Consider the following 907,753-nt stretch of genomic DNA (forward strand, 5'->3'; position numbering starts at 1 on the left):
ACGGATGCCACGACCCCCGGCCCTCTGCAGCGCCTCGGCGCCCAGGTGGTGCGGGCGGGTCGTGGCATCCGGTGGTACGTCACGACGCTCATGGGCGACCGGGCGTACGACGTCTACGTCGCGCACCTGCTCTCCCAGCACCCGGAAGCGACACCGCTGACCGAGCGGCAGTTCTGGCGGCAGCGAACCGCGGAGCAGGACCGCAATCCGGGTGCCCGCTGCTGCTGAGTAGGCTTCGACAATGCTCGATGCCCCGCTGCTCGCCGGTGCCGCGGGCGTCGGCGTGGGCGCGGCGCTGACCCTCGTCCTGGTCTTCGCCCGCCGCTTCGCGCTCGCCCCGCGCGACCTCGGCAGCGACGCCGAACGGGCGACCCACCGCACCCTGCATGTGGCGGCGGCTGCGGCGGCGGCCCTCCGCGGCGGACGTGACGAGCCGGATGCCGCGCGCGCGGCGAAGCACCTGCGCGTGCTCCTCGCCGCCGACGCGGTGGCGATCGTCGAATCGGCGGCCGATCGGGTCGCCATCGACGGACCCGACGTCCTCGCCGCTCCCGCCCGCCGCGTCGCCGCCCGCGTGTACGAGTCGGGGCGTCGGCAGGTGTTCACCGAGGCGGGCGAGGCCGCCGTGGGCGCGCCGATCGTCGTCGACGGGCGGGTCTGGGGCGCCGTCGTCGCCTTCGCCGCCGACGTCCGCGCGCCGCTCGTGCGGGCCACGGGCGACGTCGCCGACTGGTGCGCCGCCCAGATCGAGCTCGCCGGTCTCGACGCGTCGCGCGCGGCTCTCGCAGAAGCGGAGCTGAGGGCGCTGCGGGCGCAGATCAGCCCTCACTTCATCTACAACGCCCTCACGGCGATCGCATCCTTCATCTCGACCGACCCGCCCCGTGCGCGCGACCTCGTCCTGGAGTTCGCGGACTTCACGCGCTACTCGTTCCGGCGGCAGGGGGAGTTCACGACGCTGTCGGAGGAGCTGCGCAGCATCCACTCCTACCTCGAACTGGAGCGGGCCCGCTTCGGAGACCGTCTGACCGTGAGGCTGCGCATCGCTCCCGAGACGCTCGCCACCGTCATCCCGTTCCTGTCGGTGCAACCGCTCGTCGAGAACGCGGTGCGCCACGGGCTGGAGCGACGCGAGAACGGAGGCGTGTTGACGGTCACCTCGATCGACGACGGCACGCACACCGAGGTGATCGTCGACGACGACGGTGTGGGGATGGACCCCGACGAACTCGCGACGCTGCTCGATCTCGACGCTTCGTCGTCGCACGTCGGTCTGCGCAACGTCGACGCGCGTCTGCGGCAGCTGTATGGTCCGGCCGGGGGACTGGTCGTCGAGACGAACGTCGGGTCGGGCACCTCGGTGCGCCTGCGCGTGCCCAAGTCGCAGCCGCAGCACGAGACGGCCCGCCCGTGAGCGTCGCGGTGCTGGTGGCCGACGACGAGGCGCCCGCCCTGCACGAACTGGCGACGCTGCTCGCGGCCGACCCGCGGGTGTCGGTCGTTCATACCGCGAGCGGTGGGGCCGAGGCGCTGCGGGTGCTCGAGCGGGGCGAGGTGGCCGTCGCCTTCCTCGACATCCACATGCCGGGGCTGACGGGGTTCGACCTCGCGCGGGCCACCGCGAAGCTGCGGATACGCCCCGCGGTGGTGTTCGTCACGGCCGACGAGTCGGGCGCTGTGCGGGCCTTCGATCTCGAAGCCGTCGACTACGTGCTCAAGCCCGTGCGCGTGGAGCGGCTGTCGCGCGCCCTCGGGCGGGCGCTCGCGGCCGGTTCGGGCGCTGAGACGACCGACGACGAGACCATCCCCGTCACCGTGGGAGCCCACACCCGTCTCGTGCGCCGGGCGGACGTGCGGTGGGTGCAGGCGAACGGCGACTACTCGCGCCTGTACACCGCGGCATCCGATCACCTCGTGCGCGTTCCGCTGTCGGACCTCGCCGATCGGTGGGCCGACGCCGGCTTCGTGCGCGTGCACCGTTCGTACCTCGTCCACCGCGACGCCGTCACCGAGGTGCGCCTGGCGGGGTCCGCGCCGACGGTCGCGCTCGCCGAGATCGAACTGCCGGTGAGCCGACGCCTCGTGCCGGCCGTGCGCGACGCGCTCCTTCGTTGACGCCCTCCTCAGGTCGCTGACTTCGGGGAATGCGCGCGGGACGAGCGCTTCGCCGTATACACGGCCACGCCATCGGTCCGTGCGTCGTCCCGTCGACGCGGACGATCCCGGATGCCACGATGGGATGCCATGACCGACGATCCGCGCCCCCTTCCGCGCGTGCGGGTCACGGCATCCACCGCGGGCCGGGTGTCGCGGCCGGCGACGCGCGGCTTCGCGCTGCCCGGCCGCGTGGCCGACGAGGCGGACGACGTCTTCTCGCGCGGGCTGGTGCGCGCCCAGCTGCGTCTCGCCCTCGGGTGCGTCGCGGCGTTCGTCGTCGTCGCCGCAGCGCTCGCCGGGGTGATCGCGGCGCTGCCGACGCTCGGTGATCCCGCGGTGTGGTCGGTGCCCCTGTCGTGGCTGCTGCACGCCTACGGGTTCTATCCGCTGATCCTCGTCTTCGCCCTCATCTACGCCCGGGCCGCCGCCCGCAACGAGCGCCGGTACCGGCAACTCGCCGAACCCGAGGATCCCGCGTGAACCCGGTGTTCGACCTCGCCGCCGTGGGGCTGCTCGTGGTGACCACCGCGGTGCTCGGATTCGCCGGCATCCGCTCCTCTCGCACCCGTAGCGACTTCTTCGTCGCGTCCCGCAGCGTGGGGAGCGTGTGGAACGCCTCCGCGATCAGCGGGGAGTATCTCTCAGCGGGCACCTTCCTCGGCCTTGCGGGACTCGTGCTGCTGTCGGGGGCGGAGGGGTTCTGGTTCCCCATCGGGTACGCGGCCGGTTATCTGCTGGTGCTGCTGTTCGTGGCCGCTCCGCTCCGCCGGAGCGGGGCGTACACGATCCCCGACTTCGTCGAGGCTCGGCTGGAGTCGCGCGCGGTGCGCGGGGTGACCAGTGTCGTCGTGCTCGTGATCGGCTGGTTGTACATCGTGCCGCAGTTGCACGGGGCATCGCTCGCCCTCGGCGTCGTGGCCGACGTGCCGCGGTGGATGGGCGGTGTGCTCGTGGCGGTGCTGGTCGCCGGCATCGTCGCGGCGGGCGGCATGCGCGCGATCACCGCGGTGCAGGCGTTCCAGTACTGGCTGAAGCTCACCGCACTGCTCGTGCCGGCGGTGTTCCTGCTCGTGGCGCTGTCGGGCGGTGGCGTCGACATCGACCCCGCGCGCGTGTTCCCCGCCGAGAGCGGGCCGGGCGCGATCGACGCCTATGCCACCGTCTCGCTGCTGTTGGCCCTGCTGCTCGGCACGATCGGCCTGCCGCACGTGCTCGTGCGGTTCTACACGAGTCCGAACGGCGCGTCGGCCCGGCGGACCACCGTGGTCGTCATCGTGCTCATCGGCGCCTTCTACGCGGTGTCGTCGACGATGGGACTGATCGCGCGCGTCGTCGCCCCCGATTTCGCCGTCCCCGGCGTCGCCGACACCGTCGTGCTCGCCCTCCCGTCGCGGGTGTTCCCGGGCCTGGTGGGGGAGCTGCTCACGTCGCTGCTGGTGGCGGGAGCCTTCGCCGCGTTCCTCGCGACGTCGTCGGGGATCGTCGTCTCGCTCGCCGGGGTCGTGAGTCAAGACGTCTTCGGGGGCGGGGTGCGCTCCTTCCGGCTCTCGGCGGTGGTGTGCACGGCGGTGCCGCTCGCCGTCGCGCTCCTGACCGAACCCGCGGGGCTCGTCGCGAGCGTCGGCCTGGTGTTCGTGTTCGCGGCGTCGACGCTGTCGCCGGTGCTGCTGCTGGGCGTGTGGTGGCCGCGGCTCACCGCGCGCGGCGCGGTCGCGGGCATGGTGGTCGGAGCCGTGTCGTGCGGCGCCGCGCTCCTGGCCGGTGGCGCGCTGCGCGGCATGGGCGGGTGGGCCGTGATCGTCACTCAGCCGGCGGCGTGGACCATTCCGTTGACGACGATCGTCATCGTCGCGGTGTCGCTGCTCGACCGCGGCGGCGCACCCACGCGGGTCGAGCGGTATCTGGCGCGGTTGCATACGCCGGACGCGTGAGCGGCGGCTGATGGCGCGGCTCTGCGCGTCGATCGCCGGCGCGGGGCGCGGGGCGGCGCGTGCATTGCTGGCGCTGGGGGCGCGGGGGCTGGGGGCGCGGGGCCGCGCATGCATAAACGCGGTGCGTGGTGTGCGCACGCATGAACGCGGGCACGGGCGTGCAGGCATGAACCGCGGTGCGCGTATGCATAAACAGTGTGCGTGCGCATAAATGCGGTGTCGCCGTGTTTATGCGCACGAATCGCGTTTGCGCAGCGGGCTCGGGGAGTCGATGCCCGTCGCCTGCTGACGCCTCGACGACGCGTTTCTTCGCGCGGATGCCGTTTCTCGGCGCGCCGGGACGCCCGGCCCGTCGCGCCGGGGGCCCGGCCGGTCGCGTCAGCCGCGCGCCCGATGCCGGCGGACGGCGGCGCGGTTCGCGCACCGGACCGAGCAGTAGCGCTGCCGGCCATTGCGCGTGACGTCGACGACCACGTTCGTGCAGGGGTCGGCGGCGCAGCGGCCGAGGCGGTCCATGCCGCGAGTGACCAGGTGCAGCGACGTGCCGACCGAAATGACGGCCGCGAGCACGCGCGGAAGTTTCTCGTCGTTGTCGCGATAGTGCAGGTGCCACCCTTCGCCGTCGTGGTCGGTGAGGCGTGGGTAGGCCGTCACCGCGGCCATCTGCGCGTTGAGCAGGAGCGCGCGCTCGTCGGGGTCGGTGGCGTCCACGACTCGGAGCCACTCGTCGATGACGCGTCGGGTTTCGATGTGATCGTCGGATGCCACGGGGAACCGCATCGTCATCCCCTTCTCGATCGTGCGCGCCTCGATGCCCGCGCGGTCGTGCGGCCAGTCGTTGGCGAGGGATGCCGCGAGGAGGGCGGCGTACTCCCCGTAAGGGTTGAGATGCATAACGGCATTACATCACGCTGAGGTCATGACCGCCCCTCGACTGCTCCCGGCCGCTGCTCCCGCCCTCCTCCACGAACACGCCTGGCTCACCGAGTCCGTGCACGCGACGAGCGAGGGGCGAGTCCGCTATGTCCGCTGCGCCGAGTGCGTCGCGCGGCGGGTCGATCTCGATCCGGCCAGCGTGACGCCGGCGTCGGCGATTTCACGCGTGATCGGCTGATCCCCGTCCTCGCGCGGAGTCTGGAGCCCCTCCTCCCCAGCCGGGTGATCGCACCGATGGATGCCACGTCGAGGTCGGTGTCGGCGGCCGGGGTTACCGTGGAGGGGTGACTCATCCCGGCGCTGCACCCGAGCCGTACGCCGACGCGCCGTCCGAGGCGTACGACGTCCTCGACGACCCGTACGCCGGAGCCGACTGGGATCCCGATCAGTTCGCCCCGCCCGAAGACTTCGACGCCCCGCCGCCTCCGGTCGACCCGTCGTCGCCGTTCGCGCGAGCGGTGGTGGCGACCGGCACCGCGCGCGAACTCCCGGCGGTGCGCGACTTCACCGGGCGCGACCCCCGCGAAGTACTGCACGAGGTCTACGGCTACGACGTGTTCCGCGGCGATCAGGCCGACATCGTGCAGCACGTCGTCGACGGCGGCGACGCGGTCGTGCTCATGCCCACCGGCGGCGGCAAGAGCGTCACCTATCAGGTGCCCGCGCTCGTGCGGCCGGGCACCGGCCTGGTCGTGAGCCCGTTGATCGCGCTCATGCACGACCAGGTCGAGGCGCTCATCGCCAACGGCGTGCGAGCGGGCTACCTGAACTCCACGCAGTCGCCGGCCGAACGGCAGGCCGTCGAACAGGCCTACCTCGCGGGCGAACTCGACCTGCTCTACGTCGCCCCCGAGCGCCTGAACGGTGCCCAGACCCTCTCCTTCCTCGCGCGCGGCCGGCTCAGCGTCATCGCGATCGACGAGGCGCACTGCGTATCGCAGTGGGGTCACGACTTCCGCCCCGACTATCTCGCCCTCGGCGACCTCGCCGACCGTTTCCCCGGTGTTCCGCGCATGGCGCTCACCGCGACGGCGACCCCGGCGACCGCGCAAGAGATCGTGGAGCGTCTGCGCCTGCGCGACGCCCGCGGATTCGTCGCGAGCTTCGACCGCCCGAACATCCAGTACCGCATCGACGCGAAGGTCGACCCGCGGCGTCAGCTCGTGCAGTTCATCAAGAGCCAGCCCGAGGGCTCGGCGGGCATCGTCTACGCGCTCAGCCGCAAGAGCGTCGAGCAGATGGCGGCGTACCTCTGCACCCAGGGCCTCGACGCACTGCCGTACCACGCGGGCCTCGACGCATCCGTGCGCGCGGCGAACCAGTCGCGCTTCCTCCGCGACGACGGGGTGATCATGGTCGCCACGATCGCCTTCGGCATGGGCATCGACAAGCCCGACGTGCGCTTCGTCGCCCACATCGACCTGCCCAAGTCGGTCGAGGGGTACTACCAAGAGACCGGGCGTGCCGGCCGAGACGGCGACGCCTCGGTGGTGTGGATGGCGTACGGCCTCGGCGACGTCGTGCAGCAGCGCCGCATGATCGATCAGTCGCCCGGCGACCGCTCCTACAAGCTGCGTCTCGGTCAGCACCTCGACGCCATGCTCGCCCTGTGCGAGACGGTCGGATGCCGTCGGCAGAACCTCCTCGATTATTTCGGGCAGCGGTCCGAGCCGTGCGGCAACTGCGACACCTGCCTCACCCCGCCCGACACGTGGGACGGTCTCGTCGCCGCCCAGAAGCTCCTTTCGACGATCGTGCGGCTGCAGCGCGAGCGCGGGCAGGCCTTCGGTGCCGGACACCTCATCGACATCCTCCGCGGAGCGAAGACCGAGCGCATCGCGCAGCAGGGCCACGACCGTCTCAGCACGTACGGGCTCGGCGCCGACCTGTCCGATCAGGACTGGCGCAGCGTCATCCGTCAGCTGCTCGCCCGGGGCATCATCGTCGCCCAGGGCGACTATGGCACGCTCGCGCTCAGCGAGGCGTCGGCGCCGGTGCTCCGGGGCGAAGCCCCGGTACCCCTCCGGCGCGACGTGCTCGGGCGCGCGGGTTCCAGCGGTGGAGGGAGCCGTCAGCGCAAATCCAGCGCCGACGACGTGGCCCCCGCCGACCGCGACCTGTTCGAGGCCCTTCGCGCCTGGCGCGCCGAGAAGTCCCGCGAGCAGGGCGTGCCGGCCTACATCGTCTTCGGCGACGCCACCCTGCGTGCCATCGCCGCCGCCCGGCCCGCGTCGGTCGGCGACCTCGACGGCATCACCGGCATCGGTGCGAAGAAGCGCGAGGCGTACGGCGACGGCATCCTGACGGTGGTCGCCGCGAACTGACGGTGCTCGCCGCGAACTGACGGGGGAACTCGCGCCGCGACATGGTTGGGCGAGCATGGGTGCGTCGCGCTCCCGCCGGCGTGCCCGACGTTCCCACTGCGCGCGACCCCTCGTCATGACCCTCGCGCCGTACCCGTCGCGGCCCCCCATCGCGGCCGAGCCGCACGAAACCGGCGCCCGCCCGTCGCATCCCGTTCCGCACCGGCGATCACCCGCCCGTCCGGCGCGCTCCCGGGAATGTTGACCATCCACAACGACCCCACGGTCCGCCACCCGGCATGCTTGTCGCGCATCCACACAATGATTGCCGGGACGTTGTCGAACACCTACCGTTATTGGCATCCCTGAGCCCCGTCGAGAGGTGCCGAGAATGACCGACGCCGCCGTCCGTCCCACCACGCCCGCCACGAGCACGCGTACGCCCGTCGGAGGTGCGCCCACCGCGGCGCACACCGCCGCCGAGGCCGCGGAGGCCCGCATCGATACCGAACGGGTCACCGATCTGCTGCTCGGAACGTGGGCCGACACGCGCCGCGCGGCGCGCGAGATGATCAAGGACCCCGCGCTGTGGCGCGACGACAGCCTCGGCATGGACGCCCACCGCGAACGCACCCTGAGCCAACTGCACCTGCTCGTGCAGAACAAGGCCGTGCACCGTGCCTTCCCGAAGCGCTTCGGCGGCGAGGACGACAACGGTGCGAACATCGCCGGCTTCGAGGAGCTCGTCGCGGCCGACCCCAGCCTGCAGATCAAGTCCGGCGTCCAGTGGGGTCTCTTCGGGTCGGCGGTGCTGCAGCTGGGAACGGCCGAACACCACGAGAAGTGGCTGCCCGGCATCATGAGCCTCGAGATCCCCGGCGCGTTCGCCATGACCGAGACCGGACACGGCTCCGACGTCTCGGCCATCGGCACGACCGCCACGTACGACCCCGCCGCCGAGGAGTTCGTCATCCACACGCCTTTCCGCGGCGCGTGGAAGGACTACCTCGGCAACGCCGCCCTGCACGGCAAGGCCGCAACGGTGTTCGCCCAGCTGATCACCGACGGTGTCAATCACGGCGTGCACTGCTTCTACGTGCCGTTGCGCGACGAGAACGGCGACTTCCTGCCCGGCATCGGCGGAGAAGACGACGGCCTCAAAGGCGGGCTCAACGGCATCGACAACGGTCGTCTGCACTTCGATCACGTGCGCGTCCCGCGCACCAATCTGCTGAACCGCTACGGCGACGTCGCCGCCGACGGCACGTACTCCAGCGACATCCCCAGCCCGGGTCGCCGGTTCTTCACGATGCTCGGCACCCTCGTGCAGGGTCGTGTGTCACTCGACGGCGCGGCCGCGTGGGCCTCGGCCATCGGCCTGATCATCGCGATCACCTACGGCAACCAGCGCCGTCAGTTCGACTCCGGCAGCGGCACCCCCGAGGTCACCCTGCTCGACTACGGCAAGCACCAGCGTCGCCTGCTGCCGCGCCTGGCCACGACCTACGCCGAGATCTTCGCGCACGACGAGTTCCTGCAGAAGTTCGACGGCGTCTTCAGCGGCACCCTCGACACCGACGCCGATCGTGAAGACCTCGAGACCCTCGCCGCCGCCCTCAAGCCCCTGTCGACCTGGCACGCGCTCGACACGCTGCAGGAGTCGCGCGAGGCGTGCGGCGGGCAGGGCTTCCTGTTCGAGAACCGCCTCGTGGGGCTCCGCGCCGACCTCGACATCTTCGTCACCTTCGAAGGCGACAACAACGTCCTGCTCCAGCTCGTGGGCAAGCGCCTGCTCGCCGATTACGCCCGCCAGTTCAAGGGCAAGGATGCCAAGCAGCTCGCCGCCTTCGCCGTGGGCCAGACCGCCGGCAAGCTCTTCCACGGTGCCGGGATGCGTCAGCTCGGGCAGGCCGTCAGCGATTTCGGGTCCACCGCCCGCTCGGTCGAGAAGGGGCTCCGCGCCGAGCAGCAGCACGACCTGCTGGCGGGCCGCGTGCAGCAGATGGTGGCCGACATCGCGGGGCGCCTGCGTCCGGCATCCCGGCTCTCGCGTGACGACGCCGCGGCACTGTTCAACGAGAACCAGTCGGAGCTCATCGAAGCTGCCCGGGCTCACGGCGAGCTGCTCCAGTGGGAGGCGTTCACCGACGCCATCAATCGCATCGACGACCCCGACACCCTGCGGGTGCTGACCTGGTTGCGCGACCTCTTCGGCCTGCAGCTGATCGAGAAGCACCTCGCGTGGCACCTCATCAACGGGCGACTCTCGATGCAGCGCGGGTCCGCCGTCTCGAGCTACATCGACCGTCTCTGCGCGCGGCTGCGCCCGCACGCCCAGGATCTCGTGGATGCCTTCGGCTACGGCCCCGAGCACGTCCGGGCGTCCATCGCGACCGGCGTCGAGGACGACCGGCAGAACGAGGCCGCGGCCTACTACGCCGAGTTGGCGGCATCCGGGAACGCTCCCGTGCCGGAGAAGAAGCCCGCGCGCTGATCTGCCGTCGCACGAAGTCCGCCCTGCGTCCTCTCGACGCGGGGCGGTCTTCTCGGGCAGCCCTGCGAGAGCAGGAGATCGTTCGAGGACAGGCCCTCAGGGGATGAATCGGCCCTGGTCTCGCGGGATCGCCTGGGGGGAAGTGCTCTTCGCGGGGTGTCGGACGTCCGTCTTACTCTGAGGGCATGAGTGATCTGCTGACCGGGGCCGACGGAGTGATCCGCTGCGCCTGGGCGGGCGCCGACGCCGAGTATCAGCGCTACCACGACGAAGAGTGGGGCACGACGCTGCGCGGTGACCGTCTCCTCTTCGAGAAGCTCAGCCTCGAGGGCTTCCAGGCGGGCTTGGCCTGGATCACGATCTTGCGCAAGCGTCCGCGCTTCCGTCAGGTCTTCCACGGCTTCGAGCCGTCACTCGTGGCGGCTTTCGGTCCCGATGACATCGAGCGGTTGCTCCAGGATGCCGGAATCATCCGCCATCGCGGCAAGATCGAGGCCGTGATCGGCAACGCCGGAATCGTGGCCGACATGGCCGAGGGCGAGTTCGACGAGCTGATGTGGTCCTTCGCGCCCGTCCGGCATGCACCGCCGACGACGTTCGCTGAGGTGCCGGCGGTGACGCCCGAGTCGACCGCGATGAGCAAAGAGCTGCGTCGCCGAGGATTCCGTTTCGTCGGTCCGACCACGATGTACGCCCTCATGCAGTCCTCGGGCATGGTCGACGATCACGTCGCGGGGTGTTGGCGCGCAGTGGGCTGAGCGCGTAGCTCAGTCTTCAGCGCTCGCCTGATGCCGGGCTTCGAGTTCTTTCAGGCGGCGCATCTGCGCGAATGGGTAGAACGCGATCCAGGCGATGGAGGCGATGGATGCGCCCATGATCATCGATGCGATATCCATGATCTCGAGGCTACGAGGGGCGAGATGGCGGCGGATCCTTCGTGCGACGGAGATACGCCGCTCACCCGGTACACTGGTGTGCGGAGCTCTCGCTCCCAGCGTCGTCGAACGCACCGGCCCCCTCTTTTGGGGCCTTTGACCTTCACGGCGAACGGATGCGCCATTTGGCGCCTTCGCCCATTGCAGCCGCAGCATCGCGGCATCCCGAACCGCCGTGCGCGCGTGCGCCGCGGCAGGAGTATTCATGACGTCTCAGACTTTCGCCGACCTCGGCGTTCCCACCCCCCTCGTCGACGTTCTCGCCGCACAGGGCAAGAACGAGCCCTTCCCGATCCAGACCGACACCCTGCCCGACACCCTCGCCGGACGCGACGTGCTCGGCCGCGGAAAGACCGGCTCGGGCAAGACCCTCGCCTTCGCGATCCCGCTGGTCGCGCGGCTCGCCGCGAAGACCGACCGCCGTCGCGGGCGCAAGCCCCGCGCGCTCGTGCTCGCCCCCACCCGTGAGCTGGCGAACCAGATCGACGAGGTCATCAAGCCCCTCGCCGCGGCCTTCCAGCTCACCACGACCACCGTCTACGGCGGCATCAACCAGAAGCGCCAGGTCGACGCGCTCGCCACCGGCGTCGACATCCTCGTCGCCTGCCCGGGCCGCCTCGAAGACCTCATCAGCCAGGGGTTCGCCAACCTCGGCGATATCGAGATCACCGTGCTCGACGAGGCCGACCACATGGCCGACCTCGGCTTCCTCCCCGGCGTTACGCGCCTGCTCGCCCGTACGCCCGCCGACGGTCAGCGTCTGCTGTTCTCGGCCACGCTCGACAACGGTGTGGACAAGCTCGTCAAGCGGTTCCTGCGCAACGAGGTCCTGCACTCCGTCGACGAGGCTCACTCGCACGTCGCCGCGATGACCCACCACGTCTTCGCCCCCGCCGACGCCGACGCGAAGAAGGAGCTCGTGCAGACGCTCGCGTCGGGCACCGCGCGGCGCATCCTCTTCATGCGCACCAAGCACCAGGCCAAGAAGCTGGCGAAGGCGCTGACCGCCGCCGGCATCCCCTCGGTCGATCTGCACGGCAACCTGTCGCAGCCGCAGCGCGACCGCAACCTCGCCGCCTTCGGCGACGGCCGGGCGAAGGTGCTCGTCGCCACCGACGTCGCCGCGCGCGGTGTGCACGTCGACGGCGTCGAGCTCGTCGTGCACGTCGACCCGCCCGTCGAGCACAAGGCGTACCTGCACCGTTCGGGCCGCACCGCCCGCGCGGGCACGGCCGGTGACGTCGTGACGATCATGCTGCCCGAGCAGCGTCGCGACACCCTCGACATCCTGCGTAAAGCCAAGATCTCGGCCGCGCCGCAGCCGGTGACCCCCACCTCGCCCGAGGTCGTGGCTCTCGTCGGCGAGGTCGCGCCCTACGTCAAGCCCGAGCCGATCGTCGAGCAGCCCCAGGGCGGCGGACGCTCGCAGGGCGCCAACGCCCAGCGCAAGCGCGCCGAGCGTGCACAGGGACAGGATGCCGCGTCGGCCGGCGGCGGACGCCGTCGTCGCGGACGCGGTGGTAGCGGCCAGTCGGCCGAGGCTCCCGCCGCAGCCGGTCACGCGCCGCAGGGCGGCCGTGGTCAGGGCCAGCGCTCCGGCGCCGGTCGCGGCCAGGGCGCGGGCGGCACGCAGCGTGCCGGCGCGGGTGCGGGTCGGCCGCAGGGCGCGGGTCGCTCGGCATCCGGCGCTCCGACGACCGGCATGGTCGTGGGTTCACGCAGCCCCCGCACGAACCGTCGCGCTCAGGGCTGATCCCCTTCTCCGATGCCCCCGCGGATTCGTCTGCGGGGGCATCGTCGCGTTCGGCCGGTCCCCTCGCGTAGGCGCAGCGGGGTCCGCGGCCGTGCACGTCGGCGTGACGGCAACGGCCCACCGATACCCGCGCGCGTCGCGGATGTCGGTGGTGTCCGCCACACTGGGTGACGATCCCGAGGAGGCACCCGTGACCGATCCCGATGCCCATGACGTCATCCGCGTGCGCGGTGCTCGCGAGAACAACCTGAAGAACGTCGACCTCGATGTGCCCAAGCGTCGACTGACGGTCTTCACCGGCGTGAGCGGCTCGGGCAAGTCGTCCCTGGTGTTCGGCACGATCGCCGCCGAGTCGCAGCGGCTCATCAACGAGACCTATCCCACGTTCGTGCAGCAGTTCATGGGCGAGCTCTCACGTCCCGACGTCGACGCGCTCGAGAACCTCAGCGCCACCATCCGCGTCGACCAGGAGCGCATGGGCGCGAACGCCCGTTCCACCGTCGGCACGGCCACCGACGTGCACGCGATGCTCCGCGTGCTGTTCAGCCGTCTCGGTCAGCCGCACGTGGGCTCGTCGCAGGCGTTCTCGTTCAACGTCCCCTCGATCTCGGGTGCGGGCGCGGTGACCCTGGCGACGGGTGCGAAGAAGGGGCAGAAGCAGCGCCGTTCCTTCGAGATCACCGGCGGCATGTGTCCCGAGTGCGAGGGTCTCGGCCAGGTGAGCGACATCGACCTCGACCGGCTCGTCGACAAGTCGCTCTCGGTGAACGCCGGGGCGATCCTGGTGCCGGGCTACACCGCCGACGGATGGATGGTGCGCATCTACGGCGAGTCCGGTTTCCTCGACCCCGACAAGCCGGTGCAGGACTTCACCGAGCAGGAGCGCCAAGACTTCTTCTACAAAGAACAGACGAAGGTGCGCATCGCGAACACCAACATGACCTATGAGGGCCTCGTGCCCAAGGTCACCAAGAGCATGCTGCAGAAAGACCGCGACGCGTTGCAGCCGCACGTGCGCGCTTTCGTCGACCGGGCGGTCACATTCATCTCCTGCCCGGCCTGCGAGGGCACCCGACTCAACGAGGGAGCGCGGTCGTCGCGCATCGGCGATGTCAACATCGCGGATGCCGCGGCCATGCAGATCACCGACCTCGCCGCCTGGGTACGCACCGTCGACGACCCCACGGTCGCGCCGCTCATCCAGGGCTTGCGCGACACCCTCGACGCCTTCGTGCATATCGGACTCGGCTACCTCTCCCTCGACCGAGCCAGCGGCACGCTGTCCGGCGGTGAGGCGCAGCGCACGAAGATGATCCGCCACCTCGGCTCGAGCCTCAGCGACATCACCTACGTGTTCGACGAGCCCACCGCGGGTCTGCATCCCCACGACATCCAGCGCATGAACGAAACGCTCCTGCAGCTGCGCGACAAGGGCAACACGGTTCTCGTCGTCGAGCACAAACCCGAGGTGATCGAGATCGCCGACCACGTGGTCGACCTCGGCCCACGTGCCGGGCGCGACGGCGGCACCGTGCAGTACGAGGGCGACGTCCCCGGGCTCCGCAGCTCCGACACCCTGACCGGCCGCTTCCTCGATCACCGGGCCGAGCTGAAGACCGCCGTCCGCAGCGCGGCGGGGGCCATGCCGATCCGGGGCGCGTCGCAGCACAACCTCCGCGACGTCGACGTCGACGTTCCGCGCGGTGTGCTGACCGTGGTGACGGGGGTCGCCGGTTCCGGCAAGTCGTCGCTCATCCACGGCAACCTGCCCGCGTTCGACGACGTGGTGGTCGTCGACCAGACCGCCATCAAGGGGTCTCGGCGCAGCAGTCCCGCCACGTACACCGGCATCCTCGACGCGGTGCGCACCGCGTTCGGCAAGGCCAACGGAGTCAAGCCCGCGCTCTTCAGCGCGAACAGCGAGGGCGCCTGCCCCGCGTGCAAGGGCCTCGGGGTCATCGTCACCCAGCTGGGTTTCCAGTCCACCGTCGAGACGGTGTGCGAGCTCTGCGAGGGCACCGGCTTCTCCGACGACGTGCTCGAGTACACCCTCGACGGTAAGAACATCGCCGAGGTGCTGGCCATGTCGGTCACCGAGGCGGGGGAGTTCCTCGTCAAGGGACCGGCAGTGGCGGTGCTCGGCCGGTTGCGCGACGTCGGACTCGGCTACCTGACGCTCGGGCAATCCCTCAATACCCTCTCGGGCGGGGAGCGTCAGCGCCTCAAGCTCGCGATATCCATGGCCAAGTCGGGCGCGGTCTACGTGCTCGATGAACCGACGACGGGTCTGCATCTCGCCGATGTCGACACGCTGCTGCGTCTGCTCGACCAGCTGGTGGATGCCGGCAACACCGTCGTCGTCATCGAGCACCACCAGGCCGTGATGGCGCACGCCGACTGGATCATCGACCTCGGGCCCGGAGCCGGACGCGACGGCGGCGTCGTCGTGTTCGAGGGCACGCCCGCCGACCTCGTGGCCGCGCGCTCCACCCTCACCGCCGAGCACCTCGCCCGGTACGTCGGCGCCTGACCGTCCGCCTCGCCGACGTTCGAACGTCAGCCGTGTGTGCTGAACGTCGCGTCGTGGAGGTGCCGGTCGCCGTGCGGCAGCACTTTCACCATCACTCCGCGCCGACGCAGGTCGGCGATCGCGCGGGTCTCGTCCTCGCGCGTCGCACCGAGCGCGTGCACGCTCGCGACCACGAGCACGTCACCGCCGGTGAGGGTTCCGAAGAAGCGATCGAGGCGGTTCGCCCAGCCCTCCATCGTCTCGGGTGCGGGGTGACGGAAGCCCTCGATCGGTACCCCGAACCGGGTGAGGTCGTCGCGCTGCTGCACCACGGTCGGCATGTCCGGCCGTGAGACGACGAGGCCGACGAGCCGCGAACCGGCCGGACGCGCCCGCCACCAGTCGCGGTCGCTCTGCAGCTCGGTGAAGCACTTCGGGCACTCTGCCGCGGCGTGCGCGTGGGGCACGGTGCCGGTCCCGGCGGCATCCACGGATGACGGCATCGTCGGGATCGAATCGCTCATGGAGACCTCCGCCTCCATTGTGCCTCACGCCTCCGTGAACGGACCTCTGCGTTCGCCGCCGGTCACTTCCTCGCCCCCTCCGTCGACGGGCCCCGCCCCGGTGCGCATTCCGCGCCCCGTCAGGCTCGCGGCCGCGCCTGCGACCGCTGCCGTGATGGTCGAGCGCGGTGCCGGGGCGCTCTATGTGCACCGGGGCGGGCGCCGGACGCCCCGGTGCACATTCCGCGCCCCGGCACGCCCGCGGCCGCTGCCGCGATGGTCGAGCGCGGTACCGGTGCACATTCCGCGCCCCGGCACGCCCGCGCCAACGCCCGCCCCGCCCCGCCCCGCTCCGCCCCGCCGCGCGACGCTCCACCCGCTGGCGGCTCCGCGATCAGCGCCGGGCGTGCGCCCGCCTTACTCGTCCTCGCCGTCGTCGATGCGCAGTTCGAGGCTCAGCTGGTCGGCGTCGAGCTCGGCGAGGGCGTGACGCAGGGCGGCAGTGCTGTAGCGACCGTCGCGTCCCGCGTCGTGCAGGCGACGGCGCATCTCCTCGATCGAGGCGAGTCGCAGCTCGAGGAAGTCGCGCACGCGGGTCGAGGCATCCTCGTCGGGCGGCTGCACGATCCGAGCACCGGCGCGCTCCAGGAGCTCTGGGGGGAACGCCGCGCCGTCGCGTCGCCGGAGCGTTCCCCCACCGAGAGCGTCGCTGGCGGCTTCGCGCAGCTCTGCGTCGAGGGCGCGCTGCTCCTCCCGCGTCGGTCCTTCGCCGCCGGCACCGGCGAGACCGACCGACCGCACGACGGCCGGCAGCGTGAGCCCCTGCAGCACGAGGCTGAACAGGGCCACCAGGAAGGCGACGAAAATGAGCAGCGGACGCTGCGGGGTGTCCGCCGGCAGAGTCTGCGCGGCAGCGAGCGTGACGACCCCGCGCATGCCCGCCCACACGATGACGGTGCCGTGGCGCGCGCCGAGCGGGGTGTCGCGGTAGTAGTCGAGGTCGGCCATCGTGCGGGCGATGCGGGTGCGCATCCACCCGATCCGCCGCTCGGTGCGTACGGGATCCGCGCCGCGAGCAGTGAACTGCTCCGGCGTCTCGCGATAGGCCGCTTCGAATCTGTCGAGGCGGTCCTGCGCGCCCTCGATGCGGCCCTGCTCCCGCGCGTGGCGGTGGCTGCGACGCCCCTGCACCCAGATCAGCCCGGCCACCCACAGACCGCGCACGATGAGCACGATCCCGAGGGCGCTCAGCGCCAGCCACGTGCCGTGCCACAGCCCCTCGTGCTCGCGGAGGTTCGCACCCACGATGTCTTTCAATTCGAGACCGAAGACGAGGAACACGCCGCCCTCGAGCACGAGTTCGACCGTCCGCCAGTTGAGCCGGTCACTGATGCGTTGTTCGGGGGTGAAGCGCCGAGCGGCCCCCTGGCCGGTGACGATCCCCGCGACCACGGCGGCGACGAGACCGGATCCGCCGAGGTGCTCGGTGGGCAGGTAGGCGATGAAGGGGATCGTGAAGCTGAGCGCGGTATTGGCTGCGGGGTTCGCCAGTCGCTCGCGGACGCGCAGGTTCACCCAGCCGATGACGGCACCGAGGACGAGCGCGACGGCGACCGCCCACGCGAAGTCGGCCACCGCGTCACCGAACGCGAATCCGGATGCCACGGCGGCGACCGCCGTGCGAAGCAGCACCAGCGCGGTGGCGTCGTTGAGCAGGCTCTCGCCCTCCAGCATCGTCACCACGCGCGGCGAGATGCCCAGGCGTTTGGCGATGGAGGTGGCCACGGCATCCGTGGGGCTCAGGATCGCCCCGAGGGCGATTGCGAGAGCGAGGCCGAGACCGGGGATCACGGCCCAGAAGAACAGGCCCAGCAGCACGGAGCTGATGACGACCAGCACGACCGAGAGACCCGCGATCGGCGCGAAATCGCGACGGAACTCGATGGCCGGCAGTTGCACGGCAGCGGAGTACAGCAGGGGCGGCAGCACGCCGACCAGGATGATCTCGGGGTCGACCGCGAACGGCGGCACGAACGGGAGCAGGCTCACCCCCGCGCCCACAGCGAGCAGCACGAGGGGCCCCGCGACGTTGAAGCGCGGCCCGATGACCGTGGCGAGGGCGACCACCACGACGCCGGCGAGGACGACGAGGAGGGGATCGATCATGCTCCGAGGCTAGTCCGGCATGGCGGCCAGTCCGTTCCGGGCCGTGGGCGATCGGCGCCTCGTCGACGCGCGGGCCGCTTCAGCCCTCGGCGCGCACCGCGTCGGCGACGGCGCGGAGGCCCGTGAGGGTCTCGGCGAAGCTCGTCGACAGCGGCGACAGGCCGATGCGGAGGCCGTGCGGATCGCGATAGTCGGGGATGACGTCGCCCTGCCACAGGCGTGCGGTCACGGCCCGCATCGATGGGTGCGAGAGCGTCACGTGGCCGCCTCGTTCGGCGGCGTCGCGCGGCGAGGCGAGGCGCACGCCGAGCGGGCTCAGGATGCCATCGGCGACCCGCACCGCGAACTCGGTCAGCGCGACGGACTTGGCCCGAACCGCGTCGATCCCGGCCTCCTCCAGGAGGTCGAGGGTGTCCTGCATCGCGATCATCGCCAGCACCGGCGGGGTCCCGGAGAGGAAGCGGCGCATCCCGTCGGCAGGCCGGTAGACCGGCCCCATCGAGAACACGTCGGCTGCCCCCATCCAGCCCTGCACGGGCTGCGTCAGGGTGCGCTGGTGGCGCGCGGCGACATAGGCGAAAGCGGGCGAGCCCGGACCGCCGTTGAGGTATTTGTAGGTGCAGCCGACGGCAAGGTCGGCGCCCCACGCATCGAGCTCGATCGGCACGGATCCGGCCGAGTGGCAGAGGTCCCACAGCACGAGCGCCCCGGCATCGTGCGCGATCCGCGTGAGACCGGCACCGTCGGCAAGGTATCCCGAGCGGTACGACACGTGGCTGAGCAGTACCACCGCGGTGCGCTCGCCGACCGCGGCGCGGAGCAGCGCGGCATCCACTCCTCGGGAGGTGTCGACGTCGATCCACACGACGCGGGCGCCGCGCTCGGCCGCGATGCCTTCGACGAGGTAGCGGTCGGTGGGGAAGTCGTCGCGGCCCACGACGATCTCCACCCTCTGCGGGTCGAGGTTCATCTGCGCGTCGAGGGCCGCCCGCAGCAGCTTGTACAGCAGCACGGTGGTCGAGTCGCCGATGACGGTCTGACCGGATGCCGCGCCGAGCGCGAGCGCCGCGATCCGGTCGCCGATCGCGAAGGGGAGCTGCATCCACTGTTCGTCCCACCCGCGGATGAGGCGGCCGCCCCATTCGTCGGTGACGAAGCGTGCGAGGCGATCGGCCGTCGCTCGCGGCGGGCGCCCGAGCGAGTTGCCGTCGAAGTAGACCAGCGGTGTCTCGGCACCGACGAAAGCGGCGCGGTGGTGCGCCAGTGGGTCGTCGGCGTCGAGGGCCGACGCTTCGGCCGCGAGAGAGGCACGCGGCACCTGCAGCGCATCGACGGATCCGAAATCGGGGGTGGGGTCAGTCGACACGCGTCAGCTCCTCGGTGGCGACGACCGTGCCGCGGCTGAGCCAGGTGGGCAGGTCGTCGGGATCGGTGGGCGCCGGACCCGGCACGAAGGTGCAGACCGCGGTCGTCGGCTCGACGTGCGGCCACGCATCGGTCAGCGCGGCTACGAGCGCGTCGCCCCGCACGTCGGCATGGTGCAGGGCCAGAAGCTCGCGGCGGTTCAGCCCGACCGGCAGGGAGCCGTTGCCGAGGTCGGTTCCGTAAAGGACCCTGCCGCCGCGGGCGGCGAAGGCGCGGAGGTTCGTGATCGCCTGCTCGCGGGCGGCTCCCCGGTGGATGTCGAGCGTCGAGATCCATACCTGGCCCGCGTCGATCGCGCGCGAGAGGGTACGGCGGGAGAGGGGTGCGTCGAAGGGCGTGTGGGCAAGCGCGGCCACACCCGCTTCTATTGCGCGCTCGACCTGCCCCGCGCCCTGGGCGTGCGCGACGACCGGCACACCCCGGTCTGCGGCGGCCGCCACGACCGCTGAGAGCACGTCGTCGGACACCACGGGCCCGGCGTCGGCGTGCAGGGCCACCTTGATGACCGACGCCCCGGCATCCGCCTGCGCGTCGACGGCGGTTCGCGCCCCGTCCGTGACACCCGGATGCCGGGACGGATCCGTGACGAGGCGCACCGTGGCATCCGGAGCCCACGACCGCCCTTGCGGGTACCCGCCGGGTGCGGTCAGGAATGCCCCCGCGTACGAGACGCGGGGGAGTCCGCGCGCACGTCGGGCGAGGGCCACGGGGTCGCCACCCAGGTCGACGACCGCAGAGATGCCGCGAGCGGCCAACGTGGAGGCGTCGATCAGGTGCAGGTGAACGTGATGATCGACGAACGCCGGCAGGGCCGTGCCGTGCTCGGAGGTGAGTGCGCGCCGGACGGGCCAGGCGGCGGAGACGGTCATGCCGACCCGATCAGATCAGCGACAACTCGCGGAGCTTGGCCTCGACGTCGGCGTTCGAGGGCTCGACGTGGTGGCTGGAGTCGGGGTAGACGACAACGGGGATGCTGGTGCGACCCGAGATCTCTTTCGCGACGTCGGCCGCGGCGGGGTCGGCGACGAGGTCGACGTACTCGTAGTCGATACCCAGCTCGTCGAGCTGCTTCTTCGTGCGGATGCAATCGCGGCACCAGTCGGCGCCGAACATACGGATGGATGCGTCGGAGGACATGACTCCAGCGTACGCCGGTGCACCGACACCGGTCGCGGCCGGGCGATCGGTCCGTGGGAGCAGGCGCGATGTGCCACCGGTCACACGGACGGGAGCGCTCGCCGGCACGGCAGGCGACGTGGGTCGAGAGAGGGTCAGGCCCGATCCCTGCCGCACGGACGCGTCAGGCGGTGACTTCGTCTTCGAGGGGTTCGATGGCCCGCGCGACCTTGCCGATGCGGCTCTTCTTGGGCGCGTACACGACCAAGGCGTGGAAGACGAAACGCACGACGAAGGCGGCGATGAGGGTGAGCCCTGCGGCGACCACGCTCTGGAAGTGGGCCTGACTCACGAGCACCCAGATGACCGGGATGCGCACGATCGCCTCGACGCCGTTGAAGGTGAACGATTTGACGAAGCGGTGTCGCATGAGCCCGGACTCCGCGCGCATGTCGGCGAAGACCAGGTACTCGAGTGCGAGGAAGTTGGCGACGATGGTGACCACGCTCGCGATCACCGCGGCGATGATGTACTGCACGCCGACCATCTGCAGCGCCCACATGATGGCCAGGTTGGCGACGGCACCGAGGCCGCCCACCAGCGCGAAGGCCGACATGCGCCCGAAGCGCAGCATCGTCAGCTGCAGCAGGAACCGCATGCCCTGGCTGAACGAGGCCTTCGACTCGCCCGCGAAGCGGGGCGCGAACGAGAACGGCACCTCGGCGATGCGCATCTGCTTGCGCGCGAGGATCTCGAGCAGGATCTTGAAGCCCCGCGGCTGCAGCGTCTCGACCTCGAGGGCGCTGCGGTCGACGAGGAAGAACCCCGTCATCGGGTCGGAGCAGTTGTGCAGCTTCTTGGGGAACATCGACTTGGTGAGAAGGGTCGATGCGCGGGACACCGTGGTGCGCACCGCGTTGGCGAGGCCGTCGGAGGTGCCGCCGGCGACGTAGCGGGATGCCACCACCACATCTACGTCGCCCAGCTCGGCGCGCGCGAGCAGGTCGGCGATCACCTCGGGCGGGTGCTGCAGGTCGCCGTCCATGACGACACATCGATCGGACGCCGCCGCCTTGATGCCCTCGACCACGGCGCCACCGAGTCCGCCCACCGGATCGTCGCGGTGGATCAAGCGCACCGGAATGCGCGCGTCCGCCGCGACCGCCCGGATGATGTCGGGGGTGTCGTCGGTGGAGTCGTCGACGAAGATCACCTCGACCGCGCGATCCGCCAGGGCATCCGTCGTGCGGCGCACGAGTTCGGCGACGTTCGGACCCTCGTTGAAGGTCGGAACGATGACGGAAAGATCCATGGGTACTCGCGATTCGTGAAACGTCAGGGGGAGCACAGCGTAATGCGCACGACATGTGCCTCCACAGGATTGTGGCGGACGTACCTGTGAGCTAGCGGATGCTCGCCCGGCGTCGGCGCGCAACGGCGGCGCGGGTGCCGATGGGGCGGAATCAACCGATCTTGGCCTCGAGGTCTTCGACGGTCATGCCGTAGTCGATGCGGACGACGGGCAATGCGAGCTTATCGGTCCCGATGCGCACGTACCCGGGTTCGATGCCGCGACCGAGTTCGAAACCCGCGCGCCGCACGCCCTCCTTGGTCGTGTCATTGAAGTGGCCGAAGGGGTACGCCACGACCTCCTTGGCGCCGAGGATCTGGGCCGACGTCTCGAGGTCGGCGGCGATCGTGTCCGCGTCGTCGTTGACCATGCGGCCCTTGCCGTTGGCGCCGGCTCGATGCATGTCATGCGTGTGGGAGCGCTGCACCACGAAGCGGTTCGGGGTGGGTTCGGTGCGCGCGGAGGTGATGACGAACGAGGTGGTCAGCAGGTTCCGCCCGTCGACGATCGGCGCGGCCATCTCGAGCCAGGTGCTGTCGGCGTCGTCGTCGGTGATGACGACGGAGCGCTTCGGCAGGTAGAGCGCGCCGTCGATGAACGCGCTGACCTCGTCCCAGGTGGGCAGGTAGAACCTCTCGTCCTGGATGTGGGCCATCTGCGCGTCGAAGTCGCCGATGTAGGCGTAGTTGCCCCGGAGCCAGTTGTCCTCGCCCTCGGGGTTCCGCGTGAACTGGTGGTACATCAGGATCGGGAGTTCGGTGCCTTCGGCGCTGTTCGCCTCGGGCGTCGTCCAGGCGGCGTAGAGCGTGCGCTCGCGGTCCGTGCACGTGACGAGGTCGGCGCCGTTGACGCGCTCGGCGGTGTTCAGCGAGGTCGCGTCCGCGACCGTGGGGTACCACCCGGCGAACACGCGCCCGTCGGCACGGGGGAGGGGGAGCTTGTCGTAGCGGACGTCCTCCGCCTGCAGCTGCGGGTCGAAGGCGATGCCGTCGCCCGTGAACGACACGGCGCACGCCTTCGGATCGGTCGTGGTCGCCAGCAGTTCCTGAGCGGCGGTCAGCGGCGTGGGTGTGGGCGTCGGCGTCGGGCTCGGCGACGGCTCGCCCGACGGCACCGTCTCGGCGACGGGGGCGGTGGACGGCCCGCGCGTCAGGGCGAACACGGTGACGCCGCCGGCGATCAGGGCGACGGCGGCGGTGGCGACGAGGGTACGGCGCAGGCGCACGCGTCGTGAGGTGCGGCGACGGTGCTCGGCTCGGGTGACGGTCATGATGCCTCGGATCGGCGGGTGGGTCGCGGAGATCCTATCGGGACCGTTAACGCACTCCGGGGACGCGCCACGCCGAGCCGAGACGACAGGGCAGGATGAGGGGATGATCCGCATCGGCATCGTCGGCACCAGCTCCATCTCCGAGCGCTTCGCGGAAGCGGTCGCCATCGTCGAGGGCATCGGGGTGTCGCGCGTCGCCTCGCGCGACGCGGAGCGCGCCCGCTCGTTCGCCGATCGCGTGGGAGCCCCCGGGGTCGCCGTCGGGCTCGACGATCTGCTCGCCGCTCCCGACGTCGACGCCGTCTACCTCGCCAGCCCGAACGCGGTGCACGCCGCGCAGATCACGTCGGCGGTGGATGCCGGCATCCCGGTGCTGGTCGAGAAGCCGGCGGTGTTGACGACGGGGGAGTGGGAAGCCGCTGTCGCGCACGCCCGCCGTCGCGGTGTCGTGCTGCTCGAGGCCATGCGCACGGCCTACGACCCGGGTCTGTCCGCCGTCCGCGCGGCTCTCCCCGCACTCGGAACCGTCCGGCGCGTCTCGCTGCGGTACGAGAAGCGGTCGGCGCGCTACGACGAGGTGCTCGCCGGTCGACAGACGAACATCTTCGACCCCCGGCTCGGCGGGAGCGCGCTGCGCGACCTCGGCGTGTATCCGCTGCACGCCCTCGTGCGACTCTTCGGAGAGCCCCACGCCGTGCACGGCGTGCGAGTGGGGATCGGCTCGGGAACGGACGGGCTCGGCAGCGCCCTGGCCGTCTACGAGGGCTTCGTCGCCGACATCGCGTGGTCGAAGATCACCGACACGAGCCTGCCGAGCGAGATCCAGGGCGAGGACGCGTCGCTGCTCATCGACGCGATCGACGCGCCGCGACGGCTCGTCCTCACCCCGCGCGGCGGCGTTCCGAGCGTGATCACAGTGCCCGCCGACGACAACCCGATGGTCGGGGAGGTGCGGCGGTTCGTCGACGCCGTCGAAGGGGCCGACATCACGGACGATCAGGACTGCACGGCGACGACGCTGCGGCTCGTCGACGCCCTGCTGGACCGCCCCGTCGTCTGAGGGTTCACCCGGTGTTTCCCCCGCGGAGGGAGGATGCCTGGATGCACACAGCGGCCCGCGTGAGCGAGGTGTTCCTCGCGTTCCTTCGGCTCGGGCTGACCTCGTTCGGCGGGCCCGTCGCGCACCTGGGGTACTTCCGCGCCGACCTCGTCGTGCGGCGGAAGTGGATGGACGACCGCGCGTACGCCGACCTCGTCGCTCTGTGCCAGTTCCTGCCGGGACCGGCGTCGAGCCAGGTGGGCTTCGCGATGGGGCTCCAGCGGGCGGGGGTGCTCGGCGCGCTCGCCGCCTTCGCCGCCTTCACCCTGCCGTCCGCGGTCGTGCTCGTGGCGTTCGCGAGCGGTGCGGCCGCGATCGGCGGCCCGGTGGGCGAGGGGGTCCTGAACGGACTCGAGGTCGTCGCCGTCGCGATCGTCGCGCACGCCGTGTGGGGCATGGCGCAGACACTGACCCCCGATGCGCCGCGCGCGGGGATCGCGGTCGCGGCCCTCGGCCTCGCCCTTCTGCTCCCCGCGGCTCCGGGCCAGCTCGCCGCCCTCGCGGTCGGGGTGGTGGCCGGGCTCGTCCTCCTGCGGGGCAACGACGTCGCCACCGCGGCGACGCTGCCGTCGTTCGGCGTGCGCCGGGGTGTCGCGGTCGCCTGCCTCGTGCTGTTCGTGGGAGGACTGGTGGCCCTGCCGGTGCTCGCGACCCTCACGGGGTCGGGTGCCGTCTCTCTGGTCGACTCCTTCTACCGCGCGGGGGCGCTGGTGTTCGGCGGGGGACACGTCGCCCTTCCTCTGCTGCAGGCCGGTGTCGTGGAGACCGGGTGGGTCTCATCGGGGTCGTTCCTGGCGGGCTACGGAGCCGCGCAAGCGGTTCCCGGACCGCTCTTCACGTTCGCGGCCTACCTCGGCGCCGTCTCGACCGTCGGACCGGGCGGCATCCCGGGTGCGGCCCTCGCCCTCGGGGCGATCTTCCTCCCCGGCTTCCTCGTCCTCGTCGGGGTGCTGCCGTTCTGGGATGCCGTGCGCACGCGTCCGCGCGTGCGGTCGGCGATGCGCGGCGCGAACGCCGCCGTCGTCGGCATCCTGGCTGCGGCGCTGTACGCGCCCGTCTTCACCACGGCGATCACCGGACCTGGACCACTCGTGCTCGCGGCGGTGGGCTTCGTGCTGCTGACCGCGTTCAAGGTTCCGGCGTGGGGGGTCGTGCTCGTGGGCGCCGCGGGCGGGATCGTGCTGAGTCTGGTGTGATCGAGCCCGGTCGTGGAGCCGCGCGGCACCTCCCGGCATCCTGAGACTCGTCTCCACGGTGCGTGACACCGGGTACCGGCGGTGCCAGGATGAGCGCACGGCGACGACGCCGGTGTTTTCGAGGGAGAGAACCGTGTTCCACAGCCCCCACCCGCCCGTCGAGATCCCCGACCAGAGCATCTACGACTATCTGTTCGGCTCCCTCGACGCGAGCGATCTCGATCGGGTTGCCCTAGTGGATCCGGCCAGCGGCGCCGAGACCACCTACCGGGCCCTGCGCGCCCAGGTCGACGCCTTCGCGGGGGCGCTCGCCGCCCGCGGTGTCGGCACCGACACCGTCGTCGCGATGCTGTGCCCGAACGTGCCCGCGTTCGCGACCGTGTTCCACGGCATCCTGAGGCTCGGAGCGGCCATCACCACGATCAACTCCCTCTACACCGCGCACGAGATCGAGAACCAGCTCCGGGATGCCGAAGCCACCTGGCTCGTGACCGTGTCGCCGCTGCTTCCCCCGGCGTTGGAGGCCGCGCGAGCGGTCGGCATCCCCGATGACCGGGTCATCGTGCTCGACGGCGCCGAGGGCCACCCCGATCTGCGCGCGTTGCTGAGCGAGCAGCGGACGCCGCCCGAGGTCACCATCGACCCGGCCACGCACGTCGCCGTGCTGCCCTACTCGTCGGGCACCACGGGAGTGCCCAAGGGTGTGATGCTCTCGCACCGTAACCTCGTCGCGAATGTGCACCAGTGTCGTCCGGTGATCGAGATCGGCCCCGACGATCGTGTGCTCGCCGTGCTGCCGTTCTTCCACATCTACGGCATGACGGTGCTGCTCAACCTGGCACTCCGCCAGCGCGCGACCCTCGTCACGATGCCGCGGTTCGACCTGATGGAGTTCCTGCGCGTCATCCAGGATCACCGCTGTACGTTCCTCTTCATCGCCCCGCCGATCGCCGTCGCCCTCGCCAAACACCCCGCCGTCGAGCAGTTCGACCTCTCGAGCGTGCACAGCGTGTTCTCGGGCGCGGCCCCGCTCGACGGTGAGACGGCCGAGACCGCGGGCCGGCGCATCGGCGCCCGTTTCTTCCAGGGCTACGGCATGAGCGAGCTGAGTCCGGTGTCGCACGCCATCCCCGCCGAGGGAGGGATGCCGGTGAGCTCGGTCGGCGTGCTCATCCCGAACTGCGACGCCAAGCTCATCGACCCCGAGACAGGGGCGGAACTCGAGGAGCACGGCGACGACGGCCTGACCGCGGCGGGTGAGATCTGGGTGCGCGGACCGAACGTCATGCTCGGCTACCTCAACCGCCCCGACGCGACGGCCGAGACCCTCGACGCCGACGGCTTCCTGCACACCGGCGACATCGGCGTGCACCACGTCGACGGCTATTTCACGATCGTCGATCGGCTGAAGGAGCTCATCAAGTACCACGGCTATCAGATCGCCCCGGCCGAGCTCGAGGCCCTGCTGCTGTCGCACCCGAAGATCCAGGATGCCGCGGTCATCGGCATCCGCGGCGACGACGGCGAAGAGATCCCCAAGGCGTTCGTCGTGGCGGGCCCGGACGCGGGCCTGTCGGCGGAGGATGTGATGGCGTTCGTGGCCGGGAACGTCGCCCCGCACAAGAAGGTGCGTCGCGTGGAGTTCATCGACGTCATCCCGAAGTCCACCTCGGGGAAGATCCTGCGGAAGGACCTGCGGGCGCGCGAGACGGTCTGACATGCCGAGGGGCGGGGGCGCTCCGACGCCCCCGCCCCTCGTTCGTGTCACGGTGTTGGTGTCACCGCATCCGCGTCAGGGCGTGAGCAGAGCGCCCGTCTGGGCAGCGGCCTCTTCGGCTCGCTTCTCTTCGTCGTCCTTGCCGCGGCGCTCGTCGGCCGCTTCCTGCAGGGCCGACTTCGCCCGCAGCGGCGGGGTGCGGAAGAACAGCGACAGCACGAAGGCGAGGAGGACGACGCCCATCGCCACCCAGTAGACGCTCGTCGCGGAGGAGTTGAATCCGACGAGGAACGGCTTGGTCAGCCGCGCGTCAGCGCCCACGAGGAACGACGTGTCGTCGAGAGTCGACCCGCCGATGGAGGTGTCCTGGTCGCCCGAGCTGAACTGGTCCGTCAGGGTGGTGGCCACGTCGTCGATGAAGGCGGTGCGATCGGCGGCGTTCGAGAAGTCGAGGCTGACCGACCCGTCCGCGCCGATGCGCGCGACGGGCACCTGCTGCTGGATCTGCGCGGTCGCCGCCGAGATCGCCTGTGCGACGGCGGCCTGCGTGACCTGCGCTTGAGCGGCGGCGGGGATCTGCCCTGCGGCCACCTGCTGCGCCACGGCCTGGGTCGCGGCATCCGTCGCCTGCTGCACACCCTGCTGCACCTGCTGGGTCACGGCATCCGTCGTCTGCTGCACGATCGGGGTGTAGATCGACGACATGATCTTCTCGTTGGCGGGCGCCGACGCCGTCGCCGGGTCGAAGGCGGCGTCCAGCGCGTCGGTCAGGGTCGCGCGGTCACTGAACGAACCGATGATGTTCGAGGGCATGAGCGTGAACAGCAGCGACAGCAGCACCGCGGTGCCGAGGGTTCCACCGATCTGACGGAAGAAGGTCGAGCCGCTGGTGGCCACACCCATGTCGCGCACGCCCACGGAGTTCTGGCTGGCGATCGTGAGCGTCTGCATGAGCTGGCCGAGGCCGAGGCCGATGACGAGCATGGCGATGGCGACGTGCCAGTACGGGCTGTCGTACTTCAGGAACGTCAGCAGGAAGAAGCCGACCGACATCAACAGCGTGCCGAGGATCGGGAACATGCGGTAACGCCCGGTGCGCGCGATGAGCTGACCGCTCGCGATGGAGGCGATCATGAGCCCGAGGATCATCGGGAGCATCTCGAACCCGCTCTGCGTGGGGGACGAACCGAGGACGAGCTGCAGGTACAGCGGCAGGGTGAGCATCGCGCCGAACATGCCGAAGCCGACGAGCACACCGATGACCGTGGCCATCGAGAAGGTGGGGGAGCGGAAGAGCTTGAGCGGGATGAGCGCGTCATCCTTCATCTTCGTCTCGGCGATGACGAAGGCCAGGATGCCGAGGGCTCCCACCACGTAGCAGGCGAGGGAGATGGGCGATCCCCAGCCCCACTCGCGGCCCTGCTCGGCGACGAGGAGCAGCGGGACCAGCGCGACGATCACGGTCGTTGCGCCCCACCAGTCGATGCGCACCGAGTGACGCGGCTGCTTCGGGATGTGCAGGAACCGCCACACGATCGCCAGCGCCACGATGCCGATGGGGACGTTGATAAGGAAGACCCAGCGCCAGCCGGTGATGAACAGGATCTCGTTCGCGCCGGCGAACAGACCGCCCACGAGCGGGCCGATGACGCTGGAGATGCCGAACACGGCGAGGAAGTAGCCCTGGTACTTGGCGCGCTCGCGCGGGGCGAGGATGTCGCCCATGATCGCCAGCGGCATCGACATGAGGCCACCGGCGCCGAGGCCCTGGACGGCGCGGAAGGCGGCGAGCTCGACCATGGACGTCGAGAAGCTGGCCAGCACCGAACCGATGATGAAGATGAGGATCGCGATGAGGAACAACGGGCGCCGACCGAAGATGTCGGAGAGCTTGCCGTAGATGGGCGTCGAGATGGTCGACACGATCAGGTAGGCGGTGGTGACCCACGCCTGCAGGCTGAGGCCCTGCAGGTCGTCGCCGATCGTGCGGATCGAGGTGCCGACCACGGTCTGGTCGAGGGCGGACAGGAACATGCCGGCCATGAGGCCGAAGATCACGAACATGATCATGCGGTGCGTCATGACCGTGTCGGTGGTGCCGGTGCGCGCGCGCCGGTTCTGGGTGATGTCTGACATCGGGTCCTCTTCACGAGAAGGCCTGGCGGACGGCAGGAAGGGCTCGGTCGGGCGCCAGGTGTTTGCTAAAAGTCAAACAAATAGTAGCGCTGTCCGGCGGCGTCGGAAACCACCCCTGCGCCGGGGGTCTCTTGGCGCGTTGCTCGGGAGCAGGGGATCGTTCGAGAACAGGATGAACCCCGCCGTCATCGCCCTGTTCTCGCGCCTTGGCCTGTGCTCACGCGGCGGCCCCGGATTGCGGTCCGTGCGGAGCGCGACGGTCGGCGTCGCCCGGGGAAGTGGGGTCGAGGGCAAGGGGTGCCGCGCGGGCGGGGTGCGGGGTGCGGGGCGCGAGGGGATGCCGACGCAGAACGGCAGGGGTGTCGTGCGCGCGGGGGGCGAGGGGATGCCGACGCAGAACGGCAGGGGTGTCGTGCGCGCGGGGGCGAGGGGATGCCGACGCAGAGCGGCATTCGGAAACGAAAAAAGGCCCCTGTGGAGAGGAGCCTCGCGAATCGACCCTCACCAGGGCAAAGCAAAACCCCCGCGGATAGAAGCTCCGCGAGGGTTTCTGGGATGACGTAATGATCATCCGTGTGGCTCCGACGGGCGTCGATCCCGTGACCTCACGATTTTCAGTCGTGCGCTCTACCAACTGAGCTACAGAGCCGAGCGACATGTCTGCCGCTTCCTAGACGAAGGGCCTTCCCGAAAGAAGGCCCGTCGCTATGGAGCGACCCTGACGGGACTTGAACCCGCGACCTCCGCCGTGACAGGGCGGCACGCTAACCAACTGCGCTACAGGGCCATGCATATTAAGTTATCCACCGGAAAGTGACCCCAACGGGATTCGAACCCGTGCTGCCGCCGTGAAAGGGCGGTGTCCTAGGCCGCTAAACGATGGGGCCCGATGAGGCTGAATCCTTGCGTTTTCAACCTCGCTTGCCGACGACCGAGCCTACTTCACATCTTTCGAGATTGCCAATCGGGGGCGTGGCGCTGCGACGTCCGCGCGTGTCGCGGGCCAGAATCGGGAGTGGACCGGGGAACTCGCCCTGTTGTGCCTGTGACTCGTGTTGCTACTGTGGGCCGAGTTGCGACCGGTGAGATGAGGTATTCCCGTGACGCTCGAGCGCCCCGAACCCCCCGAAGACTGCGGCTGCGCGCCCACGGCGAGTGAGCAGCGGCGCCTGTGGCCCGCGTTCGACCGCCGTAGCGCCCTGAAGATCGGAGCCTTCGGCGCTGTCGCCCTCGGAGCGTTCGGGTCCGTGGCATCCGGATTCGGCTCACCCGCGATGGCCGCCGACTACCCCTCGTGGGCCGACGTCGAGGCCGCGCGCGCCAACGAGGCCGCGAAGGGTGCCGAGATCACCCGCATCCAGGGGCTCATTCAGTCACTGCAGTCCGAGGTCGAGCGCACCCAGGCCGAGGTGCGCGCACGCTCCGATGAGTACTTCGCCGCGCAGCAGGCCTATCAGGACGCCGACTACCGCGCGCAGTTGCTGCGCCAGCAGGCCGACGCCGAGGCGAACCGCGCGACCGACGCCGCCAACAAGGCCGGCAAGGTCGCCGCCCAGCTCTACCGCTCCGGCGGGGACGACACCTCGCTCGACCTCTTCTTCTCGGGCTCCGCCGCCTCGGCCGACGACCTGCTCGCCAAGCTCGGCACGATGGACAAGCTCCTCGAGCGCAACCGCTCGGTGTATGCCGCGGCGGTGGCCGCGCGCGACAACGCAAAGAACCTCAGCGCCCAGGCCGACGACGCCACGGCCGAGCGCGAACGCCTGCGGGTGATCGCCGAAGACAAGATGGCGGCGGCACAGCAGGCCGCCCAGGCGGCGCAGGAGGCCCTCGCCGCCCAGCAGGCCAACCAGTCCGTGCTCGAGGCGCAGCTCGCCGCCCTGCAGGACACCACGGCCAAGACGGTCGCCGACTACCAGGCCGGCGTCGAAGCCGAGCGCAAGGCCCGCGAGGAGCGCGAGCGCCGCGCTCGCGAAGAGGCCGCGGCCCGCGACGCCGAAGAGCGTGCGCGTCGCGAGCGGGAGGCCGCTGCACGCCAGAACAGCGGCGGCGGAAGCAGCAGCGGCGGGGGTGGCAGCAGCAGCGGCGGTGGAAGCAGCAGTGGCGGTGGCGGAGGTGGCGGCGGCGGGAACGTCAGCGGCGGAGGCTGGGCGCGACCCTCGTCGGCCTACACGTCATCGGGATACGGCCCTCGCTCGAGCCAGTGCAACGGCAGCTACTGCGCGAGCTCGTGGCACCTCGGTCTCGACTTCGGCGCGAGCTGCTGGTCGCCCATCTATGCCGCATCCGCTGGTCGCGTGACCTACGCCGGCTACAACGGCGGGTTCGGCAACTACATCCGCATCGCCCACGACGACGGCTCGGGCACCGGCTACGGCCACATCGTCGACGGCGGCATCTACGTCTCGTACGGCCAGCGCGTCGAGGCCGGTCAGCAGATCGCCGCGACCGGGCAGACGGGCAACTCGTTCGGCTGCCACCTGCACTTCGAGGTCTACCCGCCCTGGGGTGGGACCACGGACCCCGCGCCGTGGTTGCGCGACCGCGGCGTCAACGTCTGAGTCGGCGCACGAGAGAACCCCCGGTCGATCGACCGGGGGTTCTCGTCGTACGCACCGCGTCAGAGCGTGTTGGGCGCCTCGCCGGAACCCTGCGTCTTCGTCTGGGCGTCGTGCTCGTCGAAGCGCGTGAACGCCTCGCTCACGAGACGCTCGGCCTCGGCGACACCCGCCCAGTCGTCGACCTTGACCCACTTGTTGGGCTCGAGGTCCTTGTAGTGCTCGAAGAAGTGGGTGATCTCCTTCTTCGTCCACTCGTCGATGTCGCCGACGTCCTGGATGTGGTCCCAGCGCGGGTCCTTCGCGAGCACGGCCACGACCTTGTCGTCGCCGCCGGCCTCGTCGCTCATCTTCAGCACGCCGACGGGGCGCACCTTGGCGAGGATGCCGGGGTGCAGCTCACGGTCGAGCAGCACGAGCACGTCGAGCGGGTCGCCGTCTTCGCCGAGGGTGTTCTCGAAGAACCCGTAGTTGGCGGGGTAGCCGAACACGGTGTACAGGATGCGGTCGAGGTAGACACGGCCGGTGCCGTGGTCGACCTCGTACTTCACGCGGCTGCCGCGAGGGATCTCGATGACGGCGTCGTATGCGCCCATACTCGTGCTCCTTAGAGTCTGTGGATTTCCGCGCTCAGCCTATCCGGGAGCTCGCCGCGCCCAGGAACGGCGGCACCGGGGAGGACATCCGGGGGATGCCGACGGGGCGGCGCGGCGGTAGCGGGGCGCATACCGTGGAGGCATGGATCACCGCCCCGGACTCGACCCGTCCGTCGCCGAGGTACGCCGCGCCGTGCGGGCGGCGCTCGACACCATCGACGGGCCCGTCGTCGTCGCCCTCTCGGGCGGCGCTGATTCGCTCGCTCTCGCGGCGGCGACCGCCTTCGAGGCTGCGAGGCGCGGCATCCACGCCGAGGCGGTCGTCATCGACCACGCACTGCAGGAGGCATCGGATGCCGTCGCCGCGGACGCCGCGGCGAAGGCTGTCGCGTTCGGGCTCACCGCCCGGGTCGTGCGGGTCGAGGTCGGCGCCGCCGACGGACCCGAGGCGGCCGCGCGCGCGGCCCGCTACGACGGACTCGCGCGCGCGGCGGCCGACATCGGCGCCGACACGGTGCTGCTCGGGCACACCCTCGACGACCAGGCCGAGACGGTGCTCCTCGGCCTCGCCCGCGGATCGGGTGGGCTGAGCCTGGCCGGCATGCCCTCCGAGCGACGGGATGCCACCGGGCCGCGGTGGGCGCGCCCGCTGCTCGGCATCCGTCGACGCACGACCGTGTCGGCCTGCCGCGCGGAGGGGCTCGAGCCGTGGTCCGACCCCCACAACGTCGATCCCGCCTACGCCCGCGTGCGCGTGCGCGAGAGCGTGATGCCCGTGCTCGAAGCCGAACTCGGCCCGGGAGTCGCCGAAGCCCTGGCGCGGACGGCGGAGCAGCTGCGGGAGGACGCCGAGGCGTTCCAGGACATGATCGACGAGACGATCGAAGACATCGTCGAGCACGCCGAGGCCGGCATCTCGATCTCGGTCGCCGCCCTCGCGGCCAACCCGGCGGCGCTGCGCAACCGCGTCATCCGCTACGTCGTCGAGAGCGAGTTCGGCGTCTCGCTGACGCGGGGGCAGACCCTCGAGGTCGCCCGGCTCGCCGTCGACTGGCGGGGGCAGGGCCCGATCGACCTGCCCTCGTGCGCGGCCCGTCGGGTGGGCGCCCGCATCGAGATCGTGGCGCGCGCGATCGCCTGAATCCCGCGGCGCCTCCGCCGGCGGCGGGGCGGAGCGGTTCCCCGCCTGCCGCCTGCCGCGGGCCGCGACGCGGAGTGCTTCCCCCGCCTGCCGCGGGCCTTCAGGCGGGGCGCTTCTCCGGCCTGCCGCCGGCCGCTGGCGGAGCGCTTTCCTCCTCTCGGCCCCGTGGACCGCCCTCCGCCACGGGCGAGGGGCGGCTCCTTGACGTGTTCCCGCACCCCTCCTAGACTCCTCGGCATCGCAATATTCATGTATCGAATGAATATGCAAATGTCCGATTCAAAGTCGAAGGCAGGACACCATGGGCGCGTTCGCCGCCATCTCAGACCCCACCGATCTCGACGCCGTGCGTGCGGCGATCGCCCAGGCCGAGCGGCCCGACGACCTCGTGCCGCTGGGGCTGCGCACCCTCGTCATCGAGCCGGGGGCCGCGTCGCAAGCCCCCGCGCGCGTGCGCGAGCTGGTGGCACCCCGGGGCGACCGCGCGACCGTGGCGCTGCTCGTGGACCGCACCGTCATCCGCTCCGGCGCCGACGATCTCAAGGCCGACGTGCGCGCGCTCCTCGAGCGGGAGTTCGAGGTCGTCGAGACCGTCCTCGGCGAGCCCGGTCACCTGCACGTCGACGACGAGGCCCTGGATGCCGCGACCTCGGCGAGCACCGGCGTCGACGCCGTGGTGTCGGTGGGCTCGGGCACGGTCTCTGACATCGCGAAGGTCGCCTCGGCGCGTGCCGGCGGGGTGCCGCTGGTGATCGTGCAGACGGCGGCATCCGTCGACGGCTTCACCGACAACGTCTCGGTCGTCCTGCGCGCCGGGGCCAAGCGCACGATCGACTCCCGCTGGCCCGACGTCGTGCTCGCCGACACGACGGTGATCGCCACCGCGCCGGTCGAACTGAACGCGTCGGGCTTCGGCGAACTGCAGTCGCTGTTCACCGCCCCTGCCGACTGGTGGCTCGCGTCGCAGATCGGCACCGACGCCACCTTCCACACCACGCCCCGCGACCTGCTGCTCGAGTTCGCCGGCGACCCGTCGGAGTGGGGCGCGGGCCTCGGCCGCGGCGAGGCCCGCCCCGTCGAGCAGCTCACCCGCGTGCTCGCGATCCGCGGCATCGGCACCGGCATCTCGGGTTCCACGGCCTGTCTCTCGGGCGTCGAACACCTCGTGAGCCACATGCTCGACATGTACGCCGTCGCCCGCGGCCATGAGGTGGGTCTGCACGGTGCGCAGGTGGGCGTGGCATCCGTCGTCGCGGCCTCCGCGTGGGACCACCTCTTCGCGCAGGCCCGCAGCGGCCGGGCGATCGCACCGTCGAACGACGGCGATGAGGACCGGGTGCGCGAGGCCTTCGCGGCGTGCGACCCCTCGGGCGCGCTGGGCGGCGAGTGCTGGCGGGACTACTCCACCAAGCGCGGCGCCTGGGCCGCCGCCGGCGACCCCCTCGCCCTGCTCGCCGACCCCGACGCCCTCGAGGCGGGCCTGGGGGCGATGCGCCCCGACAGCGAGCGGATCGCCCGCGCGCTGGCCGTCGCCGGGTCCCCCCTCACGCGCGAGGATCTCGGCGCCTGGATCACCGCCGACATCTGGCGGTGGGCCGTGGCGAACTGCCTCTTCATGCGCAACCGGGTCACCGTGGTCGACCTGCTCCACGCCGCCGGGTGGTGGACGGATGCCGACGTCGACGCCGTCCTGCACCGCGCCGATACCGCGGTGCGCTCAGCGCGCGAGGCGGCGGGGGTGACCGCGTGAGCGGCTTGGTGCTCGGCATCGACTGCTCGACCACCGGCGCGAAATGCATCGCGTGGGACCTGCACGGTCGCGCGGTCGCGCAGGGCCGGAGCGACGTCGCCCTGTCGATCCCGCAACCCGGCTGGGGAGAACAGGATCCCGAGCACTGGTGGGCCGCGGTCGTGCACGCCGTGCGGGACTGCCTGCGCACCGTCGACCCGGCGAGCGTGAAGGCGCTGTCGGTCACGCACCAGCGCGAGAGCTTCGCCCTGCTCGACGCGCACGACGACCCGGTGCGCCCCGCGATGCTCTGGCTCGACGCGCGCGCTGGCGAACAGGTCGACCGCGTCGGCACGTCGCGCATCCACGAGCTCACCGGCAAACCGCCGAACCCGACACCGGCGCTGTACAAGCTGCACTGGCTCGCCGAGCACGAGCCGGAGTCGCTGGCCCTCACCGCCCACATCGTCGACGTGCACGCCTACCTCGTGCACCGCATGACGGGCGAGTGGGTCACCTCGATCGCCAGCGCCGATCCCCTCGGCATCCTGGATCTGACGGCATCCGACTATTCCGACGAGATCCTCGCCGGCATCGGGCTGGACCGCTCGGTGCTGCCGCGACTCGTCGAACCGGGAACGCCCATCGCCCCCCTGGCCGCCGCCGTCGCCGTGGAGCTGACGCTCCCCGCCGGCGTGCTCGTGGTCGCCGGGGCCGGCGACGGGCAGTCGGCCGGGCTGGGGGCCGGGGTGTGCGAGGAGGGCGACGCCTACCTCAACCTCGGCACCGGGCTCGTCTCGGGGTGCTTCGGGTCGAGCTTCCGGCCGCACCCGTCGTACCGGGCGATGTCGGGCGCGATCCCGGGGACCGTCAGCAACGAGCTGTTCGTGGGGGCGGGGACCTTCATGGTCACGTGGTTCCTGCAGGAGATCGCCGCGGGAGAACCCGCGGGCGTGGTGCGCGAGGACTGGTGGGAGCAGCAGGCGTCGACCGTGCCGGAGGGCGCCGAGGGTCTCTTCGTCGTGCCCTACTGGAACGGTCAGCTCACGCCCTTCTGGGACCACCGGGCGCGGGGCGCGATGGTCGGCTTCGGGGGTGTGCACACCCGCGCACACATCTATCGGGCTGTGCTGGAGGGCATCGCGTTCGAACTGCGCTGGTGCCTCGAGCAGGCCGAGGCGAACTTCCCCGCCCCGGTCACCGACTTCGTGGCGATGGGCGGAGGGGCGCGCAGCGACCTGTGGTGCCACATCTTCGCCGACGTGCTGCAGCGGCCCGTCGTGCTCGCCGGTCACGACGAGGCCACGGCTCTGGGGGTCGGCGTCCTCGCCGCCGTGGGCGCGGGACTGTACCCCGGCATCCCCGAGGCGGTCGCCGCGATGACCCGGCGCGGTCGGCGCTACGAGCCCGACCCGGCACGCGCGGCGCGCTATGACGAACTCTTCGGCGCCTACCGGGAGATCTACCCGGCGCTGCGCCCCGTCTATCCCGCCATCGCGGAGGTGGCCCATGTCTGACGCGTCCCCCGACACCTGGTTCGACGCCTACCTGTTCGACCTCGACGGCACCGTGTACCTCGGCGACGAGCTGCTGCCCGGCGCCCGCGAGATGCTCGCCGATCTGCGGGCGCGTGGCGCGCGCACGGTGTTCCTCTCGAACAACCCCACGCGCGACCCGGACATGTACGTCGCGAAGCTCGAACGCCTCGGCATCCCCGTCGATCGCAGCGAGATCGTCAACACGGTCGTGAGCACGGTGGCGTGGCTGACGACCGAGCATGCCGGAGCGACGGTATTCCCGATCGCGGAGCCGCCGCTCGTTCGAGCGCTGGAAGAGGCGGGCATCCGCATCAGCGACGATCCGGCCGAGATCGACATCGTGATCGCCAGCTACGACCGCGGCTTCGACTACCGCAAGCTGCAGATCGCTTTCGACGCCCTGTGGCAGCACGGGCGGGCGATGCTCGTCACCACCAACCCCGACCGGTACTGCCCTTTCCCGGGAGGGAGGGGGGAGCCGGATGCCGCGGGCATCGTCGCCGCTCTCGAGGCGACGACCGGGGTGCGGTGCTCCGCGAACATGGGCAAGCCCGACCGCATCATGATCGACGCCGTCATGTCGTTGCTCGGTCCCGATGTGCGCAGTGCCGTCATGGTGGGGGACCGCCTCGAAACCGACGTGCGCATGGCGGTGAACGCCGGGATCTCCTCAGCGCTCGTGCTCACCGGCGACGCCACGCGGGCCGACGTCATCCGGTGCGAACCGCACCTGCGTCCGGACTTCGTGCTCGAGGGCATCGGCGATCTTCGCCCGCGGTCGACCCTTGCGCCGCCGCTGACGGCTGTTTAGAATAGTCACGCACAAGCAGAATAGATATTCCCAACGGGACAGAGAGGTCATCGATGGACGAGGAAACCCTCCTGGAGATGCAGCGCCGCATGCTGCGCATCCGCGCCTTCGACGAGCGGGCGTCGAAGATGGTCAAGCGCGGCCACATCCCCGGAACCGTGCACACCTCGATCGGTCAAGAAGCCCAGGTGGTGGGCGCCACCATGGCGCTGCGCGACGGCGACTTCATGACCGGCAACCACCGCAGCCACGGCCACCCGATCGGCAAGGGCTCGCCGCTCGGGCCGCTCATGGCCGAACTGCAGGGCAAGGCCGGCGGCGTCTGCAAGGGCAAGGGCGGATCGCTCCACCTCGCCGACTTCGCCGTGGGCAGCCTCGGCGAATCCGGCATCGTCGGCTCCTCGATCCCGATCGCGATGGGCGCCGCCCTGTCGTCGCAGGTGCTCGGGCGCGACAGTGTCGCGCTGGCGTTCTTCGGCGACGGTGCGGCCAATCAGGGGGTGCTCTACGAATCGATGAACATGTCGGGCGTCTGGAACCTGCCCGTCATCTTCCTCTGCGAGAACAACCAGTACGCGCTGTCGACCCCGGCCCACACCGTCACGAGCGGCGTCATCGCCGAACGTGCCGCCGGGTTCGGCATCCCCGGCGTCCGCGTCGAGGAGGGGCAGGACGTGCTCGCCGTCTACGACGCGGTGAGCACCGCCGTCGCCCGTGCCCGCGCCGGCGAGGGGCCGACCCTCATCGAGGTCGTGACCTACCGCTACAACGAGCACTCCGAGGGTCTGCGTCTCGGCACCGACTACCGTCCCGTCGACGAACGCGAGGCCTGGCTGAAGAAGGACCCCCTCGTGCTCTTCCGCGAGCGCCTGATCGCCCAGCACGGTCTGACCGCCGAGCGCATGGACGCCCTCGAGCAGGAGATCGTCGACGAGGTCGACGCCGCCGTCGCCTTCGCCGAGAACAGCCCCTTCCCCGACCCCTCGGTCGCCTTCGACGACCTCTACACCGACTCGGAGTACGCAGCATGAGCGTCATGAGCTTCCTCGGCGCGATCGGCGCCGCCCAGCGCGAGGCGATGGACGCCGACGAGCGCGTCATCATCATCGGCGAAGACGTCGAGGCGAACGTCTACGGCACCACCGGAGGTGGGAAGACCCGCGCCCAGACCGGCGACTTCGTGCAGATGTACGGGCGTAACCGCATCCGCAACACCCCGATCTCGGAGGAGGGCATCGTGGGCGCCGCGGCCGGCGCCGCCATGACGGGACTGCGTCCGCTCGTGGACCTGTCGTACTCGAGCTTCCTGTACATGGCGATGGACCAGCTGGTGAACCAGGTGGCCAAGAATCGGTACATGTTCGGCGGTCAGGCCTCCATGCCCGTCGTCTTCCGTTCGGCCATGTTCTACGGGCTCAACACCGGCGCGCACCACTCCGACCGCCCGTACCCGATGTTCATGAACGTCCCCGGGCTGAAGATCATGGTGCCGTCCAGCCCCGCGGATGCCAAGGGCCTGCTGCGCACCGCGATCGACATGGACGACCCGGTGCTCACGTTCGAGGCCTGCCTGCTGTGGGGCTCGAAGGGCGAGGTCCCGGACGAGCCGTTCTGGGTGCCGTTCGGAGTGGCCCGCACCGTGCGCGAAGGCACGGACGTCACGATCGTCGCCGTCTCCAGCTCGGTTCCCGAGGCCGCGGCCGCCGCGGCCGAGCTCGAGGCCGAGGGTGTGTCGGTCGAGGTGATCGACCCGCGCACCCTGGTGCCCCTGGACCGCGACGCGATCTTCCGCTCCGTCGCCAAGACCGGCCGGCTCATCATCGCCGAGCCCGCGCACCGCACCTGCGGCGCGGCGGCGGAGATCAGTGCGCTCGTGAGCGAAGAGGTCTTCGACGCCCTCAAGGCCCCGATCGTGCGCCTCACCGCGCCCGACATGCAGATCCCCTTCAGCCCCTCGCTGGAGAAGCAGATGTACCCCAACAAGGACGGAATCGTCGCCGCCGTGCGACGCGTGACCGGATTGACCGCCCCGACGCTGGCGTCGGTCGGCGCCGAGTAATCGACCAGAGAAGGAGAACGACGTGGCACGTGTAGAGGTTCTGCTCCCGCAGTGGGGCATGGGAATGAGCGAGGGCTCGATCGTCCAGTGGCACAAGAAGGTCGGCGATCAGGTCGCCGAAGACGAGCCCCTGGCCGATGTCGAGGCCGAGAAGGTCGAGGAGACTCTCGAATCCCCCGCGACGGGCACGCTCGTCGAACTGCTCGTCGACGAGGGTGACGCCGTCGAGGTGCGCACCGTCGTCGCCATCATCGAGACGGACTAGCCGCCGCCGTACCCCCGTCCGGGCAAAGGGGCCCGGAAGAAAGAAAGGCACATCATGACCGGAGTCGACCCGCTGGGTCTCGTCACCGCCGCACGAGCGGGCGGCTATGCCGTCGGCGCGTTCAACATGCACAACCCCGAGACCACCCAGGCGCTCATCCAGGCCGCGCAGCGCGCCGATGCGCCCGTGTTCCTGCAGGTGGGGCGAGCGATCGTCCCGCACATGGGCCTGCGTGCCGCGTACGAGATGACGCGCCGCGAGCTCGACGCGTCGGGCCTGATCGCACCCATCCACCTCGACCACGGCACCTACGACGAGGTGTTCGAGGCAATCAAGCTCGGCTTCGACTCGATCATGTTCGACGGCGCGCACCTCGACTTCGAGGAGAACATCCGCGTGACCGCCGAGGTCGTGAGAGTCGCGCACGCCTTCGGCATCCCCGTCGAGGCGGAGCTCGGTCGGATCCCGGATGCCTCCGACGACATCCCGTGGGAGGAGTACTACACCAAGGTCGATGAAGCCGAACGCTTCGTCGCCGAGACGGGTGTGGATCTGCTCGCGATCTCGGCCGGTGTCATGCACGGCGTCACCGGCATCGAGCCGCAACCGCTGGACATCGAGCGCATCCGGCAGATCCGGGATGCCGTCGGCATCCCCCTCGTGCTGCACGGTGCGTCGGGGGTCCCCGCCGATCAGCTGCACGCGGCGATCGAGGCGGGGGTGCACAAGCTCAACGCCGACACCGACCTGCGCCACGCGTTCCGTCGGGGCATCGAAGACGTCTGGTCGCGGGGCGATCGGCAATTCGAGGAGGCGATGGCGGAAGGCCGCGAGCGCATGATCGAGGCGACCGTGCAGAAGATGCGCGAGTACGGCTGCGCGGGGCGTGCCGGACGAGCGGCCCCCGCGCCCGACGAGGCGGTCCTCGTATGACCACCCCGGTGCTCGAGGACGGCGTCGTCGAGCAGCTCACGGGGCTCCGACGCACCGCCGCGCGGCGGATGGTGCAGGCGTGGGCGGCACCCGTGTTCCATGTCACGGTCGAAGTCGACATGACGGCGGCGCTTCGGACGAAACAGATCGAGTCGACGGCGACCGTGACCGATGCCATCCTGCGCGCGAGCGCCCGCGCCCTCGTCGAGGTGCCGCAGGTGAACGTGCACGTGGGTGACGACAGCGTCACCCGCTTCGAGAAGGCCAACGTGGGCGTGGCGGTCGACAGCCCGAAGGGGCTCGTCGTGCCCGTCGTGCACGACATCGGCGCCGCCGACCTCGCCGAGATCTCGCGAATCCGTGCCGACGTCGTCGGGCGAGCCCGCGAGGGCGCGCTGACCCGCAACGACGTCACCGGCGGCACCTTCACCGTCTCCAACCTCGGGATGATGGGCGTGACGCGTTTCGACGCGATCCTCAACGTGCCCCAGGCAGCGATCCTCGCTGTCGGCGCGACGATTCAGCGGTTCGTGCACCGCGAGGATGCGGGGCTGTGGGCTCCCACCGCGGAGTTCACGCTGACGGCCGATCACCGCGCCCTCGACGGCGCCACCGCGGCGCGGTTCCTGGCCGTGCTGCGGCGCGAGCTCGAGAGCCCCTCCCCGTGAGCGACGGCGCCCGCACGGCCCGCTCGACGGCGGATCGTGCGGGCGCCGCGCCGCGGTCCGGCGTAGGGCCCGGCTCTTCCGCGTTCCCGGCGGCGGTGTCGGGCCCTTCCGCGGGCCCGGAGGCCTCGCCCGGTCCCTCCGCGTTCCCCTCGGCGGTGTCGGGCCCTTCCGTAGCCCGTGAGGCTCCGCCCGGCAGCAGGGTCCTCGTCGACGCGGTCCGCGCACCGGGTGGCGCCCGCACCCCCGCCGACGAGGTGCTGTCGAGCCTGGTGCTGCTGCAGCGCGTCGCTGCGGGCGAGGCGCCGGACACGGTGCGCGTCTTCTCCCCGGCCCCCACGGTGGCCTTCAGTCGCCGGGAGAGCCTGCATCCCCGCTTCTCGCGAGCCGCCGACGCGGCCCGGGCCGCGGGATACCTTCCCGTCGTGCGTCCTGCCGGCGGGCGCGCTGTCGTGCTCGACGAGGACTGGCTCGTCGTCGACCTCGTCTCCTCCGAAGCGGAGCGCCGCGACGACGGCGAGGTGTTCCGCGAGCGCGGACGCGACTTCGCGGATCTCGCCCGCGGGTGGGGTGTCGATGCGCGCCTCGGCGGCGTGGCGGGGGAGTACTGCCCCGGCGAATGGTCCGTGAACGCCCGCGGCGCGGTCAAGCTCGTCGGCACGGCGCAGCGCGTGGTCCGCGGTGCGCGACTGTTCACCGCGAGCATCCCGCTGCGCCTCAGCGAGCGCGCGCACCGGCTGCTCGTGGAGGTCAACGGCATCCTGGATCTGGCGTGGGATCCCTCGACCGTGGGATCGCTCGCCGAGGAGGCGACCATCGACGACGACGTCGTCCGCGGCGATGTGGCGGCGCATTTCGCCGGCGGGGACGCGCCACGTCGACACCTGCACGAGGTCGTCCCCGACCTCGACGCGGCACTGACGCGCCTCGTCGGCGACCGTGTCGTGACGGGGTCGGAATCCACCGTTGACACGGGGCCGACGCGGGCTTAGCGTATAGCCAATCGCACGGTGAATAGTTACCACTCCACCGGCACAGACCGAGAACGAGGAGGTTCACGGTGGCTCACGACCACGACGTCCGGCCCTTCCGGATCGAGATCCCGCAGGCCGATCTCGACGACATGATGGACCGCCTGAAGCGCACGCGCTTCGCCGAGGACTTCGCCAACGACGACTGGCGCTACGGCTACAACACCGCCTACCACCGCACACTCGTCGACTACTGGATCAACGAGTACGACTGGCGCGACGTCGAGCGTCGCATGAACGAGCTGCCGCACTACAAGGTCGACCTGATGGGCGTTCCGCTGCACTTCATCCACGTGAAGGGCAAGGGACCGAACCCCATGCCGCTGCTGCTGCACCATGGCTGGCCCTGGACCTTCTGGGACGTGCGCAAGGTCATCGAGCCGCTCACCGACCCCGCGAAGTTCGGCGGCGACCCCGCCGACAGCTTCGACGTCGTCCTCATCTCGCTCCCCGGCTACGGCTTCTCGTCGCCGCTGCGAGAGACCGGGTGGAACTTCTGGCGCACCGCCGATCTCGAGAACACCCTCATGAAGGACGTGCTCGGTTACGAGCGCTACGCCACCGCCGGCGGCGACTGGGGCGCACTCATCGCCCAGCAGCACGGCCACAAGTACGAGGACGACGTCATCGGCGTCTACACCCACTTCCCCGCGCAGCTGTCGCACTACCTACCCGAGCACCCCGACCAGCCCGCGCACATCGCGTACGACCCCGCTCTGGGGCTGCCCGCCGAGAGCGAGTACGGCGAGGGCGAGGAGGGATGGTTCGAACGCGGCAAGCTCTTCGTCGAGCGCGAGAGCGGCTACGGCGAGATCCAACTCACCAAGCCCCAGACCCTCGCCGCCCTCGTCGTGGACTCTCCCGCCGCCCAGCTGGCCTGGATCACCGAGAAGCGTTACTTCTGGGGCCTCGCCGAACGCGGCGAGGGCACCGAGGCCTTCGAGCGGGTATGGCCCAAGGAGGATCTCGTGACCACCGCCGCGGTGTATTTCCTCACCGGCACGGGCGGCACCTCGTCGCGCTACTACTGGGAATGCCGGGGCAACCCCTGGACCCCGTCCCACGACCGCACCCCGGTCGTGGGGGTCCCCACCGCCGTGTCCATCTTCCCGGGGGAGATCTACAAGCCCCCGCGCACCTGGACCGACGCCTACTTCAACCTTCAGCAGTACCGCGTCCACGACGACGGCGGTCACTTCGCGCCCCTCGAGGTCCCCGACGTGTACGTCGACGACGTGCGCACGTTCTTCCGGACGCTGCGTCCCGCGGGCTGATCCCCGCCAGACCCGGCCGGCCTCGCGGCATCCCTCTTCCCCGGGATGCCGCACCCCCTCTCCCCGATCGCTTCGGCGGTCCGTTCGACGAAGGAGTCGAGATGTCATCCACCCGTTCCCCGAAGCGCCTCGCGCGCGGTCTGGCGCTCGCCGCCGCCGCGGCGCTCGTCCTCTCCGGCTGCACCAGCACCGCCGGCGCGACCGGCGGCACCGCGCAGCCTGTCGCGAAGGAGGACCTCGTGCTGGTCGCCTCGGTGATCAACACGACCAACCCCTACATGGCCTCCAACATCGCCGGTGCCGAGGCGCTGTCGAAGAAGCTCGACATCCCGCTCGAGATCGTCGACTCCAACGGGTCGTCGCAGACGGAGATCTCCAAGATCCAGGCCATCCTCGCCAAGGGCAAGAAGGTGGTGCTGTTCGTCAACACCGTCGCCAGCTCCGACGCCCCCACGATCGTCAACGCGGTGAAGCAGGCCGGCGGCTTCGTCACCATCTGGTGGAACAAGCCCGACAACCTCGACCCCGCCCAGGTCGGCGACAACTTCGTCGCGTTCCAGAAGATCCCGGGCGTCGAATCCGGCAAGTGCAACGCCGACGCGCTCGGTGAGGCGCTGGACGGGACCGGCAACGTCGTGATGCTGCCGGGCGTGCAGGACAGCACGACCAGCCAGACGCGAGTGGCGGGCTTCAAGGCCGAGATGGCGGAGAAGTACCCCGGCATCACGATCCTCGAGGAGCGCCCCTCGAACTGGGACCCGCAGCTCGGATACAAGAACTCCCAGGACCTCATCGCGAAGTACGGCGACACGATCGACGGCGTGTGGAGCGCCGACGACGCGATGCAGACGGGGTCGATGAAGGCGTTCAAGGACGCCGGCCTGCTCGACACCACGAAGTTCGCCTCGGACGGCCTCTACCCCGACACGATCGCGTCGATGGAGTCCGGCGAGGGCAACAACGCCATCGTCGGCGAGACGTTCCACCGCGGCTACATGGCCTCGGCGGTCGGTCTCTACACGGCCTACCTGGCGGCGACCGGCGAGATCACCCCGTCGGAGCTTCCGCAGGAAAAGCGCGACAGCCTGTTCGAGCTCAGCTGCGTCACGCCCGACACGCTCGCGGACTTCAGCGGCTACGACGCGGAGGACGGACCCGAGAAGTTCGTCGACGCCCTCGTCGAGAACGGCCCGTGGGACACCGAGCCGATGAAGCTCGTCGGCGGCGGCCCCGAGGTGCTCCCCGGCAGCTGATCCCCTCCCCTCCCGGCCGCACGGCGGCCGGGAGGGGCCCTCCTTCCCTCCCCACGACGACGGAGTCGAACATGACCGACACCACCACACGGCCCCCCGCGGCCGACACCACCACGATCCGCACGAGAGAACACCAGATCGCGCGACGCACGCGCTTCGCCGGATGGGGCGAGCCCGTCGCCCTGGTGGCGGCGATGGTCGTACTGGTCGTCGTCTTCTCGCTGCTGAACCCGCGCTTCGCCACCTTCGGCAACCTGCAGAACATCCTCGATCAGGCCACCGTGCCCCTCATCGTCGGCGTCGGTGCGACGCTCGTCATCCTGCTCGGATCCATCGACCTCTCCGTCGAAGGCGTCATGGGCGCCTCGGGCATGGCGTGGATCCTGTTGTCGGCCAACTCCCGCGGCGGCCTCGACCTGGGCCCGTGGGCCTGGGTGGTCGCCCTCGCCGTGGGCGCGGCGCTCGGCTGGGTGAGCGGGGTCATCTTCACCCGCCTCAAGGTGCCGTCCTTCATCGTCACGCTCGGCATCTGGTACGTCGGGCTGGGCGTGGCGACCATCCTCTTCGGCACCTCCGCGATCCCGACCCTCACCGACGACTCCCTCTCCACCTGGTCGTCGCAGACGGCGCTGGGTCTGCCCAACGGATTCCTCCTCGCGGTGGGCGTCGTGGTGCTGGGCGTGCTGCTGCTGCGCTACACCCGCTTCGGCCGGCTGACCCTCGCGATCGGCGACAACGAGGCGATCGCCCGGTCGGCGGGCATGCCCGTCGCCCGCATCAAGACCGCGGTGTTCATCGTCGCGGGTGTGCTGAGCGGACTCGCCGGCATCATCGCCACGATGAAGCTCGGAGCGGGCTCGGCCACCGTCGGCACGGGGACCCTGTTCCTCGTCATCCCGGCGGTCGTGATCGGCGGAACCTCTCTCGGCGGCGGCCGCGGGGGCATCCTCCGCACCGTCCTCGGCGTGTTCCTGCTGACCGTGCTGAGCAACGGCCTCATCCTCTCGGGTGTCAGCCCGAGCTTCCAGTCCGCCGTGTCGGGGGCCATCCTCGTCGCGGCGATCGTCGCCGCTGCGTGGTCGCAGCGCAACCGCCTGAGGATCGCGAAATGACCGAGCAGACCCCCGTCATCGCCCTGAAGGACATCCGGATCTCGTTCGGCGCCGTCGCCGCGGTCAAGGGCGTGTCGCTCGAGATCGCCCCCGGCCAGGTCGTCGGTCTCATCGGCGAGAACGGCGCCGGCAAGTCCACACTGCTGAAGATCATCACCGGCATCCACCAGCCCGACGCGGGCACGATCGAGGTCAACGGCGCCCCGGTGCGCTTCCGCGGGCCCCGCGATGCGATCGCCGCCGGCGTGGGCGTGGTGCACCAGGAGCAGTCGCTGTTCACCAACCTCTCGGTCGCCGAGAACGTCGAGATGAACACCAAGCCCGGCAAAGGGGGAGTGGGTCGTGCGGGCTTCTACCGCTGGGGGCGTCTGAACAAGGATGCCGCCGAAACCCTGGCCAAGATCGGCTCGAAGCTCGACCCGCGCACCAAGGTGGGCGATCTGTCGTTCGTCGATCGGCAGATGGTGGAGATCGCCCGGGCAATCCGCGTGCAGACCCGCGGCGGGGGCCAGCCCCTCGTCATCCTCGACGAGCCCACCTCGGTGCTCGAGCGCACCGAGACGGCGATCCTCGAGCGCGAGATCGGCAAACTGCGCGACGTGGGCTCCGTGATCTTCGTCTCGCACCGCCTCGACGAGGTCATGCGCATCTGCGATCGCGTGCTCGTCATGCGTGACGGCGAGCTGATCGCGGATCGCCCCGTGAAGGACGTCACCGAGGCCGAGCTGTTCCGCCTCATGGTCGGCCGCGAGGCCCGCGCGGAGTCGCGCGAGCGTCACGCCCCCGCACCTGACGAGCGCCCCGTGCTCGAGGTGCGCGGTCTCAGCCGCCGCGGCGAGTACGACGACGTGTCGTTCCGGGTGTTCGCAGGGCGGCTGACGGCCGTGGTCGGCACGAGCGGTTCGGGGCGCGAGGCGCTGTCGCGGGCCCTGTTCGGGGCCGAGCCGTTCGACCGCGGGGAGATCCTCCTCGACGGCGAGGCCGTCAGCGACTGGTCGATTCCGAAGGCGGTGAAGGCGGGCGTCGGCTACGTGCCGGCCGAGCGTCGCGTCGAGGGGATGGTCGGCGGCCTCACCGCGGCCGAGAACCTCACGCTCACGCACCCGGGCTCGTCATCGACGGGCGGCGTTCTGCGCCCCGGTCGACGCGACAAGACGGCGCGGGAGTGGTTCGATGCGCTGCAGGTGCGGCCCAACGACATCTCGCTCGAGCTCGAGCGTTTCTCGGGCGGCAACCAGCAGAAGGTCGTGCTGGCCAAGTGGCTCACCTCCGACAACCTGCGCCTGCTGGTGCTCGACCACCCTCTGCGCGGACTCGACCCGGGCGCCTCGCAGATCGTCAACGCGCAGATCCGCCGCGCGTGCGAGGACGGCACCGCCGTGGTGCTGCTGGCGGACACCCTCGAAGAAGCGCTGGAGATGGGCGACGACATCGTCGTGATGCGCGACGGCGAGGCTGCGGCTCACTACGACCTCGTCGCCGAGAACCCCTCCACGCTCGACCTGCTGGAAAGGATGCTGTGACCGTGAACGCCGTCGCCGCGGTCGAGGACCGCACCCCCGTCGCCGACGACCCGAGCCGGGTCGCGAAGCGCTCCCGCCCCCGCGCCTCGCGCGTCTGGCAGACCGTCGGGCCGCCCGTCATCTTCGTGGTCATGCTGATCGTCGTCGCGGCGCTCACCCCCGCCTTCCTGGGCGGCGGTGGGCTGACGATCATCGCCGCCTCGGCCGCCCCCATCCTGCTCGTCGCGCTCGGCCAGGCCCTCGTGCTGCACATCGGCTCGATCGACCTGTCGAACGCGGCCATCGCGCTGCTCGGGGCGATCCTGTTGGCGATCACCCTGTCGTCGATCGGCCCGGTGGCACCCCTCGTGATCCTCGTGATCGTGACGGTGTGCGGGGCCCTCAATGGTCTGCTCGTCGCCTTCGCGCAGGTGCCGTCGTTCGCACTGACGCTGGGTACGCTCGGCATCTACTCCGCCGCGGCGCTCGTGGCCAGCGGCGCCACCACCGTCTACGTCGCCTCGGGGGGAGAAGCCGTCTCCGCCCTCTACGCGACGGGCATCGTCGGCATCCCTCTCACCTTCTGGTTGGGCGTCGTGGTCGCGGTCCTGCTGTGGGCCATGCTGCGCTTCACGCGCCTCGGCCTCGGCATGACCGCCGTCGGTCGCAACGAGTCGGGTGCGATCTTCTCCGCCGTGCGCACGCGGTGGGTCAAGGTGATCGCGTTCAGCCTGTCGGGCTTCACCGCGGGCCTGGCCGCCATCACGATCATCGCCCAGTCCGGCTCGGCCTCGCCGACCGGTCTCGGAAGCGACCTGCTGCTGCCGGGGATCGCCGCGGCGATCGTCGGCGGGACCTCGATCTCGGGCGGCGCCACCAACCCCGTCAACGTCGTGTTCGGCGCCCTGACCGTCGCCCTCGTGCCCATCGCGACCGCGGCCCTCGGCATCGATGCGCAGGCGCAGAGCCTCGTGTACGGCGTCGTCATCATCGCCGTCGTGGCCCTGACGATGACCCGCTCGCGCGGGTCTATCGTCAAGTGACCGCGCGGGTCGTCCCCGACATCCACCCGCTGTTCTCAGAGAGGAGAACCATGTCCGACCTTCTTTCCGCACCGTCCACCCCGGGCGTCCTCGACGACCTGCAGCCCCGCGAGGTGCTCCAGTGGTTCGAGGCCCTGGCCGGCATCCCGCGCGGCTCGGGCAACGAATCCGCCGTTGCCGACTGGGTCGTGGAGTTCGCCCGGTCGCGCGGCCTCGACGCCTCCAAGGACGAGGTCAGTTGTGTGCTCGTGCGCAAGCCCGGTCAGGGCGGACTCGAGGATGCCGCGCCCCTCATCCTGCACGGACACCTCGACATGGTGTGCGAGAAGGAGGAGGGCGTGGAGTTCGACTTCGCCACCGAACCGATCCGCCTCGTCGTGGACGGCGACTTCATCACCGCCGACGGCACCTCGCTCGGCGCCGACAACGGTATCGGGGTGTCGTACATCCTCGCCCTGCTCGCCGACGAGGAGCTCCCGCACCCGCCCCTTGAAGCCGTGCTCACAGCGATGGAGGAGAAGGGCAAGGTCGGCGCGGGCCAGTTCGACACGAGCCGGCTGAAGGGCCGGCGCATGATCGACTTCAACTGGATCACCGACCGCGAGATCCTCGCCGGCTGCAGCGGCGATGTCACCTTCACCGTCGACATCCCCGGCGAGTTCGAGGCCGTGCCCGAGACGCACTCGACCGCGCTGAAGCTGCAGGTGCGGGGCCTTCGCGGCGGGCACTGCGAGTTCGACATCCAACTCGAGCGCGCCAACGCGCTGCAGATCCTCGCCCGCGCTCTGCAGGTCGTCGCCGACGGGCGCGACGTGCGGGTGTCGTCGCCGTTCGGCGGTGCCCAGAACAACGCCATCCCGGCCGACGCCGAGGCGGTGCTGAGTCTGCGCCCCGACGACGTCGAGGCCGTCCGCGACGCCGTCGCCACCCTCCAGGCGGAGCTCTCGGTCGAGTACGACCTCGCCGACCCCGACGTGAGGGTCGAACTGGTGGATGCCGAGACCCCCGACCGTGCGCTGTCGAACGAGGCCGCGCAGCGTCTGGCGGCGGTCACCCTGCTGATCCCGCACGGGGTCGTGCGCTGGAACCTGCACGTGCCCGACCGCGTCGAGACCTCCAACAACCTCGGCACGATCCGCCCCACCGACGACGGCGTTCGGTTGATGTCGACCATCACCTCGGCGCTCACCTCACGCAAGCACGAGCTCTACGACCGCGTGGCGGCGCTCGTCGCGCTCGCCGGGGGAGGGGCGCGCATCGAGATGTACGGTCTCGACGCCCCCGAGTTCCCCTACCGCCCCGACTCGGAGCTGCTCGCGGTGGCCTCCGAGGCCTTCCGCGAACTGCGGGGGGAGGAGCCGAAGGTCGAGGTGTCGCAGTGCTCGCTCGAGCTGGGCATGTTCAGCAGCCGCGTGCCGGTCGCCGACATCATCTCCATCGGCACCGAGCTGCACGCCCTGCACTCGCCCGCCGAGAAGGTCAACCACCGGTCGGTCGAACGTACGTGGCCCCTGGTGAGAAGCGTCGTGTCGCGGCTCAGCTGACACGGCCCCAGAACGGATGCCGCGGCCTCTCGTAGGTCGCGGCATCCGTGCGTCGTAGCTCCTGGGCGCGACAGAGGGTGCCGAGCTCGCGGGTGCGACGGAGGAGGACGAGCTCGCGGGTGCGACGGAGGAAGACGAGCTCGCGGGCGCGACGGAGGACGACGAGCCGGCGCCCGTTCGGTGGCCGGACGGCGGGCGTCAGCGTGCGGCCGGGCCCTCGGCGAGAAGGTACTGCGCCGACTCCTCGTCGGTCACGAGCACGTTGATCCAGCCTCCGCGCACCGCCGCCAGCAGTGCCTCGTGCTTGTCGGCCCCGCCCGAGACCCCGATGCGCCGTTCCGCGCGACTGAGCTGCTCGAGGCTCACACCGATGACCAGGTCGTCGAGTTCGCTGGCAACGGGCCTGCCGTCGGCATCCATGAAGTTGAGGTTGATCTCACCCACGGCGCCCTTCGCGCGTACGGCGTCGAACTGCTCCTGGGTGAAGAAGTTCTCCCCGCCCACCAGGGGCGGGACGATCGTGGCGTTGCCGATGCCGACGAGGGCGATGTCGAGGTCGTCCATCGCGGCGAGGGCCCGCCGGGCGTGCGGGTCGTTCGAAAGGATGGCCTCGCGCACCTCGGGGGTCGAGACGACGCCGGGGACGCGCAGGAACAGCGGTTCGGCGTCGGTGAGTGACGCCAAGCGCTCGGTGGCGTTGGTCGCCTGGTGCTGGATGGCCGGCTGGCCGACGCCGCCGAGCAGCTCGATCACCGCCCGGGCCGACGAGTGCGGGAAGCTCGTGAGGTTCTCGACGAAGCGCCGCATCGACCGGCTCCACGAGGTGAAGCCGATGGCCTTGTCTCCGACCGGCAGCACCTGGAACACCCCCGCCAGAGCGATACCGAGCGTCTCGGTGCGCTGCTCACCGGTCTCGCCCGAGGCATCGACGACGTGCACCTCCCGCATGCCGAACATCTTCTCGACGCCTTCTTCGAGGTCGGCGTTCAACCCCACCGGCGGCACGACGATGGTGCGGACGATGTTGGCCTCCTCGGCCGCGGACAGGAGTCGCGAGACGCGGGCCTGCGAGATGCCGAGGGTGCGGGCGATCTCCGTCTGCACGATCCCCCGCGTGTGATAGAGGTGCGAGACCTTCGTCATCATGCGCAGGTGTTCGAGCTCTTTGGGGTCGCGCGCCATCGTCTGCCTCCCGTAGCCGGACGGTTCCTGGAGGTCTACTCTGCCAGGCCGCCGGTGCGGGGCGGACACGCGGGAGCGGGGCGGCGTGATCGCCGCCCCGCTCGTGATCGTCGTCATTGGGGCCCGATCAGCGTTCGCCCGATTGCGCTTTGCGCGCCTGACGGTCCGTGAGCACCGCGGCGACGATCACCGCGCCGAGCACGACGGGCTGCAGGTTGGGGGACACTCCGAGCAGCGAGAGGCCGTTGTTGAGCACGCCGATGATGAGCAGACCGACGAAGGTCCCGAGCAGCGACCCGGTGCCGCCGGCGAGACTGGCGCCGCCGATGACGACGACGGCGATGACGTTCAACAGGTCGGCTGCGCCGGCCGTGGGCTGCGCCGAGTCCAGGCGCGAGGTGACGAGCAGTCCACCGAGGGCGGCGAGCAGGCCCGCGAGCGTGTACACGACCAATTTGGTACGTCGTACCGGGATGCCGGAGAGGCGGGCGACCTCCTCGTTGCCGCCGATCGCGTAAAGTGCGCGTCCGCCGGGCCGCAGACGCAGCCAGAAGGCGGCGAGCAGGAAGACCGCGAGCAGGATCAGGCCCTGCACCGGGATGCCGGCGATGCTCAGGCGCGTGAGCGAGACGAACCACTCGGGGAAGCCGTTGACGGTGTTGCCGCCGGTGATGAACACCGCCAGTCCCGTCGCCGCAGACATCGTCGCCAGGGTCGCGATGAACGGCTGCAGCCTGCCGACGGTGACCAGGATGCCGTTGAGCAGGCCGATCAGAGCGCCCACGGCCAGGCCCAGCACGAGGGCGAGCTCGAACGGCATCCCGGAGTAGGAGAAGAGATACCCCATCACCATCGAGCTGAGGGCGAGGGTCGCGCCCACCGACAGGTCGATGCCGCCGATGATGATGACCATCAGTGCGCCGACCGACATGATCCCCACCGCGGAGATCTGCGTGACGATGTTCAACAGGTTGCGTGACGTCAAGAAGTACGGCGACAGGATCGACAGCAGCACGAAGATGACGACCAGCCCCACGAGCGGGCCGGGGACGCGCCCCGCCCACTTCTTCCAGGCGCCGGGCTCACGGGGGCCCACCGGTACGGTGCGCGCGGCAATGGTGGCGGGGCTGGCCGCGGTCGATCCCGCGGCGGTGGTGGACGGGTCGGAAACGGTCATCGTCTCTGCTCCTCGGGTCAGATGTGCGTGGCGTCCGCGTGCTGCGGAAGGGCGAGGCGCATGACGGCCTCGGGGGTGGCGTCGGTCCGGTCGAGGATGCCCTGGGGGCGCCCCTCGGCCATGACCAGGACGCGGTGGGAGAGTCCGAGCACCTCTTCGAGCTCGGAGGAGACGACGATGACGGCGACGCCGTCCTCGGCGAGCCGCCGGATGGCGGCGTAGATCGTCATCTTGGCGCCGACGTCGACGCCGCGCGTGGGCTCGTCGAGGATCAAGACCTTCGGCTTGTGCACGAGCCACTTGGCGAGCAGCACCTTCTGCTGGTTGCCGCCGGAGAGGTGGGCGACGGCCACGTCGGCCTGCCCGCGGATGTCGAGCTCCTCGCGGAAGCGGCGGTAGGTCGCCGCCAGCGCGGAGCGGGTGACGATGCCCCGGCGAGACAGGTGACGCTGCCAGGGCAGGGTCATGTTGTCCATGCTGTCGCGGCTCAAGAGGAGACCCTGCGACTTGCGGTCCTCGGGGACCATCGCGATCCCGGCGCGGATCGCGTCCTGCGGAGAACGGATGACGGTGTCCTCGCCGTCGACGACGATGCGCCCCTCGGTCGCGCGATCGGCGCCGGCGAGCGTGCGTACGACCTCGGTACGGCCGGCGCCCACGAGCCCCGCGACGCCGAAGATCTCGCCCGCGCGCACCGCGAAGTCGATGCCTTCGAAGGCGCCGCTGCGGCCGAGCCCCGACACCTCGATGACCGTGCGGTTGCCCGCCTCGGGCGGCGTGCCGTGTCCGTAGGTGAAGTCGCGGCCGACCATGGCGCGCACGATCGCCTCCCGCGAGACGTCGCCGGTGTCCCATCGGGCGGCGAGGTGTCCGTCGCGCAAGCACACGATGGCATCCGAGAGCCGGGTGATCTCCTCTATGCGGTGGGAGATGTAGACGATGCCGGCGCCGCCGGCCTTGAGTGCCTCGATCTGGTCGAACACGCGGGCCGTCTCGCTCTTGCCGAGCGAGGCGGAGGGCTCATCGAAGATGACGAATCGCGGCTTCCGGCTGAGCGCCCGGGCGATCTCGATCTCCTGCTGGGCGGCGATCGACAGCTCGTCGATGCGCTGGCGCGGATCCACGCGCGAGCCGAGGCGCCCGAGCACGTCGGCGGCCTCTTCGTTCATGCGGGCGCGGTCCACGCGTCCGCCGCGCATCGGCAGGCGTCCGATGAAGATGTTCTCGGCCACCGTGAGCTCGCGCACCATGCGGATCTCCTGGTGGATGAGCACCACGCCGGCCTTGAGCGCGTCGCCGGGCGAGCGCGGTTCGTACGGGTCGCCGTCGATCGTCATGGAGCCGCGGTCGGGCTGGACGAGACCGGCGATCATGCCCGACGTGGTGGACTTGCCGGCTCCGTTCTCGCCGACGAGGCCGACGACGCGACCCGGGACGAGGGCGATGTCGATGTCGTTGACGACGGTGACGCCGCCGTACTGCTTGGTGAGACCGGTGCAGACGAGGCCTGCGCCGGTGCGGGGTGATGCGGCCATGGTGTTCCCTCCGGTCGGGCGGTGCAGCCGCGGCCGCACCGCCCCTCGGCGTGGTCAGTTACGGGCGGCGTCGGGGCCGTAGAACTTGGTGGGGTCGTTCTCGGCGACGTTGTCGCCGGTGACGAGCACCGCGTCCTGGTACTGGTCCTGAGGCAGGTCGGCTCCACCCTCGAGCAGCTGGATGGCGTTCTCGACGGCGAGCTTGCCCATCATGTAGGGCTGCTGCGCCATCGTGGCCTGGGTCAGTCCGTCGGTGATCGCGGTGAACATCGTCGGGAAGCCGTCGATGCCCGCGAAGACCATGCCCGTGCGCCCGGCCTGCTGGGCGGCCTTCGCCGCGCCGAGGGCCATCGCGTCGCTCTCACCGAACACGGCCTTCAGCTCGGGGTGGGCGGTGAGGATGTTCTGCGTGGTGTCGAAGGCCTGGGTCTCGTCCCACCCGGCGCTCTCCCACTGCACGGCGTTGATGCCGGGGTTCTCGGCGAGCGCCTTCTTGCAGCCCTCGGTGCGCTGCAGCTCGGCGGTGGCGCCGAGGGGACCCTGGAGCACCGCGATGTCTCCCTCCCCACCCATCTGCTCGAACATCCAGGTGCACACGTCGTAGGCGGCCTTGACGCTGTCGGTGGCGATGAAGGTGGAGATCTCGACGTCGTCGGTCTCGGGCTTCTGGTCGAGGGCGACGACCGGGACGCCCGCGTCGTTCGCCAGGCGTACGCCGGCGCCGGCGGCCGTGGCGTCCTGCGGGGTGTAGATGAGCACGCCCACCTGCTGGGTCAGCAGGTTCTGCACCTGATTGACCTGACGGGTGGCGTCGTTGTCGGCCGACTCGAGGACGAGGGTGTACCCCGCTTCCTCGGCGGCGGCCTTCATGCCGTCGGCCGCGGCGATGTAGAACAGCGACTTCTGGTCGGCGATCGAGACGCCGATGGTCTTGGACCCGGTCGGAGCGCCGCCGGCGTCGGTGGTGCTGCAGCCGGCGAGTCCGAGGGTTGCGACGACCCCCGCGAGAAGGAGGACGGACGCGCGGCGGATGCGGGAGCTGTGCATGTGTTTCCCCTTTGAAACGAGTGCAAATCAATATTCCGGTACTGAATGGTGATGCAACCTGATGCTAAGAATGCCGCGGGTGGGTGTCAACCCCGTTCGGTCCGCGGGCGACCAGGTGCCGCGCGGTCGTGTCGTCTGTGATCAGGACGTCGATCCATCCTCCGCGCACGGCCGCGAGCACCGCCGCGTGTTTGCGGCGCCCACCTGCGACGGCGATGCGCCGCTTCGCGCGGCGCAGCTGCGACAGCTCCATTCCCAGCACGAGTTCCCCGAGCTCGACGGCCACGGGTTCGCCGGCGGCATCCAGGAACCGCAGGCCGATCTCGCCGACGGCTCCCTGGGCGCGGGCCGACGCGAATTGCGCGTCGGTGAAGAAGTTCTCGCCCGCGGTGAGCGGCTCCGACGCGCGCACCTCTCCGATGCCCACGAGGGCCAGGTCGAGGTCGTCCATCGCCCGCAGCGCGCGGCGTGCATGGGGGTCGCCTTCCAGCAGAGCGGCACGCATCTGACGCGTCGAGACGACGCCCGGCGCGCGGAGGAACACCGGGTCGCCTCCGGTGGCATGGGCGAACCGCTCGGTCGTCAGGGCGGCGCGGTGCTGGAGTGACGGTCGCCCCACATCGCCGAGCAACTCGACGATGTGCCCGGCGTTGGCGCGGGGCAGGTCGGGGAGCGCGTCGACGGCGGCTTGGAGCGCACGCGACCACGACGTCAGTCCGATGGTGCGGCCGTCGATGGGTGCCAATTGCAACACCGGCACGAGCGCGCGCGCGAGCGCAGGCACGAGGTCGTCGCCGGCGCTCGCCCCCGTCTCGACGATGTGCACCTCACGCAGACCGAACTTCTCCTCGACCTCCTGCTCGAGGTCGTTGTGGAAGCCCGACGGCGGGACGACCACCGTTCGGGCGATCCCCTGCTCGCTCGCCGCCGTCAGCAGGCGCGACACTCCCGCCTGCGACAGGCCCAGCTCCTCCGCGATCTCGGTCTGCACGAGGCCGCGCCGGTAGTAGAGATGCGCAACCTTCGTCATCGCGCGGATGGAGCCGGTGTCCTTGATCGTGGATGGCATGAGAGACCTCTCCCGTTCTGTCCGTCACTGCGCTCGCGCGGGCCGACGGGTCGTTCCCGTCCTGTCCGCGGTCTGTCAGAATCGGCGTTCTCGGGTCCCGAAGCCCGATACCCGCTTCCCGTGTCGACGGCTGCGCGCTACGATAATGGAATCACATTCAATGTGCGACTGAATATTCAGAGCACACCACGGTCAAGGGAGACACACGTGGAGAACGTCGACCAGCCCACCTTCGACATCGTCGTGATCGGCGCCGGCATCAACGGTCTCGGCATCGCCCGAGACGCCGCCGAGCGCGGACTCTCCGTCGCGCTCGTCGAGCAGGAGGACGTCTGCGCGGGGGTCTCCGCGTGGTCGGGACGACTCGTCCACGGCGGCCTGCGCTACCTCGAACGCGGCGACGTGCGCCTCGTGCGCGAATCGCTGCGCGAACGCGAACTGCTGTTCAAAGTGGCCCCGCATCTGGTCAAGCCCGTGCGCCTGATCATGCCGTTCTACGCCCGCAACACGCGCCCGTCATGGATGATCCGACTCGGAATGCTCGCCTACGACGTGCTCTCGGTCGACAAGTCGGTCTCGTGGCACCGCATCCTCTCGACCACGGCCGTCCGACGCCGCTTCACCGGTATGTCGCGCGAGGGCCTCAGCGGCGCCGCGCTGTTCACCGACGGACAGGTCGAGTACGCCGAGCGCCTGTGCGTCGAACTCGCCGTCGCGGCCGTCGACGCCGGTGCGCGGCTGTTCCTCCACACCCGCGCGGTCGGGGTGCTGGGCACCGGCAAAGAGGTCACCGGCGTGCGCGTGCGCCACGCCGACGGCACCATCCGCGACATCTCCGCCACACTCACGATCAACGCCGGAGGGCCCTGGGTGGATGCCGTCCTGCGCGGTGAGTCGGCGGCATCCACCCTTCCCTCCGTCCCCTCGCCGCGTCTCATCGGCGGCGCGAAGGGGAGCCACATCATCGTCGACGCGTTCCCCGGCGCACCCGATGACGTCGTCTACTACGAGTCGCAGACCGACGGTCGCCTCGTGCTGGTCATCCCGTGGATGGGGCGCTACCTCATCGGCTGCACCGACACGAAGTTCGAGCTCGACCCCGACGAGGCCCGCGCCGAGTCCGACGAGATCGACTACCTGCTCACCGAGACCAACGCCCTCGTGCCCGAGGCCGACCTCACCGTCGACGACGTCCTGTACACCTACAGCGGCGTGCGCCCCCTGCCCTACGCACCCGACATCCCCGAGTGGAAGGTGCCGCGCAGTCACATCGTGCGCGACCACGTCAAGGACGGCTACCCCGGTCTGCTCTCCATCGTCGGCGGAAAGCTCACCACGTACCGCCAGCTCGCCGAGGACGCCGTCGACAAGGCCGTCAAGATCCTCGGCGCGGGCCTGAAACACCCGGTGAGCAAGTTCCAGCCGTTCCCGGGCGCTCGGACGGCCGACATGGTGGATTTCGAGGCGAGCGTCCTGTCGACGACCCTGGTGCGCCGCGACACCGCCGAACGGCTGTGGGACCTCTACGGCACGCGCGCCGAGCGGGTGCTCGACCTCGTGCGCGAACGCCCCGAGCTCGCTGAGCGCTTCGACCCCGAGTCGCCCGCGATCGCGGCCGAGTTGGTGTTCGCGATGCGTCACGAGTTCGCCGAGACGATCACCGACGTGTTCGCCCGGCGGCTGCTGCTCGCGTTCGAACCGACCCACGGCATCCGTGGCGTCGAGCGCGCCGCCGACATCCTCGCCGGCCTCGGGGGCTGGGACGCCGACCGACGGGATGCCGAGATCGCCGGCTACCGACGCTGGCTCGACCACCTGCGGGTGCCGGCGCGCACCGCGCAGCCCGCGTGAGGAGCCGCAGCATGACGTCCTCCGGATACGTGCTGGCCCTCGACGAGGGCTCGAGCAGCGCCCGCGCCGTTCTCCTCGACTCCCAGGGCACGATCGTCGGGGAGGCGTCGGCGGGCATCGAGGCGTCCTTCCCGCACGAGGGGTGGGTCGAGCTCGACCCCCTCGACCTGTGGGAGGCGCCGCGCTCGGCGATCATCGCCGCCCTCGCCCGCGCCCGGATCGACGCCTCCGAGATCGTCGCGGTGGGGGTCACCTCGCACCGCGAGACGATCGTCATGTGGGACCGGCGGACCGGTCGTCCGGTCTACAACGCGATCATGTGGATGTCCAAACAGACCGACGGCATCGTGCAGGAGTGGTCGGCTCGCGGACTCGACGGCGAATTCCGCACTCGCACGGGCGTGCGCAACGACTCCTTCTTCTCCGCCGCCAAGGTCGCGTGGCTGTTGCGCAACGTCGACGGCGTGCGCGAACGGGCGGATCGCGGCGAGCTGGCGATCGGCACGCCCGAGACGTGGCTGCTGTGGAACCTCACGGGAGGCGCGGTTCACCGCACCGAGCCGGGCGCCGCGTCGCGCACGGGGCTCATGTCGCTGGAGCGCGCGGCCTGGGACGAGGAGTTCTGCGACATCCTCGACATCCCGACGAGCCTGCTGCCCGAGATCGTGCCGTCGGCAGGATGGTTCGGAGACGTCGCCCCGGGGGTCATCCCCGGCGCCGAGGGGCGCACGATCCCCATCCTCGCCGTTCTCGGCGATCAGCAGGCGGGGCTCTTCGGCGAAGCCTGCCTCGAGGCCGGCGGCGCCAAGAACACTTTCGGAACCGCGGGTGTGCTCACCGTCAACGTCGGCGGGGCGCCCCGGACGCTGCCGGGCATGTGCAGCAGCGTCGCGTGGCAGTTCGGCGACACCCTCACCTACGAGGCCGAGGGCGTCGTCTTCCACAGTGGCCAGACCATCCAATGGCTCCGCGACCGTCTCGGCATCCTCCCGGGCGCCGCGGCGAGCGAGCGCCTGGCCGAGAGCGTGCCCGACAGCGGTGGCGTCTACTTGGTCCCCGCCTTCGCGGGGCTGTTCGACCCGCACTGGGACCGTAACGCCCGCGGCGGGATCGTCGGCCTGACCCTGGAATCCACGGCGGCGCACGTCGTCCGCGCCGGTCTCGAGGCCATGGCATTCCAAACCCGCGACAACGTCGACAACCTGCGTCGCAACGGCGTGTCGATCCCGCTGCTCAAAGTCGACGGCGGGGCGACGCGCAACAACCTGCTGTGCCAGTTCCAGGCCGACATCCTCGGCATCCCGGTGGCACGTCCGAAGGGATTGGAGCGGACCGCGCTCGGGATCGGGCACCTGGCCGGCTCCGCCGCAGGTCTGTGGCGACGCGACGAAATCGTCGATCGATGGCACCTCGAGCGCGTCTTCGAGCCCCGGATGCCGCACGACGAACGCGAGGAGCGCTATCAGGGGTGGATGGATGCCGTCGCCTCGGTGCGCAGCCTCCCGCCCCGTCGGACGGGAGGGTACGTCTCGGCCTCGCCGCGGAGCGAAGCGGCGGCGACCCCTCCATCCGCGGTCACGACCGGTGTCGCGGCGCCTGCCGCCCCGCCCCGAACGCCGCCCGTCGCCGTTCCGGCCCCCGTCCCCGGCGAGGCCGCCTTCTCGGCTGCGTAGACTCGACGGATGCGCGCGGCCGACATCTCCGACGACATCAGCGAAGTCCTCCTCACCGAGGAGCAGATCCACGAGAAGCTCGCCGAACTGGCGACGCAGGTGGTGACCGATTACGAGGGCCGCGAGGTGGTGCTCGTGGGCGTCCTCAAGGGCGCCGTCATGGTCATGGCCGACTTCGCGCGGCACCTGCCCGTTCACATCACGATGGACTGGATGGCGGTGTCGTCGTACGGCGCGAGCACCCGTTCCAGCGGCGTGGTGCAGATCCGCAAAGACCTCGACACCGACATCACCGGCAAGCACGTGCTGATCGTCGAAGACATCATCGACTCGGGTCTCACCCTCAGCTGGCTGCTCGAGAACTTCGCCTCGCGCGGCGCCGAGTCGGTGGAGGTGCTCGCGCTGTTGCGCAAGCCGGATGCCATGAAGGTCGAGGTCGACTGCCGGTACGTGGGCTTCGACATCCCCAACGACTTCGTCATCGGCTACGGGCTCGATTACGCCGAGCGCTACCGCAACCTCCGCGACGTCGCGGTGCTCGCGCCCCACGTCTACTCCTGACGAGAGCGTCTCTCAGAGGCGGGGATGCCGCGGCATCCGTGCCCTGTACGCCTGAAACGAACGCACAGGCCCGGCATAGTCGGCGCACGTTACCCTGATGCGACCGCATTTCTGCGGAGGATCACGAAAGGGCTGGGCTCGCCCACCATGAATTTGAAGAAGATCACGCGCAATCCGATCATCTACGTTCTGTTGGTCGTTCTGCTTCTGATCATCGGTTTCTCCCTCATCTCCAACCTCACGGGCGCCCGTCAGGTGTCGACCAAAGAGGGTCTGGAGCTGCTCCAGGGCAACACCGTGACCAAAGTGGTGACGAACGATCCTGATCAGCGCGTCGATCTGACGCTGTCCGAGCCCTTCGAGGGTGCTGACAGCGTGCAGTTCTACTTCGGCCAGGCCCGCGCCGCCGAGGTGGCGAACGCCATCGACGCCGCCGCGCCCTCCGACGGCTTCAACGACGAAGTGCCCCGCCCCAGCTGGTTCGACGGCTTCCTCGGGCTGATGCTCCCGCTCGTGCTCCTCGGCCTGCTCTTCTGGTGGCTGCTCTCCAGCGCCCAGGGCGGCGGTAGCAAGGTCATGCAGTTCGGCAAGTCGCGGGCGAAGCTCGTGACCAAAGAGACGCCGACCGTCACCTTCCAAGACGTCGCGGGTTCCGATGAGGCCATCGAAGAGCTCGAAGAGATCAAAGAATTCCTCAAGGACCCCAAGAAGTTCGAAGAGGTCGGTGCCCGCATCCCGAAGGGCGTGCTGCTGTACGGCCCTCCCGGAACCGGAAAGACCCTGCTGGCCCGTGCGGTCGCCGGTGAGGCGGGCGTGCCCTTCTACTCCATTTCGGGTTCGGACTTCGTCGAGATGTTCGTCGGTGTCGGCGCGAGCCGCGTGCGCGACCTGTTCAACCAGGCCAAAGAGAGCTCCCCGGCCATCATCTTCATCGACGAGATCGATGCCGTCGGTCGCCACCGCGGCGCCGGCATGGGCGGCGGCCACGACGAGCGCGAGCAGACGCTGAACCAGATGCTCGTCGAGATGGACGGCTTCGACCCCAAGGTCAACGTCATCGTGATCGCGGCGACGAACCGCCCCGACATCCTCGACCCCGCCCTGCTGCGCCCGGGCCGCTTCGACCGCCAGATCGGCGTCGACGCCCCTGACCTGAAGGGCCGCCAGCGCATCCTCGAGGTGCACGGCCGCGGCAAGCCCCTGTCCGACTCCGTCGACCTCGAGGTCGTCGCTCGCAAGACCCCCGGCTTCACCGGTGCCGATCTCGCCAACGTCCTCAACGAGGCGGCGCTGTTGACCGCACGCTCGAACGCGCAGCTCATCGACAACCGCGCCCTCGACGAGGCCATCGACCGCGTCATCGCCGGGCCCCAGCGCCGCACCCGTGTGATGAGGGACAAAGAGAAGCTCATCACGGCGTACCACGAGGGCGGCCACGCGCTCGCGGCGGCCGCGATGAACCACACCGACCCCGTCACGAAGGTCACGATCCTTCCGCGCGGCAAGGCGCTGGGTTACACGATGGTGCTGCCGCTCGACGACAAGTACTCCATCACCCGCAACGAGCTGCAGGACCAGCTGACCTACGCCATGGGCGGCCGTGTCGCCGAAGAGATCGTGTTCCACGACCCCACCACCGGGGCCTCGAACGACATCGAGAAGGCCACGAGCATCGCGCGCAAGATGGTCACCGAGTACGGCATGACGAACGAGGTGGGTCCGGTGAAGCTCGGCTCCTCCTCGGGCGAGGTCTTCATGGGTCGCGACATGGGACACGGCCGTGACTTCTCGGAGCGCATCGCCGAGCGCGTCGACGCCCAGGTGCGCGCGCTGATCGAGCAGGCGCACAACGAGGCGTATCAGGTCATCAACGACAACCGCGAGGTGCTCGACCGGCTCGCTCTGGCGCTGCTCGAGAAAGAGACGCTCGATCACAACGAGCTCGCCGAGATCTTCACCGACGTCAAGCGCCTCACCCCGCGCCCGCAGTGGCTGTCGTCGGGCGATCGTCCGGTCTCGACCCAGCCGCCGGTGAACGTCCCCCGTCGCGAGACGGCCGGAATCGCCGCATCCACCGAGGCCGAGGCGCAGACGCAGACGCAGGCGCAGCCCCGTCCGAGCGGACAGACGCGCCCGGCCACCGCCTGAGGCGCCGTGGCCGTCGATCGAGAACGGGTGGCAGCGCTCGTCCGCGAGCTGCTGGAGGCGATCGGGGAGGATCCCGATCGCCCCGGCCTCCGGCAGACCCCGACCCGCGTCGCCGACTCCTGGGCCGAGTTCTTCGGGGGAGTGGGCCAGGATGCCGGCGCGCCGCTCGAGCACACCATCTCGGTGTCGCGCGGACCGGCGCCCGACACGCTGCCCTCCGGGGCCGTCATGGTGCGCGACATCGCGTTCCGCTCGATGTGCGAGCACCACCTGTTGCCCTTCCGCGGACGCGCGCACGTGGCCTACCTCCCCGGCGAGGAGGTCGTCGGGCTCGGTGCGCTGCCGCGCGTCATCGACGTCCTCGCCACCCGCCCGCAGGTGCAGGAGCGGCTCGGTGAGCAGGTCGCGGACGCGATCGATGCGGCCCTCGACGCCCGCGGGGTGCTCGTCGTGCTCGACGCCGTGCACGAGTGCGTCACCATGCGCGGCGGTCGCCAGCCGGATGCCTCCACGGTGACGATCGCGGCACGCGGCGTGTACACCGAGCCCGCCGCCCGTGCCGAGCTCATCGCGCTCATCGGGGCGCGCGCGTGACCCTCGTCATGGGGATCGTCAACGTCACCCCCGACTCCTTCAGCGACGGCGGCCGTTACCTTGACCCCGACGTCGCCATCGCCCACGCGCGCTTCCTCCGCGAGCAGGGCGCCGATCTGCTCGACGTCGGCGGCGAGTCCACACGGCCCGGAGCCGAGCGGGTGGCACCCCGCGTCGAGCAGCAGCGGGTGCTGCCGGTCGTCGAGGCCCTGGCATCCGAGGGGGTGTCCGTCAGCATCGACACGATGAACGCGACGACCGCCGTCGCCGCGGTGTACGCCGGTGCGCGGCTGGTGAACGACGTCTCGGGCGGTCTCGCCGACCCCGACATGCTCGCCGCCGTCGCCGAGACCGGCGCCGACATCGCCCTGGGCCACTGGCGTGGACCGTCGAGCGAGATGTACGCACGCGCCGAGTACGTCGACGTGGGGAGGGAGGTGGCGACCGAGCTCGAGGCTCGCGCGGCCGCCGCCGTCGCCGCGGGGATCGACCCCTCGCGCATCGTCGTCGACCCCGGCATCGGGTTCGGCAAGCGCGGGGAGCAGAATTGGAGGGCGCTGCGCGCACTGCCCGAACTCGGCGGGCTGGGGTATCGCGTGCTCGTGGGGACGAGCCGCAAGCGGTTCCTCGCCGACGCCCTGGGCGACGACGCCGATCTTGCTCGCCGCGACCTCGCCACCGCCGTCACCAGCGCCCTCGCCGCCCGCTCCGGCGCGTGGGCCGTGCGCGTGCACGATGTCGCGACCACCCGCGACGCCCTCGCCGTCGCCCGCGCCTGGGAGGCCTGATGCATGCCGACGACCACATCACCCTGACGGGGGTGCGCGCCTTCGGTCACCACGGTGTGTACGCCGACGAGAAGCGCGAGGGTCAGGAGTTCGTGGTCGATGCGGTGCTCGCCCTGTCGTTGCGGCGTGCGGCCGAGACCGACGACGTGGTCGAGACCGTGCACTACGGCGAGCTCGCCGAACGGCTCGTCGCCGTCGTCGCGGGCGAGCCCGTCGACCTGCTCGAGACCCTCGCCCAGCGCCTCGCCGACGACGTGTTGCGCGATGACCGCGTCGATCGGGTGACCATCACCGTGCACAAGCCGCAGGCGCCCATCCCCGTGCCGTTCGGCGACGTCGCCGTGACCATCACACGGGGTCGATCGTGAGCGTGCGGCTGGCCCACGGAATGGGCGAAGCGCCGCGTTCGACGCCGGTCACGGCGGTCGTCGCCCTGGGCGCCAACCTCGGCCGGCGAGCGGAGACGTTGGCGGACGCGGCTGACGAGTTGAGCCGTCTGACCCTGACGAGCGACGTGCGGGTGTCGGAGCCGATCGAGACCGTCGCGGTGACCCTCGACGGAGAGGACGAAGACGCGCCGCGTTACCTCAACGCCGTCGCCATCCTGCGGACGCGCCTCGCCCCTGCCGAACTGCTCGCGTCACTGCACCGCATCGAGGCGCGACATGGACGCGTGCGACGTGAACGTTGGGGGGATCGCACGCTCGATCTCGACCTCATCACGTACGGTGACGAGAGAATCATCCGCGACGACCTCGTCGTGCCGCACCCCCGGGCCCATGAGCGGGAGTTCGTGCTCGCGCCGTGGGCGCAGCTGGATCCGGATGCCGAGATCCCCGGGCGCGGACGCGTCACCGATTTGCTGGAAGGGCTCCGACGATGAGACGCACGGGTGTCGGCATCCTCGCCGTCGCCGTCGTCGTCGGCGCGGCGGCCGGCTTCATCCTCGACACGATGCTGACCGCGATGGGCCGCGCGACGTTCTCTCCGGCGGCGAGCCTGCCGACGATCCTCGCGCTGCTCGGTGCCGTGATCGTCGTCCTGGCGGTGCCGGTGTGGCGAGCGACCCGGAGTCGTGGCACTCGGCGCATCAATCCCTTCCAGGCTCTGCGCATCGCGATGCTGGCGAAGGCCTCGTCGTTGCTGGGGGCGGTGTCGTTCGGATTCTCGCTCGGTCTGATCGTGTTCCTGACGACCCGACCCGTGACGCCGTCGCTAGGCTCGATGGGAACGATCGTCGCGACGCTCGTGTGCGCCGTCGTCCTCGTCGTCGCGGGACTCGTTGCCGAGCAGCTGTGCACCATCCGGAAGGACGACGATGACGACACCCCCGGAAACACCCCGACCGGACCCGTCCAGGCCTGACGAGCCCGCGCGGCCTCCGCTCGACGAGGGCACGCGGCTGACTCCGCCGGAGCCCGTCGAGGGTGCGCGGCTCGTTCCGCCGGAGCCCGTCGAAGGCGCGCGGCTCTCTGCATCCGAGCCCGTCGATGGCGTTCGGCTCACCCCGTCGGAGCCGGTCGAGGACCTGCGAGCGGCCGAGGACGAGGGCGCGCCCGCACCCTCGGCGAGCGCAGGGTTGCGTCGTGATCGCGCGCCCCGTGGGGCGGAGGTGGACCAGCCCGCCTGGATCGGATCCGAGCTCGGGACGGAAGCGCCGGTCGACGCCGGCGCCCGCGACGGTGGGGCGATGGCCGACGGCGGCTCACCCGACGTCTCCGGCCTGCTCACCCCGCCTCGGGTGCACGACGGCGGACCGACGAGTGGGACGGGCGCTCACGACGACGGTGCCGTCCTGGGCGCACGCACGTACGACCGCGTCCTCGAGCCGCGCTCGCAGCGTCGTCTGCCCCTCGGCGACGGGACGTGGTACCAGCTCGCCCGCGCCTACGTGCGCGTCCAGCTCATCTCCCAGGGCGTCTTCTTCCTGCTGGTGGTCGCCGTCGCCGTCGCGGTGCAGGTGATCACCGGGGTGCTGTGGCAGTGGATCCCGGCGGGGATCGTCCTCGTCGTGACCCTCTTCGGGCTCGTCATCACCCCGCGGCAGGCCCGGTCGTTCGGTTACCAGCTGCGGCGCGACGACCTCGTGTTCCGCCGCGGCATCCTGTGGCAGCGGGTCGTGGCGGTCCCCTACGGGCGCATGCAGCTCGTCGACATCACCCACGGCCCCCTGGACCGCGGTTTCGGCATCGCCCAGCTCAAGCTCGTCACTGCGGCCGCATCGACAGGGGTCACGATCCCGGGGCTCACGCAAGAGGCAGCGGAGCACCTGCGCGACACACTCGTCGCGGTGGCCGAGACCCGGCGGACGGGTCTGTGAGCGACCCGGACGCGTCCGGCGGAGCGCGCGCGGCGAACCCGGCGGACGGTGCGTCTGAGCGCGAGAGTGCTCGGGTTCCCGAGGCGCCCCGCGCCGCGCCGACCGCCCGGCCGGCGGTGCGGTCGCCGTACAGCGACGGAGAATGGCACCGACTGCATCCGCTCACCCCCTTGCTGCGCGGGGGTCTGACGCTCCTCGTCATCATCGGAGTCATCGTCGCGAATCTCCGCGAGCGGCTGGTCGAGCTCCTGTTCCCGGTCTTCACCGACCTTCCACCGGGCGAGCTGCCGCCCGATCCGGTCGACTTCCTGTTCGCCAACAACCTCATCCTCATCGTCGGTGGTGCGACGCTGGCGCTGCTCATCGTGCTGCTGGTGCTGTTCCGGCTGTCATGGCGGTTCCACACCCTGCGGATCGGCGACGACGACGTCGAGGTGCGTTCGGGGGTGCTGTTCCGCACCCACCGCCGCGCACCCCTCGACCGCGTCCAGGGTGTCAACCTGACGCGCCCCATGATCGCCCGGCTCCTGGGGCTGGCGAAGCTGGAGGTCGTCGGGGCGGGCCTGGATGCCAACGTCAAGCTGGAGTACCTGTCGGGGAAGGATGCCGACGCCATCCGCGGCGACATCCTCCGCCTCGCCTCAGGGCGGCGCCGTCTCGCCGCCGGGCAGTCGCCCGAGAGCGGGCGGTCCTCGTTCGCGCGCCAGGCGGCGGCGGCGGTGGGTTCGGGCCTGCAGGGTCTGGTCGACGGCGAGGATCTCTCCGATGCCGAGCCCGAGAGCATCGTGCGCATCCCGGTCGGCCGGCTCGTGGCGTCCCGTGTGCTGAGTGGTTCGACGGTGTTCCTCATCGCGCTCGTGGTCGGCATCGTCGTGGCCGCGTCACTGTCGACGCTCTGGCTGCTGTTCACGGTCGTTCCCATGTTCCTCGCGTTCGGCGCCTACTACGTGCGATCGGTCGCGCGCGGGTTGCGGTACTCGATCGCCCCGACGCCCGACGGCGTCCGGGTGACGTTCGGGCTCTTCACCACCGTCTCCGAGATCGTGCCGCCCGGCCGGGTCCACGCCATCGAGGTGCGACAACCCCTGCTGTGGCGACCCTTCGGGTGGTGGACCGTGTCGGTCAACCGCCTGTCGGGTCGGTCGTCGACCGACTCGAGCACGGACCAGCTGGCTGCGGTGCTGCCCATCGGCACGCGCGACGATGTCGAGCGCGTGCTGGAGATCCTCGCCCCGGCCCTGACCGGCGGCGAGTGGACGAGCGTCTTCCGCGACGGCATCCTGGGTCCCGTGCAGGACGACCCCTACATGACGACCCCGGCGCGCGCCCGCTGGCTGCGGCCCCTGTCCTGGCGGCGCAACGGTGTGCTGCTGACCGATGCTGCCCTGCTCATGCGTCGGGGGTGGGTGTGGCGGTCGCTGAGCATCCTCCCTCTGGCGCGGCTGCAGTCGGTCGGACTGGAGCAGGGCCCGCTGGCGCGGGCGTTCGGCGCGGCGACGCTCACGGGCCACGTGATCGCCGGCACGGTGCAGACCTCGGTCGGCGCCCTCGATCGCGATGAGGCGGTGCGCATGTTCGAACGCACCGCATCCACGACCGTGGCGGCGGCCGCGACAGATCGCAGTCACCGGTGGGCCGGATGAGCGGCCGCGACGGACGCCTCGGCGTGGGGGTCATCGGCGCCGGGCGCGTGGGTCCCGTCCTCGCAGCCGCGCTCGCCGGCGCCGGGCATGCCCTCACCGGCATCACCTCCGGCTCCGATGACGACCGGGTCGAGGCGATCCTGCCCGGTCTTCCCGTCCTCACCGCGGACGAGGTCGTGCGACGCAGCGAGCTGGTCGTGATCGCCGTGCCGCACGACCAGCTGCCGGCGCTCGTCACGGGCCTCGCCGGGGTGGGTGCCTGGCAGCCTGGCCAGCTCGTGCTGCACACCGACGCCGCATTCGGCGCCCGCGTCCTCGACCCGGCCGCGCGGCTCGGTGCCATCCCGCTCGCGATCCACCCCGCCATCTCGTTCACCGGGACGTCGTCGATCGACCTGCGGCAGCTGGCGCAGGCGTACGCCGCGGTGACGGCTCCTGCGCCCGTCCTGCCCATCGCGCAGGCACTCGCCGTCGAACTCGGGTGCGAACCGGTGGTGGTCGCCGAAGACGATCGCGCGGCGTACGCGGAGGCGATCGCCACGGCGACGGAGTTCTCGCGATCGATCGTGCGCCAGTCCTCGGAGATGCTGTCGCGTGTCGGGGTCGACAACCCCGGCGGATACCTGTCAGCACTCGTGCGGTCGAGCGTCGACCAGGCGCTCGTCGAGGGCTCCGGACGTCGCACCCTCGACGACGACGCTACGATCGACGGATGATCCGCACCCTCGAGGATCTGCGCACCCGACTCGGCGAAGTCCGAGGCGCAGATCGGTCGTCCGGCGGCCCCCGTGTCGCACTTGTTTCGACCCTGGGAGCCCTGCACGACGGCCACGTCGACCTCATCCATGAAGCCCGCGAGCGCGCCGACGTCGTGGTGGTGTCGACCTTCGTCAACCCGCTGCGCTTCCGCACCGCCGACGAGACGGCCTCCTATCCGCGTTCGCCCGACGCCGATGAGCGCGTCCTCCGCGACCTGGGTGTCGACGTCGTCTTCGCGCCCTCGGCGGGGGAGTTCCTGCCCGCGGGCACCGCGACGACCCGCGTATCGGCGGGAGACGTCGGGCTGCGGTACGAGGGTCGGGTGCGCCCGTTCTATTTCGACGGCGTGCTGACCGTCGAGGCGAAGCTGTTCAACCTGGTCCGCCCCGACGTCGCCGTCTACGGCGAGCGCGACCTCCAGCGCGCGTTCCTGGTGCAGCGCATGGTGCGCGACCTCGACTTCGGCCTCGAGATCGCCACGGTGCCCACGGTCCGCACCGACGACGGGCTGCCGGTGTCCAGCCGCATCGCCCTTCTGGAGCCCGCGGATCGTCGCGCTGCGGCGAAGCTGCCCCGTGCGCTGGAGGCGGCGGCATCCAACTCCGACCTGGGGGTCGACGCGTGCATCGCGGCCGCTCAGTCGTCGCTCATGGGCGAGCAGCGCATCGCCCTCGAGTACCTCAGCGTGGTCGACCCCGCGACCTTCCTTCCCGTCGACGAGGGGCACCGCGGTCGCGCCCTGGCGCTCATCGCCGCGACGGTGGGTGGACACCGCTTCATCGACAATGCCGAGATCTCGCTGCGCTGACGGGGCCGTCCAGCGCATTCGTCTCTGAGGCGGTCGTTCGCGGGGAGCCGGCAGGGGACCGCTGTCACCGGGATCGGTCGGCCGCCGCATGCGGTGCTCTCCCCGAGAGCGGTGCACGCCGTCGATCTGAGGCTCTCGGTCGCGGCGAATAGACTGGAGACGACCCCGAGGAGCCTCCCGATGACCGACGCGCCCGCGAACGACGCCGCCGAACCCACCGAAGACGAGGTCTTCGAGCAGAAGGCGGTGCGCCTGGCAAAGCGCGAGCGCCTGCTCGCCGAGCGCGCCGACGCCGCGGGCGGGCCGTACCCGGTCGCCGTGCCCGTCACCACCACCATCCCGGCCCTGCGCGCCCGCTTCGGCGCTCTCGAGGCCGGCGCCGAGACCGGCGAGACCGCCGGTGTCGCGGGGCGTGTGGTGTTCAGCCGCAACACCGGCAAACTGTGCTTCGCATCTCTCCAGGCCGGCGACGGGAGCCGCATTCAGGCCATGGTCTCGCTCGCGAGTGTCGGCGACGATTCCCTGCAGGCGTGGAAGGAGCTCGTCGACCTGGGCGACCACGTCTTCGTCTCGGGTGAGGTGATTTCGAGCCGCCGCGGCGAGCTGTCGATCATGGTGGCCGAGTGGAGCATCGCGGCGAAGGCCGTGCTTCCCCTTCCCAACCTCCACGGCGAGTTGAGCGAAGAGAGCCGCGTCCGCAGCCGCTTCCTCGACCTCATCGTGCGCGACCGTGCCCGCGAGACCGTCCTGGCGCGGGCGAAGGTCAACCAGAGCCTGCGCCGCACGTTCACCGAGCGCGAGTTCGTCGAGGTCGAGACGCCCATGCTGCAGGTGCAGCACGGCGGCGCGAGCGCTCGCCCCTTCACCACCCACTCCAACGCGTTCGACACCGAGCTGTACCTGCGCATCGCGCCCGAGCTGTTCCTCAAGCGCGCGGTCGTGGGCGGCATCGACCGGGTGTACGAGATCAACCGCAACTTCCGAAACGAGGGCGCCGACTCCACGCACAGCCCCGAGTTCGCGATGCTCGAGGCCTACCAGGCTTACACCGACTACAACGGCATCGCCGATCTCACGCAGACCTTGATCCAGGATGCCGCGATCGCCGTCGCCGGCTCCACCACGGTCACGTGGGCCGACGGCACCGAGTACGACCTCGGCGGAGAGTGGGACCGCATCTCGATGTACGACTCGCTGTCGGCCGCGGCCGGCCGCGCGATCACGCCCGAGACGACGCTCGAGGCGCTGCGCTCGCTGGGCGCCGAGCACGAGGTGGACGCCCCGCCGCACGAGACCCACGGCAAATGGGTCGAGGAGCTGTGGGAGCACTTCGTCAAGCCGGGCCTGACCCGGCCCACCTTCGTCATGGACTTCCCCGTCGACACCAGTCCTCTCGTGCGCGAGCACCGTTCCATCGCCGGTGTCGTGGAGAAGTGGGACCTGTACGTGCGCGGGTTCGAGCTGGCTACCGGCTACTCGGAACTCGTCGACCCGGTGATCCAGCGTCACCGGTTCACCGAGCAGGCCAAGCTCGCCGCCCGCGGCGACGACGAGGCCATGCCCATCGACGAAGAGTTCCTGCGGGCCCTCGAGCACGGCATGCCCCCCACCGGTGGCATGGGGATGGGAATCGACCGACTGCTCATGGCCATCACCGGACTCGGGATCCGCGAGACGATCCTGTTCCCGCTGGTGAAGTAGACCGCTCGAACACCCACTCGGGCAGCCGGCCGGCGTCGAGCATGGTCCGCATGATCTCGCTGAGCCCGTGCGTCCCATCGATCGCGAGGGCTGCGTCCGCGTAGAACGCGGCGTGGGTGGATCGTCCCGACGCCCACGCGAGCCACGCGCAGGCCGCGAGCGCTCTGGGCCGGCGTTCGGGGGCGACCAGCGAGGCGACGCGCCGGCACAGCTGGAGCCCCGCGCGCAGCCGAGCCGGATCGGGCTTCGCGCCCTCGCCCCACATCGGGCGGGCGAGGTCTTCGGGCACCGGCTCGCCGCCCCGGAAGACGGTCTGCGCGCGGAACACCGCGTCGCCCGTCGCCAGATCACCGGTCCACTGCATCAGCGCGACGTCGCGCAAGGCGGGTCGCTCCAAGCAGAAGGCGAGGGCCGCGATCCGCGTCATGTCCACCTGGTCGGCGGGTCGTCCGATGGCGCGCTCGAACAGTTCGGGCGGATCGGCGATCTCCGCGGCCACGGCGTCGGCTGCTGTGCGCCGCGCGGGCGAGAGGCGGCGCCGGTCGCGCGAACGCCTCAACGCGTGCTCCACGTCGACCAGGAGCTGTTCGAGGAGCCGCGAGTCCACCGCGGACCCGGCGGGTAGGCGGGCGGCGGTGAGGTGGTCGCCGCTGATGTCGTGGTCGAGCCCCTCGAAGGCGGCATCCTGGATCTCGGTGAGTGGATGCGGCCCCGCCGCCGGCTCGAGATAGCTGGCCCAGCCGTCGGATCCCACGACGAGCGCGTCGACGACGCGCAGGCCGCAGATGTCGGCACGGGCGCGAACGGCATCCACGAGCCCGGTGTGCGGTGCGCCGGCCCCGCCGGTCACGGAGTCGTCGGTGTACACCGCGATCGCGACGGCGTCGGTGCGGGTCACCTTGCAGGCCATGCCGACGACGGTTGAGGCGACCCCCTCCTCGGTGGGCTGGTCGCCCTGCGGCGGCAGGTCGACACGCATCGCGCCGAGCGAACGCCCCTCACCGAAGGGGACGATCACGAGGCTGCGATGCGGGGTGCATTCGAGCAGGTGGGGGACGAGGGAGAGGAAAGCGGGAGACGAGGTTGCTCGCAGGACGGTGGTGGTCATGCGTCGAGGGTGGCCGTCGCGGGCGGTTACGTTCCCGGCCGATTCGCTCGATCGTGGACCATTCCGCTCATCGGCCGGGTGGGGAGGAGGCGCGAGCGGGCGTTCGCCCAGCCGCCGCGGGTATTCTCGAAGCATGGATGAGACCTGGACCGCTGTGCTGTGGGCGATCCTGCCGACGATCGTCGTGTCGTTCGTCTTCTTCTTCATCCTTCGCAACGTCATTCGCATGGATCGCACCGAGCGCAAGGTTTACGCGCGCATCGAGGCGCAGGAACGGGCCAAGCGCGGACTTCCGCCGGTGGCGTCCACGGGCGACGGCCCCGCGAACTGAGGTCCGCGAGACCGTTGTCGGCGGTCGTCGCTACGCTGGGTCCACAACCCGCCCAGGAGGACCTGTGATCAACGCCACGTTCGACGCGAGCTGGCTCGTCATCACGCTGTTCGTCGTCGACCTGGTCGTGCGTATCGCCGCGATCATCATCGTGCCCCGAAACCGCCGCCCCACCGCGGCGATGGCGTGGCTCCTGGCGATCTACTTCATCCCGTTCGTCGGGGTGTTCCTGTTCCTGCTCATCGGAAATCCGCGTCTGCCGCGCAAGCGTCGGCGCAAGCAGGCCGCGATCAACGAGTACATCCACGACACGAGTGCGTCGCTCGAGTTCGGAACGCTCCGCCCGAACGCGCCGCACTGGTTCCGCGCCCTCGTTCAGCTCAACCGCAATCTCGGCGCCATGCCCATCGCGGGCGACAACGCCGCCACCCTCATCGCCGATTACCAGCAGAGCCTGGATGCCATGGCCGACGCGATCCGCGGCGCCACGCGGTACGTGCACGTGGAGTTCTACATCCTGCAGTCCGACGACTCCACCGACAACTTCTTCCGCGCGCTCGAAGAGGTCGCGGAGCGGGGGGTCGTGGTGCGCGTACTGCTGGACCACTGGGCGAACCAAGGCAAACCGCGCTACAAGCAGACGGTGCGCCGCCTCGACGCGATGGGCGCCCACTGGCATCTGATGCTCCCCGTCCAGCCGCTGCGCGGCCGCTGGCAGCGCCCCGACCTGCGCAATCACCGAAAGCTCCTCGTCATCGACGGCGACGTCGCCTATATGGGTTCGCAGAACGTCACCGACTCCTCCTACAACCTGCGTAAGAACATCCGCCGGGGCCTCCACTGGGTCGACCTCATGGTGCGCGTCGAGGGCCCCGTCGTCGCCAGCATCAACGCGGTCTTCCTCTCCGACTGGTACAGCGAGACAGACGAGACGCTGGCCGACGAGATCGACCTGTTCAGTGTGACGACCGGCCCAGGAGACCTCGACTGTCAGATCGTTCCCTCGGGGCCGGGCTTCGACTTCCAAAACAACCTCAAGCTGTTCCTCGGTCTGCTCTTCGCCGCGCGCGAACGCATCATCATCGTGAGTCCGTACTTCGTCCCCGACGAGGCGCTGCTCCTCGCCATCACCACCGCGTGCCAGCGTGGCGTGCACGTGGAGCTGTTCGTGTCCGAAGAGGGCGACCAGGCCATGGTCTATCACGCCCAGCGCAGCTACTACGAGGCGCTCCTGCGTGCGGGAGTCGTCATCTGGATGTACCGCAAGCCCTTCATCCTGCACAGCAAGAGCGTCACCATCGACGACGAGGTCGCCGTCATCGGCTCGAGCAACATGGACATGCGCTCGTTCGGTCTGAATCTCGAGGTGTCGATGCTCGTGCGTGGTGAAGAGTTCGCGCGCGACATGCGCGCGGTCGAAGACCGCTATCGGCAGCTCAGCCGCCAGCTCACCATCGAGGAGTGGCGCCAGCAGCCCCTGCGCTCCACCATCCTCGACAACTTGGCCCGCCTCACCTCCGCGCTGCAGTGAGGCGGCGGGGCGTTCGCCGCAGGCATCCAGGAATCTCCGTCATCATGGGGTGAATCCACCCCCCGGAGGTTTTCATGTCCCGCTCACGTCTGACCCTCATCGGCCTGCTGGGAGCGGGCCTGCTCGCCGCCGGCGCCCTGGCCGGGTGCGCGTCGGGTGCCGCGTCATCACCCGAGTCGTCGTCGCCCGCGGATGCCGCGACCGCGTCGCCCGCTGGTGACGTCAGCGCCGCGTGGCTCGACGCGGGCCGTGCGATCGCGGTCGTTACCTCCGGCAGCTCGTCGTGCGTCCCGGCTGTCGGCGGGGAGCCGCAGATCGCCGACGGGGCGCTGACGGTGGACCTCGTCGAGCCGACGCAGGAGCCGTGTACGCGCGACATGGCGCCGCGCGCGACGCTGGTGACCCTTCCGGTGGGTACGGATCCCGGTGCCGCCCTCACCGTGAAGGTGACGGGGGCCGCGGAGGGTGAGACGACGCTCGCCGCGCTGGCCGACGTGCCCACGCCCCCCGACGATTTCGCGCCGAGCGCGGGTTGGGTGAGCCAGTCGCTGGTCGCGATCGTCACTTACGGCAGCTCCAGCTGCGTGCCGACCGTCGAATCGGTGAGCTCCGACGGCGGCCAGGTGGCGGTGCGGTTCGCCACGCCGCCCGCTGATCAGGTGTGCACCATGGACTACGCCCCGCGCGTGACCCTGGCCGACGTGGGCGCGGAGGCCGGCGACGGTCCGGTCTCGCTGGTGCTCTCGGGTGGCAACGTCCAGGCGCCCGATCCGATCCCGGTGCTCGGCGCGCGCTGACGCGGAGACGTCAGCGCTCGACCGATCCCGTCCCGTGGCCGGCAGCCGCCGACGGCGTCAGCGCTCGACCACGAGGAGGTCGCCGACCTCGCACTCCAGCACGCGGCAGATCGCCGCGAGCGTGGAGTAGCGGATCGCGCGGGCGCGGTCGTTCTTCAGTACCGATAGGTTCACCACCGAGACCCCGACCAGTTCGCTGAGACGGGTGAGCGTGAGGCCGCGCGCCTCGAGGAGCTCATCGAGACGGCAGTGGATGCCGCTCGGCCCGTCCTCCGCGGCCGCCGGGGTCATACGAGACCTTCCGTGTCGCGCTGGAGACGGTCGCCGACGGCGAAGACGGTGCTCGACAGGCCCGCGACGAATCCGATCGCGATGAGGACGGGCAGGTCGATCTGCTGCGTGAGTCCGCGGTCGTATGTGCGGTCAGACAGCCAGGCCAGCGCGCCGTTGGCGACCATGTTGTGGAAGAACGGCACGCCGAAGGCTCCGACCAACGCGATCACCCCGACGGACGTGACGAGGACGGTGTGCCGGCGGCTGAAGATGTGCCCGCGCAGGATGCCGACGCACAGCACGAGAAGCAGGACGACCACCGTGACGACCGTTGCGGCGAAGAGCCCCTCGCCCAGGAAGAGTGCCCAGAGCGAGGCGATCGGCAACGACGGGGCGGTGACCACGGCGCCGGTCAATTCGACGGGCACGGCGGCGCCGTCAGGACCGACGGGAGCCTGGGCGACGGTGTCGAGGAACTCGATCGGCACGCGCACGTCGCGGTTTCCGACGGCCGCGACGATGTTGCCGATGCTGCGGATGACCGCCCACGCGGCGATCGCGACTCCCGCGACGATGAAGAGCAGGAAGCTCCAGGTGTCACCACGGGAGAGGGTGCGAGAGGTGGATTGGGGGGATGCCATGATCGCTCCTTATCGATGATCGTTGTTATCGGTGGTCGATAATGTAACGACTATCGATGGGTCCCGCAAGACCGGCCGGGGTCGCGGTATGCCCACGGCGAACATGCGTCCCTGGCCTCCGGCCGCTGGTTACTCTCGATGTACGGCGCGCGGAGGCGTGCCTGTCAGCCCATTTCTGGAGGGACTGAGATGTTCGAGAGATTCACCGACCGTGCCCGTCGTGTGGTCGTCCTCGCCCAAGAAGAGGCGAAGATGCTCAACCACAACTACATCGGCACCGAGCACATCCTGCTGGGACTGATCCACGAGGGCGAAGGTGTCGCGGCCAAGGCGCTCGAGTCCCTCGGCATCTCCCTCGACGCCGTGCGCGAGCAGGTGCAGGACATCATCGGCCAGGGACAGCAGCAGCCGACGGGGCACATCCCCTTCACGCCGCGTGCAAAGAAGGTCCTGGAGCTGTCCCTGCGCGAAGCGCTGCAGCTCGGCCACAACTACATCGGCACCGAGCACATCCTGCTCGGCCTCATCCGTGAGGGCGAGGGTGTGGCGGCCCAGGTGCTCGTCAAGCTGGGCGCCGACCTGAACAAGGTGCGCCAGCAGGTCATCCAGTTGCTCTCGGGCTACCAGGGCAAAGAGCCCGCCGGAGTCGCCACCGGCGCCGGCGAGCAGCAGTCCTCCGCCGCTCAGGGCGGCTCGGCCGTGCTCGACCAGTTCGGCCGCAACCTCACCCAGGCTGCGCGCGACAACAAGCTCGACCCCGTCATCGGGCGCGAGAAAGAGATCGAGCGCGTCATGCAGATCCTGTCGCGCCGCTCCAAGAACAACCCCGTCCTCATCGGCGAGCCCGGTGTCGGAAAGACGGCGGTCGTCGAGGGCCTCGCACAGGCCATCGTCAAGGGCGACGTGCCCGAGACGCTCAAGGACAAGCAGGTCTACTCGCTCGACCTCGGTTCGCTCATCGCCGGTTCCCGCTACCGCGGTGACTTCGAGGAGCGCCTCAAGAAGGTAACGAAAGAGATCCGCACGCGCGGCGACATCATCGTCTTCATCGACGAGATCCACACCCTCGTGGGTGCCGGTGCCGCCGAGGGTGCGATCGACGCCGCGTCGATCCTGAAGCCGCTTCTCGCCCGTGGAGAGCTCCAGACCATCGGTGCCACCACGCTCGACGAGTACCGCAAGCACTTCGAGAAGGATGCCGCGCTCGAGCGCCGCTTCCAGCCGATCCAGGTCGCCGAGCCGAGCCTGCCCCACGCGATCAACATTCTGAAGGGCCTGCGCGACCGCTACGAGGCGCACCACAAGGTGCAGATCACCGACGGTGCGATCGTCGCCGCGGCGAACCTCGCCGACCGCTACATCAGCGACCGGTTCCTGCCCGACAAGGCCATCGACCTGATCGACGAGGCCGGCGCCCGCCTGCGCCTGTCGATCCTGTCGTCGCCGCCGGAGCTGCGCGAATTCGACGAGAAGATCGCCACGGTGCGCGAGCAGAAGGAGCAGGCCTCCGAGGAGCAGGACTTCGAGAAGGCCGCGTCGCTTCGCGATGAGGAGAAGTCGCTCCTCGCCGAGCGTCTGCGCCTCGAGAAGCAGTGGCGCTCGGGTGACGTCGCCTCCCACGCGGTGGTCGACGAGGGCCTGATCGCCGAGGTGCTCGCTCAGGCGACCGGCATCCCGGTGTTCAAGCTCACCGAGGAAGAGTCCAGCCGCCTCATGTTCATGGAGAAGGCGCTGCACCAGCGCGTCATCGGCCAGGAAGAGGCGATTGCGGCCCTCTCGCGCACGATCCGTCGCCAGCGCGCGGGCCTCAAGGACCCCAAGCGCCCCTCGGGCTCGTTCATCTTCGCCGGCCCCACGGGCGTCGGAAAGACCGAGCTCGCCAAGGCGCTCGCCGAGTTCCTCTTCGACGACGAGGGCGCGCTGATCTCCCTCGACATGTCGGAGTTCGGTGAGAAGCACACCGTCTCGCGTCTGTTCGGTGCCCCTCCCGGGTTCGTCGGATTCGAAGAGGGCGGCCAGCTCACCGAGAAGGTGCGCCGCAAGCCGTTCTCGGTCGTGCTCTTCGACGAGATCGAGAAGGCCCACCCCGACATCTTCAACTCGCTCCTGCAGATCCTCGAAGAGGGTCGCCTGACCGACGGTCAGGGTCGCGTCATCGACTTCAAGAACACGGTGATCATCATGACGACGAACCTCGGTTCGTCGGCGATCGCCGGGGGCCCGGTGGGCTTCCAGGTCGAGGGCAATGCCCAGACGTCCTACGAGCGGATGAAGGGCAAGGTCGACGAAGAGCTCAAGCGCCACTTCAAGCCCGAGTTCCTCAACCGCGTCGACGACGTCATCGTCTTCCCGCAGCTCAGCAAGCCGGAGCTCCGCCAGATCGTCGGTCTGTTCGTCAAGCGTCTGGCCGACCGTCTGCTCGACCGCGACATGACGGTGGAGTTGTCGGATGAGGCGAAGGACAAGCTCATCGAGATCGGATTCGACCCCACGCTCGGCGCTCGTCCGCTCCGCCGCGCCATGCAGCGCGAAATCGAGGACCGTCTCAGCGAGAGGATCCTCCACGGCGAGCTCGAGGCCGGCGACCACGTCAAGGTCAGCGTCGAGAACGGACAGTTCGCCTTCGAGACCAGCCCGCGGGGCGAGAAGGTCGCGCTGGGCGTCGGGACGGCGGGCGAAATCGCCGCCACCCCCGACACCCTCGCCGGCAGCTGACGCTGTAGCACGAAGGGGCCCGGATGCCATGGCATCCGGGCCCCTTCGTCGTCGCGGCGTACGCTGGGAGGATGACTTCCCCCGCGTCGTTCGTCGTCCGCTCCGCCGGCACCGCCGACGTCCGACGCATCCACGAACTGCTCGAGCCGTTCGTGCAGAAGCGCATCCTGCTCGGCAAGGACCTGGTCGTGCTCTATGGCTCGGTGCAGCAATTCGTCGTCGCAGAGGTCGACGGGATCGTGGTCGGCTGCGGCGCGTTGCACATCATGTGGGAAGACCTCGGCGAGATCCGCACTCTCATCGTGCACGACGACTGGTTGCACCTGGGAGTCGGACGCGCCCTCGTCGAGACGTTGGAGCAGCGCGCGCGTGAGCTGGGCGTGTCGCGACTGTTCTGCCTCACCTTCGAGGTCGATTTCTTCTCGCGACGCGGGTTCTCCGAGATCGGCGAACAGGTGGTGCCCCCCGACGTGTATTCGCAGCTCGTGCGCAGCCCCGACGAGGGTGTCGCCGAGTTCCTCGACCTCGCGCACGTGAAGCCCAACACGCTCGGCAACACGCGCATGTTGAAGAACCTCTGAGCGCCGTCGGCCTCCCGCGGGGCGGTGACGCACCGGTGATTCCGAGCGTGCCGTGGAGAGGGCTCACGGCCAGGACGCCTACCCTGGAACCATGACCGATGCCCCCCGTAGGCGGAGGCAGTCCCCGGCGGTCTATCGCCGACGTCGTCTCGCGGCAGGGCTTCTGGCCCTGATCGTGATCGGCCTCGTCGTGTGGCTCGTCGCGGCTCCGCCTTGGCGTGTCGCACCGACCGCCGCCCCCTCGTCCGACCCGTCCGCGAGCGCCGCCTCAGCGTCTCCTTCGGCGACCGCCGCCGCGCCCTCGGCCGTAGCCACCCCCACGGCAGGTCCCACGGCGACACCGACGCCGAGCGTGCCGGCGGGGCCCATCGAGTGCACCGCCGCGAACATCACGGTGGAGGCGCTGTCGGACAAGGCGGAGTACGCCCAGGGCGAGAACCCGCAGCTGTCCATCCGGCTGTCGAACGCCTCGGCCACTCCGTGCGTCTTGAACGTGGGCACGAGCGCGCAGTCGTTCACGGTGACGAGCGGCACCGACGTGTGGTGGCGCTCGACCGACTGCCAGTCGGAGCCGAGCGACATGGAGGTGACGCTCGCCGCGGGCCAGGTGGTCACCAGTTCTGCCCCGCTGACCTGGGACCGTACGCGCTCGTCCGTGAGCTCGTGCGACGGGGAACGCCCCTACGCACCGGGCGGAGGCGCGACGTATCACCTGAGCGTCTCGATCGGCGGCATCCCGTCGGCCGGGACGGCGTCGTTCGTGCTGCAGTGACCCGGGCCCGTTCGGGTGCGGCTCGGCTGACGCGGGCATCGGGGTGCGGGTGCCGGTCGGCGCAGCCGCGACCCCGCGCCGAGGCCGGGGAGGATGCGTGGTCAGCGGAGGACGCTTTCGCGTCGGCGGATCCTCCCTTCGTCGCATCTCCTCCGCTGGGCACCGGTCGGCGCGGGTTGCAGGGCGCGGGACGGCGCGGGTTTTGCGTGCCGGTCCCGGCGCAGCTGCGACCCCGCGCCGGGACCGAGGGAGGATGTGTGGTGAGCGGAGGACGTTTTCGCTTCGGCGGATCCTCCCTTCGTCGGATCTCCTCCGCTGAGCACGGGACCGCGCGGGATGCCAGGCCGCTGGGCACGGGACGGCGCGGGGCGCGGGCCGCGAGGCGCTCAGGACTACGCGGGCGGAGGGGAGCACCGGACATCGCGGGGCCGCGGCGCGCAATGGACTACGCGGGCTGCGGGCCCGCGGCGGACTACGCGGGCTGCGGGGCTGCGGGGCGCACCGGACGTCGCGGGGCCGCGGATAGGCTCGGAGGATGGCCGCAGGCAAGAAGCGCAAGGGGAAGAAGCTCGACGTGGACTTCACGAACACTGCACTCTCCGACGCGCTGCAGACCCAGGACATGGCCGCCATCGCCTTCGCGCTGCGTCACGGGCCCACCGTCGTTCCCCTCATGACTCCGGGTGACGCGGACAATCCCCTCAGCGTCGGCGAGGTGTGGACGTACCGCGATCCGAACAACGGCCAGGTCGCGCTGCTGCTGTTCAGCGACGCCGCGCACAAGCCCGAGACGCTGCCCCCGCACGTGGCTCTGCAGTCACCGCAGTGGCTTCGGGCGTTCCTCGGTGCGCACCAGGATGCCATCACCACGGTGTTCATCGATATCGCCGGGCCGCACCCGATCCAGGCGTCGCCCGCCGATCTGATCGCCGCTCTCGACGCCTGACCCGGCGAGGGGCCGGTTGAGGCGGCTTCGGGCGAGAGCTTGTCCGTCCGGCGTGGACGCACGATGGAGCGACGTCGTGTGCGGGATCGCCCGGCGCCTGCGGCCGGGCGGGGTGGCCGCTGCGCGCCGCCTGAGGGCGGGCGGGGAGGCCGCTGCGCATGGGCTCGCCGAGCGGCGCGGCGCTCGCGGGCTATGCCACGGGAGCGTGCGGGCATGCCGGCACTGCGGGCGAGGGGTTCGCTCGGGGTGGTGAAGAACCCGAGTCGCGCGGGTGAGACCGGCGTGCAAGACTCGGGGCCATGGAGTTCCTGATCGCCGGTGCCGTGTGCGCCGCCGGACTTGTCATCCCCGCCGTTCTGGGCATGACATCGCCGCATCGCCGTCGTCGGTCCGCTCCTCCCGGGCGCTGACCCGAGTCAGGTGGCCGTCGGTCCGCTCCTCCCGGGCGCTGACCCGAGCCAGGTGGCCGTCGGTCCGCTCCTCCCGGGCGCTGACCCGAGCCAGGTGGCCGTCGGTCCGCTCCTCCCGGGCGCTGGCCCGAGCTAGGCGGCCGCAGGTCGGAAGCGACGGACGCACCACCGACGCCCACGGCTTCCGCTCCGCGTGATCGACCGTCGCTTCGGGTCGTAGCCGCGGGTCGGCGCCGTCACCCGGCGGCGGTCAGAAACCGGGCTCGCTCTCGTCGCGCGGCATGCCGCGCACCTGCAGTTCGTTGAGCGCCTGAGCGAGCTTGCGCGATGACGAGTCGAGCACCGTGTGATACCCGAGCCGTTTGGCCTCAGATGCCCGCTGAGCAGCTTGCGTGACGTTGCGGATCTCGCCGGTCAGGGTGAGTTCCCCGATCGCGGCGAGTCGTTTCGACACCTTGCGGTTCTTCACGGCGTTGGCCACCGCGATGGCGATGGCGAGGTCGGCCGCGGGTTCGACGAGGCGTACGCCGCCGACGGTCGAGACATAGACGTCGCGGTCGGAGAGGGTGAGGCCCATGCGACTCTCGAGCACGGCGAGCACCATCGCCACGCGCGAGGAGTCGACGCCGTTCACGATGCGCCGCGGGTTGGGCGCGGTCTGCCGCACCGCGAGCGCCTGGATCTCGACGGGTAGGGCCCTGCGCCCCTCCATCGCGATGGTGACGCACGTGCCCGGCTCGGGTTCGCCGTGCCCGAGGAACAGCGCGCTCGGGTCGGCGACCTCGGCGATACCGGTGCCGGTCATGTCGAAGCAGCCGACCTCATCGGTGGGCCCGAAGCGGTTCTTGAGTGCGCGGACGAAGCGCAGCGACGTCTGCCGGTCGCCCTCGAAGTGACAGACCACGTCGACGAGGTGCTCGAGGATGCGGGGTCCGGCGATGGAGCCGTCTTTGGTGACGTGGCCGACGAGGATGATGGGCAGGCCGCGCTCTTTCGCGACGCGGATCAGCGCTGACGCGACCTCGCGCACCTGCGCCGGCTGGCCGGCGGCGCCGTCACTGTGCGCCGATGACACGGTCTGCACGGAGTCGACGATGAGCAGCCCCGGCTCGACCTGGTCGATGTGACCCAGGATCGTGGCGAGGTCGGTCTCGGCCGCGAGGAAGAGTTCGTCGTGCAGAGCCCCCGTGCGCTCGGCACGGAGGCGTACCTGAGCGGCGGACTCCTCACCGCTGGCATACAGCACGCGGCGCCCCGCGCGGGCGCTCTGCGCCGCGACTTCGAGCAAGAGCGTCGATTTGCCGACCCCGGGCTCGCCGCTCAGCAGGATGGCCGCGCCGGGCACGATGCCCCCGCCCAGAACGCGGTCGAACTCGCCGACGCCGCTGGTGCGGCGCGGGGCGTCTTGTGTGTCGATCTCGGTGATGCGGCGGGCGGCGCGCGCGGCTCCGGGTGCGACCGGCGCGATGGAGCGGACGATGCCCGTCTGCTCTGCGGCTTCGACGACGGTGCCCCACGATTGGCACTCACCGCAGCGTCCGACCCACTTCACCGTCGTCCACCCGCACTCGGTGCAGCGGTACGGAGCGGGTGCTGCAGCGGGACGTCGGGATGCCATGGGTTCAGGCTACGCGGGGCCTCCGACATCGCCCGTGCCGTGCCGTGCCGTGCCGTGCCGTGCCGCGCCGTGGCATCTGGCGCCCCGCGCCCGCTGTCGGCCCACGCATAAACGCGATCCGCGCGCAGAAACGCGCTGACTGCGTGTTCATACGCTGCAATAGCGTTTATGCGTCGGAGCCACGCGCGTGTGGGCTCGCCGGTCGTGGGCACCGGTCGGTCGCCCGTTCGGCGCGTGTCCGCGGCCCGACGCGCGTCGGCGGCATGACGCGCGTTCTGCCGGCGCGCCCTCAGCCGCGGAGGGAGTCCGCGACCTCGGTGAGGGCGTCGGCGGAGCGGCGCAGCAGCGCCAACTCATCGTCGGAGAACGGCGTGCCGGCGACGGGCACCGCTCCGGCCGCGCTGACGATCGACGGAACGGAGAGAGCCATGCCGTCGATGCCGTGGAAGCCCTCCAGCACGGTGCTGACGGGGAGGATGGCGTGCTCGTCGCGCAGGATCGCCTCGACGATGCGCGCGCTCGACAGACCGATCGCGTAATTCGTCGCGCCCTTGCCCTTGATCACCTTGTACGCGGCATCACGGACGTCGACGGCGACGGCATCCAATTCGTCCTCATCGAAACGGCCGCCGTCGGGAAGCTCGAACTGCGTGATCGGCACCGAGCCGATCGTGGCGGTGGACCAGAGCGGAAACTCGGTGTCGCCGTGCTCACCCACGATCCAGGCGTGCACGCTCGAGGTGGCCACTCCCGCGCGCTGCGCGATCTTCCACCGCAGCCGTGAGGTGTCGAGCACCGTGCCCGAGGCGAAGATGCGGCGGGTGGGCAGGCCCGTCGCCTCCTGCGCGAGCACCGTCAGCACGTCGCAGGGGTTCGTCACGATCACGTAGACCGCGTTTGGCGCGACCTCGAGCAGGTTCGGCATCATGTCGCGGATGATGCGCGCGTTGGTCGCGGCGAGCTCAATGCGGGTCTGCCCGGGGTTCTGCTTCGCTCCCGCGGTGATCACCACGACGTGGGAGCCTTCGGCGACCGATACGTCACTCCCCCCGGTGATGTCGCTGGAACCGGTGAACTGCGTGCCGTGCGCGAGGTCGAGCACCTCCGCCTCGACCTTCTCGGTCGCGATGTCGTAGAGCGCGACGTGCCGCGCCGAGCCGCGGATCAGGGCCGCGTATGCGACGCTCGCCCCCACGCTTCCCGCGCCCACGACCGTCAGCTTCGAGTTCTCGATCACGCTCATGGCTCGATCCTGGCAGCGGCCGTGAGCGGCTTCCAGCGTGGTGGTTCGACGGTGGACGAATGGATGCCGACACCTCGCTCGGGCACCGATTCGCGGCATCCGCGCATCTGTCGTAAGCTTTCCGGCGGTGACGTGTCCGAGCGGCCGAAGGTGCAACACTCGAAATGTTGTGTAGGTTCACCCCTACCGTGGGTTCAAATCCCACCGTCACCGCCACCACGAAGGCCCCGATCCTCACGGATGCGGGGCCTTCGTCATGTCGGGGCAGCAGCTCCCGCGACACGGGTCCGCGGACATCGACGCCCATCGAGACGCGACTCAGCCGCCCGGCCCCGACGGCTGAATGGGGGCGCCGTCGCCGTTCTCGGGAAGGTCGCCGCGTTCGACGGGTGCCGCCGGCTCGGTGGGCGCGTCGGAGAACAGCGCCTCCAACTCGGCGTCCGAGGGAACACGCACGGCCTCGGCGGCGTGGCGCAGGTCGTCGAGGGGGGTTTCGTTCGGGCCGATCACCCAGATTGTGGCGCCGTCCCGCGCGACGAAGAACTCGTGCGTGCCACCGCCCTCGCGGTGCCACGATCCGGACTCTTCGGTGCAGGTGACCGCCGCGTCGGGCAGGTCCCAGAGCGGCGTCGCCGCGCAGCCGGCGGCATCGGGTTCTCCCGGCGAGGTGCGGATGGTGATCATGGCCGCGGTCTGCTCGTCGACCCACGTCGCCGACAGGCCGTCGTCGTTCGCCGGCCCGACCGACTGCGACGCGAGGTCGTATCCCTCGACCTGAGTCGTGAAGACCAGTGCGGGGTCGATGTCGAGCAGTGCGGCCTTCTCGGCGATCGAGGCGCTGTCGGCCGGGGTCGGCGTTCCCCCGCAGGCGGTGAGGGTGAGGGAGACGACCGCGGCGAGGCCGACGAGGACCGGAGCACGGGAGGCGGGGCGCATGACAGCATCTTCGCTCAGCCGGCCCGTGCGGTCGACGGCTTGCCCACCGCGGCGGGGTCCAGGGGATGTCGAAGCCTCGGCATCCGTCGGCCGGATCGACGCCCGAGGAACCGTCGGCGGACCGGGTGTCGTCCGTCAGAGCCCGTCGATGAACTCCCGCACCGCCGCCGCGGCGCCGGCTGCGGCCGGGTACGTGTGCTCGCTCGCGGGGAAGACGCCCTCCCGCACCTCTCGGGCGTACGTCTCGACGCCCTCGACCATCGCGTCGCCGAGGGCGGCGTACCGCTTCACGAAGACGGGTGCGCGGCCCTCCGTGATCCCGAGCAGGTCGTGTTGCACGAGCACCTGCCCGTCCGCGGCCCCCGCGCCGATGCCGATGACGGGGATACGGAGTGCCCGGCGGATCTCGTCGACGACATCGGCGGGCACGGCCTCGATGACGAGTATGAAGGCTCCGGCCTCCTGCACGGCGAGCGCATCGCGCGCGACCCGGACCGCCTCATCGGACGTGCGTCCCTGGGCGCGGAGGCCGCCGAGCGCGGTCGCGGTCTGCGGTGTCAGTCCCACGTGCCCGACGACCGGGACTCCGGCTTCGACGATCGCCCGCAGGCGGGAGAGGCGTGCCGGGTTCGCGCCCTCGATCTTGACCGCTTCGGCGCCGGCCTCGTGCACGAAACGGATCGACGTCGCGACCGCCTGTTCGTCACTCAGCTCGGTCGACCCGAACGGCAGGTCGCACAGCAGCAGGGGAGTCTGAAGCGCCCTGCGAACGGCTTTCGACAGCGTCAGCATCTCGTCGAGCGTCACCGACGTGGTGTCGGGGTGTCCCAGCACCACCTGCGCCCCGGAGTCGCCGACCAGCACGATGTCGACCCCCGCGCGCTCGGCCACCCGGCCCGAGGCGTAGTCGTACGCCGTCACCATGACCAGCGGCGTGCCGGCCTCGGCGAGCTCACGGAGCCGGCGAAGCGTCACCTTGCGGCGTGTCATGTCAGGTTCCTCTCGAGGGTGATGCGGTCCTCGGTACCGGGATCGAGCACCACGTTGTCGATGAGTCGCACCTGCCCCACCCGTACGGCGAGCGCGAGCAGCGCCGGGCGCGCGATGTCGGTGAGCGGTTCGAGGCTGTCGGCGTCGACGATCTCCACGTACTCGTGATCCGATCCGACTTCGGTGAGTCCCTCGTGCACGAGGGCGATGAGGCGACTCGTGTTCCGGATGCCGGAGGCGAAGGCATCCTGAGCTGCGCGCAGCGACCGCGGGATGACCGCTGCCAGCTTGCGCTCCTCTGTCGACAACCGCGCGTTTCGGCTGGAGCGGGCCAGGCCGTCGGCGTCACGCGACGTCGGCCGGGTCACGATCTCGACGGGGATGCGGAGGTCGGTGACCATGCGCCGGACGACGACGACCTGCTGGGCGTCCTTCGCGCCGAAGTAGGCGCGGTCGGGTTGGACGGCGAGCAGCAGCTTGGCGACGACCGTGGCGACCCCGTCGAAGTGGGAGCGGCCGCGGACGGCGCCCTCGAGCGTTCCGGTGAGGGCGCCGCCGACCGAAACGGTGGTGGCGAAGCCCGCCGGATACATCTCGGCCGCCGACGGCGCGAAGACGACGTGGGTGCCGACGTTCTCGGCCAGGTCGATGTCGGCCTCCTCGGTGCGCGGATACGCGTCGAGGTCGGCGGCCTCGCCGAACTGGGTCGGGTTGACGAAGATCGACAGCACAACGGTGGCGTTGTCGGCCGCTGCGGCGCGCAGGAGCGAGAGGTGCCCCTCGTGGAGGGCGCCCATGGTCGGCACGAACCCGATCCCTCCGGACCGGCGCGGGGCGAGTACTGCGCGCAGTTCGTCGACGGTGCGCACGATGCGGATTGTCACGGGAGGGACTCGATTCCGGGTCGCTGAGCACTGGCGAGGTCGCGCGTCGCGTCGACGAGCGCGTCGAAGAGCGCCACGCGGTCGGGAAGACGCTCGACGACGGCGCGACGCTGCTGCGCCACCGTGGCGTCGTCGCCGCGCGAGACCGGGCCGGTGAGGGCTGCAGCCGCTCCGCGTTCCGCCCAGTTATCGACGGCGGCACGTACCAGGGGGACCAGGGCGTGTCTGCTGATCCCCGCGGTCGCGGCGAGCTCCTCGGCCATCCCCTCGAGCGTCACGAGGAAGTTCGCGGCCACGGACGCGGCCGCGTGGTAGGCCGCGCGGTCGCGGTCCCGCACCTCCACGCCCGTCATCCCGAGGGCCTCCGCGAGCGCCGAGGCGATGGCGGAAGCCGCGGGAGTCGTCGCGGCGAGGGCGGCCGTCACTCCGACGAACGAAGCTCCGGCCGTCGTGACCGTCATGAGCGGGTGGATGCTGAAGGCGTCATGAGGTCGGAGGACCGACAGGTCGAGTGCCCCCGAGAGGTGACCGACGGTGCGGCCGGGGGCGATCGTGCGCGCGGCGGTGGCGATCGCGGCATCCGGGACCGCGAGGAGCACGATCGCAGCGTCTTCGCCCGACTCGCCCCGACCCGCAGGTCCCACGACCGGCACCTCGGCGGCTGTCAATGCGGCCACGAGTGCGCGCCCCATGCGACCGTCGCCGACGACGAGCACGGGGCCCGGAAGCATCGGGGCGGAGGGGAGGGAAGGCGGTGTCATATGCGTGTGGCGCCGGCCCCTGGGGCGGCTTCGCCGCCTTCCACCGTACTCGCTCTCGCTCCCGGGGGAGCGGTACCCACCGCGCCGTGGAGCGAGGTGGTCCCGTCGGCGGCCACCACGTCGGATTCGGCAGCGGGGGTCCGTCGACGAGACGCGGTCGCCTGCGTGATGCAGGAGATGCTGCCGCTGCGTTCGGGGTCGAGCGGGCGGCGACTCCACCGCGTGACGCATGCCGGCGCTCACGGCAAGTGCTGGCCCGCGGCGCCCGCGCCTGGGACGATTCGCGGATGGATGCCACGACAGACGACACCGCCCTGTTCCCCGATCGGCCGCGCATCGACCCGCGCCGCCCGATCGCCCTGGTCGTCGGCGTGGTCGCGGCGGTGCTGTTCGTGGGCTTGCGTTTCGCCGTGGCCCTCAGCGGATCCGCCCCCCTGCCGATCGATCAGGCGTGGGATGACGCGATGGCGGCGCTGGCGGACCCCGTCGGCGTGATCGTGGCGTGGGTGCCGGCGATCGTGGGCGGAACGATCGGCATGATCATCATCGGGGTCGCGACGACCATCGTCTTCCTCATCGTCCGCCGCCCGTGGGATGCTCTGAACATCGCGGCATCCATCGCCCTCGTGGTGCTGATCGGTGCGCCGCTCGCGGCGGTCATCGCCCGCAGCCGTCCGGCCGACTCGCTCGCCGAGACGGTGGCGACCTCGTTCCCCTCGGGGCACACCGCCGTAGCGACCACCATCGCGCTCACGCTCGCGCTCATCCTGCGGCGCCGATGGGTCTGGATCGTCGGGGCGGTGTGGGTGGTGCTGATGATGTGGAGCCGCACGTACCTGCACGCGCACTGGTTGTCGGACGTCGTGGCCGGCTTTCTCGAGGGCGTCGCCGTGGCCACGCTCGTGTGGGCGATGGTCGAGGTGTGGCGTGTACGCCGCGCGCAACGCCTTCACGCGTCCGCGGAGTGAGCGCTAGGGTTCGCGGATGACCTCCGCAACCGCCGCCGCCGACAAGGCACAGGACTCCACCGCGTTCCGGGTGACCGCCCGCGTCGGCTATGTCGTCCTCGGCCTCCTGCATCTGCTGATCGGTGTCATCGCCGTCTCGATCGCCACCGGCTCCGCCGGCGACAGCGCCGACCAGAGTGGAGCGCTGCAGCAGGTGCGCGACGCACCGCTCGGCATCGCGCTGCTGTGGGTGATCGTGGTGGGACTCGCCGCCCTTGCGGTCTGGCAGATCGCCGAGGCGATCGTGGAGCGCGATCCGGATGCCAAGAAGCGGTGGGCGCACCGCGCGAAGTACGTGGGCACCGCGATCGCCTACGTGGCGATCGCCGCCACGGCCTTCACCCTCGCGACGGGCGGGAGCTCGGAGTCGTCGGAGTCGTCCAAGACCCTCAGCGCGCAGATCCTGGCGATGCCCGGCGGCGTGGCCCTGCTCGTCATCGTCGGCCTCGGCGTCGCCGTGATCGGCGTCGCATTCGTTGTGCGCGGCATCACGCGCGCCTTCGAGAAGAGCCTGTCGATCCCCGGAGGCACCGCGGGTCGGGGCATCCGGGTCTTCGGCACCGTCGGCTACGTCGCCAAGGGCATCGCGGTGGGGGTCGCCGGCATCCTCTTCATCGTCGCCGCGGTCACCCACGACCCGAACGCGGCCGGCGGGATCGATGCGGCGCTGCGATCGCTCGCGAGTCTGCCCTTCGGCCAGATCGTGCTGTGGGTCGTGGGTGCCGGGCTCGTCGTCTATGGCGTGTTCTGCTTCGCCCGCGCCCGCTACGCGCGCATGTGAGAACGCGGGCGAGCCGGAGACGACCGGCGGGGTGCGATCCCCAGAGCGCTCGCAGGTGCGACGGGTAGGACGGAACCACCACCGCAGTGCCGAGGAGGCCCCATGATCGACCTCGCATCCGTCGGCTCCGCCCGGCGCCGCCACGCTTCGTCCCCGCATCGACCCTCCGCCCGCTCGGCTTCCGCGATGGCGATCGTGTTCTCGCTGTTCGCGCTCGCCGGGTGCGCGGCGGAACGGGAGTCGGATGCCGTGCCGCCCGCCGCCGCACCGATCTCGACGCCGCCCGCGAGCGCCGCCGCGCCCACCCCCGGAAACGTCGCCCCGGTCGGGGTGCCCGAGGTCGTGGCATCCGGATTGACGACGCCGTGGTCGGTCGTCTTCGTCGATGACACCGCGCTCGTGAGTCAGCGCGACACGGGGGAGATCCTCGAGATCACGGGCGGGGACACGCGCGTCGTGGGGGAGGTGCCCGATCTCTCAGCGCGCGGAGAGGGCGGACTCCTGGGCATCGCGCACGCCGACGGCTACCTCTACACCTACGTGACGATCCCCGGAGGCAACCGGGTGATGCGGTTTCCGCTCGAGGGCACGCCGGGCTCGTTCTCGCTCGGGGCCGCGCAGACCGTGCTCGATGGCATCCCCTCGGCGAACATCCACAACGGCGGACGGATCGCCTTCGGTCCCGACGGCATGCTGTACGTCACCGCGGGAGACGCCGCCGACCCCGACGCGTCGCAGGACAGGGCGTCGCTGGGCGGCAAGATCCTGCGAGTGACCCCCGAGGGAGAGGTGCCCGCCGACAACCCCTTCCCGGAGTCGCCGGTGTGGAGTCTCGGTCACCGGAACCCGCAGGGCATCGGGTGGGATGCCGACGGCACCATGTACGCGTCGGAGTTCGGGCAGGACACCTGGGACGAGCTCAACGTCATCGAACCCGGTTCGAACTACGGCTGGCCCGAGGTGGAGGGCATCGGCGGACGGGCCGGGTTCGTCGACCCGGTTCAGCAGTGGGCGCCCGCGGATGCCAGTCCGAGCGGACTCGCGGTCGTCGAGGGCGCGGTGGTCATCGCGAACCTGCGGGGTGAGCGCCTCCGTATCGTCCCGACCGGCGACCTCGGCGTGTTCGACGATTATTTCGTAGGTGAATACGGGCGCCTTCGCGATGTCGCGGCGGCCCCGGATGGATCGCTGTGGGTGGTCACGAGCAACACCGATCGCGGTGGCGGCGACTCCGACGTGATCCTGCGGGTTCCCCTGTCTCCGGCGTGAGTCTCATGCCGACGCGGTGATGCGCAGCACGCTCTCGCGGGCGAGACCCGGCGGCACCGGTCTCAGATCCAGCGCCCGGTGGATGGTGAGACCCTCGACCACCGCGTCGAGGATGCGGGCGGTGACGGTGTCGAAGTGGCGTTCGAGGGCGGCGCGGCTGCGCGTCATCCAGTCGGTCGTGAGTATGCGGTAGCGCGCGTCGTGCGCGGCGAGCGTGTACAGCTCGTGTGTGAGCACGAGGTCGCGCTGGTCGCCCAGCAGATCCTGTTCGATGTGGGCGATCAGCGCGTCGAGAGCCTCGGCCCGGGTGCGGGTCGCAGCCATCCGCCGATCGATCTGATCGCTGATCGATGTCGCGAAGCGGGTGAATGCCTCGTGGACGAGCTCCTCCATCCCGGCGAAATGGTAGGTCATCGAGCCGAGGGGCACGTCGGCCGCCGCGGCGACCTTGCGGTGCGAGATGCCCGCGACGCCTTCGGCCACGATGACCGCGAGCGCAGCGTCGATGATGCGATCGCGGCGGTCGGGGTCGAGGCGACGGGCGCGGGCCGGCTCGGCGTTGTTCACGTTCCGATCTGACGCACGACGCGGGCGGGGTTGCCGACGGCGACCACCCCCGACGGGAGGTCTCGCGTAACGACGGCGCCGGCCCCGACGACGGTGTCGTCGCCGATGGTGACGCCGGGGCACACGATGACACCGCCGCCGAGCCACACGTTGTCGCCGATCGTGATCGGCTGTGCGGCCTCGAGCTTGTTTCGTCGGGGTTCGGGATCGACCGGATGCGTCGGCGTGAGCAGCTGCACGTTGGGCCCGATCTGGCAGTCCTCGCCGATGCGGATCTCGGCGACATCGAGCGCGGTGAGGTTGTAGTTCACGAATGACCGCGCCCCGATGTGGATGTTCTCGCCGTAGTCGACGAACAGCGGCGGCTTGACGTAGGCATCCTCGCCGAGGGTGCCCAGCAGTTCCTCGAGGTGCGCGCGGGCGGTGTCGGGTGCCGCGGCGGATTCCACCTGATAGGTGTGCGTCAACTCGAGCGCGCGCTGCGCGAGGCGCGCGCTCTCGGGGTCATCGGCGATGTAGAGCTCGCCCGCGAGCATGCGCTCGCGGTTGGTGCGCGGGTCGCCGGCGAAGTGATCCGTTGTCATGAGGCGACACTACGCGATGTGTACGATCGTACGCACAGCTCTCGCCGGCTGCACCGCTCCGGGGCGCGGGGCAGCTCTGATCGCCGTCTACGGCGTGAGCACCGTCACCCCCGCCTCCGCCAGCGCTGCCGCCAGGTCGGGGGACGGTGGGGCGTCGGTGACGAGGTAGTCGGCCTTCTCGAGCGGCGTCACCTGGGCGAACAGGCGGCGGTCCAGCTTGCTCGAGTCGGCCAGGATGACGGTGCGATCAGCGCGCTGGATCATCTCGCTCATCATCGTGGCGTCGCCGAGATTGCTCGTGGAGTATCCCGAGGCGTCGACCGCGCCCACAGCGATGATCGCGTAATCGCAGCGGATGTCGACCTCGGTGGTGTTCGAGGTCATCGCGAGGGTGACCGGGCCGGTCGTGGCCTGCGTGATGGTGCGAACGGCGCCGCCGAAGATGAAGAGGTCGCGGAAGACGCTGGGGGAGATCTCCGCGGGGATGCGCAGGTTGTTCGTCGCGATCGTCAGGTTGCGGTGGTTGCGCAGCGCCCGGGCGACGGCGAGCGTCGTCGTGCCCGCGTTGAGCATGAGGACGGAGCCGTCTTCGATGAGCTCGACGGCGAGCGCGGCGATGCGCTCCTTCTCCGATATCTGCATCTGCAGACGGACGTCGAGACCCCGGTCGCGGCCGGGCACCGACATCGCGCTCACCGCTCCGCCGTGGGTGCGCACGACGATACCCTCGCGGTCGAGCTGGTCGAGATCTCGGCGCACGGTGTCGATCGAGACTCCGAAGTGCGAGGCGAGATCGACGACGGTGACCTGGCCGGATTCGGCCACGTAGGCGGCGAGTTCCGCTTTGCGCCCTGCCGGCAGTCGGCGCTTCGTCGTGGCTGTGGCTGCATCCATGCCGTCATCTCTAGCACAGAGCAGCACGTGATCCGCGTGAATTTCCGGGAAAACAGCACGTAACAGCACGTAAGGAGCGGTTTCTGCCGCGTATGGCGCGTGGTCGTGCCGGAATAATCACGAATCTGCATCGGACGCTTGACCGCTCCGGCAGAAGAGCGCATACTCATGCTTAAAGCAGCAAGAACGCGCAGAAGAGCGCGAAACAGTGCAGATCTCAACGAGGAGAAACGATGGACAACAGCGGGCGCCGGCGTCGGAACGCCATCAAGCTCGTCGGTGTCGCGGCAGCGGCCACGACCCTCCTGGCGATGGCGGGGTGCTCGTCGAACAGCACCGGAACCGCCGACGGTGGAGGAGACGTCACGATCGAGTTCGCCCAGTGGTGGGAGCCCGAGCTCGGTGACGGCGAGTTCCGCGGTCTCATGGACCAGTTCGAGCAGGAGAACCCCGGCATCAAGGTCGATCTGGTCAGCGGCCCGTACGCCTCGACCAAGGAGCAGCTCTTCGCGGGCGCGGCCTCCGGCACCATGCCCGACGTCGTCGGTCTCGACGGCGCCTGGGTGAGCGACTTCGCGAAGCAGGGCGTGATCGCCGACCTGACGCAGCTCATGAGCGAGGCAGGGTACGACGACAGCCAGCTCGCCAGCCAGATCAAGGTCGACGACAGCACCTACATGATCCCGGTCGTCAACTTCGTCTACCCGATGTTCACCAACGACGGTCTGCTCGCGCAGGCGGGTGTCACTGCTCCGCCCTCGACCCGCAGCGAGTTCGCGGACGCCGCCAAGAAGATCACGGCTCTCGGCGGCGACGTGTCGGGATGGGTGCTCCCCCTCTCGCTCGAGGCGCCCAACGGCGTGCAGAACGACGTCATGTCGTGGGTCTGGGCCTCCGGCGGCTCCATGCTGAAGGACGGCCAGCCCGACCTGACGAACTCCGACGTCTCCGACGCGACCGACTACATCCAGCAGCTCTGGGCCGACGGGGTCATCGCTCCCGGATCCTTCACCATGAAGGAGCAGGACAAGGTCGAGGAGTTCACCAACGGCCGCGTCGGCATGATGATCGACTCGCTCGCGCACATCAACCTCATCCGCGAGTCCAACCCCGACCTCACCTTCTCCATCTCGGCGATCCCGGCCGAGGACGGCTTCTCGGGTGAACGCGGCATCCCCTACGCCTCGTGGGGCATCGGCGTCGCCGAGAACTCCGAGCACAAGGATGCCGCCTTCAAGCTGGTGCAGTTCCTCATGGGCACGGACGTCAACAGCGAGCTGTCGACGATGGCCAAGGCCTTCCCGGGCAACACCGAGAGTGTGCCGACCTTCGTCGAGGACGACGAGCTGTTCAAGACGGCGTTCGAGATCTACAAGGACGGATACCCCGCGAACGAGTTCACGGGTCTGCCCGTCGCCGAGGAGCTCATGCGCCAGTTCGGCACGCAGTTCCAGTCGGCGCTGGACGGTCAGCAGTCGATGAGCGACGCGCTCACCAAGACGCAGGACGAATGGACGTCGGAGTTCTGATCCGACGCTGATCCGGGATGCCGCATCGCCCCCCGCGGTGCGGCATCCCGCTCATCGAAAGCCGCACACCATGACCATGCGCACCCTCACACCCCCCGACACCGAGGTGATCGTCACCGGACGACCGCTCTCGCGCCGCACCCGCCAGCTCCGCAAGGCCGGCGAGGCCTACGCGTTCCTCTCCCCGACCCTGGTCCTTCTGCTCGTCCTCATGATCGTCCCGATCGTGATGGTGATGGGCTACTCGTTCCAGGACAACGTCATCCTGAACAAGAGCCCCGAGGTCGTGGGCGTCGCCAACTACGTCGCGATCCTCACCGACCCGGGCTTCTGGAAGGCCACCGGCAACACCCTCTTCTTCACTCTCACCAGCGTCGCCGCCCACCTCGTGCTGGGTTTGACGTTCGCCATGCTTCTGAACAGCCGACTGATCGGCGCGATCCCCCGAGCGATCTTCCGCGGCCTCTACGTGCTGCCGTGGCTGTTCACCGTCGCTGTGATCGCGGTGCTGTGGCGCATGCTGCTCGCCCCGAACGGCATCGTGAACTTCCTGCTCAATACCGACATCGAGTGGCTCGCCTCTCCGTCGCTCGCGCTCGGCACCGTGACATTCATCAACATCTGGGCCGGATACCCCTTCTTCATGGTGAGCCTGCTCGCGGGTCTCCAGGGCATCCCGAGCGACCTGTACGAGGCGGCGACCGTCGACGGCGCCAGCCCGGCGCAGCGCTTCTGGAACGTCACCATCCCGCAGCTCCGGCCGATCATCGTCAGCCTCGTGCTGCTCGACCTCATCTGGACGTCACAGCAGTTCGCCCTCATCTGGCTGACCACGGGCGGCGGTCCGATCGACGTCACCGAGATGCTCAGCACCTACACCTACAAGCTCGCATTCGCGAAGTACGACTTCTCGATGGCCTCCACCTCGGCGGTGCTGGTCCTGGCGTTGTCGATGATCATCGCGGTGCTCTACGTCCGCCAGCAGAAGGCGAGGGACTGACATGGCCCTGACCACCCCCGCGCGTCAGCGCGCCACCAGCCCCGCGCGTCAGCGCCCCACCCGCACCGCCACGCGACCCCGCACCGCCACGCGACGCCGCGTCGCCCAGACAGGCGTCTTCCTCGGCCTCGTCCTCGGCGCGGTCTTCGCCGCCGGCCCCGTGCTCTGGATGCTGTCGAGCTCGTTCAAGTCGAACACGCAGATCTTCGAGCTTCCCCCGCGGCTGGTCACCGAGACCTTCTCGTTCGACGCCTACATCTCGATCTTTACCAACCCCGAGACCGTGCGCTTCTTCATCAACAGCTACGTGGTGGCGGGAGCGGTCACGATCCTGACGCTGCTCGTCGCGATCCAGGCCGCGTACGCCTTCAGCCGCTTCGAGTTCCGCGGCAAGCGCATCGTCAACGTCATCATCGTGAGCGTCCAGGCCGTGCCGCCGATCACCCTGCTGATCCCGTACTTCGGCCTGATGGTCGGGCTCGGGCTTTACAACACCTACCCGGGCCTCATCTTCACCTACATGGTGTTCACGCTGCCCTACGCGATCATCATGATGACCGGGTACTTCAACACCCTGCCCAAGGAGCTCGACGAGGCCGTCCGCGTCGACGGCGCCGGCTCCTTCACCGCCCTCTGGCGTGTGCTCGTGCCGATCTCGATCCCCGGGATCGTTTCGGTGGGCATCTACACGTTCATGATCGCGTGGAACGAGTTCCTCTTCGCGCTGACCCTCACGCGCACCATCGACATGCGCACCGTGCCGATCGGCATCCAGTTGCTCATGGGACAGCACTCGTACGAGTGGAACCAGATCATGGCGATGAGCATCCTCGGCTCGATCCCCGTGCTGCTGCTCTTCCTGTTCTTCCAGCGCTTCTTCATCAGCGGCCTCACGGCCGGCTCGGTGAAGAGCTAAGCCACCCGACCCCACCCAACAAGGAGAATCTCCGTGCTCTACACCGGCAAGTCCATCCTCGACGTGGCGAACGCCCACAGCTTCGCCATCCCGGCCTTCAACATCAGCGACTGGTCGATGTTCACCGGGATCATGGACATCAGCGAAGAGAAGTCCGCTCCGGTCATCATTGCCATCCACCCCGACGAGGTCTCGCACATCACGACCGACCTGATCGCGGCGATGCGCTCCCGCGCGCACCGCTCGAGCGTGCCCGTCGCCATCCACTGGGACCACGGCGGAACCTACGAGCAGATGATCGTCGCGATCCAGTCGGGCTTCACCTCGGTGATGATCGACGCCTCGCTCGAGCCGTTCGAGCAGAACGTCGCCCTCACCCGCAAGGTCGTCGAGGCCGCGCACGCCGTGGGCGTGCAGGTCGAGGGTGAGCTCGGCACCATCGGCGCGAACGACAGCTACGGAGAATCCGGCGCTGCCGAGATCATCTACACCAACGTGGATGACGCGGTGCGCTTCGTCGAGCAGACCGGTGTCGACAGCCTCGCGATCGCGATCGGCACCTCGCACGGGCTGTACCCGGCCGAGAAGAGCCCCGAACTGCGTCACGACCTTCTCGAGGAGATCAAGGCCGCGGTCGGCATTCCCCTCGTGCTGCACGGCGGCTCGAGCAACCCGGATGCCGAGCTGCGCCGTGCGGTCGAGCTGGGCGTGAACAAGATCAACATCTCCAGCGACATCAAGGTGGCTTACCACGACCGCATGCGCGAGATCCTCGGCACCGACCGGCGTCTCCGCGAGCCCAATGCGATCCAGCCCGAGCCCATCGCCGCCATGAAGATCACCGCGGCGGAGAAGATCGACCTGTTCGGCGCCGCCGGCAAGGCCGACCTGTACTGAGAGATCGGAGACCGGCACCATGGTGGGAGACCTCGTCCTCGGACTCGGCGGCACCGTCGATTATGAGATCGGATGGGATGCCGATGTGCTCTCGGCACTCGCCCGGAGTCACCGCATCCGTCTCGACGAGCTGACCACCACGACGCCGATCATCGACGAGCGCGCGCTCGTCGTGACGGTGCTCGCCTTCCTCGCCACCGGCGGGGGAGGCGAGCGCTTCGTCCTCTCCAGCGACATCGTCGAACGCTTCGCCGCGCACTTCGACGTCGAGATCACCCTCGGCGGCACGGGCGTGCGCGCGGGTATCGCCCTCGACCGCATCGGCGTGCCCACGGTGCAGCACCTCGTGAGCATCGACGACAACGTGCGGCGCCTGCTCCCGGCCACGATGCGCATCGTGTCGTCGGCGACGCGGGACACCCTCGATCCGCACCTCATCGTGCAGTACCCCGAGGCCACGACAGTCGAGCTGATGGATGCCACGGTGACCGCCCCGGCATCCAACCGCCTCATCTTCGCCAACGACGCCCCCAACCGCGAGATGGCGATCGCCGCCGACCTGGGCGAGGCGCTGACGGGAGCAGAGGCCTTCCTCGTCTCCGGCTTCAACACGATGCAGGATGCCGCCCTGCTCGAGCGTCGTCTCGACGACCTCACCGCGGCGATGCGGCACCTCCCCGCCGACGCACTCGTGTACTACGAGGACGCCGGGTTCTATCGGCGTGAGCTGTCGTCGCTCGTGCGCGCACGCTTGCTCGACCGCATCGACGTCTACGGCATGAACGAGGACGAGTTGCAGGAGTACCTCGGTCGCCCGGTCGACCTGCTCTCACCCGACGACGTCGTCGCCGCCCTCGCCGAGGTGCACGAGGTGATCCCTGCGCGGGCGCTCGTGGTGCACACGAAGTACTGGGCGATCGCCGTCGGTCCCGACTCCGCCCGGCATCGCGTGGGTCTCGAGAGTGCGGTGCGCACGGCCGCCACCCGCTACCGACGGGGCGACGCCTGCACGGTGGACGACCTCGACGACACGGCGCGGCTGCCGCGGCACGCCGGGGGCGCGGCGGTCGTCGCGGCGGCGGAGAGCAGGCGGGGGGCGACCGGCGTTCCCGCTTTCGTGGTCGACACCGCGCATCCCACGACCATCGGACTCGGCGACACGTTCGTCGGCGGCTTCCTCGCCGCGGTTCCCGCCGCCGCTCGTCTCGCGACGGCGGTGGCCCTGGAACGCGCGCTCGACGCGACGTCGCCCGTGCGCTGATCTGGTGACCGGCGGAGGAGGGGGGAGCTGAGGAGGACCAACGTGCCCGCCGGGCGCTCCGCTCCTCCCTGCTCCTCCGCTCGTGACGGCGAGCGAGCCTCGCACGCCCGCGGCGTCAGTCGCGGGAGCCGGGCCGATAGGCGTTCCACAGCACGCGCGAATGCCGGGCCTTCGCCCGCTGCACGCCGTTCTCGTCCTTGCGCGCCGCGCTGATCCACTCCGCCAGTCGGCTCGCGATCGCCCCGAGCACCATACGGATGTCGGCGTGCGCGGCGGGCGGGACCGCGGCCTCGGCCGCCGGCATCCGCCCCTTCGGTGCGAGCTCGTCGCGCACGTGCTGCATCGTCAGCCGGGCGACGCCGACCGCGTGGCTGTTGACGACGCAGTGTGCGGCCCCCTCGATCTCCCACCGTCGGGCGGCGGCTGCACGAGCGACCAGACGCGAGTGGAGGCGCCGGGGAGAGGGGCGGTCGAACTCTCCGCGGACGAGCAGCACGGTGGCTCGGCCCGCACCGATGCGATCGGAGATCCGGTATCGCAGCATGTGCGGGAGCGTCTCGAAGAAGTAGAGGAATCCGCACAGCAGGTAGGCCGAGACCGCCAGGAGGGCGATGTGGATCGACTCCCGCACGGTGGACTGCGCGAAGCGCACGGCCTGCAGCAGCGCGTTCGACTCGGTCTCGTCGACCACCGGGCTCACCAGCACCGCGTGCGTCAGGTGACGGCGTCGAGCGAGGACCTCGGTGACGACCTGCGTGCCCATCGAGTGACCGATGAGCACGGGCGCGGTGAGACCGTAGTGATCGAGCACGCCCTCCACCTGATCGGCGAAGAACTGCGCGGTCGGCTGCTCACCGGATGCCGGGACACCGCCGAAGCCGGGCAGGTCGAGGGCGTACACCTCTCCCTCTTCGGCCAGCAGGGGCGCGAGGAACTCGAAGTACGACGAAGCGACCCCGATGCCGGCGACGAGCACGAACGACCGGCCCGTGTCCGTCCCCGTCGAGACGCGTGTCACCCGCGTGCGCGCGTCACCCCGGCGGTACGTGTCGACCTGCACGTCGGCGGGGCGGGAGTCATCAGCCATCAGACCAGGATGCCGTACACGCCTGAACGCCCTGTCAATCCCGGGTCCCGCGCCACGGAACGCGCCTAGCCTCGGCTCATGAGCGATTCCTCCCGTGAAGAAGAGACCCTGGGTGCCGTCCGCGAGGGTGAGAACCCGGCCGAGAAGGACCCGTCCGACTGGGTCACCGGCGACGAGCCGATGACTGCTCCCCAGCGCAGCTACCTCGACACGCTCGCGCGCGAGGCGGGCGAGGAGATCCCCGCCGATCTCAACAAAGCCGAGGCCTCCGAGCAGATCGAGCGCCTGCAGAACGAGACGGGCCGCGGCAACGCCTGATCGAACGCGCGAAGCGCCCCGACACCTGGGATTCAGGTTGTGCGGGGCGCTTCGTCGTTGGGGCACATCTCGCCCATGTCCTCGGTCTCGCTGCGGGCGATGTCATCGAGGAAGTCGGCGACGATGCGCCGTTCCTCCGGACCCAGTCGCGCGGCCGCGGCGACGGCGGACGCACGTCGGACGGCGAGGATGCGACGCGCGGGCGACGCGGCGTCGATGGTCTCGCGCACGACGATGGAGCGCCGGTCACCGGGATACGGCTCCCGCGTCACCCAGCCCGCGTCCGCGAGGCGGTCGATGAGCGCCGTCGTCGCCGCCGACGAGATGCCGAGCATCGCAGCGAGTATGCGGGGGGTGACGGGTTCGGCGTCGTCCGCGCGTTGCAGCAGGAACCGCAGGACTTTCGCATCGTTGGGACCGATGCCCAGGGATTGCAGCGCCGCACGCTCGGAGGCGATGCCCGAATCGGTGAGGTCGTTGAGTGCCTTCACCACGTCGTCCGCTGTCGCCGGGTCTCGCATCTCACCTCCTCGGATATCTCGATGAGTTAGTGTCTTCGGGACCGATCAAGTAGTCAGCCACTCTAATTGCATGGTACCCGCCCTCCACATGCCTGGGCAGGGGGCTGGACGAGCCGGGCTGTCATAAGATGCCCTGGTGGTAAACGGGTCGGAGTCGTCGCGCTACTGGTACGGCGCGAGCGAAGAGGATCGCCGCCGACGCGCCGTCGACGTGCTCCAGGCCTTCCGCGTGTACCGGGCCGCCGAGGTGGCGATGCGGCGACGCACCCGCGACTCGATGTCGATGGGCGAGAACGAGCTCCTCGTCCTGCGATACCTGCTGAGGGCAGCGGGTCAGGAGCGGCAGGTCTCGCCCAGCGAGTTGACGCGCTACCTGGGGGTGTCGACCGCATCCACCACGGCGATCGTCGACCGCCTCGAGAAGTCCGGCCACGTGGTGCGGGTGCCGCACCCCACCGACCGCCGCAGCATCTTCATCGTCGCCACGTCCGCGAGCGACGACGAGGTGCGCGCCACCCTCGGGTCCATGCACTCGCGCATGATGGCGGCCGTGGTCGACATGAGCCCGCAAGAGAGCGCGGCCGTCATCGCCTGCCTGGGCCGGCTGCAGGATGCCGTCGACCAGGTCGACCCGCACCCCGTCGACGCCGATCTCGCTCACTGACCCCGCCGCGCGACGATGAATCCGTGGCTGAGAAGGTCGCCTAGCTACTTTTCCGCGGAGTATTAGGCCCCGGCCGGGCGGCGTGAAACCATCTACGCATGGACGAACGCGCTGTCGAGAAGCGCCCGACCGCGCGCCCGGCTGAGATCGTCGCCGTCGTCGACGGGGTCCCGGTGGCGTCGTTCCACGACGTGGTCACGCGTCTGCGCGCGCAATACCCCGGTGAAGACCCCGCGCACATCGAGGGCGTCGTCCTCCGTGAGTGGGATGCCTTCTCGGCGGGTCGCCCGCTCGTCGTACCGACCGCAGTCGAAGAGGGCGCGCGCGAGATCCTCGATCAACCGCGCGTCTGATTCACGACCCGGGGTGCGGGGGCTCCTCGACGAGAAGCAGCCCGCCCGAGGAGTTGGCCGAGTTCGCGAGGGCTTCGATCCACGCGCGGCTGAGCAGGGCCGGCTCGGGCTCGTCGAACACGAAGCGCAGCGGGATCGACGGGTGCAACCACACCGTGCTGCGTCCCACCTCCTGATCGGGTCCGTGCGTCCACGACAGCGTGAAGCTCTCGCCCCGACGGAGCTTGGTGGCGATGACGACCTTGACGTGCGCCAACGCACGATCGTCTATCTCGATCGGCGTCGCGGCATCTCCGTAGTAAAGCGTTCCCACACGTGCACGTTAGTCTCGCCGCGCGACACCGGCCCGAGGGCTTGATTCGGGCGAGCCGGCATGGCATCCGAGAATGCGGAGGGCGCTCTGTTTTCCTCGACTAGGCTCGTGAACATGGGCAGATTCATCTACGACACCGTGGCCAATGCGGTCGACATCGATGACCGCACGCTGGCGCACCTGCGCATCGTCGTGATGAACAAACTGCGCCGGTCGGAGTCGTTCATGTTCGACGTCGAGGTCGGCGACGGCAGCGGGCGTCGCAGCTTCTGGATGCACCCCTCGGTGCCGATCCAGTTCCACTTCTACGGCAGCCGCCAGCCGCGCATCAACCGCGTCTGGGTCGAAGACCTGATGCTCGCCGCATCCGGCCCGAACGGCCTCGCGATCACACCCGAGCCCAGCGAAGACGCTCACGTCGAAGAAGGCTGATCCCGCGGTCTCCGCGAGCGCCCGCCGCGCTGCGAGGCGGGCTCAGGCCGTGCCGGAATGCGCGGCCGGACTCATGTCTTCCGGAACGAGCAGAATGCCGCCCGAGGAGTTGGCCGAGTCGGCGAGACGCTCGATCCATTCGCGGCTCAGGGTTGCGGGTTCGGCCTCGTCGAAGACGAAGCGCAGGGGGATCGCGGGGTGCAGCCACAGCGTGCTGCGTCCGCGTTCCTCGTCGTCACGGTGACGCCATGAGAGCGTGAAGCTCTCTCCGCGACGCAGCTTGGTCGAGATCACGACCTTGAGGTGGGCGAGAGCACGGTCCTCGATGTGGACGACCGTGCCGCTTCCGCCGTAGTGAATGGTCCCCATGCCGCCACGATACGCCAGAGCACGCGCGAAGTACGCGCCGGATATCACGGTGTCAAGACCACCCGGGGGTGCGCGGGCCACCTGACAAAGTGGTGGGACGCACGGAAGGAGAGCGCCGTGACACACCCCCCGATCCCTCGGCACTCCGAGCCCGCGGACGACCCCGACCTGCCGGAGGTCTTCCGCAGCCTGATCGGCATCGACGTCATCGATGGCGAGTTGGTCCCGCGAGCATCGGAGCCGCCGCCACGGTGAGGCTCCCAGCGGCCTCGTAGTCATCGTCGGTACCGTCGTGCCCATGTCGGATGCGCTGGACGATCAGCAGATCACCGTCTCCGGTGCAGCGCTCAGGGCACTGCGCGACGAGTTCCAACGCTTCCTGATGGAGTACCGGTTCGGGCTCGCCGAGGTCGAGACGAAGATCTCGATCCTGCGCGAAGAGTTCCAGGAGATGCACGCGTACAACCCGATCGAGCACGTCTCGAGCAGGGTGAAGTCGCCCGACAGCCTCGTCGACAAGGTGCGGCGCAAGGGCATCGAGGCCGACTTCGACTCGATCCGGTCCGCAATCACCGACATCGCCGGCATCCGCATCACGTGCAGTTTCGTCGACGACGCGTACCGCCTGTCCGACCTGCTCACTCGGCAGGACGACATCACCGTGCGCGATGTGAAGGACTACATCGCCCAGCCGAAGGCGAACGGCTACAAGAGCCTGCACGTCATCGTCGAGGTGCCCGTCTACCTGTCGACGGGGCGCGTCGACGTGCCCGTCGAGGTGCAGTTCCGCACCATCGCGATGGACTTCTGGGCCAGCCTGGAGCACAAGATCTACTACAAGTACGACCGCCTCGTGCCGGCCGAGCTGCTGGACGAGTTGAAGAACGCCGCCGACACCGCGTCGGAACTCGATGCGCGCATGGAGCGACTTCATCGCGAGATCCGCGGCCCGCGTCCGGGCATCGTCTCGCTCTGAGCGCGCGGCGAGCGGGTGGTCACGCCCCTCCCGGGTGGGGAGAATAGGAGGATGAGCGACGACGACGCACGCCTCGACGAGGTCGCCGTCGATCTGCTCGCCCTGCCGCCCGCGCGGTTCACCGCAGCCCGCAACGAACGCGCCGCCGAGATCGGCGGAGGTGTCGGCCGCCGGATCGCCAAGCTGCGCAAGCCCACCGTCGCCGCGTGGGCCGTGAACCTGCTCGTGCGCGACGGGCAGCTCGGCGAAGCGGTGGAGCTGTCGCGCGCGCTGCACGAGGCGCAGGACGACCGGGACGCCGCCGAGCTCGCGCGGCTCGGACGTCAACGACGGCAGCTGGTGTCGGCACTCGCCCGCCGCGCAGGTGAACTGGCCGCCGGGGCGGGCACACCGTTGAGCGCGGCGATGGCGGATGCCGTGGAGAAGAGCGTGAATGCCGCGATCGTCGACGAGACGGCCGCCGCCGCGATTCTGACGGGCCGTCTCGTGTCAGCGATCGACCTGGCCGCTCTCGAGGACGACGCCCTCGGCCAGGCGGTCGCCGGCTCGCTCCCCGACGCCCTGCCGACGCCTCCCCCGCGCGACGACCTCGCCGCCCGCCGCGCGCGCAAGGCCGCCGAGCGGGCGGTGCGCGAGGCGGAGCGGGCGCACACCGACGCCGAGCGCGAGCGGACCTCGGTCGAGAAGAAGCTCGCCGCGGCACGCGAGAAAGCCGACCGCGCGTACGAGCGTGTGGACGCTCTTCGCGTCGACCTTGCGCGCGCCGAGAAAGACGCTGCGGATGCCGATACTGCCGTGCAGCGGCGGGAGGGCGAGCACAAAGATGCCACCGACGCGGCGCGCACGGCCCGGCGTGCCGTCGACCGCGCCGAGGCCGAGCGAGACGCCGAGGCGCAGCGAGACGTGGGGGGCGGGGCATGATCGACGGGTCGGTGGACGAGATGCTCGCCGCCGCTCGCGCGCGCCTCGACGACGCGCCGCGCGAACGGCTGGGGGAGTTGCAGGAGGGGCGCCGCCTGCTCGGCATTCCTCGCGCGGCCCGCATCGCCTCGCGTGGGACGGCCTGGCACCTGGGGGTGCTGCTCCTCACCGACGACGGCCTGCTCGCCACCGGCGACATCGTGCGCTCGCGCGCTGAGGTGCGTCGCGGCTTCGCGGCCGAGTCGCAGCGGCGTCGGGCGGAGCTGTCGGCCGCGGCCGCTCGGGGCGGTGTTCCCGAAGGGGAGACCGTGCACATCGGGTGGCATCCGATCGACCTCGCCCACCTCGACGCAGCATCGAGCCCGCTGGCCGTGCGCGGGGGAGAGACGCTCGTGAGATGGAGCGCGGCCGGCGGCTACATGCCCCTCGCGCGCTACCTCGACGAGCGGATCGACCTTCTGCGCCATCCCCCGGAACGGGCATAGGCAGCCGCGCGCATAGTCGGGGCGGGGGGACCTGTCAACAGCGGTGACTGCGGTCCGAGCCCGAAACCGCGCTGGTCTATCGTGAGCGACGTGCAGCAGGTATGGCCAGGATCCAGTTATCCCCTCGGGGCCACTTACGACGGTAATGGGACGAACTTCGCCCTGTTCAGTGAAGGAGCGGAACGCGTAGAGCTCTGCCTCTTCGAAGAGGACGGAACGGAGACGCGCTTCGATCTCGTGGACGCCGATGCGTTCGTGTGGCATGGCTACCTTCCCAACATCCAGCCCGGGCAGCGGTACGGCTACCGCGTGCACGGGGAGTACGAGCCGAAGAGCGGTAAGCGCTACAACGCGAGCAAGCTGCTTCTCGACCCGTACGCCAAGGCCGTCGAGGGGCAGATCGACTGGGGTCAGCCGGTCTTCAGCTACGAGTTCGGCGACCCCGACTCGTTCAACGACGAGGACTCCGCCTCGCACATGATGAAGGGCGTGGTCGTGAACCCGTTCTTCGACTGGGCGGGCGACCGACAGCCGAAGATCCCCTACGCCGAGAGCTTCATCTACGAGGCCCACGTGAAGGGCCTCACCCAGCTGCACCCCGACGTGCCCGAGGAGCTGCGCGGCACCTACGCCGGCATCGCCCACCCCGCCGTCATCGACCACCTGCGCAAGCTCGGCATCACCGCCATCGAGCTCATGCCGGTGCACCAGTTCGTCAACGACTCCACTCTCGAGGAGAAGGGGTTGTCGAACTACTGGGGCTACAACACCATCGCGTTCCTCGCCCCGCAGAACACCTACTCCTCGACCGGTGACCACGGCCAGCAGGTGCAGGAGTTCAAGGCCATGGTGAAGGCGCTCCACGCTGCCGGCATCGAGGTCATCCTCGACGTGGTGTACAACCACACCGCCGAGGGCAACCACATGGGCCCCACGCTCTCCATGCGCGGCATCGACAACGAGGCGTATTACCGCCTCGAGGACGACGACAAGCGTTACTACACCGACTACACCGGTACCGGCAACAGCATGAACGTGGGCAATCCCCACACGCTGCAGCTCATCATGGACTCGCTGCGGTACTGGGTGCTCGAGATGCACGTCGACGGCTTCCGCTTCGACCTGGCATCGACCCTCGCCCGCGAGTTCTACGAGGTGGACAAGCTCGCCACCTTCTTCGAACTCGTGCAGCAGGACCCGATCGTGTCGCAGGTCAAGCTCATCGCGGAGCCGTGGGACGTCGGCCCCGGGGGCTACCAGGTCGGCAACTTCCCGCCCCAGTGGACCGAGTGGAACGGCAAGTACCGCGACACCGTCCGCGACTTCTGGCGCGGCGAGCCCCAGGCTCTGGGCGAGTTCGCCTCGCGCCTGACCGGTTCGGCCGACCTCTACGAGCACTCGGGCCGCTTCCCCGTGGCATCCATCAACTTCGTCACCGCGCACGACGGCTTCACGCTCCGCGACCTCGTGTCGTACAACGACAAGCACAACGACGCCAACGGTGAAGACAACAACGACGGCGAATCGCACAACCGCTCCAGCAATATGGGTGTCGAAGGTCCCACCGACGATGCCGAGGTGCTGAAGCGTCGTGCGCAGCAGCAGCGCAACTTCATCGCGACCCTGCTCCTCAGCCAGGGCGTGCCGATGCTGCTCCACGGCGACGAGCTGGGCCGCACGCAGGGCGGCAACAACAACGGCTACGCGCAGGACAACGAGATCACGTGGGTGGACTGGTCGAACATCGACACCCCGCTCATCGAGTTCACCGCCGCCCTGGCGCGTCTGCGCAAGCAGCACCCCACGTTCCGTCGCAGCCGGTTCTTCGACGGCCGTCCCGTGAAGATGGAGGAGGGCGCTCCCATCCCCGACGTGGTGTGGCTGCGCCCCGACGGCTCGCTCATGCAGCCCGAGGACTGGGACAACGGCTTCGGTCTCGCGGTGGGCGTCTTCCTCAATGGCCAGGGCATTCGCGAACGCGATCGCCGCGGCGAGTCGATCAGCGACGACCACTTCCTCGTGCTCTTCAACGCGGGTGACGACAAGGTCGACTTCCGCCTCCCCGACTTCGAATACGCCCCCAAGTGGGACGCGTACGTCGACACCGCGGGGGAGCGGGCCAACACCGAGCCGCTCGACCCCGGCGAGACGCTCCCGCTGGAGCCGAAGTCGCTGATGGTGCTGCGCGAGCACCACCTGCCCGAGCCGGAGATCGACCACTCGGTGGCGGCTTCGCTGACGGCGCAGATCCAGGTCGTCGGCACCGACGAGATGCCCGGGCAAGCCCCCAAGCCGGAGCTGTGACCGAGATGCGGCATCCGCTCTCGACCTACCGCCTGCAGATCCGCGAATCGTTCACCCTCGACCAGGCCGCCGAGGTCACGGACTACCTCCGTGACCTCGGGGTCTCGTGGGCGTACCTCTCGCCGATCCTCGAGGCCACTCCGGGCTCGGACCACGGCTACGACGTCGTCGACGTCACGCGGGTGGATCCGGCCCGTGGCGGCTCCGAAGGCCTCGATCGCTTCGCCGCCGCGGCGCGCGCCGAGGGACTCGGCATCCTGATCGACATCGTGCCCAATCACATGGGCGTCTCGGAACCGCGCACGAACGCGTGGTGGTGGGACGTGCTGCGTCGGGGTCGCGCCTCGGCGCACGCGACCGCGTTCGACATCGACTGGGAGTTCGGCGGCGGCAAGGTCCGCGTGCCGGTGCTCGGCGATCACCTCGACGCCGTCATCGACGACATCTCCTACGACCCGAAGCCGGCCGCAGACGCCCCCGACGGACTCATCCGCTACTTCGACCACGTCTTCCCGGTCGCGCCGGGAACGGGCTCCGCGGGCGATGACATCCGCGCACTGCTGGACGCGCAGAACTTCGAGCTCCGGTTCTGGCAGGACGAAGCGGCCGACCTGAACTACCGCCGATTCTTCGCCGTCACAACCCTCGCGGGCGTCCGCGTCGAACTGCCGGAGGTGTTCGAGGCCACGCACACCGAGATCCTGCGATGGGTGCGCGAGGGCCTCGCCGACGGCCTGCGGGTCGACCACCCCGACGGGCTCGTCGACCCGGGCGGTTACCTCGACCGACTCGCCGCGTCGCTGACCGAGGCGAGCGGGTCCGAGGTGGGCTACGTACTGGGGGAGAAGATCCTCGAACACGGCGAGGCTCTGCCCTCGTGGTGGAAGACCGCCGGCACCACCGGCTACGACGCGCTGGCCGAGATCGACCGCGTGCTCACCGATCCCGCAGGCGAAGCCGCACTCGACGCCCTCGACGCGCGGCTGCGCATGGACAGCGATCTGCCGGCCCTGACCGGCTGGCACGACCTCATCCACGACACCAAGCGCAAGATCGCCGACTCCATCCAGGTGTCGGAGATCCGCCGGATCGTTCGGGCCCTTCGACAGGCTCAGGGACCGGCCCGGGGGCTCGAGGAGTTCGAGGCCGAGGTGCTGCAGGACGCGCTCGCCGAGATCCTCGCGTGCTTCCCGGTCTACCGCTCCTACCTCCCCGCCGGCCGCGCGCACCTCGACGCCGCCGCGGGCGAGGCCGAGGTGCGCCGACCCGAGTTGGGCGACGTGATCGAGAAGCTCGTGCCGGCCCTTGCCGACACCGGCCTCGAGATCGCCTGGCGCTTCCAGCAGACGACGGGGCCCGTGATGGCGAAGGGCGTCGAAGACACGGCGTTCTACCGGTACACCCGACTCGGCTCGCTCACCGAGGTGGGCGGCGACCCGGGTCAGTTCGCGCTCGATGTCGCCGGCTTCCACGCCGCGCAGGCCGCCCGGCATGCGTCGTGGCCGCTCGCGATGACCACCCTGTCGACGCACGACACCAAGCGCGGTGAGGACACGCGCGCTCGCATCGCGGTGCTGGCCGAGATGCCCGAGCGGTGGGCGGCGCGCCTGGAGCAGTTCCAGAGCATCGCCTCGACCGGTCACGGCCCCTTCGACGCCCTGCTGTGGCAGGCGATCATCGGGGCGTGGCCCGCCTCGGCATCCACTCCCGAGGGGCTGAAGATATACCGCGAGCGTCTGCACGCGTACGCCGAGAAGGCCGCACGCGAGGCGAGCGAGGTCACGGGCTGGTGGGAGCAGGACGAGGCGTTCGAAGAGCGCATGCACGCGGTCGTCGACGCGGCGACCGGTCCCGCCGCCGAGCGCGTCCGTGCGTTCGTCGACGAGATCTCGGCCGCGGGCTGGTCGAACGGCCTCTCGGCGAAGCTTCTGCAGATCCTCGGCGCCGGTGTACCCGACGTCTACCAGGGCTCGGAGCTGTGGGAGCAGTCGCTCGTCGACCCCGACAACCGCCGAGCAGTCGACTTCGCCGAGCGGCGCCGTCTGCTCGCCGAGATCGACGCCCCGGGGGCGACCCCGCCGGTGGTGGATGCCACGGGCGCGGCCAAGCTGCTCGTGACCTCCCGGGCGCTGCGGGTGCGCCGCGATCACCCCCTCGACGTTTACCGGGCCCTCGAGGCGGCGGGAGTGGCATCCGATCACGTGGTCGCCTTCGACCGCGGCGGGGTGTCGGCTGTGTCGACGCGTCTGCCGTGGGGTCTGGCCGAGCGCGGCGGGTGGCGCGACACCGTGCTGCTGCTGCCCGAGACGCCGGTCACCGACGTCCTCACCGGTCGCACGTACCCCGGCGGTCCGACCGCAATGTCCGACCTGCTGGCGACCTACCCTGTGGCCCTGCTGGTCTCGTAACCCTGCGCGCGGCGGGGTGCCCGCCCCGCCGCGCGACGACAACCTCACGCGTGAAGGAAGAACCCACATGAGCATCGACGTCTGGGCGCCCAAGGCGAAGCGGGTGCGGCTGCGCCGACTCGACGACAGCGGTGACACGGTCATCGAGGACGTCGAGATGGCATCCGTGACCGACGGATGGTGGACGGCCCCCGTCGACCTCGCCGACGGGGAGCGCTACGGCTTCGTACTCGGCGACGGCGACGACCTGCGCCCCGACCCGCGCTCGCGGCGTCAGCCCGGTGGCGTGCACGAGGCGTCGGCGTGGTTCGACCCATCGGTGTACTCCTGGAACGACACGGCGTGGACGGGCAAGCAACTCGCGGGCGGGCTGATCTACGAGCTGCACCTCGGAACCTTCACCCCCGAGGGGACCCTGGATGCCGCGGTCGGCCGCCTCGACCACCTCGTCGACCTCGGCGTGACCCACGTCGAACTGCTGCCGGTCAACGGCTTCAACGGCACCTGGAACTGGGGCTACGACGGGGTGCTCTGGTACACCGTGCACGAGGCCTACGGTGGCCCCGAGGCGTACCAGCGGTTCGTCGACGCGGCGCACGCGGCGGGCCTCGCCGTCATCCAGGACGTCGTGTACAACCACCTCGGCCCCTCGGGAAACTACCTGCCGGAGTTCGGCGAGTACCTGCGCGAGGGCAGCCGCAACACCTGGGGCGACTCGGTCAACCTCGACGAGGACGCGGTGCGCGCCTACATCGTCGAGAACGCCCTGATGTGGATGAGCGACTACCACGTCGACGGACTGCGTCTGGATGCCGTGCACGCGCTGCTCGACCACCGTCCGGTGCACGTGCTGCAGGAGCTCGCCGAGCGCACCGATGCCCTGTCGGCCCACCGCGGAGTGCCGCTCACCACCATCGCCGAGAGCGACATGAACGACCCGAAGCTGATCCTCCCGCGCGAGGCCGGCGGGTACGGCCTCACCGCGCAGTGGTCGGATGACTGGCACCACACCGCGCACGTGGCGTTGACCGGCGAGACCATCGGCTACTACGAGGACTTCGCCGACATCGAGGCGTTCCGCAAGGTCAGCGAGGGCGGCTTCTTCCACGACGGGACGTATTCGACGTTCCGCGAGGAGAAGCACGGCAAACCCATTCCGGATGCCGTGCCGAACTGGCGCCTGGTGACCTTCGCGCAGGACCACGACCAGATCGGCAACCGCGCCGCCGGCGACCGGCTCTCGCAGTCGCTCGACTACGACCGTCTCGCCGCAGCCGCGGTCTTGACCCTCACGGCGCCGGGCACGCCGATGCTGTTCATGGGTGAGGAGTGGGGAGCGACCACCCCCTGGCAGTTCTTCACCTCGCACCCCGAGCCCGAGCTCGGAAAGGCCACGGCCGAGGGCCGAATCGCCGAGTTCGAGAAGATGGGCTGGGACGAATCGACCGTTCCCGACCCGCAGGATCCCTCGACGTTCGAGAATTCGAAGCTCGACTGGGACGAGGTGGGCGAGGGCGATCACGCGCAGCTGCTGGGGCTCTACCGCGAGCTCGCGAAGCTCCGCCGCGAGCGCCCCGAGCTCACCGACCCGTCCCGCGAGGGGCTGTCGGCCGAGGCGCGTGAGGCCCGGGGCGGACGCGTCTACGAGCTCCGCCGCCGCGACCTCCTCGTTGTGGTGAACCTGTCGGATGCCGAGGCGACGGCATCTGTCGTCTCCGGCGCCTGGGTGCTGCTGGCGACGGCGGAGGGCGTCGTGCTCGACGCCACATCGCTGACGGTGCCCGCGGGGGCGAGCGCGATCGTCGGTCCGACGCTCTGATACACCTGCGACGGCCCCGTCCCCTTTCGGGCGGGGCCGTCTGCCGTGCGGGCGCGGCGGGGCTGCGGGTTCTCAGACGGAGGATCAGCACGGCCCGGGCGAAGCGGCCCCGCCGATGACCTGCGCCCCCTTCTCCCGAATCGCTCCGTGAACACGTCCTCGTTCCGTGATAGGAATCACGCCATGTCGCACACCGCTGTCGTACCCGAGACCGCCCCGGCGGTGCACCTCCGCGCCGGCGGTACGAGCGTCGTCGTCGACCTCACCGCGCACCCGGCCCCGGCGATCATCCACTGGGGCCCCGACCTCGGCGCGCTCGGGGCCGATGTCCTGTCGTCGATGGTGGTCGCCGCGCGTCCGCAGCGCGTATCCGGGGGCATCGACCAGACCCCCCGACTCACGATCGTCCCGACCGCCGCGGCGGGGTGGCCCGGTGCTCCCGGCTTCGAGGGCGGACGCGGCGGTGTCGTGCAGGGGACGGTGTTCACCCTGGCATCCGTCGATGCCGACGCCGACACCCTCGTGCTGCACCTCGTCGATCGCGAACGTGCACTGCGCCTGCGCGCCGACCTGCGGGTCGCGGCGTCGGGGCTGTTCTCGCAGACGCTCACCGTCGTCAACGACGGCGACGACGACGTCGTGATCGCGGCGCTGCAGCCCACCTTCCCGCTGCCGGGGGAGGCGACCGAGATCCTCGACACGACCGGCCGACACCTGCGCGAGCGTTCCGCTCAGCGTCACGCGTTCACTTTCGGCACCCACCTGCGCGAGAGTCGGCGGGGTCGCCCCGGCGCCGATGCGACACTGCTGCTGGCCGCGGGTCGCCCCGGCTTCGGGTTCGAGGCGGGGCTGGTGCACGGCATCCACGTCGCCTGGAGCGGCAACCAGCGCGTGTTCGCCGAGCGGTTGCCACTGGGGGAGGCGCTGCTGGCGGGCGGTGAGCTCGCCGCGTGGGGCGAGATCGTGCTCGCTCCGGGCGAGGAGACGACGTCGCCGACGGTCTACGGCTCGTGGGGTGACGGCCTCGACGACCTCGCCGCGCGTTTCCACGACACCTGGCGCGCACGTCCGCAGCACCCCACCCGCCCGCGCCCGATCACGCTGAACACATGGGAGGCGGTCTACTTCGACCACCGCCTACCGAAGCTCACCGCGCTCGCCGACGTGGCCGCGGAGATCGGCGTCGAGCGGTTCGTGCTCGACGACGGCTGGTTCCGTCACCGCCGCGACGACACCGCGGGCCTGGGGGACTGGTACGTCGACGAGGACGTGTGGCCCGCAGGGCTGAGCCCGCTCGTCGACCACGTGACGGGTCTCGGCATGGAGTTCGGGCTGTGGTTCGAGCCCGAGATGGTCAACCCCGACAGCGATGTCGCCCGCGCCCACCCCGAGTGGATCCTGCGCGGACGCGAGGAGCTGCCGCCCTCGGCCCGCCAGCAGCAGGTGCTGAACCTCGCGCACCCCGACGCGTACGCGTTCATCCTCGAGCGAATGAGCGACGTGCTGCGGGCGTACCCGATCGCGTACGTGAAGTGGGACCACAATCGCGACCTCGTGGATGCCGCGACCGGGCCCGGCGGCGGCTCGGCCGTGCACGCCCACACGTTCGCGGTGTATCGACTCCTCGACGAGCTCAAGACCGCCTTCCCGGGGCTCGAGATCGAGAGCTGCGCCTCGGGCGGAGCGCGGGTCGACCTCGGCATCCTGGACCGCACCGACCGCATCTGGACGAGCGACTGCCTCGACCCCGTCGAGCGGCTCGAGAACCAGCGTCACACCGCGATGGTCGTGCCGCCCGAGATGATGGGCATGCACCTGACCACCCCGCACGTCCACTCCACCGGTCGCACGATCCCGCTCGCGTTCAGCGGCGCCGTGGCCCTGTTCGGGCATTTCGGCATCGAGTGGGATCTCACCACGCTCGACGAGCGCGACCGCGCCCTCGTGGGCGAGTGGGTCGCCCTCGCCCGCCGCGTGCGGCCCCTGGTGGCGACGGGACGCGTCGTCAACGCCGACGTGATCGACCCCGGTCTCGACGTGCGCGGCGTCGTCGCGGCCGGTCGCGAGCACGCCTTCTTCACCATCGCTCAGACCCAGACCCTCATCTCCTCGCCCGCCGGCCGCGTGCGCCTCCCGGGCCTCGACCCCGATCGCGAGTACCGGGTGCGCCTGATCACCCCGGGCGGGATGGTGCAGGAGCCCGCGCAGTCGCCGCTGGCGTGGGCGCACCAGGACACCGTGCTGACCGGGCGGCAGCTGGCCGTGACGGGCATCCGGCCGCCCGTGCAGAATCCGCAGCGCGCCGTGGTGGTGGAACTGACGACGGCGAGCTGACGCGATCGATCGATGAGGCGGAAATCGCGGAGAGTCCCGCGATGCCCCGCGCGTGCGCACCCGCAGGCGGCACGCCCGCTGCCACGGCATCCGGAGTCTTCACGCCCCGGACGCCGAAGGACGAAGGGCTCCGGCTCCTGCGCCGGGGTCGTCGGGCTGTCAGTCGACGCTGGGGCGGATGAGACGCAACAGGCTCACGATCGCCGGCGGGACCAGCACGACGACGGCGACGATGATCGCCGTGACGCCGATCGGGGTGTTCTGGGGTTCGCCGCCGAAGCGTTCGACGGCCAGCCAGCTCAGGCCCCACGCGAGGGCGAGGGCGGGCGTGACACGCCAGCCGCTCCGCCACGCGATAGCGAGCCCGATGAGTGCGACCACGATCAGCACGGCGATGCCGATAGCGCTCGCCGCGTCTTCCCAACTGGCGGGGACGACGGTGGTTAGGTAGGCCGCGGTGTTCGCCACGGTGGCCAGCGTGACCCACCCGAGGTGAAGGCCGGTGACGCCGTCGATGAGAACGGAGTCGACCACGCCGCCACGCGGCTCGCGGGTGGCCACGGCGACCTTGAAGGTCCAGCCCAGGGCGGCGAGAAGCAGCACGATCACCACGACCGTGAGGAAAAGGGTGCCGAAGCGGGCGGCGACGAGCCAGAGGCCGTTGAGCGTCATCGTGAGCGCGATGAGCCACCCGAGTGCGCGCTGGCGCGGATTCGTCCGCTGGCCGGGGAGCGCCTGCCAGACGCTGTACGCGATGAGGCCGAGGTAGATGACCGACCAGATCGAGAACGCGGGACCGGCGGGGGCGAGGTAGGAGCCGTCCGTGTCGAGGGCGCCACCTTGCTGGTCTTCGACGGCGGAGTTGCCGAAGGCCCCCGCTCCGATGACGGCCGCGATGAGCATGAACGACAGCGCGGACAGGACGACGATCTGGCGCGCGAGGTCGGAACCTCGCCAGGTGCGTGAAGCGTTCATACCGAGAACACTAGAAAAGCTAGGTAAATGTGCGCAGTGGGCTTGACATCCTGCTGCGCGCGAGGGTGACGTGCTCGGTGCGCGCGCCGTCCCGCGGGTTCGGGCGCGACACGCCCCCGCGGGCAGGGGTCGGGGCGGCGCGCCGCACGCGAAATCTGCGCGACGGCGCTCGCCGCGGGATCAGGCGGCGACGGCGCGAGCCGCGAACGAGCGCAGCAGACGGGTCGGCTGCTCGACCGACGCCGTGCGCACGTGCGCCGAGACCTCGTCGAAGGCGTCGGCGTCGAAGTACCCCGCATCGCGGTAGACCCGCATGCGGGCGACGAATGCGTCGGTGGTCGGCTCGGGATGGAACTGCGTGGCCCACAGCCCCGCGCCGGCACGGTAGGCCTGCACCGGGCACGCGTCGTTTTCAGCGAGAAGGGTCGCGCCGGGCGGCACGCTGTCAGTGCCCTCCTTGTGCGCGGTGAGCGCCTCGAAACGCGGACTCAGGATGCCGAACAGCTCATCGCCGCGCCCCGCTTCGGTCAGCACGATGTCGGCGGGGCCGGTGTCTTCGGGGTGCTGCAGCGTCACCGTTCCACCCAGCAGGCGGGTGACGACGCCGATACCGAAGCACGTGAAGAGGACGTTGGTCCGGCCCTCGATGGCCGTCGCCGCGAGGCGCTCGAGGTCGCGTTCGAGCCGGCGCTGCCCGTCGGTCTTGTCGGGGTCGGTGACGTTGAAGGGGCTTCCGCCCACCACGACGGCGGCGAAGCGCTCGAGGTCGGCGGGCAGGGGCTCGCGCACGAGGTCGTGGTGCACCAGGTCGGCGTCGCCAACCCCCAGCCCATCGCGGAATGAGGCCCATTCGGCCACGGCCGCAGCACGCTGCGGACGGGCGCAGACGTAGAGCAGGGAGGCGGTCACCAGGAGATTTTATGCGGCAAGGACCCCGCGCGGGGTGGGGGTGGAAACGCGGCGAAACGTTCGCGCGGCGGTGAGTGGGCAGCGCGGACGCTTACGTATAAACGCGATCCGTGCGCGGAAACACGTTGGGAGAGCGTTTATGCGCACGAATCGCGTTTATGCGTGAGCCGGCCGACGGGGTCTCGCCCTGCGCGGGGCGGCGGGCGGCCCGAGCGCTGAAGCGGCGGGCCGTCCGTCCGTGGAGGCCGCGGTCGGAGGAGCGCCTCAGCGCGACGAGCGGGCGGTGCGGCCGCGCACGATGCCGACGAAGGCCTCGACGTCGGGCGTGGTGCGATCGCGCAGCCAGGCGAGGGCGACGCGGGACACCGGCCCGTCGCGCAGCACGCGGTATTCGACGTCGCGGCGCCGATTGGCCCGCGCCAGAGACATCGGCACGATGACCACGCCCACTCCGGCGGCCACCGTCGCGATCGCCTCTGCGGTGTCGGCCGGCGCCGCGAACGCGGGCGAGACGGCATCCGGGACATTGATGCCCAGCACATCGTCGGCGGGGACGATCACGACCTCCCCGGCGAGGTCGGCGAGCTCGATCTCGTCGCCGGCGGTGAGATCGGCGTCGGCCGACATCACCACCACGGGCTGCTCGTCGTAGAGGGGGATGAGGTGAAGATCGTCGGGTGCATCGATGGGAAGCCGCACGAGGGCGGCGTCGACATCGTCGAACACCGTCCGTTGGTCGGCGACGTCGATTTCGCGGAGGACGAGCGTCACGTGCGGCATCCGCTCGCGCCACAGGCCGATCCACTTGCCGGGGGTCGCGCCCGGGACCGCGCCCAGCACGAAGTCGCGCGGTTCCTCGCGGGGAGGCGGCTCCGGCCTGTCGCGCTTCGGCGTCTTCGCGCGAGCGCGGGCGGGGGAAGGGGGCGTTCCGCCCCCGGTGCGACGGGGTCCCCCGGAGCGCCCTCGAGACCCGCCGCCGTTCGCCATGGTTCCAGGCTAGCCGCGGGGTAGCGTCGAGGCATGATCGGCACTCTCGCGCTCGTTTTCGCGGGGCTCGCGGCCCTGCTGCACGTCTACATCTTCGTGCTCGAGAGCGTGCGGTGGACGAAGCCTGCGACGTGGCGGGTGTTCGGCATCGCCGACCAGCAGACTGCCGACGCCACCAAGCCCATGGCTTACAACCAGGGGTTCTACAACCTGTTCCTCGCGATCGGCGCCGCGGTCGGCGTCGTGCTGTGGATCGTGCAGGGCACGGGCGACGTCACCGGGCGCACGCTGCTGATCTTCTCGCTCGGGTCCATGGTGGCCGCCGCCCTCGTGCTGATCACGTCGGGGCGTGAATACTTGCGGCCCGCGAGCATCCAAGGGACGTTTCCGCTCATCGCACTGGTGCTGACGATCGTCGCCTGACCGCCCCGGGTACGAACAAACCCGCACGCTCCGAAGAGTCGTGCGGGTCGTGATTCGTGTGTCCAGTGGCGTCAGGCTGCCAGGCGCAGCCCCCGCTGGTCGGTGGCGACCGCTTCGCCGTCGTTGATGATCTCGTCGTCGCCGATGAGCGAACCGACCGCGATGCGCGCGTTGTGGCCGACCTGGGTCCGGACGCCGATGTGGGCGCCCGCACCGATGACGGCGCCGGCGCAGATGTGCGCGTGCGGTTCGATGTGGGCCTCCGGTCCGATCACGGCGTCGGATTCGATCCAGGCGCCACGGCCGACCCGAACACCCGCGGCGATCTGCACGCCGGGCTCGACGTAGGCGCCGTTCTCGACCAGCGCCGACGGGTGGACTTTCGCGCCGTGCGCGACGAGACCGCGACCGTTGACGTGCTTGCGGTAACGCAGCGTCTCGCCATGGTCGTTCTCGATGTCGATGTAGTTCTTTCCCACGATCCCCTCCGGTCGGTCATCGGGTCTGCCGACATGTATGACAACTGGTCGGAAGTACCCTTCATTCCCTCGAATGGTTCTTCGTCGCCCCTACCGGTATCGGTTTTCTCGATGTCGAGAGACCTGCCGCTGTGGTGTCGTCCCCCTTGTTCTCGCATGTCGGGCGTGAAGGCGCGGGCGGGTTGACACGCGGGCCTGGAGGAGTCGACCGGGTCGATGCGGGGGCGTCGCGCCGGCGGAGCGGCCGGGCCGGGCGTCGATGCGGGGTGTCGGGCCGGCGGAGCGGCCGGGCTGGGCGTCGATGCCGGGGCGTCGCGCCGGGCGGGCGTGGCCGGGCGCGGCCGGCCGAGCGAAGGGATGCCGTCGCTCCGGCTTGGCGCACTCCCCCATCGGCGCGCCCATGACGTGCGCGTCGCGCCGCTCAACCGGGCTGGCAGGTGGGGCACCAGTAGACGTTGCGCTCGCTCGTCGCCGACGCCCCCAGGCTCGTCGCGCGGATCGGCGTGCCGCAGCGACGGCACGGTGCGCCTTCGCGGCCGTAGACCCAGAAGCGCCGCCCGGGGCGGGTGTCGCCGGTGAAGGTGCGTTCAGGCCGCGGGAGGTTGGCGCGGATCATGCGCTCGCCGAGGGCGATCGTCGCCCGCACATCGATCTCGGTTGCGGGCGTCGTGGGCGCGATCCCGCGCACGAACAGCAGCTCGTTCGCGTAGACGTTGCCGAAGCCCGCGACGTTGCGCTGGTCGAGGAGCGCCACGTGGGCGGCGCGTTCGTCGGCGGCCACGCGGCGGACGGCCTCGGCTTCATCCCAATCGTCGGCGAGGAGATCGGGGCCGAGGTGGCCGATCACCGTGTGCTCATCGACGGTGCGCAGCACCTCCACCATGGCGAGGTCGAACCCGACCGCGTCGGCGCCGGCGACGCCCACGATCGCGCGGGCCTTGAACGCTTGGCGTCGCCAGCGTTCGCCGGGGCGGTACACGTCCCAACGCCCCTCCATCTTCAGGTGCGAGTGCAGCGTGTAGCCGCCGATCCGGTGCAGCAGGTGCTTGCCGCGCGCCGCGACCTCGTGCACCGTCTCGCCGCGCAGGTCGGCGGTGGCGCTGCCGGGGACGCGTATGTCGAAGCGGGTGACGACCTTGCCCGCCAGAGCCGCGGTCAGCTTCGCCGCGGCCCGATAGACGGTGTCGCCCTCAGGCATGCGTGGCCTTCGGGCGCGGCGCGATCCGGAAGTCGGCGCGTCGGTGTGCCGGCCGCGGAGCGGCGACGACGTCGGCGCGTCCACCTCCCTGCCGCGGAGCGTCGGGGACCGGTGCCGTCGTCTCGCTGTTCCGGAACATCGCGTCACGCACGCGCGGCCTCCCGGAGGGTGTCGCCGGCGGTGAGTTTGCGCAGCGTCAGGCCCTTAGGCGATTCGACGAACCCGGCCTCGCGGAGCGCACGGCCGACCGCGGTGCCGTAGACGAACTCTCCGTTGACCTGCTCGACGGTGAGCGTCTCGAGGCGTCGCTTCTTCGCCGTCTCGGCGAGGTGGCGCGCGGCGGCGAGCAGGGGGGCGTCGGCGTCGGTGAAGGCGAGGGCGCTGCGGCCCCCGCGTTCCAGGTACAGCGTCAGCTCGCCGTCGACCAGCACCACCAGCCCGCCGGCCTTGCGGCCCGGACGGTGGGTGACGCCCTCGATGGCGGGCCACCCGAGGGCGGCACCGTACGGGTTCGCGGGATCGGTCGCGGCGAGGGTGACCGTTCGCAGGGGAGGGGGATCGGCCACGGCGGCGAACTCGCGGAGGCGGTCGACGGTGGCGGAGGCGGCGAACTGCGCCGCACCGAGCTTCTCGATGACGTAGCCGCGACGACAGTGCCCCGCCTCTTCGAACCCGGCGAGGATGCGGTACACCTGCGCGAAGCCTCCCGGCACGCCCTCGGATTGCACGGCGCCGCGGGTGACGACGCCGTATCGGTCGAGCAGCAGGCTCGCCGTTGCCGTCGCCCGGGCTGCGGCATCCGGTTCGCGCTCGGGGAGGAGCGACCACCGGCCGCCCAGGGTGGGTGGGCGGGGTGCCGACGTCGCGCGCGGCATGGTGGCGCCCCGATACATGCGGGCGCGGGGGGCGCGACGGGCTACGCGGTGCGATTGTCCACCGCCGCTGAGAAGCGTGCGCACGGGCGCGAACGTGTCGTTCGTGACCCGCCCCGCCCAGGTCAGCGCCCACAGGGCGTCGTTGACCGACTGCTCGTTGTCGGCGCCGGCCAGCTGCTTGAGCTGCGAGGCGAAGTACGCACCTCCCCCGGCCAGCGCGGTGAGCAACCGCGCTTCCACCGAGTCCGGTGCGGGGTCGTCGGCGTCGGAGGGGTCTTGCAGCGTGAAGGGCGCGGCTTCGGCCGGGTGCAGGGCGATCCACCCGTCACGGCCGGGCAGGGTGCCGTGACCCGACCAGACGACCTCGCCCGTCGCGGTTAATTCGTCGAGGAGGGCGGGGGAGTAGTCGGCGACGCGCGACGGCAGGATGAGCGATTCCCACGCGCTCGCCGGGATGGGCACGCCCGCGAGCTGCTCGACCACCGCGAGGACCCCGTCGATTCCCTCGAGCGGGCGGCCGAGATGCTGCCAGACGGGGAGGAAGCGCGCGTAGGCCGCCGGGGGCACCGGCTCGACGCTGCCGCGGATCGCCGCGAGCGAGCGCATGCGCAGGCGCCGGAGCACCTCGACGTCGCACCACTCGGTGTCGTCTCCGCGGCTGCCCCCCGACGCCTCCGGCAGGAAGAAGCCGCTCGCCAGACGCCCCTGCGACTCGAGGCGTTGCAGGGTGAGGCGGGCGACGGCGATGCCGACGCCCAGACGCTCGGCCACCGCGTCGGTCGTGAAGGGGGCATGGGTGCGGGCGAATCGCGCGACGAGATCGCCGAGGGGGTCGGCGAGGGGTTCGAGGAAGGCGTTCGGGATGCCGACCGGCAGGGCCGCGCCGAGGGCGTCGCGAAGGCGCCCGGCGTCTTCGATCCCGGCGACCCGCGGCACGCCGCCGAAGGTGACGCGGATGGCGCGACGGTCGTCGACGAGGGTGGCGAGGTGCTGCTCCGCCTCGCCGAGGGCGTCGGATTCGGCGTCGAGGCGCGCGGCGACCTCGGCGGCATCGAGCGGGCCGAGGATGCGCAGCAGGTCGGCCACACCCTCCACGCCTCGCGCGCGGCGGTCGGGGTCGAGGCGCTGTGCTTCGCGTTCGAACTGGGCGATGACCTCGGGGTCGAGGAGCTCCCGCATCTCGACCTTGCCGAGCAGTTCGCTGAGCAGCGCCGGATCGACCGAGAGGGCCGCGGCCCGGCGCTCGGCGAGGGGGGAGTCGCCCTCGTACATGAACGCGCCGACGTAGCCGAAGAGCAGGTCGCGGGCGTACGGCGAGGGCTGCGACGTCGTTATCTCGACGAGGCGGATGCGACGCTCACCGATCTGGCGCGTCACGCGCAGTAATGCGGGCAGGTCGTAGACGTCTTGCAGCACCTCGCGCAGCGTCTCGAGGATGATCGGGAAGGCGGGATGGCGCTTGGCGACCTCGAGCAGCTGAGCCGATCGTTGGCGCTGTTGCCAGAGGGGTGAGCGACGGTTGGGGTTCAGCCGCGGCAGCAGCAGCGCCCGCGCGGCGCACTCGCGGAACCGGGAGGCGAAAAGCGCCGAACCCCCGACCTCGTCGGTGACGATCTGCTCGAGCTCCTCGGGTTCGAACACGAAGAGGTCGGCCCCGGGCGGCTCGGCCGCGGCATCCGGAACCCGGGCGATGATGCCATCGTCGCTCGCGACGGCGGCGCCCTCGACGCCGAGCCGCTCGCGGATGCGCGCGTTGACCGCCAGTGCCCACGGCGCGTGCACCTGCATGCCGTAGGGCGAGTGCAGGATGATGCGCCAGTCGCCGACCTCGTCGCGGCTGCGTTCGACCGTGAGACTGCGGTCGGTCGGCAGCGTACCGGTGGCCTCGCGCTGCTCGGCGAGGTACGACAGCAGGTTGGTGATGGCGTAGTCGTCGAGACCGGACTCGCGCAGACGCTCCTCGGCCTTCGCCCGTTCGGCGCCGGCGACATCGCGTGAGAACTTGCCGAGGGCCTCGCCCAGTTCGGCGGGGCGCCCGATGCCGTCGCCGTGCCAGAAGGGCAGCTTGCCGGGTTGGCCGAAGGCGGGCAGCACGTTGACCCGATCGTGCGTGATCTCGACGATGCGCCAGCTGGTCGTGCCGAGCGTGAACACGTCGTTGACGCGCGACTCGTAGACCATCTCTTCGTCGAGCTCACCGACCCTCGCGTTCTGCGATTCTCCCGCCACGAACACTCCGAAGAGACCGCGGTCGGGGATGGTGCCACCGCTGGTGACGGCCACGCGCTGTGCGCCCGGGCGCCCGGTGAGCGTTCCCGCGTCACGGTCCCAGACCAGACGCGGTCGCAGCTCGGCGAACTCGTCGGAGGGATACCGCCCGGCGAGCAGGTCGAGGGTGGCCTCGTACGCCGAGCGGGGGAGCGAACGGAAGGGCGCGCTGCGCTTGACCGTCTCGAACCACTCCTCGACGTCGATGGAGCCCAGGGCCGACGCGGCTACCGTCTGCTGCGCGAGGATGTCGAGCGGGTTCTGCGGCACCGAGATGGCCTCGATGCGCCCCGCGAGCATGCGCTCGGTGACGACGGCGGTATGGAGCACGTCGCTGCGGTGCTTGGGGAAGAGGGCCGCACGGCTCACCTCTCCGACCTGGTGGCCGGCGCGGCCGACGCGCTGGAGCCCCGATGCCGCGCTCGGCGGCGCCTCGACCTGGATGACGAGATCGACCGAGCCCATGTCGATGCCGAGCTCGAGGCTGCTCGTCGCCACGACGCAGCGCAGGACCCCCGATTTCAGCTCGTCTTCGACCTGGGCGCGCTGCTCTTTCGACACCGACCCGTGATGGGCCTTGGCGAGGATCGCGGGAACGCCGGCCGAAGACCCTGCCTGTGCCATCTGCGCGGCAGGCACCGTCGGATCGGGCACGTCGATGCCCTGCCGCTCGGCGTAGATCTCGTTCAACCGCCCGGTGAGACGCTCGGCGAGACGGCGCGAGTTGGAGAACACGATCGTGGAGCGTCGCTGGAGGATCCGGTCGACGATCGCCTCTTCGACGTGCGGCCAGACGGAGCCGGCCATCTCGGTGCTTTCCGGACGTTCCGAGAACCATTCGCCATCGGCCGCTTCGTCGGGCGCGGGGGAGCCCGGCGGCGGGGGCGGGTTCAGCATGTCCTCGATCGGCACGACGACCGAGAGGTCGAAGGCCTTCGTCGCTTTGGGGGCCACGATGTCGACGGGCTGCGCGCCACCCAGGAAGCGCGCCACCTCGTCGATGGGTCGCACGGTCGCCGAGAGGCCGATGCGCTGCGCGGGCTTGTCGAGCAGGGCGTCGAGCCGCTCGAGGCTCACCGCCAGGTGGGCGCCCCGCTTGGTCGCGGCGACCGCGTGCACCTCGTCGATGATGACGGTGTGGACGCCGCGGAGGGTCTCGGCTGCCTGGCTGGTCAGCATGAGGTAGAGCGACTCGGGCGTCGTGATGAGGATGTCGGGCGGAGCGGTGACGAGCTTGCGCCGATCGCTCGAACTCGTGTCGCCGGAGCGCACGCCCACCGTCACCCCAGGTACCTCGATGCCGAGGCGCCGAGCCGATTGACCGATGCCGACCAGGGGGGAGCGGAGGTTGCGTTCGACGTCGACACCGAGCGCCTTCAGCGGCGAGATGTAGAGCACGCGCGTGTTCGTGGGAGTTGCTTTCGGTGCTTTCGGCGCCGAGCGCCTCGCACGCCGGACGGGCTCTGCGTCGACGACCTCGGGCGACTTCTCGCGGAAGATGCGGTCGATCGCGAAGAGGAACGCCGAGAGCGTCTTGCCCGAGCCGGTGGGCGCGACGACCAGAGCGTTGCGTCCTGACGACACGGACTCCCACGCGCCCTTCTGCGCATTGGTGGGAGCGGCGAAGGCGCCACGGAACCAGTCCTGCGTCGCAGGACCGAATCTCTCCAACACGTCGGCCATGCCGACATCCTCTCTCGGACCTCCGACATCGGGTCGGGGTTGACGTTCGCCGGTCGCGGAACGGCTCCCCCCGGCGGCGGAGCGCGGGTCCTCCGGTGGGCGGAGGGGGCGACGGGGGCTGCTGAGGTCACCGCCCGCTCTCCCGCAGTCGTCCCTCCTCGAGCTCGAGGCGGAGGTCGAGGTCGAGCCGCGCGAGGAACGCGTCGTCGTGGCTCACCACCACAACGGCTCCCCGGTATGCCCGCACCGCCGCGACGAGCTGGTCGACGGTGTCGAGGTCGAGGTTGTTCGTCGGTTCGTCGAGGACGAGCAGCTGCGGCGGCGGATCCGCCAACAGCACCCGCGCCAGCGCCACGCGGAATCGTTCCCCGCCCGAGAGGGTGCCCACGCGTCGGCTGACGGCGTCACCCCTCACGAGGAACCGCGCGAGCCTGTCGCGCAGCTGCGCCACCGGCACGGTCGGCGCCGCTGCAGCGACGTCGTCGAGCACGGATGCCCCGTCGTCGAGGCCGTCCAGACGCTGCGGCAGATAGCCGATGCGCTCCACGCTCGCCATCGCGCGGACGGATGCCGAGTCCTCACCACCGCCGTGCACGAGCCGCTCGAGCAGCGTCATCTTCCCGCTGCCGTTGCGCCCCTCCAATGCCACGCGCTCGCGTCCGGTCACGATCCACTCCCGGTCCGCATCCCCGATCGAGAAGATGCGGCGGCCGGGGGAGTTCTGCGGATCGGGGAGGTCGATGCGAACCACGTCGTCGTCGCGCACCCGCGCCGCGGCGATGGCGAGCGCCGCCCGAGCGGCATCCTCCTTCCCGCGCATCTCGGTGCGCAGGCGCCCGGCGCTCACCTGTGCCGCGCTCGCGCGGAGGCCCGCGGCGATGCCGGGCACTCGCTTCTCGGCCTGCGCCGTGCGGGCCGTGCGCGAACGGGTGGCGAGCTTGTCCTGCGCCTCGATGCGATCCCGGCGCTCGCGTCGGAGCGCCTGCGTCGCGTCGCGCTCGACGCGCAGCGCGGCATCCTGCTCCCCATCGCGGTGGGCGCGCCACGCGCTGTACGGGCCGCCGACCACGCTCAGGGTGTGGCCGTACAGCTCGGCCGTGGCATCCATCTGCTCGAGAAGCTGCACGTCATGGCTCACCACGACCACGGCGCCGGACCATCGACGCAGAAGGTCGGTGACGCGGGCGCGGGCGTCTCGATCGAGGTCGTTCGTCGGCTCGTCGAGCAGGGTGACCGCCGCTCCGGCTTCTCGGATGCCGAGAAGCGCCACGAGCACGGCCTCGCCTCCCGAGAGCTCGCCGACCGTACGGTCGAGGAACCCGGGAGGGAGGCCCGCCTCGGCGAGCAACGCGTGAGCGCGGGCTTCGACGCCCCAATCGTCGCCGACCGCGTCGAAGTGACGAGGGTCGACGTCGCCCGATTCGATGGCGCGCACGGCGCCGAGGGCCCTCTCGACGCCCAGGAGCGAGACGACGGGGCGGTACGGGTCAGCGGCGAGCCGCTGCGGCAGCATCGCGACCTGGCCGGACGCGGTGACCGTGCCCGAAGTGGGACGGAGGTACCCCGCCGCGACCCGCAGCAGCGTGGACTTTCCGGTGCCGTTACGGCCGACGAGACCGGTGCGACCGGGGCCGAAGGCGCCGGACACATCGTCGAGGGCGACGGTGCCGTCGGGCCACACGAGGCGGACACGGTCGAGGACGAGAGACGGGGAAAGGGATGACACGACGAACTCCGGGGACGCAGGATGCGCGGACACCGGACCCGTCCGCGTCAGCGGAGGGCGGCCGAGAAGACGGCGGGTCGACGGGTCAGCGCGCGGACAGGGGCGCGGAAGCGTCGACGTTCTTCACCGGAGGAGACCTCGTTCTCGGGGACAGGGCTGCCCACGATAATCGAACGGCGGACGTTTCGGTACCCCTCCGGCCCCGCCTCGTCGGTGCAGGGAGGCGCCCCGAGGCACGTCCATGGCCCGCTGGACGACGACTGCTCGTCCGTCCCGGCTCCGTCCCACCCCCGGCTGGATGCCGTCCTCAGCCCGCGGTCGATTCGTCGCTCTCGGCCAGCCGCGCATCGAGGAACGTCCGGACGTCGTCGAGCTCGTCTTGCGAGATCGAGTGCGTCAACCCGGGGTACACCCGCCCGCTCAGTTGGCTGTGCACCGGCAGCCACTGCGCTGTGAGGTCGACCAACGCCTGCGGGATGACGTCGTCGGCGGCTCCGCGCCCCCAGAACACCGGGGGGCGTCGCTCGGCGAGGACGGCGTCGCCCGGCAGCTCGCCGCCCGCGGCGTACCCGGCGAGGACGACCGCGAACGACACCGCGTCGGGTGCCGCGCGCAGGGTCTGCAGCGCCACCGCGCCGCCCTGCGAGAAGCCCAGCAGACCCACGGGCACGTCGCCCACGGCATCGCGGATCCAGGCGAGTACCGCGCGCGCAGCGACGGAAACGGCCGCGGGATCACGGCCGTCGAGTCCCTCGATCGGATACCACGAAGCCCCGGGCATGGGCCAGGGCGGTGCCAGCGGAGCGCGCACGCTCGCCATGACGAAGGTGTCGGGCAGGTACGGCACGAGGCCGAAGAGATCGTGCTCGTCGGAGCCGTAGCCGTGCAAGAGCACCAGCACGGGCCTGTCGCCGCGCTCGTCGACGGGCACCGACCAGCGCACGACGGCGGGATCGAGTGAGGGATGCGCGCTCATGCGGCCATTGTGGCAAAACCCTCCGACATCGCCGCCCGGCGCGGGTGGAGCCGCTCCGGGCGGACGGGAGGAGATTCCGGGAACGAGGATGTTTCGCCGGGTACTCCGCCCTCCGCTGCCCGAATCCCCTCCCGTCCACGGCGACAGCGAAGCCCGCGGGCGCCGAGACAGGCTTCGCTGAACGGGTCTTCGCGCGCGGGACACGCGGCATCCGGCACCGACGGTTGATATACAGGGGGTATGCCCGTGCGAACCCCCGACCCCGAACCCGGTGACAACGGCGACGAGCGCGAACCGCTCGGCGCCTCTTTCTCGGGCGCATCCGCAAGCCCCAACGCCAACCCGGGCTGGCTCAGCGAGGTCGAGTTGGCCGAGGCGCGGCGCCGCCTGCCGATGATCTACGTCGAGGCGCTGCCCGTGCGCACCGACGGGATGGGGGCGGTGACGCAGGTCGGCATCCTGCTGCGCGCGACGCCGCTGGGCGAGATGACCCGCACCCTCGTGTCAGGCCGCGTGCGCTATGGCGAGACCGTCCGCGACGCGCTCTTCCGCCACCTCGAGAACGATCTCGGACCCATGGCTTTCCCGCTCCTGCCGCCGTCTCCGACGCCGCTCACCGTCGCCGAATACTTCCCTCTCCCCGGGATGACCGCGTTCCACGACGATCGTCAGCACGCCGTCTCGCTCGTCTACGTGGTGCCGGTCACCGGCACCTGCGAGCCCCGCCAGGACGCACTCGAGGTCACCTGGCTGTCGCCGCAGGAAGCGGCATCCGACGCCCTCTCCGACGAGATGGAGGGCGGTCGCGGGACGCTCATCCGCCTCGCCCTCGCCTCGGTGGGTGCCCTGCGCTGAAACGGGGGCCATTGCCGGTGTCGGTGGCCCTGCCTAGGGTCGGAGGATGCCGGAATCCCCCCTCGCGCCCCTCACCCTGCCGAGCGACCTCCACGCGTGGCGTACCTTCGCCGACGAGCGTCCGCGTGAACGACTCGACCGGGTCGCCGCGATCGATGCGCGGCTCATCGCCGAGACCGACCTGACGCTCCGTGAGCGCCTCGCGTTGTGGAACGACGCCGACATCGCGCTCGCTGAGGCGGCCGCCCCCTCGCACCTGATCAGCGAGTCGCACCCCGACGCCGCTGTGCGCGACGCCGCCGAGAAGCAGGCGCAGGCCGTCGACGCGGCGCAGTCCCGCCGTCTGCTCGACCGCGACCTGTGGGGCGTCTTCGCCGATGCCGACGCCGACACCGCGGGCCTCGAGCCCGACGAGCAGCGTCTCCTGGACCACGTGCGCCGCGACTTCCGCCGCGGCGGCGTCGACCTCTCCGACGTCGATCGCGATCGAGTGCGCGAGCTCACCGAGCGCGACACGGAGCTGTCGCTGGCCTTCTCGCGCAACATCCGCGAGGGGCGCCGCCAGATCCGTGTGGCGGCCTCGTCGCTGAGCGGACTCCCAGCCGACTTCATCGACGAGCACCCCGTCGATGAGGAGGGCATGGTCACCCTCACCACCGAATACACCGATCTCATGCCCGTGCGCGAGTACGCGCACGATCGGGCGGTGCGCCACGCCCTCGTCGGCGCCTACAACGACCTCGCGTGGCCCGAGAACGAGCCCGTCCTGCGCGAACTGCTCGCGGGGCGGGCCGAGCGCGCGACGCTGCTGGGCTACGGCGACTGGGCCGACTACGAGACCGAGACGCGCATGATCGGCTCGAGCGCCGCGGTGGCGACGTTCCTCGAGCGTGTGGCAGAGGCCGCGGCCCCCGCCGCCGCGGCGGAGTACGAGCGGGTCCTCGAACGCCTCCGTCGTGACGCGCCCGACGCCGACGCGGTCACCATCGCCGACTTCTGGTACCTGCTGGGGGCGCTCAAGCGCGAGGAGTACGACGTCGACGCGCAGGTCGTGCGCTCCTACTTCCGATTCGACCGCGTCCTTGACGGCGTCCTCGCGACCACAGGGCGCCTGCTCGATGTCGAGTACGTGCCCGTCGACGCCCCCTCGTGGCACGGCGACGTGCGCACCTACGACGTCGTCCGGGCGGGGGAGCGACTGGGCCGCATCCACCTCGATCTGCACCCCCGCGAGGGCAAGTACAACCATGCCGCGTGCTTCGGTCTCGCCCCCGGCATCAGCGGGCGGACGCTGCCCGAGTCGGTCCTGCTCTGCAACTTCTCGCGCGGTCTGCTCGAGCACGACGAAGTGGTGACCTTCTTCCACGAGTTCGGGCACCTGGTGCACGACATCCTCGGCGGGCACCAGAAGTGGGGACGGTGGACGGGAGTCGCGACCGAATGGGACTTCGTCGAGGCGCCGAGTCAGTTGCTCGAAGAATGGGCATGGGATGCCGAGGCCCTGGCATCCTTCGCCGTGAACGACGAGGGGCAGCCCATCCCGGCCGATCTGGTCGACCGCATGCGGACGGCCGACGCTTTCGGTCGCGGCCTCGAGGTGACCCGCCAACTCGGCCACGCGACGACGTCATACCGCCTGCACGTCGATCGACCCGCGGATCTGCAGACCGCGGTCGACGGGTACTACCGGGCCGCGAGTCCCGTCACACCCCTCGACGGTTCGCACTCGTACGCCGGATTCGGCCACCTCACCGGCTACGGCGCGTGCTATTACACGTACCAGTGGAGCCTCGTGATCGCGCGCGATCTTCTCTCCACCTTCGGTGACGACCTGTTCGACGTCGAGACGGCGACGCGATACCGCCGGGAGATCCTCGAACCCGGCGGCACCCGCGATGCCCGTGACCTCGTGCGGGCGTTCCTGGGCCGCGACAGCACCTTCGACGCGTATCGCGACTGGCTCGCGGGCTCCTGACGCAGGGGGCCGCGGCATCCTGAATCGGATGCCACGGCTCCCCGGGTGCGCTCACGCGGTGGCGCCTCGTACGACGTCGATGTCGCACGGACGATGACGTGCCCTCGTGCGGGGTCGCCGCGACTACACCAGCTCCGGGTGCGCTCAGGCGGCGGTCTCGCGAGCGATCGCCGCGATGAAGGCGTCGATGTCGTCTTCGGTGGTGTCGAACGAGCACATCCACCGCACCTCGCGGCGCAGCTCGTCCCAATCGTAGAAGCGGAAGCTCTCGCGGAGGCGGTCGGCGACACCGGCCGGCAGGGTCGCGAAGACGCCGTTGGCCTGCGTCGGCTGGGTGAACTCCACGCCCTGGATCGAACCGTCGGCGAGTCCCGCTTCGACGCCGGCCCGCAGACGCTGCGCCATGGCGTTGGAGTGCCGCGCATTGTGCAGCCACAGGCCGTTTTCGAGAAGAGCGACCAACTGCGCCGAGACGAAGCGCATCTTGCTCGAGAGCTGCATGTCGAGCTTGCGCAGATAGGTCAGACCCGTGGACGCCTCGGGATCGAGCACGACGATGGCCTCGCCGATCATCGCGCCGTTCTTCGTTCCCCCGAAGCTCAGCACGTCGACGCCGGCGTCGCGGGTGAAGGCGCGCAGCGGAACGCCGAGCGCGGCGGCCGCGTTGGAGATGCGAGCGCCGTCCATGTGCAGGCGCATGCCGTGGCCGTGCGCGTGCGCGGCGAGCTCGCGGATCTCGTCGACCGTGTACAGGGTGCCGAGCTCGGTCGACTGCGTGATCGACACGACCAGGGGCTGTGCGCGGTGCTCGTCGCCCCAGCCCCAGGCTTCGCGGTCGACGAGCTCGGGGGTGAGCTTGCCGTCGTCGGTGGGGACGGTCAACAGCTTGATGCCGCCCACGCGCTCGGGCGCGCCGCCTTCGTCGACGTTGATGTGGGCGGTGGATGCCGAGATCACGGCGCCCCAGCGGGGGAGCATCGACTGCAGTCCGACCACGTTGGCGCCCGTGCCGTTGAAGACCGGGTAGGCCTCGACGCCGTCGCCGAGCAGGTCCGTGAAGAGCTCCTGCAAGCGCGCGGTGTAGACGTCTTCGCCGTACGCGACCTGGTGGCCCTCGTTCGCCGCGGCGATCGCGGCGAGGACGTCGGGGTGGATTCCGGAATAGTTGTCGGACGCGAAGCCGCGCACGGACGTGTCGTGGAGGGATGTCACCCCTCCAGCGTAACTTTTCCCGGCTCCTCCCCAGGGGGCATCTCTGCACCGTGCCGCCCGTGCGCACCGGGGTGTCGGTGACCCCGACGACAATGGGGGGATGCGGTTGGATCCCGAAGCGCTCAGCATCGCCGGCGAGATGTTCTCGTCGTCGGCGATGATGCGCGCCGACCGCCTCCTCGTCTACGGGTCGGTGGAGGTGGGCGACGCCCGATCCATCGGCGGAGTTCTGGTGGTGTCGGCGCAGTCTTTCGGTGCGGCGGGCTACGAGAACCTCGAGCTCCGGGTTCCCGGCGACTTCTCCCGGCTTTCAGGGTGGTGCTCGTGCGGGCGCGGCCCCGAGTGCGAGCATTCCTGCGCGGCCGCTCTCGTGCTCTTCGACCGCATGATCTCTGCCGGTCGTCCACCCCGCCCCGAGTGGCAGCGTTCGCTCGACGAGCTGTTCTCGGCGGCACCGGCCGTCGACGACGAACCGGCGTTCGACCTCTGCCTGTTCCTCGCGATCCGTCGCGGCGGAGGACACGGCCGCAGCACCGCCCTGACCCTCACCGCCCGCCCGGGGGTCCGCGGCACCCGCGGCACGTGGATCAAGGGCCGCGCCGGGTGGTCGGCTCTCGCGACACTGCCGGCCGACCCACGGGGGCGCGCCGCGCTCGACAGTCTCGGGCGGCTGGGGCGATCGGGCTCCGGAGCGTATCTCTCCGACGAATGGATGCCGCTATCGGCCGTCCCCCCGCACTCGCTGTGGTTGCAACTCGAGGCCGTCGTCGCTGCCGGGGTGCCCCTCGTGTCGGCGGCGGGCGCGCATCACCCGGTGCGCATCGTCGACGAGGTGGCGACGGTCGCCGTCGCCCTGGACCGCCGAGGCTCGACCCTCCAGGTGCGTGGGCTCGTTCAGGGCGTCGACGACGAGACCGCCGGCCTCCCCTCTTGGGTGGTGGGTGACCCGGCGGTCGCGGTGGCCTTCGTCGCCGACCGTGACGGAGAGGGCGAGCGCATCACCCTCGCGCGCCTGTCGACGCCCGCGACGGGGCCGGTGCGCGGGCTGCTCGCGCGGCCCGGTGCACTCACCATCGACCAGGGCGGTTCCGACACGTTCCTGCGCGAGTACCTCCCGCGACTGCAGCTCGACGCGCCGGTGGTGTCGCCCAAGGGCACGGTGGAGGTGCCGGTCGCGCCCCGCCCCGTGCTCGAGGTTCTCGTGGAGCATCGCGACGGGTCGACGAGGCTCGCCACGAGCTGGGATCGCTCGCCCACCCGCGGTCGCCGTCACGACGAACACGAGCGGGCCGTCTGGGCCGCCGTCGCTCGCGTCGCCGACGACCTGCGCATCGATATCCCGGGTCCGTTCGACACGGGAAGGGCGCCGGCGCGCGTTCTGACCCCCGCTGTCGCGGCGGTCTTCGCGGTCGAGGGGCTGCCCCGCCTTCGAGCGATCGCAGACGTCCGGGTGGAGCTGACCGGCGAGGAGTTGGCCTATCGGGCGGCGCCCGAGGCCCCGGTGGTGCAGCTGAGCACCGGCGCCGACGACGGTAGCGACTGGTTCGATCTGAACGCGCGGGTGAGCGTCGGCGACATCGAGGTCGACTTCACCGCCCTCTATACCGCTCTGTCACTCGGCGATCGGGTGCTGTTCCTCGGCGATGGGGAGTTCGTGCGCCTCGACACGGCGGAGTTCGACCGGCTGCGCGCCGTCATCGACGAGGCCCGGACCCTCGCCGATCGGCCCGGCAACCAGTTGAAGCTCAACCGCTACAACGTGGGTCTGTGGGACGACCTCTCCGAACTCGGCCTGCTCGCAGCGCACGAGGCGGAATGGTGGCTGCGCGTACGGGGCCTCACCGATGAGGCCTCCCTCGCGCCCGTCGCGCCGCCGGTGGGGCTTCGGGCGACCCTTCGCGACTATCAACGCACCGGTCTCGACTGGCTGCATTTCCTGCGCGTTCAGGGGCTCGGCGGCATCCTCGCCGACGACATGGGACTCGGCAAGACCGTGCAGACCATCGCCATGATGGAGGTCGCGCGCGACGCAGATCCCGACATGGCACCCTTCCTGATCGTCGCGCCGACGAGCGTCGTCGGCAACTGGGAGCGCGAGTGCGCCGCCTTCGCCCCGGATCTCGACGTCAGGGTGATCTCCGCCACGCGCGCGCGCCGGTCTACCAGCGTCGCCGAAGCCGCCGCCGGCGCGCACGTCGTGGTCACCAGCTACGCCCTCTTCCGTCTCGAGCAAGAGCAGTACGGCGACGTGGAGTGGTCGGGACTCGTGCTCGACGAGGCCCAGCAGATCAAGAACCCGTCCTCGCGGGGCTACCGAGCCGCCCGTGCCCTCGCGGTGCCGTTCACGCTCGTCATCACCGGCACGCCCATGGAGAACAACCTGCTCGAACTGTGGGCGCTGGTCTCACTCGTGGCTCCGGGCCTGCTCGGCACCCGCGAGTCGTTCACCACCCTTTACCGCACCCCGATTGAGAAGCATTCCGACGGGGCGAGGCTCGACCTCCTGCGGCGGCGCATCCGCCCGTTCCTGCTCCGGCGCACGAAAGACCTCGTGGCCTCCGAGCTGCCGCCGAAGCAGGAGACGATCGTCGAGGTCTCCCTGCATCCCGCGCACCGCAAGCTCTACGACCGCCGCTTCCATCGTGAGCGTCAGCGCCTGCTCGGCCTGCTCGATGACGATGCCGAGGGCAATCGCTTCGCGATCTTCCGCTCGCTCACGATGCTGCGTCAGCTCGCCCTCGACCCCGCGCTCGTCGACGAGGGGGAGGCGCCGTCGGCGAAGCTCGACGCGCTCGAGGAATTGCTGGTGGAAGCGGCGGCCGAGGGACACCGCGTACTCGTGCTCAGCCAATTCACGCGCTTCCTCCGCGCAGCCCGCCAGCGGTGCACCGATGCGGGTGTCCCTTCGGGCTACCTCGACGGCGCCACCACGCACCGTCAGGCCGAGATCGACCGGTTCCGCGACGGCGACGACCCCGCCTTCTTCGTCTCGCTCAAGGCGGGCGGCGTGGGCCTGAACCTCGTCGAGGCCGACTACGTCGTGCTGCTCGATCCCTGGTGGAACCCCGCGGTCGAAGATCAGGCGATCGACCGGGCGCACCGCATCGGCCAGACGCGCCCGGTGATCGTCTACCGACTCGTTTCCTCCGACACCGTGGAGCAGAAGGTCGTCGCGTTGCGCGAGGCCAAGGCCGACCTGTTCTCGCGCGTCCTCGACGGGGGCGTCGACGGCGGTGGCGAGACGTTCGCGGGCGGTCCGCGTCTCACCGCCGACGACATCCGCAGCCTGCTCGACTGACGCGAGTCGGGCGCAGCGGAGGGCGGGGTCTGGCCGATGTCGGAGGTCGGGTCTAGCGTGACTGCCATGTCCGATGCACAGCCCCCGCCCGTCACCGGGGCGTCCGCCGCGCCTGCGGAGGCAAATCGCACCTTTCTCGCGGTGCTCGTCAACACGGCCGCGGCGAACGTCACCACGAGCTTCCTATGGTTCGCCCTGACCTACTGGGTCTACCTCGAGACGCGCTCGGTGCTGGCGACCGGCATCGTCGGCGGCGCGTACATGCTGCTGCTCGCCGTCTTCGCGATGGTATTCGGCTCGATCGTCGACCGGCACCGCAAGCATCGCGTCATGGTGTTCTCCGGGCTCGTCACGCTGACGGCCTTCCTCGTGGCGGGGGCCCTGTGGCTGGCCTTCCCCGAGGCGGCGCTGCTCGATCTGGGCGGGCCGTGGTTCTGGCTGTTCTCCGGCGTCATCCTGGCCGGCGCCGTCGTCGAGAACATGCGCAACATCGCGCTGTCCACCACCGTCACCCTCCTCGTGCCGGTGGATCGCCACGCCAATGCGAACGGTCTCGTCGGCACGGTTCAGGGGCTCGCTTTCGTCGTCACGAGCGTGTTCAGCGGGTTGTCGGTGGGATTCCTCGGCATGGGGTGGACCCTCGCGATCGCCATCGGACTGACCGTCGTCGCGCTCATGCACCTGTTGACCATCCGCATCCCCGAAGAGCGACCGGCCGCAGGCGGCGAGCCCGGCCCGATGGTGGATCTCCGCGGAGCGGTACGGGCCGTCCGCGCCGCGCCCGGACTCTTCGCCCTCATCATCTTCTCGACGTTCAACAACCTCATCGGCGGCGTCTACATGGCCCTGATGGATCCCTACGGCCTCGAGCTCTTCAGCGTGCAGGTGTGGGGCGTGGTGCTGGGTGTCACGGCGACCGGCTTCATCATCGGTGGTGGTCTGGTCGCGAAGTTCGGTCTCGGCAAGAACCCCATCCGCACGATGCTCTGGATCGTGATGGGAATGGGCGTGCTCGGAGCCGTCTTCGTGCTCCGCGACTGGTGGTGGCTCTACGCCGCCGGTATCTGGGTCTACATGGCGCTCATTCCGCCGGTGGAGGCCGCCGAGCAGACGGTGATCCAGAAGGTCGTGCCCTTCGCCACACAGGGGCGGGTGTTCGGTTTCGCCGCCGCCTTCGAGTCGGCCGCGGCTCCCGTGACGTCGTTCCTCATCGCCCCGATCGCCGAGTTCGCGATCATCCCCTACATGGAGGGCTCGGAGGGGCGCGCGACGTGGGGCTGGCTGCTCGGTGACGGCCAGTCGCGCGGGATCGCGCTGGTCTTCGTGTTCGCGGGCCTGGTGATGGTCGTCGCCGCCTCGCTCGCCTTCCTCACCCGGTCGTATCGGATCCTTTCGCAGCAGTACCGGACGGCAGAGGTCAACGCCGACATCGCCGAGCACCCGACCGACCAGGTCGGCGACAGAGCGGACGACGCGTCGCCGGCCGCCGAGATGCCCGAGGCCGCCTCCCGGGGGATGCGCGGGTCGGCACCCGCTCCCGCGTCCGACGAGCCGCGCGCGTAGGCGCTGATCGCACCGGCGGCGAGCGATGCCCGCACGCCCGCATTCGCACGCACCGCGCGATACCGCCCCCGCCCCGGCGTCGGCAGGTCATCGCCACCGACGCCCGCCGCGCCCTGCCGCGCGTCACCACATCGACACCCGCCGCCGCTACCGCGCCCGGCGCGCGGCACCACGTCCACCCCCGCCGCGCGCTACCGCGCCTGCGCGTCATCCACGCCGCGCGCACCACCCCGCCGCCCGCGCCGCCCCGCGCGCACCACCCCGCCGCCCGCGCCGCCCCGCGCGCACCACCCCGCCGCCCGCGCCGCCCCGCGCGCGCCACCCCGCCGCCCGCGCCGCTGCGCTCGACGCTGCTCAAACGGGCGCGGCGATGTCGATCAAGACGTCGTTCCACGCCGCCGCGTCATCGTCCCAGAGCGCGACGAACGAGGCGGCCAGCGCGTCTTCGAGTCCGTCGAGACTCTTCACGCGGAAGACGACGGCCGCGGCCGCCGGATCGTGCCCCGCGTCGCGGGCGTGCTTGGCATACCCCTGCGCGACGGCGCGCACCCAGGCCTCGGATGCCGCCTTCACCGCCGCGTAGTTGGCTCCGCCGGCGAGCGGCCGGGCGACCGCGCTCGACGAGACGATCGCGAGGCGTCCGGCATCGGAGGTGCGGATGTCGTCGTCGAAGGCGCGGCTGACGTGTCGCAGCGCGATCAGCGACCGCAGCAGGAATGCGAAGTCGTCGTCGCTCTGGCCGGCGAGGCCGCCGCCGCCCCGCCACCCGCCGACGAGGTGCAGGATGCCGTCGACTCGGCCGTAGGCGGCGTGGACGCGGTCACGGAGCCCCTCGACGGCGTCCGCGTCGGTCAGATCGCAGCGCTCGACGGCGATCCCGGGGACCTCCGCCGAGACCGCGGCCAGCCGATCATCGTCGCTGCCGACGACAATCACGTGCGCTCCGGCCTCCGCGAGGGCGCGCGCGCACGCCCGCCCCGCCGCGCTCGTCCCGCCTGCGAGCAGCACCCGGCGCCCGTACACGCCTTCGTCCGCCGCTTCCGCATCCGTCATCGTCGGCCCCTTCTCCAGTGTGAGCCCCGGCGCCGCCCACGTCGAGCCCCCTCCGAGGGAGGGTTCATCGAGGGCCGCCGCGTGTCAGTCGGTACCGCGGATGCCCTCGGTCGACGCGATCACGGGCCGCATCTTCTTCTCGAGCGCCTCGAAGAACATCGACAGCGGGAACTCGTCGTCGAGGACCGCGTCGGTGTAGCCCTTCGGCAGTCCCGCGAGCACGTCATCCGAAAGACCGCGGGCCCACACCGATGCCGGGTGGGGCGTCACGACCGAGCGGACGAGGTCGTACGCGGCGAGCCAGTGAGCCGTCTTGGGTCGGTCGATCGAGCGCCAGTACAGCTCGTCGATCGCGTCGGCCAGGGCGACGACCGCCGCGGGCACCTCGTCCCAATCGAACGCGAGCGAGGTGTCGGTCCAGTGCAGTACCCGACGTTGATGCAGCCACGCGAAGAGCAGCTGCCCGCCGAGACCGTCGTAGTTGCGCACGCGCGAGCCGGTGATGGCGAAACGGAAGATGCGGTCGAAGATCACCGCGTACTGCACGAGCTCGGCGTGCTCGAGCATCGCCTGCTCGGCGGCATCCAGGTCGTCGCGGGCCGAGAGACGAGCCTGCAGCGAGACGCTCTCGCGGAAAGCGGTGAGGTCGCAGCGCAGTTCCTCGAGCGAGTACAGGAAGAACGGCATCCGCTGCTTGATCATGAAGGGATCGAAGGGCAGGTCGCCCCGCATGTGGGTGCGGTCGTGGATGAGGTCCCACATGACGAAGGTGCGTTCCGCGAGGTCCTGGTCATCGAGCAGGCGGGCGGCGGCGTCCGGCAGTTCGAGCTTGGTGATCTCGGATGCCGCGCGCGTGACACGGCGGTACCGGGCGGCCTCGCGGTCCTGGAAGATGGCGCCCCAGGTGAACGAGGGGACCTCTCGCATGGCGACCGTCTCGGGGAAGAGCACGGCCGAATTGGTGTCGTAGCCCGAGGTGAAGTCGATCAGGCGCAGTGAGACGAACAGTCTGTTGGTGTATTCCGTCTCGAGCCGCGCGATGAACTCCGGCCAGATCGCCTCGACGAGCACCGCCTCGACGTGCCTCTCACTCGAGCCGTTCTGCGTGTACATGGGGAACACGACGAGGTGACGGATGCCGTCGACCCGGTGCTCCTGCGGGTGGAACGCCACGAGCGAGTCGAGAAAGTCGGGCGCGCCGAGGCCCTCGGCGCGCCAACGGCGGAAGTCGGTGACCGAGGCGGTGAGGTAGTCGGCGTCGTGCGGAAAGAGGGGGGCGAGGGCGTCGAGGGAGGCGATGACGTCGTCGATGAGGGGCTCGGCCGCGGCGGTGTCGTCGATCGACCCGTCCTTCGCCTGCAGCGCCTGCAGCGCGGTCGCAGCGGTCCTCAGCTGCGCCCAGGCGGGGGTGTGCTCGACCGTGTCGACGCCGTGACCGGCGAGCAGATCGTCGGCGGCACGGGTGGGCGTGGTCGTGGTCATGGCATCCTCCGTCCGAAGCAGTAAATATTCCTGCTGAACGTGGATACTAACGGAAAACCTACGGTTCGCACCACTGCCGCCTGCGCAGCTCCTGCTACTGTCGACCCCATGACCGAGGCTCCCGCGCCCCGCGCCCCGCGTCTCGATGACGCCGTCGATGCCGCGATCGTGCGTGAGATTTCGCTCGACGCCCGCGCCACTCTCTCGCACCTGTCCGATCGCGTGGGCCTGTCGGTCTCCGCCGTGCAGTCGCGCCTCCGCCGGCTCGAAGCCCGAGGCATCGTGAAGGGGTATCGCCCCATCCTCGATGCCGAGGCACTTGGCCGGCCCCTGGCCGCCTTCGTCGAGATCACCCCGCTCGATCCGGCGCAGCCCGACAACGCCCCCGACCTTCTCGCCCACCTCGGGGCGATCGAGGCCTGCCACTCCATCGCCGGTGAGGCGGCCTACATGCTGTTCGTGCGCGTCCCCACCCCGCGCGAGCTCGAGTCCCTCATCCGCGACATCCGCTCCGCCGCCCAGGTGAACACGCGCACCACCGTGGTGCTGCAGACGTTCTTCGAGGCGCGTCCGGTCGAGCCGGCCGACTTCCCGGCCTGACCCGCGGCGGGGCGGGATACATCCTGAGACGGATGCCGGAGCATCCACCCCCGCGTAACGTGGCGACGGTGCTCTCCCCGCGCCCGCTTCAGCGATACCAGCTGATCACCGACCTCGGCCTCGCCGCGGTGTTCGGCCTGCTCGTCTTCGCCATCGAGCTCACCTCGACCCCGTGGCGGGTTGATGCGGGGGTGGCCGCGTCGGTCGTGGCCGACAACGTCGGGGCGGTCCTCACAGCCGCCGCGTTCACGGCGGCCGTGGCCGTGCGCCGCCTGCGTCCCGGTGTCGCCCTCTCGCTCGCCTGGGTCGGCGCCGTCCTGCAGATGGCCTTCTCGCGCTCTCCGTCGCCGAGCGATCTCGCCGTGTTCGCGGCGCTGTACACCACCGGCGCCTACGGGTCTCGGCGCGTGTTCTGGGCCGGCTTCGCGTCGGCGATCGCGGGTGCCGTGATCGTCCCGCTCTACCTCCTGCGCGGCGGGATGTCGGTGCCGCTCGGCGCGGAGCAGTGGTTCGCCGTCATCGCGGTCATGTTCGCGGCAGGCTTCGCCCTCCTGCTCTCGTGGGTGTCCGGCGCCCTCGTCCGCACGGCGCAGCGCGCGGCGGCGAACAGCCGGGCGCAGCGCGCGGCCGAAGCCGAGACGATCGCGGAACAGCAACGGGTGCAGATCGCGCGCGACATGCACGACGTCGTCGCGCACTCGCTGGCCGTCGTCATCGCGCAGGCCGACGGCGCGCGGTACGCGGCGGCGTCCGACCCCGGGGCGACCGTCGATGCCCTGACGACGATCTCCTCGACCGCGCGCTCCGCCCTCGGCGACGTGCGGCTGCTGCTGTCGCAGCTCCGCCACAGTCAGGGCGACGGGCCGCAACCGACCCTCGCCGACACCGAGGTCCTCTTCGAGCGGATGCGGGCGGCGGGCATCGATCTGCAGGTCGATGTCGACCCTGAGCCCACGGACCTCCCACCCGCCGCGGTCCAGCTCGCCGTCTACCGCATCCTGCAGGAGGCCCTCACCAACGCCCTGCGTCACGGCGTCGATCCGCGCGTGCGCGTGCACCTCGGGTGGTGGCCGGACCGCGTCGTCGTCTCCGTCCGCAACGCCCGTCCCACCTCGGCGGCCACCGGCACCCCACCCGCCGGTCACGGTCTCATCGGCATGCGCGAGCGCGCTCAGCTCGTGGGCGGCCACCTCACCGCCGGACCGGAGTACGGCGAGTTCGCCGTCCGCGCGACCCTGCCGATCGGGGCGACGGCGTGACCGCCTCTCCCTCGACCCCCGCGGAGACACCGCGAGACGCCGTGGGCGTCTCTCGCGGTCCTCGGCCACACATCGATCCGCTGCGCTCCCGCCCTCGAAAGGACCTGTCGTCATGACCGCCTCCGTCCGCATCGTCCTCGTCGACGATCAGGCGCTCTTCCGCGCCGGCATCAAGATGGTCCTGAACTCGCAGCCCGACCTCGAGGTGGTGGGTGAGGCCTCCGACGGGCGCGAGGGTGTCGAGGTCGTACGGGCGACCCGGCCCGACCTCGTCTTGATGGACGTGCGGATGCCGGTCATGGACGGCCTCGCCGCGACCGCGGAGATTCTGCGGGAACCTCACGCACCGCGCGTGGTCGTGCTCACCACGTTCGACCTCGACGAGGCCGCCGCGCGGGCGATCCAGGGCGGGGCGAGCGGTTTCCTGCTGAAGGACTCCGAGCCGGAGTTCCTCCTCTCCGCGGTACGGACGGTGCACGCGGGATCGGCGGTGATCGCGGCGTCCGCGACGCGAGAGCTGTTCGCGCACATCGCCGAGGGGGGCTCGGCAGAACCCGTTCCCTCGTCGTACGGCGGGCTGACAGACCGTGAGCGGGAGATCTTCGCGCACGCGGCGTCCGGTCTGAGCAACGCCGAGATCGCCGAGCGGGAGTTCCTGTCGGAAGCCACCGTGAAGACGCACATCAGTCGCATCCTCACGAAGCTCGCGCTACGCGACCGCGTGCAGCTGGTGGTGTTCGCGTACCGGCACGGACTCGTCTGACCGGCGTCGCAGGTTGCGCACCGGCCGACGTCCGGCCGCGGGGCGCGCCCGGCCGCCGGCCGCGTTCGGCGTCGCGGGCGCTGCACCCGGAACCTCGGCCGTCGTCCGGCCTCGCGCCTCCGCGGTCGTATGCGTCAGGCCGCGTCGTCGGAACCCGACTCGTCCTCGAGGTCGTACGCCCAGGTCGGAGCGAGCGCGCGGATGCGCGTCGCCCGCCACTGCCAGGTCGCCCACAGTGCCGGCCAGAGGGCGGGGGCGGCGGCACCGCCGATGGTCAGACGCTCCCTCCACAGCGTGCGGGTCGGATCTCCCGGCGCGGCGGAGACGGCCATCTGGTGGTCCCAGACGTCGAGGACCGACAAGGGTCCCGTCAGCGGCACGCCCCAGTCGCGGAACACGCGGACGCCCCCGTTCGCATCGGTCGTCTCGCGGTCGGCGACCGAGATGAGTTGACGGCCGACGGGCACGATCCCCGCGACGCTCATCTGCACCGGCACGTCGTCGCCCGAAGCGAACGAGGTCGGCATCGTCCCGAGGGCGTCGACCTCGAGGAGGGGACCGTAGAGCTCGGCCACGGCGCGGGGCGAGTGCAGAGCGCGCCAGGCGGCATCCGGATCGCAGTCGACGACGAACTTCAGCAGGATGCGCATGACACCGATCCTCCCCGATCCACGCCTCCGTCGTGCAGACCTTGACGTGATCCCGGCCGGGAGTGAAGCGGTCTTAGGCTCGAAGGATGCCGAACACCGCCGCCCACGCACAGTCCGATTACCAGGTTCGTCTGGAATGGGGTGCGGCGGGACTCGCCCGTCTCGCTCCCGCGGACGTCGTGGTGGTCGTGCAGACACTCGGACTGTCGGCCCGCGCCCTGAACGCATGCGAGGAAGGTGGCACGCTCGATCTCGGGATCGACGACGATGCTGCCGCATCCCTCGTCCGTGCCGCGGCGGCGGGCGGCGCCCACGTGGTCGTCGGGGGCCTCCGAAACGCCGCCGCCGTGGCCGCGCACGTGATGGAGGTGCAGCGCACGAGGCGCCTTCGCACGAGCATCTCGATCGTCGCGGCGGGCTACGCCGACGACGGCGACGCCGCGGGTGTGCGCTTCGCCGTGGACGATCTGCTGGGCGCGGGCGCTGTCGTCGCGGCACTCGGCGATCTCGGCATCGACCACGCCTCCCCCGATGCGGCGGTCGCCGGCGAGGGGTTCCGTGCACTCGGCGGAGCCGTTCGGCATCTGCTCAGCGCGAGCGGCACCGGTCGCGCGCTCGCCGCCGACGGCCGACGCGACGCGGTGCTCGCGGCTGCGTCGCGCGACGCGACGACGGTGGTCCCCGTGCTGCGCGCCGGTGTGGTGTCCGCAGGCTGAGCGCTGCGGCATCCCCGACGGTGCGAGGCGTTGCTCCGCGCTTCGCGCCGTGCGGCGACCGTGATCAGCACGTGTGCGGCCGCGGCCCCAGCGCCGGCATCCGGGGCCGATGCCGACCGCCTCGACGGCCCATCACCGTGGTGTCGCGGCTGCGAGGCGACGGCCTGTCACCGTGGCGTCGCGGCCGCGAGCCTCACGGACGGGCTGATGTCGCGGCGCACCCACGACAGCGCGAATCGCGGGTCGAAGGTGGGCGCGCATTTCGCGCACGACGTCGGGCGCGTGGCGCGACGGTGGCGGTAGGCCACGTGGCCTGCGGGGCAGGTGCCCACCCACGGGGCGAGCTCGTTCGCCGTCTCGCCGGCGTGGGTCGTACCCCCGACGTAGCCGAGGTCGCGCGCCGTGCGCTTCCACGTCGCTCCGTGACCGGCGGACGCCCCCGCGATCGCGTGCGCGACCTCGTGCAAGAGGGTCTGGTGGTTGGTGTCGTCGTCGTAGCGGGCGGCGAGGTAGCGCGAGACGCTGATGCGCTTGCGCCCGTAGTCGCACAGGCCGGCGCGCCGCTTGGCGTTGTCGAAGGCGAAGGACCACGACGCATCGAGGTGCAAGGCGATCAACGCCTCGGCCCAGGTGCGCACGCGCTGCAAGTCCGACATGAGGGGAAGACTAAACGGGGCCTACGACATTCAGCTCGCGACGACCTCGCGCGCACGCCGGCGTTCGGCGGCGTCGATGGCGAGCAGCGTCGACTCGAGTTGTGCGTCGGTGGCGCCGGCGTTCTGCCGCAGGAACAGCGCCTGCTTGAAGTCGCGACGCGCGGACTCGTAGTCGCCCTCGTCGTAGTGCACCTTGCCGCGGTGCTGGAGCGCGAAGGCGGCGATGCTCGCCCAGCCCTGTCCGTCGGCCTCTTCGGCGCACATCGTCAGTTCCTGCTCGGCGGCGGCGTAGGCCCCTCGGCACTGCATGATCGTGGCGTGCAGGATGCGGGCGCGCAGCAGGTCGCGACGGGTCCCGGCCATGCGGGCGATGCGCACCGACTGGTCGGAGATGTCCAACGCCTCATCGAAACGGTCGAGCACCTTCAGCAGCCACACCCGTTCGAGCAGGGCGTGCAGACTCCGCTGCGAACCGATCTCCTCGAGACGCTCCGCGCACTCGCGAGAGTCGGTGATCTCGCGCAACGTGTCGGGGTCGTACCCGTGGATATAGCTCACCGTCGCTCCTCTCGGTCGGGCAGGACTTCCAGTGTGCGTGGCGTGCGCGCCCAGAGCGACACCGCCACGCGGTCGGTCGGCGAACACGGGGGCGTCATCGCTCGAAAATGGATGCCGAGGGCTTCGGCGAGGGCGTCGCGTCGGCATCCGTCGCCGCGCGCGCCCCGCGCGTGAACTCGGTGATCTCGGCGCCCTGCGCGACTTTGGCGGGGTGGGGTCCGGCCGCCATGAGCCGCGGGAGCCACTCGACGGGCAGCGGCGCCGCGGAGGCGGCGACGACGAGGTTGCCGAAGCGACGTCCCTTGAGCACCTGCACCTCGGCGAGCACGATGACCTGCGGGAGCACCTCGCGGATGGTCGCGACCTGCCGACGGGCGAAGGCGAGGCCCGGCCCATCGGAGACGTTGACCAGCAGCACCCCATCGGGTGCGAGCAGCCGTGCGGCGTCGCGGTAGAACTCCACGGTCGTCAGGTGCGCGGGCGTCTGGGCGCCCGAGTAGACGTCGCTGATGAGCAGGTCGACCGCGCCGGTGAGCCCGGCGGGAAGGCGCGAGAGACCCGCCCGTGCGTCGCCGATCCGCACGCGCACCGAGGCACCGCGGGGGAGGGGGAGATTCTCGCGCACGAGGTCCCAGAGCGTCGGCTCCAACTCGATCACCTGCTGGCGCGAGCCGGGTCGGGTCGCCTCGACGTAGCGCGGGAGGGTGAGCGCCCCGGCGCCGAGGTGCACCGCGGTGAGGGGCTGCCCCGGCATCCGGAGTCGATCGATCACGGCGCCCATGCGCGCCACGTACTCGAAGTGCAGGTGCGTGGGATCGTCGAGATCGACGTGTGATTGAGGAGTGCCGTCGACGACGAGCTCGAAGCCCGACACGAACCCCGAGGGGGTGACGCGCGCGGTCGTGCCGTCCGACAGGCGCGCCGTCGGGGCGTCGTCGGGTTCGATGCGCATGCGGGCCATGTGTCAACGCTAGTCCGGCTCCCGCTCGGCCCACGCCCACGGGGTGACCGACGCCTCGTCCGCCTTGCGGGCAGGGTGCTGAGCCCACGTGTTGGAGGGCGGGCGGATTGCGTCGTCCGCACCCCGAGGAGCGATCAGGATGCCGGGATGCCGAAACACGATCGATACAAAGGTGCAATGGGCAGCGCGCCACCCGCCCTGTACGGTCGTCAGAACACAGCAAGTGGAGCGCGGCACGACGATGTGACAGCGCCGTCGTCCTCCTCCTTTTCCCCCCGGAAGGTGCATCGAACAATGCTCAGTACTCTTCGACGACGTCTGCTCGTCGGCGGCGCCGCCGTCGCCATCGGCGCCCTCGCTCTCTCGGGCTGCTCGAGTCAGCGCGATGACAACGACGGCGGCAGCGGCGACGCCGGCGGCGACGTCGACTCGACCTTCGTCTTCGGCGCGTCGGGTGACCCGTCGAGCCTCGACCCCGCCTTCGCCAGCGACGGCGAGTCGTTCCGCGTCTCGCGGCAGATCTTCGAGGGCCTCGTGGGCGTTCAGCCCGGTACGGCCGATCCCGCCCCGCTGCTCGCCGAGAGCTGGGAGCAGTCCGACGACGGCCTGACGTACACCTTCCAGCTCAAAGAGGGTGTCACCTTCCACGACGGCAGCGAGTTCAACGCCGAGGCCGTCTGCTTCAACTTCGACCGGCAGAACAACTTCACCGGTATCGCCCAGTCCGAGAGCCTGTCGTATTACTGGGGCAAGCTCATGCGCGGGTACGCCGACACCGGCACCTCCATCTACGGCGGGTGCGAGGCGGTCAGCCCCACCGAGGTGACGATCTCCCTCACCGAGCCGTTCGCGGGGTTCATTCCCGCGCTCTCGCTGCCGGCCTTCGCCATCCAGAGCCCCACCGCTCTGCAGGAGTACGGCGCCGACGACGTGGGAGGCACGTCCGAGGCCCCCACCCTCAGCGAGTACGCGCAGGCGCACCCCACGGGCACCGGCCCCTTCGCCTTCGAGTCCTCGGAACCCGGCGCGCAGACGACGGTCGCCGCGTACGACGGCTACTGGGGCGAGCAGGGTCAGGTGCAGCAGGTCATCTTCCGCGTGATCGGCGACACCACCGCCCGCCGCCAGGCGCTGGAGTCGGGCTCGATCGACGGGTACGACCTCGTCGCCCCGGCCGACCTCGGTGCCCTCGAGGGCGCGGGGTACACGCTCATCAACCGCGACCCGTTCAACATCCTCTACCTCGGTATGAACCAGGCCAACCCGGCGCTCGCCGACATCCGCGTGCGTCAGGCCATCGCCCAGGCCATCGACAAGGAGCAGCTGGTCACCCAGGTGCTGCCCGAGGGCACCACCGTGGCATCGCAGTTCATGCCCGACAGCGTCATCGGCTTCAACTCCGGCGTGACGACCTACGACTTCGATCAGGATGCCGCCCGGGCACTGCTCGCGGAAGCCGGTTTCTCCGAGGCGAACCCGCTGACGATCACGTTCAACTACCCCGTGAACATCTCGCGTCCGTACATGCCGAACCCCGAGCAGATCTTCACCAACCTGCAGTCGCAGCTGCAGGCCGTCGGCATCGTCGTCAACCCGGTGTCCAACGAGTGGGGCGAGTACCTCGACCTGATCCAGGGCGGTGCCGACCACGGCATCCACCTGCTGGGCTGGACCGGCGACTACAACGACCCCGACAACTTCGTGGGCACGTTCTTCGGCGGCACCTCGAACGAATGGGGCTTCGACAACGGTGAACTGTTCTCGGCGCTCACCTCCGCCCGAGGTCTGGCGACCGAGACCGAGCAGGACTCGGCGTACCAGGCGGTCAACGAGCAGATCGCGACGTTCCTGCCCGGTGTTCCGCTCGCGAACCCCGTGCCGACGCTCGCCTTCGCCTCGCGCGTGAAGTCGTACCCCGCCAGCCCCGTGCAGGACGAGGTCTACAACCAGATCGAACTCACCGAGTGATCCGGATGCCGCGGACTCCCCGCCGTCGAGGCGCCGGGGTCCGCGGCATCCTGGTGCCGGGGGTTCCGCTCCGCTCGCGCGGTGGCGGAACCCCCGGCATCCCGCGTCCCCCCGCTCCCGACTCCCTGTGAGAACCCGTGCTCCGCACCATCGGCAGGCGCCTGCTCCTGCTCATCCCGACCCTGTTCGGTCTCTCGATCCTGCTCTTCGCCTGGGTGCGCGCGCTGCCCGGGGGCCCCGCGGTCGCCCTCCTCGGTGAGCGCGCGACCCCCGAGGCCGTGGAGCGCATCAACGAGCTCTACGGCTTCAACGAGCCGTTGTACGTGCAGTACTTCACCTGGCTCGGGCGACTCGTCAGCGGCGACTTCGGTTCATCGATCCAGACCGGCCGGCCCGTGCTGGAAGAATTCGTCCGCCGCTTCCCGGCCACCCTCGAGCTGTCCATCGCCGCCCTCATCGTGGCCGTGGGCATCGGCATCCCGCTCGGCTACTGGGCCGCTCGCCGTCACGGCAAGATCTGGGACCACGGCGCCGTCGTGCTGAGCCTCATCGGCATTACGATCCCGGTGTTCTTCCTGGCGTTCATCCTCAAGTACGTCTTCGCCGTACAGCTGGGTTGGCTGCCGTCGGACGGTCGGCAGAACCCGCGCATCGACGCGACGCACTACACGAACCTGTACGTGTTCGACGGGCTCATCACGGGCGAGTTCGACGCGTCATGGGATGCCATCCTGCACCTGATCCTGCCGGCGATCGCACTGGGCACGATCCCGCTCGCGATCATCGTGCGCATCACCCGCGCCTCGGTCCTCGAGGTGCAGAACGCCGATTACGTGCGCACCGGGCGCGCGAAGGGCATCGGCACCGGGACGCTGCGCAACCGGTTCATCCTGCGCAACGCCATGCTCCCCGTCATCACCACGGTGGGACTTCAGGCCGGGCTCCTCATCTCGGGGGCGGTGCTCACCGAGACGGTGTTCGCCTTCCCGGGCATCGGGCAGTTCCTCGCACGGGCAATCTTCACGCGCGACTTCCCCGTGCTGCAAGGCTTCATCATCTTCATCGCGATCGCGTACGCGCTCATCAACCTGCTCGTCGACCTGTCGTACAGCGTCATCGACCCGAGAGTGAGAGTCCAGTGAGCTCCGGCATCCTTCCTCCCGCTCCCAGCGGCGGTCCCGTCGACGACAACGCGGTGGTCGATTCGCAGCTGCTCGCCGCGCAGACCCGCGGGGGCGGGTTCTGGCAGGACGTGTTCCAGCGACTGCGGCACAGTCCCGTCGCCTGGATCGGCGCGATCATCGTGCTGGCGTTCCTGCTCGTGGCGGCCCTCGCGCCGTTGCTCGCGCCGTACCCGGCCGAGTCCCTGCCCGGACAGCGCTTCATCACGCCGACCGACATCCCGGGGCCGGGCGAGATGGCCGAGTTCCCTCTCGGTCTCGACCGCTTCGGCGGCGACGTGCTGTCCAAGCTCATCTGGGGCGCGCAGGCGTCGCTGCAGATCGGCGTGATCTCGACCGCTCTCGGCCTCCTCGGCGGGATGGCCCTGGGCCTGCTCGCGGGTATGTTCGGCGGGTGGGTCGACGCGGTCGTCATGCGCTTCGTCGACATCCTGCTGTCCGTGCCGAACCTGCTGCTCGCCGTCTCGATCGCGGCCGTCCTCGGACAGAGTCAGCTCGCCATCATGATCGCCATCGGAGCGTCGCAGGTGCCCGTGTTCGCTCGCCTGCTGCGCGCCTCGATGCTGCAGCAGCGCGGCGCCGACTACGTGCTGTCCGCCCAGACGCTGGGCCTCAGCCGGCGCTCGATCACCATGACGCACGTTCTTCCCAACAGCGTCGGACCCGTCATCGTGCAGGGCACCCTGACGCTCGCCACCGCCGTCATCGACGCGGCGGCACTGTCGTTCCTGGGACTGGGCGGCGGCTTGCCGCAGACCGCCGAGTGGGGCCGCATGCTCACCTACGCGCAGGCCGAACTGGCGATCGCGCCGTGGCTGGCGTTCCTGCCGGGCATCTGCATCGCGGTGACCGCGCTGGGCTTCACGCTGCTGGGCGAGTCCCTCCGCGAGTCGATGGACCCCCGCACCCGCGCGCGGTAGCCCACCCCCTTCGGCGGCCCCGTTCCGCTGTCGCGCCCCTGTTCCGCTGTCGCGGGTCAGGGGCGCGGCGGTGGCGGCCGTGGCATCCGTGTCCCACTTATGGCTGCCTGGTGGCTGTTCAGGCGGCCGTTTCTGGGACACGTAGCGTCAGAAGTGGGACGAGGATGGCGGCATGGCTGGCTAGGGCGCCCTCGTCCCACTTGTGGCGGCTTGGTGGCTGTTCAGGCGGCCGTTTCTGGGACATGCGGTGTCAGAACTGGGACGAGGGGGAGCGGCGACGCGCGCGGCGCGCAACAAGACCGCGACTCAGCCGGCCAGACCCAGCTCATTCCCCGGGATCGACGACAGCAGGCGCCGCGTGTACGGGTCGCGGGGGTTGGTGAAGACCTCTTCGCTGGATGCCGCCTCGACGAGACGTCCGTCCTTCATCACGCAGACGTAATCGCTGATCAGGCGCACGACCGCGAGGTCGTGCGAGATGAAGAGGTAGCTCAGGCCGTACTCGCGCTGCAGGTCGCCCAGCAGGTCGAGGATCTGCGCCTGCACCAGCACGTCGAGGGCCGATACCGGCTCGTCGCACACGATGAGCTCGGGTGACAGCGCGAGGGCGCGGGCGATCGCAACGCGTTGGCGCTGGCCGCCCGACAGCTCCGACGGATATCGGCGCAGCATGGATGCCGGCAGAGCCACGTCATCCATCAGCTGGCGCACGCGCTTCGCGCGGTCGGCCTTCGAGCCCCGCTTGTAGACGTTGAGCGGTTCCTCGACGATGCGCTCCACGGTGAACATGGGGTTCAGGCTCGAGTAGGGGTCCTGGAAGATCGGCTGCACCTTCTGCCGGAACTGCCGCAGTGCATCGCCCGTCAGTGAGGAGACGTCCTGGCCGTCGAAGCGGATCGTGCCGCTGGTGGGCTCGACGACCTTCAGCAGCATGCGCGCCGTCGTCGTCTTGCCCGAGCCGGACTCGCCCACGATCGCCACCGTCCGGCCCCGCGGGATCGACAGCGACACATCGTCGACGGCGCGGAAATCGTCGCCGCGTCCGCGCACCGGGTAGACCTTGGTCAGGCCCTCGATCTGGACGATGTCGTCGCGGACCGCCGTCTCGGGCCGCTCGCTGCGGAAGTCCTCCGGGCGCAGACGCACCGCCGCCACCGACGGCGCCGCCGCGACGAGCGACTTCGTATAGCTGTGCTGCGGGTTTTCGAGGATCTGCTTCGCCGGGCCCTGCTCGACCACGCGCCCGCGGTGCATCACGACGACCCTCGAGGCACGCTCGGCCGCGAGGCCGAGATCATGCGTGATGAGCAGCACGGCGGCGCCCAACTCGTCCGTCTGCTTGTCGATCTGGTCGAGGATCGTCTGCTGCACGGTGACGTCGAGGGCGCTGGTCGGCTCGTCGGCGATGAGCAGGCGCGGCCGACACGCCAGTCCGATGGCGATGAGCGCGCGCTGACGCATACCGCCGGAGAACTCGTGGGGGTACTGCCTCGCCCGCTTCTCGGCATCCGGGAGTCCGGCGGCCTCGAGTGCCTCGACGACCTTGCCCTTCACGCTCGAGCGATCGGCGAGGCCGTGCGCGAGCAGCGTCTCGGCGACCTGCGTGCCGATCTTGGCGACGGGGTTCAGGTTCGACATCGGGTCCTGGGGAACCAGGCCGATCTGGCGTCCGCGCACCTGTCGCATCCGGGCCTCACCGAAGGTGGTCAGGTCTTCGCCGTCGAGCAGGATCTGCCCGCGCGCGACGCGTCCACCGGATGCCAGCAGGCCGATGATCGCCATGGCGGTCGTCGACTTGCCGGAGCCGGATTCGCCGACGATGGCGATGGTCTCGCCCGCGTGGATGTCGAGATTCACCCCATCGACGGCCCGTACGGGACCGTCCATGGTGGCGAAGTCGACCGCGAGGTCGCGGACCGAGAGAAGGGGATGGGGGGATGCCGGAGCGGGGGGACCGGCGACATCGGAGGTCATCCCTCCATCCTCGCCCGCCCCGGCGCTCCTGCCCAGCCCTCCCGTCCGATCGTCACACCCCTGTAACGCACTCGGCCGCCCGGTGCATCGGGGTGTGGGGAGCGTTCCGCCGTTCGGGGCGGAAGAATCCCGCCCCGCAGCGAGAACCCGCCCCGCATCGCTACCCGGCCGCCCCCGACACGGCACCCGGAGCGCACGCCCGTGCGGCGCTACCGTGGGGACCATGCGCGTGGACCTCAACGCCGACCTCGGCGAGACCGTCGACGGGATGCCGACCGCCGACGACGAGGCCATGTTCGCCGTCGTCTCCAGCGCCAACGTCGCCTGCGGCGGCCACGCCGGCGATGCCGCATCCATGCGGGAAGCGGTCGACCGCGCCGCACGTTTCGGTGTCGCCGTGGGAGCCCATCCCTCGTACGACGACCGCGAGCACTTCGGACGCATCCGGCGCGATCCTGCTCCGGTGGACCTCCGCGCGAGCGTCGCCGCGCAGTTGGACGCGCTCGCCGCCGCCGGGGCCGACATCCGGTACGTCAAACCCCACGGTGCGCTCTATCACGCCGTGATCGACGACGAAGGGCACGCCCGCGCCGTGGTCGCCGCCGTCGCCGACCTCTCGTCCCGCCTCGGACGCGCCCTCCCCGTCCTCGGCCTCCCCGGCGCGATCGCGGAGGCGGCGGTATCCGCGGGACTGCCGTTCGTGTACGAGGCGTTCCTCGATCGCGGATATACGGCGAAAGGCGCGCTCGTGCCGCGCGGCGAACCCGGCGCCCTCGTCGACGATCCCGCCGCGGTCGCCGCCCGTGCGCTGCGCTTCGTGCGCGATCGCGAGGTCGATACCGTCGACGGCTCGCGCATCGCGGTGGATGCGGCATCGCTGTGCCTTCACGGAGACACCCCGTCGGCGGTCGCGATGGCCCATGCCGTCCGCGCGGCGCTGGACGCCGCGGGCGTCGAGGTGCGCGCGCCGTGGTGACGAGGCCGCACGACGTCGACGAAGCCTGCGTGCGACTGCTCCCGATGGGGGAGCGGGCCGTGCTCGCCGAGGTCGCCGATCTCTCCGCCGTGCTGTCGCTGCACGCCGCGCTCGCCGAGAACCCGCTCGCCGGCGTCGACGACCTCGTTCCCGCAGCGCGTACGGTGCTCGTCGCCTTCGATCCGGCCCGGGTGTCGCGCGAGGTCGTGCGCGCGTGGATCCTCGACGCCGCCCGACGGACTCCGGATGCCGACGCCTCCGGCCCCCTCGTCGAGGTGCCGGTGCGCTACGACGGCGCCGACCTCGCCTCGACGGCCGATCTCCTCGGCATCCCGGTCGCCGAGCTCGTGTCACGACACGCGGGCGTGGAGTGGACGGTCGCCTTCACGGGCTTCGCGCCGGGGTTCGCGTATCTCGTCAGCGCGGGGTGGCCCTACGACGTGCCGCGCCTCGCCGAGCCGCGCACGCGCGTGCCGGCGGGGGCCGTGGGACTCGCGGGCGGCTTCAGTGGCGCCTATCCCCGCGAGACGCCCGGAGGTTGGCGGCTGATCGGCACGACCGACGAGATGCTGTTCGATCCGGATGCCGCCGCCCCCGTGCTGCTGCCCCCGCGCGCCCGCGTGCGCTTCGTGCCCGGGCGCGCTCGCATCGCCGCCGCGGCTGCCTCGGCGGCGAGCGGGGGGCATTCCGGGAAGGGAGGACCGGATGCTACGGACGAGTCCTCCCGTCCCCGAAACCCCTCCGCCCCCACCACCTCAACCCCCGCCAGGACCGCCGCCGCACCCGCCGCCCCCGCACTGCGCGTCATGACCCCCGGCGCCTTCACGACCGTGCAGGACCTCGGCCGCCCCGGCCGGGCCGCGCTCGGGGTCGCGAGGTCGGGGGCGCTCGACCGGGCGGCGTTGCGCATCGCGAACCGTCTGGTCGGCAATGACGAGGGCGCCGCCGGCCTCGAGATCGCGATGGGGGGCTTCGTCGCCCGCGCCGAGACCGCCACCTGGGTATGCGTGACCGGCGCCCTGGTCGACGTCGAGATCGACGGCCGGTCGGGGGACGCCTATGCGCCCGTGCTCGTGCCGGCCGGTGCCGAGCTGCGCATCGGCCTCGCCCGCGCGGGACTCCGCGCCTACCTGGCCGTGCGCGGCGGGGTCGTCGCACCCTCGGCGCTGGGCTCGCGCTCCCGCGACGTGCTGGCGGGTCTCGGACCCGTCCCGTTGGCCGCCGGAGACGCCCTCCGTGTCGGGGTCCCGGCATCCACGATCCCCGTGGTCGACACCTTCCCCTGGTCGGTTCCGCCGTCGCTCCTCGAGGTGCGCGTCACCGTGGGCCCTCGTGCGGACTGGTTCGCCCCCGGTGCCCTGCCGGCGTTGCGAGCCGCGACCTGGACGGTGTCGTCGCACGCCGACCGCGTCGGCATCCGCTTCGACGGTCCCGCTCTCGAGCGCACCCGGCCCGACGAGTTGCCGAGCGAGGGGATGCGCCCCGGGGCGATCCAGGTACCCCCGCACGGGCGTCCGGTGGTGTTGCTGGCAGACGGTCCCGTGACGGGCGGGTATCCCGTGATCGCCGTGGTGACGGATGCCGCACTCGACGCGCTCGCCCAGTCGCGGCCCGGTGATCGCGTGCGGTTCCGGAGCGGCTGATCCGCCCGCCACGCAGGAATGCCCGGCGGGCGCACGCGGTTATACCGCAGGTCCGTAGACGCGTCAAGAATTGGACTGGACACGGCGAGTCCTCCCGCGTATGCTTGGACTTTGCGCTCCTCGATTCCCCCTGCCCTCATATGGTGGTCGGCTGAGTCTGCCCCGTCCCCGCTTCCCAGCGGTGTGCGACGAGCAGATTTTCGGGGCAGGAACGCACTCCACCTGACGACAAGGAATCACGAGCCCCTCGCCCGGGCTTCTGGAGGTTATTCCCTTGGCTGCTGCGAGCAACGCATCCACCACCACCACCCCCAAGAGCGGACGCGGAGCATCCCGCCTCTCGTTCGCGAAGATCTCCGACAAGCTGACCGTTCCCGATCTGCTCGCGCTGCAGACCGAGTCGTTCGACTGGCTGGTCGGTAACGAAGCCTGGAAGGCGCGCGTCGCCGAAGCCCAGGAACAGGGTCGCACCGACGTTCCTGAGATCAGCGGTCTGGAGGAGATCTTCGAGGAGATCTCCCCGATCGAAGACCTCAGCGAGACGATGCAGCTCTCGTTCACGAACCCCTACCTCGAGCCCGAGAAGTACTCGATCGAAGAGTGCAAGGAGCGCGGCAAGACCTACGCCGCCCCTCTGTACGTCGAGGCCGAGTTCATGAACCACCAGACCGGTGAGATCAAGACGCAGACGGTCTTCATGGGCGACTTCCCGCTCCAGACCGACAAGGGCACGTTCATCATCAACGGCACCGAGCGTGTCGTGGTGTCGCAGCTCGTGCGCTCGCCCGGTGTCTACTTCGACAAGACGCCCGACAAGACCTCCGACAAAGACATCGTGTCGGCGCGCGTCATCCCCTCGCGCGGTGCGTGGCTCGAGTTCGAGATCGACAAGCGCGACCAGGTCGGCGTTCGCATCGACCGCAAGCGCAAGCAGTCGGTCACCGTGTTCCTCAAGGCCCTCGGCCTCACCAGCGAGGACATCCTCGCCGAGTTCGCCGGCTTCGACTCCATCGAAGAGACGCTGTCGAAAGACACGATCCTGACGAAGGAAGACGCGCTCCGCGACATCTACCGCAAGCTCCGTCCGGGCGAGCAGGTCGCCGCCGAGGCCGCCCGCGCGCTGCTCGACAACTTCTACTTCAACTCCAAGCGCTACGACCTGGCCAAGGTCGGTCGCTACAAGATCAACCAGAAGCTCGGCCTCGACAAGCCGCTGAGCGACTCGGTCCTCACCACCGACGACATCGTCGCCACGATCAAGTACCTCGTGCGCCTGCACCGCGGCGACGTCACGTTCGACGGTGTCCGCGGGGGCGGCAACGCCGAGATCCGTCTCGACACCGACGACATCGACAACTTCGGCAACCGTCGTATCCGCGCCGTCGGCGAGCTCATCCAGAACCAGGTCCGCACCGGTCTGTCGCGCATGGAGCGCGTCGTCCGCGAGCGCATGACCACGCAGGACATCGAGGCGATCACGCCGCAGACCCTGATCAACGTGCGCCCCGTCGTCGCCGCGATCAAGGAGTTCTTCGGAACGAGCCAGCTGTCGCAGTTCATGGACCAGAACAACCCCCTCGCGGGTCTGACCCACAAGCGCCGCCTGTCGGCGCTGGGCCCGGGTGGTCTGTCGCGCGAGCGTGCCGGCGTCGAGGTCCGCGACGTCCACCCCTCGCACTACGGTCGCATGTGCCCCATCGAGACCCCGGAAGGCCCGAACATCGGCCTGATCGGCTCGCTCGCCTCGTTCGCGCGCATCAACGCGTTCGGCTTCATCGAGACGCCGTACCGCCGTGTCGTCGACGGCCGGGTGACCGACCAGATCGACTACCTCACCGCCAGCGAAGAGAGCGACCACATCGTCGCTCAGGCCGGTGTGGCCCTCCAGGCCGACGGTCACTTCGTGGACGACCGCATTCTGGCCCGCCGCGGCCAGGGTGGCGAGGTCGACCTGTTCCCCGTCGACGAGATCGGCTACATGGACGTCTCGCCGCGCCAGATGGTGTCGGTGGCGACCTCGCTCATCCCGTTCCTCGAGCACGACGACGCGAACCGCGCCCTCATGGGTGCGAACATGCAGCGTCAGGCCGTGCCGCTCGTGCGTAGCGAGTCGCCCGTCGTCGGTACCGGTATGGAGGGCTTCGCGGCCATCGACGCCGGTGACGTGGTCACCGCCGACAAGGCCGGTGTGGTCATGGAGGTCTCGGCCGACGTCGTGACCGTCCAGCTCGACGAGGGTGGCACGCAGGACTACTTCCTGCGCAAGTTCGACCGCTCCAACCAGGGCACGTCGTACAACCAGCGGGTCGTCGTCTCGGCCGGTGAGCGCGTCGAGGCCGGCGAGGTCATCGCCGACGGTCCCGCCACCGAGAACGGCGAGCTCGCCCTCGGCAAGAACCTCCTCGTGGCGTTCATGACCTGGGAAGGCCACAACTTCGAGGACGCGATCATCCTCAGCCAGGACCTCGTGAAAGACGACACGCTGTCGTCGATCCACATCGAGGAGTACGAGGTCGACGCGCGCGACACCAAGCTCGGCAAGGAGGAGATCACCCGTGACCTCCCCAACGTCAGCCCCGACCTGCTGAAGGACCTCGACGACCGCGGCATCATCCGCATCGGTGCCGAGGTGCGTCCCGGCGACATCCTCGTCGGCAAGGTCACGCCCAAGGGTGAGACCGAGCTGTCGGCCGAGGAGCGTCTGCTCCGCGCGATCTTCAACGAGAAGAGCCGCGAAGTCCGTGACACCTCGCTGAAGGTGCCCCACGGCGAGCAGGGCACGATCATCGCCGTCAAGGAGTTCAACGCCGAAGACGGTGACGACGAGCTCGGCTCGGGCGTCAACCGCCGCGTCGTGGTCTACATCGCCCAGAAGCGCAAGATCACCGAGGGTGACAAGCTCGCCGGTCGCCACGGGAACAAGGGCGTCATCGCCAAGATCCTCCCGATCGAGGACATGCCCTTCCTCTCCGACGGCACGCCGGTCGACATCATCCTCAACCCGCTCGGCATCCCGGGTCGAATGAACTTCGGTCAGGTCCTCGAGCTCCACCTCGGCTGGATCGCCCAGCAGGGCTGGAAGGTCGAGGGCACGCCCGAGTGGGCGGCGAACCTGCCCGAGGCTGCTCGCGAAGCCGCCCCCGGCACGAAGGTCGCCACCCCGGTGTTCGACGGTGCGTTCGAGGCCGAGATCGCGGGTCTGCTCGACTCGACGATCAAGAACCGCGACGGCGACCGCCTGGTCGACTCCACGGGTAAGACGCTGCTGTTCGACGGCCGCTCCGGCGAGCCGTTCCCGGCGCCCATCTCGGTCGGCTACATGTACATCTTGAAGCTGCACCACCTCGTCGACGACAAGATCCACGCGCGTTCGACGGGCCCGTACTCGATGATCACCCAGCAGCCGCTCGGTGGTAAGGCGCAGTTCGGTGGTCAGCGCTTCGGTGAGATGGAGGTGTGGGCGCTCGAGGCATACGGTGCCGCGTACGCGCTGCAGGAGCTCCTCACGATCAAGTCCGACGACATCCTCGGCCGCGTCAAGGTGTACGAGGCCATCGTCAAGGGCGAGAACATCCAGGAGCCCGGCATCCCCGAGTCGTTCAAGGTGCTCATGAAGGAGATGCAGTCGCTCTGCCTGAACGTCGAGGTCCTCTCGGCCGACGGCACCGCGGTCAACCTCCGCGACACGGATGACGACGCCTTCCGCGCCGCGGAAGAGCTCGGCATCAACATCTCCAGCCGCTTCGAGTCCTCGTCGATCGACGAGATCTGAGCTCACAGCTCAGCGACCCGCTCAGATTTCAGAGAATTCCGACACAGGAGAACCAGTGCTCGAATCAACCACTTTCGATCAGATCCGTATCGGTCTGGCCACCGCCGACGACATCCGTCGTTGGTCCTTCGGTGAGGTCAAGAAGCCCGAGACGATCAACTACCGCACGCTGAAGCCCGAGAAGGACGGCCTCTTCGGCGAGCAGATCTTCGGGCCCTCCCGCGACTGGGAGTGCGCCTGCGGCAAGTACAAGCGCGTGCGCTTCAAGGGCATCGTCTGCGAGCGCTGCGGCGTCGAGGTCACCAAGAGCTCGGTGCGTCGCGAGCGCATGGGCCACATCGAACTCGCCGCGCCCGTCACGCACATCTGGTACTTCAAGGGCGTTCCCTCGCGCCTGGGCTACCTGCTCGACATGGCGCCGAAGGACCTCGAGAAGGTCATCTACTTCGCCGCCTACATGGTGATCTCGGTCGACGAGGATGCTCGTCACCGCGACCTCGCCACGCAGGAGAACAACATCCGTCTCGAGCTGAAGACGCTCGGCGACCGCCGCGATGCCCGCATCGCCGCCCGCCTGGCCAAGCTCGAGGAGGAGCTCGCCGCCCTCGAGGCGGAGGGCGCCAAGGCTGACCAGAAGAAGAAGGTCAAGGACGCCGCCGAGAAGGACATGACGTCGGCTCGCAAGAACGCCGACGAGCAGATCGCCAAGCTCGAGCGCGTGTGGGAGGACTTCCGCACGCTCGAGGTGGGTGCCCTGAAGCCCGAGGACGACGTCTTCCACGAGCTGCAGGACCGCTTCGGTCAGTACTTCGAGGCGCACATGGGTGCCGAGTCGATCAAGCGTCGCCTCGAGGCCTTCGATCTGGCCGCCGAGAGCGAGAACCTGCACCTGCAGATCTCCGAGGGCAAGGGTCAGCGCAAGATCCGTGCGATCAAGCGCCTGAAGGTCGTCAACTCGTTCCTGCAGACCGGCATGTCGCCGGCCTCGATGGTGCTCGACGTCGTTCCGGTCATCCCGCCGGAGCTTCGTCCGATGGTGCAGCTCGACGGTGGCCGTTTCGCCACCAGCGACCTGAACGACCTCTACCGTCGCGTGATCAACCGCAACAACCGCCTCCGTCGCCTGATCGACCTCGGTGCCCCCGAGATCATCGTCAACAACGAGAAGCGCATGCTGCAGGAGGCCGTCGACGCGCTGTTCGACAACGGCCGCCGTGGTCGCCCCGTCACCGGTACCGGCAACCGCGCCCTGAAGTCCCTGAGCGACATGCTCAAGGGAAAGCAGGGTCGCTTCCGCCAGAACCTGCTCGGAAAGCGCGTGGACTACTCGGGTCGTTCCGTCATCATCGTCGGACCCCAGCTCAAGCTCCACCAGTGCGGTCTGCCCAAGCAGATGGCCCTCGAGCTGTTCAAGCCATTCGTGATCAAGCGCCTGATCGATCTCGGTCATTCGCAGAACATCAAGGCCGCCAAGCGCGCCGTCGAGCGCTACCGTCCCGAGGTCTGGGACGTGCTGGAAGAGATCATCCGCGAGCGCCCCGTGCTGCTGAACCGTGCACCCACCCTGCACCGTCTCGGCATCCAGGCGTTCGAGCCCCAGCTCGTCGAGGGCAAGGCGATCCAGCTGCACCCGCTCGTGTGCGCGGCGTTCAACGCCGACTTCGACGGTGACCAGATGGCCGTGCACCTTCCGCTGTCGGTCGAGGCTCAGGCCGAGGCCCGCGTGCTGATGCTCGCCTCGAACAACATCCTGAAGCCGTCGGACGGCCGTCCGGTGACCCTGCCCTCGCAGGACATGATCATCGGTCTGCACCACCTGACCACCCTCAAGGAGGGGGCTGCGGGCGAAGGCCGTGCGTTCGGTTCGGTGGGCGAGGCGATCCTGGCCAAGGACGAGGGCACCCTCGACCTGCAGGCCAAGGCGCGCATCCGCATCCCCGGCCTCACGTTCCTCGAGGGCCAGGCGCCCGAGGGCTACGAGAAGCACGGTCTCGTCGACGCGTCGCTCGGTCAGGCGATCTTCAACGACACCCTCCCCAAGGGCTACCCGTTCGTGCGCGAACAGGCCGACAAGGGCAAGCTGTCGCAGATCGTCAACAAACTGGCCGAGGAGTACCCCAAGGTCGAGGTTGCGGCATCGCTCGACCGCATCAAGGACGCCGGTTTCTACTGGGCCACCCGTTCGGGTGTCACGGTGGCACTGAGCGACATCCTCACGCCGCCGAACAAGGCCGAGATCGTCGCGGGCTACGAGAAGCAGGCCGCGAAGGTCCAGGGCCAGTACGAGAAGGGCCTCACCACCGACGCCGAGCGTCGTCAGGAGCTCATCAAGATCTGGACCGAGGCCACCGACGAGGTCCAGAAGGCGATGCGGGACAACTTCCCCGCCGACAACACCATCAACCGCATGGTCTCGTCGGGCGCCCGTGGTAACTGGCTGCAGATCCGCAACATCGCGGGTATGCGAGGCCTGGTGAACAACCCCAAGGGTGAGATCATCCCGCGTCCGATCATCTCCTCGTACCGCGAGGGTCTGTCGGTCGCCGAGTACTTCATCGCGACGCACGGTGCCCGTAAGGGTCTGGCCGACACGGCCCTCCGTACGGCCGACTCGGGGTACCTCACCCGTCGTCTGGTCGACGTCTCGCAGGATGTCATCATCCGCGAAGAGGACTGCGGCACGTCGAAGGGCCTCGAGCTCCCGATCGCCGCGGCCGACTCGGCCGGTGCGCTGGTCAAGGACGCCAACGTCGAGAACTCGGTGTTCGCTCGCACGCTCGCCACGGCGGTCGTCGACGCGCAGGGCACCGTGCTGGCCGAGGCCGGCGACGACGTGGGCGACGTGCTCATCAACAAGCTGGTCGAGGGCGGTGTGGAGTCGATCAAGGTCCGCTCCGTGCTGACCTGCGACTCGGCCGTCGGTGTGTGCGCGAAGTGCTATGGCCGATCGCTGGCCACCGGCAAGATCGTCGACATCGGCGAGGCCGTCGGCATCATCGCGGCCCAGTCGATCGGTGAGCCCGGTACCCAGCTGACGATGCGTACCTTCCACACCGGTGGTTCCGCCTCGGCAGACGACATCACGCAGGGTCTCCCCCGCGTGCAGGAGCTGTTCGAGGCCCGTACCCCCAAGGGTGCGTCGCCGATCGCCGAGGCCGACGGCCGCATCACGATCGACGAGACCGACAAGGCCAAGAAGGTCATCCTCACGCCTGACAACGGCGACGAGCCGGTGGTCTACCCCGTCCTGAAGCGTGCGACGCTCCTGGTCGAGGACGGACAGCACGTCGTCGTCGGTCAGCCGATCCTCGTCGGAACGCTCGACCCCAAGGAGGTCATGCGCGTGCAGGGTGCCCGCGAGGTGCAGAAGTACCTCGTCAACGGCGTCCAGGGCGTGTACCGCTCGCAGGGTGTGCCGATCCACGACAAGCACATCGAGGTCATCGTCCGACAGATGCTCCGCAAGGTCACCGTCGTCGACCACGCCGACACCGACCTGCTGCCCGGTGAGCTGGTGGACTTCAAGCGCTACCAGGCCATCAACCGCGAGGCGGTCGGCGAGGGCAAGCGTCCCGCGTCGGGTCGTCCCGAGCTGATGGGTATCACGAAGGCGTCGCTCGCGACGGAGTCGTGGCTCTCGGCCGCGTCGTTCCAGGAGACCACCCGCGTCCTGACGCAGGCGGCCATGGAGGGCAAGAGCGACCCGCTCGTCGGCCTCAAGGAGAACGTCATCATCGGAAAGCTCATCCCCGCCGGAACCGGACTTGCGAAGTACCGCAACGTCACGGTCGAGGCGACGGAGGAAGCGAAGAGCGAGCGGTACCCCAACCGCATCTTCGCTTCGGACGGCGCGTACAGCGACGCCGACCTGAGCTACGTCGACTTCGACAGCTTCTCGACGGACGACTTCACGCCCGGCACGTACAACTGATCGAGGCGTGAGGGAGCGAGTTCGCTCGCTCCCTCACGCCGGACGGATGCCACGCCCCGGCGCGGCATCCTGATCCTCGAAGGCCCCCGGCTCGCGCCGGGGGCCTTCGTCGTGTCCGACGATCGGTGCCCGCCGGTGCTTGCGGCGTGTCGGGAAGCGGGTGCGGCGGGGGAGTGCGCCTACCGTTGAAGAGGAGGAACGCATGGCCCGCATCGGTGGACGCAGCCTGTGGCTGGCATGGCCGGCCGGGCTTTTCTGCATGGCGGCGGTCGTGGGGCTGGGTGTGCTCGCGGCCCCCGGGGTGCCGGGTACCGTCGCGTTCGTCGGGGATACCCTCCGCGCCGCCACCGGAACGCCCACCGCGGGAGAGGCCGAGCCCGTGGCTCCCGCCACCGACTGCCGCCATCTGTACGCGCAGCCGATGTGGTCAGCGCTGGTGTGGTCGCCGGAGGCGTTGCTGTCGCAGCGCCGCACGCCACCGTTGTCCACCGTCGAGGCGGTCGCCGCGGCGGGGCCCACGACGGTCGTCACGTGTCATTGGAGGGGTGTCGGCGGTCGCTTCCTCGAGACGACGGTGTCGACCGTGTCGGTGGAGGGCGCCTCCACCGTGGCCGCGACGCTGGCTGCGCAGGGGTTCGCGTGCGAGACGGCGGCCGACGCCACCCAGACTGACGTGACGCATTGCGAGCGCACCTCGGGGGACGTGAAAGAGGTGCACGATCTGAGGGGTGACCGGTGGGTGTCGTCGACCCTCAGCGGATGGGAGCCGGTCGGCTACGCCGCGACCGTGGCATCCCATGCCTTCTTCGGCGAGTGACGCCGCACCACGTCACCCGAAGATCGAGGCGATGATGCTCGCGGTGTACCCCGTGGGGGCGAGGTTGGAGTACTGCGTGTCGATGAGCACGTCGTCGCGCCAGTAGAGCGTGCGCCCGTCGTTGACCGGGTAGGTGGCGTTGATCCACGTCTTCTCGCAGCGGGTACCGCCGTCGGGGGTGTAGCAACTGAACCCCTGCGTGGCGACCAGATCGTTGAGCATGTCGAGCGCGGGCCCCCGGTTCATGCGGGAGATCGTGGTGGAGAGCCCCGTCGTGTCAGCGGCGGGATCGCGCCAGATGCACGTGATCGAGCCGTCGGGCTGCACCCCGGAGGGACCCAGCGCCGGGTCGTTCAGCGGGATGGTACCCAACTGGGCGAGGACGTCGGCCGAGAGCATCGCCTTGCAGTCGGCGGGGAGCCGGACTTCGGTGGGTGCCCGCGAGAAGGTCGGGATGTTCGATGGGGTGGGGGAGGACGAGACGGACGGCGAGGGGGCGGGAGCCGCCTGCTCGGCGGCGGGGGCGCACGCGGTCAGCGCGAGCACGGCAGCACCGACGAGCACCGCGGGAACGGCGGGGCGGAGCGGGCGACGAGACATGGGAACACCCTAAGCCGAGGTTCCGACACGGTCGAGACGCATTCCGTCGGCACGCCTACGCGACGGTCCGCCGCCCGCGGGATAGCCTGACGCCGCAATCACCGCGTGAGGAGACCCCATGAGCGACAACACGTCGGGCAGCGACCGCGTCGCTGGACGGACGGATTCGTACGGCGACCCCGTCGTCGAACCGAAAGACGACGCGCAAGACGTCGTCGGGCGGGCCCACGAGGGACTCGCCGACGCCGAGGCCGCCCGTCGCGACGCCGTCGACCCGCAGACGGCCGAGGCCGCCTGGCACGAGCGGGAACAGCACGAGCACGACGCCGCCGCCGCAGTCTCCGATCGCCGCGATCACACGGCGCCGGTCGTCCACGACGCCTCGCCCGTCGAGCCGCAGACGGCGCCGGCCGCTGTCCCCGCGTCGTCGTCGGTCGACCTCGACGACGAGGACGCGCGCTGGGCCGCCTACGCCGCCTCCGCTGAGCCGGAGCGCCAGGCCGCGCCGTACACGCGCCACGACGACGACGCGCGGACCACGGTCTCGCCGGTCGCCGAGACGGCCGTCACGGCAGGAGCCGGTGCTGCCGTGGCCGGTGCGGGTACCCCCGCGTCGACGCCCGCGTCAGAAGAGCCCACCCGCGCGTTCGGCACACCGCAGCCCATCTTCGTACAGGCCCCCGAGGCTCCCCGGCCGCGCGGCAACCGCGGCGCCGCCGGGGCGATCGGTCTGCTCGCGGCTCTCGCCTTCGCCGTGCTGTACCTCGCCGCGACTCTCGGCCTGCGACTGCTGACCGACGGGCTGCAGATCGCCGAACTCGGGTCGGCTGCCCTGTCGTCGCTCACCACGTGGGGCCTGTGGATGCCGACGGTGGCGTTCTTCTTCGGCTTCTGGTTCCTGGGCGCCCTGATCAATCGGGGCCGTTGGGGTCACTGGGTGGTGTGGGGCCTGGTCGTCGGCGTCGTCGCCTGGGTCGGGCACCTGCTCGGTGTGCTCATCGCCGCGCCGTTCTGGATGATCACCGGGCGCGAGTCGGCCGACCTGCTGCTCGACAACGTGCTCGCTCCGCTGGCGATCGTGGCCTTCGTGCTCGGCCGCGAGCTCACCATCTGGTTCGGGGCGTGGGTGGCCGCCCGCGGTCGCCGCGTGACCGAGCTCAACGCCGAGGCGCAGCGCGAGTACGAGCGCACCCTCGAGGCCGGCCCGCAGCTCTCGCAGCGCTGAAACGGATGCCATGACGAATGAGCCGCGACCGGCGGGGGTGACCCCGCCGGTCGCGGTCGTTTTCGCCTCCGTCGTCTTCATCGCGCTCTCGATCGCCTCGCTGGGGGTGGCGAGCCTCGTCCTCGACGCCGATGTCATTCCGGTGCGCGGGCTCGGTGCGGTGCCGGGCGTGATCGGACAGGTGGCCGCCCTCGGCTCCTTCGCAGGCGCGCTTCTCTGGGGCCTACGGGCCGTCCCGCCGAGCTTCCTCACCGCCGTTCCGTGCGCGATCGCGGCGTACGTGGGCGAGATCGTCGGTGTCGTGATCGGGGCCCTCGTCAGTGGCGCCGATCTCGCGCGCGGCGTCGCGGCCGCGGGCAGCGTCGCCGTGGGCTTCGCCGGTCCGGTCGTTGCGGCGGTGGGTCTTCTGGCGGCGCTGTTCGGGGTGCTCCTCGCACGTGCGCGCACGAGCGGACCGCGGTGGAAGTGGGAGGACGACGACGACGCGCCCTGAGGCACGGCATCCGGGTGTCACACGCCCTCCTGACGCGCGGGGACCGTGGCGTCCGAGAGTTCCCGGGCGTGTCGGGCTAGCGTAGGACCGTGGAGCGGTCGCTCGAGAGCCAGGTCGGTCAGGCGGTGGATGCCTGGCTGCGTTGGCTGCCCCGGTGGGAGCCGGCGAACCACCGTGGGCGCGTCGCTCCGTGTCGCCGTTGCTTCGGCTCGCCCGTGCTCTCGGCCGCCGGGTTGGGCTCGGATGTGCCTCACGGCGTCCAGCACGGGCTCTCCACCCGCGTGAAGGGCATCGTCGATCACGCCGTCGCCGACTACACCGCCCGCAACCTCCCCATGCTCCAGGCCGAGCTCGACCAGCAGTCCGAGCGCAACCGGCGCCGCTCCTACCGCCCCTCCGAGGGTCTCGAGCCCGAGTTCGAAGGCATGCCGCTCGACCCCGATCCCGAGCCCGGCTCGCCGTTCCTGTTCACCCTGACCGGCCTGGCCGCCGAAGAAGATGCCGAGCTCCCGGCTCTTCCCCCGCTCTCGGATGCCGCCAAGGCGGCGCTCCGCCAGGAGGTCGGGCTGGCCGACGATTACGCGAACATGATCGGTCGCGAGGTGTGCTCGATCCTGCTCCACCACCGCCTGCGCATCCAGTCGGCCGTCGCGGAGTACGTAGAGCCGCAGATCGCGGCGCTCCTCGACGACCTCACGCGTTCGCTGGACGCGCCGTTCGATCCCCGGGAGTCCGAGCCCCCCGCATCGTGAACCGCCTGTGTACAGACGGCGGGCGCGATCATGCTGTTTTGTTAGCATCGTCGGGTCGTTCGCCAGTGGTGTCGCGGACGCATCGTCCGGAGGGAGCTCGATGCCGCAGCGGCTCCCCTCGTCGCCGCCCATCCTGCCCGGGCTCGCGTACATCCGTCCCCTCGGCTCCGGTGGCTTCGCCGACGTCTTCCTCTACGGGCAGGATATGCCCCGCCGTGACGTGGCCGTGAAGGTCCTGCCCAGCGACGTGCGAGATGCCGATCTGCTGCGCATGTTCAACGCCGAGGCCGACGTGCTCGCTCATCTGTCGGCCCACCCGTCGATCGTCACCGTCTACCAGGCGGGGATCTCGGCCGACGGTCGGCCCTACATCGTCATGGAGTACTGCCCGGGCTCGCTTGCCCAGCGTTTCCGGGTGGAACGGATGCCGCTGGCAGAGGTGCTGTCCATCGGCGTGCGCATGTCGGGGGCGCTCGAGTCGGCGCATCACGCGGGCCTCATCCATCGCGACGTCAAGCCGAGCAACATCCTCGTCACCACCTTCGGCGCCCCCGTGCTCGCCGACTTCGGCATCTCCTCGTCGCTGGTGCGGCAGGGCGCCGACGAGATGCTGGCGATGTCGGTGCCGTGGAGCGCGCCCGAGGTCGTCGCCGAGCAGACCGCGGGAACCGTCGCGAGCGAGGTGTGGAGCCTCGGGGCGACCGTGTACTCGCTGCTGGCCGGACACAGCCCGTTCGAACGCCGCGAGAAGGGGCAGAACTCGCGGGAGCAGCTGCGCCGACGCATCGCACGGGGGTCGTACACCGACGTCGCCCGTGCCGACGTCCCGGCGGGCCTGCAACGGGTGCTCGCGCGGTCGATGTCGCGCAACCCCTCCGATCGACACGCCAGCGCGCGCGAGTTCGGCGAGGCGTTGCAGACGGTGCAGGCCGAGATGGGCCTGCCCGCGACGCCCCTCGAAGTCCCCGCCGCAGAGTGGGCGCCCGCCGCCCGTGCGGTCGACTTCGCCGACGGAACACTGCGAGGACCGGCCCGCTCGCATATCGAGCGCGAGGGCGCGCGCAAACACCGCGCCTCGTCGGGGGTCGCCGGCTACGCCCGCGACGAAGACACCGACATCGCCGCACCCGCGTCGAAGACGTTCCACCCGCTGCCCTGGGTGCTCGCGGCGGCCACGGCCGTGACGGCGGGCGCCGTCGTCGTGGCGGCCCTTCACGCCACGGGCGTGCTCCGATGAAGCGCAGCACCGTCGCCGGCCTGACCGCCGCCGTGGTGTCGGCGGCGCTGGTGGTGACGGCGAGTGTCGTCTGGCCCGGGCTCGACGCGCAGCAGACGCCCGAGGTCGACACCTCCGTCTGGGCGCTGCAGACGGGCGACGGCCAGCGCTACGCGCGCGTGAACACCGCCGTCGGCGAGCTCGACACCGTCCGCACGGCGGGCAACCCCAGCCAGGTGGCTCAGTCCGGCGACGGCGCGTACCTCTTCACCGACAGCTACAGCAAGCTCACGCGCATCGATGAGGCGTTGCCCGTCGATCTGCAGGAGGAGCAGCTGCAGGCCGCCCCCGACACACCGCCGGGGACCACCTCCGTCGTCACCGCCGGCGACTACGTCGTGTACCGCACCGATGCCGGGGCGCTTTTCGCCGGACGACTGAGCCGCGCCGATCAAGCGGCCGTCGAGCTCGGCCCCTTCGGTGCCGAGGGTGACGACGACGAGACCGCCTACGCGGCCGATGCCGTCACCCTTGATGACCGGGGGATGCTGTTCGCCTACTCATCGGCTGACTCATCGGTCCTGCGCTACGACATCGAGTCCGATGAGGTCCGGGGCCGCGACGACCTCGACGCCGACGTCACGTCGCCCGTCATCTCGGCGGCGGGCGATACCTGGGTGCTCGTCGACGCCGAAGCCGGGCGCGTGTGGGTCCGGGGTGGCGATCCCGTCGACATCGAGACCGGCGACCAGGTCGTGGTGGGTGATGCCGACCCCGACGCCCGTGCCGTCTACGTGGCCGACGATCAATCGTTGTGGACGATTCCCGCCGACGGCTCCGCGCCCCGGCGCGAAATGGGCGGCGGGGGCAATGTGCTGGGGCAACCCGCACGACCGGTCTGGCATCAGGGGATCGCCTACGCCGCGTGGCTGCTCCCGGGCGAAGCGCGCGGCACGCTGTGGCGATCCGACCAGGGCGAGACCGGTCTCGATTACGGCGGGGCGACGATGCCCGACCAGCGCCGACCGGTCTTCGTCGCGACCGCGCACGCGGTCATCCTGAACGAGACGCGCACGGGCTGGGTGTGGACGGTGCCCGACGGCTCGCTCGTCCCCTCGAGCCAGAACTGGTCGCTGGACGACCGGACCGAGCAGACCGCGGTGCAGAGCGAGGAGCAGCTCAGCGTCGTGCTCGACCCGAAGCCGCCCATCGCCGAACCGGATTCGTTCGGGGTGCGTCCGGGGCGCCTCGTCACGCTTCCCGTCCTGCTGAATGACCACGACCCCAACGAAGACGTGCTGAGCATCGTGGGCGAGAGCGTGACGGGCCTGGATCCCGGCTTCGGGTCCCTGTCTCTGACCGACTCCGGACAGCGGCTCGCGGTGCGGGTCTCGCCGACGGCCGTGGGCAGCGCGACCTTCACCTACGCGGTGACCGACGGCACCGCCGCAGAAGGGCTGACGTCCGCGCCCACCACGGTCACGCTCGCCGTGTCACCCGCCGACGGCAACGCGGCGCCGGTGTGGTGCGGTGTCACGGCCTGCCTGCAGCCCTGGCCCACCCCTGAGGTCGCCCGCGGAGGCACCGTCACCGTCCCCGTCCTCTCCGGCTGGGTCGACCCCGACGGCGACCCGCTCCTCCTGCTCTCCGTCGACAACCCGGGCGGCATCGGCACCGTCGCCGCCACGCCCGGCGGCGACATCGTCTACCAGCACGCCGACGACGGATCCGGCGGCGAGCAGAACGTCGAGCTCGACGTCACCGTCGCCGACACCCGTGGGGCGACGACCACGAAGCCCCTCCTCGTTCGCGTGGCGCCCGACCCGGCGCTCTCCGTGCAGTCCTTCGCCGTGGTCGACACCGTCGATTCCTCGATCTCGGTCGACGTCGGCCCCCACGTGACCGGCACCGCGGGTGACATCTCGCTGGCCTCCGTTCGCGTCGTCGACGGCGCGGCGGCGACCGCCACGGTCATCGGCGGCAGCACCGCCTTCGAGCTCACCGCGGCGCAACCTGGTGTCTACCGCGTCGACTTCACCGTCAACGGAGGAGGCCGCGACGCGAACGGGACGGCGCGCATCACCCTGCTGCCCGCCGATGCCCCGGCGCAGTTGTCCACCGCCCCGGTGGTGGCCTTCGTCCGGCCGCAAGAAGATGCGACCCTCGATGTCTTCCGCGCCGTGTCCAATCCGACGGGACGGGTGCTGCTGCTGAGCGAGGTGGACTCCGTCGCCGCAGAGGGCGCGTCGCTCACCGTCGACACGGTGGGCCAGAACGACCTCCGCGTCTCGGGGAGCACGGCCGACGGCGCGGCCGGCCTCCTCGGTACGGTGGGCTACACCGTCAGCGACGGCACCGATGACGAGGGTTCGCAGGTGACGGGGGAGGCGACGGTCTATCTGCTGCCGCCGGCGCCCGAGATCGCGCCCATCGCCGTCAACGACACCGTGACCGTCCGCGCCGGCGCGCAGATCGACATCCCCGTGCTCGACAACGACATCTCGCCCGCCGGCGGGCGTCCCACACTCGATCCCTCGAGCGTCCGGGCCACTCCTGCCGCCGACGGTCTCGCCTTCGCATCCGGCGGTCTGCTCCGTTACCTGGCGCCGACGACGCCGGGCGCCTACGAGGTCTCGTACCGCGTCTCGACGACCGGGACGCCGTCGCTGTGGGACGAAGCGACGGTGCGCATCACCGTCCTCGGCGACGAGGCGAACCGCGCGCCGCTCCCGGGCACGCTCGAGGGGCGTGTGCTCAGCGGCGGGACGACCACGATCGACTTCGACGCCTTCGCGGTCGACCCCGACGGCGACGCCGTGACGCTCGACCGCATCGTGACGCAGCCCGAGCGGGGGACGGCATCCGTGTCGCCCGACGGGGCATCGATCCTGTACTCCTCGCTCCCGGGAGACCGCGGCCAGGTGTCGCTGCGCTACCGCGTGTCCGATTCGGCGGGCGCCACCGGAGAGGGCACCGTCCGCATCGGCGTGCTGGATGCCGAGGCGAACCCGAGCCCCATCACCTTCACCGACTACGTGCAGGTGCAGGCGGGCGCCGACCGCACGGTGCGTGTCAGTCCTCTGGCGAACGACATCGATCCCACGCAGGGCCGTCTGACCCTCAGCGGCGTGCGCCCGGATCTCCCCGAGAGGCTCGTCGACGGCAGCGACAACCCGGAATACGAGCGCCTCGACGGCTTCATCGGCTCCGTATCCGACACCGCCGTCGTCCTCCGTGCGGGTGAGCAGCCGGGCACCCTGTCCTTCCTGTACGACGTCGCGTCGGATTCCGGCAACACCGGCCGCGGCCTGATCGTGGTGAAGGTCGTGCGCGAGAACGTGCCCGACTACCCGGTCGTCACCGACACGGTCTTGACGGTGGAGAATCGCGACGACTTCGCCGCCGGTGTCGACGTGATCTCCGGCAGGGCCACGTGGTCGGGTGGCGAGGTCAGCGACCTCGACGTGGCACTGTGGGGTGATCCGGTCGACGTCCGGCTGGAAGGCCGGCGCATCTCCGGCGCACTCCCGGCGACGCGCCGGGTCGTTCCGTTCGCTGTCACCGGTCGCGTGGGTGACGCCGATGTCACCACGTACGCCTTCCTCCGGGTGCCGGGCGACGACGATCTGAGCCTCTCGCTCCGACCGAACGCGGCACAGCGCGTCGACGAGGTCGCATCCGTTTCGTTCGATATGGCCTCTCTGGTCGCCCTCCCTCGCCGTGCGACGCTCGAGGTCGGCGCCGACGTCACCTCCACGGGCGTTCGAGCCGAGGGGCGATGCACGGTCGCGGGTTCCGTCGTCACGTACGACGCGGGCAGCGGCTCGCCATGGACCGACGCGTGCCGCGTCCCCGTCCGGGTGGCGGGCAGCGAGGAGTGGACGATGTTGTCGGTGCCGATCGGTGTCGTCGCCCGCAACCCTCAGCCCGAACTGCGGCCGGGCGCGCTCACGGTGGGTCCGGGGGAGACGGCCACCTTCGACCTGCGCAACATGACGTCCTGGCAGCTCGGCCGCGAAGACGCGGGGGGCGTGCGCTACGCGCTGGAGTCCTCGGGCTCGGCCTTCTCGGTGTCGCTCGACGGATCCGTCGTGACCGTGACGGGCGACGACCGCTCCCTGCCCGGGACCGAGAACGCCGCCGTCGTGTCGATCACGAGCCACGAGGCGGTGGCGCCGGCGCGTCTCGTGCTGCGCGTGGGCGCCGCGCCCTCGACCCTGCCCCAGGGAGGCACCACGTCGTCGCAGTGCTCCCAGGGCGCGGGAACGAGCTGCACCATCGAGGTCATCGGGATCCCGGGTGAGGTGAACCCCCTTCCGCGAACGCCGCTCGAGGTCGTGGCGGTCAGACCGACGGCCAGCTGCACGGGCGTGAGCTTCTCCGTCGCGTCGCCGACCAGCGTCGCAGCGTCGTGGAACGACGACACACCGGGTGCATCGTGCAGCGCCGGCGTGACCCTCCGCGATGCACAGGGACGAACGACCGCGTCCACCCGCGATGCCCGCGTCACCCTCGACCTGCTGGGCTACCCCCGCACCCCGGCGAGCGTGCGGCAGACCGCCTTCGCCGACGGGTCCCTGACGCTGCGCGTCGATCCGGGCGAGTCGGGACGCGCGTACCCGGGCCTCTCCGGCTTCACGGTGCGCACGGGCGGACAGACCGTGGGCCAGTGCGCGCCCGACGGATCGTGCCCGCCCATCTCGGCCCCGAACGGAGAGCAGCGGGAGTACGTCGTGACCGCGGTCAACGCCGTCGGCGAGTCCCGGGGAGCGGTGCGCACGACCGGGTGGGCTTACCGTCCGCCCGCCCAGCCGCGCGAACTGGCTTTCACCCCGGTGCAGACCGGTGGCGAGGGCAATGTCGCCGACCTGTTGATCAGCGGCGTCGACGGGTCGGAGACCGGCGCGCTCGAGATCTCCAGCCCGGTGGGACAGACCGTCCGCGTCGATGTCGGACGCAACCAAGACGAGGTGCAGGTGCGCCGGTTCGTCGTCGGGTCCAACACCGCCACCAGCATCACGATCCGCCCGATCTCGCGGTTCACCCTGCCGCCGGGACTCGGCGGAGCATCGAACGGGAGCGAGCTCGTCGGCACCGCGCACGGTGTGGGCGTCGCGCAGAACCTCGTTCTGAACCTCACGTCGCGTTCGACGGGCGACCAGCAGTCGACCGTCGTCGCCGAGGGCTCGGCCCAGCCCAACGGCACCGATGTCGAGCTGAAGTACGACATTTCGGAGGGGCGGTCCCGGTGCCAGCCGTCTTCGGATTCCGCGCGCGAGGAGTTCCCGAAACGCAACGACGGCGAGAGCTACGACTACACACTCTGCGTCGAGACGTTCTTCCGGGGCGAGTCCTACGGAGCGGTCGGCGTCAAGCAGAGTCTGAACGTCGCGCAGAACGACGCCGCCCCGGAGGGCTACACGTTCCGCGTCAACCCCGATGCAGAAGTCAAGGACAACACCGCGCGCTGGTTCTTCGATCGCAGGATCGAGGCGGGCACCCCGCCGCCGCGCAACAACAAGGTCGTGTACGACAACTGGGGTCCCGGATCCACCGTCTTCGGTCGCGACCCCAACATCCTCGTGTACTTCCAGCACGATAAGTGGGACACACGGTCTCAGCCCGGTCTGGTGAAGCCGGCCCAGGGCAGCGCTCCGTACCAGGTGCAAGCGTCGTGGAGCATCGCCAGTTGCGAGGGTGGCGGCAGACTCGTCGCAGAGGTCACGACGACCGACGGCGCGGGCATCGTTACCCCTATCTACGGCAACGTGGTGTACCGGGATGCGACTGGGACGCAGCTGCCGACGAACCCGGAAGACCCGACCCTCGTCCCGGTCGGCGCGACGACCGTCGACCGCGTCGGCGTCACGGTGGCCTGGTCCGATCCGGGGTGGAATCTGAACCCGAAGACCGTCGAGTTCGCCGGCACCTGCCGACCCGGCACGTCGAACCCCTGATTCCGAGCCGTCCCGGCATCCCTCCCCTCACAGCCAAGGAAGACGACATGACGATCACCCAGGAGCAGGCCACCTGGTTCTCCCAGACCTTCTCGCAGATCGCCGACAACGTCGAGCGCGCCGTGCTCGGTAAGCGTCACGTCGTCGAGCTCGTGCTGACGGCCATGCTCAGCGACGGTCATGTGCTGCTCGAAGACGTCCCCGGCACGGGCAAGACGTCGCTCGCGCGCGCCGTGGCGCAATCCGTGCAGGGCACGAACACGCGCATCCAGTTCACGCCCGATCTGCTGCCGGGCGACATCACCGGCATCACCGTCTACGACCAGAAGACCGGCTCGTTCGAGTTCCACACCGGCCCGATCTTCGCCAACATCGTGCTCGCCGATGAGATCAACCGCGCGAGTCCCAAGACCCAGTCGGCACTGTTGGAGGTCATGGAGGAGGGCAGCGTCACCATCGACGGTGTCTCGCGTCAGGTGGGGGTGCCGTTCCTCGTACTGGCGACGCAGAACCCCGTCGAGCAGGCCGGTACCTATCGTCTCCCCGAGGCGCAGCTCGATCGGTTCCTCCTGCGCACCTCGCTCGGGTACCCCGACCACGCCGCAACCGTCCGCATCCTCGACGGAGCGGCGGTCGCCACCGCCGAGCTGCGCGCCATCATCACCCCGCAGGCACTCGTCGGCATGGCCGACCTCGCGGCATCCGTGTACGTCGACGCGCTCGTGCTCGACTACATCGCCCGTCTCGTGGATGCGACCCGAACGGCCGACGAGGTGCGGCTCGGCGTCAGCATCCGCGGCGCTCTCGCCCTGACCCGGGCGACGCGTGCCCGAGCGGCCGCGAAGGGCCGCACATACGTGACTCCCGACGACGTCAAAGCCCTCGCCGTCGCGGTGCTCTCGCATCGCCTGATCCTCCACCCCGAGGCCGAATTCGACGGGGTGACCCAGGAGGCCGTGATCGGCCAGGTCCTGCTCGACACGCTTCCGCCCACGCAGCGCGAGAGCGCGTGACGATGGCCCGTACCCCGACGGCCCATCCGGCGACGGGAGGTGACGCGTGCCCGATGCCGATCTCACCGAATCGCGCCTGACACGAACGTCTGCCGGTACGCTGCGGACCGGCTCGCGCACGTCGGTCACCTCGACGTCGGTCCGCCGTCAGCGCCGGATGGTGCGCGCCGTGGTGCGGGCGACGGAGCTGTGGCGGGCCCTCACCGACGCCGTCGTGACGGCCGCGCGGTGGGCTGGTCGAACGGTGCGCCCGGCCGGCGCCGTCGTGGTCGCCGCGGCCACGATCGGGCTGATCCTCGGCGTCGTGTTCGGATGGGTCGAGTGGATGGTCGCGGGGGCCGCCGCGCTCCTGCTGCTGGCCATGAGCGTGCCGTTCCTCTTCGGCGCCCGCGCCTACGACGTCGACCTCACGCTGCAGCACGAGCGCGTGGTCGCCGGCCACGGCGTGACGGGCCAGGTCGTGGTGCGCAACGACGCTGCGCGCGCCGCCCTGCCCGGGCGACTCGACATCCCGGTGGGGCGCGGGCTGGTCGAGTTCGGCGTGCCCTTCCTGCGTCCGGGACACGCCACGACCGAGCCGCTGCAGATCCCTCCGCTGCCCCGCGGCGTCGTCCGGATCGGTCCTGTGACGACCGTGCGGAGCGACCCGGTGGGGTTACTGCGGCGCGAGCACGCTTTCGACGACGTGCACGACCTCTTCGTGCACCCGCGCACCGTCGCCCTCCCCTCGACCAGCGCCGGTCTGATCCGCGACCTCGAGGGGAGCGCGACGCGTCGCCTCGTGGATGCCGACATGTCGTTCCACGCAATCCGCGAGTACGTCCCCGGCGACGCGCGCCGCCAGGTGCATTGGAAATCCACCGCCAAGACCGGGCGTCTCATGGTCCGCCAGTACGAGGAGTCCCGCCGCTCCCGCATGGCGGTCGTGCTCGCCGCGGCGACACCGGAGTATGCGGATGCCGATGAGTACGAGCTCGCCGTCTCCGCGGCCGCCTCCCTGGGCCTCCGCGCCGTTCGCGATGCCCGCGACGTCGACGTCGTCACCGGTTCCGAGATCCCCCGCGTGGTGAAGGGGCGCCTCCGCGCGATCCGCCACCTTCCAGTGGTGTCGCCGCGGGCGATGCTCGACGGCTTCAGCGGCCTCGATCGTCACGACAACACCATGCCCGTAGAAGACGTCTGCCGACTGGCGTCCGAGGCCGGCGAACGTCTGTCGATCGCGTTCGTCGTCGTGGGTTCGGCCGTGCCCCTGGCGCGCCTGCGGCAAGCGGCCCTGGCCTTCCCCGTCGACACCGCCGTGGCGGCCGTGATCTGCGACGAACGCGCGCACCCGCGCATGCAGAGCGTGGCGGGCCTAACCGTGCTGACCATCGGTACGCTCGACGACCTGTCGGGGCTGCTGGTGCGGGGGGCGGCTTCGTGAGCGCGCGCCGTGGTGCGCGCGCAACGGCGGGCGGTCGCGAGCCGTCGGCAACGCCCCGCCTGGCCGCAGGCGCGATCTACACGGTGGTGTGCGTGGTCCTCGCCGCGGTCGCCGCGTGGCCGGTGTACGCGACGGGCGCGTTCCTCCTGCTCGTCGTGGTCTCCGCCGTCGTTGCGGCGGGGGTCGTCGCCCTCGTCTCCCGGCGAGCCGGGGGAGGGTGGGCGCTCACTGCCGCGCTCGCGGCGGCTTTCACCGTGCTCGCCGTCCCTGTGGGAGTGCCTTCGCGGATGACCTCGGTCCCCGAGGGGATCAGGGGCCTCGGCGAGGCCTTCGCCGGCGTGGTCGTCGCATGGAAAGACCTCGTCACCGTCGACCTGCCGGTCGGGGCCTACCGCAACCTGCTCGTCCCGGCGCTCGTCGTCTTCCTCGTGGGCACGGCGGTGACGCTCGCACTCTCGGTCCGCTCCGACCGTCGAGCACTCGCCGCCGTGATCCCGGGCTCGGCCATGACGGGGTTCGGGCTGTTCTTCGGACGCAGCGCGACGAGTGCTGCGCTGTCGCTCGGGCCGGTCGAGGTCGCGGCGCCGGTCGAGACGGCGGTCGGGCTCGGAGCGCTCCTCGCAGCGGTGCTGTGGCTGGTCTGGCGCGCCCGCGATGAGCGTGTTCGCGCGCTGTCGAGGGCGAGCGCCCGGTCGGCCGTGAATGTCGGGCGGGGACCGTCGCCGGCCGACCGCCGACGAGCAGTCCTGGGCGTCGCCATGCTGGCCGTCGCGGTGGTCGTGACCGTGGCCGTCGTCCCCTGGCTGGCGCGCGACGCCGACCGTCGGGTTCTCCGGTCGGTGGCCGGACCCGACCGGCAGATCGCCGAGGCGGTGAGTCCGCTCGCCGCTTACCGCGCCCTGTTCTCCGACGCCCGCTCCGACGACGTCCTGTTCCGCGTCACGAGTCCCGGGGGCGCCGGCGAGCTCCCCGAGCGCATCCGCATCGCAACCCTCGACACGTACGACGGCGAGATCTTCCGCGCGTCCGGCGATTCGGGGGGAGGCTTCGTCAGGCTGCCGTCGTCCCGCGACGCCGGCGAAGGCCGTGCGGTCGACGCCGACGTCGAGATCGTGGACCTCGGTGGATTGTGGATGCCGACGGCCGGGCGGTTGTCGGGGGCGACGTTCGAGGGCGACCGTCGGACGCTGCTCGCCGATCGGTTCTACTACAGCGCCGACGCACAGGCCGGCGTGCAGATCGCCGATGGCGGCTTGCGCCCGGGCGACCGATACCGCCTCGACGCCGTGGAGCCCGCGGGTGCCGACCTGGGGTCGCTCTCGCCCCCCGGTGACTCCGCCGGGACAGCCGGCGGCGACAACCTGCGCCGGTGGGTGGAGCAGAACGCCTCGGGGTCGGGCGGGGCGGCGCTGCAGGGGCTCGTGCAGCTGCTGCGTGAGCGCGGCTATCTCAGCCACAGCCTCGCCCTCGAGGGATCCGCCCCGCCGAATTGGACGGAGGACTTGCCGGGTTATCGACTCCAGCCGAGCGCCTCGGGCCACTCGATCGCCCGTATCGACCGCATGTTCGAGCGGCTTCTGGAGCGCGAAGACGATCCGCGCGCCGCCGCCTCCGACAACTTCGTCGCCGCGGTCGGCGATGACGAGCAGTTCTCGGTGGCGACGGCGCTCATCGCTCACGAACTGGGTTTCCCCGCCCGCGTCGTCGTGGGGGCGCGCGTGAGCTCCACCGACACCTCGCTCTCGACCTGCGACGCAGGGGAGTGCCGCGCGCGCGATGTGACCGCCTGGACCGAGGTGCAGGGCTCCGACGGTCGCTGGACGCCGGTCGACGTGACACCGCAGTGGGAGAAGTCGCCGAGCCTGGAGGTCACCCAGCAGCAGGACCCGGAGAACGTCACCGAGGTCCGGCCCGACACCGCCGAAGAGGTCGTCCCGCCCGAGCCGGTGCAGGAGGACGATGCGCTCGATGACGACGAGCGCGCCGACGACGGTGTCGATCTCGCCTGGCTGTGGGCGCTCGCGCGGATCGGCGGAATCGTGCTGCTCCTGCTCCTCATCGTGTTCGGCCCGTTCCTGACGGTCATCGTCGCCAAGCTGCTGCGCCGGCGCGGTCGTCGACTCGACCCCGACCCGCGCTCGGCCATCGCCGGCGGCTGGGACGAGTACGTCGACTCCGCCCTCGATTCCCGACGTACCCTGCCCCGCGCACCGACCCGTCGCGAAGTCGCCGATGTCCTGGCGACCCCCGGCGGAATCCGTCTGGCCGACGATGCGGATCGGGCGGTGTTCTCGCCGGGTGCGGTGACCGCTGACGAGGCCGCGGCCTTCTGGCGCATCGTCGATGAGGAACGGCGCGCCCTGCGCAGACGCCAGAGCATGTGGCAGCGGGTACGCTCCGCCGTATCGTTGAGATCGTTCCTGGGGTTCCTCGCCCCGGGCCGTCGGCGGCGAAGGCCGCCGCACCGCCACGAGAGGGGGAAGCGTTCCACCGTCCAGGTGGAGCGCGACACGACATGACCGATTCGACGATGGTGATTCTCGGGATGACGTCGCTCGCGCTCGTCGTCGTGCTGTACGTCTGGTTCGCACTCGCCCTGGCGGCGATGTTCCGCAAGATGGATGAGCCGGCGTGGAAGGCGTGGGTGCCGGTCCTGAATGTCGCGACCGTGCTCCAGCGGGGCGACTTCTCGCCATGGCTGGTGCTGTTGAACGTCGTGCCGCTCTTCGGAGCGATCGCCTTCTTCATCGTGTTCGTCGTCGCCGTTCACCGCATCACGACAGCCTTCGGCGGCGGTACCGGGCTCACGGTGGTGGGTGCGCTGTTCCCCGTCGTCTGGGCCAGCATCCTCGGGTGGGGCGCGGCGCGGTGGTCGGGCCACGAGGGCGCCGGTCGCGTCGAGGAGCGCTCCGGTCCGTTCCGGCGCGGTACCGACGACGCGCCCGCCTACGTTCCGCTCGTGGGCGGGTGGACCCCGGATGCCGAGGGCGCATCGGACGCGTCGGGCTCGGCGCTGAGCCGCTGGACTCCGGATGCCGACGGCGCGACGAAGGCGCCGAGCTCGGCACGGAGCCGCTGGACCCCGGATGCCGCGGGTGTCACGGAGGCGCCCGGGCCCGAGCGTGGAGGGGCGCCATTCGTCCCCGTGTCCGAACCGGTCGTGGTGCCCTTCGCCGCGCCGTCCGTCTCGCTGGCCGATGCGGTTCCCTCGCCCGCCGATTGGTCGCGACCCGCCGATCCGGCGCCCGCGCTCTTCGCCGATCGCGACCGCGGCGACGACGATGCCCGCCCCGGACGAGCGGACGCGGCGCCCGACACGTCGGTGTCGGAGGTGCTCGACGCGCTGCGTGACGACCCCCGTCGCGGCTCGGGCGGTCTCCGACGCGGGCTCGCCGTGGATGCGCTCCAGGGCATGTCGGACCCTCGAGGCGAGAAGACACCCCCCGTCGCGGAGGGGGCGCCGAGCACCGCCGCCGGCCCGATCGTCGGGGCCGCGGTCGAGGGCCATGAATCCCTCGCCTCCCCGAGGCGCGAGCAGCCTGACGACCACGAGGGGACGGGCGCGGATGCCGAGCCGCCCGTCGCCCCGTGGGTCAGTCCCTCCCGGCGATCGCAGCGATCCGGCGGCGAGTCCACGGTGCCGATCGCCGACGTCCCCCTCACGCGCCCCTCGCCCGAGCCGGTGGCGGCCCCGCGACCGTCGATCGTCTCGCCCGGGGAGGAATTCCCCGAGCTGTCCGAGGCGGTGTCGGCCGTCGCCGAGCTGCCGGAGGCGGGGTCCCCCCGGTCCGCCCGCACATCGGTCTCGACCCTCTTCACGCAGTCCGAGTTGCCGGCCATCGCCGACGACGACGATGTGGACGCGCTCGATCGCACCGTCGTAACGCGCCGCAAGCGCATCCCGTGGATGCTGGTGCCGCCTGCGGGTGCGCCGGTCGCCCTGACGTCGGGAGTCGTGATCCTCGGGCGACGGCCGGGGCCGGATGCCGAGCACCCGGACGCGCAGCTCATCGCGATCTCGGATGAGACGCGGACGGTCTCCAAGACCCACGCGCGCCTCCAGCTGCGCGGAGAGGTCTGGTACGTCACCGACCTCGATTCGACGAACGGCGTCCTGTTCGCCACGCTCATGGGCACCGAGGTCGAGGCGCCGCCGGGGGAGGAGATCGAGGCCGGAGAACGGTTCTTCCTCGGTGACGCGGAGGTGCGATTGACGCGGAGCGACGCGTGAACGATCCCGACGGACACGACGACGACCCCGACGGCGTCACCCTCTGGTCCGGACGCCTGCGCGCGTGGCCGGCCGCGCCCGAACCCGACGGTAACGAGGACGACACGCTCAGTGCGCGTCGGACGACCTCCGGCGGCGGCGCGCCGCCGTCGCGCGCCGCCGAGAACGATGAGAGGCCGCCGTCGCACGGCGACACCGCGTCGCGCGCGGCCCGGCGCGGTGATGCCCCGCTCCCGCCGCCCGCGCTCGCCGACCAACGGCCCCCGTCCGCGCTCGACGACGTCACGGCGCCGTCGGTGCTCGATTCCGACACGGCGCCGTCGCGCTCACGGACACCGCACGCGGGGGCGGGGTTGTCGCCGCCGGGTGACACGTCGACGATCCCCGCCGCGATCGACGGGAGTCTGCCCGCGTCCGTCGCCGACACCTCGACGGTCCCGCGCGCGGGTGTCGAGCCGCGTCTGTCCGCATCCATCGCCGACACCGAGGAAGACTCCGGCCCCCGCGGCATCCGGCCGGTCGTCCCGGTCGTCGACGGAGAACCGCCGGCGCAGCGCGAGGCCCGATCGCCGGTCGCGCTTCGTCGGGAGTCCTACGCGCCGCGCGTAGACGAGCCCGCACGGGTCGCGCGAGCCTCCACCGGCGGCGCGATCCGATCGAGCGACGCCGCGCTCGTTCACCCCCGGCGGTCGCCGGGCCGGGTACGTCTCGTGGTCCTCGCAGCCGCGGTCGTCGCCGTCGTCGCGCTCGCAGCGGTCGGCGTCGCACTCCTTCTCGGGTAGGGCGCGGGCATCCGGCAGCTCCCGGTGCGATCGCTCTCGCGAATGTTTGCCGCACCCCTGGAGAACGCGTATCATTGAGCGGGTGTGCGTTCACGCGCGCCGTGCGTCATGCCCTCGGGCGTGCCACGCGGATCAACGCTCGCACCATCTCAGGGATCGGCCTGCGAACAGGTCGCCCCCACGGCATATCCACCACGAATCGCGCCAGATCATTCTGTCGCGGGGTGGATCACACGTGAGCCCGACACGTCATGAATCGAAAGATGAGCGACATGTCGGGGGAGACACGACGCTGTCACCGTGCAGCACCCTGGGTGAGACCGAGAGGGACCGCCCAGCCAATCAAGGAGAGAACGTGCCAACCATTCAGCAGTTGGTTCGCAAGGGCCGCTCGCCGAAGGTCTCGAAGACCAAGGCTCCCGCGCTGAAGTCGAACCCCCAGCAGGCCGGCGTGTGCACCCGCGTGTACACGACGACCCCCAAGAAGCCGAACTCGGCGATGCGCAAGGTCGCTCGTGTGAAGCTGCGCAACGGCACCGAGGTCACCGCCTACATCCCCGGCGAGGGCCACAACCTGCAGGAGCACTCGCTCGTGCTCGTCCGCGGTGGTCGCGTCAAGGACCTCCCCGGTGTCCGTTACAAGATCGTCCGCGGTGCACTCGACACCCAGGCTGTCAAGAACCGTAAGCAGGCTCGTAGCCGCTACGGCGCGAAGAAGGGCTGACTCAGATGCCTCGTAAAGGTCCCGTCACCAAGCGCCCGGTCGTCAACGACCCGGTCTACGGTGCTCCGATCGTCAGCCAGCTGGTCAACAAGATCCTCGTCGACGGTAAGAAGTCGATCGCGGAGTCGATCGTCTACACCGCCCTCAAGGGTGTCGAGGCGAAGAACAGCCAGGACGCCGTCGCGACGCTGAAGAAGGCGCTCGACAATGTCCGTCCCACCCTCGAGGTCAAGAGCCGCCGCGTCGGTGGCTCGACCTACCAGGTGCCCGTCGAAGTCAAGCCGCACCGCGCGAACACCCTCGCGCTGCGCTGGCTCGTGAGCTACGCCAAGGGTCGTCGTGAGAAGACGATGACCGAGCGTCTGCAGAACGAGATCCTCGACGCCTCGAACGGCCTCGGTGCCGCGGTCAAGCGCCGCGAAGACACCCACAAGATGGCCGAGTCGAACCGCGCCTTCGCGCACTACCGCTGGTAACAGCTCCCACTTCGACGGGCTCGGGCGGCCGACCCGGCCCGCGAGCCCGTCGAAGTTCCCACGACATCCGCCACCACACGTAAGGACATCCCGTGGCACAAGACGTGCTCACCGACCTCACCAAGGTCCGCAACATCGGCATCATGGCGCACATCGATGCCGGCAAGACGACGACGACCGAGCGCATCCTGTACTACACGGGAACCAACCACAAGATCGGCGAGACGCACGACGGTGCCTCGACGACCGACTGGATGGAGCAGGAGCAGGAACGTGGCATCACGATCACCTCCGCTGCTGTCACGTGCTTCTGGGACAAGAACCAGATCAACATCATCGACACCCCCGGGCACGTCGACTTCACCGTCGAGGTGGAGCGCTCCCTCCGTGTGCTCGATGGCGCTGTGGCCGTCTTCGACGGCAAAGAGGGCGTCGAGCCCCAGTCCGAGACCGTCTGGCGTCAGGCCGACAAGTACAACGTTCCCCGCATCTGCTTCGTCAACAAGATGGACAAGCTCGGCGCGGACTTCTACTTCACGGTCGACACGATCATTAACAAGCTCAAGGCGAAGCCGCTCGTCATCCAGCTGCCCATCGGCGTCGAGAACGACTTCATCGGTGTCGTCGACCTCGTCGAGATGCGCGCGCTGGTCTGGGCGGGTGACGCCAAGGGTGATGTCACCATGGGTGCCAAGTACGACATCCAGGAGATCCCGGCCGACATGGCCGACGTCGTCGCGAAGTACCGCGAAGAGCTCCTCGAGACGGTCGCCGAGACCGATGAGGAGCTTCTCGAGAAGCACTTCGGTGGCGAAGAGCTGACCGTCGCCGAGATCAAGGCCGCCATCCGCAAGCTGACGGTCAACTCCGACATCTACCCCGTGCTCTGCGGCTCGGCGTTCAAGAACCGCGGTGTGCAGCCCATGCTGGACGCCGTCATCGACTACCTGCCGTCGCCCCTCGACGTGCCGGCCATCGAGGCGCATGACCCGAAGAACGAAGAGACGATCATCGAGCGGCACGCCGATCGTGAAGAGCCCTTCACCGCGCTGGCCTTCAAGATCGTCACGCACCCCTTCTTCGGTCGTCTGACCTACATCCGCGTGTACTCCGGTCACCTTGATTCGGGCGCGCAGATCGTCAACTCGACGAAGTCCAAGAAGGAGCGCATCGGGAAGATCTTCCAGATGTACGCCAACAAGGAGAACCCGGTTCCCTCGGTCACGGCCGGCCACATCTACGCGGTCATCGGTCTGAAGGACACCACGACCGGCGACACCCTCTGCGACGCGCAGAACCAGGTCGTCCTCGAGTCGATGACGTTCCCCGAGCCCGTCATCGAGGTCGCGATCGAGCCCAAGACCAAGGCCGACCAGGAGAAGCTGGGTCTGGCGATCCAGAAGCTGGCCGAGGAAGACCCGACGTTCCGCGTCGAGCAGAACAACGACACGGGCCAGACCGTCATCAAGGGCATGGGCGAGCTTCACCTCGACATCCTCGTGGACCGCATGAAGCGCGAGTTCAAGGTCGAGGCCAACGTCGGCAAGCCGCAGGTCGCGTACCGCGAGACGATCAAGAAGACCGTCGAGCGTCACGACTACACGCACAAGAAGCAGACCGGTGGTTCGGGTCAGTTCGCCAAGATTCAGTTCGCGCTCGAGCCCCTCGAGGTCACGGCCGACAAGATCTACGAGTTCGAGAACAAGGTCAGCGGTGGTCGTATCCCCCGCGAGTACATCTCGCCGACCGACCAGGGCTTCCAGGACGCCATGAACGTCGGCGTGCTCGCCGGCTACCCCATGGTGGGCGTCAAGGCGATCCTCCTCGACGGCGCATCGCACGACGTCGACTCCTCGGAGATGGCGTTCAAGATCGCCGGCTCCATGGGCTTCAAGGAAGCGATCCGCAAGGCGAACCCCGTCATCCTCGAGCCGCTCATGTCGGTCGAGGTGCGTACTCCCGAGGAGTACATGGGCGACGTCATCGGCGACCTGAACTCGCGTCGTGGGCAGATCCAGTCGATGGAAGACGCCCAGGGTGTCAAGGTCGTGCGGGCACTCGTCCCGCTGTCCGAGATGTTCGGCTACATCGGCGACCTGCGCTCGAAGACCTCGGGCCGTGCCGTCTACTCCATGGAGTTCGACAGCTACGCCGAGGTTCCTCGTGCCGTGGCCGACGAGATCGTCCAGAAGAACAAGGGCGAGTAACACCGCTCTCATGGATGCCGGGAACCTGGGTTCCCCCGGTTCCCGGCATCCACTCAAACTGAATACCGACTCTCTAGTAATCTGAGAACCATCCCCGCGAAGAACCGGTCGCAATCCAGTGCCCGAGACCTCGCAACCAACGTCCTGAGGAGGACCCAGTGGCTAAGGCCAAGTTCGAGCGGACCAAGCCGCACGTGAACATCGGAACGATCGGTCACGTCGACCACGGCAAGACCACGCTCACCGCTGCCATCTCGAAGGTGCTCGCCGACAAGTTCCCGTCGGCCACCAACGTTCAGCGTGACTTCGCGTCGATCGACTCGGCGCCCGAAGAGCGTCAGCGTGGTATCACGATCAACATCTCGCACGTCGAGTACGAGACCCCCAAGCGTCACTACGCTCACGTCGACGCGCCCGGCCACGCCGACTACATCAAGAACATGATCACCGGTGCCGCGCAGATGGACGGCGCGATCCTCGTGGTCGCCGCCACCGACGGCCCGATGGCTCAGACCCGTGAGCACGTTCTGCTCGCCAAGCAGGTCGGCGTGCCCTACCTGCTCGTCGCGCTGAACAAGAGCGACATGGTCGACGACGAGGAGATCCTGGAGCTCGTCGAGCTCGAGGTCCGCGAGCTGCTCTCGTCGCAGGACTTCGACGGCGACAACGCCCCCGTCGTTCGCGTCTCGGGCCTCAAGGCTCTCGAGGGCGACGAGCAGTGGGTCAACGCCATCGTCGAGCTCATGGAAGCCGTCGACGAGTCGATCCCCGACCCGGTGCGTGACAAGGACAAGCCGTTCCTCATGCCCATCGAGGACGTCTTCACCATCACCGGCCGTGGCACGGTCGTCACGGGCCGCGCCGAGCGCGGTACCCTCGGCATCAACTCCGAGGTCGAGATCGTCGGCATCCGCCCGACGCAGAAGACCACGGTCACCGGTATCGAGATGTTCCACAAGCAGCTCGACGAGGCCTGGGCCGGCGAGAACTGTGGTCTGCTCCTCCGTGGCACCAAGCGTGACGACGTCGAGCGCGGCCAGGTCGTCGTGAAGCCCGGTTCGGTCACCCCGCACACCAACTTCGAGGGCACGGCGTACATCCTGTCCAAGGAAGAGGGCGGCCGTCACAACCCGTTCTTCACGAACTACCGCCCGCAGTTCTACTTCCGCACCACCGACGTGACCGGCGTCATCACGCTGCCCGAGGGCACCGAGATGGTCATGCCCGGTGACACCACCGAAATGTCGGTCGAGCTCATTCAGCCGATCGCCATGGAAGAGGGCCTCGGCTACGCGATCCGTGAGGGTGGCCGCACCGTCGGCGCCGGCACGGTCACGAAGATCGTCAAGTAAGTCTCAGCGACTTCACTCGGCACAGGCCGGGCCTTCGGGCCCGGCCTTTGTCGTTCCCGGACGACGCCGGAGCCGCGGGGCTTCCGCTCGCGGTCGTGCGCACTCCACAATGAACGGGAGGTCGGCACGTTTGTCGATCCGGTCACGAGGGAGACGTAATGAGCGGCGTGGACGACATCATCGCGAAGGGCAAGAAGCTCCTCGACGACAACCGCGACAAGATCGAAGAAGCGCTCAAGAGCGAGAAGGCCGAAGAGGTCAGCGACAAGGTGCTCGATGGTGCGGCGGAGGCGATCAAGAAGATCGTGCCGGCCGAACAGCACGCCAAGGTCAACGAAGTTCGGGCCAACGTGGACAAGAACATCGGCAACGCCTGAGCCCGATGGACGACGGCGCCGTTCCCGAAGGGGAGCGGCGTCGTCGTCGTTCGCGGCCCGGGATTCTGGGGAAACGCCGCACGCGACACGCCCGGGTTTGCGACACGCCCGGCGGGTCCGTAGACTAGTCCAGTTCCACATTCCGGCGTGCGCTCGGCGCGCGCCAGGATCACTGTCTCGGCAGTGCACAGGCGGCGCGTGAGCGCAGGGTCCTGGGCCGCGGGCAGCAGAACACACACCGAACCCCCTCTTCCCAAGCGGGATTCGCACGCGTGCGTGCGAGGGGCGGGCCGGATGCCAAGGTTTCCGGTTTGACAGCTGAACAGCGGTGCAGCATCTCTCGCGTGAGCGAGGGGAAGTGCCAGGGTGCGTCAGCACCACCGTGCGTCCAATGCCCCAGGTCGGGTAAGACGCGAGAAAGAGAGAGAGCAGACAATGGCGGGACAGAAGATCCGCATTCGCCTGAAGTCGTACGACCACGCCGGGCTGGACTCGTCGGCGCGCAAGATCGTCGACACCGTGACCCGTGCCGGCGCCACCGTGGTGGGCCCGGTTCCCCTTCCGACCGAGAAGAACGTCGTGTGCGTCATCCGGTCGCCCCACAAGTACAAGGACAGCCGCGAGCACTTCGAGATGCGCACCCACAAGCGCCTCATCGACATCATCGACCCGACGCCCAAGGCCGTCGACTCGCTGATGCGCCTCGACCTCCCGGCCGATGTCAACATCGAGATCAAGCTCTGAGGTTCGACATGGCTGACATCAACTCCAAGATCTCCAAGGGCCTTCTCGGCACCAAGCTCGGCATGACCCAGGTGTGGGACGAGAACGGCAAGCTCGTTCCCGTCACCGTCATCGAGGTCGCACCGAACGTCGTGACCCAGTTGCGCTCGCTCGAGAAGGACGGCTACAACGCCGTTCAGATCGGCTACGGCCAGATCGACCCCCGCAAGGTGAACAAGCCCCTGACGGCTCACTTCGACGCCGCCGGTGTCACCCCGCGCCGCCACCTCACCGAGGTCCGCACCGCGGATGCCGCCGAGTACGCGCTGGGCCAGGAGCTCACCGTCGACGGCCTCTTCGAAGCCGGTCAGCTGGTCGACGTCGTCGGCACCAGCAAGGGCAAGGGAACCGCCGGTGTCATGAAGCGTCACAACTTCAAGGGTGTCTCCGCTTCGCACGGTTCGCACCGCAACCACCGCAAGCCCGGTTCGATCGGCGCATCGTCGACCCCGAGCCGAGTCTTCAAGGGCATGCGCATGGCCGGCCGTATGGGTGGCGAGCGCGTGACCGTCCTCAACCTCACGGTGCACGCCGTCGACGCCGAGAAGGGACTCATGCTCGTCAAGGGCGCCGTCCCCGGTGCTCGTGGCCGCATCGTCTACGTCCGCAACGCAGTGAAGGGTGCCTGAACATGGCTGACTCGACTCTCGCGCTCGACGTCGTGAAGGCCGACGGCAACAAGGCAGGCTCGGTCGAGCTGCCCGCCGCGCTCTTCGACGTCAAGACGAACATTCCCCTCATCCACCAGGTCGTCGTGGCGCAGCGCGCCGCGGCTCGCCAGGGCACGCACTCGACCAAGCGTCGTGGCGAGGTCTCGGGCGCCGGCCGCAAGCCCTTCAAGCAGAAGGGCACCGGTAACGCCCGTCAGGGCTCGATCCGCGCGCCGCACATGACCGGTGGTGGCATCGTCCACGGGCCCAAGCCCCGCGACTACAGCCAGCGCACCCCCAAGAAGATGATCGCCGCCGCGCTCCTGGGCGCACTGAGCGACCGTGCTCGTGGGCAGCGTCTGCACATCGTCGACAGCTTCGCCATCGAGGGTGCGCCTTCGACCAAGGCCGCTGCCGCCGCGCTCAAGGCTCTCGGTGCCGTCAAGAACGTTCTCGTGGTCATCGACCGCGACGACGAGCTGACGATCAAGAGCGTGCGCAACCTCGCGTACGTCCACGTGCTGACCGTCGGCCAGCTGAACACCTACGACGTGATCGTCTCGGACGACATCGTCTTCACCAAGGCCGCCTACGACACGTTCGTCGCGTCGAAGGCTGCGGCCACTGAGGAGGTCTCGGCATGACCACCGTCAACAAGGACCCGCGCGACATCATCCTGAAGCCGGTCGTCTCCGAGAAGAGCTACTCGCTCATCGACGAGGGCAAGTACACCTTCCTGGTGGACCCCCGCGCCTCGAAGACCGAGATCAAGCTCGCGATCGAGAAGATCTTCAGCGTCAAGGTGGCCTCGGTCAACACGATCAACCGCGTGGGCAAGGCCCGTCGCACCCGCTTCGGCATCGGCAAGCGCAAGGACACCAAGCGCGCCATCGTCTCGCTGAAGTCGGGCACCATCGACATCTTCACGTCTGTCGGCTGACGGTCGGGATAGAGGACAAGAACAATGGCTATTCGCAAGTACAAGCCCACGACCCCCGGTCGCCGCGGCTCGTCGGTGGCCGACTTCGCCGAGATCACCCGATCGACGCCCGAGAAGTCGCTGCTGCGCCCGCTGTCGAAGACCGGTGGCCGCAACAACCAGGGCCGCATCACCACGCGCCACATCGGTGGCGGTCACAAGCGTCAGTACCGTCTGATCGACTTCCGTCGTAACGATAAGGACGGCATCGACGCCAAGGTCGCTCACATCGAGTACGACCCCAACCGCACCGCGCGCATCGCGCTGCTGCACTACGCGGACGGCGAGAAGCGCTACATCCTCGCTCCCGCCAAGCTGTCGCAGGGCGACGTCGTCGAGTCGGGTGCCGGCGCCGACATCAAGCCCGGCAACAACCTGCCGCTGCGCAACATCCCCACCGGTACCGTCATCCACGCGATCGAGCTGCGTCCCGGTGGCGGCGCGAAGATGGCCCGTTCGGCCGGCGCATCCGTGCGTCTGGTCGCCAAGGACGGCCCTTACGCGCAGCTGCGTCTGCCCTCCGGCGAGATCCGCAACGTCGACGTGCGCTGCCGCGCCACGATCGGCGAGGTCGGCAACGCCGAGCAGTCGAACATCAACTGGGGCAAGGCCGGCCGCATGCGCTGGAAGGGCGTCCGCCCGACCGTGCGTGGTGTCGCCATGAACCCGGTCGACCACCCGCACGGTGGTGGTGAGGGTAAGACCTCCGGTGGTCGTCACCCTGTTTCGCCGTGGGGTAAGGCCGAAGGCCGCACCCGCCACGCGAACAAGGAGAGCGACAAGCTCATCGTCCGCCGTCGCACCGCCGGCAAGAAGCGCAAGTAGGAGTAGAGGAAGATGCCTCGCAGCCTTAAGAAGGGCCCCTTCGTCGACGAGCACCTGCTTCGCAAGGTCGTCTCGCAGAACGAAGCCGGTTCGAAGAACGTCATCAAGACCTGGTCGCGCCGTTCGATGATCATCCCCGCCATGCTGGGACACACCATCGCCGTGCACGACGGTCGCAAGCACATCCCCGTGTTCGTGACCGAGACCATGGTCGGCCACAAACTGGGCGAGTTCTCGCCCACCCGCACCTTCCGCGGCCACGTGAAGGACGACAAGAAGGGCCGTCGCCGTTAAGGCGACCGAGGAGGAGAGAGAAATGGTGGAGTCCATCGCACGTGTGCGACACATCCGCGTGACCCCTCAGAAGGCTCGTCGCGTCGTCGCGCTCATCAAGGGCAAGCAGGCCGAAGAGGCCCTCGCCATCCTGAAGTTCGCGCCGCAGGGCGCGAGCGAGCCGATCTACAAGCTCGTCGCCTCGGCCATCGCGAATGCTCGCGTCACCGCCGACAAGACGAACGAATACCTGGATGACGCCGACCTGTACGTGAAGAACGCGTACGTCGACGAGGGCACGACGCTCAAGCGTTTCCGCCCCCGCGCACAGGGTCGCGCCTTCCAGATCAAGAAGCGCACGAGCCACATCACGGTCGTGCTCGCGACGCCGGAGAACGCTGAGGCGACCCCGGCCCGCGCCAACAAGAAGGCGAGCAAGTAATGGGACAGAAGGTCAACCCGTACGGCTTCCGCCTCGGCATCACCACCGACCACGTGTCGCGGTGGTTCTCGGACTCGACGAAGCCCGGTCAGCGTTACGCCGACTACCTCGCCGAGGACATCAAGATCCGTCGCCTGCTGACCACCTCGCTCGACCGCGCCGGTGTCAGCAACATCGAGATCGAGCGCACGCGTGACCGCGTCCGCGTCGACATTCACACCGCCCGTCCGGGTATCGTGATCGGTCGCCGCGGCGCCGAGGCCGAGCGCATCCGCGCCGACCTCGAGAAGCTCAGCGGCAAGCAGATCCAGCTGAACATCCTCGAGGTCAAGAACCCCGAGGCTGATGCTCAGCTGGTCGCTCAGGGTGTCGCCGAGCAGCTCTCCGCACGCGTGGCGTTCCGTCGCGCGATGCGCAAGGGTCTGCAGGGCGCGCAGCGTGCCGGCGCCAAGGGCGTCCGCATCCAGGTGTCGGGTCGCCTCGGCGGCGCCGAGATGAGCCGCTCGGAGTTCTACCGCGAAGGCCGTGTGCCCCTGCACACCCTGCGCGCGAACATCGACTACGGCTTCTACGAGGCCAAGACCACCTTCGGCCGTATCGGCGTGAAGGTGTGGATCTACAAGGGCGACCTCACCAACAAGGAGCTCGCCCGCGAGCAGGCCAACGCGCCCAAGTCGCGCGGTCGTGACGACCGCGGTGGCGACCGTCGTCGTGGCCCGCGCAACGAGGCCCCCGTGGCAGAAGGAGCGTCGGCGTAATGCTCATCCCCCGCAAGGTCAAGTACCGCAAGCAGCACCACCCCGGCCGTTCCGGCCAGGCCACCGGTGGCACTCAGGTGTCGTTCGGGGAGTACGGGATCCAGGCGCTGACCCCCGCTTACGTGACCAACCGTCAGATCGAGTCCGCTCGTATCGCCATGACGCGTCACATCAAGCGTGGCGGAAAGGTGTGGATCAACATCTACCCCGACCGTCCCCTCACCAAGAAGCCGGCTGAAACCCGCATGGGTTCCGGTAAGGGTTCGCCCGAGTGGTGGGTCGCGAACGTCAAGCCGGGCCGTGTCCTCTTCGAGGTCGCGGGTGTCGACGAGCAGCTCGCTCGTGAAGCACTGACCCGAGCCATTCACAAGCTGCCCCTGAAGGCACGCATCATCAAGCGCGAGGAGGGCGACGCGTAATGGCGATCGGCACCAAGCAGCTCGCTCCGAGCGAGCTCGACACGTTCGAAGACCAGCGCCTCGTCGAGGAGCTGCGCAAGGCCAAGGAAGAGCTGTTCAACCTGCGCTTCCAGTCGGCTACCGGCCAGCTCGAGAGCCACGGTCGCATCCGTGCAGTCAAGCGCGACATCGCGCGTCTGTACACGGTGATCCGTGAGCGCGAGCTCGGCATCCGCGCCACCCCGGCCCCGGTCGAGGCGACGACGAAGGCGAAGAAGAGCAAGGCGAAGAAGACGGATGCCGTCGACGACGCCGCGAAGGAAGAGGCGGAGTAATGGCTACCGCGAAGAAGGCCGAGGCGCAGGTCGCCGGCCACGAGCACGCCGAGAACGATGTCCGTGACGAGGACGCCCGCGGTTACCGCAAGGCGCGTCGCGGCTACGTCGTCAGCGACAAGATGGACAAGACGATCGTCGTCGAGGTCGAGGACCGCGTGAAGCACCCGCTCTACGGCAAGGTCATCCGTCGTACCTCGAAGGTCAAGGCGCACGACGAGACCAACTCGGCGGGCATCGGCGACCTCGTCGTCATCAACGAGACCCGTCCGCTCAGCGCCACCAAGCGCTGGCGTCTGGTCGAGATCCTCGAGAAGGCCAAGTAAGCCTCGCGGCTTACTTGGAACCCAAGGAGTAAAAAGTGATTCAGAACGAATCCCGGCTGAAGGTCGCCGACAACACCGGCGCGAAAGAGCTGCTCACCATCCGAGTGCTCGGCGGCTCCAACCGTCGGTACGCGGGCCTGGGCGACGTCATCGTCGCCACGGTCAAGGACGCGATCCCGGGTGGAAACGTCAAGAAGGGCGACGTGGTCAAGGCCGTCGTCGTCCGCGTCGTCAAGCAGACCCGTCGTTCCGACGGCTCGTACATCAAGTTCGACGAGAATGCCGCCGTCATCCTGAAGAGCGACGGGGAGCCCCGCGGCACCCGCATCTTCGGACCGGTCGGCCGTGAGCTTCGCGACAAGAAGTTCATGAAGATCGTCTCGCTCGCCCCGGAGGTCATCTGATCATGGCGAAAATCAAAAAGGGCGACCTGGTTCAGGTCATCTCGGGTGCTAAGCCCGAGCGTGGCGGCGACCGCGGCAAGCAGGGTAAGGTCCTCGAGGTCCTCACCGAGCAGAACCGCGTGATCGTCGAGGGCGTGAACTACGTCACCAAGCACAACCGCGTGGGCCAGTCCCAGCGCGGAACCAAGACCGGTGGCATCGAGACGTTCGAGGCCCCGATCCACATTTCCAACGTCGCGATCGTCGACCCCTCTACCAAGAAGCCGACCCGTGTCGGCCGCCGGGTCGAGGAGCAGGTGAAGGACGGCGTCAAGCGCACCGTCCGCGTGCGCTTCGCGAAGAAGAGCGGCAAGGACCTCTGAGTATGAGCACCGACACTGCCGCGGTAACTGGCACTTCGTCCGAAGGGCAGCCCTCGAAGGGCGCCGGCCAGCCCCGCCTGAAGCAGAAGTACAACAACGAGATCAAGAAGGCCCTGCAGGAGGAGTTCGGTTACGCGAACGTCATGCAGACGCCCGGCCTGGTCAAGGTCGTCGTCAACACCGGCGTCGGCGAGGCTGCTCGTGACAGCAAGGTGATCGATGGTGCGGTCGACGACCTCACCAAGATCACCGGTCAGAAGCCGATCGTCACGAAGGCCCGCAAGTCCATCGCGCAGTTCAAGCTGCGCGAGGGCCAGGCCATCGGTGCGCACGTCACCCTCCGTGGTGATCGCGCATGGGAGTTCGTGGACCGCCTCGTCAACCTCGCCCTGCCCCGCATCCGCGACTTCCGCGGTCTGTCGGCCAAGCAGTTCGACGGCAACGGCAACTACACCTTCGGCCTCCAGGAGCAGTCCGTGTTCCACGAGATCGACCAGGACCGCATCGACCGCGTGCGTGGTTTCGACATCACCATCGTCACCACCGCCAAGACCGACGACGAGGGCCGTTCGCTGCTGCGCCAGCTCGGCTTCCCGTTCCAGTCGGCCGACGCTCAGGCCTGACCCCATGGGCCCCCGGACACCCGGGGGCCCCTCATCGAAGGTCGACTGTCGTGTAACGGCAGCCGAAACCTCATGAAAGAAAGAAGCAACACATGACGATGACAGACCCGGTCGCAGACATGCTGACCCGTCTGCGCAACGCGAACTCGGCGCACCACGACTCCGTGTCGATGCCGAGCTCGAAGCTCAAGACCAACATCGCCGCCATCCTCAAGCAGGAGGGTTACATCGCCGACTGGAACGTCGAAGACGCCCGTGTCGGCCACACCCTCAACATGACGCTGAAGTACGGCCCGAACCGCGAGCGGTCGATCGCCGGAATCAAGCGCGTCTCCAAGCCCGGCCTCCGCGTGTACGCGAAGTCGACCGAGGTCCCCACGGTCCTCGGCGGGCTCGGCGTGGCCATCCTGTCCACCTCCTCCGGTCTCCTCACGGACCGTCAGGCCGAGCAGAAGGGCGTCGGCGGGGAAGTCCTCGCCTACGTGTGGTGATCTGACATGTCGCGTATTGGACGTCTTCCCATCGACATCCCCGCCGGCGTCACCGTTTCGGTGAACGGCCGGGACGTCTCCGTCAAGGGCCCGAAGGGCGAGCTCGAGCTCACCATCGCACAGCCCCTCGAGGTGTCGGTCGAGGAGAACCAGGTTCTCGTCACCCGCCCCGACGACGAGCGCGAGTCGCGGTCGCTCCACGGCCTGACCCGCACGCTCATCAACAACAACATCATCGGTGTCACCCAGGGCTACACCAAGGGCCTCGAGGTCGTCGGCACGGGTTACCGCGTCGCCCAGAAGGGCAGCGCGATCGAGTTCGCCCTCGGCTTCTCGCACCCCGTCCTCATCGACCCGCCCGCGGGTATCACCCTCACGGTCGAAGGCAACAACAAGGTCACCGTGAGCGGCATCGACAAGCAGGCCGTCGGCGAGGCCGCAGCCAACATCCGCAAGATCCGCAAGCCCGAGCCCTACAAGGGCAAGGGTGTGCGGTACGCGGGCGAGGTCGTCCGCCGCAAGGCCGGAAAGAGTGGTAAGTGACCATGGCTGTCAAGACAAAGTCCGTCGCTCGTGCTCGTCGCCACGCGCGCCTTCGCAAGAAGGTCGTCGGCACCGAGCTGCGTCCCCGTCTCGTCGTGACGCGCTCCGCGCGCCACGTGTTCGTCCAGGTCGTGGACGACAGCAAGGGCCACACCGTGGCCTCCGCTTCCACCCTCGAGACCGACCTGCGCGGCTTCGACGGTGACAAGACCGCCAAGGCCCGCAAGGTCGGCGAACTCGTCGCCGAGCGTGCCAAGGCCGTGGGCGTGTCCGACGTCGTGTTCGACCGTGGCGGTAACCGCTACGCCGGCCGCGTCGCCGCGATCGCCGACGGAGCTCGCGAAGGAGGGCTGAACCTGTGAGTGACAACAAGGAGACCGAAGTGACCGAGCAGACTGCCCCGGCTGAGGGTGCGGCTGCCGCTCAGGCTCCCGCCGAGCGTGAGCGCGAGCCGCGTCGCGGTGGTCGTGAGCGCAACACCAACCAGCGTGACCGTGGTTCGCGCGACCGCAACGAGAGCCAGTTCCTCGAGCGCGTCGTGACCATCAACCGCGTCTCGAAGGTCGTCAAGGGTGGTCGTCGCTTCAGCTTCACCGCACTCGTCGTCGTCGGTGACGGTAACGGCGTGGTCGGTGTCGGCTACGGCAAGGCGCGCGAAGTGCCCCTCGCCATCTCGAAGGGTGTCGAAGAGGCCAAGCGCAACTTCTTCCGCGTTCCCCGTTCGGGCTCGACCATCCCGCACCCCGTGCAGGGTGAGGCCGCTGCCGGTGTGGTGCTCCTGCGCCCCGCCGCCGCCGGTACCGGTGTCATCGCCGGTGGTCCCGTCCGCGCCGTGCTCGAGTGCGCCGGCATCCACGACGTCCTGTCGAAGTCCCTCGGCTCGTCGAACACGATCAACATCGTGCACGCGACCGTCGAGGCGCTCAAGGCGCTCGAGGAGCCCCGCGCCGTGGCTGCCCGCCGTGGCCTGGAGTTCGACCAGGTCGCCCCGGCCCGCCTCGTGCGCGCCGAGGCAGCCGCTCAGAAGGTAGGTGCCTGATGGCCGAGCGTCTGAAGGTCACGCAGATCAAGTCCAAGGTGAGCGAGAAGCAGAACCAGCGTGACACGCTGCGTTCGCTGGGTCTGAAGCGGATCGGCGACTCGGTCGTCCGTCCCGACGACGCGCAGACGCGCGGCTACGTCAAGACCGTCGCCCACCTCGTCAAGGTTGAGGAGATCGACTAATGGCTGCCAAGAAGGACGAGACCGCAACGGTCGACGCCCCCAAGAAGGCATCGGCCGCCAAGGCCGGTAAGAAGGAAGCCCCCGCGGCGCGCCCCGGCGTGCTCAAGGTCCACCACCTGCGTCCCGTCCCGGGCGCCCGCACCGCCAAGACCCGTGTGGGTCGCGGTGAGGGCTCGAAGGGTAAGACGTCCGGTCGCGGTACCAAGGGAACCAAGGCCCGTTACCAGGTCAAGGTCGGCTTCGAGGGTGGGCAGATGCCGCTGCACATGCGCACCCCGAAGCTGCGCGGCTTCAAGAACCCGTTCCGCGTCGAGTACCAGGTCGTGAACCTGGACAAGCTCGGCGAGCTCTACCCGCAGGGTGGCGACGTGACCGTTGCCGGCCTCGTGGCCAAGGGTGCTGTGCGCAAGAACGAGAAGGTCAAGGTGCTCGGCACCGGCGACATCTCGGTCGCACTGACCGTCTCCGTCGACAAGGTCTCCGGCTCCGCCGAGCAGAAGATCGTCGCCGCCGGCGGTACCGTCAACTGACGACCCGACCCGGAAGGGGCCGGCGGCCTTACGGCCGTCGGCCCCTTCTGCATTAGTCTGATTGGGAGTGCGCACTGCCGCGCTCCGAGATCGTTCTGGAGGAATCTCCCTTGTTCAGCGCCATCGCGCGGGTTTTCCGCACGCCCGACCTGAGGCGGAAGATCGCCTTCACGCTGGGCATCATCGCCATTTACCGGCTGGGTGCCCACGTGCCGACGCCCTTCGTCGACTTCCCCAACGTTCAGCAGTGTCTGAACCAGTCGGGTGGCACCGAGGGTCTGCTGTCCCTGGTGAACCTCTTCTCGGGCGGCGCTCTGCTGCAGCTGTCGATCTTCGCTCTCGGGGTCATGCCGTACATCACGGCGACGATCATCGTGCAGCTGCTGCGCGTGGTCATTCCGCACTTCGAGACTCTCTACAAAGAGGGTCAGGCGGGTCAGGCGAAGCTCACGCAGTACACGCGGTACCTCACGATCGCGCTGGCGCTGCTGCAGTCGACCACGCTGGTCACCGTCGCGCGCTCGGGCCAGCTCTTCGGCTCGGCCGGGGTGCCCGAGTGCCAGCAGTTGCTGACCAACGACATCTGGTGGGCCCAGCTGCTCATGATCATCACGATGACCGCCGGTACCGGCCTGGTCATGTGGTTCGCCGAACTCGTCACCGAGCGCGGCGTGGGCAACGGTATGTCCATCCTCATCTTCACCTCGATCGCCGCGACCTTCCCCGGCGCCATGCTGTCGATCCTGAACGCCCGCGGCGTCGAGGTCTTCCTGCTCGTCTTGGCTGTCAGCATCGTCATCGTCGCCCTCGTGGTGTTCGTCGAACAATCGCAGCGGCGTATCCCGGTCCAGTACGCCAAGCGCATGGTCGGCCGTCGTACCTACGGCGGCACGAACACCTACATCCCGATCAAGGTCAACATGGCCGGCGTCGTGCCCGTCATCTTCGCCTCGTCGCTGCTGTACATCCCGGCCCTCATCGCGCAGTTCAACCAGCCGCAGCCGGGCCAGGAGCCGTCGCCGTGGGTGACGTGGATCTCGCAGTACCTCACGCGTGGCGATCACCCGCTGTACATGCTGATCTACTTCCTCCTCATCATCGGGTTCGCCTACTTCTACGTCGCCATCACGTTCAACCCGGTCGACGTCGCCGACAACATGAAGAAGTATGGCGGGTTCATCCCCGGCATCCGCGCGGGGCGTCCGACCGCCGAGTACCTCGACTACGTCCTGACGCGCATCACCCTGCCCGGTTCGATCTACCTCGGTCTCATCGCGTTGCTGCCGCTGGTGGCACTCGCGACGGTGGGGGCCAACCAGAACTTCCCGTTCGGCGGCGCTTCCATCTTGATCATCGTCGGTGTCGGTCTCGAGACCGTGAAACAGATCGATGCGCAGCTTCAGCAGCGTCACTACGAGGGGCTGCTTCGATGAGCGCGCGTCTTCTGATCGTGGGCCCGCAGGGGTCGGGCAAGGGAACGCAGGGCGTCCGCATCGCAGAGGCACTCGGGGTCCCGGTGGTCTCCACCGGCGACGTGTTCCGGGCCAACGTCGCCCAGGGGACCGAGCTGGGCCAGCAGGTCAAGGCGATCATCGACGGCGGGAGCCTCGTCCCCGACGAGCTGACCAGTGCGGTCGTGCGTGACCGACTGTCGCAGGCCGACGCGGCAGAGGGCTTCCTCCTCGACGGCTACCCGCGCAACCTCGCCCAGGTGATGCACCTCGACGAATTCCTCGAGGGTCGCGACGAACCGCTCGACGCGGTCATCGCCCTCGTCGTACCCCGCGAGGAGTCGCTGTCGCGGCTCACCGCCCGTGCGTCCGAGCAGGGGCGCGCCGACGACACCGAAGAGGCCATCGCGACGCGCCTGGGCATCTACGAGCGCGAGACGGCTCCCATCCTCGACGTGTACGGTACGCGCGGGGTGGTCGACGAGATCGACGGCGTCGGTAGTCTCGACGAGGTGACCGCCCGCATCTTCGCGGCCCTCGAAGCGCGTGGTCTCCATGCGTCACCGGCTGCGTGACGTGGGTCTTCGTTCCTCCGTCTACAAGAAGCCGGCCCAACTGCGCTCGATGATCGAGCCCGGCCTCATCACCGCCGACGCTTTGGACGCGGTTCGTGCGCTGGTGGCTCCGGGGGTCACCACGCTCGAGCTCGACGCCGCGGCGTCTGCGCTCATCACCTCGCGCGGCGCCGTGTCGAATTTTCAGATGGTGCGGGGCTATCGGCACACGATCTGCGCCTCGGTCAACGAGCAGGTGGTACACGGCATCCCGAACGATCGCCCTCTGCGGGCCGGCGACATCCTCTCGATCGACGCGGGCGCGGAGCTGCGCGGATGGAACGGCGACTCGGCGTTCACCGTGATCGTCCCGGGCGACGCTCCCGACGACATCGTGGCGCCACGTCGACGTCTCTCCGAGGTCACCGAGGGATCGTTGTGGGCGGGTATCGCCGCGCTGAGCCGCGCGTCGCACCTGGGCGAGGTCGGAGCCGCCATCGAGCAGTACATCCAGGCCCATGCCCCCGATGGGGGATACGGCATCCTGCGCGACTACGTCGGTCACGGCATCGGTCGCAAGATGCACGAGTCGCCGAGCATCTTCAACTACGCGGTGCCCGACCGCGGGGCGGAGGTGCGTCCGGGGCTGGCCGTGGCCATCGAGCCCATGGTCGTCATCGGCGAACAGGAGACCTTCGTCGAAGACGACGGCTGGACGGTGTCGACCCTCGACGGGACGGCCGGCTCTCACTGGGAACATAGCGTCGCCGTGCATGATGGGGGCATCTGGGTGCTGACCGCTCACGACGGGGGTGCCGAGAAGCTGGCGCCGTTCGGCGTGGTGCCGAAGGAGATCGATTCATGATGATGGCTGCTGTGCGAAAGTCCACCAATTGGTTCGCGATCGCGGTGACGGCGGCGGCGCTCGTCGTCGTCCTGATCGTGGCGGGTGTCGTGTGGTTCGCCAACAGCCAGGCGACCTCGCCCGGGACACTCCCGGAGTCGTCGGCGGTCAACACCGAGACGGGTGCGATCGCGGTCGGGTCCGGAGAGAAGACCGTCGACACGTACATCGACTTCATGTGCCCGGTCTGCAACCAGTTCGAGCAGGCCTACGGGCCCACGCTCGACGAGCTCGTGGCCAGCGACGAGATCACGTTGAACATCCACCCGATCTCGATCCTCGACCGCGCCTCCCAGGGCACCGAGTACTCCACGCGTTCCGCCTCCGCGGCCTACTGCGTCGCCGTTGATGACGCCGCCAACGTTCCCGCGTTCGTGAAGGCCCTCTACGCGCAGCAGCCGTCGGAGAACACGGCCGGCCTGGACGACGCCACCCTCGCGTCCGTCGCCACTTCGGTGGGCGCGTCGGACGCCGCCACGTCGTGCATCTCCGACGGGACGTACACGAGGTTCGTGACGGCGATGACCCAGAACACCCCCGTGCAACCCGGGAGCGGCGGTATCGCAACGCCGACGATCGCCGTGGACGGAACCGTCCTCGCGAACCAGACCGACCTGACGGGCGACCCGCAGAAGGACATCGTCGACCGCCTCAACGGTTGACGACACTCCCGGCGAGTTGCCGGAGTGGGCAATACCACGTATGCTTGATCTTTGGTGCGTTGCGCCTTTATTGGCGTGTCGAAGCACCGAATCCCCATCCACCGCAGACCGGCCGGTCTGCAATTGAGCGTGAGCGAGTTTATGGCGAAGAAAGACGGTGTCATCGAGATCGAGGGCACGGTGTCCGAGGCACTGCCCAACGCGATGTTCCGTGTCGAACTGACCAACGGTCACAAGGTGCTCGCCACCATTTCGGGCAAGATGCGGCAGAACTACATCCGCATCATCCCGGAAGACCGGGTCGTCGTCGAACTGAGCCCATACGACCTCACCCGCGGTCGTATCGTCTACCGCTACCGCTGAGCCCGGCCGAGAAGTAACGAGCCGCACCCCGCGCGTTCGAAGACAGCGAAACAGGAACATCATGAAGGTCAACCCCTCCGTCAAGCCCATCTGCGACCACTGCAAGGTGATCCGTCGTCATGGGCGCGTGATGGTGATCTGCAAGAGCAACCCGCGCCACAAGCAGCGCCAGGGCTGAGCTCTTCGCCGTTCGACCCCATTCCAACTGAATACACACCGGCAGGATCAGATCCGTCATCGTCCGGGCGCTTCGACAGGCTCAGCGATCGTATGACGGGGACACCTCGGGGCGGAGGCCCGAGCACCGATCCTGCTCCACACCTCCACGACACTCTGAGGAGAGCCGCATGGCACGTCTCGCCGGCGTCGACATCCCGCGCGACAAGCGCGTGGTGATCGCACTTACTTACATCTACGGCGTGGGTCGCACCCGCTCCGTCGAGATTCTCGCGGCAACGGATATCGATCACGACATCCGCGTGAAGGATCTCACCGACGACCAGTTGGTCGCCCTGCGCGACCACATCGAAGGCACCTACAAGGTGGAGGGTGACCTCCGTCGCGAGGTCGCCGCCGACATCCGCCGCAAGGTCGAGATCGGCTCCTACGAGGGCATCCGCCACCGTCGCGGCCTCCCGGTGCGCGGTCAGCGCACGAAGACGAACGCGCGTACCCGCAAGGGTCCCAAGCGCACCGTCGCCGGCAAGAAGAAGGCGCGCTAAGCCGCGGGCTGAGCGTCAGGATTCAGGAGAACGCACATGGCACAGGCCAAGTCCGCCGCGCGCAAGCCGCGCCGCAAAGAGAAGAAGAACATCGCCGTGGGCCAGGCCCACATCAAGTCGACGTTCAACAACACCATCGTTTCGATCACCGACCCCTCGGGTGCCGTCATCAGCTGGGCTTCGTCCGGCGGTGTCGGGTTCAAGGGCTCGCGCAAGTCGACGCCGTACGCCGCCGGCATGGCCGCCGAGTCGGCCGCTCGCCAGGCGCAGGAGCACGGTGTGAAGAAGGTCGACGTCTTCGTGAAGGGACCGGGTTCGGGTCGTGAGACCGCGATCCGCTCGCTCACGGCCGCCGGCCTCGAGGTCGGTTCCATCCAGGACGTGACGCCGCAGGCCCACAACGGCTGCCGTCCGCCCAAGCGCCGCCGCGTCTGACGCGATCGTTCCCGGGGAGTGTTCGTCGCTCCCCGGGAACGCCGCGCTTGCGCGCGAAACAGACTTCCGGATGCCACGGCTCGCCCTCGGCGCACCGCCCGCGTGACGCGGCATCCCGCGAGTACAACTCAACACCTCACCCCATTACACGTGTCATATAGCGGGCACGTGATCGAAAGGAACACATAGTGCTCATCGCACAGCGTCCCACTCTGACCGAGGAGAAGATCGGGGAGTTCCGCAGCCGTTTCGTCATCGAGCCGCTGGAGCCCGGCTTCGGTTACACGATCGGCAACGCGCTGCGTCGCAGCCTCCTGTCGTCGATCCCCGGCGCGGCCGTCACGAGCATCCGCATCGACGGCGTGCTGCACGAGTTCAGCACCATCCCGGGCGTGAAAGAAGACGTCACCGAGATCATCCTGAACATCAAGCAGCTGGTCGTCTCGAGCGAGCGCGACGAGCCCATCACGGCGTACCTGCGCAAGACCGGCTCCGGTGAGGTCACCGCCGCCGACATCTCCGCTCCCGCGGGTGTCGAGGTGCACAACCCCGAGTTGGTCATCGCGACGCTCAACGACACCGCGAAGTTCGAGCTCGAGCTCACCATCGAGCGTGGCCGTGGCTACGTCTCGGCGACGCAGAACCGCAACGAGTACGCCGAGGCCGGTCAGATCCCGATCGACTCGATCTACTCGCCTGTGCTCAAGGTCAGCTACCGCGTCGACGCCACGCGCGCCGGTGAGCGTACCGACTTCGACAAGCTCGTCCTCGACGTCGAGTCGAAGGCATCCATCGCCCCGCGCGACGCCGTCGCCTCGGCCGGACGCACCCTCACCGAGCTGTTCGGCCTCGCTCGCGAGCTGAACGTCGAGGCCGAGGGCATCGAGATCGGCCCCGCGCCGGTCGAGACCGTCCTCTCGAACGAGCTGTCGATGCCGATCGAAGACCTCGATCTCTCGGTCCGCTCGTACAACTGCCTCAAGCGCGAGGGCATCAACACCGTTTCGGAGTTGGTGGCCCTTTCCGAGACGCAGCTGATGAACATCCGCAACTTCGGTCAGAAGTCGGTCGACGAGGTGCGTGACAAGCTCACCTCCCTCGGCCTGTCGCTCAAGGACTCGGTGCCCGGCTTCGACGGCGCCCAGTTCTACAGCGGCTACGACGAAGAGACCGTCTGACCCCGGTCGGACCCGACCGAACCTCTCACTGGAGTAACACGACATGCCTAAGCCCACGAAGGGTCCCCGCCTCGGAGGCGGCCCGGCCCACGAGCGTCTGCTTCTCGCCAACCTGGCCGCAGCGCTGTACACGCACAAGTCCATCAAGACGACCGAGACCAAGGCGAAGCGCCTGCGTCCGCTCGCCGAGCGCCTCATCACCTTCGCCAAGCGCGGCGACCTGCACGCGCGTCGTCGCGTGCTCGGCGTGATCGGCGACAAGGACGTCGTGCACACGCTGTTCACGGAGATCGCGCCCCTGGTGGCCGAGCGTGACGGCGGATACACCCGCATCACCAAGGTCGGAAACCGCAAGGGCGACAACGCCCCCATGGCCGTGATCGAGCTCGTTCTCGAGCCCGTCGCGAAGAAGGCGTCGAACAAGCCCGCCGCGGCTCCCGCCGCCGCTGCCGCACCGGCCGCCGAGGAGCCCGTCGCCGACGAGGCTTCCGCCGCGGAGAACACCACCGACGAGGCAGCCGAGGCCGGCGCCGAGTCGCCCGAAGAGGGAGCGGCCGCGGAGGCCGCCGCCGCCGACGCCGTCGAAAGCGACGCCAAGGCCTGAGTCTCTCTCACCGCGTACGATGCCCTCACCCCGATTCGGGTGGGGGCATCGTCGTTCCCGGGCTCCGCGGCCACCGTCCGGTGCTCGTAGGCTGGTGGGGTGCGTATCCGCCTCGACATCGCCTACGACGGCACACACTTCCGCGGGTGGGCCCGGCAACCGGGGCTGCGCACGGTGCAGGGCGAACTCGAGTCGGCCTTCACGCGCATCGTCGGCGGCGCCCCGCGGCTGATCGTGGCGGGGCGCACCGATGCCGGCGTGCATGCGTCGGGGCAGGTCGCGCACCTGGATCTCGACGAGGACCAGATCGCGCGCTTGCCACGACGGCGTCGCGACCACGACGAGGCCGACGCCATCGCCGCCCTCCCGGGCCGTGTACGCGGCGTCTTGGGCCAGTATCCCGACGTCTCCGTCCTGCGCGCGTCGCGTGCCCCTGACGGGTTCGACGCGCGGTTCTCCGCCGTGTGGCGGCGGTACGCGTACCGACTGGCGGATGCGAACGCGGGCTACGACCCGCTCGATCGCCTGCGTACGACCACCCTGCGCAGCGCCCTCGACCTGGAGGCGATGGATGCCGCCGCCTCGCGTCTGATCGGCCTGCACGACTTCGCCGCGTACTGCAAGGCGCGCGAAGAGGCGACGACCATTCGCACTCTGCTGGAGTACGACTGGCGGCGCGGTGACGACGGTGTCCTGGTGGCGAACGTCCGGGCGGACGCGTTCTGTCACAGCATGGTGCGTGCCCTCGTGGGGGCGTGCGTCGCCGTGGGGGAGGGGCGTATCGAGGTCGACGATGTCGTGGCCATCCGCGACGCGCGCATGCGCATCCCCGAGACCAAAGTGCTGGCCGCGCGGGGGCTCGTCCTCGCAGAGGTCGGCTACCCGGCGGACGAGTTGCTGGCGGCGCGCGCCGAACAGACACGCAGGCGTCGGGATGCCGACGACCCGGCATCCTGATTCCCCTCCGGGCGCCGATGCAACCCCTCGGGAGGCGCCGTGCAGCCGGACGTATGCTGACATCGCCATGAAGGTCATTTCCTACAACCTCAACAAGCACCGTGCTGCCGGTGAGCTGACCGCGCTCCTCGAGACGCACGGGGTGGATGTGCTGTGCCTGCAGGAGTGCGACACGAACGACATTCCCGAACAGGTCGGAGGGTTGCGTCTCGCCGAGGCCACCCAACGCAACCGCCTCGGTCTCGCCGTGTACTACCGGGAGAACACGTTCCGCGCCGAAGAGGTGCGGGCCATCTCGTTGAAGAAGTCCCTGCACGACTATGTGCTGAAGCCCGCAGAAGAGCGGATGCTGGGGGTTCGGCTGCGTGACATCGACACGGGGCGCGACGTGATCGTCGCCTCCTTCCACGCCGCGCCCCTCACCGCCCTGAACTCGCTGAGACGACACCAGATCCGCACGGCGCTCACCGAACTCCAGAACCTCGGGCCCGGCCTTCCCGCGCTGATGGTGGGGGACTACAACTACCCGGTCTTCAAGGAGAATCTGGGACAGAAGGTCCGTGACCAGGGCTATGAGTTGACCCTGAGCGACGCGCGCACCTACACCCGCTACCGCTTCTTCCGCGGACACTACGACTTCGCGACCTCGGTCGGATTCGACATCGCCCACATCACGACGCTGCCGCAGGGTCTCAGCGACCATCTGCCGATCCTCATCACGGCCGAGGTCACGGCATCCCGCGGCGGAGGGCTGGGCTGATCCTCGACAGGTGAAAGACGAGGAGGGGGTCGTCCGAAGACGACCCCCTCCCGCGTTCGGGCGGTGGGTCAGGATTGCGCGCTGCGACGACGACGGACGACGGTACCGATCGCCACTGCGCCGCCCGCGAGGACGAGCGCCCCGCTTGCGATCCAGAGGCCGGCGGTGTTGCCGGCGTCGAAGCCGGTCACGGCCAGGCCGCCCTTCGCGGGGGACGTGATCGAGCCCGCCGGGGTGACGGTCACACTCGAGTGCAGCACGACACCGCTCGTGGCGCCGGTGAAGGTGAAGTAGTAGACGCCCTTGGCGTTGCTCGGGAAGCGCACCGGCGTCTTGAGGTAGCCGTTGACTGCGCGGGAACGCAGGGAGTCGTTGGTCTCGGTCGCGACCGAGGCGAGCGTGATGCTCTTCGCGGCGCCGCCGGTGACGGAGATGATGATCTCTTCATCGCCCTGGTAGGCCGCGCGGTCGGTGGTGAACGTGGCAACGCCGCCGGGGGCGGCCACCGACGGTGAGACGCTGATGACGGCGGGGTCGGTGTAGGCGTTGGCGGCCGTGGGGGCCATCAGCGCGGCCGCGGCGAGCGAGAGCGCAACGACGGCCCGGACGATCTTGGTCTTCATGGTGTGCCCCATCTGCTTGGCGAAGTCGAGCCGGCACGGGGATACGGGGCGAGGTCCGCCTGCCGCAGTCCGAGTGGCTTCTAGCGGAGAGTCTTGTGGAGGAGGAGTGTGCGACTCGCCCGGTACGAGCTGGTTTCACGCGGTGATGCCGTGGAGTTCACCCCATTGCGGGGCACGTCCGTATGCGGTCACCCGGGGAACCGGCACTCCCCGCCGCGGGGGAGCTCGGAGCTGTCACGGGTGGGTGTGGCCACGGCATCCAATTCGGGGGTGGCTGTCAGTCGCACGAGGAGGTCGAGCCGCGCGGACTCGCCGGGGGCCACGCGCACGGACCACTTCACCACCTCGCGGCCGTCGTGCACCCCGCCGGCGAACCCCGCCGCGTCGTCTTCGCCGGTCGTTCGACGCTCGAGGAGTTCCGCGCCGGGTGGGAGGTAGACGTAGACCCCGGTGAGGGCGTCGCCGACGGGCACGCCGTACTCGCCGCCCCCGGTCACGTATGCCGGGAGCGAGGCGGGGTCGGGGGCGTCGCTGCGCAGCTCGACGTGCACCGAAGCCACGTCGGCGCCGCACCACGCCGTCTCGACGAGGGGATGGAGGTAGTAGTCCATCTTGGAGCCCGTGCCGTCGTTCAGGTAGACGCCGAAAGTGCTGCGCGTACCGTCGGAGACGGGGAGGGCGCCCTGCAGGGTCGACCCCTGGAGCACGGCTTGCTCCGCGGCGTCCGCGTTCCAGACGAGCAACCGCCGCTCGCGTCCGGCCTGGCCGACGGCATCTACCAGGGCCCTGGGATCCACCCGACCTTCGGCGAGGGCCTGGAAGACCGCCGCCGCCGCGCCCTGGAAGAAGGCGTCCTGGTCGCGCGGGTCGGAGTAGCGGCGATAGGTCTCGTCGAGAAGGAGGCGGACGGCGTTGTCGGCGGTCAGGTCATCGCCGGATGCCAGACGCACGGGGCCCGTCGCGCGCAGCAGATACGACAGGGTCACGGGATCCAGGGCGACCACGGCGTCGACGGTCGTGCCGTGCACGCGGCGCCACATCTCCCGCGCGAGGGGTGCGCCGACGGGGAAGTCGGGCACCTGCGTGGTGTTCTGCAGGTATCGGGCGGGACGGGTGTCGTAGATGCTCTGCACATCGGCCGCGAGACCGGCCACCGGCGCCGCGCCCAGGTCGCCGAAGTCGGCGGAGGACGCCTGGGCTGCCAGCGTCATCCGGCCGTCGAGGGTGTCGAGCTGGGCGACCGCGCCGACGACACCGCCGAGCGAGCGCCACTCGGCGTTGTTCTGGAACAGCACGAGCGTCGATCGAGGGCCGTCGGCGCCGAGCATCACCGGCAGGAGACGGGCGGCGCGTTGGAGCGCGTCGGCCCCGTCGGCCGCCGTGTCGAGGAGCTCGCCCGCCTTCGAGACCCCCTCCGCCATACGCCCGATCAGCGGGCCCTGATCGATGGCGGACAGACGGTCGGCCGATTCCCTGAGCGTGGATGCGGCAGCGGTGGCCGCGGGGGCGATGGCGGCGATCCTCGCGACATCGACGGTGCCGTCGACGGGTCGGATCACCTCGACCGACAACTCGGCGGAGGCGTCGGCCAGCGGCTCGAGGGCGCTGACGGCGCTGTCGATCGCACTCGCGGTGTCGGAGACGGCCGACAGCTGCGGTCCGATCCACGGAAGCGCCTCGGCGAGTCTCCAGACGGGGTCGCCGGTCAGTTCGCGTGCCGCGGACGTGTCGTCACCGATGGACGCGAAGACGATCGTCGCGGCCGCGGGATCGTCGAGGGCGCTCGTCGCGTCCGACACCGCCGCCTGCGCCTGCAGCAGGTGCGTCTGCGCGAGAGCGGCTCGCACGCCGATCCACGCGGTGAGCGCGATTCCCGCGAGGGCGATGAGACAGACCGTGCCGGCGAAGGCGCGGCGCGCACGAGACGAGGATCGAGGGCGGGGTTCGGCGATCACGCGATCACCCTAGGCGGATCGTGGGGGGCGGCCGGCGGCACCTCTAGGCTGAAGGGATCTACTCGGGGGAGAAGCTATGGAGCTGACAGCGGGACGTGTCAGGGCGATCACAGCGGTGGCGCTCGCCGCGGCGTGCGTGACGACGATGACCGGGTGCGGCGCCCCGCCCTGGGCGCAGGGTGCGGGGGAACCTTCCGCCCCCTCGGCTGCGCCGACCGCCTCTGTCGCCCCGCAGCCCGTTCCCAACGATCTGTCGAGCGGTTCCACCCAGCGCACCTTGACCGCCGGTGCCGTGACGGCGCAGGTCGATTACTGGTCCACGTTGTCGATGGATCGCTGGACGTCGACGGAACTGAAGCCCGTGAACCTGTCGATGGTGACGACGGTGACGCCCGACGACGGCCAGAAGGTCTACCTCCAGCGCGCAACCATGACGGCCGTGCCCGGCAACTCCTCGGAGTCGCTGTCGCCCCTGACGCCGCAGGTCGACCAAGCAGACGCCCCCGGCTATCTGGTGCTCTCGCCCTACAGCTACTCGCAGACCTTCACCGTCGGCGAGGTTCCACCCGATGCAACCTTTGTCACCCTGCGCTTCACCTTCGAGTACCTCGTTCAGACCACGCCGACCTCGGACGAATTCGCGAAGCAGACCGCGAGCGACTCGCTCACCGTGGCGATCGCCGGCGGCGGGGCGGTGTCGGGCGGGTAGTCGTCGGGAGCGGCAGCCTCGCTCGGTGCGACCGCGTGTTCAGGAGGGGTGATCGTCTGAGAGCGCAGGCAGGATGACCGTCACGGTGGTGCCGACGCCGAGTTCGCTCTCGAGGAAGAGCGATCCGCCCTGATCCTCCACGATGGTGCGGATGATCCCCATGCCCAAGCCGGTACCCGGTGTGGCGCTCTCGCGCGCCGACCGCGCGCGGAAATACGGATCGAACACGCGCGGGAGGTCATCGGAACCGATGCCGATGCCGGAATCGGCGAAGCGCAGGATGACGTCGTCGGGGCTCACCTCGCCGGAGATGCGTATCGTGCCGCCGGATGGCGTGTACTTGATCGCGTTGCTCAGGATGTTGTCGAAGGCCTGGCGAAGGCGGAAACCATCGCACGCCACATCAGCGGTCGGGGGGAGTTCGTCGAGAACGCTGACGCCGCGCGAAGCGGCCGCGGGGCGGAACGACTCCAGCGAAGACGCGATGATCCGACTCGCGTCGGCGGAGGTGGGTGCCGCCATCTCGCGGAACACCCCGCGGGAGGACGCGAGGATCTCCGAGATGAGCTTCTGCATGCGCTCCCCTGCGCCGGCGATGACCTCGAGCTGCTCGCGCACCTTGGGCGCAAGGGTGGGGTCGTCGAGGGCGAGATCGGCGTGTCCGACGATGGCGGTGAGCGGGTTCCGCAGCTCGTGCGACACCGTGGCCGCCAGGCGCTCGCGTGCTCGTTCGGATTCGATGAGCGCGGTCACATCGTGGACGATGAGCAGCGTGCCCTCCGGCTCGTCGGACGAGACCAGCCGTCGCGTCGACACCGACAACGCGCGCCACTCGCCGCGGGTGTCGAACAGCCACACCCTCTCATCGTCGAGCTGCTCACCGCGCGCCGCCCGGGCGAAGGGACGCTCGTTGTCGGGCAGGGGCTCGCCGCGCAGCGTCGCGTACTCCACCGCACCACCGGGGCGTTGCGGTTCGTCGCGTTCGACACCGTAGAGGGAGACGTAGGTGTCGTTGAGGGCCAGGACCTCGCCGTGCGCGGAGAGCCGTGCGATTCCGGTATCGAGACCGTTGAGCATCTGCGATACGCGACGCTCCTGGCCGGAGACGCGCTGCAGCGTGCCCTGCAACCGGCTCGCTTGACGCCGGAGCAGCTGTTTGAACGCGCGGGTCTGTCGGGCGGACAGGTACGCGGTGATCGCGATGAATGTCAGCGACAGCAGGACGACGAGCAGCCGGAGCGCGGAGGACGGCCCTGCCGCGTTGAGCGTCACGTCGACGAGGATGACGACCGTGACCGCACCGAGCGCGGAGACGAGGGGGACGAGCGTGAAGTGCGTGGCGATCCACATGATGGGGAACACCCAGAAGAATCCGAAGCGGAGGTCAGTGCCGACGCTCATGAGTCCGATGGCGATGATGTCACCGAACGGGATGAGGGAGACGGCAGCGCGGGGGACCCGATGCCAGGGCACGACGATGGCTACGGCCGTCAGGGCGATCACGACGCCGACGCCGGCCGAGAACGGCCAGTAGGAGAACAGTGTCGGTTCGATCATCTGGACCAGCAGGACGGTGATCATGACGCTCGCACCGAGCAGGAGCTGCAGGAGCCACACGGACCGCGTGCGTCCGCCGGGACCGGCTGCGTCGTCATCGCCCGCGGCGTCCGGGAGTGCCGCAGACGGGAGGCTCCTCGGCGATGCCATGCCTGCGAGTTTATCGACGCCGAGGGGGGCTGCGGCGGTCGCTCGATCGGGTCCCGTCCCCCGTGAACGTGGGCTCATCGCTTCACCGGAGCGTGCCGGAGCGCGGACGCGGGATGCGGCGCTTCATGAGTGCGGACAGACCGTCGACCGTCGAGACCAGGGAGTACTGGAAGGAAAGGTCGGGAACGTCGTCGGAGCCGAGGAGGTCCATGCGCCGGGCCCACGCGCGACGAATGGCGTCTTCCGTCTCATCGGTGGCCGTCTTCACCGAGGAAACGGCGAACACGGTATCACGCACGGGAATGCCTGCCGCTCCGTCGGGTAGCGCGTCATCCACCGCATCAGCCGCTGCTCTCAGCATCTCGCGCCCGCGGTCGATGCTGTGTGCGGTCCGGATGAGGTCGAGCTCGGGCACGTGCACCACCGTGACCCGCAGGCGACCGTGCGCCGCGATCAGACGCCCGGCCTCGCGCCGGAGGGCTCCACGGTCGTGGGCGCGCGTGCCGGGTGACGGTCGGTCGTCGAGTTGGCGGCCGAGGCGAACCGCGCCCACGGTGACGAAGGCGATGGCGACCGCACTCACGATGGCGGTCGCCTCGGCGGAGAGGGGCCCCGGCTCCACCAGAGGGGCGGTGCCGACCGCCGCGACCACCGCGAGCCGTACGACGTTGTAGGCGGCGAAGACCCCGAGGGTCCACGTCAGCACCCGTGTTCCGCGCAGGTCGCCCAGCGGACGATGCGCGCACTCCACCGCGCCGAGCAGGGCGAAAACGGCGAGCCCGGCGGTTTTGAGCACGGTCGCGTCCTCGAGGGAGACGACGAAGGTCAGTCCCAGGAGGAAGATCCCGGTCGCGACGACACCGATCGCGCCGACGGTGCGGCGGAGATTGAGGCGACGCGCACCCGCCCACAGCAGACCGGCAGCCATCACGTTGGTGGCGTTTCCGCCCGCGGCGGCTGCGGTCCCGGCGCCCGCCGCCTCGAGGACGTTCATCGCCCCGCACAGCAGGGCGGCGAGCGCCGACATCCCGAAGTACCGCACCATCTCGGCGCGGGCCCCGCCGCGATCGTCGTCGCGCCGTCCGTGGGCGAGGAACAGGACGGTGAGGGCGAAGACGGCAGCCGCGATTGTCGACACGAGCGCAAGGACGATCATGCGACGCTCGCTCCTCGAAGACGGACCGGCGAATCTTGCGCGAATCTTGCGGAGGCCGGGCCCCGGCGCAGGCGGGGCGTTGCGGCGGGTGGCCCAGAGTCGGTACCGGCCAACAGGTCACCCGCTGAGAGGAAGGCCCCGTCATGACCGATGTGCGAGAGTTCACACCCCGCTCGCGCACGCTTCGCGTGCACGAGCTCGAGCAGACGCCGGTTCACGACGAGACTCTCGCTGACGAGTTCGCGTCGGTTCTCGAAGACACCAACGTGCACCGCTCGACGATCGGGTGCGTGATCCCCGCCTACAACGAGGAGGAGTCGATCGCGGGCGTCATCGAGGCGCTTCTCGCGCAGACCCGCGTGCCGGATGTCATCCACGTCGTCGTCAACAACACCTCGGATGCGACGGTCAAGATCGCCTCCGCCTACAGCGGTCCCCATGAGCTGCGCACCGATCTCGGAGAGCAGTTCACCGAGGTGTTCGTGCACGACATCGGAAAGAACCCCGACAAGAAGGTCGGGGCGCTCAACTACGGCTACGCCCTCGTCGAGGGATACGACTACCTGCTGGGCGTCGACGGCGACACCGTCGCCGACAGTCGGGCCGTGGAGTACCTCGAGAGCGAGGCCGTCTCGGATTCGCGCATCGGCGGCATCTCGGCGATCTACACGATCGACGACAAGCCCATCACCGGTGCGATGGCCCGCTTCCTCATCGCCGGACAGCGGACCCAGTTCGCCGCCTTCAACCTGCAGAACATGCTGCGCGGGCGCAACATGGCCGTGCTCGGGGGGCAGTTCTCGATCTTCTCCACGAGCGCCCTGCGCGAGGCCATGGCGCAGAACCATCAGTCGACTCCGTGGGTGAAGGACTCCGAGGTCGAGGACTCGCTGCTCTCGCTGCAGATCAAGAGCGCCGGGTACCTCACGAAGATCAGCCCGTTCGCTCGCGCCGACGTGGGCGGCATGACCACCCTCTCGGCGTACGACGCGCAGCAGGTCAAGTGGACCTATGGGGCGATCGAGCTCATGTGGCCCGGTCAGCGGGGCGACACGAAGGGTCAACCCTTCCACCCGAACCTGCGCCTGCGGTGGTTCGAGAACTTCGGCATGCTGACCAACCTCTTCGTCCGAGTGGCGTTTCTGACGCTGCTCGCCGGTTCGCTGTCGATCGATGCCTTCGCGTTCTCGCCGCTGTGGCTCATCCCGCCGGCGGTGGCCATGTTGTTGAACCTGCGTATCGCGCGCACCATGAAGAACGTCAACCGCACCGATATCTTTTTCGCCGTGCTGTTCCTGCCCGCTGAGATCTTCATGTGGGTGCGCATCAGTCACTTCGTGCGCTCGTGGTCTCGCTTCCTGTCGCGCAAGAAGGTGGACAACTGGGCGATGCAGGCGAAGGCGGAGCGCGGCGGGGGGCTGGGGCACTGGGTGCCGCTGCTCGTCCTCGTCGCCGCCGCCGTCGCACTGGCCGTCATCTGGATGCTGGTCGGGCCGACCGTCCAGTCGTCGATCCTGTGGATCGGGTGGCCGATCGTCGGGGTGGTCACCGTGCTGCAGACGCTGATGATGTTCTCCAAGCTCGTTCGTCGCCAGCACGGCTTCAAGGTCTGACGAACGATCGCCTCCGATCGCCCGAACGAGAGGAGGGGCGGATGCCGCGGCCCCGGGAGGGGGCGCGGCATCTGTTTCGTGCGGCGACATCAGGACGCGGAGTGCTCCGACGTCAGGCGATACCCGACGCCCCGGACGGTCTCGATGTAGCGCGGGTTGGCCGGGGTGTCGCCGAGTTTGCGGCGGAGGTTCGTCATGTGCGCCTCGATCGCCCGCTTGTCGGCGTCGCCGACGAAGTAGCTGGTGACGTAGGACTCGCCGCGGAGAACGAGTGTGAGGTCCGCTTTGCTGCGGACGCGTCGCTTGGACTCCATCAGCGTGGCGAGCAGATCGAACTCCGTGCGGGTGAGGTCGAGCTCGTCACCCGCGAGCCGCACGAGTCGACTGTCGGGATCGAGGTGCAGATCGCGATGAACGAGCCAGACGTCTCCGGGGGAGACGATCTCGCCGACGGATGGACGCACGACGACATCGGTCCCCGTGGTCGGGCCCGCCTCGTCGGCCTCCGATCGAGGAGCAGGAAACGACGGGCCGACGCTCTCCTGCCGCGGCGCGGGCGCGGGCGCACCCGCCTCACCGGCGCGCGGTCGGCGCAGCAGCGCCTCGATTCGCGCGCGGAGTTCGCGGGGCCGGAAGGGCTTCACCACGTACTCGTCGGCCCCGGCCCCGAGACCGAGCACGACATCGGCCTCCTCCTCGAGGCCCGTGAGCATGATGATGTACGTGTCACTCTGCTGACGGATACGACGGGCGGCTTCGAAACCGTCGATGCCGGGCATGTTCACGTCGAGCGTGGTGATGAGCGGCTGGTACGCGATGACCGCGCGGACGCCGTCGATGCCGTTCCCCACGGAGACCGTGGAGAACCCCGCCGACTCGAGGACGTCGGCGAGGAGATGCCGGATGTCGGGGTCGTCTTCGACGATGACCGCCGTTTTCGCCAGCGCTGTGGTGTCGCTCATTGCCCAACTCCTCCGCCTTCGCGCGTGACGCGCCCGCGTTCTCCCCCGAGACACGGTGTCGCATTGCGACGAGCGCAATCTTGGCACACTTCGTGTCGTGGACAGCGGCTGCGCCGGTCAGCGACTCTCCCTCGTCAGCTCGACCGCGGCATCCGGCCACCACGTGCCGGCGGCAGGACCGCCGTTGCACCACCCGTCGCTCTCGCCGGGAGGCTTGATCCAGAGGTTCGTGTCGACGACTTCGTCGCCGAACGAACCGCTCGGACTGCCGACGAGGCGGCCGCTCGGGTTGCACCATTGCGCTCCCGCGGGGCCCGCCCCGTTGCGCGAGGTGTCGATGACGGCGTGCGTGCCGCCCAGGCGATCCGACAGGGCGTGCGCGTAGGCGATCTCGGCGGTGGTGTCCTGGTAGTTCGAGACGTTGAGGGCGATTCCGCGCACCTCGGGCAGGAGCTCCGTCGCCTGGAGCAGCGCGGCCATCTCATCTACCGGATGCCAGGCGGAGTGTCCTGCATCGACGTAGATAGAGATGTCGTCGCCCCTGAGGTTGTCGACGGCGCGGCGCAAATGGGCCGTGCGCTCGGCGATCGAGCCGCACGACGAGGCGAGGGCGATGCTGTCGGGCTCGAGGATGACGATCTTGTCGACGCCGGCTACCGCGTGCAGCGCTCGACCGATGCGCGCGGTCCATTCGCCGTAGGCGTCGGGAGCGAGGCCTCCCGCCGACTGATTGCCGCAGTCCCTGTCGGGGAGACCGTACACGGCGAGGGACAGGGCGGCACCCTGGTCGCGTGCCTCGTCGAGGAGGCGGGCCACGCGCTCCTCCACGGCGTCCACGGGGTCGGACTCCGGAGTGAGCCACACGGTGGTCGGCTGCTGCGCCAACCATTCCGCCGCGGCGGTCTGCTCGAGGTCGGCGGCGGGGTCGGATGCGGCGCTCGCCGCCTTGGATGCGGCGGGCACGAGGATACGTGTGCCGACGTGCGGGGGCGTCGGCGACCCGGCGAACAGGGAGGCCACGGCGATACCTCCCGCGGCGATCACTGCCACCGCGCCCAGCGCGACGACGACGCGGCGAGCGACGTGCGGACGCGGTCGTCGTGACCTCGGAGTCAGACGCGGTGTCGGCACGCGAAGCACTCTATCCATCACGATGCGCGTATCCCTCAGATAGTTCATGAGCCGCAGCGATATAGACTCGTCCGGTGGGAAAACTGGTTTACAACACGCTCGGTCACACATTCGACATCGAGGACCGGACGCTCTCACACCTGCGCGTCGTCTTCATGAACAAGCTGCGCCGCAGCGAGCCGTTCATGTTCCACTTCCCGATGGGGGACGGAAGCGGCACGCGGTCCCTGTGGGTCTCGCCGTCGATCCCCCTCGTCTTCCACTTCTACGGCAGCAGGCCCCCGCAGCTGAACCGCCGGTGGATCGAGGACCTGATGAACGAAGCCAGCGCGCCCCAGGGACTCAGCGTCACCCCAGAGCCCGATGCCGACTCGCCGTCCAGCGCGTGATCGCGCTCAGGCGCATTCCGCGTCGACGACCTCTCGCACGCGGTCGAGGAACGCGGCCACGTGGTCTGCCGCGTCGTCGGGCAGCTCGGCGGCGAAGGCACGGATCTGCGCCGTGACCGGATCGATGGCGTCGGGATCGGTCCCGCGGTCGAACGGCACGACGAATTTGCTGCGCCTGTCGGTCGGATTCGCGACGAAGGCGATCAGACCACCGGCGTGCAGCCGGTCGAGCATGCCCGTCACCGATGCCGCGGAGATGCCGAGGTGCTGAGCGAGTTCAGAGGGAGTGACTGTGGCTCCCGCATCGGCACGCTCGAGGATGAAGCGCATCGCGGCGCGCGCGTTCTCGCTCGGTCCGCAATCGGACTGGCGGCGGCGGGCGAGCCGCGCCTCGGCGAGGCGTAGGCGCTCGACCGCCCGTGCAGCGGTGGTCGCGGCGTCGTCTTCGATCTCGATCGTCATACGTCTCCTCGAGGCTCAGCCACCCGTGCCGTCATTCTAGTTCGACAGCCGAGAATCACGGTGGTGGAACGAAATCGGACCACGCGCCCGCGAACCCTATCGACGGCCGGTGGCGTGGCGGTGGGCTATCGCGGACACCCACTGCATCCCCGGGCAGGGCGGGGCGCTGCGCCCGCGCATGCGTTCCCACGCCTCGAGGTAGATGCCCTCCAGCAGCGCGTCGGCTCGGGCGGCGACACCCGTCACCGACAACAGCACCGCGTACACGCGCGACGCCGTCGCATCGTAGAACGCCACGAAGGCCTCGCAGTCGCCCGTGGCGGCGCGCACGAGAAGGGCATCGAGATCGCCGTCGCGGGTCGCGGGGGACGCGGCGTCGGTCATGGTCACGGTGCACCTCCTTGTTCGTGATCCAGTCAACCGGGGCAGGCGGAAGGCGGCCCGGGGTTGCGGAATCCGGACGGGTGCCGTAGAGCCCGTCATGAGCGCCTCGTCAAGCCCGCAGAGCCCGCCCGCAGGGCGAACTAGCGTGTCTGGCATGAGACCTGTCGTGCGTTGGACGCTGGCTGCGGCCATGATGTTCGCCGGTACCGCCCACCTGACCTTCGCGCGTCGTGATTTCCAGGCGCAGGTGCCCGACGTCGTCGTCGAGCGCGGCCCGCTGGACCGGGATGCCGTGGTCGTGGCATCCGGAGTCGTCGAGGCCGCCTTCGGTCTGGCGCTCGTGGCTCTGCCGCGGGAACGGCGCCGGATCGGTGCCGCGCTGGCGGCGTTCTTCGTCGCCATCTTCCCCGGCAACATCGACCAGTGGCGCAAGGGCCGCTCGGCGTTCGGGCTCGACACCGACCGCAAGAGATTCGTCCGCCTGCTCTTCCAGCCGCTGCTGGTGGCAGCGGCGTGGTGGTCGACGCGCTGAGTACCGTGTCCTCCGTCGTCAGCTTGGAACTCGTGTTCGACGAGCCTTCGGATGCCGCGGTGCGCCGGGAGTGGGACGCGCTGCGCGCTGCCGATCTGCCGAGCCAGGCGCGCCACACCGGCGAGAGCAACCGTCCGCACATCACGCTGCTCGTGCGCCCCGAGCTCGCCGACGCCGATCTTTCGCCGCTCGCCGCGGAGCTGCCTCTGAAGCTCACACTGGGCGCGCCGCTGCTCTTCGGGGCCGGCCGGTCGCGAGTGATCGCGCGGTCGGTCATCCCCTCGGTCGAGCTGCTGGATCTCCATGCCCGCGTCCACGCACTGGCGGACCCCGGGGAGGACGCCATCCATACGCGGCCCGGCGCGTGGACGGCGCACGTCACCCTTGCGCGGCGTGTGCCGCTCGAACGCATCGGTGAGGCGTTGGCGGTGCTGGCCGAGACGGGGGAGACGGAGCTCGCCGTCACCGCAACCGGCGTGCGCCGGTGGGATTCCGCCACGCGGACGGTATCGGACCCGGTCGGACGTGGCACGCTGGAGACGTGCTGACCGACGACGCGCGCTCCTTCCTGAGCGAATATCACCTGGCCACCCTCTCGACCGTCGGACGTTCGGGGCGGGTGCACGCCGTCCCCGTCGGCTTCACCTACGAGGACGGCGTCGTGCGCGTCATCGGTTCCCGCGGTACGCAGAAGTTCGTCAACGCCGCACGGAGCGGGCGCGCCTCGATCTGCTCCGTCGACGGCGGGCGCTGGATCAGCTTCGAGGGCACGGCCCGGGTGAGCGACGACGCGGATGCCGTGGCCCACGCCGTCGATCTCTATGCAGCGCGTTACCGCCAACCGCGCGTCAACCCCGACCGCGTCGTGCTCGAGATCGCGGTGGAGCGCACGCTCGGCTCCGCGGCCCTGCGCGCCTGACCGGCGTATCGTAGGGGTATGGTCCCCTCTACCTCGTCGATGCCCTCCGGGCGTGAGGGGGTCGTCGGCGCGCGGAGCGCCGGCGGCAGAGGCGCTCTGCGCGCCGCCTTCCTCGCCGGGTGACCGGTGCCGACGTCCCGCCGTTCGTGCGGGCGTCGCCGACCCGTGGTCGTCTGACGACCGGGTCCCTTCGTTCGCACGCCCTGCGGACGCCCTGCCGCCTGCTGCCCGGGCGGCCCATCGACGGGAACACCATGCACGCCCTCTCCGCAACCGCCCTCCGCGCCTCGTTCGTCAACGTCTCCACCCGTGAGCGCGGCGCGATCGTCCTCCCCACCGACATCGAAACCACCGACTGGGACCGGCGCGACTACGTCGGTTGGCGCGACGCCAAGGCTCCGCTCCTCGGGTTCGTCGTGGCCGAGATCGACGGAGAAGCCGTCGGCCTGCAGCTGCGCCAGGCGGAGCAGCCCACGCGCTCACGGCCGCAGTGCTCGTGGTGCTCTGACATCACGCTGCCCAACGACGTCGTGTTCTTCTCGGCCCGCCGTACGGGCAAGGCCGGGCGCGCCGGGAACACGGTCGGCATCCTGGTGTGCGCGCAGTTCGAATGCTCGCGCAACGTCCGCCGGCTCGATCCACCCGCATACCTCGGGCACGACGCGCCAGCCGCGCGCGACCGCCGGATCGACGGCCTGCGACAGCACGTGGACACCTTCTTCCGCGATCTGCGCGACGGCGTGTAAGGAGGGGCGGTCGTCTCGTCGCCGTGTTCGTGACGGTCCCCGCGCCGATGGCGGCTCAAGGAACTGTGTGCGGACCGGGGGACTGCGGGCCGAGTCGAACAACCCGGCGAGTCCTCTGCGGGGCCCGGCGCCCGGGGACCTCTCCGCGGGACCCCGGGGACCACTGCGTGGTCTTTCCGGGCCCCGCGCGCGGAGGCACCCGGGCGGCAATCAGAGCGCGCGGAGCTTGTCCAGAAGAGGGGCGGCGATCTCGTCCACGAACTGCTGCTGCTTCTCGTCGCCGACCTGGACGATGGCGATGTCGGTGAAGCCGGCGTCGATGAAGGGACGCACGCTCTCGGCGAGCTTGTCGAGGTCAGGGCCGCACGCGATGGACTCCGCTACGTCTTCTGGACGTACGAACTGCGACGCGCCGGCGAACCCGGCCGGAGTCGGCAGATCGGCGTTGACGGCCCACCCTCCCGCGAACCAGCGGAACTGATCGTGTGCGCGCGCGATCGCGGCATCCCTGTCGGGATCCCAGCTGATCGGGATCTGCCCGATCTTGCGCGACTCGCCGTCGTGGTGCTCGTCCCAGCCCTTCACGATCTCGGCGTCGGGTTCCGTGGTGATCAGGTGGTCGCCGAGCGGGGCGAATCGCTTGATGGAATGCTCGCCCGAAACGGCCACGCCGATCGGGACGCCGCCGTCGGGCCCATCCCACACCCGCGCCGAGTCGACGCGGAAGTACTCCCCGTCGTAGGTGACGAGGTCGCCCGTGTGGAGGGCCCGGATGATCTCGATGGCCTCCACGAGCATGTCCTGGCGGGCGTGCACCGCCGGCCAGCCCTCGCCCACGACGTGCTCGTTCAGGTTCTCGCCCGAGCCCAGGCCGAGCGTGAAGCGCCCCTCAGACAGCAGCTGCAGGGTCGCCGCCTTCTGCGCGACCACCGCGGGGTGATACCTCACCGTCGGGCAGGTGACATAGGTCATCAGTTCGACGTCCGACGTCGCCTGCGCGACAGCGCCGAGCACGGTCCAGGCGTAGGGTGCGTGCCCCTGGCTCGTCAGCCAGGGGGAGTAGTGATCGCTGGAGACGAGGAAGTCGTAGCCGGCGCGCTCGGCGCCGACGGCATAGTCGACGAGCGCCCGAGGGCCGCTCTGCTCGGTCATGAGGGTGTAGCCGAATCGCGTCATGCCCGCCACGGTAGGCCGCGGAATCCGCCCGCTCGCCGGGGTTGCGCACCGATGCCGGATACGGCAACGGGCCCGCGGCGTGCGCCAACGGGGACGTGGCGTGCGCTGCGGGCCCGCTGCGGGGCTCGGTTGCCGGGACGTGGCGTGCACCGCGGGCCCGGGCGAGGGATCAGTCCTCGGGAGCGTGGATGACCTTCTCGCCGTCGAAGGTCTCGCGCTCCTTCGCCTGGCGGTCGTTGCGCGTCTTGCGCAGGCTCAGCCACGTCGCCACCGCCACGGTGGCCGCGATGAACAGCAACGAGAACCAGATCGGGATCTCCGGGGCCCACAGCATCGGCTCACCGCCGTTGATGAAGGGGAGCTCGTTGACGTGCATGGCGTGCAGCACCAGCTTCACACCGATGAAGGCGAGGATGACGGCCAGACCCTGTGCGAGGTAGACCAGGCGCTCGAGCAGACCGCCGATGAGGAAGTACAGCTGGCGCAGACCCATCAGGGCGAAGGCGTTGGCGGTGAAGACGATGTACGCCTCGTTCGTCAGGCCGTAGATGGCCGGGATCGAGTCGACCGCGAAAACGAGGTCGATGAAGCCGATCGCGATGATGACGAGAAGCATCGGGGTGACGAAGCGCTTGCCGCCCTTCTTCACGGTCAGCTTGTCGTCGTTGTACTGCTCGCTGACGGGCAGCACTCGGCGCACGAACTGCATGAACTTGCCGTTGGCCGGGTCGCTGTCGCCGTGGGCGAAGGCCTGGCGGTACGCAAGGAACAGCAGGAGGGCGCCGAAGATGTAGAAGATCCAGGAGAAGTTCTCGATGAGCGCCGCGCCCACGGCGATGAACGCGCCGCGCATGATGAGCGCGATCACGATGCCGACCATCAGAACCTTCTGCTGATAGATCTTCGGCACGGCGAACCCGGTCATGATGATCAGGAACACGAAGAGGTTGTCGATCGACAGGGCCTTTTCGGTCAGGTAGCCGGCGAAGTACTCGCCGCCGAAGGTCCATCCCGAGAAGACCCCGATGCCGACGCCGAACAGCAATGCCAGACCGATGTAGAACGCCGACCACCGGGCGGACTCGGCGACCGTGGGCTCGTGAGGCTTTCGCACGTGCGCGAAGAATTCGAAGACGAAGAACGCGATCGTGACCGCGATAGTGATGATCCAGACGAGGGGTGTGACGCCCAAGACGGCCTCCAAGGGAATTCAGGTGTACGACAGAACACCAAGGTCTCCTCCACCCGGCGAATGGGCCGACGTCCCGGGTTCACGATGGCGTGGACCGTACTGACGAGATCGTCGCGGTGGGAGTACTCCCCTTGCTCGCACCGATTCTACGGGATGCCGCCCTGTGAGCAGGCACTGGACCGCGAAGCCGCCGCTGTGCTACCCCGGGGACGCGCCGTGCGCGCCCCCGGGTGTCCCCTCTTCCCCCTACACCGGCACCGCGAACTCGCGGATCGTGATGCCGGAGAACAGGGCCGTGCCCCCGTCGGCGTACAGCGAGATGCCGGTGTCGCCGTCGAGGAAGTGCACCTGCTGAGACAGCACCGTGTGCCCGGCGTTGACGAAGACCTCGACGCTCTGCCGGTCGACGAAGATGCGCAGGTGCACCGACCGGGCGGCGGGGTCGATCGGCGCCGCCGCCCGCGTATAGGGCGAGAGAGCGTAGCCGCTGCGTTCGGAGGGCCCCCGGTCGACGTACAGATCGGCGCCGTACTTGCCGATGTTGGTGTGTCGCGAGCCGTCGCCGGAGCGACCGACCGAGACTCCCACGTTGTCGGCATCCGTCCACGAGATGTCGAGCTCCAGCTCGTAGGCGCGACCCGTCCAGGGCAGCACCGCGCCGCCGTTCACCGCGCGATCGGGAAGCGTGACCGTCGATGTGGCGCGGGAGGCCAGAGCGGCGATGGGGGCGCTCAGGAGGCTGTACCACCCGCCGGACTGCCGTGCCAACCGCAGCTCGCGCACGATCGAGTTCTGACCGTTGTACCCGTCGGTGACGTCGGTGGGCACGTCGCGGGCGGCGTATTTCCAATTGTTCATCCACCCGATGGCGAGGCGTTTCGTGTCGGGGGCCTCGATGCTCGGCCAGGTCACCGCGCCGTACCAGTCCCATCCCCAGTCGAGCCACTGGGGGGTGAGGTCGTCGGCGACGAAGTGGGTGCCGTTCCACGTGCCCATCCAGTACGCGTAGGTCATCGGAAGGCCCACCCCGTAGGCATCCATGCTGGCCCCCAGCACCCAGTGGCGGGTGCCGTCGTCGGCGGTCATCTCGAACAGGTCGGGGCACTCGATGCCGCCGAGCTGCGGGTTCGGGTAGTCGAAGTTGCTGCGCCAGGTCCACTGCCGCAGGTTCGGCGAGGTGTAGAAGCCGGCGTAGCGGGCGCGCCCGAGGGCCATGACCCACTCGCCGCGCACGGCGTCCCAGTGCACCTTGGGGTCGCGGCACCACTCGGCGTTGTCGATCTGGGCGGGGGTCTGGGCGGTGCGGCCGTCGGTGTTGACCAGCACGGGATCGGGCAGCATGGTGAAGCTGAACCCGCCGTCGGTCGACCAGTAGAGGTACTGCTCCTGATACTTGCGGATGCCGTCGGTGGGACGGGTCGCGAGCGCGATCACGGTTCCCGCGCCGAAGCCGGCGGTGTTCGCCGCATCGACGACGAGGCATCCCGACCACACCGGCACGCCGCCGGTGAGCGGCATGACCGCGCCGTGATGGGTGAAGCTCACGCCGTCGGTGGTGGCGTGATCCCACCCGCCCGCCCCGTTGTTGACGTCGGAGTGCAAGTAGTAGAGCTGGTACTGCCCGCCGGAGACGATCGGACGCTGCGGGTCGCACAGCCAACCGGTCGGGGGTGTCATGTGGAACAGTGCGCGCTGCGACGCGGCCGCGTAGGCGGACGGGGCGGAGGTGGAGGCCAGGGCGAGGCCGAAGGCCCCGGCCCCGGCGCCCTGCAGGAGGGCGCGTCGGGAGATCTCGAACGGCATGGTGCTACTCACTTCCTCGTGATCGGCGGGCGCGGCGGTGCGCCCGCCGGGTGGGCCGGCGGTTCAGGGGAGACGTCGGTCAGGCGGCCGCCGGAGCCGCGGGACCTTCCTGCGCGGCGTCGCCGGTCGCGCCGACGCGTACCTCTCCGACGCGCACGGTGGGGACGACGGAGGTCTCAGCGCTCGCCGAGACCGTGATGGGTCCGGCGCCGAGGGTGACCAGGTGCGAGAGCACCGTGAGACCGTCGTCGGTGAAGACCTCCAGCAGCGGACCGTCGATCACGAGCGTCAGGGCGCCCGAGGCGGGGTCTGCCAGCGGGGCGGTGCGGACGCCGGCGAAGTCGGGGTGCAGACCATCGGCTGCGCGTCCCGTGCGCGAGACGGAGAGCGTGCGGGCGGCGGGGTCGTGGACGACCTCCACCACGGCATCCCCTTCGCCCTCCAGCCGGAGGCGCACGCTGCCCGCGGCGGCAGGATCCCACCGCACGTCGAGCACGGCGTGCGGCTCGAATCGCAGCGAAGAGGCGTCGAGCTCGCCGGACGGAGGCAGCACGGGGTGCTGGACGAGGTGGAGCGCGTCGTCGATGCGGCGCAGCCCGAGCGTCCGCGGCGACGACATGGCCCCGCGCCACGGCGAGGACGGGACGACGTGGGCGTAGCGCCAGTTGCCCATCCACGCCAGCATCACCGCGGAGCCACCGGGGGCGCTGTCGAAGGTGACTCCGGCGTAGCAGTCGCGGCCGTGGTCGAGCGGACGCAGATCGCCGTCGAGGGAGTGGAAGACGCCGTCGACGAGGTCGCCGACGACGTAGTGCATCGCCGAGCCTGCGGGGTCGGCGTCGTCGCCCACCGGGTTGGTGCTGAGGAGCAGCACCCAGACGCGTTCCGTGGTTCCCTCCACCGGCAGCCGCACGAGGTCGGGGCATTCCCACACGACGCCCTCGGAGCCGAGCGGGCCGAACGATCCCGTCTCGCGCCAGGTGGACAGGTCGTCGGAGGCGTAGAACACCACACGGCGCTCCACCGCTTCGACTGCGAGCATCAGCCAGCCGCCGCCGGGCACGCGCACCACCTTGGGGTCGCGGAAGTCCGAGCTTCCTCGATCGAGCACCGGGTTCGCGGCATCCATCGTCCAGGTCGTGCCGCCGTCGACGCTGGTCGCGCGCGATTGGGCCTGGATGCCGCGGTCGTACGCGCTCGTGTAGAACGCGCTGAGCGTGCCGTCGTCTCCCGCCACGATCGAGCCCGAGTAGATCTGCTCGCCGGGTCGGTGGCGAAGCGCCACGGGATGCTCGTCCCAGTGCAGGAGGTCGGCGCTCGAGGCGTGGCCCCAGCTCATGTTGCCCCAGTCGTTGCCCTCGGGGTTGAACTGGAAGAAGGCGTGCCATCGGTCCCCGGTGAAGACGAGCCCGTTGGGATCGTTCATCCAATTGCGGGCGGGGGCGAGGTGGAATCGGGGGCGGGGAAGGCTCATACGGATTCCCGGGGGACGGAGGGGCACGCGATCAGCTGCCGCGCGCCGGTGGCGGGGGACTCGAGGCCGAGCAGTGTCCGCACCCCTGCGGCTCCGAGCTCGTAGTGGGGGAGCGCGACGGTCGACAGCGGCGGTCGGAGGTGCGCGGCGATGACGTCCTGGTTGTCGAAGCCGATCACGGCGACGTCGTCGGGGATGCGCAGGCCGCGCTCGCGCAGGCCGTCGTACAGTCCCATCGCAACGCGGTCGTTGTGGCAGAACACCGCCGTCGCGCCCGAGGCGACGACGGCGGCGGTCGCGTCGTAGCCGCCCTCCTGCTGGGGTGCGGCCTCCAAAACCAGCGCGTCGTCGCGGGCGATGCCCGCCGCCCCCAGCGCCGAGCGATACCCGGCCAGTCGGCCGCTGCGCGCCGGCGAGGGCGACGTGGTGTTCACGAACGCGATGCGGCGATGCCCCGCGGCCAGCAGGTGCTCGGTCGCGGTGCGTCCGCCCTGCTCTTCGTCGGGGACCACCGCGGCGAACGAGTCGTCGCCCGCGAAGCAGTTCACCAGCACCGTCTCGGTGTGCTGCAACGGCGGCGGCACCTCGATCTCGCGGTGATACCAGGTGGAGTACAGGATGCCGCGCACCTGGTGCTCCAGCATCATCGCGATCGCGTCGTTCTCGGCGGCGGCGTTGCCCTCGGTGTTGGCCACGAGCAGGACGAAGCCGTGACGCCAGGCCTCGTCCTGGGCGCCGTGGATGATCTGACCGGCGAAGGGCGTGGTGGCGATGGCATCCGCCACCAGCCCGATGAAGCGAGAGCTGCCCTCCGACAGCGTCTTGGCCAGGGCGTTCGGGCGGTATCCGAGCGCCACGATCGCCTCCTGCACGCGGCGTCGCGCATCTTCGCCGATGCGGGCGCCCGGCTTGTCGTTGACGACGTGCGACACGGTCGCGACTGAGACGCCGGCGGCCTTGGCGACATCGCGCATGGTCGTGGTCATGAGGGGGTCCTCGCGTTCATCCCTTGGTGGCTCCGCTCTCCAGGCCCGCGATCATCGCTTTGTTGAGCACGAGGAACACCAGCAGCAGTGGCGTCACCGTGACGCACACCGCCGCGAACGTCGCCGTCCAGTCGGTGTTGCCCATCGCTCCGATGTAGTTTTGCAGGCCCAGCGGGATGGTCTTGAGCCCGTCGGAGAGCACGAAGGTGTTCGCGAAGATGAAGTCGTTCCAGATGAAGATGCTGTTCACGAGCACGACGGTGATGATCGTGTTGACCGAGAGGGGCGCGGTGATCTGCAGGAAGATGCGGTACGGGCCCGCTCCGTCGAGCGAGGCGGCCTCGTAGAGCTCGCGCGGGATGTACTCGTAGAACGAGGAGAACAGGTACACGCCCATCGGCAACGAGAACGCGGCCAGTGGCAGGATCATCGACAGGTGGGTGTCGAGCAGCCCGACCTGCGAGTAGTCGATGAACAGCGGCACGAGCGCGATCTGCACCGGCACGATGATCCCGAGCAGGAACAGCGCCCGCACGAACCCGCTCAGGCGGAAACCGAGCACCTGCAGTGCGTAGGCCGCCATCATGCCGGCGACGACGATCAGCAGGCTCGCCCCGAGCGTCACGATGAGGGAGTTGCCGATGTTCAGCAGCAGGTTGCCGGTGCCGAAGGCGCGGGCGTAGTTGTCGAGCGTCCACTCCCGCGGCAGGGCGAACGGATCGCCGCCGGCGAAGTCCGCGGCGCTTCGGAAACTCGTGAGGAACAGCCACAGCAGGGGATACACCTGCACGATCACGATCAGCACGACGGTGACGGTCAGCAGGGTGCGCTGCACCCGCAGGCGCGGCGAGCGCTGGACCCGGCGGTTCTCGGGCTCGGGAGCCCGGGGGGCGGATGCCACGGGGGCGGGGGTGAGGGTGATGCTCATCACGCGTCCTTCCGACGCAACAGCAGGAAGATGAGGCCGACGGCGACCAGGCACTCCACGACGATGAAGACCGAGATGGCACTGGCGTAGCCGTAGTCGGTGTGGACGAAGGCCGTCTTGTACATGTAGGTGGTCAGGAGCTCCGACGCCTGTCCCGGGCCGCCGTTGGTCAGCAGGTACGGGATGTCGAAGCCGCGCAGGGCGAAGGTGGTGGCCATGACGGTGGTGGTGATCCACACGGGGCGGATATAGGGGAAGCGGATGCGCCAGAACGTCTGCCACCACGAGGCGCCGTCCAGGCGCGCGGCCTCTTCGAGCTCCTTGGGCACGGCGATGAGCGCTGCGTAGATGATGAGCATGTACAGGCCCGTGAAGCGCCATCCCTCGGGGATCGACACCGCCGCCAGCACGGTCTGCACATTCGACAGCCACGCCGTCTGCAGGCCCTCCAGGCCCACCCAGGCGAGCAGCTGGTTGACCAGGCCGACCGGCTCCAGCGAGTACACGCGCAGGAAGAGGAAGGCGATGGCGACGGTGGAGATGACCGCCGGCAGGAGGTAGAGCGTCTTGACGAGCTCGCGAGCCCGGGGGAGGGCCGTCAGCAGACCCGCCACAGCGAGTGCGCCACCGAGCTGCAGTACCAGGCAGATGGCGAGGTATCCGAGGGCGTTGCCGAACGCCGTCCAGAACACGTCGTCGCGGGTGAACATCTTGACGTAGTTGTCGAGCCCGACGAACTGCAGGTCGGTGATGCCGTCCCACTCGAACAGGCTCAGCACGAGCGACTGACCGATGGGCAGCAGCACGGCGGCGCTGTACAGCGCCAGGGGCGGGAGGAGGAAGACGGCGACCGCCCACCCCGATCGCCTCGGAAGCATCGAGGTTCGCATCGGCGCGCGGCGCGGGATGGGCCGGCCGGCCCCGGTCACCCGGGGCCGGCGAGGTGCGAGCGTGTCAGCCACCGACGTTCTCCGTCAGGGCGGCATCCATGGTGCTCACGAACTCATCGGGCGTGATGTCGCCCTGCACGAGAAGGGTCAGCTCCTGCTGCAGGCGGGTGTTGGTGGCGGGATCGAGCTGGGTGTCCCACGGCATGGCGATGTTCTCGCCGACCTCGCCCGCCTGGGCGATCGCCCGGCTGTAGAGCGGGGTGGCGGCCGCCGGGATCTCGGTCTCGACGCCGGTGGTCGGCGACAGGGCGCCGGAGGCGGCGACCTCGGCGGGGTAGCGCTCGAGGGCGAAGGCGAGGAAGTCGCGTACGAGCGGGTCGAAGGTGGCGGAGTTGACGGCCATGCCGATGCCCGACGGGGTCACGTACTCGTCGTCGGCGGTGACGGCGTCAGGGAGTGTGGGGAGGGTGAAGTAGTCGACGCTGTCGCGGACGCCCGCGTCGAGCTTGTCGGTGGCGAGGTTGCCGAGCTCCCACGTGCCGATGTTGTAGACGGCGGCCTTGCCCGAAGTGAATTGCGCCTGCGCGTCGGCGTAACCGGTGGAGGAGAACCCCTCCTGGAAGCAGCCGGCCCGGCCGAGGCCCGAGAGCCACTCGGCGGCGGCGCGCCCGGGGGCGTCGGAGAACTTCGCCTCCCCGGTCTTGAGCTTCTGCACGTACTCGGGGCCGGCCTGACGGAAGGGGTAGTACGCCATGTAACGCTCGAGGGGCCAGCCGTCGGCGCCGTCGAGGGCGATGGGGGTGATGCCCTGTGCGCGAAGCGCCTCGCACATCGGTGCGAAGTCGTCGAGCGTCGCGGGCACCTCGACGCCGGCCTGCGCCAGCAGGTCGCGGTTGTACCAGAAGAACTCCAGCTGGAACTCGAACGGCACCATGTACAGCGAGCCGTCGTCGAAGCGCTGGTAGTTCAGCGCCGCTTCGCGGTAGTCGTCGGCCATGCCCAGGTCCTCGAGCAGCAGGTCGACGTCGACCATGCGCCCCTGGCCCGCGAGCTTCTGCGCGAAGGGGGTGGCATCCGTGTCGAAGAGCTCGGGCAGCTTGTTCGCGGCGGCGAGTGTCTCGTACTTCTGGATGTAGCTCGGCCGATCGGGCGTGGTGATGAGGGTCAGCGCGAAGCCGGGGTGGCTGGCTGCGTACTCGTCGGCGATCTTCTGCATCGCGGTGATGACCCCGCCGTCGGCGGGGCGCGAGAGCAGCCAGGAGATCTCGCGGGGCTTCACCTCGCCCTCGGGGTCGATGTTCGTCGGGTCGCCGCCGCCACCGGTGCCGGCGCAGCCGGAGAGGACGAGGGCGGTGGCGGCGGCCAGGGCGACCCAGGAGGCCGTGCGTGCGTGGTGGACCATGTGAATCTCCGTTGATGTGTGGTTCGGGTGCGGGTGGAGTCAGGAAGAGGTGACGAGCAGGGTGTCGCGCCGGGCCGTGGGGACTCCGCCGTCGGTTTCGCGAGTGGTCACCTCGAGCGCGACAACGCTCACCGCGCCCTCGCCGACGAACGCGCGGATACCGCCGGTCGTGCGGTCGTAGAGGCGGGTGCTGAGGGTGACGGCCCCGTCGACGGTGGCGACGCACAGGTCGCCGTCGACGATCACCTCGAGCCGGTGCGGGCCGGCGTCGAGCGTGACGGCGCGTTCGAGCTCGACCGCGAAGGGCACGTCGCCCGAGATCTGCCACTGCTCACCGCCGGTGCGACGACGCGGCCAGCGGTCGAAGACCAATCGGTTGCGGCGCGGCTCCAGACGCAGGATGTAGCCCTCGTCGCCGTCGTCGCTCGCGCGCAGCACGAGGCCGCACTCGGTCGTGCCCCCGGCGATGTCGAACACCGCATCGATGCGGAAGGCCGCCGGGGCGGTTTCGGCGACGACGAGGTCGGCGTAGCCGTCGGGGGCGGAAAGAACGGCTCCGGATGCCACGGCGGCGACGCCCTGATCGAAGCTCTCGCCCAGTTCGACCGGGGGGTGGAACCGCAGTGTGCCGTCGGGGTCCTGCTCGGCCTCCAGCACCGAGAGGGTGCCCGCCCACTGCCAGGCGCCGTCGTCGACGCCGCCCTCGCGCGAGGCGATCCAGCCGAAGAAGAAGCGCCGGTCGCCCCGGGCGGCGGACTTCGCCGCATAGTAGGCGCGGCCGTCGAGGCTGTCGTCGGCGGGGACCGTCCAGGGGCCGTGGACGCTGCGCGAGACGCGGTAGCGGGTGGTGAAGGACTCGCTGAACTCGGAGTAGACCAGGTACCACCAGCCGTTCCACTCGAACACCTCGGGGCACTCGTGCGCGATGTAGCGCCGCGGGTCCCAGAACGGCTCGGCGGGTTCCCACGTGCGGAGGTCGCGCGAGACGCACTGCGCGATGACACCGCGGCGGCGCTCGGGTCCCTCGGCGTGCCGGGCGGTGACGAGCATGCGCCACAGGCCCGCGTCCTCGTCGCGGAAGACGAACGGATCGCGCCAGTCGGCCGTCTCGTAGCCCGTGGTCGCGCCGAACGTGTGCGCCGGGTGACGCTGCCAGGTGCGCATGCCGTCGGTGCTGGTCGCGTGCAGCACGAGCTGCAACGGCAGTCCGTCGGCGCCGCGGCGTTCGGGGTTCTGACCGGTGTAGAAGAGGTGATGGATGCCGTCGGCCACGGCGACACTGCCGGTGTAGACGTTGAAGTCGTCGGCATCCGGACCGCCGGAGGGCAACGCCGCGCCGGTTTCGGTGAAGGTGACGAGGTCGTCGGTGACGACGCGGTGCCACGGCATGCCGACCTTCGGCGTCCGGCGCGACTCGTGCAGGTAGAAGAGGTGGAAGCGGCCGTCCTCCTGCCACGGGATGACGTCGCCGACCCAGGCGTGGGGCGGGCGGAAGAACCCTCGTTCGTGCATTCGGATGACTCCTCGTCGAGACTCACTGCGCCGATGAAACCCGTGTGGTTAATCGGTTACGCAGAAGCTAGCAAGCTCTCCGAGTAATGGTCAAGCGGTTAATCAGATTTCGTTCGCGGAGGTCCGCCGGCGCAGCACGGGTGTGCCCGCGCTCACGTCGTCGGGTCCGTCGACGGCGCTGAACGCGCGTTCGTCGGCGTTCGTGACGATCGTGAGCACCACCGGATCCAACCCCGCCGCTGTAACGGCCGCGAGGTCGACGTGCACGAGCGCGTCACCGGGCGACACCCGGTCGCCGACGCGCACGAGCGGGCGGAACCCGCGGCCGCCCAGCCGTACCGTGTCGATACCCACGTGCACGAGCAGTTCCGTCCCGTCATCGGTGGTGACGCCGTAGGCGTGTGCAGCCGCAGCGATCGCGCTGATCGTTCCCTCCGCGGGAGAGGAGACGAGACCGGAGGCGGGGGCGATCGCGGAGGTCGGGCCCAGCGCACTCGCGGCGAAGGCCGGGTCGCCGAGGGTCGAGACCTCGACCCGGGTGCCCGAGACGGGGGAGCGCACCACGGAGTCGTCGCGCGGCTCGGCCGACCCGTCCTGATCGAGTGGACGCCCGCGTCGTCGCCGCCACCGCGCCCACACCAGCGTTCCGGTGAACGACAGCGCGATCGAGACGCCGAGGCACAGCAGGAACGGTCCCACCCGGCCGGGGGCGATCGAGAGGAAGCCGAAGACACCCGCCGCCCCCAGGGTCACGGCCTCCACGCGGAAGGCTGCGAGCAGGGTCGCGGAGACCGCCGTCGCCCCCACCGCGATGGCGAAGGGCGCCCGGAGGCGCAGAGTCACGCCGAACATCGCGGGCTCGGCGATACCGAGCGCGGCCGGAGCGGTCGCGGTCGCCGCCAGCGCCCGCAACCGGGAGCCCCGGCGCGCCGACACCCACACGGCGAGCGTCGCTGCGGCCTGGGCGACGTTGGCGGCGGCGGCGACGGGGAAGATGAACGAGCCGCCGGTCGAGAGCAGTCCCAGCTCGATGGCGATGAGACCCTGGTGCAGCCCGGTCACGACGAGGGGGGAGTACACCGCGCCCACGACGGTACCGCCGAGGAGTCCGGCGCTGCTGTACAACCACTCCATGCCGACCGCGGCGGCGTCCGCGGTGACACGCAACGCCGGTCCGAGGGCCAGGAAGGCGAGCAGGCCCGTCGTCAGCAGGGTCAGCAGGGGAACGAGCAGCAGGCGAGCCGAGCCGCGCAGCCGGCGGCCGAAGAAGCGCTCGAGACGGGCCAGCACGAAGCAGATCGCGATGATCGGCAGGACCGTTCCCCGGTAGTCGATGGCGAGCACGTCGACTCCCGCGATCACCCACCCCGTGTCCGGGGTGAGGTGGATCGCGGGAAGGGCGGAGTCCGTCGAGAGACCGGGGGCGGCGACGAGCGCTGCCCCCATGGCCGCCCCGAGATACGGGCTGCCGCCGAAGCGCCCCGCGGCGGAGAAACCCAGGAGTACGGGCAGAAGGGCGAAGACGGCCGCCCCCAGCAGACCCACCAGTGCTACCGGTCCACGCAGCCAGGTCACGGCATCCACCACCGCGAGGTCGCCGAAGGCCCCGGGGCCGGCGAGGACGTTGTGGAGCGCGGTGAGCAGTCCGCCCGCGACGAATGCGGGGAGCAACGGCGTGAAGACATCGACGAGCACGCTGATCGCCCGCGTCGGGAGGGGACGGACGGATGACGCGGCCGGCGGTGCGAGCCGACGATCCACCGCGTCTGCGACGTCGTCGACGCGCCCCGGGCCCACCACGATCTGCACCTGCGCGCCGACCACCTGCGCGGCCAACACGCCGGGAAGGGCGTCGAGGGCTGCTGTGTCCACCCGTGAGAGCTCGCGGGGATCGATCCGCAGGCGCGTGGCGCAGTGCGTCGCGGCCACCACGTTCTCCACGCCGCCGAGGGCACGGAGGATCGCGTCCGCCATCGACATGGCATCCATCGGCACCCGGACCCCTCACCACTCCTCCCCAGGGGTGGTGAAAGCCAGCGTACGCGTCCGGGCTCCTCGCGCCGTCGACGCCGGCACCCGTCTCGGAAAGGCGAAACGGGGCCCCGCCGCAGCGGAGCCCCGTTCCTGGGGTGGGGTATCCCGTCATTCGAGGTGGGGTGCCTCGCTCAACGGGGTGGGGATCCCCGTTCGCCGGGTGCAGCACCCGCTCACGGGCGGTGGGTCAGCCGATCGGCCGCGGGTCGGACGTGCCGGCGATCTCGTGCGCATAGCCCGAGGGGATGTCGGCCCACTCGCCGAGCCCATTCGTGCCGTACGAGCGATCAACCGTGACGGCCTCGCCCTCGATGTCGAGGCGCACCGTCGGGGCGAGGGTGCCGCCGCGGACGAAGTCGTCGCTCGTGCCGATCGTGTCGATGAACGACTGCACGAGGCCGTCGGGCATGACGTAGTGCGAGTAAGCCTGGAACTGCCCCGGGTGCTGATCGGGGTTCGGGGCGAAGGGGGTGCCCGCGGGGAAGTTCAGGTTGGCCGGGCTGCCGAGCGCGAGTCCCGAGCCGCGGTTCACGGGCTCGAAGTCGCTGCGGATGCCGTCGCCGACGAAGCCGTAGACGCCCTCGGGGCCGTCGATGCCGGCGGCGTACGTGCCGCGGTGGGTGATGGTGAACAGGTAGTACTTGCCGTCTTTGATGTAGATCTGGGGACGCTCGGTCTGATCGTTGACGCAGTTGGCGGACAGGATCGGCGGCAGGAAGCGCCACTCGGTGAGAGCGGCGTTCTCGGCGACCGCGAGACCGACGTTCGCCATCTGGAAGTGCGCACCCTTGTCCATCGCCTCATCGGCGGTCTCGGCGTGCGGATCGCCGGGGGCGTAGCCCATGTCTTCCTCCGTGCACGCGCGCTCGCCGCGGGCGAACGCCGAGTTGCCCTCGAACACCATGTAGGTCTTGCCGGGGTGGGCGGGGTCTTCGAAGGTGAACGGGTCGCGGAAGTTGAAGAACTCGTTCTGCTCGCCGGTCTGGTAGTACTCGCCGTCGGCCTGCAGCATGTCGTGCTGATCGCGGAAACCGGTCATCCAGACGCCGTTCTCATCGGCGAACAGGCGTCCCTCGCTCTGAACCAGGCGCGGATCGTACGGCTTGCGGTTGGAGCCGTCGTCATTGCGGTAGAAGGCCACCGCGGTGTAGAAGATGCGCAGCTTGTTGCCGTCGAAGATGCGCGTAGACCCCGACCACTCGGTCTGGTGGCTGAAGGACTGATCCTCGAAGATCGCGCCGGACGCGCCGTCGGGGAACACCAGTCCGCCGTAGGTCCAGCCGCCGTCCTCGGGGCGCTCGGCGACGTCGGCCTTGCGGAAGAAGTAGCCGAGCTTGGCGTAGGTGTGCCGGTCGTCGAAGCCGAGTTTGCGGTCGGCCACGAGCGAGAAGACGACCTCCCATCCCTTGAAGCTGGGCTGGGCGGAGGTGCCGTCGGTGAGGGTCCAGCTGTCCCAGACCCACACCTCCTCGTTACTCATGTCGGGGAAGTCCTGAGGCACCGTCGGCATCGTGTACTCCTCGGGCATCGAGTTCTCCCGCGATGCGGCAGCGGGATCACTCATGGCCTGGAGCTGGCGCGCGTCGGCCCGGGTCCACTTGGCGGTGAAGTCGGCCTCCGGGTCGTAGGCCTTCTGGGTGTGCTCCGTCGGTGCGGGAAAGCCCGCGACGGCCTGGGGGGCGGGCTGCGCCTGCGCGGGGGCGCCCGCCGCCAGGACCGCCGTGGTGGCGATCACCGCGGCGATCGCTGCGAGTCGAAGGCGCGTACGCCCCGCTCGATTCTGCAATGTGGTCACGTCGTTCTGCTTTCTGAATCGCAAGACGTGGATCCTTCTCCTCGCCCTCAGCGTACGAAATGCCGTCACGTATGTCAAACGATTGACATAATTTGCATTCACCCTGAATGTCTGGCACTCTCGACCCCGAGTCGCCGCATGGCGTGCTCCGTGGCATCCCTCCTCTCGCGGACATCTGAGCCCGCACCAGCCACCCTCTTCGCGACGACGTGAACCCGGTCGGAAAGACCCGCATTCGTCGCGCCCACCCGTCATCCACAGGAGTGTCATGATCCAGCTCGTCCCCACCGCCCGCAGGTCTCCTGCGCGGCGCGTCCCCTTCGCGGTGGCGGCCGCCGCCGCCTCGTCGGCGGCGATCGTCCTGCTGGCCGCCGCGCCCGCGCACGCCGCCGCCACCGTCGCCACACTCGAGGGACAGGATGCCGCGAACGCGGCGAATTCCCTGGTTGGCGACCATGTTTCGCTGGCGTCCGCATCGCTCGCGCTCGGCCGCGCCGTGCAGGCCGGAACCGTCGCCGGCCTGGACCTGGCCCTGCCGGCCGGTCCCTTCGCGGGCGTCGCGCTGAGCACCGGCTCGCTGCGTGCGGCCGACCCCGCCGCCTCCGCCGACGTCGACTTCACGTCATCGTCGCTGGTCGGCCCCAACGCGAAGCTCACGACCACGGGCGATTTGGGCGGGCCGGGCTCGGCCCTGCTCGAATCATCGTTCGCCACGACGACCTACGACGCGGCGGAGCTCCGTCTGAGTGTCGTGCCCGAGGGCGACAGTCTGACAATCGTTTATCACATCGGCAGCGAGGAATACGCCGGCTGGGCCGAGCGGGACTACACCGACGCGTTCGGCGTGTACGTCGACGGGCGCCTGTGCTCGACGGTCGGCGACGTGCCGGCGGGTGTAACGAGCATCAACGCCGACACACGCGCTCAGCTGTACGTCTCGAACCTGACGGCCGCCGGTGCGCCCGGTACGACCGACACCGAGATGAACGGCTACTCCGTCGCACTGACGTGCACGGCCGATGTCGCCCCCGGCCAGCCGGTCGAGGTGGTCGCCGCGGTCGCCGACACGGTCGACGGCCAGCTCGACTCGACGCTGCTGCTCGCCGCGAGCGGCATCACCTCGGTGCCCGGGCCCGCGCAGCCCTCGCCGTCGCCGTCGCCGTCGTCGACCGAGACGGTGCCCACGGCGGCTCCCGCTCCCGTCCCCGCGTCGGTGAACGGCCCGGTCGCCACGGGGACCACGAAGCCCGGCTCGCCTCTCGCGGTGACCGGCGTGGACTCGGCGGCGCTGGTCACCGGCGCAGGCCTGGCCGTGGCCGCGATCGGTGTCGGTGCCGCGGCCCTCGTCATCTCGCGTCGTCGCCGCACCGCCCGTGAGGTGAGCGAGCAGTGATCCGCGTCGGCTCCCGTCTCCTCGCCCGCTTGCTCGCCGTCACCGGCGGTGCGGTCCTCGGCGCGATCCTCTTCACCGCGCCCGCCCACGCCGCCACCGACGTGCCGCTCACGGCCGACGTCGCGGTGACGCGCGACGGCGCCGAAACGGTCTCGGACGTGCGGTGGGAACTGCCCGCCGACGCGATGCCGGGTGACGTGGTGACGTTGTCGCTGCCCGAGCACGCGGGGGCTGAGGCGGGAGCCGACTGGATCGCCTCGACCGGAGTCTCCGTCGGCGTCGTCCGCATCGACGGCGACGGGTTCGCGACGATCGAGCTGACCGCCGCCGCCGCCGACCCCGCCAACCGGCGCGGCGAGGTCGCGGTGCGTTCCCAGCTCGACACGTCGCCCCCGACGATCGACACCTCGGCGTCCACCGCCGACGCGACGCTTCACCCCGACCAGGAGCCCGGGCCGTTCTACGGCGCTCCCGACCGTTCGCGCGGCAACAAGTACGGCGCGTGGACCGATGAGTCCGAGACGCGCGCCCGCTGGGTGCTCGAGTCGCCGCGGGGGCCGTGGGACTCGCTCGACATCGTCGACCGCCCCGGCTCCGGCCAGCGCGTCGACTGCGCGGCGGGCGTCCGCGTCCGTGCGGCGGCCGAAACCGACCCCGTCACGGGCTATCTGCTGAACCCGGTCGACGTTGCCGCTGAACGCGTGAGCGTCGTATGCGGCGACGCCGAGGTGAGCGTCCGGGTCGAGCCCGTGGGTGCCGAGATCATCGAGATCACCCTGGAGACGATCCTCGACGTCGCGTCGACCGAGGTGTCGAACGCCGCGGACTTCACCGCGGAACGCTCGCTCCCCGGAGAGACGACCCGCACGATCTCGTTCGAGCCGCGCCTGACGGTCGCGCCGTCGCCGACCCCGGCCGTGCCCCCGGTGGTCGAGACGCCGGAGCCCGGTCCGGACCTCCCGGACCACCTGGCGGTGACCGGAACGGATGCCACCGTGCCCGTCGGTACCGGCGTGGCGCTTCTGCTGGCCGGTGCGGCACTGGCGGCCCACCGACGACTGACCCGGAGGCGCGCATGATGGAGATCGACCCCCACCCGGTCCGCCGCCGCCCGCGAGGTGGCCGCATCGGCATCCTGATCGCTTCGATCGTCGCGGTCGTCACCGCGGTCGTGCTCGTGATCGTGCTGTTGCCGCGGCCCGAGGAGTCGACGCCGCAGCCCACGCCCACGCCCACGCGGACCCTGACGCCGGATGCCTTCGCCACCCCCGAGGGGTGGGAGAGGTTCCGCCCGTCGTTTCACCTGACCCCGGAGCAGCACTGGATCAACGATCCCCAACGCCCCGTCTTCGTCGACGGCGAGTGGCGCCTCTACTACCTCTACAACGCCGATTACCCCGAGGGGAACGGTACCGAGTGGCACCTGGCCACCTCCACCGACATGGTGACGTGGAAGAACCGCGGTGTCGCGATCGAGAAGTATCGCAACGGTCTGGGGGACATCCTCACCGGCAGCGCCGTCATCGACGAGCGCAACACGGCCGGGTTCGGTGCGGGCGCGATCATCGCGCTCACCACCCAGCAGGACGACGGCGTGCAGCGCCAGTCGTTGTTCTCCTCGACCGACGGCGGCGTGACGTTCCAGAACTACGAGGGGAACCCGGTCATGGACAATCCCGGTACGACCGATTGGCGCGATCCGAAGATCGTGTGGGACGACGCACGCGAACAGTGGGTGATGGTGCTCGCCGAGGGGGAGCGCCTGGGGTTCTACACCTCGCCCAACCTCCGCGAATGGACGTACGTCTCCGACTTCGTGCGCACGGAGTACGGTCTGCTCGAGTGCCCCGACCTGTTCGAGATGGTCGACCCCGACTCGGGTCGGCGCACGTGGGTACTGGGCGCGAGCGCAGATGCCTCCCGCGAGGGCGGGACGACGGGCTTCGCGTACTGGACGGGCGCATGGGACGGGGAGCGCTTCACCGCTGACGCCGACGAGCCGCAGTGGCTCGACGGGGGTGCCGACTTCTACGCCGCCGTGACCTGGGACGACCCGCGCGACGGTGACGAGGGCCGTCTGGAGCGCCGGTTCGCACTCGGGTGGATCAACAACTGGGCCTACGCCCGCGACCTGCCCGGGGGCAGCTGGCAGGGCGGATCGCTCTCGACCACCCGCGAGATCGTCCTCCGCGAAATCGACGGGCGCCTCCGTCTGCTGTCGCAGCCCCTCGCCGCCCTGGACGCGCGGCAGGGCGAGTCCGTGACGGCGCCGGACCTCACGGTCGCCCCCGGCGAGATCGTCCATCTGCCCGCGCAACCGCGCACGGGCGCCTACCGCCTGCGAGCCCAGGTCGACGCGCCGGACGGAGGCGAGCTGCGCCTGCGATTCGGTTCCGCCGATGCGGAGGTGACCGTCGGTTACGACTCCGAGGCGGGGGTGATCTTCCTCGACCGACGACAGGACGCCGTGGCGGATGCCATGCCCGAGACATACCGCGAGATCCGCACCGCGCCGGTGGATGCCGACGGCTCGCTCGTCCTCGACATCCTCGTCGACGCCTCTTCCGTCGAGGTGTTCACCGGCGACGGGCGCGCCTCGCTGACCTCGGCGGCGTACGCCGATGCCCGCGCCGGCGTCACCGCGGAGGCGTCGGGCGGGGCGATCGGCATCCGGGACCTCTCGGTCGCCCCGCTCGCCGTCAACGATCCGAACGCCCCGTAGGCTCGCGGCCGCACCGCAACCCCCACCCGGTGCGGCCGCGACCACCCCTCAGCGTTGTGGGGGGACTCAGGACGTCCAGCCGTGGCGCAGCGCCACCGGGAGCGGTTCTTCCGCGGCGGCGCTCGCCGTGGCATCCGTCATCCGCTCCAGGAGCAGGTCGACCGCCCGTGTCGCCATCCGCTCGATGGGCTGTCGGATGGTGGTGAGGCCCGGTACGGCCAGCTGCAGCGCCGCCGCTCCGTCGTATCCGACGATCCGCAGGTCGTCGGGGACACGGCGCCCGGTCTTGCGCGCCCATTCCAGCGCCATCAGGGCGGTGAGGTCGTCGCTGGCGAAGACGCCGTCGCAGGCGTTCACCGTCAGCCAGGTCTCGATCGCGGCCCGACGCTCATCGAGTGAGGTGTCGTAGCCGTAGGCCATGACGCGCGGTTCGAGGTCGTGTGCGCGCATGCGTTCGCGGTATGCCGCTGCGCGCTGGTTGCCCGGGTGATCGGTGGCCGTGAGATGCACGGCGGTGCGCGATCCCCGGGCGATGAGGTGCTCGGTGGCGAGCACTCCGCCGGTGCGATTGTCGCTGTGGACGGTGGGGATGCCCTCGCCCAGGCGGCGGTCGATCGCCACGATGGGCAGGTCGGCACGCCCGTAGCCCGCGACATCGCGATTGTGCGTGGAACTGATGATCCCGTCGACCCGGTTGCCCTGCAGTAGATCGAGATACTTCTCCTCGCGCTCGGGGGTGTCATGGCAGTCGCACAGCAGCATCTTGTAGCCGCGCGTGGCGAGAGCCCCCTCGACGTGGGACGCCAGCTCGCCGAAGAACGGATCGGCGACCGTGGGCACGATCAGGCCCACGAGGGTCGAGCGCTGACCGATGAGCGATCGCGCGATCTCGTTCGGGCGGTAGCCGAGCTCGGACACCGCGTCGTCGACGCGACGTTTGATGTCGTCGCTGAGGTAGCCCCGGTTGTTGAGCACGCGCGAGACGGTGGTGACCGAGACGCCGGCGCGCGCGGCGACGTCCTGCAGCTTGGGTCGGCTCATCGGATGCTCATCGGGTCGAGGGATGGATGACGCTTCGACGCTATCCCACTGCGTGCGGCCGGCTGTCAGCGTGGGGGAGCGCCGTCGCCCACGATCGCGTCGACGAGCACGAGCATGTCGTCGGCGTCGAAGTCCTCGCGGCTGAGGGCGCGGAGGATGACGGCCCCCACCAGCGCGTCGGCGGCGGCGTCGAGCCGCGCGCCGCCGACACCGCCCATGGCCTGCGACAGTCGGTCGATGAGGGGCGCGGCGAGGATCTCGGTGCGAAGGCGCCGGCCGGTCTCGGCACTTCCGGCCGCCGCGGCGACCAGCGAGCGCAGCAGTCCCTCGCCGTCCGGACTCGCGCGCAGGGTGAACAGATCGGTCAGCCAGACGGCGAGATCGGTGCGGGCGTCGCCGGTGTCGGGGAGGTCGCGGCGCCCGCTGAGCAGGCGCCCCTCGAGGATCGCCTCGGCGATCACGTCGCCCTTGGTCGGCCACCACCGGTAGATGGTCTGCTTGCCCACGCCCGCTCGACGCGCGATGCCCTCCATCGTGAGGTGCTCGTATCCGCCCTCGGTGAACAGGGAGGCCGCCGCCTCCAGGATGGCCAGGCGCGCAGCCTCGCTGCGGATGGGACCACTGCGGGGAAGAGCCATGTCACACATTGTGCGCGATGTCGACCGGGATCAAGACGAGACGGTGCGTGTTATCTTTGCCCGGACTGGTCGGAGCCGACGGTGCTCCCTCGCGCGCACCGCACGAGAGGAACCCCGCATGGCCGAACTGCTGCACCGTCTCGGAACCCTCGCCGCTCGCCGTGCGTGGACCGTGATCGTCGCGTGGGTGGTGATCCTCGGCGTCGTAGGGGGCGGTTTCGCGATCGGTTTCACGGGCCTGAGCTCCAGTTTCGACATCCCGGGCACGGCATCCGGAGACGTCATCGCCGAACTGCAGGACGAACTCCCCGACTTCAGCGGTGCGTCCGGCGCGGTCGTCTTCCGCACCTCCGACGGCTCGGCCCTCACCGACGCACAGAAGAGCGACATCACCGCCCTCGTCGATTCGGCGGGAGACCTTCCCGACGTCGCGCGCGTGACCGATCCCTTCGAGGCGCAGACCCAGCTCGACACGCAGCGTCAGCAGGTCGTCGATGGTCGTCAGCAGCTCGCCGACGCCCGAGCACAGGCCGAATCGGGCCAGGCGCAGCTCGATGCCGGCGTCGCACAGCTCGACCAGGGTCAGCAGCAGCTCGACACCGGTCGCGCACAGCTCGACGCGGCGCCCCTGCCCGACGCCCAGAAGCAGGCTCAGCTCGACGAGCTCGACCAGCAGCAGGCCCAGCTCGATCAGCAGCGCGCCGCCCTCGCGCAGCAGCAGACGCAGCTCACCGACGGCCTCGCCGAGATCTCCGCGCAGGAGACGCAGCTCGCCGAGGGAGCCGAACTCCTCTCGTTCGCGGACGCCATCCGGCTCGTCTCCGACGACGGGTCGACCGCGATCGTCAACGTCTCGTTCGGCGAGCCGCGCCTGGAACTCTCGGAGACCTCGAAGGAGGCCGTGGTCGAGCACTTCACCGCCGACCCGGTCGACGGGGTCGACGTCGCCTTCAACACCGAGATCTCGCAGGGCGTGCCCGAGATCCTCGGCGTGGGGGAGGCGATCGGCGTCGCCGTCGCCGCGATCGTCCTGATCGTGGTGCTCGGATCGCTCCTGGCGGCCTCCTTCCCGATCATCACGGCGCTCGTCGGTGTCGCCATCGGGGCCATGGCCACGCTGTCGTTCTCGGGGCTCGTGCAGATGGCATCCGTCACCCCGATCCTCGGTGTGATGCTGGGCCTCGCGGTGGGTATCGACTACGCGCTGTTCATCCTCTACCGACACCGTCGACAGCTGCTGCAGGGCGCCGACGTGGTCGAGTCGATCGGCCTCGCCAACGGCACCGCGGGCAACGCCGTCGTCTTCGCCGGCATGACGGTCATCGTCGCCCTGCTCGCCCTGAACATCACCGGCATCCCGTTCCTCGGGCTGATGGGTACCGCGGGTGCGGTGAGCGTCTTCGTCGCCGTCCTCATCGCGGTGTCGCTGACACCGGCGCTGCTGGGGCTCGCGGGCTCTCGGATCCTCAGCCGCCGTGCCCGGTCGCGCATCGCCGCGGCGGGCGAGGCGACGCACCCGCGCCGCGCAGCGCGGGCGGGCGCCCCGGTCGCGGATGCTGCGCAGCATCCCCGCCGCGCCGCGCGCACGGGTGCCGTGGCCACCGTGCCGACGGCGAAGCCGATGTCCACACTGCGTGCCGTCGTGACCATGGTGGTGGCCATCGCTGCGCTGCTGATCGTGGCCATCCCCGCGCTGTCGATGCGTCTGGGGCTCCCCGACGGTGGGTCCGAGGCCGAGGACTCGACCGCCTACCAGGCGTTCACCAGGACCGAGGACGCGTTCGGCGCCGGTGCCAACGCGCCGCTGCTCATCACCGCGGCGCTCCCCGCCGGCACCGCCGATGCCGACGTGCAGGGACTGCAGCTTGAGGTCGCCCGGGAGCTGTTCGCGCTGGACGACGTGGCGGCGGTCGCCCCGGTCGCCGTCTCCGACGACCGCGCGCTCGCGGCCTTCCAGGTGATCCCGCAGGAGGGGCCGAACGCGGTGTCGACCGAGCAGCTCGTGCGGGACCTCCGGGCACTGCCTCCCGTTGACGGCGACATCGAGCTCGGCGTCGCGGGGGCCGCCGCCATCAACATCGACATCTCCGAGGGGTTGGCGGACGTCCTGCCGATCTACCTCGTCGTCGTCGTCGGGTTGTCGTTCCTCATCATGGTGATGGTGTTCCGCTCGCTCCTGGTGCCCCTCATCGCCACCGCCGGGTTCGTCCTCTCCCTCTTCGCCACCTACGGCGCGGTGACGGCGGTGTTCCAATGGGGCTGGCTGGGGGAGGTACTGGGTGTGCACAATCCCGGCCCCATCCTCAGCTTCCTGCCGGTGATCCTCGTCGGCATCCTGTTCGGCCTCGCGATGGACTACCAGCTGTTCCTCGCCACCGGGATGCGAGAGGCCTGGGCGCACGGAGCCTCACCGCGCCTGGCGGTGGCGCAGGGCTTCCGTGCCGGCCGCACGGTGGTCTCCGCGGCCGCGATCATCATGATCGCGGTGTTCTCAGGATTCATCGCCTCCGACTCCGTGATCATCAAGTCGATGGGTCTCGGTCTCGCGCTGGGCGTCCTGTTCGACGCCTTCGTCGTGCGCATGCTGCTCGTGCCCGCCGTCATGCACGTGCTCGGCGGGTCGGCCTGGTGGCTGCCGCGGTGGCTCGACCGCGTCGTCCCCAACGTCGATGTCGAGGGGTCGGCGCTCGAGCGGCGGCATCCCGCGCACCACTGATCGGCGATGGTGTTCAGCGGTGGATCGCTGTCCGCCCCGCCACCACTGCGCAACCCCTCCCTCGGTCACGAGCCGCTGCGCGAGGATTCCGATCACACCTGTTCCGAGGAGGACGATGATGACTGACCGTGAAGAGACCCAGGACGCCCCCGTCATGGACGGCGCCACCGACGCCGGCGTGGAGGAGAAGAAGGACGGTGCACGCGAGCAGCGTGCCGCCGACGCCGCGGTCGCCGACGAGGGTCTGCCCACCGAAGACCTGAAGGACGACCTCCGCAGCATCCGCGGCTACGGAGAAGATCGCTGAGGAAGCTCGTACGCCCGGAGGGCGGACGACGACCCTCGTCCGGAGCCAAGTGGCGGAAAGGCTCGACGGGCGAGGGCCATCGGGGACGCCAGGGGGGCGTCATCCGCGCCGACGATGGCGGCGGGGGTATTCGCAGAGTACGCCGCCGTCCCGCCATGCCGGCCGGATCTCAGCCAATCCGAAGGCGCGAGCGCATCGCCCCCGGGCGCACGGCGCGGCGCCCGGGGAGGGGACTCAATCGGCGTCGGTGGGCACCTCGCCGGCGGCGATCGCGTCGGCGTAGGTGCGGATGTCGGGGCCGGGCTCGTAGTCGATGAAGCGGTCCTTGATGCGCGCGTTGATCTGAGCGAAGGCCTCATCCGACGAGATGCCGTCGCTCTCGCGGGCGATCGCGACGACCGCTTCGCGCAGCACGTTGTCGGCGTCGTCGAGGATCTTCTGGCGGGCGGGTTCGTTCCAGCGGATGTCTGAGATGTCCATGGGCGACACGATAGGGCGGGCCCGTGGGCACCTTTCCGGGGTTGCGCCCGGGGCGTGCGTGTGCGGAGTCGGCGACGCAACCCGGCCTCACCGCGGCACCGCCGCGGTGAGGATGGACACATGTCGACGGATGCGGGGAGAGGCATGGGAACGGGGCTTCACACGGCGCTGCGCGACCTGCGGTGGTGGGTGCGCGACTACGCGTACGCGCTCCGCGGCCAGTGGCGAGCCCTCGTCGGCCGGGAGGGCGCCGATTCTCTGGAAGAGGGGACGGGTACTCCGATCGTGCTGCTCCCGGGTATCTACGAGACCTGGCGCTTCCTCGAACCCCTCGCGCGCGCACTGCACGAACGCGGTCATCCGGTGTACGTCGTCGATGAACTCGGCGACAACCGTCGTCCGATCGCCGAGCAGGCCTCTCGCGTCGCCGTTTTCCTCCTCGCTCGCGGACTGGACGACGTCGTGCTCGTCGCGCACAGCAAGGGCGGCCTGATCGGCAAACACGTCATGGCCCTCGACCCCGCCGGTGCGAGGGTGCGGGCCATGATCGCCGTCGCGACGCCCTTCGGCGGTTCGCGCTACAGCCGGCTGATGCCGACCCCCTCGCTGCGGGCCTTCGCGTCGGGTGACGCCACGATGCGCGCGCTCGCTGCGGCGGCCGACGCCAACGCGCGGATCGTGTCGGTCTACGGGGCCTTCGATCCGCACATCCCCGAGGGCAGCGAACTCGCCGGAGCACGCAATGTGCGTTTGGCCGAGGGTGGGCACTTCCGCATCCTCGCCGACCCCCGGGTCATCGCCGAGGTCGCACGGGTCGCGGAATAGGGCTCGTGACGCGGCCCCGCCGTCGATGCGGAGGTCAGGGCGGACCGCGCCCGTCAGGGCAACAGCACGGATCGGGCGTGGTCGTCGGCGACGACATCGCCCGCCGCGACGGCCGTGACCTCGACGGACTCCAGGGTGAGGGCTCCCGACAGGGTCGTCAGAAATGCCGTGTCGGCCGCATCCCTGCCGGTGGCGATGCGCACGAGGTGGTCGCGGGGCGCCAGCCGGGTGGCATCCACAACCTCCCACCGGCCGTCGACGAAAGCCTCCACCACCGCATGGAAGTCCATGGGGTCGAGCCCCGGCGCGAACGCGGAGACCAGACGAGCCGGCGTGCCACTTGCGCGAAGGAGGGCGACGGTCAGATGGGCGTAGTCGCGGCAGACGCCTTCCCGTGCCTGGAGGGTGTCGGCGGCGGTATCGGTCGGTCCGCTCGAGCCGGGGACGTAGGACAGGTGCTCCCATACCCACGCCGGCACCTGCGCCACCGTTTCGCGGGGGCTGAGATCGGAGAAGACGGATGCCGCATCGCCCAGCTCGTCGGAGGGGACGTACCGACTCGGCCGAAGGTAACGGACGGGGTCGACGTCGTCGGACTCGGCCGGCGCGGTGGGCGGCGAGACCTCGGCGCGGTACACGATCATCGCGGTCCCTGCGGGCAGAGTGGCGCGATGCAGACGAGTGCCGTGAGCGTCGTGCTGCTCCCGGTACGGCACCGCGCGGCCCTCGGCGGTGATCTGCAGATGCTCCTCGACGACCCAGCCGGCGGCGGGGGCGATCGACAGGACCACTTCTGCCTCGTCGTCGACACGGAGTACCACTCGGGCTGCGACCGACGCATTCATGCGGCCGCGTCCGGTACCGCATCGGTGTCGGGGAGGAGGGTGGGACGGACCATCGAACGCACCGCGCAGCATCCGTCGCCCGCGACGTCGCATCCGTCGGCGACCGCGCAGCGCATGCGGTGCAGGAAAGACGTCACGACGGCGGCCTCGCCCTCGCTCATGCCGCGGGTGGCCTGCATCATGCGTGCGTGCATGGAAGCAAGGGTGTCATGCATCTCGACGTCGGCGTGCCCGGTCGCGGAGACCAGCACCTTCCGTCGATCGGTGGGGTGTGGTCGCCGCTGAAGGTGGCCGGAGCGTTCCAGCCTGTCCAGGAGCGCGGTGACCGACGCGGTCGACACACCCAGGTGCCGGGCGAGGTCGATCGGGGTCACTTCGAGCGCGGACGCCGACGCACGCGTGAGCACGCGAAGGACGAGCAGTTCGTTCTCGCTCATCGACATCGATGCCTGCGTGCGGCGGCGCATGGCCATCTCAGCGGTGCGGTACGAGCGCATGGCCTCCATGATCCGCGCTCCGCGGTCGTCGTCCGCGCTTTCGCTATACCAGTACGACGGAGGTGATGGGGTGTCGTTCGTCATCATCTCTCCTAATATCTCGCTTGCCTATTCGCTAGTCTAACTAGTAAGTTGAAACGTAAGCAACGAGCAGAGGGGTACATCATGGCAAAGCTCTACTACGGCACGACCACCGAGCCGATCACCGTCGACGACCGCGTCCTGGCGCACGTCAAGGTGGTCGTGGCGACCAAGCTGCGCCGTGGCGAGAGCTTCACGCTCTCGTGGGTACACGGACCCGACGAGCCTGCGGGCCGCTCCACCATCTGGCTGCAGCCGTCCATCCCGCTGCGCTTCGTCTTCGAGTCTGAGCAGCCCGAGTCGCTCGACCAGAACCTTCTGAAGCGCATGGCGAACGACGCGAACTCCTCGCGAGGCCTCAGCCTCGACGTCGCGATCGACGAGCTCGCCGCGGCGCCGGCTCCCGCGGCCCCGGCTCGCACCAAGGCCTCGCGCACGCTCGCTCGCGCCGCGTGATGTCACGGCACGCACGCCTCGTCGGTGCGTGCCGCGTCGTCGGCTCGCCCGCGGGGACGGTGTAGGCCGCTCCGACCGAGCCGATCGCCACCGTCGGCGCCGACAGCCTCGACACCGCGAACCGCCGATTCCCGGGGGCGTCGCTGGCGCCTCATGCGCGGGGTTCGTCTCCCAGGGGCCCGTGCGTCTGATCGACCTCCGAAGCCGCGTGCGGGCGAGTTCCCTCTTCGCTGCGAACGCGCGTGACGCCGACCATGAAAACGACGGCGGCCACCGCGAGGAGAGCGACCTTCGGCGCGTTGGGCGAATCCGCCGGCAGTATCAGGGTGGGCACCGCGCAGATCACAGCGGATATCGCACTCAGGATGGCGCCCAGGGGTAGTCGCGTCAGCATCCTCATCCGGTTCTCCCTCCCGTGGCTGCGGCCAGCTTAGGGGAGTGCGCGAACCGCCTCTCATACCGTGCGGGTGCGCGCCCGTCCATGGTCGGGCGCGCAGGCTCGGGCGTCATTAGCGTTGCCCGGACCGACGAAGGGATTCCCGTGCGAATCAGAACATCTCCGCTGGCCGTTGCCGTCCTGCTCGCCGCCCTGTCGAGCGTCCCGTCGCCCGCCTCAGCGGCCGCCGCGCCCACCGTGGTAGCGGCACCGTCGTCTCTTTCCGTCGGTGAGGTGACGACGATCACCGCGTCGGGCCTCGGCGGTCTCGAATCGGCGACGTTCGGTATCGACGACGCGAGCGCCGGGGCGTTCTCGGGCGACGGCGCCGAGACCGGCACCACCACCGCCGCTGTGCCGGTCTCCGAGGGGTCCGCCGTCGTCGAGTTCACCGCCACGCGTTCCGGCGATGTCGCCATCGCGGTCGGCACCGGCGAGTCCGTTCTCGCCGAGGTCACGATCTCCGTCACGGCGGCGACGGCGGAACCCGCACCGTCCACCATCAGCCCGACGCCCGCGCCCCCTACGGCGACGTCGGCGGCGGACGATTCGGCTCAGGCCGAACCCGACTCGGAGGCCGAGGCCGGACGCTTCGCCTTCGTGCTGATCCCGCTGATCGCGGCTGCGATCATCGTCATCGGAGGCATCATCGTGATCAGCCGGGGACGCCGGAAGCGCCGCGGCGACTGAGACCGTACTCCCGCCGGTGGCGCGTCGTGCACCCGGTCAGGGGACGACGTAGCCCGCGGCCCGCACCAGCCCGTACCACTCCGCCCGCGTCAGCCGGAGGTCGGACCCCGCGGCCGCTTCGGTGACGCGGCCCGGGCTCGTCGTGCCGAGCACGACCTGCATGTCCGCCGGATGCCGGGTGATCCAGGCGACCGCGATGGCGAGAGGCGGGACGCCGTACTTCTCCGACAGTCGGTCGATGACGGCGTTCAACTCGGCGTATTCGGGGTGCCCGAGGAAGACGCCGCCGCCTCCGCGGGTTCCCTGCAGCGGCGACCACGCCTGAAGCGTGATGCCCTCGATCCGGCAGTACTCGACCAGCCCACCGCCGTCTCGCACAGACGACTGGGGGGCGCTCTCCATGTTCGCGGCGAGTCCCTGCACCACGACGGGCGCGTGAGCGATCGAAAGCTGCACCTGGTTGGCCACGAGCGGCTGACGCACGGCCGTCCGCAGCAGATCGATCTGGCGGGGCGTGTGATTCGACACACCGAATGCGCGCACCATGCCCGAGTTCTCGAGGTAATCGAAAGCGCGCGCCACCTCGTCCGGCTCGACGAGCGCGTCGGGGCGGTGCAGCAGCAGGACGTCGACGTAGTCGGTCCGCAGGGCGCGCAGTGACGCCTCCACGGAAGATACGAGGTGGTCGTAGGAGAAGTCGAAGTAGGGCCCCTCCCGCACGATGCCGGCCTTGGTCTGCAGGCGGATCTCACCGCGCTCGGCGGGGCTCAATCGCAGTGCCCCGGCGAATCGTTCCTCGGCGGAGTGCAGGGAGCGCGCGTAGATATCGGCGTGATCGAAGAAATCGATACCGGCGTCACGCGCGGCGCGGTAGAGCTCACGCACGTCGCTGTCGCTCTTGTCGTCGATGCGCATCATGCCGGCGATGACGTTGGGGACGGTCAGGCCGGAGGTACCGAGGGGAACGTTTCGCATCACCCCACGCTAATGCGCGGCATGACGCACCGGCTCACTCCTCCCGATCGGTGGCCGGCGCGTCAGCTTCTATCGCCGGGGTGTCGCTCGTGCCGGCATCCGATGCCTCTTCGTGCACCGGATCGACGGGGATGCGCGAGCCCCGAGGTGCGGCGCGTAGCAACTCGTTCATGTCGGCAAGGAAACTGCCGAGTTGCTGCTGCTGCCAGCGCAGGTCGCGCGCGCGGTCCTCGGCGTCGCGCAGCACGCTGACGCTGTACGAACTGATCGTGTCGGCGATCCGCTGCGCCTTCTCGCCGGCGTCGTCGAGGATCTCGCGGGCTCGCAGTTGCGCATCGGCTCCGACTTGCTGGGCCTGGGCGCGCGCCAGCCGTTCGAAGTCGTCGGCACGCGCGCTGATACGCCGCGCGTGTTCGAGGGCGGCGGACACTTGCTCATTGGCATCTTCGGTGATGCGCTCGGCGTGCGCCACGGCCTGATTGTGCAGGACCAGGAACTCCTGCTGCGCTTCGTCCTGGCGGCGGCTGAGCGACTCTTCGAACTCGAGCACGCGCGCGGTCATCTCGCGCACGTCGCGTTCCGCCGCGGATCGCAGCTCGCTCGTCTCGCGCGACACCATCGACCGCAGCGCCGCGGCACCCCTCTCCGATTCGGTGCGCACGGCGACGGCCTCGCGCTCGGCCTGAGCAACGCGTTCGGTCGCGTGCGCGCTCTCGCGGTCGAGGCGTGCCGCGTGTGCCGTCGCCTCCGTCTCGATCCGCAGGCGCACCTGATCCGCGTCGTGGTGCGCCTCGGCGCGCAGGCGCGTCTGCTCGGCGACGGCCTCTTCGCGGAGGGATGCGGCTTCATCGCGCGCGCTCGCGAGAAGTCGCTCGGCCTGGCCGACGGCGTTCTGGACCAGGACGGATGCCTGTTCCTCGGCCACGCGCAGGATCGCATCGAACTGCTGGCGTTCCTGCTGCGGGTCGGAGTGCTCGTCGCGGCCGGAGGCGAACCCGGCCGACAACGCCGCCACCCGCATCTCGGCTTCCGCTGCGCGTGCCGAGGCTTCGCGCGCCTGTTCGTGCAGGGCGGCGGTCTCTTCTTCGCGGAGACGCGCGGCTTCTTCGAGTTCCCGATCGTGCTCGGCCCGCTGCTGGGCGAAGACCGTCTCCGCGTGCAGCCTCGCCTCGCGTGCCTCCGCGGTGGCCCGTCGCACCCGCTCATCGAGCTCGCGGACGGCATCGTCGACGGCTTCACGGTCGTATCCGCGGAAGCCGACGGGGAACGCCGGTGCCGACCGGTCATGCGACCCGGTCGGATCGAGCAGCGCGTGCAGCGATGTGACGTCCTCGTCGGCGACGACCGGAGCGGACGCGCGGTCACGCCGCCTGCCGTCGGATTCGGCGCTCTCGGTCACGTGTCCTCCTGGGTTCGTGCGTCTGTCACGAACGGCGTCCACGCCACGCGGACGAGGCGGGTCGGTGCGGCGGTCGGTTCGTGAGGAATGCGCGGTCCCGGGCTCGGGTGCCGGAGCCGCGGGACCGCGCATCGGGGAGAGCGATCGCTTTCGCAGAGGCGGGTCTTGGGGGAGAACCACGTGACGACCGCTCGGTGTCGAGGTTGGCACACTCGCGGGTGGTCGATGCGGGGCGAGGCTCTTTTCTCACCCGGGGATTCGCCCCTGGCGGGTGCCCGCGTCGACGGTGGGACGGGTCTGCCCGGGGGAGGACGGACAGGTCTGGCAGGGGGAGAAGGTGCGGGCAGGGCGAGGGCGTCCAGCGGTGCGGCCCCCCGGCTCGCAGGCGACGCGCTCGCTCTGCCCGCTCCTCCAGCTTGGTGCCGCGCGTCGGCGCACGCGGACGCTCCGGCACGAAATCACCCGCCCCGTCAGACAGATCACCTCGCACCACCGAGGGCGCGCGGGAGGAGACGATAGGGTGGCCGAGCCCGACCAGGAGGAGCCGATGACCGACACTCTCGAACGGCCCGTCGACGCGGACCCCGGGCGCGCCAGCGTCCGCCCGGCGCGGCTGGCCCTGATCGGCGCGATCGCCGCGTTCGCCAGCGCTGCGCTCATCTGGATCTGCCGAGCGGGCGACCCCAGCGTGCACTACGTCAGCCAGCTCGGGGCGACGGGGATGCCGACGGCACCGCTGTTCAATCTCGCGTTGCTGCTGCTGGCGGTGGCAGCGGTCCTCGTCGATCGTGCCACGATCGCCCGCGGGGCCGGCTACGTGGTGGGGTGGCCGGTGGCGACGACCCTGCTGGTGTGCGGCCTCTGCTTCGGGGTGGCATCCGTGATCACCTGTTCTCCGGGCTGCCCCGTTCCGTTCACGCCCGGCGCCCTGGTGCAGGATTTCGTGCACATCTCGTTCGCGGTTCTGGGTTTCGTGCTGGCGATCGTGGCCATGGGCCAGGTTGCCGCCCTCCGCCGACGTCCGTGGATGCGGGCAGCCAGCATCATCACCCTGGTGGCGGTGGGGGCCACCTCCCTCACCGGTGCCATGATCGCCCTGTTCAAGGGCGACACCGTCCTCGGGGGCAACCTGGAGTTCACCGCCGCCACGCTCGCCATCACCTGGTTCGGGGTCTTCGGCCTGCAGGTCGCCGCCGATCACCGCACGTCGCGCCGGCCCGCCGATCGATCCCATGAGTGACGGTCGCCCCGCGAGGACCGCGCCCGTCCGTCTCCGCCGCCTGCGTCAGGTGCTGTCGTGGGTCCTTCCGTTGGCATCGTTCGTCGTCATCCTGCTCGTGCTCCGCGGGGCCGGCGTCCCACTGTCCGTCCCGGGGGTCGTCGTCGTCCTGGTCGTGCTGGCGGTCGCTCGCGTGGTCGGAGCCCGGTCGCGACGTCGCCGCCGCCGCGACCGAGCGCTCACACCTCCGGATCGGTCTCGATGAGACCCCAGGCGTGGGCCGCCCTGATCGCACTCGACCGGTCGGAGACCCCGAGCTTGCGGTAGAGACTCTGCAACTGCGTCTTGACCGTGTTGGGCGAGACCACGAGGGCCCTTGCGATGTCCGCGATGGTCGACGTCGGGGTGAGATGCACGAGGACCACTTGCTCGCGCTTCGTCAGATGAGGGACGCTGACCGATGAGGCGAAGAACGAACATCTGCGGGTGATCTCGTCCCTCGAGTTGGGCGAGAGCATCTGCAGCACGAGAGCCCTGTCTTCTGGCGCGACGGCACTCCACGGACTCCACAGGTCGTGACTCGCGCTCAGCGCCTCGGCCCGCTGCGCTGCCGTGCGGTGCGCGGCGACACCGTTCAAGCGCACGTCCGCCACGACGCTCACCACGAGACTCTCGAGTGCGGCCCTCGGGGCAGGCTCGTGGTGCAGACCCCACTTGACGCTCATCACGAAGGCTTCGTGCGCCCGTCCGGCGTACAGCTGCGACAGGGCGATGGCGGGTGCCGTCGTCGACGCGAGCGCGAACGGTCCCTCGAACAGGGAGAGGGCCTTGCGGGCCTGGCGGAGGGCGATGAGAACTTTCGCCCGCGCGGTGAGGATCTGGGTGGACTGGTAGTGGGAGGGCGGCGTGCTCCGCGCCCGCCCCATCCAGGTGCGAAGGAGCCCGAGTGCGTCCGACGCCGACCCTGACAGGAGGAAAGACAGAGCGTGGACGGCTGCCGCGAACGGCCACAGCTCGCGTGCTCCCGCCGTCGCAGGGATGTCGTCGAGCAGTGCGCGCGCACCCGTTGCGTCACCCGCTTCCAGCTGTAACCACGCGTCCGCGAGCCGGATGCCCTCCCCCCAGGGGGAGCTGCGCCAATTGTCGTCACGGTCGGGCGTCAGCACTACCTGACGCGCGCTGCGGACGTCACCCTCGAGCAGGTCGATGATCGCGATGACGCCACGAGCACGCATCCGGCGGGCCGGGGGTGCGGCCCCTTCGACGTGGTTGAGCGCCGCACGCGCGTCGCGCAGTTTGCCCATCGCGAACGAGGTCATCCCGATCTGGTACCAGGCCTCGCAGGTCACCTCGGGGCGCAGGTCGCGCGACCTGCGGACGACGTCGCTGAGCAGGGCCGCCGCCTCCGTGGAGAGCGCGAAGCGCCCGGCCGCCCGCAGGAGGCTCACGCGGAGGATGAGGGCGTCGAGATTGCCCGACGCAGCGCTCTTGGCATCCGGAAGTTGACCGAGTGCGGCGACGACGTGCCCGGGAGTGTCAAGCGATGTCGCCGTCACGGGATCGAGCGTCAGCAGCACGTCGACCACCGCCGGCGTCATGGACGCGTGTGTCCGCAGATGCGCGACCAGGCGTTCGAAGCCCTCCGGATCGCGTGCCCAGATCTCGGGGCCCGACGAGCGCAGCACGCCGGCGAGGGTGGTCCACTGCGCGGCGTCGGCCGCCAACTGCGCGGCGAGGAGGGGTTCGCCCCCGTCGACGAGGTGGGCGAGCAGGCGCAAGCGGGCGCGACCCACGTCTTCGGGCCGACGCTCGGTGATCTCGCGCAGCCACTGCTGCCGGATAGGCTCGGCGAGGGTCAGACGCGTCGAACTCGGCCACATGAAACCCGCGTCCCGCAGATGGGCGACCATCTCGCCCGTCGATCCCGACATCGGATCCACCCCCATCGCATCGGCGATCGCCACAGTCACGTGGGGGGCGACCGCCAGGAGTCGAACGTCATCGGACACGGGCATGTCCAGACGCTGCTCGAGGTCGGCGGTCAGCGCGGCGGTGGCGTACTCGGCCACCGCCATCGCCTCGTCACGCGTGCGCAGCGGCATACCCTCGAGTCGCAGGCGGGCGCTCGCGAGCTGCACGAGGGCGGGCCACCCGTGGGTGCGCTCCGCGAGCGCGTCGATCCCCACCTCCGTGGTCGCGACCCCGTTCAGTTCCAAGACCTCCGCGAGTTCGTCCCTCGTCATGAGCAGGTGCTCGGCGGGGATCACCTGCACGTCGAACTCGAGGGCGACCAGCGGGCTCTCCAATCCCGTCGCCTGCCGGGTGGCGACGACGATCTGCAGATTCGAGTCGGAGCGGAGGAGGTGCAGCAGGTGGTCGGTCGACAGCCCCGCCCCCTCGACGTGGTTGTCGATCAGCAGAATGTGCGCGCTCGGCCCCTCGGCGAAGGCCGCGAGGATCTGCGGAATGCTCTCGGGGGTGGTGAGGCTGCCGTCGATGACCTGGACACCGCGCTGGGTGTCGTCGTCGAGCGAGGCCGCGAACTGCCGGAGCAGAGACGTCTTGCCCACACCGGCCGGTCCCCGCAGCAGCACGACGTCGCTCGTGAGGGCGTCGCGCAGGAGTGCGAGGGAATGGGTGCGTGAGGCCCAGAACCGGCTGATGCGCCGGACTGCACGAACGGCGGTCGGAACGGTGTCCACGTCGATGAGCATCGATACCTCCAGGTGGTCGGGACGACCTCTTCCTCGGGCGGGCGAAGAGGTTCGTCGTCGCGGCGAGACCTCCGCCGCGTGTAGATGATCCTGAGGGTGAAGACGTGTCGGATCGGGCGAAAAACGTATCTTTCATCCCCCTCGTCATCCTCTTCTCACCCCTATGACGTCACCCCTTTCGTTCGCCGTGACACCTCTCCGACGCCGCCTTCGCCCGCGGTGCGCGGATCGCGGGCGCACCGTGACCGGTTCGCGCCTGTGTCTAAGCTTCGGGCGACCCGACGGTGCCGCCGTCGCGTCGCGAAAGGCGGACGTTGTGGACATTCAACGGATGGTGCGCGTCGTGCGCGCCTATTGGAAGGCGATCGTCGCCCTGATCGTCGTGGGCGGGTTGGCGGGGCTCGGATGGAGCTCGCTGCAGCCGCGGGTGTACACCGCGGACGCGAGCGGCTATGTGGCCGCCGTGGCGTCCGACGGTTCCACGGGCGCCGCCCTCGCCGGGGATCAGCTCGCCCTGTCGAAGGTGAAGTCGTTCATCGACATGGGCTACTGGCGCAGCGTCGCCGAGACCGCGCGCGGCGATCTCGGGCTCTCCGACAGCCCCGAGTCACTCGTGCAGCGCGTCCGGGTGTCGAACCCCATCGAGACCGTCAACGTGAGAGTGGATGCCACGGGGCCGACCCCGGAGTCCGCGCGCGACCTCGCGGAGGCGTGGATCCGCGGAATGACGGAAGAGGTCGACCAGCTCGAGACGGGTGGGGGCGGGCAGAGCGCTGTGCGGCTGGTCGCCGGTGACTCGGCGCGCCTGCCGACCGCCCCCTCGTCACCGAACGTGCGGCTCGACGTCACCCTCGGGGCGCTCGCCGGTGGCGTGGCCGGGCTCATCTTCGCCTTCGTCCGGCGAGCCTTCGACCGGCGGGTGCGCTCGGCGCACGACATCACCGACGCCGTCGACGCCTCCGTCGTCGGCGTCCTCCCCGTCGACAAGGAACTCGCCGGGGGCCGCGCGGTGTTCTCCTTCGACGACATCAAGGACGGTCGCGGGTCGTTCGCCCACAAGGAGGCGATGCGCGAGCTGCGGACCAACCTGCAGTACGTCGACGTCGACCGTCCGGCCCGCGTCCTGGTGGTCACGAGCCCGCTGCCCGGCGACGGCAAGTCGACGATCGCCGCGAACCTCGCCGTGAGCATCGCGGCGACGGGACAGTCCGTCGTCCTCATCGACGCGGACATGCGGCGCCCGGTCGTGGGTGGCATGTTCGGGTTCTCCGACGACGTGGGCCTGTCGGACGTGCTGGCAGGTCGCGCGCAGATCGAGCAGGTCGCCCATCAGGTGGACGAACACGGTCGTCTGTTCGTGGTCGCGGCGGGGCGGACGCCGCCGAACCCGAGCGAGATGGTGGGTTCGCAGCGCATGCAGTCGCTCGCCCGCAAGCTCGCTGACGACATGGTCGTCATCATCGACTCGCCGCCGACGCTCGCCGTCGCCGACGCCGCCGTCATCGCGAGCTGGGCCGATGGCGCCGTGCTCGTCGTGACCGCCGGGCGCACGACAGACGACATGCTGACCCGCGCGACCGACAACATCGCGAAGACCCGTGGGCACCTCCTGGGGGTCGTCCTGAACCGGATGCCGTTGCGCGGTGCCGATTCCGGCTACTACGGATCGCAATACGGCGCGTACTACGGGTACGGCGTGCCGAGCTCCTCGCCGAATGGTCGGTGGCGTCTGGGTCTGCGCCGACGGGGGAAGAAGGCGGAAGTGGTCGACGCCGAGCGGGAGGCGACACCGCGTCGACGGTCTGGCGGGCTGCCACCGGAGAACGTCAGCGGGTTGCGTACGCTGTCGCAGCGGAGGATGTCCGCCACGGCTGAGGGTGAAGCCACGAGTGAAATCGCGGTCGCATCCACCGCGGAACCCGACTCCGTCGACACGATGAGCCGCCGTCGCGCCCGTCGAGGTTGATCACCTGCACGGAACACGACGAAGGCGCCGGCTCGCAGGAGCCGGCGCCTTCGTCGTGTTCAGTGCGCGGTACCGCCCGGTGCCAGCACCGCTTTGAAGGTGCGGAGCAGAATGACGATGTCGCCGACGAGCGACCAGTTCTCGACGTAGAAGAGGTCGAGGCGGATGGCGTCGTCCCAGGCCAGAGCCGACCGACCGCTGACCTGCCACAGTCCGCTCATCCCCGGACGAACGATGAGGCGGCGGTGGGCGTCGTCGTCGTAGAACTTCATCTCGGCTTCACGCTGCGGACGGGGACCGACGAGGCTCATCTGACCTCCCAAGACGTTGAACAGCTGCGGCAGCTCGTCGAGCGAGAACTTGCGGAGCCATCGCCCGACCGGCGTGATGCGGGGGTCGTTCTCCACTTTGAACAGGGGGGTGCCGTCCCGCCCCTGCTCGCTGAGCAGCTGTTGCAGCCGGGAATCGGCGCCGTCCACCATGGAGCGGAACTTCAGCATGCCGAACCGACGGCCGCCCTGACCGACGCGCTCTTGGCGATAGAGGATCGGCCCGGGGCCGGATGCGCGCACGAGGACGGCCAACGCGGCGAAGATCGGCGCCAGGAGGATCACGAGCACGCCCGCCCCCGCGATGTCGAATGCGCGCTTCAGGACGCGTTGCGTCATCGAGTACTGCGGGGTCTCGATGTGCACCAGCGGGAGTCCCGCGACGGGACGGGTGTGCAGTCGGGGTCCGGCCACGTCGGTGAGGTTGACGGCGACGATGAGGTGGTGCCGGCCCGGGTCGAGGCTCCAGCCGATCCGGCGGATGTCGTGTGCATCGACCACGGCGCCGCCGGAGACGAGGACGCTGTCGGCGTCGAGGTCGTCGAGCCGCCGGCGCAGGTCGAGGGCCTGCTCCTCCGACCACGTCGATCCGAACTCGGCGCGGTCGAGGGTGTGGACACCGACGACCTGGAGCCCGGCCGACGGCTGACGGGCGAGCTCGGTGGCCACCCGCGCACTCTCTTCCGCGCTGCCGATGAGCACGACCCGCGCACTCATCGAGCCGTCCCGCCTCCTGCGAGCGAGCGCGCTGCGACACAGGAGCCTGCCGACGAGCAGCGCGACGGAGCCCAGCGGGAGCCCGATGAGGAAGTACCCGCGGGACAGCTCCGCCCCCGTCAGGTACGCGACGATGGCCACCAACCCGAACAACTGCACGGACGCACCGACGACGAGCCGGTACTCGGCGACGCCGTACCCGACCACGCGGGCTTGGCGGGTGCCCCAGAGCGACAGCGCGGACATCCACGCGATGGTGAGTACGACCGAGACGGTCGAGTACGTGAACGGCGCAGAGGCGACGGCGACGGGATGCGGGCCGAGCCACAGGACCTGGGTGCCGAGAGTGACCGCCGTCACGACGACGGCGTCCACCATGGTCACCCATCGCGCGTACCGACGCTGCCAGGGAGATGAGCGGGCGCGGGGGTGGGGGGTGACGCTTCGCGACTGCTCAGGTGAGTCGATGAGTGAGACGTATGTGCTCATGTGCGCTCCGTGGTCCATGCCCGTCGGATGTTCACGAGACCGGCGTCCGGGGTTGGACGCAGCGGTGGGCGCGGGCACTCTCTCACCGCTCCGCTCGGACCCGTCGGGTCGGAATGACCGCGGGGAGGGGGTGAAACGTCGCGCGACGACTTTTCGTCGTCAGGTGACCGGCCTGTCGGAACCCACTCGTGGACCGCGGGGGAGCGGCGTGCGAACACGATCGCCCCTGCCCTCACCCGACCGGGACGACCCCTCACCTCGGGCGGGGACGAGGCACGACAGGGCGGTGGCGCGGGCATGAAATGTTTACATGTTCATGTGAGAGTGGGTGGGCCTGCAAGCTGGACCGATGAGCGACGAGCCCGACCCCTGGAACGACTTCGCGCGCGAGCTCGGCGCCCGGATGCTGCGCGCCCGAGCCGAGAAGCGGATGTCGCAGGAGCAGGTGGCCCACGCCGCGGGCCTCGCGACATTCACCTATCGGAAACTGGAGAAGGGCGAGTCGAACCCCGGAACGGCGGCGAACCCGAGACTGCGCACGCTCGTGGCACTCGCCGACGTGTTGGGCGTGCCGCTGCGCGAGCTGATCCCGACTCCTCCGCAGGGGCTTCCCCCCGCGCACTGACCGCGATGTCGGAGGTTGGCGGTTCACTTCGTTCGTGCCCACCGATGTTCGGGTCGTCGTCGCGTACGACGGCCCCGCGAGAAAGGTGTCAGGCATGAACGAGGGACTCTCCACCGACGGCGTCGACCGCGTGCGGTGCATTCACCCGTGGTGCGTCACCGAGCACGGTGCCACGGTGCACCCCGACGACGAAGATCACCGCAGCACAGGCGTCGCCCTGACGGTGAGGGGCCGCAGGGCAGAGGCGCGTGGCCCCGGAGAAGAAACTGAGCTCGAGCTCGGCGCGCTTCGCCGCGCGGGGGAGTTCGAGACGTGGATCGTCATCGAGACGGGCATCGGCGCATCGCTGGCGCTGACGCGTGACGGCGCGCAGCTCCTGCTGCGCCGACTGCGCGACCTGATCGCGCCCGACGGGATCCTCGGTCGCGACGGCGACGAAAGCTGAGCCGGCGCCGCGCCGCGCAGCTCAGCTCGACGAACGGGAGCGGCGCGCTGCTCGCCGGTCGTGCACCCACGTCCACGCCGCCGCGCCGACATAGAGCACGCACAGCGGCAGCGCGATGATCCCCATGCTCATCAGGTCGGCCGGGGGCGTCACAGCCGCAGAGAAGACGACGATCACGACGAGCGCGACCCGCCAGCCCCGCACGACGCTGCGGGCGCTCAGAACGCCCACCGCGTTGAGGGCGATGATCGCCAACGGCGAGACGAAGGCCAGACCGACACCGACCACGAGCTTGAGAAGGAAATCGAAGTACTGGCTCGCGGTGAGCATGGTCGTCGAGCCAGACGGTGCGAACCCGGCGAGCAGTTCGACGATCTGCGGCACGACCATCCAGCCGAAACAGGCACCCCCGAGGAACAACGGCACGGCCAGGCCGACGAAAATGACGCCGGTGCGTCGTTCGCGCGACGTGAGCCCGGGCACGAGGAATGCCCAGGTCTGAGCGATCCATACCGGGGACGCGAGCACGATACCGACGGTCACGGCGATCTTGAACCGCAGATCGAATGCTTCGCCGATGCGGGTGAAGTTGAGCCCCGTCATCGACGGACCGTGCACATGGGAGAGCGGTTCTGCGGCGGCCGCGATGAGGGCGTCCGACAGCGCGAAGCCGACCATCCCGCCGATCACGATGGCGATCGCGGCGATCGACAGGCGATTCCTCAACTCAGACAGATGGGACAGGAGGGGCATCGCCCCTCCTGTCCCATCTGCGGGACGCCGCTCGCGCGGACGGCGAGTCCTCTGCGCCCGCGTCACGTCGTGGTCGACGACCCGGGCCGGGTGCGGTCCGGGTCTGCGGGCGCGGTGGGCTCTTCTTCACCCGTGGAGGCGGCGTCCTTGCTCTCGGAGCGGAGGATACGCACCGACTCGCCGACGCTCTTGGCCAGCCCGGGAAGCTTCGCAGCGCCGAAGAGGAGCAGGACGACGGCGAGGATGAGGAGGAGGTGCCAGCCGGAGAATGCGTTCCCGAAGATGCCCATGACGACCTTTCGTGTGGGGGTCAAGTTCCCATGTTCGGCCGGACGCACGGGTATCCGTCGGAGACGACCGCAACCTCGCCCGTCGGCCTCCGGCATATCACCCCGTGGAGCATGGAGCGGGCGTCGACCACCCACGGACGAGGGTCGATGGGGCATCGGTTTGACTGAGCGCTGAGGCGACCGTCGCACGGGTGGGGTCGCGCTGTCGGGAGAGGGAACCCTGGTGGGGAATCGCATCGTCGTCGTCTGTACGGCCAACATGATCCGTTCGCCCTTCGTCGCCGGGCTCATCTCGTCACGGCTGGCGGCGATGACGGACGACCATCTGAGCGTCGAGAGCGCCGGTACGGCGGCCCGGCCGGGCGACGAGGCGGCGCCTGAGATCGTCGACCTCGGGCGCACCTACGGGCTCGACCTCTCCCCTCATCGCACGCGTCGACTCGACGATGGCGTCCTCGCGACCGGCGACACGGTGTTGTGCGCGGAACGCGCCCACCGCAGGGTGGTGCTCGATCTGCGCCCAGACCTCCTCCCGAGCGTGTTCACTGTTCGGGAGTTCGCGCGTCTCGTCGATGACGGGGCCGTGCAAGATGCCGCGTCCGATTGGGCCGGACTCGTCCGGGCGGCGTCGCGGGCGCGTCTGGCCGGGCGGTCGGCTGCGGACGAGGTCGACGACGTCATCGATCCCGTCGGCCGGCCGCAGCACGTGTGGACGGAGTTCGAGCGCCAGGCAACCCGGGCCGTGTCGACGATCCTGGGGGCGATGAAGGGATTGCCCGCGCTCGCATCTCCGATCGAGGCACCGCAGAGCGTTGCCGGGACACGCCGCGAGTACCGGATCAGCCATGGTGTGCCGTCGACTCGCCGCGCGGCGCGGAGGGCGTGAGATGTTCGGCATCGAACTCGACAAGCTCATCTTCGTCGGCGTCCTGATAGGGCTGATCATGGGACCCGCGCGCCTCGTCGAATGGCGCCGGAAGCTACCGCAGATGGTCGGACGCATGCACGCGCTCTACCAGCAGGGCAGAGCCCAGGTCACTCGCGACCTCGACGACATGGCCCCCGATTGGCGCGAGTACGACCCGCGGCAGCTGCATCCCCGACGCATCCTGCGCGAGCTCGGAGCCGACGTGCGGAAGGCGACCGAGAGTGATGGTGAGCAGGTGGGGTCAGACTTGCCGGCGGGTGAGTCACCGGTTGAGCCGCTGGCGCACGCTCGCGACGAGCAGAGCCGCCGTGAGGCTGCCCGCGGCGTTGGCGACGACGTCGAAGATGCTGCTGACGCGGGCCGGCAGGAGGAGTCCCTGGGCGATCTCCACGAGCATCGGAACGACCCAGGCGATGACCAGCACCGCCCAGGCGTGTCGCGGGACGAGGGGCGCGAGGAGGCTGCCGAACGGCAGGAAGAGCAGCACGTTCAGGCCGAAATCCACCTCCCGCCCATTGGCGGACGGGAACAGACGGAACGCGAGGCGGAAGGCCAGGTCCGCATGACGGTCGAGATGGTCGGGCCACAGAAGGATGACCGCGAGGACGACGAGGTAGATCGCCGCGGCGACGATCCCGAGCCGAGCGACCGTCGTGACGGTTCGACGGTCTTCGGAGGGGGAGGCGACGGAAGGCACGACACACCGTAAGCGGCGCCCGCGCCGTCACCCCACCGCGCGCGGTTCAGTCGCGACGGGTGAAACCGCGGCGCACGATTCTGAGCAACCCGAGGAAGCCGAAGAGCCCGACGACGGCGCCCAGAACGGCGAAGAGGGTGATCGACCCGCCCAGGACGGGACCCCCGCCCGCGATGACGAGGACGACGGCGATGACCACCGCCGCGATGGAGACGAGTGTCGACGCGATCTCGCCTGTCGCGCGCGCCAGGATGCCGCTGATGTCGGAGCCGTCCTGTCCGCGCAGGGTGATGCCGATGGAGCCCTTCTCCGCTCCGGTCAGGAGGGCGTCGAGGCGACGGGGGACCTGCTCGAGACGCGCGAGGGCGATCACGGATTGCGCCTGGAGGTCCGTTGCCATCCGCGAGAGCGACAGGGTGCGCCGCAGCAACGTGGGCATCAGCGGCAGGGCACGACCGGCCATGTCGAAGTCGTCGACGAGTACCCGCAGGCATCCCTCGAGGGTGGCGAAGCTGCGGAAGGCCGACGCCAGCTCGCCCGGAAGGGCGATGCGGTGCTGCCGGATCACGTCGACCATCCGCGTGAAGATCGATCCATGTCCGGTCGTGCGCAAGTGCTCGGTCGTGAGGACGACGCCCACGTCGTGGCGGAAGGCATCGAAGTCGAGATCGTCGGGGACGTCGACGATGAGCAGCAGCGCATCGGCGGCGGCGACGTCGTTCTCGCTGAGCGCCGCCAGCAGCAGGGCGGTCAATTGCTGGCGCCGACTGCGTTCGATGATCCCGACGGCGCCGAAGTCGATCATCCCAAGGGTCCCGTCGGCGCGCAGGAGCACGTTACCCGGGTGCAGATCGGCGTGGAAGACGCCATAGACGAGAATTTGTTCGATCACCGTCGACATCAGTACCTGCGCGAGACGGTCGCGTTGCGTGGCGTCCATCGCCGACAGTCGGTCGGCGGAGTCGCTCAGCGCCGCGCCGTCGACGAGCTCCATCGTCAGCACCCGCTGATGCGACGCGGCCGGGAAGACACGGGGCGCGGTGACCACGCCGCGACGGCCGGGTTCTGCGCGGTCGATCTCGTCGAGGGTCGCTCCGATCATCGATGTGTTGCGCGCTTCGATGCGGTAGTCGAGCTCCTCGAGCAGGGTGGCGGTGAAGCCGCGCGCGACGGCCTCCAGACGCAGGTCGCGTCCGACACGGGTGCGCGCCTCGGCGCGGTGCGCCAGGCGGCCGATGATGTCGGCATCCGCTTCGACCTGGGAGCGCGCCGCGGGGCGTTGCACTTTCACGACCACGCGAGTGCCGTCCAGAAGACGCGCTCGGTGAACCTGGGCGACGGAGGCCGCGGCGAGGGGAGTGGGGTCCACATCGGCGAAGACCTCGTCGATCGACGCTCCGAGGTCCGCCTCGATGACCTGGCGCACCGTGGACCACGGCAGCGTCGTGGCGTTCGTCTGCAGGGTCGCCAACGCGCTGAGGTACGGCTCGGGCACGAGGTCGCGGCGGGTGGAGAGTACCTGGCCCAGTTTGACGAAGCTGACCCCCGCGTCGTTGATCGTCGCCACGATGGCGTTCGCGCGCTCCTCGGACGTGCTCAGCTGCTCTTCGACCCGGGAGCGGCCACCGTGGAAGAGCCAGCCCACGCCGTGTCGCGAGGCGATGGTGAGGATCTCGAGGTAGCGACGCGTGCGCTTGCGCTGACGCAGCGCCGCACGGACGAGATCGATGGGGTTGGGCAGCGCACGCGTGGGGAAGATCGCCTCGCTCGCGACGAGCGCCGCGACGCCGAGGGCGAAGACCCAGGCGAGTGAGAGGGCGACGAGCCCCACCCACAGCCAGACGTCTTGGGCGGGAATCGTGTCTCCCGCCGCAGTCAGGCCCGTCTGTCTCAGGGTCCACGCCGCCGAGGGCACCCCCAGCACGAACACGAGAAGGCCGACCACGATACTCCGCGGCCACCCCACCGCCGTGCCGATGATGCGGCGCGCGACGAAGCCGACGAGCACGGCCGAGACGACGGCGGAGATCGAGATGAGGATGCTGGCGACCACGGGGTCAGCGTAGCCGCCGCGGTCAGCCGATCAGGGCGAGTGCGCAGTCGGGACACCGCCACGTGAGGGCGCGGCCCGCCTGCCAGGGCTCGCAGGTGCGCAGGCATCGAGGGCAGTGCGGGGCGAAGCCGGCGGCATCGTCGACGAGGTCGTCGACGCCGCCGGCTCCGCGGACGGGAAAGGGAAGCGGGGTGATGTCCATGGGTCTCCTCGGTGTGACATGCACATCTTGACATGCGCATGCGTAAGCCCTCGGATGTTGTCCACAGAGGCGCGCAGCGCGCGCACGCCCTCGCAGACCCGCCTCAGTGGCGCAGGCCGCGGAACGTCTTCTTCGCGCGCTTCTCCGCCGCCGCCGCGGCCTTCTTCGCAGCCTTGTGGCGGCGCTTGCGCGCACGAGGGTCGTTCCACAGGCGGACCACCTGATGTCCCACCGACTCCCGGTTCTTCACCTGGACCCTCGAGGTGCGGGTGCCCACCACATAAGCGATCAGCGCGACGGCGCCGACCAGGATGATCTTGTTGCGCATGGCATCCTCCGTTCGGACGAGGCGGTCCCGCTCGCCGTCTCCACCCCGATCGGGGTGGCGGAGGGGGCTCGTCACCTAGGAGACGTGTCGAGACCGCGATTCGTCACGCCGCTCGGCGTCATCCTTTCGCCGAGCGGGGGAGCGGTCGCCCGGCCTCGAGATGCGGCCACTCCACACGGGTCGGCCGGCCACGGAGTGCGGCCACGGGCTGTCGATGCAGCCCGCTCGCCACAGGCGAAACGCCCCGACCGAACGGTCGGGGCGTTTCATCCACGGCGCATCGGTCAGGGGCGACCCATGCCGAAGTAGGTCCAGCCCGCTGCCCGCCATGCGGCCGGGTCGAGGCAGTTGCGGCCGTCCACCACGACGAGCCCGCGAGCGAGCGACGCGGCGTGCTCGGGCGAGAGTTCGCGACGGTATTCGTCCCACTCCGTGACGACGATGACGGCGTCGGCATCGCGCAGGGTCGCGTCGAGGTCTTCCTCGTACGTCAGCTGCGGGTGGATGCGACGCGCGTTCTCGATCGCGGCGGGGTCGGTCAGCGTGACGCGGGCGCCCAGACCGTGCAGACGCACGGCGACGTCGAGCGCGGGAGAGTCGCGGATGTCGTCGCTGTGGGGCTTGAAGGCCGCGCCGAGCACGGCGATCTTCTTCTCGAACACGCTGCCGCCGAGCGCGTCGGTGGTGAGCTCGACGGCACGATCGCGCCGGCGTAGGTTGATGGCGTCGACCTCGCGCAGGAAGGCGACGGACTCGCCGCGGCCGAGCTCCTCGGCGCGGGCCGAGAACGCGCGGATGTCCTTGGGCAGGCACCCGCCGCCGAAGCCGATTCCCGCGCCCAGGAAGCGTCGTCCGATGCGGGCGTCGTGGCCGATGGCATCGGCCAGCGTCGTCACGTCGGCGCCGGTGACCTCGGCGATCTCGGCGATGGCGTTGATGAAGCTGATCTTGGTCGCCAGGAACGCGTTCGCCGAGACTTTCACCAGCTCGGCCGTGGCGTAGTCGGTGACGATGAAGGGCGTGCCCTTGGCGATGGAGGGGTGGTAGACCTCGCGCAGCACCTGCGCCGTCCGCTCGCCCTCGGCGGTCGGAGCGCCGTCCTCGGTGGGCACGCCCGCCACGAGGCGGTCGGGGTCGATGGTGTCCTGCACGGCCCAGCCCTCGCGAAGGAATTCGGGGTTCCACACCAGGGTGGCGCCGCGCTCGGCCACGCGGGGAGCGAGGCGAGCGGCTGTGCCGACGGGGACCGTGGACTTGCCGGCGACGATGTCGCCCTCGCTGAGGTAGGGCAGCAGGCCGTCGATGGCGGCATCCACATAGGTGAGGTCGGCGGCGTGCCCGCCGGCCTGCTGCGGGGTGCCGACGCCTACGAAGTGGACTTTCGCGCCCTGCGCGGCAGCCATGTCGGTGGTGAAGGACAGGCGACCCGACGCGATGCCTTCGGTGAGGATCTCCTGCAGGCCGGGCTCGAAGAAGGGGGCTTGGCCCTTGGACAGGACGGCGATCTTTCGCTCATCGACGTCGATGCCGACGACCTCGTGACCGATGGATGCCATGGCCGCGGCGTGCACGGCCCCCAGGTAGCCGCAACCAACTACAGACAGACGCACGATGGAAGCCTTTCGGAGGGGTGTCGCCCCGCACCGGCGATGCCGGCGCGGGGGAGGGGAAGGGACGGAAGTATCACGCAGCGGTCTCGCCCGGCGCCAGAGCGGCGCGGGCGGTCCTACCCAGGATGACGAAGTCGCCGAGCAGGGTCCAATTCTCGACGTAGGACAGGTCGAGTCGGACCGATTCCTCCCAGGACAGCGACGAGCGTCCGCTGACCTGCCACAGACCGGTGATGCCGGGCTTGGCCAGGAAGCGCCGGTGCACGTGATCGGCGTAGACGGCGACCTCAGAGGGAAGCGGAGGACGCGGGCCGACCAATGACATCGAGCCCCCGATCACGTTGAACAGCTGAGGGAGCTCATCGAGGCTGTACTTGCGCATGACGCGACCGATCGGCGTCACTCGCGGGTCGTTCTTCATCTTGAAGAGGACCTCGTTGCCCGAGTCGCGCTGCTGCTCGGCGAGCTGGGCGAGCAGTTCCTCGGCGTTGACGACCATCGATCGGAACTTGATCATCGTGAACTCGCGACCCCGGAAGCCCACACGCGTCTGCCGGAAGAAGATCGGACCGTCGCTGGAAAGACGGACCGAGAGCATGAGGAAGGCCAGGATCGGGCTCAACAGGGCCACCCCCACCAGCGCGGCGGTGAGGTCGACCGTGCGCTTGAGGAAGCTCTGGCCGCGGGAGAACTTCGGGGTCTCCACGTGGATGAGGGGGAGACCGGCGACGGGACGCGTGTGCAGGCGGGGCCCAGCGATGTCGACGATGCTCGGGGCGAGAACGAGGTGCTGGCGCCCGGCTTCGAGGCTCCACGAGATCTGCTTGACCTTGTCGGCGGGCAGCTCGTCGGCGCTCGTGACGGCGACCGTGTCGGCCCCGGTGACCTCGAGGGCGCGGGAGACGTCTCCCACGTGACCCATGACCGGGATCTCCGTGCCGGGGATGACGTCGGCGATCTTGCCGTTCGGTACGCAGGCGCCGACCACGCGATAACCCGCGCTGGGAGTGCGGGCGAACTCGCGTGCCAAATGTGTGACCGAGGGCAGTGACCCGACGAGCAAGACGTTCGCCGAATAGCGCCCCTTGGAGCGCTGCACGATCAGCCACTTACGCCACACCCATCGGGTGAACAGAAGGACGGCGATGCCCAGCGGCAGGCTGATGAGGAGGTACCCGCGGGCGATGTCGATCTGCGTGAGGAAGGCGATGATGGCGACGGTGCCGAAGAGGCGGAAGCTCGCATCGGCGATCCGGACGTACTCGGCGGAGCCGGTGCCGATCACGCGGTCGCTCCGCGACTCGACGAAGGCCAGGGCCCACATCCAGGTCACGACGAGGATGGCGGAGAACGCCCAGTACGACAGGTCGGTGATCCGCCCGTCGTTTCGTGCGGCCAGTTGCGCATTGCCGAGACCGAACCAGAGCAGCTGAGTGCCGTAGACGACCCAGGCGAGCGACAGGAGGTCGGTGATGACCAGGGCGCGGCGGTAGGTGCGGCGCCACGGATCGCGGCGGTACATCGGGGCGGGACGATCCGCCGTGAGCGGCGCTGTCGTCGTCTCGGCGACCGGCGGGTGCGACCCCGCTGCCGATGCGCTTCCCCGAAGGTCCACTGTCACGGCCTGTACCTCCCCCCGATCGACCTGCGTCGATCCCACCTCGCGAACACTAACAGGCCGAAGTCACCCGCAGATTCACCCTTCGGATGTCTTCATACGCCCGAAACGTGAACGGGAAGCACGTGGTGCGCGGTCGGGAGCGACGCATTCGCTCCCCCCTGCGGACTTCCCCTACACTCGGGCGCGCGTCGGCTCGGCTCGACCGGCGCGGAGTCCCCTCCTGCGGGGAGTAGCAGCGTCCGCCGTCCGTGAAAGGGGCATCCATGTCGCGCGCCTCCGTCCGGACGAGACGCGCCCGCCGTCGACGCCGGTCAGCCGCCCTCATCGCGGCCGTCGTCCTCGCCGTGGTCGTCATCGCGGCGGTCGCCGGCATCTTCTCCTTCGCCGTCCTGCGGCCGGACCCGTCATCGGTGTCGGCACCGGCGACGCCCTCGCCGTCCTCTTCGGTCGCGCCCACCCCGACGGCATCCCCGACGCCCTCTCCAGTAACGAGCGCGGTGACCGCACCGGCACCTGAGCCGCCCGTCTTGCCGGCGGCTCAGGGATGCGACGGCGCGACCACGGTGATGAGTGTCTGGGCACACCCCGACGACGACATCATCTTCGCGAACCCGACCATCTCCGACGCGATCGACGCCGGCGACTGCGTCCGGACGGTGTTCGTGACCGCCGGTGACGCGGGAAAGGGGATGCGTTACGTCGAAGCCCGCGAACTCGGCATCCTCCGCGCCTACAACGACATGCGGGGGACGCAGGGACTCTGGGACACCACAGATCTCACACTGACCAGTGGCGCCCACGTGCGACGACTGACCCCGACGGGCGACCCGCGCGTCTCGGTGATCTTCCTCCGTCTGCCCGACGGCAACATCACGGGCGCGGGGTTCGCGGACACGGGCTTCGCAACGCTCGGCCACCTGTTCGACGGTGGCATCCCCGCCCTCTCGCCGGTCTCGGGCGGCGCACACGTTTCGCGGGATCAGCTGCTGGCCACCGTGCGCGAACTCTCGACGGGGTTCGCACCCGGACGCGTTCTCACCCACATCCCGCGGGGGAGCGCCTTCGCCCCTGGGGACCACCCCGACCATTCGGTCGTCGGCAGCGCCGTGCGCGAGGCCCTGGCTTCAGACCCGGCGGTGAGCCCTGGCATCCGCTACTTCGTGGGCTACCCATCGGCCGATCTGCCGCGCAACCTCGACGGGGCGGTGTTGGACGCCAAAGTCGACACTTACCGGATCTACACGCAGCAGGACGAGGTGATCCGTTGCGCCGATCGCGCCGCGTGCCTCGGGACACGCAAATTCGGTGAGTGGTTGCGACGCTGGTACCCCAAGACCGAGGCGGAGCTGCAACTACGCTGAGCGCCGTCAGCCCTGATCGAGTGTCTCCTCGACGGCTGCGCGCGCGTCGCGCTCGGCGATGATCTCGACGAAGTCCTTCACGGGCGCGTCCGCGTAACGGTCCACGGCGACGACGGCCTCGCCGTGGACCACGTCGGGTGATGCCCCCGGGAACCTCGCGGCTACGCGCTCCTCGACGCCGGCGACGGTCTGCTCCTTGTCGAAGCCGTCCGTGCGTTGTGTCATGACTGCTCCTCAGTGCCGATAGGTGCCGTGCACGATGGCTCGGCCCAGGGTGGTGAAAGCGAGGGCGAACGACGCCGCTGCGGGGGTGGCATCCGCGTCGATGCCCAGGGTGTCCTCGCCGACCGCGTGCACGACGAAGAAGTAGCGGTGGGGCTGGTCGCCCTGGGGAGGAGCTGCGCCGAGGAAGCCGGCCCGGCCGCCGTCGTTGCGCACGTGGAAGGCGCCCTCGGGAAGCGGTGCCGAGGCGGCACCGGTGGGCAGCTCTCGGGTGTTGGCGGGAAGGTCGACCAGCACCCAGTGCCAGAAGCCGCTCGGCGTCGGGGCATCGGGGTCGAAGCACGTCACCGTGAAGGACTTCGTGCCGTCGGGGACGTTCGACCAGCGCAGGTGCGGCGAGGTGTCGCCCTTGTCGGCGACCTGCGCGTCGTCGAGCGGACGACCGTCGACGAGGTCGTCGCTCGTCACGTCGAACGCGGCCACGGCGGGCAGGAGGGGGTACGGATCGGGAGTCTGCGGGCGGGTGAGATCGACCATGCATCGCACATTAGGACGGTCCGAGGGACCTCGGCAGGGCTTGCTCCGCCCGTCACCGCCGGGTAGGACGGGCGCTCAGTCGACGAGCGCGAGGAGCGAGCGCGCGGCGTCGTGCGACCCGGTGGGCGTCGGGAGCCCGTAATCGCGTTCGACGACCTCGCGGAGGTCGGCCGCCAGATGGTCGACCGAGGGGTGGACGTCGAGGGCATCGAGGACGGGGAGGATCAGGTCGTCGTACTCGTCGTCGGGCCAACCAGGACCGATGTGGTGGACGCCGATGGGGTCCCACTCGTTGAGCACCGCGCGAACGCGGAGCGCTACGGGCGTCAGTGACCGCGGCGGTGAGGAGGTCTGCATACGGCGAGTGTCACGACTGACCTTAGGTGCCCGCTGAGGATCACCGATGCGTGGGGTGCGGGCACCCGCGTCGGCCCCCGCACCCGTCGCATGATCGGTTCACCCCGACCCCTGCGGCGCGCGGCGTCGCGTCCGGAGAGGCGCGTCGAGCGCGATAGCGTCGAAGGGCGCCCACGGGCGCGACGTACCCGAAATCCGTCGCCGGGGGGCGCATCACAGGACGGAGTCGCCGTGAGTGACATCGACGAGCCTTCGCATGGCGACGGTGCCGATGCGGAGGGTGCTGAACGGCGGCGTCGCGTCATCAGTCGCCGCGCCCTGGTCTTCGGGGGGATCGCCGTGGGAGGACTCGCCGCACTGGGCGGGGGCGCGCTGGTGTACCGCGACATCCGCCGGTCCGCCGGTCCGGAGGGCGCGTGGGTGAAGCTCGCCCCGATCGTCCCGTCGCCGGGCGCACCGCCGCGCGAGACGTCACCCGCGTTCGAGGAACCGGGAGAGGACACCACCGTCGCCGTGTGGGCGCACGCCGACGACGACATCATCTTCGCGAACCCCCACCTCGCGGGAGTGATCGCATCGGGGGCCACCCTGCGCACCATCTTCGTCACAGCCGGGGACGCGGGGCGCGGGCTCGCGTACGCGCGGCAGCGGGAGGCCGGCATCCGCGCGGCCTACGACCTCATGCGCGGCAGCACGGCGGCGTGGGACACACGGGAGATCACCCTGCTGAGCGGGGCCCGTGCGACCCGGTTCGTTCCCGTCGACGACGCCCGTCTGTCCATCACCATGCTGCGTCTGCCCGACGGCAACCTCAGCGCCAAAGGATTCCCCAGTACGGGTGATGCGGGCCTGACGCAGCTCATCAACGGCACCGTGCCGGTGCTCCGTCCGATCGATGACGGTCCGGCTGTCGACGCGAGCCGCTTGGCCGACACCGTCGCCGAGCTGATCCGAGCAGGACGCCCCGATCACGTGACGACCAACATCCCGCACGAGAGCGTGTTCGCCCGCGGAGACCACCCCGATCATTCCTGCGTGGGCTCGCTGGTGCGAGCGGTCGCACCCGCCGTCGAGGTGCCGGCCGATGCCATCACCTACTACATCGGATATCCGTCTCAGCACCAGCCGGTGAATGTCGAAGGCGATGTGCTGGCCGCCAAGGTGGACGTGTACCAGACGTACGCCGCGGAGGACTCCGTCGTCACGTGCGAGAACGCGTCCGCGTGCCTGTCGCAGCCCGGTTTCGGCCAGTGGCTGCGTCGCTCGTACGGCAAGGCCGAGGGCGAGTTGCAGCTGCGCTGATCGGGGGCGGACGCAGCGACGCCGCCCGCAGAGCGGACGGCGTCGGGGTGATGCGACCGGGACGGGATGCGATACGTGGGCTCAGCACCCCGCCCCGGTGTCGAGGGGAGGTCAGTCCTCGGAGACCGTGACGGTGACCTCGATGTTGCCGCGTGTGGCGTTGGAGTAGGGGCAGACCTGGTGGGCTTCATCGGCGAGCTGCTGGGCGAGCTCGGCGTCGATGCCCGGGAGGACCACCTCGAGCAGCACGGCGAGCTGGTAGCCGCCCTGACCGTTGGAACCGATCTGCACGCGTCCGCCGACCGAGGAGTCCTCGAGCGTGACCTTGTGGCCGCGGGCCACCGCGTGCAGAGCACCGTGGAAGCACGCGGCGTATCCGGCGGCGAAGAGCTGCTCGGGATTGGTGCCCTGACCCGAGCCGCCCATCTCCTTCGGGGGAGCGACCTCGAGGTCGATGTAGCTGCCGGCGGTGACGTGGCCGGTGCGGCCGTGGCCCGTCGAGACGGCTTCGGCGGTGTAGAGGGCTTCCATGGGGTGTCCTTTCGAAGGGTGGTTGGGGGAGGGGCGCTCACGCCGGGGGGCGCGGAGCGCCCACGGAGGCGAGCACCGCGTCAGGGTGATCGCGGAGATCTTTCATCGCATCGGTGAGACGGTGCAACGCATCGATGAGTTCGCTCGCGTCGTCGGCGTCGGTGAAGCCGGCGCCGACAGCGATACACCGCGGCACGTGCGCGAGTTCGTCACGCAGCGCTGCACCGCGTTCGGTGAGGGTGACGGTGACGACGCGCTCGTCGCGGGAACCACGGGTGCGCGTGACGTAGCCCGCGGCTTCCATGCGCGCGAGCATCGGCGACAGGGTGCCGGAGTCCAGCTGCAGGGCTTCACCCAAGCTCTTCACCGTCTGCTCGCCGTCGGCCCACAGGGTCACCAGGGCGATGTACTGCGGGTAGGTGAGATCGAAGGGCTCCAGAAGCACGCGATACGCCTGGGTCGTCGAGCGGTTGGCGGCGTACAGCGCGAAACACACGAGGGCGTCGACGGCGGGCATAGACAGAGCATTGCACACAATCTAGTTGTGCACAATCTTTCTCGAACCGCGCTCATCGTCCGCTGTCAAGCCCTGCCGCGTCGTTGCGGCGCGCGTGAGCATGGGTCGCATGATCAGCAGCCGTGATGCGGATGCCGCGCCGTCCCCGGGTCTTCCCGCCGCCGCGGACGCCGATCTCCTCGCCATCAACGGACGTCATTTCGCGATCGGCGACACCGCGCCGCTCGGACGAGGCAACGCCTGATCGCACGCTCCACCTGGCTGCCGCGACCGGGTCCGCGTCAGTCGCGCTCCGCACGCTCGTCGGCGGCGTCGGATTCGTCGAGGGGATGCCGCGTGACCAGCAACTCCGCGACGCGTCTGCGCTCCACGCCGCTCACCTGCAACGTCGCACCGTCGACCTCGACGGTGTCGCCGGCCCGAGCGAGGCGCCCCAGCCGCTCCACGACGAACCCCCCGACCGTATCTGCCGCGCCGCGCGGCAGGCTCACCCCCGTCGCCTCCTCGAAGTCCTGCAGGTTGAGGCGACCTTCGACGACGCCGTGCTCGCCCTCGGCGAGAGGCTGTTCGGCGTCGGTGTCGTACTCGTCGAAGATCTCGCCCACCACTTCCTCGACCAGATCCTCGAGCGTGACGATGCCGTCGGTGCCGCCGTACTCGTCGACGACCACCGCGATGTGGCTCCCGTCGGCGCGCATCGCCGTGAGCGTCGGCAGGACCCGGGCGGTCGACGGGATGTAGCGGATCTCGCGCATGACAGCGCTGAGCGGACGCTCGGTGTCGTCGGAGAGATCGCGCACGTGGACGAACCCCACGACATCGTCGATGGACTGCTCCGCGACCGGGTAACGCGAATACGGCAGATCCCGCACCGTCTCCCGGGCTTCGGCGATGGTGCCTCCGGCATCCAGGGTCACCACCTCGGGCCGTGGACGCATGACCTCGCTCACGTGACGGTCGCGCAGCGACAGCACGTCGTCGAGGATGCGGCGCTCGTCGGCCGGCAGACCCTCGTGGCTGGAGACGATGTCACGGAGCTCCTCCTCGGTGAGCTCCTCGCCGGTCTTGTTCGGGTCTCCGCCGAGCAGGCGCACGAGCACGTTGGTCGAGAGCGACAGCAACCAGATCACCGGCCGCATGAGCTTCGCGAACCCGTTCAGCACCGGGGCGACCGTGTATGCGAAGGCCGCGTTGCGCTGGATGGCCAGGCGCTTGGGCACGAGTTCGCCGAGCACGAGCGACAGGTAGGCGATCACGAGGGTGAGGGCGATCGTCGACACCGTCGCCGCCATGCCCGGCTCCAGACCCAGGTTCTCGAACAGCGGTGCGACCGAGGGGGCGAGGGATGACGCCCCGTATGCGGCCGAGGCGAACCCCGCCACCGTCACGCCGATCTGCACCGCAGACAGGAACGTATTGGGGTTGCGCGCCAGATCGGCGACCTTCTGCCCCCGTTTCCCACGGGCGGCGAGGGCGTTCACCTGGCTCTCGCGCAGGGTCACCAGTGCCATCTCGGTCGCGGCGAACACGCCGCCGATGAGCACGAACACGATGACGAGCACGATGTTGAGGGCGAGGTCGCTCATGGGTGGATCGCCCCCGCTCGGGGGGAGGCTGCGCCCGGGGTCACCCGGGCGCGCGGACTATGACCGACGGAGTCGCAGGCGTGGCGCATGGCGCGAGTGTAGTGAGACGGGGGGCGTCGCGGTCCGGTCGGACCGGAGGGGTTGCGTCCCCGCGGCGCCTCTGCCTCAGAGGACTGCCCCGTCGGATGCCGAGATGCGCACCGTCGCCCCGTCGCGCATCTCCACCTTCCAGACCCACGCACCCCCGTCGTCGTCGAGCTGGACCTCGTCGAGGCGTTCGCCGCCCGGGTTCTGCGTCGCGGCGATCCGCACCGCGTCGGCGAGCGTCGTCACGGCCGCGTCCAGCGCGGCACGTTCCTCGGCGTCGATGTCGTCGTCGTCCCGCGAGGACTGCACGCTCGTCCCCTCGGATGCCACGCGCACCTCGACCTCGCGCTCGCCCACGGCGACGTGCACCTCCCAGGTGTCGTCGTCGCCGCGTTCCAGCTCGAACGCGCGACCGCCCGCGCTCGACTCGGCGGTGGTGATGGCGGTCACAGCGGTCCTGCCATCGTCGTCGACGGAGGTCGCACCGGATGCCCCGCTCCCGGGCGCGCCCGATGCTGCGGGGACGGGGTCGCCCCCGGATGCGGGGGCGCAGGCGCTGAGGGTCAGCGCGCCGGCGACGATGAGCAGGGCGATACCGGGGATGCGGGTCGGAGCCATGCCGGAAGGCTAACGACGCCGAGCGGGTGGCCCCGAGCCGTTGCATCCGCGCTCGCCCTGTGCGAGAGGCGGGTCGTTACCAATCCGAAACATCCCCGTCAAGCAGGGGCCCGTGTTCAGGTACGAGCCGAAGCATTGCGGCCATGAGCGAGATCACCGCACACCACGGACTTCTGACCGACATCGACCTTCACGTCGACGACACCGGCGGCACCGGCCGACCGATCGTCCTCATCCATGGCTGGCCCCTCTCGGGCGAGTCCTGGGCCCACCAGGTCCCCGCGATCGAGGCGGCCGGGTACCGCGTCGTCACCTACGACCGCCGAGGATTCGGTCGCAGCGACAAGCCCCGCACCGGATACGACTACGACACCTTCTCCGACGACCTGCAGGCCGTGATCGAGACCCTCGATCTGCGCGACGTCACCCTCGTGGGCTTCTCGATGGGCGGCGGCGAAGTGGCCCGCTACATCACGCGCCACGGTGCCGACCGCATCCACAGCGTCGTGTTCGCCTCCGCCGTGCCCCCCTACCTGGCCAAGACGGACGACAACCCCGAGGGTCCGCTCGACGATGAGACCGCCGATGGCATGAAGCAGGGCCTCAAGGACGACGAGAAGGCGTTCTACCACCAGTTCACGACCGACTTCTTCTCGGTCGACGGCACCCTCGTCGTCTCCGAGGCCGATCGTGCCGAGGCCGAGCGCCTCGCGAACCAGGCCGACCATCACGCTGCGCTGAAGTCGATGGAGGCGTTCGCCACCACCGATTTCCGCGACGACCTGCCGAACGTCACCGTCCCCACCCTCGTCATCCACGGCGACAGCGATGCGACCGTCCCCTTCGAGGGCTCGGGTAAGCGCACGCACGAGGCGATCGCCGGCAGCGAACTGCACGTCGTCACCGGCGCGCCCCACGGCGTGAATGTCAGCCACGTCGACGAATTCAACCGGGTCGTCATCGACTTCCTTCAGCGCTGATCCGCGGCGCGCGCGTTCGCACTCTCGCCCGCATCCGCGGTGAACGCGTTCGCTCCGGTCCTGCCCCGTCGCCTTCGGGCGGCGGGGCATCGTCGTGCCGGGCCAAGACCGTGAGCGGTCGGGGTGAAAACGGTGGTGAAGCCTGCGGTGCGCGCGCCGTACGACGCCCCATCAGGGCGTACCGGCGTCCTACCCTGACCCGCATGTCCTCGCTCGACGCCTCCGCCGTTCGTCATCGGGGGCGCCGCCGACGTCGCCGGTGGGGGGAGGGCGGCTCGAGCATCGCCCGGTGGGATGTCGAGATGCTCGGGTGGGCCGTCTGCGCGGTCGGGGTGGCGGCGATCGGGGCCCACGCGGCGCCCCTGCTGTTCCCGGTCGAAACGGCCGTCGGCGGGACGCAGGGGATCATCTGGACCGCGATGGCCGTGCCCGTCGCCCTGGCCTTCGCGCGTTCGCGCCCGAGGGGTCTGCTGCGCTTCCGGGCCATCGACCTCGTGTACGGCGTCGTCTTCGGCATCCTGCTCCGACTCGTACAGGGCGCCGTCGCCGGCATCGGGGGCGGCGCCCCCGGTTGGCCGTCGACGTTCTCGACCGATAGAGGGCTTCCGCCGGGGTTCACCCTCGACGCGATCGCCGGATCGCTGGTGACCCCGACGATCGAGGAGTCGCTCTTCCGAGCGGTCGTCCTGGTCAGCACCTTCGCTGTTCTCCGGCGCCGCGCCGGCGGCGTCGCCGCGGGCATCGCCGCAGTGGCGGTGTCGACGGCTCTCTTCGTCGCCGCGCACGAACTGACGGCGCCGCGCGGGCCGTCGGATCTCGCTGCCCTGACGCTGCTCGGCGTCGTCGCGGGAGCGTTCATGATCGGGACGGGGCGCATCTGGCCGGCGGTGGCCGTGCACGTCGTCTTCAACGCGTCCGGCTTCGCCCTGGTCGCCGCGGGCACGCTCCTCGCCTGACGGCGGCGGCATTTGGTCGTGGCATCCGGATGCCGTAGTCTTGCTCTTTGGTGCCCGCCTCTCTGCGAGCGGGTTGCCCGAACGTGAGCCCTCCACCGGCCCTGGTTGCGTCGTCATCGACGAGGCAACGGACCACCGGAGCGGGATTCACGAACTCCTCCGTTCGAACAAGAAAGCAGCACTACTGTGACGCGCACTTTCACCCCCAAGGCCGCTGAGGTCACGCGCGAGTGGGTCGTTATCGACGCCGCCGACGTCGTCCTCGGCCGTCTCGCCTCGCACGCGGCGGTCCTCCTCCGCGGCAAGCACAAGGCGACCTTCGCCAACCACATCGACTCCGGCGACTTCGTCATCGTGATCAACGCCGAAAAGGTGGCGCTCACGGGTCAGAAGCTCCAGAAGAAGAAGGCCTACCGCCACTCGGGTTACCCGGGCGGCCTCAAGTCGGTCACGTACGAGGAACTCCTCGACAAGAACCCCGTCCGCGCGGTCGAGAAGGCCATCCGCGGCATGCTGCCCAAGAACAGCCTCGGCGCGGCGCAGCTCAAGAAGCTCAAGGTGTACCGCGGCGCCGAGCACCCCCACGGTGCCCAGCAGCCCACGGCATACACCTTCGACCAGGTCGCCCAGTAAGCGCCGCCGGATAAGGACGAAACAGTGTCGAACATCGACCCCAGCAACTACAGCACCGAAACGCCGGCCGAGCAGTCGACCGTCGCCGCCGAGCGCCCCGTGCTCTCGGTCCCCGGCGCAGCCGTCGGCCGTCGCAAGCAGGCCATCGCCCGCGTGCGCCTCATCCCCGGTTCGGGCACGATCACGGTCAACGGCCGCACGATCGAGGACTACTTCCCGAACAAGCTGCACCAGCAGCTGATCAACGATCCGTTCACGGTTCTCGAGCTCGCGGGCTCGTACGACGTGATCGCGCGCATCTCCGGTGGAGGCCCCTCGGGTCAGGCCGGCGCGCTGCGTCTCGGAATCGCCCGTTCGCTGAACGGCATCGACGAAGAGAACAACCGCCCCACCCTGAAGAAGGCCGGCTTCCTCTCGCGTGACGCTCGCGTCAAGGAGCGCAAGAAGGCCGGTCTCAAGAAGGCCCGCAAGGCGCCCCAGTACTCCAAGCGCTGAGTTCGACGATCCGGATGCCTCTTTTCGGCACGGACGGGGTGCGGGGGCTGGCCAACGGCCTGCTCACCGCCGAACTCGCGCTGCACCTGGCCCAGGCGACTGCTGTCGTCCTGGGCCAGGGCCGTTCTGCGGAGGCGCGCAAGGCCGAAGGCCGCCGCCTCACCGCCGTCGTCGCGCGCGACCCGCGCGTCTCGGGGGAGTTCCTCGCGGCGGCGGTCTCGGCGGGACTCGCGTCGTCGGGCGTCGACGTGCTCGATGCGGGGGTCATCCCCACGCCCGCCCTGGCCTTCCTCATCGCCGACCACGACGCCGACTTCGGTGTGATGGTGTCGGCGTCGCACAACCCCGCTCCCGACAACGGCATCAAGATCTTCGCCCGAGGCGGTAAGAAGCTGCCCGACATCGTCGAGCAGCGCATCGAGCTCGCCCTCGAGTGGGACCGCCTGCAGCCCACGGGCGCGGGTGTCGGTCGCATCCGGCGTTTCGCCGACGCCGAAGACCGGTACGTGCTTCACCTGCTGGCCTCGCTGCCGCACCGCCTCGACGGCATCCACGTCGTGCTCGACTGTGCGCACGGTGCCGCCGCCGGCGTGTCGCCCGAGACCTTCAAGGACGCGGGCGCGATCGTCACCGTCATCGGCGCCGAGCCCGACGGGCTCAACATCAACGACGGCGTGGGCTCGACGCACCTCGACGTGCTCGCCGAAGCCGTCGTGCGTCTCGGAGCAGATGTCGGCATCGCCCACGACGGTGACGCCGACCGCTGCCTCGCCGTCGACGCGCAGGGCAACGTGGTCGACGGCGATCAGATCATGGCGATCCTCGCGGTGGCGATGAAGGAGCGCGGCGCGCTCGTCGACGACACCCTCGTCGCCACGGTCATGAGCAATCTCGGGCTGCACCGCGCGATGGCCGACCACGGCATCCGCGTCCTGCAGACCGGCGTCGGCGACCGCTACGTGCTCGAGGCCATGAACGAGGGGGGCTACTCCCTGGGCGGGGAGCAGTCGGGCCACGTCATCATGAGCGACTTCGCCACCACCGGCGACGGTCTGCTGACGGGGTTGCATATCGTGGCCGAGATGGCCCGGCAGGGCAAGACCCTCGCCGAACTCGCGTCGCTGATGACGGTGTACCCGCAGGTACTCGTCAATGTTCGCGGCGTCGACCGCGACGGCGTGACCGACGAGGGCGTTCAGGAGGCGGTGGCCGCCTCGATCGCCGACCTCGGCGACTCCGGCCGTGTGCTGCTGCGCGCGTCCGGCACCGAGCCGCTCGTGCGCGTGATGGTGGAGGCGGCGAGCGAAGAGGTAGCCCGCGCCCACGCGGATCGTCTGGCCGACGTCGTTCGGGAGCGTCTCGCGCTCTGACGCGACACCTGCTCGCCCAGGTCGGGCGGATGCTCGGCTCGCTGACCTCGGGCGACTCCTCGCGCGCCCCGCGCCGGGCGAGCATACGACCGGAGGCAGCGGGGAGGGGTCAGTACTCCAGCGACTCGATGTAGCGCAGGAGGACTCCCTCGCGCAGTGCCCAGGGGGAGACCTCGAGCTCCTCGACGTCGAGCGCTTTCATCGCCCGCTCCACGACCACGGCCGCGGCGACGATCTGGAACGTGCGGTCGGCGGTGATTCCGGGGAGCGCTTCACGCGCCTCGGCGGGGATGCGGGCCAGTCGCGGGATCCAGTCCTTCAGTTCCCGGCGCGGCAGCACCATGCGGTCGATGCCCGACCATCCCGGCACCGGGTAGCCCGCGAGCTTGGCGAGCGAGCGGATCGCCTTCGACGACCCCACCACGTGGTCTGGCCGGGGGAGCGCGGCGAAGCGCGCGGCCACCGGCGCGAGGACGGCCATCGCGTGCTGGCGCAGCGCGTCGATCTCGTCGGCGCTGGGCGGATCGTGCGGCAGGAATTGCACCGTCGAGCGTCCGGCGCCCAGCGGCACCGATTCGGCGAGGTCGGGCAGCTCGTCTCCGCCGCCGGCGATCTCGAGGGAGCCGCCGCCGATGTCGAACAGCAGGATCTGCCCCGCCGACCAGCCGAACCACCGCCGCACCGCCAGGTAGGTGAAACGCGCTTCCGTCTCGCCGCCGAGGACCTGGAGCGGTTGGCCGAGGACGTCTTCGATCTGCGCGATGACCGCCTCGCCGTTGGTCGCCTCGCGCACGGCCGAGGTCGCCGTCGCGAGGAGTTCATCCACCCCCTCGGCGCGCGCGTGCGCGCACGCCGCGGCCACGGCATCCACGAGTCCGGTCACGCCCTCGGGCGAGATGGAGCCGTCCGGCTGCAGGTAGCGCATGAGGCGCAGCACCGAGCGGTGGGAGGTGGTGGCCGTCGGCCGGCCCCCCGCGCGGGCGTTGGCGACGAGCAGGTGGACGGTGTTCGAACCGATGTCGAGGACTCCCAGGCGCACGCTCCGAGCGTAGTGGCGCCGACCCCGCCTCCCGGTGCCCGTAGTGGGGCCGCGCGGGAGCCAGCCGGGAGAGCGCGATCGCGCCGGTAGCATGGGGCGGGTGTCCGCCGCCGAGACCGACGCTCCCGCGCCGTCGCTGAGCCCCTACCGTCAGATCGACCGCGACGACTGGTCGCGCTTGGCCGGCGGACTCCCGCAGCCGCTGACCGAGAACGAGATCGTGCAGCTGCGCGGGATCGGTGACCGCCTCGACCCTCGCGAGGTCGCCGAGGTGTACCTGCCCCTCAGCCGGCTGCTGAGCCTCTACGCACGCGCGACGCGCCGACTGGGTGCCGACACGAGCGAGTTCCTCGGCGAACCGGATGCCACGACCCCGTTCGTCATCGGCGTCGCCGGGTCCGTGGCGGTCGGCAAATCGACCATCGCCCGCCTGCTGCGCGAACTCATGAGCCGCTGGCCCGACACCCCCCGGGTGGAGCTGGTCACCACGGACGGCTTCCTCTATCCGAACGCCGAGCTCGAACGCCGCGGACTCATGGATCGCAAGGGTTTCCCCGAGTCGTACGACCGGCGGGCGCTGGTGCAGTTCCTCAGCGAGGTGAAGTCGGGCGCCGAAGAGGCACGTGCACCCTTCTACTCGCACGTGCGGTACGACATCATGCCCGACGCCCACGTCACCGTGCACCGACCCGATGTCGTCATCGTCGAGGGGCTGAACGTGCTGCAGCCACCGCCATCGCCGAACGAGGTCGCCGTGAGCGACCTGTTCGACTTCTCGATCTACGTCGACGCCGACGCCGCCCACATCGAGAAGTGGTACGTCGAGCGGTTCCTCGCGTTGCGCGACAACGCGTTCACGAACCCCACGTCGTTCTTCCGCGTGTTCGCCGACATCAGCGACGAGGAGGCCGTGGAACGCGCCCTCGGTTACTGGCGCGAGATCAACCTCCCCAACCTCGAAGAGAACGTTCTACCGACGAGACACCGTGCGGGGCTCGTGCTGCAGAAGGGCGCCGACCACACGGTCGAGTCGGTGCTGTTGCGAAAGCTCTAGGGCCGCCTCTCGCCGCGCTGCGCGGCGCCGGGTGCGGTCGCAGGGGGCGCTCGGCATCGCCCCGTAGGATGGGGGCTCATGTGCGGAATCATCGGTTACGTGGGTCCTCGGCAGAGCCAGGACATCCTTCTCGCCGGACTGTCTCGGCTGGAATACCGGGGCTACGACTCCGCCGGCATCGCCGTGATCGACGGTGATGGCACCCTCGACATGCGCAAGCGCGCGGGAAAGCTCGCGGTGCTCCGTGACGACCTCGTGGCCACGCCCATGCCGAACGGCACCACCGGCATCGGCCACACGCGCTGGGCGACGCACGGCGGACCGACGGATGCCAATGCGCACCCGCACCTCGCCGACGACGACAAGCTCGCCGTCATCCACAACGGCATCATCGAGAACTTCGCCGAGCTCAAGAGCGAGATGGTCGGCGAGGGCTTCGCGTTCCGCAGCGAGACCGACACCGAGGTCGCCGCCGTCATGATCGGCCGCGAGTACGCCCGCACCAAGGACCTGGTGCAGGCGTTCCGTGCGGTCGTCTCGCGCCTCGAGGGCGCCTACACGCTCCTCGCCATGCATCAGGACCACCCGGGTCTCGTCGTGGGCGCGCGCCGCAACTCTCCGCTGGTCATCGGCCTCGGCGAGGGCGAGAACTTCCTCGGCTCCGACGTCGCCGCCTTCGTCGAGCACACCCGCAACGCCCTCGCGATCGGCCAGGACGAGATCGTGGCCATCACCCCCGAGGGTGTCGAGGTGACCGATTTCTCGGGCGCGCCGGTCGAGGTCGAGGCGTTCGAGGTCACGTGGGACGCCTCGGCGGCCGAGAAGGGCGGCTGGTCCTCGTTCATGGCGAAAGAGGTCTCGGAAGAGCCCGAAGCCGTCGCCAACACCCTGCGCGGCCGGATTCACGAGGGCCGGGTCGAGATCCCCGAGCTCGAGGGACTCGATGACTTCCTCGCCGACATCGACCGCATCCTCATCATCGCGTGCGGCACCGCCGCGTACGCCGGCATGGTCGGCAAGTACGCGCTCGAGACATGGACGCGCGTGCCCGTCGACGTCGAGCTCGCCCACGAGTTCCGTTACCGCGACCCGGTGCTCTCGGATCGCACGCTGGTCGTCTCGATCAGCCAGTCGGGCGAGACCATGGACACGCTCATGGCGGTGAAGTACGCCCGTTCGCGCGGGGCCAAGACGCTGTCGATCTGCAACACGCAGGGCGCGACCATTCCGCGCGAGTCGGACGCCATCGTCTACACCCACGCCGGTCCCGAAGTCGCCGTGGCCTCCACGAAGGCCTTCGTCGCGCAGATCACCGCGCTCTACCTGCTCGCGCTGCACGTGGGCCGCATCCGCGGCGCCGTCGACCCCGTCGCAGCCGTCGAGGCCGTCGCCGAGCTCGAGGCCGTACCGGGCAAGATCGCCCGCGTGCTCGAGAGCGAGCAGGCGCGCATCGAACAGCTCGCCCACTGGATGGCCGACACGCGCTCAGTCCTCTTCCTCGGCCGCAACGTCGGATACCCGATCGCGCTCGAGGGGGCGCTCAAGCTGAAAGAACTGGCGTACATCCACGCCGAAGGCTTCGCAGCCGGCGAACTCAAGCACGGGCCCATCGCCCTCATCGAGCCGGGCCAGCCCGTGTTCGTCGTGGTGCCGTCGCCGCGTGGCTCGGGCGAGATGCACAAGAAGGTCGTCTCGAACATCGAGGAGATCCGCGCGCGCGGTGCCCGCGTGATCGCGATCGCCGAAGAGGGCGACGTCGCCGTGCTCCCCGCCGCCGACGAGGTGCTGCGCATCCCCCTCGCCGCCCCCCTGTTCGAGCCGTTGCTGGCCGTCGTGCCCCTGCACATCTTCGCGATGGGCCTGGCCGAGGCCAAGGGTCTCGATGTCGACCAGCCGCGCAACCTGGCGAAGTCGGTGACGGTGGAATAAGCCGTCGTCTTCGGGGCCGGATGCCGTGGCATCCGGCCCCTTCGTCGTTTCCGGGGAGCGGGTGCGTGGGGCTCGGCGCTGGCGTCGGCGGCCTGGAGCTGGGGCGGGTCCCGGGTGCTGAGCCCGCGAGCGTGGGGCGGGATCCCGACCGGGGCGACACGACGCGGGAGATCTGCGCACGAGGGAGCTCGGCGGGGCGCCTTCACGACGGATGACGGGCAATTGTCCCGCGTTGTGCTCGGGCGGTGGCTCGAGGCCCCGCAGCCTGCGTCGGGCGGCAGGAGCGGCGGCCCGACGTCGGCCTGCACCGGCAGAATGGAGAGGATGCCACGAGGGGAGGGCACATGATCGTCGGAATCGGCGTCGACGTGGTCGACGTGCCGCGGTTCGCCGCGACCCTGGCGCGGACCCCACGACTTCTTCCGCGGCTGTTCGCCCCCGCCGAGCGCGTGCTCAAGCCCCGCTCGCTCGCCGCGCGGTACGCCGCGAAAGAGGCGCTGATCAAAGCGCTCGGCGGATCGGACGGGGTGCACTGGACCGACATCGAGGTCGCCTCCGAACCGTCGGGGCGCCCCATCTTCGCGCTGACCGGAGAGACCGCCGCCACCGTCGCCGGTCGGGGGATCACCGCCCTGCACCTGTCGATGTCGCACGACGCGGGACTCGCAACGGCGTACGTCATCGCCGAGGCAGCGTCCGGTGTACCCGCGCCGATGCGGGAGAACGCGGCGTCCGCCGTACCCGACACGGCGGCGGAGCCCTCGGCATCCGCCCCCGACACCGCCAGAGAGGACACCGCATGAGACTTCCGCGGGGAGTGCTGCGCGAAGCGCTCATCGACGTCGAAGCGATCACCGAGAACGTGCGGCACCTGCGCACGCTGACGGGCTCGCAGATCATCGCGGTGGTGAAGGCCGACGGCTACGGTCACGGTGCCCTCCGCACGGCCCTCGCAGCGCTCGAGGGCGGCGCGACGCGCATCGGCGTCTCCGACATCGACGAGGCGCTCGCGCTGCGACGAGCGGGCCTGCGCGCGCCGCTCTTCGCGTGGCTGCACGCGCCGGGGGCGTCGTTCGCCGAGGCCGCGCGGCACGACATCGAACTCGGCGTCTCCGATCTCGACCAGCTGCAGCGCGCCGGAGAGGCGTTCGCGGGTGGACGACCGGCGAGCGTCCACCTCAAGATCGAGACGGGACTGTCGCGCAACGGCATCGCCCCCGACCAGTGGCGGACCGTGTTCTCCGAGGCGGCGCGACTCGAACGCATCGGGCGCGTGCGGGTGATCGGGATCTTCTCGCACCTGTCCAACACCAGCCTCGACGACGATCGCGCGGCGCTCGCCCGCTTCGAAGAGGGCGTGGCGCTCGCCGCAGCCGCGGGACTGAACCCGCCGTTGCGGCACATCGCGGCGACGAACGCGGCGATCACCCTCCCCGAAGCACGGCTGGGGTGCGTGCGGATCGGAATCGGTCTGTACGGCGTCTCGCCCCTGGCCGACCGTACGGCCGCCGACCTGGGCCTGCGGCCGGCCATGACACTGCGCGGAGCAGTGGCCGCGGTGCGGCGCGTTCCCGCCGGCACCGGGGTGTCGTACGGCTACGACTACCGCACAGAGCGCGACACGACTCTCGTGCTCGTACCGCTGGGCTACGCCGACGGCGTTCCCCGTCAGGCGTCGGGACGCGGACCGGTGTCGATCGGCGGTCGCCGCTTCACGGTCGCCGGTCGCATCGCGATGGACCAGTTCGTCGTCGACGTCGGCGATCACCCGGTCGCGCTGGGCGACGAGGTCGTGCTCTTCGGCGATCCGACCCTGGGGGCGCCCTCGGCTCGTGACTGGGCGGATGCCGCCGGCACCATCGACTACGAGATCGTCACGCGCGTGGGTGCTCGCGTCCCCCGGCGGGAGGTCGACGCGTGAGCGTACCCGACGAGCTGCTGGGCACGCGCGAGATCGCAGAGCCCGCCGACATGCACGAACTGGGCCGCGCGATCGGCCGCGCTCTGGAGCCCGGTGACGTCGTCGTGCTCACCGGGCCCCTCGGCGCCGGCAAGACGACCCTGACGCGCGGGATCGGCGAGGGACTCGGCATCCGCGGTCCCGTTCAGAGCCCCACGTTCGTCATCGCCCGCACGCACCCCTCGCTGGTGGGCGGCACATCGCTGGTGCACGTGGACGCCTACCGGCTGGGAGCGGCGGTCGAGCTCGACGACCTCGACATCGACGTGGCGCATTCGGCCGTGATCGTGGAGTGGGGGCGAGGCGTCGCCGAACATCTGTCGGATGCGTGGTGGGAGATCGAGATCGACCGGCACCTCGGCGGTCGCGGCGTCGACAATGCGTGCGGTGAGATCGCCGTGCACACCGTCGAGCTCGACGTCGACGCGCCACGGACGGTGACGATCTCGCGTCGGCCCTGACCTGCCGACGGAACGATCAGCGCGTTCCGGTGCCCGCCGACTGCGACTGCGCCCGGGTGGATCGCCCCGGCGGACGGTCGACCGCCCAGACGTCTCGGAGTGCCCGTAGCGTCTCGGCGGGCTGCTCCACGTGGGCGAAGTGGCCGCTGTCGTCGAGCACGACGTCGTCGTAGTCGCGCAGCAACCGCCTCCAGGCGCGAGGGTCGCTCGCGGCGACGAAGACGTCGTGGCTGCCCCGCACCGACCGCACGGGGCACACGATGCGGCGCCAGACGCCATCGTCGTGCGTGCGCGAGACCCTCGCGGCCGCGAGGAACGCCGCCGGGCGGATCTCCGAGGCGAGGGCGTCGGTCAGGGAGCGGTCCACGCGGTCGGGATGCCGGAACAGCGGTCGTGCGAGGACGCGGAGCAGCCCGGTGCGCCGCAGCCCCCGCAGCAACGGACCCGAGACCGGCCCGATTGCGCGCAGCACCCGCATCGCCGCCACCATGCCGGCCAGCCACGGGAGGCGCACGGCACCCGAGAGCGGACGGCGGGTGACGGCCCGAGCGCCCGCTCCGCTCGGCGACACGACGCCGACGGCGACGGTCTCGCGGGGGAAGCGGGCGGCGATGTCGAGTGCGATGACTCCGCCGAGCGAGTGTCCGACCACCCGCCATCGCGGGTAGCCGAGGGCCCGCGCGACGGCCGCGATCGCGACGGCGAGCTCCGCCGGGTCGGGAACGGGGCCGGGCGTCTCGCCCCACCCCGGAAGGTCGACCGCGATCACATCGGATACACGTTTCGTGGACGCCGAGAGCATCGGCATCCACGTCGTCCAGGACCCTGCCGCCCCATGGAGCAGGACCGTCGCGACCGGACTACCCGAACCGCGACCCGCGTGGACGACGATGGGCCCTACGCCGGTGGGCACGACCACACGACGGAGGCCGAACTGGGGGGCATCCATGGTCCTTCTTCGGAGCGGACGGCGCGAACGGATGCCGCCACGGGGCGGTGTCGGAGGGGCCGGATACCCTGGAACCGTGATCATCGGCATCGACACCTCGCTCGGCACCGCCGTCGCGGCGATCGCCCGCGACGGGGAGGTGCTCGCCGACGAGCAGAGCGCGAATCCCCTCGGCCACGCGGAGGTGATCGGCGACCTGTTGCGGCGGGCGACGGCGGTCGTTCCCGCTCCGACGCACGTTGCGATCGGCATGGGACCGGGGCCGTTCACCGGACTGCGCGTCGGCATCGCCGCCGCGCGGGTGTACGCGCTCGGACGCGGCGTTCCGGTGGTCCCCGTGCCCAGCCACGACGCCGTCGCCCTCGGCGTGCTGTTGGCCGATGCCCTGACCGGCGTCGACACCCCCCGCTTCGCCGTCGTCACCGACGCCCGCCGTCGCGAGTTCGCGTACAGCGTCTACGACGGGATCGACGACGACGGACTCCCCGTGCGCATCATGGATGCCGCGCTCAGCCCCCGTGACGACCTCGACGAACGGTTGGCCGATCTCGGAGCCGTGCGGATCGAGACCACGAGGGTCTCGGCCGCGATGATCGCGCTCGCCGCCGCGCGCGCCCTCGACGCCGGCCGCACCCTCGCCGACGGGGAACCGCTGTACCTGCGCAGCCCCGACGTGGTCGCCGCACACGCACCGAAGCGGGTCAGCTGATGGTCACGCGTACCGCCACGGTCTCCGACCTCGACGCGATCATGGCGCTCGAGAACGCCTCGTTCCCGACCGACGCGTGGAGCGCGGCCATGATGCGAGAGGAGCTCGCCTCGCCGCACGGCTGGTACGTCGTCGTCGAAGAGGGGGAGCGCCTGGTCGGCTACGCGGGACTGCGCGCCGTGCGCGGGGCGCGAGATGCCGACGTGCAGACCATCGCCGTCTCAGCGAGGGCGCGAGGCCGCGGTCGCGGCCGGGCGCTGCTGGGTGAACTGCTCGGCGAGGCCGTGCGCCGCGATGTGCATCAGGTGTTCCTCGAGGTGCGGGCGGACAACCCCGTCGCGCAGGCGCTGTACGCCTCGGAGGGCTTCATCGAGGTGGGTCGCCGCCCGCGGTATTACCAGCCCGACGACGTCGACGCGATCGTCATGCAGCTCGATCTTCGGGGGTGGGCGGCCACCCGCTCCACCGCCACCACGACCGGAAAGGGGTGGTGCTGATGAACGCGCCCCTCGTGCTCGGCATCGAGACCAGCTGCGACGAGACCGGCATCGGCATCGTCCGCGGTCGGCAGCTGCTCAGCAACACCATCGCTTCGAGCATGGACGAACACGCCCGGTACGGCGGTGTGGTTCCCGAGGTCGCCGCCCGCGCGCACCTCGAGGCCCTGCAGCCCTCCATCGACGCCGCCCTCGCCGAGGCCGGGGTGACCCTCGGAGACCTCGATGCCGTCGCCGTCACCAGTGGGCCCGGGCTCGCCGGCGCCCTGATGGTCGGTGTCGGGGCGGCGAAGGGGCTCGCCGTCGCGCTCGACAAGCCGCTCTACGCCGTGAATCATCTCGTCGGGCACATCGCGGCCGACATCCTCGACGCCGATGCCGGCGAGCTCGAGTACCCCACGGTCGCTCTGCTGGTCAGCGGTGGACACACCTCGCTGCTGCTGGTGCGCGACCTCACGAGCGATGTCGAACTGCTCGGCGAGACGATGGACGATGCCGCCGGAGAGGCCTTCGACAAGGTCGCGCGGCTGCTGAAGCTGCCGTACCCCGGCGGACCCGAGATCGATCGCGCCGCAGCGACCGGGGATCCCACCGCGATCCGATTCCCCCGCGGGCTGTCGCGGGCCTCCGACATGGCATCCCACCGCTACGACTTCTCGTTCTCGGGGCTGAAGACGGCCGTCGCGCGCTGGGTGGAGCAGCACGAGGCCGCGGGCCGGCCCGTGCCGGTGGCCGATGTCGCGGCCTCCTTCCGCGAGGCCGTCGTCGACGTGCTCGTCACCAAGGCCCTCGACGCGTGCGCGCGCCACGGTGTTCCCCGTCTGCTCCTCGGCGGAGGCGTCATCGCCAACAGACGTCTGCGCGACGTCGCCCTCGAGCGTGCCGGCGCCGCCGGCGTCGCCGTGCGCATCCCGCCCCTGCGCCTGTGCACCGACAATGGTGCGATGATCGCCGCGCTCGCCGCCGAGCTCATCGCCTCGGGTCGGCGCCCCTCGACCCTCGCGTTCGGCGCGGACTCGACCTTGCCGGTGACCGAGATCCAGGTCGACGAGGATCCGGATGCCGAGTCCCCGGCGCCTCGGTTCGAGCGGGCGCGGCAGTCCGGAGCCGCGTCGTGACCGAGGTGCCGCCGCCGACGCGGCGCGGGCGCAAAGACACCCCGGCATCCGGTGATGACACGGCGGCGGGCGGGAGGGCCGAGGACTCCGCTCCGGCGGCGCCGGGGGCGGCATCGACCGCCGGCACGATCGCGGCCCCGGCCGGGGGCAGGGCGGTGCCGGCCACCGCGGCATCCGGGACGGCGGTGTCCGGCTCGTCGGTGCCACTGTTCGACGACGACCCCGAACGCCTGCCGACGGCCCAGCTCGAGATGGCCGCGTTCGGCGATCACCTCATCCCCTACGTGCCCCCGGTGCCGCCCGCGCCACCGTCCCTGGCGCCGTGGGCGCTCGCGCTGGCAACCCTCGCGCTGCTGGGATCCCTGTTCACGGGGTGGCTCCTGCCGCTGGGAGTGACCGGCGTCGTCCTCGCGATGCTGTCGCTCCGGCGGCCGCACGACAGTCGTCGGGCCGCCGTGTGGGCGTTGTGCCTCGCGGTGCTGTCGCTCGTCTTCAGTGTCGGCTGGCTCGTCTGGGGCTTCTCGCAGCTCGCCGTCGTCTGAGCGAGGGTCGTGGCGGTGCGTCGCCGGGCTCTGCCGCACGCCGCGGTGCCGGGGGGGAGACGCACTCTCACACGCGGTCGGCGAGTACAGCGAGGCGCTTGGACCCCACGCGCGTCACGATGAGCGTCGCCGATTCGTCTCCGCGCAGCGAGAGCTTCTTGCGCAGGATGGCGGGGTCGATGTCGACGCCGCGCTTCTTGATCTCCAGCGTCCCGATGCCCCGTGCGCGCAGGGCCTGCGCGAGCTTCTTCGCGTCCACCGGGAGCTGCTCGCGGACGCGGAACGTCGAGACGAACGGGCTGGTGAGCGCCGCATCCGAGGTCAGATAGGCGATGCCGTCCGAGACCATCCCCGCGTCGAGGGCGCGGGCGACCTCGCCGATGAGCCGGGCGCGGATCACCGCCCCATCCGGTTCGTGCACGAAGGCACCGAGGTCGCGCGCCTCGACGTCGGGACTGTCGGCGGGGGCGGTGAGCTCCCAGGCGTCATCGCCGCGCACCACGAGCGCCGCCCGCCGCACCCGCTCGCGTGACAGGGCGTCCGCCCACAGCACCAACTCGATCGTCGAGCCGTCGGCGCTGATCCACTGCGCTTCGACGTCGTCGGGGATCTGCGCGCGGTCGAAGCCCGGGCCGAGCTTCACGCCGCCCGGGGTGCGCCGCAGCACATCGAAGACCCATTCGAGCGACGGCGACCACTCCGCGGACGCCACCTGTCGCGTCTCCGCGTGGCCGGCGGTACGTCGTGCGGGGTCGAGCCACACGGCATCCGTTTCCGACAGATCGACGTCCTCCGCGCGTGCGTGGGCCACGGTCGCGGCCTCGCCGAAGGGCGCGAGGTTGTACGCGGCGATCGCTGCCGTCACCTCATCGGCGTCGACGGCGTGGACCCGGATGCCGAGACCGGCGAGGCCGAGCGCGTCGCCGCCGATTCCGCAGCCCAGGTCGGCGACGCTCGTCATCCCGGCGTCGCGGAACCGCCCCGCGTGACGTGCGGCGATCGACAGGCGCGTCGCCTGCTCGAGCCCCGCGCGGGTGAACAGCATCCGGTCGGCGAAAGGACCGAACTTCGCCGCCGCCCGCACCCGGAGACGGGCCTGCCCCACGACGGCGGCAACCAGGTCGGGGGAGTGACCGGCCGCCCTGAGCCGCGAGACGGCGCGCGCCGCGTCGTCGGTCGACGCGAGGGGTCCGGTGCCGTCGAGCAGGCGGAGGCCCTCGGGGGTGAGCAGGGCGGTGAGCTCGGCGGTGTCCACCGAACCAGCCTAGGCGCGCCGATCCACGCGCGCGGGGCGGCCGTGGTGGGGCCGGACCCTTCCACGGGGCTCGGGGTCGTGGCTCCTCGGAGGTGGCCGAGGCTCGCGCGGGCTCCGCGTCATGTTCCCCGGGGAGGTGGCCGGGCCCGTCGAGACCACGGGCCCGAGAAGCGGACACCCCTACGGTCCCCCTCCCCCTCCCCAGAAACCCCGGGGTCCCCCGTACCCGATACCGGGGAGGCCCCCGATGCCGGATACGCGGGCCGTTCTTACTCTCGAAGAACGAACAGTACTGCGGGCCGCGGCCCGAGAATGGGATGGAAGAAATGCCTACCACCGGCGATATCAACAACTCGCTCAACACGGCCGTCGCGGACTCGCTCAACGACACGAGCACCGTCAACGAAGACAACTCGGTGAACATCGACGCCGGTGCCACCGACTCGTTCAACACCGACAACTCGGTCACCGACGCCAGCGACACCACCATCGGCCTGGACGGCTCGTTCAACGAGGGCTCCTACAACGAGTCCAACGAGTGGACCGACTCGCTGAACACCGACAACTCCACCAACGACTCGGGCAACAGCCTCGAGTGGGCCGACGGCTCGTACAACACCGACAACTCCCACACCGACAACTCCGTCAACGCGGGTGTCCGCGAGTACAACACGGGCTTCGGCGCGTGGGGCGGCGCGTCGGCGGCCGACTCCGGCGCTGCGGGCGGCGGCCACACCGAGATCTGGAGCAGCTCCACGATCGTCGACCAGTCGGTCAACCAGAACGTCGCGGCCGACGGTGACGTCGACCAGTCGTTCGACAACTCCTCGGTCACCGCATCGGGTGAAGGCTCGATCGCAGCCGGCGGCAACGTCGACTGGGACTACTCGGTCGACGAGTCCAGCAACTTCAGCGCCGGCGGCGACATCAACATCGGCAACGAGACCACGATCACCACGATCACGGACTCGATGAACGAGTACAACCTGGACTACTCGTACACCGACAGCTCCACCGTCATCGACGTCACCGACTCGTTCAACGACTTCTCGGAGAACTACTCGGCCGACGGCTCGTTCAACACCTCTGAGGTGTTCGAGAGCGACACCGCGATCGACGTCGACATCACGGCGGTCGTGGACAGCTTCAACTCCGCCGACCTCAACCTGCCCCTGGCCTGAGCCACTTCGTAAAGTAAGGAACCAACATCATGGTGTGGAACATCGGTGACGTGAGCGACTCCGGCAACGCGGACTGGTCGAACGTCGGCAACAGCAACAGCACGACCAACACGAACAACAGCCAGAACCTGGCCGTCGACCTCGACACCGTCGGCAACGTCGACAACTCGGTGACCGACGAGTCGACCCAGGACTGGTCGTTCGTCGACTCCGGTAACGTCGACTCCAACAACCTCGACAACTCGTGGGACAACTCCGGCAACACGGACAACTCGACCAACAACTCGGGTAATTCCTACGAGATCGCGGTCGACTCGTACAACACGGACAACTCGGTGGAGGACAACTCCACCAACGCGGGTGTCCGCGAGTACAACACGGGCTTCTCCGGCTGGAGCGGTGCGGGTGGCGGCGGCAACGCCTCGATCTACAGCCAGTCGACCATCGTCGACCAGTCGGTCAACCAGAACGTCCTTGGTGGCGGAATCACCCAGGACTTCAGCAGCAGCGCCGTGACCGCCTCGGGTGAGGGCGCCGTGGCCGCCGGCGGCGACGTCTCGATCTCGCGCTCGCTGGACGCGTCGACCAACTTCGACGCCGAGGGCGACATCAACATCGACAACACCACCGAGATCACCACGTGGGACAACGTGGGCAACACGACCGACATCTCGGTCGAGCTCACGGACAACTCGCAGGACTGGTCAATCGACAACTCGTACAACGACGAGTCCGTCAACGTCGACCTGACCGACTCGTTCAACGACGACTTCAGCTCGACCGAGTCGCAGGACTGGACGATCAACGCCGACGTCATCTGGGGCTCCGGCAACTCCGAGGTCGTGGACGTGCAGCTCCCCGACGCCGATCTCGACGCCTGAGTCGCCATCCGTACCCACGGAAGCGTCTGAACGGTAGCCCTGGGCGGGTTCTCCCGCCCGGGGCTATCGTCGTTCCCAGATCCTTCGACGTCGAAGAGGCGTCGGCCCGACCGAGAGGTTCCCCGCGTGTCCGCACCGGCCCAGCCCACCACGTCTCCCGCGCCGAACGGTGCCGCCGAGGACGGGAGGAAGAGCCCGGCGCCGGCAGCCGAACTGGCAGCCCTCGTCGAACGGGCGCGCAAGTACTCCGGAGTCCTCGGGCGTGAGGACCTGGTCGAGAAGCTGACGAGCACCCGTGCCCGGCTGCAGGACCCGCACGTGCGCGTGGTCATCGTCGGGCAGTTCAAGCAGGGCAAGAGCAAGTTGGTCAACGCCCTCATCAACGCCCCCGCCTGCGCCGTCGACGACGACATCGCCACCAGCGTGCCGACCTCCGTGGGCTACGCCGAGGAGCCATCCGCGACCGTGCTCGTGAAACGCGAGAGCGGAGAGTCGCACGAGGTCCGCCGCGTCGACATCCCCTTCGAGCGTCTCTCCGATTACGTCACCTCCCGCGCCGATGACGAGCAGGACGGTGACGTGGTGGGCGCCGAGGTGCTGCTGCCGCGCGAGATCCTCAAAGGGGGTCTGCGCATCGTGGACTCGCCCGGAGTCGGCGGGCTCGAATCGACCCGCTCCCTCGCCACCCTCGCCGCCCTCACGACCGCGCACGCCGTGCTTCTGGTCTCCGACGCGTCGCAGGAGTACACCGAGCCCGAGATCCAGTTCCTGCGCCACGCGATGCGCATCTCGCCGAACGTCGCGGCCGTGCTGTCGAAGACCGATCTCTACCCCGAGTGGCGCGAGATCCAGCGCGTCGACGAGAAGCATCTGAACGAGCTGGGCGTCGACATCGACGACGTCCCCGTCTTCGCCGTCTCGAGCGACCTGCGGTTGCTGGCTGCGGAGCAGCAGGACCGCGAACTGAACGACGAGTCCGGCTTCCCCGAGCTCGTGGCGCATCTGCGCCGCGACGTGCTGGGCAAGGCGGAGAACCTGAACCGCCGCGCCGCCGTTCACGACCTGCTGACCGTGTCGGACCAGCTCTCCCTGGCCGTGAAGACGGAGCTCAACGCCCTGCTGCACCCCGAGGACACGCCGGGCATGATCGCCCGGCTCGAGGATGCCAAGGCCAAGGCCGACGATTTCCGCAGCCGCACGTCCCGCTGGCAGGTCACGCTCTCCGACGGTATCGCCGACCTGATCTCCGACACCGAGCACGACTTGCGCGATCGCCTCCGCAAGGTGCAGCGCGAGGGCGAGACCGCCATCGACGAGGGCGACCCGGGCCCCATCTGGGAGCAGATCGCCGAGTGGGTCGACCAGCGGGTGAATGCCGCGGTCTCCGAGACGTTCGTCTGGACCAACGAGCGGTCCCAGTGGTTGGCCGAGCAGGTGGCCGACGAGTTCCGCATGGGCGAGGGCTCGATCCCCCTGATCGACGTCGCCGGCACCGACGGCCTGCTCGACCCGGTCGAGGAGCTGCAGCATCTCGACGACGGCAAGATGGGCGCCGCCGAGAAGATCTACATCGGCGTGCGCGGCTCCTACGGCGGCGTGCTGATGGTGGGACTCGCCACCAGCATCGTCGGCCTCTCGCTCATCAACCCGCTGTCGCTGCTCGCCGGCGTCCTGGTGGGTCGCCGCGCCTTCCGCGAAGACATGTCCTCGCGACTGCTGCGTCGGCAGAACGAGGCGAAGAACCTCCTGCGTCGTCACATCGAAGACACCGTCTTCCAGGTGGGCAAGCAGCTGAAGGACCGTCTGCGCGTCGTCCAGCGCACCGCCCGCGACCACTTCGGCTCGATCGCCGAAGAACTGCACCGCTCGCTCAGCGACTCGGTGCTGGTGGCCAAGCAGGCCGCGGCCACCTACACCGCCGACCGTGACAAGCGCATCACCACACTGCAGGCGCAGCTGCGCGACATCGAGGCCCTGCGCGGCCGCATCCCCACGGCCGAGCTTGAGGCGGCACGCCCCGCCCGCGCGGCGGTCGGGCGGTGAGCGCCGGGCTGCCCGAGGTCGCCCGCATCGTCGACGACGCCCTGAGCGCGTACGCCGATGACGCGGCCGCGGTCGAGGTGCTGGAGTCGTTCCGCGCGCGGCTGCGTGAGCCCCTGCGCCTGGCCGTGGCCGGCATCGTCAAGGCGGGCAAGTCGACCCTGCTGAACGCCCTCATCGGCGAGCGGATCGCCCCGACCGACGCGGGGGAGTGCACGCGCACGATCACCTGGTACCGCTACGGATCGACCGCGCGCGTGGATCTCCGCCTGCACGACGGCCGTCGGATCTCGCGTCCGGTGCGCCGGCACGAGGGGCGCCTGGTGCTGGACATGGGCGGGTTCACCGCCGAAGAGGTCGCCTGGATCGATGTGGCGTGGCCGAGCGAGAGCCTCCGTTCCACGGTCCTCATCGACACGCCGGGAATCGCCTCGCTGACCGTCGAGAACTCGGCGCGATCGACTGACTTCTTCATCCCGAAAGACACCCCGACGGCGGCGGATGCCATCATCTATCTGCTCCGCCACGTGCACGCCGAAGACCTCAAGTTCCTCGAGGCCTTCCGCGACACCGCCGCGGGGGAATCGCAGACCGTCAACGCCCTGGCCGTCCTCTCCCGCGCCGACGAGATCGGCTCGGGCCGCATCGACTCGCTGCTGTCGGCGGCCAAGATCGCCGACCGGTACCGTCGCGACGGCGAATTGCGGTCCCTGGCGCTCGACGTGGTGCCGGTGGCCGGACTCCTCGCCGAGGGCGGACGCACACTCCGCGAGAGCGAGTTCATCGCCCTCCGCCATATCGCGTTGATGGACCGCGGGACGCGCGACAAGCTGCTGCTGACCGTCGACCGCTTCACCCGCGCCACCGACGACACCGCCCTGAGCGTGGAGATACGCCGCGGCCTGTTGCGTCGCTTCGGCCTGTTCGGGGTGCGGCTGGCGGCGGCGCTCATCCGCGGCGGCGCGACGACATCGTCGGCTCTGTCCGACCGGCTCGTGCAGCAGAGCGGCCTGGTCGAGGTGCAGCGCTTCGTCGAGGACCAGTTCCGCGGTCGCGCCTTCGCGCTGAAGGCGCGCGGCATCCTGCACAGTGTCGAACGTCTCGTTCGCGAGCGCCCGCGCCCGCACACCGCCGGGCTGCTGGCTTCCATCGAGCGCCTCACGGCGCAGAGTCACGATCTGCGCGAGCTGTCGCTGCTGGCGGAGCTGCGCACGGCCCCGCCCGAACTCGACGCCGAGGCGCTCGCCGAGGCGGAGCGGATCGTGGGCGGGTCGGGACTCGCGCCCGCGCGCCGGTTGGGTCTCGGCGACGATGCGGCGCCTCCCGCGCAGCGCGAGCGCATCGACGGCCTGCTCGCGCACTGGCACTCCCTCGCGGAGTCGCCCCTCACCGATCGCCACACCGCCGACCTGTGCCGCGGCGTGGTCCGCAGCGTCGAGGGCGCGGCATCCGATCTGCTCGGGCCTGACGCGACCGGTGACGCCGACCGCGGTGTCGCGTCGGACGCGGTGCTCTCGCGCGGACCTGCCTGACGCGAAACAGAAGCGGCATCCGTCCGTCGAGGATCGGATGCCGCTTCGTCAGAACTCGGCTGAGGGGCTGCTGCCGGGACTGCCCCGCCGGATGTCGTGCTTGCGTCGGGTCCAGCGCAGAGCCGCCGGGATTACCGAGAACAGCAGACCGAGCGCCGACAGGCCGAGTTGGATCAGCAGCAGCCGATCCAGCGGCACACCCCGGTCGCCGACGGCCACGAACTGCCGCGCCGCCAGGACCGTCACGGCCAGGAACAGCAGGATTCCGAGCATCCACCACCGCGCGTTGTTGCGGCGGTTGTTGAACGACACGAGCGAGGTGATCTGCACCAGCAGCACCGTGACCAGCGCGCCGAAGACGCACCAGAAGACGATGTCGGCGGCGGTGCTGACCGTCTCGGACGGCCGCGAGGAATCGACCCCACGCACGATCGCCTCGATGTCGGGATCGATCGTCTGGCGGATGATGAAGAGGTACCCCACGGTGATGGCGCCGACGACCAGGCTGAGCACCCAGCTGATCTGCGCGAGGCGCACCGCGGCGGGCGGCGGCATCTTGACCATGACGGGGGCTGCGGCCTTGTCGTGCAGCGCGGGACGCTCGGGCTTGACGGCCTTGGGGGGCGGTTCGTACGGCGGCGGTGCCGGCGAGCGGCGCACCTGCGCTTGAGGCGCGGGCGCACCGGAACGGCGGGTGAGCTCGTGAGAGCCCACCCGCCGTTCCGAAGGCGTGTCAGAGGGTGTCATCCGAGGTGTCTTCGATGATGACATCGTTGCCCGAGTCGAACACGACGGTGGTGTCCTCGTCGACCGAGGTGTCGACCGTCGTGTCGGTGGTGTCGTTGAACGAGTCGTCGACCACGACGTCCGTCGAGGAGTCGTTGGCCGAATCGGTCAGGTCGACGTCGGTGGAGTTGTCGGTCGTCTCGGTGGTCTCGTCGGTGTCGTTGTACGAGCCGTCGATGTCGGTGTTCGTCTCGTCGTTGCCGATGTTGACGTCGTTGCCGGCGTTGATATCGGTGGAGTTGTCGAGAGTGGTGTCCTGATCGACGTCGTTGCCGGCGGCGATCGCGTCGTCACCCGAGGCGACGACGGCTTCGTTGCCGAAGGTCTGGTTGACGTCGCCGTTGGCCCAGATGTTCTGGTTCACCGACTGGTCGACGATCGTGTCACGGTCGTCGATGTGGGTGTAAGACAGCTGGGTGGTGATCGACTTGATCTCCTTGACCACCGGGTTCCACTCCGGCTTGGGACCCACCGGAACCGGCGCGGGCTGGGGGTTCACGATCACGTGGGGCTTCTCGGCGATGACCGGGGCGACCGAGCACACGTCCGCGTACGAGACGTTGTTCAACCCCCGTGCCGCCATCGCGCCTTCCGGGTCTTCTTCGAACTCGGCTGCGGCCTCCGGATCGCGTAGGAGGCTCAGGATGAATTCGATCAGCGCATCTGCCATGGTCGCCAGCGTGACGCTCATTGGGGTCTCCTCACGGTTGTTCCTTGGGATCGACGTTAGGTCGAGGGGGTGTAGGTGCGCGTCGGGGGGAACCCCCATAGCGCGGGGTGGGTCATAGGGGTTTGGCGGACGCGAGCACCCTGGCGGATCGCGCGTCGTCGCCGGTGGCCTCCGCCGTCGGTTCCGGGGCATGCGAACCGTCGTCGAGAGCCATGCGCAGACGGCTCATGAGGTCCGAGCGCGAGGTGGCGCCCAGGCGCCTGCGGATGCGGGCGATGTGGTGCTCGGCGGTGCGCGGCGAGATGAAGATCGTCTCGCCGATCTCGGCGTAGGTCTTGCCCTGCAGCACCAGTGCGGCGACCTCTCGCTCGCGTTCGCTCAGGATGCCGGAACCCTCGGCCGCGCGCGTGGGCACCGGAACCGGGCCGGTGTCGCTCACCGGGGTCACGGGCGTCTCCGCGCGCTCTCGCGGGTGGAGCTGGCGGGCGCACGCGAGGAGGCGCGCGATGATACGTCGATCGGTCGACTTGCTCGCGCCGTGACTGGCCAGGCGCGCACCGTCCCAGGCGAACCCGCTCGCCGCGAGGCCGGCGGCGGACTCTTCGATGGCATCCACGTCGACGACGCCGGTGAGGACGTCCGTCCACACCCGTCCGGCGCGTGCCAGGCGGGCCGCCAGGGGCGAGTGCTCGGCCGCGGCCCGCAGGGCCCGCGCGTGCACCGTGAGCTCCTCGGGACTGCCCAGCAGGATGCTGGCGTGCAGGCCCGACCACTGCAGGCTCGTCTCCCACAGGGCCGGCCGTCCGAGAGCGGTCAGAAGCTGCTCGGCCCGTTCGAGCGACGAGCGCACGGCGCTGAATTCGCCGACACGGGCCGCCGACACGGCGAACTCGCCGAGGGGGACGAGGGTGAACAGGTCGATCTGAACGCGCAGCAGGGACTCCTGTGCGCGCTGCCAGACCGGCGGGAGCTCGGAGGGCTGGCCGTTGCGGCGCACGAGCCCGAGCTCGACGGCATCGGCGAGCAGACGATCGCGCGCGCCGAGAGGGCGTCCGCCGGTCGCCGCACGCAGGGCGTTCTCGGCCTCCGACGCGTGCTCGCGCTGCAGGGCGACCCACGCGCGCCAGAGCAGCAGTCGCGGAGCGGCCCACGCGCCGCCCTGCGCGCCGGCGATCGCGGCATCCAGCACCCGTTGGGCGACGGCCGCCTCGCCCCCGTGCAGGGCGACGAGCGCGGCGATCACGGCCGGCAGTTCGGGGAGAGGCGCGTCGCTCCCGGACGCGGTGTACATCTCGCTGGCACGCACGAGATCCTGCAGACCGTCGTGGCCGCCGGTGTCGAGCGAGGCCCGGAGGCCTCGCGAGAGGAGCTCGAGCGAGACACCGTGGGCGGTCGGAATGGTGCGCACGGGTGCGGAGACGGGCGTTGCGGCCGGATCGGTGTGACCGGCGCCCGCGGCGGCGATCGTCCACTTCGCGCGGCTCTCGGATGTCGTCGGCACACCGCCGCGGTAGACCTGGGCCCCGAGATCCATGTCGCCGCGCATCGCCCAGACGGCGGCGGCCATGTCGAGAGCGGCGTCGCCGGGAGCGTCGGAGCCCGCGAGCAGACGGTCGACGAAGGTCCCGGCGGCATCCACGTCGCCCAGTGCCCACGCGGCCCGTGCGCGTCGCACGTCGAGGGTGGCCGAGGGGGCTCCCGCACGGTCGGCCGCTTCGTAGAGTGCGGCCGCCTTCGCCGGATCGCGCGACAGTTCGCGGTCACCGTCGGCGACCAGGGCGGATGCCACCCGTTCGTCCGTCGTGCCGCCCAGGAGCGCCTGCACCGAGGCGGCGTCGCGAACGAGCCGCGCGGAGTACAACTCGAGCAGGCGGTCGGCGGTCAGTCGGGCGCGCACGGCGTCTCGCACGAGCGGAACGGTGCGTCCGCCGCGCTGCAGCAGACCGGCGTCGTATCCGGCGGCGCAGGCGGGGCCGGCGCCGGCGTCCAGCGCGGAGCGTTCGTCGAGGCACAGCGCTTCGACGGCGAGCCGCAGCGACGGGTCGAGGGAATCGATGCGGTGCGAGACGAGGTCGTCCAGCGACCGGGCGATCTCGTCGTGGTCGCACCGGCCGTCGCAGATCGCGTCACCGTGCAGCACGAGCGCCTCGGCGGTCAGCCAGGCCAGACCTCCGGTGGCCTCGAGCAGGCGCGTGAGGCACTCTCGCGACGAGTCCGTCGCCTCGGCGCCCAGGTGCGCGGTGACGTCGGACATCGTGATGTGTCCGAGCAGCATGGGCGGCTGGTGGCGTTCGATGTCGTCGATCAGCGCGCGAAGGGCGGGGGAGTCGGGGTCGGGACGGGTGGCGAGCAGCACCGTCGCGGTTCCCGTGCGCAGCCGCTCCGCCAGCGCGGACAGCGTCTCATCGTCGAGGAGGTGCGCGTCGTCGACGACGACGACCGCGTCCCGCGCGGCGGGGAGGTCGGAGAGGTGCGTCAGTGCGACGGGGGAGACTCCGGCCGCGCGCAATGCCGTGAAGAGGTGGCGCAGCACGCGGGATTTCCCGGAGCCGGCCGTTCCCACGACCGCGAGCGGTGCGGGCTCCACTGCCGCGACGGAGGCATCGAGGAGGGCGCGTGCGACGCGCGGCAGCAACAGCGACTCGAGGTCGCCGTGGGCAGCATCGGAGGACGTGTTCGAGATCGACATCGGTGGTGATCTTCCGACGACGCGCGTCAGGGCGTGGGCTCGGCGGAGGCGGGCGGCGTCTCGGGGGCCGGAGAGCTGGTCTCGGCCGGTTGCTCCGCCGGCGGCGAGGTCTCGGTCGGCGGCGGGTTCTCCGTCGACGGAGACGGAGCCGGCTCCTCGGTGGTGGGCGGGTCGGTGACCGGAGTCTCGGTGACCGGCGTTTCGGTCGGCGAGGTGGTGGGGGCCGGGTCGGAGGGCGAGGGGGCGGTCGTCGTCGGGTCGGTCGACGGAGTTCCGGTCGACGGCTCCGACGGCGTCGACGACGAGGGCTCGGTGGCCGGGGCGGGGTTACCGCCCCCGCCGCCGCCGCCGCCCGAGGCCTGCTGCTGCGCGGGTGGTGCCGCGGAGGGGCTGCGCTGCTCGGCGGCCTGGGGCGTCAGTCGCTGGGGGGTGCGCTGACGCTCCTCGGTACGGTTCGTCGCCCGGGTCTCCTCGGGGGCGGCAGCCTCCTGCGATGCGGCGGGCTGGTCGGCGACGGGCTGCACCGCGGGGGCCGCGATGCTCGGCGGGGGCGACGAGGGCGTGTCGAGGGGATCGAAAAGCCGCACCTCGAGATCGGCGGCGAGGGGCTGGGAGGTGACGGCCATCCCCGTGCGGGCGAGGATGCCGACGCCCAGGGCGGGCACGCTCACGACGCCCACGGTCACGGTCAGAACGGCCACTCCCGCCGCGACGTACGCCGTGGCGGGAACGCGACGGAACCACGGAGCACGCTTCCCGGTCCGATCGGCGGTGAAGCCGTCTTCCGCGGACGTGTCATCGAGATCGTCATCGTCCGGGACGTCGTCGTCATCGACGTCCGCGATCGCGACGGAATGCAGACCTCCTCCGGCGGCGGTGCGAGCGGCGCCCAAGGCGATGATCGCTTTGGGATCGGCGTCGACGGCGATGGGGCGGTCGAAGCGCTCCGAAAGCAGCTGCGCCACGCGGGGGATGCGGGAGGTACCGCCCGTGAGCAGGATCGCGTCGAGGTCGTCGGCGGTCAGCCCGGACTGCTCCAGCGCGATCTCGAGCACCTCGACGGTGCGCTCGATCTCGGGTTCGATCATGTCCTCGAACTCGGCGCGGGTCAGACGGACGGCGCCGTGCCCGTCGCCGATGAGCACCGGCACGACGGCCTCGCCGTCGAACGACAGCGATTCCTTGGCGTCGACGCACTCGCGTCGGAGCGACGCCAGCGCCATGCGGAGGCCCGCATCGGACTCCACGCCCGCGAGGGCGGATGCCGGGATGCCGGCGGCACGGACGGTGTGACGCAGCACGATGTCGTCGAAGTCGGCGCCGCCCAGGTCGGGGATTCCGATGGGGCTGCCGACGAAGTCAACGGTGCCGTCGGGCATCTTCTGGAGGATGACGGTGTCGAAGGTGCCGCCGCCGAAGTCGTAGACCGCCAGCGCGCGGCCGCTGTCGAGGGGGTGCGTCGATTCGTAGTGGCGTGCGGCGGCCTCGGGCTCGGTGATGACCTGCACGTCGCTCCAGCCGAGGCGGCCGATGGCGTCGCGCACCAGTTGCGTGCGGTACTCGCCCCAGGTGACGGGGACCGAGACGGCGATGCCGGCGGGGTGCTGTCCTTCACGCTCGACCGCGGTGCCGATCACCCACCCCACGACGAGGGCGTAGAGGTCCTGCGGCGAGAAGCGCCGGTCTCCGGCCACGATGGGCACGTCATCGCCGATACGGCGCTTGAACTCGCGCACCAGACGCTCCGGCTGGGCAGTGCCCCGACGCTCCGCGGCGTCACCGAACAGCAGTCCGCTGTCCGAGACGAAGACGGTCGTCGGAGTGCTGTCGGCGTTGCGCCCTAGCGGCAGCGATGCTGCCAGCAGCGCCCCGTCCGGCGCGGAGCGCGCAGTCGCTGCCGCAGTCCTGCTCGTCCCGACATCAATCGCCAAGAAGTACGGCGTAGCCATGTGTTCGACCCCCCGGGGGCGCACAGAAGCGCCGCATGGCACCCCTGAATCCCCCGACTCTCCGAGCTCGACGACGAGCCCGCTTGTGTTCCACCGACCCATGCCCCCTGCATGTGTCGACGCTGTGCCTGAAGTGTTGCACACCCGTAAACAGGATGAAAGGGCAGGTGAGATGGGTATGACTCATGGCGTAAAGGTGCAATACTTCGCGCCGCTCCGGCGCACGCTCGCCGCAGTCTGCGCGTTGGGGCCGATCAGATCGTCTCGCGTCTCGAACGCCCCAATCGGCGACACGTTGGCACTCGCATTGCACGAGTGCCAACCCTTCTCTAGACTCTGGTTAGCACTCTCCCCGCGTGAGTGCTGACAAGTCTTCTGTAACGAGAAAGAGGTAGACCGTGTCGGTTTCCATCAAGCCGCTCGAGGACCGGATCGTCATCAAGCAGGTCGAGGCTGAGCAGACCACCGCGAGTGGTCTCGTCATCCCCGATACCGCCAAAGAGAAGCCGCAGGAGGGCGAAGTCGTCGCCGTCGGCCCCGGCCGCATCGACGACAACGGCAACCGTGTCCCCCTCGACGTCGCCGTCGGTGACCGCGTGCTCTACAGCAAGTACGGCGGCACCGAGGTCAAGTTCGGCGCCGACGAGTACCTGGTGCTCTCGGCTCGCGACGTCCTGGCGGTCGTCGTCCGCTGATCGCGTGACCCTGACGAAGACCCCGGATGCCATGGCATCCGGGGTCTTCGTCGTTCGATCGGCCCGCGCGGCTCGTCGTTCGCCTGCGGGGATGGCAGGAAAGCGGGGCTCGACGGCGGCCCCCGCCTCGACGCCGCGCATAGGCTGAGAAAGTGACCGCCGCCCCTCCCGCTCCCGCCGGCGGGAGCACCCGCGGTGCGCTGTACGCGCTGAGTGCCTACCTGCTCTGGGGCGTCCTGCCGATCTACTTCCTGCAGCTCCAGCCGACCGACCCCTTCGAGGTCGTGGCGTGGCGCATCATCCTGGCCTTCGCGTTCTGCCTGCTGCTGCTCACCGTGTTGCGCGCGTGGCGGCCCTTCCTGGCGATCGTGCGGCAGCCCCGACTGATGGCGCTCACCGCCCTCGCCGGCGTGCTCATCTACGTCAACTGGCAGACCTACCTGATCGGGGCGCTGACCGGGCACGTCATCGAGACGAGCCTCGGCTACTTCACCAACCCGATCGTCACGGTCCTGCTCGGTGTCATCGTGCTGCGCGAGCGGCTGCGCGTCCTCCCGTGGATCGCGGTGGGCATCGCGGTCGTCGCGGTCGTCGTCATCGTCGTCGGCTACGGCTCCTTCCCGTGGATCGCCCTGACGCTGGCGTTCTCGTTCGGGTTCTACGGTCTGGTGAAGAAGCAGATCGGCCCGTCGGTGGATGCCGTGAGCGGTCTGACCCTCGAGTCGCTGTGGCTCCTGCCGGTTGCCGCGATCCAGCTGGTGTTCGTCGCGAACATCTCGGGGATCACGCTGGGCACCGTCGGAGTGCTCCACACGGTGCTCCTCCTCTCGGCCGGCGTCGTGACGGCCATTCCGCTGCTGCTGTTCGCGTCGGGCGCCCGGCGGGTGCCGCTGACGGTGATCGGGCTGCTGCAATTCGTGGCGCCCGTCATCCAGTTCGTCATCGGGGTCTGGGTGCTCCACGAGCCGATGACCCTCGAGCGCTGGCTCGGCTTCGCCCTGGTCTGGGTGGCGCTGGTGCTCTTGAGTGCCGATTCGATCGTGGCCTCGCGGCGTCACCGTCGCGCGGTGGCCGATGTCGCCGAGCCGGTGTGAGTCCCGCGATTTCTGCGTTTACCGGCTGTATCCGTCCGTTCTCGTTGCGGCGCGGCCGACCGTTATGCGCCCGTGACCGCGGGGACGCACATCGTTAACGAACGGCAACATGCGGAAAACGTGCATCCGATTAGGTTGGGGGAATCAGGTGACCCCATGGGTCTTCCCCCACGTTCATCCACAGCAAGGAGCACTATGAACGTCTTCCCGCGCACGCGCAGCGCCCGACTCCTCGGCGGTCTCGCCCTGGTCGGCGCCAGCGCGCTCGTCCTCGCCGGTTGTGCCGGTGGTGGCGGCGATGCCGCCGCACCCAGCGCGTCCTCCGACGGTGGCAGCGGTGCCGTCTCGACGGCCGACGGTGCGTTCCACGTCGGCACGATCCTCCCCGCCACGGGTAACCTCGCCTTCCTCGGCCCGCCCGAGGTCGCCGGTGTGAAGCTCGCCGTGCAAGACATCGAGGCCGCGGGCGATGCGTTCCCGTTCTCAGTCGAACTGACCGAGCGCGACTCGGGTGACACCACCACCGACATCGCCACGCAGTCGGCCACCGAGCTCGTCGATGCCGGTGCCGACGTCGTCATCGGTGCGGCTTCGTCGGGTGTGTCCTTCACCTTCGTCGACCAGCTGGTCAACGCCGGTGTCGTCCAGATCTCGCCGGCCAACACCTCGCCCGACTTCACGACCTACGCCGACGACGGGTACTACTGGCGCACCGCGCCGTCCGACGTTCTGCAGGGCCGCGTGCTCGGCAACCTGATGGTCGGTGACGGTGCCGCCAACGTCGGCATCATCTACATCAACGACCCCTATGGCATCGGCCTGAAGGACAACGCGACGACGGCCATCGAGGCCGCCGGTGGCGAGGTCTCCGTCGCGGTCCCGTACAACCCGGGTGACACGGTCTTCACGTCGCAGGTCGACGAGCTGCTCGCGGCTCAGCCCGACGCCGTCGCGGTCATCGCGTTCGAAGAGACGTCGTCGATCATCCCGCAGCTCGTGAGCACGCAGGGTTACGCCGCGTCGAAGGTCTACTTCGTCGACGGCAACCTGTCGAACTCGTACGAGTTCCCCGCCGGTACCCTGCAGGGCGCCAAGGGCACGCTGCCCGGCAACCCGGCCGACACGACGTTCCAGTCGCGTCTGAAGGAGATCGACCCCGCGCTGACCGACTTCAGCTACGCACCGGAGTCCTACGACGCGGTCATCGTCGCAGCTCTCGCCGCGGCGCAGGCCAAGGACGACTCGGGCACCGCGATCCGCGACAACCTTCAGTCGGTTTCGGAAGAGGGCGAGAAGTGCACGACCTTCGCCGACTGCCTCGCGCTGATCAACGAGGGCACCGACATCGACTACGACGGTGTCTCCGGCCCGATCACCTTCGACGAGAACGGTGACCCGACCGAGGCGTACATCGGCATCTACCAGTACGGTGCCGACAACAAGTACACCCTGCTGAACACGGAGTTCGGCTCGCTCAACGAGTGACCTGATCACCACGCGAGGGGCCCGGATCTCAGGATCCGGGCCCCTTGGCGTTGCGTCGGCGGGGTGTCCTGTCGATCGTCGGAGGCCACGCTCCGCGAAGGTAAACCCGCCGACGGAGCGAGTTCCCTCCGCTGAATCGACCGTGCGATCACGGTGCGGGGAGATCCCGCTGGGGCAGTTCGCCGGGCTCAGCCCGCCGGGGTCAGTCCGCAGGCGCGTGCGGTGAGCACCAGAAGTTCATCGGCGACGTCCTTCGACCGTTGCAAGGGGACCACCACCTCGCGATCGTCGACGCGAGCGACCAGGTCGAAGAGCGTTCCCACCTTGTCCTCCGCGATGGCGTGGGCGTCGCAGCGCTGGGGTACCACGGTGACGTCGATGCTCGACGGCGCGTCACCCGCGGCGACCGCCACTCTCAGCGGCGCGGCGGAACCGGCCTCGAACCGCAGCAGGACGGTTCCCTGCAGAGCGACGAGTTCGGCGGAACCCTCGCCGCTGCGAGTCGGCTCGACGGCGAGGTGCAAGACGATCGATCCGTCTGGACCGGCATCCGCCCCCGACGCCGTCACCCGGACGACTGAGGCCAGATCCTCCCGGTCACACGCCGTGGCGCTCGTCCGCTCCAGCACGTCGAGGGCATCGGCCAGAGACACGGTCGTCGGCACGCCATCGACCGTAAGAGTCGCCTCGGGGGCCGCGGGGCCGTCGGTGCAGCGGATGGCCGGCAGGAATACCGGAAGATCGACGGTGCGTCCCGGGTCGAGCGTCGTCGGCCGCTCGGCATCCCAGTCCGCGGGGCCGTCCAGGACGGGGGAGGAGAAGGAAGCCGCCGTGAGGGTCGCGGGGGAGGACGACGTGTTGGTCACGCGTAGTTGTATCCGGTCGACGGCGATGTCACCGCGCTGCTGCACCAGGGCGACGTCGAACGATAGGGCGGGTGGGGTCGTGGCCGAACATGCCGCGAGTGCGGCGCTCATCAGTGTGAGCGCCGCACCCGCGGCCATCCGGCGCCGGATCAGGCTTCAGGCTCCTTGTGATCGCGCTTGGCGTCCTCGTCGGCGGCCAGTGTGCCGAGGTACAGCTCGATGACGCGGGGGTCGGTGAGAAGCTCCCGACCGGTTCCCGTGTACGCGTCCTTGCCCTGGTCGAGCACGTAGGCGCGGTGGCAGATCTGCAGGCATCGTCGCGCATTCTGCTCGACCATGATGATGGTCACGCCCGCGCGGTTGATCTCGGCCACGCGCAGGAACGTCTCGTCCTGGCGGACGGGGGAGAGCCCGGCCGACGGCTCGTCGAGCAACAGCACCGAGGGGTCCATCATGAGCGCGCGGCCCATGGCGACCATCTGACGCTCGCCGCCCGACAGTGACCCCGCGCGTTGACGGCGCCGCTTGGCCAACTCGGGGAACAGCCCGCTGACGAACTCGAAGCGCTCGGCGAAGGCCTTGGGACGCTGGAAGAGCCCCATTTGCAGGTTCTCTTCGATCGACAGGCTCGGGAACACGTTGTTGTTCTGCGGGACCATGCCGACGCCCTTGCCGACGAGCTTGTCGGCTTTCAGCGTGGTGATGTCTTCCCCGTTGAGCAGCACGGAGCCGCTGCGGATCTTGACCTGGCCGAAGATGGCTTTCAGCAGCGTCGACTTGCCGGCGCCGTTCGGGCCGATGATGCCGATCAGGTCGCCCTGGTAGGCGTCCACCGTGCAGCCGTTGAGGATGTTGACCCCGGGCAGGTACCCCGCGACCAGGTCGTCGGTGCGCAGCACCGCGGTGCGGGTGGCGGTCGAGGTGTCGGACATCAGAGCTTCCCGTCCTTTTCGTCGGCGATGAGCTCCGCCTCCGCCTCGGCGGCGGCCTCGGCCTGGATGGTCTCGAGCTGCGACGTGGTCATGTCGCCGAGATCGGTGTCGTGGTGCGCGCCCAGGTAGGCGTCGATCACCGCCTGGTCGGTCATGACGGTCTCGGGCGGACCCTCGGCCACCACGCGGCCCTCGGCCATGACGATGACCCAGTCCGAGATGTGGCGCACCATGTGCATGTCGTGCTCGACGAACAGGACGCTCATCCCCTCGCTCTTGAGGTTGAGGATGTGGCCCAGGAGGCTCTGGGTCAGCGCGGGGTTCACGCCGGCCATCGGCTCGTCGAGCATGACGAGCTTCGGGTCGCTCATCAGCGCACGCGCCATCTCGAGGAGCTTGCGCTGGCCGCCCGACAGCGACGCGGCGAAGTCCTCGCGCTTGGCATCCAATTTGAACCGGCGCAGCAGGTCGTCGGCCCGATCGGTGTTCGCCTGCTCCTGCGAGCGCCAGGTCGAGGGGATCAGGGCGCGGAAGATGTTCTCGCCCTTCTGCCCGCGGGCGCCGAGCAGCATGTTCTGCAGGACCGAGAGGCGCCCCAGCGACTTGGTGAGCTGGAAGGTGCGCACCATTCCCTTGCGCGAGACCTTGAATGCGGGTACCCCGGCGAGGTTCGACCCCTCGAAGCTCCAGCGACCCGTGTTCGGCTTGTCGAAGCCGGTCAGCAGATTGAACAACGTCGTCTTGCCGGCACCGTTCGGGCCGATCAGAGCGGTGATCTGTCCACGCGGGATCTCGAGGTGCTCGACATCGACGGCCTTGAGCCCGCCGAACTGCCGGGTGACGCCGTCGGCGACGACGATCGGGTCGACCTTGGCGCAGCCGGGGCCGACATCGCCCTTGACGAGCGGGTGGGTGAGGGTCGTGTCAGACATTGAACGACAGCTCCTTCTTGTTGCCGAAGATGCCCTGTGGTCGGAAGATCACCAGGAGCATCAGTCCGAGGCCGACGAGGATGAAGCGCACCTGCCCCGTCTGCGTGCTGGACATGAAGCCCAGGATGCCGACGTCGCGCAGCCCCACGATGATGCCGTTCGACAGCGACAGGAGCACCCAGAACAGCATCGATCCGACGATCGGGCCGAGCAGGGTCGCGGCGCCGCCGAGCAGCAGCGCCGTCCAGATGAAGAACGTCAGTGCCGTTCCGTAGTTACCGGGCTGCACCGCGCGGGGGAGGATGAACACCACACCCGCGAGGCCGCCCATGACACCGCCGAGCACGAGAGCCTGCATCTTGTAGGAGTAGACGTTCTTGCCGAGGCTGCGCACGGCGTCCTCGTCCTCGCGGATGCCCTTCACGACGCGGCCCCACGGGCTGCGCATCAGCAGGTAGACGAGGATCGTCGCGATGATGACGAGGCCCCAGCCGAAGACGCGGACCCACCAGTCGTTCGCGGAGTAGGTCCATGGCCCGATGCCGTAGGTGCCGGCCGGCAGGGGGTTGAGCGCCTGGAACTCGCGGTTGTAGCCGTTCAGTCCCTGCGAGCCGCCGGTGATGTCGGTCAGGCCCACCGTCGACACGACGTAGCGCACGATCTCGGCCGCCGCGATGGTGACGATCGCGAGGTAGTCGGCGCGCAGACGCAGGGTCGGGATGCCGAGCAGGAAGGCGAAGAGCACGGACGCGCCGATGGCGATGAGGATGGCCAGCCACACCGGTGCCGAGAGCGAGAGCGTCGCGATGGCGAAGGCGTAGGCGCCGACGGCCATGAAGCCCGCCTGACCGAAGTTGAGGAGCCCCGCGTAGCCGAAGTGCACGCTGAGTCCGATGGCGGCGAGGGCGTAGGCCGCGGTGGTCGGGCTGATGAGCTCGCCCGCGGCGTTGTTGAAGATCGAAAACCAGTCCATGTCGTCTTTCCTCAACCGATCCGCTCTTTACGACCGAGCACACCTTGCGGCCGGAACAGCAGCACGCCGATGAGCACGATCAGGGCCACCGCGTACCGCAGGTCGGGTGGGATGACGATGGTCGACAGCTCCGTGATGATGCCGATGATGAGCGAACCCACGAGTGCGCCGAACGCGCTCCCGAGTCCACCCAGCGTGACCGCGGCGAACAGCAGCAGAAGGATGGCGAAGCCCATGTCCCACGTGACGCCGCGGTAGAGGCCGTAGAGAACGCCCGAGAGGCCCGTGAGGGCACCGGCGAGCACCCAGACGATGCGGATCACCCGGTCGACGTTGATACCGGACGCGGCGGCGAGCGAGGCGTTGTCGCTGACAGCGCGCGTCGCCTTGCCGATGCGCGTGCGGGTGAGGAAGTACCCGACGAGGCCGAGCATCACGATGCTGATGCCCATGCTGATGATCGAGGTGAGCGTCACCGTGACGGGGCCGATGGTGACGTTGTCGGTGATGCCGGTCGCGATGTTGCGCGTTCCGCCGTCGAAGAAGTACAGGTACAGGTAGCGCAGCACGATCGACAGACCGATCGTGACGATCAGCACTTGGACCAAGCCCACCCCGCGTTTGCGCAGGGGTTTGAACAGCACGGCATCCTGGGTCCATCCGAGCGCGGCCGACAGCACCACCGTCAGCAGGATCGCCAGCAGCAGGTTCCAGCCCATCGCCGTGAAGATGTAGAAGATGATCGCGCCGAACGTGAGCATCTCGCCGTGGGCGAAGTTGTTCACGCCGGTCGTCCCGAAGATCAGTGAGATGCCGATCGCGGCCAGCGCCAGCAGCAGACCGAAGTTGAGGCCGTAGAAGAAGCGCGAGAACAGCGTGTCCCAGATGGTTCCGCTGGCCGCCGTCCCCTCGCCCGTCGGGAACAGCACGTTGACCGTGTTGGTCGTGCCGATCGTGACATCGCGGGTGACGTTGTCGGGATCGCGCGGGGCGACGCCGTCGGGCAGCGTGTCCACCTGCAGCTCGGCCGTGTACGCGCCCGGTCCGGGGACGGCGACCGACCAGCGCCCATCGGCGCCCGTCGTCCCGGTCTCGGAGAAGCCCGAACCGGAGACGAGCACCTCGACGCCCTCGACCGGATCCTCGCCCGCGCGGATGATGCCGCCGATCGAGTATTGGGTCGAGACGTCACCGGTGCCCGCCGAAGCGGCGGGGGTGGGCGCCTGCGTGGCCTGCGCCATCGCGGGTGTCGCGAAGAACAGGCTCAGGACGGCGACCGCGCTCGCGAAGAGCGACACGATCACAGCCATGCGGGACAAAGTTCGCGATCGTATCGCGGTGGGGGAGGGGTGACCCACGGAATCTCCAGTTCGGCAGCGCTGACGAAGTCGTCCCGTCAGCTTCGACGGTCGACGCTACGAGCGTAATGTGTCCAGGGTGTTTCGCCAGCCGGGTCGTTAGCGAACCGTGTCATCGTGCATGCGCATCGTGGCCAGCCGTTGCGGGAACAATTCATGGCTCCCCGACGCTTAGAATCGCAGGCGGAGCGCGCAGTGCGCGCCCCGGCCGACGACGTCCCCTTTCAACAGGCGCCGCGTGCGCAGGAGGATCCATGGAGCAGCACGACCCCTTCGGTTTCATCGGACTGACCTACGACGACGTCCTGCTCCTGCCGGGGCACACCGACGTCATCCCCAGCGAGGCCGACACGTCCTCGCGGCTCACGCGTCGCATCACCGTGGCGACACCCCTGCTCTCCAGCGCCATGGACACCGTGACCGAGGCCCGCATGGCGATCGCGATCGCGCGCCAGGGCGGGATTGGCATTGTGCACCGCAACCTGTCGATCGAAGATCAGGCGGGCATCGTCGATCAGGTCAAGCGCAGCGAGTCCGGTATGGTCTCCAACCCCATCACGACGACCCCGGATGCCACGGTGGCCGAGGTCGACGCCATGTGCGCGCAGTACCGCATCTCGGGTCTTCCCGTCATCGACCCCGACGGCGTGCTGGTGGGCATCATCACCAACCGCGACATGCGGTTCGTCTCGGGCTTCGAGCGTCAGACCACTCTCGTCAAAGACGTGATGACCAAGGACGGCTTGATCACGGGGCACGTCGGCATCCACGCCAACGACGTCATCGCGACCTTCGCCAAGCACCGCGTCGAGAAGCTCCCGCTCGTCGACGACGACGGCAAGCTCGCCGGTCTCATCACCATCAAGGACTTCGACAAGAGCGAGAAGTACCCCCTCGCCACGAAGGACGATCAGGGCCGGCTCCGCGTGGGCGCGGCGATCGGTTTCTTCGGTGACGCGTGGCAGCGCGCCGAGGCCCTGCGCGACGCGGGCGTCGACGTGCTCGTCGTCGACACCGCCAACGGGCAGTCGGCGGGCGTCATCGACATCGTCACGCGCCTCAAGGCCGATGCGTCCTTCGCACACATCGACGTCATCGGCGGCAACGTCGCCACCCGCGAGGGGGCACAGGCCCTCATCGACGCGGGAGTGGATGCCGTCAAGGTCGGCGTCGGACCGGGCTCCATCTGCACCACGCGCGTGGTCGCCGGCGTCGGCGTGCCCCAGGTCACCGCGATCTACGAGGCCGCGCAGGCCGCGATCCCCGCGGGCGTCCCCGTGATCGCCGACGGCGGGTTGCAGTACTCGGGAGACATCGCCAAGGCGCTCGTCGCCGGCGCCGACACCGTCATGCTCGGTTCACTCCTCGCCGGCACCGACGAGTCGCCGGGCGAGATCGTCTTCCAGGGCGGAAAGCAGTTCAAGCAGTACCGCGGCATGGGCTCGCTCGGGGCCCTCCAGACGCGCGGCAAGAAGACGTCCTACTCGAAGGACCGCTACTTCCAGGCCGACGTGCCCAGCGACGACAAGCTGATCCCCGAGGGGATCGAGGGTCAGGTGCCTTATCGCGGACCGGTCGCGGCCGTCGCCTACCAGCTCATCGGTGGCCTGCGTCAGTCGATGTTCTACGTGGGCGCCCGCACCGTCGAAGAGCTCAAGAGCAAGGGCCGTTTCGTGCGCATCACCTCGGCGGGCCTCAAGGAGTCGCACCCCCACGACGTGCAGATCGTCGTCGAGGCGCCCAACTACAAGAAGTAGACGCTCTTCTGAAGGGCCGGACGGGCGACCGTCCGGCCCTTCGTCGTCGCCGTCCGACGGCTACGCTGAGCGCATGATCCGGCGGAGGAGCCACCCCGACGCATTGGTGTCGGCGCGGCGTACAGAGGCGTTCACCGACGGGGTCTTCGCGATCGCGGCGACGCTGCTCGTGCTCGGTCTCACCGATCAGTCGCTGGGGACCGTGGGCTCTGATGCTGCGCTCGCCGCGGCGCTCGTCGAGTTGGCGCACCCGCTGTTCTCGTTCGTCGTCAGCTTCCTGATCCTGTGCCTCATGTGGATGACGCACGTGCGGCAGTTCGAATACATCGCGCGCATCGACGCCCTCGGCATGTGGATCAACGGCTTGCGTCTGCTGTTCGTTGTGCTGGTGCCCTTCACCTCCTCTCTCAACACCACGTACGACGACCTGTTGCTCGGGCGGGTGCTGTTGCCGGTGAACTTCTTCCTCGCGATCCTGCTCGGGTGGGTGCAGTGGGTGTGGGCGGTCCGCTCGGGGGCGATTCCCGACCTCACCCGCTCGGACGCCCGTCGGATCGGGCGCGCGGGTCTCAGCGCGGTCCTCATCAGTGCGGTGGTCGTCGCCGTCAGCCCTCTCCTCGGATCGATCGCGTTCCTGCTCTTCGCCTTCGACGGTCTGGTCACGCGGATGCTGCGCGGTGGCAACGACCCGGCGGAGGCACCGTCCGCCCCCGCCGACGGCGATGTCGGAGGGCGCGGGTAGGCTGGGCGGGTGACCATGGAGATCGACCTCGGCCGCGCCAAGCGCGCCCGCCGCGCCTACACCTTCGACGACATCGCCGTCGTGCCGTCGCGGCGCACGCGCAATCCCGAAGACGTCTCGACCGCGTGGACCATCGACGCGTTCTCTTTCGAGATCCCCGTGCTCGGCGCCCCGATGGACTCCGTCGTCAGCCCCCGCACCGCGATCGAGCTCGGGCGCCTCGGCGGCCTCGGTGTGCTCGACCTCGAGGGCCTGTGGACGCGCTACGACGACCCCGAGCCGCTCCTCGCCGAGATCGCGACGCTCCCCGAGGCCGATGCGACCCGCCGCATGCAGCAGCTCTACTCCGAGCCCATCAAGCCCGAGCTCGTGCGCGATCGCCTCGCCGAGGTGCGCGACGCGGGCGTCCCCGTCGCCGGAGCCCTGACCCCGCAGCGCACGCACGACCTCTACGAGACCGTCGTCGCCGCCGGCGTCGACCTCTTCGTCATCCGTGGCACCACGGTGTCGGCGGAGCACGTCTCGAAGGTCGCCGAGCCGCTGAACCTCAAAAAGTTCATCTACGACCTCGACGTGCCCGTCATCGTCGGCGGCGCCGCCACGTACACGGCGGCCCTGCACCTCATGCGCACGGGAGCCGCCGGCGTGCTCGTCGGCTTCGGCGGGGGAGCGGCCTCCACCACGCGCGCCACCCTCGGACTGCACGCGCCGATGGCCACGGCCGTCGCCGACGTCGCCGGCGCGCGCCGTGATTACCTCGACGAGTCGGGAGGCCGCTACGTGCACGTCATCGCCGACGGCGGCGTGGGCACCTCGGGCGACATCGTGAAGGCCCTCGCCATGGGAGCGGATGCCGTCATGCTGGGCGTCGCACTGGCTCGGGCGACCGACGCGCCCGGGCGCGGGTTCCACTGGGGCCCCGAAGCTCACCACGCGAAGCTGCCGCGCGGCCGTCGGGTCGCCGTCGACCGCGTCGGCCCGCTCGAGCAGATCCTCTACGGCCCGGCGCCCGTCGCCGACGGCACCGCCAACCTCATCGGGGCGCTGAAGAAGTCGATGGCCACCACCGGCTACTCCGACCTCAAGGAGTTCCAGCGCGTCGAGGTCGTCGTCGCCCCCTACGGTCACTGACCGGAACCGCATGACCTCCGCCCCCGCGACCGACCCGGCGCCGCCGCAGATCTTCCCGCCCACCCTGCGGGAGGTGATGCTGCGGCCCCGCTGGATCGCGCTGCTGGCGTTCTCGCTGATCGTGGCGGGCGTGCTCGCGTGGCTGGGGCAGTGGCAGCTGGGCCGCGCGGTCGACACCTCGCCGCCGGAGCCGGGCATGACCGAAGTCGTCCGTCCCCTCGCCGACGTCGTGAAGCCGGGCGACTACCTGCCCGAACCCCTCGTGGGTCAGCGGGTCACGGTGACGGGCACGTGGGTGGCATCCGACTTCATCGTCGTCTCCTCGCGCTTCAACGACGACGCCGAGGGGTACTGGGTCACCGGTCAGCTCCGCGTCGCCGGTGCCGCGGAACGCACCTCGGTCGCCGTCGCGACCGGCTGGACCCCGAGCCTCGAGCAGGCGGACGCCGCCGCCGCCGAACTCGAGCGGCAGGTCGAGGCCGATCCGACGGCCGTGGTCGAGGTCACCGGACGCCTGATCTCCGACGAGGGGCCGTCCCTGCCGCCGTCGGACGCCGACCCGTACACCCTCACACGCATGTCGCCCGCCATGCTGCTCGGCCGGTGGCACGACATCACCGATGTGAGCGTCTACCGGCAATACATCGCGTCGCAGACCGCCATCGGTCCGCTCGTCGACATCTCCTCGCCGGCTCCCGACGAGCGCTCGCGGGTCAACTGGCTGAACATCTTCTACGCCGCCGAGTGGGCCGTCTTCGCCGGTTTCGCGCTCTACCTCTGGTATCGCCTCGCTCGCGACGCGTGGGAGAAAGAGGTCGAAGACCTCGAAGACGAACAAGCCGAAGCTCTCGCGGCGGGGCCCCCAGCGTCTCGCGAGTAGACTGGCATCCATGCCCCGCGCCCCCAAGCTCGCCTCGTTCCCGGCGATCCGCGGAGCCCTGAAGTTCTACCAGATCTGCTCGATCATCACCGGTGTCGGCCTGCTGCTGCTGGTCGCCGAGATGATCCTGAAGTACACGCCCATTCACGTGGAGCTGTTCCTCGGTGGTTCCGGTGGCTTCCTGTGGTTCGCGGATGCCGTGCCCGGTCCCGACTGCCAGTGGTTCTCGCTCTTCGTGCCCGGCGGCAGCGGCTGCGAGATCCTGTCGACCGGAGACGGCGTCAACGTCTCGCTCGCGATCCTCGTCGCTCACGGCTGGTTCTACGTGGTCTACCTCTTCTCGTGCTTCCGCGTGTGGAGCCTCATGCGGTGGCCGTTCCGCCGCTTCGTGTTCCTCGCCCTCGGCGGCGTGGTGCCCTTCCTCTCCTTCATCCTCGAGGTGCGCACCGCCCGGAGCGTGCGCGCCTACCTCGCCGAGCGCGAAGCCGCCCAGGCCAGCGCTCCCGTTCCCACCCCGGAAGGCAACCGGTGACCGAACAGACCGAAACGTCCCAGCGCCCCGTCCTCGTCGTCGACTTCGGCGCCCAGTACGCGCAGCTCATCGCCCGCCGAGTGCGCGAAGCCGGCGTGTACAGCGAGATCGTGCCCCACACCGCCACGGCGGACGAGATCGCGGCGAAGAACCCCGTCGGCATCATCCTTTCGGGCGGCCCGTCGTCGGTGTACGAAGACGGCGCTCCCAGCCTCGACAGCGGCGTGTTCGATCTCGACGTGCCGACCCTGGGCATCTGCTACGGCTTCCAGGTCATGGCGAAGGCGCTCGGCGGCGAGGTCGCGAACACCGGCCTGCGCGAGTACGGAGCCACCGACGCCACGATCGTGACCGAGGGCACGCTGCTGCAGGGTCAGCCGGTCGATCAGAACGTGTGGATGAGCCACGGTGACCAGGTATCGCGCGCCCCCGACGGTTTCGAGGTCCTCGCGCGCACCGCGCACACGCCCGTCGCCGCCTTCGCGAGTGACGCACGCCGCATGTACGGCGTGCAGTGGCATCCCGAAGTGAAGCACTCCGACCACGGTCAGCACGTGATCGAGAACTTCCTGCACAAGGCCGCGGGCCTCCCCGCCGACTGGAACAGCGGCAACGTCATCGCCGAGCAGGTCGAGCGCATTCGCCAGCAGGTCGGCACTGGCCGTGTCATCTCGGCACTGTCGGGCGGTGTCGACTCCGCCGTCTCGACCGCTCTCGTCCACGAGGCCGTCGGCGACCAGCTGATCGCCGTCTTCGTCGATCATGGGCTCCTCCGCCAGGGCGAACGCGAGCAGGTCGAGAACGACTACGTCGCGTCCACCGGTGTGAAGCTCATCACCGTCGACGCGCGCGAGACGTTCCTGGACGCCCTCGCCGGTGTGAGCGACCCCGAGCAGAAGCGCAAGATCATCGGCCGCGAGTTCATCCGCGCGTTCGAGAAGGTGCAGGCCGACCTCGTCGCCGAAGCCGAGGCCGAGGGAGAGCAGGTGCGCTTCCTCGTGCAGGGCACCCTGTACCCCGACGTCGTGGAGTCCGGCGGCGGTGCCGGTACCGCGAACATCAAGAGCCATCACAACGTCGGGGGGCTCCCCGAAGACCTGCAGTTCGAGCTCGTCGAGCCGCTTCGCACCCTCTTCAAAGACGAGGTGCGCGCCATCGGCCGCGAGCTCGGCCTGCCCGAAGCGATCGTCGGCCGCCAGCCCTTTCCGGGGCCCGGCCTTGGCATCCGCATCGTGGGCGAGGTCACCGCTGACCGCCTCGAGATCCTGCGTGAGGCCGACGCCATCGCCCGCGCCGAGTTGACCAAGGCCGGCCTCGACAACGAGATCTGGCAGTGCCCCGTCGTGCTGCTCGCCGACGTGCGCTCCGTCGGCGTCCAGGGCGACGGCCGCACCTACGGCCACCCCATCGTGCTGCGCCCCGTCTCGAGCGAAGACGCGATGACCGCCGACTGGACGCGCCTGCCCTACGACGTGCTGTCGAAGATCTCGAACCGCATCACCAACGAGGTGCGCGACGTCAACCGCGTGGTGCTCGACGTGACGTCGAAGCCGCCGGGGACGATCGAATGGGAGTGAGCCGGGCTGTCGGTCGCGTCGTACGTCGCTGCTGACTCCCGGCTACGTGACACGCCCTCCTGAGTCGAGAGCGGGGCCCCTACCCCGATCGACTCAGGAGGGCGTGTCACTTCGCCTCGCGTCCGTGGCGGCGTGCGCGCTCCGCTTGCCCGGCCAGAGGTATGGGGTCGGGAGCGGGGCCCTACCCCGATCGACCCGGAGGCGATGCCCCTTCGCCGTCCGGTGTCATCGGCGCTCTGTCGTTGCGCTGAGGGCGGTCGGCGGGTTTGGGGTGGGATCGGCGCTCTGGGGCGGGCGAGACGCGCCCCGGACGGCGATATGCGCCCCGAACCGAGGCGGAGCTCATTCGCGGAGTGAGCGAGGGAGTGGGGGCGTGTGAGAGAGGATGGGGGCGTGAGCGACGCTGAGTTCCCCGACGCCTGGTATCTCATCCTCTCGAGCCGGCTCATCCCCGACCTCGACGGTGGGTACACGATCTCCGCGCTCGCGCGTGCGCGGCAAATGGCCGAGGCGGGTGCGCAGCCCCTCCTCCTGACGGTCGATCCGGGAGCCGTCGCCGCTCACGCCGCGCACCGGGCGACCTTCGTCGAGCGGGGGGCCGCAACGGCATCCGGGATCTTCCGCAACCTGTTCGACGAGGCCGTCGCGTCCGCGGGGGGAGCGGCCGACTGGCTGCGGGAAGCGGCCCATGACGGTCATGCGGATCCGTCGCTGGAGTACCGCGACGTCGCGGGCGGGGCGGTCTCGCTTCCCGTCGTCGTCGATCCCGACTGGCATCTCACGCGTGCACCGATCGTCATCCGCGACACCACGGGCGCGACCGTGGGCGTGGTCGACGGCTTCGGGGCGCTGTATCGTGCGTGGCTTTCGCGCATCGCGTCGGATCTCCGCGCCGAGAACGCCCGCCCGGTCGTGCTGATCTGCGAATCGCGGCAGCTCGGCGAGCTCCTCGTCGGGTGGGGTGACGACGACGTGCGCATCCTGCACACCGTGCACACGATCCACCTCGAACCGCCCTACCGGGCCGATTCCCCCCTCAACAGCCTGTGGTCGAGGTGGTTCGAGATCGCCTCTCGCTTCGACGCGGTGCTCTGGCCGACCGCCCACCAGCGCGACGATGTGCGCGAACGTTTCGGAACCGCGGCGAACGATCTCGTCGTCCCGCACGCCGTCGGTGCACCCGCCACGACGCAACCCGCAGCAGATCGCGACCCGGGCCGTGTGGTCGTGCTGGGGCGTCTCGCACCCGGCAAACGACTCGCCCAGGCCGTCCGTGCGTTCGGCCGCGTCCTCGCCGACGTTCCCGAGGCACGGCTCGAGCTCTGGGGGGAGGGTGCCCAGCGTGCCGAACTCGAGACGCTGATCGACGAGCTCGGGCTGAGCGAGGTGGTGTCGCTCCCCGGCCTCACGACCGAGCCGGGCGCTGTCCTCGACGGTGCGGCGGTCTACCTCACGACCTCGGCGTTCGAGGGGCAGGGTCTGGCGATGGCCGAGGCCCTCGCGCACGGCACGCCGGTCGTCGCCTGGGATATCCGCTACGGCCCGCGCGACATGCTCGCCCGAGGCGGTGGCATCCTGGTTCCCGACGGAGACGAAGACGCGCTGGCGGCAGCGCTGGTCACGATCCTCACCGCCTCCGACCTGCGCGAGCGCCTTTCGACCGAGGCGCTCGGGGCGGCGACGATCACGAGCCCCGCCCGAACGATGCAGGCCCTCGCCGCGGCCGCCGGCGAGGCCCTGTCTCGACCCCGTCGCCGCTGAGACCAGGGTGCGCTGTCAGCGGGCGGCGGCCCGCACGGCGTCGACCGCGGCGGCCGGTGAGCCGTGAAACGCCGGACCGTGCCCGGGGAGGACCCAGTCGGCATCCAGATGCGCCATGCGAGACAGTGACACCAGCGCTTCGGCGGGGTCATCGGTGAAGGGTGCGGGGCCCGGGCCCGTGCGGCCGGTCAACACGTGGCGCGTCGTCAGGGCGTCGCCGACGAACACGGCGCGTGAGATGGGCGAATGCACCGCGATGCTCCCGGGGGAGTGCCCGGGCATGCCGATCACGCGCGGGTGCCCGGGAAGGTCGAGAGTGTCGCCGTCGGTGACCTCGCGGACCTCGGTCAGCCATTGCGGACGCATTCCCTTGCGGACGCCGTAGGCCGCGAAGCTCAGCAGCGGACCGATACGCATCGGCCCCATCGCCGTCTTCGGTTTGTCGCCGCCCTGCGCCCGGCCGGCGTCGGCGGCGTGCACGAAGACGGGGATGCCGCGCTCTCGCCGGAGGCGCTCGGCGAAGCCGATGTGGTCGCTGTCGCCGTGGGTCAGGATCACGCCCCGGATGTCAGCGAGCGGTCGGCCGATGGCATCCAATTCCTGCGCGAGGTCGGCGTACATGCCCGGGAGGCCGGCGTCGACCAGGGTGATGCCGTCGGAGGTGACGATGAGGTAGGCGGCGACGATGTCGTTGCCGATGCGGTGGAGAGTGGGGGTGAGTCTCATGACGGACCTCTCGTGCTGATGGCTACGGGCTATAGCCATGATAGCTTAGAAACGTAGCCATGGAGGAATGATCATGCCGACTCCGGAGAGGACCTCGCTCGACGAGATCGTCGACGCCGCCGCTCGTCTGCTCGAGACGGGGGGCGCTCCCGCCGTGACGATGCAGGCTGTCGCCCAGGCGGTGGGGGTCAAGGCGCCCTCGCTCTACAAGCGCGTGCGCGATCGCGACGCGTTGCTGCGGCTCGTGGGTGCGGCCGCGGCAGATGACCTCGCTCGGCGGCTCGGGGCGGCATCCGACCGACTCGACGACCTCCTGCTCGTCTTTCGGCGGTTCGGCCGCGAGCGTCCCGAGGCGTTCCGGATGCTCTTCACGGCGGCCGTGGATGCCGATCGGCTCGCCGCGACGAGCGAGCCGGTGCTCCGCGCCACCGCAGCGGCGGTCGGCGAGGAGCACGCCCTCGACGCGGCACGATTGCTCACGGCGTGGGCGACGGGGTTCGTCACGATGGAGCTCGCCGGCGCCTTCCGTCTCGGAGGCGACCTCGACGATGCGTACCGGTACGGCATCGCCCACCTCGTCGGCTCCCTCTCTCCGGGTCAGGAACCGGAGCGGCCCGCCCAGGGGTCGTAGTCAGCGATCAGATCTTCCTGCGGTGGGCGTTCGGCATCCGGGACGTGCTGCAGGTTCACGCGCACGCGGTACCAGAGCGAACTCGAGCCGCGCATGCCGTCGACGAGCACGTCGGCCGGGTGCAGGGCGGCGGTGGCATCCGGATGCCGTTGCTTCCACGTCTCGAGAGCGTCGAGGGCCTCGGGCTTGGTCTTGGTGCGCGCGACCTCGATCAGGGGCATGGTCGAGGTGCGGCGACCGGATCCGTCGGAGCCGCGCGGAGGCTTCTCGGCGGGTCCGAGCTCCTTCGAGAGGGCGATGAGGGCGTCGAGGGAGCCGGCGGCGTCGTCGATGCCGGCGTGCGGGTCGCCGATGCTGCGGAAGCGCTCGGGCACGGTGAGTACGGTGAACTCCTCGGGGCGACGGTCGCGCACTTCGTCCCACGAGAGCGGTGTCGACACGCGGGCATCGGGGAGCGGACGGATCGAGTAGGCCGAGGCGACGGTGCGGTCCTTGGCGTTCTGGTTGAAGTCGACGAAGACGCTCTCGCCGCGCTCCTCCTTCCACCACCGGGCCGTCGCGAGTCCCGGCGCGCGGTTCTCGACCTCGCGGGCGAGAGTCTCGGCAGCCAGGCGCACGTCGGTGTAGTCCCATTCGGGGCGGATACGCACCAGGATGTGGAGCCCGCGAGACCCGGAGGTCTTCGGCCAGCCGACGAGACCGTGATCCTCGAGCACCTCGCGCGCGATGAACGCGACGTCGACGATCTGCGCCCAATCGACGCCGGGCATCGGGTCGAGGTCGACCCGCAACTCGTCGGGGTGGTCGAGGTCTTCGGCGCGCACGGGGTGCGGGTTGAGGTCGAGGCAGCCGAGGTTGACGACCCAGGCCAGGCCCGCGGCATCCCGGATCACCGCCTCTTCGGCGGAGGTGCCGGAGGCGTAGCGCAGGGTCGCGGTATCGATGAACGCGGGGTGATTGTCGGGGACGCGCTTTTGGAAGAACGGCTCCTGATCGAGTCCTTTTGAGAAGCGCTTCAGGACCATGGGCCGCCCGCCCGCCCCGCGCAGAGCCCCCTCGGCGACCGAGAGGTAGTACCGCACGAGGTCGAGCTTGGTCAGGCCCGGCTCGGGGAAGACGACGCGGTCGGGGCTGGTGACGCGCACCTCGTGGCCGTCGACGTCGAGGATCTCGGGGGGAGTCTTCGCGGGGCTCATGTCGCGAGGCTAGCGCCGTGGCATCCGGTGTCGCGCACCCCTTGCGGTGGGCGGGGCGGGGGTTCCCGGGGGTGGGTGCCCAGGACGCGCCGTCGTACGGGGGCGCGGTGTGCTGTTGATTGTCCAGGACACGCCGTTGCGTGCGGGGCAGTGCGGAGTGTTGTGGACGCTCAATTCTTTTCGAGGAGGCGCGGAGGCGGGCACACGGGAGCCGCGGCGGCATTGTGGCGACAACGAAGGGCCGCCCCGAAACGGGACGGCCCTTCGAGCGGATCGGTGCGTCAGTTGTTGCCGCGGATGATCGCGATCATGCGCAGGATCTCGACGTACAGCCAGACGACGGTGACCATGATGCCGAAGGCTCCGACCCAGCCGTAGACGCGGGGGGCGCCGTTGCGCACTCCGCGCTGGATCTGGTCGAAGTCGAGCACCAGCGAGTAGGCGGCCATGATCACGACGAGCACGCCGAGGATCAGACCGATCGGGATGCCGGCGATCGTGGCGCTGCGCAGACCGAAGGCCATCCCGTCGGGAAGCACGCCGAACAGCATCAGACCGACGTTCAACAGGCTGAAGACGAGGTAGCCGACCATCGCGATCATGAAGATCTTGGTCGCGCGCTTCGAGGCGCGGATCTTGCCGCTGGCGAAGAGAGCGAGGGTCACACCGACGACCGACAGCGTCGCGAGAGTGGCCTGCACGACGATGCCGGGGAGCTGGAACTCGAAGAACGCCGAGATGCCGCCGATGAACAGACCCTCGAACGCCGCGTAGGCGATGAAGACGGGGACCGAGGGCTTCTTCTTGAACGTCGCGACCATCGCGAGCACGAAGCCGACCAGGCCACCGATGAGCATCGGGGCGACGCTGGGACGCGGGTTGGCGGCGGTGACGCCGCTCATCGTCCAGATCCAGCCGACGACGGCGGTCACGACGAGGATGCCGAAGAGGCCCAGCGTCTTCATGACGGTGTCTTCGACCGTCATGCGGCCGGTGTCGACGGCGCTCGCAGACGGAGCCGCGTATGCGCCTTCGATCGTTGCGGCGGCGGCGGGATCGACGGCCGGGGGCGGGCTGTAGCGCGTGTTGACGCCACCGGCTCGAGGGTCCTGGAACGCCGGGTTGTTGAATGCCGGGTTGTTGAGGGCCACGGGAACTCACACTCCAAAGATGGTGATCACAGCACCGTGCTGTCAGACAACACTAGCTGAGGTGCGTGTCTGATTCCTTGGGGTGACTGGGATTCTGCTATGAGCGACACGGCCGTTCACCGGCGACTCGTACGCTGCCCGAGTGCCCCTCATCATCGGTCATCGCGGCGCTCCGGGGTATCTGCCGGAGCATTCTCGCGGCTCGTATCAGCGCGCGATCTCGATCGGAGTGGATGCCATCGAGCCCGACGTCGTCCCCTCGCGCGACGGCGTCCTCGTCGTGCGCCATGAGAACGAGATCGGGTCGACGACCGATGTCGCCACGCGACCCGAGTTCGCCGACCGGCGCGCGTCGAAGGTCGTCGACGGCGAGCGTCTGACCGGGTGGTTCACCGAGGATTTCACCTGGGATGAACTGCGGACGCTCCGGTGTCGCGAGCGCATCCCCGTACTACGGCCCGACAGCGCCGCCCACGACGACACCGAGCCCGTCCTCCGGCTGCGCGACGTGCTCGACCTTGCGCGCGCGGGCGGTGTGGGGGTCGTCCTCGAGATCAAGCATGCGGCGTCGTTCGCCCGGTTGGGCTTCGACATGGCGGAGCTCGTGGACGCGGAGCTTCGCGAGGCGGGATGGGCGGATGCCGCGGACGACCTCGTCATCGAGTCCTTCGAGCCGCTGGTGCTCTCTCGGCTGCGGGGTCGCGGCATCCGGGTCCCTCTCGTGCAGCTCATCGACAGCGAGGGAGCGGCGTGGGACCTACGCGAGCGAGACGGCGGGGAGGCGGCGACCTACGCCTCGATGCTCACGCCGTTCGGGCTCGACGCGCTCGCCGCGCAGGTCGACGGGATCAGCCCCGACAAGCGACTCGTGCTGGCGCCCGACGGTGAGGGACGCGTTCGCGGACCCGCGCGATTCGTCGCCGAGGCGAAGGACCGCGGCCTGACGGTCTTCACCTGGACGTGTCGGCCCGAGAACATCTTCCTGCTCCCGGGGTACCGCCTCCCCGGCGGTGACGGTGCATTCGGCGACTACCGCCGCGAGTGGTCCGTGCTGCGCGACGCGGAGCTCGACGGGGTGTTCGTGGATCATCCCGATCTGGGGGTCGATTTCTTCGGGTCTGGTCGAGGCTGACCGGCGGTTCGCAGCAGCCCGGGCCGAACTCCGGAGTGTCGGGCGTTAGCGGAGCGCCTCGAGGCACGGGGCGGGGGCTGGGTGTTCGGAGCGATCGGCGGGGTTCGGTGACCGCGGCGCAACCCCGACGCTCGCCGGGGACGACCGCGCGAAGATGACCCCATGACGGTGGACGTGACGGTGGTCGGCGGGGGAATCTCGGGACTCGCGTGCGCGCGGGCGGTGCAGGATGCCGGGCGCTCGGTGCGAGTGCTCGATCGCGGTCGGCGTGTGGGCGGCCGCCTGTCGAGCCGCACGATCGACGGCCGGCCGGTCGACCTCGGGGCGTCGTACTTCGTGGTGGGCGAGGCCGCGGACTTCGGACATGTCGTCGCCGACTGGGAGGAGCGGGAGCTCGCCCGCCCCTGGACGGACACGTTCCAGGTGATCGACGCCGAAGGCGGGCGGACGCCCAAACCCGGACCGATGCGATGGGCGGCCCCCCTCGGTCTGCGTACGCTCGCCCTGGATCTTGCCGAGGGTCTCGACGTCGAATCCGAGCGGACCGTCGAGCAGGTGAGACCGTACCGGATCGACGGTGAGGAGGCAGGCGAGGTCGTGCTCGCGATGCCCGCCCCGCAGGCCGCCCGCCTGACCGGCGAGGTCCCCGGCGGTCCGCAGGAGTGGGAGCCGGTCATCGCGGTCGTGCTGCGGTGGGACGAGCGGCAGTGGGATGCCGACCTGCACGGTGCCTTCGCCGACGGCGACGCCGACGTGTCGTTCATCGCCGACGACGGCGACCGCCGTGGAGACGGAGCCCCCGTGCTCGTCGTGCACACCACGGCCGACCGCGCGCGTCGGCATCTCGACGACCCGGATGCCGCGATCGCGCCGGTGCTGGCAGCGACCCGTCGCCTGCTGCGAATCGACGCTGATCCCATCAGCACGCACGCTCATCGCTGGACCTTCGCGCGGCCGACGCAGGCGACGGGACGGCCGTTCTTCCGGTCGCCCGGGCTGTCCGCCTGCGGGGACGCGTGGGGCGAGAGCGCGGCCGTCCGCACGGCGTGGACGTCGGGCGACGCGCTGGGGCGGGCGCTCGCGGCATCCTGAGATCCGGCGCCCGCTCCGACCTCGATCGCCTACGGCCGGCCGCCGCGTACGCCCGGCGTCGGCTCTCGGACGAGGATGTCGTCGCGCGTCTCTCGGACGAGGATGTCGTCGCGCGTCGACGACCGCCGACACGCGCGGGCGTCAGCGCCGACCGATAGGTGATCGAGCCGCGGAACCGCCTGCGGATCCCGCATTGCCGACCGGGGCGGGGCCGGATGCCGTGTCGGAGGCCCCCTCTAGGGTGGGGCGCATGGATGCCGGTATCGATGTCGCGGGAGTCAAACGGTCCTTCGGTGCGGTCCACGCCGTGCGCGAGGTCACCTTCACCGCGGCACCCGGACGGGTGACGGGGCTGGTCGGCCCGAACGGCTCGGGCAAGACGACGCTCATGCTCATGCTCGCGTCGCTGCTGCAGCCCGACGCGGGGCGTCTGAGTCTTGGCGGCGTCGATCCCGTGGCCGACCCGGCCGGGGTGAGGCGGCTCCTCGGATGGATGCCGGACTCCCTCGGCGCCTGGCCCAGCCTCACCGCGCGCGAGGTGTTGGTGGCCACCGCGCAGCTCTACGATCTCTCGCGCGATGCGGCGCGTGCGCGCGCCGACGAGCTGCTCGCGCTCGTCGACCTGAGCGCGCTTGCCGGGTCGCCGGCCCGCGTGCTGTCCCGCGGGCAGAAGCAGCGCCTCGCCCTCGCGCGAGCGCTCGTCCACGACCCCCGCGTACTGCTTCTCGACGAGCCGGCGTCGGGTCTCGATCCTCAGGCGCGCATCGCCCTGCGCGTGCTGCTGAGACGTCTCGCGGCCGAGGGGCGCACCATCCTCATCTCCAGCCATGTGCTCTCGGAACTCGAGGAGGTCGTCGACGACGCGGTCTTCCTCGTCGACGGACGCACGGTGGGTGGCGACCGCGTCGCTGCAGCGGCCCGCCGCGTGCGGGCATGGCGCGTACGCGTGCCCGTCGATGTCTCCCGACCGACGGATGCGGTGCGTCTCGACGTCGCGGCCGCGCTCGGGCGCACGGGCGATGAGGTGCGTATCGACCGGCGCGACGTCCTCGTGCCGTTCTCCGACGAGGCCGGTGCGGTTGCCGGGCTCCGGGCGCTGATCAGCGCGGGGCTCCCCGTCGTCGAGTTCGCCCCCGCGGTCGGTGACCTCGAGCACGCCTTCCTCGACCTGGGGTCGACGCCGGCGGGCCCGGCGTCGCCCGGGGCTGCCACGCAGCCGCTGCCCCCGTCTTCCGATGTGCCACCAGGGATGACGTCGCCACCGGAGCCGGCGCCCCCGTCGTCCGAGGTCCCACCGCGACCTACGTCGCCGCCCGCGAACCGTCCCGGCGACGGGAGCGTCGCATGAACCTTCACCGCCTTCGCACGATCATCGGGATCGAGCTGCGCCAGCGCGCGAGATCCGTCGCGTGGTACGTCTTGCTCGGCGTCTTCGCCGTCATCCTGATCGGTCTGCTCGTGCTTTCGTTCGCGTCGTTCGCGCTGTGGACGGGCGGCAACGAGTGGTTCTTCTCGATCGTCATCATGCTGGTGCTGCTGCTCGTCCTGCTGGTGTCGCCGACGCTGAGCGGCAGCGCCGTCAACGGCGATCGGGATGCCGCCACCCTCGCGCCCGTGCAGGTCACTCTTGCGACCACCACCGAGATCGTCGTCGGCAAATTCCTCGCAGCCTGGATCTCAGGCCTGGCGTTCCTGGTGGTCGCGCTGCCCTTCTTGCTCGTGGCGACGTTCGCCGGCGAGTTGAACCCCCTCGTGATCATCAGCTCGTTGGCGATTCTGGTGATCGAGGTGGGTATCGTCGCGGCGATCGGCGTCGGGCTGAGTGCCATCGTCGCCCGCTCGCTCTTCTCGGTCGCGAGCACGTACCTCATCATCTCCGCCCTGACGATCGGCACCCTCCTGGCGTTCGGGCTGGGGGCGACGGCTCTGCGCACGACGCAGGAGACGGTGACGCGCGACTACGACGTCAGCACCGTCCCGCCAGGGTGCGACCCGTACGGTCCGGTCGGCGCGGAAGGATGCCCACCGATCAATGAGCTCGGGTGCACGGAGTCGAGCTCTCTCGGCGACGTGCCGCGGTTCGACCGGGTGTGGTGGCTGCTCGCGGCGAATCCGTTCGTCATCCTGGCTGACGCGACACCGCCGACGTACGACGACGGCTACGGTGCGCCGAGCGACCTGTTCTCGCAGATCGCCTACGGGGTTCGAATGGCCCAGATTCCTCCCGAGCCTCAGCGCGTGTACGACTATTGCGCGCAGTACTACCAGGAGGAGCAGCCGCCGTATGAGACGCCCGAGCAGCAGATCGAGGGGACGACCCCGAGCTGGTTCGTCGGTCTGCTCGCGCAGGCGGTGCTCGCCGTCGGGCTGATGGTCTGGGGAATCGCCCGCACCCGCACCCCCGCGAAGCGTTTGCCGCCGGGCACGCGCATCGCGTAGCAACGGTCGCTCGCGGTGTTGCGCTACCCCGCTCGGCGGCGCTCGGTCAGCGCGAGAAGGCGCGAATCGGGCGCCGTTCCGCGCAGACCGGGGTTCGGAGCGGTCAGGCGTGTCCCTCGGCGGCGGGGAAGCCGGGGTCGGGTTCGAGCACGTCACCGGTGTGGTCGTCGAGGGTCGTGTGCTCTTCGGCCTGGGCGGCGTCTTCGCGGACCTCGTCCGTCACGGCATCGGTGGGGGCGGCGGAATCGGCGCGGGCGTCATCGGAGTGGCGGGTCGGGATGTCAGGAGTGCTCATGCGCCTACCGTGCCGCCTCGGCCGCGCGCGGTCGACCCGCTTGACATCGCGCCGGGTCGCGGCGCCCTCGGCGTGGGTCGTGGTCCGCGTCGTGCGCGGTCGCCGCGCGGTGCGGGGTGCGTTCGGCGCTTCGGGGCGCGATTCGTCCGCCCCAAACCGCGATACCCGCCCCAAAACCGCGCCGCCGACCGCCGCGGTCAGTCGGTGGCATCCGGGATCGACGAGTCCACCGCGGGCCAGGCCGGGAGCGGGTCGGCGAAAGCCACCCACGCCGCGGGTCCTGCGGCCAGCTCGTCATCGGTCAGCGCGGCCAGATCGAGCAGGTGCGCGAGCTTCGGAGCCGACAGGTCGAGGCCGGTGAAGACGAGCTCCTGGCCCATACCCATGCGTCCGTCGTCCGTTCCGAGCGGCTCGATCCATATGGCCGATCCGACGTGTTCCCACCGGGCGAGGATGCCGGGACGCGACGCCAGCCGACAGAATCCGGCCGAGCGCACGAGGCGTCCGGCGGCGCCGTCGTCGAGACGGTCGAGCGTGGCCGACAGGCGTGCGGGGTGGAAGGGGCGCAACTGCTCGTAGTGCAACGTCATGACGCGGTTGTCGCGCATGTACGGGTCATGCTGGCCGTTCAGCGCGTGCACCCAGCCGGCGCGCTCGAGGATCTCTCCGGAGTGCACGGCTTCCGACCGCAGGTCGCTGACCGGGTCGCGCGAGAGCCTCACGACGGCGGTCGGGTTGAGGTGAGACGCGAGGGCCATCTGGACGGCGAGCGCCGCGGTCGGCACCTGTTCCCAGTTGATCCAGACGATCCGTGTCGCCAGCTCCAGCGCGAGCGCGGCCTGCCGTGCCCGCGCTCCCACGTCTCCGCGCGGATCGCCAGAGCGAACGGATGCCACGAGCGGGGCATCGTCGAGAAGGTCGCCGATCATGTGACGGGCGTCCACCACGCAGACCGCTTCGACCTCGATGCCGCCGCGCGCACCGATCGCGTGGACGAGGTCGACATCGCTCCCCAGGTCGACGACGGCGGTCTCCGTCTCGGCGCGCGTGCGGGGGTGGGGGAGCGCGTGCGGGGAGCGAAGGTCGGCCAACCGCAAGAGGTGCAGGGGGCGGTCGAGCGCGACGGCGGTGCGCTCGGCGTAGGCACGGCGTTCGGGGGCGCAGACGCCCAGGACGGCGATGGTGCGACTCATGGCATCCACCTCTCGTTTGTCAGGGAGCTTCCGACACCCTACCGTGTTGATGAGAACGATTATCAACAAGGAGGATGTCATGAAGGTTCGCGCATCGATCGCGTCGCTGAAGAAGCAACCGGGAGCGCAGGTGGTGCGCCGCCGCGGCAAGGTGTTCGTCATCAACAAACTCAATCCGCGGTTCAAGGGGCGGCAAGGGTGACTGCCGCGCGGTCTCGATAACGCGAACGAGAACCGTTCCCGGTTGCGTGAACACATTGCAATCTCTGCATGTGTGTGGTCTCGTGGATGCCGTGGACAAGATCGCCGGGCTCGACGAGGCCGCCGAGTTGTTCAAGGTTCTCGGCAACGAGTCGCGTCTCGCGCTCGTGTGGCTGCTGAGCCGTGAACCGCTCACCGTCGGCGCGCTCGCCGACCGGGCCGGATTGTCGCAACCGCTGGTGTCGCAACACCTGCGCACCCTGCGGCAGGCGGGTCTGGTGAGCTCGGAACGCGAGGGGAAAGAGATCCGTTACGCCCTCGCCGACCAGCACGTCGCGCACGTCGTGCTCGACGCGATCGCCCACGTCCAGGAACCGAACGACCAGGGGAACGAACAATGAGCACCGCTGAGACCCACGCCGAGCACTCCGTCGACGAGCACGCCCACGGCGACGACTGCGGCCACCAGAAGATCGAGCACGGCGACCACATCGACTACGTGCACGGCACCCACCACCACGCCCTGCACGGCGACCACTACGACGAGCACGAGTCCAAGGCCGAGCACGGGGTCGACGAGCATCGCCACGGCGACGACTGCGGGCACGAGAAGGTCGTGCACGACGACCACGCCGACTACGTGCACGACGGCCACCGCCACGCGCTGCACACCGATCACTACGACGAGCACTGAGGCGTCACGGCATCGGCGCGTCACGAGCGCGGGGTGCCGGGTCGGGGGTCCGCTTCTCTTTCAGGGAGGCGGGCCCTTCGTCATGCGGGGGTATCGGCGCGCGCGTGAGGCGACCGACCGGTGCGGACGCGCGGGACTAGACCTGCACGCGGAAGGAACGCCCCTCGAACGTCACGACGTCGCCGACCTGCAGCTGCCGCCCACGTCGGCGGTCGATCTCACCGTTGACCTGGACGTAGCCGTCGATGATCGCCTCCTTGACATCTCCTCCGGAGTCAAGGACTCCGGCGAACTTCAGGAACGCACCGAGGCGAATGCCCTCGGTCCCGATGAGGACATCCTGGGGCGTGGGGGAGGTCATGCCTCCAGCATGGCAGCAGTCAGGCGACCGGCGAGGGGCCGGATGGCTACCCGCACCAGGCCGGTCGACCTCGAGGCCGGTCCTGCCGCACACCTATCCGGTGGAGCGCCGCGCGACGTGCGTAAGAGCGTCTGGCTGAGCGTGGTTGAGAAGTCGCGAACGAGCCGTGGCCGGACCGACGGGGTGTACCCGAGAAGTGGACGCGACGGCGGGAGTCGAACCCGCCACGCCTTCGGTTATGAGCCGAGGCCCGGGACCGCCCGGATCGCCGCGATGTGCCCCCACGCTAACCCCGGTCGCGAGAGCGGTGCGCGGCCGTTGCGAGAAGTGACGCGATGTGTCGTCGTGTGGCGCTCAGCGCCCTCGCCGACCGTCGATGATCGCCCGAGTCGAGTGCTCGAGATGCGCCCGCACGGCGTGTTCGGGGTCGGCCAGCGCCTCGTCCACATACGCGCGATGCTCAGCCGTCAGCGCACCGCTGGCGTAGGCGGGTCGCACGTGCGTCAACAGCAGGTGCATCTCGGAGTCGAGGCGCCGGTACTCCTCCGCGATCCGCGGAGACCCCGCCGCGGCGACGAGCGCAAGGTGCACGCGTGCGTGCGCGGCGAGCGTGGCGGGCCAGTCGCCCGAGGCTTCGGCGGTGGCGAGGTCGTCGAGCGCCTCATCGACGTCGGAGGGTCGGATGCCGCGGTCGCGAACGATCCGCAGCGCTTCGGTCTCGAGCGCACACCGCAGTTGCTGCAGGGCGACGAGCGCATCGTCGTCGAGCAGCGAGACCCGCACGCCGCGATAGGGCTCGGCGGTCACGAGGCGCTCGGCTGCGAGACGCGTCAACGCCGTGCGGGCGGTGTGACGGGAGACGCCGTGGGCGGCGCTGAGTTCCTCCTCGCGCAGCGGGGTGCCGGGGGCGAGGTCTCCGGAGAGGATGCCGGCGCGCACGGCGTCGGCGACGAGATCGGCCGCCCGGGGGCCGGGGGAGTCCGCGGTGGCGCGGCCGGGCGTCGCCGCGGCGCGGGCGGAGGTGTCACGCGCGGGCAGTGGCATCCGGAACCTCCTCGCGACGACGTGACGGAACGGACACCACGGCGAGGCCGACCGCGATGAGCGCGAGGCCGACGGCTCCCATCGGGGTGAGCTGCTCGTGCAGCACGAACAGCCCGAGCAGCGTCGCCGCGAGGGGCTCGGCGAGCGTCAGGGTCGAGACCGTGACGGCGGTCAGCCGTGCGAGCCCCCAGCCGAACAGCAAGTAGGCAATCGTCGTCGTGACCACTCCGAGCCAGAGCGCGAGCGCGAGGCCGTTGGGGGTGAGCAGCCAAGAGGACCCGGCTACCAGCAGCACCGGTAGGCTCGCCACCGCGGCGACACCGAAGACCGTGCCCATGACGCGGGTGGAGTCCCACCCCCTTTCGATCAGCGCCTTGCCGCACACCGTATAGAGGGCGTACGACATTCCCGCGCCCGCCGAGGCGAGGAGGCCGCCCGGAGCGAGCGCGATCGAGCCGCCAGTGACTCCTGACACCAGCACGACACCGGCGAGGGCGATGGCGGTGGCGAGCATCCAGCGCGGCGAGGGGACGCGACGCAGGCGGACGGCATCCACGATTCCGGTGGCGATCGGCGCGGAACCGAGCGCGACGACCGTGCCGATGGCCACGCCGTTCTCGCGCGTGCCGAGGAAGAACAGGGGTTGGTACGCGAGCACGCCGATCGCTCCGAGGGCGACGAGTCCGCTGACGGATCCGCGCATCACCTGCAGCGGGGGAGTCGGCGCGCGACGCAGAAGGGCGACGAGACCCAGGATGCCGCCGCCCACGACGATCCGCGCGGCACCGACGGCGACGGGGGAGGCGTCGACGCCCGCCAGCGCCTGCGCCGTCCCGGTGGTCGAGAAGCACAGGGCCGCGGCGAGGACGGCGAGGGCGGGGAACATGAGTGGATTGTTACACAATCGGACGCCGAGGTGCCGGTGGACGCCGTGCACAACGGCGGCGGCGAGGAGGACGCGCCGAGCCGGGGCGGGCTGTACCGGCGTGTCGGTGAATCGCCCCGCCGTTGTGCGCGGCGGCACCCGAGTCGGGCCAGGATCAGCCGCGGAGCGCCTGCACCATCGAACGCAGGGCGTGCAGGGCGGCGGCCTGCTCGGCATCCGTCATTCCGTTGAGCATGCGCTTCTCCACCGAACGGACGGCGGCGCTCGCCGCCTCGAGCGACTGCCGCCCCTTCGCGGTCAGGCGGGTCGGGAGAGCCTTGCCGACGGGCGCCGCGTCGGGCCGCTCGACGATGCCGTCGCGTTCGAGCGACTGGAGCAGCACGTTCATCGACTGGCGCGTGACGAAGGCGCCGCGCGCCAGGTCGGAGTTCGACAGGCCGGGACGCTGAGCGAGGAGTTCCAGACAGGAGTAGTGCGTGATCGTCATGCCCAGCGGTCGCAGGACGTCTTCCATCGCCGCGCGCAGAGCGCTCGCCGCCTCTTTCAGGAGGTAGCCGAGCGACGTGTCCAGATCGATTGCCTCTTGCGCCATGTCAGTATTCTGACATATCCTATGTGTCAGATAACTGACACAGAGGAGCATGACATGCCCGTCACCGGACCCGACTTCATCTCGCTGCAGGTGCGCGACCTCGCCGCCTCCCACGCGTTCTACGCGCAGTACCTCGGCCTGCGACGGTCGCCCGCCGGTCCGCCCCACGCCGTCGTCTTCGACACCGCTCCGATCGCCTTCGCGCTGCGCGACCTCGCCCCGGGGACCGACCTCACGGGCGTCGATCAGCCCGGTATCGGTGCGGCCGTCTGGCTCCATGCCACCGACGTGCAGCAGATCCACGACGCGCTCGTCGCCGACGGGCACCGCATCGTCGTGGCGCCCATCGACGGGCCCTTCGGCCGGACCTTCACCTTCGCCGACCCCGACGGCTACCACGTGACCCTTCACGACAAGGCCTGAGCGCACTCGTTCGAGACCCGCCGTCGCGCCGAGCGCACGTGCACGCCGCGCGGTCGGGGGCGCGAGGTGCGACGGGTAACGTAGGTGCATGGCGACGGCGGCGGGGCGAGGCATCCTGGCCCTGGTCGTCGCCGCCGTGCTTCTTCTCTCCGGTGCGGTCATCGCGGTCGCCATCGACCCGTTCGCCCGAGAGCCGATGGCGGTCGGCCCGACGACGGAGTGGGTCGCCCGCCTCCTGCTGCTGCTGGGGGTCGTCTGGGTCGGCATCGGCATGATCTCGGCCCGCACCCGGCTCGTGCGTCGTCCGGGAGCCGCTGCCGCTCGCGCCACCTGGGTCGCTTCGACGAGACCGTGGCGGGCGCGCGAGTCCAGCCTCGGTCTGCTTCCGCTCGACCGGTGTCTCATGATTGTCGTTCCGGGAGGCATCCTCGTCGCCACGCGCGTGGTGCAGACTCCACGCGACGGTCTCTGGAGCGTGGCGCTGGCCGTCGCGAGCTGGCTGGTGTTCGCCGTCGCCGTGCGGCTCCTGCTCGGGCGCCGCTCTCCGTGGCCGATCATCGCCGCGGTCGGGGGTGCCATCGTGCTGCGGTGCGTCGTGGCGCTGCTCGCGGTGTCATTCTCGGGACCCGCAGGCATCTGGCCGGAGGTGTGGTCGTCACCCGTCCTCCGCGTGCTCTATCTGACCGTGGCTTTCGCCCTGGTGGCGTGGATCTTCGTCGTCGCCGGGTGGTCTCTCTCCGCGCAGATCGGCCCACGCCGAGCGGTGGGGATCGCGCTCGCCGGGGTCGGGGTGGCATCCGCGCTTCCCGCGGCGACCATCGCGGTGGTGGGGGCGCGCGACGCTGTACGTTCCTGGAACGACCAGATCGGCATCCTGCCGTGGGATCTCGCGCGTCTGGCCGGCGCCCGCGACGGATCGTTCCCGGTCGAGATCGTCACGGCGACGACGGTGGCCGGGCTGATGGCCGCGGTCGTCGGGATCGTGCTCGCCCTGCCTACGCGCAGCTCCAGCCGGGCGCGCTGAGGGTCGGGGTTCGGCGCTTGATCGTCTGGTTGCAGGTGTGGGCGGGGCTCGGTGCTCGGGGGTCTGGTCGCGCTTGTGGGCGGAGCTCCGTGCCCGAAGGCCTGGTCGTGCTCAGACGCGACGCTCGGCGCCCTGGCGCGGCGCCCGCGATCAGCGCCCGAGCGTGTTGTCGAACGGTCCGCCGCGGCGGATCTCGCGTACCTCGGTGCCCAACGGCATCAGCGACACGGGCACGAGCTTGAAATTGGCGATGCCCAGCGGGATGCCGATGATCGTCACGCACAGCAGCAGCCCCGTGAAGATGTGACCGAGCGCCAGCCACCACCCGGCGAGGACGACCCACACGATGTTGCCGAGCAGGGAGCCGAGGCCCGAGGTCGACTTCGACACGGTCTCGCGTCCGAACGGCCACAGCGCGTAGAACCCGATCCGGAACGAGGCGATGCCCCACGGGATCGTGACGATGAGGATGCACAGCACGACGCCCGCGGCGAGATAGCCGAGGAAGAGCCAGAAGCCCGACAGGACCAGCCACAGGATGTTGAGGATCAAGCGCATGGGTCCATCTTCGCGGCCGCGGCTGGGTGGCATCCATGGTTTGACAGGGGGTCACCTATCCGGGTGTCGTACCGCGCGCAAGCGCCATCTACGCATCACCCGCCGCGTCTAGCGTGGAATTCACCGAGGGAAGGAACCCATCATGTCTGACGTCACCCGCGCCACGCCGGAACGCCGTGTCCTGTCGAGCTTCAGCGACTACACGGGGGCGCAGGCCGCCGTCGATCGTCTCTCCGACGCCGGTTTCCCCGTCGAGCACACCGCGATCGTCGGACACGACGTGCGCATCGTCGAGCAGATCACGGGGCGGATGACGCGGGGACGCGCGGCAGGTCTCGGTGCGGCGTCGGGCGCTTGGTTCGGCCTGATGATCGGCGTGCTCATCGGACTGCTCAGCCCGGGCGGCTTCCTCGGCCTGCTGCTGATGGGCCTCGTGCTCGGTGCGGTGTGGGGCGCCGTGTTCGGCTTCGCCGGCCACGCGTTCACCGGCGGTCGCCGGGACTTCTCGTCGGTGCAGGGCTTCGAGGCCGAGCGGTGGGACGTGTCGGTGGATGCCGAGCACTTCTCCCGCGCGCAGTCGCTGCTGTCGTCGGGTGCGGCGGGCGAGACGCGCCCGTAGGTCAGGCTGCGAGGCGACCGGGGCCGATGTCGGAGGCCCCGCTTAGACTTGAACCCGCCATGACCGACGCCTCCACGCCCCTCATCGTCGACGGCCCGCTGCCGTCGTCGGCCCGACCCGACGCCGACCTCCTCGAGGGGTTGAACGGCCCTCAGCGCGAGGCCGTGACGTACCGCGGCCAGGCGTTGCTCATCGTTGCGGGCGCCGGCTCGGGAAAGACGAGCGTGCTGACGCGGCGGATTGCATCGCTGCTGCGCACGCGCGAGGCGTATCCGAGCCAGATCCTCGCGATCACCTTCACCAACAAGGCCGCGGGGGAGATGCGCGAGCGCGTGCATCAGCTGATCGGGCAGAAGGCCGACGGCATGTGGATCTCGACGTTCCACTCCGCGTGCGTGCGCATTCTGCGCCGCGAGGCCGAGCAGTTCGGTTTCACCAAAGCGTTCACCATCTACGACTCCGGCGACTCGCGCGCGCTCATCAAGCGGCTCGTGAAGGAGCACGAGGGTGACTCGTTCGGTCTCACGCCCGCCGGCACGCAGAGTCGCATCTCGAAGCTCAAGAACGAGTTGGCCGATGCCGAGTCGTACGCGCGGTCCGCCAACATGAGCGACCCGGCCGAACGCGTCTTCGTCGAGATCTTCTCGTCCTACCAGCGCGAGCTGCAGCGGGCCAACGCCTTCGACTTCGACGACCTCATCGCGCAGACGGTCTATCTGTTCCGCGCGTTCCCGCAGGTCGCCGACGTCTATCGCAAGCGGTTCCGCCACATCCTGGTCGACGAATATCAGGACACGAACCACGCGCAGTACGCGCTCATCCACGAGCTCACGCGGCCCCCTGGTTCGGATGCCGAACCGTTCTCCTCCGGCGGCATGATGATCTTCGACGCGGAGCCCGCGGGCGACGACGCCGGCTCCCTCACCGTCGTCGGCGACTCCGACCAGTCGATCTATGCCTTCCGCGGCGCCGACATCCGCAACATCAGCGAGTTCGAGCGCGACTACCCGGGTGCGAAGGTCGTGCTGCTCGAGCAGAACTATCGATCGACGCAGAACATCCTGTCGGCGGCCAACGCGGTCATCTCGAACAACTTCGATCGCAAAGACAAGAAGCTCTGGACCGACGTCGGCGCGGGCGACCCGATCATCGGCTTCACCGGCTACTCGCAACACGACGAGGCGCAGTTCGTCGCCGACGAGATCGAGGCGCTGCACAAGAAGGGCGTCGACTACTCGGGAGTCGCGGTTTTCTACCGCACCAACTCGCAGTCCCGCGCGCTGGAGGAGATCTTCATCCGCTCGGCGGTGCCCTACAAGATCATGGGCGGCACCAAGTTCTACGAGCGCGCCGAGATCAAAGACGCCCTCGCCTACCTGGTCGCGGTCGCCAATCCGGCCGATGGCATGGCAGTTCGTCGCATCCTGAACCGCCCGCGCCGCGGTATCGGCGACGTCACCGAGACCGCCATCGCCCGCTACGCCGCTGAGCACGGCATCACCTTCAGAGACGCCCTGGCCAATTCGGCCCAGATCGGCGTCGGCCCGAAGCTGCAGAAGGCCATCGACCAGCTCGACGCGGTGCTCACCGAGGCGACGGCGATCATGCTCCCGGCATCCGGAGAGCTCGCCCCCTCCACCTCGGTCAGCGAGGGACTCACCCTGCTGCTCAACAAGAGCGGCTATTTCGACGCCCTGCGCGCCAGCAAAGACCCGCAAGACGAGGCGCGCCTCGAGAACCTCGACGAACTCGTCGCGGTGACCCGCGAGTTCGCCCGGAACAACCCCGAGGGCACCATCATCGACTTCCTCACCGAGGTCACCCTCGTGGCAGATGCCGACGACCTCGACGACGCGTCGGGCTCGGTGTCGCTCATGACGCTGCACACCGCCAAGGGCCTGGAGTACGACGCCGTGTTCCTCACCGGCGTCGAAGAAGACCTGCTGCCGCACCGTATCTCGGCGAACGAACCCGGCGGCCCGCAGGAAGAGCGGCGCCTGTTCTACGTCGGCATCACCCGCGCCCGCAAGCGTCTGCACGTGTCGCTGGCGATGACCCGCGCCCAGTTCGGCGAGGTGACCGTGGCGATGCCGAGCCGGTTCCTGCAAGAGATCCCCGCCGACCTCATCGACTGGCGCCAGTCGCCCGGCGACGTCAACGGCCGGGGCGGCTCGCAGTCGCGCGCGCTGAACGCTCGCGGGCGTCGCCCCGGCCAGCCCGGAGGCGGCAACCGCTACGGAGACGACCTCGTGCCGCTGCCCAAGCGCGCGCCGGCCGACCCGAGCAAGTTCCCCAACCGCATCCCCGCGAAGGTCCGCGACAACGGCGACCTGGAGCTGGCATCCGGAGACCGCATCCGTCACGACGACTTCGGCGAAGGACGCGTGGATGCCGTGACCGGCGAGGGCGCGAAGCGCGTGGCGCACGTGCGCTTCGACACGGTCGGGCCGAAGAAGCTTCTGGTTAAGATCGCGCCGATCGCGAAGCTGTAGCGCGGTCTCTCGGCACCGGCGTGCGTCGGTGACCGGGCGTCGGCGTGGTGGGGCGGTGCGGCGCGGTGGGGTGGTGCCGCGCGCTGGGTGCTGCGCAGTGAGCTGTGCGGTGGGGTGGTGTGCTGCGGTGGGCGGTCGGTTGGGCGGTGCGCTGTGCGTCGCGCGTGGGTGCCGTGCGGAGGGGTTCGACGCCGCGGACCGTTTTTGGGGCGTCTTTCGGGCATTGGGGCGGGCCATGCTCGCCCCGATGCGCAATTCGCGCCCCGAAACCGATGGCCGGGGCGGCGCGGGGCCGTGCGGCGGTGACGGCTTTGCCGCTGGTGGCCGGTTGTGGAGCGGGTTACGGGGGCGGGTTCGGGGCGTGTTTGGTGCATCGGGGCGGGCCACGCTCGCCCCAATGCACGATTCGCGCCCCAAAGCTGTGGCGGGGCGGCGGCGGGCCGCTCGCAGACGTGCGCCCGGTGCTCCCGCCCACCGCGGCCCGGGTGCCCTGGCCCGCCCCGGCTGGCCGCCTCGACCCGCTGCCGCGCGGGCGCCCCGGCTGGCCGCCTCGGCCCGCTGCCGCGCGGGCGCCCCGGCTGGCCGCCTCGACCCGCTGCCGCGCGGGCGCGCCGGCTGGCCGCCTCGACCCGCCGCCGCGCGGGCGCCGCGGCTAGGCTTGCCCAATGGCTCTTTTCTCGCGCCGCAAGAAGTCCGATTCCGACGACGCATCGACCGACCGGCCCGAAACCGTGATCGAACCGGGTGAGCAGCCCGTCGACCCCGCCGGTCCGAGTGACGCTGCTCCGGCCGGGGAGGCGAACGCCACCGACGGCGGCGCATCTCCCGCGCCGGCGCAGGCTCCCGCGCAGGCCCAGGCGGAGACGACCCCGACGGTCGGCATCTCGATGTCGTCGTTCCGCGGCGTCGGTGCGGGGCCCGAGACCCCCGCCGAGGCGTCAGCTGCGCCGACCGCCGCGCGCCCCTCTGCGCGCCAGCCCGGCGAGATGGTGGCACCGGAGGCCCCCGAGACCATGCCCGGCCTCCGCGACAACGTGCTGCTCAGCAACGCCCTCGCCGAGATCGTCGGTCAGGCCGAGCCCGCCCAGCTGCTCAACGTCGCTCGCCAGTTGCTGCAGGGACACGTCTTCCTCCGCGTGAAGGGCGACGCGCGCGCCCTCATGGCCGAGGGCAAGGACCTGCCCCTCGCGGTGGCGAACAACGGCACCGAGCAGCTCGTGCTCGGCTACAGCGGTGGCATGGCCCTGCGGGCCAGCGTCGAGGCCGACCAAGACCGCGATACGTCGGCGATGGCGCAGCCCGTGCTGACGCTGCTGCGCCACATCATCGACGGCCCGTACGGCGGCATGGTGCTCAACCCCGCCGCGGCCGACGGGCGTGCGGTGCTGCCGAAGCCGCTGCTCGAGCGGATGATCGCCGAGGTAGACCCGCAGCTGCGCATCAAGACGGCCCTGTCCGACGCGCGGACGGAGTCCACGGCATCCACCGTCGTCGAAGCGATCGTGGCCGACGCGCCCATGTGGATCGCCGTCAATCAGACCGAAGAGGGCGGTCCCATGGGGGTCGCCGAGTCGCGGGCCGCCACGGGCGAGCGCTTCCTCGAGGTGTTCTCGCACCCGCTCGAACTGCTCGCCCTCGGCCGCGGCGACCAGCCCCTGCCGATCCGCACGATGCAGCTCGCCAAGGCGCTGTCACAGGATGCCGGGCTCACCGGCATCCTGATCGACCCGGCCGGTCCGTGGATCCGCCTCGGACGCGAAGAGCTCGGTCCGGTCATCGCCCTCGCCGCCGAGGACGACGCGCCGACCGCCTGACATTTCGACGTGGACGGGTCGCCTCCCTCGGGGCGGCCCGTCCGTCGTCGGGTCGAATCCGGATGCCGGCAGTGGACCGGACGGCTCGGGTAGGCGGCTCCGAACGCGGCGTCTTCCGCCGGAGAGGTGCCGTCGCCATACCGGATACCATGCCGTGACCGGACGACCCGGGCGAGACGGCTCCGAGCGCAGTGTCCGTCGCCGGAGGGGTGCCATTGCCACCGTGGTGCGCGGAGCAGGCCGCCGACCTCAGACCCCGTACATCTCCCCGACCGGCACGGCGACCGACAGCACGTTGCCCGCGGGGGCGAGCGGGCACGCCCACATCGGGTCGTAGGCGCACGAGGGGTTGTAGGCGAAGTTGAAGTCGATCACGAGACTGTCGGGCGCCGCACCTCGGCCGAGATCGGCGCCCTTGATGGTGTCGAGCAGGTAGCGCCCGCCGCCGTAGGTGCCGCCGGGGCGGCCGGCTGTGGCATCCCGAACCGGAACGAACAGGCCGCCACCGTACGACGACAGCCGCCACACGTCCAGCGAGCCCGTGTCGGGCAGTTCCACGCGGCCGATGCGCTCGAAGCCGACCTCGCCGTCGGTGCCGGTGGTGGCGACGAACGACGCCTCGTCGGCGTCGAGCAGGGGGACTTCGAAGCGCCAGGCCGCGTCGTACGGGGCCAGGGGCAGTCCGACAAAACCCTCTCGCTGCGCCGGGAGCAGGGGAGTGGCGGGGTGGTCCGCGAACAGCGCGTCGCGCTCGATGCGCCAGAGTTCGTGCGCGTCTTCGGGATCGTCGGCTTCGCGCACCGCGTCGTACAGCGCGAAGACGCGCAGACGCCAGTCGGCGATGTCGAGGGCGGCGCGGGCGGCGGCGGTGGTCATGCTTCGAGCGTAGGGGGAGGGCGCATGCCGGCGGTCCGGGCTGGACGCGACCTGGTCCGGCCGTCTCCCGGTCCCTGCCCCCCGGCGCGCACCCCGGGCCCCGCGCATCACGGGAATGCCGCGCCCGGGCTGAACCCGAACGGCCGGCCCGACCCCGGCGCCGTCTCGCAGTGCCCGGCCAGGATCAGCCGCGCATGCCCCCAGCAACAGGCTGACACCAGGACGCAACGGGGCAGACACGACGTCGACGCGCGCACTAGCGTCGGGACATGGCATCCCCCCGCATCACGCTGACCGTGCCGGGCCCCGAGGGCGATCGCGAGGTCGGCATCTCCAACCCCGATCGGGTGCTCTGGCCCGAGGTCGGCATCACCAAGCGCGAACTCGCCGAGTACCTCATCGCCGTCGCCGAGCCCTTCATCGCCGCGAACGGGCATCGGCCGGTGTCGCTCGAGCGTTTCCCCGAGGGTGTGGGCGGCGAGGCGTTCTTCTCGAAGAACCCGCCGAAGGGGGCGCCGGCCTTCGTCGAGGCCGTGACCGTGACGTACAACAGTGGGCGTCGGCATCCGCAGCTCTTCCTCGGCGAGATCGCGTCGGCCGTGTGGGCGGCGCAGATGAACACGATCGTGTTCCACCCGTGGGCCTCGCTCGCGAGCGACGCCGACCACCCAGTCGAGCTACGCATCGATCTCGACCCGCAGCCGGGTACGGGCATCGCCGAGGCCGTCGTCGCCGCGCACGAATTGCGGGCCGTGCTGCGGGAGGCGGGTCTGGAGGCCTGGATCAAAACCAGCGGCAACCGCGGCCTGCACGTGTTCTGTCCCATCGAGCCGACGCACGAGTTCCTCGACGTGCGGCACGCCGTCATCGCCGCAGCCCGCGAGCTGGAGCGACGGATGCCGGATGCCGTGACCACCAACTGGTGGAAAGAGGAGCGCGGCGAGCGCATCTTCGTCGATTTCAACCAGGCGAACCGCGACCGCACGATGGCGGGGGCGTATTCGCCGCGCGCGCTGCCGACCGCGACCGTGTCGACGCCGGTGTCCTGGGATGAACTCGACGATCTCGACCCCCTCGCGTTCACGGTGCGGTCTATCCCGGAGCGGCTGGCATCCGTCGGTGACCCGTGGGCGGGGTTCTCCGAGAAGCCCGCGCGCATCGACACCCTGCTGCAGTGGTGGCAGCGCGACCTGGACAACGGCCTCGGCGAGCTGCCCTTCCCTCCCGAGTTCCCGAAGATGCCCGGCGAGCCGCCGCGCGTGCAGCCGTCACGGGCGAAGAGTCCCGCGTCGGACTGAGGCGACACGCTCTCGCGCTACGACGACAGGGGATGAGAACAGCGCAGGGCGTTTGAGGCGCAGTCGGCCTGTTCCGCGGCATCCCACTTCTTGATGACGAGGGCGTGCGTTGCCTCCGACGGCGTCGCGAGTGGGGAGAGCCGGGTCGAGCCGGCATCGTCGCATTTTCGCGAAAGGGATGCCAGCGCACACCCGAGAGTTCACCGAACAGTGAGGACGCCGGGTGAACGTTCACCTCCGGGTGTCCTGAGATTCGTTCTCACGAGAGGACCTTCCGTCACCGTGGATTCCGACCGGCCCCCCGGCGGTCGGTGAATCCCATACGAAACGGAAGCGAACACATGAACAAGCGCACGACCGGACGTACGCGTCGTCTGATCGTCATGAGCACCGTCGCGGGCGTCGCCCTCGGTGCCACCCCCGGCGTCGCCGCCTCGGCGGAGACCACGGAGACCCCCGCCCCCCAGAACGTCATCGTCCTCATCTCGGACGGTGCGGGCTACAACCAGTTCGACGCCGCTCGCCTGTACGAGAACGGCACGAGCTACCAGCAGGTCGAGGTCGCTCCGAACTCCGGTGCGGCCACGAAGATCCCCGGCACCCCGAGCGAGGTCTACGACGGCTTCCCCGTGCAGCTCGCCCAGTCGCACTACTCAGCGGGCGGTCGCGCCGCGTACGCCCCCGAGCAGGCGTGGGGAGACTTCTCGTGGGTCGCATCGGGTGCCACCGACTCCGCCGCCGCCGGCACCGCACTCGGCACCGGCGTGAAGACCACCAACGGCACTCTCGGTTTCGCCCCCGACGGCACGCGCCTGCTGACCGTCGGCGAGCAGGCGATGGAGGTCGGCAAGAAGGTGGGCCTGGTCACCAGCGTTCCCTTCAACCACGCCACCCCCGCCGGCTTCATCGCGCACAACACGAGCCGAAACGACTACCACGGCCTCGCCACCGAGATGATCGATTCGGGCGTCGACGTGCTCATCGGCGGCGGACACCCGAACTACACGGATGCCGGGACCGCCCGCGCGTCGCACTTCGGCGCGGGGTCGTGGATCTCGCAGACCGACTTCGACCGTGTCACGCAGGGAAAGACGCCCTTCTCGTACGTCGAGAGCAAGGCCGACTTCGAGCGCGTCGCCGACGGGCAGAACGTCCCCGACAAGCTCTTCGGCCTCGCCCGCGTCGCCGAGACGTTCCAGTACAACCGTCCCGGGGTGCAGAACAAGAACGTGCTGCCCTTCACCGACGCGGCCAACGCCGACGTGCCGTCTCTCGCCACCTCCGCTCGGGCAGCGCTCAACGTGCTCGAGAAGGACGAGGACGGCTTCTTCCTCATGGTCGAGGGCGGTGCGGTCGACTGGGCCGGTCACGCCAACCAGACCACGCGCATCGTCGAGGAGCAGGTGTCGTTCAACGACTCCGTCGACGCCGTCACCGACTGGGTCGAGAAGAACTCGAGCTGGGACGAGACACTCGTTATCGTCACCGCCGACCACGAGACCGGCTACCTCGCCGGCCCCGGCGCCGGCGCAGAGAAGGGCTGGACCGCCCTCACCGGAACCGAGGGTCAGCTGCCGAACGTGTCGTGGCACTCCGGTGGTCACACCAACGCGCTCGTCCCGCTGTACGCGAAGGGCGCCGGCTCCGAGGCGCTCACGGCTCGCGCCACCCAGTGGGACTTCGTCCGCGGCGCCTACCTCGACAACACCGACCTGGGCAAGACGATCTTCGACGCCCTCGGGCACGCGGATGCCGAGGGTGACGCGGTCGGCGTGGAGGCCTCCGTGCCCCTGCCCGCCCAGGCCGGTCAGCTGAGCCTCGCCCTCCCCGCCACCGACGGCCCCGTCACCTTCGCCGGTGATGCCGCGTCGCAGCAGGCCGAGCTGCCGGAGGTCGTCGTGAACGACTCCCGCAACGAGGCGCAGGCGCAGGGACGCGGGTGGACGCTGTCGGGCTCGGCCTCGGCGTTCGTCGCCGGTAACCGCTCGTTCGGCGCTGACAACCTCAGCTGGACGCCGAAGGTCGTGCGCACGGCCGCCGGTGCCGCCGCCGGGGGCACCGCGACGCTGGACAAGCCCGCCACCCTGGCCGACGCCGGTCGCGTCGAGCGTGTCGGCGAGACCGTCGTCGCTGCCGACCTGGCGCTGACCATCCCCGCGACCGCCGAGAGCGGCCGCTACGGCAGCGAGATCACCCTCACGCTCTTCGCGAAGGACTGATCCCCTCCCGCCGGTGCGCTCCCTCACGGGGGCGCACCGGCTCCGTCCGTTCCCCCGACCCGAGGATTCCCGTGTTCCCCCGCACCTCTGCTTCCGCTGCGGCCGTCGCCGCCATCCTGCTTTTCTCCGCCGCGCCCGCTGCCGCCGTCCCTCTTTTCTCCGCCGCGCCCGCTGCCGCCGTCCCGTTTTTCTCCGCCGCGCCCGCGGCCGCCGTCACCGTCGATCCGGCAGCAGCCTCCCCGTCCGCTGCGCAATGGTCGGTCTCGCCGGCGAGTTCCGCCGGCCCCGACGGGCGCATCTCGCTCCGTCACACCATCGACCCCGGTGCCGGTGTCGATGACGCCATCGCCGTGTCCAACCTCGGCACCGACTCCGTGACCTATGTCGTCGCGCCGGGTGACGGCGTCGTCGGCGACAGCGGTGCTTTCGACATCGCCGCGGGTGACCCGCAGGACTCCGGTGCCTGGATCACGGTCGGCGGACTGGATGCCGGCGCGGTGACCGTCGCGCCGGGGGAGACCCGGGTGCTCCCCGTCCGTATCGACGTGCCCGACGGGGTCACCCCCGGCGACCACCCCGCGGGAATCGTCGTCGGGGTCACCCGCTCGAGCGACGGGGTCTCCGTGACCAATCGGGTGGGCGTACGCGTGCACCTGCAGGTGGCCGGCGACATCGTCCCCGCGCTGCGGGTCGACGACATCGCGGCGACCTTCACGCCGTCGTGGATCCCGTTCGCTCCCGGCGTGCTTCGCGTCGAGACGCGGGTCGAGAACAGTGGCAACGTGCGGCTCGGCGCGCTCGCCGCTGTCTCGGGGACGGGCGTCGACGCCGCGTCTCTCGCGGGCGATCCCGCCGAGCTGCTGCCGGGCGACACGGCGACCCTCGTGACCGAGACGAGCGCCTGGCCCATCTTCGCTCTCGTCGGCACGACGACCGTGCGCCCCGTCGTTCTGGGCGACGACCCGATCAGCGCCCCCGCCCTCGTCGAGCAGGGGTTCACGACCGCGGCTGTGTCGTGGTCGGGGCTCGCGGTGCTGATGGTGGCCGCGGGCGCGATCGTGGCGGTGGTCATCGGGCGTCGGCGCGGGGGTCGGGCGGGGCGTCGCGGCGCGGATGCCGCGGCGTCGGCTGGCGCGGGAGCGGCGACGTCGGAGTCGGCTGAGCGGGTGGAGGCCGGGGCGCGGTAGCGGGTGCGGGTGGCTGAGCGGGTGGAGGCCGGGGCGCGGTAGCGGGTGCGGGTGGCTCAGCGGGTGGAGGCCGGGGCGCGGTTGCGGGCGCGGACGTTGGGAACGGCCAGGGCGTCGGCGCTGGTACGAAGCGGTGTGTGCTCCCGGGCAGCAGGGTGCAGCAGGGCTTGGCTGGTCGCGGCTGCGGGGCGCAGAATGTGCACCGGGGCGTCCGCTGCCCGCCCCGGTGCACATCTTGCGCCCCGTACGTGGTGGCTGCATGGGCTGTGCGGTGGCGCGAGCGGATGCCGAGCGCGCCGGGGTCGGCGGCGGCGGGCGGGTCGGCGGCGCCTGGCGGGTTGGCGCGGAAGCGGGGCATCGGCGGCAGTCCGGGCGGCTGCGGGGCGTCGGAGCGATTGCGGGGCGCAGAATGTGCACCGGGGTGTCCGCTGCCCGCCCCGGTGCACATCACACGCCCCGAACCCAGGTTGCCTCGAGCGGGCTCCCGGATCCGCGCGACTCCCGCTCCGACAGGCGACGGCCGCGCGGCCCGGACGCGGGTCGCTACGAGGGGGCGGCTACGGCGAGGCGACTCTCAGTCGAGCACGCCGCCGAGGTCGTACGAACTCACCGTCTCGAGCTGCGCGAAGGTGCACGAGCGGGCGTCGCGGTCGGGACGCCACCGGTCGAACTGCACCGTGTGGCGGAAGCGCATGCCCTCGAGCTGGTCGTAGCGCACCTCGAGGACGAGCTCCGGGCGCAAGCGCACGAAAGACACGTCTTTCGACGCCGAGAAGCGCGAACGGTCGGTCTCGCCGACGACGGCTCCGCCATCGGCATCCCGTTCCACGAAAGGGGCGAGCTCGTCGATCAGCTCGCGACGCTTCTTGTCGGTCCATGCCGACACGCCGCCGACGCCATGCAGGCGGCCCTCGTCGTCGTAGAGCCCGACGAGCAGAGAGCCGACGCCCTCGCCCGATTTGTGGATGCGGTACCCCAGGGCCACCACGTCGGCGGTGCGCGCGTGCTTGATCTTGAACATCGTGCGCTTGTTCGGCGCGTACGGCTGGGCGAGCGGCTTGGCGACGACTCCGTCGAGGCCCGCTCCCTCGAACTCGGCCAGCCAGCGGCGAGCGAGGTCGGGATCATCGGTCGTGCGTGTGACGTGCACGGGATGGGGGACGGCGCCGAGGAGGTCTTCGAGCTGGGCGCGGCGCTCCGAGAACGGCTCCGCTTGAAGGTCGCGATCGCCGCGCGCGAGCAGGTCGAAGGCGATGAACATCGCCGGGGTCTCTTCCGAGAGCATGTTCACCCGGGAGGCCGCGGGGTGGATGCGCTGAGACAGCGCTTCCCAATCGAGGCGCTGTGCGCCCGGCTCACCGCGCGCGACGACGACCTCGCCGTCGATCAGGCACGGCTCGGGCAGGATTTCGGCGAAGGCGGCGACGAGCTCGGGGAAGTAGCGGGTGAGGGGTTTGGCCCCGCGGCTGCCGATCTCGACGTCGGCGCCGTCCCACGACACGAGCGCCCGGAAGCCGTCCCACTTGGGCTCGTAGCTGAAGCCGCCCGCGACCTTCTCGTGCTCGGGCACGGCGGGCACGGACTTCGCCAGCATCGGTGCGGGGATGTCGTAGGCCACGGCGGTCAGCTCTCCTTGCCCTCGCGGTCCGCGTCACCCTCGTTGCCCGAGAGGGGCACGGGGTTCGAGCGCTTCTTGCGCTGCGCCCATTCAGCCGGCTTGTCGTCGCCGTTCCACACGGTGATGATGCCCCAGACGACCGCCGTGAGGGGGACGGCAAGGAGGGTGCCGAGGATGCCGCCGATCGCCGTCCCACCGGCCAACACCACCAGCACCACGAACGAGTGCAGCTTCATCGAGCGGCCCATGAGCACGGGCTGCAGGAAGTTGCCCTCGAGCTGGTTCACGAGGACGACGATGCCGACCACGATGAGGGCGACCACCCAGCCGTTGGTGACGAGTGCGACGAGAGCGGCGAGGATGCCGGCCGTCACGGCGCCGACGATGGGGATGAAAGCGAGCAGGAACACCAGCACCGCGAGCGGCAGTGCGAGGGGCACCTGCAGGATCGCCAGCCCGACGCCGATGCCGATGGCGTCGACGGCGGCGACGGATGCCGTGCCGCGCACGTAGGAGCCGAGCACGGTCACGGTCTTGTCGCCGATGCGGCGGGCGCGGTCGTAATCGCGTCCGTGGAAGGGACGCAGGACGAACTCCCACATGCGGGGGCCGTCTTTGAGGAAGAAGAACAGGATGACGACCATGAGCACGAAGCCGGTGACGAACGAGGCGACCGCACTCACCCCGGCGAGGGCGCCGGTGCCGAACTGGGCGCTCGTGACGAAGTCGCCGATGCCCTGGAGGGCGGCGTTCACCTGGTCGGGCGAGATCGCGAACGGCAGCGTGTGGTACCAGTCCTGGGCTTTCTCGAAGCCCTCGACGGCCTGCGAGCTCAGCGAGTCCCACTGGTTGATGACGGCATTGACGACCAGCCAGCCCAGCGCGGCCAGCACGACGACCACGGCGAGCAGCGTCAGGAGCGTCGCGACGACGGAGGGCACGCCCTTGCGCCGCATCCACATGGTGACGGGGCCGAAGGCCGAGGCGAAGATGAGGGCCAGGATCAGCGGGATGATCACGAGCGTCACCTGGCGGATACCCCAGATGAGGCCGGCCACGAGGATCACCACGATGAGGATCTGCAGCGCCCGGACAGCGAGGCGGCCGAAGCCGTCGGCCCACAGGCTCTTCGGTGGTGCCTGTACCGCCTTGGCGACGGATGCGACCGCGTCGCGAGGCGCGGGATGACGAGAGAACAGGCCCATGCTCACAAGGTAGTGGGGGCCTCCGACATCGAGTGCGCGGTTGCGCCGCGCCGTGCCGCGGATTAGGGCCGCGGGTACGCGGCATCCGGAATCAGACGAACGCACTCATTCCGGTGATGTCGCGGCCCAGCAGGAGCGCCTGGACGCTTTCGGTGCCCTCGTACGTGTGGATCGCCTCGATGTCGGCCATGTGCTGCATGACGCCGTTCTCGAGCAGGATGCCGTTGCCGCCGAGCAGGTCGCGGGCGATCGCCGCCACGCGTCGTGCGGCGCGGGTGTTGTGGTACTTCGCGAGCGACGCCTGCGTGGGGCGGAGTCCGCCGGTGGTCTCGAGGTCTGCGAGGCGCCGGCAGTACAGCTGCATGGCGGTGAGCTCGTCGAGCATCTGCGCGAGGCGTTCCTGCACCATCTGGAACGCGGCGAGCGGCTTTCCGAACTGCATGCGCTCGGTGGCATACGTTCGAGCGATCTCGTAGCAGGCGGTCGCGTGCCCGAGCGCCGACCACGCGACGCCGGAGCGAGTGGCATAGAGCACGCGCGAGGCATCCTTGAACGTGTGCGACCCGGGGAGCACGGCATCCGCGGGGAGACGAAGGTCGTCCATCGCGATGTGCGCCTGATGGATGCCGCGCAGCGACACCTTGCCGGTGATGACGGTGCCGGTGTACCCCGGCGTGTCCTGCTCGACGAGGAAGCAGCGCACTTTGCCGTGATCCTCGGCGCCGTCGTCATCGACCCGGGCCCAGACGAAGGTGATGCCGCCGGAGGCGCCGTTGCCGATCCACTTCTTCGTACCGCTGAGCGACCAGCCGTCGGCCGTCCGCGTCGCGGTCGTCTCGAGCGACACGGAGTCGGAGCCGTGGTCGGGCTCGGTCAGGGCGAACGCGCCGAGCACCGTGCCGTCGGCGAGGGGCTTCAGCCACCGCCGCTGCTGCTCGGGAGAGCCGAAGAGCGCGAGGGTGCGGAGTGCGAGCCCTCCTTGAACGGCGAGGGCGGTGGCGAGCGAGCCGTCGTGCCGCGAGACCTCCATGTTGACGAGGCCCGCGGCCAGCGGCGACGTGTGCGGGAGCTCGGGGTGCTCGATGCCGTCGGTGAACAGTTCGAGTTCGCCCATGCGTCCCACGAGCTCGACGGGGTAGGTCGCGGCATCCCATTCGCCCTGCATGCGGGTGCCGACCTCGTCGGCGAACGCTTTGGCGCGGTCCCAGACCGCACGGTCGGCGTCGGGGATATCGGCGAACACCGCGTAGTAGTCGGTGTCGCGACGGCTCAGCAGGTCGTAGTGGGCGACGCGCTCCCCGGGGAGCGTGCGGGCATCGGCGTCGATGGTCATGGTTCCCAGTATCGCGCATGTTGGGACTGGGTGTCACTGTCTGCGCGTCGTCGGTTTCGGCGGAGTCGGGTCTCGCGCCGAGTGTCCGAATCGCCCGGACGTTTTCGTCGGGCGTTCGGGTGTTGTGGCCACTCGGCGGGCGACCGCCGGCGGCAGCGAGATCCCGAGCGGGTAGGGTCGCGGCGTGAGCGCGCTGACCTTCCTCCCCGCCCTCGACCACCCCGAGCTCCTCGCCGCGCCCGTCGCCGCAGCGATGGAACGCCTGCCCGCCGATGTCGCCGCGCGCATCGAGGTCGCCGCGGTCGACCCCGCGCTCGCCGACACCGCGGCGTTCTGCGAGGCATACGGCCAGAGCCTCGACATCTCGGCGAACTGCCTCGTGGTGCAGGGAACGCGCGGCACCGACACCCGCACCGCCGCCTGCCTCTCCCTGGCCACCACCCGGCTCGACGTCAACGGCGCCGTGCGCAAGCTCCTCGACGCGCGGAAGGCGACGTTCGCCCCGATGGATGCCGCGGTGTCGGAAACGCGGATGGAGTACGGGGGGATCACGCCGCTCGGCATCCCGTCCGACTGGCGTCTACTGCTGGATGCCCGGGTCGCCGCACTACCGCGGGCCGTCGTCGGCGCGGGGATTCGCGGCGCGAAGCTGTTCCTCCCGGGCGAGGTGCTGGCATCGCTGCCCTCGGCCGAGGTCGTCGATGGGCTCGCCAAACCGGTTGCGTGAGCAGTGTCTCCGCGAGACTGCGCGGCGCTGGCAATCCGGTTGCGGGCTGCAGCGTGGATGTCAGCGGGATGCGGTTTCGCGGCGGTCCCGCCTGACGAGCGTCGACACCCGGCCGTGCGTCGGCACCCGGCCGTGCGTCGGCAGCGTGCCGTCGACGGACGTCCGCGCGTCAGTCGGGGAGGCTCGCCCGCAGGCGCCGCGTGACCTCGGCCGCCGGCATCCGCCGCGGGAACACCGCGACGACGAGGTCGTCGCCCGCGGCATCCGCACCGTCGGGGTGCACGCCGTAGCGGCGGAGGGCGTCGTCGAGGGCGCGACGCAGAACGGATGCCGGCACCCGGGCGCCGCGCATCAGCCGACGCAGCACGTGGTTGTGAACGGCCGTGACGAGGGCGGCGAAGCCCACGGCATCCAGGGGGTCGATGCCGGGGAGCGCGTCGCGCAGGTACTGGTCGAAGAGTCGCTCGTAGCGGAAGACCGTGACGATCTCGCGGTCGCGCAGGCCCGAGACCTCGCGCACGATCTTGTAGCGACGGCGGGCGAGCTCGGGGTCGGCGGCGAAGTGGCGGAACACCCGCACCGACGCTTCGCACACCGCCGCCCACGGGTCGTCGTGCTGCTGCGACAGATACGCGCGCGTCTCGGCGAGGAGCACCTCGTGGTCGGCGAAGACCACGTCTTCTTTGCCTCCGAACTGCCGGAAGAACGTCGAGCGCGACACCCCCGCGGCCTGGGCGATCTGTTCCACCGAGGTCTGGTCGTAACCGTGCGCCACGAAGAGGTCGATCGCGGCGGCCACCACCGCCGTGCGGCTCGAGGGGGCGGCGCTGTCGGTCACGTGCCGAGCATATCGGCGGCCCGCGCGCGGGGGCGGTTCGGGCGCGCGGTCCCGATGCAGCGGTCGGGGGAGGGCACGGTGGGAGAGGGCGCGGTCGCCCGTCGCGCGCGTCGGCGGCGCGGGGGTGCGGGGGCGGCGCGGGGGTGGCGCGGTGGCGCGGGGGTGGCGCGGCGGCGGTGGCGGGGGTGGCGCGGCGGCGGTGGCGGGGGCGGCGCGGCAGTCAAGCCGCGGCCGAGAAACGCGGTTCGTGCGCAGAAACACGTTGTCGTCGTGTTTATCGCCGCGGATCGCGTTTATGGACGGGGGTGCGACGCGGGGTGGCCGCTCGGGGCAGCGGCGCGGGGCGACCGCGTGGAGCTGGGTGAGCGGGTGGGGCGTTGCGAGCGGTGACCACGTGAGAAACGCGATTCGTGCGCAGAAACACGTTCACGTCGTGTTTATCGCCGCGAATCGCGTTCATGTACAGGGGCGCGACGCGGGGTGGCCGCTCGGGGCAGCGGCGTAGGGCGACCGCGTGGAGCTGGGTGAGCGGGTGGGGCGTTGCGAGCGGTGACCACGTGAGAAACGCGATTCGTGCGCAGAAACACGTTGACGTCGTGTTTATCGCCGCGAATCGCGTTCATGGACAGGGGCGCGACGCGGGGTGGCCGCTCGGGGCAGCGGCGTAGGGCGACCGCGCGGAGCTGGGTGAGCGGGTGGGGCGTTGCGAGCCGTGACCACGTGAGAAACGCGATTCGTGCGCAGAAACACGTTGACGTCGTGTTTATCGCCGCGGATCGCGTTTATGGACGGGGGCGCAACCACGCAGCGCAAGCGCGCAGCGCAACCGCACAGCGCGACCGCGCAGCGCGGCCGCCGCTAGACGATCCCTCCGAACGAGGCAACCGGATGCCGCGCCGACGGCGCCCGCGATGGGATGGACGCATGACCTCTCCCCTGTGGACCCGAGACCGAACCTCCGTCGCAACCCCGTTCGAGGCGGATGCGCGGCACGACGTCGTCATCGTCGGCGCCGGGATCACCGGCCTGTCGACCGCGGTGATGCTCGCCGAAGCGGGCGTCGATGTCGCCGTCGTCGACGCGGGCGAGGTGGGTCAGGGGGCGACCGCGGCGTCGGTGGGAATGGCATCCCTTTTGCAGGGGACGACGCTCGCGGCCCTGCGGCGGCATCACCCGGCGAGTCTCGTCCGCGCGTACGTCGACGCGAATCGCGCGGGCCAGGAGTGGCTCGCCGAGCGGGCCGGAGGCGCGGCTGACCGCCGCACGGCGTTCACCTTCGGGCGGGGGCTCGCTACCGACGTCGCTCTCGACGCGGTGCGCGACGCGGCCCGCGAGGCCGGGCTGCCCATTCGCGAGGACGCACCCGGTGACCTCGGCGGGCAGACCCCCGTACGCGCGCTCGCCCTCGACGATCAGCTCGCGCTCGATCCCGTGCTGCTCGCGACCACTCTCGCGCGCGCGGCGGTCGACGCCGGCGCGGTCATCCACACGGGCGTTCGCGTGGGCGACGTCCGGGCGCTGCCGAGCGGTCGGATCGACACCGACCACGGCACCCTCTTCGGCGACACGGTCGTGCTCGCCACCGGCACGCCGCTCACACGACGCGGACTGTACGACCTGAAGACGCGCGCCCTGCGCTCCTGGGCGATCGCCTTCGAGATGGAGGGGGATGCCGAGGCCCCGGGCGGCATGTGGAGCGAGGTCGGCGTCGACGGACGCAGCGTCATGGCGGCGCCGTCGTCGTTCGGGCGCCCCGTGCTCATCGTCACCGGGGCGCGGCATCCGGTGGGCTCGGCCCGGTCGGAGGTCGCGCTCGCCGAGGAACTGGCTGCGTGGGCGCAGCGGACGCTCCCCGTCGCCGCCGAGATCGCGCGCTGGTCGGGCCAGGACTATCAGTCGCACAACCTCGTGCCGTTCGTCGGAGGGATGCCGCGCGGCCTCGGCCGCCTGCGCTTCGCCACCGGATACGCGGGGTGGGGGCTGACCAACGGCCCGGCGGCGGCGATGCGACTGACCGATGAGATCCGCGGCGTCTCGCGCGGCGATCGGCCGCAGTGGATGCGCACGATCGGAACGCGCATGACCGTGCCCGCCGACCTCGGCCGCGGGATCGGCGAGGCGGGCCGGCGGATCGGAGTGGCTGCGGGGGCGCTGACCGCGGCCGTGCCGGCCCCGGCGAAGCGTCCGGCGGAGGGGGCGGGCGTCGTCGCTCGCCAGGGGGTGCGCACCGCCGCCGTGTCGACCATCGACGGCCGGACCCGTGTCGTCGTCGCCCCGGCTCCGCTCACCTGGAACGACGCCGAACGCTCCTGGGACAGCCCGGTCGACGGCTCGCGCTACGCGCCCGACGGCACGCGGCTCGAGGGCGCGGCCTCGGCGGACCTCCCGTCAGCGGGCTGAGGCGTGGGATGCCGCGGCGCGCTGCGGTGGCGTCGCCGGTGGCCTGCTCAGGAGCGGGATGCCGCGGCGCGCTGAGGTGGCGTCGGCGGTGGCGGGCTGAGACGCGGGATGCCGCGGCGCGCTGCTGCGGCAGGCGGGGACCACGAGAGGGTTCTCGGCTGACGAGACGGTTGCAGCCTGCAGCCGGGACGTCATCTCGGGGCGGGTGCGGTCCCGCCGGTGGAATGCCGCAGCCCGCCTCAGCTCTTCGCGCCGGTGAACGCCAGCGCGCCGCCGAGGCCGATCATCATGACGCCGCCCGTTCCCGACAGCGTCGAGATGCGCTTCGGCGACCGTGCGAACCACGTGCGCGCGGTGCCGGCGGCGACGGCCCAGACGCTGTCGCAGGTCAGCGCGAGCACCTGGAAGATGAGGCCGAGCACGAGAAGTTGCAGCCAGACGGCTCCGGCGTGCGGGTCGACGAACTGCGGCAGCACGGCGACGAAGAACGCGATGGTCTTCGGGTTGGTGAGCCCCACGATGAAGCCCTGGCGCAGCAGCGTCATCGACGAAGTGGGGGCGAGCGCGGCGCCGGTGACGTGTGCGTTGCGGTGGCGGATCGCCTGGATGCCGAGCCACACGAGGTAGATCGCGCCGACGATCTTCAGCACGGTGAAGGCGACGATCGAGGATGCCACGATCGCGCCGACCCCGAATGCGACGGCGAGGACCGCAGGCACGGTGCCGAGGGCGTTGCCGACGACGCTGAGCACACCCGCGCGCCGACCGAGGGCGATCGACCGACCGATCACGAACAGCACGCTCGGACCCGGGATGACGATGATGACGACCGACGCGGCGACGAAGGCCGCAAGGGACTCGATCGGAGGCATGCGTGCAGCGTACTGCCCGTGCGTTTCGCGGTGGTGTCGGGCGGGCGCCCGGCTGCGGGTCGCATTGTCGCCACCAGATCACACGTTCCGCGCGAGATCACACGTTCGGTAGCGGTCGCCACATGTCACCTGGCGCGGATCGCGTGATCTCGGCCCGTCCTCGCTGCCCGTCCTCAGGCCGGCACGGCCTCCCGCGTGAGCAGTTCGTTGATGCGACCGACACAGCCTCCGCAGCCGGTACCGGCGCGGGTCGACGCCTTCACGCACGCCACGGTGGGTTCCCCGGCGGCGACGGCCTCGCGGATCGCCCCCGCACTCACGCCGTTGCACCAGCACACCGTGGCATCCGCGGCGAACGGGTCGGCGACGACGGCCATCCCGGTGTCGGGGGCGTCGAGCCGCAGCAGCGACGAGCGGTCGGCGGGCAGCTCGGATCCCCGCTCGAACAGCAGGGTGAGTTCGGCGCCGGTGCGCGGCATCCCGACCGCGACGAAACCGGTCAGCACGCCATCGACCGTGACGAGCTTGACGTACGCCCCGCGGGCGGGGTCGGCCCAGAGGGTGACCTGGGGTCCGTGGCATCCGGGGGCGTGGGAGAAGGGATCGGCGTCGACCGCGCCTCCGGCGACGACGTCGATGCCCTCGGCCTTCAGCATCACGACGCCGGGGCGTTCGACGGGCGCCGGGGTCGACCCGACAGATATCAGGTCGGCGGGCGCCGCGCCCGGGGCAGGCGCTGACGACAACAGCTCCGCCAGCCGGTCGGCCTGCCGCCAGCCCGGGCCGATGAGTCCGCTCGGTCCTCCCGGCACGCGGCCGTCGGCTCCGGCGTCGGCGGGATCGGCGACGTGGGCGCAGTCGCCGATAGCGAAGACGTCCGGGTCGGTCCACGAGCGCGATGCCCCGTCGACCAGCACCCCGCTCGAGATGGCGAGACCGGCGAGGGATGCCACCTCGGTGCGCGCCGCGACCCCGCACGACAGCACGAGCAGGTCGCCCGCGAGCACCTTGCCGTCGGCGCAGACGAGGCCGTCGAACCACGCCTGACCGTGGTCGTCGTAGCGCTGCACGATGCTCTCGGCGCGGGCGTGATGCATCATCTCGACGCCGACGGCGGTGGCTGCGGCGGCGAGTACGCGTCCGCCGTTCTCGTCGAGCGTGCGGTTCATCGGGGCGGCGGAGTGGTACGCCACCACCACCTCGGCACCGGCTTCGGCGGCGGCCAGCGCCAGCTCCATGCCGAGCACCCCCGCGCCGAGTACGACGATCCGCTGACCGGCCGACACCGCCGCACGCACGTGCTCCGCGTCGGCGAGGTCGCGCAGGGCCACGACCCCGCGGGGGAGCGGTGCGGTCCCGCGGTCGAGTTCGGCGGGGACCCCCGGCCGTGCCGCACGGTGCCGCTGCGCCCGCTCGAGCCCCGCGAGCGTGGGAACGTTCGCGCGCGCCCCGGTGGCCAGCACGAGCCGGTCGTACGGGATCCGGATGCCATCGTGCAGCCGCACCACCCGACGATCGCGGTCGCCGCCGACCACCGTCATCCCGAGCACGAACCGCACGCCGGCCTCTTCGGCGACGAGACGGTCGCCCATGTCGAGGCCGTCGCGGTCGGCCCGGCCGACGGCGTACTCGGCGAGCAGCACGCGGTTGTAGACGTCGTGCGTCTCGGCACCGATGACCGTCAGGTCGATGCGCCCGTCGCGCACCGCGGGCAGGAGTCCCTCGACCAGTCGTGCCCCGACGGGGCCGTAGCCCACCAGCACCACACGTTCAGACATGGATCTTCTCCTCGGTGGTGCCTGCCTGGTCGAACGTCTCACTCGCTCGGACGGAACCGGCGGACGTGGATGCCGCGGGCGCGGCGCCCGCCAGCGCGAAGGCCGCGACACCGGATGCCGCAGGCCCCACCCCCGGATGCTCCGACACCACCACGGGTCCGTGCTCCGTGGCCGCGGCGGCGGGGACAGCGGCATCCGGAGCCACCCGCACACGCGTGCGCTTGAACTCCGGCATCGCCGACGTCGGGTCGACGATCGCCTCGGTAAGACGGTTCGCGCACTCCTCGCCGACGTAGTGGAACGGCAGGAAGACCGTGTCGTGGCGGATGTCGGTCGTTACGCTCGCCCGCGCCCGCACGGTGCCGCGTTCGTTCGACACCGCGACGAGCGCACCCTCCCGGATGCCGAGCCTCGACGCCGTAGAAGGGTGGATCTCGAGCCGCGCCTCGGGCCGGGCGTCGTTCAGCTCGGCGACGCGACGGGTCTGCGTGCCCGACTGGTACTGCTGCAGGTAGCGGCCGGTGACGAGGGTCAGGTCGCCGCCGCGGTCGGTGGGCGTCGGGGGAGTGGCCTCGACCGGTACGAGCTTCGCGCGCCCGTCGGCGTGGGCGAAACGTCGGGTGAAGGGACGCGGGGTGCTTTCGGTGCGGTACGGCCAGTACGCCTCGATGCCGGTGTCGAGCAGGGCGTGCGAGAGGCCGGAGTAGTCGGCGATGCCGCCCTCCGAAGCGCGGGTGAGCTCGTCGAACACCTCTGAAGGATCGATCGACCAGGTGGATGCCGCGCCCAGGCGCCGCGCGATCTCGGCCATGATCCACAGCTCGCTGCGGGCACCGTCGGGTCCGGGCAGAGCCTGGCGGCGACGGATCACCCGGCCCTCGAGCGAGGTCATGGTGCCCTCCTCCTCGGCCCACTGCAGCACGGGCAGCACGATGTCGGCCAGGGCGGCGGTCTCGGAGAGGAAGAAGTCGCAGACGATCAGGGTGTCGAGGGCTTCCAACCCCGCGCGCACGGCCTCGACGTCGGGCGCCGAGACGACGACGTTGGATCCGGCGACCAGCAGGGTCTTCACCGGCCCGCCGAGTTCGGCGAGCAGTGCGGTGGCCGGGATGCCGGCATCCGGGATCTCGTCGGGATCGACGCCCCAGACGCCCGCGACGTGGCGACGCGCTTCGGGGTCGCGGATCGAGCGGTAGCCGGGCAGCTGGTCGGCCTTCTGGCCGTGCTCGCGTCCGCCCTGGCCGTTGCCCTGTCCGGTGAGGGTGCCGTAGCCCGAGCCCTCGCGGCCGACGAGGCCGAGCACGAGGGCGAGGTTGATCGCGGCGGTCGCGGTGGCGGTGCCGTCGACGTGCTGTTCGACGCCGCGTCCGGTGAGGATGTACGCGCGCCCCGCGGCGAGGCGGCGGGCCGTCGCTTTCAGGTCGGCAACCGGGACGCCGGTGGTCGCAGAAGTCCGCTCCGGCCACCACTGCGCGACGCTGCGTCGGACCGCGTCGAACCCCGAGGTGCGCTCCTCTATATATGCCTGGTCGGCGAGGCCCTCGGCGAGGGCGATGTGCGTGAGACCGAGGAGGAGGGGCAGGTCGGTGCCGGGGGCGGCCTGCAGGTGGGTGCCGGCGCCGTCTTCGGTGAGGCGCGCGGTGGCCGAGCGGCGCGGGTCGACGACGATGAGTCCGCCGGCGGCGCGGGCTCCGGCGAGGTGCGCGAGGAACGGCGGCATGGTCGCGGCGACGTTCGATCCGAGCAGCAGGATGGTCGACGCGTCGTCGAGGTCGGTGACGGGAAAGGGCAGGCCGCGGTCCATGCCGAAGGCGCGATTGGATGCCGCGGCGGCCGACGACATGCAGAATCGGCCGTTGTAGTCGATGCGCGAGGTGCCGAGGGCGACGCGGGCGAACTTGCCGAGTTGGTACGCCTTCTCGTTGGTGAGTCCGCCGCCGCCGAAGATGGCGTTGGCGTCGGGTCCGTGGGTGGCCTTCGTGTCGCGGAACGCCGCGGCGACGGCATCCAATGCGTCGTTCCAGGTGGTCTCGACGAGGGTGCCGTCGGAGCGCCGCATCAGCGGCATCCGGAGTCGGTGGGGGGATGCCAGGAGCTCCGCCGACGTCCAGCCCTTGGCGCAGAGCCCTCCCCGGTTGGTGGGGAAGTCGCGGCCGGCGACCGTGGTGGACCCCTCGTGGGTCACGGTCATGGCGCACTGCAGCGCGCAGTAGGGGCAGTGGGTGTCGGCGGAGCTCATGGTCATCAGATCCGGGTGCCGGTCTTCTTCGCCATCCGCAGGTAGACGCCGGCGGTGAGGGCGAGGAAGGCGACGTAGGCGAGGGCGAACCAGCCGAGGGCGGGGGTGTACGAGCCGAACGTCGTCTTCGAGAAGCCGAGCAGCTGCGGGATGAAGAATCCGCCGTACGCGCCGATCGCCGAGACGAGGCCGAGGGCGGCGGCGGCCTTGCGCTGCGCACCGATGCCGTTGTTCGAGCGGAGGGCGAAGATCGTCGGGATCATGCGGTAGGTCGCGCCGTTGCCCATGCCGGCGGCGGCGAACAGCACCAGGAAGCAGAGCAGGAAGATCGCGAAGTTCTGCATCGGCAGGGTCAGGATGACGCCCAGGATGCCGAGACCCATCACCGTGAACGCGCCCATCGTGATGACGGTACCGCCGAAGCGGTCGGCGAGCTTGCCGCCGTAGGGGCGGGCGAGCGAGCCGACGAGGGCACCCAGGAAGGCGAGGGTGACGGTGGCGGTGCCGATCGCGATCCCCTTGAAGTCGGGGAACGTGTCGGCGAGGAGCTTGGGGAACACGCCGGCGAAGCCGATGAACGAGCCGAAGGTGCCGATGTAGAGGACGGCCATGATCCAGAGGTGCGGCTCTTTCAGAGCGGCGAGGGATGCCGTGATGTCGGCCTTGGCGCTGGAGAGGTTGTCCATGCGGAAGTACGCGCCGACCATGGCGACGATGATGAGCGGCACCCAGATGAGACCCGCGAGCGGCAGGTTGAGGGTGGTGGCGGCGCCGACGGTGATGACGATCGGCACGACGAACTGCGCGACCGAGGCGCCGAGGTTGCCGCCGGCGGCGTTGAGTCCGAGCGCGTACCCCTTCTGGGCCGCGGGGTAGAAGAACGTGATGTTCGCCATCGAGCTGGCGAAGTTGCCGCCACCGAAGCCGGCGAACGCGGCGATCAGGAGCAGGATGCCGAACGGGGTCGCGGGGTTCGATACGGCGATGGCGAGGCCGATGCTCGGGATGAGCAGCAGGCCGGCCGAGACGATCGTCCAGTTACGGCCGCCGAAGCGCGGAACCATGAACGTGTAGGGGATGCGCAGCGTCGCGCCCACCAGGCTCGGCATGGAGATGAGCCAGAAGATCTCACCGGTGGAGAGCTGGAAGCCCGCGGCCGGCAGCGAGACGACGACGACCGACCACAGCTGCCAGACGACGAACCCGAGGAACTCGGCGAAGATCGACCACCGCAGGTTGCGGGAGGCGATGGCCTTGCCCTCTTTGGCCCACTGGGTGGCGTTCTCGGGGTTCCAGTTGTCAATCCAGCGGCCAGGACGGTGGATGAGCTCGGCGCTCGCGGTGGTCGGGGTAGCGCTCGGCGCGGTCGTTGCGGCGGGCGGCGCCGTTGCGGCGTCGGGGCGCGGGTCGGTGACGGTCACGGGTTCCTCCGGAAGGCGATGTGGGGAGGTGCAGCGCCCCGCATGGGTGGGGCGTGGTCGCCAGCGTAGGGAGGAGGGGTTTCCCGGGACCGCGCCGCCGGGGGCGGGGAGGTAACGGTTGTTTCACCCAGGGCGGGGCGGTGGGAGAGGGGGAGTTTACGTGGGCGTTACACGGGCCGCCATCGGTGGGTATTGCCCGGGACTGTCGCCGTCGCATTCACAGTCGTTCACGTCAGCACCTTTGGCCCGAAGGCCCGTAGGAACTGCCGTGTATGGGCAGAATCGACGCGGCGGGCGATAACGCCGCGATGGGGAGTTTCTTCTCGCTCCTGCAGAAGAACGTCGTCAACCGGCGCTCCTGGACCACCCGAGACCAACTGCGCATCGCGATCGTGACCTGGATCGACAGGACCTACCTTCGCCGCCGATGCCAAACCCGCCTCAGACGTTTGACGCCCGTCGAATTCGAGACCACGAGCACCAAAATCCTAGCCTTCGCGCCCTGACTAAAGCAGGAGCGCCCGTCCCCACCGTTCCGAGCGCCACCGCAACGATGAGCACTCCGCCAGCGAGCGTTGTCCTGATCTTGTGATTGAACATGTTTCCTCCGGTCATCAACTTTGCTGTGCTCTCACCAGCCACCCCGAAGCGAAGAAGTCCGTCCCCTCTTCGGGGGTGGGGGCAAGCAATCACACCGCCGCACGTCAGCCCGGTGATGCCTCCAGAGATAGCGCCGAGTCCTCAAGATTCACCCGTCGATTCGTCCTCAGTACTCAGCCGCCGGCGACAGAGGTAGCCAGGCAACCGTCGTCGCAGCGGGGGGCTATCCCGCGTACCAACACCGCGCTTAGCGTGGAATCTCGCGCTATTTCTGTCGCGACCCCATCTTCAAGGTGTCCAATCGCTCGGCGAGTCGATCTGCGGCGGTTCGGACATCCAGCTCGGCCTCGCCGTAGCTCGTTCGGTACGCACCGACGGACGTGCGGACGACGCAATGAGGTGGCGCCGCGTCAAAAGCCAGGGGCGTCATTGTGCCATTGTGTCGACGTCGCGAGCAGCAGCTGTCGTGTCAACGACGGTGGCGCGTGATCCCGGTGGCCCACCCGCGGTGTTACGCCCCACTACGCCCGAGATCGCCCGCCCCCGCGGCATCCCGTAGCTTCATCTCACCAACCCCTCCGAAGGCAGGTGAAGCCATGTCCCGCACGATCTCGTCGACAGTCCACTCGATCCAGCGCTGCATGGCAGCCTCGAACCCTTCCGCGTGGTGGGACGGCCTCGTCGTCGACGCCGATGGCGCAACGGTGACCGTCGCGCTGCTCAACGGCGCGACGGTGGAGCTACGGGTCGTCGGACCGGCCGTCGACATCACGCTCGGGGAGCCGATTGCTTTCCATCCGGTCGCGGAACTGCTCAGCGCGTCGGCGATCCTCACGACCGCGCGCACCGCGTAGCGCGCTGAGGGCCCTCAGCGCGGGGACGTCGTTGACCGCTCGCGCCGCGTAGCCGTGCGGCCGCCGACGAACGTCAGCGGCCGCGCGTGGAGGAACTCAGGCAGACATCGAGGCCATCATGGCCTCGCACTTCATGACCATGTCGTCGCAGGCCATCGCGCAGTAGCGGCACATCTCATCCATGTCGGCGTGCGCGCGGCATTCGGCGGCGCAGGCCTTGCCCATGGTCATGCAGGCGGTCATCATGGCGTTCATCACGTCCATGTTCATTCCGGCCGGACGCATCATCATGTGCATCGTCGCCTGAGCCATCTCGACCATGTTCGAGCACATCGCGCAGCACGTGGCCATCTCGGGGCCGTGCATCATGTCGCTGCCGGCGCACATCGCCGCGGCCATCGCGCAGGCGTTCAGCGACTGCATGCATTCCTGCATGGCATCCATGTCCATGGTCATCTCGCCCATGTCCATCGACTTCATCATTGCCATCGTGTCCATTGCTTCTCCCGTGTGCTCGTCGTGACGGAGGGACCGGATGCCGCGGAGGGACTCCGGCGTACCGGCGATGCTACGCCCGCGACGACGTCCGCCGGCAGTGCTCAAAGGAGGTTGATCAGTCGATCGAGGACGTGCGACGATGCCCGGGCTTCGTCAGCGGATGGCGTCGGCGATGACGTCGCGGGCGACGTCGGCGAGCTTTCGCTGAGTGCTGCGAGCCTGTTCTCGAAGAAGGCGGAACGCCTCCTCCATGTCGACGCCATGAGAGTGAGACAGGACGCCTTTCGCCTGCTCGATCACGACACGGCTGTCGAGAGCGTGCTGCAACTGCGTGCGAGCGATGTCTGATTCTCGGAACGCTCGTTCATGAAGGATGCCGATCGTGGCGATATCTGCGAGACCTCGCGCCGCGAGGGCGTCCTCCGCGGAGAGCGGGTCGGGGGTGTCGCCGAACAGGTTCAGCGAACCGATGACCTCGTCGCGGAGTCGAAGGGGGATCGCGTGCATCCATTGATAGCCCAACTCACCGACGGCATCCGCGAACCGCGGCCACCGGTCGTGAATCGCGGCGAAGTCGTCGACGGTGACCGGTTGGCCGGAGTGGTACGCATCCAGGCACGGACCTTGGTCCGCGTTGAGTTGAAGCAGGGAGATGAGCTGGCTCCGTTCGCTCGTCGACGCGACCACCTCCAGGGATCCCCGGGCGTCGGGAAGAAGGATGCCGGCGTCGGCCGCACCGAAGGTCTTCGCGCACCGGCTGACCAACCGGTAGAGAAGGTCGACGACGTCGTAACCGCTGACCAGGGTGTCGGCGAGATCGACGAAAGTGTCGACCAGCTCTTTCTCCCGCGATGTGCTCGTCATGGGTGCAACCTACTTCCGTTCGTTCGCGATCACGTCGAAAAATCGATGTCGCGCGAGATAATCGCCTCCGCCACCTCGCGGACCGGCCGGCCCGAGGCGAAGGCGTGTGCGCGGATGATGAGCAACGCGTCGTCGGGTGCGACGCGCAACTGGGCGACCACCATCCCGGTCGCTTGATGGACGAATCGTCGGGGTGAGGCGTTCGCGGAAATGTCGTCGTCGAGGGAGTCGAGAGCGGACCTCAGGATCCGCTGACCCGCGGAGTTCGCCAGCACGGCAGCCTCATCGACCTGCTCGACCGACAATGCGTGGGCTCGGGTGGCGTAAAGATTCACGACGCCCACCTCCACCAGGCCCACCACCATCGGAAACGCGTATACCGACGAGATGCCGTGTCGTGTGGCTGTCGTCAGGAACATCGGCCACGCGGCGCTCGCGTCGCGGTGCAGGTCCGGGAGCAGCACGGGTGCGGCGGTGGCTCGAGCTCGCCAGCACGGCCCCACACCGGAGTCGAGCTGCGTCTCGTCGAGCTCCGCGGCGACAGCGTCGCTCGCACAGATCGTCTCGACCTCGAAGGGTGCACCCAGCGACGAAATAGCGACGTGTTGCACCGGGAGCGAATGGACGAATCCCGCACACAATGAGCGCGCAAACGCATGATCGGATGCCATGGAACTCCTGACCTAGTCGAACACAGCGGCCTAGGTCCAGGGGACGCCTGCTTCTACTCTAGGTCCACAGCCTCGAAAGAGCAGTCGCCTGGTGGCGCGTTCGAACATTGCTTTCGACGGTGTGCGCCTTTATCGTATGAATAGTTGCCCCAGACCATGGTGACCTGTCGTATCGGCATGTCAAACGGGGTGAAAATGGGCAGCTTGTTCTACGGCTCCATGGCGGAGCCGATTCGTCTTCCTGACATCGTTCTCGCGCATCTGCAAGCAGTGACGACCGCGAGATTGCGCCGAGGCGAGAGCTTCATCGTGTCGTGCCGGCTGCCTGACGCAGCTGCGGGCCACCGATCCACGCTCTGGATGCATGCCGCCATCCCGTTGCGATTCGTCTTCGACGTCGACGCCGAAATCACCCTGAACGGGGAAACCCTGCGTCACTTCGCGCAGGCCGCGCAATCCACGGCCGGCATCCTCATCGACGTCACCGAGCCCGACAGGCGAGACGGCTCGGCGCTGCCTGCCGCGGCTCGATCAGTGGCATGACCGCCCGAGGATTGCACCCCACGCCAAGCCGGGTTCACGCCGTGTGGATTCTGCAGGAGGAGGGTCACCTCACCGCGAAGATCGGGGACTCGACACTCGGACACGTCGTGATGGTCCCCGATGGATCGTTCATCGCCTTCGATGGACAGTCGACGCCCTTGGATCGCCACCAGACCCTTCGCGCCGCCCAGCTCTCCACGCTTCGCGCTGCCGAAGGAAGCGGCGCGCCGACCCTCGATCGCCTGAGTCCCGTCCTGGCACTCGTCGCCGGTGCGGTCGCGGCAGGGCTTCTGACCGTGGGGGTCGTCGTCCTGTCCGTCGCTCCGTGAAGGCCGACCCCGTTCGCACATAACACTCGCGCCGTGGGAGGCGCGCTTTTCATGGAGAAACTTCATTCGTTCTCCTGAGACTGACAAACGCCCGTGTAAAAGCGTCCAGCGAATCAGGCAAATCGCGGATTCACGCTCTTCAGGCCATCCAAATATGCGTATGCGCGAATACGCGAAGCGTAACTTGGAGAAAACAGTCCCTGGCATCCGCCTTCGGCTTCGGGCCCATCTGGTCACCCAACCGAGGAGCATGCAATGGCTGCACCCGTCATCGAGTCCCGGCTGGGACCGATCCGTCAGACCTACAGGGGAACGACCGACTTCCCGCCGATGGCGAAGGCCTACACCGAGTTGTCGCAGGTCGTGCGCGAGACGGGACTGCTCGCGCGAGCCCGCCGCTTCTACGCCGTCGTCGGCATCGTTCTCGCTCTCGGCTTCGGCGGAGCGATCACCGGCTTCGTGCTGCTGGGCGACAGCTGGTTCCAGCTGCTGATCGCCGCCGCCCTCGGCATCCTGTTCACGCAGGTTGCGTTCCTCGCGCACGAAGCGGCGCACAAGCAGATCTTCGCGTCGGGCAAGGCCAACGAGCGTCTCGCCCTGTGGCTCGCCGCAGGCGTCGTGGGCATGAGCGTGTCGTGGTGGAGTGCGAAGCACACCCGCCACCACGCCAACCCGAACCGCGTGGGCAAAGACCCCGACATCGAGATCGACACGATCTCGTTCCTGGACGAGGATGCCGCCAAGGCGCGCGGCATCCAGCGCTGGATCACCCAGCGCCAGGGATGGGCGTTCTTCCCGCTGCTCACCCTCGAGGGTGCCAACCTGCACGTCATCGGCCTGCGTCACCTGCTCTCGCGTGAGCCCGTCAGGGGCCGCTGGACCGAACTGTCGCTGATCGCCCTGCGCTTCGCGATCTTCGTCGCCCCGGTGTTCGTCTTCCTGCCGCTCGGTATGGCCCTCGCCTTCCTCGGCGTGCAGCTCGCCGTCTTCGGCGTCTACATGGGGGCGTCGTTCGCGCCGAACCACAAGGGCATGGCCGTCATCGCCCCGGACGCGAAACTCGACTTCTTCAGCAAGCAGGTGCGCACCTCGCGCAACATCACCGGCGGCTGGTGGGCCACCTGGCTGATGGGCGGTCTGAACTACCAGATCGAGCACCACCTGTTCCCGAACATGCCCCGCCCGCACCTCAGCAAGGCTCGCGCCATCGTCAAGGAGCAGAGCGCCTCACTGAACGTCCCCTATGTCGAGACGACGCTGTTGCAGTCGTACGGCATCGTGATCGCCTACCTGAACCGCGTGGGCCTGGCCGCCCGCGACCCGTTCGAGTGCCCGATGACATCCACGGCAGCACGAAGCCTCCGGTAAGGCGAACGAGATTGCTGGACGCCGTCTCGTCTTCGGCGACGGGACGCGTCTTGAGGGCTACCCCCTAGCCCGTCGCAACCTCCACCTCGGCGAGTAGCGAGGGCAGCGCAGGCGCTGCCAACGCATCGGCAGGATCGCGCTGGTCGCTGATCCGTGCCCGCGATCGGCCGCGCGATCGCCGTTCTATCCCACAGCTTCACAACGGAGGTAGCAGAGTTGAATCCTGATGAGACCCTCGAAGGACGTCTGGCGAGCATCTTGACTCCTCGCCTTCTGTTACAGGACCCCGCGCCGGTGATCCTGCGGGTTAAAGAAGCTGCCGGCACGGACACGCGCACGCTCGCTCGGTTCTGCGGGGTGACCGCAGGGTTCTTCATGAACGCTCAGACCTCGACCATGTGCATGGCACTGCTCACTGACATCGAGGGCGCGGAGGAATGGGCGGACCTCGGACGCGAACGGCGCAGGAGGGCCACCGCTCACCCCGACGGCGACTAGCGGCGAAGTCTCCGGATCCTCGCTGCGGCAGTGGCGGGGACTTCAGGCTTGCGACGGTGGAGGCGGGTCGTGCGGTGTCCGCCTGGGGCTCCGCCGTGCGGTCTACGCGATGCGCCGGAACCTGGGCCCCGAGTATCCGTCGCGATCGACGGTCTCGGTGAACATCTCCGCCGGGCGAACCCAGAACGAGTAGTCGTCGTAGAGCTTGCGGTAGGAGACGAAGAGCTCCTCGGTCTCGGAGTGCCTCGCCGTTCCGAAGACTTCGTAGCGCTGACCCTTGAAGTGTTCGTAGATGCCGGGTTCGATGCTCACTCGGACCGTCCCTTCGTGCAGAAGCCGGATCGTCGCGCACCGCGCCGACGCAATCAGGTGCCGAGTATGCCACGGGGGTTTCGGTACGGGACGGGGCGGGCGGCGGTAAGTAGAAGCGATCGGTCGTCTGATCGCCCGGCCGGCGGTGGCTGCAGCCAGGCCAGGCGAGCCGCGCCTCTTCCTCGTCGTTGCAGCAGGTGTCCACATCTGTCGAATAACGGTAGATTATGATCGTTTCTCGACGAACGGATGCACCATGAGCCCTCTCCTCGCCCGCTTGGCGCAGGCCGCGATCGCCCTCGCGCTCGTGGGATCGATCATCGTGCAGGCGATGATCCTGCCGGCGATCTACCGGGATCTCGCTGAGGCGCCCCCGGCTGCGAGAGCGACTTTCGTCGGGCTACTGGGGCTCGGCATCCTGGCTCTTCAGGTATTCGCGGTGTGCGTATGGCGGCTGCTGTCGACGATACGCACGGGGACGGTGGTCGCCGAGGGAGCGTTTCGCGATGTCGACGCCATCACGTGGGCGCTCGTAGCTCTCGCCCTCCTGCTCGTGGCGATCGGTCTGCTCCTTGCGCCGGGAGAGGTCGCGCCCGGTGTCGTCGGGTTGATCGGCGGTGCCGCGGTGGTGATCGGGGGTGTGGCGTTGCTCGTGCGCGTGATGAAGGGGCTCTTGCAGCAGGCCGTCGCCCGCGAGCGCGAGGTCCTGGGGCTGCGCGCCGAACTCGGCGAGGTGATCTGAGGTGTCGATCGTCATCGACATCGACGTGATGATCGCGCGCCGCAAGATGGGCGTCGGCGAACTCGCCGACCGAATCGGCATCACGCCCGCCAACCTCGCCGTTCTGAAGAACGGGCGCGCCAAGGCCGTGCGGTTCTCGACCCTCAGTGCGCTGTGCGAGGTGCTCGACTGCCAGCCCGGCGATCTGCTGCGTTGGGAGCCGGAGGGACGAGACGTCGAGCCCTCGACGCTCATCGATCAGCGCACCTAACGCTTCGCGCTTCGCGCTGCTCGACCGGGTTTCGGGCAACCTGACTGATGCGCCAGAGCGCTCGGAGGAGCGCAGCGTGTGCGCGGTCCCCCCGGTGTCCTCGGCCATCTGTGCGACCGTCAGGTGCGTTTCATCGTGCGTCACCCGGTCAGACGAGGAACCGCTTGCCGTTCCTGCCGACGCTCATGAACGCGGTACTGTGCGGAAGCAACGACTCTCGGAGGAACCACGATGAGCATTGCCTTCTTGCTGACCACCCTCATCGTGGTCGCCACACCCGGTACCGGGGCCGTCTACTCCATCGCCGCCGGGCTGTCACGCGGCACGAAGGCCGGCATCATCGCCGCCTTCGGGTGCACCCTCGGCGTCATCCCCCACATGATCGCGGCGATCACCGGTCTCGCCGCAATCCTGAATGCGTCCGCGATCGCATTCCAAACGATCAAATGGCTGGGCGTCGCGTACCTGCTCTACCTCGCCTGGCAGACAATCCGGGACAAGTCGCTGATCGATGTCGATGCGAGCTCGGCCCCCGTCTCGTTCTGGCGTGTCATTCGCACCGCCGTTCTCATCAACCTGCTCAACCCGAAGCTCACCATCTTCTTCTTCGCATTCCTCCCGCAGTTCGTTCCCGCGGGCGAGGCGAACGGCATGTGGCACATGGTCTGGCTCAGCCTCGTGTTCATGGCGCTGACGTTCGTCGTTTTCGCCATCTACGGCGTATTCGCGGCCACGATGCGCAACTACGTCATCACGCGCCCGAGGGTCATGGCCTGGCTGCGTCGCACGTTCGCCGCCACTTATGTTCTGCTCGCCGGGCGTCTTGCCCTGGAGACCCGGTAGTGAGCTACGCGATGCGACGGAATCTCGGCCGCGACGAGCTGTCGCGCCCGACGGTTCGGGCGAACATATTTGCGGGCGGAGCAGGGGAGTGTGTCGTCCTACCGTGGGCGGATGCCGACGGACCTCAACTCCAGCCCCGCGAGACGCCGCACGACATCGGGGTCGCCGCGACGCCAGGCGCCGAGGGCGTCGGGGTCGACCTTCGCGATCGCGGCGACCTTCTGGTTGGTGAGGGCCCGGAGCGCGAGCAGGTCGGTGTCGAGCCCGGCGCGCAATTGTGCGCGGGTGCGCGTTGCGCGCGAGATGAAGCGGAGGCGCGGGAGCAGCCAGACGAGCAGAGTGAGAAGGATCGGCAGGGCGGCCACGCCGATGCCGAGCGCGATGGCCGCCTGCAGCACGAGGTCCTGCTGCGTCTGACCGGCGGACGCGAGGGTGTCGCCCGCGGAGCTCGCCGTATCGAACGGGGCGCTGATACCGGAACCGAGGAGAGGAACGCCGCCCAGCCGGTCGCCGACGTCGGTCATCGACGTCCGGAAGTCCGCGCCCGCGGTCTGCATCTGGTGTCCGAACTGAGCGAGCTGGTTGACGGTCGAGAAGACGATGACCCCCGTCGCCACGCTCACCGCGATGATCACGAGGGCGACGATGTCGGCCGTCGTCTGGCGGGCACGGTGCGCGGCGAAGTCGGAATACAGTTTCACGTCGTCACTCTCCCATGCGGCTCGGGGAGGGTACGATCCGGGGCCGGTCTCGTCGCCCACCGCACGTCCGCTCGGACTGAGAAAGACCGGCGTTACGAGAAGTCGGGGAGGTCCGGACGGGGCCGCGGGTCGGAGGACCCCGCCTCGAGTATTCGCTGCACTCGTTCGAATGTTCGGGGGGTCAGATCCTCGGCGGGGAAGAATTCGTTCAACAGGTCCTCGGCTTCATCTGCCGTCTGTATTTCCAGCACTGCCAGCAGCACGGCCACGTCGTCGGCTTCACGCAGCCCTCGCCTCTCGAATGCGCGCAGCTTCATCGCGAGAAGCATCGCAGGGGACGCCGCTTGGATCAGAATCCTGTCCTGGTCGTAAAGCGTCACCCATTCAGCGCCACGCCCCATCCCGTCAGGCAGAAAGATCTTCGCCTTGTCGTTGACCCAATCAGGGGGCCAGCCCTTCTTTCGAGCGATCTCGGCGGCGGCAACCGCAACGGCTTCGGGCGGCGTGATCGGCCCGTCAATATCCACGGTCGCGGGGCGATCGCCATCGATCGTGAGGGCTATGGCAGCCCCGCCGACAATCTGGATGGTGGCAGCGCTGCCAGCTTCTCTGAGGCGAAGGATGAGGTCGCGGATGCCGTCGATGATGTCATTGCGAGTCAGCGTGCCGGACATGGGAATCTCCAGATATGGCGCGGTTCGCCCCTACGCGCTGATCAACTCGCCGGACTCTATTGCGACGCCTCGCCGGAGGAATTCGGCGGGCACCTGCGTTCGATCCGCGCTCAGTGGCAGGGCGCGCGAGCTGCGCTGAGGCTCCCAGATGGCATCCGAATGTCCCGAATGTTCGGTGACCCATACGGGGATCGGCGCGGAGGCTTCCCGCAAGCGCACTTCGACGAGCGCGGCAACAGCGTCGACCCAGCGCGAGGGAGAGTCATCTGGTTCCTCTGCGGAGAGAAGCACCCTCGTCACGGGGTCGGAGGCGGCGAGATCGTCGGAGAGCTGGAGGAAGCGGCGGTAGGCCTGCGCGTGACGACCCTGCGCCTCGGCATGCGTGATCTCCTCTGCGGCAACCGCCGCGGGTGTGCGACCTCGCGCCGAGAAGGGAACCCATTCGACCCCGATTGTGGAGGCGAGTCGATCGAGAGTGGATGAGGTCGGGTCGCGGTGGCCGTTCTCGATGGCGCTGAGGTTACCGGCGCCCACGCCTGACCGTGAGGCCACCTTCCGAAGGCTCTCACCGGAGCGTATGCGTGCCCGGCGGAGAGATTTCACGATGCTCATGTCGACCCCCTGTTATCTATAACGATAACACTGAAGCTTGCTTGTCGGAGGAAGGGATCGGAGGGCCGGGGCGAACGCCTCGGCCCTCCGATCTCGCCCGCGATCGTCAGGGCCGACCGCCGCCCATGCCTCCTCCTCCCATTCCCATCCCGCCGGCCGCCGCGACACCGGCCGTGACCGAGGTGGCCGCGCCGTCCACGGTCACCGTGTACGACTGCCCGTCGGTGATCGCCGACGACGTGAACACGACCGACCCGAAGGTCTTCGTGGCGGTGTACTCCGCGATGACCGTGCCCGTGGCATCCGTGATCTGAACGGTCGACCCGGCGGACCCCGACGCGGTGGCGGCGAGCCAGCCCTGCGCCGACGACTCATCGGGCGACTCGGCCATACCGGTGCTGCCGATGGCGACGAGCGTGCCGCCTGAGACGTCGATGCCGCCGTTCGAGTCGAGCGCGCCGTTGCCCTGCTGGGTGGGGCCGTAGACGGTGACGTCTCCGCCGGTCATGGTGATGCTGCCGTTGGAGTCGAGGCCGTCGCCGGCGGCGTCGACCACGAGGGTGCCGCCCGAGATGGTGAGGGTCTCGCCGGTGTCCTGCATGCCACCGCCCATGCCGCCGCTCGAACTCGAGTCCGTGCTGGTGCCGCCCGAGGCGTTGACGCCGTCGTCCGACGAGGTGACGTGCGTGGTGCCACCGGCGATGCGGATGTCGCCCGACTCGAGACCCTCGTTCGACTGGCTGACCGTCACGTCGCCGCCGGAGATGGCCAGCGCGATCTCGGAATGGATGCCGTCGTCCTCGGTCGCGAGCAAAACGGTGCCGCCGGTGAGGAGGGCGTCGGTCCACGCGTCGATGCCGTCGTCGACCGCCGTCGCCGTGATGGTGCCGCCGGCGATCCAGACGTAGCCCTGGGTGGCGTCATCCGTCTGGTCGCTCTTCAGCGCGTCGCCGCCGGCCGTGAGGGTGAGTGTGCCGTCCTTCACGACGAGGGAGTCCTTGCCGCGGAGGGCGTCGTCGGCGGCATCCACCGTGATCGTGCCGCCGATGATCGCGAGGTCGTCGGTGGCCGAGATGCCGTCGTTGCCGGTGTCGGTGACGGTGAGCGCGCCCGAGCCCGAGACGGTGAGGTCGCTGTCGGCATAGATGGCGGCGCTCGCGTCGGCGTCGGCGGAGCTCGCGGCGGTCACCGCGTTGGTGGAGCCCGAGGCGAGGTTGATGGCGACGTCATCGGCGGTCACGACCTGGATCGCCGCGCCCGAGGTGCTCGCGATCGTCGCGTCGTCGAGCACCAGGATCACCTGCGCGTCGTCGGGGGCGGCGACGACCACGTTCCCGTCGAGCGTGCCGCTCAGCTGGTAGACGCCGGCGGCGGTGATGGTCACGGTCGACCCGTCGATGCTCACTCCCGCCGAGTCACTGGATGCCGTGGAGCCCGCGAGCGTGATCGTCTCGGCATCCGCGATGCTCCACTCGTCGTCGTTCACGACCGTGCCGTCGGCGTTGGCCGCGAGCAGCTCGGCGGCGGCCTCGGGAATGGTGGAGTCGATGTCGGAGGTGGTCTGCACACTGGATTCGACAACGGATGAGGGCGCGGCGGAGGAGGTGGTCGACGCGACGGGCTGCGCGGTGACGGCGCAGCCGGCGAGCACGAGGCCGGCGAGGGCGAGGGGCAGGGCGAGGGGGATCAGGCGGCGCATGATGCGTCCTTTCGGGTGGGGTGGGAGGAGGCGAAGGGGCCCGCGAGCACGCGGGTCCAGCGATTGGAGGGGAGGTCGGAGCGCAGGGCCGCCATGCCGGTGGCGTACTTGCTGATGCGCTGCGGGCGGTGGCCGGCTCTCCAGAGGGCGCGGTCGAAGGCGCCGGCCTGGCCGGGAGATTTCGTCTCGACGATGGCGAAGCGGGGGAGGGTGAAGCCCCCGCCGTCGGCGTCGGCCCAGCGCAGGTCGAGGTCGATCGTCGCGCGGGACGGGATCGCGCCCGGCAGCAGCAGCGTCGTGCGGCGGTACAGCGTCTGCAGGCGCGCGTCGAGGTCGTCGGCGCGGGTGGGCTCGACCCCGATCGCGTCGAGAGCCTCGGCCACCTCGTCGCGCGCCTCGGCGGTGAGCCGGTCGGCGGCGTCGAGGTCGTAGGCATCCCGGTCCTTGCGGGTGAGGCCCCGCGCCCCGCGGGTCTTCATCTCGAGGAACGCCGCCCCCGTGTCGACGTAGGTGCGGGTGCGCAGCTTGAAGCGGCGGCGGCGTCCGTGTGCGGCGAGGCGGTAGCTCAGCAGATCGGGGGTGTCGAAGTACACCGAGCGGTAGGCCAGCTCGCGCTCGCCGCCGATCTCGAGGGCGGCCGGAGCATCGGTGGAGCGCTGGAGGGCTTCGAGCAGGGATGCCGTGGCATCCATCGGCACGACGTACTTGCGGTCCACACGGGTGAGGAGGGCGGCGTCGGCGGTGAGGGCGTCGAGGCCGATCGCGGGCAGGGCCGCGATGGCGGTGGCGGCGCGGGCGCGGGCGGTCATCGGGTGCCGCCGATCAGGTCGGCGAAGGTGGGCTCGGCGCTTCGGCGCGGGCCGGGGGCCGCGTCGGCGATGTCGCGAACGCCACCCGGGGCGGCGTCGGGGCGCGCGCCACTCACCCGGTACCGCACGTCGACCAGCGTCGTGTCGTCGACCAGGTCGAGCTGCTGCACGGTGACGCCGGTGACCTCGCCGCCGAGCAGTCGCTCGAGTTCGGCGCGCAGTTCGGTCTCGTCGGCGATCGCGCGGTCGAGGTGCACGGTCTGATGACGGGCTCGCGACAGCACGCGCGGGTGATCGGCGACGGCGAGCACGGCCACGATGAGTCCGACCAGCAGGAGGGGGATGGAGAGGTCGACGGGCGGCAGGCCGCAGATCAGGCCGATCGCCAGAGCCGCGAAGTAGTACGCCACCTCGCGCTGGGTGATCTCGCTCGAGCGGAGGCGGATGATCGACAGCACCCCGAACAGGCCGAGTCCAAGACCCAGCGCCACCTCGGCGGTGCCGAGCACGGTCGCGACGGCCAGCACACCGACGTTGACGCCGAGGAAGGCGACCACGAGATCGCGGCGGCGATGGCGCTGGAAGTAGATGGCGCTGAGCAGGACGGCGGCGACGAGGTCGGTCGCGGCGAGGATCAGGGCGGTGGTGGTCATGAGGTGCTCCTTGCGGGGGTCGGGGTGGCGGGGTGGAGGGGGCTGAGCCCGTCGAAGCCTCCGGGCGTGCCGTGGGTGCCGGTCCCTTCGACGGGCTCAGGGACCTGGGTGAAAGGTGGGTCCGGCCGCGAGATCGGCCGGCGCGCCGGGGCCCCGGCATCCGTCCGCGGGAAGACGAGCGAGCGCTGCACGCCGTAGCTGAGGACGAACAGCACGCCCTCGGTGACGACCTTCGCGGGAAGGAGGGCCAGGCCGTTGTCGGTGAGGAACGACATCCACGCGATGTTGGATGCCAGCAGAGCCAGCGCCAGCACGCCGTAGCGCACCGCCTGCCCGAGCATCGGGCCCCCGCGTGCGCGGAACACCACCCGGCGGTTCACGACGAAATTCGCCGTGGCCGACAGCACGCGGGCGGCGATGATCGACGGCACGAGCCACCCGGTGAGTGCCTGCAGCACGAGCAGCGCGACGGTGTCGACGACGAACGCGGCGAGCGACGACGACGCGAAGAGCAGCACCGGCAGAAGTACGCGCAGCGAATCGCGCACGGGGCGGAAGTGGCTCGAGGCATTGCGGTCGAGATACACCGTGTCGATGGGCACCTCGTGGGCGGCGAGCTGGTCGGGGCCGAGGCGCAGTAGCATCCGCTGCTCGTACTCGAATCCTTCGCCCGGGATGCCGAGCGCCCAGTCCAGGCGATCAGAGGGGATGCCACGCAGCCCCGTCTGCGTATCGGTGACCTGTCGACCGGTGGCGAGACGGAAGAGCCCGCGTGCGGCCGCGTTGCCGACCCGGCTGCGCAGTGGCACCGCGCCGCCGAACCCGCGGACGCCCAGCACGAGCGCACTCCGGCCGTCGGCCGCATCGCGGCGGAGGGCATCGGCCACGCGGCACACGTCGGCGGGCGTGTGCTGGCCGTCGGCGTCGGCGGTGACGACGTCGGCATCCGGATCGTGAACGGCGATGTGGGCGAAGCCCGTCTTTAGTGCCGCTCCCTTGCCGTGGTTGCTCGGGTGCGTGATGACGTGGGCGCCCGCCTCGCGGGCGGCGGCGAACACCGACGCGAACGCGGGACCACTGCCGTCGTCCACGATCAGGACGTCGAGGTCGGGATCGGCGCGCATCAGTTCGGCAACGAGGGCCGGCATCCGCGGGTCGGGCTCGAAGGCGGGGATGAGAACGAACACCGCTCAGCCCGCCACGTAGAGGATGTCGCTGGTGCCGCGCTCGCCGCCGTTCGAGGGCGAGTTGATCACCTGTCCGTTGAAGTACATCGTCGACGAGCCGCCGCCGTCGAGGTTGTAGGCGGTCGTCGCGCCGAGCGAGAGCATGATGTCGGCGAGCCCCGGCAGCGTCACGCCCTCGCTGTAGCCCTCCTGGCGGCCGTCGACCACGACGAAGACGAGGTGGTTGTCGTCGATCACGCCGACGGCGGTGCGCGGCTGGTCGCCCTGGATCGAGTGGTTGCCGACGTTCGTGTCGATCTCGACGCCGTCGATGCCGTCGACCTCCTGGCCGTCCTCGACGATCGCGGGGCCGAAGCTGAGGGTGTTCCAGACTCCGGATGCCAGCAGCTCGGCCGCCGTGGTCGCGGTCTCGTCGTACACCTCGACGTGGCCGTCGGTGTAGAAGGCGAGTCCCTGACGGGCGCCCTCGTCGCGGTAGACGACGCCGTTGCGGATCTCGATGCCCGTCGAGCGGAAGCCGTAATAGTCGCCGTTGATGGCGAAGACCGCGTCGTTGGCGGCGGCGATCTCGCTCGTGGTCTGCGTGATGTTCTCGCCGAATTGATTGTTGGCGAAGGCGGAACGCAGGTCGGTGGCGTCTCCGAGCACGACGTCGGCGACGAAGTAGGTGAGCGTGTCGGTCGTCACGGTCGAGACGGTGACCGAGGTGGAGCCGTCGCTGAAGCTGGTGTCGGTGAGGGTCGTCGTCGCCGCGGTGGCCGTGGCTGAGGTCGTCTCGGGTGTCGCGGTGGTGGCCGCCGTGGAGTGCTCGGCCTCGTAGGCGGCGACGTCGGTGACCTCGACGTGGGGAATGAGGAAACGGTTGGCCGCCCATGCCGCGGAGCCGCCCGCCGTGAGCAGCACGACGAGACCGCCGGCGAGGAGGGCCCGGCGGGCGGTGCGAGACGTCTTGCGCCGAGGGGCGGCGGCCGGCGTCGCCCGACCGCGGCGGGAGGCCGGGGCCGGTGCACCGTCGGGAGCGGTGTCGGGGGTGGGGTCTGCGGGGTCCATGGCACCAGGAAAGGTGCCGCGCCCTTCCCGTGGCCTAAGCCCGCCCTACCCGGAGCCAAGAGGAGCTATGAAAACGCTATGCGTGGGAGTGCCGGACGATGATCGAGCCGGGCCGCCGGTGCCCGGGGTGCCGGGCCGTGTCGGGTGTGCCCGATCGCACCCCGACGGTACCGGTCAGACCGCGAACCGGATGACGCCGACGATGATCAACGTGATGACGGTCGTCCACAGCGCGATCGCCGCGGCCTGCCACGCGATCACGCGAACCGGCGGCACGCCGGTCGAGGTGAGGGCGGCAGCGGTGAACTGGGTGGGCAGCAGCAGGGGGCCGAGCAGGCTCACGCCGGGGGTGCCGTAACGGTGGTAGGCCTTCTCGAACTTCTGGCGGCGGGCCGTGACGGGCTTCTCGACGGCTCCACGGCGGGTGGTCACGGCGGTGCGCACGCGCGAGGCGACCAGCACGACGACGGCGACGCAGATGAGGTTGCCGATCGCGCCGGCGATGGCTGCGACGACGGGGTTGATACCGCCGATGATGCCGATCGCGGCGGCACCCTCGCCCTCGATGAAGGGCACGGCGCCGGCGAGGGCGACGATGACCGGCTGCACGAGGTCGGGCACGTCGGCGACGAGGCCCTGGAAGCCGAGGACGAGATCGCTGATGGGGTTCGACATGGCTGCTCCTGGGGGTGAAGTGCGGCGTGTTCCGCGGTGATTCCATCCCATCGGCTCCGGTCGCGCGGCGGCAGTGTCGCGGTGTCACGACCGCGCGGGAGGATACGGCGGGTCACCCGTGACGAATGTCACGGCGGGCACGGCGGTCACGGCGGGGGAGGAGGGGAGGAGATCTGTCGACGGGAGGAACGGGAAGGGCGGATACGTCCTCCGCTCCCCGACCCTCCTCCCGCCATCACCTCCCGCCAGCACCGGACCCACGGGCGCCGGAGCGGGATGTGGAGCTGCGCTTTCGCCCGAGTGGCATGCCGGGTAGCGTCGATCACCCGCAACGGTTGCGGCGCAAGGAGGACACGTCATGCCCCCTCTCTTCGCCGCGTTGCAGTACTTCTTCTTCGCCGTGCTCGGCATCGGCATCCTGGTCCGTCTGTCGATCGCGCTGTTCCGCCGCCATGCCGGTCGGCGCACGGACGCCGTGCGTTCCGCCCTGGCGCCGGTCATGGGTGCGGGCGCGGCGCAGTCCGCGGCCGACGGGTGGACGCCGCCACGGCCGATGGATGCCGCACCGCTCGACCGCTCGACCGAAACGAGTGAGTTCTGGGATCGCGCGCTGACCGACCTGTCTGACGATCACCGCGACGTCGATCGGAGAGACTGACCCGCGGCGCGGGCAGGATGGACCCATGCCGCCGATGCCTCTTCCGCCCTGGCCTGCCACGCCGCCCGCGTACGGCGGCATCCTGCTGCGCGAGGTGACCGACGGCGACGTCGACATGGTGCGTGAGCTGGCGACCGACCCGTACATCGCGCAGACGGGCACCCTCCCCGCCGACGCGACCGAGCAGCACGCGCGCGCGTGGATCGCTCAGCAACGCGGCCGTCACGGCGAGGGGGCCGGCTTCTCGTTCACCATCGAGGACGCCGCGACCGGGGAGGCCGTCGGACACTGCGGCCTCTGGACCGCCGAGCTCTCCGCAGGCCGTTCCACCGCGGGCTACGTCGTCGCTCCCTCCTCCCGCGGCCGAGGGCTCGCGGCCGATGCGCTCCGCGCCCTGACGGCCTTCGGCGCGACGGTTCCGGGCCTGTTCCGCGTCGGGCTGTACATCGAGCCGTGGAACGTGCCGTCCATCCGCACCGCCGAACGCGCCGGATACGAGCGCGAGGGGCTGCTGCACAGTTATCACCGCATCGGCGACCGGCGCCGCGACATGCTCCTCTACGCCCGCGTTCTGCACAGCGATTGACTCCGCCACCCGTGACGAATGTCACGGCCGTACAGTGGCCGGGATGAGCACCTCCTCCGCGACCTATGCCCGCGATGTGCGCGCAACATGGTGGTACACGGCGTTGTCGATCGTGTTCCTCCACGTCTTCGCCGTCTTCATCTGGTCGTTCGTGGTCGTGCTCGAAGGCACGTCGCTCGAGATCGTCCTCAACCTCGTCGGTGCCGTGGGCTCGGTGGCATCCGCGGTCCTGCTGCTGGTGCACTACCGCCGCGAGCCCCTCGACGACGGAGATGACACCGCCCGTCGCCCCGTCTGGCCGCTCGTCCTGCTCGGTCTCGTCTCGGCGGCGCTGATGGGGGTCTCGACGGGCTCGCTGCTGGTGGGCGTCGGGTTCGCCGCGCAGACCCTGTGCCTCGTGCGGTGGCGGCACGGAATCCGGCTCCGGCTGGTCGTTCTGCTGCTCGTCGTGATCGCCGCGGTGTGGTGGGTGGATGCCGCCCGCCTCCACCCCGACGGGTACGCCGTCAGCGGGTTCGCCCTGCCGCTCTTCGTCGCGATGCTTCCGCCGCTGTCCGCGACGTCGTTGTGGTGGTGGGACATCGTGCGCGAACTCGACCGCGCGCGCCGTGCCGAGGGGCGGCTCGCCGCGGCGCAGGAACGACTGCGCCTGGCGGGCGACCTGCACGACCTCCAGGGCCACCACCTGCAGGTGATCGCCCTGCAACTCGAACTCGCCGAGAAGATGATGGCCCGCGACCCCGAGGCCGCCATCGAACAGGTGCGCGCGGCGCGCACGAGCGTCGACGAGGCGCGCCGCGGCACTCGCGACCTCGCGGCGAGGTTCCGAGGCGTGCCCCTCCCCGACGAACTCGCCAACGCCGCCGACCTGCTGCGCGCCGCGGGTCTCACCGTCGACCTGCTCGTCGACAGTGCGGCGGGCGGCGCACCGGCCGACGTGCTCGGCCCGGTCGTACGGGAGTCCACGACGAACGTGCTCAAGCACGGCGTCGGGGGCTCGGCATCCCTCTCGCTCGCCCGTCACGGAGGAGCCTGGGTGCTCACGGTCGAGAACGACGCCCGCGGGGCAGCCTCGCCGGTGGGCGACGGGGCCGGCCTCTCGGGCATCGCCGACCGCGTCGGCGCCGTCGGAGGGACGATGGATGCCACCCGCCTCGGCGACCGATTCCGCCTCACCGTCCACGTGCCCGAGGGGGTAACGGCATGATCCGCGTGCTCATCGCCGACGACGAAGACATGATCCGCACGGCGCTCGCCGCGTTGCTGCGACTCGAGGACGACCTGGAGGTCGTCGCCGAGTGCCGTGACGGCGAGAGCGCTCTCGCCGAAGCCGAGCGGCTGCGGCCCGACGTGTGCCTGCTCGATCTCGAGATGCCCGGCCTCGACGGCGTCGACACGGCCGCGCGGATACTACGAAGCGTTCCCTCGCGCTGCGTCATCGTCACGCGGCACGCGCGGCCCGGCGTTCTCCGGCGGGCACTCGGTGCGGGCGTCGACGGGTTCCTGCCCAAGTCACGGCCCGCGGATGACGTCGCCGCGGTGATCCGCGAGGTCGCCGCCGGGCGTCGCTACGTCGACCCCGAGATCGCCGCCGACGCGCTGAGCGACGAGCGCAGCCCCCTCACCGACCGCGAACTCGACGTGCTGCGCGCCGGCGCTCGCGGTGAGACGGTGGCCGAGATCGCGGCGGCACTGCACTTGTCGGCGGGGACGGTGCGCAACCACGTGTCGTCGGTGCTGGGCAAGCTCGGATTGGCGAGCCGGCAGCAGGCCACGATCCACGCGCGGGAGCGGGGGTGGATCTAGTCGACGACCGCGGCGACCGCCTCGATCTCGACGAGCTGATCGTCGTAGCCGAGGACGGTCACGCCCATCAGTGTGCTGGGCACGTCGTGTTCGCCGAACGCGTCGCGCACGACCTCCCACGCGGCGACGAGATCGGCCTGACGTGACGAAGCGACGAGCACACGGGTGCTGATGACGTCGGTGAGCTCGGCGCCGGCCGCGTGCAGGGCGATCGTCATGGTCTCGATGCACCTCGCCGCCTGTGCGGCGTAGTCGCCCACACCGGCGGTCGACCCGTCGTCGTTCAGCGGGCACGATCCCGCCAGGAAGACGAGGCGGGAGTCGGCGGGCGCGGTGGCGGCGTAGGCGTACTCGGCGGCGCTCGACAGCGCGGAGGAACGGATGAGGGTCACGGCTGAGGGCACGATACGACTTCCAGGGAGAGAGGTGGGGGATCGAGCCTAGCGAGCGGCCCGCCACCCCCGTCGCCTATCAATGCTCCGCGACTCGCCCGTCGGATCCGGTGACGCGAACGGTGCCGTCTGCGCCCGGGATGCGCCCCGCGGATGCCGTCAAGGACTGTCCCCGGGGTTTCGAGGGCCGTTACAGTCGCCGCATGGCGGAGAAGGCAGCAGCAGACGCGGGACTGACTCGGTACATCATCATCGGAGTCATCGTCGGCATGATCGCGGGTCCGGTATTCGGGATGCTCGTGCCCTCGATCGGGGTGGGCTTCGGCATCTCGATCGGACTGGTCGTCGGCATCCTCGGCGCGGTCATCGCGTGGTTCGTGGTGCGCCCCAAGAAGTAGCGTCCGGCACGAGCACGAGGCGTCCGACGAAGCCGTCGGCCGTGCGGGGCAGGTCGCCCGCCTCCATGCGCCGGTGCGCATCAACGGCATCCGCGAATCCGAGAACCTCGCCGACGTGGGCTGTCAGGGGACGTCCCGCGGCCCAGCGGGCGTTCACCCGCCCCGCGACCTCTTGCAGCTCTGAGACGTCGAGCGCGCTGAGGATGAACCCCTCGACGCGAAGTTCGCGTACCTGCAGCGCCCACAGGTCGATCTCGGCCGAGGTGCGCCCGGCCAGCACGATCACCCGTCCCCGCGGGACCAGGTGCGCGACCGCGGACGCCGTGTCGGCGCGACCGGTGGTGTCGATGAAGACGTGGATGCCGTCCGGCCGGCGCTCCGCCACAGCCTCGGCCGCAGAGCCGGCATCGGCGACGACGACCTCGGCACCCCATTGGCCGAGGACGTCCGCCGCGCGGCGGTCGCGGACGACGGCGACGACGTCGGCGCCGGATGCCACGCCCTCCTGCACGAGCGCCGCGCCGACCGCGCCGTTCGCCCCGACCACGACGAGCGTTTCCCCGGGCTGCACTCCCGCGCGCAGGTGCAGCGCGGCGACGGCGGTGGTCGCCGGATGCAGCGAGGCGACGAAGGCGACGGGGTCGGCGGCATCCGGAACGTCGTACAGCCGGTCGCGGTCGACGACGACGAGCTCGGCGGTTGCACCGGGGCGTCCGGCGTAGCCCGCGGAGCTCGTCCAGACGCGGTCGCCCTCACGCAGTCCGCTCACGCCCGGGCCGATGGCGTCGACCACACCGACGAGATCACGGCCCACCGCCACGGGGAACGCCAGCGGAGTGGTCCACCGTCCGGACCGCACCAGCGTGTCCACGGCATCCACGGCCACCGCCTGCGGACGCACCCGCACCTGCCCGGGGCCCGGCGAGGGGTCGGGCAGCTCGCCCCATTCGATGACCGACGGGTCGCCCGTGCGCGAGAAGAAGGCAGCGTGCACGGGGGCTCCCATCTCGGATGGGGAGAGACTAGTGCGCCGACGAGAAGGGCGCACGTCCTGGTGCTCTGTCGCATGAGGGTGGGCAGACTGGACGCATGCCGCTCTTCGATCATCTCAGTGTCAGCGTGTCGGATGTCGATCGCGCGATCGCGCAGTTCGATCCGATCCTGCGGGCTCTCGGCATGGAGCGAACCGACGGAAGCAACGGCGCCTCGTGGTACACGGAGGGCGAGACGGAGTTCATCGTCCTCCCCGCCCGCGACCCGGTGTCCGGTCCGCATCAGCACGGACGCGTCGGGTGGCAGCACCTGGCCTTCGCGGTGGGCTCCCGTGCGGAGGTCGACCGCTTGCACAGCGTCGCCCGGGATGCCGGATGGGCGGTGGTCCGCGAGCCCAAGACCTACCCCCGGTTCACTCCCACCTACTACGCGAGCTTCCTCGAGGACGCCGACGGGATCCGCATCGAACTCGTGCACAATCCGGGATGACCGGCCTCGGCTCCCTCCGTTCGAAGGGGTGAGGGTCGGGGGATTTCAGCCCGGTCGGGTAGGGTTGTCGCTTGGTGAATATCTCTTGATATCGAGAGAGTTCGCCTCCTCCCACCACCGATCGCCCAGCGAAGGATTGTCCGTGGATCTCTACGAGTACCAGGCACGAGACCTGTTCGAAAAGTACGAGGTGCCGGTACTCGCCGGCATCATCGCCGACACCCCTGAGGAGGCGAAGGCGGCCGCCGAGAAGATCGGCGGCGTGGTCGTCGTCAAGGCTCAGGTCAAGACCGGAGGCCGCGGCAAGGCCGGCGGTGTGAAGGTCGCGAAGACGCCCGACGAGGCCTTCGAGGCGGCTCAGGCCATCCTCGGCCTCGACATCAAGGGCCACGTCGTCAAGCGCGTTATGGTCGCCGCCGGCGCCCGCATCGCCAAGGAGTTCTACTTCTCGGTGCTGCTCGACCGCGCCAACCGCTCCTACCTCTCGCTCTCGAGCGTCGAGGGCGGCATGGAGATCGAGGAGCTCGCCGTCGAGCGTCCCGAGGCGCTCGCGCGCATCGAGGTCGACCCGATCGAGGGCATCACTCCCGAGAAGGCGCTCGAGATCGCTCGCGCCGCCAAGTTCGACGAGGAGCTCGCGCCCAAGGTCGCCGACGTCTTCGTCAAGCTCTTCAACGTCTACAAGGGCGAAGACGCAACGCTCGTCGAGGTGAACCCCCTCATCCAGAGCGAAGACGGCGACATCATCGCCCTCGACGGCAAGGTCTCGATCGACGAGAACGCCGGCTTCCGCCACCCCGACCACGAGGCGCTGGAAGACAAGGACGCGGCCGACCCGCTTGAGGCCAAGGCCAAGCAGCACGACCTCAACTACGTCAAGCTCGACGGCCAGGTCGGCATCATCGGCAACGGCGCGGGTCTGGTCATGTCGACCCTCGACGTCGTCGCCTACGCGGGCGAGAAGCACAACGGCGTCAAGCCCGCCAACTTCCTCGACATCGGTGGCGGCGCCTCGGCGACCGTCATGGCCGCCGGTCTCGACGTCATCCTCGGTGACGAGCAGGTCAAGAGCGTCTTCGTCAACGTCTTCGGTGGCATCACCTCTTGCGTCGCCGTGGCCGAGGGCATCGTGAAGGCCCTCGAGATCCTCGGTGACACCGCGACGAAGCCCCTCGTCGTGCGCCTCGACGGCAACCAGGTCGAGGAGGGCCGCGAGATCCTCGCCGCCGCCAACCACCCGCTCGTCACCCTCGCCGCCGGTATGGACGAGGGCGCCGACAAGGCCGCCGAACTGGCCAACGCGTAAGGGACAGGGATACAGAGAACATGTCGATCTACCTCAACAAGGACTCCAAGGTCATCGTCCAGGGCATCACCGGCGGCGAAGGCACCAAGCACACCGCCCTCATGCTCAAGGCCGGCACCCAGGTCGTCGGTGGCGTGAACGCCCGCAAGGCCGGCACCACCGTCTCGCACAAGGACGCGTCGGGCAACGACGTCGAGCTGCCCGTCTACGCCTCGGTCGAAGAGGCCATCCGCGAGACCGGCGCCGACGTGTCGATCGCGTTCGTGCCCCCGGCCTTCACGAAGGACGCGATGGTCGAGGCCATCGACGCCGAGATCCCCCTCCTCGTCGTGATCACCGAGGGCGTGCCCGTCGGCGACACCGCCGAGGCGTGGGCCTACGCGAAGAGCAAGGGCGAGAAGACCCGCATCATCGGTCCGAACTGCCCCGGCATCATCACGCCCGGTGAGGCGCTCGTCGGCATCACGCCCGCGAACATCACCGGCAAGGGTCCGATCGGCCTCGTGTCGAAGTCGGGCACCCTGACCTACCAGATGATGTTCGAGCTGCGCGACCTCGGCTTCTCGACCGCCATCGGCATCGGCGGCGACCCGGTCATCGGCACCACACACATCGATGCGCTCGCCGCGTTCGAGGCCGACCCCGAGACCAAGGCCATCGTCATGATCGGCGAGATCGGCGGCGACGCCGAAGAGCGCGCCGCTGCCTACATCGCCGAGAACGTCACCAAGCCCGTCGTCGGCTACGTCGCCGGCTTCACCGCCCCCGAGGGCAAGACCATGGGCCACGCCGGCGCCATCGTCTCCGGCTCGGCCGGTACCGCCCAGGCGAAGAAGGAGGCCCTCGAGGCCGCCGGTGTCAAGGTCGGCAAGACGCCGTCCGAGACCGCGTCGCTGATGCGCGAGATCATCGAAGCCCTCTGACGCTTCCTGACGAAAGGGCCCGGATGCCATGGCATCCGGGCCCTTTCGCGTTCCCGGGGGAGTGAGCGAGCGGTGGTGGGCCGGTGTGCGTTCGGTGGGTGCGGCTTCGGGTTCCGCGAGGCCGCGCGCGATTACCGAAGACGTATCCGTTGGGAGGCGAAGGGGTGCGTCCTCGACGAACGAATGCGGCCTCGGCGCGGCCCCCGTCGCTCCGCCGCGCCGCGGCAGCGACTCAGACCGGGCCCGGATGTGATGGCATCCAGGCCTCTTCGAGGCGTGCGACGATCAGCCGAGCAGCGCCTCGACCGGCCCGCGGGCGAAGAAGACGACGAAGCCGGCGGCGACGATCCACAGCAGCGGGCTCACCCGGCGGGCGCGTCCGGACAGCGCCTGGATGAGCACCCAGCTGACGAAGCCCGCGCCGATGCCGTTGGCGATCGAGTACGTCAGGGGCATGATCGTGACGGTCAGGAAGACCGGGATCAGCACCGACAGGTCGCTGAGGTCGACGTGGCGGATCTGTCCCATCATCAGCGCTCCGACGATGACCAGGGCGGCGGCCGCGATCTCGGTGGGCACGATGCTCGTCAGCGGCGTGAAGAACATCGCCAGCAGGAACAGGGCTCCGGTCACGACGTTCGCGAGGCCCGTGCGGGCGCCCTCGCCGATACCCGATCCCGACTCGATGAACACCGTGTTGGACGACGACGAGGTGGCGCCGCCCGCGACGGCGCCGATGCCCTCGATCACCAGCGCCGAACGCAGACGCGGGAAGGTGCCGTCGGGGGCGGCGAGCCCCGCCTCGCGAGAGAGGCCGGTCATCGTGCCCATCGCGTCGAAGAAGTTCGTGAACACCAGCGTGAAGACGAGCATGAGCGCGGCCAGCACGCCGATGCGGCCGAACGATCCGACGAGGTCGACCTGGCCGACCAATGACAGGTCGGGCAGGCTCACGAGCTGCGACGGCAGGGTGGGCACGCTCAGCCCCCACCCGCCGGCGTTGCCGTCGGCCTTGGCGCCGAGGCCCACGAACGCCTCGACGATCACGGCGATCACCGTGCCGGAGACCAGTCCGATCAGCAGCGCGGCTTTGACCTTGCGCACCATCAGCACGGCGGTGATGACGAGGGTCAGCACGAACAGCGCCGTCGGGATCGTCGTGATCGAGCCGCCGACACCGAGACCGACCGGCGGTGAGTTGAGCCCGGTCGCGGTGACCAGCCCGCTGTCGACGAAGCCGATGAACGCGATGAACAGGCCGATGCCGACGGTGATGGCGGTCTTTAGTGCGAGCGGCACGGCCTCGAAGATCATGCGGCGGAGGCCGGTGACCGCCAGCAGCACGATGATGAGGCCGTTGATGACGACGAGACCCATCGCCTCGGGCCAGGTGACCCCGCCGACGATGCCGACGGCCAGGAACGAGTTGATGCCCAGGCCCGCCGCAAACGCGAATGGCAGGCGGGTGACGAGGCCGAACAGCATCGTCATGACGCCCGCGGTGAGAGCGGTGACGGCGGCGACCTGGGGGAAGCCGAGGGCGTTGCCCGCGACGTCGGGGGTTCCCGACAGGATGATCGGGTTCAGGATGACGATGTACGCCATCGTGACGAAGGTGACGACGCCGCCGCGCACCTCGGCGCCGACGGTCGAGCCGCGGGCGGTGATCTCGAAGAACCTGTCGAGACGGTTCTTCGGGGCGGGAACGGTCGTGGTCTCGGGAGCGGAAGCGCTCATGAAGGCTCCAGAAAAAGGGGGAAGGGTTAGACCGGAGGGGAAGACGCCGACGTATCGTGTGAGCTATGTCACTCTCAGGAGAGTATCTACCCAGCACCAGCGAATGGGCCCGCCAGCAGGCGGAGACGTTCGAAGCCACGGGGGGCCAGGAGTCCGCCGACATGCGGGGCGTACCCATCATCGTCCTCACCACCGTCGGCGCCAAAACCGGGGGTCTGCGCAAGACCGCCCTCATGCGCGTCGAGCACGACGGCAAGTACGCGGTCGTGGCATCCAAGGGTGGGGCGCCCGAGCACCCGGCCTGGTTCTACAACCTCGTGAAGAACCCCCGCGTCGCCCTGCAGGACGGCGACGTGAAGAAGGAGTACGACGCGCACCAGGCCGAGGGGGCCGAGCGCGACGAGTGGTGGGGCTACGCGACCGAGGTCTGGCCCGACTACGACGAGTACCAGAAGAAGACCGACCGCCGCATCGAGCTGTTCGTACTCGAGCCGGTGGCCTAGAGCCCGCCCCGGCCCCCCGCCCCCGCGGGCGCCCCCCTCGTTGAGTGTCCAAGACATGCCGCTGCGCCTTCGCGAAGGCGGCGTGTTCCGGACACTCAAGGGGCCCGCGGCCGCGCTCCGCGGCGTGGAGGCGGGCGCCGCCGGTCGAGCTGTCGAGTGTCCGAGACACGCCGCTGCTCGCCGGGGGATGCGGCGTGTTCTGGACACTCAACGGGGGTGGGTCGCCGCGGCGGGCCGAGGGGGGCGCTTCCGCCCGCCTCTTGAGTGTCCGAGACACGCCGCTGCTCGCCGGGGGATGCGGCGTGTTCTGGACACTCGACGGGTCAGGGGGCCGGGTGATGGATGCCGGGGGGCGCAAACCTCACACGAACACCGCGGCCCCGTGAGAGAAACGTTCGCCGGGGGTAACGCCGGGGCGAGGGCGGGGAAACCTCCGTTGCTTAGCGTCGGGGCATGGCCCGCACGAACCCCGCAACCGGTACGAAACACGCCGCTGACCGCCGCGCAAAGTCCGCCGCGTACGGTGACGACGTGCTCCACCCTGCGTCATCCGGCTCCGTCGTCGTCGTCGGCGCGGGAATGGTGGCGCATCGCTTCGTCGAGAGCCTCACCAGCCGCGACACCGTCGGACGCTGGGCGGTCACGGTGCTCGGCGACGAGGCCCGTGGCCCCTACGATCGCGTCGGATTGACCGGCTACTTCAACGGCAAGACACCCGACGACCTCGCCCTCGATCCCGCCGTGCTCGATCACGAGCGGGTGCGGGTCGAGACTGATGCGCGCGTGACGAGCATCGACCGCGAGAACCGCACCGTCACAACGGCCGGCGGCTCCACGCACTCCTACGACCGCCTCGTGCTCGCCACGGGCTCGTACGCGGCCCGCCTCGCGCTCGACGGCTTCGATCACCAGGGCTGCTTCGTGTACCGCACGCTCGACGACGTCGCCGGGATGCGCGCCTGGGTCGCCCAGCGCTCGGCGCAGCTGGGTCGTCCCCTGCGCGGAGCGGTGGTGGGCGGAGGCCTCCTCGGTCTCGAAGCGGCGGGTGCCCTGCAGGCCGAGGGCGTCTCGCCGTTCGTGCTGCAGTCGAACGAGCGGCTCATGTCGGCCCAGCTCGACCTGGGCGGCGCGAAGGCGCTGCAGCGGCTCATCGAGGCGCGCGGTATCGAGGTGCGCACGTCGTCGGTGACCACCCGGGTGGATGCCGACATCTCCGGCGCCGTGTGCGGTATCGAGCTGCGCGACGGCACGTGGGAGGCCGTCGACATCGTCGTCTTCACGGTCGGCGTGCGGCCCCGCGACGAACTCGCCCGCACCGCGGACCTCGCCGTCGACGCCCGCGGCGGCGTGGTGATCGACGGAGGGTGCGACACCTCCGACCCCTCCATCCTCGCGATCGGCGAGGTCGCCAGCTTCGACGGCCAGTGCATCGGTCTCGTCGCCCCCGGCTACGCGATGGCCGAGGTCGCCGCCACCCGCCTGCTGGGAGGCGAGGCGTCGTTCCCCGGCTTCGACACCTCGGCCAAGCTCAAGCTCTCGGGCGTCGAGGTCGCCAGCTTCGGCGACGCGTTCGCCGAGACGCCGAATGCGCTCGACGTCACCTACGCCGATCCGGTGTCGGGCGTCTACAAGAAGCTCGTGCTGAGCGACGATGCGCAGACCCTGCTCGGCGGCATCCTCGTCGGCGACGCCTCGGCGTACACCTCCCTCCGCCCCCTCGTCGGTCGCGCCCTCGGCGGCGACCCGGCGGCGTACCTCATGCCCTCGGACCTCGCGCCGGCCCCGCAGGGCGACCTGCCGGCCGACGCCATCGTGTGCTCGTGCAACGGCGTGACCGCGGGCACGGTTCGGGATGCCGTGACCGAGCACGACTGCGCGGATGCCGCCGAGGTCAAGGCGTGCACGAAGGCGGGAGCGGCGTGCGGCTCGTGCTTCACGCTCGTGAAGAAGCTCGTCGCGACCGAGCTGGCGGCATCCGGAAAAGAAGTGTTGAACGGCCTCTGCGAGCACTTCGCGTTCACCCGCGCGCAGCTCTTCGACGCCGTCCGGGTGTCGGGCCTGAAGACCTTCACCTCGATCGTCGAGCGCTTCGGCACCGGCCGCGGCTGCGACATCTGCAAGCCGGCGCTCGCCAGCATTCTGGCGAGCCTGTACTCGGGGCATGTGCTCGACGGCGAGCTCGCGACGATGCAGGACACCAACGACCACGTGATGGCCAACATCCAGCGCGACGGCACCTACAGCGTCGTCCCGCGCATCGCGGGTGGCGAGATCACGCCCGAGGGGCTCGTCGTGATCGGCGAGGTCGCCCGCGACTTCGGGCTCTACACGAAGATCACCGGCGGCCAGCGGATCGACATGTTCGGTGCCCGTCTCGAGCAGTTGCCTGAGATCTGGAAGCGCCTCGTCGACGCCGGCTTCGAGTCGGGGCAGGCGTACGGCAAGTCCCTGCGCACTGTGAAGTCGTGCGTCGGTCAGACCTGGTGCCGCTACGGCGTGCAGGACTCCGTCGGCATGGCCGTGCAGCTCGAACTGCGCTACCGCGGTCTGCGCTCGCCGCACAAGATCAAGTTCGGCGTCTCGGGTTGCGCGCGCGAGTGCGCCGAGGCCCGCGGCAAGGATGTCGGGGTCATCGCCACCGAGGCCGGCTGGAACATGTACGTCGGCGGCAACGGCGGCTTCACCCCGCGTCACGCGGTGCTCTTCGCTGAGGGGCTCGACGACGACGGGCTGCTGCGGGCGATCGACCGGTTCTTGATGTTCTACATTCGCACCGCCGACCGGCTTCAGCGGACGGCCCCGTGGATGGAGGACTACGAGGGCGGCCTCGACGCGCTGAAGGGCGTCGTTTTCGACGACACCCTGGGCGTTGCGGAAGACCTCGACCGCGCCATGGCCGCGCACATCGACAACTACGAGGACGAGTGGGCCGCGACTCTCGCCGACCCCGAGAAGCTCAAGCGGTTCCAGAGTTTCGTGAACGCCCCCGACAAGGCCGACCCCACGCTTGCGTACGTCTCCGAGCGCGGACAGCCCCGCCCCGCCACCGACGAGGAGCGCACCTCGGGTGCCGTGTTCATCGGCGGCACGACGCTGGCGGTGCGCTCGTGACGATCGTGGATGCCACGACCCCGGATGCCACGGAAACGGATGCCATGACCCCGGATGCCGCTGCCCCCGCCGCCCCGCCGCTCGCTGCTTCGCCGTCGGTCACGGCGGCCGCGGCCGCGCCGCCGTCGCCCGCCTCCTCTCCGTCGGCAGCTTCCGTCCTCGCCTCCGCCGCGTCCGGCGCCGCGGAGCCGGCCCCCGCGCCCGCTGCCGGCGCAACGGCCCCCGCGGCTCCGCCCGCCCCCGCCGCGGGCTGGGTGCGCGTCTGCCGCGTCGACGACCTGCTCGTCGAGCGCGGGGCCGCCGCCCTCATCGGCGACCGGCAGATCGCGCTGTTCCGCACCTTCGACGGTCGGCTCTACGCCACCGACCAGATCGATCCGTTCAGCGGCGCGGCCATCATGTCGCGCGGCATCGTCGGCGATCGAGCGGGCGTTCCCACCGTGGCATCCCCGATGTACAAGCAGGTGTTCGACCTGCGCACGGGTGGCTGCCTCGACACGCAGGGCAAGGATCCGCAGTCGCTCGCCGTCTACCCGGTGGCCGTCGCCGAAGGCGATGTGCACGTGAAGATCCCAGGAGACCCCCGATGATCGCCCTCGCAGGCCTCGACCTCACCGACCGTCTCGTCGTCTGCGTGGGCGCGGGCCGCGTCGCCGAACGCCGTATCGACCGCCTTCGTGCCGCGGGTGCCCGCGTGCGCGTCATCGCGCCCCAGGCCACCGTCGCTCTCGCGGCACTCGCCGCGGCCGGCGACATCGAGTGGCTCGCCCGCCCGTTCGAGGCGTCCGATCTGGACGACGCCTGGTTCTGCCACACCGCGACCGGGTTGGCATCCATCGACGCCCTCGTGGTCGACGCGGCCGAGGCGCGGCGCGTGTGGTGCGTGAACGCCGGGCACGGGGGCAAGGGCACCGCGCGCTTGGCCGCCGAGACCACCAGCGGCGACGTGATGGTCGGCGTCGTCTCAACGGCCGGCGCCGACCCGCGCCGCAGCGTCGCCGTGCGCGACGCCATCGCCGCGCGCCTCGCCGAAGGCGCCCTTCCGCTCCGCCGCCGACGGCGCACACCCGTGGGGGGTGTCGCGCTCGTCGGCGGCGGCCCAGGTCCGGTGGACCTGCTGACCGTGCGCGCTCGCGCCCTGCTCGCCGAGGCCGACGTCGTCGTGCACGACCGCCTCGGACCCACCGGCGTGCTCGCCGAACTCGGCGACGACGTCGAGCTGATCGACGTCGGCAAGCGGCCTCAGCACCACCCCGTGCCGCAGGACGAGATCAACGCGATCATCGTCGACCGCGCCGCGAAGGGCCTGCGGGTCGTGCGTCTGAAGGGCGGCGACCCCTTCGTCTACGGCCGCGGCGGCGAAGAGGTCCTCGCGTGCCGGGCCGCCGGCATCCCCGTCGAGGTCGTCCCCGGCATCTCGAGTGCCATCGCAGTGCCGTCGGCCGCGGGTGTCCCCGTCACACACCGGGGTGTGGCCGGTACTCTGCACGTTGTGAACGGTCAGGAGACGCCGAGCGAGGCCACCCTCGCCGCCCTTCGCGACGACACCGCCACGGTGGTCGCGCTGATGGGTGTGAGCGCTCTGCCCCGCTTCGTCGCGGCCGCCCGCGCCGCGGGTGCGCCCGACACGCGCCCCGTCGCCTTCGTCGAGAACGGCCACACGCCCGCTCAGCGCACGATCCGCACGACCCTCGGCACGGCGATCCAGGATGCCGAGACCCACCGCCTGGCCAACCCGGCGGTGCTCGTGTTCGGCGAGGTCGCCCGCGCCGACCTGCTGATGCCGGTGCCCGCGCTGCGGGGCGAGGGGGCCGGGTGACCGCTCCCGTCCGGACGATCAGCACGGTGCTCCAGGGGTGCACCATGCTGCTTCCCGTCGACCGGCGCTCGGGGGAGCTGTCGGCGGCCCTCGAGCGTCACGGTGCGCGCGTGCGCGTCGCTCCGGCGCTGACGATCATCCCGCACGTCGACGACGACGAGCTCATCGCCCATACCCGCCAACTCGTCGCGGATCCGCCCGACGTGGTGGTCGCGACCACCGGCGTCGGATTCCGCGGCTGGATGGAGACCGCCGACGAGGCGGGCCTGCACGACGACCTGAGCTCCGTGCTCGAGCGGGCGCGCATCGTCGCGCGCGGCCCCAAGGCGCGCGGAGCGATCCAGCAGGCGGGGTTCGAGGCCGATTGGGTGGCCGAGAGCGAGACGGCGGCGGAGCTGCGCGACTTCCTCGTCGCCGAAGGGATCGAGGGGCTCCACGTCGCGGTGCAGCACCACGGCTCGGGTGCCGACGGCCTCGACGAGGCGTTCGAGGCGGCGGGCGCCCGCGTGACGAGCCTCACCATCTACCGCTGGGGTCCGCCGCCCGACCCCGAGGTCGTCGCAGCATCGACCCGCCAGGTCGCCCGGGGCGAGGTCGACGCCGTACTGTTCACCTCCGCCCCCGCGGCGCGCGAGTGGATTCTCGCAGCCGGCCGCGCCCACGCCCTCGAGGGGGTGGCATCCCGAGCTCGAGACGGCCGGGTGCTGGTGGCTGCGGTCGGTCCGATCACCGCCGGCCCCCTGCTCGACGCCGGGATCGATCCGCTCGTGCCCGACCGGGGGCGCCTCGGCGCGCTCGTCCGCGCGGTCGTGACGCACTACGGCGGCCCCGAGGCCCCCGCGATCCCCACGACGGTCGGTCGCCTCGGCATCCGATCGGCCGGTATCGTGCTCGACGGCGTCTTCACGGCCCTGCCGCGCACGGGGGTGGAGATCCTGCGGGCCCTCGCACGCCACCCCGGCGCGGTCGTCTCGCGTACCGACCTGGTGGCCGCACTCTCGAGCGCCGAGGCGAGCGGGCACGCGGTCGAGGTGGCCGTCGCCCGCACGCGCGAGGCGCTCGGCGGCATCGACCTGATCCGCACGGTCTACAAACGCGGCTACCGTCTCGACCTGGTCGACGAGGAGGACTCATGACCGCCGTACTCATCGCCAGCGCCCATGGCACCCGGTTCGAAGAAGGGCGCGTGGTCATCCGCGCGCTGCTCGACGTGCTGCGCGAGACCGCGCCCGAGGGCGTCGAGGTGCACGAGGCCTACGTCGACGTCCACGGGCCCTTCGTCACCGACGTGGTGGCCGCCGCGCGCGAGCGCACGGACGACATCGTCATCGTGCCGCTGCTGCTCTCGACCGGTTACCACACCGAGGTCGACCTCGTGGAGGCCGCCGGAGGCCTGCCCATCGCCCGCGCCCTCGGGCCGCACCCGGTGCTCGCCGAGATCCTCGCCGACCGCGTGCGCGCCACCGGTGCCGGCGCCACCGACACGGTCGTGCTCGCCGCCGCCGGTTCCACGCGCCCGGGCGCGGTCGTCGACGTCGAGCGGATGGCAGAGCTCATGGCGGATGCCGGCGTGGCCGGCCCCATCGTGACGGCGTACGCCGCGGCATCCGAACCTCGCATTCCGGATGCCGTGGGCGCGGCGCGCTCCGCAGGCGAGCGGACGGTGGCGGCGAGCTACGTGCTCGCCCCCGGGCATTTCTCGCGCGTGATCGAAAAGGCGGAGGCCGACCTGACGTCGGAGCCGATCGGCGCCGACCCGCGGCTGGCTGACATCGTGTGGGAGCGCTGGCGCGAGGCGCGTGAGGCTGCGGCGGCGGACGCTGCTGCGGGGGAGGTGGCTCAGCCCGTCGACGCGTCCGGGTGTGCTGCGGCGGAGAGGGCTGTGCCTGTCGAAGCCTCCGGGCGCGGGCGGGGTCCGGTCCCTTCGACGAGCTCGGGGACCTCTCGGCGACGACGCGTCGTGAAGCGGGTCGCGCGGGTGACGGGCCGTGCCGTGCTGGTGGCGCTGCTCGTGCTCCTGGCCGGGGTCGTCGTCCTCGCTGCAGCGGGCCTCTCCGACGATCGGGGAGTGCGGCGACGCCGCCGCGCCTGAGAGGCGGGCTCCGGCTGCCCGGGTAGGGTTCCTCTCGCCCATGCATCGCCTTCTCGTCGCCCTCCTCGCCGCCCTCGACGCCGTGCTGGCCGCCGCGGGCGGCATCGCGGTGATCCTCGCGCCCCTCGCGCTGCTGTGGGTCTTCGGCGTCGGCGACCCCGACTGGGGAGCGCTGTGGCCGGCCTCGGCCTCCATCTGGCACCTCGGTCATCTCGTGCCGGTCACGGTCACCCTGCCCGACGCGTACCTCGCGGCGACCGGCATCGATCCCACGTTCGCATCGTTCACGTTGTCGCTCGCGCCGCTCGCCCTCGCGGCTTTCACCGCCCTGTTCGCCGCTCGCTCCGGAGCTCGCGCGGCCGCGGCCGGGGCGGCGATCACCGGGTGGCTCTCGGGCTCGGTGGTCTTCGCCGGGATCGCGGCGCTCGTGGGGGTGAGCGCCAACGCCGAGCTGGTGGCATCCGAGGTGTGGCTGGCCATCCTGCTCCCGTCGCTCCTGTTCTTCGTGCCGTCGTTCCTGGGCGCGTTCATCGGCGCCTGGCGCGTCGGCGACGACGGCCCGGTCGATGCCCTGCGGACGCGCATCCGACGGCTCCCGCACGCCTGGGCCGAGGTGCCCGCGCTCGTCGTGAGGGGACTCGCCTTCACCACCCTCGGACTCGTCGCCGTCGGCGGCGTCGTGGTCGTCGTGGGCCTCATCGCGCGCTCCGCTCAGGTCATCGGCCTGTATCAGGCGAGCAACGCGGATGCGATCGGTGCGACCGTCATCGCCCTCGGCCAGCTCATGTACCTGCCCACCCTCGTCGTGTGGGCGGTGGCCTTCACGGCCGGCCCCGGCTTCGCCCTGGGCACCGACACCGCCGTCACCCCGGCCGGGACGCAGGTCGGCGCGCTCCCCGGCATCCCGGTGCTCGGCGCCGTGCCGGACTCGACCTCGTCGTGGCTGCTCCTCCTCGCGTTGCTGCCCGTGGCCGTGGGTGTGATGACCGGATGGATGCTGCGATCCCGGATGCCGCGTACCGCCGGCCCCGAACCGTTCGGCCCGCGCCTGGTGGTGACGCTCGCCGTCGCCGCGCTCACGGGCGGTGTCGGTGCGCTCGCCGCCCTCGCCTCATCGGGCTCGATCGGTCCCGGACGCCTCGCCGACACGGGACCCGAGCCCGGCCCGCTCGCCCTCGTGCTCGGACTCGAGGTGCTCGTCGGGCTCGCGATCCTGCTGCTGAGCCCGCGCGGGGGCGGGGACGACGTCGACGACGACCGCCACGACATCGCCGCTCGTTCCGGCGGGAACTCCGCGTTCGTGTCGTCCGGTGCTCGTTCGGACCTCCCGTCGTGGCCCTCCACCGATCGGTACCCCGACGCACCGCCGGCCACGGCGCCGTCGGGGTGGGGTCATCTGCCGGGGTGGGCCGGAGGCGACACGGACGAGCCCGCGGATGCCGTGCCGGCGGGTGCGACCCCGACCGGGGCGCCGTCGACCGGCAGCGATTCGAGCGGCGTCTCCCTCGGGGGTTCGCTCACGGGGACGACCCCGGCCGGCGCGGGAGCGTCGACGAAGAAGACGAAGGCTCCGACGAGCACCTCCGACGTGCCGCCGAGCGACCCGTCGACGACGGACGCGCCGTCCTCGACCCCGGATGCCGTGCCGGACGACGACGTGCGCGCGCGTATCCGCGCAGCCTGGGCGGCGGCCGACGGCGACAGCGCGGGGGACGACACCGACCACCGGCGCTGAGGGGGTCGGCGGACCGCACCTCGGGCGCGACCTCGCCCGACCCTATGAGCGTCGACGCACCTGCGTAGACTGGGCGCGTGCTCACGGTCGCCGTTCTCATCTCCGGCACCGGCTCCAACCTCCGCGCCCTGCTCGAGGCGGCATCCGCCCACGACTTCCCGGCGCGCGTGGTCGCGGTCGGTGCGGATCGCGAGGCCGACGGCTTCGCCCACGCCGAGCACTTCGGCATCCCGACCTTCCTCGTGCCCTACGGGGCGTTCGCGTCTCGCGAGGAGTGGGGCGCCGAACTCGGGGCGCAGCTCGCCGTGTGGCAGCCCGACCTCGTCGTGCTGAGCGGCCTCATGCGCCTGCTGCCCGCCGACCTCGTCGCCGCATGGCAACCCCGCATGATCAACACGCACCCCGCGTTCCTGCCGGAGTTCCCCGGCGCGCACGGTGTGCGCGACGCGCTCGCCGCCGGGGTCGAGCAGACCGGCGCGAGCGTCATCGTCGTCGACTCGGGCGTCGACACCGGGCCGATCCTGGCGCAGGAGCGGATCCCCGTGCTGCCCGGCGATGATGAAGACGCCCTGCACGAGCGCATCAAACCCGTCGAGCGACGACTGCTGATCGACGTCGTCCGACGCATCGCCGAAGGTGAGCTCGACCTCGCCGCCACGGCATCCCGAACCGCCTGACCCGCCGGCGGGCGTCGGCCCGTCGCGCATACGAATCCGACTCGAGACACAGGAGCCGAAAGCCATGGCCGGACCCCGCCACGACCCCGCCGACTACCGTCCCCGCGACGTCGTCCCGATCCGCCGCGCGCTGGTGTCGGTGAGCGACAAGACCGGTCTCCTGCAGCTTGGTGAAGCGCTCGCCGCCGCCGGTGTCGAGATCGTCTCGACCGGCGGCTCGGCCACGCTGCTGCGCGACGCCGGCTACGACGTCAGCGACGTCTCGGCCGTGACCGGCTTCCCCGAATCGCTCGACGGACGCGTGAAGACGCTGCACCCGAACGTGCACGCGGGCCTCCTCGCCGACCTGCGGCTGGCCTCGCACGAGGCGCAGCTCGACGAGCTCGGCATCCGTCCCTTCGAGCTCGTCGTGGTGAACCTGTACCCGTTCGTGGAGACCGTGGCATCCGGTGCCGAGGGCGACGACGTCGTGGAGCAGATCGACATCGGCGGCCCCGCAATGGTGCGCGCGTCGGCGAAGAACCACGCCAACGTCGCCATCGTCGTCTCGCCCGAGTCGTACCCGGCGATCATCGACGCCCTGCAGACGCAGGGCGGCACCAACCTCGTGCAGCGGCGCGAGCTGGCCGCCCGCGCCTTCTCGCACACCGCCGCCTACGACACCGCCGTGTCGACGTGGTTCGCCGAGGGCACGCTCGGCGACGACATCGACCTGCCCGCTCACCTCACCATCCAGGCCGAGCGCCTGTCGACGCTGCGCTACGGCGAGAACTCGCACCAGCGTGCCGCGATCTACTCGCGCGTCGGCGGCCACGGCATCGCCCAAGCAGCGCAGCTGCAGGGCAAGGAGATGTCGTACAACAACTACGTCGACGCCGATGCCGCCCTCCGCGCCGCCTTCGACATGGTCAAGCCCGCGGTGGCGATCATCAAGCACGCGAACCCCTGCGGTATCGCCGTCGCCGCTCCCAACGCGCTCGACCCGATCGCCTCGGCGCACTTGCGCGCCCACGAGTGCGACCCGGTGTCGGCTTTCGGTGGCGTCATCGCCGCCAACCGCACGGTGACGTTGAAGATGGCCGAGAACCTTCGCGACATCTTCACCGAGGTCATCATCGCGCCCGACTTCGAGCCCGAGGCGCTCGAGGTGTTCAAGTTGAAGAAGAATCTTCGCGTGCTGCGCCTGCCCGTCGACTGGCAGCAGGAGCGCATGGACGTGCGCCTGGTGTCGGGCGGCCTGCTGCTGCAGGACGCCGACCGGTTCCCCGACGACATCGAATCCGTCGCGAAGGACTGGGAGCTCGTCTCCGGCGATCGTCCCGCCGATGCCGACATGGAGAGCCTCATCTTCGCCTGGAAGTCGTGCCGCGCGGTGAAGTCGAACGCCATCGTGCTCGCCCAGGGCTCGGCCACGGTCGGCATCGGCATGGGCCAGGTCAACCGCGTCGACTCGTGCCGCCTCGCCGTCGAGCGCGCCGGCGATCGCGCAGCCGGCTCGATTGCGGCATCCGATGCCTTCTTCCCCTTCGCCGACGGTCCGCAGGTGCTCATCGACGCCGGGATCTCGGCGATCATCCAGCCCGGCGGGTCGGTGCGGGATGCCGAGGTGATCGACGCCGCGCGCGCGGCCGGCGTGACCATGTTCTTCACGGGCGAGCGCCACTTCTTCCACTGACGCGTCGCTCCACGCCGCCCCCGTGACTTCGGTCGCGGGGGCGGCGGTGCGTGTGCGGGGTGGGGGTGCGGTGGCGTCGGGTGCGGATGGGTGCGGTGGGGTCGGGTGCGGGCGTGTGCGGTGCGGGCGGGTGCGGTGCGGTGCGGCGGGTGCCGTGCGGTGTGGACGCATAAACGCGGTTCGTGCTCGTAAACAGGCTGAGTGAGTGTTTACGCGCAGGAATGGCGTTTATGCGTGTGGAGTTCGAGGCGTTGTGCGCTGGGAGATGGGCGGCGGTGTCGCAGGCGGTGACGCCGGGGCGGGTGATGTGTGCGGTGGCCGGGCGGCGCCTCGAACGCGCGCCGTCGTGGTGGGCGAGCGCCGCGTGTGGAGGAGTAGAGCGCGTGTGGGAGGAGTAGAGCGCGTGTGGGAGGAGTAGAGAGCGCGTCAGGCGCTCATCGCGATGAGCTTCGCGATCGTGTTGGCGTTGCGGGCGGTGCCGACGACACCGAGCCGCTTCTCGAACCAGCCGGCCTGCAGCTTCGAGCCGCCGATGCCTTCGGGATACCGCACGAAGACCTCGCGGCCGTCGAGAACGGCCTCTTCGGGGATGCCGTCGGGCAGCGCGAGGGCTACTGAGGCCGGTCGGCCGTCGAGGAAGACGGTCTGCACCCACCGCCCCTCCGCGCCATCCGCCCACGGGTTCCGGATCACGGTGTCGACGAGCTGTGCGTGCGTGCGCACGACGACGGGCAGATCGAAGCCGAACGCACCGCGCACGGCGTCGCGGATCGCCTGCGCGATGTCGTCGGAGGCGCGCCCGGCGGCATCGAGCACGACGTTGCCCGCCACTTGCAGCGTCTCGACCTCGCCGACACCTGCGGATGCCAGAACCTCACGCAGCGCAGGCATCTTCAGCGCCGTGGGACCTCCGACTCCGCGGATGAGGGCGACGGTGCGAGGCATGCTGCGACCCTACGCCGAGCGGACGACCCGCCGGAGAACGCGTCACGCGGAGCCCCTGAGCCTCGACGAGAAAGACCTCGGCGAGTGAGGAACGCCGGGAGAAGTCGTTTCTCGCGCGTCAGAGCGTTTCTCCACGCAAGCCGAACGCCGCCGCCGCGGCTGTGCGCTCCCGCGAGTCGCCTGGGCCGTTCCGAGCGGCGCCGCGCCCCGCCGCCCCGGGCGCGCGCCGCCGCGAGTGAGCGCAGCGGCGCAACGTATCGCCGCTCCGCGCCGCCCGGGCCGCACGGCCGCGGTCAAGCGGAGTCGCGACCGAGCGTCTCCAGCAGACGCAGCCAGACCTCGCTCACCGTGGGGTACGACGGCACGGCGTGCCAGAGGCGTTTGACGGGCACCTCTCCGACGATTGCGATGGTGGCGGAGTGCAGCAGCTCCGCGATGTCGGGGCCGACGAAGGTGGCTCCGACGAGCACACCGCGATCGAGGTCGACGATCACGCGAGCCTTGCCGACGTACGCGTCGGACTGCTCGCTCGATCCGGCGATGCTCGCCAGGTCGTAGTCGAGGACCTTCGCGTTCAGCCCCTTCTCGTCCGCCTTCTCGGCGGTGAGACCGACGGATGCCACCTCGGGATCGGTGAACGTGACCTGGGGGACCGCGTCGTGATCGGCGGTGGCGACGTGCGCACCCCACGGTGCATCGTCGACATCGGCACCCTGCGCACGGGCGGCGATCACCTCGCCGGCTGCGCGGGCCTGGTACTTGCCCTGGTGGGTGAGCAGCGCGCGGTGATTGACGTCGCCCACCGCGTAGAGCCAGTCGAAGCCGCGCACGAGCAGTGTGTCGTCGACGTCGAGCCAGGAGCCGGCTTCGAGGCCCACGGCATCCAGTCCGAGATCTTGCGTGCGGGGCGTGCGACCCACCGCGACGAGAACCTCGTCGGCGGTGACGGTGGTGCCGTCGGAGAGTTCGAGGACCACGCGGCCGTCGTCGTCGCGGCGGGCGGCGGTGGTGTCGGCCCCCGTCTTGACGGTGACGCCGCGGTCGCGCAGTGAGGTGGCCACGAGTTCGCCCGCGAACGGCTCGTTGCCCCCGAGCAGGCCCGAGCGCGCGATGATCGTGACGCGCGATCCGAGACTCTCGAACGCCGTCGCCATCTCGGCTCCCACAACGCCGCCGCCGATGATGGCGAGCGAGCCGGGGATCTGTTCGACCGCAGTGGCCTCGCGGCTCGTCCAGGGGGAGACGTCGACGAGGCCCGGGATGTCGGGCAGCAGAGCGGCGGAGCCCGTGCACACGGCCACGGCGTGCCGGGCGACGAGGTCGGTGACGCTGCCGTCGGCGGCCGTGACGCGCACGGTCTTCTCGCCGGTGAGGGTGCCGAGGCCGCGCACGAGGTCGATACCCGCACCCTGGAGCCACTCGACCTGGCCGGAGTCGTCGTAGTTGCTGGTCATCGTGTCGCGGCGCCGCAGGACGGCCTCGACGTCGAGATCGCCGGTGACGGCCTGCTTCGCTCCATCGACATCCCGCGCAGCGCGCAGGGCGGCGGCACTGCGCAGCAGAGCCTTGGACGGCATGCACGCCCAGTACGAGCACTCACCGCCGACGAGCTCGGACTCGACGATGACAGTGGTGAGCCCGGCCCGTGTGGCGTAGTCGGCCACGTTCTCGCCGACGGGGCCGGCGCCGATGACGATGAGGTCGTATTCGCGTTCGCTCATGCCGCTCACGCTACCGACGCCCTCCGACATCGTGCGGGGGTTGCGGCGGCGGCGGTGACACCCCACGCGACCAACAGCTTCGGGGCGCGTAAGGCCGTCGGGGGCAGAGAATGCGCGCCTCGAACGAGGGATCACGCCGCGAACTTTGAATCGCCCCCCGAACAGGGGATGCCGCCCCGGACCGACGGTCGCGCCTGGATCCGGGGATCGCACCGAACCGCGGGCGGCTTCGCGATCGCCCAGGACTGAGCGCGAACGCGAAGGCGGCCGGTTCCATCGGGCCCGGCCGCCGTGTCGTGCGGGTATGGGGCGTTGGTGCGCCGCCGTGTGTGGCGCGCGGAGGCGGGGACGCGTGGGGGAGAGGAGGGGATCGGGCCGAGGGAGGATGCCGGGGCGCGGGGCGATCCTCCGATCGCTGAATCTCCTCCCGTGGCGGCCGCCGGTCGGGGCCCCTCACCGTACGCCGGCGTGATCCCGCCGGAACGGCCGTGTCCGATTTCCGCCGATCGATGTCGGGGGTCGGTGGCAGAGTGGATGCCATGACCCCCACCACCGTCGACGCACCGGGCTTCCCCGAGCGCTATCGCGCCATCCAGTCGCGCGATCGCCGCTTCGACGGGCAGTTCGTCACGGCGGTGCGCTCCACGCGCATCTATTGCCGTCCCAGTTGCCCCGCCCGCACGCCCAAAGAAGAGAACGTCACGTTCTTCGCCACCTCCGCCGCCGCGCACGAGGCCGGCTACCGCGCCTGCAAGAGATGCCTTCCCGAGGCCGCACCCGGCTCGCCCCTGTGGGACGTGCGGGGAGACGTGGTGGCGCGGGCGATGCGTCTCATCGCCGACGGCGTGGTCGATCGCGAGGGCGTGCCCGGTCTCGAGCGACGACTCGGCTACTCCTCGCGGCACCTCACGCGGCTGCTCGCAACCGAGCTGGGCGCCGGGCCCCTGGCCCTCGCCCGTGCCCACCGGGCTCACACCGCGCGCGCCCTGCTCGTGGGCACCGATATGTCGTCGGCCGACATCGCCTTCTCCGCCGGTTTCTCGAGCATCCGGCAGTTCACCGAGACGATCGGCGAGGTGTTCGGCATGCCGCCGCGCGAGCTGCGGGCGCGCCGACCGGCGGGCAACGGCGCCGACGCCGCGGGGGCTGCGGCGGGCGAGATCGATCTCGCCCTGCCGGTGCGCGGACCGATCGACACGATCGGCCTGTTCGGATGGATGCGCGCCCACGCCGTCCCGGGCGCCGAGGTGGGCGACGACCGGTCGTTCGCTCGCGTCGTGCGCCTTCCCGGCGGGCCGGCGTGGTTCGAGGTGCGCCTGGCCGACGACGGTCGGCTCCGCCTGCGTGCGCGGCTGAGCGCCCTGGCCGATCTCGGCACCCTCATCGCCCGCGTCCGTCGGCTGTTCGACCTCGACGCCGACCCGCTCGCGGTCGACGAGGCCTTGTCCCGGCATCCCGAGCTGGCATCCGCGGTCGCGGCTATCCCGGGGGTGCGCGTGCCCGGGGCGATCGACGCCGACGAGATGCTTCTGCGCGCCATGATCGGTCAGCAGATCAGTGTCGCCTCGGCCCGCACGATGCAGGGGCGTCTCACCGCCGAACTCGGCGAGCCCGTCACCATCGGACCGGAGCCGCTGTCGCTCTTCCCCGACCCGGCGGTGATCGCCGAACGAGGTCACGAGGTCCTGCGTGGCCCCGCCGCCCGAATGAGGGCGATCGTCGAGACGGCCGCGGCGCTCGCCGACGGAACGCTCACCCTCGGACCGGGCGACGACGGCGTCGAGCAGCGACAGCGCCTCCTCGCGATGCGGGGGATCGGCCCGTGGACGGCCGACTACGTGCGCATGAGGGTCCTGGGCGACCCCGACGTCCTCCTCCCGGGCGACGTCGCCGCCCGAGCCGGGGCGGCCGCCCTGGGGGTGCCCTCCGACCCGGCCGGGTTCACCGCCTGGTCCGAGCGCCTCGCTCCCTGGCGCAGTTACGCGATGGCGCACTACTGGTATGCCGCCCCCGTCACCCAGGCGTGGCGATCGCCGGCCGAGACCGCGGCCGCCGCCGTCGTCTCGCGACCGCGTCGGTCGTCGCGGACCGCGCCGACCGATGTGGCCGCCGCCGTCGTCTCCCGACCGCGTCGATCGTCGCGGACCGTGCCGACAGATGTCGTGGTGAACGACGTGGCGATCGACCTGCCCGCTGCCGCCGCAACCACGGCTTCCCCTCCCCGACCCGAGAGCGAGATCCCCTCATGACCACCGCGACCCTGCAGTTCGTCGAGACGCCCGACGGCCCCTTCGCGATCCTGGCCGACGAAGACGATCGAGTGATCGTGTCCGGCTGGACCAACGACCCCGACGCGGTGGCGGCACGCCTCCGACCGGATCGCCGCCCCGCCACCGTCGTCGCCGGTGAGACGCCGGCAGCCGAGGCCGTCCGTGCCTACTACGCGGGCGACCTCGCGGCCATCGACGGCGTCGCCGTCGCGCAGTGGGGCACCACCCTGCAGCTCGCGGGCTGGGAGGCCCTGCGGCGCATCACCCCCGGCGACCCGCTCACCTACACGGGCTTCGCCGCGGCGCTCGGATCGCCCGCGGCGGTGCGGGCCGCGGCATCCATCTGCGCCCGCAACGCGGTCGCGCTCTTCGTCCCCTGCCACCGCGTGCTGCGCGGCGACGGCACGATGGGAGGCTTCGCCTGGGGCACCGACGTGAAGCGGGCGCTCCTCACGCGGGAGGTCGCGGACTGACCCGTTTGCAGATGGAACTGGTCGCGGGGGGCGACCCGTTTGCGGATGCGAGGCACCTCCGTCTGACCCCGGTGGCGGAAGCGAGAGGTCGCGGGGATGAACCGGTCGCGGATGCGAGGCGCCGCTGCCTGAAGCCGCGTGTGACCGCGGCTCAACCCGGGTGCGGCAATACACCCTTGCCCCTGGCGGCCTCGCGGAGATAATCTGGAGGGCTGCCGTCCCCCCGCGGGAGCTTCATTCGACCAAGGAGGATGCCATGGAACCGATCGACGCCCCCGTCGCCCCGGCAGTCGCCTCCTCCGTCGCTGTGCGCCTCGCCCGACGCTCCTAGGGCCACGTCTGCGCTCCGGCGCCGCCGCTCCGCCCGGCCGACGATCCTCGTCGCGCCCCCGACTTCCTGTCCGCGCCCGATCCCGGCGCCCGCTTCGACCCCACGAGGATCATGACCACCTCAACGCCTCCTCCCCGTCTCTCCACGCCGCGTGCCCTCGCGCGGTTGCTGCCCATCGCCCGGCCGGTGCTTCCGCGCCTCATCGCGGGTGCCGCCACCGCCCTCGTCGCGAGCCTGCTCGCGCTGGCCATCCCGCTGGTGCTCGAGCAGATCGTCGCCGGCCCGATCGCCTCGCTCGATCCGGGCGCCCTCGTCTGGGGCTCGCTCGCCGTGCTCGGCCTCGGTCTCGCCGAAGCCGCGATGGTGTGGCTTCGCCGCTGGTTCGTGCTCGCGCCCGCCACCAAGGTGGAGTACGACCTGCGTCAGTCGTTCTACTCGCGCCTGCAGAGTCTCCCTGTCGCGTTCCACGACCGGTGGCAGTCGGGTCAGCTGCTCTCGCGCATGATGCAGGACATCAGCATGCTGCGCCGTTGGTTGGCCTTCGGCGTCATCCTGCTCGTGGTCAACATGCTGACCATCGGCATCGGCGCCGTTCTGCTGTTCCGCTGGCACTGGTTGCTGGGCGCGCTGTTCTTGGTGACCTCCGCCCCGGTGATCTACGTCGGCTTCCGCTTCGAGAAGCGTTACGGCGCACTGACCCGCCAGAGCCAGGACCAGGCCGGCGACCTCGCCACCTCGGTGGAGGAGAGCGTCCACGGCATCCGCGTGCTCAAGGCCTTCGGCCGCGGCAAGCACGCCCTCCAGAAGTTCACCCGACAAGCGGAGTCGCTGCGCGAGACCGAGATCGACAAGGCCCGTGCCGTCGGCTGGATCTGGTTCTGGCTCGTGCTGCTGCCCGACATCGCCTTCGCGGTGTGCCTGGGCGCGGGCATCGTGCTGACCCAGCTCGGACAGCTTCAGGTGGCCGAGCTCGTAGCCTTCTTCGCCATGGCCACCGTGCTGCGTTGGCCCATGGAGTCCATCGGCTTCCTGTTCTCGTTCCTGCTCGACGCGCGCACGGCGACCGATCGCATCTTCGAGGTGTTCGACGAGCAGAACACCATCGTCGACCCCGAGACCCCGCGCACGATTACGGAGCCGCGAGGAGAACTCACGTTCGAGAACGCCCACTTCCGGTATCAGGATGCCGACACCACCGAGCGCGACCTGCTCGACGGCGTCGACCTCGTGCTGCGTCCGGGCGAGACGATGGCGCTCGTGGGGCTCACCGGCTCCGGCAAGACGACGCTCACGACACTTCCCGGTCGCCTCTACGACGTCACCGGCGGTCGTGTGCTGATCGACGGCGTCGATGTGCGCGACCTCACGCTCGCCGAACTGCGCCGCCACGTCGGCATGGCCTTCGAAGACGCCACGCTGTTCTCGCAGTCGGTGCGCGACAACGTCCTGCTCGGCCGTGAAGAGCTCACGCCCGGCTCCGAACGTGCCGAGGAGATCCTCCGCGAAGCGCTCCAGGTCGCTCAGGCGCACTTCGTCTACGACCTGCCCGACGGTCTCGACACGGTCATCGGCGAGGAGGGGCTCAGCCTCTCCGGGGGTCAGCGTCAGCGTCTCGCGCTCGCGCGAGCCGTCGCCGCGCGTCCCGCCGTGCTCGTGCTCGACGACCCGCTGTCGGCGCTCGACGTCGACACCGAGGCGCTCGTCGAAGATGCGCTGCGCGAGGTACTGAGCGAGACGACCGCCCTGGTCGTCGCGCACCGCCCCTCGACCGTCACCCTCGCCGATCGCGTGGCCCTCCTCGAGGACGGACGCGTCACCGCCGTGGGCACCCACTCCGACCTGCTCCGCGAGAGCGACCACTACCGCTACGTCATCTCGAGCCTCGAGGAGGCCGAGCGCGAGGCGCGCACGGGGGCGATCCCGGTGATCACCGCCGACGACGACGCCCGGACCGAGAAGGAGGCGACCCGATGACCACCGCGACCGTCTCCGGAACCAGCGGCGAAGACCGCTCCGACTACACGCGTGACGAGAGCCGCGCCATCCGTCAGCGCTCTCTCCGCCTGCTCGGCTCGCTCGTGTCGCCCCTGCGCAGGCAGCTCGTGCTCGCCGCCGCGGTGCTGGTCGTGTCGACGGCTCTGCGCGTCGCAGGCCCGGCGCTGATCGCCTTCGGCATCGACAACGCCCTGCCCGCCGTGATCGAGCGCAGCGACTGGATGCCGACCATCGGCGTCGTCGGGGTGTACCTGCTCGCGGGAATCGGCGGGGCGGTGCTCATCGGCTGGTACGTCGTCGTGGCCGCGCGCCTGACGCAGGCCGTCATGCTCGACCTCCGCAAGCGCATCTTCCTGCACACCCAGCGCTTGAGCCTGGAGTTCCACGAGTCCTACACCTCGGGGCGCATCATCTCTCGCCAGACCAGCGACCTCGACACCATCCGCGAGCTCCTCGACGGCGGTCTCAACGAGCTGGTGTCGGGCGTGCTGTACGGCCTGTTCACGCTGGTCGCCTTGTTCCTCATCGACTGGCAGTCGGGCCTGATCCTGACAGTCATGGGCCTGCCGATGTACCTGCTCATGCGGTGGTTCTACACGCGCTCGCAGGTCATCTACCGCGAGTCGCGCGTCATCAGCGCCCAGGTCATCGTGAAGTTCGTCGAGACCATGACCGGCATCCGCGCCGTCAAGGCGTTCCGCAAGGAGCCGCGCAACGACGAGGAGTTCGGCAAGCTCGCCGGCGACTACCGCGACGTCAACATGCGCTCGATCAAGCTGTTCGGAACGTTCGAGCCGGGCATCATGGCCGTCGCCGCCGTCTCGGTGGCGGTGGTGCTGCTGTGGGGCGGCGGCCGGGTGATCGCGGGTCCGCTCGAGATCGGCGTGCTGACGGCCGCCGTGCTGTACGTGCGCAACTTCTTCTCGCCGCTACAGGAGGTGGCGTTCTTCCTGAACTCGTACCAGTCGGCCACCGCGGCGCTCGAGAAGGTGTCGGGCGTGCTCGAGGAGCGGCCGACGGTTCCCGACCCGAGCGACCCGGTAGACCTGTGGACGGCGAAGGGACACGTGCGCTTCGACGAGGTCACCTTCGGGTACTCCGACGATCGCGTCATCCTTCCGCACTTCTCCCTCGACATCCCCGCCGGGCAGACGATCGCGCTCGTGGGCACGACCGGCGCCGGCAAGTCGACCCTGGCGAAGCTCGTGTCGCGGTTCTACGACCCCACCCGCGGAGCAGTGACGCTCGACGACGTCGACCTGCGCCGGCTGCACCCGAAGGATCTGCGCCGCGCGATCGTCATGGTCACGCAGGAGGCCTACCTGTTCAGCGGGACCGTCGCCGACAACATCGCCCTCGGCAAGCCCGAGGCCTCGATGGACGAGATCCGCGCGGCCGCTCGTGCCGTGGGCGCCGACGGGTTCATCCAGAAGCTGCCCGACGGTTACGACACCGACGTGAACAAGCGCGGCGGACGTGTGTCGGCGGGTCAGCGCCAGCTCATCTCGTTCGCGCGGGCGTTCCTCGCCGACCCTGCGGTGCTGATCCTCGACGAGGCGACGGCGTCACTCGACATCCCCAGCGAACGCCAGATCCAGGACGCGCTGCAGACCCTTCTCGCCGACCGCACGGCGATCATCATCGCCCACCGGCTGTCGACGGTGGCGATCGCCGACCGGGTGCTCGTCATGGAGCACGGCCGCATCATCGAGGACGACACCCCCGCCGCCCTCATCGCGGGCACGGGCAAGTTCGCGCAGCTGCACGCCGCCTGGCGGGAGTCGCTCGTCTGACCGACGGAAGAGGGATGCCACGGTCCTCCGGCCTTGGCATCCCCCTCCTGTGCTGTCGAGTTGTCGCGGGCCCCGCTGTCGCGTCATCTCCCGACCGTGACATCCTGTCGTCGCTGGGCGTGATGTCCTGACGTTCCCTGACGGTGACGTCCTGTCGTCGCTGGGCGTGTGTCCTGACGTTCCTTGACCGTGACGGCGTGGCGTTCCCGGCCGTGATGTCGCCGCGCTCGCTCGCCGTCGATCGGCCCGTCCGTCTGGTGAGGTGATCGCCTCTGGACCACCGGGTGAATCGGAACTCTCCCCCCTCGCGCGGCAAGCAAGGCATGTATACATTCCTTCTCAGTCCCCGGTCTCAACGGGGACCTCCGCACTCCGGACGAGCGCGGAGCTGCGGCGAGGGGAGGTGTCCGGTGGCCGGAGGAACCGTCGACGAGCGCGACGCCCGCGTCGTCGTGGAATGGATCACGGGGCGGCCCCGGTCGTTCCGGCGTGCGGTGTTCTGCGCTCCGGGCGCATCCGCCGGCCGGGTCGCGGTCACGCTCGGCGCGGACGACGTCCTTCTCGTCCCCGACGCCCTCCCGGTGGAGACGGCGGCGCGGGTCATCGGCTACCGGGGTGCGTTCGACGACATCGGCGACATGCTCCACGTCGCCGGTCACGCGATCGAGCTGCAGCACTACGCGTCGGCGGCCTACGTCGAGCTCGTGGGTCCGACCGCCATGCGCTTCTTCGACCTCGACGGATGGCGTGCTTTCCTCGACGACGCCGATCTCGCCCGAGACGCGGGAGTCTTCGCCGGTCCGCTCGTCGACCCGAGACTGCGGCTCGCCGATGCCGGGACGGTCGACGCGCCGTTCGACGTCGCCCCGCCGAAAGCGCTTCACGTCCACGCCGATGGCCGCATCACCGCGGGCGCCCAGGGCGAGCGACTGGGAGCCGTCGACACCGCCGTCGACGACCTGTGGGCCTCCCGCCCGCGGTGGACGGCGCTGACGGGAGTCGTCGCCGAGACCGTCGTCGTCGACGGACTCGGCTCCCGGTCGTGGCTCGCGCGTTACCTGCGTGCCGCACAGGTCTGGGGCGTGCTCGGGATCCGACCCGGCGAGGGGCGGATCGACGGGTTCGGCTGGTCGGCGGACGCGGCGTCGGAGGGTGACGCGCAGCCGGGACCCGACGACGCCTTCCTCGTGGAGACGGCGGGCGGCGTGCTCCTCGCCGACCTGCGCACGCGTCGCCGGCAGCGCCTCTCCGACCTGACGGCCAGGGTCGTGGCGACCCTGCAGACCTCCAGCGATCCGAACCGTGCCACGGAGCGTCTCGCGCGGATGGAGCGGATCCCCGAGACGACCGCCGCGCAGTTGTGCGCCGAGGCCGCGGGGCGTCTCGGAGTCCGTGCCGGCGTGCCCCTGGCATCCCAGCCCGCCCGCTCCGCGCGCGCGGTCTCGGCGTCGCCGGTTCCCGGGCCGGGGGCATCGGGCGCCGGTCCCTCGGCGACGGTGGTTCTCGGAGGAGGCGCGTGAGCCCCGTCTGGCCGGCCCTGGTGCGCGCCGACGCGACCTTCGGCGCCGATCGGATCGCGATCTCGGCGCGCGGCCACCGCATCCGCTATGCCGACGGGTCGGAGCGCCTGTGCGCGACGAGCGGCCTGTGGAACGTGCCGCTCGGCTACGGCCACGAGGGTGTCGCCGACGCGGTCGCGAAAGCCCTGCAGGACGCGTCGTATCTCACGCTGTTCCGCGCCGTCCACGGCCCCGCGCTCGAGGCTGCGGACGCCCTGCTCGACCTGGCGGGTCGCGAGTCGTATCGCCGCGTGATCTTCTCCACCTCGGGCGGCGCGGCCAACGACGCGGTGATGAAGCTCGTGCGGCAGTACCAGGGGGAGCGCGGCGAGGGTGCGCGCACGCTCGTCGTCGGTCTGCGCGGCAGCTACCACGGCACGATGTACGGCAGCCACGCGCTGAGCGGCGACGCGCTCGGCCAGGGCGCGTACGCACTCGACCGCCGCGCGGTGCGTCACGTCGAGTATCGCGACGGGGGTGAGGATCTCGGAGCGCTCCTGCGACGCGAAGGGCCCCGCGTAGCCGCCGTCGTCGTCGAGCCGGTGCTCGGCACCGGCGCTCACCCGCTTCCGACAGCGTTCGTCGAGACGGTTCTCGACCTCCGCGACGAGCACGGCTTCCTGCTCGTCGCGGACGAGGTCGCGACGGGATTCGGTCGCACCGGGCCGCTCTTCGCCTCGGAGGAGTGGTCGCGCTCGCCTGACCTGCTGGTGCTGTCCAAGGCCCTCACCAACGGAGCGGTCGGAGCCGCGGCCGTACTCGTCGGTGCGCGTGTCGCGGCGGAGTTCGCCGACCGCGGTGCCGTGTTCGTGCACGGCGAGACCCAGGCCGGGACTCCGACGTGCGCCGCTGCGGTGAGCGCCGTCGCGGAGGAGTTCCGCGGACGCGGGACGCGGGATGCCGTCGCGCGTGTGAGCGCAGGCGTCCGGGCACTCGCCGACGGCCTCGTCCGCGACGGTCTCGCCGTCGAGGTCCGGGGTCGCGGTGCCTTCCTCGGCCTGGCGCTCGCAGACCCCGTCGAGCCCCGCCTGCCCCCTGCGCGCGTCGCCGAGCTGGTGGACGCGATCCACACGGCCGGGGCGATCGTGCATCCGGGGGCCGACGGCATCCAGCTCCTCCCCGCCTACGGTTACACCGACGCCGATTTCGCGGAACTCGACGCGGCCATCCGGGTGGGCATCGCCCGGATGACGGAGCGGTGGTCGTGAGTGCGATCGTGCACCGGCGACGATCGACGCTCGTCGCCGGGTTCTCCGTCGCCCGTTCGGTGTGCGCGGCGGCGACGGCGGGGCGTCGGACGGCTGTCGTGGTCGACGCGCGGCTCGCGCATCTGGCCGACGTCGTCGCGCATCCCGCGGTCGTCGTCGCCCTCGACACCGCCCGCGTCGACGCCTCGGCCGTCGATGCCGTCGCCGCGCGACTCCGGGACGCCCGGGTCGAGACGGTCGTCGCGGTGGGAGGGGGCACGACGATCGACACGGCGGCGGTCGCCGCGGTCGGCGTCGCGTCGCCCCGCACGCTGACGTGGGCGCTCGATCGGTCGGCGCGTGTCGCGGTCGTGCCGCTCCCGCCCCCCGACGTCGCGGCGGTCGACGTCATCGCCGTCCCCACCACCCTCGGCACGTCCGCCGAGACGAACTCCGTCGCGATCGTCCGGACGGATCACGGGCAGCGACTGATCGTCGGCGAGGGGCTTCGCCCGCGCTACGCCGTCCTGGACGCCGATCACTACATCACGCTCCCGGGCGTGCAGGCCCGGACCGGATGCCTCGAAGCGATCCTGCGTCTGGCCGGTGCCAGTACGGCGGAACGTGCGCACCCCCGGGCGCACGCACACGCCGTCGCGATCGGCCGCGCCCTCGTCGGGCTCGGCGACGGGTCCTTGTCGCCCGCGGCGCGGCTGATGATCGCGCGCTGGAGCGCAGCCACGCAGCGCACGGCGGCCTTACGCGGACGCGTGTCCTTCAGCCCCCGTCACTGGTACCTCGCCAATGAGGTGTCCTTCGTCGCCCGCACGACGAAGATGCGCGCGACGGCGTCGATCGTCGCCGGCGTGTGGCGATGCATCGAGGATGGCGACTCCCGCTGGGGATCGCCGCGGCCGTTGGAGGCCTTCTGGCGCGAGGTGGTTCGCGGGACGCGGCTCCCGATCGCTCCCTCGGCGGGCATCGATGCTCTGGTCGCGCGATGGGCGCTCCCTCTCGCGACCCGACCCGACCCGGACGCCCTGACGTCGATGGCGGTCCGCGTGGAGCGGTGGTGGGGCGGGCGGACACCCGCTCTGCCCGGGATCACGGCGTCCGACGTGCGCTCGGTGCTCGAGGGGGCCCGGTGGGCTCCGACCTCCGCACGCGCCGACGCGTCACGACTCGCCCCGGAGACCATCCCGATGAGATCGAGAGGAGGTGACCACACATGACGTCTCTCGCTCTTTCGCCGCAGCTGCAGTTCGAGGAGCTCGACGCCCTGGAGACCCCGAGCTGGGAGAGCTTCTATCAGGGCGTCCTGGGCGGACTCGCCGTCGTCGGTATCGGCATCGCCATCGCCACGTGAGGGCGAACCGATCGACCCCGTGACCATCAAGGAGGTGACATGCACATGACTTCCACCCTGGAGTTCGTCGAGCTCGACTCGATGGACGCCCCTGACGACGGATGGGATTGGTTCCGCGGCTTCAGCTACGGGGTGGCCCTCGGGCTCATCGCCCTGTCCGCCACCTGAGGACTCTCGACGGATGCCGCGACCGTGGCATCCCTTCCTCTGCCGCACTGAGGAGGTGACACATGCCGAACGATCTCGCTCTGGGCTTCGAGGAACTCGACGCCCTCGACGCGCCGATGGAGTGGTGGGAGCACGCCAGCTACCTCATCGCCATCGCCGCCGCGACGGTCGCCATCGCGACCTGAACGCCATCGAGGGGGAGACGCCGCCGGCGTGTCCCCCTCGACGGTCCACCACCACACCTCCAGGAGGAGCCATGACCGCACCGCTCACCGACTCCGTGCGCCACCGCCTGGCGGAAGCCGGATGCGTCGCCGACCCGAGCGACGTGTACGCCGGTGACGGCGCACGGTTCTACGACGACCTCGTCGGGCCGGACCGATCCGAGATCCTCGAGGTGCTCGCCGTCGCGCGCCGCAGCGGTCCCGAGGTGCTCGACCTCGCCGCCGGGACCGGCCGGCTCACCGTCCCGCTGCTGCGTTCCGGCGCGCGTGTCACCGCCCTCGACCTCTCGCCCGACATGCTCGCGCGACTTCGCGACGCCGTCCCGCCGCAGTCGCCGTGCACGTTCGTCGTCGCCGACATGTGCGCGTTCGATCTCGAGCGAGCCTTCGATCTCATCGTGCTCGGCGCGACCTCCATTACGCTGCTCGGCGGCGCGGACCGTCGACGCCTTTACGGTGCCGTCCGTCGGCACCTCGCTCCTACCGGGAGCCTGCTGCTCTCGGTCGCGGGGTCTGGCGCGGTCGCCCAGCTACGCGTTTCCTCCGATCGGGAGATCGCCGTCGAGACGGCACACGGACACACGGACTACCTGCAATCCCAGCAGGTCGAGGCGGGCGGCGCCACGCGCATCGTGAATTGGATGCCGTTCCCGCTGCCCACGTCGCCGGGTCCCGTGCGCGTGTTGACCACACGGCTGCAGCTCCTCGACGCGGCGACGGTGACCGCCGAACTGCGGGACGCCGGGTTCGCCCCGCCCGCGACGATCCCGGTGCGCACGAACGGGGCCGTGCCGGGTGAGGGCATGGTGCTGCTGCACACCCGCGCCGACGACGGAGGCGCCGATGTCGCGTGATGCGCTCCGCCCGCCCGCCCGTGCACCGCACGCCGCGGTACCGCCGCGGCTCGCCGACACCGTTCGCATCGAGCCCGCGGCCAACGGCGGGCACTGGCTCGTCAGCATCGACGGCGTGCCGGTGTCGCGGGCGTCCTCGACCGTCGCGGCGACCCTGAGTGCGATGGACGGCACTGCCGCCGTCGACGACCTGCGCCGGCGCTTCGCCCCCGACCAGGAGCCGGAAGCGTTCGCCGCACTCGTGGAGCGTTTCCGCCGGGCCGGTCTGCTCGAGGGCTCACCGAGGCGCCCCGCCGGGCGCGTGACCTATCGGCCGCCGCTGACGATCCAGCTCGCGACGCTGCGCGCCCCTCTCCTCTTCGATCGTCTGCATCGGCTGCTGCGGCCGCTCCTGCGTCGGTGGCTGGTGTGGCCGCTCGCGGCGATCGTCGTCCTGGGTGGCGTCGCTCTGGTGTGGCAGGCCGAGACGGCCGCCCGCGCGCTCACCTCTCCGCTCCCGCTGGCCGACCTGGGCCTCGTCGCGGCGGTGATGATCGCCGCAACCCTGGCCCACGAGGCCGCGCACGGCCTGACGCTCTCTCACGCGGGTGCGCAGCCGCGTCGCGCCGGGGTGATGCTGTTGTACCTCGGCCCGGCGTTCTTCGTCGACGTCACCGACGCGTGGCGCCTTCCCTCGCGCGCCTCCCGCGTCGTGGTGGCCCTGGCGGGTCCGGCGGTCCACGCCGTCCTCGGCGGGGCCGCGGCCCTGGGGGCGCTCGCCGTTCCCGACTCCGACCTGCGCCGGGCGCTGCTCGTCGTGGCGTGCACGTGCGTCACGGTGGTCGTGGTCAACCTGGTCCCGTTCGTCCGCTTCGACGGCTACCTGGCGCTCATGAGCGCGCTGGACGAGCCCCGTCTGCGCGCCCGCACGATGAGCGACGCCGCGGACGCCCTCCGTCGCGTCCTCTTCGGCGGCCCGGCGGGACCGCGGTCGTTTCCGCGTCGATGGAGCGTGCCCTTCGGGGTGCTGAGCGCCCTCGTACCCACCGTCATCGTGGGGTTCGCCGTCGAACGGGCGGTGCGCGCCCTCGCCGGCACGGGGCCGGTGGGCGCGTTCCTCGTCCTCGCCCTTCAATCGTTCGTCGTGGTCGCCGTCGGCGTACGCGTCGCGCGATGGCTGGTGGCGTGTTGGCGGCGGGGCACAGGACGCCTCCGATTCGTCCTGCTGGCGGCGTTCCTGACGGCCGCCGCCTTCGGCGCGGCGGCCTCCGTCCCGGTCGACGACGTCCGCACGACCGGCTTCGTCGTGGCCGACGACCGGGTGCTCCTCGTGTCGACGGATGATTCGCCCGCGTCGCTCCCCGTGGCCGACGGCAGCCCGGTCGACCTGTCGACGAGCGGGATCCTCTCCGCGCACGTCGCGGCCGGGACCGCGTGGGCGACGGCGCCGCACCCCCGGGCCGTGCCCCTCTCGGCGTTCTCGCCCCTCGAGGTGACCGGAGTCGACGTGGACGCCGTCGTGATCGGCGCCGTTGATGTCGCCGAGAGCTCCGAACTGCCCGTCGCCGGCCGCGCGAGCCTCCGCCTCGGCTCCCGTTCCGTGCTCGAGGCGGCGTGGACGACCCACGTCGTCGAGCCGGCGTCTGTCCTCCTCTCGTTCCTGAGCCCGCCGGACACCGATACGAAAGAGACCCGACGATGATCGACCCCGCTATCGAGGTGCGCCACCTCACCAAGAGATACGGTTCCCGCACGGCCGTCGAAGACGTTTCGTTCGCCGTGCGTCGCGGCAGCGTCGTGGGGCTGCTCGGCCCGAACGGAGCGGGGAAGTCCACGACGCTGCGCACCGTCGTCGGTCTGTCCGCCCCGACCGACGGCGAGTCACTCGTCGACGGCCTGCCGTTCCGCCGTCTCGTGCAGCCGTCGGCCCACATCGGTGTGCAGATGGACGGATTCGGCTTCGAGCCCGGCATCACGGCGCGACGACACCTCGATATCGCACGCCTCGCTGTCGGTGCCCCCCGCCGGCGTGTCGACGAGGTGCTCGACGAGGTCGGGCTCGCCGGCGACGCCCGGCGGCGAGTGAAGTCCTTCTCGACGGGCATGGTGCAGAGGCTCGGGCTCGCGGCCGCGCTCATCGGCTCGCCCCGCACGCTCGTGCTCGACGAACCCTCCAACGGCCTCGACCCGGACGGCATCCGGTGGTTGCGTCGCTACCTCCGGTCCTTCGCGCAGGCCGGGGGATCGGTGCTCGTATCGAGCCATCAGCTCGCCGAACTCGAGCACACCGTCGACGAAGTCGTCATCCTCCAGCGCCGGGTGCTGTATTCCGGCGCGCTCGACGACCTGGTGCGCGGCCCCGGGGACTCCCTCGAGGATCGCTACTTCGACCTCGTCGAGGGGAGCCGCGCGTGATCGGGGCGATGCGTGCCGAGATCCTGCGCGCGCGCAGCGGGTTCAACACCCTCGCGGTCCTGCTGCTGGCGGGGTTCGTCCCCGTCATCGTCCTCACCAGCGACGACACCCTCGGGCGGATGACGGGCCTGGATGCCGAGACCGCCGCGGGTCTGCTCTTCGCCCCGGTCGCGTGGACCTTCGTGGTGGCGGCGTTCGCGGGGGCGTTCGGCGTGACCCGCGAGTTCTATTACGGATCGATGGGCCGGACGGTCGTCCAGGTCGGGTTCGCGCGCGCATTCGTCGGCAAGGTCCTCGCGGCGATGGTCGTCGGACTGGTCCTCGCCGCCGGCCTGATCCTCCTCTGGTGCGGTGTCGTCGCCGTGGTGCTGAGCGTGAACGGGCTCGCTTTCGCTCCGTCCCCGGCGGTGTTCCGGACGGCGCTCGGCGCGCTTCCCGCGACGGCGCTGGGGTCCGTCTTCGGCGCCGCGGTCGGCTGGATCGTGGGCAACTACTACGCCGCGGCCGCCCTGGTACTGGCAGGTCCGATCGCCCTCGAGCTCGCTCTGCTCGGCACCGCACCCGACATGGCCCGCTTCCTGCCGGGGCTGTCGCTCGCTGCACTGGCGTCGCCGCAGAACCATCCCGTGCTGCTCTCGCCGGGCGGTGGTCTGGCCGTGGCCCTCGCCTGGGCTCTCGCCCTGACGACGGGTGCGTGGATCGTCGGACGGCGGCGGTTCGCGTGACGGCCGCTCCCGTGGTGGCCGCTCCCTCCCTGCCGCGGCGCGTGGGTCGCGCTCTCGCCGCTCAGGGGCGGAGCTTCGGGGCCGACCTGACCCTCGGCGGGATCGGTGCGGCCACGTTCGTGCTCTCCGCGTCCATCGCCGCGAGCATCCCCCCTGACGTCGCCGGGGCGCCCGAGGACGTGAAGATGCTGGTGGTCGGGCCGCTGTCGGCGGTGATCGGCGTCTATGCCGCTGTCATGGCCGCGATCTACGGCTCGTTCCGGTACACGGTGGACCGTCGCTCCGGGGTCGTCGCGCAGCGGGCGACGCTGCAGTCGCGCCCCTGGGCGCTCGTCGGTCGGGTGCCGTTCGCGGCGCTGGGCGGAGCGACGGTCGCTGCCGCGGCGGTGCTCGGCGGGCGTCTCGCGCTGGTGCCGACTTTCGGTCTCGCCGGCGTGGATCTCGGCGATGTCCTGGCGATCCTCGCCGTGGGCGCGGCCGCCGCGGTCTGGGGACTCGGCGTCGGGCTCGTCGTCCAGGCGCATCTGCCGGCGCTTTTCATGGCACCGTTCTCGATCAGCGCCGCGTTGATGGCGGCTTCCCTGTGGCCGGACATCTCGGCCTGGATGCCGCTACCCACGATGCTCCGCGGCGCCGGCCTCGATCTCGCGGCGCTCGGCATCGGCGAGACCGTCGGACCGGGACAGGGGCTCGCGTGCGCTCTGGCGACCGCATGGGTAGCCATCGCGCTCGCCGCGGGCGCGTGGTCGTTCCTGCGGCGAGACGTGCGGTGACCAGAGCGTCGTCGGCGCTCTCCGGGGACGACGGAGAAGTGGATCGCCCCGTCGGTCGCCTCAGACGCGCACGCGCGCGATGATCTCGCCGTACTCGGTCTCGCCGACCGCCTCGAAGCCGACGCGCTCGAAGAACGCCTCGGGGCCGCCGACGCCGGGTTCGTAGATCACGTCGACGTGGTCCATGCCGCGGCCGCGTGCCTCTTCGAGGACGGCGGCGAGGGCGTAGCTGCCGACGCCGCGGCCCTGCTCGTCTGCGTCGACGTTGATGCGCCAGAGCACCGAGCGGAAGTGCTCCTCGTGCGCGTCGGGGTCGAAGTTGGCGCTGACGAACCCGACGACCTCGTCGGCGTCGAGCACGACCCGCTGCCACGACGTCTGCGGATTGCTCACGGTCGCAGCGATGCCGTAGCTGACCGGAGCGAGGAACTGCTCCTGGCCGGGCTTGAGCGACAGGGTGTTCACCGCCACGATCGTGGCGGCGGACAGTTCGACGAGACGCAGGTCAGCCATGCGCCCAGGTTAGCGGCACGGCCACCGAGTCCCAAGGTCGCCCGCGCTTCCCGGCCCCGCCCGTCACCCGCGCGTGGTCGATCCGCGTCTCGACGTTCACCCGTGCCGGTGCGGCGACCCCGGCGCGCGAAGTGGCGCGGCGAACGGTTCCGAGGGAGAAGTATCTCGATATCAAGAGACTTTGCCCACGTGCGATAGGCTGAAACGCAACCCTGGCCGCCTCTACGGAGAGATCTGACGTGCCCGATTCCACCATCATTTACACGTACACCGACGAGGCGCCGGCTCTTGCCACCGCGTCGTTCCTGCCCATCGTGCAGGCCGTCACGAAGCAGGCGGGGGTCGACGTCGAAACCCGCGACATCTCGCTCGCCGGCCGCATCCTGGCGGCCTTCCCCGAGCGGCTCACCGCCGAGCAGCGGGTCGGCGACGCGCTCGCCGAGCTCGGCGGCCTCGCGACGCTGCCCGAGGCGAACATCATCAAGCTGCCGAACATCTCGGCATCCATTCCTCAGCTGAAGGCCGCGATCGCCGAGCTGCGGGCGCAGGGCTACGACATCCCCGATTACCCCGATGAGGCATCGAGCGACGCCGACAAAGATGTGCGCGCCCGCTACGACCGCATCAAGGGGTCGGCTGTGAACCCGGTGCTGCGCGAGGGCAACAGCGATCGCCGCGCGCCCCTCGCGGTGAAGAATTACGCCAAGAAGCACCCGCACCGCAACAAGGCCTTCGGTGAGGGTTCGAAGACCCGGGTCGCCACCCTCGGCCACGACGACTTCCGCTCGAACGAGAAGTCGGTCGTGATCGCCGCCGACGACGTGCTCTCGATCCAGCACGTCGGCGCCGACGGCACCGTCACCACGCTGAAGCAGGGCCTGAAGGTGCTACAGGACGAAATCGTGGATGCCACGTTCCTTTCGGCCGCCGCTCTCGACGCGTTCCTCGCCGACACGTTGGCCGAGGCGAAGGCCGACGACGTGCTGTACTCGGTGCACCTCAAGGCCACCATGATGAAGGTCAGCGACCCGATCATCTTCGGCCACGTCGTCAAGGCGTTCTTCGCCGACGTGTTCGACCGCTACGGCGACGCCCTCGCCGCCGCCGGCCTGACCCCCAACGACGGCCTCGGCTCGATCCTGGCGGGTCTGTCGAGCGTCGAGGGCGGCGACGCCATCGCGACCGACATCCGCGACGCGCTGGCATCCGGTCCCCGCCTGTCATACGTCAACAGTGACAAGGGCACCACCAATCTGCACGTGCCCTCCGACGTGATCGTGGATGCCTCCATGCCCGCGCTCATCCGCAACGGCGGCAAGCTGTGGGGGGTCGACGGGGGAGAAGACGACACCCTCGCCGTCATCCCCGACTCGTCCTACGCCGGCGTGTACCAGGCGACCATCGACGACGTCATCGCGAACGGTCCGCTGGATCCCGCCACCATCGGCTCGGTGCCGAACGTCGGGCTCATGGCCCAAGCCGCCGAGGAATACGGCAGCCACGACAAGACTTTCGAGATCCCCGCGGCCGGCCGCGTACAGGTCGTCGCCTCGAATGGTGATGTGCTGCTCGAGCACGAGGTGAACGCGGGCGACATCTGGCGCGCGACGCAGACGAAAGACGTCGCTGTGCGCGACTGGGTGAAGCTCGCCGTCACGCGCGCCCGGGCGGCCGGTGTGCCCGCGGTATTCTGGCTCGACGAGAGCCGCGCGCACGACCGCAACCTGATCGCCAAGGTCAACGAGTACCTCGCCGACCACGACACCGAGGGCCTCACGATCGAGATCCTCGCCCCGGCGGACGCGACGAAGTACTCCCTCGACCGCATCCGCCGCGGCGAGGACACCATCTCGGTCACCGGCAATGTGCTGCGCGACTACCTCACCGACCTGTTCCCGATCCTCGAGGTGGGTACGAGCGCCAAGATGCTCTCGATCGTCCCGCTTCTCGCGGGTGGCGGCCTGTTCGAGACCGGCGCCGGCGGTTCCGCGCCGAAGCACGTGCAGCAGCTCGTCGAGCAGGACTATTTGCGCTGGGACTCGCTGGGGGAGTTCTTCGCCCTCGCGGCCTCGCTCGAGCACCTCGCCGACACCACCGGCAACGACCGCGCTCGCGTCCTCGCGCAGACCCTCGATGCCGCGACCGGCACGTTCCTCGAGAACGACAAGTCGCCCGGTCGCGCCCTCGGCACCATCGACAACCGCGGGAGCCACTTCTACCTCGCCCTCTACTGGGCGCAGGAGCTGGCGAAGCAGTCGACGGATGCCGACCTCGCGGCGATCTTCGCGCCGGTCGCCGAGCAGCTCGCCGCGGAGGAGCAGACCATCGTCTCCGAGCTGAACGCGGTGCAGGGCCACGCGGCCGAGATCGGCGGCTATTACCGCCCCGATACGGCCCTCGTCGAAAAGATCATGCGCCCCTCGACCACGCTGAACGCCGTGATCGACGGACTCCGCTGAGTCTCTGACACGCAGATCCCGGGAGGGGCGGATGCCGCACGGCATCCGCCCCTCCTTCGGGTCCGGCCGCGAAACGCGTGTTCGAGCCGGCACAGCTCCTGCTTGCGCGAGCTCACGACGCCGCTCGAGCGCCTCCCACAGACGCAGCGCAGGAGTCGTGCGCGAGGCGGCACGGCAACGCGGTGGTCAGCGAGGCGGCGGGAGCGGATTCCCTGCGTTGTTTCTCGAGGCGGAACGCCCCACGCGGCCCCCGCGAACGAGAACGCCGGCGACAAGCGGACGCGATCGACGCGATGCGGCAGGTGCCGGAATCTGCGCCGGCGACGAGAAAGGGGCGGATGCCGTTCGGCGTCCGCCCCTTTCTTGGTCCGGGCTCAGTAGTGAACCGAGACCTCGGTGCCCTTGTACGCCCAGTCGTAGAGCTCTTTGGCGTTGTTGACCGTGAGGTTGATGCAGCCATGACTCATCGGGGTGCCGAAGTTGTTGTGCCAGTAGGTCCCGTGGAACCCCTCGTCGCCGTTGAAGTACGCGACCCACGGGACGTCTTTGGTGCAGTAGTCGTAGCCGTCGACGCACCCCATGTCTTGCATCGTCGTCTTCCAGCCGATGCGGAATTCGCCGGTGTGGGTCTCCCAGCCGCTCTTGCCCGACGACATCGACCAGTTGCGGTAGACCTGGCCGTTCTCGTACAGGGTGACGGACTGGGCGCTGAGGTTGACCTCGATGCGACGCTCGGTCTTCTTGGTGTCGAAGGGCGTCTCGGCGACGGTGAGGGCGTAACGTGCGTTGCCCTCGGCGAGCTGCGACGCGAAGGCCGCGGCGATGCCGCTCGTGTCGCCGAGCGAGCGACCGGTCTGGCCCTCGGTGAAGGCCTTGATGACCTCGCCGCCGCTGTCGACGATGACGTCGGCGTCGACGGCGGCACGGTCGACGGTGCCGGCGAGACCCGCGACGGCGTTCTGGATGGCGGCTTCGTCGGCCGAGATGGCGAACGCGCCCTTGCCGTCGGGCGTGACGGTGATCCAGGATGCCGCGGTGGCACGGTCGACGGGCACCGTGCGCTCGTCGCCGACGTAGAAGCCCGCCGAGTCGAGGATGCCGTTGAGCTTCGCCACGGCGGCGTCGGCCTCTTCGGTCGAGACGGGGGCGTCGACGGCGACCAGGCCCGCTTCGACCGTGGTCGAGGGGGTGCCGGCGTCGAACGCAGACTGCAGTGCGGCGGTGACGGTGGAGACGTCGATGCCCTCGCCGGCCTCGGCGGGGGTGGTCACGTAGGTCTGGGAACCGGCGTCGTACGCGAGCGAGGCGTCGACCGGCGCACGGAAGGCTCCGGGCGCGCGGTCGCGCAGGGCGGCGGCCGCATCGGCGGCGTCGACGTCGACAGCGACGCCGGTGCCCTGCGGGAACCACGACGCGGGCTTCCACATGGGGTTGTCGGCGAACGCCTTGTCGGCGACGGCGGCCGCGTCGACCGTGGCGCCGAGGTCGGCACCGGTGACGGTGACCTCACCGGCGGGGCTCTCGACGGTGACGGTCGTCTGCGCCAGGCGAGCCTCGATGGCCTGCGCTGCGGCTCCCGCGGTCAGGCCGCCGATCTGCACACCGGCGACGGACGCACCGGGCGCGATCAGCACCAGGGACGCGGCGATGAGGGCCACGGCCGTGGCGCCGGCGGGGATGCCGATCCACAGGCCGGAGCGGTTCTTACGCGCCTTGGGCTCGGCCGGAGCCCAGGCGTACGTGGCGCCGTCGGTACCGTCGGTCATTGGTCGAACCCCCCACAAGTCAGTCTTCCCATGCTATGGGAGACCGCTGCGCGTTCGCCGGGTGCCACGTCACGTTCTCATCACGCCCGTGTCGTCGCGACCCTCACGGCGCGAAGACCTTGCCCGGATTCAGGATGCCGAGCGGGTCGAACACCCGGGCGATGTCGCGCTGCAGTCGCCACTGGTCGTCGCCCAGCTCGTCGGCCAGCCAGCGCCGCTTGAGAACGCCGATCCCGTGCTCGCCGGTCAGCGTGCCACCCAGTGCGAGGGCCGCGCGGAAGAGCTCCTCGGCGGCATCCCACACCACCGGCGGGACCTCGGGGCCCTCGAACACGAAGTTCGGGTGCAGATTGCCGTCGCCCGCGTGAGCGACCGCCGGGATCGCGAGTCCGAACTGCCGCTCGATGCGCGCGATCTCGTCGAACATGTCGGGTAGCGCGCTGCGGGGAACGGAGACGTCCTCGATGAGCGTCGTGCCCAGCGTCTCCATCGCCGGATGCATGGCGCGGCGGATCGCCAGCAGCGCCTCGCCCTCGGCGGCGTCGGCTGCGACGGTGACGGTGCCGCCGGCCGCGCGGAGGACGTCGGCGATCGCGCGGGCTTCCGTGGCGGCGACGGGCCCGTCCGTCTGCACCGTCAGCTGCGCCGCGCCCGGGGCAGGAGTCGGCAGCGACAGCAACCGGTGCACGGCCGCGAGGCTCGTGGCATCCATGAGCTCCATGATCGCGGGCTGCGCACCGGATGCCGTGACCGCGGCCGAGGCCACGGCGGCGGCGCGCACGCCGTCGAACAGCGCGGTCAGCGTGACGCGCTCGCCCTCGACGAGACGGCGGAGCTTCAGGGTGGCGCCCACCACCACGCCGAGCGTTCCCTCGGAGCCGATGACCAGCGACGTGAGGTCGAGACCGGTGACGCCCTTGACGCTGCGATGGCCGAGGCGCAGCAGGCGGCCGTCTGCGAGGACGAGGTCGACGCCGAGCACCGCGTCGCGCACCACGCCGTACTTCGCGCAGAGCAACCCGCCGGCACCGGTGGCGATGTTGCCACCGACCGTCGAGATGGCGCGGCTGGCCGGGTCGGGCGCCCACCAGACGCCGTGTGGCTCGAGCAGCGCGTTCAGATCGGCATTGAGGATGCCGGGCTCGACCACGGCGAGGAGGTCGTCGGGCCGCACCTCGAGCACCCGGTCCATGCCGCGCACCGAGAGGCTGATCTCGCCGCCGCCGGTGTTGGCGCCGCCCGCGAGTCCCGTGCCGGCGCCGCGCGGGACGACCGGGGTACGGGTGGCCGAGGCGATGCGCAACGTCGCCTGCACATCGGCGACGGATGCCGCGTGCACGACGGCGAGGGGGAGGCCCGGGGCCGAGTGACCCGACTTGTCGGCACGCACGGCCTCGAGGGTGGAGGGACGGACGTCGACCCGCTCGCCGAGTTCCGCGCGCAGCAGGGCGACGACGTCGGTGCTCACGCCAAGCGCCGGCGGCCGTTCACCGCGCCCACGGTCACCGCGACGACGGCGAAGCCGAGTCCGATCCACGCCTGGCCCATGCTCCACCAGGCGATGGTGGCGGCGGCGTAGACGAAGAGCTCGACGATGGCGCGGATGAAGGGGTGCACGGCGAGCACCGCACGGGGAGAGACGAACAGCGCCCACACCACGATGGCGAGGGCGGGTGCACCGAGCCCCGCGACGATGTTCCAGGGCAGTGGCCAGGCCGTGAAGCCCCAGATGGCCAGCGTGACGAACGCGACGAGACCGCAGGCCACGCTGATGATCTCGATCGCGGTCGGGCGGGGACGCATGCCCGGATCGAGGGGCGCAGCGGCACGGACGCGGGGAGTGTCGGACACGTCTTCGATGGTACGTCGTCTGCGATGGTGCGGTGCCGGCCGGCTCGGCGCGGGCGATCCCTTGCGGGGGTCCGTCGCTCGGGGGCGGTGGCTCCTGCGCGACGGGGTCTTCCGCGCGGGCCGAGGTACGCCCTCGGCACCGTCCGTTCCCCGGGAAACCCGCAGGATGCGCTCTGCGTGCCGCGGGGGAAACCGGTAATGTGGCAGCGTCGCGACTGGCGTTGAGGTGGGACACCACCGGGGAGCGACCGCTTGACGGTATTCGACCGTACGCCTGGGTCGATGCGGTATCTCCGCGGATTCGCCGAGTCCGTGGCATCCCGAACCATCGTCAAGGAGATCGCATGACCGATCCGTACTTCAACGCCCCTCTCTCCGAGGTCGACCCCGAGATCGCCGAGGTTCTGCAGCGCGAGCTCGACCGTCAGCGCGGCTTCCTCGAGATGATCGCGTCCGAGAACTTCGTCCCCGTCTCGGTGCTGCAGTCGCAGGGCTCGGTGCTCACCAACAAGTACGCCGAGGGCTACCCGGGTCGTCGTTACTACGGCGGCTGCGAAGAGGTCGACGTGGCCGAGTCCCTCGCGATCGAGCGTGCCAAGACGCTGTTCGGTGCCGGGTACGCCAACGTCCAGCCGCACTCGGGTGCGTCGGCGAACGCGGCGGTGCTGCACGCCATCGCCCGCCCCGGCGACACGCTGCTCGGCCTCGCCCTCGACCAGGGCGGTCACCTCACTCACGGCATGAAGATCAACTTCTCGGGCCGCCTCTACGACATCGTCGCCTACGGCGTCGACCCCGAGACCTCGATCATCGACATGGACGAGGTGCGCCGTCTCGCCCTCGAGCACAAGCCGAAGGTCATCATCGCCGGTTGGTCGGCCTACCCCCGACAGCTCGACTTCGAGGCCTTCCGCGCGATCGCCGACGAGGTGGGCGCCCTGCTGTGGGTCGACATGGCTCACTTCGCCGGTCTGGTCGCCGCGGGCGTGCACCCCTCGCCGATCCCGCACGCGCACGTCGTGTCGACCACCGTGCACAAGACGATCGGCGGCCCCCGCTCGGGTCTCATCCTCACCAACGACGAAGCCCTCGCCAAGAAGATCAACACCGCGGTCTTCCCCGGTCAGCAGGGCGGCCCGCTCATGCACGTCATCGCCGCGAAGGCGACGGCGTTCAAGCTCGCGCTGACGCCGGAGTTCAAGGAGCGCCAGGAGCGCACCCTGCGGGGCGCGTCGATCCTCGCCGACCGTCTCACCCAGGACGACGTCAAGAATGCCGGCATCGCCGTGCGCTCGGGTGGCACCGACGTGCACCTCGTGCTCGTCGACCTCCGCGAGGCCGAGATCGACGGCAAACAGGCCGAAGACCTGCTGCACGAGATCCACATCACGGTCAACCGCAACGCCGTGCCCAACGACCCGCGCCCGCCGATGGTGACCTCGGGTCTGCGCATCGGCACCCCGGCGCTCGCGACCCGCGGCTTCGGCGACGCGGAGTTCACCGAGGTGGCCGACATCATCGCCCTCGCGCTGATCCCGGGCGCCGACGTCGAGGCGCTGCGCGCGCGCGTCGCGAAGCTGGCCGACGCCTTCCCGCTGTACCCCGACCTGCAGCAGTGAGCCCCGCCGGGGCGGGGTGCGTGCTGCGGCCCCGTCTCGGCGGGTGACCCGCCGTCTGCACGGCGGCGGGTGCCGGCATCCGGTCCCGCTGTGGCGCACACGGCATCCGACCCGCTTCGCATAAACGCGATCCGCTTCGCATAAACACGATCCGCGCGCATAAACGCGAGCAGAGCGTGTTTATCCCCGTCGTGGGCGTTTATGCGCGCGGTGGTGGCCGGTCCGCAGCCGACGGCCTCGCGGCATCCAAAGGGCGCCGGCGTCACCGCTCAGCACGCACAAACGCAATCCGCTCGCACAAACGCGATCCGCTCGCATAACGCGAGCCGCTCGCATAAACGCGAGGACAGTGCGTTTACGCGAGCAGGAAGCGTTTATGCGTGGGGTGGACACCCCCGCGCAACGCGATCGACACTCCGTACGACCCCGATCAATACCCCGCACGACCCCGATCGACACCCCGCACGACCCCCATCGACACTCAGGAAGAGGGATGCCATGACGGCGACGATTCTCGACGGCAAGGCCGCGTCCGCGGCCATCAAAGACGAATTGGCCGAGCGGGTCGCCGCTCTGCGCGAGCGCGGCATCGTGCCCGGTATCGCCACCGTGCTCGTGGGCGCCGACCCGGCGTCGCAGCTGTACGTCGGGATGAAGCACAAGCAATCCGAGGCGATCGGCATGAACTCGATCCAGGTCGAGCTGCCCGCGGAGGCGACTCAGGAAGAGGTCGAGGCCGTCATCGACCGGCTCAATGCCGACCCCGCGTGTCACGGCTACATCGTCCAGCTGCCGCTGCCGAAGCACATCGACACGGATCGGGTGCTCGAGCGCATCGATCCGGCGAAGGATGCCGACGGCCTGCATCCCACCAACCTCGGCCGCCTGGTGCTCAACGTCAACGCACCCATCCTCACTCCGCTGCCCTGCACGCCACGGGGAGTGATCGAGCTGCTGCTGCGCAACGATTACGACCTGAAGGGCAAAGAGGTCGTCGTCGTCGGGCGCGGCGTGACCATCGGCCGCTCGATCGGCCTGCTGTTGACCCGCCGCGAGATCAACGCGACCGTGACGCTGACGCACACCGGCACGGCCGACCTGTCGAAGCACCTGCGGGATGCCGACGTGATCGTGGCCGCCGCGGGCGTGAAGCACATCGTGCGCGCCGAGGACGTCAAGCCCGGAGCCGCCGTGCTCGACGTGGGTGTCACCCGCGAGACCGACCCCGAGACCGGCAAGTCGCGCGTGTACGGCGACGTGCACCCGGACGTCGCCGAGGTGGCGGGCTTCGTGTCGCCCAACCCCGGGGGCGTCGGACCGATGACGGTGGCCCTGCTGATGACGAACGTCGTCGAGGCCGCCGAGCGCGCGGCATCCGCCTGATCTCCGCGTGCACGTCGCATCTGCGGAGCACAGGACGCGAGCCATCGCGTCTCACCACCGCACGCCGGTGAACCACGCCGTGCCGTCGACTGAACAGACGGATTCGCGCGCGCAATGGGGGAGGCGCGCACCCGCCCGACGTGGCAAGGTTTTCTCATGACTGAGTCAGTACTGAACGACCTCCTCCGCCGCGTGACCGAGAGCGGCCTTCTCGACGACGCCCAGATCGACGAAGACAGCGTCATCGGTGCGGCGCAGCTGGAGGCCGCGGGCGTCGAGGTCGAGGTCGACCTCGATCCCGAGCTCGACGACGAGGACGCCCCCGATCTCGACGCCATCATGTCGGGCCTGAAAGACATCCTCACGGTGAGCGAGGACCGCTGGCGCGCCATCGTCGAAGAGGTCGCGAGCGACATCGAGGACGCCCTCGACGACGGTGAGCTCGACGCCGATGTCGACCTCCGCACCGATCTCGAAGCGATCGGTGTGGGCGTGTTCGCCGACGCGATCATCGTGGTCTTCGCGGGTGAGACGTCGTTCCCCGACGCGCTCGTGCACGTGCAGCTGACGCCCGACCTCGAGGTCGAAGACATCGAGATCATCGGCGACGACGATGAGGACGACGAAGAGGCCACCGAGGGCTGATCCTCGACACGAGAAGAGGGACCGAGCCGCGCGGCTCGGTCCCTCTTCTTTCGTTCGGCTCGGGCTGCGGTCAGACGATCGCGGCGCGGAGCGCGGCCGCGGCGGCGCCCACGTCGGGGGCGCTGTAGATGGCGCTGCCGGCGACGGCGACCCGCGCGCCCGACTTCTGCACGTCGGCGATGCTCGCGACGGTGACACCGCCGGCGACCGAGAAGGGCACACCGGCCGCTTCGCCGTCGCGCAGCAGGGTGCCGAAGGTGAAGCCCTCTTCGGCCTGCTCGTCGAGGCCGGCGTGCATCTCGACGAACTCGGCGCCGAGGGCGATGACCTCGCGGGCGCGGGCGGGCTTGTCGGCCACCCCGATCAGGTCGACGACGACGCCCTTGCCGTGCTTCTTGGCCGCGGTGACCGCGCCGACGATCGTGCTGTCACCGGCCGAGCCGAGCACGGTGACGAGGTCGGCACCGGCGCCGAAGGCGATGTCGGCTTCGAGCTCACCGGCATCCATCGTCTTCAGGTCGGCGAAGACGATCTTGTCGGGGTGCGCCTTCTTGATCGCGGTGATGGCCGAGAGGCCTTCGCTCTTGATGAGCGGCGTGCCCAGCTCGAGGATGTCGACGTGGGGCGCCGCGGCGGCGGCGAGATCGAGGGCGGCCTCGGTCGTGAGGGTGTCCATGGCGAACTGCAGCTTCATGCGGGTGTCCTTACTTTCTGCGGTGGGGAGGGAGGAATCATTCGAGGTTCGCGTGGCGCGGCCAGAGGTCGTCGGCCGAGAGCCCCGAGCGCTGCCACAGCGCGTCGAAGATCGCGTCGCCCACGAGCACGACGGCCTGCTCGAAGAGACCGCCCGCGTACTGCGTCGAGGAGGCTCCCGAGCGGTCGAGCTTCGCCGCGGCGGGCACCACGACGAGGGCGTCGGCAGTGCGGCCCAGCGGGGAATCGGCTGCCGTGGTGATCGCGACGATGCGCGCGCCGACCTCGGTCGCCGTGTCGGCCGCGCGGACGATTCCCGCCGTCGTGCCCGAGCCGCTCGCGGTCAGGAGCGCGTCGCCGGGGCCGATGGCCGGGGTGGTGGTCTCGCCGACGACGTGTACGTCGAGGCCGAGGTGCATGAGGCGCATCGCGGTCATGCGCAGCGCCAGGCCCGAGCGACCGGCACCGAGGACGAAGACGCGGTCGGCGTCGGTCAGCACGTCGAGGACGACGTCGAGACCGGTTGGCTCGGCGACGAGATGGTCGACGACCGCGGTCAGCTCCCCGGAGATCCGGGCGAGGGAGTCCGCTATGCGGGCGTCGGAAGAAGACATGCCTCCATGCTCCGCCTCACCGGGCGTGACCGTCGCCGGTCGATGGCACGGGCCTACCTACCCGAACGGGTAGGTGCCTGCCGGTGGGCTAGGTTTGGCGCGTGAACGAGTCGCCCGAACCGTCCCCGACCGCGTCTCGCGATTCCGCCATCGAGCACGAACGCATCGTCGCCGAGCAGGCCGACCGTCATGCCGTGACGCTCGAATCGGTGTTGGCGATCCTGCGGTCGACGAGGCTCGACGACCGGGCCGCGCGCGCCCTGGCCGTCGAGACCGCGGCTGCCGCCCTCGTCGATCTGCGGACGTCCACCGATCAGCAGCGCAGCGCCCTGCTGGAACCCGTGACCGGTGCGTTCGCTCGCCTGCGCACCGACCTCCGCCCGCTCGTCCGGCACGGCGACCTCGACGTGCAGTTCGTCGAGCCGCCGGCGACCGGACGTGCCCTGCCGGGCGAAGTCGCCCACGAGGCGCGGGCCATCGTCCGCAGCGCCGTGCTCGCCCTGCTCGACCGAGGCACCCCCCACCGCGTGCGCATCCAGTGGGACTGCGACGGGCTGAACCTGCTGGTCGGCATCCGCGACGACGGAGAGGGCACCCTCACCGCCCACGACGACTCGTTGGGGCCGATCGTGGAGCGGGTCAGCGCACTCAACGGCTCGTTCGACGTCGCTTCGACGCCCGGGTGGGGCTCTGAGCTGTCGGTCGTGCTGCCGCTGGATCCGCCGCCGCGGCCCGATTTCCTCGACGAGGCGGTCGACCTCAGCCCGCGCGAGAGCGAGGTGCTCAGCCTGGTCGTCGCGGGTTCGCGCAACCGCGCCATCGCGGAACGTCTGGGGATCAGCGAGAACACGGCGAAGTTCCACGTGTCGAACCTGCTGCGGAAGGCCGGCGTCTCCACGCGCGCGGAGCTGGCGGCGCTGGGGACCGCGCGCGGTCAGTAGCTCTCGCGCTCGCTGCTCCGCGGGGCGACGAAGCGCGCCGCGAGCGCCTCCGATGCGCGGGCGAGAAGGGCGACGTCGGCACCGACCGCGACGAAGTCGGCGCCCGCATCGAGGTACGCATCAGCGACGGCGGGATCGAAGGCGTTCACGCCGACCGGGGTCCCGGCATCCTGTGCTGCGGCGAATACCGCGTGCACCGCCGCGACGACGTCGGGGTGCGACTGCTGCCCCAGGAGCCCCATGGATGCCGAGAGGTCGGAGGGGCCGACGAAGACGGCATCCACCCCCTCGACGGCCGCGATCTCGGCGGCGTTGGCGACGCCCGCGGTCGTCTCGATCTGCACCGTCAGCGAGACGTGCTCGGCGGCCCCCGCGAGGTAGCCGTCGATGCGGTTCCAGCGGGCGCTGCGGGCGAGGGCGCTGCCGACCCCGCGGATGCCCGCCGGCGGGTACCGCGTCGCCGCGACCGCCGCGCGCGCCTCGTCGGCGGTGGAGATCATGGGGACGATGAGGTTCTGCGCCCCCACGTCGAGCACGCGTTTGATGATCACGGGGTCGTTCCACGGCACCCGGACGACCGGGGTCACCGGGTAGGCGGCGGCGACCTGCAGCTGGGTCAGCACCGACTCCAGCGAGGTCGCGGAATGCTCCATGTCGATGAGCAGCCAGTCGAGGCCGGAGCCGGCGGCGACCTCCGCGACCACCGCGCTGCCCGAGCACACCCACATTCCGGCGAGCGGGCGATCGGATGCCGCGAGGACGGCGCGGAAGGTGGGGCTCAGACGAAGCGGCACGAGATCGTTCCCATCGGTCCGTAGTCGCACAGCACGTCGTCGCCCCGCGACACCCACATCGGGCGTGTGAACGATCCTGCCAGGATGATCTCGCCCGCCTCCAGGCGCGCGCCGTGCTGGTGGAATTTGTTCGCGAGCCACGCGACGCCGGTGGCGGGGTGGCCGAGGACACCGGCGGCGACCCCCGTCTCTTCGATCTCGCCGTTGCGGCTGAGGACGCCCGGAACCCAGCGCAGGTCGATCTCGTCGGGGCGTTTGTGCACGTCGCCGAGCACCATCGCGCCGTAGGCGGCGTTGTCGCTGATGGTGTCGACGATGGTGCGGCCCTCGAGCTCGATGTGCGAATTGAGCACCTCGAGCGCGGGGACGGCGTAGTCGATCGCGGCGAGGGCGTCGTCGAGCATGCAGTCGGGGCCTTCGAGCGGCGCCTTCAGCACGAAGGCGAGCTCGACCTCGATGCGCACGTTCGAGAAGTGATCGACGGGGATCTGCGCGCCGGAGCGGTAGACGGTGTCGTCGAACATCACGCCGTAGTCGGGCTCGGTGATCCCCGTCGCCTGCTGCATCGCCTTGGACGTCAGCCCGATCTTGCGCCCCACGAGCGCGCGCCCCGCGGCGATCTGCGTGTCGCGCCAGCGGCCCTGGATCCGATACGAATCGTCGACCGTGGCATCCGGGTACCTCGTCGTGATGCGCGGGATGACCGCGTGGGCGCGGTCGGCCTCGGCGAGCTCGGCCGCGATGGCGTCGATCTGTGCGTCGGTGAGCATGCTGTCCTTCTTGCGTCGTGCGGACGTCGTCCCGATTGTGGTCAGGCGTTGTCCCCGGTCGTGCAGGCGGTGTCCCAGGTTCGGCGGCCTGGCGAGGGTGTGGGCAGCCGTTTGTGGGACGCGGTTGGTCGAGCGGGGTCGTGTCCCACTTTGTGCGGGAGGTGTCCCAGATTCGGCGGTGTGGCGAGGGCGTGGGCAGCCATAAGTGGGACGCGGTTCGCGGGGCGCCTGCTACAGCTGGTTGCCGAGCTTGAACTCGCCGGTGGGAGCGGAGACGGAGGAACCGGATGCCGAAGCCCCGGCGCCGACCTGCTCGGGCGGGCGCGTGTAGCTGAAGCCGTCGGCGCCGATCGTCACGGCCATCTCGCTCGAATCCGTGCGGGCGCGTACGGGCTGGGGTCTGCCGTCGAGGTCGAGCACGAGAGAGCCCTCGGTGTACCACGACGGAACGACCGGGTTGCCCCACCAGTCGCGGCGCTGGTTGTCGTGCACGTCCCACGTGATGACGGGGTTGTCGGGGTCGCCGGTGTAGTAGTCCTGCGTGTAGACCTCGACGCGGTGGCCGTCGGGGTCACGCAGGTACAGGTAGAACGCGTTCGAAACGCCGTGGCGGCCGGGGCCGCGCTCGATGGCGTCCGATCGGCGGAGCGCGCCGAGCTTGTCGCAGATGGCGAGGATGTTGTGCTTCTCGTGCGTGGCGAAGCACACGTGGTGCATGCGGGGCCCGTCGCCGCCGGTCATGGCGGTGTCGTGCACGGTGGGCTTGCGGCGCATCCACGCGGCGTAGACGACGCCGTCTTCGTCCTGGATGTCCTCGGTGACGCGGAAGCCGAGCGACTGCATGAAGTTCACCGCCCGGGGCACGTCGGGGGTGATCTGGTTGAAGTGGTCGAGGCGGACGAGCTCGCCGGGGGAGTACAGGTCGTAGCGCCACGACAGGCGCTCCTGGTGCTCGGTGTCGAAGAAGAACTCGTACGGGAAACCGAGGGGATCGACGACGCGCACCGAGTCGCCGATGCCCTTCGTGAACCCGTTCGGCTCGCGGCGCACCTCGCAGCCGAGCTCGCCGTAGAACGCGACGGCCTTGTCGAGGTCTTCCGCGCTGCGGACGCGATACGAGAACGCGGCCACCGCGGCGATCGGGCCCTGGCGCAGGACCAGGTTGTGGTGGATGAACTCCTCGGTCGAGCGGAGGTAGATCGCTTCGTCATCCTCCTCGGTGATGTGCAGTCCCAGGATGTCGACGTAGAAGACACGGGATGCCGCGAGGTCGGTGACCACGAGCTCCATGTAGGCGCAGCGCAGGATGTCGGGCGCGGGGGCTTTCGGCGTGGGGATCGGGTCGTCGGAGTGGATCGGTGCCTCCTGGGTCACCCAGAACCCCGAGGAGGTCTTCTGTTCTTCGGTGTGCTTTGCCATGGTTCGCGTCCTTGCGTGTGTGTCGGCGTCTGTGGGTCTGGGTGGCTTCGACGGGCTCAGCCACCGCGGGGCGGAGGTCCCTGAGCCTGTCGGGGGGACCGTGGTCAGTGTGCCTGTGAAGGGGCGGAGGTCCCTGAGCCTGTCGACGGGGCGGCGTCAGTGCGCCTTACCGAACGTGGGGTTGTGGGCGCCGCCGAGCGAGATGTGCACGGCCTGCTGATCGGTGTAGAAGTCGATCGAGCGGTAGCCGCCCTCGTGCCCGAGTCCCGAGGCCTTCACGCCGCCGAAGGGGGTGCGGAGGTCGCGCACGTTGTTGCTGTTCAGCCACACCATGCCGGCCTCGACGTTCTGGGCGAACAGGTGCGCGCGCTTCAGGTCGTTCGTCCAGACGTAGGCCGCGAGGCCGTAGCGCGTGTTGTTCGCGAGCGCGAGAGCCTCGGCGTCCGTGTCGAAGGGGGTGATCGCGACGACGGGACCGAAGATCTCCTCCTGGAAGATGCGCGCGTCGGGGGCGACGTCGGCGAACACCGTGGGGCGCACGAAATTGCCCTCGTCGAAGCCCTCGGGGCGGCCGCCTCCGGCGACCAGGCGCCCCTCGGTCTTGCCGATCTCGACGTACGACATGACCTTCGCGTAGTGCTCGGGGTGCACCAGCGCCCCGACCTCGGTCGCGGGATCGTCGGGGAAGCCGACGACCACGCGATCGGCTTGTGCTGCGTAACGCTCGACGAAGGCGTCGTACACCGAGCGCTCGACCAGGATGCGGCTGCCCGCGGTGCAGCGCTCGCCGTTGAGCGAGAAGACGCCGAAGATGGTGGCGTCGATCGCGGCATCCAGGTCGGCGTCGGCGAAGACGATCGCCGGGCTCTTGCCGCCGAGCTCCATCGACAGCCCCTTGAGGAAGGGCGCGGCGTTGCCGAAGATCAACTGGCCGGTGCTGCTCTCGCCGGTGAACGAGATGAGCGGAACGTCGGGGTGTTTCACCAGCGCGTCACCGGCGTCTTCGCCGAGGCCGTTGACGAGGTTGAACACGCCCTCGGGAAGACCCGCCTCCTCGAAGATGCCCGCCCAGAGCGAAGCCGAGAGGGGCGTGAACTCGGCGGGCTTCAGCACCACGGTGTTGCCGGTCGCAAGCGCCGGGCCCAGCTTCCACGACTCAAGCATGAACGGCGTGTTCCACGGGGTGATGAGTCCGGCGACCCCGATGGGCTTGCGGTTGACGTAGTTGAGCTGCCGGCCGGGCACCTTGAACGCGTCGTCGGTCTGGGCGACGATCAGGTCGGCGAAGAAGCGGAAGTTCTCGGCGGCGCGGCGGGCCTGGCCCAGCGCCTGGGTGATGGGGAGCCCGGAGTCGAAACTCTCGAGTTCGGCGAGGCGCTGGTCGCGTGACTCGACGATGTCGGCGATGCGGTGCAGCACGCGGGATCTCTCGCGGGGGAGCATGCGCGGCCATGGTCCCTCGGTGAAGGCCGTGCGGGCAGCGGCGACGGCGAGATCGACGTCGGCCTTCTTGCCTGCGGCGGCGGTCAGGTAGGTCTGGTTGGTCACCGGGTCGAGCACGTCGAACGTGTCCCCGTCGACCGAGTCGACGAAGGCGCCCCCGATGTAGTGCTGGATGCGCTCGGGCAGGTCGGCCGGGACGCGGCGGGTGGTGGTGAGGGGGGTGGTCATGCGGACTCCTTCGGTGGAGGGGTGGATGCCGGTGACGCAGGGCCCGTGGCGACGGTGCCGTCGGGGCGTGGGGTGTGCGGCATCCGGAGATCAGAAGGCGGGCAGGCCGAGCACCTGGTCGGGGTGCTCGTGGATCATGTAGGCGTCGAGGGTGGCCGAGCGGTGGCGTCGCGAGGCTTTCTCGATCTCGGCGAGTGGGGCGCCGGTCTCGATGAGCGCGAGGATGTTCTCGTGCTCACGCACCGACTCCGCAGCGCGGCCCGGCACGAAGCTGAAGGTGGAGTCGCGCAGGTGCCCGAGGCGAGCCCACTCGGCCTGCACCAGCTCGAGCATGCGCGGGTTGGCGCACTTGGCGAACAGGATGGCGTGGAACTCCTGGTTCAGCGCGGTGAACGCGCGCGGGTCGAAGTGCTCGAGGGTCTCGACCATCAGCTCGTTGATCTCGCGCGCGCGGCGCACGTCGTTCGCGGTGAGGGCCCGCGCGGAGAGCGCCGTCGCCGCCCCCTCGAGCAGGCTGAGCGCCTGCATGCTGAAGCGGTACGCGGTGTCGTCGACCATCGAGACGCGCGCGCCGACGTTGCGCTCGAACATCACCAGGCCCTCGGCCTCGAGCTGTCGGATCGCCTCGCGCACCGGCACGACGCTCATGTCGAGCTCGCCCGCGATCGTCCCCAGCACGAGGCGGTAGCCGGGGGTGAACTCCTGCGAGGCGATACGTTCCTTGACCCAGTGATAGGCCTGCTGCGATTTGCTGCGGGAGGTCGCGGGGGTCGTGGCATCCATCAGGCGTTCCTTTCGCTCTCGTAGCGGGCGCGACAGTCGGCGTTCATCGGGAAGAGTCCGTCGAGGGGATGACCGGATGCCACCTGGCGGGCGATCCAGGCGTCCTCCTCTTCCTGCGCGAGGGCGGCGTCGGCCACCTCTCCGGCAATGGCGGGAGGGATGACGATGACGCCGTCGCCGTCGCCGACGAGGATGTCGCCGGGTTCGACGGTCGTGCCGCCGCAGCCGACGGCCACGTCGGTCTCCCAGGGGACGTGCCGGCGACCGAGCACGGCCGGGTGCGGGCCGGCGGTGAAGACGGGGATGCCGACCGCGGCCACGGCTTCGGCGTCGCGAACGCCTCCGTCGGTGACGATGGCCGCGGCTCCGCGCGCGTGGGCGCGAAGGGCGAGGATGTCGCCGAGCGTGCCCGATCCGGTCTCGCCGCGGGCCTCGATGACGATGACCTCACCCTCTTCGACCGCGTCGAACGCGCGCTTCTGCGCGTTCTGTCCGCCACCGCGCGCGGCGAAGAGGTCTTCACGGTGGGGGAGGAAGCGCAGGGTCCGGGCCGTGCCGACGAAGCGGCTGCCGGGGGTGAGGGCGTGCACGCCGTCGATCGTCACGTCGTCGAGGCCGCGCTTGCGGAGCTGTCCGCTGAGGGCGGCGACGGGCACGCGCGACAACTTGTCGCGGAGCTCAGCGGTGAGCACCGGGTGGGCGGCATCCCCCGCGAGAACAGGGGATCCGGCGAGAACAGGACGATCCGTGTCGGAGTGTTCTGTTCCGGCGTGATCCCCTGTTCTCGCGAGGGCTCTTGCGGCCGCGGCCTCGGACGAGCCCCACGCCTCGGTGCGCTGGGTGTCGTCGACGCTCGGGAGCGACCCGATCTCGGCGTCGAAGGAGCGCCCGCCCTGCACCACCGTGGTGCGGAGCCGGCCGGTCGAATGGGAGCCGGCGTCCACCTGTACCTCGACGACCTGACCCGGCGTGACCACCGACGAGCCGGCGGGGGTGCCGGTGAGGATGACGTCGCCGGTTTCGAGGGTGAAGTGCTGCGACAGGTCGGCGATGATCTGGGCGAGCGGGAAGATGAGGCCCGCGGTGCTGTCGTCTTGGACGAGGTCGCCGTCGACCCAGGTGCGCAGGCGCAGCGCCGTGGGGTCGACCGCGCGGGCGTCGATGAGTTCCGGACCGAGCGGCGTGTAACCGTCGCCACCCTTGGACCGCACGTTGGAGCCCTTGTCGTTCGCGCGCAGGTCGTACAGACCGAAGTCGTTCGCGGCGGTGACGGATGCCACGTGCGACCACGCGGCATCCGGGGTCACCCACCGAGCGGGCTCGCCGATGATCAGCGCGATCTCGCCTTCGAACGCCAGGAGTTCGGTGCCGGCGGGGCGGACGATCTCGGCACCCGAGGAGGCGAGCGAGCTCGACGGCTTGAAGAAGTAGGACGGGGCCGCGGGGCGGCGGCCCCTCTGGTCGGCGCGCGAGACGTAGGAGAGGTGGACGGCAACGATCTTGCCCGGGCGCCCGTCGAGGACGGTGAACCGGGGGTCGGTGCGGTCGATCATGGAAGCTCCCTTGCGTCGTATCCGAAATCGTATACGATGACCAACGCCCCCGCAAACCGCGCCTCGTCACCGACGACGACGCCGGGGGGCCCATGACGACGACGTCTCGAAGGAGTCCCCATGTCTCGCTCGCAACCGCCGGGATTCACGCCCACCGGCACCATCTCCACGTCGACGGACCGCCGCCGCGTGGTCTTCGCCACCGTTGTCGGCACCACCGTCGAGTGGTACGACTTCTTCCTCTACGCGTCGGCTGCGGGGCTGGTGTTCGGTCAGCTCTTCTTCGCACCCGCCGGCCCCGGCATCGCGCAGATCCTGGCGTTCCTCACCGTGGGGTTGAGCTTCCTCTTCCGCCCGCTCGGCGCCTTCCTCGCCGGCCACCTCGGTGACAAGTACGGCCGCCGGGTCGTGCTGATGCTGACGCTCATCCTCATGGGAGCCTCGACCACCCTCATCGGCGTCCTTCCGACGTACGACGTCATCGGCGTCGCCGCCCCCGCGCTGCTGATCCTGCTGCGCGTGCTGCAAGGCATCTCGGCCGGTGGTGAATGGGGCGGCGCGGTGCTCATGGCCGTCGAACACGCCCCCAAGGCCAAGCGCAGCCTGTTCGGCGCGTCGCCGCAGCTCGGTGTGCCCCTCGGCCTGCTGCTCGCGAGCGGCATGCTGGCGCTCATGGCGCTCATCGCCCCCGGCGACGCGTTCCTCGCGTGGGGCTGGCGTGTGCCGTTCCTGCTGTCGTTCGTGCTCATCCTCATCGGCTACTACGTGCGCCGGAAGGTCGAGGAGAGCCCGGTGTTCGTCGAGATCGCCGAACGCAAGGAGCAGACCCGGATGCCGATCGTGCAGCTGTTCCGCAAGCACGCGCTGCTCGTGATCATCGCCGCGTTCGTGTTCGCCGGCAACAACGCCGTGGGCTACATGACCACCGGCGGCTACATCCAGCGGTATGCGACCAATCCCGACGGTCCGTTGGGCCTGGCGACGGCCGAGGTGCTCGGCGCCGTGACCCTGTCGGCGGTGTCGTGGTTCGTCTTCACCTGGATCGGCGGTTGGCTGGGCGACAAGATCGGGCGCCGCAACACCTACGTCATCGGATGGATCGCGCTGCTCGTGGCGATCGTGGCGCTGTTCCCGCTCGTCAACTCCGGCAGCGTGGGGATGCTCGCGCTGGGTCTCGTGCTGCTGACGGTCGGTCTGGGCCTGACGTACGGTCCCCAAGCGGCGCTGTATGCCGAGCTGTTCCCGGCATCCATCCGCTTCTCGGGCGTCTCGATCTCCTACGCGATCGGCGCCATCTGCGGTGGCGCGTTCGCCCCGACCATCGCGACCGCGCTCGTCGACGCGACCGGAACGACCGTGTCGGTGACGGTGTATCTCGCGATCATGGCGGTGCTCGGACTCGTCGCGACCCTGCTGCTGCGCGACCGCAGCGGCATCCCCCTCGGCCCCGACCACGAGGCCGAGCAAGAGGTCAGCCCGATCCGCGGGTTGTCGCGGGTTTGAGGACGATCCCGGCACCCGAGGCGTCCCGCGTGAGACGGGGACGCGCTCGGGGCCGGGATCGGCCTGCCGTAGGGGTGATTACATGCCGTCGGTCAGCATGGATTGCACCAGCTTCACGTGCCTGTCGAAGTTCTGCCCGCTGAACTCGTTGTTGTAGTTCAGGCCGTAGGGGTAGATGTGCACCCCGCTGCAGTTGAGGTTCGCGCCGGAGCCGTCCCACGTCCGCAGCAGCGGCAGGGCGGAGTCCCAGCCGCCGTACTGGCACTTGTTGAAGAACGCGTTCGACTGCCCGACGCCGAAGGTGTGAGACATCTCGTGCAGCGCGGTGCCCTCTTGCATGTAGCCGCGGTTCCATCCGAAGCGGATGTAGCCGGAGAGGTTCGCATCGGCGGTCTCGACCCAGGGCGCGTACGCCACGGTCAGGTGCCGGTGGATGTTGTCGAGGCGGTTGTAGCGCTCGACCGCGCGGTCCATGGCGTAGGTGATCTTGTCATAGGCGTCCAGCTCATCGGCCGAGGGGTTCGAGGAGCGCTCGAGCGACCACGTGATCTTCTGCCAGGTCGGGTCCGAAGACACCCAGCGCTGGTTCTTCCCGCCGTTGCACGTCCACTGGCTGGCTGCGGTGCCATCGATCTGGTCGTACCCCGGGATCTCGAGGCACAGTTCGTTCTGCCGGTTGACGATATTCGCGCCGCCGCCGACGTCGGTGATCCTCCACTGCTGGTTGGTTCCCCCGTTGCACGTCCACAGCGCCACCGGTGAGCCCGGTGCCGTGGCGGCGTTCAGATTGTCGAGGCACAGGCCGCTGAGGACATTCTTGATCTCCGCGTAACCCGTGCCGAGGTCGGTGACCGCCCAGCGTTGGACGTCGCCCTCGCCGCACGTGTACTGTCGCACCTCGGTACCGGGCTGTGTGCCGGAATCCCAGTTGTCCAGGCACATGCTGCTGTGCTGGTTGCGGATCTCCTGGGCACTTCCGGTGCCGACGGGGGCCGTGACGGCCTGGGCCGGGGCGCCGCCCGCCAGGGTCGTCGTACCCGCGATCAGGATGGCCGTGAGAGCTCCGAGGAGTCTCTTCTTCGTTGTGGACTTCGTTGTCCGGGACATTGTCGCCTTTCGTTGTCCTCACGCATCCTTGCGACACCTGAGGGGTCCGGGGAGCCGGTGGCCGACGTGGCCGGCCGGATCCGTATCGGGGACGGCTCCGTGGCGGTGTGACTCCGGAGCGCCCGCGAATGTCGGTGTTTTCTTGCCCGGCTTCACATAGTGAGGCAGGCGAGAACATCCTACGAATCCGGCGAGAAGAAGACCACCCCTTCGGGCGAAATGTCGATTCTCTCCCTTCCTGAACGCTCTTTTTACCGAAATCGCTGGGACAATGGGGTCGAGTCTTCGACGGGCGTCGAAACACCCCGGCGTCGGAAAATGCGTGCCGCAGTCCCATTCCTGGGATGTCTTCCCTGAATCAGAAGGCGACGAGGGCGAGACGACACCTCCGGGATTCCGCGTTGGTGCTCCCCGTGGACCCCCGGAGTGTGGTCAGGTGCAGGATGCGCGCGCAGGACACCGTGCCGGAGTGTGCGGGACGGACGCCGTCATGCCGTGACTCCGACCGGCGGGCTCTCCGCGTCCGCGGGAAGCTCCAGTGCGGCGTCCACGAAGGGCAGAAGCCAGTCGTCGACCATCAGGATGCCGCAGAGGTCGATGCTGTGCAGAAGGCGTGTGCCGTCGCGGCGGGCGCGAACGAACCCGGCGTCTCGGAGCGCTGCGAGCTGTCGTGACGCCGTGAAGCGGTTGGTCTCGGTAGCAGCGGCCAGGGCCGTGATCGTCATCCCCTCGCCGCCGTCGCGGTGCGCGCTCAGCAGCACCTCGAGCAGCGCGCGGCGCTCGATGAAGGACAGGGCCGCCAGCTTGCGTCCGAGCTCGTCCTCAGACGCGACCGTGCTCGGCATGCCCGCTCACCCGAGCGCGCGGAGCACGGTGGACACGACGGCATCGGTCGAGAGACCGTACCGGTCGTGCAGGGTCGGCAGTGCGCCGGCATCGAGGAACCGGTCGGGGAGACCGATGGGGACGACCCGCCGACCGACCCCGCGGCGAGCCAATGCCGATGCCACGGTCTCGAACAGCCCGCCGATCACGGTGTGATTCTCCAACGTCACCGCGAGGCGGGGAGTGTCGATCTCGGCCACGACGGTGTCCTCGTCGAAGGGCTTCAGCGTCGGGGCGTGCACGACTGCCACATCCACGTGGTGCGCGGCCAGTGCCTCGGCGGCCTGCAGAGCGCGCATCGTCATGAGACCGCTCGAGACGAAGACCACGTCAGCGCCGGGACGCAGGACCGCCGCCTTCCCGAGCTCGAAGGTGTAGTCGTACTCGTCCAGAACCGTGGGGACTTTGCCGCGCAGAAGGCGCAGGTAGGTGGGTCCGTCGGAGGCGGCGAGCTGCGGGACGGCCTGCTCGATGTCGACGGAGTCGCACGGATCGACGATGGTCAGGTTGGGCATTCCGCGGAAGATCGCGACGTCCTCGGTGGCCTGGTGGCTGGGGCCGTATCCGGTGGTGAGGCCGGGCAGGCCGCCGACGATGTTGACGTTCAGAGAGGGCTCGGCGATGTCGAGGCAGATGAAGTCGTAGGCGCGGCGGGCGGCGAACACCGAGTAGGTCGAGGCGAACGGCACCAGACCGATCTCGGCCATGCCGGCCGCGGCGCCGAAGAGGAGCTGCTCTGCCATCCCCATCTGGAAGAAGCGTCCCGGGTGGGCATCGCGGAAGATGTGCATGTCGGTGTACTTGGCGAGATCGGCGCTGAGTCCGACGATGCGCTCGTCCGACTCTGCGAGCTCGGCGAGGGCGCGGCCGAACGGTGCGTTCGCGGTCTTCTGGCCGGGGTCCGCGAACGACGCGATCATCGCCGACGTCTTCAGCTTCGGCGGGGTCGTCGCGCTCATCGTCGTGCTCCTTCGTATCCGGCGATCAGCTGCTCTCGGCAGATGGCCCATTCGTGCTCTTCGATCCTCATGAAGTGGTTCTTCTCCCGGTCTTCGAGAAGAGGGACGCCGCGTCCGACCTTCGTGTCGCAGATGATCACGTGCGGTCGACCGACCGGGTTGCGGTCGCCGATCGCATCGAAGGCCCGTAGGAGCGCGCCGACGTCGTTCCCGTCGACGCGGTGCGCCTCCCATCCGAAGGACTCCCACTTGGCCTCGACGGGCTCGATGCTCAGCACGGATGCCGTCGGACCGTCGGCCTGCAGGGCGTTCATGTCGACGAGGGCGATCAGGTTCCCCAGGCGGTGGGATGCCGCGCCCATCGCCGCCTCCCACGTCGAGCCTTCGTTGAGCTCGCCGTCGGAGAGGAAGTTGATGATCCGCGAGTCGGAGCCCAGGTGGCGAAGGCCCAGCGCCATTCCCACGGCGACGGTGAGACCGTGCCCGAGCGATCCGCCGGAGATCTCCATCCCGGGCGTGTAGCTGGCCATGCCGGACATCGGCAGACGCGAGTCGTCCGACCCGTACGTCTCGATCTCCTCCCGGGGGATGATGCCGGCCTCGGCCAGCGCCGCGTAGAGCCCGATGGCGTAGTGGCCCGTGGACAGGAGGAAGCGGTCGCGTTCCTTCCATTCCGGCTCTTCGGGGCGGTGCCGCAGCTGGTCGGTGTACACAGCGGCCAGGATGTCGGCGGCGCCGAGTGCTTGGCCGATGTATCCCTGCCCTTGCACCTCACCCATCCGCAGGGCATTCAACCGCACCCGCTGCGCCGCATCTCGGGTCGCTCGAACGCGTTCGGTCAGATCGGTGGCGATCGTCGAGGCTGTGCTCACGATGCAACTCCTTCGTCAGTCGTGTGCGGGGCGGTCAGTGCAGGTGCGAGCCGCCGTTGATGTCGATCGTGGTCCCCTGCAGGTAGGAGGCCGCGTCGCTGGAGAGGAAGACGAAGACGGCGGCGACCTCTTCGGGTGTCGCGGTGCGTCCGAGGGGGATGCCGCTCACGATCGCCGCCTCCTGTTCGTCCGTGCTGCCCACCCGGATGTTCGTGTCGACGGCGCCCGGGGTGACGGCATTGACCGTGACGCCCGTGCTTCCTAGCTCGCGCGCCAGCGCTTTGGTGAAGCCGAGGATGGCGGCCTTCGCGGCCGAGTACGGGACCTTGCCGAAGACGCCGCCGCCCCGCTGTGCGGACACGGACGACATGTTGACGATGCGTCCGAATCCCCGCTCGATCATGTCGGGGAGGAAGGCCTTCGTGACCAGGTAGGTACCCGTGGCGTTGACGGCCATCACCGTGTTCCACAGCTTCAGCGTCGTCTCCAAGAACGGAACGGGAGACGTGATGCCGGCGACGTTGGCGAGGGCGCCGACGGGAGGGAGGGTGCCGGCCCGCACGGCTTCGGCGATGCGCTCATGCGCGGTGGAAACGCTCTCCTCGTCGGCGACGTCGACGACCCCGCCGTGGGTGGGCACGCCGACCTCGTCGGCGATCCGACGGGCGACTCGCTCGGCGGCTGCGCCGTCGAGGTCGAGGATCACGACGGCCCAGCCCGCCTCGGCATAAGCGTGGGCTACGGCCTGGCCGATACCCCGGTCGGCGGCTGCGCCGGTGACAACTGCGGTGCGTGTGATGGTCATGGTTACCGTCTTCCTCCGCTCCTTCGCGGTGGGACCATGAAACCACGGGGTTGTTGACAATACAAGTGTTTGATTGTTGACAATGGTGGGTGAACCATTTCATACTCTCGGCATAGCCCCGTTTCGGGGTCACAATGACGTGAGGATGACTGAAATGAGCGCAGAGGCCGTTCAGATGCGGGGCCCGGTGAACGGGACTTCGTCCGTGAAGAGGGTCGCCGTCGGCTCCGGAGTAGGGGCGGTGATCGAGACCTACGACTTCATCGGCTTCGGCACCGCCGCGGCCCTGTACTTCGGCACCGCGTTCTTCCCCGGCAGCGACCCCCTGACGGGGACGCTGCTCTCCTTCGCCACGCTGGGTGTCGGGTTCGCCGCCCGCCCTCTCGGGGGCATCATCGGCGGCCATCTGGGCGACCGCGTCGGCCGCAAACCTGTGCTCGTCGCCTCCCTCATCGTGATGGGACTGGCGACGTTCGTCATCGGTCTCCTGCCGACGTATGCGGCGGCCGGCATCGTCGCGCCGATCCTGCTCGTCATCGTTCGCATCGTGCAGGGGTTGGCGTTCGGAGCCGAGTGGGGCGGTGCCATCCTGATGACCTACGAGCACGCTCCGTGGCGACGCAAGGGCAGCTTCACCGGCATCGTGCAGGCCGGCTTCCCCGTCGGCTTGCTGCTGGCCAACCTCGTCTTCCTCGTCAGCGTGCACCTTCCCGGCGACTGGGCCTGGCGCGTACCGTTCCTCGCCAGCATCCTGCTGGTCGCCGTCGGCCTCGTCATCCGATCGAAGGTTCCCGAGTCGCCCGTCTTCGAAGACGTCAAGACGCAGGGAATCGTTCTCAAATCCCCGCTCATCTCCGTCATCAAATCCGACTGGGGAAACATCCTGCGCGGTATCGGATTGCGCATCGCGGAAACGGCCGGTTACGCCGTGTCGATCACGTACCTGATCTCGTACCTCAACACCAACAAGATCACGGAGAGCTGGCAGACCCTGACCGCCCTGTGCATCGCGGCCGGCGTGGGGGTCTTCGCAACCTGGGGCTGGGCGAAACTGACGGACCGCATCGGCCGCCGACCGCTGTACATCGTCGTCACGGCCTTGGGGATCGTCTGGGGATACCTCATGTTCCTCGGCGTCAACACGGCGGTATACCCCCTGGTCGTGGTCGTGATCGTGCTGTCGTACGCCGTGTTCCAGAATGCCCTCGCCGGGGCGCAGGGGGCGTGGTTCCCGGAGCTCTTCACCGCGAACACGCGCACATCCGGTGCCTCGCTCGCCTACCAGATCTCGGCCATGGTGTCGGGGTTCACGCCGTTCATCACGACGCTGCTGTTCGGTGCCTTCGGCTGGGTGGGGCCGGCATCGTTGTTCTCCTTCTACGCCCTGATCGGGCTGCTGGCGGCGCTGTCGACGAAGGAGACGTGGACGAAGGAGCAGCGGGCGTACGCCGAGCGAGCGGCGCTCGCGGACTAGATGCCGCTGGCCAGCGGGAGCGGGCGAAGTCTGTGCGGGGGCGCGGTCAGACTTCGCCCGTAGACTGGCCTCCCACGGGAGGAGGAGCAGATGACGGACGCTCCCTCGATCCTCGGCTTGCAGCGGACGACCCTCCGCCAGCAGGCCGTCGAGGCTCTTCGCCGAGCCATCACCACGGGTGAGCTCGAGCCCGGGTCTCACGTCTCCGAGATCGAGATGGCCGGGCGCCTCGGCATCAGCCGCGGGACGTTACGCGAAGCCATGCGGACGCTCCAGATCGAGGGGCTGCTCACTGCAGGCACCCGCGGGCGACTGATGGTCCGACACATGAGCGAACGGGAGCTGCGGGACCTCTTCCAGGTGCGCGCCGCGCTCGAAGCGCTCGCCGCGGCGACCCTCGCGCAGCGACCCGACTGCGGCGCCGTCGCAGAACAGCTCGAGACTCTCGCGCGACGCATGACAATGCCCGATGCGTCTCTGGGGGAGCGGATGCGGGCGGACCTCGACTTCCACCTCGGCATGTGCCGCCTCACCGGCAACGAGACGCTCGTTCAGGCGTGGTCGGCGCTGGAGGGGTCCATCGAGATGTCGATCACGCACTCCGGACTCGATCGTGCGCTCAAGAACATGGATGCGGAGCGCCACCTCGCAATCGTGCGCGCGATCGCCGCGGGCGAACCCCACGAAGCCGCGGCGACCGTTCGGGCCCACATGGACGCCGCCGCCGAGGTCCTTATCCGATAGCGCGCACGTGCTCGCGCCCTCGCGTCGTCGGATTCCCGAAACGGGCCACCGCGGCCGTGATCGTGCTGCCGCCGACTCCGCCTCATGCTGCTCGCGGTCGGCCTCGGCCCGACCGACGGTCCGCAGGCGGCGCTGTACGCCGGTCCGCCTAGCGATCGAGGGCGGCGTCGATCACCGTTTCGAGGTCGTTCCATCGCTCGATGACGAGCGGTCGCCCGTCGACGAAGAACGTGGGGGTGCTGCCGACGCCGAGGGCCCGTCCCTCTTCGAAGTCGGCCCGCACGCGTTGTTCGGTGTCCGGATCCGAGACGGCGGCGTCGTAAGCCGTCATGTCGAGCCCGAGGTCGTCGGCATATTCGCGGAAGAGATCGGCGCGGGACTCCTGCGCTTCTCCCCACTCGGCCTGCGTATCGAAAAGGCGGCGGTACATGTCCTCGAAGCGGCCCTGCTGTGCGGCGGCTTCGGCGGCGACGGCGGAGGTCATCGAGTTGACGTGTCCGGGGAGTGGGAAGTAGCGGACGACGTAGGTGATCTGTCCGGCGTATTTCTGCCGCGCTTCTTCGACGACCGGGTAGTAGGCACCGCACGCCTCGCACTCGAAGTCGAGGAACTCGACGACGGTGACCGCACCGTCGCCCGCGTCGTCGAGAACATGGGAGTCGGCTCTCACCACGGCGGCGGCCGCCGGATCGGGGGCCTGCACACGGGCGACGAGGAACGCGACGAGGCCGACGACCACGACGACGATCAGGGCGGCGAGCGTGATCACAAGGGGCTTGGTCTGCGTCTTCACGGGTCAGTCCTTGTTCTCGTGCGCGTGGTGGTTGTCGTGCTCCTGCTCGAGAAGCATGCCCACCGAGGTCGCGCACGCGTCACCGCGCCACGCCTCGATGCCCTCCCGGATGGCGAAGGCGGCGATGACGAGTCCCGCGACCGCATCGGCCCACCACCACCCGAGCAGACTGTTGAGGACGAGTCCGATGAGCACCGCAGCGGACAGATAGGTGCACAGAAGGGTCTGCCGGGAGTCCGCGACAGCGGTGGCCGATCCCAGCTCTCGACCCGCGCGACGCTCCGCCAGCGACAGGAACGGCATGATGATCACGCTCAGAGCCGTGAGGACGATGCCGATCGTCGAGTGCTGCACGTCGATCCGCCCGACGAGCGCCAGCACGGACGTCGCTGTGACGTACGCCGCGAGGGCGAAGAACGCGACGGCGATCACGCGCAGCGTGCCCTTCTCCCATCGTTCCGGGTCGCGGCGGGTGAACTGCCACGCGACCGCAGCAGCGGAGAGGACCTCGATCGTCGAGTCCAGGCCGAATCCGACGAGCGCAGCCGACGAGGCGACCGTGCCGGCGGTGATCGCGACGATCGCCTCGATCAGGTTGTACGCGATCGTCGCTGCGACGATCCATCTGATGCGGCGTTGGAGGACAGGCCGTCGGTCAGCGGCGTGATGAGCAGTGGCGGCGGTCATGCGGCGCAGGTGCAGCGTCCCCCGGCGCAGCAGCCCGGCTCGACGTAGAGGACCACGCGCAGCAGCTCGTCCAGAGCGGGTGCGAGATGCTCGTCAGCGAGCCGGTATCGGGTACGTCGCCCTTCCGGCACGGCCTCCACCAGCCCGCACCCTCGCAGGCACGCGAGCTGGTTCGACATGACCTGCCTCGAGACGCCGAGCGCATCAGCCAGATCGGAGGGGTACGCCGGCGCCTCTCGCAGGGCCAGCAGAACCCCCGCTCGGGTCGTGTCGGAGAGCGCGTGCCCGAGGCGGGCGAGTGCCGCGGTGTGCGTCAGCGTGGCCGTGAGGGTCGCGGTGGACATGCGCTGATAGTACACGAATCAGTGAATTAAGGATGCTGTGTACTAGTTGCCGGGACACCGGACCACCGTGCGCGGTTCCCTCACTCGGGCGCCCGATGCATCAGCAGGCCCGCCGCGAGAACGACGATCCCCACGACGAAGACCAACGCCGCGACACCCATCGCGGCGGCGTCCTGGGGCAGCATCGAGCAGCCCGCCGAGGTGTCTTCGTACTCGCAACTCCGCCACGGCTGGAAGAAGTACAGCACCACGACGGCGCCGCTGATCATCGCGACCGCGGTGCCCGAGCCGATCAGACGCCTTCTCGTCCCCATGCGTCACCACCGTAGCGGCGGCTCGCAGAGCCGGCGGGTCGGACCTTTGCGACGCACGGTTCGGCGGGGCCTTGAGTCCCGGGCAGGCTATGGGATCGGAGGCCTCGGCGGCGGCGGGCGTTCGCGGCGACCACCTCGGCTGTCGCGGTGGCGGTGAGCCCGACCCCGCTTACGAGTTCACCTTGATGATCTCGCGCTGGTACGGCGCGATGACGTCGCCGCTGATACGCAGGTCGAGCAGCAGAAAAGCTCGGTCTTCGGGATCGCGCCGCGTCCACTCCGCCAGGGCGTCGAGGTCGGCCACCTCGCGCACGACGACGCCCTCGGCGCCGAAGCCGCGCGCGACGGCCGCGAAGTCGACCTCCGGAATCAGCATGGGCTCGCGGGCGAGGCCCTTCAGGCCGTAGAGGTTGATCTCGGCGCCGTAGGCGGCGTCGTTCCACACCACCGCGATGCCGTGGCCCCGCGCCGAGCGCACGGCGCTCTCGAGGTCGGCGATCGCCATGAGCCCCCCGCCGTCACCGGTCGTGAGCACGACGGTCGATTCGGGGCGGGCGGCGATGGCTCCCGCGACCGAGGGGAAACCGAGGCCGATCGACTGATAGGCGGTGCCGACCATCATGACGCGATCGGGTGAGGCGACCGGCCAGTACATGTTCGACCAGCCGAGGAAGTGGCCGCCGTCGGAGACGACGACGCGGTCCTCGGGCAGCAATTCGGCGATGCGCGCGGCGGCCGAGCGGGGGTCGAGGCGGCCATCGGGGGCGAGGCCCTCGCCGGGCTCCTGCTCGCGAAGGGGAGCCACGTCCACGCGGTCACGCCAGCCGGACGACACGGCGCCGTGGGAGAGAAGACGCTCCACGAGCGCCTCGGCCGCCAGCGCGGCATCCGCCCGGACGAACCCGCCCACCTGCGCGTGCGTGGCGGTGGGGGCCACGTCGATCTGGAAGACCTGCGTGCGCGGGGCGAAGAGTTCACCGAAGCGCATCGTGAACTGGTTGAGCCCCGCACCGAAGACCACCGCGACGTCTGCCTCGCGCACGAGCTCCATCGCGCCCGCGGCGCCGAAGCCCCCCGTGACGCCGAGGTCGTGGGCGGTGTCGGGGAAGATGCCGCGACCGAGGGCGGTGGATGCCGTGATCGCACCGGTCACCTCGGCGAGACGCCCGAGCGCAGCGCCCGCGTCGGCGAGCCACGCGCCGCGGCCGGCGAGCAGGAACGGCCGCTCGGCGCCGGCGAGGGCGTCGGCGATGCGGTCGAGGGTCGCCTCCGCCGCGGGTCCCCGCGGTGCAAGAGGCGCGGGCAGTGTCACCGTACCGGCGTCCGTCAGCGGGCCGGCCTCACGCGACACGACGTCATAGGGGATGGCCAGCACCACCGGCACGCGGTAGGTCAGCGCGTGTTCGAGGGCGATGAGGACGGTGGCCGTGGCATCCCGATCTCCCACCGTGTACGTGCGCACGCCGACCGCCGAGGCCAGGGCGACCTGGTCGACGCCCCACGGGCGGGGGCCGGAGGTGGGCTCGTCGCCCACGACCAGAAGCAGGGGGATGCGGGCCTGAGCTGCTTCGGCGAGCGCAGTGAGGGTGTTGGTGAAGCCCGCGCCGTACGTGGCGGTCGCCGCGGCGATGCGGCCGGACGCGCGATAGTGGGCATCGGCGGCGACGACGCCGCCCGCCTCGTGCCGCATCGCGGTGAAGGCGACGTCGGTCTGGCGATGCAGGGCGTCGAGGAAGTGGGCGTTGCCGTTGCCCATCACCCCGAAGACGTGGTCGATGTGGCGACCGAGGGTGTGGGCGACGTGCGCGGAGACGATGGGCATGACGAGCCTTTCGCGAAACAGGAACGGGAATGAGCCGTATGTGTCTCGCGCGGGTCTTGCGCTACGTGCCCTTTTTTCGAGCAGCGACGCACGACATCGGGCGCCTGACGGGAGTGATCATATACGATCCCGCGCCTCGAGGCGAAGGGAGATCGGTAACGGTGTGCCGAACTCCGGACTGCCTCGCGGCACGCTGCGGTCAGAGAGCACCGAGGATCGCGGATGCCGCAGCCTCGAGCCGCGCCGCGATCGCCGCGTCGTCGAGGTCGGTGGCCACGTGCACGGCGGCGACGGCGGCGGGCTCGCGCCCCCGCACGGCGAGGGGCACCGCCACGGCACGGAACGTGGGGATCACCTCGTCATGACTCGTCGCCCACCCGCGCTCCGCGGCGTCCGCCACGTCAGACGCGAGACGCGCATCGACTCCGTCGGGCCAGCGCCGCGGGGGTAGCTGCGCGAGGATCGCGCGCCCGGGGGCACCCCGGGTGACCGGATGCCGCGACCCGGGCCGCTGCGCCACGGCGGTGACCGTGTGCCGGGGCTCGACGCTGACGAGCGTCACGCATTCGTCGTGATCGAGCACGACGAGGAAGCACGTCATGCCGAGGTCGTTCGCCGCCGCGGTGAGCTCGGGCAGCGCCTCGGCCTGCAGGTCGGCGGCGACGCCCGCGGCCAGTGCTGCCAGCCCCGTTCCCAGGCGCACCGCGCCCGCGGCGTCTCGAGTGACGAGACCGTGGTCTTCGAGTGTGCGGAGGAGTCGGTAGGCGACCGAGCGGTGTAGCTCGACCCGGGCCGCGAGGTCGTCGATCGAGAGCGGGGCGCGGGCGTCGGCGAGCTCTTCGAGCAGGCGGATGCCGCGACTCAGCGTCTGCGAGGCGGGGGAGGCGTCTTGCCGTGCGGGCATGGCTCGGGCTACTCTCTCGTTCGGTAGCAGAACATTGCGTTCGAATATAGAACGCGCCGTGCTGGACCGCAACCCGACATCGACGTCAGGAGAAACGATGCAGTTCCATCACCACGGCTACGTCTCGGGCGACCCGCGCGTGCAGAACGCGGCCGGCACAGGTCTCGAGCGCCCCGACAGACTCCCCGACGAGGTCGACGTGCTCATCGTCGGCTCCGGCCCCGCCGGCATGCTTCTCGCTGCGCAGATGTCGCAGTTCCCCCAGCTCACGACGCGTCTCATCGAGAAGCGTGAGGGGCGTCTCGCCCTCGGCCAGGCCGACGGCATCCAACCCCGAAGCGTCGAGACCTTCCAGGCGTTCGGTTTCGCCGACCGCATCACGGCCGAGGCGTACAACATCGGCTGGATGAACTTCTGGGCCCCCGATCCCGAGAATCCCGAGCGGATCGTCCGCACGACCCGCACCGAGGACTACGGCTACAAGATCAGCGAGTTCCCCCACCTCATCGTCAACCAGGCGCGGGTGCTCGACTATTTCGCCGAGGCTGCGGCCCACGGCCCCGCACGCATCGTGCCCGACCACGGCGTGGAGTTCCTGGGTCTCGAGGTGCACGCCGACGACGTCGAGGTGCGTGTGCGCACCGCCGAGGGTGAACGCACCGTTCGCGCGCGCTACGTCGCCGGGTGCGACGGCGCGCGCAGCGGTGTGCGTCAGGCGATCGGCCGGACGCACGTCGGAGCCGCCGCGCGCCACGCGTGGGGCGTCATGGACGTGCTGGTGGAGACCGACTTCCCCGACTGGCGCATCAAGTGCGCGATCAACGCCGCCGCCGGGAACATCCTGCACATCCCGCGCGAGGGCGGCTACCTCAGCCGCATGTACATCGACCTCGGCGAGGTCGCCGAAGGCGACAACCACCGCGTGCGGCAGACCCCGATCGACGAGGTCATCCGTCGGGCGAACGAGATCCTTCACCCGTACTCCATCGACGTGAAACAGGTCGCGTGGCACAGCGTCTACGAGGTGGGTCACCGGGTGACCGACCAGTTCGTCGACGATCTCGATCACCCGCGCGTCTTCCTCACCGGTGACGCCTGCCACACGCACAGCGCCAAAGCGGGGCAGGGGATGAACGTCTCGATGCAGGACGGCTTCAACCTCGGCTGGAAGCTGGGCCACGTGCTCACCGGGCTCGCGCCGGCGGACCTGCTGCGCACGTACGACCAGGAGCGCCGGCCCGTCGCCCAGCAGCTCATCGACTTCGACCGCGAGTGGTCGTCGCTCATGGCGCGCAAGCCCGGCGAGATCACCGACCCCGCGGAGCTGTCGACCTACTACCTGGCCACGGCCGAGTTCCCCTCGGGCTTCATGACGCACTACGCCCCCTCGACGATCACCGCCGAGGCGCCGGCGCAGGAGCTGGCATCCGGATTCCCCGTAGGAAGGCGCTTCAAGAGTGTCGAGGTCGTGCGGGTGTGCGACGGCAACGCCGTGCACCTCGGCCATCACGCGAAGGCCGATGGGCGCTGGCGGATCTACGCGTTCGCGGATGCGGACGGCTCGGCGCTGCGCGAGTGGGCGGGCGCCGCGCAAGACATCGTGGAGCGCTTCACGCCCGACGGCGCCGATCTCGACGCCGTGTTCGATGTGAAGACGGTGTTCCCTGGCCGGTGGGAGGACGTGGTCGAGGTGCCGGCGCTGTTCCGTCCGCGCTCGGGGCCGCTCGGCCTGACCGACCTCGAGAAGGTGTTCGCCGCCGCCCCCTCGGCCTGGACGAGCGCCGACATCTTCGCCGAACGCGGCATCGGTGCCGCCGGCGCGGTCGTGCTCGTGCGCCCCGACCAGTACGTCGCGCACGTGCTGCCCCTCTCGGCCCCGGAGGAGCTCCAGCGCTTCCTCGTCGGGGTGATGGCCTCGCCAGTTGCGGCATCCGCCCCGTCCCGCGCATAAACGCGATCGGCGCGCATAAACGCGGGCGCAGCGCGTTTATGCGCACGGAAAGCGTTTATGCCTGATGGTCGCCCCGGCGCCGAGCTGGGCGCGATTCGGACGGACGAGGGCCGCGGCATCCGCCCCGTCCCACGCATAAACGCGGTCGGCGCGCATAAACGCGGGCGCAGCGCGTTTATGCGCACGGAAAGCGTTTATGCCTGCGGAGGCGGCGAACCCCGGTCGCGCGTGAGAGGCCCGAGGGCGATCCGCACCCCACCGGCCACGACGGCCAGCACGACGACCCGTTTGTACACCACGTATATCGGCTCCGCTACGCGGGCTGACGAGAATTGGCGGGAACCCCGCCCCGATCCAGGAGGACCCATGACCGATTCGCGCGAGAGCGAGCTGCTGGCATCCGTACCCACCGGCCTCTTGATCAACGGCGAGTGGCGAGAGGCGACCGGCGGCAAGACCGTCGCCGTGAACGACCCCGCCACCGGTGACGTCATCCACGAGATCGCCGACGCCACGGTCGACGACGGCGTCGCGGCGATGGATGCCGCTGCCGAGGCGTTCCCGTCATGGGCGGCGACCCCGGCTCGGGAGCGTGCCGAGATCCTCCGCCGCGCCTTCGACCTGCTGCAGGAGCGCAAGGAGGACGTCGCGCTGCTCATGACGCTCGAGATGGGCAAGCCCCTCGCCGAAGCGCGCGGCGAGGTCGCGTACGGCGGGGAGTTCCTGCGCTGGTTCAGCGAGGTCACCGCGCACACCCAGGGCCGCTACGGCGCGAACCCCGAGGGCACGGGTCGCATGATCGTCTCGCATCACCCCGTGGGCCCCTGCTACCTCATCACCCCGTGGAACTTCCCCCTCGCCATGGCCACCCGCAAGATCGCCCCCGCGCTCGCCGCGGGCTGCACGGTGGTGATCAAGCCCGCGACCCTCACGCCCCTCACGACGCTCTTCTTCGCGCAGATCCTGCAGGACGCCGGTGTCCCCGCCGGTGTCGTCAACGTCGTCACCACGACCAGCACCGGGCCGGTGTCGGAGCGCATCATCTCCGACCCGCGCCTGCGCAAGCTGTCGTTCACCGGCTCCACCCCGGTCGGTGTGAAGCTGCTGCAGCAGGCGGCGCCCGGCGTGCTCCGCACGTCGATGGAGCTCGGCGGCAACGCCCCGTTCGTCGTGTTCGAGGATGCCGACCTCGACAAGGCCGTCGAGGGTGCGATGCTCGCGAAGTTCCGCAACATCGGCCAGGCCTGCACCGCCGCCAACCGCTTCCTCGTGCAGCGCAGCGTCGTCGAGGACTTCACCGCGCGTGTCACCGAGCGCGTGAAGGCGATGAAGGTCGGCCGCGGTACCGAGGAGGGCGTGCAGATCGGGCCCCTCATCGACGACCGGGCGGTCGACAAGGCGAAGACCCTGGTGGGGGATGCCGTCGACCGCGGCGCCACCGTCACCACCGGTGGCTCGCCCGTCGACGGTCCCGGCACCTTCTTCGAGCCGACGGTCGTCGCAGACGTCAAACCGGGCAGCGACATCCTGCGCGAGGAGATCTTCGGACCCGTGCTCGCCATCGTCCCCTTCGATGATGAGGACGACGCGGTCCGCCTGGCCAACGACACCGAGTACGGCCTCGTCTCCTACGTCTTCACCGAGTCGTTCGCGCGCGGCCAGCGCATGATCGACAAGCTCGAGACCGGCATGATGGGCCTCAACGTCGGCGTGGTCTCCAACGCCGCGGCGCCCTTCGGCGGCTGGAAGCAGTCCGGCCTGGGACGCGAAGGCGGCGACGAGGGCATCCACGAGTACCTGCAGACGAAATACACCCTCACGGCCAACCCCTACGCCTGAGACACCGGATGCCACGACCCCATCCTCTTCGGAGGGGCGGGGTCGTGGCATCCGTCGTTCCCCCGGCCTCTGTGGACACAAGGCAGGAGGTTCGGCGATGGGACGTCGATAAGTCGGGCCACGGGAGCGCAGGGACCGCAGAAGTCCTGCGTGGTGTCCGCCGCCGGCCGAGCACGCGACGCGTGGCATCCGTCGTCAGCGCTGCGTCGACTCGCCCGGGACGAGTTCGACGGGGATCACTGCGCGGTCTCCGTCGCCGCCCGCCATGAGGGTGTCGAGCATGTCCATCGCGCGTGCGGCGATCTTGCCCCAGTCCTGACGCACCGTGGTGATCGTGGGCGAGATCTGTCGCGTCCAGGCCACTCCGTCGAAACCGCACAGCAGCAGATCGCCCGGGACGGACCGCCCCTCTTGCAGGGCACGGAAGAACGCGCCGACGGCGTGCAGGTCGCTCACCGCGAAGACGGCGTCGACCTCGGCGTCGGTCTCGAGGAGTTCCGCCATGGCGCTCTGACCGCCGTCCATGCCGTAGTTCTCGCCGACGATCAGCACCTCGGCCGCGGGGACGCCGCGGTCGGCGAGTCCGGTGAGGAACCCCTCGCGCCGTTCTTTCGTCGACGGCAGATAGCCCTCGCCGCCCAGCATGGCGAAGCGGGTGCCGCCGGCATCCACCAGGTGATGCGCGGCGACACGTCCGCCGCCGAAGTTGTCGGAGCGCACCCACCCGCCGATGAGGGCGGAGTCCGCGGGTTCGTCGCAGGCGACGATCGGCACGGGGCTCGCCCGCAGCCGATGCACCCCAGAGCGCGGGGGGCGCGAGGGCGACAGCAGCACGCCGTCCGTGCTGCGCACGAGGTTCTCGAGCGCTTCGAGCTCGTTGTCGGGCTCGTAATCGGACCCGGCGAGCACGAGCGCCCAGTCGCGCTGCGCGCCCTCGCGCTCGAACGCGTGCGCGAGTTCGGCGTACGCCGGATGCCGCACGTCGGGCAGGACGATCCCGACGGTCGTGCGGTCGGTGCGCCGGCGCCCGGAGGCCCGGGGGTACCCGACCCGCTGAGCGGCGTCCAGCACCCGGTCGCGCAGCTTCGGGCTCACCCCTCGGTTGCCGGTGAGGGCGTTGCTGGCGGTGGCGAGGCTGACTTTCGCCTCCGTCGCCACCTCTTGGAGGGTCGGTGTCCGTCCCGGACCGTCGGTCATTCGGCATCCCCCCGCCGCGAGTGTACCCACTCGGGCGGAAGGGGGTGCGCAGCGACGGCGCGGACGATGTCGGCGAGGGCGGCGGCCTGCGTGGCGAACGCGCGTTCGCCCCACTCGGCGTCGGCCGTGGTCGGATCTCCGATCACGCCCGACGCAGACAGATCGTCGACGTGCCAGGGCACACTGACGGCGCCGAACGGCCGGGTGGGGGAGGCCGCGCGGGCCCTGACCCGCTCGAGACCGTCGGCGCGGGCGGCATCCATGTCGACGGCGCCCGGGTCCAGCGCGAGCAACAGGCTCGTCTCGTAGTGGCCGGCGTGCGCGTCGAGATCGCCCGTGGTCACGCCCTCGGCCAGTTCGGGAGGCAGTGCCAGCCCGGGCACGTGCACCGCGAACGCCGCGAGCCCCCGCCGCTCGCGCAACTGCCGGCACGCGACGTGCAGCAGTTCGGGATTGCCACCGTGTCCGTTGACGAACAGCAGACGACGGATGCCGCTGGCGGCGACGCCGCGGCCGATGTCGTCGATGAGGGCGAGCAGCGTCTCCGCCGACAGGCCGATCGTGCCGGCGCGTCCCGCGTGCTCGGGCGAGAAGCCGAACGGCAGCGCCGGAAGCACCCACGTTGCCACCTCGCCGGTCACCCGAGCGCCGGCCTCCGCGGCGAAAGCGGCCGCGATGGCCGTGTCGGTGGTCACGGGCAGGTGCGCACCGTGTTGCTCGGTGGCCCCGATCGGGACCAGGGCCACCCCGGCCCGCGCGGCGACCTCCGTCACCTCGATGGAGCTCGTCATCTCAGTGCAGTCCGAGCAGCACTCGCGCCTCTGCTCGCGCCGCCGGATCGGTCTCGTACACGCCGCGCCCCGCGAGGGAGAACGCCGTCGAGCCGACGGTCCGCTCCCCGCGCGCCCACATGCAGGCGTGCTGTGCGGTGAGGCGCACCAGCACGCCCTTCGCGTCGAGTGTCTCGGAGACGACCTCGGCGATCTGGTCGGCCAGGCGCTCCTGCATCTGCGGTCGGGCCGCGAGCACCCGCAGCATCGCGTCGAAGTCGCCGATGCCGGCGAGCGCCCGATCGGGCAGGTACACCACCGACACCAATCCCTGGAAGGGCAGCAGGTGGTGCTCGCACATCGAGGAGTAGGGGATGTCCTGCACCGCGACCGCCCCGGGGTACACGCCCTCGATGGGCTCACCGCCGCCCAGCGCGCGATGCGGGTCGCCTCCCATTCCCGAGAAGAGGTCGAGACCGGCGTGCGCGACGCGCCGGGGGGTGTCGATGAGGGTGGGGTGCTCGGTGTCGAGGCCGATCGCTCGCATGTACATGCGGATCCCCTCCTCCGCGGCATCCAGATCGGGAGCGGTGTGCGTGGCGGCGACGGCAGTGAGTTCGGTCATGAGGGTGGGCCTTTCGGGGGATCAGTGGAACAGGAGCGCGCTGGCGCGGTCGACGTAGGCGTGGAATTCGGGCGACGTCGTCATTTCGAGGGTGCGCGGCCGCGGGAGGTCGACGTCGATGACTTCTTTGATGCGCCCCGGACGAGGGCTCATCACGGCGACCTTGTCGCTGAGGAAGATGGCCTCCTGGACGCCGTGCGTGACCATGACGGTCGTCGCCTGCTGCTCGCTCCACAAGCGCTGGAGCTCGACGTTCAGACGTTGGCGGGTGACGTCGTCGAGCGCTCCGAACGGTTCGTCGAGGAAGAGCACGTTGGGCCGGAGGGCCAGCGCGCGGGCGATGGCCACGCGTTGGCGCATGCCGCCCGACAACTGCCACGGTCGGGCCTTGGCGAACTGTTCCAGGCGCACGAGGCGCAGCAGTTCGCCCACCCAGTCGTGGTCGACGGGGAGCCCCGCGATCTCGAACGGGAACGCGATGTTGCGCTCGACCGTCCGCCACGGCAGCAGTGCGTGGTCTTGGAAGGCGATGCCGTACGCGTGCTTCCCGCGGAGGGCGGCGGGGGCGAGATCGTTGACCGTCGCTGTGCCCGAGGTGGGGGTGTCCAGGCCGGCGAGCATGCGCAGCACGGTGGATTTGCCGCAGCCGGAGGGGCCGAGGAGCGACAGGAACGACCCGCGCGGAGTGTCGAGGTCGACCCCGTCGACGGCGACGACCGTCTCGCCGCGGGTGGCGAAATGGCGCGTGAGAGCACGGACGTGGACGCCGGACGCGGTCATGCGGGGCCTTTCTGAGCGAGGGTCGAATCGCGCGGCGGGAAACGACCGGCGAGCAGAAGCGTTTCGGCCGCGACGACGAGTCCGTAGGCGGCGAGCGAGAGGAGCACCGTGACGACGACGAGCGTCCACAGCAGCCCGTAGTCGGAGTACGACTTGCTGGTGAGCAGGTTCGCCCCGAGCCCTTCGAACGAGAACAGGAACTCATACAGGGTGGCCGCCGACACGGTCGCGGGGGCGGCCAGCTTGAGACCGGCGAACAACGACGGAAGGGATGCCGGCAGCTGCACGAACCGCAGCAGGGTCCATCGGCCGCCGCCATAGGCACGCACGAGGTCGGCCGTCTCCGGCGTCGACGAGGTGAGGCCTGCCCCGATGTTCATCAGCAGGGGGAAGAAGGTCACGACCGCGGCCACGACGGCGGCGGTGAGGATGCCGGAACCGAAGACGGCGTAGATGACGGGGGCCATGGCGATGAGGGGCACGGTCTGCAGCAGCAGGGCCAGCGGCAGGAAGATCGAGCGCAACGCCCGCGACACGGTCAGCGCGACCGCCCCGACGAACCCGGTGCTGACGCCGAGGAGGAGCCCGACGGCACTGTGCATCAGGGTGACGCCGATCATCGGGGCGAGGGCTGCGCGGCGTTCAGCGGCGCCGGCCGGATTGCCGGCCCCGTCGACGAAGAGGTACCCCCACACGTCCAGCGGCGTCTTCGCGAGGTAGGGCGAGAGCCCCGAGAGGGTGATCGCCAGCTGCCAGCCGATCAGCAGCACGGCCGCCGTGGCGAGCGTGCACAGGGTCGTCGTGAGCCGGGAGGACATGCGCGTCATCGGGTGCCCCCCGTGTGAGTGGTCCACGGCGCGAGAATGCGTCCGAGCAGCGCGATCGCGCCGTACCCGAGGGCCGAGACGACCGTCGCGAGCAGGGCGATCGCCCACATGCCGGTGTAGTCGCCGACGTACTGCTGCGAGATGAGGAGTCGGCCGGCCCCTTCGTCGACGCCGACGGTGAAGAATTCGCCGGTCATGGCGCCGAGGAAGGCGGCGGGGGCGGCGAGCTTGAGGGCGGCGAGCAGCGCGGGGATCGCGGAGATCACCCGCACCTTGCGGATGGCCGTCCACGCGGTGCCTCCGTAGGCGTGCACGAGATCGAGCTGCGCCGGGGCGGCCGAGCGCAGTCCCAGAAGCACCCCGACCACGAGGGGGAACAGCACGGCGAGCATCGCCAGCACGACACTCACGGCACGGCTGCCCGACGGACTGAGCAGCACCACGATGGGCGCGATGGCGGCTGCGGGAGCGCACGCGGCCACCACTCCCAGTTGGGAGGCGAAGGGGCCCAGGGGCGGGGCCATCATGACCAGGATGCCGAGCCCCAGCGCGATCACGACGGCAACGCCGTAGCCGATCAGGGCGGCTCCCGCGGTCGCGGCCACGCCTTCTGCATAGGCTCCGTCACCCAATCCGGTGGCCGCGCGCACGAGGACCGGGAGAGGGGGCGGCACCGGACCGGGACTGCCGTTGGGGCGCTGGTAGACGGTCACGGCGACGATGTGCCAGGCCATCACCAGCACGGCGAGACCGGCGGCGCCGAAGAGGACGCCACGTGCGGGTATCGACGTCATGTCGTGGCGTCCTCTCGTGTCGGGGCGGTGGAGGAAGGGATCAGGATGCCGGGACGGTGAACCCGGGGATGAGTTCGGGGTTCTCGGCGTACACCTCGTCGAGCAGCGACGTGTCGAACATGTCCGGGTCGGCCGTGATGCCCGCCGCGGCGAGCGAGGACACGGCCTGGTCGACGAGGTCGGGCGTGAGCGTGAAGATGCCGTTGGTCACCGTGTCGGGGGTGAGCATGAAGGAGGGCAGCACGCTCGCGGAGTCGACCTGCAGCTGTCGGTCGAGCCCGTTGTCCGCGCCGCCGTAGGTCATGGCGATGTCGGCGATCGAGTCGGCGCCCTCGGTGAGGGCGGTGTTCCAGCCGATGATGCTGGCCTTCATGATCGCCTTCAGCGCGTCGCGGTTCTCGGCCAGCGCTTTCTCACTGACCACCACGGCGTCGCCGAACTGGGCGTAATTGGCGTCGGCGAACGACATGGTCACCACGTTGCCGCCGGCGTTCTTGACGGCGATCGGGTAGTTGGTCAGGAAGCCGATGAGAGCGTCGACCTCGCCGTTCATCAGCGGGTCGACGCCGCTGGGCACCGAGACGAACTGGACCGTGTCGGCGGGCAGGTCGTTCGCCTTCAGGACGGCTTCGACGGCGAGCTTTCCGCCGGCGTCGACGCCGATGCGCTTGCCCTTCAGGTCGGCGACCGTGCGGATGGGGTTGCCCGCGAGCGAGACGAAGCCGACGGGGTTCTTCACGAACTGCGCGCCGATGATCTTCAGTCCGGCGCCGTCGTTGATGGCGCCGGTGATGCCGGTGAGGTCGGACGCCAGGCCGATCTGCGCCTGGCCCGAGAGGACGAGGTCCCAGGAGTTCGTGTTGCCGCCGCCGGCGATGAGGTCGACCTCGTCGAACCCGGCGTCGGTGTAGGCCCCGTTCTCCTCCGCGAAGTAGTACCCCGCGAATTCGTAGTTCTTGATCCAGCTGAGGGCGACGCTGGCGGTGCCGAGCGAGGTGGGACCGTCACTTGGCGACGAGGCGGCGGGGGAGGCGCAGCCGGTGACGGTGAGGGCGAGGAGCAGAGCGCCGACGGCGGCAGCGGCAGCGGTGGTGCGCCGGCGGCGGCGGCGCGCGGCGGGAGCCGTGACGGGGTGCATTGCTGCGGGAGGGGCGGTGATCAGGTCGGTGCGAAGGTGTGACATTCGGGAGCCTCCGTGTGGGTGGGTGTCCCGTAAACGTAAATGTTTTACTTTTCGTGAATTGTCCCGTCGTGTGTCGTTTTCGTTTCGTCGTCCCGGGAGAACGGGTGGCCGTGGCATCACCTTGTCCGGCGGGCCCCGGGCACGACGATCCTCTGACGGCACGGTCCGTGGCATCCGGTGGCCGTCCCGCAGCCCCGCGGCGCGACCGCTCCGTCTCGCGCGGCGACGTCTCGCGTGAGCGAGGCGGCTGGTCGGGCGCTTGCGCCCCTCAGCCGTCGGCGTGCCGGTCGAGGAACGCGAAGACCTCCGCGTCGTCGACACCCGGGAACATCCCGCGCGGAAGAGGCGAGAACATGTACCGGTGCACGCGGGCACTCGGCCATGCCTTGCCCTGCCAGCGTTCCGCGGCCTCGGTGTCGGGGCGCCGGCAGCACGACTCGTCGGGGCAGTGCGAGATCCCGCGCTTCGAGGTCTCGCGACCGCGGAACCACCGCGCGTCGTCGAAGGGCACGCCCACGGTGATCGAGAAGTCGCCGTCGCTGGTGGTGCCCGTCTGCGAGGAGCACCAGAAGGTGCCGGCGGGGGTGTCGGTGTACTGGTAGTGCTCGGTCGTGCGGTTGTGCTCGGCGAAGGCGGCGCGCGCCGAGAACTTCTTGCACACGACCTGCCCCTCCACCGACCCCGTGACATCGGTCGGCAGCGGTAGTCCGTCGTTCTCGTACACGCGCGAGATGGCGCCGTCGCCGTCGACGCGGAGGAAGTGCAGATGCACGCCGAGGTGGGTCGTCATGAGATTGGTCATGCGCATCGCCGCGGCTTCGTGGGTCACGCCGAACGCATCGCGGAAATCCTCGACGGCGAGGTTGCGGTCTTTCTTCGCCTGCGTCAGGAACGCGACGGAGCTGGTCTCCGGCATCAGGCAGCACGCGGCGTAGTAGTTGATCTCCAGGCGCTGTTGCAGGAAGTCGGCGTAGTCGGTGGGCGGGCGGTGCCCGAGCAGGCGGTGGGCCATCGCCTGCAGGGCCATCGAGCGCAGGCCGTGCCCGCCGGGGATGGATGCCGGGGGCAGATAGATGCGACCGTGCTCGAGGTCGGTGACCGAGCGCGCCGAATGCGGCAGGTCGTTGACGTAGATGAGCTCGAACCCGAGCTGCTCGGCCATGATGCTGACCGTGCGGTGGGTGAGGGCGCCGGTCGCGTGCCCCGCCGCTTTGAGCTGCTTCTCGGCGAGGCTTTCGATCTCGGGCAGATGATTCGCCGTCTCGCGCATTCGCAGGCGCAGTTCGGTGTTGGCGCGGCGCGCCTCTTCGGGGCTCGCGATGGTCGCGCGCTCGCGCCGCTGCAGCTCTCGGTGCAGGCCCAGCACGGCTTCGATCGTGTCGTCGCTGGTGCCTTTGCTCACCTTGACCGGGGGGATGCCGAGCTGTCGGAAGAACGGGCTGCCCTGTGCCCGGTCGAGCTCGATCTCCAGGGCGGCGCGGCGGTTCGGCGGCTCGTTCGAGAGCAGCTCGGTGACCTCGGTCTCGGTCGCGCGCGCGATCTCCTGCAGGAGCGAGAGCTTGGGCTCGCGCTTGCCGTTCTCGATGAGGCTCAGTTGGCTGCCCGCCACGCCGACGAGCGCTCCCAGTTCATCGAGCGTCAGGCCACGGGCCAGACGATGATGACGGATGCGGTGACCCAGGGTGGTGAGTTCGAAGGACGACGCCATTCCTTGACCATATCGAAAGAATGCGGATTCTTACACTGGTCGATCATCGAAAGTCGGGTTGCAAGGGCCTCAACATGGAGGAACGACACCGAGTTTGCTCTCAACCGAGGAGAACGACATGGCTCTCGCCGACATCTTCAGCTCCAGCTCCCGCACTGCCGCGCCCGCTGCCGCCCGCGCCACCCGTCCCGGTCACGGCGTGCGTCCGGCCGTCGAGGGCCCGGGTCTTGCCGCGCTGAGCGCGTGGGTCGACCAGGTCGCCGCCCTCACGCAGCCCGACCGCATCCACTGGGTCGACGGCTCGCCCGCCGAGAACGACGCGCTGCTGCGCGACATGGTCGACGAGGGCAAGCTCATCAAGCTCAACCCCGAGTGGCGGCCCGGTTCGTACCTGGCCCGCTCGCACCCCGGCGATGTCGCTCGCCTCGAGTCGCGCACCTACATCGCCTCCGAGAGCGAAGAGGACGCCGGCCCCACGAACAACTGGATCGCCCCGGCCGAGATCCGCGAGACGCTCGACGGCGTCTTCGAGGACTCGATGCGCGGGCGCACGATGTACGTCGTCCCCTTCTCGATGGGCGCGGTGGGCGGCCCCCTCAGCCACATCGGCGTGCAGATCACCGACAGCGCCTACGCCGTGGCATCCATCGGTGTCATGACCCGCGTCGGCACGGCAGTGCTCGAGCAGGTCGCGAAGGGCGCCCCGTGGGTCAAGACCGTCCACTCCGTCGGTGCTCCGCTCGCCCCCGGCGAGGCCGACGTCACGTGGCCGTGCAACGACGAGAAGTACATCGTGCACTTCCCCGACACCCTCGAGGTGTGGTCGTTCGGCTCGGGCTACGGCGGCAACGCCATCCTGGCCAAGAAGTGCTTCGCGCTGCGCATCGCCTCGGTCATCGGCCGCGACGAGGGCTGGCTCGCCGAACACATGCTGCTCATCCGCGTGATCGACCCCAAGGGCAAGGCCTACCACGTGGCCGCCGCGTTCCCCTCGGCCTGCGGCAAGACCAACCTCGCGATGCTGCGCCCCACCATCCCCGGCTGGCGCGTCGAGACCCTCGGTGACGACATCACCTGGATCCGCCCCGGTGAGGATGGACGCCTGTGGGCGATCAACCCCGAGGCCGGCTTCTTCGGTGTGGCGCCGGGCACGGGCGAATCGACCAACGTCACCGCGATCGAGACGCTGTGGGGCAACACGATCTTCACGAACGTGGCGCTGCGCCCCGACGGCGACGTGTGGTGGGAGGGACTGACCGACGAGGCGCCCCCGCACCTCACCGACTGGGAGGGCAACGCCTGGACGCCCGCGTCGGGTCGTCCCGCCGCCCACCCCAACTCGCGGTTCACCGTCGGCGCCGCCCAGTGCCCGCAGATCGCCGAGGACTGGGAGGCCCCCCAGGGCGTGCCCCTCGACGTCATCCTGTTCGGCGGTCGTCGCGCGACCAATGTGCCGCTGGTGGTCGAGGCCACCGACTGGTCGCACGGCGTGTTCATCGGCTCGACGGTGTCGTCCGAGAAGACCGCCGCCCAGGAGGGAACCGTCGGCGAACTGCGCCGCGACCCCTTCGCGATGCTGCCCTTCTGCGGCTACAACATGGGCGACTACTTCGCGCACTGGCTGAAGGTCGGCCAGAAGCTCCGCTTCGATCGAGCCCCGCGCATCTTCCAGGTCAACTGGTTCCGCAAGGGTGACGACGGCCGCTTCCTCTGGCCCGGGTTCGGCGACAACGCCCGCGTCATCGACTGGATCATCCGCCGTGTCGACGGTCAGGTCGACGCGGTGGAGAGCCCCATCGGGCGCCTGCCGAAGATCGAGGACCTCGACCTCACGGGTCTCGACCTCCCGGATGCCGATCTCGCCGAGCTCTTCTCCGTCGACGCCCGCTCATGGCTGGCCGAGGCCGACATGACCGAGGAGTTCTACGACACGTTCGGCTCGCACCTGCCGGCCGCTCTGCGCGCCGAGCTGGCGGCGCTGCGGTACCGCCTCCAGCGGTCCTGAGCCGGCCCCCTGCTCTCGCCCCGCCCGCCGTTTCGCGCGGTGGGGCGAGTGTCGGACGCGATGCCCCTCCCGTTCTTGGCGCGCGGGAGGGGCATCGTCCTGCCTGCGCTCGGCCGGGCCGGTCCGCCGGCGCGCGGCGCCCCTGTCCGGCGCCCCGTCGACCCGCGTGAGAAACGCTTCTCGCCGGCAGAAACGCGCTGTGCAAGCATTATTTCCCGCGGATCGTGTTTCTCGCCGCGCCCCACCACCACCCTGCGTGAGCGTGACGGCCGCGCCGGGTAGCGCTGCCGCCGTCCCGACGTCACACCAGCAGCTGGTGCTTCGCCAGGTCGCGGTAAAGGGGAGTGGATGCCACGAGCTCGCTGTGCGTGCCCTGACCGACGACCCGGCCGTCCTGCAGCACGACGATGAGGTCGCTGTCGACGACAGTGGACAGGCGATGGGCGATGACGAGGAGCGTGCGGTCGGTCGCGACGGCGTCGATGGCCTCGCGCATGCGCTGCTCGTTCACACCGTCCAGTGACGATGTCGACTCGTCGAGCAACAGCACCGGGGGAGCGGCCAGCAACGCCCGCGCGATCGCAAGACGCTGACGCTCACCGCCCGAGAGCATGACCCCGTCTTCACCGACGGGCGCATCGACGCCCAGCGAGTTGCGCTCCAGGACGTCGCCGAGATTCACCGCTCGCAGCACGCGCTCGCAGTCGGCATCGGATGCCGCGGGCGAGGCGAGGCGCAGATTGTCGGCGATCGTGCCGGCGAGAGTGGGCGCGTCCTGCTCGACGTACCCGAAGCGGGCGCGCAGTTCGTCGCGGGACAGCTCGCGCGCGTCGACGCCGTCGATGAGGATCGCCCCCTCGGTGGGGTCGTAGAAGCGCTCGATGAGCGAGAGGATCGTGCTCTTCCCCGCCCCCGACGGTCCCACGAGCGCGACGCGCGACCCTCGCGGAACGGCGAACGACACTCCGCGCAGTACCTCGCGATCGGTCTCGGCGGGTGGCTCGGCGGAGTCCAGGTGCACGTCCGCCAACACCGACCGCGCCTCCGCGGCGGCGGCTTCGCGCGCCTTGACGACGTGGTCGGGATAGCGGAACCGCACCTCGCGGAAGGCGATCGCCGCGGCATCCGGAACCGCCGCAGACATGCCCGGCCGGTCTCCCTCGTCTTCGAGGGGCAGGTCGAGCACCTCCTGGATGCGTCCGAGCGCACCCAGTGCCTGGTTGACCGAAGTGATCGCGCCGATCGCCGACGCCAGCGGCTGCACCAGCAGGAACAAGAAGATGACGAACGTGACGAGGGAGGCGACGTCGATGGCTCCGGATGCCACGCGGAACCCGCCGACGCCCAGCACCACGAGCAGTGACACCTGCAGCGCGATACCCGCGACGGGGACGATGAGCGCCGACACTTTGGCGATGCGCACGCCCGCGTCGTAGGCCTCGGTCGCGGTCTCGGTCACCGCCGCCGTCTCGCGCGAGGTCGCTCCCGCGGCGCGGATGGTGCGGATGGAACCGACGGCGCGCTCGACGCCGGCCGACAGCTCGCCGACCTTCTCCTGCTGAGCGGCGGAGGCGACGCGGATCCTCGTGCTGAGGACGACGACGGTCGCGAGCGACGCGCCGATGACGACGATGATCAGGCCGAGCAGCAGGGGGTCGATAAACGCCATCGCGATGATCGCGCCGACGAGGATGAGCGCGCTGCCCACGGCATCCGCGAGTCCCTGCGTCAGCACGGCGTACAGCAGCGTGGTGTCGGTGCCCACTCGCGAGACGAGGTCGCCGGTGCGGCGCGCGTCGAATTCGCTGATGGGCAGGCGCAGGATCCGCGCGATGAGCCGTCGGCGGCTGGAGTAGACGACGGCGGTACCGGTGCGCTGGAGCAGGTAGTGCTGATAGCCCGAGATCAGCGACGACAGCACGACGAAACCGACGAGCAGCCACACCAGTGCGCCGAGCGGTACGGACTGCTGCACGCGCGTGATCACCTGGCCGACGAGAAGCGGCTGCACGAGCGTCGCACCCGCACCGAGGATGCTCAGGACCGCGACGACGACGAGCGTGCGCTTGTGCTCGAGCAGGAAGGGCAGCAGCTGCCGGAACGACGCGCGCGGGCCCTCGGGCACGCGGCGGCCGCGCCGACCGCGCGCGGGAGCGGGAACGGACATGCTCACCTCGGGAAAGGAAATGGGGGTCCTTCGACCGTACCTCTCGCGGCTGTGCACAGGACGGCAGAACGACGGATGCCACGAGGCCGGGGCCCCGTGGCATCCATCGTTCACAGGCAACGCGTTACGGCGCGGTCGCTCCGGCGGCGATGTTGTCGTCGTAGTCGACGTCCTTCGTCTCGGGCGAGAGCACGACGGCGATCAGCGTCAGCACGCCCATCCCTGACAGGTACAGGCCGACCAGCCACGGGTTGCCGTCTCCGGCGGCCCAGAGCGCGACGGCGACGATCGGGGCGAGGGCGGCTCCGAGGATCGACGAGACGTTGTACGAGATGGCCGAGCCGGTGTAGCGGGTGTTGGTGGGGAAGAGCTCGGGCAGCACCGCGCCCATCGGTCCGAAGGTCGTGCCCATCAGCAGGAACCCGAATACGAGGAAGGCCTGCACGAGCGCGCCGGTGAACTTCGGGTCGGCGTGCGGCAGCAGGAACACCGAGAAGGTCAGGCCGAACACGATGATCGCGATGGTCACCCCGATCAGCAGACGCTTGCGCCCGATGGCGTCGGCCACGGGGCCCGACAGCATCGTGAAGACGCCGAAGAACACCACGCCGATGATCTGCATGATCACGAAGTCGGTGTAGCCGAAGCCCAGGCCCGGCACGTAGGCGGCCGCGTCGAACGGGGTGCCGGCCTTCTCGGCGGCCGCGGCGGCGCCTTCGACGGTGGGCTTGGTGCCGTACGACAGCGTGAAGCTGGTCATCAGGTAGAACAGCACGTAGGTCGCCAGCATGATGAACGTTCCGAGCACCAGCTGCTTGCCGTTGCGGCGAACGACCTCGCCGAGCGGGAACTTGCGGATCGCGCCGCTCTTCTCGGCCTTCGAGAACGACGTGCTCTCGACGAGTTTGAGGCGCACGTACAGGCCGACGATGACCATGACGGCCGAGAACAGGAACGGGACGCGCCAGCCCCAGGTGAGGAACTCCTCGGAGCGCTGGGCCGTGCCGTCGGGGTGCGGCAGCGCGAAGTTGATGACGAGGAACACCGTGTTGGCGATGATGAAGCCGATCGGGGCACCGAGCTGCGGGAACGTGCCGAACAGCGCGCGCTTGCCCTTCGGGGCGTTCTCGGTCGCGACGAGCGCCGCGCCGGACCATTCGCCGCCGAGGGCGAAGCCCTGCGCCAGGCGCATGACGAGCAGCAGCACCGACGCCCAGACGCCGATCTCGTTGAAGGTCGGGAGGCACCCGATGAGGAAGGTCGCGACACCCATCACGAGAAGGGATGCCACGAGCGTGGCCTTGCGGCCGAATCGGTCGCCGAAGTGGCCGAACACGATCGCGCCGAGGGGGCGCGCGACCATCGCGGCGCCGAAGACGCTGAACGACAGCAGCAGCGAGGTCGTCTCGTTGCCGGTGGGGAAGAAGAGCACCGGGAAGACGAGGACTGCGGCGGTGGCGTACGCGTAGAAGTCGTAGAACTCGATCGTCGTTCCGACGAGGCTCGCGGTGATGACGCGCGAGCGCGGGTTGGCCGGTGCGACGGTGGAGCGGGTGGAGGGGGATGACGTGGTCATGACTGCCTGACGGGAAGGTTCTTCGTTCGCGTCCGGGATGGGGCGCAGCGGTGGGGCGCAGCGATCACAGGGGTGGGAGTGAGGGAGCGCACGGCGGGAGCACCGGCGACGTCCCCGGGTGAGGGCCGTCTAGACCCTCCAGTCTATGTGTACGCTGAGCGCGCCCTGGTGTTCCCCCGGGAGAGCGCCCCGAGCCGTCTCGCGTGAGCGGCGATCAGCGCCAGATGACCGCGAGGCCGGCGTTCACCAGCGCAAGGATGCCGACCGGCCAGAACAGCCCCGGCGGGAGCGAGCCCGTGCGCTTCTGGCGCGCCGACCCGATGCCGATCAGCGCGCCGATCACGAGCAGGACGACGAGCTTCACGCCGATCTTGACGTAATTGAGATCGTGGTCGAGGCCCCACGGCGCCGAGAGGATGAGGCCCGTGAGCAGTGAGATGCCCAGGGCGTTGTTCATGAGTGAGGTCACGCGCACGCGGCGGGCGACGACCTCGACCACCCACGCCCCGAACAGCACCGCGAAGCCGACGAGGTGCACGAGGACGACGACGTCACGCAAGATCTCCATGCCGTCAGGCTAGGGATGCCGCGGCCTCCGTCGCCAGCAAGGCGGGCCTCAGTCTCGCGTCGCGCTGCCCGCGTGCCGCCGAAGTCCGGACCGAGCTCGGTGTGTGCAGCGGGGCGTCCGCCCCAGCGGGGGCGCACCCGGACCGGGGCGCGAAACGTGCACCGGGGCGATCGCCGACCGCCCCGCTGCACATTTCACGCCCCGAAGTAGCGGTCCTGTGCAGGCGCCCCTCGCGCCCCGAAGGAGCGGTCCCGGCGCGCGTCTTTCGCGCACCGAAGCGGCGCGCCCGGAGCAGCGACGCCCCGCAGCAGCAGCGAGCCGGTGCGCGTCAGCCGCGCAGCTCCCGCAGGACCAGGGCGGTGCGGATCGCGGCGTCCGCGGCCTCCTCGCCCTTGTCCTCCTTCGACCCCTCGAGTCCGGCGCGGTCGAGGCCCTGCTTCTCGTCGTCGAGCGTCAGCACGCCGAAGCCGACGGGCTTGCCGGCGTCCAGCGCCACGCGGGTCAGACCGTCGGTCGCCGCCGACGAGACGAACTCGAAGTGCGGTGTCCCGCCCCGGATGATCACGCCGAGGGCGACCACGGCATCCGCCCCGCCGTCGAACGCAGCGCGGGCGGCGACGGGCAGTTCGAACGAGCCGGGGACCCGGACGACCCGGTAGGTGGCTCCCGTGCCATCCAGGATCCGCTTCGCCCCGGCGATGAGGCCGTTCGTGATGACCTCGTGCCAGGTGCCGGCGACGACGACGATGTTCAAGCCGGACGCGTCGACGCCGCCGGTCTCGGGTGCTCCACTGCCGGCCATCAGGCGCTCTCTTCCTTCGTGTGCGCGAGGGCTTCGCGCAGATCGTCCTCGCCGATGATGTGACCCATACGGTCACGCTTGGTCTCGAGGTACTGGTGGTTGTTGGGTCCGACGCCCACGAGCAGGGGCACCTGCTCGACCACGTCGAGGCCGAAGCTGCGCAACTGCGCGACCTTGTCGGTGTTGTTCGTCAGCAACCGCACCTTGTCGACTCCCAGGTCGGCAAGAATGCCGGCGGCGGCGGCGTAGTCGCGCGCGTCGGCGGGAAGACCCAGGGCGAGGTTGGCATCCACGGTGTCCAGGCCCCGCTCCTGCAGGTTGTACGCGCGCAGCTTGTTGATGAGGCCGATGCCGCGACCCTCGTGTCCGCGCATGTAGATGACGATGCCGCCGTCGCGATCGATCGTGTCGAGCGCGGCATCCAACTGGGGTCCGCACTCGCATTTGAGCGAACCGAAGGCCTCGCCCGTCAGGCACTCGGAGTGCACGCGCACCAACGGCGCCGCCTCGGTCAGGTCGCCCGAGACCACGGCGAGGTGGTCGGTGCCGGTGACGCGGTCCTTGTACGCGAGGAAGCGGAAGGTGCCGTGCGAGGTCGGCACGTTCGACTCGGCGCGCAGGCTGACCCGACGTCGTGCCGGGACCGCCGCCGGAAGCGGATCGGTCTCGTTCAGGTAGCCGATGAGCTGCTCGATCGTGATGACCGGGATGCCGTCGCGCTCGCCGAGCTCGAACAGTCCGGGCAGGCGCATCATGCTGCCGTCTTCGGCGACGACCTCGGCGATCGCGCCGACCGGCTCGAGTCCGGCGAGCCGCATGAGGTCGACCGCGGCCTCGGTGTGACCCGCGCGCTCGCGCACGCCCCCGTCGACGGCGCGGAGGGGAAGGACGTGCCCCGGCCGGATGAGGTTGGTCGGCACCGATTCGGGGTCGGCCAGCACGTTCAGCGTGCGGGAGCGGTCGGCCGCGCTGATGCCCGTGGTGACGCCGGTGGCGGCGTCGACGCTCACCGTGTAGGCGGTGCCGCGGGCGTCCTGGTTCACCTCGACCATCGGGGGGAGGTCGAGGCGGTCGGCCCACTCGCCGGGCATGGGCGCGCAGACGTAGCCGCTCGACCAGCGGACCGTCCAGGCGAGCCACTCGGGGGTGGCGAGCTGCGCCGAGATGATGACGTCGCCCTCGTTCTCGCGGTTCTCGTCGTCGGCGACCAGGATGGGCCGCCCCAGACGCAGGGCCTCCAGGGCTTCGGGGATGGTGGACAGGCTCATGCGGAGCCCCTCTCGGTCGTAGCGGCCGCGGCCGCGGGATTCTCTTCGTTGTCGCCGGACCCGCCGGCGGTCGTGCGGAAGGCGAGCATGCGTTGCACGTGCCGCGCAAGGATGTCGGTTTCGAGGTTGACGGAGGTTCCGGCCTCGGCGCGGCCGAGCGTGGTCGCCGCGAGGGTCTCGGGGATCAACGACACCTCGAGCCACGGCTGCGGGTCGGTGGCCTCGCTGACAGAGCTGACGGTGAGCGAGACTCCGTCGATCGCGATCGAGCCCTTGTCCACCACGAGCGGGGCGAGGTGCGCCGGGATGCCGACCCGCACGACGCTCCACTGCGCACCCGGCCGCACCTCGCGCACGACACCCGTGCCGTCGATGTGGCCCTGCACGATGTGCCCGCCGAGGCGACCGTGCGCGGCGGTGGCTCGCTCGAGATTGACGGTGCGTCCCGGGGCGACATCGGCCAGGGTCGACATGTCGAGGGTCTGCTTCATCACGTCGGCGGTGAACCAGTCGTCGCCCTGGTCGACGACGGTGAGGCACACGCCACTGACCGAGATGGAGTCGCCGTGCCCGGCATCCGATACCGAGAGGGGGGCGCGCAGCGTCAGCCGCACGCCGTCGCCCTCGGGCTCGACGGCGGTGACGGCGCCGATCTCTTCGACGATTCCGGTGAACATCAGGCGTCTCCTCTGTTGTCTCTGCTGTGGGGGAAGGGTGAGGCGGAGGCGGGGGCCGCGGCACCCGGCTCGTTCGTCGCACGCGGTGGCGCGTTGCCGTAAGACTCCGCCGGGTGGGCGACGATCAGCAGATCGTCACCGAGATTCCGAGTGGATGCCACGGCCAGCCGCCGTGCATCCGCGATGCTCGCGACGCCGATGTCGGCGAGGGCCAGCCGCGAGCCGCCCAGCAGCACGGGGGCGACGTAGACGAGCAGTTCGTCGGCGAGCCCCTCGCGCACGAAGGCGCTCGCGAGGGTCGGTCCGCCCTCGACGAACACCCGTTGCACGCCCTGCTCGGCGAGGTCGGCGACCACGGCGTGGAGGTCGTGGGTGGCGTAGAAGAGTGGCGCGCGCGGATGGCGGCGCACGGCGGCATCCGGGGCCGTCTCGCTCTCGCCGATGATGACCGGCATCGGCTGGGCGTCGCGCAGCGAACCGTCGTCGGCCCGCGCGGTCAGGGCGGGGTCGTCGGCCCGCACGGTGCCCGTGCCCGCGACGATCGCGTCGGCCTGCGCGCGACGGTCGTGCACGTCGCGGCGGGCGGCGGGGCCGGTGATCCACTGGCTCGTGCCGTCGTCAGCGGCGGCACGGCCGTCGAGGCTCTGCGCCCATTTGACCGTGACGTGCGGGCGGCCGGTGCGCTGCAGCGCGATCCAGTCGTGGATCAACGCCTCGGCGGCATCCCGTTCCGGTCCGGTCTCCACATCGACTCCCGCGGCGCGGAGTCGGTCGGCACCACCGGCGGCGGCGTCCGTGGGGTCGTCGAGGGCGTAGACGACGCGCGCGATGCCGGCGTCGATCAGGGCGAGGGCGCACGGGCCGGTGCGACCCGTGTGGTTGCACGGCTCGAGTGTCACCACGGCGGTGGCGCCGCGCGCGGCATCGGGCGCCAGTTGCGAGAGCGCATCGACCTCCGCGTGCGGGGTGCCGGCGCCGCGATGGAATCCCTCGGCCAGCACGTCGCCGTCGGGGGAGAGGATGACCGCGCCCACCTGCGGGTTCAGCCCGCGCGGGCCGCGCCGGGCAAGCTGCAGCGCTCGCCCCATGGCGTCGATCTCGACGGCGGATGCCATTTCCCTGTCCTTCCCGCGGTGTCCGGGGGCAGGGTCAGCGGGATAGGCGCAGCGCGCCATCCGTGCTGCCTCCTATCCGGACTAGCGACGGATACCCGTCGCATCACCGTCGGTCCCGGAATTCCACCGGATCGGCCCCACCGCCGGGGCGGAGGGGTTCGCGGACTGTCACCGCCGGTTCGGATTCTCACCGACCCCGGAGCACGTTGTTGCTCTTCTGAGTCTAGTGAACGCGAAGCGGGCGGATTCATTCCCCGGAATGAACGGACACATGCCGAGCATGCGCGGGAGGGCGGGGCGATGACGGCCTCCGTGGATGCGGAGGTGGGAGCTCCGGAGGCGCGGACGGGCGATGCATCCGACGAGAATGCAGGGATCGGAACCCTTCTCGCGCACAACAAGGCCCGAAGCTATACCAAAGAATCTGCGCCCCGTCACCTGGTTGAAACGTTCTGGCCCTATTCTGTCTGTCGGCGGGCTTTCCTATCACTCCGCCCTGAGTTCTTCGCGAGGGTAGAGGGAATGGCATTGAAGATTTATCGTCCCGCGGGCGCGATGGTGGCTGTCGCCGCGGTCCTGCTCGCCGGTGTGGTCGGCGCAGCGCCGGCGTCGGCGGCCACGCGTCCCGCCGGTGACTACGTCATCGGACTCGCTGACGGCGTCGACGCGGCCGCTCTCGCGGCCCGTTACGGCGTCGACATCGACGACCGTTACACCGCTGCCCTGAACGGTTTCGCGGCGTCGCTCACGGCCGCCGAGGCGACCGCGCTGGCGAACGACCGCCGCGTCAGTGCCGTCACGGCCGACGTCGAGGTCGAGGGCTTCGCGCAGGCCGATACTCCCACGCCCAAGACCGTGCAGGCGGACAAGCCGCCGGTCAACGCGGGCGATGGCGTGCAGACCGCCTGGACCGGACCCGCGGTGGCGGTGATCGACTCGGGCGTCAACCCGCACATCGACTACAACCTCGTCAAAGCGGTGAACTGCCTCGGCACCAGCGACGAGCGCGACGGCAACGGTCACGGCACCGGCGTCTCGGGATACATCGCCGCGTACGACAACGACTTCGGCACGGTCGGGGTCGCCCCCGGCGCACCGATCTATTCGGTTCGCGTGATGGATGCCAAGAACAAGGGCACGCTTTCCTCGGTGCTTTGTGGTGTCGACTGGGTCGTCGCGAATGCAGCGACCTACAACATCAAGGTCGCCAACATGAGCCTCGGCTTCGAAGGCGTCGATGACGGGAACTGCGGCTACTCCAACAGCGACGCGCTCCACCAGTCGATCTGCAAGCTGACGTCGCAGGGCGTCGTGGTGGTCTCGGGAGCCGGCAACGGCAACACCGACCTCGGGCGCGTCCTCCCGGGCTCGTACGACGAGGTGCTGGTGGCCACCAACATGGCCGACTACGACGGCAAGCCCGGCGGACTGGCCGCGAGCACCTGCGGCCTCTCCACCAAGGACGACTCGCCGTGGTTGAACACGAACTACGCCGTCTCCGCCGCCGACAAGGCCCACACGCTGGCAGCCCCCGGCACGTGCCCGTACACCACCCTCAAGGGCGACCGCTTCGGATACATCCAGTCGGGCACGTCGATGGCTACCGCGGCTCTCAGCGGCGTGGTCTTGAACTGCTTCGCCACGGGCAGCTGCCCCGGATTGTCCACTCCTCAGGTCATCCGACAGGTCATGGCGCAGGCGTCCGCAGCCGACGCCAAGGGCCACACGTGGTTCGGCAGCCCCTCGGCCGCCGGCTCCTCGCCGAGCAAGTACTACGGCTACCTGGCCACGGTCGCACCGACCGGCTCTGTCCCGACGCCGACGCCCACCCCGACGCCGACCGCTTCGCCGACGCCCACGGCCTCGCCGACGCCCACCGCATCCCCGACGCCGACCGCGTCCCCGACGCCGTCGCCGACCCCGACGCGCACGCCGACCCCCACGGCCACGCCGACCCCGTCGAAGGACACGACCGCGCCCACGACCGCGATCACCAGCCCGACCACGGGCACGACGATCTCCGGACGCGGTGACCTCGTCGCTTCGGCGAACGACAACGTCGCAGTGACCGGTGTCAGCTTCTGGGCGGGTTCGACCAAGCTCGGCGATGCCGTGCGCGGCAGCGACGGACTCTGGCGTACGAGCCTCGACTCCGGACAGTACCCCAAGGGTCGCTACCAGATCCGCTCGCGTGCTGTCGACGCAGCGGGCAACATCGGGTGGAGCCCGATCGTGACGATCGCGATCTCCTGATCCATTGACGACGGCGGCGGGCGGCACTTCGGTGTCGCCCGCCGCTGTCGTTCGTCGAGGCGGCGGGACGACTCCGGCCGCGGCGGCGGAGGGCGCGCGTTGCGGCCCCGAACCGGGACCCGACCCGGCGGCGGCGAGCTACTTGAGCAGGCGCGACAGCCGCCGATCGGCGAGCAGCTTGCCGCCGGTCTGGCAAGTGGGGCAGTACTCGAGGGAGTTGTCGGCGAAGAAGACGCTGCGCACCTCGTCGCCGCAGACCGGACACGCCTCGCCGCGTCGCCCGTGCACGCGCATGCCGCGTCGCTTGGCATCCTTCAGCTCCGCCGGGGGTTTGCCGCGGGCTGCGTCGATGGCCTCGGTGAGCGTCGTCGTCATGGCAGTGAAGAGGCGGTCCACTTCGTCGTCGGTGAGGGTGGCGGCGAGGGCGTAGGGCGACATCTTCGCCGCGTGCAGGATCTCGTCGGAGTAGGCGTTTCCGACGCCGGCGATGATCGACTGGTCGCGCAGCACGCCCTTGATCTGCGTGCGGCGACCGGTGAGCAGGGCACCGAACTCCGCGCGGCCGAAGTCGTCGTCGAGCGGGTCGGGGCCCAGGCGTGCGATACCGGGTACCTCGTCGGGCGTGGTCACGGCGTACACGGCGAGCGACTTCTTCGTGCCCGCCTCGGTGAGATCGAAGCCCGAGCCGTCGTCGAAGCCGACCCGCAGAGCGATCGGAGTCTTGCCCGGCTTGATCAGCGTCGTCGGTAGGGCGTCGTACCAGCGCAGCCACCCGGCTTTCGCCAGGTGGAACACGAGGTGGATGCCGCCATCGGTGGCGATGTCGACGAACTTGCCGTGGCGCTCGACCCCCGTCACCTGCGCACCGACGAGGTCGGCGAGGGGCGGCGCGTACGTCTTGAGGGCGTTGATCGCCGACACGGTGGCCCGCTCGAAACGCACACCCGCGAGGCGCATCCGCAGGAACTCGACGAGTCCCTCGACCTCTGGCATCTCCGGCATGCGCCCATGCTCCCACGCAACGGCGGCGCCGAGAACGGCCTTGCGCCCGAACGGCGCAGGCTCGGATACGCGCTGCCGTCATCGACGCGGGCCGGGAGGGGCGCGTGTCGGCCGCGGCGTGTATCGGCATGGGCACAACTCCGGCGTCAGCCACCCCGTTGGCCGATCGGCGGGGCCGTTCTTGCAAAGACGCAGGAGTCGTGCGCCGATCCCCCCGGCGGGACGGCCGGCAGCCGGCAGCCGGCCGATGATCAGCTGAACGCCGACGCCCGCGGCATCTCGAGATGCGCGGGCGTCGGGGAGCCGGGGATCAGCCCCGCCGCAGCAGCCCGATGCGGTCGTATACGTCGGCGAGGGTCTTCTCGGCGACGGATGCCGCGCGGCCGGCGTTGGTCGCCAGCACCCGGTCGAGTTCGGCGGGGTCGTCCAGCAGCTCGAGGGCGCGCTCGCGAACCGGCTCGAATTCGTTCACGACGACCTCGGCCAGCCCCTTCTTGAAGTCGCCGTAGCCGCGACCGGCGTACTCGTCTTCGATCGCGGTGATCTCGCGGCCGGTGAGGGCCGAGTAGATGACGAGCAGGTTGGAGACGCCCGGCTTCTCGTCTCTGTCGAATCGCACGACCCCCTCGGAGTCGGTGACCGCGCGCATGATCTTCTTGGCGCTGACCTTCGACTCATCGAGCATCCAGAGCACGCCCGCGTCGGATTCGGCCGACTTCGACATCTTCGACGTCGGGTTCTGCAGGTCGTAGATGCGGGCCGTTTCGCGCTGGATCATGGGCTTGGGCACCGTGAACGTCTCGCCGAAGCGCTGGTTGAAACGCTCTGCGAGGTCGCGCGTGAGCTCGATGTGCTGCTTCTGATCGTCTCCGACCGGCACGACGTCGGTCTGGTACAGCAGGATGTCGGCCGCCATCAGCACCGGGTAGGTGAACAGCCCGACGTTGGTGGCGTCCGCGCCGTAGCGGGCCGACTTGTCTTTGAACTGGGTCATGCGGCCGGCCTCGCCGAAACCGGTGAGGGTCGACAAGACCCACTGCAACTCGGCGTGCGCCGGCACATGCGACTGCACGTAGAGCGTGGAGCGCGAAGGCTCGATGCCCGCGGCGATGTACTGCGCGGCGGTACGGCGGGTCTTCTCGCGACGCTCGGCGGGGTCGCCGGGCTGGGTGAGGGCGTGCAGGTCGACGACCGAGAAGAAGGCGTCGTACTGGTCTTGCAACTCGCGCCACTGCAGCAGGGCCCCGATGTAGTTGCCGATCTGGAGGCTGTCGGCCGAGGGCTGCATTCCGGAGTAGAGGCGCTGCTGAGTCACCTCTCGATCCTAGGCGTCGCCGCGTGCGGCGCCGGCGCGGGAGGTGAGGGCGAGCTTCGAACCGACGGGCGATCCTGCGCGCGCCCGGAAAGCGACCAGGTGGATCGCATTGCGGGCTCGTGCCGGAGCTCCTCGCCGTGCCTACGCCGAGGTTCTGACGACGGGTTGGCGGAGGATGGTGCGGAGTTTGTCGGGGGTGACTTTGCGGGGGTCGCTGAGGTAGACCTCATGATGCGTTCCGCGCAGGTGGAGGCCCCGACCGGGGATGAACTCCCGGTGCATCTCTTCCAGCACGTCTGCCTCATCGTCGTAGGAGCCGAGGTGGAGCGTTTGCACGCACAACCCCTCGGCGAGGGTCTCGATCCGCACGTCGTCCAGCCGTCCGGCCGACCCTTTCGCTCCGACGACGTCGATGGCTGCGCGGACCATGGCCTCGTCGATCCACTCGGGGATCATGAGCATCATCGTCCAGTCCCACCGCGATTTGTCTCTCGCCGTGGTGAACGCCTCCATGTCGTCCGCCCACCACAAGCCCTCCAGCGGTGGCACCACATAGTCGCGGCCGAGTTCACGTCTGCTGGCGAACTTCAGCGTGTAGGCAACGGGGTAAAGAGCTTGCAGTGCCTGCGTGTAGGCCGGTGAGGTGTTCGGGTCGCCGTGTCCGTCGATCATGAGATACCGCATCTCGGGCACCTGTACGACCCTGAACTGCCCGCGCACCGCCTGATAACCGTCGAGGGTCTTCTTGAAGTCGACTTTCTCCGTCACGTCGCTCCTCCACTCGCCTCGAAGCTCTGCTCTCTCCGTCTGCGGCGGGACGAGCGAGGAGGAGACGAGCTCGTTCGCCGCACCCAGGATTTCGTCCGGAGACCGTCGATTATGCCCTTGGACGCTCGGTCACCGCCCGAGGGTGTAGTCGACGACAACGGGGGAGTGGTCGCTCCAGCGGGTGTCGTACGACGGCGCACGGTCGACGCGGTAGTCGGTCACGCGTTCCGCGAGGGCGGGGGTGGCGACGTGATAGTCGATGCGCCAGCCGCTGTCGGTGTCGAACGCCTTGCCGCGCATCGACCAGAACGTATAGGGACCCTCGGCTTCGCCCACCGCGCGGCGGCCCACATCGACCCAGCCGAGACCTGTGCCGATCGACCCGTCCACGCCCTCGACCCGTTCTCCGGCGGGGCCGAAGAAGCGGTCGAAGTAGGCACGCTCGCGCGGGAGGAACCCGGCGTTCTTACGGTTGCCGCGCCAGTTCTTGATGTCGAGTTCGCGGTGCCCTACATTGAGGTCTCCCACCACCAGCGCGAGCTCGCGCTCGGCGCTGAGCTCGGCGAGCCGACGCTCCATGGCATCCAGAAACAGCCACTTGGCGTCTTGCTTGGGGGTGTCGACCTCGCCGCTGTGCACGTAGGCGCTGACGATCGTGACGGTCTCGCCGTCGATGTCGAAATCGGTCTCGATCCATCGCCCTGACGCATCGAGCGGCTCGGGGCCGAGATGAGTGCGCGTCTCGACGCCGGGAAGGCGGCTGATGATCGCCACGCCGGCACGCCCCTTCTGCAGGGCCTCGTCGTTGACGATCTGCCACCCGGGGAGAGCCTCGGCCAGCTGCTCGGCGGTCGCCCGGACCTCTTGGAGGGCGACGATGTCGGCCCCCGAGGCGTCGAGCCACTCGGTCATGCCCTTGCGGACGGCGGCACGGATGCCATTGACGTTGACGGAGACGATACGCACGGAACGAGGCACTCCACGAGCCTAACGGCGACCTCCGACATCGTTCCCTCGGGGAAACCGAGGCCCCCGGGCGGCGTCCGAGCGTCAGTCCGGGAGGAGAGAGACCCGCCGCGGCGCGGGCACGTCGGCCTCCGCGCGCACGAGCTGCTTCTCGGCCACTCTGAGTCGCCGCTTCGCCCGCCAGCGAAGGGGCCACCGCGACAGGGCAACCTCTTTCTCGGCCTGGCGCACGCCGACCTGTGCCGCGATGACGAGGGCCGCCTGTTCCATGGCCAGGCGATCCTCGGGGGAGCGCAGGGGAACGTCGCGGTCGCGAGCCGCCACCGCGATCCACGCCGCCGAGACGAGGATCACGATGCCGATGAACCGGAACCACAGCAAGAACCCGATGAGCACGGTGAACGTGGCCAGCAGGGGGTTGGACGGCGTGTAGACGAAGAGGAAGCCCGCGGCGACCTGCAGCACGACCATGCCCGTCGCCCCGACGATCGCGCCCGGCCACGCGCGTCGCCAGGTGAGGGTCGTGCCCGTGAGGAAGCGGAAAAGGGAGGCCAGGGCGACGGTGTTCACACCGAACGCGACGACGAGCGAGATGATCCGAGCGCCCACCGACCAGCCGAGGGTCTCGCGGTCCCAGCCGATGAGCCCGAACACCAGATCGACCGCACCGGTGGTGATCGAGCCGAGCAGAGCACCGACCAGCAGGGCGATGCCGAACAGGAGCGAGGCGACGAAGTCACGCGCCTTGAGCAGCACGTAGTTGCGCAGGTCGAAGGGCAGTCCGAAGGTGTCGCGCACGGCGCGGCGGGTGAATGTGACGAACCCAATGGCGGTCCACACCACCACCACGACGGCGACGATGCCGGTGATGGTGAGGAGGCGCCCGCTCTCCTGCGCGACGGCCTCGACCTGCTCGCGGTCGACGAGGCCGTTCTCGCTGATGATGCCGGGAATGTAGCTGTTGACGATGTGGATCAGACCGTCGATCGCGGTCTTGCTTCCGCCCAGCCAGATCCCCACGCCGGCGAACGCCAGGTACAGCGCCGAGAACACCGCGAACAGCCCCTGGTAGCTCATGCCCGCGGCGAGCAAGAAGCCGTTGTGCTGCAAAAAGTGCCGCCACACGCGGATCGGGAACCACTGCGCGATCTTCGCCGCCCGGGCGATGGGCTGATCCAGGCGCTCCCGCACGGCGGTCTGCGCGGCCTCGAGCCGGTCACGAAGCGAAGCGTCGTCATCACGCACAGAGGCGCTGTCGTCGCGCACCGCGGGCAACGGCCGCGGGTCGTGGCGGTTCTCAGTCACCCGACGAGCCTAATGAATGGATGCCGCCCCCTCGTCGTGGGGCGGTGCGCCTCGGCCCCACCGGGTGGGCGTTCGCTGCCGCGGCATCCGTCGTCCGGGCGCTCGCCGTTCGGCGCGATTTCCGCCTCCGTCGTTCGGGAATCCGCGAGGAGGTCGCGTTCTCACGAGGAAGCATAGGGATGCCGGGGCGGCAATGGGGTGTCGTGCCACATGACCCGCGAGCAAACGCCGAACGGCGGGGCGCCGAAGCGCACCCGCCGTTCGAGGGCGACGGTCAGCGACCGCCGCGGAGGACGGCCTGCTTGACCTCGGCGATGGCCTTGGTGACCTCGATGCCACGGGGGCACGCCTCGGTGCAGTTGAAGGTGGTGCGGCAGCGCCACACGCCCTCTTTGTCGTTGAGGATGTCGAGGCGCACGTCGCCCGCGTCGTCGCGCGAGTCGAAGATGAAGCGGTGCGCGTTCACGATCGCGGCGGGGCCGAAGTACTGCCCGTCGGTCCAGAACACGGGACACGACGAGGTGCACGCGGCGCACAGGATGCACTTGGTCGTGTCGTCGAAGACCTCCCGGTCGACGATCGACTGCACGCGCTCCTTGCCCGGCTCGGGCTTCGAGTTCGAGATGAGGAAGGGCTGCACCTCGCGGTACGAGGCGAAGAACGGCTCCATGTCGACGATCAGGTCCTTCTCGAGCGGAAGGCCCTTGATCGCCTCGACGTAGATCGGCTGCGAGATGTCGAGGTCTTTGATCAGCGTCTTGCAGGCCAGGCGGTTGCGGCCGTTGATGCGCATGGCATCCGATCCGCAGATGCCGTGCGCGCACGAGCGGCGGAACGACAATGAGCCGTCGGTCTCCCACTTGATCTTGTGCAGCGCGTCGAGCACCCGGTCGGTGGAGTACAGCTCCACGTCGTAATCGACCCATCGCGGCTCGTCGTCGACCTCGGGGTCGAAACGACGGATGTTGAAGGTGACGAGGAACGACTGGATCCCGGTGTCTTCCGGCGTCTGCTCGACCTCGTCCGAGGTGTCGACGTTCTCGAGGACGGTGGATGCCATCTCAGTACTTCCTCTCCAGCGGCGGGTAGCGCAACTCGCCCGCCTCGTTCTTGGTGAACACCACGGGCTTCCAGCCGAGTTCGATGTGATCGGCGGGGTGCGACGAGTGGGGGTCTCCCGACAGGTACGCCATGGTGTGCTGCATGTACTTCTCGTCGTCGCGCGTGGGGAAGTCGTCGCGCATGTGACCGCCACGGCTCTCTTCACGGTTCTGCGCCGAGTAGACGACGACCTCGGCCAGGTCGAGCAGGAAGCCGAGCTCGACGGCCTCGAGCAGGTCGGTGTTGAAGCGCTTGCCCTTGTCGTCGACGTGGATGTTCTTGTAGCGCTCGCGGAGGTCCGCGATGACATCCATCACGTGGGCGAGGGACTCGTGCGTGCGGAACACCTGCGCGCCCTTGTCCATCTCGTCCTGGAGCGTCTTGCGCAGGACCGCGATGCGCTCGGTGCCGCTGTTGTTGCGCAGGCTCTCGATGAGTCCGCGCACCTCGGCGGCGGGGTCCTCGGGTAGCGGCACGAAGTCGGCGGTCTTGACGTACTCGACAGCGTTGCGGCCGGCGCGCTTGCCGAAGACGTTGATGTCGAGCAGCGAGTTGGTGCCGAGGCGGTTGGAGCCGTGCACCGAGACGCAGGCGCACTCGCCCGCGGCGTACAGACCGGGGACCACGGTGTCGTTGTCGGCGAGCACCTCGGCCTTGATGTTGGTGGGGATGCCGCCCATCGCGTAATGCGCGGTGGGCATGACCGGTACGGGCTCGACGACCGGATCGACACCGAGGTAGGTGCGGGCGAACTCGGTGATGTCAGGGAGCTTCGTCTCGAGCACCTCGGCACCCAGGTGCGTGCAGTCCAGCAGGACGTAGTCGCGGTGGGGTCCCGCGCCGCGACCCTCGGAAACCTCTTGCACCATGCAGCGGGCGACGATGTCGCGCGGCGCCAGGTCTTTGATGGTGGGGGCGTAGCGCTCCATGAAGCGCTCACCGCTGGCGTTGCGCAGGATCGCGCCCTCGCCTCGGGCGCCTTCGGTGAGAAGGATGCCGAGACCGGCGAGGCCGGTCGGGTGGAACTGGAAGAACTCCATGTCCTCCAGGGGGAGGCCCTTGCGCCACACGATGCCGACGCCGTCACCGGTGAGGGTGTGGGCGTTGGAGGTGGTCTTGAAGATCTTGCCGAAGCCACCCGTGGCGAAGATGACGGCTTTCGACTGGAAGACGTGCAACTCGCCCGTGGCGAGGTCGTAGGCGACGACACCGGAGACCTGGGTCTTGCCCGCCGCGTCCTTCACCGTGATGAGGTCGAGCACGTAGAACTCGTTGAAGAAGTTGATGCCGAGCTTGACGCAGTTCTGGAACAGCGTCTGCAGGATCATGTGGCCGGTGCGGTCGGCGGCGTAGCACGCACGGCGCACGGGGGTCTTGCCGTGGTCGGCGGTGTGACCGCCGAAACGGCGCTGGTCGATCTTGCCCTCGGGCGTGCGGTTGAACGGCAGGCCCATGTTCTCGAGGTCGATGACGGCGTCGATGGCCTCTTTGGCGAGGATCTCGGCGGCATCCTGATCCACGAGGTAGTCGCCACCCTTGATGGTGTCGAACGTGTGCCACTCCCACGAGTCCTCTTCGACGTTGGCGAGCGCCGCCGCCATGCCGCCCTGCGCTGCGCCCGTGTGCGAGCGGGTCGGGTAGAGCTTCGAGATGACGGCGGTCTTCGCGCCGGGGCCGGCCTCGATGGCCGCGCGCATGCCCGCGCCGCCGGCGCCGACGATGACGACGTCGAACTGGTGGTAGTGGACGCCGTCTTTGACGATCGAGTCCGAGGAAGTCTGGGTGCTCACGTGTGCGATGCCTCTGCTGTCAGGGGAAAGAAGGGATGCCGTCGGCTCACGCCGCCTGGCACGCGTCCCAGAGGGAGCTGCTCTCGGTCACACCGAGGCAGGGGTCGAAGGTGAACACGACGAGCGTGCCGAGCAGGATCAGGAACCCCGCGGAGATCCACAGCGATCCGACGAGGATCTTGCGGATCGTGGCGTTCGTGACGTAGTCGTTCACGATCGTGCGCATGCCGTTGGCGCCGTGGATGAGGGCGAGCCAGAGCATCAGCACGTCCCACCACTGCCAGAACGGCGAGGCCAGCTTGCCCGCGACGAACGCGAAGTCGATCTGGTGGATGCCGTCGTTCGTCATCAGGTTGACGAACAGGTGGCCGAAGATGAGGACGATCAGCAGCACGCCGGAGGCGCGCATGTAGATCCATCCCCACTTCTCGAGGTTGGAGCCCTTCTTGCGGACGGCGGGCGTGCGCGGGGCGGGGATCGTGGCGGCTTCTTGGGCGACGGACATCAGTGGCTCCCGGTGACGGCGCTGAAGACGTTGATCAGGTGGCGGGGGGTGAAACCGAGCATGGTGACGACCCAGAGGCCCAGCACGCCCCACCACAGCTGGCGCTGGTGGCGCGTGGCCCACGGCCAGAAGTCGACCAGAATGATGCGCAGCCCGTTGAACGCGTGATACGCGATCGCACCGACAAGGGCCACCTCGCCGAGACCCATGATCGGGTTCTTGTACGTGCCGATGACGGCGTCGTACGCCTCGGGCGACACGCGGATGAGCGCCGTGTCGAGGATGTGCACGAGGAGGAAGAAGAAGATCGCCACACCGGTGATGCGGTGCAGGACCCAGGACCACATGCCTTCTCGGCCGCGGTAGAGAGTGCCCCGGGGCCTCTTCGAAGTGGTCGTTTTCACCGACGGCGTGGCACGTGCTGGTGCTGACACGGTCGTCCTCCCTGATCGAACACGATGTGGGGGCCGACACCGGCCCCGAGCGTCACACGGGCGCCCCTGAATACTACGTCCGGCCTATGAATGCGGAGGATAAGGGGTGCCTAACTGTCTCTCGACATCGAGATAAATGGAGCGCACCGAGGGCCCGGTCTCACCCGGTTCGGGGCCGTCGGAGGGGAGGAGTCCGGACCGCTAGGGTCGGAGCCATGTCAGATCGCGCTATCGACGACTTCTACGCCGTGATCCCCGCCGGAGGCATCGGCAGCCGCCTCTGGCCGCTCTCGCGGGCGGACGCCCCCAAGTTCCTCCATGACCTGACCGGCTCGGGCCAGACCCTGCTGCGCGACACCTGGGACCGCCTCGCGCCGCTGTCGGGGGAGGATCGCATCGCCGTCGTCACCGGACGCGCTCACCGCGCCGCGGTCGAGCGGGAGCTTCCCGGCGTGCTCGACCACAACGTCTTCCTCGAGTCGGAGCCGCGCGACTCCTCCGCCGCGATCGGTCTCGCCGCCGCGATCCTCGTGCGTCGCGAGCCCGACGTGATCATCGGCTCCTTCGCGGCCGACCACGTGATCCGCCAGACCCGGCAGTTCGACTTCGCGGTGCGCCAGGCGGTCGCCGTGGCTCGGGCCGGTTACATCTGCACGATCGGCATCCAGCCCAGCGAGGCCTCGGTCGGCTTCGGCTACATCAAGCAGGCCGGCGAGTTGATCGTCGACGGGGCGCCCGAGGCCTACATGGTCGAGCGTTTCGTAGAGAAGCCGGATCTCGAGACGGCGAAGGAATACTTCACCGACCGCGCCTACCTCTGGAACGCGGGCATGTTCATCACCCGCGCCGATGTCCTCCTCGCCGAGCTCGCCGTGAACGAGCCCGAGCTGCACGCGGGCCTGCTCGAGCTCGCCGAGTCGTGGGATGACCGCGACCGCCGCGGCCCCGCCGTCGACCGCATCTGGCCCGGGCTGAAGAAGATCGCCATCGATTACTCCGTCGCGGAGCCGGCGGCCGAGAAGGGGCGCCTCGCCGTCATCCCCGGTCACTTCGACTGGGACGACGTGGGAGATTTCGCGAGCCTGTCCAAGCTCAACTCCTCGGGTGGGCGCAACGAGCTCGCGATCCTCGGTGAGGACGCCCGTGTGCTCTCCGACTCCTCCAGCGGCATCGTCGTCTCGCAGACCAAGCGCGTGATCAGCCTGATCGGCGTGCGCGACATCGTCGTGGTGGACACCCCCGACGCCCTGCTCGTCACGACGACCGAGAACGCCCAGCGCGTCAAGGGCGTCGTCGACGCCCTGAAGCTCACGGGTCGCGGCGACGTTCTCTGAGACCGGATGCCGCCCGGCGTGGCATCCGGTTCCGCCCCGTGTCGCAGCGTGTGGCGGTCGCGTGACGCGAGATTGCGTCTTTGTAACCATTGCCGCGCACGGCGGCTCCTGGCTCACGAGCGCGGCGACACACTGGGTAACGTGACGGGATCGTCCCCCGAACCCGTTGGGGGCATCCGTCTTGGAGGACCCCTCGTGAAGACCACGAAGAAGGCCGTCGTCAGCGGCTTCGCCATGATCGGCGCCGCCGTACTGCTCGCCGGCTGCGGCGCAGCGCCCGAGAGCAACGGCGCGTCGGGCGGTGCCGGATCCGGCGCCAGCGACTACCTGCCCTGCATGGTGTCGGACGCCGGCGGATTCGACGACAAGTCGTTCAACCAGCTCGGTAAAGAGGGCGTCGACGCCGCCGCCACCGAACTCGGCTCGCAGACCCCCATCGAGGTCGAGTCGCAGGCCGAGACCGACTACGCCTCCAACCTGCAGAACCTCGTCGACCAGGGCTGCAACACCATCGTCACGGTCGGCTTCCTCCTCGCCCCCGCGGCGCTCGAGTCGGCCACGGCCAACCCCGACCTGCAGTACGTCTCGATCGACGACACCGTCGACAGCGACTTCGACGGCCAGACCGACGCGCCCAACATCAAGCCGATCATCTTCGACACCGCGCAGGCGGCCTACCTCGCCGGCTACCTCGCCGCGGGTACGTCGAAGACCGGCGTCGTCGGCACCTTCGGTGGCCTGAACATCCCGACCGTGAGCATCTTCATGGACGGCTTCGCGCAGGGCGTCGAGAAGTACAACACCGACAACGGCACGAGCGTGCGCGTCGTCGGCTGGGACCGCGCCGCGCAGGACGGCTCCTTCACCGGTGGATTCGAGGCGAACGACACCGCGCGCCAGACCGCGCAGGCGATCATCGACCAGAACGTCGACGTGCTCCTGCCCGTCGGTGGCCCGATCTACCAGTCGGCCGCCGTCGCGATCCGTGACGCCGGGCGCGAGATCGCCCTCGTCGGTGTCGACGCCGACGTGTTCGAGACCGACCCGACCGTCGGCGACCTGCTGCTGACCTCGATCCTCAAGGGCATCGACGTGGGCACCAAGGACGCCATCGTCGCCGCCGGCAACGGCTCGTTCGACGCGGCGCCCTTCGTGGGAACGCTCGAGAACGAGGGCGTCGGCATCGCCGACTACCACGACTGGTCGGACCGCGTTCCCGCCGACCTGACGAGCAAGATCGAAGACCTCAAGGCTCAGATCATCGACGGCTCGATCACCGTCGACTCGTACCTCGCGGGCTGAGGTAACGAACTCTCTCGGGGAGGCCGGCGTTCGCCGGCCTCCCCTCCCTTTGGCCGGGGCGCTGTCCCTCGGTCGGCCCCAGCCCGGGTCCGCTCACGAGGCGGCCCTTCCCGTCGGACGCCTGCCGCGTTCGGCGTCGAGAACTTAGGATCGGGAACATGAAGCTCGAACTCCGCGGGATCACGAAAACCTTCGGGTCCCTGGTGGCGAACGACCACATCGACCTCACGGTGCACGCCGGTGAGATCCACTGCCTGCTCGGCGAGAACGGTGCCGGCAAGTCCACCCTGATGAACGTCCTCTACGGTCTCTACCAGGCCGACGGGGGAGAGATCCTGCTCGACGACGTCGTCCAGCACTTCTCGGGTCCCGGCGACGCGATGCGTTCCGGCATCGGCATGGTGCACCAGCACTTCATGCTCATTCCCGTCTTCACCGTCGCCGAGAACGTCATGCTCGGGCACGAGCCGACGAAAGCCGGTGGCCGCCTCGACATCGCCGCCGCACGCGCCAAGGTCACAGAGATCTCCGACCGCTTCGGGTTCGACGTCGATCCCGACGCCCTCGTCGACGACCTGCCCGTCGGTGTGCAGCAGCGCGTCGAGATCATCAAGGCGCTGTCGCGCGACGCGAAAGTCCTCGTCTTCGATGAGCCGACCGCCGTGCTCACTCCCCAGGAGACCGACGAGCTCATGGCGATCATGCGCCAGCTGAAGGCGGCGGGCACGTCGATCGTCTTCATCACCCACAAGCTGCGCGAGGTTCGCGAGGTCGCGGACCGCATCACCGTCATCCGGCTCGGCAAGGTGGTCGGCGAGGCCGAGCCCACCGCCTCCAACGCCGAGCTCGCCTCGCTCATGGTGGGTCGCGCGGTCGAGCTCACCGTGCAGAAAGACGCGCCGACGCTCGGCGATGTCGCTCTGTCGGTGAAGGGTCTGACCGTGGTCGACGCGATCGGTCAGGTCGTGGTCAACGACGTCAGCTTCGAGGTACGCCGCGGCGAGGTCCTCGCCATCGCCGGCGTTCAGGGCAACGGCCAGACCGAGCTCACCGAGGCTCTCGTGGGCCTGCAAGAGCGCGTCGAGGGGTCCATCACCCTCGACGGCAAGGAACTCGGTGGATCGACCGTGCGCACGGTGCTCGACGCGGGCGTCGGCTTCGTGCCCGAGGATCGCAAAGAAGACGGCCTCGTGGGCGAGTTCTCGATCGCCGAGAACCTCATGCTCGATCGCGCCGACGGCGCTCCCTTCGTCAAGGGTGGTGCGCTGCAGCTGTCGACGCTGGCCGATTTCGCGCGCGACAAGGTCGCCGAATTCGACGTGCGCACGCCGTCGATCGAGACGCCTGTCGGACGCCTGTCCGGCGGCAACCAGCAGAAGGTCGTGCTGGCCCGCGAGCTCAGCCGCGAGCTCCGACTCTTCGTCGCCGCGCAGCCCACCCGCGGAGTCGACGTGGGCTCGATCGAGTTCATCCACAAGCGCGTCATTGAGACCCGCGATGCGGGCGTACCGGTGATCGTCGTCTCGACCGAGCTCGACGAGGTCACCGCGCTCGCCGACCGCATCATGGTGATGTACCGCGGCCGCGTCGTCGGCATCGTTCCCGGCGACACCACGCGCGACGTGCTCGGCTTGATGATGGCCGGCGAGACGCCCCACACCGAAGGAGTCGCCGCGTGAGCGATCCGCACAGCCCTCACGACCCGAGTGCCGCGCGCGCGGACCGCGCCGCCGAGGTGTCCGACCCGACATCCGCCGACGCCGCTCTCGCGGGGGCGTCGACGGTCGACCCCACCGCGGGTGCCCGCGTGGTGGCCCCCGAGCCGGCGACGGAAGAGAACCGCTGGCGCCGCGCATTGCGCGAGGTCGCCACCGGCAACGCCATCATCTCGGTTCTCGCCGTGATCCTCGCCCTTCTCGTGGGAGCCGTGATGATCGCGGCGACCGACGAGAACGTCCAGGCATCCGCGGGATACTTCTTCGCCCGCCCGGGCGACACCCTCGTCGCGATCTGGCAGTCCGTGTCGGGCGCCTACGCCTCGTTCTTCCAGGGCGCGATCTACAACTTCCGCCGCCCCGAGTTCGCCACCGGCATCCGCCCCCTCACCGAGACGTTGACGTTCGCGACCCCGCTGATCGCCGCGGGTCTCGGCGTCGCGCTCGCATTCCGCGTCGGCATGTTCAACATCGGTGGTCGTGGGCAGATGCTCGTCGCCGCGGCGGCCGGCGGCTATGTCGCCTTCGCCTTCGATCTCCCCTGGGGTCTGCACGCGCTCGTCGCGCTCGTCGCCGGGGTCGTGGCGGGTGCCCTGTGGGCGGGGATCGCGGGGCTCCTCAAGGCGCGCACCGGAGCACACGAGGTGATCGTCACGATCATGCTCAACTACGTCGCGTTCTACCTCGTCTACTACCTGCTGCGCACCCCCGGCCTGCTGCAGGCGCCGGGGTCGAGCAACCCGACCACACCGGCGATGAAGGAGACCGCGGTCTTCCCCGACCTGTTCGGTCCCGCCTACAACCTGCACTTCGGGTTCGTCCTGTCGCTCGCGGCCGTCGCGCTGGTGTGGTGGATCCTGGAGCGGTCGTCGCTGGGCTTCCGCTTCCGCGCGGTCGGTCTCAACCCGAACGCCGCCCGCGTGGCGGGCATCAACGTCAAGTCGATGTACGTCGTCGCCATGCTCATCTCGGGTGGACTCATCGGTCTCGCCGGGGTGGACCAGGTGCTCGGCACCGTGACCACCGGATTCTCCAGCGGCATCGACGCCGGAATCGGGTTCGACGCCATCACGGTGGCGCTGCTGGGTCGTTCGACCCCCGTCGGCGTGCTGGTGGCCGGCATCCTGTTCGGGGCGTTCAAAGCCGGCGGCTTCGCCATGCAGGCCGCGAACGGCGTGCCGATCGACATCGTGCTCGTCGTGCAGTCGCTCATCGTGCTGTTCATCGCCGCACCCCCGCTCGTGCGCGCGATCTTCCGTCTGCCCGCGCCCGGTGCGCGTGCGTCGAAGACGCGCGCCGCCAAGAAGAAGGAGGTGGTCAAGTGAGTACCACCGCTCAGCACCCCGGGGTGTCGCCGCAGCCGGATGCCCTCGACAAGACCATCGTCATCAGCTGGAAAGCGCCGGTCGTCTACGGCGTCATCACGGTGCTCGCCGCGGTGCTCTTCGTGGTCGCGCGCCAGGACGGCGACGCGGTGTTCCGCATCTCGAGCCCGGGGGAGTTCCTGCAGCTGCCCGAGGTGGTTCTCGGGGGAGTGGTCACCGGTGCCGTCTGCACCGTCCTGCTCGCGCTCATCACCGCCGCCAGCTTCCTGCTGGTTCGCGCGCACCGCCGCCCGCCGCTGTGGCTGGCCGTCCTCTTCGCGCTGATCTTCATGATCGGCTTCCTGACGTGGGCCGCGGCCGGTGCGACCACGTCGGTCATCCCGCTGACGGGCCTGCTCGCCGGTGGCCTGAGCCTGTCGGTCCCGCTGATCTTCGGGGCGATGGCCGGCGTGCTGAGCGAACGCGTGGGCGTGGTGAACATCGCGATCGAGGGCCAGCTCCTCGCGGGCGCTTTCACCTCGGCGATCGTCGCCACCGCGACCGGCAACCCCTTCATCGGACTCCTCGCAGCCGGTGTCTCGGGCGTGCTGGTGTCGTTCGTCCTCGCGGCGTTCGCGATCAAGTACTTCGTCGATCAGGTCATCGTCGGCGTCGTGTTGAACGTGCTCGTGGTGGGGCTGACGAGCTTCCTGTTCTCGCAGTTGCTCGCACCGAACGCGGCGACGCTGAACGCCCCGCCGCGCTTCCCGCGCTTGCCGATCCCGTTCCTCGCCGACATCCCCATCATCGGGCCGATGCTCTTCAACCAGACGATCATCGTGTATCTGATGTACGTCACGGTGGCGCTGGTGTACGTGGGCCTGTTCCACACCCGCTGGGGTCTGCGCCTGCGCGCGGTCGGCGAGCACCCGCAGGCCGCCGACACGGTCGGTATCAACATCGCCAAGACCCGGTTCTGGAACGTGTCGCTCGGCGGCGCCATCGCCGGCCTCGGCGGCGCGTTCTTCACGCTCGGTTCCGTCGGCGCGTTCAACAAAGAGATGACCGCCGGCGCGGGGTACATCGCCCTCGCCGCTGTGATCTTCGGCCAGTGGGACCCGATCCGCGCCACCCTCGCGGCGTTGCTGTTCGGCTTCGCCTCCAACCTCCAGAACACCCTCGGCGTCATCGGCTCCCCGGTGCCCAGCGAGTTCATGCTGATGCTGCCGTACGTGGTGACGATCTTCGCGGTCGCCGGTCTCGTCGGGAAGGTGCGCGGCCCCGCGGCCGCCGGCAAACCGTACATAAAAGGCTGACCAGGCCCGTCACCCCCCCATGAGAGGACCCCTCACACCACGATGACCGACATCGACTGGGACGAACTCCGTTCCGCCGCGACGGATGCCATGCACCGCGCATACGCGCCCTACTCCCGCTTCAAGGTGGGCGCCGCGGCGCTCGTCGCCGACGGCCGCATCGTCTCGGGGTGCAACGTCGAGAACGCCTCCTACGGGGTGACGCTGTGCGCCGAGTGCGGCCTGGTGTCCGAGCTGCACATGTCGGGCGGCGGCCAGCTGGTCGCGTTCGTCTGCGTCGACGGCGAGGGTCGCACCCTCATGCCGTGCGGACGGTGCCGACAGCTGCTGTTCGAGCACGCCATCCCCGGGATGCTGCTCGAGACCGTCAGCGGCATCCGCACCATCGACGAGGTGCTGCCCGACGCGTTCGGTCCGCGCGAGCTCGAGGAGGCCGCACGATGACCCTTCGACAGGCTCAGGGACCGGTGATTCATCCGCACGACGCGGTCGAGGTCATCCGCACGAAGCGCGACGGGGGCGCCATCTCGGAGTCGGCGCTGCGCTGGCTCATCGAGCACTACACGAAGGGCTACGTCTCGGACGCCCAGATGGCGTCGTTCGCGATGGCCGTGCTGCTGCGCGGCATGGAGCGCGACGAGATCCGGGTGATGACGGATGCCATGATCGCCTCGGGCGAGCGCATGGACTTCTCGTCCCTCGGCAAACCGACGGTCGACAAGCACTCCACCGGCGGGGTGGGCGACAAGATCACGCTTCCACTGGCGCCGCTCGTTGCCGCCTTCGGCGTCGCCGTGCCGCAACTCTCGGGCCGCGGCCTCGGGCACACCGGCGGAACGCTCGACAAGCTCGAGTCGATCCCCGGTTGGCGCGCAGCGCTGTCGAACGACGAGATCATGGCGCAGCTCGCCGACGTCGGAGCGGTCATCTGCGCCGCGGGCACCGGGCTCGCCCCGGCCGACAAGAAGCTGTACGCACTCCGTGACGTCACCGGGACGGTGGAGGCGATCCCGCTCATCGCCTCGAGCATCATGTCGAAGAAGATCGCCGAGGGCACCGACTCGCTCGTGCTCGACGTGAAGTTCGGCTCGGGCGCGTTCATGCAGGACATCGATCGCGCCCGCGAACTGGCCCGCACGATGGTCGCACTGGGCACCGATTCGGGCGTGAACACCACCGCCCTGCTCACCGACATGAACACCCCGCTGGGCCAGGCCATCGGCAACGCCAACGAGGTGCGCGAGTCGGTCGAGGTGCTCGCGGGCGGCGGCCCCGCCGACGTGGTCGAGCTGACCGTCGCGCTCGCCCGCGAGATGCTCACCCTCGCGGGTCGCCCTGACGCCGACGTCGAGGCGGCGCTGAAGGACGGCCGCGCGATGGACGTGTGGAAGCGCATGATCCGCGCCCAGGACGGGGATCCGGACGCCGCCCTCCCGACGGCCCGCGAGACCCACACCGTGGTCGCTGAGCGTTCGGGCGTGCTCACCCGCATCGAGGCCCTGCCGTTCGGTATCGGTGCCTGGCGTCTGGGTGCCGGTCGTGCGCGTGCCGAGGACGCCGTGGTGCACGCCGCGGGCATCGATCTGCACGTCACGGTGGGCCAGTCGGTCACCGCCGGTCAGCCGCTGTTCACCCTGTCGGCCGACGACGGCGCCCGCTTCGACCGCGCCCTCGGTGCGGTCGAGGGTGCCTGGGAGATCGGCGACGCCGCCCCCGCGGCATCCCCCCTCGTCCGCGAACGCATCACGGCGTGATGGCCGCTCAGCAAAGGAACACGATGGCATCCGACGACGTCCGCATCGGCGACCGCACGGTGCGGGACCTCCCCAAGGTGTCGCTGCACGATCATCTCGACGGGGGGCTGCGCCCGCAGACCGTGCTGGAGCTGGCCGACGAGGTCGGCCTCGACCTGCCGGCCCGCGACGCGAAGGGACTCGGCGCGTGGTTCTCGGACCACATCGACGGAGGGTCGCTCGAGGACTACCTCGAGAAGTTCTCGGTCACCGTCGGCGTGATGCAGACGCGCGAGGGGCTCGTGCGCACCGCGAAGGAGTTCGTCGAGGACCTCGCATCCGACGGGGTCGTCTACGGCGAGGTGCGGTGGGCGCCCGAGCAGCACCTCACGCGCGGCCTCACGCTCGACGAGGTCGTGGATGCCGTGCAGGAGGGCATCGAAGAGGGCGAGGACGCCGCCGACGCGCGCGGCCACGACATCCGAGTCGGGCAGCTGCTCACGGCGCTCCGCCACAACGACAACGCCCGCGACATCGCCGAGCTCGCCGTGGCCTGGCGCGGCCGCGGGGTGGTCGGCTTCGACCTCGCCGGTCCCGAGGACGGATTCCTGCCGTCGGGCCACCGCGCGGCGTTCGACTACCTCGCCGAGCAGTTCTTCCCCACGACGGTGCACGCCGGCGAGGGGGCGGGACTCGCATCCATCCGGTCCGCCCTCATCGACGGTCGCGCCCTGCGCCTCGGTCACGGGGTGCGCATCGCAAACGACCTCGACGTCGTCTCGCGCGAGGGTGAAGAGGTGCAGGTGACCTTCGGCGACCTGGCTCGCTGGGTGCGCGATCGCGAGATCACGCTCGAGCTGTCGCCGACGTCGAACCTGCAGTCGGGGGCCGTCACGGCGTGGGGCGACACGATGGACGCCCACCCGTTCGACCTGCTCTACCAGCTCGACTTCTCGGTCACCGTGAACGTCGACAACCGCCTGATGAGCGCGACCTCGCTCACCCGCGAGCTGGGTCTGCTGGCGCAGGCGTTCGACTACGACCTCGACGACCTCGAAGCGTTCCAGCTGAACGCCGCGGCGGGGGCGTTCCTGCCGGTCGAGGAGCGCGAGGAGCTCATCGCGATCATCTCGGACGGTTTCCAGCGCTAGCGGGTCGCGCGCGGCGCGCACGAGTTGAGTGTCCAAGAAACGCCGCCGGCGTGGCCGGCATCCGGCGTGTCTTGGACACTCAACCAGGGTGGCGGGGCGCTCAGGCGACGGCGACCGTGTAGCGCGTGCTCGGTCGCCCGGCGGTGGTGTAGTCGAGACTGCGCACGCACTCGCCGTCGTCGGCGAGGTGCTCGAGGTAGCGGCGGCAGCTCACCCGTGACAGGCCGAGGTGGTCGGCGACCTCGGCCGCACTCGCCGATCCCAGTTCGGCCAGGGCGGTGCGCACCAGATCGAGCGTCGGGCGCGACAGCCCCTTCGGCAGGGGGCGCTTCGTCACGGGCCGCAGCACCGCGTCGACGCCCTGCTGGTCGAGAGAGCCCGCGACCGCGGCGGAGGCTCGCCGCTCGGCCAGGACGTCGTCGATCCGCGCGTGCAGCTCACCGGCCGTGAACGGCTTCACCAGGTAGTGCTGCACGCCCATCAGCCGCGCCGTGCGCACGGTGTCGACATCGCGTGCCGCCGTCACGGCGATCACCTCCGGCTGCACGAGCGAGCCGTCGGCGCGCACGGAGCGCAGGGCGTCGAGGCCCGAGAAGCCCGGGAGGTGCACGTCGAGCAGCACGAGGTCGGGGTGGAGCTCGGCCACCGCCGACACGGCATCCGGTCCGGTGCCCGCCGTGCCGACGAGTTCGCACCCCGGGTGCGCCGACACGAACCGGCCGTGCAGTGACGCCACGGCGGGGATGTCGTCGACGACGAGGACGCGCAGCATCACGACACCCTCTCGGCCACGGGGAGCACCACCTCGAACCGCGCGCCCCCGAGCGGGGAACGCTCGACCCGGGCGTCGCCGCCCCGGCGGCGGGCGACCCGTCGGACGAGGGCCAGTCCGATGCCGCGGGCGCGGGCGTTGGTGCCCTTCGTGCTCACGCCCTCGTCGAAGACGTGCGCGCGGAGCGCGTCGGGAACACCGGTACCGCTGTCGTCGACCCGCACGCGCACCGAGGAGTCGGTGGCATCCACCGTCACCCGCAACCGATCGCCGGGGCGGCAGGCCTCGAGGGCGTTGTCGACGAGGTTGCCGACCACGGTGATGAGATCGCCGATCGATTCGGCGGGGGGAGCGCCGTGCGCCACGACCTCGAGGGCGACGTCGAGCTCGCGGGAGCGGGCGATCTTGACCGACAGCAGCGCGGTCAGCTCGCTTCCGAGGGCTGCGGCATCCGGTCCCGGATCCAACGGGCCGCCCGGTCGCACCTGCGCGATGAACTCCCGCGCGTCGTCCCACGCGCCGAGTTCGAGCAGGCCCGACACGACGTGCAGCGAGTTGGCGAACTCGTGCGCCTGCGCGCGCAGCCCCTCGGTGAGCGACTGCTGCCCGTCCATGCTGCGGAGGGCCTCGTGGAGTTCGGTGTGATCGCGCAGCAGCAGGGTGCCGCCCACCATGCGGCCGCGGTCGTCGCGGAGTCCCGTGGAGCGGGCGATGACGGGACGCTCGCCCGCCAGCACGAGCCGCCCCTCGGGCTCGCCGTCCTCCATCACCTGCAGGAGGGGCCCGTCGAGCGTCTCGTCGGCGCGACGCCCGCTGAGCGTCCCCCGCCCGATGAGGCGCTCGGCGGCGTCGTTGGCGCTGGTGACGATGCCGCGGTGGTCGACGCGGATCACACCCTCGCTGAGGCGGTGCAGCATCGTCTCGCGCTCGCCCACCAGCTCGGCGATCTCATCCGGTTCGAGCCCCAGGATGCGGCGGCGGATGAGGGCGGCGACCCACGCGGCGCCGAAGACCCCGGCCACCGCGGCGCCGCCGAAGGCGAGGAACAGGCCCGGCAGGCGCGCCTGCAGATCGGCGGCGAGCTCTGACTCGAGCACTCCCACCGACACCGAGCCGATCACGGGGGCGCTCTCGTCGTCGCCGTCGGCGTAGACCGGCACCTTCACCCGGTAGGACTCACCGAGCGTCCCCGTCTCGGTGCCCGACCACACCTGTCCCGACAGGGGGATCGACGGGTCGGTCGACACGCTCTCGCCGATGCGGTCGGGGTTGGGGTGCGACAGACGGATGCCGTCGAGGTCGGTCACCACGACGTAGGTCAACGCCGACGCCTCGCGGATGACCTCGGCCACGGGCTGGATCGCCACCGAGGGATCGGGATCATCGAACGCCTCCACGATGACGGGTAGGCGTGCGATCGACAGCGCCACCCCGACCATGCGCTCGCGGTAGGAGTCGCGGATCGCGCTCTCTTGGATCCAGACGGTGACGATGCCCGCGCCGAGGGTCACGACGCACACGATCAGCGCCTGCAGCAGCAACAGCTGCAGTCTCAGCGACAGTGCTCGGACCACGGTTCATTCTCCCTCGCCGCACGCGTCGGGTGCAGGCCGGCGCGCGACCAATAGTTGCCGAAGTCGTCGTTAGTTGCACAAGCGCGACGGCCGACTTCGGTGCTGTCTACGGTGAGCCATCAGCGGGGAGGCGACGGCGCCTCCTCGAACTCGAAGAGGAGTACCGCGCATGCGTCGCACCACCATCGCCCTCGTCCCCCTGGCTGCGCTGTCGCTCGCGGCGCTCACCGGCTGCAACCCGCAGGGTGCGGGTGCCGGGGGAGCGGCCGCCTCCGACGACGCCGCCTCGATCGACTCCGTGAACATCGTCGTCCCCGCCGACCCGGGCGGCGGCTGGGACCAGACCGGTCGCGCCGTCTCGGATGTGCTCACCGGCGACGGCCTGGTCGGCACCGCGGCGGTCAGCAACGTCGGTGGCGCCGGCGGCACCGTCGGCCTCGCCTCGCTCGCGAACGAGCGCGACCCGTACACCCTCATGGTCACGGGTCTGGTGATGGTCGGCGCCGTCGAGACGAACGCCGCCGAGAACCGCATCGAGGACACCACCCCCATCGCCCGCCTGACCGAGGAGCCGCTCGTCGTCGTCGTGCCCGCCGCGAGCGAGTTCCAGACGCTGAAGGACCTCATCGACGCGGTCGTGGCCGACGGTCAGGGTGTCACCATCACCGGTGGCTCCGCCGGCGGTGCCGACCACATCCTCGCGGGTCTCCTGCTCGAGGAAGCCGGACTCACGGGCGCCGACATCACCGAGAAGCTCAACTACGTGCCCAACGCCGGTGGCGGCGAGGCCGTGTCGCTGCTGCTCGGCAACAACGCCGCGGCCGGCATCTCGGGCGTGGGGGAGTTCGCCGAATACGTCGAGTCGGGTGACCTGCGCGCCCTCGCCGTGTCGAGCGAGGAGGCGGCGACGCTGCTGCCCGACGTTCCCACCATGACCTCCGAGGGCTTCGACGTCGTCTACACCAACTGGCGCGGCCTGCTCGCCCCCGGCGGGATCAGCGAAGCGGATGCCGCGGGCCTCACCGCCCTGGTCACCGAGATGCACGAGTCGGGTGCGTGGAAGACCGTGCTCGAGGAGCGCGGCTGGACCGACGCCTTCCTGACGGGTGAGGACTTCACCTCGTTCGTCGACGAGAACATCGTCGACGTGTCGGGGACGCTGAAGAACATCGGGTTGGTCTCGTGACGACCACCGAGACACCGGGGGCGGACACCGTCCGCCCCCGGTGGGGCGCCGAGCGCATCGGCAACGCGATCTTCGCGGCCGTCGTGTTCGGTCTCGGCGTCTTCGCGCTGGTCGGGGCCTTCGCCATCCGCGTCCCCGCAGGTCAGGCCATCGGCCCGCAGGTGTTCCCCTTCGCCGTGGCGGTGATCCTGCTCGGCTCCGGTGCAGCGCTGGTGATCTCGGCCCTCCGGGGCCAGGTGGCGCCGCGCGAAGAAGGCGAAGACATCGACCCGGATGCCAAGACCGACTGGTGGACGATCCTCAAGCTCGTCGCGCTCCTCGTCGCCGTCCTGCTGCTGCTCGAACTGCTCGGCTGGTGGATGGTCGCGGCCCTCCTGTTCGGCGGCGTCGCCTGGACGCTCGGGGCGAAGCGCCCCTGGGTGGCCTTCCTCGTCGGGCTCGTCATCGGCATCGGCACCCAGCTCCTCTTCGGAGAGGGCCTGGGCCTCTTCCTTCCTCGCGGGGCCGCCTTCGACTGGTGGTACGGCCCCGGACCCCTGTTCGGCTAGGAGACCGTCGACATGGATTCTGTGAACTCCCTCCTGGAGGGCTTCGCCACCGCGCTGCAGCCGGAGTACCTGCTGTTCGCGCTGCTGGGCGTGGTCATCGGGACCGCGGTCGGGGTGCTCCCGGGTATCGGCCCGGCCATGACCGTGGCACTGCTGCTGCCTCTGACCTATACGCTGTCGCCGACGGCGGCGATCATCACCTTCGCGGGCATCTACTACGGCGGGATGTACGGTGGCTCGACCACCAGCATCCTGCTCAACACCCCGGGTGAATCGGCATCCGTCATCACCGCCATCGAGGGCAACAAGATGGCCAAGCTCGGTCGCGGGGCTGCGGCCCTGGCGACGGCGGCGATCGGCTCGTTCGTGGCCGGCACCATCGCCACGGTGCTGCTGACCCTCTTCGCCCCCCTGCTCGCGCAATTCGCGGTCAACCTCTCACCGGCCGACTTCGTCGCCCTCATCGTGGTGGCCTTCATCACCGTCGGTGCGTTGCTCGGTTCCTCGCCCGCCCGCGGACTGGCCTCGCTCGGCATCGGCCTGCTCGTCGGCCTCATCGGCACCGAGGCGACCACCGGCCAGGCGCGGTACACGATGGGCGTGCTCGCGCTGTCGGACGGGGTGAGCGTCGTGCTCGTGGCCGTCGGGCTGTTCGCGGTGGGCGAGACCCTCTACGTCGCCGCGCGCCTGCGGCACGGACCGATCCCGGTGATCCCGGTCACGCGGGGCTGGCGCAACTGGATGACGCGCGAGGACTGGCGGCGCTCGTGGAAGCCGTGGCTGCGCGGCACCTTCATCGGCTTCCCCGTGGGCACCATCCCCGCCGGTGGCGCGGACGTGGCGACCTTCCTGTCGTACGCGAGCGAGAAGAAGCTGTCGAAGAACAAGGGACAGTTCGGGCGCGGAGCGATCGAGGGCGTCGCCGGACCCGAGGCGGCCAACAACGCCGCCGCGGCGGGCGTTCTCGTGCCGCTACTCACCCTGGGCCTGCCGACGACGGCCACCGCGGCCATCATCATCACGGCCTTCCAGTCGTACGGCATCCAGCCCGGGCCGCAGCTGTTCCAGAACCAGGGCGACCTGGTGTGGGCGCTGATCGCGAGCCTGTACATCGGCAACGTGCTGCTCATCGTGCTGAACCTGCCGCTGGCGGGACTGTGGGTGAAGGTGCTGCAGATCCCGCGGCCCTACCTCTACGCCGGCATCCTCACCTTCGCGGTGCTGGGCGCGTACGCGGTGAGCTTCTCGACGCTCGACATCGTCATCCTGCTGATCGTCGGCGCGCTGGGGTACTTCATGCGGCGCTTCGGCTTCCCGATCGCCCCCCTCATCGTGGGGTTGATCCTCGGGCCCATGGGCGAACAGCAGTTGCGCAAGGCGCTGCAGTTGAGCCAGGGCAACGTCGCCGATCTCGTGCTGCACCCCTTCGCCGCGTCGGCGTACGTGCTGCTGGCGGTGTTCCTGGTCGTGGGTCTCTGGCTCAAGCGCCGGCAGAGCCGTTTCGAGCGGGCGCTCGAGGCGTCGCTCGCCGCCACCGAGGGGCACCCGCAGGCCGGGGTCGACCATCTGTGGGAGTCGGGTGAGCGCCCGACCGATGTGCGCACCGAGTCGATCCGCGCGGAGCTGGCCGCCGAGAAGGCCCGCGCTGCCCGGGAGGAGCCGCCCCGCGAGTAATCGCGCGACCCGCCGCGACGTGCCCAGGACACGCGGATGCCGAGCCACGGCATCCGGGGTGTCCTGGGCATTCGTGCGTTCAAGGACGAGCAGGGATCACGGAGTGGGCGCGGGGCGCGCGGGGGCTCAGGTACGCCGGACCATGCGGCGCGGGGGCCGACCCGCCCACCAGACGTAGACGCCCGCCGCCAGGACCGAGGCCGCGAGGACGAAGATCCACCACGGGAACGTGGGAATGTCGGGGTGGGCGCCCGCTCCGTCGATCTCGGACTGCGGAGTCGGGATGACGCGCTCGCCGGTCACGAGGATGCGATGGCTGTTCACACCGAGCGGCGTGCAGGTCACGAGGGTGACGAGGTCGCGACCGACGACCGGGGCGAGAGACTCGGTGTCCTCCGGCTCGACGACGCGCGTGTCGACGACGCGATAGACGAGAACCTCGCCGAAGACCTCGATGGTGAAGGTGTCGTCGAGGCCCACGCGGTCGAGGTGGGTGAACAACTCGGCGGTCGCGAGTCCCCGGTGCGCGGTCAGCACCGAGTGCGTGGTCTCCCCGCCCACCGGGAGAGCGGTCCCCTCGAGGTGACCGACTCCCTCGTACAGCACCTGCTCGCTCGTGCCGTGATAGATGGGCAGGTCGACCTCGATGGCGGGGATCTTCAGCCGGGCCATGAGGCCCGCGGCATCCGATCGCAGTCGCTCGGCGTAGTCGCTGGTCTGGTCGGGGGAGTTCGCCAGGGGGAGGCGCTCGTTCGCGGCGATCTCGGCTCCGCCGTCGATGAGGCCGGAGTTGTACGCCCGGGCGGCGTCGAGCTGGTCGGCGAGCGTGTCGGCGCCGAGGTCGCGGATCTGGTTCGAGTACCCGTCGATGACCTGCGACTGCACGTACTGGGCGAACCAGGCGGCCACCGTCGGGTACATCAGCAGGCCCACCCCGGCGAGGGCGCCGACCGCGAGCACCAGCGAGATCAGCGAGAGCTTCCATCTCGGACGCCGCAGGTCGCGCCGCAGCGGAGCCGACGAAGGGGACGACGATGCGGCGTCCTGCCGCACCGTCGCCCCCCTCTTCACAGCGCTATCGCTCAGGCCGGGGCCTGCACCGCGCGGGTGCGGCGACGCGACACGACGAACGCCGCGCCGACCATTGCGGTCAGCAGAGCAGCGCCGCCGACGCCGAACCACAGGCCGCCGTCGCCACCGGTGATGGGCAGGGCGAACGCGGGCACCTGGTTGTGGGCGAACTCGACGTAGTTGCGCACGGGCGCCGTGGTCGAGGTCGGGCCGGGCACGACCGCGGTCAGGATGCGGTCGGGCGAGGGCAGCTGGTACCCGGTCGGGGGCACCGTCTCGCGCACCCAGTAGTTGCCGGGCGTGATGATCGGCACGATGACGTTGCCGTTCGCGCCGGTCGTCCAGGTGGTCTCGCCGTTGATGACGATCGGGTTGGCGCCGTTGATGGCATCCTGCTCCGTGAGGAACACCTGGTAGACCGCCCCCGCGAGCGGCACGCGGGCGCCGTTCGAGGTGGTGTAGGCCGACACGGTGAGCTGACCGATCGGCGTGCTGCCGGTGACCTCCTCGGTCGAACCGTTGACGTTCGCGCGCGCGGTGTTGACGATCACGCCGCTGGCCGGGATGGCCGTCGCGCGCGTCAGCACATTGAACGTCACGGTTCCGCCCTGGAAGCCCGCGAGACGCGTGCGGCCGGCGGCGGTGAAGTCCAGGGTCAGGGTGCCCCCGGTGTTGGTGATCGTGTAGTCGGTTCCCTCGGTGAACGTCTGCGCGGCGCCGGCGGCATTCGTGACCACGACGTTCGAGGGGGCGACTCCCGCGGGAACGGTGGCAGCCGTCAGGTACGTCAGCTCCGACGGCAGGACGTCGGTGAGGGTGAACACGTCGATGGCGTCACCGGTCGCGAGGGTCGGGATCGACGAAGCGATGGCCCAACGGATGAGGTCGGGGTTGCGCTGCTCGACGGATCCGGCCGGGGCGGGAACGCGCGTCTTGGTGAGCTGGGTGACGGCGTTCTTCGGATAGACGTGCACGTCGTAGATCCACTGGTTGGCGGGCGAGCCCGCACTGCCGGTGGGCGTCGGCAACGTCACCAGGAACGGCGCCGCCGGGTTGGTGGCGGTGGCCGGCAGCTGGGTCTCGGTGATCAGGTACACGCCGATGGGCAGGCCGGTCGGGTACAGCGCCGGGTCGGGCGAGAACGTCGCGACACCGGCGGTGTTGGACACCGACGACACGAAGCTCACCGTGTTGGGACGCTGGGCAGCCTGGGCCGGTGTCAGCGAGGCCGCCTGCGTCCACCCGGCGGCCGTGGTCAGGTCGACGCCCGACACGAGCGTCGCGGTGAACTGCGCTCCCGCCAGCGGGTCGGCCGGCGGCGTGGCCAGCTGCTGGCCCGTCGAGGTCGGGTTCAGCGGCGTCGTGGGTCCGAGCGCGTGCTTGTGCAGCGTGAGGGTGCGGTTGACTGTCGAGTCGATGTTGCCCGGCAGCGTCACGGCCGATGCGGGAGCGACGGCCCCGACGGCGGTGAGGGCCCCGAGCGCGAGGACGCTCAGGACGGTTGCCGCTTTCTTGCGGATGGACATGGTGGTTCCTCTCGGAAGGTGGAGTGTGATGCGGAAGGAGTGCGGTCGGCGGTATCGCGCGACGGGAGGGCTCACGTCGGAAGGCTCCCTCCCCTGCGTCTGCGATGGATCACGGCGCCCACGACGGTGAGGGCGAGCAGGAGGCCTCCGGCGATGACGAACGTGTCTGCGCCGACACCGCCCGTGAGGGGCAGGACGGGGCCCACGACGGGGGCGTTGACGAAGCGGTAGATCGCGCTCTGGCCGGCAGCGGGAGCGGTGATGCTGCGACCGGTGACCGTGGTCCACGTGGAACCGTCGAGGCGCTCGAGGCGAAGCGTCAGATAGGCCAGCCGTGTGCCCGCGACGGTGGGCGCCTCCGACAGGGTGTAGCCGTGGCCCGGGCGCACCTCGAACGTGCTCGCCGCGTTGCCGGCGACGGGGTCGTACGCGGCGCCCACGCGGCTCTGCGTCGGCAACAACGCGCCGGCGAGGGCGGCGGGTGCGGCCGTGACGGTCCAGGTGGAGGGGACGAAGCCGGCGCTGGGAGCGGTGACGTCCTTGAGTACCGTCATGGTCGCGGTGGCATTGGTGACGGTGCAGGTGACCGCGGCGCCCGTGCGCAGCGTCACGTCGTTCGCCGCCGTGACGGCCACGGCCGCCCCCGTCGACTCCACGCAGCGCCACGTACCGACCTGGACGTAGGCGGCGTTCGTCCCGGTCTCGGCCAACCGGTAGGCGCGGGCGGGCGAGACGGGGACGTTCGTCGCCGCGGCGCTGCCCGTGCGGCCGGAGGGTCCCGCGAGCGCGCCGGTGGGGGCGGTTGCGGACAGCGTCCAGTCGGTCGCGGGAGCCGAGCCCGACGAGACCGTCTTCACCAGGGTGAGAGAGGTGATCGACTGATTGACGAGGGTGCACGCGACGACCGCCGAGGGCCCGACTCCGGCGATCGAGCCGCTGACTACGCCGCCCGCGGTCGTGAAGGTGACCGCGGTGGCGGCGCCGTTGACCGTGCATGTACCGCTGACGAAGGTGAAGCGCGTCTGCTGCACCTCCGAGATCGTGAGGGTGGCGCGGGATGCCGCGGAGCCGAACAGGACGCTCCACACGGCGTTGCCCGCGGCGTCGCTGGTCTGGCGCGGCGCCTCGCTGGGGAGCACGGTGGCGGTGCCGACGGTGGCGACGGCGGCCGCCCCCAGGCTCCAGCCGGCCGCGGGTGTCGACTGGCCGGTGGCCGGGTCGAGGACGCGTTTGGTCACCGTGACGGTGGCGACGGGTGCGGGGGCGTTGAAGAAGGTGCAGACGACGTTCGCGCCGAAGCGGTCGGGCATCGTGATGGTCGTGCTGGTGGCGCTGGCGGTAGCGATCCGGATGCCGTCCGTCCAGCACTCCAGACGGACCGTGTAGGCGCCGATGGCCGACGTGGATCCTGTCGCCATCGTCTCCGATACCGTCAGCGTCGAGCCGATGGTCGCGGGGAAGGGGCCGACCTGTGCGGCCTGGCGGCCGGTGGTCGTCCCCGTGGTGGTCGCTGTGCCGAGGGCACCGCTGGCGTCGGCGAGGGTGAGCTGGAACTGGTCGGCGGTCGCCGCCCTCCCGACGACGTTCTTCTGCACGGTGACCGTGCCGGGGCTGTTGCAACTGGCCAGGTCGGTCGAGGCGAAGTCGATGCGAGGGCTGCCCGAGACGCGCGTCCACGTGGTCGGGTCGAACTCGTAGGTGCTGGTGTTGCTCGACAGGTAGACCGTGCCGCGGGGGGAGAAGGCGATGCCGTTGACGCTGCCGAAGACCGGTGTGGCATCCAGTCCGACCAGGGTGCGCGTCGTCGAGGTGCTGACGACGAGGGTGCCGCCGGTGGCACCGGCCAGGACGTCGGCGGTGACGGTGAAGATGGCGGCGCTGCTGGCGTTGTTGACCGTGGCGGCCCCCAGGATGTACAGGTTGCCCCGGTTGTCGAATGCCATATCGCCGTTGCCATTGGGCGCGGAGCCGGCGCTGAACGAGCCGAGGTAGACGAAGCGGGATGCCGCGGGGGCGGACTCCGTGAAGCTCCACAGGTAGAAGGACCCGTTGTTGTACTTGCCGAAGAGATAGCGGCCGGTCGCGAGGTCGATGGCTCCGGCGACGATGCTGCCGCCGATCGCCGTGCCGGCGCGGTCCGCCGTGGTGTAGGCCGTGTTCGCGAGCGTCTCGAAACCGCCGGTCGGCGACCACTTCAGCACGGATGAGACGTTCGCGGCGTCGGTCGATCGATTGAGGGCGTAAGCGCCGGTGCCGCCGGCGGCGACACCGAGCGAGTTCGCTCCGGTGACGTTTGTCCAGGTGCCGACGGTGGCCTGTCCGCCGCCTGCACCGTCGGCCTGGATGAGCGCACCGTTCGTCGTGACGCCGTAGAACAGGCCGCTGTCGCAGAACAGGCGCGGCTGCTGCACCGTGTTGGTGAACGTGCACACGACTTCGGCGCCGTCGTCCGCCGGCATGGTGAGCGGACCCGAGCGCGAGCTGCCGGCCGCAACCACCGTTCCTTCACGGGTGCACTCGTACGAGCTCGCGTATCCGAGCGCGGCACCGGCGGTGGGCACCTCGGCGATCGTGTACGTGGCGCCGGACTCGACGATCTGACGTGACACCTGCGCCGACTGCAGCCCGGTCGCGGTGCCGGTGGTCGTCGCCGACGCGACGACGGTGGTGCCACTGCGCAGAGACAGCGTGAACTGATCGGTGGAGGCGAGGCGCGCGGGCAAGTTCTTGCGGATGGTGAGACGCGAGGCGGGCGTGACGGTCAGGGTCGCGGCATCCGGAGCGAGGAGAGGGGTGACGACGTTGCCGGGCACGTTGGTGTAGGTGCCCTCGGTGGATGCCACGACGTTCACCGTGATCGTGCAGGAGGACGCGCCGGTGGCCAGGTCCCCGCCGACGACGGAGATGCCGGAGGATCCGGCGAGAGCGGTGACGGCGAACGTTGTTCCGGTGACCTGGGCGCAGGTGCCGCCGACCGCGGGGGCGGGAGCGACGGTGAGGCCGGTGGGGAGCGTGTTCGAGAACGTCCAGTCGCTCTTGGCGATGGCGTCGGATGTGTTGGTGATCGTGTAGGTCAGCGTCGAGGCGGTTCCGACGGGGACACTCGCGGGGCCGAACGACCAGTCGAGGCTCGGGGTGACATCGAGCACGCGCAGGTTGTCGACGCCGAACCCGCTGCCGGTGCCGGTGGTGGTGTTGGTCACGCGCACCTGGGCAGCGGCGATCTGCGCGGGCGTGAGGAGGGCGGCCGAGGTACCCGTGAAGGTGGCGGCACGCGCCGAGGTGGTGACGGCGGGATCCAGGAGTCCGCCGGATGCCGTTTGCGTGGGGGATGTGTAGAAGACGTTGCCCGTGATCGCGCACGGGTTGACGGCGGTGGCGAAGGGAGCCAGCAGCGTCGTGGTGCCCGAGAACAGGGAGATCGACAGCGCGGGTGCCGCCGTGGTGCTGCACGGTGCGGCTGCTGCGTCGAAGCGCAGTGTGTAGTACCGCGATCCGGCGGCGCTGATTCCGATTCCGCTCGCGGTCTGCGCCACGGTCGTGCTCGTGACCGCCGCGTAGGGGAGATTGACGAGCGCGTGGTTCGCGCGTGTCGTGGCGGTCGAGCCGTTGGCGGGCGCCGTTGCGGTGGTCGAGCCCGTCGTGCCGGTAGCGACCTGGCCGAGGACGTCGGCGAGACGGCGGACCTCTCGCGCTGAGGCCGTGGACACGGGGATGTTCAACAAGGACTGGCTCGGGCAGAACTGCGCGTTGGGGTAGACCGCCGAGTAGTTCACCAGCACGCCGGTGCAGGTGGTGCCCGTCGCCCACCCGGTCGAGACGGTGTACCGCCCGCTCGCGTAGGCGGTGATCGAGGACGGGGTCGTGGTGTTCAGGCCCTGCTCGAAGGTTTCGAGCCACGCCTCCGCGGGTGCCTCGGGAATCCCCGCCGCGAGGATGCCGACGCTCGAGCGGGTGACGCGCGCGTTCGCGGCGGGGGGAGCGCGTTCTCCGGCGTCGGTTGTCGCCCGGCCGGACGGCGGAACGGATTCCGTCGTCCTCGTGCTCGCGCTGGGCGACGGGGTCGGAGTCGTCCCGGCCGAGGGAGCGGCGGGTGCGGGCGTGTCGTCACCGGGATCGGACGTCGTCGGGACGTGATCGACAGGCTCGGTGCCGGGAGTCGGTGACGGCGTCGCGGTGCCGGAGGCCGAGGGTGACGACGACGCGGTCGGTGCGGAGGTCGGCGCGACCGGGTCGGAGACGGCCGCCGGAGCGGACTCCGCGGGGGACGGCGTCGGGGTGATGGTCGCCGCAGCGCTGGCCGTCGTGGCGCCGGAACCGAGCAGCAACGCCAGCACGGCCACCGCGGCGGCGGTGGATGCGGCGCGCAGGCGTCGGGGACGCGTGACGAAGCGACGGGACGAGAACATGGGCCTCTCGCGCGACGGACGGTGTCGCGTGGGGTGTCGGATCTGGACGGGGCAACTCGATGAGGAGCTCGCGGCGAGCAATTAAATATCCAGCATCCATTGATTCATTGAGAGCCTCAGGACCGGTACGTCCCAAACTATAGAGCAAGGAATCGGCCGTTACGCAACCTTTTCGGACAGTGTCCGAAGCTTTCTTTTTGTGTCGCAAAGATGTCCAGAATGCCCCTCGAATCATCGCCTGAAAAGCAAGGGAGGACAGGGATCTGCCTCGCGCATCCCGAATCATAAGAGTCTGGAGATGGTTCACCCGGTGAACGGAACCCGTCGGTATTTGACGGTCATCGTGTGATCTCTCACCGTCGTCGTGCCCGCTGAGGAATGGACGACGGCGGCCTTGACTCCGGCGTGGAAGACCGCGTCGGGAATGAGCGGAGAACTCACCCTGACGTCTCCGTGTCATCGCGGCGGCGATGTCGCGCCCGGAGAGAGAGCACGCTCTCGGCGCCGGCCCCGTTCAGCTGCGTGGCAGAAACCCGCCCAGCTCTTCCGCGATGACGCGGTCCACCTCTGCAGGCTCGGCAGTCGGCGTGCCGTCGCCGGGCTGCGGGCCGTACGCGCCGAAGGAGGCGTGCGAGGCGCCGGGGATCTCGACGAACGTGGCCGACGCCGGCAGCTGTGCCTTGGCATCCGCGATCTTCTGCGGGGTGCTGAGGCCGTCCTCGGAGCCGGAGAGGCTCAGGACCGGCAGCTCGGATGCCGACAGGTCGTTCGCGCAATACGAGGCGAAGAGCACGAGTGCGTCGGCGTCGGAGGCCAACTGGCACGCGCGGACTCCGCCGAGGGAGTGGCCGCCGACCGCCCACGTGGTGACGTCGGGGGCGAGGTCGGTGAACGTCGACAGCGGCCGCGGATCGAAGAACGCGAGGTTCAGCCACGGGCGGGTGATGACGACCGTGATGCCGTCGTCGACGACGGTGTCGGCGAGGGTCGCGATGTAGCCCTCGGCCTCGACCTTCGCGCCCGGGATGAACACCAGACCCTGGCCGGTCGCCCCGGTGGTGGGGGAGAGGACGATGCCGGCGCCGTCGTCGCTGATCGTCAGCCCCGGGTCTTGTTCCGCCTGGGCGAGGGGGCCGGGCTCGGCGCCCATGACGCCCACTTGGGTGTAGATCAGGATGCCGCCGACCAGGAGTACCACGAGAGCCCCGATACCGCCGAGGACCCACCGCACCCACCGACGACGACGGGGGCGGGTCGCGGACGGGAGCTCACGGTCGGTCACGTCCCGAGCGTAAACCCCGGGACCGCCGCGGTGACGGGCTTGCGGGCGGGGCTCCGCACCCACCCGACGGCGGTGGGGCCGGGCCGAACGACAGCCGCCCGATGCGGCGCACTCGGCGACGCATCGGGCGGCGGTGTCCCAGCGGGACGGTTCAGTCGGCCAGCACGGCCTGGCGGGCCGCGACGACCTCGACGATCCGGGCCGACAACGGGTGCGTCGCGTCGAGACCGGTCACCTCGGCCGTGAACGCCTCGGCGTCGAGCTCGCGCAGCAGGCGCTGCAGCTCGACGGCCTGGGCGTCCTCGGCATCCGAGAACTCGAGGGCGGCGGCCATCGCGGCGACGAGCGCGTCGACGGGCAGACCCCGCTCGACGGCCTCGGCCGCGGGACCGACGAACCGCTCGTGGCGCGAGAGCTTGCGCAGGGGCTGACGGCCCACGCGCCACACCGTGTCGGGAAGGGCGGCGTTGCGGAAGCGCCGCAGGATCGTCGCGCGGTACTCGCCCTGCACGCCCGCATCCAACTCGTGCTTCTCGACCAGCAGAGCGCTGGTCTCCTCGAGCGCCGCCTCGACCTTCGCCGCGATGGCGGGGTCGGCGAGGGCGTCGGAGATGCGATCGATGCCCGCCTGCGCGCCGAAGTACGCCGTGGTGGCGTGCCCGGTGTTGACGGTGAAGAGCTTGCGCTCGATGTAGGGCTCGAGGTCGTCGACGAAGTGCGCACCGGGGATGTGCGGCGGGCTGTCGCCGAACGGGGGACGCTCGATGGCCCACTCGTAGAACGGCTCGACGGTGACGTCGACGCCGCCCTGCGCCTGCGCCGGCACGATGCGGTCCACCGCAGTGTTGGCGAACACGGCGCGGGATGCCAGGGCGTCCCACGACTCGCCCGCCAACGCGACCACGTGCTCGCGCAGCTGGTCGGTGGCGCCGATCGCGTTCTCGCACGCCATGATCTGCAGCGGCGCGAGCGAGGGGTCCCGAAGCGCCAGGCCCGCGACGATGTGCGGGGCGACGAACTTCAGGATCGTCGGGCCGACCGCGGTGGTGACCACGTCGGCCGTGGCGATCTCGTCGACGAGTGCCTCGGCATCCACGGAGCTGTCGATCGCGCGGAAGCCCGTCACCTGCTTGTCGACGCCGCCGTCCCCCACCTCGTGCACGGTGTACGACGACGCGTCGTTGATGGCCTGGACGAGGGCCGCCGAAACGTCGGAGAAGACGAGGTCGTACCCGCCCTCGTGCAGCAGGAGGCCGACGAAGCCGCGACCGATGTTGCCGGCGCCGAAGTGGACGGCCTTCATGCGTTGACGGACCCGGAGAGGGCTTCGTAGAGCTCGTCGGGGGAGGAGGCGGCCTTGAGGCGCGCGACATCGTCCTCCTCGGAGAAGAGGATGGCGATCTGCGACAGGATCTCGAGGTGCTCGTCGCCCTTGCCGGCGATGCCGACGACGAAGGTCACCGGCTCGCCGCCCCAGTCGACGCCGCCGTCGTAGCGGACGACCGACAGACCCGAGGTGAGGATGGCCTGCTTGGTCTCATTGGTGCCGTGGGGGATCGCGAGCTCGTTGCCCATGTACGTCGACACGGTCTCTTCGCGCTGCTGCATGGCGGAGAAGTACTCGGCGGTGACGGAGCCCGCGGCCTGCAGCAGGTCGGCGGCCTCTTTCATCGCCTCCTCGCGGCTGGCGCTCCCGGGGTGGATGCGGACGGATTCGATGCGGAGGACGTCTGACATGGTTCTCGCCTTTCTCGTCGTGCTGTCCAGCCTTGCAAATGACGGGCCGGACGGGAAGGCGGAGGGGCCGGGCTTGCGCGCCGGCCCCTCCGTGGTAGGTGTTACTTCGCGTCGTGCTGCGCGCGCACCATCTCCACGACCTCGTCGTACTTCGGCGAGTTCATGAAGTTGTCGACCGACACGTGCACCGAGTCGGGCGACTGCGCCTTCGCGCGGTCGGTGAGCTGGTTCTGCGTGATGACCAGGTCGGCCGAGCCGTCGAGGTTCGCGATCGCCTGGTTGGTGACCGTGACCCCGTCGAGGCCCGCCTTCTTGATCTTGTTGCGCAGGACGCTCGCGCCCATCGCCGACGAGCCCATACCGGCGTCGCAGGCGAACACGATGTTGTTCAACTGCTTCGTGGCGACACCGCCGCCGAGTCCGCCGAGAGCACCGTCGACGTCGCGGTCGGCCGCCTCGGTGGTGCCGGCGCCGGTCGTACCGGCAGCCCGCGTGCGGAGGGCGCCGAGGGTCGACGACTCCTTGCCCTTGTTGGCGGCGGTCTGGTCGATGGCTGCCGCGAAGCTGTCGCCCTCGGCCTCCTGGTCGCGCTTGCGCGAGGCGCGCAGGATGACGCCCGCCACGAGGAAGGTGACGACGGCTGCGACGACCACCGACAGGTAGACCACCAGGAGGTTCGCGGGTCCGGCGCCGATGGCGGCGACGGTGACGGCGATGATGCTGCCGGGTGCAGCCGGGAAGGCCAGGCCACCCTGGAAGATCATGTTCGTGGCGACACCCGAGGCGCCACCGGCGATCAGGGCGAGGATCGTCATGGGCTTGGCGAGGGCGTACGGGAAGTAGATCTCGTGGATGCCACCGAGGAACTGGATGATGATCGCGCCGGGAGCCGAGGCCTTCGCCGCACCCACACCGAAGAAGGTGAAGGCGAGGAGGAGACCCAGGCCGGGGCCGGGGTTGGCCTCGATGAGGAACAGGATCGACTTGCCGCTCTCCGCGGCCTGCTCGATGCCGAGCGGGGTGAATACGCCGTGGTTGATGGCGTTGTTGAGGAACAGCACCTTGGCCGGCTCGACGATGATCGACAGTACCGGCAGCAGGTTGAACTGCACGAGGAACGCCACGATGCTGCCGAGGACGGCGCTGATGCCGAGGAACACCGGACCGAAGGCGAAGAAGCCGACGATCGCGAGGACCATGCCGAGGATGCCGGCGGAGAAGTTGTTCACGAGCATCTCGAAGCCGGGGCGGATCTTGCCGTCCCACAGCCGGTCCATCTGCTTGGTGATCCAGGCCGCGAGCGGGCCCATGATCATCGCGCCGAGGAACATCGGGATGTTGGTGCCGACGATGACACCCATCACGGCGATCGTCGCCACGACGCCACCGCGCGCACCGTAGACGATGCGTCCACCGGTGTTGGCGATGAGCAGCGGCAGCAGGTACGTGATCATGACGCTGACGAGGCCCACGTAGCCCTGGTAGGTGGTGCCGTCTTCGGTCGCGGTGAGCGCGGTCATGGCGCCGGGCCAGTTGATGACTGCGGCGTCACCGCCGCCGCCGAGGATCTCGGCGACCGGCGACCAGTGCCAGCCGAAGGGGCTGTTCGCGCCGAAGAATCCGGCGGGGATGAAGAGCATGGTGATGAAACCCCATGCGATGAATGCCGCGATGTTCGGCATGATCATGCCGGAGAGGAACGTACCGAATCGCTGTACGGCGATCCGTGCTCCTCCCGGCTTCTTGGTGGCTGACGTCGTCGTCATTGCTGTGTCTCCTTGACTAGCGATGCGGCAGAGCCGCGGTTGGGGTGAGCGGCTTACACCGCGACGGGGGTCGAGGAGGCGGCCTGGGCCGCCTCACGGGCTGAGGCCGCGTCATCGGCGGTCAGGGCTGCCTCGGCGATGCGGCGGGCATCGTCGAGAGTGTGGGTGAGCAGGCTCGCGCGCACGTCGGCGAGGGCCGTGGGGGCCATCGACAGCGTGGTGGCGCCGAGTCCGACGAGGACGACGGCGAGCAGCGGATCGGCCGCGGCCTCACCGCAGATGCCGACGGGCTTGTCGTTCGCGCGGCCCGCAGCCCCGACCTCGCGGATGAGGCGGAGGACGGCCGGATGCCACGGGTCCTGGAACGACGCGACCGAACCGAGCAGACGGTCGGCGGCGAGGGTGTACTGCGTCAGGTCGTTGGTGCCGATCGAGGCGAAGTCCGCGATCTGCAGGATGCGGTCGGCCAGCAGCGCCGAGGACGGCACCTCGACCATCACGCCGGTGGTCTTCAGGCCGTAGTCCTTCGCCAGATCCGTGAAGTAGCGGGTCTCCTCGACCGTCGACACCATGGGCGCCATGACCCACAGGTCGGCGGGGCCGGCCTCGGACGCCCGCGTCGCGGCATCCGCCTCGGCGAGAGCCGTCAGCTGCTCGCGCAGGATGTCCTCGCTCGCACGCAGGGCGCGGAGGCCGCGAAGGCCTAACGCGGGGTTCTCTTCGTGCGCGTCGTTGAGGAAGGGGAGGGGCTTGTCGGCGCCGGCGTCGAGCACGCGCACGACGACCTTCTTGCCGGGGAAGGCGGCGAGCAGCTCGGTGTACGCCGCGCGCTGCTCCTCGACCGTGGGGGCGGAGCTCGAGCTCAGGAACAGGAACTCGGTGCGGAAGAGGCCCACGCCCTCGGCGCCCAGCTCGACGGCCTCCGACGCGCCACCCGGCTTACCGAGGTTCGCCAGCAGCGGGACCTTCGTGCCGTCGGCGAGGGCGCCGTCGGTGATCGGGGCGGATGCCGCGGCGGCCCGCGAGGCGGCACGGGTGAGCGCGCGCGCCTTCTCGTCGTCGGTCGGGTCGACGGTGACCACGCCCGCGGCGGCGTCCACGATGACGGACTGCCCGTCGACGAGGTCTTTGGCGCCGCTCGCGCCCACGACGGCGACGATCGACTTCTCGCGGGCGAGGATCGCGGTGTGCGAGGTGGGTCCGCCCTCGGTGGTGACCAGGGCCAGCACCTTGTCGAGGTCGAGCAGCGCGGTGTCGGCGGGGGCGAGGTCTTTCGCGACCAGCACGAACGGGTGGCCGGGATCGGGGATGCCGGGGGCGGCGACGCCGCGGAGGCGTGCGATCACACGCTGGGCGACATCGTCGAGGTCGGCGGCGCGCTCGCCGAGGTAACCGCCCAGGGCGACCAACTGCTCGCGGAAGGAGGCGAAGGCGTCGTGCACGGCGAACTCGCCGGTCTTGCCACTCGCGAGGCGGCTGTCGACCTCGGCTTCGAGGGTCGGGTCCTCGGCGATCATCGCCTGCGCTTCGAGCACGTCGCGCGCGGCACCGCCGGCCTGGGCCCCGCGGGCCTCGAGCTCACGGGCGACGGCGGCGACGGCCTCGCGCACGCGCGCCGTCTCGGCCTCGACCGGGAGGTCGCTCTTGGCGTCCTTCGGCGCGGGCAGGGGCTCCGCCATGCGCGCGATAGGTCCCTGGGCGACGCCCAGTCCGATTCCGACTCCACGGAGTTCCGTCATGTTCCTGTGCTTCCTTTACTCGGCGTCGTGGTCGGTGGTCAGCAGTTCGCTGAGGCGGTCGATCGTGGCTTCGGCGTTCGCGCCGTCGGCGGTGAGGGTGACGTAGTCGCCGTACTCTAGGCCCAGGGCGATGATGCCGAGGATGCTGGCCGCGTTGATCGGCTTACCCGCGTCCTTCGCGATGGTCACGGGGATGCCGGACTGCTTGGCCGCCTGCGCGAAGAGCTTCGCCGGACGGGCGTGCAGGCCGTGCGACGATCCGATGCGGACGGTGCGGGTCAGGTGCGGCATGGGGTCCTTTCCGTCGATCTCAGATCGTGTCCGCGGGCTGGCGGACGCGCAGCGCCTCTTCGACCAGGGCGAGGGTTCGGGTGCCGGTGACGTCGGCGAAGACGTCGTCGGGGAGCAGGACGACGGTGACGCTCCGAGCCGCGGCGGCGTCTCGGATGCGGTCGATGTCGGCGGCGAGGTGGGGCCCCACGAGCACGATGTCGGCGGTGTCGAGGTCGATCGGCAGAGAACGCGACGTTCCCGCCGACGCGGAGTGGTCGAGTCCGCGTTCGAGTGCAGCACGGCGCACGCGCTGCGCGACGAACGTGCTTGACGCACCCGCTCCACACACCACGAGGATCCTCATCGACCGGCCTTTCTCCCTCACGATTGTCCGCACCTCGTTCCCAGCCGACAACCAGGTTCGTTTCCCACCCCCCGGAACATGGATGCCGCGCCTTTCCGCGCGAGGTGCGGGAGGTGCTCCTATTCGGTGTTGCTAAGTAGCGGTAGTCAGCGTTACTCTGTAGCGGTAGTCAGTGACAGGGGGTAGCAGATGGGTAAGCAGGACACCGAGATGCTCAAGGGCGTCCTGGAGGGCGTCGTCCTCGCCGTCCTCGCGGCGCGACCCGCCTACGGGTACGAGATCACGGCAGATCTGCGTGAGCGCGGGTTCGCCGATCTCGCCGAGGGGACGATCTACGCCATCCTCGTGCGCATCGAGCAGCGCGGTCTCGTCGACGTCGAGAAGGTGCCGTCCGAGAAGGGCCCGCCCCGCAAGGTCTTCACGCTCAATGACGACGGGCGGGCACAGCTCGCCGATTTCTGGTCAACCTGGAGCACGCTCGCCGACAGGCTCGAAGCGCTCCGCGAGAAGGAGAAGTGACATGGCCTGGTACGAGAAGATCATCGGCGACCTGAGCGCCAAGAAGCAGTGGCGCGAGTACCGGCAGCGTGTGCACGCCCTGCCCGAGCCGTACCGGCGGACGGCCGCGGCGCTCGAGCGCTACCTGCTCAACCTCGGGCCCACCGAGAACACCGAGGGCCTCATCCGCATGGTGAGCGACCTCGCCGACCTGCTCGAGCAGGGGGCAGCGGATCGGACGCCCGTCCGCGACCTCGTCGGGGAAGACCCCGTCGTCTTCGCCGACGAGTTCATGGCCAACTACGGCGACGGCAGCTGGATCGGCCGCGAACGGGCACGTCTCACGCGTGCCATCGACGAGGCGGCCCGCCAGCAGGGCTGACCCGCCACGCCCGCACGTGCTCCGACACCCGGTCGGTCGGAGGCGATGGTCTCGTGCGCCCTTCGGCCGGTCGAATCGGAAGGAACATCCATGCCTGTCATCGAGACGACCCCCGCCATCCGCGTGCGGGGACTCGCGAAATCGTACGGCGACGTGCCCGTGCTGAGAGGCGTCGACCTCGACGTCGCGCGCGGCACGATCGTCGCCCTGCTCGGCTCCAACGGCGCCGGCAAGACCACCGCGGTCCGCATCCTGTCGACCCTCCTGGCCGCCGATGGGGGAACGGCCGAGGTCGACGGCATCGATGTCGCGACCGACGGGGCGCGGGTGCGCGCCGCGATCAGCCTGACGGGGCAGTTCGCCGCCGTCGACGAGGTGCTCACCGGACGCGAGAACCTCGCGCTCGTCGCCCGCCTCCGACACGTCATCCACCCGCGCCGCGTCGCCGACGAGATGCTCGCACGGTTCTCGTTGACGGATGCCGGTGGCCGCACGGCATCCACGTACTCCGGCGGCATGCGGCGTCGGCTCGACATCGCGATGAGCCTCGTCGGGAATCCGTCGGTCGTCTTCCTCGACGAGCCCACCACCGGACTCGACCCGCACGCGCGCATCGAGGTGTGGGATGCCGTCCGCGCGCTCGCCGCGGCCGGCACCACCGTCCTGCTGACCACGCAGTACCTCGAAGAGGCCGAGCACCTCGCCGATCGCATCGCGATCCTGCACGAGGGGCGCATCATCGCCGAGGGCACCCTCGCCGAACTCCGCTCGCTGTTCCCCGCCCCCACGCGCGAGTTCGTCGAGAAGCAGCCCAGCCTCGAGGAGATCTTCCTCGCCATCGTCGGTCCGACCGGCGCCACCGAAGCTGCGGCATCATGACCACCCACGCCCTCGCCGACACGGCGGTGCTCACCGGCCGGTCGCTGCGGCACATCCTGCGCAGCCCCGACACCATCGTGACCACGGCGATCATGCCGATCGCGATGATGCTGCTCTTCGTCTTCGTCTTCGGCGGCGCGATCGACACCGGCGGCACCGCCTACGTCGATTACCTGCTGCCCGGCATCCTGCTGGTGACCGTGGCATCCGGGATCGCCTACACCGCGTACCGACTGTTCCTCGACCTGAAGGGCGGCATCGTCGACCGGTTCCGCTCGATGCCGATCGCGTCCTCGAGCGTGCTGTGGGGCCATGTGCTCACCTCGCTCATCGCGAACGCGGCATCCCTGTCGCTCGTCGTGGGAGTCGCGCTGCTGCTCGGGTTCCGCTCGGGGGCATCGGTTGCCGCGTGGCTCGGGGTGGCCGGCATCCTGATGCTCTTCACCCTGGCCCTGACGTGGATCGCGGTCATCGCGGGACTCGCGGCGAAGACGATCGACGGTGCCAGTGCCTTCAGCTACCCGCTGATCTTCCTGCCCTTCGTCAGCTCGGCGTTCGTGCCCACCGACACCATGCCCGGGCCCGTGCGGTGGTTCGCCGAGAACCAGCCCGTCACCTCGATCGTCGACACCATTCGCGCACTGCTGTCGCAGCAGCCCGTCGGGGGCGGGATCTGGATCGCGTCGGCGTGGTGCGTCGCGATCCTCGTCGTCGCAATGGCCGTCGCGATCGCTCTGTTCCGGCGCACCGCGCGGTGAGGTGCTGCGCACGCGCGCGCGACGGTCTCGTTCCGCGCCGCGGGCGCGCGTGCGGTGGCGACGACGGTCGCGTCCCGCGGCGCGGGCGCGCGCGATGGCGATGGTCTCGTCCCGCGGCGCGGGCGCGCAGACGACGGTCTCGTCCCGCGCCGCGGGCGCGCACGCGCGGTCGTGACGGGCGGGCGGGGCCCGCCCCGCTGCGGCGCACGCGTGGTTGGATGGAGGGGACGCGGCCCGCCGGGGCGGTGCGGAGGACGGATCGTGACGACGAAGACTCGCCAAGACCGCCTCGTGGCACTTCTGCTGCGCGATGCGGAGTGGTCGACGGCGGCGTCGCTCGCCGACGCTCTCGGGGTGACCCCGCGCAGCGTCCGCTCCTACGTCACGGCCGTCAACGCCCGCGTCCCCGGGGGCGCGGCGATCGAATCGGGTCCGCAGGGGTATCGCGCGGGAAGCAACGCGGCCGCCGCCCTGCGCACCATCACCGGGTCCGACGCGGGCACCCCGCGCGACCGCCTGCACACGCTCGTGCGCCGTCTGCTCGATGCCGCCGACGGTATCGACGTCTTCGACACCGCCGACTCGCTGCATGTCAGCCCCGCCACCCTCGAGGCCGACCTGTCGCGCGTGCGGGGACTGCTCGGCGGGACCGAGCTGACGCTCGAGCGTTCGGCATCCACCGCCCGCCTGCGGGGGACCGAGGTCGCACAACGGCGTCTGCTGTCGAAGCTCGCGCACGACGAGATGGATGCCGGCCTGTTCGACCTCGACGCGTTGCGGCGGACGCTCGGGGAGCGCTCGGTCGGCGCACGCGCCTTCGGGCCGTTCAAGGCCGAGCTGGTGGCCGAACTCGGGGCCCTGGGCTACTACGTCAACGAGATCGGCATCGGCGACGTGGTCATGCACATCGCCATCGCCGCCGACCGCACCACCCGCGACCGCGCCCTCGGCTCTCCGGGCGGCGACTCCTCCGACGCCGCGGCGGCCGTCGTGACGCTGCTCGACCGCCTCACCCTCAAACACATCGGCGTGCAGCTCGGCTCCGGTGACCTGCGCCACCTCGCCACCCTCGTGCTCACCCGCATCGTCGCCCCCGGCTCCCCGGGCGGCGACGACGTGCGCGCGCGCCTCGACCCGACGGTGGAGGTCGCCGTGCGCCGGGTCGTCGAGAACGCGGCATCCGAGTTCCTCGTCGACATCGCCCACGACGACTTCATCCTGCGCCTGGCGTTGCACGTGCAGAACCTCCTCGCGCGGGCGCGGGAGCAGGCGTGGTCGCGCAATCCGCTCACGCGGTCACTCAAGTCGACGTATCCGATGATCTTCGAGGTCGCCGTCTACATCGCCAAGGGGCTGCAGGACGGCCTCGGCATCCCGATCCTCGACGACGAGATCGCCTACATCGCCATGCACGTCGGCGGGCGGCTCGAACGCAGTCGTCGGGCCGACCAGCTGCTGACGGCGACCATCGTGTGCCCCGGGTACTACGAGATGCAGGAGTTGCTGCGCTCGAGCGTCGACCGCTCCCTCGGGCAGGCGATCGAGGTCGTGGGCGTCGAGACGCGCATCGATCCGGCCTGGGATGCCATCGACACCGACCTCGTCCTCACCACGATCGACCCGCCGCGCCCGGGCGACCGCTTCGTGCGGATCCAGCCGTTCCTCACCGACGCCGACGTCGAGCGCGTGCAGTCCGCCGCCGGACGCATCCGCCGCGGGCGACGCCTGGCGCGTCTGCGGGCCGAACTCGAGCGCTACTTCGCGCCCGAGGCGTTCGTGCGGGGCCTGGATGCCACCGACGGCGAGGCCGGCGTCATCCGGCGTCTGGGCGGGCTGCTGGTCGAGCAGGGCGTCATCGACGAGGCCTACGTGGCGCGAGCGGTGGAGCGCGAGTCGATCTCGTCCACGGCGTTCACCGACGCGCTCGCGGTGCCGCACGCGATGGGGATGACCGCGACCAAGACGCGCATCGCGATCGGCATCGCCGACCCCTCGATCACGTGGGGCGAGGGACGCGTGCAGGTGGTGGCGCTCGTGGCGTTCAGCGAGACCGACCGCGAGGCCTTCCAGACGGTGTTCGAACAGTTCGTCGAGGTGTTCAGCGAGCGCGACAGCGTGCAGCGGATCGTCCGCCGGGCGACGTCGTTCCCGGCGTTCCTGGATGAGCTGGTCGCGGTGATCGACGGCTGACGCCGGCTGCGCGGGTGTTCGCCCCCGCTGTCGCCGGATGGGCGGGGCGGGGGCTTGCTTCGCGGGCGGGGCTTGCTTCGCAGGCGGGGCTTGCTGCGCGGGGCGTGAAATGTGCAGCGGGGCGGGTTCTGGACGCCCCAGTGCACATTCGGCGCCCCGGTGTGGGGTCGTCGGCGGATGCGGAGGATTGAGGCTCCGGCGCGGGGTGGTGTCGAGCGGGCGCGGCGTCGAGCGGGCGGGGCGTCGAGCGGGCGCGGTTGACGCCGGCGCGGCGTCGGGGCGGAGATTGCGCTTCGGGGCGTGAAATGTGCGACGGGGCGGGTTCTGGACGCCCCGGTGCGCATTTGGTGCCCCGGTGGGGGGTCGTTGGCGCATGTCGCGGATCGCGGCGCGGCGCGGGGGGTAGCGCCGGGCGGGCGCGGTTGACGCGGGCGGGGCGTCGGGGCGGAGATTGCGCTTCGGGGCGTGAAATGTGCAGCGTGGCGAGTTCTGGACGCCCCGGTGCACATTTGGCGCCCCGGTGGGGGTCGTTGGCGAATGCCGCGGATCGCGGCGCCGAGTGGGCGCGATGGACGCGGGTGTGGCGCGCCCCGGCGCGGCGTCGGCCCAACCCGGCCCGGCACTGCCCGGCACGGCCCGGGGCGGGCGCGGTCCGGCGTGCATTGGGGCCGGCGCCGTTCCGGGCGTTGGGATGCGGGGATTGCGCTTCGGGGCGTGAAATGTGCAGCGGGGCGGGTTCTGGACGCCCCGGTGCACATTCGGCGCCCCGGTGTGGGGTCGTCGGCGGATGCCGTGATTGGCGGCTCCGGCACGGGGAGCCCGGGTGTGGGGTCGTCGGCGGAGGCCGCGGATCGCGGCGCTGGCGCGGCGGTGGCGTCGAGCGGGCGCGGCGTTGAGCGGACGCCGTCGATGCGGGCGTGGGGGCGGCGCGGAGTGGGCGCGATCAGCGCGGGGGCTCGATCCCGAACGCGCGGAGGCGCCGGCCGAGGGTGGCGGCGTCGCGGAGGTCGTCCCAGCCCCATCGGGCGAAGCGCCTGTTCGTCGTGCCGCGAATCCAGTCCTCCCGCTGCTTCTCGCGATCGACGACCTCGAACGCCGATCGGCCCGCCGCCTCGGCGAGATCCTGGTACTTCGCCTTCCCGTCGAATTCTCCCCACGCTCCCACGTCGTCCAACCCGAAGTCGATCCAGAACGTCCCGCCGTGCGGCGCGGCCACGGGAACCTGAAGAGACGGTGAGGCGAAGCCGAGATCGAGCAGTCGCATGCGGCTGACGCTCTCGCCCGGAAGCTGGGCGCGACCGTCTGCGAGGTGGAGGATCCGCTCCGCCGTGCGTCGGTTCCGGGTCGCCCCCGCCGTCCAGTCGAGGGCGTCCTGGCGAAACCGCGACGCGGCCTCCACGTCGTAGGCTCCTGGCGGCTCGAACGCGAATCGCCTGAGCGCTGCGTCGGCGACGCTGAGCGCGGCGTCCCGAGTATCGTTCCTCGCGACATCGGCGACCGTCCGGGCAAGGGGAGTGCACAGCAGGCCGTTCACTTCTTCCGCGCTCCGCTCGTGGAGGTCGCGATGCCGCACGACGTCCGCGGCCGCGCCGGGGCGATCCTCTGCGGTGAGCACGTGGAGCCTTCCGTCGTCCCGCACGCAGGGGAGTCCCTGTATCGCAGCAGCGGTCATGCCGCAGAATGTGGGCTGCGAACGACTGACGAGCGCGAGCGCACGAGCACGCAGCACGATCTTCTGCTCCGTGCTGGTGAGCCGCACGAGGTCGGCTGCGCGGGCGTACACGCCACGCCGGACGACGGCGAGGTGCCCCGCGTCGAGTTCGCGGCGCACGCGTCGGGAACCCCACCCGAGATCATCGAGCTGGGTGCGGCGGATGAGCGGCAGCGTGAGTTCCGTCGGCATCCGTCCACGATGACGCCAACCTCCTCCGGTCATTGCGCCTCACACGGTCCCCGTGGACGAATCGGGCTCGATCGGTGCGGGGGAGGAAGGATGCCGCGAGCGTCACTGGGGTCAAGAATGTGCAGTGGGGCGGTTCTCGGACGCCCCGTTGCACATTACGTGCCCCGTCGAGACGCTGCTTTCGGTTTCGACGTGACCGCACGACGCCCGGTGACCGCACGACGCCCGGTGACCGCACGACGCCCCGCACCCCGCACGACGCCCCGCGCCCGCACGACGCCCCGCGCCGCACGACGCCCCGCGCCCGCACGACGCACCGCCGCGCACCGCTGCAACGACGCCCCGGACTACGAGCCGACGCCGGCGAGTTGCGGCGCGACCCGCGACGACACCCCCAGCAGCCTTTCGATCGCGTCGACCGCCCGCGGCGCGGCGCGACCGTCGCCGTAGAGGTTCTGCGCTCGCGACATCCGGGTGTGCAGGGACGGGTCGTCGAGCAGGCCGGAGAGTTCAGCCACCACCGCCTCGCGGCGCGTGCCGATGAGACGCGCCGCACCCGCGGCGACGCCCTCGCCGCGCTCGGTGGTCTCGCGGACCACGAGGGCCGGGACGCCGAGCGCCGGCGCCTCCTCCTGTACCCCGCCCGAATCGGTCACGGTGCAGTAGGCCCGCGCCAGCATCCGCCCGAACTGCGCGTAGGGGAGGGGCTCGCACAGCACGACCCGCTCCGTCCCGCCGACGGCCGCGCGCACCTCGGCGCGCACCTGCGGATTGGGGTGCAGGGGGAGCACCGCCACGACGTCGGGACGCGCGGAGACGACCTCGGCGACGCCCGAGGCGATACGCGCGAGCGGCCCGCCCCACGACTCGCGGCGGTGCACCGTGACCAGCACGACGCGTTCCGCGCCCACGGCGATCTCCTCCATCGCGGGGTCGTCGAAGCGCTGCGGGTGCGTCTTCTGGCGGTGCAGGGCATCGATGCCGGTGTTGCCCGTGACGACGATGTCGTCGGGGCGGATGCCCTCGGACAGCAGGTTCCGCTGCGCGGCCCCCGTCGGTGCCAGATGGAGCGATGCCAGCGGGGCGATCAGGCGGCGGTTGCCCTCCTCCGGGAAGGGGGAGTGCAGATCGCCCGAGCGAAGGCCCGCCTCGAGATGGATGACGCGGGCGCCGGCGTAGTAGGCCGCGACCGCCGCGAGCGCGGCGCTGGCGGTGTCGCCCTGCACCACCACGGCATCCGGTGCCCCATTCGCCCAGCGAGCCGAGAGGGCGGCGAAGATCGTCGATGTCGTCTCGGCGAGGGCGGCGCCGCGGCGGAACACGTCGAGGTCGGCGTCGGGGCGGATGCCGAACGACGCGTTGATCTCGGCGACCATCTCGCGGTGCTGGCCGGTCACGGTGACGGTCGTGCGGATGCCGTCGCGTCGCTGCAGTTCGGCGACGAGCGGTGCGCACTTGATCGCCTCGGGCCGCGTGCCGTAGACGACGTCGATCCAGGGAGGGGTCATCAGCTGCTCTCCTCGTTCGGGCGGGAATCGTCTGTGCGGGATGCGTCCGCCGGGGACGGCGTCGGGCGGGATGCCGCTGGCGGGGTCGCGTCGGTGCGGGACGCGTCCGGCTCGGATGCCGTCGGGAGGGGCGCCGCCGCGCGGGATGTCGTCGCGCGGGACGCCGTCGGGAGGGGAGCGGTCGCGCCGGACGCGTGCAAGTGGGATGCCGCCGGAGCTGGTGCGGGCGAGCGGGGTACGCCCGATCGGGCCGGGGCTCGACGCGGGCCCGACTCGCGCAGCGAGATGCGCAGCAGCAGCACGATCGCCACGACGAACCCGACGATGACGAACAACGATCCGACATATCGGTGCACGAGGTCGAACCCCTCACGGCCGTATGCGCCGTACGCCCAGGCGGCGGAGGCGAAACGGACCATGTTGCAGAACACCGCGATGCCGAGTCCGACGAGAAGCCCGATCCCGACGCGGCCGGTCGGAGCGCGGGTGATGCCCGTGATCGCCACGGCGAGCAGCAGCAGCGGAACCGCGAGCACGGTGGTCGAGCACATGGTGGTGATCACCAGGCCCGTGACCTCCGGGGTGCCGATGCCGAACCACACGATGGGACCGGCGGCGACCGCGCGGCCGGGGGCGACGAGGCCGATGAACTCCCGCGCGAGGATCGCCTCGGCGGCGCGTGTCGTCGCCTCCGTCGCGATGAGGGCAGCCGCGGCGATCGCCAGCGCTCCCGCGGTGGCCAGGCGGGCGATCCGGACGCGTCGATCACGGGCGCTCGCCCGACCGCCGCGGGCGCGAAGCGGCGTGACGGCGACGCTCACGATTCCACCGCCAGCAGCAGGCGCCCGGCCTCGGCGTTGCGGCGGGTCTTGGTCCAGCCACGGCGTCCGGTCATCATGCGGCCGAAGGCCCGCACGACGCAGATGTAGCTCTGGTACATGTACAGCCAGTACCCCAGGCCCCAGAGCCCCGCACGCCAGAGGGGATGCCGTTCCTCACGCGTGACGTAGACGAGCGGCCAGAGGGCGAAGGGGAGGATGCCGGTGAGGATCCACAGCGGGATGATCCAGGTGGCGCCGGCCAGCCAGCCGAACAGACCGCCCGGCGACAGGGCGCCGGACACGATCATGGCGATGGTGACGGTGGGCCAGAGCACGAACCCGATCAGCTGGATGTAGGGGATGGCAAGGAAGTACGCCGCCTCCAACGCCCCCGCGTTGGTGAAGGTGCGGGACGCGTAGATCTTGGGCAGGTAGCGCGCGCACTGCAGGCCGCCCTGGCACCAGCGGGTGCGCTGGGTGAGCAGGCGTCGTGCCGAGGGCAGCGCCTCCTGCGACACCCACGTGTCGTGGGCGTACACGGTGCGGTAACCGGCGAGCATGATGCGAAGGCCCACCTCGTAGTCCTCCAGCAGAGCGTCGCCCCACGGCACGCCCTGGTCGGCGGAGGCGGCGCGCAGGGCGCTGAGTCGGGTGAACTGCCCGTTGCCGCCGAGCCCCACCGACACCGTCCGCATGCGGAGCACCTGCATCGCCGCGATGGTCGTGCGGAACTCGATGTCCTGCATGCGGATGAGATACCGCGCCCAGGCCTGGCCGAACCCGCTCTTCCCCGGGGCCGGGGCGGGGTCGTCCCGGTTGCTCATGCGCACAGCCACCTGGGTCGCGCCCACGTCGGGTGAGCCGAACGCCGCGGGGCCGGCCGCCTGACGGAGGGCGTTCTCGGCGAGCGACCCGTCGGCGTCGAGGACGATCACGATCGTGTGATCGTCCTCGACGCCGCGGTCACCGCGCAGTTCCCGCCACTCCGCTAACCGGGCGTACGCGGCGTTCAGGGCGGCCCCCTTGCCCGTGCGGGCGTCGGGGAGCCGTCGGATCACGGCGTGCACCAGCGGATCCGTGTCGGCGAAGCCCGCGACGATGTCGCCGGTGCCGTCGGTGCTGGCGTCGTCGATGATCCACAGATGAACCGTCGGGAAGCGCTCGCGAGTCCTCCTGATCGTCTCGGCGATCACCGCCGCCTCGTCTCGACAGGGGATGAACGCGTGCCACTCGAACGCCGCGGGATCGCCCTCGACGGCGCCACGACGGCGCACGAAGGGGACGACGATCAGCGCCGTGTAGGTGAGGAACATCACCAGGAAGACGAAGGAGAGCGAGAAGAGGAACTCGAGCGCGTTCACGAGCGGGGGGTGTCCTCTCCGGATGCCACGTCGACGGCATCCTGTGACCGAAGACGCCGCGAGCGCCAGGCGAGCAGTCCGCCGATCACTGCTGCGCCGACCCCGACGACGGCGAGTGTCGCCGTCGGGGCCGCGTAGCCGGTGACCGCGAGGATGCCGACGGCGCCGCCGCCCATCGCACCGTTGCGGTACACGTGATCAGCCCTGGGCCGGTGCGGCCACGTGCTGGCTGCGACGTCGCAGCAGCACGGCGGCGACGATGACGGCTGCGAGACCGAGTCCTCCTCCGGCGAGAGCCAGCGATTCGGGACCTGCCACGGGCACGGCCAGCTGACCGGCGTTGGGGCCGACCGACGCGGTGGCCAGGTCGACGATCGCGATAGCGCCCGCCGTGCCGAGGCCGACCCGCAGCGCCGTCTGGGTGAAGGTTCCGCCGTCCGTCGACTGCACGTTGACCTGCAGCTGCGCGAGCGCGGTGATCGCCGCGCCGAGCGGGCCCTGGAGGCTGTCGACCAGGCCGTCGAGCACCGGGTTGATGACGGCTTCCGCGGCACCGAGTGCGGTGCCGAGGACGAGACCGGCCAGACCCAGCTCGTCGACGCGGTCCTGGACGGCATCCAGGATCCCGTTGACACCGTCGGAGATCTGCGTCACCACGGCTGCGGGCACGAACGAGAGCAGGTCGGTGCCGGGCGGGAGAGCATTGATGTCGGCGACCCCCGCCGCCGCCAGCAGGTCGTCTTCGGTCAGCGTGATGGTGCCGGAGGCGAACGGGTTGTCCAGGTCGAGACCGGCGACGGCGGCCGCGGTCAGCAGCGTGTTGATCGCGGGGTTGAGGGTGTTCAGCACGCCCGAGACGAGGGTGCCGTTGACGACGACGCCGACATCGGCGACGACGTATTGCCCGCTCTGCGTGCCGTCGGTCGTCTGCGTGGCGGATGCCGCGAGCGTTCCGATGTTCACCTGCAGCCCCGCGAGGGCGTCGGCGCCTCCGACCGTGATGCTGGCCGTGTTCTCCGCCGATGGGTCGCCGACGCTGGAGGGCGTGACGGTGCCGACGCCGATGAGGCTCGGTGCCGCCGAGACCGCGCCCGAGAACGCCGACGAGCTGCCGTCGTCGTTCGCGCGAGCGTACTGACCCACCGCGCCGAGCTGGATGATGCCGTTGTCGCCGAAGAGGTTCGTCGAACCCGCCTGCAGTGCGACGAGAGCCGCGAGGGCCTCGGCGTCGAGGGGCTGGTCGACGATGACGTCGCCCGAGGCGTCAGTGTTGACGGCGTTCGCGCCGCGGAGGGCGACGACGGTGTCGAGGATGTCGGTGCCGAGGAGGGACGTCTGAACGAGACGGCCCGTGCCCTGCGATACGACGTCCACCGGGGCGGCGTGCGCCGCCGTGGCGGGGAGGAGGAGGGCTGCGACGGCGACGGTGGCCCCGACGGCTCGCACGGCCCTCCCCGTTCGAGCAGAGGTGTGTGGACGAATGGTCATGGATGCCTGCTTCCTGGATGGCCGCACACCTTCGGGCCCACCGCGGGCCGGATGGTGCGGTGCAAGGTGAAAGTAGGCGCGCGATCGAGCGGAAGCATCCGTGCCCCGTACGGAATCGGACTACTTAGGGTTCTTCTTTCGGCTCCGTATGTCTCATTGACTACTGATTCCCCGTCGAAAGCTCGGAACCGACACCGAGTTCGGTGTAGGAACGATTCGGGGCCGCGTCCGTGGGCGCGGGGGAGTGCAGGGAGACACCGCATGGGTGCAGGTCGACCATTGATGGGGCGCGCGCGGGAGAAATCCATCGCGGCGGAGGCGTTGCGCGCGAAACGCGGCGTTCTGCTGACGGGGCCGGCGCGGAGCGGTCGCTCACGCCTGCTGGCGGCGATCGCCGAGGCGCAGTCGCGGCCGACGTTCGTCATCGAGACACGGGCGGGCGTCGTGACGGTGCGCTCGGGGACGTCCGATCGGCGCGCCCTCATCGGTGCGGATGATGTCGCCGACGTGGTCGCGGAGGTCGAGTTTCGCGCCGGAGTCCTCGTCGTCGATGACATCGACTTGCTTCCGGATGCCGGGGCGGCGGCGCTCATCGACGCCCTGGGCGCATCGAGTGCCGTGCTCCTGGCGGCCCTCGCTCCCCGGCACGAGGTCGCCCGCGGCTCGATCGACCGCTGGGAGCTGCTGCGACCGCTGGTGGAGGACGCCGACCGATTGAACATCGCCGTGGGGCCGCTCGCTCTCGCTGAGACGGCCGCCCTGGCGAACGCGCTGAGGGAGAGCCGGCACGGGGTCGGACCCGCGGACGACGCGTGGATGATGGCGCTGCACCACCTCAGTGGGGGAAGCCCCGGGCTCGTCGGCGAACTGATCGAGGTCGCCGCGGCCCGCGGGCGGATGCACGCGGTGTGCCCGATCGAGCCGTTCGCCGATCTGCTGCCCGGTGGCCTCGTGGCATCCCTGACGCGGATGCTGGCACCGCTGGACGCGCGCGACCGCCGTCTGCTGGGCATCGTCTTCGAGCTCGGCGCCATTCCACTGCGTCACATCGGATCGGTCGTGCCCGCCGACGTGCTCGCGCGCCTCCACGACGGGAACCTCGTCGTGGCCTCGGTCGAGGCGGGGTCGGCCGCCGTGAGTCCGCTGCTGGCCCGGGTCGTCCACGACTCCGCGCCGCGCGAAGAGCACCTCGACGAGCGTCGCGACATCGCCCACCGCCTCCTCGATCTCCTCCGGCACGGCGATGTGCTGACCCCCGCCGAAGAGGTGTTCTGCGCGCGTTTCGCCGGGTCGGTCGAGGTGGTCGGACCCCTCGCCGAGCCTTTGGCGGCGGTGCTGCCGCGCGCGGCGCTCACACTCGCGCGATCGGGCGTGCCGCGCGACTCCCTGGCGGTGATCGCCCGCGTCCTCGACAACGGCCCCGACCTGCGCGCATCGGCGGCGCTGATTCTCACGCGGATCGCCCTCGAGGACTACGCCGAGGCCGAGCTCCTGCTGCGCACTCTTCCCGAGCCCGCGTCGGCGGCCGAGCGCGAGTTGGCCCTGCACGTGTACGTCCGGACGCTGTGCGCGACGTGCGCGGGGTCCGAAGCGGCCCGCGACCGCCTTCGGGCGCTGGCGAGTTGGGCGCCCGACGATGGCGACTGGCGCATCCGCGTCGAGCAGGCGGTGGCGATGCTGTCGCTGCCCAACGGTGCCTCGTTCGCTGAGAGGGCGCCGTCGCCGCAGCCCGTCGATGCGGGACGGCCCGACGCGGCCGTCGTCGACGACGCGCTCCAGGCGGCGCTCGCCGCGGCGCGCGGTGAGGCCGCCCGCGCGCGGGCCCTGCTGCGCGGTCGGCAGGAGACGCACGGGTGGGAGGTCGAGTCCGACCTCACGCTGTTCCTGCTGCACGCCTACACGATGGTGATGATCGGTGAAGATCTCGTCGTCATCGAAGGTGCGACCAGGCGCCGCCTCCTGTCGGCGCGGTGGGCCGACCGCCAGGACGAGGTCGCCGTCCTCACCCTTCTGGACGCGTCGGTGCAGCTTCTGCGGATGCGGCCCGACGTCGCCTTCGCCAGCCTGCAGATCCCGCGCATCGCCCCGCCGGAGTCGTTCCGCATCTGGTTCGACGCCATCCGCGCCGTCGCCTTCATCACCCGGGGCGATCTCGTACACGCGGCCGAAGCGCTCGAGCGCATCGACGCTGCCTCGACGGGACGGGCGTGCGGCGCGTTCCCGGTACTGCGCGAAACGGTGTGCGCGCGGTTCGAGGTGGCCAACGGCCGGCCGGATGCCGCTGCGGCGCGGGCGTCCCGCGCGATCTCTCTGGCCGAACGGCGGATGCCGGTCCTCCTGCCCGCGCTCCTGCAGATCATGGTGGACGCCGGTGTTCCCCTGTCGGAGGTCCGGGAGCGCGCGGTGGCGCTGGCCGAGAGGTTCGATCTCGCACCCGTGCGCGCGTTCGTCGCCGACCTGCACGAGGCCGCCCGCGTCGACGCTCAGCCCACGCTCGATCTGCTGACCTCGCGCGAACGGCAGGTGGTCGATCTCGCCGTGACGGGCGCGTCGAACGCGCAGATCGCCCGTCGTCTCGGTCTGTCGGTGCGTACGGTCGAATCGCACCTGCATCACGCCCGCACGCGCCTGGGCATGAGTCGCCAGGAGAGGTTCGGACAGGCCGTCGGCGCGCCCCGCCCGCTCGCGCAGCGCTGACGGGATCGAGACCCGGCGAGTCCGCTTCGCCACGACGAAGGCGGCGACGCCGACTCGGACGCTCCCGCGCTCCGACGACGGCGCCGGCGCCCCGCCGCCGTCTCGGACACGGCCGCGCTGTGACGGCGCAGGAGCCTCGCCGCGGTCTCGGAGGCTCCCGCGCTCCGACAACGCCGCCGGAGCCCCGCCGCAGACTCGCACGCCCCCGCGCTACGACGTCGAAGGAGCCTCGCCGCCGCGACGTCGCCCGCCCCTGTCAGCGCACCGCGGCCAGCAACTCCTCCGCGCCCGCGCGCAGCGCCTCGAGGCGGCGGCGGGCCTTCTTGGCCGAGGAGCCGCGCACGTCCAGGTACAGCTTGAGCTTCGGTTCCGTGCCGCTCGGGCGCACGATGAGGCGCGATCCGCCGTCGAGCCAGAGGCGCAGCACATCTCCCGGGGGCAGATCGTCGACACCGGCGAGCAGGTCGTCGATCCGCTCGACCGCGACACCGCCGACGGTCGTGGGCGGGTGAGCGCGCAGGGATGCCATGATCCCGGCGATCTCGCCCACGTCGCTGACCCGGATCGAGATCTGGTCGCTCGCGAACGCGCCGAAGGTGTCGCGGAACTCCTGCAGCAGGTCGGCGACCGTGCGCCCCTGCCCCCGTGCCTCCGCCGCCATGCCGAGCATCGCCACGGCGGCGGAGATGCCGTCTTTGTCGCGGACGGTGCGGGGGTTCACGAGGTAGCCGAGGGCCTCCTCGAAGCCGAAGACGATGCCCGGCGCCCGCGAGATCCACTTGAAGCCCGTGAGGGTGGAGTGGAAGGCGAGACCGTAGTGCTCGGCGACCGCCTGGAGCCCGGGCGACGACACGAGCGAGCAGGCGAGGGATGCCGGGGAGCCGGCATCCGCGTCGGGGGCGCCGTGCGACGAGCCGTCCGACGCGTCGTGGCCGTCTGCGTCGTGGCCGGCTGCGCCGTCGTCCGCTGAGCCGTCGCGGGCGGCGGCTGCTTCCCGGGCGGCCCGCCACCCGAGCAGCAGCCCGATCTCGTTGCCGGTGAGCCGGCGCCAGCCGCCCTCCGCGTCGGCGTCGGGGATGGCGACGGCGAGGCGGTCGGCATCCGGATCGTTGGCGATGACGAGCTCGGCGTCCGAGGTGCGCGCGGTCTCGAAGGCGAGGTCCATCGCGCCCGGCTCCTCCGGGTTGGGGAAGGCGACGGTGGGGAAGCGGCCGTCAGGCTCGATCTGCGCCTCCACGAGCGTGGGCGCGGGGTACCCGGCCATGGCGAGCACCCGCGAGACGGTCTCCCATCCCACGCCGTGCATCGCGGTGTAGGCCCAGCGCAGTCCCCGGGCGCCCGCGGGGGCCGGGGCGATGGCGGCGGTGGCGGCGACGTAGGCGTCGACGAGCGACTCGGGGGCGTTGGCGTATCCGACCGAGCGGGGGAGCACGCTCACGTTGCCCGCGTCGGCGATGCGCTGGATGTGGGCGGCGATCTCGGCGTCGGCGGGGGAGACGATCTGCGCGCCCTCGTCCGCTCCGCCGAGATAGACCTTGTAGCCGTTGTCGTCGGGCGGGTTGTGGCTGGCGGTGACCATGACGCCCGCATCGGCGCCGAGGTGGCGCACGGCGAAGGCGAGCACGGGAGTCGGCAGCATCCGCGGGAGCAGCACCGCGTTCAGCCCCGCCCCCGCGAAGATCTCGGCCGAGTCGCGTGCGAACACGTCGGAGTTGCGCCGACCGTCGTACCCGATGACGACGGTCGGGGTCGTCGAACCGGCACGCTCGCCGAGGAACGCGGCGAAGCCGGCCGCGGCCTGGGCGACGAGTACCCGGTTCATGCGGTTGGGGCCGGCGCCGAGAGCGCCGCGGAGTCCCGCGGTGCCGAACGCCAGGCGGGTGCGGAAGCGATCGGCGAGGTCCTCGGCCGCCTCGGCATCCCCGCCCTCCACGCGCGCGAGCAGAGCGGACAGCTCGTCGCGGGTCACGGCATCCGGGTCCTGCGCCATCCAGGCGCGGGCCGCGTCGACGAACGTGTCGGCATCGCCGGAAGGGTTCTCGCTCACAGCGCGCCGATCACGCGCGCCAGCAGCGCCGAGATGACGGGCTCGGCCTCGCGGCCGGCCTCGAGCACCTCTTCATGGCTGAGCGGGGTCTTCTGGATGCCGGCGGCCAGGTTCGTGATGAGCGAGAAGCCGAGGATCTCCATGCCCGCCTGGCGTGCGGCGATCGCCTCGAGGGCGGTCGACATGCCGACGATGTGCCCGCCGATGGTCTTGGCCATCTGCACCTCGGCCGGGGTCTCGTAGTGCGGCCCGCGGAACTGGCAGTAGACGCCCTCGTCGAGCGACGGGTCGATGCCCCGGGCGATGTCGCGCAGGCGCGTCGAGTACAGGTCGGTGAGGTCGATGAAGGTGGCGCCCTCGAGGGGCGAGTCGGCGGTGAGGTTGATGTGGTCGCTGATGAGCACGGGCTGCCCGGGCTTCCACGTCTCGCGGATACCGCCGGCGCCGTTCGTCAGGATCATCGTCTGGGCGCCCGTCGCAGCGGCGGTGCGCACACTGTGCACGACCCGGCGCACGCCGTGGTTCTCGTAGTAGTGCGTGCGCGCGCCGATGACGAGCACGTTCTTCCCGCCCGGGGTGCGGACGCTGCGGAGCGTGCCGACGTGCCCCTCGAGGGCGGGCTTGGAGAAGCCGACGACCTCGGTGGCGGGGAACGACGCCGTCTCCTCGCCGATGAGACCGGCTGCGCGCCCCCAGCCCGACCCCAGGGTGACGGCGATGTCGTGGTGCGCGACGCCCGAGAGGCGCGCGATGTCGGCCGCTGCGGCCGCGGCGACCTCGAAGGGGTCGACCGCGGGGTCGTCGAGCGGGTGAGAGATGCTGTTGGACATCCCCCCACTCTAGAAAGCACGGCGCGTGCGGGCCAGATGCCGGGCTCCGCCGGAGGGCGTGTCGGTCCCCGGCGGGTGGGCGTCGGGGATCCCCGCGCCCTCGTTCGCGGGCCGGCCCCCGGTGCGTTTCACCGCGGCAGCGGATCGGCGGTGGCCGCCACGCTGACAGAATGGATGCCATGGTGCAGAGCTTCGAGCGCAAGCAGTCCGTCGCGATCGTCGGCGGCGGCCCCGGCGGCTACGAGGCGGCCCTGTCGGCCGCGCAGCTCGGCGCCGACGTCACCCTCGTGGAGCGTGCGGGCGTGGGCGGCTCCGCCGTCATCACCGACGTGGTGCCCTCGAAGACCCTCATCGCCACGGCCGACGCCGCCGTCGCCATCCGCAATGCCAGCAGCCTCGGCGTGCAGCTGTTCGCCAAGGACGACCGCGGCAAGCCGCTGACCCCCGAGGTCGCGATCAACCTCGCCGCCGTCAACCAGCGCCTCCTTTCGCTCGCTCGTCAGCAGTCCGACGACATGCGCTCCTCCCTGCTCGAGGCCGGGGTGCGCATCATCTCCGGTCACGGCCGTCTCGATGGCAACGGCGCTGTCGTCGTCTCGACCGAGGCGGGAGGCACCGACTTCGACCGCGTCGAGGCCGAGACCCTCGTCGTCTCGGTCGGCGCGTCCCCGCGCGAACTCCCGTCGGCCAAGCCCGACGGGCAGCGCATCCTCACCTGGACGCAGCTCTACAACATGAAGTCCGTGCCGTCGCACCTCATCGTGGTGGGCTCCGGGGTCACGGGCGCGGAGTTCGCGTCGGCCTACATGAACCTCGGTGCGAAGGTCACGCTCGTCTCCAGCCGCGATCAGGTGCTCCCCGGCGAGGATCAGGATGCGGCTGCCGTGCTCGAACGCGTGTTCCAGCGCGGCGGCATGACGCTGCTCGCCAAGGCCCGTGCTGAGTCGGTCGTCAACACCGGAGACGGCGTCCTCGTCACCCTCGCCGACGGTCGCACGATCGAGGGCAGTCACTGCCTGATGGCGGTCGGCTCGATCCCCAACACGGCCGGCATCGGTCTCGAGCAGGCCGGGGTGCAGATGACGGCGGGCGGCAACATCCGCGTCAACCGCGTCGCGCGCACCTCGGTCCCCAACATCTACGCGGCCGGCGACTGCACGAACTTCGTGCCCCTGGCATCCGTCGCCTCGATGCAGGGACGTCAGGCGATCTTCCACGCCCTGGGCGACATCGTCATCCCGCTCGAGACCCGCCGCATCACGGCCAACATCTTCACCGCCCCCGAGATCGCCACCGTCGGCTTCAGCGAGCAGGACGTCACCGAGGGCCGCATCGCGGGCGTCGTCCGCAAGCTCCCGCTGTCGGCGAACCCCCGCGCGAAGATGCAGGGGATCACCGACGGCTTCGTCAAGCTCATCGCCCGCAAGGGCAGCGGCACGATGATGGGCGGCGTCATCGTCGGCCCCAAGGCGTCGGAGTTGATCTACCCGATCGCGATCGCCGTCGAACGCCGCCTCACCGTCGATCAGGTCGCCCGCGTCTTCGCCGTCTACCCGTCGCTGACGTCGAGCATCACCGACGCCGCCCGTGCGATGCACATCGTCGACCACGACGATCCCGGCGAGGACTGAGCCATTCCGGATGCCGGCATCCCCGGCATCCTCTCCCTCCGACGTCGTGCCCGACCCCGGCGGCGACCGGTGGCTCGCTCGCCCGCGCGACCGGGCATCCTGCGCCCGTTGAAGGGGCCGGGAACCGCGGCCTCTGGGCCACGCATAAACGCTCTCTGTGCGCGTAAACACGCTGTCGGTGTGTTTATGCGCACGAATCGCGTTTATGCGTGGGAGTCGGGCCCGCTCGACGGTCGCGCGGCGCGCCGCGCCGCTCGACGGTGACGCGGGAGCCGCGCCGGAACCGACGACGGCGCCGCACTCCCGAGGGAGCGCGGCGCCGGACGAACGAGTGAGACGTCAGTTGATCAGCAGCAGCTGGTGACCGGCCGAGACCGTGGTGCCGGCGGTGGCGTCGATGCCGGCGATCGTGCCGTCTTTGTGCGCCTGGATCGGCTGCTCCATCTTCATCGCCTCGAGCACGACCACGAGGTCGCCCTTGACGACCTGCTGGCCCTCTTCGACGGCGACCTTGACGATCGTGGCCTGCATGGGCGACTTCACCGCGTCTCCGGTGGCACCGGCCGCGGGCGAGGCCGCGTGCGAGCGGCGCGACGGGGGAGCGGCGACCGGGCGGCCGACCGCGGGAGCCGCGGCCGTGATGCGATCGGGCAGGCTGACCTCGAGGCGCTTGCCGCCGACCTCGACGACCACCGTGTGACGTCCGGGGACCGCCGCGGGGGCCTCGGGCTCGCCGTCCCACGCGGGGATGTCGTTGACGAACTCCGTCTCGATCCAGCGCGTGAAGACGCCGAAGTCGCCGTCCTCGGCGGTGAAGGCGGGGTCGCGCACGACCTTCCGGTGGAAGGGGAGCACGGTCGGCATGCCCGACACCTCGAACTCGTCGAGCGCGCGGCGCGAGCGCTCGAGCGCCTCGGCGCGGTCGCGGCCGGTGACGATGATCTTGGCCAGCAGCGAGTCGAACGCGCCCGAGACGCTGTCGCCCGCGGTCACGCCGGAGTCGAGGCGGATGCCGGGACCGCCGAACGTCTTGAAGACGTGGATGGGTCCGGGCTGGGGCAGGAAGCCTCGGCCCGGGTCCTCGCCGTTGATGCGGAACTCGATCGAGTGGCCCACGGGGGCGGGGTCGTCGTACCCGAGCTCTTCGCCCTCGGCGAGACGGAACTGCTCGCGCACCAGGTCGAGGCCTGTCACCTCTTCGGAGACGGGATGCTCTACCTGCAGGCGCGTGTTCACTTCGAGGAACGAGATGGTGCCGTCGGCGCCGATGAGGAACTCGCAGGTGCCCGCACCGACGTAGCCGACCTCCTTGAGGATGGCCTTGGATGCCGAGTACAGCACCGCGTTCTGCTCGTCGCTGAGGAAGGGCGCCGGCGCCTCTTCGACCAGCTTCTGGTGGCGGCGCTGCAGCGAGCAGTCGCGGGTCGAGACAACGACGACGTTGCCCGCGGCATCCGCGAGGCACTGCGTCTCGACGTGGCGGGGCTTGTCGAGGTACTTCTCGACGAAGCACTCGCCGCGGCCGAAGGCGGCCACGGCCTCGCGTGTGGCGGACTCGAACATCTCGGCGACCTCACCGAGTTCGCGGGCGACCTTGAGGCCTCGTCCGCCGCCGCCGTACGCGGCCTTGATGGCGATGGGGAGGCCCACCTGCTCGGCGAAGGCGATGACCTCGTCGGCGCCGGACACGGGGCCGGGAGTGCCGGGGGCGAGCGGTGCTCCGACCTTCTCGGCGACGTGGCGGGCGGTGACCTTGTCACCGAGGGCCTCGATGGCATCGGGCGAGGGGCCGATCCACACCAGCCCCGCGGCGATCACGGCACGGGCGAAGTCGGCGTTCTCGGCGAGGAAGCCGTAGCCGGGGTGCACCGCGTCGGCACCGGCGCGGCGGGCGATCGAGAGGATCTTCTCGATCGAGAGGTAGGTGTCGGCGCTGGTGGTGCCGTCGAGGGCGTACGCCTCGTCGGCCAGGCGCGCGTGGAGGGCGTCGCGGTCCTGATCGGCGTAGACGGCGACGGAGGCCTTACCCGAGTCGCGGGCGGCGCGGATGACACGGACGGCGATCTCGCCGCGGTTGGCGACAAGGACCTTGGCGATCTTCGGCATCCTCCCAGCCTATCGAGGGGCCACCCCCGCCTTTTGACCCCTCTCGACAAGAAACGTCGAAAAACGTGTGCGGGAGTCTACGAACGATCCCACAGGTCGGTCCACGAGCCCCCGAGCTCGCGTACGAGCCGGCGCACGGTCGACAGCGACATCCCGACCACCGTGGACGGATCGCCCTCGACGCGTTCGATGAACGCCCCGCCGAGGCTGTCGACGGTGAAAGCACCCGCCACCAGCAGCGGCTCACCGCTCGCGACGTACGCGGCGATCTCGTCGTCGTCCACGTCGGCGGCGAAGGTCACCGATGCCTCGGCGACCGCGTGCGCCTCGATGGGCTCGGCGCCGGGGGAGAGACGGAACACGCTGTGACCGGAGTGCAGGATGCCGGTGCGCCCGCGCATCTGCCGCCACCGCTCGGTGGCAGCCTCGGGCGTGTACGGCTTGCCGAGGATCTCGTCGCCGAGCTCGAACATCGAATCGCCCCCGATGACGAAGCCGTCGAATCCGGGGTCCTCGGCGTGCAGGCGCCGCGCCACGTCTTCTGCCTTGCGCCTCGCCAGTAGCAGCACGTGCTCGGCCGCGGGGAGCCGCCGCCCCTCGGCCGCTTCGACCTCGTCGATCACGGCCTCCTCGTCGACCTGCGGGGCACGCGATTCGGGCTCGATGCCCGCCTGCCGCAGCAGCATGAGACGAGCGGGAGAAGTGGATGCCAAGCACACGCGCATGCGACAACGCTACCCACGCCGCGGGTTGGGGGGCGCACGGGGGGGCGCACGGGGGGGGGGGGGGGGGGGGGGGGGGGGGGGGGGGGGGGGGGGGGGGGGGGGGGGGGCGTCTGCGGCCGAGCCTGTCGAGGCCCCGGCGTCGACGCGGCGTCGGATCAGACGACGGACTCGGGGTCCTCGGTATCCGCCCCGGCCGTCTCCCGGCCGGATGTGTCAGGCTCGGGGGATGCACGACGGCGACCTCATCGAACTCGACATCACCGGCATCGCCCACGGCGGTGTCTTCGTCGGGCGCCACGAGGGACGCGTGGTGTTCGTGCCCGACACCCTGCCGGGGGAGCGCATCCGCGCCCGGTTGACCGACACCCGCAAGAAGGCGTTCTGGCGCGCCGACGCCGTCGAGGTGCTCCAGGCAGCGCCCGAGCGGCGACCGCACGTCTGGGCCGCCGCGGGCATCGACGTCGACCCCGGTCAGCGCGTCGGCGGGGCCGAGTTCGGCCACATCGACCTCGCCCACCAGCGGGTGCTGAAGGAGCGGGTCGTCCGCGAGGCGATCGAGCGGGTGGGCCGACTGGAGCTGCCGGTCGACGTGGGTGCCGCGGGCACCCCCGAGCAGGGCGAATCCGTCGACGGCACCGGTTGGCGCACCCGCGTCAGCCTGCACGTCGACGCCGACGGTCGCATCGGCGCGTACGCCGCCCGCACGCACCACGTCGTCGAGACGCCCGACCTGCCCCTGGCGACCGACGCCGTCGCGCGAGCCGCCGCCGAGCTGGGCTCCGGCGCGCAACCCGGTCGCATCGACCTCGTGCAACCGGGCGACGGACGCGTGCGCGTGCTGCCGCGCCCGGACGGATCGCGCCCGAGCGGAACGCCCGAGGTCGTGGAAGAACGTGTCGGCGATCGGGTGTTCCGCGTCGATGCGGGCGGGTTCTGGCAGGTGCATCGGCTCGCCGCGCGCACGTTGACCTCCGTCGTATCGAGCGAGCTCACGGCATCCATCGGCGGACTCGACCCCGAGGCCACGCATCTCGACCTCTACGGTGGCGTCGGCCTGTTCGCTGCGACCCTCGGTGAACTGGGTGGGACAGGTACGCGGGTGGTCAGCGTGGAGTCCGATCCCCGAGCGACCGAGCACGCCGGCGAGAACCTCGTCGAGTGGGTCGGTGCCCGTGCCGAGACCGCGCGCGTCGACCGTTACATCGGGCGCCTGGCGGCCGACGCGTCCGATCGCGAGCGCGAGCGGCTGGCCCGCGGCGTCATCCTGCTCGATCCGCCCCGCGCCGGAGCCGGAGCGCAGGTCGTCGAGGGAATCGCTGCGCTGTCGCCGGCGGCGGTGGTGTACGTCGCCTGCGACCCGGTCGCCCTCGCGCGCGACCTCGCCACCTTCGCCGAGCTCGGATACCGGGCGCACGACGGCATCCGCGGGATCGATCTGTTCCCAAACTCGCACCACGTCGAGGGTGTCGCGGTCCTGCGTCGCTGAGCCTCGCAGCCCGAGTTCTCCCACATCGGCGAGGGCGGCGTGGATACGATGTGGCAATGACCAAAGTCGCCCTCATCGATGATCACGAGTCGGTTCGGCTCGGACTGGAGGCGGCCCTCGCGCGCACCGCGTCGACCGAGGTCGTCTTCTCGGGCGCCAACGTCGCCGCTTATCTCACCTGGCGGCACGCGGCCGTGGTGTCGCCGGCCGATGTCGTCGTTCTCGATCTGACCCTCGGTGACGGCACGACCGTGTCGGAGAACGTCGACCGCGTCGTCCGCGACGGGTCGAGCGTCATCATCCACAGCGTCGCCGACCGTCCGGCGGCCGTGCGCGAAGCGCTCGCCGCGGGGGCGGCGGGCATCGTCAGCAAATCGTCGCCGACGCACGAGGTGCTCGGCGCCATCGTCGCCGTCGCGCGCGGCGAGCTCATCGACAACGTCGAGTGGGCCAGCGCCGTGGAGGGCGATCGCGAGTTCGCCGATGCCCAGCTCTCGGCCCGCGAGCGCGAGGTGCTGCGGCTGTACGCCGCGGGTCTTCCGCTGAAGGCCGTGGCCGAGCGGCTCGGCGTGGCCTACTCCACCGCCAAAGAGAACATCACGCGGGTGAGGGTGAAATACGTCGAGGTGGGAAGGCCCGCCCCCACGAAGGTCGATCTGCTTCGACGCGCGATGGAAGACGGCATCCTGCGCGACGCTCCCGACGGCGCCGCGCCGCATGCCTGAGTTCCAGAGGGCGGTTCTCGACGAGGCGTGGGGGCGCATCCCCCACACGCGTGAGACGCAGGCAGACCAGGGCTCCTTCACACAGACGCGCATCGAGCGGGTCATCACGCTGATCGTCGGATCCGGGTCGCTCGTCCTCGGGGCGCAGGCACTGGCTGCGGCTCTGGGGTCGCCCGACGAGGCGGCCGACTGGCACGTGCCGCTCGTCGTCGCCGTCTTCGTGCCACTGACGGCGATGATCCTGGCGTGTCTTCTCGGCCGGTTCACGAGGGTCTTCGCGGGAATCTTCGCGGTCGTGTTCGTCGTGGTCCTCGCGGTCTGGCCGTGGGCGACGGCTGGCGGGCCCGCTCCGGCGCCCACCCAGGATCCGTGGGTGTTCTTCCTCGTGAACGTGGCGACCGTCGCCAGCATCGTCGCGTTCCCGATCGGCCTTCAGGTCGCGTGGACGGTCGCGACTCCCGTCCTTTACGGTGTCGTCCGGCTGCTGCAGGCGGGGGACGATGCGGATTTCGTCGTGCCGGTGGCGCTCGACGCCTCTTTCGCGCTCATCCTCGGCAGCGTCCTGCTCACGCTCGGCTGGATGTACCGTTCCGTCGCCGCGAACGTCGACCAGGCGCGCGCGGCCGCCGTCTCCAGCTACGCCTCCGCCGCGGCGACGGCGGCGACGGAGTCCGAGCGGGTGGCGGTGGCCGCCCTCATGCACGACAGCGTGCTGGGCGCGCTGCTCGCGGCCGAACGTGCGTCGACCCCCCGCGAGCGCACGCTCGCCGTCAGCATGGCGCGCGAGGCGCTCACCCGTCTGGCCAACGCCGAGAAGGACGCCCTGGAGGGAAGCGACGAGCCCGTCCCCGCCTCGCGCCTCGCCGACGACATCGAGGCGGCCGCCCGCGAGCTGGGGGTGCAGCTGAGCGTCATCCGTCAGCTCGACGACGACACCCCGCGCGTGCCCGGACGCGTGGCGCGCGCGCTCGTGCTCGCCGCGCTCCAGGCCGTCGCCAACGCCGTCCAGCACGCCGACGCGCAGGGCCTGACGGTGCAGGTGACCGGCTCGGCATCGCCGGGCGGGGTGGTTCTACGAGTGCGCGACACCGGACCGGGTTTCGACGTCACCTCGGTCGCGCCCGACCGCCTCGGCATCCGCGGGTCGATCCACGCCCGCCTCGCCGCGGTGGGTGGGCGCAGCGACATCGACTCGCACGCGGGAGGCACCACGGTGACCCTCGAATGGGAGAGCGGGGACCGCTGGTGACCGTCCGCGCCATCCTGTCGTGCCTCGGCGTCGCCCTCACCGCGTATCTCGCCGCCCGTGGGCTCATCTGGACCTCCCCCGAGACGGTGGTGCACGGCTGGCTGATCGTCGCCGCCCTCGTGGTCTATCTGCCGGTGACGCTGTTGTGGATCTTCGCCCTCGGTGTCCGTGACCGCCCGAGGTCGGCTCCGGCCGCAGCCCCCCCGCGCGCGCCGGCGTGGCAGGTCGGGCTGGCACTGGTCGTCGCGGTCTTCGTCTCGAACGCGACGTTCCTCGCCGTCACCGAAGAAGGGCGCACCGAGCCCTTCGTGACGTGGGTCATCGGAGCGATCGGCGCCCTCATGATGATCGTCATGGCGCGCCGACGGCCCGTCGCCGCCTGGACCGGCATCGCTGTGCTCACGCTGTCGACATCGGTGTGGCTCGGACCCCTGCAGGCGATGAGTCTCGGCCTCATCGGTTCGATCGTGTGGGTGGCCGCGGCGCAGTTGGTGGTCTTCGCACTGGATCGGGCGGCGAGGGATGCCGAGCGCCTCGCCGAACTCCAGCAGGCGGCCTCCGCGTGGCAGGCGTCGCAGAGCGGGCGGCAGCGCGAGCGTCGCCTGCATGTGCAGCGGGCTCTGCAGACGGCGGGCCCGGTCCTGTCGCGCACCATCGAGACCGGCGGCAATCTGCGTCCCTCCGACAAGGAGGCGGCGCGCCGAGCCGAGGCCCGTCTACGCGACGAGTTGCGTGGCAACCGCCTGCTCGACGACGAGGTGCGCGCCGAGATCGATGCCGCGCGGTGCCGCGGCGCGGCCATCAGCCTGTTCGACGAGGGCGGTCTGGACGGCCTCGGTGCGCGCGAGCTCGCCGAGGTCCGGCGGGAACTCGCCAGCATCCTGCGTGAGTCGGTGTCCGAGCGCGTGATCATCCGCACGTCTCCCGACGAGCAGATCGTGGTCACCGTCGTGGGGCGCTCCCGCGGCGAGGCCGCGACCGACGACGACGACAACGTCGATCTCTGGCGCGAGATCAGCCGTCCGCGCTGACCCGCGGCGATGGCCGCGGCCGTGCCTACCACCCGCGGCGGTGGCCGTGCCTGCCACCCGCGACCGTGCCTGCCACCCGCGACCGTGCCTGCAACCCGCACCCGCGGCCATACCCGCGGCCCTGCCTGTCGGCCCACCCGGCTCACGCCTCGAAGAAGATGAGGGGTGAGGGGCGGCGATACGCCGGCCCCTCACCCCTAGCGAACGGCTACCCGAAAACCGCCCGCAAGGCCGGATCCGGCTCGAAGAGCGGACCGACCGAACGCATGATGCGTTCCAGCTCCTCCAGTATTCGCGTCGCGCGTCCCGTCGTCTGTAGGTATTTCGGGGGACACGATGCGGGGGCCTCAGCCGGTGAAGCCGTTCCAGCCCGCCGCACGGTTCAGCGGCTCCCGCAGACCGCGGGCGTGGAGTTCCCACCGCGAACGGACGACGTCGTCGGTGACGGTCGCGCTCGCGGCCTCGCGGGCGTACTCCTCGCTGACCACGACGATCGCGGCGGCCAGCTCCTCTTCGGTGGGCGCGCCGCGCACCACTTCCACCACGACCGGCGCGTTCTCCCGGGCGTCATCGGCGACGGTCACAGCGGGATGTTCCCGTGCTTCTTGGCGGGCATGCTCGCGCGCTTGTTGCGCAGAGCCCGCAGGGCCTTCGCGATCGACACCCGCGTCTGCGCCGGCTCGATGATCCCGTCGAGTTCGCCGCGCTCGGCCGCCAGGAACGGGGATGCCACGTTGTACGTGTACTCGTTGGCGAGGCGCGTGCGCACGGCCGCAACGTCTTCGCCGGCCTCTTCGGCGCGCTTGATCTCGCCACGGTAGAGGATGTTCACCGCACCCTGACCGCCCATGACGGCGATCTCGGCGGTGGGCCAGGCGAGGTTGATGTCTGCGCCGAGCTGCTTGGAGCCCATGACGATGTACGCCCCGCCGTAGGCCTTCCGAAGGATCACGGTGACCAGGGGCACGGTGGCCTCGGCGTACGCGTAGAGCAGCTTCGCACCGCGGCGGATGACGCCGGTCCACTCCTGGTCGGTGCCGGGCAGGTAGCCGGGCACGTCGACGAGGGTGACGATGGGGATCGAGAACGCGTCGCAGAACCGCACGAAGCGGCTGGCCTTCTCGCCCGCGTCGATGTTGAGTGTTCCGGCCATCTGCGAGGGCTGGTTGGCGATGACGCCGACGGTGCGCCCCTCGATGCGGCCGAAGCCGATCACGATGTTCGGCGCGAAGAGCGGCTGCACCTCGAGGAACTCCCCGGCATCCACGATCCCGTCGATGACGGTGTGGATGTCGTAGGGCTGGTTCGGGGAGTCCGGGATGACGGTGTTCAGCGAACGGTCCGCGTCGGTCGTCTCGAACTCGAAGGGGGTGTCGTAGACGGGGATCTCGGCGAGGTTGTTGTCGGGAAGGTACCCGATGAGTCCGCGCGCGTAGTCGATCGCGTCGTCCTCGTCGTCGGCGAGGTAGTGCGCCACGCCCGAGCGGGTGTTGTGCGTGTGCGCGCCGCCGAGCTCTTCCATGCCGACGTCCTCGCCGGTGACGGTCTTGATCACGTCGGGACCGGTGACGAACATCTGACTGGTCTTGTCGACCATGATGACGAAGTCGGTCAGGGCGGGGGAGTACACCGCACCACCCGCGGCCGGGCCCATGATGATCGAGATCTGCGGGATGACGCCCGATGCGGCGGTGTTCAGACGGAAGATCTCGCCGTACTTGCCGAGGGCGACCACGCCCTCCTGGATGCGCGCGCCACCGGAGTCGAGGATGCCGATGATCGGGATGCCACTGCGCAGCGCCAGCTCCATCACCTTGATGATCTTGTCGCCGGCGACCTCGCCGAGCGAGCCGCCGAAGGTCGAGAAGTCCTGCGCGTACACCGCGACGGTGCGGCCGTGGATGGTGCCGGTGCCCGTGACGACGGAGTCGCCGTAGGGGCGCGACTTGTCCATGCCGAAAGCCGTGGTGCGATGGCGCACGTACTCGTCGAGTTCGACGAACGAGCCCGGGTCGACCAGCATCTCGAGCCGCTCACGGGCGGTGAGCTTGCCCTTCGCGTGCTGCTTGGTGCGGGCGGCGGTTTCGGCGTCGACGACCGCCTCCTGGAACCTGTTGCGCAGGTCCGCGATCTTGCCGGCGGTCGTGTAGAGATCGGGCTGGTCGGTCACCCTTCCCACCCTAGCGACCGCGCCGTCACCCACGTTGGAGGGTGCCCACAAGTCAAAGCTGCAGAGGCTGTGGCATCCGGCCAGCGTCACCGGTATGCGTTGGAGACGATCCGGGCAAGTGGATGCCACGGCCCCCGACCGTTCCTTAGGGTGTGGACATGCCGATCCCCGCCGCCGGATACCCGCGCACCGCCGCCCACAGCCCCCGTGTCCAGGTGGTCGAGACCACCGACTCCACCAACGCCGACGTCGTCGCGGCGGTCGTCACCGACCCCGCCGGGTGGCCGCACCTTTCGCTGCTGGTCACCGACGACCAGCGCGCCGGCCGCGGACGCCTCGACCGCACGTGGACCGCCCCGGCCGGTACGGCGCTCGCCGTCTCGGTCGTCGTCGACGCCGCGATGATCCCGCCCGCCCAGCGCGGGTGGATCCCGCTCGCCGCGGGCGCCGCGATGACCCGCGCGGTGCGGCACCAGCTGACCGGCCACGGCGCGACGGCGGAGCTGAAGTGGCCGAACGACGTGCTCGTCGACGGTGGCAAGATCTGCGGCATCCTCGCCGAGGTCGTGCCCGGCGACGTGGACATCGTGGTGGTGGGGGCGGGGGTGAACACCCGCATGAGCCGCGCCGACCTGCCGGTGACCACGGCGACGTCGTTCGCCGCGATCGGTGTCGAGTGCGACGACGACCGGCTGCTCGCCGACTTCGTCGACGACTTCGGCAAGACCCTCGCCCGCCTGGCCCACGACGACGTGGAGCGCGTGCACCGCGAGATCGAGAAGCTCTGCGCCACCGTCGGCCGCGAGGTCTCGGTGTCGCTTCCCGACGGGTCGACGCTGCAGGGCACGGCCGCCCGACTCGATGCCGACGGCCGCCTCGTGGTGGGGGTGGGCACGATCGAATCGGTGGTGTCGGCCGGAGACGTGGTGCACGTGCGCTGAGGCGCCGCACCTCGACCTCCGCGTGGCACCGGGCCTCGGCCCGCATCACGCCGCACAATGGAGGCGTGAGTCAGCCCTCGACCCCGCTCGGACGCCCGCGCATGCCGGCGCCGGGAGCGGCCGCGCCGGAGCTGCGCATCGTGCGGCTGCGGTCGCACGCGCGGCGCCTGTTCTGGTCGGCGCTCGTGCTGATCGGTGCGGCGGGGGCGACGGCCTATTTCTACGACAATCTCCCGACACCGTACGAGAATTGGATGCTGCTGACGACGGCGGGCGTGCTCGTGCTGCTGCTCGTCGTGGTCCCCTTCTTCCTCTGGCTGTCGCGCACATGGACGATTACCACGAGGCGCGTGATCGAGCGCTCAGGGCCCTTCGGCGCGAACCGCCGTGAGATCTCGCACGTGCGCGGCTACGCGATCCAGTTGCGTCGCGGCATCCTGCAGCGGATGTGGGGCGCGGGAACGCTGACGCTGTCCAACGGCGTGGAGCCGGCGCTGCGACTGAAGAACGTCCCGAACGCGGTCCTCGTGCACGAGACCCTCGTCGATCAGGTCGAGGTGAACCAGATCCTGGCCCATCGCGACTCGCAGACCTTCGGCTCGGGGTCCGTCGGCCCCTGACCCACGGGTCGCGGTCCCTTCGCCGGCCGCAGGGGAGCGCGCCGGGGGGCTCGGGCGGACGTGGCTGAGCCCGTCGTCGACGCCGCCGGGGCTCACGGCATCCGGAGACCCGGCTCGCGTGCCCGAGGGAGGCCCGACAGAATGGATGCCGACGGAAGGAGCGGCATGGCGCTGCGAGTCGGAGTGGTCGGTGGCGGACAGCTGGCGCGGATGATGATCGCGCCCGCCGTCGAGTTGGGCATCGAGATCCGCGTCCTCGCGGAAGACGAGGGGATGTCGGCAGCGCTCGCCGCCACCGCCGTCGGCGACTACCGCGATGCCGACACCGTGCTGGCCTTCGCCCGTGACGTCGACGTGATCACCTTCGACCACGAGCACGTGCCGCAGGACGTGCTGACCGCCCTCATCGACGCGGGCGTCGCCGTGCACCCCGGTCCTGCCCCCCTCGGGGTCGCACAGGACAAGCTCGTCATGCGTGCGCGGATGGCCGAGCTCGGCCTGCCGCAACCCGACTGGGCGGCCGTGACCGACGCCGCCGAGCTGCAGGACTTCCTCGCGGCCCACGGCGGTCGCGCCGTGGTGAAGACCCCGCGCGGCGGCTACGACGGCAAGGGCGTGCGCGTCGTGTCGGCGGCGACCGAGGCCGACGACTGGTTCGCCGCCCTCGCCGAAGACGCAGGCGGCGGGGCGCTGCTGGCGGAGGAGCTCGTGGACTTCAGCCGTGAGCTCGCGCAGCAGGTGGCGCGCCGCACGTCGGGAGACGTGCGGGCTTACCCGGTGGTCGAGACCGTGCAGCGCGGGGGAGTGTGCGCCGAGGTCATCGCCCCGGCTCCTCGCGCCGACGAGCGCGTGCAACGCGTCGCCGCCGAGATCGGGGTGGCCGTGGCAGAAGGACTCGGTGTCACCGGCATGCTCGCGGTGGAGCTGTTCGAGACGACCGACCAGCGCATCCTCATCAACGAGCTCGCCATGCGTCCGCACAACAGCGGTCATTGGACGCAGGACGGGGCCGTCACCAGCCAGTTCGAGCAGCACCTGCGCGCCGTCCTCGACCTACCCCTCGGCTCGACGGATGCCGTCGCCCCGTGGGCGGTCATGATCAACGTGCTGGGCGGTCCCGCCGAGGGCGGTCTCGAGGAGCGATTCGCCGCGGCGATGGCCGCTCACCCGTCGGCCAAGGTCCACACCTACGGCAAGGCGCCGCGTCCCGGGCGCAAGGTGGGGCACGTCAACGTCGTCGGCGACGATCTCGACCAGATCGTCTACGAGGCGCGGGGCGCGGCTTCGTTCTTCGACTGATCGTGTCGCGTGCCGTTCCGCGATCTTCCAGCGAGCGCGCCTAGCCTGGACCGGTGACCCGGCCGCTGCATTCTTCCGAGACGCCCGTGGTCGGCGTCGTCATGGGCTCCGACTCCGATTGGCGCGTGATGAGCGACGCCTCCCAGGTCCTGACGGAGTTCGGCATCCCCCACGAGGTCGAGGTGGTCTCCGCACATCGCACCCCCGACAAGCTCGTGCGCTACGGCCGTGAAGCACGCGCCCGAGGGCTACGCGCGATCATCGCCGGCGCCGGCGGTGCAGCGCACCTGCCGGGCATGCTCGCATCCGTCACCGCCCTCCCGGTGATCGGCGTACCCGTCCAGCTGGCGACACTCGACGGTCTGGACTCGCTGTTGAGCATCGTGCAGATGCCCGCCGGCATCCCGGTCGCCACGGTCTCGATCAACGGCGCGAAGAACGCGGGGCTCCTCGCCGCTCGCATCCTGGGCAGCGCCGACCCCGAGCTCGCCGACAGCGTGGAGACGTACGCGAAAGACCTGGAGTCGCAGGTCGAGGAGAAGAACCGACGACTCAAGGACTCCCTGTGACGCTCACCGCCGCTCGGCCCGGCGCGCCGGCCCGAGCCATCGAGTCGCGGCCGCTGCGCAACCCCGACGCCGCCTCGTCCGAGGTCATGACGCGTCGCGGCTGGTGGCTCGTCGCGCTCAACTTCCTGATACCCGGGTCGGCGCAGGTGCTGGCCGGCAGTCGACGGCTCGGACGCATCGGCCTGGGTGCCACGTTGGCGATGTGGACCCTTCTCGCCCTCGGCGCCCTGGGGGCGCTGCTGTGGCCGACGGTGCTCTTCACGGTGGTGACCGGGTCGTTCTTCCCCGACTTCCTGTCGGCGCTCCGGCCACTCCCGTTGACGCTCGTGCAGATCGCGCTGTTCGCCTACATCGTGTTGTGGATCGTGCTCACCATCGACACGCTTCGGCTCGTGCGTCTGGTGCGCGTCGGGCCGCTGGCGAGGGTCGCCATGGCGATCGTGGCCGTGGGTCTGCTGGTGCTCTCCGGCTCCGGGGCCGCCTATGCCGCGCAGATCGCAGGGAGCACGCGCGACGCCCTGTCGTCGCTCTTCACCCAGTCGGGGCCGATCGTGCCGCCGTCCGACGGGTACTACAACATCCTCCTCCTCGGCGCTGACTCCGGTGAGGGACGCGATTCGATGCGCTTCGACAGCATCTCGGTCGTGTCGGTCAACGCCGACACCGGCGCGACGACCATCACTGGCATCCCGCGCGACATGCCCCACTTCCCGTTCGCGCCCGGGCCGATGCAAGACAGGTATCCCGACGGTCACCAGGGGTACGCCGATCCCACCTGCGGGTGGGGGAGCGGCGTCAATCAGCTCCGCACCGAGGTCGAGGTCTGCCAGGACGGCAACGCGCTCTACCCCGACGCCGAAGCGAACGGCTCCGAGCCGGGTATCGAGGCGACGAAGGATGCCGCGGAGGGCATCCTCGGCATCCAGATCCCGTACTACGTGCTCATCGACATGAAGGGCTTCGCCGACGTGATCGACGCCCTCGGCGGCGTGGACATCACGGTGCAGGAGCGTCTGCCCAAGGGCGGGCCCGCCTACGACGGGCAGCCCGTCGACGACTGGGCGTTCGGGTGGATCGAGCCCGGCGCGCAGAAGATGGACGGCGACACCGCCCAGTGGTACGCCCGGTCGCGCTACACCACGAGCGACTTCGACCGCATGCGCCGCCAGCGAGAGCTGCAGGAGGCGATCCTCGCCCAGTTCACGCCGCAGAACGTGCTGACGCGGTTCCAGCAGGTCGCAGAGTCCAGCACGAACATCGTCCAGACCGACCTGCCGCAGGGCCTGATCGCGCCCACGCTGGTCGATCTCGCTCTGAAGGCGAAGGATCAGCCCATCAACACCCTCGAGCTCACCCCCGAGGGTGGCGTCGACGAGTACGACCCGGACTACGCCCAGGTGCAGCAGATGGTGCGCGACGCCCTGCACCCGGCGACCGAGGAGCCGGCACCGTGACCGTGACCCTGCGCGTGGTGCTCGACCAGCTCGTCTCACCGACCTCCCCCGATCTCGCCGAGGCATCGGCCTCGCTCACCGAGGCCCTCATCGCCACAGCTCCCCGCGGGTGCGACGTCTCGGCGATCGTCCCCGCCCCGGGCATCCCCGACGGCGCCGCCCTGGCCGGGCTCAGCTCCGAGACGCGGCTGGCCGTGCGCCGCCGCGAGCTCGCGGCATCCTGGCAGCTCGGCGTCACCCCCGGCATCGGCAAGGGCCTGATCCACTCGCCGACGGCGCTCGCCCCGCTCGTGCGCCATGACCGCGTCAACGAGACGCATCAGATCGTGGTCACCCTGTGGGAGCTGCGGGCGTGGGAGACGCCCGAAGAGTTGCCGAAGGCTGAGATCCTCGCGTGCCGCGCCCTGCTCGCCCGCATCACCAAGCACGCCGACGCGGTCATCGTGCCCACGCACGCCATGGCCGAGCGTCTGGCGGAGCTGGCCAAGAGCAAGCTGTCGAAGAAGGTGCGCGTGATCGGGGGCGCTCCCGCCGCCGGGATGCGCGTGCCCTCGGACGCCGTGGGGCGTTTGCGCGCGCTCGACCTGCCGTCGTCGTTCGTCGCGCTCGCCGGCGGGTCGGCGGCATCCGACGCTCTCGCCGCGGCTTTCGCCGCGGTCGTCGCCGCGGGCTGGGACGGCGACGTGGTCGTTCTCGACGTGCCCGAGGGGGAAGAGCCCGCCGTCGCCGACATCGCCGCCGCGGCCGGCCTCGCCGAGGCGCGCGTGCACAGCCGCGGCTTCCTCGACCGGTGGGATCGAGCCGCCGTGCTCTCTCACGCCGCTGCGTTCATCGCGGCGTGCGGGCGCACCGACTGGCCGTGGCGCGCTGTAGACGCCCTCGCCGTCGGGGTGCCGATCGTCGCGGTCGACACCCCCGTGCATCGGGAGGTCCTCGCGGATGCCGCAGCCTACGCCGAGCCTGCCGAACTCGGCGGGGCGCTGTCGCGTGCGCTCGGAGAGGATGCCGACCGACTCAGGGTGCTGGCCGGCGATCGGGCAAAGGGCTTCGCCTGGAATGCCGCCGCCGAGCGGGTGTGGGCGTTGCACGCGGAGCTGTGACGGCTGCCGCGGCGGGTCAGGACCATCACACGGAGCTGAGGCTCGATCGCCTTCCGACGGCGCAACGACCTCTCACCACGGGCGCGGCTTTGTCAGCCGCGCATGAGTTCGACCGCGCGAACGCTGTCGCCGTCGAAGGCCACGTTCCCGTCGCGCAACAGGATTCCCCGCCCGCACAGACGCGACACCATGTCGAGGTCGTGGCTCACGACGACGAGGGTCTTGCCGGCATCGTGCAACTGGCGGATTCGAGCCAGACACTTCTGCTGGAACGGCTCGTCGCCGACAGAAAGAATCTCATCGATCAACAACACGTCCACCTCGGTGTGAATGGCGACCGAGAATGCCAGACGGAGGAACATCCCTGAGGAGTAGTGCTTCACCTCGGTGTCAATGAACTTCTCGATCTCGCTGAATGCGACGATGTCGTCGAAGCGCTCCTCGGTCTCTTTTTTCGTCATACCGAGAATGGCCGCGTTGAGGAAGATGTTCTCTCGGCCCGACAGGTCGGGGTGAAAGCCCGCTCCCACCTCGATCAGTCCGGCTACCCGCCCCCGTGTGCGTACGGCTCCGCTGTCAGGGCTGAGGACGCCCGAGATGAGCTTGAGCATCGTAGATTTACCGGACCCGTTGAAGCCGAGTAGGGCGACGGCTTCGCCCCGCGCGATGGAGAATGACACACCGTCGAGCGCGTGGAAATCCGTGGTGAGAGGCTTGCGGCGGATGGCCGCGAGAAATGTCTCTTTGATGCTGTGAGTGTGACGGAGTTTGAAGTCTTTGTGGACGTCGTCTACCACGACACTCGGCTCCGTCGCGATGTGATCAGAGGTCCTGGGCAAAGCGCCCCTCCAGTCGGCGGAAGACGAGCTGTCCTACGAAAAGGAAGGACAGCGAGATCGCCACGGCGATCGCGGAGAATTCCAACAGGCCTGGAAGTAGCTGACCGCCCTCAGGGTTCAGTGGATACCAGATGCCGTAGTGGAACAGTTCGACGGCGACCGTCAGCGGGTTCAGCCGGTAGAGCACGAAGAGCCAGTCAGGAACCTTCTCGGCCACCATCTCCCACTGGTACATCACCGGCGACGCCCAGACGGCGCACATCACGATGATCTCGACGAAACTCTGCGCGTCGCGGAAGGTGACATTGACTGCGCCGAACAAAAGGCCCAGGCCCGTCGCCAGCAGGGCGATGATGGCGAGGGCGAGGAGAAGAGCACCGATCTGCAGCAGCGACGGGGCCCATCCGAAGAACACGGCGATGATGACGACGACGATGATCTGCGGCAGGGTGTTGACAGCCGCGATGAGCATGCTCGACACGGGGAACATCTCACGCGGCAGGTAGATCTTCTTGATGAGCGCCGCGTTGTCGATGAGTGAGCGGGTGCCGTTCGAGAACGCTTCGTTGAAGAAGGTGATGATCGTGTTGCCAGCGAGGAGGTAGATGGGGAAGAACTCCACGCGGGCGTTCATGCCGAGGAAGACACCGATGGCGAGGAAGAAGACGACGAACTGAACGAGCGGCTTCACGTAGGACCACAGCCACCCAAGGACCGAACCGCGGTAACGGATCTGTACTTCCTTGCGGACGATGAGCGACAACAGGTAGCGCCGGCGGAAGACATCCAGAAGACCGACGCTTCCACCCGGCTGCGTCAGGGCAGCGGGATCGGGTGACAGGCGGGGCATTGCCCTCCTTGAGGCAGTGGGTGGGAGCCGGCGCGGCGAGAGCCCGATCGCGGGTGCGCGGCGAGGCCGACATCGATCCTAACCGGTCGCCCCTCAGGGAGTCCCCCATGAAGATTGCTAGGATCACCGGGTAACCCTCCCGCACTCAGGAAGAGCTCTCCTCGCCGTGAAACTTGAAAGCGTCTTGGGCCAGAACGCCCTGTTCACGTTGACGGATGACTCTCATATTCCCCCCGGGCTGACGGAGCGCGAGAGACGACTCCTCGTGGGTGCTCTGAATTTTCATGCGCTCACCGCTCCCGGGCGCGAGCTCGAAGCCCACCTCTACGACGGCACGTGGGAGCTCGAACCACGCACCACCGATGATGCGACCTTCGACGGGTTGTCGCGCATCTTCCGTCGACGTAACTACAGTCTGCGGTTCCGCAGCACGGTTCCCGAGGAGGACCGCCGGCACATCGCCGCCGAGGCCGACGCGGACGCCCTCATCGACCTGCCGCAGCGTCACCTCTACGTGTCGAGCGACGCTGTGCTCGATTACGACCCCCCTCGTCATCTAGCCCGCGACCCGTTGCGTCGAGTCCTCCGTGCCGTGCGCGCACGCACGCCCCTGTTGTACGACGAGTTGCGCGACCTCGAACTGTTGCGCCATCGCCGCAGTTACACGCGCAGGGCGGAACGTCGTCGTTACGACGAAGAATTCACGGCCTCGGGCGCGCACCAGAAGAGCGAGATCGTGCCCGTGGGACCGGCAGTCGACGGAGCCATCCCGGCCGTGCTCATCGGCATTCACTGGTTCGAGCTGGGTGGCGCGGAGCGGTGGGCTTTTGAGACCATCCGGCTCGTTCGTGAAGCAGGATTCCTCCCCATCGTCATGAGCAATCGCGACTCTCATCAGCCGTGGATCACGCGTGCCGAGGCCGACGGGGCGCTCATCATCCCCTTCTCCGAGCACATCTCCCGCTCCCAGACGCCCGGCGTCGAGCAGTTGCTCCGCGCTCTGTTCCGCAACTTCGACGTCCGAGGCGTGGTGGTGCACCACAACCAATGGCTGTACGACCGTCTTCACTGGATCCGCCGGTCGCGTCCCGAAATCCCGATCGTCGACTCCACCCACGTGATCGAGTACCGCGGAGGCGGTTTCCCGATCTCCAGCGTCATGGTCGAAGACGTGATCACCACGCATCACGTCATCTCGCCCTCGTTGAAAGATTGGATGACGAAGGTGCAGCGCGTCGCCGCGTCGAAGGTTGTCATGGCTCCACTGGGCGGGCTCACGGTCGTGCCGCGTGATTCGGCCTTCCGCCCGCTCACGTCTGACCGCAGATTCACCGTGACCTTCGTGGGCCGCACAGCCCGCCAGAAAGCGCCGGAAGTGTTCGTCGAGATGGTCAACCGTCTCGGCGCAGACGGCAACGCAATGCGATTCATCCTCCACGGAGACGGCGATATGTCTACCTGGATCGACGACATCATCCGCAACGAGGGACTCGTCGAACGCATCGAGCGTCGAAGCTCGCGTGTGCCGGTCGACGACACCTTGGCCGAGACTGACCTACTCGTCGTGACCTCGCACAATGAAGGTCTAACCCTCACGACGCTGGAGGCGATCTCACATGGCGTTCCGGTCATCTCGACCGATGTGGGTGCACAGTCCGACATCATCCCCTCGCGGGGGCTCGTTCCGCGGAACGTCCACCTCGCGGTCGCGGGACTAGCCGACAAGGTGAGGTGGCTCGCCAGCGATGAAACTGCTCGTGAGCATCTATGGCGCGACGAGCGAGAAGCAGAGCGGCGGCTCCTTGCCGCACAGACAGCGAGCAGCTGGTTCGCACAGGAGGTGGGCTCATGGTGACGGTCGCCGCAGTCGTGGTCACGTTCAATAGGCTCGAGAAACTGAAGACCGTTCTGCAATCTCTCGAGGCGCAGACGTACCCGCTCCAGAAGATCTTCGTCATCGACAATGCGTCGACAGACGGCACCGCGGCTTACCTCCTCGAGCGCGAGTGGCAGGTTCCGTTCGAAGTCGTTTCCATGACGAAAAATTCGGGCGGCGCCGGAGGGTTCGCGGAGGGGATGCTCCGCGGATACGCGTCGGGTGCGGATCATGTGTGGATCATGGACGACGACTGCTACCCCCAGCCGGACGCGCTCGGTGCGCTTGTGCGCGGCTTCGAAGCGTCAGTCTCCGAGCTTGGCGGCGACGTACCGTTCGCGTGCTCCGTCGTGGAGTTCGTAGATGGCAGCATTTGCGAGATGAACAACCCGGTACCCACGTGGGATTGGGGACGGTTGCTTGTCAAGGGGCAGGACAACGTGATGGTCACCGCCTGCTCGTTCGTCAGCGTGCTCATCCCCCGCTGGGCCATTGCCGAGTACGGCCTGCCGTATCGCGACTACTTCATCTGGTTCGATGACCGTGAGTACACCCTCCGTCTGACACGCCGCTGCCCTGGCGTGCAGGTGATGGACAGCGTCGTCGTCCACGACATGGGGGAGAACCGTGGCGTCAATTTCGGCATGGTCGATGCGAAGAGCATCTGGAAGTTCGCCTACGGCGTTCGCAACGAGGCGTCCTACCAGCTTCACCACAAGGGACTGCTGTACTTCCTCGAGTTCGGAGCCCGCCTCTTCGTGAGCCTGCACCGCGGCCGGGTTGCACTCCCGCTCCGAGCAAAGCTGATGGGGCGCCTGTTCGCGGGGATCGGCTTCAACCCCAAGATCGAGTTCCCCGAGCCGCGCCGGGAGGGTGCCGCGGTCTGACGACACTCTGCCGGCGAACCGGTTTCAGACCGGAGGGGGTGAACTCGCCACCCGGTCTGAAACCGGTTCACGACTGCAGATAGGACCGAAGTGCGACTGCTCCGTCGACGGGTGTGAACCCGGTGGCCCGGATCTTGCGCAGATCCAGGCCACTGTTCTCAGGACGCGGGGAGATGACCCGGCTCGTGTCGCGGAAGTATTCAGCGGTGGATGTGTCGCGGACGAGCGACGGGTCGGCACCCACCGTCTCGAAAACGACACGCGCGACGTCAGCCCAGGTCATAACCGCACCCTCGCTGGAGAGGTTGTACGTGCCGAACGGAGCCCGCACCTCGAGGAGATGCGAGATCGCCGCGGCAATATCGTGCGCGAAGGTGAGGCGACCGCGCTGGTCATCGACCACGCGCGGGGCGACCCCGCGTCCGGCCAGTTCCGCCATCGTCCTGACGAAGTTACGGCCGCTACCCACGACCCAGCTCGCGCGCACGATGTAATGACGCGGCGCCGTTGCGGCAGCAATATCGCCCGCCGCCTTGGACTGCCCGTAGACGCCCAGCGGGCTGAATGTCGCGTCTTCGGCGTAGAGGCCGGGGGCGGTGCCGTCGAAAACGTAGTCGCTGGAAATGTGGACGAGGGTAATGCCGTTCTGCGCAGCTATCGCGGCGAGACGAGCGACGCCCGTTGCATTCGCGTCCCACGCCAGCGCGCGTCCTTCCGTCGTTTCGGCGTCGTCGACGGCGGTGTAAGCCGCTGCGTTCACGATCACTGTGTATTCGCGCCAAGGGCGTGCCGTAGCCAGGCCCGGATCGGCGAGGTCGATGTCTTGTCGCGTCGCATACTCGATGGTCGGGCCGTCGCCCCACTCCGCGTGTAGCGCCTGACCGACCTGGCCGTTCGCGCCCAGCACGAGGGTGCGCCGAGGGGGCATCGGCGTGACATCTGCAAGCCGCGGATGATCCAGGTCTTTCGCGCTTATCTCCGCCTCAGATAGGGCGATGGGCCAGTCGATCGCCGCTGTTTCATCCGCCAGGTTCAGGAAGGTGTAGGCGGCCTCCGGCGACCAGTGGTCAGTGACGAGGTAGGTATAGGCGGTGTCGGGGTCGAGGGTCTGGTAGGAGTTGCCGACCCCCCGTGGGACGAAGACCGCACGGGCCGCGTCGATGACCGTTGTGAAGGTCGCGCCGAACGTCGGCCCTTCTCTCAGATCGACCCAGGCGGCGAAGACCCGGCCCGTCGCGACCGAGACGAACTTATCCCACGGCTCAGCGTGGATGCCGCGAGTGGTGCCAACCGCGTCGTTGAAGGAGATGTTGTTCTGGACGGGACGGAAGTCGTCGACCCCGAGGGCCGTCATCTTGGCGCGCTGCCAGTTCTCTTTGAACCAACCGCGAGCATCGCCGTGGACGGGAAGGTCCACTACGACGAGGCCTGGGATGCCAGTACGTGAGACCTGCAACTCTGTTGCGAACTCGACCACGGTGTCACTGGCCCCGGGCGGCGTAGAACGCCTCGACGCCGTCCTTGTCAGCTGCCCACCAGGCTTCATTGTCGCGGTACCACTGAATGGTCTCGCGCAAGCCTGACTCGAAGTCACCGTAGCGCGGCATCCACCCCAGCTCGGTGCGCAGCTTTGAGCTGTCGATCGCGTAGCGAAGGTCGTGGCCCGCTCGATCGGTGACGTGGTCGTAGGCGTCAGCGGCCTCTCCCATCAGAGACAGGATGAGCTCGACGACGTCCTTGTTGTTCTTCTCGCCGTCGGCGCCGATGAGGTAAGTCTCACCGGTACGACCCGACTCCAGGATTCGCAGGACTGCGCTGGAGTGGTCGTCGGCATGGATCCAGTCGCGAACGTTTTGGCCCGCCCCGTAAAGCTTGGGACGGATGCCGCGGATGACGTTCGTTATCTGGCGCGGGATGAACTTCTCCACGTGCTGGTACGGACCGTAGTTGTTGGAGCAGTTAGAAAGGGTGGCCTCGAGCCCGAACGAACGCACCCACGCGCGCACGAGGAGGTCGGACCCGGCCTTCGTCGACGAGTACGGCGACGAGGGGTTGTACGGTGTCGACTCGGTGAACCGCTCCGGGTCATCGAGCTCGAGGTCACCGTAGACCTCATCGGTCGAGATGTGATGGAACCGCACCTTCCGGCGCCGCGCCGCCTCGATGAGCGTGTACGTGCCGATGATGTTCGTGTGGAGGAAGGGCGAAGGGTCGTGAAGGCTGTTGTCGTTGTGCGACTCGGCGGCGTAGTGCACCACTGCATCCGCTTCGGAGAGAACGCCGTCGACGACGTCCGGATCGGCGATGTCGCCTTCGACGAGGGTGACGCGATCACTCGGGAGGTCTGCGAGAGAAGCACGGTTTCCTGCGTAGGTGAGCTTGTCGAGCACAACGACCGTGTGGTCGGTGTGCTCGACCAAGTAGTGCACGAAATTGGAGCCGATGAAACCGGCGCCTCCGGTGACGACGATGCGAGACATCAGCGACCCCTTCCTAGGATCTCCAGCAGATAGGACCCGTAGCCCGACTTCGTGAGCTTCTCGGCTCGCGCTCGCAGCTCTTCGTCGTTCAGGAAACCCTGACGCCATGCGACCTCTTCGGGCACTCCGATGCGGAGGCCCGTGCGACGCTCGATGGTGCGCACGTAGTCGGCGGCATCGGTCATCTGATCAAACGTCCCGGTGTCGAGCCACGCAGTCCCGCGGGGGAGCACCTCAACCTGGAGCGATCCGCGCGACAAGTACTCCTTGTTGACGTCGGTGATCTCGTACTCACCGCGAGGCGAAGGAGCGAGGTTCCGCGCGATCTCCACCACGTCGTTGTCGTAGAAGTACAGACCCGGAACCGCGTAGTTGCTCTTCGGGGCTGCAGGCTTCTCTTCTAGCGAAATGGCGCGACCGTCACGGTCGAACTCCACGACCCCATAGGCGGAGGGTTCGGCCACCCAATAGGCGAAGACCGCGCCACCGTCCACATCGGCGTAGCGCTTGAGCTGCGTGCCGAGGCCGGGCCCATAGAGCAGGTTGTCGCCCAAGACGAGGGCGACCTTGTCGTCGCCGATGAAGTCCGCGCCCAGGGTGAAAGCCTGCGCTAGCCCGTCGGGTGACGGCTGCTGCGCGAACGTGAGCGAGACGCCGAATTGCGATCCGTCGCCGAGCAGTCGTTCGAAGAACGGCGCATCGTGAGGGGTGGTGATGATGAGGATGTCCCGGATGCCAGCGAGCATGAGCGTGGACAATGGGTAGTACACCATCGGCTTGTCGTATACCGGTATGAGCTGTTTGGAAACGCCGAGAGTAATCGGGTGCAGACGCGTCCCGGATCCACCGGCCAAAATGATGCCCTTCACGTCACCATTGTGTCAGGGATGTTCTCCTGTGCCGAACCGCCCGGGCGGCGATCGCACGCATCCGGAAGCGGGTGAAGCTCGCAGACGCTCGCATCGCTGGTCAACGGCGACGGCTTCCGGCACACTGGTGGCCTCATGCATATCCACCGCGGGTTCACGAAAGCGTCCGTGCGGGCCGTCTCACTCGGTCTCACCCTTGTCACGCTCATTGCCACTGCGCTCGTCGTGCCTCCGCCGCAGACCGCCTCTGCCGCTGTGGGCAACACCATGCTGTCGGCCGACCTCTCGTTCTTCCGACCCGGAAACATCATCTCCAACGAAGTCTTCTTCGACAGTGCGACGATGACGACGCAGCAGGTCGACACATTCTTCAGGTCCAAGGTCGGATCGTGTCAGGACGGGTCGACGTGCCTCAAGGACTTCCGCCAAAGCACAACGGATCGCGCCGCCGATGACTACTGTTCCGCTTATCGCGGCGCCGTCAACGAAAGCGCGTCAGAGATCGTGACGAAGGTGGCAGGTTCGTGCGCGATCAACCCGCAGGTGCTGATCGTGATGCTCCAGAAGGAGCAGGGCCTGGTCACCGACCGGGCGCCCGGAACGAGTCAGTTCCTGAAGGCGATGGGGCAGGGATGCCCCGACACCGCAGCCTGCGATAGCAAGTATCTGGGCTTCTTCAACCAGGTGTACGGCGCTGCCCGCCAGATGCAGATCTATTCGGAGAACCGCTACTTCACCTACTATCAGCCCGGCAAGACCTGGAACGTCCGGTACGACACCGAGGTGTCGTGCGGCACCAGCCCCGTCTACATCGAGAACCAGGCGACGGCGAATCTGTACTATTACACCCCGTATCAGCCGAACGCCGCGTCGTTGCGCGCCGGATACGGTGAGGGCGACGGGTGCTCGAGCTACGGCAATCGGAATTTCTACAATTACTTCACGGACTGGTTCGGCAGCACGCAGGTAGCCCGCCTCACATTGGTGAAGCTTGCGACGGATGCCACCGTCTGGATGATCAACAATGGGCGCCGATGGCATGTCGCGAACGGTGAGGACTACGGCGAGTTGGCGCGCATCTTCGGCGCGGCGTCGATCGTGCCGGGCTCCTACATCACCGCTGCTCAGTACTCCGGCGACACCGGAGCGATCCTGCGGGACGCCATCAGCGGGGAGATCTCGCTTCTGCAGGAGGGACAACGTCACCGTCTTGTCAGCTGCGAGACGGTGGCCGACATGGGGGGCTCGTGCGCTGCGCCCGTCGACGTGGCACCCGCTCTCATCAATCGCGCCCCAGCTGGCCCGGCGGTCGGCGACTTCTTCCGTGTACGCGGTGGAGACGCCTGGGGCCGTTTCGAAGGCGGGCGCGAGGTGACGCCGCTGTACAACGTGGCGGCTGCTCGGGCGATGGTCGGGGACGTACGCAGCACTCCCTACGCCCCCTACTTGAACAGCGATGTCTACGCCGCTTCACCCAAGAGGTCGCTGCGATTCGCCCCCGCCCAACTCGTGCGTTCCTCCGACAACCCGCAGGTGTACCTGACCTTGGACTTCGACAAGATCGTCCGGGTTCCAAGCTGGGACAGCGTCGCCGACTACAACCGCGGTCCTGGCGATCTCGCCGTGGTGCCGGCATCCGGTCTATCCGGGTACACGGCGGTCGGGACGGTCTCGCCGCTCCTCGCCTGCGCTCAGACGACCTACCTGCCGTCCGAGGGCTGGTTGACCCGCATCTCCGATCCGTCGCGCACGGGGGTGACCCCGATGACCGGCTCGAACGACACGTGCGCTCAATTCTCCGTCCGCCCTGGTGCGATCGTGGGAGATGTGGCAGTGAAAACCGCCGACGACGCCGAAGTGGCCGTCATGGAGGGTGGGGCGCTGCGACCTGCGCTCACGTGGTCGGCTTTGCTGGCGCACAACGGGGGCGCAGCCCCTACGGTCACCACGCTGGCTGGCGGCATTCGCAAGTCGCTGCCGGCGGGTGCGCCGATCGTAACCGGCTTGGTCGTGAAGTCCACCTCGTCGCCGGAGCTGTTCTGGGGCGGCGACAAACTTCGATCATGGATCCCGACCGTCGGACTCGCCCAAGACCTCGGCATCGTCCTGGACTACCGCACTCTCCCCGACGCTCAGGCGGCGTCCCTGTCGAAGGGCGCACCCATGACCTCGTGGATCCGCTGCGCGGACATGCTCTACTTCGGCGCGGAGAAACGTTTGTGGCCGGTCTCCGCTGACGCCGCACGAGGTTTCGTCCCGACTGACCTCGAGGCGGGTGCGTGTGGTGCGTTGGGTCGTGAGTCGACGCCCGCGCTCGGCCTGGTCGCTATGAAGGTCGCGGGAACCCCGGACGTGTTCATCGCCCGCGACGGCGCCCTTCGGCGCGTCACATCATGGAGTGCCCTCGTCGCGCTCAACGGCGGCACGGCACCGCGCGTCTTCACGATCTCGCGCGAGGCTGCAGCGGCGATGCCCAGCGGTGCCCCGATATCCGGTTAGCGTGCCACTCCGACGCTTTACTGGCCGCGCACGCGCCACAGGGTAAGGGTGCCGTCCGCTGACGTTCCGGCGCTGATGGTCTCGCCGGGAGCCAATTGATAGGACCGAGCGTCGACGCGCTCGAGGCGGTCGAGGTACCGCCCCTCCCAGTCGGACGTGCAGTTCGAGTCCGTCAGTACCCACTCCGTGTCGCTGCGGCGCATCGCGTCGAAGTCCAGTTGGTCTGCGTCTCTTGCTGCGATGATGTCGTCGATCGCATCGCGGTGGTCTGGCCACGCCATTCCGAGGTGGTAGTTGGCGATGGGAGCACCAGAGTTGGCCTTGACCGTGCGATTGTCGATGCACCGCTCAGTCGTCACCAGCCCGGTCGAGGGGTCGCTCGAGCCCATCCGGGCAAGGTCGGACGCCGCGTTCTCGCGCTCGCTATAGGGATTCCACGCCGCCTGCATCTCGTCGTCTCGAAGCGAATTGACCCAGTCGGGGACGGCAGCGATCCATAGCACCGCGGTGACGGACAGCGCGGCCACGAGAGCGAGCGCCGTGGACCTGTCTTGTGGGTGATCGATGTCGACTATGTCGTCGTGGTGGGCTCGCTTATCAGCCCGTTGATCGCTCCGCGTCCACACGAGCCCGACGAGGCGTGCGAACCCGGCGACCACGATGATACCGCCGAGAAGAATGCCTTCGATCCAGAATCGGTATGGCTCCGCGTTGGCTCCCCACAGGTCGTTGACGGCGAGCAGCGGCAGCACCACCAGCGCCGTGATCGCGATAATGGACGCGAAGCGATCGCGCGCGCGGAGCGCGACGACGAGAACGCCGAGCAGGCCGACGAGCACAACCGACGAACCGACTAGGGCCTGCCATGAGAAGACGCCGAGGAGACGATTCGAAGCGACACGATAGGTGAGGAAGGGGTCTTTGGCGAGCGCGCCGAGCATGGTGTAAAGCACCTGGGGCAGAGCAGCTCCGACCGCGACCACGCCTGCGAGGGCGACGAGTCCTCGGGTGCGCATGATGGCGACAACGAGGCCGGGCAGTGCGGGGATCATGCCGAACACCAGGGTCGGCAGCTGGCCGACGCGGTCGGCGACGATGGGTCCGAGCGCGAAGACCGCGACGACCAGGACGACGGAGGCGATCACCACGAGCATCTTCCGCCGCGCGGCGAAGATCCCCGCAATCGCTGCGGCGAAGACCCCGACGTAGGTGAAGGCGAGGAAGGAGTACGTCTGGAAGCTCGACAAGGCACCAATCAACGCGGCCGCGACCAGCGTCACCACAACGCGCGCGCGGGGGCCGCCCTGCGGACGCCACACCCAGAGAAGCCCCGAAACGGCGATGATGCCGACGCAGAGTCCTGCCGTTTCTGCATTGTTGGAGAACAGGACACCGTACGGACCCCACATCACTGCGTGGCCGTCCAACAGCGTGTACCACGCGCCGTCGCGACCCGCGATCGCGTACGCGAACGTCCCGGTGAAGAAAGGAAGACCGCCGGCGAAGGCGAGCCACCAGCGGCGAGAGAAGGCGGCGACGACGAGGGCGACAGCGAGGATGGCGAGGAACTGAAGAGCGAAGGAGGTCAGATTCCAGGACACGATGGTGGGAAGGCCCGTGATCCGAGCCAAGAAGCCCACCGCGCTGTAGTAGAAGCGTGGGTAGTAACTGATCCCCGTCATTGTGACAGGCTCGGTGTTGTCGAAGTGACCGTGGGCGACGTCAGCAGCGATGGCCAGGTAACCGAGTTGGTCGTGCCAGAACTCCGTACGAAGGTGCTGAAGGGGGTTCCGACCCGCCAGGACCTGCCCGATCTGTTGCAGAACGACGGCGGCGAGGGCGGTTACTGTGGCGGCGATGAGCGCGAGCCAGTGTGTCGATCTTCGAGGGAGCGGCATTCGGATGAGTCTAGGAGCATTTCCTGAGCGATCTTCGGCAGCGGGTACCCTCGAACGGTGCAGAGCCAACCGTCGCCCGTGATCGACTCTTCCGCCGATCAGCCCCCCCTATCGCGACGCGCATCCCGGCCGGGCCTGTGGCTCACCGCGAGCATCGTTTCGGTGGTGGCGATGATGACCCTCCGTTTGATTCAGGAGCCGCGCTTCCTCTTCTGGGATGACACGCAGCTCGGGGCCTTCGGGCAGTGGTACGGCCTCGGCTCGTATCTCTTGAGGGGCGAGCTCCCTCTGCTGTCGCCGGGATCGTGGCAGGGAGGCAATTACCTCGCCGAAGGCCAATGGGGCGTGTGGAACCCTCTGACGTGGATGATCGCACTGGGGATGCACGCGACGGACGGCGCGACCGCGGCGGTCACCGCGGTGAAGATCGCCTTTCTCATCGGACTGTGCGTCGGCGCCTTCCTCCTGGCGCGGGCATACGGCGCGGCGGCCCACTGGGCCGCGTTGTCCGGTTTCACTGCCACCGCTGGTGGCCAGACGATCTTCATGGATGCGCCGTCCTGGGTGACCGGGTTGCAGACGGTGACGCTTTTCGCCTTCCTTTGGTGGGCTCTCAAGCGCCATCTGGACGACGGGATGAGTGTCATCCCGTACTTCGTGTTCGCGTACCTGCTTGTCACCATCGGTTACGTCTTCGCGGTTCTGGAGATCGCGACGGTGCTTCTCGCTTTCCTTGCGTTCGCGCTGGTCGCCCGCGACGGGAAGCGAGCCTTCCGCATCGTGGTGCTGGGGGCGTTCCCGGCACTCCTTGCCGTCTTCGTCTACCTCCCCGGAATCCTGACAGCGCCGGTCACGCAGCGCGGCGGGGCCGACATTCTCAATGACCAGTTCCTCAACATGGATCTCGGTGATCTCGTAACGTCGCCCATCGCGACCGCCGTCAGCTCGGTGCGCGGATATTGGGGTGATCTCCTGCCCGTGCCGCTCGCGTACGTCACCTGGCTTCTTCCCCTCCTCCTCCTCGTGAACAGAGGATGGCGTCGTTCGCTGGTGACTCTCCGCGTGCCCCTCGCGGTGCTGTTGGTCACAGTCGCCCTCGTCGTCGGCCCGAGTGTCATCGGTCCGTTGCGGTACCCGGCCCGGATGATGCCCTACGCGGTTCTGGCTCTTGCGGTATGCGTCGCGGTCATCTTCTCCCGCGGCTGGCCGCAGGTGGTGTCGACGCGACGGGTGGTGGCGGCCGCAGCGACGACGGCTCTGTCGGCATGGCTGGCGTGGGCGGCCCAGCCGGGCTCATGGCCGATCGTCGCGATAAGCGCCATCGTGCAAGTCGTGATGATCGCCGCCCTGTTGTGGCCACGGGTGGGTGCCCGCGGGGCACGTGTCGCCGCGTCATGGTTGCTTGTCGCTTCGCTCGTCGTCCTCGTACCTCAGATTGCGCGCTATCCGTCGAGCCCGCTCGGAAACTTCAACGTTCCTTCGTCGGTTTCTGCGATGAAGCAGGTCACGACGGAGATGTCCGATGGCATCTTCGTCGTCGGTGACGTCTACTCGCTTCAGCGCGATCCTCGTGCATACCAGGAGTCCCTCATCGCCAACCTCTGGTACGCCACCGGCCGCGACGTGGCCTCGGTGTACACCGTCTTGCCCTTCACACGCTATGCCCAGGAGCTCTGTGTCGATCTGCGAGGGTGGACTTGCCCTCAAGCGGCGGAGACGCTCTTCGACGCCGACGGCGAGGGCGCCACGATCGCTGACGATATGGCCCTGAACACCGTCATCGTCATCAAGGGCCCCGACCTGACGGAGGTGTCCGTCCCGGCGGGCTGGCGAGTTGATGAAGGTGAATTCACATGGACGCTCCACCGAGTCAACCCCGTGGAACGAGCCGGAGGGGTTGCGCGCACAGACGCCGGTGTGTCGGTGTCGTCAGTGACATGGGATGCCACGGGCGCCACGTTCCGCGTCGATTCCGCCCCTGCGGACGGAGGCGACGTCGTGCTCAGTCGTCTCGCGTGGCCCGGGTACACGGTGTCGGGAGCCGAACTAACTGACCCTGCGCGAGGCTTCCTGCTCACTGCACGCGTCGACCAGGCTGACGTCGGCGAATTGGTCACAGTTCGCTTCCGGCCGCCCGGATGGTCGATCGAATTGACCGCCGTCGGCCTGGCCGTCGGGTTGGCCGCGGTCTACGTGGGTTGGAGCGTGGTGGATCGCCGCCGAAGGACTAGTGCCCGTTGACCATATGCGCGCGCATCTGCGCCTGATAGATGATGCCGAGTCCCTCAGGGAGGGTGGTCGACACCAGGGCATCGAGGTCCGTCCAGACCGTCGATCGCACGCGCAAGTCGAGTGACTGGCCGCGCGCGTCGCCCTGCCCGAGGATGAGTGCCGCCGGACGCCGTCGAAGGCGCGCGATCTCCCCGAGCAGTGCGCCGATAGAGAGCGCCCGCATCGATCCGACGATCTTCGTGACAACAGTTCCGGGGTGCTCTTGGCGCACCCGCAACATCGCAGCGGAGATCACCTTGCCGCAGTCGTCGACGTAGATGTAGTCGCGAAGCGTGTCGAGCGACACGTAGACCGAGATTGGCCGTCCGGTCACGTACCCTCCGACGATTGCGGAGATGAGACCCTGGCCCTTGGCCATGTCTTGACCCGGACCATAAAGGTTCGTCACCCGGGCGATGAAAGCTCGGCGACCGGTCCGCCCGACGGAGGAAATGAGGGCCGCCTCCATGCGAAGCTTCGCCTCACCGTAAGCGGAGATGGGTGCCGTAGGGGTGTGCTCGGTGAAGGGCGGTGACGGGTTACCCGCGTACGCACCGCCCACACTCGAACCGAGGAAGAACGCGCCGCGCCCGTCGCGTGGGAGGCGTCGCTCGGTGAGAGCGAGGAACTGCTCGAACACCTCGGCCTCGCGCATCATGACGTCGCGCGGGGTGGAGGTCACGCCGCGGCCCGCGCTCCAATAGATCTCCCAGTCCAGACCGGCCGCGACGGACATGAAGGACTCGAGACCCGCAGTGAGACTCGCGAGGGTGGCTTTGGGCGTGGACCAATCGATCGGCGCCGAGAATGCGGCATCCGGCCGACTGCGTTCGATGGCCGAGCCCAGCAGGCCCCGGCCGACAATCCACCTAATGGGAGTCGGCACGCTGCTGACCGAGAGGGCCGACATTCGGATCGCGCACGATGAGATAGGAGGGTTTCCCCATGGCCATATTCACCGCGACTCCGAGGTACTCAGCGATCGTGCCGAGAGCGACGAGGATCAGGCCCGTCCCCAGCGCGGTGAGGACCATCTGAGAGGTCCAGCCCTCGGGGATGTCGCCGCTTGTGAACCGCATGATCACCAGGTACAGGGCGAACACCACGCCGGCGACCGCGAAAAGGACGCCGGCACCCGTGACGAGTCGCAGTCCGCGCGTGCCCGAGGTCAAGATCATCCGCCAGAAATGAGCCATGAGGCGCCGGTAGGAGTATCCGGAACGCCGATCGCCCTCCTCACGCAGAAGCACCGGCGACGTCACGATCCTGGCGGCCACCCATGACAGCGCGACGTCGAGGTATACCCCGGTGCCGGAGTACGCGGCGACACTGCGACCGACCTCGCCGAGAAGAAGCCGGTAGCTGTTGAAATGAGACGCCTTCCCGCCCGCGAAGACCGTCTCGAGCAGGCGCTTGGATACGCGGGATGCCGTGTTGCGGACGTAACCGTGAGGGGGCTTGTTCGTTGGATCGGCATAAACGACGTCGGCTTGCTCGCGCATGGCCGTGTCTAGCATCGAGCCCATGGCGGCCGGATCGTGTTGTCCGTCTTCATCGAGCGTGACGATCCAGTCTCCGCCGGACGAGGCGATGCCCGCGAGGGTCGCGGCGTGCTGACCGAAGTTGCGACTCAGCCAGACGGGCTTGACGTATGAGTAGGTCTCGGCAAGGCGTCGAATCGCGGCGTCAGAACGATCCGGCCCGTGATCGTAGGCCAGCACGACTTCGACCACGGCGGCGGAATGGCCTTCCGGTGTGAAGAAGCCCCTGGTCAGGTGATCGAGCTCCGCAATCACCGAGTCCAGGGTCTTCTCGCCCTGGTACACCGGAATGACAACGGACAGTCGGTGTACGAAGGGCGTGGCGCCGGTCATCGCATCCTCCGTTCAAGAATTTTGTAGCTCACACGCCGCGCGCGGGCCATCGCCCAGGCGCGGCTGTCGCCGATGGCGAGGTCGAGTGGGCTCAGGACCTCCGGATGGTGCTGGCGCACCCAGTGATGAAAACCACGAGCCTGCGCGGACTGCGCCTTCGTAAGCGCGACGCTCCACTGCGACGCGCTCATCCGGAAGGTCGCTCCTACCTCGGTGTCGGGCACGAAGTCGCCTGCGAGCAGCACCTGGGAGTACGTCGCCTGATCGATCAGATACGGAAAGTCTCCAAACCATCCGCCGACCTCGCGCAGAGCCGAGGTTCGCATCATTACCGAGGCAGGTTCGCCGAAGAGGTTCGACCCGGCTCGTACAGCGGCACGGACGGCGACGGCGCCGGGCATGCGCCGCTGAATCCCGCGCAGACCCCACCCGGCCATCAGGGTGCGTCCGTTCGCGTCGACGATGTCCCGCCGACATGCGGTGAGCACCGCCTTCGGGTCGTTGAGAAGAGCAGCCTGGCGGGCCAGAGTTCCGGGGCGGAGGATGTCGTCGCCGCAGACGAGTTTGATGAGTTCGCCGCGGGCCAGCTCGGTGACGCGGTTCCAGTTGCGGGGCGCCCCTCCACCCGAGGGTGTACCGGTCAGTTGCACGCGCGGGTCGTCCGCGAATCGCTCCATCTCGGCCCGGGTTCCGTCGGGCGATGAGTGATCGGCCACGATCAATTCAAACTCGACACCGTCTTGATCGAGTACAGAGGTCATCGTCTCGGCGATGGTCTTCGCGTTGTTGTAGGCCGGAATCACGACGGAAACGAGGGGCGCGGCGCTGCTCATACCCATCCTCTCGGGATACTGATCGGCGGTCGGGGCAGCGGTCTCGGCGGAAGAGTACTCCCGGACCCGATGCTCGCGCTTGCGGTACCGGCTGCGATAAACGAGCATAGCCCAGGACCCGCGGCGCGCTGTGAGAGCGGAGAGCCGTGCACTGTAGAATGATCGGGTGCGGACGTTCTTCGCCGCTGTAGCGGCACGCCCCGAGGTGCGGTATCTGTTCTTCGGTGGTGTGAACACAGCGTTCTCATATGGGCTCTACACGGTGTTCTTGCTTGCGCTGCACTCATTGGCGGTGCCGGGGGACTTTCTTTGGGCCACGAGTCTCAGCTGGCTGATCTCGAACGCGACATCTTTCGTCCTCCAGCGGAAGTTCGTGTTTCGAAGCACGCGAGGAGTGACCCGAGAGTTCGTCAAGTTCTCATCGGTGACGTTTGGGTCGTTCCTGGCGAACATCGCGCTCGGTGCTTTCGCCGTGGGGGTCCTCGGGTTGGCGACCGCCTCCGAGAAACTGGTGAGCCAGCTGGTCATCACCGTCGTTCTGGTGCTGGCGACGTACGTCTTGCACAAGTTCTTCTCGTTCGGGTCGCCGTCGGTGGACGCCGAAGTCCTCGGGACGTCCGCTGTCGAGCGGGGTCCCGACGATACATTCGCGTCGCAGACCGACGAGACCGACACGACTAAATAGGAGGAGTAAGCAACGTGGATCTGCTTATCGTTGGGTCAGGTTTCTTCGGACTGACGATCGCCGAGCGTGCGGCCGCCGCCGGCCGCAAGGTGACCGTCATCGATCGCCGCCACCACATCGGTGGCAACGCCTACTCGGCCGACGAGCCCGAGACCGGCATCGAGGTGCACAAGTACGGTGCTCACCTTTTTCACACCTCTAACCCGACGGTGTGGGAGTACGTCAACCGCTTCACGCAGTTCACGGACTACGTGCACCGTGTCTACACGACCCACAAGAACGTGGTGTTCCCGCTGCCCATCAACCTCGGCACGATCAATCAGTTCTTCCAGGCGGCCTACACGCCCGACCAAGCGAAAGCTCTCGTGCACGAGCTCGCGGGGGAGTTCGACACGAAGGATGCCGCGAACCTCGAGGAGAAGGGCATCGCCCTCATCGGCCGCCCGCTGTACGAGGCGTTCATCCGCGACTACACCGCGAAGCAGTGGCAGACCGACCCGAAGGACCTGCCGGCCGAGGTCATCTCCCGTCTGCCCGTGCGGTACACGTACGACAACCGCTACTTCAACGACACGTGGGAGGGCCTGCCCGTCGACGGGTACACCGCGTGGCTGGAGCGGATGGCCGACCACCCGAACATTGAGGTCAAGCTGTCGACGGACTACTTCGACGAGTCGCAGCCGCTGAACAAGAAGGCGACCGTCGGCCAGGTGCCCGTGGTCTACACCGGGGCGGTCGACCGGTACTTCGATTACGCCGAGGGCGAGCTGTCGTGGCGCACGCTCGACTTCGAGCAGGAGGTGCTGCCGATCGGCGACTTTCAGGGCACGAGCGTGATGAATTACGCCGATGCCGACGTCCCGTACACCCGTATCCACGAGTTCAAGCACTTCCACCCCGAGCGGGCTGACCGCTATCCGACCGACAAAACGGTCGTCGTCCGAGAGTACTCGCGCTTCGCCACGCGCGCCGATGAGCCCTACTACCCGGTCAACACCGCCGACGATCGCACCGGGCTGCTCGCCTACCGCGAGCTCGCCAAGGGTGAGCGGGACGTGTACTTCGGCGGGCGCCTGGGCACCTACCAATACCTCGACATGCACATGGCGATCGGCGCGGCCCTGTCGATGTGGAACAACCAGCTCGCGTGATGCTTCCGTGCATCTGACCCTCGGGTCGAACACCCGGTCGGCGAGAGCTGACGGGGCGAGCGAGGGGCGCTGGGCCTATCGGCCCGACGTCGACGGCCTTCGTGCCGTGGCCATCCTCTTGGTCGTTTCGTACCACGTGTGGTTCGGGAGGGTGTCGGGCGGGGTCGACGTCTTCCTGATGCTGTCGGCGTTCTTTTTGACGCGAGGTTTCGTCAGCCGGATGACGGGACCGTCGCCCGTTCGCCCTGCGACGCACCTGCTGGGGCTCTTCCGCAGGCTGCTCCCCGCGGCATGCGTCACACTCGTCGGCGTTCTGGTCGTCGTCTGGGCCCTGTATCCCGAGACGTCGTGGCGCGGCGTATGGGAGCAGACGTGGGCTTCTCTCACGTACACGCAGAACTGGCTGCTCGCTGCGGATGCCGTGAACTACTACGCCCGCACCGAAGTGCCGAGTCCGCTCCAGCACTTCTGGTCGATGTCCGTGCAGGGACAGGCCTTCGTCCTATGGATCGCGTTGCTGGGCCTGTGTCAGCTCGTCGTCCGGCGGCGGGGCCTGTCGCCGGACCGGGTCGTCGGCGCGGTGTTCGGAGCCGTCTTCACCCTTTCGTTCATCTACTCGGTGGTGCGCACCGCGACCGCGCAGCAGGTGGCCTACTTCGACACCGGTGCGCGCCTCTGGGAGTTCGCGGCCGGTTCCTTGCTCGTCGTGGCACTTCCCCACCTGCGTCTGGGTGCAATCTCTCGCGGCATCCTCGGCTGGGCGGGGATGGCGGGTCTCCTGGTCCTCGGGATACTGCTGGACGTTCGCGGGGGGTTCCCCGGGTTCCTCGCTCTATGGCCGGTGCTGTGCGCGGCCGCCATCGTCGCCTCCGGCACGGGGGAGAGCCGCCACGGTCCGGCGCGGCTGCTGGCGTCCCGTCCCCTCCGCGCCGTGGGACGCGACGCCTACGCGCTCTACCTCGTGCACTGGCCGATCCTCGTGACGTTCCTCATGGTGAACGACCGCACCGAGGTCGGACTCGTCGGTGGCCTCGGCATCGTCGGGCTCTCCCTTCTTTTCGCCCGCGCCTTGACGTGCGCCGTCGACCAACCGGTGCGGGCCTGGCGTCGCGGGGACGCCTCGCCCCTTGTGCCAATCGCCGTACTGACGGCCGCTGTCGTTTCGGTCGCTCTGCCGGTCGGCGCCTGGCAGACGACGAGTCGGGTGCACGAACGGGCCGTCGAAGCGCGGGCCCAGCTTGCGAATCCGGGGGCCGCCGTGCTGCGCGACCCCGCCCTTGCGGAGATCCCGGCCGATGCGACGCTCCTGCCGTTGCCGACGCTGCTCGAAGCCGAGTGGACGCAGCTCGAGCGCGAATGTACGGGGGAGTGGGCCACCGACGTTGAGCAACTGCGCGGTACCTGCCACGAGACCGCGCATACCGCGCGGGCTCGTCACACCGTGGTGGTCATCGGTGATTCACATGCCCAGCAGATTACGGCAGCCCTGCTTCCGTCGGCGGAGGCGAACGGCTGGGGCCTCGTCTTCCTCATCAAGGGTGGGTGCTCGATGGGCCTCGACGAGCCCGGCATGGACGAGCTGTGCGACCCATGGCGCGAGGCGGCGATCCGTCTCGTTGAGCAGGTTAAACCTGACGCTGTGATGACCGTGGTGACCCGCTCTGACGCGGGGGAGGACGACGAGAAAGTGCGCCCCGGCGTCGAGCGCTTCGTCGACCGGATGGAGACGGCGGGGATCGACGTGTTCGCGATGCGCGACAACCCGCGCTTCGCCTTCGACATGTTCAGGTGCGTTGTGCATGCCGCGGACCCGCTCGATTGCGCCGTGCCTCGCTCATCATCTCTCGCCGACAAGAACCCGGCCGAAGCTCTCGCTCGACCCGGGGTGAGCCTGCTCGATCTCACCCCGTGGATCTGTCCCGACGACTTGTGCGTGGGCGTCGTCGGAAATGTCGCGGTATACCGCGACGACAACCACCTCACCCGAATCTACGCCCGCTCGCTCAATCGATCACTGGCGGAGCAGCTCCCCGAACGGCTCGGCTGAAAATACAGAGTCGCATCCTCAGAGACTGAGTCGTTGACGAAGCTCGGGAAGCAGGCTCAAGGCGAACGAACGAGTGAGGTGGTTATCGTCGGAGTAGACGACGACGCCGCCGATGCGAGACATGCACTGCGTGTCGCTGCAGAGCAGATCGTCGAGCGAGACGACGTCCGCGCCTGCGGCGGTGCCGCCTTCCCTCATGGGATCCGCGAATTCGGCTGCAGCTCGGGGGAGGGCGCAGTCGGACGGTGCATCCGAACGAGACAGGCAATCCGCGGCGCCCTCTCCTCCTTGCGGCGGGACGGCGAACCGCTCCGGAGGGTCCCGTAGTACTATGACGCGCTTACCCGCATCTTTGAACTCCCGAACAGTGTCGCGAACCATATCGGACGTAAGCGGGTGTCGCTCAACGTCATCAGACACGTACAGTCGCGACCGGTTGGTCATCACCACCACATCGATCGATGCGTCGCGGGCGATCTCTTCGATCATGTCCTGCGAGACGGAGCGACACGTTTCGGCGTATTCCGCGTCGAATCCCCAGGCGCTTCCGGTGGTCTCCCGCGTCATCGAGGCGCAGCCCGACAGGAGGAAGGTGCTGAGGCGCCCCTGCTTCTCGGCGACGAGGTCTCGTATGGGCTCCGCCATACGGGTGGCGTGCGAGTCGCCCAACAGAGCCACATGAGGGCCGGGCGCACCCCGCTCCCCGAAGTCGCATCGCTGGAACTCTCCGTTGTTCGTGCTCAGCTCACATTGGAGAAACTCGGCAGGAGGCAGATCTGCCGAGAACGACGACAGGTCGGCGAGGAGGGGCACCTCGTCGGCTGGGCCGCAGTCCGCGTCCACCATGGCCGAGGCTCCGTAGCACGCACCCACCCGGTCGGCGGTCTCGGGAGCCGCGATCGCGTGCGTCACGAGCGGGAGGGTCGCGATCGAAATCGCCGCGGTCGTGACCGCGACTGCGGCGAATGACCACCGTGGGCGTGCCCGGGCGAGGAATGACCGCGTGCGTATCGGGTCCTCAAGGAGTGTTTTCGACAACCAACCGAGAGCGATGGACGCAAACAAGATGGCGACGGACTCGAGGTTACCGTTGGGGGCGCCGCGAACGAACGGAAGCAAGATGATCAGTGGCCAGTGCCACAAGTAGGTTCCGTACGACACATCCCCGACGAACTGGACGGTTCGAAGCTCGTACAGTCGGCGAGGACCCCAGCCGCTCAGCGGCCTGCCCGATGCGATCACGAGCAGCGTTCCCGCGACGGGAAGTGCAGCGGTGAAGGAAGGGAAGGGCGTATCCCCTCTAAAGAGCGTCATCGACGCAACGATCATCCCCAGCCCTAACCAGGACGTCAACGCCGCGAGGCGAGTTGGGATGCGGAGCCCTCCGCGAGCAGCAATCGCGGCGAAGGTAGCACCCGCACCGAACTCCCATGCGCGGGTGAAGGTCGAGAAGTACGCCACCGTCGGCGCCAGCGCAGTGAGCGTGACTGAGTAGATCAGGCTGGTGATCGTCAGGATTGCAAGGGCGACGACGACCGCTCGCATCGTTCGTCCTCCACGCCGGCGGAAAAAGAGCCAGATGGCTCCCAGCAGGACGGGCCATACGAGGTAGAACTGCTCTTCGACCCCAAGACTCCAGAAGTGTTGGACGGGCGACTTGACGTTCGAGAGCGCCATATAGTCCACCGACTGGGCGGCAAGCGCCCAATTCTCCACGTAGAAGGCCGAGGCGACGATCTCGCCGCCGAACTGGGTCCACCGTGTGTCGGGAACCCAGATGAGCGTTGCCAGCGAGACGAAGAAGAGGACGAGCATCGCGGCGGGGAGCAGACGGCGTGCCCGGCGAGCCCAGAACTGGGCAAGGGAGATCCGCCCGCGGCTGGCGAGCTCTCGAACGAGGTGATCGGTGATGAGGAAGCCGGAAAGGACGAAGAACACATCGACGCCGACGAATCCGCCGGGAAGTTTCTCTGGCCACAGGTGGAAGACGAGAACGCCCAGGACGGCGAGTGCTCGCAACGCTTGAATCTCGGATCGGAATGACCGGGCGTTCGAACGGTCACGCGCGCGACGCAGTGGGGTGAGAGTCGAGGCGGACACGAATTCCTTGCGAGTTAGTCCCGCTGGCCGATTCGGATGCGGCTTCCGAAGCGCGGGACGCCAGCGAGGAGGTCGGCGCGGTTAGACGGACCCGCGACGGATTATACGCGGGGTGAGAACATCTTGCGGGGAGGCATCTACAACCGCAGGCATCACGCCACTGGAGGAGGGCGACTCCATCGACTCGCGATCCTTGCACCGGTGCACGTTTCCGCGATCATGCTCCACCTCTCCCTGCGCGTCTGCGGGAGCACTGCTTTCCCGAGGACGCAGACCGTGCGATATCCTCGGGCCGCGATCCGAGGACGGATTGCGACATCGCGGAGCGAGACTCTCCCTCCGTGCGTCGATGCCAATATCCCGCAGTTTCACGCGGACATCACCAAAGGATTCCTGTCATGACACGAGCGTTCACGGCCGCTGCGACCGCCGCGGTACTCGTCGGCACGCTTCTTTCGTCGACGCAGGCGCAAGCCGCGCCTCTCGAACCCGAGTACGTGCGCACGTCATACGACGGCACCATCTACGAGGTCACCGATGACGATGTCGTTCCGCTGAGTTTTGAAGAATGGTCGGAACTCGGATTCCCGAAGTTCACGGCTGCGCCGACCGTGTTCCAGAAGGTGCTGACCTTTCCGACTGTTACCGCGACCACCGAGTTCGCTCGAGCGGAAGTCACGATCTCCGACGCCATCACGTGGCAGGAGTATCAGGCCGCCGGGTCCCCCGCGGTCGGCACCCTCGCGTGGGGGCCGTCGATCTCCGTCTACAAGTGGGGTACCTCGCCGCAGCTCTTCGCTCAGGACGACGCGGGCGACATCATCACCCTCACCTTCTCGCAGTGGAGCGGTGCGGGGTTCCCGGCATTCGCAGCTCGGGAGGGCCGCGGATTCGTTCGGCTGTCGTGGGACGCGACGGGGGGAATCGCCTACCTGTGCGACACGACTACGGGTCATGGCGGTCGACTGACGTACGAACAATGGACACGACTCGGATCCCCCACGCCGTACACCGTCACCCGCACCGCTAATGACACGGTGTGGCGGATCTTCGGTGGTGCGCAACTGTCTTACGTCGGTGCAATGAATCTTGTCTATGACCCCAACGCAGGGTTGCAGCCGGGGATCTCGAACCGCGCCATCACCTTCGATGAGTGGCGTGCAATGGGTTCACCCGCGCCGGAGAACCAGATCCCCGCCGCGTCGTCAGACCTGCGGTGTCAGCCGGGAGCCCCGACTCCTTGGGAGTGACTTATCGGTCCCCCGCCGACATCCGGTTGGTGGACGGGAGCGTGTCCGCCTCCTCCTTCGTGATTGCGCGAAGGAGGGGCTCGAGTGCGCAAGAGCCGGAGAGCTGTCGACGATACGCCCGCCTCGGTTCGGGAGGGGAACCCGCTCAGTTCGCCCGCTGAGGGTCTTTCAGCGAAGGCATCGGCTTCCACGACGCGTCGCGGGAGATCTTCCGCCCGTCACGCAGTCCGCGGAAGAGGTGGCTCGTGCCGCTCATCTTGCGCTCCACGACGACCAGGCGGATCAGCTCCTTGACGAACGTCAGGGCCGTTCCCGCGGCGAAGGGGAGGGTTCGGTATACGCCCAGCGCCCGGTAGTATTTCTGCAGGTAGGCCCGGTTCCGCATGATGTAGTAGCGGTACGCGTCGCTCGAGGCGTTCATGTGGCGGATGCCCATGTCCCACTGCTTGATCTCGCGCGTGCGGCGCAGGACGAATTCGTCGACGATGACCGACGGCGTCTCGCGCGAGGCGAGCCAGCCGTAGAGCTGGTCGTCCCAGTAGATGAAGAAGCGGGGGTCGGGCAGACCGATCTTCGCCACGATGTCGCGGTGGATGAACATGCCCTCGAAGCAGCCCGAGTTCATGGGCTTGAAGCCCGAATCGTCGAAGTCGGCCGGGGCGTAGGGGATGGGGATCGCCATCGACTCGGCGACGCGGTACTGCCAGTAGAACTCGCTGCCGTCGAAGTCGTAGCGGCGTCCCTGGATGCTGCGGAACCGGGGGGCCCATCTCCCCATACGCGCGAGGCCATCGGAGACGACCTCGACGTCGTCATCCATCAGCCACATCCACTCGGAACCGAGGTCGTAGGCGACGCGCATTCCCTCGCTGAACCCGCCCGAGCCGCCGGTGTTGGTCTCGAGGCGGCGGTAGACGAGCTCGGTGGGCAGACGGTCGCGGAACGACTCCACGACGTCGGTCGTGTCGTCGGTCGAGGCGTTGTCGATGATGACGAGGTGCCCGGGTGCCGGAGACATCCGCTCGATGCTCTCGAGCAAGCGTGTCAGCAGTGGCGTGCGGTTGTAGGTGACGACGACTATCGTCGCGGTCTTCGGGTCGAAGGCGGTATCCCGCGAGGGGGACGAGGCGTCGGCGTGCGCGGTCATAGCCCGACGATCATAACCGTCCGTTCTCCGCGCGAACCTCACGGCTGGCCCCGCCGCGCCGATCGTCGAGCGGCCGGTCGGTCGCGCCGCTCAGGCGGACGGCCGCACCAGCTCACCGCGCTCGATCGAGATGCTCTGCTCGCTGGGGCCGACGCCGACCAGCGGTGTCTGCTTGATCTTGGCGCCGAACAGCACGACGAACATCCATCCCCACAGCAGCAGCGGACCCGATTCGGTGAGTCCCTGCACCACGAGCAGGGCGCCGATGAGGGTGGGCAGCAGTGTCAGGGGGGAGTGCGGGCGGTCGTCGCGCAGGTCCCAGCGGGGGCGGTCGACGGCGAAGAACCACGACCGCCAGACGTACGCGAAGAAGACCAGGGCGAGCAACGCGACACCGACGACGCCGAGCTGCAGGTAGGCGTCGAGCCACATGCTGTGCGCCTGCACAACGGTCTGGTCGTGGTCGACGATCCAGCCGCCGATGAGCGGCTCCGTGGGGATCCACGGCGTCGAGAACCCCCAGCCGACGATGGGGCGTTGATCGGCGCGCGCCAGCACGTCGGCCCAGATGCCCTCGCGCCCCAGCAGATCGGCTTCCCGGCCGAGCACGCCGAACACCGTCTCGCGTCCGAGCCACAGGGCGCCGCCGAAGCCCAGGCCGATCGCGGCGTAGAGCAGGTACCAGCGCGTGCGCTCGCCGGGGCGGCGGGCGGTGCGCATGACGAGGACCGTGCCGAGGACCAGCGCCACGAAGGCGGCGGCGATGAACGCGGTCGCGGAGCCCGCGCGCACGAACAGGAAGGCGGCGAGGGCGGTCCACAGCATCAGCAGCACGCGCCGGGGCGCGCCGGCGGCGATGCGCACGCTGAACACGATGATGGCGACGAGCATGGCCGCGGCGAGCAGGTCGGCGTTGCCGAAGAGGCCCTGGATGCGCCCGCCGTCGAAGAGGTTGTCGCGCGACCAGTACAGGATCGGGTCCATGCGCGCGGACGGCACGACGAAACCGGGGAGGAGGGGTCCGCGCACGAGCAGCGACACCGCGACCTCGAAGAGCAGCGAGAGTCCCACGACCCACTTCGCCGCCGATGCGACGGCGCGGACGACGTCGCGCCAGGTGAGCACCGCCCCGACGAACAGGCCCTGGAAGGTCGTGATCACGAGGAGGAGCCAGGTGAGGACGGATGCCGCGGGCCAGGCGCTCCACGCGATCGACGCCGTCGCCCAGGCCAGGTACGCGAAAGCCAGCCAGGGCAGACGCCGGACGGCCATCGGCGGGCGGGTCACGACCCAGATCACGGCGGAGACGATGGCCGAGGCCACCGCGACCACGGCTGCCACGACGGGACCGGCGGCGTTGACGAGCCCCACGCCGCCGAGGGCGAGCAGGATGACGAAAACGCACCACGCCCGCAGCAGCAGGTGCCCCGTCGTCTCGCGCGGAGGCGCCGTCGGCAGCGCCGACACGGGGTGGTTCGTGTACATCGCCATGATGGGTTCAGGCTACCCGTCGGCATCCGGGGCGTGTTCGGTGCTCGCACTATGCTGACGCCCGTGCTTGTTGCGATCTCGAACACGCCCCGCGACTACGCCTGGGGCAGCCCGACGCTCATCGCCGACCTGGAGGGACGCGAGCCCCGTGGCGCCCCCGAAGCCGAGGTCTGGTTCGGCGATCACCCGGGCTCGCCGGCCGTGGTGCACGACGGCACCGACCGCACGCTCGACGCGTGGCTGCCCGCCGTCGCGGAGCAGCAGCACCTGCCCGCGAAGCTGCCGTACCTGCTGAAGCTCCTCGCCGCAGGGGCCCCCCTGTCGATCCAGGTGCACCCCTCCAAGGAGCAGGCCGTCGAGGGGTTCGCCCGCGAAGAGGCTGCGGGTGTCCCGCGCGACGCGGGGTCGCGCAACTACAAGGACGACAACCACAAGCCCGAGGTGATCGTCGCCCTGAGCGACACCTTCACCGCGCTCGCGGGCCTGCGCGACATCTCACGCACCCGCGCCCTGGTCGATGCCCTCGGCGACGCGCCCGCCGTCGCGACGCTCCGCGCCCACCTGTCGGGGGGAGACGCCGCCGACGCGCTGCGCTCGACCATCGGCTGGCTGCTCGGCGAGGCCGATCCGGCCGAGATCGCACAGATCGTGGATGCCGCGGCATCCACCGAATCCTCCCCCTTCGCCGCGGAGCTGGAGCTGACCCGTTCGCTGCACTCGGCGTACCCGGCGGATCCCGGGATCGTCGTCGCGCTGCTGATGAACCTCGTGGAGCTGCGCCGGGGCGAGGCGATCTTCGTGCCGGCCGGCGTCCTGCACGCCTACGTCGCGGGGTTGGGCGTGGAGATCATGGCGGCGAGCGACAACGTGCTGCGCGGCGGCCTGACGCCCAAGCACATCGACGTGGCCGAATTGCTCGCGCTCGTCGACTTCCGTCCGGCCGAGCCGCCCTTCCTGCGTCCGACGCCGGCCGGGGAGGCGGAGGTCTTCGCCCCCGGCATCGCCGACTTCGCGCTGGGGCACCTCGCCGAGGGTGCGGAGGCGCGTCTCGACCTGCGCGGCGTCGCGATCGCCCTCGGCGTGGCGGGGTCGACGACGTTGACCGGTGCGTCGGGCGCCGTGATCACCCTCGCTGCCGGCGAGGCGGCGCTGGTGACCCCCGACGAGTCGCCGCTGGCGAGCGACGGCGCCGGCGAGGTCTTCGTCGCCATGCCGGGGGCGTGACCGCGACACGCCGTGGCGTGTCCTGAAGGTTCAGGTCGCCCTTGAGGGTTTACCATCCGCGACTTGACCAATCCGAATCACACGGGTGTAATTATCCCTACGTGCAGGCCGCGTCATGGGGGCTCGAACGAGGGGGAGGATGATATGGCGACGTCGCAGTACCGGTCCGGTGTTCCGGACAACTGGTTCGTAGACCCGGTCGACCTCGGTGTTCCCGGCGTTCGCCGCGACATCGGCACGACCGAGGAGAACACCCTCGCGTGGCAGACCGATGCGCTCTGCTCGCAGACCGACCCCGAGGCGTTCTTCCCCGAGAAGGGCGGATCGACCCGCGATGCCAAGCGCATCTGCACCTCGTGCGATGTCAAGAGCGAGTGCCTCGAGTACGCCCTGCAGAACGACGAGCGCTTCGGCATCTGGGGCGGACTCAGCGAGCGCGAGCGCCGCAAGCTCAAGCGTCGCGCCTGAGTCGCACGCCCCCGCCCCCGCTGCACGCGTGAGCGATCCGGTGGCCGACGGCGCGGCGTCCGCGATCGTGCCGAGGCGGACTTAGGCTGATCCGCGTCATGCCCGACCGTGTACACGCCATCCTCGTCGTGCGTCCCGAAGGACGCACTCCCGCGGCGAACCATCTCCAGCGCACGCTCTCCGCCCTCGCGGCCCAGACCCGTCGCGTCGATGCCCTCACCATCGTGCTGTGCGGCACCGACGCCGAGCTCACTCGCCTGGCCGCCGGGTCAGGAGCCGAGGGTGTGATCACGGCATCCGCCGGGACGTCGTTCGCCGCGGCGACGGCGCTGGCGACACCCCGCCTGACGGGGGATGCGGTCTGGCTCCTGGCGCAGGACACCGCCCCCGATCCCGAGGCGCTCGAGCGTCTCGCGGGTGCCCTCGAACTCTCGCCGCCGCTGGTGGTGGCGGCCCCCAAGCTCGTCGACTGGGACGATCGCGACGTCATCCGGTCCCTGGGCGTGAGCATGAATCGTTACGGCGCCACCGTCGACCTCGTCGCGGGCGAGCTCGACCAGGGTCAGCGTGATCGCTCCTCCGACGTGCTCGGTGCCGACGTGCGCGGGCTCCTCGTGCGGCGCGACGCCTGGACCGCGCTCGGAGGCCTCGATCCCGCCCTCGGCGGTGCCGACGAGGGACTCGACCTGGGGGTCCGCGCGCGATTGGGCGCGCGCCTCGTCGCCGTGGTCCCCGCCGCCCGGGTCGCCGTCGCCGGTGACGGCGTCGCGGCCATGGCCCGCGGTCGTCGCCGCGCGCGCCGCCGCGCGTTCGCGACCCGCACGGCGCAACTGCACCGCCGACTCGTGTACGCGCCGGCCCCCGCGGTCCCGCTGCACTGGCTGTCGTTCCTGCCCCTCGCCCTGTGGCGCACGTTCGTCCACCTGGTGACGAAGGTGCCGCACCGCGTGCTGCCCGAATGGGGGGCGACGCTGCTCGTGATGGCGCGGCCGGCCGCTGTCGCCCGCGCGCGGCGGCGGATCCGCGCGGTCCGGAGCGTCGGATGGTCTCGGATCGCCCCATTGCGCGTCTCGCGCGCCGAGATGCGCGTGCGCTGGCAGGGCGACGTGGGCGACCCCGACGCCCCCGTCCGCAGTGAACTGAAGTTCTTCGTGGGGGGCGGCGCGTGGACCGTGCTCGGCGCGCTCGCCGTCTCGGTGGTGCTGTTCGCCCCCCTGCTGGCCTGGCCGGTGCTCGGCGGCGGCGCACTGGCGCCTCTGCGGGCGAATGTCGCACAGTTGTGGCAGGACGCGGCCTGGGGACAGCGCCCACTCGGACTGGATGCCATCGGCCCCGCCGACCCGTTCGCAGCTCTCGTGGCGATGGTCGGGACCCTGTCTCCGGGCGATCCGTCGCGCGCGTTCGTCGTGCTGTGGGTCCTCGCGCTCCCGCTCGCCGTGCTCGGCGGATGGTTCGCCGCCACGCGTGTGACGGAGTCGTCGCTGCTGCGCATCGTCGCGGCGATCTCGTGGGCGCTCGCACCGACCTTCCTCGCCGCGCTCGTCGAGGGCCGTCCCGCCGGGGTGCTGGCGCACCTGCTGCTGCCGTGGCTGTTCTCCGCCGCCAGCGTCGCGCATCGCTCCTGGGCACCGGCCGGGGCGGCATCCGTGCTGCTCGTCGCGGTACTCGCCTGCGCGCCGTCCCTCGCACCCGCGGTGGTGGTGCTGTGGTGCGCCGCCCTCGTGGTCGTCGCCCTCGTCGCCGGCCGCGGCATCGCCCGCGTGGTGTGGCTGGTGATCCCCTCGGCGGTGATCTTCGCCCCGCTCGTATGGACCCAGGTGCGAGCGGGCAACGCGTGGGGTCTGCTCGCCGACCCCGGCGTGCCGTTCGCGGGAGCCGAGGTCTCGCCCGATCCGATCGGCCGTGCGCTGCTGGCCGCGGGGTTCCCCACCTCCGACCCGGGCGGGTGGGCGAGTCTGCTCGGTCACCCGGTGTGGTGGGTGGGCCTGCTCGTGGCACCGCTCGCGTTCCTCGCCGTGCTGTCGGTGCTCACGGCGCGCTGGATCACGGCATCCGGGCTCATCGTCATCGCCGTAGCGGGGCTCGCCACGGCGTTCGCCGCCGTCGGTGTCGCCGTGTCGTTCGACGACTCCGCCGCCGCGGTGCCGCTCTGGGCCGGTTCCGGCCTCAGCCTGGCGTGGGTGGGTCTGGTCGGCGCCGCCGTCGTCGCCCTGGACGCCGGCATCCCCGACCGTGTCCGGGCCCTGCGCCCGATCGGCGCGCTCGCGGCGGTGTTGGCGCTCGCCGTGGCCGTCGCTCCGGCGCTCACCGCGCAACTCGCCGACGGTGCCACCCAGCGCTCGGTGCTGACGAACGGACCCGTCTCGACTCTTCCCGCCTTCGTCGCCGCCGAGGGGCGCGGCTCGCTCGCCATCGGGACGCTCGTGCTCGACCCCCGCGACGACGGACTGCGCGTCGAGGTGGTCTGGGGCGGAAGCGCCACGCTGTCGGGCCAGAGTACGGTCGACGCCACGCGCACCTCCGCCGACGACCAGCAACGCGAACTCGCCGCCCTTGCCGCCGATCTGGTGTCACCGTCGACCGACGACGTCGTATCGCGGCTGGCCGAGCGGGGGATCGGCTTCGTCCTGCTGTCTTCGGCGCCGTCGACACAGAACGACGTCGTGCTCGGCGACCGGCTGGGAGCCGCCACCTCTCTCGACCAGCGCGACCTGCTCGATCCCGTGGGAACCACGTCGCGTGGAGACCTCTGGCGCGTGAACACCGAGGTCATCCCTCGCGCGCCGTTGGACGAGCACGGGACGACCCTTCAGCGGCTCGTCGCGCTGGGCTCGCTCGGCGTGCTGGTGATCGCGCTGCTGCTGGCCGTTCCCACCGCCGCCTCGCGTCGCGTCGCGCGTCGCACCCCGCGCATCGTCGGACCGACATCGGGAGGTTCGCGATGAGTGAGCGCCGTCTCGCCCGTTACGCCGCCACGAGCGCTCGGCTGGTCGCCGGGGCGGCCATCGCGGCGGCAGCCGTCGTCGGCACCGTCGCCGCGATTGCGGTGCCCTGGCCCCAGTACGCGGCGCAACCGGTTCGTCTGCAGGCGACCCCGGCGCCCAGCGACACGGTGCTCGCCTGCGATGGTCCGCTGCTGGCGCTCGGGCGCAGCGCCGACGCCGCGGGCAGCCTCAGCGCCGCTGCCCCGTCGGAGATCGTGAGCGGACCCGCCGACGCCGGTGCGACCACGAGCGCGCTCGGCGGGGCGACGGGAGCCTCCGACGGCGACGCCCCGGTCCTTCGAGCGGCGCCGCGCGAGGGGGTCCTGACCTCGATCGCTGCGGCGACGTCGGCCACCGCCGCCTCCGACGACCTCGTCGGCTTCGCGGCCTCCGCGTGCCGTCCGCCGCTGGCGGAGTCGTGGCTCGTGGGCGGCGCGAGCACCACGGGCGCGAACGACCTCATCGAGCTGGCCAACCCCGGCAGCGTGCCGGCGACGGTGCAGCTGTCGGTGTACGGCTCGCAGGGGGTGTCGACGCCGCCCAGCGGACAGAACATCGTCGTCGCGGCCGGCGAGCGCCGCATCGTGCCCCTGGCGGGACTGCTGCTGGGGGAGGAGAGTCCCGTCGTGCGGGTCGTCTCGTCCGGTGCCCCCGTACACGCGGCGCTGCAGTCGAGTGTGACCCGGGTGCTGCTGCCCGGCGGTGTCGAGCAGGTGGCCCCGACGGCGCAGGCCGACACACGCCTGGTGATGCCGGGTGTGCAGGTCATCGCGACCGCGGCGGGGCAGGCCGGCACCGTCCTGCGCCTTCTGGCGCCGGGTGGAGACGCCACCGCCACCATCACCCTGGTCCCGGTGGGTGCCGCGACCCCCGCGCCCGCCGCCTTCGACATCCCGCTGAGCGCCGGACTCCCCACCGCCGTCGACCTGTCGGGCACAGCCGAGGGCATGTACACGGTCGAGGTGACGGCCACGGCCCCCGTCGTGGGCGCGACGTGGTCGACGACGGGCTTCGGTCAGGGCTCCGACTTCGCCTGGTACGCCGCGGCCCCCGAGATCGCCGATCCCAGCGTCGTCGCCGTGGCCCCCGGCTCGGGGGCGGCGGTGGTGCTCGCGACGGGCACGAGCGACGCGAGCGTCACGCTCACTCCCGTCGAGGGCGGCGACCCCGTTGCGACCTCTATCGCTGCGGGTTCGAGCGCGGCACTGTCGGTCGCGGCCGGCGTGTACCGCCTCGAGACGACTGCGCCCGTGCGCGCCGCCGTCACGTACGCCGGTACGTCGGCGCTGGCGTCGTACCCGCTCTGGCCCGCCGATGCGGCGGCGTCGGCGGTCACCGTCCTGCCCTGAGGGGCTGACTCGGCGGCACGCGCCGGGGCCGCGCCACGGTAGCGGCGAGAGGCGCGGGGTCGCGTCATCCCTGAGGCGGTGGCTCAGAAGAAGCGGAAGCGCTCCGGCCCGAGGTCCCAGGGATCGCGATCGAGGTACTCGGCGGCCGCGCGGAACACGGCCCCCTCGATCACCATGCGACGGTGCAGATCGTCGTCGTGGTGCGGGTGTCCCAGGCGTTCGATGGGCACGCGGTACAAGATGATGCGCTTCTGTTCCCGCAGAACCGTCCAGCGCGGGATGCCGTCGGCTGAGGCGGGGGGCATGATGCCGATCTCGAACGACACCTCGCGCAGATCGGTCCAGGCCGAGCGCAGGAACTCCGCCGCGGTGCTCACCGCGATGTCGAACCTCTCGACGCGCGTGTCGATCGGGGGCAGCGGCGGTCGCACCACCGGGCTGCGGTTCTCGCGCCCGTGCCGCCCGTGACGCGAGGGGCGGGCGACCGGCCGCGCTTCGCGGGATCGGCGACGCATCATGCGCCCATCCTACGTTCGCGCGTGCGCCCGGGTGGGCAGACCCGGGTGCACCGGCCGGCAGACCCTGCATGCGCCGGCGGTGAGGGAGCGGATGCCGGGCATCGGCGCGGCGCGAAGGCTGCGAGGGAGGTGCTGACTAGGCTGACCGGCGATGCGCGACAGACTCTGCTCGAAGGTGGGATGTGCCCGCGAGGCGATGAGCACCCTCACCTACGACTACGGCGACCAGATGGCAGCCCTGGGCCCCATGGGTCCCGCCGGCGACCCTCATGCGCACGACCTGTGCGCGATCCACGCCGATCGGCTGTCGGTTCCCAAGGGCTGGGTGGTCGTGCGTCACGAGACGCTGCGCACCTGATCCTCTCGCGCCGGAAGGGCGTGCGCGGAAGGTCGGGTTTCGCACTCCTCCATCGGGATGTTGGGGGAGTGCTTCACCTTTCGGGGCAAAGGAATCCCGCCCCGAACGGCCATATCCGCCCCGAATCGAAGCCGTGCGGGTCAGGGCTGCTCGGTGAGCGCCGCGGCCCGCGAACTCTCCAGGACCAGCGCGCGGTACTCGCGGTCGCGCCGCACGGCCGACACCGCGCGGACGAAAGTCTCGGCATCCACGGACGGGTGGGGTGAGACGAAGGGGCGCACGGCCTCGGCCAGGGATGCCGCGACGCGGGCTCGTGCGGCAGGCTCCAGTGCCTCGGCTCCGCGCACGAACTGCGACATGCGCGCGGCGAGACGATCGGGCAGCCGCGTGACGTCGGCGATCTCGGCCCAGGGCTCGAGACCCGGTGGCACCCCGGGGGCAGCGGGCGGCAAGGGGCGCGTACGGGTGCGTTCGCTGGCCGTACCCGCCAGCAGGTCGCCGAGGCGTTGCGCGCGCGGCGTGAAGATGCCGACGACGGCCGCGATCGCGCCCAGGGTGAACCACAGCTCGAGCACCCCCACCAACGCGCGGATGAAGGCCTGCCGGAAGCCCGCGGCGCCGCCGTCGGTGCGCACGATGCGGGCCCCCACAGCCAGCCGGCCGAGACTGCGCCCGCGAGACAGCGTCTCGACCGTGGTGGGCAGCACCACCATGACGACCACGAGCAACGAGATGACGCCGATGCCGATCGCCGACTCCGGCAGGGTGCCCGCCCCGATCATCCAGAGCAGGAGCAGAGCACAGCCCACCAGCACGGCGATACCGACGACGAAGTCGATGACGACTCCGACGGCGCGAAGGAAGAAGCCGACCGGCTGAACGTCGAGGGCGACGGCTTCGCCGGTGAGGGTTTCGTCCGCGTTCATGTGCACCACGGAGACCGCGGGAGCGGGGGTCGGAGGCAGAGCCATGCGTACAGTTGACCACATGGACCTCGACGCCCTCACGGCTGCTCGGCGGGACGAGTGGGCCCGTCTCGACGAGCTCGGGCGCACGCGGCATCTGAGCGGCCCCGAGGTCGACGAACTCGTCACCCGCTACCGTGCGGCGTCGGCCGATCTCGCCGACATCAAGACGTCGGCCGGCCGCACCCCGCAGGGCGACTACGTCTCGATCCTGCTGGCTCGCACCCGGCTCCGCCTGACCGGCGTCCGCGAGAACGTGCTCAAGCAGCTGCCTCGCTTCTTCCTGCTGCAGCTGCCGGCGGCCCTGTACCGCGTGCGATGGATGACGCTGGCGGTGACGGTGTTCTTCCTCCTGGTGTCGACGCTGGTCGCCCTGTGGATCTCGGGCGATCCCGCCGCGATCGCCGCGCTCGGCGCGCAGAGCGATCTGCAGAACTACGCCGACGAGCAGTTCGTCGACTACTACCGCGATAATCCGAACGCGATCTTCGCGGGGACGGTCTGGACCAACAACGCCTGGATCGCGGCGCAGTGCGTGATGTTCGGGGTGACCGGGGTATGGCCGGCGATGGTGATCATGCAGAACGCCGTGGGCGTGGGTCAGTCGGCCGCGATCATGATCGCCTTCGACCGCGCCGACGTATTCTTCCAGTTCATCCTCCCGCACGGTCTTCTCGAGCTCACGTGCATCTTCGTCGCGGGGGCGGCGGGGCTCCAGATCTTCTGGGCGTGGGTCGCGCCCGGCCCACGCACGCGCGGAGAGGCCCTCGCCGCTGCAGGGCGGTCGCTCGCGACGGTGGCGGTGGGACTCGTCTTCGCCCTCGCACTGTCGGGCGTCGTCGAGGGGTTCGTGACCCCGCGCGACTGGCCGTGGCCGATCAAGATCGCCATCGGCGCTGCGGCGTTGGGCGTCTTCCTCTTCTACATGCTGTGGGTGGGCCGCCGAGCCGCGAGCGTCGGTGAGACAGGTGACCTTACGGAGTACGAGGCGGGAACGCCGACGCTGACGGCCGGGTGAACGGCATCCGGAATCCCGATCGTTTCCCGGCGTGTCATTTTTGATTCACTCAAAAGTAGGTAGGCTCGTCGCATGCTCGACAGTCGACCGGATGCCGCCGCGGATGCCCTCATCCGCGGCGCGGGTCTGCGGGTGACGGCGACGCGTGTCGCCGTGCTCGAGGCTCTGCGCGTTCATCCGCACGCGACGGCGGACGCCGTGTACGACGGAATCCGCGGCATCCTTCCGGGCACCAGCAAGCAGTCGGTGTACAACGCGCTCGGCGACTTCGCCGACGCGGGTCTCGCCCGCCGCATCGAACCCGCCGGTCACGCCGGCACGTTCGAACTGCGCGTGGGCGACAACCACCATCACGTGGTGTGCACCTCATGCGGACGCATCGACGATGTGGACTGCGTGGTGGGGTCCGCCCCCTGCCTGCACGTGCCCGAGGGAAGCGGCTACGTCATAGAGACCGCCGAGGTGACGTTCTGGGGCGTGTGCTCCGATTGTCGAGCGAAGTCCGAAGCCGAAAAACCGAGAGGATCCCGATGAGCGACACTCTGAACGGATGCCCCGTCTTCCACGACGGCGCCGCCCCCGACGACAACCGACTGCCGGTGGGCGAGGCCCCCGCCGACAGCGAGCCCGCCGGTGCCCTGCCGCACCCGACCCAGGGTTCGGCCAACCGCGTGTGGTGGCCCGAGGCCCTGAACGTGAAGATCCTCGCGAAGAACAACACCCTGCGCGACCCCCTCGACGAGGGCTTCGACTACCGCGCGGCGTTCGAAGCGCTCGATCTGGATGCCGTGAAGAGCGACATCCAGCACGTCATGACGACCTCGCAGGACTGGTGGCCCGCCGACTTCGGTCACTACGGCCCGCTGATGATCCGCATGGCCTGGCACAGCGCCGGCACCTACCGGGTGACCGACGGCCGTGGTGGCTCCGGTGCCGGCATGCAGCGCTTCGCCCCGCTCAACAGCTGGCCCGACAACGTCAACCTCGACAAGGCCCGCCGTCTGCTGTGGCCCATCAAGAAGAAGTACGGCCAGTCGATCTCGTGGGCAGACCTCATGATCCTCGCCGGAAACGTCGCGCTCGAAGACATGGGTTTCCCGACCTTCGGCTTCGCCGGTGGCCGCACCGACGTGTGGGAGCCCGACGACGACGTGTACTGGGGCCCGGAGACCACGTGGCTCGGTGACGAGCGCTACACGGGCAACCGCGAGCTCGAGCGCCCGCTGGCGGCGGTGCAGATGGGTCTCATCTACGTCAACCCGGAGGGCCCCAACGGCACGCCCGACCCGCAGCTGTCGGCGCACGACATCCGCGAGACGTTCGGCCGCATGGCCATGAACGACGAGGAGACCGTCGCCCTGATCGCCGGTGGCCACACCTTCGGCAAGACGCACGGCGCCGCGAGCGATTCGCACGTGGGTGTGAACCCCGAAGCCGCCGACATCAACGACCAGGGCCTGGGCTGGACGAACAGTCACGGCACCGGCAAGGGCGACGACACCATCACCAGCGGTCTCGAGGTCACGTGGACCTACCACCCGACCCGCTGGGACAACGAGTTCTTCCACATCCTCTTCGCCTACGAGTGGGAGCTCTTCCAGAGCCCCGCGGGTGCGCACCAGTGGCGTCCCGTCAACGGCGGCGGCGCGGGCCTCGTGCCGGAGGCGCACTCCGACGGACGCCGGGAGCCCCGCATGCTCACCAGCGACCTGGCCCTCCGCGTCGACCCGGCATACGAGAAGATCTCGCGTCGCTTCGCTGAGGACCCCGCTGCGTTCCAGGACGCCTTCGCCCGCGCCTGGTTCAAGCTGACCCACCGCGACATGGGCCCGCGCGAGCGCTACCTCGGCTCCGAGGTGCCCGCCGAGGTGCTCGTGTGGCAGGACCCCGTGCCCGCCGTCGACCACGCGCTGATCGACGCCTCCGACGCAGCGGCGCTCAAGCGGCAGATCCTCGACAGCGGCCTCACGGTGCAGCAGCTGGTCACCACGACCTGGGCCGCGGCATCCACGTTCCGCGGCTCCGACAAGCGCGGTGGCGTGAACGGTGCACGCATCCGCCTCGAGCCGCAGAAGAGCTGGGCGGTCAACAACCCCGAGCAGCTGGCATCCGTGCTCGAGGTGCTCGAGAACGTCAAGGCCGGGTTCGACGCGCAGGCCGCGGACGGCAAAAAGGTCTCGATCGCCGACCTGCTCGTGCTCGCGGGCAACGCCGGTGTCGAGCAGGCCGCCCTCGCCGGCGGCGTCGAGGTCGAGGTGCCCTTCACCCCCGGCCGCACCGACGCCTCGCAGGAGCAGACCGAGGTCGCCTCGTTCCGCTGGCTCGAGCCGATCGCCGACGGCTTCCGCAACTACGCCTCGCGCGAGACGCGGCTTCCGGCGGAGTTCCTGCTGCTCGACAAGGCCAACCTGCTCACGCTCACCGCGCCCGAGATGACCGTGCTGGTCGGCGGGCTCCGCGCGATCGGGGCGAACTGGGACGGCAGCGACTGGGGTGTGTTCACCGACACCCCCGGCGCGCTGACCAACGACGTGTTCGCGAACCTGCTCGACCTGGGCACGACGTGGAAGCCGCTCGACAGCGGCAAGCACGCGTTCGACGGCACCCGCGACGGCTCGGGGGAGCGCATCGGGATCGGCACGCGCGTCGACCTGGTGTTCTCGTCGAACTCCGAGCTGCGGGCGCTCGCCGAGGTCTATGCCTCGGACGACGCGAAGGAGAAGTTCGTGCGGGACTTCGTCGCCGCCTGGCGCAAGGTCACCGAGCTCGACCGCTTCGACCTGGTCTGAGTTCCTTCGCCGCGGCTCTGTGGTCGCGGCATCCGGAAGGCTCGTCCCCCGCGTGGGGCGGGCCTTCCGTGGTGTGAGGCGGGCTCTGCGCCGTGCGGGGCGGGCGGTGGTCGCTGGTGGCCTCGTGAGAAACGCGTCTCGCGGCGAGAAACGACGCGACGGGGCGTTCCTTCGCGCGGATCGCGTTTCTCGCGGAGGGGTAGGGCGCGGTGCGGGCGCGCTGCCCGGGACGTCAGGCGAGCGAGAGCCGGCGCAGGCCCTCGTCGAGCGACACCGAAGGGGTCCAGCGCAGGTCGCGGCGGATCTCGGTCTGGTCGAACCAGTGCGCCGTCGACAGCTGCTCGGCGAGGAAGCGGGTCATCGGCGGCTCGTCCTCGCCCGGACGCACGGCCCACACGCGTTCGACCAGGGCGCCGGCCGCGCGAGCCAGCCCCGCGGGCACGCTGAATCTCGGCGGTGCGACACCTGAGGCACGGCAGATCCCGGCAAGCAGGTCGCCGACCGGACGCGGCTCGCCGTTGGTCAGCACGTACGCGCGTCCGCTGACGTCGTCGACGCGGGCGAGGGCGGCGGCGATCCCGGATGCCGCATTGTCGACGTAGGTGGAATCGATGAGCGCCGTACCGCCGTTCAGCAGGGGCAGACGGCCCCGGCGCGCGCGGTCGACGATGCGCGCGATGAGTTGCGTGTCACCCGGACCCCAGACCAGGTGCGGGCGGATCGCGACGAGCGCGGTACCCGCCTGCGCGCGTGAGAGCGCCAGCAGCTCGGCTTCGGCCTTGGTGCGCGCGTATTCGCCGTGCGCGGCATCCGGATCGGCGGGCTCGGCGCCGACGCCCGCGAGCGCGTGGCCGGCGTGTGCGACCGACGGCGAGGACACGTGCACGATGCGCGAGACACCGGCGGCGGCAGCAGCGTCGAGGAGCGTGCGCGTGCCCTCGACGTTGACCGCGCGGAACTGGGCGGGGTCGCCCGCGAGCGACACCTTGGCCGCCAGGTGCACCACGCCGTCGATACCGTCGAGGGCGGATGCCACGGCATCCGGATCCGTCACGGAACCGAGACGGTCCTCGGCGCCGTCGACGCGCGAGGAGCGGCGCTGAAGGGTGCGGACGGAGTGGCCGGCGTCCTGCAGGGCACGCACGACCGCCCCGCCGAGGAAACCGGACGCACCGGTGGCGAGCACCCTCACGGCGCCGTCGGCTTCTCGCCGGCCAGAAGGCGCTCGGCCCACGCGGCGACCCGGGCGCGATCGATCTTGGAGTTGTGACGGATGTCGGTTGGAAGGGTGGGCACCACCAGGACGGCCGCCAGCCGCTGCGGGGTCGCGGCGCGGATGGCTTCGGTCAGGGCGGGGGATGCGAGCCCGGGGCGTCTTGCGCCGGCCTCGACGACGGCGACGACGACCTGACGGCCGACGGGTCCGATTCCTACGGCCGCCGCGCGCGCGACGGCGTCGACGGTCTCGGCATCCTGCTCGATGCCGACCGGGGTTACGGGGCCCTCGGCGGTGGTGATGACGTGGGGGAGTCGCCCCTCGACCCAGAGGCGTCCGTCGGCGTCGAGGTGACCGACGTCGCCCGTGCGGTGCCACCGGTCGGGGAGACCCCGACGCGCCTCGCGGTCGGTGAGGTAGAGGCGGAAGTATCCCCGCTTGAGATGGGGGGCCGAGATGACGATCTCGCCGGTCACCCCGGCATCCGTCGTCGGCTCTCCGCTGGCGCGGCCGCCGGCGTCGATCGCCGAGATGCGCACCTGACCCGTGCCGAGCGGGCGGCCGACGCAGACACCGCGGTCACCCGCAGCCTGCTCGATCTCGGGCAGAGTCACGTCGGCGACGAGCAGGCACTCCGTCATGCCGTAGGGCGTGTGGGCGACGGCGTTCGGCATCAGTCGCTGCGCGCGGCGGAGCAGGTCGATGCCGACCGGGGCGCCGGTGGACAGGAACGTCTCGACCCCCTCGAGCGCCGCCCGGTCGTCTCCGCCCAGGTCGGACGCCGTCGCGACGACGTTGGCGACGGCGGCGGGCGAGAGGAACACCATGCGCGCGTCGGAGGCCCGCACGGCTGCCGCCACGGCGGCGGCGGTGAGGGTGCGGGGAGCGGACACGTCCATGGCGGGGGTGGCGGAGCGGGTACCCAGCGCCGGGCCGAGCAGCGCGAACGGCGCGAAACCGGTCACGAGACCCGTGTCGGCGGTGACGCCGAAGTGCGCGGCGAGGGTGTCGCGCAGGGCCGTGAGCTGCGCGTGCGTGTAGACGACGCCCTTGGCCGGCCCGGTCGAGCCGGACGTGAACAGCACGGCGGCATCGGCGTCGGGCGCGGGCGATGCGGGCAGGGCGCGACCCCGCCCGGCGCGGGCGAGGTCGGACAGACTCGCCTCGACGCCCAGAGCGCGCGAACCCGCCGCGGGGAGGGAGGCGGCCGAGATGCGGCGGCCGGGCCAGCCGAGCGCGCGCGCGGCCGCGAGCCCCGCGACCTCGCCGATGACGACGTCGGGCACGGCACCGCGGACGGCGCGCGACAGACCCCGGATGCCGAGACCCCGGTCGGCCACGACGACGACGGCGCCGATGCGCAGGCACGCGTACAGCGCGGCGGTGAGGGTCGGGCCGGGCTGCACCAGCAGGGAAACGCGGTCTCCCGCGCGGACGCCGAACGCGTCGAGGCCCGCGGCGATCTCATCGACGCGGGTGGCGAGCTGACGCCAGCTCACGCGAAGCGGCTCGCCGTCGCGGGAGGTGCTCATGTCGATGACGGCGGTGTCGTCATCGTCGCGGCGGGCGTCGAGGGCGTCCCAGAGGGAGCCGGTGACCGCCTCCGCCGCGGGGGCGGTGGGTGCGGGCTCGGCGGCGCCGTCGTCCGTGGCGAGGGTAGAGCCGGCGTCGCCGGGCGGAATCGCGCCGGAATCCTGCGTCGGGCGGCGGATCTCGGCATCCACGACCTTCTCGTCGAGCCAGTCGAGCACGACGTCGGCGTAGGGTCGCTCTTCGGCGATGAGGTGCCCGGCGCCCTCGAAGCGATGCACATCGGCGTGGGGCAGGCGATCGATGAGGTCGTCGAGGTGTCCCTCGCCGAACACCGGGTCTTTGGGTCCCCGGAGCAAAAGCGCCGGCACGTCGAGTTGCCGCAGCCCCGCCGACATGCGGCGCAGGGCCGGGGTGCTCTCGTCGGCCGACGTGGCGGGGATGTCGGCGACGAACCCGCCGATACCCCGGCGGCGGGCGACGGTGGCGTAGGGCGCGCGGAAGGCGGCGCGCACGGCCGGATCCAGATCGGCGAGCGCGAGCGTGGTGTCGAGGAACGCGGTGGTCCCCGTCGTCCCGGCGGCGAGCATGCCCCGGGCGGTCGCCACGCGCAACGCGAACGGCAGGGGCGCGCCGTCGGGGTGGTGCACGGCGGTGTTCAGGGCGACGACCGCGGCGAGACTGTCGCGGTTCTCGACGGCCCACCCGAGCGAGACGGGCCCTCCCCAATCGTGCCCGATCGTCACGACCGGACCCGGGATGCCGAGCTCGTCGATGAGCGCGCCGAGATCGGCGATGCGCTGGGCGAGCGTTCGCCGCAGACCGGAGCGCTCCGAGAAGCCCATCTCCAACTGGTCGACCGCGACGACCCGCCACGCCGTGCGGCCGGCTTCGGCGCGCTGCAGCGAGGTGCTCACCAGTGCACGCCAGAGATACGACCAGGTGGGGTTCCCGTGGACGGCGACGATCGTGCCGACGGGGACGATGCCGTGTTCGGCGAGAGCGTCGCCGGTGTCGAGCACGTGCCAGGTGCGGGTGGTGCGCGCATCGGCGGCGACACCGTCGACCGCGACGAGGCGGGACAGGGCCGGGTCGAGGCCGGGCAGACCCACCGGGGGCAGGGTCGCGCCGGGGGCGGTGACCTTCACCAGGCCAGCTCCAGCATGCCGGTGTTCAGCCCGGAGCCCACTCCCATCAGCAGGACGCGGTCGCCCCGGCGCAGCGTCTTCTGCTCGGCGGCAAGGGTGATGGGGATGGATGCCGGTCCCACGTTGCCCAGGGTGGGGTAGGTGACCGGCACACGAGTGCGTTCGAGCTTGGCGGCGCGGACGATCGCGGAGGTGTGCACGGAGGAGACCTGGTGCGTGATGTAGCGGTCCATGCCCGTCCACGAGAATTCGTCCTTCGCCTCCTTCCACGCCGACACGACGAGGTCGAGGCCTCCCTTGAGCAGCGCCTTCGCGTCGGTGAACATGCCGTCGACGCTGCCGACGCACAGGTCGTAGAACTGCGTGGCGGCGCGCGTCACGCCGCCGACGATGCGGTGGCCCTCGGGATGATCGCTCGCGCGGCCGAGTACGGCGGCGGCGGCGCCCGAGCCCAGGGTCAGCGAGGCGAACTCCTGCATGAAGGCGTCGCGGTCGAGGTCTTCGCGCACGAGACGGTTGATGGTGTTGACCTGGATCTCGTCGGCATCCTCGCCGTTGACGATCAGGGCGTACTTCACCTGGCCCGACTGGATCATGCCGGCGGCCAGGCTCATGCCGTTGATGAAGCCGAGGCATGCGTTGGCGACATCGAAGTTGATGGCCGAGCTCGGCAGGCCGAGACCGTGGTGGAGGCGCACGGCCACCGACGGCTCGAGGTGCTTGCGGGTGACCGAGGTGTTGATGATCAGGCCGACTTCGCTGGGGTCGACTCCGGCCTCGGCGAGCGCCTGCTTGCCCGCGGCGATCGTCGCCTCGTCGGAGGACTCGCCCTCGGCCCAGTTGCGACGCTCGTCGACACCCGCGACGCGGCGCAGAAGACCGGGCTTGAGCTTGAGACGCTCCAGCGCCGGGGCCAGCCTCGCCTCGATGTCGTCGGACGTCGTCACGCGGCTGGGCAGGACGCTCGCCACCGAAACAAGAGCCACATCATCGAAGTGCGTGGTGGCATTACCTGGCAAGAGAGCTCCCGCATCCTGTGCGTAGACGGCGCAGCCGGGCGCGGAGGGGACGCGCAGACGGCTCGAAGATTACCCCTCAGGATAAGCCGCGTCGTATGTCTCGGGCTGCATGGGGGCTGAACGTGCTAAAGGCGGCCCGCCGCCTTGAGCGCGAGGTAGCGGTCGGCGACGAGGGGCGGCAGGTCGTCGGCCGATGCCGACACCGCGTCGCCGCCCGCGCGCACCACCGCGTCGCGCACGCGCTCGGCGTCGTGCCGGGCACGCTCGACGGCCGCGGCGGCGTACACATCGGCGGCATCCCGGTGCGGCGGCGCCTCGCCCGGACCGTCCGTCGCCGTCGCCACCAGCAGCCGCGACCGTGACGCGACGGCGGGCAGCGACGCGAGGAACGCCCGCGCGGCCTCGGGATCGTCGGCCGCGGTCAGCAGCACGACCAGGGCGGGGCGCACAGACAGGCCGCGCATCTGCGCGAAGGCGGCATCCCAGTCGGTGTCGATCAGCTGGGGGTCGACCGGGCACATGGCATCCACCAGGGCGGGAAGCAGCTGCGTGCCCTCGATGCGCGTGACGCGCGCGCGGGTGACGCGGTCGAACATGAGCAGGTGCACGTGGTCGCCGGCGCGTGTCGCGAGCACCGAGAGCAGCAACGCGGCCTCCATCGCGGCGTCCAGGCGCACTCCGTCGCCGACCCGGGCGGCGGCCGTCCGCCCCGTGTCGATGACGATGACGACGTGCCGATCGCGCTCCGGTCGCCACGTGCGCAGCATCGTCGTTCCCGCGCGGGCGGTGGCCCGCCAGTCGATCGAGCGCACGTCGTCTCCGCGGACGTACTCGCGCAAGCTATCGAACTCGGTGCCCTGTCCGCGCACCTGCAGCGTGGTGTTGCCGTCCAGCTCCCGCAGCCGAGCGAGCCGTGAGGGCAGGTGCCGTCGAGAGGTGAACGGGGGCAGCACCCGCAGGCGCGCGGGAGCGTCGATCACCGCCTGCCGTCCGGCGAGGCCGAGCGGACCCCCCGAACGCACGACGACGAACGCGCTGCGCAGTTCGCCCCGGCGGCGCGGGAGCAGCGACAGGGGAGCCCCCCGTCGCTCACCCGGGGGGACGGTAACGCTTTGCCGCGCCGTGGGCGCCCCCGCTGTCGGTTGCCATGCGTCGCGCACCCGCGCTCTCAACAGGCGGCTGCCGAGATTGCGCACCCGCAGTTCCCCCGCGACGGGTTCGTCGCGCAGCGCCCGTTCCGGCAGCGTCCGCGTGATCTCCACGCGTCGCGCGTCGGCGGCCACGGTCGTGTCGACGGCGGCCAGCACGGCGCAGAGCACGACCCAGCCGCCCGCGGCGGTCCACGCCGGCACCCCCGCGCTGCTCAGCAGCACGAGGGGAACGACGCCGAGGGCGACGAGCAGGGCGAGGCGGCCGGTGACGAACATCAGATGGGGACGCGGGTCTGCTGCAGGACGGAGGTGAGGATGGCATCCACCGAGACGCCCTCGATCTCGGCTTCGGGACGCAGGCGGATACGGTGCCGCCAGACGGGCACGAGCATCGTCTGCACGTGATCGGGCGTGATCGCGGGATACCCGCCGAGCCACGCCCAGGCCTTGGCGGCGGCCAGCAGTCCCGTGGTCGCGCGGGGGCTGACACCCAGGAGAACCGATGGGCTCTGCCGGGTGGCGCGGGCGAGGTCGACGACGTACCCGAGCAGGTCGTCGTCGACGGCGACGGATGCCGCGGCGCGCTGCGCCGCCAGGATCTCGTCGGCCGTGACGACGGCGTGCACCCCGGCGTCATCGAGGCGACGGGGGTCGAAGCCGCTCGCGTGGCGACGCAGCACATCGACCTCGGCGTCGCGCCCGGGCAGGTCAACGACGAGCTTGAGGAGGAAGCGGTCGAGCTGCGCCTCGGGGAGCGTGTAGGTGCCCTCGTGCTCGATGGGGTTCTGGGTCGCCGCGACCAGGAAGGGGTCGGGGAGGGTGCGGCTCTCGCCGTCGGACGACACCTGCCGCTCCTCCATGGCCTCCAGGAGGGCCGCCTGGGTCTTGGGCGGCGTGCGGTTGATCTCGTCGGCCAGCAGCACGTGGGTGAAGACGGGGCCGGGGCGGAAATCGAACCCGCCGGCGCGGGGGTCGTACACGAGCGACCCCGTGACGTCTCCCGGCATGAGGTCGGGGGTGAACTGCACGCGACGCGTATCGAGACCCAGGGCGCGGCTGAAGGAGCGCACGAGCAGCGTCTTGGCCACGCCGGGGACGCCTTCGAGCAGGACATGGCCGCGCGAGAGCAGGGCGATGAGGAGTCCGGTGACCGTGCCGTCCTGTCCGACGACGGCTTTGCCCACCTCGAGTCGCACGCGGTGCATGGACTCGCGGAGGGCGGCGTGGTCGTCGGCGGCCCGGGCCTGAGCCCGTGTGGTGGCGGGGGCGGCGCCGGGCGCGGGCGCTGAGCCGGCGGCGTCGGAGCCGGTCGCGGACGCTGTGCCGGCGGAGCGCGGGCGTTCCGCTTCGACGCCGGGCGCGGACGCTGTGCCGGCGGCCCGCGGGTCGCTCGACGCAGGAGCGTCGGGACCGGGGACCGCCGCCGGGTGCGAGGGGGCGGGCCAGGCCGGGTTCTCGGGGCTGTCGGTCATCGTGTGGTCCCTTCGGTTCGGACGGCGGCGCGCACGCTCGCCTCGAGATCGCGGAGTCGGTCGGCGGCTGCGACGAGATCGCGGTCGGTGCGGGGCTGATCGTCGACGAGGATGCCGTGCACCCGGGCTCGATCGGCGCCCAGGCGTGCGGCGACCGCGTCGGCGATCCGACCGGGGTCGCTCCGCGCGGAGAGGCCGAGCAGACGCTCCAGACGTCCCCGTGTCGCCCGCCGCAACTCGTCGAGGGCGTGCGGCGCATCGCGCGCCGTGGCGTAGAGACGGGCGCGTCCCTCGGTGGTCTCGTTCGCCCGTACGGTCACCGGGAGTCGCTCCGTCACGAGGGGGCCGAAGCGGCGTCCGCGCCAGACCGCGGCGACGAGGGCGGCGACGATGAGCAACAGGATGCCGGGGGTGACCCAGGGCGGGGTGAGATCGCTGAGCGTCGGGGCGTCGGCCGCGCGGTCGGCGTCGGCGGGGGAGGGCATATACCAGACGAGCGTGTCGGTCTGGCCGAGCACCGCGAGGGCGAGGGCTGCGTTGCCGTCGAGGGGGAGGGTCGCGTTCGTCAGCGTCGCGAGCCCGTCAAGCGCGGTAACCGTGCGGCCCGCCGTCTCGAGGGTGAGGAGGGCGAACTCGCCGTCGACGGGGAAGCAGCTGACGACGCCCTCGCCCGGTGTCATCAGTTCGCCGACCCGCGCGGTGCCGGCGTTCGCCGACGCGGGCTCGGAGCAGTCCGCGGGCACTGCCTCGTCGTCGGCGAAGCCACCGAGTCGGGAGCCGTTCAGCAGGATGTCGAGTGCGCGCGTGCGCGGCTCGAGCAGGACGACATTGCGCGCTCGATCGGTCAGGTCCCGCAGCGCGTCGTCCGACAGCATGGGGGCGTCGCGCATCGCGAGGGTCGCCTCGCCGTCGGCCAACGCCCGCTCGGCGGCCGAGCGATCACGCGCGACGATGACGCGGACGCCCTGCTGTTCGAGGATCCGCACGACGGCGCGCGTGCCGTCGGCTCCGGCGGACTCGGGGTCGAGGGCGGCGCGCTGGACGTACCCGCCGTAGATGAGGGTGCCCCCGACGAGTGCAACCACGAGCAGTCCCACGGCCAGCGCCACCCAGCCGAGGGCTCCGCGCCGCCGGGATCGGACGGGGGCCACCGTGACGCTCACGGTGCGGCCGCCGGGGTCGGACGCGTGCGCACGGCTTGGTCGTCGAGGTCGGTGATCGCCCGGTAACGCTCGGCGGAGCCGGGTCGGCGCAGGTACCGCACGTCGTCGAAGATCTCGGCCGCCTCGTCGAGGGGTGATGCGAGGGCCGGGAGAGCGCCGGCCGCTTCGCGGCAGAACGCGCGAACCGTCGCGCCGGGCGGCGGGTCGACGAGACCGCGCTCGGTGAGTCCGCGGGCGAAGGCGCGGAAGCGCAGCACGATCGCCTCATCCCAGTCGGCGCGGGCGGCGGCCCGGGCGGCGTCGGCACGCAGATCGTCGGCCGACCGGGCGTCGTCCTCGTCGAACAGGGCGTGAGCGGGCCGCGTTGCACGCGACAGCGGTCGGGGTCGTCCCCAGATGAGGATGGCGACCACGATCAGGGCGGCGATGACGATCGCGAGAACGATGAGCGCGGACGGGCCCCACCCGGAGGTGTCGGGCACACGCAGCAGGTCGGCGAGGAAACGACCCACCGCCTGGGCGATGCGGTCGACGACGCTGGGCTCCGCTGCCTGGTATGCCGGATCGGCCAGCTCCCGTTCCGCCCACTCCCGTGCCTCGTCGGGGTCGGGCAGCAGCGGGACGGCTGTCGCGAGCGTGGCGGGAAATCTCACGCGTCGCCGTTCGACCCGGGTGCGGCCCAGGTGGTCGGGGACGCTTTGGTGGTGTCGGATCGCGAGGGCGGCGCTTCGGGCCGAGCGGGGTGATCGGTCGCGGTCGAGGGGGCAGAATCGCCCGCGGCCGACGCGTCGTCGCGCGATCGCTCGTCATACCCCGGAGGACTAGCCGGCGCCGCGTATCCCGGCCAGGCGGCCGGCTGCGCGTGTCCCGGCTGCGGGTACCCCGGCTGCCCCACCGGCCCGCCGTATCCCGGCTGTCCGCCTGGCGCCGCGTACCCCGGCTGCCCGCCGTACCCGGCCGGCCCACCGGGCGCGATGTACTCCTGCTGCCCGCCGACCGCCCCGTACGGCATCGGCGCGGGACGAGCGACGAGACGCCCGACGCCGACCAGGTAGGGGTCGTCGAGCTCGGTCGCTCCCGCGTCGCGCGCTTCGACGTAGGTCTGCAGGTCGTGGTCGAGTGCTTCCAGGCGCATGCGGGCGTTGACGTAGACGAGCGCCGCCGACGTCGACTGCACGACGAGCGCGATGCACTGCACGAGCAGGATGCCGAACTGGCCGATGACCTGCACGACGATCAGGCCGACCACCGCGCCGGTGTCGCTCTCGCCGGTCGGGGCGACGATGACCGGCAGGAGGCTCCCGACGAGGCTGAAGGGGATCGAGATGATCTGGGCGACGATGCTGAACGCCACCGAGATCACGATGAACACGCCGAGCGTGGACCAGAACCGCCCGCGCGTCAGCCGCCACGACCGACCGATGGCGCGGAACACCGGCGCGCGCTCGAGGATGATCGCCGACGGCACCAGGTAGAGCTTGGCGGCGAGCCAGAGCGACACCACGACGAGTCCGAGCACGGCCAGGACGCCGAAGAGGATGCCGAGCCACAGCACCGACATCACCAGCAGCGCGACGATGCCGGCGAGCGCACCGATCGCGACGACGGTGGCGAGGACGGTGAGGGCGCTGTAACCGATCAAACGCCAGACGACGGGCTTCACACGCGCCCACACGGCCTTGAGCGACGGCTTCTCGGCGACCACGGCGTGCGCGACCTCGGCGACGACGACGCCCTGCACGACGACGCTCAGTGCGCCGGTCGCCACCCCCAGAACGAGGGCGGTGGCACCGGTGAGCACCACCGAGCCGGCGAGGATGGCGTCGAAGTCGTCGCTGCCCGGGGCGACGGTGTCGAGGCGCGTGAAGCTCGCGACCGCCGCGGCGGCCACGGCGGCGGTCAGCACGATGTAGGCCACGGCCTGGGTGATGAGGGCGAAGCCGAGCAGGACCTTCGGGTTGTGGCGCAGGGCGACGAAGGAGCGGCCGAGGATCGTGCCGAACCCGTACGGGTGCAGCGGCACGATGCCGGGGCGGGATGCCGGAGTCCAGGCCGGGTACGCGGTCACGGTTGCGCCTCCTCGTCACATGGCGGTCTGTTCATCGTGTCACACACCCCCGACACGCTCGCCTCTCGTGCAGGCAGGTCGACTACTCTCGATGGGACATGCCCCCACCGGGCGTCCTGCCCGTTTCCGAGCGGGTCCGAGCTGGAAGACGTACACCCGAATGACTTCACGGATCCTCGTTGTCGACGACGACACCGCGCTGGCCGAGATGATCGGCATCGTGCTGCGCACCGAGGGATTCGACACCGTCTTCTGCGCCGACGGTGCGCAGGCCGTGGACGCCTGGCGCACCGAGCGCCCCGACCTCATCCTCCTCGACCTCATGCTCCCCGGTGTCGACGGCATCGAGATCTGCACGCGGGTGCGCGCAGAATCCGGCGTCCCGATCATCATGCTCACCGCACGCACCGACACCGCCGACGTGGTGAAGGGGCTCGAGTCGGGCGCCGACGACTACATCATGAAGCCCTTCAATCCGAAGGAGCTCGTCGCGCGTATCCGTACGCGCCTGCGGCCGGTGCAGGCGGCGGCCGACGAGACCCTTCGCATCGGTGATCTGACCGTCGACGTCGCCGCCCACGAGGTGCGTCGAGGCGATGCCCCCATCGCGCTGACGCCGTTGGAGTTCGAACTGCTCGTCGCGCTCGCCGAGAAGCCGCAGCAGGTGTTCTCGCGAGAGATGTTGCTCGAGCAGGTGTGGGGCTACCACTACAAGGCCGATACGCGTCTGGTGAACGTGCACGTGCAGCGTCTGCGCGCCAAGATCGAGGCCGACCCCGACAACCCGCGGATCGTGACCACCGTGCGCGGCGTGGGGTACCGCGCCGGCGCGGTGGCCTGAGCACCTCATGACGGGGGCGGTCCGCACCCTCCCGCCTCGGCCGCGCGGCCTCCGCGACTGGCGTCTCGCCCGTGACCGCCTGCGCTCGCTGTGGCGCCGATCGCTGCGCTTCCGCACCATCGTCATCGCCGTCACGCTGACGGCGGTGACGATCCTCGCGACGTGTCTCGCGATGGCGCTCGTCATCCAGAACGAGCTCTTCACCGCGCGAAAAGACCAGGTGCTCCTCGAGGCGCAGCGCGCCACCGCCGCGGCGCAGGCGACGCTCGACGCCGCGGTGGACTCCACCGACCCGGCCGCGGCGCAGACCCTCATGAACGGCATCGCGACCCGCCTGTCGCAGCAGTCGTCCAGCGATCTGATCGCGCTGTACCGCATCGGCCCGCCCTCACCGCTGGCTCCTCAGCCCTTCATCTCCCCCGCGTTCGAGTCGGGCTTGGTCACCGAGGCGCTCAGCACGCAGGTGCAGTCGAGCCCCGACCTGCAGTGGTGGCAGTCGGTGGCGTTGCCCTCCGACGGCGGCCGCGAGGTCCCCGGCATCCTGGTCGGACACCAACTCCGTTTCCCCGCCTCGGACGGCGTCGATTCGTACGAGCTCTACATGGGGTACGACCTCGTCAGCGCCTCGCAGACGCTCTCCTTCGTGCAGGTGCTGCTGTGGGTGGTGGGACTCGTCCTGGTCGTGCTCATCGGGGCGATCGCCTGGTTCGTCCTGCGGTCGGTGACCACCCCGATCGCGGATGCCGCCGAGACCAGCGCGAAGCTTGCGGCGGGCGACCTGGGTGTGCGGTTGCCGGTGCGCGGCGAAGACGAGCTGGCGACGTTGAACCGCTCGTTCAATGCCATGGCCGACAGCATCGAATCGCAGATCAAGGAGCTCGCCGATCTCTCGCTCGTGCAACAGCGTTTCGTCTCCGACGTCTCGCACGAACTTCGCACGCCCCTGACCACCATCAAGCTCGCCGCCGACATGATCAACGACCAGCGCGAGGAGTTCGACCCGGTGACGGGCCGCGCTGCCGAGCTGCTGCACGCGCAGGTGCAGCGATTCGAGGTGCTGCTCACCGATCTGCTCGAGATCAGCCGGTACGACGCGGGGTCGGTGCAGCTCGAGCTCGAGCCGACCAGTCTCGCCCACCTCGCCGAAGACGTCATCCTCTCGATGGAGCAACTGGCCGAGGGGCACGGCTCCGATGTGCGGCTGGTCGCCCCCGGCGGCTACACCCCGGTCGACATGGACGCCCGTCGCGTGCGCCGCATCGTGCGAAACCTCCTCGGCAACGCCATCGAGCACGGCGAGGGGCGCCCGATCGTCGTCTCGGTCGACAGTGATCGGGATGCCATCGCCCTCGGTGTGCGCGACTTCGGTCTCGGCATGCGCGCCGACGACGTCGAGCGCGTCTTCGACCGCTTCTGGCGCGCAGACCCGTCGCGCGTGCGCACCATCGGCGGCACGGGCCTGGGGCTGTCGATCGCCCTCGGTGACGCGCGCTTGCACGGCGGCACCCTCGCGGTGTGGTCCGAGCTCGGCCGGGGGTCGAACTTCGTGCTGACCCTGCCGCGCACCGGCAGGCCGGTGACCGGCTCGCCCCTGCCGCTCGAACCCGATGACGAGCAGGGGGGCGCCCTCGAGGCGCTCGGCCTCACGCAGCCCATCTCGACCCGTCCCGGAGTCAGGAGGCCGTCATGAGGCGCGCCCTCGCCCTCGTCGGCCTCGCACTCGTGCTCGCCCTCACCGCGTGCACGGGTCTGCCCACCACCGGCTACGTCAACCCGGGCCGCGGCCCGCAGACCGACGACACCCAGGCCTTCGCGTTCGTCCCCGACGGCCCGCAGGACGATGCCACGCCCAGCGAGATCGTCGAGGGGTTCCTCCGCGCCGGTTCCGGTCCCGCCGACGACTGGGCCACCGCGAAGCTGTTCCTGGCGGCGGGCACCCAGTGGGACCCGCGGGCACGCGTGACGATCGACCGTCTGGCCGACCGTCGCGCCACGGCCGCAGCCGACGGCACGTCGGTCGCGGTGTCGGTGGTGGCGACGGCCGGGGTGGATGCCGACGGTGCCTACGCCCCCGCTGCGTCCGCCACGGCCGAGACGCTGTCGTTCACCCTTACACGGGTGGAGGATCAGTGGCGCATCACCGCCGCCCCCGACGGGGTCGTGCTGTACGAAGAGGTGTTCCCGACCGTCTACCAACCGGCATCCATCGCGTACTTCGATCCCACGTACAGCTTCATCGTGCCCGACGTGCGCTGGTTCCCCCGCGCCCTGGTCGCCAGCCGTGTGGCGACCGCGCTCGTCGACGGGCAGCCCAGCACGTGGCTCGCGGGTGCCGTGGAGTCGGCGTTCCCCGACGAACTGTCGCTCGTGGGGCGCTCGGTGACCCTGTCGCAGAACGGCGTGGCTCAGGTGCAGTTGCCGCGGGCGGCGCTGAGCCTCGACCGCACGCGGCTCGACCGCATGCAGACCCAGCTCGCCCGGAGCCTCGCGACGGCCGGGATCAGCGACGTGCAGATGACCGTCGAGGGCACCCCCATCACGGCTACCGAGGTGCCGGTCCGCGTCACACGCGTCGATCCCTCGCCGGCGGTGCTGACCTCGATCGGTCTTTTCGGTTCGCTCGCGGGCGATGCGGTCGAGCCGATCGACGGTCTCTCCGACGCCGTCGAGTCGCTGGCGCCGTCCGCGATCGAGCTCGAAGCCGATCGCAGCCTCGCCGCGATCCGCACGCAGCAGGGGACTGTCGCGAGCGCGCTCGCCGACGGGCGCACGTTCCTCCTCGATGACCGTCCCGGCCTCATCGCCCCCTCGATCGACGCGGAGGGCGCGATCTGGAGCGTCCCCGCGGCGGCACCCACGCAGATGCGAGCCACCACCGCCGAGGGCGTTCCGCGCGACGTCGGCAACGCCTGGCCGGATGCCGCGGAGATCACCGCCATGCAGATCTCGCGTGACGGCACGCGTATCGCCGCGATCGTGACCGTCTCGGGCACGCGCGAGGTGTGGGTGGCCGGCATCCAGCGCACCAACGGCGACATCGACCTGGGCCCGCCCCACGTTCTCTCGTTCGCGCAGCCGGGGGCGTTCGATCTCGCCTGGCTCGACGACACCACCGTCGGCGTGCTCTCGAGCGTCGACGGCGTGAGCACCCTGCACGAACTGGGCGTGGGCGGCCGCGGCACCGACTCGGTCGCACCCGAGGGCACCCGCACGGTGGCGGCGGGCAGCACGAGCGTCCGTGTGCTCGACGACCAGGGGCGTCTGTTCAGCCGCCGCGGGAGTTCGTGGACGCTCGTGGCCTCGGGCATCCGTGTTCTGGCGGCGCAGCAGGGCACCACCTCCTGACGCTCCTCCCCAGGCGGCGGGCGTCCACCGACCCCGCGTCCGGTCGATCGCGTCGGTGCCCGACGCGGGAGGCTGGCCGCATGGCCCTTTCCGTTCTGGTCGCCTCCGCGCTGCGCGACGCCCTGACGTTCTGGCTGCCGCTCGCCTGCGCGGGGTGCGGCGATCCCGACGTGTCGTTGTGCGACGCGTGCCGTGGCCACCTGGCTCCGCAGCCGTCACGCCATGAGCGCGAGTCCGATCTCGCCGTCGTTTGCGGCCTGCCCTTCGAGGGCGTCGCGGCGCGGGTCATCCGGGCCTTCAAGGAGGAGGGGCGCACGACGCTGGCGCGCGACCTCGCCCCCGCGCTGGCCGCGGCGCTCGCGGCATCCGGTCCGTCGGGGGCGCGGATCACGACGGTGCCCTCGTCGCGCGCAGCGTTCCGACGGCGCGGCTATCGCCCGGTCGAGGTGCTGGTGCGGCGGGCGGGTCGACGCCCCGAGCGGCTGCTACGGCTGCGTCGGGCGCCCGCCGATCAGCGCGGACTCGGAGATCGCGCCCGTCGCGAGAACGTCCGCGAAGTCTTCGCGGCCCGCGCCGTCTTGAGCGGGCCGGTGGTGGTGGTCGACGATGTGGTCACAACGGGTGCGACCTTGGCCGAGGCGGTTCGCGCCCTGCGCGCGGCGGGCGCTACCGACGTGCGGGCGGTCGCACTCGCGCACACGCCGCGTCGCAGCACATCGAAAGGTGAATGGGAGGTGATTGCCACGTGACATGGCGGTGGCCTCCCACTAGCGTGGGGATGACTGAAGGCGACGGATGTTCCGCCCTTAGACCGGGCGGAACCCGGAACAAGGAGGTCACTGATGGATACCAACATCGTCGGCGTGGGAGTCGGTATCACCGATCGATTCCGCACCGTGGTTGAAGAGAAGGTCAGTCGCATCGAGCACCTGGCGCCCCGCGCCGGCGCGCTCGAGGTCAAGGTGACTCATCGGGCCTATCGCAATGGCCGCATGGAAGACGACACGGTCGAACTCACGCTCGACGGCAAGGGCCCCGTCGTCCGCGCAGAGGCGACCGATGTCGACAAGTTCGCCGCACTCGACCTCGCGGTAGACAAGATCTCGGAGCAGGTGCGCCGCGCGAAAGACAAGCGCATCGACGCCCGCAACCACCCTCGCGGTGCCAAGTTCGAAAAGGGCACCGGCGAACTCTCGGGCATCGACGTCGAGCCGGCCTCCGTCGAGGTGCTGCGCGCCGTCGCCACCGGATCCATCCCGGTGCAGGCCGAGGGCGCCGCCGACGACGAGGACTACTCGCCCGTCGTCATCCGCCAGAAGGAATTCGGCGCCGAGTGGATGACGGTCGAAGACGCCGTCGACCGCATGGAACTCGTCGGCCACGACTTCTTCCTCTTCATCGACGCCCGCACCGATCACCCCAGCGTCGTCTACCGCCGCAAGGGGTGGGACTACGGCGTGATCGCCCTCGCCACGCAGGCTCCGCCCGTGGCGCAGGTCGCGTCCTGATCTGATGCACGACGAGGCCCCCGGCTCCAGAGCCGGGGGCCTTGTCGTGTCCGTCGCATCCGCGCGATGAGGACGGTTCAGCCGTCGAAGATGTCGCCGAGCAGCGACCCGATGACCAGACCACCGAGCATTCCGCCGACCATGTTGCCGCCGCCCATGCCCCCGCCGCGGCCGCCCATGCCACCGCGGCCGTAGCCGTTGCCGCCCCACTCGTCGGGCCGGGACTGCTCGATGTCGCGCTGTGCGATCTGCAGCGATTCGGATGCCAGCGACCCGGCCCGGCGCGCCGTGGCGAGCACCGTCTCCCGATCGTCCTCGGCGACGGGACCGAGGGGCAGACCGGCGCGCAGACGCTCCGCTTCGACGAAGCGTGTGCGCGCGTCGGCGCCGATCCAGCCCCGATGTCCTGTGATGAGGCCGCGGGCGACCGCGAGCTGACGATCGGCGTCATCGATGGCGTGGTCCACCTGCTGCTGCGTGAGAACAGGGCGCGCCGCGCGTTCCCGGGCGTGGTCCAGATCGGCGTTCGTCTGGCGCAGGGACGACAGTGCGGCGAAGGGGTCGCTGCGGGTACCGGATGCCGGCAGCGCGCTGAGCGCGCCCTGAAGCGCCGTCATGGCGGCGATCACGGCGGGCGTCTGCGCCTCGCGGCGGGCCTCGACGAGGTCGTTGCGGGAGTCGTCGACGACGGCGGCCAGGGTGGACTCGGCGCGCAGCGCCTCGATCTCGAAGGTGTCCACGGCATCCAGGAGGGATTCCGCGCGACGGACCGCTTCGGTGGCCGCCTCGAGCGCGACCGACGCCTGCTCGCGCTGGCCGGCCTCGCGGCGTCGCTCGGAGACGGATGCGGTGTGCACGGCGAAGTCGAGGAGCTGCTCGATCTCTTCGGGATTGCCGCCGATCTGCGCGAGCGCCGAATCGCTGTATCGGCGGGAGAGCCGTTCGACCACGTCGCGGGCGTTCGGGATGCGCTCCTGGAGCCGTTCGCGGTCGGCGCGTACGCGGGCGAGCGTCTCGGGTGCGCGGCGCACAGCGTCGATCTTGGGCTGCAGAACCTGCGTGCGTTCCTCGAGGAGGTCTTCCGCCCACTGGGAGAGCTGGATGACGCGCGCGTTGCGCGTGCGCAGCTCCTCCTTGGTGTCGGGGATCTCGTCGTGGTTGAGCTGGTGCAGCCGGAAGGCCTCGGCGAGATGGGTGCGCACGGAGTCGAGGGCGGCGGCGAGGTCTTCGGTCGCCTTGTCGCCGAGCTCGGCCCGCGCGAAATCGAGCTCGTCGGAGGTGAGACGCACCCGCTCGTCGGCGGCGACGATCGCCAGCTCGGCCCGCCGAGCCAGATCCGCGTCGGCCGCGTCTTGCTCTTCGCGCTTCCTCTTGCCCCAGAAACCCGCCATGGCTCGATCCTAAGCGGCGGGTTCGTACCCGTCGCCGTGTGTTCGCTGCGGGCGCGCAACCCGGCCTGAGGATTGCGGCTCCTTCGCAGGTCACGAACCGGTAACACGGATACCATGGGCCACGTATGCCTGTTCGCAGGCCGGCGTCCGTACGGGCGTCGCACCCGACAGATGGAGATTCTTCGTGGCAAATCCGCTCGAGAGACTGCTGCGCGCCGGCGAAGGCCGCGTCCTGCGTCGCCTACAGGGCGTCGTCAAGGCGACCGGGGCGCTCGAAGAGGACTACGAGCAGCTCACCGACGACGAGCTGCGTAACGAGACCGTCGAGCTCCGCGCCCGTTTCGAGGCCGGCGAGACGCTCGACCAGCTCATGCCCGAGGCGTTCGCCGCCGTCCGCGAGGCGGCCAAGCGCACCCTCGGTCAGCGCCCGTACGACGTGCAGATCATGGGCGGCGCCGCCCTGCATCTGGGCAACATCGCCGAGATGAAGACCGGTGAAGGAAAGACGCTGACCGCGGCCCTCCCGGCCTACCTGAACGCCATCGCCGGCAAGGGCGTGCACGTCATCACCGTGAACGACTTCCTCGCCAGCTACCAGTCGGAGCTCATGGGCCGCGTCTACCGTGCACTCGGGATGACGACAGGCACCGTCGTCTCGGGCCAGACGCCCGAGGTGCGCCGTGAGCAGTACGAGGCCGACATCAGCTACGGCACGAACAACGAGTTCGGCTTCGACTACCTGCGCGACAACATGGCGTGGCGCAAGGAAGACCTCGTGCAACGCGGCCATTTCTACGCCATCGTCGACGAGGTCGACTCGATCCTCATCGACGAGGCGCGTACTCCGCTGATCATCTCCGGGCCGGCATCCGGTGAGGCCAACCGCTGGTTCGCCGAGTTCGCGAAGCTCGCCCGCACCCTCGAGGCGGGCGTCGACTACGAGGTCGACGAGAAGAAGCGCACGATCGGTGTGCTCGAGCCCGGCATCGAGAAGGTCGAAGACTACCTCGGCATCGACAACCTCTACGAGTCGGCCAACACCCCGCTCATCTCGTTCCTCAACAACTCGATCAAGTCGATCGCGTTGTTCAAGCGCGACACCGACTACGTCGTCATGAACGACGAGGTCATGATCGTCGACGAGCACACCGGTCGCATCCTGGTCGGGCGCCGCTACAACGAGGGCATCCACCAGGCCATCGAGGCGAAGGAGGGCGTGCCGGTCAAGGCCGAGAACCAGACCCTCGCCACCGTCACCCTGCAGAACTACTTCCGTCTCTACGACAAGCTCTCGGGCATGACCGGTACCGCCGAGACCGAGGCGGCCGAGTTCATGTCGACGTACAAGCTCGGTGTGGTCCCCATCCCCACCAACCGGCCCATGGTCCGCAAAGACCAGTCGGATCTCGTCTACAAGAACGAGACGGCCAAGTTCGCGCAGGTCGTCGAAGACATCGTCGAGCGCCACGCGAAGGGCCAGCCCGTCCTGGTCGGCACGACGAGCGTCGAGAAGAGCGAGTACCTCTCACGTCTGCTGGCGAAGAAGGGCGTGCGTCACGAGGTGCTGAACGCCAAGAACCACGCGCGCGAGGCGGAGATCGTCGCCCGCGCCGGTCGCCTCGGCGCCGTGACGGTGGCCACCAACATGGCCGGCCGTGGAACCGACATCATGCTCGGCGGTAACGCCGAGTTCCTCGCCGTGCAGGAGATGAAGGCGCGCAATCTCGACCCCGTCGAGACGCCCGACGCCTACGAGTCCGAGTGGGACACGGTGTACCAGTCCATGCGCGACACCGTCGCCGAGGAGGCCGCGAAGGTCACCGAGGCCGGTGGCCTCTACGTGCTGGGCACCGAGCGCCACGAGTCGCGTCGCATCGACAACCAGCTACGCGGTCGTTCGGGACGTCAGGGTGACCCGGGCGAGAGCCGGTTCTACCTGTCGCTCACCGACGACCTGATGCGTCTGTTCCAGTCGGGGGCCGCGGAGGCGATCCTCGCGCGCACCAACTTCCCCGACGACGTCGCGATCGAGTCGGGCCTGGTGTCGCGAGCGATCAAGAGCGCCCAGTCGCAGGTGGAAGCGCGCAACGCCGAGATGCGGAAGAACGTCCTGAAGTACGACGACGTGCTGAACCGTCAGCGCGAGGCCATCTACGCCGACCGCCGGCACATGCTCCAGGGCGATGACATCGCCGACCGCGTGCAGCACTTCATCGAAGACGCCATCACCGCCGTGATCGACGACCACACCGGCTCGGGCCACACCGAGTCATGGGACTTCGACGCGCTCTGGACCGAGCTGAAGACCATGTACCCGGTGAGCGTCACGATCGACGAGGTCGTCGCCGAGGCCGGCGGCACCAAGGGGCGCATCACGCCCGAGGGGCTCAAGCGCGAGATCATCTCCGACGCGCGGATCGCGTACGAGAACCGCGAGCAGCAGCTCGGTGAGCAGGCGCTGCGCGAACTCGAACGCCGCGTGGTGCTGCAGGTGCTCGACCGCCGCTGGCGCGAGCACCTCTACGAGATGGACTACCTCAAAGACGGCATCGGACTCCGTGCCATGGCCCAGCGAGACCCGCTGATCGAGTACCAGCGCGAGGGCTACCAGATGTTCCAGTCGATGATGGGGCAGATCAAGGAGGAGTCCGTCGGCTTCCTCTACAACCTCGAGGTCGAGGTCCGCAAGGTCGAGGGTGACGAGGCGCAGGTCGAGGCCAAGGGCCTCACGCCGACCCCGGTCGAAACGCAGCGCCTCGAGTACTCGGCCGCGAACGACGCGGGTGAGGTCGAGGTGCGCAACGACCGCGGCCAGGTGCAGCAGGCGGCGACCAACCGACTGCGTCAGGCGGCGCAGCCCGCGGCACCTGCGGCGGAGCCGGTGCCCACCGGCGCCCGCGGTGCTTTCGGCCAGCGCACCGACGCCGCCGACGAGTCCGCGGCGTCGAACCGCGCCGACCGTCGCGCCGCGAAGAAGAAGTAACGAACGAACGAAGGATGCCGTGCCCCGATCACCGGGGCGCGGCATTCGTCGTCCGCGGCGACCGATGCGTGGTCCACTCGGTGTCGATTGGCCCGCTGAGGCCGGGGATATCCTGAACCGATGAGCCCGCTACGCCCTCTCGATCAGTCGTCGAAACTGAAAGACGTCCTCTACGAGATCCGGGGGGAGGCCCTCGTCGAGGCCGACCGACTCGAGGCCGAGGGGCACTCCATCCTCAAGCTGAACACCGGCAACCCGGCGATCTTCGGTTTCGAGGCACCGCATCAGATCGTCCGCGACATGATCGCGTCGGTGCCCAACGCCCACGGCTACAGCGACAGCCGCGGCATCCTGTCCGCCCGTCGTGCGGTGGTATCGCGCTACGAGCAGGAGCCCGGGTTCCCCGCGCTCGATACCGATCACGTGTTCCTCGGCAACGGTGTGTCCGAGTTGATCACGATGACCATGCAGGCGCTCCTCGACGAGGGCGACGAGGTGCTGATCCCCGCCCCCGATTACCCGCTGTGGACGGCGATGACGAGCCTCGGCGGGGGTACGCCCGTCCACTACCTTTGCGACGAGTCGCGCGAGTGGCAGCCCGATCTGGACGACATCCGCTCGAAGGTCACGCCCCGCACCAAGGCCATCGTCGTCATCAACCCCAACAACCCGACGGGAGCGGTGTACTCGCGCGAGATCCTCGACGGCATCGCCGACATCGCCCGCGAGAATTCGCTGCTGCTGCTCGCCGACGAGATCTACGACCGCATCCTGTTCGACGACGCTGTGCACATCCCCATGGCCACCGTTGCGCCCGACCTGCTCTGCCTGACCTTCAACGGTCTGTCGAAGACCTACCGCGTCGCCGGTTACCGCTCCGGCTGGCTCGCCATCACCGGCCCCAAGGATCACGCGCAGGGGTTTCTGCACGGTATCAACCTGTTGGCATCCACTCGTCTCTGCCCGAACGTGCCGGCGCAGTTCGCGGTGCAGGCGGCGCTGTCGGGGGTGCAGTCGATCGACGCGCTCATCGCTCCGTCCGGCCGTCTCCACGAGCAGAGGGATGCCGCGTGGCAGGGCCTCGAGGCCATTCCGGGCGTCTCGTGCGTGATGCCCCGCGGTGCGCTCTACGCCTTCCCGCGATTCGATCCCGAGGTGTACGAGATCCCCGACGACGGCAAGTTCGTGCACGACTTCCTGCTCGCCGAGCACGTGCTTCTCGTGCAGGGGTCGGGGTTCAACTGGCCCGCAACCGATCATGTGCGCATCGTGACGTTGCCCGAGGCCCGCGTCATCTCGGATGCCATCGAGCGGCTCGGCAACTTCCTGTCGTCCTGGCGTCCCTGACCTCTCTGCGCCTCCGCGGTTTCGGCCGCTGACCCCGTGGCGGGTGCACGCGGCGTTCGGCGGTCTGCTCCTCGTGCGGTCACGGCTGCTCATGCGGCGGGGCCTCGAAGAGACGCGCCCGCCGCGTCGTGCGACGTTCGTCGTCGCTGGACGGTGTCTGCGACCCGCCTGACGCTCACAGCAGGCCCAGCGACGTGACCCGCCAGCGACCGTCCAGCCCCTCGAGGCGGAGAGCGACGGCGCGGGTGCGCAGTCGCGTCGCCGCGGTCACGGTGGCCTCGACGACGTGATCCGCCGGGGACGAGAGGTGCACGCTCTGGATGATGTGCGTCGCCCGGGGCGCGGGCATGCCGCGGGCGCTGCGCGCGCGGGCCGCGAGGCCGGCTCGAACGACCACCGTGCGGTACACATCTTCCGATAGCCATCGGGCGAGCTGGTCGACCTCGCGTACTCCGGCGAGCACCTCGAGGACACCGCGGACGATGTTGAGCGTGAAGGTCTCTGCGGACGGCAGCTCGTGGGTCGAGGTCTTCTGCCGGCCGAAGAACTCCTCCGACCGGGAGGCGGCTGCGAGCGAGCGCCGCGTCGGGCTCGAGGTGGTGTGGACGTGCGGCTGTGACATGGTTCCCTCCGATGATCTGGTGCGTGAAGCGAGCGGGGGGTGACGCCGAGAGTAGGGCAGCGGTGGCCCGCGAGCCGAAGCGTTCGGGGCGTCTGTGGAGGAATGCGAGATGAGGTCAGGGTGGTGAGAAGCTGCCGCCGTGGGAGCGACGAGCGCGACGTCGGCTCGCGACCCCGGCGCGCCGCCGGGCCGGCGGTGGGGGTCGACGATCCGCGTGACGACGGGCTTCGCGTGCGGTCGTCGGCGCCGCGTTGCGGGCGTGTCAGGACCGCGTGATGGGCGCGGGCTTCAGCGTGGGGGTGCCAGCCCGGCGTTCGACTCGAGGTCGTCGGGAAGGCGCTACGGGCCGTGGACGAGAAGGCGAACGGGACCAGAAATCAACACAGAAGGGCCTCCCGCTCACGATGTCCGCCGTTCGGGGGAGGAGGCGCCCTCACCCGCTGGCGGAAGCAGTGGACGATCGGTTCCCCGGGCGTCGTCCGCGGGTCCGTCCCCCGGGTCGCCCCGCCCTGGTTCCGGCTGGACGGCCGGCTCACCCGACGGCTCACGAGCGCTCTTTCCTGCAGCTGTCGGAAGCAGCGGCCTCCACCGTCTCCCCTAGGGTGGGAGGGTGTCGACACTCAGTGAACTCGTCTTCGCCCAGGGCCGCTCCAGCGAGGCCGACGTCGAGTGGCTGCACCGCCTGGCCGGCGACGGACAACTGCTCGCCGACCTGGCCTTCGCCGACATCGTGATCTGGGTTCCCACCCCCGACGATTCGTTCGTCGCTGTCGCGCACACGCGCCCCGGGGGAGCTGCGACCCTGTTCTACCGCGATATCGTCGGCGACCGTGTGCGGCCGCAGTGGCGCACGCAGGTGCGAGACGCCTTCCAGAGTGGGCGGATCGTCGACTCGGCTTCCCCCGACTGGTTCGAGGAGACGCCGACGCGTGTGCGCGCGGTGCCGATCGTGCGGGAGCTCTCGCGCGAGGGCGCGGCGGTCACCACCGTCGGCGTGCTGACCCGCCACACCAACCTCGGCGAGACGCGGACGCCGTCGCGTCAGCAGATCACCTTCAACGACTGCGCCGACGACGTGTTCCGCATGATCTCGTCGGCCGAGTTCCCCGATCTCGCCGCCCCGACGGCCCCTCGCCGCGGCGCCCCTCGCGCCTCCGACGGGCTCATCCGCCTCGACGTCGACGGAATCACGACGTTCGCGAGCCCCAACGCGCTCTCAGCGTTCAACCGCATGGGCTTCGACGACGAGCTCGAAGGCGAGTCGCTGGCCGAGGTGACGGCGCGCATCCTCCCCGCCAAGCGTCAGGACGTCGACGAGTCGCTCCCCGTCGTCGTCAGCGGCCGTGCACCGTGGCGCGCCGACATGGAGGCGCGGGGTGTGCAGGTCTCTCTGCGCACGATTCCCCTGCGCGATCGCGGAAACCGTATCGGTGCCATCGTGCTCAGCCGCGACGTGACCGAGATCCGCCATCAGGAACAGGAGCTCATCACCAAGGACGCGACGATCCGCGAGATCCACCACCGCGTCAAGAACAACCTCCAGACGGTCGCTTCGCTGCTGCGCATCCAGGCCCGCCGCACGCACTCCGACGAGGCGCGGGACGCCCTCACGCAGGCCATGCGCCGCGTGTCGGCAATCGCGGTGGTCCACGACACCCTGTCGGAGGGTCTCGCGCAGAACGTCGACTTCGACGACGTCTTCGCTCGCGTGCTGAAGCTCGTCGCCGAGGTGGCGGCGGCGCCGAACACCCGCGCGCGCACCCGCTCGACGGGTCAATTCGGCATCCTGCCGAGCCAGTTCGCGACCCCGCTCGCCCTCGCGCTCACCGAGCTGGTCACCAATGCCGTCGAGCACGGACTCGCCGGGCAAGAGGGAGACGTGGAGATCGCGGCGGAGCGTACGGGCGAGATGCTCGAGGTCAGCGTCCGCGACACCGGCGTGGGCCTACCAGAGGGGCAGGTCGGCCGCGGGCTCGGCACGCAGATCGTGCGCACCCTGATCCAGGGCGAACTCGGCGGCACGATCGACTGGCACACCCTCATGGGCAGCGGGACCGAGGTCACCATCGAGATCCCGTTGCGTTACATCGGCGGCACGTCGACCTGAGCCGGAGCTCTTCGGGCCGGCGCGCGGGCGCGAGAAACGGCCCGCAGGCAAGAACGTGACGTCGAGCCGTTCCGCCCGCCGATCGCGTTCCTCGCTTCATGACCGGGCAGACCGCGGTCCGCGCGGCATGACCCCGCCGACCGCGTTTCTCGCCGGGCGCCCCCGCTGACCGCATTCGGTCGCGGCGCACCAAGCTCCTCGGGTCCGCGCGGTCGCCGGGCCTGACGGTCGCGGCACGCGAAGAAGCCCACCCCCGCGGGGATGGGCTTCTTCGAACGACGGATGCCGTGGGTCAGGAGGCGCGGCGTGCGCGGGCGGCGCGGCGCTTCAGGGCGCGACGCTCATCTTCGCTCAGACCGCCCCACACGCCCGAATCCTGCCCGGATTCGAGGGCGTACTGCAGGCAGACCTCGGTGACGGTGCAGCGTGCGCAGACCGACTTGGCCTTTTCGATCTGGTCGACCGCGGGGCCGGTGTTGCCGACGGGGAAGAACAGCTCGGGGTCGACTGTCAGGCAGGCTGCTTTGTCGCGCCAATCCATAGGGGTGCTCCTTGTAACAGAAATTTTGGTCGATTCGGCACCGGCTATCGGGTCCGGTACCCTGGTGGGAACGCGAGCGATTGCTCGCCCCACTTCGCTGTGGGAGCACACGGCTTGTTCCATGCTCCCATAGCGTTTCGGCCTGATCAAGAGGTAACCGGCAGGTTTCCGGATCGTAACGCGCCAGCGGCGCCCGTCGGAGGGTTTCGGATGCCGATTCGACTCGCGGCCTCCGCGCTCCTCGGACTCGAGGCCCTCGGCATCCTGGCTCTCGCCGGATGGCAGGTCGTCGCGCTCATCGGCGGTGACACCGACTCGGTGGTGAGCTCGATCGCCCTCATCGTCCTGACCCTCATCGGCGCGGCCATCGTCGGCGCGTTCGGCGTCGGGACAGCGCGCGACGCCTCCGCGGCACGCTCGGGCGGCATCGTGACGCAGCTGCTGATCCTGTCGGTCGCCATCGGCGCCGTCACCGGCGAGTGGGCCGCCCCCACCGCCGCCGCGCTCATCGCCCTCCCCGCGGTCATCGGGCTGGTTGTGCTCGTGCTGGCAGTGCGGCGTGCCGCACCGCGGCGTCGCGACGACGACTGAGACCTCTTCGAAGCCCCGCGAGCGCAGCTCCCCTCGGCCCGGGATTCACGTCGTCTGTCGCCCGTCGCGGCACGCCGTCGCCGCCGTTCGCAGTGCCCGTCCCCGGTGGTCCCGTGCCGTTGCCAGAACCCCGCCGATCGCGAGGGCGATGGCGGGGTTCGAGGCGGAAGGGGCTCAGGCGGCGGCGAGGCCGAGCGTCTTGCGCAGACGTGCGACGTGGCCGGTGGCCTTGACGTTGTAGAGCGCCTCGACGATCTTGCCGTCTTCGTCGACGACGAAGGTCGAGCGCAGCACGCCGGTCACGGTCTTGCCGTAGTTCTGCTTCTCGCCCCACGCGCCGTACGCCTCGTGCACCGTGTGCTCGGGATCGCTGAGCAGGGGGAAGGTGAGTCCGTCGCTGTCGCGGAACGCCCGGAGCTTCTCAGGGGTGTCACGAGAGAGACCGAGAACCGTGTACCCGGCTCCCTGCAGGGAGGCCAGGCTGTCGCGGAAGTCGCACGCCTGGGTCGTGCAGCCGGGGGTCTGGGCGGCCGGGTAGAAGTACAGGATCACGCGGCGGCCACGGAAGTCGCTCAGCGAGACGGGGTGCTCGTCTTGGTCGAGCAGGGTGAAGTCGGGGGCGGTGTCGCCCTTGTCGAGGTTCGTCACCCCTCCAGCCTAGAACGCTCGATCGCTTGGAACGTCGTCAGCAGCCGGTGCAGGGAGTCCAGGCGCGCCTCGGCTCCGGGGCCCAGGCGACCGGATGCCACGGCCTCGGCGATCGCGCAGTCCGGCGCGTCGGGAAGGTGGGTGCAGCCTCGCGGGCAGTCTTCGGCCGCCTCGGCGAGGTCGGTGAAGGCGCCGAGCACGTGGGCGGGATCGACGTGGCCGAGACCGAACGAGCGTACGCCCGGGGTGTCGATGACCCAGCCTGATCCGGCAGGTCCCCGATAGCGCAGGGAGACGGCCGACGACGACGTGTGCCGCCCCCGACCGGTGACCACGTTCACATGCCCGATGGCACGCTCCGAGCCGGTCAGCGCGTTGACGAGCGTGGACTTTCCGACGCCGGAGTGTCCCACGAAGACGGTGGAGTGCCCGGCGATCGCTTGGCCGATCTCGTCCAGCGGCATGGCGCCCTGTGCGCTGGTGAAGACGCGCAGATCGATGCCGGTGAAGTGCGCGAGGAACTCGGTCGGGTCGGCCAGGTCGGTCTTGGTCACCACGAGGAGGGGACGGATACCGGCGTCGAGGGCGGCGACGAGGTAGCGGTCGACGAGCCTTTCGCGGGGCTCCGGGTCAGCTGCGGCGACCACGATCAACATCTGGTCCGCGTTGGCGACGATCACCCGCTCGACCTGGTCGGTGTCGTCGGCGCTGCGGCGGAGGAGCGACGTTCGCTCCTCGATGCCGACGATGCGGCCGAGCGTGCCCTCGCCGCCCGTCAGGTCGCCGACGACCCGTGCGCGGTCGCCGTTGACGATCGGCTGCTTGCGGAGTTCGCGGGCGCGGGTCGCGAGCATGCGGCGCTCGTCGGGGCCGTCCTCGTCGACGAGCACGGTGTAACGGCCGCGGTCGACGCCCAGGACCCGGGCGATCTGCGCGTCGGCGTGGGCCGGGCGACGCTTGGTGCGCGGCCGGTTCGCCTTGGGGTTCGGTCGCGACCGGATCGACGACTCGTCGTAGGCGAGATCGTCGTCGTCGTCGTCGTCGGCGAGCCAGCTCACGCGTCTGTCTTACTCACGCGTCGACCGAGGCGTCGGTGCCGAGCATGGCATGCCAGAGCGCGGCGAACTGGGGGAGGGTCTTGGCCGTCGTTCTGATGTCGTCGACCTGCACGCCGGGGACGCGGAGCCCGATCAGGGCGCCCGTCGTGGCCAGGCGATGGTCGTGGTGGGCCTTCCACTCGCCGCCGACCAGGGCGCGCGGGACGATGCGGATGCCGTCTTCGAGCTCGTGGGCCTCGCCGCCGAGCGCACGCAGGTTGCCGACGAGGGCGGCGATGCGATCGGTCTCGTGCCCGCGGATGTGACCGATGCCGTGCAGGGTCGTGGGGCCGTCGGCGAAAGCTGCAAGACCGAAGAGCGTGGGGGCGAGTTCGCCCGCGGCGGAGAGGTCGAGTTCGACACCCAGGATGCCTTCGTCTCCCGCGGCGACGGTGAGGGCACCGCCGCGGCGGCTGACGCGCGCACCCATCTCGGCGAGGATGTCGACGAGGAGCGCGCCGGGTTGAGTGCTGTGGAGAGGCCAGCCCGTGACCGTGACCGAGCCGCCGGCGACCATCGCCGCGGCCAGGAAGGGCGAGGCATTGGAGAGATCGGGCTCGATCGCGACGTCCTTGGCCCGGACCGGACCCGCGGGCACGATCCACTCGCCCGGAGCCGGTCGCTCCACGTGGACGGCGCGGTGGGCGAGTGCCTCGACGGTCATGTCGATGTGCGGGACGCTCGGAAGCCGCGAGCCGACGTGGCGCAGCCGTAGGCCCACGTCGAAGCGGGGAGCTGCCAGGAGGAGACCCGAGACGAACTGACTCGACTGACTCGCATCGATCTCGACCTCGCCGCCGCGCACGTGACCGTGTCCCCGGACGGAGAAGGGCAGAGCCCAGTGGCCGCCGTCGTCGATGTCGACACCGACATCGCGCAGCGCCCGGATCATCGCGCCCATCGGGCGGTGCAGGGCGCTCTCGTGCGCGGTGACATGCACGTCGCCTCGTGCGAAGCCCGCCAGGGGGGTGACGAAGCGCATGACGGTGCCGGCTTGACCGCAGTCCACCGTGGTGCCGCCGAGGAACGACGACGGGGGAGTGATCAGCAGGTCGGGACCGAAGGGGGATTCGGTGTCGATCTCGTCGATGCCCACGCCGAGCGCCCGGAGGGAGTCGATCATGCGTGCGGAGTCGTCGGAGTGCAAAGGGGCATGCAGCGTGCCCGGGCCGTCGGCGATCGCGGCGAGCACGAGCTCGCGATTCGTCAGCGACTTCGAACCCGGCACGGTCACCGTGGCATCCATGGGACCGGCGGCGACAGGCGCGTCCCACGCGCCGCGGGGCGTGGCGGCGGAGAGGGAATATCCGAGCGGAGTCATCGGTTCCTAGCCTACTGAAAGGGGGACGACACGTGACCGCACTTCTCGAGCGCGACAGCCCGCCGGCGAGCACCCCGGCGGCCTTCGACATGCCCGACGTAGACTGGCGCGCGATGGACGACACCGCAGAAGCGGGCTCGCAGGTCGAGCCGCGCGCACAGTTCGAAGAGCAGGCTCTGCCCTTCATGGACCAGCTCTATGCCGCGGCGATGCGGATGACCCGCAATCCCGCCGATGCGGCGGACCTCGTGCAGGAGACCTTCGTGAAGGCCTTCGGATCGTGGGCGTCGTTCGCACAGGGGACGAACCTGAAGGCGTGGCTGTACCGCATCCTGACGAACACGTACATCAACACGTACCGCAAGAAGCAGCGCGAGCCGTACCAGAGCGCCATCGACGACCTCGAGGACTGGCAGCTCGGCGGTGCCGAGTCGACCACCGCGAGCAGCGCACGTTCGGCCGAGGCCGAAGCGATCGACCACATGCCGGCATCCGTCGTGAAAGACGCCCTGCAGTCGATCCCCGAAGATTTCCGGATGGCGGTGTACCTCGCGGACGTCGAGGGCTTCGCCTACCAGGAGATCGCCGACATCATGAAGACTCCGATCGGCACGGTCATGAGCCGTCTGCACCGCGGCCGGCGGCTGCTGCGCGACCTGCTGTCGGACTACGCCAAGGAGCGCGGCATCAAGGCCGCGACGGGAGAGACGAAATGAGCGACTGCGGCTGCGACAAGGCACGGCGCGATCTGGAGGAATACCTCCGCAACGAGGTCTGCAAGACCGAGGCGAGCGACATCCGTCAGCACCTCGAGAACTGCCCCGGATGCCAGGACGAGGCCCTCGTGGCGCGCACCCTGACCGACGTGGTGGCGCGGGCGTGCAAAGAGACCGCTCCCGACGAGCTGCGCGATCAGGTGCTGACGCGTCTGCGGGCGATCCAAGCCACCCACTGACCCCTCCCGCGGTGCCCTCGGGTGGGTGTCGGAAGGTGTACGTAGGCTGGGATCATGGCATCCATCGACCCCTTGACGCTGCCCCTCGACCAGACCTCCGCCGCTGACCTCGCGGCCTCCGGGCTCGACTACGCCCGGGTGGATGCCGACGGCGATGCGTATCGCCCGTTCCAACGGGCCGTGGCGCGAGGTTTCCTCGGCGGGGAGTCCACCGACGACGAAGCCGAGAACGCCCGCCTGACGCTGCGCACCCGCCGGCTCACCGCGGTCTACGACCGCGACGGGGTGGAGCCCGGAGTGCCCGTGGGTACGGTCGACTCGTGGGCCACCGAGCTCACCACGTCGCCGGGGCGGCAGACCGACCTCTGGGCCATCAGCGCCGTGACGGTGGCGCCGACCCATCGGCGTCGCGGGATCGCCCGGGCGATGCTGGGTGGCGAACTGCGCACCGCCGCGGCTGCCGGGTTCGCCCTCGCGGGCCTGACCGTGACCGAGGCGACCATCTACGGCCGCTGGGGCTTCTCACCGGCTACCTGGGCCTCCGATGTCGAGGTCGACACCACCCGTGCCCGCTGGACGGGTCCGACCCCCACCGGACGGCTCGACTTCGTCCCGCGTGACGGCCTCGCCGATCGGGTGAGCGCCGTTCACGAGCGCGTGCGGCGGCAGCGCCCCGGGTCGGTTCCCGGGTGGGACGGCCGTTGGCGGGGGATCGCGGGTGTCGCGCCCGGCGATAAAGAGGGCGAGAAGGTGCGCGCCGTGGCATACCGCGACACCGACGGGGTGGAACGCGGCATCGTCGTTTACGCGATCGCCGACCGCGATGATTTCGCCGCACACGACCTCTCCGTGCGCGCGCTCTTCGCGGAGTCGCCCGATGCCTATGCCGCCCTGTGGCGGTTCGTCCTCGAGCACGACCTGGTGGGCACGGTGAAGGCCTGGCTGCAGGCGCCCGTGCCGCCCGTGCAGTGGATGGTGACCGACCGCCGCGCGGTCACGGCGACACTCACCGACCACCAGTGGCTGCGGGTCCTCGACGTGCCGCACGCCCTCGCCTCGCGCGCCTACGCCGCGCCGCTGCGAGTCGCTGTGCGCGTCACCGATCCGCTCGGGTTCGCCGACGGCGCGTGGCGCCTGGTCATCGGCGACGACGGCGAGGCCGTGGTCGAACCCGTCGCCGACGGCGACCCGGTCGACGTCGAGATGACCGTCAACGCCCTCGGATCCCTCCTGCTCGGCGGTGCGCGCGCCACCGAGCTGGCCGCGGCGGGGATCGTCTCGGGGCACACCGGGGTCCTTGCGGCGATCGACCGTTCCTTTGCGCCGTCTATGACTCCGCTTCTCGACATCTGGTACTGATGCCCTCCGCCCAGCTTTGCTCGTAGGCTTTCGCCGATGTCCCAAACAGCACCAGCCGCGCCCGGCGCGCGTACGCCCTCGCGGCTGCGAGCGGCGGGTCCCTACCTCCGCCGGTACCTCGCCCGCAATCCCGTCGCCGTCAGCGCGGCCGTCATCGTCATCGCCGCGGCTGCGGTGACCGGGTCGCTGTGGAATGACGGGGGAGCTCTCGTCTGGGGTGCGGGGCCGTTGGCCACGTTCGCGAGCGGCCGGTGGTGGACGATCCTCACCGCGCTCGTCGTGCCGGACTCGGCTATCGATGCCGCGGCATCCGTGCTGCTCGCCCTCACGGTGCTCGCCTACGGTGAGCGTCTGCTGGGATCCCGCCGCACGGCGCTGCTGCTGGCCGTGACGGGCGTGGCGGGGCTCCTCGTGGGCATCGGCCTGCACGCCGCGGCCTGGACGGTGACCGACCTCCGACCCGTCGTGGCGGCGGAAGTCCCCGTGCTCGACCCGACGACACCCATCGCGGGAGCGGTCATGGCGGCCTCGGCGTTCGCGACCACGCTCTGGCGACGCCGACTGCGCTTGGTGGGCTTCGCGCTGCTCGCTCTCTTCGCCCTGTACGCGGGCGACGCCGACTCCTGGTACCGTCTCACGGCCGCGGCGATCGGCCTCGCGCTCGGCGCCGTCCTCGCGCGGGGACGCGAGCGGCGGTCGTGGCACCGCAGCTCGACGAGGGAGAGCCGCACGCTGCTGGCACTGCTGGTCGCCGTGGTCGGCAGCGGGCCGATCGTCGCGTTGGTCAGCGGCGGCGGTCGTGGCCCGCTCTCCCTCGTCGTCGACGCCTACACCCAGTACGACGACGAGGTGCTCGCCCAGTGCGGAACGGTCGCGGCGTCGGTGTGCGACGAACAGGTGGCCCTCCTGATGACGCGCGGCGCCGGGCCGGCCCTGTTGGCCATCACCCCGCTCGTCCTGCTGCTGGTGGCGGCGTGGGGGCTGCGACAGGGCCGTCGCGCGGCGTGGGTCGTCGCGGTGTTCGTGCTCGTGGCATCCGCCGTCCTTCCCCTCGTCTCCCTCGCCGACGGTCGCCTGCGCATCGACCCCTGGGTCGACGGCAGCGGCGCGGAGTACGTCCTGTGGGCGATCGCGAGCGTGGTCATCCCGCTCGTGCTCGCGGCGGCGCTGGTCGTCGCCCGCGCGCGGTTCTCGGTGCGTGCGACGCCGAAGGCCGCGAAGTGCGTGGCCGTCGTGCTCGCTCTGGCGTTCTTCGCCTGCGCGACGACGCTCTTCCTCGTCGAGGCCATCGGCAAACGCGCGTTCGACCGCGACGTCTCCTTCTTCGACCTTCTCTCGGTGACGTTGCGACGTTTCCTGCCGCCCGCGTTCACCCATCCGGGCGGCTCGACAGCGTTCCCCCACAGCGGCCCCGCCCTCTTCGCGTACCAGTGGATCGGCGTGTTGTTCTGGATCATCGTTGTGGCGTCGATCCTGTGGCTCTACCGCCGTGTGCAGCGCCCCGACGCGGGCGACGAGGGCCGGTACCGCGAGCTGCTCCGTCGCGGCAGCGACACTCTCGGTTTCCTGGGCACCTGGGCGGGCAACCGTCACTGGTACTCCGAGGACGGAGAGTGCGCCGTCGCCTATCGGCTCTCCGGCGACGTCGCTCTCGCGGTCGCCGATCCCCTCGCGCCGGTCGGCCGGCGCCCCGAGGCCCTGCGAGGCTTCAGCGACTACTGCGTCGAGCACGGGTGGATCCCCGCGTTCTACAGCGTGCACGCGGACACCCTGCACGACCTCGTCGACCTGGGGTGGCGGCACGTGCCGGTCGGCGTCGAGACCGTGATGGATCTACCGGGGCTCACCTTCGCGGGCAAGACCTGGCAGAAGGTGCGTCAGCCCCTCACCCGCGCCGAGCGGGAGGGCTACACGGCCGTCTGGTCGCGGTGGCACGAGCTCTCCGTGTCGCAGGCGTCGCAGGTCGTCGCCATCGACGAGGAGTGGGTCGCCGATCGGGCGCTGCCCGAGATGGGCTTCACGCTCGGCTCCCTCGACGAGCTGCGCGACCGAGACGTGCGGCTTCTGCTCGCCGTCGGTCCCGATGAGCGCATCGAGGCGGTCACGAGCTGGATGCCGAGCTGGATCGACGGCGAGATCACGGGGTGGACCCTCGACTTCATGCGACGCCGCACCGACGGTCCGAACGGGATGATGGAGTTCCTCATCGCCAAGGCCGCTCTGCAGCTGCAGGAAGAGGGGGCCATGGTGCTGAGCCTGTCGGGTGCCCCGCTCGCAGACGACCCGGACGAAGCGGTGGAGGGCGATCCCGCGCCGCTGCGTGCGCTGCTGCGCTGGCTCGCCGAGGTACTGGAGCCGGCGTACGGCTTCGCGTCGCTGTTCCGTTTCAAGGGCAAGTTCCGCCCGCGGTACCGCCCGCTCGCCCTGGCCTACCGCGACCCGCTGGAGCTGCCGGGCATCGGGGCCGCCGTCGGTCGCGCCTACCTGCCCGACGCCTCGCGACGGGAGATGGTCGCGTTGGCGCGGACAGCGTGGGAGGGGCGTCGGTGAACAGATTCATCCTGTCGCTCGAACTGATCGACTCACCGCTCCTGCTCGTCAGCGCTGCCGTCGCCGTTCTCGGAGTGATCGTCGTGATCGTACGGCCGCACCGACGCGTCGTCCTCACGCTCTCGATCGCGGCCGCGGCGGGGGTCGTGATGTTCGTCGTCGCGAAGATCCTCGAGGCGATGGACACTTTCCAGGGCCCGCTGCCGGGCGCGGCGATCTGGTGGGCGTCCGGAGCGGTCGCCGCCATCGCCGTCGGCATCGTCGGGATCTTCCGCAGCCCCTGGGTGCGCCGGGTCGCGGGCGTCGTGACGGTCGTCTCGGCGCTTCTGGCCGGCATCCTCGGTGTCAACGCGGCGTACGGAGTGACGCACAACCTCGCCGCGATCCTCGGCGTACAGGCGCTCGACCCGGCGTCGCTGCCGCAGCAGAGCGCCGCCGCCGGTGATCCCGCGACTCTGTACCAGACGTGGCAGCCGCCCGCCGACATGCCCGCGAAGGGATCGGTCAGCGCGCTGACCGGCGGCACCAAGATCCCCACCGGGCAATACGCCGCACGTGACGCGTCGCTGTACCTTCCCCCCGCGGCGCAGGTCGCGAACCCGCCGGCCCTGCCCCTGCTGGTGTTCATGATGGGTCAGCCCGGCTCGCCCGACCCCACTACTTTGGCGAAGGCGCTCGACGCGTTCGCCGCCGCGAACAAGGGGCTCGCCCCGATCGCCATCGTGGTCGACCAGCTCACCGCGCCCGACCTCGACCCCACGTGCGTCGACTCCGCGAAGTACGGGGCGGTGGCGACGTACATCAACCAGCTCGTGCCGCAGTGGGCCGAACAGAACCTGAACATCATCACGGACCGCCACTACTGGACCATCGGCGGCTTCTCGAACGGGGGGTCGTGTGCGGCCATGTACGGCTCGCGCTACCCCGACACCTGGGGACAGATACTCGACGTGATGGGTAACGAGTTCCCGGGTTCGGAGCACGTCGCCCAGACCGTCGCCGACGTGTACAACGGCGATGCGGCCGCGTTCCAGGCTGGCAAGCCGTCGGTCATCATGGGCGCCGCTCCCGCCGGGACCTATGCCGGGCACACGGCGATCTTCACCTGGGGCAGTGCCGACACCACATACGGCCCCGGGCAGCTATCGAACTCTCAGGCGGCCGACGCCGCGGGCTTCACGACCCTGACCTACATCGTGGAGGGGGGCGGGCACACGGGCGAGACGCTCGATGCGAGCCTCGCCTGGGCGATCCCGGCGCTCGCGCCCACGCTCGGGCTGGCCGCGCCGCCATCCTGAATCGGTTCGTTCTGCGGAGGCGGACGCAGTGTCGTCCTACCCGCGGGCGGTGTCTGCCTCACATCCCGACGCCATGACGAAAGGCCCGGCCGACATCGACCGGGCCTTTCGCGGTGGGTATCAGCTCCCGAGCGCTTCTTTCATGATCGCCGCGTGCTCGTTGGCGTGCACCTTCGGCGAGCCGGTCGCCGTGGAGGCGGCGGACGCACGCGAGATGCGGCGGACCGGGCGACCACCGAGCTGGTCGGCGACTTCGAGAGCGATGAACGGCCACGCACCCTGGTTCTCGGGCTCGTCCTGCACCCACGCCAGTTCGGCGTTCGGGTACTGCGCGAGCACCTGGTTGAGCTCGTCGATCGGGGCGGGGTAGTACTGCTCGACCCGCACGAGGGCGATCTCGGGGTTGGGGTTCTTGTCGAGCTCGGCGCGCAGATCCCAGTGGATCTTGCCGGCGTGCAGGAGCACACGCTTCACGGCACCGCGGTCGATGCCGCGATCGTCGTCGAGCACGGGCTCGAACCGGCCCTCGAGGAAGTTCTCGACCGGGCTCGTCGCTCCGCGCAGACGCAGCATGGCCTTCGGCGTGAACACCACGAGTGGGCGGCGCGGACGCTGGTAGGCCTGGCGTCGCAGCAGGTGGAAGTACGACGCGGGGGTCGACGGACGCGCGACGATCATGTTGTCTTGCGCGCACATCTGAAGGTAACGCTCGATGCGTGCCGACGAGTGGTCGGGGCCCTGGCCCTCGTAGCCGTGGGGGAGCAGCAGCACGACGCTCGACTGCTGCGCCCACTTCTGGTCGGCTGACGAGATGAATTCGTCGATGACCGACTGGGCGCCGTTGGCGAAGTCGCCGAACTGGGCCTCCCACAGCACGAGCGCGTCGGGGCGCTCGACCGAGTAGCCGTACTCGAACGCCATGGCCGCGTACTCGCTGAGCAGCGAGTCGTACACCCAGAAGCGTCCCTGGTTCTCGCTGAGGTTCGCCAGCGGCAGCCACTCCTGCCCGTTGCTGCGGTCGTGCAGTACCGAGTGGCGCTGCACGAAGGTGCCGCGCCGCGAGTCCTGCCCGGCGAGACGCACCGGGGTGCCCTCCATCAGCACGGAGCCGAAGGCGAGCAGCTCGCCGAACGCCCAGTCGATGTTGCCGTTGCGGCTCATGTCGAATCGCTTGTCGAGCAGCTGCTGCAGCTTGGTGTGCACCGTGAAGCCGTCGGGCTTGTTCACGAAGGCGTCACCGATGTGCTGCACGACCTCGCGCGACACTCCGGTCGTCTCGGGCGCACCCACGGCGGGCTCGTCGGCCGCATCTATCGTGACGACGGGGTTGACGCCCGTCTCGGCCTCGTGCGTATCGGCGAAGGCCACCTCGAGGCGGTTCTGGAAGTCCTGCTTCGCCTGCTCGTACTCGTCTTCCGTGATGTCGCCACGGCCGACGAGAGACTCGGTGTACAACCGGCGGACGGAGCGCTTCGCCTCGATGAGGTTCGTCATCAGCGGCTGCGTCATCGAGGGGTCGTCGCCCTCGTTGTGGCCGCGTCGGCGGTAGCAGACCAGGTCGATGACGATGTCGCGGTGGAATTCTTCGCGGTACTGGAACGCGAGCTCGGCCGCGCGGACGACGGCCTCGGGGTCGTCTCCGTTCACGTGCAGGATCGGGGCCTGGATCGTCTTCGCCACGTCGGTGGCGTACACCGAGGTCCGCGCATCGTTCGGCGTGGTGGTGAAGCCGACCTGGTTGTTGACCACGACGTGGATCGTGCCGCCGGTGCGGTAACCGCGCAGCTGCGACATCTGCAGCGTCTCGACCACGACACCCTGGCCCGCGAACGCGGCGTCACCGTGCACGAGGATGGGCAGCCACGAGAAGGTGCCGATGGGCTTGCGGTCCTGCTTGGCGCGGACGATCCCCTCGAGCACGCCGTCGACGGTCTCGAGGTGCGAGGGGTTGGCGGCGAGGTACACGGGCAACTCGTCACCGGCGTCGCCCACGAACGTGCCCTCGGTGCCGAGGTGGTACTTCACGTCGCCCGAGCCGCGCTTGCTGCCGATGGCGACCGCGCCCTCGAATTCGCGGAAGACGTGACCATAGGTCTTTCCCGCGATGTTGGTGAGGACGTTCAGGCGACCGCGGTGGGCCATACCGATCGCCGCCCCGTCGAGGCCGACCGTGGCCGCGCCCTGCAGGATCTGGTCGAGCAGTGGGATGAGCGACTCGCCGCCCTCGAGGCTGAAACGCTTCTGACCGACGTACTTGGTTTGCAGGAACGTCTCGAACGCCTCGGCCTGGTTGAGCTTGGACAGGATCCGCAGCTGCTCGTCGTGACCGGGCTTGGTGTACTTGACCTCGACGTTGCGCTGGAACCACTGGCGCTGCACGGGGTCTTGGATGTGCATGTACTCCACACCCATGGTGCGGCAGTACGAGTCGCGCAGCACGCCGAGGATGTCACGCAGCTTGGCGACGCGCTTGCCGCCGAGACCGCCGGTGACGAACTCCCGGTCGAGGTCCCAGAACGTGAGGCCGTGTTGCTCGATCTCGAGGTCGGGGTGCGTGCGCTGGACGTACTCGAGCGGGTCGATATCGGCCATGAGGTGGCCGCGCACGCGGAAGGAGTTGATGAGCTCCTGCACGCGAGCGCTCTTGTCGATGCGCTCGGAGATGTCGACGCTGATGTCGGCGGCCCAGTGGATGGGGGCGTAGGGGATGCGCAGCGCCGAGAAGATGTCGTCGTAGAAGCCCCGCTGCCCGATGAGCAGCTCGTGCACCTTCTTGAGGAACTCGCCCGAGCCCGCACCCTGGATGACGCGGTGGTCGTAGGTGCTCGTCAGGGTGATCGTCTTGCCGATCGCCAGTTCGTTGAGCGTCTTCTCGCTCGCACCCTGGAACTCGGCGGGGTAGTCGAGCGCACCGGCGCCGATGATGGCGCCCTGGCCGCGCATGAGACGCGGAACGGAATGGACCGTGCCGATGCCGCCGGGGTTGGTCAGCGAGACCGTCGTGCCCTGGAAGTCGCCGGGGGTGAGCTTGTTGCCGCGGGCTCGGCGCACGAGGTCTTCATACGAGGCGAGGAACTCGCCGAACGTGAGCGTGTCGGCGCGCTTGACGCTCGGCACCAGCAGCGCGCGCGAGCCGTCGGGCTTGGGCATGTCGATCGCGATGCCGAGGTTGACGTGCGCGGGCGCCACCACCGACGGCTTGCCGTCGATCTCGGCGTAGTACACGTTCTGGCTCGGGAACTCCTTCAGCGCCTGGATCAATGCCCAGCCGATGAGGTGCGTGAAGCTGACCTTGCCGCCGCGCGTGCGGGACATGTGGTTGTTGATGACGATGCGGTTGTCGATCATCAGCTTCGCGGGGATGGTGCGCACGCTCGTGGCGGTGGGCACCGTCAGGGAGTCGTCCATGTTGGACGCCAGCGCCTTCGGCATGCCCTTCAGGACCGTCACACGATCTTCTTCGGTGCTCTCGGAGCTGGCCGAGGGGACGGCGTTCGGCGCCTGTGCGGGGATCGGCTGCGGCTTGGCGGGCTTCGCGGTGGTGCGCGCCACCGGTGCCTGGCCGACGATCGGGATCGGGGCAGTCACGGGCTTGGGCTCGGAGACCGCCTGCGCCGGCGGCGCCGAGGGCGGGGGAGCGGCGGCGGATGACCCGTCGACGACCGGGTGGTACGCCTCCAGAATCGGCCACCAGGCCTTGTCTACGGAGTGCTTGTCGACTTTGAACTGTTCGTAGAGTTCGTCTACGAGCCACTCGTTCGCGCCGAACTCGCCCTCGCTCGAAGTACCGACGCCCGTCACCTGGCTCGACACAGTCGATCGCCTGCTTTCCTCGATGAAGATTCCTGTGGATGCACAGACGTCGCCGTCTGCGCTCGGGCCAGCCTAGCCGAGGTTGCCGAGGGCGACCCGGGCCTTTACGGGGCCTTTACTTTCGAATCGCCATCGGGTCGTTCATCCGGCTGGTGTGATGAGGTGGACACCATGGAGTTCTCCGGTGCCCAGCCCGATGTCGACCTGACGTACTCGGACGTGTTCCTCGTCCCGCGTCATTCCGAGGTGCGCAGCCGCCTCGATGTGGATCTCGCCCCCGCCGACGGGAGCGGGGCGACGCTGCCGCTGGTCTCGGCCAACATGAACTCGGTGACGGGAACGCGGCTCGCCGCGGCCCTCGCGCGTCGGGGCGGGCTCGGCGTCCTCCCGCAGGACCTCGCCCTGCCCGACCTGCTCGACGCGGTCGAGTGGGTCAAGTCGCGGCCGGTGGCCTGGGACGCACCCCTCGTGCTGCCTCCCGGCGCGACGGTGGCCGACGCGCGTCTCCTTCTGCCGCCGGTACCCGGTCACGGCATCATCGTCGCCGAGACCCGAGAGGGCGGCGTCGTCGACCTCGCAGACTTCCGCGGCATCGTGCCTGCTCCCCGCCTGGCGACGGCGCTTCTGGATGCCACGCTCGGCGACATCACGCGCGGCGAGACCCCCGTGATCGAGGCGCACCGCGTGGGCGACCCACGGACGGTGTTCGCGCTCATCGAGGAATCCGGCACCGACGTCGTCGCGGTCGTCGACGGGGACCGCGTGGTGGGGACCCTCTCCCTGCGCAGCGCCTTGCGCGACTCCGTCTACCGTCCGGGCATCGACGCCGACGGACGTCTCATCGTGGCCGCGGCCGTCGGCATCAACGGCGACGTCGCCGGCAAGGCGCGCGCGCTCGCGGCCGCCGGCGTCGACGTCCTCGTCGTCGACACCGCACACGGGCACCAGGCGCAGATGCTCCGCGCACTCCGCGAGGTCGCGGCTCTCGACCTGGGCATCCCGATCGCCGCCGGCAACGTCGTGACCGCCGAGGGGGTACGAGACCTCACCGACGCCGGCGCGACGATCCTGAAGGTCGGCGTGGGGCCCGGCGCCATGTGCACGACGCGCATGATGACCGCGGTGGGACGCCCGCAGTTCTCCGCGGTGCTCGAGACGGCGGAGGCTGCGCGCAGCGTCGGCGCGCACGTCTGGGCCGACGGCGGCGTGCGCTACCCCCGGGACGTCGCGCTGGCGCTGGCCGCGGGCGCGGCATCCGTCATGATCGGGTCGTGGTTCGCCGGCACCATCGAGTCTCCCGGCCGGCTCCGGACCGACGATGCGGGCCTGCTCTACAAGGAGTCATGGGGTATGGCATCCACCAAGGCCGTGCAGGGCCGATTCGAGCGCCTCGATCCGTTCGAGCGGGCCCGCAAGGAACTGTTCGCCGAGGGGATCTCGTCGTCGCGCATCTACCTCGACCCGCAGCGCCCGGGTCTCGAAGACCTTCTCGACATGATCACGTCGGGGGTGCGCTCCTCGTTCACGTACGCCGGCGCGTCGACCGTCGCGCAGTTCCACGAGCGCGCCCGGGTGGGCCTGCAGTCCGCGGCCGGGTACGAAGAGGGAAAGGCGCTCCCCGTCAGCTGGTGACGAGGCCCGACACGGTGACGTCCGCTTCGAGGGTGATCCACGCGCCCAGCTGCACCGAGAAGTCGAGGTCTTCCCCGGCCGCGCGTGCTGCGCGTCGGGGGTCCGCGGCGAACAACCCCGCACGTCGTCCGTTCCACAGCGCGTCGGCGTTGCGGCGGACGAGATCGCGCGCGGCGCGGGACGTGGCGCGGTGTTCGTCATTCGCCCCGTCGTCGGCGAACCACACCGCCGCCTCCGCGAGATAGCGGGCCAGGATGCCGGCGAACAGCCCCCCGTCTCCGCCACCGGCAGAGGGGAAGAGTCCTCCCTCGGCCGCGCACCAGCGCGCGACGGCGTGGACCAGCGATGCCGCTCGCGCCTCGTGCGCCTCCCGGGCGTCGGCGTCGGGGGCGCCCTCTGCGAGGGCGAGCGCGGAGCCGATCGCGACACCCTGGTTGTAGGTCCACAGCTCGGGGCGGACGATGCCGTCTTCCACGCCGTCGCGCACCAATCCCGTGATCGGGTCGTCGAGGGTCGCTGCGACCCATGCGTCGAGATCGATCGCCGATCCGCGGTGCGCGGACCGCGCCAGCGCGATCGCCGCGGGGCCGTTGGCGGGGGCGTTGTAGAGCGCACTGCCGACCGCCCAGGGCAGCGCTCCGACCGCGGGATCGACGGCCTCGTCGAGCCGCCGGACGAGACGGTCGATGCGCCGGTCGTTCAGGTCCTCGTGCTGCAGCGCCAGGGTCATCCAGGCGACGTCGTCGTAGAACGGCGTGGTCCAGCGCCCCAGCGTCCGCAACGTGACACCCCGGTGCAGCGCGCGCAGGAGCCGCCTGCGCCGGGGATCGGGTCGGTGCTGCTCGGCGTCGTGGAAGACGTGGATCAGGTGGGCGTGCCACCAGTAGTGCCAGGTGCGCGAACCCTCGACGCCCGGCGTCGCGGCGTGCGCCCACGCGAACGGCCCGTAACGGTGGACGTAGCGGCGGACGACGGCCGATTCGGCGGAAAGCGCGCGTGCCTGCGCCGGAGATGTCGCATCCATTCCCCCATCCTCCACAGGCCGTCGGGCGCGGGGGAAACGGGTGCCGGTCGCCCGTGGCTGCCATAGAATCATCCGCACGATGGACGACCCTCCCAGTTGTAGACCCGAGCCCCGAAACCCTCCTTCCGCCGAGCGATCGAGCGGGGGTGACGATTGATGGAATTCGTCATGCTGGGCGTGGGGCTCCTGCTCACGGTAGGCACAGGACTCTTCGTCGCGAGCGAGTTCGCCCTGGTCAACCTCGACCGCGCCGATCTCGAGGCGCGCCGCGACGCGGGCGAGACGCGGCTCTCGCTGACGATCGACGCGCTGCGCATCACCTCGACCCACCTCTCGAGCGCGCAACTGGGCATCACGCTGACCACGCTGCTCACCGGTTACACCATGGAACCGGCGATCTCCAGCCTGCTGCGTCCGGTCTTCCAGACGTGGGGACTGCCCGAGGCGCTGATCGTTTCGCTCGCCGCGGTCATCGGCGTCGCTTTCGCCACGGTGCTGTCGATGATCCTGGGCGAGCTGGTGCCCAAGAACTTCGCGCTCGCCATTCCGCGGCAGACCGCGAAGCTCGTCATTCCGTTCCAGGTTGCGTTCACCGCCGTGTTCAAGCCCGCGATCATCGTGCTCAACGGAAGCGCCAACGGGGTGCTGCGCGCCATGGGCGTCGAGCCCAAGGAGGAACTGTCGGGCGCGCGCTCGGCCGAGGAGCTGTCGAGCCTGGTCCGACGCTCGGCGAACGCCGGGATGCTCGAGAAGGACACCGCATCGCTCTTGGATCGCAGCCTGACCTTCGCGCGGCTCAGCGCGGCCGACGTCATGACCCCCCGCCCGAGCGTGCATGCGCTCGCCGCGGGCGATCCCGCCGACGACGTCGTGCAGCTCGCGCGTCGCACCGGCCACAGCCGCTTCCCCGTGTACGACGAGTCGATGGACGACATCGTCGGCGTCGTCCACCTCAAGGCGGCCATCGGGGTGCCGCGCGAGAAGCGGGGTGACGTGCCGGTCGCGGCGCTGGCGACCGAGCCGCTGCGCGTTCCCGAGACCGTCCACCTCGACACGCTCGTCTCGGAACTGCGCTCGCGGGGTTACCAGATGGCGATCGTGGTCGACGAGTACGGCGGCACCGCCGGAGTCGTCACCCTCGAGGACCTCGTCGAGGAGATCGTCGGCGAGGTGCTCGACGAGCACGACCGCTCCCGCGCCGGCGTGGTGCGCTCGGCTGCATCGCTCACCTTCCCCGGCGACCTGCGACCCGACGAGGTGCTCGACCGAGCCGGCGTCCGGGTGCCCGAGGGCGAGGTCTACGACACCGTGGGCGGGTTCATCATGGCCGCGCTCGAGCGCATCCCCGTCGTGGGCGACACCGTCGACCTCGACGACGGCATCCTCGCCGTTCAGCGCATGGACGGCCGCCGCGTCGACCGGGTGCAGTTCACCCCCACCCCGCGGGAGCAGAACGTCGACGACCTCGTCCGCGCGGCGAAGGGCGGTGATCAGTGATGAGCGACTGGGCCGGAATCGCCTGGCTGGTGGTGCTCCTCATCGCCAACGCCTTCTTCGTCGGAGCGGAGTTCGCCGTCATCTCCGCGCGCCGCTCGCAGATCGAGCCGCACGCCGACCGCGGGTCGCGCGCCGCCAAGACCGCGCTGTACGCGATGGAGCACGCCACCCTCATGCTGGCGACGTGTCAGCTCGGCATCACGATCTGCTCGCTGCTGATCCTGAACGTGTCGGAGCCGGCCATCCACCACCTGCTGGCAGGTCCCCTCGGGCTCACCGGGCTCCCCGAGGCCGCGGTCGACGTCGCATCCTTCGTCGTCGCGCTGCTGATCGTGTCGTACCTGCACGTCGTGTTCGGCGAGATGGTGCCCAAGAACCTGGCATTCACGCTGCCCGACCGCGCGGTGCTGATGCTGGCGCCGCCCCTGGTGGCGGTGTCGAAGGCGTTCTACCCGATCATCGTCGCGTTGAACTGGACGGCGAACCACGTGCTGCGCCTGTTCCGTGTGGAGCCGAAAGACGAGGCCGCCTCGACCTACACGCTCGACGAGGTCGCGACGATCGTGACGCAGTCGCGTCGCGAGGGCGTGCTCGACGACTCCGCCGGCACCGTCCGCGCGGTGGTCGAGTTCACCGAGAAGAAGGCCGCCGACATCGCGGTGCCGATGGGCGCGCTGGTCACGCTCCCGGAGACGACGACCCCGGCCGAGATCGAGCGTGCTGTCGCGCAGCACGGCTACTCGCGGTATGTGATCGTCGACGAGACCGGTAGCCCGACCGGTTACGTGCACCTCAAAGACGTGCTGCGTGCGGCGGAGGGGTCGGATGCCGACATGGTCCGACCCATCCCGGCGAAGCGCATCCACCACATGGTGTCGGTGCTGGAGACGACGGATCTCGAAGATGCACTCGCCCTCATGCGCCGCTCGGGTCGCCACCTTGCACAGGTGCGCGACGAGCGCGGCGACGTCAAGGCGGTGCTGTTCCTCGAGGACGTCATCGAAGAGCTCGTCGGCGAAGTGCAGGACGCCACCGAGCGTCGTCGTTTCGTCTAGCCGCAGAACACCGGATGCCGCGGGGCTCGGGCCTCGCGGCATCCGGTGTTCTGCGTCTCGGAGCCGCGTGGAGATGGTGCGCAGTACGCGAAGAGTCCGCGCGGGCACGCGGGATCCCGCGCTGGGCGGCGGGATCACACGTCAGTACGCCCGAAGGTACTGCGCGGGGGCGGGCGAGTCGGCACCCAGGACAGCGGCCGCGCGGAGGGCGTAGTGGGGGTCGCGGAGCCATTCGCGAGCCGACATGATCGCATCGGCGCGGCCGTCGGCGACGATCTGCTCGCCGAAGGTCGGGTCGTCGATCATGCCGACGGCGCTCACGAGCAGGCCCGTCTCGCGGCGGACCGTCTCGGCGTACGCGACCTGATAGCCCGGGCCCGGGACGATCCTCTGATGGGGCACGAGACCGCCGCTGGAGACGTCGATGAGGTCGGCGCCCGCCTCGGCTACCACCGTGGACGCGGCGACGGTGTCGGCGACGTCCCATCCGCCCTCCGCTGCGTCGGTCGCGGAGAAGCGCACGAACAGCGCAGCGTCGGGAGCGGCCGCGCGAACGGCCTCGGTCACCCGCACGAGCAGGCGGACCCGGTTCTCGAACGATCCACCGTAGGCGTCGGTGCGGTGGTTCGTCAGCGGCGACAGGAACTGATGCAGCAGGTAACCGTGGGCGGCGTGCACCTCGACCACCTCGAACCCGGCCCCAACGGCGCGGCGGGCGGCATCCGCGAAGTCGTTCACCACGTCGTCGATCGCCGCGGCATCCAGAGCCACCGGCTCGGCGAAGGAGCCGTACGCGATCGCAGACGGGCCGACGGTGGTCCATCCGCCCGCGTCGCGGGCGACGGATCCGCGCTCGCCGGAGAGCGGCGAGGTGGTCGACGCTTTGCGGCCGGCGTGGCTCAGCTGCACGCCCGCGACGGCGCCGCGGGAGCGGACCGCCGCGACGATCGGTGCCCAGGCCTCGGCCTGCGCGTCATTCCACAGGCCCGCATCGTCGGGCGAGATACGACCCTCGGGCGAGACCGCGCTCGCCTCGGCGATCACCAGGCCCGCCCCTCCCGCGGCGAACTGCGCGAGGTGCACGTGGTGCCAGTCGTTCGGGATCCCCTCGACCGCGCTGTACTGGCACATCGGCGACACCCACAGTCGGTTGCGGAACGCGATACCGCGGATGGACAGGGGTGTGAAGAGGGCGCTCACGGGGGACCTTTGCGTTCTAGGGTGACGCCATGACGGCGAAGGACTGGAGCGGGCTGGATGCCGCCCGCACACTGCGGAGGCCAACCGCGGACGACGACAAGTATTCCCGCGGCGTCGTGGGGATGCGAACCGGGTCCACGCGGTATCCGGGGGCCGCCGTGCTGGGCGTCGAAGCGGCGTGGCGAGCGGGCACGGGGATGGTCCGCTACCTCGGTCCCGCGCGCGCGCAGGATCTCGTGCTGCAGCGTCGCCCCGAGACGGTCACCTCCGACGGGCGCGTGCAGGCTTGGGTGATCGGGTCGGGAACGGATGCCACCGAGCGCGAGCCTTGCGAGGCCGCGGCGCTCCGCGGCATCCTGAGCGGCGAGGTTCCGGTCGTCGTGGACGCCGGATCGCTGGACCTCGTGCCGCAGGCTGCCGCGCCGGTCATCGTCACGCCGCATGCGCGGGAGATGGCCCGTCTGCGGGACGCACTGGGATTGTCCGCGGTCGCGACGACGGACGTCGACGCACGGGAGCGTGCGGCATGCGAGACGGCGGACGCGTTCGGCGGCGTCGTGCTCTTGAAGGGGGCGGTGACCATCGTGGCCGCGGCGGGTGGATGGGTGCGCCGTGTGTCGGCGGGCACGCCCTGGCTCGCCACCGCGGGCACCGGAGACGTGCTGGGAGGCGTCCTCGGGGCGGTCACGGCCGGAGCCGTCGCCGCCGGACGAAGCGGCGTCGAAGAACTGGGGGCGTGCGCGGCGACCGCGGCGTGGCTGCACGGCCGCGCCGGTACGGCGGCATCCCTCGCCCACGGGGGTGGGGGCGGTCCGATCACCGCTCTCGACGTCGCCGACGCGCTGCCCGGCGTCGTCTCCGCCCTGCTCGGGGACTCGATCGCATAACGTTCGTGTCGTACTCGCCCGTTGTGGCGCGAGAGCGTCCGGCCGTCGGTGGGGGCGCTCAGACAGCCCCGTTTAGGATTACCCGGTGCTGAGGCGTGTCGTTCCCCTGTTGATCGCGTTCGTCGCCGTGCACGTCGTCGTAGCGGTGTTGGGCTATCAGCAGCCCAATGAGCCGATGGGCGACGTGTACCTGGTGTACGAGCCCTGGTCGCGGTGCGCCCTTTTCGGCGGCGTCGACGTGACCTCCTGCACGCGAAGCGACACCTGGCAGTGGCCCGGCATCACCGAGAAGTGGATTTATCCTCAGCTCGCGTTCCTTCCGATGACCTTCGCGTGGGTGTTCGCGTGGGCCATCAGCTACACCCCGGCGTGGGCGCTGACGGTGTCGCTGTTCAACCTCGTCGCCTTCCTGATCCTTGTGGGCGACGCTCGCTCGCGCGGACGCGTGATCGCGGCGTGGTTCTGGCTCGCGGCGATTCTGCTGATCGGTCCAGTCGGGCTCTACCGCATCGACGGCATCACCGTGCCGCTGGCCCTCCTCGGCGGCATCTGGATGCTGCGTCGTCCGTTCCTGGCATCCGCTCTCCTTTCGATCGCCGTGTGGATGAAGGTGTGGCCGGCGGCCATCCTCGCTGCGGGTCTCGTGGTCATCCGTCGCCGCCTGGCGCTCGTGTGGGGCGCGGTGGCGGTTTCGCTGGCGACGATCATCCCCGTCGTCGCTCTGGGCGGTGCCCCTTTCGTCTTCGGATTCGTCGGTGATCAGACCTCGCGCGGCATTCAGATGGAGGCGCCCGTGGGCGGCCTCTACATGTTCCTCGCCGCCTTCTACGTGCCCGGCAGCGAGGTGTACTACGACGGCGACGTCCTCACCTTCCAGGTGACCGGACCGGGAGCCGAGCCGCTCATCGCGGCGATGACGCCGATCATGCTGCTCGTGATGGCTGGCGTGGCGGGTGTCGGAGTGTGGAAACTGCGCCACGGCGCGACCTTCCTGAGTCTCTTCCCGCCGTTGTCGCTCGCGCTGGTCACCGCCTTCATCGCCCTGAACAAGGTGGGATCGCCCCAGTACTACGTGTGGCTGTTCGCACCCGTCGCGCTCGGCCTGATGCTCGACCGTCGTCGCTGGTACGCCTTCGCCGGGATGACGCTGGTGATCGCCGGTCTCACGCAGTGGATGTACCCGCTCCTGTACGACGGCCTCATGGCGACGCACCCCAACCCGTTCCCGGTGGTCGTGCTCGAGGTGCGCAACCTCCTCGCCCTGGTGCTGCTGGTGTGGGCGGTCGTGCGTGTCGTGAAAGCCCCCGTCGCACGCGTGCGCCCGCCCGCGGGGCTCCGCGAGATCGTCACGGGACGACGGCCGGTGCCGCGCCTGCCTGCCGGACGGTGATCCCGCACGCGCGCTGAGCGTGGCGTCGCCCGGGTTCGGGCGTTCTGAGCGCCTGCCGCCGGAAGGCGGCCTTGCGAACCGCCCGCCGGCGATGGGCGGCTCGCGTGCCGACCATGCGCTGCGATGGGCGGCTCGCGTGCGGATCGCCGGCCCGGGGGGAGCGGCTCGGGTGCGACCACGTGCCGTGGGCGCGTCGTTCGCTCGCAGCCTGTCGCCCGCGCGCGGCCCGTAGTCTCGAGACATGCTCATCGCCTTCTCTGTCGCTCCCTCCGGCATCGGTTCCGCTTCGGCGGAGAACCCCGACGGGTCGGTGCACGACGCCGTCGCCGCGGCGGTCGCGGTCGTGCGCGCGTCGGGGCTGCCGCACCGCACCAGCTCGATGTTCACCGAGATCGAGGGGGAGTGGGACGAGGTGTTCGCCGTCGTCAAGGCGGCGACGGATGCCGTGATGCCATACGGATCGCGCGTGTCGCTGGTGCTGAAGGCCGACATCCGACCGGGCCGCACGGGCGAGATGGACGGCAAGGTCGAGCGCCTCGAGGAGGCCTTGGGGCGCCGGGCCGGCTGAGGCTCCCTCCCACCTCGGCCGAGCGCTGATCGGGGACGCTCGGCGTCATGTCGCACGTCGGCGATCGCTCGGGCGTTCGCGCGTTGGCCGGCCCGTCACGGCCCCATCGATCTCACGCGGCGGACCGGCCCGTCACGGTCCCGTCGGTCTCATGCAGCGGACCGGCCTGTCACCGCCCCGTCGATCTCACGCGGCGGGCGGGTCGTTCCAGGCGCGCTTCGCGATGGCGGTCACGTCTGAGTCGATGCGGGCCATATCGCCGCGGAGTCGACTCTCGACGCTCTCGATCTGGGAGCTGAGGCGCGCCTCGGCGCTGTCGATCTTGGCGTTGAGTCCCGCCTCGACGCTATCGATCTTGGCGTTGAGTCCCGCCTCGACGCTGTCGATTCTGAATCTTGTGACCTGGATCTCCGACACCGTCTCGTGACGCAGCGCGTCGATCCGCGCTTCGAGCCGATCCGTGTTCGCCGTGATGACCTTCGTCAGCGATCCCATGATGAGGTTCGTGCTGAACGTCATGCCGCCGAGCACGGCCGCGGCGAAGGTCCCGATCATCACCCAGACCTGTGGCTCCGTCATCTCCGGCATCCCTTCATTGTGCGGTGAGGTGTGAGAGAGTGCCACGTCCTGACCGGGTGAAAAACGGCGCATCCGCGCGATGGGGGAGAGCCCGCCGATCGAGCGCCCTGTGCAGGAGGGGCGAGGGATGCGGGACAACGGGGCGGGCCCACGCGCCGCTCTCGAAACGATTCGACCAGACGGCAGTGAGCCCCCTACACTCGTCGGGTGACCTCTTCGACGACCTCGAGAGGTGCGGCGATGCGGGCGCTCCTTTCTCTCGCCATCGGCAGTTTCGGTATCGGCATGACCGAGTTCGTGGTGATGGGCCTGCTGCCCAACATCGCCCGCGAGCTCGTCCCCGGCGCGTGGGCGGCCTCGCCCGACGACGCCATCGCCCAGGCGGGCTGGCTCATCTCTCTCTACGCCCTCGGTGTGGTCGTCGGCGCGCCCACGATCGCCGGGTCCGTCGCGCGCTTCCCGCGCCATCGCGTGATGATCGTGCTGGCCGCCGCGCTGGCGTTCTTCACGCTGCTGACCGTCATCGCCCCCACCTTCGAGCTCGTTGCGGCATCCCGATTCCTCGCCGGACTCCCGCACGGCGCCTACTTCGGCATCGGAGCCCTCGTGGCCGCGGACGCGCTCGGCCCCGGAAACCGCGCCAAGGGCGTCGCCTTCGTGCTCACCGGTCTCACGATCGCCAACGTCGTCGGCGTGCCGCTCGGCACCCTGCTCGGACAGCAGGTCGGCTGGCGCGCGGCGTTCGCGGTCGTCACCGGCATCTTCCTGCTGGCGACCATCTGCATCGCGCTGTTCGTGCCGAAGCACCCCGGCTCACCGGGTCGCCGATTGCGTGACGAGCTGCGGGTGTTCCGCATCGGCCAGGTGTGGTTCGCGCTCGGGATCGGCGCGGTGGGCTTCGGCGGATTCTTCGCCATGTACAGCTACATCGCTCCCATGATCACCGACGTCGCCGGGCAGCCGGAGTGGAGCGTCTCCCTCGTCCTCGTGCTGGTCGGCATCGGCATGACGATCGGCAACGTCGTGGGGGGCGCGCTGGCCGACAAGAACCTGCGGTTCTGGCTCTCCGTCGGTCTGATCGCCCTCGCCGCGGCATCCGTCGGTCTCGCCCTGACCGCCGGCTGGATCGTCAGTCTCGTGCTGTTCGCATTCCTGGTCGCCTTCTGCGGGGCGGCGTTGAGCCCGGCCATCCAGACCCGCCTGATGGACGTCGCCGAAGACAATCAGTCCATCGCCGCCGCCCTGAACCATTCGGCGCTCAACATCGGCAACAGCCTCGGAGCGTTCCTGGGTGGCCTCGCGATCGCGGCCGGCCTCGGACTCGTCGCCCCCGCCTGGGTCGGCGCCGTGCTCGCCCTGGGCGGGCTCGTCGTCGCCGTCGTGTCGTACCGCATCGAGGATCGCAGCGGCCGTCATCCCGAACACCGGATGCCGGCTGCCGAGGCCGCGCAGACAGCGATCACAGGGTCGATTCCCACGCAGTGCTGACGCAGTGCTGACGCAGTGCTGACGCAGTGCTGACGCAGTGCTGACGCAGCGCTGACGCGTCGCGGGCACGGACCGATCGCACGCTGCTTCCGGTCGGCGCCGGAGTTGGCCGAGTGTCCAGGACACGCCGCAAGTCCTCGCCGCGCGCGGCGTGTCGTGGACACTCGACGGTGCCCGCGCGAGGCGGAGGGGCGACGGCACTTCCGTGATGAGGGAGTGGCACGGCGTGGATGCCAGGGCCCAGGCATCCGGGATCGTCAGGTCGCCAGCAGGCGACGCAGGTGCGTGGCGACGGCGGCGGTCTCGATGAGGAAGCCGTCGTGGCCGAAGTCGCTCGAGAGCACGACGGCGTCGTCACCGTCGAGGGTCTGCGGGATGCCGCGCGCGATGCGGTGCTGGCCGTCGATGGGGAAGAGACGGTCGCTGTCGATCCCGAGCACGAGGGTCGTGGCGGTGACGCGCGCCAGGGCGTCTTCGACCCCATCGCGATCGCGGCCGACGTCGTGAGAATTCATGGCCTCGACCAGGGCCAGGTAGCTGTTGGCGTCGAATCGACGGGTGAACTTGTTGCCGTGGAAGTCGAGGTATGACTCCACCGCGAAGCGCCCGCCGCGGCCCAGGGGGCTCACACCCGACTGCCACGAGCGCTGGAAGCGCTGGTTCAGCTCGGTGGGGCTGCGGTAGTTGAGCAGCGCCATGCGACGGGCGAGGGCCAGCCCGCGGTGCGGCCCGTCGCCGTCACCGGCGTCGTAGTATTCGCCACCGGCGAAGCGCGGGTCGACGCGGATGGCGTCCAGTTGTACCGAGTTCAGCGCGATCTGGTCGGCCGTCGTGATCGGCGGGGCCGACAGGATCGCGGCACGCGCGACCCGGTCGGGGTGACCGACCGCCCATTCGATCGCGTGCATGCCGCCCATCGACCCGCCGACGACGGCGAACCACCGCTCGACGCCGAGCTCGTCGGCGAGCAGCGCCTGCGCGGTGACCTGGTCGCGGATGGTCAGGTACGGAAAACGCGACGCCCACTCGTACCCGTCGGGCGCGATGCTCGCCGGGCCGGTGGATCCCTGGCATCCGCCCAGCATGTTGGGGGCGATGACGAAGAAGCGGTCGGTGTCGATCGCGGCTCCGGGTCCGACGAGGTCGCTCCACCACCCGGCGGTGGGGTGCCCGGGGCCGGCGGCACCGCGGACGTGACTGTCACCGGTGAGGGCGTGCAGGATGAGCACCGCGTTGTCGCGAGCGGGAGAGAGCTCCCCCCAGGTCTCGTAGGCGAGGCGCACGTGCGGCAGGGACTCGCCGTTCTCGGTGCGGAAGGACCCGAACGATGCGAAGCGGCGATCACCCGCGGGGTCGCCGTCGCGCCACGCGCCGGTTGCCGGGGGACGGCCGAGGAGCGAACGGGCGTCGGCCTCCGTCACCGGGGCCGAGGGCACCGTGTCTTCGGAGATCTGCCAGTCCATGGCATCCATTCTCTCCGGGCGGGGCGGGGAGGTTCGTTCTGTTACGGCGATGTCGGAGGTCGTCGACTCGCGCACAGCGCACGGATGATCGCGACGTGGGATGCGGGAGAGCCGGTCGGACGACGGGAGGGCGACGCCGACCGGCTGAGCGAGAACGAGCGCCCTCGCGCCGCGCTGACCACGGGGTGACCGCTTGTCCAGCCCCCGATCACGGTCGTCGGGTGTGGTCAGACTCGCCGCATGGCGAACTTCCTTCTCATCGCGGCCTCGAGCGACATCGGCGGGGCGACGGCGACACGACTGCGCGACGCGGGCCACCGCGTCCTCACAACCGCTCGCGATTCATCCGTCATCGAGCCGGATTTCACCCTGGATGCCACCGACTTCGACGCCGTCGATCAGGTTGTCGGTGAGGCGGGCGATCTCGACGGCATCGCGGTGTTCGCGGGATCCATGCTGCTCAAACCCGCGCACCTCACCTCGCGCGAGCAGTACGACGGCCTGATCGCCGCGTCATTGACGACGTCGTTCGCGGCGGTGCGCGCGGCGGGGGCGCACATGCGCGACGGTGGATCGGTGGTGCTGGTGTCGTCGGCTGCCGCCCTGGCGGGCCTGCCGAACCATGATGGCATCTCGGCGGCCAAAGCCGGCGTGATCGGCCTGACCTTGTCGGCGGCCGCGAGTTACGCCGCTCATGGACTTCGCGTGAACGCGGTGGCCCCGGGCCTGGTGCAGACGCGTCTGACCGAGAAACTGACGTCGACCGACATGTCGAGGAAGGTCTCGGAGGCGATGCATCCGCTCGGTCGGCTCGGCGAACCCGACGATGTCGCGCGCGCCGTGGAGTTCCTCCTCTCGCCGGAGAACGCGTGGATGACCGGACAGATCATCGGCGTCGACGGCGGGCTGGGGAGTCTCCGGCCGCGGCAGAAGGTCTGACGCGCGGCGCGGGCTCGGCACAGAGGAGGAGATCCGGCGGGCGGAGGGGCTTTCTCGTGCCGAGTCCTCCTTCGTGGGATGTCCTCGTTCGCAGGGCGGCGGTGTCGGGGCGGCGATGCCGCGGCGGCGATGCCGCGGCGGAGGAGATTCGGCGAGCGGAGGATCTTTCTCTTGCGGTGGGTCCTCCCTTCGCGGGATGTCCTCCGTTCGCGGGGCGGGGCGGTGTCGGGGCGGCGATGCCGCGGCGGAGGAGATTCGGCTAGCGGAGGATCTTTCTCTCGCGGTGGGTCCTCCCTTCGCGGGATGCCCTCCGGTTTCGGCGCGGGGCGTGCGCCCCGCGACAGGCCGCGCGCGGCGCGGTGCGCGAGACCTCCGCTGATCACCGCGTCGCCGTTTCCCGTGAGGCCGAACCCACAGGCTAGACGCCCGTGAACGACGAACGCCCCGAACCGGATGGCCGGATCGGGGCGTTCGGTGACATGAGGATCAGACGCGAGACGCCTCGGACAGTCGACGCGCGGCGGCGAGGGCCTGATCGAGGTCGGCCTTCAGGTCGTCGATGTTCTCGAGGCCCACGGACAGGCGCACGAGACCCGGGGTCACGCCGGCCGTGAGCTGCTGCTCGGGCGTGAGCTGGGAGTGCGTCGTGGATGCCGGGTGGATGACGAGCGAGCGCACGTCGCCGATGTTGGCGAGGTGGCTGAACAGGCTGAGCGAGTTGACGAACTCGCGACCCGCCTGGACACCACCCTTGAGCTCGAACGACAGCACCGCGCCGACACCCTTGGGGGCGTAGTTGTTGGCGGCGGCATACCAGGGCGACGTGGGGAGGCCCGAGTAGTTCACGGTCGCGACGTCGGGGTGCGACTCGAGCCACTCCGCGATCTCCTGCGCGTTCTGCACGTGGCGCTCGATGCGCAGCGACAGGGTCTCGATGCCCTGGATGAGCTGCCACGCGCTCTGCGGGGCGATCGAGGCGCCGAGGTCGCGGAGGAGCTGCACGCGCGCCTTGATGATGTACGCGAGTCCGTCGCCCACCGCCTGCGTGTAGACGGCGCCGTGGTACGAGGGGTCGGGCGTGGTGAGACCGCGGAAGCGGTCGGAACGCTCCGACCACGGGAAGGTGCCGCCGTCGACGATGACGCCGCCGATCGTGGTGCCGTGCCCGCCGAGGAACTTGGTGGCGGAGTGCACGATGATGTCGGCGCCGTGCTCGAAGGGCCGGATGAGGTAGGGCGTCGCGATCGTGTTGTCGACGATCAGCGGCACGCCCGCCTCGTGGGCGACGTCGGCGACGGAGCGGATGTCGAGCACGTTGATCTTGGGGTTGCCGATGGTCTCGGCGAAGAACAGCTTCGTGTTCGGGCGGACCGCTGCGCGCCACTCCTCGGGGTCGTCCTGGTTCTCCACGAACGTCGTCTCGATGCCGAGCTTGGCGAGGGTGTACTTGAAGAGGTTGTAGGTGCCGCCGTAGATCGAGCTCGACGAGACGATGTGGTCGCCGGCCTGGGCGATGTTCAGCACCGCGAACGTCTCGGCAGCCTGGCCGCTGGCGACGAGGAGGGCGCCGGTGCCGCCCTCGAGGCCCGCTACGCGCTGCTCGACGACGTCTTGAGTGGGGTTCTGGATGCGCGTGTAGATGTTGCCGAACTCGGCCAGCGCGAAGAGGTTCGCGGCGTGGTCGGCGTTGTCGAACACGTACGAGGTGGTCTGGTAGATCGGGGTGGCACGAGCCTTGGTCACCGGGTCGGGCTGTGCGCCCGTGTGGATCTGCTTGGTCTCGAAACGCCAGTTCTCGGGTGCCGACATGGCTGCTCCTCCGGTCGGGTGGGCCGTGGCGGACGCCGTGGCCTGCTGCGAGCGTAGACACCGCCCCCGACGCCGACAAGCGCCCCGGACACGGGCCGTAACACCGCTCACCGGGCCGTCGACCGCGCCGGCATTGCGAGGCGTGCTCCGTTTCATCGCCGGGCGCTGTGCGCGGCCCGCAGCCCCTCGGCGCCTCGCACGCGGCGGCGACGCGGTGCCCGCGCGGCGGGGGAGCGGGGCCGACCGGCGGCACGCGGCATCCGGTGTCGGAGGGGCGCAGTAGCGTGGATGTCATGACGCGACGCGCAGTGGTGACCGGGGCCAGTTCTGGTATCGGAGAGGCGGCCGCGCGGGCGCTGCGGGCCCGCGGATGGGACGTCGTGGGTGTCGCACGCCGGGCCGACCGACTCGCGGCGCTCGAGGGCGAGACGGGCGTGGTGGCCCATGCCGCCGACCTGACCGACGGCGACGCCGTGGCGGCGCTGGCCACGTGGCTCGATGAGACCGGCGGCGTCGACGCGCTCGTGCATGTGGCCGGAGGTGCCCGCGGCAGCGATCGCATCGAAGCCGGTGATCCGGAGGACTGGCGCTGGATGTTCGAAGCGAACGTTCTGTCGGCGCAGCGCCTGGTGGCTTCCCTTCTTCCGGCCCTTCGGCGCGCGGCCGACGACTCGGGCCACGCCGACCTGCTCTTCGTCACCTCGACCGCCGCGCAGACGGCCTACCCGGGTGGAGGCGGGTACAACGCGGCCAAGGCCGGAGAGTCGATGCTCGTGCACGCGTTGCGTCAGGAGCTGAACGGCGAGCCGTTGCGCGTGATCGAAATAGCCCCGGGCATGGTGCGCACCGAGGAGTTCAGCCTGAACCGTCTCGGTGGCGACCGCGACGCGGCAGACAAGCTCTACGAGGGCGTCGAGGCGCCTCTCGTGGCAGCCGACGTCGCCGATGTCATCGCCTACGCGCTCGACGCCCCCGGGCATGTGAACCTCGACCTCGTGACGATGCGCCCCGTGGCGCAGTCCGCACAGCACCTGCTGGCGCGCGGGCCGCTGACGACGCGCTGACCCCGCGTCGCCGTGTCCGTGCCCCGGACGGGGGGACCCCTCGAGCGCCTAGGGTGAGAGCAGTCGAGGAGAGGATCCGGTGTGACGGACGAGCGCGAACGGTTGAGCTGGGACGATTTCGGGGTCGCGACGCGCGACATCTCGCGCGCGATCGTCGCCGACGGGTTCCGTCCGGAGGTGGTCGTCGCCATCGCGCGGGGCGGGCTGCTGCCGGGAGGGGCGATCGCCTACGGCCTCGGTGTGAAGAACTGCGGCGCGCTCAACGTCGAGTTCTACACGGGTGTGGGCACCGTACTCGATGCGCCGGAGGTGCTGCCCCCGGCGCTGGACCTGTCGTACCTCGAGGGACGCCGCGTGCTGCTCGTCGACGATGTCGCCGACAGCGGTCGCACGCTCGACCTCGCCGTCAAACTGCTCGACCGGCATGGTGCCGAAGCGCGGTCCGCCGTGATCTACACCAAGCCGACGACGGTCGTGACGCCCGACTACTCATGGAAGAACACGACCCTCTGGATCGAGTTCCCCTGGTCGCACCTCGGGTCGGTGCACGAAGAAGACGCGGCGTGACCGCGAAGTCCCTCGCCCAACTCGCCGACGCCGGCCTGATCGACTCCACCTGGGTGGAGCCCCTCGCCCCGGTCGCCGACGACGTCGCCGCGCTCGGCGAGCGTCTGCGGCAGGAGGGGAAGCCGTATCTGCCGGCCGGCGAACTCGTGCTCCGCGCCTTTCGCACGCCGCTGGACGCCGTCCGGGTCCTCATCGTCGGACAAGACCCCTACCCGACGCCGGGTCACCCGATCGGGCTGTCGTTCGCGGTCGACCCGCACGTGCGGCCCCTGCCGCGAAGCCTCGCGAACATCTACCGGGAGCTCTCCGACGATCTCGGGATCACTCCCGCCCCGCACGGAGATCTCTCGGCATGGGCGGCCCAGGGGGTCATGCTGCTGAACAGGGTTCTCACAGTGGCGCCGGGGTCGCCGGCATCCCATCGCGGCTGGGGATGGGAACGCGTCACCGAGCACGCCATCCGGTGTCTCGTCGAACGAGATGCGCCGCTGGTCGCGGTGCTCTGGGGGCGGGATGCCATCAACCTCACGCCCCTGCTGGGGAGCACAGCCATCGTCTCCTCGCCGCACCCCTCGCCGCTGTCGGCCAGTCGGGGCTTCTTCGGCTCGAAACCGTTCTCGCGGGTCAACGCTCTGCTGGCCGAGCAGGGCGCGGATGCCGTGGACTGGCGCCTCCCGGCCTGACGGCGTCGTCATCCGACCCGACGTCGCGGCTCGGTGACACACGCGGGAAACGGGGTCGCCCGTAGAGTTACGACGTGCTGGAAGAGGAGTACGAGAAGAGCCGTCGGCGACCACCCGCGCATCTGCGCCGTGCCCCCGAACCCGAGCGCCCGTTCTCGTTCGAGATCCGCGCGGCAACCGAGGCCGACATCCCCGACATCCGGGAGATCTACAACTACTACGTGCGCAACTCCGTCGTCACCTTCGACGAGAAGGCATGGACCATCGCCAAATGGCGTGACAAGTTCGCCACGCTCCAGAAGTTGAAGCTGCCCTTCCTCGTGGCGCAGTCGCCCAGCGGGCAGATCCTCGGCTACGCCCTCGTGCAGCCCTGGCAGTCGAAGTCCGCCTATCGGTACACGGTCGAGAACTCGATCTACCTCGGTCAGGCGGCGGCGGGCAAGGGTCTCGGACGTGCTCTGCTCGAAGCGCTCATCGCCGCCTGCCAGGATCTCGGCATTCGTGAGATGGTCGCCGCGATCAGCGACAAGGGCGCCGATGCGTCGATCGCGCTCCACGAGAAGCTCGGTTTCACCGAGGTCGGCCGTATGGGCCGCGTCGGTTTCAAATTCGGCCGATGGCTCGGCGTTGTCTACCTGCAGAAGAGCATCCCGTCGAAGAAGAAGCGGCGGAAGCTCTTCGGCTGACGGTTGCCGTCACACAGAGGGGCAGCGCGATCTTCGTCAGGATGTCGACGTGCCTGTCTCGGCAGCGGTTGAGCGCCCGCGCTGCTGCGGGTGAGCCGCCTGACGCACTTCGTCCACGAGCGTGCGCCACGCGCCCTCGATCTGCCCGTCGCCCAGGCGCGCCTGGTGCACGGGTGCCCCGCCGTGATGCACCTCGATGCGCCATTGGTAACGGTCTGCCCCGGCCGTCGGCGGGGGTGTCGCGTCCCAGGGGCAGCTCTCGACGAGTTCCCTCCAGCGCGGCGCATGTTCGGCATCGGCATCGGCCCGCCACTGTCTCGAGAGCCCGGCGATGCCGCCCGAGCGCACGACGACGATCGTCAGACGCTCGTCGCTGACGGCTTCAGGCTGCGGCATCCTCCACGACGCCGACCCCGGCCCAAGCGGCGCGGACGGCGGCGACCTCCTCCGACTCCTCACCGTACTCCGCAGCGGCCGCCGCCAGGGTGGCGGCCGCGAAGGAGGTGAAGTCGGCGGTGGGGGAGAGGGTGCCCGCGGTGAGCGTGCGGTACCAGATCAGACCCGCGCGGTCCCAGGCCTTGCCGCCCAGGGCGGTCGCGGCGAGGTAGAACGCCCGGTTCGGGATACCGGAGTTGATGTGCACGCCGCCGTTGTCGTCGTCGGTCTCGACGTAGTCACGCATGTGCCCCGGCTGCGGGTCTTTGCCGAGCACGTCGTCGTCGTACGCCGTGCCGGGCGCCTTCATCGATCGCAGGGCCTCGCCCTGCACGTCAGGCGCGAAGATGCCCGCCCCGATGAGCCAGGTCGCCTCATCGGCCTGCTGGCCGAGGTGGTGCTGCTCGGCGAGGGCTCCGAAGACGTCGGACAACGATTCGTTCAGAGCGCCGGACTGCCCCTGGTATTCGAGGCCGCCGGCGGCCTCGGTCACCCCGTGGCCGAGCTCGTGCGCGATGACGCTGAGGGAGCGCGTGAATCCGACGAACACCTCGCCGTCGCCGTCGCCGAAGACCATGCGCTCGCCGTTCCAGAACGCGTTGTCGTAGTCGTCACCGAAGTGCACGGTGGCCAGGAGCGACCCGCCCGCGGCGTCGATCCCGTCGCGTGAGAAGGCGTCCCAGAAGAAATCGTAGGTCGCACCCAGACCGTCGTAGGCCTCGTCGACGGCGACGTCGCCGCTGGGGGCGTCGTCTTCGCTGCGCACCCGGCGCCCGGGCAGGTTCTCTGTGTTGCCGGCGTCGGAGATGATCCGATCGGGGGCGGGCGCGGTCTCGGCGACGAGCGCGTCGCCGTCGATCGACAGGCGCAGTCGTGTGCGGGTGGGCCGCGGAGGACGCGGCATGGCCAGTGTCTTGCGGGCGGCGGCGGCGGCCCGTGCGAGACGGGGGTCGTCGCTCTGGGCGAGACGGTCGAGCAGGAAGGGGGGAACGATGCCGGCGATCATGCGCCCGAGGCTAGCGCGCACCTCCGACATCGCGGCATCCCTTGCTCTCGATCTGAGGGCGGATTCCCGCCCGCACGCGTGGGGGAGGAGCCCCGCGCGTCGCTCTGACCGGCGACCCGGCGAATCCGCCGCCGGAAGAGGGGCGCGTCAGCGGGGCAGAGTCGGAATGGATGCCAGCAGCTGGCGGGTGTACGCGGCCTGCGGCTGCAGCAGGACCTTCTCGGTGGGCCCCTGCTCGACGATGCGACCGTCCTTCATCACGACGACCTGATCGCAGACGCTCTGGACGACGCCGATGTCGTGCGACACCAGCACGAGGGTCAACTGCTCTTCGACCCGCAGCCGCGCCAGCAGACGCAGGATCTGCGCCCGCACCGTCACGTCGAGCGCCGACAGCGGCTCGTCGCCGACGAGGATGCGCGGCCGGTGCACGATGGCACGGGCGAGCGCGATGCGCTGTCGCTGTCCGCCCGAGAACTCGTGGGGGAAGCGGGCGGCCATGTCGGCCTCGAGTCCGACCTGTTCGAGGACCTCCCGCACGCGGGCGCGACGATCGCCCTCGATGCCCAGCGCCCACAGGGGCTCGCCGACGATGCGCCCGACGTTCATGCGCGGATCGAGAGAGGCGTACGGATCCTGGAAGACGACGCCGGTCGTGCGGCGGAGCCAGTGCAGCGAACGCGCCGAGCCGCGGGCGTCCACCGCGCGTCCCTCGACGTCGACCGTTCCCGCGGTCGCGACGTCGAGTCCGAGCAGCAGGCGCACGAGCGTTGACTTGCCCGAGCCAGACTCGCCGATGATGCCGACCGCGGAACCCGCGAGCACCGAGAGGTCGACGTCGACAAGACCCGGGGTGCGCTCGGCGCGTCCGAATCCGCGGGTGCGGGGGGTCGGGTAGTCGCGGGAGAGTCCGCGGGCCCGCATGATCGTCTCGGTCATGGGGTTTTCCCCGTCTCCGAGGCGCCGGGTTCCGTGGGGGCGGTCGGTGGGGTGGCGCCATCCTCGCCCGCCACGGAGGCATCGATCGCCCCGCCGCTCGGCGCGGTGAGGGCGGGTCCGTCTTGGACGGCCGCCGCCGCGGCATCCGAGACCGATGGATGCGCACGCTCGGGATGCCACAGTGTCGCCGTCGCGTCGCGCAGCAGGGCCTGCGTGACCGGCGACGACGGCGCGTGCAGCAGGTCGGCGACACCGCCCTGCTCGACCACCCGGCCGTGCTCGAGGACGACAGCGTGGGTGGCGACCTGCGCGAGCACCGCGAGGTCGTGCGTGATGAAGACGAGGGACATGCCGGCATCCTGGACCAGGGTGCGCAGCAGCGTGAGGACACCCGCTTGGATCGTCACATCGAGCGCGGTCGTCGGCTCGTCGGCGATGAGCAGCCGCGGGCGGCAGGCGAGGGCCATGGCGATCGCGACGCGCTGGCGCTGGCCCCCGGACAGCTGATGCGGGTACCGCGAGACGATGCGCTCGGGGTCGGGCAGCGCGACGCGCTCCGCCTCTGCGACCGCCCTGCGCAGCGCCTCGCGGCGCGAGATGCGCTCGTGGATGCGCACGGACTCGCCGATCTGCCGGCCGACCGTGCGGATGGGGTTCAGCGCGGTGCGGGGCTCCTGGAACACCATGCCGATGTCGTCGCCGCGCAGGCGCGCGAGCTCCCGGTCGGGGAGCCCCAGGATCTCGCGCCCGTTCCACCGCACACTGCCGCGCGCCCGCGCCCCGTCGGGCAGGAGTCCGAGGATCGCCAGGGCGGTGAGCGACTTGCCCGAGCCGGATTCGCCGATGATGCCCACTCGTGCGCCGTCGGGCACGGCGAACGAGACCCCGTCGACGACCGGGCGTCCGCCGATCTCGACGCGAAGGTCGGTCACCTCGAGGCTCACGCGACCACCCCCGGCACGTGCAGGCGGGCGGAGGGCGCGCGCTCGGAGAGGGTGGGATCGGCGGCCTCGCGCAGGGCGTCGCCCAGCAGGTTCAGCCCCAGTACGGTGACCGTGATGGCCATGCCCGGCCACACCACCGTCAGCGGATGCACGGCGATGTACGCCTGCAGGTCGCTCAGCAGCACGCCCCACGAGGGCTGAGTGACCGGGGCGCCGAAGCCGAGGTACGACAGTCCCGCCTCGGCGAGCACCGCCACCGCCATGCCCCACGACAGCTGCACGATGAACACCGGTGCGACGTTGGGCAGGAGATGCCGGGTGAGGTTCTGCCAAGTCGTCAGACCGCTCGCGCGTCCGGCGAGCACGTAATCGCTGTGCAGGACACGGCGTAGCTCCGGCCGTGTCACGCGGGCGACGTTCACACCGAAGCCGATGCCCACGGCCCAGATGACGACCGCCAGCGAGCCGCCCCACACCGCCGAGATCATCATCGCGATGATGAGCACCGGGAAGGCGATCAGGATGTCGACGAGAACCGCGACGCTCTCGCGGACCCACCGCGTCGTCAGCGAGCCGAGGGCCGCGAGGGCGACTCCGAGCACCGAGGCGACCACCCCCGCCCCGACGGCGACGATCACCGTCGTGCGCGCGCCCGCCATGAGCAGGCTCGCGATGTCGCGACCGCTGTTGTCGGTGCCCAGCACGTGCGGCCACGACGGGTCGCTCCAGCGCTCCCGCGCATCGACGGCCGCCGGATCGAACGGCGTCCACACGAGAGACACCAGCGCCGTGACCAGCACGAGAAGGACGATGAGGATGCCGAATCGGCCGGTTCCGAGCCCCCAGAGACGTCGCAGGGTGGTCATGCGGCCTCCCGTTGGCGAGGGTCGACGAGACGGTGGACGAGATCGACGAGGAATCCCACGAAAAGGACGAAACCGGTCAGCGCGAGAAGTTCCCCCTGCACCTTCGGGAGGTCTCTCGAGGCGACGTCGCCGACGAGCATGCGGCCGATGCCCGGAAGCGTGAACAGTTGCTCGATGATCACCGCTCCCACGATGACGCCGGCGATCTGCAGCCCCAGCACGGTGATGACCGAGAGCCCGACATTGGGGAGACCGTGGCTGAGGAGCGCGCGCGTGCGGGTGAGACCTTTCGCCGCGGCGGTGCGCACGTAGTCCTGGCCGAGCGCCTGGAGTGTGGCGCTGCGCACGAAGCGCAGGAGCATGGCTCCCTCGACGACGCCGATGGTCACGGCAGGCAGCACGAGCGCGCGGAAGGCGGCTGCGGGGTCGTCCCATCCGGCCCGGGGGAAGCCCTGCGGCGGCAACCAGCCCAGCCACACCGAGAAGACCACCACCAGCATGAGACCCGCCCAGACCACCGGTACGGCCGCCAGCGCCTGCGCGACGACACTCACCGCGGTGCCGCTCGCGCGGCGACGTCCCAGAGCAGACAGCACCCCGAACGGGATGCCGACGAGCATCGCGACCGTGAGGGACATGGCCGCGAGCGGAACGGTGACCCGCGCCTTGTCGGCCAGCTCCGCGGCGACCGAGGTGCCCGTGACGAGGGAGGTGCCGAGGTCGCCGCGCAGCAATCCGCCGATCCAGTCGCCGTACTGCGACCACAGCGGCACGTCGAGGCCGAGACTCGCGCGCACGGCGGCGATCTGCGCGGGTGTCGCTTCGCCGCCGGCGATGAGTTGCGCGACGTCGCCCGGGAGAACGCGTAGCGAGAGGAAGATCAGCACGCTGGCCACGGCCAGGCCCAGCACGAGCAGGCCCAGCCGTGTCAGCGCGTAGCGGATCACTCCGACGAGACCGTCACACCGGCCAGCGGCAGGCGCACGTTGAGGGAGTTCTTCGGGAAGTTCGCGACGTTCGTGCCCACCGCGGTGAGCGGTGTCGACAGGAACAGCCAGTCGGCCGCATCCTCGTCGCTCACGATCCGCGCGGCCTCGGCCAAGAAGTCGGACGACTGCTGCTCGTCCGTGGTGGCGAGTGCCTGGGCGTAGAGGCCCTGCACCTCGGCGTTGTCGTAGCCGAAGTAGTACGACGGATCGGCCCAGTTGCCGAAGTCGCGCGCCTCGACGTGGCGGACGAAGCTGAGGTCGTAATCCTTGTTCGTGTAGACGTCCTGCAACCAGGCGGTGAAGTCGACCTGCTCGACCTGCAGAGTGACGCCCACGTCGGCGAACGAGGACACCAAGAACGTGGCGATCGTGCCGGGATAGACGTTGGGGATGGTCAGCGTCAGGTTCAGGTTCTGCGCGCCGGCCTCGGCGAGCAACTCACGGGCCCGGTCCGGATCGAAGGCGAGCGAGCCCGCGAGGTCTTCGTAGCCGGGGTCGAGCGGCGGGATGGGGCCGTAGAGGGTGTCGCCGTAGCCGAGGGTCTCGACGAGGGCGTCATGGTCGATCGCCAGGCGCAGGGCCTCGCGCACCCGCTGGTCGTTCAGGGGAGCCCGCTGGTTGTTGAACGCCAGGGTGCCCTTGTCGGTCGTCAGGCCCGACTCGATCGTGAAGTCACCGCCGTCCTCGAGCTGTCCCCGCAGCTCGGGGTCGATCTCAAGAGCGACGTCGAGGTCGCCGCTGACGGCGGCGTTGATGGCGGCGCTGTTGTCGGGGATGTAGTCGAGCACGACCTCGGCGACGCCGGCCTTCTCTCCCCAGTACCCGTCGAAGCGCGCGAGCGTGAGGCTCTGACCCGTGTTCCAGCTCGCGACCGTGAACGGTCCGGTGCCGTTGGCGGCGGTTTGGAGGTTCGTGGTGTCGCCGCTGTTGAAGATGAGACCGACCCGGCCGGTGAGGGTGAAGAGGAAGTCGATGTTGGGTTGTGCGAGCGTCAGCACGACGGTCGACGTGTCGGGGGAGGCGATCGAGGTCACACCGGCGAGGCCGGAACTGTCGGCGATGGTCGCATCGTCTTTCGCTGTCTGCAAGGAGGCGACGACGTCGTCGGCGGCGAGTTCGCTGCCGTCGTGGAAGGTCACCCCCTGGCGCAGGGCGAAGGTGTAGGTGAGGCCATCGGCCGACACGTTCCATTCCGTCGCCAGGGCCGGGGTGATGGCGTTGTCGTCGTCGGCGTTGCGGGTCACGAGTCCCTGATAGACGTTGTCGACCAGTGCCTGCTCGAGGGCGGCACCACCGGTACGGCGGATGTCGAGGTTCGACGGCTCGAGCGACAGGCGCACCGTGAGAGTGGCATCCGGATTCGCCTCGCCCGTCGGGTTCTGTGCGGTGTTCGAACCGGTGCAGGAGGTGAGGAGCAGGGCTCCGACGAGAAGCGCACTCGTGGCGAGGGTGGTGCGGCGCAGCATTGCGGGGTTGTCCTTTCGCAGGCCGAAGGCATCGAGGGTGCGGTGGATGCCGTGCAGGGGTGGGAACAGCCTACTTTCACCCGTATTCCCTCCCCTCCGCGTGTGACGGTGCGCGACGGCCTGTGACCCGGGGGGACTCCTCGGTCGACCGCTCGCGCTCAGTCGTTCGACAGGGCGTCGGCGAGCAGCGCGGCGAGAGCGCCGGGGTTCTCCTCCTGCGCGTTGTGGCCGGTGGGGAGGGTGCGCACCTCGGCGCCGGGGACGCGACGCGTGAACTCCCCGGCATCCGAGGATGTGACGAAACCGCGCTCGCCGCGAACCAGGGTGATCGGACGCGCCACGTCGGCGATGTCGTCCCACCCCGTGGTGGCCAGCACCTCTCGAACCGCGTCGGGGGTCGTCGCATCGGCGCCCGCGTTCGCGGCAGCGGCCGCGAGGTGGGCGAAGTGGTGCTTCCACTCCACCCGTCCGTCGGGTCGAACCCGCGAGTTGAGGAAGACGCCGCGGGTTGCCGCCTCGCGCGTGCCGCCGAGACCGAAGGAGAGCGCGCGGTCGACGAGCTCGTCGCGCGATGCCCAGTCGGTCGGGCCGGCGAAGAAGGCACGGATCTGCGCGGGGCCCGCGCTGGGATCGACGCCGGGGGTGATGTCGACGATCACGAGCTGCGACACGAGATCGGGCCGGGATGCCGCGACCGCGGCCGCCGTGAGCCCGCCGAGCGAGTGGCCAACGAGCGTCTGCGGCCGGTCGCTCCAGGCCTCGATCGCCGCCACGACATCGGGCGCGAGGATGCGGGCGACGTAGGCGGCGTCGTCGCGCCACGACGAATCGCCGTGGCCGGGCAGATCGAGCGCCAGGGCCGGCGCACCCAGATGCAGCAGCGTCGTGTCCCAGGTGTGGGCATTGAGTCCGGCGCCGTGCAGCAGCGTCACGCGCGGAGGTGCGTCGCCCCACGCCAAACCGCTGAGGGAACGACCGTCGGAGAGCGTCAGGCGCACGCGGTGCACCGTCGGCTCCGCACGTCCCAGGGAGGCGGCTTGCGCGGGCAGGAAGGAGAACTCGTCGAGCTCGGGCATGGCACCCAGCCTGTCACCGCTGTCGACGCCGACGCCACCGCCGTGCCGCGGGGCGTCACGGCCCGGTCGTTCGGGCGACGGGGGTGTTCGCCGGGTGCCGAAGCCGCGACCCTCGGCATCCCGACCCGTGCGCGCACGGCGGCCCATAGGCTGTGGCCATGGCCGAGGAACGCGTGCACCTGTCGAAGAAGGCCCCCGAGGCGTACGCGGCATTGCGGTCGTTCTCGACCACGGTCGGCCGGCTCGCAGCCGACGCCGGGCTCGACGCTCGCCTGCGCGAGATCGTGCAGATCCACGCCTCGCAGCTGAACGGCTGCGCCTTCTGCGTGCGCGTTCACGTCGAGGCGGCGGTGAAAGCCGGACTCGACGCCGATGTCATCGCGCAGATCGCCACGTGGCGCGAGTCGGGCGTCTTCGACCAACGCGAGCGGGCCGCGCTCGAGCTGACCGAATCTTTCACCTTCATCCACGAGGACGGCATCCCCGACGACGTCTACGATCAGGCCGGCGGCATCCTGAGCGAGCGGGAGTACGTCGCCCTCAGCTGGGTCCTGGTGGCCATCAACGCGTTCAATCGCGTGGCCATCGCCGGCCGCTACCCGGTACCGCCGCGCACAGACGCGCCCGCGAAAGCGTCCCGCGGGCACGACGTATGACGGCGTCGTTGGTCTCGGGTGCGACGAACTTCCGCGACGTCGGCGGTCTGCGCGCCGGCGACGGACGCACGCGCGACGGGGTGCTGTTCCGGTCGGGCAACCTCGTCGCCGTCGATGACGCCGGTGTCCGCACACTCCGTCAGCTCGGCATCCGACGCGTCATCGATCTGCGCGACGACGCCGAGGTGGCCCACGCTCCGAGCCGTCTGGACGATCTCGCCGTCGACGTGCAGCACGAACCGCTCTTCCTCGGCTCCGTCGCGTCCTTCTTCGCGAAAGACCTGAGCCTCGACGCCCTGTACGCCGCGATCGTCGACGATTCCGCCGACCGCGTCGTCGCGGTGGTGCGCGGCATCCTGAGCGCGCAGCCCGTGCTCGTGCACTGCACCGTCGGCAAGGATCGCACGGGCGTCACCGTCGCCATCGCACTCGACGCCGCCGGGGTGGACCGTGAGGCCGTGATCGCCGACTACGCCCGCACAGAGGAACTTCTCCCGGCCGAACGCAACGCCGCCGTGCTGCGGGCCATCCGTGCCCTGCACCCGCGCGCCGTGCACGCGGAGGCGTTGGCGACGCGGTCCCCGGCGCCGGTCATGCGCACGCTGCTCGAACGCCTCGACCGCGAGCACGGCTCCCCGGCCGGCTACCTGCGCGCGCACGGTGTGACCGACGACGAGCTGCGCCGACTGCGAGAGATGCTGGTCGTCTGACCTGTCACGCACGCCGCGCCCGGGGATGGCAGCGGGATCGTAGGACGCGAGGTGGCGGTCTCGCCTCGGCGGACGACCCGCGGCCGCGGCTCCTGCTCGGCGACCGCCTCGATGTCGAGATACAGGGTGCGAAGTCAGGTAAGGCAACCCTTCGCCGGGGGTATAGTGGATGCCATCATGACCACGTCCACCGAGCACAACGCCGCCGCCTGCCGGGCGTCGCGGCACACGCGCGTGCAGCATCTCGTGACGGCCGACGAGACCTCTCTCGTCGAGCTCGAGACGCTGTTGGCCACGCTGCCCATCTGCTCGACCGGACGCGTGTTCATCGAGGTCCCCGACGAGTCGTGGATGGGTTCCGTCGCCGCCCCGGCGCGCATGACGCTCACCTGGCTCGACCGCTCCCGCCGGGCCGGCGCCCCCGGGACCGGCCGTGGCTGCGCCCCCGGAGAGGCTCTCGCGCGCGCTGTCTCGGGCTGGGCCGGCGAGATGCTCTGTGCAGACGACGACGCGACCCGCGTGGTGCTGCTGGGTGGCTACCTCGGGACGGCCGAGATCGTCGACGACCTGATGAGCCGTCACGGCGTCGCCGCGCTGGCCATCCACACTCCCGAGCGCTTCGGTCTCGCGACCGCGCGTTGACGTCGACGCGCTCCGGCGCCTGTCCGCCCTGCGAGAGCCTCGCGGTGCATCCTTTTCGCGGACGACCTCTCGCGGCGCACGTAAGTGAATCGACCGGGCGCGGACGCCGAGGCACCCCACCGTGCTTCGCCCACGGACGTCGTCTCGTCGCGAGCTGTCCCGGTGCCGGTCGAGGCCCGCGCGTCAGCTGCCGCGCGGCACGTAGTTGCCCTCGATCAGGCCCGCCTCGATCTCGAAGCGGTTGCGGAGTGGATCACGCCCGGCCAGCGCGTAGAGCACCGGCATGAGGAATCCGTAGCGGCGCCACTGGCGTCGGTGCACGGCCTCGTGTCTGAGCACCGTGTCGGTCGGACGGTCGTCGCCGGTCAGGAAGCAGGCGCCCACACACACGCCGCCGCGGGGGAACGCCCACGACGGAAGCCCCCGGAAGACCCACAGACCCGCCCGCTTCTCGATGCGGCCGGTACTCCACACGGATCCCCAGGTCCACCCGAGGGCGCAGCCGTACCAGTAGCCGATCCGGCTGACGGGCGTGTCGAGCAGCACGGCCGGGATGAAGCGATCGAACCGTCGCCCGCGAGCGACCGCGCTGTCTGTGCGCTCGCGCCACCCGGCCGGAGGTCGGGGGATGGGGCTCACGCGAGGGCTCCCACGAGCCGCAGGATCGTGCCGAGGTCATCGACGGCAGCCACCGGCGACGACGGCGAGAATTCCGTCAGCGTCGCGCCGACGAGGGGGAGTCGTTCCCGCAATCGTCGGATGGATGCCACGACGTCGACGGTGCGGGCACCGAAGGGCTCGGGCAGGGCGACGCCCGCCACCTCGGCGGGGTCGAGCACGTCGAGGTCGACGTGGACGTACACGCGAGTCGCTCCGGTCGCGACCACGGCGTCGGCCAGCACGTCGGGGTCGGCCATCTCGCTCGGGGCGACGACCCGCACGCCGTGATGCTCGATGAAGCGCTGCTCCTCGGCATCCAGTGACCGCGTGCCCGCGAGCACGAGGCGCGCGGGAGGGATTCCGGGCTCGAGGCGCAGGAGACTCTCGCCCTCGCCGGCGATCGCGCGCAGCACCATGCCGTGGAAGGCGCCGCTGGGGGAGCTCGCGGGGGTGTTGAGGTCGGCGTGCGCGTCGATCCACACCACCGCGAGATCGTCTCCGGCGACGGGCGTGAGCGAGCCCAGGGCGACTCCGCAGTCGCCGCCCACGACGATCGCGGGCTCGGCGGACCCGCGGACGGCGTCTTCGATGCGCTCGCGCATGCGCACCAGCGCGCTGAGGCGGTGAACCCCCGTCCCCTGGGCGTCGCCGGCCTCGGTGGGCACGTCGAGCACGGTGGTCGAGCTGCGCGGCAGGTCTCCGGCGATGGCCTCGGCGCCGTCGATGAGCTGCATGGCGCGTGACGACGACGACCCCTGCCATTGCGGGGCGACGATGAATCGGGTCACGGGTGCTCCTCGCCGCAAGACGTGAGTGCGCCGCCCGGACGAGCGGGCGGTGCACTCACGAGCATGTCAGACCTGGTCGGGGCTGGGTGCGTCGATCGCGGCACGCTGAGGTCCGCCGACCTTGAGGGCGGCCAGTCGCGCCTCGACCTCGGTGAGCTCGCCCACGTCGTCGAGCGCGTTGAACTGGGCGTCGATGCTGGAGGCGGCGAGCTCCTGCTTGCCCGCTGCCAGGGCCTCTTCGCGCCGGATCTTGTCTTCGAAGCGACCGAGCTCGCTGGTGGGGTCGAGCACGTCGATCGACTTGACGGCGTCGTGCACCTTGTTCTGCGCCTCGGCGACCTTGGCGCGAGCGGTGAGCTCGTTGCGCTTGGCGCGGAGCTGCTCGAGCTTGCCCTTCATGCCGTTCAGGCCGTCTTTGAGCTTGTCGACGACCTCGGTCTGCGCCGCGATGGTGGGAGCGGCCGACTTCGCCTCGCCCTCGGCCGAGATCTGCCGCTGCAGGGCGATCTTGGCGAGGTTGTCGAACTTGTCGGCTTCGCCGGCATTGCCGGAGGCGCGGAGCTCGTCACCCTTGCGGCTGGCGGCGAGGGCCTTGTTGCCCCACTCCGCCGCGGCCTGCATGTCTTCCTGGTGGTCGCGCTCGAGCAGGCGGAGGTTGCCGATCGTCTCGGCGATCGCCGACTCGGCGTCGGCGATCGAGTTCGAGTAATCGCGGACGAGCTGGTCGAGCATCTTCTGCGGGTCCTCGGCCTGGTCGAGGAGCGAATTGATGTTCGCGCGGACGAGGGTCGAGATGCGACCGAAGATGGACTGCTTGGCCATGCGGGGTGTTCCTTCCTGAGGGCGACGATGTCGAGTCTGGTGTCGGATGCTACGAATTCTCTGTGATCGGACGGGGTGCCCGCGAGGGGTGGACTAGCGGCGTCTGCCGCTCCCCCCGCCGGCGCGGCCGCGTCCGCCGCCGGAGAAGCCGCCGCCCCCACCGGCACGGCTGCGTCCCCCTCCGGAGAAGCCGCCGCCGAAGCCTCCGCCGCGTGAGCGCCCGCCGCCGGTGCCACCGAAGCCGCCGCCAAGGCCGCCCAGGGCCCCGCCACCGAAGCCGCCACGGCGCTGCCCGCCGCCGAGCAGGGCGTCGACCGCGATGCCGCCGAGGATGGCCCCCATCATGCCGCCTCCGCCGCCCGTGCCGCCGAAGCCGCCCGCGCCTCCGAAGGCGCCGACGTCGTTCTGGGCGAGCGAGGCCGCCTCGCCGGCCAGCTGGGCCGCGCGCTGGGCGGTCGCGAGGGCGGCGACGGGGTCGGTCGCGCGCAGTTGCTGCGCCTGCACGACGGCGGCGCCGGCCTCGGCGAGGCGCGTGCGCGGGGTCGGCCCGACGGCTCCCCGCCGCGCGGAGATGAAGTCTTCGGTCGCGGAGACCTGCGCACGCGCCTGCGCGAGCGTGGCGTCGAGCTGGCTTTCGGCGCGCCGACGCCTCTCTGTCTCGTCACGGACCGCGTCGAGGACGGTGTCGATCGTGGTGTTCGCCTGCTGCAGCATGTCGACCGCCCGCAGCGGGCTGGTGCGGGCGCCGCCCAGGGCGCCGCGGGCGGCGTCGAGCTGGCTGCGTGCCGACGTCGTCGCGGCGGCGACACGTCCGTCGGAATCGGGTAGGCGCGCGGCCGCGGCCAGATCGCCCTCGATCTCGGCGACGAGCGCCGCTGCGCGCTGCTGCGCATCGGTGAGGTCATCGCCCCGCGTTGCGATGGCGCGCTCGAGGGTCTCGGCCTGGGCGACGGCAGCTTGAGCTGCGCGGATCGCCACGGCGGCCTCACCAGTGCGGCCCTCGCCCAGCGCGGTCTCCGCCGCACGGGACTGCGCGATGCCGAAGTCGAGACGCTCTCGGGCCTGCGCGGGGTTGTCGGCGACGGCCTCGAGGGCGTCGTCGGCGAAGCGTTCGCGCAACCGCACGAGGTCGGCCTCGGCCGTCGTCAATGCGGCGTCGGCCGCTGCCTGCCGCTCCCGCGTGGCCGCGAGGGCCGCCGGGGCGTCGGCCTCGAGGGCGCGGAGCTCGTCGAAGGCCGCGGCCTTGGCATCCAGGGCCTCGTCTGCACTGGTGCACAGGCGGATGATCTCGGCGTACGCGGCGCGCTGCTGCTCGGCGGTCTCGGGCACATCGTCATCGAGCTGCTGCTGAAGCGAGAACGCCCGGTCGAGGTCGGCCTTCGCCTGCGTCAGCACCTCGGTGAACGGCACCGCCGCCTCGTCGCCGAACTGGGCGCGGGCGAAACCGAGCTCCTGCTCGCTGGTCTTGACGGCGTCGTCGGTCGCGACCAGCGCCGAGCCCGCCCGCCGCGACAGATCGTCGATGCTCTCGGTGGGGGCGTTCGTGGTGCCGGCGGCGGCTTGCTTCCGGCGTCGCAGCGCGAACCACACGAGACCGATCGCGATGGCCAGGAGCAGGAGTCCGACGAGCACGATGGGGCCGAGCGCGGGTCCGCCGGAGCCGGCGGGCGAGGGGGGAGGGGCGGGCTCGCCCCCACCGGCCTCGATGTGCGCGGCGCGGATCCCGTCGGCGGCCGAGATGGCGGCTCCCGCGTCGTCGCCCGCCTCGAGAGCCGGCTGCACGCGGTTCTGCTCGATCTCACCGAGCTGCGCGGCAGACAGGTCGCCGTCTTCGGCGTCTCCGGAGAGGTAGTACGCGAAGGTGTCGCCGCTGAGGGCGATGGCGAGCACGTACTGATCGGGGCCCAACTGATTGCGGTTCGCCGTCTCGTTCGCCCAGTCGGCGGCCCCCGGCGGGTCGGTGAACTCCGGAACGTACACGACCCACAGATCGAGCCCGGTCTGCTCGCGCAGCGACACCATGCGGCTCTGGACGGAGGCCTCTTCGCCGTCGGTGAGCGCGTCGGCTCGGTCGATCACGTAACTGGAGCCCAGCGACGGCGGGGGAACCGCGGAGGCACTCAGTGGGGCGACGAGAACGCCGACGGACACGATCAACAGCGTGGCCAGCATGTGTGCCGCCCTGGGCGTTCGCATGCTTCCCCCTTCGGTCGCCGGACTGTCCCACCCTACAAACGACCTCCGACATCCGGGCGTCGCCACGGGACCGGATCGGCGCGTCCGCTGTCAGCGCACAGCACCGCCGCCTAGGCTCGGACCCTCGGAGGTACAGATGGACGACCGCTACGGCACCGATGTGCTCGCCCGCGGCTGGCGCGACGCCGGACGGAAGAAGCCGGCGCAGATCGCGGCATCCACCGACCTCGTCGTCGAGGTCGCCGGCGACGGCTACGTCGGTGCGGTGACCCGCGTCGACGGGATGAACGTCGAGCTGGAGGACCGATTCGGCAAGCGCCGCCTGTTCCCCCTCGGAGGGGGCTTCCTCGTCGACGGTGCGCCGGCGGTGCTCACGGCTCCGGCACCCGCCGCGAAGGGCCGCACCCGCACGGCATCCGGATCCTTCGCCGCCGCCGACCAGCGCGCCCGTACCGCGCGGGCCAGCCGCATCTTCGTCGAGGGCAAGCACGACGCCGAACTCGTCGAGAAGGTCTGGGGCGCAGACCTGCGCGCTGAGGGCGTCGTCGTGGAGTTCCTCGAGGGCGTCGACCTGCTGGAGCAGACCTTGGATGCCGAGCCTCCCACCGCCGAGCGCCGCTACGGCGTGCTGGTCGACCACCTCGTGCCGAACTCCAAGGAGTCGCGCATCGCCGAGAAGATCGCCCGCGGCCGTCATGGCGCGCACGTGCGCATCGTCGGGCACCCCTTCGTCGACGTCTGGCAGTGCGTCACCCCGCGCGCCCTCGGGATCGTCGCGTGGCCCGAAGTGCCCCGGGGCATCGAATGGAAGGTCGGGGTGTGCCGCGCACTCGGCTGGCCCGCCGAGGAGCAGGCCGACACCGCCCGCGCGTGGCAGCACATCCTGTCGCGCGTCACCACCTTCCGCGACCTCGAGCCGGCCCTTCTCGGCCGCGTCGAGGAGCTCATCGACTTCGTGACCGTCCCGTGAGCGGCCGCAAGCGTTCCCTCTCGCGTGAGGGGGCCGAATCCGCCGCCTCCGCGTCGGCTGAGCGACACGAAGCGGCCCCTCACGCGGCGGATAGCGTGGGCGACATGGATGCCGCGCCCGTCTTCCGTGACAAGCCGGTGTCGTTCGTGCGTCGCAGCGGCCGCATGTCGGAGGCCCAGGACCGCGCATGGGCCGAGCTGTCGCCGTTCTACCTGCTGCCCGTGGTGCGCGCAGCCGCCACGACCAGCGTCAAGGCCGGTACGGCTGTCGACGTCGAAGAGGTCTACGGTCGCCGCGCGCGACTGGTCGTGGAGATCGGCTCCGGCCAGGGCCACCAGATCGTCTCGGCCGCAGCCGGCGATCCCGACAGCGACTTCCTGGCCGTCGAGGTGTTCACGGCCGGACTCGCCCGGACGATGCTCGACGCCGACCGCGACGGCGTGAAGAACCTCCGCCTCGTCGAGGCCAACGCGCCCGAGGCCCTCGAACACCTGCTGCCCGCGGCATCCGTCGACGAGCTCTGGGTGTTCTTCCCCGATCCGTGGCACAAGAACAAGCACACGAAGCGCCGTCTCGTCGCCCCCGACTTCGCCCGCGTCGCAGCCCAGGCCGTACGCCCCGGTGGCACCCTGCGCCTGGCCACCGACTGGCAGGACTACGCCGACCAGATGCGCGACGTGCTGGACGCGGCTCCCGGTTTCGAGCGGGCGTTCGCGGGGGAGTGGGCAGAGCGCTTCGCGGGGCGCGTGCTCACCGCCTTCGAGAACAAGGGCCTGCGCGTCGGGCGCGACATCCGCGACCTCACGTACACGCGGGTCTCGCCGTGACCGCGCACACCGCGGTACCCGTGCGCGAGCGCTCCACGTGGACGCCCAAGCTCATCCCGGCGCTGTTGGTGTGCCTGGCCGCCCCCGCGCTCTTCGTCGTGCAGGTCGTCTGGCTCGGGTGGGTGCTCCTCGCACTGGCCGTGGCATCCGGGGTGCTCATCGACCGTCGCACCGGAGTGCCGCTCGCGCGTGGCGAAGAACCGAGCATCGCCCGCGACGTCTCCCTGATCGCGATCGGCCAGTTCATCGTCAGCCTCATTCCCCTGCAGGCTGAGCTCGACAACGCCGCCTTCGTCCGCTTCACGCTCGCCCTCGGCGGTGCGGTGGTGGTGCCCTACGTCATCTCGCGCTTCGTCTACCGCGATTACGCGATCCGCTTCCCCTGGCGCGGCGGTGGGCGGTGGACGGGGTGGCAGTGGGCGTGGCTGGCCGGCGTCATCGTGCTCGGTTACCTGATCCTGCCGTTCTACTTCATCACCTCGGGCGTCTACATGAACTGGCCCGTCGTGAACACCCCTGATCTCATCGCGCGACTGTTCGTCGGCGTCGGCGCGGTCGGCATCTGGGACGAACTGTTCTTCATCTGCACGGTCTTCGTGCTGCTGCGCCGTCACTTCCCCGATCTCACCGCCAACCTGCTCCAGGCGATCGTGTTCGTGTCGTTCCTGTGGGAGCTGGGCTACCAGGCGTGGGGGCCCCTGCTGACCGTCCCCTTCGCCATCGTGCAGGGGTTCCTCTTCCTCAAGACGCGGTCGCTCTGGTACGTCGTGACGGTGCACCTGCTGTTCGACGCCGTCGTCTTCGGCGTGCTCGTGCACGCCCACAATCCCGGCGCGGCATCCATCTTCCTCATCTGACCCCGGATGCCGTGAGCCCGGCCGCTCTGTCCGGTCGATTTCGCGTCGCCCCACTTCCCCCCCCACGCATAAACGCGATCGGCGCCCACAAACGCGAGCACAGCGTGTTTCTGCGCGTGGGGAGCGTTAATGCGTGGTCGTGGAGAGGGCGGATGCCGGACTGCACGGGCACTGCCCAGGTGCGCTCGGTATCGTGGCCACCGGACGCCTACCGCGTCACCGGACGAGGGATCAGTACCCGGACAGCGACAAGACTGGCCAAGGAGCACAGTCATGTCGTGGATCATCCTCATCCTCTCCGGTGTCCTCGAGGCCGTGTGGGCCACGGCCCTCGGCCGGTCGGAGGGGTTCACGAAGCTCTGGCCGAGCGTGATCTTCGGTGCGGCACTGGTGGTGTCCATGGGGGGCCTCGCCTTCGCGATGCGCGACATCCCCACCGGTACCGCCTACGCGGTGTGGGTGGGAATCGGCGCGGCGCTGACCGTGGTGGTGGCCATGGTCACGGGCGCGGAGGCGATCTCGGTGGTGAAAGTTCTGCTCGTGCTGGGCCTCGTCGGCTGCGTCATCGGCCTCAAGCTCGTCGGAGACACCCACTGATCAGGGGGTTTCCCTGGAAGTCAACGGGATGGAACGCACATTTCCATCCGGTACCATCTGGTTTCCTGCACTTATCCGGGCCCGACACCGTCGTCACTCGCCCACATCTTCCCTTGTGAAAGGTTCCGAGTGAGCGCACCGCCGAGCGAGCTTGTCTCCCCGACGCGTCCTTCGCGTGTCATCGCACCACCGCGTCGCCTCGACCGCCTGCGCGATTCGCGCATCGGTCGGGCACTGCGTCAGTACGGGCACGATGTCCTGCGCAAGCCCGAGGGCATCGTCCCCATCGAGCGTGGCGCCTTCACGCGCATCCTGCTGCTGTGGGCCGTGGCGCGCGTGGTCAACTTCGGGATGCTGTGGGGCTATTACTCGATCGCGAAGGCCGCGCGCTGGGGTTTCGGTCCTGACGGCGAGCGCCTCGGCACCTTCTTCGACTACCTGACCGGGTGGGACGCCGACCGCTACGGACAGATCGCGGCCGAGGGCTACCCGATGTCGCTCCCGATGAACGTCTCGGGCGACATCCTGCCGAACAACTGGGCGTTCCTCCCCGTCTTCCCCAGCCTGATACGCGCCATCTCGGGTGCGACCGGTCTCGGATGGCAGCCGGTGTCGGTGCTGCTCAGCCTGGGTGCGAGCCTCGGCGCCACCTGGTTGCTGTTCGTGCTCATGCGCACCGTCACCAAGCCCCAGCCGGCCTGGTGGGCGGTGGTGTTCTTCTCCTTCGCGCCCATGTCGTTCCTCTTCGTGATCGGCTACAGCGAGGGCCTGTTCATGCTGCTGATGTTCGCCGGCATGCTGCTGGCCATCAAACGTCGCTACCTGTGGATCCTGCCGATCGGTGTCCTCACCGCGTACACGCGACCCGGCGTGCTCGCTCTCGGCCTTGCCCTGGGCATCGTGTTCCTCGTGCGTTTCTTCCGCCGCAGGGTTGACCCGTTCCCGATGAAGGAATGGGCGCCGCTGATGGCCTCCGGTCTCGCGATCGCGGTGACGGGGCTGTCGTGGAACCACATCGCCCAGTACGTCACCGGCACCCACAACGCGTACATCCGCACCGAGCTCGGCTGGTGGCTCGACTACGTCGGCAACGACGAGTTCACCCCGTTCACCCCGTGGTTCCGGCAGGCCGGGACGCACCTGGGCGTCGTGGGCATCATCCTCGTCATCGCGCTCATCGTCGGCTTCCTCGCCCTGATGTGGTCGCGACCGGTACGAAAGCTCGGCCTGATGGTCGTCGCCTACGGCTTCAGCTACGGCGTGTACATCCTCGCGGTGTTCCTGCCGCAGCAGAGCACGTTCCGTCTGCTCATGCCCATGGCACCCCTGCTCGGCGATGAGCGGTGGTCGTCGACCCCGCGTCGACGGGTGGCGATCCTCGCCGGCTGCCTCGTGCTCCAGGCCGTGGCGATCCTGCTGCTGTGGACCCGCGGCAACCCGTGATCCCCACCTGACGAAGAAGAGGGCGGAGCCGTTCGGCTCCGCCCTCTTCTTCGTCGCGGGGTCGTCAGTCGGGACTTCCGCCGGGGTCGACGGCGTCGATCATGTCCTGTTCGACCGCGTTGTCGGCATCCATCTCGGCGGAGCCGACGCCGGAGGTGTCGTCGTCCTGCGCGAAAGCGCCGCCGGACGAGGGCGCGGGCGCGGTCTCGGGCGGAAGGGGGATCGTGGGCTCCGCCGGGGTGGGCGCCGTCGGCTCGGTGGGGGTGGGCGCGACGGGCTCCCCGGGGGCGGGGGCGCCGGGCTCGGACGGTGTCTGGGGGAACGCGGGGGTGCTCATGTTCCGACTCTTCGTGATCCGGCCGGCGCGCGCGAGCCCCTTCCTGATCCGCCCGGGACGGTGTACCGGGACCGTTAGGCTCACGAGGAGGACGACCGCGAGGGGATGACGTGTCGACGGCGCAGGATGTGACCCGGCGGGAGGCGATCGCGCAGTACCGCGTGGTCGGCGAACCCACCGAGCCCGACCTGCAGGGCCTCGTGGAGCTCGCCGCGACGGTGTGCCGCGTGCCGACGGCGGTGATCAACATCATCGACGACCGGATGCAGCACCAGATCGCCGCGGTCGGCGTACAGGCGGCGTCGTGCGCGCGTGAGGATTCGATGTGCGCGGTCGTGATCTCCGACCCTCGCCGCGTCGTCGTGGCCGACGCCCGCCTCGACGTCCGCTTCGCCACGAACGCGTTCGTCACGGGGGAGATCGCCCTGACGCGCTTCTACGCGTCGAGTCCGCTCATCACCCCGGCGGGCGTCTCCATCGGCACGCTGTGCGTCTTCGACACGGAGGTCGGTGAGTTGTCGGATGCCGCGGCCCACGGTCTCGACCTTCTCGCGGGGCAGGTGATCGACGTCCTCGAACTGCGCCGCGTACAGCGGGATCTGCTGCAATCGAACGCCCTGCTCGAGGATTTCGCGACACAGGTCAGCCACGACCTGCGTAATCCGCTCACCGCGCTGGCCGGCTTCCTCGAGCTCGCCGCGGACAGCCCCGAGATGGGCCAGGCTCCGCGCGCTGCGCAGTCCCTCGCCCGCGCGGAAGCCGCCGCCTCGCGCATGACGACGATGGTGAGCGACCTGTTGGATTTCGCGCGGATCGGCGGCACGCGGCCGCACCTCACCGACGTCGACATCGCCGACACGGTGGATGCCGTCCTGGAAGACCTCGACGGCGTGGTCGTTCGTGCGGGAGCCCGGGTGTCGGTCCACGCTTCCACCTTCGTCCGCGGCGATGACACCCTGCTGCGCGTGCTGCTGCAGAACCTCATCGCCAACGCGGTGAAGTTCACCGTGGCGGCCGAGAGAGTCCCCGTGATCCGTGTGAGCGTGGAGACGCTGCCCGACGGGTGGCGCGTCAGCGTCGACGACAACGGCGACGCCGTCGCCCCGGAGCTGCGCGATCGATTGTTCGAACCGATGCAGCGAGGACACGGGTCCGAGGTGCAGGGCATCGGCATCGGTCTGGCGACCTGCCGACGCATCGTCGATGCGCACGGGGGATCGATCGGACTCGATGCCTCACCGACCGGCGGTACGCGTGCGTGGTTCGTCCTGCCGGCGACGGGGTGAGGACTCCCGTGAGGCGGTACCCGGCCGCGCGTCGCGGCGCAACCTCGGCGACCGCCGACGTCGGCGGGCCGTAGCGTGGGCGATGTCGGGACGGCTGCGTCGCGGCATCCGTCCATCGCATCGACGAGGAGGAACAATCCATGGCACGCAACGTCCGCCTGATGCACTGCACCCCTGACGACGTGTTCCGCGTCCTCGCCAACGGGTGGCTGTACCCCCTCTGGGTCGTCGGCACCTCGCGCATGCGCGACGTCGGCGATACCTGGCCCGCCGAGGGGGCGAGATTGCACCACTCGTTCGGCTCGTGGCCCCTGGTGGTCGATGACACGACGGTCATGCGCGTGTGGGACCCGCCGTACCGCGCGGTGATGGAGCCGCACGGCGGACCCATCGGCGTCGCCCGTGTCGCGATCGACGTCAAGCCGCGCGGCGACGCGTGCGTCGTGCGGATCCAGGAGGAACCGGTCACCGGCCCCACCCGGATCCTCCCCGACACGGTTTTCGATGCGGTCACACGGTGGCGCAACGCCGAGACGTTGCACCGCCTCGCCTATCTTGCCGAGGGAGGCGCCCCCGGCACCGACGGCGGTGCCGCCGCCATCGGACACGAGTCCACCGCCCAGAAGGAGCCGATCGACCGATGAGCGAGAGCTACGACGCGATCATCGTCGGTTCGGGCCCGAACGGCCTTGCCGCGGCCGTCACGCTCGCACGGTCGGGGTTGTCGGTCGCCGTCTACGAAAGGTCGGCGACGTTCGGGGGAGCGGCCTCGACGGCGGAGCTCACGCTCCCGGGTTTCCGCCATGACGTGGGGTCGGCCGTTCATCCGCTGGCTCTGGAGTCGTGGTTTTTCCGCGAGTTCGGCCTCGATCGCCGCATCCGCCTGACCGTCCCCGAGATCTCCTACGCCCATCCGCTCGACGGGGCGCGGGCGGGCCTCGCATTCCGCGACCTCGCTCGAGCGTCGGAGGGGCTCGGGGTCGATGGGCCGGCTTACGAGCGACTCATGCGCCCGCTCGTCGACCACCTTCGTGGGGTCGCCGACTTCACGGGCAACGCGCTGCTGCGCATACCGGGTGACCCGCTCGCGGCGTTCTTGTTCGGCATCCGGGCTCTCGAGCAGGGGGGACCCTGGTGGAACGCGCGCTTCCGCGAAGAGGTCGCACCGAGCTTGATCACGGGCGTGTCAGCCCACACGATCCTGCATCAGCCGAGCCTCGCCGCCGGGGGCGCGGGACTCGTGCTCGCCACCTACGGGCACGGGCGCGGGTGGCCGATACCGGTGGGCGGCAGCCAAGCGATCGCCGATGCCATGATCGCCGACATTCGGGCACACGGCGGAGTGCTGCGCGCCGGTGTCGAGGTCACCTCGCTCGACGAGCTCCCGCCCGCTCGCGCGGTGCTGCTCGACACCACGCCGCGCGCCCTGATCGCCCTGGCGGGAGAGCGGATGCCCGCGGCCTACCGTCGGGCCCTCGAACGCTTCCGCTATGGGGGCGGTGTCGCGAAGGTCGACTTCGCGCTGTCGGAGCCCGTGCCTTGGACGAACGCGGACGTCTCGCGGGCGGGGACCGTGCACCTGGGCGGAACCCGAGCCGAGATCGCCGCGGCCGAGAACGCCGTCGCCCGCGGGGACCTGCCCGATGCGCCGTATGTGCTGTCTGCGCAGCCGACGCTGTTCGACCCGACGCGCGCGCCCGCCGGCAAGCACGTGTTCTGGGCCTACACGCACGTGCCGGCGGGCAGCCCCGCCGACCGCGAGGCCGCCGTCGTGGCGCAGATCGAACGCTTCGCTCCCGGGTTCCGCGACACGATCCTCGCCTCCGCGTCACGCACGGCGGTCGACGTCGAGGCGTGGAACCCGAACTTCCCCGGCGGAGACATCTCCGCGGGCGCGCCGACCCTGACGCAGCTCCTCGGTCGGCCGGTCTACAGCCCCGATCCGTGGCGCACGCCCATGAAGGGCGTCTATCTGTGCTCGTCATCGACGAGTCCCGGTCCCGGCGTACACGGTCTTGCGGGGTGGCAGGCGGCGCTCAGTGCCCTGCGGCACGAATTCGGCACGCGCCTCCGCCCCGATCTGGCGCCGCGCGCGGACCAGCTCTCGCCGACGGCTCCCTGACGGTGCCCGAGGGGGACAGCGTCTACCGTCTGCGACAGCGCCTGGATGCCGCGACCTGCGGCACCCGCGTGATCGACGGCGAACTGCGGTCCGGCAACGGTGCGGGGGTCTCGCTCGCGGGACGATCGATCATCGCGCACGACACCCACGGCAAGCACCTGCTCACGCGCTTCGACGACCTTTCGACCCTCCACACCCATCTGCGCATGCAGGGCAGCTGGACGATCATACGGGCGGGTCGGGCGCTGCCCTCCGCGGCGCGTGAGAAGGCGCGCGTACGCCTCCGCCTCGAAGACGGGCGGGAGGTGTGGGGCCTCGACCTCCCGGTGGTCGACCTCCTCCCCACCGCCCGGGAGCACGATGTTGTCGGGCATCTCGGTCCCGACCCCCTTCGGGAGGACTGGGACGCGGCTGAAGCAGTCCGCCGGTTGTCCGCGCGTCCCGACCGTCCGTTCGTGGCGGCGCTGCTGGACCAGACGCGCATCGCAGGACTCGGCAACCTGTGGGTGAACGAGCTGGCCTTCCTGCGCGGTGTCCATCCCTTCGCCCCGATCGGGGCCACCGATCTCGGTGCGCTCATCGCGCTCGCCGCGCGATGCCTACGGATTTCGGCGACGGTGCCGGGCATGTACCAGGTGACCACCGGCGATCGTCGCAAGGGATCGTCGCACTGGGTCGCCGGCCGGGCGGGGCGACCGTGCCTCCGCTGCGGGACGCGGGTGCGCGTGCGCGACGAGGTGGCGAACGACCCCGAGCGGCGTCGCACCTGGTGGTGCCCACGGTGTCAGCCGGCGCCGTCGGGCGACGGGGCGGGAACTCGGGAGCAGGCGTAGACCGATGCTGCCGGCGCCCACGGTGCCTGACATGCGTCACACGGGTGACGTGTCCGAGCGTCCTGTACCCATCGACGGGTGAACTACGGCTCGGAAGTCCTCGCCCCCGGGCGAAGAGGCGGGCGGCGACGGGGAAAGCTGCCACGCTCGGCGAGACGGGAAGAGTCCGCGAACGAAGGGACGGAGACATGACGAAAGAGGCTTACGCCGACGAGCGTGTGAGCGAGGTCGACTCCCACGCGATGTCTCGACGTGCTGTCGTCGGCGCCGCCGCGTGGGCGGTGCCGGCGATCATCGTCACCACCGCCTCACCCGCCTCGGCGGCGAGTACGTCCGCTCTGACCCTGACCTTCTCGCAGGTGTCCGACGTGCCCGTCGGCGGCAGCGTGAGTGTCACGGGAAAGTACGAGGGTGCGGTGCGCGGTCAGAGGCTGACCTTGTCGAGCTCCGACGCCAACGTCACGCTGGCTCGGACGAGCTTCTCCCTGACGACCGCGGGGACGTTCTCGACGACGGCGTCGGTCGCCCGCGTGAAGACATCGCAGACCGCCAGCGTCACCGCCCTCTCGAACGGTCTCGCCACCACGGCGTCCTTCTCCTACGTCTTCGTCCCCGTGGCTTCCATCACGGTGAACCTCTCGAGGTCGTTCTCCGGCGACACCAACCAGTACTACATCAACGTGTCCGGAACGCTGAAAAGCGCGAGCGGCAGCGGTGTCCCCTATCGCACGGTGTCCGTCGTTGCGAGCGAAGGGGGCACGTGGCGCGATCAGCTCGGGGGGAGCACCCCCGACAGCTCAGACCGCGGGAGCTACACGACGCAGTTGTTCCTCAATCCCGGGGGCGCACGAACGATCACCTTCACCGTGTCGTGCGAGGGCGTTTCGACCACCGCGTCCATCTCTATCGCGGGCTCGTAGACGGCGTCTGCAACCCGCGCTCCAGGCCGCGCACCTCCGGGACGGAGGGAGCGAGACCTGACCGCGTGGAGGATGTTCAGCCGATGTCGCCGGTGGGGGAACCATCCGTCGTCGCTGCGTCGTCTGCATCCTGCTGAGCGGCAGCACCCTCTTCCGGGGATTCACTGCCCGCGCCGTTCGACTGCGAGTCGGGGGCGTCATCGGGGTGTGCGTGGCGGTCGGCCATGAAGGACTCCGTTCGTCGGTGGAGTGACGACCGTGACACGCGTTGCGTGCCCTGTACAGGGGGTCGACATCGCTCGCGGTGACGGCGAGCGGGAAACCGTTCTCAGAGGTAGGGCGCCATCGCCCCGGCGGTCAGCGCGAACACGAGGGCGGTTGAGCCGAGAGCCGTGGCGGCAACCAAGGACGTACGCTCCATTCTCCGACGTCGCACCGTATTCGTCGGGTGCGTCGTCGAACGCAGCGATGCCTTGGCCTCGGCGAGCACGTCGTATCGGCCGATGGGGACGCCGTGGGCGTCACGCGCGACGAAGCCGCCGGCGACGGCGTCGACGCAGCCGAAGTACTCACCGCCACGATGGGCGACCCAGAAGCCGGCGTCGACCTTGACCCAGAGGATACGGACCGCCGACAGGGGAGCGGCGGAAGGAGCGGAGGTGACGGCCATGTCAGGCCGCCGCAGAAAGTGCAGCGCGACGGCCGGAGCGCTCAGTCGAGCGGGCAGGCGCGGGACGCGGGCCGACCTCGGCCGTGGGGATGTCCGCGTCGAGGTCGACGATGAGACCCGCGGAGGAGCCCGCCATGTCGGCCATGGACTTCAGCGTCGCGGCGTCGAGGGATTCGGGCTCCGCGGAGTCGAAGACGAAGCGCAGCGGGATCGCCGGCTGCAGCCAGAGGGTGGAACGACCGGGGGTGCCGTCGACATGGGCCCAGCTGAGGGTGAAGCTCTCGCTGCGGCGGAGCTTGGTGGTTGTGACCACCTTGAGGTGTGAGAGCAGGCGGTCGGGAATCTGGATCGATTCGGTCGACGTTCCGTAATACAGGTGGCCCATGGGGTGCTCCCTTCGAAAGCGATTAGCTGTGTTGAGAACATACTCGCTTAGTAACTAGTTTGCCTAACTATTATTTGCGCTGTATAGTCGCGATACGAGCGGAGGTGTGACATGACGGATGTCGAAACCACGCCCCGCGCACCCTCGACACCGGACGCTGGCAGCCACGTCACCTACTGGTACGGCGACGAGCCGGCGGACCGTCGGCAGCGCAGCAAGGCCGTGCTCGAATCCCTGCGGGTCTACCGTGCCGCCGAGGTGGCAATGCGACGACGCACGCGCGACTCGATGTCGATGGGTGAGAATGAGCTGCTGGTGTTGCGTTACCTGCTTCGCGACCAGAAGAGGCAGGTCCGTCCGGGGGAGCTGACTCGGTACCTGGGACTGTCGACGGCGTCTACGACGGCGATCCTCGATCGGCTGGAACGCTCCGGCCACATCACGCGCTCCGCCAACCCCGACGACCGCCGCAGCATCTTCATCGCGGTCACGCCGCGGGCTGACGAAGAAGTCCGGCAGACGCTGGGGAACATGCACGACCGGATGCTGGCTGCAGTCATCGATATGACGCCCGACGAGTCGGCGGCCGTCGTCGCCTTCCTTCGGCGCATGAGCGATGCCGTCGACGGCGTGGCCGCCGAGGCGCCCGCGGTCGATTCGCCGTGATCTACGTGCTCGTCGGCGGACCGCGCGACGGACAACACGTGGACGACCTGCCTCGTGGCTACCGCTTGTCGCTCGACGACCCGCAGCCCGAACCTTTCGGCGACTTCGACACCGTGCGCGCGGTGTGGTTCGAGCTCGACGAAGCGATGTTCCGGTCCACCCAGCGCAGGGGTTGAGGCGTACCCCACCGGTCGCATCCCGGCAACCCACCCCCTCGCCGTCCGATCGGACCCCAGGGTGGGGGAATGCGATGCGTGACCTATGCCGGCGAGACCGTGATGACCACCGACGACGTCGCCGCGTCGCTGATTGAGCTGACCGCGGCGGTGGCGAAAGAGGGGCAGGCCGAAGCGGTCAGCATCCCCATCGTCACGGACGCGAAGAAGGTCGCTCAGGCGGACTTGGTGATCGGCGTCGGCAACGACGTGCTCTCGGCTCCCCTCGAGTGGGACGGCGAGGAGCCGGACTTCGCCGCCGCAGTTGAGGAGTTACGCGCCCACCGTCTCTTCCCCCGAGCGCGCCTCCGCGCCGTCGAGCCCGACCCCGGTGGAAACGACGAACTGATCGACTGGGACTTCGACCAGCCCACCCAGGGCTGATCCCACGCCGGTGAACCGCCGGGCGATGTGTGGAGCGGAAGCCTTGCGATGGGCGTGCGGCATCCACTAAGTTCGCAAGTCCGTGCCGGTTGGCGCGACGAGTCGAGAAAGGACGAGGCGATGACCGCTAAGCGCGATCTGCGTCCGGAGCAGCAGCAGTACCTGCCGTTTCTCCCCTCGTCGTACCCTCCGGCGCCGGTCGTCTAGACACTGTCTTCTCACGCCCCGCACCGTCAGGTCGGGGCGTTTCTCTTTCCCTTCGAGTGGGGGAGTGCGCTCAGGTCTGTGGCTCACTCACCGCGCAGCAGCGCATCACCGAAGGAAAGGATCCATGCAGAAGCTCAACGAACGACTCGTGTCGTGGGCGAGCCTGATCGATGACAAGACCATCGAACAGGCCCGCACCTCATCGCGCATGCCGTTCATCTATCCCCACCTGGCCCTCATGCCCGACGCCCACCTCGGGCTCGGCGCGACGGTCGGCTCGGTCATCCCGACGCGTGGGGCCATCATGCCCGCGGCTGTCGGCGTCGACATCGGCTGCGGCATGATCGCCGTCAAGACGCAGTTCGCGGCCCACGATCTCGCCGGTCGGGATCTTGCAGAGCTCCGTCAGCAGATCGAACGGGCCATCCCGCTCTCGGCCGGGCGCGACAACCGCAAGATCGTCGCCACCGCCGAGCCGCGGATCGCCGAGCTCGAAGCTCTCGCCGAGACGGCCGAGTTCGACCCGACGTCGTACGCCGGTCACTGGCGCAACCAGCTGGGTTCGCTGGGCAGCGGCAACCACTTCATCGAAATCTCGCTGGACGAGAACGACGACGTGTGGATGTTCCTGCACTCGGGGTCGCGGGGCGTCGGCAACCGCATCGCGCAGCATCACATCAAGGTGGCGCAGCGCCTCGCGCAGCAATGGTGGATCGAGCTCCCGCATCCCGATCTGGCTTACCTCGTCGAAGGCACGCCCGAGTTCGCCCGGTACATCCGGGAGCTGCGATGGGCTCAGCACTTCGCCCTGCTGAATCGGGAGGAGATGATGGACCGTGTCTCGAATCAGCTCGGTCGCTTCCTCGACACCCCCGTCGAAGAGCGCGAGCGGATCAATTGCCACCACAACTTCACCGAGTCCGAGCGGCACTTCGGTAAGCAGGTGTGGGTGTCGCGCAAGGGCGCGATCATGGCCGATGCCGGGCGTCCTGGTCTCATCCCCGGGTCGATGGGCACGGCCTCGTACGTGGTCGAGGGTCGAGGCAACCCGGTCGCGTTGAACTCGTCACCGCACGGAGCGGGTCGGGAATACTCCCGGTCGGCGGCCCGGAAGACCTTCACACACGAGCAGTTGCGCGAGGCGATGACGGGGATCGAATACCGCGACACCGAGGCGTTCATCGACGAGATACCGCAGGCCTACAAGCCGATCGATCAGGTGATGGCGGATGCTGCCGACCTGGTGACGATCCGTCACACGCTGCGGCAGATCGTCAACGTCAAGGGGGATTGAGAAAGACCGGATGCCACGGGGCGACCCCGTGGCATCCGTCTTCTTCATATGGCGTGGCGGCCGCCTCGCCCTCAGATGCGCTCGGGACGGTACTTGTCGTCGCTGAAGCCGATGATGAGGTAGCCGACGACGTAGAGGAACACGAGCAGGAAGAGCGAGAACACCCAACCGTGTCCGAAGGCTCGTCCGACTCGCAGTTGGACGATGATGTGGAAAACGACACCCACGATCGGGACGATGTAGAGCAGGGCGAACCACCCGGAGAACCCGGCGATCTTGGTCAGGAAGACGATGTTGACGATCGGGATGATCGCCAGCCAGCCGGGGTGCCCGGCCTTGGTGAAGACCTTCCACAATGCCACGACCGTGAGGACGTAGAGGGCGACGGCGAGGAACGACGTGGTGCCGCTCAGGGCGAAGATGGAGGTCTGATCGGTGATCGATGACGGCGACGAGGTCAGCATGCGCTCATCGTAGAGCCCCGCTGTCGCGTGCGAAGTCTTCTGCGCGCGGAGCCGGCACGCGAACCCGGGGTTACCCTCTGGGGAGGACGAGGGCACGGGCGGTGACGGGATGAGCGAGCGCAGGTTCGAGTGGGGCGGGTTGGGCGCCGACCGCGGTGATTACGTCACCGCGGCAGAAGCCCTCGCCATGCTCGAGGTGCTCTGCATCGCCCAGGCCGATCTAGAGGTGACCACGGCCCTCAGGAGTGGCGCGGCGTGGGCGCGGTTCGAGCGGAACGAGCGCTGGGCGCTCGTATCGACGCCCGGATCCCGGTGGTTCTCGGTCGAGACCGACACGGGACACCGGCTGCAGCTGGTCGACGCGAACTCGTCGAAGGACCAGAGCGCGCAGTTGCTCGCCGCCTACGTCGACATCGCCGAGGCGTATGTTCGCGGCGACGCGCGGCCGGCGCGCGGGCGGGGATGGGGAGGCTCGATCCTCGCCCTCGATGTGAACGGACGACAGGTGATCCTGACCCAGCCGCTCTCGCGGCGCCTGCGTACGATGCTCGGTCGCTAAGCCCGTGAGCCTCCCCGGTCAAGCCGCTGCGTCCGGTTGCTCGACCTTGCCAGGCTGGAGGTCCACGCGACGAAGGGACACCCCATGAGCGACCCCCAGCACTCCGCCCCCGAAGAAGAGCCGGCCGACGGCGCCGCCGATCTCGGTGACGACCCCACGGTCCGCCCGAGTCAGGAGACCGATCCCGAAGAGGCGTCGAAAGCTCCCACGAAGGACGACCCGAATGCCGACCACCAGGCGACCGGCATCGGCGTCGTCGGCGACGAGTGATCCGGATGCCGCGGGGCGGCCGTCGGCGCGTCCGGCGCCACCCCGCGGCGTCGGGGTCTGCGGCGCCACGGTGATAACCTGAAGACGTCCGCCTCCGTAGCTCAGGGGATAGAGCGTTGGTTTCCGGTACCAAAGGTCGCTGGTTCGATTCCAGTCGGGGGCACCACCACGAAAGAGGCCGCGATCCACGATCGCGGCCTCTTTCGTCGTTTCTCTGCGGTCACTCCTCGTCGGTGACCGCCCCGGTCGGCTCGGCATCCTCGACGATGTGCTCGGAACCGAGCTCGTCCGCCGTGGCGCGCCCCTGATCGACCGCCTCCTGCTTGCCCGAGAAGCTGGCCGACAGCTCGGGGCGGCCCTCGACCGCGTTCTCCCACTGGCCGCGGTTGGATCGGGTGGTCACGTCGTTCTCGCTCATGGCATCCATGTCACACCCGACCCCGGCTCGTCGCCCCCGTCTTGACAGGCGTTGTCAAGAGCGTGTCGGGTCGGGGTCGTCCTTGCCATGCTGGGAACTCCTTCGAAAGGGGTCTGACATGAGCATCGGAGCCGGCATCGCCCTGTTCGTCATCGGGGCCATCCTCGCCTTCGCGGTGAACCTTCCCAACGACTACGTCAGCCTGAGCATGATCGGCTACATCATGATGGGCGCTGGCGTCGTCGTCTTCCTGATCGGCATCGTGCTCTTGGCGAAGCGCCGTCAGACCGACACGGTCACGCGCACCGAGGGCGTCGGCGGCGCCCAGGTCACCCGTTCAACGACGCGATCCTCGAACGACGACCTCGTCTGATGCGCTCGGGGCCGCACCCCGGGACGAGATCATGAGCGAGCAGACGCACACGGCCGCCGACCCGGTCGACGGTGAGTTGCTCGACGGACGCTACCGCGTGGGCCGCCTCCTCGGTCGCGGTGGCTACGCGCGCGTGCATGAAGCCGTCGACACGGCGCTGGAGCGGAGCGTCGCCCTCAAGATCATCGACGGCGACGGCGCCGATCCCTCGGATGTCGCGCGCGTCCGGTCGGAGATACGGTTGCTGGCGTCGGTGTCGCATCCGTCCCTGGTGACCCTCTACGACGCCAGACTCGCGGGGAGCCCGGCCTATCTCGTCATGGAGCTGATCTCAGGGCCCACGCTGTCGGACCGCGTCGCGCGCGGTCCGCTGCCCGCACCCGAGGTCGCTCTCGTCGGCCGCGAGATCGCCGAGGCCTTCGCCGTCATCCACGCGCGGGGGATCGTGCACCGCGACGTGAAGCCGTCTAACATCCTCATCCGCCCCGCCGCCCATGTGGGTGAGACGCCACGTGCGACGCTCGCCGACTTCGGCATCGCGGCCCTGGTGGGCGCCACCCGTGTCACCCGGGCCGACACCGTCATCGGCACCGCCGCCTACCTCAGTCCCGAGCAGGCGCGCGGCCTTCCCGCCGCCCCCACGAGCGACGTGTACGCGCTCGGACTCGTGCTGCTCGAGGCGCTGACCGGATCGCGCCCGTTCGGGTCGCGCACGCCCCACGAAGCGCTCGCGGCACGGCTCGTCTCGACGCCCGAGATTCCCGCGCACGTTCCGCCGGCGTGGCGCGAGGTGCTCCAGCGCATGACCGCCCTCGAACCCGCGGAGAGACCGGATGCCGCGGGAGTGGTCACGGCGCTGCGCGCTGTCGCGGGCGCCTCGGCGGCCTCGGTCGATGCGCGAACGGCGGTCCTGCCGCACGCGACGGCTCCGACGCGCGCGTTCGACGGGAACGACCACCGCACGCGAGTGCTCCCGCAGCCCGACAGTCACCCCTCGCCGCCGAGCGCGGACCGCACGCAGGTGCTCTCGCCGACGGGCGGCGACCCGTCGCAGGGTTCGTCTGTGGGCGGCGGTCCGCGCTCCGTGGCGCCGGCGTCCCGCCGCGGGTCCAAGAAGAACGTCGTGGTGGCATCCGTCGTGGCCGTCATCCTCGCCGTGGGAGCGGTGGTCGCCGCCGTCTCGCTCTCGAATTCGGGTGCCCCCGGCCAACCCGACCTGCCGGCGCTCCCGCAGCCGCTCGACCAGCACATGGACGAGCTGTGGACGGAGGTCGGCCCGTGATCCGTCGCGCCGCACCGGCGGCCGCGCTCCTGCTCGCCGCCGGCATCGCGCTCGCCGCGTGCACGCCGCCGGACGCTGCTCCCACTGCGTGGCAGCAGTCGGTGCAGACCGTCGCCGAGCAGGCCTCCGCCGGCGACTACGCCTCAGCGCTGACGAGCCTCGACGCCCTCGAGGCCGACGTCGTCGCGCGGGGTGACGCGGGGGAGATCACCTCGGCGGAGGCCGACGGCATCCTGGCTCGCATCGCCACCGTGCGGGCGGACCTCACTTCACTCACACCGGCGCCATCGTCGTCGCCGGCGCCGGAGGAGATCAGCGAGCCCCAACCGAGCGAGACGACGGCGCCGGAACCGACCGAGACCACCGAACCGGAACCGGCCGAGACCGCCGAACCGGGGCCGACCGAGACCGCCGAACCGACGGCGGAACCGACGCCCGAGGAGCCGGAGAACGGCGTCGGCGACGAGGACCGATCCCCGCCGAACGGCGGCGACGAGAAGGGCCCCGGAAACGGCGGCCCCGGTGGCGACGACGACAAGAAGCCGAGTCAGGGAGCGTCTCCCGGAGCGGGCAAGAAAGACGGGTGACCCGATTCGTCCGCGGTGGTCCGAGGGCCTTCGACCGCGTGCGAGGATTGCCCGGTGCCGCGCCGTGTGACCGCCGAACTCGACCTCGATCTGGGGGCGTCCGTCGACCTCATCTTCCAGATCACCGCGGCCCAGGGCGTACCGGTCGCCGACGAGACACTGACCTTCTCTCAGGGCGATCGCGTGTACACCCCGACCGAGATCGTCGACCAGTCGGGCAGTCGTCTGCACCGTCTCACGGGGGAGCAGGGGCCGCTGTCGGTGCGCTACGACGCCGTGGTCTCGGGACCGGCGCAGGGTCCTCGATCGAGCGACCTCGAGACCATCACCTACCTGCGCCCGAGTCGGTACTGCCAGTCCGATGAGGTGTTCGCTCAGGCGCGGCGGCAGTTCCGCGGCCTCGGCGGAGAGGAACTGCTGGCCGCGGTGTCGGGTTTCGTCGCCTCCACCGTCACCTACACCCCCGGACTCAGCTTCGGCACCGACAGTGCGGTGACCACCTTGATGACCGGGCAGGGCGTCTGCCGCGACTACGCGCACGTGGTCATCGCCCTGCTCCGTGCGATGGACATGCCCGCCCGTTACGCCGCGTGTTACGCGCCGGGCCTCGAGCCCATGGACTTCCACGCCGTGGCCGAGGCCTACATCGACGGGGCCTGGTACGTCGTCGACGCCACGCGACTCGCCGACCGCCGTTCGCTGGTGCGCATCGCGACGGGTCGCGACGCCGCCGACTGCGCCTTCCTCAGCTACCACGGCGGCTACGTCGGGCTCGAGCGCATGCATGTCGACGCGGTGCTCGATGGCGACACCCCGGATGCCACGACCCCCGACGACCACGAGGCCCTGGTGCAGATCGGCTGACGCGGTCACCCAGGCGTCGCGCCCTAGACTTGTCGGGCTATGGATCCTGCTGCCCTCTCCGCCGCCCTGCTCACCGTCATCGCCCCGCTCGCGGAGGCGCGACGAGAGGGGTCCTCGGCGGGGATCACAGCCGCCGACCTGCCGCTCGAGCGGCCGAAGAACCGCGACCACGGCGACTGGGCGTCCAACGCCGCGTTGAAGCTGTCGAAGGTCGTCGGCGCGAATCCGCGCGAGTTCGCCGGCGAGATCGCCGCGGGGCTCGAGGCCATCGACGGCATCGCCAGCGTCGAGGTCGCCGGACCCGGCTTCATCAACATCCGCCTCGACGCGGCGGCCGCCGGCGCCCTGGCCAAGACGATCGTCGACGAGGGGGCGGCGTTCGGCACGAACGAGTCCCGTGCCGACGAGATCATCAACCTCGAATTCGTCAGCGCGAACCCCACCGGCCCGATCCACCTCGGCGGAACCCGGTGGGCCGCGGCGGGTGACGCGCTCGCGCGCATCCTCTCGTCTCAGGGCGCGAAGGTCACCCGCGAGTACTACTTCAACGACCACGGCGCCCAGATCGACCGCTTCGCCCGCAGCCTCGTGGCCGCCCATCAGGGCGACCCGACCCCGGACGACGGCTACGGCGGCGCGTACATCCACGACATCGCCGCGCGCGTCACCGAGAAGTACGACGGCGACATCGACGCCCTCGATCCGGATGCCAAACAAGAGGCCTTCCGCGAGCTCGGCGTGACCCTCATGTTCGGCGAGATCAAGCAGTCGCTGCACGAGTTCGGCGTGGACTTCGACGTGTACTTCCACGAGAACGACCTGCACGATTCGGGCGCCGTCGACCGGGCCGTCGCGCGCCTGCGCGAGCTCGGCCACATCTTCGAGGCGGACGGGGCGACGTGGCTGCGCTCGACCGAGTTCGGTGACGACAAGGATCGCGTCATCATCAAGTCCGACGGGCAGCCCGCCTACATCTCGGGCGACCTCGCGTACTACCTCGACAAGCGCGAGCGCGGTTTCAACCGCTGCATCATCATGCTCGGCGCCGACCACCACGGGTACGTGCAGCGCCTCATGGCGATGTGCGCCGCCTTCGGCGACGTACCGAACGTCAACCTCCAGGTGCTCATCGGTCAGATGGTCAACCTCGTGCGTGACGGGCAGCCGATGCGCATGTCCAAGCGCGCCGGCACCGTGGTGACCCTCGAAGACCTCGTCGAGATCGTCGGGGTGGATGCCGCCCGCTACGCCTTGACGCGCAGTTCGGCCGACTCCAATCTCGACATCGACCTCGACGTGCTGCAGAAGCGCACGAACGACAACCCCGTGTTCTACGTGCAGTACGCCCACGCCCGCACGCACAACGTCGCGCGCAATGCCGCGGCATCCGGGGTCGACCGCTCGGAGTTCGCCCCCGAGCGGCTCGACCACGAGACCGAGTCGGCCCTGCTGGGTGCCCTCCAGGAGTTCCCGCGCATCGTGGCCTTCGCCGCCGAGGTGCGCGAGCCGCACCGCGTCGCGCGCTACCTCGAAGAGCTTGCCGGTCTGTACCACCGCTGGTACGACAACTGTCGCGTCATCCCGCTCGGTGACGCGCCGGTCGAGTCGGTGCACCGCACACGCCTCTGGCTCAATGACGCGACCGGTCAGGTGCTGCGCAACGGTCTGACGCTGCTCGGCGTGAGCGCTCCGGAACGGATGTGACGATGACGGATGCCACGACGCCCCGCTCCCCGTCGGGCCGGAAGACCGGTCGCTGGATCGCGGTGATCGTCGTGGTCGTCGTGCTGCTGGCGGCCGCGGTCGTCGCCGCGGAGTTCATTGCACGCTCGGTCGTGACCAGCACGGTGCGCTCCCTCGTCGTGTCCAACGTCGGGCTGCCCGACGACCAGGACGTCGACGTGCAGGTGGCCGGCCTCGTTCTGCCGCAGGTGATCGGGGGGCGCCTCGACGAGGTCGCCGTGGCCTCCGACGACGTCACCCTGGGGCCGATCACCGGCGATGTGCGGGTGGACCTCCGCGGGGTGCCGGTGTCGGCCGGATCGGCCGCCGAGGGGGGAACCGCCTCGGTCCGCCTCGATCAGGAGCAGATGCGGGCGCTGCTCGCAGAACTCCCGGACCTCCCGGCCGGCACGATCGACGTCGCCGCGCCGGACGTGACGTTCGAGACCTCGCTGTCGCTGTTCGGCATCGGCATCCCGGTCGGTGTCGCCGTGACCCCCGGCGCGGCCGAGGGCGATCTCACCTTGACGCCGTCGTCGTTCCAGGTCGCGGGCAACGTACTCGACGCCGACACCCTCCGCGGCCAATTCGGTGGTGTCGCCGACGGCATCCTGCAGACGTCGCGCCTGTGCATCGCCGACCGGTTGCCGGCGGGGCTGACGTTGACGTCCGCGACCGTGCAAGGTCAGGACCTGGTGGCCACGTTCGACATCGCCGGCGCCATCGTCAGTGATCCGGCTCTGCAGGTCGACGGCACCTGCGGCTGATCACGGCGTCGCTGTCGTCTATTCGGTGACGGTGAGCAGTCCCGCCTCGACGAGCTGACCCAGGACGTCGTCCACTGCGCGGGCCGCCTCGTCGTGGGGCGCGCCACCGGTCGCCGCGTTCAGCAGGTCGTTGCGGGTGGAATCATCTGCGGCGAGCCACAGCGCGGGGGCGGCGCCGGCGAGGATGCGGAGCGTGCCCCGGCCGTCGGACTCCGCCGACAGAAGCGCGAGTCGGTCGTCGGGCAGTGCGCAGGAGTCGACGACCGCGCCGCGACGGTAGCGTCTGGCCACCCCGTCCGCCGACCCGGGGGCGGTCGCTGCGACGGCAGCGTGGGACGGAGGCTCGGCGGCCGCGGGGGAGTAGTCGAGTGTCTCGGACATGAGTTCGTCCACCAGGGCGACGAGCTGCTCCGCCTCGGCGTACTGGGCTCGGAGTGCGCCGCCCGTTCGGGCGAGCACGCTCATCATGGTGCCCAAGGGGTGCCGCATCGAGGCGAGAGCGCTCGAGTGCGGCGCGAGGAGGACGAGGGCCTCCGACGCGGGAACGGGGACGAGGCGCGCTCGTGTGTGGGCGCTGTCGCGGTCGAGGAGTACGACGCGGCGTGCGCGTAGCGGTGCCGCTGGGAGGGGCAGGAGCCCCAGGTCGCGAGGAGCGTGCTGGACCTTGTAGCCCTGTCCCTCCGTGATGACCGAGAGCGGCTTGCGGTAACGGGAGATGCGCGCGTCGGACTCGATCCCGATGGTCTCGTCGGAGACGTAGCCCCACGACCGCGCGAGTACCCGTGTGGCGGTGGTCTTGCCGGCGCCTGACGGCCCGACGAGCACGACCACGCCGCCGTCGGGGGCGGCGAGCCCGGCCGCGTGCAGCATCCACGCGTCGCCTCGTCGGGCCTCGATCGCCGCCTGGGTGACCATGCTCGACAAGTCCGACAGCATCTGCCCCTCGCCGTCGCTGGAGACCGGGACGACCGTGACGTCCGCCGGAGCTGGATCGTCGACGCGGGCGTCCGCCCAGGCGCGCGCGACCGACTCGCGGTCGGCGGACGTCAAACCCGAGAGATCGATGCGGACACGCACGCCGACGGCGTCGACGGCGAGCGGAGAGGAGAGGGGCGACGTCACGTCGACACCGTATGGTGCCGCCTCGCAGTCGTCGGCCCGCGTTGAGCGCCACGCGCCGCGGTCGGCCCCGCCATCACCCGATTCGTCATCCGTCGAGACTGTCGCCCTCACCTTTTCGGAGGGGGTGGCGCCCGTAGCCGAGACGGAACCACCCGCGTCGTCGTCCACCGACGCATCGTCGCGCGCCGATGACGCGTCGGGGTGGGGCGCCGGGCACGGCCGCCGCCGCGGACGCCGCACGGGAGGGGAGGGGCATATGCCGTGCCCTAGACTGCAAGCAACACCCTCGCGTGACTCTCCGCGGGGGTGGAGCCGTGATCCGCGGCCGTCGCGTCGCCGCAAACCCGATTGGTCCCCCTGTGTCCGCCTCGCACTCCGCGCTCGTGCCCGAGTGGCTCGTCGCCCCGGCCGAAGCGAATGAGCTGGTCGCCCCTGTCTGGCCGTCGTCCGCGCGCCGTATCGATGACGGTTCCGTCGAGATCGGCGGGGTCTCGGTGTTCGACCTCCGCGACCGCTTCGGCACCCCGCTCTACGTCCTGGACGAAGACGAGGTGCGCGCCCACGCGCGTCGCGCCCGCGCGGCGTTCGAGTCCGCGGCCGCACGCCACGGCATCCGGGCCCGCGTGTATTACGCGGGCAAGGCGTTCCTCTCGACGGAGGTCGTGAGGTGGGTCGTCGACGAGGGACTCGCCGTCGACGTCTGCACCCGCGGTGAGCTCGAGGTGGCCCTGGCCGGCGGTGCCGATCCCGCGCGTCTCGGCTTCCACGGCAACAACAAGAGCGTGGGCGAGCTCGAGCGCGCGGTCGAGGTCGGCATCGGTTCGGTGGTCATCGACAGCCCCATCGAGATCGAGCGGCTCGCCGCCATCTCCGACCGCCGCGGTGTGGTGCAGCCCGTGCTCGTGCGGGTGCGGACCGGCGTCCACGCCGAGACCCACGCGTTCCTGGCCACGGCGCATGAGGATCAGAAGTTCGGCTTCTCGCTCGAGGGGGCGGCCGAGGCCGTCGCCCGCATCCGCGAGCTGCCGAGCCTGCGCTTCGTGGGCCTGCACGCGCACATCGGGTCGCAGATCTTCGACTCCTCCGGGTTCCGCGAGTCGGCAGCTCGTCTGGTCGACCTGCACGCCGACCTGCTCGCCGGGGGAGAGATCCCGGTGCTCAACGTCGGCGGCGGGTTCGGCATCTCCTACACCTCGGTCGACGACCCCCGACCCATCGAAGAGATCGCCGACGGCATCCTGGATGCCATCGCTGACGAGTGCGCGGTGCGCGGCATCCCGATGCCCGACATCGCCACCGAACCCGGACGCATCATCGTCGCTCAGGCGGGCGTGACGCTGTACGAGGTGGGCACCGTCAAGACCGTCACGGCGGCCGAGGGTCTCGATCGCACGTACGTCAGCGTCGACGGCGGCATGAGCGACAACGCACGACCGGCGCTGTACGGGGCCGACTTCTCAGCGCGCATCGTCTCGCGCACGAGTCGCGTCGCCCCGGCGCTGTCGCGGGTCGTCGGTCGGCACTGCGAGTCGGGTGACATCGTGGTGGATGCCGAGTACCTCCCCGCCGACGTCACGCCCGGGGATCTGCTGGGCGTCCCCGCGACCGGCGCCTACTGCTTCTCGCTCGCGAGCAACTACAACTACACCCCGCGCCCGCCCGTCGTGGCGGTGCGAGGGGGCGAGGCGCGCGTGATCGTCCGCGGCGAGACCGTCGACGATCTGCTCGCCCGCGACGCCGGAGTCCCGGCATCCGATACCGACACACCCCACGGAGAAACCGCATGACCGACTACCGCACGTTGCGCGTGGCGCTCCTCGGCGCCGGCGCCGTCGGCTCCCAGGTCGCCGACCTGCTGCTCAGACACGGCGACGAACTCGCCGACCGCGCGGGCGCGAAGCTCGAGCTCGCCGGCATCGCGGTGCGAAACCTCGACGCGAAGCGCGACGTGGAGCTGCCCCGCGAACTCTTCACCACGGATGCCGAGACGCTCATCGTCGGCAGCGACATCGTCATCGAGCTGATGGGCGGCATCGAGCCCGCGCGGACGCAGGTGCTGCACGCGATCGCCTCGGGCGCCGACGTCGTCACCGCGAACAAGGCGCTGCTCGCCACTCACGGCTCCGAGGTCTTCGAGGCCGCCGACCAGGTCGGGGCCGAGGTCTACTACGAGGCCGCTGCCGCCGGCGCCATCCCCATCATCCGGCCCCTGCGCGACTCCCTCGCCGGCGATCGCGTCGTGCGGATCATGGGCATCGTCAACGGCACCACCAACTACATCCTCGATCGCATGGACACCGAGGGCGCCGACTTCGCCGACGTGCTGGCCCAGGCGCAGGCGCTCGGCTACGCCGAAGCCGACCCGACCGCCGACGTCGAGGGTTACGACGCCGCGCAGAAGGCGGCCATCCTCGCGAGCCTCGCGTTCCACACCGCGGTTCCCCTGGATGCCGTGCACCGCGAGGGAATCACCTCGGTCGACGCCGCGATGATCGAGTCCGCTCGTCACGCCGGCTACGTCATCAAGCTCCTCGCCGTGTGCGAGCGCCTCGCCGCCGAAGACGGTGGCACGGAATCGATCTCGGTGCGCGTATACCCGGCCCTCGTCGACCGTGCGCACCCGCTCGCGAGCGTCCACGGCGCGAATAACGCCGTATTCGTCCAGGCCGAGGCCGCGGGCGACCTGATGTTCTACGGCGCCGGCGCCGGCGGCGTACAGACGGCGTCCGCCGTACTCGGCGACGTCGTCTCGGCTGCGCGTCGGCACATCGCGGGTGGCGTGGGCGTGGGGGAGTCGACCCGCGCGAACCTCCCCGCCGTGCCGATCGGGCGAGTCATCACGCGGTACCAGATCACCCTCGAGGTCGACGACAAGCCGGGCGTGCTCGCCACGGTCGCCGGCATCCTGAGCGAGGGTCGCGTGTCGATCGCGACCGTCGAGCAGACCGTGATCGAGGCTTCTCCGGATGCCGGAGAAACGGGCGCTGCGACAGGCTCATCGACCGCAGCGGGCTCGGCCCGTCTGGTCATCGGAACACACAAGGCCCGTGAGCAGGACCTGAGCGAGACCGTCGAGCGTCTCGCCGCGAGCGGCGTCGTCGAGCGCGTGGTCTCCGTGCTGCGCGTGGAAGGGAACTGAACATGGCTCATCTCTGGCGCGGAGTCCTCCGCGAATACGCCGACCGTCTGGGCGTCACCGACGCCTCCACCGTCGTCACCCTCGGCGAGGGCGGTACGCCCCTCATCCCGGCCCCGGCCCTGTCGCGCCGTACCGGCGCCGACGTGTGGGTGAAGTTCGAGGGAATGAACCCGACGGGCTCCTTCAAGGACCGCGGCATGACGGTCGCCCTCTCGCGCGCCGTCGAGCACGGCGCGAAGGCCGTCATCTGCGCCTCGACCGGCAACACCTCGGCCTCGGCCGCGGCCTACGCCGCCCACGCCGGCATCACCGCCGCCGTGCTCGTGCCCGAGGGCAAGATCGCGATGGGCAAGCTGAGCCAGGCGGTCGCCCACAACGGTCGTCTGATCCAGATCCGCGGCAACTTCGACGACTGCCTCGAGATCGCGCGCGAGCTCGCCGACCACTACCCGGTGCACCTGGTCAACTCGGTCAACCCCGACCGCATCGAGGGGCAGAAGACCGCCGCGTACGAGGTCGTGGAGCAGCTGGGCGACGCACCCGACTTCCACTTCATCCCCGTGGGCAACGCCGGCAACTACACCGCGTACTCGCGCGGCTACCGGGAAGAGGCCGCCCGCGGCGTCGCCACCCGCGTGCCCCGCATGTTCGGGTTCCAGGCCGCAGGTTCCGCGCCGCTCGTGCGCGGCGAGGTCGTGAAGAACCCCGAGACGATCGCCAGTGCCATCCGCATCGGCAACCCCGCGTCGTGGGACCTCGCGCTCGAGGCGCGCGACGCCACCGACGGCTGGTTCGGCGCGATCGACGACGACGGCATCCTCGAGGCGCAGAAGATCCTCGCGGGCGAGGTCGGCGTCTTCGTCGAGCCCGCTTCGGCGATCAGCGTCGCGGGCCTGCTCGACCGCGCGGAGGCGGGGATCGTCCCGGCCGGCGCGAAGGTCGTGCTGACCGTCACCGGTCACGGTCTCAAGGACCCGCAGTGGGCGCTTCGCAAGGCCGACGGCACCGACGTGAAGCCCACCGTCGTCGACGCGACCACCTCGGAGGTCGCCTCGGTGCTCGACCTGCAGCCGGTGACCGCGTGAGCTCAGGCCCCGGTCGCCGAGTCGCGGTCCGCGTTCCCGCTACGAGCGCGAACCTCGGGCCCGGCTTCGACACCCTCGGTTTGGCGCTGAGCGTGTACGACGATCTCACCGTCGAGCAGATCGAGGGCGACGGCCTCGAGATCGAGGTCGCGGGCGAGGGCACGGCCGACGTGCCGCGCGACGCGTCGCACCTCGTGGTGCGCGCGATGGCGCACACGTACGCGTCGGTCGGCCGCACCCTCCCGGGGCTGCGGCTGACCGCGCACAACGTCATCCCGCACGGGCGCGGCATGGGCTCGTCGGGAGCCGCCGTGGTCGCCGGCATCCTCGCCGCGAAGGGTCTGCTCGAGGGCGAGGTCGCCTTCAGCGACGTCGACCTGCTGCGCCTGGCCACCGAGCTGGAGGGGCACCCCGACAACGTCGCACCGGGCCTCTTCGGCGGTCTGACGATCGCGTGGATGGATGCCGCCGGCCCGCAGCACAAGCAGCTGATCGTCCACCGTGGCGTGTCGCCGCTGGTGTTCGTGCCGGGCTTCACGATGTCGACGGCCGTCGCCCGAAGCCTGCAGCCCCTGCAGGTCCCGCGCGAGGACGCGGTGTTCAACGTCTCGCGCTCGGCCCTGCTGATCGCCGCGATGACGCAGAGCCCCGAACTGCTCATGGCGGCCACCGAAGACAAGCTGCACCAGAACTACCGCGCGCAGGCCATGCCCGAGACCGACCGGCTCGTTCGAGCGCTCCGTGCCGAGGGATACGCGGCCGTGGTCTCTGGGGCGGGCCCCAGCGTTCTGGTCCTCGCCGACGGACCCGGGCAGCGACTCGAAGCCGCTGATCTCATGGCATCCGTGGTCGACACCCCGTGGCAGGCGCTCATGCTCGCCGTCGACGTCAAGGGTGGTACAGTGAAAAACGCAGAGGGTTCCGCGTAAGTTCGCGAATCTGAGCCTCTGCACCACCTGCGAAATCCGCAACACATCGCGAACCCGGTATCGGCTGCAATCTCCCGAACCGCTGGTGTCTCTTCGTCTGCGATCTGCACGGCGAAGCGCGATCTGACACGTTTCATTCTGAGGAGCACTCGTGGAGTCCATCTCCGAGACCCATTCCGTCGACGCGCCCGAGGGCGCCGAGATCCCCGCCGAAGAGCAGCCCACGGCTGACGCGCAGGGCACCGCAACGCCGGACACCGACACCGAGCCGAGCACGGTCGACACCGCGACGACCAAGGGCACGGACGCCCCGGACACCGCGGCCGCCGACGCGCAACCTGAGGCATTGTTCGCCGACGACACTCTCGTCGCCGACGGCCCTGCTGCAGAGGCCGACGTTGCGGAAGCCGACACCGCGGCCGCCGACGCTGCCACCCCGGCGGACGAGACGGCATCCGCCGCCGCCTCCGCGGCGGAGCCGACTGCCGAGGCCGCCGCCGAGCCCGCCGTCGAGTCTGCACCCGAGGAGGCCGCCCCGGCGGAGAAGCCCGCACGCGCCCCGCGCAAGCGAGCCCCCCGTCGCGCGACGACCGCCACCGCCAAGGAGAAGGCGGCCGCCGAAGCCGCTGCCGCCGCTGCCGAGGCTGCCGCCGCCGAGGCCGTCACCGACGTCGAGGCTTCGGCCGACGCCGCGTCGGACGAGACGTCGACCACCCCCGTCACGACCGCGGCCGACGTGGCCGAGGATGCAGCGACCTCCGAGGAGACCCCGGTCATCGCCGAGGCAGTCGACGCACCGAGCGACGACGCGCCGGTCGCGGACGTCGCCGTCGAAGAATCCGATGCACCGGAGCCCGTGGCAGAGGCCGACGCGAACGACGGCGAGAACGCCGCCTCCGACAACGCCGAGCAGGCCGATGAGACCCCGGCTCGTGGTCGTGGCCGAAGCCGCTCGCGCAACCGCAACCGCAACAAGCCCGACGCCGCCGAGAAGGCCGAAGCCGGCTCCGACGACGCCGAGGCGCCCACGCAGGGTGGCCAGCGCGAGGGCGGCCAGCAGGGCGCGTCGCAGCGTGACAACGCGCAGCAGGGCGGCCAGCGCGACAACGGCCAGCGCGAGAACGGTCAGCGCGACAACGGCCAGCGCGACAACGGCCAGCGCGACAACGGTCAGCGCGACAACGGCCAGCGCGACAACGGTCAGCGCGACAACGCACAGCGCGAGAACGGTCAGCGCGAGAACGGTCAGCAGGGCGGCGCTTCGCAGCGCGACAATGCGCAGCAGAGCGGTCAGCAGGCCCAGCAGCAGCAGGGCGCGGCGAACAGCCGCAACCGTCAGCGCAACAAGCGCCGCGGCCAGAGCACCACGGGCGACGAGTTCGAGACCGAGATCGGCGAGGACGACGTGCTCGTCCCCATCGCCGGCGTGCTCGATGTGCTCGACAACTACGCGTTCGTGCGCACCACCGGCTACCTGCCCGGTCCGAGCGATGTCTACGTCTCGCTCGGCCAGGTCAAGAAGTACAACCTGCGCAAGGGTGACGCCGTCGTCGGCGCCATCAAGCAGCCGCGCGAGGGCGAGCAGCAGGGGCGCCAGAAGTACAACGCGCTCGTGCAGGTCGATTCGATCAACGGCCTGTCGGTCGATGACGCCGCCGCCCGTGTGGAGTTCAACAACCTCACCCCCCTCTACCCCCAGGAGCGTCTGCGCCTGGAGACCGGTCCTGAGAAGCTCACGCAGCGCATCATCGACCTGGTCGCCCCGGTGGGCAAGGGCCAGCGCGGGCTGATCGTCGCGCCTCCGAAGGCCGGCAAGACCATCGTTCTGCAGCAGATCGCCAACGCGATCGCCACGAACAACCCCGAGGTCCACCTCATGGTCGTGCTCGTCGACGAGCGCCCCGAAGAGGTCACCGACATGCAGCGGACCGTCCGCGGCGAGGTCATCGCCTCGACGTTCGACCGGCCGGCCGAAGACCACACCACGGTCGCCGAGCTCGCCATCGAGCGTGCGAAGCGCCTGGTCGAGCTCGGCCGCGACGTCGTCGTGCTGCTCGACTCGATCACCCGTCTGGGTCGCGCCTACAACCTGGCCGCGCCGACCTCTGGCCGCGTGCTCTCCGGTGGCGTCGATGCCTCGGCGCTGTACCCGCCCAAGCGGTTCTTCGGCGCCGCGCGCAACATCGAGAACGGCGGATCGCTCACGATCCTCGCCACCGCGCTGGTGGAGACCGGCTCGAAGATGGACGACGTGATCTTCGAGGAGTTCAAGGGCACCGGCAACAGCGAGCTGCGCCTGAACCGCCAGCTCGCCGACAAGCGCATCTTCCCGGCTGTCGACGTCAACGCGTCGAGCACCCGCCGCGAAGAGATGCTGTTGTCGAACGACGAGGTCAAGATCACCTGGAAGCTCCGCCGTGCCCTGGCCGGTCTCGAGCCCCAGCAGGCCCTGGAGGTCGTGCTCGGCAAGCTCAAAGAGACCCAGTCGAACGTCGAGTTCCTCGTGCAGATGCAGAAGTCGATCCCGGCGCCCGCGCGCGGCGGGGATGACAACAGCATCCGCTGACCCGGATCGCGAACGCCATGTCGGTGCCCGCGATGTTCGAGTCGGTGCGGAGCCTCCTCGACGAGCACAAGGCCGTCCAGGAGGAGCTCTCCGACCCGGCCGTGCACGCCGACGCCGCGCGCGCCAAACGCGTCAACCGGCGGTACGCGGAGCTGTCGCGCATCGTCTCGGCCCATGAGACGTGGGTCTCGGCATCCGATGATCTGGACGCCGCGCGTGAACTTGCTCGCGAGGACGCCGCGTTCGCCGACGAGGTGCCGGGGCTGGAGCAGCGGGTCGCAGAGACGCAGGAGCGTCTGCGGCGCCTGCTCATCCCGCGCGACCCCGACGATGCGCGTGACGTGATCATGGAGATCAAGGGCGGCGAGGGCGGGGCCGAGAGCGCCCTGTTCGCGGCAGACCTCCTGCGCATGTACCTGCAGTACGCGGCGTCCATGGGGTGGAAGACCGAACTGCTCGAGCGCACCGAGAGCGATCTGGGCGGATACAAAGACGTCCAGGTCGCGATCAAGGGCTCGTCGAGCGATCCGGCGCAGGGCGTATGGGCGCACCTGAAGTACGAGGGCGGCGTGCACCGCGTACAGCGTGTGCCGGCGACGGAGTCGCAGGGCCGCATCCACACCTCGACGACCGGTGTGCTCGTCTTCCCCGAGGTCGACGAGCCCGAAGAGGTCGGCATCGACCCCAACGATCTCAAGATCGACGTCTTCCGCTCGTCGGGTCCCGGAGGGCAGTCGGTCAACACGACCGACTCTGCGGTGCGCATCACACACGTGCCCACGGGCATCGTCGTATCGATGCAGAACGAGAAGTCGCAGCTGCAGAACCGCGAGGCCGGTATGCGTGTGCTGCGCGCGCGCCTGCTCGCGAAGCAGCAGGAGGAGCGCGACGCGGTCGCCGCCGACGCGCGAAAATCGCAGATCCGCGGTATGGACCGCTCCGAGCGCATCCGCACCTACAACTTCCCCGAGAACCGGATCGCCGACCACCGCACCGGCTACAAGGCGTACAACCTCGACCAGGTGATGGACGGTGCCCTCGGCCCGATCATCGAGTCGGCCATCACTGCCGACGAAGAGGCGCGGCTCGCGGCCCTCGCCGACGGCTGACCGACCGGCCCCCTCCGTGGGCGACCCAGGAGTCAGACGTGCGTCCCGCACCTCGGCGCGGTTCCCCGCTGCAGAGCCCGGCCCGGCCGGCGAGGGCGAGCGAAGGGGGGAGGGCCCGCGGGCCCTCCCCCCTCATGCACCGTGTCGGCGCGTGCTCGTCAGCGGCAGCTGATCGCAGCGTAGGCGGCGGTGATCGTGCGCGAGCCCGACGCGCCCGCGGCCGTCACCTCGACCGAACCGGCCGCGACCGTCGAGGTGCGCACGGTGGTGGCCGTGGAGACCGAGGCCCCGGGGGCGACGGCGGTATGCGTCTTGTCGCCCCACGCCGTGCTCACGGTGAGGTCGGCGACGGCGTCGCTGTCATTGGTCGCTCGCGTGGTGATGAAGACCTTGCCCGCAACGCACCGGGTGGATGCGACGGCGCTCACGGCGGGTCCCGGGGGAGCCGTGGCGGTGATGGTCGCGATCGCCGGTGTGCCGGCCGAGGTGGCGAGCTGTCCGCGTACCTGGACGGTGTCGCCGGCCTTCTTCAACGACGACAGGTCGGCCTTGTCCCACGTGACCGCGACGGTCTCGCGGTGCCCGTCCTTGAAGGTGGCCTGCACTGTTCCGGGGAGCGCGACGTCGGCGGATCCGGCCTGCACGGTGGCGGCGACCGGGTCGATCGAGGTCACGAGCAGCGACGGATTCCACTTCGCGGCGAGGGCGTCGCGCTCCTTCGCCGTGATGGCGAGGATCGAGCCGTGGCGGGGTGAGGCCGGCAGCGAGAAGCTGCTCGGGATCGTCCACTGGATGTCACCCTCGAGCGAGTTCGTCCCGAGGGGGATGTACCCGCGTCCGCCGTAGTTGTCGACCCAGAGGAAGTACTTGTACCCGGCGCGGTCGCCCTCGTTGGCCTTGAAGATCTCGGGACCTTCGACCTCGGGGGTGCCGGCGGTGCGGCCGATGCAGGTGTCGATGAGCGACCAGGCGCCGGATGCCGTCGTGGCGCGGAAGTCGGTCGACTTCTGCGCGATGATGTCGGGTGAGGCGCAGCCGCTGGTCTGGGTCGCCTTGGTGAAGCGGTACCAGGTGTCACCCTCCTTCAGCACGGTGGAGTCGATTAGTCCGCTGCCGCCGTTCAGCCCGGGCACGTCGGCGGCCTTGAACCACGGCTGGGGGGTGGTGAAGTCGCGGAAGTCGCGCGTGGTCGAGATGAGGATCTGCGGGCCGTTGCCGTCGGCGACGTTGCGGGCGGTGCCGTCGGTGAAGAGCGACGACGTCCAGTAGACGGTGTAGGCCTCGATGCTCTCGTCGTAGATCGCTTCGGGGGCCCAGGTCATGCCCGCATTGGGCAGGTTGACCTCGACGTGACGCTGCTCGCCCCAGTTGACCAGGTCGGTGGACTCCCAGATCTCGAGGTGATGGCTGCCGCGGTCCGTCGAGCCACCCCAGCCGGAGGTGCCGACCGACAGGTCGGTGGCCAGCAGGAAGAACCGGTCGCCCTCTTTCGATCGCAGGATGAAGGGGTCGCGCAGGCCCGTCGTGCCCTTGGTCGAGCTGAGGACGGGCTGTGCGTCGTTGAGCGTCTTCCAGCGCAGCGAGTCGTTGCCGTCAGAGGTCGCGAAGCGGATCTTCTCGCCCTGGATGTTGTCGCCGGTGAAGTACGCGAAGAGGTACGCGTCCAGGTCGCCGGCCGCGACGGGGGCCGCGGCGGGAACGGTACGCACGAGTGTACGAACGAGCGGCGCGGTGCCGTTGACGGTGACCGTCGCCGTCAGCGTGACCTGTGTGTCGGCGGCGGGGCGCGTGACGGCGCCCTTGGCGACGACGTTCGGGGCGGTGCCCTTGTCGGTCGTGGAGATGACCGCTTCGTTCGACGAGGACCACGTGATGGCGGCGTTCGCCGCTCCCGAGCGTGTAGCGGTGGCGGCCACGTCGGCGCCGGTCGTCGGCAGCGTGACGCTGCCGCGGATCGGCCCAGCCAGAGCGGCATCGTCGGCGACGCCGTCGGCGACGGCGCGGGCCAGTTCGGCCTGTGCACTGTCACCCTGGGCGTACGCAGGAACTTTCACGGTGATGGTCGATCCGGCGACAGCGGTGCCGCCGTGGGTGGCGGTGGGCGTCAGGATGACGGTGGCATCGCCGGCACCGGCGGCCGGGCGGACGACCGCTCCGGTGGTGCTGACGACCCCGGGGTTGCTGGAGGCCCACGTGATGGCCGAGCCGCCCGCACCGGTGGTCGGCAGCGTGAGGGCGGAGGTGACGTTGGAGGTGTCGCCGAGCGAGACGGCCGCGTCGCCGCGCGCGATGCCCGCGTGCACATCGCCCTCGGTCTGCTGCAGCTGACGCGCGGACAGAGCCGAGGTCCACACCTTCACGTCGTCGATGGCACCGGCCCAGTACGCGTCAGGCCCATAGAACGACTTCCCGAGATAGCCGGAGAACGTCGAGCTGCCGATCGCCGCCGATGCGGTGTACGTGGTCGCGGCCTCACCCACCAGGGCGCCGTCGAGGAAGGTCTGGACGGTCTTGCCACCGGTGACGACGACTGCCATGTGCACCCAGCGCGAGGCGGCGACCGGGGCGGCGCCCGAGGCGCGCACCTCGGAGCCGTTCTTGATGGCGCCATAGCCGGAGGTGCCGCACTGCGTGGTGGCGAGGATGTGAGTGTTGACGCTGGCGCCGAGCGTGAACGGCCAGGTGCACTGCGGCGCCCCGCTCCACCGGATCCACGCCGACATCGTCACGTCGGACGTACCCGCGGGGATGAGGCCGGGGGCGATGCGCACGTGCGGCGCCGCGGCGGTGCTGGCCCCGCCGGGCAGCGACAGCGCCAGGTCGCCCGCGGCACCGCTCGGCCCTGCGACGCTCGTCGCGCCGCCGTTCACGATCGAGCCGGCGTGGTTGCCGGGGGCGGTGTCAGCGATCGTCGCGCCGTTGGCCGGGCGCGCGTCGATCTGATCGAAGGTGTACTCGAGGGCCGGTGCCGGCACCGTCTCGGCCGCGATCGCGGCCGACGCGGGCGTCAGCATCGCTCCCAGGCTCGCGACGGCGAGCGAGACGGCGAGGATCCGGCGCGACGAGCGCGTCTTCTCAGCTCGAATGGGCGGGTGATCAGACAGCATGGGTGTCCCTTCGGGAAACGGTCGGCATCGACTCGTGCTCCGCGGGTTCGGCGTCGAACCCGGTTCGGAGGCTGTGGCGCTGCTCAGGCTAGCGCGAAATGTTTCCGCTAACAACAGGTCACCACCGCAGGCGACGACCTCGCGGCATCCCCACTCCGCATCAACCGCCGTGAAACGTGGTCACGCACCGGTCGGTTCGTTCGATGCGGGCTCAACCGTTCCGCGCGCCAGCACGGCACGCACTCGTCAGGCGTCCCAGACCGGCGGGTGGGGGAGTGGCCCCCGACGCCCTTCGAGCTGCGCGGCGAGAGCGAGCAGCGTCGCTTCGCCGCCCGGACGGCCGACGAGCTGGACTGAGACCGGGTGGCCGGTGGCATCCATCGTGAGGGGCACGGTCACCGCGGGAAGACCCACGACGTTGACGAAGCTGGAGTACGGCGCGTACTCGACCTGCATCGCGAACGTGCGCTCGGGCGAGTGCCCCTCATACGTCCCGATCGGCTGCGGCGGTTGCGCGAGGGCGGGGGTGAGCACCGCGTCGAACGCCGAGAAGTCCGTGACCGTCCGCCGTTCGAACGCCCGGGCCGCCGCCAGGCCGTCGAGCAGGTCGAGCGCCGACAGACGTCGCCCCTCCTGCACGAGCCAGGCGGTGAGAGGCTCGACGAGGGCGAGATCCTCGTGGCTCAGGGGGATCCGCGCCGCGCTCGCGCGCCACAGCACTCGGAAGAGTGCGGCGTATCCCCGCGGACGCCACGCGGCATCCTCCACGTCGTGTCCGCTGTCGCTCAGCCAGGCGGAGGCCGTCTCGAACGCCGCACGGGCGTCGGGATGGAGGCGGATGTCTTCGTCGTCGTCCCACGGGGAAACCGTGGTCTTTCCCACACGGAGCCCGGTCGTCTCTCGCCGTGCGGCGTCGACGAACGGACCGCTCCCGGGTGCTGCCGTGGCATACGTGAACGGCGCCAGGCCGACGAGAGCGTCGAGGAGGTGTGCCGCATCCTCGGCGGAGCGGGCGATCGGGCCCGTCACGGAGAGCCCGTCGGGGGAGTCGAAGCCCGAACCGATCGGAAGTCGCCCCCGTGAGGGTTTCAATCCGACCACCCCGACCGTTGCGGAGGGGATGCGGATGGAGCCGCCGCCGTCGGAACCCACCGCTGCGGGCAGGAACCCCGCCGCGACCGCGACGGCCGCGCCGCCGCTCGACCCGCCGGCGCCGGCCGACGGCATCCACGGATCGCGGGCGGGGGCGTGGATCAGCGGCTCGGTGAACCCGGTGAGCCCGAACTCCGACGTGCTCGTCTTGCCCACGTTCACCGCACCGGCGGCGTCGAGGGCGCGTGCGAGGGGATCGGATGACGTCGGCACGTGGTCCACGCGCGATCGCGAGCCGTAACGGGTGGCGACGCCGGCGCGGGCGACGAGGTCCTTGTCGGCGAGGGGGACACCCCACAGCGACCCCGCCGGGGGATGCGGGAGCGAGGTAGCGCGATCCCGAGCGGCGCCCGCGGTCACCTCGGCGAACGCGCCGAGCTCGTCCAGTCGTTCGATGCGGTCGAGGTAATGTGCGGTCACCTCGGTCGGGGAGAGCTCGCCCACGCGCAGCGCCTCGGTCTGGGCGACGAGCGACAGATCGTGCAGGCGTGGCATGAATCGAGCCTACGGCGCGGGTCGGGTCGACCCGCGCCGCGGAACTCCCGTCAGATCCAGTACTCCGGGGTCGTCAGCAGGGCACGGGTGTCTTCACCGCTCCGGCGCATCCGCGCCTTGGCCGGCACACCCACGAGCACGCTGTCGGCGGGGGCGTCGCGGGTCACCACGGCGTTCGCGCCGACCACCGTCCCGGCTCCCAGGGTGATGGGACCGAGGATCTTCGCCCCGGCGCCCACGGCGACCCCGTCGTGAAGTGTGGGGTGCCTCTTGCCGCCCTCGCGCTGCCGGCCGCCGAGGGTGACGCCGTGGTACAGCATCACGTCGTCGCCCACCTCGGCCGTCTCGCCGACGACGACACCCATGCCGTGGTCGATGAAGAAGCGCCGCCCGATCGTCGCGCCCGGATGGATCTCGACACCGGTCAGCCACCGGGTCACCTGCGACAGGGCCCGCGCCGGAAAGCGCAGACCCCGTCGCCACAGACGGTGGGCGATTCGGTACGACCAGACGGCGTGGAGCCCCGGGTACAGCAGGGCGATCTCGAGTGCGCCGCGCGCCGCGGGGTCGCGGAGCTTGGCGGAGGAGATGTCTTCGCGGATGCGGGAGAGGACCCCCACCGTCAGTCTTCGCGCAGGTGCTCGTACAGCGCCGTCGAGAGGTAGCGCTCGCCGTACGACGGGATGATCACGACGATGTTCTTGCCGGCTGCCTCGGGACGGCGGGCGACCTCGAGGGCGGCCCAGATGGCCGCGCCCGACGACATGCCGACGAGGATGCCGTCTTTGGCGGCCGTTTCACGGGCCAGGCGGATGGCGTCGTCGAACTCGACGTCGATGACCTCGTCGAGGATCTCGCGGTCGAGGATCGCGGGGACGAAGTTCGGGCCGATGCCCTGGATCTTGTGCGGGCCGGGGTGGCCCTTGGTGAGGATGGGGGAGTCGGCCGGCTCGACGGCGACGATCTGCACGCCGGGGACGCGCTCCTTGAGCACCTGACCGACGCCCGTGATGGTGCCGCCCGTGCCGATGCCGGCGACGAAGTAGTCGACCTTGCCCTCGGTGTCGCGCAGGATCTCCTCGGCCGTCGTGCGGCGGTGGATGGCCGGGTTGGCCTCGTTCTCGAACTGACGTGCCCAGACGGCACCAGGGGTCTCGGCGACGATGCGCTTGGCCTCGTCGACCGCGTGCGACATGCCCTTGGTGGGGTCGGTCAGCACGAGCTCTGCGCCGAAGGCCTTGAGCAGGATGCGGCGTTCCTTCGACATCGAGGCGGGCATGGTCAGAACGACCTTGTACCCGCGCGCCGCCCCGACCATCGCGAGGGCGATGCCGGTGTTGCCGCTGGTGGACTCCACGATGGTGCCGCCGGGCTTCAGCTCACCCGATGCCTCGGCCGCGTCGACGATCGCGATGCCCAGGCGGTCCTTGACGCTGGATGCCGGGTTGTAGAACTCCAGCTTCAGCAGGATCTGCGCCTCGGTGCCCTCCGCGACGCGGTTCAACCGCACGAGGGGGGTGTCGCCGAATGCGGAAGTGATGTCGGGGTGAATGCCGGGCATGGGGCGCCTTTCGCCGTCTGTCAGAACGCGATCATCCTAGGCGAGGCGCCCGGGTCCGAGATCGTTGTGTGACGCTGCGCTACTAGGCTGGGGTTCCGTCATGCCCGAGACGCACTCGCCCCCGCCCTTTTCCCCTCGCGTCGCCGACGTCGTCCGCGAGACCGCCCGCCGATTCGATGCGGCCGGAGTCCCCGACGCGCAGGTCGACGCCGAGCTGCTCGTCGCCCACGTGCTCGACACCTCGCGTGGGGGAGTGCAGGCTGCAGCAGTCCGTGGGGATCGGATTCCGCCCGCCGCCGCCGCGGGACTGGCCCCGCTCGTCGACCGACGTTGCCAGCGCGAGCCGCTGCAGCACCTGACGGGCGTCGCCCCGTTCCGCTCCCTCGAGTTGGCGGTCGGCCCGGGCGTCTTCGTGCCCCGGCCCGAGACCGAGATGGTGGCCCAGCTCGCGATCGACGCGCTCCGCGGAGTGGCATCCGAGTCCCCCATCGCGGTCGACCTCGGAACCGGCAGCGGCGCGATCGCCCTCGCGATGGCGACCGAGGTGCCCCACGCGCGCGTGTTCGCCGCCGAGAACTCGGTCGACGCGTTCATCTGGACCAGGCTCAATCACTCCCGTGTCGGCGCCGACAACCTCACCCTCGCTTTCATCGATCTGGCGGCCGCGTTCCCCGAACTGGACGGGACCGTCTCGGTCGTGGCCTCCAACCCGCCGTACGTGCCCGACGATGCGATCCCGCGCGATCCCGAGGTGCGTCTCTACGACCCGCCGGCGGCCTTGTACGGCGGCCCCGACGGACTGGATGCCGTGCGTCGACTCAGTCACGTGGGTCTGCGTCTGGCCCATCCCGGCGGCACAATCGTGCTCGAGCACGGGGAGTGGCAGGGTGAGGCGATCCGCGGCATCCTGACCGCCGACGGATGGCGCTCGGTCGCCACGCACCTCGACCTGACGATGCGCGACCGCGCGACGACGGCCGTTCGTCCGTGACTGCGCTCTCAGCAGGGCACGACTAGACTTACGCGCGACATGTCACCCGTCTACGACTGCCGTGACGAGTCGCAGCTGCTGTCCGGGATGCGCCACGCGCGCCAGGCGATCGGCCGAGGCGAACTCGTCGTGCTCCCCACCGACACCGTCTACGGAATCGCCGCCGACGCGTTCAATGCGCGCGCCGTCGCAGGGCTCCTCGAAGCGAAGGGCCGGGGGCGCCAGCAACCACCGCCCGTGCTCGTGCCGGGGGTGGCGACCCTGCGCGCCCTCGTCGCCGAGATCCCTCCCGCCGTCGACGACCTCGTGCGCGAGTTCTGGCCCGGCGGGTTGACCATCGTCCTGCCCGCACAGCCCTCGCTGTCGTGGGACCTCGGCGACACCCACGGGACGGTCGCGGTGCGCATGCCCGCGCAGAAGCTGACGCTCGAGCTGCTGGAGGAGACGGGCCCCCTCGCCGTCTCGAGTGCGAACCTGACCGGCATGGCGGCCGCCGTCGACATCGACTCCGCCCGCGACATGCTGCGTGACAGCGTCGCCGCCTACCTCGACGCCGGTCCCAGTGAGACGGGCGTCGCCTCGACGATCGTCGATGCCACAACCCTGGTCGGCGGTGCCGAGCCCCAGGTGCGCGTGCTGCGCGAAGGCGCCATCTCGCGCGAGCGTCTGCGTGCGGTGCTCGGCGATCTGCTCGAGCCCGACCCGGAGGACGGCGACGTCAGCCCCATCGCGCCCTCGGTCGAACCGTCGCCGGATTCCGAGGCGCCGGGTCCGTGACCCAATATCTCCTCATCATCCTGTTCACGGCGGCGGTCACGCTCGCGTTGTCGTGGGTGGTGTGGAAGCTCGCTCTGCGGTTCAAGCTCTATCCCGGCATCCGGGATCGCGACGTCCATCAGACGCCGACGCCCCGTCTGGGCGGAGTGGCGATGTTCCTGGGTGTCGCGGCGGCATTCGCCTTGTCGAGTCGCAACCCTTATTTCGCAATACTCTGGGCCGACCCGGTGCCGGTGCTCTCGCTCCTGGGCGCCGTACTCCTCATCGTGCTCGTCGGCGTCGCGGATGACCTGTGGGACCTCGACTGGATGATCAAGCTCGGCGCGCAATTCGTCGCCGCCGGCATCATCGCGTGGTTCGGGCAACTTCAGATCCTGTCCTTGCCGATCGGGGCGCTCACGGTCGGGTCGGGGTGGGTGAGCTTTCTGCTCACCGTCTTCGCCCTCGTGGTCGTGATGAACGCCGTCAACTTCATCGATGGCCTCAACGGCCTCGTCGCGGGTGTCTGTCTGATCGCCAACGGCGTGTTCTTCGCCTACTCCTACCTCCTGGTGCGTGACACCGGAGCCAGCACCTACTTCAACCTCGCCTCGTTCATCGCCGCCGTCCTCATCGGGGCGTGCGTGGGGTTCCTGCCCATGAACTGGACGCCGGCGAAGCTGTTCATGGGCGACGCGGGCGCGCTCATGCTGGGACTCCTCATGGCCAGTTCGGCCATCGCCATCACCGGTCAACTCGATCCGGCCGTGCTCGACCCCGAGAAGATCGGTCGCTCGCAGCTCCTCGGTGCCTTCATCCCGATCCTGCTGCCGGTCGTGATCGTGCTGCTTCCCCTGCTCGATTTCGGCCTCGCGGTCCTGCGACGTCAGTGGGCCGGTAGGTCGCCCTTCTCGCCAGATCGCAAGCACCTCCACCACCGCATGCTCGACATGGGCCACAGCGACCGCGACGCGGTGCTCATCTTCTACAGCTGGACCGCAGTGGTCAGCCTGGCGTTCCTGCTGATGTACATCGGAACCCAGCAGAGCTGGCCCGGCGACTACCTGATCGGTGTCCTGTTCGGCCTCACCGGTGTCGCCGCGTGCGCCGTGCTGACACTCCTTCCCTCACAGCACCGTCTACGGCGGTTGACCCGTCGTGCCCGACCCATCCGACCGGAGACCCCCTCATGAGCAGCGCCACGCCCGAAGCCCGTCGACCCCTTTCGAGTACGCCGGTGCTGCGCACCGCCCTGGTCTGGGGCGGGATCGTGACCGCCGTCCTGCTCGTGGTGGGCGCCGCCGTCGGCTTCGGCGTCGGGGGAGCGCCCGGTCTCGGCAGCGCACTGGCGGGAGTCGCCGTGAGCGCGATCTTCCTGGCCGTGACGGCGACCAGCATCCTGGTGGCCAACCGGTGGTACGGCGATCCGCTCTACGTCCCCATCTTCTTCGGGATCGTCCTCGGCGGCTGGCTGCTCAAGCTGATCCTGTTCATCGTCGCCATCGCCGTGCTGCGGGGGCAGGATTGGGTCGACCTCGTCGTCTTCTACGTCGCGCTCGTGATCAGCGTGCTCGCCTCGCTGGCGGTGGACGTCGTGGTGCTCATGCGCATGCGCATCCCCAGCGCCAGCGACGTCACCCTGCCCACCGATCCCGACGCCGGCGACCGCCGCGCGTGAGTTCGCGGGGCGCATAGTCCACGACGAGGGCCGCCGCCGCGCATTAGTCCGGCGGCGAGAGGATCCTCCGGCCCGACACGTGGACAGCCTGGGAGTTTGATAGGGTGGCATTCGTACCCACCCGCGATCGGAACTCTTTTCCAGGTCTCCTCATCGGGTACCATCACCGACCATCGTCGCAACGGTTCACACCGATGCCCCGAAGCTGGAGCCAGCGCTGACTACTCAAGCTGCGACCCTGATCACGAACTTCGCGTCCGCGGGTGCCGAGTTCCACCCGCCGTCCATCTCGGAGTTCTTCCCCGATGCGGTGCTGTTCGAGGGCACGATCTTCGCGATCACGCGTATCAACCTCACGCAGATGCTGGCGACGCTCGCCCTCGTTCTTTTCCTCGTGCTCGGCACGCGGCGTATGAAGATCGTCCCCGGTCGCTTCCAGAGCGTCGCTGAGATGGGACTCGACTTCGTGCGCGTCAACATCGCCGAAGACATCCTGGGCAAGAAGGACGGGCGTCGGTTCCTGCCCATTCTCACCACGATCTTCTTCATGGTGCTGTTCATGAACATCACCGGCGTCATTCCCGGTCTGAACATCGCCGGTACCAGCGTCATCGCCGTGCCCATGCTGCTCGCGATCGTCGCCTACGTCACGTTCATCTACGCGGGCATCAAGAAGAGCCCCGGCGGCTTCTTCAAGAACGCCCTGCTGCCCTCGGGCGTGCCGTGGCCGCTGTACATCATCATCGTCCCGCTCGAGTTCCTCTCGACCTTCATCATCCGCCCCGTCACGCTGACGCTGCGTCTGCTGATGAACATGGTCGTCGGTCACCTCATGCTCGTGCTGTTCTTCTCGGCGACGCAGTTCTTCGTCGTCGGGCTCGGCGGCTGGTGGACGGCGCTCGGCGCCGGATCCCTCGCCTTCGGTCTCGCCTTCACCCTGTTCGAAATCTTCGTCGCCTTCCTCCAGGCGTACGTCTTCGCGATCCTCACCGCGGTCTACATCCAGCTCGCGGTCGCAGAAGAGCACTGAGCGGCCCGGCGCACGCCGAGCCACCCAACGAAAGGAAAAAACCCGTGGACGCAACTACGGTTCTCGCCCAGGTCACCGGTAACGTCGCCACGATCGGCTACGGCCTCGCCGCCATCGGCCCCGCCATCGGTGTGGGCATCGTCGTCGGCAAGACGATCGAGGGTGTCGCCCGTCAGCCCGAACTCGCGGGCCGCCTCCAGGTCCTGATGTTCATCGGTATCGCCTTCACCGAGGCGCTCGCCTTCATCGGTATCGCGACCGGCTTCATCTTCACCTGATCCGGCCGCTCTCGACTCACTGTAAGGAGACAGGATGCTGAACGCTCTTGTCACACTCGCCGCGGAGCCCGCGGGCGAGGAAGCGCAGAACCCGCTCCTGCCTGCCGCGTACGACATCCTCTGGTCGTTCGTGTGCTTCGTCATCATCGCCGTCGTGGTGTGGCGTGTGGCTCTGCCGCGCATGGCGAAGCTGCTCGACGAGCGCAGTGCTGCCATCGAGGGCAACATCGCCAAGGCCGACGAGGCCCAGCGACAGGCCGAGGCCGCCCTCGAGGAGTACACCGCCCAGCTCGCCGAAGCGCGCAAGCAGGCCGGCGAGATCCGTGAGGGCGCGACGCAGGACGGTCGGAAGATCGTCGCTGAGGCGAAAGAGACGGCTGCCACCGAGGCAGCACGCATCACCGCCAGCGCGCACGCGCAGATCGAGGCCGAGCGTCAGACGGCTCTCGTGCAGCTGCGCTCGGAGGTCGGCACCCTCGCGGTCGACCTCGCGGGCAACGTGATCGGCGAGACGCTGACCGACGACGCGCGTGCGAACGCCGTGGTCGACCGCTTCCTTGCCGAGCTCGAGGCCTCCGAGAAGGCGGCCAAGTAATGGGCAGCGCGACCACTCAGGCCCGGACCGCGACGACGGAGGCACTGGCCTCCACGTCGGGCGTCGATCTCGACGTCGCGCGCGAGCTGTTCGCGGCCGTCGCCGCCGTGAGCGGTTCGGCGCAGCTGAGCGGCGCGCTGTCCGACTCGTCGGTGCCGCCCGCTGTCCGTGCGGGTCTCGTCTCGGCGGTCTTCGGTCCGTCGTACCAGCCGGCGACGGTTGCGCTGCTCTCCAGCGCCGCTCAGCAGCGCTGGTCCAACTCCGGCCAGTTCATCGAGGGGCTCGAAGAGCTCGCGGTGCAGGCGACCTCGGTCGCCGAGCCGGCCGACATCGAGGCGGAGCTGTTCGCCTTCTCGCGGACGGTCGCCTCCAACGGCGAGCTCGAGCTCGCGCTGGGCGGTCGCCTCGGCGGCGCCACGGCGAAGGGCGACCTCGTCTCGAAGCTGCTCGATGGACGCACGAGCGCCGGTACTGCGCTCATCGTCTCGTCGCTGGTGAAGCACGCCCGCGGTCGCCGGGTGCGCGCCCTGCTGCGCCGGGCCGAGCGCATCGTCTCCGACCAGCGTGCGCGCATCGTCGCGACCGTGTACGCCGCGGCCCCGCTGAGCGACGACCAGCAGGCCCGCCTGCAGAACTCCCTCAGCGCGCGATACGGCTCAGCGGTCACGCTGAACACCGTGATCGACCCGACGGTGCTCGGCGGACTGCGTGTGCAGGTCGCCGACGATGTCATCGACGCGAGCGTGTCCGCACGTCTCGCCGATCTCCGCCAGCGGATCGCCGGCTAAAGACTTTCCGCCCGAGCGGGCGTGGATCTGGGGGCCGAGTGCCCCACGAACGAAGGAAGACAATGGCAGATCTCTCTATCAGCCCCGACGTCATTCGTGACGCGCTGAAAGACTTCGTCACCGCCTACGAGCCGAACGGCGCCGCGGCGACCGAGGTCGGCGCCGTCGTCGACGCGGCCGATGGCATCGCGCACGTCGAGGGCCTTCCCGGCGTGATGGCCAACGAGCTCATTCGCTTCGCGAACGGCACGCTGGGTCTGGCGCAGAACCTCGACGAGAACGAGATCGGTGTCGTCGTGCTCGGCGAGTTCTCCGGTATCGAAGAGGGTCAGAGTGTGACCCGCACGGGTGAGGTCCTCTCGGTCGGCGTCGGTGACGGCTACCTGGGTCGCGTCGTCGACCCGCTCGGAAACCCGATCGACGGTCTCGGTGAGATCGCGACCGAGGGTCGTCGTGCACTCGAGCTCCAGGCTCCCGGCGTCATGCAGCGCAAGAGCGTGCACGAGCCGCTGCAGACGGGCATCAAGGCCATCGACGCAATGATCCCGGTCGGACGCGGACAGCGTCAGCTGATCATCGGCGACCGCCAGACCGGTAAGACGGCCATCGCGATCGACACGATCATCAACCAGCGCGCGAACTGGGAGTCCGGCGATGTCGACAAGCAGGTGCGCTGCATCTACGTCGCCATCGGCCAGAAGGGTTCGACCATCGCCTCGGTGAAGGGTGCCCTCGAAGATGCCGGCGCGATGGAGTACACCACCATCGTCGCGGCCCCGGCCTCCGACCCCGCGGGCTTCAAGTACCTCGCTCCCTACACCGGTTCGGCCATCGGCCAGCACTGGATGTACGGCGGCAAGCACGTTCTCATCATCTTCGACGACCTGTCGAAGCAGGCCGAGGCCTACCGCGCCGTGTCGCTGCTGCTCCGTCGCCCGCCGGGCCGCGAGGCGTACCCCGGTGACGTCTTCTACCTGCACTCGCGTCTGCTCGAGCGTTGCGCGAAGCTGTCCGACGAGCTCGGTGCCGGCTCGATGACGGGTCTCCCCATCATCGAGACCAAGGCCAACGACGTCTCGGCGTACATCCCGACCAACGTGATCTCGATCACCGACGGCCAGATCTTCCTGCAGTCCGACCTGTTCAACGCCAACCAGCGCCCCGCGGTCGACGTGGGTATCTCGGTCTCGCGCGTGGGTGGCGACGCCCAGGTGAAGTCGATCAAGAAGGTCTCGGGCACGCTGAAGCTCGAATTGGCCCAGTACCGCTCGCTCGAAGCGTTCGCGATGTTCGCGAGCGACCTCGACGCGGCGTCGCGTCGTCAGCTGGCCCGTGGTGCGCGTCTGACCGAGCTGCTCAAGCAGCCGCAGTACTCGCCCTACCCGGTCGAGGAGCAGGTCGTCTCGATCTGGGCGGGCACGAACGGAAAGCTCGACACCGTCGAGGTCTCCGACGTGCTCCGCTTCGAGCGCGAACTCCTCGACTACCTCCGTCGCAACTCGACGGTGCTCGACACCCTGCGCGAGACCAACGCGCTCGGCGACGACACCCTCGCCGAGCTCGAGAAGCACGTCGATGCCTTCTCGAAGGAGTTCCAGCCCGGCAAGGACCAGAGCGTCGTCGGCGCCGAGAAGGTCGACGCCGCCGGGGCGGAAGACGTCAACCAGGAGCGGATCGTCAAAGGCCGTCGCTGAGTAGCGACGACACGAGAACGGAATCATGGGCGCACAACTGCGGGTCTACAAGCAGAAGATCTCTTCTGCTCAGACGACCAAGAAGATCACGAAGGCGATGGAGCTCATCGCGGCCTCTCGCATCCAGAAGGCGATGGCGCGTGTGCGCGCGGCGTCGCCTTTCGCGAAGGCCGTGACGAACGCCGTCTCCGCCGTGGCGACGTACTCGTCGGTCGATCACCCGCTGACGACCGAGCGCGAGAACATCCGCCGATCGGCCGTGGTCATCTTCACGTCCGATCGCGGTCTCGCCGGTGCGTTCAACTCGCAGATCCTCCGAGAGGGTCTCGAGTTGTCCGAACTGCTGCGGTCGCAGGGTAAAGAGGTCGTCTACTACCTGGTCGGGCGCAAGGCCGTCGGATACTTCCAGTTCCGTCGCATGCCGAGCGTCGCGCAATGGGTGGGCGACACCGACACTCCGCAGTTCTCGACGGCGGAAGCCATCTCGGATGCCGTCCTCGAGGCGTACCGGGCTGGCGGCGAGAACGACGGCGTCGACGAGATCCACCTCGTGTACAACCGTTTCGTCAGCATGATGACCCAGTCGCCGGAATCGGTGCGACTCCTTCCCCTCGAAGTGATCGAGGCGGACGAAGCGCCGTCCCAGTCCGAGGTCTACCCGCTGTACGAGTTCGAGCCCGACGCCGAGACCGTGCTCGACGCGCTCCTGCCGACCTACGTGCAGAGCCGCATCTTCAACGCCCTCCTGCAGTCGTCGGCCGCGAAGCACGCCGCGACCCAGAAGGCCATGAAGTCGGCGAGCGACAACGCCGACAAGCTCATCACCGACTACACCCGCCTGCGCAACAACGCGCGTCAGGCGGAGATCACGCAGCAGATCGCCGAGATCGTCGGCGGCGCCGATGCCCTGGCATCCGGCAAGTAAGTTCCCAAGGAGAGAAGAAGCCATGAGCCTCACCGCCGAGAAGACCGACGCGGCCGTCGTCGGACGCGTCGCGCGCGTCACCGGCCCGGTCGTCGACATCGAGTTCCCGCATGACGCGATCCCCGAGATCTACAACGCGCTGAAGACCACGATCACCATCGGTGATCAGTCGACCGAGATCACCCTCGAGGTCGCCCAGCACCTCGGTGACGACCTCGTCCGCGCCATCTCGCTCAAGCCCACCGACGGCATGGTCCGCGGCCAGGAAGTGCGCGACACCCGCGGCCCCATCTCGGTGCCCGTCGGAGACGTGACCAAGGGCAAGGTGTTCGACGTCACCGGTGAGGTGCTCAACGGCGTCCCCGGTGAGACCATCGAGGTCACCGAGCGCTGGGGTATCCACCGCAAGGCGCCGAGCTTCGACCAGCTCGAGTCCAAGACCGAGATGTTCGAGACCGGCATCAAGTCGATCGACCTTCTGACCCCCTACGTGCAGGGTGGAAAGATCGGCCTGTTCGGTGGCGCCGGTGTCGGCAAGACCGTCCTGATCCAGGAAATGATCCAGCGCGTCGCGCAGGACCACGGTGGTGTGTCGGTGTTCGCCGGTGTCGGTGAGCGCACCCGTGAGGGCAACGACCTCATCGCCGAGATGGAAGAGGCGGGTGTCTTCGACAAGACCGCACTCGTGTTCGGCCAGATGGACGAGCCGCCGGGAACGCGTCTGCGCGTTGCCCTGTCGGCCCTGACGATGGCGGAGTACTTCCGCGACGTGCAGAAGCAGGACGTGCTGTTGTTCATCGACAACATCTTCCGCTTCACGCAGGCCGGCTCAGAGGTTTCGACGCTGCTCGGTCGCATGCCTTCGGCCGTGGGTTACCAGCCCAACCTCGCCGACGAGATGGGTGTGCTCCAGGAGCGCATCACCTCGACGCGCGGCCACTCGATCACGTCGCTCCAGGCCATCTACGTGCCCGCCGACGACTACACCGACCCGGCCCCGGCAACGACGTTCGCGCACCTCGATGCGACGACCGAGCTCTCACGTGAGATCGCCTCGAAGGGTCTTTACCCGGCCATCGACCCGCTGACCTCGACGAGCCGCATCCTCGACCCCCGCTACATCGGTGCCGACCACTACCGCGTCGCCACCAACGTGAAGCAGATCCTCCAGAAGAACAAGGAACTGCAGGAGATCATCGCGATCCTCGGTGTCGACGAGCTCTCGGAAGAGGACAAGATCGTCGTGTCGCGTGCACGTCGTATCCAGCAGTTCCTTTCGCAGAACACCTACATGGCGAAGAAGTTCACCGGCGTCGAGGGCTCCACGGTCCCGATCAAGGAGACGATCGAGTCGTTCGACGCCATCGTCAAGGGCGACTTCGACCACGTCGCCGAGCAGGCGTTCTTCAACGTCGGTGGCATCGCCGACGTCGAGGCCAAGTGGGCGCAGATCCAGAAGGAGAACGGCTGACATGCCGCTGCGCGTGAGCCTGGTCTCGGCCGACGCCGAGGTGTGGACGGGAGAAGCGTCTCTCGTCGTGGCCAAGACCGTCGAGGGCGAGATCGGCTTCATGCAGGGGCACGAACCGGTGCTCGCCATCCTCGCCCAGGGCGAGGTGCGCATCACTCGCACCGACGGAACGAAGATCCTGGCCAACGCCGAGGACGGCTTCCTGTCGATGGCGAGCGACGAGCTGACCATCGTCGCCGGAAACGCCTCACTCGTCTCCTGACGCCGCTTCATCGCTGACGCGCGTCGCCCGATCACTCGGGCGGCGCGCGTCGCCGTTTTCCCGGAGTGCACATGCTCGTCCTGCTTCCCCCGTCCGAGACCAAGCGCCCCGGAGGTGTGGGCGCTCCGCTCGACACCGCCCGTCTCGTCTTCCCGACCCTCCGCAAGCCCCGCGACGCCGTCGTGGACGCCCTCGTCGCGTTGTCCGCCGACGAGGACGCGGCCGCACGGGTTCTCAAGCTGAGCCCGAAGCGACGGCATGAGATCGCCGATAACGCCGCTTTTCGCACTGCGCCCACGATGGCCGCCGTCGACCGCTACACGGGGGTGCTCTACGACGCGCTGGATGCCGCGTCCCTCGACGACGAGGCACGCTCGTGGCTCGGGGCGCACGTCGCCATCCACTCAGCACCGCTGGGGCCCGTGGGAGCCCTCGACCGGATTCCGGCGTACCGGCTGGCGGCGGGTACATCTCTCCCCGGTGTCCCGCCGCTCCGACGCATCTGGGCCGACGCGGTTCGCGATGCGGTGGCCGCGACCACCCCCGACTTCGTGCTCGACCTCCGATCCGAGGCGTACGTCGCCCTCGGGCCCCTCCCTTCGACGGTCTCGTCCGCATACGTCCGTGTCGTGACCCCGACGCCGGAGGGAGCGGCGCGCGCGCTGAACCACTTCAACAAGCACGCGAAGGGAGAGTTCGTGCGTGCACTTGCGACGCACCGCCCCGCGGTCGCGGACGTCTATGAGCTTCGAGCCTGGGCGACGTCGACGGGGTGGGCGATCGTCGACGGTCGAGACGGCGAGATCGCCCTCGTCGTGTAAAAGTGGGACGTGTCTTTCAGTGTTCTCACAGCTTCGCTAACATGTGAGCGCACGGGGCGTACGGACGCTTCGTCGCGCACTCGCCTGGAAAGGAATCCACATGAGTGGTTCGTCTTATACCTACGATGACGGGAACGGCTTCGCTGCCCTCGCATTCCTGATCGTCTTGCTGCCCCTGCTGCTCATCAGCATCTTCGCGGGCTACATCATCTCGTCGTTCTTCCTCATGAAGATCTTCGAAAAGGCCGGCGTGCAGGGCAAGTGGCGCGCCTGGGTGCCGATCTACAACACGCTCGTGGCGGCGAAGCTCGGCGATGTCTCGCCGTGGGCGTATCTCATCGTGGTCGTCGGCGCGAGCGTTCTGAGCAACATCCCGGTGATCGGCTTCGTCTTCGGGCTCGTGGCGCTCGCAGCCAGCGTCGTGGTCGCCTGGCGGATCGGTCTGAAGTTCGGCAAGGACTGGCCGTTGCTGCTGCTGTGGCTCATCCCCGGCGTCGGAACTCTCATCTGGCTCGGCATCCTGGCCTTTGGATCCGCCCGCTGGAACCCGGCCATCGCGCCCGCACCCTGGGCGAACACCATCGCCGCCGACAAGACCGTCTGGGACGGCGTCCCGGTGCAGCCCGGCCAGCAGGTCACCGGTACCGGTGGCCCCGGCTACGGGGGGCCCGGTTACGGCGGCCCCGCAGCGGGCTCCACGCCTCCGCCGGCGCCGGGCTCCACGCCCCCGCCGCCCGCGCCGCCGCAGTTCTGATCCGGTGAAGGGCCTCTCGCGTGGCGGGAGGCCCTTCGTCGTCGCGCGGGTGAAGCCGTTCGCTCGGAACCGGCCCAGCGGGTACGACGTCGGCGCTCGTCCGGTCACCCGGTGCCGTCCGCGTCTGGACGCTTCGCGCCGCCGGTGGGCCGACTGCGCAGGGGAGGTTCGCGGGTCACGTCCAGGCGTCTACTAGGATGACAGGGCCGTGCGTTTTCGCCGGCTCTGTCGTCGGCCAACCGGAGGATCTTTCGTGCCCGAGGTGACCACCCACACGCGCAACGTCCCGTTGGGGTCGATGACTCTGGAGCTGTCGTGGGCTGCTGGCACCGACACCGGTCGGCGGCGCGAGGTCAACCAGGACGCCGTCCTCGCCGAGTTCCCGCTGTTCGTCGTCGCAGACGGAATGGGCGGCCATCTCGGCGGCGAGATCGCCAGCGCGAGCACGGTCGACCGTCTGCGTGCCGTCGTCGAAGGCGGCGCAGTCTCGACGAAGAACATCGAGAAGGCCCTGTCGCGTGCGGTGAAAGACATCGTCTCGCACCCCGAGACCACCGACGAGGGCACCGGCACGACCCTGACCGGGGTCTACCTCGAGACGCATACCGAAGAGCCGCACTGGGTGACGCTGAACATCGGCGACTCGCGGGTCTACGTGCTGCGCGACGGCGAGATCGTGCAGGTCACGACCGACCACTCCGTCGTACAGGAGCTCATCGCCGCGGGTCGGCTCAGCCCCGAAGAGGCTGAGAACCACCCCTACGGCAACGTCATCACCCGCGCCGTCGGACCGAGCGACAGCGTCAAGCCCGACTACCTGCGACTCGACGTCCTCGACGGCGACCGCTTCGTGATCTGCTCGGACGGGCTCACGAAAGAGCTCACCGACTTCGGCATCCGCCATTTCCTCGAAGCCAACTCCGACCCCGCCGCCGCTGTCGAGGCGATGATGGCCGCGGCTCTCGAGAACGGCGGCCGCGACAACATCACCATCGTCGTCCTCGACGTCGGTCGCCGCGACGCCTGACCTCGCGCTCCACCCCCGCCGGAGTCAGAGCCGCGACGCCTGACCGCTCAGCCCGACGTCTTCGTCGCCGCGACTCCTGACCTCGCGGCCCGCCGGGACCGAAGTCTCCGCTTGACCGCGGTGGGGCGCGGCTCCTACGTTCAGGTCATGACCGCTGCACCCGAACGCACGGCCGGCAAGGGCTTGGCCACCGGCACCCTGGGCCTGTGGGGCTCGACCGTGATCGGTTTGGCATCCACTGCCCCGGTGTACTCCCTCGTCGCCACCCTGGGGTTCGTCGTGCTCGCCGTGGGGTCGTCGGCGCCGATCGCCTTCATCATCGCGTTCATCCCGATGCTGTTCATCGCCTTCGCCTACCGCGAGCTGAACAACGACGTGCCCGACTGCGGAACGACGTTCACGTGGAGCACGAAGGCTTTCGGGCCGTGGATCGGGTGGATGGGCGGGTGGGGCGTGGCCGTGGCCGGCATGGTGGTGCTGGCGAACCTCTCCCAGATCGCGGGCATCTACCTGTGGTCGCTGATCGGCGACGGATCCCTCGCCGAGAACGTCCCGCTCGTCACGGCGACGGGTGTTGCTTTCATCGCGGCGATGACCTACGTCAGCTATCGCGGGGTCGAGATCGGCGAGCGGATCCAGAACGTCCTGCTCGGAGTGCAGTACCTCGTGCTGGCATTGTTCGTGGTGCTGGCGCTGTGGAAGTTCTTCGACGGCACCGCACCCAACCCGACCCCGTTCGACATCGCGTGGTTCAACCCGTTCGGCTTCAGCGACTACAGCGGCTTCATCGAGGCGGTGCTGCTGGCCCTGTTCATCTACTGGGGATGGGACACCTGCCTCGCCCTCAACGAGGAGACGAAGGACCCGAAGCGCATCCCCGGTCGGGCGGCACTGCTGACGACCGTGATCCTGCTCGGCACGTACGTCACAGTGACGGTCGCTGCCATGATGTACGCCGGTGTCGGCGAGGACGGCGCGGGCCTTGCGAACCCCGAGAATGCGGATGACGTGTTCCTGGCGCTCAAAGACGGGCTCTTCGGACCGTTCGGCTGGGTGCTCATCGTCGCGGTGCTCATCTCCGCCGTGTCGTCGACGCAGACCACCATCCTCCCCACCGCACGCGGAACCCTCGCCATGGCGGCGTACAAGGCCCTGCCGCGCCGCTTCGGGACGGTGCACCCCCGCTACCGCACGCCGTCGTTCTCGACGCTCGTGATGGGCATCGTCGCGAGCGTCTACTACGTGGGCATGACGCTGATCAGCGACAACATCCTGCAGGACTCGATCCTCTCGCTGGGGCTGGCGATCGCGTTCTACTACGCCATGACCGGGTACGCCTGCGTCTGGTACTTCCGCCGCGAGCTGACCCGGTCGGCGAAGGACCTCGTCACCCGTGGCATCCTGCCGCTCCTCGGAGCCCTCATGCTCACGTACGCCTTCGTGCAGTCCGCTATCGACATGTACGACCCCGAGTACGGCAACACCGTGCTCCTCGGGATCGGCGGGACCTTCGTCGTGGGGATCGGCGCGCTGGCGATCGGTTTCGTCCTGATGCTCATCTGGTTCGCCTTCCCCGGGGCGAAGCCGTTCTTCCGGGGTGAGAGCCTGAACCGCGACACCGAGGTGCTCGTGCCCGACGAGCCGATCGCCTACCCCAGGTCGGTGGACGGCGGCATCTGAGCGCCGGGCCGTCGCCCTCAGACGGCGGAGCGGATGGCGCCGACCTCGTGGCCGCCGCCGAGCACCGACAGCGACAGGTGGGAGACGACGTCGGCAACGGCCTCGGGTGCGAGCGCTCCGACGCGCTCCAACAGGCGCAACGCGACGACGTGTCCCGCCCGGTTGGAGCCGTCGAGCATCTTCAACGCCACCGTGGTCCCGTCGGGGGCCGTCATGACCTGCACGCCCTCGGCGCCCATCTTGCTGAAGACGCCGAGACGCTCGATGACCACCGTGTCGGGTCGACCGGGGCCGTCGATGGTCCACGGGTGCTCGCGAACGGCGCGCACGAGGGTGCCGGCGCTGCGATGCAGCGCGAAGGGCGAGCGCTCCGACGACGTGGCGATGCGCTGGATGGCACGCGCCAGCCCGACGAGGCTCATGGCGTACACCGGGGCGCCGCAGCCGTCGATCGCGGTGGTCGTCAGCCGCTCGCCGACGAGGCGTTCGATCACCTCGCGGATGTGCACCTGCAGGGGGTGCTGCGTGTCGAGGTACCCCTCGGTCGCCCACCCGTTCGCGACGCACGTGAGCAGCATTGCCGCGTGCTTGCCCGAGCAGTTCATGCGAAGAGGCGAGGGAGCGCCATGGTCGCGCACGAGCTCATCACGCGACGCGGCGTCGGACGGCCATGCGGCGGGGCAGCCCAGGTCGTCTTCGGTCAGACCCGCCGACTGCAGGATGCCGCGGGCCACCTCGGCGTGCCGCTCGGTGCCGCAGTGACTCGCCATCGAGATCGCGAGACGCTCGTCAGCGAGGTCGACGCCGGCTGAGAGGCACGCGAGCGCTTGCAGGGGCTTCATGCTGGAGCGGGGGAGGAACGCGGCCGTGGCGTCACCGAGGGTGAGCATCTCAGACCCGTCGGGGGCCAGGACGACAGCGACACCGTGGTGTCGCGACTCGACGAATCCGTTGCGGTCGACGACGGCGAGCTCGGCGAAAGCGGGGGGCGTGGGCATCCCTCCATGGTATCCCGGCACCCCTTCGCCGGCGGGTGGCCGTCGTCGGCGCGAGGCGTCGTCGTCTGTTGCACATCCGGGCATGTCGGGCGACGAATTGCGGCGACTCGCGCGGTGGGAGACCGGGGGAGGGGCAGACTGGGGACATGAACGGAGAGCATCACTACCGCCTGCGCTCGACCTGGACCGGCGACCGGGGGAGCGGCACGAGCGGCTACCGCGACTACGACCGCGCCGTCACCCTCGAGGTCGAGGGCAAGCCGGCCATCGCGGCATCCGCCGACAAGCCCTTCCGGGGCGACCCCACCAAGTGGAACCCCGAAGAGCTGCTGCTCGCGGCCCTCAGCGAGTGCCACCTGCTGTCCTACCTGCATGCGTGCACCACGACCGGGGTCGTCGTCACCGCGTACGAGGACGACGCGATCGGCACGATGCAGGAGGACGGCAACAGCGGCGGAGCGTTCACCGAGGTCGTGCTGCGGCCGCGCGTGCGGGTCGCCGAGGAGTCGATGGTCGAGGCTGCGCGCGCCGCGCATCGGCAGGCGCGCGAGTGGTGCTTCATCGCGAACTCGGTCAACTTCCCCGTGCGACACGAAGCGGAGATCACCGTCGGCTGAGCGAGGTGCGCGTCGGTGCACGGGATAGTGCGGCGTCGTACAGTGAGCGGATGCAGCTCGAACCGACCCTCCGGCGTCTCGATCGGATCGCCGGCGGACGTCAGGCCGATCACCGCGTCGCGGTCTCGGACGACCCGAAAGTGCGTCGCGCCTTCCGCGCGATCACGCTCCTGCTGGCCCTGGGGTTCGTCCTCGGCGTGGCGACGGTGGTCTTCGCCCTCGTGATGACGGTCAGCGGGGACGACGTCGGGTTCGCCGTCTGGATGCGCTGTCTGGTCGTGCTGGCGATCACCACGACGCTGTTCTATTTCCTGTGGCGGGCGCGGGCCGGGTGGTACTGGGCATTCCGCCGCCTGCAGCTGTTCAGCCGCATCTTCCCCGTCATCGCCCTCGTGCTGGCGGCCATCCCCGGGCTCTACCCGTTCTGGGTGGTGACCGAGCAGATCCTCTTCGCGATCCTGCTGATCGGCGTCTCCGACTACCTGCAGTCCGACGCGATGCGCGCGGCGTATCCGAAGCCGCAGCGCTGAGACTCGGCATCCGGATGCCGGGAGCCCGGCCACGCGAGGAGGTGACCGGTCTTCCTCGCCGGGCGCTGCCGCGTCTATCTGTGCGCGAACGACGGAACCCCGCCGGCAGGACGCCGACGGGGTTCCGTTCGTGATGAATGCGCTCAGCGCACGTCTTCGTCGACCCAGTCCATCGACTTGGTGACGGCCTTCTTCCACAGGCGCAGCTCGCGGTCGCGCTCGGCGGAGTCCATGTCGGGCTCCCAGCGCTTGTCCTCCTGCCAGTTGGCGCGGAGGTCGTCGAGGTTGTCCCAGAAGCCCACGGCGAGACCCGCGGCGTAGGCGGCACCGAGGGCGGTGGTCTCGGCGACGACGGGACGCACGACCGGCACGCCGAGGATGTCGGCCTGGAACTGCATGAGCTCGTCGTTGGCGGTCATGCCGCCGTCGACCTTGAGCTCGGTCAGGTCCACGCCCGAGTCGGCGTTGACGGCCTCTAGCACCTCGCGGGTCTGGAAGGCCGTGGCCTCCAGGGCGGCGCGGGCGATGTGGCCCTTGTTGACGAAGCGGGTCATGCCGACGATGGCGCCACGGGCGTCGGGGCGCCAGTACGGCGCGAACAGCCCCGAGAACGCCGGGACGAAGTACACCCCGCCGTTGTCGTCGACGGTGCGGGCCAGGGCCTCCACCTCGGGAGCCGAGGAGATGATGCCGAGCTGATCGCGCAGCCACTGGATGAGCGAGCCGGTGACGGCGATCGATCCCTCGAGTGCGTAGTGCGCGGGCTGGTCCCCGAGTTTGTACCCGAGGGTGGTCAGCAGACCGTTCTTCGAGCGGACGATCTCCTCACCCGTCTGGAAGATGAGGAAGTTGCCGGTGCCGTAGGTGTTCTTGCTCTCGCCCGGATCGTAGGCGGCCTGACCGAAGGTCGCGGCCTGCTGGTCGCCGAGGATGCCGGCGATCGGGGTCTCGCGCAGCAGAGACGACGACTCGACGGCGCCGTACACCTCGGAGGAGGAGCGGATCTCGGGCATCATCGAGCGGGGAACACCGAAGTCCGACAGGATGTCGTCGCGCCACTCGAGGGTCTCGAGGTCCATGAACAGCGTACGGCTGGCGTTGGTGACATCGGTGGCGTGCACGCCACCGTCGGTGCCGCCGGTGAGGTTCCAGAGCACCCAGGTGTCGGTCGTGCCGAAGATGAGGTCTCCGGCCTCGGCCTTGTCGCGTGCGCCGTCGACGTTCTCGAGGATCCAGACGATCTTGGTGCCCGAGAAGTAGGTCGCCAGCGGCAGACCCACGATGCTCTTGTAACGCTCGGGGTCGCCGTCGGCGAGGCGGTCGACGATCGACTGCGTGCGCGTGTCCTGCCAGACGATGGCGTTGTAGACGGGCTTGCCGGTGTTCTTGTCCCAGACCACCGCGGTCTCGCGCTGGTTGGTGATACCCACCGCGGCGATGTCGTGGCGGGTGATGTCGGCGCGGCTGAGGGCCAGGCCGATCACCTCCTGGGTGTTGCGCCAGATCTCGAGCGGGTCGTGTTCGACCCATCCCGCGCGGGGGAAGATCTGCTCGTGTTCCTTCTGCCCGACGGAGACGACGCTCCCGGACTTGTCGAAGATCATCGCGCGCGTCGAGGTCGTGCCCTGGTCGATGGCGAGGACGTAGTCGGCCATGGAGGGACTCCTTTGTCTTGTTTCAGTGGAAGAGGTGGGAAAGCGGGTCGGGCGCCGGCGGCGCCCCGGGGGTCAGGAGCTGAGGCCGAGGAGCACGGGAGCCAGCAGGCCCGCGAGCAGACCACCGACGAGGGGGCCGGCCACGGGGACCCAGGCGTAGCCCCAGTCGCTGCCGCCCTTGCCCTTGATGGGGAGGATCGCGTGGGCGATGCGGGGTCCGAGGTCACGGGCGGGGTTGATCGCGTAGCCGGTCGGGCCACCCAGCGAGGCGCCGATACCGACGACGAGCAGGGCCACGGGAACGGCTGCGAGACCGCCGATTCCACCCGGGACGCCGATGTCGGCTACGCCGTAGTCGCTGAAGCCGAAGATCACGAACACCAGGACGAAGGTGGCGATGACCTCGGTGAGGAAGTTGAAGCCGTAGGAGCGGATGGCGGGACCGGTGGAGAAGACGCCGAGCTTCGCGGCGGGGTCGGGCTCGTCGTCGAAGTGCTGCTTGTACGACGCCCAGGCGAGCACGGCACCGATGATGGCACCCACCATTTGCGCTGCGACGGCCACGAGGAACTGGACGAAGGCGATCTTGCCGGCCACCAGCAGGCCGATCGAGACCGCGGGGTTCAGCTGTGCGCCCGAATACGCGGAGACGATGACACCGGCGAAGACCGCCAGACCCCATCCCCAGTTGACCATCAGGGTGCCGCCGGCGTTGCCCTTGGTCTTGGCCAGGGCCACGTTCGCCACGACGCCACAACCCAACAGGATGAGCATCGCGGTGCCGACCACCTCCGAGAGGAAGTACAGCCCCAAGTTCACTTCTAGCATGTCGTCATCGACCTTTCTTCGGTCACCCGGTCAACTTCGGCGCGGGTGATGTTATGCGGCTCAGTGCTCTGAACCTACGACCGGTGTGCGGGCGCGCAACAGACGGCGCGCCCGCACGTTCTCTCAGATTCGAGCGACTCCGGCCTGAGCGAGGTCCACACGGTGGGATGCGCGCAGGATCTCCGTCGTGCGGGAGACCTCCTCGTCGACCCGATCAGCGTCCCAGCCCAACGGCGCGGCGATCGTCTCGGCGACTTCGCGCAGGGTGCGGTCGGTCATGCCGCCGACGAAAGCGAGGTGCGTACGCCGCAGCAGCACGTCGATCAGGTGCACGACCTGCTCGTTCTCGGCGATCCAGGTCAGCTCCTCCCGGTAGTAGCCGGGGGCGTCGGGGACCGGCGTCGGCTCCGAGGGAAGGGCGGCGAGGATCGCGTCCGCGCGCGTGCCGTAGCGCTCGAGCATCGCCTCGACGAGGTCGGCGCTGTGCGCATTCGTGCGCGCCGAGACCCAGCGACGACGCTGCTCGGGGGTGGCGGGGAATCCGGCGCCGCCGCCGATGGACAGCCCCTGCGTGCTGACCCGGTGCGGACGGCGCAGCTTCTGCAGCGTCTTCATGCTCAGGTGCTCGGCGAGGGCGCGGAACGTCGTCCACTTGCCGCCGACGAGACTCAGGGCCGGGACACCGGCGATCTCGTCCTCGACGATCCGGTAGTCGCGCGACACGAAGCCGGGGGCGGTGTCGTCGTGGCGGGGGAGCGGACGGATGCCGGAGAACGTGTAGACGATCTGCGAGCGGTCCACCCCGACGTTCGGGAAGACATGTCCGATGAGGTCGAAGAAGTAGGCGATCTCGTCGTCGGTGCACACGACCGGCTTCGACGGGTCGGCGTCGATGTCGGTGGTGCCGACGAGCACGCGGCCCTTGAGGGGGTAGATGAGCACGATGCGGCCGTCGGAGTGCTCGAAGAAGATCTCGCGTCCACCGGTGGCTGCGAGCAGCTCGGGGTTGTCGAGGACGATGTGCGAGCCCTTGGTGCCGCCCATGAACGTCGTGGTGAGCCCCATTGCCGCGTTGGCGAGGTCGGTCCAGGGGCCTGCCGTGTTGAGCACGACCTTGGCTTTGACGCTGAACTCCTCGCCCGAGATCTCGTCGCGGACGCGGACGCCGTCGGCGTCGGCACCGACGGCCGAGACGTAGTTGACCGCCTGCGTGCGACCGCCGCCGGCCTCGATGCCATCGCGCAGCACATCGAGGGCGATGCGTTCCGGGTCGTGCATGGAGGCGTCGAAGTAGGTCGCGGTGTAGGCGAGGTCGGAGTTGAGCTGGGGGAGCTCGGCGAGCGACTTCTTCTTACCGAGGAACTTGTGCCGGGGGACCGAGCCGCCGTCGCGCGAGAAGGTGTCGTACATGATCAGGCCGACCTTGATCAGCAGAGCGCCGCGTTCGTTGGGCTTGCCGCGGCCGTGCGTGACGAGCAAGCGGAAGGGGGCCGAGAGGATGCCGGAGAACGTCTTGTAGATCGGGATCGTCGTCTCGAGCGGCTTGACGTAGTGGGGAGCGGTCTTGAGCAGGTCGTTGCGCTCGGTCACCGCTTCTTTCACGAGACGGAACTCGCCGTTCTCGAGGTAGCGGATGCCGCCGTGCACCATGTGGCTCGACGCGGACGACGCTCCCGAGACGAAGTCGCCGCGTTCGACGAGGGCGACCCGCACACCCTGCAGGGCGAGGTCGCGGAGAGTGGCGAGGCCGTTGATGCCCCCGCCGATGATGAGGACGTCGAGGCCTTCGGCGTCACGGAGCGCCTGAACGTCGGCGCGGAGCGGAGTTGCGGGGGACGACATGTCGACTGCGACCTTTCGTTGGGGTACCCGATGAGGATGCGCCTGTGTGCACGTTGTTGCAAGCCCCTTGAACAAACGTGCAGAATGGGCTTCGTGATAGCGAGAAGATCGTGACGACGCAAGCCGAGGAGCGCTCCCGCGACGCGCTGCGCGCCGCGCAGCTGTACTACATGCAGGACCTCACGATGGATGCCATCGCGCACGAGATGCGCGTCTCGCGCTCGTCGGTCTCGCGTCTGCTGCAGCACGCCCGCGACGTGGGACTCGTCACCATCTCGATCAGCCCACCCGACGACGCACGGGGGCAGATGGCGCAGCGCATCGCCGACCGGTTCGGAATCACCGCGCACGTCGTGCCCACGCCCGCACGGACCTCCGAGGCGGAGCGCCTCGAGCGGACCGCGCTGACCGCGGCGCGCATCCTCGCCGAGCGCGTCGAGTCGTCCATGACCGTCGGGGTGGCCTGGGGGTCGACGCTGTCGGCCGTGGCCCGCCATGTCCCGCTCAAAGACGTGCACGACACCCACATCGTGCAGATGAACGGAGCCGCGAACGTCCGCACCTCCGGCATCCCGTACGCGGGGGAGATCCTGTCGAGGTTCGGCGCGGCGTGGTCGTCATCGGTGCACCAATTCCCGGTGCCGGCGCTGTTCGACGACCCGCGCACCAAGCACGCCATGTGGCGCGAGCGCTCGGTGCGATCGGTGCTGGAGATCCAGCAGCGGGTGGGGTTGTTCGTCTTCGGTCTCGGCTCGCCTCACGCCGACGTCCCGTCGCACGTCTACAGCGGCGACTACTTCGACGAGCGCGACCGTGCGGTGATCGAGCGCGAGGGGGTTGTCGGCGACTGCGCGACGGTGTTCTACCGTGCGGACGGGTCGAGCGACATCCCGGAGCTGAACGCTCGCTCCAGCGGACCCGACCTCGACACCGTCCGTCGCATCCCCCGGCGGTTCTGCGTCGTGTCGAGCCTGTCGAAGCTCGACGGTCTGCGCGGAGCGCTCGCCGCGGGACTGATCACCGAACTCGTCGTCGAGGAGGCGCTCGCTCGCCGCCTGCTCAGCGTCCCCCGCTGAGCACCCCCGGCCGCCGGATCCACGGGTCAGCGTTCGCCGAAACCGTCGTCGATGAGCGCGCGGAGCTCGACGAGCGCGGGGTGGGCCTGCGGGCCCGTCGCGCTCACGCGCACGCGCGATCCGCGGCGCACCCCCAGCGCCATGAGCGCCAGCAGGCTGCGCGCCGACACCTCTTCGCCGCCCGCGTCGAGGTCGACGATGCGGATGTCGGCGTCGTACCGCGACGCGGCCTTGACGAAGGTCGCGGCGGGCCGTGCGTGCAGACCCGACGGATTCGTGACGACCGCCTCGAACGATTCCGCGTCCGGCGACGCGCCTCCGGATGCCGGGACTCCGTCGCCCGCGTCGCGCCCGTCGTCCTGCTCGTCGGCTGCGTCACCGAGGTGACGTCTCTTCGCCTCGCCCGCTCCGGACACCTCCGTCGCCACCGCCGCGAGGTCGGCACCGCCGGCCGCGGTGACCACCGCGGCCACGAGCCCCTCCACGAACGGCGCCGAACTCAACCGCACGCGTTCGGGAGCGCCGACGAACTCGAGCGCCGTCTCGGCGCTGAGGATCGCCGAGCCCAGGTCCATGAGCACGAGTACGCCGTCGCCCGTGTCGGCCTCGTCGACGGCTTCGGCGATGGCCACGGCATCCGTCCCGAGATCGCCGTCAGGCCCGCCCGCGGCCACCCGCACCACCGGCGGTTCCGCGCCGCCCATCTGGAGGGCGAGCTCGACCGCCGCCTCGGCGAGGGCGCGGCTGTGCGAGACGGCGACGATGCCGATCACTCGGCGCCCGCCAGCGTGTCGCGCAGGGCCTCGAGGAGCAGGGTCGACGAGGCCGCCCCCGGATCGAGGTGCCCGGCGCTGCGCTCGCCCAGGTAGCTCGCACGCCCCTTGCGGGCGACGAGCGGTTCGGTCGCGTCGCGGCCGCGCGCGGCGGCCTCCGCGGCCGCACGGGCCGCCTCGGCCGGGGTCGCGCCGCCGTCGACCGCGGCGTCCCACGCGCCCACTGCCGGGGAGAGGGCGTCGATCATGGTCTTGTCGCCGAGCTCGGCCTTACCGCGCGCGACGACCCCGTCCACGCCGGCGCGCAGGGCTGCGCCCAGCGAGGCGGCATCCACCTCGTCGGATGACAGGGCGGGGCCCATGCGCAGGAACAGCGTCCCGTACAGGGGGCCGCTGGCACCGCCGACCGACGAGACCAGGGTCATGCCGACGGTCTTGAACAGCTCGGAGGCGCTCGCCGGCGGGTCATCGAGCTTGGCGACCACCGCGTCGAGACCGCGCGCCATGTTGGAGCCGTGGTCGGCGTCGCCGATCTCGGAGTCCAGGCGCGTCAGCTCGTCTTTGTGCTGCCGCACGGCCTCGCGGAACGCGCGGATCCAGGCGACGAGGTCGTCGGTCGAGACGGCGCCGCTCACGCGCCCCACCGGAGTCCCGGGGTGACGACGGGCGCGTCCCACAGCCTCAGCATCTCGTCGTCGGCCTTGACGACCGTGAGCGAGGCGCCGGCCATGTCGAGGCTCGTGATGTAGTCGCCGACGAGCACCCGCTTGACCTCGACGCCGGCCTCCGCCAGCAGCGGTGCGATCTCGCCGTACAGCAGGTACTGCTCGATCAAGGGCGTCCCGCCCAAGCCGGACAGCAGCACGATCGCCGGTCCCACGGGCTCGCCGAAGTCGTGCACGACGGGATCGACCATCAGCCTCGCGATCTCGTGAGCGGATGCCAGTTTCACCCGTGAGCGACCGGGTTCGCCGTGGATGCCGACTCCGACCTCCATCTCGTCGTCGGGGAGTTCGAAGGTGGGGCGGCCCGCGGCGGGGACGGTGCAACTGGTCAGTGCCACGCCCATCGATCGGCCCGCGGCCGACACGCGCCGCGCGAGCTCGGCGACGGTGGCGAGGTCGGCGCCCTCCTCCGCCATCGCGCCGACGATCTTCTCGAGGATGACCGTGGTGCCGGTGCCGCGGCGGCCGGCGGTCCAGGTGGAGTCCGTGACGGCGACGTCGTCGGCGACCACGACGGACTCGACCTGCACGCCTTCGGCGGCGGCGAGCTCGGCGGCCATCTCGAAGTTCAGCACGTCGCCGGTGTAGTTCTTCACGATGTGCAGCACCCCGGCCCCGGAATCCACCGCCTGCGTCGCCGCGAGCACCTGATCGGGCGTCGGAGACGTGAACACCTCACCGGCGGCGGCGGCGTCGAGCATGCCCCGCCCCACGAACCCGCCGTGCAGCGGCTCGTGTCCGGAACCCCCACCCGACACGAGCGCGACCTTCCCCGCTGGCGTCGGCTCCGCGCGCGAGATGACCCGGTTATCGGCATCCACTTTCAGCTCGGGGTAGGCGGCTTCGATTCCCCGCAGGGCCTCGGCCAGTACGTTGCCCGGGTCGTTCACGAACTTCTTCACGGTGCCTCCTCGTCGTGGCGTCGACGGCGCGAGCCGTCGCACACCCGACGATGCTCGTCGGCCGCCGTCGCGTCAAGGGTGGGGAGCGCGAGGTCAGAGGCGTTCGTGCGGGAGGACCTGCTTGATGCGCTCGATCGGATTCTGCGCGGGGGCCTCGTTGTAGGCGCCCGCGAGTTCCTGCTCGCTGAGAGCGTGGATCGCGGCCATGATCTCGTCGGTCGCTCCGCGGCGGGCGCGTCCCGACGACGCGGGGCCGTGAGGTGACAGGTCGAGTGGCGTGCCGAAGCGCACCGTGATGCGCGGCTTCGTGCTCGGGAACTTCGCGCCGACGGGCATGACCGCGTCGGTGCCGATGAGACCCACCGGGACGACCGACGCGCCGGTCTGCAGCGCCAGGAACGCCACGCCGGTGCGGCCCTTGTACAGCCGACCGTCGAGCGAGCGTGTGCCTTCGGGGTACAGCGCCACCGCGCGGCCGTCTTCGAGCAGGGCCCGCTGCTGGTCGAGGGCCTCGAGGGCTTTCTGGCCTGCTCCGCGTTCGACGCCGATCGCGCCGATCGCGGTGAAGAACTGTCGTGACGCCCACTTCTCGAAGTACGCCGCCTTCGCCATGAAGTGCACCGGCCGGGGGGCGGCCACCGGGATCGCGATGGAGTCGATGAACGACAGGTGATTGCTGGCGAAGATGACGGGACCGGTGCGCGGGACGTTCTCGCGCCCCTCGATGCGCGGGCGATAGACGGCGCGGGCCAGCGGCGCGATGAGGGAGCGCCCGAGGAGGTAGGTGGCGCCCATCTGCTGCGGCCGTGCTGCGGGGGGTTCGGCGGGCAGGTCGGAACTCACCCGACGAGATTACTCGCCGCCGCATACCCGCGCGCGCATGAGGACTCCCGGGCGCGATACCCGCGCGCACGAGGACTCCCAGGCGCGACCAAGCGGAATGCGCCAAGATGGAATCTTCCCCGCTCCCTTCGAGAGGTCTCCCGTGCGCTTCCGCCCGTTCGCTTCCCTGTCCGTCGCCGCCGCCGCGGCGTTGCTGCTGGCGGGGTGCGCCGGTTCACCCGACCAGGCGCAGAGCCCGGATGCCACGACCGGGACGGCCGACGCCGGGCAGTGCCAGGCCCCCCTCGCCGAAGCCCCCGCGCCCGAGGGACTCACGGTCGCGGGCGACTTCCAATCGAAGGTCGACGTGACCCTTCCCGACGCCTACGCCCCCGCGGAGCTGCAGCGCACCACCCTGATCGAGGGGTCCGGCGAGCAGGTGCAGGCGGGCGATGTGCTCAAGGCCAACTTCACGCTGGTGGACGCTGCGAGCGGCGCCGTTCAGCTGCAGTCGATCGAATCGGCGCCCGACGGCATGGACACACTCATCTCGTCGCAGCAGATCTTCGGCGCCTCGCTCCAGTGCGCGACGATCGGCTCGCGAACCGTGTCGTCCTTCCCTGCGGGAGCCCTCGGTGAAGGCTCGCCCGCTTTCGTCCTCATCGCGGACGCGATCGAAGAGCTGCCCACGCGCGCCGAAGGCGCCGAAGTCGCCCCCGTCGAGGGCTTGCCGACCGTGACCTTGGCCGACGACGGTGCACCCACGATCACCGTCCCCGGCACGCCCGCGCCCGCCGAGACGCGCATCGAGAACCTGCGGAAGGGCTCCGGCGACGTGGTCAACCCCGGCGACACGGTCATCGTGCAGTACACCGGCGTCCTCTACGACGGCGGCACCGTCTTCGACTCCAGCTGGGACCGGGGCGAGCCGGCGCAGTTCGCGACGACGGGCGTGGTGCCCGGGTTCAAGAAGGCGCTCGAAGGGCAGACGGTCGGCTCCCAGGTCGTCGCGGTGATCCCCGCCGTCGACGGCTACGGCGACCAGGCGTCGGGCTCGATCCCGGCGAACTCCGCGCTCGTCTTCGTCGTGGACATCCTCGGCGTGCAGCACGCCACCGAAGCCGCTCAGTAGGCTGACGGCATGCGTCGCGTCCTCATCCTCGGTTCCACCGGCTCGATCGGGACGCAGGCACTCGACGTCATCCGCGCCAATCCCGACCGCTTCGACGTGGTGGGGTTGGCCGCGGGGAGCGACCGCGCCGGCGTCGAGGCCCAGGCCGACGCTTTCGGCGTCGAGCACATCGCGCTGGGCGCCGTCGAGGCGGAGCAGCTGGTTCGCGACGTCGAGGCAGACGTGGTGCTCAATGGCATCACCGGCTCCGTGGGACTCGGACCCACGATCGCCGCGCTCGAAGAGGGGCGCACGCTCGCCCTCGCCAACAAGGAGTCATTGATCGTCGGCGGCGACCTCGTCACGGCGCTCGCCGCTCCGGGCCAGATCGTGCCCGTCGACTCCGAGCACTCCGCCATCGCGCAGGCGCTGCGTTCGGGGGAGCAGCACGAGGTGCGCCGGTTGGTGCTGACGGCATCCGGCGGTCCCTTCCGCGGTCGTTCGCGAGAACAGCTCGTCGACGTCACCCCCGCTCAGGCGCTCGCCCACCCGACGTGGGACATGGGTCGCGTCGTCACGACCAACTCGGCGACGCTCGTGAACAAGGGCCTCGAGGTCATCGAGGCGCACCTGCTGTTCGACGTCGCCTACGACCGCATCGACGTCACGGTGCACCCGCAGTCGATCGTGCACTCGATGGTCGAGTTCGTCGACGGGTCGACCATCGCGCAGGCCTCGCCGCCCGACATGCGCCTGCCCATCTCGCTCGGCCTCGACTGGCCGCACCGCATCGGGGGCGTCGGCGCCCCGCTCGACTGGACGCGCGCGTCGCAGTGGACGTTCGAGCCGCTCGACGAGGAGGCCTTCGGCTCGGTCGCCCTGGCCAAACGTGTCGGGCGCGCGGGAGCGACGTTCCCGGCGGTCTTCAACGCCGCCAACGAGCAGGCCGTCGATGCGTTCCACGAGGGGCGCCTCGGCTTCCTCGACATCGTCGAGCTCATCGAACGGGTCGTGGAACGGCACGAGGCGCCGGCGGCTCTCACGCGTGAGTCCCTCGCCGAGGCCGAGGCGTGGGCGCGCCGAACGGCTGACGAGATCATCGCCGCGCGTTGACCCGGCGACCGGAGGCCACGGTGGCTTCGACGGGCTCAAACCACCTCGCGGGAGCTGACGGCCCTGAGTAGACCCCTGCGCCTGCCGAAGGGACCGGATGCGCGTCGGAATGCGGGTCCGCCTCACGCGGGGAAGTCGACCGGGCGCTCGGGGTCGGACGACGGGGTGCTGTCGGCGGGGTAGGGCACCGGCCACTGCGGGTCGGGCACGGGCCAGCCGGCCGCGCGCAGCGCACGACGTGAGAGCTCCCGCGCCGAGTACGGGGTGCGCACCCCGCGGATGTCGCGGTAGTCCTGGTGGCCGGGACCTGCCCACAGGATCGCATCGCCCGGGCCCACGCGCTTCACCGCCTCGAGGATCGCGCGCTCCGGCGGCGTGAACGCGAGGATCTCGGCGTCGGGGCGTGCGCGGCGCGCACCCTCGACGAGCACCGCGCGGATGGCATCCGGATCCTCGCGCCGGGGATGGTGATCGGTGATGATGAGGATGTCGCTGCCGAGCACCGCGGTGCGGCCCATGTCGTGGCGCTTGGTGGCGTCGCGATCGCCGTCGGCGCCGAAGACCATGACCACCGAGCCGGGGGTCACCCGGCGGACGGCCGCGAGCGTCTTCTCGAACGCGTCGGGGGAGTGGCCGAAGTCGACGTAGACCGCCGGTCCTTCGGCTCCGGACACGAGCTGCGTGCGTCCGGGGAGCGAGGCGTCGATGCGGCCACCGTCGAGCGTCTGCACGAGGCGCTCCCAGGCGTACCCGGTCTCGAGCAGCATGACGATCGCGAGACCCGCGTTGGCGGCCATGTGCCGACCGATGACCGGCACCACGGTCGTCAGACGGCGGCCGTCGCGCGCGCGAAGCGTGAACTCGGTGCCCTCCTGGCGCTCGTCGACGATGTCGACCGTCCAGTCGGCGTCGACCGCCGGGTCTTCGGCGATCGCCGGGGTGATGATCGTGACGACCGGGATCTCGGCCCGCGCGGCGATCTCGGCGCCCGCCGAGGAGTCGAGGCAGACCACGCCCCGGCGCGAACGATCCGAACGGAACAGCGGCAGCTTCGCCTCGAAGTAATCGCTCATGTCGGCGTAGTCGTCGAGATGGTCGTGGGTGAGGTTGGTGAAACCCGCGACGTCGAACACGAGCCCGTCGACGCGGTGGCGGGTGAGTGCCTGCGCGCTCACCTCGACTGCGACGGCCTCGACGCCGCGCTCGCGCATGAGGGCGAGGAGGGCGTGGAACTCGGATGCCTCGGGCGTGGTCAGGCGCGAGACGATGACCTCGCCGGCGATGTGGCGCTCGGCCGTCGACGACAGGCCCGTGACGACGCCGAGCTGGGCGAGGATCCCCTCGAGCAGGTGCGACACGCTCGTCTTGCCGTTGGTGCCGGTCGTGGCCAGCAACTGCGGCAGGTCGTCGCCGGCGCCGGTGCCGTACACCCACGCCGACAGGTCGCCCAGCAGCGCCCGGGGGTCATCGACGACGACGATCGGAAGACCGGCGGATGCGGCGATGTCGGCGCCGTCGGCGTCGGTGATGACGGCTACCGCACCGCGTTCGGCGGCCGTCGCGGCGAAATCGGCGCCGTGACGATTGACGCCGCGGATGGCGACGAAGGCCTCGCCCGCGCGCAGATCGGCGGTGGCGAGGGTGATGCCGGTCAGGGTGGTCCCCTCGACGTCACCGACGCTGCGTACGCCGAAGCGTCGGGCGAGTTCCGCGAGGTCGCGGCGGGGCGGTCGCTCCGGCCGGAGCACGGGCGGGAGGTTCGAGGGCGCGTCGGTCGGCATCCCGTCCATTGTCTCATCCGGCGCCGCACAGACACCGCATCGCCGTCGCACGGGCGGTTCAAAGCCGAGCGGAGGTATGGTCACCGGGTGACCGCGATCGCCTTCCTCATCGGCGTGCTCGTGCTCGTGATCGGCCTGGCCGTCTCGATCGCCCTGCACGAGGTCGGGCATCTGCTGCCCGCCAAGCTCTTCGGCGTGCGCGTCGGCCAGTACATGATCGGGTTCGGCCCCACCCTGTGGTCGAAGCGCGTGGGCGAGACCGAGTACGGATTCAAGCTCCTGCCGCTCGGTGGGTTCATCTCGATGGCGGGCATGTATCCACCCGCCCCCGAGGGGGAGGAGCCGACGAGACGTCGCTCCCGCTTCTTCGCCACGATGGTGCAGGACGCACGCGACGCCAACGCCGAGACCCTGGTCGCCGCCGACGATCGCGTCTTCTACAAGCTGCCGGTGTGGAAGCGCGTCGTCGTCATGCTCGGCGGCCCGGTCATGAACCTGCTGCTCGCCTTCGTGCTCTCGGCCGTCGCCGTCAGCGGCATCGGCATCGCGACCACCACCACGACCGTCGCATCGGTGTCGCAGTGCGTCATCCCCGCGAGCGAGGACCGCACCGATTGCACCTCGGCCGACCCGGTCGCACCCGCGGCCGCCGCCGGCATCCAACCGGGTGACGTCGTCGTGTCGGTCGACGGTCGAGCGGTGTCGACCTTCGCCGAGGCGGCCGCCATCATCCAGGACGCACCCGGTCAGGCGCTTCCCGTCGTGATCGAGCGCGACGGTGCCACGCAGACGGTCACCGTCACCCCCGAGCGCACCGACCGCGCCGTCACCGACGCGCAGGGACAACCGGTGAGGGATGCCGCCGGAGCGATCGAGTACGAGAGCGTCGGTTTCGCGGGGCTCCGCGCTCAGCAGGCTCTCGTGCCCCAGCCGATCTGGGTGGGTCCCGAGGCGACGATCCAACAGGTGGGCGCCGTCGCGCAGATCATGACGCAGCTGCCGGTGCGCATCTACGACACCGCCGCCGACCTCGTCACCGGTCAGCCGCGCGACCCGAATGGACCGCTCAGCGTCGTGGGCGCCGGCCGTCTCGCGGGCGAGTACGCCGCTGTCGACGCGCCGATCCTCGCGCGCGTGCAGTCGATCATCGGTCTGCTGGCGGCGCTGAACATCGCACTGTTCGTCTTCAACCTCATCCCCCTGCTTCCGCTCGACGGCGGGCACGTCGTGGTGGCCCTTTGGGACGGCCTCAAGCGCTGGATCGCGCGCCTGCGGGGGAAGGTCGCGCGGCCGGTGGATGCCACCAAGCTCGTCCCCGTGACCTTCGTCGTCGTCGTGCTGCTCATCGGCATGGGCGGAGTGCTGTTCCTCGCCGACGTCTTCAACCCGGTGCAGTTGCTCTGACGGGTACGGCTGACGTCGACGGGCTCAGCTTCCGGGGATCGAGAGGTCCCTGAGTTAGTCGAAGGGTCCGGGCGACTTGCGGCGTGGTGGCTTCGACAGGCTCAGCCACCTCGGGCGGGCCGTCAGAGGGCGTGGGCGATGAGACGCTCCAGCGTGCGCATGCCGTCGCGCGACAGGATCGACTCGAGGTGTCCCTGCACGCTGGCGAACTCCCGCCCGCGCATCGCGTAGACGTCACCCGTCTCAGGGTCGGCCGCGACCTCGGCGGGCAGATCGAGCGTGAGCGTCTCGGGATCGACGGCGAGGGGGAACGGCGACTCCGCACCGGACGCCTCCCCGTTGGCCCTCGCACCCCTGATCCACAAGCCACGCTCGGTCGTCCCGGGCGCAACGCGCGCGGTGAAGGTGTTGTAGAACCCGATCGATGCCGCTTCGCCGAACACGTCGACGCTCTTCTGCAGCCCCTGGTGCGGCTGCGCGAGGGGAGCGAGGTCGATGCCGAGCTGGTCGGCGAGGATCTGGTGGCTCAGGCAGACGGCGAGCAGCGGAGAGCGGCTCAGCAGGCGGCGCGAGACGACACGGTGCATCGCACTCATGCGGGGGCTGTCGTCGCGCGGGTCGCCGGGCCCGGGGCCCGAGACGACGAGGTCGGCGGCGTCGATCTCGGCATCCGTCACCTCCGACCAGTGCACGATGCGGGTGTCGAGGCCGAGATGGCGCAGCTGGTGCGCGAGCATCGTGGTGAAACGGTCCTCGGCATCCACGACGAGAGCCGTTCGGCCGGCGAACGGACCGGAGCCGTCGGGGTCCTGCGGGTTCATCCAGAACGGCGCGAGGCGATCATTGCGGGATGCCAGCAGCTCGGCGATCTCGGGGTCCTCGCCCAGCGGGCGGCGCGGCGCGACAGGGGCGTCGGGGTCGGCGTCGACGGGCGCCGCGGGGACGGGCGCGGCCGGCGCGCTGTCTCGGGGGATCGCCCCGATGGCCCCGAGCACACCCGCGGCCTTGCCGTGGGTCTCGCCCACCTCGCCGTACGGGTCGGAGTGGCGCACGAGTGTCGCGCCGACCGGCACGCGGAGGCGGCCGTCGACGAGATACGCGGTACGGATGAGGATGGGCGCGTCGAGGTCGTGCGTGGGGCCCTCGGTCGCACCGTTCGGGGTGAACAGCGCGGCGACGCCGGAGTAGTAGCCACGCGGCGTGGACTCGTGGCGGGCGATGACCGTGCACGCGTTCTGCATCGGGGAGCCGGTGACGGTGGGCGCGAACATCGTCTCGCGCAGGATGTCACGGGGGTCGAGGTCGCTGCGCCCGCGCAGCATGTACTCGGTGTGCGTGAGGCGCGACATCTCTTTGAGGTGCGGACCGGTGATGCGCCCGCCGTCGCTGCAGACGGCGCTCATCATCTTCAGTTCCTCGTCGACGACCATGAAGAGCTCCTCGGTCTCTTTGGTCGAACGCAGGAACTCCGCCAGCGTGTCGGCGGTCGCGCCGCCCGCGGGGTGGCGGAAGGTACCCGAGATGGGGTTCATCGTGACGATGCCGTCCTTGGCGCTGACGTGCGCCTCGGGGCTCGCTCCGACCGCGATGTGCCCGTCGGTGACGACGGCGAAGGTCCAGTAGGCGCCCTTCTCGTGCTCGAGCAACGCGCGGAACCACGTCAGCGCGGCGATGCGCGGATCGACGTCGACCCCGGCGACGAAATCGCGGCGGATGACGAAGTTGGCGCCCTCGCCGCGACCGATCTCCTCGGCGATGACGCGACGGACGATGTCGGCGTATTCCTCGTCGGCGATGTCGAAACCGGCTCCGGTCAAGGGGACGGGGGAGGAAGGGAGGGATGCCATGGCCTCGGCGCGCGGGACGGCGACGCGCTCGTCGATGACGAGGCAGCGCAGCGGCGCGGCGTCGTCGTGGCAGACGAAGCCGCGCTCGCGCACCTGGCGGTAGGGCACGAGGGCGAGGACCTCGCGCGGGGTGCCTTCGGCATCCGTCAGGGGGATGTCGGCGAGCAGCTCGACGTCGACGACGTCACCGGTGAGCACCTCGACGGTCGCGTCGTCGCGGGCGATCAACGCGAAGGGGACGGTGCCGGCGGCGAGGTCGAGGAGCAGAGAGGAGGGGTCGGGCCCGGTCATCGAGAGTCTTTCCATCTGTGAGGGAGGGTCCAAAGCGGCCGCCGAAAACACGAAGACCGCCCGGGTTCCCCAGGGGGAGGGCGGTCTGTTGCATGCGTGCGCACCGCCTAGACGGTGGGCCACCAGGGTGTGTACGCGCGCATGGCGCCGAACCTACCACAGGGCGTCTTCAGCCTCCGTGCGGGACCCGAGGCGTAGGCTGAACGGCGTGCCTGCAGTGAACATCGGGATGCCCCGCGTGCCGGAGGTCCTCGCGCCTCGTCGGAAGACTCGTCAGATCAAGGTCGGCAAGGTGCTCGTCGGCGGTAACGCGCCGGTCAGCGTGCAGTCCATGTGCACGACCCCGACCACCAACATCAACGCGACACTGCAGCAGATCGCCGAGCTCACGGCATCCGGTTGCGAGATCGTGCGCGTGGCCGTGCCGTCGCAGGACGACGCGGATGTGCTGCACATCATCGCGAAGAAGAGCCAGATCCCGGTCATCGCCGACATCCACTTCCAGCCGAAGTACGTCTTCCAGGCGATCGACGCCGGCTGCGGCGCGGTGCGCGTGAACCCGGGCAACATCCGCAAGTTCGACGACCAGGTCGGCGCGATCGCGAAGGCGGCCAAGGCCGCGAACGTGTCGCTGCGCATCGGCGTCAACGCCGGGTCGCTCGATCGCCGCCTGCTCGAGAAGTACGGCAAGGCCACGCCCGAGGCGCTCGTGGAGAGCGCCGTGTGGGAGGCCTCGCTGTTCGAGGAGCACGACTTCCACGACTTCAAGATCTCGGTCAAGCACAACGACCCGATCGTCATGGTGAAGGCCTACCGCCTGCTCGCCGAGCGGGGCGACTGGCCCCTTCACCTCGGTGTGACCGAGGCCGGACCCGCGTTCCAGGGCACGATCAAGAGCGCCACGGCGTTCGGCATCCTGCTGTCGGAGGGCATCGGCGACACGATCCGCGTCTCGCTCTCGGCCCCGCCCGCCGAAGAGGTCAAGGTCGGCCACCAGATCCTGCAGTCGCTGAACCTCCGCGAGCGCAAGCTCGAGATCGTCTCGTGCCCCTCGTGCGGCCGTGCGCAGGTCGACGTCTACACGCTCGCCGACGATGTCACCGAGGGCCTCAAGGACATGACCGTGCCGCTGCGCGTGGCCGTCATGGGCTGCGTCGTGAACGGCCCCGGCGAAGCGCGCGACGCCGACCTCGGTGTCGCGTCGGGCAACGGCAAGGGCCAGATCTTCGTCAAGGGCGAGGTCGTCAAGACCGTTCCCGAGTCGGAGATCGTGCAGACGCTCATCGCCGAGGCGAACCGCCTCGCCGCCGAGATGGGCCCCGACGCCGCCACCGGCACCGCTCAGGTCATCACGGCCTGAGTCGGCTCTCGCCCGGCCGCCGCGCGCAACGGCGTCGCTGGCGCGCTGCAGGGTTCCGCTAGCGTCGGGATTCTCATGACCGAGAATCCCGCCGCCTCTCTCACTCGCCCGCTCATCGCCGGGGTCGTCACCGCCCTCGTCGGCTTCACCAGCACCTTCGCGGTCGTGCTGACGGGCCTCCGGGCCGTCGGTGCCACCCCGGAACAGGCGGCGAGCGGTCTGCTCGCCATCACGCTCGTCGTCGGCCTGGGATGCATCCTGCTCGCTGGGCGCTATCGCATCCCGATCACCGTCGCGTGGTCGACGCCGGGGGTCGCGTTGCTCGCGGCGACGGGCTCGGTCGACGGGGGATGGCCGGCGGTCGTCGGCGGGTTCCTCGTGTCGGCGGCGCTCATCCTGTGCACGGCGCTCTTCCCTCCTCTCGGCGCCCTCATCGCCCGTATCCCTCCTTCCATCGCGCAGGCGATGCTCGCGGGGGTGCTGCTTCCGCTGTGCGTGGCGCCGTTCGTCGGTGTCGTCGACGACCCGTGGGGCGTCGCGCCGGTGCTGATCGTCTGGCTCGTGGCATCCCGTCTCCTGCCGCGCTGGGCGGTGCCGCTGGCCTTCGTCGCGGCGATCGTCGTCGTGGCCGTCGAACTCGCCCGCACGGGCGTCGAGATGGATGGCGCGACCCTGCTGCCCCGGCTGGAGTTCACGCTGCCGACGCTCACCGTGGGGTCGGTGGTCGGCATCGCCTTGCCCCTGTTCGTGGTGACGATGGCGTCGCAGAACGTGCCGGGCGTCGCCGTCATGCGCAGCCTCGGTTACACGATCCCGTGGCGTCCGGCCATGCTCGTGACCGGGCTCGGGTCGGCCGCGGCCGCCGGCTTCGGCGGGCACGCGATGAACCTCGGGGCGATCAGCGCGGCGATCGCCGCGGGACCGGATTCGCACCCCGACCCGAAGCGCCGGTGGGTGGCGGGCGTCTCCGCGGGCGGCACGTATCTGGTGCTGGGCGCACTGTCGGCGGCGTTCGCTGCGATCGTGCTGCTGGCCCCCGCCGGCGTCATCCCCGCCGTCGCGGGCGTCGCGCTGTTCGGTGCGTTCGGTTCGGCGGTGCAACAGGCCATCGACGACCCGGGGGAGCGGGTGCCCGCGGTCGTGACGTTCCTCGTCGCGGCATCCGGGATCGCGGTGTTCGGGGTGAGCGCAGCGTTCTGGGCGCTCGTGGCGGGTCTCGTGGTGCGTACCGTGCTGCACGTGGGAAAGCGCGCGGGCTGAGGCTGCCCCATCGTTCTCGCGCAGGGCGGCGGAGCGTGCGCGCTGAGACTGCCCGATCGTTCCCGTGCGGGGCGGTGGGTGGGAGGCTCGCGAGTCGGTCCTGCCGTTCGCACGCGGGGCGACGGTGAGCCTGGGGACTGAGCCCGGCTCGCCTCAGTGCAGGGCGCCCGCGGGGGTCGAGAGGTCGTCGGCAACCTCGACACAGGTGCGCACCGCGATCTCGAGCGCCCGCGCGATGTCGGCGAGGGGGAGCGCGGGGGCGCCTTCGGGGGCCTCTTCACGGGCGTACGGCACATGCACGAACCCTGCCCGAACACCGGGCGCGGCGGCATCCAGTGCGGTGAACATCACGTGATTGCAGACGAACGTGCCGGCGGAATGCGAGACGGCGGACGGGATGCCGGCGGCGGCCACGGCCGCCGCGATGGCCTTGACGGGAATCGTCGCGAAGTAGGCCGCAGGGCCGCCGGGCACCACCGCCAGGTCGACGGGCTGCGCGCCGTCGTTGTCGGGGATCCGCGCATCGGCGAGGTTGACGGCCACCCGTTCGGGGGTGACCTGGCTCCGGCCGCCGGCGAGCCCCGTCGCGACGACGATGTCGGGGCGGTGCACGGCGATGAGCGCACGCAGGCGCGCCGACGCCGCGTCGAAAGCGACCGGCAGCACGTCGACGACCAACCGCTCCGGCCCGCGCCAGCCCGCGGCGACCGTGTTCACCGCGTCGCCGGACGGATTCGTGGCATCGCCCGCGAACGGCTCGAACCCGGTGAGCAGGATCGTGGTCATCGCTCCAGGCTATGTCGCGGTCCCGCAGTCGGGTCGGTCGGCGTCGGAGCGCGTGGTGAGACGGGGGCGCCGCCGCGGGTCGTCCGCCCTCCGCGGGGGTGACGCCGGGCGTGCCGGGGGTTGCTGCGGCCATGGTCGCCGCGCTGTTGTCGTTTCGTTATCGGGTGGGGGAACCGATGCCCGTCTGGCGGACACTTCTGAGTGTGGATGATGACGACGCCGGGCTCTGGACCCGGGTGCGCCAAGGCGACGAGCTCGCGCTCGCCGCGCTGTTCGATCGGCACGAGGCGCGTCTGTTCCGGCATGCGTCGCGGTTGCTGACGCACCGGGAGGATGCGAAGGATGCCGTGACGGTGGCGTTCTTCGAGCTGTGGCGCAAGCGCGTCACGGTGCGTCTGGTGGATGGGTCGCCGTTGCCGTGGCTGCTGACGACGGTGGCGCATTGCGCTCGGAACTTGGAGCGTTCGAGTCGGCGGTATCGGGCGCTGCTCGACCGGGCGCCGGTGGCGGAGGCGGTGCCGTCGGCGGGGCATGACGACAGTGGTGTGCTGTCGGCGTTGAAGCGTCTGCCCGAACGGGAGCAGGCGGTCATGGTGCTGTCGGTGCTGGAGGGGTACGCCGAGCGCGAGGTGGCGGAGGCCCTGGGAATTCCTGCCGGGACCGTGAAGTCGCGGTTGGCCCGCGCGAAAGCGAAACTGCGCGATGAGCTCGCGCTGGAAGGGGTTCGGGCATGAACGACGAACTGACGCCCTCCGAGCGTTCGGCATTGCGCGCTCAGATCCTGGGTGGTGCGCGCGGGATCAAGCCGGTCGGCGCGCACCGGAACGCGGTGATCGCGGGATCCATCGCCGCGGTGCTCGTGGTCGCCATCGCCGGGGGAGTGGCCGCGACGTCGACGCTCAGCGCCCCGCCCGTGGCGACGACACCGGCGCCGAGTGCGACCGCCTCCACCGAGCCCTCGCCGACTCTCGCGCCCACCACGACCCCGACGTCCTCGCCCAACTCGACTCCGACTGCCCCGGCCGTCGCTTTCGGCGGCGACTGCTCCGCGGTGCTCGACGACGCAGCGGCATCGGCCCTCGTGGGTGCGGACGTCCGGCTGTCCCCCGGCCTGCCGGTGTGGGATAGCGACGTTCTCGGCGGGATCTCGTGCCAGTGGCGCGGCGAGGCCCCGGAGGACTGGCGGGCGCTGAACATCACCGTTCTTCCATGGTCGGTCGTTCCTGAGCAGGTGCGGGCTCGCGTAGACGGTGTTCCGGTGTGCGAGGGAGGCGGCCCGTGCGACTATTCGCAACGGTTCGGCAACACGTGGGTCGTCGCCGATGCCGATGATTCCGCGGTCGCCGTGCGCGCGGTTGCGGAGGTCGGATCGAAGCCCGCCGCCTCGGCGGTGGGCGAGCGGCCTCTTCGAGCCGACGCCTGGAGCCTCGGGGACTGCCGGGAGCAGATCGGTGGTGCGGTGGGAACGACGCTCGGCCGCGACGACCTCGGACCCCTCGGGACCGACAACGTGCCTCAGGGGCAGGTATGGGACGTCCTCGAGGCCCGAGGTGCGGCGGCCTGGTGTTCTTTCGCGCCCACGTCCTACGACGAGACGGCGCCTCCCTTCCTCCGCGTCAGCATCGGGGCGGGCGAGGTGTCGGACGCGCGCGAGGTCGAGCGCTTCGGCGGCACCCCGGTCACGGTGACGGGAGCACGGGCCGCGTGGTGGCTCGCGCGTGCCGACGGCAACGGGGGGAGCGTGCGCGCGGACGCGTCCGGAGGGGTGATCGACGTCGATGTGAACAACCTGACCGAGCAGCGGGCGCGCGAGGTCGCGGCGGCCATCATCGCCGCGCTGGGCTGAGTCCGTGGCATCCTCAACGCTCACCCACGCGGCCTAGACTCGACTCTCGTGGTCACCCGTCTGTCGAACTACTTCCTCCGCACGCTCCGCGAAGATCCCTCGGATGCCGAGGTCACGAGTCACCGTCTGCTCGTGCGCGCCGGTTACATCCGCCGCAACGCCCCGGGCATCTTCGCGTGGCTGCCGCTGGGCCTGAAGGTCAAGGCCAAGATCGAGACGGTCGTGCGCGAAGAGATGGCGAATGCCGGGGCCTTCGAGGTGCATTTCCCGGCGCTCCTTCCCCGTGAACCGTACGAGGTCACGGGCCGCTGGGAGGAGTACGGCGATGCGCTGTTCCGCCTGCAGGACCGAAAGGGCGCCGACTACCTGCTCGCGCCGACGCACGAAGAGATGTTCACTCTGCTGGTGAAGGACCTCTACTCGTCGTACAAAGACCTGCCGCTGACGCTCTACCAGATCCAGGACAAGTACCGCGATGAGGCGCGACCCCGCGCCGGACTCCTGCGCGGCCGCGAGTTCACGATGAAAGACGCCTATTCGTTCGACGCGACGGATGCCGGGCTCGACGCCTCGTACCAGGCGCAGCGCGACGCCTACGAGCGCATCTTCACCCGCCTCGGTCTCGAATACGTCATCGTCGCCGCCGACGCGGGCGCGATGGGCGGCTCGAAGTCGGAGGAGTTCCTGCACCCGACCCCCATCGGCGAAGACACCTTCGTGCGCTCCGCCGGCGGCTACGCGGCCAACGTCGAGGCGTTCACGACCGTCGCCCCCGAGGCGCTGCCCATCGATGGACAGCCGGATGCCGAGATCTTCGACTCGCCGAACACCCCGACGATTGCGACCCTCGTCGATCACTCGAACGCCCACCTCGACGCGCCCGCCGCCGGTATCGCCGGCCCGGCGACCGACGGGGTCACCGAGTGGACCGCCGCCCACACGCTGAAGAACGTCGTGATGGCCCTCACCCACCTCGACGGCACGCGCGAGCTCGTCGTCGTGGGTCTTCCCGGCGACCGCGACGTCGACGACAAGCGCGTCGAGGTCGCCTTCGCACCCGCCGAGGTCGAAGCCGCCACCGAGGCCGACTTCGCGAAGCACCCCCTGCTGGTCAAGGGCTACATCGGCCCCTGGTCGCCGACGGGCGCCGTGCTGGGCGAGGAGTCGGCCACGAAGATCCGCTACGTGCTCGACCCCCGCGTCGTCGACGGCACCGCGTGGATCACCGGCGCGAACATCGACCAGAAGCACGTGCACTCCCTCGTCGCCGGCCGGGACTTCGTCGGCGACGGCTTCGTCGAGGTCGCCACCGTCCGACCCGGCGATCCGGCTCCCGACGGCTCCGGCCCGGTGGAATTGGCGCGTGGCATGGAGATCGGTCACGTGTTCCAGCTCGGCCGCAAGTACGCCGAGGCGCTCGGGCTGAAGGTGCTCGACGAGAACGGCAAGCTCGCCACCGTCACGATGGGCTCGTACGGCATCGGCGTCACCCGCATCCTCGCGATCATCGCCGAGCTCAACAACGACGCCAAGGGCCTCATCTGGCCCGAGTCGGTCGCCCCGTTCGACGTGCACGTCGTGGCCACCGGTCGTGACGCGGTCGCGTTCGAGCTCGCGGCATCCGTCTCGGATCAGCTCGAGGCCGCCGGCCTCGACGTGCTCTACGACGACCGCCCCAAGGTCTCGCCGGGTGTCAAGTTCGGCGACGCCGAGCTCGTCGGCATCCCGCGCATCCTCATCGTCGGTCGCGGCGCCGCCGAGGGCCAGGTCGAGCTCTGGGACCGCCGCACGGGCGAGCGCGAGACCGTCCCGGTCGCCGACGCGGTGGCTGCGCTCACGCGCTGAGGCTCTTGCGGAACGGCATCCCCGGCGGACGACAGGGGGATGCCGTTCCGCCTTCTCCGGGCGTGCGCGCCGGTAGCGTGGATGCCATGATCGCCGCCCCCCGCCTGTCGCTGTCCGACGGCTCCACGATCCCGCAGCTCGGTATCGGCACCTACAAGGTGCCCGCCGACGTCACCGCCGACCTGGTCGAGGGGGCGCTCGCCGCAGGCTATCGGCACGTCGACACCGCCGCCCTCTACGGCAACGAGACCGAGGTCGGGGAGGGGCTGCGCGCTTCGGGCCTCGACCGCGACGACGTGTTCGTCACCACCAAGGTGTGGAACGACGACCAGGGCTTCGACGAGACGCTGCGCGCGTTCGACGCGAGCAGCGCGCGCCTGGGCCTCGACCGGGTCGACCTGTACCTCATCCACTGGCCCATCCCCAGTGCCGACCGGTACGTCGACACGTGGCGCGCTCTGCTGCGGTTGCAGCAGGAAGGGCGGGCGACCTCGATCGGCGTCAGCAACTTCTCGATCGCGCACCTCGAGCGCCTCCGCACCGAGACCGGTGTGCTGCCGGCGGTGAACCAGGTCGAGCTGCACCCGCGCTTTCCGCAGGACGCGCTCGTCGACTGGGACACCGCGAACGGCATCGTCACGGAGTCGTGGGCACCGCTGGCGCGCGGCGGACTGCTCGACGAGCCCGTGCTCGCGCGGATCGCCGAGCGCTACGGCAAGACCCCGGCGCAGGTCGTGGTGCGGTGGCATCTCGACCGGGGGTTGGTGGTGTTCCCCAAGTCGGTGTCGCTGGAGCGCATCCGCGAGAACGGCGACGTGTTCGACTTCACCCTCGCCGCCGACGATCACGTTGCGATCGCCGGACTCGACACGGGAGAGCGCACGGGGCGCGACCCCGCTCTCGACTGAGTCCGCCGCGCAGGACGCGGCCGAGCGTCCGCGCCCCTGGGGGACCGAACGGCATCCGCGAACCAGACTCCCGCGGGGTGCTCGGGCGCTACGCGTCCAACCGCGCATAGCGCGCACGGAAGACCGTGAACACGCCGTACCCGAGGAATCCGAGCCCCACGAGCAGGGCGAGGAACGGACCCGCGGGCAGCTCGATCAGCGCGGATACCGCCCCGTCGAGGCCGCCCGCGGTGTCGGGTTCGATCCGTACGGCGGCGATGACCAGCAGTACGCCCACGACGACGAGCGCCACGCCCTTCGCGAGGAACCCCACCACCCCCAGCGCGCTGAGCACGTGACCTCCCACGCCGTCGGGCAGCCGCACTTTGCTGTGGAACGAGCGCCGAAGGCCCATCCACCCGAACCCGATGCCCACGCCCGCCACAGCCAGTCCCACCGTCCCCAGGATGAACCCGCCGATCGGGAGGGTGAGCGCGACCTCGCTGGCGTCCTCCGCCGCCTGCTCCGCGTGGGGGCGGGCGCCGAGGGCGACGGACGCCGAGATCACACCGATCACGATGAAGACGACGCCCTGCGGCGCCTCGGCGGCGACCCGTGCGAGGCGCTTCCACCCGGAGAGGCCGCGTGGGGCGACGGCCTGCAGCAGGTGCCAACATCCCAGGGCCACGAGGCCCAGGGCCAGCGCCCCGAGCGCCACCGCCCCGAGCGGCAGGGCCGCCACGGCGCGGAAGGCGCCCGTCTGATCCGTGTCTTCCGCCGCGCCGAAACCCACGGCGAGCACGAGCCCGCCGATGAGCAGATGCAGGATGCCGTTGGCGACGTAGCCCGCGCGGGCGGCGACGCGGAAGGCGGTGTTGGCCTCGGCGTCACGCGCGACGGAGCGGGCGGAGGAGGGCACCCCGGAACCGTACGGCCTCGTGCCGCACCGCGCCACTCGCTTGCGCTCGGGGGACGGGCCCCCATGGGGAGGAGGGTGAGAGCACCTGTGGGGTTCCTTCAAGGAATGCGGCGAATGGGTGAAGATCGTGTGTCGTTCCCGTTCCGCCTTGGCGCCGCGGCGCGCGACTCATTACGGTCGGATGGTGCCCGAGAACACCTCTGAGCTGCGCCCCACCCACCCGCTGGCCATCGCGCCCGTCGTCGCCCCCGCGGCATCCGTCGACGGGTTCGCGAAACAGTTCCTCCAGAACCTGAACTTCGATCAGGGTGTCACGCTGTCGGCCTCCGACGTCAACGACCAGTACCTCGCGCTCGCCTACACGGTGCGCGACTACCTCATGGCGCGGTGGTTCGACGATCGGGCGCAGCAGAAGGCCCAGCAGAACAAGACCGTCTGCTACCTCTCGGCGGAGTACCTGCTGGGCCGCCAGCTCGACAACAACCTGCTCGCCTCGCGCTTGACCGACATCGCTACCGAGGCGCTCGCGCAGTGCGGTATCGACATCGACGACCTGCGCCAGGTCGAGATCGAGCCCGGTCTCGGCAACGGCGGTCTCGGACGCTTGGCCGCCTGCTTCATCGACTCGCTCGCGACCATGAGCGTGCCGACGATCGGTTACGGCATCCGCTACGAGTACGGCATCTTCCGTCAGGCCTTCGCCGACGGTCAGCAGATCGAGCAGCCCGACGCGTGGCTGCGCATGGGCTCGCCGTGGGACTTCGCCCACCCCGAGGCGGCGCAGACCATCTCGTTCGCCGGCACCACCGAGACCTACGACGACGACGGGGTCGAGCGCACCCGCTGGGTCCCCGAGTGGAACGTCCTCGCGGTGCCGTACAACATGATGGTGCCCGGCTACCACAACGGACGCGTCAACACCCTGCGCCTGTGGCGCGCGGTGGCCACCAACGCCTTCGACCTGCACACCTTCAACTCCGGTGACTACGTGCAGTCGGTGCGCGCGCAGACCTTCGCCGAGAACATCTCCAAGGTGCTCTACCCCGAGGACTCCACCCCCCAGGGCAAAGAGCTCCGTCTCCAGCAGCAGTACTTCTTCGTCGCCGCCTCGATCGCCGACTTCATCGGGAACGTGCTGCCCGACGACTTCGACATCGAGAAGCTGCCCGAGCGCGTCATCTTCCAGCTCAACGACACCCACCCCGTCATCGGCGTCCCCGAGCTCATGCGCGTCCTGGTCGACGAGAAGAAGCTCGAATGGGATGCCGCGTGGGCCATCACGCAGAAGTGCTTCGCGTACACGTGCCACACGTTGCTGCCCGAGGCGCTCGAAGTCTGGTCGGTCGACCTGCTGGGGCGTCTGCTGCCGCGGCACCTGGAGATCATCTACCGCATCAACGACGAGTTCCTCCTCGAGGTGCGCGAGCGTTTCGGCGACGACGAGATGCTCATCCGCAACATGTCGATCATCGGCGAGCACCCCTCCCGCTCCGTGCGGATGGCGTACCTCGCCACGGTCGCCGGTTCCAAGGTCAACGGTGTCGCCGAGCTCCACTCCCAGCTGCTGCGCGACAACGTGCTCAAGGACTTCGCCGAGATGTGGCCGGATAAGTTCACCAACGTCACCAACGGCGTCACGCCCCGCCGGTTCCTGCGTTTGGCCAACCCCGAGCTGTCCGACCTCATCACCGAGGCCCTCGGCGCGGGCTGGACCGTCGACCTCGAGCGGCTCCGGGGCCTGGAGGCCCTCGCCGACGACGACGACTTCCGCGAGCGCTTCGCGGCGGTGAAGGCCTCGAACAAGCGCCGCCTGAGCCGCGTGCTGGAGGCGCGGGGGGAAGCCCCGCTCGACGACGGTCACATGCTCGACGTGATGATCAAGCGCCTGCACGAATACAAGCGCCAGACGCTGAAGGTGCTGCACATCGTCAGCACCTACGAGGGCATCGTGTCGGGCCGTCTCGACGTGGATGCCGTGCAGCCGCGCACGTTCCTTTTCGGCGCCAAGGCCGCCCCCGGTTACGGCATGGCCAAGCGCATCATCCACCTGATCAACGCCGTCGGCGAGGTCGTGAGCACCGACGAACGCGTCAAGGGCAAGCTCAAGGTGCTCTACCCCGCCAACTACAACGTCACCCTCGCTGAGCGCATCATCCCGGCCGCCGACCTGTCGGAGCAGATCTCGCTCGCCGGCAAGGAGGCGTCGGGCACGGGAAACATGAAGCTGGCGCTGAACGGTGCCCTCACCATCGGCACCGACGACGGCGCGAACGTCGAGATCCGCAAGCTCGTCGGCGACGACAACTTCTTCCTGTTCGGTATGAGCGAACCCGAGGTCGAGGCGCTGTGGACCGAGGGCTACCGCCCCGCCGACTTCTACCAGGAAGACGACGAACTCCGTCGCGCCATCGATCTGATCGCATCCGGAGCGTTCTCCGACGGAGACCGTTCGATCTTCGAGCCGCTCGTGTCGAACCTGCTCTACGACGACCGCTTCATGGCGCTCGCCGACTTCCGGTCGTACCTCGACGCGCAGGGTCGCGTCGATGCCGCGTACGCCGACCAGGATGCCTGGGTGCGCTCGGCCATCCTCAACGTCGCGCGGAGCGGCTACTTCTCGTCCGATCGCGCCATGCGCGATTACCTCGACCGCATCTGGCACGCCACGCCGATCAGCTGACGTGCTCCGGATGCCGCGGCCTGAGGGTCGCGGCATCCGGTCTCTTCTGACACGAGGGCAGCATGCCGGGGCCTCGGCGCCACGGCATTCGTTTCTGCCGACGCGGGTTCCGCGCCGCCCCGGGCGCGGAACGAGGCGAAGCCCGCGGCCGATCTCCTGCGTCGTGCACGGTGCTCTGGCAGGAAGGCGCCGACGGCTGGCTGCCGGGAGTGCGCCGTTCGCGGCGTGGTCGCGGCAGAGTGGGAACCACCCGACCCCCGGAGGCTCCGTGCGCATCAGCGACATCCCTGTGCCCGACACCCTCGCCGCCCGCGGCGCTCTGGCGCTGGCGACCGAGTACCAGACGACCGCCCTCACCGCACACGCGCTGCGTTCGTGGCTGTGGGCAGAGGCGTTCGCCCTCGTCGACGGCATCACGGGCGTCGACCACGAACTGCTCTACGTTTCCGCCCTGCTCCACGACATCGGCACCGTCACCGAGTTCGACAACCACTCGCTGTCGTACGAGCACGCGGGTGGCCACGTCGGCATCGCCCTCACGGCCGGGGCCGGGTGGCCGCGCGAGCGGCGGGAACGCGTGTTGGAGGTGATCGTGCGTCACAACTGGCCGAGCGTGGATCCGTCGATGGATGCCGAGGGCCACCTGCTCGAGACGGCGACCGCCCTCGACATCTCGGGGTCGCGCCCCGACGCCCTGCCTGCCTCGTTCCTCCGCGAGGTGCTCGTAGCGCACCCCCGCGGCGCTCTGGCCGCGGAGTTCGGCGTGTGCGTCGTCGATCAGGCATCGCGAAAGCCCGACACCGCAGCGCGGCGGCTCGTCGACGGGGGAGTGGTGGCGAAGCTCGCAGGGAACCCGCTCGAGCGCGTGTGAGGGCTGACGAGAGGAGACCGGACCGCCACCGGGTCGCGGGCGAGACGGCATCCCGGGTATCGTAGGAGGGTTGTCGGCGCCGGTCGCGTCGACGAGAGCTGAATAACGGAGGGCCTTGTGGACATCGATCTCGCACTTCTCAAGACGATCGAACGCGAGAAGGAGATCCCCTTCGATGAACTCGCGCGCATCATCGAGCAGGCGATCCTGACCGCCTACGCGAAGCACATCTCGCCCAGCGGTGAGATCCCCGAGGGTGCGCGCGCGACGCTCGATCGCAAGACCGGTCACGTGGGCATCTTCACCCCCGTCACCGACGAAGAGGGCGCCGTCATCGGCGAAGAGGAGCAGGCGCCCGATGACTTCGGCCGCATCGCGGCGTTCGCTGCGAAGCAGGTCATCAGCCAGCGCCTCCGCGACATCGCCGACGACGCCGTGCTGGGGGAGTTCCGCGGAAAAGAGGGGGACATCGTCGCGGGTGTCGTGCAGCAGGGTCCGAACCCGCGCATGGTGCACGTCGACCTCGGCACCGTCGAGGCGATCCTCCCGCCCGAGGAGCAGGTGCCCGGCGAGACGTACGCGCACGGTTCGCGTCTGCGCGTGTACGTCACCAGCGTCTCCAAGGGCAACAAGGGTCCGCAGATCACGGTGTCGCGCACGCACCCCGGCCTGGTGCGCAAGCTCTTCGCGCTCGAGGTCCCCGAGATCGCCGCGGGTCTCGTCGAGATCGTGTCGCTCGCCCGCGAGGCCGGCCACCGTTCGAAGATCGCCGTCAAGGCGAACGACCCGACGGTCAACGCCAAGGGCGCCTGCATCGGCGAGCTGGGCCGCCGCGTCCGCGCGGTCACCGAAGAGCTCGCGGGCGAGAAGATCGACATCATCGACTACGACGCCGAGCTGCCCCGCTTCGTCGCGAACGCCCTGTCGCCCGCCAAGGTGACGTCGTCGTTCGTCCTCGACGCCTCCACCAAGGCCGTTCGCGCTCTGGTGCCCGACTACCAGCTGTCGCTCGCCATCGGCAAAGAGGGGCAGAACGCCCGCCTCGCCGCCAAGCTGACCGGCGCGAAGATCGACATCCAGCCCGACAGCATCCTCGAAGACAACTGAGCGTCCGTCGCTGGGGCGACGGCGAGGTGTACGATGGAACCAGTACGAACGTGCGTCGGATGCCGCGCACGCGCCCCCCGATCATCGCTTCTGCGTGTGGTCGCCCACGGATCGATGCTCGTCGCTGACGAGCGAGCGGTCCTTCCGGGACGGGGAGCGTGGGTGCACGAGACGGACGCGTGCGTGAGGAAAGCTCTCACGCGTCGCGCCTTCGTACGAGCATTGCGTGTGTCAGGCCCGCTTGACACGCAGACCTTCGAATCACACCTCCAGCGAAAAGGCTGAACGGCTATGGACACGAAGTGAACGGCTCGAAATGAGACCCGTCCGCAACTAGCGGTCTGCCCTGTCCGGGGTAGGCCCTCAGACAGGAGAATTGTGGCAAAACCACGCGTGCACGAGATCGCTTCCGAGCTCGGCGTCGACAGCAAGGTCGCGCTTGCGAAGCTGAAGGAGCTCGGCGAGTTCGTCAAGAGCCCCTCATCCACCATCGAGCCCCCCGTGGCTCGTAAGCTCCGCGCCGCCCTCGCGGCCGAGAGCTCCTCGGGGTCCTCGGATGCCAAATCCGCCGCGCCCGCGGCGCGTCCCGCATCCGGCGCTCGCCCCGGACCCGCGCGTCCCGCGGCGACCCCCGGCGCCCGTCCCTCGGGCCCCCGTCCCGGACCCGCGAAGCCCGCCGCTGCAGCCGAGCCCGCGGCTCCGGCCGAGCCCGTCGCCGCACCGGCTGCGTCCGCTCCCGCGGAGACCACCCCTGCTCCGGCCGCGCCCGCGTCCGCGCCCGCCGCGGACGCCGCGGCTGCGCCGGCCACCCCGTCGTCGCCGCCGAGCCCGGGTTCGACCGCCCCCAAGCCCGGCCCCAGCTCGCCCCCGCGTCCCGGTGGCGCCCGTCCCGGCAACAACCCGTTCGCCTCGGCGCAGGGCATGGGCCAGCGGCCCTCGGGTCCCCGTCCCGGCAACAACCCCTTCGCCTCGGCGCAGGGCATGGGCCAGCGGCCCACTCCCGGCAACATCCCCCGTCCGCAGGCTCCGCGTCCCGGTGCCCCGCGTCCCGGCGCTCCGCGTCCGGGCGGTGCCGGTCGTCCCGGTGGCGCCGGTCGTCCCGGCGGCGCTCCGTTCCAGCAGCGTCCCGGCGGCCCCGGTCGTCCCGGCGGTGCCGGTGGTGGCTTCCAGCGTCCCGGTGGCGCCCCCGGTGCTCCCGGTGGTGGCGGCTTCGCCGGTCGCCCCGGTGGTGGTGGCGGTCGCGGCCGTGGTCCCGGCGGTGGAACCGCGGGTGCCTTCGGTAAGGGCGGCGGCAAGTCGAAGCAGCGCAAGTCGCGTCGTGCGAAGCGGCAGGAATTCGAGATGCGGTCGGCGCCGGTCGTCGGCGGCGTCAACGTCTCGAAGGGCAACGGCGAGATCATCCGCCTGCGTCGCGGTGCCTCGATCTCGGACTTCGCCGACAAGCTCGAGGCCCTGCGCGGCTACAACGTGCAGCCCGGCACGCTCGTGACCATCCTGTTCAACCTGGGCGAGATGGCCACCGCGACCGAGTCGCTCGACGAGGCCACCTTCGAGGTCCTCGGCGCCGAGCTCGGCTACAAGATCCAGATGGTCTCGCCCGAGGACGAAGACAAGGAGCTCCTCGAGGGCTTCGGTCTCGACCTCGATGCCGAGCTCGAGGCCGAGAGCGAGGACGATCTCGAGATCCGTCCTCCCGTGGTCACCGTCATGGGTCACGTCGACCACGGTAAGACGCGACTGCTCGACGCCATCCGTCAGACCAACGTGGTCGCGGGCGAAGCCGGTGGCATCACGCAGCACATCGGTGCGTACCAGATCTGGACCGAGCACGAGGGCATCGAGCGCGCGATCACCTTCATCGACACCCCGGGTCACGAGGCGTTCACCGCCATGCGTGCCCGTGGTGCGCAGGTGACCGACATCGCGATCCTCGTGGTCGCTGCCGACGACGGCATCATGCCCCAGACCGTCGAGGCGCTGAACCACGCCCAGGCGGCGAATGTGCCGATCGTGGTCGCGGTCAACAAGGTCGACAAGCCCGACGCCAACCCCGCGAAGGTGCGCCAGCAGCTCACCGAGTACGGTCTGGTCGCCGAGGAGTACGGCGGAGACGTCATGTTCGTCGACGTGTCGGCCCGAGAGAACCTCAACATCCAGGCCCTCCTGGATGCGGTGCTGCTCACCGCCGACGCCGGGCTCGACCTCACGGCCAACCCCAACAAGGCTGCCCGTGGTGTCGCGATCGAAGCGAAGCTCGACAAGGGCCGCGGTTCGGTGGCCACAGTGCTCATCCAGTCGGGAACGCTGCGCGTCGGCGATGCGATCGTCGCGGGCACCGCGTACGGCCGCGTCCGCGCGATGATGGACGAGAACGGCGACGCCGTCGACGAGGCCTACCCCTCGCGTCCCGTGTCGGTGCAGGGTCTGAACTCCGTGCCCCGGGCCGGTGACGTCTTCATCGTCGCCGAGGAAGACCGCACCGCCCGTCAGATCGCCGAGAAGCGTGAAGCCGCACAGCGCAACGCCCAGCTGGCCAAGGCCCGCAAGCGCATCTCGCTCGAGGACTTCACCCGCGCTCTCGAAGAGGGCAAGGTCGAGTCGCTCAACCTCATCATCAAGGGTGACGTCTCCGGTGCCGTCGAGGCGCTGGAAGAATCGCTGCTCAAGATCGAGGTCGACGACAGCGTGCAGCTGCGCATCATCCACCGCGGTGTGGGTGCGATCACCGAGTCGGACATCAACCTGGCCACGATCGACAACGCGATCGTGATCGGCTTCAACGTCCGTCCCGACACGAAGGCCCGTGAGCGCGCCGCCCGCGAGGGTGTCGACGTGCGGTTCTACTCGGTCATCTACAACGCGATCGACGACGTCGAGCAGTCGCTCAAGGGCCTGCTCAAGCCGGAGTTCGAAGAGGTGCAGTCGGGTGTCGCCGAGATCCGCGAGGTGTTCCGCTCCTCGAAGTTCGGCAACATCGCCGGTGTCATCGTGCGGTCGGGAACGATCACGCGCAATGCCAAGGCTCGCGTCATCCGCGATGGTGTCGTGCTGGCAGATGGTCTGGCCATCGAGTCGCTGCGCCGCTTCAAGGACGACGTCACCGAGGTGCGTACGGACTTCGAGGCCGGTATCGGTCTCGGCAAGTTCAACGACATCCAGATCGGTGACGAGATCGAAACGACGGAACTCATCGAGAAGCCGCGAGGCTGATCGTCGAGCGGGAGTCGTGCCACCGGGCGCGGCTCCCGCTTCGGCCTGCGGGGTGTGCATCTCCGAGAGCAGAGCGGGGCCCCTACCCCGATGCTCTCGGAGATGCACACCCCTCCGGCCTACGCTGGTGCAGTTGCCCCGCGACGCGCCTCCCACTCGGCAATGAGCCGCGGGGCGCTCGACTCGCGGCGGTATGGAACAAGAAGGAGAAGGCAGTGGCAGGGGAACGACAGGCCCGTGTGGCCGACCGCATTCGCGTGGTGCTCGCTGAGCGGCTCGAGAAGGGGCTGCGCGACCCGCGGCTCGGATTCGTGACGATCACCGACGTCCGCGTCACCGGCGACCTCCAGCATGCGTCGGTGTTCTACACCGTCATGGGCGACGAGGCGCACCGCAACGACACCGCGGCGGCGCTGAAGTCGGCGACCGGCATGCTGCGCAGCGAGGTGGGAAAGAATCTCAACACGCGTCTCACCCCGTCGCTCGAGTTCATCCTCGACGCGATCCCCGAGAATGCCGATCACATCTCCGCGCTCCTGCGTGAAGCGCGTGAGCGCGACGAGTCGGTCGCGGGACTCGCGGCATCGGCCGCGTACGCCGGCGACGCCGACCCGTACGTCAAGCCGCGCGACACCGACGAAGACGATGACGACCTCGGCGAGGACGACACCGCCGACGACGACGAGGACGGCACGCGGGCCTGAGCCTGGTGCGTCGACGGCCGGATGCCCACCCCGAGCGGGTGGCATCCGGCCGTTCGTCGTCACCGGGCTCACCCGTCTGGCATCCTCCGGACCGGCCGGTCGTCCCGTGCGTCGGAAACGTCATCGCAGGACGTGTGCGCTGGCGGCACGCGATCTGCTGATCGCCGGGCAGAGGTGTGTGACCAGCACGAATCCGGCGTGCCCGATCGCCGCCCCCTACGGAGGCCGTGGCGGCGCAGCACCGCGCGAGTCGTGCTCCGCGAATGTGGGACGCCGGACCCGGGACGCGAAACCCGTGGATCAGGATGCCGGATGGCCCGGGAGGCGCAGGATGCCGTCGATCGCTTCGGCGAGGCCGTCAGCCACGAGTGAGTCGATCGCGCGATCTCGCTGGGCGGCGTCCGGCCAGTCGGGCAGCACCGCCACCAGCGGCACGGGCGAGGGCGAAGCATCACGGAGCACCCTCAGCACCGCACCGCGCGCCTGTCTGTCGCTGCCCTCGTAGGTCGCCTGCTTGCGGCGTCTGTCCTCGGATTCCGGATACCCCGACGCACGCCACGCGCACTGCGCCGCGAGCGGGCACAGCTCGCACTTCGGCGATCGGGCCGTGCAGACGATCGCGCCGAGCTCCATTGCGGCGGCGTTCACGACGGCCGCGTCGACGACGCCGTCGGGGAGTTCGGCATCCATTCGCTCCAGGTCGCGGCGGTGGGGCGGTCCGGGCTGCGCGCGTCCCTCGACGGCGCGGGCCAGCACGCGGCGCGTGTTGGTGTCGACGACCGGATGCCGATCTCCGTACGCGAACACCGCCACCGCGCGGGCGGTGTAGTCGCCGATGCCGGTGAGGGCGAGGAGTGCCTCGACATCGCGCGGCACGACGCCATCGTGCCTGTCGCGGATCTCGACCGCGGCTCGGTGCAGCCACAGCGCTCGACGGGGATAGCCGAGGTTGGCCCACTGGGTCACCGCGTCTCCGGGCGGCGAGGCGGCCAGATCCGTCGGGGTCGGCCACCGCGTGAGCCACGCCTCGAGGTGCGGGATGACCCGCGCCACGGGGGTCTGCTGCAGCATGAATTCGCTGACGAGCGTGCCCCACGCCCCGAACCCCTCTCGCCGCCAGGGGAGGTCGCGCGCCGCCTGGTCGTACCAGGCGATGAGCGGGGCGGCGAGTCCTGGCATCCGTCCAGCCTACGAGCGCCCGCGCGGGCAAACCGCCACGCATAAACGCTATCCGTGCGCGGAAACACGGTGAGAGCGTGTTTCTGCGCATGGATCGTGTTTATGCGTGGGTAGGGCCGCCGGTCGGCAGGACGCGTGTGGGGGTGAGGGCGCCGGTCGGCGGGATCAGCGTGGCGCGCCTGACGGCGGATGCGCCGGGGCGGTGCGGGCTGCGGGCGTGGCGGGGCGTGGCGGGTCGCGGGCGTGGCGGGTCGTCGGCCCGGTCGGCACGTATAAACGCTGTCCGTGCGCAAAAACACGGCGAGAGCGCGTTTATGCGCACGGATCACGTTTACGCGTAGAGCGGAGCGGCGGGACGTCCCTCGCGGCCCACCGGTTTCCGCGGATGAGGGAGGGCGGCGCGGCGGCGAAAGTAGGCTGGGAGCATGTCGTCGTCCGAGAACACCGCCCGTGACCTGCAGCGGAGTCTGCTCGGCCTCATGCGTCAGAACAGTCGCGCGGGTCGCGTCGTGGTCGCCGTCGACGCGCTGGACAGCGAAGCGGCCGGTGCCTTCGCGGATGCGTTCGCGACGGCCGTCGAGCAGGAGGGGACGACGGTCTTTCGCGCCGCCCTGGCCGACGGCGCGCCGAACGCCCGTGAGCGTCTGATCGCGCCCTTCCGTGCGGGCGAACCTTTCGGTCCGGGCGACGTCGCCCCCGCCGACGCGGTGCTCGTCGTCTCGGGACGCTTCCTGCACACTCCCGAGGTGCGGGGCCTGTGGAACTTCTCCGTCTGGCTCGAGAGCAACCCGCCGATCGGCGCCCCGCGTCCAGAGCTTCCGGATGCCGAGAAGCACTACCTGCGCTCCTCGCGGCCCAAGGCCGCCGCCTCGGTCATCGTGGAGAACTCCGACACGGCCCACCCCGTTCAGGTCTTCGGAGACTTCTGCTGATGGTCCGCGCCGGCATCCTCCTGGTCGACAAGCCGGGGGGCATCACCAGCCATGACGTCGTCTCGCGCGCACGTCGCGCGCTCGGCACCCGCAAGATCGGACACGCGGGCACGCTCGACCCCATGGCGACGGGGCTGCTGGTGCTCGGCGTCGAGGGCGCGACACGGCTGTTGACCTACATCGTCGGCGCCGACAAGACGTATCAGGCGACGATCGTGCTCGGCGTCGCCACCGACAGCGATGACGCCGACGGGGTCGAGACGGAGCGGGCGGATGCCACGGCCGTGGCCGCGGTCACCGACGAAGCCATCGCCGCGGGGATCGCCGCGCTCACCGGCGAGATCGAGCAGGTCCCGAGCACGGTCTCGGCGATCAAGGTCGGCGGCCGCCGCGCGTACGACCTCGCCCGCGCCGGCGAAGAGGTCGAGCTGAAGGCCCGACGCGTGACGGTGTCGCGCCTCGAGGTTCGCGCGATGCGCCGCGGTGACGGGATCATCGAACTCGACGTCGTCGTCGACTGCACGAGTGGTACCTACATCCGCGCCCTCGCCCGCGACCTCGGGCGCGCGCTCGGCGTGGGCGGACACCTGACCATGCTGCGTCGCACGCGTATCGGGTCGTTCGAGGTGGCCGCGGCGGAATCGATCGACGACGTCTCCGAAGACACCCTCATCGAACCGGCGACCGCCGCGGCGGTCGTGGTCGGAGCCCTCGCCGTCGGGGCGGACGAAGCGCAGGATCTGCGCCACGGCAAGCGCATCGACGGCGGCGGACGACTCACGGGTGCCGTGGCCGCGGCGATCGACCCCGACGGCCGGTTGATCGGCATCGTCGAGAGGCGCGGGACGCAGCTGAAGAGCGTCATGAACATGCCCGAGGAGGTCGCGCGATGATCCTGTGGTTCACGCTCGCGCAGGTGGGCATCGCGGTGCTCGCCGGAACCGTCGCCGTCGTCGCCGGTCTCGTCGGCCGGCGGCCGGGTGACCTGACTGTCGGATCCCTCGCGCTCATCGAGCTTCTGCTCGTCGTGCAGATCGTGGTGGCGATCATCGCCCCGTTCGCGGGGAACCCGCCCTCGGGCAGCCTGTTGGAATTCTGGACCTACCTCGTCTCGGCGGCGCTGGTGCCGGTCGCGGGAGTGGCGTGGGCGCTGATCGAACGCAGCCGCTGGAGCACCGTCATCATGGGCGTCGCCGCCCTCGCGGTCGCCGTGATGGTGTGGCGCATGCACGTCGTCTGGACGGTGCAGATCGCCTGAGTGGTTCGCGGATGCCCTGACACGGGCGCATCGCTCGGGTCAGACGCCGGAGAACTAGAATCGAGGGGTCATGGCATCCACCACTCCCACCCGCCCCCGGGGGATGACCGGCATCGGCCGTGTCCTCGTCGTCGTCTACGGCATCATGGCGCTCGCCGCCACGGGCCGCTCCTTCGTGCAGATCGCCCGCGAATTCGATGACGCCCCGTTGGCGTACTCGTTGTCAGCGCTCGCCGCCGTCGTCTACATCCTCGCGACCCTCGCCCTCATCTTCTCGGCGCGGCCCGCCTGGTACCGCATCGCGTGGATCGCGATCGGCTTCGAACTCGTCGGCGTGCTCGTCGTGGGCACGCTGAGTCTGGTCGACCCCGCGCTGTTCCAGCACCCGACGGTCTGGTCGGTGTACGGCTACGGCTACCTGTTCATCCCGCTGGTGCTGCCGTTCCTCGGCCTGTGGTGGTTGATGCGCCACCGCCGGGCGACGACATGATCGTGTTCCGCGACCCCGCCGAGGTCCCCGCGGGCTTCGGGCCGTCGGTGGTGGCGATCGGCAAGTTCGACGGTGTCCACACCGGCCACCGCGCGGTGATCGACCGGGCCCGCGTCGACGCGTCCGACGGGGCGCGGGTCGTGGCGGTGACCTTCGACCGCAATCCTCTCAGCGTGCTGATGCCCGATCGCTGCCCACCCGACGTGATCGGACCGCACCAGAAGCTCGAGCTCCTCGAACGAGCCGGAGTGGATGCCACCCTGCTCCTCACCTTCGACGACGCGCTGGCGTCGATCGCGGCGGAGGAGTTCGTCCGCGGCATCCTGGTCGACGCCCTCGAGGCGCGCACGGTGCTCGTCGGGCGCGACTTCCGTTTCGGCGCGGGCGGTATGGGCGATCCGGCCCTGCTCGAGCGGATGGGCGCCGAACACGGTTTCCGCGTCGACGTGGTCGATGACGTGCGCGCGGTGCACGCCGACCGTCGCGTGTCGTCGACATGGATCCGCGAGGCGCTGTCGGCCGGCGACGTCACCACCGCCGCACGCCTTCTGGGACGCGCTCCGTCGGTGTGGGGTGAGGTCGTGCACGGGCTCAAACGCGGGCGGGAGCTCGGTTACCCGACGGCGAATCTCTCGCAGGACCTCGAGGGCTTCGTGCCGGCCGACGGCGTCTACGCCGGCTGGCTCATCGACGTCGACGGCACGCGCCGCATCAGCTACCCCGCGGCGATCAGCGTCGGTACCAACCCCACGTTCGACGACGTGCACTCCCGGCAGGTCGAGGCCTACGTGCTGGACGAGACGGGCCTCGACCTCTACGGACACCACGTCGAGGTGCGCTTCGTCGAGCGTGTGCGCGGCATGACCGCCTTCGACGGGATCGATGCGTTGCTGGTGCAGATGGCCGACGACGTGGAGCGCACGCGCGCGCTCCTGCGCTGAGTCCCGCTCGCGCCCTGCGCGGCTCCGGCGTCGAGTCGAGGCATCCGTTCGCGGTGTCCGTGCTCACGCGGACGTCCGCCGCGGGTCAGGGTGAGGGACGCTCAGGAGATGACGGCGTCGGGTCAGTCGGTCCGTGACAGGTGATTGCGGATGCCGAGGAAGGACGCCGCAGCCCCCAGCAGCATCAGGGCGGCGGTGACGATGGCCGCGCGGTGGAACCCGTCGAGGTCGAGCGACCCGCCGACGACCGCTGAGACCGCAGCGATCGCGAGGAGCCCGGCGACTCGAGAAACGGCGTTGTTCACGGCCGACGCGATGCCCGACCGTTCGGTTTCGATCGCACCGAGCACGGCGGCCGTCAAGGGCGAGACGGTCGCCGTCAAGCCCAGGCCGAAGAGCGCGATACCGGGGAGCACCTGCGTCCAGTAGTCGAAATCGTCTCGGACGCTCAGCAGCAGGAGCGACCCGATCGCCATCAGGACCGGCCCAAGCGTCATGAACAGTCGCGGACCGTACCGCCCGGCGAGAGCACCCATGCGCGAGCTCAGCAAGATCATGAGGAGGGTGCTGGGCAGCGAGGCGAGTCCGGCGAGGGTCGCGGACAGGCCCGCACCCTGCTGCAGGTAGACGCTCACGACGAAGCCGTTGAGCGAGAGTGCGGCGTAGACGAACACGGTGGCGAGGTTGCCCGCCCAGAAGTTGCGCGAGCGGAACAGGTCGAGCGGCATCATCGGGTCGCGGGCGAGACGCTGACGCACGATGAAGCCGACGAACGCGGCCGCGCCGATGAGTCCCGGCAGCCAGATCACGGGGGACGCCCACCCGAGGTTCGGTTGCTCGATGAGGGCGAAGACGACGCCGCCCAGACCGACGGCGCACAACACGGCCCCGACGATGTCGACGCGCGCGTCGGGGCGACGGTGGTCGTGATGCCCGAGGCGCACGAGGAGCCACATCGTCACCGCGATCGGCAGCACGTTCACCAGGAACGCCAGGCGCCACGACAGCGTATCGACGAAGACGCCGCCGATCAGGGGGCCGGCGATGATGGCGATGGTCGTGGCTCCGGTCCAGATGCCGATCGCGCGGGCTTGCGCGGGCCCCCGGAAGGTGGAGGTGATGAGGGCGAGCGAGCTGGGCACCAGCAGTGCTCCCGCGATGCCCTGCACGGCGCGCGCCACGATGAGGAATTCCGCCGTGGGTGCCGCGGCGATGGCGACCGAGGTGATGCCGAAGCCGATGAGGCCGACACGCAGCACGACCACGCGTCCGAACACGTCGCTCAGCGAACCGGCGACGAGGATGAAGGCGCCGAGGGTCACCAGGTAGGCGTCGACGACCCACTGCTGGGTCGAGAGGCCGCCCCCGAGTTCACCGGCGATGGCGGGAAGGGCGACATTGACGACGGTGCCGTCGAGGAACGACACGAAAGAGGCGAGCACCGCGATGGTCAGCACCATCCGCTGTTCTCGGGTCATCGTCTCGGCCATCGTCCCAGAGTAGGGTCGTGCGGCGGCCGCGGGATAGGGCTGGCGGTCCGGCGGGACGGGGCGGTCCTGCTTCTCGCGGACGAACCTCGGAATACCCCCAGGGGGTATCCTGTTCTGGACGGGGTGACCGAAGGAGAAGCCATGAGCGAGAACACGGATGCCACCGCACCCACGGCCGAGGCGGTGCTCGACATCGAGGGCATGACCTGCGCGAGCTGCGTCGCCCGCGTCGAGAAGCGACTGGGCCGGGTGGAGGGGGTCGAAGCCGCCGTGAACCTCGCGACCGAGACGGCCCGCGTGCGCTACCCGGCAGGACTCGACACCACCGCGCTGATCGATGCGGTCCGCGCGGCCGGGTACGACGCCACCGTCCGCACGAGGGCTGCCCGGCTCCCCGCGACAGGTACCCCGGCATCCGCGCCTCCCGTCGCTTCCGCCACCGAGTCGGGCATCTCGGATGCCGGCACCCGGTCGCCCCACCCCGTCGCCGATCCGGCCCCGGGCGGTGCGATCGGCGCCACCGCCGGTCACCACGCGGGCGCGCACGACGCCACCGCCGATCACCACGCCGGCGCGATCGACGCCGCCGCCGGCCACCACGCCGGCGCGCACTCCGCCGCCGACCAGCCGACCGACGCGCAGCACGAGGGACATGTGCACGACACCGCCGACGCGCCCGGCGCGACGCCGCTCCGCGTGCGGCTGCGGGTTTCGCTCGCGCTCGCCGTGCCGGTCGTGGCGCTCGGGATGGTCCCGGCATGGCAGTTCCCCGGCTGGCAGTGGGTCTCGCTCGTGCTCGCCACGCCGATCGTGCTGTGGGGCGGCTGGCCCTTCCACCGCGCGACCCTGCGCAATGCGCGGCACGGCGCCGCCACGATGGACACCCTCATCACGCTCGGTACGTTCGCGGCCTACCTCTGGAGCGTCTGGGCGCTCGTCTTCGGCAGCGCGGGGCGCATCGGCATCCGGCACGAGGTCATGCTCTTCGGGCCGGTCCACGACGCCACCTCCGTCGTCTACTTCGAGGTCGCGGCCGCGGTGACCGTCTTCCTGCTGCTCGGCCGCGTCATCGAGCAGCGCTCCACGCGTCGCGCGGGCGCGGCGCTGCGTTCCCTGCTCGACCTCGGCGCACGCGAGGCCGAGCTCGCCGACGGGCGTCGCATCGACATCGCCTCCCTCGCCGTGGGTGACGACTTCGTCGTGCGGCCGGGCGCGACCATCGCCACCGACGGCGTCGTGATCGAGGGACGCGCCTCGGTCGACGAGAGCATGTTGACGGGGGAGTCGGTGCCGGTCGACGTGGAACCCGGATCGAGCGTCACGGGCGGCACCATCGCCTCGGGAGGTCGACTCGTCGTGCGTGCGACAGGTGTCGGCGAGGAGACGCGGCTGGCACGCATCGCGCGCCTGGTCGAGGACGCGCAGCTCGGCAAGAGCCGTGTGCAGCGCCTCGCCGACCGCATCTCGGGCGTCTTCGTTCCCGTGGTCATCGTGCTGGCGGCGCTGACCCTGGTCGCATGGATCGTCGCTGGCCAACCCGTCGCCGCCGGCTTCACGGCCGCGGTGGCGGTGCTGATCATCGCGTGCCCGTGTGCCCTGGGCCTGGCCACGCCCATCGCGATCCTGGTGGGCACCGGCCGCGGGGCGCAGCTCGGCATCCTCGTCACGGGGCCTGCGGCCCTGGAGTCGGCCGAGCGCATCGACACGATCGTGCTCGACAAGACCGGCACGCTCACGGCGGGACGGATGAGCGTCATTGCGGTCACGGTGGACGAGGGATCGGATGCCGCCGAGGCGCTCCGCCTGATCGCCGCCGTCGAGCGCGGATCGGAGCACCCCGTTGCGCACGCCATCGTGGCTGCGGCGGGGGAGGGGCCGGTGGCCTCCGACCTCGACGCGCTCCCGGGCCGGGGGATCACGGGCAGCGTCGGCGGTGTGCGCGTCTTCGCCGGTCGCCGGACGCTTGCCGCGGACCTCGGTGCGCCGCTGTCGCCGGTCCTGGCTGCGGCGGTCGCCGACGGCGAGCAACGGGGCACCGTCGTGGTGGCCGGGTGGGCCGAGGGCGACGGGATGCGGGCGCGCGCGGTGATCGAGGTCGCCGACACGGTGCGTCCCGAGAGCGCCACCGCCGTCGCGGAGCTGCGCGCGATGGGACTCGAACCCGTGCTCCTCACCGGCGACAACGAGCACGTCGCCCGTGCCGTCGCGGCCGAGCTCGGTATCGAGCGGGTGCGCGCGGGGGTGCTGCCCGAGGGCAAGGTCGCCGAGATCGCGGCCCTGCGCGCCGAGGGACGCACCGTGGCGATGGTCGGCGACGGGGTCAACGACGCCGCCGCCCTGGCATCCGCCGACCTGGGGATCGCCATGGGGGGCGGAACGGATGCCGCGCTGCACGCGAGCGACGTGGCTCTCATGCGCGACGACCCGCGCGGGATCGTCACCGCCGTGCGCCTCAGCCGCCGCACGATGCGGGTGATCCGCGGCAACCTCTTCTGGGCGTTCGCGTATAACGTCGCAGCTCTCCCGCTGGCGGCGCTGGGTTTGCTCAACCCCATGATCGCGGGCGCGGCGATGGCGTTCTCGAGCGTGTTCGTGGTGCTGAACAGCCTGCGCCTGCGACGCGCGGGCTGACACATAGCTGGGGGCTCGCGCGCACCCGGGCCGACGGGTCCTGGTCCCTTTCTGCACAGATCCGGCGCTGTATGCGAGCAAACGACACAGGACCGCTAGAATAGATGAGACTTCGACTTCCGCTGTCTCGCGAGCCGTTCCGGCGTAGACGCGATGCGGGTCGCCGACACCGCTTCTCCGGCGGCGGTTCGTGCGACGACTTCCCGGGGTCACTGTTCCACCGGCCCAGGCCGGAACGTTCCGGGACGAGATTCCGGACGACACGCTCAGGAGGAGCATGCCGACCACGGCAACCGCCGCCCGTAGCTCGACCCAGCGGCGCAGAAAGACCACGTCATCCCGACGCGACGAGGAAGCCCCCGTCATCCCGATCCTCGCCCGCAAGGTGCGCGAGGTCGAGGCGAAGGCGCAGCGCGGCAAGCTCGGGCCCACCAACCGCGTCAAGTTCCAGGTGATCGCCTTCCTCGTGCGCGAGGAACGCGCCCGGGTCAAGGCCGACACCGAGATCACCGACGCCGCCCGCGCCGAGCTGCTCAAGCGCCTCGACGGGGTGGCGACCATCCTCGCCAAGACGGCCGCGCGCGACACCTCGCTGATCCAGTTGCTCGAAGTCGATCAGGCCACCTCTCCCGTCGCCCGCCGCATGCGCCGCGACTGGCTGCTCGAGGCCGGCTCGGAACTACCGCCCGACGAGCTCATCATCACCGACAACGCGCCCAAGATCGCCCCCGTGGTGCCGGCGTCGCTCGCCGAGAAGCAGGTCATTCCGGCATCCATCGAGGCGCGCCAGATGGCCAACCCGTTCCTCCCGCCCGACCTCACCCCGCGCACGAGCGGTGACGCCCCGCGCCGCCGCCTCGACGGATGGGAGCTCATGGGCCCTCTCTACAAGGCGTTCGAGATCGGCGCCGGCGGTTCGGCGGCGAGCATGGAACTGCCGCCCGTCCCCGAGTTCGACAGGCTGTCGCCGCGCGGGCTCGAGGTCATGCCGCACCAGTCGCGCTTCCTCGAAGCCGTCCGCACCGGTCACCGGTCGTTCCTGCTCGCCGACGAACCCGGTCTCGGCAAGACCGCCGAGTCGGTGCTCGCCGCCAGCGTCGCCGACGCCTATCCGCTGCTGGTCGTCGTGCCCAACGTCGTCAAGATGAACTGGGCCCGCGAGGTGCAGCGCTGGACGCCGCAGCGTCGCGCGACCGTCATCTCGGGCGGCGGTGCCGACATCGACGCCTTCGCCGACATCTTCATCGTCAACTACGAGATCCTCGACCGGCACCTGTCGTGGCTGTCGTCGATCGGTCTCAAGGGCGTCGTCGTCGACGAGGCGCACTTCATCAAGAACCTCACGTCGCAGCGCTCGCAGAACGTGCTGGCCCTGGCATCCCGTGTCCGTCAGCAGACACGCGATCCACTGATGCTCGCCCTCACCGGTACCCCCCTGATCAACGACGTCGAGGACTTCGACGCGATCTGGCGGTTCCTCGGGTGGACCAACGGCGAGAAGCCCGGTCCCGAGCTCATGGAGAAATTGGATGCCACGGGCCTGACGCCCGCCGACAAGGCGTTCTACCCCGAGGCGCGCGAGGCCGTGATCTCGATGGGAATCGTGCGGCGCAAGAAGAAGGACGTCGCCGCCGACCTGCCCGACAAGCTCGTCGCCGACCTGCCCGTCGAGCTCGACGATGAATTCGGTCGTTCCATCCGCCAGGCCGAACGCGAACTCGGCGCCCGCCTCGCGGCGAAGTACCGCCGCATCATCGAGGCGCGCGGCGATCGAGGTCTCGCCGCCGGCGCGATCGACGAGGACATCGTGCGCCTCGTCGCCCACGGCGAACTCGAAGAGTCGAAGGCTGCGGGCTCGGGCAGCGAGAACGTGTTCACCATGGTTCGTCGGATCGGTCAGGCCAAGGCGCACCTCGCCGCCGACTACGCCGTGCAGTTGCAGCGCTCGGTGGGGAAGGTGGTCTTCTTCGCGAAGCACATCGATGTCATGGATGCCGCGGAGGCCCACTTCAAGGCCTCCGGCCTGAAGTCCGTGTCGGTGCGCGGCGAGCAGACCTCGACCGCCCGCCAGGCGGCCATCGACGCGTTCAACAGCGACCCCGGCGTGGGGATCGCGGTGTGTTCGCTGACAGCCGCCGGTGTCGGCCTGAACATGCAGGCGGCTTCCAACGTGGTGCTCGCCGAATTGTCGTGGACGGCCGCCGAGCAGACGCAGGCCATCGACCGCGTGCACCGCATCGGCCAGGGGGAGCCCGTGACCGCGTGGCGCATCATCGCCGCGCACACGATCGACACCAAGATCGCCGAGCTGATCGACTCGAAGGAGGGCCTCGCTCAGCGCGCCCTCGACGGCCAGTCGATCGAGCCCGGTTCGAGCGACTCGGTGCAGCTCTCGGCGCTCATGCACCTGCTGCGACAGGCACTCGGCAAAGCCTGAGTCGGTTCTTCGCGAACGCCCCGGTCGCTTCGGCATCGGGGCGTTCGTGCGTTCGCGGCCCCGGGCAGCGCGTCTGGACGTCGCGAGAACAGGGGATCGGTTGAGAACAGGGTGGGCGGCGCCCGGGATGGCCTGTTTCGGCGCGACCGCCTGTACACGCTGACAGTGGCAGAGCCGAGCGCGGCTCCGGGGTCGAGGTCGTGGCATCCGCCCGCCCGTCGTCACCGTGTGGCAGCGGTCCCGCCCGCGGCGATAGGGTCGAAGACGGCAACGGCGCCGTCACCTCCACCCGAATCACAGCACTTGAGGACTCTGCCCATGAAGATCGGCATCCTGACCAGCGGCGGCGACTGCCCCGGGCTGAACGCGGTCATCCGTGGCGTCGTGCTCAAGGGCACGACCAATTACGACATCGAGTTCGTCGGCATCCGCGACGGGTGGCGTGGCGTCGTCGACGGCGACTTCTTCCCCCTCACGCGCCACGAGGTGAAGGGCCTGTCCAAGGTGGGCGGCACCATCCTCGGTACGAGCCGCACCAACCCGTACGAGGGTGCGCGCGGCGGCGCCGAGAACATCTCCAAGACGCTCTACGGGCACCGGATCGACGGCATCCTGGCCATCGGTGGCGAGGGCACTCTCGCCGCGGCCGACCGCCTGTCGAAGGACGGCATCAACGTGCTCGGGGTCCCCAAGACGATCGACAACGACCTGCGCGCCACCGACTATTCGTTCGGCTTCGACACCGCCGTCAACATCGCCACGGATGCCATGGACCGCCTACGCACCACGGGCGATTCGCATCAGCGCTGCATGGTGGCCGAGGTCATGGGTCGCCACGTCGGCTGGATCGCGCTGCACGCGGGTATCGCCGCGGGCGCGCACGTCATCTGCATCCCCGAGGTGCCGATGTCGATCGACGAGATCGTCGAGCAGGTCACCCGCGCGCACGACCGTGGCCGTGCGCCGCTCGTCGTCGTGTCCGAAGGATTCAAGCTCACCGGAATGGACGAGGCCTTCAGCGACAAGGGCCTCGATGCCTTCAACCGCCCGCGTCTCGGCGGCATCGGCGAGTTGCTCGCCCCCGAGATCGAGCGTCTGACCGGCATCGAGACCCGCTCCACGGTGCTCGGCCACATCCAGCGCGGCGGTTCGCCGTCGGGCTTCGACCGCGTGCTCGCCACGCGTCTCGGGTTGCACGCCGCCGACGCGCTGCACGAGGGCGCCTGGGGTCAGATGGTCGCGATGCGCGGCACCGACATCGTGCGCGTCCCCTTCGGCGACGCCCTCGGCGAGCTCAACAGCGTTCCGCTGTACCGCTACGAAGAGGCCGCCGCGCTGTTCGGTTGAGCCCGGCTCGTTCGTCGCCCCGTCCCGCTCGCGCGGGGCGGGGCGTCGGCGTTGGGCGGGGGATCGGCGTTGCGCGGGGGATCCGACCATGTCCCGATTCGGTCGAGGTGTGTCCCAGGTTAGGTTGGCTGGCGGTGTCCCAGGCAGCCGAAATGGGGACATGGGTGGAGATCTGGCCGGAGCGCTCGCTCCGACGCCTGGGGATAGCGCCGAAAGAGGGTGGACGAGACGGGATGCTGAGGCATGCCGAGCCCCGCTCCCCTTCCCGCATCGATTCCCCGCTCTTTCTCTGTTGCCGACGCGGCGGAGCTCGGGGTGACGCGTGCTCGATTGCGCGCCGCCGATCTGGAGTCGCCGTTCCACGGCATCCGGTCAAGGGATCGCGCGCGGCCGACGACCCTGGTGGAGCAATGCCTGGTCTACGCCCCGCGACTGAGGCCGTGGCAGTTCTTCAGCCATGAGACAGCACTCGCACTTCGCGGGGTCAGCACGCCGGAGTGGCCGTACGTGCCGAGGATCCATGTGTCCGCTCATCGTCCCGAGCGAGAGCCTCGAACCTCGGGCGTCGTCGGGCACCGATTGCAGACCCGGGCGCCGGCCGTACGCTCGGGGACGCATGGCCTGCCGGTCGAAGACCCTGTCCGAGCGTGGCGCCAGTGCGGTCGGCTGTGGCCGCTGGACGACCTGGTGGCCGCCGCGGATTCGCTCGTCGGCGGAAAGGAGCCGACCGCGTCGGTGGAGGATCTCCGTTCTGAGATTCGTGAGATGGGCGATGTCCGAGGTGGCATCCTCCGTGCTGCTGCGGACCTCGCCCATCCCGGCGTTCGTTCGCCGCGAGAGACGCGTCTGCGACTGTTGCTCGCCCGGAATGGTCTTCCCGCTCCCGACGTCAACGCCGATATCTTCGACGAGCGGGGGAACTTCGTCGCCGAGATCGACCTGGCCTACCCGCGATGGAAGGTCGCCGTCGAGTACGACGGAAGAGTTCACGCGGAAGACGAACGGCAGTTCGCTCGCGACGCCGATCGATGGGCCGAGATCCGGGCGGCAGGCTGGGATCACGTGCGCGTCCTCAACCATCACCTCCGCGGCGACGGCGCGCGAGTCGTCTCGCTGGCCCGCGACGCTCTCGTTCGAGCGGGCTGGCGGCCGGGGTTGTCGGCTCGCTGAGGATGATGCGCGTCCCGAAAATGGTCGGCTGGAGGGGCTTCAGACAACCGGAAGTGGGACACGACGTGCACAAATCGGGACGCGATCGCCGCGGGCCCCACCGCTCCACGAGGCCGAACTCGCCGCCGCGTCACAACGCCGACCTCGCCGCCGCGCCACAACGCCGAACTCCCCGCCGCACGAAGCGACGAGGCATCCAGCGGCGGCTCGGCTTACTCCGCCAAGCCCAGCACGTCGAGCAGCCACGCGAGTTCGAACGCGCGCTCGCGCCACGCGTTGTAGCGGCCGCTCACGCCGCCGTGACCGGCCACCATCTCGCACTTCAGCAGCGCGTCGGCGCCCACCTCGCGGAGGCGCGAGACCCACTTCGCGGGCTCGACGTACAGCACACGGGTGTCGTTGAGGGACGTCACGGCGAGTATGCGCGGGTACTCGACGCCCTCGCGGACGTTCTCATAGGGCGAGTACGACTTCATGTAGGCGTACACGTCGGCGTCGTGCAGCGGGTCGCCCCATTCGTCCCACTCGATGACGGTGAGGGGGAGGGAGGGGTCGAGGATCGTGGTCAACGCGTCGACGAAAGGGACGTCGGCGAGGACGCCGGCGAACAGCTCCGGAGCGAGGTTGGCGATGGCGCCCATCAGCAGCCCGCCGGCGCTGCCGCCTTCTGCGACGACGCGGTCGGGGGTCGTGTAGCCCTCCGAAACCAGGTGATGCGCCGCCGCGACGAAGTCGGTGAAGGTGTTGCGCTTGGCCAGGAGCTTGCCGTCTTCGTACCACTGCCGTCCCATCTCGCCGCCGCCGCGGACGTGCGCGACGGCGAAGACGACGCCACGGTCGAGCATCGACAGCCGGGCCACCGAGAAGCCGGGCTCGATGGAGTGCTCGTAAGAGCCGTACCCGTACAGGTGCACGGGCCGGGGGGTCGCCCCGGGCTCGCCGAAGGAGCGCTTCCACACCAGCGACACCGGCACACGGGTGCCGTCGTCGGCGGGCGCCCAGACGCGTGCCTGACCGTAGTCGGCGGGGTCGAACCCGCCGAGTACGGGCTGTCGCTTGCGCAGCACCAGCTCGCCGCTGTCGACGACGTAGTCGTAGACGGTGCCGGGCGTGACGAACGACCCGTAGCTCAATCGCAGCACGGGAGGAGCCCACTCGGGATTCCCGCCGGTGCCGACGCTGTACAGAGGTTCGTCGAACGAGATCTCGTCGACCGTGCCGTCGCTGTACGACAGCATGCCGAGGCGGGCGAGGCCGTCGCGGCGGTAGCCGACCACACCCCAGTCGCGGAACGTGTCGACGCCGAGCAGGCGGTGCCCGCTCCGGTGCGGGATGACGGTCTGCCGCGCACCCTGAGGATCGGATGCCGAGACCCGCACGAGCTCGAAGTCGAGCGCGCCGTCGTTGTGAAGGATGTAGAGAACGTCCTCGCCGTCGACGACGGCATGCGACGACGAATACTCGACGCCGTCGCGTCGCGGCCACACCACGCGAGGCTCTCCGCGGAGGTCGTCGGCATCCAGGAGCCATTCCTCCGACGTGATCGACGAGCCCATCTCGATGACGAGGAAGCGGTCGCTGCGCGTGAAGTCGGCACCCACCCAGTAGCGGTCGTCGCTCTCGTGGAAGAGCTTCTCGTCGGAGTCGACGGGGGTGCCGATCTCGTGCAGCCACACGGTGTCGGGGCGCCAAGCGTCGTCGACGGTCGTGTACACGATGAAGCGGCCGTCGGGCGAGAACGATGCGCCCGAGAAAGTGCCGGGGATCTCGTCGGAGAGCGTCTCGCCTGAGACGAGGTCGCGCACCCGCACGGTGTAGCGCTCATCACCGGCGATGTCGATGCCGTACAGCATGCGCGTGCCGTCGTTCGATATCTCGAAGCTGCCGAGCGAGAAGAATTCGTTGCCCTCGGCTTCCACGTTGCCGTCGAACAGCACCTGCTCGCCCGGTACGGGGCGGTCGGGGGACAGGGTGGGCGGTGTCCAGTCGTCGGGGGAGTCCAGCGGGGCGCGGCACTGGATGCCGTACTGCGCGCCCGCGACCGTGCGGCCGTAGTACCACCACTCGCCCCGGCGGGCGGGCACGGAGAGGTCGGTCTCGAGGGTGCGGCCCTTGATCTCGCCGAAGATCGTGTCGCGCAGCGGCGCGAGGTGGGCGGTGCGCGCCGACGTGTAGGCGTTCTCGGCCTCGAGGTGGGCGACGACCTCGGCGTCGTCCTTCGCGCGGAGCCACTCGTACGGGTCGTCGAAGGTGTCGCCGTGGTGCGTGCGCGCCGCGGAGCGGCGTTCGGTGACGGGTGGTGTCGGCTGGTGCTGAAGGTCGGTCACCGTTCCACGCTACTGCGCCGTCCCGACATCGGGCCGGGCGGCGCGATCCGCGCGCGTTTGACCACCGCCGCCGCCGATGAAAGGATGACGACGCGACCTCGGTGAACGAGTGTCGAACTCCAGGTGAACTCTTCGTTCGTCACGCCGATTTCGTCGGCATCCCTTCCTCCTTCTCACGGAAAGCGAACGGTGGAGAGCGCAGCCCTCATCATCGTGCTGGTCATCGTGCTGGCACTCTTCTTCGACTTCACCAACGGTTTCCACGACACCGCCAACGCGATGGCCACGCCCATCGCGACCGGTGCTCTGAAGCCCAAGGTGGCGGTCCTCCTCGCCGCGAGCCTCAACCTGGTCGGCGCCTTTCTGTCGACCGAGGTCGCGAAGACGATCTCGGGCGGCATGATCCGCGAAGATCAGCTCAGTCCCGACATTTTCCCGCCGATCATCTTCGCCGGCCTCATCGGCGCGATCACCTGGAACATGCTCACGTGGCTGCTCGGACTCCCGTCGAGTTCGTCGCACGCCCTGTTCGGCGGACTGATCGGGGCGACGCTGGTGGGCGTCGGCGCGAGCGCCATCGACACCGGCGTGGTGCTGAGCAAGGTCATCCTGCCGGCGCTCATCGCCCCGCTCACCGCGGGCATCATCGCCTTCACCGTGACCAAGATCGCGTACGGCGTCACCCGTCGCCACGACGCGAAGGCCGACGGTCGAGACGGCTTCCGCTGGGGGCAGATCTTCACCTCGTCGCTCGTCGCCCTGGCGCACGGGACCAACGACGCGCAGAAGACGATGGGCGTCATCACCCTCGCCCTCATCACCGTCGGGTGGCAGTCCAGCGCGAACCCCGACCCGCAGCTCTGGGTCGTCTTCGCCTGCGCCATCACGATCGCGCTCGGCACGTACATGGGCGGCTGGCGCATCATCCGCACCCTCGGCAAGGGCCTGACCGACGTGAAGCCCGCCCAGGGCTTCTCGGCCGAGACCTCGACGGCGGCGACGATCCTGGCATCCAGCGCCCTCGGTTTCGCGCTGTCGACGACGCAGGTGGCGTCGGGATCGGTCATCGGCTCGGGCCTCGGCCGCCGCGGATCGACCGTGCGGTGGAACACCGTCGGACGCATCATGATCGGCTGGGTGCTGACGCTGCCCGCCGCAGGTGCCGTGGGGGCGGCCGCCGCGCTGATCGTGGTGTGGCTGGGCGGCTGGGGCGTCGCCGTCGACGCGGTGATCGCCGTCATCATCATCCTGGGCCTGTTCCTGCGCTCACGCCGCGATTCGGTCACGTCGGCGAACGCGATGAGCGAGGTCGCCGACTCGGGAGCGGCGGTGAACGTGCCCCGCAAGCCCGGGCCGACGCGCCATCAGCGCCGGCTCGACCGCGACAAGGCCGGGAAGGACGCCTGATGGTCATCGACTGGGGAGCGTTCCTGCAGGTCTTCGTCGCCGCCCTCGTGGGTGCGTCGATCGTCGTCACGTCCTACGCGCTGGGTCTGCGCCTGCTCGTGCGCGGCGGGCGCCCTCCGCTGGTCACCCCGGCGGAGTTCACGGATGCCATCACCGTGCTCACCGACAAGCAACGCCGCCGCGGCGAGAAGGCGGTGGCGAAGGCCGCGCGGAAGAATCCGCTGAGCGACGGCCAGAAGCGCCTCTCGCTCCTCGGTGCCTACGCCTGCTTCGCCGTGTGCGCGGCGGTGGTGCTCGGCGCTCTGCTGCTCATCCTGTTCAACCACTGACCCCGGACGCGATGTCGGAGCCCCCTCCTAGGCTGAGGGAATGGCATCCGTGCACTTCGGTCAGCACGCGCCCGCTGCGCGCGTGATCCTCCACCTCAGCGACACCCATCTGCTGGGCGGCGACCGCCTGCTCGGCGAGCGCTACGACACCGCGCGACACCTGCGGCGCACGCTCGAGGCCGCCGAGGCGACCGGCGTGCGGCCGGATGCCGTGGTGTTCACGGGCGACCTGACCGACCTCGGCGAGCCCGAGGCGTATCGGGCCCTCCGCGCCGCAGTGGAGCCCTGGGCGGCGCGTCTCGGTGCACCGGTCGTCTGGGTGGCCGGCAATCACGACGAACGGCCGGCTCTGCGCGCCGAACTTCTCGACGCAGAGGCGAGCGAGGAGCCGGTGACCGGCGTGTGGGACCTCGGTGGTCTGCGGCTCATCGCCCTCGATTCGACGGTTCCGGGCTGGCACCACGGCGACCTCGACGCCGCGCAGCTCGATTGGCTACGCGGCGAGCTCGTCGAGCCGGCTCCGCTCGGCACGATCCTCGCCCTCCACCACCCGCCCCTGCCCACGCACATCCCGTTCTTCGACATCCTCGAGCTCCGCGACCAGCGCGGTCTCGCCGAGGTCATCCGGGGAAGCGATGTGCGGGCCATCCTCGCCGGCCACCTGCACTACTCGACATCGGGCACGTTCGCCGGGGTTCCCGTGAGCGTCGCCGCAGCCTCGTGTTACACGATGGATCTCGCCCGTCCGGCCGATGAGGTCAACGGCATGGATGCCGGGCGCTCGTTCCACCTCGTGCACGTCTGGGACGACACCGTCACGCATGCCGTCGTCCCCGTCGTCGAGGCGGAGGCGACGGGTTTCTTCACCCCCGAGTGGACGGCGCGCATGGCGGCGCTGAGCGCGGAGGAGCGGCTCGAGGCGTTCTCGCGAAAGCGGTGAGCCGCTGCTCGTCGCCCCCGGGTGGAGGGCAGCCCGCGCGTACTCGCAGAGCGTGCAATAGACGCACCGGACGGTGCGGATGCGGCGGCAGGCCGTCGCGGCCACCGACTCCGCCCGAGGCGGTCGTTAGGCTCAGGGCATCCCTGCTCGCCGTGACACCCACAAGGACGTATCCATGGCTTTGGACGCGATGACGCGCACCCGTACCGAGACCGACTCCCTCGGATCGCTCGAGATCCCCGCCGACGCGTACTGGGGCATCCACACCGCTCGCGCCTTGGAGAACTTCCCGATCGCCAAGCGCCCCATCTCGGTGTACCCCGACCTGGTGCGGGGCCTTGCCATGGTCAAGCAGGCCTCAGCCCGCGCCAACCGCGAGATCGGCGTGCTCGACGAGGCGAAGGCCGACCTCATCGACCGCGCCGCCCAGCGCGTCATCGACGGCGAGTTCCACGACGAGTTCACCGTCGGCGTCATCCAGGGCGGGGCCGGGACCTCGACGAACATGAACGCCAACGAGGTCATCACCAACATCGCCCTCGAGATGGCGGGCCGAGAGAAGGGCGACTACGCCTTCCTCTCGCCGATCGACGACACGAACCGCAGCCAGTCGACCAACGACGTCTACCCGACGGCGATCAAGATCGGGCTCGCGCTGGTGCTGCAGAGCCTGCTCGAAGAGCTCGCGCTGCTGCGGGAGTCCTTCCTGGCCAAGGCCGAGGAGTTCCACGACGTGCTCAAGGTCGGACGCACCCAGCTCCAGGATGCCGTGCCGATGACGCTTGGGCAGGAGTTCCACGGCTTCGCCACCACGCTCGGCGAGGACTACAGCCGTCTCACCGAGAACGCCTACCTGATGTACGAGATCAACATGGGCGCCACTGCCATCGGCACGGGCATCACCGCTCACGCCGGTTACGGGGGAGCGGTGCTGCGGCACCTGCGGGAGATCACCGGACTCGACCTCGAGACCGCGACCGACCTGGTGGAGTCGACGAGCGACACCGGCGCCTTCATGTCGTTCTCGTCGTCGCTGAAGCGCAACGCCGTGAAGCTGTCGAAGATCTGCAACGACCTGCGGCTGCTGTCGTCCGGCCCTCAGGCGGGGCTCGGCGAGATCAACCTGCCGCCGCGCCAGGCGGGTTCCAGCATCATGCCCGGCAAGGTGAACCCGGTGATCCCGGAGGTCGTGAATCAGGTGGCCTTCTCGGTCGTCGGCGCCGACATGACGGTGACCATGGCCGTCGAGGGCGGCCAGCTGCAGCTCAACGCCTTCGAACCGGTCATCGCGCACTCGATCTACCAGTCGATCACCTGGATGCGGCAGGCGATGTGGACTCTGCGCGTGAACTGCGTCGACGGCATCACCGCGAACCGCGAGCGACTGGGTGCAATGGTCGGCTCTTCGGTCGGCGTCGTGACCGCGCTCACGCCGTTCATCGGTTACGCCGCGTCCGCGGCGCTGGCCAAGACCGCGCTGCTGACGCACCGCAACGTCGCCGACCTCGTCGTGGAGGCGGGCCTGATGACCCGTGAAGAGGTCACGAAGCAGCTGTCGCCCGCACGCCTGTCGGGCCTGCAGGCGGTCACCGCGGCCATCCCGATCGTCCGGGCCGCCGACAGCGTCGTGGAGGAGTGACCCGCTGAACGACGAAGGGTCGGGACCACACGTCCCGGCCGTTAACCGTGGAGGCCGCCTCTCGTGACGCCGAGACCGCTTCTCGCTGACGTCCCGTCCGGGCCGCAGCGCTCTCGTCGGTGAGGCTCCGTCCCGCGGGAGCGGGGCCGGCTCAGTCGAGGATGCGGCAGTGGGTCGTCAGCTCGCCGATGCCGTCGATGCCGACGGTCACGGTCGAGCGGTCGCGGAGGAAGATCTGCGGATCGCGTGAGTATCCGGCACCACCGGGGCTGCCCGTCGAGATGAGGGTCCCCGGCAGCAGCGTCACCGACTCGGACAGTTTGTGGATCAGCGTCGCCACCGACCGCACCATCTGGCCGGTGCTGGCATCCTGCACGGTGTGTCCGTCGACGACCGTCCAGATGTGCAGGTCCTGCGGGTCGGGGATCTCGTCTGCCGTGACCACGAACGGACCCGTCGGGGTGAAACCGTCGAAGGATTTGCAGCGCGACCACTGCGCTTCGGAGAACTGGATGTTGCGGGCGGTGATGTCGTTGACCACCGTGTAGCCCCACACGTGTCGGAGCGCGTCAGCCTCGGCGATGTCCCGGCCGGGCCGGCCGATGATGACGCCGAGCTCGGCCTCGTAATCGACGGCCTCGCTGAGCGCGCGCGGCCACGAGGTGGTCGCCTCGTGCGCGGTGAGCGAGTTGGGCCAGAGCACGAACACCGTCGGCCCCGCGTCGGTCTTGAGCCCGAGCTCGCCCGAGTGGGCCGCATAGTTCAGCCCCACAGCGAGGATCGAGGGGGGAGCGAGGACGGCCGAGGCGTACCGGATGCCGGAGAGCGGATGCCGCGGGGCCGAGGACGCGGCCTCGCGCACGCGGTCGAGCAGGGCGTCTCCACCGGCGATCAGTTGCTCGAGCGTTGCGGGGGCGCCGTCGAAGAGCGCGTCGACGAAGACGATCTCCTCGTCGTGGACCGAGACGAGACGGGGGGCTTCGGCCCCTTCCTGGGACTGGGCGTGGGCGAAGCGCATACGTCCACGCTACCTGGACGGGCGCGCGGCCGGGGAGCTCGCAAGCCCCGGATGCCGTGTCGGAGTTCGCCCCTAGGCTGTGCGCATGAGCTCCCCCTCGCCGTTCTCCCGACCGGGATCGGGTGAACCCACCCGCATCTCGAGCGCGCCGCAGGCGCCCGCCTCCGCGGCGCCCCCGCGGTCACGTCGCGGTGGCGTGGCGCTGTGGGTGATCGCGGTGCTGCTCGTGCCCCTGTTGGCACTGCTCGTGCGGTACTTCACCGGCTTCCTGGGTACGGTGGCATCCTTCATCGGTCTGATCCTCGCGGCGATCCCGTTCGTCATCGTGTGGTTCGCGGTGCGGTACATCGACCGGTGGGAGCCCGAGCCACGGCGGCTGCTCGTCTTCGCCGTTGCGTGGGGAGCTGTCGCGTCGGTGGTGATCGCGCTGGGCATCGATCTGCTGATCAGCCTCGTGACCGGCGGGCTCCCGCCGGCCATCGGCGCTGTCGTGCAGGCACCGATCGTCGAGGAGGTGGCGAAGGGGCTCGGGGTGCTGCTCATCTTCGCCTTCGCGCGCCGCGTGTTCGACGGGCCGGTCGACGGCATCGTCTACGGGGCACTGATCGGGGCGGGATTCGCCCTCACCGAGAACGTGCAGTACTTCGCCATCAGCTACCTCGAGGGCGGGCCGGGGCAGGTGGCGAGCACCTTCTTCCTCCGGGCGGTGCTTTCCCCGTTCGCGCACGTCATGTTCACCAGCCTCGCGGGCTTCGCTTTCGGCCTGGCCGCCCGCCGCGGTCTGAGCACGCGCGCGGCGCTGGCCTACGGCATCCCCGGGGTGATCGGCGCGATCGTGCTGCACGCACTGTGGAACGGCTCGGCCACGTTCTTCGACTTCTTCGAGCTGTATGCGGCTCTACAGGTGCCGCTGTTCGTGTTGTTCATCCTCGGCGTCCTGGCGCTGCGACGCGAGGAGACCCGCCTGACCCGGGCCCGTCTCGGCGAGTACGCGGCGGCCGGTTGGTTCACCCCGCAAGAGGTCGACATGCTCGCCACCGGTCCCGGGCGCCGCTCCGCGGTGGCCTGGGCGCGCACCCTCCCCGGCGACCGGTCCGCGGTGATGAAGACGTTCATCGTCGACGCCACGGCACTGGCCGCCGCGCGACAGCGGTCATTGTCGGGCCGCGATCCGCACGCACCGGCGACCGAGCGCTATCTGCTCGAGCGCACGATGGCGGCTCGGACGGCTTTGCTGTCGTCGTGAGGCCCGCCGAGCCGTGGTCCGGCTCTCCCGCAGGCTGGTAGCGCGTCATGGTGTCGTGCCGAACGGGCCGGGTCTTGACAGTCGGCCGGAGCGGGCGCACCATCGTTGTAGGCCAACTCAGCGCCCGGTAGACACGCAGGCATCGCCGCGGCACCGGGCGCTGAGTCTTTCCCCCGTTCGTTGTCCAGGGGCTTCCCGAGCGGTTGCGGCGTGCTTGGATGGAGGCATGACTGATCGCACCAAGCCGGAGTTCGACGCTCCCAGCGGCCCCGCCCCCTCCGACCTCGTCATCCGCGACATCATCGTCGGCGACGGCGACGAGGCCAAGCCCGGTGACACCGTCACCGTGCACTACGCCGGTGTCGAGTACGAGTCGGGCGAAGAGTTCGACTCGTCGTGGGGCCGTGGCGAGAGCATCCAGTTCCCCCTCCGCGGGCTGATCCAGGGCTGGCAGGACGGCATCCCGGGCATGAAGGTCGGCGGACGCCGCGAGCTCGTCATCCCGCCGCACCTGGCCTACGGTCCTGCCGGCGGACACTTCCTCGGCGGGAAAACCCTCATCTTCATCATCGACCTGCTGAAGGTCGGCTGACCGGGGCTTCTTCACCCGACGTTCACGAACCCGAGGGGGCTACGGCTCCCTCGGGTTCGTTGTTTACCTCGATCGTGGAATACATTCGTGTGAATGGGAGTTCGGCTTCTTCAGGACGCCGACACGGCTCCCCAGACCTCAAGGAGTGACATGACCGACACCACTGCCCTCGACATCCCCGGCTACAAGACCGGCACCTGGGTCCTCGACCCCGCCCACAGCGAGGTCACCTTCTCGGTGCGTCACATGATGATCTCGAAGGTGCGCGGCACGTTCGGCGTCAAGAGCGCCACGATCGTCGCCCCCGAAAACCCCTACGACGCCACCGTCGAGGCCTCCGTCGACGTCACCTCGGTCGACACCAAGGACGAGGGTCGCGACCAGCACCTCCGCAGCGCCGAGTTCTTCGACATCGAGACGTACCCGACCATGGACTTCCGCTCCACCGGTATCCGCCTCGAAGACGGCGACTTCCTCGTCGACGGCGACCTCACGATCCGCGGCATCACCAAGCCCGCGACCTTCTCGCTCGACTTCGGCGGCTTCGGCACCGACCCGTGGGGCAACTACAAGGCCGGCGCGACCGCCAAGACCGTCGTCAACCGCGAGGACTTCGGCCTCACCTGGAACGCCGCCCTCGAGACCGGCGGCGTGCTCGTCGGCAAGGACGTCACCATCGAGCTCGACCTTCAGCTCGCGCTCCAGGCGTGATCATTCCGCAGCGGTTGCTGCGGGCGTGATGCTTCACGAGGGCCCCGGATGCCACGGCATCCGGGGCCCTCGTCGTATCCGGGGTGCGCAGTGGCGCCCTCTCGCCCTGAGGATCTGCGCTGCCGCGGCGGTGCGGCGCGTCTCCCGTGAGCAGTGGACGGCCGTCACCGAGCGCGGGCGCTGCGGGAGCGCCTGAGGTGCAGGACGCCGAGCGGGTGCGCCGCGGTTGGCGGGTCTGTCCTCACACGCTCGCGCGCCGGGGCATCCGCAGTCGTTGCTGCACCAGCAGGATGCCGACGAACACCACGGCGGCACCGACCGGCTCGTTCCACGAGATTCGCTCGCCGAGGACGAGGACACCGAGCGCCACGCCGACCACCGGCGTGATGTAGGTCACGGTGGACGCCCGGGTGGGCCCCCACGCGCGCAGCACATTCTGGTTCCAGATGTACGCCAGGCCCGTACCGAGCATGCCGAGCGTCACGATGCTGCCGACCACGGCGGGCGTGAGGTGCATCGGCTCCGAGAGGATCAACGGCGACAGCAGCAGCATCAGTGCCGCTGCGGGGCCGATGTAGCCGAAGGCCAACGCGATGCCCGAGAGCCCGGTGTCGCTGAGGAATCGCCGCACGTAGGCGAGGCTGAACCCGTAGCAGGCCGTGGCGCCGAGGAGCGCGAGCTGTGCCACGGTGCTGTTGCCGACGTCGGTCACGGCGCCGGGTGCGATGATCACGACGACGCCCAGGATGCCGACGGCGATGCCGACCAGCTGGCCGGGCTTGAGACCCTCGACGCGGAACACCGCCCACGCCATGATCGCCGTCATGATCGGGGTCGTCGCGTTGAAGATGCTCGCCAAGCCCGATGACACATGCTGCTCCGCCCAGGCGAACAGCAGGAACGGCACCGCGCAGAACGTCACGGCCAACACGCACAGGTGTCCCCAGACACGCCGGTCATGGGGGAGGCGCTCGCGTCGGATGGCGACGATCGCTCCGAGGGCCAGCGCCCCGAAGAGGAGGCGACCGCCGGCGACCTGTGCGGGCGTCATGCCGGTGAGGGCGATCGCGATGAAGAGGAAGCTCGAGCCCCACACGATGCCGGCGAGGACGAACTGGACGGCGATCGAGACGGGGGAGGGAGAGGGACCGGATGCCACGTTTCCGACCCTAGGTCCGACTCCCGACATCGCCACGGCCCGGGCGATGCGACGTCCGGAATCCGCCGAGGGTCGGCAGTCGCGCCCCGGTCGGGCGTGGGGCGGGCGTGCGGCGGGCGTGGGGCGAACGCGGGGCGGGCGTGCGGCGGCTGTGGGGCGGGCGTGGGGCGGGCGTGGGGCGGGCGTGGGGTGGACGCGGGGCGGGCGTGAGGCGGCCGCGGGGCGGCCGTGGGGCGGACGCGTCGAGAAACGCGTTCTCGAGCGAGAAACGGTTGGTCGGGGCGTTTCTTCCCGCGGGAGGCGTTTTTCGGTGCGGTGCGGTGCGGTGCGGTGCGGTGCGGTGCGGCGCGGTCGGGGGCCGTCGTGAGGCGGTACGAGCCAGCGCGCGCCGCGTCAGGGCTGGGGATCCAGTGCGTCGTACTGCCGGAAACGGGGGGAGAAGCGTACGAGAGTGCCCACCAGCGCGAGGATCAGGATGCCGCCGAGCAGGGGCGGCACCCAGAGGGCCGCGACGGTCGCCAGCGTTCCCGCGTAGAGGGCGCCGACGCGGGGACCACCGGCCACCACGACGATGAAGATCCCCTGGAGGCGTCCGCGCATGGCATCCGGAACCGCCGCCTGCATCATCGTCGAACGGTAGATCGCGCTGACGTTGTCGGCGGCGCCGGAGACGGCCAGGACGACCGCGGCCAGGACGATCAGCCCGACGGCGGCATGCGACTCGTCGACGACGTCGGGACGCAACCAGCCCAGCGTGGCCGCGAGCAGGACGCACCCGAAGGCGCCGATCGACAGACCGTAGACCTGGATGGCCCTCTCGATGCCGAGACCCTGGCGGCGCACGCGTCCGACGGGGCCGGAGAACAGGCTCGAGAGGAACGCGCCCGCGGCGACGGCTGCGGTGAGCACGCCGGTGGTGATCGCACCCCCGCCGAGCAGGACCGCGCCGATCGCCGGGAAGAGCGCGATGGGCTGACCGAACGTCATCGCGATGATGTCGAGCAGGTACTGCAGGCGGATGTTGGGAGCACGGCGCAGGAAACGCACGCCGTCGCGCAGCGATTGCAGGCCCGGGCGCACGACGTCGCCCTCGGGTCGTAGTTTCGGCAGCGACCACAGCCCGAGGAACAGTGAGGTCATCAGCAGGACGTCGAGGGAATAGGTCCACGCATACCCGGCGAAGGCCACCAGGACGCCGGCGAGGGCGGGTCCCGCCATCACCATGATGCCGACGGTGACGCCCTGCAGGGCAGCGGCGGCCGGCAGCAGATCGCGGGGGATGAGGCGCGGCGTGATGGCCGACTTCGTGGCCATGACGATCGAGTTTGCGGCGGAGTTCACCACGCTGAGGACGAAGAGCCACCCCACCGTCTCGAGGCCGGTCCACGCCAGAACGGCCAGGAGGGCGGTCGAGGCGAAGGTGACGACGGCCGCCAGCAGTGCGACGGTGCGGCGGTCGAACGCGTCGGCCAGCATGCCGCCGTACAAGCCCGCCGCGATCATCGGGAGCAGCCCCGCCACGGCGATCATCGACACTGCGAGAGTGCTCTGCGTCAGTTCGAACACGTGCAGCATGACCGCGACCACGGTGAGCTGGCCGCCGAGTCCCGCCAACGTCGAGCCGATCCACAGGCGCGCGAACGCGGGGGAGGTGGTCAGGGGGCGCAGGTCGATGAAGGCGCTCTGCCGCACGCTCACGCGTCGACCTCGACGCGCTTCACGCGGGCCGTGTGCCCGCGCAGGATCCCGACGTCGCGGGGCGGCACGCCGAAGTGCGTGGCGAGAGCTCTGACGACCCCGATGTTGGCCGCTCCATCGACCGCGCGCTCGCGCACGTGCACCACGAGGCCGCCGGCGGTGTCTTCGACGAGGGGGCCGCGCCGGCTGCCGGGCCTGACGTGGACGGTGAACTGCACGGATCGAGGCTACGCCAGGCCTCCGACACCGGGCGTGACGGGCGGTGATCGCCGGCATCCGTTCGCCTCGACCGCCGCGTTGCCGATGCTCCTGGTGAGCACATACCCCGTCTCGGCTGCTGGAGTTCGTCGCTCGCCGGGAGAGAGGGAGCAGTGGTCGCGCGGACGCCCGGCATCCATCCGCTGCCCGTGGAGGCAGCTCGCCGCCGGCGAGGGGGAGGCGCGGCTGGGCGACGCAGCGGGAAGGCGCGGTTGGGCGAGGCAGCGGGACGGCGCGATTGGGCGAGGCAGCGGGACGGTGCACCGGTTCGGCTGCAGCATCCGCATGCGGTAGACTCATGCGGTTGCCGTTTGATCGGCCGCGGATAAAGAGAGCCCACGCATCAGGCGTCGGGCGCCGCGCAATGAGAGAAAGGGGATCCCATCTATGCCGCTCGAGTCTGACGCCAAGAAGGCGATCATCGAAGAGTACGCGACGCACCCCGGTGACACCGGATCCCCCGAGGTGCAGGTCGCGATGCTGACGCAGCGCATCAAGGACCTCACCGAGCACCTCAAGGAGCACAAGCACGACCACCACTCGCGTCGTGGTCTGTTCTTGATGGTGGGTCAGCGCCGCCGTCTGCTCGGCTACCTCCAGGACATCGACATCGCGCGTTACCGCTCGCTGATCGAGCGCCTGGGTCTCCGTCGCTAAGCGCGACCCCCGCGTATATCGCTTTCTCGAAGGCCGCCCCACGGTGTGGGGCGGCCTTCGTCGTTCCCGGATGCCGTGCGCCCGCCCGCACGCTGTCGCACCCGTGCGCGAATGCGGGACCGCCACGCATAAACACGGATCGTGCCCATAAACACGGTGCCGCAGCGTTTTTGCGCACGATCCGTGTTTATGGACGAGGTTCGCGGCGGTATCGGGCGTCGCCTTCGCACGGATGCCGGTGCACGGCATCCACGAGCAGACCGCCCCGGCTCGCGAGCAGTGTGTCTCGCAAGCCCGCGGGATCATCGGGCCGCGCGGGCGGCTTGCGGGATCGGGATGCCGTGCGGGCGGCCCGCGGGATTCAGGATGCCGCGCGGGCGGCGCGCGGGATTCAGGATGCCGCGCGGGCGGCCCGCGGGATCAGGAGGCCGCCCGGGCGGCGACGAGGTCGGGATGCCAGCGCTCGGCGACGTCGGGGTGGGCACGCAGACGCGACTTCAGGGCGTTCTCGCCGTACGTCGCGTGGATCGGGTTGGTCGGGTCGTCCTCGACGCCGCGGGCTTCGGCCGCCAACTCCGCGGGGAGCTCGATGATGGGCAGCCGCGCGTCGAGGGCGGGGTTGAAGAAGAACGGCACCGAGATGCGCTCGTCGGGGAACCGCGGCGAGATCACGCGGTGGTTCGTCGCCCGCAGGTACCCCTGGGTGGCGTACTCGAGCAGTTCGCCGATGTTGACCACGAAGGCGCCGGGCACCGGGGGAGCGTCGACCCACTCACCGTCGCGCTCCACCTGCAGGCCGCCCTTGCCCGGTTCGACCCACAGGAGCGTGAGAACACCGGAGTCTTTGTGCGCGCCGACGCCTTGTTGGGGCGTCGGGTCGTCCTTGCCGGGGTAGCGGACGATCTTGATGAGCGTCTGCGGATCGCCGAAGTGGCGGTCGAAGTACTGCTCCTCGGCCCCGAGCGCGAGCGCCCATGCGCGCAGCAGCTTGCGCGCGACACCGGTGAGGTGGTCGTGCCACTCGGTGACGACGTCTTTGAGCTCGGGCTGGGCGGCCGGCCACAGGTTCGGTCCGATCAGGCGGTTGTATCCGGGGGCGTCGGGGGCGTCCCCTCGCTGAACCGTCGCATCGCTCGAGCGCTGCGGCGAGCCTCCGGGCGTGTGGGCCCAGACCGCCTCGCGCTCGGGACCGATATCGATCTGCTCGCGCCAGTCGACGCGACCCTGCGTGCGCTCGCCGCCGACGCGCGTGTATCCGCGGAAGTGGGGGCTCGTGACGTTCTCGATCGAGAGTTTCTCGGCCTCGGGGAGGGCGAAGAAGTCCTTGGCCGCGCGCAGCAGGCTCGCCTCGAGTGCGGGGCTGACGCCGGTGCCCGTCAGATAGAAGAACCCGACGTCGTGGGTCGCGGCGCGCAGCTCATCGCGGAAGCGGGCGGCGGCATCCGGCCCCTGGTCGAGGAGCGAGAGGTCGAGCACGGGGAGATTGAGGTCGGACATGCGACGAGGCTAGGTCGATCGCCCGCGCGACGGGGCGAATGTTGCCGATGGTTACCCCGCTCGCGCTCCCGCGCCGCGCCGACGCGGAAGAAAGGTGCGCGCAGCGGCGGAAATGCGTAATCTGTCATGGTCAGGTGAGGCTGTCCTTACCCGTCCCGCAGCGTCGCGGCTCCTCTGAACCCGAAAGTCGGAACTCCGCCCGTGCTCGCCAGCTTCTTCGCCACCTTCCTCATCGGCCTCCGTGAGGGACTCGAAGCCGCGCTCGTCGTCGGCATCCTCGTCGCGTACCTCACCCGAGTCGGGCGCCGCGACGCGCTGCCGAAGCTCTGGACCGGGGTCGGGCTCGCGGTCGCCCTGGCGCTCGGCATCGGCGCGATCTTCACCTTCGGGGCCTACATGCTGACCTTCGAGGCGCAGGAGCTCCTCGGAGGTGGGCTGTCGCTACTAGCGGTGGCGATGGTGACGTGGATGATCTTCTGGATGCAGAAGGCCGGCCGCACACTCAAGACGGGGCTCGAGGGCGGTGTCGACAAGGCGCTGCGCGGGGGTGTGTGGGCTCTCGTCGCCATCGGCTTCGTCTCGGTCGCGCGCGAGGGCGTCGAGACGACTCTCCTTCTCTGGTCCATGGTGCAGTCGTTCGGTGATTCTCCGAGTGCGTTGCTCGGCGCGCTGGTGGGCCTGATCACCGCCGTTGTGCTCGGCTGGTTCATCGCGCGCGGCATGCTGCGCCTCAACCTCGGCCGTTTCTTCGCCTGGACCGGGGGATTTCTCGTCGTCGTCGCGGCCGGGGTGCTGGCGTACGCCCTGCACGACCTGCAGGAGGCCGGCGCCCTACCCGGGCCCTTCGGTGCGGGGGCGCCCATCGACCCGATCACGGGCTCGGTCGCGATCGGGTGGGCGGGCTTCCCGTTCGGCTGGGCCTTCGACGTCTCGGCGGCCATCGCCCCCGACGGTGCGCTCGCCGTTCTGCTGCAGGCCACCGTCGGCTTCATGCCCGCGATGACGTGGCTGCAGGTGATCGCGTGGACGCTGTACATCGCGATCGTGGTGCCGTTGTTCCTTCGCGGCGTACGTGCGAACCGCCGACCGCGCGCGGCGTCGAAGGGGGACGCCACGGCATCCGCGTCCGGAACCTCGTCCGCTGTCGCCGCGACGACGGCGGTGGATGCCACGGCATCCACGTCCCGAACATCGTCGCCCGCGCTCGCGGCTCCGACCGCCCCCGCAGCGGGGTCGCACTCCTCGTCGGCCCCGGCGACCCCGCCCCTCTCCGGCGCGCCCGCCGCCTCCTAGACCCCCGGCTCCCGTGCGCACCCGACGCCGCGGAATCCGCCCTCCATCCGAACGGAGCATCATGACCCCGACCCGCCTCCTCGCGGCTACGACCGTGGCCGGCGTCGCCGCCCTCGTCCTCTCGGGCTGCGTCGCCAAGACCGACGCCGCAGCCTCCGGAGCCCTCTCCGTCGCCTCGACCGCCGACGGCTGCGCCGTCTCGGCGGCGTCGGCACCGAGCGGCACGCTCGCCTTCGACGTCAGCAACGACAGCGACCAGACCACGGAGTTCTACCTCCTCGCCTCCGACGGCCTGCGCATCGTCGGCGAGGTCGAGAACATCGCCCCCGGCGCGTCGCGCAGCCTCACCGTCGTCGCGCAGCCGGGCGAGTACTACACGCTCTGCAAGCCCGGCATGGTCGGCGACGGTGTGGGGCGGGCGAGCTTCTCGGTCACCGGAGACGCGGTGGCGATCGAGGGCCCGGATGCCGAGCAGAAGCAGCAGGCCGTCGACCTCTACGCCGCCTTCGTGAAGGACCAGGTCGGCCAGCTCATCCCCGCGGTGCAGACCTTCGCCAGCGCCTACGAGGGCGGGGACGACGCGGCCGCGCGCGAGCAGTTCCCCCGCGTGCGCGCCTATTACGAGCGCATCGAGCCGATCGCCGAGGCCCTGGGCGACCTCGACCCCCGCATCGACTACCGCGAGGTCGACGCCGTCGCCGAGCAGTTGGACTGGACCGGATTCCACCGCATCGAGAAAGACCTGTGGGTCCCCGCGCAGGACGCCCTGAACGCCGACGGTGAAACGCCGGCGTGGACAGACTGGGCACCCTCCACCCCCGCCGAGCGGGCGACGTACGGCGACAAGCTCATCGCCGACACGCAGGAGCTGTACGACTACGTGCACTCCGACGCGTTCACCGAGGCGCTCGACGCGCAGGGCGTCGCGGGCATCTCGAACGGCGCGATCGCGCTGCTCGACGAGGTCGCCACCGGCAAGATCAGCGGCGAGGAGGACTGGTGGTCGGGAACCGACCTCTACGACTTCGCCGCCAACGTCGAGGGATCCAAGATGGCGTTCTCGCTCGTGCGCGACTTCGCCGAGTCGAAGGGCGACAAGGGCGCCGAGCTCGTCTCCCGCATCGACGCCGGGTACGCCGATCTCGAGGCCAGTCTTGCCGCCCACGGCTCGGCTACGGCCGGGTTCGTCCCGTACGCGCAGCTCACCGAGGCCGACAAGCGCCAGTTCACCGACCTGATCAACGCCCTCGCCGAGCCGCTGTCGCAGCTGACGGTCACGATCCTGGAGTGAGCGTGAGCGACGAGGAGAAGACCACCGCTGCCGCCGGATCCGCGGGTCCGGCGGCAGCGGCGGGTCCGGATGCAGCGGTTCCGGCCACCGAACCCGAAGCGGGCGTGTCGCGTCGCGGTCTCATCGGCCTCGCGCTCGGGGCAAGTGCGACGAGCCTCGTCGTCGGTGCGGGCGCAGGCGTCGTCGGCGGTGCCGCGTACGGCCAAGAGCAGGCGCGGCACGTCATGGATGCCGCGGCCCCGGCATCCGGCATCCACCAGGTCGGGATCACCACCCCGGTGCAGGAACACCTGCACTTCGCGGCGTACGACATGATGGCGCGGACGACGCGCGACGACCTCGCCGAACTGCTGCAGGACTGGACGTACGCGGCCACGCGGATGATGCAGGGCCTCGACGTCAGTGCGACCGGGGCGGTGGGCGGCTCGCCCGAGGCGCCGCCGGACGACACCGGCGAGGCGCTCGGCCTTCCGGCCAGCAACCTCACCATCACGTTCGGATTCGGTCCGTCGTTGTTCGACGCGCGTTTCGGGTTGGAGGGGCAGCGCCCCGCGGGGCTCGAGCGGCTGCCGGCGTTCCTCGGCGACGACCTCGATCCGTCGCGATCCGACGGAGACTTGTGCATCCAGGCCTGCGCCGACGACCCGCAGGTGGCGGTGCACGCGATCCGCAACCTGAGCCGTATCGCCTTCGGGCGCGCGACGATCCGGTGGTCGCAGCTCGGCTTCGGCCGTACGTCGAAGACCACCGCCGCGCAGACGACGCCGCGGAACCTCTTCGGGTTCAAGGACGGAACGGCCAACATCCTCGCCGACGACACGGCGGCGCTCGACGAGAACGTCTGGGTCTCGGCATCCGAGGGTCCGGCGTGGCTCGCGGGAGGGTCCTACCTCGTCGCGCGGCGCATCGCGATGCTCATCGAGACATGGGACCGCACCCGCCTCGCCGAGCAGGACCGCGTGGTCGGACGCGACAAGGCGAACGGTGCGCCCCTGTCGGGCGGCGACGAGTTCACGGCGCCGGACTTCTCGGCGGCCGGTTCGGCCGGTACACCGGCGATCGACGCGCACAGTCACGTGCGCCTCGCGCATCCCGACAGCAACGGGGGTGTCCGTCTGCTGCGACGCGGGTACAACTTCGTCGACGGAACGACCGACCTCGGGCGGCTGAACGCGGGGCTGTTCTTCCTGTCGTTTCAAAAGAGTCCAGACTCTTTCATCACGGTGCAGCGGTCGTTGTCGACGGATGCCATGGGCGAGTACCTCCGTCACGTCGGGTCGGGGCTGTGGGCCGTGCCGCCCGCGCCCGCGGCGGGCGCGTCGGTGGGCGCGGGGCTGCTCGGGGCGTGAGTCCGCTCCGAATCGGGGTGCTCCACGCGAAAGTCACTCTTCGGGGGCGATGAACGCCATCCGCGGTGAGACACGCCTTGTTGCGGTGTTTCTTCGCGCAGATGCCGTTCCTCTCACCCGGGCCGGGCCGAGAGCGGTCCGGGCGGGGCGGGAGCGAGCCGGGCGGGGAGGGCGCGCGCCGGGCGGGCCGGGCGCGAGCCGGGCGGGGCGGGAGCGAGCCGGGCGGGGGCGCGGCGCGGCTGACCTTGCACCCGACCGGAGCGCGCCGGCGGAATAAACCTCTGCGCCGCGCGTTCCACCATGTATATTCAGATGCATACAAAACGGAGGCGCATCACGATGAGCGAGACGAACAACTGGCCCGGAATGCAGTTCGGTGTCATGACGGTGAGCGACATCACCCAGGACCCCACCACGGGTAAGACGCCGAGTGAAGCCCAGCGCATCAAGGACACGCTCACGATCGCCAAGCACACCGAAGAGGTGGGGCTCGACGTTTTCGCCCTCGGCGAGCACCACAACCCGCCGTTCTGGTCGTCGTCCCCGACGACGACGCTGGCGTACATCGCGGCCCAGACCGAGCGCCTCATCCTCACGACCTCGACGACCCTCATCACCACGAACGACCCGGTGAAGATCGCCGAAGACTTCGCGATGCTGCAGCACGTGTCGAACGGTCGCGCCGACCTCATGCTCGGCCGCGGCAACACCGGGCCCGTGTACCCCTGGTTCGGCAAGGACATCCGCCAGGGCCTGCCGCTGACCATCGAGAACTACGACCTGCTGCACAAGCTGTGGCGGGAAGACGTCGTCGATTGGGAGGGGAAGTTCCGCACCCCGCTGCAGGGCTTCACCTCGACCCCGCGCCCGCTCGACGGCGTTCCCCCGTTCGTGTGGCACGGCTCGATCCGCACCCCCGAGATCGCCGAGCAGGCCGCGTACTACGGCAACGGCTTCTTCGCCAACAACATCTTCTGGCCCAAGGAGCACTACCAGCGCCTCATCACGCTGTACCGCGAGCGCTTCGCCCACTACGGTCACGGCACGCCGCAGCAGGCGATCGTCGGTCTCGGCGGCCAGGTGTTCATGCGCGCCAACTCCCAGGACGCGGTACGCGAATTCCGCCCGTACTTCGACAACGCCCCCGTCTACGGCCACGGCCCGAGCCTCGAGGACTTCAGCGAGATGACTCCGCTGACCGTCGGCTCGCCGCAGCAGGTCATCGACCGCTACGCCGCGATGCGCGAGACCTTCGGCGACTACCAGCGTCAGCTGTTCCTCATCGACCACGCGGGTCTTCCCACCAAGACGGTGCTCGAGCAGCTCGACATCCTCGGCTCCGAGGTCGTGCCGGTGCTGCGCAAGGAGCTGCAGAAGAACCGTCCGGCCGAGGTGCCCGACGCGCCCACGCACGCCAACCAGATCGAGAAGATCTACGCCGGAGCCGCCCCGCGTCAGGCCGTTCCGGGCGCGAACCGCGGCGACAACCTCACCGCGGGCAGCCCGTACCAGGATGCCTCTCGTGCGGGCAGTGCCTTCGGTTCGGCCGCGACCAAGGTGGGTGCCTGACGTGGCCGGCCGACGTATCGCGGTCATCACGGCGGGCCTGTCGACCCCGTCGTCCACGCGCATGCTCGGCGACCGTCTCGCGCACGCCGCGCTCGCCGAGCTCCGGGAGCGAGGGATCGACGCCACTAGCGACGTGTTCGAGCTCCGCGACTGTGCGCACGAACTCACCGACAACCTGCTCACGGGCTTCGCGCCGCCCGCGCTCGAGCAGATGATCAACACGGTCGTCTCGGCCGACGGCATCATCGCGGTGACGCCGATCTTCTCGACCAGCTACTCGGGCCTGTTCAAGTCGTTCATCGACGTGCTCGACCCGCAGGCGCTGAACGGCACTCCCGTGCTGATCGGTGCCAACGCGGGGACCGCGCGTCACTCGCTCGCGATCGACTACGCCATTCGTCCGCTGTTCACCTACCTGCACGCCAATCCCGTGCCGACCGGCGTGTTCGCGGCATCCAGCGACTGGGGATCCAACGCCGACGAGGTCGCCCCGCTCGGTGCGCGTGTCGACCGCGGCGCCCGCGAGCTGGCCGACGCCATCGCCGCGCGCGAGCCCGTGCGTGACGCCGACCCGTTCGACCCGTCGTCGTATCTCGGCGAGGGTCGCTCGTTCGGCCACCTGCTGGGCGGTCTGTCGGGAGAGTGACCCCGCCGAGAAGCCCCGCCGCCCGTGAAGGGGGGCGGGGCTTCGTCGTGCCGACGAGGTGCGTGGAGTGGCGACGACGGTCATCGGAATCGGGACGCCGCCACAGAATCGGGGCGGCACGGCCGTGGCATCCGATTCCGTTGCGTCGGGCCGATTCTGGTGCGACGCCGGGCGGGCGGCGCCCCGAGCGCCGGCACGACACGGCGGCCCTAGGGTGGGGGCGACGAGAAGGAGCCCGAATGGATGCCACGCAGTGGGACGAGCGTTACCGCGCCTCGGCCGGGGGAGTGTGGGCCGCCGAGCCGCCCGCCGTCGTGCGCGAGATCACCGCGTCTCTGCGACCGGGAACCGCCATCGACGTCGCGACCGGTGACGGACGCACGGCGGTCTGGCTCGCAGCCCGCGGCTGGGCGACGACCGGCGTCGACTTCTCGACCGAGGCGCTCGCGCTGGCCGCGGCGCGTCCCGGCGGGGATGCCGTGACCTGGGTGCACAGCGATGTGACGACGTGGGGGCCGGTGGCATCCGTCGATCTCGTCGTCTCGTGCCACCTGCACCTGCCCGACAGTGCGGCCGCCGTGGCGCGGATGGCGGAATGGGTGGCTCCGGGCGGTGTGCTCGTGGTCGTCGGCCACGATGTCGACAACATCGCGGCCGGAGGCCACGGGCCCGCCGATCCCGCGATCCTGTACACGCCGGCGCTCCTGCGCGGGGCAGTGGATGAGCGGTTCCACGTCGCCCGGTGCGGTCGGATGACGCGTTCCCCCGCGGATGCCGAGCTGCGCGGAGGTCACGCCGCACATGCGGTCGACACGTTGCTGCACGCGGTGCGGGTGCGCTGACCGAGGCCGCGGAGGGCATGCCGCGTCCGCCGGGCAATGGTGCGGGCCCGGCGGTCAGCCCCCGTGCTCGGGGTTGTGGATCGCTGACGTGCAGTGCCCCCGGGGGTCCTGCGTGCGTCGGGAAGAATGTGTCAGCCGCGCTCGCTTCGACGGAACGGCTTGCGTCGATCGGCGAACACGTAGCCGACTCCGACGACGAGCAGCAGGACGAACACGAACGCGATCGACCCGAGAATCTCAGCGGGGGGCGCCTCGGTCGGGTCGAGGAACGGGTAGGGATAGTTGCTGGGCTTCGGCGCGAAACCGGTGAACCGCGGGTCGAAGAACGCGCCCCGCACCATCGTGTAGACCAGCCACAGGGCCGGCCAGCCGAGGAAAGCGAGGTCGCGGCGACGAAAGCCCTGCCGCGGCTCCACGACGAGAAAACCGACCAACGTGAGCAGCGGGGCGGCGTGGTGGAACACCTGGTTGTACACCGCCGCAAGGCCGGTCAGGTGCACGGACCGCGCGAGGAACAGCACGTAGACGATGCCCGTGACGGTGATTCCGACCAGCGCCGCCAACCGGAGGATCCTCCACCAGGTTTCCCCCGACGGCCGGGGCCGCAGACAGAGGATCGCGGAGGTGACGAGCACCAACACGTTCGACTGGATCGTGAAGTAGCTGAAGGTGTTGGCCAGGCTGCGCCCCTCGGATGCCGTGAGGATGCACTGCGCGATAAGGGTGGCGGTGAGCCCCACTGCCAGGATCCCGTAGTACACACGGACCGCCTGCCGTCGACGCACGCTCAGCGGCGGCAGGGACACGTCAGGACCGATGAAGCGGCTCACGCGCTCATGCTAGGGCGCGGTCCCCGCGTCGTCACGCACCTGCGTGTGGCGTACGACCCGTTGCGGCCGGCGGGTGCATGAACATACGGCGCTCACGAGTATCGCCCGGCATCGTGTGACCGCGCGGCCGCCACCCGGTGACCGGGCCGGGCCCCCTCACAGCACGATGTCGGCGACCCCCTCGAGCTCGCGGGCGACGACCGGACGCAGCCCCCGCCGCACGAAGATGTCGGCGTCGGCGAGCGGACCGACCTCGAGGCCCGCTTCTGCCGCGATGTCGGTGATCGGCACCTGGAACGTACGGAAGGTACCGAGCGGCGTCACCGTCAACCCTTGACGCGTGTCGACGAGCTCGGTCTGATCGAGCACGAAACCGGCCGCCGCGAGCTCCTCACCGTTGCGCCAGGCCGCGATCTTCCAGAACCGCAGGGGCACGCGGATGCCGCGGTAGGGCGGGTCGGCCTCGTCGAGCACCGGGGCGGTGAACACCACGATGCGCTGGTCGGTCGTCTCGGCGTAGGCGAGGACGTGGTCTTCGAGCCCGAGCCACAGCTCTTTCGACTGGTTGAAGCCGGCCGCCTGGGGAGCGGCGTTCGTATAGAAGAACGTCGCCTCGGTGGCATCCCGAGCCTCTGACGCCGACCCCCAGCCGGGATCGCGGCGACGCACGAGGTGACCGCGATCGAGGTCATTACGACTGTAGACCTCGGGGCCGGCCTGGTCGTCGTCGTCTACCCGCGGGTCGAGGCGCCACTCGCCCGTGCGGGGCTGGTCGCGCAGCGTCGCGCCGTCGATGACGACGCCGGTGACGGCGGCGAATCGGCGCTCCTCGTCGAGCAGCACCGAGAACCGCGGGTAATCGAGCCGCGTGGCGGGTCGGGTGGGCGCGGGAAGGGGAAGGGGGATGCCGAGGAAGTCGGGGTCGTAGCCGTCGCTCATGCCTCCATCGTGCCGTGGACCTCCGACATCGCGACAGACTGGCGCAATGGAACAGCACGTGAAGACGAGGTCGGACGCGCCCGCCGGATTCTTCGCCGTGGAGGCCGCGGGCCTGCGGTGGCTGGCGGAGGCGCAGGGAGCGCGCACGGCCGAGGTCATCGATGTCGAGCCCGACCGCATCGCCCTCGAACGCATCGCGGAGGTGCGTCCGACCGCGGACGCCGCCGCCGGCTTCGGCGCCGCGCTCGCCGCGACCCACGACGCCGGCGCCGACGCCTTCGGCTCCCCGCCGCCCGGACACCACGGCGACATCTTCATCGGCCGCCGCCCGCAGCCCGCTCGGCCCACCGCGACGTGGGGCGCGTTCTACGCTGCCCAGCGCGTCGAGCCGTTCGTGCCGGTCGCGGTGGCCGCGGGAAACCTGTCGGCATCCGGAGCCGAGGTCGTCGGCCGCGCCTGCGAGGTCGTCGCGGCGGGTGCGTTCGACGACGACGAGCCGCCCGCGCGCCTGCACGGCGACCTCTGGGCGGGAAACGTGCTGTGGTCACCCGGGGGAGTGGTGCTGATCGACCCCGCGGCCCACGGCGGGCACCGCGAGACCGATCTGGCGATGCTGTCGCTGTTCGGCTGCCCGTTCCTGGAGCACATCGTCGCCGCCTATGACCGCGCCCGGCCGCTTCGCACCGGGTGGCGCGAGCGAACGCCGCTGCATCAGTTGCACCCGCTCGCCGTTCACGCCGCGGGACACGGCCCCTCGTACGGCCGGGCGCTCGTCGACGCCGCGGAGCGGACGCTCGCGCTCGTGTGAGGCGCCGGGCTTCGGCATCCGGGAGCCGACACCGCATCGTGGCCGCCGACCCTGCTCCGCCCGGGTCACCCCGCCGCTGCCGCCCGCTGCTTCGCCCGCCGCGCGAGCACGAGGTCGATCCCCACGCCGATCCCCACCGCCACCACGATCGAGACGACCACCGCCACCACGGGCCCGCCGGGCACCACGGCCGCGACGATCGCCCCGATGACCGCCTGGTACGCCGCCCATGCCAGCGCGGCCAGCGCCGCCACCGGGAGGTAGCGCACCGGATTCACCCGCGCCGCCCCGGCCGCGAGGTTGACGGCGAGACGGGCGAACGGCACGAAGCGCGCCGTGAAGAGCACGACCGCGGCGTTGCGTTCGAGACGTGCCCGCGCCCATTCCAGCGCGCCGCGCACGCGGGGTCCGCGCATCCACGCCCAGCGCTCCACACCCACCGTGCGTCCGACCAGGTAGCAGCAGGCGTCACCCGCGAAGGCCGCCGCCGCCGCCACGAGGATCACTGATGCCAGGGGGAACGTCTCGTGCGACACGGCCAGCGCCCCGAACGCGGTCACCGCCGCCTCGCCCGGGACGACGACGAGGAACGCGTCGGCGAAGACGAGCGCCGCCAGTGCGACGAGCGCCCAGGGGTTCGCGGCGATCGCCTGCAGCCACGCGTCGACACCGTCCATCCGGTCACTCTCCGCCGCCGATCGAGACGCCCGGCCGACCGGGCGGTGACGCCCGGCGGAGCATCGGGTGAACATCGCGAACGTCGCGCACGGAGCCGGCATCCGGCCCCCACCCTGGTGTCGTGAGAGTCGCGCTGCTGGCCGAATCCTTCCTCCCGCACATGAACGGGGTCACCGGTTCCGTTCTCCATGTGCTGCGTCACCTCGCCGAGGCGGGGCACGAGACCCTCGTCATCGCCCCTCGGGCGGGTGATGTGACCGCCGATCTGCACGGCGCCCGCACGGAGCTGCTGCGCTCCGTCCCGCTGCCGTCCTACCCCGAGGTGCGCGTGGTCTTCGCCCGAGCGGCGCGCCTGGGGGCGCTGCTACGCGATTTCGACCCCGACGTGGTGCACCTGGCATCCCCGTTCGTGCTCGGATGGCAAGGACTCGCCGCCGCCGACGCGCTGAAGATCCCCTCGGTTGCGATCTACCAGACCGACGTCGTCGCCTACGCCCAGAAGTACGGGGTGCCCCACGCCACCGCCCTCGTCGCCGGTCACGTCGCGCGCCTGCACCGTCGCGCGACCCTCACCCTCGCGCCCTCGTCAGCCTCCACCCGGCAGCTCTCCGACCTCGGTGTCGACCGCATCCGCCGCTGGGGCAGGGGAGTGGATGCCGTGCGCTTCGCCCCCGAGCACCGCGATGCGGCATGGAGGGCCGAGGTCGCCCCGCGCGGCGAACGCATCATCGGATACGTCGGACGCCTCGCGCCCGAGAAGCAGGTCGACGATCTGCGGGCGCTCGCCGATCTCCCCGGCACCCGACTGGTCATCGTGGGCGACGGGCCCTCGCGCCCCGCGCTCGAGAGGGCGATCCCGGATGCCGTGTTCACCGGCCACCTGTCGGGCGACGCCCTCGCGCGGGCCATGGCGGGCTTCGACGTCTTCGTGCACCCGGGCGAGAGCGAGACGTTCGGGCAGACCATCCAGGAAGCCCTCGCCAGTGGCGTTCCCGTCGTCGCGACGGGTGTCGGCGGTCCGCTGGACCTCGTGCGTTCGAGTGTCGACGGGTGGCTCTACAAGCCGGGCGACCTCGACGATCTGCGCGGGCGCGTCGCCGACCTCGTGGGCGATGAGTCGAAGCGCCGCGCGTTCGCCCGCGCCGCCCGCGAGGCCGTGCAGGGGCGTACGTGGGAAGCCCTGACCCGCGACCTCGTCGGGCACTATCAGGATGCCGTGGCCCTGCGCCGCATCGACGACAGCCTGCTGCTACGCGGGGGTCCACGGCCGGCCGCGCCCGCGGCATCCCGCACCCGGGGCCGCTGGACGCGCTACGTCGCCCTCGGCGACTCGCTCACCGAGGGATTGTGCGACACCTCGCGTATGCCCGCGGGGCAGTTCCGCGGGTGGGCGGACCGCCTCGCCGAGCTCCTCGCGCACACGAGCGAGGCGGGTCCGTTCCGCTACGCGAACCTCGCCGTGCGCAGCCGCCGGGTGCGCCATCTCATCGATGAGCAGGTGCCCGACGCCCTCGCGCTGCAGCCCGATCTGGTGTCGATCCTCATCGGGGCGAACGACCTGCTCGCTCCGGCGCTGGTGATGCCGGCCCTCGTCGCCGAGGTCGACTCCGCGGTGCGGGCGGTCCGTCGCACCGGGGCCGATGTGCTGCTCGTCACGACGTTCCTTCCGCGCCGGCCCGCCGCGCGCCTGTTCGCACGACGGTTCGCGGCCTACAACGTGGAGCTGCGCCGCATCGCGCAGGAGCAGGGGGCGATCCTGCTCGATCTCGAGGCCGTCGCCGAACTCGGCGAGCTGCCCCTGTGGGCGGACGACCTCGTGCACCTGCGCTCGTCGGGGCATCGCCTCGTCGCTTATCGCGCCGCGGAGGCGCTGGGCGTGCCCGATGCCCGCGCGCTGCTGGATCTCGACGAGGCGTTGCACGCCGACACCGACGACGCGCCGCGCGGGACCTGGCTGACTCGCGACGCGTTGCCGTGGGTGTGGCGCCGCGTGCGCGGACGCACCGCCGGCGACGGTATCCGGGCGAAGCACGCCGGTTACGTGGAGCTTCCCACGCGTGGCGATCGGGAGCGCGCCGACGCGGTGTGAGGCCGGGGTCCCGGGGTGTGTGGCGGGTCCGGCGACCTCGACGGGCTCAGCCACCGGTAGCGGGTGAGCGGAGCTCAGTACCAGCCGTTCCGTTCGGAGTGGTCCCACGCGCCGCAGGGGCTCCCGTACCGCGCGTCGATGTACGACAGGCCCCACGAGATCTGCGTGGCTCCGTTGGTACGCCAGTCCAGTCCCGCGGATGCCATCTTCTCGCCCGGCAGAGCCTGCGGGATGCCGTAGGCGCCGCTCCAGGGGTTCTCGGCCTGTACGCGCCACCCCGACTCGCGGTTCCACAGCAGGTTCAGGCACGAGAACTGATCGTCGCCCCAGCCGTAGGCGCCGATCTGTCCGCGGGCGTTCGCCCGGGCCTCATCGGGGGTCATGATCGATGTCGACGGCGGAGGTGTCGACCCGCCGCCCGAGCCCGAGCCGCCGGAGCCGGACCCACCGGAGCCCGAGCCGCCGGAGCCTGCCCCGCCGCCCGAACTCGACCCTCCGCCGCTTCCCGATCCGCCGGAGCCGGACCCCCCACCGGAGCCCGAGCCGCCAGAGCCGGACCCACCGGAGCCTGACCCGCCGGAGCCTGACGACCCACTGGAGCCCGAAGAACCACTGGAGCCCGATGAAGCGCCGGACGACGATCCGCCGCCGGCAGGGCCCGCCCCGCCGCCCGTCGCCCCGCCCGGTGCCGCGGCGTCCTGCTGCGCCTTCTCGCGAGCACGCGCGGCTTTCTCGGCCGCAGCCGTCGACGCGCGCAGTGCCGCGAGCTGCGCGTAGAGGTCGTCGAGGCGTGCCTGCGCGGCCGCGACGCTGGCCGACTCGGCATCCGCCTCGACCCGCGCCGCGTCGGCGGTGGCGCGGGCTTCATCGGCTAGTCGCGCGGCCTCCGCGCGCGCCTGGTCGGCTTGGTCGCTCAGGGACGCGGCGATGTCGGCCGCGCTGCGCGCTTGCCCGGCGGTGCGCGCGGTCGCCGTCGCCACCCGGTCCAGAATGCCGAGACGCGCGAGCAGTGAGTCGGGGTCGGCGTCGGTCAGCAGCTGTGCGACGAGCGGCCCGCCGCCGACCGTGCGGTACAGGCGCGCGGCGGTCGCTCCCGCTTTCTCGCTCTTATCCGACAGGTCGGTCGCGGCCTCGGCGCTGCGGGCGGCGAGGGCGTCCGCCCGCGCCGCCGTCGAGTCGGCGAGGGCCCGCGTGCGCTCCGCGGCGGTCGACGCGTCGAGGGCGCGTCGTGAGGCCTGCACGGCCGTGGCCTCCGCGGCATCCAGTTGCTGCTTCACCTGGTCGACAGCTCCTTCGTCGACGGCCGCGAGCGGGGGTGTCGTCCGCGCCGACAGCGCCGTGGCGCTCGCCGGAGCGACGAGGAGGGCGCCCGCCAGCACGGCGCACGCGAGGAGCGTGTGACCTCTGCGACGGATGGGACCCATGAGGTCACGGTAGAGCACGCGGACCCTCCGCGCCCAGCTCCGGAGCGCGGTCGCTGGTAGGGTGGAGACGAATGCCGTCTTGGCATCCGCTCAATTGCATATGAGCTCACGGAGCAGGCCGGCAGACGCTGGTCCCCTGTGGTGGACTCCCCGTCGCTTGCCGGGTGGTCGTCTACTGGTGGCCAGTCGCCGGGATTTCCGGGCCGACACGTCGGCGCGCCCTTTCTGCCTGTTCCTGCTCCTTCGCATGTCAGCTCGTCGCCCACACGGGGCGGCGAGCCTAAACAAAGAAGGAGGGACCTCTTGGAAGGTCCAGAAATCACCGCCGCTGAAGCCGTTCTCGACAACGGCCGTTTCGGCACCCGCACCATCCGTTTCGAGACCGGCCGCCTCGCCCAGCAGGCGCAGGGCGCTGTCGCCGCCTACCTCGACGAAGAAACGATGCTCCTGTCGGCCACCAGCGCCGGCAAGCACCCGCGTGAAGGCTTCGACTTCTTCCCGCTGACCGTCGACGTCGAAGAGCGTTCGTACGCCGCCGGCAAGATCCCCGGCTCGTTCTTCCGCCGCGAGGGTCGCCCCTCCACCGAGGCCATCCTCGTGTGCCGCCTCATCGACCGCCCGCTGCGCCCGTCGTTCGTCGACGGCCTCCGCAACGAGGTGCAGATCGTCGTCACCGTGCTGTCGATCGCCCCCGGCGAGTTCTACGACGCCCTCGCGATCAACGCGGCGTCGCTTTCGACCCAGATCTCGGGTCTGCCGTTCTCCGGCCCCATCGCGGGTGTGCGCCTCGCGCTCATCCCCGGTCACGGCGAGAACGCCGACCAGTGGGTCGCGTTCCCCACCGTCACCCAGCTCGAAGACGCCGTCTTCGACCTGATCGTCGCGGGCCGCGTGCTCGACGACGGCGACGTCGCCATCATGATGGTGGAGGCCGAAGCCACCGAGGGCAGCTGGAACATGATCAAGGGCGGTGCGACCAAGCCGAACGAGCAGGTCGTCGCCGAGGGTCTCGAGGCTGCGAAGCCGTTCCTGCGTCAGCTCGTCGACGCGCAGAACGAGGTCGCCCGCACGGCGGCCAAGGAGATCCAGTCGTTCCCCGTGTTCCCGGCCTACAGCCAGCAGACGTACGACTTCGTCGCCGGCCGCGCCTACGACCGTCTGGTGCCCGTGTACCAGATCGCCGACAAGCAGGAGCGCCAGAACGCCGACGACGAGGTCAAGACCTCGGTGAAGGAGCAGCTGCTCTCCGCCGTCGAGTCGGGCGAGCTGCCCGCGGTCGCGACCCTGGAGTTCAACGCCGCGTACAAGTCGGTCACCAAGACCATCGTCCGTGGTCGCATCCTCGCCGAGGGCGTCCGTATGGACGGTCGTGGCCTGGCGGACATCCGTCCGCTCGACGCCGAGGTGCAGGTCATCCCGCGCGTGCACGGTTCGGCGATCTTCCAGCGCGGCGAGACCCAGATCCTGGGTGTCACCACGCTGAACATGCTCAAGATGGAGCAGCAGATCGACTCGCTGTCGCCGGTGACGCACAAGCGCTACATGCACCACTACAACTTCCCGCCCTACTCGACCGGTGAGACCGGTCGCGTGGGCAGCCCGAAGCGTCGCGAGATCGGGCACGGCTTCCTCGCCGAGCGCGCGCTCGTCCCGGTGCTCCCCAGCCGCGAGGAGTTCCCCTACGCGATCCGCCAGGTGTCCGAGGCTCTCGGCTCCAACGGGTCGACGTCGATGGGCTCGGTCTGCGCTTCGACCCTGTCGCTGCTGAACGCGGGTGTGCCGCTGCGCGCCCCCGTCGCCGGTATCGCCATGGGCCTGGTCACGGACGAGGTCGACGGACAGACGCGCTACGCCGCCCTGACCGACATCCTCGGTGCCGAAGACGCCCTCGGCGACATGGACTTCAAGGTCGCCGGTACCTCGGAGTTCATCACCGCGATCCAGCTCGACACCAAGCTCGACGGCATCCCGTCGTCGGTCCTGGCCGCCGCCCTCACCCAGGCGAAAGAGGCGCGTCTGACGATCCTCAACGTCCTGAACGCCGCGATCGACGCGCCCGACGAGATGGCGCCCACCGCGCCCCGCGTCATCAGCGTGCAGATCCCGGTCGACAAGATCGGCGAGCTCATCGGACCCAAGGGCAAGACGATCAACTCCATCCAGGACGAGACCGGCGCCCAGATCTCGATCGAAGACGACGGCACCGTGTACATCGGCGCGACCGACGGCCCCTCGGCCGAGGCCGCCCGTGCGCAGGTGAACGCGATCGCCAACCCGACCAACCCCGAGGTCGGCGAGCAGTTCCTCGGAACCGTCGTCAAGATCGCGACCTTCGGCGCGTTCGTCTCGCTGCTGCCCGGCAAGGACGGCCTGCTGCACGTCAGCGAGGTCCGCAAGCTCGCCGGTGGCAAGCGCGTCGAGAACGTCGAAGACGTGCTGTCGGTCGGTCGCAAGATCCTCGTGCGCATCACGAAGATCGACGACCGCGGCAAGCTGTCGCTCGAGCCCGTCGTCGACGAGGAGGCCACCACTCCCGAGCCCGCCGACACGCAGAGCTCGGCCGCCGCGAGCGAGGGCCCCGAGGCTCCCGCCGAAGGCTGATCCTCACCTCTTCGGATGCCCGTCCCGCCTCGTGCGGGGCGGGCATCCGTCGTGTGACGGGTGAGACGGATGGGAATAGTGTGACGACGCCGCGCGCAAGCGTTACGCAATGTTTATCGGCGGACCGGGCGAAAGGCGGGCGCCTTTCGGGTGAGCGCCTAATCTCGAAGTACGTCGGGGGGCGTGCTGATACGGCGTCGGCCGTACCGTCGCCTGACGCGGGAGGACCCCATGAGCGGCTCGGGCGTCGGAGAGACGGCCACGCCGCGCCTGCGCCGCGATCGTGCCCCGCACCCCTCGGCGCCCGTCACGCTCCAGGGCCCGGGTCTCGGTTCGCACGTGCGGGTGCCGCTCGGTGAGACGGGGTTCTCGGTCTTCCCGCTCTTTCTCGGCGGCGGCGAGTTCGGCTGGAACGTCGACGCCCGCGAGAGCCACGAGATCCTCGACGCCTACGCCGAGCTCGGTGGCAACGCCCTGCACACGGCCGACAGCTACGCGGCCGGTCGCAGCGAATTCATCATCGGCGAGTGGCTGCGCACGCGCCGGATGCGCGACGACGCGGTGCTGGCCGTGCGCGTCGGCGGCCACCCCGATCATCCCGGCCTCGACTCGGTCAACCTCGTGCGTGCGGTCGAAGCCTCGCTCACCCGTCTCGGCACCGATCGCATCGACGTGCTCTCGCTCGACGCCGCTCGTGGCGGTAGGGGGCTGCTCGAAGACACGCTCGCCACCAGCGAATGGCTGGTGGAGTCGGGCAAGGTCCGTGCGATCGGCGCCCACGGCTACACCGCGGCGCAGCTCGTCGAGGCGCGCATCCTGTCGTCCGCGGGTTACCCGCGCATCACGGTGCTCGACGTGCCGTACAACGTGCTGCACCGGACGGAGTTCGACGGCGACGTGCGGTTGATCGCCGCGGCGCAGAACATGGCCGTCACCCCGTCCCACCCCCTCGCGCACGGCTTCCTGGCGGGCGAGACGCGCACGCGCGGCCAGTCGCCGAAGTCGGTGCGCGGCACCCAGGTCGCGGCGAACCTGAACCGCCGGGGGTCGCGGGTGCTCCGGGCGCTCGACGCCGTCGGCATGGAACTGGGACTCCCGGATGCCGCCGTGGCGGTGGCCTGGCTCTTGGCGCAGAAGATCGTCACGGCGCCGATCGTCAACGCCTTCGCGCCGCGCCATGTCGTGGAATGCATGCGCGCCGTGGGCGTGCGACTCAGTCGGGCTCAGTTGTCGGATATCGCGCGCGCCGCCGAGTGACGGTCTCCTCTTCGGGGGCGTGACGTAGGCTGGTGGGACCGGCCGGGGGACGGCAGATCGACAACGGGGTGGGCTTCACGTGACGCATTACATCTACCTGGTGCGCCATGGCGAGCACCAGGATGCCGAGCACGGGCTCACCGACGGCCCCCTCTCTCCGCGGGGTCACCGTCAGGCCGCCCTGCTCGCCGACCGCCTCTCGGGTCTTCCCCTCGACGCGGTGTGGCACTCGCCCCTGGAGCGCGCGGCGCAGACGGCGGGTGCCGTGGCCGATCGGTTGCCGGCGGTCTCGCCGGTGTCCTCGGCGCTGCTGTTCGACTGCGTGCCCACGGGTATGACCCCCGAGACGCCCGCCGCCTATGAGCCGTTCTTCGGATCGGTCACCGAGGCCGAGGTCGATGCCGGTCGTGCCCAGATGGCCGACGCGACGGCGGAGTTCCTCGCTCGCAAGGCCGGAGAGGTGCACGAGCTCCTGATCACCCACAACTTCGTGATCTCGTGGTTCGTGCGCGAGGTGTTGCAGGCGCCCGACTGGCGATGGATGACGATCAACCAGGCCTACTGCGGTCTCACCGTCATCGCGCAGAAGAAGGGTCGCCCCTGGACGCTGCTCTCGCACAACGACCTCGCACACCTGCCGGTCGAACTGCGCACGGGGCTGGTCGACCCTCTGCCGGTCTGAGACGCGGCGGCCCGCCCGTGTCGGACACCGAGCGGTGGCCGGGCGCGGTGTCCGCGGCGCGTCTGTGGACAGAGCCCGGCCACCGCCCGCGGCGCCGCTTAGGCTGGAACGCATGACGACACGCGTGGCCATCGTGGGCGGAACCGGCAAGCTGGGCGGGGTGATCCGCGAGGTCATCGAGGGCGAAGAGGGGTACGAGGTCGTCGCGGTGCTGGGCTCGCGGTCCGACCTCGCCGAGCTCGCCGGGGCCGATCTCGTCGTCGATGCCTCGACTCCCGCCGTCTCCATCGACGTCGTGCGCGCCGCGATCGAACGCGGGATCAACGTGCTGGTCGGCACGTCGGGGTGGTCCAACGAGCGCATCGCGCTCGTGCGGCCCCTGGTCGAAGCGAGCGGTACCGGTGCGGTGTTCATCCCTAACTTCTCGCTCGGCTCCGTCATCGGCAGCGCCCTCGCGGCAGCTGCGGCACCGTTCTTCCCCTCGATCGAGATCATCGAAGCGCACCGCGAGACCAAGGTGGATTCACCGAGCGGCACGGCCGTCCGCACGGCCGAGCTGATCGCCGCCGCCCGCGCCGATGTGGGGCCCGTCGAGTCCCCGCACGTCGACCAGCGCGCTCGGGGCCAGCGTGTGGCATCCGTGCCCATCCACTCGCTGCGGCGCCCGGGTGTGGTCGCGCGACAGGAGACGGTCCTCTCCGGTGCGGGGGAGTCGCTGACCCTCGTCCATGACACCGTCGACCCCGCCACGGCGTACGCTCCCGGCATCCGTATCGCCCTGGCCGCCGCCCGTGAGACGCGGGGCGTGGTGATCGGGCTCGACAGTTTCATCGACATCGGGGTGCGCACGCGTCCCGAGATGCCCGAAGCACCCGTCGCCGACGGAGATGTGTCGGGCCAGGTCGCTGGCGCCACCAGCGCATGAGGGTCCGCGTCGCCGTCGCCCTGATGACGGTGCTGCTTCTGCTCTACGTCGCGCTGGCGGGGCAACGCGCCCTCATTCTGGTGACCAGCGGCGAGCCCGTCGCCATCGCGATGGGCGTTGCGCTGTTCGTGCTGCCTCTCTTGGCGCTGTGGGCGATCGGGCGCGAAGTGTGGTTCGGCGTCCGAGCCCAGCAGCTCGGCGAGCGACTGGATGCCGAGGGGGGTCTTCCCGACGAAGACCTGCCGGTGCGGCCGAGCGGGCGCATCGAACGCGAGGACGGCGACGCGCTGTTTCCGCGGTATCGCGCCGATGTCGAGGCGAACCCCGGCGACTGGCGCGCACGCTACCGCCTCGCGCTGGCCTATGACGCGGCGGGCGACCGTCGGCGAGCGCGCTCGGCTGTGCGCACGGCGATCCGGCTCGAGAGCGCGGATCGCCGCACGGGCTGACGGGCGGGGGCGCCTTCAGGCCGCGTCGTGGGCGGGGACCGCGGATGCCACGGCCTCCTCGACCGTGCGGTGCGTGAAGGTGAAGCCGCTCTCCTCCAGCGCCGCCGGACGCACATCGGCATCCGAGGTCAGCAGGGCCTCGGTCGCATCCTTCCCGAGGGCGAGCTTGACCCCCCACACGGGAGCACGCAGAAGATACGGACGGTTCATGCGCTGTGCGAGCGCGAAGCCCAGGTCGTTCGCCGTCGCCCGCGTGGGACCGGTCAGGTTCACGGGCCCGGACAGGTCTGAGTCGATGACGTGGCGGATGGCGCGCACCTCATCGTCGAGGGTGATCCAGGGCCATACCTGAGTTCCTCGTCCGATCGGACCCGAGACGCCGAGCTTCGTCAGGAGGAGGAGGGGCTTGAGCACACCTCGTTCGTGCACGACGGGAGCGGTGCGCAACAGGGCGACACGGGCGCGGTCGCCTGCGGCACGCGCCGCCTCCTCCCAATCGACGCAGATGTCGACGAGGAATCCCTCGCCGCGCGGGGACGTCTCGGTGAGGACCGCACCGGGCTGAGAGCCATAGAAGCCCGTCGCGCTCGCGTTGACGAGCGCGGGAGCGTCGTCGCCGAGCGCACGGACGGCGGCGGCCAGGGTGCGCGTGGGCGTGATGCGCGACCACAGCAGTGTGCTTTTGTACGACGGGGTCCACGGGAAGCGTCCGATCGACGCACCGTTCAGACAGACCACCGCGTCGGCACCCGCGATCACATCCGGATCCAACGGAGTGGCACCCTGCAGCCATTGCACCTCGTGCGGGCTCTCGGGCGCGTGGCGCACCAGAGAGGTGACTTCGACGCCGTCGCCGCGCAGCGAGTCGATGAGGGCGGAGCCGATGAGGCCCGACGCGCCGGCGATGACGACGCGTCGGGCGGGGGTCTCAGGCAAGCGTCGCCTCGAGGGTGATGTCGATGCCCGAGAGCGCCTGCGAGACCGGGCAGTTGGCCTTGGCGTCGGCGGCGATCTTCTGGAACGTCTCGTCGTCGAGGCCGGGAACGACCGCGTTGACGTTGAGGTGGCTGCCGGTGATGCCGGTGCCGGGCTTGAAGGTCACGGACGCGGTCGTGTCGACGGATTCCGGCGGCGTGCCGTTGTCGGCGAGGGCGTTGGACAGCGCCATGCTGAAGCACGCGGAGTGCGCGCCGGCGAGCAGTTCTTCGGGCGTCGTGACGGAGCTCGACCCTTCGCTACGGGCCTTCCAGTTCACGTCGAACGAGCCGATGCCCGACGAGGTGAAATTGACTTCGCCCGATCCCTCGAACAGGCTGCCCTTCCAGGCGGTGGCTGCTTCGCTCGTGACGGCCATGGGAACCTCCGTGATGTCTGCGCGGCCGGGGTGACCGCGGCGCGTGCGCACGGTCTGGGCGACCGTGACGCGGCCAGCCTAGTGAGCGCGCACGGCGCCACCCGGGTCTTGACAGCCCCTCATGCGCCCCCGCTAGGCGAGGGCCGAACCGCGCCGCCCCACGAGTCCGGTGCGCTGCAGGAGCAGGTAGAGCTGGCATCCGAGGCACAGGCCGAACACCGCGTTGAGGAAGGCGGCGACGAAGGCCATTGCGGCGGCGATCGGCAGCGCCCAGGGAACCCCGGCCAGGTGCAGCAGCAGGCCGACCGCGGTCACGAGCAGGCCGACGCCCTGCGCGAAGCGCGGAGGACGCGGGTCTTCGAACTCGGTCGGCGGTGACAAGCGCGGCTGGACCACCCGGCGGTACAGGACGCCCCAGGGGGCGGTGCGGGGCGCGGCGACGCCCCAGACGAACAGTAGGGCGACGACGAGGAGCAGGAGGAAGCCGGGGTCGGCGACGCGGGCGCCGAGGGACGCTTGCTGCACGGCCCAGACCGAGGGGGCGAATGTCTGGCCCGACAGGGGTTGGTAGGCGATGTAGCCTCCGGTGGCGCGTGTCGAGATGCCTACGAGGCTCAGCACCGTCGCGACCAGCAGCAGGGCCGCGGTGATGGATGCCGCGAAGCGCGGGCCGCGGGCGTCGATGCGCGAGACGTCAGGCATGGGTGTTCTCCTTCAGCAGTCGGTCGAGCTCGAGTTCGATGACCGCGCGGCCGGGGGGCCCGCCGAACCGCGTGCGGATCGCCCCGCGTCGGTCGAGGACGAGGGTGGTCGGTGTCTGCAGGACGCGGAAGTGCTGCGCGAGGTCGGGACGGTTCGTGAGGTCCACGTCGAGGTGGCGGACGCCGGCGCGCGCGTCGGCGACCTCGGACAGCATCCGATGCACACCCGGGCAGCGCGAGCACATCTCGGTGCTGAACTGGAGCAACGTCGCCTTCTCGCCGAGTCCGTCGGCGCCGAGACGCCGGGGATCTACGACCTCGGCCGAATCGACCGCACGAGCGCGGCCCTGTCGGCGGCGCAGGGCGAGCCCGGCGACGGCCGTCAGGGCGACGAGCGCCCCGGCCGCGATGAGCGCGAAAGTCAGATCCACGACACGCAACGCTAATGCGCGTCGACGCGCCCGGGGCCGATGAGTCGCCGCATGACGACGGGCGCGAGGGGTCCCCGCGACCGCGGCGCACCGGCATCCCTCCTCCCCAGCCGGTGTCCGTCCCCGGTGCCGTGCGCGCACCCTCCTCGCGGCGCTCGCGCGGGTATCGTGAACCGCGTGACAGCCGACATCCCCACCCCGTACGAAGACCTGCTCCGCGACGTGCTCGCGACGGGTGTGCACAAGTCCGATCGCACGGGCACCGGCACCACCAGCGTCTTCGGGCGACAGATCCGTTTCGATCTGGCCGAGGGCTTCCCCCTCGTCACCACGAAGCGCGTGCACCTCAAATCGATCGTGTACGAACTGCTGTGGTTCCTCCGCGGCGAGTCCAACGTTGCGTGGCTGCAAGAGAACGGAGTCTCGATCTGGGACGAATGGGCAAATGCCGACGGCGAACTCGGGCCCGTATACGGGGTGCAGTGGCGCTCGTGGCCGACCGCCGACGGCGGCACCATCGACCAGATTACCCAGGTCATCGAGCAGATCCGCCGCGACCCTGACTCGCGTCGGCTGATCGTGTCGGCATGGAACCCCGCCGACATCCCCGAGATGGCGCTCGCGCCCTGCCATGCGCTGTTCCAGTTCTACGTCGCCGACGGCAAGCTGTCGTGCCAGCTGTATCAGCGCAGCGCCGACATGTTCCTCGGCGTCCCGTTCAACATCGCGTCGTACGCGCTGCTGACCCTCATGGTCGCTCAGCAGACGGGCTTGGAGCCGGGCGAGTTCGTCTGGACGGGCGGCGATTGCCACGTCTACGACAACCACCGCGAGCAGGTGGCCGAGCAACTCACCCGCGAGCCGTACGCGTACCCGACGCTGCGTTTCGCCCGGACGCCGGAGTCGATCTTCGACTACGCCTACGACGACATCGTCATCGAGAACTACCAGCACCACCCCGCCATCCGCGCGGCCGTCGCGGTATGACGATGCTCGGGCTCGTCTGGGCGCAGGCGCACGACGGCGTGATCGGCGCCGACGGGGGGATGCCGTGGCACGTACCCGAAGACATGACGCATTTCCGTGCGGTCACGGGGTCGTCCGACGTCATCATGGGCCGGCGTACATGGGAGTCGCTTCCCCCGCGTTTCCGGCCGCTCCCGGGTCGCCGCAACATCGTGGTCACCCGTTCGGCGGACTGGGCGGCCGACGGGGCGCACCGCGCCGCCTCGCTCGACGACGCGCTCGCGCGGGCCGCGGGCGCCGAGGTCTGGGTGATCGGGGGCGGTCGCCTCTACGCCGAGGCCATCCACCGCGCCGACGTCATCGAACTGACCCGGCTCGATCTCGCCGTCGAGGGCGACACCTTCGCCCCGTCGCTCGACGGGTGGCGCACAGTGTCCGGAGACCCCGCCGACGGCTGGCATACGTCGACGAGTGGCATCCGGTACCGTTTCGAGACCCTCCGGCCGTCGGGGCGCTGACGTGGCGACCGCGCTGATCACCGGCGCCAGCTCGGGACTCGGTGCCGAGTTCGCACGCCAGCTCGCCGCCCGCGGGGCCGACCTCGTGATCGTCGCCCGCGACCGTCTTGCGCTCGAGGCGCTCGCCGCCGACCTTCGCGGCCGTCACCGGGTGGGGGTCGACGTGCTCGTCGCCGATCTGCTCGAAGACGTCGCACGCGGGGCGGTCGAGGCGCGTCTCGCAGACGGCGTCGACGTGCTCGTCAACAACGCCGGATTCGGTCTCGACCTCGCCTTCGCCGACAACCCGGTCGACGACGAGGTGCGGCATCTGCGCCTGCACGTCGAGGCGGCCATGCGCCTCACCCACGCCGCGCTGGGGCCCATGCTCGCGCGGGGGAGCGGCCGCATCGTCAACGTCGCCTCGATCGCGGGCTTCGTCCCGCGCGGCACCTACGGTGCGGCGAAGGGCTGGCTCATCTCGTTCAGCCGGTGGGCGAATGTGGTCTACCGGCCCCGGGGCGTCACCGTCACCGCGGTGTGCCCCGGCTTCGTGCACACGAACTTTCACGAGCGTCTCGGTCTCGCTCCGGGTCACGAGGGGGTCGCTCCCGGTCTGTGGCTCGACGCGGCGACCGTCGTGCGGCAGGGACTCCGTGCGGCCGCACGTGGGCGAGCGGTGAGCGTGCCGTCATGGCGCTACAAGATCCTCGTGGCGGGTTCGCGCCTGCTCCCCGACCGCGCCGTCGTACGCGCAGCGGCTCGGGGGCGGTGAATTCACCGTGGCGCTCCTCGACGGACGTCCGACGCGAGGGCCCGGGCTTGAGCCGCGTCGCGGGGCGCCGACTTCGCGCGTCGAGGCACGGTGACGACGGCCCCGCCGCGACGGCCCCGCCACGACGCCGCGGCGCGACGCCCCGCCACGGCCTCGGCCTCCCACCTTGAGGCACGGCGCCGCGGCCGCGTCCCGCTCGTCTAGCGGAATCGCCCCAGCCGAATGCCCGCGAAAGCCAGCGCTGCGATCGTCTCACCGTCGGTGATCTCCCCGTCGGCGATGAGGCGCAGTGCGTCGGCGAACGGCACCCATCGCACGGCGTCGATCCCCTCCTCGCGCTGCGAGATCGCGGCATCCGCCACCGTCAGACCCCGCGCGAGGAAGACGTATTCGGGGGCGTCGGCGATGCCGTTCAGGGCGTTCATGCGCCCGAGGGACTGCCAGTCGGATGCCGTGACGCCGGTCTCCTCGAGCAGTTCGCGCCGGGCGGCCACCAGCGGATCCTCCCCGTCGGAGCCGCCCGCCGGAACCTCGATGGAACGCCCGGTGGTGTAGCGGTCCAGCTCGATCAAGCAGACACGGTCCGCCTCGTCGAGGGCGATCACGAACACCGCGGGGTGCTGCATCCGGACGACCCCGTAGATGCCGTCGCCGTGCGGCCCGGTCACCTCGTCTTCGCGCACGTGGATCCAGCGGTTCTCGTACGTGGTGCGCGTGGTGCGGGTGGTCCAGGCCATGCCGCCACCCTAGGCCGCTCGGTGGTCGCGGATTGTTCACCACAGACGGGCGCCCCGCCGGGGGAGGCGCCCGCCGAACCGATAACCTGGACGTATGACGCACTCCGGCAATCCCTTCGGTCAGGTGCTCGTCGCGCTCATCACCCCGATGACCGCCGACGGCGAAGTCGATTGGCCCGCCACAGAGAAGCACATCGACGACGTCATCACCGCCGGTGCCGACGGCATCGTCGTCACGGGCACGACGGGTGAGACCTCCACCCTCACCGACCCCGAGAAGCTGCGGCTGGTCGAGGTCGGCAAAGACGTTTCGGCCGGGCGCGCCAAGATCGTCACCGGCGGCGGATCGAACGAGACCGCCCACGCCATCGAGCTCTACAAGGCCAGCGAGAAGGCCGGCGCCGACGGCATCATGATCGTCACGCCGTACTACAACAAGCCCACGCAGGCCGGCATCCTGACGCACTTCCGTCTCGTCGCCGACGCCACCGACCTGCCCGTCATCCTGTACGACATCCCCGGTCGCACGGGCGTGCCCATCAAGTACGAGACGATCCTGCGCCTCGCCAAGCACCCCAACATCCTCGCGATCAAAGACGCCAAGGGCGATTTCAGCGAGGTCAGCCGGGTGCTGAATCAGACCGACCTGATCTACTTCTCGGGCGATGACGCCAACGTCCTCCCGCACCTCTCGATCGGGGCGTCGGGCCTCATCGGCGTGACGGCCAACATCGCCGCGGCTCCGTACCGCACGATCGTCGATGCCGTGAACGCCGGCGACCTGGCATCCGCCACCGCCGCCCACAAGGGACTCGAGCCGCTCGTGCGCGCGGTCATGACGCACGTGCCGGGGACGGTCGCCGCGAAGTACATCCTGCACGGGCTCGGCCGCATCGGCAGCCCGCGCGTGCGTCTGCCCCTCGTCGGTCCCGAAGAGTGGGAGGCCGCCGTGATCGAAGACGAGCTGGCCCTCGTGAAAGACGTGGCCGGCGCCGACTTCTCCAACTTCCGCCCCGACCGCAATGCGGCCGCCGGCGGCGCCCTGCCGAAGGTGCACGGCACCACGCGATAAGAACATCGGCGTCCGCCGATCCGCGGCCAGGGACGCCACACAGAGGGATGCCACGCGGTGGCATCCGAGGAGGCAATATGCCCACGACCGTCTACGATCCCCCCGCCCTCGCTCCCGGCACCCTGCGCGTGATCCCGCTCGGCGGCCTCGGCGAGGTCGGTCGCAACATGACCGTGTTCGAGTACGAGGGCAAGCTCCTCGTCGTCGACTGCGGCGTGCTGTTCCCCGAGGAGCACCAGCCCGGGGTCGACCTGATCCTGCCCGACTTCGAGCCCATCAAGCACCGCCTCGACGACATCGTCGGCGTCGTGCTCACCCACGGTCACGAAGACCACATCGGCGCCGTTCCCTACCTGCTCAAGCTCAAGGCCGACATCCCCCTCATCGGTTCGGGCCTCACTCTCGCCCTCATCGAGGCGAAGCTGAAAGAGCACCGGATCCGCCCCTACACGCTGACCGTGAAAGAGGGTCAGCGTGAGCAGGTCGGCCCGTTCGACCTCGAGTTCGTCGCCGTCAACCACTCCATCCCCGACGCGCTCGCCGTCGCCATCCGAACCCCCGCGGGCCTCGTGCTGGCCACCGGCGACTTCAAGATGGACCAGCTGCCGCTCGATGGCCGCATCACCGACCTCCGCGCCTTCGCGCGGCTGGGCGAAGAGGGCGTCGACCTGTTCCTGGTGGACTCCACGAATGCCGATGTCCCGGGTTTTACCCCCGCCGAGAAGGCCATCGGCCCCGTGCTCGATCAGGTCATCGCGCGCGCGCCGCGCCGCGTCGTCGTGGCGAGCTTCTCGAGTCACGTGCACCGTGTGCAGCAGGTGCTCGACGCCGCCCACGCGAACGGGCGCCGCGTGGCGCTGCTCGGGCGCAGCATGGTGCGCAACATGGGTATCGCCGCCGACCTCGGCTACCTGAACGTCCCCGACGGCGTGCTGATCGACTACAAGAAGGCCCGCGACCTGCCCGACAACAAGATCGTCTACATGTCGACCGGGTCTCAGGGCGAGCCGATGGCGGTGCTCAGCCGCATGGCCAACCTCGACCACGCGATCGAACCGGGCGAGGGCGACACGATCATCCTGGCATCCAGCCAGATCCCCGGGAACGAGAACGCGATCTACCGCGTGATCGACGGGCTGACCAAGCTCGGCGCGACCGTCGTGCACAAGGGCAACGCCAAGGTGCACGTGTCGGGTCACGCCGCCGCGGGTGAGCTGCTCTACTGCTACAACATCCTCAAGCCCAAGAACGTCCTGCCCGTGCACGGCGAGTACCGCCACCTCATGGCGAACGCGAAGCTGGCGCGCGAGACGGGGATCCCGGAAGAGAACACGATCCTCGGCGAGAACGGCACCGTGGTGGACCTCCGCGACGGCGTCGCGCGCGTCGTCGGCCAGGTCGACATCGGATTCGTCTACGTCGACGGTTCGTCGGTGGGAGAGATCACGGATGCCGACCTCAAGGACCGCCGCATCCTGGGCGAGGAGGGCTTCATCTCGGTGATCGTCGTCGTCGATTCGGCGACGGGCAAGATCATCTCGGGTCCCGAGATCCACGCCCGCGGGTTCGCCGAGGACGACAAGGTGTTCGACAGCGTCAAGCCCAAGATCGCCGCTGCCCTGGCCGAGGCGGCCAAGTCGGGTGTCCGCGACAACCACGCGCTCCAGCAGGTCGTGCGCCGCACCATCGGTCGCTGGGTCAACCAGTCGCTCCGTCGTCGGCCGATGATCGTCCCGATGGTCATCGAGGCCTAATCGACACGAAGCGCCGCGGGTTCGCCCGCGGCGCTTCGTCGTTCCCGCGCGGGTGGCCCCCTCGGTGATCGCTCCGTGCGCGCCGGGTGGGGTGAGGGTGCGGCTGCCTTGCGGACCTCGCCGTTCTGTCGCGAGCGGCGCTTGTCGCTATCATGCGGGCATGCCCGCTCTCCCGATCCGCGCGGCGCTCCGGTCTGACGGCGTGTTCCTGGCCGACATGGCCGTCGAGGCCGCCAATTGGCGTGCCGGCGCCGCGCGTCCGCGCCACGAGATCATCAGCAGCCCGGAGTACAGCAGGTACATCGCCGGCTGGCTCCGTCCCGGCGACGCCGGGTTCATCGCCGAATCTCCCGGCGGTGAGCCGGTGGGCGCCGCGTGGTACCGCATGCTGCCCCGTGACGAGCCCGGTTTCGGCTGGGTGGGCACCGGTGTCCCCGAACTGATCATCGGCGTACGGCCGGTGTGGAGAGCCCACGGAATCGGCCGCGCCCTGCTGCGGCGGCTCGCCGACCACGCCCGCGGCGAGGGGTATGCGCGCATCAGCCTCAGCGTCGAGCGCGACAACTACGCGGTCTCGCTGTACCGGTCGGAGGGTTTCGCGGTCGTCCGCCGCGGGATCGGACGCGACGCCATGGTCAAGCGGCTGGGCTGAACCCCGCGTCGGTGCGAGCGAATGTCGGAGGTGCCGCCTACCGTGGAGGAATGGCTCGTACCTCGTCCCCGTCCGGCGGCCGCGCCCCCGCGAAGGGGTCAGCGCGGTCCAAGGCCCCCGCTCCCGCGCCCAAGCGCTACGTCGACGAGCCCGAGAAGCCCGCGGTAGCCGTTCGCGCGTGGATGGCGGTCGCCCACGGCGTCGGCGGCATGTTCCGCGCGTTCGGCCCCGAGACCCTCGAACGCGATCAGCGTCGCGACGGGTTCCCGTTCTTCCTCGTCGTGCTCGCCGTGATCGGCGCGGTCGTCGAGTGGTTCTTCATCGGGACGGATGCCGCGGCGATCATCAGCGCCTACAGCTTCGGCGCCCTCGTCGGTCGCGTCGCGTTCGTACTCCCGGTGCTGCTTCTCCTGCTCGCGGGCTGGCTCTTCCGCCACCCGGCCTCCGTTCATGACAACGGGCGGGTGGGGATCGGCTTCGGCTTGTTCGTCGTGACCGTCGCCGGCTTCCTGCACGTCGCGGGCGATCGTCCTGTGCCCAACCAGGGCGGCCTGCCCGCCCTGAGCCCTGCCGGCGGTATCGCCGGGTGGATCGTCGGTGAGCCCCTCGCGCTCGTCCTGCAAGACGTGGGCGCCTACATCGCACTGTCACTGCTCGCCGTGCTGAGCGTCCTCATCCTCACCAAGACGCCGCCCAACCGCATCGGTCGTCGTCTGGGCGACCTGTACGCGTGGATGTTCGGGGTCGAACGCACCGAGCGGCCCGATCCGGCCACCAAGGCGCTCCCCGTCGACGACGACGATGACGCGCCCGCCGAGAAATCGCTCCCGTGGTGGCGGCGCAACCGATCCGGGCGTGAAGAAGACGCCGACGGCGCGCTCGGGTCCGACGACCTCACGACGCTGCTGTCCCCGGGGACGCCGCAGGGCGGCTTCGAGTCGGCGGTCGTCGCTCCCGAGCCGGTAGCGCAACGCGTGTCGACGCCGTCCGTGACGCCTCCGCCGCGCCCCCCGGCCCCCGATGCGGTGACCGAGATCTTCGACCCACGCGTCCTCCAGGCGGCCGCATCCGGCCGCGGCCTCCACGACGACTCGCCGGTCGACGACAGTGTCGGCGACGATGACCTGCCCGGCATCGCGGGCCTCGGCGGCGACAACGCCGGTGCGCCGCCGGCGGCCAATTACCGCCTCCCGGCCGTCACCGCGCTGGCCAGCGGCACACCGCCCAAGGCGCGATCGGCCGCCAATGACGCGGTCGTCGCGGCCATCGAGAGCGTGATGCAGCAGTTCAAGGTCGACGCGCGCGTCACCGGGTTCTCGCGTGGTCCGACAGTCACGCAGTACGAGATCGAGGTGGGGCACGGTGTCAAGGTCGAGCGCATCACCGCCCTGACGAACAACATCGCCTACGCCGTCGCCTCGAACGAGGTGCGCATCCTCGCCCCCATCCCGGGTAAGAGCGCGATCGGTGTCGAGATCCCCAACGCCGATCGCGAGATCGTCACGCTCGGCGACATCCTCCGATCGGATGCCGCCACCACCTCGACCCATCCGATGACCATCGGCGTCGGCAAAGACGTGGGCGGCGGGTTCGTCGTGGCCAACCTCGCGAAGATGCCCCACCTGCTGGTGGCCGGTTCGACCGGTTCCGGCAAGTCGAGCTTCGTGAACTCGATGATCACGAGCCTGCTCATGCGGGCCAAGCCGTCCGACGTGCGAATGGTGCTCATCGACCCGAAGCGCGTCGAGTTGACCTCGTACGCGGGCGTCCCGCACCTCATCACGCCCATCATCACCAACCCGAAGAAGGCCGCCGAGGCGCTGCAGTGGGTCGTGAAAGAGATGGACATGCGTTACGACGACCTCGCGTCGTTCGGCTTCCGGCACATCGACGACTTCAACCGGGCCGTCGTCGCCGGTGAGTTGAAGCTGCCGGTGGGTAGCGAGCGCGTGCTCAAGCCCTACCCCTATCTCCTCGTGGTCGTCGACGAGCTCGCCGACCTCATGATGGTCGCTCCCCGCGATGTCGAAGACTCGATCGTGCGAATCACGCAGCTCGCCCGGGCCAGTGGCATCCACCTCGTCCTGGCGACGCAGCGACCGTCGGTCGACGTCGTGACGGGACTCATCAAGGCCAACGTGCCCTCGCGTCTCGCGTTCGCGGTGACGAGCGTCACGGACTCCCGCGTCATCCTCGACCAGCCGGGCGCCGACCGGCTGATCGGCCAGGGCGACGGGTTGTTCCTTCCGATGGGCGCATCGAAGGCGGTCCGCGTGCAGGGCGCGTGGGTGAGTGAGCAAGAGATCGAGAAGGTCGTCGCGCACGTCACGCAGCAGGCGCGGCCCGAGTACCGTTCCGACGTGCAGGCCGCTGCCGAGAAGAAGGAGATCGACGCCGACATCGGTGACGACCTCGAGCTGCTCCTCGCCGCCGCCGAGCTCGTCGTGTCGACCCAGTTCGGATCGACCTCGATGCTGCAGCGCAAGCTCCGTGTCGGCTTTGCCAAGGCCGGACGTCTGATGGACCTTCTCGAGTCGCGCGAGATCGTCGGCCCCTCGGAGGGGTCGAAGGCCCGCGATGTGCTCGTCACCAACGAACAGCTGCCGGCGGTGATGGCCCGCCTGCGCGGCGACGACACACCGTCCGCCCCCGTGACCGCGTCTTCCGACGATCGCTACGGCGACGACCCCATCGAGGCGCAGTTCGAGGGTCTTCCGGTCGTGAACGATGACGACGACGAGGGTTCGGAAGACGCCTGGCAGCTGACGGGACGCGACTGATGGCCGTCCATCCTCAGCTGCCCAACGCGATCACGATCGCGCGCATCCTCTGCGCGCCGATCTTCCTGTGGATGCTCCTGGCCGACGGGGGCGCGGGCGGCGGATTGCGGTGGGCGGCGGCAGTGCTGTTCATCGTCGCCATCGCCACAGACGGTGTCGACGGCTACATCGCGCGTCGGTACAACATCGTCAGCGATCTCGGCAAGCTCCTCGACCCCATCGCCGACAAAGTTCTGACGGGTGTCGCCTTCGTCGGCCTCTCCATCCTGGGCGAGCTCGATTGGTGGGTCACGATCGTCGTGCTCGTGCGCGAGATGGGCATCACCGTCTACCGATTCATCGTCGTCAGTGACCACGTGCTGGCGGCTGCCTGGATGGGCAAGCTCAAGACCGTCTTCCAGTCCATCGCGCTGTCCATCGCGCTTCTGCCGCTGGCGAGCCTGTCGGATGCGGCGGCCTGGCAGAGCGCCGTGTGGTGGGCGAGCGTGGTGACGATGACGATCGCGGTGGTCCTCACGATCGCGTCGGGTATCGACTACATCGTGACCGAGGTCCGCGCCGCGCGGAAGCGCGGAAGCCGGTGATCGACGGCGTCCCCGAGGACTTCGACGAAACCGTCGTGCGAACGCCCCGAGAAAGCGCCGGGCTCCTGCTCGAGCGTCTCGGCGAGCTCGGATGGACGATCGCGGTAGCGGAGTCGCTCACCGGTGGCCTCGTCGTCTCGTCTCTGGTCGACGTCCCGGGGGCCTCGCGATCGGTGCGCGGGGGAGTGGTCGCGTATGCGACCGACCTGAAACACGGCGTGCTGGGCGTCGATCAGGCGCTCCTCGACGCCCACGGTGCCGTACACCCCCGTGTCGCCCGACAGATGGCGCGCGGTGTTCGGGACGTCCTCGGCCGTAACGGGGTCGCCGCTGACGTGGGAATCGCCACGACCGGGGTCGCGGGCCCCGACGAGCAGGACGGCCAGCCCGTCGGGACCGTGCACATCGCCGTATCGACACCGTTGGGCACTCGCGTCGACTCGCTCGTCATCGCGGGCGACAGAGAGCGCATCCGCCGCGAGACCGCCCATCTGGCGATCCGTCGCGCGTTGGCTGCGCTATGACGCGGTCGCTGCGCGGTGACGCGATGCGCCTTGGCCGCGCTGTGATGCGGTGGCGACGCGGTGATGCGATGCGCGTCGGCCGCGCTGTGATGCGGTGGCGACGCGGTGATCCGGGGCCGACATCTCGCCGAGACGGATCGCGGGAACAAATGATCGCACATCCTGGTTTCGTCCAGCGATTCCCATCCGGTGCACAGCGCGCGGCATTAGGGTGACCACAGACGGTGTTTCACAGTTGTCCACTCGGGCAACGACGGAATCAGCAGTGAGGAGGGCCCCCAAATGATCCTGGTTCGTCAAGAGATCGGCGAAGTCCTGCGTGACCTCCGCCAGCAGAAGGGGCGCACCCTCCGCCAGGTGGCCAGCCGCGCGAGCGTGGCCCTCGGCTACCTCAGCGAGGTCGAGCGCGGTCAGAAAGAGGCGTCCAGCGAGATCCTCGCCTCCGTGGCCGAGGCCCTCGACGTTCCGATCTCGACCATCATGCGACAGGTCGGCGATCGCCTTTCGGTGCTCGAGGGCCTGCAGACCTTCCCCGACGTGGTGCCCGATGAGCTCGTCGCGTCGGTCGAGCCCGAGCTGTCGCTGCGCTGATCCGTCTCGAGCATGCGTCGTAGTGAATTCGAGCGCGCCGTCGCCGACGAATTCGGCGTGCGCGGCGGGTCGCTGTTGAGCGATCTGGTCCTCTCCGCCGTGGGCGGTCGGACCAGTATTGACGCCCTGGCGGCGGGCGTCGATCCGCGCGAGGTCTGGTTGGCGCTCTGCGAAGAGACCGACGTGCCCGACGATCGCCGATACGGCGTCGGCCGGCTGGAGCCGCGTCGTTCCTGATCGATTCGTAGCGTCCGACAACCACCGAGCTGCTGCAGGCCGTGGAGGGTGAACCCGCGGCGCGAGGTCTCGCGCGGCGGTGCGTCCGGGAGGCTTCGAGCGGCAGCGGGTGCGCGAGTCACGTGATCGCCGTGCGGGGCGCGCCGGTGGCATGAACAGTGGAGCCGCGGCGGTGTACCCGTCGGCCGGCTGCGGTGTCGTGGTGCCCGTCGGCTGACGCCGCAGCGGGCGTTCGTAGCGCGATGTCTGTCGTCGGTGTGCACTCGCGTGCACGCGCGTCGGACTCGGGATGTCAGCCGTCGCAGCCGGGCCCGGAACATTCGTACATAATTTCCCGGCGTGTCCTCGAAACTACGTTCGAGCCAGGCGTAGGCTCCTTCACAGCAGGGAAAGTGGCGTGTTCGTCCCCAGACAGGCGGCGTTCCGACACCAATGTCGGAGGCCCTCCCTAACGTGGAGAACGTCGAACGACACCTGAACGCCTTGTCGGACTGACCCACCGTCGGTGGGAGGCACGACAGCCTATAGGCGACCGGAACGCGAGCAGAAAGAAGATGTCATGCCCTCACCCGCAGAGCGCGAGAAGGCCCTCGAGTCGGCCCTCGCCCAGATCGACCGTCAATTCGGAAAAGGCTCGGTCATGCGACTGGGCAGCGACGAGCGCGCCCCGATCGAGACCATCCCCACCGGATCCATCGCCCTCGACGCCGCGCTGGGGATCGGCGGGCTTCCGCGCGGTCGCATCATCGAGATCTACGGGCCGGAGTCGTCGGGTAAGACGACCTTGACCCTGCACGCCATCGCCAATGCGCAGCGCGCCGGCGGCATCGCGGCGTTCATCGATGCCGAGCACGCACTCGACCCCGAGTACGCCAAGAAGCTCGGCGTCGACATCGATGCCCTCCTCGTGTCGCAGCCCGACACCGGCGAGCAGGCGCTCGAGATCGCCGACATGCTGATTCGTTCGGGCGCCATCGACCTCGTCGTCATCGACTCCGTCGCGGCGCTCGTTCCCGAGGCCGAGATCAAGGGCGAGATGGGTGACTCCCACGTCGGTCTGCAGGCCCGCCTCATGTCGCAAGCCCTCCGCAAGCTCACCGGCGGTCTGAGCAACACCAAGACGACGGCGATCTTCATCAACCAGCTCCGCGAGAAGATCGGCGTGTTCTTCGGCTCGCCCGAGACCACCGCCGGCGGAAAGGCGCTCAAGTTCTATGCGTCGGTCCGTCTCGACATCCGCCGTATCGAGACTCTGAAGGACGGCACCGAGGCAGTGGGCAACCGTACCCGCGTCAAGGTCGTCAAGAACAAGATGGCCCCGCCCTTCAAGCAGGCCGAATTCGACATCATCTACGGAGTCGGCATTTCCCGAGAAGGCAGCCTGATCGACTTCGGCGTCGAGCACGGCATCGTCAAGAAGTCCGGCGCGTGGTACACCTACGACGGCGAGCAGCTCGGCCAGGGCAAAGAGAACGCCCGCAACTTCCTCATCAAGAACCCTGACATCGCCTCCGAGATCGAGACGAAGATCAAGACCAAGCTGGGCATCGGCGTGGCTCCCGTTGCTGCTGTCGAGGCCGCTCCCGCGGACGACGAGCTGGCTGCACGTCGCCCGGCGTGATGACAGACGACGGTGACGGTTCGGGTCGTCGCCCGTTCTACGGAGCGGGCGACGACCAGGGGACCAACGGAGCGCGTGACGTCCACGGGACCGGCGGAGCGTCGGGTGGACCCGATCAACGCGGGCGGACTCTTCGTGGTCTGCCACGTACGGCCGATGATGCCCTCGCGCCGGTCATCCCCCTCTTCGGTTCCCGGGAGCGGTCGTCCTCCGCGCACCCATCGCTCGGGCGGCAAGCCGGTGATGCGTCCGCAGACGTCGCCGATGCCTCGGGCGGGCAGGTCGCGAGGCGTCCTCGCCTGCGGCCCCTCCGAGATCTCGGAGGGGCAGACGACGTGACCGGGCACAGCGCTGCGCCGGCAGAGTCGGATCCTCCGCACGGCGATGCGCGAGCCGGCGGCGACGCTGTCACTGCGGCGGACGAGATACGTCAGCACGCCGAGGCCGTGCTCCTGCGCAAGCTGCGGTCGAGGTCGTTGTCGCTCTCCGAAGCCCGAGGGGTGGTGCGTGGCACGGAGGGTGCCGACGACGTCCTGGCGGACGAGATCGTCGACCACTTCGTGGACCTCGGTTATCTCGATGACACGACGTTCGCCGAGCAACTGGCGATGTCGGCCGTCGAGAAGCGGGGAGAGGGTCGCCGCGCTGTGGCCGAGACGCTGCGCAAGCGCGGCATCCCGCGAGACGTCGCGGAGGCGGCACTCGCTGCGCTGCCCGATGACGACGCCGAGCGTGCACTCGAGTTCGCCCGGTCGAAGGTGCGCGCGGTCGAAGGCGTGGAGTACGAAGCGGCGCTCCGCCGCCTGGCAGGACAACTGGGCCGTCGCGGTTATCCCTCTTCGGTCGCTCTGACAGCATCCCGGTCCGCTCTGGCGGAGGCCGGCATCGGCCGGTCGCGTCCATTCGCCCGTCCTGCCTCAGGCGTGCGGTTCACCCCCGACGAGTGAGGTGTGTCGCCGCCCCGGCGGGCGGCTTCACTCCCGACGAGTGAGGTGTGTCGCCGCCCCGGCGGGCGGCTTCACTCCCGACGAGTGAGGTGTGTCGCCGCCCCGGCGAGCGGCTTCACTCCCGACGAGTGAGGTGTGCTGTCGTCCCGGCGGGCGGGGGAGCGCCGTCGTCCGCTCGGCAGCGGGGGACCCGACGTGCTTGTCGCCGCCCTCGTCAGCGGCGGCCGTCGGCTGCGTCGTCGTCCGCTTCCGCTCGGCCTCAGCGGCCACCATGCGCCCCAACTCCCTGCGGGAGGCGGCACCCACCTTGGCGCGCGCCTGATAGATGTGCGACTCCACCGTCCGCACCGACAGGAACAGCCGCGTCGCGATCTCGCGGTTCGTGAGCCCCTCGTCGGCCATCAACGCGATCTCGTGCTCGCGCGCGGTCAGTTCGGCCGTCGCGGCGTCGATCCCCGGAGGGCGGGGGAAATCGATCACGGCGTCGGGTTGTTGTCGGCGCACGTCACGCGTCGACCACAGCGCATGCAGGCGGAGTTCGTCGACCGGGAGTTCCTCCTCGACGGTCGATCGCGCCGACGCGCGACGGACCGCTTCGGCCGCGAGAGGCAGGTCGGTCGTCGCGGCGAGTTGAACGAGCTCGTCGACCTCGTCCTCGCCCGCGGCCCCCAAAGCGGTCAGTCGGAACAGGTCGCGGATGCGCAGGGCCGCCGCGGAGCGTCCTCGTGTCAGCTCCGCCGCACCGCGCGCTGCGACGCGGGCGGCGTCGTGGCGTCCCTCTGCCGCGAGGATGGTCGTCTGCACGTAAAGGCTGCTCCGACGCAGCAGGGGGATGCCGCGGTCGTCCAGACGCATGACGATCGCGCGAGCGTCGTCGAACCTGCCGGCCAAGGCGAGTTCCTCCGCGACGCTCAGTTCGATCATCGTCGTATCGAGATCGGCGACGGCCGACGGCGTGCGCGACATCGCCGACGCCAACTCACGGCGTGACTCGACGGCCCGCCCTGCTCCGGCGAAAGCGATCGCGGCCGCCGCGCCCGCCAGGCTCAGCTCCGCCCCGTCGCCCTCACGCGCGGTCCTCGCCAGCTCGCGTTCGAGGCGGGCGTGCACGACGGCTCCGTCGGCTCCGGCGATCTGGTGACCCGCCAGCATCGAGATGAGAGCCGTGAGCCGGTCGCGTGCAAGGAGCCCGTCGTCGATGTATCGCGCGTCGAGCATGCGCTCCGCAGCGCGATAGCAAGCTCGCGCGCGCCGCCAGCAGCCGGCGATGGCCTCGGCCGTGCCCGCCGCCACGAGGGCGCGCAGGCGTGCCGCCGGTGCCGCCGACACCTCCGCCGCGGCACGTCCCGCGGCCTCGGCAGCGGCGGTCCACTCCAGTCGCGCTCCTGCGCGCGATGCTTGTGCGAGCAGATCATCGACGCGGGAGTCCGCGAGAGCCCGGTCGTGAGAGGTTTCTCCACGCCAGTCGTGCCCTTCATCCGAGACGTCGCCCCGGGTCATCCGACGGCGCATCTCGATGTCACCACCGTCGTCGGTCTCGCCCACGCCGACCGGGACGCGAGCGCGGGCGGCGAGCTCGGCTTCGAGTCGAAGCGCCGGGACGTCCGCCGACCTCAGCCCCCGCGCCGCGTATGCGGCGGCGTGTGCGGCGTCGCCGCGATCATTCGCCTCGCGCGCGGCATCCAGGGCGATGCGCGCCCGGACCGCCGGGGGATGAGCGGCCTCGCCCGAGAGCTCCGGCCCGAGACGATGCCAGCGCTGCGCGACCGTGACGGCGACGGCGAAACTCCACCACTCGTCGGACTCCGCGAGCATCCGTCGACCCGCAGCATCGACGATGGCGTCGACTCGGGAGACGCCCAGACGGCGTTGCGCCTCCTGAGCGATCAGGTCGTTCGCGGTGAGGCGACGCTCGGGTGAGGGGTCCGCGTGAAGGAGTCCGCGCGCCACGAGCGCGTGGAGGCTGTCGACCTCGAAGAACCGGGTTGCCACGGCCGTCTCGAGGTGAGCGAGACGGCGGATGCCGGCAAGGCTCTCGAGATCCGCTGTGGGCATCTCGGACACATGCCGTTCGAGCGCGACGGCGAGTCGACTGTGAGGGGCGATCGTGCGGAACGCCTCCAGCGGATCGCGACCGGCCCGCGCGTCGGCGATGGCGTGCAGGACGAGACGTCGCAAAAGTGCCCTCGAGCGGTCTGCGCGCCACACGAGCGCCGCGCGTGTGGGGCTGTCGAGGAGTCGCGCGTCGGGGAAGACGTCGATGAGTCGGAACGCCTCCTCGTCGTCCAGCTCGGTGAGATCGACGCGTCGCGCCAGTCCCTCGACCCAGAGGTCCCTCAGGCCGCGACGCGCGCCCGCATCGTCGGGCGCCTCGACATCCCGGGGGCGGGCGGTGCGATGAGCGAGAACCGCGGTCAGTCTCCGAGCTGCCACGGACCGAGCGATCGCCCGTGCCGAGTCCGCGTCGAGCAGCTCGATGTCGTCGACGATGAGCACGCCGTCCATGACCGTGTGGTCGTCGGAGGGTGTCCGCAGCATCCCGAGCGCGGGGTCGGCGGCGGCGTCGACCGCGCCGAACGGCTGCTGCGAGAGAGCCGATGCGGTGTGCAGGACGATGGCTCTACCCCCGAGTCGCGCGATCTCCGCGGAGATCCCGCGCAAGAGATGGCTTCGGCCGCTTCCGCCGGGACCCGCCACGACCAGTGAGGCCCCATCCAGGACGCGCGCCGCCCACGCCCCTGCATCCCGATCCGCGCCGATCGCTTCCACCGAGCGCAGCTTCCTCCGGTCGCTGTTCATGCTCCCCCCTGGCACCCGTCGGTAAACGCTAGCGCCACGGATGCGCGGGGGACGTCCAGCGCACGCACGCTTCTGCCCGGATCGCGCCACAGGAGGCCCGGGCAGAGACCTGGCGATCTGCGCGGCTCCGGAGTGGGCCGCTTAGACTTGCACGCATCATGACCACCCCCGTTTCCTCCCCGACGCTGATCGAGCCGTCCTCCGCAGCCCAGGGCGCGCAGGGCCCGCGCACGTACGAAGTCCGCACCTTCGGATGCCAGATGAACGTGCACGATTCCGAGCGTCTTTCCGGCTCACTGGAGAGCGCGGGATACGTGCGCGCCGATGCCGGGGTCGAGGCCGACGTCGTCGTCATCAACACGTGCGCCGTCCGCGACAACGCGGCGGGCAAGCTGTACGGCACCCTCGGTCACCTGAAATCGAGAAAAGACGCGCACGCGGGCATGCAGATCGCCGTCGGCGGATGTCTCGCCCAGATGGACAAGGATGCCGTGCAGCAGAAGGCCCCGTGGGTCGACGTCGTCTTCGGCACGCACAACATGGGGTCGCTGCCCGGCATGCTCGAACGCGCGCGGCACAACGGCGAGGCCGAGCTCGAGATCCTCGAGTCGCTGGAGATCTTCCCCTCCACCCTCCCGACCAAGCGCGATTCGATCCACAGCGGCTGGGTCTCGATCTCGGTGGGGTGCAACAACACCTGCACGTTCTGCATCGTGCCGAGCCTGCGCGGCAAAGAGAAAGATCGCCGCCCGGGCGACATCCTCAACGAGATCCGGCTGCTCGTCGACGACGGCGCGATCGAGGTCACGCTGCTAGGCCAGAACGTGAATTCGTACGGCGTCGAATTCGGTGACCGTCTCGCGTTCGGCAAGCTGCTGCGCGCCGCCGGTGAGATCGAGGGTCTCGAGCGCATCCGGTTCACGAGTCCTCACCCCGCAGCCTTCACCGACGACGTCATCGCCGCGATGGCGGAGACCCCGTCCGTCATGCCGCAGCTGCACATGCCGTTGCAGTCCGGCTCCGACCGCATTCTCAAGGCGATGCGCCGGTCGTACCGGAGCGAGAAGTTCCTCGGCATCCTGGACCGTGTGCGCGAGCGCATCCCCTACGCGGCGATCACGACCGACATCATCGTCGGCTTCCCCGGCGAGACCGAGGAGGACTTCCAGGAGACCCTGCGCGTGGTGGAAGCCTCTCGCTTTTCAAGCGCCTTCACCTTCCAGTACTCCATCCGCGAGGGCACGCCGGCGGCGACGATGGCCGACCAGGTGCCGAAGGCCGTCGTGCAGGAACGCTACGAGCGGCTCACCGCCCTGCAGGACCGGATCGCCGCAGAAGAGAACCGCAAGCAGCTCGGTCGCACCCTCGAGATCCTCATCTCCGCCGGCGAGGGCAAGAAGGACTCCGAGACCCACCGCCTCACCGGCCGCGCCGAAGACAACCGGCTCGTGCACGTCGAGGTGCCCGCCGGCTCACCCGTGCCACGACCCGGCGACGTGGTCTCCGCGACGGTCACGCACGCGGCACCCTTCCATCTGCTCGCCGACTCGCCCGACGGCGCGCCCCTGCGGATCCGTCGCACGCGCGCGGGAGACGCCTGGGACCGCTCGCAGGCCGAGTCGTGCGGCGTGCCCGCGCCCGCCGGCGAGAGTGACGTGCCGCGCGCAGTATCGCTGGGTCTTCCCACCCTCCGCGTCGGCGTGTGACCGCGCCGGTCCTCTGGGCGGTCGTCGGTGCGACGGGGACCGGCAAGACCGGCCTCTCGCTCGACCTCGCCGACGCCCTGGCCGCCCGCGGACGCCGCGCCGAGATCGTCAACGCCGATGCGATGCAGCTGTACCGCGGTATGGACATCGGCACCGCCAAGATCCCGCTCGCCGAGCGCCGTGGCATCCCGCACCACCTCTTCGATGCGCTCGCCGTGACCGATGAGGCCGCGGTCGCCTGGTACCAGGATGCCGCCCGCACGGTCATCGGCGACATCCACGACCGTGGTGCGGACGCCATCCTCGTCGGGGGGTCGGGCCTGTACGTCTCGAGCGTGCTGTGGGACTTCCGCTTCCCCCCGCGCGACGAGGCGCTGCGCGCACGGCTGGAGGCGGAGCTGGAGGCCGCGGGGGCGGGTGCACTGTACGCGCGACTGCGCGCGGCCGACCCGGCCGCGGCCGGTCGCATCGACCCACGCAACGGACGCCGTGTGGTGCGGGCCCTGGAGGTTCTGGCGCAGGGCGGCGAGACGCACGGCGGTGCGCTTCCGGATGCGCCGGAGTTCTGGCATCCGCACACGCGCATCGTCGCCACCGCGATCGATCGAGACGAGCTGGTGCCGATGCTCGACGCACGTGTCGAGCGCATGTGGGAGCAGGGCCTCGTCGACGAGGTGCGGGCGTTGCGCGCGGAAGGCCTCGAGCGGGGCGTGACCGCCGGGCGGGCGATCGGCTACGCGCAGGCCCTCGGGCAGCTCCGCGGCGAGCTCACGCGCGAGGACGCCGTCGCCGAGACCCAGGCGCTCACCCGTCGCTATGCGCGCCGCCAGGTGTCGTGGTTCCGGCGTTACGCCCGAGCCGCGTGGGTCGACGCGCGCCGCGTGAGCGCTGAGAGCCTGGTATCCGACACGGGGGAGCGCGAGTGACGGGTGGGCGGGAGGGGTCTTCGTCGGTCGCTGCGGGACGACTGATCGCCGGGTGGGTGCAGCTCGCTCCGTAGACTGGACGCATGGCGACTCTCCCGTTCACCAAGGGCCACGGCACCGGCAACGACTTCGTGGTGGTGGCCGATCCCGACGGCGAACTCGACCTCTCCGACGCGCAGGTCGCGGTGCTGTGCGACCGTCACTTCGGCATCGGCGCCGACGGATTGCTGCGGGTCGTCCGCACGACGGCGATCGTCGAGGGCGCGGATGCCGCGGCATCCGGCGCCGAGTGGTTCATGGACTACCGCAACGCCGACGGGTCGATCGCCGAGATGTGCGGCAACGGCACCCGCGTCTTCGCGCGCTATCTCACCGACACCGGCCTCGCGTCCATCGACGAGGGCTTACGCATCGGCACCCGCGCAGGGGTCAAGACGCTCACGCGCAGCGACCGCGGTTTCGAGGTCGACCTCGGGGCCTTCGAGGTGGATGCCGAGGAGACCCTCGTCCGTGCGAAGGGACTGTCGGTGGCACGCCCGGGCGTCGGCATCGACGTGGGCAACCCGCACGTGGTCGTCGCCCTGTCGTCCGACGCCGAACTCGACGGTCTCGATCTCGCGTATCAGCCCGTTCTCGATCCCGCTCCGCGGCACGGCGCGAACGTCGAGTTCGTCGTACCGGCCGATCCGCTCGTGCGCGACGGCGTCGGTGCGATCCGCCTGCGGGTGTTCGAACGCGGTGTCGGCGAGACGCTGAGTTGCGGCACCGGCGTGGCTGCGGCCGCGCTCGCCGTGCGGCACTGGGCGGGCCCGGCAGCCCCCGACCACTGGGTGGTCGACACCCCGGGCGGCACCCTGGGTGTGCGCGTGTCCAGCGGGCGGGTGTTCCTCTCGGGTCCCGCGTCCCTGGTCTTCACCGGCGAGGTCGCGCTCGCCTGAGGGGCGGGCAGGCGGCTCGAGACGACACGACCGGCGCGAGCGCACGCGGACGTCGCCGTCTCGATCGAGTGACCTCGCGCGGTCCGTGTGCTCTCGGCATCCGTCGGTGCGACGCGGCGTGCGCGGCTCAGGCGACGATGTCGATGGGCTCGCTCGGCGGCGAGCCGTGGCGGCGTACCCGGATGACTCGGAACCCTCGGCCGGTCGCGGCCCGCTGCACGCTGTAGCCGTCGACGAAGGTGGCGGCGAGCCAGCGCTGCAGGGAGTCCGAACCCAGGTTGCGCTGCACGACGAACCACCCGTCCGAACGCTCCGACATGCGGGGGATCCACTGCTGCAGCATGCCGTGCAACTCGTTCTTGCCCACGCGGATCGGCGGGTTCGAGCGAATGGATCGGAACGAGACCTCGTCGGGAACATCTTCGGGACGCACCGCGTTGATGTTGGTGAGGCCGAGGGACTGTGCGTTGCGCCTCACGAGATCGAGAGCACGCTCGTTGACGTCGACCGCCCACACGGTCGCGTGCGGTGAGGCGAGCGCCAGCGACAGCGAGATCGGACCCCACCCGCACCCCAGGTCGAGGAAGTGCCCGCCGGCGGGAGGGGGCGGGGTGTTGGCGAGCAGCACCGAGGTGCCGGCATCCACGTGATCGGGACTGAAGACGCCGCCCGCCGTGACCACCTCGAGTTCTCGACCGGCGAGCGTCACGCGGATGCGACGGAGCTGCTCGGGACTCGACGGCGACGCGCTGAAGTAGTGCTCGCTCCCCATCACGACAGGATATCCGACCGGCCCCTCGGGCGTCGGGGCGGATAAAGTGCCAGAACACCGAGATCACCGCCGCGGCATGCTCGCGGCCGAAAGGAACACATGACCGAACAGACCACACCCCCGAGCATCGACGCGTCGCCGGTCGACCCGGTGGACCGCGTGCTCTCGCGCGCCGAAGCGCACCGCGGGGTCCGGGTCTTCGGTGCAGCGCAGGCGCTCCAAGATGCCACCACCGCCTACGGCGGCGACGCCGACGGCGATCAGTGGGACCGCGAGGAGCGCGCCGCGCTCCGCCGCGTCGCCGGACTCTCCACCGAGCTCGAAGACGTCACCGAGGTCGAGTACCGCCAGCTGCGCCTCGAGAACGTCGTCCTGGTCGGCGTGCACCCGCAGGGCGAGCAGGCGGATGCCGAGAACTCGCTGCGCGAGCTGTCGGCGCTGGCCGAGACGGCCGGTGCCGTAGTGCTCGACGGCGTGCTGCAGCGCCGCCCGCATCCGGATCCGGCGACCTACGTCGGTCGGGGTAAGGCGGCGGAGCTGCGCGACATCGTCGCCGCCGTCGGTGCCGACACCGTCATCGCCGATACCGAACTGGCACCCAGCCAGCGCCGTGCGCTCGAAGACGTGGTGAAGGTGAAGGTGATCGACCGCACGACGGTCATCCTCGACATCTTCAGCCAGCACGCGAAGAGCCGCGAGGGCAAGGCCCAGGTCGAGCTCGCCCAGCTGGAGTACCTCCTTCCGCGCCTGCGCGGCTGGGGTGACTCGATGTCGCGTCAGGCCGGTGGACAGGTCGGTGCGGGCGGAGCGGGTATGGGCTCGCGCGGCCCCGGTGAGACGAAGATCGAGCTCGACCGTCGCCGCATCCGTACGAAGATGGCCCTGCTGCGCAAGCAGCTGCGAGACTTCGCCCCCGCCCGTGAGGCGAAACGCGCCGAACGCAAGCGTCACACCATCCCCTCGGTCGCGATCGCCGGCTACACCAACGCCGGGAAGTCGAGTCTGCTGAACCGGCTCACCAGTGCCGGTGTGCTGGTCGAGAACGCCCTGTTCGCGACCCTGGATGCCACGGTCCGGCGTTCGGAGACGAGCGACGGTCGCGTCTACACGCTGACCGACACGGTGGGCTTCGTGCGCAACCTTCCGCACCAGCTGGTCGAGGCCTTCCGCTCGACCCTGGAGGAGGTCGGCGACGCCGACGTCATCCTGCACGTCGTCGACGCCTCGCACCCCGACCCGGCCGCGCAGCTGATGACGGTGCGCGATGTGATGGGCGACGTCGATGCGAACTTCGGTCAGGAGATCGTCGTCTTCAACAAGGCCGACCTCGTCACGGATGACGACCGGCTCGTGCTGCGCGGACTCGCGCCGAAGGCGAAGTTCGTGTCCTCGCGCACCGGTGAGGGTATCGAGGAGCTGCGCGCCGCGATCGAAGAGGCGCTGCCGTTGCCGGCGGTCGAGGTGCAGGCGGTCGTTCCGTACGACCGCGGCGACCTGGTGTCGGCCGTCCATGAGAGCGGACTGATCCTGGCGCAGGAGCACCGCGAGACCGGAACGTTCCTGCACGCCCACGTGGGCGCCCGCCTCGCGGCGGAGTTAGAGCCGTTCGCGGCCTGATGGGCGACGAAGAACCCCGCCGACGAGTGTTCGGCGGGGTTCTTCGTGGTCGTGTGCGGCTGCCGATCGGCGGTTTCGTCGCACGGTGAGCGACGGCACGGCCCGGCGGAGACCGCTTCACCGGGCCGCCCTCCCGCGGTCGGGGGAGATCACTCGAGCTCGAGGCTCGGCACCCCCGGGGTCTCGAAGCCGAACACCGCACCCAGGAATCCGAGTTCGCGACGGAGCGAGTCGATGACCGTCTCGGCGCGGCGGAAACCGTGGCCCTCGCCCTCGTACAGCACATAGGCGTGGGGGACCCCGTGGGCGGAGAGCGCGTCTCGGATCGCCTCGGCCTGCGACGGCGGCACGACCCGGTCTTCCGTGCCCTGCAGGATCAGCAGGGGCACGCGGAACCGTTCGGGACGACTGAGCGGCGACCGCTCGATGTACACCGGTTCCGCCTCGGGCAGCGGCCCGATGAGACCGTCGAGATATCGCGCCTCGAAGTCGTGGGTGTCTTCGGCCAGGGCGCGGGCGTCGCCGACGCCGTAGCGGGAGATGCCCGCCGAGAAGACGTCGGTGCGGGTGACGGCGGCGAGTACGGTCCATCCGCCCGCGGAGCCGCCCGCGATGGCGAGACGCCCGGGATCGGCGAGACCCGCCGCGGCGAGGGCGGATGCCGCTGCGGCCACGTCATCGACGTCGACCACGCCCCACTGGCCCTTCAGCCTCTCGCGGTAGGCGCGCCCGTATCCGGTGGAGCCCCCGTAGTTGACGTCGAGCACGCCGATGCCGCGACTGGTGAAGAACGCCGTCTTCGCGGACGGCGCGGGGCCGACATGGGAGGTCGGGCCACCGTGCACGAGCACGACGTAGGGCGGACGCTCGCCCGCGGGTGCCGTGACGGCGGGATGCGTGGGTGCGTACGCGAAGGCGTGCACCGGGCCGTGCGGCCCCTCCGTCTCGAGGGCGCGCGCCGACGGCATCCACTCGTCTCCCCATGAGCCGGAGCCCCCTGTCACGAGGTCGACGACGCCGGACTCCAGGTCGACCAGCCACAGGCCGGAACGGCCCACGGCGTCGGCGCCCGAGATCAGCACCCGATTGCCTCGCGCATCGTCGACCGCTGCGCCGGCCACGACGGGGACAGCGAGCGGCCGGACGCCCGACGGCGCGATCTCGACGATCTCGTCGGCACCGTCCGTTCGCACGGCGACGATGCGGCCGTCTGCCGCCGCACCGAACCATCTCGTGCCCAGTACCCACAGCCCACCGCCGGTGTCGGCGTCCGCCGGCGCGACGGGCTGCGCGTCGCCGTCGAGGGGACGGCGGAAGAGGTTCCACCGGCCGCCCGGATCGTCGGCGTACAGCAGTTCGTCGTCGGCGAGCCAGACGGGTTGCAGGGGGGCGCGTTCGTCGCCACCCGCGAGGTCGTGCACCTCTCCTGATGCGAGGTCGGCGACGCGAAGGATCGTGGCGTCCCAGGGCATGTCGGGGTGGTTCCACGCGATCCACGCGAGTCGGGTGCCGTCGGGGCTGAGGGCGGGCTGCGCGAGGAAGTCGCTGCCCTCGGCGAGCACGTCGACGGCTCCGGAACCGTCGGTGGCGATGCGGACGATGGCGCGCGTCGGGACGCGCTCGGCGCCGTGCGTCTCGCGCACGGCCAGGAGGGTGCCGTGCTCGAACAGCAGGCCGCCGTGGCGCACGGTGTCGTCGGACGGGGTGAGGGCTCGCGCCCCGCCCCCCGGCCGCAGGGCGTAGACCCGCTGGTCGGTCTTCTCGACGTAGTAGAGCTCGCCCTCGTCGGACGCGGTCCAAGCGCCGCCACCGTACTCGTGGACCGCGGAACGGGCATTGGCGGGAGCGGGGAGGACGGTCTCGACGGAACCGTCGGCGCGGCGACGCTTCACCGCGACCCGCCCGGCCTCGGTGGGGACGGACTCACCCCACCACACCTCGTCGCTCACCATTCGCGCACCGTCTACGCGCGGGGTCGACTGCGCCACCGACTCGGGGGTGATCGGCGAGGGCCAGGAACCGTAGGGGAGGGTGTCTGCCATGGCTCCCACCCTACGGACCACCTCCGACACGCGGCACGGGCGACGTCTGAGGCCGTTCTCTGCGCGAGCGGTCATGCCGACTGCGCCGCGTGTCCACCCCGTTTCGCGCCATGGAGAACGTCCGAACACCTGACGGCGACCCTCTCTTCGGGTGTCGCCGCGAGTGGACGATGGCGTCACACCGCGCGCAGCACCGCCACGACACGACCGAGCAGGACGGCCTCGTCTCCGAGGATGGGTTCGAAGGCGGTGTTGCGGGGCAGGAGCCAGGTGTGGCCGTCGCGGCGACGGAACGTCTTCACCGTGGCCTCGCCGTCGAGCATCGCGGCGACGATCTCGCCGTTCTCGGCGTTCGCCTGCGACCGCACGACCACCCAGTCGCCGTCGCAGATCGCCGCGTCGATCATCGATTCGCCCGAGACCTTGAGCATGAACAACTCGCCCTTGCCGACGAGCTGGCGGGGGAGGGGGAAGATCTCCTCCACCTGCTGGTCGGCGGTGATGGGCACGCCCGCCGCGATCCGGCCCACCAGCGGCACGAGGGCGGCGTCGCCCACCGAGGGTGCGGTGTCAGCCGGGTTCTCGGCGGCGGTGCCGGGCAGGTCGATCAGCACCTCCATGGCGCGGGTCTTGCCCGGGTCGCGGCGCAGGTAGCCGCTGAGCTCGAGCTGGTTCAGCTGGTGGGTGACGCTCGACAGCGATTTCAGGCCGACCGCGTCGCCGATCTCGCGCATGCTCGGCGGATAGCCGTGCCGCGCGATCGAACGCTGGATGACCTCGAGGATCGCGAGCTGCTTGTCGCTGAGGCTCTTGCGCCGACGCGTCTGCGGTCGGTCGCGGCCGGCGGTCGTCGCGTCGGTCATCTGATGCTCCCCTCGCGCCGCGGGAAGGGCGGCGGAAATTCGAATGTCGGAGGTTGGTGATGAGGTCTCCGTGTCGAAACCGTATCCGGTCGGCGAGGCGAATCACACGGAAGCTCACGCGTGTCGCGTTCGATTCGTCTCCGACAGACGTCGTCTTGACACCCACGCAGTATCGAAGATAGATTCGGAACACAGATTCGCACTCCCGCCCTCCCGGCCGAGGGTGGGGTGCGAATCTCTCCCCACTGAGGAGCACACCATGACCAGCATCGCCATCTCCACCCCCACCACCCGCCTGCGCATCACGCCGCGCGGTCGCCGCGCCGTCACCTTCCTGGTGTCGCTGCCGCTCGCCGTGGCTCTGGGTGTCGCGGTCGTCGGTGGCGGTGCCGCGCTGGCCTCGAACGACGCCGGGGCCCCCGCGGGTTCCTTCTCCGAGGTCACCGTCATGAGCGGCGACACCCTGTGGTCGATTGCCGAAGAGCTGGCGCCCGCGGCCGATCCCCGCGACGTCGTCGCCAAGATCTCCCGTCTCAACGCCCTGTCCGGCGGTTCGGTGGCGGCCGGTCAGCGCATTGCGATCCCCGCCGAGTACGCCCCCGCGAACTGACGCCCGCTCCGCGCAGGCCATGCCGCGTGAGTCGCCGCGCCGCCCGCCGCCTACGATGGGTGAGGTGACCGTACGCCTCGACGACCTGCCTCTTCGCGACGATCTGCGGGGGATGACCCCGTATGGAGCACCGCAGGCGCCGCTCCCGGTGGCGCTGAACGTGAACGAGAACACGCATCCCGTTCCATCGGAGGTCGCCGACGACATCTTGGATGCCGTCGCCCGGGCCCTCCGCGACGTGAACCGTTATCCCGATCGTGAGTTCACCGGGTTGCGCGAGGCGTTCGCGCACTACCTGGGCCACGGCCTGGGTGCCGAGCAGATCTGGGCGGCCAACGGCTCGAACGAGGTCCTGCAGCACATCCTTCAGGCGTTCGGCGGTCCCGGTCGTACCGCGATGGGCTTCGCGCCCACCTACTCGATGTATCCGATCCTCACGCGCGCCACCGGTGCGCGATGGATCGCCGGGCACCGCGATCACGATTTCTCCCTGACGGCGGAGTCCGCGGCCGCTCAGGTCCGCGAGCAGCGTCCCGACATCGTCTTCCTTTGTGCACCCAACAACCCCACGGGTACCCCGCTCCGACGCGACGTCATCGAGGCGGTCTACGACGCGACCGACGGTGTCGTCATCGTCGACGAGGCGTACGAGGAGTTCGCCCCGCGCGACGAGCCGTCCGCCGTGGCGCTTCTTCCCGGTCGCCCGCGCTTGGTCGTCTCGCGCACGATGAGCAAGGCCTTCGCTTTCGCCGGCGCGCGGGTGGGCTATCTCGCGGCCGACCCGGCCTTCGTCGACGCCCTGCGTCTGGTGCGTCTGCCCTACCACCTGAGCGCCTTGACCCAGGCGGCGGCGACCGCGGCGCTGGGCCACGCCGAGACGATGCTGGGCATGGTCGACGAGATCGTCGCCCAGCGCGATCGCATCTCGGCGACGGTGTCGGCCCTCGGCTACACGGCGCACGAGTCGTGGGCGAACTTCGTGTTGTTCGGAGGGGTCGACGACCCGGCCGCGACGTGGAAGGCCCTCTACGACCGCGGCGTGCTCATCCGCGACGTGGGAATCCCCCACCACCTGCGCGTGTCGGCCGGCACGGCCGACGAGACCACCGCGTTCCTCGACGCCCTCGCCTCGATAGGATCCCGATCATGACCGGCCCCGCCACGCCCCGCACCGCCTCGTTCACGCGCGAGACGAGCGAGTCGCACATCGAGCTCGAGTTGGATCTCGACGGACGCGGTGCGAGCGACATCCAGACGACGGTGCCGTTCTTCGACCACATGCTCACGGCGTTCGCGAAGCACTCGCTCACCGACCTGCGCGTGCGCGCAACCGGCGACACCCACATCGACGCCCACCACACCGTCGAGGACACCTCGATCGTGCTCGGCCAGGCCATCCGCCAGGCACTCGGCGACAAGTCCGGCATCGCGCGCTACGGCGACGCCCTCGTGCCGCTCGATGAGGCACTGGCGCAAGCGGTGGTCGACATCAGCGGGCGTCCGTATCTCGTGCACACCGGCGAGCCCGCCGGCTTCGAGCACCACCTCATCGGGGGTCACTTCACCGGCTCGCTCGTGCGCCACTCATTCGAGGCCATCTCGATCCATGCGGGGCTCACCGTGCACGTGCGTGTCCTGGGCGGACGCGACCCGCACCACATCGCCGAGGCGGAGTACAAGGCGCTCGCGCGCGCCTTCCGCCAGGCCAAGGCGCTCGACCCCCTCGTCGACGGCATCCCGAGCACCAAGGGTGCACTGTGACGGCCAAGCCCGTCGTCGCGGTCCTCGACTACGGGTCGGGCAACGTCCACTCCGCCGTCAAGGCCCTCGTCGAGGCCGGCGCCGACGCCCGCCTCACCTCCGACCGCTCGCTGTTGCTCGACGCCGACGGTCTTCTCGTCCCCGGCGTCGGCGCGTTCCGGGCGGTCATGGATTCGCTGAACGCCAGTCGCGGCGGCGAGATCATCGACCGCCGCCTCGCCGGCGGTCGACCGGTCCTCGGCATCTGCGTCGGCATGCAGGTCATGTTCGAGCGCGGGATCGAGCGCGGCACCGACACGTCGGGGCTGGGGGAGTGGCCGGGCACCGTCGCCGAGCTCAAGGCACCCGTGTTGCCGCACATGGGCTGGAACACCGTCACCGCGGGTGAGGGTTCCCGCCTTTTCGAGGGCATCGAGCGCGAGCGGTTCTACTTCGTGCACTCGTACGCCGCACAGGAGTGGCAGCTGGACGTCACCCCGCCGTTCCCGCAGCCGTCCGTGACGTGGTGCACCTACGGCGCGCCCTTCATCGCGGCGGTCGAGAACGGCCCGCTGGCGGCGACCCAGTTCCACCCCGAGAAGTCGGGCGAAGCCGGCATCCGCCTCCTCGCCAATTGGATCGACGGGCTGCGCGCGACTACTGTGTGACCTCGTGCCCCGGCTCGGCGAGATGCGCCGAAGGGTGCGAGGAGCCATGAACGATTTCGCGTCCACGCCCGAACTTGTGCTGCTTCCGGCGGTCGATGTGGCTGACGGCAAAGCCGTCCGTCTGACCCAGGGCGAGGCCGGTACCGAGACCAGCTACGGCGACCCCGTCGACGCGGCCGCCGACTTCGCCCGCCAGGGCGCGCAGTGGATCCACCTCGTCGACCTCGACGCCGCCTTCGGCCGTGGCAGCAATGCCCACGTCATGCGCAAGGTCATCAAGCAGGTCAAGGGCGTGCAGGTGGAGCTGTCGGGCGGCATCCGTGACGACCGCACGCTCGAGGCGGCGCTCGAGAGCGGAGCGAGCCGTATCAACCTCGGCACCGCGGCGCTCGAGAACCCCGAGTGGGCAGCCGATGTCATCAACCGCTACGGCGAGGCCATCGCCGTCGGTCTCGACGTGCGCGGCACGACCCTCGCGGCCCGCGGATGGACGCGCGACGGCGGCGATCTGTGGACGGTGCTCGATCGTCTCGAGGATGCCGGCTGCAGTCGCTACGTCGTCACCGACGTCACCAAAGACGGCACGCTCCGCGGCCCCAACATCGAACTGCTGCGCGAGATGACCCAGCGCACCCCGAAGCCGATCGTCGCCTCCGGCGGCGTGTCGAGCCTCGACGACATCGTGGCGCTGCGCGACCTCGTGCCCCTCGGTGTCGAGGGCGCCATCGTCGGCAAGGCGCTCTACGCGGGGCAGTTCACGCTCGCTGAGGCACTGGATGTCGCCGGACACTGACGGTCCGCACGGTCACGGGTCGCACGATCACGTCCCGCACGGCGCCGGCGCCGACTCGGCGGGCCTGCCCTGGGAGGGGCGCAGCTTCTCGCCCAATCCGCACTCGGGCGATGACGGGTCGGCCGATCCGGCACTGCTCTCGGCGCTCCTGGCGTTCGGATCAGCGGAGGGCGATGCGCGTGCGGTGGTCGACGCCTACCGCACGGCGCGCCTGCTGATCCCGCTCGTCGCCGAGAAGGGCGACCACGGCATCGGCGCGCACGGGCTCGAGGTCGATAAGACGCAGGAGCTGTCGATCGTCACCGTCGCCGCCCCGGACGGGCGCAAGGTCCTCCCGGTCTTCACCTCCGTCACGGCACTTCAGACCTGGGATGCCACGGCGCGCCCCGTTCCCGCAGACGGTCGACGCACGGCGCTGGCCGCCGCATCCGAAGACACCGAGCTCATCGTGATCGATCCGGGATCCGAGACCGAGTTCGTCATCCGCCGCCCCGCGCTCTGGGCGATCGCCCAGGGCGAGTCGTGGGAACCCGCTCACACCTCGCCGCTGATCTTCACGGGCCTTCAGCAGAGCATCTCGGGCGAACTCGCGGTGCTCGACCTCGCCGTGGAGTCGGGCGACCCCACGGGTCGTCTGCGCGGGCCGGAGCTCGTCGTGCACCTGCAGCTGATGTCGGGCCTTGAGCAGGAGGAGCTGGATGCCGTGCTCGCGCGCATCGCCCGCCGGTGGGCCTCCGATGACCGCATCGCCGTGCTCGTCGACTCGCTCACCGTCAAGTTGCACCGCAGCGAAGACGTCTGACCCGCGCCGCGCGGGAACGCGCGTGCGACGCGCCGTGACAGGCGATCGCTCGAGAACAGGACCTCGCTCGGTCGACGCGTCCAGTACTGGTGGCATCCCCTGTTCTCATGCCGCGTCGGGGGCCGGATGACATTGCCCCGGTCGACGGGCAAGGTATTGCGGCATTGTCGCGGCGGAGTCGCCCTGCGGCACAGGGACGCCTCTCATACCCCTGCGGGTGTCACGGCGGAGTCGGCCTGCGGTACAGGGCGCAGTGATACCTCTCATACCCTGCGGGTGTCACGGCGGAGTCGGCCTGCGGCACAAGGCGCAGTGATGCCCCCTTCCCCAGGCAATCGGGGTAGGGGCCCTGCTCTTGCCTGGGGAAGGGGGCATCACGGAGCCCGCTACCCCAGAACGAACGACCTACGTGACGGGACCCGTCCACTTCTCTCCCGGCCCCTTGCCGATCGGGTCCTGGATCGTCGACGCCTCACGGAACGCCAGCTGGAGCGAGCGCAGTCCGTCGCGGAGCGATCGCGCGTGCATGTCACTGATCTCGGGGGCGCCGGCGGTGATGAGACCGGCGAGGGCGTTGATGAGCTTGCGCGCCTCGTCGAGGTCGAGCTGGTGAGTGGGATCGTCGGCGAGTCCCGTTTTGACGGCGGCGGCGCTCATGAGGTGCACGGCTGCCGTCGTGATGACCTCGACCGCGGGGACGTCCGCGATGTCGCGGGTGGCGGAGGACGCTGCGCGCTCCTGCTCTTCCCATCGCGCGAGACGTTCGTCTTCGGCTCCGTGGCGGTGCGCGGAGGGGTCTTCGGCGGGCTGGTCGGAGGGGATCGTGTCCACGTGAATCTCTCTGCTAGACTGTGGCGGGCTTCGGAGCTTTTCGCTCCGTACGAAAGAGGATCACATCCCACCCGCGCTTGCCGTTCCAGGCTACCGGGTTCCCGCACTCCGCTCCGTTTCCCACGGGGTCGCCTGGGTGCAGAAGCCGGTGCTGACAGCACCGTGCCGGGTGGCGTGTTTCTCCTCTTCGCCCGCGATTCCCTCGGATCGCGGCGGCCGTCATCCGCATACAAGAGGAGTTCCGCATCAGCGATCCCCGCACCAACGAGCGCATCCGAGTCCCGGAGGTCCGTCTCGTCGGACCCAACGGCGAGCAGGTCGGCATCGTCCGCATCGAAGCTGCGCTGCGCCTGGCCCAGGAAGCGGACCTCGACCTGGTCGAGGTTGCGCCGAGCTCGAAGCCGCCCGTGGTCAAGATCATGGATTACGGCAAGTTCAAGTACGAGGCCGCGCAGAAGGCCAAGGAGACGCGTCGTAACCAGGCGAACACCGTCCTCAAAGAGGTCCGGTTCCGTCTGAAGATCGAGGCCCACGATTACATCACCAAGCTCAAGCGCGCCGAGGGCTTCCTCCAGGCGGGCGACAAGGTGAAGGCCATGATCCTGTTCCGCGGTCGCGAGCAGTCGCGTCCCGAGCAGGGTGTGCGCCTGCTCCGCAAGTTCGCCGAAGACGTCGCCGAGTTCGGCACCGTCGAGTCGAACCCCACGATCGACGGCCGCAACATGGTGATGGTGGTCGCGCCCCACAAGAACAAGTCCGAGGTCAAGACCGAGCAGAACGCGCAGCGCGCGGCGAACCGTGAGGCGGCGCGCAGCGCTGCTCGCGGCGACTCGGACTCGGAAGAAACGCCCACCTCGGCCCCCGCCGAGTAAAGCTCCCCAGACTCCCGCTCCGCCGGGAAGACCAACGAAGGAAGACAGATGCCGAAGCAGAAGACCCACTCGGGCGCCAAGAAGCGCTTCAAGCTCACCGGTAGCGGCAAGCTCATGAAGCAGCAGGCCGGCATGCGCCACAACCTCGAAGGCAAGGCCTCGAAGCGCACCCGCCGCCTGAACCAGGAGCAGGTCCTGGCCAAGGGCGACTCGAAGGTCGCCAAGAAGCTCCTCGGTCTCTGAGCGCCGACGCACGTTAGGAAGAAACAGAAATGGCTAGAGTCAAGCGGGCAGTAAACGCCCACAAGAAGCGTCGCGTCATCCTCGAGCGCGCGTCCGGTTACCGCGGGCAGCGTTCGCGCCTGTACCGCAAGGCCAAGGAGCAGGTCACCCACTCCCTGGTCTACGCGTACCGCGACCGTCGCAAGCGCAAGGGCGACTTCCGTCGTCTGTGGATCCAGCGCATCAACGCCGCGTCCCGCCAGAACGGGCTCACCTACAACCGCTTCATCCAGGGCCTCGGCCTCGCGGGTGTGCAGGTCGACCGCCGCATGCTCGCTGAGCTCGCGGTGAACGAGCCCACCGTGTTCGCCTCGCTCGTGCAGACCGCCAAGGCGGCCCTGCCCAGCGACGTCAACGCGCCGAAGTCCGCGTAACCCGCGTCTTCTTCCCGGAACGGGCGTCCTCCTCGCGAGGGCGCCCGTTCCGCTGTTTCCCCACCCGGGCGGGTCCGCGTCGCGCTGGGCACGGCGCAGCATCCCGTCGGCGTCCGCGCGGCATCCGGAGTGCTCATCGGGGGGAGCCATACACTGAGGGCGTGCTGGAGAACCCTCGTTCGCCGCGGGTGCGCGCCGTGGCCAAGCTGAGCAAGCGTGCCGCCCGTCAAGAGACCGGACTCTTTCTGCTCGAGGGTCCTCAGGCGGCGCGAGAGGCTCTCGCGTGGGCTCCTGAGACGGTCCTCGAGGTGTACGCCACTCCCACGGCCCTCGAGAAGCACGTCGATGTGCGCGACGCCGCCGAGCAGGCCGGCGTCGACCTGCAGTACACGACCGAAGCGGTCCTGGATGCAATGGCCGACACCGTGACGCCGCAGGGCATCGTCGCGGTGGCCCGGCAGGCGCCGACGGCGCTGAAGGACGTGCTGGCGGCAGGCCCGCGGCTCATCGCCATCTGCGAGGAGGTCCGCGACCCGGGCAACCTCGGCACCATCATCCGTGCCGCCGACGCGGCGGGCGCGGATGCCGTCATCCTCACCGGACGCACCGTCGACCCCTACAACCCGAAGGTCGTCCGCTCGACGACGGGCTCGCTCTTCCACCTGCCGGTGGCCGTCGATCTCGATCTCGCCGACGTCGTGGAACGCGTGCACGAGGCGGGTCTTCGCGTCGTCGCCGCCGACGTGGGTGGTGACGACTTCCTGGCGTCGCGCGAGGTCCTCGCCGAGCCGACCGCGTGGTTGTTCGGCAACGAGGCGCGGGGCCTGGATGACGAAGCACTTGCTCGTGCCGACCTGGCGTTGCGGCTGCCGATCTACGGCCGGGCCGAGTCGCTCAACCTCGCCACGGCGGCGAGCGTGTGCCTCTACGAGACGGCATTCGCGCAGCGGGCGCGCTGACGGCGGCTGTTACAGAACGGTTAAGGCGCGCGCCGGAAGGTGGTCGGCGGCGCGTCGCCCTCATAGTGTGGGGGCATGGCATCCGTTCCCCCGACGACCTCCGAGCCGCTGGTCGTCGTCTCCGACGTCCAGAAGCACTACGGGCAGTTCCAGGCGCTCAAAGACATCGACCTCACGGTCGACCGCGGCGAGGTCGTCGTGGTCATCGGTCCGTCGGGGTCGGGTAAGTCGACGCTCTGCCGCACCATCAACCGCCTCGAGACCATCACGAGCGGCACCATCACGATCGACGGCAAGGAGCTGCCCAAAGAGGGGAAGGGTCTCGCAGACCTGCGTGCCGACGTGGGCATGGTCTTCCAGTCGTTCAACCTGTTCGCGCACCTGACGATCCTCCAGAACATCACCCTCGGTCCCCTCAAGGTCCGCAAGATGAAGAAGGCGGATGCCGAGAAAGAGGCGCGCGCGCTCCTGGACCGCGTCGGCGTCGGGCACCAGGCCGACAAGCTCCCCGCCCAGCTCTCCGGCGGTCAGCAGCAGCGCGTGGCCATCGCCCGTGCCCTGGCGATGAAGCCGAAGGTCATGCTTTTCGACGAGCCCACCTCGGCCCTCGACCCCGAGATGATCAACGAAGTGCTCGACGTCATGGTCGGTCTCGCCAAGGACGGCATGACGATGGTCGTCGTCACGCACGAGATGGGCTTCGCCCGCAAGGCCGCCAACCGCGTCGTCTTCATGGCCGACGGACAGATCGTCGAGCAGGCGGCGCCCGAGCAGTTCTTCACCAACCCGCAGTCCGACCGGGCCAAAGACTTCCTATCGAAGCTCATCACCCACTGACGGTTCCCCTGATGACGGCGACGAACGAGGAGGTTCTTCGCCGAGGCGCGAGTGTCCCCACCCCCCAGGGGCTCCGCCGTGCCGTCCCCCAGACCCATACATCCGCACAGCACACGTAACCAAGGAGACATCACATGCGTAAGACACGTTTTCTCGCCGGCGCGAGCATCGTCGCCGCCGGCCTGCTGGCCCTGACGGCCTGCAACAGCGGCACCCCCGGCGCGGCACCCGGCGCCGAAGGCGACGGAGCCGACACGACCCAGCTGTGGGAGGTCGCCTCCGACGTCTCCCTCGAGGGCAGCCCCACCTTCGACCGCATGACGTCGGCCGACAAGGTCGTCGTCGGCGTCAAGGAAGACCAGCCGGGACTCGGCTTCAAGGACCCGGTCTCGAACGAGCGCGGCGGCTTCGACGTCGAGATCGCGCAGTGGATCGCCGCTTCCCTCGGCTTCGACGCCGACCAGATCGAGTACAAGACGATCCCTTCGGCCAACCGCGAGCAGGAGCTGGTGAACGGCAACGTCGACTACTACGTCGGCACCTACTCCATCACCGACAAGCGCAAGCAGCAGATCGACTTCGCCGGCCCCTACCTGATCACCGGTCAGGGCCTGCTCGTCGCCGCCGACAACGACGACATCTCCGGTCCCGACGACCTCGCGGGCAAGATCGTGTGCTCGGTGACCGGTTCGACGCCGCTCCAGCGCATCCGCGACGAGTACAACCCCGGCGACACCGTCGAATACGACACCTACACGCAGTGCCTCGAGCAGCTGCGCGCCGGTTCGGTCGACGCCGTCACGACCGACCAGGCGATCCTCGCCGGGTACGTCGCGCAGGAGCCCGACGCCTTCAAGATCGCCGGTGACACCTTCAGCGAAGAGCGCTACGGCGTGGGCGTGCCCAAGGGCGACACCGTGCTGAAGGACCACATCAACACCCTCTTCAACGACGGTGGCGATGTGTGGACCGCGCTGTTCGATAAGAACCTCGCACCCTCCGGCATCGAGGCCGAGCAGCCCACCGCCGACGAGTGACCCGTTCGGGGGCCGCGTGTCGCGCGGCCCCCGAGCCCCTTCGAGATAAGGACCACGCATGGGTGTCATCACCGACAACCTCGACATCTGGGGCGAAGCGCTCGTCGGCACGCTCGTGCTCTTCTTCGCCGGCGGCGCGCTGGCGCTCGTAATCGGCATCATCGTCGGCGCGATGCGTGTCTCGCCGGTGCCCGTCGCGCGCGGCGTGGGCACGTTCTACGTCAGCGTCATCCGCAACACCCCGCTGACGCTGGTCTTCTTCGCCTTCGTGTTCGCGCTTCCGCCCCTGTTGGGGCTGCGGCTCACCGGCGACGTGTCGCTCACCCTCGGCATCTGCGCCCTGGGCATCTACACGGCCACCTACGTCGCCGAGGCGATCCGTTCCGGCGTCAACACCGTGCCGGTCGGTCAGGCGGAGGCCGCGCGCGCCCTCGGCCTGAGCTTCGGGCAGGTGATGTCGCTCGTTATCCTCCCGCAGGCGTTCCGCTCCGTCATCCCGCCGATGATGAGCGTGTTCATCGCCCTGCTGAAGAACACCACCGTCGCCGCCGGGTTCTCGATCGTGAACCTCGGGTCGGTGCGCAACTACCTCAGTGAGCGCGGCGAGAACGCGTTCATCGTCATCCTGTGGATCATGGTCGTCTTCGTCGCGCTGGTGCTCCTCCTGTCGTGGCTGCAGCGAACGCTCGAGAATCGATGGAGGGTCGCACGATGAGCAGCGTCCTGTACGACGTCCCCGGCCCGAAGGCGATCGCGCGCAACCGCATCCTCGGGGTGCTGACGATCGTCGTCGTCCTCGCGATCGTCGGCTTCTTCGTCTGGCGCCTCGCCGACACCGGGCAGTTCACCGCCCAGAAGTGGTCGGCCTTCACCTATACGAACGTGTGGGCGAGCATTCTCGACGCCACCCTGGCGACCCTCGCCGCCTTCGCGGCGGCGGCGGTCGGTGCCCTGGCGCTCGGCTTCGTCCTGGCCATCGGCCGGCTCTCCGACCACAAGTGGGTGCGCTGGCCCTTCACGGCCGTCATCGAGGTCTTCCGCGCGATCCCCGTGCTGGTCTTCATGTTCCTGCTGTACTACGGCTTCCCCGTGATCGGCATCCGCATGGAACCGTACTGGGCCGTGGTCATCGCCCTCGTCTGCTACAACGGCTCAGTCCTCGCGGAGGTCATCCGCGCCGGTGTGGAGTCGCTGCCGAGCGGACAGGCCGAGGCCGGCTACGCCGTGGGTCTGCGCAAGGCGGGTGTCATGCGCCTGATCCTGCTCCCGCAGGCGATCCGCGCGATGATGCCGGTCATCATCGCTCAGCTCGTCGTCACCCTGAAGGACACGGCGCTCGGTTTCGTCATCACCTATCCCGAGCTGCTCTTCTACGCGAAGTACATCGGCGCGCAGCCGAGCGTCGGTTCGCCCATCATCCCGGCCACGATCATCGTCGGTGCGATCTACATCGCGCTCTGCCTGATCCTGTCGTTCGTGGCGACCCTGGTCGAGAAGCGTCTGCGCCGCTCGCCGCGGGGCGACGTCGCCGCTCCCGTGCAGCCTCTCCAGCAGGGTGCCACCGACACCTCCCTGATCGTCGCCCAGCGCGGCGGCTCGGCGACCTGAGCCGATCTGTCGACGGGCGGGGGAGTGTCCCCGCCCGTCGGTAGACTCTCATCTCGTGTCCGACGCACCTGAGATCACCCCCGAGGCCGTCGCCTCCGCCGTCGATGCCGCCCTCGCGGCCATCGCCGCGGCCGCGACCACGGCCGAGTTGAAAGCCGCCCGCTCCGCGCACACCGGTGACCAGTCCGCCCTCGCGCGGCTGAACGCCCAGATGCGCCAGGTCGCCCCCGACCAGAAGGCCGCCGTCGGCAAGCTCGTCGGTCAGGCCCGCGGGCAGGTGAACCAGGCGCTCGTCGCCCGCGAGGCCGAGTTGGCCGAGGCCGAGACGGCAGCCCAGCTCGAGGCCGAGCGCATCGACGTCACGGCGCTGCCGCAGCGCGCCCGCGTGGGGGCACGGCATCCCATATCCCTTCTGCAGGAGCAGGTGTCCGACATCTTCGTCGGCATGGGGTGGGAGATCGCCGAAGGCCCCGAGCTCGAGCACGAGTGGTTCAACTTCGACGCGCTGAACTTCGACGTCGACCACCCCGCCCGCCAGATGCAGGACACGTTCTTCGTCGACCCGGTCGCCCGTCACCTGGTGCTGCGCACGCACACCAGCCCCGTGCAGGTGCGTTCGATGCTCGAGCGCGATCTGCCGATCTACGTGCTGTGCCCGGGCCGCGTGTACCGCACCGACGAGTTCGACGCCACGCACCTGCCGGTGTTCACGCAGTTCGAGGGTCTCGTCATCGACAAGGGCATCACGATGGCGCACCTGAAGGGCACGCTCGACCACGCCGCGCGCGTGCTGTTCGGCCCCGAGGCCAAGACGCGTTTCCGCGCCAACTTCTTCCCCTTCACCGAGCCGAGCGCCGAACTCGACCTGTGGCACCCGACCTTCAAGGGCGGTGCGCGCTGGATCGAGTGGGGCGGCTGCGGCATGGTGAACCCCAACGTCCTGCGGGCGGCCGGCATCGACCCCGAGGAGTACTCGGGCTTCGCATTCGGCATGGGCATCGAGCGCACGCTCATGTTCCGCAGCGACGTGCAAGACATGCGCGACATGGCCGAGGGCGATGTGCGCTTCAGCGAGCAGTTCGGAATGGTGGTCTGATGCGCGTCCCGCTCTCCTGGTTGCGCGATTACGTCGACGTGCCCGTCGAGGCGACTCCCGAAGACGTGCTCGAAGCGCTGGTGTCCGTCGGCTTCGAAGAAGAAGACGTGCACCGCTTCGAGCTGTCCGGCCCCATCGTCGTCGGCGAGGTGAAGGAGTTCACCCCCGAGCCGCAGTCCAACGGCAAGACCATCCGCTGGTGCCAGGTCGACGTCGGTGCCGAGAACGGGGGAGTGCGCGGCGTCGTCTGCGGCGCAGGCAACTTCTTCGAGGGCGACAAGGTCGTGGTGACCCTCCCCGGCTCGGTCCTACCAGGGCCGTTCCCCATCGCTGCACGGAAGACCTACGGGCACGTGTCCGACGGCATGATCGCCTCGGCGAAGGAGCTGGGTCTCGGCAGCGAGCACTCAGGCATCCTGCGTCTGATCGACCTCGGCATCGACGCGCCCGTCGGAACGGATGCCATCGCGCTGCTGGGGCTCGACGACCTCGCCGTCGAGATCAACGTCACTCCCGACCGCGGCTACGCCCTGTCGCTGCGCGGCGTCGCCCGCGAGTACTCGCACGCCACGGGCGCCGCCTTCCGCGACCCGGGGACCGGTCACGACGACGCCGTCGCCCGCACACCGCAGGGCTTCTCGGTCGCGGTCGACGACAAGGCGCCCATCCGCGGACGCGCGGGCGCGACGGAGTTCGTCGCCCGCATCGTGCGCGACGTCGACCCTTCGCGCCCGACGCCGCCGTGGATGATCACGCGCCTGTCGCTGGCCGGCATCCGCTCGCTCGGGGTGCTCATCGACATCACCAACTACGTCATGCTCGAGCTCGGCCAGCCCATCCACGGCTACGACCTCGACCGGTTGCAGGGCGGCATCACCGTGCGCCGTGCTGAGCAGGGCGAGAAGCTCGAGACCCTCGACGGCCAGGTTCGTACGCTCAATGCCGAAGACCTGTTGATCACCGACGAGTCGGGCCCCATCGGCCTCGCCGGCGTCATGGGCGGCGGTCCCACCGAGATGAGCGATGCGACGCGCAACGTGCTCATCGAAGCGGCGACCTTCGACCAGGTGTCGATCGCCCGTACCGCCCGCCGGCACAAGCTGCCGTCGGAGGCGTCGCGCCGCTTCGAGCGCGGTGTCGACCCGCTCGTGCCCTACGTCGCCGCCGAGCGCGTGGCATCGCTGATGGTCGAACTCGCCGGCGGCACGCTCGACACCGAGCTCGGCGGTTCGCTGTCGTCGACCTACCGACGCGAGCCGATCACGCTGCCCACGGGCTTCGTGTCGGGGCTGATCGGCGTCGACTACACCGACGACGAGACCGTCTCGGCGCTGCGCCTCATCGGCTGCTCCGTCGCGCAGGGCGACGCCGGCTGGGCGGTGACCGCGCCGTCGTGGCGCCACGACCTGACCGATAAATGGACGCTCGCCGAAGAGGTGGCCCGCATCGAGGGTTACGACCGGATCCCCTCGGTTCTCCCCACCCCGCCCTCCGGGCGCGGGCTGACCGCCGCCCAGCAGGGGCGCCGACGCGTGTCGAACGCGCTGGCCTCGGCCGGATTCGTCGAGACGCCGTCGTTCCCGTTCACCACCGAGGAGCAGAACGCGCTGCACGGCTCGCCCTCGGGTGACAAGCTGCCGAGTGTGAAGCTCGCCAACCCGCTCGACGGGCTGTCGCCGTTCCTCCGCCGGTCCCTCGTGCCGGCCCTGCTGCAGGTGGCGCACCGCAACGTCTCGCGCGGCATCGTCGACCTGGCCCTGTTCGAGGTCGGCACGGTGTTCCTGCCCAAGCCCGGCGTGCAGTACGGCACCGTGTCGGTGCCGCCCTTGGCGGTGCGTCCGGATGCCGCGACCCTCACCGCCCTCGACGCCTCGATCCCGCCGCAGCGCCGCCACATCGCCGTGCTGCTCGCCGGACATACGGTGCCGAAGCAGCCCGGGCAGCCGGCCGTGGCCGCCGATCTCGCCGACGCGGTCGACGCCGTGCGCGTGCTGGCCGCGGCCGCCGGCCTCGACATCGAGCTCGTGCAGGCGCAGCGCGCGGCCCTCCACCCCGGACGCACCGCCCGCGTGCTCGCGGCGGGGCACGACATCGGTTACGTCGGCGAGCTGCTTCCCGCGGTCGCAGCCGGAGCCGACCTGCCGGGCCGGGTGCTCGTCGCCGAGCTCGATCTCGATGCGATGCTCGACCTCGCGCAGGCCCGCGTGGTCGCGGCCTCGCTCTCGGGCTTCCCGGCGGCGACGCAGGACGTCTCGCTCACCGTGCCACTCGACGTGGCGGCCGGCGCCGTGCGCGCGGCGCTCATCGAGGGGGGCGCACCGCTCCTCGAGGGCGCGCGCCTGGTCGACGACTATCGCGGCCCCGGGCTCGCCGAGGGCGCGAAGAGCCTGACGTTCGCGCTGCGGTTCCGCGCCGACGACCGCACGCTCACCGCGGCCGAGGCGACGGATGCCAAGCTCGCCGGCGTCGCGGTGGCCGCCGAGCGTTTCGGCGCCGCCATCCGCGACTGACGCGTCCCATCCGAAGCGCCGCCGACTCTCGTCGTGCGGCGCTTCGGCATTCCCCCCGCCCGCGCCGATTTGCCCGCCCGCCCGCGGGGCGGCTACCCTCGCCACATGTCGTCGATCACCGTGCGCCCCGAGGAGCTCTCCGTGAGCACCGGTGGCGAGCGTCGACGTCGGGTCACGCGCCGACTCTCGGCGACCTCGTAAACCCGCCGACGGTCGGGCATGCGGGCGTCGCCGCCCCGGTTCACGCTGATTCAGCACACGCCCCGACTCCTAAGGTAGAAACATGACCCTCTCGGTCGCCGTCTCCGGCGCTTCCGGCTATGCGGGCGGCGAGATCCTGCGCTTGCTCGCGGCCCATCCCGATATCGAGATCCGCACGGTCACCGCGCACTCCAGCGCCGGCCAGCCGCTCGTCGCGCACCAGCCGCACCTTCGCTCTCTCGCCCACCTCGAGCTGCAGGCCACGACACCCGAGGTGCTCGCGGGGCACGACGTGGTGGTCCTCGCCCTTCCGCACGGGCAGTCGGCGCAGTACACCGACGCGCTCGCCGACACACCACTGGTGATCGACGCCGGCGCCGACCATCGGCTGACCTCGCCCGCAGACTGGGCGACGTTCTACGGGGGAGACCACCCCGAGCCGTGGGCGTACGGGGTGCCGGAACTCACCGTCGGCGGTGTCAAGCAGCGCGAGCACCTCCGCGGTGCGACCCGCATCGCCGCCCCCGGGTGCAACGCCTCGACCGTCGCACTCTCGCTCGCCCCGGGCGTCGCCGCCGGGGTGATCGACCCGGGCGACATCGTCTCGGTGCTCGCGGTGGGCCCGAGCGGTGCCGGCAAGGCCGCCAAGACCAACCTGCTCGCCAGCGAGATCCTCGGTTCTGCGAATCCGTATGCCGTCGGCGGTACGCATCGTCACATCCCCGAGATCCGCCAGGCACTCGTCGCCGCGGGAGCCCCGGCCGACGGCATCCGGCTCTCCTTCACCCCGGTGCTCGTGCCGATGTCGCGGGGCATCCTCGCCACGTCGACCGCTCCGATCCGCGCAGGCGCGACGGATGCCGAGATCCGCGCCGCGTGGGAGGCCGCGTACGCCGACGAACCCTTCGTCGAACTGCTTCCGGCGGGGGTGTTCCCCCGTACGGCCGACGTGCTGGGTGCAAACATCGCCTCGCTCGGGCTGGCGATCGACCGGGGAGCGAACCGGGTCATCGTGGTCGCCGCCGTCGACAACCTCGTCAAGGGCACGGCCGGTGCCGCCGTGCAGTCCATGAACATCGCGCTGGGCCTCGACGAGGCCACCGCCCTTCCCCTGAATGGAGTCGCCCCGTGAGCGTGACCGTCGCCGCCGGATTCGAAGCGGCCGGGGTCGCCGTAGGGCTGAAGTCGACCGGCGCGCGTGACGTCGCCGTCGTCGTCAACCGCGGGCCTCGGAAGGTGGGAGCGGCGGTGTTCACGTCGAACCGCGCGAAGGCCAACCCCATCCTGTGGTCGGAGCAGGTCGTGAAGGACGGCGTCGTCGAGGCGGTCGTGCTCAACTCCGGCGGCGCGAACTGCTTCACCGGCTCGTTCGGCTTCCAGACGACTCACCAGACCGCCGAGCGTGCCGCCGAGCTCCTCGGTGTCGGCGCGGGCGACGTGGTCGTGTGCTCGACGGGGCTCATCGGCACGGGCGACGAGGTGTTCCGCGCCAAAGTGCTCGACGGTGTCGAGCAGGGTGTCGCAGCACTGTCCGCCGACGGCGGCGAGGACGCTTCTCTCGCGATCATGACGACCGACTCGAAGCCCAAGCGGGCCGTCCACACCGGCGACGGGTGGGCGATCGGCGGCATGGCCAAGGGCGCCGGCATGCTCGCACCGGGCCTCGCGACGATGCTCGTCGTCATCACCACCGACGTCGTTCTGGAGCCCTCGGAAGCGGATGCCGCGCTCCGCGCCGCCACCCGGGTGAGCTTCGACCGGCTGGACTCCGACGGGTGCATGTCGACCAACGACCAGGTGACGCTCATGGCGAGCGGGGCCAGTGGCATCCGTGTCTCCGCCGACGAGTTCACCGCCGCTCTGACCGCGGTGTGCGACGACCTCGCCGCCCAGCTGCAGGGCGACGCCGAGGGGGCGAGCCACGACATCACCATCCGGGTGATCGGCGCCGCCACCGAGGACGACGCGGTCGAGGTGGGCCGCTCGATCGCCCGGAACAACCTGTTCAAGGCTGCGATCTTCGGCAACGATCCCAACTGGGGACGCGTGCTCGCGGCCATCGGCACGACCGACGCGGATTTCGACCCCTACGACGTCGACGTGTCGATGAACGGCGTGCGCGTCTGCACCGCCGGCGGCCCCGACCGCCCTCGCGAAGACGTCGACCTCACCCCCCGCGCGACCGACCTCGTCGTCGACCTGCGCGTCGGGTCGGCTGCGGCCACCATTCGCACCAACGACCTCACGCACGATTACGTCCACGAGAACAGCGCCTACTCCTCATGACCCACGTCGATCTTCAAGACACCGATCCCGCTGAAGCCAGCGAACGGGCGGTCACGCTCGTGGAGTCGCTGCCGTGGGTGCGCAAGTACCGCGACCAGGTGGTGGTGGTGAAGTACGGCGGCAACGCCATGGTCAGCGAGGAACTGCAGGACGCGTTCGCCGCCGACATCGCCTACCTCCGCTACGTGGGCGTCAAGCCCGTCGTCGTGCACGGCGGGGGACCGCAGATCTCGTCGATGCTGAACCGACTCGACATCCCCAGTGAGTTCCGCGGCGGCTACCGCGTGACCTCGACCGAGGCGATCGGTGTCGTGCGCATGGTGCTCACGGGCCAGATCAACCCGCAATTGGTGGCCAAGGTCAACGCGCACGGACCCCTCGCGACGGGCCTCAGCGGTGAGGACGCGGGCCTCTTCGGCGGTCGTCGTCGCGGCGTGGTCGTCGACGGCGTCGAGCACGACCTCGGGCGTGTCGGCGACGTCGTCACCGTCGACCCGCAGACCGTGCTCGACCACCTCGCCGCGGGTCGCGTGCCGATCGTCTCGAGCATCGCGCCCGACCTCGACAACCCGGGCACGTCGTTGAACGTGAACGCGGATGCCGCGGCGGCGGCTCTCGCGACGGCGCTCAACGCCAAGAAGCTCGTCGTGCTGACCGACGTGCCCGGCCTCTACGCCGACTGGCCGAACCGGGACTCGCTCGTGTCGCACCTGACCTCGATGGAGCTGCGCGCCATGCTGCCGAAGCTCGAGTCGGGCATGATCCCGAAGATGCAGGCGTGCCTCGACGCGGTCGAGGGCGGCGTGCCCACGGCCGCCATCATCGACGGACGCGTGCCGCACTCGGTACTCGTCGAATTGTTCACCAACAAGGGAATCGGAACGGAGGTGGTCGCATGACCACCGCAACCTGGCAGGAGGACGCCGGACGCGACCTCGTCCGCAGCTTCGGCGACCGGATGGCCCTGTTCGTGCGCGGGCAGGGTGCCTACGTCTGGGACAGCGACGACAAGAAGTACCTCGATTTCCTCGCGGGCATCGCCGTCAACGCCCTGGGCCATGCCCACCCGGTGTTCGTGCAGGCGCTGACGGCGCAGGCGTCGACGCTTTCGCACGTCTCGAACTACTTCGCCACGCCCCCGCAGCTGGCGATGGCCGCGCGTCTCAAGCGCCTCGCGGGCACGGGGGAGTCGGGCCGCGTCTACTTCGGCAACTCCGGCGCCGAGGCCAACGAGGCGGCGCTGAAACTCGCGCGCCTGCACGGCCGTGGCACCGACCGCACCCGCATCCTGACGCTGAAGGGCGGCTTCCACGGCCGCACGATGGGCGCGCTGGCCCTCACGGGCAAGCCGGCGCTCCAGGCCGACTTCCTTCCCATGGTGTCCGGCGTCGAGCACATCGACGCCACCATCGATGCTCTCGACGCCGCGATGGACGAGCGCGTCGCCGCCCTGCTCGTCGAGCCCATCCAGGGTGAGGCCGGGGTGGTCGAGCTGCCCGAGGGCTACCTGCAGGCGGCGCGCGAGATCACCGAGCGGCACGGCGCCCTGCTGATCGTGGATGAGATCCAGACCGGCGCCGGACGCACCGGTGCCTGGTTCGCCTTCCAGCACGCCGGCATCGTGCCCGACGCCATCACGGTGGCGAAGGGCATCGGCGGCGGCTTCCCCATCGGCGCGCTCATCACGTTCGGTGCCGCGAGCGATCTGTTCTTCCCCGGCACCCACGGCTCGACCTTCGGGGGCAACGCCCTCGGCACCGCCGTCGGCGGCGCCGTGTTGGAAGAGATCGAGTCGGCGGGTCTGGTAGACAACGCCGCGCGCCGCGAGACGCAGCTGCGCGAGGGCATCGCCGCGCTCGGCTCTCCGCTGATCTCGGGCGTCCGCGGTCGTGGCCTTCTGCTGGGCATCGGGCTCACGAGTCCGGTCGCCAAGGCCGTCGTCGCCGCCGCACAGCAGCACGGTCTGATCGTGAACGCCGCGAACGACGACACCATCCGCATCGCGCCGCCGCTGACGATCGGGGATGCCGAGGTGGCCGGGTTCCTCGAGCTGTTCGGCGCCGCTCTCGCCACCGTCTCCGATGCCCTGATCCTCGAAGGAGCCCCCGCGTGACCCGCCATCTGCTGCGTGACGACGACCTGACCCCGGCCGAACAGGCCGAGATCCTCGACCTCGCCATCGAGCTGAAGAAGGACCGCTGGTCGCGGAAGCCGCTCGAGGGCCCGCAGACCGTCGCGGTGATCTTCGACAAGTCGTCGACCCGAACGCGCGTGTCGTTCGCCGTGGGCATCGCCGACCTGGGTGGCTCACCGCTGATCATCTCCACCGCCAACAGTCAGCTCGGTGGTAAGGAGACCCCCTCCGACACAGCGCGCGTGCTCGAGCGTCAGGTGGCCGCGATCGTCTGGCGCACCTACGCGCAGGCGGGGCTGGAAGAGATGGCGCGCGGCACCCGGGTGCCGGTCGTGAATGCGTTGAGCGACGACTTCCACCCGTGCCAGCTGCTCGCCGATCTGCTCACGATCCGGGAGCACAAGGGCGACCTGAAGGGGCTGACCCTGTCGTTCTTCGGCGACGGGCGCAGCAACATGGCCCACTCGTACGTCCTCGCCTGCGTCACCGCCGGCATGCACGTGCGCGTCGCCGCACCCGCCGACTACGCACCTCGAGCCGACGTGATCGCGGACGCGGAGCGCATCGCCGCCGAGACCGGGGGATCGATCACGCTCTCGAGCGACCCGGAGGCCGCGGCATCCGGAGCCGACGTCGTCGTCACCGACACCTGGGTGTCGATGGGCAAAGAGGAGGAGAAGATCGCGCGCATCCGCGATCTCGGCGGGTTCAAGGTCACGACCGAGCTCATGACGCGGGCCGCCGGCGACGCGATCTTCATACACTGCCTCCCCGCCGACCGCGGCTACGAGGTCGACGCCGAGGTCATCGACGGACCGCAGAGCGTGGTGTGGGACGAGGCCGAGAACCGCCTCCACGCCCAGAAGGCGTTGCTGGTGTGGCTTCTGCGTCAGCAGTGACCACCTCGCCGATCGGTCGCGCCTGGGCCCGTTTCGACGGGCCGGGCCGGCTGGTGGGCGTGGATCTCGCGCGCGGCCTCGCGGTGCTGGGCATGCTGGCCGCGCACCTGCTCGACACCGAGCGCCGGCTCACCCTCGACCCCGACACCTGGGTCACCCTGGTCAACGGACGTTCCTCGATCCTGTTCGCGACCCTCGCGGGCGTCTCGATCGCGCTCGTGACCGGCGGGTCGCGCCCGATCGCGGCGGAGCGCCGCCCCCGCGCCGGCGCGCGACTGGCGCTGCGCGGAGCGATGCTCTGGGTCATCGGCATGCTGCTGGTGGCCACCGGGGTACCGGTGTACGTCATCCTGCCCGCGTACGCCCTGCTCTTCGTGCTGGCCCTGCCGTTCCTCGGGATGCGCGCGCGGGGGCTCTTCGTCGCCGCGGGGATCCTCGGGCTCGTGATGCCGTGGATCCAGCCGGTGCTCGACGCGGCTCCGATCTGGGCGGGGCGCGCGGGGGCGGAGATCGCGGCGGCGGTGGGGTGGAACTATCCGTTCACGGTGTGGATCGCGTTCCTGCTCGCCGGGATGGGTGTCGGGCGGCTCGACCTGCGTCGACTCGACGTGCAGGCCGCGCTCGTGACGGCGGGTGGGGCTCTCCTGCTCGCCGGCTACGGCGCTGCCCTCGTGACCGCGCCTGCTGTCGCCGGGCGCCCCTATCTGGCGACCGTGCTGACGGCCGAGGACCACTCCTCGGGTCTGTGGGAGGTCATCGGGTCGGGTGGGTTCGCCCTCGCCACGATCGGTGTCTGTCTGCTGCTGTGCCGCACGCCGCTGCGGTGGGTGGCCGTGCCGCTACGGGCGGTCGGATCCATGCCCCTGACGGCCTACGTGCTGCAGCTGGTGGTGTGGGCCCTCGTCGCCCTCGCCCTGCTCGGCGACACCGGCGACCTGTACGGCATCCGCGAGGCGGGGCTGTTCCTGCCGCTGACCCTGGGTCTCGTCGCCGGGTGCACGGTATGGGCGCTCACCCTCGGTCGCGGTCCGCTGGAGTGGCTCATCGACCTCGTGGTGCGTCTCGTCGTGGGACGGGATGCGGCTGCGGGCCCCGCCGCGTCGCGCGCGGGCTCCGGCACGGGTACGGGGACCGGCTCCGGCTCTGGCTCCGGCTCCGGCGGTGTCGGCGGCCCTCGGTAGGCTGGGGCCATGAGTCACGAGAGCGGTCAGACGACGAACGAGGGCGCCCTGTGGGGGGCCCGTTTCTCGGGCGGACCGTCTCCCGAACTGGCGGCGCTGAGCCGCTCGACCCACTTCGACTGGGATCTCGCGCTCTACGACATCGCCGGTTCTCACGCCCACGCGGCCGCTCTGGAGTCGGCCGGATACCTCACGGCCGACGAAGCCCGGATCATGCACGACGGTCTCGACGAGCTCACCGCCCGGGTGCGCGACGGCTCGCTCGTCGCGGCTCCCGGCGACGAAGACGTGCACGGTGCCCTCGAGCGCGTGCTCATCGAGACGGTCGGTCCGGCCGTCGGGGGCAAGCTCCGCGCCGGTCGCAGCCGCAACGACCAGATCGCCACCCTGGTGCGGCTCTACCTGCTCGACCACGCCCGCACCATCACCCGTGAGGTGCTCCGCCTCGTCGACGCCCTCGTCGCCCAGGCCGAGGCGCACGAAAGCGCCATCATGCCCGGCCGTACGCACCTGCAGCACGCCCAGCCCGTGCTGCTCGCGCATCACCTGCAGGCCTACGGATGGGCGTTCACGCGCGGCATCGAGCGCCTGCGCGACTGGTCGGTGCGCGCCTCGGTGTCGCCGTACGGCGGCGGTGCGCTCGCCGGGGCCACCCTGGGCCTCGACCCGCAGCTCGTGGCCGACCGTCTGGGGCTGGCGCGCCCCGCCGAGAACTCGCTCGACGGCACCGCCTCGCGTGATGTCGTGGCCGAGTTCGCGTTCATCGCCGCGATGATCGGCGTCGACCTGTCGCGGTTGTCCGAAGACATCATCCTGTGGAACACACGCGAGTTCGGCTTCGTCACCCTCGACGACGCGTACTCGACCGGGTCGAGCATCATGCCGCAGAAGAAGAACCCCGACATCGCCGAGCTCGCTCGCGGCAAGGCCGGACGCCTGATCGGCAACCTGTCGGGTCTGCTCGCCACGCTCAAGGGTCTGCCGCTGGCCTACAACCGCGATCTGCAGGAAGACAAAGAGCCGGTCTTCGATTCCGTGCGCACCCTCGAGCTCGTCCTGCCCGCTTTTTCCGGCATGATCGCAACCCTCCGCTTCCACACCGACCGCATGGCCGAGCTCGCCCCGCAGGGATTCTCGCTGGCCACCGACGTCGCCGAGTGGCTCGTGCGTCAGGGCGTCGCGTTCCGTGACGCGCACGAGATCTCGGGCTCCCTCGTGCGGGCGTGCGAGGAGCGCGAGATCGGGCTCGAAGACGCAGATGACGCTCTCCTGGCATCCGTGTCACCGTCGCTCACCCCCGCCGTGCGCGAGGTGTTGACCATCGAAGGCTCGGTGGCGAGTCGCACGGGTGCGGGCGGCACGGCTCCCGAGCGCGTGCGCGAGCAGCGTGAAGACCTCGTAGCCCGCGCGCAGGCCGCCTCCCGGACACTCATCGGCTGAGTATCAGTCATTCACTTATCAAAATGAAATGATAAGCGATAGGCTTATGTCGTGACCGTGGTCGTGATCGCCGACATCGTCGCCTCCCGGCGGCTGAGCGATCGCGCCGCCGCGCAGCACCGCCTCGCAGAGGTGGTCGAACAGGTCGGCGCCGATCTGCCGGTCGCCGTGCAGGCGCTGACGGCGACGGTCGGCGACGAACTCCAGGGCGAGTATGCCCGCCTCGACGACGCTCTCGCCTCGCTGCTGCTGGTGCGCCTGACCCTGCCCGACGACGTCGACTGCCGCTTCGGCGTGGGGGTGGGCGAGGTGCGCCCCATCGTGCTCGACGACCGCACCGTGCCCGAGGGGCCCGCGTGGTGGGCCGCGCGAACGGCCGTCGAGACCGTCGAGGGGATGCAGCAACGCGCCGCGCCGTTCGCGCGCACATGGATCGCCGCGTCCGAGGCAGAGGATGCCGCCATGGCCGATACCGTCGCCGTCGCGAACGCCTATGCCCTCGCTCGCGACCAACTCGTCTCGGCGATGAGCGAGCGCACGCGCCGGCTCACCGCCGGGCGCTGCCTCGGATGGTCGCAGCGCGAACTCGCCGAACAGGAGGGCATCAGCCAGTCGGCGGTGTCGCAGGCGCTCGCCGCAGCCGGGTCGGCCGCGCTCGTCGAGGGCTTCGCCGTCCTCACGCGGAAGGGCCGCGCGTGATCGCGGCAGGTCTCCTCCTCCTCGCCGTCGGTGCGGTCGATCTGCTCCGTCAGATGGTCCGCAGCCGCCGGTGGATCGCCTACGCGGTCGCCGCGGCACTGCTCATCGTCGCCGCGGCGGGTGTCAACGCCGTGATTGCGGGCCTGCTCGCGGTGGCCGTCGCCGCGATCTGGACCTGGGTCGTGCCCGAGCAGGGCCCCGCCCGTGCGGGGCTCTGGCCGGTCGCGCTGCTCGCGCTCGCCGCCGCCGCGTGCGTGGTGGTCGCCCCCGGCCGTGCGCGTCCCGGCATCCTGGGCGAGATGTGGGCCTCGTATCGCCCGACGGATGCCGTCTCGATCGACGTGGTCGTGCTGGTCGTGGGGTGCCTGGTGTTCCTGCTCGAGTCCGGCAACGCCGTGGTGCGCATCGCTCTGCGCTCGGAGATGGGCGCGGGCGAGACACCCGACGAGACGACGGCGCCGACGCTCAAGGGCGGCAGGCTGATCGGGCCGCTGGAGCGCATCCTCGTCTTCGCTCTGACGCTGGCAGGGGCGTACACGCTCATCGCCGCCGTGCTCGCCGCCAAGGGCATCGTGCGCTTCCCCGAGATCTCCCGCGACGGCGACGGCGGCGACCGCGCGGAGTATTTCCTCATCGGCAGCCTCGTGAGTTGGGTGACGGCGTTGGCGGCGGCGTTCCTCGTGGCGTGGGGTATCGCGCCCGGCTGAGCGCGAGGGCCGAGGAGGACGCAGATGGACCGGATGACGTCGCTCCCGGCGGCGGCGAGTTGGCGACACCACGGAACCCGAACCGGGTTCGAGGTGGCCTTCTTCGCGGCGACGCCCGGCGGGCATCGCCTCGCCGGTCGCACGACGGCCGATGACGGTGCATCGATGTGGTCGATCGACTATGCGGTGATCGTCGACCGCGCGTGGCGCACCCTCGAGGCGCGGGTATCGGCGTCGACCGCGTCCGGTGAGACGCACATGACACTGACCCGTGACGACGTCAGCGGATGGAGCGTCGAGGGGGAGCCCCGACCGGAGCTGCACGGGTGCGTCGACATCGATTTCGAGTCGTCGGCGATGACGAACATGCTTCCCGTTCGCCGCCTCGAGATGATCGAGGGGGTGCCCCGCGAGGTACCGGCCGCGTTCGTGCGAGCGCCCGACCTGCAGGTCGAGCGCCTCGAGCAGCGGTACACCCTGATCGAGGCCGCCCCGGAACGCGTCGTCTTCCACTACGAATCATCGACCTTCGGGTTCGCGTGCGAGCTGGTCTACGACGGGGCCGGACTCGTGACGGGGTACCCGGGCATCGCCACGCGGCACGCGTGACCCCGCGATGCGGTGGGCCGCGGCAGTGCGCGGTGCGCTGGCCCGCGGTGCGGTGGCCCGCGGTGTGGTGGGGCCGCCGTGTGGGGGGCCCGCGGTGCAGTGGCCCACGGTACGGGGACGCCGCGGCATCCGGAGCCCGACACCCCCGCTGATACCCTGAACCGGTGTCTGCCTCCCTCGACGCGGCGCCCGTGAGCGCCCTCGCACCTGCCAACGACCCGACCTTCGACAACGTCTGGGACGAGCTGGTGTATCGCGGACTCGTGCAGGTGTCCACCGACGAGGGCGAGCTGCGAGAGCTCCTCTCGGGCGACGCGATCGTGTACTACTGCGGATTCGACCCGACCGCGCCGAGCTTGCACCTCGGAAACCTCGTGCAGCTGTTGACCATGCGTCGTCTGCAGCTCGCCGGCCACCGTCCGCTCGGTCTCGTCGGCGGCTCGACCGGTCTCGTCGGCGACCCGCGTCCGACGGCAGAGCGCACGCTCAACACCCGCGAGACCGTCGAGGAGTGGGTCGGTAAGCTCCGTGCCCAGGTCGAGCGCTTCCTCAGCTTCGAGGGCGATAGCGCCGCGCGCATCGTCAACAACCTCGACTGGACGGCGCCGCTGAGCGCCATCGACTTCCTCCGCGAGATCGGCAAGCACTTCCGCGTCGGCACGATGCTGAAGAAGGATGCCGTCAGTGCACGCCTGAACTCCGAGGCCGGGATCAGCTACACCGAGTTCAGCTACCAGATCCTCCAGGGCCTGGACTACCTCGAGCTGCACCGCCAGTACGGCTGCGTGCTGCAGACCGGCGGCAGTGACCAGTGGGGCAACCTCACCAGCGGCACCGACCTGGTCCGCAAGGTCGAGGGCGTCTCGGTGCACGCGATCGGTACGCCACTGATCACCAACAGCGACGGCACGAAGTTCGGCAAGAGCGAGGGCAACGCCATCTGGCTGGATGCCGAGATGTGCAGCCCGTGGACGATGTACCAGTTCTGGCTCAACACCGACGACCGCGACGTGATCGAACGCCTTAAGGTCTTCACGTTCCTCACGCGCGCCGAGATGGACGACTACGCCCGTCTCGTCGCCGAGGAGCCGTTCCGCCGCGCCGCGCAGAAGCGTCTCGCTCGCGAGGTGCTGACGACGGTGCACGGCGCGGATGCGACCGACGCGGTGATCGCAGCGACCGAGGCCTTGTTCGGCCAGGGGGATATGACGACCCTGGATGCCGCGACGCTGCGTTCCGCGCTCGACGAACTGCCGCACGCGACCGTCGCCGCCGGCACCACCGTCGTCGAGGCCCTCACGGCCACGGGCCTGTCATCGAGCCTCAGCGACGCGCGTCGTGCGATCGCGCAGGGCGGTGTGTCACTCGACGGCGAGAAGGTCACCACCGACGACGCGATCGTGTCGGGAACGCTTCCGGGCGGCGTCTCGGTGCTGCGGCGCGGAAAGAAGACCCTCGCCGGGCTGTTCCTGAGCTGACATGCCGTTCACCGTCAGTCACGCGGTCGTCGCGCTGCCGTTCCTGCGCACGCCCCTCGTGCCGGCGGCCATCGCCATCGGCGCGATGACACCTGACCTGCCGCTGTTCCTCCGCGGGATCGTGCCGTCGTACGCCGTGACCCACGACCTCGCGTGGCTGCCGGTGACGATCGTCATAGCGTTTGTGCTGCTGCTGGTGTGGCGGTGCGTCCTGCGTCCGGCGACGCGCGAGCTGACGCCCCGGATCGTCGCGGACCGCCTCCCGGAGGAATGGGATGCCGGAGCCCGCGCGGCCGTTCGCGAGACGCTCGGCGGGGGAGTCGTCGGCATCCTGTGGCTCGTGCTGTCGCTCGCGCTCGGGGTCGTCACGCACGTCGCGTGGGACTTCTTCACGCACGAGGGCCGCGCGGGAGACGCGCTGTTCCCGGCGCTCGAGCAGCAGTGGGGGCCGCTGCTGGGCGTGAAGTGGCTGCAGTACGGCTCGGGGGTGTTCGGGCTCGCGGGGCTGGCGGTCTTCGGGCTCTGGTGGCTGTCGCGGCGCACGGCTCGGCCCGTGGCCCGGGTGCTTCCGGATGTCGTGCGGGTGATGTGGTGGGCATCGCTGCCGGTGGCGCTGGTCGCCGCGACCCTCGCGGCCCTTACGGTCGAGGGCGGCTTCGACGCGGACTACACGCCCACCCACCTGATCTACGGCGTGCTGGTGAAGGTCGCCGCCGCGTGGGGCGTGGCGACGCTGCTGCTGGCGTTGGGCGTGCAGGTGCGGCGGATGCGCACGCTCAGTGATTCGCGCAAACTCCGTTAGGCGTCGCGGGTTCGGACTGAGCGTGTGCGCATCGCGGAGGTTGTGCGCACGGGCGCACGTGCGTGGCGATCTCTTCGACGGGCTCAGGGACCTGGGTCGGCGTGGCGGTCCCTTCGACGGGCTCAGGGACCTGGACGTGCGTGGCGGTCTCTTCGACGGGCGCGGGGACCTGGGTCGGGGACCTGAGCCGGCGTCCGGCGCGTGCACCGGGCGGGGGAGCGGGCGGCGGCTAGACTCGACGACGTTATGACGAAGGCGGGAGACTCGGTGTCGGCGAGCATGAAGGGCACGAAAACGGGCGCGGACGAGGTCATCCTCGGACCCACCGGACGCCCCTACCACGGGTTCCCCACCCCGAAGCCGCTCGACGGACACGGTCCCGCCCGCATCATCGCGCTGTGCAACCAGAAGGGCGGCGTCGGTAAGACGACGACGACCATCAACCTGGCCGCCTCCCTCGCCGGCTACGGCCGTCGCGTGCTCGCGATCGACTTCGACCCGCAGGGCGCCCTGTCGGCGGGTCTCGGCATCCAGACGCACGACGTGCCCACCATCTACGACCTGCTGCTCGACACCAAGCGCGACCCGCGCGAGGTCATCGTGGCCACGCGCGTCGAGGGTCTCGACCTCCTACCGGCCAACATCGACCTGTCGGCGGCCGAGGTGCACCTGGTCAACGAGGTCGCGCGCGAGACGATCCTCGCCCGGGTGCTGCGCAAGGTGGCGGCCGACTACGACGTCATCCTCATCGACTGCCAGCCGTCGCTGGGGCTGCTCACCGTGAACGCGCTCACCGCGGCGCACGGCGTGCTGATCCCGCTCGAGTGCGAGTTCTTCGCCCTCCGCGGAGTGGCCCTGCTCGTCGAGACGATCGACAAGGTGCGCGATCGGCTGAACCCGGCGATCGAACTCGACGGCGTGCTCGCCACGATGTACGACCCCCGCACGCTCCACTCGCGCGAGGTGCTCGAGCGCGTGGTCGAGGCGTTCGGCGACGACGTGCTCGAGACGGTCATCGGCCGCACGGTGAAGTTCCCGGATGCCTCGGTCTCGGGCATGCCGATCACGGAGTTCGCGCCCGAGCACGCCGCCGCCCAGGCCTACCTGCGGCTGGCGCGGGAACTGGTCGCCCGTGGCGCCGTCGCCTGACGACACCCTCGCCGACACGTCGGCCCCCGAGCGTGCGACCCGGGTCGCTGAGCCCGTCGAAGGGACCGCCGCGGCACCCGGCTTCCGCGTCACCCTTCCCGTCTTCGACGGACCGTTCGACCTGCTGCTCACCCTCATCTCGCGGGCGGAGCTCGACATCACCGAGGTCGCGCTCAGCCGCGTGACCGACGAGTTCATCGCGTACCTCCGCGCGATGGGTCCCGAGGGCGATCTCGACGAGGCCTCAGAGTTCCTCGTCGTCGCGGCGACTCTGCTCGACATGAAGATCGCCGGCCTGCTTCCGCAGGGAGAACTCGTGGATGCCGAGTCGGTGGCGCTCCTGGAGGCGCGCGACCTGCTATTCGCGCGTCTGCTGCAGTACCGCGCCTTCAGAGAGGTGTCGGCGTGGTTCGCCCGCTGCCTGCAGCGCGAGGACCGGCGGCACACCCGCAGCGTGCGCCTCGACGAGAAGTACCGCAGCGCCGTGCCGGAGTTGAAGTGGACGCTCAGCGCCGACGACTTCGCCGCCCTTGCCGTGATGGCGTTCGCACCGAAGCAGATTCCGACGGTGGGCCTCGATCACCTGCACGCACCGCTCATCAGCATCCGCGAGCAGGCCGCCATCGTCGTCACCCTCCTCCGCTCGGCGGGCACCCTGAACTTCCGCGATCTCGTCGCCGGCGTCACCGAGACCGGCGTCGTCGTCGCGCGGTTCCTGTCGATCCTCGAGCTGTACCGTCACGCCGCGCTGTCGTTCGAGCAGCTCGAACCGCTCGGGGAGCTGACCCTGCGCTGGACCGCTGAACGGTGGTCGGAAGACAACCTCGCCGCCCTCGGAGCCGACTATGACCGCTGACACCACCATCACCGCAGCCGAGCACGGCGACGACACCTCGCCCACGCCGGCCACGAGCCTCGCCTCGCGCCCGAGCGACACGGCATCCGTCGCCCGTCGTCTCGAGGCGATCCTGCTCGTCATCGACGAACCCCAGAGCCTGGTGAGCCTCGCGACGGCGGTGGCGGCGCCCGTGCCCGCCGTCCGCCAGGCGATCGAGGCGCTCGTCGCCGACTACGACGGTGAGACCGGCGGCCCACGTCGGGGCTTCGAGCTGCGCGAGGTCGGGGGCGGGTGGCGCCTCTACGTCCGAGAGGAACACGACGATGTCGTGGCCGAGTTCGTGAACACCCAGGCCCCCTCGCGCCTGTCGCAGGCGGCGCTGGAGACCCTGGCCGTCATCGCGTACAAGCAGCCCGTCACGCGCGGGCAGGTGGCATCCATCCGCGCCGTGAACGTGGACTCGGTCGTTCGGACCCTGCTCTCGCGCGGGCTGATCACCGAGGTGTTCACCGACCCCGACACGGGCGCCATCCACTACGGGACCACCGACCAGCTGCTGGTCAACCTCGGCATCAACTCGCTCGACGAGCTGCCGCACATCTCGCCGTTGCTCGACGACGGCTCTAATGGATTCGACGGAGAGGTCCCGAAATGAGTGACACGACAGGCTCAGCGACCGGGGGCGAAAGCCCAGCGAACGGAGGGTCGGCCAGCGACGACGGCATCCGCCTGCAGAAGGTGCTCGCCAATCGGGGAGTGGCCTCGCGCCGCGTCGCCGAGCAGATGATCGTCGAGGGCCGCGTGCGGGTGAACGGCCTCGTCGTCACCGAGCTCGGTCGCCGCATCCACCCCGAGACCGACCTCGTCGACGTCGACGGTACGGCGATCCAGCTCGACGAGTCCAAGCGCTACGTCATCCTGAACAAGCCCACCGGCGTCGTGAGCTCGATGAGCGACGACCGAGGCCGCCCCGACCTGCGCCAGTTCACGACGGACTGGGACGAGCGCCTGTACAACGTGGGGCGATTGGATGCCGACACCTCGGGCCTGCTCGTGCTCACGAACGACGGCGACCTCGCGCACGTGCTCGCCCACCCGAAGTTCGGGGTGACCAAGGTGTACATCGCCAAGGTCGAGGGTCAGGTGCTGCCGCAGACCATCCAGCGGTTGATCCATGGCGTGGAGTTGGAAGACGGACGGATCGCGGCCGACAAGGCGCGGCTGCTCGACTCCTCGCGCGGGGAGAGCCTGGTGGAGCTGACGCTGCACTCGGGCAAGAACCGCATCGTCCGGCGGTTGATGGCGGAGGTCGGCCACCCCGTCGTCGAGCTCGTGCGGCGGCAGTTCGGACCCCTGCACCTGGGAACTCTCCCGGTGGGAGCCGCGCGCGAGTTGACTACAGTAGAACGTGGTGCCCTGCTGACGCTGTCTCGTCGAGACGGCGACACTCCGACGGAGTGAGCCTCCGGGGCGTCTTGCGGCGCCTGGCGCACCGCACAGGGCAGCAGGAGACCCGATGAGCGAACCGAACGGAACGTCCGCGCGCGCGGCCGGTCCTTTGGCGACCCGCACGAGCGGCACCGTCCGCATCGTCGGCTCCGGTCTGCTCGGCGCGAGCATCGGCCACGCACTCATGGCCCGCGGGGTCGATGTGGTGCTGGTCGACGCGTCTCCGTCGCAGTTGCGCCTCGCGATCGACTACGGCGCGGGCCGCGCCGAGCGTCCCGACGACGCTCCGTCGCTCATCGTGGTGGCGGTGCCGCCCGACGTCACGGCCGACGTCGTGCAACGCGAGCTCGGGGCGTACCCGGATGCCGTGGTCACCGACGTCGCGAGCGTCAAGCTCGAGCCGCTGCGCACCCTTCGCCGGCGCGGTGTCGATCTGACGCACTACATCGGTTCGCACCCCATGGCCGGCCGCGAGCGCGGGGGAGCGATCTCGGCCCGCGCCGACATCTTCGTCGGACGCCCGTGGGTGGTGTGTCGCGATGGTGAGACCTCCGCGCACGACCTCTCGCTCGTCGAGGGTCTCGCGCTCGACCTCGGCGCGACCCTCATCGAGATGACGCCCGAGGAGCACGACGAGTCGGTGGCTCTCATGTCGCACGTTCCGCAGCTGGTGGCGAGCCTGCTCGCCGGCCGCTTCGTCGAGACGCCCGACGGCTCGCTGCGTCTCGCAGGTCAAGGGGTGCGTGACACCACGCGCATCGCGGCATCCGCTCCCGAGTTGTGGGTGCAGATCCTCGGTGCGAACGCCGCTCCCGTGGTCGAGGTGCTCGACCAGCTGGCCGCCGATCTCGGCGACGTCGCCGACGCCCTGCGCGACCCCGATGTGCCGGGGGCCCGCCGCGCGATCGCCGACACCATCCGCCGCGGAAACGAGGGCGTGGAGCGCCTCCCCGGCAAGCACGGCCAGAACCGCCGTTTCGACACCTTCGTCGTCATGATCGACGACACCTCCGGCCAGCTGGGTCGCCTCTTCGGCGAACTCGGCGACCTCGACGTCAACGTCGAAGACCTGCGCCTCGAGCACTCGCCCGGAGCCCCCTTCGGCCTCGCCGAGATCAGCGTCGTGCCCGACGCGGTCCGCCGGGCCGTCGACGGGCTGCAGCAGCGCGGATGGCGGATTGCGAGCACCACCCATGACTGAATCCACCCCCACCATCTTCCGGTCGGGCGTCGCGGCGCCGGTCACGACGCCGGTCGACGGCTCCGCGCCCGAGGGCTCGGCATCCGCTCCGATCGTCATCGCGATCGACGGCCCCGCCGGCAGCGGCAAGTCGAGCGTGTCGAAGGCGACGGCGGTGCGGCTCGACTACGGCTTCCTCGACACCGGCGCCGCCTACCGGGCCCTCGCCTGGCACGCGCTCCAGCACGGGGCCGACACCTCCGACGCCACGGCCGTGCTCGAAGTGTTCGGCGACTTCGACTACGCCATCTCGCTCGACACGGCCCACCGCTGGGTGCGCGTCGGCGACGTCGACGTGACGACGGCGATCCGAGAGCCCCGGGTCACCGACGCCGTCAGCGGCGTGGCGCGTGTCGCGCCGGTGCGCAAAGCGGTGAACGAGCTGTTCCGCCGGCTCGTGGCATCCGCCGCCGTGTCGGGCGTCGTCGTTGAAGGCCGCGACATCACCACTGTCGTGTTCCCCGACGCGCCCGTACGCATCCTGCTGACCGCGGCGCCCGAGGTGCGGGCGGCACGCCGCAGCGCCGAGCTCACCGGGCACGACGCGGCGAAGGTCGCCGCCGCCCTCCACCGGCGCGATGCCGCCGATTCCACGGTCGTCGACTTCCTCACCGCCGCTCCCGGCGTGCAGGTCGTCGATTCGACCCACCTTGATTTCGAACAGACCGTCGACGCCGTGCTGAGCGTCGTCGACTCCACGATGGGAGCCCGCGATGGGCGTTGAAGACGAGTACGAGGGCGGGCCCGACCAGCTCGCCGAGAAGATGGAGCAGCTCGACGAGGTGCTCGCCGAACAGCGGGCCGAAGCGCTGCGCGCGGGGCTGGAGGACTTCGACCTCGACGAGGAAGACGCCGAGCTCCTCGCCGGTCTCGCCTCGGGCGAGGGGGCGATCGAGTTCCTGCCCGCGCTGCCGGTGGTCGCGATCGTCGGCCGCCCGAACGTGGGCAAGTCGGCGCTGGTGAACCGCATCCTCGGTCGCCGTGAGGCCGTCGTCGAGGACACCCCGGGTGTCACGCGCGACCGCGTCACGTACAAGGCCGAGTGGCTCGACCGCCGATTCTCGCTGGTCGACACCGGCGGCTGGGAGCCCGACGCGAAGGGCATCGACCGTTCGGTCGCAGCCCAAGCCGAGGTCGCGATCGACCTCGCCGACATCGTGCTGTTCGTGGTGGATGCCACGGTGGGCGCGACCTCGACCGACGAGCACGTCGTGAAGTTGCTGCGCAAGAGCGGCAAGCCGGTGTTCCTCATCGCCAACAAGGTCGACGATGCCCGCCACGAGCCCGAGGCCGCAGCCCTGTGGAACCTCGGTCTCGGCGAGCCGCACCCCGTCTCGGCCATCCACGGTCGCGGCGTGGCCGACCTGCTCGACGAGATCATGAAGGTGCTGCCCGAGATCTCGGCCGTGGCGCGGTACGAGATCGGCGGGCCGCGTCGCGTGGCGATCCTCGGCCGCCCGAACGTCGGCAAGTCGTCGCTGCTGAACAAGGCCGCCGGGGAAGAGCGCGTCGTCGTCAACGAGCTCGCCGGCACCACGCGCGACCCCGTCGACGAGGTCGTCGAGCTCGGCGGCAAGCTCTGGACCCTGGTCGACACCGCCGGCATCCGTCGCCGCGTGCACCTGTCGCAGGGCGCCGACTTCTACGCCTCTCTCCGCACCTCAACGGCGCTCGAGAAGAGCGAGGTCGCTGTCGTCGTGATCGACGTGTCGCAGCCGATCAGCGTGCAGGACCTCAACATCATCGACCTCGTGCTCGAGTCGGGCCGTGCGCTCGTGCTGGCGTTCAACAAGTGGGACCGTCTGAACGACGACGACATGGAGAACCAGGACCGTCGCCGCTACCTCGAGCGCGAGATCGAGCAGGACCTCGCGCACGTCGCGTGGGCCCCGCGCGTGAACATCTCGGCGCGCACCGGCCGTCACCTCGACAAGCTGGTGCCCGCTCTCGAGCAGGCGCTGGAGTCGTGGGACACCCGCATTCCCACCGGCAAGTTCAACGCGTTCCTCTCGGAGCTCGTGGCCGAGCACCCGCACCCGCTGCGCGGCGGCAAGCAGCCCCGCATCCTGTTCGGCACGCAGGCGGCGACGCGTCCGCCGACGTTCGTGCTGTTCACGACGGGGTTCCTCGACCCCGGCTACCGCCGCTTCATCCAGCGGCGCCTGCGCGAGATCTACGGCTTCGAGGGAACGCCGATCGTGCTCAACATGCGCATCCGCGAGAAGCGCCAGCGCTGACCCGCGTCGCGAACGCCCCGATTCCCTCGAAGGGAGTCGGGGCGTTCTTGCGTGAGCGCAAGGGCGCGGGGTGTTTGCGCGTGAGCGCAAGGGCGCGGGGTGTTTGCGCGTGAGCGCAAAGGCGCGGGGCGTTCGCGCGTGAGCGCACGGGCACGGGGCGTTCTTGCGTGAGCGCAAGGGCACGGGGCGGATGCCGAGGCCTCGGTACAGTCGGGCGACGGAGCCGCCGTGGCATCCGGGATCTCTACGGGAGACACGTCATGACTCACGTCGCACCACCCCTCGACCAGCCCTACTACGGCGCACCCCTCGGTGCGGCCGTGCGGCGCTTTTTCGCGAAGTACGCCACGTTCCGCGGCCGCGCCAGTCGCAGCGAGTACTGGTGGTGGGTCCTGGTCGGCACCGTCTTCGGCAGCGTGCTCAATGCGCTGCCGACGCTGACCGATGGCGTGCGCCTCGAGGCCGACGGATCGCTGACGGTCACCGGTCCGCTCGGCGTCATCCTGACCTTCGTGTGGGTCATCTGGGCCGTGGCGACCTTCATCCCGACGCTGGCCGTGTTGGTGCGTCGCCTGCACGACACCGGCCGCAGCGGCTTCTGGGTGTTCATCGGGCTGGTGCCCGTGATCGGCGTCCTCGTGCTCTTCGTGTTCACGGTGCTCGGGCCGCGGCCCGAGGGGGCGCGTTTCGACTGACGCGGGGCAGGGCCGGCGTGCGCGTGTGGCCGGGGGCGTGCGCGCGCGGCCGGGTGTGCGCGCGAGGCAGGGGCGTGCGCGCGAGGCCAGGGGGGTGCGCGCCGGGCCGGTGGGCGAGCGCGCGAGGAATCGTCCGGCGCGATCGATCGTCGGCGTGGCGTGATGTGTCGCTCGGCTGCGCCGTGCGGGTGAGGGTGTGCGAGGCTGAGAACGATGACCATCGAACCTCCCGCCCCGGATGAGCCGCGGCGTCCGCACGGGCCCCGCGATCCCGGCGACGCCTGGGTCGTTGCGCCCAGCGGCGAGAAGTACTGGGGTCGCTTCGGTGCGGCGGGCCTGCTCGCCCTCGACGCCGAGCGGGGCGTGCTGCTGCAGCACCGCGTGTCGTGGAGTCACTTCGGCAACACGTGGGCGCTCCCCGGCGGCGCGCGCCACGAGGGCGAGTCCGCCCGTGACGGTGCGCTTCGGGAGTCGGGTGAAGAGGCCGGCGTGCCCGAAGATGCGGTGCAGGCACGCTTCGAGAGCGTCCTCGATCTCGGCATCTGGTCGTATACGACCCTCGTCGCCGACGTCACCGCGCCGTTCGAGCCGGTGATCAGCGACCCCGAGAGCGTCGCGCTGGCGTGGGTGCCGGTCGACGAGGTCGACGCGCTCCCGCTGCATCCAGGATTTGCGTCCGCGTGGCCCGCCCTGCGCGCGGCGCTGGGGGTGCGCCCTGCGATCCTCGTCGACGCGGCGAACGTCGTGGGCTCGGTGCCCGACGGGTGGTGGAAGAATCGCGCGGGAGCCGCCGGCCGCCTGCTCACGCGCCTGTCCGCTCTGGCCGAGCGGGGAGTGGATGCCGAGGAGCTCGGGCTTCCGGCGACGCGGTGGTTCCCCTTCGTCGGCGCCGTGCTCGAGGGGGAGGCGCGCGCCGCGGACGTCGACCACGACCTGGTGGCGGTGTGGCGCGCATCGGGTTCCGGCGACGATCAGATCGTCGCGGTGACCGAGAAGCTCGTGGCAACGTGGGACCCGCTCATCGTCGTGACGAGCGACCGGGGGCTGGCGGCGCGGGTCGAGGCGCTCGGGGCCACGGTGCGCGGCGCGGGCTGGCTGCGCGACCGACTCGGCTGACGCGGAATGCCGTCGTGACCGGCCGCTGCGGCTGGCTCGGCTGAGGGGCCGGAGGGTCCGTGTCCCGCGACGGCTCGTCGGTCGATCGTTACGGCGCGTGGGCGAACAGCCCGGTGAGCAGGTCACGGAAATGCTCCGGCGTGACGGCGATAGGTCCTGAGTACACGTGGTCGAAGCCGGCGATGGAGTAGACCAGGATCGCCAGGAACGTCGAGATCAGCCCGCTCATGAGCAGGTGGATGCGCAGGTCTTTGACCTCGATCAGGGCGAGCAGGACGGCATTCAGCAGCGCACCCACGCCGATGACGATCCACAGCATCCACGGCAGCGACAGGTGGGTCAGCGAGATGCGCTCGCGTCGGTCGGTGACGAAGGTGTTGAAGGCGCCGATGGCCTGAGACTTCGCGACCACATCCGAGTCGTTCGCGGGTTGGAATTCGGCGATGGCCCTCTGGATCTCGGTGACGTACTCGTCGGTCGCTTCGGGGGCGATCCGCTGTTCCTGCAGCGGCCAGTCCTCGGTGATGACGGCGTTCGTGTAGTCGATGAGCGCGCCCTTGAGGTTGGATGCCGCGGGCTCGCTCATGAAGCCCGCGTCGCGGTACAGGACGGCGACCGCGGACGACTCCTGAACCACGACGCTGTTGACCAGCGCGAAGTTTCCGTACGCCCCGGCTGCGATGAGTCCGAGCGTGACTCCGTAGATGATGCCGTAGGCGCCGACCGCGTAGCTGAGGATCCGGTCCCATTCGCCCCGCCCCGCCGACGCCCTGCGCACCCATCCGCGCAGGAGCAGGACGAGCAGGCTCGACACCCCGACGACGGCGAGGACGAAGAGGGGGAGCCCCACCCAGACCGGCAGATCGAAGAACGACGGCATCGGCTTCCTTCCGAACGATGTACGAAATCATGACAGAAGGTCTGCAGCCGGAGATCGCCCCGCGTGGCGTGCGGAGTCAGTCGAGCTCGCGCCCGCGAAGCTTCTCGATCTCGCGGCGGTCGCGCTTGGTGGGGCGCCCGGCGCCGCGGTCGCGGACGGGCACGAACGGCATGCTCTCTTTCGAGGGCGGCGGGGGAGTGCGGTCGTCGACCGACTCGGCGACGAGTGCTGCGCCCACCCGCTTCGCAATGGTCTTCTTCACAACCAGGATGCGGTCGAACCCCTGGATCCGCACCCGCAACTCATCGCCCGGTCGGACGGGTTGCGCGGCCTTGGCGCGTTCGCCGTTGACGCGCACGTGCCCGGCGCGGCACGCGGTGGTCGCGGCCGAACGGGTCTTGTAGACACGGATGGCCCACAGCCACGCGTCGACGCGTGCGGTGGTGCTGGCATCCGTCATGTGGGGTCCCCGTTCGGCGAACCTCCATCGTAAGACGGCTGCTCAGTCGCAGAGGGTCACGGAGACGGGCGCCCGGTCGGTTTCGGCTGGCCGACCAGGGCGAACCCGGCCGGTCAGTCGCGGAGGGTCAGCGCGACGAGCGCGGGGTCGGTTTCAGTTTGGCCGGCCAGGGGCGAACCCGGCCGGTCAGTCGCGGAGGGTCAGCGCGACGAGCGCGCGGTCGGGTTTCGGCCGGTCGACCACCGTGAACCCCGCCGCTTCGAAGACGGGCAGGATGCCGCGGAACAGCTGATTCGACGACTTCTTCGCCGCGGCGGGGTCGAGCGGATAGCCCTCCACCACGCGGGCGCCCCCTTCGCGGGCGGTGTCGACCGCGGCATCCAGGAGTCGGGCCGTCAGGCCTTTCTTCCGATGCGCGGTACGGACGACGAAGCACGAGACGGCCCAGACGTCGTCGTCGTCGAGTGGTTCTTCGGTGGATGCCGTGATGTCACGGGTGCGCGTCAGGCGCGGCTGCGCGGTGCGCGGCCCGACCCGCACCCAGCCCGCGGGCTCGCCGTCGACGTAGGCGATGAGTCCGGGTGGGCGGTGCCCCTCGAGCTCGGCGCGGAACATCCGGGTGCGGTCGTCGATGGAGGCGTCTTTCCACGGGCCGTTTGGCAGGAGCCACCACTGGCACTGGCACTCGGGGCCGTCGCCGCTGTCGAGCGCGGTCTCGGCGTCGTCGAATCGGTCACCGGTGGCGGGGAGGATCTCGATCGTCATGTCCGAGACCGTAGCGAGGGGGTCCGACATCGGCAATGCTCCGGCCCGCCCGCCCTCGTCTGGCCCGCACACGCCCGGGGCGCCGCTGGTTCGCGAGACGCTCGCAGAGCGGCTAAGATAGACGAGTTGCCCGCTCGCGGGTAACGGGATGTGGCGCAGCTTGGTAGCGCACTTGACTGGGGGTCAAGGGGTCGCAGGTTCAAATCCTGTCATCCCGACCGAAGAGGTCGAGAAGAGGCTCGGGCCTTGCAGAGATGCAGGGTTCCGGGCCTCTTTCGTTTGCTGTGAAGACGTGTCGTCAGGCCGTCGCCGCTCGGGGTGAGCCGGGGCGCGTCGACCGACTGCAGGGACTGCTGACGGGGCCCACCCGCAACTCACCCGGCAGGTCGGCTTGTCGCTGTCGGCTGGCTCGAAGCCGCCGGCGTCCGCGACCCTGCCCGGAGTTCCCGCTGGATCGCTTTCTGGCGGTCATTGATGAACGGCTTCTCCGCGAGGTAGAAGAAGCCGATGCAGGCGGCGATCGCCAGAGGTGCGACCACGAACGTCATGAAGACCCACTGCGCCAGAATGGGCAGCCCCAAGGGGAGCAGCAAGAGGTTCCCGAGGGCGAGCAGGGGGCTGTGCAGCAGGTACACGCTGTACGAGACGAAGCCCGCGTACTCGAGCGGCTTGCTGCCGAGCAGCAGAACCGCTCGAGGCGCGCGGTTTTCGTTGTAGGCGCGGGCCATGAGAGCGATGGCGATCGCGGCGACGACGCCGGCGACGGTCTCGGAGAACCAGAGCCCCGACACCTCGTCGCTCTTGATGAGCGAGGTGATGCCGAGCACGAGCGCGACCCAGGCGAGGGCTGCGCCGACGTGCACGGCCTTGTAGTGGGCGCCGCGTGCGTATTCGGCGGCCGCCATGCCGGCGGCGAAGAGTCCGATCAACCACGGATGCGCGACCGTGCCCGCGCCGATGGCGACGGGCGGTATGACCGTGACCGTGAGCATCAGTGCCGCGAGCGCGAGCGGGTGCAGGAGCTTCCGGAGGGGGAGCAGCAGGAGCGGGAGAAGGAAGTAGATCTGCCATTCGACGGCGATGCTCCACATGGGCCCGTTGATGTTCACGGCCCACGCGCCGGAGAAGTTCTGCACCAGGAACAGGTGCGCGATCACGGAGGGGATCGTGACGGGGATCTTGCTGTCCCAATCGGTACCGCCCTCCGTCTGCAGCAGGGGGACGAACGCGATCAGGGCGAGTGACACGGCCAGGGCCGCGTAGTAGGGCGGGAGGATGCGGCGCGCGCGGCTGCGGAAGTAGCGTTTGGCTCCGGCCTGCCACGAGTAGCGCAGCAGGAATCCCGAGAGCACGATGAAGACGGGTACGCCCAGATATCCCCATCCGACGATCGCGTGGATGATCGGCAGTTGCTCCTCCGACTGATTCGACAGGCCGGTGAAGAGGAACGTGTGGTAGACAACCACAGCCAGAGCGGCGAGTCCTCGCACACCATCGAGGAACGGGTACCCCTTGCGAGCGGGGGTGGGAAATGCTCCGGCACCTGGCATGAGGCCGATGCTATAGGGACCTATTCCCGGTCATATTTCGGTGAGATGAATACGACTCCCGTGGCCGATTTCCGAAACGGTCGAATCCGGGACGACGGCGCGGACAAGGATGGTCGCGACGACTCTGGAACATCGGCCGCGCGGTAACGCAGGCACCTCATCGCCGGGCGACCCGCTTTTGTCACGACCCCAGCCTCCGCGCCGCCCGATCCGCATGACCCAACTCCCGCTCCGGAGCGATGCGATCCCGCACGCGGCGCTTCAGCTCGACGATGTCGGGGAAGCCCCCGTCGTCCTTGCGCGACCACACGCGCTCCCCGTCGGCGTAGACCTCGAAGATCCCGCCGGTACCGGGTTCGAGCGTCGCGCCGCCGCCCATGAGCTCGCTCTGGAAGGTGGTCAGCAGCTCTTGCGCGATCCACGCTGCGCGCAGCATCCAGGAGCATTGCGTGCAGTACACGACTCGAATGGCGTGCGTCATGAGACCCTCATCTCTCCGTGCGCGGTGCGGGTGCCCGAGCGACGGGCCCTTCGGCGTGATCCCTCGAAGGCGACATGTCGCCGCCGACCTCACTCCAGGGAGATGCTCCCGGTCGCGGGGTGCTCGTGCGGCATCCTGTCACGGTCGAAGGTAATGTCGGTGTAACCGTGGGGCGTGGGGCGGCCGTCCTCGTCGACGCTGACGAACACGAGTCGTTCGATGGTGAGGATCCGTTTGCGCGTGATCATGTTGCGCACGACGGCGCGCATCGTGAGCGACGTGCGACCGAAGTTCGTCGCCGTCAGGCCCATCTCGATCAGGTCGCCCTGCAGAGCGGATGCCTCGAAGTTGATCTCCGAGATGAGCTTGGTCACCACGCGGTAGTTGCCGAGCTGGATGATCGCGTAGATCGCCGCTTCCTCGTCGATCCAGCGCAGCAGGCTGCCGCCGAACAGCGTGCCGTTCGCATTCAGGTCTTCCGGCTTCACCCACTTGCGGGTGTGGAAGTTGATGCCGTCGTCCGAGGGATGCCACTGCGGTTCCGTCACCCCTCCCACGCTACTCCCGCGCCGTCTGCCGAACCTCCGCGCGGCGGGCTCCCCGCGCAGAGAGACGGAACCACCCGTCCGCCGTCACCTCAGCGCCAATCGCATCAGCACCGAGTCCCCGTGAACGTCATCCCGTTCCCGCTCCCCGGTGTCGACGAACCCGAGTTTGTCCAGCACGTGGAACGACGCGGCATTCCAGGCGCGCACCGTCGAAGCCAGGCGGTCGTAGCCGAGAGAAGCCGCCCGGTCGACGATCAGCCGCGACGACTCCGTCGCGTAGCCGCGACCCCAGAACGCACGGAGGAACTCGAAAGCCAGCTCCGGCTCCTCGGGCGTGCCGACGCTGTTCGCAACGAGACCGCAGTATCCGACCGGGATGCCGGCTTCGCGAAGCTCCACGACGCACAGTCCCGGTGCGGGCTCAGGCCGGTACGTGCGCAGCCACTGCTGCATGTCGGCCAGGGTGGGGTGACCGTCGGCGCTGATCCGCCGCCGGGCGGGGACCCGTGGGTCGCGCTCCTCCCACAGCCGGCGGTGGAAGGCCGCATCCTCTCCGGCCCAGGGTCGAAGCCGGAGACGCTCCGATTGCATGTCGTGCACGGTGGTCGCATTCTTGATCGTCGTGGTGAACCCGCGTCGGCCCTCCACATCGAGCACGTCGACGCGGTTGCGCTCGTCAGCCCACGCAGCGAGATATCCCTCCGACACCATGTGCGCACGTTTCACGGTCAAGGTTCACCCATCTGATCTGCTTGCGCTTTTGTTCGTCGTCGGGTTGGGAAGGTCGGGCGCGTAGGGTCCGTGGGGGTAGATGACTACCCCGGGTTGCTGTCAAAGAACGGTTTGAGAGTCGAGTCCGTGTCACCCGTGAGCACCTGAGCGAACTTCTCGCTGGCGCTGAAGAATTCCTGCGCATCCAGCACCGGCGTGCTTGTCCAGTCGATGGGTTCCCCCACTGGATACACCCGAGCGAACCGTTGGAACGTGAGGGGCCCCAACGTCGCGTCAACGTGCTGTGCCGTGACGTCGTCAAGCGAAATGACAGATTGGAGGAGAAGGCTGCGAACCTGAATCGTTGTGAGCAGGATGTCTAGGTCTGCACCTTCGGGCCCGGTGGGTACAGCTCGGATGCGAACGCTTCGCATCCACGGGTGTTCCGTCTCATAGATGGGCGCCGCGTACGTCCAGCTCCCCGCGGGGTGTCCGCTCATCGCCGCTTGAAAAACCGGACCGTGGGGTTGCAGCTGGACGCTCGGGTCGTTCTGAAACTGGCGCATTAAGGCCGTCTTCGTCGTCCAGCGAGCAAGGGTGTTCCGCTGGTCTGGCGTGAACTTCAAGTAGTGCCCACGTATCGCTCGGAGAAGATCTGATTCGACCTCGTTCTCAAGATCGTTCATCCAGCCGTTGTTGCAATCGGCGCAGACAACCTTCACCTTGGAGCCGTAGGGGAGCCCCATCGATTTGATGTCGCGCTCCGTTTGACCGTCTTCGCCTCGGTGGGAAATAGTCAAGACCTTCGGCCCCACCTTTCCGTCAAAGGTCTTGTTGAACTTGTTTCTGAGAATGTGCTCCTTCGTCATTGCCGCCGTGACTCCACAGAAAGCGCACTGCTTCTTCGTCATGATCCATCCCCTAGCGTCTCTGGCGGCGGTGCAGGACCCCCAACATATCGGTTGGACGGGGGCTCCAATGTAGTTTCGTGGGGCGCCTCAGCGCCGACAGGTGCGCCAGACACGAGTCGCGCAGTCCCGCTTGATGCTCATTGTCGGCGGGATCGGCGCCTTCGCTCTGCCGGTCCTCGAGATTGGAGTCGGTGCACAGTTTTTGCGCCCGATTCGGGCAACGCGACACCCCCGCATGCGCGGTGTTCGTTTGGGTATCCGTCCTAACTAAGGTCCCCGTCGCTCACACGCGTGGACAGAAATCGGGCATCGGTTCACCGCTCAGGTGCCACCGAGCCATCGCCGCAGCAACAGACGGCACCGCCGCAAGAACAGTCTCATCGAGCCACTCCGGTCGCTCGAACACGCTCCCGCAGTCACCGCAGGTCCACGAAGTGCTGTCCTCGTTGAACGAGAGCGCTGCCTCGGGGTGCTCAGAGAGAACGTCCGCTGGCAGTTCCCGACACCATGCACAGAGTGGAACACCATCAACCAGGGCGATGTGATTGACGTAAACGCGTCCACCGCAGAACGCGCATTCACCATCACGATGCCGACTCTGCTGATCTTCGGCGTAGCTCATGTCTCTCCAGAAACTCACGCGTGTTCGTCTGGGGATCGGCCTATGGTCGCTCAGCAACGACTGTGGTGACGTCCTCCATCGCTCGCACCCAATCTGAGGTACGGCGGCTGCGCAGTTCGATGAGGTCGAGTGTGCGCGTGAGGTCGTCGAGAAGATTTCGCGCGAAGACGGGCTCATGATGAGCGAGTCGGTTGCGTAGGTGGCGAAGGACGTCGAGGTCCTGATAAATACGGTTCCGCAGACTGGCAGCGGGCATCGTCGACGCGTACGGGAACGCCCACGCGATATGGGGTTCCCAGAGTCGGACGTCGTTGCGGGCGGTGAAGAGCTTCTGCCAAAAGACGAACTTCAGTTCCGCGATGACCTTCCCCGTCGTCGGGTTCGTACCGCGTGTGGTCAGCAGGTCGCGTCGCGGGTTGTAGCGCCCTCCGCTCGGCAAACTGGCCTCGAAAGTAGGGTTCCAGGGCCACCGTGGACCGTACAGGCGTTCCAACACATCGGCGGCCGCGTTTCGTGTCGAGATCTCGGCGAAGTGAGCCGGGAGCATCAAGGCCGCAGACACGCGGGCGTTCCAGCCATACAGCTCGACGGCCCTAGCGGTGTCTCCGCCGGTCGCCGCGATGTAGGTGCCGGCGCGTGGAGCGCTGAGCGTGGCGAGAATCTCTACCTCGTTAGGCGGGGTGGCAGCGGGCATCCTGCAAATGTACAATTGGGATCACTAGTCGCGGGACTTGCGGGCTTCGGCCTCCCCCCGCGGACATACGAAGTTCGAAGGCCCCGTCATCTCGGCGGGGCCTTCTTCGTTTCTGGAGCTTCGTGCGGGGGGTTATCGGCCAGAAAGTGTGTATGGGTCGGGCGTGTCATCCTCGTCCTGCCCATCCTGTCCTGAGCCAGAGGCCTTCCTCGGGGTTGAGGGCGGTGTCGTAGAGGGCGGGTCCGAGGGGCTCTTCGTCGGGTGTGGTCTGGTCGGGGGTTTCGCTGGGACGTGCGAGGTCGAGGGCGTGTTCGAGGGGGAGCTCTCGCAGGGTGAGGAACCATTCGACGGCGCGGCGGCGGTGATGTTCGCTCATGCCGCGGTGTCGGCGTAGGAGGTCGCGGATTTGGGCATTCAGGCTCTCCAGTGCGCTCGTGGTGCGCGGGGTGCCGTAGACGATGTAGGTGAACAGGGTGCCCCGGCGAACGACGAGGCGTATCAGCAGCCAGGCTTTGCGGAGCCGGTCGTGGGTGAAGCCCCATTGACCGTTGCGGAACATCGTGCGCTCCCGTGTGAGGTGCCCAAACGCTTGCCACCATTGTTCGAGTCGGAGTTGCCAGTCGATGGCGGCGGCTTCATCGCGGACGTTGCTGAGATCCATCACCAAACGCCGTAGCGCCTGCCCGGCGGTGGTGCGGGGGTTACGGGTCAGGTGGCGGGTGGTGTTCAGCTGCAGGTGGAAAAGACAGCGTTGGTGCACTGTTTCGGGCCAGCAGGCGCGCAGGGCGCTGGGCAGCCCCGAACCACCGTCGGAGACAAGTGCGGCGGGCGCGGGGATCTGCTCCAGCAGCGCGGTCCATGCGGCAGTGGATTCGCGGGCGCACCATTGCCAGGCGAGGACTCGGCCGGTGTCGCTGAGCGCGATCAGCAGGCACCAGGTCCCGACCCAGACGCCATCGACGAGGACCGCGTGGTGCACGGTTTCGGTCTTGCCCACGCGCGGGATGAGGTCCCAGCACCATGCTGATCGGCGGCGGAAGGAGCGGCCGGAGGCGGTGCCGTCTGCTTCGGCTTGCGTGTTCTTGCCCACAACCCACGTCACGAAACGGCGGAGTTGTTCTCGGCGGGCGACGTCCGGGCGTCGTCTCGTGGAGGAGGCCCCGCACGATGGGCACCGCCATCGCTGCGTCCCCGCCGAGGTTCGACCGTTCTTTACCAGCGCGGTCGCGTATACACCACAGGACGTCGAATTCGTCGGAAGGCCCACACCCAAGGGTCACGGACCATACCGATCCCCGTTTCACCCCGGAATCACGCGGCTAGATCGAGATCCCATCCACTCTTTTTGGCCTATAACCCCGTGCGGGTGTTCGTTTGGGGATCGCTATGCGTAACGCCCGAGCGGTTAGCAGTTCAATGCTTTCTTCTCCGGATGTGAACCGCGACCCTCTGTGGCGCGGTTCTGGTGAAGATAGGTGTCGCGGTCAGTCCGCGAGAAGGGCTCGCGATCGTCGGTAGAACGTGGCGCGGGACATGCCGAGGTCTCGGACAACCTGAGCGGCGGGTGTGCCCGCGGCCACGAGTCGCAGCGCACTCTCGATCTGGCTGTCCGTGATGCGTCGGGGGCGCCCGCCAAGGTCATGGCCAGCGGCGCGTCTCTTGGCGATGGAGTCAACGACGCGCTCTCGTTTTATCTCGTGCTCCATCTGTGCGAGGGCGGCCATGATCGTGAACAGCATCGACCCCATGGGTGTGGAGGTGTCGACGTCGCCGCCGCCGAGGTTGAGGACGCGAAGGCCGGCGCCGCGGCCGCGGAGCTCGTCGGCAAACGCCAGCATGTTCTGGGTCGAGCGTCCCAGTCGGTCGAGGGTGGTGATAACGAGGGTGTCCCCGGCCTCGAGCGCGGCGAGGGCAGAATCGAATTGCGGTCGGGATGCGCGCGCGCCTGAGACGCCGTGGTCAACGTAGAGGTCGTCGCGGCGGACACCGGTAGCAATGAGGTCGGCTTCCTGCCGGTCCGTCGACTGCTGCCGGGTCGATACACGCGCGTACCCGATGAGCTTGGCCACTACTGCCCCTCCTGCTGTCTCATAACTAGCCTCTCGTAGGCGACGGCAGGCGAGGGGTTACGACACGTAGTTATGAGAACTATGCCGCCGCGGATTGATGCGAAGGCAAGACCCTGTTGCCTGGCCGTTGCGAGACGTCTCGCAAGCTATGCGATGTGAGACAGCTGTGTGATGTATGGGCGAGGAACAAACTGATGACAGGGGGGTTCAGGCCGCGAGGGTGAGCGGTTCGGCCAGCTTTGCGAGGACGGGCGGGACATGGCGGGCGAATGCGGAACCGGATGCCGTCGCGTGCGGTTTCGGTGTCCGGTGGGGTCCCAAATTTCGCAACGAACGAGTTCTCGTTCGCAGCGGTTCGTGTCCGACCTGATCGCTGGCGATCGCTGGCATGTTGGTTGGTGCCCCGCACCTGCGGGGCACCAACCAACACCACCTGATGTGAGGACGACTGATGGACGAAGAACAGCGTGCTGCGCACGACGAACGGATGGCTTCGTACTCGGCCACCGCCGCCGTCGCCCAGGCGCAGCATTCAATCGCACTGAGCCGCACCGCCGAGACCGAGTTCTCGGGCAGGCGATTCGATGCGGCTCGGGAGGACGCGCGGCGCCATGCCGACGCGTTCGCCTCCTTCGCAATGCACCGCGCACTGCGCGCCGCCGAAATGGGCGATGCACTGGGCGCATCCACCGCTCACCAAAGAGGAGAAGGACATGTCTGAGATCACGACTTATCAGCCGGGCTCGTCGGGGGAGTCGATGCTCGCCCGCATTCCCGGTACCACAGCGTGGGCCCAGCGTCGCGAAGACGCCGAGCGCGAGCGCAACTACGAACTGCAGGTGCGGGATGCGGCGCATCACAGTGCGCTCCACTACCAGCAGATCGCGGACGCGGCGGGCCACGGACGCGCCTCCGTGGCAGCCGCCGGGGCGATCGCCGAGACCACCTTGCAGGTCAATGTCGCGCTCGGCACGGCCGCCTCGGCCGCGCATGCCTCGGCAGATCCGGTCACGCAACTGCTCATCGTCGACACGGTCGCCGTGCTCGATCTTCCGCTTGTAGGCGTGGCGCAGGTACTCTCGCACGAACTCATCGACCGAGCCGTAATACAGCTCGGGCTCCTCGGGTTCGACGGATGCAGGAGTGGCCATCGCGACCTGCAACGCGGCGTCGGCTTCAGCGGCAGCGCGACGTGCGGCGTCTACGCCAGCGCGAGCCTTGTTGACGTTCTCCTCGGCCCGTGCTCGGGCGCGCTTGCGTTTGGCGACGTCGCGCTGCGCCGCGGCAATCTGCCACGCCTTCTTGTCGGGGCCCTCGCTGTAGTCCTCGAACTTGGCCTCCGCGACACCCACTTCATCGTCGGCATCCGCGAGTGCATCCTCAGCGGCGCGAAGCTTTCCCTCGGCGGTGTCGAGACGACCTTGGGCGGCGGCCACCGCGGCCTGAGCCGCGAGGACGGCGCCCAGGTCGGGTGCGACGGCAGGCTGAGATTCGGTCCGAGGCTCGTCGATGACCTCGCCCTTGCCCTCGTCGACGCCGCCGGGATCGGTGTCGCCGGAGTCATAGGAATCGGCGCCCCAGTCCGACATCACGCCCCCTGCCCGTCAACGTCGGCCGCAACGGCGGCCAGCTCCCGGTCAGCGTCGTGAAGGGTGCGCGAGGCCTCGGGGTCGTGCGCGGCGATCGACGCGCGTATTTCGTCGGCGTACGGCGCCGTCATCCACGGCTGCGTGCGGATCAGAGTCGCCCGCGAACCGGATGCGAGAACGATCGCGCGCCCCTTCGGGAGGGCCGCGAGCTCGTCGACGTCGAGGATGCGTTCACGGTGGTTCTGCTGCGAGACGGTTCGCTGGCCACGCCCGTACGACGTCGACGTGGAGAGCCGGTCGTACTGCCCGATCGCCCGCGCCATGTCCTCAAGGAACGATCCGTCGCTGGTGGTGCCGCCGCCACCGTAGACGCGAACGTTCGAGGCGGACCACAACTTGCGCATGCCGGACTCCCCCCAGACCTCGACCCCCTGTGACCAGCTCTGCAGCACCGTCATGAGGACGATGCCGCGGGAGCCGTAGTGGCTGTAAAGGTTCGGCAGCTCCCGCCACCGGCAGACGTTCGCGGCCTCGTCGAGCACACCGAGCAACGGCGTGGTGAGCCGTCCGCCGGCAGAGCGGGCCGCCAGCTCTTCGGCGGCCTCGACCACGGCGACCGTCAACGCGGTCACGAGAGGGCCGGCGGTGCCCTTGCCCTCCTTGGACAGGCTGTAGAGCGTGCCGGCGCCGCGGACGAACTCCTCGGGGCTGAACTGTGGGCGCGCGGCGTCTCCGTCGCGCGGAGTGACCCACACCGCGACCTGACGGTTGGTCAGGCACGATGCCATCTGCTGCGCGGTGCCGAACACGCCTCCGCGCTGCTTGTCAGGCGCGTCGACGACGCCTGCCACCTGGTCGGCGGTCAGCGTGAAGCCGTGTGCGCGAAGGATCTCGACCGCCGTCTCGTCGGCCGGTCGTGTCAGCCACCGGTAGACGTCGGTGATCGGTCGATCATCCAGCGCCGCGGCCAGCAGAATCCCGGCGAGGAGGTCTTGACCGGCCGGGTCGAAGTACGCATCCGTCTTGGCTCCCGGGTCGCGGGAGCCGGCGGCAAAGTGCTCGGCGAGCTTGGCGGCGCGAACCTCGTCAGTGACGTAGGACAACGGGTTCCACCACCAGGTCGGTTCCTCGTTGGCGACGCCCTGTGGGTCGAAGACCCACACCGGGCCGCGCGCGGCGCGGGGGTCGCGGGTGGCGTCGACGATGTCGCGCTTGTTGGACGTGGCCAGAACGGCGCCGGGGGCGTTCATGATCGCCGGCACCGCCCGGGAGGTCGTCTTACCGGTGCGCGGACCCCAGATGTCGACGTGCATGTCCTCCCATGACCCGTAGATCGGCTGTGGCGGCGCGACGGTGCGCCCGATGGGCACACCAGGCGAGCCGGTCACGCCCAGGCGCTCAGCCTTTCGTAGAGCGCTCTTCTGGCTCAGGTCTTCGATGTCGCGGCCGCGGCCCATGTACGCCGCGGCGGAGTCGACCCGTGACCGGTCGAGCGCATCCGCCGGCTGCGCACGCCCATGAGAGATCCGAGGAACGCGAGGAGGGCGAGGATGCCGCCGAAAACCCACCAGGAAGCGGTGGGCCAGCTCACCTTGCCGTTGAACACCCCGAACACGACAGCGAATGGGTCTCTCGGTACTTCGGTGCCATCGGGGGCAATCTGGTGCCCGAGCCGAACCGCTATGTACACGGCGCCCACGATCACAACCACGGCGACGACGCCTACCGCGAGAAGGATCGTTTCGCCGCTCATCCGGCCGGGATCGCGGCGCCGGTTGTTCGGAGTGCCCACGAGATGTCCCCTTCCGTGCCGCGGAGCCGGCGCCGGCCGACCCGCGACTGTTCGTGCCAGAGCTTGTTGGTGTCGTTGATGGTCAGCTCGGCGTTGGTCAGCTGCACATTGACCGGGATGCCCGGTCGGCCGCCGACCTTGACGAGGAACTTGCCGCGGCCGGGAGGCTCGGCCTCCCGGCCCGTTGCCGGGTCCCACGCGGGCGGGTCTTGCCAGCCGATGAGCATTTCCTGTTCGGCCTGCGAGAGCGGCACCGCGGCGGTGAGCTGGCTCATTTCTGCAGACGGGAGGCCGCCGCAGATGACCATGCCGGCGCGCTCGACGAAGCCGCGGGCCTTCATCCGGTCCTCCTCGCTGGCCAGGGCCAGAAGGTCGCTCATCGTGTGCGAAATCATCGCCATGCCGACGCCTCGCTGACGGTTCAGGCGGGTCAGGGCGTCGACGCGATCGACCATGCCACGCCCGGCGCGCAGTGCCCGCCACAGCTCGTCCAAGACGACGAAGTAGTGCCGACGGGGTTCCAGGCCCGCGTCGGCGAGGGCGTTGGCGACGTTGACCGTGCCGAAGCCGGCGGACCAGCACGCGAGCAGGGTCGCGGCTTGCAGGTCCATCTCCGAGTCGTCAATCGCGGAGACGTCGTAGACCACCGGGGCGTCCCGACGCATCGGGTTCGTGGTCTGCCGCGCGAACGTCTCTCCGAGACGTCCACCGCCCACCAGGCCGATGAGGGAGGCTTCCAGCCCCTCGGTGATCGCCTGGTAGCGCTCATCGTTGCCGCGGTCCAGCGCCACGGCGCGGACCTCTGCGGGGCCGTCCTGGATGACGCGGAGTACATCGCCCAGGACAGGGATGCCCTCGTGGTGGTCATCGAGCCACTTCAAGGCCCGGTCGATGATCGTCTCTTCCCGGCATCACGCGTCAGCGCGCGCTCACGGCGCGGGCGCGTACTCCGGACAGAGATGGATGCCGGAGAGCACGACGACCGCGCTGGCCTCCGGCTCCGAGATCGCGCCGCCCTTGATCGAGTCGAAGACCTCTTTCGGAGTGAGGCCCTCGTCGAACGCCTTGCACACCGCCTGGCCGAGGTCGATCCACAGGCCCGGGTTGGACAGATCGGTCTGCGGCAATTGCTGGCGCAGGGCGCGGAAGTAGGCGGATTCCTGTGCGAGGACGTCTTCGGTCACCGAGCTCGTCTGTGTCGGCGCCGCCGAGGCTGATCGCGACGGCGAGACGGGGAGTGCGCCGCACCCCGAGAGCATCCCGGCCGCCAGGACAGCGGCCGCCAGGGCACCGATCTTCCTCATGCCGCGAGCGTAGGCGAACACCTGTTCGCAGACGAGGGGTGTCATCCCCCTCCGTCCGTTCGGGGGCCGAGAGTAGCGTCGGTCGTGAGCACACGGAAGGGGCACACGATGAGCAGCACCATCAGCATCGACCTGGCGGGCAAGACCGCCGTGGTCACCGGGTCCACGCAGGGGATCGGCCTGGCGATCGCGCGGAGTCTGCACGCGGCCGGGGCCGACGTCGTCGTCAACGGTCGCACGGTCCAGCGCGTCGAGCAGGCCGTGTCGAACCTCGGGGAGGGGGTTCGAGGGGTGGCCGCCGACGTCACCACCGCCGAGGGCGCCGAGCAGCTTGTGCGGGAGGTCGGGCGCATAGACGTGCTCGTCAACAACCTCGGTATCTTCGGTTCCACCCCCGCGCTCGACATCGACGACGCGGAGTGGCATCGCTTCCTCGACACCAACGTCGTCTCCGCCGCCCGCCTCATCCGCCTGACGTTGCCGGGCATGATGGAGCGCGGATGGGGGCGGGTGCTCAACATCGCGAGCGACTCCGCCGTCGTCATCCCCGAGGAGATGATCCACTACGGCGCATCCAAGAGCGCGCTGCTGGCGGTCTCCCGCGGATTCGCGAAGGCGGCGGCCGGAACCGGTGTCACCGTCAACTCGGTGATCGCCGGCCCGACGCACACGGAGGGAGTCGAGGACTTCGTCTATGAGCTCGTCGATCGCGAACTGCCGTGGGAGGAAGCGCAGCGAGAGTTCATGAAGACCGCGCGACCGCAGTCGCTCATCCGCCGCCTCATCGAGCCGGAGGAGATCGCCAACATGGTGACCTATCTGGCGTCGCCGCTGGCTTCGGCCACCACCGGTGGCGCACTGCGCGTCGACGGGGGATACGTCGACAGCATCCTGCCCTGACGCGTTCACCGAGCCGGAGTGCCGTCGCTAGATGTGTCGACGGGCTCGGCGGCCCTGTGTGAGAGGGTGCCCGACGGACGCAGCCACCGCGGGTGCCGTGCGCACCGCCGTGATTGAAACGCCAGCGCGCCGGATCAGCGCAGCAGCGCTTCGACCGCCGCCACCCGCTCCTCGGGCGTTCCCGTGATCTCGCGGACGAGCAGATGCCCGCCGACCAGGTCGGGGTCGTCGATGAGGTCGAGCAGCACGTCGTTCATCGTCTCGCGCAGCTCGAGGTGCTCGTCGTCGGAGACGTGGATGGGATCCCGCGCGGTGAGCGGGAGGACGACCAGCACGTCGACGGTCCGCATCGCTGCGATGAGGAGCGCGATGGCCTGCTCGCGGATCCCGTCGACGAGGGGGCGGCCCGACAGCTCGGCGAGAGCGAGGAGGTAGGCGAGGAAGTCGAGGGGTCCGCGTTCGGCGAGGACGTCCGTCGCGGTCTCCTCCGTCAGCCGGTCGGCCGACAGGCGAAGCTGCGCGGTGAACATCGCCGCCGAGGGCGAGTCCGAGGCGTCATCGAGCAACTCGAACGGATCCGGGAGGACGGTGAACCCCGGATGCCGGAGGGCGAAGTCCGAGATGAGGGTGCTCTTCCCGCTGGCGTGGGTTCCCGAGACGACGATACGCACGGCGCGAGACTACCGGGGCCGAGCGTGCGGGGTCTCCTGCGGCGAGATTCGAGCGCCGGGCCCCGGGCGCCGCGCTTCGAGCTCCGAGCCTCCGCCCCGCCCCTGAGGCTCGAGCGCCGAGCCCCAGGCCCGGAGTTTCAGTCCCCGCGCCTCAGCCCCCGAGCCTCAGCCCCCGAGCTCAACCCCCGTCGTCAGCTCCCCGGCCGGAGCGACGCGACGAAGTCGAGCTTGTCGAGCACCGGATCCGGGATGACGAAGGGGTACAGGTCCGCCTTGCCCATCGACCGGTTGACCATGTTGAGCGCGGTGGACAGCGGTATCCACGTGTCCGTCACGAATGCGCGGAAGGAGGGGGAGTCCTCGATGCCACCCGTGCGCGCCAGACCGTAGATGTGGGCTGTCTCGACGGTGTCGGTCATGTGCAGGAAGTGCGCCCACGTCTCGGCGAAATCCTCGTAGGGGTGCATGGTGGCGTACGTGGAGATATAGCGCTCCCACCAGTTCGCCGGCGGCCCCTGAGAGTAGTGACGGTCGATCTCGGCCTGATAGTCGGCGGTCTCATCACCGAACAGATGGCGCGCCTCGCCGATGCGGGCGGTGCCCTCGACCAGGCGCCACTCCATGTAGTGACCGACCTCGTGACGGAAGTGACCGAGCATGGTGCGATAGGGCTCGCCCAGCTGCTCCTGCACACGCACGCGGTAGGCGTCGTCGCTCTCGGCGAGATCCATCGTGATCACCCCGTCGGCGTGGCCGATCGTGACGTTCTCGGCCACGCTCGACAGCAGGTCGAAGCAGAGGCCGTACGTCGGGTCCTCGCCCTTCCCGACCACGGCGAAGCCGAGCCGGTCGAGGTCGACGAGCAGCCAGCGCTTCGCGCGCTCGGCGACCGGGAACTGCGAGAGCCCTTTGGCATCCGCATCGTTCGGACGCACCCGCGTCAGATCGCAGGCCGAGCACTGACCGCCCGGGAATCGCGCGAGCCAGGTGCACCCCGACAGGTTGAGGTTGCGGCACACGTGCCATACGAGCCCCGCGGCATCCACGTACCGTCCGTAACCGTCGACCGGAACGATGTCCGCCTCGTCTCGGGAGTAGCCGAGGCCCGTCCCACACGACAGGCAGACGGAGTTCTCGAAGTACAGGTCGTTGCCGCACACTCGGCATCGGAAAGCTTTCACTCATCGAGAGTGTCAGAGCGGAGCCCGAGTCGCCCGGCGGTTGCGTTGCGCCACCTCATCCGGGCGGGGAATCGAGGAGGGGGTCACCGCGGCGGGGGATCGTTCAGCAGCGAGACCTCGCGCACGTCGAACAGTCCGCGCCGAGCGCGCACCATCGACACGCCTCTGCGGCGCAGGGCGTCGGCGAGGTCGGCAGTCAACGCGCCCTCGGACGACTTCTGCCAGCCGCCCTGCAGCGTGTAGGTGTGTGTCACGGTTCGGGGTCGGGACATGAGCACCTCCGGTCCGAAATCTAGCCAAAAAACTGTCGGTCCCCGCCGAATTTTCCTCAAGCGTCACGCGCCGTGTGTTCTGTCGTAACGCAGCTCCTCGCGGCCCGTCACGTAGGTCGGTGGACCGCGCACCGCGCGCGACGAGGGCAGACCCCGTCGCCGCATAATGGCGGAATGACCACGGCCCGCATCGTCATCCTGTTCGCGCTCGCCGCCGTCGCCGAGATCGGCGGCGCGTGGTTGATCTGGCAGGCGGTGCGCGAGAACCGCGGGTGGTGGCTGGCGCTGCTTGGCATCCTGGCCCTCGGTGCGTACGGGTTCATCGCCGCTCTGCAGCCCGACGCGCACTTCGGGCGCGTACTCGCCGCGTACGGGGGAGTCTTCGTCGCGGGATCGCTGGCGTGGGGGATCGTGGTCGACGGCTTCCGTCCCACGATGTGGGATTACATCGGGTCGGCGGTCGCCCTCGTGGGAGCGGGGATCATCATGCTCGCTCCGTCAACACCTGCGGCCGAATGAGCCGCGAGCGTACGCTGGCGAGCATGACCAACGAGCCCGGAGACGTGAACCGGCTGCGTGCCGTGATCGCGAAGATCGACGCCGACAACCCGCTCAAGGTGCCCTTCAGCTTCAATCAGGGCCACATCAGTCCTCGGCTGGACCGACTCGAGGCGAAGCTGTCGTACATGGCGGACTACATCGCATACCTCGAGCAGCGCATCGAAAGCCTAGAGGCCCCAAGTAGTTAGCTAGGCGAGATATTAGGCAGTGTCAAGAGCCCTGCCCTCCGACGGTCCCTGCGCGACACTCGGTGGATGAAGAACGAGAATGCGCCTCACGAGGGCATCGCCGACGATTTCTCCTCCATCGAGACCGAGCGTCCCTTCGGGTCGTACCTTTCGGTGATCAATGGGGGAGCGTAATCGCCCCGAACCTCCGTGCGAGGTTCACCACGACAGGGTCGGATGCCGCAAGGCTCCGGCCCTTCGTCGTGCAGGGGGAGCCCCGCGGCAGCGCGCGCGAGCGGGGCGCGTGCAATCCACGACGTGGCACCGCGTCTACGGCATCCCGTTCAGCCCTGCCCCCGCCGTAGCATGAGAGGTCCGCCCGCGCCGCGAGATGAGATTCATGCCCCAGCTCAGCAAAGACACCACCCTCTGCATCTCGCTGTCGGGTCGCCCGTCGAACATCGGTACGCGCTTCCACAACTTCCTCTACGCGGAGCTCGGGATCGATTTCGTCTACAAGGCGTTCACCACCACCGACATCGCGGCGGCGATCGGCGGCGTGCGGGCCCTCGGCATCCGGGGCTGCTCGGTGTCGATGCCGTTCAAAGAGGCGGTGATCCCCCTCGTCGACCGCATCGAGCCCTCGGCGGCGGCAATCGGCTCGATCAACACGATCGTCAACGACGACGGAGTGCTCACCGCCTCGAATACCGACTACGAGGCCATCGCGAGCCTGATCGAGAGCCACCGGCTCGACCCCGCGTCATCCGTCCTCGTGCGCGGCTCGGGGGGAATGGCCAAGGCCGTCGTCGCCGCCTTCCACGGCGCGGGGTTCACCGACCTGACGGTGGTGGCACGAAACGGCGCGGCGGGCACGGCGCTCGCCGAGGCGTACGGGGCGAGCTGGGTCGCCGACGACCCGGAACCCGGCGCACGCATCATCGTGAACGTCACGCCGCTCGGGATGGACGGAACGGATGCCGACGCGCTCGCCTTCACGCCGGAGCACATCGCGGCGGCCGAGACGGTGTTCGACGTCGTGGCCTTCCCGGCCGAGACGCCGCTCATCCGCGCCGCGCGCACGGCGGGTAAAGCGGTGATCACGGGAGCCGAAGTGATCGCCCTGCAGGCCGCCGGCCAGTTCGCGCGGTACACCGGCGTCACCCCGACCACCGACCAGGTGCAGCGCGCGTCAGCGCACTCGCGGGCCTGACGGCCGGGCCGCCCAGCCCTCGCGGGCGTGACGGCCGGGCGCACCCGCGACGAGCGGGCCTGACGGCCGGGCCGCCCGCGCACTCGCGGGCCTGACGGCCGGGCGCACCGGCGACGAGCGGGCCTGGTGGCGGGCACACGCGTCGCCACGGCGCCGCCGCGCACCCCGGCCGCCCGCGCGCCGTCATACCGGTGCCCCGCCCGGGGTCACTCCACCGTCTTGTCGAGGCCGCGGGCGCGGATCTCCTCCAGGTCGAGGCCCGCGAGGATCTTCCTCGCGACGAGGTCGTCGATGGTGCCCTCGCGGCGCAGACGCAGCAGCACCTCGCGTTTGCGGTCGAGAACCGCCAGACGCAACCGTTGCGCCTCTTTGTGGCGCAGGAGCGGGGAGCGCTGGGTGACGTCGATGTCGTCGCTGACGGCGAGCATCTCGAAGGGCCCCGTCAACGGCCTCGCGGAACCCGCATCCGCGCCTCCCGCGGGATCGGTCACCGGGCGGACGTCGGAGAGCGGTCGCGAGACGACGCGCGGCGACGGTGCACGATCGTCGTCTTCGTCGGAGGCGCCCGGCGGGATCGGTCCCGTGGCCGAGGGCGCATCGTCGCCGAGCGACGCATCGAGCTCGGCGAGGTCGCGTTCCTCCGCCGCGCGTTGGCGAGCGACGGCCCTCGCATTCGCCAGTTCGAGTCGCTCGTAGCCCTCGCGGCGCGCGCGGTCGCGCACCCTGTCGCTCACCCCGTGCTCGACGGCCAGTTCGTCGAGTGCGGCCAGCGCGGCGCCCGAGATGGCGCGTTCGGCGAGCTCGTACTCTTCGATGGCCGCGTCATCGCTCGGCAGTTTCGCCCAACGGATCACGACGGGCAGCAGCGGTCCCTGCACCAGCAAGGTCAGGACGATGACGCCCGCGGTGACGAAGACGATGGCATCCCTGCCCGGCACGGGATCGCCGGCGGCCGTCACGGTCGGCACCGAGAGCGCGATGGCGAGCGACACGGCACCGCGGAAGCCCGAGACCGTGCTCACCACCCGGGAGCGGTGCCGGAGCGAGCGCGACGCCGACGCCGGTGGGCGCGAGAACGGGGAGAACAGCCACTGGAAGAGGTAGCGCACGACGAACAGTGCGACCCACGCCGCCACCGTGATGAGGAGCAGGATGCCGATCTCGGACGGTGAGATCTCGTGCAGCACGAGCTGCACCTCCAGCCCGATCAGCACGAAGAGCGCGCCGTTGAGCAGGTAGACGCCGAACGGCCACGTGGCATCCGCTGCCCGGCGGGAGATCGCGGTCGTGATACGCGGCGACACCCACGCGACGATGAGACCGGCGAAGACGACGGCGAGCACCCCCGACGCCTCGATGATCTCGGCGATGAGGAACGCCAGGAACGGCACGAGCACCAGGGTGAGGTTGATGGTGAGCGTGGACTGCATGCGGCGCAGCGCGAAGAAGGCCAGAACGGCGACGGCGATGCCGGCGGCAGCGCCCCCGAGGTACGACAGCAGCACCATGCCCGTGATCTGCAGCGGCGTGATCTGGTCGCCCAGCAGCAGCGCCACGGCGATGGCGTAGAGCACCAGAGCCGTGCCGTCGTTGGTGAGGCTCTCGGCCTTCAGCTTCATGAAGGTCTTGGCCGGGAGCAGCCGGCCGAGGGCGGCGACGGCGGTCGCGTCGGGCGGGGCGACGGCGGCGCCCAGCACGAGAGCGGCTTCCCACGGCACCCCCATCCAGGTGGCGACGCCGGCGACGGCGAAGGCGGATGCCACGACCAGCAGGGTGCTCATCGGAATGATGTAGCGAAGGGATCGGCGCACCGAGCGCAGCGACGTCGTCCACGCCTCGCGGAACAACATGACCGGGAGGAACAGCAGCAGCACCGTCTCGGGAGGAAGCTCGATCTGTCGCAGCTCGGGGATGAACCCGAGGGCGAGACCGATGATGAGCAGCACCAGCGGCGTCGCCACCCGCAACCGCGGCGCCAGCACCGTGCCCACGAGCATGGCGAGGCCCAACAGAACCGTGATCTCGAGTCCCTGCATGCGTCCCGCCTTTCGCCGTGCCCCTGACCTCAGCGTAGAGAGGCCGGCGGACATTCCCGAGGCTCAGCGGGAACCTCGACGCGTCATCGTCAGCGCGAGGAGCCCCGCCACCACGTAGAGCGCCCCCTGCACCTGCAGGGAGGCCGCGAACGCCGGCCCCGACCCCACGAACCCCCCGAGCAGCGTGCCCACCGCCTGCAGTGCCGTCAGCGCCGCGAAGAGCAGGCTCGTCACCCGTCCGCTGTGGCTCGCGGGCGTCTCGCGGTCGACGATCGTGAGCATCGCCGTCATCGCGACCAGCCCCGGCGCGCCGACCAGCGCGAACAGCACGACGTACACCGGAAACCACGTCGTCACGGCGGGGAGGTTCCAGATCGCGAGCGTCAACACCCCGAATCCGAGGATGGACGCCGCGGCCAGCCGCCACGGCGCGACGCGTCCGACGACGCCCATCAGGCCCAGTCCGGCGATCAGCGCCCCCACGGCCTGGATGCCGCGGAGGATGCCCACCTCGGTGTCGCCGCCACCGAACGAGCGCTGCACGAAGAGCACGAAAAGGATCGTGAAGAGCCCCTGCGCGAGCGACATGAGCATCGCCACCGCCATCAGCCGGCGAAGGACGCGGTCGGCGACGACGATGGCCAGACCCGATCCGAGTTCGGCGAAGAACGTGGTGCGCGGCGGCGCGCCGGTGGCATCCCTCTCCATCGTCTGCGGGGGCGCGAGGTCGGCGGGCGGGGGAGACGCGGCATCACGTCGCTTCGTCGCGCGGATGAAGAGCACCGCGGATGCCACGGCATAGGCCCCGGCGGTCGCCACGACCAGCGCGTTCACGCCACCGAGACCGAGCACCAGCCCGCCGATGGGGGCGCCGACGAGACGAGCGAGGCCCGATCCGACGCCGAGAAGTTGATTCACCGGGGCGACGTGTGCGGGCGGCACGAGGGCCGCGGCCACGCTCGGGCGGGCCGGCTCGATGATCGCGCCGAGAACGGACTGCACGATCGCGACGAGGTAGACGATCCACAGGTCGGCGACGGAGTCGACGAAGATCAGGGGCAGGACCGCGACGACCTGCACGGCGGCCGTGCCGCCCATGAGATGCCAGGGGTCGGCGCGATCGATGAGCAGGCCCGCCAGGGGAGCGGCGGCGACGGAGAGCAGCGCCTGCAGCACGAACACGATCGAGGTGATGAGGGGAGATCCCGTGACGCCGAGCACGAACAGAGGGAGCGCGACCAGCAGCATCCAGTCGGCCGTCTCGGCGACGGCTCCTCCCGAGACGAGACGGACCACGCCGGGATAGCGCCAGGTCCCGGCCGTCATGTCGCGCCGTCGATGAATCGGGGATCCACGACGCCGCGGATCGAGACCGACGCGACCGCGCCGCCCTCGGGCGTCTCAGCCCGGGTCGCGCGGATGTAGGGGCGGATGATCTCGTCGATACGGGTGCCGATCGCCGCGAGCTCGTCGGCGGTGACCAGCACGGCGTAGTCGCTGATGACGGCCGCCTCGCGCCAGGCGGTAGGGAGCGTGCTCTCGTGCCGCAGGAAGTCGGCGAAGCGGGCGTCGGTGTCGGCGAACCACGCCGAGCGCACGGCGGCTCGCGCGAGATCGTCGCCGGGGCCCCCGCCGGCGTCGAGGTCGATCCCGGTGATCGTCGCCCGCCACGGACGCTTGCGTGCGTCGCCGGCGTCGGCGGCGGATCGCTCGACGAGCCCGAACTTCGCCAGCTCCCGCAGGTGCCACGAGCAGTTGGATGCCGTGAGCCCGACGGCGTTCGCGCATTGCGTGGCCGTCTGCGCGCCGACCGAGAGCAGGTGGGAGAGGATCGCGAGGCGAGACGGCACGGCGAGGGCCGCGAGCATGTCGGAGGTGGGGACGACGCGCCGCTCCGGGAGATCTGAAGTCACCGCTTCATAATAGTGGGCCTCCGTCCCGCCCGACGTAGCTCGCCCAGGCCCGGCCCAGCCGCTGCATCCCGGCCTCGAGCACCTGCGGCGCCGGGGTGATCGGGATCCGGATGTGATCATCGGCATCCATGTCGGAGGCGAACTGGGCGGAGCCCGCGACCGACACCCCGAAGCCCGCCGCGTGCCGCCCGAACGCCCCCGCCGAGCCCGAGGGAAGGCGCGCCCACAGGCACAGCCCGCCGCGCGGCGGTCGCCATTCCCAGTCGGGCAGGTGCGCCGAGAGCAGCCTCCCCGCGGCGACGGCCGCCTCGCGATGCACCGTGGCGAGATCCCGCCGGAGCGCCGGCGCCTCGGCGAGCAGGTCGAGCGCGAGCAACTGCGCGGGCACGCTTGTCGACAGATCGCTGCTCTGCCGCAGGCCGCGCAGCCGGCGGACGAGCACCGGATCGGCACGCAACCAGCCCACCCGCAGACCCTCCCAGGCCCACTTCGACAGCGACTCGACGACGACGATCGGCGCGTCGGGTCGGAGGGCCGCGAGCGAGGGCGGGGTGACCCCGTCGAACGACGCGTGGGCGAGCACGCGATCCTCCACCACCGTGATCCCGTGTTCGGCGGACAGCTCGGCGATGCGCTGACGCACCGGAGGACTGGTCTGCACGCCGGTCGGGTTGTGGTTGTGCGGGTTCAGGGCGATCAGTACGGGCCGGCGCACCACGATCGCCGCCTCGAGCGCCTCGACATCGATGCCGGAGGGGGTGAGACGGATGCCGTGCACGAGGCCGCCGCGCCGCCGCACGGCATCCGTGAGTCCGGGCCAGGCCACCTCCTCGGTGAGTACCGTGTCGCCGGGGGAGACGAGTTCGTCGACGAGCAGGCTGAGCGCCTGTTGTGCGCCGTGCGTGACGAGGATCTGGGCCGAAGTCGTCGGGGTGCCGTCGGCCGCCATCGCGGCCGCGATGGCCGTGCGGAGGTCCGCGAGACCGGCGGGGTCGGCCTCGGCGGTGCGGGCGTTCAGCACGGGACGGTGCCGTTGCACGATGTCGACGGCCAGCGGCGAGATCGCGGGCACGGCCCGCAGCAGGTCGATGCTGGAGGGGAGGGTGGCGTACAACGCCTCTCCCCGCCCGGCGGCATGGCGCGCGGCGATCGGGGCGGCGCCGGCGATGCGTGTTCCGCTTCCCTGGCGTCGATCCAGGATGCCGTCGTCGTACAGGCGTGCGTACGCGCTGACGACCGTTCCGCGCGAGACGGCGACGGTTGCGGCGAGGGTGCGTTCCGAGGGCAGGCGGTCGCCGCCGCGCAGTTCGCCCTCGCGGACGAGGCGCGCGATGCCGTCGGCGAGTCCGGCGGCGAGCGTGGTGTCGGCGCTGGCCCATCTGCCCAGACGCCCGGCCAGGCGCTCCGCCGACACCGTGGCCGTGCGATGGTCCACCAGGGCGGAAGTGGCTCTGTCGACGTGGGTCATAGCCCCCGATTCTGGTCCAATGAACCAACTCATCGCGTACGAAGCCCTCGTTCTCGGTCCAGTCAGCCCCGATTGGACCATTGCCGAAGTGCTCGCGTGGATCGGTGCGGACGATGCCCGATGCCACGACGAGCGGCTGGTGGGGATCCTGGATGCCGTTCGCCGGGCGCTCGACCCCGGCGCCGCGCCCGTGACGGGACGCGTGGTGGGACTCGTGCGCGCGGTCGCGATGCAGGTTGCGGCGCAGCCCGCGTGGGGGGAGTGGAGGGTGGGCGAGGTGGTCGGGGTGCCGTCGGCGGAGGCGCTGGCTTCCGCCGCCTTTGCGACGGTGTGACCGACGACGTCGTGTCGACTCCACGTTTGCGCGTCGGTACTTCCCGTGATCGCAACTGTTAGAGCGGATCGTCGCAGCTCGACTCCGGCCCGCTGAGGGGCCGTGACCACGCAGCTTCTCGAGCGAGCTGCCCGGTCGCCCGGAACAACCGGACCTGATGAGTGTCCGCCAGGGCGGTCGCGAGGTCCTCACGAGCAGCGGGGTCGAATCCGAGGCTCTGCCAGAACGGTCCGGAGCGGCGGCTGAAAAGCCACGCCGTGGTCGCACCCTCCTCGGCCGCGCGGTTCAACGCGTGAAGGGCCAGAGCACGGCCGCGCCCCCGCGAACGCTGCATCGGGCCGACGGCAACGCTACGTATCAACGCGTGGGCGCCATCGACGCTGAGTTCGTAACCTGTGCTGCCGACGATCGTGCCCGACTCGTCTCGCTCGATCCACAGGCGAACCGTCGGCGCGTCCAGTCCGCTCAGCGTGAGATCGACCGCCCGAAGAAAGGCGGTGAGCTCGGCGATGTCGCTCGCACGGCAACGTTCAACCCGCATCTGCCCAGTCAAACACTCGCGGCTCGGGGCGGCGTGATGTGGCGCTGCGGCGGCGTCCGATGTCACCACCCCGGGGATGGAGCGGCGCCCGTCTACCGGGGATGAGCGGCGCTTCTCGGCCGAGGGTGGGACGGCGCTGTCCTCGCGGTGAGGGGATGGCACCCCTCTCGCGAGGACTGAACGGCGCCCGGGACCGATGTCGGACCCCCTCGCTAGCGTTGGATCATGGACATCACGGCACCTCGGAGCAACCGGCAACAGTCGGTGTGCACGGCGTGGGGCGTGCCGTGGCCGAGCGACGACGACCTGCGAGCCGACGCCGACACGGCATGGGCAGTGGAAGTGGGACTCGTCGATCCCGGCGAATGCGAAGCGGGGGCCTTCGATGACGAATGCGCGGCGTTCGCGGACGCCGTGGACGGCATCCTCGACGTTTCTTCGCGCACCAACGATTCGGTGGGTGCCGAGCCCGAGGTCTGGCTGCGAGAGCTCGAGTGCCAGATTTGTGTGCGCCAACGCGCCACCGCGGAGGAGTATCGGCTGATCAGGCTCGTTCTCGAGCGGGCCGCCACAGACTCCGTGGCGTGGGTCGGCGAGGATCCGACGCTCGACCTCGCGTGGAGTGACTCGCGCGGCCGCACGGTGGCTGCGGTGCGTCGCGACCGTCGTGACATGGCGGAGCGCGCGGCCGTCGCAGAGATCGCCACGCGGCTGCGGCTTTCGGAGCAGACGGTACGCACCCGTGCCGCGCACGCTGAGGTTCTGCAAGAACGGTGTCCCGAGCTGTGGACCGCCTTCACGGAGGGAAGAGTCTCCGAGCGGCACGCGGTCGAGTCGGCGCGGCTGGCCGCGACGCTCCCCGAGGAGGCAGCACCGGCCGCGTCTGTGCGGCCCGGTTCGGTCGGCGATCCGGCGGAGCCGCTCGTCGACGGTCGCGATGCGACTCCCGACGGCACCGCGCCTCCCGCGGACCAGCCGGCGGTTACTCCTGACGACGCGCCACCGGTGTCCGAAACGCCCGAGTCCTGGCGGGCGTTCGACAAAGGTGCCCTGGATCGAGCCCTCCGTCTTCCGCCTGCGCGCTTCACCGTGGCCGCTCGGGCGCTGCGCGAGCGAGTGCACCGCGAGTCGATCGAAGCCCGGCACCGTCGTGCGGCTCGTGACCGCGGGGTCTGGCTGACTCCCGAGCTCGATGGCATGGCCACGCTCACCGCTCTCCTCCCCGCGGACCGGGCGCACGACGCGCTGAGCCGCGTCGACCGGATCGCCCGCCAGCTGCGGGTCGGGCCCGACGAGACGCGCACGCTCGCCCAGCTGCGGGCCGACGCCGTCGCCGATCTGCTGACGCGACCGGAGGTTGCTTCCGATTCGCGGGCGCTCGTCGACGGTACGGCGCCGAGTACTGCCCCGCGGTCGACGCACGTCACGCGGACCAGCCGCCCGGCCACCATCGTCGTCACTGTTCCCGCCCTCACGCTCCTCGGCGTCGGCACCGAACCCGCCACCCTCGACGGCTACGGCCCGATCGATCTCGACACGGCTCGGCGTCTCGCGGGGCAAGCGACGTCTTGGGTGCGGGTGCTTTCGCATCCGGTCACGGGCGCCGCGTTGGCTCTGGACCGCTCGACCTATCGTGTCCCCACCGCGCTTCGCCGCTGGCTCGGAGTCAGCTCGCCGACCTGCGTCTTCCCAGGGTGCGGCAGACCCGCGCGCGATTGCGACCTCGACCACCTGACCGCGTGGAGTGAAGGCGGCGTCACGGACGACGACAACCTTGCCCCCGAGTGCCGGCATCACCATCGTCTGCGACACGAGACGAGGTGGCACCCGTCGCGCGCCCCTGACACCGGCGAGGTGCGCTGGATATCGCCGCTCGGCTCCGAGATAGATGAAGACCCGCCGCCGTTCTAGACGACCGGGTACCGGTGCGTGCGCCGACGGCGGCTCGCGCGGAGGAACTACCGCACCCCCGTGAACGGTCATGTACGGCGTGAGCGCGTGCGGCGAGACGACGGGTGGGAATGCGATGCGCGCAGACAGACCCCCGCCGTCGACGCAAACGCCACCCTCGTGACGCCCCCTCGTGACGCCACGTCGTCCCGCAACGTTGGGAACGCCGCCACCGTGACGCCGCCTCCGTCCCGCGACGCCGTGCTGCCCAGCGATGATCTCCTTCATGGCGTCCGAGTGCGGCCACTCCCGCGATCGCGACCATTTGCGCGACAGCGACCGTGTCGACGACGAACTCTGCGCCGACGACCGCGTCCGCGACAAACCCCGCGCCAACGACCGCGCCCGCGACCAACCCTCCTCCGACGCCCGCGTCCGCGCCAAACTCTGCGCCGACGCGCTCGTCCACGACGAACCCTGCGCCCCCGACCGCCCGCAGACTCACCCCTCCGCGGCCACCCCCACCTTCGCCTTCGCCCACGAGCGCCCCCGCGTGTCCTTCAAGATGTCGTACTCGACGTCCACGTGCGGTTCGATCGCGCTGTACTTGTCGTTCGGTGCGCCGATGACGAGCTGGAAACCGAGCCCCCGCCACGCACCGATCGCGCGCTTGGTGAAGTGCGCGTCGGCTTTGATGAGCGCCTCGTCCAGGAACACCGGCGCGTAGCGAGGGCGCTCGGCTCCGGCATCCCCGAGCTGATACCGAAGTGCTGCGCCGACGATGAACGCGATGAGCTCTTGCGATTCACCGCCCGACTTCTCACCGATGTGGTCGTACAGGGCCACGTGCTCGCCGGTCTCGGCGCGGAAGCGCTCGGCGCTCACCCGCACGTGGTTGCGCACGTCGACGAGGTCGGCGAAGTCCGGCGCCGTCGGGCGGATGCGATCGATGAGCCGGGCCATCCGTGCGTACACGGCCTCGCGTTCCTCGTCGGACCCCGCCGCGTCGATCGCGGCACGCACCTCGCGCAGTTCCCGTCGGAACCGTCGACGCACCTCCGACTGGCTCTCGCGCGGCACGATCTGCAGACGGTGCGCGTCGTCGTAGAACGGCAGGTCCTGCATGATGTCGTTGATCGGGGCGATGCGCTCGCGAATCTCTCGCATGGCCCGCGTCAGCGCGGAGTCGAGGTTCGTGAGGTCGTTGCCCGACAGCCGCAGCAGCGAATCCCGCCACTCCGCCTCGAGTTCGTGCAGGCCGCTGGCCTCGAGATCGGCGAGGATCCGCTCGAAGTCGCCGAGCGACTCGTCGGGATCGGCGAGCAGGTTGGGACTCGGCCACCGGTCGATGAACGCCGTCAACGTCCGTCGCAGGCTCTCGCGCTGGTCGGCCCAGGTCTCCTGCGCCGCCCGTTGCTCCTCGAGCAGACGCTTCGATGCGGATTCGAGGGCCGCGTCGAACCGTGCCAGCAGCTGCGACGGCGTGGCATCGGCCGCCCCCGGCGCCACGAAGAGGCTGTCGAGATAGGCGTGCTCGTCGTCCGAGAGGGCGACTCCCGCATCGTCCGCACGTTCGAGCAGGATCTGCGCGGCATCCACGTCATCCGTGATCTCGGCCCACCGCGCGGCGAGCGCCTGCTGCTCGGTCTTGGCTCCGCCGATCTCTTCGCGCAGCCGCGCGGCGCGGGCGCGGGTACCCGAGATCTGTTCCTGCAGCTCGGCGATGCGGGGGTTGCCGGCCGTGATCTCGACGATCGTCTCGTGCCAGCTGTCCAGATCGCGTTGAACGGATGCCACGTCGACCTGGTCCCACGAGAGATCGACGATCTTCTCGAAGGCGCTGCGTCGTGCGTCGAACGCATCGAGGGCTGCGGCCGCCGTCTCGACCGCGGCCTTCGCCGTGGCGAGGTCGCGACGTACCGCGACGATCTGCTCGCCGAGCTCGGACAGGCGCACACGGGAGGAGAATCCGAGCACGCTCTGGCGGGTCGATCCGCCGTGCGCGCCGCGCGTGCCCTGACTCGTCTGCCCCGACACGGTCAGCGCGAGGCGGTGGGCGGCCAGCTCAGCGGAGGAATCAACGCACACGAACGCGAACTGCTGCTCGAGCCGGTCCTGCAGCCAGCCGGTGAAGGGGGAGCGGCGGTAATCCAGGCGTCCGGGCAGCGTCGCGGGGTCGAGGCCGGTGCGCTCGGGGAGCCCCGTCGACACCCCCTCGAACCGCAGACGTTCCGACAGTCGCACGCCGTCGATGGCGGACCGGAAGGATGCCAGGTGCGCGGTATCCACCAGCAGCGTCGTCGCGAAGCCACCGAGGGCCAGCGTGAACGCCCCGCGCCACGGCTCGCACTCGGTGCGGACGTCGACGAGCTCGGCGACGAAGGGCAGCTCGGCGGCGGTGAGACCGGCTGCCGCGGCCAGAGCCTCGCGCGCCTCGTGCAGGCGCTGCGGGATGTTGTCGTCGCGCGTCTGCGTGCGGCGGTGCTCGGCTTCGAGCGCGGCGAGCTTCTGGCGAAGGTCGGTGTGGGTGCCGCTGGCCGCGACGAAAGCCTCGCGGACGGCGGTCTTGGCATCCGCGTCCGCGAGGGTGCGCCGCGCGTCGTCCTCCACCGCGGCGAACTGCTTCTCGGTTGTCACCTCGACCGAGAGCACCGCCAACGCCGCCTCGAACCGCTCGCGATCGCGTTCCATCCCCGCCAGGCGCCGCTCGAGTCCGCGAAGCTCCCGCTGGGCGGCGTCGAGCCGGTCGCCGCCGGCTGCGCGCAGCACGTCGCCGAGTCCCTCGCGTTCGGCCTCGGCCGCATCCGCCAGCCCCTCTCGTTCGCGCACGAGAGCGTCGGTGGAGTGCGTGCGGACGCGGAGTTCCGCCTCGACGGAGCCGAGCAGGTCGACCCGTCGCTGCGCGCGCCAGAGCGACGCGCGCGACGCGGGGTCGCCGAAGCGCCCGAGCGCGTCGATGAGGCGGAGGCGCTCCGCGGCCTCGTCGATACGCGTCTTCATCGCGCGGATCGGTTGCAGGGCCCGCACCTGCTGCCGTGCCTCGAGCATGCGCGTGCGCGTGGACTCGAGCCCGTCGAAGTGCGACACGACGGCGTCGGCGACAGCGAGGGTCTCGGGTTCTTCGAGCACCATGCGCTTGTAGAGGTCGTCGACGGTGGTGATCTGCTGCCCGGCCTGGATGCGGGCGAGCAGGCTCATCGCCTTCGCCCCCGACCCCGCTGCGCCGATGCCCAGCACCGCGTGCAGCCGCGCCGAGAACTCGCGGTCGGTCGCGAGCGTGTCCAAGCCTGTCGCCCGCACCGCGGCATCCGACAGATGGGTGCGCGCGGCCGGCTCCAGCGCGCGCAGGTCGAACACTCCGTGCACGGTCGCCCGCACTTTGACGGCGTCGTCGAGGGTGCGCGCCGAGGCCGGGATGTACCACGCCCGCACCGCCGTGAACCGGGCGCCGTCGTGGTCGGCCCACGTCATCGCGATCGCCGTCCACGTGTCGACTCCGTCGCCGCGCAGCACCCGCACCTTCGTGCCCTCGTCGGTGCGCGACTCGTCGAGCTTGCCGCGGCCGTACGACAGGATGTTGCGCTGTTCCTGCCCGCGAGGGCGCCCCACCACCGCGCCGTTCGACGCGCCGTTGAAGGGGGTCGTGTGGGGCATCATCAATGCCACGTACGCGTCCATGAGCGTCGACTTGCCCGATCCCGATCCGCCGCACAGCAGCGTCGCCGTCGGCGCGAAGCGCACGCGGTGCGTGCCGTCGTAGCCGCCCCAGTTCACCAGCTGCAGGTCTTCGGCGACCCACTGCTGCCCACGGGACGCGGCGGGAATCAGCCCGAAGAGCGTGTCGAGCATGGTCATGAGAGGAAATCCTTCCCGGGAGTCTCGGATGCCGGGACCTCGACGGGCAAGTCCTGCGTCTGCTCGTCGAGCCACTGCTGGAGCTCGCGGAGCGTCTCGGCGCTCAGCACGACTTCGATCAGGGGGCCGATGCGGTAGCGACCCTCGGACTCCTCCTCGACGATGCCCTCGCGGTCCAGGCGCGCGATCGCGGTGCGCACGGCGCGCTGCTGGCTGGCGCGCGTGCCGTCGCTCTCGGCGAAATAGGTCAGCACGGTCTGCTCGACCTCTTCGACGTCGACGCGGGCCGAGGCGGTACCGGCCGTGGTCTCGCGCTGGAACACCGTGCGCAGGTAGACGAGCACCAGCGTCTCGGCGCGCGAATACGCCTCGTCCTTCAACAGGATCGGCACGTCGAGTTCGTCGCTGCGGACCTGCTCCTTGTACGCCACGCCCCGGGAGTGATCCACCACGAGACGCACGAACAGGTCGTTCAGACGCGACTCGATCATCTGCTGGTGCTCGATCAGCAGATTCCACTCGGCGGGGGAGTTCTCAGCGAGCAGGAATCGGCGCTGCAGAATGCGCACGAGCACGCGCCGCACCTCGGCATCCAGGATGCCGCGGTCGCCGGCGAACAGCGCGTCGGGGTCGTTCTCCATCGCGACGGGGGCGATGAACACCGGGGAGTCGGTTTCGGGTGTTCGAAGGTCCACGTCAGTCATCGGCATCCGTTTCTCTGAGGTTCTCTGCTCTGACCGCCCCGAACGCGAAGCGCCGCGTCGTGCCGTCGGGGCGCACGGCCTCGACGATCGAGACGTCGTCCGTCTCGGTCAGGCCGCCGCGGTGCATGATCTCGAGGAGGCCCACCAGGTCGACCGGGCGGCGGGTGCCGGCGTCGGCACCGGCGAACGCGGTCGCCAGGTCGAAGCCCCGGCCGAGGGTGGCGACGTACGCCTCGAGTTCGGCGTAGTGCGGTCCGCCCCAGGCGCGGGTGTCGACGCCCGCGAACTCCGCATCGGGATCCTCGGATGCCAGGGGCTCAGGTGCACCGCTCGGACGGACGTCGCTGAGCGACTGCCGGAGATGGCCGATGTCGGCGAGCGGCAGGGTGCGTACGGGCTCCACGCGTCCGGGCACGCGCGTCTGGCTCCAGCGGTGAAGCCCCGCCATGACTCCGCGCAGCAGGTCGTCGACCTGGCGGTCGCGGATGGGATCGTGCGTGCGCACCTGCGCGGTGATGACGTGCGAGGCGCGCCGCTGGGCGGTGAGCACCTCCTGCACCCCCGCCTCGACACGACGGGCGATGGCATCCAATTCGCCCCGCTGGTCGGGGGTCATCAGCCGCGAGAAGGGCTGGGTGAGCACGGCGTGCAGCTGGTCGGTCAGGTCGTCGATGTGCTCCGGATCGCCGATCAGGCGCAGCGCCCCCTGGAACGCCCGGCCCTCGGGGGTGGCCTGCATCACCTGACGGCCGCGTTCGAGGTATTCGCGCAGCACCTCGCCCGTGGGTCGCACGTCGCGGCGGAGCTCCGCGACGACATCGCGCTGCATGGCGGCGATCGATTCGGCCACGCGCGAGAAGTCGGCCGGGAGCTCGCGGGCGAGATGGATGACGTTCTCGGCCTCCTCCAGGAGATGCTCGTCGTCGAGCGGTTCGACGACGCCCTCCTCCAGCGCGGCGAGCTCGGCGTCGATGGCTTCCCGCTCCGCGAGCAGCACCTCGCGACGACGGTCGGGGTCGCTCTCGGCGTCGCGGGCGAGCCGCTCGACCGCCTCGAGCAGCGTGCGCACGCGAGAGCGCGACACGCGGGCCCGACCGCCGCCCGCGCGACCGGCGATCTCGAGAGCCCCCACGGCGTGCGCCGACAGACGGTACACCTCGACGTCGTCCTCGATCTGCAGGCCCAACCAGCCCACCCGCACCCACCCGCGGCAGATCTCCCGCGCGGAACCGGCGGGGATGCGGCGGTCGTCGTCGGTGTCGAGACCGGCGGCGCGCAGCTCGTCGATGACCTCGGCGACCTCGACGTGCGCGTCGGCGACGGCCACGGCGGATCTGTCGGGTGAGAACACCACGGAGAGCACGGCCACGACGAAGGGGGCGAACCGACCGTGCAGCAGATCGAGCGTGGGGTTCTTGAACGCCGTGACCGAGCGCAGGTAGGCGGCTTCGGCGCGGGTGCGGGTCACTGAGAGGAGTCTACCGGGGGGCCCGTGCGGCCACGATTCGAGAGGCGCGCGCATGGCGGGCGAGGGGGCGGGTGAATCGGACGACGGCGCGGGTATCGGTGGCCGGGGCGCGAGAAGCCCGCCGACTCGGGACAGGGTGCCACCTCCTCCGCCCTCACCCCGTCTCGCGCGGTCCGACGAGCGAGGGCACTGCGCCGACGGTGGGGCATGCTCGCGGCGACGTGCCCCGCCCCGCCCCGCACCCGGTGCGGTCGGCACAGAAAGGACCGCCACCCGTGTCCCACCCCTCTGATCCCTCGCACCGGGATGCCACCGTGTCCGGTCATCGCGCGGTCCCGCACGCGGCTCCCGGTCGTCGCGCGGTCCTCCACGCCGCCGCGTGGGCGGTTCCGGCGATCGCTCTCGTCGCGGCGTCGCCGGCGGCGGCGGTCTCGGGTCCCGTGCTGTCGTTCTCGTCGACGTCGTATGCCGGCGTCGCCTGCGCCGTCCTCACCGACGTCGTCGTGCGTCTCTCCGACGGCGTCGACGCCGTCGCCGGAGCGAGCGTGACGCTGCAGCTGGCCGGGGGATACACCTTCGACGGCGGCGCCGTCACCGCGGTGATCCTGACCGGGGCCGACGGCTCCGCCGCGTGCGGATCGGTCCACGTTCCGGCGGGCGGGGCGGTCGGGAGCATCGCCGCCACCACCTCAGGGGCGACGGGGGCGACGGCGACGCTGACGTCGTTCGATGCGCGCCTGCTGTCGTCTCCGCGGGGGCTCGCCGACGCCTCCCTCGTTCCGGTCGGCGCGTCGCCCGTGGCCCTCGACCTGTACCTGTCGTCGGGCGTGCTCTACCGCGCGGGCGTGGGCGCCGTCGCGACCGGGATCGACGCCGTCGGGGCCCTCGCGCCCGCGGTCGACGACGCCACCGCGTTCCTGCTGCCGCTGCGGCGCGTCGACGGCAGCGCGGCGGTCTTCGACACCGTCTCCGGCGCGGTCACCGCTGTCGCGGGCGTCCCGTCGGGAGCGGCACCGGTCGCCGCGGACCTGTTCCTCTCCGGCTCTGCGCTTCACCGTGCGGGCGGTCTCGTCGCGTCCGACGTCGACCTCTGCGGCCAGCTCGTCGATCACGACGCCGATGCCGCGGGGCGCTCGTATCTGCCGTATCGCGCGACCGACGGCTCGCCGCGGCTCCTGCGCCTGCCCGACGGCGACACCCGGACGGCATTCGAGTTCGGATCCGCCGGCGGCCCGCCGGCGGGTGCCACACCCCTCGCCGACGACCTGTTCTTCGCCGCGGGCGCGATCTACCGCGTCAGCTGGGACGGCACCTCCGCGTTCGGCACGGGGGTGGTGGCATCCGGGGTCTCCGCGTGGGGCGCCCTCACCCCGAATCCATTCTTCGCCGGCGAGCGGCTACTCCCGATCGTCCGGGCGACGGGGGATGCCGCGCTGCTCATGGTGTCGGGAAACGCCGTGCGGGCGGCCCGCGGCGTCCCCTCGGGGGCGACGCCGTTGGGTGCCGACCTGTTCCGCGTGGGGTCCGACATCTACCAGGACGGGGTCGGACTCGTCGCCTCCGAGGTCACCGCCGTCGGGGCCCCGTCGCCCGCATCGCGCGGGGCCACGCGCGTCGTCGTGCCCCTTACCTCGGCGGTGGCGTCGTGCTGAACGAATCAGAAGGAGACCCCGTGTCGCAGCGTCACCGACCCACCCACAGGCGCCGGTGGGGGGCGCTCGGCCTCCTCGGTGTGCTGCTCGTCGTCGCCGGCGTGGGCTCCGCGATCCGTCCGATCGTCGACGACACGCGGTCGGTCCCGACCTCCGAGGTACGTGCGGCGCAGCCCGCCCCCGCGACACCGAGCCCCGCGCCGACGGAAGCCTGGTCGGCACCCCTCGGCATCCCCGCGGATGCCACCGACGAGGAGCGCCTGCGGATCAAACTGGCGTACGACCTCGTCGCGGTCCCCGCCGACCGGCTCGAGCAGTTGCAGTCCCTCCCCGGTGTCACGGTGGTGAGCCCCCGCACGCTCGATGACGTGGCCTACGCCGCCGTCCGCGAGACCGACGTCGCCGCGGTGCGTGACGCGCTCCCCGAAGCCACGGTCATCCCGAACGACCTTGTCTCCGCCGACCAGGCCCAGACGCCGGTTCCTTCGTGGGGGCTGGACGCGGTCGACAACTCGAGCGCCGTCGGCGACAACGCCTACCTGTACGACTCGACCGGTGCGGGGGTCACCGCGTTCGTGGTCGACAGCGGGGTGCAGTCCGACCATCCTGATTTCGGCGGGCGTGTGGATGCCGCCGCCGGTCACGACGAGGTCGGCGACGGTCGCGGAACCGAGGACTGCAACGGTCACGGCACCCACGTCGCCGGCACGATCGGCAGCACCACCTACGGGGTCGCGAAAGACGTGAGGATCGTGCCGGTCCGCGTGCTGGGGTGCGGCCGCACGGGATCGATCATCGACGTGCTGTACGGGATGCTCTGGATCGAGCAGAACAACGACTCCGCGCAGTCGGTGGTGAACATGAGCCTGGGAAGTCCCCAGATCAGCCTGGTCGACGAATTCGCCGACGACCTCGTCGAGGCAGGGTTCGCCGTCGTCGTGGCCGCGGGCAACGAGGCGCAGGACGCGTGCAACGTCTCCCCGGCGAGCGCTCCCGCACCCCTGACCGTGGGAGCGTTCGACACGGAGCGGGCTCTCGCCTGGTACAGCAACTTCGGCTCGTGCGTCGACATCCTCGCCCCGGGCTCCGACATCACCTCGACGTGGATCGGCTCGACGACCAACACCATCAGCGGCACCTCGATGGCGTCTCCCCACGTCGCGGGACTCGCCGCCCGACTGCTTCAGCTCTACCCCACGTGGGCGACGGCGGAGGTGCAGCAGGAACTCACCACCGCGGCCGCGACGGGGCACATCTCAGGCCTCCCCGCCGGCACGCCCGACCTCGTGGCCGCCATTGCCGGCATTCCCCGCATCGCCACGCTCACGGTCTCCGCGGACGCCGCCGGTCTCGCTATCGCGTGGACCACCAACGACATCGGTTCGTTCACCTCGTTCGCGCTCACCGTCACCGACACGACCACGGGGCGGGAGTACCCGGTCACCGTCGCGGGCTCACGCTCGTCGACCGTCTTCACCGACCCGCAGCCGGGGCACGCGTACACGGTGATCATCACGGGTACGGCGCGGATGCCGTCAGGGGCGCTGGTCACGACGGATCCGGTGACCGCGAGCGCGCCGGGCTGAGGGGCCGTCGCACGGACTCCGGGAACGCCGGGGGAGTGGCATCCGGTCACCGGCGCCACGCCCCCGGCGCGGGTCACACCTCCGAGCGCGGCCCGGCGACCGTCTTGTTGACGCCGGTCACCGGCTGGTTCTCGTCGAACGAGGCGATCGGGCGGCGGAAACCCCGCGTGAGGATGACGAGGTACACCACGCCGAGGCTGGTCCAGATGAGACCGCCGATGAGCGCGTGCGCGTCGAGGTTGACCCACAGCAGGCCCGTGAGGAGCACGCCGATCCCCGGCATCACGATGTAGCGGAAGACGTCGCCCGGGGTCTTGCGCAGCCCTTTGCGGATGGCGAACCATGCGATCACCGAGACGTTGACGAAGGTGAAGGCCACGAGCGCGCCGTAGTTGATGTACGCCGCGATCTGCTCGAGGGTGAACGAGATCGCCAGCAGGCTGACGAGACCCACGATGACGATCGAGATCGTCGGGGTGTGCGTCTTCGGGTTGACGAAGCCGAAGATGCGACGGGGCAGCACGTTGTTGCGCCCCATCACCATCAGCATCCGCGAGACCGACGCGTGCGAGGCGAGCCATGACGCGAGGGTCGCGGCGAACCCGGCAGCAGTCAGCACGGCCTGCAGCACCGGGCCGCCGACCTGCACGCCGATCTCGGGCAGGGTGCTGTTCTCGATCGCTTCGGTCGGGAACGCCGACGCGTCGGGGAAGCGCAGCTGGGTGACGTACGCCGCGATGAGGAAGATGACGCCTCCGGCCACGAGCGTGAGGAGGATCGCGCGGGGCATGATCTTGGGCGTCTTGGCTTCCTCGGAGTACATCGACACCGCGTCGAAGCCGATGAAGGAGAAGCACACGATCGTGGCGCCCGCCAGGACGGCACCGAACTGCACGTCGTCGTGGACGAAGGGCGCGAGCGAGACGGGCGTCCCCGCGCCCGCGCCGCCCACGAGCTGCACCACCACCATGACGACGAAGACCGTCATGACGAGGATGGAGAACACCAGCAGGATCATGTTGATGTTCGAGGTGCCGCGCATCGTCAGGTAGATGACTCCGGTGACGCCCGCGGTGAAGACGACGACCCAGAGCCAGCCGGGGACGTCGGGGAAGAGCGCCTCCATGTAGCTGCGCAGGATCAGCGCGTTGACCATGGGCAGCAGCAGGTAGTCGGTGAGAGCGGTCCACCCGACGACGAAGCCGACGCCGGGGTGGATGGACTCCCGCGCGTAGGTGTAGGCCGAGCCTGCGCTCGGGATGACGCGGACCATCTTGCCGTAGCTCACGGCGGTGAAGGCGAGCACGATGAGGGCCACCGCGTAGGCCGCGGGGACGACGTTGTTCGTCTCCTCGGCGACGAGGCCGAAGGTGTCGAAGACGACGGTCGGGGTCATGTAGCCGAGGCCGAGACCCACGATCGACCAGAGGCCGAGGGTGCGGGCGAGCTTTGCTGCCGAGCCGGACGTGGCCGTCGGGGCGGCGATGTTGTCGTTCGTGGCTCCTCCTAGAGGGTGCGGGGCGCGATCGGGTGTCGCGCGAGCGGGTGCGGTGCGCGATCGGTGTCGCGTCCGTGGGGCTGATGGCGGGGTACAGCACGCGGAGCACCGCTCTGAGTGGGAGCGGACGTGTCGGCCGGGGTCGGGCCGTGGAGCAGGGGCGGGTGAGGATGCCGAACGGGGTGGGCTCGGCATCCCCGGTCTGTCAGAGACGGTTCGCCGCCTCGGTGAGGGTCGCGCGGAGGATCTGTTCGATCTCGATGAATTCGGACGGGCCGATGGTCAGGGGCGGGGCGAGCTGGATGACGGGGTCGCCACGGTCGTCGGCGCGGCAGTAGAGTCCCGCCTCGAAGAGGGCCTTCGAGAGGAAGCCGCGCAGCAATCGCTCCGACTCGTCGTCGTCGAAGGTCTCTTTGGTGGCCTTGTCCTTCACGAGCTCGATGCCGAAGAAGTAGCCGTCTCCGCGCACGTCACCGACGATCGGCAGGTCGAGGAGCTGCTCCAGCGTCGAGCGGAAGACGGGGGAGTTCGTGCGGACGTTCTCGAGAAGCCCCTCCTCCTCGAAGACGTCGAGGTTCTCCAGTGCCACCGCGGCCGACACCGGGTGTCCGCCGAAGGTGTAGCCGTGCGGGAACGACGCGTCGCCGTGCGCGAAGGGCTCGTAGACGCGATCGCTGATGATCGTGCCTCCCAGCGGCGAGTAGCCGCTCGTGACGGCCTTGGCGAAGGTGATCATGTCGGGCTGGTAGTCGTACGCGCTGGCACCGAAGTAGTGCCCGAGACGACCGAAGGCGCAAATGACCTCGTCGGAGACGAGCAGCACGTCGTACTTGTCGCAGATCTCGCGCACCCGCTGGAAATACCCCGCCGGGGCCGGGAAGCATCCGCCGGCGTTCTGCACCGGTTCGAGGAAGACCGCGGCGACCGTCTCGGGCCCCTCGAACTGGATCATCTGCTCGATGCGGTCGGCGGCCCACAGGCCGAACTCCTCGGGGGTGCCGCCCCCGAAGCCCGACTCCTCGGCGCGGTAGTAGTTCGTGTTCGGCACGCGGAAGCCCCCCGGCGTGACGGGCTCGAACATGTGCTTCATGACGGGCAGGCCCGTGATCGCCAGGGCGCCTTGCGTCGTGCCGTGGTAGGCGATCGCACGGGAGATCACCTTGTGCTTCGAGGGCTTGCCCTGGGTCTTCCAGTATTGCTTCGCCAGCTTGAACGCGGTCTCGACGGCCTCGCCGCCGCCCGTCGAGAAGAAGACGTGATTGAGGTCGCCGGGGGCGAGGTTCGCGAGGCGCTCCGCGAGTTCGATCGCGGCGGGGTGGGCGTAGGACCAGAGCGGGAAGAACGCCAACTCCTCGGCCTGTTTCGCCGCCGCCTGCGCGATGCGTCGCCGCCCATGACCGGCGTTGACCACGAACAACCCGGCGAGGCCGTCGATGTAGCGCTTCCCGGTGGAGTCGAAGATGTGGTGGCCCTCGCCCTTGACGATGATCGGAACGCCGGGGCCGTCGGTCATCACCGACTGACGGGAGAAGTGCATCCAGAGGTGGTCGCGGGCTTTCGCCTGGAGAGTGGAGTTCTGGTCGGTGTCGAGAAGGGTCATCGTGTTCCCCAGTTGTAGAGCTGACGGTGGAGCTTGAGATAGACGAACGTCTCGGTCGAGACGACGCCGGGCAGTGAGCGGATGCGGTCGTTCAGCAGGTCGATGAGGTCGTCGTCGCTCTCGCACACGACCTCGACGAGGAGGTCGAACGACCCCGCGGTCGAGACGACGTACGTCACACCGGGGAGTTCCGTCATCTGGGCGGCCGCGACCCGGGTGTCACCCGACACGCGCACGCCGATCATGGCCTGTCGCGCGAACCCCAGCTGCAGCGGATCGGTGACAGCGACGATCTGCAGGATGCCGGCATCCTGCATCTTCTGCACTCGCTGGCGCGTCGCGGTCTCGCTGAGGCCCACGGCCTTGCCGATCTCCGCGTACGAGCGGCGCCCGTCCTCCTGCAACTGCTCCACGATCGCCTTGGAGAGACCATCGAGAACGGTGGTACGTTCGGCCGAGATGCTCATGATGGGCGACGGTATCAGCGCAGCCGAGCCGATAACAATGATGATCTCGACATTCACGGAGGCGTAACAACGCGGAAACCGTCGTTCTCGGAGTGACGGTCGCTCCCCGCCCGCCCGGGCGGCGGGTGCTCGCCCCGCCGCGCCGCGGTATTCGCTGCGCGGGGCGATGGGGGCGTGCGCCTCAGACCTCGCGCGCGAGGAACTCCAGACCGGCCTCGCGGAACGTGCGCGCACCGGGGGCGTTGACGTGGTGGCGCCCGGGGATGTCGGAGAACTCGCCGTGCGGCAGCAGTGCGGCCAGGCGCGCCGACTGGTCGTGGATCGGATCCTCGGTGCCCGTGGCGATCAGCACCGGCTGCTGCGGCGGCGACGTCGGATCGGGATCGGTCTCGCCCAGGCGCATACCCTCGGCGATCGCGACCAGGGCTCGCAGATCGTTGCCGGGAACCCGCTCGGCGAGCGAGACGTAGCGCAGGGTCGTGGCGTCGTCGACCGGGGTCCCGTGGTCGAGGAACGCGCGGGCCTGTTCGACCTTCAGGCGCGCGAGGGGGCGACCGTCGGGGATGCCGCCGAGCACCGCCCGCTCGACGTGCTCGGGCGCGTCGACGGCGAGCTGCCAGCCGACACGACCGCCCAGGGAATACCCGAGGTAGCGGACGGAATCGAGCAGGTAGGTGTCGAGCACGGCGACGAGGTCGGACACCAGGGTGGGCATCGTGTACGACGCGGCGTCGAACGGCTTCTCGCTCGCTCCGTGGCCGCGCTGGTCGACGGCGACCACGCGGAAACCGGCGCGCAGCAGGTCGCGCACCCAACCGGTGTTGACCCAATTGTCGCGCGTGCTCGAGCCGAAGCCGTGGACGCACAGCACGGGATCGGCCTCGTGGTCACCCCAGGTGTACGTCGCCAGGCGCACATTGTCGCCGACGAGGACGTACTGCGGCGCGGGCATCTCGGTCAGGGCGGGCACGGCATCCATTCCTCAGATCCTGGCAGACGCTCAGCCGCCACCCGGGGTAGTGGTCATAGTGGTCTCATGGGATTCACGCGCGCCGAGCTGGAGTCGTTCCGGGATGCCACCATCCCCGACCTCGTCGAGCCGGGGGTGCGTCTGCTCTTCGTGGGCATCAACCCGGGGCTCTGGACGGCGGCGACGGGCACCCCGTTCGCGCGTCCGGGCAACCGGTTCTGGCCCGCGCTCGTGGAGGCGCGCGTCTTGCCCCGGCTACCGCGATACGCCGAGGAGCTGGGCGAAGACGATCGTCGCATGATCTTCGACGCCGGCGTCGGGGTGAGCAACCTCGTCGCCCGTGCGACCGCGCGCGCCGACGAACTGTCGCGCGACGAGCTGCGCGCCGGGGCCGCAGCGCTCGTGGATCGCGTCGCGGCGTGGCGTCCGCGGGTGGTGGCCGTCGTGGGTCTCACGGCGTATCGACAGGGGTTCCGGCGCCCCCGCGCCGTCGCCGGGCGACAGGAGGAGTCGATCGCCGACGTGCCCACGTGGGTGCTGCCCAATCCCAGCGGCCTGAACGCGCACGACACCGTCGCCACGCTGGCCCGCGCGTACGCGGAACCCGCCCGTGCGGCCGGAGTGCCGGTATGACGCCCGCGCGCCGTCGTCTCGTCGCGTTGGCGGCGCTGGTCGTGGTCGTGGCAGCGGGGCTGGTCGCCGCGAAGGTCCTGCCGTCATCGGCGGCCACCGACATCGCCGGCGATGCCCTCTACGCCGTCGCCGTCTACACGGGACTCGTCCTGCTCCTGCCTCGGGTGCGGCGGTTGATTCTCGCGATCGCGGCCACCGGGTGGTGCGTCTTCGTCGAGCTGCTGCAGCTGAGCGGACTCCCGGTCGCGCTCGCCGAGCGGATACCGCCGATCGCGCTGGTGCTCGGCACGGGCTTCGACGCGCGCGACCTCGTCGTCTACGCGAGCGCGGTGCTGGTCGCCGCCGCGGCCGATGCGGCCGTCACCTCACGGGTGCTTCGCCGCGGGCGGTCGACGGTCGGTCCCTGACGAGTCGGACGCGGGGACGCCTTCTCCCCAGGGGACGGCGCTCCGCCGGCGTCCGAGGCCCGGAGTAGGGTGACCGCGACGAGAGGAGGCCCGTGTGATCGTGCGATTCGACGGCGACGTGTTCCGCTGGGAGGCCCGCAGCGACAGCGACTGGTACTTCGTCGCCCTGCCGCCCGAGCTGAGTGCCGACATCCGTGAGACGCAGACGTACCGCCGAGGCTTCGGGGGCGTGCGGGTCGAGGCCACGATCGGTGGGTCGAGCTGGCGCACGTCGATCTTCCCGCAGGCAGGTTCCGTCTACGTCCTCCCGCTCAAGCGCGCGGTGCGTGACGCCGAGGGGATCGACCCCGGCGCGACCATCGTGGTCGACCTCGTCGTGCTCGACGCCTGAGATCCCGGATGCCATGGGCCCTCGCCCCCGCGTTGACGGTGTTCGCGGTGCTCGGCGTCGTGCTCGCCGTGATCGACGCCCGCACCCACCGCCTGCCCGACGCGATCCTCGTGCCCGGCGCCGGAGGGGTGCTGATGCTGCTGGGCGGAGCGGCCGCAACGATCGGAGAGCCGGTGCGTGCAGTGGGGGTCGCCGGCGGAGCGGCGGCGGCGTTCCTCGCCTGCCTCGCGGTGCACCTCGCTCAGCCCGCAGCGTTCGGCGGCGGTGACGTCAAGCTCGCGGGGCTCTGCGGCGCGGTGCTCGGGTGGGTCGGCCCCGAGGCGGTGGCATCCGGGATCGCACTGGGATTCATCGCAGGCGGGGTCGCTGCGTCCGGCGCCCTGCTCGCAGGCGTGCGCGGTGCGTCGATCGCGTTCGGACCGTATCTGCTGGCGGGCGCGTGGGGGCGCTTGCTCGCGGGTCCGTGATCGGGTGCATCGTGGGGCAGCGGTGCGGATCGGGTGCGTCGCGGGGCAGCGGTGCGGATCGAGTGCGTCGCGGGGCAGCGGCGCGGATCGCGTGCGCGGCCCGGATCGGGCGGCTCTGTCCCGCCCGCGCGCCGCGGTCAACCCTGCGGGACCGTTCGCGCCCGCGTCGATACGCTGAGCCCATGCTCGACCTCATCCGTCGCGTCACCGCGTGGGCGCTGTCGCTCCGCCTCGTGCGCGCCTTCCTCGTCTATTCGGGGGCGCGCGGTCCGAGCCTGGCCGACAGCGTCACCTATCGCACGCTGTTCAGCCTGTTCGCCGCCGTGCTCATCGGTTTCTCGTTCGCGTCCCTCTGGCTGGCCGGCAACCCCGAGGGGCTGAGCGCCCTCGTGCGGTCGGTGAACAGCGTGGTCCCGGGGCTCGTCGGAGAGAACGGACTGATCAAGATCGAGGACATCGAGGCGCCGGCCGGACTCACGCTCGCCGGCATCCTCGGCTCTCTGGGTCTGATCGGCGCCGCCATCGGCGCGATCGGGTCGCTGCGTGCCGCTCTACGGCAGATCGCGGGCGTCACCACCGACGACACCCTCATCGTGTGGGTACTCCTGCGCAACCTCGCCCTCGCGGTAGGGATCGGTCTCGCCCTCGTCGCGGGCGCGGCGGTCACCTTCCTTGCCACGGCGGGACTCACGTTCGTCCGCGAACTGCTCGGTGTCTCCGCCGACTCCTGGGTCACCGCGGTCCTCACCTGGTTGCTGTCGACGCTCGTCGTGCTCGCCCTCGACTCCGCCGCGATCGCCGCCGCCTTCGCGCTGCTGTCGGGGGTGCGCGCCCGGAGGAGCACCCTGATCCGCGGCGCACTGATCGGCGGCCTGGGCCTCGTGGTGCTGCAGCAGCTGTCGGGACTGTTCGTCGGGGGCGCGAGCAGCAACCCGTTGCTGGCCACCTTCGCCTCGCTCATCGCCCTCCTGCTGTGGCTGAACCTGTCGAGCCAGGTCATCCTCATCGCCGGCGCGTACATCACGGTCGCCACCGAGGAGGACCACGATCGCGTGCGGGCCAAGTACGGTGCCGCGACGATGATCCAATTCCGCGTCCGGCGTGCCGAGAAGGCGATGAGCGCCGCCCTCGGCGAACTCAACGCCGCGCGCGAAGCCGAGGCGAAGGAGCGCGAGACCCTCACGAAGACCGACCCCGAAGCGGCGGCACGAGAAACCGACGCCGAACGTGACGCGCGGGCGAAGAGCGATGTCTGAGACACCGACCGATTCCGGTGACGGCGCCGCCCCCGGATCGACGACTCATGTCTGACAGCCCGGCTGAGGACCGCGAGCGTGCAGCCACGCCCGCCGCACCGCGCACCGCGGCCTACACCGCCGACGCGGTCCGTGCCGCCGAGGCTCCCCTCCTCGCCGAGGGACGACCCCTCATGAGGTGGGCGGCTGAGGCCCTGGCCGAGATCGTCGCCGGCGAGCTGCTCGCAGCCCCCGGTGCCGTGCTCGTGCTCGCCGGCGCCGGTGACAACGGCGGCGACGCTCTCTACGCGGCCGCCGACCTCGCGGACCGGGCGGATCGGGTCGACGTGGTGCTCGTGCGCGACCGCGTGCACCGCGGTGCGCTGGATGCCGCGACCGCCGCCGGCGCGCGCGTGGTCTCGGCCAGCGACGTGTCCGCCCGACTGAGCGGGTACTCCCTGGTGCTCGACGGCATCCTGGGGATCGGACGGCTGAGCGACCGCCGCCTCCGCGGCTCCGCCCGCGCGCTCGTCGAAGCCCTCCTCGCCCTCCCCGAGCGTCCGCGCGTCGTCGCCGTCGACCTGCCGAGCGGCCTCGACCCCGACGACGGGACGGCGGAGGGCGCCGTGCTCCCCGCCGACGTCACGGTCACGTTCGGGGCCGTCAAGGCCGGGCTGGTGCTCGGCCGTGGTCCCGACCTCTCGGGTCGCGTGCACCTCGTCGACCTCGGGCTCGAGCCCGCACTTCGCCGTGCGCACCCCGCGGCGACCGCGCCGATCGCGGTGGTGCGGGTACCGGCGCGTCACCGGCTCTGAAGGGGCGCTCGCAACCGCCCGGGGCGGTTCAGCGCGCTCGTTGGCGCGGGCATGGGCCGACGACAGCGCCCGTCCCCGGGAGCAGCGGTGGACGACCCCGCTCGTTCCGCGAGTGGGGGCGGCTACCTCGCGTAGCGCTCGACGAAGGTGCGCAGCATGCGCGACGGTGCCGTCACGGGCGCACGGCGTACGGCCGCGAGAGTGGTCTCCAGCTCGTCGGCGGCGAAGTATCCGTAGTCCGCGTAGGCGTGGATGCGGGTGACGATGCCGTCGACGTCGAGCTCGGGATGGAACTGCGTCGCGTAGACGTTTCGACCCACACGGAACATCTGCACCGGGCACGTGGGGGAGGACGCCAGCAGCACCGCCGCCCCGGGTAGTGCCGTGATCGCCTCCTTGTGCCCCACGAACGCCGCGAACGTGTCGGCCAGCCCCGCCGCCAACGGGTCGCCGCGCCCCTCATCGGTGAGGGTCACCTCGACCACGCTGATGGGTTCTGCGAACGTGCCGTCGATGGTGGCATCCAGATGCGTCCCCAGGGTGCCGACGCCGTAGCAGGCCCCCAGGAACGGCAGGTCGCGGGCGACGACCTCGTCGAGCAGCGCGGCCATCTCGGCCTCGACCCGTCGCTGCACCGACGACTTCTTCTCGAACGGGTCGGAGGCGTTGAAGGGGCTTCCCCCGACCATGATGCCGGCGACGTCGTCGAGATCCAGAGCGGGCATCGGGTCGCGCTCCAGGCGGATGCGGCGCAGGCGTTCGGGCGGCAGCCCGGTGTAGCGGAGGAAGAGCGCGTACTCCTCGTCGGCCGGGAGATCCTCGGCTCGGGTGGCGAGCAGGACGAATGGGCGCTCGCCGGGCAGGTCCGTCCATGTCACCCGAGCGATTCTAGGCGAGCACTGTCAAGGTGCCGGGCGGTGTCGGGGTCGCGGTCTACGCTTTCAACATGGCTATTGCACGACTGACCGGAGGCCCGCTCGACGGGCAGGTCCTCCCGCTCGAGAACGACTCCGACGACACGCTGATCATGCCCTACAGCGAGGGCCAGCTGGTCTATCGCCGCCAGGGCGAGCCGACGAACACCGGTGAGTCCGACGGCCCCACCGAGACGGTCTTCGCGTATACGGAGGAAACCGAAGACATCAACCCCGACGCCGACGGACGCGACGATTGAGTGAAGCCGACCACGGCGCGTCGAGCGTCGAGGTCGAGGCGAAGTACGACGTCGACGACGCCACGCCGCTCCCGGACTGGTCGGCGTTGCCCGGTGTCGCACGGGTCGGTGATCCCGAGCCCCGTGATCTCGACGCGCGCTACGTCGACACCACGGACGCCGAGCTCGCCCGCGCCGGTGTGGCGGTCCGCCGCCGGCGCGGCGGTCCCGACGAGGGGTGGCATGTGAAAGGCCCGGCGCAGGGCGCGGGGCGCAGCGAACGTCAGTGGCCGCTCGGCGACATCGCCGATGACGAGGCCGACCCCGTGGTGCCTCCGGCGGTTCAGGATGCCGTCGCCTCGATCGCCGCGCCACCGTTCACCCCGCTCGCGCGCGTGCGCAACAATCGCACGGCGTACGACCTTCTCGACGTCGACGGCGAGGTGGTCGCGGAGTTCGTCGACGACCGTGTGCGGGCGCGCGACGAGCGTCGCGGCGTCGAGTCCGCGTGGCGCGAGTGGGAGGTCGAGCTCGGCCCCGCGGCCCCCGCAGACGATCAGGGACGCGCAGAGTTCTTCACCGCGGTCGACGCGGCGGTGTTCGCCGCGGGCGGTCGGCACGCGGCATCCGGATCCAAACTCGCCCGGGCTCTCGGTCACTGACCCCCGCCCGACCTCCGACGCGGAGCGCCGATGCGGCATCTCGCCGGGCGACCTGGTGCGCGCACGCGAGGCACCGTTTCGCGGGGCGTCGGGCTTTTCCACCGTGAGAACGACAGAAGGCCCGACCCGAGTGAACCGGGCGGGCCTTCGTCGCTCTGTCGATCAGAGGTTGATCATGTGACCCGTGAGGCCGTGGAACGCCTCCTGCAGGCCCTCCGACAGTGTCGGGTGCGTGTGGACGTTCCGGGCGGCCTCGAGCGCCGTCAGGTCCCACTTCTGCGCCAGCGTGAGCTCGGGCAGCAGCTCGGACACGTCGGGGCCGATGAGGTGGCCACCGATGAGCTCGAGCGTCTCGGCATCGGCGACGAGCTTGACGAAGCCGACCGGCTCGCCGAGGCCGTTCGCCTTGCCGTTGGCCGAGAAGGGGAACTTCGAGACCTTGATGTCGTGGCCGGCGTCGCGCGCCTGCTGCTCGGTGAGACCGAACGAGGCGACCTGCGGGTTGCAGAACGTCGCGCGCGGCATGTTGCGGTAGTCGCCCAGCGTCTGCGTCTCGGCTTTGCCGATCGTCTCGGCGGCGACCACACCCTGCGCCTCGGCGACGTGGGCGAGCTGCAGTTTGGCGGTGACGTCACCGATCGAGTAGATGTGCGGCACGTTCGTGCGCATGTGGTCGTCGATGTCGATCGCGCCGCGCTCGGTGAGCTTCACGCCCGTGTTCTCGAGGCCGAAGCCGTCGACCTTCGGCGCGAAGCCGATCGACATGAGCACGCGGCCGGCGTCGATCGACCCCTGCGAGCCGTCCTTCGCCGTGTAAGCGACAGTGACCTTGTCGCCGTGGTCGGTGACCGAGTCGACCTTGGTCGAGGTGAGGATGTCGACGCCGTAGCCCTTGTACTGCTTCTGGATCTCCTTCGAGACCTCGGCGTCTTCGTTGGGCAGGGCGCGATCGAGGAACTCGATGATCGTGACCTTCACGCCGTAGTTCGTCATCACGTAGGCGAACTCCATGCCGATGGCGCCGGCGCCGACGATGACGATCGACTCGGGGAGTTCGCGGGTGAGGATCTGCTCCTCATAGGTGACGACGTTCTCGCTCAAGGTGACACCGGGCAGCAGGCGCACGGTCGAGCCCGTGGCGATGATGACGTTGTCGAAGGTGACCTGCTCTTTCGAGCCATCGGTCTTGGTCACATCGATCGTGTGATCGTCGGCGAAGTAGCCACGGCCCTCGTACTCGGTGACCTTGTTCTTCTTCATCAGGTAGTGGATGCCCTTGACGTGGCCGGCGGCGACGCTGCGCGAGCGGTCGAACGCCTTGCCGAAGTCGAAGTGCACGTCGCCCGAGATGCCGAACAGGTCGGCCTTCGCGTGGAACGTGTGCGCGAGGTCGGCGTTGCGCAGGAGCGCCTTCGAGGGGATGCAGCCCACGTTGAGGCACACACCGCCCCAGTACTTCTCTTCGACGATCGCGACCGACAGTCCGAGCTGTGCGCCGCGGACGGCGGCGACGTACCCGCCGGGACCCGCACCAAGAATGACCAGATCGTAATGAGGCATGGCTCCAGCTTATCGCCCGGCGGTGCCGCCTCCGGCGGTCTTCCGCGCTCCCCGCGACGCGAAGACATACACCAGCACGCCCGCCACGATCACCAGCGCCACGACGATCAGGATCCACGGCAGCGGAGACGCCGGAGCCGCCGTCTCGACGGGGGCCGCGGTGGGTTCGGCCGACGCGACGGTCGTCGCCTCCTCGGTCGCCGACGCGACGGGGGAGGCGGTCGGGGATGCGGACGGTGTCGGGGTGGGAGAGGCGGTCGGGACCGAGAACGCGAATTCGCCGTCGATGGGGTGGCCGTCGCTCGACACCACGCGCCAGCGAACGGTGACGGCACCGGATGCCGGGCCCGCCAGCGCCTGCGTCACCTCGGCGCCCGCGGCCTCGGGCGTGCCGTCGGTCAGGGACGCGCCCGAGGCGTCGGTCACCTCGACCACCGTCGCGCCCGCGTCGGGGAGCACGTCAGCGCTGAAGGAGAGTGTGATCTGCGCCGGCAGCGACTCGAGCACCGCGTCGGCGGTCGGGTCCGTCGCGATCAGTTCGTCGTGCGCCGCAGCCGGAAGGGCCGGCGCGAGCAAGGCTGCGGCGGCCAGGAACGCGGCGGCCAGGACGGCGGGAAGGGTGCGCCGGCGCGGCGCCTGGGAGGACCTCATGCTCCGACCCTAATGAGGACAGACGAGGAGGGGCCTGGGAGCCTTGCCCCTCTGCGCAGGACTCGGAGCCCGACGCGCACCGGCCCCCGGACTCGACAGGGGCGTGCTCGGGTCGATAGGTTCGAGTGTCTCGTCGACCGTTTCGCGCCCCGAACCGCGGTGCCGGTATCGACGGGCCGAGACACATCACGCATCATCATGGCCCGCTCGAGGCCGGTCGCCCTTCCGGTGCGAACCGGTCGGTTATGGTGAATGAGAAGGAGAAGCCGTGGACGAGACCAGCCGATTCGAGCGAGACGACATCCGGCGTGCAGGCGAAGCCGCCGCCGCCGGTTCGCACGACACGACCCAGACCCACGACGCCGACCTGTCGTTCGTCCCCTTCGGTGCAGACCTCACCGAGGCCGAGGTCGAGGCGATCGGCGCCCTTCCGTCGGGTGCCGCCCTGCTGATCGTCCGTTCCGGGCCGACCACCGGTGCCCGCTACCTGCTCGACACCGACATCACCACCGTCGGCCGCCACCCCGAGGCAGACCTGTTCTTCGACGACGTCACGGTCTCGCGTCGACACGCCGAGATCACGCGCACGGGAACGTCTTTCGAGATCGTCGACCAGCGCTCTCTCAACGGCAGCTACGTCAATGGCGAGCGTGTCGACCGCGCCGCGCTCGTCAACGGCAGCGAGGTGCGCATCGGCAAGTTCCGCCTGAACTTCTTCGGTTCGCCCGTCGATCTGCCCGCGGCAGAGCACTGATGGCGGCAGCCCCGTCCCGTAGTCGTCAGACGGCTGCGGGGCTGCTGAGTATCGGGCAGGTGCTCGCGCGCCTGACGCCCGACTTCCCCGCGCTCACCTCCAGCAAGCTGCGCTTCCTCGAGGTGCAGGGCATCGTCTCGCCCACGCGGACCGAGTCGGGGTACCGCAAGTTCTCGCCCGCAGATCTCGAACGCCTGCGTCTGGCTCTGACGCTCCAACGCGATCACTACCTGCCGCTCGTCGTCATCCGCGACTATCTCGCCGACCTCGACGCCGGTCGGAATCCCGCGCCGCCCACGTCTATCCCGTCGATGACGAGCGCCCCGCGCCGGTACCGTCGCGACGAGTTGCTCGCCGCCGCCGGCGCAGGACCCCAGCTTCTCAATGACGCCGTGGGCACCGGCGTCATCATCGGCGCCGAGAGCTACCCCGAGCAGACGGTTGCGCTGCTGCGGGCCCTCGTCGCCCTCGACCGACACGGCATCGAACCGCGCCACGTGCGGGCTCTGCGCCAGAGCGCCGAGCGCGAGGTGTCGCTGGTCGAGTCGGCGCTGTCGGCGCTTCTCCGCCGCCCCGACGCGCCGTCGCGGGCGCGCGCGAGCGAGCTCGCTCCCGAGCTGGCGGCTCGCCTCGACGAGGTGCGCACCATGTTCGTCCGCGACGCCCTGGACCGGATGCTCTCCTGAGTGCGACACGCCGCGCGTCTCGGAGCGGATGTCATTGCCGGGGAACCCTCGCTGATCTAGCGTGGAAGCAACGAACCGAACAGGAGGGACGCGAGCATGAAAGCTGGCGACGCACTCGGTGAACCTCGGTTCGCCGCAGACCTCCTCTTCACCGACGGTCTACCCGAAATGGATGACGACACCGGTTATCGCGGGGCCGTCGCCGCGCGTGCGGCCGGTATCACCTATCGCCAGCTCGACTACTGGGCGCGTACCGAACTGGTCGTCCCGACCGTCCGAGGCGCGAGCGGCTCCGGCTCGCAGCGTCTCTACGGCTTCCGCGACATCCTCGTGCTCAAGCTCGTCAAGCGCCTGCTCGACACCGGCATCTCGCTGCAGCAGATCCGCACCGCCGTCGAGCAGCTGCGCGTCGCCGGCATCCGCGATCTGGCAGGCACGACGCTGATGAGCGACGGTGCCTCGGTGTATCTCTGCACCTCGAACGACGAGGTCATCGACCTCGTCAGCCGCGGCCAGGGCGTGTTCGGTATCGCCGTCGGCAAGGTCCTGCGCGAGGTCGAATCCACCCTCGTCGACTTCGAGACCGCTCAGCCCGACGCTGTCGACGAGCTCGCCGCGCGTCGCGCCGCACGCACCGCCTGACGCGTCCGCGTCGTCTTCGACCCCCGGTCGCCTCGGCATCCTGCGGTCTTCGTCGTCGAAGTCGTGGCGGCTCCGCGACGAACGCGATCGGCGGGAAGAAACGCCTCGGCGACGCGTGTCTTGCGGCGGGTGGCCGTTTCTCGCGGCCGTGGGGGGGAGTGCGCGATCGGGGCGTCGTAGCTCGAGAAAGGCGATCGGCGGGAAGAAACACCTCGGCGACGCGTGTCGTGCCGTGGGTGCCGTTTCTTGCGGCCGTGGGGGGAGTGCGCGGGCGGCGGTGTCGTAGCTCGGGAAACGCGATTGTCGGGAAGAAACACCTCGGCGACGTGTTTCTGCCGGCGGAGCCGTTTCTCTCGCACCTGGAGAGCGTCCTCGACCGGCTCCGCGCGCCATCGACACGGGGACTGCGGCCACGGCCGACGCCTGCCATCGACGGCCGGCGCGGCACGACGGCCGGCGCGGTACGACGAACGGCGCGGTACGACGAGCGGCGCGCGCCGCCGGCGGAGGAGGGCTCAGGCCTGGGGTGCCTCGTTGGCGACGGGGATGCGGCCGGTGCGGACGATCCGGTCGAGCAGCGCGTCGAAGTCGGCGGCGAGCTCCTGCGCGGAGTCGCCGGGCCACACGTGCAGCGGTTTCGCGGCACCCTGCGCCTGCTGGAGCGAGGTGCGCTCGGGCAGCTGAGGGTTGAGCACGAGGGGACCGAACATGTCGCGCAGCTCTTTGATGCGGAACTGGTGCTCGATCGACTGCGGCCGCACGCGGTTGACCACCACGCCCAGCGGCTGCAGGCGCGGCGAGAGGCCGCGACGGATCTCTTCGATCGCACGGAGGGCGCGGTCGGCGGCGGCGACGGAGAACAGTCCCGGCTCGGTGACCACGACGACGCGGTCGCTCGCGGCCCACGCGGTGCGCGTGAGGGCGTTCAGCGAGGGGGCGCAGTCGATGAGCACGAGGTCGTACTCGCTCTCGATGGTGGCCAGGGCCTCCTCGAGCTTCCAGACGTCGCGGACGCTCGGGTGCGGGCCGTCGAAGTTGATGGCCGACGGGCTGCCGATCAGCACGTCGATGGTGCCGGGATGCACCTTGGCCCACCCGCTGGAGGTGATCGCCTGACGCACGACCTTCTCTTTCGGGTTCGCCAGGACATCGGCGATGTTGAGACGGCCGGCCACCGAGATGTCCATGCCGGTCGACACGTCGGATTGCGGGTCGAGGTCGACGACGAGAGTGCGAACGCCACGTGCGAAGGCTGCGGAAGCCAGCCCGAGTGTCACGGTCGTCTTGCCGACCCCGCCTTTGAGAGAGCTGACGGAGAGTACGTGCACGAGAGTCCACGTTACCTTCCCCTAGGCTGTGAGCACATTCAGCCCCGCCAGATCGACCTGAGGTGCGCATGTTTTCGAAGATCCTGGTCGCCAACCGCGGCGAGATCGCCATCCGAGCGTTTCGCGCCGCCTACGAGGTGGGAGCCCGCACCGTCGCGGTCTACCCCTACGAAGACCGCGCATCGCTCCACCGGCTGAAAGCCGACGAGGCCTACCAGATTGGCGAGCGCGGTCATCCCGTGCGCGCCTACCTCGACGTCGACGAGATCATCCGCGTCGCGCGCGAATGCGGGGCGGATGCCATCTACCCGGGGTACGGCTTCCTGTCCGAGAACCCGGAGCTCGCCGAGAAGGCCACTGCTCACGGCATCACGTTCATCGGCCCGCCCGCCGAGGTGCTGTCGATGGCGGGCAACAAGGTCACCGCCAAAGAGCACGCGATCGCCGCCGGCGTCCCGGTGCTGCGCTCCACGCCGGCCTCCGACGACATCGACGCGCTGCTGGCGCAAGCGGAAGAGATCGGCTTCCCGATCTTCGCCAAGGCCGTCGCCGGTGGTGGCGGGCGCGGCATGCGCCGCGTCGAGAGCATGGGGGAGCTGGCCCCCGCGCTGGCTGAGGCGATGCGCGAGGCGCAGAGCGCCTTCGGCGACCCCCGCATGTTCCTCGAGCAGGCCGTGCAGCGCCCGCGTCACGTCGAGGTGCAGATCCTGGCGGACGCCACGGGCGAGACGGTGCACCTCTTCGAACGCGACTGCTCGGTGCAGCGGCGCCACCAGAAGGTCATCGAGATCGCTCCGGCCCCCAACCTCGACGACGCGGTGCGTCAAGACCTGCACCGCTACGCCGTCGCCTTCGCCCGCTCGATCGGGTACCAGAACGCCGGCACGGTGGAGTTCCTGCTCGAGACCGCGGGCCCCCGCACGGGCGAGGTGGTCTTCATCGAGATGAACCCGCGCATCCAGGTCGAGCACACCGTGACCGAGGAGGTCACCGACGTCGACCTCGTGCAGTCGCAGATGCGGATCGCCGCGGGCCAGACCCTCGCCGACCTGCACCTTCTCCAAGACGACATCCACCTGCGGGGCGCCGCCCTGCAGTGCCGCATCACGACCGAAGACCCCACGCAGGGCTTCCGCCCCGACACCGGCAAGATCACGACCTACCGTTCGCCCGGCGGCGCCGGCATCCGCCTCGACGGCGGCACCACGGCAGCCGGCTCCCAGGTGAGCCCGCACTTCGACTCCATGCTGTCGAAGCTGTCGTGCCGTGGCCGCGACTTCCCCGCCGCAGTGGCGCGTGCCCGACGCGCGCTGGCCGAGTTCCGCATCCGCGGGGTCTCGACGAACATCCCGTTCCTGCAGGCGGTGCTCGACGACCCGGCCTTCGTCGCCGGCGATCTCAGCACCTCGTTCATCGATGAGCGCCCCGAACTGCTGCGCGGACGCGAGTCGAAGGACCGCGGCACGAAGGTCCTGTCGTGGCTCGTGGACACCACGGTCAACCGCCCCAACGGCGAGAACCCGCTTTCGATCGACCCCGGCGCCAAGCTCCCGCGTCTCGACCTCGCGGCACCCGCCCCGGCGGGTTCGCGCCAGCGCCTCCAGGAGCTCGGTCCCGCGGGATTCGCCCGGGCGCTGCGCGAGCAGACCGCCCTGGCGGTCACCGAGACCACCTTCCGTGACGCGCATCAGTCGCTGCTGGCCACGCGCGTGCGAACCCGCGACCTCGTGCGTGTCGCCCCGCACGTCGCCCGCTTGACCCCGGGTCTGCTCTCGATCGAGGCGTGGGGCGGGGCGACGTACGACGTCGCACTGCGCTTCCT

At 70.1% G+C, this 907,753-nt stretch carries 834 protein-coding genes, 7 tRNA genes, 4 pseudogenes and 3 riboswitches (2 of these 848 cut by a window edge); of the genes and pseudogenes, 503 read left to right on the forward strand and 342 right to left on the reverse strand.

Annotated elements, in window-relative coordinates:
- From ACXKZF_RS01725 to ACXKZF_RS01745, 5 genes are all read left to right on the forward strand, one after another.
- Positions 1-228, forward strand: partial view of a YbdD/YjiX family protein gene (locus ACXKZF_RS01725; protein WP_055959553.1) — the 3' portion only. It extends 9 nt beyond the left edge of the window; only the last 228 of its 237 coding nucleotides appear in the window; its start codon lies beyond the left edge, outside the window; the stop codon is at positions 226-228.
- A 13-nt stretch (positions 229-241) separates the two neighbouring features.
- Complete coding sequence (locus tag ACXKZF_RS01730) at positions 242-1,414, forward strand: sensor histidine kinase (RefSeq protein ID WP_243224432.1); 1,173 nt, start codon at positions 242-244, stop codon at positions 1,412-1,414.
- Positions 1,411-2,115 carry a LytR/AlgR family response regulator transcription factor gene (locus ACXKZF_RS01735; RefSeq protein WP_243224431.1) on the forward strand — a complete coding sequence of 235 codons (705 nt, stop codon included), beginning with the start codon at positions 1,411-1,413 and terminating at the stop codon, positions 2,113-2,115. The genes ACXKZF_RS01730 and ACXKZF_RS01735 overlap by 4 nt, the downstream gene beginning before the upstream one ends.
- A 129-nt stretch (positions 2,116-2,244) precedes the next feature.
- The gene (locus ACXKZF_RS01740; RefSeq protein WP_055959547.1) at positions 2,245-2,637 is read left to right on the forward strand and encodes a hypothetical protein; all 393 of its coding nucleotides are present in this window, start codon (positions 2,245-2,247) and stop codon (positions 2,635-2,637) included.
- Positions 2,634-4,088 (forward strand): sodium/solute symporter, encoded by a 1,455-nt coding sequence (locus tag ACXKZF_RS01745; protein ID WP_488985210.1) that lies wholly within the window; start codon positions 2,634-2,636, stop codon positions 4,086-4,088. Before ACXKZF_RS01740 ends, ACXKZF_RS01745 begins: the two co-directional genes overlap by 4 nt.
- Positions 4,089-4,466: 378 nt before the next feature.
- Here ACXKZF_RS01745 and ACXKZF_RS01750 read toward each other — a convergent pair whose 3' ends face one another.
- Positions 4,467-4,982: a CGNR zinc finger domain-containing protein gene (locus tag ACXKZF_RS01750; protein WP_488985211.1), complete on the reverse strand. Its 516-nt coding sequence runs from the start codon at positions 4,980-4,982 to the stop codon at positions 4,467-4,469.
- 25 nt (positions 4,983-5,007) lie between these two features.
- On the opposite strand from ACXKZF_RS01750, the gene ACXKZF_RS01755 reads away from it, so the two are divergent.
- From ACXKZF_RS01755 to ACXKZF_RS01770, 4 genes are all read left to right on the forward strand, one after another.
- Entirely contained in the window at positions 5,008-5,202 is a 195-nt protein-coding gene (locus ACXKZF_RS01755) for a hypothetical protein (RefSeq protein ID WP_488985212.1), read from the forward strand.
- Positions 5,203-5,308: 106 nt separating this feature from the next.
- Positions 5,309-7,348 (forward strand): DNA helicase RecQ, encoded by a 2,040-nt coding sequence (gene recQ, locus ACXKZF_RS01760; protein WP_488985213.1) that lies wholly within the window; start codon positions 5,309-5,311, stop codon positions 7,346-7,348.
- A 370-nt stretch (positions 7,349-7,718) separates the two neighbouring features.
- Positions 7,719-9,821 carry an acyl-CoA dehydrogenase family protein gene (locus ACXKZF_RS01765; RefSeq protein ID WP_488985214.1) on the forward strand — a complete coding sequence of 701 codons (2,103 nt, stop codon included), beginning with the start codon at positions 7,719-7,721 and terminating at the stop codon, positions 9,819-9,821.
- Between the two features lie 185 nt (positions 9,822-10,006).
- Entirely contained in the window at positions 10,007-10,579 is a 573-nt protein-coding gene (locus ACXKZF_RS01770) for a DNA-3-methyladenine glycosylase I (RefSeq protein ID WP_488985215.1), read from the forward strand.
- A gap of 9 nt (positions 10,580-10,588) precedes the next feature.
- On the opposite strand, the gene ACXKZF_RS01775 is transcribed toward ACXKZF_RS01770, so the two are convergent.
- Positions 10,589-10,717 carry a hypothetical protein gene (locus ACXKZF_RS01775; RefSeq protein ID WP_268774910.1) on the reverse strand — a complete coding sequence of 43 codons (129 nt, stop codon included), beginning with the start codon at positions 10,715-10,717 and terminating at the stop codon, positions 10,589-10,591.
- Between the two features lie 244 nt (positions 10,718-10,961).
- Between ACXKZF_RS01775 and ACXKZF_RS01780 the strand changes: the two genes are divergently transcribed.
- Together ACXKZF_RS01780 and ACXKZF_RS01785 are read left to right on the forward strand one after the other, a co-directional pair.
- A complete protein-coding gene (locus ACXKZF_RS01780; RefSeq protein ID WP_055959533.1) occupies positions 10,962-12,509 on the forward strand; it encodes a DEAD/DEAH box helicase in 1,548 nt (515 codons plus the stop codon).
- A 142-nt stretch (positions 12,510-12,651) separates the two neighbouring features.
- Positions 12,652-15,039 carry an ATP-binding cassette domain-containing protein gene (locus ACXKZF_RS01785; RefSeq protein WP_488985216.1) on the forward strand — a complete coding sequence of 796 codons (2,388 nt, stop codon included), beginning with the start codon at positions 12,652-12,654 and terminating at the stop codon, positions 15,037-15,039.
- A gap of 26 nt (positions 15,040-15,065) precedes the next feature.
- Here the strand turns inward: ACXKZF_RS01785 and ACXKZF_RS01790 are convergent, their stop codons facing one another.
- The 7 genes from ACXKZF_RS01790 to ACXKZF_RS01820 all read right to left on the reverse strand — a co-directional run bounded on the left by ACXKZF_RS01790 (position 15,066) and on the right by ACXKZF_RS01820 (position 22,849).
- A complete protein-coding gene (locus ACXKZF_RS01790; protein ID WP_243223419.1) occupies positions 15,066-15,542 on the reverse strand; it encodes a dehydrogenase in 477 nt (158 codons plus the stop codon).
- A gap of 396 nt (positions 15,543-15,938) precedes the next feature.
- Complete coding sequence (locus tag ACXKZF_RS01795; protein WP_488985217.1) at positions 15,939-17,687, reverse strand: cation:proton antiporter; 1,749 nt, start codon at positions 17,685-17,687, stop codon at positions 15,939-15,941.
- 79 nt (positions 17,688-17,766) lie between these two features.
- Positions 17,767-19,011 carry a kynureninase gene (locus ACXKZF_RS01800; protein ID WP_055960241.1) on the reverse strand — a complete coding sequence of 415 codons (1,245 nt, stop codon included), beginning with the start codon at positions 19,009-19,011 and terminating at the stop codon, positions 17,767-17,769.
- A 31-nt stretch (positions 19,012-19,042) separates the two neighbouring features.
- On the reverse strand, positions 19,043-19,981 hold the full coding sequence (locus ACXKZF_RS01805) for an amidohydrolase family protein (RefSeq protein WP_488985218.1): 939 nt from the start codon (positions 19,979-19,981) through the stop codon (positions 19,043-19,045).
- A gap of 10 nt (positions 19,982-19,991) precedes the next feature.
- On the reverse strand, positions 19,992-20,249 hold the full coding sequence (locus ACXKZF_RS01810) for a glutaredoxin family protein (protein ID WP_055959528.1): 258 nt from the start codon (positions 20,247-20,249) through the stop codon (positions 19,992-19,994).
- A 163-nt stretch (positions 20,250-20,412) separates the two neighbouring features.
- Positions 20,413-21,540, reverse strand: a complete 1,128-nt coding sequence (locus ACXKZF_RS01815) for a glycosyltransferase (protein WP_488985219.1) — start codon at positions 21,538-21,540, stop codon at positions 20,413-20,415.
- A gap of 151 nt (positions 21,541-21,691) precedes the next feature.
- Positions 21,692-22,849, reverse strand: coding sequence for a polysaccharide deacetylase family protein (locus tag ACXKZF_RS01820; RefSeq protein WP_488985220.1), 1,158 nt, complete (start codon positions 22,847-22,849; stop codon positions 21,692-21,694).
- A 103-nt stretch (positions 22,850-22,952) separates the two neighbouring features.
- Here ACXKZF_RS01820 and ACXKZF_RS01825 point away from each other — a divergent pair, with 103 nt between their 5' ends.
- The 3 genes from ACXKZF_RS01825 to ACXKZF_RS01835 all read left to right on the forward strand — a co-directional run bounded on the left by ACXKZF_RS01825 (position 22,953) and on the right by ACXKZF_RS01835 (position 26,861).
- Positions 22,953-23,909 (forward strand): Gfo/Idh/MocA family protein, encoded by a 957-nt coding sequence (locus tag ACXKZF_RS01825; RefSeq protein ID WP_488985221.1) that lies wholly within the window; start codon positions 22,953-22,955, stop codon positions 23,907-23,909.
- A 41-nt stretch (positions 23,910-23,950) separates the two neighbouring features.
- On the forward strand, positions 23,951-25,144 hold the full coding sequence (gene chrA / locus ACXKZF_RS01830; RefSeq protein ID WP_488985222.1) for a chromate efflux transporter: 1,194 nt from the start codon (positions 23,951-23,953) through the stop codon (positions 25,142-25,144).
- Between the two features lie 133 nt (positions 25,145-25,277).
- On the forward strand, positions 25,278-26,861 hold the full coding sequence (locus ACXKZF_RS01835) for an AMP-binding protein (RefSeq protein WP_488985223.1): 1,584 nt from the start codon (positions 25,278-25,280) through the stop codon (positions 26,859-26,861).
- 75 nt (positions 26,862-26,936) lie between these two features.
- On the opposite strand, the gene ACXKZF_RS01840 is transcribed toward ACXKZF_RS01835, so the two are convergent.
- The 4 genes from ACXKZF_RS01840 to ACXKZF_RS01855 all read right to left on the reverse strand — a co-directional run bounded on the left by ACXKZF_RS01840 (position 26,937) and on the right by ACXKZF_RS01855 (position 29,884).
- On the reverse strand, positions 26,937-28,997 hold the full coding sequence (locus ACXKZF_RS01840; protein WP_488985224.1) for an MDR family MFS transporter: 2,061 nt from the start codon (positions 28,995-28,997) through the stop codon (positions 26,937-26,939).
- 576 nt (positions 28,998-29,573) lie between these two features.
- Positions 29,574-29,646 (reverse strand) — tRNA-Phe (locus ACXKZF_RS01845).
- Between the two features lie 64 nt (positions 29,647-29,710).
- Positions 29,711-29,784 (reverse strand) — tRNA-Asp (locus ACXKZF_RS01850).
- Between the two features lie 27 nt (positions 29,785-29,811).
- Positions 29,812-29,884 (reverse strand) — tRNA-Glu (locus ACXKZF_RS01855).
- A gap of 213 nt (positions 29,885-30,097) precedes the next feature.
- Between ACXKZF_RS01855 and ACXKZF_RS01860 the strand changes: the two genes are divergently transcribed.
- Positions 30,098-31,558 carry a peptidoglycan DD-metalloendopeptidase family protein gene (locus ACXKZF_RS01860; protein ID WP_488985225.1) on the forward strand — a complete coding sequence of 487 codons (1,461 nt, stop codon included), beginning with the start codon at positions 30,098-30,100 and terminating at the stop codon, positions 31,556-31,558.
- Positions 31,559-31,617: 59 nt separating this feature from the next.
- On the opposite strand, the gene ACXKZF_RS01865 is transcribed toward ACXKZF_RS01860, so the two are convergent.
- On the reverse strand, positions 31,618-32,151 hold the full coding sequence (locus ACXKZF_RS01865) for an inorganic diphosphatase (protein WP_488985226.1): 534 nt from the start codon (positions 32,149-32,151) through the stop codon (positions 31,618-31,620).
- Positions 32,152-32,293: 142 nt separating this feature from the next.
- Between ACXKZF_RS01865 and tilS the strand changes: the two genes are divergently transcribed.
- The 16 genes from tilS (at position 32,294) to pepD (ending at position 50,051) form a co-directional block, all read left to right on the forward strand.
- Positions 32,294-33,292, forward strand: a complete 999-nt coding sequence (gene tilS / locus ACXKZF_RS01870; RefSeq protein ID WP_488985227.1) for a tRNA lysidine(34) synthetase TilS — start codon at positions 32,294-32,296, stop codon at positions 33,290-33,292.
- Between the two features lie 301 nt (positions 33,293-33,593).
- A complete protein-coding gene (locus tag ACXKZF_RS01875; RefSeq protein WP_488985228.1) occupies positions 33,594-35,042 on the forward strand; it encodes an iron-containing alcohol dehydrogenase in 1,449 nt (482 codons plus the stop codon).
- On the forward strand, positions 35,039-36,538 hold the full coding sequence (locus tag ACXKZF_RS01880) for a xylulokinase (RefSeq protein ID WP_488985229.1): 1,500 nt from the start codon (positions 35,039-35,041) through the stop codon (positions 36,536-36,538). The genes ACXKZF_RS01875 and ACXKZF_RS01880 overlap by 4 nt, the downstream gene beginning before the upstream one ends.
- A complete protein-coding gene (locus ACXKZF_RS01885) occupies positions 36,531-37,370 on the forward strand; it encodes an HAD-IIA family hydrolase (RefSeq protein ID WP_488985230.1) in 840 nt (279 codons plus the stop codon). The genes ACXKZF_RS01880 and ACXKZF_RS01885 overlap by 8 nt, the downstream gene beginning before the upstream one ends.
- A 53-nt stretch (positions 37,371-37,423) precedes the next feature.
- Positions 37,424-38,401 carry a thiamine pyrophosphate-dependent dehydrogenase E1 component subunit alpha gene (locus ACXKZF_RS01890; RefSeq protein ID WP_488985231.1) on the forward strand — a complete coding sequence of 326 codons (978 nt, stop codon included), beginning with the start codon at positions 37,424-37,426 and terminating at the stop codon, positions 38,399-38,401.
- On the forward strand, positions 38,398-39,429 hold the full coding sequence (locus ACXKZF_RS01895) for an alpha-ketoacid dehydrogenase subunit beta (RefSeq protein ID WP_488985232.1): 1,032 nt from the start codon (positions 38,398-38,400) through the stop codon (positions 39,427-39,429). Before ACXKZF_RS01890 ends, ACXKZF_RS01895 begins: the two co-directional genes overlap by 4 nt.
- Before the next feature lie 22 nt (positions 39,430-39,451).
- Entirely contained in the window at positions 39,452-39,694 is a 243-nt protein-coding gene (locus tag ACXKZF_RS01900; protein ID WP_440775656.1) for a biotin/lipoyl-containing protein, read from the forward strand.
- Between the two features lie 54 nt (positions 39,695-39,748).
- Positions 39,749-40,627, forward strand: a complete 879-nt coding sequence (locus ACXKZF_RS01905; RefSeq protein ID WP_488985233.1) for a class II fructose-bisphosphate aldolase — start codon at positions 39,749-39,751, stop codon at positions 40,625-40,627.
- Positions 40,624-41,295 (forward strand): 2-oxo acid dehydrogenase subunit E2, encoded by a 672-nt coding sequence (locus ACXKZF_RS01910; protein ID WP_488985234.1) that lies wholly within the window; start codon positions 40,624-40,626, stop codon positions 41,293-41,295. The genes ACXKZF_RS01905 and ACXKZF_RS01910 overlap by 4 nt, the downstream gene beginning before the upstream one ends.
- Positions 41,296-41,450: 155 nt before the next feature.
- Entirely contained in the window at positions 41,451-42,284 is an 834-nt protein-coding gene (locus ACXKZF_RS01915; protein WP_488985235.1) for a lipoyl protein ligase domain-containing protein, read from the forward strand.
- 68 nt (positions 42,285-42,352) lie between these two features.
- On the forward strand, positions 42,353-43,597 hold the full coding sequence (locus ACXKZF_RS01920) for an epoxide hydrolase family protein (protein ID WP_488985236.1): 1,245 nt from the start codon (positions 42,353-42,355) through the stop codon (positions 43,595-43,597).
- A gap of 101 nt (positions 43,598-43,698) precedes the next feature.
- Positions 43,699-44,850 (forward strand): sugar ABC transporter substrate-binding protein, encoded by a 1,152-nt coding sequence (locus ACXKZF_RS01925; RefSeq protein ID WP_488985237.1) that lies wholly within the window; start codon positions 43,699-43,701, stop codon positions 44,848-44,850.
- Between the two features lie 71 nt (positions 44,851-44,921).
- On the forward strand, positions 44,922-45,962 hold the full coding sequence (locus ACXKZF_RS01930) for an ABC transporter permease (protein ID WP_488985238.1): 1,041 nt from the start codon (positions 44,922-44,924) through the stop codon (positions 45,960-45,962).
- Positions 45,959-47,485: a sugar ABC transporter ATP-binding protein gene (locus ACXKZF_RS01935; RefSeq protein WP_488985239.1), complete on the forward strand. Its 1,527-nt coding sequence runs from the start codon at positions 45,959-45,961 to the stop codon at positions 47,483-47,485. Before ACXKZF_RS01930 ends, ACXKZF_RS01935 begins: the two co-directional genes overlap by 4 nt.
- The gene (locus ACXKZF_RS01940) at positions 47,482-48,507 is read left to right on the forward strand and encodes an ABC transporter permease (protein ID WP_488985240.1); all 1,026 of its coding nucleotides are present in this window, start codon (positions 47,482-47,484) and stop codon (positions 48,505-48,507) included. Before ACXKZF_RS01935 ends, ACXKZF_RS01940 begins: the two co-directional genes overlap by 4 nt.
- Positions 48,508-48,557: 50 nt before the next feature.
- The gene (gene pepD, locus ACXKZF_RS01945) at positions 48,558-50,051 is read left to right on the forward strand and encodes a beta-Ala-His dipeptidase (protein WP_488985241.1); all 1,494 of its coding nucleotides are present in this window, start codon (positions 48,558-48,560) and stop codon (positions 50,049-50,051) included.
- Positions 50,052-50,249: 198 nt separating this feature from the next.
- Here pepD and ACXKZF_RS01950 read toward each other — a convergent pair whose 3' ends face one another.
- From ACXKZF_RS01950 to ACXKZF_RS01970, 5 genes are all read right to left on the reverse strand, one after another.
- The gene (locus ACXKZF_RS01950) at positions 50,250-51,233 is read right to left on the reverse strand and encodes a sugar-binding transcriptional regulator (RefSeq protein ID WP_488985242.1); all 984 of its coding nucleotides are present in this window, start codon (positions 51,231-51,233) and stop codon (positions 50,250-50,252) included.
- 127 nt (positions 51,234-51,360) lie between these two features.
- Positions 51,361-52,410, reverse strand: a complete 1,050-nt coding sequence (locus ACXKZF_RS01955; RefSeq protein WP_488985243.1) for an ABC transporter permease — start codon at positions 52,408-52,410, stop codon at positions 51,361-51,363.
- Between the two features lie 17 nt (positions 52,411-52,427).
- Positions 52,428-53,945: a sugar ABC transporter ATP-binding protein gene (locus tag ACXKZF_RS01960; protein ID WP_488985244.1), complete on the reverse strand. Its 1,518-nt coding sequence runs from the start codon at positions 53,943-53,945 to the stop codon at positions 52,428-52,430.
- 54 nt (positions 53,946-53,999) lie between these two features.
- A complete protein-coding gene (locus tag ACXKZF_RS01965; RefSeq protein WP_488985245.1) occupies positions 54,000-54,992 on the reverse strand; it encodes a substrate-binding domain-containing protein in 993 nt (330 codons plus the stop codon).
- A gap of 64 nt (positions 54,993-55,056) precedes the next feature.
- On the reverse strand, positions 55,057-56,061 hold the full coding sequence (locus tag ACXKZF_RS01970; RefSeq protein WP_488985246.1) for a sugar-binding transcriptional regulator: 1,005 nt from the start codon (positions 56,059-56,061) through the stop codon (positions 55,057-55,059).
- A gap of 207 nt (positions 56,062-56,268) precedes the next feature.
- Here ACXKZF_RS01970 and ACXKZF_RS01975 point away from each other — a divergent pair, with 207 nt between their 5' ends.
- The 14 genes from ACXKZF_RS01975 to lysS all read left to right on the forward strand — a co-directional run bounded on the left by ACXKZF_RS01975 (position 56,269) and on the right by lysS (position 70,907).
- Positions 56,269-57,912, forward strand: a complete 1,644-nt coding sequence (locus ACXKZF_RS01975; protein WP_488985247.1) for a glycerol-3-phosphate dehydrogenase/oxidase — start codon at positions 56,269-56,271, stop codon at positions 57,910-57,912.
- An 11-nt stretch (positions 57,913-57,923) separates the two neighbouring features.
- Positions 57,924-59,585: an FGGY family carbohydrate kinase gene (locus tag ACXKZF_RS01980; RefSeq protein WP_488985248.1), complete on the forward strand. Its 1,662-nt coding sequence runs from the start codon at positions 57,924-57,926 to the stop codon at positions 59,583-59,585.
- Between the two features lie 9 nt (positions 59,586-59,594).
- Positions 59,595-60,146, forward strand: coding sequence for a hypoxanthine phosphoribosyltransferase (gene hpt / locus ACXKZF_RS01985; RefSeq protein ID WP_055959510.1), 552 nt, complete (start codon positions 59,595-59,597; stop codon positions 60,144-60,146).
- 147 nt (positions 60,147-60,293) lie between these two features.
- Complete coding sequence (gene ftsH / locus ACXKZF_RS01990) at positions 60,294-62,294, forward strand: ATP-dependent zinc metalloprotease FtsH (protein ID WP_055959508.1); 2,001 nt, start codon at positions 60,294-60,296, stop codon at positions 62,292-62,294.
- Positions 62,295-62,300: 6 nt separating this feature from the next.
- Positions 62,301-62,888 (forward strand): GTP cyclohydrolase I, encoded by a 588-nt coding sequence (folE, locus tag ACXKZF_RS01995; RefSeq protein WP_243223431.1) that lies wholly within the window; start codon positions 62,301-62,303, stop codon positions 62,886-62,888.
- Positions 62,885-63,676, forward strand: coding sequence for a dihydropteroate synthase (folP, locus tag ACXKZF_RS02000; protein ID WP_488985249.1), 792 nt, complete (start codon positions 62,885-62,887; stop codon positions 63,674-63,676). The genes folE (ACXKZF_RS01995) and folP overlap by 4 nt, the downstream gene beginning before the upstream one ends.
- Entirely contained in the window at positions 63,676-64,044 is a 369-nt protein-coding gene (gene folB / locus ACXKZF_RS02005; RefSeq protein WP_488985250.1) for a dihydroneopterin aldolase, read from the forward strand. Before folP ends, folB begins: the two co-directional genes overlap by 1 nt.
- Positions 64,041-64,559: a 2-amino-4-hydroxy-6-hydroxymethyldihydropteridine diphosphokinase gene (gene folK, locus ACXKZF_RS02010; RefSeq protein ID WP_488985251.1), complete on the forward strand. Its 519-nt coding sequence runs from the start codon at positions 64,041-64,043 to the stop codon at positions 64,557-64,559. The genes folB and folK overlap by 4 nt, the downstream gene beginning before the upstream one ends.
- Positions 64,556-65,041, forward strand: coding sequence for a DUF3180 domain-containing protein (locus ACXKZF_RS02015; protein WP_055959498.1), 486 nt, complete (start codon positions 64,556-64,558; stop codon positions 65,039-65,041). The genes folK and ACXKZF_RS02015 overlap by 4 nt, the downstream gene beginning before the upstream one ends.
- 325 nt (positions 65,042-65,366) lie before the next feature.
- The gene (locus ACXKZF_RS02020) at positions 65,367-65,996 is read left to right on the forward strand and encodes a PH domain-containing protein (RefSeq protein WP_374108658.1); all 630 of its coding nucleotides are present in this window, start codon (positions 65,367-65,369) and stop codon (positions 65,994-65,996) included.
- On the forward strand, positions 65,993-67,639 hold the full coding sequence (locus ACXKZF_RS02025) for a PH domain-containing protein (protein WP_235561326.1): 1,647 nt from the start codon (positions 65,993-65,995) through the stop codon (positions 67,637-67,639). The genes ACXKZF_RS02020 and ACXKZF_RS02025 overlap by 4 nt, the downstream gene beginning before the upstream one ends.
- Positions 67,636-68,355: a DUF2520 domain-containing protein gene (locus tag ACXKZF_RS02030; protein ID WP_055960227.1), complete on the forward strand. Its 720-nt coding sequence runs from the start codon at positions 67,636-67,638 to the stop codon at positions 68,353-68,355. The genes ACXKZF_RS02025 and ACXKZF_RS02030 overlap by 4 nt, the downstream gene beginning before the upstream one ends.
- Complete coding sequence (panC, locus tag ACXKZF_RS02035) at positions 68,352-69,206, forward strand: pantoate--beta-alanine ligase (RefSeq protein ID WP_055959496.1); 855 nt, start codon at positions 68,352-68,354, stop codon at positions 69,204-69,206. Before ACXKZF_RS02030 ends, panC (ACXKZF_RS02035) begins: the two co-directional genes overlap by 4 nt.
- Positions 69,207-69,386: 180 nt before the next feature.
- Positions 69,387-70,907, forward strand: coding sequence for a lysine--tRNA ligase (gene lysS / locus ACXKZF_RS02040; RefSeq protein ID WP_488985252.1), 1,521 nt, complete (start codon positions 69,387-69,389; stop codon positions 70,905-70,907).
- Here lysS and ACXKZF_RS02045 read toward each other — a convergent pair.
- On the reverse strand, positions 70,858-72,015 hold the full coding sequence (locus ACXKZF_RS02045) for a DUF4192 family protein (RefSeq protein ID WP_488985253.1): 1,158 nt from the start codon (positions 72,013-72,015) through the stop codon (positions 70,858-70,860). The genes lysS and ACXKZF_RS02045 overlap by 50 nt on opposite strands.
- Before the next feature lie 133 nt (positions 72,016-72,148).
- On the opposite strand from ACXKZF_RS02045, the gene ACXKZF_RS02050 reads away from it, so the two are divergent.
- The 3 genes from ACXKZF_RS02050 to ACXKZF_RS02060 all read left to right on the forward strand — a co-directional run bounded on the left by ACXKZF_RS02050 (position 72,149) and on the right by ACXKZF_RS02060 (position 74,674).
- Complete coding sequence (locus ACXKZF_RS02050) at positions 72,149-72,346, forward strand: hypothetical protein (RefSeq protein WP_055959490.1); 198 nt, start codon at positions 72,149-72,151, stop codon at positions 72,344-72,346.
- 64 nt (positions 72,347-72,410) lie between these two features.
- Positions 72,411-73,877, forward strand: coding sequence for a cardiolipin synthase (cls, locus tag ACXKZF_RS02055; RefSeq protein ID WP_055959488.1), 1,467 nt, complete (start codon positions 72,411-72,413; stop codon positions 73,875-73,877).
- 74 nt (positions 73,878-73,951) lie between these two features.
- The gene (locus tag ACXKZF_RS02060) at positions 73,952-74,674 is read left to right on the forward strand and encodes a hypothetical protein (RefSeq protein ID WP_488985254.1); all 723 of its coding nucleotides are present in this window, start codon (positions 73,952-73,954) and stop codon (positions 74,672-74,674) included.
- Between the two features lie 57 nt (positions 74,675-74,731).
- Here ACXKZF_RS02060 and ACXKZF_RS02065 read toward each other — a convergent pair whose 3' ends face one another.
- Both ACXKZF_RS02065 and ACXKZF_RS02070 read right to left on the reverse strand, forming a co-directional pair.
- A complete protein-coding gene (locus ACXKZF_RS02065) occupies positions 74,732-74,965 on the reverse strand; it encodes a helix-turn-helix domain-containing protein (protein WP_055959484.1) in 234 nt (77 codons plus the stop codon).
- A complete protein-coding gene (locus ACXKZF_RS02070; RefSeq protein ID WP_055959482.1) occupies positions 74,962-75,588 on the reverse strand; it encodes a hypothetical protein in 627 nt (208 codons plus the stop codon). Before ACXKZF_RS02070 ends, ACXKZF_RS02065 begins: the two co-directional genes overlap by 4 nt.
- Before the next feature lie 189 nt (positions 75,589-75,777).
- Between ACXKZF_RS02070 and ACXKZF_RS02075 the strand changes: the two genes are divergently transcribed.
- The 4 genes from ACXKZF_RS02075 (at position 75,778) to ACXKZF_RS02090 (ending at position 80,602) form a co-directional block, all read left to right on the forward strand.
- Positions 75,778-78,303, forward strand: coding sequence for an ATP-dependent Clp protease ATP-binding subunit (locus tag ACXKZF_RS02075; RefSeq protein WP_488985255.1), 2,526 nt, complete (start codon positions 75,778-75,780; stop codon positions 78,301-78,303).
- A 71-nt stretch (positions 78,304-78,374) separates the two neighbouring features.
- On the forward strand, positions 78,375-78,884 hold the full coding sequence (locus ACXKZF_RS02080) for an amino-acid N-acetyltransferase (protein ID WP_055959478.1): 510 nt from the start codon (positions 78,375-78,377) through the stop codon (positions 78,882-78,884).
- 91 nt (positions 78,885-78,975) lie between these two features.
- On the forward strand, positions 78,976-79,656 hold the full coding sequence (locus ACXKZF_RS02085) for a hypothetical protein (protein WP_488985256.1): 681 nt from the start codon (positions 78,976-78,978) through the stop codon (positions 79,654-79,656).
- Positions 79,657-80,191: 535 nt separating this feature from the next.
- Positions 80,192-80,602, forward strand: a complete 411-nt coding sequence (locus ACXKZF_RS02090) for a dehydrogenase (protein ID WP_488985257.1) — start codon at positions 80,192-80,194, stop codon at positions 80,600-80,602.
- 660 nt (positions 80,603-81,262) lie between these two features.
- On the opposite strand, the gene radA is transcribed toward ACXKZF_RS02090, so the two are convergent.
- Both radA and ACXKZF_RS02100 read right to left on the reverse strand, forming a co-directional pair.
- On the reverse strand, positions 81,263-82,630 hold the full coding sequence (gene radA, locus ACXKZF_RS02095) for a DNA repair protein RadA (protein WP_055959472.1): 1,368 nt from the start codon (positions 82,628-82,630) through the stop codon (positions 81,263-81,265).
- Positions 82,631-82,919: 289 nt separating this feature from the next.
- Positions 82,920-83,873 carry an L-lactate dehydrogenase gene (locus tag ACXKZF_RS02100; protein ID WP_488985258.1) on the reverse strand — a complete coding sequence of 318 codons (954 nt, stop codon included), beginning with the start codon at positions 83,871-83,873 and terminating at the stop codon, positions 82,920-82,922.
- A 126-nt stretch (positions 83,874-83,999) separates the two neighbouring features.
- Here ACXKZF_RS02100 and ACXKZF_RS02105 point away from each other — a divergent pair.
- Positions 84,000-84,089, forward strand: a tRNA-Ser gene (locus ACXKZF_RS02105).
- A 102-nt stretch (positions 84,090-84,191) separates the two neighbouring features.
- Here ACXKZF_RS02105 and ACXKZF_RS02110 read toward each other — a convergent pair.
- The 4 genes from ACXKZF_RS02110 to ACXKZF_RS02125 form a co-directional block, all read right to left on the reverse strand.
- Positions 84,192-84,809: a hypothetical protein gene (locus ACXKZF_RS02110; protein ID WP_488985259.1), complete on the reverse strand. Its 618-nt coding sequence runs from the start codon at positions 84,807-84,809 to the stop codon at positions 84,192-84,194.
- A 135-nt stretch (positions 84,810-84,944) separates the two neighbouring features.
- Positions 84,945-85,799, reverse strand: coding sequence for a 3-methyl-2-oxobutanoate hydroxymethyltransferase (panB, locus tag ACXKZF_RS02115; protein WP_488985260.1), 855 nt, complete (start codon positions 85,797-85,799; stop codon positions 84,945-84,947).
- Complete coding sequence (gene panC, locus ACXKZF_RS02120) at positions 85,796-86,677, reverse strand: pantoate--beta-alanine ligase (RefSeq protein WP_488986025.1); 882 nt, start codon at positions 86,675-86,677, stop codon at positions 85,796-85,798. Before panC (ACXKZF_RS02120) ends, panB begins: the two co-directional genes overlap by 4 nt.
- Positions 86,678-86,679: 2 nt before the next feature.
- Positions 86,680-87,414 (reverse strand): DUF2520 domain-containing protein, encoded by a 735-nt coding sequence (locus ACXKZF_RS02125; protein WP_488985261.1) that lies wholly within the window; start codon positions 87,412-87,414, stop codon positions 86,680-86,682.
- Positions 87,415-87,731: 317 nt separating this feature from the next.
- On the opposite strand from ACXKZF_RS02125, the gene ACXKZF_RS02130 reads away from it, so the two are divergent.
- The 3 genes from ACXKZF_RS02130 to ACXKZF_RS02140 all read left to right on the forward strand — a co-directional run bounded on the left by ACXKZF_RS02130 (position 87,732) and on the right by ACXKZF_RS02140 (position 90,501).
- Entirely contained in the window at positions 87,732-88,412 is a 681-nt protein-coding gene (locus ACXKZF_RS02130; protein WP_488985262.1) for a phosphatase PAP2 family protein, read from the forward strand.
- Positions 88,413-88,428: 16 nt separating this feature from the next.
- Positions 88,429-89,232 carry a DUF1206 domain-containing protein gene (locus ACXKZF_RS02135; RefSeq protein WP_055959460.1) on the forward strand — a complete coding sequence of 268 codons (804 nt, stop codon included), beginning with the start codon at positions 88,429-88,431 and terminating at the stop codon, positions 89,230-89,232.
- Positions 89,233-89,334: 102 nt separating this feature from the next.
- A complete protein-coding gene (locus ACXKZF_RS02140; RefSeq protein ID WP_488985263.1) occupies positions 89,335-90,501 on the forward strand; it encodes a PQQ-dependent sugar dehydrogenase in 1,167 nt (388 codons plus the stop codon).
- Between the two features lie 3 nt (positions 90,502-90,504).
- Here the strand turns inward: ACXKZF_RS02140 and ACXKZF_RS02145 are convergent, their stop codons facing one another.
- The 3 genes from ACXKZF_RS02145 to ACXKZF_RS02155 form a co-directional block, all read right to left on the reverse strand.
- Positions 90,505-91,068: a TetR/AcrR family transcriptional regulator gene (locus ACXKZF_RS02145; RefSeq protein ID WP_488985264.1), complete on the reverse strand. Its 564-nt coding sequence runs from the start codon at positions 91,066-91,068 to the stop codon at positions 90,505-90,507.
- Positions 91,065-91,652 (reverse strand): sugar O-acetyltransferase, encoded by a 588-nt coding sequence (locus ACXKZF_RS02150; protein WP_488985265.1) that lies wholly within the window; start codon positions 91,650-91,652, stop codon positions 91,065-91,067. The genes ACXKZF_RS02145 and ACXKZF_RS02150 overlap by 4 nt, the downstream gene beginning before the upstream one ends.
- 87 nt (positions 91,653-91,739) lie before the next feature.
- Positions 91,740-92,546: a DeoR/GlpR family DNA-binding transcription regulator gene (locus ACXKZF_RS02155; RefSeq protein ID WP_488985266.1), complete on the reverse strand. Its 807-nt coding sequence runs from the start codon at positions 92,544-92,546 to the stop codon at positions 91,740-91,742.
- Between the two features lie 233 nt (positions 92,547-92,779).
- On the opposite strand from ACXKZF_RS02155, the gene ACXKZF_RS02160 reads away from it, so the two are divergent.
- From ACXKZF_RS02160 to ACXKZF_RS02180, 5 genes are all read left to right on the forward strand, one after another.
- On the forward strand, positions 92,780-94,075 hold the full coding sequence (locus ACXKZF_RS02160) for an ABC transporter substrate-binding protein (RefSeq protein ID WP_055959453.1): 1,296 nt from the start codon (positions 92,780-92,782) through the stop codon (positions 94,073-94,075).
- Positions 94,076-94,145: 70 nt separating this feature from the next.
- The gene (locus tag ACXKZF_RS02165; protein WP_243223454.1) at positions 94,146-95,075 is read left to right on the forward strand and encodes a carbohydrate ABC transporter permease; all 930 of its coding nucleotides are present in this window, start codon (positions 94,146-94,148) and stop codon (positions 95,073-95,075) included.
- A 1-nt stretch (position 95,076) separates the two neighbouring features.
- Positions 95,077-95,991, forward strand: a complete 915-nt coding sequence (locus tag ACXKZF_RS02170) for a carbohydrate ABC transporter permease (protein ID WP_243223455.1) — start codon at positions 95,077-95,079, stop codon at positions 95,989-95,991.
- A gap of 33 nt (positions 95,992-96,024) precedes the next feature.
- Positions 96,025-96,888 (forward strand): ketose-bisphosphate aldolase, encoded by an 864-nt coding sequence (locus tag ACXKZF_RS02175; protein WP_055959449.1) that lies wholly within the window; start codon positions 96,025-96,027, stop codon positions 96,886-96,888.
- A 19-nt stretch (positions 96,889-96,907) separates the two neighbouring features.
- Complete coding sequence (locus ACXKZF_RS02180; RefSeq protein WP_055959447.1) at positions 96,908-98,149, forward strand: ADP-dependent glucokinase/phosphofructokinase; 1,242 nt, start codon at positions 96,908-96,910, stop codon at positions 98,147-98,149.
- Between the two features lie 115 nt (positions 98,150-98,264).
- On the opposite strand, the gene ACXKZF_RS02185 is transcribed toward ACXKZF_RS02180, so the two are convergent.
- A complete protein-coding gene (locus ACXKZF_RS02185) occupies positions 98,265-99,236 on the reverse strand; it encodes an alpha/beta fold hydrolase (RefSeq protein ID WP_488985267.1) in 972 nt (323 codons plus the stop codon).
- Positions 99,237-99,314: 78 nt separating this feature from the next.
- Here ACXKZF_RS02185 and ACXKZF_RS02190 point away from each other — a divergent pair, with 78 nt between their 5' ends.
- Positions 99,315-99,554, forward strand: coding sequence for a DUF3072 domain-containing protein (locus ACXKZF_RS02190; RefSeq protein WP_055960210.1), 240 nt, complete (start codon positions 99,315-99,317; stop codon positions 99,552-99,554).
- A gap of 32 nt (positions 99,555-99,586) precedes the next feature.
- Here ACXKZF_RS02190 and ACXKZF_RS02195 read toward each other — a convergent pair whose 3' ends face one another.
- Positions 99,587-100,075, reverse strand: coding sequence for a MarR family winged helix-turn-helix transcriptional regulator (locus ACXKZF_RS02195; protein ID WP_055959445.1), 489 nt, complete (start codon positions 100,073-100,075; stop codon positions 99,587-99,589).
- 133 nt (positions 100,076-100,208) lie between these two features.
- Here ACXKZF_RS02195 and ACXKZF_RS02200 point away from each other — a divergent pair, with 133 nt between their 5' ends.
- Together ACXKZF_RS02200 and ACXKZF_RS02205 are read left to right on the forward strand one after the other, a co-directional pair.
- On the forward strand, positions 100,209-100,739 hold the full coding sequence (locus ACXKZF_RS02200; protein ID WP_488986026.1) for a MarR family winged helix-turn-helix transcriptional regulator: 531 nt from the start codon (positions 100,209-100,211) through the stop codon (positions 100,737-100,739).
- 98 nt (positions 100,740-100,837) lie between these two features.
- A complete protein-coding gene (locus tag ACXKZF_RS02205) occupies positions 100,838-101,092 on the forward strand; it encodes a three-helix bundle dimerization domain-containing protein (RefSeq protein ID WP_055959441.1) in 255 nt (84 codons plus the stop codon).
- Position 101,093: 1 nt separating this feature from the next.
- Here the strand turns inward: ACXKZF_RS02205 and ACXKZF_RS02210 are convergent, their stop codons facing one another.
- Positions 101,094-101,405, reverse strand: a complete 312-nt coding sequence (locus tag ACXKZF_RS02210) for a DUF7882 family protein (RefSeq protein WP_055959439.1) — start codon at positions 101,403-101,405, stop codon at positions 101,094-101,096.
- A 114-nt stretch (positions 101,406-101,519) separates the two neighbouring features.
- On the opposite strand from ACXKZF_RS02210, the gene ACXKZF_RS02215 reads away from it, so the two are divergent.
- The gene (locus ACXKZF_RS02215; RefSeq protein WP_055959437.1) at positions 101,520-101,837 is read left to right on the forward strand and encodes a DUF7882 family protein; all 318 of its coding nucleotides are present in this window, start codon (positions 101,520-101,522) and stop codon (positions 101,835-101,837) included.
- A 42-nt stretch (positions 101,838-101,879) separates the two neighbouring features.
- On the opposite strand, the gene ACXKZF_RS02220 is transcribed toward ACXKZF_RS02215, so the two are convergent.
- Positions 101,880-102,206: a DUF7882 family protein gene (locus tag ACXKZF_RS02220; RefSeq protein WP_055959435.1), complete on the reverse strand. Its 327-nt coding sequence runs from the start codon at positions 102,204-102,206 to the stop codon at positions 101,880-101,882.
- Positions 102,207-102,323: 117 nt separating this feature from the next.
- Between ACXKZF_RS02220 and ACXKZF_RS02225 the strand changes: the two genes are divergently transcribed.
- From ACXKZF_RS02225 to ACXKZF_RS02260, 8 genes are all read left to right on the forward strand, one after another.
- Entirely contained in the window at positions 102,324-102,461 is a 138-nt protein-coding gene (locus ACXKZF_RS02225) for a hypothetical protein (RefSeq protein WP_314456961.1), read from the forward strand.
- Positions 102,462-102,504: 43 nt separating this feature from the next.
- Positions 102,505-103,182 (forward strand): GTP pyrophosphokinase, encoded by a 678-nt coding sequence (locus ACXKZF_RS02230; RefSeq protein ID WP_055959433.1) that lies wholly within the window; start codon positions 102,505-102,507, stop codon positions 103,180-103,182.
- A 51-nt stretch (positions 103,183-103,233) separates the two neighbouring features.
- Positions 103,234-104,103: a transposase gene (locus ACXKZF_RS02235; RefSeq protein WP_488985268.1), complete on the forward strand. Its 870-nt coding sequence runs from the start codon at positions 103,234-103,236 to the stop codon at positions 104,101-104,103.
- Complete coding sequence (locus tag ACXKZF_RS02240; RefSeq protein ID WP_488985269.1) at positions 104,100-104,588, forward strand: glutaminase; 489 nt, start codon at positions 104,100-104,102, stop codon at positions 104,586-104,588. Before ACXKZF_RS02235 ends, ACXKZF_RS02240 begins: the two co-directional genes overlap by 4 nt.
- 81 nt (positions 104,589-104,669) lie before the next feature.
- Positions 104,670-106,892, forward strand: a complete 2,223-nt coding sequence (gene glgX, locus ACXKZF_RS02245) for a glycogen debranching protein GlgX (RefSeq protein WP_314455160.1) — start codon at positions 104,670-104,672, stop codon at positions 106,890-106,892.
- Between the two features lie 5 nt (positions 106,893-106,897).
- Positions 106,898-109,300 carry a malto-oligosyltrehalose synthase gene (treY, locus tag ACXKZF_RS02250; RefSeq protein ID WP_488986027.1) on the forward strand — a complete coding sequence of 801 codons (2,403 nt, stop codon included), beginning with the start codon at positions 106,898-106,900 and terminating at the stop codon, positions 109,298-109,300.
- A gap of 67 nt (positions 109,301-109,367) precedes the next feature.
- Positions 109,368-111,119: a malto-oligosyltrehalose trehalohydrolase gene (gene treZ / locus ACXKZF_RS02255; protein ID WP_488985270.1), complete on the forward strand. Its 1,752-nt coding sequence runs from the start codon at positions 109,368-109,370 to the stop codon at positions 111,117-111,119.
- A 183-nt stretch (positions 111,120-111,302) separates the two neighbouring features.
- The gene (locus ACXKZF_RS02260; protein ID WP_488985271.1) at positions 111,303-113,453 is read left to right on the forward strand and encodes an alpha-galactosidase; all 2,151 of its coding nucleotides are present in this window, start codon (positions 111,303-111,305) and stop codon (positions 113,451-113,453) included.
- Positions 113,454-113,612: 159 nt separating this feature from the next.
- Here ACXKZF_RS02260 and ACXKZF_RS02265 read toward each other — a convergent pair whose 3' ends face one another.
- The 3 genes from ACXKZF_RS02265 to ACXKZF_RS02275 all read right to left on the reverse strand — a co-directional run bounded on the left by ACXKZF_RS02265 (position 113,613) and on the right by ACXKZF_RS02275 (position 116,177).
- Positions 113,613-114,428, reverse strand: a complete 816-nt coding sequence (locus ACXKZF_RS02265) for a tryptophan-rich sensory protein (RefSeq protein ID WP_488985272.1) — start codon at positions 114,426-114,428, stop codon at positions 113,613-113,615.
- Between the two features lie 180 nt (positions 114,429-114,608).
- A complete protein-coding gene (locus ACXKZF_RS02270) occupies positions 114,609-115,337 on the reverse strand; it encodes a glutamine amidotransferase-related protein (RefSeq protein ID WP_488985273.1) in 729 nt (242 codons plus the stop codon).
- A gap of 264 nt (positions 115,338-115,601) precedes the next feature.
- The gene (locus ACXKZF_RS02275) at positions 115,602-116,177 is read right to left on the reverse strand and encodes a LysR substrate-binding domain-containing protein (RefSeq protein WP_488985274.1); all 576 of its coding nucleotides are present in this window, start codon (positions 116,175-116,177) and stop codon (positions 115,602-115,604) included.
- A 180-nt stretch (positions 116,178-116,357) separates the two neighbouring features.
- On the opposite strand from ACXKZF_RS02275, the gene ACXKZF_RS02280 reads away from it, so the two are divergent.
- Positions 116,358-116,747, forward strand: coding sequence for a DUF1304 domain-containing protein (locus ACXKZF_RS02280; protein WP_488985275.1), 390 nt, complete (start codon positions 116,358-116,360; stop codon positions 116,745-116,747).
- A gap of 71 nt (positions 116,748-116,818) precedes the next feature.
- Here the strand turns inward: ACXKZF_RS02280 and ACXKZF_RS02285 are convergent, their stop codons facing one another.
- The 5 genes from ACXKZF_RS02285 to ACXKZF_RS02305 all read right to left on the reverse strand — a co-directional run bounded on the left by ACXKZF_RS02285 (position 116,819) and on the right by ACXKZF_RS02305 (position 125,952).
- Entirely contained in the window at positions 116,819-117,226 is a 408-nt protein-coding gene (locus ACXKZF_RS02285) for a transferase (RefSeq protein WP_055959412.1), read from the reverse strand.
- 421 nt (positions 117,227-117,647) lie between these two features.
- Positions 117,648-118,424: a DNA-formamidopyrimidine glycosylase family protein gene (locus ACXKZF_RS02290; RefSeq protein WP_488985276.1), complete on the reverse strand. Its 777-nt coding sequence runs from the start codon at positions 118,422-118,424 to the stop codon at positions 117,648-117,650.
- A 143-nt stretch (positions 118,425-118,567) separates the two neighbouring features.
- Entirely contained in the window at positions 118,568-123,250 is a 4,683-nt protein-coding gene (locus tag ACXKZF_RS02295) for an ATP-dependent helicase (RefSeq protein ID WP_488985277.1), read from the reverse strand.
- A 127-nt stretch (positions 123,251-123,377) separates the two neighbouring features.
- Positions 123,378-124,976, reverse strand: coding sequence for an ATP-binding cassette domain-containing protein (locus ACXKZF_RS02300; RefSeq protein ID WP_488985278.1), 1,599 nt, complete (start codon positions 124,974-124,976; stop codon positions 123,378-123,380).
- Between the two features lie 307 nt (positions 124,977-125,283).
- Positions 125,284-125,952, reverse strand: a complete 669-nt coding sequence (locus ACXKZF_RS02305; RefSeq protein WP_488985279.1) for an alpha/beta hydrolase — start codon at positions 125,950-125,952, stop codon at positions 125,284-125,286.
- Positions 125,953-126,192: 240 nt separating this feature from the next.
- On the opposite strand from ACXKZF_RS02305, the gene ACXKZF_RS02310 reads away from it, so the two are divergent.
- Entirely contained in the window at positions 126,193-126,807 is a 615-nt protein-coding gene (locus ACXKZF_RS02310; RefSeq protein WP_243223479.1) for a DUF4916 domain-containing protein, read from the forward strand.
- Between the two features lie 46 nt (positions 126,808-126,853).
- Positions 126,854-128,782: a M3 family metallopeptidase gene (locus ACXKZF_RS02315; RefSeq protein ID WP_488985280.1), complete on the forward strand. Its 1,929-nt coding sequence runs from the start codon at positions 126,854-126,856 to the stop codon at positions 128,780-128,782.
- 144 nt (positions 128,783-128,926) lie between these two features.
- Here ACXKZF_RS02315 and ACXKZF_RS02320 read toward each other — a convergent pair whose 3' ends face one another.
- Entirely contained in the window at positions 128,927-129,994 is a 1,068-nt protein-coding gene (locus tag ACXKZF_RS02320; protein ID WP_055959398.1) for a threonine aldolase family protein, read from the reverse strand.
- A 100-nt stretch (positions 129,995-130,094) separates the two neighbouring features.
- Here ACXKZF_RS02320 and ACXKZF_RS02325 point away from each other — a divergent pair, with 100 nt between their 5' ends.
- Entirely contained in the window at positions 130,095-133,292 is a 3,198-nt protein-coding gene (locus ACXKZF_RS02325) for a DEAD/DEAH box helicase (RefSeq protein ID WP_488985281.1), read from the forward strand.
- Between the two features lie 66 nt (positions 133,293-133,358).
- Positions 133,359-134,855, forward strand: coding sequence for an MFS transporter (locus ACXKZF_RS02330; RefSeq protein WP_488985282.1), 1,497 nt, complete (start codon positions 133,359-133,361; stop codon positions 134,853-134,855).
- Positions 134,856-135,209: 354 nt separating this feature from the next.
- On the opposite strand, the gene ACXKZF_RS02335 is transcribed toward ACXKZF_RS02330, so the two are convergent.
- Together ACXKZF_RS02335 and ACXKZF_RS02340 are read right to left on the reverse strand one after the other, a co-directional pair.
- A complete protein-coding gene (locus tag ACXKZF_RS02335; RefSeq protein WP_243222831.1) occupies positions 135,210-135,908 on the reverse strand; it encodes an SDR family NAD(P)-dependent oxidoreductase in 699 nt (232 codons plus the stop codon).
- A gap of 84 nt (positions 135,909-135,992) precedes the next feature.
- A complete protein-coding gene (locus ACXKZF_RS02340) occupies positions 135,993-137,390 on the reverse strand; it encodes a DUF6421 family protein (RefSeq protein ID WP_488985283.1) in 1,398 nt (465 codons plus the stop codon).
- Positions 137,391-137,498: 108 nt separating this feature from the next.
- On the opposite strand from ACXKZF_RS02340, the gene ACXKZF_RS02345 reads away from it, so the two are divergent.
- From ACXKZF_RS02345 to ACXKZF_RS02355, 3 genes are all read left to right on the forward strand, one after another.
- Positions 137,499-137,990, forward strand: a complete 492-nt coding sequence (locus tag ACXKZF_RS02345; protein WP_055959389.1) for an Lrp/AsnC family transcriptional regulator — start codon at positions 137,499-137,501, stop codon at positions 137,988-137,990.
- 68 nt (positions 137,991-138,058) lie between these two features.
- Entirely contained in the window at positions 138,059-139,249 is a 1,191-nt protein-coding gene (locus ACXKZF_RS02350; RefSeq protein WP_235561321.1) for a sensor histidine kinase, read from the forward strand.
- A gap of 112 nt (positions 139,250-139,361) precedes the next feature.
- Positions 139,362-140,012, forward strand: a complete 651-nt coding sequence (locus ACXKZF_RS02355; RefSeq protein ID WP_055959386.1) for a response regulator — start codon at positions 139,362-139,364, stop codon at positions 140,010-140,012.
- Positions 140,013-140,146: 134 nt separating this feature from the next.
- Here ACXKZF_RS02355 and ACXKZF_RS02360 read toward each other — a convergent pair whose 3' ends face one another.
- Entirely contained in the window at positions 140,147-140,662 is a 516-nt protein-coding gene (locus tag ACXKZF_RS02360; RefSeq protein ID WP_488985284.1) for a hypothetical protein, read from the reverse strand.
- Between the two features lie 86 nt (positions 140,663-140,748).
- On the opposite strand from ACXKZF_RS02360, the gene ACXKZF_RS02365 reads away from it, so the two are divergent.
- A complete protein-coding gene (locus ACXKZF_RS02365; RefSeq protein WP_488985285.1) occupies positions 140,749-141,378 on the forward strand; it encodes a 2-phosphosulfolactate phosphatase in 630 nt (209 codons plus the stop codon).
- A 167-nt stretch (positions 141,379-141,545) separates the two neighbouring features.
- Here ACXKZF_RS02365 and ACXKZF_RS02370 read toward each other — a convergent pair whose 3' ends face one another.
- The 3 genes from ACXKZF_RS02370 to ACXKZF_RS02380 form a co-directional block, all read right to left on the reverse strand.
- The gene (locus ACXKZF_RS02370; protein WP_055959381.1) at positions 141,546-142,034 is read right to left on the reverse strand and encodes a SprT-like domain-containing protein; all 489 of its coding nucleotides are present in this window, start codon (positions 142,032-142,034) and stop codon (positions 141,546-141,548) included.
- Positions 142,035-142,064: 30 nt separating this feature from the next.
- The gene (locus tag ACXKZF_RS02375; RefSeq protein WP_055959379.1) at positions 142,065-142,592 is read right to left on the reverse strand and encodes a tetratricopeptide repeat protein; all 528 of its coding nucleotides are present in this window, start codon (positions 142,590-142,592) and stop codon (positions 142,065-142,067) included.
- A gap of 94 nt (positions 142,593-142,686) precedes the next feature.
- Entirely contained in the window at positions 142,687-143,553 is an 867-nt protein-coding gene (locus ACXKZF_RS02380) for a spermidine synthase (protein ID WP_055959377.1), read from the reverse strand.
- Between the two features lie 294 nt (positions 143,554-143,847).
- Here ACXKZF_RS02380 and ACXKZF_RS02385 point away from each other — a divergent pair, with 294 nt between their 5' ends.
- The 3 genes from ACXKZF_RS02385 (at position 143,848) to ACXKZF_RS02395 (ending at position 147,622) form a co-directional block, all read left to right on the forward strand.
- Positions 143,848-145,521: an ABC transporter substrate-binding protein gene (locus tag ACXKZF_RS02385; protein WP_488985286.1), complete on the forward strand. Its 1,674-nt coding sequence runs from the start codon at positions 143,848-143,850 to the stop codon at positions 145,519-145,521.
- Between the two features lie 137 nt (positions 145,522-145,658).
- Positions 145,659-146,663, forward strand: coding sequence for an ABC transporter permease (locus ACXKZF_RS02390; RefSeq protein WP_055959372.1), 1,005 nt, complete (start codon positions 145,659-145,661; stop codon positions 146,661-146,663).
- The gene (locus ACXKZF_RS02395; protein ID WP_488985287.1) at positions 146,660-147,622 is read left to right on the forward strand and encodes an ABC transporter permease; all 963 of its coding nucleotides are present in this window, start codon (positions 146,660-146,662) and stop codon (positions 147,620-147,622) included. The genes ACXKZF_RS02390 and ACXKZF_RS02395 overlap by 4 nt, the downstream gene beginning before the upstream one ends.
- Before the next feature lie 306 nt (positions 147,623-147,928).
- Here ACXKZF_RS02395 and ACXKZF_RS02400 read toward each other — a convergent pair whose 3' ends face one another.
- On the reverse strand, positions 147,929-149,596 hold the full coding sequence (locus ACXKZF_RS02400) for an ABC transporter ATP-binding protein (protein WP_488985288.1): 1,668 nt from the start codon (positions 149,594-149,596) through the stop codon (positions 147,929-147,931).
- A 223-nt stretch (positions 149,597-149,819) separates the two neighbouring features.
- On the opposite strand from ACXKZF_RS02400, the gene pxpA reads away from it, so the two are divergent.
- From pxpA to ACXKZF_RS02425, 5 genes are all read left to right on the forward strand, one after another.
- Positions 149,820-150,572 carry a 5-oxoprolinase subunit PxpA gene (gene pxpA, locus ACXKZF_RS02405; protein WP_488985289.1) on the forward strand — a complete coding sequence of 251 codons (753 nt, stop codon included), beginning with the start codon at positions 149,820-149,822 and terminating at the stop codon, positions 150,570-150,572.
- 29 nt (positions 150,573-150,601) lie between these two features.
- Positions 150,602-152,215 (forward strand): 5-oxoprolinase subunit B/C family protein, encoded by a 1,614-nt coding sequence (locus ACXKZF_RS02410; RefSeq protein ID WP_488985290.1) that lies wholly within the window; start codon positions 150,602-150,604, stop codon positions 152,213-152,215.
- A 274-nt stretch (positions 152,216-152,489) separates the two neighbouring features.
- The gene (gene rpoB / locus ACXKZF_RS02415; RefSeq protein ID WP_488985291.1) at positions 152,490-155,987 is read left to right on the forward strand and encodes a DNA-directed RNA polymerase subunit beta; all 3,498 of its coding nucleotides are present in this window, start codon (positions 152,490-152,492) and stop codon (positions 155,985-155,987) included.
- Positions 155,988-156,042: 55 nt separating this feature from the next.
- Positions 156,043-159,918, forward strand: coding sequence for a DNA-directed RNA polymerase subunit beta' (rpoC, locus tag ACXKZF_RS02420; RefSeq protein WP_055959364.1), 3,876 nt, complete (start codon positions 156,043-156,045; stop codon positions 159,916-159,918).
- A gap of 202 nt (positions 159,919-160,120) precedes the next feature.
- The gene (locus tag ACXKZF_RS02425) at positions 160,121-160,735 is read left to right on the forward strand and encodes a hypothetical protein (RefSeq protein WP_243222822.1); all 615 of its coding nucleotides are present in this window, start codon (positions 160,121-160,123) and stop codon (positions 160,733-160,735) included.
- Positions 160,736-160,747: 12 nt separating this feature from the next.
- On the opposite strand, the gene ACXKZF_RS02430 is transcribed toward ACXKZF_RS02425, so the two are convergent.
- Positions 160,748-161,335: a hypothetical protein gene (locus ACXKZF_RS02430; protein ID WP_488985292.1), complete on the reverse strand. Its 588-nt coding sequence runs from the start codon at positions 161,333-161,335 to the stop codon at positions 160,748-160,750.
- Positions 161,336-161,453: 118 nt separating this feature from the next.
- Here ACXKZF_RS02430 and ACXKZF_RS02435 point away from each other — a divergent pair, with 118 nt between their 5' ends.
- The 47 genes from ACXKZF_RS02435 to ACXKZF_RS02665 all read left to right on the forward strand — a co-directional run bounded on the left by ACXKZF_RS02435 (position 161,454) and on the right by ACXKZF_RS02665 (position 202,099).
- Entirely contained in the window at positions 161,454-162,560 is a 1,107-nt protein-coding gene (locus ACXKZF_RS02435) for an ABC transporter (RefSeq protein ID WP_488985293.1), read from the forward strand.
- Positions 162,561-162,570: 10 nt separating this feature from the next.
- Positions 162,571-163,053 (forward strand): DUF6121 family protein, encoded by a 483-nt coding sequence (locus tag ACXKZF_RS02440; RefSeq protein WP_488985294.1) that lies wholly within the window; start codon positions 162,571-162,573, stop codon positions 163,051-163,053.
- Positions 163,054-163,142: 89 nt separating this feature from the next.
- Positions 163,143-163,805 carry a hypothetical protein gene (locus ACXKZF_RS02445; protein ID WP_055959355.1) on the forward strand — a complete coding sequence of 221 codons (663 nt, stop codon included), beginning with the start codon at positions 163,143-163,145 and terminating at the stop codon, positions 163,803-163,805.
- A gap of 100 nt (positions 163,806-163,905) precedes the next feature.
- Entirely contained in the window at positions 163,906-165,042 is a 1,137-nt protein-coding gene (locus ACXKZF_RS02450) for a serine/threonine-protein kinase (RefSeq protein ID WP_055959353.1), read from the forward strand.
- Positions 165,039-170,978 (forward strand): Ig-like domain-containing protein, encoded by a 5,940-nt coding sequence (locus tag ACXKZF_RS02455; RefSeq protein WP_488985295.1) that lies wholly within the window; start codon positions 165,039-165,041, stop codon positions 170,976-170,978. The genes ACXKZF_RS02450 and ACXKZF_RS02455 overlap by 4 nt, the downstream gene beginning before the upstream one ends.
- A gap of 47 nt (positions 170,979-171,025) precedes the next feature.
- Positions 171,026-171,991 (forward strand): AAA family ATPase, encoded by a 966-nt coding sequence (locus tag ACXKZF_RS02460; protein WP_055959349.1) that lies wholly within the window; start codon positions 171,026-171,028, stop codon positions 171,989-171,991.
- A gap of 46 nt (positions 171,992-172,037) precedes the next feature.
- Positions 172,038-173,414: a DUF58 domain-containing protein gene (locus ACXKZF_RS02465; RefSeq protein ID WP_055959347.1), complete on the forward strand. Its 1,377-nt coding sequence runs from the start codon at positions 172,038-172,040 to the stop codon at positions 173,412-173,414.
- Entirely contained in the window at positions 173,411-175,933 is a 2,523-nt protein-coding gene (locus ACXKZF_RS02470) for a transglutaminase TgpA family protein (RefSeq protein ID WP_488985296.1), read from the forward strand. The genes ACXKZF_RS02465 and ACXKZF_RS02470 overlap by 4 nt, the downstream gene beginning before the upstream one ends.
- Positions 175,930-177,645, forward strand: a complete 1,716-nt coding sequence (locus ACXKZF_RS02475; protein ID WP_488985297.1) for a DUF5684 domain-containing protein — start codon at positions 175,930-175,932, stop codon at positions 177,643-177,645. The genes ACXKZF_RS02470 and ACXKZF_RS02475 overlap by 4 nt, the downstream gene beginning before the upstream one ends.
- Positions 177,642-178,427: a hypothetical protein gene (locus tag ACXKZF_RS02480; protein ID WP_488985298.1), complete on the forward strand. Its 786-nt coding sequence runs from the start codon at positions 177,642-177,644 to the stop codon at positions 178,425-178,427. The genes ACXKZF_RS02475 and ACXKZF_RS02480 overlap by 4 nt, the downstream gene beginning before the upstream one ends.
- A gap of 355 nt (positions 178,428-178,782) precedes the next feature.
- Positions 178,783-179,151: a 30S ribosomal protein S12 gene (gene rpsL, locus ACXKZF_RS02485; RefSeq protein WP_013584051.1), complete on the forward strand. Its 369-nt coding sequence runs from the start codon at positions 178,783-178,785 to the stop codon at positions 179,149-179,151.
- 5 nt (positions 179,152-179,156) lie between these two features.
- Positions 179,157-179,627, forward strand: a complete 471-nt coding sequence (rpsG, locus tag ACXKZF_RS02490; RefSeq protein ID WP_055833595.1) for a 30S ribosomal protein S7 — start codon at positions 179,157-179,159, stop codon at positions 179,625-179,627.
- 92 nt (positions 179,628-179,719) lie between these two features.
- Complete coding sequence (fusA, locus tag ACXKZF_RS02495) at positions 179,720-181,834, forward strand: elongation factor G (protein WP_055959341.1); 2,115 nt, start codon at positions 179,720-179,722, stop codon at positions 181,832-181,834.
- Between the two features lie 158 nt (positions 181,835-181,992).
- Positions 181,993-183,186 (forward strand): elongation factor Tu, encoded by a 1,194-nt coding sequence (tuf, locus tag ACXKZF_RS02500; protein ID WP_055959340.1) that lies wholly within the window; start codon positions 181,993-181,995, stop codon positions 183,184-183,186.
- Between the two features lie 158 nt (positions 183,187-183,344).
- The gene (locus ACXKZF_RS02505; protein WP_488985299.1) at positions 183,345-183,563 is read left to right on the forward strand and encodes a hypothetical protein; all 219 of its coding nucleotides are present in this window, start codon (positions 183,345-183,347) and stop codon (positions 183,561-183,563) included.
- A 435-nt stretch (positions 183,564-183,998) separates the two neighbouring features.
- Positions 183,999-184,307, forward strand: a complete 309-nt coding sequence (gene rpsJ / locus ACXKZF_RS02510; RefSeq protein WP_013584016.1) for a 30S ribosomal protein S10 — start codon at positions 183,999-184,001, stop codon at positions 184,305-184,307.
- 8 nt (positions 184,308-184,315) lie between these two features.
- Complete coding sequence (gene rplC, locus ACXKZF_RS02515; RefSeq protein ID WP_251506271.1) at positions 184,316-184,975, forward strand: 50S ribosomal protein L3; 660 nt, start codon at positions 184,316-184,318, stop codon at positions 184,973-184,975.
- A gap of 2 nt (positions 184,976-184,977) precedes the next feature.
- Positions 184,978-185,640, forward strand: coding sequence for a 50S ribosomal protein L4 (gene rplD / locus ACXKZF_RS02520; RefSeq protein WP_243222814.1), 663 nt, complete (start codon positions 184,978-184,980; stop codon positions 185,638-185,640).
- Complete coding sequence (rplW, locus tag ACXKZF_RS02525; RefSeq protein WP_055959332.1) at positions 185,637-185,936, forward strand: 50S ribosomal protein L23; 300 nt, start codon at positions 185,637-185,639, stop codon at positions 185,934-185,936. Before rplD ends, rplW begins: the two co-directional genes overlap by 4 nt.
- Positions 185,937-185,960: 24 nt before the next feature.
- Complete coding sequence (rplB, locus tag ACXKZF_RS02530) at positions 185,961-186,800, forward strand: 50S ribosomal protein L2 (RefSeq protein ID WP_013584012.1); 840 nt, start codon at positions 185,961-185,963, stop codon at positions 186,798-186,800.
- Positions 186,801-186,812: 12 nt separating this feature from the next.
- On the forward strand, positions 186,813-187,094 hold the full coding sequence (rpsS, locus tag ACXKZF_RS02535; RefSeq protein WP_013584011.1) for a 30S ribosomal protein S19: 282 nt from the start codon (positions 186,813-186,815) through the stop codon (positions 187,092-187,094).
- Positions 187,095-187,116: 22 nt separating this feature from the next.
- Positions 187,117-187,515 (forward strand): 50S ribosomal protein L22, encoded by a 399-nt coding sequence (rplV, locus tag ACXKZF_RS02540; protein WP_055959330.1) that lies wholly within the window; start codon positions 187,117-187,119, stop codon positions 187,513-187,515.
- Positions 187,515-188,273, forward strand: a complete 759-nt coding sequence (gene rpsC, locus ACXKZF_RS02545) for a 30S ribosomal protein S3 (protein WP_055959329.1) — start codon at positions 187,515-187,517, stop codon at positions 188,271-188,273. The genes rplV and rpsC overlap by 1 nt, the downstream gene beginning before the upstream one ends.
- On the forward strand, positions 188,273-188,692 hold the full coding sequence (gene rplP, locus ACXKZF_RS02550) for a 50S ribosomal protein L16 (RefSeq protein ID WP_055833705.1): 420 nt from the start codon (positions 188,273-188,275) through the stop codon (positions 188,690-188,692). Before rpsC ends, rplP begins: the two co-directional genes overlap by 1 nt.
- A complete protein-coding gene (rpmC, locus tag ACXKZF_RS02555) occupies positions 188,692-189,006 on the forward strand; it encodes a 50S ribosomal protein L29 (RefSeq protein WP_055959327.1) in 315 nt (104 codons plus the stop codon). Before rplP ends, rpmC begins: the two co-directional genes overlap by 1 nt.
- Entirely contained in the window at positions 189,006-189,332 is a 327-nt protein-coding gene (rpsQ, locus tag ACXKZF_RS02560; RefSeq protein ID WP_055959326.1) for a 30S ribosomal protein S17, read from the forward strand. Before rpmC ends, rpsQ begins: the two co-directional genes overlap by 1 nt.
- Before the next feature lie 35 nt (positions 189,333-189,367).
- Positions 189,368-189,736, forward strand: a complete 369-nt coding sequence (gene rplN / locus ACXKZF_RS02565; protein ID WP_055959324.1) for a 50S ribosomal protein L14 — start codon at positions 189,368-189,370, stop codon at positions 189,734-189,736.
- 2 nt (positions 189,737-189,738) lie between these two features.
- The gene (gene rplX, locus ACXKZF_RS02570; RefSeq protein ID WP_013584004.1) at positions 189,739-190,098 is read left to right on the forward strand and encodes a 50S ribosomal protein L24; all 360 of its coding nucleotides are present in this window, start codon (positions 189,739-189,741) and stop codon (positions 190,096-190,098) included.
- Positions 190,099-190,100: 2 nt separating this feature from the next.
- Positions 190,101-190,721 (forward strand): 50S ribosomal protein L5, encoded by a 621-nt coding sequence (gene rplE, locus ACXKZF_RS02575; protein ID WP_235561318.1) that lies wholly within the window; start codon positions 190,101-190,103, stop codon positions 190,719-190,721.
- Positions 190,722-190,813: 92 nt separating this feature from the next.
- Positions 190,814-191,212, forward strand: a complete 399-nt coding sequence (gene rpsH, locus ACXKZF_RS02580; RefSeq protein ID WP_055959322.1) for a 30S ribosomal protein S8 — start codon at positions 190,814-190,816, stop codon at positions 191,210-191,212.
- Positions 191,213-191,218: 6 nt separating this feature from the next.
- Complete coding sequence (gene rplF / locus ACXKZF_RS02585; RefSeq protein ID WP_055959320.1) at positions 191,219-191,755, forward strand: 50S ribosomal protein L6; 537 nt, start codon at positions 191,219-191,221, stop codon at positions 191,753-191,755.
- A gap of 2 nt (positions 191,756-191,757) precedes the next feature.
- On the forward strand, positions 191,758-192,117 hold the full coding sequence (rplR, locus tag ACXKZF_RS02590; RefSeq protein ID WP_043361012.1) for a 50S ribosomal protein L18: 360 nt from the start codon (positions 191,758-191,760) through the stop codon (positions 192,115-192,117).
- On the forward strand, positions 192,114-192,794 hold the full coding sequence (rpsE, locus tag ACXKZF_RS02595; RefSeq protein ID WP_055959318.1) for a 30S ribosomal protein S5: 681 nt from the start codon (positions 192,114-192,116) through the stop codon (positions 192,792-192,794). Before rplR ends, rpsE begins: the two co-directional genes overlap by 4 nt.
- A complete protein-coding gene (gene rpmD / locus ACXKZF_RS02600; RefSeq protein WP_013583998.1) occupies positions 192,794-192,979 on the forward strand; it encodes a 50S ribosomal protein L30 in 186 nt (61 codons plus the stop codon). The genes rpsE and rpmD overlap by 1 nt, the downstream gene beginning before the upstream one ends.
- Complete coding sequence (gene rplO, locus ACXKZF_RS02605) at positions 192,979-193,509, forward strand: 50S ribosomal protein L15 (RefSeq protein WP_082485117.1); 531 nt, start codon at positions 192,979-192,981, stop codon at positions 193,507-193,509. The genes rpmD and rplO overlap by 1 nt, the downstream gene beginning before the upstream one ends.
- Before the next feature lie 110 nt (positions 193,510-193,619).
- On the forward strand, positions 193,620-194,942 hold the full coding sequence (gene secY / locus ACXKZF_RS02610) for a preprotein translocase subunit SecY (RefSeq protein ID WP_055959315.1): 1,323 nt from the start codon (positions 193,620-193,622) through the stop codon (positions 194,940-194,942).
- Entirely contained in the window at positions 194,939-195,535 is a 597-nt protein-coding gene (locus ACXKZF_RS02615) for an adenylate kinase (protein WP_488985300.1), read from the forward strand. Before secY ends, ACXKZF_RS02615 begins: the two co-directional genes overlap by 4 nt.
- 1 nt (position 195,536) lies before the next feature.
- Entirely contained in the window at positions 195,537-196,379 is an 843-nt protein-coding gene (map, locus tag ACXKZF_RS02620; protein WP_156459274.1) for a type I methionyl aminopeptidase, read from the forward strand.
- Positions 196,376-197,080 carry a DsbA family protein gene (locus tag ACXKZF_RS02625; protein ID WP_055959310.1) on the forward strand — a complete coding sequence of 235 codons (705 nt, stop codon included), beginning with the start codon at positions 196,376-196,378 and terminating at the stop codon, positions 197,078-197,080. The genes map and ACXKZF_RS02625 overlap by 4 nt, the downstream gene beginning before the upstream one ends.
- Positions 197,081-197,221: 141 nt before the next feature.
- Entirely contained in the window at positions 197,222-197,443 is a 222-nt protein-coding gene (infA, locus tag ACXKZF_RS02630; protein WP_013583992.1) for a translation initiation factor IF-1, read from the forward strand.
- A 61-nt stretch (positions 197,444-197,504) separates the two neighbouring features.
- Positions 197,505-197,621 carry a 50S ribosomal protein L36 gene (rpmJ, locus tag ACXKZF_RS02635; protein ID WP_005050492.1) on the forward strand — a complete coding sequence of 39 codons (117 nt, stop codon included), beginning with the start codon at positions 197,505-197,507 and terminating at the stop codon, positions 197,619-197,621.
- A gap of 169 nt (positions 197,622-197,790) precedes the next feature.
- Positions 197,791-198,165, forward strand: coding sequence for a 30S ribosomal protein S13 (gene rpsM / locus ACXKZF_RS02640; RefSeq protein ID WP_055959307.1), 375 nt, complete (start codon positions 197,791-197,793; stop codon positions 198,163-198,165).
- A gap of 36 nt (positions 198,166-198,201) precedes the next feature.
- Entirely contained in the window at positions 198,202-198,600 is a 399-nt protein-coding gene (rpsK, locus tag ACXKZF_RS02645) for a 30S ribosomal protein S11 (RefSeq protein WP_013583990.1), read from the forward strand.
- 188 nt (positions 198,601-198,788) lie between these two features.
- Positions 198,789-199,778, forward strand: a complete 990-nt coding sequence (locus tag ACXKZF_RS02650) for a DNA-directed RNA polymerase subunit alpha (protein WP_055959305.1) — start codon at positions 198,789-198,791, stop codon at positions 199,776-199,778.
- Between the two features lie 43 nt (positions 199,779-199,821).
- Positions 199,822-200,382, forward strand: a complete 561-nt coding sequence (gene rplQ, locus ACXKZF_RS02655) for a 50S ribosomal protein L17 (protein WP_488985301.1) — start codon at positions 199,822-199,824, stop codon at positions 200,380-200,382.
- A 99-nt stretch (positions 200,383-200,481) separates the two neighbouring features.
- Entirely contained in the window at positions 200,482-201,339 is an 858-nt protein-coding gene (gene truA / locus ACXKZF_RS02660) for a tRNA pseudouridine(38-40) synthase TruA (RefSeq protein ID WP_243222810.1), read from the forward strand.
- Positions 201,340-201,406: 67 nt separating this feature from the next.
- Positions 201,407-202,099: an endonuclease/exonuclease/phosphatase family protein gene (locus ACXKZF_RS02665; protein WP_183418524.1), complete on the forward strand. Its 693-nt coding sequence runs from the start codon at positions 201,407-201,409 to the stop codon at positions 202,097-202,099.
- A 68-nt stretch (positions 202,100-202,167) separates the two neighbouring features.
- Here ACXKZF_RS02665 and ACXKZF_RS02670 read toward each other — a convergent pair whose 3' ends face one another.
- The gene (locus tag ACXKZF_RS02670) at positions 202,168-202,722 is read right to left on the reverse strand and encodes a hypothetical protein (RefSeq protein ID WP_488985302.1); all 555 of its coding nucleotides are present in this window, start codon (positions 202,720-202,722) and stop codon (positions 202,168-202,170) included.
- Between the two features lie 188 nt (positions 202,723-202,910).
- The gene (locus tag ACXKZF_RS02675; protein ID WP_488985303.1) at positions 202,911-204,677 is read right to left on the reverse strand and encodes a DUF4012 domain-containing protein; all 1,767 of its coding nucleotides are present in this window, start codon (positions 204,675-204,677) and stop codon (positions 202,911-202,913) included.
- Positions 204,678-204,753: 76 nt separating this feature from the next.
- Here ACXKZF_RS02675 and ACXKZF_RS02680 point away from each other — a divergent pair, with 76 nt between their 5' ends.
- Positions 204,754-205,386: a hypothetical protein gene (locus ACXKZF_RS02680; RefSeq protein ID WP_488985304.1), complete on the forward strand. Its 633-nt coding sequence runs from the start codon at positions 204,754-204,756 to the stop codon at positions 205,384-205,386.
- Between the two features lie 39 nt (positions 205,387-205,425).
- Here ACXKZF_RS02680 and ACXKZF_RS02685 read toward each other — a convergent pair whose 3' ends face one another.
- The gene (locus ACXKZF_RS02685) at positions 205,426-207,093 is read right to left on the reverse strand and encodes a sensor histidine kinase (protein ID WP_082485115.1); all 1,668 of its coding nucleotides are present in this window, start codon (positions 207,091-207,093) and stop codon (positions 205,426-205,428) included.
- Positions 207,094-207,175: 82 nt separating this feature from the next.
- A complete protein-coding gene (locus ACXKZF_RS02690; protein WP_488985305.1) occupies positions 207,176-208,249 on the reverse strand; it encodes a hypothetical protein in 1,074 nt (357 codons plus the stop codon).
- Positions 208,250-208,392: 143 nt separating this feature from the next.
- Here ACXKZF_RS02690 and ACXKZF_RS02695 point away from each other — a divergent pair, with 143 nt between their 5' ends.
- On the forward strand, positions 208,393-209,862 hold the full coding sequence (locus ACXKZF_RS02695; protein ID WP_055959292.1) for a glycosyltransferase family 2 protein: 1,470 nt from the start codon (positions 208,393-208,395) through the stop codon (positions 209,860-209,862).
- 89 nt (positions 209,863-209,951) lie between these two features.
- Here the strand turns inward: ACXKZF_RS02695 and ACXKZF_RS02700 are convergent, their stop codons facing one another.
- Both ACXKZF_RS02700 and ACXKZF_RS02705 read right to left on the reverse strand, forming a co-directional pair.
- A complete protein-coding gene (locus tag ACXKZF_RS02700; RefSeq protein ID WP_488985306.1) occupies positions 209,952-210,824 on the reverse strand; it encodes a response regulator transcription factor in 873 nt (290 codons plus the stop codon).
- Positions 210,825-210,941: 117 nt separating this feature from the next.
- Positions 210,942-211,955: a glycoside hydrolase family 6 protein gene (locus ACXKZF_RS02705; protein WP_488985307.1), complete on the reverse strand. Its 1,014-nt coding sequence runs from the start codon at positions 211,953-211,955 to the stop codon at positions 210,942-210,944.
- A gap of 74 nt (positions 211,956-212,029) precedes the next feature.
- On the opposite strand from ACXKZF_RS02705, the gene ACXKZF_RS02710 reads away from it, so the two are divergent.
- The gene (locus ACXKZF_RS02710) at positions 212,030-212,344 is read left to right on the forward strand and encodes a DUF7882 family protein (RefSeq protein ID WP_314455415.1); all 315 of its coding nucleotides are present in this window, start codon (positions 212,030-212,032) and stop codon (positions 212,342-212,344) included.
- Between the two features lie 6 nt (positions 212,345-212,350).
- Here the strand turns inward: ACXKZF_RS02710 and ACXKZF_RS02715 are convergent, their stop codons facing one another.
- A complete protein-coding gene (locus ACXKZF_RS02715; protein WP_314455418.1) occupies positions 212,351-212,806 on the reverse strand; it encodes a MarR family winged helix-turn-helix transcriptional regulator in 456 nt (151 codons plus the stop codon).
- 96 nt (positions 212,807-212,902) lie between these two features.
- On the reverse strand, positions 212,903-213,196 hold the full coding sequence (locus ACXKZF_RS02720; RefSeq protein ID WP_243222802.1) for a sigma-70 family RNA polymerase sigma factor: 294 nt from the start codon (positions 213,194-213,196) through the stop codon (positions 212,903-212,905).
- A gap of 148 nt (positions 213,197-213,344) precedes the next feature.
- Here ACXKZF_RS02720 and ACXKZF_RS02725 point away from each other — a divergent pair, with 148 nt between their 5' ends.
- The 4 genes from ACXKZF_RS02725 (at position 213,345) to ACXKZF_RS02740 (ending at position 215,387) form a co-directional block, all read left to right on the forward strand.
- Positions 213,345-213,722 carry a DoxX family protein gene (locus ACXKZF_RS02725; RefSeq protein WP_488985308.1) on the forward strand — a complete coding sequence of 126 codons (378 nt, stop codon included), beginning with the start codon at positions 213,345-213,347 and terminating at the stop codon, positions 213,720-213,722.
- Entirely contained in the window at positions 213,707-214,270 is a 564-nt protein-coding gene (locus ACXKZF_RS02730; protein WP_488985309.1) for a 2'-5' RNA ligase family protein, read from the forward strand. Before ACXKZF_RS02725 ends, ACXKZF_RS02730 begins: the two co-directional genes overlap by 16 nt.
- A complete protein-coding gene (locus tag ACXKZF_RS02735; RefSeq protein ID WP_055959278.1) occupies positions 214,264-214,641 on the forward strand; it encodes a PPOX class F420-dependent oxidoreductase in 378 nt (125 codons plus the stop codon). Before ACXKZF_RS02730 ends, ACXKZF_RS02735 begins: the two co-directional genes overlap by 7 nt.
- Positions 214,642-214,895: 254 nt before the next feature.
- Complete coding sequence (locus tag ACXKZF_RS02740) at positions 214,896-215,387, forward strand: FBP domain-containing protein (RefSeq protein ID WP_488985310.1); 492 nt, start codon at positions 214,896-214,898, stop codon at positions 215,385-215,387.
- Between the two features lie 210 nt (positions 215,388-215,597).
- On the opposite strand, the gene ACXKZF_RS02745 is transcribed toward ACXKZF_RS02740, so the two are convergent.
- From ACXKZF_RS02745 to ACXKZF_RS02795, 11 genes are all read right to left on the reverse strand, one after another.
- The gene (locus ACXKZF_RS02745; RefSeq protein WP_488985311.1) at positions 215,598-216,563 is read right to left on the reverse strand and encodes an LLM class F420-dependent oxidoreductase; all 966 of its coding nucleotides are present in this window, start codon (positions 216,561-216,563) and stop codon (positions 215,598-215,600) included.
- Between the two features lie 169 nt (positions 216,564-216,732).
- Positions 216,733-217,755: a TerC family protein gene (locus ACXKZF_RS02750; protein WP_055960180.1), complete on the reverse strand. Its 1,023-nt coding sequence runs from the start codon at positions 217,753-217,755 to the stop codon at positions 216,733-216,735.
- Between the two features lie 246 nt (positions 217,756-218,001).
- On the reverse strand, positions 218,002-219,558 hold the full coding sequence (locus tag ACXKZF_RS02755) for a glycoside hydrolase family 32 protein (protein WP_488985312.1): 1,557 nt from the start codon (positions 219,556-219,558) through the stop codon (positions 218,002-218,004).
- A gap of 79 nt (positions 219,559-219,637) precedes the next feature.
- Entirely contained in the window at positions 219,638-221,032 is a 1,395-nt protein-coding gene (locus tag ACXKZF_RS02760; RefSeq protein WP_055959269.1) for a glycoside hydrolase family 32 protein, read from the reverse strand.
- Entirely contained in the window at positions 221,029-222,018 is a 990-nt protein-coding gene (locus ACXKZF_RS02765) for a LacI family DNA-binding transcriptional regulator (protein WP_055959267.1), read from the reverse strand. Before ACXKZF_RS02765 ends, ACXKZF_RS02760 begins: the two co-directional genes overlap by 4 nt.
- Positions 222,019-222,034: 16 nt before the next feature.
- Positions 222,035-222,946: a carbohydrate ABC transporter permease gene (locus ACXKZF_RS02770; protein WP_055959265.1), complete on the reverse strand. Its 912-nt coding sequence runs from the start codon at positions 222,944-222,946 to the stop codon at positions 222,035-222,037.
- Positions 222,946-223,824 carry a carbohydrate ABC transporter permease gene (locus tag ACXKZF_RS02775; protein ID WP_055959263.1) on the reverse strand — a complete coding sequence of 293 codons (879 nt, stop codon included), beginning with the start codon at positions 223,822-223,824 and terminating at the stop codon, positions 222,946-222,948. Before ACXKZF_RS02775 ends, ACXKZF_RS02770 begins: the two co-directional genes overlap by 1 nt.
- 76 nt (positions 223,825-223,900) lie before the next feature.
- Positions 223,901-225,238 (reverse strand): ABC transporter substrate-binding protein, encoded by a 1,338-nt coding sequence (locus tag ACXKZF_RS02780; RefSeq protein ID WP_488985313.1) that lies wholly within the window; start codon positions 225,236-225,238, stop codon positions 223,901-223,903.
- A 39-nt stretch (positions 225,239-225,277) separates the two neighbouring features.
- Entirely contained in the window at positions 225,278-226,750 is a 1,473-nt protein-coding gene (locus ACXKZF_RS02785; RefSeq protein ID WP_488985314.1) for a family 43 glycosylhydrolase, read from the reverse strand.
- A 102-nt stretch (positions 226,751-226,852) separates the two neighbouring features.
- On the reverse strand, positions 226,853-228,739 hold the full coding sequence (locus tag ACXKZF_RS02790; protein ID WP_488985315.1) for a glucose PTS transporter subunit IIA: 1,887 nt from the start codon (positions 228,737-228,739) through the stop codon (positions 226,853-226,855).
- A gap of 232 nt (positions 228,740-228,971) precedes the next feature.
- Entirely contained in the window at positions 228,972-230,579 is a 1,608-nt protein-coding gene (locus ACXKZF_RS02795; RefSeq protein WP_243222793.1) for a glycoside hydrolase family 68 protein, read from the reverse strand.
- Between the two features lie 268 nt (positions 230,580-230,847).
- Here ACXKZF_RS02795 and ACXKZF_RS02800 point away from each other — a divergent pair, with 268 nt between their 5' ends.
- Genes ACXKZF_RS02800 through ACXKZF_RS02810 form a run of 3 tightly spaced genes read left to right on the forward strand, consistent with a single transcriptional unit; the run spans position 230,848 to position 234,694 of the window.
- Positions 230,848-231,972: a choice-of-anchor L domain-containing protein gene (locus ACXKZF_RS02800; RefSeq protein ID WP_488985316.1), complete on the forward strand. Its 1,125-nt coding sequence runs from the start codon at positions 230,848-230,850 to the stop codon at positions 231,970-231,972.
- Positions 231,969-233,051 carry a hypothetical protein gene (locus tag ACXKZF_RS02805; protein ID WP_488985317.1) on the forward strand — a complete coding sequence of 361 codons (1,083 nt, stop codon included), beginning with the start codon at positions 231,969-231,971 and terminating at the stop codon, positions 233,049-233,051. The genes ACXKZF_RS02800 and ACXKZF_RS02805 overlap by 4 nt, the downstream gene beginning before the upstream one ends.
- Positions 233,048-234,694, forward strand: coding sequence for a glycoside hydrolase family 32 protein (locus tag ACXKZF_RS02810; protein WP_488985318.1), 1,647 nt, complete (start codon positions 233,048-233,050; stop codon positions 234,692-234,694). The genes ACXKZF_RS02805 and ACXKZF_RS02810 overlap by 4 nt, the downstream gene beginning before the upstream one ends.
- Positions 234,695-234,760: 66 nt before the next feature.
- Here the strand turns inward: ACXKZF_RS02810 and ACXKZF_RS02815 are convergent, their stop codons facing one another.
- Together ACXKZF_RS02815 and ACXKZF_RS02820 are read right to left on the reverse strand one after the other, a co-directional pair.
- Entirely contained in the window at positions 234,761-235,735 is a 975-nt protein-coding gene (locus ACXKZF_RS02815; protein ID WP_055959249.1) for a LacI family DNA-binding transcriptional regulator, read from the reverse strand.
- A 65-nt stretch (positions 235,736-235,800) separates the two neighbouring features.
- Positions 235,801-236,373 carry a TetR/AcrR family transcriptional regulator gene (locus ACXKZF_RS02820; RefSeq protein WP_055959247.1) on the reverse strand — a complete coding sequence of 191 codons (573 nt, stop codon included), beginning with the start codon at positions 236,371-236,373 and terminating at the stop codon, positions 235,801-235,803.
- A gap of 118 nt (positions 236,374-236,491) precedes the next feature.
- Here ACXKZF_RS02820 and ACXKZF_RS02825 point away from each other — a divergent pair, with 118 nt between their 5' ends.
- Entirely contained in the window at positions 236,492-239,089 is a 2,598-nt protein-coding gene (locus ACXKZF_RS02825; protein WP_488985319.1) for an MMPL family transporter, read from the forward strand.
- Between the two features lie 115 nt (positions 239,090-239,204).
- Positions 239,205-239,396 (forward strand): hypothetical protein, encoded by a 192-nt coding sequence (locus ACXKZF_RS02830; RefSeq protein WP_488985320.1) that lies wholly within the window; start codon positions 239,205-239,207, stop codon positions 239,394-239,396.
- 234 nt (positions 239,397-239,630) lie between these two features.
- Here ACXKZF_RS02830 and ACXKZF_RS02835 read toward each other — a convergent pair whose 3' ends face one another.
- On the reverse strand, positions 239,631-239,876 hold the full coding sequence (locus ACXKZF_RS02835; RefSeq protein ID WP_055959243.1) for a hypothetical protein: 246 nt from the start codon (positions 239,874-239,876) through the stop codon (positions 239,631-239,633).
- A 120-nt stretch (positions 239,877-239,996) separates the two neighbouring features.
- Here ACXKZF_RS02835 and ACXKZF_RS02840 point away from each other — a divergent pair, with 120 nt between their 5' ends.
- Positions 239,997-240,701, forward strand: a complete 705-nt coding sequence (locus ACXKZF_RS02840; RefSeq protein ID WP_488985321.1) for an esterase/lipase family protein — start codon at positions 239,997-239,999, stop codon at positions 240,699-240,701.
- 53 nt (positions 240,702-240,754) lie between these two features.
- Here ACXKZF_RS02840 and ACXKZF_RS02845 read toward each other — a convergent pair whose 3' ends face one another.
- Complete coding sequence (locus ACXKZF_RS02845) at positions 240,755-241,546, reverse strand: transglutaminase-like domain-containing protein (protein ID WP_055959239.1); 792 nt, start codon at positions 241,544-241,546, stop codon at positions 240,755-240,757.
- Entirely contained in the window at positions 241,543-242,127 is a 585-nt protein-coding gene (locus tag ACXKZF_RS02850; protein WP_082485207.1) for a MarR family winged helix-turn-helix transcriptional regulator, read from the reverse strand. Before ACXKZF_RS02850 ends, ACXKZF_RS02845 begins: the two co-directional genes overlap by 4 nt.
- Positions 242,128-242,208: 81 nt before the next feature.
- Between ACXKZF_RS02850 and ACXKZF_RS02855 the strand changes: the two genes are divergently transcribed.
- Positions 242,209-242,580: a DUF7882 family protein gene (locus ACXKZF_RS02855; protein WP_055959236.1), complete on the forward strand. Its 372-nt coding sequence runs from the start codon at positions 242,209-242,211 to the stop codon at positions 242,578-242,580.
- 541 nt (positions 242,581-243,121) lie between these two features.
- Entirely contained in the window at positions 243,122-243,706 is a 585-nt protein-coding gene (locus tag ACXKZF_RS02860; RefSeq protein WP_488985322.1) for a hypothetical protein, read from the forward strand.
- A 36-nt stretch (positions 243,707-243,742) separates the two neighbouring features.
- Here ACXKZF_RS02860 and ACXKZF_RS02865 read toward each other — a convergent pair whose 3' ends face one another.
- Together ACXKZF_RS02865 and ACXKZF_RS02870 are read right to left on the reverse strand one after the other, a co-directional pair.
- Positions 243,743-244,681: an aldo/keto reductase gene (locus ACXKZF_RS02865; RefSeq protein ID WP_488985323.1), complete on the reverse strand. Its 939-nt coding sequence runs from the start codon at positions 244,679-244,681 to the stop codon at positions 243,743-243,745.
- Positions 244,682-244,715: 34 nt separating this feature from the next.
- Complete coding sequence (locus ACXKZF_RS02870) at positions 244,716-246,080, reverse strand: cell division initiation protein (protein ID WP_488985324.1); 1,365 nt, start codon at positions 246,078-246,080, stop codon at positions 244,716-244,718.
- Between the two features lie 547 nt (positions 246,081-246,627).
- On the opposite strand from ACXKZF_RS02870, the gene ACXKZF_RS02875 reads away from it, so the two are divergent.
- Positions 246,628-247,320, forward strand: a complete 693-nt coding sequence (locus ACXKZF_RS02875; protein WP_243222780.1) for a DUF998 domain-containing protein — start codon at positions 246,628-246,630, stop codon at positions 247,318-247,320.
- Positions 247,313-247,564 carry a hypothetical protein gene (locus ACXKZF_RS02880; protein WP_055959229.1) on the forward strand — a complete coding sequence of 84 codons (252 nt, stop codon included), beginning with the start codon at positions 247,313-247,315 and terminating at the stop codon, positions 247,562-247,564. Before ACXKZF_RS02875 ends, ACXKZF_RS02880 begins: the two co-directional genes overlap by 8 nt.
- Here the strand turns inward: ACXKZF_RS02880 and ACXKZF_RS02885 are convergent.
- Complete coding sequence (locus ACXKZF_RS02885; protein WP_055959227.1) at positions 247,539-250,013, reverse strand: LuxR C-terminal-related transcriptional regulator; 2,475 nt, start codon at positions 250,011-250,013, stop codon at positions 247,539-247,541. The two genes, ACXKZF_RS02880 and ACXKZF_RS02885, sit on opposite strands and share 26 nt — an antisense overlap.
- Before the next feature lie 331 nt (positions 250,014-250,344).
- Here ACXKZF_RS02885 and ACXKZF_RS02890 point away from each other — a divergent pair, with 331 nt between their 5' ends.
- Complete coding sequence (locus ACXKZF_RS02890) at positions 250,345-251,979, forward strand: tyrosine-protein kinase domain-containing protein (RefSeq protein WP_488985325.1); 1,635 nt, start codon at positions 250,345-250,347, stop codon at positions 251,977-251,979.
- Between the two features lie 59 nt (positions 251,980-252,038).
- Here ACXKZF_RS02890 and ACXKZF_RS02895 read toward each other — a convergent pair whose 3' ends face one another.
- The gene (locus ACXKZF_RS02895; protein ID WP_488985326.1) at positions 252,039-253,514 is read right to left on the reverse strand and encodes a sugar transferase; all 1,476 of its coding nucleotides are present in this window, start codon (positions 253,512-253,514) and stop codon (positions 252,039-252,041) included.
- A 349-nt stretch (positions 253,515-253,863) separates the two neighbouring features.
- On the opposite strand from ACXKZF_RS02895, the gene ACXKZF_RS02900 reads away from it, so the two are divergent.
- Positions 253,864-254,139 (forward strand): helix-turn-helix domain-containing protein, encoded by a 276-nt coding sequence (locus ACXKZF_RS02900; protein WP_055959222.1) that lies wholly within the window; start codon positions 253,864-253,866, stop codon positions 254,137-254,139.
- 34 nt (positions 254,140-254,173) lie between these two features.
- Positions 254,174-254,584, forward strand: a complete 411-nt coding sequence (locus tag ACXKZF_RS02905; RefSeq protein ID WP_055959219.1) for a DUF6907 domain-containing protein — start codon at positions 254,174-254,176, stop codon at positions 254,582-254,584.
- Between the two features lie 21 nt (positions 254,585-254,605).
- Here the strand turns inward: ACXKZF_RS02905 and tatC are convergent, their stop codons facing one another.
- Together tatC and tatA are read right to left on the reverse strand one after the other, a co-directional pair.
- Positions 254,606-255,337 carry a twin-arginine translocase subunit TatC gene (gene tatC / locus ACXKZF_RS02910; RefSeq protein ID WP_055959217.1) on the reverse strand — a complete coding sequence of 244 codons (732 nt, stop codon included), beginning with the start codon at positions 255,335-255,337 and terminating at the stop codon, positions 254,606-254,608.
- A gap of 62 nt (positions 255,338-255,399) precedes the next feature.
- A complete protein-coding gene (tatA, locus tag ACXKZF_RS02915) occupies positions 255,400-255,627 on the reverse strand; it encodes a twin-arginine translocase TatA/TatE family subunit (RefSeq protein ID WP_055959215.1) in 228 nt (75 codons plus the stop codon).
- A gap of 223 nt (positions 255,628-255,850) precedes the next feature.
- On the opposite strand from tatA, the gene ACXKZF_RS02920 reads away from it, so the two are divergent.
- Positions 255,851-256,513 (forward strand): arsenate reductase/protein-tyrosine-phosphatase family protein, encoded by a 663-nt coding sequence (locus ACXKZF_RS02920; protein WP_488985327.1) that lies wholly within the window; start codon positions 255,851-255,853, stop codon positions 256,511-256,513.
- A 304-nt stretch (positions 256,514-256,817) separates the two neighbouring features.
- Here ACXKZF_RS02920 and ACXKZF_RS02925 read toward each other — a convergent pair whose 3' ends face one another.
- The 6 genes from ACXKZF_RS02925 to ACXKZF_RS02950 form a co-directional block, all read right to left on the reverse strand.
- Positions 256,818-257,252 (reverse strand): VanZ family protein, encoded by a 435-nt coding sequence (locus ACXKZF_RS02925; RefSeq protein ID WP_055959211.1) that lies wholly within the window; start codon positions 257,250-257,252, stop codon positions 256,818-256,820.
- Positions 257,253-257,298: 46 nt separating this feature from the next.
- Positions 257,299-259,305, reverse strand: coding sequence for an ABC1 kinase family protein (locus ACXKZF_RS02930; protein WP_488985328.1), 2,007 nt, complete (start codon positions 259,303-259,305; stop codon positions 257,299-257,301).
- A gap of 22 nt (positions 259,306-259,327) precedes the next feature.
- A complete protein-coding gene (locus tag ACXKZF_RS02935) occupies positions 259,328-259,507 on the reverse strand; it encodes a hypothetical protein (RefSeq protein ID WP_055959205.1) in 180 nt (59 codons plus the stop codon).
- A 103-nt stretch (positions 259,508-259,610) separates the two neighbouring features.
- Positions 259,611-259,835, reverse strand: coding sequence for a hypothetical protein (locus tag ACXKZF_RS02940; protein ID WP_488985329.1), 225 nt, complete (start codon positions 259,833-259,835; stop codon positions 259,611-259,613).
- Positions 259,836-260,119: 284 nt separating this feature from the next.
- Positions 260,120-261,445 (reverse strand): UDP-glucose dehydrogenase family protein, encoded by a 1,326-nt coding sequence (locus ACXKZF_RS02945; RefSeq protein WP_055959200.1) that lies wholly within the window; start codon positions 261,443-261,445, stop codon positions 260,120-260,122.
- A gap of 73 nt (positions 261,446-261,518) precedes the next feature.
- Positions 261,519-262,967 carry a sugar transferase gene (locus tag ACXKZF_RS02950; protein WP_055959197.1) on the reverse strand — a complete coding sequence of 483 codons (1,449 nt, stop codon included), beginning with the start codon at positions 262,965-262,967 and terminating at the stop codon, positions 261,519-261,521.
- A gap of 362 nt (positions 262,968-263,329) precedes the next feature.
- Here ACXKZF_RS02950 and ACXKZF_RS02955 point away from each other — a divergent pair, with 362 nt between their 5' ends.
- Entirely contained in the window at positions 263,330-264,427 is a 1,098-nt protein-coding gene (locus ACXKZF_RS02955) for a PIG-L family deacetylase (RefSeq protein WP_488985330.1), read from the forward strand.
- Positions 264,428-264,433: 6 nt separating this feature from the next.
- On the opposite strand, the gene ACXKZF_RS02960 is transcribed toward ACXKZF_RS02955, so the two are convergent.
- From ACXKZF_RS02960 to ACXKZF_RS02970, 3 genes are all read right to left on the reverse strand, one after another.
- A complete protein-coding gene (locus ACXKZF_RS02960) occupies positions 264,434-264,652 on the reverse strand; it encodes a three-helix bundle dimerization domain-containing protein (protein ID WP_243222771.1) in 219 nt (72 codons plus the stop codon).
- A 9-nt stretch (positions 264,653-264,661) separates the two neighbouring features.
- Entirely contained in the window at positions 264,662-265,186 is a 525-nt protein-coding gene (locus ACXKZF_RS02965; RefSeq protein WP_488985331.1) for a YbhB/YbcL family Raf kinase inhibitor-like protein, read from the reverse strand.
- A 75-nt stretch (positions 265,187-265,261) separates the two neighbouring features.
- Positions 265,262-265,543 (reverse strand): hypothetical protein, encoded by a 282-nt coding sequence (locus tag ACXKZF_RS02970; protein WP_055959180.1) that lies wholly within the window; start codon positions 265,541-265,543, stop codon positions 265,262-265,264.
- Between the two features lie 231 nt (positions 265,544-265,774).
- Between ACXKZF_RS02970 and ACXKZF_RS02975 the strand changes: the two genes are divergently transcribed.
- On the forward strand, positions 265,775-266,845 hold the full coding sequence (locus ACXKZF_RS02975) for a PIG-L family deacetylase (RefSeq protein ID WP_243222770.1): 1,071 nt from the start codon (positions 265,775-265,777) through the stop codon (positions 266,843-266,845).
- A 111-nt stretch (positions 266,846-266,956) separates the two neighbouring features.
- Here ACXKZF_RS02975 and ACXKZF_RS02980 read toward each other — a convergent pair whose 3' ends face one another.
- Positions 266,957-267,376, reverse strand: coding sequence for an organic hydroperoxide resistance protein (locus ACXKZF_RS02980; protein ID WP_055959174.1), 420 nt, complete (start codon positions 267,374-267,376; stop codon positions 266,957-266,959).
- Positions 267,377-267,413: 37 nt separating this feature from the next.
- The gene (locus ACXKZF_RS02985) at positions 267,414-267,893 is read right to left on the reverse strand and encodes a MarR family winged helix-turn-helix transcriptional regulator (protein WP_488985332.1); all 480 of its coding nucleotides are present in this window, start codon (positions 267,891-267,893) and stop codon (positions 267,414-267,416) included.
- Between the two features lie 109 nt (positions 267,894-268,002).
- Between ACXKZF_RS02985 and ACXKZF_RS02990 the strand changes: the two genes are divergently transcribed.
- Positions 268,003-268,137, forward strand: a complete 135-nt coding sequence (locus ACXKZF_RS02990) for a hypothetical protein (protein ID WP_268774796.1) — start codon at positions 268,003-268,005, stop codon at positions 268,135-268,137.
- 37 nt (positions 268,138-268,174) lie between these two features.
- Here the strand turns inward: ACXKZF_RS02990 and ACXKZF_RS02995 are convergent, their stop codons facing one another.
- Positions 268,175-269,479, reverse strand: coding sequence for a hemolysin family protein (locus ACXKZF_RS02995; protein WP_488985333.1), 1,305 nt, complete (start codon positions 269,477-269,479; stop codon positions 268,175-268,177).
- Positions 269,480-269,644: 165 nt separating this feature from the next.
- Positions 269,645-270,184, reverse strand: coding sequence for a PepSY domain-containing protein (locus ACXKZF_RS03000; RefSeq protein ID WP_488985334.1), 540 nt, complete (start codon positions 270,182-270,184; stop codon positions 269,645-269,647).
- A gap of 143 nt (positions 270,185-270,327) precedes the next feature.
- Between ACXKZF_RS03000 and ACXKZF_RS03005 the strand changes: the two genes are divergently transcribed.
- The 5 genes from ACXKZF_RS03005 (at position 270,328) to glmM (ending at position 274,618) form a co-directional block, all read left to right on the forward strand.
- A complete protein-coding gene (locus ACXKZF_RS03005; protein ID WP_488985335.1) occupies positions 270,328-271,164 on the forward strand; it encodes an alpha/beta fold hydrolase in 837 nt (278 codons plus the stop codon).
- Positions 271,165-271,367: 203 nt separating this feature from the next.
- Entirely contained in the window at positions 271,368-272,120 is a 753-nt protein-coding gene (locus tag ACXKZF_RS03010; protein ID WP_488985336.1) for a CPBP family intramembrane glutamic endopeptidase, read from the forward strand.
- A 186-nt stretch (positions 272,121-272,306) separates the two neighbouring features.
- On the forward strand, positions 272,307-272,753 hold the full coding sequence (gene rplM / locus ACXKZF_RS03015) for a 50S ribosomal protein L13 (RefSeq protein WP_055959156.1): 447 nt from the start codon (positions 272,307-272,309) through the stop codon (positions 272,751-272,753).
- Positions 272,754-272,777: 24 nt separating this feature from the next.
- Complete coding sequence (gene rpsI / locus ACXKZF_RS03020; RefSeq protein ID WP_243222766.1) at positions 272,778-273,248, forward strand: 30S ribosomal protein S9; 471 nt, start codon at positions 272,778-272,780, stop codon at positions 273,246-273,248.
- A gap of 14 nt (positions 273,249-273,262) precedes the next feature.
- Positions 273,263-274,618 carry a phosphoglucosamine mutase gene (gene glmM, locus ACXKZF_RS03025; RefSeq protein WP_488985337.1) on the forward strand — a complete coding sequence of 452 codons (1,356 nt, stop codon included), beginning with the start codon at positions 273,263-273,265 and terminating at the stop codon, positions 274,616-274,618.
- Positions 274,619-274,727: 109 nt separating this feature from the next.
- On the opposite strand, the gene ACXKZF_RS03030 is transcribed toward glmM, so the two are convergent.
- Entirely contained in the window at positions 274,728-275,657 is a 930-nt protein-coding gene (locus ACXKZF_RS03030) for a Ppx/GppA phosphatase family protein (RefSeq protein WP_055959147.1), read from the reverse strand.
- Between the two features lie 91 nt (positions 275,658-275,748).
- On the opposite strand from ACXKZF_RS03030, the gene coaA reads away from it, so the two are divergent.
- From coaA to tsaE, 5 genes are all read left to right on the forward strand, one after another.
- Positions 275,749-276,711: a type I pantothenate kinase gene (gene coaA, locus ACXKZF_RS03035; protein WP_055959144.1), complete on the forward strand. Its 963-nt coding sequence runs from the start codon at positions 275,749-275,751 to the stop codon at positions 276,709-276,711.
- 78 nt (positions 276,712-276,789) lie between these two features.
- Entirely contained in the window at positions 276,790-278,640 is a 1,851-nt protein-coding gene (glmS, locus tag ACXKZF_RS03040; RefSeq protein WP_488985338.1) for a glutamine--fructose-6-phosphate transaminase (isomerizing), read from the forward strand.
- Positions 278,641-278,984: 344 nt separating this feature from the next.
- Positions 278,985-279,443 carry a holo-ACP synthase gene (locus tag ACXKZF_RS03045; protein WP_055959139.1) on the forward strand — a complete coding sequence of 153 codons (459 nt, stop codon included), beginning with the start codon at positions 278,985-278,987 and terminating at the stop codon, positions 279,441-279,443.
- Positions 279,440-280,561: an alanine racemase gene (gene alr, locus ACXKZF_RS03050; RefSeq protein ID WP_488985339.1), complete on the forward strand. Its 1,122-nt coding sequence runs from the start codon at positions 279,440-279,442 to the stop codon at positions 280,559-280,561. Before ACXKZF_RS03045 ends, alr begins: the two co-directional genes overlap by 4 nt.
- On the forward strand, positions 280,558-281,061 hold the full coding sequence (gene tsaE / locus ACXKZF_RS03055; RefSeq protein WP_488985340.1) for a tRNA (adenosine(37)-N6)-threonylcarbamoyltransferase complex ATPase subunit type 1 TsaE: 504 nt from the start codon (positions 280,558-280,560) through the stop codon (positions 281,059-281,061). The genes alr and tsaE overlap by 4 nt, the downstream gene beginning before the upstream one ends.
- A gap of 16 nt (positions 281,062-281,077) precedes the next feature.
- On the opposite strand, the gene ACXKZF_RS03060 is transcribed toward tsaE, so the two are convergent.
- Positions 281,078-282,010 carry an alpha/beta fold hydrolase gene (locus tag ACXKZF_RS03060; RefSeq protein ID WP_488985341.1) on the reverse strand — a complete coding sequence of 311 codons (933 nt, stop codon included), beginning with the start codon at positions 282,008-282,010 and terminating at the stop codon, positions 281,078-281,080.
- Between the two features lie 76 nt (positions 282,011-282,086).
- On the opposite strand from ACXKZF_RS03060, the gene tsaB reads away from it, so the two are divergent.
- Genes tsaB through ACXKZF_RS03080 form a run of 4 tightly spaced genes read left to right on the forward strand, consistent with a single transcriptional unit; the run spans position 282,087 to position 284,876 of the window.
- Complete coding sequence (tsaB, locus tag ACXKZF_RS03065; RefSeq protein WP_488985342.1) at positions 282,087-282,719, forward strand: tRNA (adenosine(37)-N6)-threonylcarbamoyltransferase complex dimerization subunit type 1 TsaB; 633 nt, start codon at positions 282,087-282,089, stop codon at positions 282,717-282,719.
- Positions 282,719-283,216 (forward strand): ribosomal protein S18-alanine N-acetyltransferase, encoded by a 498-nt coding sequence (gene rimI, locus ACXKZF_RS03070; protein ID WP_488985343.1) that lies wholly within the window; start codon positions 282,719-282,721, stop codon positions 283,214-283,216. The genes tsaB and rimI overlap by 1 nt, the downstream gene beginning before the upstream one ends.
- Complete coding sequence (gene tsaD / locus ACXKZF_RS03075) at positions 283,216-284,334, forward strand: tRNA (adenosine(37)-N6)-threonylcarbamoyltransferase complex transferase subunit TsaD (protein ID WP_488985344.1); 1,119 nt, start codon at positions 283,216-283,218, stop codon at positions 284,332-284,334. The genes rimI and tsaD overlap by 1 nt, the downstream gene beginning before the upstream one ends.
- On the forward strand, positions 284,331-284,876 hold the full coding sequence (locus ACXKZF_RS03080; protein WP_488985345.1) for a hypothetical protein: 546 nt from the start codon (positions 284,331-284,333) through the stop codon (positions 284,874-284,876). Before tsaD ends, ACXKZF_RS03080 begins: the two co-directional genes overlap by 4 nt.
- A 67-nt stretch (positions 284,877-284,943) precedes the next feature.
- Here ACXKZF_RS03080 and ACXKZF_RS03085 read toward each other — a convergent pair whose 3' ends face one another.
- Positions 284,944-286,131, reverse strand: a complete 1,188-nt coding sequence (locus ACXKZF_RS03085; RefSeq protein ID WP_488985346.1) for a THUMP-like domain-containing protein — start codon at positions 286,129-286,131, stop codon at positions 284,944-284,946.
- Between the two features lie 317 nt (positions 286,132-286,448).
- Between ACXKZF_RS03085 and ACXKZF_RS03090 the strand changes: the two genes are divergently transcribed.
- The 4 genes from ACXKZF_RS03090 (at position 286,449) to ACXKZF_RS03105 (ending at position 291,765) form a co-directional block, all read left to right on the forward strand.
- Positions 286,449-287,312 carry a hypothetical protein gene (locus ACXKZF_RS03090; protein ID WP_488985347.1) on the forward strand — a complete coding sequence of 288 codons (864 nt, stop codon included), beginning with the start codon at positions 286,449-286,451 and terminating at the stop codon, positions 287,310-287,312.
- Positions 287,313-287,341: 29 nt separating this feature from the next.
- Positions 287,342-288,193: a hypothetical protein gene (locus tag ACXKZF_RS03095; protein ID WP_243222755.1), complete on the forward strand. Its 852-nt coding sequence runs from the start codon at positions 287,342-287,344 to the stop codon at positions 288,191-288,193.
- Positions 288,194-288,319: 126 nt separating this feature from the next.
- Positions 288,320-290,236: a dynamin family protein gene (locus ACXKZF_RS03100; RefSeq protein ID WP_488985348.1), complete on the forward strand. Its 1,917-nt coding sequence runs from the start codon at positions 288,320-288,322 to the stop codon at positions 290,234-290,236.
- Complete coding sequence (locus ACXKZF_RS03105; protein ID WP_488985349.1) at positions 290,233-291,765, forward strand: dynamin family protein; 1,533 nt, start codon at positions 290,233-290,235, stop codon at positions 291,763-291,765. The genes ACXKZF_RS03100 and ACXKZF_RS03105 overlap by 4 nt, the downstream gene beginning before the upstream one ends.
- 48 nt (positions 291,766-291,813) lie before the next feature.
- Here ACXKZF_RS03105 and ACXKZF_RS03110 read toward each other — a convergent pair whose 3' ends face one another.
- The 4 genes from ACXKZF_RS03110 to ACXKZF_RS03125 form a co-directional block, all read right to left on the reverse strand.
- Complete coding sequence (locus ACXKZF_RS03110) at positions 291,814-292,512, reverse strand: hypothetical protein (RefSeq protein WP_156459267.1); 699 nt, start codon at positions 292,510-292,512, stop codon at positions 291,814-291,816.
- Positions 292,499-293,242: an IniB N-terminal domain-containing protein gene (locus ACXKZF_RS03115; protein ID WP_055959076.1), complete on the reverse strand. Its 744-nt coding sequence runs from the start codon at positions 293,240-293,242 to the stop codon at positions 292,499-292,501. Before ACXKZF_RS03115 ends, ACXKZF_RS03110 begins: the two co-directional genes overlap by 14 nt.
- Positions 293,243-293,333: 91 nt before the next feature.
- Positions 293,334-295,910: a helix-turn-helix transcriptional regulator gene (locus ACXKZF_RS03120; protein WP_488985350.1), complete on the reverse strand. Its 2,577-nt coding sequence runs from the start codon at positions 295,908-295,910 to the stop codon at positions 293,334-293,336.
- Between the two features lie 26 nt (positions 295,911-295,936).
- Positions 295,937-297,859, reverse strand: a complete 1,923-nt coding sequence (locus ACXKZF_RS03125) for an Hsp70 family protein (RefSeq protein WP_488985351.1) — start codon at positions 297,857-297,859, stop codon at positions 295,937-295,939.
- A 398-nt stretch (positions 297,860-298,257) separates the two neighbouring features.
- On the opposite strand from ACXKZF_RS03125, the gene groES reads away from it, so the two are divergent.
- The 3 genes from groES (at position 298,258) to ACXKZF_RS03140 (ending at position 301,133) form a co-directional block, all read left to right on the forward strand.
- Positions 298,258-298,554: a co-chaperone GroES gene (gene groES / locus ACXKZF_RS03130; protein ID WP_039394204.1), complete on the forward strand. Its 297-nt coding sequence runs from the start codon at positions 298,258-298,260 to the stop codon at positions 298,552-298,554.
- Positions 298,555-298,706: 152 nt separating this feature from the next.
- Positions 298,707-299,648 carry an EamA family transporter RarD gene (gene rarD, locus ACXKZF_RS03135; protein WP_243222740.1) on the forward strand — a complete coding sequence of 314 codons (942 nt, stop codon included), beginning with the start codon at positions 298,707-298,709 and terminating at the stop codon, positions 299,646-299,648.
- Positions 299,649-299,843: 195 nt separating this feature from the next.
- Positions 299,844-301,133 (forward strand): ABC transporter substrate-binding protein, encoded by a 1,290-nt coding sequence (locus ACXKZF_RS03140; protein ID WP_243222739.1) that lies wholly within the window; start codon positions 299,844-299,846, stop codon positions 301,131-301,133.
- Between the two features lie 188 nt (positions 301,134-301,321).
- Here the strand turns inward: ACXKZF_RS03140 and ACXKZF_RS03145 are convergent, their stop codons facing one another.
- The 5 genes from ACXKZF_RS03145 to ACXKZF_RS03165 are packed head-to-tail and all read right to left on the reverse strand — an operon-like array spanning position 301,322 to position 306,146.
- Complete coding sequence (locus tag ACXKZF_RS03145; protein WP_243222738.1) at positions 301,322-302,110, reverse strand: hypothetical protein; 789 nt, start codon at positions 302,108-302,110, stop codon at positions 301,322-301,324.
- Between the two features lie 38 nt (positions 302,111-302,148).
- Positions 302,149-302,931, reverse strand: a complete 783-nt coding sequence (locus tag ACXKZF_RS03150) for an ABC transporter ATP-binding protein (protein WP_243222737.1) — start codon at positions 302,929-302,931, stop codon at positions 302,149-302,151.
- A complete protein-coding gene (locus ACXKZF_RS03155) occupies positions 302,931-303,863 on the reverse strand; it encodes an ABC transporter ATP-binding protein (RefSeq protein WP_055959055.1) in 933 nt (310 codons plus the stop codon). Before ACXKZF_RS03155 ends, ACXKZF_RS03150 begins: the two co-directional genes overlap by 1 nt.
- A complete protein-coding gene (locus ACXKZF_RS03160; protein ID WP_055959053.1) occupies positions 303,856-304,836 on the reverse strand; it encodes a branched-chain amino acid ABC transporter permease in 981 nt (326 codons plus the stop codon). The genes ACXKZF_RS03155 and ACXKZF_RS03160 overlap by 8 nt, the downstream gene beginning before the upstream one ends.
- A gap of 11 nt (positions 304,837-304,847) precedes the next feature.
- On the reverse strand, positions 304,848-306,146 hold the full coding sequence (locus ACXKZF_RS03165) for a branched-chain amino acid ABC transporter permease (protein ID WP_488985352.1): 1,299 nt from the start codon (positions 306,144-306,146) through the stop codon (positions 304,848-304,850).
- A gap of 302 nt (positions 306,147-306,448) precedes the next feature.
- On the opposite strand from ACXKZF_RS03165, the gene guaB reads away from it, so the two are divergent.
- The 7 genes from guaB to ACXKZF_RS03200 all read left to right on the forward strand — a co-directional run bounded on the left by guaB (position 306,449) and on the right by ACXKZF_RS03200 (position 314,574).
- Positions 306,449-307,951 carry an IMP dehydrogenase gene (gene guaB / locus ACXKZF_RS03170; RefSeq protein WP_055959046.1) on the forward strand — a complete coding sequence of 501 codons (1,503 nt, stop codon included), beginning with the start codon at positions 306,449-306,451 and terminating at the stop codon, positions 307,949-307,951.
- A 73-nt stretch (positions 307,952-308,024) separates the two neighbouring features.
- Positions 308,025-308,693 carry a TMEM175 family protein gene (locus ACXKZF_RS03175; protein WP_243222735.1) on the forward strand — a complete coding sequence of 223 codons (669 nt, stop codon included), beginning with the start codon at positions 308,025-308,027 and terminating at the stop codon, positions 308,691-308,693.
- Between the two features lie 15 nt (positions 308,694-308,708).
- On the forward strand, positions 308,709-309,824 hold the full coding sequence (locus tag ACXKZF_RS03180) for a GuaB3 family IMP dehydrogenase-related protein (RefSeq protein ID WP_055959040.1): 1,116 nt from the start codon (positions 308,709-308,711) through the stop codon (positions 309,822-309,824).
- Between the two features lie 10 nt (positions 309,825-309,834).
- Positions 309,835-310,704 carry an SURF1 family protein gene (locus tag ACXKZF_RS03185; protein WP_488985353.1) on the forward strand — a complete coding sequence of 290 codons (870 nt, stop codon included), beginning with the start codon at positions 309,835-309,837 and terminating at the stop codon, positions 310,702-310,704.
- A gap of 10 nt (positions 310,705-310,714) precedes the next feature.
- On the forward strand, positions 310,715-311,236 hold the full coding sequence (locus ACXKZF_RS03190) for a DUF3817 domain-containing protein (RefSeq protein ID WP_055959033.1): 522 nt from the start codon (positions 310,715-310,717) through the stop codon (positions 311,234-311,236).
- The gene (guaA, locus tag ACXKZF_RS03195; protein ID WP_488985354.1) at positions 311,233-312,813 is read left to right on the forward strand and encodes a glutamine-hydrolyzing GMP synthase; all 1,581 of its coding nucleotides are present in this window, start codon (positions 311,233-311,235) and stop codon (positions 312,811-312,813) included. Before ACXKZF_RS03190 ends, guaA begins: the two co-directional genes overlap by 4 nt.
- Before the next feature lie 393 nt (positions 312,814-313,206).
- Positions 313,207-314,574 carry a glycosyltransferase gene (locus ACXKZF_RS03200; RefSeq protein WP_488985355.1) on the forward strand — a complete coding sequence of 456 codons (1,368 nt, stop codon included), beginning with the start codon at positions 313,207-313,209 and terminating at the stop codon, positions 314,572-314,574.
- 15 nt (positions 314,575-314,589) lie between these two features.
- Here ACXKZF_RS03200 and ACXKZF_RS03205 read toward each other — a convergent pair whose 3' ends face one another.
- Positions 314,590-315,300: an MBL fold metallo-hydrolase gene (locus ACXKZF_RS03205; protein ID WP_488985356.1), complete on the reverse strand. Its 711-nt coding sequence runs from the start codon at positions 315,298-315,300 to the stop codon at positions 314,590-314,592.
- Between the two features lie 73 nt (positions 315,301-315,373).
- Between ACXKZF_RS03205 and ACXKZF_RS03210 the strand changes: the two genes are divergently transcribed.
- Positions 315,374-315,931, forward strand: a complete 558-nt coding sequence (locus tag ACXKZF_RS03210) for a TetR/AcrR family transcriptional regulator (RefSeq protein WP_243222730.1) — start codon at positions 315,374-315,376, stop codon at positions 315,929-315,931.
- Here the strand turns inward: ACXKZF_RS03210 and ligD (ACXKZF_RS03215) are convergent.
- Positions 315,898-317,127 carry a non-homologous end-joining DNA ligase gene (ligD, locus tag ACXKZF_RS03215; protein WP_243222729.1) on the reverse strand — a complete coding sequence of 410 codons (1,230 nt, stop codon included), beginning with the start codon at positions 317,125-317,127 and terminating at the stop codon, positions 315,898-315,900. The genes ACXKZF_RS03210 and ligD (ACXKZF_RS03215) overlap by 34 nt on opposite strands.
- Before the next feature lie 281 nt (positions 317,128-317,408).
- Positions 317,409-318,278: a Bax inhibitor-1/YccA family protein gene (locus ACXKZF_RS03220; RefSeq protein ID WP_488985357.1), complete on the reverse strand. Its 870-nt coding sequence runs from the start codon at positions 318,276-318,278 to the stop codon at positions 317,409-317,411.
- Between the two features lie 142 nt (positions 318,279-318,420).
- Between ACXKZF_RS03220 and ACXKZF_RS03225 the strand changes: the two genes are divergently transcribed.
- From ACXKZF_RS03225 to ACXKZF_RS03240, 4 genes are all read left to right on the forward strand, one after another.
- On the forward strand, positions 318,421-319,410 hold the full coding sequence (locus tag ACXKZF_RS03225) for a glycerophosphodiester phosphodiesterase family protein (protein ID WP_488985358.1): 990 nt from the start codon (positions 318,421-318,423) through the stop codon (positions 319,408-319,410).
- 162 nt (positions 319,411-319,572) lie between these two features.
- Positions 319,573-320,502 (forward strand): NAD(P)/FAD-dependent oxidoreductase, encoded by a 930-nt coding sequence (locus ACXKZF_RS03230; RefSeq protein ID WP_488985359.1) that lies wholly within the window; start codon positions 319,573-319,575, stop codon positions 320,500-320,502.
- A gap of 250 nt (positions 320,503-320,752) precedes the next feature.
- The gene (locus ACXKZF_RS03235) at positions 320,753-321,850 is read left to right on the forward strand and encodes an ABC transporter ATP-binding protein (RefSeq protein ID WP_488985360.1); all 1,098 of its coding nucleotides are present in this window, start codon (positions 320,753-320,755) and stop codon (positions 321,848-321,850) included.
- The gene (locus ACXKZF_RS03240; protein WP_488985361.1) at positions 321,847-322,941 is read left to right on the forward strand and encodes an ABC transporter permease; all 1,095 of its coding nucleotides are present in this window, start codon (positions 321,847-321,849) and stop codon (positions 322,939-322,941) included. The genes ACXKZF_RS03235 and ACXKZF_RS03240 overlap by 4 nt, the downstream gene beginning before the upstream one ends.
- Before the next feature lie 103 nt (positions 322,942-323,044).
- Here the strand turns inward: ACXKZF_RS03240 and ACXKZF_RS03245 are convergent, their stop codons facing one another.
- Both ACXKZF_RS03245 and ACXKZF_RS03250 read right to left on the reverse strand, forming a co-directional pair.
- Positions 323,045-323,236, reverse strand: a complete 192-nt coding sequence (locus tag ACXKZF_RS03245; protein WP_055959006.1) for a hypothetical protein — start codon at positions 323,234-323,236, stop codon at positions 323,045-323,047.
- A 197-nt stretch (positions 323,237-323,433) separates the two neighbouring features.
- Positions 323,434-324,429 carry a GTP-binding protein gene (locus ACXKZF_RS03250; RefSeq protein WP_488985362.1) on the reverse strand — a complete coding sequence of 332 codons (996 nt, stop codon included), beginning with the start codon at positions 324,427-324,429 and terminating at the stop codon, positions 323,434-323,436.
- 79 nt (positions 324,430-324,508) lie between these two features.
- Between ACXKZF_RS03250 and ykgO the strand changes: the two genes are divergently transcribed.
- The 3 genes from ykgO to ACXKZF_RS03265 all read left to right on the forward strand — a co-directional run bounded on the left by ykgO (position 324,509) and on the right by ACXKZF_RS03265 (position 325,324).
- Entirely contained in the window at positions 324,509-324,631 is a 123-nt protein-coding gene (gene ykgO, locus ACXKZF_RS03255) for a type B 50S ribosomal protein L36 (protein WP_055959003.1), read from the forward strand.
- Positions 324,632-324,722: 91 nt separating this feature from the next.
- Positions 324,723-325,031 (forward strand): ArsR/SmtB family transcription factor, encoded by a 309-nt coding sequence (locus ACXKZF_RS03260; RefSeq protein WP_055959000.1) that lies wholly within the window; start codon positions 324,723-324,725, stop codon positions 325,029-325,031.
- Complete coding sequence (locus ACXKZF_RS03265) at positions 325,028-325,324, forward strand: hypothetical protein (RefSeq protein WP_191926417.1); 297 nt, start codon at positions 325,028-325,030, stop codon at positions 325,322-325,324. The genes ACXKZF_RS03260 and ACXKZF_RS03265 overlap by 4 nt, the downstream gene beginning before the upstream one ends.
- 136 nt (positions 325,325-325,460) lie before the next feature.
- Here the strand turns inward: ACXKZF_RS03265 and ACXKZF_RS03270 are convergent, their stop codons facing one another.
- From ACXKZF_RS03270 to ACXKZF_RS03290, 5 genes are all read right to left on the reverse strand, one after another.
- On the reverse strand, positions 325,461-325,685 hold the full coding sequence (locus tag ACXKZF_RS03270; protein ID WP_488985363.1) for an RNA-binding S4 domain-containing protein: 225 nt from the start codon (positions 325,683-325,685) through the stop codon (positions 325,461-325,463).
- A gap of 197 nt (positions 325,686-325,882) precedes the next feature.
- Positions 325,883-325,958: transfer RNA gene (locus ACXKZF_RS03275), tRNA-Met, on the reverse strand.
- A gap of 81 nt (positions 325,959-326,039) precedes the next feature.
- A complete protein-coding gene (locus tag ACXKZF_RS03280; RefSeq protein WP_488985364.1) occupies positions 326,040-326,729 on the reverse strand; it encodes a GntR family transcriptional regulator in 690 nt (229 codons plus the stop codon).
- A complete protein-coding gene (locus ACXKZF_RS03285; protein ID WP_488985365.1) occupies positions 326,710-327,615 on the reverse strand; it encodes a DMT family transporter in 906 nt (301 codons plus the stop codon). Before ACXKZF_RS03285 ends, ACXKZF_RS03280 begins: the two co-directional genes overlap by 20 nt.
- Positions 327,616-327,769: 154 nt before the next feature.
- The gene (locus ACXKZF_RS03290; protein WP_055958986.1) at positions 327,770-328,207 is read right to left on the reverse strand and encodes a MarR family winged helix-turn-helix transcriptional regulator; all 438 of its coding nucleotides are present in this window, start codon (positions 328,205-328,207) and stop codon (positions 327,770-327,772) included.
- A gap of 54 nt (positions 328,208-328,261) precedes the next feature.
- Here ACXKZF_RS03290 and ACXKZF_RS03295 point away from each other — a divergent pair, with 54 nt between their 5' ends.
- Both ACXKZF_RS03295 and ACXKZF_RS03300 read left to right on the forward strand, forming a co-directional pair.
- Positions 328,262-328,630, forward strand: coding sequence for a VOC family protein (locus ACXKZF_RS03295; protein ID WP_488985366.1), 369 nt, complete (start codon positions 328,262-328,264; stop codon positions 328,628-328,630).
- A gap of 88 nt (positions 328,631-328,718) precedes the next feature.
- Positions 328,719-329,654 carry a hypothetical protein gene (locus ACXKZF_RS03300; RefSeq protein WP_055958980.1) on the forward strand — a complete coding sequence of 312 codons (936 nt, stop codon included), beginning with the start codon at positions 328,719-328,721 and terminating at the stop codon, positions 329,652-329,654.
- Positions 329,655-329,804: 150 nt separating this feature from the next.
- On the opposite strand, the gene ACXKZF_RS03305 is transcribed toward ACXKZF_RS03300, so the two are convergent.
- Complete coding sequence (locus ACXKZF_RS03305) at positions 329,805-330,212, reverse strand: YccF domain-containing protein (RefSeq protein ID WP_055958977.1); 408 nt, start codon at positions 330,210-330,212, stop codon at positions 329,805-329,807.
- 142 nt (positions 330,213-330,354) lie between these two features.
- Here ACXKZF_RS03305 and ACXKZF_RS03310 point away from each other — a divergent pair, with 142 nt between their 5' ends.
- From ACXKZF_RS03310 to ACXKZF_RS03320, 3 genes are all read left to right on the forward strand, one after another.
- Positions 330,355-330,831 carry a YflT domain-containing protein gene (locus tag ACXKZF_RS03310; RefSeq protein WP_055958974.1) on the forward strand — a complete coding sequence of 159 codons (477 nt, stop codon included), beginning with the start codon at positions 330,355-330,357 and terminating at the stop codon, positions 330,829-330,831.
- A gap of 59 nt (positions 330,832-330,890) precedes the next feature.
- Positions 330,891-333,323, forward strand: a complete 2,433-nt coding sequence (locus ACXKZF_RS03315; protein ID WP_488985367.1) for an ATP-dependent helicase — start codon at positions 330,891-330,893, stop codon at positions 333,321-333,323.
- Positions 333,324-333,988: 665 nt separating this feature from the next.
- Positions 333,989-335,137, forward strand: coding sequence for an SseB family protein (locus ACXKZF_RS03320; RefSeq protein ID WP_488985368.1), 1,149 nt, complete (start codon positions 333,989-333,991; stop codon positions 335,135-335,137).
- A 249-nt stretch (positions 335,138-335,386) separates the two neighbouring features.
- Here ACXKZF_RS03320 and ACXKZF_RS03325 read toward each other — a convergent pair whose 3' ends face one another.
- Positions 335,387-336,013 carry a DUF1684 domain-containing protein gene (locus ACXKZF_RS03325; RefSeq protein WP_488985369.1) on the reverse strand — a complete coding sequence of 209 codons (627 nt, stop codon included), beginning with the start codon at positions 336,011-336,013 and terminating at the stop codon, positions 335,387-335,389.
- 269 nt (positions 336,014-336,282) lie between these two features.
- Here ACXKZF_RS03325 and ligD (ACXKZF_RS03330) point away from each other — a divergent pair, with 269 nt between their 5' ends.
- The 3 genes from ligD (ACXKZF_RS03330) (at position 336,283) to ACXKZF_RS03340 (ending at position 340,717) form a co-directional block, all read left to right on the forward strand.
- Positions 336,283-337,311 carry a non-homologous end-joining DNA ligase gene (gene ligD / locus ACXKZF_RS03330; protein ID WP_488985370.1) on the forward strand — a complete coding sequence of 343 codons (1,029 nt, stop codon included), beginning with the start codon at positions 336,283-336,285 and terminating at the stop codon, positions 337,309-337,311.
- Between the two features lie 341 nt (positions 337,312-337,652).
- Positions 337,653-339,530, forward strand: a complete 1,878-nt coding sequence (locus ACXKZF_RS03335) for an alkaline phosphatase (protein ID WP_488985371.1) — start codon at positions 337,653-337,655, stop codon at positions 339,528-339,530.
- Positions 339,531-339,601: 71 nt separating this feature from the next.
- Positions 339,602-340,717: a COG1361 family protein gene (locus tag ACXKZF_RS03340; RefSeq protein ID WP_055958955.1), complete on the forward strand. Its 1,116-nt coding sequence runs from the start codon at positions 339,602-339,604 to the stop codon at positions 340,715-340,717.
- A 56-nt stretch (positions 340,718-340,773) separates the two neighbouring features.
- Here the strand turns inward: ACXKZF_RS03340 and ACXKZF_RS03345 are convergent, their stop codons facing one another.
- From ACXKZF_RS03345 to ACXKZF_RS03360, 4 genes are all read right to left on the reverse strand, one after another.
- Positions 340,774-340,920, reverse strand: a complete 147-nt coding sequence (locus tag ACXKZF_RS03345; protein ID WP_488985372.1) for a hypothetical protein — start codon at positions 340,918-340,920, stop codon at positions 340,774-340,776.
- Between the two features lie 371 nt (positions 340,921-341,291).
- Positions 341,292-342,335, reverse strand: coding sequence for an ATP-dependent DNA ligase (locus ACXKZF_RS03350; RefSeq protein WP_488985373.1), 1,044 nt, complete (start codon positions 342,333-342,335; stop codon positions 341,292-341,294).
- 5 nt (positions 342,336-342,340) lie between these two features.
- A complete protein-coding gene (locus ACXKZF_RS03355; RefSeq protein WP_488985374.1) occupies positions 342,341-343,540 on the reverse strand; it encodes an AI-2E family transporter in 1,200 nt (399 codons plus the stop codon).
- Positions 343,541-343,631: 91 nt separating this feature from the next.
- Positions 343,632-344,873 carry an acyl-CoA dehydrogenase family protein gene (locus ACXKZF_RS03360; RefSeq protein WP_488985375.1) on the reverse strand — a complete coding sequence of 414 codons (1,242 nt, stop codon included), beginning with the start codon at positions 344,871-344,873 and terminating at the stop codon, positions 343,632-343,634.
- 184 nt (positions 344,874-345,057) lie between these two features.
- Between ACXKZF_RS03360 and ACXKZF_RS03365 the strand changes: the two genes are divergently transcribed.
- Positions 345,058-345,600: a YbaK/EbsC family protein gene (locus tag ACXKZF_RS03365; protein ID WP_488985376.1), complete on the forward strand. Its 543-nt coding sequence runs from the start codon at positions 345,058-345,060 to the stop codon at positions 345,598-345,600.
- A gap of 169 nt (positions 345,601-345,769) precedes the next feature.
- On the opposite strand, the gene ACXKZF_RS03370 is transcribed toward ACXKZF_RS03365, so the two are convergent.
- Positions 345,770-346,438, reverse strand: coding sequence for a TetR/AcrR family transcriptional regulator (locus ACXKZF_RS03370; RefSeq protein WP_488985377.1), 669 nt, complete (start codon positions 346,436-346,438; stop codon positions 345,770-345,772).
- Between the two features lie 924 nt (positions 346,439-347,362).
- Here ACXKZF_RS03370 and ACXKZF_RS03375 point away from each other — a divergent pair.
- On the forward strand, positions 347,363-348,838 hold the full coding sequence (locus ACXKZF_RS03375) for an FAD-dependent oxidoreductase (protein WP_488985378.1): 1,476 nt from the start codon (positions 347,363-347,365) through the stop codon (positions 348,836-348,838).
- 239 nt (positions 348,839-349,077) lie between these two features.
- Here ACXKZF_RS03375 and ACXKZF_RS03380 read toward each other — a convergent pair whose 3' ends face one another.
- From ACXKZF_RS03380 to ACXKZF_RS03395, 4 genes are all read right to left on the reverse strand, one after another.
- Positions 349,078-349,710 (reverse strand): LysE family translocator, encoded by a 633-nt coding sequence (locus ACXKZF_RS03380; protein ID WP_488985379.1) that lies wholly within the window; start codon positions 349,708-349,710, stop codon positions 349,078-349,080.
- A 173-nt stretch (positions 349,711-349,883) separates the two neighbouring features.
- Entirely contained in the window at positions 349,884-351,488 is a 1,605-nt protein-coding gene (locus tag ACXKZF_RS03385) for an FAD-dependent oxidoreductase (protein ID WP_488985380.1), read from the reverse strand.
- Complete coding sequence (locus ACXKZF_RS03390; protein ID WP_488986028.1) at positions 351,481-353,727, reverse strand: molybdopterin oxidoreductase family protein; 2,247 nt, start codon at positions 353,725-353,727, stop codon at positions 351,481-351,483. The genes ACXKZF_RS03385 and ACXKZF_RS03390 overlap by 8 nt, the downstream gene beginning before the upstream one ends.
- Positions 353,728-353,732: 5 nt before the next feature.
- Positions 353,733-355,148 carry an MFS transporter gene (locus ACXKZF_RS03395; protein ID WP_488985381.1) on the reverse strand — a complete coding sequence of 472 codons (1,416 nt, stop codon included), beginning with the start codon at positions 355,146-355,148 and terminating at the stop codon, positions 353,733-353,735.
- A 272-nt stretch (positions 355,149-355,420) separates the two neighbouring features.
- Between ACXKZF_RS03395 and ACXKZF_RS03400 the strand changes: the two are divergent.
- Together ACXKZF_RS03400 and ACXKZF_RS03405 are read left to right on the forward strand one after the other, a co-directional pair.
- Positions 355,421-355,654, forward strand: a pseudogene (locus ACXKZF_RS03400) (IS3 family transposase); the annotation flags it as partial.
- Positions 355,655-356,344: 690 nt separating this feature from the next.
- On the forward strand, positions 356,345-356,602 hold the full coding sequence (locus ACXKZF_RS03405) for a nuclease (RefSeq protein WP_488985382.1): 258 nt from the start codon (positions 356,345-356,347) through the stop codon (positions 356,600-356,602).
- Positions 356,603-356,698: 96 nt separating this feature from the next.
- Here ACXKZF_RS03405 and ACXKZF_RS03410 read toward each other — a convergent pair whose 3' ends face one another.
- From ACXKZF_RS03410 to ACXKZF_RS03420, 3 genes are all read right to left on the reverse strand, one after another.
- Positions 356,699-357,100: a four-helix bundle copper-binding protein gene (locus ACXKZF_RS03410; protein WP_058231022.1), complete on the reverse strand. Its 402-nt coding sequence runs from the start codon at positions 357,098-357,100 to the stop codon at positions 356,699-356,701.
- A gap of 153 nt (positions 357,101-357,253) precedes the next feature.
- A complete protein-coding gene (locus tag ACXKZF_RS03415; protein WP_055958902.1) occupies positions 357,254-357,964 on the reverse strand; it encodes a GAF and ANTAR domain-containing protein in 711 nt (236 codons plus the stop codon).
- Positions 357,965-357,993: 29 nt separating this feature from the next.
- Entirely contained in the window at positions 357,994-358,635 is a 642-nt protein-coding gene (locus ACXKZF_RS03420; RefSeq protein WP_488985383.1) for an ANTAR domain-containing protein, read from the reverse strand.
- Between the two features lie 144 nt (positions 358,636-358,779).
- Between ACXKZF_RS03420 and ACXKZF_RS03425 the strand changes: the two genes are divergently transcribed.
- The 4 genes from ACXKZF_RS03425 to ACXKZF_RS03440 all read left to right on the forward strand — a co-directional run bounded on the left by ACXKZF_RS03425 (position 358,780) and on the right by ACXKZF_RS03440 (position 361,373).
- On the forward strand, positions 358,780-359,178 hold the full coding sequence (locus tag ACXKZF_RS03425) for a DUF7882 family protein (RefSeq protein WP_243224034.1): 399 nt from the start codon (positions 358,780-358,782) through the stop codon (positions 359,176-359,178).
- 41 nt (positions 359,179-359,219) lie between these two features.
- Complete coding sequence (locus tag ACXKZF_RS03430; protein ID WP_055958893.1) at positions 359,220-359,507, forward strand: hypothetical protein; 288 nt, start codon at positions 359,220-359,222, stop codon at positions 359,505-359,507.
- A gap of 255 nt (positions 359,508-359,762) precedes the next feature.
- The gene (locus ACXKZF_RS03435; RefSeq protein ID WP_488985384.1) at positions 359,763-360,875 is read left to right on the forward strand and encodes a fatty acid desaturase family protein; all 1,113 of its coding nucleotides are present in this window, start codon (positions 359,763-359,765) and stop codon (positions 360,873-360,875) included.
- 375 nt (positions 360,876-361,250) lie between these two features.
- On the forward strand, positions 361,251-361,373 hold the full coding sequence (locus tag ACXKZF_RS03440) for a hypothetical protein (RefSeq protein ID WP_488985385.1): 123 nt from the start codon (positions 361,251-361,253) through the stop codon (positions 361,371-361,373).
- 102 nt (positions 361,374-361,475) lie between these two features.
- Here ACXKZF_RS03440 and ACXKZF_RS03445 read toward each other — a convergent pair whose 3' ends face one another.
- The gene (locus ACXKZF_RS03445) at positions 361,476-361,685 is read right to left on the reverse strand and encodes a DUF1653 domain-containing protein (protein WP_055958883.1); all 210 of its coding nucleotides are present in this window, start codon (positions 361,683-361,685) and stop codon (positions 361,476-361,478) included.
- Between the two features lie 256 nt (positions 361,686-361,941).
- On the opposite strand from ACXKZF_RS03445, the gene ACXKZF_RS03450 reads away from it, so the two are divergent.
- From ACXKZF_RS03450 to ACXKZF_RS03460, 3 genes are all read left to right on the forward strand, one after another.
- Positions 361,942-362,427: a DUF2975 domain-containing protein gene (locus tag ACXKZF_RS03450; RefSeq protein ID WP_488985386.1), complete on the forward strand. Its 486-nt coding sequence runs from the start codon at positions 361,942-361,944 to the stop codon at positions 362,425-362,427.
- A 1-nt stretch (position 362,428) separates the two neighbouring features.
- A complete protein-coding gene (locus ACXKZF_RS03455; protein WP_055958877.1) occupies positions 362,429-362,677 on the forward strand; it encodes a helix-turn-helix domain-containing protein in 249 nt (82 codons plus the stop codon).
- Between the two features lie 231 nt (positions 362,678-362,908).
- Positions 362,909-363,520, forward strand: coding sequence for a LysE family translocator (locus ACXKZF_RS03460; protein WP_488985387.1), 612 nt, complete (start codon positions 362,909-362,911; stop codon positions 363,518-363,520).
- Positions 363,521-363,618: 98 nt separating this feature from the next.
- On the opposite strand, the gene ACXKZF_RS03465 is transcribed toward ACXKZF_RS03460, so the two are convergent.
- The 9 genes from ACXKZF_RS03465 to ACXKZF_RS03505 all read right to left on the reverse strand — a co-directional run bounded on the left by ACXKZF_RS03465 (position 363,619) and on the right by ACXKZF_RS03505 (position 371,580).
- On the reverse strand, positions 363,619-364,221 hold the full coding sequence (locus ACXKZF_RS03465; protein ID WP_488985388.1) for a hypothetical protein: 603 nt from the start codon (positions 364,219-364,221) through the stop codon (positions 363,619-363,621).
- A gap of 92 nt (positions 364,222-364,313) precedes the next feature.
- A complete protein-coding gene (locus tag ACXKZF_RS03470) occupies positions 364,314-364,895 on the reverse strand; it encodes a hypothetical protein (protein WP_488985389.1) in 582 nt (193 codons plus the stop codon).
- Between the two features lie 30 nt (positions 364,896-364,925).
- Positions 364,926-365,507: a helix-turn-helix domain-containing protein gene (locus ACXKZF_RS03475; protein ID WP_488985390.1), complete on the reverse strand. Its 582-nt coding sequence runs from the start codon at positions 365,505-365,507 to the stop codon at positions 364,926-364,928.
- 106 nt (positions 365,508-365,613) lie between these two features.
- Positions 365,614-367,206, reverse strand: a complete 1,593-nt coding sequence (locus ACXKZF_RS03480) for a carbohydrate-binding domain-containing protein (protein ID WP_488985391.1) — start codon at positions 367,204-367,206, stop codon at positions 365,614-365,616.
- Positions 367,194-368,015 carry a polyphosphate polymerase domain-containing protein gene (locus ACXKZF_RS03485; protein ID WP_314451320.1) on the reverse strand — a complete coding sequence of 274 codons (822 nt, stop codon included), beginning with the start codon at positions 368,013-368,015 and terminating at the stop codon, positions 367,194-367,196. Before ACXKZF_RS03485 ends, ACXKZF_RS03480 begins: the two co-directional genes overlap by 13 nt.
- Positions 368,012-368,668 (reverse strand): DUF4956 domain-containing protein, encoded by a 657-nt coding sequence (locus tag ACXKZF_RS03490; RefSeq protein ID WP_488985392.1) that lies wholly within the window; start codon positions 368,666-368,668, stop codon positions 368,012-368,014. The genes ACXKZF_RS03485 and ACXKZF_RS03490 overlap by 4 nt, the downstream gene beginning before the upstream one ends.
- A complete protein-coding gene (locus tag ACXKZF_RS03495) occupies positions 368,665-369,855 on the reverse strand; it encodes a glycosyltransferase (protein ID WP_488985393.1) in 1,191 nt (396 codons plus the stop codon). Before ACXKZF_RS03495 ends, ACXKZF_RS03490 begins: the two co-directional genes overlap by 4 nt.
- Before the next feature lie 3 nt (positions 369,856-369,858).
- Positions 369,859-370,905: a phosphodiester glycosidase family protein gene (locus tag ACXKZF_RS03500; RefSeq protein WP_488985394.1), complete on the reverse strand. Its 1,047-nt coding sequence runs from the start codon at positions 370,903-370,905 to the stop codon at positions 369,859-369,861.
- A gap of 174 nt (positions 370,906-371,079) precedes the next feature.
- Positions 371,080-371,580 (reverse strand): hypothetical protein, encoded by a 501-nt coding sequence (locus tag ACXKZF_RS03505; RefSeq protein WP_055958850.1) that lies wholly within the window; start codon positions 371,578-371,580, stop codon positions 371,080-371,082.
- Positions 371,581-371,938: 358 nt separating this feature from the next.
- On the opposite strand from ACXKZF_RS03505, the gene ACXKZF_RS03510 reads away from it, so the two are divergent.
- From ACXKZF_RS03510 to ACXKZF_RS03525, 4 genes are read left to right on the forward strand one after another with little or no spacing between them, the layout of a single operon-like run.
- Positions 371,939-372,238, forward strand: coding sequence for a hypothetical protein (locus ACXKZF_RS03510; protein ID WP_488985395.1), 300 nt, complete (start codon positions 371,939-371,941; stop codon positions 372,236-372,238).
- A gap of 25 nt (positions 372,239-372,263) precedes the next feature.
- A complete protein-coding gene (locus ACXKZF_RS03515; RefSeq protein ID WP_243224051.1) occupies positions 372,264-372,824 on the forward strand; it encodes a GNAT family N-acetyltransferase in 561 nt (186 codons plus the stop codon).
- Between the two features lie 43 nt (positions 372,825-372,867).
- Positions 372,868-374,031, forward strand: coding sequence for a sensor histidine kinase (locus ACXKZF_RS03520; protein ID WP_488985396.1), 1,164 nt, complete (start codon positions 372,868-372,870; stop codon positions 374,029-374,031).
- A complete protein-coding gene (locus tag ACXKZF_RS03525) occupies positions 374,028-374,630 on the forward strand; it encodes a response regulator transcription factor (RefSeq protein ID WP_183418385.1) in 603 nt (200 codons plus the stop codon). Before ACXKZF_RS03520 ends, ACXKZF_RS03525 begins: the two co-directional genes overlap by 4 nt.
- Here the strand turns inward: ACXKZF_RS03525 and ACXKZF_RS03530 are convergent.
- Positions 374,627-375,034, reverse strand: a complete 408-nt coding sequence (locus ACXKZF_RS03530; protein WP_488985397.1) for a RidA family protein — start codon at positions 375,032-375,034, stop codon at positions 374,627-374,629. The two genes, ACXKZF_RS03525 and ACXKZF_RS03530, sit on opposite strands and share 4 nt — an antisense overlap.
- A 191-nt stretch (positions 375,035-375,225) precedes the next feature.
- On the opposite strand from ACXKZF_RS03530, the gene ACXKZF_RS03535 reads away from it, so the two are divergent.
- The gene (locus ACXKZF_RS03535; RefSeq protein WP_156459262.1) at positions 375,226-375,420 is read left to right on the forward strand and encodes a hypothetical protein; all 195 of its coding nucleotides are present in this window, start codon (positions 375,226-375,228) and stop codon (positions 375,418-375,420) included.
- Here the strand turns inward: ACXKZF_RS03535 and ACXKZF_RS03540 are convergent.
- Positions 375,386-376,414 carry an alcohol dehydrogenase catalytic domain-containing protein gene (locus tag ACXKZF_RS03540; protein ID WP_488985398.1) on the reverse strand — a complete coding sequence of 343 codons (1,029 nt, stop codon included), beginning with the start codon at positions 376,412-376,414 and terminating at the stop codon, positions 375,386-375,388. The genes ACXKZF_RS03535 and ACXKZF_RS03540 overlap by 35 nt on opposite strands.
- Before the next feature lie 95 nt (positions 376,415-376,509).
- On the opposite strand from ACXKZF_RS03540, the gene ACXKZF_RS03545 reads away from it, so the two are divergent.
- The 3 genes from ACXKZF_RS03545 (at position 376,510) to sucD (ending at position 379,131) form a co-directional block, all read left to right on the forward strand.
- Positions 376,510-376,902 (forward strand): VOC family protein, encoded by a 393-nt coding sequence (locus ACXKZF_RS03545; RefSeq protein ID WP_488985399.1) that lies wholly within the window; start codon positions 376,510-376,512, stop codon positions 376,900-376,902.
- Between the two features lie 142 nt (positions 376,903-377,044).
- On the forward strand, positions 377,045-378,208 hold the full coding sequence (sucC, locus tag ACXKZF_RS03550) for an ADP-forming succinate--CoA ligase subunit beta (protein WP_488985400.1): 1,164 nt from the start codon (positions 377,045-377,047) through the stop codon (positions 378,206-378,208).
- Between the two features lie 20 nt (positions 378,209-378,228).
- The gene (gene sucD, locus ACXKZF_RS03555; protein WP_055958823.1) at positions 378,229-379,131 is read left to right on the forward strand and encodes a succinate--CoA ligase subunit alpha; all 903 of its coding nucleotides are present in this window, start codon (positions 378,229-378,231) and stop codon (positions 379,129-379,131) included.
- A gap of 285 nt (positions 379,132-379,416) precedes the next feature.
- Here sucD and ACXKZF_RS03560 read toward each other — a convergent pair whose 3' ends face one another.
- Positions 379,417-380,868, reverse strand: coding sequence for an NCS2 family permease (locus ACXKZF_RS03560; RefSeq protein WP_488985401.1), 1,452 nt, complete (start codon positions 380,866-380,868; stop codon positions 379,417-379,419).
- 65 nt (positions 380,869-380,933) lie between these two features.
- Between ACXKZF_RS03560 and ACXKZF_RS03565 the strand changes: the two genes are divergently transcribed.
- The 9 genes from ACXKZF_RS03565 to purH all read left to right on the forward strand — a co-directional run bounded on the left by ACXKZF_RS03565 (position 380,934) and on the right by purH (position 392,480).
- Positions 380,934-381,371 (forward strand): nitroreductase family deazaflavin-dependent oxidoreductase, encoded by a 438-nt coding sequence (locus ACXKZF_RS03565; protein WP_243224057.1) that lies wholly within the window; start codon positions 380,934-380,936, stop codon positions 381,369-381,371.
- Between the two features lie 453 nt (positions 381,372-381,824).
- Positions 381,825-384,482, forward strand: a complete 2,658-nt coding sequence (gene nirB, locus ACXKZF_RS03570; protein WP_488985402.1) for a nitrite reductase large subunit NirB — start codon at positions 381,825-381,827, stop codon at positions 384,480-384,482.
- A gap of 5 nt (positions 384,483-384,487) precedes the next feature.
- The gene (gene nirD, locus ACXKZF_RS03575; RefSeq protein WP_488985403.1) at positions 384,488-385,072 is read left to right on the forward strand and encodes a nitrite reductase small subunit NirD; all 585 of its coding nucleotides are present in this window, start codon (positions 384,488-384,490) and stop codon (positions 385,070-385,072) included.
- A complete protein-coding gene (cobA, locus tag ACXKZF_RS03580) occupies positions 385,069-386,301 on the forward strand; it encodes a uroporphyrinogen-III C-methyltransferase (RefSeq protein WP_488985404.1) in 1,233 nt (410 codons plus the stop codon). The genes nirD and cobA overlap by 4 nt, the downstream gene beginning before the upstream one ends.
- Positions 386,298-387,437: a uroporphyrinogen-III synthase gene (locus ACXKZF_RS03585; RefSeq protein ID WP_488985405.1), complete on the forward strand. Its 1,140-nt coding sequence runs from the start codon at positions 386,298-386,300 to the stop codon at positions 387,435-387,437. Before cobA ends, ACXKZF_RS03585 begins: the two co-directional genes overlap by 4 nt.
- The gene (locus ACXKZF_RS03590) at positions 387,434-388,393 is read left to right on the forward strand and encodes a sirohydrochlorin chelatase (protein ID WP_488985406.1); all 960 of its coding nucleotides are present in this window, start codon (positions 387,434-387,436) and stop codon (positions 388,391-388,393) included. The genes ACXKZF_RS03585 and ACXKZF_RS03590 overlap by 4 nt, the downstream gene beginning before the upstream one ends.
- 40 nt (positions 388,394-388,433) lie before the next feature.
- A complete protein-coding gene (locus tag ACXKZF_RS03595) occupies positions 388,434-390,128 on the forward strand; it encodes a cell division protein PerM (protein ID WP_488985407.1) in 1,695 nt (564 codons plus the stop codon).
- 77 nt (positions 390,129-390,205) lie between these two features.
- On the forward strand, positions 390,206-390,805 hold the full coding sequence (purN, locus tag ACXKZF_RS03600) for a phosphoribosylglycinamide formyltransferase (RefSeq protein ID WP_055958808.1): 600 nt from the start codon (positions 390,206-390,208) through the stop codon (positions 390,803-390,805).
- Between the two features lie 64 nt (positions 390,806-390,869).
- The gene (purH, locus tag ACXKZF_RS03605) at positions 390,870-392,480 is read left to right on the forward strand and encodes a bifunctional phosphoribosylaminoimidazolecarboxamide formyltransferase/IMP cyclohydrolase (protein WP_488985408.1); all 1,611 of its coding nucleotides are present in this window, start codon (positions 390,870-390,872) and stop codon (positions 392,478-392,480) included.
- A 426-nt stretch (positions 392,481-392,906) separates the two neighbouring features.
- On the opposite strand, the gene ACXKZF_RS03610 is transcribed toward purH, so the two are convergent.
- Both ACXKZF_RS03610 and ACXKZF_RS03615 read right to left on the reverse strand, forming a co-directional pair.
- Positions 392,907-393,425, reverse strand: coding sequence for a DUF1697 domain-containing protein (locus ACXKZF_RS03610; protein ID WP_488985409.1), 519 nt, complete (start codon positions 393,423-393,425; stop codon positions 392,907-392,909).
- A gap of 293 nt (positions 393,426-393,718) precedes the next feature.
- Positions 393,719-395,146, reverse strand: coding sequence for a dihydrolipoyl dehydrogenase family protein (locus tag ACXKZF_RS03615; RefSeq protein WP_488985410.1), 1,428 nt, complete (start codon positions 395,144-395,146; stop codon positions 393,719-393,721).
- 539 nt (positions 395,147-395,685) lie between these two features.
- On the opposite strand from ACXKZF_RS03615, the gene ACXKZF_RS03620 reads away from it, so the two are divergent.
- The 15 genes from ACXKZF_RS03620 (at position 395,686) to ACXKZF_RS03690 (ending at position 411,258) form a co-directional block, all read left to right on the forward strand.
- Positions 395,686-397,395: an AlkA N-terminal domain-containing protein gene (locus tag ACXKZF_RS03620; RefSeq protein WP_488985411.1), complete on the forward strand. Its 1,710-nt coding sequence runs from the start codon at positions 395,686-395,688 to the stop codon at positions 397,393-397,395.
- Positions 397,392-397,889, forward strand: coding sequence for a methylated-DNA--[protein]-cysteine S-methyltransferase (locus ACXKZF_RS03625; RefSeq protein WP_488985412.1), 498 nt, complete (start codon positions 397,392-397,394; stop codon positions 397,887-397,889). The genes ACXKZF_RS03620 and ACXKZF_RS03625 overlap by 4 nt, the downstream gene beginning before the upstream one ends.
- Before the next feature lie 442 nt (positions 397,890-398,331).
- Positions 398,332-400,194, forward strand: coding sequence for an ABC transporter ATP-binding protein (locus ACXKZF_RS03630; RefSeq protein WP_488985413.1), 1,863 nt, complete (start codon positions 398,332-398,334; stop codon positions 400,192-400,194).
- Positions 400,191-402,008 carry an ABC transporter ATP-binding protein gene (locus tag ACXKZF_RS03635; RefSeq protein ID WP_488985414.1) on the forward strand — a complete coding sequence of 606 codons (1,818 nt, stop codon included), beginning with the start codon at positions 400,191-400,193 and terminating at the stop codon, positions 402,006-402,008. Before ACXKZF_RS03630 ends, ACXKZF_RS03635 begins: the two co-directional genes overlap by 4 nt.
- 410 nt (positions 402,009-402,418) lie before the next feature.
- Positions 402,419-403,528, forward strand: a complete 1,110-nt coding sequence (gene mpaB, locus ACXKZF_RS03640) for a daptide biosynthesis RiPP recognition protein (protein WP_243222841.1) — start codon at positions 402,419-402,421, stop codon at positions 403,526-403,528.
- Entirely contained in the window at positions 403,525-404,775 is a 1,251-nt protein-coding gene (gene mpaD / locus ACXKZF_RS03645) for a daptide-type RiPP biosynthesis aminotransferase (protein ID WP_488985415.1), read from the forward strand. Before mpaB ends, mpaD begins: the two co-directional genes overlap by 4 nt.
- Complete coding sequence (locus tag ACXKZF_RS03650; protein WP_243222843.1) at positions 404,772-405,986, forward strand: iron-containing alcohol dehydrogenase; 1,215 nt, start codon at positions 404,772-404,774, stop codon at positions 405,984-405,986. Before mpaD ends, ACXKZF_RS03650 begins: the two co-directional genes overlap by 4 nt.
- Positions 405,983-406,120 carry an MpaA1 family daptide-type RiPP gene (gene mpaA1, locus ACXKZF_RS03655; RefSeq protein ID WP_200936136.1) on the forward strand — a complete coding sequence of 46 codons (138 nt, stop codon included), beginning with the start codon at positions 405,983-405,985 and terminating at the stop codon, positions 406,118-406,120. Before ACXKZF_RS03650 ends, mpaA1 begins: the two co-directional genes overlap by 4 nt.
- Positions 406,121-406,165: 45 nt before the next feature.
- On the forward strand, positions 406,166-406,288 hold the full coding sequence (gene mpaA2 / locus ACXKZF_RS03660) for an MpaA2 family daptide-type RiPP (RefSeq protein ID WP_268774746.1): 123 nt from the start codon (positions 406,166-406,168) through the stop codon (positions 406,286-406,288).
- Between the two features lie 62 nt (positions 406,289-406,350).
- Positions 406,351-406,473: an MpaA3 family daptide-type RiPP gene (gene mpaA3, locus ACXKZF_RS03665; protein ID WP_268774744.1), complete on the forward strand. Its 123-nt coding sequence runs from the start codon at positions 406,351-406,353 to the stop codon at positions 406,471-406,473.
- 71 nt (positions 406,474-406,544) lie between these two features.
- A complete protein-coding gene (gene mpaM, locus ACXKZF_RS03670; RefSeq protein ID WP_055958782.1) occupies positions 406,545-407,366 on the forward strand; it encodes a daptide-type RiPP biosynthesis methyltransferase in 822 nt (273 codons plus the stop codon).
- Positions 407,356-409,047 (forward strand): daptide biosynthesis intramembrane metalloprotease, encoded by a 1,692-nt coding sequence (gene mpaP / locus ACXKZF_RS03675; protein ID WP_488985416.1) that lies wholly within the window; start codon positions 407,356-407,358, stop codon positions 409,045-409,047. The genes mpaM and mpaP overlap by 11 nt, the downstream gene beginning before the upstream one ends.
- Positions 409,044-409,760: an ABC transporter ATP-binding protein gene (locus ACXKZF_RS03680; protein ID WP_055958775.1), complete on the forward strand. Its 717-nt coding sequence runs from the start codon at positions 409,044-409,046 to the stop codon at positions 409,758-409,760. The genes mpaP and ACXKZF_RS03680 overlap by 4 nt, the downstream gene beginning before the upstream one ends.
- A complete protein-coding gene (locus ACXKZF_RS03685) occupies positions 409,757-410,485 on the forward strand; it encodes an ABC transporter permease (protein WP_488985417.1) in 729 nt (242 codons plus the stop codon). Before ACXKZF_RS03680 ends, ACXKZF_RS03685 begins: the two co-directional genes overlap by 4 nt.
- Positions 410,482-411,258 carry a hypothetical protein gene (locus ACXKZF_RS03690; protein WP_488985418.1) on the forward strand — a complete coding sequence of 259 codons (777 nt, stop codon included), beginning with the start codon at positions 410,482-410,484 and terminating at the stop codon, positions 411,256-411,258. Before ACXKZF_RS03685 ends, ACXKZF_RS03690 begins: the two co-directional genes overlap by 4 nt.
- A gap of 60 nt (positions 411,259-411,318) precedes the next feature.
- Here the strand turns inward: ACXKZF_RS03690 and ACXKZF_RS03695 are convergent, their stop codons facing one another.
- Positions 411,319-411,771, reverse strand: a complete 453-nt coding sequence (locus ACXKZF_RS03695) for a GNAT family N-acetyltransferase (RefSeq protein WP_055958767.1) — start codon at positions 411,769-411,771, stop codon at positions 411,319-411,321.
- A gap of 239 nt (positions 411,772-412,010) precedes the next feature.
- Between ACXKZF_RS03695 and ACXKZF_RS03700 the strand changes: the two genes are divergently transcribed.
- A complete protein-coding gene (locus ACXKZF_RS03700; RefSeq protein ID WP_055958763.1) occupies positions 412,011-414,230 on the forward strand; it encodes an NADP-dependent isocitrate dehydrogenase in 2,220 nt (739 codons plus the stop codon).
- Positions 414,231-414,604: 374 nt separating this feature from the next.
- Here ACXKZF_RS03700 and ACXKZF_RS03705 read toward each other — a convergent pair whose 3' ends face one another.
- The 3 genes from ACXKZF_RS03705 to ACXKZF_RS03715 form a co-directional block, all read right to left on the reverse strand.
- Positions 414,605-415,996 carry a L,D-transpeptidase family protein gene (locus ACXKZF_RS03705; RefSeq protein WP_055958760.1) on the reverse strand — a complete coding sequence of 464 codons (1,392 nt, stop codon included), beginning with the start codon at positions 415,994-415,996 and terminating at the stop codon, positions 414,605-414,607.
- Positions 415,997-416,099: 103 nt separating this feature from the next.
- Positions 416,100-417,464: an FAD-binding oxidoreductase gene (locus ACXKZF_RS03710; protein WP_488985419.1), complete on the reverse strand. Its 1,365-nt coding sequence runs from the start codon at positions 417,462-417,464 to the stop codon at positions 416,100-416,102.
- On the reverse strand, positions 417,461-417,847 hold the full coding sequence (locus tag ACXKZF_RS03715; RefSeq protein WP_235561304.1) for a YrdB family protein: 387 nt from the start codon (positions 417,845-417,847) through the stop codon (positions 417,461-417,463). Before ACXKZF_RS03715 ends, ACXKZF_RS03710 begins: the two co-directional genes overlap by 4 nt.
- A 201-nt stretch (positions 417,848-418,048) precedes the next feature.
- Positions 418,049-418,134, forward strand: a riboswitch (ZMP/ZTP riboswitch).
- 57 nt (positions 418,135-418,191) lie between these two features.
- Here ACXKZF_RS03715 and glyA point away from each other — a divergent pair.
- The 3 genes from glyA to ACXKZF_RS03730 all read left to right on the forward strand — a co-directional run bounded on the left by glyA (position 418,192) and on the right by ACXKZF_RS03730 (position 421,494).
- Positions 418,192-419,466 (forward strand): serine hydroxymethyltransferase, encoded by a 1,275-nt coding sequence (glyA, locus tag ACXKZF_RS03720; protein WP_055958753.1) that lies wholly within the window; start codon positions 418,192-418,194, stop codon positions 419,464-419,466.
- A 498-nt stretch (positions 419,467-419,964) separates the two neighbouring features.
- Complete coding sequence (locus ACXKZF_RS03725; RefSeq protein ID WP_055958748.1) at positions 419,965-420,849, forward strand: bifunctional methylenetetrahydrofolate dehydrogenase/methenyltetrahydrofolate cyclohydrolase; 885 nt, start codon at positions 419,965-419,967, stop codon at positions 420,847-420,849.
- Positions 420,850-421,005: 156 nt separating this feature from the next.
- A complete protein-coding gene (locus ACXKZF_RS03730) occupies positions 421,006-421,494 on the forward strand; it encodes a cytochrome C5 (RefSeq protein WP_488985420.1) in 489 nt (162 codons plus the stop codon).
- 70 nt (positions 421,495-421,564) lie between these two features.
- On the opposite strand, the gene hxlA is transcribed toward ACXKZF_RS03730, so the two are convergent.
- Positions 421,565-422,188, reverse strand: a complete 624-nt coding sequence (hxlA, locus tag ACXKZF_RS03735) for a 3-hexulose-6-phosphate synthase (RefSeq protein WP_055958741.1) — start codon at positions 422,186-422,188, stop codon at positions 421,565-421,567.
- A gap of 37 nt (positions 422,189-422,225) precedes the next feature.
- Positions 422,226-422,801 carry a 6-phospho-3-hexuloisomerase gene (gene hxlB, locus ACXKZF_RS03740; protein WP_243222854.1) on the reverse strand — a complete coding sequence of 192 codons (576 nt, stop codon included), beginning with the start codon at positions 422,799-422,801 and terminating at the stop codon, positions 422,226-422,228.
- Positions 422,802-422,902: 101 nt separating this feature from the next.
- Here hxlB and ACXKZF_RS03745 point away from each other — a divergent pair, with 101 nt between their 5' ends.
- Positions 422,903-423,742, forward strand: coding sequence for a helix-turn-helix transcriptional regulator (locus tag ACXKZF_RS03745; RefSeq protein WP_488985421.1), 840 nt, complete (start codon positions 422,903-422,905; stop codon positions 423,740-423,742).
- Here the strand turns inward: ACXKZF_RS03745 and ACXKZF_RS03750 are convergent.
- The 6 genes from ACXKZF_RS03750 to ACXKZF_RS03775 all read right to left on the reverse strand — a co-directional run bounded on the left by ACXKZF_RS03750 (position 423,736) and on the right by ACXKZF_RS03775 (position 430,732).
- Positions 423,736-424,536: an HpcH/HpaI aldolase family protein gene (locus tag ACXKZF_RS03750; RefSeq protein ID WP_488985422.1), complete on the reverse strand. Its 801-nt coding sequence runs from the start codon at positions 424,534-424,536 to the stop codon at positions 423,736-423,738. The genes ACXKZF_RS03745 and ACXKZF_RS03750 overlap by 7 nt on opposite strands.
- On the reverse strand, positions 424,521-425,306 hold the full coding sequence (locus ACXKZF_RS03755) for an FAA hydrolase family protein (protein ID WP_488985423.1): 786 nt from the start codon (positions 425,304-425,306) through the stop codon (positions 424,521-424,523). Before ACXKZF_RS03755 ends, ACXKZF_RS03750 begins: the two co-directional genes overlap by 16 nt.
- A gap of 231 nt (positions 425,307-425,537) precedes the next feature.
- The gene (gene hpaD, locus ACXKZF_RS03760) at positions 425,538-426,725 is read right to left on the reverse strand and encodes a 3,4-dihydroxyphenylacetate 2,3-dioxygenase (RefSeq protein WP_055958726.1); all 1,188 of its coding nucleotides are present in this window, start codon (positions 426,723-426,725) and stop codon (positions 425,538-425,540) included.
- Between the two features lie 156 nt (positions 426,726-426,881).
- Positions 426,882-428,396 carry a 5-carboxymethyl-2-hydroxymuconate semialdehyde dehydrogenase gene (gene hpaE, locus ACXKZF_RS03765; RefSeq protein WP_488985424.1) on the reverse strand — a complete coding sequence of 505 codons (1,515 nt, stop codon included), beginning with the start codon at positions 428,394-428,396 and terminating at the stop codon, positions 426,882-426,884.
- A 90-nt stretch (positions 428,397-428,486) separates the two neighbouring features.
- Positions 428,487-429,179 carry a GntR family transcriptional regulator gene (locus ACXKZF_RS03770; RefSeq protein WP_055958719.1) on the reverse strand — a complete coding sequence of 231 codons (693 nt, stop codon included), beginning with the start codon at positions 429,177-429,179 and terminating at the stop codon, positions 428,487-428,489.
- Positions 429,179-430,732, reverse strand: a complete 1,554-nt coding sequence (locus ACXKZF_RS03775; RefSeq protein WP_488985425.1) for a fumarylacetoacetate hydrolase family protein — start codon at positions 430,730-430,732, stop codon at positions 429,179-429,181. Before ACXKZF_RS03775 ends, ACXKZF_RS03770 begins: the two co-directional genes overlap by 1 nt.
- Positions 430,733-430,852: 120 nt before the next feature.
- Between ACXKZF_RS03775 and ACXKZF_RS03780 the strand changes: the two genes are divergently transcribed.
- Complete coding sequence (locus ACXKZF_RS03780) at positions 430,853-432,235, forward strand: MFS transporter (RefSeq protein WP_488985426.1); 1,383 nt, start codon at positions 430,853-430,855, stop codon at positions 432,233-432,235.
- A gap of 78 nt (positions 432,236-432,313) precedes the next feature.
- On the opposite strand, the gene ACXKZF_RS03785 is transcribed toward ACXKZF_RS03780, so the two are convergent.
- The 5 genes from ACXKZF_RS03785 to ACXKZF_RS03805 form a co-directional block, all read right to left on the reverse strand.
- Positions 432,314-433,342: an RICIN domain-containing protein gene (locus ACXKZF_RS03785; protein ID WP_055958710.1), complete on the reverse strand. Its 1,029-nt coding sequence runs from the start codon at positions 433,340-433,342 to the stop codon at positions 432,314-432,316.
- Positions 433,343-433,830: 488 nt separating this feature from the next.
- A complete protein-coding gene (locus ACXKZF_RS03790; protein WP_488985427.1) occupies positions 433,831-434,187 on the reverse strand; it encodes an ArsR/SmtB family transcription factor in 357 nt (118 codons plus the stop codon).
- Positions 434,188-434,193: 6 nt separating this feature from the next.
- On the reverse strand, positions 434,194-435,186 hold the full coding sequence (locus ACXKZF_RS03795; RefSeq protein ID WP_488985428.1) for a transketolase family protein: 993 nt from the start codon (positions 435,184-435,186) through the stop codon (positions 434,194-434,196).
- Complete coding sequence (locus ACXKZF_RS03800; protein WP_488985429.1) at positions 435,183-436,058, reverse strand: transketolase; 876 nt, start codon at positions 436,056-436,058, stop codon at positions 435,183-435,185. The genes ACXKZF_RS03795 and ACXKZF_RS03800 overlap by 4 nt, the downstream gene beginning before the upstream one ends.
- A 34-nt stretch (positions 436,059-436,092) precedes the next feature.
- Positions 436,093-436,863: an SDR family NAD(P)-dependent oxidoreductase gene (locus tag ACXKZF_RS03805; protein WP_488985430.1), complete on the reverse strand. Its 771-nt coding sequence runs from the start codon at positions 436,861-436,863 to the stop codon at positions 436,093-436,095.
- A 154-nt stretch (positions 436,864-437,017) separates the two neighbouring features.
- Here ACXKZF_RS03805 and ACXKZF_RS03810 point away from each other — a divergent pair, with 154 nt between their 5' ends.
- Positions 437,018-438,337, forward strand: coding sequence for an MFS transporter (locus tag ACXKZF_RS03810; RefSeq protein WP_488985431.1), 1,320 nt, complete (start codon positions 437,018-437,020; stop codon positions 438,335-438,337).
- 90 nt (positions 438,338-438,427) lie between these two features.
- Positions 438,428-439,081 (forward strand): GntR family transcriptional regulator, encoded by a 654-nt coding sequence (locus tag ACXKZF_RS03815; protein WP_055958692.1) that lies wholly within the window; start codon positions 438,428-438,430, stop codon positions 439,079-439,081.
- A gap of 148 nt (positions 439,082-439,229) precedes the next feature.
- Here the strand turns inward: ACXKZF_RS03815 and ACXKZF_RS03820 are convergent, their stop codons facing one another.
- From ACXKZF_RS03820 to ACXKZF_RS03845, 6 genes are all read right to left on the reverse strand, one after another.
- Positions 439,230-439,874, reverse strand: a complete 645-nt coding sequence (locus tag ACXKZF_RS03820; protein ID WP_243222866.1) for a DsbA family protein — start codon at positions 439,872-439,874, stop codon at positions 439,230-439,232.
- Positions 439,875-439,877: 3 nt separating this feature from the next.
- Positions 439,878-440,561: a cation diffusion facilitator family transporter gene (locus ACXKZF_RS03825; RefSeq protein WP_488985432.1), complete on the reverse strand. Its 684-nt coding sequence runs from the start codon at positions 440,559-440,561 to the stop codon at positions 439,878-439,880.
- A complete protein-coding gene (locus ACXKZF_RS03830) occupies positions 440,558-440,905 on the reverse strand; it encodes an ArsR/SmtB family transcription factor (RefSeq protein WP_243222868.1) in 348 nt (115 codons plus the stop codon). The genes ACXKZF_RS03825 and ACXKZF_RS03830 overlap by 4 nt, the downstream gene beginning before the upstream one ends.
- 80 nt (positions 440,906-440,985) lie before the next feature.
- Positions 440,986-441,219 carry a hypothetical protein gene (locus tag ACXKZF_RS03835; protein ID WP_055958680.1) on the reverse strand — a complete coding sequence of 78 codons (234 nt, stop codon included), beginning with the start codon at positions 441,217-441,219 and terminating at the stop codon, positions 440,986-440,988.
- 169 nt (positions 441,220-441,388) lie between these two features.
- Positions 441,389-443,041, reverse strand: a complete 1,653-nt coding sequence (locus tag ACXKZF_RS03840; protein WP_055958676.1) for a thiamine pyrophosphate-binding protein — start codon at positions 443,039-443,041, stop codon at positions 441,389-441,391.
- 199 nt (positions 443,042-443,240) lie between these two features.
- Positions 443,241-443,945: an IclR family transcriptional regulator gene (locus tag ACXKZF_RS03845; protein WP_488985433.1), complete on the reverse strand. Its 705-nt coding sequence runs from the start codon at positions 443,943-443,945 to the stop codon at positions 443,241-443,243.
- A gap of 97 nt (positions 443,946-444,042) precedes the next feature.
- Between ACXKZF_RS03845 and ACXKZF_RS03850 the strand changes: the two genes are divergently transcribed.
- Positions 444,043-445,896: an FAD-dependent monooxygenase gene (locus ACXKZF_RS03850; protein ID WP_488985434.1), complete on the forward strand. Its 1,854-nt coding sequence runs from the start codon at positions 444,043-444,045 to the stop codon at positions 445,894-445,896.
- Positions 445,897-446,262: 366 nt separating this feature from the next.
- Positions 446,263-447,735 (forward strand): NAD-dependent succinate-semialdehyde dehydrogenase, encoded by a 1,473-nt coding sequence (locus ACXKZF_RS03855; protein WP_488985435.1) that lies wholly within the window; start codon positions 446,263-446,265, stop codon positions 447,733-447,735.
- Positions 447,736-447,930: 195 nt separating this feature from the next.
- On the opposite strand, the gene ACXKZF_RS03860 is transcribed toward ACXKZF_RS03855, so the two are convergent.
- The 8 genes from ACXKZF_RS03860 to ACXKZF_RS03895 all read right to left on the reverse strand — a co-directional run bounded on the left by ACXKZF_RS03860 (position 447,931) and on the right by ACXKZF_RS03895 (position 455,619).
- A complete protein-coding gene (locus ACXKZF_RS03860; protein WP_055958665.1) occupies positions 447,931-448,932 on the reverse strand; it encodes a LacI family DNA-binding transcriptional regulator in 1,002 nt (333 codons plus the stop codon).
- Positions 448,929-449,723: a creatininase family protein gene (locus ACXKZF_RS03865; RefSeq protein ID WP_488985436.1), complete on the reverse strand. Its 795-nt coding sequence runs from the start codon at positions 449,721-449,723 to the stop codon at positions 448,929-448,931. Before ACXKZF_RS03865 ends, ACXKZF_RS03860 begins: the two co-directional genes overlap by 4 nt.
- Before the next feature lies 1 nt (position 449,724).
- Positions 449,725-450,327 (reverse strand): GTP cyclohydrolase I, encoded by a 603-nt coding sequence (gene folE / locus ACXKZF_RS03870; RefSeq protein ID WP_488985437.1) that lies wholly within the window; start codon positions 450,325-450,327, stop codon positions 449,725-449,727.
- 21 nt (positions 450,328-450,348) lie between these two features.
- The gene (locus ACXKZF_RS03875; protein ID WP_055958655.1) at positions 450,349-451,107 is read right to left on the reverse strand and encodes an ABC transporter ATP-binding protein; all 759 of its coding nucleotides are present in this window, start codon (positions 451,105-451,107) and stop codon (positions 450,349-450,351) included.
- Entirely contained in the window at positions 451,104-451,925 is an 822-nt protein-coding gene (locus ACXKZF_RS03880) for an ABC transporter permease (RefSeq protein WP_314454340.1), read from the reverse strand. The genes ACXKZF_RS03875 and ACXKZF_RS03880 overlap by 4 nt, the downstream gene beginning before the upstream one ends.
- A gap of 5 nt (positions 451,926-451,930) precedes the next feature.
- Complete coding sequence (locus ACXKZF_RS03885; protein WP_055958649.1) at positions 451,931-452,728, reverse strand: ABC transporter permease; 798 nt, start codon at positions 452,726-452,728, stop codon at positions 451,931-451,933.
- 40 nt (positions 452,729-452,768) lie between these two features.
- Positions 452,769-453,911: an ABC transporter substrate-binding protein gene (locus ACXKZF_RS03890; protein WP_488985438.1), complete on the reverse strand. Its 1,143-nt coding sequence runs from the start codon at positions 453,909-453,911 to the stop codon at positions 452,769-452,771.
- Between the two features lie 268 nt (positions 453,912-454,179).
- Positions 454,180-455,619, reverse strand: a complete 1,440-nt coding sequence (locus ACXKZF_RS03895; RefSeq protein WP_055958643.1) for an XRE family transcriptional regulator — start codon at positions 455,617-455,619, stop codon at positions 454,180-454,182.
- Positions 455,620-455,737: 118 nt separating this feature from the next.
- On the opposite strand from ACXKZF_RS03895, the gene ACXKZF_RS03900 reads away from it, so the two are divergent.
- On the forward strand, positions 455,738-457,624 hold the full coding sequence (locus ACXKZF_RS03900) for a phosphoenolpyruvate carboxykinase (GTP) (protein ID WP_488985439.1): 1,887 nt from the start codon (positions 455,738-455,740) through the stop codon (positions 457,622-457,624).
- Between the two features lie 301 nt (positions 457,625-457,925).
- Here ACXKZF_RS03900 and ACXKZF_RS03905 read toward each other — a convergent pair whose 3' ends face one another.
- From ACXKZF_RS03905 to ribD, 7 genes are all read right to left on the reverse strand, one after another.
- Positions 457,926-459,791, reverse strand: a complete 1,866-nt coding sequence (locus ACXKZF_RS03905) for an ABC transporter ATP-binding protein (protein ID WP_488985440.1) — start codon at positions 459,789-459,791, stop codon at positions 457,926-457,928.
- 124 nt (positions 459,792-459,915) lie between these two features.
- Positions 459,916-461,367, reverse strand: a complete 1,452-nt coding sequence (locus ACXKZF_RS03910) for an MFS transporter (protein ID WP_055958634.1) — start codon at positions 461,365-461,367, stop codon at positions 459,916-459,918.
- 214 nt (positions 461,368-461,581) lie between these two features.
- Complete coding sequence (locus ACXKZF_RS03915; protein WP_488985441.1) at positions 461,582-461,935, reverse strand: Fe-S protein; 354 nt, start codon at positions 461,933-461,935, stop codon at positions 461,582-461,584.
- Between the two features lie 328 nt (positions 461,936-462,263).
- Positions 462,264-462,737, reverse strand: coding sequence for a 6,7-dimethyl-8-ribityllumazine synthase (gene ribH / locus ACXKZF_RS03920; RefSeq protein WP_488985442.1), 474 nt, complete (start codon positions 462,735-462,737; stop codon positions 462,264-462,266).
- Positions 462,737-464,005, reverse strand: a complete 1,269-nt coding sequence (locus ACXKZF_RS03925; RefSeq protein ID WP_055958626.1) for a bifunctional 3,4-dihydroxy-2-butanone-4-phosphate synthase/GTP cyclohydrolase II — start codon at positions 464,003-464,005, stop codon at positions 462,737-462,739. The genes ribH and ACXKZF_RS03925 overlap by 1 nt, the downstream gene beginning before the upstream one ends.
- Positions 464,002-464,682, reverse strand: coding sequence for a riboflavin synthase (locus tag ACXKZF_RS03930; protein WP_488985443.1), 681 nt, complete (start codon positions 464,680-464,682; stop codon positions 464,002-464,004). The genes ACXKZF_RS03925 and ACXKZF_RS03930 overlap by 4 nt, the downstream gene beginning before the upstream one ends.
- On the reverse strand, positions 464,682-465,797 hold the full coding sequence (gene ribD / locus ACXKZF_RS03935; protein ID WP_488985444.1) for a bifunctional diaminohydroxyphosphoribosylaminopyrimidine deaminase/5-amino-6-(5-phosphoribosylamino)uracil reductase RibD: 1,116 nt from the start codon (positions 465,795-465,797) through the stop codon (positions 464,682-464,684). The genes ACXKZF_RS03930 and ribD overlap by 1 nt, the downstream gene beginning before the upstream one ends.
- 59 nt (positions 465,798-465,856) lie before the next feature.
- A riboswitch (FMN riboswitch) is annotated at positions 465,857-466,005 on the reverse strand.
- A gap of 314 nt (positions 466,006-466,319) precedes the next feature.
- Between ribD and ACXKZF_RS03940 the strand changes: the two genes are divergently transcribed.
- Positions 466,320-468,050: a S8 family serine peptidase gene (locus ACXKZF_RS03940; protein ID WP_488985445.1), complete on the forward strand. Its 1,731-nt coding sequence runs from the start codon at positions 466,320-466,322 to the stop codon at positions 468,048-468,050.
- A 138-nt stretch (positions 468,051-468,188) separates the two neighbouring features.
- On the opposite strand, the gene ACXKZF_RS03945 is transcribed toward ACXKZF_RS03940, so the two are convergent.
- The 9 genes from ACXKZF_RS03945 to sdhC all read right to left on the reverse strand — a co-directional run bounded on the left by ACXKZF_RS03945 (position 468,189) and on the right by sdhC (position 477,236).
- Entirely contained in the window at positions 468,189-469,052 is an 864-nt protein-coding gene (locus ACXKZF_RS03945; RefSeq protein WP_488985446.1) for an Fpg/Nei family DNA glycosylase, read from the reverse strand.
- Between the two features lie 310 nt (positions 469,053-469,362).
- Positions 469,363-470,367 (reverse strand): tryptophan--tRNA ligase, encoded by a 1,005-nt coding sequence (gene trpS / locus ACXKZF_RS03950; protein WP_488985447.1) that lies wholly within the window; start codon positions 470,365-470,367, stop codon positions 469,363-469,365.
- Between the two features lie 141 nt (positions 470,368-470,508).
- The gene (locus ACXKZF_RS03955; RefSeq protein ID WP_488985448.1) at positions 470,509-471,135 is read right to left on the reverse strand and encodes a GyrI-like domain-containing protein; all 627 of its coding nucleotides are present in this window, start codon (positions 471,133-471,135) and stop codon (positions 470,509-470,511) included.
- Between the two features lie 129 nt (positions 471,136-471,264).
- Complete coding sequence (locus ACXKZF_RS03960; RefSeq protein ID WP_488985449.1) at positions 471,265-472,113, reverse strand: exodeoxyribonuclease III; 849 nt, start codon at positions 472,111-472,113, stop codon at positions 471,265-471,267.
- A 72-nt stretch (positions 472,114-472,185) separates the two neighbouring features.
- Complete coding sequence (locus ACXKZF_RS03965) at positions 472,186-473,406, reverse strand: YihY/virulence factor BrkB family protein (RefSeq protein WP_488985450.1); 1,221 nt, start codon at positions 473,404-473,406, stop codon at positions 472,186-472,188.
- Between the two features lie 274 nt (positions 473,407-473,680).
- Complete coding sequence (locus ACXKZF_RS03970; protein ID WP_055958605.1) at positions 473,681-474,466, reverse strand: succinate dehydrogenase iron-sulfur subunit; 786 nt, start codon at positions 474,464-474,466, stop codon at positions 473,681-473,683.
- Position 474,467: 1 nt separating this feature from the next.
- Positions 474,468-476,297 (reverse strand): succinate dehydrogenase flavoprotein subunit, encoded by a 1,830-nt coding sequence (sdhA, locus tag ACXKZF_RS03975; protein WP_243222885.1) that lies wholly within the window; start codon positions 476,295-476,297, stop codon positions 474,468-474,470.
- Positions 476,298-476,343: 46 nt separating this feature from the next.
- Complete coding sequence (locus ACXKZF_RS03980; RefSeq protein ID WP_055958598.1) at positions 476,344-476,802, reverse strand: succinate dehydrogenase hydrophobic membrane anchor subunit; 459 nt, start codon at positions 476,800-476,802, stop codon at positions 476,344-476,346.
- Positions 476,802-477,236: a succinate dehydrogenase, cytochrome b556 subunit gene (sdhC, locus tag ACXKZF_RS03985; protein WP_082485057.1), complete on the reverse strand. Its 435-nt coding sequence runs from the start codon at positions 477,234-477,236 to the stop codon at positions 476,802-476,804. The genes ACXKZF_RS03980 and sdhC overlap by 1 nt, the downstream gene beginning before the upstream one ends.
- A gap of 215 nt (positions 477,237-477,451) precedes the next feature.
- Here sdhC and ACXKZF_RS03990 point away from each other — a divergent pair, with 215 nt between their 5' ends.
- The 8 genes from ACXKZF_RS03990 (at position 477,452) to ACXKZF_RS04025 (ending at position 487,091) form a co-directional block, all read left to right on the forward strand.
- On the forward strand, positions 477,452-478,570 hold the full coding sequence (locus ACXKZF_RS03990) for a mannose-1-phosphate guanylyltransferase (protein ID WP_055958595.1): 1,119 nt from the start codon (positions 477,452-477,454) through the stop codon (positions 478,568-478,570).
- A 234-nt stretch (positions 478,571-478,804) separates the two neighbouring features.
- Positions 478,805-479,872, forward strand: coding sequence for a BMP family lipoprotein (locus tag ACXKZF_RS03995; protein WP_279291872.1), 1,068 nt, complete (start codon positions 478,805-478,807; stop codon positions 479,870-479,872).
- A gap of 158 nt (positions 479,873-480,030) precedes the next feature.
- On the forward strand, positions 480,031-481,551 hold the full coding sequence (locus tag ACXKZF_RS04000) for an ABC transporter ATP-binding protein (RefSeq protein ID WP_488985451.1): 1,521 nt from the start codon (positions 480,031-480,033) through the stop codon (positions 481,549-481,551).
- Entirely contained in the window at positions 481,548-482,912 is a 1,365-nt protein-coding gene (locus ACXKZF_RS04005) for an ABC transporter permease (protein ID WP_488985452.1), read from the forward strand. The genes ACXKZF_RS04000 and ACXKZF_RS04005 overlap by 4 nt, the downstream gene beginning before the upstream one ends.
- Positions 482,909-484,207 carry an ABC transporter permease gene (locus ACXKZF_RS04010; RefSeq protein ID WP_374108648.1) on the forward strand — a complete coding sequence of 433 codons (1,299 nt, stop codon included), beginning with the start codon at positions 482,909-482,911 and terminating at the stop codon, positions 484,205-484,207. Before ACXKZF_RS04005 ends, ACXKZF_RS04010 begins: the two co-directional genes overlap by 4 nt.
- Positions 484,208-484,249: 42 nt before the next feature.
- A complete protein-coding gene (locus ACXKZF_RS04015; protein WP_055834370.1) occupies positions 484,250-484,651 on the forward strand; it encodes a cytidine deaminase in 402 nt (133 codons plus the stop codon).
- Complete coding sequence (locus tag ACXKZF_RS04020) at positions 484,648-485,961, forward strand: thymidine phosphorylase (RefSeq protein ID WP_488985453.1); 1,314 nt, start codon at positions 484,648-484,650, stop codon at positions 485,959-485,961. Before ACXKZF_RS04015 ends, ACXKZF_RS04020 begins: the two co-directional genes overlap by 4 nt.
- Positions 485,962-485,984: 23 nt before the next feature.
- Positions 485,985-487,091 carry an adenosine deaminase gene (locus ACXKZF_RS04025; protein WP_488985454.1) on the forward strand — a complete coding sequence of 369 codons (1,107 nt, stop codon included), beginning with the start codon at positions 485,985-485,987 and terminating at the stop codon, positions 487,089-487,091.
- Positions 487,092-487,191: 100 nt separating this feature from the next.
- Here ACXKZF_RS04025 and ACXKZF_RS04030 read toward each other — a convergent pair whose 3' ends face one another.
- Both ACXKZF_RS04030 and ACXKZF_RS04035 read right to left on the reverse strand, forming a co-directional pair.
- Entirely contained in the window at positions 487,192-487,863 is a 672-nt protein-coding gene (locus ACXKZF_RS04030; RefSeq protein WP_488985455.1) for a response regulator, read from the reverse strand.
- Positions 487,863-489,437 (reverse strand): ATP-binding protein, encoded by a 1,575-nt coding sequence (locus tag ACXKZF_RS04035; protein WP_055958567.1) that lies wholly within the window; start codon positions 489,435-489,437, stop codon positions 487,863-487,865. The genes ACXKZF_RS04030 and ACXKZF_RS04035 overlap by 1 nt, the downstream gene beginning before the upstream one ends.
- A gap of 169 nt (positions 489,438-489,606) precedes the next feature.
- Between ACXKZF_RS04035 and ACXKZF_RS04040 the strand changes: the two genes are divergently transcribed.
- The 3 genes from ACXKZF_RS04040 to ACXKZF_RS04050 are packed head-to-tail and all read left to right on the forward strand — an operon-like array spanning position 489,607 to position 492,845.
- Entirely contained in the window at positions 489,607-490,623 is a 1,017-nt protein-coding gene (locus ACXKZF_RS04040) for a Bug family tripartite tricarboxylate transporter substrate binding protein (protein WP_488985456.1), read from the forward strand.
- On the forward strand, positions 490,620-491,171 hold the full coding sequence (locus ACXKZF_RS04045) for a tripartite tricarboxylate transporter TctB family protein (RefSeq protein ID WP_055958561.1): 552 nt from the start codon (positions 490,620-490,622) through the stop codon (positions 491,169-491,171). The genes ACXKZF_RS04040 and ACXKZF_RS04045 overlap by 4 nt, the downstream gene beginning before the upstream one ends.
- A gap of 12 nt (positions 491,172-491,183) precedes the next feature.
- Positions 491,184-492,845: a tripartite tricarboxylate transporter permease gene (locus tag ACXKZF_RS04050; protein ID WP_243222894.1), complete on the forward strand. Its 1,662-nt coding sequence runs from the start codon at positions 491,184-491,186 to the stop codon at positions 492,843-492,845.
- Between the two features lie 126 nt (positions 492,846-492,971).
- Here ACXKZF_RS04050 and ACXKZF_RS04055 read toward each other — a convergent pair whose 3' ends face one another.
- The 10 genes from ACXKZF_RS04055 to ACXKZF_RS04100 form a co-directional block, all read right to left on the reverse strand.
- Entirely contained in the window at positions 492,972-493,898 is a 927-nt protein-coding gene (locus ACXKZF_RS04055; protein ID WP_488985457.1) for a class C sortase, read from the reverse strand.
- A 29-nt stretch (positions 493,899-493,927) separates the two neighbouring features.
- Complete coding sequence (locus tag ACXKZF_RS04060) at positions 493,928-495,442, reverse strand: SpaH/EbpB family LPXTG-anchored major pilin (RefSeq protein ID WP_488985458.1); 1,515 nt, start codon at positions 495,440-495,442, stop codon at positions 493,928-493,930.
- A gap of 71 nt (positions 495,443-495,513) precedes the next feature.
- The gene (locus tag ACXKZF_RS04065) at positions 495,514-499,851 is read right to left on the reverse strand and encodes a DUF7933 domain-containing protein (protein ID WP_488985459.1); all 4,338 of its coding nucleotides are present in this window, start codon (positions 499,849-499,851) and stop codon (positions 495,514-495,516) included.
- A 514-nt stretch (positions 499,852-500,365) separates the two neighbouring features.
- Positions 500,366-501,133 (reverse strand): alpha/beta hydrolase, encoded by a 768-nt coding sequence (locus ACXKZF_RS04070; protein WP_488985460.1) that lies wholly within the window; start codon positions 501,131-501,133, stop codon positions 500,366-500,368.
- A 151-nt stretch (positions 501,134-501,284) separates the two neighbouring features.
- Positions 501,285-502,436: a mannitol-1-phosphate 5-dehydrogenase gene (locus ACXKZF_RS04075; protein WP_243222899.1), complete on the reverse strand. Its 1,152-nt coding sequence runs from the start codon at positions 502,434-502,436 to the stop codon at positions 501,285-501,287.
- Positions 502,433-502,870 carry a PTS mannitol transporter subunit IIA gene (locus tag ACXKZF_RS04080; protein WP_055958551.1) on the reverse strand — a complete coding sequence of 146 codons (438 nt, stop codon included), beginning with the start codon at positions 502,868-502,870 and terminating at the stop codon, positions 502,433-502,435. Before ACXKZF_RS04080 ends, ACXKZF_RS04075 begins: the two co-directional genes overlap by 4 nt.
- A gap of 101 nt (positions 502,871-502,971) precedes the next feature.
- Complete coding sequence (locus ACXKZF_RS04085; RefSeq protein ID WP_243222900.1) at positions 502,972-504,636, reverse strand: PTS mannitol transporter subunit IIBC; 1,665 nt, start codon at positions 504,634-504,636, stop codon at positions 502,972-502,974.
- A 53-nt stretch (positions 504,637-504,689) separates the two neighbouring features.
- Positions 504,690-506,375, reverse strand: coding sequence for a phosphoenolpyruvate--protein phosphotransferase (gene ptsP, locus ACXKZF_RS04090; protein WP_488985461.1), 1,686 nt, complete (start codon positions 506,373-506,375; stop codon positions 504,690-504,692).
- 15 nt (positions 506,376-506,390) lie between these two features.
- Positions 506,391-506,666 (reverse strand): HPr family phosphocarrier protein, encoded by a 276-nt coding sequence (locus ACXKZF_RS04095; protein ID WP_055958544.1) that lies wholly within the window; start codon positions 506,664-506,666, stop codon positions 506,391-506,393.
- A gap of 19 nt (positions 506,667-506,685) precedes the next feature.
- The gene (locus ACXKZF_RS04100) at positions 506,686-507,012 is read right to left on the reverse strand and encodes a PTS sugar transporter subunit IIB (RefSeq protein WP_055958541.1); all 327 of its coding nucleotides are present in this window, start codon (positions 507,010-507,012) and stop codon (positions 506,686-506,688) included.
- A 189-nt stretch (positions 507,013-507,201) separates the two neighbouring features.
- Between ACXKZF_RS04100 and ACXKZF_RS04105 the strand changes: the two genes are divergently transcribed.
- The 5 genes from ACXKZF_RS04105 to ACXKZF_RS04125 all read left to right on the forward strand — a co-directional run bounded on the left by ACXKZF_RS04105 (position 507,202) and on the right by ACXKZF_RS04125 (position 511,719).
- Entirely contained in the window at positions 507,202-507,531 is a 330-nt protein-coding gene (locus ACXKZF_RS04105) for a PadR family transcriptional regulator (protein WP_488985462.1), read from the forward strand.
- Position 507,532: 1 nt separating this feature from the next.
- Positions 507,533-507,892, forward strand: coding sequence for a DUF1048 domain-containing protein (locus ACXKZF_RS04110; protein ID WP_488985463.1), 360 nt, complete (start codon positions 507,533-507,535; stop codon positions 507,890-507,892).
- A 90-nt stretch (positions 507,893-507,982) separates the two neighbouring features.
- Positions 507,983-508,771: an ABC transporter ATP-binding protein gene (locus tag ACXKZF_RS04115; RefSeq protein ID WP_488985464.1), complete on the forward strand. Its 789-nt coding sequence runs from the start codon at positions 507,983-507,985 to the stop codon at positions 508,769-508,771.
- Positions 508,768-509,529: an ABC transporter permease gene (locus ACXKZF_RS04120; RefSeq protein WP_488985465.1), complete on the forward strand. Its 762-nt coding sequence runs from the start codon at positions 508,768-508,770 to the stop codon at positions 509,527-509,529. Before ACXKZF_RS04115 ends, ACXKZF_RS04120 begins: the two co-directional genes overlap by 4 nt.
- Before the next feature lie 261 nt (positions 509,530-509,790).
- On the forward strand, positions 509,791-511,719 hold the full coding sequence (locus ACXKZF_RS04125) for a BglG family transcription antiterminator (RefSeq protein ID WP_488985466.1): 1,929 nt from the start codon (positions 509,791-509,793) through the stop codon (positions 511,717-511,719).
- Positions 511,720-512,662: 943 nt separating this feature from the next.
- Here ACXKZF_RS04125 and ACXKZF_RS04130 read toward each other — a convergent pair.
- From ACXKZF_RS04130 to ACXKZF_RS04155, 6 genes are all read right to left on the reverse strand, one after another.
- Complete coding sequence (locus ACXKZF_RS04130) at positions 512,663-513,622, reverse strand: hypothetical protein (protein WP_488985467.1); 960 nt, start codon at positions 513,620-513,622, stop codon at positions 512,663-512,665.
- A gap of 347 nt (positions 513,623-513,969) precedes the next feature.
- Positions 513,970-515,130 (reverse strand): non-hydrolyzing UDP-N-acetylglucosamine 2-epimerase, encoded by a 1,161-nt coding sequence (gene wecB, locus ACXKZF_RS04135; RefSeq protein ID WP_488985468.1) that lies wholly within the window; start codon positions 515,128-515,130, stop codon positions 513,970-513,972.
- Positions 515,130-515,951 carry an exosortase S gene (gene xrtS, locus ACXKZF_RS04140; RefSeq protein ID WP_488985469.1) on the reverse strand — a complete coding sequence of 274 codons (822 nt, stop codon included), beginning with the start codon at positions 515,949-515,951 and terminating at the stop codon, positions 515,130-515,132. The genes wecB and xrtS overlap by 1 nt, the downstream gene beginning before the upstream one ends.
- A complete protein-coding gene (locus tag ACXKZF_RS04145) occupies positions 515,948-517,312 on the reverse strand; it encodes an XrtP-associated glycosyltransferase (protein ID WP_488985470.1) in 1,365 nt (454 codons plus the stop codon). The genes xrtS and ACXKZF_RS04145 overlap by 4 nt, the downstream gene beginning before the upstream one ends.
- On the reverse strand, positions 517,309-517,506 hold the full coding sequence (locus tag ACXKZF_RS04150) for a hypothetical protein (protein WP_488985471.1): 198 nt from the start codon (positions 517,504-517,506) through the stop codon (positions 517,309-517,311). Before ACXKZF_RS04150 ends, ACXKZF_RS04145 begins: the two co-directional genes overlap by 4 nt.
- Before the next feature lie 4 nt (positions 517,507-517,510).
- The gene (locus ACXKZF_RS04155; RefSeq protein ID WP_488985472.1) at positions 517,511-518,800 is read right to left on the reverse strand and encodes a PVV-CTERM domain-containing choice-of-anchor G protein; all 1,290 of its coding nucleotides are present in this window, start codon (positions 518,798-518,800) and stop codon (positions 517,511-517,513) included.
- Between the two features lie 261 nt (positions 518,801-519,061).
- Here ACXKZF_RS04155 and ACXKZF_RS04160 point away from each other — a divergent pair, with 261 nt between their 5' ends.
- Positions 519,062-521,497, forward strand: coding sequence for a helix-turn-helix transcriptional regulator (locus tag ACXKZF_RS04160; protein ID WP_488985473.1), 2,436 nt, complete (start codon positions 519,062-519,064; stop codon positions 521,495-521,497).
- A 256-nt stretch (positions 521,498-521,753) separates the two neighbouring features.
- Here the strand turns inward: ACXKZF_RS04160 and ACXKZF_RS04165 are convergent, their stop codons facing one another.
- Together ACXKZF_RS04165 and ACXKZF_RS04170 are read right to left on the reverse strand one after the other, a co-directional pair.
- Entirely contained in the window at positions 521,754-523,487 is a 1,734-nt protein-coding gene (locus tag ACXKZF_RS04165) for a phospho-sugar mutase (RefSeq protein ID WP_488985965.1), read from the reverse strand.
- Between the two features lie 53 nt (positions 523,488-523,540).
- Positions 523,541-524,374, reverse strand: coding sequence for a purine-nucleoside phosphorylase (locus tag ACXKZF_RS04170; RefSeq protein ID WP_055958517.1), 834 nt, complete (start codon positions 524,372-524,374; stop codon positions 523,541-523,543).
- A 170-nt stretch (positions 524,375-524,544) separates the two neighbouring features.
- On the opposite strand from ACXKZF_RS04170, the gene ACXKZF_RS04175 reads away from it, so the two are divergent.
- Positions 524,545-526,005 carry an NAD(P)H-quinone dehydrogenase gene (locus tag ACXKZF_RS04175; RefSeq protein WP_055958514.1) on the forward strand — a complete coding sequence of 487 codons (1,461 nt, stop codon included), beginning with the start codon at positions 524,545-524,547 and terminating at the stop codon, positions 526,003-526,005.
- 339 nt (positions 526,006-526,344) lie between these two features.
- On the opposite strand, the gene ACXKZF_RS04180 is transcribed toward ACXKZF_RS04175, so the two are convergent.
- Positions 526,345-528,111, reverse strand: coding sequence for an acetyl-CoA carboxylase biotin carboxylase subunit (locus ACXKZF_RS04180; RefSeq protein ID WP_488985474.1), 1,767 nt, complete (start codon positions 528,109-528,111; stop codon positions 526,345-526,347).
- A gap of 77 nt (positions 528,112-528,188) precedes the next feature.
- Positions 528,189-528,836, reverse strand: coding sequence for a Maf family protein (locus ACXKZF_RS04185; protein ID WP_488985475.1), 648 nt, complete (start codon positions 528,834-528,836; stop codon positions 528,189-528,191).
- A gap of 226 nt (positions 528,837-529,062) precedes the next feature.
- Here ACXKZF_RS04185 and ACXKZF_RS04190 point away from each other — a divergent pair, with 226 nt between their 5' ends.
- From ACXKZF_RS04190 to ACXKZF_RS04205, 4 genes are read left to right on the forward strand one after another with little or no spacing between them, the layout of a single operon-like run.
- Positions 529,063-530,322, forward strand: a complete 1,260-nt coding sequence (locus ACXKZF_RS04190) for a class I SAM-dependent RNA methyltransferase (RefSeq protein ID WP_488985476.1) — start codon at positions 529,063-529,065, stop codon at positions 530,320-530,322.
- A gap of 56 nt (positions 530,323-530,378) precedes the next feature.
- Positions 530,379-531,047, forward strand: a complete 669-nt coding sequence (locus ACXKZF_RS04195; RefSeq protein WP_488985477.1) for a response regulator — start codon at positions 530,379-530,381, stop codon at positions 531,045-531,047.
- Positions 531,040-532,296 (forward strand): sensor histidine kinase, encoded by a 1,257-nt coding sequence (locus ACXKZF_RS04200; protein WP_488985478.1) that lies wholly within the window; start codon positions 531,040-531,042, stop codon positions 532,294-532,296. Before ACXKZF_RS04195 ends, ACXKZF_RS04200 begins: the two co-directional genes overlap by 8 nt.
- On the forward strand, positions 532,293-533,327 hold the full coding sequence (locus tag ACXKZF_RS04205; protein ID WP_488985479.1) for a hypothetical protein: 1,035 nt from the start codon (positions 532,293-532,295) through the stop codon (positions 533,325-533,327). The genes ACXKZF_RS04200 and ACXKZF_RS04205 overlap by 4 nt, the downstream gene beginning before the upstream one ends.
- A gap of 347 nt (positions 533,328-533,674) precedes the next feature.
- Here ACXKZF_RS04205 and ACXKZF_RS04210 read toward each other — a convergent pair whose 3' ends face one another.
- Both ACXKZF_RS04210 and ACXKZF_RS04215 read right to left on the reverse strand, forming a co-directional pair.
- A complete protein-coding gene (locus ACXKZF_RS04210) occupies positions 533,675-533,911 on the reverse strand; it encodes an acyl-CoA carboxylase subunit epsilon (RefSeq protein WP_055958494.1) in 237 nt (78 codons plus the stop codon).
- A complete protein-coding gene (locus tag ACXKZF_RS04215) occupies positions 533,908-535,497 on the reverse strand; it encodes an acyl-CoA carboxylase subunit beta (protein ID WP_055958492.1) in 1,590 nt (529 codons plus the stop codon). Before ACXKZF_RS04215 ends, ACXKZF_RS04210 begins: the two co-directional genes overlap by 4 nt.
- Before the next feature lie 158 nt (positions 535,498-535,655).
- Between ACXKZF_RS04215 and ACXKZF_RS04220 the strand changes: the two genes are divergently transcribed.
- The 6 genes from ACXKZF_RS04220 (at position 535,656) to ACXKZF_RS04245 (ending at position 541,480) form a co-directional block, all read left to right on the forward strand.
- On the forward strand, positions 535,656-536,438 hold the full coding sequence (locus tag ACXKZF_RS04220; RefSeq protein WP_488985480.1) for a biotin--[acetyl-CoA-carboxylase] ligase: 783 nt from the start codon (positions 535,656-535,658) through the stop codon (positions 536,436-536,438).
- A 65-nt stretch (positions 536,439-536,503) separates the two neighbouring features.
- Positions 536,504-537,058 (forward strand): PH domain-containing protein, encoded by a 555-nt coding sequence (locus ACXKZF_RS04225; protein ID WP_488985481.1) that lies wholly within the window; start codon positions 536,504-536,506, stop codon positions 537,056-537,058.
- A 165-nt stretch (positions 537,059-537,223) separates the two neighbouring features.
- Positions 537,224-538,357: a 5-(carboxyamino)imidazole ribonucleotide synthase gene (locus ACXKZF_RS04230; RefSeq protein WP_488985482.1), complete on the forward strand. Its 1,134-nt coding sequence runs from the start codon at positions 537,224-537,226 to the stop codon at positions 538,355-538,357.
- A 101-nt stretch (positions 538,358-538,458) separates the two neighbouring features.
- Positions 538,459-538,926: a 5-(carboxyamino)imidazole ribonucleotide mutase gene (gene purE / locus ACXKZF_RS04235; RefSeq protein WP_488985966.1), complete on the forward strand. Its 468-nt coding sequence runs from the start codon at positions 538,459-538,461 to the stop codon at positions 538,924-538,926.
- A complete protein-coding gene (locus ACXKZF_RS04240) occupies positions 538,923-540,380 on the forward strand; it encodes an LCP family protein (protein ID WP_488985483.1) in 1,458 nt (485 codons plus the stop codon). The genes purE and ACXKZF_RS04240 overlap by 4 nt, the downstream gene beginning before the upstream one ends.
- Positions 540,377-541,480: a glycosyltransferase gene (locus tag ACXKZF_RS04245; RefSeq protein ID WP_488985484.1), complete on the forward strand. Its 1,104-nt coding sequence runs from the start codon at positions 540,377-540,379 to the stop codon at positions 541,478-541,480. The genes ACXKZF_RS04240 and ACXKZF_RS04245 overlap by 4 nt, the downstream gene beginning before the upstream one ends.
- Before the next feature lie 92 nt (positions 541,481-541,572).
- Here ACXKZF_RS04245 and ACXKZF_RS04250 read toward each other — a convergent pair.
- Positions 541,573-542,157: pseudogene (locus ACXKZF_RS04250) on the reverse strand (ABC transporter ATP-binding protein); the annotation flags it as partial.
- Positions 542,158-542,302: 145 nt separating this feature from the next.
- Complete coding sequence (locus ACXKZF_RS04255; RefSeq protein ID WP_314451086.1) at positions 542,303-543,169, reverse strand: ABC transporter permease; 867 nt, start codon at positions 543,167-543,169, stop codon at positions 542,303-542,305.
- 166 nt (positions 543,170-543,335) lie between these two features.
- On the opposite strand from ACXKZF_RS04255, the gene ACXKZF_RS04260 reads away from it, so the two are divergent.
- The gene (locus tag ACXKZF_RS04260) at positions 543,336-545,024 is read left to right on the forward strand and encodes a glycosyltransferase (RefSeq protein ID WP_314451088.1); all 1,689 of its coding nucleotides are present in this window, start codon (positions 543,336-543,338) and stop codon (positions 545,022-545,024) included.
- On the forward strand, positions 545,018-545,932 hold the full coding sequence (locus tag ACXKZF_RS04265; RefSeq protein ID WP_488985485.1) for a glycosyltransferase family 2 protein: 915 nt from the start codon (positions 545,018-545,020) through the stop codon (positions 545,930-545,932). The genes ACXKZF_RS04260 and ACXKZF_RS04265 overlap by 7 nt, the downstream gene beginning before the upstream one ends.
- Before the next feature lie 67 nt (positions 545,933-545,999).
- Here ACXKZF_RS04265 and ACXKZF_RS04270 read toward each other — a convergent pair whose 3' ends face one another.
- The 3 genes from ACXKZF_RS04270 to rfbA are packed head-to-tail and all read right to left on the reverse strand — an operon-like array spanning position 546,000 to position 549,281.
- Positions 546,000-547,409, reverse strand: a complete 1,410-nt coding sequence (locus ACXKZF_RS04270; RefSeq protein ID WP_488985486.1) for a sugar nucleotide-binding protein — start codon at positions 547,407-547,409, stop codon at positions 546,000-546,002.
- 4 nt (positions 547,410-547,413) lie between these two features.
- Positions 547,414-548,412: a dTDP-glucose 4,6-dehydratase gene (gene rfbB / locus ACXKZF_RS04275; protein ID WP_488985487.1), complete on the reverse strand. Its 999-nt coding sequence runs from the start codon at positions 548,410-548,412 to the stop codon at positions 547,414-547,416.
- On the reverse strand, positions 548,412-549,281 hold the full coding sequence (gene rfbA / locus ACXKZF_RS04280; RefSeq protein ID WP_488985488.1) for a glucose-1-phosphate thymidylyltransferase RfbA: 870 nt from the start codon (positions 549,279-549,281) through the stop codon (positions 548,412-548,414). Before rfbA ends, rfbB begins: the two co-directional genes overlap by 1 nt.
- A 135-nt stretch (positions 549,282-549,416) precedes the next feature.
- On the opposite strand from rfbA, the gene ACXKZF_RS04285 reads away from it, so the two are divergent.
- The gene (locus ACXKZF_RS04285; protein ID WP_488985489.1) at positions 549,417-551,780 is read left to right on the forward strand and encodes a hypothetical protein; all 2,364 of its coding nucleotides are present in this window, start codon (positions 549,417-549,419) and stop codon (positions 551,778-551,780) included.
- Positions 551,781-551,797: 17 nt separating this feature from the next.
- On the opposite strand, the gene ACXKZF_RS04290 is transcribed toward ACXKZF_RS04285, so the two are convergent.
- The gene (locus tag ACXKZF_RS04290; protein WP_488985490.1) at positions 551,798-553,678 is read right to left on the reverse strand and encodes a hypothetical protein; all 1,881 of its coding nucleotides are present in this window, start codon (positions 553,676-553,678) and stop codon (positions 551,798-551,800) included.
- Between the two features lie 57 nt (positions 553,679-553,735).
- On the opposite strand from ACXKZF_RS04290, the gene ACXKZF_RS04295 reads away from it, so the two are divergent.
- Positions 553,736-555,919 carry a hypothetical protein gene (locus ACXKZF_RS04295; protein ID WP_488985491.1) on the forward strand — a complete coding sequence of 728 codons (2,184 nt, stop codon included), beginning with the start codon at positions 553,736-553,738 and terminating at the stop codon, positions 555,917-555,919.
- Here the strand turns inward: ACXKZF_RS04295 and ACXKZF_RS04300 are convergent.
- Genes ACXKZF_RS04300 through ACXKZF_RS04310 form a run of 3 tightly spaced genes read right to left on the reverse strand, consistent with a single transcriptional unit; the run spans position 555,906 to position 558,656 of the window.
- On the reverse strand, positions 555,906-556,859 hold the full coding sequence (locus ACXKZF_RS04300; RefSeq protein ID WP_488985492.1) for an NAD-dependent epimerase/dehydratase family protein: 954 nt from the start codon (positions 556,857-556,859) through the stop codon (positions 555,906-555,908). The two genes, ACXKZF_RS04295 and ACXKZF_RS04300, sit on opposite strands and share 14 nt — an antisense overlap.
- Entirely contained in the window at positions 556,819-557,823 is a 1,005-nt protein-coding gene (locus ACXKZF_RS04305) for a glycosyltransferase (protein ID WP_488985493.1), read from the reverse strand. The genes ACXKZF_RS04300 and ACXKZF_RS04305 overlap by 41 nt, the downstream gene beginning before the upstream one ends.
- A complete protein-coding gene (locus ACXKZF_RS04310) occupies positions 557,820-558,656 on the reverse strand; it encodes a glycosyltransferase family 2 protein (RefSeq protein ID WP_488985494.1) in 837 nt (278 codons plus the stop codon). The genes ACXKZF_RS04305 and ACXKZF_RS04310 overlap by 4 nt, the downstream gene beginning before the upstream one ends.
- A 166-nt stretch (positions 558,657-558,822) precedes the next feature.
- On the opposite strand from ACXKZF_RS04310, the gene ACXKZF_RS04315 reads away from it, so the two are divergent.
- Genes ACXKZF_RS04315 through ACXKZF_RS04325 form a run of 3 tightly spaced genes read left to right on the forward strand, consistent with a single transcriptional unit; the run spans position 558,823 to position 562,539 of the window.
- Entirely contained in the window at positions 558,823-559,341 is a 519-nt protein-coding gene (locus ACXKZF_RS04315; protein ID WP_488985495.1) for a GtrA family protein, read from the forward strand.
- Positions 559,342-559,355: 14 nt separating this feature from the next.
- Positions 559,356-560,492, forward strand: a complete 1,137-nt coding sequence (glf, locus tag ACXKZF_RS04320) for a UDP-galactopyranose mutase (RefSeq protein ID WP_488985496.1) — start codon at positions 559,356-559,358, stop codon at positions 560,490-560,492.
- A gap of 7 nt (positions 560,493-560,499) precedes the next feature.
- Positions 560,500-562,539: an acyltransferase family protein gene (locus ACXKZF_RS04325; RefSeq protein ID WP_488985497.1), complete on the forward strand. Its 2,040-nt coding sequence runs from the start codon at positions 560,500-560,502 to the stop codon at positions 562,537-562,539.
- A gap of 18 nt (positions 562,540-562,557) precedes the next feature.
- On the opposite strand, the gene ACXKZF_RS04330 is transcribed toward ACXKZF_RS04325, so the two are convergent.
- Positions 562,558-564,639, reverse strand: a complete 2,082-nt coding sequence (locus tag ACXKZF_RS04330) for an acyltransferase family protein (RefSeq protein WP_488985498.1) — start codon at positions 564,637-564,639, stop codon at positions 562,558-562,560.
- Between the two features lie 398 nt (positions 564,640-565,037).
- Between ACXKZF_RS04330 and ACXKZF_RS04335 the strand changes: the two genes are divergently transcribed.
- Positions 565,038-565,889: a hypothetical protein gene (locus ACXKZF_RS04335; RefSeq protein WP_488985499.1), complete on the forward strand. Its 852-nt coding sequence runs from the start codon at positions 565,038-565,040 to the stop codon at positions 565,887-565,889.
- Positions 565,890-566,034: 145 nt separating this feature from the next.
- Here ACXKZF_RS04335 and ACXKZF_RS04340 read toward each other — a convergent pair whose 3' ends face one another.
- Both ACXKZF_RS04340 and ACXKZF_RS04345 read right to left on the reverse strand, forming a co-directional pair.
- Positions 566,035-567,036: a glycosyltransferase gene (locus ACXKZF_RS04340; protein WP_488985500.1), complete on the reverse strand. Its 1,002-nt coding sequence runs from the start codon at positions 567,034-567,036 to the stop codon at positions 566,035-566,037.
- 90 nt (positions 567,037-567,126) lie between these two features.
- Positions 567,127-568,527 (reverse strand): O-antigen ligase family protein, encoded by a 1,401-nt coding sequence (locus tag ACXKZF_RS04345; protein ID WP_488985501.1) that lies wholly within the window; start codon positions 568,525-568,527, stop codon positions 567,127-567,129.
- Positions 568,528-568,590: 63 nt separating this feature from the next.
- Here ACXKZF_RS04345 and manA point away from each other — a divergent pair, with 63 nt between their 5' ends.
- From manA to ACXKZF_RS04365, 4 genes are all read left to right on the forward strand, one after another.
- Positions 568,591-569,751 carry a mannose-6-phosphate isomerase, class I gene (manA, locus tag ACXKZF_RS04350; RefSeq protein ID WP_488985502.1) on the forward strand — a complete coding sequence of 387 codons (1,161 nt, stop codon included), beginning with the start codon at positions 568,591-568,593 and terminating at the stop codon, positions 569,749-569,751.
- 144 nt (positions 569,752-569,895) lie between these two features.
- Positions 569,896-570,219 carry a WhiB family transcriptional regulator gene (locus ACXKZF_RS04355; protein ID WP_488985503.1) on the forward strand — a complete coding sequence of 108 codons (324 nt, stop codon included), beginning with the start codon at positions 569,896-569,898 and terminating at the stop codon, positions 570,217-570,219.
- 98 nt (positions 570,220-570,317) lie between these two features.
- On the forward strand, positions 570,318-573,164 hold the full coding sequence (locus tag ACXKZF_RS04360; RefSeq protein WP_488985504.1) for a glycosyltransferase: 2,847 nt from the start codon (positions 570,318-570,320) through the stop codon (positions 573,162-573,164).
- Entirely contained in the window at positions 573,161-574,552 is a 1,392-nt protein-coding gene (locus tag ACXKZF_RS04365) for a DUF5719 family protein (protein ID WP_488985505.1), read from the forward strand. The genes ACXKZF_RS04360 and ACXKZF_RS04365 overlap by 4 nt, the downstream gene beginning before the upstream one ends.
- Before the next feature lie 83 nt (positions 574,553-574,635).
- Here ACXKZF_RS04365 and ACXKZF_RS04370 read toward each other — a convergent pair whose 3' ends face one another.
- Positions 574,636-575,067, reverse strand: a complete 432-nt coding sequence (locus ACXKZF_RS04370) for a hypothetical protein (protein ID WP_374108650.1) — start codon at positions 575,065-575,067, stop codon at positions 574,636-574,638.
- A gap of 154 nt (positions 575,068-575,221) precedes the next feature.
- On the opposite strand from ACXKZF_RS04370, the gene ACXKZF_RS04375 reads away from it, so the two are divergent.
- Complete coding sequence (locus ACXKZF_RS04375) at positions 575,222-575,428, forward strand: DUF3499 family protein (RefSeq protein ID WP_055958394.1); 207 nt, start codon at positions 575,222-575,224, stop codon at positions 575,426-575,428.
- 140 nt (positions 575,429-575,568) lie between these two features.
- On the opposite strand, the gene ACXKZF_RS04380 is transcribed toward ACXKZF_RS04375, so the two are convergent.
- Positions 575,569-576,399, reverse strand: a complete 831-nt coding sequence (locus ACXKZF_RS04380) for an RDD family protein (RefSeq protein ID WP_488985506.1) — start codon at positions 576,397-576,399, stop codon at positions 575,569-575,571.
- A 16-nt stretch (positions 576,400-576,415) separates the two neighbouring features.
- On the opposite strand from ACXKZF_RS04380, the gene ACXKZF_RS04385 reads away from it, so the two are divergent.
- The 3 genes from ACXKZF_RS04385 (at position 576,416) to katG (ending at position 580,200) form a co-directional block, all read left to right on the forward strand.
- A complete protein-coding gene (locus tag ACXKZF_RS04385; RefSeq protein WP_488985507.1) occupies positions 576,416-577,411 on the forward strand; it encodes a stage II sporulation protein M in 996 nt (331 codons plus the stop codon).
- Between the two features lie 72 nt (positions 577,412-577,483).
- Positions 577,484-577,945 carry a Fur family transcriptional regulator gene (locus tag ACXKZF_RS04390; RefSeq protein WP_055958388.1) on the forward strand — a complete coding sequence of 154 codons (462 nt, stop codon included), beginning with the start codon at positions 577,484-577,486 and terminating at the stop codon, positions 577,943-577,945.
- Positions 577,942-580,200 carry a catalase/peroxidase HPI gene (gene katG / locus ACXKZF_RS04395; RefSeq protein WP_488985508.1) on the forward strand — a complete coding sequence of 753 codons (2,259 nt, stop codon included), beginning with the start codon at positions 577,942-577,944 and terminating at the stop codon, positions 580,198-580,200. The genes ACXKZF_RS04390 and katG overlap by 4 nt, the downstream gene beginning before the upstream one ends.
- A gap of 232 nt (positions 580,201-580,432) precedes the next feature.
- Here the strand turns inward: katG and ACXKZF_RS04400 are convergent, their stop codons facing one another.
- From ACXKZF_RS04400 to ACXKZF_RS04435, 8 genes are all read right to left on the reverse strand, one after another.
- Entirely contained in the window at positions 580,433-581,392 is a 960-nt protein-coding gene (locus ACXKZF_RS04400; protein WP_488985509.1) for an NAD-dependent epimerase/dehydratase family protein, read from the reverse strand.
- Positions 581,389-584,094 (reverse strand): alpha/beta fold hydrolase, encoded by a 2,706-nt coding sequence (locus ACXKZF_RS04405; RefSeq protein ID WP_488985510.1) that lies wholly within the window; start codon positions 584,092-584,094, stop codon positions 581,389-581,391. Before ACXKZF_RS04405 ends, ACXKZF_RS04400 begins: the two co-directional genes overlap by 4 nt.
- Positions 584,091-585,113, reverse strand: a complete 1,023-nt coding sequence (locus ACXKZF_RS04410; protein WP_055958378.1) for a 3-oxoacyl-ACP synthase III — start codon at positions 585,111-585,113, stop codon at positions 584,091-584,093. Before ACXKZF_RS04410 ends, ACXKZF_RS04405 begins: the two co-directional genes overlap by 4 nt.
- A gap of 125 nt (positions 585,114-585,238) precedes the next feature.
- Positions 585,239-586,540, reverse strand: coding sequence for a DUF58 domain-containing protein (locus ACXKZF_RS04415; protein WP_243222953.1), 1,302 nt, complete (start codon positions 586,538-586,540; stop codon positions 585,239-585,241).
- Positions 586,540-587,469: an AAA family ATPase gene (locus tag ACXKZF_RS04420; protein WP_055960074.1), complete on the reverse strand. Its 930-nt coding sequence runs from the start codon at positions 587,467-587,469 to the stop codon at positions 586,540-586,542. The genes ACXKZF_RS04415 and ACXKZF_RS04420 overlap by 1 nt, the downstream gene beginning before the upstream one ends.
- A 263-nt stretch (positions 587,470-587,732) precedes the next feature.
- On the reverse strand, positions 587,733-588,899 hold the full coding sequence (locus tag ACXKZF_RS04425; protein WP_488985511.1) for a DUF4350 domain-containing protein: 1,167 nt from the start codon (positions 588,897-588,899) through the stop codon (positions 587,733-587,735).
- A complete protein-coding gene (locus ACXKZF_RS04430) occupies positions 588,896-589,552 on the reverse strand; it encodes a DUF4129 domain-containing protein (RefSeq protein WP_488985512.1) in 657 nt (218 codons plus the stop codon). The genes ACXKZF_RS04425 and ACXKZF_RS04430 overlap by 4 nt, the downstream gene beginning before the upstream one ends.
- Entirely contained in the window at positions 589,549-590,967 is a 1,419-nt protein-coding gene (locus tag ACXKZF_RS04435) for a glycerophosphoryl diester phosphodiesterase membrane domain-containing protein (RefSeq protein WP_488985513.1), read from the reverse strand. The genes ACXKZF_RS04430 and ACXKZF_RS04435 overlap by 4 nt, the downstream gene beginning before the upstream one ends.
- A gap of 160 nt (positions 590,968-591,127) precedes the next feature.
- Here ACXKZF_RS04435 and mtrA point away from each other — a divergent pair, with 160 nt between their 5' ends.
- The 5 genes from mtrA (at position 591,128) to hpf (ending at position 596,661) form a co-directional block, all read left to right on the forward strand.
- Positions 591,128-591,808: an MtrAB system response regulator MtrA gene (gene mtrA, locus ACXKZF_RS04440; protein WP_055958363.1), complete on the forward strand. Its 681-nt coding sequence runs from the start codon at positions 591,128-591,130 to the stop codon at positions 591,806-591,808.
- A 7-nt stretch (positions 591,809-591,815) separates the two neighbouring features.
- Positions 591,816-593,498, forward strand: a complete 1,683-nt coding sequence (gene mtrB / locus ACXKZF_RS04445; protein ID WP_055958360.1) for an MtrAB system histidine kinase MtrB — start codon at positions 591,816-591,818, stop codon at positions 593,496-593,498.
- Positions 593,495-595,153 carry an LpqB family beta-propeller domain-containing protein gene (locus ACXKZF_RS04450; protein WP_488985514.1) on the forward strand — a complete coding sequence of 553 codons (1,659 nt, stop codon included), beginning with the start codon at positions 593,495-593,497 and terminating at the stop codon, positions 595,151-595,153. Before mtrB ends, ACXKZF_RS04450 begins: the two co-directional genes overlap by 4 nt.
- Positions 595,154-595,233: 80 nt before the next feature.
- Positions 595,234-595,902, forward strand: coding sequence for a ComF family protein (locus tag ACXKZF_RS04455; RefSeq protein WP_488985515.1), 669 nt, complete (start codon positions 595,234-595,236; stop codon positions 595,900-595,902).
- A gap of 93 nt (positions 595,903-595,995) precedes the next feature.
- Positions 595,996-596,661: a ribosome hibernation-promoting factor, HPF/YfiA family gene (gene hpf, locus ACXKZF_RS04460; protein ID WP_055958351.1), complete on the forward strand. Its 666-nt coding sequence runs from the start codon at positions 595,996-595,998 to the stop codon at positions 596,659-596,661.
- 77 nt (positions 596,662-596,738) lie between these two features.
- On the opposite strand, the gene ACXKZF_RS04465 is transcribed toward hpf, so the two are convergent.
- Positions 596,739-598,052 carry a coiled-coil domain-containing protein gene (locus ACXKZF_RS04465; RefSeq protein WP_488985516.1) on the reverse strand — a complete coding sequence of 438 codons (1,314 nt, stop codon included), beginning with the start codon at positions 598,050-598,052 and terminating at the stop codon, positions 596,739-596,741.
- 184 nt (positions 598,053-598,236) lie between these two features.
- Here ACXKZF_RS04465 and secA point away from each other — a divergent pair, with 184 nt between their 5' ends.
- Together secA and ACXKZF_RS04475 are read left to right on the forward strand one after the other, a co-directional pair.
- Positions 598,237-601,035, forward strand: coding sequence for a preprotein translocase subunit SecA (gene secA / locus ACXKZF_RS04470; RefSeq protein ID WP_055958344.1), 2,799 nt, complete (start codon positions 598,237-598,239; stop codon positions 601,033-601,035).
- A gap of 120 nt (positions 601,036-601,155) precedes the next feature.
- Positions 601,156-602,382, forward strand: a complete 1,227-nt coding sequence (locus ACXKZF_RS04475) for a pyridoxal phosphate-dependent aminotransferase (protein ID WP_055958341.1) — start codon at positions 601,156-601,158, stop codon at positions 602,380-602,382.
- 175 nt (positions 602,383-602,557) lie between these two features.
- Here ACXKZF_RS04475 and ACXKZF_RS04480 read toward each other — a convergent pair whose 3' ends face one another.
- Entirely contained in the window at positions 602,558-603,004 is a 447-nt protein-coding gene (locus ACXKZF_RS04480; protein ID WP_055958338.1) for an Rv3235 family protein, read from the reverse strand.
- A 610-nt stretch (positions 603,005-603,614) separates the two neighbouring features.
- Here ACXKZF_RS04480 and ACXKZF_RS04485 point away from each other — a divergent pair.
- The gene (locus tag ACXKZF_RS04485; RefSeq protein WP_243223907.1) at positions 603,615-605,111 is read left to right on the forward strand and encodes a sensor histidine kinase; all 1,497 of its coding nucleotides are present in this window, start codon (positions 603,615-603,617) and stop codon (positions 605,109-605,111) included.
- A gap of 292 nt (positions 605,112-605,403) precedes the next feature.
- On the opposite strand, the gene ACXKZF_RS04490 is transcribed toward ACXKZF_RS04485, so the two are convergent.
- Complete coding sequence (locus ACXKZF_RS04490) at positions 605,404-605,652, reverse strand: WhiB family transcriptional regulator (RefSeq protein WP_013583608.1); 249 nt, start codon at positions 605,650-605,652, stop codon at positions 605,404-605,406.
- A 210-nt stretch (positions 605,653-605,862) separates the two neighbouring features.
- On the opposite strand from ACXKZF_RS04490, the gene ACXKZF_RS04495 reads away from it, so the two are divergent.
- Complete coding sequence (locus tag ACXKZF_RS04495; RefSeq protein ID WP_055958332.1) at positions 605,863-606,243, forward strand: hypothetical protein; 381 nt, start codon at positions 605,863-605,865, stop codon at positions 606,241-606,243.
- A gap of 174 nt (positions 606,244-606,417) precedes the next feature.
- Here ACXKZF_RS04495 and bcp read toward each other — a convergent pair whose 3' ends face one another.
- The 3 genes from bcp to aroA are packed head-to-tail and all read right to left on the reverse strand — an operon-like array spanning position 606,418 to position 609,309.
- On the reverse strand, positions 606,418-606,891 hold the full coding sequence (bcp, locus tag ACXKZF_RS04500) for a thioredoxin-dependent thiol peroxidase (RefSeq protein WP_055958329.1): 474 nt from the start codon (positions 606,889-606,891) through the stop codon (positions 606,418-606,420).
- On the reverse strand, positions 606,888-607,949 hold the full coding sequence (gene rsgA / locus ACXKZF_RS04505; RefSeq protein ID WP_488985517.1) for a ribosome small subunit-dependent GTPase A: 1,062 nt from the start codon (positions 607,947-607,949) through the stop codon (positions 606,888-606,890). Before rsgA ends, bcp begins: the two co-directional genes overlap by 4 nt.
- Before the next feature lie 13 nt (positions 607,950-607,962).
- A complete protein-coding gene (aroA, locus tag ACXKZF_RS04510) occupies positions 607,963-609,309 on the reverse strand; it encodes a 3-phosphoshikimate 1-carboxyvinyltransferase (RefSeq protein WP_055958323.1) in 1,347 nt (448 codons plus the stop codon).
- A gap of 113 nt (positions 609,310-609,422) precedes the next feature.
- On the opposite strand from aroA, the gene ACXKZF_RS04515 reads away from it, so the two are divergent.
- From ACXKZF_RS04515 to ACXKZF_RS04535, 5 genes are read left to right on the forward strand one after another with little or no spacing between them, the layout of a single operon-like run.
- Entirely contained in the window at positions 609,423-610,025 is a 603-nt protein-coding gene (locus tag ACXKZF_RS04515) for a sigma-70 family RNA polymerase sigma factor (RefSeq protein ID WP_235561339.1), read from the forward strand.
- Positions 610,022-610,264, forward strand: a complete 243-nt coding sequence (locus tag ACXKZF_RS04520) for a zf-HC2 domain-containing protein (RefSeq protein WP_055958319.1) — start codon at positions 610,022-610,024, stop codon at positions 610,262-610,264. Before ACXKZF_RS04515 ends, ACXKZF_RS04520 begins: the two co-directional genes overlap by 4 nt.
- 54 nt (positions 610,265-610,318) lie before the next feature.
- Positions 610,319-611,623 carry a GNAT family N-acetyltransferase gene (locus ACXKZF_RS04525; protein ID WP_488985518.1) on the forward strand — a complete coding sequence of 435 codons (1,305 nt, stop codon included), beginning with the start codon at positions 610,319-610,321 and terminating at the stop codon, positions 611,621-611,623.
- A gap of 36 nt (positions 611,624-611,659) precedes the next feature.
- Positions 611,660-614,173 (forward strand): bifunctional lysylphosphatidylglycerol flippase/synthetase MprF, encoded by a 2,514-nt coding sequence (locus ACXKZF_RS04530; RefSeq protein WP_488985519.1) that lies wholly within the window; start codon positions 611,660-611,662, stop codon positions 614,171-614,173.
- Entirely contained in the window at positions 614,170-615,471 is a 1,302-nt protein-coding gene (locus ACXKZF_RS04535) for an alpha/beta hydrolase (RefSeq protein ID WP_488985520.1), read from the forward strand. Before ACXKZF_RS04530 ends, ACXKZF_RS04535 begins: the two co-directional genes overlap by 4 nt.
- Positions 615,472-615,591: 120 nt before the next feature.
- Here the strand turns inward: ACXKZF_RS04535 and ACXKZF_RS04540 are convergent, their stop codons facing one another.
- Positions 615,592-619,284: a multifunctional oxoglutarate decarboxylase/oxoglutarate dehydrogenase thiamine pyrophosphate-binding subunit/dihydrolipoyllysine-residue succinyltransferase subunit gene (locus tag ACXKZF_RS04540; RefSeq protein WP_243223913.1), complete on the reverse strand. Its 3,693-nt coding sequence runs from the start codon at positions 619,282-619,284 to the stop codon at positions 615,592-615,594.
- A gap of 171 nt (positions 619,285-619,455) precedes the next feature.
- On the opposite strand from ACXKZF_RS04540, the gene guaB1 reads away from it, so the two are divergent.
- Entirely contained in the window at positions 619,456-620,916 is a 1,461-nt protein-coding gene (guaB1, locus tag ACXKZF_RS04545) for a GMP reductase (protein ID WP_055958306.1), read from the forward strand.
- On the opposite strand, the gene ACXKZF_RS04550 is transcribed toward guaB1, so the two are convergent.
- Positions 620,906-621,940, reverse strand: a complete 1,035-nt coding sequence (locus ACXKZF_RS04550) for a glycoside hydrolase family 76 protein (RefSeq protein ID WP_488985521.1) — start codon at positions 621,938-621,940, stop codon at positions 620,906-620,908. The two genes, guaB1 and ACXKZF_RS04550, sit on opposite strands and share 11 nt — an antisense overlap.
- A gap of 156 nt (positions 621,941-622,096) precedes the next feature.
- Here ACXKZF_RS04550 and ACXKZF_RS04555 point away from each other — a divergent pair, with 156 nt between their 5' ends.
- Both ACXKZF_RS04555 and ACXKZF_RS04560 read left to right on the forward strand, forming a co-directional pair.
- Complete coding sequence (locus ACXKZF_RS04555) at positions 622,097-623,437, forward strand: hemolysin family protein (protein WP_243223915.1); 1,341 nt, start codon at positions 622,097-622,099, stop codon at positions 623,435-623,437.
- Positions 623,437-624,492 carry a hemolysin family protein gene (locus ACXKZF_RS04560; protein ID WP_055958295.1) on the forward strand — a complete coding sequence of 352 codons (1,056 nt, stop codon included), beginning with the start codon at positions 623,437-623,439 and terminating at the stop codon, positions 624,490-624,492. Before ACXKZF_RS04555 ends, ACXKZF_RS04560 begins: the two co-directional genes overlap by 1 nt.
- A gap of 141 nt (positions 624,493-624,633) precedes the next feature.
- Here the strand turns inward: ACXKZF_RS04560 and ACXKZF_RS04565 are convergent, their stop codons facing one another.
- A complete protein-coding gene (locus ACXKZF_RS04565; protein ID WP_488985522.1) occupies positions 624,634-625,692 on the reverse strand; it encodes an NADH:flavin oxidoreductase/NADH oxidase in 1,059 nt (352 codons plus the stop codon).
- A gap of 29 nt (positions 625,693-625,721) precedes the next feature.
- Between ACXKZF_RS04565 and ACXKZF_RS04570 the strand changes: the two genes are divergently transcribed.
- The 3 genes from ACXKZF_RS04570 to ACXKZF_RS04580 all read left to right on the forward strand — a co-directional run bounded on the left by ACXKZF_RS04570 (position 625,722) and on the right by ACXKZF_RS04580 (position 628,537).
- Positions 625,722-626,579, forward strand: coding sequence for an ADP-dependent NAD(P)H-hydrate dehydratase (locus ACXKZF_RS04570; protein WP_488985523.1), 858 nt, complete (start codon positions 625,722-625,724; stop codon positions 626,577-626,579).
- 85 nt (positions 626,580-626,664) lie between these two features.
- On the forward strand, positions 626,665-627,969 hold the full coding sequence (locus ACXKZF_RS04575; RefSeq protein WP_488985524.1) for a hypothetical protein: 1,305 nt from the start codon (positions 626,665-626,667) through the stop codon (positions 627,967-627,969).
- Positions 627,970-628,210: 241 nt separating this feature from the next.
- On the forward strand, positions 628,211-628,537 hold the full coding sequence (locus ACXKZF_RS04580; protein WP_243223918.1) for a thiamine-binding protein: 327 nt from the start codon (positions 628,211-628,213) through the stop codon (positions 628,535-628,537).
- A 186-nt stretch (positions 628,538-628,723) separates the two neighbouring features.
- Here ACXKZF_RS04580 and ACXKZF_RS04585 read toward each other — a convergent pair whose 3' ends face one another.
- Entirely contained in the window at positions 628,724-629,116 is a 393-nt protein-coding gene (locus tag ACXKZF_RS04585) for a hypothetical protein (protein ID WP_488985525.1), read from the reverse strand.
- Positions 629,117-629,356: 240 nt separating this feature from the next.
- Here ACXKZF_RS04585 and ACXKZF_RS04590 point away from each other — a divergent pair, with 240 nt between their 5' ends.
- Positions 629,357-630,604: an MFS transporter gene (locus ACXKZF_RS04590; protein WP_488985967.1), complete on the forward strand. Its 1,248-nt coding sequence runs from the start codon at positions 629,357-629,359 to the stop codon at positions 630,602-630,604.
- 257 nt (positions 630,605-630,861) lie between these two features.
- Here the strand turns inward: ACXKZF_RS04590 and metX are convergent, their stop codons facing one another.
- Entirely contained in the window at positions 630,862-632,067 is a 1,206-nt protein-coding gene (gene metX / locus ACXKZF_RS04595; RefSeq protein WP_055958276.1) for a homoserine O-acetyltransferase MetX, read from the reverse strand.
- Positions 632,068-632,307: 240 nt separating this feature from the next.
- Here metX and ACXKZF_RS04600 point away from each other — a divergent pair, with 240 nt between their 5' ends.
- Complete coding sequence (locus ACXKZF_RS04600) at positions 632,308-633,006, forward strand: SDR family NAD(P)-dependent oxidoreductase (RefSeq protein WP_488985526.1); 699 nt, start codon at positions 632,308-632,310, stop codon at positions 633,004-633,006.
- A gap of 486 nt (positions 633,007-633,492) precedes the next feature.
- On the opposite strand, the gene ACXKZF_RS04605 is transcribed toward ACXKZF_RS04600, so the two are convergent.
- On the reverse strand, positions 633,493-634,815 hold the full coding sequence (locus ACXKZF_RS04605; RefSeq protein WP_488985527.1) for a bifunctional o-acetylhomoserine/o-acetylserine sulfhydrylase: 1,323 nt from the start codon (positions 634,813-634,815) through the stop codon (positions 633,493-633,495).
- Between the two features lie 293 nt (positions 634,816-635,108).
- On the opposite strand from ACXKZF_RS04605, the gene ACXKZF_RS04610 reads away from it, so the two are divergent.
- The 4 genes from ACXKZF_RS04610 (at position 635,109) to ACXKZF_RS04625 (ending at position 637,815) form a co-directional block, all read left to right on the forward strand.
- Positions 635,109-635,879, forward strand: coding sequence for an SDR family oxidoreductase (locus tag ACXKZF_RS04610; RefSeq protein WP_200936133.1), 771 nt, complete (start codon positions 635,109-635,111; stop codon positions 635,877-635,879).
- 81 nt (positions 635,880-635,960) lie between these two features.
- Positions 635,961-636,446 (forward strand): phosphoribosyltransferase, encoded by a 486-nt coding sequence (locus ACXKZF_RS04615; protein WP_314454286.1) that lies wholly within the window; start codon positions 635,961-635,963, stop codon positions 636,444-636,446.
- Positions 636,443-637,129 (forward strand): uracil-DNA glycosylase, encoded by a 687-nt coding sequence (locus tag ACXKZF_RS04620; protein ID WP_488985528.1) that lies wholly within the window; start codon positions 636,443-636,445, stop codon positions 637,127-637,129. Before ACXKZF_RS04615 ends, ACXKZF_RS04620 begins: the two co-directional genes overlap by 4 nt.
- Before the next feature lie 74 nt (positions 637,130-637,203).
- Positions 637,204-637,815, forward strand: coding sequence for a GNAT family N-acetyltransferase (locus ACXKZF_RS04625; RefSeq protein WP_055958261.1), 612 nt, complete (start codon positions 637,204-637,206; stop codon positions 637,813-637,815).
- A gap of 36 nt (positions 637,816-637,851) precedes the next feature.
- Here ACXKZF_RS04625 and ACXKZF_RS04630 read toward each other — a convergent pair whose 3' ends face one another.
- From ACXKZF_RS04630 to ACXKZF_RS04665, 8 genes and pseudogenes are all read right to left on the reverse strand, one after another.
- Positions 637,852-638,211: a protealysin inhibitor emfourin gene (locus ACXKZF_RS04630; RefSeq protein WP_488985529.1), complete on the reverse strand. Its 360-nt coding sequence runs from the start codon at positions 638,209-638,211 to the stop codon at positions 637,852-637,854.
- Entirely contained in the window at positions 638,198-639,256 is a 1,059-nt protein-coding gene (locus ACXKZF_RS04635; protein ID WP_488985530.1) for a M4 family metallopeptidase, read from the reverse strand. Before ACXKZF_RS04635 ends, ACXKZF_RS04630 begins: the two co-directional genes overlap by 14 nt.
- 147 nt (positions 639,257-639,403) lie before the next feature.
- The gene (locus ACXKZF_RS04640) at positions 639,404-640,195 is read right to left on the reverse strand and encodes an ATP-binding cassette domain-containing protein (protein ID WP_488985531.1); all 792 of its coding nucleotides are present in this window, start codon (positions 640,193-640,195) and stop codon (positions 639,404-639,406) included.
- Between the two features lie 170 nt (positions 640,196-640,365).
- Positions 640,366-641,139: pseudogene (locus ACXKZF_RS04645) on the reverse strand (ATP-binding cassette domain-containing protein); the annotation flags it as partial.
- Complete coding sequence (locus ACXKZF_RS04650) at positions 641,136-642,005, reverse strand: ABC transporter permease (protein WP_488985532.1); 870 nt, start codon at positions 642,003-642,005, stop codon at positions 641,136-641,138. The gene ACXKZF_RS04650 and the pseudogene ACXKZF_RS04645, both read right to left, overlap by 4 nt.
- On the reverse strand, positions 642,002-642,952 hold the full coding sequence (locus tag ACXKZF_RS04655) for an ABC transporter permease (protein ID WP_488985533.1): 951 nt from the start codon (positions 642,950-642,952) through the stop codon (positions 642,002-642,004). Before ACXKZF_RS04655 ends, ACXKZF_RS04650 begins: the two co-directional genes overlap by 4 nt.
- A complete protein-coding gene (locus tag ACXKZF_RS04660; protein ID WP_488985534.1) occupies positions 642,949-644,460 on the reverse strand; it encodes an ABC transporter substrate-binding protein in 1,512 nt (503 codons plus the stop codon). The genes ACXKZF_RS04655 and ACXKZF_RS04660 overlap by 4 nt, the downstream gene beginning before the upstream one ends.
- 158 nt (positions 644,461-644,618) lie before the next feature.
- Positions 644,619-645,536, reverse strand: a complete 918-nt coding sequence (locus ACXKZF_RS04665) for an alpha/beta fold hydrolase (protein ID WP_488985535.1) — start codon at positions 645,534-645,536, stop codon at positions 644,619-644,621.
- Between the two features lie 158 nt (positions 645,537-645,694).
- On the opposite strand from ACXKZF_RS04665, the gene ACXKZF_RS04670 reads away from it, so the two are divergent.
- The 3 genes from ACXKZF_RS04670 (at position 645,695) to ACXKZF_RS04680 (ending at position 647,544) form a co-directional block, all read left to right on the forward strand.
- Positions 645,695-646,192, forward strand: coding sequence for a carboxymuconolactone decarboxylase family protein (locus ACXKZF_RS04670; protein ID WP_488985536.1), 498 nt, complete (start codon positions 645,695-645,697; stop codon positions 646,190-646,192).
- Complete coding sequence (locus tag ACXKZF_RS04675) at positions 646,189-646,902, forward strand: tyrosine-protein phosphatase (RefSeq protein ID WP_488985537.1); 714 nt, start codon at positions 646,189-646,191, stop codon at positions 646,900-646,902. Before ACXKZF_RS04670 ends, ACXKZF_RS04675 begins: the two co-directional genes overlap by 4 nt.
- Before the next feature lie 177 nt (positions 646,903-647,079).
- Positions 647,080-647,544, forward strand: a complete 465-nt coding sequence (locus tag ACXKZF_RS04680) for an SIP domain-containing protein (RefSeq protein ID WP_055958233.1) — start codon at positions 647,080-647,082, stop codon at positions 647,542-647,544.
- Between the two features lie 183 nt (positions 647,545-647,727).
- Here ACXKZF_RS04680 and ACXKZF_RS04685 read toward each other — a convergent pair whose 3' ends face one another.
- From ACXKZF_RS04685 to ACXKZF_RS04700, 4 genes are all read right to left on the reverse strand, one after another.
- Complete coding sequence (locus ACXKZF_RS04685) at positions 647,728-648,183, reverse strand: Fe-S oxidoreductase (RefSeq protein WP_488985538.1); 456 nt, start codon at positions 648,181-648,183, stop codon at positions 647,728-647,730.
- Positions 648,180-648,992 carry an arginase family protein gene (locus ACXKZF_RS04690; protein ID WP_055958225.1) on the reverse strand — a complete coding sequence of 271 codons (813 nt, stop codon included), beginning with the start codon at positions 648,990-648,992 and terminating at the stop codon, positions 648,180-648,182. Before ACXKZF_RS04690 ends, ACXKZF_RS04685 begins: the two co-directional genes overlap by 4 nt.
- Before the next feature lie 66 nt (positions 648,993-649,058).
- A complete protein-coding gene (locus ACXKZF_RS04695; protein WP_055958222.1) occupies positions 649,059-649,814 on the reverse strand; it encodes a PspA/IM30 family protein in 756 nt (251 codons plus the stop codon).
- Positions 649,815-649,907: 93 nt separating this feature from the next.
- On the reverse strand, positions 649,908-652,010 hold the full coding sequence (locus ACXKZF_RS04700; RefSeq protein ID WP_488985539.1) for a TPM domain-containing protein: 2,103 nt from the start codon (positions 652,008-652,010) through the stop codon (positions 649,908-649,910).
- Positions 652,011-652,146: 136 nt separating this feature from the next.
- Between ACXKZF_RS04700 and ACXKZF_RS04705 the strand changes: the two genes are divergently transcribed.
- The 5 genes from ACXKZF_RS04705 to ACXKZF_RS04725 all read left to right on the forward strand — a co-directional run bounded on the left by ACXKZF_RS04705 (position 652,147) and on the right by ACXKZF_RS04725 (position 656,704).
- Positions 652,147-652,980, forward strand: a complete 834-nt coding sequence (locus ACXKZF_RS04705; RefSeq protein ID WP_488985540.1) for a DUF3097 domain-containing protein — start codon at positions 652,147-652,149, stop codon at positions 652,978-652,980.
- Between the two features lie 104 nt (positions 652,981-653,084).
- The gene (gene trmB / locus ACXKZF_RS04710) at positions 653,085-653,807 is read left to right on the forward strand and encodes a tRNA (guanosine(46)-N7)-methyltransferase TrmB (RefSeq protein WP_488985541.1); all 723 of its coding nucleotides are present in this window, start codon (positions 653,085-653,087) and stop codon (positions 653,805-653,807) included.
- Positions 653,804-654,664, forward strand: coding sequence for a CPBP family intramembrane glutamic endopeptidase (locus tag ACXKZF_RS04715; protein WP_488985542.1), 861 nt, complete (start codon positions 653,804-653,806; stop codon positions 654,662-654,664). Before trmB ends, ACXKZF_RS04715 begins: the two co-directional genes overlap by 4 nt.
- A 198-nt stretch (positions 654,665-654,862) precedes the next feature.
- Positions 654,863-654,927: riboswitch (guanidine-III (ykkC-III) riboswitch) on the forward strand.
- A gap of 10 nt (positions 654,928-654,937) precedes the next feature.
- A complete protein-coding gene (locus ACXKZF_RS04720; RefSeq protein ID WP_055958207.1) occupies positions 654,938-655,261 on the forward strand; it encodes a DMT family transporter in 324 nt (107 codons plus the stop codon).
- A gap of 129 nt (positions 655,262-655,390) precedes the next feature.
- A complete protein-coding gene (locus ACXKZF_RS04725) occupies positions 655,391-656,704 on the forward strand; it encodes a hypothetical protein (protein WP_488985543.1) in 1,314 nt (437 codons plus the stop codon).
- A 64-nt stretch (positions 656,705-656,768) separates the two neighbouring features.
- Here the strand turns inward: ACXKZF_RS04725 and ACXKZF_RS04730 are convergent, their stop codons facing one another.
- Positions 656,769-657,041, reverse strand: a complete 273-nt coding sequence (locus tag ACXKZF_RS04730) for a hypothetical protein (protein ID WP_488985544.1) — start codon at positions 657,039-657,041, stop codon at positions 656,769-656,771.
- 110 nt (positions 657,042-657,151) lie between these two features.
- Between ACXKZF_RS04730 and ACXKZF_RS04735 the strand changes: the two genes are divergently transcribed.
- The 5 genes from ACXKZF_RS04735 (at position 657,152) to ACXKZF_RS04755 (ending at position 662,202) form a co-directional block, all read left to right on the forward strand.
- Positions 657,152-658,327 carry a sensor histidine kinase gene (locus ACXKZF_RS04735; protein ID WP_488985545.1) on the forward strand — a complete coding sequence of 392 codons (1,176 nt, stop codon included), beginning with the start codon at positions 657,152-657,154 and terminating at the stop codon, positions 658,325-658,327.
- A 140-nt stretch (positions 658,328-658,467) separates the two neighbouring features.
- Positions 658,468-658,971 (forward strand): SRPBCC family protein, encoded by a 504-nt coding sequence (locus ACXKZF_RS04740; RefSeq protein ID WP_488985546.1) that lies wholly within the window; start codon positions 658,468-658,470, stop codon positions 658,969-658,971.
- On the forward strand, positions 658,968-660,449 hold the full coding sequence (locus ACXKZF_RS04745; RefSeq protein ID WP_488985547.1) for a phytoene desaturase family protein: 1,482 nt from the start codon (positions 658,968-658,970) through the stop codon (positions 660,447-660,449). Before ACXKZF_RS04740 ends, ACXKZF_RS04745 begins: the two co-directional genes overlap by 4 nt.
- Positions 660,450-660,451: 2 nt before the next feature.
- On the forward strand, positions 660,452-661,282 hold the full coding sequence (locus ACXKZF_RS04750) for a DNA-formamidopyrimidine glycosylase family protein (RefSeq protein ID WP_488985548.1): 831 nt from the start codon (positions 660,452-660,454) through the stop codon (positions 661,280-661,282).
- 188 nt (positions 661,283-661,470) lie between these two features.
- Positions 661,471-662,202, forward strand: a complete 732-nt coding sequence (locus ACXKZF_RS04755) for a hypothetical protein (RefSeq protein ID WP_488985549.1) — start codon at positions 661,471-661,473, stop codon at positions 662,200-662,202.
- A 76-nt stretch (positions 662,203-662,278) separates the two neighbouring features.
- Here the strand turns inward: ACXKZF_RS04755 and ACXKZF_RS04760 are convergent, their stop codons facing one another.
- The 3 genes from ACXKZF_RS04760 to ACXKZF_RS04770 all read right to left on the reverse strand — a co-directional run bounded on the left by ACXKZF_RS04760 (position 662,279) and on the right by ACXKZF_RS04770 (position 663,257).
- Positions 662,279-662,428, reverse strand: a complete 150-nt coding sequence (locus tag ACXKZF_RS04760; protein ID WP_156459247.1) for a hypothetical protein — start codon at positions 662,426-662,428, stop codon at positions 662,279-662,281.
- Between the two features lie 102 nt (positions 662,429-662,530).
- On the reverse strand, positions 662,531-662,872 hold the full coding sequence (locus tag ACXKZF_RS04765; protein ID WP_488985550.1) for a hypothetical protein: 342 nt from the start codon (positions 662,870-662,872) through the stop codon (positions 662,531-662,533).
- Position 662,873: 1 nt separating this feature from the next.
- On the reverse strand, positions 662,874-663,257 hold the full coding sequence (locus tag ACXKZF_RS04770) for a DUF7882 family protein (RefSeq protein WP_488985551.1): 384 nt from the start codon (positions 663,255-663,257) through the stop codon (positions 662,874-662,876).
- 111 nt (positions 663,258-663,368) lie between these two features.
- Between ACXKZF_RS04770 and ACXKZF_RS04775 the strand changes: the two genes are divergently transcribed.
- From ACXKZF_RS04775 to ACXKZF_RS04790, 4 genes are all read left to right on the forward strand, one after another.
- Positions 663,369-663,923 carry a MarR family winged helix-turn-helix transcriptional regulator gene (locus ACXKZF_RS04775; RefSeq protein ID WP_488985552.1) on the forward strand — a complete coding sequence of 185 codons (555 nt, stop codon included), beginning with the start codon at positions 663,369-663,371 and terminating at the stop codon, positions 663,921-663,923.
- A complete protein-coding gene (locus ACXKZF_RS04780; protein WP_488985553.1) occupies positions 663,920-664,099 on the forward strand; it encodes a hypothetical protein in 180 nt (59 codons plus the stop codon). The genes ACXKZF_RS04775 and ACXKZF_RS04780 overlap by 4 nt, the downstream gene beginning before the upstream one ends.
- A 69-nt stretch (positions 664,100-664,168) precedes the next feature.
- Complete coding sequence (locus ACXKZF_RS04785; RefSeq protein ID WP_488985554.1) at positions 664,169-664,522, forward strand: hypothetical protein; 354 nt, start codon at positions 664,169-664,171, stop codon at positions 664,520-664,522.
- Between the two features lie 331 nt (positions 664,523-664,853).
- Entirely contained in the window at positions 664,854-666,023 is a 1,170-nt protein-coding gene (locus ACXKZF_RS04790; RefSeq protein ID WP_055958167.1) for an RtcB family protein, read from the forward strand.
- A gap of 71 nt (positions 666,024-666,094) precedes the next feature.
- Here ACXKZF_RS04790 and ACXKZF_RS04795 read toward each other — a convergent pair whose 3' ends face one another.
- On the reverse strand, positions 666,095-666,487 hold the full coding sequence (locus tag ACXKZF_RS04795) for a DUF5684 domain-containing protein (RefSeq protein ID WP_055958164.1): 393 nt from the start codon (positions 666,485-666,487) through the stop codon (positions 666,095-666,097).
- Between the two features lie 109 nt (positions 666,488-666,596).
- On the opposite strand from ACXKZF_RS04795, the gene ACXKZF_RS04800 reads away from it, so the two are divergent.
- The 3 genes from ACXKZF_RS04800 (at position 666,597) to ACXKZF_RS04810 (ending at position 667,482) form a co-directional block, all read left to right on the forward strand.
- Positions 666,597-667,046: a hypothetical protein gene (locus tag ACXKZF_RS04800; protein WP_488985555.1), complete on the forward strand. Its 450-nt coding sequence runs from the start codon at positions 666,597-666,599 to the stop codon at positions 667,044-667,046.
- Positions 667,047-667,130: 84 nt separating this feature from the next.
- Positions 667,131-667,316, forward strand: coding sequence for a hypothetical protein (locus tag ACXKZF_RS04805; RefSeq protein ID WP_488985556.1), 186 nt, complete (start codon positions 667,131-667,133; stop codon positions 667,314-667,316).
- Positions 667,317-667,406: 90 nt separating this feature from the next.
- Positions 667,407-667,482 (forward strand) — tRNA-Arg (locus ACXKZF_RS04810).
- A gap of 54 nt (positions 667,483-667,536) precedes the next feature.
- On the opposite strand, the gene ACXKZF_RS04815 is transcribed toward ACXKZF_RS04810, so the two are convergent.
- Positions 667,537-667,734 (reverse strand): DUF2188 domain-containing protein, encoded by a 198-nt coding sequence (locus ACXKZF_RS04815; protein ID WP_488985557.1) that lies wholly within the window; start codon positions 667,732-667,734, stop codon positions 667,537-667,539.
- A gap of 118 nt (positions 667,735-667,852) precedes the next feature.
- Between ACXKZF_RS04815 and ACXKZF_RS04820 the strand changes: the two genes are divergently transcribed.
- From ACXKZF_RS04820 to ACXKZF_RS04845, 6 genes are read left to right on the forward strand one after another with little or no spacing between them, the layout of a single operon-like run.
- Positions 667,853-668,107, forward strand: coding sequence for a DUF6458 family protein (locus ACXKZF_RS04820; protein WP_055958156.1), 255 nt, complete (start codon positions 667,853-667,855; stop codon positions 668,105-668,107).
- Between the two features lie 31 nt (positions 668,108-668,138).
- Positions 668,139-669,389 (forward strand): serine/threonine-protein kinase, encoded by a 1,251-nt coding sequence (locus tag ACXKZF_RS04825; RefSeq protein ID WP_488985558.1) that lies wholly within the window; start codon positions 668,139-668,141, stop codon positions 669,387-669,389.
- On the forward strand, positions 669,386-669,976 hold the full coding sequence (locus ACXKZF_RS04830; RefSeq protein WP_488985559.1) for a hypothetical protein: 591 nt from the start codon (positions 669,386-669,388) through the stop codon (positions 669,974-669,976). The genes ACXKZF_RS04825 and ACXKZF_RS04830 overlap by 4 nt, the downstream gene beginning before the upstream one ends.
- Positions 669,977-670,030: 54 nt before the next feature.
- A complete protein-coding gene (locus ACXKZF_RS04835) occupies positions 670,031-670,840 on the forward strand; it encodes a transglutaminase-like domain-containing protein (RefSeq protein ID WP_314457293.1) in 810 nt (269 codons plus the stop codon).
- A 39-nt stretch (positions 670,841-670,879) separates the two neighbouring features.
- On the forward strand, positions 670,880-672,544 hold the full coding sequence (argS, locus tag ACXKZF_RS04840) for an arginine--tRNA ligase (RefSeq protein WP_488985560.1): 1,665 nt from the start codon (positions 670,880-670,882) through the stop codon (positions 672,542-672,544).
- A 2-nt stretch (positions 672,545-672,546) separates the two neighbouring features.
- The gene (locus ACXKZF_RS04845; RefSeq protein ID WP_488985561.1) at positions 672,547-673,329 is read left to right on the forward strand and encodes an LmeA family phospholipid-binding protein; all 783 of its coding nucleotides are present in this window, start codon (positions 672,547-672,549) and stop codon (positions 673,327-673,329) included.
- Positions 673,330-673,347: 18 nt separating this feature from the next.
- Here the strand turns inward: ACXKZF_RS04845 and ACXKZF_RS04850 are convergent, their stop codons facing one another.
- Entirely contained in the window at positions 673,348-674,451 is a 1,104-nt protein-coding gene (locus ACXKZF_RS04850) for a hypothetical protein (RefSeq protein WP_488985562.1), read from the reverse strand.
- A gap of 359 nt (positions 674,452-674,810) precedes the next feature.
- Here ACXKZF_RS04850 and lysA point away from each other — a divergent pair, with 359 nt between their 5' ends.
- The 6 genes from lysA to prfA all read left to right on the forward strand — a co-directional run bounded on the left by lysA (position 674,811) and on the right by prfA (position 683,279).
- The gene (gene lysA, locus ACXKZF_RS04855) at positions 674,811-676,238 is read left to right on the forward strand and encodes a diaminopimelate decarboxylase (RefSeq protein WP_488985563.1); all 1,428 of its coding nucleotides are present in this window, start codon (positions 674,811-674,813) and stop codon (positions 676,236-676,238) included.
- Positions 676,235-677,590, forward strand: coding sequence for a homoserine dehydrogenase (locus tag ACXKZF_RS04860; protein WP_055958133.1), 1,356 nt, complete (start codon positions 676,235-676,237; stop codon positions 677,588-677,590). Before lysA ends, ACXKZF_RS04860 begins: the two co-directional genes overlap by 4 nt.
- 2 nt (positions 677,591-677,592) lie before the next feature.
- Positions 677,593-678,675, forward strand: a complete 1,083-nt coding sequence (thrC, locus tag ACXKZF_RS04865) for a threonine synthase (protein WP_055958129.1) — start codon at positions 677,593-677,595, stop codon at positions 678,673-678,675.
- The gene (gene thrB, locus ACXKZF_RS04870) at positions 678,672-679,604 is read left to right on the forward strand and encodes a homoserine kinase (protein WP_055958126.1); all 933 of its coding nucleotides are present in this window, start codon (positions 678,672-678,674) and stop codon (positions 679,602-679,604) included. Before thrC ends, thrB begins: the two co-directional genes overlap by 4 nt.
- A 151-nt stretch (positions 679,605-679,755) precedes the next feature.
- A complete protein-coding gene (gene rho / locus ACXKZF_RS04875) occupies positions 679,756-682,170 on the forward strand; it encodes a transcription termination factor Rho (protein WP_488985564.1) in 2,415 nt (804 codons plus the stop codon).
- A gap of 32 nt (positions 682,171-682,202) precedes the next feature.
- On the forward strand, positions 682,203-683,279 hold the full coding sequence (gene prfA, locus ACXKZF_RS04880) for a peptide chain release factor 1 (RefSeq protein ID WP_488985968.1): 1,077 nt from the start codon (positions 682,203-682,205) through the stop codon (positions 683,277-683,279).
- Positions 683,280-683,437: 158 nt separating this feature from the next.
- On the opposite strand, the gene ACXKZF_RS04885 is transcribed toward prfA, so the two are convergent.
- From ACXKZF_RS04885 to cysK, 4 genes are all read right to left on the reverse strand, one after another.
- Positions 683,438-686,386, reverse strand: coding sequence for an immunoglobulin-like domain-containing protein (locus tag ACXKZF_RS04885; RefSeq protein ID WP_488985565.1), 2,949 nt, complete (start codon positions 686,384-686,386; stop codon positions 683,438-683,440).
- Positions 686,387-686,632: 246 nt separating this feature from the next.
- Complete coding sequence (locus ACXKZF_RS04890; protein ID WP_488985566.1) at positions 686,633-688,033, reverse strand: amidase; 1,401 nt, start codon at positions 688,031-688,033, stop codon at positions 686,633-686,635.
- A gap of 50 nt (positions 688,034-688,083) precedes the next feature.
- The gene (gene epsC, locus ACXKZF_RS04895) at positions 688,084-688,653 is read right to left on the reverse strand and encodes a serine O-acetyltransferase EpsC (protein WP_055958113.1); all 570 of its coding nucleotides are present in this window, start codon (positions 688,651-688,653) and stop codon (positions 688,084-688,086) included.
- Between the two features lie 2 nt (positions 688,654-688,655).
- On the reverse strand, positions 688,656-689,594 hold the full coding sequence (gene cysK, locus ACXKZF_RS04900; protein ID WP_055958110.1) for a cysteine synthase A: 939 nt from the start codon (positions 689,592-689,594) through the stop codon (positions 688,656-688,658).
- 100 nt (positions 689,595-689,694) lie between these two features.
- Here cysK and prmC point away from each other — a divergent pair, with 100 nt between their 5' ends.
- From prmC to ACXKZF_RS04980, 16 genes are all read left to right on the forward strand, one after another.
- Positions 689,695-690,585, forward strand: coding sequence for a peptide chain release factor N(5)-glutamine methyltransferase (gene prmC, locus ACXKZF_RS04905; RefSeq protein ID WP_488985567.1), 891 nt, complete (start codon positions 689,695-689,697; stop codon positions 690,583-690,585).
- Between the two features lie 39 nt (positions 690,586-690,624).
- Entirely contained in the window at positions 690,625-691,362 is a 738-nt protein-coding gene (locus ACXKZF_RS04910) for an L-threonylcarbamoyladenylate synthase (RefSeq protein WP_055958105.1), read from the forward strand.
- Entirely contained in the window at positions 691,359-692,534 is a 1,176-nt protein-coding gene (locus ACXKZF_RS04915; protein ID WP_055958102.1) for an MraY family glycosyltransferase, read from the forward strand. The genes ACXKZF_RS04910 and ACXKZF_RS04915 overlap by 4 nt, the downstream gene beginning before the upstream one ends.
- A 44-nt stretch (positions 692,535-692,578) precedes the next feature.
- Positions 692,579-693,019: a Cg1360 family ATP-synthase-associated protein gene (locus ACXKZF_RS04920; RefSeq protein ID WP_488985568.1), complete on the forward strand. Its 441-nt coding sequence runs from the start codon at positions 692,579-692,581 to the stop codon at positions 693,017-693,019.
- Between the two features lie 310 nt (positions 693,020-693,329).
- Complete coding sequence (gene atpB / locus ACXKZF_RS04925; protein ID WP_374108661.1) at positions 693,330-694,049, forward strand: F0F1 ATP synthase subunit A; 720 nt, start codon at positions 693,330-693,332, stop codon at positions 694,047-694,049.
- A gap of 44 nt (positions 694,050-694,093) precedes the next feature.
- Entirely contained in the window at positions 694,094-694,327 is a 234-nt protein-coding gene (gene atpE, locus ACXKZF_RS04930) for a F0F1 ATP synthase subunit C (protein ID WP_043360904.1), read from the forward strand.
- Positions 694,328-694,361: 34 nt separating this feature from the next.
- Complete coding sequence (locus ACXKZF_RS04935) at positions 694,362-694,922, forward strand: F0F1 ATP synthase subunit B (protein ID WP_055958096.1); 561 nt, start codon at positions 694,362-694,364, stop codon at positions 694,920-694,922.
- Positions 694,922-695,710, forward strand: coding sequence for a F0F1 ATP synthase subunit delta (locus ACXKZF_RS04940; RefSeq protein ID WP_055958093.1), 789 nt, complete (start codon positions 694,922-694,924; stop codon positions 695,708-695,710). Before ACXKZF_RS04935 ends, ACXKZF_RS04940 begins: the two co-directional genes overlap by 1 nt.
- Before the next feature lie 62 nt (positions 695,711-695,772).
- Positions 695,773-697,404: a F0F1 ATP synthase subunit alpha gene (gene atpA, locus ACXKZF_RS04945; RefSeq protein WP_055958091.1), complete on the forward strand. Its 1,632-nt coding sequence runs from the start codon at positions 695,773-695,775 to the stop codon at positions 697,402-697,404.
- Between the two features lie 25 nt (positions 697,405-697,429).
- A complete protein-coding gene (locus ACXKZF_RS04950; protein WP_055958088.1) occupies positions 697,430-698,329 on the forward strand; it encodes a F0F1 ATP synthase subunit gamma in 900 nt (299 codons plus the stop codon).
- Positions 698,330-698,351: 22 nt separating this feature from the next.
- Positions 698,352-699,800, forward strand: coding sequence for a F0F1 ATP synthase subunit beta (atpD, locus tag ACXKZF_RS04955; protein WP_055958085.1), 1,449 nt, complete (start codon positions 698,352-698,354; stop codon positions 699,798-699,800).
- A 1-nt stretch (position 699,801) separates the two neighbouring features.
- A complete protein-coding gene (locus ACXKZF_RS04960; RefSeq protein WP_055958082.1) occupies positions 699,802-700,062 on the forward strand; it encodes a F0F1 ATP synthase subunit epsilon in 261 nt (86 codons plus the stop codon).
- Between the two features lie 71 nt (positions 700,063-700,133).
- The gene (locus tag ACXKZF_RS04965) at positions 700,134-700,883 is read left to right on the forward strand and encodes a YaaA family protein (protein WP_488985569.1); all 750 of its coding nucleotides are present in this window, start codon (positions 700,134-700,136) and stop codon (positions 700,881-700,883) included.
- A gap of 100 nt (positions 700,884-700,983) precedes the next feature.
- Entirely contained in the window at positions 700,984-701,637 is a 654-nt protein-coding gene (locus tag ACXKZF_RS04970) for a large exoprotein (protein WP_243223620.1), read from the forward strand.
- A 253-nt stretch (positions 701,638-701,890) separates the two neighbouring features.
- Positions 701,891-702,664, forward strand: a complete 774-nt coding sequence (locus ACXKZF_RS04975) for a PP2C family protein-serine/threonine phosphatase (RefSeq protein WP_055958073.1) — start codon at positions 701,891-701,893, stop codon at positions 702,662-702,664.
- Between the two features lie 147 nt (positions 702,665-702,811).
- The gene (locus ACXKZF_RS04980; protein ID WP_488985570.1) at positions 702,812-704,344 is read left to right on the forward strand and encodes an APC family permease; all 1,533 of its coding nucleotides are present in this window, start codon (positions 702,812-702,814) and stop codon (positions 704,342-704,344) included.
- Positions 704,345-704,361: 17 nt separating this feature from the next.
- Here ACXKZF_RS04980 and ACXKZF_RS04985 read toward each other — a convergent pair whose 3' ends face one another.
- Complete coding sequence (locus tag ACXKZF_RS04985; protein WP_055958067.1) at positions 704,362-705,342, reverse strand: asparaginase; 981 nt, start codon at positions 705,340-705,342, stop codon at positions 704,362-704,364.
- A gap of 146 nt (positions 705,343-705,488) precedes the next feature.
- Between ACXKZF_RS04985 and ACXKZF_RS04990 the strand changes: the two genes are divergently transcribed.
- Together ACXKZF_RS04990 and ACXKZF_RS04995 are read left to right on the forward strand one after the other, a co-directional pair.
- Positions 705,489-705,959, forward strand: a complete 471-nt coding sequence (locus tag ACXKZF_RS04990; RefSeq protein ID WP_055958064.1) for an OsmC family protein — start codon at positions 705,489-705,491, stop codon at positions 705,957-705,959.
- 50 nt (positions 705,960-706,009) lie between these two features.
- Positions 706,010-706,489, forward strand: a complete 480-nt coding sequence (locus tag ACXKZF_RS04995) for a hypothetical protein (RefSeq protein WP_055960039.1) — start codon at positions 706,010-706,012, stop codon at positions 706,487-706,489.
- Positions 706,490-706,632: 143 nt separating this feature from the next.
- Here the strand turns inward: ACXKZF_RS04995 and glpK are convergent, their stop codons facing one another.
- The 3 genes from glpK to ACXKZF_RS05010 form a co-directional block, all read right to left on the reverse strand.
- On the reverse strand, positions 706,633-708,144 hold the full coding sequence (gene glpK, locus ACXKZF_RS05000; RefSeq protein ID WP_055958061.1) for a glycerol kinase GlpK: 1,512 nt from the start codon (positions 708,142-708,144) through the stop codon (positions 706,633-706,635).
- Between the two features lie 72 nt (positions 708,145-708,216).
- Positions 708,217-708,972, reverse strand: a complete 756-nt coding sequence (locus ACXKZF_RS05005) for an MIP/aquaporin family protein (protein WP_488985571.1) — start codon at positions 708,970-708,972, stop codon at positions 708,217-708,219.
- Positions 708,973-709,095: 123 nt separating this feature from the next.
- On the reverse strand, positions 709,096-710,814 hold the full coding sequence (locus tag ACXKZF_RS05010) for a glycerol-3-phosphate dehydrogenase/oxidase (RefSeq protein ID WP_243223617.1): 1,719 nt from the start codon (positions 710,812-710,814) through the stop codon (positions 709,096-709,098).
- A gap of 110 nt (positions 710,815-710,924) precedes the next feature.
- Here ACXKZF_RS05010 and ACXKZF_RS05015 point away from each other — a divergent pair, with 110 nt between their 5' ends.
- Positions 710,925-711,890, forward strand: coding sequence for a sugar-binding transcriptional regulator (locus tag ACXKZF_RS05015; protein ID WP_488985572.1), 966 nt, complete (start codon positions 710,925-710,927; stop codon positions 711,888-711,890).
- 26 nt (positions 711,891-711,916) lie between these two features.
- Here the strand turns inward: ACXKZF_RS05015 and dhaM are convergent, their stop codons facing one another.
- The 4 genes from dhaM to ACXKZF_RS05035 all read right to left on the reverse strand — a co-directional run bounded on the left by dhaM (position 711,917) and on the right by ACXKZF_RS05035 (position 715,133).
- A complete protein-coding gene (dhaM, locus tag ACXKZF_RS05020; RefSeq protein ID WP_488985573.1) occupies positions 711,917-712,663 on the reverse strand; it encodes a dihydroxyacetone kinase phosphoryl donor subunit DhaM in 747 nt (248 codons plus the stop codon).
- A complete protein-coding gene (gene dhaL, locus ACXKZF_RS05025; protein ID WP_488985574.1) occupies positions 712,660-713,298 on the reverse strand; it encodes a dihydroxyacetone kinase subunit DhaL in 639 nt (212 codons plus the stop codon). Before dhaL ends, dhaM begins: the two co-directional genes overlap by 4 nt.
- Entirely contained in the window at positions 713,295-714,290 is a 996-nt protein-coding gene (gene dhaK, locus ACXKZF_RS05030) for a dihydroxyacetone kinase subunit DhaK (RefSeq protein WP_488985575.1), read from the reverse strand. Before dhaK ends, dhaL begins: the two co-directional genes overlap by 4 nt.
- 93 nt (positions 714,291-714,383) lie before the next feature.
- Positions 714,384-715,133, reverse strand: coding sequence for a lysophospholipid acyltransferase family protein (locus ACXKZF_RS05035; RefSeq protein WP_488985576.1), 750 nt, complete (start codon positions 715,131-715,133; stop codon positions 714,384-714,386).
- 97 nt (positions 715,134-715,230) lie between these two features.
- On the opposite strand from ACXKZF_RS05035, the gene ACXKZF_RS05040 reads away from it, so the two are divergent.
- Positions 715,231-716,244, forward strand: a complete 1,014-nt coding sequence (locus ACXKZF_RS05040; protein ID WP_082485038.1) for an FKBP-type peptidyl-prolyl cis-trans isomerase — start codon at positions 715,231-715,233, stop codon at positions 716,242-716,244.
- Positions 716,245-716,253: 9 nt separating this feature from the next.
- Positions 716,254-717,336 (forward strand): 1-deoxy-D-xylulose-5-phosphate reductoisomerase, encoded by a 1,083-nt coding sequence (gene dxr, locus ACXKZF_RS05045; protein WP_055958034.1) that lies wholly within the window; start codon positions 716,254-716,256, stop codon positions 717,334-717,336.
- 122 nt (positions 717,337-717,458) lie between these two features.
- Here dxr and ACXKZF_RS05050 read toward each other — a convergent pair whose 3' ends face one another.
- Positions 717,459-719,117 carry a Mur ligase family protein gene (locus ACXKZF_RS05050; RefSeq protein ID WP_488985577.1) on the reverse strand — a complete coding sequence of 553 codons (1,659 nt, stop codon included), beginning with the start codon at positions 719,115-719,117 and terminating at the stop codon, positions 717,459-717,461.
- 87 nt (positions 719,118-719,204) lie between these two features.
- On the opposite strand from ACXKZF_RS05050, the gene ACXKZF_RS05055 reads away from it, so the two are divergent.
- Positions 719,205-720,521: a M50 family metallopeptidase gene (locus ACXKZF_RS05055; protein ID WP_488985578.1), complete on the forward strand. Its 1,317-nt coding sequence runs from the start codon at positions 719,205-719,207 to the stop codon at positions 720,519-720,521.
- Positions 720,522-720,643: 122 nt separating this feature from the next.
- Here ACXKZF_RS05055 and ACXKZF_RS05060 read toward each other — a convergent pair whose 3' ends face one another.
- A complete protein-coding gene (locus ACXKZF_RS05060; RefSeq protein WP_488985579.1) occupies positions 720,644-722,659 on the reverse strand; it encodes an anthranilate synthase family protein in 2,016 nt (671 codons plus the stop codon).
- 208 nt (positions 722,660-722,867) lie between these two features.
- Here ACXKZF_RS05060 and ispG point away from each other — a divergent pair, with 208 nt between their 5' ends.
- The gene (gene ispG / locus ACXKZF_RS05065; protein ID WP_243223610.1) at positions 722,868-724,019 is read left to right on the forward strand and encodes a flavodoxin-dependent (E)-4-hydroxy-3-methylbut-2-enyl-diphosphate synthase; all 1,152 of its coding nucleotides are present in this window, start codon (positions 722,868-722,870) and stop codon (positions 724,017-724,019) included.
- Positions 724,020-724,094: 75 nt separating this feature from the next.
- Entirely contained in the window at positions 724,095-725,279 is a 1,185-nt protein-coding gene (locus ACXKZF_RS05070) for a benzoate/H(+) symporter BenE family transporter (protein WP_488985580.1), read from the forward strand.
- Positions 725,280-725,432: 153 nt separating this feature from the next.
- On the opposite strand, the gene pcp is transcribed toward ACXKZF_RS05070, so the two are convergent.
- Complete coding sequence (gene pcp / locus ACXKZF_RS05075) at positions 725,433-726,065, reverse strand: pyroglutamyl-peptidase I (RefSeq protein ID WP_314452751.1); 633 nt, start codon at positions 726,063-726,065, stop codon at positions 725,433-725,435.
- 131 nt (positions 726,066-726,196) lie between these two features.
- Here pcp and ACXKZF_RS05080 point away from each other — a divergent pair, with 131 nt between their 5' ends.
- From ACXKZF_RS05080 to ACXKZF_RS05095, 4 genes are all read left to right on the forward strand, one after another.
- A complete protein-coding gene (locus ACXKZF_RS05080) occupies positions 726,197-726,799 on the forward strand; it encodes an RNA polymerase sigma factor (RefSeq protein WP_488985581.1) in 603 nt (200 codons plus the stop codon).
- A complete protein-coding gene (locus ACXKZF_RS05085; RefSeq protein WP_314452756.1) occupies positions 726,796-727,911 on the forward strand; it encodes a hypothetical protein in 1,116 nt (371 codons plus the stop codon). Before ACXKZF_RS05080 ends, ACXKZF_RS05085 begins: the two co-directional genes overlap by 4 nt.
- Before the next feature lie 48 nt (positions 727,912-727,959).
- Entirely contained in the window at positions 727,960-729,756 is a 1,797-nt protein-coding gene (locus tag ACXKZF_RS05090; protein ID WP_488985582.1) for a proline--tRNA ligase, read from the forward strand.
- Between the two features lie 86 nt (positions 729,757-729,842).
- Positions 729,843-730,664 (forward strand): aldo/keto reductase, encoded by an 822-nt coding sequence (locus ACXKZF_RS05095; protein ID WP_488985583.1) that lies wholly within the window; start codon positions 729,843-729,845, stop codon positions 730,662-730,664.
- Positions 730,665-730,752: 88 nt separating this feature from the next.
- Here ACXKZF_RS05095 and ACXKZF_RS05100 read toward each other — a convergent pair whose 3' ends face one another.
- Positions 730,753-731,562: a DUF1206 domain-containing protein gene (locus tag ACXKZF_RS05100; RefSeq protein WP_488985584.1), complete on the reverse strand. Its 810-nt coding sequence runs from the start codon at positions 731,560-731,562 to the stop codon at positions 730,753-730,755.
- A gap of 181 nt (positions 731,563-731,743) precedes the next feature.
- On the opposite strand from ACXKZF_RS05100, the gene ACXKZF_RS05105 reads away from it, so the two are divergent.
- The 6 genes from ACXKZF_RS05105 to rbfA all read left to right on the forward strand — a co-directional run bounded on the left by ACXKZF_RS05105 (position 731,744) and on the right by rbfA (position 740,134).
- The gene (locus ACXKZF_RS05105; protein ID WP_055958009.1) at positions 731,744-734,242 is read left to right on the forward strand and encodes a glycogen/starch/alpha-glucan phosphorylase; all 2,499 of its coding nucleotides are present in this window, start codon (positions 731,744-731,746) and stop codon (positions 734,240-734,242) included.
- A 268-nt stretch (positions 734,243-734,510) separates the two neighbouring features.
- Positions 734,511-735,113: an HD domain-containing protein gene (locus ACXKZF_RS05110; RefSeq protein ID WP_488985585.1), complete on the forward strand. Its 603-nt coding sequence runs from the start codon at positions 734,511-734,513 to the stop codon at positions 735,111-735,113.
- A 117-nt stretch (positions 735,114-735,230) separates the two neighbouring features.
- Positions 735,231-736,220 carry a transcription termination factor NusA gene (gene nusA, locus ACXKZF_RS05115; protein ID WP_055958004.1) on the forward strand — a complete coding sequence of 330 codons (990 nt, stop codon included), beginning with the start codon at positions 735,231-735,233 and terminating at the stop codon, positions 736,218-736,220.
- 33 nt (positions 736,221-736,253) lie between these two features.
- The gene (locus ACXKZF_RS05120; RefSeq protein ID WP_082485035.1) at positions 736,254-736,505 is read left to right on the forward strand and encodes a YlxR family protein; all 252 of its coding nucleotides are present in this window, start codon (positions 736,254-736,256) and stop codon (positions 736,503-736,505) included.
- A 93-nt stretch (positions 736,506-736,598) separates the two neighbouring features.
- Positions 736,599-739,430 (forward strand): translation initiation factor IF-2, encoded by a 2,832-nt coding sequence (infB, locus tag ACXKZF_RS05125; protein ID WP_488985586.1) that lies wholly within the window; start codon positions 736,599-736,601, stop codon positions 739,428-739,430.
- A gap of 215 nt (positions 739,431-739,645) precedes the next feature.
- Entirely contained in the window at positions 739,646-740,134 is a 489-nt protein-coding gene (gene rbfA, locus ACXKZF_RS05130) for a 30S ribosome-binding factor RbfA (RefSeq protein ID WP_055957998.1), read from the forward strand.
- Between the two features lie 300 nt (positions 740,135-740,434).
- Here rbfA and ACXKZF_RS05135 read toward each other — a convergent pair whose 3' ends face one another.
- On the reverse strand, positions 740,435-741,313 hold the full coding sequence (locus ACXKZF_RS05135) for an HhH-GPD family protein (protein ID WP_488985587.1): 879 nt from the start codon (positions 741,311-741,313) through the stop codon (positions 740,435-740,437).
- Positions 741,314-741,738: 425 nt separating this feature from the next.
- On the opposite strand from ACXKZF_RS05135, the gene ACXKZF_RS05140 reads away from it, so the two are divergent.
- The 5 genes from ACXKZF_RS05140 (at position 741,739) to ACXKZF_RS05160 (ending at position 744,934) form a co-directional block, all read left to right on the forward strand.
- A complete protein-coding gene (locus tag ACXKZF_RS05140) occupies positions 741,739-742,245 on the forward strand; it encodes a hypothetical protein (protein WP_488985588.1) in 507 nt (168 codons plus the stop codon).
- The gene (gene truB, locus ACXKZF_RS05145) at positions 742,245-743,138 is read left to right on the forward strand and encodes a tRNA pseudouridine(55) synthase TruB (RefSeq protein WP_488985589.1); all 894 of its coding nucleotides are present in this window, start codon (positions 742,245-742,247) and stop codon (positions 743,136-743,138) included. Before ACXKZF_RS05140 ends, truB begins: the two co-directional genes overlap by 1 nt.
- Entirely contained in the window at positions 743,135-743,503 is a 369-nt protein-coding gene (locus tag ACXKZF_RS05150; protein WP_488985590.1) for a hypothetical protein, read from the forward strand. The genes truB and ACXKZF_RS05150 overlap by 4 nt, the downstream gene beginning before the upstream one ends.
- 70 nt (positions 743,504-743,573) lie before the next feature.
- Positions 743,574-743,993 carry a hypothetical protein gene (locus ACXKZF_RS05155; protein WP_243224291.1) on the forward strand — a complete coding sequence of 140 codons (420 nt, stop codon included), beginning with the start codon at positions 743,574-743,576 and terminating at the stop codon, positions 743,991-743,993.
- Positions 743,990-744,934 (forward strand): bifunctional riboflavin kinase/FAD synthetase, encoded by a 945-nt coding sequence (locus tag ACXKZF_RS05160; protein WP_243224290.1) that lies wholly within the window; start codon positions 743,990-743,992, stop codon positions 744,932-744,934. The genes ACXKZF_RS05155 and ACXKZF_RS05160 overlap by 4 nt, the downstream gene beginning before the upstream one ends.
- A 122-nt stretch (positions 744,935-745,056) precedes the next feature.
- Here ACXKZF_RS05160 and ACXKZF_RS05165 read toward each other — a convergent pair whose 3' ends face one another.
- Positions 745,057-746,424, reverse strand: a complete 1,368-nt coding sequence (locus tag ACXKZF_RS05165; RefSeq protein WP_488985591.1) for an MFS transporter — start codon at positions 746,422-746,424, stop codon at positions 745,057-745,059.
- A 141-nt stretch (positions 746,425-746,565) separates the two neighbouring features.
- On the opposite strand from ACXKZF_RS05165, the gene ACXKZF_RS05170 reads away from it, so the two are divergent.
- The 4 genes from ACXKZF_RS05170 to ACXKZF_RS05185 all read left to right on the forward strand — a co-directional run bounded on the left by ACXKZF_RS05170 (position 746,566) and on the right by ACXKZF_RS05185 (position 754,009).
- Complete coding sequence (locus ACXKZF_RS05170) at positions 746,566-749,055, forward strand: heavy metal translocating P-type ATPase (protein ID WP_488985592.1); 2,490 nt, start codon at positions 746,566-746,568, stop codon at positions 749,053-749,055.
- A 277-nt stretch (positions 749,056-749,332) separates the two neighbouring features.
- The gene (locus ACXKZF_RS05175) at positions 749,333-751,492 is read left to right on the forward strand and encodes a DEAD/DEAH box helicase (RefSeq protein WP_055957969.1); all 2,160 of its coding nucleotides are present in this window, start codon (positions 749,333-749,335) and stop codon (positions 751,490-751,492) included.
- Between the two features lie 318 nt (positions 751,493-751,810).
- Positions 751,811-752,839, forward strand: a complete 1,029-nt coding sequence (locus tag ACXKZF_RS05180; protein WP_055957966.1) for a 6-phosphofructokinase — start codon at positions 751,811-751,813, stop codon at positions 752,837-752,839.
- A 765-nt stretch (positions 752,840-753,604) separates the two neighbouring features.
- Complete coding sequence (locus tag ACXKZF_RS05185; protein ID WP_488985593.1) at positions 753,605-754,009, forward strand: DUF559 domain-containing protein; 405 nt, start codon at positions 753,605-753,607, stop codon at positions 754,007-754,009.
- Positions 754,010-754,221: 212 nt separating this feature from the next.
- Here the strand turns inward: ACXKZF_RS05185 and ACXKZF_RS05190 are convergent, their stop codons facing one another.
- Entirely contained in the window at positions 754,222-756,336 is a 2,115-nt protein-coding gene (locus ACXKZF_RS05190; RefSeq protein ID WP_488985594.1) for a S9 family peptidase, read from the reverse strand.
- Between the two features lie 189 nt (positions 756,337-756,525).
- Between ACXKZF_RS05190 and ACXKZF_RS05195 the strand changes: the two genes are divergently transcribed.
- The 4 genes from ACXKZF_RS05195 to ACXKZF_RS05210 all read left to right on the forward strand — a co-directional run bounded on the left by ACXKZF_RS05195 (position 756,526) and on the right by ACXKZF_RS05210 (position 760,651).
- Entirely contained in the window at positions 756,526-757,743 is a 1,218-nt protein-coding gene (locus ACXKZF_RS05195; RefSeq protein ID WP_055957958.1) for an inorganic phosphate transporter, read from the forward strand.
- Positions 757,743-758,072 (forward strand): hypothetical protein, encoded by a 330-nt coding sequence (locus ACXKZF_RS05200; protein WP_055957955.1) that lies wholly within the window; start codon positions 757,743-757,745, stop codon positions 758,070-758,072. Before ACXKZF_RS05195 ends, ACXKZF_RS05200 begins: the two co-directional genes overlap by 1 nt.
- A gap of 40 nt (positions 758,073-758,112) precedes the next feature.
- Complete coding sequence (locus ACXKZF_RS05205; protein WP_055957952.1) at positions 758,113-759,012, forward strand: phosphodiesterase; 900 nt, start codon at positions 758,113-758,115, stop codon at positions 759,010-759,012.
- 175 nt (positions 759,013-759,187) lie between these two features.
- Complete coding sequence (locus tag ACXKZF_RS05210) at positions 759,188-760,651, forward strand: aspartate ammonia-lyase (protein ID WP_488985595.1); 1,464 nt, start codon at positions 759,188-759,190, stop codon at positions 760,649-760,651.
- A 151-nt stretch (positions 760,652-760,802) separates the two neighbouring features.
- On the opposite strand, the gene ACXKZF_RS05215 is transcribed toward ACXKZF_RS05210, so the two are convergent.
- Positions 760,803-761,669: a fumarylacetoacetate hydrolase family protein gene (locus ACXKZF_RS05215; RefSeq protein WP_488985596.1), complete on the reverse strand. Its 867-nt coding sequence runs from the start codon at positions 761,667-761,669 to the stop codon at positions 760,803-760,805.
- Positions 761,670-761,754: 85 nt separating this feature from the next.
- Here ACXKZF_RS05215 and ACXKZF_RS05220 point away from each other — a divergent pair, with 85 nt between their 5' ends.
- From ACXKZF_RS05220 to ACXKZF_RS05230, 3 genes are all read left to right on the forward strand, one after another.
- Positions 761,755-762,915, forward strand: a complete 1,161-nt coding sequence (locus ACXKZF_RS05220) for a PrsW family intramembrane metalloprotease (protein WP_055957943.1) — start codon at positions 761,755-761,757, stop codon at positions 762,913-762,915.
- A gap of 226 nt (positions 762,916-763,141) precedes the next feature.
- Positions 763,142-763,507: an FKBP-type peptidyl-prolyl cis-trans isomerase gene (locus tag ACXKZF_RS05225; protein WP_013583439.1), complete on the forward strand. Its 366-nt coding sequence runs from the start codon at positions 763,142-763,144 to the stop codon at positions 763,505-763,507.
- A 150-nt stretch (positions 763,508-763,657) separates the two neighbouring features.
- Positions 763,658-764,218: a YceI family protein gene (locus ACXKZF_RS05230; protein ID WP_055957940.1), complete on the forward strand. Its 561-nt coding sequence runs from the start codon at positions 763,658-763,660 to the stop codon at positions 764,216-764,218.
- A 241-nt stretch (positions 764,219-764,459) separates the two neighbouring features.
- On the opposite strand, the gene ACXKZF_RS05235 is transcribed toward ACXKZF_RS05230, so the two are convergent.
- The 3 genes from ACXKZF_RS05235 to ACXKZF_RS05245 form a co-directional block, all read right to left on the reverse strand.
- On the reverse strand, positions 764,460-765,377 hold the full coding sequence (locus tag ACXKZF_RS05235) for a DMT family transporter (RefSeq protein WP_243224281.1): 918 nt from the start codon (positions 765,375-765,377) through the stop codon (positions 764,460-764,462).
- A 393-nt stretch (positions 765,378-765,770) separates the two neighbouring features.
- Positions 765,771-767,075 carry an MFS transporter gene (locus ACXKZF_RS05240; protein ID WP_488985597.1) on the reverse strand — a complete coding sequence of 435 codons (1,305 nt, stop codon included), beginning with the start codon at positions 767,073-767,075 and terminating at the stop codon, positions 765,771-765,773.
- Complete coding sequence (locus ACXKZF_RS05245) at positions 767,072-767,293, reverse strand: DUF167 domain-containing protein (protein ID WP_488985598.1); 222 nt, start codon at positions 767,291-767,293, stop codon at positions 767,072-767,074. The genes ACXKZF_RS05240 and ACXKZF_RS05245 overlap by 4 nt, the downstream gene beginning before the upstream one ends.
- Before the next feature lie 427 nt (positions 767,294-767,720).
- Between ACXKZF_RS05245 and rpsO the strand changes: the two genes are divergently transcribed.
- Positions 767,721-767,990 (forward strand): 30S ribosomal protein S15, encoded by a 270-nt coding sequence (gene rpsO, locus ACXKZF_RS05250; protein ID WP_019180606.1) that lies wholly within the window; start codon positions 767,721-767,723, stop codon positions 767,988-767,990.
- A 420-nt stretch (positions 767,991-768,410) separates the two neighbouring features.
- On the opposite strand, the gene ACXKZF_RS05255 is transcribed toward rpsO, so the two are convergent.
- Entirely contained in the window at positions 768,411-769,487 is a 1,077-nt protein-coding gene (locus tag ACXKZF_RS05255) for an isopenicillin N synthase family dioxygenase (protein WP_488985599.1), read from the reverse strand.
- A gap of 201 nt (positions 769,488-769,688) precedes the next feature.
- Between ACXKZF_RS05255 and efeU the strand changes: the two genes are divergently transcribed.
- The 6 genes from efeU to ACXKZF_RS05285 all read left to right on the forward strand — a co-directional run bounded on the left by efeU (position 769,689) and on the right by ACXKZF_RS05285 (position 776,477).
- Positions 769,689-770,780 (forward strand): iron uptake transporter permease EfeU, encoded by a 1,092-nt coding sequence (efeU, locus tag ACXKZF_RS05260; protein WP_488985600.1) that lies wholly within the window; start codon positions 769,689-769,691, stop codon positions 770,778-770,780.
- Positions 770,781-770,841: 61 nt separating this feature from the next.
- Positions 770,842-772,071 (forward strand): iron uptake system protein EfeO, encoded by a 1,230-nt coding sequence (gene efeO / locus ACXKZF_RS05265; protein WP_243224276.1) that lies wholly within the window; start codon positions 770,842-770,844, stop codon positions 772,069-772,071.
- 2 nt (positions 772,072-772,073) lie between these two features.
- Entirely contained in the window at positions 772,074-773,420 is a 1,347-nt protein-coding gene (gene efeB / locus ACXKZF_RS05270; protein WP_488985969.1) for an iron uptake transporter deferrochelatase/peroxidase subunit, read from the forward strand.
- 339 nt (positions 773,421-773,759) lie between these two features.
- Positions 773,760-774,989, forward strand: a complete 1,230-nt coding sequence (locus tag ACXKZF_RS05275; protein WP_488985601.1) for an LLM class flavin-dependent oxidoreductase — start codon at positions 773,760-773,762, stop codon at positions 774,987-774,989.
- 1 nt (position 774,990) lies between these two features.
- Positions 774,991-775,635 (forward strand): FMN reductase, encoded by a 645-nt coding sequence (locus ACXKZF_RS05280; RefSeq protein WP_488985602.1) that lies wholly within the window; start codon positions 774,991-774,993, stop codon positions 775,633-775,635.
- Positions 775,636-775,874: 239 nt separating this feature from the next.
- Entirely contained in the window at positions 775,875-776,477 is a 603-nt protein-coding gene (locus tag ACXKZF_RS05285; protein WP_488985603.1) for a class I SAM-dependent methyltransferase, read from the forward strand.
- A gap of 131 nt (positions 776,478-776,608) precedes the next feature.
- Here the strand turns inward: ACXKZF_RS05285 and ACXKZF_RS05290 are convergent, their stop codons facing one another.
- Positions 776,609-777,307 carry a Pr6Pr family membrane protein gene (locus ACXKZF_RS05290; RefSeq protein ID WP_488985604.1) on the reverse strand — a complete coding sequence of 233 codons (699 nt, stop codon included), beginning with the start codon at positions 777,305-777,307 and terminating at the stop codon, positions 776,609-776,611.
- 156 nt (positions 777,308-777,463) lie between these two features.
- The gene (locus ACXKZF_RS05295; protein WP_488985605.1) at positions 777,464-778,246 is read right to left on the reverse strand and encodes a DNA/RNA non-specific endonuclease; all 783 of its coding nucleotides are present in this window, start codon (positions 778,244-778,246) and stop codon (positions 777,464-777,466) included.
- A gap of 46 nt (positions 778,247-778,292) precedes the next feature.
- Between ACXKZF_RS05295 and ACXKZF_RS05300 the strand changes: the two genes are divergently transcribed.
- Complete coding sequence (locus ACXKZF_RS05300) at positions 778,293-779,054, forward strand: fructosamine kinase family protein (RefSeq protein ID WP_488985606.1); 762 nt, start codon at positions 778,293-778,295, stop codon at positions 779,052-779,054.
- 65 nt (positions 779,055-779,119) lie between these two features.
- Here ACXKZF_RS05300 and ACXKZF_RS05305 read toward each other — a convergent pair whose 3' ends face one another.
- The gene (locus ACXKZF_RS05305) at positions 779,120-779,731 is read right to left on the reverse strand and encodes a DedA family protein (RefSeq protein ID WP_488985607.1); all 612 of its coding nucleotides are present in this window, start codon (positions 779,729-779,731) and stop codon (positions 779,120-779,122) included.
- Positions 779,732-779,853: 122 nt separating this feature from the next.
- On the opposite strand from ACXKZF_RS05305, the gene ACXKZF_RS05310 reads away from it, so the two are divergent.
- Positions 779,854-781,821 (forward strand): glycosyltransferase, encoded by a 1,968-nt coding sequence (locus tag ACXKZF_RS05310; protein WP_488985608.1) that lies wholly within the window; start codon positions 779,854-779,856, stop codon positions 781,819-781,821.
- A 74-nt stretch (positions 781,822-781,895) separates the two neighbouring features.
- Here the strand turns inward: ACXKZF_RS05310 and ACXKZF_RS05315 are convergent, their stop codons facing one another.
- Positions 781,896-783,245 carry a coiled-coil domain-containing protein gene (locus ACXKZF_RS05315; RefSeq protein ID WP_488985609.1) on the reverse strand — a complete coding sequence of 450 codons (1,350 nt, stop codon included), beginning with the start codon at positions 783,243-783,245 and terminating at the stop codon, positions 781,896-781,898.
- A 303-nt stretch (positions 783,246-783,548) separates the two neighbouring features.
- Here ACXKZF_RS05315 and ACXKZF_RS05320 point away from each other — a divergent pair, with 303 nt between their 5' ends.
- The 5 genes from ACXKZF_RS05320 (at position 783,549) to ACXKZF_RS05340 (ending at position 789,159) form a co-directional block, all read left to right on the forward strand.
- Positions 783,549-785,846, forward strand: a complete 2,298-nt coding sequence (locus tag ACXKZF_RS05320; protein ID WP_055957889.1) for a polyribonucleotide nucleotidyltransferase — start codon at positions 783,549-783,551, stop codon at positions 785,844-785,846.
- Between the two features lie 231 nt (positions 785,847-786,077).
- A complete protein-coding gene (locus ACXKZF_RS05325) occupies positions 786,078-787,103 on the forward strand; it encodes an aldo/keto reductase (protein ID WP_055957886.1) in 1,026 nt (341 codons plus the stop codon).
- A gap of 79 nt (positions 787,104-787,182) precedes the next feature.
- On the forward strand, positions 787,183-787,785 hold the full coding sequence (locus ACXKZF_RS05330; RefSeq protein WP_314452944.1) for a histidine phosphatase family protein: 603 nt from the start codon (positions 787,183-787,185) through the stop codon (positions 787,783-787,785).
- A gap of 112 nt (positions 787,786-787,897) precedes the next feature.
- The gene (gene dapB / locus ACXKZF_RS05335; protein WP_488985610.1) at positions 787,898-788,710 is read left to right on the forward strand and encodes a 4-hydroxy-tetrahydrodipicolinate reductase; all 813 of its coding nucleotides are present in this window, start codon (positions 787,898-787,900) and stop codon (positions 788,708-788,710) included.
- Positions 788,707-789,159: a hypothetical protein gene (locus tag ACXKZF_RS05340; RefSeq protein ID WP_055957878.1), complete on the forward strand. Its 453-nt coding sequence runs from the start codon at positions 788,707-788,709 to the stop codon at positions 789,157-789,159. Before dapB ends, ACXKZF_RS05340 begins: the two co-directional genes overlap by 4 nt.
- Before the next feature lie 15 nt (positions 789,160-789,174).
- Here the strand turns inward: ACXKZF_RS05340 and ACXKZF_RS05345 are convergent, their stop codons facing one another.
- The 4 genes from ACXKZF_RS05345 to ACXKZF_RS05360 all read right to left on the reverse strand — a co-directional run bounded on the left by ACXKZF_RS05345 (position 789,175) and on the right by ACXKZF_RS05360 (position 791,645).
- Positions 789,175-790,095, reverse strand: a complete 921-nt coding sequence (locus ACXKZF_RS05345; protein WP_488985611.1) for a TIGR01777 family oxidoreductase — start codon at positions 790,093-790,095, stop codon at positions 789,175-789,177.
- Positions 790,088-790,513 (reverse strand): OsmC family peroxiredoxin, encoded by a 426-nt coding sequence (locus tag ACXKZF_RS05350; protein WP_488985612.1) that lies wholly within the window; start codon positions 790,511-790,513, stop codon positions 790,088-790,090. The genes ACXKZF_RS05345 and ACXKZF_RS05350 overlap by 8 nt, the downstream gene beginning before the upstream one ends.
- 132 nt (positions 790,514-790,645) lie before the next feature.
- Complete coding sequence (locus ACXKZF_RS05355) at positions 790,646-791,215, reverse strand: DUF4395 domain-containing protein (protein ID WP_488985613.1); 570 nt, start codon at positions 791,213-791,215, stop codon at positions 790,646-790,648.
- A complete protein-coding gene (locus ACXKZF_RS05360) occupies positions 791,208-791,645 on the reverse strand; it encodes a TlpA family protein disulfide reductase (RefSeq protein WP_243222543.1) in 438 nt (145 codons plus the stop codon). The genes ACXKZF_RS05355 and ACXKZF_RS05360 overlap by 8 nt, the downstream gene beginning before the upstream one ends.
- A gap of 177 nt (positions 791,646-791,822) precedes the next feature.
- Between ACXKZF_RS05360 and ACXKZF_RS05365 the strand changes: the two genes are divergently transcribed.
- From ACXKZF_RS05365 to ACXKZF_RS05375, 3 genes are read left to right on the forward strand one after another with little or no spacing between them, the layout of a single operon-like run.
- Positions 791,823-792,632, forward strand: a complete 810-nt coding sequence (locus ACXKZF_RS05365) for a thymidylate synthase (RefSeq protein WP_243222544.1) — start codon at positions 791,823-791,825, stop codon at positions 792,630-792,632.
- Positions 792,629-793,129: a dihydrofolate reductase gene (locus tag ACXKZF_RS05370; protein ID WP_488985614.1), complete on the forward strand. Its 501-nt coding sequence runs from the start codon at positions 792,629-792,631 to the stop codon at positions 793,127-793,129. Before ACXKZF_RS05365 ends, ACXKZF_RS05370 begins: the two co-directional genes overlap by 4 nt.
- 1 nt (position 793,130) lies before the next feature.
- A complete protein-coding gene (locus ACXKZF_RS05375; protein WP_488985615.1) occupies positions 793,131-793,883 on the forward strand; it encodes an SDR family NAD(P)-dependent oxidoreductase in 753 nt (250 codons plus the stop codon).
- Between the two features lie 200 nt (positions 793,884-794,083).
- Here ACXKZF_RS05375 and ACXKZF_RS05380 read toward each other — a convergent pair whose 3' ends face one another.
- A complete protein-coding gene (locus ACXKZF_RS05380; RefSeq protein ID WP_488985616.1) occupies positions 794,084-794,620 on the reverse strand; it encodes an NUDIX domain-containing protein in 537 nt (178 codons plus the stop codon).
- Positions 794,621-794,714: 94 nt separating this feature from the next.
- Between ACXKZF_RS05380 and dapA the strand changes: the two genes are divergently transcribed.
- From dapA to ACXKZF_RS05430, 10 genes are all read left to right on the forward strand, one after another.
- Complete coding sequence (gene dapA / locus ACXKZF_RS05385; protein WP_488985617.1) at positions 794,715-795,692, forward strand: 4-hydroxy-tetrahydrodipicolinate synthase; 978 nt, start codon at positions 794,715-794,717, stop codon at positions 795,690-795,692.
- Between the two features lie 77 nt (positions 795,693-795,769).
- Positions 795,770-797,446 carry a ribonuclease J gene (locus ACXKZF_RS05390; protein WP_314452915.1) on the forward strand — a complete coding sequence of 559 codons (1,677 nt, stop codon included), beginning with the start codon at positions 795,770-795,772 and terminating at the stop codon, positions 797,444-797,446.
- A gap of 160 nt (positions 797,447-797,606) precedes the next feature.
- Complete coding sequence (locus ACXKZF_RS05395; RefSeq protein ID WP_055957843.1) at positions 797,607-798,098, forward strand: GNAT family N-acetyltransferase; 492 nt, start codon at positions 797,607-797,609, stop codon at positions 798,096-798,098.
- Between the two features lie 50 nt (positions 798,099-798,148).
- Complete coding sequence (locus ACXKZF_RS05400; protein ID WP_488985618.1) at positions 798,149-800,878, forward strand: DNA translocase FtsK; 2,730 nt, start codon at positions 798,149-798,151, stop codon at positions 800,876-800,878.
- Positions 800,878-801,462, forward strand: a complete 585-nt coding sequence (pgsA, locus tag ACXKZF_RS05405) for a CDP-diacylglycerol--glycerol-3-phosphate 3-phosphatidyltransferase (RefSeq protein ID WP_488985619.1) — start codon at positions 800,878-800,880, stop codon at positions 801,460-801,462. The genes ACXKZF_RS05400 and pgsA overlap by 1 nt, the downstream gene beginning before the upstream one ends.
- The gene (locus ACXKZF_RS05410) at positions 801,459-801,986 is read left to right on the forward strand and encodes a CinA family protein (protein WP_488985620.1); all 528 of its coding nucleotides are present in this window, start codon (positions 801,459-801,461) and stop codon (positions 801,984-801,986) included. The genes pgsA and ACXKZF_RS05410 overlap by 4 nt, the downstream gene beginning before the upstream one ends.
- 282 nt (positions 801,987-802,268) lie before the next feature.
- Positions 802,269-802,577 (forward strand): helix-turn-helix domain-containing protein, encoded by a 309-nt coding sequence (locus ACXKZF_RS05415; protein ID WP_055957830.1) that lies wholly within the window; start codon positions 802,269-802,271, stop codon positions 802,575-802,577.
- Between the two features lie 12 nt (positions 802,578-802,589).
- Positions 802,590-802,814, forward strand: coding sequence for a DUF3046 domain-containing protein (locus tag ACXKZF_RS05420; RefSeq protein WP_488985621.1), 225 nt, complete (start codon positions 802,590-802,592; stop codon positions 802,812-802,814).
- Between the two features lie 559 nt (positions 802,815-803,373).
- Positions 803,374-804,435, forward strand: a complete 1,062-nt coding sequence (recA, locus tag ACXKZF_RS05425) for a recombinase RecA (protein WP_314455870.1) — start codon at positions 803,374-803,376, stop codon at positions 804,433-804,435.
- 335 nt (positions 804,436-804,770) lie between these two features.
- Positions 804,771-805,382 carry a regulatory protein RecX gene (locus tag ACXKZF_RS05430; RefSeq protein WP_488985622.1) on the forward strand — a complete coding sequence of 204 codons (612 nt, stop codon included), beginning with the start codon at positions 804,771-804,773 and terminating at the stop codon, positions 805,380-805,382.
- Between the two features lie 27 nt (positions 805,383-805,409).
- On the opposite strand, the gene ACXKZF_RS05435 is transcribed toward ACXKZF_RS05430, so the two are convergent.
- On the reverse strand, positions 805,410-808,043 hold the full coding sequence (locus ACXKZF_RS05435; protein ID WP_488985623.1) for a LuxR C-terminal-related transcriptional regulator: 2,634 nt from the start codon (positions 808,041-808,043) through the stop codon (positions 805,410-805,412).
- A gap of 296 nt (positions 808,044-808,339) precedes the next feature.
- Between ACXKZF_RS05435 and miaB the strand changes: the two genes are divergently transcribed.
- From miaB to dapF, 3 genes are all read left to right on the forward strand, one after another.
- A complete protein-coding gene (gene miaB, locus ACXKZF_RS05440; RefSeq protein WP_488985624.1) occupies positions 808,340-809,887 on the forward strand; it encodes a tRNA (N6-isopentenyl adenosine(37)-C2)-methylthiotransferase MiaB in 1,548 nt (515 codons plus the stop codon).
- Complete coding sequence (gene miaA, locus ACXKZF_RS05445; protein ID WP_488985625.1) at positions 809,884-810,813, forward strand: tRNA (adenosine(37)-N6)-dimethylallyltransferase MiaA; 930 nt, start codon at positions 809,884-809,886, stop codon at positions 810,811-810,813. The genes miaB and miaA overlap by 4 nt, the downstream gene beginning before the upstream one ends.
- Before the next feature lie 83 nt (positions 810,814-810,896).
- Positions 810,897-811,751, forward strand: a complete 855-nt coding sequence (dapF, locus tag ACXKZF_RS05450) for a diaminopimelate epimerase (protein ID WP_488985626.1) — start codon at positions 810,897-810,899, stop codon at positions 811,749-811,751.
- Between the two features lie 127 nt (positions 811,752-811,878).
- Here the strand turns inward: dapF and ACXKZF_RS05455 are convergent, their stop codons facing one another.
- Positions 811,879-812,523, reverse strand: a complete 645-nt coding sequence (locus tag ACXKZF_RS05455) for a class I SAM-dependent methyltransferase (RefSeq protein ID WP_243222556.1) — start codon at positions 812,521-812,523, stop codon at positions 811,879-811,881.
- 99 nt (positions 812,524-812,622) lie between these two features.
- Here ACXKZF_RS05455 and hflX point away from each other — a divergent pair, with 99 nt between their 5' ends.
- The gene (hflX, locus tag ACXKZF_RS05460) at positions 812,623-814,140 is read left to right on the forward strand and encodes a GTPase HflX (RefSeq protein ID WP_055957801.1); all 1,518 of its coding nucleotides are present in this window, start codon (positions 812,623-812,625) and stop codon (positions 814,138-814,140) included.
- 149 nt (positions 814,141-814,289) lie between these two features.
- Here the strand turns inward: hflX and ACXKZF_RS05465 are convergent, their stop codons facing one another.
- Together ACXKZF_RS05465 and lexA are read right to left on the reverse strand one after the other, a co-directional pair.
- Positions 814,290-816,182: a S9 family peptidase gene (locus ACXKZF_RS05465; protein ID WP_488985627.1), complete on the reverse strand. Its 1,893-nt coding sequence runs from the start codon at positions 816,180-816,182 to the stop codon at positions 814,290-814,292.
- 176 nt (positions 816,183-816,358) lie between these two features.
- Positions 816,359-817,045, reverse strand: a complete 687-nt coding sequence (gene lexA / locus ACXKZF_RS05470) for a transcriptional repressor LexA (RefSeq protein ID WP_243222558.1) — start codon at positions 817,043-817,045, stop codon at positions 816,359-816,361.
- Between the two features lie 259 nt (positions 817,046-817,304).
- Between lexA and ACXKZF_RS05475 the strand changes: the two genes are divergently transcribed.
- From ACXKZF_RS05475 to ACXKZF_RS05500, 6 genes are read left to right on the forward strand one after another with little or no spacing between them, the layout of a single operon-like run.
- A complete protein-coding gene (locus ACXKZF_RS05475) occupies positions 817,305-817,655 on the forward strand; it encodes a LysM peptidoglycan-binding domain-containing protein (RefSeq protein ID WP_488985628.1) in 351 nt (116 codons plus the stop codon).
- A 55-nt stretch (positions 817,656-817,710) separates the two neighbouring features.
- Entirely contained in the window at positions 817,711-818,805 is a 1,095-nt protein-coding gene (locus ACXKZF_RS05480; RefSeq protein ID WP_488985629.1) for a histidinol-phosphate transaminase, read from the forward strand.
- Positions 818,802-819,416 carry an imidazoleglycerol-phosphate dehydratase HisB gene (hisB, locus tag ACXKZF_RS05485; RefSeq protein WP_055957785.1) on the forward strand — a complete coding sequence of 205 codons (615 nt, stop codon included), beginning with the start codon at positions 818,802-818,804 and terminating at the stop codon, positions 819,414-819,416. The genes ACXKZF_RS05480 and hisB overlap by 4 nt, the downstream gene beginning before the upstream one ends.
- Positions 819,413-820,063 (forward strand): imidazole glycerol phosphate synthase subunit HisH, encoded by a 651-nt coding sequence (hisH, locus tag ACXKZF_RS05490; protein WP_488985630.1) that lies wholly within the window; start codon positions 819,413-819,415, stop codon positions 820,061-820,063. The genes hisB and hisH overlap by 4 nt, the downstream gene beginning before the upstream one ends.
- Positions 820,064-820,109: 46 nt before the next feature.
- The gene (gene priA / locus ACXKZF_RS05495) at positions 820,110-820,856 is read left to right on the forward strand and encodes a bifunctional 1-(5-phosphoribosyl)-5-((5-phosphoribosylamino)methylideneamino)imidazole-4-carboxamide isomerase/phosphoribosylanthranilate isomerase PriA (RefSeq protein WP_055957780.1); all 747 of its coding nucleotides are present in this window, start codon (positions 820,110-820,112) and stop codon (positions 820,854-820,856) included.
- Complete coding sequence (locus tag ACXKZF_RS05500) at positions 820,840-821,658, forward strand: SseB family protein (protein ID WP_488985631.1); 819 nt, start codon at positions 820,840-820,842, stop codon at positions 821,656-821,658. The genes priA and ACXKZF_RS05500 overlap by 17 nt, the downstream gene beginning before the upstream one ends.
- A 405-nt stretch (positions 821,659-822,063) precedes the next feature.
- Here ACXKZF_RS05500 and ACXKZF_RS05505 read toward each other — a convergent pair whose 3' ends face one another.
- On the reverse strand, positions 822,064-822,489 hold the full coding sequence (locus tag ACXKZF_RS05505; RefSeq protein WP_374108641.1) for a DUF1844 domain-containing protein: 426 nt from the start codon (positions 822,487-822,489) through the stop codon (positions 822,064-822,066).
- A gap of 221 nt (positions 822,490-822,710) precedes the next feature.
- Between ACXKZF_RS05505 and infC the strand changes: the two genes are divergently transcribed.
- The 31 genes from infC (at position 822,711) to ACXKZF_RS05660 (ending at position 853,224) form a co-directional block, all read left to right on the forward strand.
- A complete protein-coding gene (gene infC, locus ACXKZF_RS05510; RefSeq protein WP_082485029.1) occupies positions 822,711-823,361 on the forward strand; it encodes a translation initiation factor IF-3 in 651 nt (216 codons plus the stop codon).
- 48 nt (positions 823,362-823,409) lie between these two features.
- On the forward strand, positions 823,410-823,604 hold the full coding sequence (gene rpmI, locus ACXKZF_RS05515; RefSeq protein WP_013583375.1) for a 50S ribosomal protein L35: 195 nt from the start codon (positions 823,410-823,412) through the stop codon (positions 823,602-823,604).
- A 29-nt stretch (positions 823,605-823,633) separates the two neighbouring features.
- Positions 823,634-824,017: a 50S ribosomal protein L20 gene (gene rplT, locus ACXKZF_RS05520; RefSeq protein ID WP_055957776.1), complete on the forward strand. Its 384-nt coding sequence runs from the start codon at positions 823,634-823,636 to the stop codon at positions 824,015-824,017.
- A 161-nt stretch (positions 824,018-824,178) separates the two neighbouring features.
- Positions 824,179-824,976 carry a TrmH family RNA methyltransferase gene (locus tag ACXKZF_RS05525; protein WP_055957772.1) on the forward strand — a complete coding sequence of 266 codons (798 nt, stop codon included), beginning with the start codon at positions 824,179-824,181 and terminating at the stop codon, positions 824,974-824,976.
- Between the two features lie 75 nt (positions 824,977-825,051).
- Positions 825,052-825,813 (forward strand): amino acid ABC transporter ATP-binding protein, encoded by a 762-nt coding sequence (locus tag ACXKZF_RS05530; RefSeq protein ID WP_055957769.1) that lies wholly within the window; start codon positions 825,052-825,054, stop codon positions 825,811-825,813.
- 134 nt (positions 825,814-825,947) lie between these two features.
- Positions 825,948-826,850, forward strand: a complete 903-nt coding sequence (locus ACXKZF_RS05535) for a glutamate ABC transporter substrate-binding protein (RefSeq protein WP_243222563.1) — start codon at positions 825,948-825,950, stop codon at positions 826,848-826,850.
- A 58-nt stretch (positions 826,851-826,908) separates the two neighbouring features.
- Positions 826,909-827,565 (forward strand): amino acid ABC transporter permease, encoded by a 657-nt coding sequence (locus ACXKZF_RS05540; protein WP_055957761.1) that lies wholly within the window; start codon positions 826,909-826,911, stop codon positions 827,563-827,565.
- The gene (locus tag ACXKZF_RS05545) at positions 827,562-828,458 is read left to right on the forward strand and encodes an amino acid ABC transporter permease (RefSeq protein ID WP_055960017.1); all 897 of its coding nucleotides are present in this window, start codon (positions 827,562-827,564) and stop codon (positions 828,456-828,458) included. The genes ACXKZF_RS05540 and ACXKZF_RS05545 overlap by 4 nt, the downstream gene beginning before the upstream one ends.
- A gap of 55 nt (positions 828,459-828,513) precedes the next feature.
- Positions 828,514-829,554 carry a phenylalanine--tRNA ligase subunit alpha gene (gene pheS, locus ACXKZF_RS05550; protein ID WP_488985632.1) on the forward strand — a complete coding sequence of 347 codons (1,041 nt, stop codon included), beginning with the start codon at positions 828,514-828,516 and terminating at the stop codon, positions 829,552-829,554.
- Positions 829,554-832,064, forward strand: coding sequence for a phenylalanine--tRNA ligase subunit beta (gene pheT / locus ACXKZF_RS05555; protein WP_488985633.1), 2,511 nt, complete (start codon positions 829,554-829,556; stop codon positions 832,062-832,064). Before pheS ends, pheT begins: the two co-directional genes overlap by 1 nt.
- A 283-nt stretch (positions 832,065-832,347) precedes the next feature.
- Positions 832,348-833,397, forward strand: a complete 1,050-nt coding sequence (argC, locus tag ACXKZF_RS05560) for an N-acetyl-gamma-glutamyl-phosphate reductase (protein ID WP_055957754.1) — start codon at positions 832,348-832,350, stop codon at positions 833,395-833,397.
- Positions 833,394-834,551: a bifunctional glutamate N-acetyltransferase/amino-acid acetyltransferase ArgJ gene (gene argJ, locus ACXKZF_RS05565; RefSeq protein ID WP_488985634.1), complete on the forward strand. Its 1,158-nt coding sequence runs from the start codon at positions 833,394-833,396 to the stop codon at positions 834,549-834,551. The genes argC and argJ overlap by 4 nt, the downstream gene beginning before the upstream one ends.
- Positions 834,548-835,450 (forward strand): acetylglutamate kinase, encoded by a 903-nt coding sequence (gene argB, locus ACXKZF_RS05570; protein WP_243222568.1) that lies wholly within the window; start codon positions 834,548-834,550, stop codon positions 835,448-835,450. The genes argJ and argB overlap by 4 nt, the downstream gene beginning before the upstream one ends.
- A complete protein-coding gene (locus ACXKZF_RS05575; protein WP_055957744.1) occupies positions 835,447-836,664 on the forward strand; it encodes an acetylornithine transaminase in 1,218 nt (405 codons plus the stop codon). Before argB ends, ACXKZF_RS05575 begins: the two co-directional genes overlap by 4 nt.
- Positions 836,661-837,584: an ornithine carbamoyltransferase gene (argF, locus tag ACXKZF_RS05580; RefSeq protein ID WP_488985635.1), complete on the forward strand. Its 924-nt coding sequence runs from the start codon at positions 836,661-836,663 to the stop codon at positions 837,582-837,584. Before ACXKZF_RS05575 ends, argF begins: the two co-directional genes overlap by 4 nt.
- Positions 837,563-838,765, forward strand: a complete 1,203-nt coding sequence (locus ACXKZF_RS05585) for a heparan-alpha-glucosaminide N-acetyltransferase domain-containing protein (protein WP_488985636.1) — start codon at positions 837,563-837,565, stop codon at positions 838,763-838,765. Before argF ends, ACXKZF_RS05585 begins: the two co-directional genes overlap by 22 nt.
- Positions 838,766-838,774: 9 nt before the next feature.
- Positions 838,775-840,205: an argininosuccinate lyase gene (gene argH / locus ACXKZF_RS05590; protein ID WP_055957736.1), complete on the forward strand. Its 1,431-nt coding sequence runs from the start codon at positions 838,775-838,777 to the stop codon at positions 840,203-840,205.
- A 51-nt stretch (positions 840,206-840,256) separates the two neighbouring features.
- Positions 840,257-840,904: a SatD family protein gene (locus ACXKZF_RS05595; RefSeq protein WP_488985637.1), complete on the forward strand. Its 648-nt coding sequence runs from the start codon at positions 840,257-840,259 to the stop codon at positions 840,902-840,904.
- Positions 840,901-841,611: a hypothetical protein gene (locus tag ACXKZF_RS05600; RefSeq protein ID WP_488985638.1), complete on the forward strand. Its 711-nt coding sequence runs from the start codon at positions 840,901-840,903 to the stop codon at positions 841,609-841,611. The genes ACXKZF_RS05595 and ACXKZF_RS05600 overlap by 4 nt, the downstream gene beginning before the upstream one ends.
- A 24-nt stretch (positions 841,612-841,635) precedes the next feature.
- A complete protein-coding gene (locus ACXKZF_RS05605) occupies positions 841,636-842,220 on the forward strand; it encodes a putative glycolipid-binding domain-containing protein (protein WP_488985639.1) in 585 nt (194 codons plus the stop codon).
- Positions 842,221-842,384: 164 nt separating this feature from the next.
- Positions 842,385-843,698: a tyrosine--tRNA ligase gene (tyrS, locus tag ACXKZF_RS05610; protein ID WP_488985640.1), complete on the forward strand. Its 1,314-nt coding sequence runs from the start codon at positions 842,385-842,387 to the stop codon at positions 843,696-843,698.
- A gap of 1 nt (position 843,699) precedes the next feature.
- Positions 843,700-844,500, forward strand: a complete 801-nt coding sequence (locus ACXKZF_RS05615; RefSeq protein WP_488985641.1) for a DUF4184 family protein — start codon at positions 843,700-843,702, stop codon at positions 844,498-844,500.
- Positions 844,501-844,779: 279 nt separating this feature from the next.
- The gene (locus tag ACXKZF_RS05620; RefSeq protein WP_488985970.1) at positions 844,780-845,649 is read left to right on the forward strand and encodes a ParA family protein; all 870 of its coding nucleotides are present in this window, start codon (positions 844,780-844,782) and stop codon (positions 845,647-845,649) included.
- Positions 845,633-846,505: a segregation and condensation protein A gene (locus ACXKZF_RS05625; RefSeq protein ID WP_055957717.1), complete on the forward strand. Its 873-nt coding sequence runs from the start codon at positions 845,633-845,635 to the stop codon at positions 846,503-846,505. Before ACXKZF_RS05620 ends, ACXKZF_RS05625 begins: the two co-directional genes overlap by 17 nt.
- Positions 846,495-847,142, forward strand: a complete 648-nt coding sequence (gene scpB / locus ACXKZF_RS05630) for an SMC-Scp complex subunit ScpB (RefSeq protein ID WP_488985642.1) — start codon at positions 846,495-846,497, stop codon at positions 847,140-847,142. The genes ACXKZF_RS05625 and scpB overlap by 11 nt, the downstream gene beginning before the upstream one ends.
- A complete protein-coding gene (locus ACXKZF_RS05635; RefSeq protein ID WP_488985643.1) occupies positions 847,139-847,948 on the forward strand; it encodes a pseudouridine synthase in 810 nt (269 codons plus the stop codon). The genes scpB and ACXKZF_RS05635 overlap by 4 nt, the downstream gene beginning before the upstream one ends.
- Before the next feature lie 55 nt (positions 847,949-848,003).
- Positions 848,004-849,137 carry a prephenate dehydrogenase gene (locus ACXKZF_RS05640; RefSeq protein ID WP_488985644.1) on the forward strand — a complete coding sequence of 378 codons (1,134 nt, stop codon included), beginning with the start codon at positions 848,004-848,006 and terminating at the stop codon, positions 849,135-849,137.
- The gene (cmk, locus tag ACXKZF_RS05645; protein WP_488985645.1) at positions 849,130-849,900 is read left to right on the forward strand and encodes a (d)CMP kinase; all 771 of its coding nucleotides are present in this window, start codon (positions 849,130-849,132) and stop codon (positions 849,898-849,900) included. Before ACXKZF_RS05640 ends, cmk begins: the two co-directional genes overlap by 8 nt.
- Positions 849,890-851,413: a ribosome biogenesis GTPase Der gene (der, locus tag ACXKZF_RS05650; RefSeq protein WP_055957703.1), complete on the forward strand. Its 1,524-nt coding sequence runs from the start codon at positions 849,890-849,892 to the stop codon at positions 851,411-851,413. Before cmk ends, der begins: the two co-directional genes overlap by 11 nt.
- A 260-nt stretch (positions 851,414-851,673) precedes the next feature.
- Positions 851,674-852,108: a DUF805 domain-containing protein gene (locus tag ACXKZF_RS05655; protein WP_488985646.1), complete on the forward strand. Its 435-nt coding sequence runs from the start codon at positions 851,674-851,676 to the stop codon at positions 852,106-852,108.
- Between the two features lie 213 nt (positions 852,109-852,321).
- A complete protein-coding gene (locus ACXKZF_RS05660) occupies positions 852,322-853,224 on the forward strand; it encodes an NUDIX domain-containing protein (protein WP_488985647.1) in 903 nt (300 codons plus the stop codon).
- 88 nt (positions 853,225-853,312) lie between these two features.
- Here the strand turns inward: ACXKZF_RS05660 and ACXKZF_RS05665 are convergent, their stop codons facing one another.
- From ACXKZF_RS05665 to ACXKZF_RS05675, 3 genes are all read right to left on the reverse strand, one after another.
- A complete protein-coding gene (locus tag ACXKZF_RS05665; protein ID WP_488985648.1) occupies positions 853,313-854,104 on the reverse strand; it encodes a bestrophin-like domain in 792 nt (263 codons plus the stop codon).
- 76 nt (positions 854,105-854,180) lie between these two features.
- A complete protein-coding gene (locus tag ACXKZF_RS05670; RefSeq protein ID WP_055957691.1) occupies positions 854,181-854,564 on the reverse strand; it encodes an RNA-binding S4 domain-containing protein in 384 nt (127 codons plus the stop codon).
- A gap of 186 nt (positions 854,565-854,750) precedes the next feature.
- Entirely contained in the window at positions 854,751-855,329 is a 579-nt protein-coding gene (locus ACXKZF_RS05675) for a GNAT family N-acetyltransferase (RefSeq protein WP_488985649.1), read from the reverse strand.
- 144 nt (positions 855,330-855,473) lie between these two features.
- Here ACXKZF_RS05675 and ACXKZF_RS05680 point away from each other — a divergent pair.
- Positions 855,474-855,547, forward strand: a tRNA-Pro gene (locus tag ACXKZF_RS05680).
- A 156-nt stretch (positions 855,548-855,703) separates the two neighbouring features.
- Here the strand turns inward: ACXKZF_RS05680 and ACXKZF_RS05685 are convergent.
- The 8 genes from ACXKZF_RS05685 to ACXKZF_RS05720 form a co-directional block, all read right to left on the reverse strand.
- Positions 855,704-856,879, reverse strand: coding sequence for an acyltransferase family protein (locus ACXKZF_RS05685; protein ID WP_488985650.1), 1,176 nt, complete (start codon positions 856,877-856,879; stop codon positions 855,704-855,706).
- Between the two features lie 181 nt (positions 856,880-857,060).
- Positions 857,061-857,360, reverse strand: coding sequence for an Rdx family protein (locus ACXKZF_RS05690; protein WP_488985651.1), 300 nt, complete (start codon positions 857,358-857,360; stop codon positions 857,061-857,063).
- A gap of 89 nt (positions 857,361-857,449) precedes the next feature.
- Positions 857,450-857,908 (reverse strand): acyl-CoA thioesterase, encoded by a 459-nt coding sequence (locus ACXKZF_RS05695; RefSeq protein WP_082485024.1) that lies wholly within the window; start codon positions 857,906-857,908, stop codon positions 857,450-857,452.
- An 84-nt stretch (positions 857,909-857,992) separates the two neighbouring features.
- On the reverse strand, positions 857,993-858,619 hold the full coding sequence (locus ACXKZF_RS05700) for a GNAT family N-acetyltransferase (RefSeq protein WP_488985652.1): 627 nt from the start codon (positions 858,617-858,619) through the stop codon (positions 857,993-857,995).
- A 104-nt stretch (positions 858,620-858,723) separates the two neighbouring features.
- The gene (locus ACXKZF_RS05705) at positions 858,724-859,530 is read right to left on the reverse strand and encodes a hypothetical protein (RefSeq protein WP_488985653.1); all 807 of its coding nucleotides are present in this window, start codon (positions 859,528-859,530) and stop codon (positions 858,724-858,726) included.
- 662 nt (positions 859,531-860,192) lie between these two features.
- Positions 860,193-860,846, reverse strand: coding sequence for a hypothetical protein (locus ACXKZF_RS05710; protein WP_488985654.1), 654 nt, complete (start codon positions 860,844-860,846; stop codon positions 860,193-860,195).
- A 166-nt stretch (positions 860,847-861,012) separates the two neighbouring features.
- Positions 861,013-862,113 (reverse strand): IS1249 family transposase, encoded by a 1,101-nt coding sequence (locus ACXKZF_RS05715; RefSeq protein WP_488985655.1) that lies wholly within the window; start codon positions 862,111-862,113, stop codon positions 861,013-861,015.
- 217 nt (positions 862,114-862,330) lie between these two features.
- A complete protein-coding gene (locus ACXKZF_RS05720) occupies positions 862,331-862,915 on the reverse strand; it encodes a recombinase family protein (protein ID WP_488985656.1) in 585 nt (194 codons plus the stop codon).
- A gap of 451 nt (positions 862,916-863,366) precedes the next feature.
- On the opposite strand from ACXKZF_RS05720, the gene ACXKZF_RS05725 reads away from it, so the two are divergent.
- Together ACXKZF_RS05725 and ACXKZF_RS05730 are read left to right on the forward strand one after the other, a co-directional pair.
- The gene (locus tag ACXKZF_RS05725) at positions 863,367-863,636 is read left to right on the forward strand and encodes a hypothetical protein (RefSeq protein WP_488985657.1); all 270 of its coding nucleotides are present in this window, start codon (positions 863,367-863,369) and stop codon (positions 863,634-863,636) included.
- A complete protein-coding gene (locus ACXKZF_RS05730; RefSeq protein WP_488985658.1) occupies positions 863,587-864,564 on the forward strand; it encodes a hypothetical protein in 978 nt (325 codons plus the stop codon). Before ACXKZF_RS05725 ends, ACXKZF_RS05730 begins: the two co-directional genes overlap by 50 nt.
- Here the strand turns inward: ACXKZF_RS05730 and ACXKZF_RS05735 are convergent.
- The 4 genes and pseudogenes from ACXKZF_RS05735 to ACXKZF_RS05750 all read right to left on the reverse strand — a co-directional run bounded on the left by ACXKZF_RS05735 (position 864,504) and on the right by ACXKZF_RS05750 (position 867,600).
- Positions 864,504-865,892 carry a type IV secretory system conjugative DNA transfer family protein gene (locus tag ACXKZF_RS05735; protein ID WP_488985659.1) on the reverse strand — a complete coding sequence of 463 codons (1,389 nt, stop codon included), beginning with the start codon at positions 865,890-865,892 and terminating at the stop codon, positions 864,504-864,506. The two genes, ACXKZF_RS05730 and ACXKZF_RS05735, sit on opposite strands and share 61 nt — an antisense overlap.
- 38 nt (positions 865,893-865,930) lie before the next feature.
- Positions 865,931-866,257 carry a hypothetical protein gene (locus tag ACXKZF_RS05740; RefSeq protein ID WP_488985660.1) on the reverse strand — a complete coding sequence of 109 codons (327 nt, stop codon included), beginning with the start codon at positions 866,255-866,257 and terminating at the stop codon, positions 865,931-865,933.
- Positions 866,254-867,204 (reverse strand): annotated as a pseudogene (locus ACXKZF_RS05745) (ATP/GTP-binding protein); the annotation flags it as partial. The gene ACXKZF_RS05740 and the pseudogene ACXKZF_RS05745, both read right to left, overlap by 4 nt.
- Before the next feature lie 21 nt (positions 867,205-867,225).
- On the reverse strand, positions 867,226-867,600 hold the full coding sequence (locus tag ACXKZF_RS05750) for a DUF732 domain-containing protein (RefSeq protein WP_488985661.1): 375 nt from the start codon (positions 867,598-867,600) through the stop codon (positions 867,226-867,228).
- A gap of 120 nt (positions 867,601-867,720) precedes the next feature.
- On the opposite strand from ACXKZF_RS05750, the gene ACXKZF_RS05755 reads away from it, so the two are divergent.
- On the forward strand, positions 867,721-868,500 hold the full coding sequence (locus tag ACXKZF_RS05755) for an SDR family NAD(P)-dependent oxidoreductase (protein ID WP_488985971.1): 780 nt from the start codon (positions 867,721-867,723) through the stop codon (positions 868,498-868,500).
- Between the two features lie 134 nt (positions 868,501-868,634).
- On the opposite strand, the gene ACXKZF_RS05760 is transcribed toward ACXKZF_RS05755, so the two are convergent.
- From ACXKZF_RS05760 to ACXKZF_RS05770, 3 genes are all read right to left on the reverse strand, one after another.
- Positions 868,635-869,171, reverse strand: a complete 537-nt coding sequence (locus tag ACXKZF_RS05760; protein WP_488985662.1) for an AAA family ATPase — start codon at positions 869,169-869,171, stop codon at positions 868,635-868,637.
- A gap of 191 nt (positions 869,172-869,362) precedes the next feature.
- The gene (locus ACXKZF_RS05765; protein WP_488985663.1) at positions 869,363-870,331 is read right to left on the reverse strand and encodes a zinc-binding metallopeptidase family protein; all 969 of its coding nucleotides are present in this window, start codon (positions 870,329-870,331) and stop codon (positions 869,363-869,365) included.
- Positions 870,332-870,435: 104 nt separating this feature from the next.
- Positions 870,436-870,624, reverse strand: a complete 189-nt coding sequence (locus ACXKZF_RS05770) for a hypothetical protein (RefSeq protein ID WP_055957637.1) — start codon at positions 870,622-870,624, stop codon at positions 870,436-870,438.
- A gap of 174 nt (positions 870,625-870,798) precedes the next feature.
- On the opposite strand from ACXKZF_RS05770, the gene ACXKZF_RS05775 reads away from it, so the two are divergent.
- The 3 genes from ACXKZF_RS05775 (at position 870,799) to ACXKZF_RS05785 (ending at position 872,565) form a co-directional block, all read left to right on the forward strand.
- Complete coding sequence (locus ACXKZF_RS05775; protein ID WP_055957633.1) at positions 870,799-871,143, forward strand: YnfA family protein; 345 nt, start codon at positions 870,799-870,801, stop codon at positions 871,141-871,143.
- Between the two features lie 23 nt (positions 871,144-871,166).
- Entirely contained in the window at positions 871,167-871,373 is a 207-nt protein-coding gene (locus ACXKZF_RS05780) for a hypothetical protein (protein WP_243222627.1), read from the forward strand.
- A gap of 379 nt (positions 871,374-871,752) precedes the next feature.
- On the forward strand, positions 871,753-872,565 hold the full coding sequence (locus ACXKZF_RS05785) for a shikimate 5-dehydrogenase (protein WP_488985664.1): 813 nt from the start codon (positions 871,753-871,755) through the stop codon (positions 872,563-872,565).
- Between the two features lie 206 nt (positions 872,566-872,771).
- Here ACXKZF_RS05785 and ACXKZF_RS05790 read toward each other — a convergent pair whose 3' ends face one another.
- From ACXKZF_RS05790 to ACXKZF_RS05805, 4 genes are all read right to left on the reverse strand, one after another.
- Positions 872,772-874,601: a Na+/H+ antiporter gene (locus ACXKZF_RS05790; RefSeq protein ID WP_488985665.1), complete on the reverse strand. Its 1,830-nt coding sequence runs from the start codon at positions 874,599-874,601 to the stop codon at positions 872,772-872,774.
- Between the two features lie 63 nt (positions 874,602-874,664).
- Entirely contained in the window at positions 874,665-875,927 is a 1,263-nt protein-coding gene (locus ACXKZF_RS05795) for an MFS transporter (RefSeq protein ID WP_488985666.1), read from the reverse strand.
- Positions 875,924-876,514, reverse strand: coding sequence for an ArsR/SmtB family transcription factor (locus ACXKZF_RS05800; RefSeq protein WP_055957615.1), 591 nt, complete (start codon positions 876,512-876,514; stop codon positions 875,924-875,926). Before ACXKZF_RS05800 ends, ACXKZF_RS05795 begins: the two co-directional genes overlap by 4 nt.
- A gap of 4 nt (positions 876,515-876,518) precedes the next feature.
- Entirely contained in the window at positions 876,519-877,982 is a 1,464-nt protein-coding gene (locus tag ACXKZF_RS05805) for an aminotransferase-like domain-containing protein (RefSeq protein ID WP_488985667.1), read from the reverse strand.
- A 19-nt stretch (positions 877,983-878,001) separates the two neighbouring features.
- Here ACXKZF_RS05805 and ACXKZF_RS05810 point away from each other — a divergent pair, with 19 nt between their 5' ends.
- The gene (locus tag ACXKZF_RS05810) at positions 878,002-878,316 is read left to right on the forward strand and encodes a hypothetical protein (protein ID WP_055957608.1); all 315 of its coding nucleotides are present in this window, start codon (positions 878,002-878,004) and stop codon (positions 878,314-878,316) included.
- Positions 878,317-878,374: 58 nt separating this feature from the next.
- Here ACXKZF_RS05810 and ACXKZF_RS05815 read toward each other — a convergent pair whose 3' ends face one another.
- Positions 878,375-878,857, reverse strand: a complete 483-nt coding sequence (locus ACXKZF_RS05815; protein ID WP_055957604.1) for a GNAT family N-acetyltransferase — start codon at positions 878,855-878,857, stop codon at positions 878,375-878,377.
- 225 nt (positions 878,858-879,082) lie between these two features.
- Between ACXKZF_RS05815 and ACXKZF_RS05820 the strand changes: the two genes are divergently transcribed.
- Positions 879,083-880,768, forward strand: coding sequence for a DUF222 domain-containing protein (locus tag ACXKZF_RS05820; protein ID WP_488985668.1), 1,686 nt, complete (start codon positions 879,083-879,085; stop codon positions 880,766-880,768).
- A 480-nt stretch (positions 880,769-881,248) separates the two neighbouring features.
- Here ACXKZF_RS05820 and ACXKZF_RS05825 read toward each other — a convergent pair whose 3' ends face one another.
- The 3 genes from ACXKZF_RS05825 to ACXKZF_RS05835 are packed head-to-tail and all read right to left on the reverse strand — an operon-like array spanning position 881,249 to position 886,774.
- Positions 881,249-884,602 (reverse strand): ATP-binding protein, encoded by a 3,354-nt coding sequence (locus tag ACXKZF_RS05825; protein ID WP_488985669.1) that lies wholly within the window; start codon positions 884,600-884,602, stop codon positions 881,249-881,251.
- Positions 884,599-885,306: a DUF4194 domain-containing protein gene (locus ACXKZF_RS05830; RefSeq protein ID WP_488985670.1), complete on the reverse strand. Its 708-nt coding sequence runs from the start codon at positions 885,304-885,306 to the stop codon at positions 884,599-884,601. The genes ACXKZF_RS05825 and ACXKZF_RS05830 overlap by 4 nt, the downstream gene beginning before the upstream one ends.
- Entirely contained in the window at positions 885,299-886,774 is a 1,476-nt protein-coding gene (locus ACXKZF_RS05835; RefSeq protein WP_488985671.1) for a DUF3375 domain-containing protein, read from the reverse strand. Before ACXKZF_RS05835 ends, ACXKZF_RS05830 begins: the two co-directional genes overlap by 8 nt.
- A gap of 275 nt (positions 886,775-887,049) precedes the next feature.
- Between ACXKZF_RS05835 and ACXKZF_RS05840 the strand changes: the two genes are divergently transcribed.
- Positions 887,050-888,426: a hypothetical protein gene (locus ACXKZF_RS05840; RefSeq protein WP_488985672.1), complete on the forward strand. Its 1,377-nt coding sequence runs from the start codon at positions 887,050-887,052 to the stop codon at positions 888,424-888,426.
- 20 nt (positions 888,427-888,446) lie between these two features.
- Positions 888,447-890,012 carry a S8 family peptidase gene (locus ACXKZF_RS05845; RefSeq protein WP_488985673.1) on the forward strand — a complete coding sequence of 522 codons (1,566 nt, stop codon included), beginning with the start codon at positions 888,447-888,449 and terminating at the stop codon, positions 890,010-890,012.
- A 73-nt stretch (positions 890,013-890,085) separates the two neighbouring features.
- Here the strand turns inward: ACXKZF_RS05845 and ACXKZF_RS05850 are convergent, their stop codons facing one another.
- The 4 genes from ACXKZF_RS05850 to ACXKZF_RS05865 form a co-directional block, all read right to left on the reverse strand.
- Complete coding sequence (locus tag ACXKZF_RS05850) at positions 890,086-891,498, reverse strand: APC family permease (RefSeq protein WP_314455193.1); 1,413 nt, start codon at positions 891,496-891,498, stop codon at positions 890,086-890,088.
- Positions 891,499-891,715: 217 nt separating this feature from the next.
- A complete protein-coding gene (locus ACXKZF_RS05855) occupies positions 891,716-893,110 on the reverse strand; it encodes an aspartate aminotransferase family protein (RefSeq protein ID WP_488985674.1) in 1,395 nt (464 codons plus the stop codon).
- Positions 893,107-893,577: an Lrp/AsnC family transcriptional regulator gene (locus ACXKZF_RS05860; protein ID WP_055959993.1), complete on the reverse strand. Its 471-nt coding sequence runs from the start codon at positions 893,575-893,577 to the stop codon at positions 893,107-893,109. Before ACXKZF_RS05860 ends, ACXKZF_RS05855 begins: the two co-directional genes overlap by 4 nt.
- A 181-nt stretch (positions 893,578-893,758) precedes the next feature.
- Positions 893,759-894,556, reverse strand: a complete 798-nt coding sequence (locus ACXKZF_RS05865; protein WP_055957576.1) for an alpha/beta fold hydrolase — start codon at positions 894,554-894,556, stop codon at positions 893,759-893,761.
- A 57-nt stretch (positions 894,557-894,613) separates the two neighbouring features.
- On the opposite strand from ACXKZF_RS05865, the gene ACXKZF_RS05870 reads away from it, so the two are divergent.
- From ACXKZF_RS05870 to ACXKZF_RS05895, 6 genes are all read left to right on the forward strand, one after another.
- On the forward strand, positions 894,614-895,180 hold the full coding sequence (locus ACXKZF_RS05870; protein ID WP_488985675.1) for a mismatch-specific DNA-glycosylase: 567 nt from the start codon (positions 894,614-894,616) through the stop codon (positions 895,178-895,180).
- Positions 895,177-895,587, forward strand: a complete 411-nt coding sequence (locus tag ACXKZF_RS05875; RefSeq protein ID WP_488985676.1) for a ribosomal maturation YjgA family protein — start codon at positions 895,177-895,179, stop codon at positions 895,585-895,587. Before ACXKZF_RS05870 ends, ACXKZF_RS05875 begins: the two co-directional genes overlap by 4 nt.
- A gap of 94 nt (positions 895,588-895,681) precedes the next feature.
- Complete coding sequence (locus ACXKZF_RS05880; protein ID WP_055957566.1) at positions 895,682-895,978, forward strand: DUF1905 domain-containing protein; 297 nt, start codon at positions 895,682-895,684, stop codon at positions 895,976-895,978.
- Positions 895,979-895,986: 8 nt separating this feature from the next.
- On the forward strand, positions 895,987-896,445 hold the full coding sequence (locus ACXKZF_RS05885) for a prepilin peptidase (protein WP_488985677.1): 459 nt from the start codon (positions 895,987-895,989) through the stop codon (positions 896,443-896,445).
- A 182-nt stretch (positions 896,446-896,627) separates the two neighbouring features.
- Positions 896,628-897,701: a YihY/virulence factor BrkB family protein gene (locus tag ACXKZF_RS05890; protein ID WP_488985678.1), complete on the forward strand. Its 1,074-nt coding sequence runs from the start codon at positions 896,628-896,630 to the stop codon at positions 897,699-897,701.
- Between the two features lie 47 nt (positions 897,702-897,748).
- Positions 897,749-898,495, forward strand: coding sequence for an NAD(P)H-hydrate epimerase (locus ACXKZF_RS05895; protein WP_488985679.1), 747 nt, complete (start codon positions 897,749-897,751; stop codon positions 898,493-898,495).
- 122 nt (positions 898,496-898,617) lie between these two features.
- Here ACXKZF_RS05895 and ACXKZF_RS05900 read toward each other — a convergent pair whose 3' ends face one another.
- Positions 898,618-899,373, reverse strand: coding sequence for a glutamine amidotransferase (locus tag ACXKZF_RS05900; protein ID WP_488985680.1), 756 nt, complete (start codon positions 899,371-899,373; stop codon positions 898,618-898,620).
- A 68-nt stretch (positions 899,374-899,441) separates the two neighbouring features.
- Between ACXKZF_RS05900 and ACXKZF_RS05905 the strand changes: the two genes are divergently transcribed.
- Positions 899,442-899,669: a hypothetical protein gene (locus ACXKZF_RS05905; protein WP_055959987.1), complete on the forward strand. Its 228-nt coding sequence runs from the start codon at positions 899,442-899,444 to the stop codon at positions 899,667-899,669.
- Positions 899,666-900,310 (forward strand): CYTH domain-containing protein, encoded by a 645-nt coding sequence (locus ACXKZF_RS05910; protein ID WP_488985681.1) that lies wholly within the window; start codon positions 899,666-899,668, stop codon positions 900,308-900,310. Before ACXKZF_RS05905 ends, ACXKZF_RS05910 begins: the two co-directional genes overlap by 4 nt.
- A 162-nt stretch (positions 900,311-900,472) precedes the next feature.
- Here ACXKZF_RS05910 and lpdA read toward each other — a convergent pair whose 3' ends face one another.
- Positions 900,473-901,870: a dihydrolipoyl dehydrogenase gene (gene lpdA, locus ACXKZF_RS05915; RefSeq protein WP_243222648.1), complete on the reverse strand. Its 1,398-nt coding sequence runs from the start codon at positions 901,868-901,870 to the stop codon at positions 900,473-900,475.
- A gap of 9 nt (positions 901,871-901,879) precedes the next feature.
- Positions 901,880-902,521, reverse strand: coding sequence for a copper resistance CopC family protein (locus ACXKZF_RS05920; protein WP_488985682.1), 642 nt, complete (start codon positions 902,519-902,521; stop codon positions 901,880-901,882).
- A gap of 268 nt (positions 902,522-902,789) precedes the next feature.
- Between ACXKZF_RS05920 and ACXKZF_RS05925 the strand changes: the two genes are divergently transcribed.
- The 3 genes from ACXKZF_RS05925 (at position 902,790) to ACXKZF_RS05935 (ending at position 904,603) form a co-directional block, all read left to right on the forward strand.
- Positions 902,790-903,275, forward strand: coding sequence for an FHA domain-containing protein (locus ACXKZF_RS05925; RefSeq protein ID WP_082485019.1), 486 nt, complete (start codon positions 902,790-902,792; stop codon positions 903,273-903,275).
- Complete coding sequence (gene ftsR, locus ACXKZF_RS05930; RefSeq protein ID WP_055957544.1) at positions 903,275-903,961, forward strand: transcriptional regulator FtsR; 687 nt, start codon at positions 903,275-903,277, stop codon at positions 903,959-903,961. The genes ACXKZF_RS05925 and ftsR overlap by 1 nt, the downstream gene beginning before the upstream one ends.
- Positions 903,962-904,057: 96 nt before the next feature.
- Entirely contained in the window at positions 904,058-904,603 is a 546-nt protein-coding gene (locus ACXKZF_RS05935) for a MerR family transcriptional regulator (RefSeq protein ID WP_055957540.1), read from the forward strand.
- A 515-nt stretch (positions 904,604-905,118) separates the two neighbouring features.
- Here ACXKZF_RS05935 and ACXKZF_RS05940 read toward each other — a convergent pair.
- Positions 905,119-905,931 carry a ParA family protein gene (locus ACXKZF_RS05940; RefSeq protein ID WP_055957537.1) on the reverse strand — a complete coding sequence of 271 codons (813 nt, stop codon included), beginning with the start codon at positions 905,929-905,931 and terminating at the stop codon, positions 905,119-905,121.
- A 68-nt stretch (positions 905,932-905,999) separates the two neighbouring features.
- Between ACXKZF_RS05940 and ACXKZF_RS05945 the strand changes: the two genes are divergently transcribed.
- Positions 906,000-907,753, forward strand: partial view of a pyruvate carboxylase gene (locus ACXKZF_RS05945; RefSeq protein ID WP_488985683.1) — the 5' portion only. 1,654 nt of this gene lie beyond the right edge of the window; the window shows 1,754 of its 3,408 coding nt (coding positions 1-1,754); its start codon is at positions 906,000-906,002; its stop codon lies off the right edge, out of view.

It is taken from the genome of Microbacterium sp. ABR10 (assembly GCF_057812175.1).

What these genes read in the sequence shown, in the direction of transcription:
- ACXKZF_RS05810 (WP_055957608.1), top strand. Translation starts at nt 878,002, where the DNA reads ATGAACCAACTCATCGCGTACGAAGCCCTCGTTCTCGGTCCAGTCAGC.
- hpaD (WP_055958726.1), bottom strand. Translation starts at nt 426,725, where the DNA reads ATGGCAAAGCACACCGAAGAACAGAAGACCTCCTCGGGGTTCTGGGTG.
- ACXKZF_RS02845 (WP_055959239.1), bottom strand. Translation starts at nt 241,546, where the DNA reads ATGAATGCGTCGGTCGCAGCCCGAGTGGTACTCCGTGTCGACGACGAG.
- ACXKZF_RS05825 (WP_488985669.1), bottom strand. Translation starts at nt 884,602, where the DNA reads ATGACCATGCTCGACACGCTCTTCGGGCTGATTCCCGCCGCGTCCCGT.
- ACXKZF_RS02335 (WP_243222831.1), bottom strand. Translation starts at nt 135,908, where the DNA reads ATGACGGATGCGGAAGCGGCGGACGAAGGCGTGTACGGGCGCCGGGTG.
- ACXKZF_RS04745 (WP_488985547.1), top strand. Translation starts at nt 658,968, where the DNA reads ATGAGCGAGAGCTACGACGCGATCATCGTCGGTTCGGGCCCGAACGGC.
- rpsM (WP_055959307.1), top strand. Translation starts at nt 197,791, where the DNA reads ATGGCACGTCTCGCCGGCGTCGACATCCCGCGCGACAAGCGCGTGGTG.
- ACXKZF_RS04365 (WP_488985505.1), top strand. Translation starts at nt 573,161, where the DNA reads ATGAGTGAGCGCCGTCTCGCCCGTTACGCCGCCACGAGCGCTCGGCTG.
- ACXKZF_RS03355 (WP_488985374.1), bottom strand. Translation starts at nt 343,540, where the DNA reads ATGGGCCTGTTCTCTCGTCATCCCGCGCCTCGCGACGCGGTCGCATCC.
- rimI (WP_488985343.1), top strand. Translation starts at nt 282,719, where the DNA reads ATGGTCACGCGTACCGCCACGGTCTCCGACCTCGACGCGATCATGGCG.
- ACXKZF_RS03490 (WP_488985392.1), bottom strand. Translation starts at nt 368,668, where the DNA reads ATGACCACCACCGCCCTGATCCTCGCCGCGACCGACCTCGTCGCCGCC.
- ACXKZF_RS05905 (WP_055959987.1), top strand. Translation starts at nt 899,442, where the DNA reads ATGGCTATTGCACGACTGACCGGAGGCCCGCTCGACGGGCAGGTCCTC.
- ACXKZF_RS04415 (WP_243222953.1), bottom strand. Translation starts at nt 586,540, where the DNA reads ATGTTCGTCACCGGCCGCCTCGCCCTGCTCGTCGCCCTCGGCGTCGTT.
- panB (WP_488985260.1), bottom strand. Translation starts at nt 85,799, where the DNA reads ATGACACGCCGCAAGGTGACGCTTCGCCGGCTCCGTGAGCTCGCCGAG.
- ACXKZF_RS02400 (WP_488985288.1), bottom strand. Translation starts at nt 149,596, where the DNA reads ATGACCTCCGATGTCGCCGGTCCCCCCGCTCCGGCATCCCCCCATCCC.
- ACXKZF_RS03525 (WP_183418385.1), top strand. Translation starts at nt 374,028, where the DNA reads ATGATCCGCGTGCTCATCGCCGACGACGAAGACATGATCCGCACGGCG.
- ACXKZF_RS04665 (WP_488985535.1), bottom strand. Translation starts at nt 645,536, where the DNA reads ATGCCCGAGCTCGACGAGTTCTCCTTCCTGCCCGCGCAAGCCGCCTCC.
- ACXKZF_RS04355 (WP_488985503.1), top strand. Translation starts at nt 569,896, where the DNA reads ATGGCGACGTCGCAGTACCGGTCCGGTGTTCCGGACAACTGGTTCGTA.
- ACXKZF_RS03110 (WP_156459267.1), bottom strand. Translation starts at nt 292,512, where the DNA reads ATGACACCCTCTGACACGCCTTCGGAACGGCGGGTGGGCTCTCACGAG.
- ACXKZF_RS03805 (WP_488985430.1), bottom strand. Translation starts at nt 436,863, where the DNA reads ATGACCATCACACGCACCGCAGTTGTCACCGGCGCAGCCGCCGACCGG.
- ACXKZF_RS05605 (WP_488985639.1), top strand. Translation starts at nt 841,636, where the DNA reads ATGGACCGGATGACGTCGCTCCCGGCGGCGGCGAGTTGGCGACACCAC.
- ACXKZF_RS02230 (WP_055959433.1), top strand. Translation starts at nt 102,505, where the DNA reads ATGTCGGATGCGCTGGACGATCAGCAGATCACCGTCTCCGGTGCAGCG.
- ACXKZF_RS03635 (WP_488985414.1), top strand. Translation starts at nt 400,191, where the DNA reads ATGACCACCGCGACCGTCTCCGGAACCAGCGGCGAAGACCGCTCCGAC.
- ACXKZF_RS04265 (WP_488985485.1), top strand. Translation starts at nt 545,018, where the DNA reads ATGGTGACGGTCGCCGCAGTCGTGGTCACGTTCAATAGGCTCGAGAAA.
- ACXKZF_RS05050 (WP_488985577.1), bottom strand. Translation starts at nt 719,117, where the DNA reads ATGCCGACCGACGCGCCCTCGAACCTCCCGCCCGTGCTCCGGCCGGAG.
- ACXKZF_RS05095 (WP_488985583.1), top strand. Translation starts at nt 729,843, where the DNA reads ATGATCGCCGCCCCCCGCCTGTCGCTGTCCGACGGCTCCACGATCCCG.
- ACXKZF_RS04175 (WP_055958514.1), top strand. Translation starts at nt 524,545, where the DNA reads ATGGATGCCATGGTGCAGAGCTTCGAGCGCAAGCAGTCCGTCGCGATC.
- ACXKZF_RS01935 (WP_488985239.1), top strand. Translation starts at nt 45,959, where the DNA reads ATGACCGAGCAGACCCCCGTCATCGCCCTGAAGGACATCCGGATCTCG.
- ACXKZF_RS04455 (WP_488985515.1), top strand. Translation starts at nt 595,234, where the DNA reads ATGGCCCTTTCCGTTCTGGTCGCCTCCGCGCTGCGCGACGCCCTGACG.
- lpdA (WP_243222648.1), bottom strand. Translation starts at nt 901,870, where the DNA reads ATGCCTCATTACGATCTGGTCATTCTTGGTGCGGGTCCCGGCGGGTAC.
- ACXKZF_RS02080 (WP_055959478.1), top strand. Translation starts at nt 78,375, where the DNA reads ATGACTTCCCCCGCGTCGTTCGTCGTCCGCTCCGCCGGCACCGCCGAC.
- ACXKZF_RS03245 (WP_055959006.1), bottom strand. Translation starts at nt 323,236, where the DNA reads ATGAGCACTCCTGACATCCCGACCCGCCACTCCGATGACGCCCGCGCC.
- ACXKZF_RS03420 (WP_488985383.1), bottom strand. Translation starts at nt 358,635, where the DNA reads ATGGCATCCGATCATGCGTTTGCGCGCTCATTGTGTGCGGGATTCGTC.
- ACXKZF_RS03090 (WP_488985347.1), top strand. Translation starts at nt 286,449, where the DNA reads ATGGAAGAAATGCCTACCACCGGCGATATCAACAACTCGCTCAACACG.
- ACXKZF_RS02990 (WP_268774796.1), top strand. Translation starts at nt 268,003, where the DNA reads ATGATCAGCAGCCGTGATGCGGATGCCGCGCCGTCCCCGGGTCTTCCC.
- glpK (WP_055958061.1), bottom strand. Translation starts at nt 708,144, where the DNA reads ATGGCCGACTACGTCCTCGCCATCGACCAGGGCACGACCTCGACGCGC.
- ACXKZF_RS01815 (WP_488985219.1), bottom strand. Translation starts at nt 21,540, where the DNA reads ATGGATCTTTCCGTCATCGTTCCGACCTTCAACGAGGGTCCGAACGTC.
- ACXKZF_RS04885 (WP_488985565.1), bottom strand. Translation starts at nt 686,386, where the DNA reads ATGCTGTCTGATCACCCGCCCATTCGAGCTGAGAAGACGCGCTCGTCG.
- ACXKZF_RS02090 (WP_488985257.1), top strand. Translation starts at nt 80,192, where the DNA reads ATGGCCGCAGGCAAGAAGCGCAAGGGGAAGAAGCTCGACGTGGACTTC.
- ACXKZF_RS05005 (WP_488985571.1), bottom strand. Translation starts at nt 708,972, where the DNA reads ATGCTAGAAGTGAACTTGGGGCTGTACTTCCTCTCGGAGGTGGTCGGC.
- ACXKZF_RS02505 (WP_488985299.1), top strand. Translation starts at nt 183,345, where the DNA reads ATGAGCGGCGTGGACGACATCATCGCGAAGGGCAAGAAGCTCCTCGAC.
- ACXKZF_RS02135 (WP_055959460.1), top strand. Translation starts at nt 88,429, where the DNA reads ATGACCTCCGCAACCGCCGCCGCCGACAAGGCACAGGACTCCACCGCG.
- ACXKZF_RS04600 (WP_488985526.1), top strand. Translation starts at nt 632,308, where the DNA reads ATGGCGAACTTCCTTCTCATCGCGGCCTCGAGCGACATCGGCGGGGCG.
- ACXKZF_RS03620 (WP_488985411.1), top strand. Translation starts at nt 395,686, where the DNA reads ATGACCCCCACCACCGTCGACGCACCGGGCTTCCCCGAGCGCTATCGC.
- ACXKZF_RS03305 (WP_055958977.1), bottom strand. Translation starts at nt 330,212, where the DNA reads ATGCGCTTGATCCTCAACATCCTGTGGCTGGTCCTGTCGGGCTTCTGG.
- ACXKZF_RS03210 (WP_243222730.1), top strand. Translation starts at nt 315,374, where the DNA reads ATGCCGACTCCGGAGAGGACCTCGCTCGACGAGATCGTCGACGCCGCC.
- ACXKZF_RS03165 (WP_488985352.1), bottom strand. Translation starts at nt 306,146, where the DNA reads ATGGCTGTGATCGTGTCGCTCTTCGCGAGCGCGGTCGCCGTCCTGAGC.
- rpsK (WP_013583990.1), top strand. Translation starts at nt 198,202, where the DNA reads ATGGCACAGGCCAAGTCCGCCGCGCGCAAGCCGCGCCGCAAAGAGAAG.
- rpsJ (WP_013584016.1), top strand. Translation starts at nt 183,999, where the DNA reads ATGGCGGGACAGAAGATCCGCATTCGCCTGAAGTCGTACGACCACGCC.
- ACXKZF_RS01780 (WP_055959533.1), top strand. Translation starts at nt 10,962, where the DNA reads ATGACGTCTCAGACTTTCGCCGACCTCGGCGTTCCCACCCCCCTCGTC.
- argH (WP_055957736.1), top strand. Translation starts at nt 838,775, where the DNA reads ATGAGTCACGAGAGCGGTCAGACGACGAACGAGGGCGCCCTGTGGGGG.
- hpf (WP_055958351.1), top strand. Translation starts at nt 595,996, where the DNA reads ATGGATACCAACATCGTCGGCGTGGGAGTCGGTATCACCGATCGATTC.
- ACXKZF_RS02690 (WP_488985305.1), bottom strand. Translation starts at nt 208,249, where the DNA reads ATGATCGTCCTTGCGCTCGTGTCGACAATCGCGGCTGCCGTCTTCGCC.
- ACXKZF_RS03140 (WP_243222739.1), top strand. Translation starts at nt 299,844, where the DNA reads ATGAACGTCTTCCCGCGCACGCGCAGCGCCCGACTCCTCGGCGGTCTC.
- ACXKZF_RS04795 (WP_055958164.1), bottom strand. Translation starts at nt 666,487, where the DNA reads ATGCTGACCTCGTCGCCGTCATCGATCACCGATCAGACCTCCATCTTC.
- ACXKZF_RS03865 (WP_488985436.1), bottom strand. Translation starts at nt 449,723, where the DNA reads ATGACGAGCTCCATCGAGGTGACGGAGGTCGCCGCGCGGGCCGGGGTG.
- ACXKZF_RS05740 (WP_488985660.1), bottom strand. Translation starts at nt 866,257, where the DNA reads ATGAGCGGCGAAACGATCCTTCTCGCGGTAGGCGTCGTCGCCGTGGTT.
- alr (WP_488985339.1), top strand. Translation starts at nt 279,440, where the DNA reads ATGAGACTTCCGCGGGGAGTGCTGCGCGAAGCGCTCATCGACGTCGAA.
- ACXKZF_RS05855 (WP_488985674.1), bottom strand. Translation starts at nt 893,110, where the DNA reads ATGACCCTTCTCGACACCGACCAGAACTCCACTCTCCAGGCGAAAGCC.
- ACXKZF_RS02835 (WP_055959243.1), bottom strand. Translation starts at nt 239,876, where the DNA reads ATGGACATCTCAGACATCCGCTGGAACGAACCCGCCCGCCAGAAGATC.
- ACXKZF_RS04495 (WP_055958332.1), top strand. Translation starts at nt 605,863, where the DNA reads ATGCCGATTCGACTCGCGGCCTCCGCGCTCCTCGGACTCGAGGCCCTC.
- rplO (WP_082485117.1), top strand. Translation starts at nt 192,979, where the DNA reads ATGGCTGCCAAGAAGGACGAGACCGCAACGGTCGACGCCCCCAAGAAG.
- ACXKZF_RS02030 (WP_055960227.1), top strand. Translation starts at nt 67,636, where the DNA reads ATGAGCGGCCGCGACGGACGCCTCGGCGTGGGGGTCATCGGCGCCGGG.
- ACXKZF_RS03860 (WP_055958665.1), bottom strand. Translation starts at nt 448,932, where the DNA reads ATGACCGACGGTCCGGGACGGACACCGACCCTCCAAGAGGTGGCGACG.
- ACXKZF_RS03310 (WP_055958974.1), top strand. Translation starts at nt 330,355, where the DNA reads ATGTCTGACGTCACCCGCGCCACGCCGGAACGCCGTGTCCTGTCGAGC.
- ACXKZF_RS05730 (WP_488985658.1), top strand. Translation starts at nt 863,587, where the DNA reads ATGCACTGGGCGCATCCACCGCTCACCAAAGAGGAGAAGGACATGTCT.
- ACXKZF_RS04935 (WP_055958096.1), top strand. Translation starts at nt 694,362, where the DNA reads ATGCTGAACGCTCTTGTCACACTCGCCGCGGAGCCCGCGGGCGAGGAA.
- metX (WP_055958276.1), bottom strand. Translation starts at nt 632,067, where the DNA reads ATGGACTGGCAGATCTCCGAAGACACGGTGCCCTCGGCCCCGGTGACG.
- ACXKZF_RS03695 (WP_055958767.1), bottom strand. Translation starts at nt 411,771, where the DNA reads ATGGCTGACCTGCGTCTCGTCGAACTGTCCGCCGCCACGATCGTGGCG.
- folB (WP_488985250.1), top strand. Translation starts at nt 63,676, where the DNA reads ATGCATGCCGACGACCACATCACCCTGACGGGGGTGCGCGCCTTCGGT.
- ACXKZF_RS02880 (WP_055959229.1), top strand. Translation starts at nt 247,313, where the DNA reads ATGAGTGACGGTCGCCCCGCGAGGACCGCGCCCGTCCGTCTCCGCCGC.
- tatA (WP_055959215.1), bottom strand. Translation starts at nt 255,627, where the DNA reads ATGGGCATCTTCGGGAACGCATTCTCCGGCTGGCACCTCCTCCTCATC.
- ACXKZF_RS05500 (WP_488985631.1), top strand. Translation starts at nt 820,840, where the DNA reads ATGTCGCCGGACACTGACGGTCCGCACGGTCACGGGTCGCACGATCAC.
- ACXKZF_RS03915 (WP_488985441.1), bottom strand. Translation starts at nt 461,935, where the DNA reads ATGGAGATCTTGCGTGACGTCGTCGTCCTCGTGCACCTCGTCGGCTTC.
- ACXKZF_RS04180 (WP_488985474.1), bottom strand. Translation starts at nt 528,111, where the DNA reads ATGCCGAAGATCGCCAAGGTCCTTGTCGCCAACCGCGGCGAGATCGCC.
- ACXKZF_RS04065 (WP_488985459.1), bottom strand. Translation starts at nt 499,851, where the DNA reads ATGTTCTCGTCCCGTCGCTTCGTCACGCGTCCCCGACGCCTGCGCGCC.
- ACXKZF_RS04670 (WP_488985536.1), top strand. Translation starts at nt 645,695, where the DNA reads ATGGCCGAGGAACGCGTGCACCTGTCGAAGAAGGCCCCCGAGGCGTAC.
- ACXKZF_RS04115 (WP_488985464.1), top strand. Translation starts at nt 507,983, where the DNA reads ATGCCTGTCATCGAGACGACCCCCGCCATCCGCGTGCGGGGACTCGCG.
- ACXKZF_RS03375 (WP_488985378.1), top strand. Translation starts at nt 347,363, where the DNA reads ATGACCTCTCCCCTGTGGACCCGAGACCGAACCTCCGTCGCAACCCCG.
- ACXKZF_RS04980 (WP_488985570.1), top strand. Translation starts at nt 702,812, where the DNA reads ATGACCGCTGCACCCGAACGCACGGCCGGCAAGGGCTTGGCCACCGGC.
- ACXKZF_RS05725 (WP_488985657.1), top strand. Translation starts at nt 863,367, where the DNA reads ATGGACGAAGAACAGCGTGCTGCGCACGACGAACGGATGGCTTCGTAC.
- ACXKZF_RS05775 (WP_055957633.1), top strand. Translation starts at nt 870,799, where the DNA reads ATGACCACGGCCCGCATCGTCATCCTGTTCGCGCTCGCCGCCGTCGCC.
- scpB (WP_488985642.1), top strand. Translation starts at nt 846,495, where the DNA reads ATGACCGCTGACACCACCATCACCGCAGCCGAGCACGGCGACGACACC.
- ACXKZF_RS05210 (WP_488985595.1), top strand. Translation starts at nt 759,188, where the DNA reads ATGGCTTTGGACGCGATGACGCGCACCCGTACCGAGACCGACTCCCTC.
- ACXKZF_RS04590 (WP_488985967.1), top strand. Translation starts at nt 629,357, where the DNA reads ATGCGGGCGCTCCTTTCTCTCGCCATCGGCAGTTTCGGTATCGGCATG.
- ACXKZF_RS03905 (WP_488985440.1), bottom strand. Translation starts at nt 459,791, where the DNA reads ATGTCCGTTCCCGCTCCCGCGCGCGGTCGGCGCGGCCGCCGCGTGCCC.
- ACXKZF_RS04075 (WP_243222899.1), bottom strand. Translation starts at nt 502,436, where the DNA reads ATGAAGGCCGTCCACTTCGGCGCCGGCAACATCGGTCGCGGCTTCGTC.
- ACXKZF_RS04560 (WP_055958295.1), top strand. Translation starts at nt 623,437, where the DNA reads ATGAGCGACTGGGCCGGAATCGCCTGGCTGGTGGTGCTCCTCATCGCC.
- ACXKZF_RS04420 (WP_055960074.1), bottom strand. Translation starts at nt 587,469, where the DNA reads ATGCACCGCGTGCGACTCGAGGTGGGCAAAGCCGTCGTCGGACAGGAC.
- ACXKZF_RS05545 (WP_055960017.1), top strand. Translation starts at nt 827,562, where the DNA reads ATGAGCAGCGTCCTGTACGACGTCCCCGGCCCGAAGGCGATCGCGCGC.
- ACXKZF_RS04095 (WP_055958544.1), bottom strand. Translation starts at nt 506,666, where the DNA reads ATGCCGCACCTGACCCGCACCGTCCGCATCGGATCGTCGCACGGCCTG.
- ACXKZF_RS02850 (WP_082485207.1), bottom strand. Translation starts at nt 242,127, where the DNA reads ATGACGAACGACACCCCATCACCTCCGTCGTACTGGTATAGCGAAAGC.
- ACXKZF_RS05395 (WP_055957843.1), top strand. Translation starts at nt 797,607, where the DNA reads ATGCCCGCTCTCCCGATCCGCGCGGCGCTCCGGTCTGACGGCGTGTTC.
- ACXKZF_RS03250 (WP_488985362.1), bottom strand. Translation starts at nt 324,429, where the DNA reads ATGAGTCGCACCATCGCCGTCCTGGGCGTCTGCGCCCCCGAACGCCGT.
- rpsS (WP_013584011.1), top strand. Translation starts at nt 186,813, where the DNA reads ATGCCTCGCAGCCTTAAGAAGGGCCCCTTCGTCGACGAGCACCTGCTT.
- ACXKZF_RS03010 (WP_488985336.1), top strand. Translation starts at nt 271,368, where the DNA reads ATGTCCTCGCTCGACGCCTCCGCCGTTCGTCATCGGGGGCGCCGCCGA.
- ACXKZF_RS04970 (WP_243223620.1), top strand. Translation starts at nt 700,984, where the DNA reads ATGAGTGGTTCGTCTTATACCTACGATGACGGGAACGGCTTCGCTGCC.
- priA (WP_055957780.1), top strand. Translation starts at nt 820,110, where the DNA reads ATGAACGATTTCGCGTCCACGCCCGAACTTGTGCTGCTTCCGGCGGTC.
- ACXKZF_RS04520 (WP_055958319.1), top strand. Translation starts at nt 610,022, where the DNA reads ATGAGCGACTGCGGCTGCGACAAGGCACGGCGCGATCTGGAGGAATAC.
- ACXKZF_RS04130 (WP_488985467.1), bottom strand. Translation starts at nt 513,622, where the DNA reads ATGCCGACGGAACTCACGCTGCCGCTCATCCGCCGCACCCAGCTCGAT.
- ACXKZF_RS03885 (WP_055958649.1), bottom strand. Translation starts at nt 452,728, where the DNA reads ATGACGTCGATACCCGCACGTGGCGTCCTCTTCGGCGCCGCCGGTCTC.
- ACXKZF_RS03595 (WP_488985407.1), top strand. Translation starts at nt 388,434, where the DNA reads ATGCATCGCCTTCTCGTCGCCCTCCTCGCCGCCCTCGACGCCGTGCTG.
- ACXKZF_RS02790 (WP_488985315.1), bottom strand. Translation starts at nt 228,739, where the DNA reads ATGGATGCCATGTCGATGGCGGACGCGATCCTCCGTGCCCTCGGCGGC.
- ACXKZF_RS02965 (WP_488985331.1), bottom strand. Translation starts at nt 265,186, where the DNA reads ATGGTCGATCTCACCCGCCCGCAGACTCCCGATCCGTACCCCCTCCTG.
- ACXKZF_RS03185 (WP_488985353.1), top strand. Translation starts at nt 309,835, where the DNA reads ATGACCTCCGCCCCCGCGACCGACCCGGCGCCGCCGCAGATCTTCCCG.
- ACXKZF_RS04375 (WP_055958394.1), top strand. Translation starts at nt 575,222, where the DNA reads ATGCGCGACAGACTCTGCTCGAAGGTGGGATGTGCCCGCGAGGCGATG.
- truB (WP_488985589.1), top strand. Translation starts at nt 742,245, where the DNA reads ATGGTCCGCGCCGGCATCCTCCTGGTCGACAAGCCGGGGGGCATCACC.
- ACXKZF_RS03150 (WP_243222737.1), bottom strand. Translation starts at nt 302,931, where the DNA reads ATGTCCGACACCTCGACCGCCACCCGCACCGCGGTGCTGCGCACCGAC.
- ACXKZF_RS02100 (WP_488985258.1), bottom strand. Translation starts at nt 83,873, where the DNA reads ATGAGCGTGATCGAGAACTCGAAGCTGACGGTCGTGGGCGCGGGAAGC.
- ACXKZF_RS04300 (WP_488985492.1), bottom strand. Translation starts at nt 556,859, where the DNA reads ATGTCGGCCCTCTCGGTCAGCAGCGTGCCGACTCCCATTAGGTGGATT.
- ACXKZF_RS03285 (WP_488985365.1), bottom strand. Translation starts at nt 327,615, where the DNA reads ATGTTCCCCGCCCTCGCCGTCCTCGCCGCGGCCCTGTGCTTCTCGACC.
- ACXKZF_RS04860 (WP_055958133.1), top strand. Translation starts at nt 676,235, where the DNA reads ATGACCGACTACCGCACGTTGCGCGTGGCGCTCCTCGGCGCCGGCGCC.
- ACXKZF_RS05685 (WP_488985650.1), bottom strand. Translation starts at nt 856,879, where the DNA reads ATGCCAGGTGCCGGAGCATTTCCCACCCCCGCTCGCAAGGGGTACCCG.
- ACXKZF_RS04025 (WP_488985454.1), top strand. Translation starts at nt 485,985, where the DNA reads ATGGCATCCGACGACGTCCGCATCGGCGACCGCACGGTGCGGGACCTC.
- glmS (WP_488985338.1), top strand. Translation starts at nt 276,790, where the DNA reads ATGTGCGGAATCATCGGTTACGTGGGTCCTCGGCAGAGCCAGGACATC.
- ACXKZF_RS03945 (WP_488985446.1), bottom strand. Translation starts at nt 469,052, where the DNA reads ATGCCGGAGATGCCAGAGGTCGAGGGACTCGTCGAGTTCCTGCGGATG.
- ACXKZF_RS05665 (WP_488985648.1), bottom strand. Translation starts at nt 854,104, where the DNA reads ATGCCGTCGTTCTTCGATCTGCCGGTCTGGGTGGGGCTCCCCCTCTTC.
- ACXKZF_RS02265 (WP_488985272.1), bottom strand. Translation starts at nt 114,428, where the DNA reads ATGAACGCTTCACGCACCTGGCGAGGTTCCGACCTCGCGCGCCAGATC.
- ACXKZF_RS03855 (WP_488985435.1), top strand. Translation starts at nt 446,263, where the DNA reads ATGACCGATTCGCGCGAGAGCGAGCTGCTGGCATCCGTACCCACCGGC.
- ACXKZF_RS03410 (WP_058231022.1), bottom strand. Translation starts at nt 357,100, where the DNA reads ATGGACACGATGGCAATGATGAAGTCGATGGACATGGGCGAGATGACC.
- rplC (WP_251506271.1), top strand. Translation starts at nt 184,316, where the DNA reads ATGGCTGACATCAACTCCAAGATCTCCAAGGGCCTTCTCGGCACCAAG.
- ACXKZF_RS02370 (WP_055959381.1), bottom strand. Translation starts at nt 142,034, where the DNA reads ATGTCGGACTTGCAGCGCGTGCGCACCTGGGCCGAGGCGTTGATCGCC.
- panC (WP_055959496.1), top strand. Translation starts at nt 68,352, where the DNA reads ATGATCCGCACCCTCGAGGATCTGCGCACCCGACTCGGCGAAGTCCGA.
- ACXKZF_RS01925 (WP_488985237.1), top strand. Translation starts at nt 43,699, where the DNA reads ATGTCATCCACCCGTTCCCCGAAGCGCCTCGCGCGCGGTCTGGCGCTC.
- ACXKZF_RS03390 (WP_488986028.1), bottom strand. Translation starts at nt 353,727, where the DNA reads ATGAGCTCCGCCGACACCCACTGCCCCTACTGCGCGCTGCAGTGCGCC.
- ACXKZF_RS02045 (WP_488985253.1), bottom strand. Translation starts at nt 72,015, where the DNA reads ATGACCACCACCGTCCTGCGAGCAACCTCGTCTCCCGCTTTCCTCTCC.
- ACXKZF_RS02430 (WP_488985292.1), bottom strand. Translation starts at nt 161,335, where the DNA reads ATGTCTCGTCGCCCGCTCCGCCCCGCCGTTCCCGCGGTGCTCGTCGGT.
- ACXKZF_RS03470 (WP_488985389.1), bottom strand. Translation starts at nt 364,895, where the DNA reads ATGTCCGGCACGCTGACTCGCAATGACATCATCGACGGCATCCGCGAC.
- ACXKZF_RS02165 (WP_243223454.1), top strand. Translation starts at nt 94,146, where the DNA reads ATGACCATGCGCACCCTCACACCCCCCGACACCGAGGTGATCGTCACC.
- ACXKZF_RS02840 (WP_488985321.1), top strand. Translation starts at nt 239,997, where the DNA reads ATGTCGACGGATGCGGGGAGAGGCATGGGAACGGGGCTTCACACGGCG.
- thrC (WP_055958129.1), top strand. Translation starts at nt 677,593, where the DNA reads ATGGCTCATCTCTGGCGCGGAGTCCTCCGCGAATACGCCGACCGTCTG.
- hxlB (WP_243222854.1), bottom strand. Translation starts at nt 422,801, where the DNA reads ATGTCTTCTTCCGACGCCCGCATAGCGGACTCCCTCGCCCGGATCTCC.
- ACXKZF_RS04640 (WP_488985531.1), bottom strand. Translation starts at nt 640,195, where the DNA reads ATGACCGAGACGATCATGCGGGCCCGCGGACTCTCCCGCGACTACCCG.
- aroA (WP_055958323.1), bottom strand. Translation starts at nt 609,309, where the DNA reads ATGACTCCGCTCGGATATTCCCTCTCCGCCGCCACGCCCCGCGGCGCG.
- ACXKZF_RS04335 (WP_488985499.1), top strand. Translation starts at nt 565,038, where the DNA reads ATGACACGAGCGTTCACGGCCGCTGCGACCGCCGCGGTACTCGTCGGC.
- ACXKZF_RS05670 (WP_055957691.1), bottom strand. Translation starts at nt 854,564, where the DNA reads ATGACGGATGCCAGCACCACCGCACGCGTCGACGCGTGGCTGTGGGCC.
- ACXKZF_RS03630 (WP_488985413.1), top strand. Translation starts at nt 398,332, where the DNA reads ATGACCACCTCAACGCCTCCTCCCCGTCTCTCCACGCCGCGTGCCCTC.
- ACXKZF_RS04050 (WP_243222894.1), top strand. Translation starts at nt 491,184, where the DNA reads ATGGATTCTGTGAACTCCCTCCTGGAGGGCTTCGCCACCGCGCTGCAG.
- ACXKZF_RS04100 (WP_055958541.1), bottom strand. Translation starts at nt 507,012, where the DNA reads ATGAGGATCCTCGTGGTGTGTGGAGCGGGTGCGTCAAGCACGTTCGTC.
- glyA (WP_055958753.1), top strand. Translation starts at nt 418,192, where the DNA reads ATGACCGATCCGTACTTCAACGCCCCTCTCTCCGAGGTCGACCCCGAG.
- nirB (WP_488985402.1), top strand. Translation starts at nt 381,825, where the DNA reads ATGGCCCGCACGAACCCCGCAACCGGTACGAAACACGCCGCTGACCGC.
- ACXKZF_RS05615 (WP_488985641.1), top strand. Translation starts at nt 843,700, where the DNA reads ATGCCGTTCACCGTCAGTCACGCGGTCGTCGCGCTGCCGTTCCTGCGC.
- ACXKZF_RS03280 (WP_488985364.1), bottom strand. Translation starts at nt 326,729, where the DNA reads ATGCCACTGCCCGCGCGTGACACCTCCGCCCGCGCCGCGGCGACGCCC.
- ACXKZF_RS03840 (WP_055958676.1), bottom strand. Translation starts at nt 443,041, where the DNA reads ATGCCCATCGTCTCCGCGCACGTCGCCCACACCCTCGGTCGCCACATC.
- ACXKZF_RS04995 (WP_055960039.1), top strand. Translation starts at nt 706,010, where the DNA reads ATGCAGCTCGAACCGACCCTCCGGCGTCTCGATCGGATCGCCGGCGGA.
- ACXKZF_RS02015 (WP_055959498.1), top strand. Translation starts at nt 64,556, where the DNA reads ATGAGACGCACGGGTGTCGGCATCCTCGCCGTCGCCGTCGTCGTCGGC.
- ACXKZF_RS02740 (WP_488985310.1), top strand. Translation starts at nt 214,896, where the DNA reads ATGCACGCCCTCTCCGCAACCGCCCTCCGCGCCTCGTTCGTCAACGTC.
- ACXKZF_RS02900 (WP_055959222.1), top strand. Translation starts at nt 253,864, where the DNA reads ATGAGCGACGAGCCCGACCCCTGGAACGACTTCGCGCGCGAGCTCGGC.
- ACXKZF_RS02380 (WP_055959377.1), bottom strand. Translation starts at nt 143,553, where the DNA reads ATGGCCCGCATGCGCATCGAACCCGACGACGCCCCGACGGCGCGCCTG.
- ACXKZF_RS05185 (WP_488985593.1), top strand. Translation starts at nt 753,605, where the DNA reads ATGGGCGATGTCCGAGGTGGCATCCTCCGTGCTGCTGCGGACCTCGCC.
- ACXKZF_RS02780 (WP_488985313.1), bottom strand. Translation starts at nt 225,238, where the DNA reads ATGGTCCACCACGCACGCACGGCCTCCTGGGTCGCCCTGGCCGCCGCC.
- ACXKZF_RS04530 (WP_488985519.1), top strand. Translation starts at nt 611,660, where the DNA reads ATGTCCCAAACAGCACCAGCCGCGCCCGGCGCGCGTACGCCCTCGCGG.
- ACXKZF_RS05295 (WP_488985605.1), bottom strand. Translation starts at nt 778,246, where the DNA reads ATGAGCGACGGCTACGACCCCGACTTCCTCGGCATCCCCCTTCCCCTT.
- ACXKZF_RS04775 (WP_488985552.1), top strand. Translation starts at nt 663,369, where the DNA reads ATGACGGATGTCGAAACCACGCCCCGCGCACCCTCGACACCGGACGCT.
- ACXKZF_RS02460 (WP_055959349.1), top strand. Translation starts at nt 171,026, where the DNA reads ATGACGATCACCCAGGAGCAGGCCACCTGGTTCTCCCAGACCTTCTCG.
- purE (WP_488985966.1), top strand. Translation starts at nt 538,459, where the DNA reads ATGGGCTCCGACTCCGATTGGCGCGTGATGAGCGACGCCTCCCAGGTC.
- ACXKZF_RS03270 (WP_488985363.1), bottom strand. Translation starts at nt 325,685, where the DNA reads ATGACCTCCCCCACGCCCCAGGATGTCCTCATCGGGACCGAGGGCATT.
- der (WP_055957703.1), top strand. Translation starts at nt 849,890, where the DNA reads ATGGGCGTTGAAGACGAGTACGAGGGCGGGCCCGACCAGCTCGCCGAG.
- mpaP (WP_488985416.1), top strand. Translation starts at nt 407,356, where the DNA reads ATGTCGCGTGATGCGCTCCGCCCGCCCGCCCGTGCACCGCACGCCGCG.
- ACXKZF_RS05700 (WP_488985652.1), bottom strand. Translation starts at nt 858,619, where the DNA reads ATGGTGTCGGAGGGATATCTCGCTGCGTGGGCTGACGAGCGCAACCGC.
- ACXKZF_RS03880 (WP_314454340.1), bottom strand. Translation starts at nt 451,925, where the DNA reads ATGTCCTCCCGGCTCACGACGACCCTGTGCACGCTCGCCACGGCGGCC.
- ACXKZF_RS05690 (WP_488985651.1), bottom strand. Translation starts at nt 857,360, where the DNA reads ATGACGCACGCCATTCGAGTCGTGTACTGCACGCAATGCTCCTGGATG.
- ACXKZF_RS04000 (WP_488985451.1), top strand. Translation starts at nt 480,031, where the DNA reads ATGAAGCTCGAACTCCGCGGGATCACGAAAACCTTCGGGTCCCTGGTG.
- rpsO (WP_019180606.1), top strand. Translation starts at nt 767,721, where the DNA reads ATGCCGCTCGAGTCTGACGCCAAGAAGGCGATCATCGAAGAGTACGCG.
- ACXKZF_RS04060 (WP_488985458.1), bottom strand. Translation starts at nt 495,442, where the DNA reads ATGTCCATCCGCAAGAAAGCGGCAACCGTCCTGAGCGTCCTCGCGCTC.
- ACXKZF_RS03755 (WP_488985423.1), bottom strand. Translation starts at nt 425,306, where the DNA reads ATGCTCACCGACGCACAGATCGACGCCATCGCGGCCGAGCTCGCCGAG.
- ACXKZF_RS01950 (WP_488985242.1), bottom strand. Translation starts at nt 51,233, where the DNA reads ATGGCGCGCGACCCCAAAGAGCTCGAACACCTGCGCATGATGACGAAG.
- ACXKZF_RS03940 (WP_488985445.1), top strand. Translation starts at nt 466,320, where the DNA reads ATGGCATTGAAGATTTATCGTCCCGCGGGCGCGATGGTGGCTGTCGCC.
- rpmC (WP_055959327.1), top strand. Translation starts at nt 188,692, where the DNA reads ATGGCGATCGGCACCAAGCAGCTCGCTCCGAGCGAGCTCGACACGTTC.
- ACXKZF_RS05475 (WP_488985628.1), top strand. Translation starts at nt 817,305, where the DNA reads ATGACCAGCATCGCCATCTCCACCCCCACCACCCGCCTGCGCATCACG.
- ACXKZF_RS02455 (WP_488985295.1), top strand. Translation starts at nt 165,039, where the DNA reads ATGAAGCGCAGCACCGTCGCCGGCCTGACCGCCGCCGTGGTGTCGGCG.
- mpaA3 (WP_268774744.1), top strand. Translation starts at nt 406,351, where the DNA reads ATGCCGAACGATCTCGCTCTGGGCTTCGAGGAACTCGACGCCCTCGAC.
- ACXKZF_RS03725 (WP_055958748.1), top strand. Translation starts at nt 419,965, where the DNA reads ATGACGGCGACGATTCTCGACGGCAAGGCCGCGTCCGCGGCCATCAAA.
- ACXKZF_RS03770 (WP_055958719.1), bottom strand. Translation starts at nt 429,179, where the DNA reads ATGGATGCCACGACCCCCGCGACCTCCCGCAGCAAATCGCAGCAGGCC.
- ACXKZF_RS05465 (WP_488985627.1), bottom strand. Translation starts at nt 816,182, where the DNA reads ATGGCAGACACCCTCCCCTACGGTTCCTGGCCCTCGCCGATCACCCCC.
- ACXKZF_RS01785 (WP_488985216.1), top strand. Translation starts at nt 12,652, where the DNA reads ATGTCGGTGGTGTCCGCCACACTGGGTGACGATCCCGAGGAGGCACCC.
- ACXKZF_RS02355 (WP_055959386.1), top strand. Translation starts at nt 139,362, where the DNA reads ATGACCGCCTCCGTCCGCATCGTCCTCGTCGACGATCAGGCGCTCTTC.
- ACXKZF_RS04380 (WP_488985506.1), bottom strand. Translation starts at nt 576,399, where the DNA reads ATGGCTCTGCCTCCGACCCCCGCTCCCGCGGTCTCCGTGGTGCACATG.
- rpmI (WP_013583375.1), top strand. Translation starts at nt 823,410, where the DNA reads ATGCCGAAGCAGAAGACCCACTCGGGCGCCAAGAAGCGCTTCAAGCTC.
- chrA (WP_488985222.1), top strand. Translation starts at nt 23,951, where the DNA reads ATGCACACAGCGGCCCGCGTGAGCGAGGTGTTCCTCGCGTTCCTTCGG.
- ACXKZF_RS02955 (WP_488985330.1), top strand. Translation starts at nt 263,330, where the DNA reads ATGTCGCGCGCCTCCGTCCGGACGAGACGCGCCCGCCGTCGACGCCGG.
- ACXKZF_RS04310 (WP_488985494.1), bottom strand. Translation starts at nt 558,656, where the DNA reads ATGAGCAGCGCCGCGCCCCTCGTTTCCGTCGTGATTCCGGCCTACAAC.
- ACXKZF_RS02695 (WP_055959292.1), top strand. Translation starts at nt 208,393, where the DNA reads ATGACCGATGTGCGAGAGTTCACACCCCGCTCGCGCACGCTTCGCGTG.
- ACXKZF_RS02130 (WP_488985262.1), top strand. Translation starts at nt 87,732, where the DNA reads ATGGATGCCACGACAGACGACACCGCCCTGTTCCCCGATCGGCCGCGC.
- ACXKZF_RS04785 (WP_488985554.1), top strand. Translation starts at nt 664,169, where the DNA reads ATGCGATGCGTGACCTATGCCGGCGAGACCGTGATGACCACCGACGAC.
- ACXKZF_RS01960 (WP_488985244.1), bottom strand. Translation starts at nt 53,945, where the DNA reads ATGGCCGCATCACCCCGCACCGGCGCAGGCCTCGTCTGCACCGGTCTC.
- ACXKZF_RS02065 (WP_055959484.1), bottom strand. Translation starts at nt 74,965, where the DNA reads ATGACCCCGGCGGCCGCGGAGGACGGGCCGAGCGGCATCCACTGCCGT.
- ACXKZF_RS01820 (WP_488985220.1), bottom strand. Translation starts at nt 22,849, where the DNA reads ATGACCGTCACCCGAGCCGAGCACCGTCGCCGCACCTCACGACGCGTG.
- ACXKZF_RS02425 (WP_243222822.1), top strand. Translation starts at nt 160,121, where the DNA reads ATGGCCCGCATCGGTGGACGCAGCCTGTGGCTGGCATGGCCGGCCGGG.
- ACXKZF_RS01955 (WP_488985243.1), bottom strand. Translation starts at nt 52,410, where the DNA reads ATGACCGTTTCCGACCCGTCCACCACCGCCGCGGGATCGACCGCGGCC.
- ACXKZF_RS03475 (WP_488985390.1), bottom strand. Translation starts at nt 365,507, where the DNA reads ATGAGCATCGTGAAATCTCTCCGCCGGGCACGCATACGCTCCGGTGAG.
- ACXKZF_RS05275 (WP_488985601.1), top strand. Translation starts at nt 773,760, where the DNA reads ATGAGCGAGACGAACAACTGGCCCGGAATGCAGTTCGGTGTCATGACG.
- ACXKZF_RS02195 (WP_055959445.1), bottom strand. Translation starts at nt 100,075, where the DNA reads ATGCGAGACCCGGCGACAGCGGACGACGTGGTGAAGGCACTCAACGAC.
- ykgO (WP_055959003.1), top strand. Translation starts at nt 324,509, where the DNA reads ATGAAGGTTCGCGCATCGATCGCGTCGCTGAAGAAGCAACCGGGAGCG.
- ACXKZF_RS02890 (WP_488985325.1), top strand. Translation starts at nt 250,345, where the DNA reads ATGGTGCGCGTCGTGCGCGCCTATTGGAAGGCGATCGTCGCCCTGATC.
- ribD (WP_488985444.1), bottom strand. Translation starts at nt 465,797, where the DNA reads ATGGCATCCGCCGTCGAGATCGACGCCATGGGGCGAGCGCTGCAGCTT.
- ACXKZF_RS02665 (WP_183418524.1), top strand. Translation starts at nt 201,407, where the DNA reads ATGAAGGTCATTTCCTACAACCTCAACAAGCACCGTGCTGCCGGTGAG.
- ACXKZF_RS04080 (WP_055958551.1), bottom strand. Translation starts at nt 502,870, where the DNA reads ATGTCAGACGTCCTCCGCATCGAATCCGTCCGCATCCACCCCGGGAGC.
- ACXKZF_RS04110 (WP_488985463.1), top strand. Translation starts at nt 507,533, where the DNA reads ATGGCCTGGTACGAGAAGATCATCGGCGACCTGAGCGCCAAGAAGCAG.
- ACXKZF_RS04020 (WP_488985453.1), top strand. Translation starts at nt 484,648, where the DNA reads ATGACCCTTCGACAGGCTCAGGGACCGGTGATTCATCCGCACGACGCG.
- ACXKZF_RS03565 (WP_243224057.1), top strand. Translation starts at nt 380,934, where the DNA reads ATGTCACTCTCAGGAGAGTATCTACCCAGCACCAGCGAATGGGCCCGC.
- ACXKZF_RS03480 (WP_488985391.1), bottom strand. Translation starts at nt 367,206, where the DNA reads ATGCGCCGCCTGATCCCCCTCGCCCTGCCCCTCGCCCTCGCCGGCCTC.
- ACXKZF_RS05785 (WP_488985664.1), top strand. Translation starts at nt 871,753, where the DNA reads ATGCCCCAGCTCAGCAAAGACACCACCCTCTGCATCTCGCTGTCGGGT.
- ACXKZF_RS04985 (WP_055958067.1), bottom strand. Translation starts at nt 705,342, where the DNA reads ATGCCCACGCCCCCCGCTTTCGCCGAGCTCGCCGTCGTCGACCGCAAC.
- ACXKZF_RS03315 (WP_488985367.1), top strand. Translation starts at nt 330,891, where the DNA reads ATGACCGACGCCTCCACGCCCCTCATCGTCGACGGCCCGCTGCCGTCG.
- ACXKZF_RS03560 (WP_488985401.1), bottom strand. Translation starts at nt 380,868, where the DNA reads ATGAGCGCTTCCGCTCCCGAGACCACGACCGTTCCCGCCCCGAAGAAC.
- hxlA (WP_055958741.1), bottom strand. Translation starts at nt 422,188, where the DNA reads ATGAAGCTGCAGTTCGCCATGGACACCCTCACGACCGAGGCCGCCCTC.
- ACXKZF_RS03925 (WP_055958626.1), bottom strand. Translation starts at nt 464,005, where the DNA reads ATGAGCCTGTCCACCATCCCCGAAGCCCTGGAGGCCCTGCGTCTGGGG.
- ACXKZF_RS05305 (WP_488985607.1), bottom strand. Translation starts at nt 779,731, where the DNA reads ATGGACGGTGTCGACGCGTGGCTGCAGGCGATCGCCGCGAACCCCTGG.
- ACXKZF_RS04890 (WP_488985566.1), bottom strand. Translation starts at nt 688,033, where the DNA reads ATGCCACGCCTGCACGATCTGTCGCTCGTCGCCCAGACCGAGGCGCTG.
- ACXKZF_RS05390 (WP_314452915.1), top strand. Translation starts at nt 795,770, where the DNA reads ATGCCCACGACCGTCTACGATCCCCCCGCCCTCGCTCCCGGCACCCTG.
- ACXKZF_RS05325 (WP_055957886.1), top strand. Translation starts at nt 786,078, where the DNA reads ATGAGCGGCTCGGGCGTCGGAGAGACGGCCACGCCGCGCCTGCGCCGC.
- ACXKZF_RS03295 (WP_488985366.1), top strand. Translation starts at nt 328,262, where the DNA reads ATGCCCGTCACCGGACCCGACTTCATCTCGCTGCAGGTGCGCGACCTC.
- ACXKZF_RS05415 (WP_055957830.1), top strand. Translation starts at nt 802,269, where the DNA reads ATGATCCTGGTTCGTCAAGAGATCGGCGAAGTCCTGCGTGACCTCCGC.
- recA (WP_314455870.1), top strand. Translation starts at nt 803,374, where the DNA reads ATGCCCTCACCCGCAGAGCGCGAGAAGGCCCTCGAGTCGGCCCTCGCC.
- ACXKZF_RS03095 (WP_243222755.1), top strand. Translation starts at nt 287,342, where the DNA reads ATGGTGTGGAACATCGGTGACGTGAGCGACTCCGGCAACGCGGACTGG.
- dapA (WP_488985617.1), top strand. Translation starts at nt 794,715, where the DNA reads ATGACGCACTCCGGCAATCCCTTCGGTCAGGTGCTCGTCGCGCTCATC.
- ACXKZF_RS04525 (WP_488985518.1), top strand. Translation starts at nt 610,319, where the DNA reads ATGGCATCCATCGACCCCTTGACGCTGCCCCTCGACCAGACCTCCGCC.
- ACXKZF_RS01805 (WP_488985218.1), bottom strand. Translation starts at nt 19,981, where the DNA reads ATGACCGTCTCCGCCGCCTGGCCCGTCCGGCGCGCACTCACCTCCGAG.
- ACXKZF_RS02140 (WP_488985263.1), top strand. Translation starts at nt 89,335, where the DNA reads ATGATCGACCTCGCATCCGTCGGCTCCGCCCGGCGCCGCCACGCTTCG.
- ACXKZF_RS05080 (WP_488985581.1), top strand. Translation starts at nt 726,197, where the DNA reads ATGGTCGCCGCGCTGTTGTCGTTTCGTTATCGGGTGGGGGAACCGATG.
- ACXKZF_RS04170 (WP_055958517.1), bottom strand. Translation starts at nt 524,374, where the DNA reads ATGTCCAACAGCATCTCTCACCCGCTCGACGACCCCGCGGTCGACCCC.
- ACXKZF_RS04345 (WP_488985501.1), bottom strand. Translation starts at nt 568,527, where the DNA reads ATGGCGATGTACACGAACCACCCCGTGTCGGCGCTGCCGACGGCGCCT.
- ACXKZF_RS05920 (WP_488985682.1), bottom strand. Translation starts at nt 902,521, where the DNA reads ATGAGGTCCTCCCAGGCGCCGCGCCGGCGCACCCTTCCCGCCGTCCTG.
- ACXKZF_RS05300 (WP_488985606.1), top strand. Translation starts at nt 778,293, where the DNA reads ATGGAACAGCACGTGAAGACGAGGTCGGACGCGCCCGCCGGATTCTTC.
- ACXKZF_RS03835 (WP_055958680.1), bottom strand. Translation starts at nt 441,219, where the DNA reads ATGGGGACGAGAAGGCGTCTGATCGGCTCGGGCACCGCGGTCGCGATG.
- cmk (WP_488985645.1), top strand. Translation starts at nt 849,130, where the DNA reads ATGACTGAATCCACCCCCACCATCTTCCGGTCGGGCGTCGCGGCGCCG.
- ACXKZF_RS02830 (WP_488985320.1), top strand. Translation starts at nt 239,205, where the DNA reads ATGATGACTGACCGTGAAGAGACCCAGGACGCCCCCGTCATGGACGGC.
- ACXKZF_RS03895 (WP_055958643.1), bottom strand. Translation starts at nt 455,619, where the DNA reads ATGGCGTCGTCCTTCGAACTCACCACCCTGGGTCACCGCATCCGTCAT.
- ACXKZF_RS04385 (WP_488985507.1), top strand. Translation starts at nt 576,416, where the DNA reads ATGGACCTCGACGCCCTCACGGCTGCTCGGCGGGACGAGTGGGCCCGT.
- mtrA (WP_055958363.1), top strand. Translation starts at nt 591,128, where the DNA reads ATGACTTCACGGATCCTCGTTGTCGACGACGACACCGCGCTGGCCGAG.
- ACXKZF_RS02935 (WP_055959205.1), bottom strand. Translation starts at nt 259,507, where the DNA reads ATGGACATCACCCCGCTTCCCTTTCCCGTCCGCGGAGCCGGCGGCGTC.
- rpsH (WP_055959322.1), top strand. Translation starts at nt 190,814, where the DNA reads ATGACGATGACAGACCCGGTCGCAGACATGCTGACCCGTCTGCGCAAC.
- ACXKZF_RS02180 (WP_055959447.1), top strand. Translation starts at nt 96,908, where the DNA reads ATGGTGGGAGACCTCGTCCTCGGACTCGGCGGCACCGTCGATTATGAG.
- ACXKZF_RS02885 (WP_055959227.1), bottom strand. Translation starts at nt 250,013, where the DNA reads ATGCTCATCGACGTGGACACCGTTCCGACCGCCGTTCGTGCAGTCCGG.
- dapF (WP_488985626.1), top strand. Translation starts at nt 810,897, where the DNA reads ATGGCGACTCTCCCGTTCACCAAGGGCCACGGCACCGGCAACGACTTC.
- ACXKZF_RS02020 (WP_374108658.1), top strand. Translation starts at nt 65,367, where the DNA reads ATGGCCGACGGCGGCTCACCCGACGTCTCCGGCCTGCTCACCCCGCCT.
- ACXKZF_RS04165 (WP_488985965.1), bottom strand. Translation starts at nt 523,487, where the DNA reads ATGGCGCAGGACCCGGATGCCGTGACCCGCGACGAGCTGTCCGCTCTG.
- folE (WP_488985437.1), bottom strand. Translation starts at nt 450,327, where the DNA reads ATGACCGAACTCACTGCCGTCGCCGCCACGCACACCGCTCCCGATCTG.
- ACXKZF_RS02820 (WP_055959247.1), bottom strand. Translation starts at nt 236,373, where the DNA reads ATGGCTCTTCCCCGCAGTGGTCCCATCCGCAGCGAGGCTGCGCGCCTG.
- ACXKZF_RS05795 (WP_488985666.1), bottom strand. Translation starts at nt 875,927, where the DNA reads ATGACGGCCGGGACCTGGCGCTATCCCGGCGTGGTCCGTCTCGTCTCG.
- ACXKZF_RS03145 (WP_243222738.1), bottom strand. Translation starts at nt 302,110, where the DNA reads ATGAGCGCCGCACTCGCGGCATGTTCGGCCACGACCCCACCCGCCCTA.
- ACXKZF_RS03335 (WP_488985371.1), top strand. Translation starts at nt 337,653, where the DNA reads ATGAACAAGCGCACGACCGGACGTACGCGTCGTCTGATCGTCATGAGC.
- ACXKZF_RS02345 (WP_055959389.1), top strand. Translation starts at nt 137,499, where the DNA reads ATGACCGAGGCTCCCGCGCCCCGCGCCCCGCGTCTCGATGACGCCGTC.
- ACXKZF_RS04630 (WP_488985529.1), bottom strand. Translation starts at nt 638,211, where the DNA reads ATGCCGCAGCCTGAAGCCGTCAGCGACGAGCGTCTGACGATCGTCGTC.
- ACXKZF_RS05420 (WP_488985621.1), top strand. Translation starts at nt 802,590, where the DNA reads ATGCGTCGTAGTGAATTCGAGCGCGCCGTCGCCGACGAATTCGGCGTG.
- treY (WP_488986027.1), top strand. Translation starts at nt 106,898, where the DNA reads ATGCGGCATCCGCTCTCGACCTACCGCCTGCAGATCCGCGAATCGTTC.
- ACXKZF_RS05830 (WP_488985670.1), bottom strand. Translation starts at nt 885,306, where the DNA reads ATGACTGACGTGGACCTTCGAACACCCGAAACCGACTCCCCGGTGTTC.
- coaA (WP_055959144.1), top strand. Translation starts at nt 275,749, where the DNA reads ATGGGGCGGGTGTCCGCCGCCGAGACCGACGCTCCCGCGCCGTCGCTG.
- ACXKZF_RS04490 (WP_013583608.1), bottom strand. Translation starts at nt 605,652, where the DNA reads ATGGATTGGCGCGACAAAGCAGCCTGCCTGACAGTCGACCCCGAGCTG.
- mpaA1 (WP_200936136.1), top strand. Translation starts at nt 405,983, where the DNA reads ATGACGTCTCTCGCTCTTTCGCCGCAGCTGCAGTTCGAGGAGCTCGAC.
- ACXKZF_RS05455 (WP_243222556.1), bottom strand. Translation starts at nt 812,523, where the DNA reads ATGGGGAGCGAGCACTACTTCAGCGCGTCGCCGTCGAGTCCCGAGCAG.
- ACXKZF_RS02815 (WP_055959249.1), bottom strand. Translation starts at nt 235,735, where the DNA reads ATGAGCCGACCCAAGCTGCAGGACGTCGCCGCGCGCGCCGGCGTCTCG.
- prfA (WP_488985968.1), top strand. Translation starts at nt 682,203, where the DNA reads ATGTTCGAGTCGGTGCGGAGCCTCCTCGACGAGCACAAGGCCGTCCAG.
- ACXKZF_RS04635 (WP_488985530.1), bottom strand. Translation starts at nt 639,256, where the DNA reads ATGATCGCCGGCATCGTTCCCCCCTTCCTGCTCGACCGTCTCGCCCAG.
- ACXKZF_RS05200 (WP_055957955.1), top strand. Translation starts at nt 757,743, where the DNA reads ATGGTCATCGACTGGGGAGCGTTCCTGCAGGTCTTCGTCGCCGCCCTC.
- ACXKZF_RS05540 (WP_055957761.1), top strand. Translation starts at nt 826,909, where the DNA reads ATGGGTGTCATCACCGACAACCTCGACATCTGGGGCGAAGCGCTCGTC.
- pepD (WP_488985241.1), top strand. Translation starts at nt 48,558, where the DNA reads ATGTCCGACCTTCTTTCCGCACCGTCCACCCCGGGCGTCCTCGACGAC.
- glmM (WP_488985337.1), top strand. Translation starts at nt 273,263, where the DNA reads ATGCCTCTTTTCGGCACGGACGGGGTGCGGGGGCTGGCCAACGGCCTG.
- ACXKZF_RS02240 (WP_488985269.1), top strand. Translation starts at nt 104,100, where the DNA reads ATGATCGACGGGTCGGTGGACGAGATGCTCGCCGCCGCTCGCGCGCGC.
- ACXKZF_RS01770 (WP_488985215.1), top strand. Translation starts at nt 10,007, where the DNA reads ATGAGTGATCTGCTGACCGGGGCCGACGGAGTGATCCGCTGCGCCTGG.
- ACXKZF_RS02865 (WP_488985323.1), bottom strand. Translation starts at nt 244,681, where the DNA reads ATGCGAAACGTTCCCCTCGGTACCTCCGGCCTGACCGTCCCCAACGTC.
- ftsR (WP_055957544.1), top strand. Translation starts at nt 903,275, where the DNA reads ATGGCGGCAGCCCCGTCCCGTAGTCGTCAGACGGCTGCGGGGCTGCTG.
- ACXKZF_RS02235 (WP_488985268.1), top strand. Translation starts at nt 103,234, where the DNA reads ATGAGCGACGACGACGCACGCCTCGACGAGGTCGCCGTCGATCTGCTC.
- ACXKZF_RS04085 (WP_243222900.1), bottom strand. Translation starts at nt 504,636, where the DNA reads ATGACGACGACGTCAGCCACCAAGAAGCCGGGAGGAGCACGGATCGCC.
- ACXKZF_RS02825 (WP_488985319.1), top strand. Translation starts at nt 236,492, where the DNA reads ATGGCCGAACTGCTGCACCGTCTCGGAACCCTCGCCGCTCGCCGTGCG.
- ACXKZF_RS03440 (WP_488985385.1), top strand. Translation starts at nt 361,251, where the DNA reads ATGAACGCTCAGACCTCGACCATGTGCATGGCACTGCTCACTGACATC.
- ACXKZF_RS05780 (WP_243222627.1), top strand. Translation starts at nt 871,167, where the DNA reads ATGACCAACGAGCCCGGAGACGTGAACCGGCTGCGTGCCGTGATCGCG.
- ACXKZF_RS02875 (WP_243222780.1), top strand. Translation starts at nt 246,628, where the DNA reads ATGACCGACACTCTCGAACGGCCCGTCGACGCGGACCCCGGGCGCGCC.
- ACXKZF_RS04195 (WP_488985477.1), top strand. Translation starts at nt 530,379, where the DNA reads ATGACCAAAGTCGCCCTCATCGATGATCACGAGTCGGTTCGGCTCGGA.
- trmB (WP_488985541.1), top strand. Translation starts at nt 653,085, where the DNA reads ATGGATGCCGCGCCCGTCTTCCGTGACAAGCCGGTGTCGTTCGTGCGT.
- efeO (WP_243224276.1), top strand. Translation starts at nt 770,842, where the DNA reads ATGACCCCGACCCGCCTCCTCGCGGCTACGACCGTGGCCGGCGTCGCC.
- rplV (WP_055959330.1), top strand. Translation starts at nt 187,117, where the DNA reads ATGGTGGAGTCCATCGCACGTGTGCGACACATCCGCGTGACCCCTCAG.
- ACXKZF_RS03910 (WP_055958634.1), bottom strand. Translation starts at nt 461,367, where the DNA reads ATGACCACGTCATCCCCCTCCACCCGCTCCACCGTCGCACCGGCCAAC.
- dapB (WP_488985610.1), top strand. Translation starts at nt 787,898, where the DNA reads ATGACGACACGCGTGGCCATCGTGGGCGGAACCGGCAAGCTGGGCGGG.
- ACXKZF_RS04650 (WP_488985532.1), bottom strand. Translation starts at nt 642,005, where the DNA reads ATGACCACCCTGCGACGTCTCTGGGGGCTCGGAACCGGCCGATTCGGC.
- miaB (WP_488985624.1), top strand. Translation starts at nt 808,340, where the DNA reads ATGACCACCCCCGTTTCCTCCCCGACGCTGATCGAGCCGTCCTCCGCA.
- ACXKZF_RS04340 (WP_488985500.1), bottom strand. Translation starts at nt 567,036, where the DNA reads ATGACCGCGCACGCCGACGCCTCGTCCCCCTCGCGGGATACCGCCTTC.
- ACXKZF_RS05640 (WP_488985644.1), top strand. Translation starts at nt 848,004, where the DNA reads ATGAGCGAACCGAACGGAACGTCCGCGCGCGCGGCCGGTCCTTTGGCG.
- ACXKZF_RS03155 (WP_055959055.1), bottom strand. Translation starts at nt 303,863, where the DNA reads ATGTCTGACACGACCCTCACCCACCCGCTCGTCAAGGGCGATGTCGGC.
- ACXKZF_RS02970 (WP_055959180.1), bottom strand. Translation starts at nt 265,543, where the DNA reads ATGCAGACCTCCTCACCGCCGCGGTCACTGACGCCCGTAGCGCTCCGC.
- ACXKZF_RS03535 (WP_156459262.1), top strand. Translation starts at nt 375,226, where the DNA reads ATGGCGGAGAAGGCAGCAGCAGACGCGGGACTGACTCGGTACATCATC.
- ACXKZF_RS03320 (WP_488985368.1), top strand. Translation starts at nt 333,989, where the DNA reads ATGGCTCTTTTCTCGCGCCGCAAGAAGTCCGATTCCGACGACGCATCG.
- ACXKZF_RS03485 (WP_314451320.1), bottom strand. Translation starts at nt 368,015, where the DNA reads ATGACCGCCCGCGCCCGCGCCGCCACCGCCATCGCGGCCCTGCCCGCG.
- ACXKZF_RS05040 (WP_082485038.1), top strand. Translation starts at nt 715,231, where the DNA reads ATGCGCCAAGATGGAATCTTCCCCGCTCCCTTCGAGAGGTCTCCCGTG.
- ACXKZF_RS04740 (WP_488985546.1), top strand. Translation starts at nt 658,468, where the DNA reads ATGGCACGCAACGTCCGCCTGATGCACTGCACCCCTGACGACGTGTTC.
- ACXKZF_RS02110 (WP_488985259.1), bottom strand. Translation starts at nt 84,809, where the DNA reads ATGCGCCCCGCCTCCCGTGCTCCGGTCCTCGTCGGCCTCGCCGCGGTC.
- ACXKZF_RS02125 (WP_488985261.1), bottom strand. Translation starts at nt 87,414, where the DNA reads ATGCTTCCGGGCCCCGTGCTCGTCGTCGGCGACGGTCGCATGGGGCGC.
- atpD (WP_055958085.1), top strand. Translation starts at nt 698,352, where the DNA reads ATGAGCCTCACCGCCGAGAAGACCGACGCGGCCGTCGTCGGACGCGTC.
- tilS (WP_488985227.1), top strand. Translation starts at nt 32,294, where the DNA reads ATGGATCACCGCCCCGGACTCGACCCGTCCGTCGCCGAGGTACGCCGC.
- ACXKZF_RS02280 (WP_488985275.1), top strand. Translation starts at nt 116,358, where the DNA reads ATGATCGGCACTCTCGCGCTCGTTTTCGCGGGGCTCGCGGCCCTGCTG.
- pxpA (WP_488985289.1), top strand. Translation starts at nt 149,820, where the DNA reads ATGCGCGTGGACCTCAACGCCGACCTCGGCGAGACCGTCGACGGGATG.
- mpaM (WP_055958782.1), top strand. Translation starts at nt 406,545, where the DNA reads ATGACCGCACCGCTCACCGACTCCGTGCGCCACCGCCTGGCGGAAGCC.
- ACXKZF_RS03815 (WP_055958692.1), top strand. Translation starts at nt 438,428, where the DNA reads ATGACGGACGCTCCCTCGATCCTCGGCTTGCAGCGGACGACCCTCCGC.
- rpsG (WP_055833595.1), top strand. Translation starts at nt 179,157, where the DNA reads ATGCCTCGTAAAGGTCCCGTCACCAAGCGCCCGGTCGTCAACGACCCG.
- ACXKZF_RS01875 (WP_488985228.1), top strand. Translation starts at nt 33,594, where the DNA reads ATGGGCGCGTTCGCCGCCATCTCAGACCCCACCGATCTCGACGCCGTG.
- ACXKZF_RS03360 (WP_488985375.1), bottom strand. Translation starts at nt 344,873, where the DNA reads ATGACCATCGACGCCGATGCCCGCACGCTCCCCGGGGAGCGCGTCGCC.
- ACXKZF_RS02310 (WP_243223479.1), top strand. Translation starts at nt 126,193, where the DNA reads ATGCCCGTGCGAACCCCCGACCCCGAACCCGGTGACAACGGCGACGAG.
- ACXKZF_RS02150 (WP_488985265.1), bottom strand. Translation starts at nt 91,652, where the DNA reads ATGACAACGGATCACTTCGCCGGCGACCCGCGCACCAACCGCGAGCGC.
- ACXKZF_RS02985 (WP_488985332.1), bottom strand. Translation starts at nt 267,893, where the DNA reads ATGCCCGCCGTCGACGCCCTCGTGTGTTTCGCGCTGTACGCCGCCAAC.
- ACXKZF_RS02615 (WP_488985300.1), top strand. Translation starts at nt 194,939, where the DNA reads ATGAGCGCGCGTCTTCTGATCGTGGGCCCGCAGGGGTCGGGCAAGGGA.
- ACXKZF_RS05655 (WP_488985646.1), top strand. Translation starts at nt 851,674, where the DNA reads ATGACTCACGTCGCACCACCCCTCGACCAGCCCTACTACGGCGCACCC.
- ACXKZF_RS02050 (WP_055959490.1), top strand. Translation starts at nt 72,149, where the DNA reads ATGGATGAGACCTGGACCGCTGTGCTGTGGGCGATCCTGCCGACGATC.
- rpsQ (WP_055959326.1), top strand. Translation starts at nt 189,006, where the DNA reads ATGGCTACCGCGAAGAAGGCCGAGGCGCAGGTCGCCGGCCACGAGCAC.
- ACXKZF_RS01755 (WP_488985212.1), top strand. Translation starts at nt 5,008, where the DNA reads ATGACCGCCCCTCGACTGCTCCCGGCCGCTGCTCCCGCCCTCCTCCAC.
- ACXKZF_RS03615 (WP_488985410.1), bottom strand. Translation starts at nt 395,146, where the DNA reads ATGAGCGAACGCGAATACGACCTCATCGTCATCGGCGCCGGCCCCGTC.
- rplR (WP_043361012.1), top strand. Translation starts at nt 191,758, where the DNA reads ATGGCTGTCAAGACAAAGTCCGTCGCTCGTGCTCGTCGCCACGCGCGC.
- ACXKZF_RS03980 (WP_055958598.1), bottom strand. Translation starts at nt 476,802, where the DNA reads ATGTCCGTCGCCCAAGAAGCCGCCACGATCCCCGCCCCGCGCACGCCC.
- ACXKZF_RS04845 (WP_488985561.1), top strand. Translation starts at nt 672,547, where the DNA reads ATGACGGATGCCACGACGCCCCGCTCCCCGTCGGGCCGGAAGACCGGT.
- ACXKZF_RS02340 (WP_488985283.1), bottom strand. Translation starts at nt 137,390, where the DNA reads ATGACCACGACCACGCCCACCCGTGCCGCCGACGATCTGCTCGCCGGT.
- ACXKZF_RS03810 (WP_488985431.1), top strand. Translation starts at nt 437,018, where the DNA reads ATGAGCGCAGAGGCCGTTCAGATGCGGGGCCCGGTGAACGGGACTTCG.
- ACXKZF_RS04200 (WP_488985478.1), top strand. Translation starts at nt 531,040, where the DNA reads ATGCCTGAGTTCCAGAGGGCGGTTCTCGACGAGGCGTGGGGGCGCATC.
- ACXKZF_RS03045 (WP_055959139.1), top strand. Translation starts at nt 278,985, where the DNA reads ATGATCGTCGGAATCGGCGTCGACGTGGTCGACGTGCCGCGGTTCGCC.
- ACXKZF_RS04680 (WP_055958233.1), top strand. Translation starts at nt 647,080, where the DNA reads ATGACCACGTCCACCGAGCACAACGCCGCCGCCTGCCGGGCGTCGCGG.
- ACXKZF_RS05635 (WP_488985643.1), top strand. Translation starts at nt 847,139, where the DNA reads ATGAGTGACACGACAGGCTCAGCGACCGGGGGCGAAAGCCCAGCGAAC.
- ACXKZF_RS02170 (WP_243223455.1), top strand. Translation starts at nt 95,077, where the DNA reads ATGGCCCTGACCACCCCCGCGCGTCAGCGCGCCACCAGCCCCGCGCGT.
- treZ (WP_488985270.1), top strand. Translation starts at nt 109,368, where the DNA reads ATGAGCATCGACGTCTGGGCGCCCAAGGCGAAGCGGGTGCGGCTGCGC.
- ACXKZF_RS05535 (WP_243222563.1), top strand. Translation starts at nt 825,948, where the DNA reads ATGCGTAAGACACGTTTTCTCGCCGGCGCGAGCATCGTCGCCGCCGGC.
- ACXKZF_RS02960 (WP_243222771.1), bottom strand. Translation starts at nt 264,652, where the DNA reads ATGACACAACGCACGGACGGCTTCGACAAGGAGCAGACCGTCGCCGGC.
- ACXKZF_RS05370 (WP_488985614.1), top strand. Translation starts at nt 792,629, where the DNA reads ATGACGATGCTCGGGCTCGTCTGGGCGCAGGCGCACGACGGCGTGATC.
- ACXKZF_RS05750 (WP_488985661.1), bottom strand. Translation starts at nt 867,600, where the DNA reads ATGAGGAAGATCGGTGCCCTGGCGGCCGCTGTCCTGGCGGCCGGGATG.
- ACXKZF_RS03415 (WP_055958902.1), bottom strand. Translation starts at nt 357,964, where the DNA reads ATGACGAGCACATCGCGGGAGAAAGAGCTGGTCGACACTTTCGTCGAT.
- ACXKZF_RS05175 (WP_055957969.1), top strand. Translation starts at nt 749,333, where the DNA reads ATGCCGACCACGGCAACCGCCGCCCGTAGCTCGACCCAGCGGCGCAGA.
- ACXKZF_RS02995 (WP_488985333.1), bottom strand. Translation starts at nt 269,479, where the DNA reads ATGAGCGACCTCGCCCTCAACATCGTGCTCGTCATCGTGTTCGTGCTC.
- ACXKZF_RS05165 (WP_488985591.1), bottom strand. Translation starts at nt 746,424, where the DNA reads ATGGCCGAGACGATGACCCGAGAACAGCGGATGGTGCTGACCATCGCG.
- ACXKZF_RS04360 (WP_488985504.1), top strand. Translation starts at nt 570,318, where the DNA reads ATGCCCGACCGTGTACACGCCATCCTCGTCGTGCGTCCCGAAGGACGC.
- ACXKZF_RS02745 (WP_488985311.1), bottom strand. Translation starts at nt 216,563, where the DNA reads ATGACGCGATTCGGCTACACCCTCATGACCGAGCAGAGCGGCCCTCGG.
- ACXKZF_RS05890 (WP_488985678.1), top strand. Translation starts at nt 896,628, where the DNA reads ATGCTCGACCTCATCCGTCGCGTCACCGCGTGGGCGCTGTCGCTCCGC.
- ACXKZF_RS05285 (WP_488985603.1), top strand. Translation starts at nt 775,875, where the DNA reads ATGGATGCCACGCAGTGGGACGAGCGTTACCGCGCCTCGGCCGGGGGA.
- ACXKZF_RS02260 (WP_488985271.1), top strand. Translation starts at nt 111,303, where the DNA reads ATGTCGCACACCGCTGTCGTACCCGAGACCGCCCCGGCGGTGCACCTC.
- ACXKZF_RS05860 (WP_055959993.1), bottom strand. Translation starts at nt 893,577, where the DNA reads ATGAGCATCTCGGCCGAACGTACCACCGTTCTCGATGGTCTCTCCAAG.
- ACXKZF_RS01930 (WP_488985238.1), top strand. Translation starts at nt 44,922, where the DNA reads ATGACCGACACCACCACACGGCCCCCCGCGGCCGACACCACCACGATC.
- ACXKZF_RS04765 (WP_488985550.1), bottom strand. Translation starts at nt 662,872, where the DNA reads ATGGCCGTCACCTCCGCTCCTTCCGCCGCTCCCCTGTCGGCGGTCCGT.
- ACXKZF_RS02330 (WP_488985282.1), top strand. Translation starts at nt 133,359, where the DNA reads ATGTCCGATGCACAGCCCCCGCCCGTCACCGGGGCGTCCGCCGCGCCT.
- ACXKZF_RS01890 (WP_488985231.1), top strand. Translation starts at nt 37,424, where the DNA reads ATGGACGAGGAAACCCTCCTGGAGATGCAGCGCCGCATGCTGCGCATC.
- ACXKZF_RS05085 (WP_314452756.1), top strand. Translation starts at nt 726,796, where the DNA reads ATGAACGACGAACTGACGCCCTCCGAGCGTTCGGCATTGCGCGCTCAG.
- ACXKZF_RS02670 (WP_488985302.1), bottom strand. Translation starts at nt 202,722, where the DNA reads ATGAAGACCAAGATCGTCCGGGCCGTCGTTGCGCTCTCGCTCGCCGCG.
- ACXKZF_RS03590 (WP_488985406.1), top strand. Translation starts at nt 387,434, where the DNA reads ATGACCGCCGTACTCATCGCCAGCGCCCATGGCACCCGGTTCGAAGAA.
- ACXKZF_RS05070 (WP_488985580.1), top strand. Translation starts at nt 724,095, where the DNA reads ATGACCGAGAATCCCGCCGCCTCTCTCACTCGCCCGCTCATCGCCGGG.
- ACXKZF_RS03160 (WP_055959053.1), bottom strand. Translation starts at nt 304,836, where the DNA reads ATGGACTGGTTTTCGATCTTCAACAACGCCGCGGGCGAGCTCATCAGC.
- ACXKZF_RS03545 (WP_488985399.1), top strand. Translation starts at nt 376,510, where the DNA reads ATGCCGCTCTTCGATCATCTCAGTGTCAGCGTGTCGGATGTCGATCGC.
- ACXKZF_RS03380 (WP_488985379.1), bottom strand. Translation starts at nt 349,710, where the DNA reads ATGCCTCCGATCGAGTCCCTTGCGGCCTTCGTCGCCGCGTCGGTCGTC.
- atpA (WP_055958091.1), top strand. Translation starts at nt 695,773, where the DNA reads ATGGCAGATCTCTCTATCAGCCCCGACGTCATTCGTGACGCGCTGAAA.
- ACXKZF_RS03125 (WP_488985351.1), bottom strand. Translation starts at nt 297,859, where the DNA reads ATGGCTACGCCGTACTTCTTGGCGATTGATGTCGGGACGAGCAGGACT.
- ACXKZF_RS02625 (WP_055959310.1), top strand. Translation starts at nt 196,376, where the DNA reads ATGATGATGGCTGCTGTGCGAAAGTCCACCAATTGGTTCGCGATCGCG.
- rfbB (WP_488985487.1), bottom strand. Translation starts at nt 548,412, where the DNA reads ATGTCTCGCATCGTCGTCACCGGAGGCGCCGGTTTCATCGGCTCCAAT.
- ACXKZF_RS05705 (WP_488985653.1), bottom strand. Translation starts at nt 859,530, where the DNA reads ATGACGAAGAAGCAGTGCGCTTTCTGTGGAGTCACGGCGGCAATGACG.
- ACXKZF_RS05180 (WP_055957966.1), top strand. Translation starts at nt 751,811, where the DNA reads ATGAAGATCGGCATCCTGACCAGCGGCGGCGACTGCCCCGGGCTGAAC.
- ACXKZF_RS02980 (WP_055959174.1), bottom strand. Translation starts at nt 267,376, where the DNA reads ATGGAAGCCCTCTACACCGCCGAAGCCGTCTCGACGGGCCACGGCCGC.
- ACXKZF_RS02060 (WP_488985254.1), top strand. Translation starts at nt 73,952, where the DNA reads ATGTCCCGCTCACGTCTGACCCTCATCGGCCTGCTGGGAGCGGGCCTG.
- ACXKZF_RS03775 (WP_488985425.1), bottom strand. Translation starts at nt 430,732, where the DNA reads ATGATCGACCGCACCGACCCCCGGTTCACCGTCCTCGACGGGCGCCCG.
- ACXKZF_RS04305 (WP_488985493.1), bottom strand. Translation starts at nt 557,823, where the DNA reads ATGACCGGCGCCACGCCCTTCGTACACCGACTGTCCGTTGTCATTCCG.
- ACXKZF_RS01790 (WP_243223419.1), bottom strand. Translation starts at nt 15,542, where the DNA reads ATGAGCGATTCGATCCCGACGATGCCGTCATCCGTGGATGCCGCCGGG.
- ACXKZF_RS02810 (WP_488985318.1), top strand. Translation starts at nt 233,048, where the DNA reads ATGATGGAGATCGACCCCCACCCGGTCCGCCGCCGCCCGCGAGGTGGC.
- ACXKZF_RS05315 (WP_488985609.1), bottom strand. Translation starts at nt 783,245, where the DNA reads ATGGGTCCCATCCGTCGCAGAGGTCACACGCTCCTCGCGTGCGCCGTG.
- ACXKZF_RS03325 (WP_488985369.1), bottom strand. Translation starts at nt 336,013, where the DNA reads ATGACCACCGCCGCCGCCCGCGCCGCCCTCGACATCGCCGACTGGCGT.
- argB (WP_243222568.1), top strand. Translation starts at nt 834,548, where the DNA reads ATGACCCACGTCGATCTTCAAGACACCGATCCCGCTGAAGCCAGCGAA.
- ACXKZF_RS02770 (WP_055959265.1), bottom strand. Translation starts at nt 222,946, where the DNA reads ATGAGCATCACCCTCACCCCCGCCCCCGTGGCATCCGCCCCCCGGGCT.
- ribH (WP_488985442.1), bottom strand. Translation starts at nt 462,737, where the DNA reads ATGGCCGGCAGTGGAGCACCCGAGACCGGCGGCGTCGACGCGTCCGGC.
- ACXKZF_RS03995 (WP_279291872.1), top strand. Translation starts at nt 478,805, where the DNA reads ATGATCGGCGCCGCCGTACTGCTCGCCGGCTGCGGCGCAGCGCCCGAG.
- ACXKZF_RS03830 (WP_243222868.1), bottom strand. Translation starts at nt 440,905, where the DNA reads ATGTCCACCGCGACCCTCACGGCCACGCTGACGCACACCGCGGCACTC.
- ACXKZF_RS04720 (WP_055958207.1), top strand. Translation starts at nt 654,938, where the DNA reads ATGTCGTGGATCATCCTCATCCTCTCCGGTGTCCTCGAGGCCGTGTGG.
- ACXKZF_RS04185 (WP_488985475.1), bottom strand. Translation starts at nt 528,836, where the DNA reads ATGCGCGTGTGCTTGGCATCCACTTCTCCCGCTCGTCTCATGCTGCTG.
- ACXKZF_RS02215 (WP_055959437.1), top strand. Translation starts at nt 101,520, where the DNA reads ATGGGCAGATTCATCTACGACACCGTGGCCAATGCGGTCGACATCGAT.
- ACXKZF_RS03875 (WP_055958655.1), bottom strand. Translation starts at nt 451,107, where the DNA reads ATGACCGCGTCCGGCGTCCACGTCCGTGCTCTCACGCGCCATTTCGCC.
- ACXKZF_RS03610 (WP_488985409.1), bottom strand. Translation starts at nt 393,425, where the DNA reads ATGCCTCGCACCGTCGCCCTCATCCGCGGAGTCGGAGGTCCCACGGCG.
- ACXKZF_RS04760 (WP_156459247.1), bottom strand. Translation starts at nt 662,428, where the DNA reads ATGGCCGACCGCCACGCACACCCCGATGACGCCCCCGACTCGCAGTCG.
- ACXKZF_RS03850 (WP_488985434.1), top strand. Translation starts at nt 444,043, where the DNA reads ATGCAGTTCCATCACCACGGCTACGTCTCGGGCGACCCGCGCGTGCAG.
- ACXKZF_RS03625 (WP_488985412.1), top strand. Translation starts at nt 397,392, where the DNA reads ATGACCACCGCGACCCTGCAGTTCGTCGAGACGCCCGACGGCCCCTTC.
- ACXKZF_RS03730 (WP_488985420.1), top strand. Translation starts at nt 421,006, where the DNA reads ATGACTGAGTCAGTACTGAACGACCTCCTCCGCCGCGTGACCGAGAGC.
- ligD (WP_488985370.1), top strand. Translation starts at nt 336,283, where the DNA reads ATGGCATCCCCCCGCATCACGCTGACCGTGCCGGGCCCCGAGGGCGAT.
- ACXKZF_RS01970 (WP_488985246.1), bottom strand. Translation starts at nt 56,061, where the DNA reads ATGCCATCCACGATCAAGGACACCGGCTCCATCCGCGCGATGACGAAG.
- radA (WP_055959472.1), bottom strand. Translation starts at nt 82,630, where the DNA reads ATGGCATCCCGACGTCCCGCTGCAGCACCCGCTCCGTACCGCTGCACC.
- ACXKZF_RS03515 (WP_243224051.1), top strand. Translation starts at nt 372,264, where the DNA reads ATGCCGCCGATGCCTCTTCCGCCCTGGCCTGCCACGCCGCCCGCGTAC.
- ACXKZF_RS04285 (WP_488985489.1), top strand. Translation starts at nt 549,417, where the DNA reads ATGCATATCCACCGCGGGTTCACGAAAGCGTCCGTGCGGGCCGTCTCA.
- hisB (WP_055957785.1), top strand. Translation starts at nt 818,802, where the DNA reads ATGACCGGCCCCGCCACGCCCCGCACCGCCTCGTTCACGCGCGAGACG.
- ACXKZF_RS04730 (WP_488985544.1), bottom strand. Translation starts at nt 657,041, where the DNA reads ATGAGCACCCCCGCGTTCCCCCAGACACCGTCCGAGCCCGGCGCCCCC.
- mtrB (WP_055958360.1), top strand. Translation starts at nt 591,816, where the DNA reads ATGACGGGGGCGGTCCGCACCCTCCCGCCTCGGCCGCGCGGCCTCCGC.
- ACXKZF_RS05865 (WP_055957576.1), bottom strand. Translation starts at nt 894,556, where the DNA reads ATGGATGCCGTGCCCGCCCTGACCGAGATGCCCGCGCCGCAGTACGTC.
- ACXKZF_RS04190 (WP_488985476.1), top strand. Translation starts at nt 529,063, where the DNA reads ATGCACGACGGCGACCTCATCGAACTCGACATCACCGGCATCGCCCAC.
- ACXKZF_RS03990 (WP_055958595.1), top strand. Translation starts at nt 477,452, where the DNA reads ATGTCAGATCGCGCTATCGACGACTTCTACGCCGTGATCCCCGCCGGA.
- cobA (WP_488985404.1), top strand. Translation starts at nt 385,069, where the DNA reads ATGATCGCCCTCGCAGGCCTCGACCTCACCGACCGTCTCGTCGTCTGC.
- ACXKZF_RS03175 (WP_243222735.1), top strand. Translation starts at nt 308,025, where the DNA reads ATGATCCGGCGGAGGAGCCACCCCGACGCATTGGTGTCGGCGCGGCGT.
- ACXKZF_RS03450 (WP_488985386.1), top strand. Translation starts at nt 361,942, where the DNA reads ATGAGCCCTCTCCTCGCCCGCTTGGCGCAGGCCGCGATCGCCCTCGCG.
- ACXKZF_RS04660 (WP_488985534.1), bottom strand. Translation starts at nt 644,460, where the DNA reads ATGCTGCGCCGCACCACCCTCGCCACGAGTGCGCTTCTCGTCGGAGCC.
- ACXKZF_RS02760 (WP_055959269.1), bottom strand. Translation starts at nt 221,032, where the DNA reads ATGAGCCTTCCCCGCCCCCGATTCCACCTCGCCCCCGCCCGCAATTGG.
- ACXKZF_RS02155 (WP_488985266.1), bottom strand. Translation starts at nt 92,546, where the DNA reads ATGGATGCAGCCACAGCCACGACGAAGCGCCGACTGCCGGCAGGGCGC.
- ACXKZF_RS01740 (WP_055959547.1), top strand. Translation starts at nt 2,245, where the DNA reads ATGACCGACGATCCGCGCCCCCTTCCGCGCGTGCGGGTCACGGCATCC.
- ACXKZF_RS04820 (WP_055958156.1), top strand. Translation starts at nt 667,853, where the DNA reads ATGAGCATCGGAGCCGGCATCGCCCTGTTCGTCATCGGGGCCATCCTC.
- argS (WP_488985560.1), top strand. Translation starts at nt 670,880, where the DNA reads ATGGATCCTGCTGCCCTCTCCGCCGCCCTGCTCACCGTCATCGCCCCG.
- ACXKZF_RS05710 (WP_488985654.1), bottom strand. Translation starts at nt 860,846, where the DNA reads ATGCCCGCTGCCACCCCGCCTAACGAGGTAGAGATTCTCGCCACGCTC.
- ACXKZF_RS03930 (WP_488985443.1), bottom strand. Translation starts at nt 464,682, where the DNA reads ATGTTCACCGGAATCGTCGAAGAGATCGGCGCCGTCACCGCCGTCGAG.
- ACXKZF_RS03060 (WP_488985341.1), bottom strand. Translation starts at nt 282,010, where the DNA reads ATGGATGCCCCCCAGTTCGGCCTCCGTCGTGTGGTCGTGCCCACCGGC.
- ACXKZF_RS04015 (WP_055834370.1), top strand. Translation starts at nt 484,250, where the DNA reads ATGACCGACATCGACTGGGACGAACTCCGTTCCGCCGCGACGGATGCC.
- ACXKZF_RS04755 (WP_488985549.1), top strand. Translation starts at nt 661,471, where the DNA reads ATGACGAAAGAGGCTTACGCCGACGAGCGTGTGAGCGAGGTCGACTCC.
- ACXKZF_RS02725 (WP_488985308.1), top strand. Translation starts at nt 213,345, where the DNA reads ATGAGACCTGTCGTGCGTTGGACGCTGGCTGCGGCCATGATGTTCGCC.
- ACXKZF_RS05225 (WP_013583439.1), top strand. Translation starts at nt 763,142, where the DNA reads ATGACTGATCGCACCAAGCCGGAGTTCGACGCTCCCAGCGGCCCCGCC.
- ACXKZF_RS05340 (WP_055957878.1), top strand. Translation starts at nt 788,707, where the DNA reads ATGAGGGTCCGCGTCGCCGTCGCCCTGATGACGGTGCTGCTTCTGCTC.
- hflX (WP_055957801.1), top strand. Translation starts at nt 812,623, where the DNA reads ATGACCGAACAGACCACACCCCCGAGCATCGACGCGTCGCCGGTCGAC.
- ACXKZF_RS05160 (WP_243224290.1), top strand. Translation starts at nt 743,990, where the DNA reads ATGATCGTGTTCCGCGACCCCGCCGAGGTCCCCGCGGGCTTCGGGCCG.
- ACXKZF_RS05170 (WP_488985592.1), top strand. Translation starts at nt 746,566, where the DNA reads ATGAGCGAGAACACGGATGCCACCGCACCCACGGCCGAGGCGGTGCTC.
- ACXKZF_RS03890 (WP_488985438.1), bottom strand. Translation starts at nt 453,911, where the DNA reads ATGTCACACCTTCGCACCGACCTGATCACCGCCCCTCCCGCAGCAATG.
- ACXKZF_RS02940 (WP_488985329.1), bottom strand. Translation starts at nt 259,835, where the DNA reads ATGCGCAACAAGATCATCCTGGTCGGCGCCGTCGCGCTGATCGCTTAT.
- ACXKZF_RS02685 (WP_082485115.1), bottom strand. Translation starts at nt 207,093, where the DNA reads ATGGCATCGCCGAGGAGCCTCCCGTCTGCGGCACTCCCGGACGCCGCG.
- ACXKZF_RS02365 (WP_488985285.1), top strand. Translation starts at nt 140,749, where the DNA reads ATGCCGAACACCGCCGCCCACGCACAGTCCGATTACCAGGTTCGTCTG.
- dxr (WP_055958034.1), top strand. Translation starts at nt 716,254, where the DNA reads ATGCGTCGCGTCCTCATCCTCGGTTCCACCGGCTCGATCGGGACGCAG.
- ACXKZF_RS05935 (WP_055957540.1), top strand. Translation starts at nt 904,058, where the DNA reads ATGAAAGCTGGCGACGCACTCGGTGAACCTCGGTTCGCCGCAGACCTC.
- ACXKZF_RS01775 (WP_268774910.1), bottom strand. Translation starts at nt 10,717, where the DNA reads ATGGATATCGCATCGATGATCATGGGCGCATCCATCGCCTCCATCGCC.
- tsaD (WP_488985344.1), top strand. Translation starts at nt 283,216, where the DNA reads ATGAACGCGCCCCTCGTGCTCGGCATCGAGACCAGCTGCGACGAGACC.
- ACXKZF_RS04465 (WP_488985516.1), bottom strand. Translation starts at nt 598,052, where the DNA reads ATGGCGGGTTTCTGGGGCAAGAGGAAGCGCGAAGAGCAAGACGCGGCC.
- ACXKZF_RS05380 (WP_488985616.1), bottom strand. Translation starts at nt 794,620, where the DNA reads ATGGCCTGGACCACCCGCACCACGCGCACCACGTACGAGAACCGCTGG.
- ACXKZF_RS05010 (WP_243223617.1), bottom strand. Translation starts at nt 710,814, where the DNA reads ATGTCGTCCCCCGCAACTCCGCTCCGCGCCGACGTTCAGGCGCTCCGT.
- ACXKZF_RS03005 (WP_488985335.1), top strand. Translation starts at nt 270,328, where the DNA reads ATGAGCGAGATCACCGCACACCACGGACTTCTGACCGACATCGACCTT.
- ACXKZF_RS03505 (WP_055958850.1), bottom strand. Translation starts at nt 371,580, where the DNA reads ATGTCGAACCCCATCAGCGATCTCGTCCTCGGCTTCCAGGGCCTCGTC.
- ACXKZF_RS03190 (WP_055959033.1), top strand. Translation starts at nt 310,715, where the DNA reads ATGCCCCGCGCCCCCAAGCTCGCCTCGTTCCCGGCGATCCGCGGAGCC.
- katG (WP_488985508.1), top strand. Translation starts at nt 577,942, where the DNA reads ATGAGCGACACTCTGAACGGATGCCCCGTCTTCCACGACGGCGCCGCC.
- ACXKZF_RS03785 (WP_055958710.1), bottom strand. Translation starts at nt 433,342, where the DNA reads ATGTCCCGGACAACGAAGTCCACAACGAAGAAGAGACTCCTCGGAGCT.
- ACXKZF_RS01865 (WP_488985226.1), bottom strand. Translation starts at nt 32,151, where the DNA reads ATGGGCGCATACGACGCCGTCATCGAGATCCCTCGCGGCAGCCGCGTG.
- ACXKZF_RS05135 (WP_488985587.1), bottom strand. Translation starts at nt 741,313, where the DNA reads ATGCCAGGACTCGCCGCCCCGCTCATCGCCTGGTACGACCAGGCGGCG.
- ACXKZF_RS02290 (WP_488985276.1), bottom strand. Translation starts at nt 118,424, where the DNA reads ATGCCTGAGGGCGACACCGTCTATCGGGCCGCGGCGAAGCTGACCGCG.
- ACXKZF_RS04475 (WP_055958341.1), top strand. Translation starts at nt 601,156, where the DNA reads ATGAGCCCGCTACGCCCTCTCGATCAGTCGTCGAAACTGAAAGACGTC.
- ACXKZF_RS02220 (WP_055959435.1), bottom strand. Translation starts at nt 102,206, where the DNA reads ATGGGGACCATTCACTACGGCGGAAGCGGCACGGTCGTCCACATCGAG.
- rplB (WP_013584012.1), top strand. Translation starts at nt 185,961, where the DNA reads ATGGCTATTCGCAAGTACAAGCCCACGACCCCCGGTCGCCGCGGCTCG.
- ACXKZF_RS04480 (WP_055958338.1), bottom strand. Translation starts at nt 603,004, where the DNA reads ATGTCACAGCCGCACGTCCACACCACCTCGAGCCCGACGCGGCGCTCG.
- ACXKZF_RS01840 (WP_488985224.1), bottom strand. Translation starts at nt 28,997, where the DNA reads ATGTCAGACATCACCCAGAACCGGCGCGCGCGCACCGGCACCACCGAC.
- ACXKZF_RS04120 (WP_488985465.1), top strand. Translation starts at nt 508,768, where the DNA reads ATGACCACCCACGCCCTCGCCGACACGGCGGTGCTCACCGGCCGGTCG.
- ACXKZF_RS04390 (WP_055958388.1), top strand. Translation starts at nt 577,484, where the DNA reads ATGCTCGACAGTCGACCGGATGCCGCCGCGGATGCCCTCATCCGCGGC.
- ACXKZF_RS05355 (WP_488985613.1), bottom strand. Translation starts at nt 791,215, where the DNA reads ATGCCTGACGTCTCGCGCATCGACGCCCGCGGCCCGCGCTTCGCGGCA.
- ACXKZF_RS03290 (WP_055958986.1), bottom strand. Translation starts at nt 328,207, where the DNA reads ATGGCGCAAGAGGCAATCGATCTGGACACGTCGCTCGGCTACCTCCTG.
- ACXKZF_RS01965 (WP_488985245.1), bottom strand. Translation starts at nt 54,992, where the DNA reads ATGCACAGCTCCCGCATCCGCCGCGCGTCCGTCCTCCTTCTCGCGGGG.
- hpt (WP_055959510.1), top strand. Translation starts at nt 59,595, where the DNA reads ATGCGCGCGGCCGACATCTCCGACGACATCAGCGAAGTCCTCCTCACC.
- ACXKZF_RS01750 (WP_488985211.1), bottom strand. Translation starts at nt 4,982, where the DNA reads ATGCATCTCAACCCTTACGGGGAGTACGCCGCCCTCCTCGCGGCATCC.
- ACXKZF_RS04705 (WP_488985540.1), top strand. Translation starts at nt 652,147, where the DNA reads ATGGACGACCGCTACGGCACCGATGTGCTCGCCCGCGGCTGGCGCGAC.
- ACXKZF_RS03180 (WP_055959040.1), top strand. Translation starts at nt 308,709, where the DNA reads ATGGAGATCGACCTCGGCCGCGCCAAGCGCGCCCGCCGCGCCTACACC.
- ACXKZF_RS02950 (WP_055959197.1), bottom strand. Translation starts at nt 262,967, where the DNA reads ATGTACCGCCGCGATCCGTGGCGCCGCACCTACCGCCGCGCCCTGGTC.
- ACXKZF_RS01810 (WP_055959528.1), bottom strand. Translation starts at nt 20,249, where the DNA reads ATGTCCTCCGACGCATCCATCCGTATGTTCGGCGCCGACTGGTGCCGC.
- rpmJ (WP_005050492.1), top strand. Translation starts at nt 197,505, where the DNA reads ATGAAGGTCAACCCCTCCGTCAAGCCCATCTGCGACCACTGCAAGGTG.
- mpaA2 (WP_268774746.1), top strand. Translation starts at nt 406,166, where the DNA reads ATGACTTCCACCCTGGAGTTCGTCGAGCTCGACTCGATGGACGCCCCT.
- ACXKZF_RS04675 (WP_488985537.1), top strand. Translation starts at nt 646,189, where the DNA reads ATGACGGCGTCGTTGGTCTCGGGTGCGACGAACTTCCGCGACGTCGGC.
- ACXKZF_RS04550 (WP_488985521.1), bottom strand. Translation starts at nt 621,940, where the DNA reads ATGGATGCGACATCTCCGGCGCAGGCACGCGCGCTTTCCGCCGAATCG.
- cysK (WP_055958110.1), bottom strand. Translation starts at nt 689,594, where the DNA reads ATGCCCGGCATTCACCCCGACATCACTTCCGCATTCGGCGACACCCCC.
- ACXKZF_RS03520 (WP_488985396.1), top strand. Translation starts at nt 372,868, where the DNA reads ATGAGCACCTCCTCCGCGACCTATGCCCGCGATGTGCGCGCAACATGG.
- ACXKZF_RS05120 (WP_082485035.1), top strand. Translation starts at nt 736,254, where the DNA reads ATGGAACCAGTACGAACGTGCGTCGGATGCCGCGCACGCGCCCCCCGA.
- ACXKZF_RS04230 (WP_488985482.1), top strand. Translation starts at nt 537,224, where the DNA reads ATGGCGCTGCGAGTCGGAGTGGTCGGTGGCGGACAGCTGGCGCGGATG.
- ACXKZF_RS03205 (WP_488985356.1), bottom strand. Translation starts at nt 315,300, where the DNA reads ATGAGACTCACCCCCACTCTCCACCGCATCGGCAACGACATCGTCGCC.
- ACXKZF_RS04155 (WP_488985472.1), bottom strand. Translation starts at nt 518,800, where the DNA reads ATGACCATTCGTCCACACACCTCTGCTCGAACGGGGAGGGCCGTGCGA.
- ACXKZF_RS02085 (WP_488985256.1), top strand. Translation starts at nt 78,976, where the DNA reads ATGACCGATGCCCCCCGTAGGCGGAGGCAGTCCCCGGCGGTCTATCGC.
- ACXKZF_RS04570 (WP_488985523.1), top strand. Translation starts at nt 625,722, where the DNA reads ATGACGGCGAAGGACTGGAGCGGGCTGGATGCCGCCCGCACACTGCGG.
- argC (WP_055957754.1), top strand. Translation starts at nt 832,348, where the DNA reads ATGACCCTCTCGGTCGCCGTCTCCGGCGCTTCCGGCTATGCGGGCGGC.
- ACXKZF_RS02075 (WP_488985255.1), top strand. Translation starts at nt 75,778, where the DNA reads ATGTTCGAGAGATTCACCGACCGTGCCCGTCGTGTGGTCGTCCTCGCC.
- ACXKZF_RS04160 (WP_488985473.1), top strand. Translation starts at nt 519,062, where the DNA reads ATGGGTGCAGGTCGACCATTGATGGGGCGCGCGCGGGAGAAATCCATC.
- ACXKZF_RS03300 (WP_055958980.1), top strand. Translation starts at nt 328,719, where the DNA reads ATGGCGACGGCGGCGGGGCGAGGCATCCTGGCCCTGGTCGTCGCCGCC.
- ACXKZF_RS04790 (WP_055958167.1), top strand. Translation starts at nt 664,854, where the DNA reads ATGCAGAAGCTCAACGAACGACTCGTGTCGTGGGCGAGCCTGATCGAT.
- ACXKZF_RS03825 (WP_488985432.1), bottom strand. Translation starts at nt 440,561, where the DNA reads ATGACCGCCGCCACTGCTCATCACGCCGCTGACCGACGGCCTGTCCTC.
- ACXKZF_RS02205 (WP_055959441.1), top strand. Translation starts at nt 100,838, where the DNA reads ATGGACGAACGCGCTGTCGAGAAGCGCCCGACCGCGCGCCCGGCTGAG.
- ACXKZF_RS02785 (WP_488985314.1), bottom strand. Translation starts at nt 226,750, where the DNA reads ATGCACGAACGAGGGTTCTTCCGCCCGCCCCACGCCTGGGTCGGCGAC.
- ACXKZF_RS02440 (WP_488985294.1), top strand. Translation starts at nt 162,571, where the DNA reads ATGACGAATGAGCCGCGACCGGCGGGGGTGACCCCGCCGGTCGCGGTC.
- ACXKZF_RS03240 (WP_488985361.1), top strand. Translation starts at nt 321,847, where the DNA reads ATGAACCTTCACCGCCTTCGCACGATCATCGGGATCGAGCTGCGCCAG.
- ACXKZF_RS04255 (WP_314451086.1), bottom strand. Translation starts at nt 543,169, where the DNA reads ATGCCCCGCCTGTCACCCGATCCCGCTGCCCTGACGCAGCCGGGTGGA.
- ACXKZF_RS04040 (WP_488985456.1), top strand. Translation starts at nt 489,607, where the DNA reads ATGCGTCGCACCACCATCGCCCTCGTCCCCCTGGCTGCGCTGTCGCTC.
- ACXKZF_RS01730 (WP_243224432.1), top strand. Translation starts at nt 242, where the DNA reads ATGCTCGATGCCCCGCTGCTCGCCGGTGCCGCGGGCGTCGGCGTGGGC.
- ACXKZF_RS04370 (WP_374108650.1), bottom strand. Translation starts at nt 575,067, where the DNA reads ATGCGTCGCCGATCCCGCGAAGCGCGGCCGGTCGCCCGCCCCTCGCGT.
- ACXKZF_RS04965 (WP_488985569.1), top strand. Translation starts at nt 700,134, where the DNA reads ATGCTCGTCCTGCTTCCCCCGTCCGAGACCAAGCGCCCCGGAGGTGTG.
- ACXKZF_RS01895 (WP_488985232.1), top strand. Translation starts at nt 38,398, where the DNA reads ATGAGCGTCATGAGCTTCCTCGGCGCGATCGGCGCCGCCCAGCGCGAG.
- ACXKZF_RS02800 (WP_488985316.1), top strand. Translation starts at nt 230,848, where the DNA reads ATGATCCAGCTCGTCCCCACCGCCCGCAGGTCTCCTGCGCGGCGCGTC.
- ACXKZF_RS01825 (WP_488985221.1), top strand. Translation starts at nt 22,953, where the DNA reads ATGATCCGCATCGGCATCGTCGGCACCAGCTCCATCTCCGAGCGCTTC.
- tatC (WP_055959217.1), bottom strand. Translation starts at nt 255,337, where the DNA reads ATGCCCCTCCTGTCCCATCTGTCTGAGTTGAGGAATCGCCTGTCGATC.
- ACXKZF_RS02475 (WP_488985297.1), top strand. Translation starts at nt 175,930, where the DNA reads ATGACCGATTCGACGATGGTGATTCTCGGGATGACGTCGCTCGCGCTC.
- ACXKZF_RS04555 (WP_243223915.1), top strand. Translation starts at nt 622,097, where the DNA reads ATGGAATTCGTCATGCTGGGCGTGGGGCTCCTGCTCACGGTAGGCACA.
- ACXKZF_RS05875 (WP_488985676.1), top strand. Translation starts at nt 895,177, where the DNA reads ATGACGCCCGCGCGCCGTCGTCTCGTCGCGTTGGCGGCGCTGGTCGTG.
- ACXKZF_RS05140 (WP_488985588.1), top strand. Translation starts at nt 741,739, where the DNA reads ATGTCGTCGTCCGAGAACACCGCCCGTGACCTGCAGCGGAGTCTGCTC.
- ACXKZF_RS05895 (WP_488985679.1), top strand. Translation starts at nt 897,749, where the DNA reads ATGTCTGACAGCCCGGCTGAGGACCGCGAGCGTGCAGCCACGCCCGCC.
- ACXKZF_RS03000 (WP_488985334.1), bottom strand. Translation starts at nt 270,184, where the DNA reads ATGGCTCCGACCCGCATCCCCGGTATCGCCCTGCTCATCGTCGCCGGC.
- ACXKZF_RS04960 (WP_055958082.1), top strand. Translation starts at nt 699,802, where the DNA reads ATGCCGCTGCGCGTGAGCCTGGTCTCGGCCGACGCCGAGGTGTGGACG.
- rplW (WP_055959332.1), top strand. Translation starts at nt 185,637, where the DNA reads ATGACCACCGTCAACAAGGACCCGCGCGACATCATCCTGAAGCCGGTC.
- ACXKZF_RS03790 (WP_488985427.1), bottom strand. Translation starts at nt 434,187, where the DNA reads ATGCCGAGCACGGTCGCGTCTGAGGACGAGCTCGGACGCAAGCTGGCG.
- ACXKZF_RS05480 (WP_488985629.1), top strand. Translation starts at nt 817,711, where the DNA reads ATGGGTGAGGTGACCGTACGCCTCGACGACCTGCCTCTTCGCGACGAT.
- ACXKZF_RS02715 (WP_314455418.1), bottom strand. Translation starts at nt 212,806, where the DNA reads ATGACGATCGAGATCGAAGACGACGCCGCGACCACCGCTGCACGGGCG.
- ACXKZF_RS01765 (WP_488985214.1), top strand. Translation starts at nt 7,719, where the DNA reads ATGACCGACGCCGCCGTCCGTCCCACCACGCCCGCCACGAGCACGCGT.
- ACXKZF_RS02385 (WP_488985286.1), top strand. Translation starts at nt 143,848, where the DNA reads ATGCTCAGTACTCTTCGACGACGTCTGCTCGTCGGCGGCGCCGCCGTC.
- ACXKZF_RS03235 (WP_488985360.1), top strand. Translation starts at nt 320,753, where the DNA reads ATGGATGCCGGTATCGATGTCGCGGGAGTCAAACGGTCCTTCGGTGCG.
- ACXKZF_RS05620 (WP_488985970.1), top strand. Translation starts at nt 844,780, where the DNA reads ATGAAGGGCACGAAAACGGGCGCGGACGAGGTCATCCTCGGACCCACC.
- rplE (WP_235561318.1), top strand. Translation starts at nt 190,101, where the DNA reads ATGAGCACCGACACTGCCGCGGTAACTGGCACTTCGTCCGAAGGGCAG.
- ACXKZF_RS04220 (WP_488985480.1), top strand. Translation starts at nt 535,656, where the DNA reads ATGCCGATCCCCGCCGCCGGATACCCGCGCACCGCCGCCCACAGCCCC.
- ACXKZF_RS05220 (WP_055957943.1), top strand. Translation starts at nt 761,755, where the DNA reads ATGAGCTCCCCCTCGCCGTTCTCCCGACCGGGATCGGGTGAACCCACC.
- ACXKZF_RS03680 (WP_055958775.1), top strand. Translation starts at nt 409,044, where the DNA reads ATGATCGACCCCGCTATCGAGGTGCGCCACCTCACCAAGAGATACGGT.
- ACXKZF_RS03900 (WP_488985439.1), top strand. Translation starts at nt 455,738, where the DNA reads ATGGCTCTCGCCGACATCTTCAGCTCCAGCTCCCGCACTGCCGCGCCC.
- ACXKZF_RS05575 (WP_055957744.1), top strand. Translation starts at nt 835,447, where the DNA reads ATGACCACCGCAACCTGGCAGGAGGACGCCGGACGCGACCTCGTCCGC.
- ACXKZF_RS05885 (WP_488985677.1), top strand. Translation starts at nt 895,987, where the DNA reads ATGCCATGGGCCCTCGCCCCCGCGTTGACGGTGTTCGCGGTGCTCGGC.
- ACXKZF_RS03845 (WP_488985433.1), bottom strand. Translation starts at nt 443,945, where the DNA reads ATGCCCGCACGGCAAGACGCCTCCCCCGCCTCGCAGACGCTGAGTCGC.
- ACXKZF_RS05400 (WP_488985618.1), top strand. Translation starts at nt 798,149, where the DNA reads ATGGCTCGTACCTCGTCCCCGTCCGGCGGCCGCGCCCCCGCGAAGGGG.
- ACXKZF_RS02185 (WP_488985267.1), bottom strand. Translation starts at nt 99,236, where the DNA reads ATGGCTGATGACTCCCGCCCCGCCGACGTGCAGGTCGACACGTACCGC.
- ACXKZF_RS02070 (WP_055959482.1), bottom strand. Translation starts at nt 75,588, where the DNA reads ATGGCATCCCCCCAATCCACCTCTCGCACCCTCTCCCGTGGTGACACC.
- ACXKZF_RS03780 (WP_488985426.1), top strand. Translation starts at nt 430,853, where the DNA reads ATGTCTCGCTCGCAACCGCCGGGATTCACGCCCACCGGCACCATCTCC.
- ACXKZF_RS05155 (WP_243224291.1), top strand. Translation starts at nt 743,574, where the DNA reads ATGGCATCCACCACTCCCACCCGCCCCCGGGGGATGACCGGCATCGGC.
- ACXKZF_RS02775 (WP_055959263.1), bottom strand. Translation starts at nt 223,824, where the DNA reads ATGCTTCCGAGGCGATCGGGGTGGGCGGTCGCCGTCTTCCTCCTCCCG.
- ACXKZF_RS01885 (WP_488985230.1), top strand. Translation starts at nt 36,531, where the DNA reads ATGTCTGACGCGTCCCCCGACACCTGGTTCGACGCCTACCTGTTCGAC.
- ACXKZF_RS02700 (WP_488985306.1), bottom strand. Translation starts at nt 210,824, where the DNA reads ATGAGCGACACCACAGCGCTGGCGAAAACGGCGGTCATCGTCGAAGAC.
- ACXKZF_RS01795 (WP_488985217.1), bottom strand. Translation starts at nt 17,687, where the DNA reads ATGATCGATCCCCTCCTCGTCGTCCTCGCCGGCGTCGTGGTGGTCGCC.
- ACXKZF_RS02315 (WP_488985280.1), top strand. Translation starts at nt 126,854, where the DNA reads ATGCCGGAATCCCCCCTCGCGCCCCTCACCCTGCCGAGCGACCTCCAC.
- ACXKZF_RS03120 (WP_488985350.1), bottom strand. Translation starts at nt 295,910, where the DNA reads ATGTCGATCTCGAACACGTCCTCCGATGCTGCCCACGGCGACCTCGAG.
- ACXKZF_RS02305 (WP_488985279.1), bottom strand. Translation starts at nt 125,952, where the DNA reads ATGAGCGCGCATCCCTCACTCGATCCCGCCGTCGTGCGCTGGTCGGTG.
- pcp (WP_314452751.1), bottom strand. Translation starts at nt 726,065, where the DNA reads ATGACCACGATCCTGCTCACCGGGTTCGAGCCGTTCGCGGGCGATGCC.
- rplT (WP_055957776.1), top strand. Translation starts at nt 823,634, where the DNA reads ATGGCTAGAGTCAAGCGGGCAGTAAACGCCCACAAGAAGCGTCGCGTC.
- ACXKZF_RS05105 (WP_055958009.1), top strand. Translation starts at nt 731,744, where the DNA reads ATGGTGCCCGAGAACACCTCTGAGCTGCGCCCCACCCACCCGCTGGCC.
- ACXKZF_RS04825 (WP_488985558.1), top strand. Translation starts at nt 668,139, where the DNA reads ATGAGCGAGCAGACGCACACGGCCGCCGACCCGGTCGACGGTGAGTTG.
- ACXKZF_RS05815 (WP_055957604.1), bottom strand. Translation starts at nt 878,857, where the DNA reads ATGCGGGTTGAACGTTGCCGTGCGAGCGACATCGCCGAGCTCACCGCC.
- ACXKZF_RS04770 (WP_488985551.1), bottom strand. Translation starts at nt 663,257, where the DNA reads ATGGGCCACCTGTATTACGGAACGTCGACCGAATCGATCCAGATTCCC.
- ACXKZF_RS02360 (WP_488985284.1), bottom strand. Translation starts at nt 140,662, where the DNA reads ATGCGCATCCTGCTGAAGTTCGTCGTCGACTGCGATCCGGATGCCGCC.
- ACXKZF_RS04105 (WP_488985462.1), top strand. Translation starts at nt 507,202, where the DNA reads ATGGGTAAGCAGGACACCGAGATGCTCAAGGGCGTCCTGGAGGGCGTC.
- ligD (WP_243222729.1), bottom strand. Translation starts at nt 317,127, where the DNA reads ATGAGCCCCGCGAAGACTCCCCCCGAGATCCTCGACGTCGACGGCCAC.
- ptsP (WP_488985461.1), bottom strand. Translation starts at nt 506,375, where the DNA reads ATGACGGAACTCCGTGGAGTCGGAATCGGACTGGGCGTCGCCCAGGGA.
- ACXKZF_RS02895 (WP_488985326.1), bottom strand. Translation starts at nt 253,514, where the DNA reads ATGAGCACATACGTCTCACTCATCGACTCACCTGAGCAGTCGCGAAGC.
- ACXKZF_RS02755 (WP_488985312.1), bottom strand. Translation starts at nt 219,558, where the DNA reads ATGCCGTTCGAGATCTCCCGACGCGCCCTCCTGCAGGGCGCCGGGGCC.
- lexA (WP_243222558.1), bottom strand. Translation starts at nt 817,045, where the DNA reads ATGACCGACGCGACGACCGCCGGCCGCGACCGACCGCAGACGCGTCGG.
- ACXKZF_RS04030 (WP_488985455.1), bottom strand. Translation starts at nt 487,863, where the DNA reads ATGCTGCGCGTCCTCGTCGTCGACGACATCCCCGCCGTGGCGTCACTG.
- ACXKZF_RS05255 (WP_488985599.1), bottom strand. Translation starts at nt 769,487, where the DNA reads ATGTCCGACCTCAATCTCCCCGTGCTCGACCTCTCGCTCCTCGACCAG.
- ACXKZF_RS01980 (WP_488985248.1), top strand. Translation starts at nt 57,924, where the DNA reads ATGACGTCCTCCGGATACGTGCTGGCCCTCGACGAGGGCTCGAGCAGC.
- ACXKZF_RS04695 (WP_055958222.1), bottom strand. Translation starts at nt 649,814, where the DNA reads ATGGCCAAGCAGTCCATCTTCGGTCGCATCTCGACCCTCGTCCGCGCG.
- ACXKZF_RS03435 (WP_488985384.1), top strand. Translation starts at nt 359,763, where the DNA reads ATGGCTGCACCCGTCATCGAGTCCCGGCTGGGACCGATCCGTCAGACC.
- ACXKZF_RS04800 (WP_488985555.1), top strand. Translation starts at nt 666,597, where the DNA reads ATGAGCGAGCGCAGGTTCGAGTGGGGCGGGTTGGGCGCCGACCGCGGT.
- ACXKZF_RS02680 (WP_488985304.1), top strand. Translation starts at nt 204,754, where the DNA reads ATGGAGCTGACAGCGGGACGTGTCAGGGCGATCACAGCGGTGGCGCTC.
- ACXKZF_RS03510 (WP_488985395.1), top strand. Translation starts at nt 371,939, where the DNA reads ATGCCCCCTCTCTTCGCCGCGTTGCAGTACTTCTTCTTCGCCGTGCTC.
- prmC (WP_488985567.1), top strand. Translation starts at nt 689,695, where the DNA reads ATGCCCGAGACGCACTCGCCCCCGCCCTTTTCCCCTCGCGTCGCCGAC.
- ACXKZF_RS04805 (WP_488985556.1), top strand. Translation starts at nt 667,131, where the DNA reads ATGAGCGACCCCCAGCACTCCGCCCCCGAAGAAGAGCCGGCCGACGGC.
- ACXKZF_RS05215 (WP_488985596.1), bottom strand. Translation starts at nt 761,669, where the DNA reads ATGCGCTTCGCCCACGCCCAGTCCCAGGAAGGGGCCGAAGCCCCCCGT.
- ACXKZF_RS02325 (WP_488985281.1), top strand. Translation starts at nt 130,095, where the DNA reads ATGCGGTTGGATCCCGAAGCGCTCAGCATCGCCGGCGAGATGTTCTCG.
- rplF (WP_055959320.1), top strand. Translation starts at nt 191,219, where the DNA reads ATGTCGCGTATTGGACGTCTTCCCATCGACATCCCCGCCGGCGTCACC.
- ACXKZF_RS02295 (WP_488985277.1), bottom strand. Translation starts at nt 123,250, where the DNA reads ATGGCCGACGTGTTGGAGAGATTCGGTCCTGCGACGCAGGACTGGTTC.
- ACXKZF_RS04515 (WP_235561339.1), top strand. Translation starts at nt 609,423, where the DNA reads ATGGACGACACCGCAGAAGCGGGCTCGCAGGTCGAGCCGCGCGCACAG.
- ACXKZF_RS04580 (WP_243223918.1), top strand. Translation starts at nt 628,211, where the DNA reads ATGCTCATCGCCTTCTCTGTCGCTCCCTCCGGCATCGGTTCCGCTTCG.
- ACXKZF_RS01905 (WP_488985233.1), top strand. Translation starts at nt 39,749, where the DNA reads ATGACCGGAGTCGACCCGCTGGGTCTCGTCACCGCCGCACGAGCGGGC.
- ACXKZF_RS02450 (WP_055959353.1), top strand. Translation starts at nt 163,906, where the DNA reads ATGCCGCAGCGGCTCCCCTCGTCGCCGCCCATCCTGCCCGGGCTCGCG.
- ACXKZF_RS02160 (WP_055959453.1), top strand. Translation starts at nt 92,780, where the DNA reads ATGGACAACAGCGGGCGCCGGCGTCGGAACGCCATCAAGCTCGTCGGT.
- lysS (WP_488985252.1), top strand. Translation starts at nt 69,387, where the DNA reads ATGACCGACGCGCCCGCGAACGACGCCGCCGAACCCACCGAAGACGAG.
- ACXKZF_RS05350 (WP_488985612.1), bottom strand. Translation starts at nt 790,513, where the DNA reads ATGGCCGTCACGAGCGAAGCAGCCACCGCCTGGAAGGGCAGCCTGTTC.
- ACXKZF_RS03705 (WP_055958760.1), bottom strand. Translation starts at nt 415,996, where the DNA reads ATGACCGACGGTACCGACGGCGCCACGTACGCCTGGGCTCCGGCCGAG.
- ftsH (WP_055959508.1), top strand. Translation starts at nt 60,294, where the DNA reads ATGAATTTGAAGAAGATCACGCGCAATCCGATCATCTACGTTCTGTTG.
- ACXKZF_RS04605 (WP_488985527.1), bottom strand. Translation starts at nt 634,815, where the DNA reads ATGTCGGCACCCGAGAACTGGCGTTTCGAGACCAAGCAGATCCACACG.
- ACXKZF_RS02190 (WP_055960210.1), top strand. Translation starts at nt 99,315, where the DNA reads ATGAGCGATTCCTCCCGTGAAGAAGAGACCCTGGGTGCCGTCCGCGAG.
- ACXKZF_RS05870 (WP_488985675.1), top strand. Translation starts at nt 894,614, where the DNA reads ATGGGATTCACGCGCGCCGAGCTGGAGTCGTTCCGGGATGCCACCATC.
- infA (WP_013583992.1), top strand. Translation starts at nt 197,222, where the DNA reads ATGGCGAAGAAAGACGGTGTCATCGAGATCGAGGGCACGGTGTCCGAG.
- ACXKZF_RS02765 (WP_055959267.1), bottom strand. Translation starts at nt 222,018, where the DNA reads ATGACCACGACCATGCGCGATGTCGCCAAGGCCGCCGGCGTCTCAGTC.
- ACXKZF_RS04450 (WP_488985514.1), top strand. Translation starts at nt 593,495, where the DNA reads ATGAGGCGCGCCCTCGCCCTCGTCGGCCTCGCACTCGTGCTCGCCCTC.
- sucD (WP_055958823.1), top strand. Translation starts at nt 378,229, where the DNA reads ATGTCGATCTACCTCAACAAGGACTCCAAGGTCATCGTCCAGGGCATC.
- ACXKZF_RS03500 (WP_488985394.1), bottom strand. Translation starts at nt 370,905, where the DNA reads ATGGACCCCGCAGACCCCACCCCCGACACCGCTCCCGACGGTGCACCG.
- ACXKZF_RS03265 (WP_191926417.1), top strand. Translation starts at nt 325,028, where the DNA reads ATGAGCACCGCTGAGACCCACGCCGAGCACTCCGTCGACGAGCACGCC.
- ACXKZF_RS05820 (WP_488985668.1), top strand. Translation starts at nt 879,083, where the DNA reads ATGGACATCACGGCACCTCGGAGCAACCGGCAACAGTCGGTGTGCACG.
- ACXKZF_RS04700 (WP_488985539.1), bottom strand. Translation starts at nt 652,010, where the DNA reads ATGCGAACGCCCAGGGCGGCACACATGCTGGCCACGCTGTTGATCGTG.
- rplQ (WP_488985301.1), top strand. Translation starts at nt 199,822, where the DNA reads ATGCCTAAGCCCACGAAGGGTCCCCGCCTCGGAGGCGGCCCGGCCCAC.
- ACXKZF_RS05230 (WP_055957940.1), top strand. Translation starts at nt 763,658, where the DNA reads ATGACCGACACCACTGCCCTCGACATCCCCGGCTACAAGACCGGCACC.
- ACXKZF_RS05150 (WP_488985590.1), top strand. Translation starts at nt 743,135, where the DNA reads ATGATCCTGTGGTTCACGCTCGCGCAGGTGGGCATCGCGGTGCTCGCC.
- ACXKZF_RS05530 (WP_055957769.1), top strand. Translation starts at nt 825,052, where the DNA reads ATGGCATCCGTTCCCCCGACGACCTCCGAGCCGCTGGTCGTCGTCTCC.
- ACXKZF_RS04990 (WP_055958064.1), top strand. Translation starts at nt 705,489, where the DNA reads ATGAACGGAGAGCATCACTACCGCCTGCGCTCGACCTGGACCGGCGAC.
- ACXKZF_RS04815 (WP_488985557.1), bottom strand. Translation starts at nt 667,734, where the DNA reads ATGAGCGAGAACGACGTGACCACCCGATCCAACCGCGGCCAGTGGGAG.
- ACXKZF_RS03115 (WP_055959076.1), bottom strand. Translation starts at nt 293,242, where the DNA reads ATGAGCGTCACGCTGGCGACCATGGCAGATGCGCTGATCGAATTCATC.
- purH (WP_488985408.1), top strand. Translation starts at nt 390,870, where the DNA reads ATGGCCGGACCCCGCCACGACCCCGCCGACTACCGTCCCCGCGACGTC.
- rplX (WP_013584004.1), top strand. Translation starts at nt 189,739, where the DNA reads ATGGCGAAAATCAAAAAGGGCGACCTGGTTCAGGTCATCTCGGGTGCT.
- rplP (WP_055833705.1), top strand. Translation starts at nt 188,273, where the DNA reads ATGCTCATCCCCCGCAAGGTCAAGTACCGCAAGCAGCACCACCCCGGC.
- guaB1 (WP_055958306.1), top strand. Translation starts at nt 619,456, where the DNA reads ATGGAGTTCTCCGGTGCCCAGCCCGATGTCGACCTGACGTACTCGGAC.
- hpaE (WP_488985424.1), bottom strand. Translation starts at nt 428,396, where the DNA reads ATGACCACCCCCCTCACCACCACCCGCCGCGTCCCGGCCGACCTGCCC.
- ACXKZF_RS05660 (WP_488985647.1), top strand. Translation starts at nt 852,322, where the DNA reads ATGACCATCGAACCTCCCGCCCCGGATGAGCCGCGGCGTCCGCACGGG.
- guaB (WP_055959046.1), top strand. Translation starts at nt 306,449, where the DNA reads ATGGAGCAGCACGACCCCTTCGGTTTCATCGGACTGACCTACGACGAC.
- ACXKZF_RS02855 (WP_055959236.1), top strand. Translation starts at nt 242,209, where the DNA reads ATGGCAAAGCTCTACTACGGCACGACCACCGAGCCGATCACCGTCGAC.
- ACXKZF_RS03385 (WP_488985380.1), bottom strand. Translation starts at nt 351,488, where the DNA reads ATGTCTGAACGTGTGGTGCTGGTGGGCTACGGCCCCGTCGGGGCACGA.
- rplD (WP_243222814.1), top strand. Translation starts at nt 184,978, where the DNA reads ATGGCTGACTCGACTCTCGCGCTCGACGTCGTGAAGGCCGACGGCAAC.
- ACXKZF_RS04610 (WP_200936133.1), top strand. Translation starts at nt 635,109, where the DNA reads ATGACGCGACGCGCAGTGGTGACCGGGGCCAGTTCTGGTATCGGAGAG.
- ACXKZF_RS03405 (WP_488985382.1), top strand. Translation starts at nt 356,345, where the DNA reads ATGTCCCGCACGATCTCGTCGACAGTCCACTCGATCCAGCGCTGCATG.
- ACXKZF_RS04290 (WP_488985490.1), bottom strand. Translation starts at nt 553,678, where the DNA reads ATGCCGCTCCCTCGAAGATCGACACACTGGCTCGCGCTCATCGCCGCC.
- ACXKZF_RS04585 (WP_488985525.1), bottom strand. Translation starts at nt 629,116, where the DNA reads ATGACGGAGCCACAGGTCTGGGTGATGATCGGGACCTTCGCCGCGGCC.
- ACXKZF_RS04950 (WP_055958088.1), top strand. Translation starts at nt 697,430, where the DNA reads ATGGGCGCACAACTGCGGGTCTACAAGCAGAAGATCTCTTCTGCTCAG.
- ACXKZF_RS05205 (WP_055957952.1), top strand. Translation starts at nt 758,113, where the DNA reads ATGGCATCCGTGCACTTCGGTCAGCACGCGCCCGCTGCGCGCGTGATC.
- wecB (WP_488985468.1), bottom strand. Translation starts at nt 515,130, where the DNA reads ATGACCCCTCCCTGGATCGACGTCGTCTACGGCACGCGGCCCGAGGCG.
- rpsC (WP_055959329.1), top strand. Translation starts at nt 187,515, where the DNA reads ATGGGACAGAAGGTCAACCCGTACGGCTTCCGCCTCGGCATCACCACC.
- ACXKZF_RS03460 (WP_488985387.1), top strand. Translation starts at nt 362,909, where the DNA reads ATGAGCATTGCCTTCTTGCTGACCACCCTCATCGTGGTCGCCACACCC.
- ACXKZF_RS05060 (WP_488985579.1), bottom strand. Translation starts at nt 722,659, where the DNA reads ATGACCGGGCCCGACCCCTCCTCTCTGCTCCTCGACCTCGCCGCCGGC.
- ACXKZF_RS05805 (WP_488985667.1), bottom strand. Translation starts at nt 877,982, where the DNA reads ATGACCCACGTCGACAGAGCCACTTCCGCCCTGGTGGACCATCGCACG.
- rpmD (WP_013583998.1), top strand. Translation starts at nt 192,794, where the DNA reads ATGGCCGAGCGTCTGAAGGTCACGCAGATCAAGTCCAAGGTGAGCGAG.
- pheT (WP_488985633.1), top strand. Translation starts at nt 829,554, where the DNA reads ATGCGCGTCCCGCTCTCCTGGTTGCGCGATTACGTCGACGTGCCCGTC.
- ACXKZF_RS05770 (WP_055957637.1), bottom strand. Translation starts at nt 870,624, where the DNA reads ATGTCCCGACCCCGAACCGTGACACACACCTACACGCTGCAGGGCGGC.
- ACXKZF_RS05675 (WP_488985649.1), bottom strand. Translation starts at nt 855,329, where the DNA reads ATGACGATCGAGATCCTCCCCGCCACCGGTGACCGATTCGACGACGCC.
- ACXKZF_RS04910 (WP_055958105.1), top strand. Translation starts at nt 690,625, where the DNA reads ATGTCACCCGTCTACGACTGCCGTGACGAGTCGCAGCTGCTGTCCGGG.
- ACXKZF_RS04940 (WP_055958093.1), top strand. Translation starts at nt 694,922, where the DNA reads ATGGGCAGCGCGACCACTCAGGCCCGGACCGCGACGACGGAGGCACTG.
- ACXKZF_RS05790 (WP_488985665.1), bottom strand. Translation starts at nt 874,601, where the DNA reads ATGCAGGGACTCGAGATCACGGTTCTGTTGGGCCTCGCCATGCTCGTG.
- ACXKZF_RS01910 (WP_488985234.1), top strand. Translation starts at nt 40,624, where the DNA reads ATGACCACCCCGGTGCTCGAGGACGGCGTCGTCGAGCAGCTCACGGGG.
- pgsA (WP_488985619.1), top strand. Translation starts at nt 800,878, where the DNA reads ATGGCCGTCCATCCTCAGCTGCCCAACGCGATCACGATCGCGCGCATC.
- ACXKZF_RS03230 (WP_488985359.1), top strand. Translation starts at nt 319,573, where the DNA reads ATGACGGTGGACGTGACGGTGGTCGGCGGGGGAATCTCGGGACTCGCG.
- ACXKZF_RS02435 (WP_488985293.1), top strand. Translation starts at nt 161,454, where the DNA reads ATGAGCGACAACACGTCGGGCAGCGACCGCGTCGCTGGACGGACGGAT.
- ACXKZF_RS03970 (WP_055958605.1), bottom strand. Translation starts at nt 474,466, where the DNA reads ATGGCATCCACCGTCCTCGAGAACGTCGACACCTCGGACGAGGTCGAG.
- ACXKZF_RS03795 (WP_488985428.1), bottom strand. Translation starts at nt 435,186, where the DNA reads ATGAGCGCGACGACCCCGCCGAAGCTGAAGACGTCGGCGATGATCGCG.